This window comes from Enterobacter cloacae complex sp. HYC003_NIDB (assembly GCF_056673375.1).
In genome coordinates this window covers 4,238,349-4,896,132 of sequence record NZ_CP114220.1, presented here as the reverse complement: position 1 = coordinate 4,896,132, position 657,784 = coordinate 4,238,349, and the positions used below count along the sequence as shown (strand labels likewise).

General features: G+C 55.4%; 602 protein-coding genes, 16 tRNA genes, 6 rRNA genes, 5 pseudogenes, 1 riboswitch and 1 other annotated feature (1 of these 631 running past the window's edge). Of the genes and pseudogenes, 358 read left to right on the top strand and 271 right to left on the bottom strand.

What is annotated here, in order from left to right; genetic code table 11:
• Positions 1-291 precede the first annotated feature (291 nt).
• The 22 genes from mnmG to phoU all read left to right on the top strand — a co-directional run bounded on the left by mnmG (position 292) and on the right by phoU (position 24,025).
• Positions 292-2,181, top strand: a complete 1,890-nt coding sequence (gene mnmG, locus O1722_RS23455) for a tRNA uridine-5-carboxymethylaminomethyl(34) synthesis enzyme MnmG (protein ID WP_003862379.1) — start codon at positions 292-294, stop codon at positions 2,179-2,181.
• A gap of 107 nt (positions 2,182-2,288) precedes the next feature.
• A complete protein-coding gene (gene rsmG / locus O1722_RS23450) occupies positions 2,289-2,912 on the top strand; it encodes a 16S rRNA (guanine(527)-N(7))-methyltransferase RsmG (RefSeq protein ID WP_017694037.1) in 624 nt (207 codons plus the stop codon).
• 615 nt (positions 2,913-3,527) lie between these two features.
• On the top strand, positions 3,528-3,908 hold the full coding sequence (gene atpI / locus O1722_RS23445; protein ID WP_003862375.1) for a F0F1 ATP synthase subunit I: 381 nt from the start codon (positions 3,528-3,530) through the stop codon (positions 3,906-3,908).
• Between the two features lie 8 nt (positions 3,909-3,916).
• The gene (atpB, locus tag O1722_RS23440) at positions 3,917-4,732 is read left to right on the top strand and encodes a F0F1 ATP synthase subunit A (protein ID WP_003862373.1); all 816 of its coding nucleotides are present in this window, start codon (positions 3,917-3,919) and stop codon (positions 4,730-4,732) included.
• Positions 4,733-4,781: 49 nt separating this feature from the next.
• Complete coding sequence (gene atpE / locus O1722_RS23435; RefSeq protein ID WP_000429386.1) at positions 4,782-5,021, top strand: F0F1 ATP synthase subunit C; 240 nt, start codon at positions 4,782-4,784, stop codon at positions 5,019-5,021.
• A gap of 48 nt (positions 5,022-5,069) precedes the next feature.
• Positions 5,070-5,540 carry a F0F1 ATP synthase subunit B gene (gene atpF / locus O1722_RS23430; RefSeq protein ID WP_003862370.1) on the top strand — a complete coding sequence of 157 codons (471 nt, stop codon included), beginning with the start codon at positions 5,070-5,072 and terminating at the stop codon, positions 5,538-5,540.
• A 14-nt stretch (positions 5,541-5,554) separates the two neighbouring features.
• On the top strand, positions 5,555-6,088 hold the full coding sequence (atpH, locus tag O1722_RS23425) for a F0F1 ATP synthase subunit delta (protein WP_015570151.1): 534 nt from the start codon (positions 5,555-5,557) through the stop codon (positions 6,086-6,088).
• A 12-nt stretch (positions 6,089-6,100) separates the two neighbouring features.
• Positions 6,101-7,642, top strand: coding sequence for a F0F1 ATP synthase subunit alpha (gene atpA, locus O1722_RS23420; RefSeq protein WP_003862367.1), 1,542 nt, complete (start codon positions 6,101-6,103; stop codon positions 7,640-7,642).
• 51 nt (positions 7,643-7,693) lie between these two features.
• On the top strand, positions 7,694-8,557 hold the full coding sequence (atpG, locus tag O1722_RS23415) for a F0F1 ATP synthase subunit gamma (RefSeq protein WP_003862364.1): 864 nt from the start codon (positions 7,694-7,696) through the stop codon (positions 8,555-8,557).
• 31 nt (positions 8,558-8,588) lie between these two features.
• Entirely contained in the window at positions 8,589-9,971 is a 1,383-nt protein-coding gene (gene atpD / locus O1722_RS23410) for a F0F1 ATP synthase subunit beta (RefSeq protein ID WP_015570150.1), read from the top strand.
• Between the two features lie 20 nt (positions 9,972-9,991).
• Positions 9,992-10,411 (top strand): F0F1 ATP synthase subunit epsilon, encoded by a 420-nt coding sequence (locus O1722_RS23405; RefSeq protein WP_006177560.1) that lies wholly within the window; start codon positions 9,992-9,994, stop codon positions 10,409-10,411.
• 138 nt (positions 10,412-10,549) lie between these two features.
• A complete protein-coding gene (gene glmU, locus O1722_RS23400; RefSeq protein ID WP_033487045.1) occupies positions 10,550-11,920 on the top strand; it encodes a bifunctional UDP-N-acetylglucosamine diphosphorylase/glucosamine-1-phosphate N-acetyltransferase GlmU in 1,371 nt (456 codons plus the stop codon).
• A 225-nt stretch (positions 11,921-12,145) separates the two neighbouring features.
• Positions 12,146-13,975, top strand: a complete 1,830-nt coding sequence (gene glmS, locus O1722_RS23395; RefSeq protein WP_015570148.1) for a glutamine--fructose-6-phosphate transaminase (isomerizing) — start codon at positions 12,146-12,148, stop codon at positions 13,973-13,975.
• A 331-nt stretch (positions 13,976-14,306) separates the two neighbouring features.
• On the top strand, positions 14,307-14,831 hold the full coding sequence (locus O1722_RS23390) for a fimbrial protein (protein ID WP_032668932.1): 525 nt from the start codon (positions 14,307-14,309) through the stop codon (positions 14,829-14,831).
• 95 nt (positions 14,832-14,926) lie between these two features.
• Positions 14,927-15,610, top strand: coding sequence for a fimbrial chaperone (locus tag O1722_RS23385; protein WP_032672190.1), 684 nt, complete (start codon positions 14,927-14,929; stop codon positions 15,608-15,610).
• Between the two features lie 38 nt (positions 15,611-15,648).
• Positions 15,649-18,126, top strand: a complete 2,478-nt coding sequence (locus O1722_RS23380) for a fimbria/pilus outer membrane usher protein (protein WP_033487044.1) — start codon at positions 15,649-15,651, stop codon at positions 18,124-18,126.
• Positions 18,127-18,135: 9 nt separating this feature from the next.
• Entirely contained in the window at positions 18,136-19,188 is a 1,053-nt protein-coding gene (locus tag O1722_RS23375) for a fimbrial protein (protein WP_033487043.1), read from the top strand.
• A 246-nt stretch (positions 19,189-19,434) separates the two neighbouring features.
• Positions 19,435-20,475, top strand: coding sequence for a phosphate ABC transporter substrate-binding protein PstS (gene pstS / locus O1722_RS23370; RefSeq protein WP_017383706.1), 1,041 nt, complete (start codon positions 19,435-19,437; stop codon positions 20,473-20,475).
• A gap of 127 nt (positions 20,476-20,602) precedes the next feature.
• On the top strand, positions 20,603-21,562 hold the full coding sequence (pstC, locus tag O1722_RS23365; protein ID WP_015570141.1) for a phosphate ABC transporter permease PstC: 960 nt from the start codon (positions 20,603-20,605) through the stop codon (positions 21,560-21,562).
• Positions 21,562-22,452 (top strand): phosphate ABC transporter permease PstA, encoded by an 891-nt coding sequence (pstA, locus tag O1722_RS23360; RefSeq protein ID WP_003861156.1) that lies wholly within the window; start codon positions 21,562-21,564, stop codon positions 22,450-22,452. Before pstC ends, pstA begins: the two co-directional genes overlap by 1 nt.
• Before the next feature lie 47 nt (positions 22,453-22,499).
• Positions 22,500-23,273 (top strand): phosphate ABC transporter ATP-binding protein PstB, encoded by a 774-nt coding sequence (gene pstB / locus O1722_RS23355; protein WP_003861154.1) that lies wholly within the window; start codon positions 22,500-22,502, stop codon positions 23,271-23,273.
• 26 nt (positions 23,274-23,299) lie between these two features.
• A complete protein-coding gene (gene phoU / locus O1722_RS23350; RefSeq protein WP_003861153.1) occupies positions 23,300-24,025 on the top strand; it encodes a phosphate signaling complex protein PhoU in 726 nt (241 codons plus the stop codon).
• Between the two features lie 44 nt (positions 24,026-24,069).
• Here the strand turns inward: phoU and yieH are convergent, their stop codons facing one another.
• Positions 24,070-24,735, bottom strand: coding sequence for a 6-phosphogluconate phosphatase (gene yieH / locus O1722_RS23345; RefSeq protein WP_023295655.1), 666 nt, complete (start codon positions 24,733-24,735; stop codon positions 24,070-24,072).
• Positions 24,736-24,900: 165 nt separating this feature from the next.
• Here yieH and adeP point away from each other — a divergent pair, with 165 nt between their 5' ends.
• Entirely contained in the window at positions 24,901-26,238 is a 1,338-nt protein-coding gene (gene adeP, locus O1722_RS23340; protein WP_137984248.1) for an adenine permease AdeP, read from the top strand.
• 88 nt (positions 26,239-26,326) lie between these two features.
• On the opposite strand, the gene O1722_RS23335 is transcribed toward adeP, so the two are convergent.
• The 9 genes from O1722_RS23335 to rpmH all read right to left on the bottom strand — a co-directional run bounded on the left by O1722_RS23335 (position 26,327) and on the right by rpmH (position 33,846).
• Positions 26,327-26,893: an NADPH-dependent FMN reductase gene (locus tag O1722_RS23335; protein ID WP_003861147.1), complete on the bottom strand. Its 567-nt coding sequence runs from the start codon at positions 26,891-26,893 to the stop codon at positions 26,327-26,329.
• A gap of 36 nt (positions 26,894-26,929) precedes the next feature.
• Entirely contained in the window at positions 26,930-27,676 is a 747-nt protein-coding gene (locus O1722_RS23330) for a 4'-phosphopantetheinyl transferase family protein (protein ID WP_032103312.1), read from the bottom strand.
• 122 nt (positions 27,677-27,798) lie between these two features.
• Positions 27,799-28,770 carry an HTH-type transcriptional regulator YidZ gene (yidZ, locus tag O1722_RS23325; RefSeq protein WP_017383702.1) on the bottom strand — a complete coding sequence of 324 codons (972 nt, stop codon included), beginning with the start codon at positions 28,768-28,770 and terminating at the stop codon, positions 27,799-27,801.
• Positions 28,739-29,914 (bottom strand): MFS transporter, encoded by a 1,176-nt coding sequence (locus O1722_RS23320; protein ID WP_015570137.1) that lies wholly within the window; start codon positions 29,912-29,914, stop codon positions 28,739-28,741. The genes yidZ and O1722_RS23320 overlap by 32 nt, the downstream gene beginning before the upstream one ends.
• 111 nt (positions 29,915-30,025) lie before the next feature.
• Positions 30,026-31,390, bottom strand: coding sequence for a tRNA uridine-5-carboxymethylaminomethyl(34) synthesis GTPase MnmE (gene mnmE, locus O1722_RS23315; protein ID WP_033487042.1), 1,365 nt, complete (start codon positions 31,388-31,390; stop codon positions 30,026-30,028).
• A 72-nt stretch (positions 31,391-31,462) separates the two neighbouring features.
• Positions 31,463-33,106 (bottom strand): membrane protein insertase YidC, encoded by a 1,644-nt coding sequence (gene yidC, locus O1722_RS23310; protein WP_003861138.1) that lies wholly within the window; start codon positions 33,104-33,106, stop codon positions 31,463-31,465.
• Between the two features lie 2 nt (positions 33,107-33,108).
• Positions 33,109-33,366, bottom strand: a complete 258-nt coding sequence (yidD, locus tag O1722_RS23305) for a membrane protein insertion efficiency factor YidD (RefSeq protein ID WP_001307474.1) — start codon at positions 33,364-33,366, stop codon at positions 33,109-33,111.
• Positions 33,330-33,689, bottom strand: coding sequence for a ribonuclease P protein component (rnpA, locus tag O1722_RS23300; RefSeq protein ID WP_006808764.1), 360 nt, complete (start codon positions 33,687-33,689; stop codon positions 33,330-33,332). Before rnpA ends, yidD begins: the two co-directional genes overlap by 37 nt.
• Before the next feature lie 16 nt (positions 33,690-33,705).
• Entirely contained in the window at positions 33,706-33,846 is a 141-nt protein-coding gene (gene rpmH, locus O1722_RS23295; protein WP_000831330.1) for a 50S ribosomal protein L34, read from the bottom strand.
• 601 nt (positions 33,847-34,447) lie between these two features.
• Here rpmH and dnaA point away from each other — a divergent pair.
• Genes dnaA through gyrB form a run of 4 tightly spaced genes read left to right on the top strand, consistent with a single transcriptional unit; the run spans position 34,448 to position 40,460 of the window.
• Positions 34,448-35,842: a chromosomal replication initiator protein DnaA gene (gene dnaA / locus O1722_RS23290; protein ID WP_003861124.1), complete on the top strand. Its 1,395-nt coding sequence runs from the start codon at positions 34,448-34,450 to the stop codon at positions 35,840-35,842.
• A 4-nt stretch (positions 35,843-35,846) separates the two neighbouring features.
• A complete protein-coding gene (gene dnaN, locus O1722_RS23285) occupies positions 35,847-36,947 on the top strand; it encodes a DNA polymerase III subunit beta (RefSeq protein ID WP_015570134.1) in 1,101 nt (366 codons plus the stop codon).
• The gene (recF, locus tag O1722_RS23280) at positions 36,947-38,020 is read left to right on the top strand and encodes a DNA replication/repair protein RecF (protein WP_000060091.1); all 1,074 of its coding nucleotides are present in this window, start codon (positions 36,947-36,949) and stop codon (positions 38,018-38,020) included. Before dnaN ends, recF begins: the two co-directional genes overlap by 1 nt.
• Before the next feature lie 28 nt (positions 38,021-38,048).
• The gene (gene gyrB, locus O1722_RS23275) at positions 38,049-40,460 is read left to right on the top strand and encodes a DNA topoisomerase (ATP-hydrolyzing) subunit B (protein WP_033487038.1); all 2,412 of its coding nucleotides are present in this window, start codon (positions 38,049-38,051) and stop codon (positions 40,458-40,460) included.
• Between the two features lie 33 nt (positions 40,461-40,493).
• On the opposite strand, the gene O1722_RS23270 is transcribed toward gyrB, so the two are convergent.
• The gene (locus tag O1722_RS23270) at positions 40,494-41,429 is read right to left on the bottom strand and encodes a LysR family transcriptional regulator (protein WP_017694028.1); all 936 of its coding nucleotides are present in this window, start codon (positions 41,427-41,429) and stop codon (positions 40,494-40,496) included.
• Positions 41,430-41,542: 113 nt separating this feature from the next.
• Here O1722_RS23270 and O1722_RS23265 point away from each other — a divergent pair, with 113 nt between their 5' ends.
• The 8 genes from O1722_RS23265 (at position 41,543) to O1722_RS23230 (ending at position 49,768) form a co-directional block, all read left to right on the top strand.
• Complete coding sequence (locus tag O1722_RS23265; RefSeq protein ID WP_033487037.1) at positions 41,543-42,568, top strand: zinc-dependent alcohol dehydrogenase family protein; 1,026 nt, start codon at positions 41,543-41,545, stop codon at positions 42,566-42,568.
• A gap of 113 nt (positions 42,569-42,681) precedes the next feature.
• Entirely contained in the window at positions 42,682-43,494 is an 813-nt protein-coding gene (gene yidA, locus O1722_RS23260) for a sugar-phosphatase (RefSeq protein WP_023295661.1), read from the top strand.
• Between the two features lie 226 nt (positions 43,495-43,720).
• Positions 43,721-44,410, top strand: a complete 690-nt coding sequence (gene dgoR, locus O1722_RS23255) for a D-galactonate utilization transcriptional regulator DgoR (RefSeq protein WP_003861109.1) — start codon at positions 43,721-43,723, stop codon at positions 44,408-44,410.
• Positions 44,407-45,285 carry a 2-dehydro-3-deoxygalactonokinase gene (locus O1722_RS23250; protein ID WP_033487036.1) on the top strand — a complete coding sequence of 293 codons (879 nt, stop codon included), beginning with the start codon at positions 44,407-44,409 and terminating at the stop codon, positions 45,283-45,285. Before dgoR ends, O1722_RS23250 begins: the two co-directional genes overlap by 4 nt.
• On the top strand, positions 45,269-45,886 hold the full coding sequence (locus O1722_RS23245) for a 2-dehydro-3-deoxy-6-phosphogalactonate aldolase (protein WP_023295663.1): 618 nt from the start codon (positions 45,269-45,271) through the stop codon (positions 45,884-45,886). The genes O1722_RS23250 and O1722_RS23245 overlap by 17 nt, the downstream gene beginning before the upstream one ends.
• Positions 45,883-47,031 (top strand): galactonate dehydratase, encoded by a 1,149-nt coding sequence (gene dgoD / locus O1722_RS23240; protein ID WP_003861103.1) that lies wholly within the window; start codon positions 45,883-45,885, stop codon positions 47,029-47,031. The genes O1722_RS23245 and dgoD overlap by 4 nt, the downstream gene beginning before the upstream one ends.
• A gap of 118 nt (positions 47,032-47,149) precedes the next feature.
• Positions 47,150-48,487 (top strand): MFS transporter, encoded by a 1,338-nt coding sequence (locus tag O1722_RS23235; RefSeq protein WP_192870722.1) that lies wholly within the window; start codon positions 47,150-47,152, stop codon positions 48,485-48,487.
• A 51-nt stretch (positions 48,488-48,538) separates the two neighbouring features.
• Positions 48,539-49,768 carry a YidR family protein gene (locus O1722_RS23230; RefSeq protein WP_023302819.1) on the top strand — a complete coding sequence of 410 codons (1,230 nt, stop codon included), beginning with the start codon at positions 48,539-48,541 and terminating at the stop codon, positions 49,766-49,768.
• Here the strand turns inward: O1722_RS23230 and O1722_RS23225 are convergent.
• The gene (locus tag O1722_RS23225) at positions 49,765-50,097 is read right to left on the bottom strand and encodes a YceK/YidQ family lipoprotein (protein ID WP_017383693.1); all 333 of its coding nucleotides are present in this window, start codon (positions 50,095-50,097) and stop codon (positions 49,765-49,767) included. The genes O1722_RS23230 and O1722_RS23225 overlap by 4 nt on opposite strands.
• Positions 50,098-50,344: 247 nt before the next feature.
• Positions 50,345-50,419, top strand: a sequence feature (ROSE (Repression Of Heat Shock gene Expression) occurs in the 5'-region of heat shock genes and acts as an RNA thermometer to modulate expression.).
• On the opposite strand from O1722_RS23225, the gene ibpA reads away from it, so the two are divergent.
• The 3 genes from ibpA to O1722_RS23210 all read left to right on the top strand — a co-directional run bounded on the left by ibpA (position 50,413) and on the right by O1722_RS23210 (position 53,241).
• Positions 50,413-50,823: a small heat shock chaperone IbpA gene (ibpA, locus tag O1722_RS23220; protein WP_006177605.1), complete on the top strand. Its 411-nt coding sequence runs from the start codon at positions 50,413-50,415 to the stop codon at positions 50,821-50,823. It overlaps the preceding feature by 7 nt.
• Positions 50,824-50,959: 136 nt before the next feature.
• Positions 50,960-51,388 carry a small heat shock chaperone IbpB gene (gene ibpB / locus O1722_RS23215; RefSeq protein ID WP_015570126.1) on the top strand — a complete coding sequence of 143 codons (429 nt, stop codon included), beginning with the start codon at positions 50,960-50,962 and terminating at the stop codon, positions 51,386-51,388.
• A gap of 191 nt (positions 51,389-51,579) precedes the next feature.
• On the top strand, positions 51,580-53,241 hold the full coding sequence (locus O1722_RS23210; RefSeq protein ID WP_017694020.1) for a putative transporter: 1,662 nt from the start codon (positions 51,580-51,582) through the stop codon (positions 53,239-53,241).
• Here O1722_RS23210 and O1722_RS23205 read toward each other — a convergent pair.
• The 3 genes from O1722_RS23205 to O1722_RS23195 are packed head-to-tail and all read right to left on the bottom strand — an operon-like array spanning position 53,238 to position 56,409.
• The gene (locus O1722_RS23205) at positions 53,238-54,722 is read right to left on the bottom strand and encodes a sulfatase (protein WP_033487034.1); all 1,485 of its coding nucleotides are present in this window, start codon (positions 54,720-54,722) and stop codon (positions 53,238-53,240) included. The genes O1722_RS23210 and O1722_RS23205 overlap by 4 nt on opposite strands.
• Positions 54,723-54,731: 9 nt before the next feature.
• The gene (locus O1722_RS23200) at positions 54,732-55,055 is read right to left on the bottom strand and encodes a PTS sugar transporter subunit IIB (RefSeq protein ID WP_033487033.1); all 324 of its coding nucleotides are present in this window, start codon (positions 55,053-55,055) and stop codon (positions 54,732-54,734) included.
• A gap of 28 nt (positions 55,056-55,083) precedes the next feature.
• Positions 55,084-56,409 carry a PTS sugar transporter subunit IIC gene (locus O1722_RS23195; RefSeq protein WP_033487032.1) on the bottom strand — a complete coding sequence of 442 codons (1,326 nt, stop codon included), beginning with the start codon at positions 56,407-56,409 and terminating at the stop codon, positions 55,084-55,086.
• Between the two features lie 432 nt (positions 56,410-56,841).
• Here O1722_RS23195 and O1722_RS23190 point away from each other — a divergent pair, with 432 nt between their 5' ends.
• Positions 56,842-58,257, top strand: coding sequence for an aryl-sulfate sulfotransferase (locus tag O1722_RS23190; protein WP_033487031.1), 1,416 nt, complete (start codon positions 56,842-56,844; stop codon positions 58,255-58,257).
• Positions 58,258-58,291: 34 nt separating this feature from the next.
• Here the strand turns inward: O1722_RS23190 and O1722_RS23185 are convergent, their stop codons facing one another.
• Positions 58,292-59,035 (bottom strand): GntR family transcriptional regulator, encoded by a 744-nt coding sequence (locus O1722_RS23185; RefSeq protein WP_045339498.1) that lies wholly within the window; start codon positions 59,033-59,035, stop codon positions 58,292-58,294.
• Positions 59,036-59,257: 222 nt separating this feature from the next.
• Between O1722_RS23185 and O1722_RS23180 the strand changes: the two genes are divergently transcribed.
• Together O1722_RS23180 and O1722_RS23175 are read left to right on the top strand one after the other, a co-directional pair.
• Complete coding sequence (locus O1722_RS23180) at positions 59,258-60,880, top strand: alpha-glucoside-specific PTS transporter subunit IIBC (RefSeq protein WP_015570124.1); 1,623 nt, start codon at positions 59,258-59,260, stop codon at positions 60,878-60,880.
• Positions 60,877-62,199: a 6-phospho-alpha-glucosidase gene (locus O1722_RS23175; protein WP_015570123.1), complete on the top strand. Its 1,323-nt coding sequence runs from the start codon at positions 60,877-60,879 to the stop codon at positions 62,197-62,199. Before O1722_RS23180 ends, O1722_RS23175 begins: the two co-directional genes overlap by 4 nt.
• Here the strand turns inward: O1722_RS23175 and O1722_RS23170 are convergent.
• Positions 62,196-63,089: a helix-turn-helix transcriptional regulator gene (locus tag O1722_RS23170; RefSeq protein WP_033487029.1), complete on the bottom strand. Its 894-nt coding sequence runs from the start codon at positions 63,087-63,089 to the stop codon at positions 62,196-62,198. The genes O1722_RS23175 and O1722_RS23170 overlap by 4 nt on opposite strands.
• Positions 63,090-63,262: 173 nt before the next feature.
• Here O1722_RS23170 and O1722_RS23165 point away from each other — a divergent pair, with 173 nt between their 5' ends.
• Genes O1722_RS23165 through O1722_RS23145 form a run of 5 tightly spaced genes read left to right on the top strand, consistent with a single transcriptional unit; the run spans position 63,263 to position 68,280 of the window.
• A complete protein-coding gene (locus tag O1722_RS23165) occupies positions 63,263-64,978 on the top strand; it encodes a solute:sodium symporter family transporter (RefSeq protein ID WP_033487028.1) in 1,716 nt (571 codons plus the stop codon).
• The gene (locus O1722_RS23160) at positions 64,975-66,471 is read left to right on the top strand and encodes a sulfatase-like hydrolase/transferase (RefSeq protein WP_033487027.1); all 1,497 of its coding nucleotides are present in this window, start codon (positions 64,975-64,977) and stop codon (positions 66,469-66,471) included. Before O1722_RS23165 ends, O1722_RS23160 begins: the two co-directional genes overlap by 4 nt.
• A gap of 9 nt (positions 66,472-66,480) precedes the next feature.
• Entirely contained in the window at positions 66,481-66,828 is a 348-nt protein-coding gene (locus O1722_RS23155; protein ID WP_032668912.1) for a YidH family protein, read from the top strand.
• Complete coding sequence (locus O1722_RS23150; protein ID WP_032668910.1) at positions 66,818-67,177, top strand: DUF202 domain-containing protein; 360 nt, start codon at positions 66,818-66,820, stop codon at positions 67,175-67,177. The genes O1722_RS23155 and O1722_RS23150 overlap by 11 nt, the downstream gene beginning before the upstream one ends.
• Positions 67,178-67,194: 17 nt before the next feature.
• Positions 67,195-68,280, top strand: a complete 1,086-nt coding sequence (locus O1722_RS23145; protein WP_033487026.1) for an anaerobic sulfatase maturase — start codon at positions 67,195-67,197, stop codon at positions 68,278-68,280.
• 3 nt (positions 68,281-68,283) lie between these two features.
• Here O1722_RS23145 and dsdA read toward each other — a convergent pair whose 3' ends face one another.
• On the bottom strand, positions 68,284-69,573 hold the full coding sequence (gene dsdA, locus O1722_RS23140; RefSeq protein ID WP_033487025.1) for a D-serine ammonia-lyase: 1,290 nt from the start codon (positions 69,571-69,573) through the stop codon (positions 68,284-68,286).
• A 17-nt stretch (positions 69,574-69,590) separates the two neighbouring features.
• Positions 69,591-70,928 carry a D-serine transporter DsdX gene (dsdX, locus tag O1722_RS23135; RefSeq protein WP_033487024.1) on the bottom strand — a complete coding sequence of 446 codons (1,338 nt, stop codon included), beginning with the start codon at positions 70,926-70,928 and terminating at the stop codon, positions 69,591-69,593.
• Between the two features lie 204 nt (positions 70,929-71,132).
• Here dsdX and dsdC point away from each other — a divergent pair, with 204 nt between their 5' ends.
• Positions 71,133-72,059 carry a DNA-binding transcriptional regulator DsdC gene (dsdC, locus tag O1722_RS23130; RefSeq protein ID WP_033487059.1) on the top strand — a complete coding sequence of 309 codons (927 nt, stop codon included), beginning with the start codon at positions 71,133-71,135 and terminating at the stop codon, positions 72,057-72,059.
• A gap of 84 nt (positions 72,060-72,143) precedes the next feature.
• Positions 72,144-73,229 (top strand): annotated as a pseudogene (locus O1722_RS23125) (cellulase family glycosylhydrolase); the annotation flags it as partial.
• Here O1722_RS23125 and emrD read toward each other — a convergent pair.
• From emrD to tisB, 4 genes are all read right to left on the bottom strand, one after another.
• Entirely contained in the window at positions 73,135-74,319 is a 1,185-nt protein-coding gene (gene emrD, locus O1722_RS23120) for a multidrug efflux MFS transporter EmrD (RefSeq protein WP_033487057.1), read from the bottom strand. The pseudogene O1722_RS23125 and the gene emrD overlap by 95 nt on opposite strands.
• Before the next feature lie 175 nt (positions 74,320-74,494).
• Positions 74,495-75,328 carry a DMT family transporter gene (locus O1722_RS23115; protein ID WP_033487023.1) on the bottom strand — a complete coding sequence of 278 codons (834 nt, stop codon included), beginning with the start codon at positions 75,326-75,328 and terminating at the stop codon, positions 74,495-74,497.
• Between the two features lie 62 nt (positions 75,329-75,390).
• On the bottom strand, positions 75,391-75,837 hold the full coding sequence (locus O1722_RS23110) for a GNAT family N-acetyltransferase (RefSeq protein ID WP_033487022.1): 447 nt from the start codon (positions 75,835-75,837) through the stop codon (positions 75,391-75,393).
• A 64-nt stretch (positions 75,838-75,901) separates the two neighbouring features.
• On the bottom strand, positions 75,902-75,991 hold the full coding sequence (tisB, locus tag O1722_RS23105; RefSeq protein ID WP_017383683.1) for a type I toxin-antitoxin system toxin TisB: 90 nt from the start codon (positions 75,989-75,991) through the stop codon (positions 75,902-75,904).
• A gap of 726 nt (positions 75,992-76,717) precedes the next feature.
• On the opposite strand from tisB, the gene O1722_RS23100 reads away from it, so the two are divergent.
• The 10 genes from O1722_RS23100 (at position 76,718) to O1722_RS23055 (ending at position 86,621) form a co-directional block, all read left to right on the top strand.
• Positions 76,718-77,431 (top strand): hypothetical protein, encoded by a 714-nt coding sequence (locus tag O1722_RS23100; RefSeq protein ID WP_033487021.1) that lies wholly within the window; start codon positions 76,718-76,720, stop codon positions 77,429-77,431.
• A 195-nt stretch (positions 77,432-77,626) separates the two neighbouring features.
• Positions 77,627-78,106 carry an Hcp family type VI secretion system effector gene (locus O1722_RS23095; protein ID WP_033487020.1) on the top strand — a complete coding sequence of 160 codons (480 nt, stop codon included), beginning with the start codon at positions 77,627-77,629 and terminating at the stop codon, positions 78,104-78,106.
• Positions 78,107-78,213: 107 nt separating this feature from the next.
• Positions 78,214-78,312, top strand: a complete 99-nt coding sequence (gene ivbL, locus O1722_RS23090; protein WP_057979964.1) for an ilvB operon leader peptide IvbL — start codon at positions 78,214-78,216, stop codon at positions 78,310-78,312.
• A 106-nt stretch (positions 78,313-78,418) separates the two neighbouring features.
• Positions 78,419-80,107: an acetolactate synthase large subunit gene (gene ilvB, locus O1722_RS23085; protein ID WP_015570114.1), complete on the top strand. Its 1,689-nt coding sequence runs from the start codon at positions 78,419-78,421 to the stop codon at positions 80,105-80,107.
• Positions 80,108-80,110: 3 nt separating this feature from the next.
• Complete coding sequence (gene ilvN, locus O1722_RS23080) at positions 80,111-80,398, top strand: acetolactate synthase small subunit (protein ID WP_033487018.1); 288 nt, start codon at positions 80,111-80,113, stop codon at positions 80,396-80,398.
• 125 nt (positions 80,399-80,523) lie between these two features.
• Positions 80,524-81,117, top strand: a complete 594-nt coding sequence (uhpA, locus tag O1722_RS23075; RefSeq protein ID WP_003861054.1) for a response regulator transcription factor UhpA — start codon at positions 80,524-80,526, stop codon at positions 81,115-81,117.
• Positions 81,114-82,619, top strand: coding sequence for a signal transduction histidine-protein kinase/phosphatase UhpB (gene uhpB, locus O1722_RS23070; RefSeq protein ID WP_033487017.1), 1,506 nt, complete (start codon positions 81,114-81,116; stop codon positions 82,617-82,619). The genes uhpA and uhpB overlap by 4 nt, the downstream gene beginning before the upstream one ends.
• Positions 82,612-83,922, top strand: coding sequence for an MFS transporter (gene uhpC / locus O1722_RS23065; RefSeq protein WP_033487016.1), 1,311 nt, complete (start codon positions 82,612-82,614; stop codon positions 83,920-83,922). Before uhpB ends, uhpC begins: the two co-directional genes overlap by 8 nt.
• 132 nt (positions 83,923-84,054) lie before the next feature.
• Positions 84,055-85,446, top strand: a complete 1,392-nt coding sequence (gene uhpT, locus O1722_RS23060; RefSeq protein WP_006808805.1) for a hexose-6-phosphate:phosphate antiporter — start codon at positions 84,055-84,057, stop codon at positions 85,444-85,446.
• A gap of 170 nt (positions 85,447-85,616) precedes the next feature.
• A complete protein-coding gene (locus O1722_RS23055; protein ID WP_033487015.1) occupies positions 85,617-86,621 on the top strand; it encodes an alpha/beta fold hydrolase in 1,005 nt (334 codons plus the stop codon).
• On the opposite strand, the gene O1722_RS23050 is transcribed toward O1722_RS23055, so the two are convergent.
• Positions 86,609-87,511, bottom strand: a complete 903-nt coding sequence (locus tag O1722_RS23050; RefSeq protein WP_015570111.1) for a LysR family transcriptional regulator — start codon at positions 87,509-87,511, stop codon at positions 86,609-86,611. The two genes, O1722_RS23055 and O1722_RS23050, sit on opposite strands and share 13 nt — an antisense overlap.
• Before the next feature lie 99 nt (positions 87,512-87,610).
• Here O1722_RS23050 and O1722_RS23045 point away from each other — a divergent pair, with 99 nt between their 5' ends.
• The 3 genes from O1722_RS23045 (at position 87,611) to nepI (ending at position 90,039) form a co-directional block, all read left to right on the top strand.
• Entirely contained in the window at positions 87,611-88,063 is a 453-nt protein-coding gene (locus O1722_RS23045) for a DUF1198 domain-containing protein (protein ID WP_017383675.1), read from the top strand.
• Positions 88,064-88,160: 97 nt separating this feature from the next.
• A complete protein-coding gene (locus O1722_RS23040; RefSeq protein ID WP_033487014.1) occupies positions 88,161-88,679 on the top strand; it encodes an SRPBCC domain-containing protein in 519 nt (172 codons plus the stop codon).
• A 169-nt stretch (positions 88,680-88,848) separates the two neighbouring features.
• Positions 88,849-90,039: a purine ribonucleoside efflux pump NepI gene (nepI, locus tag O1722_RS23035; RefSeq protein WP_015570108.1), complete on the top strand. Its 1,191-nt coding sequence runs from the start codon at positions 88,849-88,851 to the stop codon at positions 90,037-90,039.
• Positions 90,040-90,087: 48 nt separating this feature from the next.
• Here nepI and O1722_RS23030 read toward each other — a convergent pair whose 3' ends face one another.
• The 6 genes from O1722_RS23030 to O1722_RS23005 all read right to left on the bottom strand — a co-directional run bounded on the left by O1722_RS23030 (position 90,088) and on the right by O1722_RS23005 (position 95,997).
• A complete protein-coding gene (locus O1722_RS23030) occupies positions 90,088-90,993 on the bottom strand; it encodes an EamA family transporter (RefSeq protein WP_017383673.1) in 906 nt (301 codons plus the stop codon).
• A gap of 134 nt (positions 90,994-91,127) precedes the next feature.
• Positions 91,128-92,507: a carbohydrate porin gene (locus O1722_RS23025; protein ID WP_032103768.1), complete on the bottom strand. Its 1,380-nt coding sequence runs from the start codon at positions 92,505-92,507 to the stop codon at positions 91,128-91,130.
• Between the two features lie 136 nt (positions 92,508-92,643).
• Complete coding sequence (locus tag O1722_RS23020; protein ID WP_014168006.1) at positions 92,644-92,946, bottom strand: PTS lactose/cellobiose transporter subunit IIA; 303 nt, start codon at positions 92,944-92,946, stop codon at positions 92,644-92,646.
• 5 nt (positions 92,947-92,951) lie between these two features.
• Complete coding sequence (locus O1722_RS23015) at positions 92,952-94,328, bottom strand: glycoside hydrolase family 1 protein (RefSeq protein ID WP_017694005.1); 1,377 nt, start codon at positions 94,326-94,328, stop codon at positions 92,952-92,954.
• Between the two features lie 17 nt (positions 94,329-94,345).
• Positions 94,346-95,671: a PTS cellobiose transporter subunit IIC gene (locus O1722_RS23010; RefSeq protein ID WP_017694004.1), complete on the bottom strand. Its 1,326-nt coding sequence runs from the start codon at positions 95,669-95,671 to the stop codon at positions 94,346-94,348.
• Between the two features lie 11 nt (positions 95,672-95,682).
• Positions 95,683-95,997: a PTS sugar transporter subunit IIB gene (locus O1722_RS23005; RefSeq protein WP_003861034.1), complete on the bottom strand. Its 315-nt coding sequence runs from the start codon at positions 95,995-95,997 to the stop codon at positions 95,683-95,685.
• A 293-nt stretch (positions 95,998-96,290) separates the two neighbouring features.
• Here O1722_RS23005 and O1722_RS23000 point away from each other — a divergent pair, with 293 nt between their 5' ends.
• Positions 96,291-97,241: a LacI family DNA-binding transcriptional regulator gene (locus O1722_RS23000; RefSeq protein WP_003861033.1), complete on the top strand. Its 951-nt coding sequence runs from the start codon at positions 96,291-96,293 to the stop codon at positions 97,239-97,241.
• A 48-nt stretch (positions 97,242-97,289) separates the two neighbouring features.
• Here the strand turns inward: O1722_RS23000 and O1722_RS22995 are convergent, their stop codons facing one another.
• The 6 genes from O1722_RS22995 to O1722_RS22970 all read right to left on the bottom strand — a co-directional run bounded on the left by O1722_RS22995 (position 97,290) and on the right by O1722_RS22970 (position 105,188).
• Complete coding sequence (locus O1722_RS22995; protein WP_003861030.1) at positions 97,290-97,586, bottom strand: YicS family protein; 297 nt, start codon at positions 97,584-97,586, stop codon at positions 97,290-97,292.
• Between the two features lie 82 nt (positions 97,587-97,668).
• Entirely contained in the window at positions 97,669-98,826 is a 1,158-nt protein-coding gene (locus tag O1722_RS22990) for a multidrug effflux MFS transporter (RefSeq protein WP_032668891.1), read from the bottom strand.
• Positions 98,827-98,875: 49 nt separating this feature from the next.
• A complete protein-coding gene (locus O1722_RS22985; RefSeq protein ID WP_017694001.1) occupies positions 98,876-100,240 on the bottom strand; it encodes an efflux transporter outer membrane subunit in 1,365 nt (454 codons plus the stop codon).
• Positions 100,240-103,350 (bottom strand): efflux RND transporter permease subunit, encoded by a 3,111-nt coding sequence (locus tag O1722_RS22980; protein WP_017383666.1) that lies wholly within the window; start codon positions 103,348-103,350, stop codon positions 100,240-100,242. Before O1722_RS22980 ends, O1722_RS22985 begins: the two co-directional genes overlap by 1 nt.
• On the bottom strand, positions 103,350-104,471 hold the full coding sequence (locus O1722_RS22975; RefSeq protein WP_017383665.1) for an efflux RND transporter periplasmic adaptor subunit: 1,122 nt from the start codon (positions 104,469-104,471) through the stop codon (positions 103,350-103,352). Before O1722_RS22975 ends, O1722_RS22980 begins: the two co-directional genes overlap by 1 nt.
• Before the next feature lie 147 nt (positions 104,472-104,618).
• Positions 104,619-105,188: a TetR/AcrR family transcriptional regulator gene (locus O1722_RS22970; protein WP_000104919.1), complete on the bottom strand. Its 570-nt coding sequence runs from the start codon at positions 105,186-105,188 to the stop codon at positions 104,619-104,621.
• Positions 105,189-105,373: 185 nt separating this feature from the next.
• On the opposite strand from O1722_RS22970, the gene O1722_RS22965 reads away from it, so the two are divergent.
• A complete protein-coding gene (locus tag O1722_RS22965; protein WP_017383664.1) occupies positions 105,374-105,793 on the top strand; it encodes a GNAT family N-acetyltransferase in 420 nt (139 codons plus the stop codon).
• Here the strand turns inward: O1722_RS22965 and O1722_RS22960 are convergent.
• Positions 105,790-106,437, bottom strand: a complete 648-nt coding sequence (locus O1722_RS22960) for a TetR/AcrR family transcriptional regulator (protein WP_006812486.1) — start codon at positions 106,435-106,437, stop codon at positions 105,790-105,792. The genes O1722_RS22965 and O1722_RS22960 overlap by 4 nt on opposite strands.
• 78 nt (positions 106,438-106,515) lie before the next feature.
• On the opposite strand from O1722_RS22960, the gene O1722_RS22955 reads away from it, so the two are divergent.
• Positions 106,516-108,111, top strand: coding sequence for an MDR family MFS transporter (locus O1722_RS22955; protein ID WP_370941421.1), 1,596 nt, complete (start codon positions 106,516-106,518; stop codon positions 108,109-108,111).
• A gap of 133 nt (positions 108,112-108,244) precedes the next feature.
• A complete protein-coding gene (nlpA, locus tag O1722_RS22950) occupies positions 108,245-109,045 on the top strand; it encodes a lipoprotein NlpA (protein ID WP_020480549.1) in 801 nt (266 codons plus the stop codon).
• 33 nt (positions 109,046-109,078) lie between these two features.
• Here nlpA and O1722_RS22945 read toward each other — a convergent pair whose 3' ends face one another.
• Both O1722_RS22945 and O1722_RS22940 read right to left on the bottom strand, forming a co-directional pair.
• A complete protein-coding gene (locus O1722_RS22945) occupies positions 109,079-109,759 on the bottom strand; it encodes an EAL domain-containing protein (protein WP_033487013.1) in 681 nt (226 codons plus the stop codon).
• Between the two features lie 75 nt (positions 109,760-109,834).
• On the bottom strand, positions 109,835-110,455 hold the full coding sequence (locus O1722_RS22940; protein WP_015570093.1) for a LuxR C-terminal-related transcriptional regulator: 621 nt from the start codon (positions 110,453-110,455) through the stop codon (positions 109,835-109,837).
• 570 nt (positions 110,456-111,025) lie between these two features.
• Between O1722_RS22940 and O1722_RS22935 the strand changes: the two genes are divergently transcribed.
• Positions 111,026-111,661 (top strand): LuxR C-terminal-related transcriptional regulator, encoded by a 636-nt coding sequence (locus O1722_RS22935; RefSeq protein ID WP_015570092.1) that lies wholly within the window; start codon positions 111,026-111,028, stop codon positions 111,659-111,661.
• Positions 111,662-111,667: 6 nt separating this feature from the next.
• On the opposite strand, the gene O1722_RS22930 is transcribed toward O1722_RS22935, so the two are convergent.
• From O1722_RS22930 to O1722_RS22915, 4 genes are read right to left on the bottom strand one after another with little or no spacing between them, the layout of a single operon-like run.
• On the bottom strand, positions 111,668-112,732 hold the full coding sequence (locus tag O1722_RS22930) for a fimbrial protein (RefSeq protein ID WP_032668888.1): 1,065 nt from the start codon (positions 112,730-112,732) through the stop codon (positions 111,668-111,670).
• A gap of 15 nt (positions 112,733-112,747) precedes the next feature.
• On the bottom strand, positions 112,748-115,240 hold the full coding sequence (locus O1722_RS22925) for a fimbria/pilus outer membrane usher protein (RefSeq protein ID WP_100151275.1): 2,493 nt from the start codon (positions 115,238-115,240) through the stop codon (positions 112,748-112,750).
• Positions 115,241-115,255: 15 nt separating this feature from the next.
• Positions 115,256-115,948, bottom strand: coding sequence for a fimbrial biogenesis chaperone (locus tag O1722_RS22920; RefSeq protein WP_015570089.1), 693 nt, complete (start codon positions 115,946-115,948; stop codon positions 115,256-115,258).
• Between the two features lie 52 nt (positions 115,949-116,000).
• On the bottom strand, positions 116,001-116,585 hold the full coding sequence (locus O1722_RS22915) for a fimbrial protein (protein WP_017383657.1): 585 nt from the start codon (positions 116,583-116,585) through the stop codon (positions 116,001-116,003).
• A 374-nt stretch (positions 116,586-116,959) separates the two neighbouring features.
• On the opposite strand from O1722_RS22915, the gene O1722_RS22910 reads away from it, so the two are divergent.
• From O1722_RS22910 to O1722_RS22840, 15 genes are all read left to right on the top strand, one after another.
• Positions 116,960-117,772 (top strand): winged helix-turn-helix domain-containing protein, encoded by an 813-nt coding sequence (locus tag O1722_RS22910; protein ID WP_015570087.1) that lies wholly within the window; start codon positions 116,960-116,962, stop codon positions 117,770-117,772.
• An 18-nt stretch (positions 117,773-117,790) separates the two neighbouring features.
• On the top strand, positions 117,791-118,261 hold the full coding sequence (locus O1722_RS22905; RefSeq protein WP_017383656.1) for a hypothetical protein: 471 nt from the start codon (positions 117,791-117,793) through the stop codon (positions 118,259-118,261).
• 227 nt (positions 118,262-118,488) lie between these two features.
• A complete protein-coding gene (locus O1722_RS22900) occupies positions 118,489-119,112 on the top strand; it encodes a common pilus major fimbrillin subunit EcpA (RefSeq protein WP_003860995.1) in 624 nt (207 codons plus the stop codon).
• A 45-nt stretch (positions 119,113-119,157) separates the two neighbouring features.
• On the top strand, positions 119,158-119,835 hold the full coding sequence (locus tag O1722_RS22895) for an EcpB family pilus assembly chaperone (RefSeq protein ID WP_032668886.1): 678 nt from the start codon (positions 119,158-119,160) through the stop codon (positions 119,833-119,835).
• A gap of 6 nt (positions 119,836-119,841) precedes the next feature.
• Positions 119,842-122,436 carry a CS1-pili formation C-terminal domain-containing protein gene (locus O1722_RS22890; RefSeq protein ID WP_015570084.1) on the top strand — a complete coding sequence of 865 codons (2,595 nt, stop codon included), beginning with the start codon at positions 119,842-119,844 and terminating at the stop codon, positions 122,434-122,436.
• Positions 122,414-124,012, top strand: coding sequence for a hypothetical protein (locus O1722_RS22885; protein WP_033487011.1), 1,599 nt, complete (start codon positions 122,414-122,416; stop codon positions 124,010-124,012). Before O1722_RS22890 ends, O1722_RS22885 begins: the two co-directional genes overlap by 23 nt.
• A gap of 6 nt (positions 124,013-124,018) precedes the next feature.
• Positions 124,019-124,672: a hypothetical protein gene (locus O1722_RS22880; protein ID WP_006812468.1), complete on the top strand. Its 654-nt coding sequence runs from the start codon at positions 124,019-124,021 to the stop codon at positions 124,670-124,672.
• A gap of 73 nt (positions 124,673-124,745) precedes the next feature.
• Positions 124,746-124,940: a hypothetical protein gene (locus O1722_RS22875; protein ID WP_013094846.1), complete on the top strand. Its 195-nt coding sequence runs from the start codon at positions 124,746-124,748 to the stop codon at positions 124,938-124,940.
• Between the two features lie 23 nt (positions 124,941-124,963).
• Positions 124,964-125,149, top strand: a complete 186-nt coding sequence (locus tag O1722_RS22870; RefSeq protein WP_001196016.1) for a hypothetical protein — start codon at positions 124,964-124,966, stop codon at positions 125,147-125,149.
• A gap of 67 nt (positions 125,150-125,216) precedes the next feature.
• The gene (locus tag O1722_RS22865; RefSeq protein ID WP_033487010.1) at positions 125,217-127,313 is read left to right on the top strand and encodes a peptidase domain-containing ABC transporter; all 2,097 of its coding nucleotides are present in this window, start codon (positions 125,217-125,219) and stop codon (positions 127,311-127,313) included.
• Positions 127,310-128,059, top strand: a complete 750-nt coding sequence (locus tag O1722_RS22860) for a hypothetical protein (RefSeq protein WP_033487009.1) — start codon at positions 127,310-127,312, stop codon at positions 128,057-128,059. The genes O1722_RS22865 and O1722_RS22860 overlap by 4 nt, the downstream gene beginning before the upstream one ends.
• Before the next feature lie 6 nt (positions 128,060-128,065).
• Positions 128,066-129,316 (top strand): HlyD family secretion protein, encoded by a 1,251-nt coding sequence (locus tag O1722_RS22855; protein WP_017693988.1) that lies wholly within the window; start codon positions 128,066-128,068, stop codon positions 129,314-129,316.
• A gap of 89 nt (positions 129,317-129,405) precedes the next feature.
• Positions 129,406-130,185 (top strand): MBL fold metallo-hydrolase, encoded by a 780-nt coding sequence (locus tag O1722_RS22850; protein ID WP_017693987.1) that lies wholly within the window; start codon positions 129,406-129,408, stop codon positions 130,183-130,185.
• A 25-nt stretch (positions 130,186-130,210) separates the two neighbouring features.
• Positions 130,211-131,197 carry a GlxA family transcriptional regulator gene (locus O1722_RS22845; protein ID WP_033487008.1) on the top strand — a complete coding sequence of 329 codons (987 nt, stop codon included), beginning with the start codon at positions 130,211-130,213 and terminating at the stop codon, positions 131,195-131,197.
• A 122-nt stretch (positions 131,198-131,319) separates the two neighbouring features.
• Complete coding sequence (locus tag O1722_RS22840; RefSeq protein WP_033487007.1) at positions 131,320-131,649, top strand: hypothetical protein; 330 nt, start codon at positions 131,320-131,322, stop codon at positions 131,647-131,649.
• Here O1722_RS22840 and O1722_RS22835 read toward each other — a convergent pair.
• From O1722_RS22835 to O1722_RS22815, 5 genes are all read right to left on the bottom strand, one after another.
• Positions 131,627-132,430 (bottom strand): DUF4225 domain-containing protein, encoded by an 804-nt coding sequence (locus tag O1722_RS22835; RefSeq protein ID WP_033487006.1) that lies wholly within the window; start codon positions 132,428-132,430, stop codon positions 131,627-131,629. The genes O1722_RS22840 and O1722_RS22835 overlap by 23 nt on opposite strands.
• Before the next feature lie 186 nt (positions 132,431-132,616).
• Positions 132,617-133,705, bottom strand: a complete 1,089-nt coding sequence (locus tag O1722_RS22830; RefSeq protein WP_033487005.1) for an AAA family ATPase — start codon at positions 133,703-133,705, stop codon at positions 132,617-132,619.
• Between the two features lie 146 nt (positions 133,706-133,851).
• Positions 133,852-134,811, bottom strand: coding sequence for a YbgA family protein (locus O1722_RS22825; protein ID WP_032646730.1), 960 nt, complete (start codon positions 134,809-134,811; stop codon positions 133,852-133,854).
• 102 nt (positions 134,812-134,913) lie between these two features.
• Positions 134,914-135,324: a hydroxyisourate hydrolase gene (gene uraH, locus O1722_RS22820; RefSeq protein ID WP_017383647.1), complete on the bottom strand. Its 411-nt coding sequence runs from the start codon at positions 135,322-135,324 to the stop codon at positions 134,914-134,916.
• A gap of 99 nt (positions 135,325-135,423) precedes the next feature.
• Positions 135,424-136,149: a MerR family transcriptional regulator gene (locus tag O1722_RS22815; protein ID WP_015570074.1), complete on the bottom strand. Its 726-nt coding sequence runs from the start codon at positions 136,147-136,149 to the stop codon at positions 135,424-135,426.
• Between the two features lie 117 nt (positions 136,150-136,266).
• On the opposite strand from O1722_RS22815, the gene O1722_RS22810 reads away from it, so the two are divergent.
• The gene (locus O1722_RS22810; RefSeq protein ID WP_032652079.1) at positions 136,267-136,791 is read left to right on the top strand and encodes a lipocalin family protein; all 525 of its coding nucleotides are present in this window, start codon (positions 136,267-136,269) and stop codon (positions 136,789-136,791) included.
• Between the two features lies 1 nt (position 136,792).
• Here O1722_RS22810 and O1722_RS22805 read toward each other — a convergent pair whose 3' ends face one another.
• The 6 genes from O1722_RS22805 to O1722_RS22780 are packed head-to-tail and all read right to left on the bottom strand — an operon-like array spanning position 136,793 to position 142,828.
• Positions 136,793-137,800: a fimbrial protein gene (locus O1722_RS22805; RefSeq protein WP_032104015.1), complete on the bottom strand. Its 1,008-nt coding sequence runs from the start codon at positions 137,798-137,800 to the stop codon at positions 136,793-136,795.
• A complete protein-coding gene (locus O1722_RS22800) occupies positions 137,800-138,318 on the bottom strand; it encodes a fimbrial protein (protein WP_015570071.1) in 519 nt (172 codons plus the stop codon). Before O1722_RS22800 ends, O1722_RS22805 begins: the two co-directional genes overlap by 1 nt.
• Complete coding sequence (locus tag O1722_RS22795; RefSeq protein ID WP_033487004.1) at positions 138,309-140,834, bottom strand: fimbria/pilus outer membrane usher protein; 2,526 nt, start codon at positions 140,832-140,834, stop codon at positions 138,309-138,311. Before O1722_RS22795 ends, O1722_RS22800 begins: the two co-directional genes overlap by 10 nt.
• A 23-nt stretch (positions 140,835-140,857) precedes the next feature.
• On the bottom strand, positions 140,858-141,535 hold the full coding sequence (locus O1722_RS22790) for a fimbrial biogenesis chaperone (protein WP_017693983.1): 678 nt from the start codon (positions 141,533-141,535) through the stop codon (positions 140,858-140,860).
• A 53-nt stretch (positions 141,536-141,588) separates the two neighbouring features.
• A complete protein-coding gene (locus tag O1722_RS22785; protein WP_015570069.1) occupies positions 141,589-142,173 on the bottom strand; it encodes a fimbrial protein in 585 nt (194 codons plus the stop codon).
• Between the two features lie 52 nt (positions 142,174-142,225).
• Positions 142,226-142,828, bottom strand: coding sequence for a helix-turn-helix domain-containing protein (locus tag O1722_RS22780; protein ID WP_015570068.1), 603 nt, complete (start codon positions 142,826-142,828; stop codon positions 142,226-142,228).
• 622 nt (positions 142,829-143,450) lie between these two features.
• On the opposite strand from O1722_RS22780, the gene O1722_RS22775 reads away from it, so the two are divergent.
• The 4 genes from O1722_RS22775 (at position 143,451) to O1722_RS22760 (ending at position 146,336) form a co-directional block, all read left to right on the top strand.
• A complete protein-coding gene (locus O1722_RS22775; RefSeq protein WP_032652084.1) occupies positions 143,451-144,239 on the top strand; it encodes a winged helix-turn-helix domain-containing protein in 789 nt (262 codons plus the stop codon).
• A gap of 1 nt (position 144,240) precedes the next feature.
• A complete protein-coding gene (locus O1722_RS22770) occupies positions 144,241-144,720 on the top strand; it encodes a hypothetical protein (RefSeq protein WP_032655497.1) in 480 nt (159 codons plus the stop codon).
• A gap of 353 nt (positions 144,721-145,073) precedes the next feature.
• On the top strand, positions 145,074-145,844 hold the full coding sequence (locus O1722_RS22765) for a GlxA family transcriptional regulator (RefSeq protein ID WP_223230145.1): 771 nt from the start codon (positions 145,074-145,076) through the stop codon (positions 145,842-145,844).
• A 48-nt stretch (positions 145,845-145,892) separates the two neighbouring features.
• Positions 145,893-146,336 (top strand): GNAT family N-acetyltransferase, encoded by a 444-nt coding sequence (locus tag O1722_RS22760; RefSeq protein ID WP_032652089.1) that lies wholly within the window; start codon positions 145,893-145,895, stop codon positions 146,334-146,336.
• Positions 146,337-146,368: 32 nt separating this feature from the next.
• Here O1722_RS22760 and O1722_RS22755 read toward each other — a convergent pair whose 3' ends face one another.
• The 5 genes and pseudogenes from O1722_RS22755 to O1722_RS22735 all read right to left on the bottom strand — a co-directional run bounded on the left by O1722_RS22755 (position 146,369) and on the right by O1722_RS22735 (position 149,459).
• Entirely contained in the window at positions 146,369-146,956 is a 588-nt protein-coding gene (locus tag O1722_RS22755) for a hypothetical protein (protein WP_223230146.1), read from the bottom strand.
• Positions 146,953-147,318 (bottom strand): tlde1 domain-containing protein, encoded by a 366-nt coding sequence (locus O1722_RS22750; protein WP_071963931.1) that lies wholly within the window; start codon positions 147,316-147,318, stop codon positions 146,953-146,955. Before O1722_RS22750 ends, O1722_RS22755 begins: the two co-directional genes overlap by 4 nt.
• 9 nt (positions 147,319-147,327) lie before the next feature.
• Positions 147,328-147,767 (bottom strand): annotated as a pseudogene (locus tag O1722_RS22745) (Hcp family type VI secretion system effector).
• Positions 147,768-148,030: 263 nt separating this feature from the next.
• Positions 148,031-149,059, bottom strand: coding sequence for a virulence RhuM family protein (locus O1722_RS22740; RefSeq protein WP_071963934.1), 1,029 nt, complete (start codon positions 149,057-149,059; stop codon positions 148,031-148,033).
• A 58-nt stretch (positions 149,060-149,117) separates the two neighbouring features.
• On the bottom strand, positions 149,118-149,459 hold the full coding sequence (locus tag O1722_RS22735) for a SymE family type I addiction module toxin (RefSeq protein ID WP_006812446.1): 342 nt from the start codon (positions 149,457-149,459) through the stop codon (positions 149,118-149,120).
• 125 nt (positions 149,460-149,584) lie between these two features.
• On the opposite strand from O1722_RS22735, the gene O1722_RS22730 reads away from it, so the two are divergent.
• Positions 149,585-149,776 (top strand): toxin-antitoxin system HicB family antitoxin, encoded by a 192-nt coding sequence (locus tag O1722_RS22730; protein WP_032644386.1) that lies wholly within the window; start codon positions 149,585-149,587, stop codon positions 149,774-149,776.
• A 5-nt stretch (positions 149,777-149,781) separates the two neighbouring features.
• On the opposite strand, the gene O1722_RS22725 is transcribed toward O1722_RS22730, so the two are convergent.
• The 7 genes from O1722_RS22725 to O1722_RS22695 all read right to left on the bottom strand — a co-directional run bounded on the left by O1722_RS22725 (position 149,782) and on the right by O1722_RS22695 (position 155,419).
• Entirely contained in the window at positions 149,782-150,408 is a 627-nt protein-coding gene (locus O1722_RS22725) for a DUF6680 family protein (protein ID WP_050515883.1), read from the bottom strand.
• Positions 150,409-150,623: 215 nt separating this feature from the next.
• Positions 150,624-151,322 (bottom strand): hypothetical protein, encoded by a 699-nt coding sequence (locus tag O1722_RS22720; protein ID WP_023302863.1) that lies wholly within the window; start codon positions 151,320-151,322, stop codon positions 150,624-150,626.
• Between the two features lie 388 nt (positions 151,323-151,710).
• A complete protein-coding gene (locus tag O1722_RS22715; protein WP_023302864.1) occupies positions 151,711-154,044 on the bottom strand; it encodes a primase-helicase zinc-binding domain-containing protein in 2,334 nt (777 codons plus the stop codon).
• A gap of 13 nt (positions 154,045-154,057) precedes the next feature.
• Entirely contained in the window at positions 154,058-154,378 is a 321-nt protein-coding gene (locus tag O1722_RS22710) for a DUF5375 domain-containing protein (RefSeq protein WP_023302865.1), read from the bottom strand.
• Entirely contained in the window at positions 154,375-154,602 is a 228-nt protein-coding gene (locus tag O1722_RS22705) for a hypothetical protein (RefSeq protein ID WP_023302866.1), read from the bottom strand. The genes O1722_RS22710 and O1722_RS22705 overlap by 4 nt, the downstream gene beginning before the upstream one ends.
• A complete protein-coding gene (locus tag O1722_RS22700; protein ID WP_023302867.1) occupies positions 154,599-155,156 on the bottom strand; it encodes a host cell division inhibitor Icd-like protein in 558 nt (185 codons plus the stop codon). The genes O1722_RS22705 and O1722_RS22700 overlap by 4 nt, the downstream gene beginning before the upstream one ends.
• On the bottom strand, positions 155,153-155,419 hold the full coding sequence (locus O1722_RS22695) for a helix-turn-helix transcriptional regulator (protein ID WP_023302868.1): 267 nt from the start codon (positions 155,417-155,419) through the stop codon (positions 155,153-155,155). Before O1722_RS22695 ends, O1722_RS22700 begins: the two co-directional genes overlap by 4 nt.
• A 537-nt stretch (positions 155,420-155,956) precedes the next feature.
• Between O1722_RS22695 and O1722_RS22690 the strand changes: the two genes are divergently transcribed.
• Genes O1722_RS22690 through O1722_RS22680 form a run of 3 tightly spaced genes read left to right on the top strand, consistent with a single transcriptional unit; the run spans position 155,957 to position 157,513 of the window.
• Positions 155,957-156,700 (top strand): hypothetical protein, encoded by a 744-nt coding sequence (locus tag O1722_RS22690; RefSeq protein ID WP_023302869.1) that lies wholly within the window; start codon positions 155,957-155,959, stop codon positions 156,698-156,700.
• Positions 156,701-156,702: 2 nt separating this feature from the next.
• Complete coding sequence (locus tag O1722_RS22685) at positions 156,703-156,921, top strand: ogr/Delta-like zinc finger family protein (protein ID WP_014830132.1); 219 nt, start codon at positions 156,703-156,705, stop codon at positions 156,919-156,921.
• Positions 156,922-156,949: 28 nt separating this feature from the next.
• Positions 156,950-157,513, top strand: coding sequence for a phage polarity suppression protein (locus O1722_RS22680; RefSeq protein ID WP_023302870.1), 564 nt, complete (start codon positions 156,950-156,952; stop codon positions 157,511-157,513).
• 5 nt (positions 157,514-157,518) lie between these two features.
• Here O1722_RS22680 and O1722_RS22675 read toward each other — a convergent pair whose 3' ends face one another.
• Entirely contained in the window at positions 157,519-157,662 is a 144-nt protein-coding gene (locus O1722_RS22675) for a hypothetical protein (RefSeq protein ID WP_032667872.1), read from the bottom strand.
• Positions 157,663-157,929: 267 nt separating this feature from the next.
• Between O1722_RS22675 and O1722_RS22670 the strand changes: the two genes are divergently transcribed.
• Complete coding sequence (locus O1722_RS22670; RefSeq protein WP_023302871.1) at positions 157,930-159,294, top strand: hypothetical protein; 1,365 nt, start codon at positions 157,930-157,932, stop codon at positions 159,292-159,294.
• A 4-nt stretch (positions 159,295-159,298) separates the two neighbouring features.
• On the opposite strand, the gene O1722_RS22665 is transcribed toward O1722_RS22670, so the two are convergent.
• Positions 159,299-160,483 carry a tyrosine-type recombinase/integrase gene (locus tag O1722_RS22665; protein ID WP_023302872.1) on the bottom strand — a complete coding sequence of 395 codons (1,185 nt, stop codon included), beginning with the start codon at positions 160,481-160,483 and terminating at the stop codon, positions 159,299-159,301.
• 161 nt (positions 160,484-160,644) lie between these two features.
• Positions 160,645-160,739: transfer RNA gene (locus O1722_RS22660), tRNA-Sec, on the bottom strand.
• 287 nt (positions 160,740-161,026) lie between these two features.
• Between O1722_RS22660 and O1722_RS22655 the strand changes: the two genes are divergently transcribed.
• Entirely contained in the window at positions 161,027-162,418 is a 1,392-nt protein-coding gene (locus O1722_RS22655) for a glycoside-pentoside-hexuronide family transporter (RefSeq protein WP_033487002.1), read from the top strand.
• Positions 162,419-162,430: 12 nt separating this feature from the next.
• Positions 162,431-164,749 carry an alpha-xylosidase gene (gene yicI / locus O1722_RS22650; RefSeq protein ID WP_033487001.1) on the top strand — a complete coding sequence of 773 codons (2,319 nt, stop codon included), beginning with the start codon at positions 162,431-162,433 and terminating at the stop codon, positions 164,747-164,749.
• Between the two features lie 128 nt (positions 164,750-164,877).
• Here the strand turns inward: yicI and O1722_RS22645 are convergent, their stop codons facing one another.
• Both O1722_RS22645 and xanP read right to left on the bottom strand, forming a co-directional pair.
• Positions 164,878-166,572, bottom strand: coding sequence for an AsmA family protein (locus O1722_RS22645; RefSeq protein WP_033487000.1), 1,695 nt, complete (start codon positions 166,570-166,572; stop codon positions 164,878-164,880).
• 118 nt (positions 166,573-166,690) lie between these two features.
• Entirely contained in the window at positions 166,691-168,082 is a 1,392-nt protein-coding gene (gene xanP / locus O1722_RS22640) for a xanthine/proton symporter XanP (protein WP_033486999.1), read from the bottom strand.
• A gap of 225 nt (positions 168,083-168,307) precedes the next feature.
• On the opposite strand from xanP, the gene gltS reads away from it, so the two are divergent.
• On the top strand, positions 168,308-169,510 hold the full coding sequence (gene gltS / locus O1722_RS22635; RefSeq protein WP_006812438.1) for a sodium/glutamate symporter: 1,203 nt from the start codon (positions 168,308-168,310) through the stop codon (positions 169,508-169,510).
• A gap of 3 nt (positions 169,511-169,513) precedes the next feature.
• Here the strand turns inward: gltS and recG are convergent, their stop codons facing one another.
• Genes recG through gmk form a run of 5 tightly spaced genes read right to left on the bottom strand, consistent with a single transcriptional unit; the run spans position 169,514 to position 175,380 of the window.
• Complete coding sequence (gene recG, locus O1722_RS22630; protein WP_033486998.1) at positions 169,514-171,595, bottom strand: ATP-dependent DNA helicase RecG; 2,082 nt, start codon at positions 171,593-171,595, stop codon at positions 169,514-169,516.
• 3 nt (positions 171,596-171,598) lie between these two features.
• Entirely contained in the window at positions 171,599-172,288 is a 690-nt protein-coding gene (gene trmH / locus O1722_RS22625; RefSeq protein ID WP_003860922.1) for a tRNA (guanosine(18)-2'-O)-methyltransferase TrmH, read from the bottom strand.
• Between the two features lie 4 nt (positions 172,289-172,292).
• Positions 172,293-174,407, bottom strand: a complete 2,115-nt coding sequence (gene spoT / locus O1722_RS22620) for a bifunctional GTP diphosphokinase/guanosine-3',5'-bis pyrophosphate 3'-pyrophosphohydrolase (protein WP_033486997.1) — start codon at positions 174,405-174,407, stop codon at positions 172,293-172,295.
• Between the two features lie 19 nt (positions 174,408-174,426).
• Entirely contained in the window at positions 174,427-174,702 is a 276-nt protein-coding gene (gene rpoZ, locus O1722_RS22615) for a DNA-directed RNA polymerase subunit omega (RefSeq protein WP_000135058.1), read from the bottom strand.
• Between the two features lie 54 nt (positions 174,703-174,756).
• Entirely contained in the window at positions 174,757-175,380 is a 624-nt protein-coding gene (gene gmk / locus O1722_RS22610; RefSeq protein WP_006177710.1) for a guanylate kinase, read from the bottom strand.
• Between the two features lie 250 nt (positions 175,381-175,630).
• On the opposite strand from gmk, the gene ligB reads away from it, so the two are divergent.
• The 8 genes from ligB (at position 175,631) to etk (ending at position 185,697) form a co-directional block, all read left to right on the top strand.
• Positions 175,631-177,301, top strand: coding sequence for an NAD-dependent DNA ligase LigB (gene ligB / locus O1722_RS22605; protein WP_032672161.1), 1,671 nt, complete (start codon positions 175,631-175,633; stop codon positions 177,299-177,301).
• Positions 177,302-178,005: 704 nt separating this feature from the next.
• Positions 178,006-178,302 carry a hypothetical protein gene (locus tag O1722_RS22600; protein WP_032672160.1) on the top strand — a complete coding sequence of 99 codons (297 nt, stop codon included), beginning with the start codon at positions 178,006-178,008 and terminating at the stop codon, positions 178,300-178,302.
• A gap of 115 nt (positions 178,303-178,417) precedes the next feature.
• On the top strand, positions 178,418-179,062 hold the full coding sequence (locus O1722_RS22595; protein ID WP_033486990.1) for a YjbF family lipoprotein: 645 nt from the start codon (positions 178,418-178,420) through the stop codon (positions 179,060-179,062).
• Positions 179,059-179,796: a capsule biosynthesis GfcC family protein gene (locus tag O1722_RS22590; RefSeq protein ID WP_033486989.1), complete on the top strand. Its 738-nt coding sequence runs from the start codon at positions 179,059-179,061 to the stop codon at positions 179,794-179,796. Before O1722_RS22595 ends, O1722_RS22590 begins: the two co-directional genes overlap by 4 nt.
• Positions 179,796-181,889 (top strand): YjbH domain-containing protein, encoded by a 2,094-nt coding sequence (locus O1722_RS22585; protein WP_072203279.1) that lies wholly within the window; start codon positions 179,796-179,798, stop codon positions 181,887-181,889. Before O1722_RS22590 ends, O1722_RS22585 begins: the two co-directional genes overlap by 1 nt.
• Positions 181,890-181,932: 43 nt before the next feature.
• Positions 181,933-183,066, top strand: a complete 1,134-nt coding sequence (locus O1722_RS22580) for a polysaccharide export protein (RefSeq protein WP_032646765.1) — start codon at positions 181,933-181,935, stop codon at positions 183,064-183,066.
• Complete coding sequence (locus tag O1722_RS22575) at positions 183,054-183,497, top strand: arsenate reductase/protein-tyrosine-phosphatase family protein (RefSeq protein ID WP_033486987.1); 444 nt, start codon at positions 183,054-183,056, stop codon at positions 183,495-183,497. The genes O1722_RS22580 and O1722_RS22575 overlap by 13 nt, the downstream gene beginning before the upstream one ends.
• Positions 183,498-183,519: 22 nt before the next feature.
• Positions 183,520-185,697 (top strand): tyrosine-protein kinase, encoded by a 2,178-nt coding sequence (gene etk / locus O1722_RS22570; RefSeq protein ID WP_023302881.1) that lies wholly within the window; start codon positions 183,520-183,522, stop codon positions 185,695-185,697.
• Between the two features lie 26 nt (positions 185,698-185,723).
• Here the strand turns inward: etk and O1722_RS22565 are convergent, their stop codons facing one another.
• The gene (locus O1722_RS22565) at positions 185,724-186,341 is read right to left on the bottom strand and encodes a trimeric intracellular cation channel family protein (RefSeq protein ID WP_015570045.1); all 618 of its coding nucleotides are present in this window, start codon (positions 186,339-186,341) and stop codon (positions 185,724-185,726) included.
• Between the two features lie 208 nt (positions 186,342-186,549).
• Positions 186,550-187,413, bottom strand: coding sequence for a YicC/YloC family endoribonuclease (locus O1722_RS22560; protein ID WP_003860907.1), 864 nt, complete (start codon positions 187,411-187,413; stop codon positions 186,550-186,552).
• 125 nt (positions 187,414-187,538) lie between these two features.
• On the opposite strand from O1722_RS22560, the gene rph reads away from it, so the two are divergent.
• Complete coding sequence (gene rph / locus O1722_RS22555; protein ID WP_015570044.1) at positions 187,539-188,255, top strand: ribonuclease PH; 717 nt, start codon at positions 187,539-187,541, stop codon at positions 188,253-188,255.
• A 66-nt stretch (positions 188,256-188,321) separates the two neighbouring features.
• The gene (pyrE, locus tag O1722_RS22550) at positions 188,322-188,963 is read left to right on the top strand and encodes an orotate phosphoribosyltransferase (protein ID WP_015570043.1); all 642 of its coding nucleotides are present in this window, start codon (positions 188,322-188,324) and stop codon (positions 188,961-188,963) included.
• A gap of 82 nt (positions 188,964-189,045) precedes the next feature.
• Here the strand turns inward: pyrE and slmA are convergent, their stop codons facing one another.
• The 3 genes and pseudogenes from slmA to coaBC form a co-directional block, all read right to left on the bottom strand.
• Positions 189,046-189,642 carry a nucleoid occlusion factor SlmA gene (gene slmA / locus O1722_RS22545; RefSeq protein WP_003860901.1) on the bottom strand — a complete coding sequence of 199 codons (597 nt, stop codon included), beginning with the start codon at positions 189,640-189,642 and terminating at the stop codon, positions 189,046-189,048.
• Between the two features lie 121 nt (positions 189,643-189,763).
• Positions 189,764-190,222 (bottom strand): dUTP diphosphatase, encoded by a 459-nt coding sequence (gene dut, locus O1722_RS22540; protein WP_015570042.1) that lies wholly within the window; start codon positions 190,220-190,222, stop codon positions 189,764-189,766.
• A pseudogene (coaBC, locus tag O1722_RS22535) lies at positions 190,200-191,410 on the bottom strand (bifunctional phosphopantothenoylcysteine decarboxylase/phosphopantothenate--cysteine ligase CoaBC). The gene dut and the pseudogene coaBC overlap by 23 nt, the downstream one beginning before the upstream one ends.
• 173 nt (positions 191,411-191,583) lie before the next feature.
• On the opposite strand from coaBC, the gene radC reads away from it, so the two are divergent.
• The 4 genes from radC to mutM all read left to right on the top strand — a co-directional run bounded on the left by radC (position 191,584) and on the right by mutM (position 193,775).
• On the top strand, positions 191,584-192,249 hold the full coding sequence (gene radC / locus O1722_RS22530) for a RadC family protein (protein ID WP_006812419.1): 666 nt from the start codon (positions 191,584-191,586) through the stop codon (positions 192,247-192,249).
• A 217-nt stretch (positions 192,250-192,466) separates the two neighbouring features.
• On the top strand, positions 192,467-192,703 hold the full coding sequence (gene rpmB / locus O1722_RS22525; RefSeq protein ID WP_002436699.1) for a 50S ribosomal protein L28: 237 nt from the start codon (positions 192,467-192,469) through the stop codon (positions 192,701-192,703).
• A 22-nt stretch (positions 192,704-192,725) separates the two neighbouring features.
• On the top strand, positions 192,726-192,893 hold the full coding sequence (gene rpmG, locus O1722_RS22520) for a 50S ribosomal protein L33 (RefSeq protein WP_003024094.1): 168 nt from the start codon (positions 192,726-192,728) through the stop codon (positions 192,891-192,893).
• A gap of 72 nt (positions 192,894-192,965) precedes the next feature.
• Positions 192,966-193,775, top strand: coding sequence for a bifunctional DNA-formamidopyrimidine glycosylase/DNA-(apurinic or apyrimidinic site) lyase (gene mutM / locus O1722_RS22515; RefSeq protein WP_003860879.1), 810 nt, complete (start codon positions 192,966-192,968; stop codon positions 193,773-193,775).
• Between the two features lie 2 nt (positions 193,776-193,777).
• Here mutM and coaD read toward each other — a convergent pair whose 3' ends face one another.
• The 7 genes from coaD to rfaQ all read right to left on the bottom strand — a co-directional run bounded on the left by coaD (position 193,778) and on the right by rfaQ (position 200,670).
• Positions 193,778-194,257 (bottom strand): pantetheine-phosphate adenylyltransferase, encoded by a 480-nt coding sequence (gene coaD, locus O1722_RS22510; protein WP_015570040.1) that lies wholly within the window; start codon positions 194,255-194,257, stop codon positions 193,778-193,780.
• 3 nt (positions 194,258-194,260) lie between these two features.
• Complete coding sequence (locus tag O1722_RS22505) at positions 194,261-195,031, bottom strand: glycosyltransferase family 2 protein (RefSeq protein WP_017693965.1); 771 nt, start codon at positions 195,029-195,031, stop codon at positions 194,261-194,263.
• Positions 195,031-196,305, bottom strand: a complete 1,275-nt coding sequence (waaA, locus tag O1722_RS22500) for a lipid IV(A) 3-deoxy-D-manno-octulosonic acid transferase (protein WP_003860874.1) — start codon at positions 196,303-196,305, stop codon at positions 195,031-195,033. The genes O1722_RS22505 and waaA overlap by 1 nt, the downstream gene beginning before the upstream one ends.
• A gap of 66 nt (positions 196,306-196,371) precedes the next feature.
• Entirely contained in the window at positions 196,372-197,361 is a 990-nt protein-coding gene (locus O1722_RS22495; protein ID WP_015570038.1) for a glycosyltransferase, read from the bottom strand.
• An 11-nt stretch (positions 197,362-197,372) separates the two neighbouring features.
• Positions 197,373-198,473, bottom strand: coding sequence for a glycosyltransferase (locus O1722_RS22490; RefSeq protein WP_479954400.1), 1,101 nt, complete (start codon positions 198,471-198,473; stop codon positions 197,373-197,375).
• Between the two features lie 2 nt (positions 198,474-198,475).
• Entirely contained in the window at positions 198,476-199,603 is a 1,128-nt protein-coding gene (locus O1722_RS22485; protein WP_015570036.1) for a glycosyltransferase family 4 protein, read from the bottom strand.
• Positions 199,600-200,670 (bottom strand): putative lipopolysaccharide heptosyltransferase III, encoded by a 1,071-nt coding sequence (rfaQ, locus tag O1722_RS22480; protein ID WP_032672153.1) that lies wholly within the window; start codon positions 200,668-200,670, stop codon positions 199,600-199,602. The genes O1722_RS22485 and rfaQ overlap by 4 nt, the downstream gene beginning before the upstream one ends.
• Positions 200,671-200,820: 150 nt before the next feature.
• Here rfaQ and O1722_RS22475 point away from each other — a divergent pair, with 150 nt between their 5' ends.
• Entirely contained in the window at positions 200,821-201,774 is a 954-nt protein-coding gene (locus tag O1722_RS22475) for a polysaccharide deacetylase family protein (protein ID WP_033486970.1), read from the top strand.
• A gap of 26 nt (positions 201,775-201,800) precedes the next feature.
• Here the strand turns inward: O1722_RS22475 and O1722_RS22470 are convergent, their stop codons facing one another.
• The 6 genes from O1722_RS22470 to rfaD are packed head-to-tail and all read right to left on the bottom strand — an operon-like array spanning position 201,801 to position 207,986.
• Positions 201,801-203,012, bottom strand: coding sequence for an O-antigen ligase family protein (locus O1722_RS22470; RefSeq protein WP_015570034.1), 1,212 nt, complete (start codon positions 203,010-203,012; stop codon positions 201,801-201,803).
• On the bottom strand, positions 203,000-203,899 hold the full coding sequence (locus O1722_RS22465) for a glycosyltransferase family 2 protein (protein ID WP_033486969.1): 900 nt from the start codon (positions 203,897-203,899) through the stop codon (positions 203,000-203,002). The genes O1722_RS22470 and O1722_RS22465 overlap by 13 nt, the downstream gene beginning before the upstream one ends.
• 5 nt (positions 203,900-203,904) lie before the next feature.
• Positions 203,905-205,014 carry a glycosyltransferase family 9 protein gene (locus tag O1722_RS22460; protein ID WP_017693958.1) on the bottom strand — a complete coding sequence of 370 codons (1,110 nt, stop codon included), beginning with the start codon at positions 205,012-205,014 and terminating at the stop codon, positions 203,905-203,907.
• Between the two features lie 3 nt (positions 205,015-205,017).
• A complete protein-coding gene (rfaC, locus tag O1722_RS22455) occupies positions 205,018-206,001 on the bottom strand; it encodes a lipopolysaccharide heptosyltransferase RfaC (protein WP_033486968.1) in 984 nt (327 codons plus the stop codon).
• A gap of 3 nt (positions 206,002-206,004) precedes the next feature.
• A complete protein-coding gene (gene rfaF, locus O1722_RS22450; protein WP_015570031.1) occupies positions 206,005-207,051 on the bottom strand; it encodes an ADP-heptose--LPS heptosyltransferase RfaF in 1,047 nt (348 codons plus the stop codon).
• Between the two features lie 2 nt (positions 207,052-207,053).
• Positions 207,054-207,986 (bottom strand): ADP-glyceromanno-heptose 6-epimerase, encoded by a 933-nt coding sequence (gene rfaD / locus O1722_RS22445; RefSeq protein ID WP_003860858.1) that lies wholly within the window; start codon positions 207,984-207,986, stop codon positions 207,054-207,056.
• 213 nt (positions 207,987-208,199) lie between these two features.
• Here rfaD and kbl point away from each other — a divergent pair, with 213 nt between their 5' ends.
• Together kbl and tdh are read left to right on the top strand one after the other, a co-directional pair.
• Positions 208,200-209,396, top strand: coding sequence for a glycine C-acetyltransferase (gene kbl / locus O1722_RS22440; protein WP_015570030.1), 1,197 nt, complete (start codon positions 208,200-208,202; stop codon positions 209,394-209,396).
• A gap of 9 nt (positions 209,397-209,405) precedes the next feature.
• Positions 209,406-210,434: an L-threonine 3-dehydrogenase gene (gene tdh, locus O1722_RS22435; RefSeq protein WP_017383610.1), complete on the top strand. Its 1,029-nt coding sequence runs from the start codon at positions 209,406-209,408 to the stop codon at positions 210,432-210,434.
• Positions 210,435-210,460: 26 nt separating this feature from the next.
• On the opposite strand, the gene O1722_RS22430 is transcribed toward tdh, so the two are convergent.
• Positions 210,461-211,375: a hypothetical protein gene (locus O1722_RS22430; protein ID WP_015570028.1), complete on the bottom strand. Its 915-nt coding sequence runs from the start codon at positions 211,373-211,375 to the stop codon at positions 210,461-210,463.
• Positions 211,376-211,390: 15 nt separating this feature from the next.
• Positions 211,391-212,596, bottom strand: a complete 1,206-nt coding sequence (locus O1722_RS22425) for a glycosyltransferase (protein ID WP_033486967.1) — start codon at positions 212,594-212,596, stop codon at positions 211,391-211,393.
• Positions 212,597-212,801: 205 nt separating this feature from the next.
• Here O1722_RS22425 and O1722_RS22420 point away from each other — a divergent pair, with 205 nt between their 5' ends.
• Positions 212,802-213,602: a glycosyltransferase family 2 protein gene (locus tag O1722_RS22420; RefSeq protein ID WP_033486965.1), complete on the top strand. Its 801-nt coding sequence runs from the start codon at positions 212,802-212,804 to the stop codon at positions 213,600-213,602.
• Between the two features lie 11 nt (positions 213,603-213,613).
• Here the strand turns inward: O1722_RS22420 and O1722_RS22415 are convergent, their stop codons facing one another.
• From O1722_RS22415 to gpmM, 3 genes are read right to left on the bottom strand one after another with little or no spacing between them, the layout of a single operon-like run.
• Positions 213,614-214,546 (bottom strand): divergent polysaccharide deacetylase family protein, encoded by a 933-nt coding sequence (locus O1722_RS22415; protein WP_033486964.1) that lies wholly within the window; start codon positions 214,544-214,546, stop codon positions 213,614-213,616.
• A gap of 3 nt (positions 214,547-214,549) precedes the next feature.
• The gene (gene envC / locus O1722_RS22410) at positions 214,550-215,809 is read right to left on the bottom strand and encodes a murein hydrolase activator EnvC (protein WP_026094345.1); all 1,260 of its coding nucleotides are present in this window, start codon (positions 215,807-215,809) and stop codon (positions 214,550-214,552) included.
• Between the two features lie 33 nt (positions 215,810-215,842).
• Entirely contained in the window at positions 215,843-217,387 is a 1,545-nt protein-coding gene (gpmM, locus tag O1722_RS22405) for a 2,3-bisphosphoglycerate-independent phosphoglycerate mutase (protein WP_032646785.1), read from the bottom strand.
• Between the two features lie 248 nt (positions 217,388-217,635).
• On the opposite strand from gpmM, the gene O1722_RS22400 reads away from it, so the two are divergent.
• The 5 genes from O1722_RS22400 to cysE all read left to right on the top strand — a co-directional run bounded on the left by O1722_RS22400 (position 217,636) and on the right by cysE (position 220,745).
• Complete coding sequence (locus O1722_RS22400; protein ID WP_032646787.1) at positions 217,636-218,067, top strand: rhodanese-like domain-containing protein; 432 nt, start codon at positions 217,636-217,638, stop codon at positions 218,065-218,067.
• A gap of 11 nt (positions 218,068-218,078) precedes the next feature.
• The gene (grxC, locus tag O1722_RS22395) at positions 218,079-218,330 is read left to right on the top strand and encodes a glutaredoxin 3 (RefSeq protein ID WP_003860837.1); all 252 of its coding nucleotides are present in this window, start codon (positions 218,079-218,081) and stop codon (positions 218,328-218,330) included.
• Between the two features lie 31 nt (positions 218,331-218,361).
• The gene (gene secB / locus O1722_RS22390; RefSeq protein WP_014168079.1) at positions 218,362-218,829 is read left to right on the top strand and encodes a protein-export chaperone SecB; all 468 of its coding nucleotides are present in this window, start codon (positions 218,362-218,364) and stop codon (positions 218,827-218,829) included.
• On the top strand, positions 218,829-219,848 hold the full coding sequence (gpsA, locus tag O1722_RS22385) for an NAD(P)H-dependent glycerol-3-phosphate dehydrogenase (protein ID WP_006812398.1): 1,020 nt from the start codon (positions 218,829-218,831) through the stop codon (positions 219,846-219,848). Before secB ends, gpsA begins: the two co-directional genes overlap by 1 nt.
• A 75-nt stretch (positions 219,849-219,923) precedes the next feature.
• On the top strand, positions 219,924-220,745 hold the full coding sequence (cysE, locus tag O1722_RS22380) for a serine O-acetyltransferase (protein WP_022646641.1): 822 nt from the start codon (positions 219,924-219,926) through the stop codon (positions 220,743-220,745).
• 54 nt (positions 220,746-220,799) lie between these two features.
• Here the strand turns inward: cysE and ppiC are convergent, their stop codons facing one another.
• Positions 220,800-221,081 carry a peptidylprolyl isomerase PpiC gene (gene ppiC / locus O1722_RS22375; protein WP_006812396.1) on the bottom strand — a complete coding sequence of 94 codons (282 nt, stop codon included), beginning with the start codon at positions 221,079-221,081 and terminating at the stop codon, positions 220,800-220,802.
• 85 nt (positions 221,082-221,166) lie between these two features.
• Between ppiC and rep the strand changes: the two genes are divergently transcribed.
• Positions 221,167-223,191 (top strand): DNA helicase Rep, encoded by a 2,025-nt coding sequence (rep, locus tag O1722_RS22370; RefSeq protein WP_100151274.1) that lies wholly within the window; start codon positions 221,167-221,169, stop codon positions 223,189-223,191.
• 51 nt (positions 223,192-223,242) lie between these two features.
• On the opposite strand, the gene gppA is transcribed toward rep, so the two are convergent.
• Positions 223,243-224,727 (bottom strand): guanosine-5'-triphosphate,3'-diphosphate diphosphatase, encoded by a 1,485-nt coding sequence (gene gppA / locus O1722_RS22365; protein ID WP_017383602.1) that lies wholly within the window; start codon positions 224,725-224,727, stop codon positions 223,243-223,245.
• A 5-nt stretch (positions 224,728-224,732) separates the two neighbouring features.
• On the bottom strand, positions 224,733-226,001 hold the full coding sequence (rhlB, locus tag O1722_RS22360; RefSeq protein WP_033486963.1) for an ATP-dependent RNA helicase RhlB: 1,269 nt from the start codon (positions 225,999-226,001) through the stop codon (positions 224,733-224,735).
• Positions 226,002-226,145: 144 nt separating this feature from the next.
• Between rhlB and trxA the strand changes: the two genes are divergently transcribed.
• From trxA to O1722_RS22275, 17 genes are all read left to right on the top strand, one after another.
• Complete coding sequence (gene trxA, locus O1722_RS22355) at positions 226,146-226,475, top strand: thioredoxin TrxA (protein WP_006812392.1); 330 nt, start codon at positions 226,146-226,148, stop codon at positions 226,473-226,475.
• Between the two features lie 341 nt (positions 226,476-226,816).
• Complete coding sequence (gene rho / locus O1722_RS22350; RefSeq protein ID WP_001054528.1) at positions 226,817-228,076, top strand: transcription termination factor Rho; 1,260 nt, start codon at positions 226,817-226,819, stop codon at positions 228,074-228,076.
• A gap of 242 nt (positions 228,077-228,318) precedes the next feature.
• Positions 228,319-229,422, top strand: coding sequence for a UDP-N-acetylglucosamine--undecaprenyl-phosphate N-acetylglucosaminephosphotransferase (wecA, locus tag O1722_RS22345; protein WP_001050933.1), 1,104 nt, complete (start codon positions 228,319-228,321; stop codon positions 229,420-229,422).
• Positions 229,423-229,435: 13 nt separating this feature from the next.
• A complete protein-coding gene (gene wzzE / locus O1722_RS22340) occupies positions 229,436-230,482 on the top strand; it encodes an ECA polysaccharide chain length modulation protein (RefSeq protein WP_017693953.1) in 1,047 nt (348 codons plus the stop codon).
• A 56-nt stretch (positions 230,483-230,538) separates the two neighbouring features.
• On the top strand, positions 230,539-231,669 hold the full coding sequence (wecB, locus tag O1722_RS22335) for a non-hydrolyzing UDP-N-acetylglucosamine 2-epimerase (RefSeq protein ID WP_033486962.1): 1,131 nt from the start codon (positions 230,539-230,541) through the stop codon (positions 231,667-231,669).
• Positions 231,666-232,928 carry a UDP-N-acetyl-D-mannosamine dehydrogenase gene (gene wecC, locus O1722_RS22330; protein WP_033486961.1) on the top strand — a complete coding sequence of 421 codons (1,263 nt, stop codon included), beginning with the start codon at positions 231,666-231,668 and terminating at the stop codon, positions 232,926-232,928. The genes wecB and wecC overlap by 4 nt, the downstream gene beginning before the upstream one ends.
• Positions 232,925-233,602: a dTDP-4-amino-4,6-dideoxy-D-galactose acyltransferase gene (gene rffC / locus O1722_RS22325; protein WP_032646798.1), complete on the top strand. Its 678-nt coding sequence runs from the start codon at positions 232,925-232,927 to the stop codon at positions 233,600-233,602. Before wecC ends, rffC begins: the two co-directional genes overlap by 4 nt.
• 4 nt (positions 233,603-233,606) lie before the next feature.
• Positions 233,607-234,737: a dTDP-4-amino-4,6-dideoxygalactose transaminase gene (rffA, locus tag O1722_RS22320; protein ID WP_015570019.1), complete on the top strand. Its 1,131-nt coding sequence runs from the start codon at positions 233,607-233,609 to the stop codon at positions 234,735-234,737.
• Between the two features lies 1 nt (position 234,738).
• Positions 234,739-235,989 carry a lipid III flippase WzxE gene (wzxE, locus tag O1722_RS22315; RefSeq protein WP_033486960.1) on the top strand — a complete coding sequence of 417 codons (1,251 nt, stop codon included), beginning with the start codon at positions 234,739-234,741 and terminating at the stop codon, positions 235,987-235,989.
• Positions 235,986-237,065 (top strand): TDP-N-acetylfucosamine:lipid II N-acetylfucosaminyltransferase, encoded by a 1,080-nt coding sequence (locus O1722_RS22310; RefSeq protein WP_033486959.1) that lies wholly within the window; start codon positions 235,986-235,988, stop codon positions 237,063-237,065. Before wzxE ends, O1722_RS22310 begins: the two co-directional genes overlap by 4 nt.
• Positions 237,062-238,414, top strand: coding sequence for an ECA oligosaccharide polymerase (wzyE, locus tag O1722_RS22305; RefSeq protein WP_017383595.1), 1,353 nt, complete (start codon positions 237,062-237,064; stop codon positions 238,412-238,414). Before O1722_RS22310 ends, wzyE begins: the two co-directional genes overlap by 4 nt.
• 12 nt (positions 238,415-238,426) lie before the next feature.
• Complete coding sequence (gene wecG / locus O1722_RS22300; protein ID WP_015570015.1) at positions 238,427-239,167, top strand: lipopolysaccharide N-acetylmannosaminouronosyltransferase; 741 nt, start codon at positions 238,427-238,429, stop codon at positions 239,165-239,167.
• Positions 239,168-239,365: 198 nt separating this feature from the next.
• Positions 239,366-240,751: a bifunctional threonine/serine APC transporter ThrP gene (thrP, locus tag O1722_RS22295; RefSeq protein ID WP_033486958.1), complete on the top strand. Its 1,386-nt coding sequence runs from the start codon at positions 239,366-239,368 to the stop codon at positions 240,749-240,751.
• Positions 240,752-240,853: 102 nt separating this feature from the next.
• A tRNA-Arg gene (locus O1722_RS22290) sits at positions 240,854-240,930 on the top strand.
• Positions 240,931-240,997: 67 nt separating this feature from the next.
• A tRNA-His gene (locus tag O1722_RS22285) sits at positions 240,998-241,073 on the top strand.
• A 21-nt stretch (positions 241,074-241,094) separates the two neighbouring features.
• Positions 241,095-241,181 (top strand) — tRNA-Leu (locus tag O1722_RS22280).
• Between the two features lie 44 nt (positions 241,182-241,225).
• Positions 241,226-241,302, top strand: a tRNA-Pro gene (locus O1722_RS22275).
• 537 nt (positions 241,303-241,839) lie between these two features.
• On the opposite strand, the gene hemY is transcribed toward O1722_RS22275, so the two are convergent.
• Genes hemY through hemC form a run of 4 tightly spaced genes read right to left on the bottom strand, consistent with a single transcriptional unit; the run spans position 241,840 to position 245,934 of the window.
• Entirely contained in the window at positions 241,840-243,039 is a 1,200-nt protein-coding gene (gene hemY / locus O1722_RS22270) for a protoheme IX biogenesis protein HemY (protein ID WP_033486957.1), read from the bottom strand.
• Positions 243,040-243,041: 2 nt separating this feature from the next.
• Positions 243,042-244,235, bottom strand: coding sequence for a uroporphyrinogen-III C-methyltransferase (hemX, locus tag O1722_RS22265; protein ID WP_033486956.1), 1,194 nt, complete (start codon positions 244,233-244,235; stop codon positions 243,042-243,044).
• 20 nt (positions 244,236-244,255) lie between these two features.
• Positions 244,256-244,996, bottom strand: coding sequence for a uroporphyrinogen-III synthase (hemD, locus tag O1722_RS22260; RefSeq protein ID WP_033486955.1), 741 nt, complete (start codon positions 244,994-244,996; stop codon positions 244,256-244,258).
• Complete coding sequence (gene hemC / locus O1722_RS22255; protein ID WP_017383592.1) at positions 244,993-245,934, bottom strand: hydroxymethylbilane synthase; 942 nt, start codon at positions 245,932-245,934, stop codon at positions 244,993-244,995. The genes hemD and hemC overlap by 4 nt, the downstream gene beginning before the upstream one ends.
• Positions 245,935-246,284: 350 nt before the next feature.
• Here hemC and cyaA point away from each other — a divergent pair, with 350 nt between their 5' ends.
• Positions 246,285-248,828, top strand: coding sequence for a class I adenylate cyclase (gene cyaA, locus O1722_RS22250; protein ID WP_017383591.1), 2,544 nt, complete (start codon positions 246,285-246,287; stop codon positions 248,826-248,828).
• Positions 248,829-248,965: 137 nt separating this feature from the next.
• On the opposite strand, the gene cyaY is transcribed toward cyaA, so the two are convergent.
• Entirely contained in the window at positions 248,966-249,286 is a 321-nt protein-coding gene (cyaY, locus tag O1722_RS22245) for an iron donor protein CyaY (RefSeq protein ID WP_003860816.1), read from the bottom strand.
• Between the two features lie 135 nt (positions 249,287-249,421).
• On the opposite strand from cyaY, the gene lptM reads away from it, so the two are divergent.
• The 8 genes from lptM (at position 249,422) to corA (ending at position 256,353) form a co-directional block, all read left to right on the top strand.
• On the top strand, positions 249,422-249,625 hold the full coding sequence (lptM, locus tag O1722_RS22240; protein WP_003860815.1) for an LPS translocon maturation chaperone LptM: 204 nt from the start codon (positions 249,422-249,424) through the stop codon (positions 249,623-249,625).
• A 35-nt stretch (positions 249,626-249,660) separates the two neighbouring features.
• A complete protein-coding gene (gene dapF / locus O1722_RS22235) occupies positions 249,661-250,485 on the top strand; it encodes a diaminopimelate epimerase (protein ID WP_023295730.1) in 825 nt (274 codons plus the stop codon).
• Positions 250,482-251,189 (top strand): DUF484 domain-containing protein, encoded by a 708-nt coding sequence (locus O1722_RS22230; protein WP_015570007.1) that lies wholly within the window; start codon positions 250,482-250,484, stop codon positions 251,187-251,189. Before dapF ends, O1722_RS22230 begins: the two co-directional genes overlap by 4 nt.
• A complete protein-coding gene (gene xerC / locus O1722_RS22225; protein ID WP_017383588.1) occupies positions 251,186-252,088 on the top strand; it encodes a tyrosine recombinase XerC in 903 nt (300 codons plus the stop codon). Before O1722_RS22230 ends, xerC begins: the two co-directional genes overlap by 4 nt.
• Positions 252,088-252,804, top strand: a complete 717-nt coding sequence (gene yigB, locus O1722_RS22220) for a 5-amino-6-(5-phospho-D-ribitylamino)uracil phosphatase YigB (RefSeq protein ID WP_015570005.1) — start codon at positions 252,088-252,090, stop codon at positions 252,802-252,804. The genes xerC and yigB overlap by 1 nt, the downstream gene beginning before the upstream one ends.
• Positions 252,805-252,883: 79 nt before the next feature.
• Positions 252,884-255,046 (top strand): DNA helicase II, encoded by a 2,163-nt coding sequence (uvrD, locus tag O1722_RS22215; protein ID WP_017383586.1) that lies wholly within the window; start codon positions 252,884-252,886, stop codon positions 255,044-255,046.
• A gap of 149 nt (positions 255,047-255,195) precedes the next feature.
• The gene (ysgD, locus tag O1722_RS22210) at positions 255,196-255,252 is read left to right on the top strand and encodes a YsgD/CorL family protein (RefSeq protein WP_212743980.1); all 57 of its coding nucleotides are present in this window, start codon (positions 255,196-255,198) and stop codon (positions 255,250-255,252) included.
• Positions 255,253-255,402: 150 nt separating this feature from the next.
• Positions 255,403-256,353, top strand: coding sequence for a magnesium/cobalt transporter CorA (corA, locus tag O1722_RS22205; protein WP_003860807.1), 951 nt, complete (start codon positions 255,403-255,405; stop codon positions 256,351-256,353).
• Positions 256,354-256,781: 428 nt separating this feature from the next.
• On the opposite strand, the gene rarD is transcribed toward corA, so the two are convergent.
• Complete coding sequence (gene rarD, locus O1722_RS22200; protein ID WP_017694744.1) at positions 256,782-257,678, bottom strand: EamA family transporter RarD; 897 nt, start codon at positions 257,676-257,678, stop codon at positions 256,782-256,784.
• A gap of 51 nt (positions 257,679-257,729) precedes the next feature.
• Positions 257,730-258,197, bottom strand: coding sequence for an acyl-CoA thioesterase YigI (gene yigI / locus O1722_RS22195; RefSeq protein WP_006812366.1), 468 nt, complete (start codon positions 258,195-258,197; stop codon positions 257,730-257,732).
• A gap of 160 nt (positions 258,198-258,357) precedes the next feature.
• Between yigI and pldA the strand changes: the two genes are divergently transcribed.
• The 3 genes from pldA to rhtC all read left to right on the top strand — a co-directional run bounded on the left by pldA (position 258,358) and on the right by rhtC (position 261,829).
• On the top strand, positions 258,358-259,227 hold the full coding sequence (gene pldA / locus O1722_RS22190; RefSeq protein WP_033486954.1) for a phospholipase A: 870 nt from the start codon (positions 258,358-258,360) through the stop codon (positions 259,225-259,227).
• Between the two features lie 90 nt (positions 259,228-259,317).
• Positions 259,318-261,147, top strand: coding sequence for an ATP-dependent DNA helicase RecQ (gene recQ / locus O1722_RS22185; RefSeq protein WP_017383584.1), 1,830 nt, complete (start codon positions 259,318-259,320; stop codon positions 261,145-261,147).
• Positions 261,148-261,208: 61 nt separating this feature from the next.
• A complete protein-coding gene (gene rhtC, locus O1722_RS22180) occupies positions 261,209-261,829 on the top strand; it encodes a threonine export protein RhtC (protein ID WP_006179256.1) in 621 nt (206 codons plus the stop codon).
• Here the strand turns inward: rhtC and rhtB are convergent.
• Entirely contained in the window at positions 261,826-262,446 is a 621-nt protein-coding gene (gene rhtB, locus O1722_RS22175) for a homoserine/homoserine lactone efflux protein (RefSeq protein WP_006812363.1), read from the bottom strand. The genes rhtC and rhtB overlap by 4 nt on opposite strands.
• 111 nt (positions 262,447-262,557) lie before the next feature.
• Between rhtB and pldB the strand changes: the two genes are divergently transcribed.
• From pldB to O1722_RS22160, 3 genes are all read left to right on the top strand, one after another.
• Positions 262,558-263,550 carry a lysophospholipase L2 gene (gene pldB, locus O1722_RS22170; protein WP_015570002.1) on the top strand — a complete coding sequence of 331 codons (993 nt, stop codon included), beginning with the start codon at positions 262,558-262,560 and terminating at the stop codon, positions 263,548-263,550.
• 31 nt (positions 263,551-263,581) lie between these two features.
• On the top strand, positions 263,582-264,382 hold the full coding sequence (yigL, locus tag O1722_RS22165; RefSeq protein WP_015570001.1) for a sugar/pyridoxal phosphate phosphatase YigL: 801 nt from the start codon (positions 263,582-263,584) through the stop codon (positions 264,380-264,382).
• Between the two features lie 82 nt (positions 264,383-264,464).
• Positions 264,465-265,364 (top strand): carboxylate/amino acid/amine transporter, encoded by a 900-nt coding sequence (locus O1722_RS22160; protein WP_023295736.1) that lies wholly within the window; start codon positions 264,465-264,467, stop codon positions 265,362-265,364.
• Here O1722_RS22160 and metR read toward each other — a convergent pair.
• Positions 265,252-266,205, bottom strand: a complete 954-nt coding sequence (metR, locus tag O1722_RS22155; protein WP_015570000.1) for an HTH-type transcriptional regulator MetR — start codon at positions 266,203-266,205, stop codon at positions 265,252-265,254. The two genes, O1722_RS22160 and metR, sit on opposite strands and share 113 nt — an antisense overlap.
• Positions 266,206-266,321: 116 nt before the next feature.
• Between metR and metE the strand changes: the two genes are divergently transcribed.
• Positions 266,322-268,583 (top strand): 5-methyltetrahydropteroyltriglutamate--homocysteine S-methyltransferase, encoded by a 2,262-nt coding sequence (metE, locus tag O1722_RS22150; RefSeq protein WP_479954398.1) that lies wholly within the window; start codon positions 266,322-266,324, stop codon positions 268,581-268,583.
• A 47-nt stretch (positions 268,584-268,630) separates the two neighbouring features.
• On the opposite strand, the gene O1722_RS22145 is transcribed toward metE, so the two are convergent.
• The gene (locus O1722_RS22145; protein WP_003860793.1) at positions 268,631-269,437 is read right to left on the bottom strand and encodes a dienelactone hydrolase family protein; all 807 of its coding nucleotides are present in this window, start codon (positions 269,435-269,437) and stop codon (positions 268,631-268,633) included.
• A gap of 259 nt (positions 269,438-269,696) precedes the next feature.
• Here O1722_RS22145 and udp point away from each other — a divergent pair, with 259 nt between their 5' ends.
• The 9 genes from udp to tatD all read left to right on the top strand — a co-directional run bounded on the left by udp (position 269,697) and on the right by tatD (position 277,606).
• A complete protein-coding gene (udp, locus tag O1722_RS22140; protein ID WP_033486950.1) occupies positions 269,697-270,458 on the top strand; it encodes a uridine phosphorylase in 762 nt (253 codons plus the stop codon).
• A 138-nt stretch (positions 270,459-270,596) separates the two neighbouring features.
• Positions 270,597-272,054 carry a DNA recombination protein RmuC gene (gene rmuC, locus O1722_RS22135; RefSeq protein ID WP_017383581.1) on the top strand — a complete coding sequence of 486 codons (1,458 nt, stop codon included), beginning with the start codon at positions 270,597-270,599 and terminating at the stop codon, positions 272,052-272,054.
• Positions 272,055-272,120: 66 nt separating this feature from the next.
• Entirely contained in the window at positions 272,121-272,876 is a 756-nt protein-coding gene (gene ubiE, locus O1722_RS22130; RefSeq protein WP_003860790.1) for a bifunctional demethylmenaquinone methyltransferase/2-methoxy-6-polyprenyl-1,4-benzoquinol methylase UbiE, read from the top strand.
• A gap of 13 nt (positions 272,877-272,889) precedes the next feature.
• Positions 272,890-273,495 (top strand): ubiquinone biosynthesis protein UbiJ, encoded by a 606-nt coding sequence (ubiJ, locus tag O1722_RS22125; RefSeq protein WP_003860788.1) that lies wholly within the window; start codon positions 272,890-272,892, stop codon positions 273,493-273,495.
• Positions 273,492-275,132, top strand: a complete 1,641-nt coding sequence (ubiB, locus tag O1722_RS22120; protein ID WP_015569998.1) for a ubiquinone biosynthesis regulatory protein kinase UbiB — start codon at positions 273,492-273,494, stop codon at positions 275,130-275,132. The genes ubiJ and ubiB overlap by 4 nt, the downstream gene beginning before the upstream one ends.
• A gap of 76 nt (positions 275,133-275,208) precedes the next feature.
• Positions 275,209-275,463 carry a Sec-independent protein translocase subunit TatA gene (gene tatA, locus O1722_RS22115; protein ID WP_003860787.1) on the top strand — a complete coding sequence of 85 codons (255 nt, stop codon included), beginning with the start codon at positions 275,209-275,211 and terminating at the stop codon, positions 275,461-275,463.
• Between the two features lie 3 nt (positions 275,464-275,466).
• Positions 275,467-276,009, top strand: a complete 543-nt coding sequence (tatB, locus tag O1722_RS22110; protein WP_003860783.1) for a Sec-independent protein translocase protein TatB — start codon at positions 275,467-275,469, stop codon at positions 276,007-276,009.
• 2 nt (positions 276,010-276,011) lie between these two features.
• Positions 276,012-276,782, top strand: coding sequence for a Sec-independent protein translocase subunit TatC (tatC, locus tag O1722_RS22105; protein WP_015569997.1), 771 nt, complete (start codon positions 276,012-276,014; stop codon positions 276,780-276,782).
• 41 nt (positions 276,783-276,823) lie between these two features.
• Complete coding sequence (tatD, locus tag O1722_RS22100; protein ID WP_017694739.1) at positions 276,824-277,606, top strand: 3'-5' ssDNA/RNA exonuclease TatD; 783 nt, start codon at positions 276,824-276,826, stop codon at positions 277,604-277,606.
• Here tatD and rfaH read toward each other — a convergent pair.
• A complete protein-coding gene (gene rfaH / locus O1722_RS22095; protein ID WP_003860779.1) occupies positions 277,603-278,094 on the bottom strand; it encodes a transcription/translation regulatory transformer protein RfaH in 492 nt (163 codons plus the stop codon). The two genes, tatD and rfaH, sit on opposite strands and share 4 nt — an antisense overlap.
• Before the next feature lie 169 nt (positions 278,095-278,263).
• Between rfaH and ubiD the strand changes: the two genes are divergently transcribed.
• The 3 genes from ubiD (at position 278,264) to O1722_RS22080 (ending at position 282,337) form a co-directional block, all read left to right on the top strand.
• Entirely contained in the window at positions 278,264-279,760 is a 1,497-nt protein-coding gene (ubiD, locus tag O1722_RS22090) for a 4-hydroxy-3-polyprenylbenzoate decarboxylase (protein WP_033486949.1), read from the top strand.
• Between the two features lie 39 nt (positions 279,761-279,799).
• Complete coding sequence (fre, locus tag O1722_RS22085) at positions 279,800-280,501, top strand: NAD(P)H-flavin reductase (RefSeq protein WP_003860778.1); 702 nt, start codon at positions 279,800-279,802, stop codon at positions 280,499-280,501.
• 216 nt (positions 280,502-280,717) lie between these two features.
• The gene (locus tag O1722_RS22080) at positions 280,718-282,337 is read left to right on the top strand and encodes an ABC-F family ATP-binding cassette domain-containing protein (RefSeq protein WP_033486948.1); all 1,620 of its coding nucleotides are present in this window, start codon (positions 280,718-280,720) and stop codon (positions 282,335-282,337) included.
• A gap of 38 nt (positions 282,338-282,375) precedes the next feature.
• On the opposite strand, the gene O1722_RS22075 is transcribed toward O1722_RS22080, so the two are convergent.
• On the bottom strand, positions 282,376-282,663 hold the full coding sequence (locus O1722_RS22075; RefSeq protein ID WP_003860776.1) for an HTH-type transcriptional regulator: 288 nt from the start codon (positions 282,661-282,663) through the stop codon (positions 282,376-282,378).
• Positions 282,664-282,993: 330 nt separating this feature from the next.
• Here O1722_RS22075 and O1722_RS22070 point away from each other — a divergent pair, with 330 nt between their 5' ends.
• Both O1722_RS22070 and cspE read left to right on the top strand, forming a co-directional pair.
• Positions 282,994-283,704 carry a DUF3053 domain-containing protein gene (locus tag O1722_RS22070; protein WP_017383576.1) on the top strand — a complete coding sequence of 237 codons (711 nt, stop codon included), beginning with the start codon at positions 282,994-282,996 and terminating at the stop codon, positions 283,702-283,704.
• Between the two features lie 243 nt (positions 283,705-283,947).
• Entirely contained in the window at positions 283,948-284,160 is a 213-nt protein-coding gene (cspE, locus tag O1722_RS22065; RefSeq protein ID WP_003860775.1) for a transcription antiterminator/RNA stability regulator CspE, read from the top strand.
• A 58-nt stretch (positions 284,161-284,218) separates the two neighbouring features.
• Here cspE and ghrB read toward each other — a convergent pair whose 3' ends face one another.
• The 6 genes from ghrB to O1722_RS22035 form a co-directional block, all read right to left on the bottom strand.
• Complete coding sequence (gene ghrB / locus O1722_RS22060) at positions 284,219-285,193, bottom strand: glyoxylate/hydroxypyruvate reductase GhrB (protein WP_033486946.1); 975 nt, start codon at positions 285,191-285,193, stop codon at positions 284,219-284,221.
• A 27-nt stretch (positions 285,194-285,220) separates the two neighbouring features.
• Positions 285,221-286,501 (bottom strand): MFS transporter, encoded by a 1,281-nt coding sequence (locus O1722_RS22055; protein ID WP_001089079.1) that lies wholly within the window; start codon positions 286,499-286,501, stop codon positions 285,221-285,223.
• 117 nt (positions 286,502-286,618) lie between these two features.
• Positions 286,619-287,557: a sugar kinase gene (locus O1722_RS22050; RefSeq protein WP_033486945.1), complete on the bottom strand. Its 939-nt coding sequence runs from the start codon at positions 287,555-287,557 to the stop codon at positions 286,619-286,621.
• Between the two features lie 3 nt (positions 287,558-287,560).
• Positions 287,561-288,310, bottom strand: a complete 750-nt coding sequence (locus tag O1722_RS22045) for a sugar phosphate isomerase/epimerase family protein (RefSeq protein ID WP_033486944.1) — start codon at positions 288,308-288,310, stop codon at positions 287,561-287,563.
• A gap of 102 nt (positions 288,311-288,412) precedes the next feature.
• Entirely contained in the window at positions 288,413-289,429 is a 1,017-nt protein-coding gene (locus O1722_RS22040; RefSeq protein ID WP_015569988.1) for a LacI family DNA-binding transcriptional regulator, read from the bottom strand.
• Between the two features lie 179 nt (positions 289,430-289,608).
• Positions 289,609-290,271, bottom strand: coding sequence for an OmpA family lipoprotein (locus O1722_RS22035; protein ID WP_015569987.1), 663 nt, complete (start codon positions 290,269-290,271; stop codon positions 289,609-289,611).
• Positions 290,272-290,393: 122 nt separating this feature from the next.
• On the opposite strand from O1722_RS22035, the gene O1722_RS22030 reads away from it, so the two are divergent.
• Complete coding sequence (locus O1722_RS22030; protein ID WP_044488942.1) at positions 290,394-292,763, top strand: molybdopterin guanine dinucleotide-containing S/N-oxide reductase; 2,370 nt, start codon at positions 290,394-290,396, stop codon at positions 292,761-292,763.
• Here O1722_RS22030 and O1722_RS22025 read toward each other — a convergent pair.
• Together O1722_RS22025 and tag are read right to left on the bottom strand one after the other, a co-directional pair.
• Positions 292,732-293,172, bottom strand: coding sequence for an N-acetyltransferase (locus O1722_RS22025; protein WP_015569985.1), 441 nt, complete (start codon positions 293,170-293,172; stop codon positions 292,732-292,734). The two genes, O1722_RS22030 and O1722_RS22025, sit on opposite strands and share 32 nt — an antisense overlap.
• Positions 293,150-293,731, bottom strand: a complete 582-nt coding sequence (gene tag / locus O1722_RS22020) for a DNA-3-methyladenine glycosylase I (protein ID WP_015569984.1) — start codon at positions 293,729-293,731, stop codon at positions 293,150-293,152. The genes O1722_RS22025 and tag overlap by 23 nt, the downstream gene beginning before the upstream one ends.
• Positions 293,732-293,891: 160 nt before the next feature.
• Here tag and O1722_RS22015 point away from each other — a divergent pair, with 160 nt between their 5' ends.
• The 9 genes from O1722_RS22015 to dppF all read left to right on the top strand — a co-directional run bounded on the left by O1722_RS22015 (position 293,892) and on the right by dppF (position 304,302).
• A complete protein-coding gene (locus tag O1722_RS22015; RefSeq protein WP_015569983.1) occupies positions 293,892-294,434 on the top strand; it encodes a hypothetical protein in 543 nt (180 codons plus the stop codon).
• A 238-nt stretch (positions 294,435-294,672) separates the two neighbouring features.
• Entirely contained in the window at positions 294,673-295,875 is a 1,203-nt protein-coding gene (locus O1722_RS22010) for an L-lactate MFS transporter (protein ID WP_015569982.1), read from the top strand.
• A 238-nt stretch (positions 295,876-296,113) separates the two neighbouring features.
• Positions 296,114-297,808, top strand: a complete 1,695-nt coding sequence (eptB, locus tag O1722_RS22005; protein WP_017383570.1) for a kdo(2)-lipid A phosphoethanolamine 7''-transferase — start codon at positions 296,114-296,116, stop codon at positions 297,806-297,808.
• 91 nt (positions 297,809-297,899) lie between these two features.
• A tRNA-Pro gene (locus O1722_RS22000) sits at positions 297,900-297,976 on the top strand.
• A 621-nt stretch (positions 297,977-298,597) separates the two neighbouring features.
• The gene (gene dppA, locus O1722_RS21995) at positions 298,598-300,205 is read left to right on the top strand and encodes a dipeptide ABC transporter periplasmic-binding protein DppA (protein WP_003860756.1); all 1,608 of its coding nucleotides are present in this window, start codon (positions 298,598-298,600) and stop codon (positions 300,203-300,205) included.
• A 161-nt stretch (positions 300,206-300,366) separates the two neighbouring features.
• Complete coding sequence (dppB, locus tag O1722_RS21990) at positions 300,367-301,386, top strand: dipeptide ABC transporter permease DppB (protein ID WP_006810536.1); 1,020 nt, start codon at positions 300,367-300,369, stop codon at positions 301,384-301,386.
• A gap of 9 nt (positions 301,387-301,395) precedes the next feature.
• Complete coding sequence (dppC, locus tag O1722_RS21985) at positions 301,396-302,298, top strand: dipeptide ABC transporter permease DppC (RefSeq protein ID WP_033486943.1); 903 nt, start codon at positions 301,396-301,398, stop codon at positions 302,296-302,298.
• A gap of 10 nt (positions 302,299-302,308) precedes the next feature.
• Positions 302,309-303,292 carry a dipeptide ABC transporter ATP-binding protein gene (dppD, locus tag O1722_RS21980; RefSeq protein WP_033486942.1) on the top strand — a complete coding sequence of 328 codons (984 nt, stop codon included), beginning with the start codon at positions 302,309-302,311 and terminating at the stop codon, positions 303,290-303,292.
• Entirely contained in the window at positions 303,289-304,302 is a 1,014-nt protein-coding gene (dppF, locus tag O1722_RS21975) for a dipeptide ABC transporter ATP-binding subunit DppF (RefSeq protein WP_017383568.1), read from the top strand. Before dppD ends, dppF begins: the two co-directional genes overlap by 4 nt.
• A gap of 42 nt (positions 304,303-304,344) precedes the next feature.
• Here dppF and coaA read toward each other — a convergent pair whose 3' ends face one another.
• Positions 304,345-305,295, bottom strand: a complete 951-nt coding sequence (gene coaA / locus O1722_RS21970) for a type I pantothenate kinase (RefSeq protein WP_015569977.1) — start codon at positions 305,293-305,295, stop codon at positions 304,345-304,347.
• 317 nt (positions 305,296-305,612) lie between these two features.
• On the opposite strand from coaA, the gene O1722_RS21965 reads away from it, so the two are divergent.
• The 13 genes from O1722_RS21965 to rpoC all read left to right on the top strand — a co-directional run bounded on the left by O1722_RS21965 (position 305,613) and on the right by rpoC (position 319,675).
• Positions 305,613-305,688: transfer RNA gene (locus O1722_RS21965), tRNA-Thr, on the top strand.
• A gap of 8 nt (positions 305,689-305,696) precedes the next feature.
• Positions 305,697-305,781 (top strand) — tRNA-Tyr (locus O1722_RS21960).
• Between the two features lie 116 nt (positions 305,782-305,897).
• Positions 305,898-305,972: transfer RNA gene (locus O1722_RS21955), tRNA-Gly, on the top strand.
• A gap of 6 nt (positions 305,973-305,978) precedes the next feature.
• A tRNA-Thr gene (locus tag O1722_RS21950) sits at positions 305,979-306,054 on the top strand.
• A gap of 118 nt (positions 306,055-306,172) precedes the next feature.
• On the top strand, positions 306,173-307,357 hold the full coding sequence (tuf, locus tag O1722_RS21945) for an elongation factor Tu (protein WP_014885484.1): 1,185 nt from the start codon (positions 306,173-306,175) through the stop codon (positions 307,355-307,357).
• A 227-nt stretch (positions 307,358-307,584) separates the two neighbouring features.
• Positions 307,585-307,968 carry a preprotein translocase subunit SecE gene (secE, locus tag O1722_RS21940; RefSeq protein WP_003862342.1) on the top strand — a complete coding sequence of 128 codons (384 nt, stop codon included), beginning with the start codon at positions 307,585-307,587 and terminating at the stop codon, positions 307,966-307,968.
• A gap of 1 nt (position 307,969) precedes the next feature.
• Positions 307,970-308,515, top strand: a complete 546-nt coding sequence (nusG, locus tag O1722_RS21935; RefSeq protein ID WP_003862341.1) for a transcription termination/antitermination protein NusG — start codon at positions 307,970-307,972, stop codon at positions 308,513-308,515.
• Between the two features lie 156 nt (positions 308,516-308,671).
• Positions 308,672-309,100 carry a 50S ribosomal protein L11 gene (rplK, locus tag O1722_RS21930; RefSeq protein WP_003862340.1) on the top strand — a complete coding sequence of 143 codons (429 nt, stop codon included), beginning with the start codon at positions 308,672-308,674 and terminating at the stop codon, positions 309,098-309,100.
• 3 nt (positions 309,101-309,103) lie between these two features.
• Positions 309,104-309,808 carry a 50S ribosomal protein L1 gene (rplA, locus tag O1722_RS21925; protein ID WP_006810530.1) on the top strand — a complete coding sequence of 235 codons (705 nt, stop codon included), beginning with the start codon at positions 309,104-309,106 and terminating at the stop codon, positions 309,806-309,808.
• Between the two features lie 289 nt (positions 309,809-310,097).
• Positions 310,098-310,595 carry a 50S ribosomal protein L10 gene (gene rplJ, locus O1722_RS21920; protein WP_003862338.1) on the top strand — a complete coding sequence of 166 codons (498 nt, stop codon included), beginning with the start codon at positions 310,098-310,100 and terminating at the stop codon, positions 310,593-310,595.
• Positions 310,596-310,661: 66 nt separating this feature from the next.
• A complete protein-coding gene (gene rplL, locus O1722_RS21915; protein WP_479954395.1) occupies positions 310,662-311,027 on the top strand; it encodes a 50S ribosomal protein L7/L12 in 366 nt (121 codons plus the stop codon).
• Positions 311,028-311,346: 319 nt separating this feature from the next.
• Entirely contained in the window at positions 311,347-315,375 is a 4,029-nt protein-coding gene (gene rpoB / locus O1722_RS21910) for a DNA-directed RNA polymerase subunit beta (protein WP_015569976.1), read from the top strand.
• Between the two features lie 76 nt (positions 315,376-315,451).
• Positions 315,452-319,675, top strand: coding sequence for a DNA-directed RNA polymerase subunit beta' (gene rpoC / locus O1722_RS21905; protein WP_017384083.1), 4,224 nt, complete (start codon positions 315,452-315,454; stop codon positions 319,673-319,675).
• A gap of 115 nt (positions 319,676-319,790) precedes the next feature.
• Here rpoC and O1722_RS21900 read toward each other — a convergent pair whose 3' ends face one another.
• The 10 genes from O1722_RS21900 to O1722_RS21855 form a co-directional block, all read right to left on the bottom strand.
• Complete coding sequence (locus tag O1722_RS21900) at positions 319,791-320,108, bottom strand: PTS lactose/cellobiose transporter subunit IIA (RefSeq protein ID WP_003862327.1); 318 nt, start codon at positions 320,106-320,108, stop codon at positions 319,791-319,793.
• Positions 320,108-320,416: a PTS sugar transporter subunit IIB gene (locus O1722_RS21895; protein WP_010425948.1), complete on the bottom strand. Its 309-nt coding sequence runs from the start codon at positions 320,414-320,416 to the stop codon at positions 320,108-320,110. Before O1722_RS21895 ends, O1722_RS21900 begins: the two co-directional genes overlap by 1 nt.
• Positions 320,417-320,596: 180 nt before the next feature.
• Positions 320,597-322,138 (bottom strand): sensor domain-containing diguanylate cyclase, encoded by a 1,542-nt coding sequence (locus O1722_RS21890; RefSeq protein WP_015569974.1) that lies wholly within the window; start codon positions 322,136-322,138, stop codon positions 320,597-320,599.
• A gap of 338 nt (positions 322,139-322,476) precedes the next feature.
• A complete protein-coding gene (thiH, locus tag O1722_RS21885; protein WP_032672128.1) occupies positions 322,477-323,604 on the bottom strand; it encodes a 2-iminoacetate synthase ThiH in 1,128 nt (375 codons plus the stop codon).
• On the bottom strand, positions 323,604-324,371 hold the full coding sequence (gene thiG, locus O1722_RS21880; protein WP_023302917.1) for a thiazole synthase: 768 nt from the start codon (positions 324,369-324,371) through the stop codon (positions 323,604-323,606). The genes thiH and thiG overlap by 1 nt, the downstream gene beginning before the upstream one ends.
• Position 324,372: 1 nt before the next feature.
• Positions 324,373-324,573, bottom strand: a complete 201-nt coding sequence (thiS, locus tag O1722_RS21875) for a sulfur carrier protein ThiS (RefSeq protein ID WP_003862324.1) — start codon at positions 324,571-324,573, stop codon at positions 324,373-324,375.
• On the bottom strand, positions 324,557-325,312 hold the full coding sequence (gene thiF / locus O1722_RS21870; protein WP_033487988.1) for a thiazole biosynthesis adenylyltransferase ThiF: 756 nt from the start codon (positions 325,310-325,312) through the stop codon (positions 324,557-324,559). The genes thiS and thiF overlap by 17 nt, the downstream gene beginning before the upstream one ends.
• Complete coding sequence (gene thiE / locus O1722_RS21865) at positions 325,299-325,940, bottom strand: thiamine phosphate synthase (RefSeq protein ID WP_017694729.1); 642 nt, start codon at positions 325,938-325,940, stop codon at positions 325,299-325,301. Before thiE ends, thiF begins: the two co-directional genes overlap by 14 nt.
• Positions 325,940-327,835, bottom strand: coding sequence for a phosphomethylpyrimidine synthase ThiC (gene thiC, locus O1722_RS21860; protein WP_033487987.1), 1,896 nt, complete (start codon positions 327,833-327,835; stop codon positions 325,940-325,942). The genes thiE and thiC overlap by 1 nt, the downstream gene beginning before the upstream one ends.
• Positions 327,836-327,914: 79 nt before the next feature.
• Positions 327,915-328,024: riboswitch (TPP riboswitch) on the bottom strand.
• Positions 328,025-328,078: 54 nt separating this feature from the next.
• Positions 328,079-328,576, bottom strand: a complete 498-nt coding sequence (locus O1722_RS21855; RefSeq protein ID WP_017384077.1) for an Rsd/AlgQ family anti-sigma factor — start codon at positions 328,574-328,576, stop codon at positions 328,079-328,081.
• A 95-nt stretch (positions 328,577-328,671) separates the two neighbouring features.
• On the opposite strand from O1722_RS21855, the gene nudC reads away from it, so the two are divergent.
• The 6 genes from nudC to O1722_RS21825 all read left to right on the top strand — a co-directional run bounded on the left by nudC (position 328,672) and on the right by O1722_RS21825 (position 333,024).
• Entirely contained in the window at positions 328,672-329,445 is a 774-nt protein-coding gene (gene nudC, locus O1722_RS21850; protein WP_015569966.1) for an NAD(+) diphosphatase, read from the top strand.
• Between the two features lie 38 nt (positions 329,446-329,483).
• Complete coding sequence (gene hemE, locus O1722_RS21845; RefSeq protein WP_022650209.1) at positions 329,484-330,548, top strand: uroporphyrinogen decarboxylase; 1,065 nt, start codon at positions 329,484-329,486, stop codon at positions 330,546-330,548.
• Between the two features lie 9 nt (positions 330,549-330,557).
• Complete coding sequence (gene nfi / locus O1722_RS21840) at positions 330,558-331,229, top strand: deoxyribonuclease V (RefSeq protein ID WP_003862312.1); 672 nt, start codon at positions 330,558-330,560, stop codon at positions 331,227-331,229.
• 41 nt (positions 331,230-331,270) lie between these two features.
• Positions 331,271-331,861, top strand: coding sequence for a YjaG family protein (locus O1722_RS21835; RefSeq protein WP_003862310.1), 591 nt, complete (start codon positions 331,271-331,273; stop codon positions 331,859-331,861).
• Positions 331,862-332,047: 186 nt separating this feature from the next.
• Complete coding sequence (gene hupA, locus O1722_RS21830) at positions 332,048-332,320, top strand: nucleoid-associated protein HU-alpha (RefSeq protein ID WP_002445246.1); 273 nt, start codon at positions 332,048-332,050, stop codon at positions 332,318-332,320.
• An 11-nt stretch (positions 332,321-332,331) separates the two neighbouring features.
• The gene (locus O1722_RS21825; RefSeq protein WP_033487986.1) at positions 332,332-333,024 is read left to right on the top strand and encodes a DUF1481 domain-containing protein; all 693 of its coding nucleotides are present in this window, start codon (positions 332,332-332,334) and stop codon (positions 333,022-333,024) included.
• Positions 333,025-333,072: 48 nt separating this feature from the next.
• Here the strand turns inward: O1722_RS21825 and purD are convergent, their stop codons facing one another.
• Both purD and purH read right to left on the bottom strand, forming a co-directional pair.
• Complete coding sequence (purD, locus tag O1722_RS21820) at positions 333,073-334,365, bottom strand: phosphoribosylamine--glycine ligase (protein ID WP_015569963.1); 1,293 nt, start codon at positions 334,363-334,365, stop codon at positions 333,073-333,075.
• A 15-nt stretch (positions 334,366-334,380) separates the two neighbouring features.
• Positions 334,381-335,970, bottom strand: a complete 1,590-nt coding sequence (gene purH, locus O1722_RS21815; protein WP_023295751.1) for a bifunctional phosphoribosylaminoimidazolecarboxamide formyltransferase/IMP cyclohydrolase — start codon at positions 335,968-335,970, stop codon at positions 334,381-334,383.
• 563 nt (positions 335,971-336,533) lie between these two features.
• Here purH and O1722_RS21810 point away from each other — a divergent pair.
• The 7 genes from O1722_RS21810 to aceK all read left to right on the top strand — a co-directional run bounded on the left by O1722_RS21810 (position 336,534) and on the right by aceK (position 347,641).
• Positions 336,534-338,075, top strand: a 16S ribosomal RNA gene (locus O1722_RS21810).
• 198 nt (positions 338,076-338,273) lie between these two features.
• Positions 338,274-341,178: ribosomal RNA gene (locus O1722_RS21805) — 23S ribosomal RNA — on the top strand.
• A 188-nt stretch (positions 341,179-341,366) separates the two neighbouring features.
• Positions 341,367-341,482: ribosomal RNA gene (rrf, locus tag O1722_RS21800) — 5S ribosomal RNA — on the top strand.
• Together the 16S, 23S and 5S rRNA genes form the textbook arrangement of a ribosomal RNA operon.
• Before the next feature lie 218 nt (positions 341,483-341,700).
• Positions 341,701-342,630 carry a homoserine O-acetyltransferase MetA gene (gene metA, locus O1722_RS21795; RefSeq protein ID WP_017382604.1) on the top strand — a complete coding sequence of 310 codons (930 nt, stop codon included), beginning with the start codon at positions 341,701-341,703 and terminating at the stop codon, positions 342,628-342,630.
• Between the two features lie 270 nt (positions 342,631-342,900).
• Positions 342,901-344,502: a malate synthase A gene (aceB, locus tag O1722_RS21790; protein WP_032646862.1), complete on the top strand. Its 1,602-nt coding sequence runs from the start codon at positions 342,901-342,903 to the stop codon at positions 344,500-344,502.
• Between the two features lie 31 nt (positions 344,503-344,533).
• Positions 344,534-345,838, top strand: coding sequence for an isocitrate lyase (aceA, locus tag O1722_RS21785; RefSeq protein WP_017694726.1), 1,305 nt, complete (start codon positions 344,534-344,536; stop codon positions 345,836-345,838).
• Positions 345,839-345,889: 51 nt separating this feature from the next.
• Positions 345,890-347,641: a bifunctional isocitrate dehydrogenase kinase/phosphatase gene (aceK, locus tag O1722_RS21780; RefSeq protein ID WP_058686525.1), complete on the top strand. Its 1,752-nt coding sequence runs from the start codon at positions 345,890-345,892 to the stop codon at positions 347,639-347,641.
• Between the two features lie 23 nt (positions 347,642-347,664).
• Here aceK and iclR read toward each other — a convergent pair whose 3' ends face one another.
• Positions 347,665-348,492 carry a glyoxylate bypass operon transcriptional repressor IclR gene (gene iclR / locus O1722_RS21775; protein WP_003860353.1) on the bottom strand — a complete coding sequence of 276 codons (828 nt, stop codon included), beginning with the start codon at positions 348,490-348,492 and terminating at the stop codon, positions 347,665-347,667.
• A 193-nt stretch (positions 348,493-348,685) separates the two neighbouring features.
• Here iclR and metH point away from each other — a divergent pair, with 193 nt between their 5' ends.
• The 5 genes from metH to rluF all read left to right on the top strand — a co-directional run bounded on the left by metH (position 348,686) and on the right by rluF (position 355,750).
• Positions 348,686-352,369, top strand: coding sequence for a methionine synthase (metH, locus tag O1722_RS21770; protein WP_033488119.1), 3,684 nt, complete (start codon positions 348,686-348,688; stop codon positions 352,367-352,369).
• A gap of 116 nt (positions 352,370-352,485) precedes the next feature.
• A complete protein-coding gene (locus tag O1722_RS21765) occupies positions 352,486-354,117 on the top strand; it encodes a Na/Pi cotransporter family protein (RefSeq protein ID WP_003860350.1) in 1,632 nt (543 codons plus the stop codon).
• A 95-nt stretch (positions 354,118-354,212) separates the two neighbouring features.
• Positions 354,213-354,506, top strand: a complete 294-nt coding sequence (locus O1722_RS21760) for a type II toxin-antitoxin system CcdA family antitoxin (RefSeq protein WP_017382609.1) — start codon at positions 354,213-354,215, stop codon at positions 354,504-354,506.
• Positions 354,506-354,823, top strand: coding sequence for a CcdB family protein (locus O1722_RS21755; protein WP_017382610.1), 318 nt, complete (start codon positions 354,506-354,508; stop codon positions 354,821-354,823). The genes O1722_RS21760 and O1722_RS21755 overlap by 1 nt, the downstream gene beginning before the upstream one ends.
• A 54-nt stretch (positions 354,824-354,877) precedes the next feature.
• Positions 354,878-355,750, top strand: coding sequence for a 23S rRNA pseudouridine(2604) synthase RluF (gene rluF, locus O1722_RS21750; protein ID WP_003860347.1), 873 nt, complete (start codon positions 354,878-354,880; stop codon positions 355,748-355,750).
• On the opposite strand, the gene O1722_RS21745 is transcribed toward rluF, so the two are convergent.
• The 3 genes from O1722_RS21745 to lysC form a co-directional block, all read right to left on the bottom strand.
• Positions 355,751-356,023 carry a YjbD family protein gene (locus O1722_RS21745; RefSeq protein ID WP_032668823.1) on the bottom strand — a complete coding sequence of 91 codons (273 nt, stop codon included), beginning with the start codon at positions 356,021-356,023 and terminating at the stop codon, positions 355,751-355,753.
• A gap of 50 nt (positions 356,024-356,073) precedes the next feature.
• A complete protein-coding gene (gene panS, locus O1722_RS21740) occupies positions 356,074-357,018 on the bottom strand; it encodes a ketopantoate/pantoate/pantothenate transporter PanS (RefSeq protein ID WP_015570166.1) in 945 nt (314 codons plus the stop codon).
• 93 nt (positions 357,019-357,111) lie between these two features.
• Positions 357,112-358,461, bottom strand: a complete 1,350-nt coding sequence (lysC, locus tag O1722_RS21735; protein WP_006810501.1) for a lysine-sensitive aspartokinase 3 — start codon at positions 358,459-358,461, stop codon at positions 357,112-357,114.
• Between the two features lie 374 nt (positions 358,462-358,835).
• Between lysC and pgi the strand changes: the two genes are divergently transcribed.
• The 6 genes from pgi to psiE all read left to right on the top strand — a co-directional run bounded on the left by pgi (position 358,836) and on the right by psiE (position 365,215).
• On the top strand, positions 358,836-360,485 hold the full coding sequence (gene pgi, locus O1722_RS21730; RefSeq protein WP_003860343.1) for a glucose-6-phosphate isomerase: 1,650 nt from the start codon (positions 358,836-358,838) through the stop codon (positions 360,483-360,485).
• A 366-nt stretch (positions 360,486-360,851) separates the two neighbouring features.
• Positions 360,852-361,094 (top strand): exopolysaccharide production protein YjbE, encoded by a 243-nt coding sequence (gene yjbE / locus O1722_RS21725; RefSeq protein WP_003860341.1) that lies wholly within the window; start codon positions 360,852-360,854, stop codon positions 361,092-361,094.
• 63 nt (positions 361,095-361,157) lie between these two features.
• Complete coding sequence (locus O1722_RS21720; protein ID WP_017382614.1) at positions 361,158-361,796, top strand: YjbF family lipoprotein; 639 nt, start codon at positions 361,158-361,160, stop codon at positions 361,794-361,796.
• Positions 361,793-362,530 carry a capsule biosynthesis GfcC family protein gene (locus O1722_RS21715; protein WP_032652204.1) on the top strand — a complete coding sequence of 246 codons (738 nt, stop codon included), beginning with the start codon at positions 361,793-361,795 and terminating at the stop codon, positions 362,528-362,530. The genes O1722_RS21720 and O1722_RS21715 overlap by 4 nt, the downstream gene beginning before the upstream one ends.
• The gene (locus O1722_RS21710) at positions 362,530-364,626 is read left to right on the top strand and encodes a YjbH domain-containing protein (protein ID WP_032652206.1); all 2,097 of its coding nucleotides are present in this window, start codon (positions 362,530-362,532) and stop codon (positions 364,624-364,626) included. Before O1722_RS21715 ends, O1722_RS21710 begins: the two co-directional genes overlap by 1 nt.
• Positions 364,627-364,804: 178 nt before the next feature.
• Positions 364,805-365,215, top strand: coding sequence for a phosphate-starvation-inducible protein PsiE (gene psiE / locus O1722_RS21705; protein ID WP_000202963.1), 411 nt, complete (start codon positions 364,805-364,807; stop codon positions 365,213-365,215).
• A gap of 98 nt (positions 365,216-365,313) precedes the next feature.
• Here the strand turns inward: psiE and malG are convergent, their stop codons facing one another.
• From malG to malE, 3 genes are all read right to left on the bottom strand, one after another.
• Positions 365,314-366,204: a maltose ABC transporter permease MalG gene (malG, locus tag O1722_RS21700; protein ID WP_003860332.1), complete on the bottom strand. Its 891-nt coding sequence runs from the start codon at positions 366,202-366,204 to the stop codon at positions 365,314-365,316.
• Positions 366,205-366,218: 14 nt separating this feature from the next.
• On the bottom strand, positions 366,219-367,763 hold the full coding sequence (gene malF / locus O1722_RS21695; RefSeq protein ID WP_017694723.1) for a maltose ABC transporter permease MalF: 1,545 nt from the start codon (positions 367,761-367,763) through the stop codon (positions 366,219-366,221).
• 121 nt (positions 367,764-367,884) lie between these two features.
• Positions 367,885-369,075: a maltose/maltodextrin ABC transporter substrate-binding protein MalE gene (gene malE, locus O1722_RS21690; protein ID WP_033488120.1), complete on the bottom strand. Its 1,191-nt coding sequence runs from the start codon at positions 369,073-369,075 to the stop codon at positions 367,885-367,887.
• Between the two features lie 371 nt (positions 369,076-369,446).
• On the opposite strand from malE, the gene malK reads away from it, so the two are divergent.
• The 5 genes from malK (at position 369,447) to ubiA (ending at position 374,508) form a co-directional block, all read left to right on the top strand.
• On the top strand, positions 369,447-370,556 hold the full coding sequence (malK, locus tag O1722_RS21685; protein ID WP_003860329.1) for a maltose/maltodextrin ABC transporter ATP-binding protein MalK: 1,110 nt from the start codon (positions 369,447-369,449) through the stop codon (positions 370,554-370,556).
• Positions 370,557-370,598: 42 nt separating this feature from the next.
• Complete coding sequence (locus tag O1722_RS21680; protein ID WP_033488142.1) at positions 370,599-371,906, top strand: maltoporin; 1,308 nt, start codon at positions 370,599-370,601, stop codon at positions 371,904-371,906.
• 114 nt (positions 371,907-372,020) lie between these two features.
• Positions 372,021-372,959, top strand: coding sequence for a maltose operon protein MalM (gene malM, locus O1722_RS21675; protein ID WP_033488121.1), 939 nt, complete (start codon positions 372,021-372,023; stop codon positions 372,957-372,959).
• A gap of 172 nt (positions 372,960-373,131) precedes the next feature.
• Positions 373,132-373,629 carry a chorismate lyase gene (gene ubiC, locus O1722_RS21670; RefSeq protein ID WP_015570175.1) on the top strand — a complete coding sequence of 166 codons (498 nt, stop codon included), beginning with the start codon at positions 373,132-373,134 and terminating at the stop codon, positions 373,627-373,629.
• A gap of 12 nt (positions 373,630-373,641) precedes the next feature.
• Positions 373,642-374,508: a 4-hydroxybenzoate octaprenyltransferase gene (ubiA, locus tag O1722_RS21665; RefSeq protein ID WP_015570176.1), complete on the top strand. Its 867-nt coding sequence runs from the start codon at positions 373,642-373,644 to the stop codon at positions 374,506-374,508.
• Between the two features lie 92 nt (positions 374,509-374,600).
• On the opposite strand, the gene plsB is transcribed toward ubiA, so the two are convergent.
• Positions 374,601-377,021: a glycerol-3-phosphate 1-O-acyltransferase PlsB gene (plsB, locus tag O1722_RS21660; RefSeq protein WP_003860322.1), complete on the bottom strand. Its 2,421-nt coding sequence runs from the start codon at positions 377,019-377,021 to the stop codon at positions 374,601-374,603.
• Between the two features lie 154 nt (positions 377,022-377,175).
• Between plsB and O1722_RS21655 the strand changes: the two genes are divergently transcribed.
• The 4 genes from O1722_RS21655 (at position 377,176) to O1722_RS21640 (ending at position 379,991) form a co-directional block, all read left to right on the top strand.
• Positions 377,176-377,544 (top strand): diacylglycerol kinase, encoded by a 369-nt coding sequence (locus O1722_RS21655; protein WP_017382619.1) that lies wholly within the window; start codon positions 377,176-377,178, stop codon positions 377,542-377,544.
• A gap of 108 nt (positions 377,545-377,652) precedes the next feature.
• Positions 377,653-378,261, top strand: coding sequence for a transcriptional repressor LexA (gene lexA, locus O1722_RS21650; RefSeq protein WP_003860318.1), 609 nt, complete (start codon positions 377,653-377,655; stop codon positions 378,259-378,261).
• A gap of 63 nt (positions 378,262-378,324) precedes the next feature.
• Complete coding sequence (dinF, locus tag O1722_RS21645; protein ID WP_033488122.1) at positions 378,325-379,662, top strand: MATE family efflux transporter DinF; 1,338 nt, start codon at positions 378,325-378,327, stop codon at positions 379,660-379,662.
• A 119-nt stretch (positions 379,663-379,781) separates the two neighbouring features.
• Positions 379,782-379,991, top strand: coding sequence for a CsbD family protein (locus tag O1722_RS21640; protein WP_003860314.1), 210 nt, complete (start codon positions 379,782-379,784; stop codon positions 379,989-379,991).
• A gap of 47 nt (positions 379,992-380,038) precedes the next feature.
• On the opposite strand, the gene zur is transcribed toward O1722_RS21640, so the two are convergent.
• Positions 380,039-380,551: a zinc uptake transcriptional repressor Zur gene (zur, locus tag O1722_RS21635; RefSeq protein ID WP_006810484.1), complete on the bottom strand. Its 513-nt coding sequence runs from the start codon at positions 380,549-380,551 to the stop codon at positions 380,039-380,041.
• Between the two features lie 117 nt (positions 380,552-380,668).
• On the opposite strand from zur, the gene O1722_RS21630 reads away from it, so the two are divergent.
• The 4 genes from O1722_RS21630 (at position 380,669) to pspG (ending at position 384,093) form a co-directional block, all read left to right on the top strand.
• Positions 380,669-381,157: a cupin domain-containing protein gene (locus O1722_RS21630; RefSeq protein ID WP_017382621.1), complete on the top strand. Its 489-nt coding sequence runs from the start codon at positions 380,669-380,671 to the stop codon at positions 381,155-381,157.
• A gap of 192 nt (positions 381,158-381,349) precedes the next feature.
• The gene (locus tag O1722_RS21625; protein ID WP_218834420.1) at positions 381,350-382,636 is read left to right on the top strand and encodes a conjugal transfer protein TraF; all 1,287 of its coding nucleotides are present in this window, start codon (positions 381,350-381,352) and stop codon (positions 382,634-382,636) included.
• Between the two features lie 82 nt (positions 382,637-382,718).
• Positions 382,719-383,714, top strand: coding sequence for a tRNA dihydrouridine(20/20a) synthase DusA (gene dusA / locus O1722_RS21620; RefSeq protein ID WP_033488124.1), 996 nt, complete (start codon positions 382,719-382,721; stop codon positions 383,712-383,714).
• A gap of 136 nt (positions 383,715-383,850) precedes the next feature.
• Entirely contained in the window at positions 383,851-384,093 is a 243-nt protein-coding gene (gene pspG / locus O1722_RS21615; RefSeq protein WP_017382623.1) for an envelope stress response protein PspG, read from the top strand.
• Between the two features lie 184 nt (positions 384,094-384,277).
• Here the strand turns inward: pspG and O1722_RS21610 are convergent, their stop codons facing one another.
• Complete coding sequence (locus O1722_RS21610) at positions 384,278-385,261, bottom strand: quinone oxidoreductase (RefSeq protein ID WP_003860300.1); 984 nt, start codon at positions 385,259-385,261, stop codon at positions 384,278-384,280.
• Positions 385,262-385,321: 60 nt separating this feature from the next.
• On the opposite strand from O1722_RS21610, the gene dnaB reads away from it, so the two are divergent.
• The 6 genes from dnaB to O1722_RS21580 all read left to right on the top strand — a co-directional run bounded on the left by dnaB (position 385,322) and on the right by O1722_RS21580 (position 391,000).
• Complete coding sequence (dnaB, locus tag O1722_RS21605; RefSeq protein WP_003860298.1) at positions 385,322-386,734, top strand: replicative DNA helicase; 1,413 nt, start codon at positions 385,322-385,324, stop codon at positions 386,732-386,734.
• 16 nt (positions 386,735-386,750) lie between these two features.
• The gene (gene alr, locus O1722_RS21600; RefSeq protein WP_033488125.1) at positions 386,751-387,830 is read left to right on the top strand and encodes an alanine racemase; all 1,080 of its coding nucleotides are present in this window, start codon (positions 386,751-386,753) and stop codon (positions 387,828-387,830) included.
• A gap of 109 nt (positions 387,831-387,939) precedes the next feature.
• Positions 387,940-389,133, top strand: coding sequence for an aromatic amino acid transaminase (gene tyrB, locus O1722_RS21595; protein WP_033488126.1), 1,194 nt, complete (start codon positions 387,940-387,942; stop codon positions 389,131-389,133).
• Positions 389,134-389,401: 268 nt separating this feature from the next.
• Positions 389,402-390,115, top strand: a complete 714-nt coding sequence (aphA, locus tag O1722_RS21590; protein WP_017382626.1) for an acid phosphatase AphA — start codon at positions 389,402-389,404, stop codon at positions 390,113-390,115.
• A 112-nt stretch (positions 390,116-390,227) separates the two neighbouring features.
• Entirely contained in the window at positions 390,228-390,644 is a 417-nt protein-coding gene (locus O1722_RS21585) for a secondary thiamine-phosphate synthase enzyme YjbQ (protein ID WP_017382627.1), read from the top strand.
• A 2-nt stretch (positions 390,645-390,646) separates the two neighbouring features.
• Positions 390,647-391,000 carry an MmcQ/YjbR family DNA-binding protein gene (locus O1722_RS21580; RefSeq protein ID WP_017382628.1) on the top strand — a complete coding sequence of 118 codons (354 nt, stop codon included), beginning with the start codon at positions 390,647-390,649 and terminating at the stop codon, positions 390,998-391,000.
• Positions 391,001-391,003: 3 nt separating this feature from the next.
• Here O1722_RS21580 and uvrA read toward each other — a convergent pair whose 3' ends face one another.
• A complete protein-coding gene (uvrA, locus tag O1722_RS21575) occupies positions 391,004-393,826 on the bottom strand; it encodes an excinuclease ABC subunit UvrA (RefSeq protein WP_015570187.1) in 2,823 nt (940 codons plus the stop codon).
• 251 nt (positions 393,827-394,077) lie between these two features.
• Between uvrA and ssb1 the strand changes: the two genes are divergently transcribed.
• Entirely contained in the window at positions 394,078-394,608 is a 531-nt protein-coding gene (gene ssb1 / locus O1722_RS21570; protein WP_006177466.1) for a single-stranded DNA-binding protein SSB1, read from the top strand.
• A 62-nt stretch (positions 394,609-394,670) separates the two neighbouring features.
• On the opposite strand, the gene O1722_RS21565 is transcribed toward ssb1, so the two are convergent.
• Positions 394,671-394,952, bottom strand: a complete 282-nt coding sequence (locus O1722_RS21565) for a YjcB family protein (RefSeq protein ID WP_003860282.1) — start codon at positions 394,950-394,952, stop codon at positions 394,671-394,673.
• Positions 394,953-395,395: 443 nt separating this feature from the next.
• Here O1722_RS21565 and O1722_RS21560 point away from each other — a divergent pair, with 443 nt between their 5' ends.
• Both O1722_RS21560 and O1722_RS21555 read left to right on the top strand, forming a co-directional pair.
• Positions 395,396-396,796 (top strand): sensor domain-containing diguanylate cyclase, encoded by a 1,401-nt coding sequence (locus O1722_RS21560; RefSeq protein WP_032672109.1) that lies wholly within the window; start codon positions 395,396-395,398, stop codon positions 396,794-396,796.
• Positions 396,797-397,061: 265 nt separating this feature from the next.
• The gene (locus tag O1722_RS21555; protein WP_033488127.1) at positions 397,062-398,627 is read left to right on the top strand and encodes an EAL domain-containing protein; all 1,566 of its coding nucleotides are present in this window, start codon (positions 397,062-397,064) and stop codon (positions 398,625-398,627) included.
• 6 nt (positions 398,628-398,633) lie between these two features.
• Here O1722_RS21555 and soxS read toward each other — a convergent pair whose 3' ends face one another.
• A complete protein-coding gene (gene soxS / locus O1722_RS21550) occupies positions 398,634-398,960 on the bottom strand; it encodes a superoxide response transcriptional regulator SoxS (protein WP_003860277.1) in 327 nt (108 codons plus the stop codon).
• Positions 398,961-399,058: 98 nt separating this feature from the next.
• Between soxS and soxR the strand changes: the two genes are divergently transcribed.
• The 4 genes from soxR to O1722_RS21530 all read left to right on the top strand — a co-directional run bounded on the left by soxR (position 399,059) and on the right by O1722_RS21530 (position 403,991).
• Positions 399,059-399,517 (top strand): redox-sensitive transcriptional activator SoxR, encoded by a 459-nt coding sequence (gene soxR, locus O1722_RS21545; protein ID WP_003860275.1) that lies wholly within the window; start codon positions 399,059-399,061, stop codon positions 399,515-399,517.
• 356 nt (positions 399,518-399,873) lie between these two features.
• The gene (locus O1722_RS21540; protein WP_017694715.1) at positions 399,874-400,545 is read left to right on the top strand and encodes a glutathione S-transferase family protein; all 672 of its coding nucleotides are present in this window, start codon (positions 399,874-399,876) and stop codon (positions 400,543-400,545) included.
• A gap of 297 nt (positions 400,546-400,842) precedes the next feature.
• On the top strand, positions 400,843-402,192 hold the full coding sequence (gene ghxP / locus O1722_RS21535; RefSeq protein ID WP_006810466.1) for a guanine/hypoxanthine transporter GhxP: 1,350 nt from the start codon (positions 400,843-400,845) through the stop codon (positions 402,190-402,192).
• A gap of 152 nt (positions 402,193-402,344) precedes the next feature.
• Positions 402,345-403,991 (top strand): Na+/H+ antiporter, encoded by a 1,647-nt coding sequence (locus O1722_RS21530; RefSeq protein WP_003860270.1) that lies wholly within the window; start codon positions 402,345-402,347, stop codon positions 403,989-403,991.
• A 75-nt stretch (positions 403,992-404,066) separates the two neighbouring features.
• Here O1722_RS21530 and O1722_RS21525 read toward each other — a convergent pair whose 3' ends face one another.
• Positions 404,067-404,954 carry a LysR family transcriptional regulator gene (locus O1722_RS21525; protein ID WP_033488128.1) on the bottom strand — a complete coding sequence of 296 codons (888 nt, stop codon included), beginning with the start codon at positions 404,952-404,954 and terminating at the stop codon, positions 404,067-404,069.
• Between the two features lie 102 nt (positions 404,955-405,056).
• Between O1722_RS21525 and O1722_RS21520 the strand changes: the two genes are divergently transcribed.
• Together O1722_RS21520 and O1722_RS21515 are read left to right on the top strand one after the other, a co-directional pair.
• The gene (locus O1722_RS21520; RefSeq protein WP_017382632.1) at positions 405,057-405,467 is read left to right on the top strand and encodes a CidA/LrgA family protein; all 411 of its coding nucleotides are present in this window, start codon (positions 405,057-405,059) and stop codon (positions 405,465-405,467) included.
• On the top strand, positions 405,460-406,149 hold the full coding sequence (locus tag O1722_RS21515) for an LrgB family protein (protein WP_015570195.1): 690 nt from the start codon (positions 405,460-405,462) through the stop codon (positions 406,147-406,149). The genes O1722_RS21520 and O1722_RS21515 overlap by 8 nt, the downstream gene beginning before the upstream one ends.
• A gap of 33 nt (positions 406,150-406,182) precedes the next feature.
• Here the strand turns inward: O1722_RS21515 and actP are convergent, their stop codons facing one another.
• From actP to acs, 3 genes are all read right to left on the bottom strand, one after another.
• Positions 406,183-407,832, bottom strand: coding sequence for a cation/acetate symporter ActP (gene actP / locus O1722_RS21510; protein WP_033488129.1), 1,650 nt, complete (start codon positions 407,830-407,832; stop codon positions 406,183-406,185).
• A complete protein-coding gene (locus O1722_RS21505) occupies positions 407,829-408,143 on the bottom strand; it encodes a DUF485 domain-containing protein (protein ID WP_017382635.1) in 315 nt (104 codons plus the stop codon). Before O1722_RS21505 ends, actP begins: the two co-directional genes overlap by 4 nt.
• 128 nt (positions 408,144-408,271) lie before the next feature.
• Positions 408,272-410,230, bottom strand: a complete 1,959-nt coding sequence (gene acs, locus O1722_RS21500) for an acetate--CoA ligase (RefSeq protein ID WP_033488130.1) — start codon at positions 410,228-410,230, stop codon at positions 408,272-408,274.
• Between the two features lie 423 nt (positions 410,231-410,653).
• Here acs and gltP point away from each other — a divergent pair, with 423 nt between their 5' ends.
• Positions 410,654-411,967 (top strand): glutamate/aspartate:proton symporter GltP, encoded by a 1,314-nt coding sequence (gene gltP / locus O1722_RS21495; RefSeq protein ID WP_015570199.1) that lies wholly within the window; start codon positions 410,654-410,656, stop codon positions 411,965-411,967.
• 80 nt (positions 411,968-412,047) lie between these two features.
• Here the strand turns inward: gltP and O1722_RS21490 are convergent, their stop codons facing one another.
• From O1722_RS21490 to fdhF, 3 genes are all read right to left on the bottom strand, one after another.
• A complete protein-coding gene (locus O1722_RS21490) occupies positions 412,048-412,722 on the bottom strand; it encodes a tetratricopeptide repeat protein (RefSeq protein WP_033488131.1) in 675 nt (224 codons plus the stop codon).
• Between the two features lie 121 nt (positions 412,723-412,843).
• Positions 412,844-412,996: a Hok/Gef family protein gene (locus tag O1722_RS21485; RefSeq protein WP_022646767.1), complete on the bottom strand. Its 153-nt coding sequence runs from the start codon at positions 412,994-412,996 to the stop codon at positions 412,844-412,846.
• 321 nt (positions 412,997-413,317) lie between these two features.
• Entirely contained in the window at positions 413,318-415,465 is a 2,148-nt protein-coding gene (gene fdhF, locus O1722_RS21480) for a formate dehydrogenase subunit alpha (protein WP_080398135.1), read from the bottom strand.
• Positions 415,466-415,721: 256 nt separating this feature from the next.
• Between fdhF and O1722_RS21475 the strand changes: the two genes are divergently transcribed.
• Positions 415,722-416,453: a response regulator gene (locus O1722_RS21475; RefSeq protein WP_015570202.1), complete on the top strand. Its 732-nt coding sequence runs from the start codon at positions 415,722-415,724 to the stop codon at positions 416,451-416,453.
• Here the strand turns inward: O1722_RS21475 and O1722_RS21470 are convergent.
• The 6 genes from O1722_RS21470 to O1722_RS21445 form a co-directional block, all read right to left on the bottom strand.
• Positions 416,435-417,454 carry a carbohydrate kinase family protein gene (locus O1722_RS21470; protein ID WP_058686543.1) on the bottom strand — a complete coding sequence of 340 codons (1,020 nt, stop codon included), beginning with the start codon at positions 417,452-417,454 and terminating at the stop codon, positions 416,435-416,437. The two genes, O1722_RS21475 and O1722_RS21470, sit on opposite strands and share 19 nt — an antisense overlap.
• Positions 417,454-418,314, bottom strand: coding sequence for a ketose 1,6-bisphosphate aldolase (locus tag O1722_RS21465; RefSeq protein ID WP_058686544.1), 861 nt, complete (start codon positions 418,312-418,314; stop codon positions 417,454-417,456). Before O1722_RS21465 ends, O1722_RS21470 begins: the two co-directional genes overlap by 1 nt.
• A 10-nt stretch (positions 418,315-418,324) precedes the next feature.
• Positions 418,325-419,011 (bottom strand): D-lyxose/D-mannose isomerase, encoded by a 687-nt coding sequence (locus tag O1722_RS21460; protein WP_058686545.1) that lies wholly within the window; start codon positions 419,009-419,011, stop codon positions 418,325-418,327.
• A gap of 98 nt (positions 419,012-419,109) precedes the next feature.
• Positions 419,110-420,051, bottom strand: a complete 942-nt coding sequence (locus O1722_RS21455; protein WP_058686546.1) for an ABC transporter substrate-binding protein — start codon at positions 420,049-420,051, stop codon at positions 419,110-419,112.
• 28 nt (positions 420,052-420,079) lie between these two features.
• A complete protein-coding gene (locus tag O1722_RS21450; RefSeq protein ID WP_003860239.1) occupies positions 420,080-421,075 on the bottom strand; it encodes an ABC transporter permease subunit in 996 nt (331 codons plus the stop codon).
• Between the two features lie 2 nt (positions 421,076-421,077).
• Complete coding sequence (locus O1722_RS21445; protein ID WP_058686547.1) at positions 421,078-422,592, bottom strand: sugar ABC transporter ATP-binding protein; 1,515 nt, start codon at positions 422,590-422,592, stop codon at positions 421,078-421,080.
• Between the two features lie 181 nt (positions 422,593-422,773).
• Here O1722_RS21445 and O1722_RS21440 point away from each other — a divergent pair, with 181 nt between their 5' ends.
• A complete protein-coding gene (locus tag O1722_RS21440) occupies positions 422,774-425,071 on the top strand; it encodes a hybrid sensor histidine kinase/response regulator (protein ID WP_058686548.1) in 2,298 nt (765 codons plus the stop codon).
• Here O1722_RS21440 and alsK read toward each other — a convergent pair.
• From alsK to O1722_RS21410, 6 genes are all read right to left on the bottom strand, one after another.
• Positions 425,004-425,948 (bottom strand): allose kinase, encoded by a 945-nt coding sequence (gene alsK / locus O1722_RS21435; RefSeq protein ID WP_026094412.1) that lies wholly within the window; start codon positions 425,946-425,948, stop codon positions 425,004-425,006. The genes O1722_RS21440 and alsK overlap by 68 nt on opposite strands.
• Positions 425,932-426,627, bottom strand: a complete 696-nt coding sequence (alsE, locus tag O1722_RS21430; protein WP_015570210.1) for a D-allulose 6-phosphate 3-epimerase — start codon at positions 426,625-426,627, stop codon at positions 425,932-425,934. The genes alsK and alsE overlap by 17 nt, the downstream gene beginning before the upstream one ends.
• 10 nt (positions 426,628-426,637) lie before the next feature.
• Entirely contained in the window at positions 426,638-427,618 is a 981-nt protein-coding gene (gene alsC / locus O1722_RS21425) for a D-allose ABC transporter permease (RefSeq protein ID WP_017382644.1), read from the bottom strand.
• Positions 427,597-429,129 (bottom strand): D-allose ABC transporter ATP-binding protein AlsA, encoded by a 1,533-nt coding sequence (alsA, locus tag O1722_RS21420; protein WP_017694707.1) that lies wholly within the window; start codon positions 429,127-429,129, stop codon positions 427,597-427,599. Before alsA ends, alsC begins: the two co-directional genes overlap by 22 nt.
• 76 nt (positions 429,130-429,205) lie before the next feature.
• On the bottom strand, positions 429,206-430,141 hold the full coding sequence (gene alsB / locus O1722_RS21415) for a D-allose transporter substrate-binding protein (RefSeq protein ID WP_058686550.1): 936 nt from the start codon (positions 430,139-430,141) through the stop codon (positions 429,206-429,208).
• A 64-nt stretch (positions 430,142-430,205) separates the two neighbouring features.
• Positions 430,206-431,096, bottom strand: a complete 891-nt coding sequence (locus O1722_RS21410; RefSeq protein ID WP_015570213.1) for a MurR/RpiR family transcriptional regulator — start codon at positions 431,094-431,096, stop codon at positions 430,206-430,208.
• 351 nt (positions 431,097-431,447) lie between these two features.
• Between O1722_RS21410 and rpiB the strand changes: the two genes are divergently transcribed.
• Together rpiB and yjdP are read left to right on the top strand one after the other, a co-directional pair.
• Positions 431,448-431,897: a bifunctional allose-6-phosphate isomerase/ribose-5-phosphate isomerase RpiB gene (gene rpiB, locus O1722_RS21405; protein WP_023295775.1), complete on the top strand. Its 450-nt coding sequence runs from the start codon at positions 431,448-431,450 to the stop codon at positions 431,895-431,897.
• 69 nt (positions 431,898-431,966) lie between these two features.
• Positions 431,967-432,290 carry a DDRRRQL repeat protein YjdP gene (gene yjdP / locus O1722_RS21400; protein WP_017382647.1) on the top strand — a complete coding sequence of 108 codons (324 nt, stop codon included), beginning with the start codon at positions 431,967-431,969 and terminating at the stop codon, positions 432,288-432,290.
• A gap of 54 nt (positions 432,291-432,344) precedes the next feature.
• On the opposite strand, the gene phnP is transcribed toward yjdP, so the two are convergent.
• From phnP to O1722_RS21320, 16 genes are all read right to left on the bottom strand, one after another.
• Positions 432,345-433,103 (bottom strand): phosphonate metabolism protein PhnP, encoded by a 759-nt coding sequence (gene phnP, locus O1722_RS21395; protein ID WP_058686551.1) that lies wholly within the window; start codon positions 433,101-433,103, stop codon positions 432,345-432,347.
• A gap of 9 nt (positions 433,104-433,112) precedes the next feature.
• A complete protein-coding gene (phnO, locus tag O1722_RS21390) occupies positions 433,113-433,547 on the bottom strand; it encodes an aminoalkylphosphonate N-acetyltransferase (RefSeq protein WP_015570217.1) in 435 nt (144 codons plus the stop codon).
• Positions 433,540-434,091, bottom strand: coding sequence for a ribose 1,5-bisphosphokinase (gene phnN, locus O1722_RS21385; RefSeq protein ID WP_032104477.1), 552 nt, complete (start codon positions 434,089-434,091; stop codon positions 433,540-433,542). The genes phnO and phnN overlap by 8 nt, the downstream gene beginning before the upstream one ends.
• Positions 434,088-435,224 carry an alpha-D-ribose 1-methylphosphonate 5-triphosphate diphosphatase gene (gene phnM, locus O1722_RS21380; protein ID WP_015570219.1) on the bottom strand — a complete coding sequence of 379 codons (1,137 nt, stop codon included), beginning with the start codon at positions 435,222-435,224 and terminating at the stop codon, positions 434,088-434,090. Before phnM ends, phnN begins: the two co-directional genes overlap by 4 nt.
• Positions 435,221-435,901 (bottom strand): phosphonate C-P lyase system protein PhnL, encoded by a 681-nt coding sequence (gene phnL, locus O1722_RS21375; RefSeq protein ID WP_015570220.1) that lies wholly within the window; start codon positions 435,899-435,901, stop codon positions 435,221-435,223. The genes phnM and phnL overlap by 4 nt, the downstream gene beginning before the upstream one ends.
• A gap of 457 nt (positions 435,902-436,358) precedes the next feature.
• The gene (gene phnK, locus O1722_RS21370; RefSeq protein ID WP_015570221.1) at positions 436,359-437,114 is read right to left on the bottom strand and encodes a phosphonate C-P lyase system protein PhnK; all 756 of its coding nucleotides are present in this window, start codon (positions 437,112-437,114) and stop codon (positions 436,359-436,361) included.
• Positions 437,111-437,956 (bottom strand): alpha-D-ribose 1-methylphosphonate 5-phosphate C-P-lyase PhnJ, encoded by an 846-nt coding sequence (phnJ, locus tag O1722_RS21365; RefSeq protein ID WP_006810438.1) that lies wholly within the window; start codon positions 437,954-437,956, stop codon positions 437,111-437,113. The genes phnK and phnJ overlap by 4 nt, the downstream gene beginning before the upstream one ends.
• The gene (locus O1722_RS21360; protein WP_015570222.1) at positions 437,949-439,013 is read right to left on the bottom strand and encodes a carbon-phosphorus lyase complex subunit; all 1,065 of its coding nucleotides are present in this window, start codon (positions 439,011-439,013) and stop codon (positions 437,949-437,951) included. Before O1722_RS21360 ends, phnJ begins: the two co-directional genes overlap by 8 nt.
• Positions 439,013-439,597, bottom strand: a complete 585-nt coding sequence (gene phnH, locus O1722_RS21355; RefSeq protein WP_058686552.1) for a phosphonate C-P lyase system protein PhnH — start codon at positions 439,595-439,597, stop codon at positions 439,013-439,015. The genes O1722_RS21360 and phnH overlap by 1 nt, the downstream gene beginning before the upstream one ends.
• Positions 439,594-440,046, bottom strand: a complete 453-nt coding sequence (phnG, locus tag O1722_RS21350; protein ID WP_015570223.1) for a phosphonate C-P lyase system protein PhnG — start codon at positions 440,044-440,046, stop codon at positions 439,594-439,596. Before phnG ends, phnH begins: the two co-directional genes overlap by 4 nt.
• On the bottom strand, positions 440,047-440,772 hold the full coding sequence (gene phnF, locus O1722_RS21345; RefSeq protein WP_006810434.1) for a phosphonate metabolism transcriptional regulator PhnF: 726 nt from the start codon (positions 440,770-440,772) through the stop codon (positions 440,047-440,049). It abuts the gene before it with no gap.
• Between the two features lie 20 nt (positions 440,773-440,792).
• Positions 440,793-441,572, bottom strand: a complete 780-nt coding sequence (gene phnE, locus O1722_RS21340) for a phosphonate ABC transporter, permease protein PhnE (protein ID WP_058686553.1) — start codon at positions 441,570-441,572, stop codon at positions 440,793-440,795.
• A 158-nt stretch (positions 441,573-441,730) separates the two neighbouring features.
• Complete coding sequence (gene phnD, locus O1722_RS21335; protein WP_032652248.1) at positions 441,731-442,747, bottom strand: phosphonate ABC transporter substrate-binding protein; 1,017 nt, start codon at positions 442,745-442,747, stop codon at positions 441,731-441,733.
• A 23-nt stretch (positions 442,748-442,770) separates the two neighbouring features.
• Positions 442,771-443,559 carry a phosphonate ABC transporter ATP-binding protein gene (gene phnC / locus O1722_RS21330; RefSeq protein ID WP_017694696.1) on the bottom strand — a complete coding sequence of 263 codons (789 nt, stop codon included), beginning with the start codon at positions 443,557-443,559 and terminating at the stop codon, positions 442,771-442,773.
• A 173-nt stretch (positions 443,560-443,732) separates the two neighbouring features.
• The gene (gene yjdN, locus O1722_RS21325; protein ID WP_017694695.1) at positions 443,733-444,164 is read right to left on the bottom strand and encodes a VOC family metalloprotein YjdN; all 432 of its coding nucleotides are present in this window, start codon (positions 444,162-444,164) and stop codon (positions 443,733-443,735) included.
• Positions 444,165-444,244: 80 nt separating this feature from the next.
• Positions 444,245-444,580 (bottom strand): zinc ribbon domain-containing protein YjdM, encoded by a 336-nt coding sequence (locus O1722_RS21320; RefSeq protein ID WP_003860206.1) that lies wholly within the window; start codon positions 444,578-444,580, stop codon positions 444,245-444,247.
• Positions 444,581-445,171: 591 nt separating this feature from the next.
• Between O1722_RS21320 and crfC the strand changes: the two genes are divergently transcribed.
• Complete coding sequence (gene crfC / locus O1722_RS21315) at positions 445,172-447,526, top strand: clamp-binding protein CrfC (protein WP_058686554.1); 2,355 nt, start codon at positions 445,172-445,174, stop codon at positions 447,524-447,526.
• On the top strand, positions 447,523-448,401 hold the full coding sequence (locus O1722_RS21310) for a diguanylate cyclase regulator RdcB family protein (RefSeq protein WP_023295782.1): 879 nt from the start codon (positions 447,523-447,525) through the stop codon (positions 448,399-448,401). Before crfC ends, O1722_RS21310 begins: the two co-directional genes overlap by 4 nt.
• Positions 448,402-448,434: 33 nt before the next feature.
• Here O1722_RS21310 and kdgT read toward each other — a convergent pair whose 3' ends face one another.
• Positions 448,435-449,427: a 2-keto-3-deoxygluconate transporter gene (gene kdgT / locus O1722_RS21305; RefSeq protein ID WP_017382657.1), complete on the bottom strand. Its 993-nt coding sequence runs from the start codon at positions 449,425-449,427 to the stop codon at positions 448,435-448,437.
• Between the two features lie 646 nt (positions 449,428-450,073).
• Here kdgT and proP point away from each other — a divergent pair.
• A complete protein-coding gene (gene proP / locus O1722_RS21300; protein ID WP_015570231.1) occupies positions 450,074-451,576 on the top strand; it encodes a glycine betaine/L-proline transporter ProP in 1,503 nt (500 codons plus the stop codon).
• A 33-nt stretch (positions 451,577-451,609) separates the two neighbouring features.
• On the opposite strand, the gene O1722_RS21295 is transcribed toward proP, so the two are convergent.
• On the bottom strand, positions 451,610-452,563 hold the full coding sequence (locus tag O1722_RS21295; RefSeq protein WP_058686555.1) for a nickel/cobalt transporter: 954 nt from the start codon (positions 452,561-452,563) through the stop codon (positions 451,610-451,612).
• 485 nt (positions 452,564-453,048) lie between these two features.
• Between O1722_RS21295 and O1722_RS21290 the strand changes: the two genes are divergently transcribed.
• From O1722_RS21290 to rrf (O1722_RS21275), 4 genes are all read left to right on the top strand, one after another.
• Positions 453,049-454,590, top strand: a 16S ribosomal RNA gene (locus O1722_RS21290).
• Positions 454,591-454,674: 84 nt separating this feature from the next.
• A tRNA-Glu gene (locus O1722_RS21285) sits at positions 454,675-454,750 on the top strand.
• Positions 454,751-454,932: 182 nt separating this feature from the next.
• Positions 454,933-457,837: ribosomal RNA gene (locus O1722_RS21280) — 23S ribosomal RNA — on the top strand.
• A 73-nt stretch (positions 457,838-457,910) separates the two neighbouring features.
• Positions 457,911-458,026, top strand: a 5S ribosomal RNA gene (gene rrf, locus O1722_RS21275).
• Positions 458,027-458,133: 107 nt separating this feature from the next.
• Here the strand turns inward: rrf (O1722_RS21275) and O1722_RS21270 are convergent.
• On the bottom strand, positions 458,134-458,751 hold the full coding sequence (locus O1722_RS21270; protein WP_032104127.1) for a DUF2238 domain-containing protein: 618 nt from the start codon (positions 458,749-458,751) through the stop codon (positions 458,134-458,136).
• A 113-nt stretch (positions 458,752-458,864) separates the two neighbouring features.
• Positions 458,865-458,940, bottom strand: a tRNA-Phe gene (locus tag O1722_RS21265).
• A 169-nt stretch (positions 458,941-459,109) separates the two neighbouring features.
• Here O1722_RS21265 and O1722_RS21260 point away from each other — a divergent pair.
• Together O1722_RS21260 and O1722_RS21255 are read left to right on the top strand one after the other, a co-directional pair.
• On the top strand, positions 459,110-459,955 hold the full coding sequence (locus tag O1722_RS21260; protein ID WP_033487864.1) for an AraC family transcriptional regulator: 846 nt from the start codon (positions 459,110-459,112) through the stop codon (positions 459,953-459,955).
• Between the two features lie 37 nt (positions 459,956-459,992).
• Positions 459,993-460,583, top strand: a complete 591-nt coding sequence (locus O1722_RS21255) for a LysE family translocator (protein WP_017694688.1) — start codon at positions 459,993-459,995, stop codon at positions 460,581-460,583.
• Here the strand turns inward: O1722_RS21255 and O1722_RS21250 are convergent.
• The 5 genes from O1722_RS21250 to aspA form a co-directional block, all read right to left on the bottom strand.
• Positions 460,580-461,155 carry a transcriptional regulator gene (locus O1722_RS21250; protein ID WP_017383972.1) on the bottom strand — a complete coding sequence of 192 codons (576 nt, stop codon included), beginning with the start codon at positions 461,153-461,155 and terminating at the stop codon, positions 460,580-460,582. The two genes, O1722_RS21255 and O1722_RS21250, sit on opposite strands and share 4 nt — an antisense overlap.
• A 49-nt stretch (positions 461,156-461,204) precedes the next feature.
• Positions 461,205-462,908: a protein-disulfide reductase DsbD gene (locus O1722_RS21245; protein WP_033487865.1), complete on the bottom strand. Its 1,704-nt coding sequence runs from the start codon at positions 462,906-462,908 to the stop codon at positions 461,205-461,207.
• Positions 462,884-463,207, bottom strand: coding sequence for a divalent cation tolerance protein CutA (cutA, locus tag O1722_RS21240; protein WP_003855908.1), 324 nt, complete (start codon positions 463,205-463,207; stop codon positions 462,884-462,886). Before cutA ends, O1722_RS21245 begins: the two co-directional genes overlap by 25 nt.
• A gap of 113 nt (positions 463,208-463,320) precedes the next feature.
• Positions 463,321-464,622 (bottom strand): anaerobic C4-dicarboxylate transporter, encoded by a 1,302-nt coding sequence (locus tag O1722_RS21235; RefSeq protein ID WP_003855921.1) that lies wholly within the window; start codon positions 464,620-464,622, stop codon positions 463,321-463,323.
• Positions 464,623-464,738: 116 nt separating this feature from the next.
• Positions 464,739-466,175, bottom strand: coding sequence for an aspartate ammonia-lyase (aspA, locus tag O1722_RS21230; protein ID WP_015572444.1), 1,437 nt, complete (start codon positions 466,173-466,175; stop codon positions 464,739-464,741).
• 335 nt (positions 466,176-466,510) lie between these two features.
• Between aspA and O1722_RS21225 the strand changes: the two genes are divergently transcribed.
• A complete protein-coding gene (locus O1722_RS21225; protein ID WP_003855925.1) occupies positions 466,511-466,975 on the top strand; it encodes an FxsA family protein in 465 nt (154 codons plus the stop codon).
• A gap of 23 nt (positions 466,976-466,998) precedes the next feature.
• Here the strand turns inward: O1722_RS21225 and yjeH are convergent, their stop codons facing one another.
• Positions 466,999-468,246: an L-methionine/branched-chain amino acid transporter gene (gene yjeH / locus O1722_RS21220; RefSeq protein ID WP_017383970.1), complete on the bottom strand. Its 1,248-nt coding sequence runs from the start codon at positions 468,244-468,246 to the stop codon at positions 466,999-467,001.
• Between the two features lie 178 nt (positions 468,247-468,424).
• Between yjeH and O1722_RS21215 the strand changes: the two genes are divergently transcribed.
• Positions 468,425-468,718: a co-chaperone GroES gene (locus O1722_RS21215; RefSeq protein ID WP_003855929.1), complete on the top strand. Its 294-nt coding sequence runs from the start codon at positions 468,425-468,427 to the stop codon at positions 468,716-468,718.
• 39 nt (positions 468,719-468,757) lie between these two features.
• The gene (gene groL / locus O1722_RS21210; protein WP_006810416.1) at positions 468,758-470,404 is read left to right on the top strand and encodes a chaperonin GroEL; all 1,647 of its coding nucleotides are present in this window, start codon (positions 468,758-468,760) and stop codon (positions 470,402-470,404) included.
• A gap of 65 nt (positions 470,405-470,469) precedes the next feature.
• On the opposite strand, the gene iadA is transcribed toward groL, so the two are convergent.
• From iadA to O1722_RS21195, 3 genes are read right to left on the bottom strand one after another with little or no spacing between them, the layout of a single operon-like run.
• Positions 470,470-471,633 carry a beta-aspartyl-peptidase gene (gene iadA, locus O1722_RS21205; protein WP_033487867.1) on the bottom strand — a complete coding sequence of 388 codons (1,164 nt, stop codon included), beginning with the start codon at positions 471,631-471,633 and terminating at the stop codon, positions 470,470-470,472.
• A gap of 10 nt (positions 471,634-471,643) precedes the next feature.
• A complete protein-coding gene (locus O1722_RS21200; RefSeq protein WP_015572448.1) occupies positions 471,644-472,105 on the bottom strand; it encodes a YjiG family protein in 462 nt (153 codons plus the stop codon).
• A complete protein-coding gene (locus tag O1722_RS21195; RefSeq protein ID WP_033487868.1) occupies positions 472,102-472,749 on the bottom strand; it encodes a nucleoside recognition domain-containing protein in 648 nt (215 codons plus the stop codon). Before O1722_RS21195 ends, O1722_RS21200 begins: the two co-directional genes overlap by 4 nt.
• A 233-nt stretch (positions 472,750-472,982) precedes the next feature.
• Here O1722_RS21195 and O1722_RS21190 point away from each other — a divergent pair, with 233 nt between their 5' ends.
• The gene (locus O1722_RS21190) at positions 472,983-473,336 is read left to right on the top strand and encodes a DUF4156 domain-containing protein (protein WP_003855938.1); all 354 of its coding nucleotides are present in this window, start codon (positions 472,983-472,985) and stop codon (positions 473,334-473,336) included.
• A gap of 65 nt (positions 473,337-473,401) precedes the next feature.
• Here the strand turns inward: O1722_RS21190 and epmB are convergent, their stop codons facing one another.
• The gene (gene epmB, locus O1722_RS21185; protein WP_023295789.1) at positions 473,402-474,430 is read right to left on the bottom strand and encodes an EF-P beta-lysylation protein EpmB; all 1,029 of its coding nucleotides are present in this window, start codon (positions 474,428-474,430) and stop codon (positions 473,402-473,404) included.
• A gap of 40 nt (positions 474,431-474,470) precedes the next feature.
• On the opposite strand from epmB, the gene efp reads away from it, so the two are divergent.
• The 3 genes from efp (at position 474,471) to ecnB (ending at position 475,481) form a co-directional block, all read left to right on the top strand.
• Positions 474,471-475,037, top strand: a complete 567-nt coding sequence (gene efp / locus O1722_RS21180) for an elongation factor P (protein WP_003855940.1) — start codon at positions 474,471-474,473, stop codon at positions 475,035-475,037.
• Between the two features lie 57 nt (positions 475,038-475,094).
• Positions 475,095-475,226: an entericidin A/B family lipoprotein gene (locus O1722_RS21175; RefSeq protein WP_015572451.1), complete on the top strand. Its 132-nt coding sequence runs from the start codon at positions 475,095-475,097 to the stop codon at positions 475,224-475,226.
• A gap of 108 nt (positions 475,227-475,334) precedes the next feature.
• A complete protein-coding gene (gene ecnB, locus O1722_RS21170; protein WP_003855942.1) occupies positions 475,335-475,481 on the top strand; it encodes a lipoprotein toxin entericidin B in 147 nt (48 codons plus the stop codon).
• A gap of 37 nt (positions 475,482-475,518) precedes the next feature.
• Here the strand turns inward: ecnB and O1722_RS21165 are convergent, their stop codons facing one another.
• A complete protein-coding gene (locus O1722_RS21165; protein WP_015572452.1) occupies positions 475,519-476,118 on the bottom strand; it encodes a helix-turn-helix transcriptional regulator in 600 nt (199 codons plus the stop codon).
• A gap of 262 nt (positions 476,119-476,380) precedes the next feature.
• Between O1722_RS21165 and sugE the strand changes: the two genes are divergently transcribed.
• A complete protein-coding gene (sugE, locus tag O1722_RS21160) occupies positions 476,381-476,698 on the top strand; it encodes a quaternary ammonium compound efflux SMR transporter SugE (RefSeq protein ID WP_015572453.1) in 318 nt (105 codons plus the stop codon).
• Here the strand turns inward: sugE and O1722_RS21155 are convergent.
• Positions 476,695-477,225, bottom strand: coding sequence for a lipocalin family protein (locus O1722_RS21155; protein WP_023295791.1), 531 nt, complete (start codon positions 477,223-477,225; stop codon positions 476,695-476,697). The genes sugE and O1722_RS21155 overlap by 4 nt on opposite strands.
• A 158-nt stretch (positions 477,226-477,383) precedes the next feature.
• A complete protein-coding gene (locus O1722_RS21150) occupies positions 477,384-478,529 on the bottom strand; it encodes a cephalosporin-hydrolyzing class C beta-lactamase ACT-56 (RefSeq protein WP_033487869.1) in 1,146 nt (381 codons plus the stop codon).
• 132 nt (positions 478,530-478,661) lie between these two features.
• On the opposite strand from O1722_RS21150, the gene ampR reads away from it, so the two are divergent.
• Positions 478,662-479,537 (top strand): LysR family transcriptional regulator AmpR, encoded by an 876-nt coding sequence (ampR, locus tag O1722_RS21145; RefSeq protein WP_003855952.1) that lies wholly within the window; start codon positions 478,662-478,664, stop codon positions 479,535-479,537.
• Between the two features lie 29 nt (positions 479,538-479,566).
• On the opposite strand, the gene frdD is transcribed toward ampR, so the two are convergent.
• Genes frdD through frdA form a run of 4 tightly spaced genes read right to left on the bottom strand, consistent with a single transcriptional unit; the run spans position 479,567 to position 482,860 of the window.
• Positions 479,567-479,926 (bottom strand): fumarate reductase subunit FrdD, encoded by a 360-nt coding sequence (frdD, locus tag O1722_RS21140; RefSeq protein ID WP_033487870.1) that lies wholly within the window; start codon positions 479,924-479,926, stop codon positions 479,567-479,569.
• A 10-nt stretch (positions 479,927-479,936) separates the two neighbouring features.
• Positions 479,937-480,332 carry a fumarate reductase subunit FrdC gene (gene frdC / locus O1722_RS21135; protein WP_017383964.1) on the bottom strand — a complete coding sequence of 132 codons (396 nt, stop codon included), beginning with the start codon at positions 480,330-480,332 and terminating at the stop codon, positions 479,937-479,939.
• 10 nt (positions 480,333-480,342) lie between these two features.
• Positions 480,343-481,077 (bottom strand): fumarate reductase iron-sulfur protein, encoded by a 735-nt coding sequence (gene frdB, locus O1722_RS21130; protein WP_006810403.1) that lies wholly within the window; start codon positions 481,075-481,077, stop codon positions 480,343-480,345.
• A complete protein-coding gene (gene frdA, locus O1722_RS21125) occupies positions 481,070-482,860 on the bottom strand; it encodes a fumarate reductase (quinol) flavoprotein subunit (protein WP_006810402.1) in 1,791 nt (596 codons plus the stop codon). The genes frdB and frdA overlap by 8 nt, the downstream gene beginning before the upstream one ends.
• A gap of 310 nt (positions 482,861-483,170) precedes the next feature.
• Here frdA and epmA point away from each other — a divergent pair, with 310 nt between their 5' ends.
• Both epmA and yjeM read left to right on the top strand, forming a co-directional pair.
• Complete coding sequence (epmA, locus tag O1722_RS21120) at positions 483,171-484,148, top strand: elongation factor P--(R)-beta-lysine ligase (protein ID WP_015572459.1); 978 nt, start codon at positions 483,171-483,173, stop codon at positions 484,146-484,148.
• Positions 484,149-484,325: 177 nt separating this feature from the next.
• On the top strand, positions 484,326-485,825 hold the full coding sequence (gene yjeM / locus O1722_RS21115) for a glutamate/gamma-aminobutyrate family transporter YjeM (RefSeq protein WP_015572460.1): 1,500 nt from the start codon (positions 484,326-484,328) through the stop codon (positions 485,823-485,825).
• Between the two features lie 36 nt (positions 485,826-485,861).
• Here yjeM and mscM read toward each other — a convergent pair whose 3' ends face one another.
• From mscM to rsgA, 3 genes are all read right to left on the bottom strand, one after another.
• Positions 485,862-489,185, bottom strand: a complete 3,324-nt coding sequence (mscM, locus tag O1722_RS21110; RefSeq protein WP_017694680.1) for a miniconductance mechanosensitive channel MscM — start codon at positions 489,183-489,185, stop codon at positions 485,862-485,864.
• A 19-nt stretch (positions 489,186-489,204) separates the two neighbouring features.
• Entirely contained in the window at positions 489,205-490,173 is a 969-nt protein-coding gene (asd, locus tag O1722_RS21105) for an archaetidylserine decarboxylase (protein ID WP_026080660.1), read from the bottom strand.
• Positions 490,174-490,271: 98 nt separating this feature from the next.
• Positions 490,272-491,324 carry a small ribosomal subunit biogenesis GTPase RsgA gene (gene rsgA / locus O1722_RS21100; protein ID WP_003855964.1) on the bottom strand — a complete coding sequence of 351 codons (1,053 nt, stop codon included), beginning with the start codon at positions 491,322-491,324 and terminating at the stop codon, positions 490,272-490,274.
• A 107-nt stretch (positions 491,325-491,431) separates the two neighbouring features.
• Here rsgA and orn point away from each other — a divergent pair, with 107 nt between their 5' ends.
• From orn to O1722_RS21080, 4 genes are all read left to right on the top strand, one after another.
• Complete coding sequence (orn, locus tag O1722_RS21095; protein ID WP_015572462.1) at positions 491,432-491,977, top strand: oligoribonuclease; 546 nt, start codon at positions 491,432-491,434, stop codon at positions 491,975-491,977.
• A gap of 196 nt (positions 491,978-492,173) precedes the next feature.
• Positions 492,174-492,249, top strand: a tRNA-Gly gene (locus tag O1722_RS21090).
• A gap of 45 nt (positions 492,250-492,294) precedes the next feature.
• Positions 492,295-492,370 (top strand) — tRNA-Gly (locus tag O1722_RS21085).
• 45 nt (positions 492,371-492,415) lie between these two features.
• Positions 492,416-492,491, top strand: a tRNA-Gly gene (locus tag O1722_RS21080).
• Between the two features lie 270 nt (positions 492,492-492,761).
• Here O1722_RS21080 and queG read toward each other — a convergent pair.
• Complete coding sequence (queG, locus tag O1722_RS21075) at positions 492,762-493,901, bottom strand: tRNA epoxyqueuosine(34) reductase QueG (protein ID WP_015572463.1); 1,140 nt, start codon at positions 493,899-493,901, stop codon at positions 492,762-492,764.
• Between queG and nnr the strand changes: the two genes are divergently transcribed.
• The 14 genes from nnr (at position 493,900) to rlmB (ending at position 509,670) form a co-directional block, all read left to right on the top strand.
• Positions 493,900-495,423, top strand: a complete 1,524-nt coding sequence (nnr, locus tag O1722_RS21070; RefSeq protein WP_033487871.1) for a bifunctional ADP-dependent NAD(P)H-hydrate dehydratase/NAD(P)H-hydrate epimerase — start codon at positions 493,900-493,902, stop codon at positions 495,421-495,423. The two genes, queG and nnr, sit on opposite strands and share 2 nt — an antisense overlap.
• A complete protein-coding gene (tsaE, locus tag O1722_RS21065; protein ID WP_003855970.1) occupies positions 495,416-495,877 on the top strand; it encodes a tRNA (adenosine(37)-N6)-threonylcarbamoyltransferase complex ATPase subunit type 1 TsaE in 462 nt (153 codons plus the stop codon). The genes nnr and tsaE overlap by 8 nt, the downstream gene beginning before the upstream one ends.
• Positions 495,878-495,893: 16 nt before the next feature.
• The gene (amiB, locus tag O1722_RS21060; protein WP_033487872.1) at positions 495,894-497,234 is read left to right on the top strand and encodes an N-acetylmuramoyl-L-alanine amidase AmiB; all 1,341 of its coding nucleotides are present in this window, start codon (positions 495,894-495,896) and stop codon (positions 497,232-497,234) included.
• A 9-nt stretch (positions 497,235-497,243) separates the two neighbouring features.
• Entirely contained in the window at positions 497,244-499,088 is a 1,845-nt protein-coding gene (gene mutL, locus O1722_RS21055; protein ID WP_033487873.1) for a DNA mismatch repair endonuclease MutL, read from the top strand.
• Complete coding sequence (gene miaA, locus O1722_RS21050) at positions 499,081-500,031, top strand: tRNA (adenosine(37)-N6)-dimethylallyltransferase MiaA (protein WP_017383956.1); 951 nt, start codon at positions 499,081-499,083, stop codon at positions 500,029-500,031. The genes mutL and miaA overlap by 8 nt, the downstream gene beginning before the upstream one ends.
• An 85-nt stretch (positions 500,032-500,116) precedes the next feature.
• Positions 500,117-500,428, top strand: coding sequence for an RNA chaperone Hfq (hfq, locus tag O1722_RS21045; protein WP_003855990.1), 312 nt, complete (start codon positions 500,117-500,119; stop codon positions 500,426-500,428).
• Positions 500,429-500,502: 74 nt separating this feature from the next.
• Entirely contained in the window at positions 500,503-501,783 is a 1,281-nt protein-coding gene (gene hflX, locus O1722_RS21040) for a ribosome rescue GTPase HflX (protein ID WP_003855991.1), read from the top strand.
• A gap of 56 nt (positions 501,784-501,839) precedes the next feature.
• Positions 501,840-503,099, top strand: a complete 1,260-nt coding sequence (gene hflK / locus O1722_RS21035) for an FtsH protease activity modulator HflK (RefSeq protein ID WP_003855992.1) — start codon at positions 501,840-501,842, stop codon at positions 503,097-503,099.
• 2 nt (positions 503,100-503,101) lie between these two features.
• The gene (hflC, locus tag O1722_RS21030) at positions 503,102-504,106 is read left to right on the top strand and encodes a protease modulator HflC (RefSeq protein ID WP_003855994.1); all 1,005 of its coding nucleotides are present in this window, start codon (positions 503,102-503,104) and stop codon (positions 504,104-504,106) included.
• A gap of 71 nt (positions 504,107-504,177) precedes the next feature.
• Positions 504,178-504,375 carry a DUF2065 domain-containing protein gene (locus O1722_RS21025; RefSeq protein WP_003855996.1) on the top strand — a complete coding sequence of 66 codons (198 nt, stop codon included), beginning with the start codon at positions 504,178-504,180 and terminating at the stop codon, positions 504,373-504,375.
• A gap of 103 nt (positions 504,376-504,478) precedes the next feature.
• The gene (locus tag O1722_RS21020) at positions 504,479-505,777 is read left to right on the top strand and encodes an adenylosuccinate synthase (RefSeq protein ID WP_003855997.1); all 1,299 of its coding nucleotides are present in this window, start codon (positions 504,479-504,481) and stop codon (positions 505,775-505,777) included.
• 192 nt (positions 505,778-505,969) lie between these two features.
• The gene (gene nsrR, locus O1722_RS21015; RefSeq protein ID WP_003855998.1) at positions 505,970-506,395 is read left to right on the top strand and encodes a nitric oxide-sensing transcriptional repressor NsrR; all 426 of its coding nucleotides are present in this window, start codon (positions 505,970-505,972) and stop codon (positions 506,393-506,395) included.
• 38 nt (positions 506,396-506,433) lie between these two features.
• Complete coding sequence (rnr, locus tag O1722_RS21010; RefSeq protein ID WP_032104769.1) at positions 506,434-508,875, top strand: ribonuclease R; 2,442 nt, start codon at positions 506,434-506,436, stop codon at positions 508,873-508,875.
• A gap of 63 nt (positions 508,876-508,938) precedes the next feature.
• Complete coding sequence (gene rlmB / locus O1722_RS21005; RefSeq protein ID WP_015572470.1) at positions 508,939-509,670, top strand: 23S rRNA (guanosine(2251)-2'-O)-methyltransferase RlmB; 732 nt, start codon at positions 508,939-508,941, stop codon at positions 509,668-509,670.
• Positions 509,671-509,761: 91 nt separating this feature from the next.
• Here rlmB and O1722_RS21000 read toward each other — a convergent pair whose 3' ends face one another.
• A complete protein-coding gene (locus O1722_RS21000) occupies positions 509,762-511,036 on the bottom strand; it encodes an MFS transporter (protein WP_015572471.1) in 1,275 nt (424 codons plus the stop codon).
• 195 nt (positions 511,037-511,231) lie between these two features.
• On the opposite strand from O1722_RS21000, the gene O1722_RS20995 reads away from it, so the two are divergent.
• Positions 511,232-512,854 carry an isovaleryl-CoA dehydrogenase gene (locus O1722_RS20995; protein WP_032670721.1) on the top strand — a complete coding sequence of 541 codons (1,623 nt, stop codon included), beginning with the start codon at positions 511,232-511,234 and terminating at the stop codon, positions 512,852-512,854.
• Here the strand turns inward: O1722_RS20995 and O1722_RS20990 are convergent.
• The 3 genes from O1722_RS20990 to bsmA form a co-directional block, all read right to left on the bottom strand.
• Entirely contained in the window at positions 512,851-514,782 is a 1,932-nt protein-coding gene (locus O1722_RS20990; RefSeq protein WP_048974010.1) for a methyl-accepting chemotaxis protein, read from the bottom strand. The genes O1722_RS20995 and O1722_RS20990 overlap by 4 nt on opposite strands.
• A gap of 170 nt (positions 514,783-514,952) precedes the next feature.
• A complete protein-coding gene (gene yjfN, locus O1722_RS20985) occupies positions 514,953-515,228 on the bottom strand; it encodes a DUF1471 family protease activator YjfN (RefSeq protein WP_017694671.1) in 276 nt (91 codons plus the stop codon).
• A gap of 148 nt (positions 515,229-515,376) precedes the next feature.
• Positions 515,377-515,706, bottom strand: coding sequence for a biofilm peroxide resistance protein BsmA (gene bsmA / locus O1722_RS20980; protein WP_033487875.1), 330 nt, complete (start codon positions 515,704-515,706; stop codon positions 515,377-515,379).
• A gap of 137 nt (positions 515,707-515,843) precedes the next feature.
• Here bsmA and yjfP point away from each other — a divergent pair, with 137 nt between their 5' ends.
• Entirely contained in the window at positions 515,844-516,566 is a 723-nt protein-coding gene (gene yjfP / locus O1722_RS20975; RefSeq protein ID WP_033487876.1) for an esterase, read from the top strand.
• Here yjfP and ulaR read toward each other — a convergent pair.
• Positions 516,563-517,318 carry an HTH-type transcriptional regulator UlaR gene (gene ulaR, locus O1722_RS20970; protein WP_003856014.1) on the bottom strand — a complete coding sequence of 252 codons (756 nt, stop codon included), beginning with the start codon at positions 517,316-517,318 and terminating at the stop codon, positions 516,563-516,565. The genes yjfP and ulaR overlap by 4 nt on opposite strands.
• A gap of 110 nt (positions 517,319-517,428) precedes the next feature.
• Positions 517,429-518,493 carry an L-ascorbate 6-phosphate lactonase gene (ulaG, locus tag O1722_RS20965; RefSeq protein WP_033487877.1) on the bottom strand — a complete coding sequence of 355 codons (1,065 nt, stop codon included), beginning with the start codon at positions 518,491-518,493 and terminating at the stop codon, positions 517,429-517,431.
• Between the two features lie 359 nt (positions 518,494-518,852).
• On the opposite strand from ulaG, the gene ulaA reads away from it, so the two are divergent.
• The 6 genes from ulaA to O1722_RS20935 are packed head-to-tail and all read left to right on the top strand — an operon-like array spanning position 518,853 to position 523,260.
• On the top strand, positions 518,853-520,253 hold the full coding sequence (ulaA, locus tag O1722_RS20960) for a PTS ascorbate transporter subunit IIC (protein ID WP_479954388.1): 1,401 nt from the start codon (positions 518,853-518,855) through the stop codon (positions 520,251-520,253).
• 12 nt (positions 520,254-520,265) lie between these two features.
• Positions 520,266-520,571 (top strand): PTS ascorbate transporter subunit IIB, encoded by a 306-nt coding sequence (ulaB, locus tag O1722_RS20955; protein WP_003856022.1) that lies wholly within the window; start codon positions 520,266-520,268, stop codon positions 520,569-520,571.
• A 9-nt stretch (positions 520,572-520,580) separates the two neighbouring features.
• On the top strand, positions 520,581-521,048 hold the full coding sequence (ulaC, locus tag O1722_RS20950; RefSeq protein ID WP_032670719.1) for a PTS ascorbate transporter subunit IIA: 468 nt from the start codon (positions 520,581-520,583) through the stop codon (positions 521,046-521,048).
• A 12-nt stretch (positions 521,049-521,060) separates the two neighbouring features.
• On the top strand, positions 521,061-521,711 hold the full coding sequence (gene ulaD / locus O1722_RS20945; protein ID WP_017694667.1) for a 3-keto-L-gulonate-6-phosphate decarboxylase UlaD: 651 nt from the start codon (positions 521,061-521,063) through the stop codon (positions 521,709-521,711).
• Positions 521,712-521,720: 9 nt separating this feature from the next.
• The gene (locus tag O1722_RS20940; RefSeq protein WP_479954387.1) at positions 521,721-522,581 is read left to right on the top strand and encodes an L-ribulose-5-phosphate 3-epimerase; all 861 of its coding nucleotides are present in this window, start codon (positions 521,721-521,723) and stop codon (positions 522,579-522,581) included.
• Positions 522,574-523,260: an L-ribulose-5-phosphate 4-epimerase gene (locus O1722_RS20935; protein ID WP_033487879.1), complete on the top strand. Its 687-nt coding sequence runs from the start codon at positions 522,574-522,576 to the stop codon at positions 523,258-523,260. The genes O1722_RS20940 and O1722_RS20935 overlap by 8 nt, the downstream gene beginning before the upstream one ends.
• A gap of 135 nt (positions 523,261-523,395) precedes the next feature.
• Here O1722_RS20935 and yjfY read toward each other — a convergent pair whose 3' ends face one another.
• On the bottom strand, positions 523,396-523,671 hold the full coding sequence (gene yjfY, locus O1722_RS20930) for a DUF1471 family protein YjfY (protein ID WP_017383944.1): 276 nt from the start codon (positions 523,669-523,671) through the stop codon (positions 523,396-523,398).
• Between the two features lie 340 nt (positions 523,672-524,011).
• On the opposite strand from yjfY, the gene rpsF reads away from it, so the two are divergent.
• The 5 genes from rpsF (at position 524,012) to O1722_RS20905 (ending at position 526,533) form a co-directional block, all read left to right on the top strand.
• Entirely contained in the window at positions 524,012-524,407 is a 396-nt protein-coding gene (rpsF, locus tag O1722_RS20925; RefSeq protein WP_003856034.1) for a 30S ribosomal protein S6, read from the top strand.
• A gap of 6 nt (positions 524,408-524,413) precedes the next feature.
• A complete protein-coding gene (gene priB, locus O1722_RS20920) occupies positions 524,414-524,728 on the top strand; it encodes a primosomal replication protein N (protein ID WP_003856035.1) in 315 nt (104 codons plus the stop codon).
• 4 nt (positions 524,729-524,732) lie between these two features.
• The gene (rpsR, locus tag O1722_RS20915) at positions 524,733-524,960 is read left to right on the top strand and encodes a 30S ribosomal protein S18 (protein WP_000135199.1); all 228 of its coding nucleotides are present in this window, start codon (positions 524,733-524,735) and stop codon (positions 524,958-524,960) included.
• 41 nt (positions 524,961-525,001) lie between these two features.
• A complete protein-coding gene (rplI, locus tag O1722_RS20910; protein ID WP_006810372.1) occupies positions 525,002-525,451 on the top strand; it encodes a 50S ribosomal protein L9 in 450 nt (149 codons plus the stop codon).
• 152 nt (positions 525,452-525,603) lie between these two features.
• Entirely contained in the window at positions 525,604-526,533 is a 930-nt protein-coding gene (locus O1722_RS20905; protein WP_032646988.1) for a DMT family transporter, read from the top strand.
• Between the two features lie 46 nt (positions 526,534-526,579).
• On the opposite strand, the gene O1722_RS20900 is transcribed toward O1722_RS20905, so the two are convergent.
• Complete coding sequence (locus tag O1722_RS20900) at positions 526,580-527,218, bottom strand: OapA family protein (RefSeq protein WP_015572481.1); 639 nt, start codon at positions 527,216-527,218, stop codon at positions 526,580-526,582.
• Between the two features lie 231 nt (positions 527,219-527,449).
• Here O1722_RS20900 and bamJ point away from each other — a divergent pair, with 231 nt between their 5' ends.
• Together bamJ and cycA are read left to right on the top strand one after the other, a co-directional pair.
• Positions 527,450-528,070: a BamJ family beta-barrel-assembly machinery protein gene (gene bamJ, locus O1722_RS20895; protein ID WP_008502892.1), complete on the top strand. Its 621-nt coding sequence runs from the start codon at positions 527,450-527,452 to the stop codon at positions 528,068-528,070.
• Positions 528,071-528,384: 314 nt separating this feature from the next.
• Complete coding sequence (cycA, locus tag O1722_RS20890; protein ID WP_032652302.1) at positions 528,385-529,794, top strand: D-serine/D-alanine/glycine transporter; 1,410 nt, start codon at positions 528,385-528,387, stop codon at positions 529,792-529,794.
• Positions 529,795-529,880: 86 nt separating this feature from the next.
• Here cycA and ytfE read toward each other — a convergent pair whose 3' ends face one another.
• On the bottom strand, positions 529,881-530,543 hold the full coding sequence (ytfE, locus tag O1722_RS20885; RefSeq protein ID WP_015572484.1) for an iron-sulfur cluster repair protein YtfE: 663 nt from the start codon (positions 530,541-530,543) through the stop codon (positions 529,881-529,883).
• 245 nt (positions 530,544-530,788) lie between these two features.
• On the opposite strand from ytfE, the gene O1722_RS20880 reads away from it, so the two are divergent.
• On the top strand, positions 530,789-532,438 hold the full coding sequence (locus O1722_RS20880; RefSeq protein WP_015572485.1) for a methyl-accepting chemotaxis protein: 1,650 nt from the start codon (positions 530,789-530,791) through the stop codon (positions 532,436-532,438).
• Positions 532,439-532,517: 79 nt separating this feature from the next.
• On the opposite strand, the gene O1722_RS20875 is transcribed toward O1722_RS20880, so the two are convergent.
• From O1722_RS20875 to O1722_RS20865, 3 genes are all read right to left on the bottom strand, one after another.
• Positions 532,518-533,483 carry a DMT family transporter gene (locus O1722_RS20875; RefSeq protein WP_017383939.1) on the bottom strand — a complete coding sequence of 322 codons (966 nt, stop codon included), beginning with the start codon at positions 533,481-533,483 and terminating at the stop codon, positions 532,518-532,520.
• Between the two features lie 75 nt (positions 533,484-533,558).
• Positions 533,559-534,383, bottom strand: a complete 825-nt coding sequence (locus O1722_RS20870) for an AraC family transcriptional regulator (RefSeq protein ID WP_017694662.1) — start codon at positions 534,381-534,383, stop codon at positions 533,559-533,561.
• A gap of 81 nt (positions 534,384-534,464) precedes the next feature.
• Positions 534,465-535,313 (bottom strand): SDR family oxidoreductase, encoded by an 849-nt coding sequence (locus tag O1722_RS20865; protein ID WP_033487881.1) that lies wholly within the window; start codon positions 535,311-535,313, stop codon positions 534,465-534,467.
• 84 nt (positions 535,314-535,397) lie between these two features.
• Here O1722_RS20865 and O1722_RS20860 point away from each other — a divergent pair, with 84 nt between their 5' ends.
• Entirely contained in the window at positions 535,398-535,784 is a 387-nt protein-coding gene (locus O1722_RS20860) for a winged helix-turn-helix transcriptional regulator (protein ID WP_032671494.1), read from the top strand.
• A gap of 93 nt (positions 535,785-535,877) precedes the next feature.
• Here O1722_RS20860 and O1722_RS20855 read toward each other — a convergent pair whose 3' ends face one another.
• A complete protein-coding gene (locus O1722_RS20855) occupies positions 535,878-537,821 on the bottom strand; it encodes a bifunctional 2',3'-cyclic-nucleotide 2'-phosphodiesterase/3'-nucleotidase (RefSeq protein WP_033487882.1) in 1,944 nt (647 codons plus the stop codon).
• Positions 537,822-538,011: 190 nt separating this feature from the next.
• On the opposite strand from O1722_RS20855, the gene cysQ reads away from it, so the two are divergent.
• Positions 538,012-538,752 carry a 3'(2'),5'-bisphosphate nucleotidase CysQ gene (cysQ, locus tag O1722_RS20850; RefSeq protein WP_015572488.1) on the top strand — a complete coding sequence of 247 codons (741 nt, stop codon included), beginning with the start codon at positions 538,012-538,014 and terminating at the stop codon, positions 538,750-538,752.
• Here cysQ and O1722_RS20845 read toward each other — a convergent pair.
• Positions 538,746-539,303 carry a YtfJ family protein gene (locus O1722_RS20845; RefSeq protein WP_017383934.1) on the bottom strand — a complete coding sequence of 186 codons (558 nt, stop codon included), beginning with the start codon at positions 539,301-539,303 and terminating at the stop codon, positions 538,746-538,748. The genes cysQ and O1722_RS20845 overlap by 7 nt on opposite strands.
• A 324-nt stretch (positions 539,304-539,627) precedes the next feature.
• On the opposite strand from O1722_RS20845, the gene O1722_RS20840 reads away from it, so the two are divergent.
• The 4 genes from O1722_RS20840 to O1722_RS20825 all read left to right on the top strand — a co-directional run bounded on the left by O1722_RS20840 (position 539,628) and on the right by O1722_RS20825 (position 541,389).
• Positions 539,628-539,834 carry a DUF1107 domain-containing protein gene (locus tag O1722_RS20840; RefSeq protein ID WP_003856054.1) on the top strand — a complete coding sequence of 69 codons (207 nt, stop codon included), beginning with the start codon at positions 539,628-539,630 and terminating at the stop codon, positions 539,832-539,834.
• Between the two features lie 268 nt (positions 539,835-540,102).
• Entirely contained in the window at positions 540,103-540,594 is a 492-nt protein-coding gene (locus tag O1722_RS20835) for an Hcp family type VI secretion system effector (protein WP_033487883.1), read from the top strand.
• The gene (locus O1722_RS20830) at positions 540,591-541,007 is read left to right on the top strand and encodes a polymorphic toxin type 44 domain-containing protein (protein WP_071887066.1); all 417 of its coding nucleotides are present in this window, start codon (positions 540,591-540,593) and stop codon (positions 541,005-541,007) included. The genes O1722_RS20835 and O1722_RS20830 overlap by 4 nt, the downstream gene beginning before the upstream one ends.
• Complete coding sequence (locus O1722_RS20825) at positions 540,985-541,389, top strand: hypothetical protein (protein ID WP_033487884.1); 405 nt, start codon at positions 540,985-540,987, stop codon at positions 541,387-541,389. Before O1722_RS20830 ends, O1722_RS20825 begins: the two co-directional genes overlap by 23 nt.
• Before the next feature lie 59 nt (positions 541,390-541,448).
• On the opposite strand, the gene paeA is transcribed toward O1722_RS20825, so the two are convergent.
• Positions 541,449-542,786 carry a polyamine export protein PaeA gene (paeA, locus tag O1722_RS20820; protein WP_006810357.1) on the bottom strand — a complete coding sequence of 446 codons (1,338 nt, stop codon included), beginning with the start codon at positions 542,784-542,786 and terminating at the stop codon, positions 541,449-541,451.
• 211 nt (positions 542,787-542,997) lie between these two features.
• Complete coding sequence (msrA, locus tag O1722_RS20815) at positions 542,998-543,639, bottom strand: peptide-methionine (S)-S-oxide reductase MsrA (protein WP_006810351.1); 642 nt, start codon at positions 543,637-543,639, stop codon at positions 542,998-543,000.
• Between the two features lie 224 nt (positions 543,640-543,863).
• Here msrA and tamA point away from each other — a divergent pair, with 224 nt between their 5' ends.
• From tamA to O1722_RS20800, 3 genes are read left to right on the top strand one after another with little or no spacing between them, the layout of a single operon-like run.
• On the top strand, positions 543,864-545,597 hold the full coding sequence (gene tamA, locus O1722_RS20810) for an autotransporter assembly complex protein TamA (protein ID WP_017694656.1): 1,734 nt from the start codon (positions 543,864-543,866) through the stop codon (positions 545,595-545,597).
• On the top strand, positions 545,594-549,370 hold the full coding sequence (gene tamB / locus O1722_RS20805) for an autotransporter assembly complex protein TamB (protein ID WP_033487885.1): 3,777 nt from the start codon (positions 545,594-545,596) through the stop codon (positions 549,368-549,370). The genes tamA and tamB overlap by 4 nt, the downstream gene beginning before the upstream one ends.
• Positions 549,371-549,372: 2 nt before the next feature.
• Positions 549,373-549,717 (top strand): gamma-glutamylcyclotransferase family protein, encoded by a 345-nt coding sequence (locus tag O1722_RS20800; RefSeq protein ID WP_017383925.1) that lies wholly within the window; start codon positions 549,373-549,375, stop codon positions 549,715-549,717.
• Positions 549,718-549,873: 156 nt separating this feature from the next.
• Here O1722_RS20800 and ppa read toward each other — a convergent pair whose 3' ends face one another.
• Entirely contained in the window at positions 549,874-550,404 is a 531-nt protein-coding gene (ppa, locus tag O1722_RS20795; protein WP_006810347.1) for an inorganic diphosphatase, read from the bottom strand.
• Positions 550,405-550,713: 309 nt separating this feature from the next.
• On the opposite strand from ppa, the gene ytfQ reads away from it, so the two are divergent.
• The 5 genes from ytfQ to O1722_RS20770 all read left to right on the top strand — a co-directional run bounded on the left by ytfQ (position 550,714) and on the right by O1722_RS20770 (position 556,962).
• Positions 550,714-551,670: a galactofuranose ABC transporter substrate-binding protein YtfQ gene (gene ytfQ / locus O1722_RS20790; RefSeq protein ID WP_017383924.1), complete on the top strand. Its 957-nt coding sequence runs from the start codon at positions 550,714-550,716 to the stop codon at positions 551,668-551,670.
• A gap of 103 nt (positions 551,671-551,773) precedes the next feature.
• Positions 551,774-553,276 carry a galactofuranose ABC transporter, ATP-binding protein YtfR gene (gene ytfR, locus O1722_RS20785; protein ID WP_045907038.1) on the top strand — a complete coding sequence of 501 codons (1,503 nt, stop codon included), beginning with the start codon at positions 551,774-551,776 and terminating at the stop codon, positions 553,274-553,276.
• Positions 553,277-553,286: 10 nt separating this feature from the next.
• Positions 553,287-554,312, top strand: a complete 1,026-nt coding sequence (gene ytfT, locus O1722_RS20780) for a galactofuranose ABC transporter, ATP-binding protein YtfT (RefSeq protein WP_017383922.1) — start codon at positions 553,287-553,289, stop codon at positions 554,310-554,312.
• The gene (gene yjfF, locus O1722_RS20775) at positions 554,299-555,300 is read left to right on the top strand and encodes a galactofuranose ABC transporter, permease protein YjfF (RefSeq protein ID WP_017383921.1); all 1,002 of its coding nucleotides are present in this window, start codon (positions 554,299-554,301) and stop codon (positions 555,298-555,300) included. Before ytfT ends, yjfF begins: the two co-directional genes overlap by 14 nt.
• Positions 555,301-555,393: 93 nt before the next feature.
• Positions 555,394-556,962 (top strand): methyl-accepting chemotaxis protein, encoded by a 1,569-nt coding sequence (locus O1722_RS20770; RefSeq protein WP_015572503.1) that lies wholly within the window; start codon positions 555,394-555,396, stop codon positions 556,960-556,962.
• A 36-nt stretch (positions 556,963-556,998) separates the two neighbouring features.
• Here the strand turns inward: O1722_RS20770 and fbp are convergent, their stop codons facing one another.
• Positions 556,999-557,997 carry a class 1 fructose-bisphosphatase gene (gene fbp / locus O1722_RS20765; RefSeq protein WP_003856070.1) on the bottom strand — a complete coding sequence of 333 codons (999 nt, stop codon included), beginning with the start codon at positions 557,995-557,997 and terminating at the stop codon, positions 556,999-557,001.
• A gap of 179 nt (positions 557,998-558,176) precedes the next feature.
• Between fbp and mpl the strand changes: the two genes are divergently transcribed.
• Positions 558,177-559,550 carry a UDP-N-acetylmuramate:L-alanyl-gamma-D-glutamyl-meso-diaminopimelate ligase gene (gene mpl, locus O1722_RS20760; RefSeq protein ID WP_033487887.1) on the top strand — a complete coding sequence of 458 codons (1,374 nt, stop codon included), beginning with the start codon at positions 558,177-558,179 and terminating at the stop codon, positions 559,548-559,550.
• A 106-nt stretch (positions 559,551-559,656) separates the two neighbouring features.
• Here the strand turns inward: mpl and yjgA are convergent, their stop codons facing one another.
• A complete protein-coding gene (yjgA, locus tag O1722_RS20755; protein ID WP_017383918.1) occupies positions 559,657-560,208 on the bottom strand; it encodes a ribosome biogenesis factor YjgA in 552 nt (183 codons plus the stop codon).
• A 95-nt stretch (positions 560,209-560,303) separates the two neighbouring features.
• On the opposite strand from yjgA, the gene pmbA reads away from it, so the two are divergent.
• Positions 560,304-561,656: a metalloprotease PmbA gene (gene pmbA / locus O1722_RS20750; RefSeq protein ID WP_015572506.1), complete on the top strand. Its 1,353-nt coding sequence runs from the start codon at positions 560,304-560,306 to the stop codon at positions 561,654-561,656.
• A 43-nt stretch (positions 561,657-561,699) separates the two neighbouring features.
• Positions 561,700-562,086: a cytochrome b562 gene (gene cybC, locus O1722_RS20745; RefSeq protein WP_032652320.1), complete on the top strand. Its 387-nt coding sequence runs from the start codon at positions 561,700-561,702 to the stop codon at positions 562,084-562,086.
• Positions 562,087-562,156: 70 nt separating this feature from the next.
• Here the strand turns inward: cybC and O1722_RS20740 are convergent, their stop codons facing one another.
• Positions 562,157-562,312, bottom strand: a complete 156-nt coding sequence (locus tag O1722_RS20740) for a Hok/Gef family protein (protein WP_017383916.1) — start codon at positions 562,310-562,312, stop codon at positions 562,157-562,159.
• A 416-nt stretch (positions 562,313-562,728) separates the two neighbouring features.
• Here O1722_RS20740 and O1722_RS20735 point away from each other — a divergent pair, with 416 nt between their 5' ends.
• The 10 genes from O1722_RS20735 (at position 562,729) to O1722_RS20690 (ending at position 571,393) form a co-directional block, all read left to right on the top strand.
• Positions 562,729-563,067: a PRD domain-containing protein gene (locus O1722_RS20735; RefSeq protein WP_026080657.1), complete on the top strand. Its 339-nt coding sequence runs from the start codon at positions 562,729-562,731 to the stop codon at positions 563,065-563,067.
• Positions 563,068-563,077: 10 nt separating this feature from the next.
• Positions 563,078-563,440 carry an SFCGS family glycine-rich protein gene (locus O1722_RS20730; RefSeq protein WP_006810339.1) on the top strand — a complete coding sequence of 121 codons (363 nt, stop codon included), beginning with the start codon at positions 563,078-563,080 and terminating at the stop codon, positions 563,438-563,440.
• A 2-nt stretch (positions 563,441-563,442) separates the two neighbouring features.
• Entirely contained in the window at positions 563,443-563,742 is a 300-nt protein-coding gene (locus O1722_RS20725; RefSeq protein ID WP_006810338.1) for a DUF4312 family protein, read from the top strand.
• Positions 563,743-563,764: 22 nt separating this feature from the next.
• Complete coding sequence (locus O1722_RS20720; protein WP_006810337.1) at positions 563,765-564,541, top strand: DUF4311 domain-containing protein; 777 nt, start codon at positions 563,765-563,767, stop codon at positions 564,539-564,541.
• A 13-nt stretch (positions 564,542-564,554) separates the two neighbouring features.
• A complete protein-coding gene (locus O1722_RS20715) occupies positions 564,555-565,196 on the top strand; it encodes a DUF4310 family protein (RefSeq protein WP_015572508.1) in 642 nt (213 codons plus the stop codon).
• A 42-nt stretch (positions 565,197-565,238) separates the two neighbouring features.
• Positions 565,239-566,372 (top strand): amidohydrolase/deacetylase family metallohydrolase, encoded by a 1,134-nt coding sequence (locus tag O1722_RS20710; protein ID WP_017383915.1) that lies wholly within the window; start codon positions 565,239-565,241, stop codon positions 566,370-566,372.
• Entirely contained in the window at positions 566,356-567,474 is a 1,119-nt protein-coding gene (locus O1722_RS20705; RefSeq protein WP_017383914.1) for a DgaE family pyridoxal phosphate-dependent ammonia lyase, read from the top strand. The genes O1722_RS20710 and O1722_RS20705 overlap by 17 nt, the downstream gene beginning before the upstream one ends.
• Positions 567,471-568,211, top strand: coding sequence for a 2-dehydro-3-deoxy-phosphogluconate aldolase (dagF, locus tag O1722_RS20700; protein ID WP_033487889.1), 741 nt, complete (start codon positions 567,471-567,473; stop codon positions 568,209-568,211). The genes O1722_RS20705 and dagF overlap by 4 nt, the downstream gene beginning before the upstream one ends.
• 115 nt (positions 568,212-568,326) lie before the next feature.
• On the top strand, positions 568,327-569,463 hold the full coding sequence (locus O1722_RS20695) for a lactonase family protein (protein ID WP_032652328.1): 1,137 nt from the start codon (positions 568,327-568,329) through the stop codon (positions 569,461-569,463).
• Positions 569,464-569,482: 19 nt separating this feature from the next.
• The gene (locus O1722_RS20690) at positions 569,483-571,393 is read left to right on the top strand and encodes a BglG family transcription antiterminator (RefSeq protein ID WP_023295816.1); all 1,911 of its coding nucleotides are present in this window, start codon (positions 569,483-569,485) and stop codon (positions 571,391-571,393) included.
• Positions 571,394-571,425: 32 nt separating this feature from the next.
• On the opposite strand, the gene nrdG is transcribed toward O1722_RS20690, so the two are convergent.
• The 5 genes from nrdG to O1722_RS20665 form a co-directional block, all read right to left on the bottom strand.
• Entirely contained in the window at positions 571,426-571,890 is a 465-nt protein-coding gene (nrdG, locus tag O1722_RS20685; RefSeq protein ID WP_023302982.1) for an anaerobic ribonucleoside-triphosphate reductase-activating protein, read from the bottom strand.
• Between the two features lie 140 nt (positions 571,891-572,030).
• Positions 572,031-574,169, bottom strand: coding sequence for an anaerobic ribonucleoside-triphosphate reductase (gene nrdD / locus O1722_RS20680; protein WP_015572514.1), 2,139 nt, complete (start codon positions 574,167-574,169; stop codon positions 572,031-572,033).
• 368 nt (positions 574,170-574,537) lie between these two features.
• Positions 574,538-575,110 carry a PTS sugar transporter subunit IIA gene (locus tag O1722_RS20675; protein WP_033487891.1) on the bottom strand — a complete coding sequence of 191 codons (573 nt, stop codon included), beginning with the start codon at positions 575,108-575,110 and terminating at the stop codon, positions 574,538-574,540.
• Position 575,111: 1 nt separating this feature from the next.
• On the bottom strand, positions 575,112-577,709 hold the full coding sequence (locus O1722_RS20670; protein ID WP_033487892.1) for a glycoside hydrolase family 38 N-terminal domain-containing protein: 2,598 nt from the start codon (positions 577,707-577,709) through the stop codon (positions 575,112-575,114).
• Between the two features lie 10 nt (positions 577,710-577,719).
• Positions 577,720-579,117, bottom strand: coding sequence for a PTS fructose transporter subunit IIC (locus tag O1722_RS20665; RefSeq protein ID WP_071842881.1), 1,398 nt, complete (start codon positions 579,115-579,117; stop codon positions 577,720-577,722).
• Between the two features lie 179 nt (positions 579,118-579,296).
• Between O1722_RS20665 and O1722_RS20660 the strand changes: the two genes are divergently transcribed.
• Positions 579,297-579,956 (top strand): MurR/RpiR family transcriptional regulator, encoded by a 660-nt coding sequence (locus tag O1722_RS20660; protein ID WP_015572516.1) that lies wholly within the window; start codon positions 579,297-579,299, stop codon positions 579,954-579,956.
• Positions 579,957-579,964: 8 nt separating this feature from the next.
• Here O1722_RS20660 and O1722_RS20655 read toward each other — a convergent pair whose 3' ends face one another.
• The 4 genes from O1722_RS20655 to treR all read right to left on the bottom strand — a co-directional run bounded on the left by O1722_RS20655 (position 579,965) and on the right by treR (position 585,046).
• On the bottom strand, positions 579,965-580,711 hold the full coding sequence (locus O1722_RS20655; protein ID WP_017694639.1) for an oligogalacturonate-specific porin KdgM family protein: 747 nt from the start codon (positions 580,709-580,711) through the stop codon (positions 579,965-579,967).
• Positions 580,712-580,845: 134 nt separating this feature from the next.
• Positions 580,846-582,501 carry an alpha,alpha-phosphotrehalase gene (treC, locus tag O1722_RS20650; protein ID WP_033487893.1) on the bottom strand — a complete coding sequence of 552 codons (1,656 nt, stop codon included), beginning with the start codon at positions 582,499-582,501 and terminating at the stop codon, positions 580,846-580,848.
• 51 nt (positions 582,502-582,552) lie between these two features.
• On the bottom strand, positions 582,553-583,971 hold the full coding sequence (gene treB / locus O1722_RS20645) for a PTS trehalose transporter subunit IIBC (protein WP_020480548.1): 1,419 nt from the start codon (positions 583,969-583,971) through the stop codon (positions 582,553-582,555).
• 127 nt (positions 583,972-584,098) lie between these two features.
• The gene (gene treR / locus O1722_RS20640; protein ID WP_017383908.1) at positions 584,099-585,046 is read right to left on the bottom strand and encodes a trehalose operon repressor TreR; all 948 of its coding nucleotides are present in this window, start codon (positions 585,044-585,046) and stop codon (positions 584,099-584,101) included.
• A 386-nt stretch (positions 585,047-585,432) separates the two neighbouring features.
• Here treR and mgtA point away from each other — a divergent pair, with 386 nt between their 5' ends.
• Positions 585,433-588,141: a magnesium-translocating P-type ATPase gene (gene mgtA / locus O1722_RS20635; RefSeq protein ID WP_100151230.1), complete on the top strand. Its 2,709-nt coding sequence runs from the start codon at positions 585,433-585,435 to the stop codon at positions 588,139-588,141.
• A 200-nt stretch (positions 588,142-588,341) separates the two neighbouring features.
• Positions 588,342-590,726, top strand: coding sequence for a beta-N-acetylhexosaminidase (locus tag O1722_RS20630; protein WP_058686527.1), 2,385 nt, complete (start codon positions 588,342-588,344; stop codon positions 590,724-590,726).
• A gap of 85 nt (positions 590,727-590,811) precedes the next feature.
• Here the strand turns inward: O1722_RS20630 and gbpA are convergent, their stop codons facing one another.
• The 5 genes from gbpA to O1722_RS20605 all read right to left on the bottom strand — a co-directional run bounded on the left by gbpA (position 590,812) and on the right by O1722_RS20605 (position 594,403).
• Complete coding sequence (gene gbpA / locus O1722_RS20625) at positions 590,812-592,260, bottom strand: N-acetylglucosamine-binding protein GbpA (RefSeq protein ID WP_033487896.1); 1,449 nt, start codon at positions 592,258-592,260, stop codon at positions 590,812-590,814.
• Between the two features lie 137 nt (positions 592,261-592,397).
• Positions 592,398-592,784 (bottom strand): 2-iminobutanoate/2-iminopropanoate deaminase, encoded by a 387-nt coding sequence (gene ridA / locus O1722_RS20620; RefSeq protein ID WP_033487897.1) that lies wholly within the window; start codon positions 592,782-592,784, stop codon positions 592,398-592,400.
• Positions 592,785-592,857: 73 nt separating this feature from the next.
• On the bottom strand, positions 592,858-593,319 hold the full coding sequence (pyrI, locus tag O1722_RS20615; protein WP_003863370.1) for an aspartate carbamoyltransferase regulatory subunit: 462 nt from the start codon (positions 593,317-593,319) through the stop codon (positions 592,858-592,860).
• 12 nt (positions 593,320-593,331) lie between these two features.
• A complete protein-coding gene (gene pyrB / locus O1722_RS20610) occupies positions 593,332-594,264 on the bottom strand; it encodes an aspartate carbamoyltransferase (RefSeq protein ID WP_033487898.1) in 933 nt (310 codons plus the stop codon).
• Between the two features lie 34 nt (positions 594,265-594,298).
• On the bottom strand, positions 594,299-594,403 hold the full coding sequence (locus O1722_RS20605) for a pyrBI operon leader peptide (protein ID WP_071524139.1): 105 nt from the start codon (positions 594,401-594,403) through the stop codon (positions 594,299-594,301).
• On the opposite strand from O1722_RS20605, the pseudogene O1722_RS20600 reads away from it, so the two are divergent.
• A pseudogene (locus tag O1722_RS20600) lies at positions 594,383-594,500 on the top strand (hypothetical protein). The gene O1722_RS20605 and the pseudogene O1722_RS20600 sit on opposite strands and share 21 nt — an antisense overlap.
• A 3-nt stretch (positions 594,501-594,503) precedes the next feature.
• Here O1722_RS20600 and O1722_RS20595 read toward each other — a convergent pair.
• The 5 genes from O1722_RS20595 to arcA form a co-directional block, all read right to left on the bottom strand.
• On the bottom strand, positions 594,504-594,983 hold the full coding sequence (locus O1722_RS20595; protein WP_003863366.1) for an arginine repressor: 480 nt from the start codon (positions 594,981-594,983) through the stop codon (positions 594,504-594,506).
• 80 nt (positions 594,984-595,063) lie between these two features.
• On the bottom strand, positions 595,064-596,467 hold the full coding sequence (locus O1722_RS20590; RefSeq protein WP_033487899.1) for a YfcC family protein: 1,404 nt from the start codon (positions 596,465-596,467) through the stop codon (positions 595,064-595,066).
• A gap of 46 nt (positions 596,468-596,513) precedes the next feature.
• Complete coding sequence (gene argF / locus O1722_RS20585; RefSeq protein WP_003863360.1) at positions 596,514-597,518, bottom strand: ornithine carbamoyltransferase; 1,005 nt, start codon at positions 597,516-597,518, stop codon at positions 596,514-596,516.
• 120 nt (positions 597,519-597,638) lie between these two features.
• The gene (arcC, locus tag O1722_RS20580) at positions 597,639-598,550 is read right to left on the bottom strand and encodes a carbamate kinase (RefSeq protein WP_033487900.1); all 912 of its coding nucleotides are present in this window, start codon (positions 598,548-598,550) and stop codon (positions 597,639-597,641) included.
• 10 nt (positions 598,551-598,560) lie between these two features.
• Positions 598,561-599,781 carry an arginine deiminase gene (gene arcA / locus O1722_RS20575; RefSeq protein ID WP_033487901.1) on the bottom strand — a complete coding sequence of 407 codons (1,221 nt, stop codon included), beginning with the start codon at positions 599,779-599,781 and terminating at the stop codon, positions 598,561-598,563.
• A 675-nt stretch (positions 599,782-600,456) separates the two neighbouring features.
• Between arcA and O1722_RS20570 the strand changes: the two genes are divergently transcribed.
• From O1722_RS20570 to O1722_RS20550, 5 genes are all read left to right on the top strand, one after another.
• Positions 600,457-600,909 carry a YhcH/YjgK/YiaL family protein gene (locus O1722_RS20570; protein WP_015572526.1) on the top strand — a complete coding sequence of 151 codons (453 nt, stop codon included), beginning with the start codon at positions 600,457-600,459 and terminating at the stop codon, positions 600,907-600,909.
• A 236-nt stretch (positions 600,910-601,145) separates the two neighbouring features.
• Positions 601,146-602,054 carry a 2-keto-3-deoxygluconate aldolase gene (yagE, locus tag O1722_RS20565; protein ID WP_100151228.1) on the top strand — a complete coding sequence of 303 codons (909 nt, stop codon included), beginning with the start codon at positions 601,146-601,148 and terminating at the stop codon, positions 602,052-602,054.
• A gap of 14 nt (positions 602,055-602,068) precedes the next feature.
• On the top strand, positions 602,069-604,036 hold the full coding sequence (gene yagF / locus O1722_RS20560) for a xylonate dehydratase YagF (RefSeq protein WP_033487903.1): 1,968 nt from the start codon (positions 602,069-602,071) through the stop codon (positions 604,034-604,036).
• Between the two features lie 226 nt (positions 604,037-604,262).
• Entirely contained in the window at positions 604,263-605,645 is a 1,383-nt protein-coding gene (locus tag O1722_RS20555) for an MFS transporter (protein WP_032652345.1), read from the top strand.
• Positions 605,646-605,656: 11 nt separating this feature from the next.
• Positions 605,657-607,267, top strand: coding sequence for a glycoside hydrolase family 43 protein (locus tag O1722_RS20550; protein ID WP_033487904.1), 1,611 nt, complete (start codon positions 605,657-605,659; stop codon positions 607,265-607,267).
• Between the two features lie 4 nt (positions 607,268-607,271).
• On the opposite strand, the gene xynR is transcribed toward O1722_RS20550, so the two are convergent.
• The 3 genes from xynR to argL form a co-directional block, all read right to left on the bottom strand.
• On the bottom strand, positions 607,272-608,030 hold the full coding sequence (gene xynR, locus O1722_RS20545) for a DNA-binding transcriptional repressor XynR (protein WP_033487905.1): 759 nt from the start codon (positions 608,028-608,030) through the stop codon (positions 607,272-607,274).
• Positions 608,031-608,243: 213 nt separating this feature from the next.
• On the bottom strand, positions 608,244-609,248 hold the full coding sequence (gene argF / locus O1722_RS20540; protein ID WP_033487906.1) for an ornithine carbamoyltransferase: 1,005 nt from the start codon (positions 609,246-609,248) through the stop codon (positions 608,244-608,246).
• Positions 609,218-609,313 carry a putative translational regulatory protein ArgL gene (gene argL, locus O1722_RS20535; protein WP_213083700.1) on the bottom strand — a complete coding sequence of 32 codons (96 nt, stop codon included), beginning with the start codon at positions 609,311-609,313 and terminating at the stop codon, positions 609,218-609,220. Before argL ends, argF (O1722_RS20540) begins: the two co-directional genes overlap by 31 nt.
• A gap of 99 nt (positions 609,314-609,412) precedes the next feature.
• Here argL and rraB point away from each other — a divergent pair, with 99 nt between their 5' ends.
• From rraB to O1722_RS20505, 6 genes are all read left to right on the top strand, one after another.
• On the top strand, positions 609,413-609,838 hold the full coding sequence (rraB, locus tag O1722_RS20530) for a ribonuclease E inhibitor RraB (RefSeq protein WP_017694625.1): 426 nt from the start codon (positions 609,413-609,415) through the stop codon (positions 609,836-609,838).
• A 46-nt stretch (positions 609,839-609,884) separates the two neighbouring features.
• Positions 609,885-610,643 carry a tRNA isopentenyl-2-thiomethyl-A-37 hydroxylase MiaE gene (miaE, locus tag O1722_RS20525; RefSeq protein ID WP_033487907.1) on the top strand — a complete coding sequence of 253 codons (759 nt, stop codon included), beginning with the start codon at positions 609,885-609,887 and terminating at the stop codon, positions 610,641-610,643.
• 30 nt (positions 610,644-610,673) lie between these two features.
• On the top strand, positions 610,674-611,396 hold the full coding sequence (locus tag O1722_RS20520) for a hypothetical protein (protein ID WP_033487908.1): 723 nt from the start codon (positions 610,674-610,676) through the stop codon (positions 611,394-611,396).
• 105 nt (positions 611,397-611,501) lie between these two features.
• Positions 611,502-611,586, top strand: a tRNA-Leu gene (locus tag O1722_RS20515).
• 163 nt (positions 611,587-611,749) lie between these two features.
• Positions 611,750-613,003 carry a tyrosine-type recombinase/integrase gene (locus O1722_RS20510; protein ID WP_479954384.1) on the top strand — a complete coding sequence of 418 codons (1,254 nt, stop codon included), beginning with the start codon at positions 611,750-611,752 and terminating at the stop codon, positions 613,001-613,003.
• 121 nt (positions 613,004-613,124) lie between these two features.
• Positions 613,125-615,875 (top strand): nSTAND1 domain-containing NTPase, encoded by a 2,751-nt coding sequence (locus O1722_RS20505; RefSeq protein ID WP_127341080.1) that lies wholly within the window; start codon positions 613,125-613,127, stop codon positions 615,873-615,875.
• 369 nt (positions 615,876-616,244) lie between these two features.
• Here the strand turns inward: O1722_RS20505 and O1722_RS20500 are convergent, their stop codons facing one another.
• Genes O1722_RS20500 through O1722_RS20490 form a run of 3 tightly spaced genes read right to left on the bottom strand, consistent with a single transcriptional unit; the run spans position 616,245 to position 617,801 of the window.
• Positions 616,245-616,808: a phage polarity suppression protein gene (locus O1722_RS20500; protein WP_045339581.1), complete on the bottom strand. Its 564-nt coding sequence runs from the start codon at positions 616,806-616,808 to the stop codon at positions 616,245-616,247.
• A gap of 28 nt (positions 616,809-616,836) precedes the next feature.
• Entirely contained in the window at positions 616,837-617,055 is a 219-nt protein-coding gene (locus O1722_RS20495) for an ogr/Delta-like zinc finger family protein (protein ID WP_023323621.1), read from the bottom strand.
• Between the two features lie 2 nt (positions 617,056-617,057).
• Positions 617,058-617,801, bottom strand: a complete 744-nt coding sequence (locus tag O1722_RS20490) for a hypothetical protein (protein WP_045339583.1) — start codon at positions 617,799-617,801, stop codon at positions 617,058-617,060.
• Between the two features lie 550 nt (positions 617,802-618,351).
• Here O1722_RS20490 and O1722_RS20485 point away from each other — a divergent pair.
• The 7 genes from O1722_RS20485 to O1722_RS20455 all read left to right on the top strand — a co-directional run bounded on the left by O1722_RS20485 (position 618,352) and on the right by O1722_RS20455 (position 622,900).
• Positions 618,352-618,618 carry a helix-turn-helix transcriptional regulator gene (locus tag O1722_RS20485; RefSeq protein ID WP_026094409.1) on the top strand — a complete coding sequence of 89 codons (267 nt, stop codon included), beginning with the start codon at positions 618,352-618,354 and terminating at the stop codon, positions 618,616-618,618.
• Entirely contained in the window at positions 618,615-619,169 is a 555-nt protein-coding gene (locus tag O1722_RS20480) for a host cell division inhibitor Icd-like protein (protein WP_045339587.1), read from the top strand. The genes O1722_RS20485 and O1722_RS20480 overlap by 4 nt, the downstream gene beginning before the upstream one ends.
• The gene (locus O1722_RS20475; protein ID WP_017694617.1) at positions 619,162-619,461 is read left to right on the top strand and encodes a derepression protein; all 300 of its coding nucleotides are present in this window, start codon (positions 619,162-619,164) and stop codon (positions 619,459-619,461) included. The genes O1722_RS20480 and O1722_RS20475 overlap by 8 nt, the downstream gene beginning before the upstream one ends.
• Complete coding sequence (locus O1722_RS20470) at positions 619,454-619,903, top strand: hypothetical protein (RefSeq protein ID WP_017694616.1); 450 nt, start codon at positions 619,454-619,456, stop codon at positions 619,901-619,903. The genes O1722_RS20475 and O1722_RS20470 overlap by 8 nt, the downstream gene beginning before the upstream one ends.
• 71 nt (positions 619,904-619,974) lie before the next feature.
• Positions 619,975-620,235 carry a hypothetical protein gene (locus tag O1722_RS20465; protein ID WP_045339589.1) on the top strand — a complete coding sequence of 87 codons (261 nt, stop codon included), beginning with the start codon at positions 619,975-619,977 and terminating at the stop codon, positions 620,233-620,235.
• Positions 620,232-620,552 carry a DUF5375 domain-containing protein gene (locus O1722_RS20460; RefSeq protein ID WP_032620858.1) on the top strand — a complete coding sequence of 107 codons (321 nt, stop codon included), beginning with the start codon at positions 620,232-620,234 and terminating at the stop codon, positions 620,550-620,552. The genes O1722_RS20465 and O1722_RS20460 overlap by 4 nt, the downstream gene beginning before the upstream one ends.
• A gap of 14 nt (positions 620,553-620,566) precedes the next feature.
• On the top strand, positions 620,567-622,900 hold the full coding sequence (locus O1722_RS20455) for a primase-like DNA-binding domain-containing protein (protein WP_045339590.1): 2,334 nt from the start codon (positions 620,567-620,569) through the stop codon (positions 622,898-622,900).
• A gap of 1,057 nt (positions 622,901-623,957) precedes the next feature.
• On the opposite strand, the gene O1722_RS20450 is transcribed toward O1722_RS20455, so the two are convergent.
• The 7 genes from O1722_RS20450 to hsdR all read right to left on the bottom strand — a co-directional run bounded on the left by O1722_RS20450 (position 623,958) and on the right by hsdR (position 633,868).
• Positions 623,958-625,094, bottom strand: a complete 1,137-nt coding sequence (locus tag O1722_RS20450; RefSeq protein ID WP_080296619.1) for a PAAR domain-containing protein — start codon at positions 625,092-625,094, stop codon at positions 623,958-623,960.
• 10 nt (positions 625,095-625,104) lie between these two features.
• The gene (locus tag O1722_RS20445; protein ID WP_033487910.1) at positions 625,105-625,566 is read right to left on the bottom strand and encodes a hypothetical protein; all 462 of its coding nucleotides are present in this window, start codon (positions 625,564-625,566) and stop codon (positions 625,105-625,107) included.
• A 473-nt stretch (positions 625,567-626,039) separates the two neighbouring features.
• Positions 626,040-626,351, bottom strand: coding sequence for a hypothetical protein (locus O1722_RS20440; protein ID WP_033487911.1), 312 nt, complete (start codon positions 626,349-626,351; stop codon positions 626,040-626,042).
• 675 nt (positions 626,352-627,026) lie between these two features.
• Entirely contained in the window at positions 627,027-628,130 is a 1,104-nt protein-coding gene (locus O1722_RS20435) for a PDDEXK family nuclease (protein ID WP_033487912.1), read from the bottom strand.
• Between the two features lie 10 nt (positions 628,131-628,140).
• Positions 628,141-629,883, bottom strand: a complete 1,743-nt coding sequence (locus O1722_RS20430; RefSeq protein ID WP_033487913.1) for a restriction endonuclease subunit S — start codon at positions 629,881-629,883, stop codon at positions 628,141-628,143.
• Positions 629,883-631,355 (bottom strand): N-6 DNA methylase, encoded by a 1,473-nt coding sequence (locus O1722_RS20425; protein WP_033487914.1) that lies wholly within the window; start codon positions 631,353-631,355, stop codon positions 629,883-629,885. The genes O1722_RS20430 and O1722_RS20425 overlap by 1 nt, the downstream gene beginning before the upstream one ends.
• Before the next feature lie 71 nt (positions 631,356-631,426).
• Positions 631,427-633,868 (bottom strand): EcoAI/FtnUII family type I restriction enzme subunit R, encoded by a 2,442-nt coding sequence (gene hsdR / locus O1722_RS20420; protein WP_033487915.1) that lies wholly within the window; start codon positions 633,866-633,868, stop codon positions 631,427-631,429.
• Positions 633,869-634,133: 265 nt separating this feature from the next.
• Between hsdR and O1722_RS20415 the strand changes: the two genes are divergently transcribed.
• Complete coding sequence (locus tag O1722_RS20415; protein ID WP_033487916.1) at positions 634,134-637,652, top strand: AAA domain-containing protein; 3,519 nt, start codon at positions 634,134-634,136, stop codon at positions 637,650-637,652.
• A gap of 70 nt (positions 637,653-637,722) precedes the next feature.
• On the opposite strand, the gene O1722_RS20410 is transcribed toward O1722_RS20415, so the two are convergent.
• Positions 637,723-638,673 (bottom strand): HNH endonuclease, encoded by a 951-nt coding sequence (locus O1722_RS20410; protein ID WP_050515904.1) that lies wholly within the window; start codon positions 638,671-638,673, stop codon positions 637,723-637,725.
• Positions 638,674-638,974: 301 nt separating this feature from the next.
• Here O1722_RS20410 and O1722_RS20405 point away from each other — a divergent pair, with 301 nt between their 5' ends.
• Positions 638,975-639,448 (top strand): SymE family type I addiction module toxin, encoded by a 474-nt coding sequence (locus O1722_RS20405; protein ID WP_072203308.1) that lies wholly within the window; start codon positions 638,975-638,977, stop codon positions 639,446-639,448.
• A gap of 73 nt (positions 639,449-639,521) precedes the next feature.
• Here O1722_RS20405 and O1722_RS20400 read toward each other — a convergent pair whose 3' ends face one another.
• The 5 genes and pseudogenes from O1722_RS20400 to trpS all read right to left on the bottom strand — a co-directional run bounded on the left by O1722_RS20400 (position 639,522) and on the right by trpS (position 642,691).
• Positions 639,522-639,893: a hypothetical protein gene (locus O1722_RS20400; protein WP_033487917.1), complete on the bottom strand. Its 372-nt coding sequence runs from the start codon at positions 639,891-639,893 to the stop codon at positions 639,522-639,524.
• 115 nt (positions 639,894-640,008) lie between these two features.
• Entirely contained in the window at positions 640,009-640,488 is a 480-nt protein-coding gene (locus O1722_RS20395) for an Hcp family type VI secretion system effector (RefSeq protein ID WP_058686530.1), read from the bottom strand.
• Positions 640,489-640,490: 2 nt separating this feature from the next.
• The gene (locus O1722_RS20390) at positions 640,491-640,838 is read right to left on the bottom strand and encodes a hypothetical protein (RefSeq protein WP_058686531.1); all 348 of its coding nucleotides are present in this window, start codon (positions 640,836-640,838) and stop codon (positions 640,491-640,493) included.
• Complete coding sequence (locus O1722_RS20385; protein WP_058686532.1) at positions 640,831-641,514, bottom strand: hypothetical protein; 684 nt, start codon at positions 641,512-641,514, stop codon at positions 640,831-640,833. Before O1722_RS20385 ends, O1722_RS20390 begins: the two co-directional genes overlap by 8 nt.
• 172 nt (positions 641,515-641,686) lie before the next feature.
• A pseudogene (trpS, locus tag O1722_RS20380) lies at positions 641,687-642,691 on the bottom strand (tryptophan--tRNA ligase).
• Positions 642,692-642,890: 199 nt separating this feature from the next.
• Between trpS and fosA the strand changes: the two are divergent.
• On the top strand, positions 642,891-643,316 hold the full coding sequence (fosA, locus tag O1722_RS20375) for a FosA/FosA2 family fosfomycin resistance glutathione transferase (RefSeq protein WP_058686534.1): 426 nt from the start codon (positions 642,891-642,893) through the stop codon (positions 643,314-643,316).
• Here the strand turns inward: fosA and O1722_RS20370 are convergent.
• Positions 643,302-644,309, bottom strand: a complete 1,008-nt coding sequence (locus O1722_RS20370; RefSeq protein WP_017383881.1) for a LacI family DNA-binding transcriptional regulator — start codon at positions 644,307-644,309, stop codon at positions 643,302-643,304. The genes fosA and O1722_RS20370 overlap by 15 nt on opposite strands.
• Positions 644,310-644,494: 185 nt before the next feature.
• Here O1722_RS20370 and O1722_RS20365 point away from each other — a divergent pair, with 185 nt between their 5' ends.
• Positions 644,495-645,583 (top strand): cellulase family glycosylhydrolase, encoded by a 1,089-nt coding sequence (locus tag O1722_RS20365; RefSeq protein WP_058686535.1) that lies wholly within the window; start codon positions 644,495-644,497, stop codon positions 645,581-645,583.
• Positions 645,584-645,633: 50 nt separating this feature from the next.
• Positions 645,634-647,028, top strand: coding sequence for an MFS transporter (locus O1722_RS20360; RefSeq protein WP_058686536.1), 1,395 nt, complete (start codon positions 645,634-645,636; stop codon positions 647,026-647,028).
• A gap of 39 nt (positions 647,029-647,067) precedes the next feature.
• Here the strand turns inward: O1722_RS20360 and O1722_RS20355 are convergent, their stop codons facing one another.
• Genes O1722_RS20355 through O1722_RS20340 form a run of 4 tightly spaced genes read right to left on the bottom strand, consistent with a single transcriptional unit; the run spans position 647,068 to position 651,814 of the window.
• A complete protein-coding gene (locus tag O1722_RS20355; protein ID WP_047062288.1) occupies positions 647,068-647,889 on the bottom strand; it encodes an alpha/beta fold hydrolase in 822 nt (273 codons plus the stop codon).
• 30 nt (positions 647,890-647,919) lie between these two features.
• A complete protein-coding gene (locus O1722_RS20350) occupies positions 647,920-649,539 on the bottom strand; it encodes an MFS transporter (protein WP_023303025.1) in 1,620 nt (539 codons plus the stop codon).
• Positions 649,536-649,943 (bottom strand): DoxX family protein, encoded by a 408-nt coding sequence (locus tag O1722_RS20345; protein WP_017383877.1) that lies wholly within the window; start codon positions 649,941-649,943, stop codon positions 649,536-649,538. The genes O1722_RS20350 and O1722_RS20345 overlap by 4 nt, the downstream gene beginning before the upstream one ends.
• The gene (locus O1722_RS20340) at positions 649,943-651,814 is read right to left on the bottom strand and encodes an amidohydrolase (protein WP_017383876.1); all 1,872 of its coding nucleotides are present in this window, start codon (positions 651,812-651,814) and stop codon (positions 649,943-649,945) included. The genes O1722_RS20345 and O1722_RS20340 overlap by 1 nt, the downstream gene beginning before the upstream one ends.
• A 220-nt stretch (positions 651,815-652,034) precedes the next feature.
• Here O1722_RS20340 and O1722_RS20335 point away from each other — a divergent pair, with 220 nt between their 5' ends.
• From O1722_RS20335 to O1722_RS20315, 5 genes are all read left to right on the top strand, one after another.
• Entirely contained in the window at positions 652,035-652,721 is a 687-nt protein-coding gene (locus O1722_RS20335) for a hydrolase (protein WP_003863053.1), read from the top strand.
• 61 nt (positions 652,722-652,782) lie between these two features.
• Positions 652,783-653,004: a DUF1427 family protein gene (locus O1722_RS20330; protein ID WP_017383875.1), complete on the top strand. Its 222-nt coding sequence runs from the start codon at positions 652,783-652,785 to the stop codon at positions 653,002-653,004.
• Positions 653,001-653,261: a XapX domain-containing protein gene (locus O1722_RS20325; protein ID WP_003863056.1), complete on the top strand. Its 261-nt coding sequence runs from the start codon at positions 653,001-653,003 to the stop codon at positions 653,259-653,261. The genes O1722_RS20330 and O1722_RS20325 overlap by 4 nt, the downstream gene beginning before the upstream one ends.
• Before the next feature lie 23 nt (positions 653,262-653,284).
• Positions 653,285-653,665 (top strand): response regulator transcription factor, encoded by a 381-nt coding sequence (locus tag O1722_RS20320; protein ID WP_017383874.1) that lies wholly within the window; start codon positions 653,285-653,287, stop codon positions 653,663-653,665.
• Positions 653,666-653,674: 9 nt separating this feature from the next.
• On the top strand, positions 653,675-657,784 hold the 5' portion of the coding sequence (locus O1722_RS20315; RefSeq protein WP_058686537.1) for a trifunctional serine/threonine-protein kinase/ATP-binding protein/sensor histidine kinase. Its footprint extends 1,476 nt past the window's final position; the window shows 4,110 of its 5,586 coding nt (coding positions 1-4,110); it begins with the start codon at positions 653,675-653,677; its stop codon lies beyond the right edge, outside the window.

The window sequence follows — 657,784 nt, the reverse complement described above, 5'->3', positions numbered from 1 at the left end:
TTTGACCTGTGTATAAAGTGGCGATCTGATCCCAGCTTATACGGTCCAGGATCACCGATCATTCACAGCAAACGATCCTTCCTAACTGCATGATCTTATTTATGGGATCGGACTTATCCACAGAGGTCTGCGATCCTAATAAGAGATCACAATAGAACAGATCTCTAAATAAAAAGATCTTCTTTTTAATAGCCCAGGATCCCAATGCTTTCTCGAAAGACTAAAGTTGAGTAGAATCCACGGCCCGGGCTTCAATCCATTTTCATACCGCTTTACGCGAGGCAGACCACCATGTTTTATCAGGATCCTTTTGACGTCATCATCATTGGCGGGGGTCACGCAGGCACTGAGGCCGCAATGGCCGCAGCGCGAATGGGTCAGCAGACCCTGCTTTTGACACACAATATCGACACGCTGGGACAAATGTCCTGTAATCCGGCGATTGGCGGCATTGGGAAAGGACACCTGGTAAAAGAAGTGGATGCACTTGGCGGCCTGATGGCGAAAGCGATCGATCATGCGGGCATTCAGTTTAGGATACTAAACGCGAGTAAAGGTCCGGCTGTTCGCGCCACCCGTGCACAGGCAGACCGCGTGCTTTACCGTCAGGCTGTGCGCACCGCGCTGGAAAACCAACCGAACCTGATGATCTTCCAGCAGGCGGTAGAAGATCTTATCGTGGAGAACGATCGTGTTGTTGGCGCCGTGACCCAGATGGGTCTTAAGTTCCGCGCAAAAGCGGTGGTGCTGACGGTCGGGACATTCCTGGACGGTAAAATCCATATTGGTCTGGACAACTACAGCGGTGGCCGTGCTGGCGATCCGCCGTCGATTCCGTTATCTCGTCGTCTGCGTGAACTGCCGCTGCGCGTAAGCCGCCTGAAAACCGGTACGCCGCCGCGTATTGATGCGCGCACCATTGATTTCAGCGTGCTGGCACAGCAGCACGGCGATAACCCGATGCCGGTGTTCTCGTTCATGGGCAATGCGGCGCAACATCCGCAGCAGGTGCCGTGCTACATCACGCACACCAATGAAAAAACCCATGACGTGATCCGCAATAACCTCGATCGCAGCCCAATGTACGCCGGTGTGATCGAAGGGATCGGCCCACGTTATTGCCCGTCGATCGAAGACAAGGTGATGCGATTTGCCGATCGTAACCAGCACCAGATCTTCCTCGAACCTGAAGGGCTGACCTCTAACGAAATTTATCCAAACGGCATCTCCACCAGCCTGCCGTTCGACGTGCAGATGCAGATTGTGCGTTCAATGCAGGGCATGGAAAACGCGAAGATCGTTCGTCCTGGCTACGCTATTGAGTACGATTTCTTCGATCCGCGCGACCTGAAGCCGACGCTGGAAAGCAAATTCATCCAGGGTCTGTTCTTCGCAGGCCAGATTAACGGTACCACCGGGTACGAAGAAGCTGCCGCACAAGGGTTGCTGGCCGGTCTGAACGCCGCTCGCTTCTCTGCCGAGAAAGAGGGCTGGGCACCGGCGCGTTCTCAGGCTTACCTGGGCGTTCTGGTCGACGATCTCTGCACGCTGGGGACCAAAGAACCGTACCGCATGTTTACTTCTCGTGCGGAATATCGCCTGATGCTGCGCGAAGACAATGCCGATCTGCGTCTGACTGAGGTGGGCCGTGAATTGGGTCTGGTGGATGACGAACGCTGGGCGCGCTTCAACGAGAAGCTGGAGCGTATCGAACAGGAACGTCAGCGCCTGAAAACCACCTGGGTGAATCCGCAGGCGGAAACCGCTGCCGAAGTAAACGCTCACTTAACAGCACCGCTGTCGCGCGAAGCCAGCGGGGAAGATCTGCTGCGTCGTCCTGAAGTCACTTACGAGAATCTGGTCAAACTGACCGCGTTCGCGCCGGGCCTTGAAGACGCGGAAGCGGCTGAACAGGTCGAGATCCAGGTGAAATACGAAGGCTACATCGCGCGTCAGCAGGATGAGATCGAAAAACAGCAGCGCAACGAAAACACGCTGCTGCCGGAAATGCTGGACTATCGTCAGGTGACGGGCCTTTCCAACGAAGTGATCGCTAAGCTGAACGATCACAAACCTGTGTCGATTGGCCAGGCCTCACGTATCTCCGGCGTCACACCTGCCGCGATTTCGATTCTGCTGGTGTGGCTGAAAAAGCAGGGTATGCTGCGCCGCAGCGCGTAATGCTCTGAAAATTGCCCGGTGGCGCTGCGCTTACCGGGCCTACTGAACCCGTAGGGCGGGTTAGCGAAGCGCCACCCGCCACTTAAGTTTCTCAACAGGTATCCACCGTGCTCAATAAACTCTCTCGTCTGCTGGAACAGGCAGGTATTTCGCTCACCGATCACCAGAAAAATCAGCTGGTGGCCTATGTCGATATGCTGAACAAATGGAATAAAGCGTACAACCTCACCTCCGTACGCGATCCCAACGAGATGCTGATTCGTCATATTCTCGATAGCATCGTCGTGGCGCCATATCTGAACGGGGAACGTTTTATCGACGTGGGCACCGGCCCGGGCTTGCCGGGCGTTCCGTTGTCTATTGTTCGACCGGAGAGTCAATTCACGCTGCTGGACAGCCTGGGTAAGCGCGTACGCTTTTTACGCCAGGTCCAGCATGAGCTGAAGCTGGAAAACATCACGCCCGTGCAGAGCAGGGTAGAGGAGTTCCCGGCTGAGCCACCGTTTGACGGCGTTATCAGCCGCGCATTTGCGTCACTCAATGACATGGTGAGCTGGTGCAAACACCTGCCGGCGGAGAAGGGGCGTTTTTATGCGCTGAAAGGGCAACTTCCGGGGGACGAAATCGAGCAGCTTCCGGACGGTTTTGCTGTCGAATCCATTGAGAAACTTCAGATCCCTCAGCTCGAAGGTGAGCGTCATCTGGTGATAATTAAGCCAAACACTTTTTAAAAATTAATAAAAAATGTGGAATTTGTGCTGTTCTGATCGTGTTAAAAAGCAGCACATCCCGTCTGTTTTGGCCGTTGTTAATTTAACCTTGTTGTTACCATGGGTTTTCTTATGGTTAACCTGAAGTGAGTTGTTCACTCTGAGGATAATCAACCATGAAAATATCAGCCTGCTAAAAGTGGGTAAAGGCAACAAGAATGGAATGTTAAATATTTATTAAGAATGTCAATAAAAGGTTTTTGTTGTATACGGCTCTGTTTTAAAAATAGTTGCGATTTTTTTGCTTTAATTTCATACAGATGAAATAAATCGTTTTACGTCTTTGATAAATACCACTTTATCGCAAATGTGTATTTTGTGATCTCGTGCACGCTTTATCACCAACGTTTCCGCGCTGTTTGCAGTTTTGCCTGAAAGTCGGCACTTAGGTCAAAAGTTGAAAAATAGGACTGGGGAAAAATATTTAAACATTTATTCACCTTTTCGCTACTTAATGTTTGAAATCACGGGTACGCACCGTATAATTTGACCGCTTTTTGATGCTTGACTCTGAGCCTTAAAGGACGTTTTATACGACACGCGGCATACCTCGAAGGGAGCAGGAGTAAAAACGTGATGTCTGTGTCGCTCTTGAGTAGAAACGTTGCTCGTAAGCTTCTGTTCATTCAGTTTCTGGCTGTGATAGCAAGTGGACTGCTGTTTAGCCTCAAAGACCCCTTCTGGGGCATCTCCGCCGCGTGCGGAGGTTTGGCAGTGGTTCTGCCAAACGTGTTGTTTATGATTTTTGCCTGGCGTCATCAGGCGCATACACCCGCCAAAGGCCGCGTGGCCTGGTCCTTCGCTCTCGGCGAAGTGTGTAAGGTGTTGCTGACCTTTGCTCTACTGGTGATGGCGCTGGCGGTTTTGAAAGTGGTATTCATGCCGCTGATAGCAACGTGGGTTTTGGTGCTGGTGGTACAAGTTCTGGCTCCAGCTGTAATCAATAACAAAGGGTAAAAGGCATCATGGCTTCAGAAAATATGACGCCGCAGGATTACATAGGTCACCATCTGAATAACCTTCAGCTGGACCTGCGTACATTCTCGCTGGTGGATCCACATAACCCCCCGGCCACCTTCTGGACGATCAACATCGACTCCATGTTCTTCTCGGTGGTTTTGGGTCTTCTGTTCCTGGCCATGTTCCGCAGCGTTGCTAAAAAGGCGACCAGCGGTGTTCCAGGGAAATTCCAGACGTTCATCGAGATGATCATCGGCTTCGTCCATGGCAGCGTGAAAGATATGTACCATGGTAAGAGCAAACTGATTGCTCCGCTGGCCCTGACCGTGTTCGTTTGGGTCTTCCTGATGAACCTGATGGACCTCCTGCCTATCGATTTCTTACCTTGGATCGGTGAGCACGTACTCGGCCTGCCTGCACTGCGCGTGGTTCCGTCTGCCGACGTGAACATCACCCTGTCGATGGCGCTGGGTGTATTTATCCTCATTCTGTTCTACAGCATCAAAATGAAAGGCGTAAGCGGCTTTGTGAAAGAGCTTACCTTGCAGCCGTTCAACCACTGGGCGTTTATTCCGGTCAACCTGATCCTGGAAGGCGTTAGCCTGCTGTCCAAACCTGTTTCACTGGGTCTGCGACTGTTCGGCAACATGTATGCGGGTGAGCTGATTTTCATTCTGATCGCGGGTCTTCTGCCGTGGTGGTCACAGTGGATTCTGAATGTGCCATGGGCCATTTTCCACATCCTGATCATTACGCTGCAAGCCTTTATCTTCATGGTTCTGACGATCGTCTATCTGTCGATGGCGTCTGAAGAGCACTGATTTTTTACCAACACTACTACGTTTTAATTGAAACAAACTGGAGACTGTCATGGAAAACCTGAATATGGATCTGCTGTACATGGCTGCCGCTGTGATGATGGGTCTGGCGGCTATCGGTGCTGCGATCGGTATCGGCATCCTCGGGGGCAAATTCCTGGAAGGCGCAGCGCGTCAACCTGATCTGATTCCTCTGCTGCGTACTCAGTTCTTTATCGTTATGGGTCTGGTGGATGCAATCCCAATGATCGCTGTAGGTCTGGGTCTGTACGTGATGTTTGCTGTCGCGTAGTAGTTGTTTTAAAACCCCAAGCCACAGAAATTTAAGAGGTATTGTGCTGTGAACATGAACGCAACAATCCTCGGCCAGGCCATCGCGTTTATTCTCTTTGTCTGGTTCTGCATGAAGTATGTATGGCCGCCTTTAATGGCTGCCATCGAAAAACGTCAGAAAGAAATTGCTGACGGTCTGGCTTCCGCAGAACGCGCTAAGAAAGATTTGGACCTTGCACAGGCCAACGCGACAGACCAGCTGAAAAAAGCGAAAGCTGAAGCTCAGGTAATCATTGAACAGGCTAACAAACGCCGTTCTCAGATCCTGGACGAAGCCAAAGCTGAAGCAGAACAGGAACGTACTAAGATCGTGACACAGGCTCAGGCTGAAATTGAAGCTGAGCGTAAACGTGCTCGTGAAGAACTGCGTAAGCAGGTTGCGATTCTGGCTGTTGCTGGCGCCGAGAAGATCATCGAACGTTCCGTGGATGAAGCTGCTAACAGCGACATCGTGGACAAACTTGTCGCTGAACTGTAAGGAGGGAGGGGCTGATGTCTGAATTTGTTACGGTAGCTCGCCCCTACGCCAAAGCAGCTTTTGACTTTGCTGTCGAACACCAAAATGTCGATCGCTGGCAGAATATGCTGGCGTTTGCCGCTGAGGTGACGAAAAACGAACAAATGGCCGAGTTGCTTTCTGGTGCGTTAGCGCCTGAAACCCTCGCCGCGTCGTTTATCGCCGTGTGCGGAGAGCAACTGGATGCCAACGGCCAGAACCTGATTAAGGTGATGGCGGAAAATGGTCGTCTCCGTGTGCTCCCGGATGTTCTCGAGCAGTTTGAGCACTTACGTGCCCTTAGTGAAGCTACCGCTGAAGTTGAAGTAACTTCTGCGACTGAACTGAGTAACGAACAGCTTGCGAAAATCACCGCCGCGATGGAAAAACGTCTGTCACGCAAAGTTAAGCTGAATTGCAAAATCGATAAGTCTGTAATGGCAGGCGTAATCATCCGCTCGGGTGATATGGTCATTGATGGCAGCGTACGCGGCCGTCTTGAGCGCCTTGCAGACGTCTTGCAGTCTTAAGGGGACTGGAGCATGCAACTGAATTCCACCGAAATCAGCGAACTGATCAAGCAGCGCATTGCTCAGTTCAATGTTGTGAGTGAAGCTCACAACGAAGGTACTATTGTTTCTGTAAGTGACGGTGTTATCCGCATCCACGGCCTGGCCGATTGTATGCAGGGTGAGATGATTTCCCTGCCGGGTAACCGTTACGCTATCGCACTGAACCTGGAGCGCGACTCCGTAGGTGCCGTTGTGATGGGTCCATACGCTGACCTTGCCGAAGGCATGAAGGTTAAGTGTACTGGCCGTATTCTGGAAGTACCGGTTGGCCGTGGCCTGCTGGGTCGCGTTGTTAACACCCTGGGTGCGCCAATCGACGGTAAAGGTCCGGTTGAGCACGATGGCTTCTCCCCAATCGAAGTTATCGCACCAGGCGTTATCGACCGTCAGTCCGTTGATCAGCCAGTGCAGACGGGTTATAAGTCCGTTGACGCCATGATCCCAATCGGTCGTGGTCAGCGTGAACTGATCATCGGTGACCGTCAGACCGGTAAAACCGCGATGGCAATCGACGCCATCATCAACCAGCGTGATTCCGGCATCAAATGTGTATACGTGGCTATCGGCCAGAAAGCGTCCACCATTTCCAACGTGGTTCGTAAACTGGAAGAGCACGGCGCACTGTCTAACACCATCGTTGTGGTAGCAACCGCGTCTGAATCTGCTGCACTGCAATACCTGGCGCCATACGCCGGTTGCGCAATGGGCGAATACTTCCGTGACCGCGGTGAAGATGCGCTAATCGTATACGATGACCTGTCTAAACAGGCCGTTGCTTATCGTCAGGTTTCCCTGCTGCTCCGTCGTCCACCAGGACGTGAAGCATTCCCGGGCGACGTATTTTACCTCCACTCTCGTCTGCTGGAGCGTGCTTCCCGCGTTAACGCGGAATACGTCGAGAACTTCACCAAAGGTGAAGTGAAGGGTAAAACAGGTTCTCTGACCGCTCTGCCGATCATTGAAACCCAGGCGGGTGACGTTTCTGCGTTCGTTCCGACCAACGTAATCTCTATTACCGATGGTCAGATCTTCCTGGAAACCAACCTGTTTAACTCCGGTATTCGTCCGGCGGTTAACCCGGGTATCTCCGTATCCCGTGTGGGTGGTGCTGCTCAGACCAAGATCATCAAGAAACTGTCCGGTGGTATCCGTACCGCGCTGGCACAGTATCGTGAACTGGCTGCGTTCTCTCAGTTCGCATCCGATCTGGACGAAGCAACCCGTAAACAGCTGAGCCACGGTCAGAAAGTGACCGAGCTGCTGAAGCAGAAACAGTACGCGCCAATGTCTGTTGCTCAGCAGGGCCTGGTACTGTTCGCGGCTGAACGCGGTTACCTCGAAGATGTGGAACTGGCGAAAATCGGTAGCTTCGAAGCCGCTCTGCTGGCTTACGTCGACCGTGATCACGCTCCGCTGATGCAAGAGATCAACCAGACCGGTGGCTATAACGACGAAATCGAAGGCAAGCTGAAAGCTATCCTCGATTCCTTCAAAGCAACCCAATCCTGGTAATCGTCCGGCGGCTTGTCTCAGGACAAGCCGTCTGGCATTGAGGAGAAGCTCATGGCCGGCGCAAAAGAGATACGTAGTAAGATCGCAAGCGTCCAGAACACGCAAAAGATCACTAAAGCGATGGAGATGGTCGCCGCTTCCAAAATGCGTAAATCGCAGGATCGCATGGCGGCCAGCCGTCCTTATGCAGAGACCATGCGCAAAGTGATTGGTCACCTTGCGAACGGTAATCTGGAATATAAGCACCCTTACCTGGAAGAACGCGACGTTAAGCGCGTGGGCTACCTGGTGGTGTCGACTGACCGTGGTCTGTGTGGCGGCTTGAACATTAACCTGTTCAAAAAACTGCTGGCGGATATGAAAGGCTGGTCCGATAAAGGCGTTCAGTGCGATCTGGCACTGATTGGCTCTAAAGGCGTCTCTTTCTTTAACTCCGTTGGCGGCAACATTGTCGCTCAGGTGACCGGTATGGGTGATAACCCGTCCCTGTCCGAACTGATCGGCCCGGTTAAAGTGATGTTGCAGGCCTACGATGAAGGCCGTCTGGACAGACTGTACGTTGTCAGCAACAAATTTATTAACACCATGTCTCAGGTGCCTACGCTCACTCAGATGCTGCCGTTACCGGCATCAGAAGATGACGAGCTGAAACAGAAAGCCTGGGATTACCTGTATGAACCCGATCCGAAACCGCTGCTGGATACCCTGCTGCGTCGTTACGTTGAATCTCAGGTTTATCAGGGCGTTGTAGAAAACCTGGCCAGCGAGCAGGCCGCACGAATGGTGGCGATGAAAGCCGCGACCGATAATGGCGGCAGCCTGATTAAAGAGCTGCAGTTGGTTTACAACAAAGCTCGTCAGGCCAGCATTACTCAGGAACTCACCGAGATCGTCTCGGGGGCCGCCGCGGTTTAACCAGGTTTACGAATTACGTAGAGGATTCAAGATGGCTACTGGAAAGATTGTCCAGGTAATCGGCGCCGTGGTGGACGTCGAGTTCCCTCAGGACGCCGTACCACGCGTGTACGACGCGCTTGAGGTACAGAATGGTAACGAGAGCCTGGTGCTGGAAGTTCAGCAGCAGCTCGGCGGCGGTATCGTGCGTACCATCGCCATGGGTTCTTCCGACGGTCTGCGTCGTGGTCTGGAAGTAAAAGACCTTGAGCACCCGATCGAAGTCCCGGTAGGTAAAGCAACACTGGGTCGTATCATGAACGTATTGGGTCAGCCAATCGACATGAAAGGCGACATCGGTGAAGAAGAGCGTTGGGCTATCCACCGCGCAGCACCTTCCTACGAAGAGCTGTCCAGCTCTCAGGAACTGCTGGAAACCGGCATCAAAGTTATCGACCTGATGTGTCCGTTCGCGAAGGGCGGTAAAGTCGGTCTGTTCGGTGGTGCGGGTGTAGGTAAAACCGTAAACATGATGGAGCTGATCCGTAACATCGCGATCGAGCACTCCGGTTACTCCGTGTTTGCGGGCGTGGGTGAACGTACTCGTGAGGGTAACGACTTCTACCACGAAATGACCGACTCCAACGTTCTGGATAAAGTATCCCTGGTTTACGGCCAGATGAACGAGCCACCAGGAAACCGTCTGCGCGTTGCGCTGACCGGCCTGACCATGGCTGAGAAGTTCCGTGACGAAGGTCGTGACGTTCTGCTGTTCGTTGATAACATCTACCGTTATACCCTGGCCGGTACTGAAGTATCTGCACTGCTGGGTCGTATGCCTTCAGCGGTAGGTTATCAGCCTACGCTTGCGGAAGAGATGGGTGTTCTTCAGGAACGTATCACCTCTACCAAAACCGGTTCTATCACCTCCGTTCAGGCGGTATACGTACCTGCGGATGACTTGACTGACCCATCCCCAGCCACCACCTTTGCTCACTTAGATGCAACCGTGGTACTGAGCCGTCAGATCGCGTCTCTGGGTATCTACCCGGCCGTTGACCCGCTGGACTCCACCAGCCGTCAGCTGGATCCACTGGTTGTTGGCCAGGAGCACTACGACACCGCGCGTGGCGTACAGTCCCTGCTGCAACGTTATCAGGAACTGAAAGACATCATCGCCATCCTGGGTATGGATGAACTGTCTGAAGAAGACAAACTGGTGGTAGCACGTGCGCGTAAGATCCAGCGCTTCCTCTCCCAGCCGTTCTTCGTTGCGGAAGTATTCACCGGTGCTCCGGGTAAATACGTTTCCCTGAAAGACACCATCCGTGGCTTTAAAGGCATCATGGAAGGCGAATACGATCACCTGCCAGAGCAGGCGTTCTACATGGTTGGTTCCATCGAAGAAGCCGTGGAAAAAGCCAAAAAACTTTAACGCCTTAATCGGAGGGTGATATGGCAATGACTTACCACCTGGACGTCGTCAGCGCAGAGCAACAAATGTTCTCTGGTCTGGTCGAGAAAATCCAGGTAACGGGTAGTGAAGGTGAACTGGGTATTTTCCCGGGTCACGCACCGCTGCTCACCGCCATTAAGCCTGGTATGATCCGCATCGTTAAACAGTTCGGTCATGAAGAGTTTATCTATCTGTCCGGCGGCATTCTTGAAGTGCAGCCAGGCAGTGTGACCGTTCTGGCCGATACCGCTATTCGTGGCCAGGATCTCGACGAAGCGCGAGCCCTGGAATCGAAGCGTAAGGCTGAAGAGCACATTAGCAGCTCTCATGGTGACGTGGATTACGCTCAGGCGTCTGCGGAGCTGGCCAAAGCGATCGCGAAACTGCGCGTTATCGAGTTGACCAAAAAAGCGATGTAACACCGGCTTGAAAAGCACAAAAGCCAGTCTGGATCCCAGGCTGGCTTTTTTTTTCGGCCTTAATTCATGATGAAAAAGATGTAGAATTTTAAGCATCAAACGTTTTTACTTCTCACACAAACTACCGTCAGGATGCGTATGTTAAACAGTGCGATGAGCGTGGTGATCCTTGCCGCAGGCAAAGGTACCCGCATGTATTCCGATCTGCCTAAGGTGCTCCACACGCTGGCAGGAAAGCCAATGGTTCAGCATGTTATTGATGCAGCGAATGAATTAGGCGCCAGCCAGGTGCATCTGGTTTATGGACATGGCGGCGATCTGCTGAAAAAAACGCTGCATGACGACAATCTCAACTGGGTGCTACAGGCAGAACAGTTGGGTACAGGCCATGCGATGCAGCAGGCTGCACCCTTCTTCGCTGATGATGAAGATATCCTGATGCTCTACGGCGACGTCCCGCTGATCTCCGTTGAAACCCTCACTCGCCTGCGTGAAGCCAAACCGCAGGGCGGCATCGGTTTGTTGACCGTCGTGCTGGACGATCCAACCGGCTATGGCCGCATTACGCGTGAAAACGGCAAGGTAACCGGGATTGTTGAGCATAAAGATGCCACTGACGAACAGCGCCAGATTCAGGAGATCAACACCGGCATCCTGATTGCGAACGGTGTGGATATGAAGCGCTGGCTGTCCAGACTCAACAATAACAACGCGCAGGGTGAATACTACATCACCGACATCATTGCGATGGCGTACCAGGAAGGGCGTGAGATTGCCGCCGTTCACCCGGCTCGCATCAGCGAAACGGACGGGGTAAACAACCGTCTCCAGCTTTCTCGCCTGGAGCGTATTTACCAGTCCGAGCAGGCAGAAAAGCTGTTGCTCGCGGGCGTTATGCTGCGCGATCCGGCGCGTTTCGATCTGCGTGGCACGCTGACCCACGGGCGCGACGTTGAAATAGATACTAACGTTATCCTGGAAGGTAACGTCACGCTGGGCAACCGCGTCAAAATCGGCACTGGCTGCGTGATTAAAAACAGCGTGATCGGTGACGACTGCGAAATCAGCCCGTACAGCGTGGTGGAAGATGCCCATCTTGAGGCGGCATGTACCATCGGCCCGTTTGCGCGTCTGCGCCCGGGCGCTGAGCTGCTGGAAGGCGCTCACGTAGGTAACTTTGTGGAAATGAAAAAAGCGCGTCTGGGTAAGGGCTCGAAAGCCGGTCATCTGACCTATCTGGGCGATGCGGAAATTGGCGACAACGTAAACATCGGTGCTGGAACCATCACCTGTAACTATGACGGTGCCAATAAGTTTAAAACCATCATCGGTGATGATGTGTTTGTAGGCTCCGATACCCAGCTGGTGGCGCCTGTCACCGTGGGCAAAGGCGTGACCATTGCCGCCGGGACAACCGTTACGCGCGATGTGGCCGAGAACGAGCTGGTGTTAAGCCGTGTGCCGCAGGTCAGCAAGCAGGGCTGGAAACGCCCGGTGAAGCAGAAGTAACAACAAGGCGGGTGGCGCTATGCTTACCCGCCCTACGATTGAGTAGGCCTGATAAGGCGTAGCCGACATCAGGCAAACCCGGGAGAGGAGATAAATATATATCTCCCCCCACAAGCAGTACCCATAAAAATAACCCCACTCTCTACAAGGCTCGGGGCGCCCGGAAAGGGCAAATACAGGTCAGCGACAACGCATGGCATAACGCCATAATCAGGAAATCTAACTATGTGTGGAATTGTTGGCGCAGTTGCGCAGCGTGATATTGCTGAAATCCTTCTCGAAGGTTTACGTCGTCTGGAATACCGTGGTTACGACTCAGCCGGTCTGGCTGTGGTCGATGCAGAAGGTCATATGACCCGTTTGCGTCGTCTCGGTAAAGTGCAGATGCTGGCCCAGGCTGCGGAAGAACATCCGCTGCACGGTGGCACCGGTATTGCACATACCCGCTGGGCGACCCACGGTGAGCCATCTGAAGGCAACGCACACCCGCATGTGTCTGAACACATTGTGGTGGTGCATAACGGCATTATCGAAAACCACGAACCGCTGCGTGAAGAACTGAAAGCGCGCGGCTATACCTTCGTCTCTGAAACCGACACCGAAGTGATTGCTCACCTGGTGCACTGGGAGCTGGCAAAGGGCGGTACACTGCGTGATGCGGTGCTGCGCGCTATCCCTCAGCTGCGTGGTGCTTACGGTACGGTGATCATGGATTCCCGCGACCCGTCCACGCTGCTGGCCGCGCGTTCCGGTAGTCCGATGGTGATTGGTCTGGGCATGGGTGAAAACTTTATCGCTTCCGACCAGCTGGCGCTGCTGCCAGTTACCCGTCGCTTTATCTTCCTGGAAGAGGGAGACATTGCCGAGGTGACACGTCGCAGTGTGACCGTATTCGACACGAAAGGCGAGCAGGTTAAGCGTCAGGAGATCGAATCAAACCTGCAATACGACGCGGGCGACAAAGGTGCTTACCGTCACTACATGCAGAAAGAGATCTACGAACAGCCAAACGCCATTAAAAACACCCTGACCGGGCGCATCAGCCACGGCGAAGTGGATCTGAGTGAGCTGGGCGCCAATGCCAACGAACTGCTGGGCAAAGTCGAGCACATTCAGATCGTGGCCTGCGGTACCTCTTATAACTCCGGTATGGTCTCGCGCTACTGGTTTGAATCCCTGGCGGGCGTGCCGTGTGATGTGGAAATCGCGTCTGAGTTCCGCTACCGCAAATCTGCGGTGCGTCGTAACAGCCTGATGATCACCCTTTCTCAGTCTGGCGAAACGGCTGATACCCTGGCGGCGCTGCGTCTGTCTAAAGAGTTGGGTTACCTGGGCTCGCTGGCCATCTGTAACGTGCCGGGCTCTTCGCTGGTACGTGAATCCGATCTGGCGCTGATGACCAAAGCCGGTACTGAAATTGGCGTGGCTTCCACCAAGGCGTTTACCACCCAGTTAACCGTTCTGCTGATGCTGGTGGCGAAACTGGCGCGTCTGAAAGGTCTGGATGCCTCCGTTGAACACGACATTGTGCATGGCCTTCAGGCGCTGCCGAGCCGTATCGAGCAGATGCTGTCTCAGGACAAACGCATTGAGGCGCTGGCGGAAGATTTCTCTGACAAACATCACTCCCTGTTCCTGGGGCGTGGCGATCAGTATCCGATTGCGCTGGAAGGCGCACTGAAGCTGAAAGAGATCTCTTACATTCACGCTGAAGCTTACGCGGCAGGTGAACTGAAACATGGCCCGCTGGCGCTGATCGACGCGGATATGCCGGTTATCGTGGTGGCACCGAACAACGAACTGCTGGAAAAACTGAAATCTAACATCGAAGAAGTGCGCGCCCGTGGTGGTGTTCTGTACGTCTTTGCGGATAAAGATGCCGGTTTCGCCAGCAGCGACAACATGCACATCATCGAGATGCCGCATGTGGAAGAGGTGATTGCGCCGATCTTCTATACCGTTCCGCTGCAACTGCTGGCTTATCACGTCGCGCTGATCAAAGGCACCGACGTTGATCAGCCGCGAAATCTGGCGAAGTCTGTTACCGTAGAATAATATTATATATCACTTAGGAATAACCCCGTTAATTTATGATTACGGGGTTATTTTTATATCAAAACATAAATATTTTCTGAAAAATAAAGTTTCCCACTTCTTATTAAATAAAAACTAATTACAGTGTGTCGACTTTTCTGTGTGATATAAAATTATATTAAGTAATAAAACGCTTATATTTATTCTCTTATTCCATCAGTAATAATTAATACAATATTATTTCTCCTTGTTATTTTCATTTTTCAGTTTACTATTTCCTGGCCGGGATGGTTCGGCAATATTTGTTTTAATAATGAAACATGATTATTCATAACTTCAGGATAATGTCATAATGAATGGAAAACTTTTTAAAAGCGCATTAGTTTGCTCATCTTTGATTTTAGGTTGGCAGGCGCACGCGGGGAACGGCAATGGTACTGTACACTTTACAGGCGAAATTATTGACAGCACCTGTGAGGTTACTGCGCCAACACAAACTCAAACCGTTGACCTTGGTAAAGTCAATAAATCCGCCTTTTCTGGTGCAGGCTCGACGGCTTCCGTACAGGCTTTCCAGATCGATCTTGAAAATTGCCCTGATACATATAAAAAAGCCACCGCTCGCTTTGATGGTACAGAAGATGGAGACGGTTACCTTAAACTGAACGCTGGTGGAGCTACAGGGGTTGCCGTTGCCATCTACAACCGTGCTGACAACAGCTTGCTGAAGCTTTACAACCAGTCAGTCAGTGCAGATATCGACGCTGATGGCAAGGCGACACTGCCGTTCATGGCTCGCTATATGGCTACCTCCGCAACCGTAACGCCAGGTGTGGCAAATGCGGATTCTGAATTTACTATCACTTACAGTAATTAACCTCTAGCTTTCCGAAATAAAATCAGGCCTGGCAAGGCAGGTTTCTTTACGTCTAATGGACAGCGAAACCTCGCAGGCCTGTCACAGGATATGATATGCGCAGGCGTTTTATCGATATTTTTATTATTCTCTTTTTAGTCGTGTGTGCCTCTCCCTCATGGGGTGGGATTATTATCGGTGGTACGCGGATTATTTTCCCCAGCAATAAAACAGATACCACTATTTCTGTAATAAATAATGATACTTCCTTACCCTATCTGATTCAGGCATGGATTGATCCTTTTTTAGCCACAGAGAAAACGAAACCACCGTTTACCGTTATTCCTCCTGTTTCAAGGCTGGAGCCAAAACAGGAGCGCGTATTGCGCATTATTAAAACAAAAGGCGATTTACCCACCGAGCGGGAATCTGTCTTTTGGCTGAATGTTAAGAATATCCCTCCAACGCCGGACAAACAGAACAGCAAGCTGGAAATCGCGATTAAAACACGCATTAAGTTATTCTGGCGCCCTGCCAGCATTACTGAAAAGCCTGAAACCGCCAGCCTAAAAGTCATCTGGCGCAAACAAGGCAATACCCTGGTGGTTAATAATCCTACGGCTATCCATATCAACGTTATTGATGTTGCTGTAGACGGCAAACCGCTGGATTTGGCGATGATTAAGCCCTTTGAGACGCTCAACATTCCCTTACCCGCTGGTGTCGCGAGTAAGACACTCATCTGGCATAGCATCAATGATTATGGCGCGATAAGCGACGCCATCAAACACCCCCTTTGACTCAGGCGAGATGGTTAACGTTGAAGCGCATCTATTTTATGTTATCCCTGGTGTCGCTGTGGGTCAGCGGCACGTATTCCGGGCACGCTGCTGGTGAAACCTTTAACTCACGATTGTTAGAACTTGAACATCCGGTCGACATTGATATCAGTCAGTTTAGCCGGCCCGATAATCTCCCTGAAGGGGATTATCAGGTTGATATTTATATCAACGAGCGCTTTTTTGAGCGCCGTGAAATCCATTTTTTTCGAACAAACAACGAGAGCGCACTCCAGCCCTGTTTCCGCGACTTAAAAAATACGCTGGCTACGTTTGGCATAAAAGTGGATGCCATAAAAGCACTGGCTACGATTAACACCAGCCGCTGCGAGCCCGTTCCCCCGCTTACGGGAGCTACATGGGTTCTGGATGACGAAAAGCTCGCGTTACGGGTCTCTATCCCGCAGATTTATATGGATTCTTCAGCGCGTGACGCCATTCCGCCTTCACGCTGGGATCAGGGTATTAATGCCCTGATGGTGAATTATGATTTTTCAACCACCCAGACGTTGAAATCAGACTATGACAGTGACGATCTGTATTATCTGAACATGCGTAGCGGTATTAACCTTGGCAGCTGGCGACTTCGCAACTACAGCACCCTCAATGCGGTAAACAGCAACGGCAGTTATCATTCTGCGAGTACGTATTTACAACGTGATATTGCCAGCCTGCGAAGCCAGATAATGATGGGGGATACCTGGACGGCAAATGATCTATTCGATAGCAGCCAGGTGCGCGGCGTGCGCCTGTATACCGATAATGACATGCTGCCGGATAGTCTGAACGGCTTCGCACCCGTCGTCCGGGGCATTGCTAAAAGTAATGCCGTCGTCACCATTCGTCAGAATGGCTACATTATCTATCAATCTGCTGTTCCTCAGGGGCCGTTTGCCCTGACCGATCTCAACACCACCAGCAGTGGGGGCGATCTCGACGTTACGATCAAAGAAGAAGATGGTAGTGAGCAGCATTTTACGCAGCCTTATGCTTCCCTGGCGATATTGCGACGGGAAGGCCAGACGGACTTTGATATCAGCATTGGCGAACTGAACAACAGCGATCGCTATTCACCTGATTTATTGCAGGCTCAGCTTTTACGCGGCATGCAAGGGGGAATGACGCTGTATGGCGGCACACAGTTAGCTGAGAATTACACTGCCATAGCGGCTGGTATTGGTCAGGATCTCGGCGAGATCGGGGCGATATCGATGGATGTCACCCATGCGGCGTCTCGTTTTGTCGATGATACGGAGCAGGGGCAATCCTGGCGTTTTCTCTATTCCAAGACGTTCGATGTAAGTAATACCAGCCTGCGAATAGTAGGCTATCGCTATTCAACGGAAGGATTTTATACCCTGGATGAGTGGGCTTCCCGCAGGAGCGATAGCGAGACGTTCTGGCAAACGGGTAACCGCAGAAGCCGTCTGGAGGGAACGTGGACACAACCTTTTGCGCAGGGGTATGGAAATATTTACCTGACGCTGAGCCGTGAACAGTACTGGCGAACGGATAACGTTGAACGGCTGATCCAGATTGGTTACAGCAACAGCTGGAAACAGATGACGTGGAATGCGTCATGGAACTATACCGATACTGCGAATCATCACGATGGGGACTGGGAAAAGGATGGCGAAAACGAACACGTTTTCATGCTGTCACTCTCGCTTCCGCTCTCCCAGTGGTTACCGAACACCTACGCCAACTATAACGTTACTGGCAACAATAAAAACAGCGTCTCCCATCAGGTAGGCCTGAACGGAAGGCTGCTTCAGAACAACAACTTGAACTGGAACATACAGCAATCCGTTGATGAAAGTGGCGGCAGTACGGGGGGGAATGCGGGACTGGCATGGGACGCGGCTTATGGCTCCATGAAAGGTAACTATGCCTGGAGCAACGAAACCCGAAGTCTCAATTATGGCGTCAGCGGCGGCATTCTACTGCATTCAGAAGGTGTCACCTTCTCACAGGAAATGGGAGAAACCGTCGCGCTGGTGAAAGCTCCAGGAGCGGCGGGCCTGGCGGTGGAAAACAGCAGCGGTGTCGCGACGGACTGGCGCGGCTACACCGTAAAAACGCAGCTGTCACCCTATGATGAAAATCGTATCGCAATTGGCGACAGCGACTTTGCCTCTGGCAATGTTGAACTGGAAAAAAGCGTCCAGAATCTGGTTCCCACCCGTGGAGCGGTAGTAAAAGCGGAATTCGTTACGCATATCGGCTACCGCATCCTTTTCAACGTTCATCTCAGCAATGGCAAACCTGCGCCTTTTGGGGCAACGGGATCGGCAACGCTGGACACCGGAAGCGTTACGGGCATTGTCGGAGAAGAGGGCGAACTCTATCTCTCAGGCCTGCCGGAAAAGGGGCAATTTACGTTGACGCTAAACGACGGCGCAACCTGTCGGGCGGAATACACGCTTCAACAACAGCCTGACGCTGGACTGGTGCAGATGCCCGTCACGTGTCGATAAAGGATTAAAATGAAACTGCAATACTGGCTTTTAGCCTTACTGACCTGCGTCTTTTATGCGCATGCGGCCCCAACCGGTTATTGTGTGCCAGACAATGGCAAATATCATAACTACCTCAATTTTACAGAGCAGTTTTCCATTACGGACAATATAGCCGGGACGACAACGCTTATTGATGTGAATAACAACAATACCTCGTTTAAAGGTACTTGCTATTGTCTGACCGGGCCGAATCAGAGTTACGATCACACCTATATAACCAGCGTCGTTAATCCGGCGCTGGAGCCAGCGGGAAGCAGGAACAATGTCGCCTATTTTAACCTGAATGAAAACGTTGATATTGGCTTGCTTGTTTACATACTCGGTGTCGGTTATACGGCCGTGCCTTTTGATCATCTGCCGAATAAAACCGGTACTCCCTATCAATGTCATAACGGCGTGAGTTCTGCCACCTCGTTTTATAGTGGCGGCTCGGGGCTGGTCTATTTGTACGTCAAAAAAGCCTTTACCGGGGTGATGACGATCCCGGCGACGCTGGTGGCGAATATCTATGCCACGATCGACCCGCGTACTGTTTCGAATGAGATTATTTCTGATGTGATTGTTCAGGGAACAGTGACGGTTCCTCAATCTTGTGAGATTGACGAGGGGCAGGCCATTGTTTTTGATTTCAATAAAATCCTGGCGTCAGAGTTTTCGTCGACGAAAGGGAAAGCGCTGACCGATCGCAAAATCACTCGTACCGTGAACATCAAATGCACCAATATGATGTTCTACGACAAGCTCGACGCAACCCTGCATGCCTCAGCCGTGGCTTCTGATAATTCGATGATTGCGACGGACAACGAAGACGTAGGAATTAAAGTCTACGATAAATATAATCGGGAAGTGAATACGAATGGCGGTGCCCTTGAAGCGGAAACGACTAAAATTCCCGACATCATGGGGGATACGCTGGGCACGCTGACATTTTCAAGCGCGCCTGCCAGCGCGACAGGAGCGAGGCCCAAACCAGGCCAGTTCAATGCAACGGCAACTCTGACGATTGAAATCGCTCATTAAAATGACAACGGCTGTTTATGACAGCCGTTGTCATATCAGCTACGCTAAAACTGATTCATTGCAAAAAAGATGACAAAAATATGACCATGCTGTGAATTAATGGCTTTATTTTTCATGTGGTTACATCCATCGCTGGCTTTGTCATAAAACTGTCATATTTCGTACATTTATCTGTCACCTGTTTGTCCTATTTTGCTCATCGTAGCCACTTAAACAATGATTTACGAAATCCTTGCAGGAGACATTATGAAAGTTATGCGTACCACTGTCGCAACTGTTGTCGCCGCGACCTTATCAATGAGCGCTTTCTCTGCCTTTGCAGCAGCAAGCCTGACTGGCGCTGGTGCAACCTTCCCTGCGCCGGTGTATGCCAAATGGGCGGATACCTACCAGAAAGAGACCGGTAACAAGGTCAACTATCAGGGTATCGGCTCCTCCGGTGGCGTAAAACAAATTACCGCGAATACCGTTGATTTCGGCGCATCCGACGCTCCGCTGTCTGATGAGAAACTGAATCAGGAAGGCCTGTTCCAGTTCCCGACCGTGATCGGCGGCGTTGTGCTGGCTGTTAACATCCCTGGCCTGAAATCAGGCGAGCTGGTGCTGGACGGCAAAACCCTGGGTGACATCTACCTGGGCAAAATCAAAAAATGGGATGACGAAGCCATCACTAAGCTGAACCCGGGCGTTAAGCTGCCTTCGCAGAATATCGCGGTGGTTCGTCGTGCTGACGGCTCTGGTACCTCTTTCGTGTTCACCAGCTACCTGGCGAAAGTGAACGAAGAGTGGAAATCTAAAGTCGGTTCCGGCTCTACCGTTAACTGGCCAACCGGTCTGGGCGGTAAAGGCAACGACGGTATCGCAGCCTTTGTACAGCGTCTGCCAGGCTCCATCGGTTACGTAGAATACGCTTACGCTAAGCAGAACAACCTGGCTTACACCAAACTGGTTTCTGCCGACGGCAAACCGGTTAGCCCGACCGAAGAGAACTTCGCCAACGCCGCGAAAGGCGCTGACTGGAGCAAATCCTTCGCGCAGGACCTGACCAACCAGAAAGGCGACGATGCATGGCCTATCACGTCTACCACCTTCATTCTGGTCCACAAAGAGCAGAAGAAGCCTGAGCAGGGTGCTGAAGTGCTGAAGTTCTTCGACTGGGCATATAAAAATGGCGGCAAACAGGCTAACGATCTGGATTACGCCAGCCTGCCAGACAGCGTGGTTGAGCAGATCCGTGCTGCATGGAAAACCAACGTGAAAGACAGCAGCGGTAAAGCGCTGTACTAACAGGATATATTTAACGAAGATGGCGGGTGGCGCTGCGCTTACCCGCCCTACGGTTACTCTGTAGGCCCGGTAAGCGTCAGCGCCGCCGGGCATATTCGTAAAAACGTCTCAAACAGAAGAGTAATTTATGGCTGCAACCAAGCCTGCATTTAACCCTCCGGGTAAAAAAGGTGACATGATTTTCAGCGCGCTGGTGAAACTGGCTGCGCTGATTGTGCTATTGCTGCTGGGCGGCATTATCGTGTCCCTGATTTTCTCCTCCTGGCCGAGCATTCAAAAATTTGGTTTCGCCTTCCTGTGGACCAAAGAGTGGGATGCGCCGAACGATATTTACGGTGCGCTGGTGCCGATTTACGGCACGCTGGTGACCTCTTTTATCGCCCTGCTGATTGCGGTTCCGGTGAGCTTTGGTATTGCCCTGTTCCTGACGGAACTGGCGCCAGGCTGGCTGCGACGTCCGCTGGGTATCGCCATTGAACTGCTGGCGGCCATCCCAAGTATCGTTTACGGCATGTGGGGCCTGTTTATCTTCGCGCCGCTGTTTGCGACGTACTTCCAGGAGCCGGTCGGTAACGTTCTCTCTGCCATTCCGTTTGTGGGGGCGCTGTTCTCCGGCCCGGCATTCGGTATCGGCATTCTGGCGGCAGGTGTGATCCTCGCCATCATGATTATTCCGTACATTGCGGCGGTCATGCGCGATGTCTTCGAACAAACCCCGGTGATGATGAAAGAGTCCGCCTACGGCATCGGCTGCACCACCTGGGAAGTTATCTGGCGCATCGTTCTTCCGTTCACCAAAAACGGGGTGATTGGCGGCATTATGCTGGGCTTAGGCCGCGCGCTGGGTGAAACCATGGCGGTCACCTTTATCATCGGCAACACCTACCAGCTCGACAGCGCCTCGCTTTATATGCCGGGGAACAGTATTACCTCTGCGCTGGCGAACGAATTTGCCGAAGCGGAATCCGGGCTGCACGTCGCCGCGCTGATGGAACTGGGTCTGATCCTGTTTGTTATCACCTTTATTGTGCTGGCTATCTCCAAGCTGATGATTATGCGTCTGGCTAAAAACGAGGGGGCACGCTAATGGCAACTCTCGACATGCAAAACACCGCTCAGCTTGCGGAATCCCGTCGCAAAATGCAGTCAAAGCGCCGGATTAAAAACCGCATTGCGTTGACGCTTTCCATGGCGACGATGGCGTTCGGCCTGTTCTGGCTGATCTGGATCCTGATGTCCACCATCACCCGGGGTATTGATGGAATGTCCCTGGCGCTGTTCACCGAGATGACGCCGCCGCCGAACACGGCGGGTGGTGGTCTGGCAAACGCTCTGGCGGGCAGCGGCCTGTTGATCCTGTGGGCGACTGTTTTCGGTACGCCGTTGGGCATCATGGCGGGTATCTATCTGGCGGAATATGGCCGCAAGTCCTGGATCGCTGAAGTCATCCGCTTCATTAACGACATTCTGCTTTCTGCCCCGTCGATTGTCGTGGGTCTGTTTGTTTACACCATCGTGGTGGCGCAAATGGAACACTTCTCCGGCTGGGCGGGTGTGATTGCGCTGGCGCTGTTGCAGGTGCCTATCGTTATTCGTACCACTGAAAACATGCTGAAACTGGTGCCGGACAGCCTGCGTGAAGCGGCTTACGCGCTGGGTACGCCTAAATGGAAGATGATTTCGGCTATCACCCTGAAAGCGTCCGTCTCGGGGATCATGACCGGTATCCTGCTGGCTATCGCCCGTATCGCCGGTGAAACCGCACCGCTGCTGTTTACCGCCCTCTCCAATCAGTTCTGGAGCACGGACATGATGCAGCCGATCGCCAACCTGCCGGTGACGATCTTTAAATTTGCGATGAGCCCATTCGCGGAATGGCAGCAGCTGGCCTGGGCCGGGGTGCTGATCATCACCCTTTGCGTACTGTTGCTGAACATTCTGGCGCGCGTCATTTTCGCGAAGAAGAAACACGGTTAAATTTTTACGGCGCGGCACACCGTGGCGCCGAATGAGGAAATGAGTCAATGAGTATGGTTGATACTGCCCCGGGTAAGATTCAGGTTCGTGATTTGAACTTCTACTACGGCAAATTCCATGCCCTGAAGAATATCAACCTGGATATCGCAAAGAACCAGGTAACGGCATTCATCGGTCCGTCCGGCTGTGGCAAATCCACGCTGCTGCGCACCTTTAACAAAATGTATTCGCTCTATCCGGAGCAGCGCGCAGAAGGTGAAATTCTGCTGGACGGTGACAACATCCTGACCAATACCCAGGATATCGCCCTGCTGCGTGCGAAAGTGGGGATGGTATTCCAGAAACCCACGCCGTTCCCGATGTCGATCTATGACAACATCGCCTTTGGTGTGCGTCTGTTTGAGAAGCTCTCCCGTGCGGATATGGACGAGCGCGTGCAGTGGGCATTGACCAAGGCCGCATTATGGAACGAAACCAAAGATAAACTTCACCAGAGTGGGTACTCTCTCTCCGGTGGTCAGCAGCAGCGTCTGTGCATTGCGCGCGGTATCGCCATTCGCCCGGAAGTCTTGCTGCTGGATGAGCCGTGCTCAGCCCTGGACCCGATCTCAACCGGGCGTATCGAAGAGCTGATCACCGAGCTGAAGCAGGATTACACCGTGGTGATCGTGACCCACAACATGCAGCAGGCTGCACGTTGTTCTGACCACACGGCGTTTATGTATCTGGGCGAGTTGATTGAGTTCAGCGATACGGACGCGCTGTTCACTCGTCCGGCGAAGAAACAAACCGAAGATTATATTACTGGCCGCTACGGTTGATTTGCCTTAGTGCATGTGGAGAAACCATGGACAACCTCAATCTTAATAAACACATTTCCGGCCAGTTTAACGCAGAGCTGGAAAGCATTCGCACCCAGGTGATGACCATGGGCGGCATGGTCGAGCAGCAGCTTTCTGACGCGATCACGGCGATGCACAACCAGGACAGCGAGCTGGCGAAGCGCGTTATTGAAGGCGACCACAACGTCAATATGATGGAAGTCGCCATCGACGAAGCCTGCGTGCGCATCATTGCGAAGCGTCAGCCGACGGCGAGCGACCTGCGTCTGGTGATGGCGATCATCAAAACCATCGCCGAGCTGGAGCGTATCGGTGACGTGGCGGATAAAATCTGCCGTACCGCGCTGGAGAAATTCTCCCAGCAGCACCAGCCGCTGCTGGTGAGCCTGGAGTCTCTCGGGCGCCACACCGTGCAGATGCTGCACGACGTGCTGGACGCTTTCGCGCGCATGGATCTGGACGAAGCGGTCCGTATCTACCGTGAAGACAAGAAAGTTGACCAGGAATACGAAGGCATTGTGCGTCAGCTGATGACCTACATGATGGAAGATTCTCGTACCATTCCAAGCGTACTGACCGCGCTGTTCTGTGCGCGCTCCATCGAGCGTATCGGTGACCGTTGCCAGAACATTTGCGAATACATTTTCTATTTCGTGAAGGGGCAGGATTTCCGACACGTGGGCGGCGACGAGCTGGACAAGCTGCTGGCGGGTAAAGATCCGAAAGAGTGATATGTGTGGCGGGTGGCGCTAACGCTTACCCGCCCTACGTTAATTCAACGCGTAATATCCCACCCGCGCGCCTTCCACAACGCTGGCAGTTGCGCCAGATCGGTAAAGGTTGTCACTTTTGGATGGTCGATCGGCTTGTTGTGCGGATCGGCGCAGAAGTAAAATACCTCCATCCCCGCATCAATCCCTGACTGCGCGCCGGCAGATGAGTCATCCACCAGAATGCAGTTCTCCACGTTGACGTTCATCGCCTTCGCCGCGTGGAACATCAGCGCCGGATCGGGCTTCCAGCGCTGGATATCGTAGCCGCTGAACAGTTTTTCCGGGAAGTGGTGCAACATCTCCAGCTTGCCGAGCGAGTGCTGCATTTTGCTGACCGGTCCGTTAGAGACCACGCAGATCGGCACCGTCATCGCATCCAGCAGCGCGTTAGCGCCGGCGATAACTTCCAGCTCGGCGTCGAAGAGGCGTGCGACCTCGGCGCGGTACACCGGTTCCAGATCCGCTTTCACCAGATCCACCCCGTGCTCTTCGTTAATGATGTCGATGATCTCGTACAGCTTCACGCCCTTAAAGCGTTTGAACACCTCTTCGAGATCGAGCGTAATACCAAATTCATGGAACATGGCGACATACGCGCGGGAACAAATGACCTCACTGTCGACCAGCGTACCGTCACAGTCGAAAAATACCGCTTCAATTCCGGACATGCCTTTCCCTTTTAACAAGTTTAACGTTTTCGTACGGCAGTTCACCGGGACGCAATCGTTGCCGTATAAGCAAAATCAATGAAAAAAGTATCCCGTAACCGCCACTATTGTCGCATTTTGGTATAGGATAGCGACGAATTTTCCCTCCTTGTTCGGAAATTGATGATGAGTCAACAACACACTACCCAGACATCTGGTCAGGGGCTGCTTGAGCGCGTGTTCAAACTGCGCGAGCACGGCACAACGGCACGCACCGAAGTGATCGCCGGTTTTACTACCTTCCTGACGATGGTCTATATCGTTTTCGTTAACCCGCAAATTCTGGGCGTGGCTGGCATGGACACCAGCGCCGTCTTTGTAACCACCTGTCTGATCGCGGCCCTTGGCAGCATCCTGATGGGCGTTTTCGCTAATCTGCCCGTGGCGCTGGCCCCGGCAATGGGCCTGAATGCGTTCTTTGCGTTCGTGGTGGTTCAGGCGATGGGCCTGCCGTGGCAGGTTGGGATGGGCGCTATTTTCTGGGGCGCGGTCGGCCTGCTGCTGCTGACCATCTTCCGCGTGCGCTACTGGATGATTGCGAACATTCCCGTGAGCCTGCGCGTGGGCATCACCAGCGGTATCGGTCTGTTCATCGGCATGATGGGGCTGAAAAACGCTGGCGTTATCGTGGCGAACCCGGAAACGCTGGTGAGCATTGGTAACCTGACCTCTCACAGCGTGCTGCTGGGCGTGCTGGGCTTCTTTATCATCGCGATCCTGGCATCGCGCAACATCCATGCTGCGGTGCTGGTCTCTATCATTGTGACCACGCTGCTGGGCTGGATGCTGGGTGACGTGCATTACAGCGGTATCGTCTCTGCGCCACCGAGCGTCTCTACCGTGATTGGCCACGTTGATCTGGCGGGCTCGCTGAACCTGGGACTGGCCGGGGTGATTTTCTCCTTCATGCTGGTCAACCTGTTTGACTCCTCCGGTACGCTGATTGGCGTGACCGACAAAGCGGGTCTGGCAGATGAAAAAGGCAAATTCCCGCGCATGAAGCAGGCGCTGTATGTGGATAGCATCTCTTCCGTTGCTGGCTCTTTCATCGGTACCTCGTCTGTTACCGCTTACATTGAATCCTCTTCCGGTGTGTCCGTGGGTGGTCGTACCGGCCTGACGGCGGTAGTTGTGGGTCTGCTATTCCTGCTGGTGATCTTCCTCTCTCCGCTGGCGGGGATGGTGCCACCATACGCGGCAGCCGGCGCGCTGATCTACGTCGGCGTGCTGATGACCTCAAGCCTGGCGCGCGTGAAGTGGGAAGATCTGACGGAAGCCGTTCCGGCATTTATTACCGCGGTGATGATGCCGTTCAGCTTCTCGATCACCGAAGGTATCGCGCTGGGCTTTATCTCTTACTGCGTGATGAAGATCGGTACCGGCCGCTTCCGCGAACTTAGCCCGTGCGTGATTATTGTGGCGCTGCTGTTTGTGCTGAAGATTGTGTTTATTGATGCACACTAAGATGCTGGTGGTGTCAGGTGGCGCTTCGCTTACCTGACCTACTGACGAGTGTAGGCCCGGTAAGCGCTAGCGCCACCGGGCTTTTTTATCAGGCCTTCACCCGCTTAATATAATCCCCAAACGCGGTCAGCTGGCCAGAGAGATGGTCACGCGTACTCTGATCCACCACTTCACCCGTCTGCGGGTCGACCTTGTTCTGAATCACGCCGCCCATAAATTCCGGCTTGTTCATCACCATCGCATCCAGGAACACCAGGATCTGACGCAGGTGATACTGGCAGCGCGCGCCGCCGATGGCGCCCATTGAGCTGGTCTGGATCAGCACAGGTTTACCAGACAGCGGCTGCTCCGGTAAACGGGACAGCCAGTCAATGGCGTTCTTCAAACCACCCGGCACCGAGTAGTTATACTCAGGCGTCACAATCACCACGCCGTCAGCCTGACGGATTTGCTCGGCTATCGCTTCCACACTCTGCGGGAACCCTTCTTCCTGCTGAACGTCAGCATCATAAAGCGGGATGTCGCCAATGGACGGCAGGGCACTGATCTCCATTCCCGCAGGCGCCAGCTGCGGCAGCGTACGGGCAACCATCCCGTTAAAAGAACCTTTGCGCAGGCTTCCCAGTAACGTAACAACTTTCAACGTATCAGACATGATTACTCCTGTTTCATCATGATGATCCTGGACGGATCAGCTATGGGTGTATGCTTTTTCTGCCGGTAAACTGGTTAATCGCATCAGGCGCGCGGCGGGCTCGTTGGCGCGCTCAGGTACATCCGGAAGACTACGCCAACCGCGAGTGCTGTCAAACTCCCAGATTTTCAGCCGTTCGATGGCGGGGGTCACCGCAACGGACCAGATCAGTACGTCCTCAGCGTCGCAGAGCGCCTCTACCAGCGAGGCTTTTGTCGCGCGCAGGCGTCCGGAGCCGGGGAGCAGCTGCAACAGGCTGGCGTCGTCTGACGCCGCGCCGCTCAGTTTGCGGATGCTCTGGCGAAGGGTAATGAGCTGCGCTCTGGCTTCAACGGGGTCGTTCTGGTTACGTATCCACAGCTTTTCATTGCTGGAGAGCGGGTATTCATCGAGCGCGTTAGCACCATGGAAGCTGCGCGTGACGCGTTGTAGCTCCATATCCAGGCCGCAATCACCTTCCGTCGTCAGCGCGACGCCAACAATGTTGCCGGTGTACGCAATGGAAAAATGGGGGAGTGCCGGGTCCGCAAAAACCGGGCGACCTTCTGGCTGGGTGAGTATGTCCGGTAATTCGCTGGTGCCGTAGAGCATAAAAAGCAGTTCTGCGAGGAGCGCTCTGGAAGCTAAAAACCGCGTCCTGCGGTGTTCAGGTAGTTTGAGCGCCTCATTGTGACAGGCTGAAGAAAGTCTGGCCGATACGAGATGCCCTTCCGTTAATGTTCCTCGTGCAAAGTGCGTAGCCATTTTTCGCTCCTTGATAATGGTCGTAGTCGGTTAAACGGTTACATGATTATCGCTTAACTCAGCTTCTGTTTTAATCAGTAAATGGAAATAAGAGAAGCCTGAGCACCGAACTTTACATTATCTTAGGCAAAAACCTGACCTGGTGCGGTATACAGCGCTTTGATCGTCTCGCGTAGCCAGAGGATTTTCGGATTATGGCTGTTCCGTTTATGCCAGATCAGCGTGAAGGGGACGGTGAGCTTTTCTGCCTGCGCCTCATCGATGGGAATGGGCAGACAGACCAGATTACGCTGGTGGAGTTGATTGTAGTGATGGCAGTAGTGCGGCGCAGTGGCAATGTAGTTGTGATCCGGCTGGGCCGCCATAAACATCGACTGTTCAAAACCGGGCAAACTCATGGCGATGTTACGCTCCCGACCCATCTCTCTTAGCACCTCATCGAGCGCCCAGGTGTCGCTGCGTTCCCAGAAGATGCTGATATGCGGGTAGCGCAGAAACGTCTCCAGATCCCATGCTTCCTGGAGCGCGGGATGATCCTCGCGCAAATACACGCACGGACGGTCACTGAACAGGATTTCGTAGTCGATAAACCACGGCATCAGCTTTAGCAGTTCGCGCGAGCGAGGGTGCGTTTCACGCCCGGTGAAGCCCAGATCCACTTCTCCGCGCGTAATGGCGTCCAGCGAATCGTAATCCCATTGGCGCAGCTTCACCGTCGCCTGTGGGTAGCGTTCATTCACCTGCTCCAGCAGGGTATTAAAGCGGATCAGCATCAGCGGTGTTTCGGCGGCGAGCACAAACTTAAGCCCGCCAGGAGAGCTATGGTGGAATTTATCGAGGATCTGGTTGCCAATCTGCATCCAGTCGGCCAAATCCTGTTCCAGACTCACCGTCAGCGGTGTGGGCAATAGCCCTAAAGGCGTTTTCACAAACAGCGGATCGTCGAACCAGTCGCGCAGCTTCGCCAGCGATTTACTCACCGCGGACGGCGTCACGTTCATCCGCTTCGCGGCTTTGGTGACGCTGCGCTCCTGCAACAAAAGTTGCAGGCAAAGTAAAAGATTAAGATCGAGACTGCTGATGGGCTTCTTCATAGTGCGCCGCGGGCTGGATGACCATAAGTAAGGTAATGCAGAGTATGCTACAGCCAATCAGAACCCCGATCAGCATATTCAGCGCGTTAAGGCCGATCACCGCCGCCAGCCAAATCCACAGTGACGAACCGCAGACCTGCGCAATGCCCAGCACCGAGCTTGCCACGCCAGCCCGCAGCGAAAACGGGCCAAGCGCCTGACTCATCGCCACACCAAAGCCGACGGAGAATCCGGCGCAGATCAGAGTAATGCCCACCAGCATTACAGCGTGTGAGGTGGCGGTCGCCAGGATCACGCCTGCGGCGAGGAACAGCGTCTGTGAGGTGAGCATCAGCGTGCGCTGGCGGAAGATGTTGAGCGCAAAGGGCGTGGAGAATGAAACCGCCATGCTCACCATCGCGGTTAGCGCCATCACCGTCGAATACTCACCGCGATCGAAGCCCATCGTCTCCATCAGCAACACCGGGGAAACGTTTACATAGGTGAGGATCACCGCCACGCTAAGCGTTGTGATTGTCAGCCGACTCAGGAAAAAGCGATTCATCAGCTTTTCAGCCGGATGGAGGGTTGCGGTGTGATATGGCTGTTGCGAACCGGGATGGGTCTCTTTCAGCACCGTCACGGACAGGATAAAGACGATGGCGCCCATTGCGGCCATGGTCCAGAAAAGACTCTGCCACGGAAATTTAAGCATAATCAGGTAGCCAACAACCGGTGCCAGCACCGGGATGATGCAGGTAATGCCGTTCAGCATCGACAGCACTTTAGCGCGGCGCTGGGCGCTTAAGGTATCGCGAAGAATAGCAAACGCCACCACGTAACAGCCACCCGCGCCAATGCCCTGGATAAAACGGCCTGACAGGAACATTGTGCTTTCCTGAGCTACTGAAGACAGTACTGATGCCAGCGCAAAGATAACTGCACCCGTAATGGCGACGGGCTGACGGCCTGCTTTATCCGCGATTTTCCCGGCAAATACCATCGACGACGCCATTCCCGCGAGGTAGGCCGAAAACGCGATGTGCAGTTGCGCCTCGCTGGCGCCCAGATCGCGGGCAATATGCGGTAGCCCCACCAGATACATATCAATGCCGGACGGATACAGCAGAACCAGCGCAAAACTACAGAACAGAAAACGAGCCATAAATCCCCCATAGATGCAGGCAAGCAGGATAGGGGGCGTGGAGGGATTAAGCGAGTTGCCATTTGGACAATGGTGATTTCCCTGGAGGAAATCACCCTGTATTAACGGGAATTACTTACCAATGCAGAAGCTCGAGAAAATCCGTCCCAGCAGATCGTCCGATGTAAACTCCCCGGTGATCTCGCTCAGGTTCTGCTGCGCCAGACGCAGCTCTTCCGCCAGCAGTTCACCGGCCCACGCGCCGATCAGCTGGGCTTTACCCTGCTCAAGGTGGCGAGCCGCCTCTTCCAGCGCCTGCAAGTGACGACGACGTGCCAGGAAGCCGCCCTCCATACTGGTGTCGAAGCCCATGCTCTGTTTGAGATGGCTACGCAGGGCTTCCACGCCTTCACCGGTACGGGCCGACAGGCGAATAAGTGAGTGACCATTCACATCGCTGATGCCCAGCGTTTCGCCGGTAATGTCGGCCTTGTTGCGCACCACGGTGATCGGCAGTTTAGCCGGGAGACGGGCGATAAAGTCTGGCCAGATTTCAGCCGGGTCAACGGCGTCGGTTGTCGTGCCGTCCACCATAAACAGCACGCGGTCGGCCTGCTCGATCTCCTGCCAGGCGCGTTCGATACCGATACGCTCGACTTCATCGCTCGCATCGCGCAGGCCAGCGGTGTCGATGATGTGCAGCGGCATGCCGTCGATATGGATATGCTCGCGCAGGACATCGCGGGTGGTGCCGGCTATGTCGGTCACGATCGCCGCTTCACGGCCCGCCAGGGCGTTCAGCAGGCTCGATTTTCCGGCATTGGGGCGACCAGCAATCACCACCTTCATTCCTTCACGTAGCAGGCTGCCCTGGCGCGCTTCGGCGCGAACGGCATCGAGATCGTTCATCACCTGGTTGAGCTGAGCTTCAATTTTACCGTCTGAGAGGAAGTCGATCTCCTCGTCCGGGAAGTCGATAGCCGCTTCGACATAGATTCGCAGGTGAGTAAGTGCTTCCACAAGGTGATTCACGCGTGCGGAAAATGCCCCCTGCAACGAGTTCAGCGCGGAGCGGGCTGCCTGTTCGGAACTGGCGTCGATCAGGTCGGCAATCGCCTCGGCCTGCGCCAGGTCGAGCTTATCGTTGAGGAAAGCACGCTCGGAGAACTCACCCGGCTTTGCAATGCGCAGGCCAGGCAGGGTCAGAATACGTTTTAACAGCAGGTCGAGGATCACCGGGCCGCCGTGACCCTGAAGCTCCAGCACGTCTTCGCCGGTGAAGGAGTTTGGGCCGGGGAACCACAGCGCGATGCCCTGGTCCAGCGGTGTGCCGTCGGCATCCTTAAACGGCAGATAATCAGCGTAGCGCGGCTTTGGCAGTTTACCCAGCACCGCTTCGGCCACCTCACGCGCCTTCAGGCCGGAGATGCGCAGAATGCCTACACCACCGCGTCCCGGTGGGGTTGCCTGGGCGACGATAGTGTCGTTATGGCTCATGGTTGCTCTCGTTCAATACAAATAAAAAAGGCGGTCAATCGACCGCCCTTATTTTAGCGTTAAGTTACCGAATCAGGACTTTTTCTTTTCGCGGCTATGCAGGCCACGTTTTTCCAGACCACGGTAAATCAGCTGCTGCTGGATGATGGTCACCAGGTTGCTGACGATATAGTACAGCACCAGACCTGACGGGAACCACAGGAAGAACACGGTGAAGATGACCGGCATAAAGGTCATGATCTTCTGCTGCATCGGGTCGGTCACGGTGGTCGGAGACATCTTCTGAATGAAGAACATCGTCACGCCCATCAGGATCGGCAGGATGTAGTACGGGTCCTGTGCGGACAGGTCATGGATCCACAGGGCGAACGGCGCGTGGCGCAGCTCAACGGAACCCATCAGCATGTAGTACAGCGCAAGGAAGATTGGCATCTGAATCAGCAGCGGGAAGCAACCACCCAGTGGGTTCACTTTCTCTGCTTTATACAGGGCCATCATCTCCTGGCTCTGACGCTGTTTGTCATCGCCCAGACGCTCACGCATAGCCTGAATCTTCGGCTGTAGCATACGCATCTTCGCCATGGAGGTGTACTGCGCTTTAGTCAGCGGGTACATGATGCCACGAACGATAAAGGTGATAACGATGATGGAGAAGCCCCAGTTACCCAGGAAGCTGTGGATGAACTTCAGCAGCTTAAACAGCGGCTGAGAGATGAACCACAACCAACCGTAATCGACGGTCAGATCCAGGTGCGGCGCAACGGCAGCCATTTTGTCCTGGATTTCCGGGCCGACCCACAGGGTGCTTGCCAGTTTACCGGTTTGACCCGGCTGCACCAGAACCGGCTGAGATTTGTAGCCGATGGCTGCAATACCGTTGCCGAGGTTCGCGGTGTAGAAGTTGTTCGTACCGTCGTTATTCGGTACCCACGCCGTCGCGAAATACTGTTGCAGCATTGCGACCCAACCGCCTTTAGAGCTGACGTTCAGGTTTTCATTATCGGCAATGGTGTCGAATTTGTATTTCTCGTACTTGGTATCTGGCGTGGAGTAAGCCGCGCCACGGAAGGTATGCAGCGCAAAGTTGCTGCTTCCGGTGTCACGGTGAGACGGCAGATTGATGGACTGCTTCAGCTGACCAAAGGTAGAGATTTCCAGCGGTTTCGCACCGGCGTTCTGTACGCTGTAGCCCACGTTCACCGCATACTCACCGCGTTTCAGGGTGAAGGTTTTGGTGAAGGTGTTGCCTGCCGCGTCGGTGTAGGTCATCGGGATAACCAGTTCGTTCTGACCATCAGCCAGCACAAACGTGTCATTCTCGACGTTATACAGTGGACGCGCACCGTTAGCCGGGTTATCCGGGCCATCACGACCGGTCAGGCCGCTCTGCGCCTGGTAGATAAATTCAGGCGTGGTTTCCAGTAACTGGAACGGTTCGGTAGACTTCAGCTCTTTCGGGTAGGTCAACAGCAGCGCCTGCTCAACATCACCACCACGGGTGTTGATAGTCAGCTCAAGCACATCGGTCTTAACCGTAATCTGTTTCCCCTGGCCACTGGCCGGTACGCCCTGGTCGGCGGCGCTACCCGCTGCGGTGGTCGTGGTCTGCGTGGTCTGCTGCTGGGGTTGAGGATTTTTATCCTGCTCCCATGCCTGCCAGATCATGAAAGACACGAACAACAAAGCGATGATAAGAAGATTGCGTTGCGAATCCATCGTTAGTGTTCTCTGGTATCAAAAGGTCCTGGAGGGACGGGGTCGTCTCCACCTGGGTGTAAAGGGTGGCATTTTAATACGCGTTTCACCGTCAACCAACTGCCTTTTATCACTCCAAACCTGCGCAATGCCTCAATTCCGTAGCTTGAGCATGTTGGCGTGAAACGGCAGTGTGGCCCGAGTAGCGGACTAATCAGGCGTTGATAGACCCGAATGAGGGCTATCAGGACCCGCGAGCCAGGCGACAGTGGCGGCGCCATAATTTTTCCAACGCTTCCGAGAGAGCACGGTTATCGAGGTCGGCAACCCCTTTTTTAGCCACCACCACGAAATCCATTGAAGGCAGTTCGTGCTGACGTAAACGGAAGCTTTCACGCGTCAGACGTTTAATCCGGTTGCGTTCATGCGCACGCTTAACGTTTTTCTTGGCGACTGTGAGACCGATGCGGGGATGCCCCAGCGAATTTTGGCGGCCGAGGATGGTGATTTGCGGCGTGCCAGCCCGTAATGGCTGCTGGAAGACGAAAGTGAAATGAGTGGGAGTTAACAAACGTAACTCCCTGGGAAATGCGAGCTTAACCACTCAGGGGTTAGCTTTATTACTTGGAAACGGTCAGACGAGCGCGGCCTTTAGCACGACGACGTGCCAGAACCTGACGACCATTTTTAGTAGCCATACGAGCACGGAAGCCGTGAGAACGGTTGCGCTTCAGTACAGACGGTTGAAAAGTGCGTTTCATGGCGATTTCTACCTAAACTTGAAAAAATTCATGACTTTTGCGGATGCCCGACCGAGTTTCGAATGACGGACGCCGAAGCCGTGGGTGATTAAAGAGGCCGGATTGTAATAATTGTACACTCCGGAGTCAATTCTCTTTCCTTAAATCCCTGTGTATTTCCGCACGTTTTCGCGTGGAAAATGAGCAGCGGACGACGCAGGAAGATGAGCATCACGCGCCGGGTCGAGGATTATACGGGCTCAACGATAAAGCGCAAGGATCGTCCCGGATCTTCGTTAGATCATTTAAGCCAAAAATTGTCTGTGCTCATTAAATTTTCCAATATGCGGCCTAAATCGCGAGGCACTCGCGTCAGGATCGTTTACACTTACCCGATTCCGGATCTTCCTGTGGATAAATCGGGAAGAATCTGTGAGAAACAGAAGATCTCTGGCTCAGTTTAGGCTATGATCCGCGGTCCCGATCGGGATCCAGCGATCCAGGCCGGGTATAACCGCAGATAGCGGTTCGCACATCACCCTTTTGCACAGGGTCATGTCGATGTGCGCCAACAATCATGAATATTCAATAGTTTTCTTTTATTGTTCGAGTGGAGTCCGCCGTGTCACTTTCGCTTTGGCAGCAGTGTCTTGCCCGATTGCAGGATGAGTTACCAGCCACAGAATTCAGTATGTGGATCCGCCCGTTGCAGGCGGAACTGAGCGATAACACGCTGGCTTTGTATGCGCCAAACCGTTTCGTGCTCGATTGGGTAAGGGATAAATACCTTAATAACATCAATGGACTGCTGAACGATTTCTGCGGGTCAGATGCCCCACAGCTGCGTTTTGAAGTGGGCACAAAGCCGGTCACCCAAACCGTTCGTGAAGTTGTCAATGTGGCAGCCCCTGCACAGGCGGCGCCCGCGCCAGCGCCTCGCGTTGCACCGGCTCGTCAGGGCTGGGATAACGTTCCGGCCCCCGCTGAGCCTACCTACCGCTCTAACGTTAACGTGAAACACACGTTCGATAACTTCGTTGAAGGTAAGTCGAACCAGCTGGCGCGCGCGGCGGCTCGCCAGGTAGCCGATAACCCCGGTGGCGCTTACAACCCGCTGTTTCTGTATGGCGGCACGGGTCTCGGTAAAACGCACCTGCTGCATGCGGTGGGTAACGGCATTATGGCGCGTAAGCCCAATGCGAAAGTGGTGTATATGCACTCCGAACGCTTCGTTCAGGACATGGTAAAAGCCCTGCAAAACAATGCGATCGAAGAGTTTAAACGCTACTACCGTTCCGTTGATGCGCTGCTGATCGATGACATTCAGTTCTTTGCCAATAAAGAACGATCGCAGGAAGAGTTTTTCCATACCTTTAACGCCCTGCTGGAAGGCAATCAGCAGATCATTCTGACCTCGGATCGTTATCCAAAAGAGATCAACGGCGTTGAAGATCGTCTCAAATCCCGCTTCGGCTGGGGCCTGACCGTGGCGATCGAGCCGCCGGAGCTGGAAACCCGCGTCGCGATCCTGATGAAAAAAGCCGACGAGAACGACATTCGCCTGCCGGGTGAAGTGGCGTTCTTCATTGCCAAGCGTCTGCGTTCCAACGTGCGTGAACTGGAAGGGGCGCTGAATCGCGTTATCGCCAACGCCAACTTCACCGGTCGGGCGATCACCATCGATTTTGTGCGTGAAGCGCTGCGCGATTTATTGGCTTTGCAGGAAAAACTGGTCACTATCGACAATATTCAGAAGACGGTGGCTGAGTACTACAAGATCAAAGTGGCAGATTTACTGTCTAAACGTCGTTCCCGCTCGGTGGCGCGTCCGCGTCAGATGGCGATGGCGCTGGCAAAAGAGCTAACCAACCACAGCCTGCCGGAAATCGGTGATGCGTTTGGTGGCCGTGACCATACGACCGTGCTGCACGCTTGTCGCAAGATCGAGCAGTTACGCGAAGAAAGCCACGACATAAAAGAAGATTTTTCCAATTTAATCAGAACATTATCATCGTGACGCTATGAAATTTACCGTTGAACGTGAACATTTATTAAAACCGCTGCAACAGGTGAGTGGCCCATTAGGCGGCCGCCCTACGCTGCCTATTCTTGGAAACCTGCTGCTTCAGGTCGCGGACGGTACGCTGTCGCTGACCGGCACAGATCTGGAAATGGAAATGATCGCGCGCGTTACGCTGACTCAGCCGCACGACGCGGGCGCGACCACGGTTCCGGCACGTAAATTCTTTGATATTTGCCGTGGGCTGCCGGAAGGCGCTGAAATCGCAGTGCAGCTGGAGGGCGACCGCATGCTGGTGCGCTCTGGCCGCAGCCGTTTCTCCCTCTCCACGTTGCCCGCTGCGGACTTCCCGAACCTGGATGACTGGCAGAGCGAAGTTGAATTTACCCTGCCGCAGGCGACGATGAAGCGTCTGATTGAAGCCACGCAGTTCTCCATGGCGCATCAGGACGTTCGTTACTACTTAAACGGCATGCTGTTCGAAACCGAAGGTGAAGAGCTGCGTACCGTGGCGACCGACGGTCACCGTCTGGCGGTTTGTTCCATGCCGATTGGCGATTCACTGCCAAACCATTCGGTGATCGTACCGCGTAAAGGCGTAATTGAACTGATGCGTATGCTCGACGGCGGTGAAACGCCGCTGCGCGTGCAGATCGGCAGCAACAATATTCGTGCCCACGTGGGCGATTTTGTCTTCACATCGAAGCTGGTAGACGGTCGTTTCCCGGATTATCGCCGCGTATTGCCGAAGAACCCGGATAAAACGCTGGAGGCGGGTTGCGACATCCTCAAGCAGGCGTTCGCGCGTGCCGCTATTCTCTCCAACGAGAAATTCCGCGGCGTACGTCTGTACGTGAGTGAAAACCAGATCAAAATCACCGCCAACAACCCGGAGCAGGAAGAGGCAGAAGAGATTCTGGACGTCACCTACGCCGGGGCTGAGATGGAAATCGGCTTCAACGTCAGCTATGTGCTGGATGTGCTGAATGCACTGAAATGCGAGAACGTTCGCATCCTGCTGACTGACTCCGTTTCGAGCGTACAGATTGAAGATGCCGCATCACAGTCGGCTGCTTATGTTGTCATGCCAATGAGACTGTAATGTCGCTCACCCGTCTGTTGATCCGCGACTTTCGCAATATCGAAAGCGCGGATCTCGCTTTATCCCCTGGCTTTAACTTCCTGGTTGGCGCGAACGGCAGCGGCAAAACCAGCGTGCTGGAAGCCATCTATACGCTCGGCCACGGCCGGGCGTTTCGCAGTTTGCAGATTGGTCGCGTGATTCGCCACGAGCAGGAATCTTTTGTTCTGCACGGGCGTTTGCAGGGCGCAGAGCGGGAAACCGCCATCGGCCTGACCAAAGACAAGCAGGGCGACAGCAAGGTGCGCATCGACGGCACCGATGGCCACAAGGTGGCGGAGCTGGCGCTGCTGATGCCGATGCAGCTGATTACGCCCGAGGGGTTTACTTTACTCAACGGCGGCCCCAAATACAGAAGAGCGTTCCTCGACTGGGGATGCTTTCACAATGAAGCCGGTTTCTTTAACGCCTGGAGCAACCTCAAGCGTCTGCTTAAACAGCGTAACGCCGCATTGCGCCAGGTCACGCGCTACGCTCAGCTGCGTCCGTGGGACATGGAACTCATCCCTCTTGCGGAACAAATCAGCCGCTGGCGTGCCGAATACAGCGCAGGTATCGCCGAAGACATGGCCGACACCTGCAAACAGTTTTTACCCGAGTTCTCTCTCACCTTCTCTTTCCAGCGTGGCTGGGAAAAAGAGACGGATTATGCCGAGGTGTTAGAGAGAAGCTTCGAGCGCGATCGCATGTTGACCTACACCGCGCACGGCCCGCACAAGGCGGATTTCCGCATTCGTGCCGACGGTGCGCCGGTGGAAGACACGCTGTCGCGCGGGCAGCTGAAGCTCCTGATGTGCGCGCTGCGCCTGGCGCAGGGGGAGTTCCTCACTCGAGAGAGCGGGCGACGCTGCCTGTACCTGATAGATGATTTTGCCTCGGAACTTGACGACGCGCGGCGCGGGCTGCTTGCCAGCCGCTTAAAAGCCACGCAGTCGCAGGTTTTCGTCAGCGCCATTAGCGCTGAACACGTTATAGACATGTCGGATGAAAATTCGAAGATGTTTACCGTGGAAAAGGGTAAAATAACGGATTAACCCAAGTTGAAATGAGCGAGAAACGTTGATGTCGAATTCTTATGACTCCTCCAGTATCAAAGTCCTGAAAGGGCTGGATGCGGTGCGTAAGCGCCCGGGTATGTATATCGGCGACACGGATGACGGCACCGGTCTGCACCACATGGTATTCGAGGTGGTAGATAACGCTATCGACGAAGCGCTCGCGGGTCACTGTAAAGACATCGTGGTCACGATCCATGCGGACAACTCCGTGTCCGTTACCGATGACGGTCGTGGTATCCCAACTGGTATTCACCCGGAAGAGGGCGTATCTGCTGCGGAAGTCATCATGACCGTTCTGCACGCAGGCGGTAAGTTCGATGATAACTCCTATAAAGTTTCCGGCGGTCTGCACGGCGTAGGCGTATCCGTAGTAAATGCCCTGTCGCAGAAGCTGGAGCTGGTTATCCAGCGCGAAGGCAAAATTCACCGTCAGATCTACCAGCACGGCGTGCCTGACGCTCCGCTGGCCGTCACAGGTGATACCGATAAAACCGGTACCATGGTGCGTTTCTGGCCGAGCCTCGAAACCTTCACCAACGTCACCGAATTCGAGTACGACATTCTGGCGAAACGCCTGCGTGAACTGTCGTTCCTGAACTCCGGCGTGTCGATTCGTCTGCGCGACAAACGCGACAACAAAGAAGACCACTTCCATTACGAAGGTGGTATCAAGGCGTTCGTTGAGTATCTGAACAAGAACAAAACGCCAATTCACCCGAATATCTTCTACTTCTCTACTGAAAAAGACGGTATCGGTGTGGAAGTGGCCTTGCAGTGGAACGACGGTTTCCAGGAAAACATCTACTGCTTCACCAACAACATTCCACAACGCGATGGCGGTACGCACCTGGCGGGCTTCCGCGCGGCGATGACCCGAACCCTGAACGCCTACATGGACAAAGAAGGCTACAGCAAAAAAGCGAAAGTCAGCGCCACCGGTGACGATGCCCGTGAAGGCCTGATTGCCGTGGTCTCCGTGAAGGTGCCGGATCCGAAGTTCTCCTCACAGACCAAAGACAAGCTGGTCTCTTCTGAGGTGAAATCGGCGGTTGAACAGCAGATGAACGAACTGCTGAGCGAATACCTGCTGGAAAACCCGTCCGACGCGAAAATCGTGGTGGGTAAAATTATCGATGCGGCGCGTGCCCGTGAAGCGGCGCGTAAAGCGCGTGAAATGACCCGTCGTAAAGGCGCGCTGGACCTGGCAGGCCTGCCGGGCAAACTGGCTGACTGTCAGGAACGCGACCCGGCGCTGTCTGAACTGTACCTTGTGGAAGGGGACTCCGCGGGCGGTTCTGCGAAGCAGGGCCGTAACCGCAAGAACCAGGCGATTCTGCCGCTGAAGGGTAAAATCCTTAACGTTGAGAAAGCGCGCTTCGACAAGATGCTCTCTTCTCAGGAAGTGGCGACGCTCATCACCGCGCTCGGCTGCGGCATTGGTCGCGACGAGTACAACCCGGACAAACTGCGCTATCACAGCATCATCATCATGACCGATGCGGACGTCGACGGCTCGCACATTCGTACGCTGCTGTTGACCTTCTTCTATCGTCAGATGCCGGAAATCGTTGAGCGCGGCCACGTCTACATTGCCCAGCCGCCGCTGTACAAAGTGAAGAAAGGCAAGCAGGAACAGTACATTAAAGATGACGACGCGATGGATCAGTACCAAATCGCGATCGCCCTTGATGGTGCGACCCTGCACGCAAATTCCAGCGCGCCAGCGCTGGCCGGTGAGCCGCTGGAGCGTCTGGTCTCCGAGTTCAACGCCACGCAGAAAATGATTGGCCGTATGGAGCGTCGCTATCCGAAAGCGCTGCTGAAAGAGCTGATTTACCAGCCGACCCTGACCGAAGCCGATCTGAGCAACGAGCAGACCGTCACCCGCTGGGTGAACACCCTGGTGAGCGAGCTGAACGAGAAAGAGCAGCATGGCAGCCAGTGGAAGTTCGACGTCCAGCAGAACGCTGAGCAGCAGTTCGAGCCGATCGTCCGCGTGCGTACCCACGGCGTCGATACCGACTACCCGCTGGAGCACGAATTTGTGGCCGGTCCGGAATACCGCCGTATCTGCACCCTCGGCGAGAAGCTGCGCGGTCTGATCGAAGACGATGCGTTTATCGAACGTGGCGAACGTCGTCAGCCGGTAGCCAGCTTCGAACAGGCGCTGGAGTGGCTGGTAAAAGAGTCCCGTCGTGGTCTCTCTATTCAGCGTTATAAAGGCCTGGGCGAAATGAACCCGGATCAGCTGTGGGAAACCACCATGGATCCGGAAAGCCGTCGCATGTTGCGCGTCACCGTTAAAGACGCAATCGCAGCGGATCAGCTGTTCACGACCCTGATGGGCGATGCGGTTGAACCACGTCGCGCCTTCATCGAAGAGAACGCCCTGAAGGCGGCGAATATCGATATTTAATCGTCGCTTTACGACAGCCTAACTGGCCGCGCTTCAGCGCGGCTTTTTTATGGACGCAGGAAACTCCAGCGACATCACTGCCGGTAAACGTTTGACCAGCATATCTATGGCAATTCTTACCCTTAGCGGCAGGTGTGGCGTCTGCTGCCAGACGGCATGAACGTCGAAGCGTACATCCGGGGCCTGCTTTAAGAGCGGGACAAGATCTCCCTGCTGAATTTCTTTAATGACCATCCAGCAGGGTAACCATGCAAGGCCGTGGCCGGCCAGCGCCGCGTCGCAGATCGCCTGCAAATCATCCATATTGAGCGATGAGCGGGGAATAAACGTGCGCGACGTGCCATCGTAATCCATCAGCTGCCAGGGTAGGACTCTGCCCGCACGCGTGTAGTTAATGGCCGTATGCTGGCGTAAATCATCAACGGTTTGCGGCTGGCCATTCTTAAGCAGATAATCCGGCGCGGCGCACAGCACCATCCGGTGCTCCCCCAGCCTTCTGGCGACCAGCACGCTGCTGTCAGCCAGAGCGCCATTGCGCACCGCCATATCAAACCCTTCTTCCACGAGATCCACGACGCGGTCGCTGAAGGACATTTCAAGCTCAAGCCCTGGATGCTCCTGCGCCAGCTCTATTAGCAGCGGGGCGATACACTGGCGACCAAACAGCACCGGCACGGCAACACGCAGCCGACCGCTGACCTGATGTTTTCCGGTTTCAAGCTGCGATTCAGCGCCACGGATCTCCTCCAGCGCGCGCAGGCAGCGTTCATAAAAAAGCGCGCCGTTATCGGTCAGCCTCTGACTGCGGGTGGTCCGATGAAACAGACGAACCCCCAGCCTCTCTTCAAGACGAGCAATGCTTTTTCCTACCGCCGAGCGCGACAAATGCAGACGGACGGCGGCCTGGGCAAAACTTCCTGCCTCAACGGAGGCAACGAAAACGGGAATATCTTTCAGCGTATCGGTCATGGACGGATTGTGTCAATTTGGTCATCAATGAAGGGAAAACTTATCGCCACTGGCGACGCTGAGTCAACGGTAGACTGTCAGAACTGAAAATCATCTGATGACAGGAGAAAAAAATGACTGAAACAATGCAACGCTGGTCAATGGATGCCCTTGGTCGTGAAAGCCTCAGGCTCGTTCAGGAGCCTGTTCCACAGCCAGGCCCGGGGGAGGTTCGCGTAAGGGTTAATGCCGTTGCGCTCAACTACCGGGATAAAATGGTGATTGAAGGCACGATGCCGATTCCGCTTTCCTTCCCGTTTACTCCAGCATCTGACATGGCAGGCGTGGTGGACAGCATCGGCGAAGGCGTTACGCGTTTCAAGCCCGGCGCACGCGTCATCTCAACCTTCTTCCCGGAATGGATCGACGGCAAGCCGCAGGCAGACGCGCGCGATTTGCCCTATAAAACGTCCGGTGGATACTTCCAGGGCATGCTGGCCGAATATGTGATTGTGAGTGAAAACGCGCTGGTGGCGTCCCCGGAAAGCCTGGATGACGCTGAGGCCAGCACGCTTCCTTGCGCGGGGCTTACCGCATGGTTCGCGCTGGTGGAGCGCGGTCATTTACGCGCCGGGCAATCGGTGCTGGTACAAGGGACGGGCGGTGTGGCGCTATACGCTTTGCAGATAGCAAAAGCGCACGGCGCAGAAGTTATTGTTACGTCGGGGAGTAATGAAAAACTGGCGCGGGCCAAAAAGCTGGGGGCCAGCCAGGGCATCAACCGACTGAAAGGCGACTGGGCTGAAAATACGCTGGCACTGACGCAGGATCGCGGCATCGACCATATTATCGAAACGGTGGGTGGGGAGAACCTGAGACATTCCCTGCGCGCCGTTGCCGTTCATGGGCGGATATCGGTCATTGGCGTGCTGGCCGGAACAGAAATTTCTCTGCCTGCAAGCGAGCTGTTGCTGAAATCTCCCGTCATTCAGGGGATTGGGGTTGGACACCGCCGGGCGCTGGAAGATTTTGTCCGTGCTGTTGATGTCACGGAGTTAAAACCGGTGATTGAGCATCGCTACCGCTTTGACGAGCTGGAACAGGCGCTTGAACATCTGGATCGCGGTGCGTTTGGCAAAATCGTTCTCACCCGCGAGTGAGTTCCCGTTCCCGGGATAAACGTAAAAGGGGCTTTTTGTTGCGCAAGGTAGCTCTATTTTTGTGTGCTTAATCGCGTTAGCATGAGGTAGCACTCATTTATCCCGGGGACCTCATGGCTATCAAACTCATTGCAATCGATATGGACGGCACGCTGCTGCTGCCAGACCACACTATCTCTCCTGCCGTTAAAAATGCGATCGCCGCCGCACGCGAAAAAGGCGTGAACGTGGTGCTCACCACCGGACGCCCGTATGCCGGGGTGCACAGTTACCTGAAAGAGCTGCACATGAACCAGCCTGGCGATTACTGCATCACCTATAACGGCGCGCTGGTGCAAAAGGCAGCCGATGGCAGCACGGTGGCGCAAACTGCACTGAGCTATGATGACTACCGTTTCCTGGAAAAACTCTCCCGCGACGTGGGCTCTCACTTCCACGCGCTCGATCGCAATACGCTTTACACCGCCAACCGCGATATCAGCTACTACACGGTGCACGAGTCCTACGTTGCAACCATTCCACTGGTGTTCTGCGAAGCGGAGAAAATGGACCCGGCGACCCAGTTCCTGAAAGTGATGATGATTGATGAACCTGCGGTTCTCGACAAAGCCATCTCACGCATTCCGGCTGAGGTAAAAGAGAAATACACCGTGCTGAAAAGTGCGCCGTACTTCCTCGAAATCCTCGATAAACGCGTCAATAAAGGCACGGGCGTCAAATCGCTTGCCGATGCGCTGGGCATCAAGCCTGAGGAGATCATGGCGCTGGGCGACCAGGAAAACGATATTGCGATGATCGAATATGCGGGCATGGGCGTGGCGATGGATAACGCCATCCCGTCGGTAAAAGAAGTGGCGAACTTCGTGACTAAATCTAACCTGGAAGACGGCGTTGCCTGGGCGATCGAGAAATTCGTTCTGTCGTAACAAGTGATTTGAAAGATTAGCCCCGGTTATTAACCGGGGCTTTTTTTGGCCCTGAATTTATCAAATTGTTCTTTTTGTGATCTGTATTGTAGTACAACATTAACTGATTGTACTACATTGTCACCACGGCAAAGACGAAAGGCCTCACGTTTGTACTGCAAAAGTGAGGCGAAATTCAGCGGTCGCGGTAAAGTAGTGATGGACTTACAGAGCACAAGGACTCTCCATGACACTCAATAAAACCGATCGCATTGTCATCACGCTGGGCACTCAGATTGTGGGTGGCAAATACGTTCCCGGTTCGCCGCTGCCAGCAGAGGCGGAACTGTGCGAGGAGTTTGAAACCTCGCGCAACATCATTCGGGAAGTGTTCCGCTCGCTGATGGCGAAGCGGCTGATTGAAATGAAGCGCTATCGCGGCGCGTTTGTGGCGCCGCGTAACCAGTGGAACTACCTCGATACCGATGTTCTGCAATGGGTGCTGGAAAACGACTACGACCCACGGCTCATCGGCGCGATGAGCGAAGTTCGAAATCTGGTGGAACCGGCCATCGCCCGCTGGGCGGCAGAGCGCGCAACGTCAGGTGACCTGGCACAGATTGAGTCGGCTTTAAACGACATGATCGCCAATAACCAGAATCGGGAGGCGTTCAACGAAGCGGACATTCGTTACCACGAAGCGGTATTGCAGTCGGTGCATAACCCGGTTTTACAGCAGCTTAGCGTGGCGATCAGCTCGCTACAGCGAGCAGTATTTGAACGTACCTGGATGGGCGATGAGGCCAACATGCCGAAAACGCTTCAGGAACATAAAGCGCTGTTCGATGCGATACGGCATCAGGACGGCGATGCGGCAGAGCAGGCGGCGCTGACCATGATCGCCAGCTCGACACGAAGGTTGAAGGAAATCACATGACATCACGCTACATCGCAATTGACTGGGGATCGACCAATCTGCGCGCCTGGCTCTACCAGGGTGAGCAGTGCCTGGAAAGCAGGCAATCAGAAGCAGGTGTGACGCGCCTGAACGGTAAATCCCCCGCAGCGGTGTTAGCAGAAGTGACACAAAACTGGCGCGACGGTACTACGCCAGTGGTGATGGCCGGAATGGTCGGCAGTAACGTGGGGTGGAAGGTCGCGCCTTACCTGTCAGTTCCGGTGCATTTCACCGCCGTTGGCGAGCAGTTAACGTCCGTTGTCGACAATGTCTGGATTATTCCCGGTTTATGCGTCTCTCGCGACGATAACCATAATGTGATGCGCGGCGAAGAGACGCAGCTGCTCGGGGCGCGCACCCTTTCTCCTTCTTCTGTCTACGTCATGCCCGGGACGCACTGCAAATGGGTCCAGGCGGATGCTGAGCAAATTCATGATTTCCGCACCGTGATGACCGGCGAACTGCACCACTTGCTGCTTAAGCATTCGCTGGTGGGGGCCGGTTTGCCGGAGCAGACCCCTTCGCCGGAAGCGTTTGCCGCCGGGCTTGAGCGCGGGATCGCATCCCCTGCCGTTTTGCCGCAACTTTTTGAGGTTCGCGCCTCGCACGTGCTGGGAAATCTTCCGCGCGAACAGGTCAGCGAATTTCTGTCCGGCCTGCTGATTGGCGCAGAAGTCGCCACTCTGAGCGACGCGTTCGCCGGGCAGCAGGCCATCACGCTCGTCGCGGGTTCATCGCTGACGTCTCGTTACCGCCAGGCGTTCCACGCTATCGGACGGGATGTTGCTGCGGTGGAAGGCGACACGGCATTTCAGGCAGGCATAAGGAGCATCGCTCATGCAGTGGCAAACTGAACTTCCCCTGATCGCGATTTTGCGCGGTATCACGCCCGGTGAGGCCTTAGCGCACGTTGGCGCGGTGATCGACGCCGGGTTCGACGCGGTGGAAATCCCGCTCAACTCCCCGGAGTGGGAAAAAAGCATTCCGGCAATTGTGAAGGCGTTTGGTGATAAGGCGCTGATTGGCGCTGGCACCGTATTACAGCCGGAGCAGGTGGATGAACTGGCGAAGATGGGCTGCAAGCTTATCGTCACACCGAATATCAACCCCGAGGTGATCCGCCGGGCGGTGGATTACGGCATGACCGTCTGCCCGGGTTGCGCCACGGCCACAGAAGCCTTTGCCGCCCTCGATGCGGGCGCACAGTCTCTCAAAATTTTCCCGTCGTCGGCCTTTGGTCCGGATTACATCAAAGCGCTGAAAGCGGTCTTACCCGCCAGCGTGCCGGTCTTTGCCGTGGGCGGCGTCACGCCGGAAAACCTGGGCCAGTGGATGAGCGCGGGCTGTGTGGGCGCGGGGCTGGGCAGCGATCTCTATCGTGCCGGTCAGCCCGTTGAGCGTACCGCACAGCAGGCGGCAGCATTTGTGAAAGCGTATCGAGAGGCAGTGCAATGAAAATAACCAAACTCACCACGTACCGTTTACCCCCGCGTTGGATGTTCCTGAAAATCGAAACCGACGAAGGCGTGGTTGGCTGGGGCGAGCCGGTGATTGAAGGCCGTGCGCGCACCGTTGAAGCCGCGGTGCACGAGCTGGGCGAATACCTGATTGGCCAGGATCCGGCACGCATCAACGACCTGTGGCAGGTGATGTACCGCGCGGGCTTCTACCGCGGGGGGCCGATTCTGATGAGCGCCATCGCCGGTATTGATCAGGCGCTGTGGGATATCAAAGGCAAAGTGCTCAATGCCCCGGTCTGGCAATTAATGGGCGGCCTGGTGCGCGACAAAATCAAAGCCTACAGCTGGGTGGGCGGTGACCGCCCTGCGGAAGTGATCGACGGTATCCGGCAACTGCGCAACATCGGTTTTGACACCTTCAAACTCAACGGCTGCGAAGAAATGGGCGTTATCGACAACTCGCGCGCGGTAGACCGGGCGGTGAATACCGTGGCGCAAATCCGTGAAGCCTTCGGCAACGAGATTGAGTTTGGTCTGGATTTCCACGGCCGCGTCAGCGCGCCAATGGCCAAAGTGCTGATTAAAGAGCTGGAGCCGTATCGCCCGCTGTTTATCGAAGAGCCGGTGCTGGCCGAGCAGGCGGAATACTATCCGAAACTGGCTGAACAGACGCACATTCCCATCGCGGCGGGGGAACGCATGTTCTCGCGCTTCGAGTTTAAACGCGTGCTGGAAGCGGGCGGCATTGCGATCCTGCAACCGGACCTCTCCCACGCGGGCGGCATCACCGAATGCTACAAAATTGCCGGAATGGCAGAAGCCTACGATGTGGCGCTGGCGCCGCACTGTCCGCTTGGGCCGATTGCGCTGGCGGCCTGCCTGCACGTCGACTTCGTCTCCCGCAATGCGGTGTTCCAGGAACAAAGCATGGGCATTCACTATAACAAGGGCGCGGAGCTGCTCGACTTTGTGAAAAACAAAGAAGACTTCAGCATGGAAGGTGGTTTCTTTAAACCGTTAACGAAGCCGGGCCTTGGCGTGGAGATCGACGAAGCTAAAGTCATTGAGCTGAGTAAAAGTGCGCCGGACTGGCGTAACCCACTGTGGCGTCATGAAGACGGTTCCGTAGCCGAGTGGTAAATCGCCGGATGGCGCTACGCTTATCCGGCCTACTCTCTCGTAGGCCCGGTAAGCGAAGCGCCACCGGGCAAAAAAAAACGTACATAGAAAAAATATAACCCTCTGTAAATTACAGGGCATGGTGAGCGGCTTCGCTATGCCCAAAATCTGGAGACAGATTGCGATGGATATTCCAGTTACTGCTGCAAAAACCGGGCGTCGTCGTTACCTGACGCTGATCATGATCTTTATTACCGTGGTCATCTGTTATGTCGACCGCGCCAACCTTGCCGTGGCATCGGCTCATATTCAGGAAGAGTTTGGCATCACCAAAGCGGAAATGGGCTACGTCTTCTCGGCGTTTGCCTGGCTGTATACGCTCTGTCAGATCCCCGGTGGCTGGTTCCTTGACCGCGTGGGTTCACGTCTGACCTACTTTATCACTATTTTTGGCTGGTCCGTGGCGACCCTGTTCCAGGGCTTCGCGACCGGGCTGATGTCGCTGATTGGCCTGCGCGCCATCACCGGGGTGTTTGAAGCGCCGGCGTTTCCGACCAACAACCGCATGGTGACCAGCTGGTTCCCTGAACACGAACGCGCTTCCGCTGTTGGTTTTTACACCTCCGGGCAGTTTGTTGGTCTGGCGTTTCTGACGCCGCTGTTAATCTGGATCCAGGAGCTGCTGAGCTGGCACTGGGTGTTTATCGTCACCGGCGGGATCGGCATTATCTGGTCGCTCATCTGGTTTAAGGTTTATCAGCCGCCGCGCCTGACCAAAAGCATCACCAAAGCCGAACTGGACTACATCCGCGACGGCGGTGGCCTGGTGGATGGCGATGCGCCCGTGAAAAAAGAGGCGCGCCAGCCGCTGACCAGAGCGGACTGGAAGCTGGTCTTCCACCGTAAGCTGGTGGGCGTGTATCTGGGACAGTTCGCGGTGACCTCCACGCTGTGGTTCTTCCTCACCTGGTTCCCGAACTATCTGACCCAGGAAAAAGGTATTACCGCGCTGAAGGCAGGCTTTATGACCACCGTACCCTTCCTTGCGGCGTTTTTCGGCGTCCTGCTCTCGGGCTGGCTGGCGGATAAGCTGGTGAAAAAAGGCTTCTCGCTGGGCGTTGCGCGTAAAACGCCGATTATCTGCGGACTGCTGATCTCTACCTGCATCATGGGAGCGAACTACACCAACGATCCGGTGTGGATCATGACCCTGATGGCGGTAGCGTTCTTCGGAAACGGTTTTGCCTCCATCACCTGGTCGCTGGTGTCGTCCCTGGCGCCGATGCGTCTGATCGGCCTGACTGGTGGTGTGTTTAACTTCGTTGGCGGCCTGGGCGGGATCACCGTACCGCTGGTCATCGGTTACCTGGCGCAGGACTACGGCTTTGGTCCGGCTCTGGTGTATATCTCTGCCGTGGCGCTGATCGGGGCGCTCTCCTACATCCTGCTGGTCGGCGACGTTAAACGAGTAGGCTAATCCCTTCGGATGTTTTACCCTGATGCGATAACCGCGCATCAGGGTATTTTCATGAAACAAATCACCTTCGCTTCCCGCAACCACCAGCTCACCAACATCAACACCTGGACGCCAGACAGCCAGTGGCTTGTCTATGATGTCCGCCCGTCCGGCGCGTCGTTTACCGGTGAAACCATTGAGCGGGTCAATGTCAGTACGGGCGAGGTTGAGGCGATCTACCGTGCGACTGACGGCGCGCATGTCGGCGTGGTAACCGTTCATCCGGCGCAGGACAAATATGTTTTTATCCACGGCCCGAAAAACCCGGATGCAGACTGGCAGTATGATTTTCACCATCGTCAGGGGGTGATTGCGCACAATGGTCAGGTGAGCAATCTTGATGCGATGGATATCACCGCGCCTTACACCGCAGGCGCGCTGCGTGGCGGCAGCCACGTCCACGTTTTTAGCCCGAACGGGCAGTTCGTCAGCTTTACCTACAACGACCATGTGCTGCACGCGCGCGATCCGCAGCTGGATTTGCGTAACGTCGGGGTGGCGGCGCCTTTTGGCCCAGTAAACCCACAGGGGAACCATCCGCGGGAATATGCCGGCACCTTCTGGAGCGTACTGGTAAGCCGTACAACGCCGAACCCGAAACCGGGCAGCAATGAGGTAAACCGCGCCTATGAAGAGGGCTGGGTGGGCAACGACAGGCTGGCGTTTATCGGCGATACGGTGTCTGCGAAAGGCGAGAAAGTGCCCGAACTGTTTATTGTGGACCTCCCCAAAGACGAGCAGGGCTGGAAACGGGCGGGCGATGCGCCGTTGCAGGGAACGCCTGAAACAATGCCCGCGCCGCCTGCGGGCGTAACGCAACGTCGCTTAACCTTCACCCATCAGAAGGCGTATCCGGGGCTGGTGAACGTACCGCGCCACTGGGTGCGCAGCAATCCGCAGGGGACGCAGATTGCGTTTTTAATGCGGGACGATAACGGCGTTGTGCAGCTGTGGCTTATCTCCCCTGAGGGCGGCGAGCCGCGTCAGCTAACCCACACTGAGCGTGATATTCAGTCGGCCTTTAACTGGCATCCTTCCGGCAACGGGCTGGGATTTGTGCTTGCAGGCCGTATTGCCTGCTGCGATGCGCAGACCGGAGAGGTGACGTTTTTGACGTCCGATCACGGCAATCCGCCGTCTGCTGACGCTGTGGTGTTTTCCCCGGACGGACGATTTATTGCATGGATGGAAGAGAAGGACGGTTTCCGCCAGCTGTGGCTAACGGAAACCGCACAGAATTAGCGTGGAGGCATCTCTGCGGGCGGGATGACGGAATTGGTCGCCAGCTTTTCCTGCTCGCTTTTCTCAACGCGCGAACGCACTGAGCTGTCGGTGCGGAACATATCCCACGGCAGCAGAAGCGTATCGGCAACCGCCGTAAACGGCATATCAAGAATCGCCAGAGATTTGGTACCCCAGTTTGTCTCATCATCAGAGATCATTGCGGCACTGGCGCGCGTCCCCGGATATGTTCCTTCTTTACCGCCGGTGTGCGACATCACGCTCGAACACCCGCAAAGTAAAACAACCCCGCTGAACGACGCCAGCTTAATCAGAACATTTCTCATCATCACTCAGTCATCTTTAGTAGCACGGCATTGACCTGCAACTCAGGGTTATAGCGAGGCGCGTCCAAAATGGATAGCTCAAAACTCCCGCACTGTGGTCGTCATCGCAATTTAACCCTTTGTGCTGTGCCCCTGAGTCTATGCGACAACCAGCAAAGTGCAAAAAAATCTCACATCAACAGTCTTGAAAACGCCGTATCCAGACCCATTTTAAGAATGTAACCCGATAACGGACACGCCTGATGGGTGTTCGGGGAAGCAGAAGCCTGTCCATGGTGGAAGGCTACATTTTCTCGCTGATTTCAGGAGCATTTATCCATGCGTAATTTCGATCTCTCTCCGCTATACCGTTCTGCCATTGGTTTCGATCGTCTGTTCAACCACTTAGAAAACAACCAGAGCCAGAGCAACGGCTATCCTCCTTACAACGTTGAACTGGTTGACGAAAACCACTATCGCATTGCGATTGCTGTTGCCGGTTTCGCAGAGAGCGAACTGGAGATCACCGCGCAGGACAATCTGCTGGTGGTGAAAGGCTCCCATACGGCCGAGCAGAAAGAACGAACCTACCTCTACCAGGGCATCGCAGAGCGCAACTTTGAGCGCAAGTTCCAGCTGGCTGAGAACATCCACGTCAAGGGCGCGAACCTGGTGAACGGCCTGCTGTTTATCGAACTGGAACGTGTGATTCCGGAAGAGAAAAAACCGCGTCGTATCGAAATCAACTAATTACGCGGGTCGCGTGAGCGGCCCACCCGAACTTGCTTGCCGTAACGGGAGCATATGCGAATCCGCAAGGGTTTGCAGGTACAACTGTGCACAAAATTAAACTGTGCCGAACTCGCTTCTCAGAAGGAGATTTAGTATGCGTAACTACGATTTATCCCCCCTGCTGCGTCAGTGGATCGGTTTTGACAAACTGGCTAACGCGCTGCAAAGCGCAACCGAACAGCAGACCTTTCCGCCGTACAACATCGAAAAAAGCGATGATAACCACTACCGCATCACGCTTGCGCTGGCCGGGTTCCGCCAGGAAGATCTCGACATCCAGCTTGAGGGTACGCGCCTGACCGTGAAAGGGTCACCGGAAAAACCAGACACCGAGACCAAATGGCTGCATCAGGGGCTTGTCACTCAGCCGTTTAGCCTGAGCTTTACCCTGGCAGACCATATGGAAGTTTCTGGCGCGACGTTCACTAACGGGCTGCTGAACATTGACCTCACCCGTAACGTGCCGGAAGCCATTGCGCCTCAGCGCATCGCCATTAGCGAACGCCCGGCGTTGAACAGCTAAACCACGTTTTTGCCGGGTGGCAAACCTGCCGATCCTGTAGGTCGGGTAAGGCGCAGCCGCCACCCGACTCGCTCACAGATGCCATGAAGCCCTGCCCCGGCAGGGCTTTTTTGTGCGCCATCGCCCATACAACCGCCGTCAGCTCTGAGAGAATCCTTAGCATAACTATGGTTATACACAGGATGTGGATCATGAGTGATATCGCGTTAACCGTTAGCGTGTTGGCCCTTGTCGCGGTAGTGGGGCTATGGCTGGGGAATATCAAAATCCGCGGCGTCGGATTTGGCATCGGTGGGGTGCTGTTCGGCGGGATTTTTGTCGGCCATTTTGCCGACCAGCTTGGGTGGGTGCTCAGCGCCGATATGCTGCATTTCATCCAGGAGTTCGGCCTGATCCTCTTTGTGTATACCATCGGTATTCAGGTGGGGCCGGGCTTCTTCGCTTCCCTGCGCGTCTCCGGTTTACGCCTTAATCTCTTTGCCTTCGGCATCGTCGTGATGGGGGGGCTGGTTACCGCCATTCTGCATAAACTCTTCGCGATTCCGCTGCCCGTCGTGCTGGGCATCTTCTCCGGCGCCGTCACGAATACGCCCGCGCTCGGGGCGGGCCAGCAAATTCTGCGCGATCTGGGTATCCCTGCTGATGTCGTCGATCAGATGGGGATGAGCTACGCCATGGCCTATCCGTTTGGCATTTGCGGTATTTTGCTCTCGATGTGGCTGGTGCGCGTGCTGTTCCGCGTTAACGTCGAGCAGGAGGCAAAAGAGCATGAAAGCACGCTGACCAACGGCCATGCGCTCATTAAAACTATCAATATTCGCGTCGAAAACCCTAATCTGAACAATATGGCGATTCAGGATGTTCCCATTCTGAACAGCGCGACCATTATCTGTTCCCGCCTGAAACGTGATGAAACGCTGATGGTGCCTTCACCGGATACCCTTATTCAGCACGGCGATCTCCTGCATCTGGTAGGGCAACCGGCGGATTTAAACAATGCCCGGCTGGTGATTGGTCAGGAGGTGGATACCTCACTCTCAACCCGTGGAACGGACATGCGCGTGGAGCGGGTGGTAGTGACCAATGAGAAGGTTTTGGGCAAGAAAATACGCGATTTGCAGGTTAAAGAGCGTTATGACGTGGTGATCTCCCGGCTTAACCGCGCCGGTGTCGAGCTGGTGGCCAGCCAGGATGCCAGCCTGCAATTCGGTGATATTCTCAACCTCGTCGGGCGTCCCTCATCCATTGATGCCGTAGCGGACATGGTAGGCAACGCCCAGCAAAAACTCCAGCAGGTGCAGATGCTGCCGGTCTTTATCGGCGTCGGGCTTGGCGTCATGCTTGGCTCCATCCCCCTGTACGTGCCCGGCTTCCCGGTAGCACTGAAGCTGGGTCTGGCAGGCGGGCCGCTCATTATGGCGCTGATCCTCGGGCGTATCGGCTCCATCGGTAAGCTCTACTGGTTTATGCCGCCGAGTGCTAACCTGGCGCTGCGGGAGTTAGGCATCGTGCTGTTTCTGGCGGTGGTGGGGCTGAAATCCGGCGGCGATTTTGTCGATACTCTGGTCAACGGCGAAGGGATGAGCTGGGTAGGATACGGCATATTTATTACCGCTATCCCACTGATAACGGTCGGATTACTGGCACGTATCTTCGCTAAAATGAACTATCTCACGCTGTGCGGCATGCTGGCCGGTTCCATGACCGATCCGCCCGCGCTGGCGTTCGCCAACAACCTGCACGCCACCAGCGGCGCGGCGGCGTTGTCCTACGCCACGGTTTATCCGCTGGTGATGTTTCTGCGCATCATCACCCCGCAGCTACTGGCGGTGCTGTTCTGGGGGATGGGCTAGCCGGTTAAACCCAGCCTGACAAACTGCTCTGCCGGCGCGTCACTCTCGTGCAACAGGCGCACCAGCAGGGCAATCATACGCGTTTCGATCGCGTCATCCTTTATCGGGCTCAGCTGCTGCGGATCGGTGTATAAATCAAACAGCAGATGGCCAGTGCGATTAATCCCCTGATATTTCTCTTTGGCCGGAATGCGCAATGTACTGACGCCCTTGGTAAAACGGAAGGGAGGCGCCAGCGTTAAGGCGTGCAGCTCGGCCACATCAAAGCGGGTGTTCATCTTAATCGGCATCAGGGTGTAATTCGCGATGTCATTTTCACGCCCGGGAAGCGCGGCGCGCATATAGACGTAGCGACCGTCCGTGACGTTGACGTGGCCGCTGAAAACGCCGAACAGCGCGGCGTCACGCACCGGCGTGTCATCTTGCAGAACCGGCGTTAGCGGTTGCCCCTGTACGTCTGCGGGAATGGGCTGCCTGAAGAACTCCAGCAGAGTCGGCGCCCAGTCAATCATCTGCACCAGCGAATCACGCTGCTCTGCGCGCCTGGCGTGGCGCGGATCCCAGATAAATAACGGGTTATTCGCCACTTCGTTGTAGTACGGCATTTGATTTTTCGCCCACCAGCCATGTTCTCCCAGCAGAAAACCATGGTCGGTACCGACGATCAGCATCGTATCGCGCCAGAGATCGAGAATGTCCATCAGGTCAAGGATGCGGCCCAGATTGCGATCGCACATGGACACCAGGGCACGATAGCGGCAGCGAATATGTTCTACCGCCTCCGCGCTCTCCTCCACCTTGCCGCGCGGCCAGTCGTAGTGAGGCCCGTCCCACGGATCTTCATACAGCGAGAGGTATTCTTCGGTGGTGTAAAACGGTTCGTGCGGATCGAAGGTTTCGACCTGCAACAGCCAGTTATCTTGCGAATGGTTTTTTTCGATAAACTCGCAACCGGCAGCAAAGACGCGAGTTTGCGGAAAATCGGCCTCCTCACGGATATAATCGCGATTTACCCAGTCCTGACGCCAGAGCCCGGATACGCCGCCGCCGGTCTGTTTCTGTGGTACGCGCAGCACCTCCGGGATAACCGGATCGGCAACGCTCCCTTTCCAGCTATCGCCCTCCTGACCGCGCACGATCTCCCACGAGTTGTAACGATTGTGGTAATTACCTCCGCCATCCTCCCAGTAATGCAGATGATCGCTGATAAGGTGCGTATACACGCCCGCTTTTTTCAGCAACTCCGGCATGGAGTCGTCAAACGGCTCCAGCGGCCCCCATTCGCGATGGAGGAAGTTGTACCGCCCGGTGTGTAATTCACGGCGGGCGGGCATACACGGCATACTGCCGACATAGCTGTTATTAAACGTTACCGCGTGCGCCGCCAGACGCTGGAAATTTGGTGCCTGGGTAATAACGTCTCCGTAGGGCGGCAGATAATGTTTATTCAGACTATCAAAGAGCAGAATAATGGCTTTCATCTGCGCTCCTTAGCGAGACGGGATCAGATGCGGAAAATGTTCTTCTACCACCGCGTAGATCTGTTTACCGATCGTTTCGCCGTCCATAATATTTTCGATCGGGATGAGATATTGCCCGTGACGCGGATCGAGACTGACCACATCAATGAGTTTTTTAGAAATTGCATAGATATCGGCCCAGTCGGTAAACCCGCCCACCTCGCCCGCGGCGGTATGCTCCATCTCAAAAGCAATATTGTATTTTGCTAACGCTTTTTTCACGACCGTCTGTAACATTACGCTACTACCAACGCCATAGCCGCAAACAAACAGAATATTAATTTTTTCTTTCATCACACGTTCCTTTTAAAGGTGAAGGGATTTAGCCCGTGTAAGGCCCAAGGTGGAATGTGGCTGCAATAAACTTAAGGATTTCACAAATGGCGGGCCATAATGTCGCCCAGTCAAAAATACCGGTCCAGCCCACTCCCTCGGCAGCAAGGCCGGTAAGCGGAATGGCCCAGATCGTGCCGAAGGTTTGAATCATTCCCAGCAGAAAGGTGCAAATAATAACGGAGCGGTAACCGCCTAATCGGTTGGCTAATACGCCAATAGGACCGCCGGAGAAAAAGAGCGGCACAAAACCCGGCAACACCATAATGGGACTTTTGGTGATAAGCAGAATACCCATCGAAAATATGGTGCCGAAGGTACAGAAGATAAATCCCAGCGTAGCGGCATTTGGTGAGAAGGGGAGCAGCGCCGCGACGTCAACAGCCGGAATGGCGTCAGGAATAAGACGGTCTTGCCAGCCTTTAAAAGAGGCATTAATTTCGCCGACCATCATGCGCACGCCCTGAAGCAAAATCACCATATACATGGAGAATTGCAGTCCGAGGTTAATAATATAGATATACCAGGGCTTTCCTTTCGCCATCGCCTGGACGTTATCAATCCCGGTTGTCAGTAAAAAACCGCCGACAAACAGCGTCATCACGATTGCGATAGAGGTGACGTTATGGTTAAAAATTGCCAGCCATCCGGGCAGTTTCATATTCTCGGCATCCTGTTTTTCCGCATCGCCAAACAAATGGGCGAATTTAGAAAAAAACCAGATCCCCAGCATCTGATTATGGGCGATGGTAAAGCCCGCATTATTGGTAATTTTGGCGACGGGTTTCGCGATCAGCGTCGTGGCGAAAGCCCAGAACAACCCGGTTAATATCCCGGCGATAATAATTGAGGGGACCCAGCCTAAGCCCAGCCAGAAGACAATTAGCCACAGCACAGCCTGAGAGTGGGATACGCCGGTATTACCGGTCAGGAAGATGCCTTTGACCCGCGTATAGCGGCCCAACAGCACCAGCAGCAGGTTGGTAAAAAAGGCCAGTACAAACACATAGCCGACAAAACCGAAATTATCGCCGAGCGCAATTTGGGTCGCCGCTTTCATGGCATAGGAATCCATCAGGTAGCCATGAATACCGTAAGACTGGCTAACAGCATCAGCCACAGGTTTAAACGTTGCCGAGAATTGAAAACCACCGAATAACACCATCATTAATCCCACCATGGCGCTTACCATGCCGGTAATAATTTTTATCGGTGATTTTTTATCGAGTGCGTACCCCAGACCGACCAGCAAGCCTATTAAGATTGCAGGCTCGGTCAAAAAAGACTGTATTATGGCGATAAATTCAGAAAACATGTTTGACTTAACCTCCGTGATATTTTTATCCAGATAATTACATCCCGTTCACTGCTGTTGATGACGGGATGAATACTAGTAATCAAAATTAGTCATTAGAAGATTAAAAATGATTTTTTGTGAGTGTCTTTGCAAAAATAGCAAGCTATAAATCCCAGTGATTTTTGTGATTTTTTAATTAATTATTTATATATAATCTATGGATGTGAATGACAGGCGCAATGTGTATTTACCAGGGTTATATTTCATTGATGAATATATTGATGTGTAATGATTTATTTTGGTGTTTTCACTGCTGATTAATTAGTATGAATTTGCAAAAATCGGTTTATTTGTGTGCTATTCCACAAAATACAATTAAAACGAGGTATAGGTTTGTGGGTGAAAGCGTCAATACACCAGCGATGTTAAGCACAAACTAAGGACTCTGTAATGAAAGCAACCTCTACGGTAATTGTTAACCCTTATGATAAGAATAAGCTCAGTGCGCTTATTAAAATAGATTATTATCAGCCGGTAAGATTTAATTATACCGTTCATGGTAAGTCTAATAATGTGGATTTTTATTATGCCAACGATCGTTACGCTGTTAATCCCGAAGTCACCATTGTCGGCCTCTATGCGAATTATGCCAATACCGTGACGCTGACGCTTTACACGGAACAAGGAGAGGTACAAACCTCTATTTTTACGATCTCCACTGAGGGCCAGGATTATGGCGATGTGGCCTTAACGTTAGCCATCAATATTGACGATCGGGACATGGCGGATAATACGCTGGGTCAGGGCTGGTTTGTGACCAGCGAGTGGAATGGCTACGATATTAACGGCGATTTACGCATTACGGGTCTGTTCCCGTGGATGTACGGTAATTTAAAAATTATCGACAATTCGCTGTGGTCAGCACTGGCCAGTGAAACCTACGATCCCGATAAACATGCCTTTGCCCCCACGCTCTACCGCTTTAACCTTGCCGGAAAGGTAACGCAAACCCTCGCCGCACCGGCGGGCTATGGCTTTCACCACGACCTGACAACCGACGGCAAGGGCAACGTGTGGGTATTAGGCTCGCTACTAGACGGCTGGAGCGACCAGCAGAAGCTGGAGTGCATGCTCTACCGGTACGATATCGCCAGCGGAACCCTGCTCTGGCAGCGTGACTACACCGCCGAGTTTATGGGGGCCACGGTGCTGGATAATACCGATACCAATGACGTGCATTTCAACAGCCTGGAGTATATAGCGGAAACCAATCAGCTCATGATCAATTCCCGCTCAAGCTGTACCATTATTGGCCTCAATATTGACTCGGGCGATCCGGAGTGGATTATTGATAATCCCGCTTTCCCCACCCTCAATAGCGCGCTCAATCTGAGCGTGGTCGATGCCGATAATTTCACCTATCCCAACGGTGAGCACGCCGTGTTTATTACCAAAAATAGTCAATATGATGCCTGGCGAGGTGATAATAAAATCGTCATTTCTCTGTTTAACAACAATTCCTGTGCCGATGAAAAGGGGAATGAACTGGTGCGTGTTATTGAATCGCCGCCAGTCGCTTATACTGCGGCGGCACTGGATTCTTTACCCACCGTGCTGGCCGTTGATTTAACCGCCAGGACGGTTCAGCGGCTGGATCAGTTCCACATTCCTGGTCAGCGAAGCGAGCTTACTTCATCGGTATTTGACGTGGGAGATGATAATTTCAACGTCTATTTTGGCGCCGAGCAGTCCTTCTTCGTCTTCGATACCAACAATAATATTGGGGTGTCGATATACAATATTGATTCCGGGTTGGGCTATCGTGGCCGTATTTTTTCCTTCGATGAACTGCGCACGCTGATATAAATCTGCTCTGGCGCGTTCCCGTTGCTGTCAGTCTTTATCGGTGCTGTTCTGGGGGATGGGCTAACAAGTCTTCCGGGTGGATGCGCCGCAGATGGTAGTCCACCTGGTAATCGCTGGTGTTCCGGAACATCACGGAATAATTGAGGAACTCGCCGCTGTCGCTGTAGGAAAGGGAGGTGATGCGCAGCAGCGGCGTCTGTTCCGGCACATTCATATAACCGGCCAGCTGTTTATCTGCCAGCACCGGCGTCAGGCTCTCGTAATTGCCGCTGATGGTGATCCCGCATTCCTTCTCGATGTAATCAAACTTAGATCCTTCGAGATGCGCCAGGGAAAGATTGCGGAACAGCTTCACCGGCATAAAGCTGTCCTCCAGCATCAGCGGTTTTCCGTCCACGTAACGCACCCGCCTTGAAAAATAGATCCGCTCATCAACCTGAATCCGCAGCTGGCTGGCGATGGCGGGCGGCGCGGGCATCACTTCAAACTGCAACACCTTGCTCTGCACTTCTTTCCCCTGCTGGCGCAGCACCTCCACCAGCCCGGTCAGGTTAGTCGTTTCATGATGAACGTCTTTGCGCGCCACGAACGTCCCGCTGCCGTGTCGACGTTCAACCAGCCCCCAGCTTACCAGCAGATCCAGCGCCTTGCGGATGGTCATCCGGGCTACGCCAAACTCCTTTGCCAGCGCTTTTTCTCCGGGTAACGGACTGCCAATGTTGTAGTCCGAGGAATTCAGCCGCAGCCGCAGCCGATCGGCAATTGATTTGTAGATCACCAGTAGACCTCTCTGCGCACATCATGGCGTGGATTACGTCTTAACTTGTCTATGTTTAGTTTAAAAAGTAGACCTGATTGGTCAAATTAAAACCATGAATGCGATCACGAATCGCAGCGGCATACCATGTTGCCGCATCAGTAAGTTCTTATGCTCACCTCAGGCCAGTAAAAAACCATAAAGGCCTCTATCCCCTACAGGTTGTTTCATGAGGATTTAAAAATGCTCAGTCAAATACAACGTTTTGGCGGCGCCATGTTCACCCCGGTTTTGCTGTTTCCCTTTGCCGGGATCGTGGTTGGGATCGCCATCATGCTTCGCAATCCGCTGTTTGTCGGTGAGGCCTTAACCGCGCCGGATAATCTGTTCGCGCAAATTGTTCACATCATCGAAGAGGGCGGCTGGGCGGTGTTCCGAAATATGCCGCTGATTTTTGCTGTCGGCTTACCGATTGGCCTGGCAAAGCAGGCGCAGGGCCGCGCCTGTCTGGCGGTGCTGATTAGCTTCCTGACCTGGAACTACTTTATCAACGCGATGGGGATGACCTGGGGTCACTTCTTTGGCGTCGACTTCTCTGCTGAACCCACTGCCGGCAGCGGGCTGGCGATGATTGCCGGAATCAAAACGCTTGATACCAGCATCATCGGGGCGATTATCATTTCCGGGCTCGTCACCGCCATCCACAACCGATTTTTCGACAAGCCGTTGCCGGTCTTTCTGGGGATTTTCCAGGGCACCTCGTTTGTCGTTATCCTCGCGTTCTTCGTCATGATCCCTTGCGCCTGGCTGACGCTGCTGGGATGGCCGAAAGTGCAGATGGGCATTGAGTCGTTGCAGGCCTTTCTACGTACCGCTGGCGCGCTGGGCGTATGGGTTTATACCTTCCTGGAACGCATTCTGATCCCAACCGGATTACACCACTTTGTCTACGGCCCGTTTATCTTCGGCCCGGCTGCGGTAGAAGGCGGCATTCAGGTCTACTGGGCACAGCACCTTCAGGAATTCAGCCAGAGCACTGTGCCGCTGAAAACGCTGTTTCCGGAGGGCGGATTCGCGCTGCACGGCAACTCTAAGGTGTTTGGCTCAGTCGGTATTGCGCTGGCTATCTGGTATACCGCGTCGCCGGAGAACCGCGTCAAAGTGGCAGGTCTGCTGATCCCGGCCACGCTTACCGCCGTGCTGGTGGGCATTACCGAACCGCTGGAGTTCACCTTCCTGTTTATCTCGCCGTTGCTGTTTGCCATCCACGCCGTGCTGGCCGCAACGATGGCGACGGTGATGTATACCTTCGGGGTGGTGGGGAACATGGGGGGCGGTCTGCTGGACCAGTTCCTGCCGCAAAACTGGATCCCGATGTTCCATAACCACGCCTCGACGGTATTCACCCAGATTGGCATCGGCCTCTGCTTCACCGCTCTCTATTTCGTGGTTTTCAGGACGCTTATCGAACGTCTGAATCTCAAAACGCCGGGCCGGGAAGAGAGCGAAATCAAACTCTACAACAAAGCCGACTATAAGGCCGCGCGCGGGCAAACCACCGCCCCGGCGGCAGCCAGCCAGCAGGTCGGGCAGGCTGCTGGGTTCTTACAGGCGCTCGGCGGCGCAGCAAACATCGAAAGTATCAATAACTGCGCCACCCGCTTGCGTATCGCCCTGGTGGATATGACGAAAACCCAAAGCGACGACGTCTTCAAAGCCCTGGGCGCACACGGTGTGGTGCGGCGCGGCAACGGCATACAGGTGATTGTCGGTCTGCACGTTCCTCAGGTGCGCGACCAGCTGGAATCGCTGATGAAAACCCCTTTAACAAACGAACAAACCACTCTGACAGAGGCTATATCATGAAAAAATTCTCAGTTGTTATTGCAGGCGGCGGCAGTACATTCACGCCTGGTATCGTCCTGATGCTGTTAGCCAACCGTGACCGTTTCCCGCTGCGTGCGCTGAAGTTCTATGACAATGACGGAGCACGTCAGGAGATCATCGCCGAGGCGTGCAAAATCATCCTTAAGGAGCAGGCGCCGGAGATTGAATTTAGTTACACCACCGATCCTGAAGCGGCCTTTACCGATGTGGATTTCGTGATGGCGCATATTCGCGTGGGCAAATACCCCATGCGTGAAAAAGATGAAAAAATCCCGCTGCGCCACGGCGTGTTGGGCCAGGAAACGTGCGGGCCGGGCGGCATCTCCTACGGCATGCGCTCCATCGGCGGCGTGCTGGAGCTGGTGGATTACATGGAGCAGTACTCCCCGAACGCGTGGATGCTGAACTACTCCAACCCGGCGGCGATTGTCGCGGAAGCCACGCGCCGCCTGCGTCCGAACGCGAAAATTCTCAACATCTGCGACATGCCGATCGGCATTGAAGGACGTATGGCGCAAATCGTCGGTCTGAAAGACCGCAAAGAGATGCGCGTGCGCTACTACGGTCTGAACCACTTCGGCTGGTGGACGTCGATTGAAGATCTGAACGGCAACGATCTGATGCCGAAACTGCGCGAATACGTGGCGAAAAACGGTTATGTTCCGCCTTCGGAAGATGCGCATACTGAAGCGAGCTGGAATGATACTTTCGCCAAGGCTAAAGACGTACAGGCGCTGGATCCGGACACCATGCCGAACACCTACCTGAAGTATTACCTGTTCCCGGACTATGTGGTCGCCCATTCCAACCCGGAGCGTACCCGCGCCAATGAAGTGATGGATCACCGTGAGAAGCATGTATTCAGTTCATGCCGGGCGATTATCGAAGCCGGTCATTCTTCTGCCGGTGAACTGGAAATCGACGAACATGCGTCGTACATCGTCGATCTGGCGACCGCGATCGCCTTTAATACCCAGGAACGCATGCTGCTGATTGTGCCTAACAATGGGGCTATCCATAATTTTGACGCCGACGCGATGGTAGAAATCCCTTGTCTGGTCGGCCACAACGGACCGGAGCCGCTGACCGTTGGTGATATTCCGCACTTCCAGAAAGGGCTCATGAGCCAGCAGGTGGCAGTGGAAAAACTGGTGGTGGACGCCTGGGAGCAGCGCTCGTATCAGAAACTCTGGCAGGCGATTACCCTGTCGAAAACCGTACCGAGCGCGTCGGTGGCGAAGGCGATTCTGGACGATCTGATTGAAGCCAACAAAGAGTACTGGCCGGAACTGCATTAATTTTCCTGACCGGCATCATTGAGGTGCCGGTCCTTAAACTTGCTGACCGCCGACGGCGCATAGCCAAACTTATTCTTAAACGCTTTGCTGAAGTGAAACGAATCAAAAAAGTTGAGCATGTCAGCCACCTTGTTTACCGTATTTCCCTCCTGGCGCAGCAGCGATTGCGCCAGTTCGAGGCGTGCGTCAAGATAATATTCTTTCGGCGTTTTACCCGTGTATCGTAAAAAGATCCGCCGCAGCCAGGGCTCGCTGCACTGCATCCGCTGTGCCATTTCTGTGACGCTCCAGCGCTTTTGCACACTGGCGTGCAACTCGGCCAACAGATTTTCCAGACGCAGCAGTTCCCGATCTTTTCTACCATTTTCGGAAATAAGACAAATCCACTGATAGATAATTTTTGTGAGAAACGCGACGGCTAAATTATTTTTTATGTTGGACCGCAAAGCGAGTAATTCAGCAACTTCTGAAAGTTCTTTATTAAACTCGTCGCCATTATAAATTATGCCAGTTTGTAATATAGGGATTTCCATCATGTTTGTGGGGATGAATTCCATCCAGTATTGTTCCCAGATAAGACCGTCGCAGTAGTACGACGTTATATCGGTAGGTTTTAAGAATATAACGTTATTTCCATTAAGCATAATTTCAGAATTATCTTTGAGCCTGATTTTCCCGCACCCTTGCACGGTATAAACCGCCACCCAGGAGTTAGCAATCAGCGGTTTTTTCTTATCCTGAGGCCAGATAACGCGGTAGCTCTCGTCGGCTAGCGTATGCCAGAGTGAGATCAGTGAAATTCCGCTTGAGATCACACTTTCATCAAGAACTAAGGGAATATTGTACGTTGTTTCGTTTTTTACATGCGAAATTTGAATTTTTCCATTCATTTTAATTTCCCGTCAGCAAATTATGCCCACAACCTGTAGCGGAATTTATCAGAAAATTACCGTGATGGGGAAACCAGTCTTGTATTTTAAGATATCGAATAGCCTGGGTCCGGTGCGTTAAATTCCTCTGTACAGCGAACTACCGGGTCATAATCATAATTAAGGGCAACAAGATGAATATTCAGCAAATTGTGAGCTTTATTGCCTTTACGCTGCTGGTGGCGTTTATCACCTGGTGGAAGATACGTAAAGTGGATACCGCTTCGCAGCAGGGATACTTTCTGGCGGGCCGGTCGCTGAAAGCGCCAGTGATTGCTGCTTCACTGATGCTGACCAACCTGTCCACAGAGCAACTGGTGGGTCTGTCTGGCCAGGCCTATAAAAGCGGCATGTCGGTGATGGGCTGGGAGGTCACGTCAGCGGTTACGTTGATTTTTCTGGCGCTGATCTTCCTGCCGAAGTATCTGCAACGCGGTATTGCCACTATTCCCGATTTTCTGGAAGAGCGTTACGACAAAACGACACGCATCATTATTGATTTCTGTTTTCTTATCGCGACGGGCGTCTGCTTCCTGCCGATTGTGCTCTACTCCGGCGCGCTGGCGTTGAATAGCCTGTTTCACGTCGGCGATGCGCTTGGACTTTCGCAGGCCGCAGCCATCTGGTTGCTGGTCATTCTGCTGGGGCTGGCCGGAATTGTGTATGCCGTTATAGGCGGAATGCGCGCCATGGCGATTGCGGACTCCATTAACGGCATTGGTCTGGTGATCGGTGGTCTGCTGGTACCCGTGTTTGGTCTGATTGTGATGGGGGATGGCAGTTTTTTACAGGGAGTTGAGCGTCTGACCACCGTACACGCCGAGAAGTTAAATTCCATTGGCGTAAGCACCGATCCGTTGCCTATCGGCGCGGCGTTTACGGGCCTGATCCTGGTGAATACCTTTTACTGGTGTACGAATCAGGGAATTGTGCAGCGAACGCTGGCCTCGAAAAGTCTCGCTGAGGGACAAAAAGGGGCCTTGTTAACCGCCGTGTTAAAAATGCTCGACCCGCTAATTCTGGTGCTTCCTGGCCTGATTGCGTTCCACCTGTACAGCGATCTGCCGAGTGCGGACATGGCCTATCCTGCTCTGGTCAACAAAGTCCTGCCGACACCGTTGGTGGGTTTTTTTGGTGCCGTTTTATTTGGTGCAGTTATCAGTACGTTCAACGGGTTCCTGAATAGTGCCAGTACGCTCTTTAGTATGGGAATTTATCGTCGCATCCTGAAGCCTGATGCGACGCCGGACGGACTGGTGCAGGTAGGACGCCGGTTTGGCCTGTTTATCGCAGTGGTATCTGTAATAGTTGCGCCGTGGATTGCCAATGCGCCGGAGGGGCTTTATTCATGGATGAAACAGCTAAACGGCATCTATAACGTTCCACTGGTGACTATCATCATTATGGGCTTTTTCTTCCCGCGCATTCCAGCCCTCGCCGCGAAAGTGGCGCTGTTTATCGGCATTTGCAGCTACATCGTAATTAATTATCTGGTGAAATTCGATTTTCACTTTCTCTATGTTCTGGCCTGCACGTTCTGCATCAACGTGGCGGTAATGTTGATTATCGGCTGGCTCAAACCGCGCGACACGCCGTTTACCTTCCATGACGCGTTTGCCGTGGACATGTCACCCTGGCGTAACGCGAAAATTGCCTCGGTGGGTATTCTCTTCGCCATGATTGGCGTCTACGCCGGGCTGGCCCAATTTGGGGGGTATTCCACTCAATGGCTTGCCATCGTCAGCTACTCCATCACCGCAGGGGTCGTGATTTATCTCATTATCGATGCCATCCGTCAGCGCCGTAACCCTTCGCTTGTTTATGTTTCCGACGTTAAGGAAAAGCCATGAAACGCCCGAATTTTCTGTTCATCATGACCGACACTCAGGCCACGAATATGGTGGGCTGTTATAGTGGTAAACCCCTGAACACCCACCATATTGATCAGCTTGCGGAAGAGGGGATTCGCTTCAATGCTGCTTATACCTGCTCCCCTGTTTGCACCCCCGCGCGTGCGGGGCTGTTCACTGGGATCTACGCTAATCAGTCCGGACCGTGGACCAACAATGTTGCACCAGGCAAGAACATCTCAACGATGGGGCGCTACTTCAAGGATGCGGGCTATCAAACCTGCTACATCGGCAAATGGCATCTTGATGGTCATGACTATTTTGGCACCGGCGTTTGTCCTCCCGAATGGAATGACGAGTTTTGGTTTGACGGCGCTAACTATCTGGCAGAACTTACCGAAGAGCAGATTAATCTGTGGCGCAACGGCCTTAATAGCGTAGAGGAATTGCAGGCTAATAATATCGATGAGACCTTTACCTGGGCGTACCGCATCAGCAATCGCGCGATCGATTTTTTACAGCGCCCTCACCCGGAGGACGAACCCTTTTTGATGGTGGTCTCTTACGACGAACCTCATCATCCCTTCACATGCCCGGTTCAGTATCTCGAGAAATATCAGGACTTTTACTACGATTTAGGGGAAAAGGCTCAGGATACGCTGGTGGATAAGCCCGTACATCATCGCCTCTGGTCGCAGGCCATGCCGTCACCAGTTGAAGATGGCAGCCGGTATTACCATCACCCGCTTTATTTCGCCTGTAATGACTTTGTGGACGATCAGATTGGTCGTGTGGTTAACGCACTCACCCCCGAACAATGCGAGAACACATGGGTCATATATACCTCTGACCATGGCGAGATGATGGGAGCACATCGGCTTATCAGCAAAGGTGCGGCTATGTACGACGATATTACCCGCATCCCGTTGATTATACGCCCCCCACAGGGCGCACCGAAGCAAGTCGACACGCCGGTCAGCCATATCGATTTACTGCCGACCATGATGGCGCTGGCGGGGATACCTAAACCTGACATCCTGCCGGGTGACAATATTCTGGCGACAGAGCCAGAGCGCGGAGTGATGGTGGAATTTAACCGCTACGAGATAGAACATGACAGCTTTGGCGGATTTATTCCGGTACGCTGTTGGGTAACGGATGCATTCAAGTTGGTGCTGAACTTGTTCACAACTGATGAACTCTACGACCGCCGCAACGATCCAAACGAGATGCATAATCTGATTGACTCGCCGCGCTATGCTGAGCAGCGCAATCAGCTGCATGATGCGCTGCTGGATTATATGGATAAAATCCGCGACCCGTTCCGTACCTATCAATGGGCGTGTCGACCGTGGAGAGCGGACGCTATCCCTCGTTGGATGGGGGCTTTCCGTCCGCGGCCGGGAGATGGCTATTCTCCGGTGGTGCGTGATTACGACACCGGACTGCCCACGCAGGGGGTAAAAGTGGAAGAGAAAAAGCAGAAGTTTTAAGGAGACAAGATGAAAATTTCCCGCGTCGGTGAAGCGCCGGATTACCGCTTCTCGCTGGCCAATGAACGCACATATCTGGCGTGGATCCGCACCGCGCTAGGTTTTCTGGCCGCAGGCGTGGGTCTTGATCAGCTTGCACCCGATTTCGCTACGCCACTGATCCGTGAATTGCTGGCATTACTGCTGTGCCTTTTCGCAGGGGTGCTGGCGGTTTACGGCTACCTGCGCTGGCTGCGAAACGAAAAAGCGATGCGACTTAAAGAGGATTTACCCTACACCCGCGGCCTGCTTGTGATTAGCACTATACTACTGGTGGTAGCCGTAGTGGTGATGGGGTTGGTGCTCTATGTCGGGTAGCCGCAAAGCCCGCCGTGAGGCCGACCCAGGTCTACAGCCGGAGCGAACGTCGCTGGCCTGGCTGCGCACGTTACTGGGCTACGGTGCGCTTATCGCGCTGGCGATTAAACACAACTGGCACCACACGGGGCTTCCATTCTGGATTTCACTTGTGGTACTTGCGCTGGTGGCGGTTATCCTCTGGCGCTACACGCGCAGTCGTAATCTGATGGACGTTGAGCATGGTGATTTCGCACAACCTAAAGCCGTACGTGACAAATTTTTGATCGCTGTCGCTGTTCTCTCCCTCTCTATATTGTTTGCTATTACGCACTTACATCAGATTATTTCTTTTATAGAGGAAAAATAATGACAGGATGTCATGTGATGGCCAAACCGGCCAGCTCTCGCTGTAACCTGAACTGCCGTTACTGTTTTTATATCGATAAACCCGAACAACCCCAAATGAGCGAGGCCACTCTGGAGGCGTTTATTTGCCAACAGATTGCTGCCCAGCCGGATGATGACGTTCACTTTGCCTGGCAGGGAGGTGAACCCACGCTGTGCGGCATCAATTTTTTTCGTAACGTGGTGGCGTTGCAGCAACGCCACGGGAAAGGAAAGCGCATCATGAACGCTTTTCAGACTAACGGCGTACTGCTCAACGATGAATGGTGCCGTTTTTTTCGCGAAAACGACTGGCTGGTAGGTATCTCTGTCGATGGTCCTGCCGAATTGCACGATGCCTATCGCGTTAACCGTCGCGGCAATTCGACTCACCAAAAAGTTCTCGCAGCCATTGAAAAGCTATGTATTCATCAGGTTTCTTTCAATCTTCTGACGGTGGTCAATCAACAAAACAGCCAACAGCCGGAGCGGGTGTACCGTTTTCTTCGCGCGCTCGGCACCCCATTTTTGCAGTTTATTCCGTTGGTAGAGCAGGGTAATCCGTCATCAGTGAGTGACAGGGAGTGGGGGACATTCCTGAAGGCAATCTTCGACCTCTGGGTAAGAGAAGATGTGGGGCGCGTTTTTGTGCAGCTCTTTGACTCAATGCTGGGCGTCTGGAGTGGCTATCCCGCACAGATGTGCTCACTGGCCGAACGCTGCGGGCATGCCTTTGCACTAGAGGCCAATGGCGATCTCTATCAATGTGACCACTATGTTTATCCTGAATACTGTCTGGGAAATATTCATCAAATGCCGATATCTGTTCTTAACCAAACCGCCGCGGCGCGTGCATTTGGCGAAATTAAGCACGATTCGCTCACGGATGAGTGTAGGCAGTGTTCTGTTCTTCCCCTGTGCAATGGCGACTGCCCCCGCCATCGCCTGAACGGTAAAAGCGTGCTGTGCGAGGGCTACCGTGATTTCTTTTTTCACAGCGCGCCGTACATGCGGGCCATGCGCGACCTCATCAGGCATCAACGTTCGCCCGCTGAACTGATGAAACAGCTGCGGCAGAGCGGCTGACGATCAGGCGTTTCCCTTCGCCAGGTACTTCGCCATCTCATCCTCCGGCACCATGCCGCCGCCGGTCGCCCACACCAGGTGGGTAACGTTCTCATCGGCATCGACGCGCAGCGGCCCGGCCATCCCCGCCAGCGCCGACGGCTCCAGGCGAATCCCTTCCTCCTGCGCCAGCCAGCCGAGCATGTCGTACATGCTTTGATCGGAGAGGGTATAGAATCCGTCGAGCAGGCGCTCCATCGCGCGGCCCACGAAGCCGGAGGCACGTCCTACCGCCAGACCGTCCGCCGCCGTCACGTTATCAATGCCCAGATCCTGCACCGCAATCTCATCGTGCAGCCCGGTATAAACGCCCAGCAGCATGCACGGGGAGTGCGTTGGCTCCGCGAAGAAGCAGTGGACGTTATCGCCAAAGGCCAGCTTCAGGCCAAACGCCACGCCGCCGGGGCCACCGCCGACGCCGCACGGCAGGTAGACGTACAGGGGATGATCGGCATCCACCACGCGGCCCTGCTCGGCAAACTGCGCCTTCAGGCGCTCGCCAGCAACCGCATAGCCCAGGAACAGCGTACGGGAGTTTTCATCGTCAATGAAGAAACAGTTCGGATCGCTTTCCGCCGCTTTGCGTCCCTGCTCCACCGCCACGCCGTAATCCTGCTCATATTCCACGACCATCACGCCGTGGCTGCGCAGTTTGGCTTTCTTCCACTCGCGGGCGTCGGCGGACATATGCACCGTCACCTTAAAGCCAATGCGGGCGCTCATAATGCCGATGGACATCCCCAGGTTGCCGGTTGAGCCCACCGCGATGCTGTACTGGCTGAAGAAATCCTTAAAGCGCGGCTCCAGCAGGATGCTGTAGTCGTCTTCGACGCTCAGCAGTCCGGCGTCCAGCGCCAGTTTCTCCGCGTGGGTCAGCACCTCATAGATGCCGCCGCGCGCTTTGATCGAGCCGGAGATCGGCAGATGGCTGTCTTTTTTTAGCAGCAGCGTGCCTGGAATGGCCTTACCGGACTCTTTCTCCAGCCGCGCCTGCATCGCCGGGATCGCGACCAGGTCGGATTCGATAATCCCGCCCGTTGCCGCCGTTTCCGGGAACGCTTTCGCCAGATACGGCGCGAAGCGTTTCAGGCGCGCGTGCGCGTCGTCCACGTCGGCTTTGGTCAGCCCGACATACGGCAATCCTTCCGCCAGCGTCGTGGTGCGCGGGTTAAGCCAGGTGGTTTCTTTCAGGGCAATCAGATCCTCAACCAGAGGAAACTGTGCGGTTAAAGTAGTGATAGTTGCGTTTTCCATAGTACGTCTCTTCGCGCTCAGATAATGAAGGAAAGCAGGAATGTGCCGCCAAGTGCAAGCACCGAGGCGATAAACGTCGCCGTCGTATAGTATTTGAAGGTCTCGTTCAGGGTCGCGCCGCAATACTGCTTCACCAGCCAGAAGAGAGAATCGGTCACGATCGTGCAGCCAATAGCGCCGGACCCGATGGCAATGGTGATGATCTCCGGGCTTACGTTCGGGTAGAGCGGCAGCATCGGCGCCACTATCGCCGTGGCACCCATCATCGCTACCGTTGCCGAACCCACGGCGGCGTGCAGCACCAGTGCCACCAGCCAGGCGAGAAGGATAGGGTGCATATGCAGGTTCGAGAGAATATGCGCCAGCGTCTCCGCCAGACCGCTGGTTTTAAGGATGGCGTTGAACGCGCCGCCCGCACCGATAATCAGCAAAATGTTGGCGATAGAGCCAAAGCCGTGCTCCGTATGGGTCAGCATTGCGCCCATGCCCATGTGCTGGCGGATCCCCAGCAGGTAGTAGGCGACAAACACGGCGATAAACATCGCGGTGATAGGGTTGCCGATAAACTCCAGCAGGGTATAAAGCGTGCCTTCTTTTGCCATGTTCAGCTCGGCAATGGTTTTCACCAGCATCAGGGCAATCGGCAGCAGCACGGTGAACAGCGTGGCGCCCAGCGACGGCAGGGTGTGTTCTTCCCGCACCTTCAGGTCTGAAAATTCCGCCGGAACCGGCTTATAGGGCAGACGATCGCCGAGCAGCTTCATGAACAGCGGGCCGCCAACCAGAGACGCCATCAGGCCCACCATCAGACCGTAGACAATCACCGTCCCGACGTCCGCCCCTAATTTATTGGTGACAAACAGCGCGGCCGGATGCGGAGGCACCACGCAGTGCACTGCCATTAGTGCGGTACAGAGCGGAATGGCCAGCTTGAGCAGCGACGTGTTGGTCTTTTTGGCGATGGAAAACGCCAGCGGGATCAGCAGTACCACGCCCACTTCCACAAACAGCGTAATGCCGCAGATCAGGCCGACCAGGACCATAATCACGTCCGCGGACAACCAGCGGCAGCGCTGCAACGTAATCCCGATGCGCTCTGCCGCGCCGGAGACTTCCATCATTTTGCCGAGAATAGTGCCAAGACCGATAACCGCCGCCAGGAAGCCCAGCGTACCGCCAATCCCGCTCTCAATGGCGTTCACCATATCCAGCGGGCTCATCCCCATCATCGCGCCGACGAAAAAGCTTGCCAGCAGCAGCGCGAGGAACGGGTGAAACTTCAGTTTTACGATGGTTAAAACAATCAATACGATGCTGACAAGCAGCGTTGCCACAACCCAGACCTGAGATCCCATATCTCACCTCACCCTTATGTCATCTGGGGGTATTGGACGAAAAAACGGCGTGGGCTGACAAACGATATAAATTGGCGTTCAGATGAGCCAGATTGGATCAACTGAGTGACTGGACTCTAAAAAGCGCACTTAACTCGTATTAGGTTCACATAAATTCATTCTTGAGCGATATGCTGAACGCAGAAATTACGTGTGGGAATTGTGATGACCGATGCGAATGAAGGCAGAAACCGGCTGTTAAACGGCTGGCAACTGTCGAAAATGTACACCTTTGAAGTGGCCGCCCGGCATGAGTCCTTCGCGCTGGCGGCGGCGGAGCTGTCGCTCAGCCCCAGCGCGGTGAGCCACCGCATAAATCTGCTGGAAGAGGAGCTGGGCATTCAGCTGTTTGTCCGCTCACACCGTAAAGTGGAGCTGACGCAGGAAGGCAAGCGCGTTTACTGGACGCTGAAATCGTCCCTCGACACCCTGAATCAGGAGATCCTGGATATTAAAAACCAGGCGCTGTCAGGTACGCTAACGGTGTACTCCCGGCCGTCGATCGCCCAGTGCTGGCTGGTGCCGATGATGGGGGATTTTACCCGCCGCTACCCGTCGATTTCACTTACTATTCTGACTGGTAATGATTACGTCAACATGCAGCGAACCGGCATCGATCTGGCGCTCTATTTCGACGATACGCCGCCAAACTACCTTTCTCATCACTTTTTGATGGATGAAGAGATTTTGCCCGTCTGCTCGCCGGCGTATGCCCGGGAGCATGAACTGCTGAAAAACCCCCATAACCTCAGCCACTGCACGTTACTGCACGACCGTCAGGCCTGGAGCAATGATTCCGGTACGGATGAGTGGCTGAGCTGGGCGCAGCATTACGCGGCGAATATGCCGTTGTCATCGGGTATTGGCTTCGATCGCTCTGATTTAGCCATTATCGCGGCCATGAATAATGTGGGGGTGGCGATGGGGAGAAAGCGGCTGGTGCAAAAACGTCTCGAACGAGGGGAGTTGATCGCACCCTTTGATGGGAAAACTCTCAAGTGCCATCAGCATTATTACGTCTCAACGCTTCCCGGCCGTCAGTGGCCGAAAATTGACGCCTTTATCGGCTGGCTAAGAGAGCTGGCGGGTTGAAGAATTATTACGCTTTCGCTCTACACCAAATGTGAAAAAGCGTGCTAAATACAGGTAATGCTTTTGATTTATCCAGGGTAAACCGTGTTAAAGCCTTTTATTGCCACTGCGATCTTACTCTCTTCCGGCTGGGCGATTGCCGCTGAGCCGCCGCTGACGGCTGCCCGTTACGCGCAGATGCTGGGCGTCGGAATGGATGTCGACTGGGCACGCACCGAGCGCGGTATCCGCGAGTTCGACCCGCTGGTGGTCCGTGATTTTCAGGCGAAAGGCATACACCATGTCCGTATTCGGGTGGCGGGCGAACCGACGGAAGCGCGGCTGATTCACCTGCGTAAGCTGGTGGAGGCCTGCGAGCAATACGGCGTCATCCCCATCATCGCTTATCAGGCCGATGAATATAAAAACGACCCGAAAGCGGATACCGAAAAAGAGGTGATTAACTGGTGGATTGCCGTGGCGCACTATTTTGGTCAGCGCTCGCCGTTGCTGGGCTTTGACCTGATCTACGAACCGGCGGACAAGCTCAACCACAACGTTGCTTCGCTCAACCGGGTGTATGAGAAAGCGATCAAAGACATTCACGCCATTGATGCCAGCCGCATGATTTTTATCGCCCCTCGTCTGCGCGCCGCGCCGGAGGATTTATCCAGCCTGAAGCTGCCCGCGCACAGCCAGAATTACCTGCTGGCGGAGTGGCATATTTTTCCCTGGGGCCCGCTGAAAACGAACGGTAAATACCCGTGGACGTCCGGAACTGCGGCTGAGAAAGCGGCTATCCGTAACCGAATCAACGCCGCGCTGCACTGGCAACAAAAAACCGGGCATGTGAGCTGGGTTGGCGGCTGGGGGGTGGGCGAATCGAAAAGCCTGATGCCAACCGCCTCGCAGATGGCGTTTACCACGTTTATGGCGTGCGAGCTGAAACAGGCCAACATCCCGTATGCAATAAACGCCGATGTTCAGTTTTATGACGGGGAAGAGGGGGCGTGGCGGCCTGCCCCAGAGCGGCTATTGCAGGCGATGATTGCGCCCGTCTGTGAAAAGCCCGGCGAGAAGCCGGGCCATCATGCGGTTAAACCGGCTGTTCGTGATGCGAGACACGCGACGCCAGCGGCAGCCAGCACAGCAAAATCAGCAGCCCCATCAGGGTCATCAGTAAGCCTAAACTCGCCTGCCCGGTCTGCGGCATCATAGCCGAAAGCCAGGCCAGCGCGCCGGAACCGATGTTCTGCAAACCGCCCACCAGCGCGCCTGCCGTGCCTGCGAGGAACGGGAACGGCTCCATCGCGCCGCTGGTGGCGAGGGGAAACAGCATGCCCGCGCCGAAGAAGAACAGCGCCGCCGGGATGAGCAACGTCCAGACCGACATCACGTCAAACAGCCCCGGGATCCACATCATCAGCCCGGCCAGCAGACAGCTGATCACCGACTGCCACATCAGCGTGGAGAAACGCTTGTTCGGACGTCCGGCGAACCATGCGCCGAAGAACGCCGCCGGGATCGGCAGTATAAACAGAATACTCACCACCATGCTGCTCAGGCCAAGGCCTGCGCCCAGCAGCACGCCGGAACACGCTTCAAACACCGCAATGCCCGCCAGGCCGCCGATTAGCATCAACAGATAACAGGTAAAGGACCCATTACCGAACAGCGTTTTGTAGCTGGCGATGAGCTTCGTGCGCGGCGCGTCTTTTGGGCGGGTTTCCGGCATCCAGCGCGCCATGCTGAAGGTGACAATAATGCATAGCACCAGCAGGAAGGTGTAACAGGCGCGCCAGGACCAGACGGTGTCCAGCAGACCCCCAATCAGCGGGGCCAGCAGCGGGCTGACCAGAATACCCATATTTAACAGACTGTTGGCGTGACGAAGCTGTGTGCCCTGGTACATATCACGCGGCAGGGTACGCGCCATAACCCCGCCAACGCCGGTGCCCACGCCCTGAAGGGCGCTGGCGGCAATCAGGACGGTCAGGCTGTGAGTGGTAATGGCAATCACCGTCGCTACCATGAAAATGCTCATGCCTACCAGAATAACCGGACGACGCCCGACGCGATCGGACAGGGGACCATAAACCAGCTGTGAAACGCCATAGGTCAGCAGATAGGCTGCCATCACGCTCTGGACTGCACCTTCGCGGACGCTCAGATCTTTTGCCATATCGGCAATCGCCGGAATGTAGATGGTTTGTGCCATCTGCCCGACGGCCACCAGTAACACCAGCATCAACAATAAGTTCACGTTCCGTTGCTTTTTCATGTCGCTGAATACTTTTGCCAAAAGAGATAAATAAAGAATAAGTGACTACGCATTCCCATAAATGCGCGAGGAATCTACCACAGAGAGATGACAATTTAAGCATTACTGTGATGAATGACAGAAGGCGTGAAGGCAGGATTTGTAAACAAGATCGGCAACTAATGTTGCCAGCGAATTACGCCAGGCGCAGCAGGACCGCACCGGCAGCAATACCCAGTGCCGCCGCGATGCGCAGGCCGGCAACCTTCTCTTTTAAAAGCACAAATGCGATTAATGCGCCGAAGAGAATAGAGGTTTCACGCAGTGCCGCGACCACAGCCAGCGGTGCCTGGGTCATCGCCCAGAGTGCCAGACCGTAAGATCCCATCGTCCCGACGCCGCCGAGCAGCCCTTTTTTCCAGTGCAGGCGCAGGTAGCTGGACGCTTCGCGACGCCGTTCCACCATTGCCCAGCTCAGCAGGCAGAAACCGTTCATAAAGAAGGTCCAGAGCGTATAGCCCAGCGCAGTGTCCGAGAGTCGCACACCGGTGCCGTCCACCAGGGTATACCCGGCGATAAAACAGGCGTTCAGCAGCGCCAGCCAGATTCCCTTGCGTGACTGCATGCGGCCGTTCATCGCCATGGCCAGAATCGACAGACAAATGACCCCAATGCCGGACCAGGCAAGCCAGGAGAGATGATCCCCGAGCACCAATACGCTGATCAGCGCCACCAGCAGAGGGGCCGTCCCGCGCATAAGGGGGTAGGTCTGGCTCATGTCGGAGACCTGATAGGTCTTCGCTACCAGCACGGTGTACACCACCTGTAACGCACAGGAGACGAACAAATATGGCCAGCTTGCGGCAGTTGGCTGAGGAGAGAAGGGCAGTAAAATCAGGGCAATAAGCGCGGCTGAACCGCTGACTCCGATCGCCGAGTAGAGTTTATCCGTTCCGGCTTTAACGATGGCGTTCCAGCTGGCATGCAGCAGTGCGGCGAACAGTAAAATGCAGAAAACGGTGATGGTCATGGCGTATCGGTTGGTGAAATGTCATCCAACTGTAACATTCACCCGTCGATGCTGCCAGCCGCTTACACTGCGCAAAAAAGGCGGTGCGTCACCCGGGGTTCGTCTGACACCAGCCTGAAGCCCGCCCGATGGTAAAATCCGTACGCGGTTTCCGGCGCATGGGTATTAAGAAAATCAAACCAGATGCTGGCATCCGCCATCACCACGGTCAAAAGCTGTTTGCCTATGCCCTGCCCACGGCACTTCTCGCTGACGTAGAGATGACGAATACGTCCGGCGCGCGGCTGCTGGCTGAACGGATCGCGATTAAGGCCGCACACGCCCACCAGCCTGCCGTTAAGAAACGCCCCCAGCAGTTTTTCACCCGGCGCGTTAAAGCGGTTTTCACCCCGCAGCCAGTTCTCTTCCAGCCTGCGCAGCATATTGAAATTCAACGCGATACTCTCCGCCTTCAGGGCGATATACCCGGGTTCATCGGGCGTGACGGGCTCAATTAACAGACGCGACATAGCATTCCCTCGTTATTAAAGAGGGGCGGTTGCCCGCCCCTCTCAGGTGCGACTTGAACCTGAATCACCGAACGTATTTCAGGACAGCATCAAGCAGTTGCAATACAGCAACAATGAGTTTGAGGACAAGTATGACCATATCCACGACGCTCATACGCGTCTCCTTTTGGTTAAAAGGAGCACGATGCTGGCGTACCTTTCCGCCGCCTGTGGCCAGCACCTGGATTGACGTAACACAGTGTGCTCACTTCAGGGGTTAAGGCACTGACGGCACCACCCGTTTCAGCCAGGACTTTGTTGCGCCGGTAAACTGCGGCCCCCTCGCTCACTGCGAACACCCTCAGTATAGATAAATACTGTATGCATGAACAGTATTTTATGGACAAAATTTGGAAGGCGATCCATACTCAAAAACGTCAAAATCCGTGCCGGAATTGCGCGTTCGTCTTCGATCGCGTATACTTTTCGCGTTGACGTAACACAGTGTGTTCTGCGGCAACCAACCGCAAAACCCTGATAAAAACCTCGCTTAGGCGGGGTTTTTTGTTTTCAGGGCAGCCCAGAAAAGGTGCTTGTTGACTTATTGGCAATGGGTGCGGCTGGCATGCAGTATGATTCAATGATTAATTTAATAAGTTCTAATAAGCAGTGGTTCTGGTTCTAGGCCACTTATACAAGTTTACGTCTCTCAATACATAAACTCATTCCAGACATCAATACTCTTCTGAAAGTGAAAAAATGGTATCGACTATAATTGCAGTAAATAATAATGAACTAATTTATATTTTTCTTAAATATTTGCGGGGTTAACCCTCCTTAATTTGAATTATTCGATTTTTCATTGTGCTATCTATAACCACACGTATAGTATGGATACATTATGCAGGCATCTGATTATTTAAAGATGAAGTTCCAAAGCGACAGGCAGTTGGCTATTTATGGGCAGCAGGGCGTTGCAGGGACGTGGAAAGCATTACAGGGGATCGGCTCTGATATTTACTCAGGAATTGAGCGTGTAAGTTGGTACTCATCATGCTTAATCCCCAGCTATCACGATGTGTGTGACGAGCTTCTCTCAGAAGAAAAGAGAATGTACCTCTCAATTCTCTCGCTTTACCGTTATCGCGATGTAATAGCACACATGCTATATCTTTATTTTGAAAGTGTTATTTCCGATTCTGAAAATGGAAATGAAAACAATCGCGTTCGTAAGATGGATTCAAAAGTAACCGGGCTTGTTAATAACATACCGACCAGCAAGGCCGCGCGTTTAGCGATAGCATGGGGTCTGGCCAAATCCCTTTCCGAATCTGGCCTGCTGTCTGAAATCGTCGTCGAACGGCTTGCACGCCGCGTACCTAACGTAGTCATGGCGCTTCAATTGATTGGAACGGAACAGAAGTGCGCTCTTGCTGCTCGTCGCCTGAAAACATTGGACCCTAAGTATTACGCCACCCTCTATGCCGCACAACTGGAGATGCTTTACTACTTTTTTGAGCCTTTCCTGTCTGAACTCATTAAGAAGGTGCAGTTGGGATTCTATAAGGATTTCGATGCAATTTATAAAGACTTAAAGGGCAAGGAGCATGTTTAAAAGTCTGTTATCAATTCTATTTACGGATATTTTATTCCCTGTTTATATTTTTGCGTGCGCCTCTTTGTTCCTGTGGTTGGTACCTGACCACTGGGTCTTACTAACATTCATTGCTATCGTTGTGTTTATTATTGTTCACCCGATGATTTTTGGCCACTTTGATAAATACGATTAAATGTTATTAAAAGGATTTTTATGTCAAACCCAGCTTATTTGTTTTTAAAAGATGAAAATGGTTCTCCCATGGTTGGCCCTTGCCTTGTGTCAGGGCGTGAAGGTGCAATTGAACTTAAAACGTTCACTCATAATGTCAACGTCCCGGTCGACGGGAATACCGGGAAATTGACGGGTACGCGTATACACATGCCCATCATGTTTCAAAAAGAATTTGATCGTGTAACCCCGCTTCTCTTTCGCGCATTGAGTACGGGAAGAACGCTCAAGTCAGCCACTATTAAGATGTATCAGATTAATGAGGCGGGTTTTGAACAGGAGTATTTTAATATCTTCCTGGAGAATGTGAAAATAACCTCAATCACACCAGACCTGTATCCCGGCGCAAACACCGGAACCCACCTTGGAACGGTTCTCATACGCTACGAGAAAATCACCTGGAAGCATTGCGACGGCAATGTCATCTATAGTGACACCTGGAATGAGCGAGCAACGTACTGAAACGTGATCCCTGACGCATTTTTGCGCAGATGAAAATATTTCCATTGTCACATCCGAAAACCTGTGTTTGTATAAATTCAATCAATGATTCCAAACACAGGTCCCCAATGACTTCATCCATCTTCACTTCGACCCTACTAAAAACTGCGCAACCTGCCGCAGTGGTCGTCGTGCGTGTGGTGGTGGTCGTCGGCAATGCGCCGTAGGGACTGGATCAACACACGAATCCAAAACCCCGCCGGCGCAAACCGGGCGGGGTTTTTCGTTTAGGACCCTCCCCGGAAGGCTGGCTCAGAAGAAAAGGACTGGAGCATGGCAAGTTCGGGCACAACATCCACCAAGACGCGTTTTACAGGCGCGCAGCTGATTGTTCATTTACTGGAACGACAGGGCATCACCACCGTTGCGGGCATCCCGGGTGGGACCGTACTGCCGCTGTATGATGCGTTAAGCCAAAGCACACAGATCCGCCACGTGCTGGCGCGCCACGAGCAGGGCGCAGGCTTTATCGCCCAGGGCATGGCGCGTACCCAGGGTAAACCGGCGGTCTGTATGGCCTGTAGCGGGCCGGGCGCCACTAACCTGGTGACCGCCATCGCCGACGCGCGTCTCGACTCCATTCCGCTGATCTGCATTACCGGCCAGGTGCCGTCCTCGATGATCGGCACCGATGCGTTCCAGGAAGTCGACACCTACGGCATCTCTATCCCCATCACCAAACATAACTATTTAGTTCGCGATATCAGCGAGCTGCCTCAGGTTATCAGCGATGCGTTCCGCATTGCGCAGTCTGGCCGCCCGGGCCCGGTGTGGATAGACATTCCTAAGGATGTCCAGACCGCAGAAATTGAGATCGACGTTCTGCCGGAGCCGGGTGACCGTGCCCCCGCGCCAGAATTCAGCGCTGAGAGCGTGCGCGATGCGGCGGCGATGATCAACGCCGCCAAACGCCCGGTGCTCTATCTGGGCGGCGGGACGATCAACGCCGCGGATGAAATCCGCCAGTTCGCTGAAAAAGCTAATTTGCCCACCACCATGACCCTGATGGCGCTGGGTATGCTGCCAAAAGCGCACCCGCTCTCTCTCGGCATGCTGGGCATGCACGGCGCGCGCAGCACCAACTACATCCTGCAAGAGGCGGATTTGCTGATAGTTATGGGGGCGCGTTTTGATGACCGGGCGATTGGCAAAACCGAGCAGTTCTGCCCGAACGCCAAAATCATTCACGTGGATATCGACCGCGCCGAGCTGGGTAAAATCAAGCAGCCGCACGTGGCGATCCAGGGCGACGTGGCCGAGGTGCTGGCGCAGCTGATCCCGCAGACGGAGGCAACCGACCGCGCCGACTGGCGCCAGCTGGTAGCCGATCTGCAACGGGAGTTCCCGGGCGCTATCCCAACCGAGGGCGACCCGCTGAGCCACTATGGTCTTATCAACGCCGTCGCCGCCTGCGTGGATGACAGCGCGATTATCACCACCGACGTCGGCCAGCATCAGATGTGGACCGCTCAGGCGTATCCGCTGAACCGTCCGCGCCAGTGGCTGACCTCCGGCGGCCTTGGCACCATGGGCTTCGGCCTGCCAGCAGCGGTTGGCGCGGCGCTCGCCAACCCGGACCGCAAGGTGATCTGCTTCTCCGGTGACGGCAGCCTGATGATGAATATTCAGGAGATGGCGACGGCGGCCGAAAACCAGTTAGACGTTAAAATCATTCTGATGAACAACGAGGCGCTGGGTCTGGTGCACCAGCAGCAGAGCTTGTTCTACAAGCAGGGCGTGTTTGCGGCGACCTATCCGGGGATGATCAACTTCATGCAGATTGCCGCTGGTTTTGGCCTGCACACCTGCGATCTGAACGCCGAAGAAGATGCCCACGCGGCGTTGCAGGATGCGATTTCTCGCCCTGGCCCGGCGCTGATCCACGTGCGTATCGACCCTGAACAAAAAGTGTATCCGATGGTGCCGCCGGGTGCGGCAAATACTGAGATGGTGGGGGAATAAGCCATGCAGAAACAATGTGATAACGTCATTCTGGAACTCACCGTCCGCAACCACCCAGGCGTCATGACCCACGTCTGTGGGCTCTTTGCCCGTCGGGCGTTTAACGTGGAAGGCATTCTGTGCCTGCCGATTCAGGGCAGCGAGCACAGCCGCATCTGGCTACTGGTGAACGACGACCAGCGTCTGGAGCAGATGATGGCGCAGATCGACAAGCTGGAGGACGTCATCAAAGTGGCACGCAACCAGTCCGATCCCACCATGTTTAACAAAATTGCGGTGTTTTTTGAGTAAATCACTTAAGGTAAGAGGCTTTTGCCGGATGGCGCTGCGCTTATCCGGCCTGCAAGGACGTTACACGTAGGCCGGATAAGGCGTTTGCGCCGCCATCCGGCGCGTTCACGCATCAGGATCAAACCATGACCACCATCGCCCTTATCGACGACCACCTTATCGTTCGCTCCGGCTTTGCCCAGCTTTTAAACCTCGAACCGGATTTTCAGGTTGTGGCCGAGTTTGGCTCAGGACGCGAGGCGCTGGCGGGCCTGCCGGGACGCGGGGTGCAGGTCTGTATCTGCGATATCTCAATGCCGGACCTCTCCGGGCTGGAGCTGTTAAGCCAGCTGCCGAAAGGGATGGCGACGATTATGCTCTCGGTCCACGACAGCCCGGCGCTGGTCGAGCAGGCGCTCAACGCGGGGGCGCGCGGGTTTCTCTCTAAACGCTGTAGCCCGGACGAGCTGATTGCCGCCGTGCGTACCGTCTCCACCGGCGGCTGCTACCTGACGCCGGATATTGCCATCAAGCTGGCGGCGGGACGGCAGGATCCGCTCACCAGACGCGAGCGCCAGGTGGCAGAGAAACTTGCCCAGGGCATGTCGGTGAAAGAGATTGCCGTAGAGCTGGGGCTGTCGCCAAAGACCGTTCACGTTCATCGCGCCAACCTGATGGAAAAACTCAACGTCAGTAACGATGTCGAGCTGGCGCGCCGTATGTTTGACAGCTGGCAATGAACTCCCTGTTTTCGCGGCTGATCGCCGTTGTTGCCAGCTTTTTCATCTTCTCCGCCGCGTGGTTCTGTCTGTGGAGTATCAGCCTGCATCTTGTCGAGCGCCCGGAGCTGGCGGTGCTGCTGTTCCCCTTTGGCCTGCGGCTGGGGCTAATGCTGCAATGCCCGCGCGGCTACTGGCCGGTGCTGCTGGGCGCAGAGTGGCTGATGCTGATCTGGCTGGCGCAGGAAGTGGCGTTGGCGCATCTGCCTTTATTGATGACCGGAAGCCTGCTCACGCTTATCCCGGTCGCCCTGATTTCCCGCTACCGTCACCAGCGCGACTGGCGCACGCTGCTGCGTCAGGGTGCGGCGCTGATTGCCGCCGCGCTGTTGCAGTCCCTGCCGTGGGTGGGTGAAAAGGAGGGGCTCAACGCCCTGCTGCTGACCCTCACCGGCGGCCTGACGCTGGCCCCGACCTGCCTGGTTTTCTGGCATTACCTTACCAGCACCGTCTGGCAGCCGCTCGGCCCGGCGCTGGTCTCCCAGCCGGTGAACTGGCGCGCCCGGCACCTCATCTGGTATCTGCTGCTGTTTGTGGTGAGCCTGTGGTTGCAGCTTGGTCTGCCCGCTGAATTATCACGCTTCACGCCGTTTTGTCTGGCGCTGCCGATCATCGCCCTGGCCTGGCATTACGGCTGGCAGGGCGCATTGATCGCCACGCTGATGAACGCCATCGCGCTGATTGCCAGCCAGACCTGGCACGATCACCCGGTAGATCTGCTGCTCTCGCTGCTGGCTCAGAGCCTGACCGGGCTGCTGCTCGGCGCGGGCATACAGCGCCTGCGCGAGCTGAATCAGTCCCTGCAAGCCGAGCTGGCGCGCAACCGCCGTCTGGCGGAGCGTCTGCTGGAGACGGAAGAGAGCGTGCGGCAGGAGGTCGCCCGCGAGCTGCACGATGATATCGGCCAGACGATCACCGCCATCCGCACCCAGGCGGGCATTGTCCAGCGCCTGGCGGCAGAAAATGCGGGCGTGAAGCAGGGCGGGGCGCATATCGAACAGCTTTCGCTGGGCGTCTATGATTCCGTTCGTCGCCTGTTAGGGCGGCTGCGCCCGCGCCAGCTTGACGATCTCTCGCTCGAGCAGGCAATACGCTCTCTGATGCGCGAGATGGAGCTGGAGAGCCGCGGAATTGTCAGCCATCTCGACTGGCGCATTAACGAACCTGCGCTGAGCGAAGGCCAGCGCGTGACCCTTTTCCGCGTCTGCCAGGAAGGGCTGAACAACATCGTCAAACACGCCAGCGCCAGCGCGGTAACGATCCAGGGCTGGCAGCAGGACGAGCGCCTGATGCTGGTGATTGAAGACGACGGCTGCGGCCTGCCGCCGGGCTCCGGCCAGCAGGGGTTTGGCCTGGCGGGCATGCGCGAGCGCGTAAAGGCGCTGGGCGGCACGCTGAGCATCTCCTGCACCCACGGGACGCGCGTCAGCGTTAGTTTGCCGTTAAGGACGCACCATGTTTAAAACCCCCGCCAGCGCAGCCCCATTAAGCAACAAAGCGGAAATCGATGCCCGCTACCGCTACTGGCGTCGCCATATCCTGATTACCATCTGGCTCGGCTATGCGCTGTTCTATTTCACCCGCAAAAGCTTCAACGCCGCCGCACCGGAAATCCTCGCCAGCGGCGTGATGACGCGCACCGATATCGGCCTGCTGGCGACGCTGTTTTACATCACCTACGGCCTGTCGAAGTTCTTCTCCGGCATCGTCAGCGACCGTTCCAACGCGCGCTATTTTATGGGCGTTGGGCTGATAGCCACCGGCGTGGTGAACATCCTGTTTGGCTTCTCCACCTCGCTGTGGGCCTTCGCCCTGCTGTGGGCGCTGAACGCCTTTTTCCAGGGCTGGGGCGCGCCGGTCTGCGCCCGCCTGCTCACCGCCTGGTACTCACGCAACGAGCGCGGCGGCTGGTGGGCGATATGGAATACCGCGCATAACGTCGGCGGGGCGCTGATCCCGATGGTGGTCGGCGCGGCGGCGCTGCACTACGGCTGGCGCGCGGGGATGATGATTGCCGGTGGCCTCGCGATTGTCGCCGGGCTGTTCCTCTGCTGGCGCCTGCGCGACAGGCCGCAAACCGTCGGCCTTCCACCGGTGGGCGACTGGCGGCACGACGAGATGGAGATCGCCCAGCAGCAGGAAGGCGCGGGGCTGTCCCGCCAGGAGATCCTCACCAAATACGTGCTGAAAAACCCCTACATCTGGCTGCTGTCGCTCTGCTACGTGCTGGTCTACGTGGTGCGCGCGGCCATCAACGACTGGAGCAACCTGTACATGTCCGAAACGCTCGGCGTGGACCTGGTGACCGCCAACTCGGCGGTGACGATGTTCGAGCTGGGCGGGTTTATCGGCGCGCTGGTGGCGGGCTGGGGCTCGGACAAGCTGTTCAACGGCAACCGCGGTCCGATGAACCTGATTTTTGCCGCCGGGATTTTGCTCTCCGTCGGGTCGCTGTGGCTGATGCCGTTCGCCAGCTACGTGATGCAGGCGGCGTGCTTCTTCACCATCGGCTTCTTCGTCTTTGGCCCGCAGATGCTGATCGGCATGGCGGCGGCGGAGTGTTCCCACAAAGAGGCGGCAGGTGCGGCGACGGGCTTTGTCGGGCTGTTTGCCTACCTCGGCGCATCGCTCTCCGGCTGGCCGCTGGCGCGGGTGATCGACATCTGGCACTGGAGCGGGTTCTTCGCGGTGATCGCCATCGCGGCGGGCATCTCCGCCCTGCTGCTACTGCCGTTTTTGCACGCGCAGGCACCGCGCGAAGCGTGACGCGCCTCACCTTTTGCTGCCGAGACGCGCAAAACTAAGAAATTTTCCCGGTTTCACCTGGACGCTGTCTCAGGCATCTCTCCTGGCTGGTTTTTACAATGCTGCAAAAATCAGCTCAGGAGTAACTCAGTCATGCTGGCCTTCTTAAATCAGGTGCGCAAGCCGACCCTGGATCTGCCGCTCGACGTGCGGCGCAAGATGTGGTTCAAACCGTTCATGCAGTCCTATCTGGTGGTCTTCATCGGCTACCTGACCATGTACCTGATCCGCAAAAACTTTAACATCGCGCAGAACGACATGATCTCCACCTACGGGCTGAGCATGACGCAGCTGGGGATGATTGGCCTGGGCTTTTCCATCACCTACGGCGTGGGGAAAACGGTTGTGTCCTACTACGCGGACGGCAAAAATACCAAGCAGTTCCTGCCGTTTATGCTGATCCTCTCCGCCATCTGTATGCTCGGCTTCAGCGCCAGCATGGGCGCGGGCTCCGTCAGCCTGTTCCTGATGATCGCCTTCTACGCCCTGAGCGGTTTCTTCCAGAGCACCGGCGGGTCGTGCAGCTATTCCACCATCACCAAATGGACGCCGCGCCGCAAGCGGGGTTCCTACCTCGGCATGTGGAACATCTCACACAACCTCGGCGGAGCGGGCGCGGCCGGCGTGGCGCTGTTCGGTGCGAACTACCTGTTCGACGGCCACGTGATTGGCATGTTTATCTTCCCGTCGATTATCGCCCTGATTGTCGGCTTTATCGGCCTGCGCTACGGCAGCGATTCCCCGGAATCCTACGGCCTCGGCAAAGCTGAAGAGCTGTTCGGGGAGGAGATCAGCGAGGAGGACAAAGAGACCGAAGAAAACGAGATGTCCAAATGGCAGATCTTTGTTGAGTACGTGCTGAAAAACAAAGTGATCTGGCTGCTCTGCTTCTCGAACATCTTCCTGTACGTGGTGCGTATCGGTATCGACCAGTGGTCTACCGTGTATGCCTTCCAGGAGCTGAAGCTCTCGAAAGAGGTGGCGATTCAGGGCTTCACCCTGTTCGAAGTAGGCGCGCTGGTCGGTACCCTGCTGTGGGGCTGGCTCTCGGACCTCGCCAACGGTCGTCGCGCGCTGGTGGCCTGCGTCGCGCTGGCGCTGATTATCGCCACGCTCGGCGTTTACCAGCACGCCAGCAACCAGTACGTTTACCTGGCGTCGCTGTTTGCGCTCGGCTTCCTGGTGTTCGGTCCGCAGCTGCTGATCGGCGTGGCGGCGGTTGGCTTTGTGCCGAAAAAAGCGATCGGCGCAGCCGATGGGATTAAGGGCACCTTCGCCTACCTGATCGGCGACAGCTTCGCCAAGCTCGGTCTGGGCATGATCGCCGACGGCACGCCAATTTTCGGCCTCACCGGCTGGGCGGGCACCTTTGCCGCGCTGGATGCGGCAGCGATTGGCTGTATCGTCCTGATGGCGATGGTTGCGGTGCTGGAAGAGCGTAAGATCCGCCGCGAGAATCGTGCGCAGAAATTAAAAGTAGCCTGAGTGTGCAGGTAACTTCTTTGCCCGGTGTGTGATGCCGGGCTTTTTTATTTTTCACGGCCTGCCTTTTACCTTTACCCCGCTTTACACACCCGCTCCCCCGTATGCTCTACAGTTTTTTTTGCTGCCGCCTTTCGTGCAGCCTTAGCCCCTTTTGCTAACGGAGAGCTTGCATGTTGACCCGACGATTATCCTGCCTGGCGCTGCTGATGGCGCTGGCCTCCCCCGCAATGGCCGCGAATGCCCCCACCTACGGCGAGAAGCTGGAAGGTTTTGACTACGGCTGGCCGGTAAAACACTTTACCTTTACCTCGCAGAACCAGCCTCTGGATATGGCTTACCTGGACGTGAAGCCGGAAAAACCCAACGGCCGCACCGTGGTGCTGATGCACGGCAAAAACTTCTGCGCTGGCACCTGGGACGGCACGATCCGCGCGCTTTCAGCCAGCGGGTATCGCGTGATCGCACCCGACCAGATCGGCTTCTGCAAATCCACCAAGCCGGAGCATTATCAGTACACCTTCCAGCAGCTGGCGGATAACACCCACGCGCTGCTGAAAACGCTCGGCGTTGATCGCGTGACGGTTATCGGCCATTCGACCGGCGGCATGCTGGCGACCCGCTACGCGCTGATGTGGCCGCAGCAGGTGGAGCAGCTGGTGATGGTGAACCCAATAGGGCTTGAAGACTGGAAAGCGCGCGGCGTGCCGCATATTACGGTCGACCAGTGGTACCAGCGTGAGCTGAAGGTCAATGCCGACGGTGTTCGTCAGTACGAGAAAAACACCTACTACGCCGGGGAGTGGAAGCCGGAGTACGAGCGCTGGGTCACCATGCTTGCCGGGTTAAACAACGGGCCGGGCAAAGCGCGCGTGGCGTGGAACTCGGCGCTGCTCTACGACATGATTTATACCCAGCCGGTCGTCTATGAATTTAGCGAGCTGAAGATGCCAGTATTATTGATGATCGGCACGAAGGACAACACCGCCATCGGGAAGGATCTCGCCCCACCGGAGATCCGCAAGACGCTCGGCAATTACGCGGTGCTGGGTAAAGAGACGGCGAAGCGCATTCCGCACGCGACGCTGATTGAATTCAACGACATGGGCCACGCGCCGCAGATGCAGGATCCTGCCCGCTTCCACGAGGCGCTGCTGAAAGGGCTTCAGGCGCGCTGACTGGTCTCCAGCAACAGCCCGCGCAGCCACGCCTGCGCGAGGTTGCGGTGCGTTCTGCCGTGCCAGGCCATGCTTTTGGTAAAGCCGGGCACGGGAACCGGCGTCTCGCAGACGAACATCCCCGTCTGCTTTTCCGCTATGCGTGATGGCACAACGGCAATCATATCGCTGAGGGCCAGCACGTCCGGCAGGACTAAAAAGTTACTCACCGATAAGCCAACATGCCGCGTTCGGCCAGTCTTCTCCAGCGCGCCATCCGTTACGCCGCGAAAACCGTCGCCCTCGTAAGAGACCAGCACATGCTCCAGGGCGCAAAACCGGTCTAACGTCATGGGCTGTCCGGCATCCGGATGGTCAGCACGCATCATGCAAACGTACCGTTCATCATAAAGCGCCCGGCTGTGAAGCTCGTCAGGCGTGGTATGCGGGGTGATCAGCGCCACGTCGACAGAGCCTTGTTCGAGTTGGCTGACCAGACGGTCAGATTCCACAGGCACCACGCGCACGCGAATACCCGGCGCCTGCACCTTAAGCGCAGCGATAAACGGCACGACGACCGCGCGCAGGGCGTAGTCGGTCGCGGCAAGCGTGAAGGTGAACGTTGCGGTGAGCGGATCAAAGGCGATCGGCTGAAGCAGCTCGTCGATATCTGCCAGAATGCGTTTGACGGGAGCCGCCATTGCTTCCGCCCGGGTGGTAGGCACGATGCCGTGCGGCGCGCGGATAAACAGCGGGTCTTCAAAGTAATCCCGCAGGCGGTTAAGCATGCCGCTTACCGCTGGCTGGGTCAGGGCAAGACGCGCCGCCGCGCGGGTGACGCTGCGTTCGTCCAGCAGGGCATCCAGCGTTTTCAGCAGGTTAAGATCCAGCGTGCGCAGATCCGCTTTCATGACGTTTTTCCACCTCTTTTCCGTTTACTATTATGGCGCTGCCCGCTGTTGACGCGCTGCGTTTCCCGCTATGATGGGCGGCTAGTCTAAGGAGAACGCATGGTCTGGATAATGCTGGCAACGCTTGCCGTGGTGTTTGTGGTTGGATTTCGTGTCCTGACCTCAGACTCCCGCCGCGCCATCAAACGTTTAAGCGAGCGGCTGGGGATCACTCCGATGCCGGTCGAGTCGATGATTGACCAGTTCGGTAAAACGCCGGGCAATGAGTTTATCCGCTATCTTGAACGCCCCGACGAGGCGCATCTGCAAAATGCCGCCCAGGTGCTGCTGATCTGGCAGGTCTGCATCGTCGACGCCAGCGAAGAGAATCTGCATACCTGGCACCGCATGCTGCGTAAAGCCCGTCTGGCCGCGCCGATCACCGACGCGCAAATCCGCCTCGCGCTCGGCTTTATGCGCGAGATAGAGCCAGACCCGCAGGAGTTCAACGCCTTCCAGCTGCGCTACAACCAGCTTTTCCTGCCGGAAGAGGGCGTGTTTTACCTGCACTGATATCACAAAACGTGATGAAGAGTATAAAGCATCGCCATTAGATTTATATCACCCGCAGGCGCACCATCACCTTATCAACTAACCGATGAGGTGAACCATGAAACAATCCGCCGTTATCTGGCCGAACGACTACCTGCCCGGCACCACCGATAACTTTGCCTCCAACGAAATCATCGTCGCCGGGCTGAGCGCAAAAGAGATTTGGGCGCAGCTCAACGACACCACCCTGTGGCCGAACTACTACAGCAACGCCGAAGATATCCGTTTTCACGACGGCAGCGGCCCGGCGCTGAGCGCCAACGCCCGCTTCCGCTTCACCACCTTTGGCTTTCCGGTTGAGGCGCAGGTGACGGAGTATGTTCCGCCCGTGGAGGGCGAAGCCGCGCGTATCGCGTGGCACGGCTGGGTAGAAGGGGATGCAAATTCGCCTCTGGACGTGATCCACGCCTGGCTGTTTGAAGACCTGCCGGGAAACCGCGTGCGCATTCTGACTCAGGAGTCGCAGAAAGGCGTGCCGGCGCAGGAATTAGCGCGCACGGTGCCGAACCCAATGATTAACGGGCATCAGGAGTGGATTGTCGGGTTGGCGAATGCCGCTCTTAAGGCTCGCGGGTAATTTTGCCCGGTGGCGCTTTGCTTACCGGGCCTACAAGCCCGTAGGCCGGCGCAAGCGCAGCGCCGCCCGGCATTAAAAAACGACAAAAGTTGTCGAAACGTTAAATTCGTCACACTTTTGATGATAAACTGCGCGACTTTTCCGCACGTTTTTATCTTCAGGTGATGCCATGACAGAACATACCCAGCCCACGACTACACCGCAGGCCAAAGAGGTTTCACGCCCCAACTGGTCGGCGGTTTTCTCCGTGGCATTTTGCGTCGCCTGCCTGATCACCGTCGAGTTCCTGCCGGTCAGCCTGCTGACGCCGATGGCGCAGGATCTGGGCATTTCCGAGGGCGTGGCGGGGCAGTCCGTGACCGTCACCGCGTTTGTGGCGATGTTCGCCAGCCTGTTTATCACGCAGGCGATCGGCACCATTGACCGTCGCAAGGTGGTTATTCTGTTCAGCGTGCTGCTGACGCTCTCCTGCCTGCTGGTCTCTTTCGCTGAAAGCTTCACCCTGCTGCTGCTCGGCCGTGCCTGCCTGGGGCTGGGATTAGGCGGCTTCTGGGCGATGTCCGCCTCGCTGACCATGCGCCTGGTGCCCGCGCGTACGGTGCCAAAAGCCTTGTCCGTCATCTTCGGTGCGGTCTCGATCGCGCTGGTGATTGCCGCGCCGCTGGGCAGTTTCCTCGGTGGAATTATCGGCTGGCGTAACGTGTTCAACGCGGCGGCGGTGATGGGCGTGCTGTGCATTATCTGGGTGTGGAAGGCGCTGCCGTCCCTTCCGGGGGAAGCGGCGCACCACAAACAGAACATGTTCGCGCTGCTGAAGCGCCCGGGCGTGCTGGCGGGGATGACCGCCATCTTCATGGCCTTTGCCGGGCAGTTTGCTTTCTTCACCTATATCCGCCCGGTGTATATGACCATGGCGGGCTTTGACGTGGACGGCCTGACGCTGGTGCTCCTGAGCTTCGGGATCGCCAGTTTTGTCGGCACCTCGCTGTCGTCCCAGTTCCTGAAGCGCTCCCTGAAGGTGGCGCTGGCGGGTGCCCCGCTGGTGCTGGCGATCAGCGCCGCGGTGCTGGTGTTGTGGGGCAGCGATAAGTGGGTGGCTTCGGCGATCGCGATTATCTGGGGCTTTGCCTTTGCGCTGGTGCCGGTGGGCTGGTCGACGTGGATCACCCGCTCGCTTGCCGATCAGGCGGAAAAAGCCGGGTCGATTCAGGTGGCGGTGATCCAGCTGGCGAATACCTGCGGCGCGGCGGTGGGCGGCGTAGCGCTCGACCACCTGGGGCTGACCTCGCCGCTGGTAATTTCCGGCACGCTGATGCTGCTGACCGCGCTGCTGGTGGCGGGGAAGGTTAAGGCGAAGTAGTGCTTTTCTCCCTCTCCCGTGGGAGAGGGTTGGGGTGAGGGCATCAGGCTACGCCGATGTCTGAACCCGTCTTCTCGAATCCATCGAAATCAGCACCACCGACGACACAATCAGCAGCGTCCCCAGCCAGTCCGGCAGGGTGAATGCCACCCCCAGCAACACCACCGACAGCAGCGCGCTGCTCAGCGGCTCGGCGCAGCTCAGAATGCTCGCCTTCGGCCCGCCGATCATCTGTGCGCCTTTCAGATACAGGCTGAACGTCAGCGCGGTACCTATCACCACCAGGTAGAAAAACGCCAGCAGCAGGCCGCCGTCGATCACGAAGGTGGTGCCGCGTCCGGCGTAGAACGGCGTCAGCATTAGTCCCGCAATCAACATACTCCAGCCGACAATCGGCAGCGTGCCGTAGCGGGCGATAAGCGTCGACGGGTACGTCGTATAAAACGCCGCGGCAAACGCCGAGGCGATACCGAAGAACAGCGCGGCCGGCGAGATGGAGAGCGACGTCGGGTCGCCGTGGGTTACCAGCAGGAAGGTACCCACAAGCGACGTGAAAATCGCGGATAAGACAAATATGCCGGGACGCGTTTTCCGCGCCAGCGCAAACCATGCCACGATAATGGTCGGCGACAGAAACTGGAGCACGGTGGCCGTCGCGGCGTTGGATTTTTCAATTGTCAGCAGGAAGGTGAGCTGCACGGTAAGCGCGCCAGCCAGCGAGAAAAACAGCAGGCTGAGGGCGTCTTTGCGGTTTTTGACGACCGAGAAAATCTTGTCGCCGTGAACGAAGGAGAGCGTCAGCAGGATCACGCCGGTAAACAGCAGACGAACCATGGTCAGGTAAGGCGAAGAGATGTGGCTTTTCTCCATGATGTACTGCGCGCAAACCCCGGAACTGCCCCATAAAACGGCAGCGATCAGGACGTTGAGCATCCCTTTGCGTGTGGAACCCATGTTCTCCCCTGTTATGTTGGTTTTTTTGTAGCATAACATGGGATCTTGCCGGGTGGCGCTACGCTTACCCGGCCTACAAAACCTTGTAGGCCCGTGCAAGCGCAGCGCCGCCGGGCGAAACAAACGACGCTCTACTAGAACCACGCCTCCCACATCGCGCCGACGTTGAAGTCGTCCAGCGTTTCATCTTTGGTGTTGTTCACGCGCGCGGTACGTTCGTTATCCACCTTGCCGCCGGTCACGTAGAAGCGCAGCATCGGACGGAACTCCGGCCCCATGGCGATAGACATGTTCTGCGACAGGGTCAGCTTCCAGCCCTTGTTGTCGCCGCCGTTGTCGTAATCCACGTGCTGCCAGCCCGCTTCCAGCCAGGTGGAGTGAACGTCGTTCCACCAGTGCATCGGGCGCACGATGGCGTTGTAGTTCTTGCGGTTGTCGGTCTTATCGCGGCTGTTGTCGTAGTCATGGAAGGCGAGGAGGTACTCCACCTGCGTCGCCTGGGTGAATTTGTACAGCCCTTCGAAGCTGGCGTAGACCGTGGTCAGATCCTCGGTTTTGTTGAACACGCTGTTGTCCGCGTTATCGGAGTAGCGGGCAATCACCTTGTTCACGCCGCTGTCGTTGGTGTGGCTCAGCACCACGCCGCCCTGCCAGGCGTTCAGACGTTCGTCGCTCTCCACCGCTTTCGAGTCAAAGCCGTAGTTGGCGTACAGCTCCAGATCCAGCGGACCGAGCTTCATACCGTGGATTTTAGACGTCGCGGCGTAGTTGCCTTTGTCGCCCGTGCCGGACCCGCCGGTACAGGTGATGCGCGACGGGTTCGCTTCGTCTTCCATCACTTCCGGGCTACAGGATTCCACTGCCGCCACGGTGGCCACGTCAAACTGCACGCCGCCGATGTCGAAGTTCTTCACCCCGGCGCCCTGACCGTCGTGGTTCATCCAGAAGTAATCGTTGATGCCCTGCTGCGGACGCTGGTGGAAGTCGCGACCCGCCCAGAAGTAGGCGTTCGGGTTGGAGGCCATAATGTTGGTCACGCCGGCGTAGGCTTTCTTGAGGTTAACTTCGTCGCCCCAGTGGTCGATCATCACGTTGATGTCCCAGATGGCGCCGTTTTCGCCCTTGAAGGCTTTAGAGAGCTGGAACTCGCCGCCGTTGCCTTCGTTACCCAGACGACCAATGGCGGACGCGCCGTTGTAGGAGCCGTCCACCGCCACGTATTTCTGATCGGCGGCCTGGAAGTGCGCGCCGTAGCGGGCGTAGCCGGTAAATTTAACCCCGAACGGGATCGCCATATCCGGAGATTGCGCCGCGCTCTGCGGCTCGGTCACCACGTCCGCTTTTTTCGCGACCGCAGCATCCATTTTGGCCTGACGCTCGGCCAGGGCTTTATCCACCGCTTTCGCCACAATGGCGTCGATTTGCTCCTGAGTGAATTCCTGAGCGAGGACGGAAATTGGGCAAAGCGCGGCGATAACCGCCATGGTTACTGGAAGTTTTTTAATCGTATTCATGGTTATCTCAATATAGTTTAATTTTATTCAGACAATAACCATCCCGCTCCGATCTGACAGAGTATGTCGCTATCATCAGAACAAGTGGATCTCTATTTAGGGTACAGAGGTATTACAGTAATTATTTCGCCATAGACTATCTCTGATATAAATGAATAATTTCTTCGGATAACTCGCGCGCTAATAAGGAATTCATTAAATGATCCTGGGCGTGCACCATAATTAAGGTCATCGGCTGGCGGGCTTCGCCCGCATCCTGCTCGATCAGTTTGGTCTGCATCTTGTGCGCCTGGCGCGCGTAGCCGTCGGCTTCGCGCAGCAGGCTTTTGGCCTCGTCAAGGTTGCCCTGACGCGCCGCGTGCAGGGCTTCAAAGCACAGGCTGCGGGACTGGCCGGCGTTGACGATAATTTCCATTACGGCTTCTTCTAGTGCGATCATCATCATTACTCTTTATCAAAACTATTATTTAAGGCGGTGGCGGCAAACCACTCTCCGCTTTTTTTAATGGTGCGCTGCTGCGTCTCTACATCGAGCTGAATAAAACCGTAGCGGTTTTTATACGCATTACACCACGACCAGTTATCAATAAACGTCCACATATGATAGCCAAGGCAATTGCAGCCTTCGCTAATACCTTTGTGCAGCCACGATAAATGCTCAGAAATAAAATCGATGCGGTATTGATCGTTAATCTGGCCATTTTCAATAAAGCGCTGCTCGTTTTCGACGCCCATGCCGTTTTCCGAAATAAAGCAGCGAGGGTTGCCGTAATTATCGCGCAGGTTAACCAGAATATCGTAAATACCCGGCGCGTAGATTTCCCAGCCGCGGTACGGGTTCATCTTACGGCCCGGCATCTCGTAATTATCAAAGAACCACTCCGGCATAAACGGCGCCTGCGGGTTCACCGCGCTGTCGCGACACTTCACGCGACGCGGCTGATAGTAGTTAACGCCGAGCAGGTCGATTTTCCCTTCCGCAATCAGGAAACCGTCTTCCGGCTTGCAGGCGGGCAGCTGATCGTAAGATTTCAGCAATGCCACCAGGTCCGCCGGATACTCCCCGCGCAGCACCGGGTCGAGGAAGCTGCGGTTAAACATCAGATCCGCTATGTGCGCCGCCTTCACGTCCGCCGGGTTCCGGGAGCGCGGGTACGACGGCGTCAGGTTGAGCACGATGCCGATCTCACCCGCGTAGTGTCCGGCGCGGTAAGCCTGAACGGCCTTCGCGTGGGCCAGCACGGTGTGATACGCCACGGTGGCTGCCCGACGAAAATCCACCACGTTCGGGTAGTGGAAGTCGTACAGATAACCGCCTTCCACCGGAACAATCGGCTCGTTGAAGGTAAACCAGTGCAGCACGCGGTCGCCGAACAGCTCGAAGCAAATCTGCGCATAGCGGGCGTACGCGTCCACCACGTCACGGTTTTCCCAGCCGCCAATCTCCTGCATCGCCATCGGCATGTCGAAATGGAACAGGGTGATAAACGGCGTGATACCCTGCTCGTTTAGCTCATCAATGACCTGATTGTAAAAATCGACCGCGTCCGGGCTCACTTCACCGATACCGTCGGGGATCAGGCGCGCCCAGCTAATCGAGGTGCGAAAGCTGTTGTGGTTCAGCTGCTTTAACAGCTGAATGTCCGTTTTCCAGTGCTGATAAAACGTGGAGGTGTGCTGCGGCCCCACGCCGTTGTGAAAACGGTTCGGCTCGCGGGCAAACCAGTAATCCCACGTGGTTTCGCCCTCTCTTGCCCCTTCCGTCTGGAGAGCGGAGCTTGCGCTGCCCCACCAGAAGTTATCGGGAAATGCGTATTTCATGACCCTTCCTCTTTGACTTAATTACTGACTGTTTCAGCGGTGCCGACGGTTGCCTGGGCTTTCTGCTCTTCATTTTTGATGAGCGTACGCTCATAGGCGCGCAGGAACGGCAGGTACATCAGGGCGGACATCACCATGCAGACCAGGCACATCACCACCGGGCTCAGCGCCCAGTTCGCCGCCCACGAGGCGCCAATCGGCGCGGGCGTGGTCCACGGGGTTAACGAAACCACCTGAGCCAGCCAGCCGAGTTTGGTTGCGCCGTACGCCAGGCAGGCGTTGACCAGCGGAACAAACACGAACGGGATAAACAGCATCGGGTTCATGATGATCGGTGCGCCGAACAGAATCGGTTCGTTGATGTTAAAGAAGCTTGGCACCACGCCCATTTTGCCGATGGTGCGCAGGTGCGTAACGCGGCTACGCAGCAGCAGGAACGCCAGCGGCAGGGTGGAGCCTACGCCGCCAATCAGCAGGTAGTGATCCCAGAAACCTTGCAGATAAACGTGCGGCAGCGCCGCGCCCGCCGCCAGCGCCGCCTGGTTTGCAGAGAGGTTCGCCATCCAGAACGGGTTCATGATGCCGGTGACAATCAGCGACCCGTGGATACCAGCGAACCAGAAGATCTGGCACAGCAGCACGGAGAGCAGAATGGCGGGCAGCGAGTCAGACGCCGACACCAGCGGCTCCAGCAGGTGCATAATCGCCTGTGGGATGATCATCCCGGTCTGCGCTTCAATGAACAGGTTCAGCGGGTGCAGCGTTCCGATCACCACCATCACCGGGATCAGGATCTCAAACGAACGCGCCACGCCGGTCGGCACTTCCTTCGGCAGGCGGATGGTGACGTTGTTCTGTTTCAGCCACGCATAGACGCGAGTGGAGTAGATCGCGGTGATAAGCGCAGTGAAGATCCCCTGACCGGAGAGATACTGGGTCGAAATTTTGCCATCGGCATAGGGCGCGGCGACCAGCAGGAAGGCCATAAAGGCCAGCAGGCCGGACATCACCGGATCGAGGTTAAACTGACGCCCCAGGCTCGCCCCAATCCCCACCGAGATGAAGAAGGTCATCACGCCCATGCTGAGGTTAAACGGCAGCATCAGCTGTTCGCGGTAGGTCTCGGAGAAATCCAGCCAGCCGCGGGCGAAGCTGTTGGTGGTATCCGCCGAAAACGGCGGGAAGATAAACACCAGCATAAACGAGCCGATGATCATAAACGGCAGCGCAGCGGTAAAGCCGTCGCGGATGGCAATCACATACTTTTGCTGACCGAGCTTCGCGGCCAGCGGCGTAATTGACTGCTCAATCACCGCGACCATGGATTGATATAACGAACTCATGTGAACACCTTTTAGTGTGCCGCTTCGATGAGCGACAGAGCATAGTCCAGTACTTTATCGCCACGCTGCATGCCGTAATCCATCATGTCGATGGGCTGTACCGGAATGCCTTGCGTCGCTGCCTTGTCTGAGAGCGTCTTTAACATGTATTTCACTTGCGGTCCGAGAAGCACCACCTGATAGTGCGGAAACTGCGTATCAAATTCGGATACGCCATACGCATCTATCTTCACGGGCAAGCCCCGTTCTTTTGCAACATCGATCATTTTGCTGACCAGCAGGCTGGTGGACATCCCGGCAGAGCAGCACAGCATAATCTTGAACATCGACAACCATCCTCAAAATGTAAAAAGTTATTGCGAGGATGATTGGACATGATACGGAAACCGGTTTCCATTTATAAAAGACAGAAGTGTGACAACCATCAAGATCCCTTACTTATGAGGCTAATTAACCGGATGTGGGTCACATAATTTGGCTGTTTTGGCATCAAATTGAGTGGAAACGGAAAATCGGTTTCCATGGAAAACGGAAACGGATATACTCCGTTCTGGCTATAATGTGAGCCGTAGCGGTGATGGAAATTACAGACGCCAGTTGCGTCTGACAGGGGAGAGAGATGTCTACAATCAACGATGTATCGCGTCTGGCCGGGGTGTCCAAAGCCACGGTATCACGGGTGTTGAGCGGGTCGCGTGGCGTGAAGGAAGCCAGCCGCCAGGCTGTTCTGAAAGCGGTGGATGAGCTGAACTATCGTCCCAACGTGATCGCCCAGTCGCTGCTCAGCCAGTCGACGGGCTGCATTGGGGTGATTTGCGCGCAGGAAAACATTAACCAGACCACCGGTTACCTGTACGCGCTGGAAAAACACCTCAGCCAGCATCAAAAACATCTGCTGCTGCGTTTCGCACACACAAAAACAGAAGTGATGAACGCCCTTGAAGAACTCTCCTGCGGCTTATGTGATGACATTCTGGTGATTGGCGCGCGTTTCCCGCTGGACGTGGACATGGACAACGTGATTCTGGTCGACTGTATGGAAGCCGATAACGCCAACAGCATTCAGTTCGATCACGCGTTCGCGGCTGAAACGGCCTGTAACTATCTCACCAGCCAGGGGCGTCGCCAGATAGCGCTGATCCACCCGCACGGCAGCGGCTTTGCCGATCAGGTGCTGCTGGGCTACAAACACGCGCTGGAGAAAAACTTCCTGCCCTTTAATCGCAACCTCGTGTTTATGGACGCGACTTCATCGTCCGTTGCGCTTCAGGAATTACTCAACAACGCGTCCACGCTGAACTTCAACGCGCTGCTGGTGGCGGATGAGCAGGAAGCCCAGCGGGTGATCCCGCAGTTACAGGCGTTTAATAAATCGGTACCGGAAGACATCATGGTTTTCAGCCTCGGCGGTTCGCTGCATCTGCCGGGTATTCCGGTGATCCCGGCCATTGAGTATTCCATGGACGCCATGGCGGCGCGCATCGTGAGCTGGCTGACAGAGAAAACGCAGATGCTCGGGTCCTACGTTCTGCGCGGTGATTTGATTATTCCGGATGTGCGGAAGCGTTAAACGTGTGATGTAGGCCGGGTAAGCGCAGCGCCACCCGGCGCTCAACCCTCAGTAATCTTCCATGCAATCCACCTGACTTACTGCATCCCAATAGGCGTCCAGGTTGTCACGCTTCACGGCGGTGATGGCGTTTTTGATCAGCAGCTGATTGGCCTCAGACGACAAAATCATCGCCTGCCAGGCCTTATCGCTCTGCTTTTTCTGCGGGGTACAGGTTTTCTTCACATCTTTCAGGACCTGCTGTTTTATCTGGGCCTCTTTCTCCGGAGCGCTCTTCTCCTGCGCGTGAACAAACGCAGCGAAAATCAGGCAAACGAGCAGGCAAACCAGGTGTGCAGATTTCATCGAAACCTCCTTTGAAAGTCACATGCTTCCCCTGAAATATATCGTTACATTCATCAACGCGATTCAAGCCAAAAGTATGAATTTACGCTTTCTGCGTGCGGGATCCGATCGCCAGTGCAATGCCATAGCTTACTAACACCGCGAGACTCATTTTCAGCATCGTTTCTCCGCCGATACCGGCGAGAGGCGCTGCGATCCCGCCGAATAAAAACATCAGCATGCCCAGAATGGCTGACGCTGTGCCGGACTCCTTCGCGTCGACTGCGCTCATCGCTTCTGAACCCGCAATGGTGCTGATCCCGCTGTTAAATGCGACGGTGAAAAAGAGTGCAATCAGTGCCGGAACGGAAAGCTGCATCCACGCAAAGAGCAACGTCAGCCCCGCGCAGGTTACGGCCAAAACCAGACCTATTTGCATTAACCCTTCCGCCGGGTGTCGGCGTGCCAGACGGGAGAAAATCAGCGCTGAGACGATCAGGCCGATACCGTTCACACCGAACAGCAGGCTGAACTGCATGGCGCTCAGGCCATACTCGTTTTGCATCACAAAGGAGGATGCCCCGATATAGGCGAACAGCCCCGCCAGCATGAAGGCCTGGATCAGGCAGTAGCGCATAAAGCGACGATTTTTAAGTACCGTCCTGGCGGTTTGCGTCAGCGATCCCCCGCCCTGTTTCTCTGTGAGGGACTCGCGGATAAAAAGCTGGCTGGCGATCAGCAGCGCCAGACCCGCCCCTGCCATTACCCAGAACAGCATCCGCCAGTCGAAATGCGACGCGATATAGCCACCGAGTACCGGGGACACCACGGGCGCGATGCCGTTGACCGTCATCAGTAGGGCAAAAAACTGCGTTAGCATCGTGCCATGATAGTTATCACGGGCGATAGAGCGGGCAAGTACGGAGCCGCCCGCCCCGGCAACGCCCTGCACAAATCGCCAGCCGATCAGGGCGTAAATATTCTGCGTGCTGGCACAAAGCACTGAAGCCAGTACAAACAGCAAAAGTGAGAACAGCAGCGGCGTTTTACGTCCGATGCGATCGCTTAGCGGGCCGAAAAAGAGTTGTCCCAGCCCCAGGCCAATCAGCGCCGAGGTAAGAGAAAGCTGCGTCAGCGTTGTGGAGGTGTTGAGCTGGGTGGCGATCTCCGGCAGCGCCGGAAGATAAAAATCGGAACACAGCGGCCCGATCGCCGTCAGCAGGCCAAGGATGGCCGCGAAAGAAAAAGAGAGTTTTGCCATAGGTATTTACTCTGATGGCCGGGCAACGTTGCGCCGCCCGGCAGTGATGTTACTGAATCCCGCCGCCCAGCGACTGCCACAGCGTGATGCGGTTTTCCAGGTCGGTTTGCTGCAAGGCAATCAGTGATTCCTGCGCCGACCACAGCGACCGCTGCGCGGTGAGCACCGTCAGATAATCGCCCGCGCCAGCCTTGTAACTGCGCGTCGCTACATCCAGCGTTTTTTGCTCCGCCGCCACGTATTCACGCTGGGCATCAAGCTGTTCACTCAACGTTTCGCGCCGGGCCAGCGCGTCGGCCACGTCCTTGAACGCGCTCTGGATGGTTTTCTCATAGGTCGCAATTAACCCTTTTTTCTCGGCTTCCGCATAGCGCAGCTGCGCCATATTGTTGCCGCCGCTGAACAGCGGCAGGGTGATGGAAGGTGCAAACGACCAGACCTTCATCCCGTGGCTGAACAGGGACGACAGCGAATCGCTGCCGACGCCCGCGCTGGCGGTGAGCGAGATGGTCGGGAAGAAGTTGGCGCGCGCCGCGCCGATGTTGGCGTTGGCGCTCAGCAGGTTATGCTCGGCCTCCTGAATGTCCGGACGACGCAGCAGCGCGCTGGAGCTGACGCCCGCCGGGATCAGCGTGATGGCGTTGTCGCTCAGGCTCTCCAGCGTGCCGGGCAGCAGGTTCTCGGGCACCGTATCGCCCGCCAGCAGGTTGAGAGCGTTTTTGTCCTGCATCACCAGCGTCTGGTAGCTCGCCACGCTGGCGCGCGCCTGCTGGTAAACCGCCATCGCTTCACTGACGTCCGTTGCCGCTGCCACACCCACTTCCTGCTGGCGCTTCACAATCTTGAGTGAGTTTGCGGCGCTCTCCAGGGTGGACTTCGCCAGCGCCAGATTGCTGTTATCCGCCGCCAGCGTCACCCAGGCCGTGGTCAGCTCGCTGACCATCGTCAGGCGCGTGTTCTGCGCGGTGAATTCGCTGGCAAGCCAGGTTTCACGCGCGGCACGCGACAGGCTCTGGTTGCGGCCAAACAGATCCAGTTCGAAGCTGGAGACCGCGCCGTTGGCTTCGTCACTTGTCGCGACGCCGCTCGCCAGCGTGCGGCTGCGGGTGTGGCTCAGTTCCGCGTCCACCGTCGGGAACAGGGATGAGCGCGTTTCGCCATACTGGGCACGGGCGGCGTCGATATCCGCAATCGCTTTTTGCACGTCGCGGTTGCTGTTGAGCGCCATCGTCACCACGCTTTTCAACCGCGCATCATTCATCACCTGCTGCCACTGGCTCACCACGGCGTTGGCTTCGCCATGGGCGCCCGGCAACGTCGCCGGGACGGGGGCGTCCGGGCGCTGATACGTGGGATCTAATGACACACAGCCCGCGCTCAGCAGCGCTAACGTTAATACGGTTACACGAAACATTATGACCTCCGGTTTGCGTGCTTACCGGAGAACAGACGTTTCACCAGTACAAAGAATAAAGGAACAAAGAAGATGGCCAGCAGCGTCGCGGCCAGCGTCCCGCCGATAATACCGGTACCGATCGCCACGCGGCTGTTGGCCCCGGCGCCGGTGGCAATCGCCAGCGGCGTCACGCCTGCGATAAACGCCAGCGAGGTCATGATGATCGGACGCAGACGCGTCTGGGCGGCCCGCAGGGCGGCGCGCGTCAGGGAGTAGCCTTCGGCCACTTTGGCTTCGGCAAACTCGACAATCAGAATGGCGTTCTTCGACGACAGACCGATGGTGGTCAGCAGCGCCACCTGGAAATAGACGTCGTTGTTCAGGCCGCGCAGGGAGGCGGCAACCGCCGCGCCCAGCACCCCTAGCGGGATCACCATGATGACCGAAATCGGCACCGACCAGCTCTCATACAGCGCCGCCAGGCACAGGAACACCACCAGGATCGAGAGGGCATAGAGGCTCATTGCCTGACCGCTCGCCAGTTTTTCCTGCAACGACAAACCGCTCCATGCCCAGGTGCTGCCGGACGGCAGGTTATTCGCCAGCTGCTCCATTTTGCTCATCGCCGTACCGGAGCTGGCGCCGCTGGCGTTTTCGCCCTGAATCTCATACGCCGCCGAGCCGTTGTAGCGCACCAGGCTTTCCGGGCCATACTCCCAGCGGGTGGTGGCGAAGGCGGAGAACGGGGTCATGGTGCTGTCGCTGCCGCGCACATACCATTTGTTAAGATCCGATGGCACCGCGCGATAGTCGCTGTCGCCCTGGATGTAGACCTTTTTCACGCGGCCACGGTCAATGAAGTCGTTCACGTAGGTGCCGCCCCAGGCGCTGGAGAGGGTGTCGGTAACATCGCTCAGGGAGAGCCCCAGCGACACGGCTTTGTTGTTATCAATATCCACCTGAAGCTGCGGCATCTGCGGCAGATCGTTGGCGCGCACGGCGTGCAGCGAGTTGTCCTGGTTGGCTTCGCCAATCAGCTGGTTACGCAGTTTCAGCAGCGCGTCGCGGTCGGTGCCGCCGCTGGCCATCAGCTCAAAGGTAAAGCCGTTGCTCTGGCCTAAACCATCCACCGCCGGGGGCGTCATGGCGAAAATTGTGGCATCCCGAATGGTGCTCAGCTCCTGCGTGGCGCGCAGGGCAATGGCCTGGGCGGTATTCTCATCGCCTTTGCGCTCTGACCAGTTTTTCAGGGAGACGAACGCCATCCCGGCGTTCTGGCCACTGCCGCTGAAGCTGAAGCCTTCAATGGTGAAGATCACGTCGGTATTGGCTTTCTCTTTGGTGAGGAACCACTCGCGTACCTGGCGGCTTACCTCGGCGGTACGCACCGCGGTTGCGCCGGCGGGCAGGGTGTACTGCACCATGATTTCACCCTGGTCTTCGGTTGGCAGGAAGCTGCCCGGCAGTTTTAGCATGGCGAACCCCATCGCGCCGCAGAGCAGGGCGTAGATCACCAGCATGCCACCGGAACGGCGCAGGGCGCGCAGCACCTTGTTCTGATAGCCGTGCTCGGTCTTACTGTAGAAGCGGTTAAACGCGCCGAAGAAGCCCTTTTTGTGCGGAGCGGTGTGATTCAGGATCGAGCCGCACAGCGCGGGCGTCAGGGTCAGCGCCACCACCACGGAGAGGAACATCGCCGAAATAATGGTGACCGAGAACTGGCGGTAAATGACCCCGGTAGAGCCGCCGAAGAAGGCCATCGGCAGGAATACCGCAGAGAGCACCAGCGCAATGGCGATCAGCGCGCCGGAAATTTCGCCCATCGATTTTTCGGTCGCTTCCCGGGCGGGCAGCCCTTCGTCGCGCATAATACGCTCGACGTTTTCCACCACCACGATGGCGTCATCCACCAAAAGCCCTATCGCCAGCACCATCGCAAACAGCGTCAGGGTGTTGATGGAGTAACCGAACAGCGCCAGCACGCCGAAGGTGCCCAGCAGCACCACCGGCACCGCCAGCGCCGGGATCAGCGTCGCACGGATGTTTTGCAGGAACAGGTACATCACCACCACCACGAGGATAATGGCTTCGAACAGCGTCTGAATCACGTCCTCAACGGAGATTTTGATGAACTCGGTGCTGTCTTTCGGATAGGCCACGTCGTAGCCTTCCGGCATCGACTTTTTGAACTCGGCGATCTTATCTTTTACCGCCGTGGCGGTGTTAAGCGCGTTGGCGCCCGGCGAGAGCATCACCGCCATACCCGCCGCCGGGTGGCCGTTCAGCTTCGCGGTGGCGGTGTAATCTTCGCTGCCCATCTCCACGCGCGCGACATCGCTGATGCGCACCACCGCACCGTTGGACTGGCTCTTGACGATGATCTTTTTGAACTCATCGACCGTTTGCAGACGCGACTGAGCGCGGACGGTGGCGGTCAGCTGTTGGGCGTTCGACGAGGGCAGCGCGCCGATTTTACCGGCGGAAACCTGCACGTTCTGCGCTTCAATCGCGCTCTGCACGTCGGAGGGCATCAGCGAGTACGACGCCAGCTTCGCCGGGTCGAGCCAGATGCGCATCGCGTATTCTGCACCGAACACCTGTAGGCTACCGACGCCATCCACGCGCGCCAGCGGATCCTGCATATTACTCACCAGCCAGTCGGCGATATCCGAGCTGCTGGCGGTGTCGGTTTTGTCATATACGCCCATGATCAGCAGGAAGTTGCTCTGGGATTTTTCGACGGTGATCCCGGACTGCTGCACCTCGGTCGGCAGGCGCGATTCCGCCTGCTGGACTTTGTTCTGCACCTGTACCTGAGCGGTGTCCGGATCGGTTCCCTGTTCAAACGTGACGTTAATACTCACCGACCCGTCCGAGCTGCTGGTGGAGGTGAAGTAGAGCAGGTTATCCAGCCCGGTGAGCTGCTGCTCGATCACCTGCGTCACGCTGTTTTCCAGCGTCTGTGCGGAGGCACCGGTATAGGTGGCGGAGATTTTGATCGACGGCGGAGCCACGTCCGGGTACTGCGCAACGGGCAGCGTGCGGATCGCCAGCATTCCGGCGAGCATGATGAGAATGGCGATAACCCAGGCAAAGACCGGGCGACGCACGAAGAAACGGGAAAACATCAGGCGTTTCCTCCGTTGGTTTTCATCTCTTCAGCTTTCACTTCCTGCCCGGCGGTGACTTTATCGGTGCCTTCCACAATCAGCTTATCGCCCGCCTTCAAACCGCTCAGCACCAGCCATTTGTCGCCGTAGGTGTCGCCCGTCTCCAGCTGACGCTGTTCGACCTTGTTGCTGGCGTTCACCACCAGCGCGGTGGCGGTGCCTTTGGCGTCGCGGGTGATGCCCTGCTGCGGGGCGAGGATCGCGTCATTCATGATGCCTTCATCCACTCTGGCGCGGACGAACATGCCCGGCAGAAGCTGATGCTGCGGGTTCGGGAAGACGGCGCGCAGGGTGACTGAGCCGGTAGACTCATCCACCGCCACTTCGGTCAGCGCCAGGCGGCCTTTTTCGCTGTAGCTGCTGCCGTCTTCGAGAATCAACGACACGTTCAGCGTATCGCTGTTGCTGGCGAGGGTTTGCTTGCGTAAACGCAGCAGATCGGCGCTGGAACGGGTTAAATCGACGTACATACTGTCCAGCCCGCGAATGGTGGCCAGCGCGGTATCCTGCTGGGCGGTCACCAGCGCGCCGGGGGTCACAGAGGAGATGCCGATACGTCCGGCAATCGGCGCGGTGACGGTGGTCCAGTTGAGGTTAATGCGGGCGCTTTCCAGCGCGGCTTTCTTTGACTCGACGCTGGCCTTGTCCTGCGCGCAGGTGGACTTCGCGTCTTCCGCATCCTGACGTGATACGCCGTCGTCCTTCACCAGCTGCGCATAACGCCGGGCTTTCTGGCAGTCGGCCTGCACCAGCGCCTGCGCCTGTTTCAGTGCGGCGGCGGCTTCATCATACGCGGCGCGGTAGCTGGAAGGATCGATCTGATACAGCGCCTGCCCGGCCTTGACCGTATCGCCTTCGGTGAACAGGCGCTTCTGGATAATGCCACCTACCTGGGGGCGCACTTCGGCGCTCATTGCGGCGGCGGTGCGGCCGGTCAGCTCGCTGACGACGGACACCGGCTGGCTCATGAGGGTGACAATCCCCACTTCCGGAAGAGGACGTTGAGGAGCAGATGTTTGCGCATTATCGCACCCTGTCAGGAGGAGTAATGCCGCGATGGAGGTTGTTATGGTTTTCATAATCTTTTTCCAGGGTGAACGAAGCCTGCCCTGTTAATCGCTTAACAGGGAGGAGGGCTAATTAAAAGCACAGCGATCCCGCATCTCTGGCTGAGCCAGAAATGAAAAAAGGGAAATTACTTATTTCCGCTAATTATTCACATGCGATTACTTCGCAGAGAAAATCATATTTAAAATATTCTGGTATATAGGCTCTAATTGTTCTGATGGTACTTTTAAAGGCGTGAGTCGACGGTAAATCGTGCCTTCGATCATCACGGCGGTAATCTCCACGCAGCAGCGAATATGCTCATCGCTCAGGTGAGGGAACTGCTTTTTCAGGTGCTCACAGGCGTTGGCGAACATGCGAGCTTCGGCTTCGATCAGCATGTTTGCCACCAGCGGATTGCGCGTGGCCTCTGCGGACATTTCGAGCATCAGCGCGTCATCGTCTTCGTTAAGCGTCTGGCGCCAGGCAAGCGCCTGCGGCATCCCTTCAACCAGGGTTTTGCCCTGCATCTCTTCAATACGTGAGTCGATAATGCGCCGGATCATCTCTTCAATAATCGCGTCTTTGTTACTGAAATAGCGATAGATTTGTCCGACGCTGAGCCTGGCTTCGCTGGCGATCTGCGACATGCTGGCAGCGTGAAATCCACTGGCGCGAAAGCAGCGGCGCGCGGCGGTAATGATTTCGTCCTGCCGCAGTTTTTGTCGTTCTTCCAGCTTTGTACTCATTGTCGGCTACCGTAAAAAGTGAGAATGATCGTTCTCATTATACGTTTTCGGAGACTATTGGAAAGGCTTTTTTTATTTACATATTGAATGAATATTTCCAGGTATAAACAATGGAGAAAATAAGGAGTTTTTATGAAGGTTAAGCTGTGAGATATTCAGATTGCGCTGAAAATAAGGAGAGAATTATGCATCTGAGCATTACAGATAATGTCACAGCCGAAGAAAAAGAAGAATTATTAACGGGGCTAAGAGCCTATAACGCGCAGTTTTTAGATCTGTCGACGTTTGGCGGCGATATTGGCGTATATATGCGAGACGACAATGGCGTCATGCTGGGCGGGTTAATCGGCGTACGGAAAGGCGACTGGCTGAACATCGACTATCTGTGGGTCAGCGACAGCGTGCGGGGAACGGGCGTGGGAAGCCAGCTTATCAAAACGGCTGAAGAGGAGGCCCGTCGCAAAGGCTGTCGTCACGCGCTGGTGGATACGGTCAGCTTCCAGGCGCGTCCGTTCTATGAAAAACAGGGTTATCAGGTGCAGATGTCCTTGCAGGACTACCCTTATCAGGGAATGCAGAGACATTATCTGTCCAAAAATCTTTAACCGCCTATCCCGGTGCCTATCACGGCTAACACGTGGCGCACCACGATCTCCGGCGAGAGGGCGCTAAGCCTCTCGTCATTGCGCATGCGGGAGAACGGCACAAGCACCAGGCTCAGCAGCGTAGTGAACAGCAGTTCGGGGGCCAGCGCCGGATTCAGCTTTCCTTCCTGCTGCCAGCTTTTGATGGTTGCCAGCGTGGTGTGATATTTCTCATCGCCAAAGCGTGCCTGCAAATGGGTGCGCAGTACCGGCATCTCGCCAATCACCTCCTGCATCCACAGCGGGGCAAACCAGCGATACTTTTCCGCCAGTTCGGCCAGCACCCTGACCATTTCCGTCAGGGCATCCACCGGCGAATCCCGGTTGTCGGCGAAAATCGCCCCGATCCGCTCGCGTAACGGCAGGAAGCGCTCCTCAATCATCGCATCCAGCAACTGTTCTCTGGAGTTGAAGTAGTAGTGCAGCATGGCGGGCGTCACGCCTGCTTCGCGGGCGATGGCGTTCAACGACGTATTGGCGATCCCCTGGCGGGAAAAGAGGTTCAGGGCGATGTCCAGCAGCTGTTCACGGCTGGCGGTAACGCGCTTGCCGCCGCGTGGCCGACCGGGGCGGCGGGGTTCAGAATTGTCCTTTTGTGCTGGCATGGTCACCGTATCTCTTGATCTTATTCATCACTTCCACAAATATTAATTATACGATTAATTAATTTCAAGTGATGTCTTATGGAGTCCGACGTAATGACTCAACCTGCGAAAAAGGCGCCGTCGATTAAGCTGCTGTTCAGCGCACTCCTGCTGGTGATGCTGCTCTCGGCGCTGGATCAGACCATTGTCTCCACCGCGCTGCCGACCATCGTCGGTGAGCTGGGCGGGCTGGATAAGCTCTCGTGGGTGGTAACGGCCTATATCCTCAGTTCGACCATCGTGGTGCCGCTGTACGGCAAATTCGGCGATCTGTTTGGCCGAAAAATCGTTCTGCAAATCGCGATTGTGCTGTTTCTTGTAGGGTCCGCGCTGTGCGGTCTGGCGCAGAACATGACCCAGCTGGTGCTGATGCGCGCCCTGCAAGGGCTGGGGGGCGGCGGTCTGATGGTGATCAGCATGGCTGCCGTGGCGGACGTGATCCCGCCAGCCGATCGGGGTCGCTATCAGGGGTTGTTTGGCGGCGTGTTTGGCCTGGCGACGGTGATAGGGCCGCTGATCGGCGGGTTTATCGTTCAGCACGCATCCTGGCGCTGGATTTTCTACATCAACCTGCCGCTGGGGCTGTTTGCCCTGCTGGTGATTGGCGCGGTTTTCCACGGCAGCGCGCGGCGCAGCAAGCATGAGATTGACTACCTGGGGGCGATTTACCTCAGCATGGCGTTGCTGTGCATCATTCTGTTTACCACCGAGGGCGGGACGATCCGCCAATGGAGCGACCCGCAGCTGTGGTGCATTCTGGCCTTCGGCCTGACGGGGATCGCCGGGTTTATCTACGAAGAGCGGCTGGCGTGGGAGCCGATTATCCCGCTGTCGCTCTTCCGCGACCGCAGCTTCCTGCTCTGTAGCCTGATCGGTTTTATTATCGGCATGTCGCTGTTTGGCTCCGTCACTTTCCTGCCGCTCTATTTACAGGTGGTAAAAGACGCCACGCCGACGCAGGCCGGTTTGCAGCTGATCCCCCTGATGGGGGGGCTGTTGCTCACCTCCATCATCAGCGGGCGCATCATCAGCCGTACCGGGAAATATCGTCTGTTCCCGATCCTCGGCACGCTGCTCGGCGTGGTGGGGATGGTGTTACTAACGCGCATTTCAATCACCTCCCCAACCTGGCAGCTGTACCTGTTTACCGGCGTGCTGGGCATGGGGCTGGGACTGGTGATGCAGGTGCTGGTGCTGGCGGTGCAGAACAGCGTGTCAGCCGATCAATACGGCGTCGCGACGTCTGGGGTGACGCTGTTCCGTTCCATTGGCGGGGCGATTGGCGTTGCGCTGTTTGGCGCGGTGTTCACCCATATTCTGCAATCAGGCCTGATCGACAGGCTGCCGGAAGGGGCGGAACTGCCGCGCGAACTTAATCCCGTTGCCATACACCATCTGCCTGATGCCCTGCGTCTGGACTATCTGGATGCGTTCGGCTCGGCGATCCATGCGGTATTCATGCTGGCGGCGGGGATTATGGTGCTGGCGTTTGTGCTGTCGTGGTTTTTGCGCGAAGCGCCGCTGCGTCGGCAGGCGTGGGGGAAGCGGTTCTGCTTGCGCCTGGACTACCGTAGCCTGATGCCCATCGCCCGGTGGCGCTACGCTTACCGGGCCTACACTTCCCCCGTCACGTAGGCCGGGTAAGCGCAGCGCCACCCGGCAACAGGCCGCATATAACTTAACCGTCTTACTGATTCCTTTTCGTTTTTTAGCCTGCCGTCTCGTTGTCGATATAGTCTTCAAAACGTCTATCAAAAGGAACTGTCTCGTGAAACTTCGATTGGGTGCGCTTCTCCTGACTGGCCTGCTGCTCGCGGGCTGTGATCAGGGCGGCAATGATGCCAGACACATTAAAGTCGGCGTGATCAATGGCGCTGAGCAGGACGTGGCGGAAGTCGCCAAAAAGGTGGCAAAGGAGAAATACGGTCTGGATGTTGAGCTGGTGGGCTTTAGCGGCTCGCTGCTGCCCAACGATGCCACCAACCAGGGCGAACTGGACGCCAACGTCTTCCAGCATCGCCCGTTCCTCGCAGAAGATAACAAGGCGCACAATTACAAGCTGGTCGCCGTGGCCAATACCTTCGTCTTCCCGATGGCGGGTTACTCCCGAAAGATTAAATCGGTCTCTGAGCTGAAGGACGGCGCAACCATTGCGATTCCAAACGATCCCACCAACCTTGGCCGCGCGCTGTTGCTGCTGCAAAAAGAGAAGCTGATTACCCTTAAACCGGATGTTGGCCTGCTGCCAACGGCGCTGGATATTACCGCGAACCCGAAAAACTTACAGATTATGGAGCTGGAAGGGGCGCAACTGCCGCGCGTGCTGGACGATCCGAAAGTGGATGTGGCCATCATCAGTACCACCTATCTCCAGCAAACGGGGCTTTCTCCGGTACACGACAGCGTCTTTATCGAAGACAAAAACTCACCCTACGTGAATATTGTGGTCACGCGTGAAGAGAACAAAGACGCCGAAAACGTGAAGGAATTTATCCAGTCCTATCAGTCGCCGGAAGTGGCGAAAGCGGCGGAGACCATTTTTAACGGTGGTGCGGTGCCGGGCTGGTAAGCCCCGGTAAAAAGGCCAGCGCTCCGCTGGCCGTCAAAGCGTTACGCGGGCATCGGTTCGGCTTTCGGGCCACAGAAAACCCTGACCAGACTGTGCGCCGGACGCGCGGGCGCGCGCCAGATCCCGCGAGTTTTCGATGCCTTCGATAAGAATCGATTGCGCGATACCTGCCCTGACCTGCTGCACAAACGGGGCAAGCGGCGCGCGCTCGCGCAGCGCTGAGCGGTCAATTTTTACCCCATCCAGCGGCAGCGCAAGCCGCGCGAACGCCTCCGCCAACTCCCGGGTTAAATCGTCCAGCCAGATTTGCCATCCCGCCTCTTTTAACCGAACAAGCGTGGCATGAAGACGACGTTGCTCAGCCTCGCTCAGCCGTGTGATGGTGAGTGGATCCTGAATTTCAATCGTTAACCGCTGCTGATGGCGTAACGCCAGCAACAACCGGATAGCGCGTTCGTTGAGAAGGTGTTCTGCCGGAAGGTTTAGCCAGTAAGCGTCCCGGGCGGGTATCTGTAACAGGGTGTTGGCCTGCCAGAAGAAGATTTGCAGCGCGCTGCGCGAGGGCAGCGAGGCAAACAGCACCTCAAGATTGACGTTATGGATCTCCACGAGAACTTCATGCGCGAACACCTGGCCCGAATGAAGATCGACAAGCGGCTGGAATCGCAGCCCTGAGATACGTTGCAACAGGGGAGAGGGAAGAACGGTATACATGGAACAGCCTTCAGGAAATGAAAAAAGGTTCCCGCGGACACGGGAACAAAAGGCAAACGACACACGGTCAAATTTTTAATTCAGGATCCAGCGAATGCTCTGGTAAAACGAGGGACCACGCACGGCCTTAAGCTTGTTCATGGCGTTGTTCTTATAAAAGTAAACCAGCCTGACGTTACACCCCAGCTGACGGGCGATTTGCTTGGTTTTGAGATTACAGGAATAGCCGCGCAATACGCTGGCCTCTTCGCTGGACAACCTCGCCGGGGTGCGTAAGCGGGTCGTCATGCCTACGTTGTAACGGCCAGACTCTTGCGGCGTCTGGCTCATCAGTATTTGCCACAGCGCTTTGATATCCCCCAGGGAGACTCTTTTGCTGATGACTCCATCAACATGTTTGAATTTCAAATAGCCGGCGGATAACGAATAGATATAGATCTTCGCCGTCACTTGTTTCTGTTTAATACAGAGAATGTCGTCATTCGTCGTCACCCGGAAATGACGCGTATTCAACGGATCATAAATGATGATATCAAAGAGTTGTTCACTCATAGCAAGTTCTTCGATATGGGTAAATCCATGGAAAATAACGTCGTGTTTTTCATCAGGCTCACGCTTTCCAAGCGATTGCAGGCCAATCATCGTGAATTCGCAGCTGTCAACAACGGCAACGTGAATTGTTTTTTTATTTTGCATTGGCATTCTCCTTTCGCTGAGTAAACAGTCCATATAAGAGAAAATGGCGGTTCGCACTCTCTTATTAAAAGAATAGCGAGCACTTTTTTAAATAACGCGATGCGATGGCATCAATGTAAGCCAATACAAACCGTCGAGTAAAGCTGATGCCAATTATTAGCGGAAGATAAAATTGAAAAATGGTTTTAATGGTATATGCAATTGTTTTAATCTTCTAATAATATTGATACCAGATTTTTATTCTGTAAATGGGCGGTTAATAAGCATCAGAAGATTGATTAATGGGGTTAATCCACCGCCTTTTCAGTGATTTACTGCTGTTTCTGTAAGAAAAGTTGTGATCGTGGCAGGGTTATCGACAGGGCTTTATCTGCGAGGGGAAACGGCGTGCAGAATAAAATAGAATTTTTTCTATGAATTTAATGTCCTTGTTCAGATTTTTAAGCCTGAGAAGGATAAAATCCTGGCGCGAAGAGGTTGTGAGTGGTGAGTACATAAACTATTATCATTTTCCTTCGGTCACGAGAATTTAGAAAAGACATGAATAATACTGAACGTATCGTAAGGGTAATGGTGTTTTACAAAATAAATATATTTAAAGAGATAATATTCCGGGCGCTCCAGGATCTTTTACCCGATTACGTACTGAACATTACTCAGGTCGATTCCACAGAACAGGCGCTGGCGGCGGTGGCGGATAATAACGTGGATGTTTTCTTCACTGAATTTAATTATCTGCTTAATCATAAAGAGTGGAGTGCGGAGGTCAGCAGCCGTTTTACATCTTTATGTAAAACCCATCACGTCAGGCGTGTTCTGTTGGTGCCCGAGCTGCCTTACGGGCTGTTAAAAAAAGTTCTGGAGATGAAATTTGAATTAACCATCAGTCAGCAGGATGAATTGACTGAACTGAAAAAGGAATTACCCGCGTTGCTCATGGCGGACGGGCAAAAACCGTCGATCTCTTCGTGGCTCAGGCGGGTAATGCGGTCCGGCTCCCGGGCGCGTTCCATCCTCTCGGCCAGAGAGTGGGAGGTGCTTCATCTTATCGTGGAAGGATTTTCAACGACGGAGATTGCCCGTCATCGAAACCGTTCGGTCAGTACCATTGCGACACAGAAACACAATGCAATGAAAAAGCTGAATCTTTCCAACCACAGCGAACTGATTAAGTATGTGCAAGCGGTTGGAAAGATGGAGGAATAGTTCACATCAGGGATAGATAATATTCAGCGTAGCCGATGTATTGATCTTACCCTGGCTCACCTGGGCGGGCGCCCACACGTAATAGTACGCCGCCATCGGAAGGGTGAAATGTTCGTCCAGCGCCGCGCCAGCCGCCACGCTGAAAATCATCGTGGCGTTGCCACGGCTGGTGGTTGAGGTAGAGAAGGTCACCGGCGTTTGCGGGGCGTCACGTTTTATCAGGCGGAGCCCCACGCCCTGCGCCGCGCTACTGCTGCTGTCGATCAGCACCGAGCTGTCGGTTGAGAGCAGCTGCGTGCTGGACAGAAACATCTCAATTGCCCGATCGGAATTGCCATTAACCCCGACGTTCTGACAGCTCATGTTCAGTGAAAAAGGCGTCAGCCCCGGCTGTGAGGATGCACTGAGCTGGGGAATGCCGAGCGTCGGCAGCGCCACGGTCAGCCCCGCATTATCAAAGGAACAGGTAGTCAGTTTCGGCGCGTATTTGATGATCATCGGTTGACCAAACATATCTCGGTTGTCGTAAGGCCACTTGAACCCGCTGAATAACCACTGCGCTATCTTGATGACCTGATTGATTGGCCAGGTGATGATTTCCCAGATGGATAACCCGCTCATATCGCTGACGAACAGAACGTCGCTCATGTTCGCCGTATCCCCCGTCAGGGTGGTACCGCTCTGGTTAACGAGGGTGAAGCGAACCGTAAACGGTGTGTTCAGCTCAGACGCCGTATGGCTACCGCTGGCAGACAGGGTTTTATTGGCCGGGGGATTGGTGATCTCCGCCCGCACCATATACTTGTTATTGCTGAACCCGAGGATGGTCGCGTATTTGCTGTCGGTCGAGAGGATCGGCGTGTAAGAAAATTCACTGTTACCCGTCGTACAGTTGAACGAGCCGCTGTACTGGGTGCTGAAGCTACCGGTCCATGTGGGCGTGGCCGGGCTCAGCTTATCCGATAAATCAATGGTAATCGGTGTGCCATAAACGATGCTGCTGCCGGAGCAGGTGGCATAGCTCATTCCGCTAATGCTGGTGAGGAGCAGGAACATGAATGATCGTAACATTTTGATAATCCGTAATTAATGGCAAACCGATGAGGGGCTGTTCAGCCCCCAGGCCGGGGAGGAGATTTCGCACTTTCCGCTGCGGAGATGCACGTTGAGCGCGCGTGGCGGCTGTTCAGCACGGATATACAGTACGCTGGCCTGGCCGACATACCCGACAGATCCACCGTGTTCATCCAGCACTTCAGTGCCAAAGGGCAGCGGTTTGCCGTCGGTGCGCGTCGCATGAAGTACCCATGACTGGCGCTTATCGGTGTCGAAGCGGATATAACTCACCGCCCCGTCGTAAGGAGCCACGTTAGCCATATTGCCGATCACCTCCGCGCCAGCGCTGTTTTCCGTTTCAGTTAACGTAATGGCGTTTTTGCGATACGGGGTGGCGTAAGGGACCAGCGCCACGCCATCGCGGTTCGTCATAATGCTTTCATCGCCGTTCACCATCAGTCCCTCCGCCTTTGGCGCATCGACGATAGTCATGGTTGTGCCGGTTTCGTTTGAGGCGAGAACGTGCCACGGGTAGGCCACCAGGCTTCCGCGCCCGCTGAGCCCGGTCTGGCGGTAGTCGGAGGATTCGCTGTAAGAGCCACCGAGTGTCGCGAAGTTCGAACGGTACGCGGCGTTAACGCTTGCCGCATTTTTACCCCCACGCGCATTACTGCCGGAGAGGGTATAGCTCAGGCGGTTCGACGCCAGCGCGTTCCCGCTCATGCTGATATTGCTCTGTTCGTAATGCGAATCGCTGGCCGTCAGGCTGGAGGTGATCCACGCATTATTATCAAACAGCGAGAACGGCAGGCTGAGGGAGAGGTAAAGGCGCGTCTCTTCTTCACTGTCCCTGTTCCGTACCCGGCTGGCCGACAGGGTATAGCTGGCGCGACCGATGGCGTTGGAATAGCCCATCTGATATTCGCGCGTGGTTTGCTGTGAGTTCCAGTAATCGCGCTGTGTGCCGGAGACAAACACCGTGCCCCAGTTATTGAGCAGGCGCTGATTAAGGTTAAGCGTAAAGGTTTTCTTGGGCTGCGCCGCGCGCAGGGCGTCCCAGGTGCTTAGCGACATGTCGGGCGCAACGCCAAACCGATCTTCATAGTCGTCGTACTGCGCTCTCAGGCGCTGATACCCTTCGCGCGAATAGAGCGCGTCGCTGAAGCTGTAATAGCCTTTAGTGGAATAGCGATAGGCCGCCAGGGTGAAGTTGGTGGCGGTGGTATCGATAAATTTGCTGTACGACACGCGATAACTCTGACCGCTGCTGGTGCGATCCTGTAGGGTGGTTTTGGCGTGGGTGACATCAAACGAAACCGCGCCAAACGGAAGGTTCCACCCGGTACCGACAAGCCCGGCCTGGTAGTTATCGCTAATAATCGTCCCGGTATACCCGGTGATGAGGTTATTAAACCCGTAGCGCAGCGTGGCCTGCATGAATGCGGGTTCGGCATCGAGCGTGTTCTGATGCACTTTACCCGCCACTACGCTGTACTGGCTCACCCCTTCTTTTAGCATCCCGGGCACGGCGGAAAACGGCACCGTGAAGGACTGCTGTGAACCGTCCGCTTCACGCACCACCACCAGCAAATCGCCCGCGGAGCCGGTAGGCTGAATGCTGTCGAGGGTAAACTGGCCCGGCGGCACGTTCTCCTGATAGATCACGTTGCCATTCTGGATAACTTTCACCAGGGCGTTCGTCCGTGCCACGCCGTGAACCACCGGTGAAAAACCCTGCTGTGAATTTGGGCGCATCTTCATATCCGACGCCAGCGACACGCCGCGCACGCGCAGGGAATCAAACAGATCGCCAGGAATATAAAAGTCACCCAGCGTCAGGTTGGATTTCAGCGAGGCCAGGGGACGGCGCAGGTAGCGGGTATTATTCTGCCAGCTACTCTCTCCGCTGGCGGTTTTCCGCCAGGCGCTGCTGTCGCGAAACTGCCAGCCGAACAGGTTGGCGCCGGAATCCAGCCCGGCATAAAAATCATCATTTGTGTCATTCGCAGTGCCTTTCGCGCGGGTGTTGTACCAGGTCGTGTTCCACGAGAGCATCAGCGCCGGGATCCCCTCGTCCCAGAACTGGGGGGCAATGTAACCTTCTTCAGTACGCTGCACGGCCGCCTGCGGAACGGTAAGCGCCAGACTCAGGGTGCTGGTATCGGTTTTGACTTCACCGCCCTGAACCAGATCGCGCAGCTGGACCTGCCCGTGCGCAATGGCGGGCGCAGGCACGGACGTGGTGTTGATGCCAAGCGACCGGGCATCTTTCCAGGCAAGGCGGATGTCGTCACGCTGCTCGCCGTAGATGACGGTATAACGTCCCTTCCAGCTGCCGTTTACGTAGATATCCATCTCCTGACTGCCGGCAGGCATGGCGTTGTTTTCGGAAAAGCGAGACAGATCGGACTCACCGGATGCGCCAGCAAGCAGGGAGGGATCAAACGAGACGGCCCCTGATTTATGCGAAAGCAGAAGCGTGCAGACTGCCAGCAGACAGAGTCTGTTTTGTTTCATTTTCATGGTGAGTCTTTCCGATCACTGACTGGTGAAAGTCCGGGTTTTATACGCGCCAAGATCGTCCACATACATCAGCTGGAAGGTCTGTCCGCGCTTAACCGTATTTTTGGCGGCGACCGTCAGCTGCCCAAACGGGGAAACCATCGGGGACTCCTGGAGCAATTTCGTTTTACCCAGCGAAATATTGGCGACCGTAATATGGAACGGACTGTTATTTGTAATGCGAAAGCGATCGCCGTCGGCGGCGAGCGTCAGTTTCGCCACCGCGTCATCCAGCGTGCCTTTCAGCGCAGCGGGCCGATAAAAAAGTTTGATACGGGATTTAATCGCCAGCTGAACGGTATTCTGGTTTTGCAGATTTTCAGGTCTGGGCGGAATGTCGAGGACATTCAGGAAAAAGACGGATTCGCGATCCGCAGGCAAGCTGGACGGCAGCTTTTTAATACGAAGCTGTTGACCATTATGTTCGTTAACCTTTATCACCGGCGGCGACAACAGAAACGGCACATTGGCTGTTTCCGGCGTGGAATTAATATCACCGTCATCTATCCAGGATTGTACCAGAGCCGGCGCATCGCCCGTATTCATTAACTGGACGATCACCTCTTTGTTATTTTCAGGATAAAGGACACGGGTGCCATTAATGACAATATTGGCCCATGAGTGACCCGTGCTTAGCAGTAAGCCTGCCAGCAAAATTGCCTTGCGCATGATTGCAACCTTAAATACAGGCTCTGCGAAAACAGAGCCTGAATAATCACTATTACAGGTAGGAAATGGTATACGTTACGTTGGAGCTTAACTCGCCCACGGTGGCGGCAGCGGCGTTTGTTTTATAGTAATAAACGTCCAGCGTCAGCGTTTCGGAATCTGGCGCGGTCGCTGTACCCATAATATTTGTCGTGTAAGGCTGGTTCAGGGTAATAGGCGTAGACGAACCTGGCTCCACTAACGCAAAGCCGACATTACGTGCCACGCTGGCATCGCTTTCGTTCACGCTGTTATTCAGCAGGTATTTACCGTCAGTGGAAATATTATCCGCGCTGGAGAAATAAACTTTCAGCGGGGTACCGGTCGTTCCGGCTGCTGGTGAGCAACCAGAGAATGTCAGCGCAATAGATTTTTTATTTCGGGTGATCAGGCCAACCGTTGTGCCCGCATCTTTTACCGAAATAGGGGAAAGCGCAACGGTAAAGTCCGCGCTTTTACCACCGTTAATGGTACAGGTTGTATCGGTAATAGCGCCGGTAAAGTTAATGATACCACCCGCCGAATTGTCTGCGGCCACTGCGCTGGTAGAGGCAATAGCGGCGGCCAGCAGTGATACGGTCATGATCGATTTGAACATGATAAACTCCATGAAGATTTGTGTTATTTAAAATGAATGTTAATCGGCTACACATGTCCCTGATGTACCGGCTAGACGCATGGCGACTCGGGAGAATGCTTTGACGATATTATGTTGCACTAAAAAAGTACATAACAAAACATTATTCCAATAACTTCTAAAGTTTAAGATTATAATCTTGTCAGTATGTTTTTTTTAATGTTTTAACCTAAATACGTTGGTTCGAAGATTTTTATTAATGCTTTAATAATCGTTAATTAATGAAGCTTTATGAATTCATCTCTCAATTAATATCACGCGACTTGACCACACAAACTTTAGACTTATTATTGCCTGGCAAATGCACAAAAATTTAACAATGGCGTAATAATAATATGAAGTATCTCATTGATCTTACAATGCTTTATGAAGTCGACACCGGTATGATCATGATTAATGGAGAGGAAGAGTCATCCATTAAGTTATCTAACCAGGCGGGTCGTCTGCTTTATGAACTTATCATCAATAATGGTAAAACACTCGACAGAGACGACCTGATAAAGAAGGTCTGGGAGGATCATGGTTTCTCTGGTTCTTCGGTGAGTCTGAATGTTGCCATAAGTGAAATCAGAAAAGCATTTCGTACATTAGGATGCGACCCTTTACTGATAAAAACGATACGTGGCAAGGGATTTAGCCTTGCCGCGCATATTGAACACCACACGGTCAGGCCGCCGGTTATTTCAACGCTTAGTGAAGAATCTGCCTCTGAAGCATTCGATACGCTAGCGCATAAGAAAGATGCCGATCCGCCTAAACAAATAATATCGCTGCACAGACTCTTTATTTCTCTCTGCACGTTATTACTGATTATTGTTACCGGCACCGCTGTTTTACTGTTGCACCAACGGGATTCCTATGCCGAGAGCCTGAAAGATTCTGATATGCATCTGCTCGGTAAAGTGGACAGGTGTACGATATACCTGATCGATAAGAATATGTATCAGCCGCGACAGCACTACTTTAATCACGTAAAAGAGGTCATCGCCAGTCAACATATCGACTGTCAGCATCAGGTTGCAGATGCTTACTATTCCAGGTTTAAAAAGTCGCAGATAGAAAATTATTTCCTGGCCATCTGTTATCAGCAGGACAGTATCGACGATTATAAGAACTGCATTTCTTACAGAAGCCTGACCGGGAGTTAAAATATGTCAAGGACTAAAATGAGTGTACTGTTCAGTATCGTACTGGCGCTGTCTGTCATCGCGTTGTTATGGGTCTATTTTACCAGAACGCAGGATGAGGGGTTTGGCTGCCAGTCAGATACCATTTCCTGGAAAACCTATTCCACGGGTGAGTCAACCGATATGTCGCTAACCACGCTTTTCCTGTTTAACAACAAAGATGTTGTGACGGTTATTCATAAAGGCGTACTCAAGAAAGAGGGCAAAAGCTACCTGATTGACAGAAATTACACGCTCAGCGTGGAAAAAGTCGACGGCAGCAATATCTTTTATATTAAGGATAAAAAGCTGAATAAATCTGAAGATGATGCGGCGCCGGATGGCGTTGTAAACGAAATGTTACTTGATAATATCAACTTCTTCTATATTACCAGCGTAAAAAAACATGCGTGGTTAATTAAGGGGCTGGTGTTGCCTGTAATGATGTGTGTGGCTGTCCCGACGTCCTGATATTTCTCTTTATTGAAAAATCGATATTTATCTATTACTCGGGAAATTGAGTAATTTACTCAATACGTAACAATAAGATACGAGAAATTTATTTATATTTTTATTGTTACTCTCCGTCGAGTGAATTTTTCTGTATTGCCTCGTTATTTTGCGGCTGTCTATACTCCGCCTCGAAAAAGGGGCTCCCCTTTTTATACACGTGGATTCTTTTTTGAAGGACTAAATAAATGAACAAACTGAACGCTATCGTTCTGGGCTCCCTGCTGTCTGTTTCTGCCCTGAGCGCAGTTAATGCAGCTGAAACGACGGCTTCTGCCACCTGGCAGGCAACCGCGACCAAAGACAGCGAATCCGATCTGGTTGTTACGCCAACGCGTGCTTTGAACTTCGTTTACAGCGCCAATACCAAATCTTTCAACACCGATACCGGTCTGTTTGATGTGGCTATCCGTGGCGATCACTCTACGGCGACCAGCTTCAAACTCGAAGCTATCCTCGACGATTCAAACAACACGCTGTTCAGCGTGGGTGGTGAAGCGACCAAGCTGAAAGTGGGTGCGCGTTGGGGCGGTAACGACCTGGGCTCTATCGGTGGCACCGTGGGGGCGAAATCGACCGCATGGACCACGCTGGTTGATTCTTCTTCTAACACCGGCGTCTCTTCTGGCCTGTGGAACCTGACCACCAGCGCAGGCGCGGCGGCAGATACCGAAATTACCGGCCAGGACAAATTCGTCTTCTACGTTGACTCCGCTCAGGACAACGCGGGTACTGCGAAAGAGTTCAAAGACCTGACCAACAGCCTGTGGGAAGGGACCGTGTCTGTTGCGTTCCGCGCAACCTGGGGCTAAGGCCTGATCGATCCAGGGGCGCAAGCCCCTGTTTAGGGAAATAGCATGTTTAACCTCAAATCCACCTTCTTATTTTTATTATTTATCTCTTCCTCCGCGCTGGCCATTAATGTGGGAAAAGTCACCACCATTATTTCTGCGGATGCTGACTCCACCGCCAAGGAAATAAAAAACGAAGCAGACAGCGTGCGTATTGTTTCTGTTCGCGCACAGCGGATCAGCAGCCCAATGGATGAAGGGATCGTCATTAATCCGGAGAAAGTGGACGAACTGTTGCTGACGCCCACGCGCATGGTAATGCCCGCCGGTACCAGCAATATCGTCAAATTTTACTATCACGGGAACGCCGATAACAAAGAGCGTTACTACCGCATTACCTTCACGGATGAAGGGGTAAGCGAAGAGGTGGACAGCGGTTCGCCAAAAAACGGCACCGGGATGACGCGTGCGGTGGTGAGCACCATTCTGGTGGTTCAGCCCCGGAATAAGAAGATTGATTTCGTCTATGTGGCGGGAAAAATAACCAATAAAGGGAACACCTCGTTTCGCGTCAATGCGACCGGGACCTGCCTGAAGCCGAATCCGGAATCCCCCGGCACGCCGTGTAGCAAAAACTTCTACCTGATGCCAGAGACCTCGCGCGCTATCGAGGATATCAACGTTACGGATAACCATTTTCATCTCGGAATATGGGACCTGAAACAGTTCATTCCTGTTAAGTAAGGATGCATGGTGAAAAATAAATTAGTGTTGCCGGTGATGATGGCTTGCGCATCCGGCACGCTGCCCGCGCTTGCGCATGCAGCCTCAAGCTCCGTGGTTATCGCTAATTACCGTTTTCCCGACTCGCTTTATGCACTGCTGGAGCAGGGGATCAAAATTCCCGTCTATCTGGTGAATACGCGTCCACACTCAGCACAACAAGGGAACCACGAAGGCACGGCGAACGAATATGTTCGTATCGGTGACGTGACGCTCTTTGCAAAAGATCTGAAGCTGGGGCTGAGGGATGTTCAGGTCCAGGAGTCTGATAACGGCATTCGTCTGTCAAAAGAGATGCGGGCGTTACTGCAAAGCATTAACGATAAGCAGTTTGATGACCAGATGCGTATTCCGGTTAGCGCGGGTTCGGCGTTCGAACTGGATCAGAAAAAAATGCGCCTGTTGCTGAATCTGTCGCAGAGCGACTACGGGGTGAATATTCGCCCGCGTGAGGTGGACATTGATGCGCCGGAGTCTGACGACCTGAGCGGCACGTTCTCCTACAACCTCGGAGCGTATCACACCGAGAGCGGCTACGGTGACAGCTGGTCGTCGGGCTATCTGAACGCGAGAAACTGGATCTCAATGGGCGTCGATCATGTCCTGATCGACGGCTCTGGCTACGTCAACGAGAACAGCAGCGATACCCAGATGAACGCGGTTATGTGGGAGCGCGACTATCAGGGGATGCGCTACGCCGCGGGCATGCTGAACGGCTGGGCGATGCAGTCTCTGGCGAGCGTCAGCGGGATTTCCGGCGGTGAAGTCTACGGCGTTTCCATGGGCAACCAGGCCAACTCCCGCAAGCGCGATAACACGCTCTCTCTGACGCCGGTGGTGGTCTATTTTCCCACGGCGGGCGAGGCCCGTATTCGTCGTGACGGGCAGCTTATCGGCATTCAGCGCTTTGACGTCGGCAACCATGAAATTGACACCAGCAGCCTGCCCTACGGGATCTACAGCGTCGAAGTTGAAGTGGTGAGCGGAAGCCGCACCGTGTCGCGCAGCATGTACACCGTAAATAAACCGTTCTCCAGCAACGTGTCGGAAACGCTGCGCTGGCAGATGTGGGGCGGGATGTATAGCCGCGATAAATCCGTCGTCAATTATAAAAAATACGCGAAACGCAAAAACGAGCAGGATAACACCTACTACTACGATTACGACACCAAACATAAAGACACCATGTCGCTGGTGGGAGCCTCGTTCAGCAAGCGCAGCGGGATGGTCGACTGGAACGCCTCTACCTACATGATGCGGGAACACATCGTCAGCGAGCTGTGGGCCTCCCTGAACCTGACGGGCTATTTCTCGGTGAATACCCAGACCATGGCCGCCTCCGACGGAACGTATCGCGCCAACTATGGGGCGAATCTCAGCCTGCCGTGGCAGATCGGCTCGGTGTGGTACTCCCATGAACAGCTCTCCAGCGGCAAGTTCCTGGATATCTATGAGAGCAAGGGCAACACCTGGGGCGCCTCCTTTAGCCTGCCGTCATTCGGCCTGCCCTCGGCAGGCAACCTGAGCCTGATGCGTCAGGAAGACGACCTCTATCGCTATAAACGCTATCAGCTGGACTACTCCCAGGGGTTATACGCCGGTCGCTACGGTACGGCGCGCCTGCGGGTGGGGATGTCGCGCAACAAATACGACGGGTATTACGAAGAGAAAGATCGTTACGTAATGCTCGATTTCGCCATACCGCTCGGCAATACCGTGTCGGTTGGCGTTTCCCACAATCGCGATACCGGCACGGCGTTGAACGTCAGCGCCAGCCGCCAGTTTGAGGGCGATTACCTGAAATCGGCTACCGCCAACGTCTCGAAAGCCTTTAACAGCCGCCAGGATCGCAGCGTAAGCGGCGGCGGCAGCGTGAACTTCGACACGCCGTGGAACAGCAACATCCTCAGCGTCCAGAGCGGCATGAGTAAAGGCTGGAACTCCACGCTGACCAGTGACGGCAGCGTGGGCTGGTCCAAAGAGGCCATCGCCGCCGGGAAAGGCACCGAAAGCGCAGGGGTGATTGTCAGTACCGGTCTCAAATCTGATGAAGCGCTGACCCTGAAGCTTAACGGCCGGGCAGAACGCATCAAAGGGGATAAGACCTGGCTGTCGCTGCCGGCATACCAGGCTTATGACCTGGAAGTGATGAACAGTGAAACCGGTACGGAAAGCTATGAGATTGGCGCGAATGCGCGTCGCCATATCACGGTTTATCCGGGTAATACCGTGGTGATGAAGCCGCAGGTGAAGAAAATCGTCACCCTGTTTGGTCGTCTCGTGGATGCAAACGGGGCCCCGGTTGGCGCCATGCAGATCAAAAACCATGTCGGGCTGACCCGGACGGAAAACGACGGACGCTTCGTGATCGACGTTGATAAGAACAACCCTGTCCTGAGTATCGCCACGCCGGACGACAGCGTCTGCGAAGTGCGCCTGGACATCGAGTCTAACCGCGGTGCGCTGTGGCTCGGGGACATCTCCTGCGACAAAGGCGATTTCGTCTGGCAGGAAGCAAAAGGAACGCAGGAACGTGACGATGAAAAAGATATTCGCTCTTAATTTACTGCTGATGAGCGCGGCGGCCCAGGCGCAGGAGCTGCCCTATTTCGCCATTAATAACCCGGACAATAACGGTACGGGAAACAGCGCGGGGCTGTTTAGTCTGAACAGCACGTCGACCGCGTTTTTACACGGTTCGCGCGAGTGGCCGACCCTGAGTGCGAAAACGAATAACGGTATCGCCACTTACATCCCGGACAACAGCTACAGCGGTCCGGCAGGCAGCGCGCTGACCATCGACTTTTCGGTGACCGGTTCCAGCGCCTCTCCGTTCTTCAAAGGGACGGCGTGTTCCTCGTCCTGCGGCAACACGGGGTACACCCCGACGACCAGCTATACCGACACGTCGATGGTGGTTAAGCCGCCGGTGATGGAGCCCGGCACGTCATACGGGCGCTGGGTACTGGGCGATCCGTTCTTTAACTATCTGCTCAACGCCGCGCCAGGGGATGAAGTGACCATCACCTCCACGCCGCAAATCAGCTCCATCAACAAAGTGACCACCACCAATACGCTTCACAAGGTGGGCACGCTGACCATGACCAACGCCAGGGCGCTTAACCTGGGGATTGATCCGATCAGCGGTGAGGTGACGATTGTCGATGGATCAACGGGGGCCACCTGCACCAAATACACCCGCAACACGGTCTCTGGCGTCCTGTGCGACCTGCTCGAATACACGTTTGTTGGGGAGGACATCTCCGGTTACAACGGGGGGCTGGCGCTCACCTCTTCCCGCGTCAACAGCGTGCTGCAATCGCACATGAGCGGCGGCACCGGGCTTGCCGCCGAGCTGACCTTCGATGAAAACACCTGGTACAGTATCTCCGGCGGTATCCTGAGCGATACGCGTGTCCTGGCGAACACCTTCCTTGCAGCGCCGCAGAAAAACGGCGGCAAAGCGTCCCTTAAAATCTTTTTGCCGAAAGCGTTAATTCTGAGCGTGGCGCAGGCGGGGGACGGCAGCAACATTGGCAATATCGTCAGCCTGTGTCTGACGCCCGGCAACAGCTCGCTGGCGGCGGATTTCTGCTTCCAGCCGGGGGGCGGCCTGGTGATTAACCCTATCGAGCCCGGGCTGGAGATTGTGCCAGACAACCCGGATTACACCCTCGATCCTGACGGTCTGGGCGGCTCCGGGAAAGGCATTATCGGCGAAGCGCCCATTGAGATCCCCTACACCATCACCTACAGCGGGGCGCAAAAAGATGCGGCGATTGCGGTCACGGTAAAAGTAACCGGGCCTACCCAAAGCCTTGATGGGGTGGACTACTGCGCCTTTAGCGGCAACGGCTTCACGGTTCCCATTCCGGGCAACGTGCTGGTGGGGAAAAGCCAGACGCTGATGGCGCACAACTGTAAAGGCGAAGTACTGTCGATCCCGGCACCGGCCACCCATGCGGAAGAGTGGGACAAAATGAGTTCCGGCGTGACCGATATGTGGCTCTGGAAAACACCGCTGGTCCTCCAGTTCGTTATGGATAATCCGGTATCGAAAACCACCTATGACGGAAATAGCTGGTTTGGCGAAGTGACCGCGCAGGGAAGAATAGATGTTAGCGCATCCTGGAATTAATCAACCATGACTGGAAAATTCCTGGCTATTTTTGCAATAAATTGCTTCATTTCCACAGGGGCAAATGCTTTAATTATCGAAAGTCTGAATATTGATTTTCTTCCCGAAAGAGAAGTTGTTTTTCAGCCGATAAAAAACGATACCAGCGAGCGTCAGAATTATACCGTTTCGCTTATTCAGGTAGACGTTCCTAAAGAGAAGGGAAAAGAAACCGAAATAAAAGATGGCGAAGTCATGTATTCGCCTAAGCAATTAACGCTGGGGAGCGGTGAACGCGCGGGTTTTAAATTTTATTATACCGGCCCGCATGACAACAAAGAGCGATACTATCGCGTAAAATTCACCGAGACGCCGCTCCAGGCAAAGGTTATCACGCGCAAAGGCCAGCGCATCCAGTCGGATGTGGTGGTCTCGCTTGAGGCTATTTTGATTGTCCGTCCATGGACACGACATTTTGATTATGCGTTTAGCAACGGGGTGGTGAGTAATACCGGGAATACCTATTTTAAATATGTTTCCTCGGTCGGGTGCAGTACGCAATACAACAATTCAAAATATATTCCGCCGGGGCAACGGCTGGAAATAGATAATGCCGGGCAGGCTGCAAGGCGGATGATTATTTATGGCAATAAAATCATTCCGCTTACCACCTGCCCGTAGCAACCGCTTTCCTTCATAAAAGGAAATTAGCCTTTAGCATCATGCTAAAGATCCATCACTACAGGAGATAAAAATGAAAGCGATTTCATTCGTAGAAGCGAAAGACATTATCGGTGGCGCGTTAAACCCGTTCGCTGGTCTGGTTAAAGGTGCACAGCTGGGTTACGACACCGGCGCAAGCATCATGGGCATGGTTGGCGGTGTGGTTGGCGGAATTCTGGGTGGCGCAATGGGCTTCCTGGGTGCGCTGGTTGGTAGCTACAACTAATTCACGTTAACAGGAAAAGACTCATGCAAGTTATCGATTTCAAAAAAGCACAGGCCATCATCGGTGGTTGGGATCCGTTTGCTGCCGCTATTCAGGGCGCAAGCGCGGGCTATAACGCGGGCAGCCAGATGTTAGGCGCGCTGGGCGGCACCATCGGCGGCGTGTTCGGCCTGGTGGGCGGCTTCATCGGCGGTTTCTTCAGCGCCTAAGCGAGAAGCACGTTGTACGCATGGCCCGCATTGCCGGGCCATTTTTTTATTTCAGCCACGGATCATTATGTTTTCGCTCTTTCAGTATAAAAAACAGGGTAAGACCCCTGTTATTCGCCAGCATGAATTTACCGAATGTGGACTGGCCTGCCTGGCGATGGTGTTGGGGCACTACGACCACCATGTCTCCGTCAGCCAGCTGCGCCGGGAGATTTCCGTTTCCGCCGATGCGGGAACCTCAATGGCGGAATTGATGACCCTTGCCAGTGATAAAAATATGTCTGGCCGGGTGCTTAAAGGCGAAATCACTGAAATAGAAACGTCTGAGCTGCCGCTCATCGCCTTCTGGCGCGGCAACCATTTCGTGGTCATCGTGAAGATCGACAGCCGCAGCGTGACCGTTCACGACCCCGCCAGCGGCGTGCGTCGTTACCGTCTGAAAGAGGCGGAAAAACTCTTTTCCGGCTATGTTCTTGAGCTTAAGCCCACGCCGTGCTTCAAAAAGAAATCCCCGGATGAAAAGCTCACGCTTGGCCGGTTAGCCAATAAATCCCCGAGCCTGTTCCAGCGCCAGCTGCTGCTGTTTGTGCTCTGTATTTTTACCCTCATCACCATGCTGGCAAGCCCCACCTACGTGCAGCTGATTATGGATGAGGCCATTTCCCGCAGCGACAGCGATCTGGTGATCCTGCTCACCGCGATCTTCGCTATCGTCTTTATCTTTGAAGTCATCGGTAAATTCCTCAAGCAGTTGCTTGAGATCCTGATGCGTAACATTGCCTATGACGATTTAAGCCAGTCCGTGCGCCACTACATGCTGCGCACCCAGACCAGCTGGTTCCGCTCGCGCCCGCCGGGCATCGTGCTGGCCATTGAAAAATCGCTCCACGCCTGCGCGGAGTTCATCAGCAATGGTTACGTGCAAATTCTCTTTTCCAGCCTGATCGCCGTCACCAGCCTGCTGTTTATGCTGCTGTATAACGTCAAAATTGCGCTGCTGACGATGCTGCTGATGGGCGTGTTTTTCCTGATCCGCTTTTCGCTGATCGGCCCCTATCAACGCGCGGTGGATGACTCCATCGAGCGCACCGCCCAGTATGAATCCCTGCTGGTGGAGACGCAGAAAGGGATCATTACGCTCAAAGCGAACAATATGGAGCAGGCCCGGGATGCGGTGATGGATAAATCCCAGCGCGAACACATCGCCGGGCTGATGCGTAAAGAGCGGCTGCTGGCCCGCTTTGACGTGGCTTCGCTGCTGGTGATCAATGCCGAGCAGCTGCTGGTGGTCTGCTTTGGCGCGTGGCTGATCCTGGAAGGGCAGATGAGCATCGGGATGCTTTACGCCTATATCAGCTATAAGCGCTATTTTTCCGATGCCATGGTGCAGGTGGCGCAGAAGCTGCTGGACAAAAATGCCCTCAAGGGGCCGCTGGATCGCGTGGGCGACCTGCTGTTTGCCCCCTCTGAAACCAGCCAGTTTGGGAAGCGGATTGTCACCTCGCCGGTCTGTCTGCAATTTGAGGATGTCTCATTTGCCTATCCTGGCCGGGAGGCCACGCTACAGCATATCAATATGACCCTGAAGCAGGGCGAAGAAGCGGTGATTGTGGGCCAGAGCGGGTCGGGAAAAACCACGCTGCTGCGTCTGATCTCCGGCATGTTGCTGTCATCGTCTGGCACGCTGCGGATCAATAAGATCCCCATTGAGGAGTGCGATCTTTCCTCGCTGCGTCAGCACATCCGCATCGTCCATGCGGACGATATTCTCTTCACCGGCTCGATTCTGGACAACATCGCCTGCTTTGACAGCGCACCGGATAAAGAGCAGGTCATTGCCGCGTGTCGGCTGGCGGAGGTGGACCACGTCGTCGCCAGGCTGCCGCACGGCTACGAAACGGAGATGCTGCCGGGGAACACCTTTTTCTCTGCCGGGGAGATGCAGCGTCTGGTTCTGGCGCGCGCCCTGTACAGCCAGCCTAAGCTTCTGCTCTGTGACGAAGTGACGGCGAACCTGGATAAAACGACCGCGCAGAAAGTGCTGGCGAACCTGCGTAGCCTGGGGATTGGCCTGGTGTTTGTTACCCACTCGCCGGACGTGGTGGGCTGTCAGGGGCGTCTCTATACCATGGAAAATGGCACCCTGCGGGAGAATGAGCAATGATGTTTCTGCCGCGTCTCTATGCGCGCCTCTGCGCGCGCCAGGCCGGGCGCACGCTGCTGGCAAACCGGATCACGCAAAACTACAGCCAGTTTATGCGCTGCCCGGAGGCCGATGTCCCGGCTGATTTTCTGCATCAGAACGCCCATGAGCTTAGCGGGTTTAACTTCGTGGAGCAGATCTTCCCGCCCGCGCTTTGGGCGCGCAACGTCCGCTTCGATCTGCACGCGTACGTGGCGCAGTGGACGCAGGAGCAGGCGTTTTACAGTTCATCTCGCACCCTGCTTCTGGGAATGCGCTGGGCGGGCTTTGGTCTGATCGTGGATGCGCTGCTCGCCACCGCGCCAGCCGATGTGCGCTTTCAGTTTATTACCCGTCACCCTGCGCTGCATAAGCTAATGGCCGCGCACGAAGGCCGACGCGCCAGCTCGTTTTTCGCCCCTCACCGCCTGGTGACGGTGCTGCTGATGGACGAACGCCTGCCGGATGCGCCGCTGTTCTCCACCCAGGCAGGGGATCAAAAGGCGTGGTTAACGGATGTCTCAACGCGGTTTTTATCGCGCTATGGCTACAGCGTCCGAACGCTGCTGCCGATCTGTTCGCTGCACGCGGCGGAGTTTGGGCTGGAGAGTCAGGCGTATGCGCCAGAGGATTACCGTCAGGCCGCCGCCGACACGCTGAACGCGCTGCGCAAAACCCCCACGCTCTGGAGTGCATGGGACGATCTTTCAGTGATTTATCATGGATGACATATCGTGAAATTAAAAAACCGAAGCCGACAGCGGCGGGCGCTGATCCCGCATCATTTCTCAAAAAGCTATCACATCAACGCGCCACGGCTGAAAGCCGTGCTGACCTTGTTCATCACCTTTTTTCTCTGCCTGCTGGTCTTTGCGATTGTCTTTAACTTTTCGGAAACCACCCTGGCGCGCGGGGTGCTGATCCCGGCGCAGGGCGATGTGGAAGTCCGCGCCCGGGAGTCCGGTACGCTTGTGGATTTTGCCGTACGGCCAGGTCAGTACGTGAAGGAAAACGATCCGCTGTTCACCGTGTCACAGGACTATGGCGGCAAGCAGGGCTCGGTGGTGCAGTTTGACCGCCAGCAGATGGAAGCGGAGAAGAAGCGCAGCGAGCAGCGCATCCAGGCCATTGAGGACTCGATTGCGTCGTATCGCAAAAATCTGGCGCAGCAGCTGGCTCTCACTGACAAGCAGATCGCCGTTTCCCGCGATAAGGTGAAGAAGCTGCGCGCGTTGTTAAAAAACAGCACCGACACCTACGAGGCGTGGAAATCCGTCTCCGGGAAGGGCTATGTCTCCAAAGTGGATCTCGATAAAAGCCACAACGATGTGCTCAATGCGCAGCTCAACCTGACGCTGGAGGAGAGCACTATTCTTGAGCTTGAGGCACGAAAAACCAGCCTGACCGACAGCACCCAGTCGCAAATTGACTCTCTGAGCGAAGAGCAGCTGTATGTGAAAAACCGCATCAGCGAAATTGACCGCAACCTGTCCAGCCGGGGAAGTTCCACCATGGCGATGCTGGCCCCTTCCGACGGTTACGTGGTGGCGATTAACTTCCCGCCTGGCCGGGCCATTACGCAAAATAGCGAGGTGGTGGTGGTGATCCGTAAAAATACCGCGGCGACGATGGAGGGGTACCTGTATGTTCCGGCAACGGGGGTGGGGCGCGTGGCGAAAGGCGATAAGGTCAAGCTGCGCTTCGACTCGTGGCCCGTGGACAAATACGGTTCCGTGGAGGCGACGCTGTCCGATTTCTATGAGGTAAACATTGATGCCCATTCGGCGCTGATCCCGCTCCAGGAGGGGCAGAACTACTACCTGGCTAAAGTGCGCGTCCCCTCCTGGTTTACCGACCCGGACAAGAAAAAGCGCATGCTGATGGGCGGAATGACGGTGAACGCCGATATCGTTATCGATCGTAAGCCGCTTATCAATCTGCTGATTGCGCCGCTAGAAAGGGTACGCAAGCGGTTTATCGATTGACCCGATTTCATCGATCATCGCCCTTTAGCCCACATTCTTAACGGCACCCTGGGGCTATTCTCCTTCTCATACCAACCGGAGGATAGCCCATGAACATTACGCAAATTCGCAATGCCACCCAGCTGATCACTTACGCGGGAAAACGCTTTTTAATCGACCCAATGCTGGCGCCAAAAGGCACTTATCCGGGTTTTCCCGGCACGGCGCGGGCTGATATTCGCAACCCGATGGTCGATCTTCCCGTTGACGTTCAAACGCTTCTGGATGCTGACGCGGTGATCGTCACCCATACCCATGCCGATCACTGGGATCAGTACGCCGTTGAGCTGATCGCCAAAGGCAAGCCGATCTACGTGCAAAATGATAGTGATGCCGCGCTGCTGCGCAGCCAGGGATTTACCAACCTGACGATCATGACCGGGGAAACAACGTACGGCGATATCCGGATAGTGAAAACCCACGGCGGCCAGCACGGTACTGACCGCGCTTACGCCGTGCCGGAGCTGGCAGAGTTTCTGGGGGAAGCCTGCGGCGTGGTGTTCCGTCATCCCGATGAGAAGACGCTTTATATCGCAGGGGATACCATCTGGCGCGATGCGGTGGCGGCCGATCTGCAAAAGCACCAGCCGGATATCGTAGTGCTCAACGCCGGTTACGCTCATGTCATTGGGTTTGGGCCGATTATCATGGGGGAAGAAGATCTGCTTAACGTGCATTTCCTGCTGCCGCAGGCGAAAATCGTGGCGACCCATATGGAAGCTCTCAACCACTGCCTGCTGACCCGCCGCGCGCTGCGCGAGTATGTTGATGCCAACGAGGCAGGTGACGCGGTGAGCATTCCCCAGGACGGCGAAACCGTTATATTCTGACTGTTAAAGGGGACAGGAGAGACAGATGCCGCTTATTAACGTTGCCATTGTCGCGGTGGACGGGTTTAGCCCGTTCCACTACTCCGTCCCCTGCATCCTGTTTGGCGACACGGTATCCGGGGAAAAGCGCTTTAACGTCACGATCTGCGCTGAAAAACCGGGATTCCTGAACTCGAAAGACGGTTTTGCCCTGCATGCGACGCAGGATTTTTCCGCGATCGCATCGGCTGAAATTGTGGTTGTACCCTACTGGCAGCACGTTCTGGAGCGCCCGCCTCAGACGCTGCTCGACAGCCTGGTTCAGGCCAGAGACAACGGGGCGGAAATTGTTGGGCTGTGTCTGGGATCGTTTGTGCTGGGCTATGCGGGCATACTCAGCGGCAAACGGGCCGCCACTCACTGGGAGTTTGAACGCCAGTTCCAGTCGCTATTTCCGGACGTCCGACTGGATATCAACGCCCTCTACGTGGATGACGGCAATATGATTACCTCGGCGGGTACCGCCGCCGCGCTCGACTGCTGTTTGTATATCATCCGCCAGCGCTTTGGCAGCGTCGTCGCCAATCAGATTGCCCGCCGGATGATCGTCCCGCCGCACCGAGAGGGCGGGCAGGCGCAGTTTATTGCGCAACCTGTGCCGAAAGATACCCGTGATGGGCGGATTAACTGTCTGATTGACTACCTTCAGCAGCATATTTCCGAACCGCATAACCTGGACTCTCTTGCGGAAGTGGTGTCGATGAGCCGGCGCACGCTGACCCGCCATTTTATCAAGGCGACGGGCATGAGCGTTGCCGACTGGCTTACCGCCGAGCGCCTGCGGCGCAGCCAGATCCTGCTGGAGTCCGGCAACCTGCCAATCGAAAACGTCGCCGGGCAGGTGGGGTTTTTATCAGCGGTGACGTATCGGCAGCAGTTTAAGGCGCGCTTTGGCGTCAGCCCGGCGGAGTGGCGCAAGACGTTTCGCATTAAGCCGTTTGCAGCGAAAAATAATGCTGGCGCGATGGAATAAAAGACGTGGGCGGCTTCTTTGCCTTTAAAGCTGGCGGCAATGGGTATGCATCAGACGGGTTACAAGCACTTCTCTTCCGGTTAAGATAATCCACGTTACTTTCCAGAAGAAAAGGTAGTGGCATGAGCAATATTGAAACGCAGTTACTTGAATCAGGTTTCACCGTAAAAGAATTAGCGTACCTGAACCGAAACATTAGCCGTTATGGTTCATCCCTGCTCGAGGTGGTGCTTGAGTTAGGTAAGCGATTTATCATGGTTCTGTGTATTACTGCGGCTGTGGCCCTGATTTTCCTGGCGCTTCTTTTTTTCGCTGAACATTATAATATTGTTTCCGGAGGCATTTCTCTTGTCATCGTATTGATTATTGCCTGGTTTTTTCAACCCCCGATCATTACCTACAAAGCCTGGCGCTTCAGAAAGAAATATATTAGTTCTGTCCAGACGCATTAGAAATTAAATCAAACGAGACTTTTGCAGAGACACCCCAGCCGACAATTTTCATAGTGAGCGCTGCGCGATTCATTCCGTCGACCTTGCGGTAGAAATCCAGCGGGAGATAGCGAAACAGACGCCATGATTCGGGTTTCCGGATGGCGCCAAATACCGTATAGACGCTTGCTGCCAGGCTTACGCTGTTGAATACTCCCAGTGCTGATTCACGTTTAAATCCCATAAACTGAGCGATATCCATGACGCCATCTGCCAGCATACCTTCGGAGTTTGGTTGATGTTGAAGCGTTCTGTTAATTTCTTTTGAAATGGCATTTGCACCATCAATAACCAGAATCGCTCCTGCAAGCGCACCCACTGGATTCATTGTCATCATTGCACCAACACCTGCAACAATCTGTAACCCTGAAAGCACAACCTTAATCGATGAGATAACGTAACCGACGACTTTGTTATTTTCTCTAACCAGTTCAATCTGAGCAAAAAGCTGAGCTGTACGGGAGCGAAGCATTCTGCTTTGCTCAAGAAGACTTTCGTTCTCAGCCCGAATGTTTTTCAGGCATTTCATGCACTCCTCATCACTTCTGGCCGCCCGGGTAGCACTAAATTGTTGCATCACAAACTGCCGAATATCATCCATAAATTTAATCCGTGCGAGTCCGTCGCTGAGATGTTGCCCTCCGACAATATTCGCAGTATTGATTAGCTTGCGGGCTTCAAGATTTATCATTGTTTCAGCCCATGCACGGACGTTCTGACCAGGGAAAAGTGCAATATCCATTTTAATTTTCTCATCTGATAACCAACGTTTACAGATTATCCTGGCATCAGAAACTGGCAATAATAAATTGGATAATCTGTCGCGAGCGCAGAATTCGCCAAAGGTATATACCGACGGAAATCATCTTCGTCGTTGATGGCGACCATGAGATGGTGATTGGCTAAAATGGATGTAAGAAACATAGACTTACCCCAGCCTCTCCATCCTCGTCTCCCCCTCCGCCATCGACAGCTGATACAGCGAAAACGATCGGTGCTTCTCAATCAACTGCGCCAGCTCCGGCGAGTGGCTGGTGAGCCAGATCTGCGAGTAGCGGCTGGCCTCGGCAATGAGGCTTGCCAGAGCGGGCAGCATCTGCGGATGCAGGCTGTTTTCCGGTTCGTTGAGGGCGATGAATGCGGGAGGGCGCGGGCTTAACAGCGCCACCGCCAGGCACAAAAAACGCAGCGTGCCGTCGGAGAACTCTGCCGGTTCCAGCGGTCTGCTCAGCCCCTCGCGCTGCATCATCATGCGGAAGCGCCCGCCGGTGTTGTCGCTGTAAAACACGCAGCCGGGGAAGGCCTGGTCGAGAATGCGCATCAGCAGCAGCTCGTCGCCAATTTCGACAATGGTCTGAAACGCGGCGGCCAGGTTCGCGCCGTCGCTGGCCAGCACCGGGGAACGAAAGCCCACCTGCGGGGCACGGATCGCCGAGCCGGATGAGACGGAAAACTCGTGATAGAATCGCCAGTTACGCAGGGACTCGCGCATCTGCGACACTTCGGGGTAGAGGTGCGGTTCACCGAGCTGACCGAACACCGACTCGTTCTCATACAGCGTGCCGCTGTGGGTCACTTTTTCGTGATGCACGTTGTTCAGGAATACCGCCTGATTCTTACGCTTCATCAGCTGTGACGACGGGCGACGGTGCTGTCCGCCGAGCCAGATAGATTCCTCCTTGATCACCGGATCGAGCTGAAACTGTGAGGGGTAGGGCAGCTTTTCCACGAACCCGACCTGAAGCTCATATTCATAGGTTTCCGTTTCCACCGCCAGGTTCATGCGTCGTAGCTGGTCGCTGCGGGTTTTGCCCGCCCAGAACACTTTCAAAATTCCCCCCTCGTTCGCCAGCGCCTGGGAGAATTGCCCCTGCGCCGCGCTGTGCATCAGGTAAATCGCTTTATAAATATTGGATTTTCCGGTGCCGTTGGGGCCGAACACGATATTGAGCTGTTCCAGCTCAAGCGACATATCGCGAATTGAGCGGTAGTTCTGAATATGCAAATTTTTGATCATCGGGGTACTCCGCTGTGCACGCTTAACCTGTACAGAATTACAGTATTTTACGCTGAGCGCAAAAAAAAGACGACAGTGAGGGTGTCGTCTAAACGGGGTACTGCTTTGGGCCTCTGTGGGTCAACAGGGCCTTCGCTTCTTTCTTATCAGGTAACGGCCAGACGCAGACCCAAATCATCAGGATAGGGATCAAAGTAGTTTTGCGTCATCAGATACCGGTCAGGGTATTCAGCCAGATAATGCTTCAGCAGCGTCAGCGGCGCGAGGATCGGCAGCAGCCCGTCCCGGTAATGCAGGATCACATCACGCAGTTCTCCACGCTGGCGGCTGTTCAGCTGGTTACGGAAATAGCCCTGAATGTGCATCAGCACGTTAGTGTGATTCTTCCGCGAAGCGGGTTTTTTCAGAATGGTCATCAGCTTGTCGCGATAGGCCACGAAAAACGCGTCCAGATCGTCCCACTCGTGCAGTGATGCCACGAACGGGCCAATTTCACGGTAGCCTGCCTGATGGTGCGCCAGAAGCTGAAGCTTATAGCGGCTGTGAAAGTCCAGCAGGGCACGGCGCGTCAGGCCATTTTTACGCATTACGTTCAGTTCGTGGAGAGCGAAAACGCGCTCAACAAAGTTTTCCCGTAGTACCGGATCGTGCAGGCGACCGTCTTCTTCGACGGGCAGCCAGGGGAAAGTTTCAAGGAGGGCGGCGGTGAACAGCCCGACACCCTCCTTGCGGCCCCGGTTGCCGTTTTCGTCGTACAGCCGCACGCGCTCCATGCCGCAGCTGGGGGATTTTGCACAGACGATAAAACCCGCCAGATCGCCGATTTTCGGCAGATAATCTGCCGTAAATGCGGCCATCTTCTGCGTGACGTCATCGTGCGGCGCTTTGCTGAACCGCATTTCTGTCTCGCCGCCGGTGGTCATCACCAGACGCAGCGCCGGACGAGGCGTGGGCAGGCCGATAGCCATTTCAGGGCATACCGGACGGAAAGCGACCCACTGCGCCAGCTCATCCATCACAAAGCCCATACGCTTATGCCCGCCGTCAAAGCGAACGGCGGAACCGGTCAAACATCCGCTAATACCCAGCACAGGTTTTGTTGTCATGGTGTGCACCTCCCGATCTCATACCTAAAAGTTACACAACAATGCGTATTTGTCCAAGTACTGGCGGGATTATTTTTAAATCGTCTTTAAAATCAAGAGCAATCAGCTGCCCTTGTAGGTTGAGTAACCGTACTGGCTGAGCAGAAGCGGGATGTGCAGTTTTTCATTGGTGCGGGTGACGGTGAACAGCACCGGCACTTCCGGGAAGAAGGAGTCCAGCTTTTTACCGTGGAAGTAATCGGCAGTTTTGAAGGTCACTTTATACACGCCAGGCGCCATATCCTGATCCTGCGGATAGAGCGATTTGATGCGCCCGTCGTGGTCGGTTTTACCGCTGGCAATCGGGGTCCACTTGTCCTGCTCCTGCTTCTCCAGCGTGACGGCCACATCCGCTGGCGGCATACCGGTTTGCTGGTCCAGAACGTGGACGCTCAGGGTGCCTGCCGGGGCGCTGAACGCGGCAGGCGCGAAAGCCATTGTAGCCAGCATCATCAGAGGGAGTGTCTTTTTCATCGTGTTTTCCTGTTGAGTTGTCGGTGACAGGAAAACGTTAGCACTCGCTGTGCGAAAAAATATTCAACTTTTCGTGAAGATTGCCTCAGCAGAAAATAATCAGAGGATAATCACCTCAAGGGAAACCTGCTGCTGCCACTGCGCAACCTGCTTTTTCCGCACGGCGGTAAGTTTACCGCTGGTGACCAGCAGCCATTTGCGGTCCGGGAAAATTTCCGGGGCCAGCGCGGCAGGGGGAACCGGCAGTATGTCGATGCGGTGGCCCTGGCCGGTGCGCGTCAGAGCTTCAAGCCAGATCTCACAGGGGTCGTTCAGATGCCAGCCGCTGATGAGGATGTTATCGCCCGGCGCTTTTTTATCGCCCTCAAGGCAAAACGAGGTATAGGCGATGAGGATGCCGTCGAGGATCTCACGCAGCGTCATGGCGGCGGCGACGTTGGCCGATATCTGGCTGCGCAACGGACGCAGCACGTTAGTGACCAGCTCTGGCCTTGGGTATTCGCGTCCGGCGTCGTAAATTATCTGACGCAGGGACTCAATTTTCCCCTCCTGCAACTTTTGCAGCATGGCCTGTTGCAGGGTTTGCCAGTTATTGGCGCGGCGCGGCGCAGGGCGTTCCAGCAGTGATTTTACCTGACCGATGGGTACGCCTTTTTTTACCCAGTCGAGGATTTTCAGCGCCTGCTGAACGTCCTCATCGCTGTACAGGCGGTGACCGCCGTCCGTACGCTCGGGTTTGAGCAAGCCATAGCGTCGCTGCCACGCCCGCAGCGTGGTGGCGGTGATGCCGCTGAGTCTGGCGAATTCGCCGATGGAGTAAGCCATGTCTGCATCCGAAGAGAAGGAGTTGTCTCAATATACTACGAATATTCCCCGACGGGATGAAGCGCCGCACGGGTGCGCTACACTTAACGTCCAACCGCGTAAATGAAAGGAGTTCTCATGAGGCTATGGCCTGTCGTTACCGGTGTCGCCATTGCGCTGACGCTGGTTGCCTGTAAATCTCCCACGCCGCCGAAAGGCGTGCAGCCCATTACCGGCTTTGATGCCAGCCGCTATCTCGGCAAATGGTATGAAGTCGCCCGACTGGAAAATCGCTTCGAGCGCGGTCTGGAACAGGTCACCGCGACGTACGGCAATCGCAGCGATGGCGGTATCAGCGTACTGAACCGCGGCTACGATCCGGTGAAGAAAAAATGGAATGAGAGCGAAGGAAAGGCGTACTTTACCGGCGAACCGACCACGGCTGCGCTGAAGGTATCGTTCTTCGGCCCGTTCTACGGCGGCTATAACGTGATCAAGCTGGATGATAAGTACCAGTACGCGCTGGTCAGCGGCCCGAACCGCGACTATCTGTGGATTTTATCGCGCACCCCGACCATTCCGGATGCGGTAAAACAGGACTACCTGAACACCGCACGCGAGCTGGGCTTCCGGGTCGATCAGCTGGTGTGGGTGAAGCACTAACCTACTGATACGAAAAGGTGATGCTTGCCAGGGCGTTGGCCGAGCCGGGGACCAGTTCACCGGTTCGGATGTACTGCGCCTGGAACGGCAGGGACAGCGTTTGTGCCGAGCTGGTGGTCTGGATGAAAAACTGTCCCGTCGTACCTGCGGACGAGCTGTCCGGTCCCATCATCAGCGGCCCGGTACCGTTATAGAAAAACTGTACGCCAATGCCGGAGGCCGTGGAGTCCCCGGTCAGCGTCACGACCGACGAGGTATTTGACGGTGTGGTCTGATCGGTCATCACTGCGTTAACCGCCACGTTCTCATCGCAGGTCAGGCTGACGTTAAACTCCCCCGACGGCGAGGTGCTGCCTACGCTGGGCAGCGTGTGAACATCAATGGTGCCCAGGTCGACGTTGGCGCTTTTTGTGCCTACCGTGCAGCCGCTTGCCGTCACCGTGATGGTGGTGGGGTTGATGATCACCTGCGCGGTTTTCACTTCGTTGTTATAGGCCGTCAGGATCGCCGCGTTAATGGTCGGGGTCTGGTATACGCCGGATTTCAGCGGAACGCCGGTCTTGATAAACGTCACTTTTGCCGACCAGCCCAGTGCGGTGGCGTAACCGTTAGTCCCATCGGCCGGATAGCTCTGCGTAATGCCCGTCTGCATCGGGACATAGGTGGTGCCGTTATAATCTTTAAGCCCAAGAATGAAGCCGATGCCGGGCACGCCCGTTTCAAATACCATGTAATTTGCGCCATCAAGAATAACCGTGATGCCGGTGGCGGTTATACTGCTGCTCGGCTCCAGCGTCCCTTTGGAGCAGGTAAATACCAGGCCGCACCAGAACACTTCCGAGACGCTCGCAGAGGCGCTCCATTCAGAGCCGATCGTCTTTCCAGGCACGATGGAGTCTGCCGGGCCGGACCACGACATAGGCGTTGGCGAAAGGGTGATATCCGATGTCCAGGAGAGGGCAAGTGCCTGAGAGGACATGAAAAACAGGGCTAAAAACAGTAAACGCATTATTGATACTCCGTCGTCCAGGTTGCCACTGCCGAAACGTCTCCGGCATTGACCGGCGCACCCGTGGCGGCCAGTCGCGCATAGAAGGTCATTTTTACGCTGTCATCCCCCGCCGCGCCGTAAGCAGCGGTTTGGGTGTCCAGCGGGATAAGTACGCTGTCTTTATCCAGAATCTGCACCGCCACGCCGGTCGCGCCGCCGTCAGCGACTTTCAGAAGCTGCGGGTTCTCGTCATCCGGCGTACCGCTGAAGCGGATTTTCACGCCAGCAAAGGTGGGGCCGCACGCTTCAAGGGTGAGCGTGAAGGGCGTTTTGATATTGCTGACCGCGCCCGCCTCGCTAAATTGCTTCACGCCGAGGGTGCCCAGCGGCACGTTTTGCTCCTTCGAATCTTCCGAGACAATGCAGGTATTGCCGATCACGTTGCCGGTCACGGAAACCAGCACGTCATAGCCGCGCGCGGGAACGGTGATGAACATCAGCAGGATCAGGGGGAGGAACCGGATGGTTACTGACATATGACCTCCTGGGAATAAAGCCCGGTGCGGGCGTGATAATTCTGCGGGTTCAACGCATAGCGGATCGTGCAGCGCTGGGCGCTGTTGCGCCCCCATACGGCATGCAATGTTCCCTCCGCTGACAGGCCGGTCAGATACACGCTGCCGCCGTCGCCGACGATACCGCTGGCTTTGTCATCCTCTGACGAGACCAGCGTGCCGAAGGGGAGCACGTCTTTAGCGTGACGTACGATAAACATCGCTTTTGCCCCCTGACGCGTGGTGAGGGTGGCGCGAACCAGTGCCCCGTCGGTGGGGATTTTATTGGCGATGGCGTTCTCAAGTTCCACGTCATTGCCCACGGTGGTGACATCCAGCGCAACCTGATTAACGCGATACGGCGTGGCGTACGGGATCACCGCATAGCCCCGGCTGTCGGTTTTGATGCCCTTGTGGTTGAGCACGGCGACATGGCTGGCGCCCGGGGCTTTCACCAGAATATTGGTGTTCCCGAGCGGCTGGCTCAGCGTCAGACCATCCTCATGCAGCACCGCACCGCCGCTCATCCCGTAACTGAGGTTGCGGGAGTCACCGGCGTAGCTGTAGCCCAGGTTATAGTCTCCCCACGCGCCCTCGTATTGCAGCGCGGCATCGCCGCCGTAGTGCTGCTGCGCGCTGTAGCGCTGGTTGACGCTATAGAAAAGATTCTCCTGCCCCGGCAGATAACCACTGACACCGGTACTGGCGGTGGTGCCAGCGGGATCCGCATGGGTAGCGGTAAAACGGAGACGGGTCGACAGCGCCGGGTTACCCAGCGGCACCGACAGGGACAACGCGAGGATATTGTCTTTCTTGTTGTCGTACAGGCCAGAGCTACGCTGGGCGCTGATGCCAAGCGACAGGTTACGAAACGTCGCGTTCCACGCGAACTGCAAACTTTGCGTGGTTTTTGACGTATTCCAGTAGGTTTGTTGATCCCAGGACAGCGACAGCGAGCCGTATTCGCCCATCGGCTGCGACAACAGCAGCTGATTTTTTGCCTTACGCGACATATGCAGGTTGTAAACCGTGTCGTAGTGAGTGGTGACGGTGCCATCGTCTTCCACGGTCTGTTTTGGCGCTCCGCCCGCCATGCCTTTGTAAGTGGTATCGCTGAGGGTATAAAACCCTGCCGTTGAGTAACGCAGCGAGAAGAAATTGACTCGCGTACCGATATCGTTCAGCAGCTTGCTGTACCGCAGGCGCACCGAATCACCGATGTAGTGCTGGTTATCAGCCAGCTGGCTGCGGGCATGGGTGAGGTCGAGGGAGTAGGCGCCAAAGCGGCCGAGATTCTGCCCGATACCGAAGGCCAGGCCGTTGTAGCGATCGGAAAACTGCGCCCCGCCATAAAACGTGAGGCCGTATCTCCAGCCCAGGAACAGCTCGCCCTGCGCGAAGGAGGGCGAGATCTGATTGCCCGCAGGGCGGTATTTCCCCGCCCCCAGAGCATATTTGACCTGACCGTTACGCACCAGATTCGGCACGCTGGCAAAGGGCAGGGTGTATTGCGTCTGGCTACCGTCGCTCTCCTGAATGGTGACCGCGAGATCGCCGCCGGAAGAGGTCGGATAGAGATCTTTCAGCACAAACGCCCCCGGCGGAACGGAGGTTTGATAGATGACGTTACCGTTCTGGCGAACCGTCACCGTGGCATTGCCGCGCGCGATGCCACGCACTTCGGGCGCGTAACCGCTCAGGCTGGCGGGCAACATATTGTCATCGGTCTTCAGGGCAACCCCACGCAGGCCAACGGCGTCAAACACCTGCGATGAGGTGAACGTTTCACCGGCATAAACCTGGGCACGCAGGGCGCGGATATCCCGCTGTAGCCAGGTCTGGACGTGGGTGAGCTCGTTACTCTCTTTGGTCCACGTGGTGAAATCACGCAGCCGCCATGCGCCCAGGTTGGCGCCGCTGTTGAGGCTCACAAACAGCTGTTGTTCCCGCGTGCGCGTCTCGCCCCGGTAGTCATTATTCGCGCCATTGACCACATAGTTCAGCCACGCGGCAGGGATGCCGGACTCCCAGCTCTCCGGGCTGACGTACCCGCGCGGCAGAGCGCGCATCGCGCTTTGCGGTACGGTGAAGTTGAGGGTAAGCGTCCTCTGGTCAAAATCAAACCGGGTATCGGCGAATGACCGGGTTAAAAAAATGCACCGCTGCGCAGGCGGCAGCTCACCCCCTTTAGCCTGACGGCTGTCGATGCCAAGTGCGGCGAATTGCGCAGGCGTAAGGCACGGCAGGGCTTCACCGGCGGTGTTTTCAGCGACGCGAAACGTGACGTTACCTGTGAACGCGAACTGGGTGTTGATATACACGTTAAGATTGTACTCGCCCGGCGGCAACGCGCTCCCGGCGTTGACCCAGGCGAGATCGGCGCTGTTGGCGCGCTCGCCGTTGAGAAAAGCAGGATTAAATTGCAGCTCGCTTTCGGCAGCCACGGCTTGCCGAATCACCAGGGCGATCGCCGTGGCGCACAGGATTTTAATTTTCATGTGGTCACGCCTTACTGTTTTTATTATTGGGACAATGACGTGCGGGTAACGGGCGTCCAGGCCCCATAATCGTTAATCGTCTGGTAGCTCATGCTGCTCGCATGGCTGAAGGTGTCTGCCAGCGTCACGCTGGATTTCGGCGGCACCATGACGGGCGACACCGGCCTGCCATCAATTTTCACGTTAATGGTGGTGAGGTAATACGGCGTTGGGTTGGTCAGCGTGACCTTGCCCGCGCGGTAGGCGCCGGCAAGGTTTTTCCATGCCTCCCCTGCACCTTCCCTGAGCCGCTCCGGGCGATAAAAGACCTTGATGCGGTTGGCAGAGGCGAATTGCAGCGAATTGCCGGAACCGTTTTTAACCTGCTGTGGGATAGCTTTGACCGTCATCCAGTACAGCGTCTCGCGATCGGCTGGCAGGGCGTCGCCGCTGAACATGATTTTCACCGCGCTTTCGCTGGCGGGCTTCATGACGTACAGCGGCGGCGTGATGACGAAGTCGTTGGTACGGCTCCCTTTCTCGTCTTCCATCCAGGACTGGATCAGAAACGTGGCATCAGGGTGGGTATTTCTTACCTGCATCATCGTCTGCGTAGCCGCGCCGGTGTAGATCAGCCGCGTTGCGCCTAACCCCACGCCGCCTGCGTACACGGCGGATGAACATAACGTGCCAGCCAGACAAATCCATGTGTTTACGCGCATAGTGCGTCTCCTGAAAGCTGAGTCAGACCCGGCCAGCAGACCGGGCCTGAAGATTACGAATAGGTCACGGTGTAGGTGGCGACCGCGCTGGCATCACCCGCCGTGGCGTTGCCCAGTGGGGAGTAATATTTCGCGCTGAAGTTCAGGATGTTCGCCCCCGCACGCAGGGGGATCGCTGCTGCCGGCTCACCCAGCCTGACGACGTTGCCCTGTTCGTCATAAAGACGGATAGCGACATGCTGCGCCGAGCCCGCGCCGCCGTTTACTCCCGCGGCCAGGCTATTCACATCGGTACTGTCCGGTGTACCGGTGAAGGTGATAGCCACGGTCGTTGCGGCAATAGGGTTATCTTCCGTGGACGCCGAGGTATCGGCGATTTCGCAATCTTCCAGGGTGATGGAGAAGGCTTTTGCGGTACTGGCTTCACTGCCTGCGGCAGCCAGCGTGGCGGTACGCACTTCACCCATGTCGACGTCGATATTGGCGCTACCGGCGCTGATGGCACAGGCGGAGGTCACCACTTTACCGCTGAAGTTAACCGTGCCGCCGCTGGTGGTGGCGGCCAGTGCTGAGCCCGCTGGCAGCAGGGCGGCAATGCTTAATGCCAGCAGAGAATGGCAAGTAAGGCGTGCTTTCATTTCATAGTTCCTTGATTTTTTTATTACGAGATTTGCTCTGAAAGCGGCAGGTCTAACTGGTTAAAAAGACCAGCAAATCTGTCTTATTCCTGAGCCCGAGTTTCCTTATCGCTGAGCTTTTTAAGGCGCTCACGCGGCGATAAGAAAGTTTCTCCAGTTCTGCGATGTAACGTATATCTAGTCCGTTCCTGAGTTCCTTTAATACCCTCCTTTCTCCAGGCGTCAGCGATAACGCCGCTGGCTGCTTTTGGGGCCGATAATGGCTATCGACCATTTTTGCTAGCTTTATCCGCCACTGATAAACCGTGTTCTGTAGCGAGATATAGGCATCAATATCTTCCCGGACCCATAACAGGGAATGGGCAGAGGTTGAGTACAGGCAGATAATCACTTCAGGCTGCGTGACTTTGATTTTTTTTAAATATTTCAGTGAGTCATACCCTGTATGGTATTTCTCTGCGCCGGATATAAATAAGATATCGATACGAATCGACGACAGCGCCTTATCCAGTTCCTGATAACCTCCTTCGATGATAATGATGTGAAGGTCGTCGCGGATGCTGCTTAATAATGTTTTAATGCCGTTTCTTGCATAATGATCGCCGCCCATCAGTGCAACAGTTATATGCTGTGTTATTTGGCTATTGTTCGTCATGTTATTCCTCGATTTATAATAGTAATCAGGCGAATTATTTATAAGGTTATCGCCAGTATTCTCGAAGCAATGACGTATTGCATACTGTAGGCCTACTATACGTCGGCCAATAAAGAGGTAATCTGAATTAATCTAAAATTGTATTAATTACTAAGATCGAGACCGGTTACGACGCTTCCCTCTGATTGGTCTTATTCCGCTTCGCTTTCTGTAAATTATGATAGCCGCTATTTTTAATGAAAATTTAGCTTTGATAAATGTTTTGTAAGGAGTTTGTCGTCTGGTGTCAGTGCGGGTGTGAAGTTGCTGACGGGGAATAACAATTTACGAATGTTATCATCGATAAAAACTGATAGAAAGGTGGCTTAAAAGCATACAAAAACCCATCATAATGAGGATGATCGTGGATGAAGCGGCTCTGCAAGCCGCATTCTACAAGGGTTGAGTTCTTATGCAGGTTCAGTGAAGCTTAAGGGATGAAATATAAATTAAGATTTTTCGCCAATGGCGAAGATATACAGCATGACGTTAATCAGTCACATTAATCCCGACGTGAATGTCATCCCATACATGCGGTGACCCAGGTTCAACATCTGTTAACCGGAGAATTCATACTGCCCCTATGCATAAGCATTACATTATAAATAATATCGTCGAATTTCATCCTGCGGCCAGCACGTTACGTGATATCAACAATCCTGACCGTGTGGTTGTGTTAAATTCGCCAGCAGGCCGATGCCTGTTGTTATTAATCGACAGAGCGGGGTCGATTGTCACTCAGCAAGAGTTCCTTGATATTGTCTGGCAAAGCCGCGGCATGCTTGTCTCCTCCAATACCTATTACCAGAACATCTCCATCCTGCGCAAAGGGCTCAAAAAGATTGGTTTTGAAACTGACCCTATCGTTACCATTCCGCGGATTGGGTTGACGCTGGCAAGCGACACGCAAATAACCGTCAGAGAGTCTTCACCCGTCGCGCCTCAACCCGCAGAGGGACAATGTGTGGAGGCGCCAGCGATCGAGGAGGTCTCTGCATCCTCCGAGCCAGCAACGCCCGTTGCCAGGAAGCCCACGCGCTGGCTGGCTGTCGTCATGGGGCTATTGATCGTCCTGGCCGGGGCAGGCGTGACGGGATATATGAACGCCACAGAAAACCGTTTTGTTGAGGATTACCGTTTTGCGGCATCCGTCGGAGCCTGTCGCGTTTATCTTGCGAATGACATTCAGACTCACGCTGAACGCGCTTCAGCGCTGACCTATGTGGAACAATTCAAGGCTGAATGCGCGCAATATCCCTGGGTTTACATCAGCTGGTACGCTCTGCTTCCTCGTGCGTCGGTTATTCGCTGCGACCGGCCAATGAAAGAGCCGAACCGCTGTATATCTGATTATTTCCTGAAGGATAGCTAGCATGACTCGTTTTCGGCAGATGCTGTATATCATCGTGACGGGCCTCGTCACCGCAGGCGTGCTGACGGGCTATTACCTGTGGCACCGAACTTACGTTCAGCCTTTTTCATGCCAGGCTAATCTGGTACAGCACCATCCGGATGAGACGCTGACGGTCTGGCTGAATTACACCTTCGACGGGAAACTCGGCACCCTGAGCATGAATGGCCGGGCAAAGAGCGATCCGGGTAAAACCATTGACAGGAAAATTTCCTTTCGGGTGGAGAGACAAGATCATCTCTATTTGCTGGCGTCAGAAAAAAATATGACGTTCCCGGACGATAATGTCGAAGACAGCTGGCTGGAAAAATATGAACCGCAATTCTTTGTCTATCCGGGCAAGAGTATTTATATGCGGATCAATGAACAACATAATGGTAACTATATCTTTACCTTAGGAACATTACCGACATATGTGTGTCGTGGTTCAAAAAAAGAATGATATAAACGAGAAAAACATTATATTTTCCTCCCGTCTCATTTATGCTTGATTTAAAATATCAGGATTACCTTAGAAATAAAAAGTGCGACAGATCATGTTGCGATAATGTAATTAATTTTAAATTTGGCAAGTAAATGAAAAGTGTATTTGACTCCTCCGATGGGGGGAAATCAGTACCGGAAAAGTGTCTGCATATTGGGTTGATATTATGGCCCCGTTATTCACTCCTGGCCGTCTCCGGGTTGCTGGAGGCGCTGCGTTATGCAGCGAAAGCTCAGGATAAATTAGCATTTAAAATCAGCCTGATAAGTGAATTTCCTGATATCCCGATTATCAGCAATGCGGGGATTATCATGAGACCGGATTCCCCCCATGCGCCGCCGGACAGTTTTAACTATCTTGCTGTTATCGGCGGTGAATTGCAGTATCTGGACTTAGGGTATCAGGGGGATAAAGCGTATCTGGCACATGCCCACCATGCCGGGGTTCCGCTCATTGGCATTGGCACCGGCAGTTTTGTCCTCGCACAGGAAGGATTGCTGAATGAACGACGAGCGTCCATCCATCCTTTCCACCTTGATGCATTTCGGCAGGCTTTCCCGCTGGTTTATGCTGAGCAAGGGTATGATTTCATCGACGATGGCGATGTGCTGACCTGCCCGGGCGGTATTTCCACCCTGACGCTGGCAACTGAGCTTATCCGCGCCCATGCCGGGGATGATATCGCCAGCACCACCTGTCAGCGTTTGTCGCTCGTTCCGCATGAAATTGCCACCCCGCGTCCGGCGAATTTTGCGCTTATCCCTGACTCGCGGTTGCGCCGCGCCGTCATGCTGATAGAACAGTTCCTGACCCGGCCGCTCACCACCGCCGGGCTTGCGCGAGAAGTGGCATTGAGTGAACGCCAGCTCAACCGTCTGTTCCACGCAGAATTCGGCAAAACGGCCCGCGAATTTATCCGCAGCGCCAGACTGCGCTATGCTTGCTGGCTGCTGAAGAACTCACAGCAAAGCGTGACGGATATTGCGCAGCGGATGGGGTTCAGCGACTGCGCGCACTTTATTCGTCATTTTCAGACGGAGTATGGTTGTACGCCTGGCGTGTGGCGCACGTCGCAGAGCTGAATATCATTACATTGCTGCCCTGAAACTTTACTCAACCGGAATATCATCATGAAAATAGAAGCCGCACACCCCTCACAATTTGAACGCCTCGTCGCAGTCTGGGAGTCGTCCGTTCGCGCCACGCACCGCTTTTTGCAGGAAAGCGATATCGCGGCGCTGCGTCCGTTATTGCTCAACGCATATTTGCCTAATCTCAGGGTTGTGATTGCCCGGGATGACGTGGGTATTATTCACGGCTTTTTGGGCGTGGATAAAAATCGCATTGAAATGCTGTTTGTGGATGATGCGAGCCGGGGGAAGGGTATCGGGAAAATGCTGCTGCAATATGCCATCGCAGAATTCGGCGTAAATGAAGTGGATGTGAACGAGCAGAATCCGCAGGGGGTGGCGTTTTATCGTTATATGGGGTTTGAGCCGGTCGGGCGCTCGGAGCTGGACGGGCAGGGGAATCCGTTTCCGCTGTTGCATATGCGGTTGAGTGGACAGGCTTAACGCCCTCTTCTGTAAAAGAGGGAGCCTGCAAGCTAGTTACTGGTTATTTGCCCGATAATTACGCCGCGCAATTTTTCGCCATCAAAGTAATACGAGACCGTATTACTCTGGATGAATCCATTCTGTACTGGCGTCTCCTGATAAAAAAGTATCGCTTTCTTTTTGGCGATCCCTTTCTTGCCGAATATTTCAATTAGATTCCTGTGAGTAGCATTCAACAATGGAACATTCGCGACTGAGACGCTGACAGGTTCCGTTGTTTTAGCACACTCTTTATGGATGCCATCTTTGGCAATAACTAGCGCAGTTAACAATCCTGCACCCATTTCGTTATCAGAAATGAACCAGTAATTCGTGCCATCGTCGTCATGAAGGCAGACCCAGCGTGCTGAGCTGTCTTTGTTAACTGGTGTGCTGGTGATATCTGACAGGTGAGTAACCTCCATTCGTACGGCTTGCTTGCCTATAGCGATGGTCGGTGAAAGGGGCACTGTTGTAGAAATTTCCGTCAATGATCCGTCTTCATCGTAATACTCGGTCGCGAAGCCGGTCATTTCCGTTGCTGAGACGTGCGAACTGACTGCAACGAGTAATGGCAATGAACAAATTAAACGCTTCATTTGACAATCAACACCGTATCGTTGCTTTTCCAGATGCTTCTTCTCGCACTCAGAGGAGCAATGATGCAGCCCTCTGAAGAGTCGTCAGGGTGCAAACTGCTTTTACCATGTATTTTAAATGAGTCTCTACCACACATCTCATTTGTCGAGTAGGGCGTGAGGCTGAGAGTATATTTCCCGGTGTGGGCTGAATTATGAGGGGAACCAATTGTGTATTTCCCTCGAGGTAGAGGCCCACTGTTTTTTACACATTCATGAGATGGATCGTTTTTGTAACCACTTGCTCCTGCATAATCTGCATCGAACTGATAAACACCATCAAGATAAAATTTGTGCTCTTTTACATCATATTCCCAGGACATACTTTCTCCTTAAGCGCGTTCCTTCCAGGTATCAGAATGAATGATGTTTCCATCTATGTAATGCCATGTTATTTTTTCATATGTTAGATCTACATATTCACAATGTGTATAGCGTTCGTTTCGCGGTAGTTTAATGTCAAACATGAGTGGTTCAATTTGAACTACTCTTAGTTGATTCTGTAAAATATGAACTCTGCTTTTTTAAGTGTTTGCCCAGTGCATAAGGCTTTGTATAGATAAGAGGATGATGAATCAATCTCTTTCATGAATGCATAGGTACTACAAATGCGTTTTGCAGTGATTTTACCGGAGAATTTATCTATAGGTTGTTCTATAGAATGCATAAATTCAATCACTTCTATTGAACCTTCGCGATATTTTATATCGACAGAACCATTAATCCTCCGGCCTGAATCATCCTCGAGCCATAAGTAAACAGGTATAGCCATCTCAATCTCCTTTTATAGACTGAGGGAAACTACTCTTCATTATGGATTTAAATTGTGACTTTCATTTCAAAACAGGAATGTTAAAGAATTTTGGTTGGTTTAATAGAAAGTTGTAGTTGCGAGATATGGATGGTATCAATTGACGTTTAAAAATTTATAAGGTTGATTTATGACTATTCTTCCATCGCAAGAATAATAGTCACTAAAAAAAGCATCAAATATTGAAATGATGAATATCATTAAATAATGAACCTATGCCGGGATTAGCGCTTAGCCTGCTTATCCCATTTTAATAAGCCGGCGATATCTTTCTTACCTTCGGCTTCTTTCAGCAGGCGCTGCTTTTTTTCAAACTCGAGGTATTCTGAGCACGCCTTTTCATCAGCCGTTTTCTTGCTGATTTTGCCTGCTCCTTCTAAAACGTCCCGGTCATTAAATTGCAGAAACTGATCGAGCTTGGTTTGCCAGTCTCGTAAAAATACCTGCTTGCGGCGTTTGGCCTGATCTTCGGCAAAATCGAGCCACATATTAACGACGCGATTAAGCTCGCTCACCTCATCCTGAGACAGATAATTTTTTGCGGTGGTGACATCGCTTTTACGGACTTCTTCGCATTTATAGCTGGTCAGCCCCATATGCGGTTGAGTGGCGTCCGCACGTTGGTGAATCAACTCAGCAGCGGTGTGCCCAGTGCAGGCAAAATGCAGTTTATTCTGGATGGTCTGAAAGAATTGCGTGGTTTCTTTGAGCGACGGCTGATAGTCAGCAGCTAATGCGAAAATCTCCCTCACGCGAAGATAGACCCGGCGTTCGCTGGCACGTATATCGCGAATGCGTTCCAGCATTTCATCGAAATAGTCAGGGACGGCGGAAGATCCCACAGGCGGATTTTTCAGGCGCTCGTCGTCCATAACGAAGCCTTTAACCAGGTATTCCTGGAGCGTTTGGGTGGCCCACTGGCGGAACTGCGTACCTCGCGTGGATCGGACGCGATAGCCGATGGCGAGAATGACGGGCAGGCTAAAGTATTGAACGTTATATACTTTACCATCGCTGGCAGTTGTTCGGTAAAACCGAACAACTGAATTTTCGACCAGTTCACCCTCATCAAAAATATTCTTGATATGACCGCTGATCGTAGCTTTGGCTTTGCCGTATAACTCACAGATCGTGGCCTGTGAGAGCCACAACGTATCGCTTTCGAAGCGGCATTCAATGCGAACTTTTCCATCCTTGCTGGCAAACATGACAAACTCACCGGCTGGAGAATTTATTAATTCCTCATATGTCATGCTGCCTCCGCTTCATAAGGTTGATGCCTGTAAGCTCGTAGTATGCCAGAAACAGCCGCTAAGCCAGGTGGTTTGTATTTGATTTTGCGAGGCGCTTTCCAGCATGTGGAATTTGGATCGCTGCAAGCGCGTCCTCTATCTCAATAAGCTTTGCTTTCGTCCGTTTATAATCGTCCTGCAAACGCTGCTCCTGCTCGTTATACGCCACCAGAACGATGCATCCTTTCATGACCTTTACCGTGACCTGCTGCCCGGTATCAAACCCCGCCGCGCGCAGCCACTTGCCGGAAAGGATGATTTTAGGCGTGGATTTGTCGTAAACATTCGGGCGGTATCCCACAATTAATGAACGCTCGGTTCCGGATTGGTCAGTGTCTGGGGTAGAATGCGAATCAGCCATAATCAACTCCTTGATAGTTGGTGAGGTTAGACGCTCCGGTTGTGTTCCCGCACTTCGGAGCGTTGCTAATACAGGAGGATTAGGTGGCCTCCTATATGTGTCAGAGTAGATGGATAGGTGGCCTCATGTCAATCATATCGCGCGAAAAAAAACCAAAAGGCGGCGGACAATCTCCGCAGTTTAAGATGCGTATTGATCCGGCATTGAAGGAACAGTTGGATGCGGTGGCGGCTGAGGAAGGGGTGAGCCTCGCTAGCTGGTTAAAGGAGTTGGCGAGAGAGGCGTTACGAGCTAAGGGTATTTCACCGAAAGCATGAATATGTCAGCGTGTTTCTGTATCGAAATCAGTTGTTGTTTCAGGCATGACTTCATCATTCTGATTTGAATTATTCATGGGAGCATTAGTGATGAACATCGGTAAGGCTGTATCGCCAGAGAAAACTTTTTCTAACCCTTTTAAGATATTTGCTTGTGTTGTTTCTAAATCGCCATGAGCAATTGGCCTATAGCAGTCTCTTTGTAATTGTACTTTATCAAAATCGTAATTCATTGCTTGCGAAAGAGCGTAGAGCAAGTCAGTAAAAAGATCATCGGATTTGGATATCCAAATATTAATATCTGGGTAGTCATTAATTTTATTTAGATGGCTATTATAACTTTTCCAGGCATGAGTAACAGTTTGTTCTTTCTTGGTTTGGTATCTGATTCTTATTATTGGGAGTTTTCTTCCATAAAACTCTAGATCGATCATATTTAATGCTTGCACATGTTCTCTATGCAATCTTTGAGCTCTAGTAGACATTAAAGTTCTGAATATCGATAAGCGGCTTTGTTTTCTTTCTCTGAATTGCTCTAATATTTTTTGTATTTGAACAGCAAGAACAGGGCCAACAATAACTGCTGCTGTCATAATTATATCTTTTGTTTCCATGCCAAATAATATATTCATATAACACTTCCTGAGTGATAGTTATAAAGATATTATATGCTTTAAGAATGGATATTTGAAAAAATTAATTATATGAATTTTGGCGGAAGATCACAGGAGTTCTGATTTGGATGTAACTTTCTGTTTTTATTGTGTTTTGTTTTGAGATGATGTTTGGGTTATACACATCGCTATACACATTGTTCCAAGTGTATGGTTCAATCTGACGGATAAAGCTAAAGTCCCTTCATCATCTCTAGAGCTGTTTCAATTAACTCTTCTGAAGGTTTAAATCTAGACATATGACGGACACATATTACAGGGATTTTCACATCATTTAGTACGGCTGAGAAAGCGAAAGTTGTGTAATAACCCTTCTGCTGCGTATAGATGAGAGTGCTTGGGTCACCGAAGTGTTTTAGCAAAATATTTGCTGCTGAAAGGGATTGTAGACTGTTGCTATAAGCGATAATCAGTTCAGGCTTACACAGAGGGATTGTGACATTCTCAAAAAATCTTGCGGAGTATTTTACGAGTTGTTCTACAGTTAGTTTGTGTCGACTCGCCTCCTGTTTGAGTGCTGAGGCATTGGTTGAGCACATCATTATAGCATTAGTAAATACTACGTCTTCCCATCTGTAACCGAGGCTGATAGGTATCTGTTGTAGTCGCTTAGCTAGGTGAGTAATTCCCCATTCCCCCTGCGTCCCTAAATGGACATTCGAGACAAAAGGCTTTGAATGATCCTGAATAATAGACTGGCTGTTGGTCATATGGGAATCAGCTGACGAACCATTGAAGCCCATCACAATGAGGCGTTTGCGTATAGGTGGGGAGGCTATTAATTCAAAAGCAGAATCGTAAGGTCTGCCGGGCAAATCAGCCAAGCCAAAGCGAGAAAGCCCTCCAAGAATAAAGTCTCTAGTCTTATCCATTATTCAAATTCTCTTGTGAAGCCTCATATCGACATCATACGCAAAAAAACTTTTTTTGCATTTAACTGTTCACACTGTTCACCTCATTATTTTTCTTTTTAATATCATGCTGATAGATGGTGATCAGTTGGTGAAGAGTGAACAGTCAACTCTTCACCTCAGCGCGTTTCTGGCCTGTTTCCGGCAACCATCACCGCAATACGATGGTTATGAGGGGGGGATAAAAAGTTTTTTTGGGTTTTACTGTTCACACTGTTCACCTTTGCTTTTTTATCAATAATTTCATAGTGATACAGGGTGAATATACGGTGAAGGGTGAACAGTGTAGTGTTCACCCTGTGGCAATTGCCGGAAAGAAAAAGACCGGCTGTTGCCGGTCTGGAGTTGGTTAAGTCGCTGCGGGTTCGTCGCATTTCGGCAGCCAGTCGCCGTAGCTTTCCTCTTTCAGTGACAGGTTAGTCTGTATCCCCTGCTTTGTGTGCCGCTTCTCATAATTCAGGCCGTACTCTTTCAGCATCATGGGCAGCCCCAGCCCGAACATTTTCAGGCTGAGCACGTTCCTGTACCCGTTAGCCTCCATATAGGCCAGATACGCGTGATAGAGATATTTACGATAATTGCGCGGGACGATGCTGGCATTACCCATAAACATCCCGTTGGTCTGCGGCAGCATTTCCAGATAGCCGCAAAAATCAAACGTCGGGTCAGCATCGCGCTTGATGCTGAGCGCCTCGTCGGAGTTCTGCTGCGACTGGAGCAGTGCGCGCGCTGCCATCGGGTCGCTGAATTTCTGCATAAGCTGGCGCACGATAACGGCCAGCTCGCGCGCAATTTTATCCCTGAGTTGCGGGTCGCGTTCCTCCGGGGCAATCTGCTCCGGGAAATGAATAATCACCCGGCGACGCGACACACCGCCACTGCGGTCAGTGAAGCGCATTGGGTTATTGTTCACGGCCAGAATCACCGCCGGAATATGCGTTGAGTACGGATTCTGGTATTTCGGGTCAACTGAAACTGCATCACCGCCGGTGATGGCCTTGAGTCCTGCGCCGTCACCGCTCCATTTTTCCTGGTCTGGCAGACGGATCAGCGAGAAGCCAATCAGGGAGGCACGCTTGCGCGGGTCTTCCAGCGTGTCGATGTCGGCCGACGTGGCGTTATCCTCCCCGGCGAGCAGGGTCGCGATTTCGGCCAGAATACTTTTCCCGCTCCCGCCGGGACCGGTGACTTCGAGAAAGAGCTGCCAGTCGTAGCGGTTCGCCAGCACCATAAACAGCGCGGCCAGAATCACGTCGCGTTTTTCTGGTCTGCTACCGGCAGCACGGTCGAGCCAGCGCCAGAAATTCGGGGCATGGGTCTCCAGTGTTTCCCCCTCAACAGGCGGGGTAAAATCCACGTCGCACAGCGTGCGCAGCCAGTACGATTTGCTGTGCGGGCTGAACAGGCCGCTCCGGGTATCGAGTACCCCGTTGCGAAAACCAATCAGACGGCGTGCCGGTGCGGCCTGCTGAGGAATAATCAGCTTCAGCGTCTCTACCACTGAGGTGATTCTCCCCGACGAGAACGGAGCGCGCAGGCGCTGGAAAAGCCCGGCTACGTCGCGTTCGAAACTGGACGGCTGAACGACTTTCCATATCCCTGCTTCATAACGGGACAGGAGCTGGCCGTTCGCATCCACCGCCAGCGCTTCGCCGTAATGCTCATGTACCCGCCAGGCCTTGTCGCTGGCACTCATGGCGGTAAATTCCGCCTCGCTCATGGTGTCGAACGGGCTTTGTGCCGGTGGCCGGATGGCGTCATAAATCGCTTTTCGCGTGGCCTCCCCGCCGTGCTGCATAAACGCATCATTCCAGTCACCGAACACCGGAGGCAGGGCGACAATGCCCTCACAGGCTTCTGCGGCCGCGGTGGCTTTTGTCTGGCCATCGCCGCTAAGGTCACGGTCAGCAGCGAGGACAATCTGACAGGCCGGGTGTTTCTGACGGGCAAGGCTCGCCAGAGAAAGGAGGTTCACGGACGACAGCGCCACCATGACAGTTTCACCGGTCAGGTGATGCACGGTGAGCGCGGTCGCATAGCCCTCCGCTATCCACAGGCGTTTTCCGGCCTGTTTTTTCCCTTCGATGACATGACATGCCCCTTTAACCTGACCGCCTTTCAGGGTGCGTTTGAGACCCTCAGAATTGATAAGCTGAAGGTTAACCAGCGCACCGGAATCGTCATACAGCGGGACAACCACATCACCGGCGCGGAACGTCACGCCGCCGGTTTTTTGCATAACCGACAGTACCGGACATTCCCGGTCGGGGAAGCCCTTGCGGGTCAGATAGGCGTTGCCGCTGGCCGTGCGGGTTTTCCCCATGAGCCTGACGGCCAGTGCGGCCGCCGCCTTGCGTTCAGCCTCCGTTTCAGCCTCTGCGGCCGCAATCATTTCCGGGGCAACCGGCGGCAGGTTGCCGGTCACGGCGTTCACCTTCCCGGCAGCCTCTGATGCGGTCACGCCGAACACTTTCTCGACCAGCTTAAGCCCATCACCCGCACCGCACTGGTTGCAGAACCATGTGCCTCGCCCCTCTTTATCGTCAAAGCGGAAACGGTCAGAGCCACCGCACACCGGGCAGGACTGATGGCGATTTTTAATCACCTTCACGCCCAGTGCAGGGAGAATGTTCGGCCAGTGGCCGCACGCCTGTTTTACGGTTTCCGTTACGTTCATTTTCATCTTTTTTTCTCCCTCAGTGCACAACAGGCGATTGAATGTGACGGGCGCAGAGTTCATCCATTACTGCGAGCCCGAGAAAGGACAGTGAGGGCGCGGCCTTGAGTGGTCCGTCTTCCATCAAATCTTCCAGCAGTGCACAGGCAATCTGACGGCCTTTTTCCTCGCCGTGCTGGCGCAGGTAGAAGCCCTCCAGCTCGTCGGCAATCGCACTTTCCAGCGCGTCGAGGGTGAGGTTTGGGTAGCGGCGCTGACGCTTGCATACCGTCAGCCATGCACAGGCCACGGCGCGGCGATAGAGCGCGGCGCGTAATACGGGTGAAAGAGGCTTTTTCATACGTTGCCCTCCCCGGTCAGCCAGCGCTGATTGCAGCGTTCGACCACGCCGTCGAGCTGGGCGGTCATAAGGTAAATCACGGAGGTGAGCTTTAACTGCTGCGCAGGGTCACGACGAACGGTGGCGCAGTCCTGCACCTGCATCAGTTCGTTGACGAGCTGGCCGACATTGCGCATATGCTCAAGGCATTCGAGGTCACGGGCGGTAATGGTGGTGTGTCTCATGCGCGCACCTCCACAACCGGCAGACGGCCAGCAAACGAGAGGACGTAATCGCGAACGAGGGAACGACGTGCAGCGTGTTCATCACCGGCAACGGTGCGGAGCATACAGATACGGGGTTTACGGTCTGCGCGACGAACGGCGGCAAACACAAAGACAAATTGCGGGTGTGATGGGGTGAGGATAGTAGCCATGATGGCAGCCTCCAATAAGTAGCGGTTGCTGCTACCACCGGAAACGCCAATTTCACTGGTGGCAGCCCGAACGGGGTTGGCGTAACCGGCCTTATTGGAAACCGGCCAGCCCGAAGGCTGCCCCGCCCGGACTACCATTATCTTGCTGGAACAATGGTGTACACATAGACACCACAGCCCGGAAAATGGGTGTGCCTGAGCTACGACGTAAAAAAAGACGCAAGGCGCGTCTGAAGTCGCCAATAAGTTACACGGAACGCCAATTCCGGCTGCCGATTTTGCGACAGCGGGAAAACTATACCTGGAAACGGCGACAGGAAGCAAGCCAGAAAAAGGGGGGGTTTGCTGAACGGTCATCATCATGCGTCATAGCCCCGGTTACGTTCGGCAATGCGATCCGCCATCCATGCAGTAATTTCAGACTGCGCCCACGCCACGTTTTTTCCGCCCAGGCTGATTTGTTTCGGGAAAGCCTCCCGGCTGATGAGGTCGTAAATGGTCGACCGGGACAGGCCGCACAGATGCATCACTTCAGGCAGGCGGATAAAGCGCTCCTGAACGGCATCAGAGACCGACATCAGCGGCGCGACAGGGGCAGAAGACGGGGAAGAAAAATCGGTGTGCATCGGGCTACCTCATAATGTCCATACAGTGCCGGTCATGTCCGTCCGGCTTCGGGTAGCTCCTTATTATGTCTATATTTTTCCTCAGGTCATGTGAGATTTTTGGGGAAACAAACATTGACTTTTCGCTATGGCAAACAAAGGAAAACGCTGGCAAACATATGCAAATCACTGCATTACAATGCAGCAATTTCTATTGCTTTTAGTTATACATTTTTCATTTTTAATCGAAATAAAGTCTAAGTGGTATAGACAGAGCAAAACAGGAGGGTGAACAGTGGTGAACAGACGGTGAACAGTCATGCCGTCAACTGTTCACCCTTTATCTTACTGTATTTCTTATATTTTTATTTAAGGTGAACAGTGGTGAATAGTTCTAAGTAAAAAAACAAACGATGAGCAAGGTTTTGCTGAGACCTTTCTCTGGCAAGCCGGGTTTTGAGTGCTGTTTGTGCCAGAACTGCCACAACTGCAATCAATCGAGATGTTGTGTGATGAAGGGCAGAATCATTTCAGGTTGAACACACGGAGAGCCTGAACATGAAACCCGAAACAGTCATTACCCCCCTGCAGAATGTAGCCGCCCAACAGTCCGCAGAGAGCAGCCAGCGCATCACAGACAAGCTGAGCGCATTCACTGCGGCCAGAAACACACATGCGGCCAGCATGAAGGAACTGAAAGAGATTGATACGTCCATTGAACGCTGTAAGCAGGAGCGGCAGACCGCCCTAAGTGAGAGTGCAGAGGCGGAGCAGGACTGGCGCAGTCGCTTCCGAACTCTGCGCGGCAATCTCACCCCTGAAATGAAAGCTGAGCACAGCAGGCGTATCGCCAGTCGCGAGCTGGCCGACGAGTTCACCGGCCTGATTGCGGAGCTGGAAACTGACCGGACACGCGCCATGCTGAATGCCTGCTCGACCGCCAGTAAATACCTGTCAGCGCATGATGATGCCTTTACCACTTATGCCGGTGCGGAATGGGCTCAGGCGGTCAACACGCTCCCCGCCGCGCTCATTCGTGCTTTCCTGCTGCGCATTCGCGCCCTCGAAATGCAGGGTGACAGTGCACCCCAGTCCGTTGTCGTCGGCGAGCTGCGCGATGCGCTGAGCCGTCAGGGCAGTCTGTATCACTTCGATATGAAGCAGGAGCCGGTATTGTCTGTGACGGGCATGCACCGGCCGCAGATTAACGGTGTGGATATGGAGCTGTTACGCAGCCCGGCGAAGAGAATGATGCTCGCCAGAAAACTGGCTGATAATGGCGAGACAAAAGCGGAGGCATAAGTATGTTTCACTGCCCGTTCTGCAAAACCAGTGCGCACGCCCGCACCAGTCGCTATCTGTCTGAGAACGTCAAACAACGCTATCACCAGTGCGTGAACGTCGAGTGCTCGGCAACCTTCCGTACACTTGAATCCGTTGACGGTATTATCCGTTCACCGGTTACTGAGCCGGTTATCCCTGTACCCGCACCGGCGGCCACCGTTAACCGTGCCGGTGCGTGAGCACGGCCAGACATCAGGAGAGATATACGTGACCACACTGACGCTACAGAAAGCCTTTGAGGCCTGTCAGGCAAACAAATCCGCCTGGCTGCAACGCCGGGATGAACTGAAGCAGGCCGAACAGGCATACCGCGAACAGCTTGCCGGTAACGGCCGCAGCGGCCGGAGCCTGCAAACCCTGCGCGAAATTATCGACGTGAAAAAGTGGGAAATTAACCAGGCTGCCGGGCGTTATATTCGCTCGCATGAGGAGGTGCAGCGAATCAGCATCCGTAACCGTCTGAATGATTTTATGCAGGCACATGGCGCGGAGCTGGCCGCCGCCCTTGCCCCGGAGCTGATGAATTATTCCGGGCAGCATTCCGCCATTCAGCGCTGCGCCATGCAGCATTCACTCGACTATCTGCGTGAGGCGCTGCAGGTCTGGCTGGCCGCCGGTGAAAAAATTAATTATTCGGCGCAGGATAATGACATTTTAACGGCCATCGGATTCAGGCCTGACGCGGCTTCGCGCGATGATAATCGTGAAAAATTCACACCCGCACAGAACCTGAATTACACCCGCCGACGCGCAGAGCTGGCCGCGCAGTAGTCCTTTCAAAAATTCCCGAAAATCCCGCCTTTTTCCAATAAAAAAGCCATGCATGCATAAGGTGCATGGTTTTGCATGCGTTTTACCGATACTGGAACCCCCGCCAGCGCCAGCACTGGCGCGCCCTGAGGCCGGTCATGCACCTGCATTAAAAGCGCCCCCTTAAGCGGGCAGGCGTGGCGGGGAGAGCATTGCGCGCTTCAGATGTTAATCGTTTTTAGCAGTTTAATGTCACTGAGTTATTGGAGATGAGTTATAAACCGCATCTCTATGACGATGTGATTTCTGATGACGTGACTAAAGCGTAATATGCTGTAATGACCCTCTAATGGTCGGAGGTTTAGAGCATTACCTAATGGGGGCTTGGGGTTGTTCTGAACTAATTTAGGTAGTATTTAAACGAATTTGGAGAAGATATGGATAAAAATTTAATAGATTTTCTTTTGCAAAGTCAATTATATGACGATATTGATTCCTCACAGGTATATTCGAATGTTCCTGATTCAGATTTTGTGAGGTTGTTAGAGGAGTATTACAGTTATTCTTCAGAAGTGGATGCTCAAGCTAAGTATTTTCTGGAGGATGATGGGTTTTTGAATTTATATATGACGGATATAAATGATTCTAGTTTTTATTACAAGGCTCTTCTTAGCATTGATAATATAATAATTAATGATGAAATTATTGAGTGCTATTACCAAGCTAAACGCACGGATATCGATGAAACGATGAGTAATATGCTTTGGGAAAAGGATTCAAACATCATTCCAAAGTTAAAGTCTCAGGTGGCAAATTTTATAAATTTTATAAGAAAAAACAAAGATCTTATTGCTATAGGTTCTATACAGATTGTTGGGAGAAAATCGAGCGCGTATCACTATGTTACAAAGCAAGCTGTGCTTCTGAATGATGCCGATGAGGAAAAGTTGCATGAAATGATATCCAATCCGGCTATTGTCAGCGAATATTTAAATGCTGCAAGTTATAGGAGTTGTAAGCGCCTATCTGCTGAAGGGCATATAAAAATACTAGACGCTCAAGAAATAAGTGATTTTATTATTATTAATTTGAGTGATTGTACTAGTGACTATGTGAATTGTTATAACTACTCTACAATGGAGGTTATTGATTATGATCAAAGTAGCGGGTTGTTGAGATTCCAAATAAAAAAAGACACACCTCCTGAGACTGAAGAAATTTTCAAGAACTGGGTCAAATCCTCCATTCACAGAACAATTTCTCAGCATTACAATAGTTTTTCTATAGATTATGGATTTGCCTATTATCTAAATTCATCATTCACAACTACATGTCCTTTTATTAATAAAATACTTCCTTATCTAAATGACGGTTCAAGTGTTATTCAAAAAATGGTTGAAGTTGATTCTCCAATATTGAATAATCTTTCAATTGATTATATCGCAAATGTCAAAAAAGACTATGGTGAGAGTTTTAATGCTTATAAGTTAATCCTTAAAGATATAGCTAGACGGATTCAATTTGCAAGTAGTGAAAACGAGATAATAGGATTACATCAAGAGCTTAAAGAGAAAATTATAGATGAAGGTATGCCTGAAGTTAAAAAGGCAATAAAAGATATGAAAAAGAATGTTGTTTTAAATTCAGCTTTTGATTTTGGGTTGCTGGCGGTTGGGTTAACTACAATGCCAGCAAGTTTTCTTGCAGTAGCTTTGCAAGCAGGAAAAACAGTTTATGATTATAATAATAGAATGGCGGCGATTAAAAACCACCCATCCTATTTTATACTCAAATCAAAATGATTTATCATGCTGGCAATTTATAATATGCATATAAGTTGTCAGCATACCATTGCATCATTTCACTGCGTTTTTCAAAATATAGCGCATGATTATAAATGCCTCGTATACTGTTTTTATCAGCATGTGCTAACTGCATTTCAATCCATGCACTATCAAACCCCTGTTCATGTAAAATTGTCGACATTGTATGTCTAAAACCGTGACCGGTAGCACGTCCTTTGTAACCAAGCAACTCAATTACCTGTGACACACTTTCTTTTGAGATCGGTTTACTACGGTTGTTCCTGCCAATAAAAATATAAGGGTAGTGACCAGTAATAGGCTTGAGTTGCTTGAAAAGGTCGATTACCTGAGTAGAAAGCGGCACTATGTGAGGCCTGCGCATTTTCATCCTTTCTGCTGGGATTTCCCAAATACCTTTCTCAAGGTCAACTTCATCCCACGTAGCAAAGCGCATCTCTTGTGTTCGAACACCAGTTAGCATAACTATTTTTGTCGCATTCTTAGTGATGATGCTGCCGGTATACGCTTCAAGATCACGAATAAAATGAGGTAACTCTTCAGCGGATAAAAATGGATGATGCTTTTGCTTCGGAACGGTCAAAGCAATAGCCAAATCAGGAGCAGGATTGTATTCTGCGCGGCCAGTTATGATTGCATAGCGATAGACCTCGCCGCATCTTTGGCGCACTTTTCTGGTCTTCTCTAGTGCTCCACGCTTCTCTATTCGTCTCAATACTTCAAGCAGTTCTAACGGTTTGATTTCACTGATAGGGCGTTTACCAATGAACGGGAACACATCTTGTTCAAATGTCTTAATGATTTCTTCGCGATAGGCCACTGTCCAGCGGTCAGCTTTGTTGGTGTGCCATTCTCGACATATGGCTTCGAATGAATTCTCTGTTGAGAGTTGCTGTGCCAGCTTTTGGGCTTTACGTTCTTCTACTGGGTCTATGCCGTTTGCTACCTGCTTACGAGCTGTATCGCGTTTCTCACGTGCTTCTGCAAGGCTCACAAGGTCGTAGCTGCCAAATGACATTAGCCGTGCTTTACCGGCAAAACGAAAGCGGAAGCGCCAGCCCTTTGAGCCGTCTGGATTGATGAGTAATGACAGGCCTTGACCATCGTTCAATGTGTAGGGCTTGTCTTGGGGCTTTGCTCGTTTAATTTGAATGTCTGTGAGTGGCATGTGTATAAGTCAAAAATGTGTATAAAAGATCTATACACATCACTATACATATTTTTCACGGATTCAGGGAGAACTTGTCGGACGTTTACGGATGAGTGATTTACTATGTATACTGAAAATAAAGGATTTTTATACGTTCCCGGATAGCGGCGGAGGAATTTTGGCGGAAGATCACAGGAGTCGAACCTGCCCGGGAACGCTGGCGCCCCCAACTGGATTTGAAGTCCAGCCACCTCACCGGAGATGACGATCTTCCGCGCCTGCATTGCTACATGGAGGCGGGGCGCATTATAGCTACTTTCAGGCATTTACCACATACCCCACACCACTTTTTTCACCTCTCTTTTGACCTTAACCCCCCTGTTTCAGCTAATTCTTAAGAAAATCCTCAGGTTAGCATTTCGTGCTCATCAACTTTTATCCCGATCACAAAAAACAAGAAACGTAATCTCTTAACCAGAAAACGCAATACCCGCCCCTGAAACAATGGTTTAAAAAACGGTAACCGGTCTCAGCGCCCCCTACAGCGTGAAGGATAAAAATATGAGCGAAGTCCTGTCAGTAAAAGAGAAGATTGGCTACGGCATGGGAGACGCCGCCAGCCATATCATTTTTGATAACGTCATGCTTTATATGATGTTTTTCTACACCGATATTTTTGGTATTCCCGCCGGGTTTGTCGGCACCATGTTCCTGCTGGCCCGCGCGCTGGATGCGATCTCCGACCCGTGCATGGGGCTGATTGCCGACCGCACCCGCAGCCGCTGGGGTAAGTTCCGTCCGTGGATTTTGTTCGGCGCGATCCCGTTCGGCATCGTCTGCGTGCTGGCGTATACCACGCCGGACCTCAGCCTCAACGGTAAAATGGTTTACGCCGCCGTTACCTACACCCTGCTGACCCTGCTCTATACCGTGGTCAACATCCCTTACTGCGCGCTGGGCGGCGTGATCACCAACGACCCGACGCAGCGTATCTCCCTTCAGTCCTGGCGCTTTGTGCTGGCGACGGCGGGCGGCATGCTCTCCACGGTGCTGATGATGCCGCTGGTGAACCTGATTGGCGGTGATGACAAAGCATTCGGCTTTCAGGGCGGGATCGCCGTGCTGTCGGTGGTCGCGTTCCTGATGCTGGCGTTCTGCTTCTTCACCACCAAAGAGCGCATCCAGGTGCCGCCGAGCACCACCTCCATGCGTGAAGATCTGCGTGATATCTGGCAAAACGACCAGTGGCGCATCGTCGGCGTGCTCACCATCCTCAACATTCTCGCCGTCTGCGTGCGCGGGGGCGCGATGATGTACTACTGCACCTGGATCATGGGTTCGCCGGAAGTGTTCGTCGCGTTCCTCACCACCTACTGCGTCGGCAACCTGATCGGCTCCGCGCTGGCGAAACCGCTCACCGACTGGAAGTGCAAGGTCAGCATCTTCTGGTGGACCAACGCCGCGCTGGCGGTGGTCAGCGTGGCGATGTTCTTCGTGCCGATGCATGCCACCGTCCTGATGTTCGGCTTCATCTTCGTTATCGGCGTGCTGCACCAGCTGGTGACGCCGATTCAGTGGGTAATGATGTCCGATACCGTCGACTACGGCGAATGGACCAACGGCAAACGTCTGACCGGCATCAGCTTTGCGGGCACGCTGTTCGTGCTGAAACTCGGCCTGGCGCTGGGCGGGGCGATGATAGGCTGGATGCTGGCAGGCGGCGGCTACGACGCGGCAGCCAAAACCCAGAACAGCGCGACCATCAGCATCATCATCGGCCTGTTTACCCTGGCACCGGCGATCTGTTACGTGCTGAGCGCCATTATCGCCAGGCGCTACTACACGCTGAAAACCCCCTTCCTGACCAAAATTCTGCGCGAGCTGGCGCAGGGCGCGCGCCGCAATCAGCAGGAGTTTGAAAACCTGCCGGTCAGCAAAGAATTGCAGAACTAAGAGGACGTAAGCATGAAAATCAGTGATGGAAACTGGCTTATTCAACCGGGCCTGAATGTGACCTATCCGGTGCAGGTGTTCGACGTGGAGCAGCAGGGCAATGACCTGGTGGTGTATGTGGCGCCGCGTGACGTGCGCGAACGCACCTGGCAGCTCGACACGTTGATGTTCACGGTGCGCCTGTTTGCCCCGCAGGAAGGGATTGTCGGGGTGCGCATTGAGCACTTCCAGGGTGCGCTGAACAACGGCCCGCACTATCCGCTGAACGTTCTGAAGGATGTAAAAGTTGAGATTGAAAACAACGCCGAATTTGCCGAGCTGAAAAGCGGCAGCGTCAGCGTGCGCGTCGCCAAAGGCGAGTTCTGGGCGCTGGATTTCCTGCGCAACGGCCAGCGCATTACCGGCAGCCAGCTGAAAAACAACGGCTACGTGCAGGACAGCAATACCGATCGCAACTATGTGTTTGAACGTCTGGATCTGGGCGTGGGGGAAACGGTCTACGGCCTGGGCGAGCGCTTTACCGCGCTGGTACGCAACGGCCAGACGGTCGAAACCTGGAACCGCGACGGCGGCACCAGCACCGAGCAGTCCTACAAAAACATCCCGTTCTACCTGACCAACCGCGGCTACGGCGTGCTGGTGAATCACCCGGAGAACGTCTCGTTTGAAGTCGGCTCCGAAAAAGTCTCCAAAGTGCAGTTCAGCGTGGAAGGGGAGTATCTCGAGTACTTTGTGATCGACGGCCCGACGCCGAAAGAAGTGCTGAACCGCTATACCCGCTTCACCGGCCGTCCGGCACTGCCGCCTGCGTGGTCGTTCGGCCTGTGGCTGACCACCTCCTTCACCACCAACTACGACGAAGCGACGGTTAACAGCTTTATCGACGGCATGGCCGAGCGCGACCTGCCGCTGCACGTGTTCCACTTCGACTGCTTCTGGATGAAGGCCTTCCAGTGGTGCGACTTCGAGTGGGACCCGGTGACCTTCCCCAATCCGAAAGGCATGATCCGCCGCCTGAAAGAGAAAGGGCTGAAGGTCTGCGTGTGGATCAACCCGTATATCGGCCAGAAATCGCCGATCTTCCGGGAGTTGAAAGAGAAGGGCTACCTGCTCAAGCGCCCGGACGGCTCCCTGTGGCAGTGGGACAAATGGCAGCCGGGGCTGGCGATCTATGACTTCACCAACCCGGACGCGTGCCGGTGGTATGCCGACAAGCTGAAAGGCCTGGTGGAGATCGGCGTCGACTGCTTCAAGACCGACTTCGGCGAGCGTATCCCGACGGAGGTCCAGTGGTTTGACGGTTCCGATCCGCAGAAGATTCATAACCATTACGCCTACATCTACAACGAACTGGTGTGGAACGTGCTGAAAGAGACGGTGGGAGAAGAAGAGGCGGTGCTGTTTGCCCGTTCTGCCTCCGTGGGTGCGCAACAGTTCCCGGTACACTGGGGTGGCGACTGCTACGCCAACTATGAGTCGATGGCCGAAAGCCTGCGCGGCGGGCTGTCGATTGGCCTGTCCGGCTTCGGGTTCTGGAGCCACGATATCGGCGGGTTCGAAAACACCGCTCCGGCGCACGTCTACAAACGCTGGTGCGCGTTCGGGCTGTTCTCCAGCCACAGCCGCCTGCACGGCAGCAACTCCTACCGCGTGCCGTGGGCGTACGATGACGAGTCCTGCGATGTGGTGCGCCACTTCACGCAGCTGAAATGCCAGCTGATGCCGTACCTGTATCGTCAGGCGGCGCTGGCCCGCGAGTTCGGCACGCCGATGCTGCGGGCGATGATGCTGGAGTTCCCGGACGATCCGGCGTGCGATTACCTCGACCGCCAGTACATGTTGGGGGATTCAATGATGGTGGCGCCGGTGTTCTCCGAGGCGGGCGACGTGCAGTTCTACCTGCCGGAAGGGCGCTGGACGCACCTGTGGCACAACGATGAAATCGAGGGTAGCCGCTGGCATAAGCAGCAGCACGATTTCCAGAGCCTGCCGGTCTATGTGCGCGACAACACACTGCTGGCGCTCGGCAATAATAACCAGAAGCCGGACTATGCGTGGCACGAGGGGACGGCCTTCCAGCTCTTTAACCTGAGCGATGGCGCAACGGCGGTGAGTGAAGTGCCTGCGGCGGACGGCTCTGTGGTGTTTACGCTGAAGGCGTCACGTCAGGGCGACGTCGTGACCTTTACCGGCGCGGGAGATGCGCAAAACTGGTCGGTGTGCTTGCGCAACGTGCAGAAGGTCGGCGGCGTAAAAGGCGGTTCACATGCGGGCAGCGAATGGGGTGTGGTGGTGAAAGCCGAGGGGGATGAGGTGGTGGTTCACCTCTGAGCTGGAAAAATGCCCGGTGGCGCTTCGCTTACCGGGCCTACGGTAATTATGCGGTCTGATGCCCTCACCCACGGTAGAAGGAACCAAAACCTCGTAGGCCGGGTAAGGCGAAGCCGCCACCCGGCTTTTTACTGTGCCGGAGCTACCGTCGACACCATCCTGCCGGTCATCTTCTGTTGCACCTGCCGTTTATCCATATTCACCGCGCTCAGCTTCCCATTCACCGTCGGCTTCAGCGGCGCATTGGCCTGCACGCTGCCGCTGGCGGTGAGCTGAATATTGCCGTCGCCTGCAATCGGCAGCGCTGGCCAGCCCCACTGCTGCAAAACGTTGAGTGGTACACCGCGCCCGTTCAGGCTCACGGTGGTTTGTCGCTGTGGCAGCTGTGACACGGTGGCGGTCGCTTCCAGGATCCCTTTCTCGGTAAAGGCGCTCAGATCGGTAATATTTACCGTTGCGGCGTTGGCATTCAGCGCCAGCGACGGGCGACGCACGTCGACGCGGTTAAAGGTTGCTGCCGCCCCGTTGAGGGTTGCGTTACCGCCCCACACGCCCCACTTGTGATCCTGCGCCAGCCGCAGATTAGCGCCATAACCGTCGAGGGAGGTGATCTGCCACGGGAACGCCGGATCGATGTCGATCACCAGGTTGCGGCTCAGGCCGAATTTTTTTAGCGTCACGCTGTTCAGCCATGCCGGAAGCGGGTCCATCCACAGCGTTTTCCAGTTTTCCGGAAGCGTATATTCCAGCCCGGCAATGGCAACGTCGTCCAGCACCAGCGCCTGACCCTCGCGCAGCCAGTTGCCGGAGGTGCGCACCATGCCCCCTTCCCAGCGGGAGGTGAACTGACGCAGCGCAATGCCCTGCGGGGAGAATTCCGCATTCAGGATAGGGTCAAACAGATGCAGCGAGCCGTAGATAAATTCGCTGGCGTTCATGGATAACCGTCCCTCCTGGCTTTGCCAGTCACCTTTACTCAGGGTGAGGTTACGCAGGCTGAGATCGAGGTCGGTTACCGCCCAGTCTGGCCCCTGTAGACGGGCATCGGTCACTTCCAGCCGCCCAATCTGTAACGAAGGCAGGGTGGAGAGAGGGGCGAAGAAATCCAGCAGCGATTTGTCGCTTTGCAGGCGGATCTCATTCAGACGCAGGGTGTTGATAACCCAGCCACCGTCGGCATTACGCAGAGCCGAGCCCGTCAGCGAGCCGCGCGCCATATCGGCACCGATGGTATTCAGCACCACCTCTTTGCCGTTGAGTTGTCCCTGAATCAGCACGTTGTTGGCCGGTATGCCGTTGAGCGTGAGCGACCCGGCGCTCATCTGGATTTGCGCATTTTTTCCCAGTACGTTCCCCGCCTCGGGCTGCCACGGGCTGACGCCGCCGGTCACCTTTTGCGCACTGAGATCCCACTCCGTATTCGGGCTGTTAAAGGCCATGTTATTCAGTTGCAGACGGTCGGCCTGGAACGGCAGCGGCGCCGTCTGCGGCGATAAATTCAGCGTGCCATCGAACAGGGTGATGGCATCCATATGCAGCGGGTCGGTGATCTGGCGGCTGCTTAAGCCAATATCCACTTTTTTAGCGACCAGCGTGGCCGGTTTGCCATCTCGTCCGAAGGTAACGTTTTCCAGAAGGATGTGAGAAGGGGATGAAAAGCGGTGATCCATCAGGTCAAAGTTGAGCTCGTAATCGGTATTCACCGTGATCCAGCTGCTGACCTGCGATGCGCCCCAGCGGGTCTGGAGCAGAAAATAAAAGGCGAGCACTACAATGAGCAGGGCTACCAGAAGATAGATAAGCAGCTTTCCAATAAATTTCATGGTCTTCCTTCCCGCGAAACGCACATAAGGGTGTTATGCACGATTTATGCGCAATGCTCAAGGCGGGAATGGTGTAAAGAGATGTCACGGCAGGCATTGACAGCCTGCCGTGTGGGGATCAGTTCTTTTCAGGCGGGAAAATGAGATTCAGCACAATAGCGGTAATACCGCCCGCGGCGATGCCGGAAGAGAGCAGGTTTTTCACCCAGTCAGGGGCAAACTGCAAAATCATCGGCTGCTGGGAGACGCCAAGCCCTACGGCGAGAGACAGCGCAATAATCATGATTGCGCGGCGGTTCAGCGGCTCGCGGGAGACGATACGCACGCCAGAGGCCGCGATGGTACCGAACATGACCAGCGTCGCGCCGCCCAGCACCGGCTCAGGGATGTGCTGCACAAACCCGCTCACCGCCGGGAACAGGCCGAGGACCACCAGCATCAGCGCTACCACGAAGCCCACGTAGCGGCTGGCCACGCCGGTCAGCTGGATCACGCCGTTGTTCTGGCCAAAGCAGGAGTTCGGGAAGGTGTTGAACACCGCCGAGACAAACGAGTTCAGTCCGTTCGCCAGCACGCCGCCTTTCAGACGTTTCATGTACAGTGGGCCGGAGACCGGCTGCTCGGACACGTCGGAGGTGGCGGTGATATCGCCAATGGTTTCCAGCGAAGTGATCATAAAGACCAGCATCAGCGGCAGGAGCAGACTCCAGTCAATGCCCAGGCCGTAGTAGAGCGGCGTTGGCACGGTAATCAACGCGCTGTTGGTTGGGGTGGTGTTTTCCGGCAGCATGCCCAGCGCCCACGCCAGCAGGTAACCGGCCGCCATGGCGATCACCAGCGATGCCACGCGCAGGTACGGGTTACGCTGGCGGTTAAGCAGAATAATGATCGCCAGCACGACGCCTGCCAGCAGCAGGTTTTTCGGCGCGCCGAAGGTATGGTCGCTCATTGCCGCGTAGCCGCCCCCGATGGAGGTCAGACCCACCTGGATCAGTGACAGGCCGATAATCATCACCACCACGCCGGAGACCAGCGGGGTGATCACCCGGCGCGCCAGGTGCAGAACGCGGGAAATGATCATCTCTGTGCAGCTTGCCAGCATCAGGGTGCCGAAAAGCGCCGCCATCATCGTCGGGACATCTGCGCCGCCGGTTTTCAGTGCCGTACCGCCCATGATCAGCGGCGCCACAAAGTTAAAGCTGGTGCCCTGAATCGACAGCAAACCCGAGCCCACCGGACCCCAGGCTTTAATTTGAATGATGGAGGCCACGCCGGAAGCGAACAGAGACATACTGATGATGTGTTGCGTATCCTGCGCCGGTAACCCCAGCGCCTGGCAAATCAGCAGAGCCGGCGTGATGACCGCAACGAACATCGCCAGCAGGTGCTGGCAGGCGGCAAACAGGGTTTGAGGCAGCGGGGGACGATCTTCAAGGCGGTAAATCAGTTCGCTGTTTTGCTTCTGCGCAATCGTTTGCGCATCAGCAGACTCCAGAGTGTTAACAGACATCGGCGGCAATCCCACGGTGGAAAAGCGGGCATTTTAGCTGACCACCTGGTAAAAGCAAACGATTGCCAGCAAAAAAAAGAGAGAAAATCTGCCGGTGTGAGCAGGTTTTCTACAACGAACAGGAAAAAAAAATTACACTTTTCGCGCCGGCGGCTCATGACGAGCATCACCCGGCCCAGGATAACGCCGCGTGTGTATGGAACACGCGCATAACAGGAGCCTTTTATGATTCATCTCGATACGTTGTCGACCCTTGTTGCCGCAACGCTGGTTCTTCTGCTTGGTCGCAAGCTGGTACACAGTGTTTCCTTTCTGAAAAAGTACACCATTCCTGAACCTGTCGCCGGTGGATTGCTGGTGGCGCTGGCCCTGCTGGTGCTGAAAAAAAGCATGGGCTGGGAAATCGATTTTGATATGTCCCTGAAAGATCCGTTGATGCTGGCCTTCTTTGCCACTATCGGCCTGAACGCTAACCTCGCAAGCCTGCGTTCGGGCGGCAAGGTGCTGGGCGTGTTTCTGATTGTTGTGGTGGGCCTGCTGCTGATGCAAAACGCCATCGGCATCGGTATGGCGTCGCTGCTGGGGCTGGATCCGCTGATGGGTCTGCTGGCGGGGTCGATTACCCTGTCAGGTGGCCACGGAACGGGCGCGGCGTGGAGCAAGCTGTTCATCGAACGCTATGGCTTTGAAAACGCAACGGAAGTGGCAATGGCCTGCGCGACCTTTGGCCTGGTGCTTGGCGGGCTGATTGGCGGCCCGGTGGCGCGCTATCTGGTGAAACACTCCACCACGCCGGAAGGCAGGCCAGACGATGAAATGGTGCCGACCGCATTTGAAAAACCGGACGTTGGCCGTAGTATCACCTCGCTGGTAATGATTGAAACCATCGCCATGATTGCCATCTGCCTTACCGTGGGCAAAATCGTTGCGCAATGGCTGGCGGGAACGGCTTTCGAACTGCCAACCTTTGTCTGCGTGCTGTTTATCGGGGTGATCCTGAGCAACGGTCTGGCGCAGATGGGCTTCTACCGCGTCTTTGAGCGCGCAGTGTCCGTGCTGGGGAACGTCAGCCTGTCGCTGTTCCTGGCGATGGCGCTGATGAGCCTCAAGCTGTGGGAACTGGCCTCGCTGGCGCTGCCGATGGTGGCGATCCTGGCGGTGCAGGCCGTGTTCATGGCGCTGTATGCCATCTTTGTTACCTGGCGCATGATGGGCAAAAACTATGATGCGGCGGTACTGGCTGCGGGCCACTGTGGGTTTGGTCTGGGAGCGACGCCAACGGCCATCGCGAATATGCAGGCGATCACCGAACGGTTCGGCCCGTCGCACATGGCGTTTCTGGTGGTGCCGATGGTGGGCGCATTCTTCATTGATATCGTCAACGCGCTGGTCATTAAGCTCTACCTGATGCTGCCGATGTTTGGCTGACCGTCAGGCGTTGGAATACCGCTCGGTTTCCGGCATCCAGCGTTCAATTAACGCTGCCGCCTGTTCGGGGTAGCGTTCATGAATATGACGCGCAAGGCGTTGTACTTCGGGGATCATGGCCTGATCGCGCAATAAATCCGCCACTTTAAACTCGGCGTTACCCGTCTGACGCGTGCCCAGCAGTTCGCCCGGGCCGCGGATCTCCAGATCTTTTTGCGCAATGACGAAGCCGTCATTGCTGTCGCGTAATACCTGCAAACGCATCTGCGCGGTTTTCGACAGAGGGGCTTTGTAGAGCAGCACGCAGTGAGAGGCGATCGCGCCACGGCCCACGCGGCCTCGTAGCTGGTGGAGCTGCGCCAGGCCCAGGCGCTCCGGGTTCTCAATAATCATCAGGCTGGAGTTCGGCACGTCCACGCCCACTTCGATGACCGTGGTCGCGATCAGCAAATGCAGCTCGCCCTGTTTGAACGACTGCATCACCGCCTGCTTCTCGGCAGGCTTCATGCGCCCGTGAACCAGACCGACGTTCAGCTCCGGCAGGGCGAGCTTTAACTCTTCCCACGTGGCTTCGGCAGCCTGCGCTTCCAGCAGCTCAGACTCTTCAATCAGGGTACAGACCCAGTAAGCCTGACGTCCTTCGTGGGTGCAGGCGTTGCGCACGCGGTCAATGATGTCGTTGCGGCGCGTGTCCGGAATGGCGACCGTCGTCACCGGCGTACGGCCCGGGGGGAGTTCGTCGATGGTGGAGGTATCCAGATCGGCATAGGCCGTCATCGCCAGGGTGCGCGGAATCGGCGTGGCGGTCATGATCAGCTGATGTGGGTGGAAGCCCTGTTGCAGACCTTTCTCCCACAGCGCCAGACGCTGATGAACACCAAAGCGGTGCTGTTCGTCGATAATCACCAGCGCCAGGCCGTTAAACTGCACCTGTTCCTGGAAAATGGCGTGCGTGCCGACAATCATCTGCACCTGCCCGCTGGCAATGGCTTCCTGCTGCGCAAGGCGCGCTTTGCCCTTCTGCTTCCCGGCCAGCCAGCCCACTTCAATTCCCAGCGGGGCAAACCAGTTCCGGAAATTGTTGGCGTGCTGCTCGGCCAGCAGTTCCGTCGGCGCCATCAGCGCCACCTGCTTACCGTGGGCGATGGCGCGCAAAGCGGCCAGCGCGGCGACCAGCGTTTTACCGGAACCCACGTCGCCCTGCACCAGGCGCATCATTGGCACATCCAGCGCCATATCGCGTTCGATCTCGGCAGTCACCCGCGCCTGGGCGCCGGTGGGTTTAAACGGCAGTGAGGCCAGCAGCTTATCTTTGAGCTCATCACGCTGGCTTAATGGCTGCGCGTGGAAACGCTGCGCACCTGCGCGCAGGGCCAGCATGCTCAGGTTGTGAGCCAGTAATTCCTCAAGGATAAGACGCCGTTGGGCGGGGTGTTTCCCGCTCTCTAAATCAACAAGCTGAAGCGTTGGCGGTGGACGGTGCAGGGTGCGCAACGCCTCCGGCAGGCTCATCATGCCCTGCGCCAGCTCCGGCGGCAGCAGCTCGTTAATGGCGCAGGTATCAAGCAGCTCCAGCGCCTGGTCGGTGAGCTTGCGCAGCGTAGCCTGCTTAATGCCTTCAGTGGTTGGATAGACCGGCGTGAGCGTCTCCTGTAGCTCAGGTGAGCTGAGATCGCCCTGCACGCGGTATTCCGGGTGGATCATCTCCGCGCCGTATTTGCCCCGTTTGGCTTCACCGTACGCAAGTACGCGTCGTCCAGTGGCAAGGCTATTTTTCATCGCCGCATTGAAGTTGAAAAAGCGCATGGTGAGAATGCCGGTGCCGTCGCTGATCTGGCAGGTCATCATCCTGCGTCCGCCAAAGGTGATGTTGCAGTTCAGCACTTCCCCTTCAACGGTGGCGTAAATAGCGGGCAGCAGATCGCCAATCTTATAAAGCTGAGTACGGTCTTCGTAACGCAGGGGGAGGTGGAGCAGGAGATCCTGCACGGTGTGCAGGCCTATCTTCGCCAGTTTACTGCTTTGTGCCGCGCCCACGCCCGTCAGGCTGTTGAGCGGTATGGCGTCCAGCAGGCGGCCTTTCATGATTTACCCCGCGTACTGCATGGTGGACCACCACTCGGCATCGGCTTCTATTTCGCCCTGCGCGTTGACGTGGGGGTAAGGCAATTTCTTCTGCTTCGCAACGCGAGCCAGCACCGGATAGCCACCTTCAAACAGCAGGCGCTGCTGCTCCTCTTCAGGCAGCATGCTGTTGCTGCGCTCGTACATTCCGGCATTCTGACGCTGGCGCTGCGCTTCATACAGGATCAGCGCTGAGGCGACCGACACGTTGAGTGACTGGACCATGCCGATCATTGGAATGATGATGTCCCGATCGGCCAAATCCAGTGCTTCCTGCGTGATCCCCGTTTTCTCCTGGCCCATTAAAATGCAGGTCGGACGGGTGTAGTCGATCTCACGGAAATCCACGGCTTTAGCAGAGAGGTTGGTTGCCAGAACCTGCATGCCACGCCCTTTCAGGTGCGAGACCGCTTCACCAATAGTCTGGTGAGTTTTCACGGATACCCAGCTGTTGCTGCCTGCGGCGGTGGAGGCCATGGTACGCATACGTGCGCCTGGCCAGACGGCGTGGACTTCATGCACGCCGACGGCATCTGCGGTGCGGACGATAGCAGAGACGTTATGAGGTTTATGGACCTGCTCCATGCAGACCGTCAGATCAGGCTGACGCCTGGCGAGCATTTCGCAGATTCGCTCGTAACGTTTTGAATTCATAATGCTAGTTTCGGTTACGGGTGACTTTAATGACATCCGGCATCACGCGGATCTTGCGCATAATATTGGCCAGATGCACGCGGTCACGGGCGGTCAGGCGAATAAAGGCGCTGTAAACGCGGCCATCTTTTTCTTCCGTATTCAGGCTTTGAATGTTGGACGAGGCCGTGTTGATCGCTGCCGTCAGGTTCGCCAGTGCACCCTGGTGGTTGAACATATCCACCTTGATTTCAGTGATAAATTCCTGCGCCGTCTCTTTATCCCACTCGACCGCCATGAACTTCTCTGGCTCTTTCTGATAGCCACGGATGTTACGGCAGGATTCATGGTGGATCACCAGCCCTTTACCTGGGCTGACGTGCGCAATAATCGGGTCGCCCGGGATAGGACGGCAGCATTTGGCGAAGGTGATGAGCACCCCGTCAGCGCCTTTGATCGGCAGGTGACCATGAGTTTGCGTGGTGGCAGGAACGGCTGTCGTTTCGCCTTGTTGCAGATTCTTCGCCACGACCACGCTCATGGCGTTGCCGAGACCAATCTCTGCCAGCAGGTCATCCAGCGAGGCGAGCTTCATACGCTCCAGCTCATGCTGAATGTTTTCTGGTGGGATCTCTGCCAGTTTGCGGCTGCCACCCAGCGCGTGATTGAGCAAACGACGCCCAAGGCTAACGGAGTCGTCGCGCTTGAGGTTTTTCAGCAGCTGGCGGATTTTTGCGCGCGCTTTTGAGCTCACGACAAAGTTCAGCCAGGCGGCGTTAGGACGTGCCCCCGGCGCGGTAATGATCTCCACCGTCTGTCCGCTGAAAAGCGGCTGCGACAGCGGATAAGGCTGCCTGTCGACGCGGGCACCTACGCAGGCATGGCCGATATCGGTATGCACGGCGTAAGCGAAGTCGACCGGTGTCGCGCCCGCAGGCAGTTCGACAATGCGCCCTTCCGGCGTGAAAACGTAAATCTCATCCGGGAAGAGATCGGATTTAACGCTCTCGATAAATTCAAACGAGCTACCTGCGCTCTGTTGCAGCTCCAGCAGGCTCTGCATCCAGCGCTGGGCGCGGATTTGCGCGGTGGTACTGCTTTCGCCGCCGTGCTCTTTATAAGCCCAGTGCGCCGCGACACCCATCTCCGCCATCTGATCCATATCTTCGGTACGAATCTGCACCTCAACAGGGACACCGTGCGGGCCAATCATGGAGGTGTGCAAAGACTGGTATCCGTTCGCTTTTGGAATGGCGATGTAATCTTTGACGCGCCCCGGACGCGGCTTGTACAGGCTGTGCATCTGCCCCAGCACGCGATAACAGGTGTCTGAATCGTGGACGATGACGCGGAACGCGTAGATATCCATGATCGAGTGAAAACGCTGCTCTTTAAGCACCATTTTGCAGTAGATAGAGTACAAATGCTTTTCGCGACCGCTCACGCGGCACGGAATGCCCGCTTCCTGCAAACGCCCTTCGATTTCAGAGAGGATCTTTTGAATCATCTCTTTACGGTTACCGCGAGCGGCTTTCACCACCTCTTTAATCACGCGATAGCGGTTCGGGTACAACGCCTCAAAACCCAGCTCTTCCAGCTCGGTTTTAATGTGATGAATACCTAAACGGTGCGCCAGCGGACTGTAAATTTCGAGGGTTTCACGGGCGATGCGGCGACGTTTATCCGGGCGAAGTGAGCCCAGCGTGCGCATATTGTGGGTGCGGTCAGCCAGTTTGATGAGAATGACGCGGATATCCTGCACCATCGCCATGATCATCTTGCGGAAGTTTTCGGCCTGCGCCTCTTTCTTGTCGCGGAATTTCAGCTTATCAAGCTTAGAGACCCCTTCCACCAGCTCGGCAACGCTTTTGCCAAACAGCTGTTCCATGTCCTGGTAGGTGGCAGGGGTATCTTCAATCACGTCATGCAGCAGGGCGGCCATCAGCGTTTCGTAGTCGAGTTTCATCTCGGCCAGAATACAGGCCACCGCTACCGGGTGCGTGATATAGGGTTCACCGCTTGAACGTGTCTGGCCCTCGTGAGCGTCACGTGCAACGAGATACGCCTGCTGAAGACGCTTAATCTGGTCTTCAGGCAGGTAGGTTTGAATCAGTTGATTCAGGCTTTCAAACAGATACAAGGGCGACCCGCAGGTTTAATTAACGACGACCTTCAGCAATAGCGGTAACAGCTTGTAATTCAGCGGCTTCCTGCTCTTGCTGCTCCTGGCGCTCACGCACGTCGAGGATCTGGTTGTTGATCAGACCTTCTTCGATTTCGCGAAGTGCAATAACGGTGGTTTTATCGTTTTCTTCCGGTACCAGCGGATCTTTACCGCCTACCTGCATCTGACGAGCGCGACGCGCGGCGACCAGCACCAGGTCAAAACGGTTACCAATTTTCTCTACAGCGTCCTGAACAGTTACGCGTGCCATACTTAAAATGCTCCACAGGTGAAGAAATGACTGGGCATGATACTGAAAGTGGGTTCAGTCTGCCAACAGTTTGGTGATTAATGCGTCATGTCGCTGCTTCTGGCGGCTCATACGCAGACGTTCTGCGCGAAGGATAGTTTTGAGATCGCTCAGCGCGGCATCAAAATCATCATTCACAATAAGGTAATCATATTCCGCGTAATGGCTCATTTCTGCAACAGCCTGCGCCATACGCTTCGCGATAACTTCTTCGCTGTCCTGGCCGCGACCACGCAGGCGACGATCCAGTTCATCTTTCGATGGCGGTAAAATAAAGATACTGCGCGAATCAGGCATTTTCTTACGAATTTGCTGCGCGCCCTGCCAGTCGATATCCAGGAACACGTTCACGCCGGTCGCCAGAACCTGCTCAATGGTTTCACGCGAAGTACCGTAGTAGTTACCGAAAACTTCTGCATGTTCAAGAAACGCGTCTCTGCCAATCATCGCTCTGAATTCGTCGTGATTCACAAAGAAATAGTGTTCACCGTGCACTTCACCCGGACGCGGTGCTCGCGTGGTGTGAGAAACAGAAACCTGCGTATCGTACAACGGTTGGGTTTTTAACAGTGCCTGAATAAGGCTGGATTTACCCGCGCCACTAGGGGCAGAAACAATATAAAGCGTGCCTTGAGCCATGAGAGTCTTTTGTATGTGTTAACGAAGAAGTCCTACATACGGGCTTATTATACACGTCGCCGCTGTGTGACGTAGCCTTTGTCACACTTTTTCCCCTGGATGATTAAATTTTGCGTGCCGTTTTCAGCTTTTACCTTCTTTTTGCTGCAATAAAAACAATGCGCTGAAGCGCGCTCGTAAAATGCAATTTTGCAGCTGGTCTGCGGCTCCCGGGCAGGGTATACCCTTCGCAAAACAGGGAGGGGTAATAATGGTGAAATGGATAAGCATACTGATGATCTTCTTAAGCAGCGGGGCGATGGCAATCTGCCCGGTCTGGTCACCGGCTAAAGCCGGGCAGGAGATCGCGGCCCTGAAGGCGCAGCTGACCCGCTGGAATGATGATTACTGGAAGCAGGGCCGCAGCGAGGTGAGCGACGACGTTTACGACAGGCTTAACGCCCGCTTAAAACAGTGGCAGCGCTGTTTTCACGATGAACCGCTGCACGACGATCTTCCAGCCGCCAGTGGGACGGTGAAACATCCCTTCGCCCATACCGGCGTGCATAAAGTAGAAAGCAAGCAGGCGCTTAGCCGCTGGATGGCGACGAAGCAGGATCTCTGGGTACAGCCAAAGGTGGATGGTGTTGCGGTCACCCTGGTCTACAAAAACGGCAAGCTGGTGCAGGCGATTAGCCGGGGCGACGGCTTACAGGGGGAAGAGTGGACGGCACAGGCGCGAACGATCCCCGCTATTCCGCAAACGCTGGCCGGGCCGCTTGCCAACAGCGTGTTGCAGGGTGAACTTTTTCTGCTGCGCGAGGGGCATATCCAGCAGCGGATGGGAGGGATGAACGCGCGTGCGAAGGTAGCGGGAGCGATGATGCGCGCGACCGATCGCGCAGCGCTGAAGCAGACAGGCATTTTTATCTGGGCCTGGCCGAACGGCCCAAAAGCGATGAAAGCACGCCTTTCCACGCTGGCGGAGGCAGGTTTTACCCTGACGGCCCGCTATACCGTGCCGGTTAAAAACGCGGCTGATGTGGAGGCGCAGCGGACGGCCTGGTTTAAGGCTTCGTTGCCCTTCGCCACGGATGGCATTGTGGTTCGCGCCTCGGCAGAGCCGCCGGGCGAGCGATGGCTGCCGGGGGAAGGGAGTTGGGTCGTCGCATGGAAATACCTTCCTGTGGCCCAGGTGACGGAAGTCAAAGCGATTCACTTTACCGTTGGCCGTACCGGGCGGATCACCGCGATTGCGCAGCTTGAGCCGCTGATGCTCGACGATAAACGCGTACAGCGCGTCAGCTTAGGGTCGGTTAACCGCTGGCAGAGGCTGGATATTGCCCCCGGCGATCAGGTGCTGGTAAGCCTGGCGGGACAAGGTATTCCCCGGCTGGATAACGTGGTGTGGCGCAATGTGGATCGCCGTAAACCGCAGCCGCCCTCATCGCGCTATAACGGTTTAACCTGTTTCTATGCCTCCCCGGAGTGCATGGAGCAATTTTTTGCCCGGCTGACGTGGCTAAGTTCCAGGCAGGCGTTAGATATCGAAGGAATGGGCGAATCAGGATGGCGGACCCTCTATCAGGCGCATCGGTTTGAGCACCTCTTCTCCTGGCTACAGCTCACGCAGGCGCAGCTCACCGCGACGCCGGGGATATCGGCATCGCATGGCGCTGCGCTGTGGCATCAGTTTAACCTGGCGCGGGAGCGACCTTTTATCCGCTGGATCACCGCGATGGGAATACCGCTGGCCCGGTCGACGCTCAAGGCGGCAGGGGATCGCACCTGGCAGGCGCTGATTCAGCGAAGCGAAGCGGAGTGGCGGATGCTGCCGGGTGTCGGGCAGGAGAAGGCCCGCCAGATCGTAAACTGGCTGCATCAGCCTCAGATTGATGCCCTGGCAAAATGGCTGGCCGCAGAGCACATCGGTGGATTTTAATCTGCGTGCGCTCCTGAACAGACTGGCGAGGGGGCACACTTCCGCTGCCGTGAATAGCGTATTTATGAGACGCGGTTTATATACGCAATAATTATGAATATAAATGAATTATTCATGGTAAATATATTTTTAGGAAATATTATCCCTGAACCCAATTTCAGAATTTGCTCTGCTTGCGTTTTTATTTTCTTTGAGAGAACGGCTTAATTGATCTCAATCACTATTAATCGAGAGTAATAGCCGGGAATGAAGGAGTTATAGGCAATGCAGCCTGAGTATTGTTCGTATTTTTGCTTTTAATTTCAGTTGTTTAACTATTTTATTAATAATATGTTGAGTGTTTTCTGGTTAACAATTAGTCATATTTATTCTGCCGGAAATCATTGCGTCAAATTATTATAAGAATTATCTTATCCAAAATTTTTAAGGTAGTTACCGCTGGGGTGCATTTCGCATCACTTCTGCGTTTTCCTTTCTTTTTGCACCCCGTGAGGGAGTTAACTATCTGAACTCCAATTGAAGCAATTAAGGGTACCGAAATATATCCTGGCGGTTTATATGCGCTGGTGTTCAGAGCCCAGGGCTTTTACATGGATGATTTTCCGTCCCTGTCGGGCCGGAATTCAGCCCCGGGCTTTATGCCCGTTAACCGGGACCTGGTTTCCAGGTGCTCATATTTTCCTTCATTTGAATGAGGACCAAAAATGAAAAGGACGCTTTGTACAGTGCTGATGGCACTCACGCTGGCGACTGCCCTGCCTGCTATAGGCGCTACCACCGAAGCAGGTAGCACCAGCGCAGCAACAACCGGTACAACAACCGGAGCAACGGTGGGAACTACCGCTGGCACTACGGGGGGACTGGCGGCAGGCGCGATTGGGACAACCGCTGTTGTCACCACCGCTGCGATTGCCGGCGTAGCGACGTTAGCCGTTGTCGCGGCAAGCGACAGTGGCGATGACTCAGGCAATGGTACTTCCACGACGACAGTTACCCGCTAAGGCTGGTGCGCAAGGCGATATAGCCTTGCGCTGAACAGCGCAACGACTTGACCCGGTGGCGATATCAAAGCCGGGTATTTAATTGATTTCAATGTTATTTAATCAAGGATTTCTGGTGAGACTGTTTATTCTGCTCATCATGACTCTGCTGATCCAGGGATGTACGCCGAGCCAGCAGAGCATTATTGAGACCTTTAACGCCAGCCTGGACGGGCGCCAGGATGTGACGGTAACGGACGGGCAGATTCAGGTGCTCCCATACTCAACCATGTACCTGCGTCTGGATAATGGCCCGAGGATCCTGGTGGTTCTCGGATACATCGAGCAGGGAAACAGTAAGTGGTTATCGCAGGATAATGCGATGATCGTCACGCATAACGGTCGCCTTATCCACACGCTCAAGCTCCCTTATAACCTGCTTGAGGTAACCAACCTTGAGTACGATCCGCTGCGCCACACGCCGCAGCTCCGCGACGGCAGCCAGTGGTCGCGTGATGTGCGCTGGCAGGAAGAGGGGCGGTATCGCTCCGCACACCTGACCTCGCGCTTCTTCCTGAGCGGGACGGAAAACCTGACCCTTGCCGGAAACACGCTACGTTGTCAGGTCTGGCAGGAGACGGTGCAGGCCGACGGCCTCGATCGTCGCTGGCATAACACCTTCTGGATTGATTCCGCCACCGGCCAGGTACGCCAGAGCGAACAGATGCTCGGCGCGGGCGTATTCCCTCTCGCCATGACGATGTTGAAGCCCGCCCCATGAACAGACTCAGAAAATGGTTACCTGGCGTAGGGCTATCTCTCTTCAGCCTGCCCGCCTTATGCGCAAGTGTCGTTACCGTGCATCAGCCGGGCAAAACGTGGTCTGCTGGACAGGCCGATACGCTCTCCCGGCTGGTCACCCAGCCGCAGCTGAACAACGTCTGGTGGCAGGGCGCTGTCATCGCAACCCCTTCCGCCACGCGGCGAGCGCAACAGACGCAACAGCAGGTGCTGGCGTCGCTTTCAGCCTGGCAGAATCGTGCCGATGACGAGCAGATCGCGACCATTCGCGCTGTCGCTGCACAGATCCGCTCCCTGCGGATCGTCGGGCGGCAGTTTGTCAGCCTCGATCCAGACGCCGTGCGTACCGACGCCCGCGGCGATCGTTCCCTTGAGGGCCGTTACGATCTGTGGCTCTCGCCTGCGCCCCGCACCGTCACGCTGATGGGGGCGGTCGCCACACCGGGGAAACTGGCCTGGCGACCGGGCGCAAGCATCAGGGATTACTTACAGGGGCAGCTGCGGCTGGCTGGCGCCGACAGGAATAACGTGACCGTTATCGATCCTGACGGCAGTACGGTTGTTGCGCCGGTGGCGTACTGGAACGCACGCCATATTGAAGCAGAGCCGGGCGCTGTTCTGTGGGTGGGGTTTGATCCCCGGGCGGTGCCGGACGATTTTACCGGTCTGAATGAGCAAATCGTTGCGCTCCTGACGCGGCGGATACCTGACTGATGAACAAACTTTTTTTACTGAGCGGCCTTGCTCTGGCTATCTCTTCTGCCTGCCACGCGGAGCTGCGTACCTGGCCCGATCCGACCGGACCTTCACAGTCCGACTTTGGCGGCACCGGCCTGATGCAAATGCCCGACGCGCGCTTTGGCCGGGAAGGGGAATTCAGCGTCAACTACCGCGATAACAACCAGTATCGTTTTTACTCCTCTTCGGTCGTGCTCTTTCCGTGGCTGGAAGGGACGATTCGTTATACCGACGTCCGCACCCGCAAATACAGCAGCGACGAGGATTTCAGCGGCGATCAAAGCTACAAGGATAAGTCGTTCGATTTTAAGGTTCGTCTGTGGGAAGAGGACTATAGCCTGCCGCAGGTGGCGCTCGGCAAGCGCGATATTGCGGGCACCGGCCTGTTCGACGGTGAATATCTGGTTGCCAGTAAAATGGCCGGACCGGTCGATTTTACCTTTGGAATAGCCTGGGGATATCCCGGTAATAGCGACAACGTGGGTAACCCGCTGTGCCACGACAACAATAAGTATTGCACCCGCGGCGAATCACATGATGCCGGGGATATCAGCTTTAGCGATATGTTTCGTGGTCCGGCGTCGCTGTTTGGCGGACTCCAGTATCAGACACCCTGGCAGCCCCTGCGCCTGAAGCTCGAGTATGACGGCAACAATTATGCCGATGATTTTGCCGGCTCCATTAAGCAGTCGAGCCATATTAACGTGGGGGCGGTCTATCGCGTTGCCGACTGGGCCGATCTCAACCTCAGCTACGAGCGCGGCAATACGCTGATGTTTGGCTTCACCCTGCGGACCAATTTTAACGATCTGCGCCCCGCGCTGCGTGATAACCCGAAACCGGCCTGGCAACCGGCACCGGCAGGCGAGACGCTGGACTATACCTCGGCGGCAAACCAGCTCACCGCGCTTAAGTACAACGCAGGCTTCGATGCGCCGGAGATCCTTCAGCACGGCAATACCTTATACATGACCGGCGAACAGTATCGCTATCGCGATCCGCGCGAAGCGGTGGATCGCGCCAACCGTATTCTGATCAATAACCTGCCCGACGGGGTCGACACGATCGCTATCACCCAGCGGCGTGACCATTTGCCGCTGGTCACGACGCAAACCGACGTCGCCAGCCTGCGCAAACAGCTGGCGGGAGAGCCGCTCGGCCAGGAGGAGGCGCTCAGGCAGCAGCGCGTCGAGCCTGTGGATACTACAGCGTTCGGGCGCGGCTACCGTATTCGCGCCGATCGCTTCAGCTACAGCGTCAAACCGACGCTGGCGCAGTCGCTGGGCGGTCCGGAAGATTTCTATATGTTCCAGGTGGGGTTGATGGCCAGCGCCAGCTACTGGCTGACCGATCGTCTGCTGCTCGACGGCGGCGTGTTCGCCAACCTCTATAACAACTACGACAAGTTCAAATCCTCGCTGCTTCCCGCTGACTCCAGCCTGCCGCGCGTCAGAACCCATATTCGCGATTATGTCAGCAATGACGTCTACATCAACAACTTACAGGCCAACTATGTCGATGCGCTGGGGCACGGCTTCTATGCCCAGATTTATGGCGGCTACCTCGAAACCATGTACGGCGGTGTGGGAGCAGAGGCGCTCTGGCGCCCGCTTGATAGCGACTGGGCGCTGGGCGTGGATGCGAACTACGTCAAGCAGCGCGACTGGGACGACATGATGCGCTTCACCGACTACAGCGCGCCAACCGGATTTATCACCGCCTACTGGAACCCGGCGAAGCTCAACAGCGTGCTGATGAAGCTGAGCGTCGGGCAGTACCTGGCGAAGGATAAAGGCGCCACCCTCGACGTCGCGAAGCGATTCGACAGCGGCGTGACGGTAGGCGTCTGGGCGGCGCTGACCAACGTCTCGAAAGAGGATTATGGCGAAGGTGGCTTTAGCAAAGGCTTCTACATCTCGATCCCGCTGGATCTGATGACGATCGGCCCAAATCGCAACCGGGCGGTGGTCTCGTGGACGCCTCTCACGCGTGATGGCGGCCAGATGTTAGGCCGTAAATATCAGCTCTATGACATGACGTCAGAACGCGAAACCCCGGTAGGGCAGTAGTACCGGATGAAACAGGCATTACTTAACCAGATGATTTTCCTGAATGAAAAACGTTAAATTTTCCGTGCTTGCGTTGGCTATGATGGCGTTAAGCGGTTGTACTATCGTACCGGGCCAGGGACTTAGCACCCAGGGCAAAGATATTATCGATCTGCCTGACAGCAATTACGATCTGAATAAGATGGTCAACGTCTATCCGCTCACGCCGGGGCTGGTGGAGCAGTTGCTGCCTGGCAAAGTCGACTCCCGCGCGAATCCTGAACTGGATCGCCAGCTCCAGAACTACCAATATCGCATCGGCGTCGGCGACGTGCTGATGGTTACCGTCTGGGACCACCCGGAGCTGACCACCCCCGCAGGTCAGTACCGTAGCGCCAGCGATACGGGCAACTGGGTGAATGCCGATGGCACGATCTTCTACCCCTATATCGGCAAAATCCGCGTCGTCGGCAAAACGCTGGCCCAGGTGCGCGATGAGATCGCCGCCCGGCTGGACTCGGTGATTGAGAGCCCGCAGGTGGATGTCAGCGTCGCGGCGTTCCGCTCGCAAAAAGCCTACGTGACGGGCGAAGTGGCTAAGTCGGGCCAGCAGCCCATCACTAACATTCCGCTGACCATAATGGATGCGATCAATGCGGCAGGCGGCCTGACGTCGGAGGCGGACTGGCGCCACGTGGTGCTGACCCATAACGGCCAGGACACGCACATTTCGCTCTACGCGCTGATGCAGCGCGGCGATCTCACCCAGAATAAACTCCTCTATCCGGGCGATATTCTCTTCATTCCCCGTAATGACGACCTGAAAGTGTTTGTCATGGGCGAGGTGGGTAAACAGAGCACCCTGAAGATGGACCGTAGCGGCATGACGCTGGCGGAAGCGCTGGGTAATGCGCAGGGCGTAAATCAGGATATGGCCGACGCCACGGGGATCTTTGTGATTCGTCCGTTGCAGGGCAAGCAGAACGGCAAAATCGCCAACGTCTACCAGCTTAACGCCCGGGATGCCACCGCGATGGTGTTGAGCACCGAATTTCAGCTTGAGCCTTACGACATCGTCTATGTCACCACCGCGCCGCTGGTGCGCTGGAACCGCGTGATCTCTCAGCTTGTGCCGACCATTACCGGCGTACATGACCTGACTGAAACAGGGAGATATATCAGAACATGGCCAAACTAACGTTTAACGCCATCCTGGTGATCTGTACCGGCAATATCTGCCGCTCTCCCATTGGGGAACGGCTGCTGCGCCGGCTGCTTCCCGCCGCCCGGGTCGATTCAGCGGGAACGTGTGGCCTGGAAGGGCGCGCCGCCGATTCACAGGCGACAGAGATCGCCGCCGAACGCGGCACTCTGCTTGAGGGCCACGTGGCGCGCAGGCTCACCCCCGCCATGGTGCGCGACTACGATCTGATTCTGGCGATGGAGCTGGAACATATCGAGCAGGTCACGGCTATTGCACCGGAGGCGCGCGGCAAAATGATGCTCTTTGGTCACTGGACGGGCAGAAAAGAGATCCCGGACCCCTACCGTAAAAACCGGGACGCATTTGAATATGTTTATGGGCTGCTGGAGCAGGCCAGTCTGGAATGGGCGAAACGGCTCAGTTAATCACACGGGATAGTTACGTTTTATGTCAACAAATAACCTTCACGCCCATGATGCGTCTGCCGCGAATAACGAGATCGATCTTGTGCGCCTGTTGGGTGAGTTGCTCGACCACCGAAAATTTATTCTCATCCTTACCGCGCTGTTCACGCTGGCGGCACTGCTTTATGCGCTCTTTGCCACACCAGTTTATCAGGCCGATGCGCTGATACAGGTGGAACAGAAGCAGGGCAACGCGCTACTCAGTAACCTTAGCGAGTTCATCCCTGACTCCTCGCCAGAGTCGGCGCCGGAGCTTCAGCTTCTCCAGTCGCGCATGATCCTCGGTAAAACGATTGATGACCTGAACCTGCGCACGCAGGTAAGTGAAAACTATTTTCCCCTTGTCGGACGCGGCTGGGCGCGGCTCACCGGCCAACAGCCTGGCATCGTCGATATCCGTATGCTCAATCTTCCCCCTGTCGCGGGCCGGGCGCAAAAGCTGACGCTGACCGTCGGCGAGAAGGGCCACTATCAGCTGGAAGGCGATAACGTGACGTTACAGGGCGTAGTGGGACAGCCGCTGAGCGCGGCGAATATCGCCATTACCATTGCCGCTATCCAGGCGAAGCCGGGTACGCAATTTACGATTACACAGCTGAGCGAGCTGGAGGCCATTGACGCGCTACAGCTGCGTTTTTCCGTGAGCGAGCGCAGCAAGGACAGTGGGATGCTTGGCCTGACCATCACGGGGGAAGATCCCGATGAGATGGCGCGCGTGCTTAACTGCATCGCCGATAACTATTTACAACAGAACGTGGCTCGCCAGGCGGCGCAGGATGCGAAAAGCCTGCAATTTTTGAAGCAGCAGCTTCCGCAGGTGCGCAGCGAGCTGGACCAGGCCGAGGAGAAGCTCAACCGCTATCGCCAGCAAAATGACTCCGTTGACCTGAACCTGGAGGCAAAAGCGGTGCTGGAGCAGATTGTAAATGCGGACAATCAGCTCAATGAACTGACCTTCCGGGAAGCGGAAATTTCGCAGCTCTACAAAAAAGATCACCCCACCTACCGGGCGCTGATTGAGAAACGCCAGACGCTGGAGCAGGAAAAAAACCGCCTGAATAAACGGGTATCGTCCATGCCGTCAACCCAGCAGGAGGTGTTGCGCCTGAGCCGTGATGTGGAGTCGGGACGCGTTATCTACCAGCAGCTGCTTAACCGCGAACAGGAGCTGAGCATCGCCCGGTCGAGCGCAATTGGTAACGTCCGCATTATCGATCCGGCCGTGACCCGGCCGCAGCCAGTCAAGCCGAAAAAAGCGCTGGTCGTCGTTCTGGGGGTTCTCCTGGGTCTGTTCGTCTCTGTGGGCTGGATCCTGGCGCGCAGTATGCTGCGTATGGGCATTGAAACGCCGGAGCAGTTGGAGGAGCACGGGATTAACGTCTATGCCACCGTACCGCTGTCGGAATGGCTGGCTAAAAAGATGCGTTTGCGCAAAAAAGACTTTATGTCCTCAGGGCTGCGCCATAAGACCAAACATATCCCCTTCCTGGCGGCGGATAACCCGGTCGATCTCTCCGTGGAGGCGATTCGCGGCCTGCGCACCAGTCTGCATTTTGCGATGATGGAGTCAGCGAACAATATACTGATGATCTCTGGCGCCACGCCTGACAGCGGTAAAACCTTTGTCAGCAGTACCCTGGCGGCCGTCGTGGCGCAGGCGGGACAGAAAGTGCTCTATATTGATGCGGATATGCGTCGCGGGTATGCCCATGATCTGTTTAAGCTCGACAATACCTGCGGCTTATCGGAGATGTTGTCCGGTAAGGCGGAGTATACCCAGGGCGTTCAGACCTTCGATAAAGGCGGGTTCGATACCATCGTGCGCGGGCAGATCCCCCCTAATCCGGCGGAGCTTCTGATGCATACGCGTTTCCAGCAGCTGCTGGACTGGGCGAATGAACGCTACGATCTGGTGATTATCGATACGCCACCGATCCTGGCGGTCACCGACGCGGCGGTTGTCGGCCGTCGCGCAGGCACCACGCTGCTGGTCGCCCGCTTCGGGATGAACAGCGTGAAGGAGATGCTGGTCTGTGTACAGCGTCTGGAGCAGAGTGGCGTCAACACCAAAGGGGTGATTCTCAACGGCGTCGTTAAGCGGGCAAGCAACGCTTACGGCTATGGCTACCATCACTACGGTTACAACTACTCGAGTAACTGATTATCCGGCGCCTGCCCGTTCTGACATTAATGCGCATTGTGTTTGTAATGAAAAACGGGAAGGCCCAGCTTAAGGCGCAATGCCAGCATACGCGCGGTGAAGCCAAACAGCAGGGTGGAGATAACCACCACATCGTGGCTGGTGACATAGTGCTGCAGGGCGACGTAAAGCACTGCCGCGGCAAAGGAGATGCCGGCATACAGTTCCTTCTGGAAAACCAGCGGGATACGTTTGCAGAACATATCCCGCAGCACCCCGCCAAACACGCCCGTGATCACGGCAGCAATGGTGGCGATAACCGGGCCTTCACCCATATCGAGAGCGATTTGTGCGCCAATGATGGAAAAAACAATCAGCCCAAGCGCATCCAGCACCAGGAACACGCGGCGCAGATGAGGCATCACCGGGGCCACAATCGTGGTTAGCACGGCTGCCGTTGCCACGATAATGACGTACTCAGGGTTTTTTACCCAGCCGAGCGGATAATGGCCAAGCAGGATATCGCGCACGGACCCGCCGCCGAGCGCAGTGGCTGTGGCAATGATAATCACGCCGAAGGTGTCCATACGGCGACGTCCGGCGGCGAGCGCGCCGGTCATGGCTTCTGCGGTAATGCCAATAAGATAGAGAATGTGAAGCAGCATAAACCCTCCGGAATGAAGAGGAGGAGATTAGCGATTTGTGCGGAAGATCACGATTGAGATTTTCTAAGGCGAGGGGGTTTGCCCTACAGAAATTTATCAACGCATGCCTGGCGGGCTTGTGATAAGGCGGGAGGAAAAGAAAGTAAGGCTAAATAAGGATTAGAAAAAGTAATGGGTGGTGTGCGAGGCAACACCACCCTGAAAGGAATTACTCGATATTCTGGATCTGCTCGCGCATCTGCTCAATCAGGACCTTCAGCTCAATCGCTGAATTGGTTACCTCTGCATTGATAGACTTAGACGCCAGCGTGTTCGACTCGCGGTTGAACTCCTGCATCATAAAGTCGAGACGGCGGCCTACCGCTTCTTTCTTCTTCAGAATGTTGTAGGTCTCTTTAACGTGCGCTTCCAGACGATCCAGCTCTTCAGCCACGTCCACACGCTGCGCCATTAGCACCAGCTCTTGTTCCAGACGGTTGTTTTCCAGCTGAACTTCCGCCTCTTCCAGTTTGGCGACAAGACGCTCACGCTGCCATTGCAGCACTTCTGGCATATGAGCGCGCACTTTAGCGACTTCGGCGCTCACGCCTTCAAGGCGTTGCTCAATCATCGCTTTCAGCGCCTGGCCTTCGGTTTCGCGGGCAACGATAAAGTCGTCCAGCGTGCCGTCGAGTGCAGCCAGGATTTCAGCGGTAATCGCGTCCAGATCCTGCTCTCCGGCGGCCATCACGCCAGGCCAGCGCAGAATATCAACCGGGTTGATCTCGCCTTCATCGCTCTGCATTTTGACCCAGTTCGCCGCATTAACCAGCTGTTTTGCCAGCTTTTCGTTCAGGATCAGTTCGCCCTGTGCACTGGCATCGGGCTCAAAACGCAAATTACATTCCACTTTCCCGCGGGTCAGACGCGTACGGATACGCTCACGCACCACAGGCTCCAGGCTGCGGAACTGTTCCGGCATACGGAAATACGTTTCCAGATAGCGCTGGTTTACCGAGCGCATTTCCCAGGTAGCGCTACCCCAGCTACCCTTGATTTCACGCCGGGCGTAGGCGGTCATACTGCGGATCATAGACATTCCCGTTTTTAAAGGAGAGATGGGGGGATTATAGCTTTCAGGGGCTTCTCAGGATAGGAATAAGCGTCCTTTATCCGTATAATGCGCAGCCACATTCGTTTCAAGCCGGAGAATCCATCATGCGTCCAGCAGGTCGTAGCGCCAACCAGGTGCGTCCCGTCACCCTGACCCGTAACTATACAAAACACGCTGAAGGCTCCGTGCTGGTTGAGTTTGGTGACACCAAGGTGCTTTGCACCGCGTCCATTGAAGAGGGTGTGCCTCGCTTCCTGAAAGGTCAGGGCCAGGGGTGGATCACCGCCGAATACGGTATGTTGCCGCGCGCAACCCATACCCGTAATGCCCGTGAAGCGGCAAAAGGTAAGCAGGGCGGCCGTACTATGGAGATCCAGCGCCTGATCGCGCGTGCGCTCCGCGCCGCGGTTGACCTGAAAACGCTGGGTGAGTTCACCATCACGCTGGACTGCGACGTGATCCAGGCCGATGGTGGCACGCGTACGGCCTCTATTACCGGTGCCTGTGTGGCGCTGGCAGATGCCCTGAACAAACTGGTTGCCGCCGGTAAGCTGAAAACCAACCCAATGAAAGGGATGGTTGCTGCTGTCTCCGTTGGTATCGTTAACGGCGAAGCGCTTTGCGATCTGGAATACGTTGAAGATTCTGCCGCAGAAACCGACATGAACGTGGTGATGACCGAAGATGGTCGCATCATTGAAGTGCAGGGTACGGCAGAAGGCGAGCCATTCACCCACGAAGAACTGCTCACCTTGCTGGCGTTGGCCCGAGGGGGAATCGAATCTATTGTAGCGACGCAGAAAGCGGCGTTAGAAAATTGATTTTAAGGCGACCAATGAGTCGCCTTTTTTTTGCCTGTAAGACTGAAAAGACAAAGGAGCAAATCCATGAAATCGTATCAGCGCCAGTTTATTGAGTTTGCGCTTAACAAGCAGGTACTTAAGTTTGGCGAGTTCACGCTGAAATCCGGGCGTAAAAGTCCGTATTTCTTCAACGCCGGACTGTTTAATACCGGGCGCGACCTGGCACTGTTAGGCCGCTTCTATGCCGAAGCGCTGGTGGATTCCGGGATTGATTTCGACCTGCTGTTTGGCCCCGCGTACAAAGGCATTCCAATCGCAACCACCACGGCGGTGGCGCTGGCGGAACACCATGACCGCGACGTACCGTACTGCTTTAACCGTAAAGAGGCCAAAACCCACGGTGAAGGCGGCAATCTGGTAGGCAGTGCGTTGCAGGGGCGTGTGATGCTGGTGGATGACGTGATCACCGCAGGTACCGCGATCCGTGAATCGATGGAGATTATCCAGGCTAACGGCGCAACGCTTGCGGGTGTGCTGATTTCGCTCGATCGTCAGGAGCGCGGGCGCGGCGACATCTCTGCTATTCAGGAAGTGGAGCGCGATTATGGCTGCAAGGTCACGTCGATTATCACGCTGAAAGACCTGATTGCGTATCTGGAAGAGAAGCCTGAGATGGCTGATCATCTGGCGGCGGTGCGTCAATACCGCGAAGAGTTTGGCGTATAATTCAATTGCCCGGTGGCGCTACGCTTACCGGGCCTACCCGTTCGTAGGCCGGATAAGGCGAAGCCGCCATCCGGCGATGGCGTTACTGTAACTGAGCAGCCACTAACGGCCAGCGGGCGTCAAAATCGTCCGTTGGTCGATATTTAAACTCGCTGCGCACAAACCGGGAGAGCATCCCTTCGCAAAAAGCCAGGATCTGGCTTGCCAGCAGGGTCTCATCCGTATTATATCCCTCGCCTTCCCGCATTTTCTTCTCGCGCAGAACCTGACGCAGCTGGGCTTCGATACGCTCAAAAAGCTGGTTTATACGGCCTTGCAGACGATCCTGTTCAAACATCAGCGCGTGGCCGGTCAGAATACGGGTCAGACCCGGGTTACGTTCACCAAACCCCAGAATCAGCAGCACAATCAGACGCAGACGCGTGCTGGTGTCTTTTTCATCCTTCAGAATCAGGTTGATGCGCGTGATCAGGCTGTCTTCGATAAACTCGATCAGGCTGTCAAACATCCGGGTTTTGCTCGGGAAATGACGATACAGCGCCGCCTCTGACACGCCCACAGAGGCCGCCAGTTTTGCGGTGGTGATGCGTTGACTGCCGTCGCTGGATTCAAGCATCAGAGCCAGAGATTGAAGTATTTCTTCGCGACGATTCCTTTTCGCGGTTTGTTTTTCTGCCATGTTACAAAATACCCCTGAAAATAAGCACTTGTCAGGCTGGCAACCACACAGCGACCCGCAAACTGACGTTTGCGGTTTGTTATTGCATTATGGCGCTGTGAGATGCGTGTTTGTCGGGCGGTTATTTGCGCCCGGAATGGCCGAAGCCGCCTTCGCCACGGTCGGTAGCGTCGAAGTCTGCCACCAGGTTAAATTCTGCCTGCACCACCGGTACAAACACCATCTGCGCGATACGCTCGCCCGGCTCAATGGTGAAGCTGTCCTGGCCACGGTTCCAGACGGATACCATCAGCTGACCCTGATAGTCAGAATCGATCAGGCCGACCAGATTACCCAGCACGACGCCATGCTTGTGGCCCAGGCCAGAGCGCGGCAGGATCACCGCTGCCAGTGACGGGTCAGCAATGTGAATCGCCAGCCCGGTCGGGATCAGGGTCGTTGCACCTGGCGCCAGTTCTACGGCGTCATCAAGACAGGCGCGCAGGTCAAGACCGGCAGAGCCGGAGGTGGCATACGTTGGCAGCGGAAATTGCTCGCCAACGCGCGGGTCCAGAATCTTAACGTCGATTTTTTTCATCATAACGGGTAACGATCTCGTCCAGTAAGTGTTGGCCCAGGAGTTCTTTGCGCTCAAGCGGTAAGACTTTATCTCCATCCTGCCAGAAAAGGTGCAATGCGTTGCTGTCGCTGTTAAATCCTTGCGTGGACAGCGATACGTCGTTCGCGCAAATCAAATCGAGGTTTTTGCGGGTACGTTTTTGCCGGGCATATTCTTCCACATTATTCGTTTCTGCGGCAAACCCAACAACGTAAGGTCGATGAGTTTTCAATGCGGCGACACCGGCAACGATATCCGGGTTCTTCACCATTTTTATTGTTAATTCATCACCTTGCTTTTTAATTTTGGCGTCGGCAATGGTTTCGGCGCGGTAATCAGCGACGGCCGCACAGCCGATAAAAATATGCTGCTGTTGAGCATGTGCCTGTACGGCGGCTTCCATTTCCAGCGCGGTCGTTACATCAATACGCTGCACAAACGCAGGGGTGGTAAGCGACACCGGGCCGCTCACCAGCGTGACGTTCGCGCCGCGTTTGGCTGCCGCGGCAGCAATCGCAAAGCCCATTTTGCCTGAGCTGTGGTTGGTGATGTAACGCACCGGATCCAGCGGCTCGCGCGTGGGGCCCGCGGTAATCATGATGTTGAGATGTTGCAGATCGTTGACAGGCGATAAATGGGCGGCGGCCATATCAACAATCGTCAATGGGTCGAGCATACGCCCTGGCCCAACGTCGCCGCAGCCTGGCTGCCACTGTCCGGTCCCCAAATCAGCAGGCCGCGCGAGGCCAGCGTGTCCAGATTATGCTGGGTAGCGGCGTTGCGGTACATCTGCTGGTTCATTGCGGGCACAACCGCGACGGGCGCAGGCGTGGCGAGGCAAATGGTCGTTACCAGATCGTTCGCCATACCGGCTGCCACGCGGGCAATTAAATCTGCCGTGGCGGGGGCAAGGATAACCAGATCGGCCCATTTCCCCAGCTCAATGTGGCCCATTGCGGCTTCGGCTGCCGGGTCGAGCAGGCTGTCGGATACCGGGTATCCCGAGACGGCTTGAAGGCTCAGCGGGGTGATAAAGGCTTTGCCGCCTTCGGTGATCGCGACCCGTACGTCGGCCCCGCGCTCGCGCAAACGGCGCACCAGGTCTGGCGTTTTATAGGCAGCAATACCGCCGCTGACGCCAAGAACGATTTTTTTACCGGCCAGGCTCATCATGATTCTTTCCTGTTGGGTTTCACCAGAGAGCGGGCATTTTATCACAATCCCTAAAACGGGGTGATGATGTCCTTAATTCACTTTGCGAGGCGTTACGCAAGAACGAAATGCCAGCGTCGAACCCCGAATTTGCCTGTGGCAGCATAATGGCAAACAGAAGGAGGCCGGGCATGGAAGAGACTGAACTGCTGCTACCGCGTGAAAAAATGCTGCGTCATGGCGTCACGTTGTTAAAGGACGACGAGCTGCTGGCGCTCTTTTTACGCACAGGCACGCCGGGGAAAACGGTATTTACGCTGGCGAAAGAACTGATAGACCATTTCGGTTCACTGTATGGATTGCTGACCGCTGAGCTGGAGGCGTTTACGCACGTTGAGGGCATTGGCGTGGCGAAATATGCCCAGTTACGGGGCATTGCCGAGCTGGCCCGGCGATTTTACAACGTGCGTATGGAAGAAGAAGACCCGATCCTCACCCCCGACATGACCCGCGAATTTCTGCAAAGCCAGCTCTCCGATCTGGAGCGGGAGATCTTTATGGTGATCTTTCTCGATAACAAAAACCGGGTACTGAAACATACCCGCCTTTTTTCGGGAACCTTGAGCCACGTTGAGGTGCATCCGCGTGAAATTGTGCGGGAAGCGATAAAAGTGAATGCAGCCGGCGTGATCCTCGCGCATAATCACCCCTCTGGCTGTGCAGAACCAAGCAGAGCTGACAAAGCAATTACCGAACGTATTATCAAATGCTGTCAATTCATGGACATTCGTGTGCTGGACCATCTGATAATTGGCCGCGGAGAGTACATTTCTTTTGCCGAACGTGGCTGGATTTAGGCCTTTTCTCGCGATCCATCGGGATCTTTGTCTGTTCGGGACTTGAGCACACCGCCGAGTCAGCGTATACTACGCCACCTTTGAGAATCTCGGGTTTGGCATTTGGGCCTGGCAATCGAGAGTTCAATAGAACTATGCGATGACCGGGCTGTAAAGCCTGACGAGGCGCCGATACCCCATACGAAGCTCGAGCTAATTTGATTTTTGGAGAATAGACATGTCCCGAGTCTGCCAAGTTACTGGCAAGCGTCCGGTGACCGGTAACAACCGTTCCCACGCACTGAACGCGACTAAACGCCGTTTCCTGCCGAACCTGCACTCTCACCGTTTCTGGGTTGAGAGCGAGAAGCGTTTTGTCACCCTGCGCGTATCTGCTAAAGGTATGCGTGTAATCGATAAGAAAGGCATCGATACAGTTCTGTCCGAACTGCGTGCCCGTGGCGAAAAGTACTAAGTACTTAAAGAGGAAATAAATCATGGCTAAAGGTATTCGCGAGAAAATCAAGCTGGTTTCTTCTGCTGGTACAGGTCACTTCTACACCACCACGAAGAACAAACGTACTAAGCCGGAAAAACTGGAACTGAAAAAATTCGATCCAGTTGTACGCCAGCACGTACTGTACAAAGAAGCTAAAATCAAATAATTTTAGTCTCCTTGTATTGAAAAACCCCGCAACTGCGGGGTTTTTTGCATTCTGCATCTCAACGGAGGAACCATGCCTGAATTACCTGAGGTAGAGACCAGCCGCCGCGGCATTGAGCCCCATCTGGTTGGCGCGACTATTCTTCATGCTGTCGTTCGCAACGGGCGTCTGCGCTGGCCGGTGTCCGATGAGATCCACGCGTTAAGCGACAAACCCGTCCTGAGCGTGCAGCGCCGCGCGAAATACCTGCTGCTGGAGCTGCCTGACGGCTGGATCATTATCCATCTGGGCATGTCGGGAAGCCTGCGCATCCTCACCGAAGAGTTGCCTGCGGAAAAGCACGACCACGTTGATCTGGTGATGAGTAACGGCAAAGTGCTGCGTTACACCGACCCGCGTCGCTTTGGCGCATGGCTGTGGACCAAAGAGCTGGAAGGACACAACGTGCTGGCGCATCTCGGACCTGAGCCGCTGTCAGAGGCGTTTAACGCGGATTATCTCAAAGAGAAGTGCGCGAAAAAGAAAACCCCGATTAAACCCTGGCTGATGGATAACAAGCTGGTGGTGGGCGTGGGAAATATCTATGCCAGCGAATCGTTGTTTGCCGCCGGGATCCATCCCGATCGGCTGGCCTCCTCGCTGTCGGCGCAGGAGTGCGAGCTGCTGGTCAGAGTAATTAAAGCGGTACTGCTGCGCTCAATTGAGCAGGGCGGGACGACGCTGAAGGATTTCCTGCAAAGCGACGGGAAGCCGGGCTATTTTGCGCAGGAGTTGCAGGTTTATGGCCGTAAGGGTGAGCCGTGCAGAGCCTGCGGGACGCCGATTATTGCCACGAAGCACGCTCAGCGCGCCACGTTTTACTGCCGTCAGTGCCAGAAGTAGGGTTACTTTAGCTTTTCCATCAACGCCTGGTGGACGTTAACAGGCAGGAAGTGGGTAACGTCCCCGTGATGGCGCGCCACCTCTTTCACCAGTGAGGAAGAGATGAAGGACCACTCTTTGGAGGGCATCAGGAATACGCTCTCCAGCTCCGGCATCAAATGGCGGTTCATGTGTGCCAGCTGCATCTCATATTCGAAGTCTGCTACCGCGCGAAGACCGCGGATCAGGATATTGGCCTGCCGGTCACGGGCAAAGTTTGCCATCAAGTCGCTGAATCCGACGACCTCAACATTCGACAGATGCGAAATCGCATCGGTGGCAAGCTGCACGCGTTCGTTCAGGTCGAACATCGGCTTTTTGCTCGGGCTGGCGGCAATGGCCAGAATCACCTTGTCGAACATACACGCCGCACGGGTGATGATATCAAGATGACCGTTAGTGATCGGATCGAAGGTACCCGGATAAATCGCTTTTGTGCTCATGGCTCACGTTTTCTCTGAGTAGCCGCGGTTCAGCGCCCACAGCTCGGTGTATTTGTTGAAAGTATACTGGGCATTCACTACGGCCAGTAACCAGCCCTGTTTGCCGTCCAGCACGCCGCCACGCAGCAGCAGCGTTTTCAGAAACGCGCCCAGCGTGTGGGTGAAGATGCCGGTCAGCGTGGCCTTCTTGCCGCGCGTATGCCGCTCCTGTGCCCAGGCGGTGGCATAGTTCAGCTGTTTCCGCTGGAAGCTGGCGAAATCGCGGCAGGTCAGATGAAGCAGATCGCCCGTCAGGGGGATGACCTGAGCGCCATCGCAGGCCAGAGATTCATGGACCAGGTTGTCGTTGTACTGATAACGCTCGCGCGCATAGAGGCGCATCACGCGGTCGGGGTACCAGCCGCTGTGGCGCATAAAGCGGCCCAGGAAATAGTTACGACGCGCGATACTGTAGACCGCGCCGGGCTGTGGCGCGGCAAGCACCGTTTGAATGGCCTGTCGGAGTTCCGGGGTGACGCGCTCATCGGTATCGATCATCAACACGTAATCGCCCGTGGCGTAACCCTGCGCACGCTGGCGCTGAATACCGTAGCCCTGCCAGTCGGTGTCGGTAAAGACTTTTGCCCCGGCTGCACGGGCAACGTCCGCCGTGTTGTCCGTACTTCCGGAGTCGAGAATGACGATTTCGTCAGCCCAGGCAACAGAGGCCAGGCAATCCGGAAGCAGGTCGGCGGCGTTTTTGGCGATCATCACGACCGACAGACGCGTTGACATTAGTGGCTCCGCTGCGGCAGGTAAGGTTGCAGAAGTTGCAGCAGACGGGTCAGCGCCCCCTGGTTCTGATGCAGGACTTCAACGGCGTGACGACCGTACCACAGGCGGTAATCTTCGTCAGTCAGAAGGGTAGAGACCTCTTTGACCACCGAATCCGCGTCGGTCACGGTGATTAAGCCATCGGCTTGCTGCAATTTCGCGCAGATATCTTTGAAGTTAAACGTGTGTGGCCCCATCAGCACGGGAATGGCGTGGGCTGCTGGCTCCAGCGGGTTATGACCACCGCGCTCCACCAGGCTTCCGCCAACGAAAGCAAGATCGGCGATCCCGTACAGCAGCATCAGTTCGCCCATCGTATCGCCAATCACCACCTGCGTGCTGCCAGAGGGGATTTCGCCGCTGCTGCGCAGGGTGAAGCTGAAACCGCCTTTTTGCACCATCTCGCGGGCATCTTTAAAACGCTCAGGATGGCGAGGAACCAGAATCAGAAGTAAATCAGGGAATTTTTCCAGCAGCTGGCGGTGAGCCTGAAGAATAATGGCTTCTTCGCCGTCATGGGTGCTGGTGGCAATCCAGACCTGGCGACGCGGCGCCCACTGACGACGCAGTGTTACCGCACGGGCGGCGAGTTCAGGGGTGACGGAAATATCGAACTTCAGGCTACCCGTGACCGCAAGCTGGTTGCGCTTCAGGCCGAGGGCGATAAAGCGCGCGGCATCTTCTTCGTTCTGCGCGGCGATCAGCGTGATTTTGCTGAGGAGGCGACGCATAAATTTACCCAGCTTGCCGTACCCTTTCGCCGAGCGTTCCGACAGACGCGCGTTGGCGATAACCAAAGGAATTTTACGGGCATGCAGGGCGGAAATCATATTCGGCCACAGTTCGGTTTCCATGACGATCACCAGTTTAGGGCGCACGGTATTCAGGAAACGGTTCATGGCGCAGGGGAGATCGTACGGCAGGTAGACGTGATGCACGTCTTTACCGAAGGCAGACATCACGCGCTCTGAGCCGGTTGGCGTCATCGTGGTGACGGTGATGGGCAGTGACGGATAACGGTGGCGCAGGGCACGCACCAGTGGAATGGCGGCCAGCGTTTCCCCGACTGACACGGAATGCAGCAGAATACCGTCCGGCGCCACTTTATTGCGGCAGTAGCCATAACGTTCGGCCCAGCGTTTACGGTACGCAGGCGCTTTACGGCTACGAAGCAACAGTCGCAGCCACACCAGTGGCTGAATGATGTAGAGCAGGGCGGTATACAACAATTCCAAGCGATTATCCGTTTTTTTAGTTTCGGCCGGGAAATTCTAAGCATTTAAGCGTGCTAAAGCTATCTCTTATGCCAGATACCGTTTTAAACGGAAGTAGCGCCGGCCCAGGCGCCAGCGCAAACGCGGGCTTTTGGCACTTTTCCAGATGAGCTTCCAGATCCCGGTGTCGAAGAACTCTTTGATTATCATTGATTTCTTCGCCTCATCCTTCATGTTGTCGAAGGTATGAATAATTCCCAGACCCTCTTTAGCGATTTGCCAGTAACAGGCCGGGATATTTTTCACTTTATCCGGGTAGCGCTGGTTAATGGCATCAAGCATCTTCAGGATCTTCATATAATGGCGCGCAGAGCGAATCAGCGTGTCGTCATTATCCGGGGTGTGCGATACCGAGGCGGAGTGAATGTAGTAGTCGTAAAAGCGTTCGCTGGTGTACTGAACGCGTTCCGCGGCAAGCAGCACCTCAGTCGTCCACGGGATATCCTGATGGCGCAGGCCTGGCTCGAAACGGAAGCCGTGCTGACGAATAAAATCGTGACGATAGATATTCAGCCAGGTCACATGCAGGAACTTACGTGAATCCAGCGCCTTTTTTAACCATGCCGCGCCATTCATGACGCCCGTTGAGGCGAGCTTATCTTCAGGGAAGATAGGGCGAGACGGTTTTTTGTTATTTTCCCAGACGTAGTTGCCATTGCAGGTGGCGACATCCAGGTTCTGCGTGACGGCCATATCCAGCAGACGCTGGTACATGCCGGGTTTGAAGACATCATCAATATCCGGGAAAGAGAGATACTGCCCGGTCGCAACGGCCAGGCCAGTATTACGCGCGATGGACACGCCCTGATTAGGTTGTTCAATAACCTGCATCTGTGGCAGCTTTTCGCGCCATTTTTCGACAATCTGCATCGAGCGGTCAGTGGAACCGTCATTCACGATGATGACTTCCATACTGTCGATGTGTTGATTTACAAGGCAGGTAAAGAACTGATCGAGAAAAGCTTCACCGTTATAAACGGCCACCACCACGCTTAATAAAGGCGCTGAATTTTGCATATGAAACCTGATTATTTTTGGTTGTCGACCAAAGCAATGTATTGCTGGCAAATGGCGTTGATACCGAACGATGCGATCGTTTCGCGATCAACAACCGGCGGAGAGGCATACAGTTCTGCCAGGGTTTTCGCCAGTGATTCGTCGGTTAACGCTGTCAGACCACGCGCCAGGGGGCCAGTAAGGATCTCAGCAGGGCCGCCAGGGCAGTTTGTACTCACCGGTGGGGTCTGACAGATAATGGACTCTACCAGTACATTACCAAAACCTTCGCAGTCGGAACTTAACACTAAAAGGCGTGTCCCTTTGATCCACGGGTAGGGGTTGGTTTCGAACGGGCGGAAGACGATCTTGTTTTCAATTCCCAGCTTAGCGGCAAGCTGTTTGAGCTGATTTATTTTCGCGTCAGAACCTTTGCCCATCAACACCAGCGATGCGTCGATCTTGCTCAGCGCAAACGCCCGCAGCAGCCTGTCGTGACGTTTGTGTTCATGAAAACGGCCAACATGGATAATGTAATCCTGCCCCTGCATCTCAAAGGGCGCTTCCGCCAGACGCTGAATTTCAGGGATATCAAAGGGGTTATGGATAACCGCTTTGCGCCGCAGGGGGATCGCGAGGACTTCAGACAGATCGTGCAGCACGGCGCCGGATACCGCCACCACGTTGCGGTTTTCATAGGTATGACGGATTTTATAATGCTTAAACCAGCGAGAAAGCCCGCTGCGATGGCGCAAATAGGAGAAGGAGAACATCCCGTGTACGCAGAACCAGACCTTATCCCGATCCAGCACGCGGCTGTGCGCCACGATACGGTCGGTTTTATGCAGATGTGAGAACACGACGTCAAATTTACCGCTGCGTTCTGCCTGCTCGATGGCGCGATCCAGCAAACGGGCGCGACGCGGGATCTCGGTCAGCTTCCGCCAGGGTTTTTTACAGGTATCCTGCACAACCTGAAAATCGATGCCTTCCGGAATGGCGTAGTCGCACACCTTCCGTAAGGAGAAAAGGGTGACCTGATGCCCCAGTTCTGTCAGTCCGCTGGAGAGGGTGAGAACCGTTTTTTCGGCTCCTCCACCGGGTAAACCATCAATAATCATTAGGATGCGCATTATTAATCCAGTAATTTTTGATAAAGCGAAATAAGCTGACTTGATAGTTTTTCAGGGGTTGCTTCTCTGACGCGTTCACGCGCCGCAAGCCCCATATTGTTATTTTTTTCCAGTGAAGGGATGGACATGACGGCCTCCTTCAATGTGTGGATATCAAGTGCATCACAGTAAAACCCGTTCTGGCCTTGCTCAATAAATTCTGAACCACCGCAACTCTCTGACGTAATGACGGGCAATCCACAGGCCATTGCTTCAAGTATGACGTTAGGGAAAGGATCATACAGCGTCGGCAGCAGTAAACCATCAGAAAGCTGATAAAATGGCAGCGTCTCTTTTTGCATCCCCAGGAAACGGATTTGCCCCTCACAGCCTAATGAACGGGCGAGGTCGCGATAACGGCTTTCCGCTTTATCCTGACCGACCACAACCAGCCACGCCGAGGTTCCTGCTATAGCCCGAATAGCGCTTGCCAGCCCCTTGCGTTCAAACCCTGAACCCACGAAGCAGAAAATGACGGCATCAGCGGGTAAGCCAAATTGCTGACGCAGTACAGCGCGTTGCCTCTCTTCTGCCGGAACGAAGCGGCTGGAATCTATTGAATTATAAATCACATGTATCTTTTTTGCGTCAATATCAAAGTCTTCGACGATTTCGCGCTTGATCATCTCCGCATTACAGATAACGGCTTTCAACTCGGGAGCCTGGTACATTTCACGTTCTGCGTGCATCACGTAGCGGTGATAGCGATCGTGCATAAGCAGCTTCGCGCGCCAGGCGGGAAGAATACGCGTACGCTGTAGCAGCCAGCGTCGATGTACACCATCCCCGGCGCGGTAAATATCGCAGCCCGGAATACGTTCGTGGCTCTGGACAATATCAAACTGCTGTTGCTGCCACAGCGCGCGTGCGGCGTGTGCAAAGCCGCGCTCACGGCTGATGCGGCCCCACTTTCGGGGATCGCAAATATGAATATGCCAGTCGTCCTGCTTTTCGCCCTGCCACTCGCGGGTGATGACGTTGAGCTCAAGATTTTGATTGCTCAGCGCGGTAAGTGCCCTGGAGACAAAACGTTCTGCTCCCCCATCCGGACGATATTTTTGGCGCACAATGGCCAGACGATGAAGCTTCATTGCAGGTATCTCCTTGCGGCGGAGACGACAGCATCAACGGGGATGGCGTCGAGATAACGTTCCGTCGTTTTTGTATCAATGGCGTCAGGGTTGGGAAGCGGGCCGTAGTTACCTGCCCAGATGACCTCTCCGTTAACCTGCCATGGCGACCAGAACGTCAATTTTGACGGGCCAAACAGCGCCACGCAGGGCGTCTGAAGGGCGGCGGCCATGTGCATGGGTACGGAGTCAACGCCAATGAACAGGATTGCGTGATCGATTAGCGAGGCCAGCTGGCGCAGGGTTAACTGCCCTGCCAGCGATACAACACCCGTCTGCGGGGAGGCGGCAAGAATGCGGTCAATCATCGCCAGCTCTTTCTTATCCGGTCCCGCCGTGAGGACGATAGTGTGGCCGTCCTGCTGCAACGCGGCGATAGTTTGCGCCATTTTGCCTTCATCCCAGCACTTAAAGAACCAGCGTGAAGTGGGTTGAATAACGATGTAGCGGTCTCCCACGCCCTTTTGCGACAGCTTTTGGTGAGCATGGCGCCAGTCATCCGCGCTGTAAGCCATGGTCACGGTAGGGTTGGCCATTACCGGCAGCGCTGACAGTATGGAGAGATTTTGTTCAACGGTGTGCAACGACTGATGGCTGGCGACCGAGACCAGTTCACTGTGACAAAAACGCCAGAAGGCATTATTGCGCTTGTTAAAAGCGAACCCGAGCCGAACCGGTGCACCGGTGAAGCGGGTAACAATCGCGCTGCGCCACTGATCGGCAAGATTGATCACCAGATGATAATGCTGAGCACGTAAAGCACGAAGCAACTGCCACTCTTTTTGCAGGTGCTTCAGCGTCCCCAGCTGCTTCCATTTACGATCGATACCATAGATCGTCCTGATTGCCGGATGCGCGGCGAGCAAGTCTCGCGTCTCTTCATAGAGAAGCACGTCGATTTGGGCGTCAGGCCATTTCTGGCGTAATGAATTGATGACGGGGGTGGTGAGTAACATGTCACCATGATGGCGAAGTTTGATCAGTAAAATGCGCAAATCAGGCGTGTCAGGTAAGTTATTCATCATCATCTTATCGGCGTTGTACTATTGGCAATTCTAATAGACCTGGTAACGACTTGCACTCTTTCTCCATAATGTCAGGAATTTCCCTGGAAGGGTTTACTCCTGCTTTCGGGCGTGCGTAACATAGCGCTAACTATTTTGTCTTGCGGGCTCATTATGAAAAAACCAGCGTTTATCATCACGATCGATACCGAAGGGGATAATCTCTGGCAGAACCACCGGGTGATCAAAACGGAAAACGCGCGCTACCTGGCGCGGTTTCAGGCGCTTTGTGAACGCTTCGGCTTTAAGCCCGTCTGGCTGACCAACTACGAGATGGCAGTCGAACCGGTATTCATTGAGTTCGCGAAAGAGGTCATAGCCCGCGGCCAGGGTGAGGTGGGAATGCATCTCCATGCCTGGAATAGCCCTCCGGAACACGATCTGACCGGTGATGACTGGCGCTGGCAGCCTTATCTGATTGAGTTTTCAGACGAGGTCATGTGTGAGAAAGTGCTCTTCATGACCCGCTTACTGGAAGAGACTTTCCAGACAAAAATGCTCAGCCATCGCGCCGGGCGCTGGGCATTCGACAGCCGTTACGCCCAGTTGCTGATTGAGCTGGGGTATCAGGTAGATTGTTCCGTTACGCCGCGCGTGAACTGGCGCAACGCGAAAGGTGCCCCGCAGGGTAAGGGCGGAACGAATTACCAGCATTTTCCCGATCGTGCCTACTTTTTGGACGTAGACGACATTTCCCGGCCGGGAAACAGCCCTCTCCTCGAAGTGCCGATGAGCATCCAGTATAAACACCCGGCATGGCTGAATTCCCTGAAGCAGGGTTATGATCGTCTGCGCGGTAAATACCGTTCTCCGTCAGTTAACTGGTTACGTCCGTCCGGAGGAAATGCGGCGGAGATGATTAAGGTTGCGCAGCAGTGCCTGGCTCAGGGGAATGACTACGTGGAATTCATGCTGCATTCGTCGGAATTTATGCCTGGCGGGAGCCCTACTTTTAAAGACGAGGTCGCGATTGAGGGGCTGTATCAGGATCTGGAGCAGCTCTTTACCTGGTTATCAGATAAGACCGTGGGGATGACGCTGGCGGAGTTTTACCAGTACAAAAAATAGTTATGCCCGCCAGGCGGGCATATTTGTTATTGCTGTTTTGTTTGTGAGAAAGGTGTACTTAACGCAAATAAAATCATAAAGAAGATTAAGGCTTCTGAACTGAGCAGTATGACATCCGTCAGTCCATACAAAAGCAAAAGAAGCATCGACGTCAGCAGCAGTGCGTTTCTGTTTCGTAGGGCATACACAATCATCGAAACGAAGAAAAAGAGCATTACCGCTACGCCGGGGATCCCCTGCAAAGAGTATTTCTCAATAAATTCATTATGCAGGTGGACTTTGATGTATTCGAGTGCACTGCCAAGGTGAGGATGGCCGTCTTTAATGTAGTGTCGGGTCCACGCTTCACGCTCTTCCAGCGATTGCCCTAACGGATGGGCAAGACCATTCTCGATCCCGATAGTCCACATCGAAAAACGTGCGCCGAGTGAGGTGCGGTCAAAACCTTGTTGATAACGTTCAACCTCACGTTGGGTTTGTTGTATTTTTGGCGAAATCAATGGCTTGTAGCTAACGATTACAACGCCTGCAACAATGCATAAAAAGATGAGGGCTGATTTAAGATGAATCTTTCTGAAATGATAAAGCGTGAGCACAATCGCCAGAAGCAGATATAAACCCATCGCAGCGCGGGTCCCCGTCAACAGTATGACGAAGTAAGAGATTAATATAGTGAAGCCCGCAACAACATACAGCTTCACGTTCTGTTGAAGGTAAAGACTGTATACGAAAGCCAGTGACAGGACAGAATAAACATAAGCTGAAACGGTGGCACGGTTAATTGCCATCTCAACGCGAGTCATACCTTGCGAGGCCTGCCACAAGCCATACCCTGTGGCGAGCACAAACCCCAAGGCCGTTGCGAAGAAGAAGAATTTCCTGAAGGTATCCTTATCGATATAAAACTTAAAGCGGTCGATATAGAAAATCAGGACACTCGCTAAAATTAACTTTTTGCTGGCACCGAGGTAGTCGCTGTAAAGGTTGAGGCCCTCGTTATGATACTCATAGAGTAAGTACCAGCCGAGGTTAAGTAACCCAATCAGCAGAATGGGCAGCGCTATAGTAAAAGGTCGCAAAGTGATTTTTTTATATTCGAAAGCCAGGCCAATAATACTGACGTAAATAGCGATATAGAAAAACTCTCTTTGCTTCCCAGAACTGACTAAAGCCAGTATCAAGGAGATGAGGCTTAAAGCGATCGTCAGTTGATATAGCCGTGGTTTTATTTTTTCCATAACGCCTCAATAACCCTTTTTTTGTAGCTAAAACGAACATCGGTGGACAGGAAAAAAGACAATGTATACATGGTCTTTACGCGTTGTTTCACGAGCTGCAATTGTTGGTCTGTCAGACAGGACCGATGGTTGCCGTAAATATCAAACCAGTGGCAATTGACGAGATGTTTGTAGCGTGACGGAAATGTTCTTTCCATCTGTAACGTGCATTCGACAAGCGTTGAAATTTTGCTGGCGTCCAGACTGCTCGACAAACTGTCGCGACGCTTGATGTAATAATAATGCCCCTGGCGTTGATAGGCTATTTTGCTCGATTGCATCAACATTCCCGGGAAGACAGCGAAATCCTCATAACATAACATCGGAGGTATGGGATTTTTCTCGTAAAGACTACGATGAATAAACTGGCCAATGAGATGTGCCTGAAAGTCTTTATGACGTAAGAAACGAGCAATTGCTTCATGTTGTGACAATGGCACAGGATTAAATCCCTGCCAGTCTGAAGTCATTCTCCGGGGATCGCGAATCTCAAGCAAACGTGTCAGTAACATATCCGGACGTTGCGCTTTCAGGTAGGCCATTGCGTCCCTGAGGCTGCCAGGCTTTAAGCAATCGTCACTGTCGAGCATCGTAATATACTCACCCGATGCCAGCGCGACAGCACTGTTTCGTACCCGGCCGACGTTACGAAAGTTCACGGTGCGCGTTATGATCTGAGGAAATTTCGGCGACCACTCTTCAATTATTGCCTGCGTGGCATCCTCAGAACTGTCATTGAAAATAATGACTTCAGTATCCTGATCGGTTGCTGCCAGCAGGCTTGAAAGCGTGGCGTGCAGCGTAGCTTCAGCGTTATGCGCAGCAATAATGACGCTTAAAAAAGCCATAAAAATTAGTTTCCTTGAGCGTCGGTAGCGCTAGCCAGTGAGCGGGCTTTTGGTAATGTACGGATAAACTGCTGAAGATCGTGTAACGCGGAGTCAGTGACAGAGAATAGCGCTTCCCGTTCTTGCGGGAAGTAATAGCGCGTTTCAAACACATAAGAACAAATGTTATCGTCATTCCCGATCAGCATCACATTGCCAAGCGGACGCTGTTCATAGTGACAACACGGTCCAAACAGCAGGACCACCGGCACGCCGACGGCGTCTGCGATGTAGACATTCCCCGAGTCAGACGCGATATAGCAGTCCATCTTAGAAATGGCCCAGGGAAGCTCTTCCAGCGAAATTTTGCCAATAAGATTGATAAAATTGGGGATGTCACCGTAAAGACGGGTGATATCGTCCATCCACGACTGTTCGTTTGGCGCGCCGAAGACATAAAACTCGCAGGGTAAATCAGCAAGTTGATCAACAATCCGCTTCCAGATAACCGGAGGGACGGTTTTGGCTTTATTGCCCGCCGCAATACTGATGCCGATGCGGATAACGCCAGGTTTATCAAGTATGGCCGGCCAGGTCGTCGGCTTGAAGAGTGGCTTTGTGGCGTGCTTGGGAGAGTCTTGCCACGTGAGCGAGCGGTCGGCCAGTTTCAGGTAGTTCGTCACCGAAAGCGTTTTTTTGCCATGCTCAACGGTACCGTCGGCCGCGAGATAGAAAATCCCGTGATACCACCTGCGCGTGTAAATGCTTAAAAATTGTTTGTTTTTGGCATTGCAGACGGCGGCAAAAAAGAGGTTCACGCTGTTGGGCTGTAGCAGGTAGACGTTGTCGTAGCGGTTCATGATCCTGCACGCGAAGCACAGTTTACGCCACAGGTTGCGCTTATGCTGCTCAATAAAATAGATCTGCTCAATAGTCTCATCATGCTTCGCCAGCGCGCCAACGCTGCGACTGATCAACACATCGCTTTTTTGCAGATATGCCAGAAGAGGCGTCGCATTAATAAAGTCACCGATTTTGGCTGTCTGAATGACAAGGTTCTTGCCCGTGTCCTTTCGAAACAGCTTCCGGATGAGTTTCACCGGAAAGAGTAAAATCAGCAGAAATACATAACTCATGGGTTAAATATCCCTGTTGGAAAGCCGATGGCTGCCCTGTAAAAATGAAAAAATAGCATCTGCGCTAATATCCTTCGTTTGTTGCGTAGGGCTAACCATCTGATGCTGGTTTTTACCGTAACCCCCGATCAACCCCGGATCGGTCGGGCCGAAAATCGTGATATTAGGACGATCCAGTGCGGCGGTTAAATGGCTTAACCCTGTATCCACAGAAACGACGGCGTTAGCGCCCGCCAGCTGTGCGGCAACCTGCGCCAGCGTGAGTTTGGGTAACACCTCGACGTGGGAAAAACCTGCTGCCAGACGTTCCGCTCGCTGCCGCTCATGTTCAGCGCCCCACGGGAGTTTAATATGGATACCGCTAGGTTGCATTAGTTCAATCAGCCTTCTCCAGTGCGTTTCCGGCCAGTGCTTATCGTCGCGCGTTGTGGCATGCAGGAAAACCAGATAGGGCGCGCTATCCTTGTCCGTTTCGCGCAGAAAATGCTGTGCGATGGCGTAGTCACCCTGGAGGTCGGGTTTTGCATAGCCGAGACTCTTAGCGAACAGCTCGCGGGTACGTTCCACGGCGTGCTGCTGCTTCGCAATATGGTGGCGACGGTTATAGAACAGGCTCGCCAGCGGTTCGCGGGCGGTTTGCCAGTCCATGCCGTGCTTTACGCCGTGCGCCAGACGCGTGACCAGCGCGGCGCTTTTCACCAGCCCCTGGGCGTCGACGATCGCGTCGTAACGCCGGGCCTGCACCGCTTCGCGGAAGGCTTTGCGTTCGGCTTTAATCTGTGCGGAGAACCACGCTTTGCGCCAGCGGCGAATGGCCACCGGGATCACGCGATCAACCGCTTCATGCCAGGTGGGGATCTGCGCGAAGCCTTCTTCCACCACCCAGTCAAAACGGATGCCGGGAATGGCCCGCATGGCGTCCGTCAGCGACGGCAGCGTATGCAGAACATCACCCATTGAGGAGGTTTTAACGATCAATACCCGCATCCGTTATCCTTCTTCGCTCAACAGCAGTGCGTTGAGTTCTTCGAGAACACGCTGCGGGGTAATGTCGATCAGGCTCTGATGGTAACCTTCTGCGGCATCGCCTTTGCGCACCTTGTGGTAGCCGGTGATCAAACGGATCACGCGCGCCTTGTGCGACAGCGGCGGCGTGAAGTCCGGGCTGCTTGGGCCATACAGCGCGACCAGCGGGCGGTCCAGCGCGGCGGCGACGTGCATCAGGCCAGAGTCGTTACTGACCACGGCCTTACAGGCGGCAATGAGGATAACCGCCTGCTCGAGCTGCGTTTCCCCGGCCAGGTTGCGGCACCATGCCTGTTGCTCGGTGCTCAGCGTGGCGAGAATTTCATTGCCCGCCTCATGATCTTTCGCCGAGCCAAACAGCACAATCTGATAGCCTTCATCGATAAGCTGTTTCGCCAGCTCTGCATAGTGATAGTGCGGCCAGCGTTTTGCCGGACCGAATTCTGCGCCAGGGCAGAACCCAATCATCGGGCGTTCGGACGAAATGCCAAATGCGTTGCAGGTGTGGGATTTCTCCCCATCGCTTACCTGGAGCTGCGGCCACAGCAGCGGCTGCGGCAGATCTTTCGCGCTGCGCATCACGCCTTTGTCGTAGGCCAGCGCCACGTAGCGCTCCACCATCAGCGGCCAGGCCTCTTTATCCAGCACCCGGGCGTCGTTCAGCAGGCCGTAGCGCATTTCACCGCGCCAGCCGGTACGGTGCGGGATGCCCGCAAAGAAGGGCACAAGGGCGGATTTGAAGGAGTTAGGCAGCACGTACGCGCGGTCATAGCGTTTCTCGCGCAGGCTGTGGCCGAGTTTGCGGCGTTCACCGATTTCCAGCGCGCCGTGTCCGAGCGGCATCGGGATCGCCTCGTTCACTTCCGGCATACGCGATAACAGCGGACGGCACCATGCGGGTGCCATCACGTCGATTATCGCCTGGGGATAACGCGCCTTGAGCGTGCGATAGAGACTTTGCGACATCATCATGTCGCCCACCCATGACGGGCCGATCACCAGAATTTTCATGCTTATGCGTCGCGGTTCAGCCAGGCCATATATTCCGTTACGCCTTCGGCAACGGTCTTGAACGGCTTGTCGTAGCCTGCGGCGCGCAGGTTAGTCAGGTCCGCCTGGGTGAATGCCTGGTAGCGGCCTTTCAGCTTATCCGGGAACGGAATGTACTCGATGCTGCCTTTCTTATGGTACGCCAGCGTCGCGTCTGCCACCGCCTGGAAGGATTCCGCGCGGCCAGTGCCCAGGTTGAAAATGCCGGACACGCCATTTTCCAGGAACCACAGGTTTACTGCCGCCACATCGCCCACGTAGACGAAGTCACGCTTGAAGCCGTCGCTGCCTTCGAACAGTTTCGGGCTTTCGCCGTTATTTAATTGGGTGTTCAGGTGGAACGCCACGCTCGCCATGCTGCCTTTGTGGCCTTCGCGCGGCCCGTAGACGTTGAAGTAGCGGAAGCCGACAATCTGCGAGTTCGCTTCTGGCAGGATCTGACGTACGTACTCATCAAACAGGAACTTGGAGTAACCGTAAACGTTCAGCGGCTGCTCATATTCGCGGGATTCGATGAAATCTGAAGTGCGCCCACCGTAAGTTGCCGCGGAAGAGGCGTACAGGAACGGAATTTCACGCTCCAGGCAGTAGTGCAGGAGCTCTTTGGAGTACTGATAGTTGTTATCCATCATGTACTTGCCGTCCCACTCGGTGGTGGAGGAGCAAGCACCTTCGTGGAAGATGGCTTCGATCTCGCCGAACTCTTCACCCGCCATAATCTGGATAAGGAAGTCTTCTTTATCCATGTAGTCAGCGATGTTCAGATCCACCAGGTTCACGAACTTGGTGCCGTCTTTCAGGTTGTCCACCACCAGAATGTCGGTGATGCCTTTGTCATTGAGGGCCTTAACAATATTGCTGCCGATAAAGCCCGCGCCGCCAGTAACGATGATCATAACTGTAACCTTTGAAGTATGAGTCGGGGAATATCCCGAACGCTAATCTCTTTATCATATCATCACAATGCTTAGGCTTCAGCCATTCACCGATATGCAGCAGGGGTACGCGTGATTTATGCTGCAAAAACGAGAAGAGATACTGCGTCATCTCGTCATGAACTATTGGTTTGGGTAATATGTGCCAAAATTTGCCGAGTCTGGAGAATTGCAATGCGTGGTGATTTTTACAAACAGTTAAACAGCGACCTCGACACCGCACGTGCGGAAGGGTTGTTCAAAGAAGAGCGTATTATCACGTCTGCCCAGCAGGCGGACATCACCGTTGCCGACGGCAGCCATGTGATCAACTTTTGCGCGAACAACTATTTAGGTCTTGCGAATCACCCTGAGCTAATTGCCGCGGCGAAAAACGGCATGGACACCCACGGTTTCGGTATGGCCTCCGTTCGCTTTATCTGCGGTACGCAGGACAGCCACAAGCAGCTTGAGCAAAAGCTGGCGAACTTCCTCGGAATGGAAGACGCGATTCTGTACTCCTCCTGCTTCGACGCCAACGGCGGTCTGTTTGAGACCCTGCTCGGCGCAGAAGACGCGATTATCTCCGACGCCCTGAACCACGCCTCCATCATCGACGGCGTACGCCTGTGCAAAGCGAAGCGTTTCCGCTACGCCAACAACGACATGGTGGAGCTGGAAGCGCGCCTGAAAGAGGCCCGTGAAGCGGGGGCTCGCCACGTCCTGATCGCCACCGACGGCGTGTTCTCCATGGACGGTGTGATCGCCAACCTGAAGGGCGTGTGCGATCTGGCGGATAAATACGACGCGCTGGTGATGGTGGATGACTCTCACGCGGTCGGTTTTGTCGGCGAAAACGGTCGTGGCTCCCACGAATACTGCGACGTAATGGGCCGCGTGGATATCATCACCGGTACGCTGGGCAAAGCGCTCGGCGGCGCGTCTGGCGGCTACACCGCCGCGCGTAAAGAGGTGGTCGAGTGGCTGCGCCAGCGCTCCCGCCCGTATCTGTTCTCCAACTCCCTGGCGCCGGCGATTGTGGCTGCCTCCATTAAAGTGCTGGAGATGGTGGAATCCGGGGCTGAGCTGCGCGACCGCCTGTGGGCTAACGCCCGCCTGTTCCGTGAAAAAATGAGTGCCGCAGGATTCACCCTGGCCGGTGCCGATCACGCGATCATTCCGGTGATGCTGGGCGACGCGGTTGTCGCGCAGAAATTTGCTCGTGAGCTTCAGAAAGAAGGGATTTACGTGACCGGGTTCTTCTTCCCGGTGGTACCAAAAGGTCAGGCGCGTATCCGCACCCAGATGTCTGCGGCGCACTCGCCTGAACAAATTGAACGTGCGGTGGAAGCCTTTACCCGCATCGGCAAACAGCTGGGCGTCATTGCCTGAGGACGTATGATGAAAGCGTTATCCAAACTGAAAGCGGAAGAAGGGATTTGGATGACCGACGTGCCGGAGCCGGAAGTCGGTCATAACGATCTGCTGATCAAAATTCGTAAAACCGCCATCTGCGGTACTGACGTTCACATCTACAACTGGGACCAGTGGTCGCAGAAAACCATTCCGGTACCGATGGTTGTCGGTCACGAATATGTCGGCGAAGTGGTGGGTATCGGCCAGGAAGTAAAAGGCTTCAACATTGGCGATCGCGTCTCCGGTGAAGGCCACATTACCTGCGGTCACTGCCGTAACTGTCGCGGTGGGCGTACCCACCTGTGCCGCAACACCGTCGGCGTGGGCGTGAACCGTCCGGGCTGCTTCGCGGAATACCTGGTGATCCCGGCGTTTAACGCGTTCAAAATCCCGGACAATATCTCTGACGATCTGGCCTCCATCTTCGACCCGTTCGGCAACGCGGTACACACGGCGCTCTCCTTCGACCTGGTGGGTGAAGACGTGCTGGTTTCCGGCGCGGGCCCCATCGGCATTATGGCGGCAGCCGTGGCGAAGCATGTGGGTGCGCGCAACGTGGTGATCACCGACGTGAACGAATACCGCCTGTCGCTGGCGCGCAAAATGGGCGTCACCCGCGCGGTGGATGTCTCGAAAGAGAGCCTGACCGATGTGATGGAAGAGCTGGGCATGACCGAAGGCTTTGACGTGGGTCTGGAGATGTCCGGCGCGCCACCGGCGTTCCGCACCATGCTCGACACCATGAACCACGGTGGCCGTATCGCGATGCTGGGTATTCCGCCGTCAGATATGTCCATTGACTGGAACAAAGTCATCTTCAAGGGGCTGTTCATTAAGGGCATCTATGGCCGTGAGATGTTCGAAACCTGGTACAAGATGGCCGCGCTGATCCAGTCCGGTCTGGATCTGTCCCCGATTATCACTCACCGTTTCTCCATCGATGAGTTCCAGCAGGGCTTTGACGCAATGCGGTCCGGCCAGTCAGGGAAAGTGATCCTGAGCTGGGATAAGTAATTAAAAAGGGGCCAGCGGCCCCTTTTTTACTGATTCTTTTTCTCTTCGTCCGTCAGGTAGCGCACCTTGCGGGTGTAATCCTGGCCTTTGAACAGCAGTTTGTTATCCGGCGATTCCAGATACTTCTGCCATTCGGAAAGCGGGAAACCACCGTGCGCGCCAATCACCTCTTTCGGCACAACGGCTTCCTGTCCGCCGATCTTCTTGGAGACCGGCCAGTTCATCCAGTCGCCCAGGTTAACCGTTTTAACATCCAGCATGTCCAGCAGCGCAGCGAGCGGCAGCTGATCGGTCGGCGGCTGCGTGTCGTCCATCAGCTCCCAGGTATCCTGGAACAGCGTCAGCCACAGCGGGCAGATACGGCGCCAGGTCTTTTTGGTGGCGGCAAGAAACGCGCCGTTAACGTGATCGACCAGATACGGACGCACCGTTTCTTTGTAATATGCCGGCACTTTCTCCGCTGGCGCGCCGTCCAGCTTGGCAATCATTTTGCCCTGACGGAAGCTGGAGTAGATGTGCATATCCGCCATGTTGATCTCTGGCATTTTAAGCAGGTTGAGATCGGAGTCGATCATCAGCACACCTTCACCGCGCGCCTGCAACGGAGCGTTAAGCTTCACCAGACGACTGAGGTAGATCTGCTTATAGCGGTAACCTTCTTCACGTTTTGGAAGCGTGAGGGTAACAACGCGGGTTTTTGGCGGCAGCTCGCCGAAAGCGGATTCAGGCTGATCGCTGACGATAACAATCTCGCTGACGTCGGTGGCATAACGCTCTGCAAAGGTCGCTGACAATAACGCCTCTTCGACGAAATCCGCGCCCGTACACGGGATCACAATGGAATCCACCGCAACGAGATCGCGCGTGACCGGAAGGGAAGCGTAAGGAATGTTATGACGCCCGGTAATGTGGCGGTAGCGAGCATTCAGGAATTTAAACATGTTCTTCTCGTTTGGTTATTGCGCGCCAAGAACGGCCTCGACACCGTTAACATAGCTTTCAATGGCATACATGTTGCAGACATTCTGGTGTGCGGCAGCGGCGAGCCGGGCGCGCAGAGCAGGATCCTGCCAGATATTATCCAGATGTTGAGCAAGTTGCGACACGTCGCTCCAGGGAAACAGCAGGCCGGTCGACTCATGATCGATCAATTCTGCCGTGCCGGTCACCTTTGAACCAATCACGGGAATATTTAGCAGCATTGCCTCCAGCACGACGCGCGGCAGACCTTCGCTCTTCGAGGCCAGAATAAATGCGTCAAAGGTGGCGAGATAGTCAAAAGGCGTGTTCTGGAAACCGGTAAAAATGACGTGCTCAGCAATACCCAGCGCGTCAGCCTGTGCCGCCAGTGCGCCGCGCTCCGCCCCTTCACCGACCAGCACCATCTTCCATTTTGCCTGCGGGTGCCTCTGGCTGAACTGTGCCAGCGCCTCCAGCGTATGGTGGTTGGCTTTGCGAGGGATTAGCGAGCCAATGCTGCCGAACACAAACGTGTCGTCATCAATGTTCAGGCGCTGGCGCATCGCGCGTCGGTCGGGCAAAGGCTGGTGGATGTCGATGGCGTTGTTGACCGTGGTACACAGCTCGGGCCGGACGCCATGCTGAAGTAGCACGCGTTCAACGCCATGCGAGACGGCGATAATTTTTGTGGCATGGGTATTCACCAGCTTCACCAGCGGCGGGGTCAGCACCGGTTCAATCCGGCAGTGCTGGATTATCCGCGCATGCAGGTTTGCGCCCGCCAGATACCCTTCTTCGTTAGAGCCTGGCTGGTTGTTCATATACAGCGTATCGAAACCACCTTCTCTGAAAATGGTCTCGATCTTGCTGACGTTGGGGCGAATGCGCCACAGGGTATCGATATGCCGCGTAAATGCTTTGCGCGCTGAACGCGAGAAAAACAGCAGACCACGTCCCGCTTCTTTCAGGAGTTTTGCCCATGCCGGTTGCTTACGTTGAGGGATAACGAGTAGCGGGATCCCAATGCTATTGAGCACCTGGCCAATCGTTTGACCTTCAGCACGACTATAATCACTGTAAAAACAACAGGTAATGTCGAATTTGTCGCGGTTGATTCGCTTCAGAAGCTCAAGCATACTGTTGGTACCTCCCCCCCATTCTTTGCCCGTGTCCAGGAGGAGGATTTTACGTTTTTGCGGCATGTCTGAATCCGTATGCTACCCTTCATCTGACCGCATTATAAAGAATTTACTGAAATAAAATAGATTTTTTGTATTTCTTTGTCTTTTTACAAGAAAACATTTTAAACGCGCTTATTTTAAAAGTGCGATTTAAGACTTTAATCGCCTCTTCTCAATTCGATAGTATGAGTGAAAAATTTTATGTCGTTATTGAGAGAGTGAAAATATGTTTAAAATAACGGTCTGCTTATTAACGTTTAACTCCGAAAGAACGTTGCACGATGTTATTCCTCCTCTTTTAAAAATAGCAGATGAATTCGTTATAGTGGATTCCGGAAGTACAGACTCGACGATATATATTTGCCAGAGTTATGGATTGTCGCCTATATTCAAAAAATATAGCTGGCACGGCGAGCAGATGAACCATGCCGTATCCCATGTGCATAACGACTGGGTGCTGTGCATGGACAGTGACGAAATACTCGATCAAGAAACCGTTGATGCTATTTTAAAATTAAAAATGGGCGATGAACCCGAACCGGATATGGCGTGGCGGATATGTCGTCACTGGTTTGTTTTGGGAGAAAATGTCCGAACGATTTATCCCGTCTCATCACCGGATTATCCGGTGCGTCTTTTTAACCGTACGCAGTCGCGATTTAATAACCGGCCAGTAGACGATCAGGTTGAAGGTTTTCTCCGTTCTGAACGTATTCCAGGTTATGTCAGACATGAGACGTTTCATTCGCTGCATGAACTTTTTAATAAATTAAACGGATATACCACTCGCCTGGTTCAATATCAGACGATACGTCCCTCTCTTGGTCGCGGCGCGATCAGCGCTATCGGCGCGTTTTTCAAATGGTATCTGTTTAGTGGTGCGTGGCGTCAGGGCAAAGTAGGTGTGGTGACAGGGTTTTATGCCACGGCGTACAGTTTTTTGAAGTATTTCAAGGCCTGGTATCAGGATCGGGAAAAGAGAGAGTCCGTTGCAAAAGAGCAGTCGGACTCTTATCTGGCAGAATAGGCGTTAGCCGATCAGGCTTTTTTTCCCCAACCCTGCCACTGTTGCTGGACGTATTTAACCAGTGTACTGCTGCTGATGCTTTCGCCAATCACCGAGAAGAAGCGGGTTGCATAGACCGGTTCAGGCGGCTGTTTCAGCGTGCAGTTCTTCACGCCGCGGAATGGATTACGCGGCTGCGTTGCGGGTGGTTGCGCGCTACCCGGACGAGAAGTATCCACCTGAGGTTCATTGAGCAGATCGCTCGGACGCACCAGCGTAATATCGGCGGGTAAGCCCGACAACATTTGCTGCAAAACGCGAACGGTAGACGGATGCGGATGCCCAATGGCAATCGCCGAACCGTTACGGCGCGCCAGCTGTACCGCGCGGTTGAACTGCACGCGGATATCCGCTTCGTTCTGGGAGTCGTCCAGGAATACTTTGCGCTTGATGACTTTTACCCCCGTCCCCTGAGCGGCACGCATCGCCTGGCTGTTGCCGATGGTCATGCTGTCGAGGAAATAGAGATTGTAACGCTCCAGCGCCTGCATCACTTTCAGCATACCGTACAGGCTGGAGGTCATCGCGCTGCCCATATGGTTATTCAGACCCACGGCATACGGCACTTTATTGTACGCATCGCGGATGATGCGATCGATCTCGTCGCTGCTCATGTCCGGGCGCAGGGTATCTTTTTCCAGCGGCTGCTTGCTGAGGGGGGCCATCGGCAGATGGATGAGGACCTGATGGCCGCCATTGTGCGCTTTGGTCGCCATTTCATGCGCGTGAGGCGCATTAGGCAGGACGGCGACAGAGATGGCTGGCGGCATCGCCAGCACCTGATTTTCATAGTGTGGTCGATAACCGAAGTCATCAATCACAATCGCGAGTTTGCCTGCATAAACCGGTGCAGCCAGCGCCAGTGCGCTGACTACGGAAACAACAATTCGACGAAATTGAAGCAAAACCTATCTTCCCAACCACGGCTGTGGATTGACCGCCTGACCCTGACGACGAATTTCGAAATAGAGTGACGGGCGGCCCTGACCGCCACTGCTGCCCACAAGGGCAATGGGTTGACCCGCGCGCACCTGGGTGCCAACGCTGACCAGCGCGCTCTGGTTGTAGCCGTAAAGACTCATATCGCCTTTACCGTGTTCAACCACCACCACGAGCCCATAACCCTGTAGCCAGTCGGCCAGGATCACGCGGCCATCGGCGATGGCTTTCACTTCGCTACCTTCAGACGCACCGATAACGATCCCCTTCCAACGTAGCTCACCCTGCAACTGTTCGCCATAGCGATGCAGGATCGTACCGCGAACGGGCCAGTAAGCCTGACCACGCGGGGAGCCGAGGCCGCCGGTACGCGACATCAGGGAACGTTCATTTTCAGTCGGTTTGTAGGTGGTGCCTTTCCGGGAGGCTTCCTGCTGCTTATTACGCACCGCCTGCGCTTCGCGCGCTTCTTTTTCGGCGCGCGCTTTGGCCGCGGCTTCTGCCCGGGCAATGCTGTTACGCAGTCTGGATTCGTTGGCGCGCATTTCGCTCAGCTGGCTTTGTCCTGCCTGGATAGAGGACTCCAGCCCGGCGAGCGTCTTCTTACGCTCATTGCGCGCCTGCTCAAGCTTCTCCTGCTGCGCCTGCTGATCGTAGAGCAGCGTTTGCTGCTGGCTCTGCTTCTCTTCCAGCTCGGCTTTTTGCGTGGTGACTTCTTCGCGCGTCTGTTTCAGCTGCGCAATGGTCTCCTGACGCGCCTGGTTTAGATAGCCGAAATAGGCCTGTAAACGCTGACCACGCTGGCTCTCTTCACCGCTGAGGATCAGCTGAAGGCCTGTGTGCTCACCCTGACGGAAAGCAGCATCAAGCTGTGCAGCAAGGTTCCGCTCCTGGGCATCGCGCTGACGCTCCAGTTTCGCAATCGACGCGTTCATTTCATCGATTTGCTTATTGAGCTGGGCAAGGGTGTTTTGTGTTTCACGCAGCTTACGCGCGGCGGCGGAAATGGCCTCTTCCTGCTTTTTAAGCTGGGCGAGCAGGGTGGCGCGCTGCTGCTGTTGCTGACGTACCGCACGCTCTTTGGCGGCGATATCGGCCTGAATGGATTTAAGCTGATCGCGGTCATCCGCGTGGGCGGATGCGGCGCACAGCAATACGCCAGCGCTGAGTGCGCTGGCGCAAAGCAGAGGTCTGACTGATAACCGAAGCGGCTTCACGACCCATGTGATTGAAAAAATCGCCTTTCCCCTCATGGGGAGCGATTATTCCACGATGAACAGCGGCTTGCCAGTCATCTCTTCAGGGATTTCCATACCCATCAGCGACAACATGGTTGGCGCGATGTCGGAAAGCTTGCCGCCTTCCACAGCTTTCACTGATTTATCACCTACATAAATCAGTGGAACAGGCAGGTTGGTATGGGCGGTATGCGCCTGACCGGTTGCCGGATCACGCATCTGTTCTGCGTTACCGTGGTCAGCGGTGATCAGCAGCTGGCCGCCCACGGATTCAACCGCTTTCGCGACCTGCTCAACGCAGTGGTCCAGCGCTTCAACCGCTTTAACGGCTGCTTCCATCACGCCGGTGTGGCCCACCATGTCGCCATTCGGATAGTTACAGATGATGGTGTCGTATTTACCGCTTTCGATCGCGGCCACCAGTTTTTCGGTCAGCTCCGCAGAGCTCATTTCTGGCTGGAGATCGTAAGTGGCGACTTTCGGCGAGTTAATCAGGATGCGGTCTTCGCCTTTAAACGGCTCTTCTACGCCGCCGTTAAAGAAGAAGGTCACGTGCGCATACTTCTCAGTTTCGGAGATGCGCAGCTGCGTTTTATCGTTTTTCGCCATCCACTCGCCGAAGGTATTTTCCAGGGAAGCGGGTGGATACGCGCATGGGGCTTTGATATCCGCTGCATACTCGGTCAACTGGATGAAATCGATCTTCGCCACTTTCTTACGGGCGAAACCGTCGAAATCGCTGTTGACGAAGGCGCGGGTGATTTCGCGCGCGCGGTCAGCACGGAAGTTCATGAAGATCAGCGCATCGCCATCTTCCATGGCGGCATCGGCCTGGCCTTCAGCGCGGATCACGGTTGCCTTCACAAATTCGTCGTTTTCATCACGCGCGTAAGCTGCTTCCAGGCCTTCAACGGCGGTCGGGAACTGGAACTCGCCTTTTGCCAGGGTCAGCAGATCATAGGCTTGCTCAACGCGGTCCCAGCGGTTGTCACGGTCCATGGCATAGTAACGGCCAACGATGGACGCCACGCGGCCTTTGCCCAGTGCGGCAAATTTATCTTCAAACGCTTCAAGAGAACCTTTTGCGCTGCGTGGCGGCGTATCGCGACCATCCAGGAAGGCGTGCAGATAGATTTTTTCCGCACCGCGCTCGGCGGCCAGTTCTACCATCGCCATGATGTGATCTTCGTGGCTGTGAACGCCGCCCGCAGAGAGCAGACCCATAATGTGAACGGCCTTGCCTGCGGCAACGGCTTTATCAACCGCTCCGGTGAGCGTTGGGTTGGCAAAGAATGTACGTTCTTTGATTTCAACGTCCAGGCGCGTCAGGTCCTGATAAACGATACGGCCCGCACCCAGGTTAACGTGACCCACTTCAGAGTTGCCCATCTGACGATCTGGCAGACCCACTTCCAGGCCAGACGCATCAATCAGGGTGTGGGGACGTTTTGCCCATAGCGCATCCATAACCGGGGTTTTGGCGTTGAAAATGGCGTTATCCTGTTGATCTTCACGGTAGCCATAGCCATCCAGAATCACCAGTACCATAGGTTTTTTAGAAACCGACATTGCGACAACCTCATGCTCAAGAGACAAAAAATTTGCGTAATTTTACTACAGCTGAATCGATAAAATAGCCGCAGAAGATCAAAGAAAGCGCGGGGGCAATGCTGTTCTCAAGCCATTTTGAGGCTTTTTTTACGTGGCATGCCGCAGAAAATAGATTAGCTTTATGTCGCTGGCTGTATTTGCCACAGCGCACAGGTATACTCCTGTCCTGGTTTTTTTAATCACTTAGTCGGGAGTTGTTACCCCCCATGCAAGAAATTATGCAATTCGTTAGCCGCCACCCGGTTCTGAGCATCGCGTGGATTGGCCTGCTGGTCGCTGTACTGTTCACCACATTTAAGGGACTGACGTCTAAAATTAAGGTGATCACCCGCGGTGAAGCGACACGTCTGATCAACAAAGAGGACGCCGTGGTTGTCGATCTGCGTCAGCGCGACGATTTCCGCAAGGGCCACATCGCAGGTGCTATCAACCTGCTGCCCGCGGAAATTAAAGCGAACAACATTGGTGAGCTGGAGAAGCATAAAGCCCAGCCGATTATTGTTGTTGACGGCACTGGCATGCAGGCGCAGGAATCTGCCAGCGCACTGCATAAAGCAGGCTTTGAAAACGTAATGGTGCTGAAAGAAGGCATCTCCGGCTGGAGCGGGGAGAATCTTCCTTTAGTGCGCGGTAAATAAGGAGTTAAGTGATGGCCAATATTGAGATCTACACCAAAGCAACGTGCCCGTTCTGCCACCGAGCGAAAGCGCTGCTGTCCAGCAAAGGCGTAACGTTCAAGGAACTGCCGATCGATGGTGACGCGATTAAACGCGAAGAGATGATCCAACGCAGTGGTCGCACAACGGTTCCACAGATTTTTATTGATGCGCAGCACATTGGCGGCTGTGATGACTTGTATGCGCTCGACGCTCGTGGCGGACTCGATCCGCTGCTGAGCTAGAGACTTTAGGACAATTAAAAAGGGTTTTTCCATGTCAGAACAAAACAACACCGAGATGACTTTCCAGATCCAGCGCATCTACACCAAGGATGTCTCTTTCGAAGCGCCAAATGCGCCGCACGTTTTCCAGAAAGACTGGCAGCCAGAGGTTAAACTTGATCTGGATACCGCATCCACCCAGCTGGCGGATGATGTGTATGAAGTCGTACTGCGTGTCACCGTGACCGCCTCTCTGGGCGAAGAAACCGCATTCCTGTGCGAAGTTCAGCAGGGCGGTATCTTCTCCATCGGCGGCATCGAAGGCAACCAGATGGCGCATTGCCTGGGTGCATACTGCCCGAACATCCTGTTCCCGTATGCCCGTGAATGCATCACCAGCCTGGTTTCTCGCGGTACATTCCCGCAACTGAACCTTGCGCCAGTAAACTTTGATGCGCTGTTCATGAACTATCTACAGCAGCAGGCTGGCGAAGGTACCGAACAACATCAGGATGCCTGATGAGCACTGTTAATGCGTCAATGACTGTGATCGGTGCCGGCTCTTACGGCACCGCTCTTGCCATCACCCTGGCAAGAAATGGTCACGACGTGGTCCTGTGGGGCCACGATCCAAAACATATCGCGACGTTGCAACACGACCGCTGCAATGTGGCGTTTCTCCCGGACGTTCCGTTCCCTGACTCCCTGTATCTGGAAAGCGACCTCGCGACCGCGCTGGCGGCCAGCCGCAATATTTTGATTGTGGTGCCAAGCCATGTGTTTGGCGAAGTCCTGCGTCAGATTAAGCCGCTGATGCGTGCGGATGCGCGTATTGTGTGGGCGACGAAGGGGCTGGAAGCGGAAACCGGACGTCTGTTGCAGGACGTTGCCCGCGAAGCGCTGGGAACAGCGATCCCGCTGGCGGTGATCTCCGGGCCGACGTTTGCCAAAGAGCTGGCTGCGGGCTTGCCGACGGCGATTTCGCTGGCGTCCACCGACCAGGCATTTTCCGACGATCTTCAGCAACTGCTGCACTGCGGCAAAAGCTTCCGCGTGTACAGCAACCCCGATTTTATCGGCGTGCAGCTGGGCGGCGCGGTGAAGAACGTCATTGCCATCGGGGCCGGGATGTCTGACGGCATCGGTTTCGGCGCGAATGCGCGTACTGCGCTGATCACCCGTGGTCTGACCGAAATGTCCCGCCTGGGCGAAGCGCTGGGTGCCGATCCGGCCACCTTTATGGGAATGGCAGGGCTGGGCGACCTGGTGCTGACCTGCACCGATAACCAGTCGCGTAACCGCCGCTTTGGCATGATGCTCGGACAGGGCAGCGATGTAAAAAGCGCGCAGGAGAAGATTGGTCAGGTGGTTGAAGGCTATCGCAATACCAAGGAAGTTCGCGAACTGGCGCACCGTTTCGGTGTTGAAATGCCAATAACCGAGGAAATTTATCAGGTATTGTATTGCGGAAAAAATGCGCGCGAGGCAGCATTGACCTTATTAGGTCGTGCGCGCAAGGACGAGCGCAGCAGCAATTAGCCGGGAAGTATCGTCACCTGAATGACCCAGCCAGCGCAGAACTGGCTGGTCATTAACTATCGTCTGGAGCAAGCAATGCCGTGTGAAGAACTGGATATCGTCTGGAATAATATTAAAGCCGAAGCCCGAGCGTTGGCCGACTGTGAGCCCATGCTGGCCAGTTTCTATCACGCGACGCTACTTAAGCACGAAAATCTCGGCAGCGCCCTGAGCTATATGCTCGCCAATAAATTGGCTTCCCCTATCATGCCTGCTATCGCGATTCGCGAGGTGGTGGAAGAGGCCTACGCCGCAGATCCGGAGATGATTGCTTCTGCCGCCTGCGACATCCAGGCTGTGCGCACGCGAGACCCGGCGGTGGATAAATACTCCACGCCGCTACTGTATCTCAAAGGCTTCCACGCCTTACAGGCGTACCGCATCGGCCACTGGTTATGGAATGAGGGACGCCGCGCGCTGGCCATCTTCCTGCAAAACCAGGTTTCCGTGACCTTCCAGGTCGATATTCACCCGGCGGCGAAAATTGGCCGCGGGATCATGCTCGATCACGCCACCGGCATTGTTGTCGGGGAAACGGCGGTGATCGAAGATGACGTGTCGATCCTGCAATCCGTTACGCTGGGCGGTACCGGTAAAACCAGCGGCGATCGCCATCCGAAAATCCGTGAAGGGGTGATGATTGGCGCGGGCGCTAAAATCCTCGGCAATATTGAAGTCGGACGCGGCGCGAAGATTGGCGCGGGGTCGGTTGTGCTCCAGCCTGTACCGCCGCACACCACCGCCGCTGGCGTCCCGGCGCGCATCGTCGGTAAGCCAGACAGCGATAAGCCGTCGATGGATATGGATCAGCACTTCAACGGTATTCATCACACCTTCGAATACGGCGACGGTATCTGAACGCCGGAACACCTAAATAAAAAAGCCCGGTGAGTCAGTGCACCGGGCTTTTGATTAGTTGCGGTATAACACTTTGATAATGTGATAGCCGAATTGTGTGTGCAGTGGGCCAGTTGGCTCCAGCACCGGGCAGGAGAAGACCACTTTATCAAACGCCGGGACCATCTGGCCCTGGCGGAACTCGCCTAAGTCACCACCGCGTTTGCCTGACGGGCAAATCGAGTGTTTCTTCGCCAGTTTGCCGAAGTCGGCGCCGTTTTTAATCTGTTCGAGCAGATCCTGTGCCAGTTTCTCTTCTTTAACAAGGATATGCAGTGCTGCTGCTGTTTTTGCCATGATCGTGCCTTGAGTCGACTAGTTTACGGTCGGTATACTACCACGCGTTTTTCCTCCTCTCCCGACTTTCATTGAGTGACCATTTATGCGTTTAAACCCCGGACAACAACAAGCTGTCGAATTCGTCACCGGACCCTGCCTGGTGCTGGCGGGAGCGGGATCCGGTAAAACACGCGTGATCACCAACAAAATCGCCCACTTAATTCGGGGTTGTGGATACCAGGCGCGCCATATCGCGGCGGTCACCTTTACCAACAAAGCGGCGCGTGAGATGAAAGAGCGCGTCGGCCAGACGCTGGGCCGTAAAGAGGCGCGCGGGCTGATGATCTCCACCTTCCACACGCTGGGTCTGGATATTATCAAGCGCGAATACGCGGCGCTGGGCATGAAGTCCAACTTTTCTCTCTTTGATGACACCGACCAGGTGGCGCTGCTTAAAGAGCTGACGGAAGGGCTGATCGAAGATGACAAAGTTCTGTTGCAACAGCTGATCTCGACGATCTCGAACTGGAAAAACGATCTGATGACGCCGGCCCAGGCAGCGGCAAGCGCCAAAGGCGAGCGCGACCGCATCTTTGCCCACTGCTACGGTCTGTACGACGCGCATATGAAAGCCTGTAACGTCCTGGATTTCGACGATCTGATCCTGCTGCCGACGCTGCTGCTTCAGCGGAATGAAGAGGTACGCGAGCGCTGGCAGAACAAAATTCGTTACCTGCTGGTGGATGAATACCAGGATACCAACACCAGCCAGTACGAGCTGGTGAAGCTGCTGGTAGGGCAGCGTGCACGCTTTACCGTCGTAGGCGATGACGATCAGTCGATTTACTCATGGCGTGGCGCGCGTCCGCAAAACCTGGTGCTACTGAGCAAAGACTTCCCGGCGTTGCAGGTGATTAAACTGGAGCAGAACTACCGTTCTTCCGGGCGTATCCTGAAGGCGGCGAACATCCTGATTGCCAATAACCCGCACGTCTTTGAGAAGCGCCTGTTCTCCGAACTGGGTTACGGCACCGAGCTGAAAGTGCTAAGCGCCAACAACGAAGAGCACGAAGCGGAGCGCGTAACGGGCGAGCTGATTGCTCATCACTTCGTCAACAAAACTGAATACAAGGATTACGCGATCCTCTATCGCGGAAACCACCAGTCGCGCGTCTTTGAAAAGATGCTGATGCAGAACCGCATCCCCTACAAAATCTCCGGCGGTACGTCGTTCTTTTCGCGTCCCGAAATCAAGGATCTGCTGGCCTATCTGCGCGTGCTGACCAACCCGGATGACGACAGCGCTTTCCTGCGCATCGTGAATACGCCGAAACGCGAGATTGGCTCTGCGACGCTGCAAAAACTGGGTGGATGGGCGATGACCCGCAACAAAAGCCTGTTCACCGCCAGCTTCGATATGGGGCTGAGCCAGACCCTGACCGGGCGCGGCTATGACGCCTTAACCCGCTTTACCCACTGGCTGGGTGAGGTGCAGCGTCTGGCAGAGCGCGAGCCTGTGGCGGCTGTACGCGATCTGATCCACGGCATTGATTACGAATCCTGGTTGTATGAAACCTCTGCCAGCCCGAAAGCAGCCGAGATGCGGATGAAAAACGTTAACCAGCTCTTCAGCTGGATGACCGAAATGCTTGAAGGATCTGAGATTGACGAGCCCATGACCCTGACGCAGGTGGTCACCCGCTTCACGCTGCGCGATATGATGGAGCGCGGCGAAAGCGAAGAAGAGGCCGATCAGGTTCAGCTAATGACGTTACATGCCTCGAAAGGGCTGGAGTTCCCGTATGTCTATCTGGTGGGGATGGAAGAGGGCTTATTGCCGCACCAGAGCAGCATTGATGAAGATAACGTCGACGAAGAGCGCCGTCTGGCCTACGTGGGGATCACTCGTGCGCAGAAGGAGCTGACGTTTACGCTGTGCAAAGAGCGCCGTCAGTATGGTGAGCTGGTGCGCCCGGAGCCGAGCCGTTTTCTGCTGGAGTTGCCTCAGGACGATCTTATCTGGGAGCAGGAGCGTAAAGTCATTACCGCTGAAGAGCGTATGCACAAAGGGCAGGCAAACGTGGCAAACATTCGCGCGATGCTGGCAAAAGCCAAAGAGAAGGGATAACTATTTGCAGGCCGGGTAAGGCGAAGCCGCCACCCGGCACGCTTCAAAGGGTCACTTCACATCAAGCGCCCAGTGCACATAGCTCTGCCACTGGTACTCCTGCTCAATCAGTTCCGCCCCAAGCGGATGATCCTCAAGCCAGTTTTCCGGTAGCGTCAGCGTCAGTTTCTCATCGTCTGCCGCCAGCGTAATGGCTGGCAGCAAATCATCACGACGCCGGCTGGCAAACAGGATCGCCAGGCGAAGCAGACGACACAGATGCTCCGCCACGCGCGGCGGTACAGCGTTCTGCTGGTGAAGGGAAGAGAGATCGACGGCGTTAGTCTGATTTAGCAGCAGGGTGGCCAGCAGCTTCTTCTGGGCGGGCGTATAGCCCGGTAAATCGAGATTACGCACCAGCCAGGCCGCGTGCAGCGGTGCCTGCTTGTACTCCACGCTGAGACCAATTTCATGTAGCGCACAGGCGCTTAGCAGCAGATCGCGGCTTAACGGTTCAATATCCCAGCTTTTTTTCACCTGATCGGCAAACAGTGACGCCAGTTGACTCACTCTGTGTGCCTGGTCGATATCAACAATAAAGCGGCGCTGAACGTTACGCAGCGTACGGCTACGGATGTCCTGATCGACCGACTGGTGCAGCATTCCGTAGACCAGACCTTCGCGCAGCGCACCGCCTGCCAGGGTCATACACTGGATATTCAGTTCAGTAAAAATGGCGATCAGAATGGCGAGCCCACTGGGGAAAACCAGCGCGCGTTCGAGCGTCAGCCCTTCTATTTCAAGCTCTTCCAGACGACCACACTGGATGGCGCGCTGTTTAAGCTGCTGGAGTTTGGCAAGCGTGATCCGCTCGTCCATTCCCTGTGCCATCATGATTTCCTGCAACGCCTGAACGGTTCCGGACGCGCCGACACACACTTTCCAGCCGTGATAGCGCAGTTCGTCCATAACCGGGCGCAGGACCGCACGCGCCGCGTTTTCCGCCTCGTCAAAATTCTCTTTGGCAAGGTTTCGATCGGTAAAGTAGCGTTCCAGCCAGGTCACACAGCCCATCGACAGGCTGAAGAGCGACGTCGCCTGCGCGCCTGTGCCCGTGACCAGTTCGGTACTGGCGCCACCGATATCGACCACCAGACGACGATCGTCGCCGCCGGTCGTATGCGCCACACCCTGATAAATCAGACGCGCTTCTTCTTCACCGCTGATGACCTGCACCGGACAGCCCAGAATTTCCTGTGCTCTGGCAATGAAATCGCCAGCGTTAACCGCCAGACGAAGGGTCGCCGTGGCAACAACGCGAATTTGACTGAGCGGGATATCCTGCAAACGTTCTGCAAACAGACGCAGACACTGCCAGCCACGTTCCATGGCTTCCGGGGAGAGGTGATTATCGCTGCTCAGGCCCGCCGCGAGGCGGACCTTGCGCTTAATGCGCGTCAGCGTTTGTATGCTTCCCGCCACCTCGCGCACAACCAGCATATGAAAACTATTCGAACCGAGATCAATTGCCGCATAAAGCGAGGTGGAGCTGAGCATATTTTTTAACCTGAACGACGACGATTACGCGGTGCACCGCCGGAACGACGCGGACCATTGCCGGAGCGTGGACGGGTAAGGCGCTTAGGTGGCGGCAGTTCGCTCAACAGCGCGTCCGGATTGTATTTGCTCTGTGGAATAGAGTGACCGATGTAGGTCTCAATGGCCGGAAGATTCAGCGCATACTCTTCACACGCAAGGCTGATGGAGTGACCGCTTGCGCCGGCACGACCGGTACGACCGATACGGTGTACATAGTCTTCACAGTCATCTGGCAGGTCATAGTTAAAGACGTGCGTCACGGCTGGAATGTGCAGGCCACGGGCCGCCACGTCGGTCGCGACCAGAATATCAAGGTCGCCACGAGTAAATTCGTCGAGAATGCGCAGGCGTTTTTTCTGCGCCACGTCGCCGGTCAGCAGGCCCACACGGTGCCCATCTGCCGCCAGGTGACCCCAGATATCTTCACAGCGGTGTTTGGTGTTCGCGAAGATAATTGCGCGATCCGGCCACTCTTCTTCGATCAGGGTTTGCAGCAGGCGCATTTTCTCTTCATTAGAAGGATAGAAGAGCTCTTCTTTAATGCGGTGCCCGGTTTTCTGCTCCGGTTCTACTTCCACATATTCCGCATTGTTCATCTGCTCGAATGCGAGTTCACGCACGCGGTATGACAGGGTAGCGGAGAACAGCATGTTCAGACGCTGGTTTGCCGCAGGCATACGGCGGAACAGCCAGCGGATGTCTTTAATGAAGCCCAGATCGTACATGCGGTCTGCTTCATCCAGCACCACGACCTGGATTGCGCCGAGGTAGATATGGTTCTGTTTGGCGTAGTCGATAAGACGGCCGGTGGTCCCAATCAGGATATCGACGCCGCTTTCCAGCACTTTCAGCTGTTTATCGTAGCCGTCGCCGCCATAGGCCAGGCCAAGTTTCAGGCCGGTGGCTTGCGCCAGGGGCTCAGCGTCTGCGTGGATCTGTACCGCCAGTTCTCGCGTCGGGGCCATAATTAGCGCGCGCGGCTGGTTAACTTTGCGGTCTGCAATCGCCGGGTGAGAAAGTAAATAATGAAACGTTGACGTTAAAAACGCCATCGTTTTGCCAGTACCGGTTTGCGCCTGCCCTGCAACGTCGCGACCGGCCAGCGTCAGCGGCAGGGCGAGAGCCTGAATGGGCGTGCAGTTATGAAACCCTTTAGTTTCAAGGGCTTCGATCACCTTTGGGTGCAGGGCGAAGTCGGAAAACTTCTGTTCTGTTAAATGTGTTTTGCTCATAGTGTGGTAGAATATCAGCTTACTATTGCTTTACGAAAGCGTATCCGGTGAAATAAAGTCAACCTTTAGTTGGTTAATGCGACATCAACACGTCGTTGGTGGAGACAAAACCAACGTACCAGGCTTATTCCTGTGGAGTTATATATGAGCGATAAAATTATTCACCTGACTGACGACAGTTTTGACACGGACGTACTTAAAGCTGACGGGCTGATCCTCGTTGATTTCTGGGCTGAATGGTGTGGTCCTTGCAAAATGATCGCTCCGATTCTGGATGAAATCGCTGACGAATATCAGGGCAAACTGACCGTTGCCAAGCTGAACATCGACCAGAACCCGGGCACCGCGCCAAAATACGGTATCCGTGGCATCCCGACCCTGCTGCTGTTCAAGAACGGTGACGTGGCGGCGACCAAAGTGGGCGCACTGTCCAAAGGTCAACTGAAAGAGTTCCTGGACGCTAACCTGGCGTAAGGTTTCTCAGCCGAGCGTCCAGAACGCCTAATTAACGGCGAGCTCTGGACGCCCGGCTTTAGTCGTGCTAAGTTAGCTATGACTACGTTTTAAACATATCTTGTTGTTTGAATCTTGTTTTACCCGATACTTCCCGTTGTTAACTTAAACAGTGCGTGAAGTTGCTAGATTCCGGGCTTGTCACTCAATCCGTCTTGTCGTTTCAGTTCTGCGTTCTTTCCCTGTGACCAGACAGCGAACAGACATGAGGTGATGGCCGCTAAACAGGCATGGATGACCCTGCCATACCATTCACAACATTAAGTTCGAGAATCACCCCGAGTTTAAGAACCCACACCATTATGAATCTTACCGAATTAAAGAATACGCCGGTTTCTGAGCTGATCACTCTCGGCGAAAATATGGGACTGGAAAACCAGGCTCGTATGCGCAAGCAGGACATCATTTTCGCCATCCTGAAGCAGCACGCTAAGAGTGGCGAAGATATCTTTGGCGACGGTGTGCTGGAGATACTGCAAGACGGATTTGGTTTCCTCCGCTCCGCAGACAGCTCCTACCTCGCCGGCCCTGACGACATCTACGTATCCCCTAGCCAAATCCGCCGTTTCAACCTCCGCACTGGTGACACCATTTCAGGTAAGATTCGTCCTCCAAAAGAGGGTGAACGCTACTTTGCGCTGTTGAAGGTTAACGAAGTTAACTACGACAAACCGGAAAACTCCCGCAATAAGATCCTGTTCGAGAACTTAACGCCGCTGCACGCTAACTCTCGTCTGCGCATGGAGCGTGGTAACGGGTCTACTGAAGACTTAACCGCTCGTGTGCTGGATCTGGCATCGCCAATTGGTCGTGGCCAGCGTGGTCTGATTGTGGCGCCGCCAAAAGCCGGTAAAACCATGCTGCTGCAAAACATCGCGCAGAGCATTGCTTACAACCATCCAGACTGTGTGCTGATGGTGCTGCTGATTGACGAACGTCCGGAAGAAGTAACCGAGATGCAGCGTCTGGTGAAAGGGGAAGTGGTTGCGTCTACCTTCGACGAGCCTGCTTCTCGCCACGTTCAGGTTGCGGAAATGGTCATCGAGAAGGCGAAACGCCTGGTTGAGCACAAGAAAGACGTGATCATCCTGCTCGACTCCATTACCCGTCTGGCGCGTGCCTACAACACCGTGGTGCCGGCTTCCGGTAAAGTACTGACCGGTGGTGTGGATGCTAACGCCCTGCATCGTCCGAAGCGTTTCTTCGGTGCGGCGCGTAACGTGGAAGAGGGCGGTAGCCTGACCATTATCGCGACGGCGCTGATCGATACCGGCTCCAAAATGGACGAAGTTATCTACGAAGAGTTTAAAGGTACAGGCAACATGGAACTGCACCTTTCTCGTAAAATCGCAGAAAAACGCGTCTTCCCGGCGATCGACTACAACCGTTCCGGTACCCGTAAAGAAGAGCTGCTTACCACTCAGGAAGAGCTTCAGAAAATGTGGATCCTGCGTAAAATCATCCATCCAATGGGCGAAATCGACGCAATGGAATTCCTCATTAACAAACTGGCGATGACCAAAACGAACGACGATTTCTTCGACATGATGAAACGCTCGTAACGCAAATAATCCCAGTAAACGCCACGTTTTTACGTGGCGTTTTTTATTTATGGACTATACGCTATTACCACACACTCCCAATTTAGACCTGTCGGTGCGAAAATAAGAAGGTTTGCACAGTCAAAGAAATAATTGATTGAAAAACATACAAAGGGAGTTGTGATGAGCCATCTTTAATCCTTCTGAGGCAGAGGCTTCATGGTTATACTTCCGGGACTAACATTTGTTGAGAGCAATCCATTGTGAATCTACTCACTGCTGTAACTGAGCTGATCAGTATTTTTTTATTCACAACCTGTTTTTTGTTCATTGCGCGCAAGGTAGCAAAAAGAATTGGGTTAGTGGACAAACCGAACTTCCGTAAACGTCATCAGGGGCTTATTCCGCTGGTGGGCGGCATTTCGGTATACGCAGGCATCTGTTTCACATTCGGGATCGCGGATTACTATATCCCCCATGCCGCACTCTACCTGGCATGTGCCGGTGTGCTGGTACTGGTCGGCGCCCTTGATGATCGTTTTGATATCAGCGTGAAGTTCCGCGCGACGGTACAGGCGGCCATTGGCATCATTATGATGGTGGTAGGCGGCCTCTATCTAAGAAGCCTAGGCTACGTGTTTGGTCCCTGGGAGCTGGTGCTTGGGCCATTCGGCTTCTTCCTGACGCTGTTTGCCGTGTGGGCGGCTATCAACGCCTTTAACATGGTAGACGGTATAGACGGTCTGCTCGGTGGGCTGTCCTCTGTTTCGTTTGGCGCTATCGGCATCATCTTATGGTTTGACGGCCAGTACAGCCTGTCAATGTGGTGCTTTGCCATGATTGCCGCCATCCTGCCTTACATCTGCCTGAATCTGGGTGTGTTAGGGCGTCGCTATAAAGTCTTTATGGGCGATGCGGGCAGTACCCTGATTGGCTTTACGGTTATCTGGGTCCTGCTGGAAACCACGCAGGGTAAAACGCACCCTATCAGCCCGGTAACGGCTCTCTGGATTATCGCCATCCCGCTGATGGACATGGTCGCTATAATGTACCGCCGTCTGCGTAAAGGGATGAGCCCGTTTTCTCCCGATCGGCAGCATATTCATCACCTGATTATGCGCGCCGGCTTCACGTCTCGTCAGGCATTTGTGTTGATTACGCTTGCGGCTGCTATTCTGGCTGCGATTGGCGTAGCCGCGGAATACGCACATTTCATTCCTGAATGGGTAATGTTGGTATTATTCTTGCTAGCATTTTTCATGTACGGTTACTGCATCAAGCGTGCATGGAAAGTCGCGCGTTTTATTAAACGTTTAAAACGCAGGATGCGTCGGAACAGTGGCAAAAACACAACATTAACTAAGTAAAACCGGGACTATGATGACTCAACCGTTGGCGGGAGCGAAATCAGTGGGCACTGAGAACGAGCTGGATATTCGTGGTTTGTTTCGCGTGTTATGGCAGGGCAAACTGTGGATTGTGGGGATTGCCCTGGGGTTCGCGCTGTTAGCGCTTGCCTACACCTTCTTTGCAAAACAAGAGTGGAGCGCCACGGCGATCACAGACCGACCAACGGTGAATATGCTTGGAGGCTACTACTCCCAGCAGCAATTCCTGCGTAATCTTGATATCAAGGCCAATCTGGCGACCCCGGATCAGGCTTCGGTGATGGATGAATCCTACAAAGAGTTTGTGATGCAGCTGGCGTCGTGGGATACACGTCGCGATTTCTGGTCCCAGACGGACTACTACAAGCAGCGCATGGTCGGTAACAGCAAAGCGGATGCCGCGCTGCTGGATGACCTGATTAATAACATTCAGTTTATGCCTGGCGATGTGCTCCGTAACGTTAGCGACAGCGTGAAGCTGATTGCGGAAACGGCGCCGGACGCCAATAACCTGTTGCGTCAGTACGTTGCTTTTGCCAGCCAGCGCGCGGCCAGTCATCTGAATGACGAGCTGAAAGGCGCCTGGGCTGCGCGTACTATTCAGATGAAAGCGCAGGTCAAACGTCAGGAAGAGGTCGCTAAGGCTATCTTCGCCCGTCGCGTACATAATATTGAGCAGGCGCTGAAGATTGCGGAACAGCACAATATTTCCCGTAGCGAAACGGATGTTCCGGCTGACGAACTCCCGGATTCAGAAATGTTCCTTCTTGGTCGCCCAATGCTTCAGGCTCGTCTGGAAAATATCCAGGCCGTTGGTCCTGACTTTGACCTTGATTACGACCAAAACCGCGCCATGCTCAATACGCTCAACGTCGGTCCAACGCTGGACCCGCGTTTTCAGACCTATCGTTATTTAAGAACGCCTGAAGAGCCTGTAAAACGCGATAGTCCGCGTCGCGCATTCCTGATGATCATGTGGGGGATTGTGGGCGCACTGACTGGCGCTGGCGTAGCGTTATTGCGTCGCCGCACAAACTAAGAACGCCGTCTACGATGAAGGCTGCGGCCTTCATCGTCTAATCGAAGAGAATCGATGTGAAAGTACTAACCGTATTTGGCACCAGGCCGGAGGCCATCAAGATGGCGCCTCTGGTTCATGCGCTGGCCAGAGATCCTGATATTGAAGCGAAAGTGTGCGTGACTGCCCAGCACCGTGAGATGCTCGATCAGGTCTTAACCCTCTTTTCTATCGTCCCGGATTACGATCTCAATATAATGAAACCGGGACAGGGACTGACGGAAATCACCTGCCGTATTCTGCAAGAATTAAAGCCTATTCTGGAGTCGTTCAAGCCGGATGTGGTGCTGGTGCACGGCGACACCACCACCACCGTGGCGACCAGCCTGGCCGCGTTCTATCAGCGTATCCCCGTTGGTCATATTGAAGCGGGTCTGCGTACCGGCAATCTCTATTCCCCGTGGCCGGAAGAGGCCAACCGTACGCTCACCGGTCACCTGGCGATGTACCATTTTGCGCCAACCGAGAACTCACGTCAGAACCTGCTGCGCGAAAATATCAGCGAAAGCAAGATCTTCGTCACCGGCAATACGGTCATTGATGCGCTGATTTGGGTGCGTGACCGCGTGCTGGCTAACAGCGAGCTTCAGGCAGAACTTGCTGCGCGCTATCCGTTCCTGAACAACGGCAAGAAAACGATTCTGGTGACGGGCCACCGCCGCGAAAGCTTTGGCCGTGGCTTTGAGCAAATTTGCCACGCGCTGGCTGAAATCGCCGCGCAGAACGAGGATGTGCAGATTGTCTATCCGGTGCACCTCAACCCGAACGTCAGCGAACCGGTCAACCGTATCCTGGGCCACGTGGAAAACGTGCTCCTGATCGAGCCGCAGGACTATTTGCCATTTGTCTGGCTGATGAACCACGCCTGGCTGATCCTGACCGATTCTGGCGGCATTCAGGAAGAGGCGCCCTCCCTCGGTAAGCCGGTACTGGTGATGCGTGAAACCACCGAACGCCCGGAAGCGGTTACTGCCGGTACCGTGCGTCTGGTGGGAACGGATCCGCGTCGTATTGTCGAAGAGGTCACGCGCTTACTGCATGACGATGAAGAGTATCAGGCGATGAGCCGGGCCCACAATCCGTACGGTGACGGGCAGGCTTGTGGTCGTATTTTGCACGCACTTAAACACAATCGGGTAACGCTATGAGTTTTTCTACCATCTCTGTTGTTGGTCTTGGCTATATCGGGCTGCCTACTGCGGCGGCCTTTGCCTCTCGTCAAAAGCAGGTCGTTGGCGTAGATATCAACGCGCACGCGGTGGAAACCATCAACCGTGGCGAAATTCATATCGTGGAGCCCGATCTCGATCGTGTGGTGAAAAAGGCGGTGGACGGTGGCTTCCTGCGCGCCAGCACCACGCCGGTAGAAGCCGATGCGTACCTGATTGCGGTTCCAACGCCCTTTAAAGGCGATCATGAGCCTGACATGGTTTACGTCGAGGCGGCGGCAAAATCCATTGCGCCTGTGCTGAAGAAAGGGGCGCTGGTTATCCTTGAGTCCACTTCACCTGTTGGGGCTACCGAGCAGATGGCGCAGTGGCTGGCCGAGGCGCGTCCCGATCTTAGCTTCCCGCAGCAGGCGGGCGACGAGGCCGATATCAATATCGCCTACTGCCCTGAGCGCGTACTGCCAGGCCAGGTGATGGTGGAACTGATTAAAAATGACCGCGTGATTGGCGGCATGACGCCAGTCTGCTCCGCGCGCGCCAGCGAGCTGTATAAAATTTTCCTTGAAGGCGAATGTGTGGTGACCAACTCCCGCACCGCCGAGATGTGCAAACTGACCGAAAATAGCTTCCGCGACGTTAACATCGCGTTTGCGAATGAACTGTCATTGATTTGCGCCGATCAGGGGATTAACGTCTGGGAACTTATTCGCCTTGCCAACCGTCACCCCCGCGTGAACATCCTTCAGCCGGGGCCGGGCGTGGGTGGGCACTGCATCGCGGTCGATCCGTGGTTTATCGTGGCGCAGAACCCGGAACAGGCACGCCTGATTCGCACCGCACGCGAAGTAAACGACCACAAACCGCACTGGGTCATCAACCAGGTCAAAGCCACGGTCGCGGATTGCCTGGCCGACAGCGGCAAACGCGCCAGTGAGCTGAAAATTGCCTGCTTTGGTCTGGCATTCAAACCGAATATTGACGATCTGCGCGAAAGCCCGGCGATGGAAATTGCCGAAATGATCGCTGCCTGGCACAGCGGTGAAACGCTGGTGGTTGAGCCGAATATTCATGCGCTGCCGGCAAAACTTGCCGGTCACTGCACCCTTACCGCCCTGGATGACGCGCTGGCGACGGCGGATGTGCTGGTGCTGCTGGTGGATCACAATGCGTTCAAAGCGGTTTCCGGTGATGCCGTACGTCAGCAGTATGTTGTTGATACCAAAGGCGTGTGGCGTTGAGTATCCTCAACGGCGTGCTGGAGTCCCTTGAGTGGGAAAGCGCATTCTTTGCGCGTCCCTCAGCGATAGTGCGTCTGCGCGACAATGCCCCTGCGTTGCAGGAAGCAGACTTCAGCGCCTGGCAGCGCGTACAGGCTAAGATCCCGGCGGACCGCGCCGATCTGCTGGACGCCCTCCAGCAGCACGGATTCCGGCTGGTCGAGGGTGAGGTTGATCTCTCTGTTACCGTGGCTCTCCACGCCTCACCGGGCGCGGAAATTGCAACGGAGCAGGATATCCCCGCGCTGCGCAAGATGGCGGCGCTGGCCTTCGCTCAGAGCCGTTTCCGGGCGCCCTGGTATGCGCCCGATGACAGCGGCCGCTTTTATGCCCAGTGGATAGAGAATGCGGTCAAAGGTACGTTTGACCACGTCTGTCTGGTGTTCCGTACTGCCGGGGGGCAGATTCAGGGTTTTGTTTCGCTTCGCAGGCTCAACGAGCACGAGGCGCGCATCGGATTGTTAGCCGGGCGCGGCATGGGCGAGAAACTCATGCAGGCGGCGCTGCACTGGGCGGAGCAACAACAGGTATCGACGCTGCGGGTCGCAACCCAGATGGGCAACACCGCTGCGCTTAAACGTTATATTGCGAGTGGTGCCAGCATCGACGCCACCGCCTACTGGTTATACAGGTGACAAGATGATTCCATTTAACGCGCCTCCCGTTGTGGGCACTGAACTTGATTACATGCAGTCTGCTATGGGCAGCGGCAAGCTCTGTGGCGATGGCGGTTTTACCCGCCGCTGCCAGCAGTGGATGGAGCAACGTTTTCACAGTGCCAAGGTACTGCTGACGCCGTCCTGTACCGCATCGCTTGAGATGGCGGCGCTGTTGCTGGATATCCAGCCCGGCGATGAAGTGATCATGCCGAGCTACACCTTCGTCTCCACGGCGAACGCGTTTGTCCTGCGCGGGGCGAAAATTGTGTTTGTGGATATCCGTCCGGATACTATGAACATCGACGAAACGCTGATTGAAGCGGCGGTCACCGATAAAACGCGGGCGATTGTGCCGGTGCATTACGCGGGCGTGGCCTGTGAGATGGACACCATCATGGCCATCGCTAAAAAGCACAACCTGTTTGTGGTGGAAGACGCCGCGCAGGGCGTGATGTCCACCTACAAAGGGCGCGCGCTGGGCACCATTGGTCATATCGGCTGCTTTAGCTTCCACGAAACCAAAAACTACACCGCAGGCGGAGAAGGCGGCGCGACGCTGATTAACGATCGTGCCCTGGTGGAGCGTGCGGAAGTGATCCGTGAAAAAGGGACCAACCGCAGCCAGTTCTTCCGCGGTCAGGTGGATAAGTACACCTGGCGCGATATCGGCTCAAGCTACCTGATGGCGGATTTGCAGGCCGCGTATCTCTGGGCGCAGCTGGAAGCGGCAGAGCGAATCAATCTGCAACGCCTCTCCCTGTGGCAAACCTACTACGACGCGCTGGAGCCGCTGGCAAAAGCCGGACGTATTGAACTGCCGACTATTCCGGCAGACTGCATCCACAACGCTCACATGTTCTACATCAAGCTGCGCGATAACGACGATCGCAGCAAGCTGATTGCCTGGCTGAAAGAGGCGGAAATTATGGCGGTATTCCACTATATTCCGCTGCACTCTAGCCCGGCTGGCGAAGCCTTCGGGATGTTTGCCGGTGAAGACCGCTACACCACCAAAGAGAGCGAACGTCTGCTCCGTCTGCCCCTGTTCTACAACCTCGCGCCGGTGAACCAGCGTACGGTGATCAATTCGCTTCTGAGTTATTTCGCCTGATATGTCTCTGGCAAAAGCGTCGGTGTGGACGGCAGCGTCCACGCTAGTAAAAATTGGCGCCGGGTTACTGGTCGTCAAGCTGCTGGCCGTCTCATTTGGTCCGTCAGGCGTTGGGCTGGCAGGGAACTTCCGCCAGCTGGTCACGGTGCTTGGCGTGCTGGCGGGTGCCGGGATATTCAATGGCGTCACCAAATACGTCGCGCAGCATCATGACGATGCCGAAAAGCTCCGCACGGTGGTGGGCACCTCCTCTGCTATGGTGCTGGGCTTCTCTACGTTGCTGGCCGTCGTCTTTTTGCTGGCGGCGGCACCCATCAGCCAGGGGCTGTTCGGACACACGCATTATCAGGGGCTGGTGCGCCTGGTGGCGCTCGTTCAGATGGGGATCGCCTGGGCGAACCTGCTGCTGGCGCTGATGAAAGGCTTCCGTGATGCCGCCGGGAATGCGCTGGCGCTGATCCTCGGCAGCATTATCGGCGTTGTCGCTTACTACTTTTGCTATCGGCTGGGCGGCTATGAAGGCGCGCTGCTGGGGCTGGCGCTGGTGCCTGCGCTCGTTGTCATTCCGGCAGCGTTTATGCTGATGCGCAGAGGCAATGTCCCGCTGAATTACCTGAAACCGCAGTGGGACAAGATGCTGGCGGGGCAGCTAGGAAAGTTTACCCTGATGGCGCTCATCACTTCGGTAACGCTTCCCGTTGCCTACGTGATGATGCGAAACCTGCTGGCAGCGCATTACAGCTGGGATGAAGTGGGGATCTGGCAGGGCGTGAGCAGCATTTCAGATGCTTACCTCCAATTTATTACGGCTTCCTTTAGCGTCTATTTACTGCCAACCTTATCGCGCCTGACTTCCAGGCAGGATATTACCCGCGAGATTTTTCGCTCCCTGCGTTTTGTGTTGCCGGCGGTTGCGATCGCCAGCTTTACCGTCTGGTTACTGCGTGATTTCGCCATCTGGCTGCTGTTTTCGGCGAAGTTTACCGCCATGCGCGATCTGTTTGCCTGGCAACTGGTCGGCGATGTGCTGAAAGTGGGGGCATACGTTTTCGGCTATCTGGTGATTGCGAAGGCTTCGCTGCGGTTGTATATCCTGGCAGAGATCGGCCAGTTTGCGCTGCTGACGGCATTTTCTCACTGGCTGATCCCCACCCACGGTGCGCTGGGGGCGGCTCAGGCCTATATGGCAACTTATATCGTTTATTTCGCTGCCTGTTGCGGCGTATTTTTACTTTGGCGTAAACGCGCATGACTGCACTGATACACATACTGGGATCGGATATCCCGCATCATAACCAGACCGTTCTGCGGTTCTTCAACGATGAACTGGCATCCGGCACGCCCGATGCGCGCGAGTTTATGGTCGTTGGACGCGATAACGGCCTGAGCGCGGCGTGTCCGGCATTGCACATCACCTTCTGGCCAGACAAAGCGGCCCTGACCAAAGCCGTTGTCGCGAAAGCCAAAGCGGACCGAAGCCAGCGTTTCTTCTTCCACGGACAATTCAATACCGGGCTGTGGCTGGCGCTGTTAAGCGGCGGGATAAAACCTTCCCAGTTCAGCTGGCATATCTGGGGAGCGGATCTCTACGAAGTCTCCCACGGCTGGAAGTTCCGTCTTTTCTATCCGCTGCGTCGTCTGGCGCAGGCGCGCGTGGGCTGCGTTTTTGCTACCCGTGGCGACCTCAACTATTTTGCTAAACAGCACCCGAAGGTTCGCGGGGAACTGCTCTATTTTCCGACCCGTATGGATCCGGCACTGAATACCATGGCGAATGACGCGGTTCGTGAGGGCAAACTGACCATTCTGGTGGGAAATTCCGGCGATCGCAGTAACGAGCATGTCGCGGCGCTGCGGGCGGTGCATCAGCAGTTTGGCGATACGGTGAACGTCGTGGTGCCGATGGGCTATCCCGCCAATAACGACGCCTACATCGATGACGTTCGCCAGCAGGGGCTTGCGCTGTTTAGCGCGGAAAATCTGCACATTCTCAGCGATAAGCTGGAATTTGATGACTATCTCGCGCTGCTGCGAAAATGCGATCTGGGCTATTTCATCTTTGCCCGTCAGCAGGGGATTGGTACGCTGTGTCTGCTGATTCAGGCGGGCGTACCGTGCGTGCTCAACCGCGAAAACCCGTTCTGGCAGGACATGGCCGAACAGCATATTCCGGTGCTGTTTACCTCTGACACGCTTAATGTCGAGGTGGTACGGGAAGCGCAGCGTCAGCTCACGCTGGTGGATAAAAATAGCATCGACTTTTTCAGCCCGAACTATCTCACGCCGTGGCACCGCGCGCTGCGTATTGCTTCAGGAGACAACGCATGAGCCAGTTGCAATTTAGCGGCTTGCTGGTGGTCTGGCTGCTGAGCACGCTGTTTATCGCCACGCTCACCTGGTTTGAGTTCCGGCGCGTACGTTTTAACTTCAACGTATTCTTCTCGCTGCTGTTTTTGCTGACCTTTTTCTTTGGCTTCCCGCTGACCAGCATCCTCGTGTTCCGCTTTGATGTTGGCGTCGCTCCGCCGGAAATCTTGTTGCAGACGCTGCTCTCTGCGACCTGCTTCTACGCGGTGTATTACGTCACCTATAAAACGCGCCTGCGCGCGGCGAAAGACACCACACCCCGTCGTCCGCTGTTTACCATGAACCGGGTAGAAACCCATCTGACGTGGGTTATGCTGATGACCATCGCCCTCGTCAGCGTGGCGATTTTCTTCATGCATAACGGCTTTTTACTGTTTAAGTTGCAGTCCTATAGCCAGATTTTCTCCGCCGAAGTCTCCGGCGTCGCGCTCAAGCGTTTCTTCTATTTCTTCATTCCGGCGATGCTGGTGGTCTTTTTCCTGCGTCAGGACAGCAAAGCCTGGCTGTTCTTCCTGGTCAGCACCGTCGCATTTGGCATTCTGACCTACATGATCGTCGGCGGCACCCGCGCCAACATCATTATCGCCTTCGCGATTTTCCTGTTTATCGGCATTATTCGCGGTTGGATCTCGCTGTGGATGCTGGCGGCGGCAGGCGTCTTTGGCATTGTGGGGATGTTCTGGCTGGCGCTGAAGCGCTACGGACTGAACGTGGCGGGCGACGAAGCGTTTTATACCTTCCTGTATCTGACGCGCGACACCTTCTCGCCCTGGGAAAACCTGGCATTGTTGCTGCAAAACTACGACAAAATCGAATTCCAGGGGCTGGCGCCGATTGTTCGCGATTTCTATGTCTTTATACCGACGTGGCTGTGGCCTGACCGTCCCGGTATTGTCCTGAACACGGCGAACTACTTTACCTGGGAAGTGCTGAACAACCATTCGGGCCTGGCGATTTCCCCAACCCTGATTGGCTCGCTGGTAGTGATGGGCGGAACGTGGTTTATCCTGCCGGGCGCGATCGCGGTCGGGCTGATAATAAAATGGTTCGACTGGCTATATACGCTGGGTAATGAAGAGACCAACCGCTACAAAGCCGCTGTTTTGCACAGTTTCTGTTTCGGTGCCATTTTCAATATGATCGTTCTGGCGCGCGAGGGACTGGATTCGTTCGTCTCACGCGTGGTGTTTTTTATGGTCGTTTTCGGTCTCTGTCTGCTGCTGGCAAAACTGCTGTACTGGTTGTTTGACAGTGCAGGGCTTGTGCACAGACGTGAGCCACAGGGCAGCACAACGCTGTCGCAAGTCTGAGTAGGGATTATCATGACGGATACAACTTCAGCCCCGCGTTATGCGCTGCGTGGGCTACAGCTTATTGGCTGGCGTGACATGCAACACGCGCTGGATTTCCTGTTCGCGGACGGGCAGATGAAATCGGGCACGCTGGTGGCCATCAACGCAGAAAAAATGCTGGCGGTTGAAGATAATGCGGAAGTGAAAAGCCTGATTGAAGCCGCGGAGTTTAAATACGCCGACGGTATTAGCGTGGTGCGTTCAATTCGTAAAAAGTTTCCTGACGCTAATGTGTCTCGCGTGGCGGGTGCTGACCTTTGGGAGCGGCTTATGGAACGCGCAGGCGCTGAAGGCACGCCGGTATTTTTGATTGGCGGCAAACCAGAGGTGCTGGCGCAGACCGAACAAAAGCTGCGTAGCCAGTGGAATGTTAACATCGTGGGCAGCCAGGATGGCTATTTCAGGCCGGAAGATCGCCAGGCGTTATATGAGCGCGTGCGCGACAGCGGGGCGAAAATTGTCACTGTCGCCATGGGGTCGCCGCGGCAGGAAATTCTGATGCGCGATTGCCGTCTGGTCAGCCCGGATGCGCTCTATATGGGCGTCGGCGGCACCTACGACGTCTTTACTGGCCACGTTAAGCGGGCGCCCAAAGTCTGGCAAAACCTGGGGCTGGAGTGGCTCTACCGCCTGCTCTCTCAACCGACGCGTATCAAACGACAGATTCGTCTGCTGCGCTACCTCGCCTGGCACTACACCGGGAAAATGTAATCAATATGCAGCGCGATCTGCTGTTCGCGCTGCAACCCCTCCCTGTAAAACTGCTGGATTTCTGTACAATGCATTCATTTTTTTAATGCATTGTTTGCCATTTGCCAGAATTTAAGAAACCATTCGCTCCGTATTTCAGTACCCCTCAAAACAATACCCGGCAATAAGTCGGGAAACAGCAAACACAACCGAGGATTTATGGCAGAGAAAAAACCGGAGCTTCAGCGTGGGCTGGAAGCTCGACATATTGAATTGATCGCGCTGGGCGGGACTATCGGCGTTGGCCTGTTTATGGGCTCGGCAAGCACGCTGAAATGGGCGGGGCCTTCCGTCCTGCTGGCGTATATTATTGCCGGGCTGTTCGTCTTCTTCATCATGCGCTCAATGGGCGAAATGTTGTTTCTGGAGCCGGTAACGGGCTCTTTCGCCGTTTACGCCCACCGTTATATGAGCCCGTTCTTTGGCTATCTCACGGCCTGGTCGTACTGGTTTATGTGGATGGCCGTCGGGATTTCGGAGATTACCGCCATCGGGGTCTACGTGCAGTTCTGGTTCCCGGAGATGGCCCAGTGGATACCCGCGCTCATCGCCGTAGGGCTTGTGGCGCTGGCGAACCTTGCCGCCGTTCGCCTTTACGGTGAAATCGAGTTCTGGTTTGCGATGATCAAAGTCACCACCATTATCGTGATGATTGTTGTGGGTCTGGGTGTCATCTTCTTTGGTTTCGGTAACGGCGGGCACGCGATTGGTTTCGGTAACCTGACCGGACACGGCGGCTTCTTTGCCGGCGGCTGGAAAGGCTTCCTGACCGCACTCTGTATCGTTGTCGCCTCTTATCAGGGCGTTGAGCTGATCGGCATTACCGCAGGTGAGGCGAAAAACCCGCAGGTCACGCTGCGTAGCGCGGTAGGCAAGGTGCTGTGGCGTATCCTGATTTTCTATGTGGGCGCGATCTTCGTTATCGTGACCATTTTCCCATGGAACGAGATCGGCACCACCGGCAGCCCGTTTGTCTTAACCTTCGCTAAGATTGGCATCACGGCGGCGGCCGCCATTATCAACTTTGTGGTGCTGACGGCGGCGCTCTCCGGCTGTAACAGCGGGATGTACAGCTGCGGGCGTATGCTTTACGCGCTCTCGCAAAACAAACAGCTGCCGGCGGTGATGGGTAAAGTCTCCCGCGTGGGTGTACCGGTGGCGGGCGTAGCGGTGTCGATTGTGATTCTGCTGATTGGCTCTTGCCTGAACTACATCATCCCGAATCCGCAGCGCGTGTTTGTTTACGTCTATAGCGCCAGCGTGCTGCCGGGAATGGTACCGTGGTTTGTCATTTTGATTAGCCAGCTGCGTTTCCGACAGACGCACAAAAAAGCGATCGCCAGCCATCCGTTCCGCTCCATTCTGTTCCCGTATGCGAACTATTTGACGATGGCGTTCCTGATTTGCGTATTAATTGGAATGTACTTTAATGAAGATACCCGCATGTCGCTGTTTGTCGGGATGATCTTCCTGGCTGCCGTCACAGCTGCATATAAACTTTTTGGCCTGGGCCGCCGTGGCTCCGCCCATAAAGTGGAGGAATAAGCGGCAAAATGTGCAAACCATAACCAAACGCGCATTTTTTTCAAAAAAGCACTAGACAGCGGGGACGGAGGTACGTAATATCCAGCCCCGCAACGGCGCTAAGCGCCCGTAGCTCAGCTGGATAGAGCGCTGCCCTCCGGAGGCAGAGGTCTCAGGTTCGAATCCTGTCGGGCGCGCCATTTTAGTCCCGGCGCTAGAGCTGCGGTGGTCTGAGAAGTAGTCAGAACCGCGTGAAAGAATACAGTGGTGGCTATAGCTCAGTTGGTAGAGCCCTGGATTGTGATTCCAGTTGTCGTGGGTTCGAATCCCATTAGCCACCCCATTATTGAAAGAGTTGTGAATTGCGAAGGTGGCGGAATTGGTAGACGCGCTAGCTTCAGGTGTTAGTGTTCTTACGGACGTGGGGGTTCAAGTCCCCCCCCTCGCACCACGACTTTTAATGAGTTGAACTAAAAATTCAAAAAAGCAGTACATCGGCGAGTAGCGCAGCTTGGTAGCGCAACTGGTTTGGGACCAGTGGGTCGGAGGTTCGAATCCTCTCTCGCCGACCAATTTTGAACCCCGCTTCGGCGGGGTTTTTTGTTTTCTGCGTTTTTTATCCTGTAGCCTTTCCCCGACAACACTCTATATCCTTGTCGCGATTCAGCGACATATAACCCGTTAATATTAAAGAATTTATTATTTTACCTCTTAACCTGTCTCCTGGTGACGACATATCGCCGCCTTCAGCGCGATGTTGTATGGCTTCAGGCGGTTCTTAACAGCATAATTTCCTTTTATCTTAAAATGTTGCGCGATGTAAAAGTTCTGCGTGTAAACCTGGCACATTACATGCAATAATATGCGTGTAGATGCTCATTCCATCTCTTATGTTCGCCTTAAGGCCTCATAAACTCAGGAATGACGCAGAGCCGTTTACGGTGCTTATCGTCCACTGACAGATGTCGCTTCGGCCTCATCAGACACCATGGACACAACGTTGAGTGAAGCACCAAATATGTTGTCTTACAGACCTGTTTTAACGCCTGCTTTTATAGCAGGCGTTTTTTTATGGGCGTAAAAAAGGAGGCCATCTGGCCTCCTGTTAATTACTGCTGCGTTCCGTTATTTTGCAACGTCAATAACAGCCCATCACGGCGCATAGCTGCGGCCTCTTCCGGCTTATGCTGCTTGTCCAGCGAATCAGCAAGCCAGGCGTAATCAAATGCGTCCGGACGTTGCTTCAGCGCGGCGCGGAAGGCGAGGCTCGCCTCCTGCCACTCGCCGTGTTTCATCAGAGACTGGCCCAGCGTACTCCACAGCAGTGGACGATCGCCCACGGTTTTGATCTGCTGGCGCAGTGCTTTTTCAATTTGTTCCGGATTGTTGGTTTTCAGACGCGGGATGACCATCACCAGGCGGTCATCATACTGTCGCTTGAGACCGTCGAGGAGGATCTCCTGCGCGGTGTCATGGTCGTCACACTCAATCAGATGTTCTGCCATCGCCACCTGAAGAGGAACCTGCTGGCGCGTTTTACGGCTCTGGTTTTTCCACCAGGTTTTCAGGCCGTCGCTGCCGAGATCGGCGCGCGCCTGATCCATCAGGCCAATCCAGGCCAGACGCTGAAGTTCATCACGATGTTCATCATCGCCCACGTCGGCTTTCGCCATGGAAGGGATAATGTCCAGCAGCGAGCCCCAGGCACCGGTCCGAATATATGCCTGCTCAGCCAGACGCAGCACTTCCGGGTGACGAGGGGTAATTTCCAGCAGACGGTCAACGCCGTGACGAGCGGCATGGTTTTCATTGCGCGCCAGTTGCAGACGAACGCGGGTGATCTCAACCGGAATCGGATCTTTAGTAGAGAGCTCAGACGCGCGTTCAAGATGCTGATTGGCGCGGGCCTCATCGCCTCGCTGTTGCGCCGCCTCAGCGGCCAGCAGATAGTTAACAACCGGCTGTTCTGCATGGTCGGCATTTTTCGACATCAGCTTCTCAACCTGCTGATAGTCGCCTTCGGCCAGCTTCAGCAACGCTTGCTCGGTCTGCTTGCGGGCGCGACGGCGCTTACGGCCAACGAACCAGCCGCGCGTATGTACGCCGGTACGGAAAATACGACGCAGGAGCCACTCCACTGCCAGCAGAACGACCACACCCAGGATCAGAATAATTACCAGCCCTGTTACGCTGGTTTCGATATTGTAGTTATCGGTCTGGACCAATACATAACCCTGGTGACCCGCGAGCATCGGCCCCAGTACAATCCCGGCGATCAGCAGGATGAAGAGTAAGAAGACTTTTAGCATCATTACTCTCCTTGCGGCGCGCTTTCAGGCGCTGGCGCGGCGGCAGGTGCTTCAGCCGGACGCTCTGCCGGAACGCCCGGCTGGGCCAGCAGGTTACGCACGCGCGTCTGCATGAGCTTCTCCAGAATCGGCTGGCTTTCCAGCTTGTCCGGCACGTTCATGGTGATGTTTTGCTGGCTCAGCTTGTCGATATCCTCAAGGAACGCGGTCGTGGTTGCGTCATTGGTATCGTAGTAAGCACGTACCCAGGTTGAAACGTTATCCAGCGCCTGTTTGTAGGTCTCTTCCTGGTGACGCGGTACGGCCTGGGCAGCCACCAGCAGGCGGGAACGAATGTTTTCGCGCAGATAGACGTCCTGGTTCGGCGCCAGCAGCGGCACGGCAGTTTCATCGCGGCGGCGAATGGTAATAAAGCTGTCCATAAAGTTCTGCCAGCTCTTTTGCAGGTTGATACGCCATTCGCTCAGGGAGCTGGACAGCTCGGTGCCGTCAGAATCCATCGGGGAGTCATCGTCGTTGTTATCGGCCAGCTGAAGGTTATCAATCTGGTTGGAGAGCTGATTTACCTTAAGGATGATACCATCGTAATCGACCTTAGAAACCGCGGACAGGCTGGCGATATCTTCCGTAATAGCGCGGCGAGCGTTGATGAGGCTCGGATCGTTCATGTCCGCCAGGCTTGCGTCGGCGCTTTTCAGCAGCGCGGCGGCGGTGGTGACATCCTGATCGCTCCAGAGCTTGCGCCCGGCCAGTTTCACCAGAAAATCGGCCTGTGAAAGTAGCCAGGTTTTGGCATCGGTTCCCGAAATTGTGGCGACTTTTTCCTGCACTTCGCTCAGCTGTTTGGTCAACTCTTCACGTTTGCTGTTCGCGTCGGCGAGGGCGGCAGCCTGCTGTTTGATCACGCCTTCCAGCTCAGCTTTTTGCGTCTCCTGCGCTTTCTGTAGGGCAGTGATTTGGTTAACCAGCGCGTCGCTGGTGGCCGTCTGGTTGGTGCCTTGTTTCTTCACCAGTCCGTAGAGTCCCACGCCTGCGGCCAGCGCAATCGCGATGGCAATCACGCTCAGCGTTAGGCTGGTTTTGTTGCTGCCGTTTTTCTTCTCAACGGTTGTGTCTGTCGTCTCTGGCTGTGACGTGGTGTCCACAGTCTCCCTGGTCTCTTCAACCACGGCGGAGGATTTTTCGTGTTCCGTCATTATGGCTTCCCATTTGAGAGTTATTGTAATGCGCGCAGCAGCGCATCGTTGTCGGCGTTTTCAGCGATCCGAATATCCTGCCAGCCCAGTTCCCGGGCGTGGTTCGCCAGACGCTCACTGACGACCAGAAGCCGACAGCGGAGTAACCAGTTTTCGCGATACCAAAGCGGAATCAGCGACCAAAGCTGTTGTAACATTTCACCGCTGGTGACCACCAGCGTATTAATACCGCGGGCGTGCCAGCGCATTGCTTCTTCCGCGCCATCATAGTGTTTCGCACAGCGCTGATAGCACTCCACAAACGTCACGTCTGCGCCGCGTTCGCGCAGCGTTTCGCCCAGCAGTTCGCGGCCACCGTTGCCGCGCAAAATGAGCGCGCGCTTTCCGGCAATGGTTTGTAATTCAGGTAATTGTAGCAAGACTTCGCTGATTTCCCGATCTAACGGGTAACGAACATCGATTCCGCTCGCGGTATGTAAGGCCAGCGCCGTGGTGCGCCCGATGGCGAAATAGCGGGGGGCGTGAGGCCAGCTAACGGCATGCTGTTGCAGCTGCGCATGGGCAAACTCCACGGCATGCTGCGACAGCGCAAAGAGCAGATCGCCTTCCTGCAAGAGACGCATCTGGTCAGCGAGCGCAGGCAGCTCGCGACCGGGGGAGAATTCAATCAGCGGAAAACTCCAGGCCACCTGCCCCAGTGCGCGCAGACGGCTCACTAACTGCTCTCCTGCGGGAGAAGGGCGGGTGACAAGTATGCTCATGCAGGGGGCTCTCCGTTATAGACCTCAGCCAGAATTTCACGCGCGCCGTTATTCAGCAGCTCTTCCGCCAGCGATACGCCAAGTGCCTCGGCATCTTGCGGCTTGCCGCGACGTTCACCGCGAACCATCTGTGAGCCGTCCGGCGCGCCAACCAGCGCACGCAACCACAGCTCACCGTCAGTTAATTCAGCATAGCTGCCAATTGGCACCTGACAGCCTCCTTCGAGGCGAGTATTCATCGCGCGCTCGGCTTTTACGCGAACGGCGGTATCGTCATGATTCAGCGGCGCGAGCAGTGCCTGAGTGCGCGCATCAACCAGACGACACTCAATGCCGACGGCACCCTGGCCGACGGCGGGCAGCGACAGCTCCGGCGGCAACGCGACGCGAATGCGTTCTTCCAGCCCCAGGCGTTTCAGGCCCGCAACCGCAAGAATAATGGCATCGTAGTCGCCGTTATCCAGCTTGCCAAGGCGTGTGCCGACGTTCCCGCGCAGCGAACGGATCACCAGATCCGGGCGACGTTCAGCCAGCTGACACTGGCGGCGTAAACTTGACGTGCCGACCACGCTGCCTGCCGGCAACGCATCGAGCGAGTCATAGCGATTAGAGACAAACGCATCGCGCGGATCCTCGCGCTCGCAGATGGTCACCAGCCCCAGCCCTTCCGGGAACTCAACGGGCACATCCTTCATCGAATGCACGGCGATATCGGCGCGGTTCTCAAGCAATGCCAGCTCCAGCTCTTTGACAAACAGACCTTTTCCGCCCACTTTGGCCAGCGGCGTATCCAGAATGACATCGCCACGCGTGACCATTGGCACCAGCTCAACGCGTAATCCGGTGTGGCAGGCTTCAAGGCGCTGCTTAACATAATGTGCCTGCCAGAGTGCAAGAGGACTTTGGCGTGTGGCAATTCTCAAAACATTGTCTAACATGCTTGTTACCGTCATTATCAATCGCTAACCATCCTAACATTGTTGACACTCGGATGGCAGTTTTACGGTTGATGAAGAGTGAGAGGGACAGGGCGGCGTACTCGTCAGCCATCGCCGTATTCAGGAATTTACACGTCAAGAACGGTGCTACACTTGTATGTAGCGCATCTTTCTTTACGGTCAACCGGCAAGGTGTTAAATTGATCACGTTTTAGACCATTTTTTCGTCTGTACCACCAGAAAAGCAAAAGGCGAAAAAAGGGTAACGGTTATTTTTTGAAATACTGCGGGTCCGCTGCTTTTTGTGTTCTGACTGGCGTGCGACACCCGGAAACATCAGGCGATACGTCTTGTACCTCTATATTGAGACTCTGAAACAGAGACTGGATGCCATCAATCAATTGCGTGTGGATCGCGCGCTTGCTGCCATGGGCCCTGCTTTCCAGCAGGTATACAGTCTACTGCCAACATTGTTGCACTATCACCATCCGCTGATGCCGGGTTACCTTGATGGTAACGTTCCCCAGGGCATTTGCCTCTTCACGCCTGATGAAACCCAACAGCATTACCTGACTGAACTTGAACTCTACCGTGGTATGCCGCCGCAGGATTCGCCGAAAGGCGAGCTGCCGATTACCGGGGTTTACTCCATGGGCAGCACGTCATCGGTTGGGCAAAGTTGCTCTTCTGACCTGGATATCTGGGTCTGCCATCAGTCCTGGCTCGACAATGAAGAGCGCCAGCTGTTGCAGCGTAAATGCAGCCTGCTGGAGAGCTGGGCGGCGTCGCTCGGCGTGGAAGTGAGCTTCTTCCTGATTGATGAAAACCGTTTCCGCCATAACGAAAGCGGCAGTCTGGGTGGTGAAGACTGCGGCTCGACTCAGCACATCCTGTTGCTGGATGAGTTTTACCGTACTGCCGTTCGCCTGGCCGGGAAACGTATTCTGTGGAATATGGTGCCGTGCGATGAAGAAGAGAATTATGACGACTACGTCATGTCGCTTTACTCGCAGGGCGTTCTGACGCCAAACGAGTGGCTGGATCTGGGCGGCCTGAGCTCCCTGTCCGCCGAAGAGTACTTTGGCGCAAGCCTCTGGCAGCTTTATAAGAGCATTGATTCACCGTACAAAGCGGTGCTGAAAACCCTGCTGCTGGAAGCCTACTCCTGGGAATACCCCACGCCGCGCCTGCTGGCGAAAGATATTAAACAGCGTCTGCACGACGGGGAGATCGTCTCCTACGGGCTTGATGCCTACTGCATGATGCTGGAGCGCGTCACCGAATACCTGACAGCCATTGAGGACGCCACGCGTCTTGACCTGGTGCGTCGATGTTTCTATCTCAAAGTCTGTGAAAAACTGAGCCGCGAACGCGCCTGCGTGGGCTGGCGTCGTGAAGTCGTCAGCCAGTTAGTCAAAGAGTGGGGATGGGACGAAGAGCGTCTCGCCATGCTCGACAACCGCGCCAACTGGAAGATCGATCAGGTGCGTGAGGCGCACAACGAACTGCTTGATGCGATGATGCAGAGCTACCGCAACCTGATCCGCTTTGCCCGCCGTAACAACCTTAGCGTTTCTGCCAGCCCACAGGATATCGGGGTGCTGACCCGCAAACTGTACGCCGCGTTTGAAGCGTTGCCGGGCAAGGTAACGCTGGTTAACCCACAGATTTCGCCTGACCTGTCTGAACCGAATCTGACCTTTATCTACGTACCGCCGGGCCGCGCGAACCGCACCGGGTGGTATCTGTACAACCGTGCGCCAAGCATGGATTCGATCATCAGCCATCAGCCGCTGGAATATAACCGCTACCTGAACAAGCTGGTGGCCTGGGCCTGGTTTAACGGCCTTCTCACCTCACGTACCCGGTTGTTTATCAAAGGCAACGAGGTGGTCGATTTAGCCAAGTTGCAGGAGATGGTGGCGGATGTCTCGCACCACTTCCCGCTGCGTCTGCCTGCGCCGACGCCAAAAGCGCTCTACAGCCCGTGTGAGATTCGCCATCTGGCGATCATCGTCAACCTGGAATACGACCCGACGGCGGCCTTCCGCAATCAGGTGGTTCACTTTGACTTCCGCAAGCTGGACGTCTTTAGCTTTGGCGAGCAGCAAAACTGCCTGGTGGGCAGCGTGGATCTGCTGTACCGCAACTCGTGGAACGAAGTGCGTACCCTGCACTTTAACGGCGAGCAGGCGATGATCGAGGCGCTGAAAACGATCCTCGGCAAGATGCACCAGGACGCCGCGCCGCCGGACAGCGTGGAGGTGTTCTGCTACAGCCAGCACCTGCGCGGCCTGATTCGTACCCGCGTTCAGCAACTGGTGTCTGAGTGCATAGAACTGCGTCTCTCCAGCACCCGACAGGAAACCGGGCGCTTTAAAGCGCTGCGCGTCTCTGGCCAGACCTGGGGGCTGTTCTTTGAGCGCCTGAACGTGTCGGTGCAGAAGCTGGAGAACGCCATTGAATTCTACGGCGCGATTTCACACAACAAACTGCATGGCCTGTCGGTTCAGGTGGAAACCAATCACGTTAAGCTGCCGCAGGTGGTGGATGGCTTTGCGAGTGAAGGGATTATTCAGTTCTTCTTCGAAGAGTCGGGCGATAACGCCGGGTTTAACATCTACATTCTGGATGAAACCAACCGTGCCGAGGTGTATCACCACTGTGAAGGCAGCAAAGAGGAGCTGGTGCGCGACGTCAGCCGCTTCTATTCGTCCTCGCACGATCGCTTTACCTACGGCTCAAGCTTTATCAACTTCAACCTGCCGCAGTTCTACCAGATTGTGAATGTGGATGGGCGAGCGCAGGTGATCCCGTTCCGTACGCAGGCGATTACCCCTGCGGCGCCCGCTAACCAGGAAACTGCGCCGCTGTTGCAGCAGTATTTTTCCTGAGGCTTTTCGCCGGGTGGCGCTATCCCTTACCCGGCCTACGTTTGAGCCGCTGTTGCCGGGTGGCGCTATCGCTTACCCGGCCTACGGTTTGAGCCGTTGTAGGCCCGGTAAGGCGTAGCCGCCACCGGGCAACGCAACTACCTGAAACTCACGTCCTCGCCCGCCTGCGCCGTCGCCGCCTGCTCCAGCAGATCCCAGAACGTTTCGCCGCTGCGATCGCAGACCCACTCGTCACCTTTCAGATCAAAGTGATAGCCGCCCTGTTTCGCCGCCAGCCACACCTGGTGAAGCGGCTCCTGACGGTTAATAATAATCTTGCTGCCGTTTTCGAAGCTTAAGGTCAGGATCCCGCCGTTGATTTCACAATCGATATCGCTGTCGCCGTCCCAGTCGTCGATACGCTCTTCGATGGTCATCCACAGGGTATCGGCAAGGCGATGAAATTCACTGTCGTTCATGGTTTTATTCCTGTTTTTCGTGATGGCGGCAGTATAACGCTAAATAATTCCCGTTGCAGGAAAGCGGCAAACTCTTGCTTTTGTGTCTTCTCCTGCGATGATAGAAACAGATTTGAACTTACGGGCAACCTCTACATGAAAAACGTCTTCCGAACGCTTGTCGTTCTTGTCACTCTGTTTAGCCTGACCGGCTGTGGACTGAAGGGACCACTGTACTTCCCGCCAGAGGATAAAAACGCACCACCGCCGACAAAACCGGTGCAAAGTGGTATCGAGTCATCTACGCCGGATACCAACGATCGCGGCAATAACGGCGGCCCGACTCAGGTCAATCTCTGACAATTACGTTCTGTACCCGCGCAATGGAGCAAATGATGCAGTTCTCTAAAATGCATGGCCTTGGCAACGACTTTATGGTCGTCGACGCGGTAACGCAGAATGTCTTTTTCTCCCCGGAATTGATCCGTCGCCTGGCGGATCGACACATGGGCGTGGGGTTTGACCAGCTGCTGGTGGTGGAGCCGCCTTACGATCCTGACCTGGACTTTCACTACCGCATTTTTAACGCCGACGGCAGCGAAGTTTCCCAGTGCGGCAACGGCGCGCGCTGTTTTGCCCGCTTTGTTCGGCTGAAAGGGCTGACCAACAAGCGCGATATCCGCGTCAGCACCGCCAACGGCCGGATGGTGCTCAGCGTCACCGACGACGAACTGGTGCGCGTGAACATGGGCGAGCCGAACTTCGACCCCTCTGCCGTGCCGTTTCGCGCCAACAAAGCGGAAAAGACCTATATTATGCGTGCCGCCGAGCAGACAGTATTGTGCGGCGTCGTCTCAATGGGTAACCCGCACTGCGTGATTCAGGTGGATGATGTGCAAACCGCGGCGGTTGAAACGCTCGGCCCGGTGCTGGAAAGCCATGAGCGCTTCCCGGAGCGGGCGAACATCGGTTTCATGCAGGTGGTGAAGCGTGAACACATTCGCCTGCGGGTTTACGAGCGCGGCGCGGGCGAAACCCAGGCCTGCGGAAGCGGTGCCTGTGCGGCGGTGGCCGTCGGTATCTCACAGGGGTTACTGGCAGAAGAGGTTCGCGTGGAATTACCGGGCGGACGTCTTGATATCGCCTGGAAAGGAGCGGGTCATCCACTGTACATGACTGGCCCGGCGACACATGTTTATGACGGGTTTATCCATCTATGAAGCAACCAGGGGAAGAACTGCGGGAACCTGTATCAGAGCTGGACGACAGCGCTGTTGTGGATTACCTGCTGCACAATCCTGAGTTTTTTATCCGCAATGCACGCGTCGTCGAACGGATGCGCGTGCCGCATCCGGTTCGCGAGACCGTGTCGCTGGTTGAATGGCACATGGCGCGCTCGCGCAACCACATCAATCAGCTCGAAGAGAACATGACGCTGCTGATGGAGCAGGCCAGCAATAACGAAAGCCTGTTCTACCGTCTACTGCACCTTCAGGCGCGTCTGGCTTCCGCGCACAGTCTAGAAGAGTTCCTCAACCGCTTCCACCGCTGGGCGCGCGAGCTGGGGCTGGCAGGCGCGACGATCCGTCTCTTCCCTGACCGCTGGCGCATTGGCGCGCCGTCCGGGTTTACCCATCTGGCGCTGAGCCGTCAGGCGTTTGAGCCGCTGCGCATTCAGCGTCTGGGCCATGAGCACCACTATCTGGGGCCGCTTAACGGGCCAGAACTGCTGGTGGTGCTGCCGGAAGCCAAAGCTATCGGCTCGGTGGCGATGTCGCTGATGGGGCGCGATGGTGACCTGGGCGTGATGTTATTTACCAGCCGCGACGCGCATCATTATGAACAGGGGCAGGGCACGCAACTGTTGCAGGAGATCGCCCTGATGCTGCCTGAGCTGCTGGAGCGCTGGATTGAGCGCGTATGACGGACGGATTGCTCGCCACTGACGTCAACCGCTTTCTGCGCTATCTGGGCGTAGAACGCCAGCTCAGCCCTATTACGCTGCTCAACTATCAGCGTCAGCTTGATGCCATCATGCAGCTTGCCGATGAAATCGGCCTGAAAAGCTGGCAACAATGTGACGCCGCCACGGTACGCGGGTTCGTCGTGCGTAGCCGTAAAAAAAATCTCAGCCCGGCGAGCCTGGCGCTCCGGCTCTCTGCCCTGCGCAGTTTCTTCGACTGGCTGGTCAGTCAGGGCGGTCTGAAAGCCAACCCGGCAAAAGGGATCGCCACGCCGAAAGCCCCGCGTCATCTGCCGAAAAATATCGACGTCGACGACGTAAACCGCCTGCTGGATATCGATCTTAACGATCCGCTGGCCGTGCGCGACCGCGCGATGCTGGAGGTGATGTACGGCGCGGGCCTGCGTCTCTCTGAGCTGGTGAACCTCGACTTAAAGCACCTCGATCTGGAATCCGGCGAGGTGTGGGTAATGGGCAAGGGCAGCAAAGAGCGCCGCCTGCCGATCGGCCGCAATGCGGTCTCCTGGATTGAGCACTGGCTGGACCTTCGCGGGCTGTTTGGCGCCGACGAAGATGCGCTGTTCCTGTCGAAACTCGGCAAGCGGATCTCGGCGCGTAACGTGCAGAAGCGCTTTGCGGAGTGGGGCATTAAGCAGGGGCTGAACAGCCACGTTCACCCCCACAAGCTGCGCCACTCCTTTGCGACGCACATGCTGGAATCAAGCGGCGACCTGCGCGGCGTACAGGAGCTGCTTGGTCACGCGAATCTGTCGACCACCCAAATCTATACCCACTTAGACTTCCAACACCTTGCCTCGGTGTATGACGCGGCGCATCCACGCGCCAAACGGGGGAAATAATGCGTTTTTACCGCCCACTCGGTCAGATCTCAGCCCTGACGTTTGATCTTGATGACACCCTTTACGACAATCGTCCGGTGATCCTGCGTACCGAGCAGGAGTCGCTGGCGTTTGTGCAGAACTACCATCCTGCGCTGAAAGCGATGCAGAACAAAGACTTCCAGAAGCTGCGTCAGTCCCTGCGGGAAACCGAACCGGAGATTTACCACGACGTGACCGAATGGCGCCGCCGTGCGGTTGAGCAGGCGATGCTCAACGCCGGCCTGAGCGCGCAGGATGCGGCCACGGGGGCCGAAGCGGCCATGGAAAACTTCGCCAAATGGCGCAGTCGGATCGACGTGCCGCAGGAGACCCACGACACGCTGGCGAAGCTCGCCGAAAAGTGGCCGCTGGTGGCCATCACCAACGGCAATGCTCAGCCTGAACTGTTTGGTCTGGGGAACTATTTTCAGTTCGTGCTGCGCGCGGGCCCGCACGGACGCTCGAAGCCGTTCAACGATATGTATCATCTGGCAGCGGAAAAACTGGATTTGCCGCTCGGTGAGATCCTGCACGTGGGCGACGACCTGACCACGGACGTCGCCGGGGCGATCCGCTGCGGCATGCAGGCCTGCTGGATCAAGCCGGAAAATGCCGATCTGATGACTACCCCGGATAGCCGTCTTCTGCCGCACGTGGAAATTTCACGGTTGGCATCCCTCACGACGCTGATATAATCATCAATTGTTCTGTATAAATTAACAGGGTTTTGGCGAATGGAAACATTTGCCTGCCCGACATGACGTGACGGTGCCAATGGACGTTTCTTACCTGCTCGACAGCCTTAATGATAAACAGCGTGACGCGGTTGCCGCCTCGCGTACAAACCTGCTGGTACTGGCTGGAGCGGGCAGTGGTAAGACGCGCGTGCTGGTTCACCGTATCGCCTGGCTACAGAGCGTGGAGAACTGCTCGCCGTACTCGATTATGGCCGTGACGTTCACCAACAAGGCGGCGGCGGAGATGCGCCACCGTATCGCGCAGCTGATGGGCACCAGCCAGGGCGGCATGTGGGTTGGCACCTTCCACGGCCTGGCGCACCGTCTGCTGCGCGCGCACCATATGGACGCTAACCTGCCGCAGGATTTCCAGATCCTCGACAGCGAAGATCAGCTGCGCTTGCTGAAACGCCTGATCAAGGCGATGAACCTCGATGAGAAGCAGTGGCCGCCGCGTCAGGCGATGTGGTACATCAACGGTCAGAAAGACGAAGGGCTGCGTCCGCATCATATTCAGAGCTTCGGTAACCCGGTCGAGCAGACCTGGCAGAACGTCTACAAGGCCTATCAGGAAGCGTGCGATCGCGCCGGTCTGGTGGATTTCGCCGAGCTGCTGCTGCGCGCCCACGAGCTGTGGCTGAACAAACCGCATATCCTGCAACACTACCGTGAACGCTTTACCAACATCCTGGTGGACGAATTCCAGGATACCAACAACATCCAGTACGCCTGGATCCGCCTGCTGGCCGGGGATACCGGCAAGGTGATGATCGTAGGCGATGACGATCAGTCTATCTACGGCTGGCGCGGCGCGCAGGTGGAGAACATCCAGCGCTTCCTCAACGATTTCCCCGGCGCGCAAACCATCCGTCTGGAGCAGAACTACCGTTCTACCAGCAACATTCTGAGCGCGGCCAACGCCCTGATTGAGAACAACAACGGGCGCCTGGGTAAAAAGCTGTGGACCGATGGCGTCGACGGCGAACCGATTTCGATTTACTGCGCCTTCAACGAGCTCGACGAAGCCCGCTTCGTGGTGAACCGCATTAAAACCTGGCAGGAGAACGGCGGCGCGCTGGAGCAGTGTGCCATTCTCTATCGCAGCAACGCCCAGTCGCGCGTGCTGGAAGAGGCGCTGTTGCAGGTGAGCATGCCGTACCGCATTTATGGCGGTATGCGCTTCTTCGAACGTCAGGAGATCAAAGATGCGCTCTCGTATTTGCGTCTGATTGCCAACCGTAACGACGATGCGGCGTTTGAGCGCGTGGTGAACACGCCGACGCGCGGCATCGGCGATCGTACGCTGGACGTGGTGCGTCAGGCCTCGCGCGATCGTCAGCTCACGTTGTGGCAGGCGTGCCGCGAGCTGTTACAGGAAAAAGCCCTTGCCGGGCGCGCCGCCAGCGCATTGCAGCGCTTCCTGGAGTTAATCGACGCGCTGGCGCAGGAAACGGCCGACATGCCGCTGCACGTCCAGACCGACCGGGTGATCAAAGATTCCGGCCTGCGCACCATGTACGAGCAGGAAAAAGGCGAGAAGGGCCAGACCCGTATTGAGAACTTAGAGGAACTGGTGACGGCAACGCGCCAGTTCAGCTACAACGAAGAAGACGAAGACCTGATGCCGTTGCAGGCATTCCTCTCTCACGCCGCGCTGGAGGCGGGTGAGGGGCAGGCCGATACCTGGCAGGATGCGGTTCAGCTGATGACCCTGCACTCCGCGAAAGGTCTGGAGTTCCCGCAGGTGTTCATCGTCGGGATGGAAGAGGGGATGTTCCCGAGCCAGATGTCGCTGGATGAAGGCGGGCGTCTGGAAGAGGAGCGTCGTCTGGCCTACGTGGGCGTGACCCGTGCGATGCAGAAACTGACCCTGACCTACGCGGAAACCCGCCGCCTGTACGGGAAAGAGGTGTATCACCGTCCGTCGCGCTTTATCGGCGAACTGCCGGAAGAGTGTGTGGAAGAGGTGCGCCTGCGCGCCAGCATCAGCCGTCCGGTCAGCCATCAGCGTATGGGCTCGCCGATCTCTGAAACCGACACCGGTTACAAGCTGGGCCAGCGCGTGCGCCACTCGAAGTTTGGCGAAGGCACCATCGTCAACCTGGAAGGCAGCGGCGAGCACAGCCGTTTGCAGGTAGCGTTCCAGGGGCAGGGGATCAAATGGCTGGTGGCAGCCTATGCCAAGCTGGAAAGTGTGTAACTTTCAGAAAAATATCACTATTTTGTAATAATCTGCTAGCCTTATACGTTGAAGGTCAATTAATGCCCTTCAGCGTTCCGTTGCGTGTTGACGCCACAGTTATTGCTGGCGTAACATGCGCGCACGATTACGCTAAGAGGACATTCGCCTTGGACACACCCAGTAGATACTGGCTCAATTCCCTGTCATCCAGGAACAACTCCTAAGGCTATCTCCTCTTGCTGATGGCCTTAGTGGTTGTCAGCGACTGCATCATTCCCGTCGCGCTGAGTCAGGCTGTTTAATGGTCTGAAACCCAATTTGTTTCTGTGTGCCCACCGAACTGTCCGATATTTTTTGCATTGGGAGTCCCGGTCATGTTGAGCGCATTTCAACTCGAAAATAACCGACTGACTCGGCTTGAAGCCGAAGAGTCACAGCCCCTCATTGATGCCGTATGGGTGGATCTGGTCGAGCCGGACGACGATGAGCGCCTTCGCGTACAATCTGAACTGGGGCAAAGCCTGGCGACACGCCCGGAACTGGAAGACATCGAAGCATCCGCCCGTTTTTTTGAAGACGAAGACGGCCTGCACATTCACTCCTTCTTCTTTTTCGAAGATGCCGAAGACCACGCGGGGAACTCCACCGTGGCGTTTACCATCCGCGATGGCCGCCTGTTCACCCTGCGCGAGCGCGAACTGCCTGCGTTTCGTCTCTACCGTATGCGTGCCCGCAGCCAGGCGATGATGGACGGCAACGCTTATGAGCTGCTGCTGGATCTGTTCGAAACCAAAATCGAACAGCTGGCGGATGAAATCGAAAACATCTACAGCGACCTGGAAAAGCTGAGCCGCGTGATCATGGAAGGCCATCAGGGCGATGAGTACGACGAAGCGTTGTCCACGCTGGCAGAGCTGGAAGATATCGGCTGGAAGGTGCGTTTGTGTCTGATGGATACCCAGCGCGCGCTGAACTTCCTGGTGCGCAAGGCGCGTCTGCCGGGCGGTCAGCTGGAGCAGGCGCGTGAGATCTTACGCGATATCGAATCCCTGCTGCCGCACAACGAATCCCTGTTCCAGAAGGTCAACTTCCTGATGCAGGCGGCGATGGGCTTTATCAACATCGAGCAGAACCGTATCATCAAGATCTTCTCGGTGGTGTCCGTGGTGTTCCTGCCGCCGACGCTGGTGGCGTCCAGCTACGGGATGAACTTTGAGTTTATGCCGGAGCTGAAGTGGAGCTTTGGCTACCCGGGGGCGATTATCTTTATGATCCTCGCCGGGCTGGCGCCGTATCTGTACTTTAAGCGGAAGAACTGGCTGTAAAAATCTGGCGGGTGGCGCTGCGCTTACCCGCCCTACGATCGAATTCCCTCTCCCTGTGGGAGAGGGTTCCCCACAAAATAATGCCTGCACAGACGGCCCCCTCTCCCTTGAGGGAGAGGGCTGGGGTGAGGGGGAACATACGGCTCTGGTGGTCATTCCGTTCACTTTATGTTCCTTGCTACTCTGTCACGACATGACCGGTGAACGTGCCAGGGTGGCTCAGTCGCCACCACCCTGGCGACCCGGGCTTCCGGTGGAAAATCGCCGCTTCGCGGTGCCTTCGGCTTATTCCTTCCGGCTTATCGGGGACGGGCGGAGGTAACATCCCTGTAAAGCCCTCAGTTATTCTGAGGCAACGTTATCGCTTTTGCTTTCAAATTACTGGGGAACCCTCTCCCCTGTGGGAGAGGGTTAGGGTGAGGGCAACATCACAACCCTTTGCGCACCCTGCGCTGGGTATAAATCGCATCCGCAACAAAGATGGCCAGCGCCACCCAGATAAAGGCGAACGTCACCATCTTATCCGCACCCGGCACCTCGCCGTAAAACACCACCGCCAGCAGGAACATCAGCGTGGGGCCAATGTACTGGAAGAAGCCCAGCGTGGAGAGGCGCAGACGCGTTGCCGCGCCGGTAAAGCACAGCAGGGGGATCGTCGTGACCACGCCCGCGGCCATCAGCATCAGGTTCAGCGACCATGGATTGCTGCCCATGTGGCTGGTGGCGCTGTCGGCAATACCGAACAGGTAGATCGCGGCGACAGGCAGCAGCCACAGGGTTTCAAACAGCATTCCCGTCTGCGCTTCCACGGCAATTTTTTTACGCACCAGGCCGTAGAAGGCAAAGCTGAACGCCAGCCCCAGGGCGATAACCGGCAGTGAGCCGAAGGTCCACAGCTGTACCAGCACGCCGCAGAAGGCCAGAATCACCGCCACCCACTGCATCCGGCGAAAGCGCTCACCAAGGAAAATCATCCCCAGCAAAATATTGACCAGCGGGTTAATAAAGTAGCCCAGGCTGGCTTCGAGCATGTGATGGTTATTCACCGCCCAGATAAACAGCAGCCAGTTTCCGCCAATCAGCACCGCAGAGAGAGCGAGCAGGAAGACCTTCTTCGGGGTTTTCAGCAGCGTTTTGACGCCTGACCACTGACGGCTGATACTCATCAGCGCAATCATGAAGAAAAAGGACCAGATGACGCGGTGAGTGAGGATCTCGTCCGCCGGGACATAGGCGATAAGTTTGAAGTACGCCGGTGCGATACCCCAAATAAAATAAGCGGCAAGGGCGAGTAAAACGCCCTGCCGCGTCTGTTTAGCATCCATCGGGAAAATCCGTTACAAAAAAGTGAAGTAATTTTACCCGAATTTGCCGTCTCAACCCACCATATAAGTGGCGGTTGCGCTGGCGATATAAACCTGCTCCTCGTTATGCAGCTCAACGCGGGCGACGGCAACTTTATTCCCGGCGCGCAGCAGGCTGCTGGTGCAGGTGAAGCGGTTTCCGCGTCCCGGACGCAGGTAGTCGACGCGTAAATCGATGGTGCCCATGCGCGACAGGCGCTGGCGTAACTCATCTTCGTTGATGGTGTCATGGCGCGTCAGCGTGCTACCCACGCACACCAGACCGGCCGCCACGTCCAGCGCGGAGGCAATGACCCCGCCGTGCAAAATGCTTTGCGCCCAGTTACCGACCATCATTGGCTGATTATTGAAACTCAGCTGAGCGAAGTCTTTTTCGTATCGCTCCAGCTCAAGACCCAGTGCACGGTTGAACGGCATGTGGTACACAAAAATCTCGCCCACGAGCTTTAAGGTTTCTTCGGCGGTGAGTGTGGCTGACATCTGACGTGGCATCCTTGTTGTTAACAAAATGTTGATTTTATGCTTCAGGATAAAGGAATGCCACTTTAAGAAACGAGGAAGCGGAAGTTATCGCAGAAGTCTGTAGAATGCCCGGACAAAACTATTCATTAAATGTCACCATTTCAGGAGAACACCACCGATGCGGACGTATCTGGGTTGGTTACTGGCGGCGGTTGCGCTGCCCCTCACAGCATATGCGCAGGAAGCGACGATCAAAGAGGTGCATGATAAACCTGCCGTTAAGGGCAGCATCATCGCCAATATGCTTCAGGAGCATGACAATCCGTTCACGCTGTACCCTTATGATACAAACTACGTGATCTACACCCAGACCAGCGATCTCAACAAAGAGGCGATAAGCTCCTATAACTGGTCTGATAATGCGCGTAAAGATGAGGTGAAGTTCCAGCTCAGCCTCGCCTTCCCGTTCTGGCGCGGCATCCTGGGGTCGAACTCGGTGCTTGGCGCGTCTTACACGCAGAAGTCATGGTGGCAGCTCTCCAACAGCGGGGAATCTTCACCGTTCCGCGAAACCAACTATGAACCGCAGCTGTTCCTCGGTTTCGCCACCGATTATGAGTTTGCAGGCTGGACGCTGCGAGACGTGGAGGTGGGCTATAACCACGATTCCAACGGTCGTTCCGACCCAACCTCACGCAGCTGGAACCGCATCTATACGCGTCTGATGGCGCAGAACGGCAATTTCATGGTGGAAGTGAAGCCGTGGTACGTGGTGGGCAGCACCGATGACAACCCGGATATCACCAAATATATGGGCTACTATCAGCTTAAAGTGGGCTATCAGCTGGGTGACGCGGTGCTGAGCGCCAAAGGCCAGTACAACTGGAATACCGGCTACGGCGGTGCAGAGCTGGGCCTGAGCTACCCGGTAACGAAACACGTTCGTCTTTATACTCAGGTGTATAGCGGGTATGGCGAATCGCTGATCGACTACAATTTCAATCAGACCCGCGTCGGTGTGGGCGTGATGCTGAACGATATTTTCTAAGCTGCTCGAATGTTTTTGCGTTAAACGTTGAAGTTTCTCTCTCAGGCGCTGAAAATAGCGCCTGTTTCATTTCTGGCATATGGGGTTAACGTGGCGCAGGCGGAAGTATTGAATCAGGAATCGCTGGCTAAACAGGTTTTGCAGGAAACCTTTGGCTACCAGCAGTTCCGCCCTGGCCAGGAAACCATCATTGAAACCGTGCTGGAAGGCCGCGATTGCCTGGTGGTCATGCCGACCGGCGGCGGAAAATCGCTCTGCTATCAGGTGCCCGCGCTGGTGCTTAATGGCCTGACGGTCGTGGTATCGCCCCTTATTTCCCTGATGAAAGACCAGGTCGACCAGCTGCTTGCCAACGGCGTGGCGGCGGCCTGCCTGAACTCGACGCAGACCCGCGAGCAACAGCAAGAGGTAATGGCCGGGTGCCGCACCGGGCAGATCCGCCTGCTGTATATCGCGCCAGAACGCCTGATGCTGGACAACTTCCTCGATCATCTGGCGCACTGGAATCCGGTGCTGCTGGCAGTGGATGAAGCGCACTGTATCTCCCAGTGGGGGCACGATTTCCGCCCGGAATACGCCGCGCTTGGCCAGCTTCGTCAGCGCTTCCCCGAGCTGCCGTTTATGGCGCTTACCGCCACGGCGGACGACACCACGCGTCAGGACATCGTTCGCCTGCTGGGGCTGAACGACCCGTATATTCAGGTCAGCAGCTTCGACCGCCCGAACATCCGCTATATGCTGATGGAGAAGTTCAAGCCGCTGGATCAGCTCTTACGCTACGTGCAGGAGCAGCGCGGAAAGTCCGGCATCATCTACTGCAACAGCCGGGCGAAGGTGGAAGACACCGCCGCGCGTCTGCAAAACCGTGGCTTTAGCGCCGCGGCCTATCACGCCGGGCTGGAGAACCATATCCGCGCCGACGTGCAGGAGAAATTCCAGCGCGACGACCTGCAAATCGTGGTCGCAACGGTGGCGTTCGGGATGGGGATCAACAAGCCCAACGTGCGCTTTGTGGTGCATTTCGACATTCCGCGCAATATCGAATCCTACTATCAGGAAACCGGCCGCGCCGGGCGTGACGGCCTGCCTGCGGAAGCGATGCTGTTTTACGATCCGGCGGATATGGCGTGGCTGCGCCGCTGTCTCGAGGAGAAACCGCAGGGGCAGTTGCAGGATATCGAACGCCACAAGCTTAACGCGATGGGGGCCTTCGCCGAAGCGCAAACCTGCCGCCGTCTGGTGCTGCTCAACTACTTTGGTGAAGGGCGTCAGGCACCGTGCGGCAACTGCGATATCTGCCTCGACCCGCCGAAGCAGTACGATGGCCTGATGGACGCGCGCAAAGCGCTCTCGACTATCGGACGCGTGAACCAGCGCTTCGGGATGGGCTACGTCGTTGAAGTGCTGCGCGGGGCTAACAACCAGCGTATCCGCGATATGGGTCACGACAAACTGCCGGTTTATGGCATCGGGAAAGACCAGAGCCACGAGCACTGGGTGAGTATCATCCGCCAGCTGATCCATCTCGGCTTTGCCACGCAGAACATTGCCCAGCACTCTGCGCTTCAGCTGACCGAAGCGGCGCGACCGGTCCTGCGTGGCGAGGTTGAACTGAAGCTCGCCGTTCCGCGCGTTGTCGCCCTGAAGCCGCGCGTGATGCAGAAATCCTACGGCGGTAACTACGATCGCAAGCTGTTCGCCAAGCTGCGTAAGCTGCGTAAAGCCATTGCGGATGAAGAGAACATCCCGCCATACGTGGTGTTCAACGACGCGACGCTTATCGAGATGGCCGAGCAAATGCCGCTCAGCGCCAGCGAGATGCTCAGCGTCAACGGCGTCGGCACGCGTAAGCTGGAGCGCTTTGGTAAAGAGTTTATGGCGCTCATCCGTTCCCACGCTGATGGTGATGATGAGGAGTAGTCAGCCGGGCGAAAAAGTGCCAGGATGGTGACTCACTGTATTATTTCCCCGCGAGCTAATTATGTTAATGCTATTTCTCACCGTGGCGTTAGTGCACATCGTTGCGCTGATGAGCCCTGGCCCTGACTTTTTCTTCGTGTCACAAACGGCCGTCAGCCGCTCCCGCAAAGAGGCAATGATGGGTGTGCTCGGTATTACCATGGGCGTCATGGTCTGGGCGGCGGTTGCGCTGCTCGGTCTGAACCTGATCCTGGCGAAAATGGCGTGGCTGCATAACATCATCATGGTCGGCGGCGGTCTGTACCTGTGCTGGATGGGCTACCAGATGCTGCGCGGGGCGCTGAAGAAAGAAGAGAAAAAGCCGGAAGAGCCAAAGGTTGAGCTGGCAACGGGCGGCCGTAGCTTTGTGAAAGGGCTGCTGACCAACCTGGCGAACCCGAAAGCGATTATCTACTTCGGCTCTGTGTTCTCGCTGTTTGTAGGGGATAACGTCGGCGCGGGCGCGCGCTGGGGGATCTTCCTGCTGATCGTTGTTGAGACGTTCGCCTGGTTTACCGTTGTGGCAAGCCTGTTTGCCTTACCGGCGATGCGTCGCGGCTACCAGCGCATCGCGAAGTGGATCGACGGCTTTGCCGGCGCGCTGTTCGCCGGCTTCGGCATTCATCTCATCATTTCTCGCTAAGCATGACGCGCTGACGCAAGCAGCGCGCCAACCAGCATAAACAGCGAACCAAAGACTTTGTTCAGGGCCTTCATCTGTTTAGGCCCTTTGATCCACGCCGCAATTCGCTGCGCCAGCGTCGCGTAACCAATCATCACAATGATATCGACAATAATGGTGGTCGCGCCCAGCACCACGTACTGCATCACCTGTGGCTGATGCGGCACGATAAACTGCGGGAACAGGGCGGCGAGGAACACGATGCTTTTCGGGTTGGTCAGGTTAACGAACACCGCGCGTTTAAACAGGTGGCCGCGTGTTTGCGTCCGGGAGAGCGTATGCAGATCAATCGAGCCTGCGGCGCGCCACTGCTGAATACCCAGCCAGATAAGATACGCTGCGCCAGCCCATTTCAACACCTCGAAGGCCAGCACCGAACGGGAGAACAGCGTGCCCAGACCAATCCCCACCAGCACAATATGAATGCCAAGCCCGGTCTGTAAACCGGCGATTGACGCCGCCGCGCCGCGATAGCCGTGATTAATGGAGGTGGTCATGGTGTTGATTGCGCCCGAGCCAGGTGAAAGGCTGAGGATGATGGATGTCAGCAGGTAGGCGAACCACCATTCGAAGGTCATTTGAAACTCCCGGATCGTCTGTTTTTATGCCACAATACGCTATTGTTGAGTCATTTTGTGACCGGTGACGAAAAAAACGATATTCCCTGAATTACGGGGGGTGGAAACCCAATGTTTCAGCAGAAAAAGGACTGGGAAACACGAGAAAACGCATTTGCTGCTTTCTCCATGGGGCCGCTGACCGATTTCTGGCGCCAGCGTGAGGAAGATGAGTTTATGGGCGTCGGGGAAATCCCGGTACGCTTCGTTCGTTTCCGTGATGAAAAAAATGACCGGGTGATTGTGGTCTGCCCCGGGCGCATCGAAAGCTATATCAAATATGCCGAGTTGGCGTATGACCTGTTCCATCTGGGCTTTGATGTGTTAATTATCGACCATCGCGGGCAGGGGCTTTCTGGCAGGATGTTGCCGGATACCCATCGCGGCCACGTGGATAACTTCAGCGATTACGTCGACGATCTGGCCGCGTTCTGGCAGCAGGAAGTGCAGCCCGGACCGTGGCGCAAGCGTTATATTCTTGCCCACTCCATGGGGGGCGCGATCTCGACGTTGTTTTTGCAGCGCCATAAGCACCAGTGTGACGCCATTGCGCTGACCGCGCCGATGTACGGCATTGTGATACGTTTTCCTGACTGGATGGTGCGCCATCTGCTGGACTGGGCTGAGGGCCATCAGCGCATTCGAGAAGGCTATGCCATCGGAACAGGACGCTGGCGGGCATTGCCATTTGCCATCAACGTGTTAACCCACAGCCGGCAGCGTTATCGCCGCAACCTGCGTTTTTATGCCGATGAACCGCGTCTGCGGGTCGGCGGCCCCACCTGGCACTGGGTGCGGGAAGGTATTCATGCCGGTGAGCAGGTGCTGGCGGGCGTAGGCGATGATGACACGCCGACGCTCCTGATCCAGGCGGAAGAAGAGCGTGTGGTGGATAACCGCATGCATGACCGCTATTGTGAACTTCGCGCCGCTGCGGGCCATCCCTGTGAAGGGGGTAAACCGCTGGTCATCAACGGTGCGTACCATGAGATCCTTTTTGAAAAGGACGCTATGCGCTCAGTCGCGCTCAACGCCATTGTTGAATTTTTCAACAGGCATAACTGATTATTGTTTTCCACCAGAGGTTGAAATCCCTATGTACCAGGTTGTTGCATCTGATTTAGATGGCACGCTGCTTTCCCCCGACCACACCCTGTCGCCTTATGCGAAAGAGACCCTAAAACTCCTGACTGCCCGCGGCGTGAACTTTGTGTTCGCCACCGGTCGCCACCACGTGGACGTGGGGCAGATCCGCGATAACCTGGAGATCAAGTCGTACATGATCACCTCTAACGGTGCGCGCGTACATGACACGGACGGCAACCTGATTTTTACCCACAATCTCGATCGCGACATCGCCACCGATTTGTTCGGCATTGTGCATAACAACCCGGATATCGTGACTAACGTTTACCGCGACGACGAGTGGTTTATGAACCGCCATCGCCCGGAAGAGATGCGCTTCTTCAAGGAAGCCGTATTCCAGTACTCACTGTACGAGCCGGGTCTGCTGGAGCCGGAAGGGATCAGCAAGGTATTCTTCACCTGTGTAAATCATGAGGAGTTACTGCCGCTGGAGCAGGCGATCAACGCCCGCTGGGGCGACCGCGTGAACGTGAGCTTCTCCACGCTGACCTGTCTGGAAGTGATGGCGGGCGGGGTGTCCAAAGGTCACGCGCTGGAAGCGGTAGCGAAACGGCTGGGCTTTGATCTGAAAGACTGTATCGCCTTTGGCGATGGCATGAACGATGCCGAGATGCTCTCCATGGCGGGTAAAGGCTGCATCATGCAGAACGCGCACCAGCGCCTGAAAGATCTGCACCCGGAGCTGGAAGTGATCGGCACCAACGGCGATAACGCCGTGCCTAAGTATCTGCGCAAACTGTTCCTTGAATAATCTTCAATTGATTGTTTATTGTTCAGATGTCAACTAAAGAGTTCGCTACAATGCCTCTCCTTCTTTCTGAGAGACAAGCATTGTGGCGCTACTCATTATCACCACTATCCTGTGGGCCTTCTCCTTTAGTCTGATTGGCGAATACCTTGCCGGATCGGTCGACAGCTACTTCTCGGTACTGATGCGCGTGGGGCTGGCGGCGCTGGTGTTCCTGCCGTTCCTGCGTACCCGCGGGCAGTCGCTAAAAACGATACTGCTGTACATGCTGGTAGGCGCGATGCAGCTCGGCATCATGTACCTGTTCAGCTTCCGGGCCTACGTTTACCTGTCCGTCTCGGAATTTCTGCTCTTCACCGTGCTGACGCCGCTCTACATCACGCTGATATATGACTTGCTCAGCAGGCGCCGTTTGCGCTGGGGGTATCTGCTGAGCGCTGCGCTGGCAGTCATTGGCGCGGCGATTATTCGCTATGACAAGGTAAGCGATCACTTCTGGACCGGGCTGATGTTCGTCCAGCTCGCTAATATCAGCTTTGCCATCGGGATGGTGGGTTACAAACGTCTGATGGAGACCCGCCCGATGCCGCAGCATAACGCGTTTGCGTGGTTCTATATGGGCGCGGCGATTGTCGCGGTAGCGGCGTGGTTTCTGCTCGGCAATCCGCAAAAGCTGCCGACTACCTCCGTGCAGTGGAGCGTTCTGGTCTGGCTGGGCGTGGTGGCGTCGGGGCTGGGCTATTTTATGTGGAACTACGGCGCTACGCAGGTAGACGCCGGGACGCTGGGGATCATGAACAATGTGCACGTGCCGGCGGGGCTACTGGTGAACCTCGCCATCTGGCAGGAGCAGCCGCACTGGCCGAGTTTCCTTATTGGGGGAACGGTGATCCTGGCTTCGCTGTGGGTACATCGCCGCTGGGTCGCTCCGCGCTCCGCACAAACGGAAGATGGTCGCACGCGTGGTTCCGCGCTGAGCGAATAAACGCTTCCGTAATCGGCTGACGCTGCTCGCCGTCGCGCACGGCGGCGTACAGCCGGCTCCACAGTCCTTCACCCAGGGTTTTGGTGACCACCAGACCCTGGCGTTCAACCGTCTCGACCACCCAGTGCGGCAGCGCCGCAATCCCCATTCTGGCCGCCACCATCTGAATTAACAGCAGCGTGTTATCCACGCTTTTCAGCTGTGGGCTGATGCCCGCGGGTTGCAGGAAATGGCGCCAGATATCCAGACGACTGCGCTGTACCGGGTAAATCAGCAGCGTCTCCGTTGCCAGATCTTCCGGCGTGATACGCGTTTTAGCGGCCAGCGGATGGTCCGGGGCCAGCACCAGACGCACCTCAAAATCAAACATTGGCGAATAGTGCAGACCGCTGCGCGGCAGAATATCTGAGGTCATCACCAGATCCAGCTCACCCTGCTGAAGCGACGGCTGCGGATCAAACGTGACGCCGGATTTGAAGTCCATCTCCACCTGCGGCCACTTCTGGCGGAAGTTCTCAAGCGCGGGGGTCAGCCACTGAATACAGCTGTGACACTCAATGGCGATGCGCAGGGTGGTCTGCTGCGGCTCGTTGCAGGACTGCAACGCGCTGGCAATCTGCGGCAACACCTGGTTCGCCAGCTGAAGCAAAATTTCGCCCTGCGGCGTAAAGCGCAAAGGCTGGCTCTTACGCACAAAAAGACGAAAGCCGAGGCGTTGTTCCAGATCGCTGAACTGGTGAGAAAGGGCAGACTGAGTCTGGTGCAGCGTGGCCGCTGCCGCCGCAAGAGAACCGCAGTTCCGCAACGCTTGTAGCGTTTTCAGGTGTTTTATCTCGATCATGAAAGTCCTTCACTTCGCCATGAACATTTTGCGCTTGAGGAATATACAGTACCTGCCAATTATAGAAGTGTAAACATCTGGACGTCTAAATAACGAATTTCTACAAGGGGTATGCCATGACAATCCGCACTCACACTCTCGGTTTCCCTCGCGTTGGTCTGCGTCGCGAGCTGAAAAAAGCGCAAGAAAGCTACTGGGCGGGTAACGCCACCCGCGAAGAACTGCTGGCGGTGGGGCGCGAGCTGCGCGCGCGTCACTGGGATCAGCAAAAACAGGCGGGCGTAGACCTGCTGCCGGTGGGCGATTTCGCCTGGTACGACCATGTTCTGACCACCAGCCTGCTGCTTGGCAACGTGCCGGCTCGTCATCAGAACAACGATGGATCGGTGGATATCGATACCCTGTTCCGCATCGGCCGTGGCCGCGCGCCAACGGGTGAGCCAGCGGCAGCGGCGGAAATGACCAAGTGGTTTAACACTAACTATCACTATATGGTGCCGGAGTTCGTTAAGGACCAGCAGTTCAAACTGACCTGGACCCAGCTTCTGGATGAAGTGGACGAAGCGCTGGCGCTGGGTCACCAGGTGAAACCCGTGCTGCTGGGGCCGGTCACCTACCTGTGGCTGGGCAAAGTGAAAGGCGAGCAGTTCGACCGCCTCAGCCTGCTGAACGATATTCTGCCGGTTTATAAGCAGGTGCTGATTGAGCTGGGCAAACGCGGTATTCAGTGGGTGCAAATCGATGAACCGGCGCTGGTGCTTGAGCTGCCGCAGGCGTGGCTGGATGCCTTCAAACCGGCGTATGACGCGCTCACGGGCCATGTGAAGCTGCTGCTGACCACCTATTTCGAGGGCGTAACGCCGAACCTCGACACCATTACCGCGCTGCCGGTTCAGGGTCTGCACGTTGATCTCGTTCACGGCAAAGACGATGTGGCAGAGTTGCACAAGCGTCTGCCTGCGGAGTGGCTGCTCTCTGCCGGTCTGGTGAATGGTCGTAACGTCTGGCGTGCCGATCTCACCGGGAAATATGCACAAATCAAGGACATTGTCGGTAAACGTGAATTGTGGGTAGCCTCTTCCTGTTCCCTGCTGCACAGCCCGATCGACCTGAGCGTGGAGACCCGACTCGATCCTGAGGTGAAAAGCTGGTTTGCCTTTGCCCTGCAAAAGTGTGAGGAGCTGGCTCTGCTGCGCGACGCGTTGAACAGCGGCGACACAGCAGCGATTACTGACTGGAGCGCCCCGATCCAGGCGCGCCGTCACTCGACGCGCGTGCATAACCCGGCGGTGGAAAAACGTCTGGCGGCCATCACTGCCCGGGACAGCCAGCGCCAGAGCCCGTATGAAGTGCGCGCCGAAGCCCAGCGTGCGCGCTTTAACCTGCCCGCGTGGCCGACCACAACCATCGGCTCCTTCCCGCAGACTACCGAGATCCGCGGCCTGCGCCTGGACTTCAAAAAGGGCAATCTGGATGCGAATCACTACCGCACCGGCATTGCGGAGCACATCAAACAGGCGATCGTCGAGCAGGAACGTCTGGGTCTGGACGTGCTGGTGCACGGCGAGGCCGAGCGTAACGATATGGTGGAATACTTCGGTGAACACCTGGACGGCTTTGTCTTTACCCAGAACGGCTGGGTGCAAAGCTACGGCTCCCGCTGCGTGAAGCCGCCGGTGGTGATCGGTGACGTCAGCCGCCCGGAAGCGATCACCGTGGAGTGGGCGAAGTATGCCCAGTCTCTGACCGACAAACCGGTAAAAGGCATGCTGACGGGGCCGGTGACCATTCTCTGCTGGTCGTTCCCGCGTGAAGATGTATCCCGGGAAACCATCGCCAAACAGATCGCCCTGGCGCTGCGTGATGAAGTGGCGGATCTGGAAGCGGCGGGGATTGGCATCATTCAGATCGACGAACCGGCGCTGCGTGAAGGCTTGCCGCTGCGTCGCAGCGACTGGGATGCTTATCTGACGTGGGGCGTGGAGGCGTTCCGCCTCAACGCGGCCGTCGCGAAGGACGACACGCAGATCCACACCCACATGTGTTACTGCGAATTTAACGACATCATGGACTCCATTGCCGCGCTCGACGCCGATGTGATCACCATCGAGACCTCGCGTTCAGACATGGAGCTGCTGGAGTCGTTCGAAGAGTTCGACTACCCGAACGAAATCGGGCCGGGCGTGTATGACATTCACTCCCCTAACGTGCCGAGCGTGGAGTGGATTGAATCGCTGCTGCAAAAAGCCGCCCGGCGCATTCCGGCGGAACGCCTGTGGGTAAACCCGGACTGCGGCCTGAAAACTCGCGGCTGGCCTGAAACCCGCGCGGCGCTGGCGAACATGGTGCAGGCGGCGCAGAATTTGCGTCAGGCGTAGTGGGGCTGGATTGCCCGGTTGGCGCAGCCGCCACCGGGCTTTTTGTATTACGCTTTCTTCCCGCCGTACTGGCTGAACCACGCCAGCATTCTCTGCCAGCCATCTTTCGCCGATTCTGCGTGATAGCTCGGACGATAATCGGCATTAAACGCGTGTCCCGCATCCGGGTACACCACGATTTCGGCCTTCGCGTTTGCCGCCCGCAGCGCGTGGCGCATGGTCTCGACGGTATCAAGCGGAATGCCGGTATCCTGGCCGCCATACAGCCCTAGCACCGGGGCATTTAAATCGGTGGCGATATCAACTGGATGTTTCGGCGAGTTCAGGGTCTTTTCACCCACCAGTTTACCGTACCAGGCCACAGCGGCTTTCAGCTGCGGATTGTGCGCGGCATACAGCCAGCTAATGCGTCCGCCCCAGCAAAAGCCGGTCACCATCAGACGGTGCGGGTCGCCACCGTTGCGCGCCGCCCAGCTGGCAACGTGGTCGAGATCGGCCAGCACCTGCGCGTCCGGCACTTTGCTGACCAGGTTGCTGAACAGCGTCGGGATGTCGCTGTAATCATTCGGATCGCCCTGACGGAAATAGAGTTCCGGCGCAACGGCCAGGTAACCTTCCAGCGCCAGACGGCGGCAGAGGTCGCGAATATGTTCATGAACGCCAAATATTTCCTGCACCACGATCACGATGGGCAGCGGGCCATCGGCGGATTTTGGCCGCGCGTGGTACGCTGGCATGTTCTCTCCCTGGGAGGGAATGGAGGTCTCGCCTGCGGTAATGGCCTCTTCAGGGGTTGAGACGATGGTTGAAGCATGCGGGGCCGCAGCAGGTGCAAAACCGGTTTTTTCAGTCATGGCATTCTCCGTACCAATGAATGGATTAGCGCAAAGATAAATATAGACACCAGGTTAACAATCCACAGTGCCCTATAGCGTCTATCTTTTGTGCAGCACCCGGCGATATAACTTGTTAATGTGATGTAAATCACTATTTTATGGAAATTAACTGCAATCATTTTCATTCATGGTGAGGTGTGTCACGAAATAATGCACATTGCTTCTGTAAAGTACCGTTTTACTTCTTCTGACAAACCGACCCACAGAGGAGTCACCTATGTCTAAGTCTGATGTTTTTCATCTCGGCCTCACTAAAAACGATTTACAAGGGGCTACGCTTGCTATCGTCCCTGGCGATCCTGAGCGTGTGGAAAAGATCGCCGCGCTGATGGATAAGCCGGTTAAGCTGGCAGCGCATCGAGAATTCACCACCTGGCGCGCAGAGCTGGACGGTAAAGCGGTGATCGTGTGCTCTACCGGTATTGGTGGCCCGTCTACCTCTATCGCCGTTGAAGAGCTGGCGCAGCTGGGCATTCGTACTTTCCTGCGCATCGGCACCACAGGCGCCATTCAGCCGCACATCAACGTGGGCGACGTGCTGGTTACCACCGCATCCGTGCGTCTGGACGGGGCAAGCCTGCACTTTGCACCGATGGAATTCCCGGCAGTGGCCGATTTCGAATGCACCACCGCGCTGGTTGAAGCCGCGAAGTCCGTGGGCGCCACCACCCACGTGGGCGTAACTGCCTCTTCCGATACCTTCTACCCGGGCCAGGAGCGTTACGACACCTTCTCTGGTCGCGTGGTAAGCCGTTTCAAAGGCTCCATGGAAGAGTGGCAGTCGATGGGCGTCATGAACTACGAAATGGAATCTGCGACGCTGCTGACCATGTGCGCAAGCCAGGGTCTGCGTGCCGGTATGGTGGCGGGCGTTATCGTCAACCGTATCCAGCAGGAGATCCCGAACGCTGAAACCATGAAGCAGACTGAAAGCCATGCGGTGAAAATCGTGGTTGAAGCGGCGCGCCGCCTGATCTAATTCTCTCTTCAGTGCTGAAAGGCCGACATGCTCGGCCTTTTCTTTTTGCGTAACGCCTCGCAGGAAAACCCTTTCAAACTGGACGTTCATACAGCACAATTCTATTTTGTGCGGTAATACGTTGATGCAGGGGGCATTGTGGATATCTCAATCCTGATTTATGCAGTGATTGCGCTGGTGAGCGTGGGGATTGGCTGGCTCATTTCCGGCTACCAGCATGCGCAGCAGAAAGCCGAACAACTGGCAGAGCGCGAAGAGATCGTCGCTGAACTTAGCGCGACGAAACAACAGCTTGCGCTGAGTGACCACTGGCGCGACGAATGCGAACTGCTCAATAACGAACTGCGCAATCTGCGTGATATCAATACCTCGCTGGAGGCCGATCTCCGTGAAGTGACCACCCGTCTTGAGTCCACCCAACTGCACGCCGAAGACAAAATCCGTCAGATGATCAACAGCGAGCAGCGTCTTAGCGAGCAGTTTGAGAACCTCGCGAACCGCATTTTTGAGCACAGCAATCGCCGCGTGGATGAGCAGAACCGCCAGAGCCTGAACAGCCTGCTGACGCCGCTGCGTGAACAGCTGGATGGCTTTCGCCGTCAGGTACAGGACAGCTTTGGTCAGGAAGCCCGCGAACGCCACACGCTGGCGCATGAAATTCGTAATCTCCAGCAGCTGAATGCGCAGATGGCGCAGGAGGCGGTTAACCTGACGCGCGCACTGAAAGGTGATAACAAAGCGCAGGGAAACTGGGGCGAAGTGGTCATGACGCGCGTGCTGGAGGCCTCTGGCCTGCGCGAAGGATACGAATACGAAACGCAGGTCAGCATTGAGAACGATGCGCGCTCGCGGATGCAGCCGGATGTCATTGTTCGTCTGCCACAGGGCAAAGATGTGGTTATCGACGCCAAAATGACGCTGGTGGCCTATGAGCGCTACTTCAACGCTGAGGATGACTACACCCGCGAAACAGCGTTGCAGGAGCACATCGCCTCCGTGCGTAACCATATCCGTCTGTTGGGCAGAAAAGATTATCAGCAGTTGCCGGGGCTGCGATCGCTGGATTATGTGCTGATGTTCATTCCGGTCGAGCCTGCGTTCCTGCTGGCGCTCGACAGACAGCCCGAACTGATCACCGAAGCGCTGAAAAATAACATTATGCTGGTCAGCCCCACCACGCTACTGGTGGCGTTACGTACCATTGCCAACCTGTGGCGCTATGAGCACCAAAGCCGTAACGCGCAGCAGATTGCCGATCGCGCCAGCAAGCTGTACGACAAAATGCGGCTGTTTGTGGACGATATGTCCTCGGTGGGGCAAAGCCTGGATCGCGCGCAGGATAACTACCGCCAGGCGATGAAAAAACTCTCCTCCGGGCGTGGCAATTTGCTGGCGCAGGCGGAGGCGTTTCGCAGCCTGGGGGTGGAAGTTAAACGCGAGATTAATCCGGAACTGGTGGAGCAGGCTACCGCTCAGGACGAAGAGTTTCGTCTGCGTGAAGGCGACGGTAAGCAAAATAGCCGCAATGAAGACAACGATTTAGCGGCGAGTTTATCCCCCGAAGCGCAGCCGGCGCGTTTCTTTCACGGTGGTTGAAACGTAGGGCAAATGCGCCCAATCTGTTACACTTCACGAACATTTGACTGATTAGCAGGCTCTGAGATGGTTGACGATTCACAAGACACAACGCACTTTGGCTTTCAGACTGTCGCCAAAGCGCAGAAAGCTGACATGGTGGCCCACGTATTTCATTCCGTGGCGGCGAAGTACGATGTGATGAATGATTTGATGTCATTTGGCATTCATCGCTTGTGGAAGCGCTTCACTATTGATTGCAGCGGCGTGCGCCGTGGACAAACGGTGCTGGATTTAGCCGGAGGCACAGGGGATCTGACCGCTAAATTCTCCCGTCTGGTTGGCGAAACCGGCCGCGTGGTGCTGGCGGATATCAACGACTCCATGCTGAAAATGGGACGCGAAAAGCTGCGTAACATCGGCGTGGTAGGCAACGTTGAATATGTTCAGGCCAACGCCGAAGCGCTGCCGTTCCCGGATAATACGTTCGACTGCATCACCATCTCTTTCGGTCTGCGTAACGTGACCGATAAAGATAAAGCGCTGCGCTCCATGTACCGCGTGCTTAAGCCGGGCGGTCGACTGCTGGTACTCGAGTTTTCTAAACCGATTATCGACCCGCTGAGCAAAGCTTACGATGCCTATTCCTTCCACGTTCTGCCGCGCATCGGCGAGCTGGTGGCAAACGATGCAGAAAGTTACCGTTATCTGGCCGAGTCCATCCGAATGCACCCGGATCAGGACACGCTGAAAGCGATGATGCAGGATGCGGAGTTTGAAAACGTGGAATACTTCAATATGACGGCGGGTGTCGTCGCGCTGCATCGTGGTTACAAGTTCTGAGTGGAGGTTTCCCGTGCCCATTAAACCCTTAGTCACCGCTGGCATCGAGAATGTGCTGAATGCCTTTCTGTATCGCGCTCCGGCGCTGAAAACCGCACGTCAGCGGCTTAACGGAAAGGTGCTGCGCATCGTTTTAAAGGAGTTCTCGACGCCGCTTGTGCTGGTCTTCAGCGAACGCCAGCTTGACGTTCTGGGGGAGTGGGAAGGCGAGGCGGACTGCTCGGTGATTACGCACATGAGCGTATTGCCAAAACTGCGTGACCGTCAGCAGATGACGGCGCTTATTCGCAGCGGTGAGCTGGAGGTCGAGGGCGATATTCAGGTGGTACAGAACTTCGTTGCACTCAGCGATCAGGCTGAATTCGACCCGGCGGAACTGCTGGCGCCCTATATCGGCGACATCGCGGCTGAAGGTATAAGCAAAACGCTGCGCACGGGTTCCGCTTTCCTTCGTAAAGGTCTGCTCCGTCAACAGCGCTACGCTGCCGAGGTGCTGACCGAAGAGTGGCGTATGGCGCCGGGGCCTTTAGAAGTCGCCTGGTTTGCAGAAGAGACCGCGGCAGTTGAGCGCGCAGTTGATGCGTTAACCAAACGGCTGGAAAAACTGGAGGGCAAATGACGCCTGGTGAAATTCGGCGCCTCTATTTTATCGTTCGCACCTTTTTGAGCTACGGGCTCGACGAGCTTATCCCCAGAATGCGTATCACCCTGCCGCTTCGGCTTTGGCGTCGCACGCTGTTCTGGATGCCGAATCGCCATAAGGATCAGGAGCTGGGCGCACGCCTGCGTCTTGCGTTACAGGAGCTGGGCCCGGTCTGGATCAAGTTTGGGCAGATGCTCTCAACACGTCGCGACCTTTTCCCACCGCAGATTGCCGATCAGCTCGCGCTATTGCAGGACCGCGTTGCTCCGTTTGACGGAGAGAGAGCGAAGAAACAAATCGAAGAAGCGATGGGCAATATCCCCATCGAGACCTGGTTTGATGATTTCGATATTCAGCCCCTGGCCTCTGCCTCTATTGCGCAGGTTCACACCGCGCGCCTGAAGGAAAATGGCAAAGAGGTGGTCATCAAAGTGATTCGTCCGGATATCCTGCCGGTTATCAAAGCAGACATGAAGCTGATTTATCGCCTGGCTCGCTGGGTGCCGCGTCTGTTGCCGGATGGTCGCCGTCTGCGTCCGCTGGAAGTGGTTCGGGAATACGAAAAAACGCTGATTGACGAGCTTAACCTGCTGCGTGAATCGGCGAACGCCATTCAGCTGCGTCGAAACTTTGAAGACAGCCCGATGCTGTATGTTCCTGAAGTCTATTCTGACTATTGCAGTCAGAACATGATGGTGATGGAACGTATCTACGGTATTCCGGTCTCGGACGTGGTGGCGCTGGAAAAACAGGGCACCAACATGAAGCTGCTGGCCGAGCGTGGCGTGCAGGTCTTCTTTACTCAGGTTTTCCGCGACAGCTTCTTCCATGCAGACATGCATCCGGGCAACATTTTCGTCAGCTATGAGCACCCGGAAGATCCGAAATACATCGGCATCGACTGCGGTATTGTCGGCTCGCTGAATAAAGAGGATAAGCGTTATCTCGCCGAGAACTTTATCGCTTTCTTCAATCGCGACTACCGTAAGGTGGCCGAGCTGCACGTGGATTCAGGCTGGGTTCCGCCAGATACCAACGTGGAAGAGTTTGAATTTGCGATCCGCACCGTCTGTGAGCCGATTTTTGAAAAGCCGCTCTCGGAGATCTCTTTCGGACACGTCCTGCTCAACCTGTTCAACACCGCACGCCGTTTCAATATGGAAGTGCAGCCACAATTAGTTTTACTTCAGAAAACATTACTTTACGTTGAGGGCGTAGGCCGCCAGCTCTATCCTCAGTTAGACTTGTGGAAAACCGCGAAACCGTTCCTCGAATCCTGGATTAAGGATCAGGTCGGTATTCCAGCCCTGGTTCGCTCGCTTAAAGAGAAAGGCCCGTTCTGGATTGAAAAAATGCCTGAAATTCCTGAACTGGTTTACGACAGTTTGCGTCAGAGCAAGAACCTTCAGCACAGCATGGATAAAATCGCGCACGAGCTTCAATCCAGTCGCGTGCGTCAGGGGCAGTCCCGCTATCTCTTCGGAATTGGCGCGACGCTGCTGATAAGCGGCACGTTGCTGTTGATCAATCGTCCGGACTGGGAAATGATGCCAGCCTGGATTATGGCTGCCGGTGTGGTTGTCTGGCTTGCTGGCTGGCGAAAAACGCGCTGAATTAGCGTCGCTATCGAGAGATTGCATACGTATAATGCGATCTGACTAATTAATCATCTATCACTGGGGAACACGCATGGGTGGTATCAGTATCTGGCAGTTAGTGATCATTGCCGTCATCGTTGTGCTGCTGTTTGGCACGAAAAAACTCGGATCGATTGGTTCCGACCTGGGCGCGTCAATCAAAGGCTTCAAGAAAGCCATGAGCGATGATGAGAATAAGCAGGAAAAAACCAGTCAGGATGCTGATTTTACCGCTAAATCCATCGCCGATAAGCAGGACGAAGCCAAAAAGGAAGAGGCTAAACGTCACGATAAAGAGCAGGTGTAATTCGTGTTCGACATTGGTTTTGGTGAGTTACTGCTGGTCTTTGTGATTGGTCTGATTGTGTTGGGGCCGCAGCGTTTACCCGTTGCGGTGAAAACCGTCGTGGGCTGGGTGCGGGCGCTTCGCTCGCTGGCAACTACCGTGCAGAACGAACTGGCGCAGGAGCTGAAGCTTCAGGAATTTCAGGACAGTCTGAAAAAGGTTGAAAAGGCGAGCATGGACAACCTGACGCCGGAGCTGAAAGCATCAATGGATGAGTTGCGCGAAGCGGCTGAATCCATGAAGCGTTCTTACAGTATTAACGATCCTGAGAAGGCGAGCGATGAAGCAAACACCATCCACAATCCGGTGGTGAAGGGTAGCGAAGAGCAGCGCGAGGGTGTAACGCCTTCCAGCGCGGAGCATCAGGCTGCTTCGCCAGAGCAATCGCCGCAGGAGCCCGAAGTGAAAAAGCAGGTGCCGCCGGAAGAGCCCGTGGTCAAAACGGCTGAGGTAAAACCCGCCGCGCCCGTTTCCGAATCATCCCCCTCGTCGAGTGATAAAGCGTAAACATGGCAGTAGATGATACTCAACCGCTTATTACGCATCTCATTGAGCTGCGTAAGCGCCTGTTAAACTGCATTATTGCGGTTTTCCTCATTTTTTTATGTCTGGTCTATTTTGCCAACGATATCTATCAGGTGGTTTCCGCGCCGCTGATTAAACAGATGCCTCTGGGCGCGACGATGATTGCAACAGACGTTGCTTCACCGTTCTTTACCCCGATCAAACTGACCTTCTGGGTGTCGTTGATTGCCTCTGCGCCGGTCATTCTGTATCAGGTCTGGGCATTTGTGGCGCCCGCGCTGTACAAGCATGAACGCAAGCTGGTTATTCCGCTGCTGGTGTCCAGTTCGCTGCTGTTTTATATCGGCATGGCGTTCGCCTACTTCGTTGTCTTCCCGCTGGCCTTCGGCTTCCTGACGCATACCGCGCCGGAAGGGGTACAGGTGTCGACGGACATCGCCAGCTACCTCAGCTTCGTGATGGCGCTGTTTATGGCCTTTGGTGTCGCCTTCGAGGTGCCCGTAGCAATTGTCCTGCTCTGCTGGGTGGGGGTGACCACGCCTGACGATCTGCGTAAGAAGCGCCCGTACATCCTGGTGGGGGCATTTGTCGTAGGTATGCTGTTAACGCCACCGGACGTCTTCTCGCAAACCTTACTGGCGATACCCATGTACTGCCTGTTTGAAGTCGGCGTGTTCTTCGCTCGTTTCTACGTCGGAAAGGGGCGTACCCGGGACGAAGAAGACGAGCCGTCTGAAGAGACTACTAAAGAATAAAACCAACCGCCCGTCAGGGCGGTTGTCATATGGGGATACGTATGTTTGATATCGGGCTTAACCTCACCAGCGCCCAGTTTGCGAAAGACCACGATGAGGTGGTGGCGCGCGCCTTTGCCGCCGGCGTGGGTGGGCTGCTACTGACGGGAACGAATCTGCATGAGAGTGAGCAGGCACGGCAGCTGGCGCAACGCTATCAACACTGCTGGTCCACCGCAGGCGTGCATCCTCATGACAGCAGCCAGTGGACGCATGAAAGCGCTGAGGCGCTTCATCGTCTGGCACAAACGCCAGAAGTGGTTGCCATTGGCGAATGCGGGCTTGATTTCAACCGTAACTTCTCGACGCCTGAAGAGCAGGAGAAGGCATTTACCGCCCAGCTCGCGCTGGCAGCAGAGCTGGAGATGCCGGTGTTTATGCACTGTCGCGATGCGCATGAACGTTTTATGGCGCTACTGGAACCCTGGCTGGAGAAACTGCCGGGCGCGGTGTTGCACTGCTTTACGGGCTCCCGTCAGGAAGCGCTGGATTGCCTGAACCGCGGGCTGTATTTGGGTATCACGGGCTGGGTCTGCGATGAGCGTCGTGGGCTGGAACTGCGTGAGCTGTTACCCGTTATCCCGGCCGATCGTTTGCTGCTGGAAACGGATGCGCCGTATCTGTTGCCCCGGGATATGCAGCCCAAACCGCCATCACGACGTAATGAACCGGCCTACCTGGGGCATATTGCTGAGCGAGTGGCGCACTGGCGCGGAGAAGATGCCCAGTGGCTGGCAGCACAAACCGATGATAACGTGCGTCGTCTGTTCGGCGTGCAGTTCTAAACTTTGCGGAAATCGGTGTTTTTAACGCTCTGCAACACCTCTTTGTTCAGCAGGTTGAGCAGCAGCATGGAGCGCGCTTCACCGTCCGGCTCAGCGAAGATGGCCTGTAACCCTTCAAAGGCGCCTTCGGTGATCACCACGCTGTCGCCGGCATAAGGGGTTTCCGGATCGGTAATATCTTCAGGCTGCTGGTAGACAGAAAGCTGATGAATAACCGATGACGGTACTCTTGCCGGATGGGCGCCAAAACGCACAAAATGGCTGACGCCGCGCGTGGCGCTGATCGTCGTGGTGTGGATCACTTCGGGGTCGAACTCGACGAACAGATAGTTCGGGAACAGAGGCTCACTGACGGTCGTGCGTCTTCCACGCTGCATTTTTTCAAGCGTGATCACGGGTGTCAGGCAGTTAACAGACTGACGTTCAAGATGTTCCTGCGCGCGCTGAAGTTGCCCGCGTTTGCAATACAGTAAATACCAGGCCTGCATAATCACTCTTCCCATTGTTCGGGGCGCAAGCATACCAAAACCCTGGCGGGATCGCTAAGGTGATTATAATGGCGAAAAAGAGAGTAAGTCGTGGAAGTTCACGCTAATTTAACAAAATTACAGCATCACGCGGTCTTACGCCGTATAATGAAGCGCTTACAGAGAGGCCATGATTAACTGCATGAAATACCACGATCTACGCGACTTCCTGGCGCTGCTGGAAAAGCAGGGCGAACTCAAACGCATTACGCTTCCTGTTGATCCGTATCTGGAAATGACAGAAATCGCTGACCGCACCCTGCGCGCGGGCGGCCCGGCGTTGCTGTTTGAAAACCCAAAAGGCTACGCCATGCCGGTGCTGTGCAATCTGTTTGGCACACCTCGCCGCGTTGCGCTGGGGATGGGACAGGAAGATGTCACGGCGTTACGTGAAGTGGGCAAACTGCTGGCCTTTCTTAAAGAGCCGGAGCCGCCAAAAGGGTTCCGCGACCTGTTCGACAAGCTGCCGCAGTTTAAGCAGGTGCTGAACATGCCCACCAAACGCCTGCGCGGTGCGCCGTGCCAGCAAAAAGTGCTGGAAGGCGATGCGGTGGATCTGACCAAAATTCCCATCATGCAGTGCTGGCCTGACGATGCCGCACCGCTGATCACCTGGGGCCTCACCGTGACGCGTGGGCCGCATAAAGAGCGTCAAAACCTCGGCATTTATCGCCAGCAGCTGATTGGCAAGAACAAGCTCATCATGCGCTGGTTGTCCCATCGCGGTGGGGCGCTGGATTTCCAGGAGTGGTGCGCGGCCCATCCGGGCGAACGCTTCCCGGTTTCCGTCGCGCTGGGTGCCGATCCGGCAACCATTCTGGGCGCGGTGACGCCTGTTCCTGATACGCTGTCTGAATATGCCTTTGCAGGGCTGCTGCGCGGCACCAAAACCGAAGTGGTGAAGTGCATCTCCAGTGACCTGGAAGTACCGGCCAGCGCAGAGATTGTGCTGGAAGGTTACATTGAACAGGGCGAGCTGGCGCCCGAAGGGCCGTACGGCGACCACACCGGCTATTACAACGAAGTGGATAACTTCCCGGTGTTCACCGTCACCCACATTACCCAGCGTGAAGATGCCATCTATCACTCCACCTATACCGGCCGTCCACCGGATGAACCGGCGGTGCTTGGCGTGGCGCTGAACGAAGTGTTCGTGCCGATCCTGCAAAAGCAGTTCCCGGAAATTGTTGATTTTTATCTGCCGCCGGAAGGGTGTTCGTATCGCCTGGCGGTGGTGACGATGAAGAAGCAGTATGCCGGTCACGCTAAGCGCGTGATGATGGGCGTATGGTCTTTCCTGCGCCAGTTTATGTATACCAAGTTTGTGATTGTCTGCGATGATGACGTCAATGCCCGCGACTGGAATGACGTCATCTGGGCCATCACCACGCGTATGGATCCGGCGCGTGATACGGTGTTAGTGGAAAACACGCCGATTGATTACCTGGACTTTGCCTCGCCGGTTTCCGGCCTTGGCTCAAAAATGGGACTGGATGCCACGAACAAATGGCCTGGCGAAACCGACCGTGAATGGGGTCGCCCGATCAAAAAAGATCCTGCCGTGACCGCGCGAATTGACGCGATCTGGGACGAGCTGGCCATAATGAATAACGGTAAGGCAGAATAAGACCGTTTAGCCCTATAGACTTCCCGACAGAGAGAGCGAATGACAACCTTAAGCTGTAAAGTGACGTCGGTAGATGCTATTACCGACACCGTATATCGCGTCCGTTTGGTTCCTGAAGCGGCCTTCTCATTCCGTGCCGGTCAGTACCTGATGGTCGTGATGGACGAGCGTGATAAGCGTCCTTTCTCTATGGCCTCAACGCCAGCAGAGAAGGAATTTATTGAGCTGCATATTGGTGCGTCTGAGCTTAACCTGTACGCGATGGCCGTGATGGACCGCATCCTGAAAGAGCGTGAAATCGTGGTCGATATTCCTCACGGCGAGGCCTGGCTGCGTGAAGACGAAGACCGTCCGCTGATCCTGATTGCCGGTGGCACGGGCTTCTCTTATGTCCGCTCTATTCTGCTGACCGCGCTGGCGCGCAACCCGAATCGCGATATCACCATCTACTGGGGCGGCCGTGAAGAGAAGCATCTTTACGATCTGTCTGAGCTGGAAGCGCTGAGCGTAAATCATCCAAACCTGCGCATCGAGCCGGTTGTCGAGCAGCCTGAAGAGGGCTGGCGCGGGCGCAGCGGTACGGTGCTGACTGCGGTATTGCAGGATCATGGGACGCTGGCCGGGCACGATATCTATATTGCCGGTCGCTTTGAAATGGCAAAAATTGCCCGCGACCTGTTCTGCAACGAGCGTGACGCGCGGGAAGATCGTCTGTTTGGCGATGCGTTTGCGTTTATCTGATTGAGAGACCCGCTTCGGCGGGTTTTTTACGCTCGGACATTAGCCTGGTGAAAATTTAACCTTGAAATGGGCGGCGCATTGCCGTTATTCTTGTTCCCGTTAAATTTCGCCCTCAGGAGCGCCCCCCAAAAATGAACAAACACGACTGATGAATTTCGATCCTTGCTCAACGCACCGCGTCGGCAGGGGATGTTTTGATTTCATTCAGGAGTGCTTATGGCTCATTTTGCGCAGTCCCCCTCTTTTATTTTGCATCAGGTCACCTGTCAGTTTGCGACGGGCGATATCCTTTTTGGTCCGCTGAATCTTTCTCTGGATGCGTCAGTGTGCGCGCTGGTTGGCCGCAACGGCAGCGGTAAAACACGTCTTCTGCGGCTGCTGGCAGGGGTTGATGAACCCGCCAGCGGTCATATTGAGCGCTTTGGTACACACGTCTATGTGGCGCAGCAGCAGGATATTTCTGCGGATACGACTCTTGCCGGACTGCTTGGTTACGACGCGATCTTTGCGGCGCGCACGCGCATCGACAGCGGTCATTATGAACCCGACGATCTCGACACGCTCGATGGTTACTGGGATCTGGCTGAACGGCTGAGCCAGGCTTTTATCACTGCAAAACTTCCCCCTTTTGACCCGAATAAACGCGCGGCAGAGCTGAGCGGCGGCGAGCGCATTCGTGCCTTGCTGTGCGGCGCATTCGCCGCAGATGCTGATTACCTGCTGCTGGACGAACCGACCAACCACCTCGACAGGCAAGGCCGCGTGTGGTTCTACGAGCAGCTTTCCCGGTATCAGGGCGGGGTGCTGGTGGCCTCCCACGACCGTGAGTTGCTGGCCCAGGTATCGCGTATCCTTGAACTGAGCGCATTGGGCCTGCGCAGCTACGGTGGGAATTATGCTGGCTATCGAACCCAGCGTGATGCTGAGCAGCTGGCTGCCCGCGCCGCGCTGGAGCATGCTGCCACCGAACGCAAGCGTACCCGCGCCCGTATGCATAAAGAGCATGACGACAGCCTGCGGCGTTCAGCCAAAACGCTTCGCACGGTCGACAGCCTTAACATCGCCTCGTTTGAACGGGTCAAATACAAAGGGGCGGCGAAAGAGCGTATTGGTTCCTGGAAAAAACAGCATAGCGATCAAAATCATGCTCTGAACGCTGCGGTCAACCAGGCACGCGAGCGGGTTGAAGAGGAGAACGCGGTGATGTTTACCCTGCCGGGCAGTGAAATCCCGGAAGGAAAACAGGTGCTGGTGCTGGAAGAACTGGTGGTTCCGCACGTGCCTGTCTCCCCGATAAACTGGCGAATGGATGGCCCGTTGCGCGTGGCGCTACGCGGGCCGAACGGCTGTGGAAAATCCACGCTGTTGAAAGTGATGTTGGGCGAAACAGCCCCTGTCACGGGAACCTGTAAGGTCTCTGTCAGGTGTGCGTATCTCGATCAGCATCTTTCCCGGCTGGATCTGTCGCAGTCGGTGATGACACACCTTAGCCTGGGCAATACGCCGCTCGAAGAAGGGGCGCTGCGTACCCGTTTAGCGCAGCTTCAGCTGGGCGCAGAGAAAGTAACACTACCACTGGCCGAACTGAGTGGCGGCGAGCGCCTGAAGGCCGCGCTGGCCTGCGTATTGTGGCGTGAAGCGGCAACGCAGCTGTTGCTTCTGGATGAGCCAACCAACCATCTTGATCTGGCCTCTGTTCAGGCTATAGAAGCGGCCTTAGCCGATTACCCCGGCGCGCTGCTGGTGGTGTCGCATGATGAAGCCTTTCTGGCAGGGCTGAAGTTGACGCATGAACTGGTGTGGGAAGAGACGGGATGGCGATGTGAAAGCCTGTAAACACAAGCCCCCGCAAGGGCGGGGGCAAACAAACTTTATCAGGCTAACTGCTTGCGAAGGTCAGGGTTTGCCTGGATCAGGCGCATCAGCTTTAGCTCGGCTGGGGTTGGTTTTTCACGTTTTGACTCCCACTCCAGCACCATCGCTACGCTGACACCCATCGCTCTTGCGAATTCATCTGTTTTCAGGCCCGATCCTTTGCGTAAACGCTCAAATTCACTAAAAGGATTGGACTTTTGATTCAGGGTAACCGTCGGCGGTACATCTTTAAAAATAATCTGTTCCAGGCTGCTCAGCAGCTCAAACTCAGGATCTTTTAATTCCATTGAGAACTCCTCATAAATCACACATCGGGATCATGAACATCAGAGAGCCTGTTAAGAATAGTCCCTAAACCAGACACAGGATCGTCACGGCTGTGATTAATTGTGCGATAACGATCGCTTTACGCGTTTCAGCTATATGGATAGTTATGCTAATTACCTGATTAATCATATGTAGGGATGCACAGGTATTTTTTTGTAAATAGTCAGTACAAAAACGGGAATACCCGTTTTGCATGAAAACTCTATCTTGCAAGGCTGACCTGGACTATCCTTGTCAGCGTTGGGCACGCGTGTGCCGGTGTGCGCTTTTTGGGTGAAAGGAGTAATAAAATGGCGACAGGAAAGTCCTGCTCTCGCTGGTTTGCGCCTATTGCGGCGTTGTTGATGGTTGTTAGCCTGAGTGGGTGTTTCGATAAAGAAGGCGATCAGCGCAAAGCGTTTATCGATTTTCTACAGAATACAGTGATGCGTAGCGGCGAGCGTTTACCAACGCTGACTGCGGATCAGAAAAAACAGTTTGGTCCATTCGTGTCGGATTACGCCATTCTGTATGGCTATTCACAGCAGGTAAGCCAGGCGATGGATTCCGGTATTCGCCCGGTAGTGGATAGCGTGAATGCCATCCGCGTTCCACAGGATTATATGACCCAGCGCGAACCGCTGCGCCAGTCAAATGGCGCGCTTGGGGTACTGAGCCAGCAGCTGCAAAATGCCAAAATGCAGGCTGATGCGTCGCGTTCCGCGTTGAAGCAGGGCGAGGATCTCAAACCGGTCTATGACCAGGTGTATGAGAAAGTCGTGACCAAGCCGTCAAACGCCTTGCAACCGCTGATACCGGCGGCGCAGGTCTTTACTCAGCAGCTGGTTCAGGTGGGTGACTTTATTAGTGAACAAGGTACGCAGGTGAGCTTCGTCTCTAACGGTATCCAGTTCCCGACCTCCCAGCAGGCGAGCCAGTACAACGCGCTGATCGGGCCGCTCGCGTCCCAGCATCAGGCCTTCAGCCAGGCCTGGAGCGCAGCGGTCGCTGCTACGGAATAAGAAAAACCCCCGCTTCGGCGGGGTTTTTTTTATGCTTGATGAAAATAACGCTTGTCATTCATCTACCACATCGGTATAACTATGTTCGTCGGTTTGTTACACAGACCTAAAGCAGTTTAGTAAAGCAGTCCAGATTGTTATCCATAGATACCCTTCGTAGTGACCCTTCCTTCATCGCTTAAAAATCTGTAACGCAATCCATCAAGCCGGAAGGCACAATATATTTTTAATAAGGTAATTTCTATGTCTGCTAAAATGACTGGTCTGGTAAAATGGTTCAACGCTGATAAAGGTTTCGGCTTCATCACTCCTGACGATGGCTCTAAAGACGTGTTCGTACACTTCTCTGCTATCCAGAACGATGGCTACAAATCTCTGGATGAAGGTCAGAAAGTTTCCTTCACCATCGAAAGCGGCGCTAAAGGCCCAGCAGCTGGTAACGTTGTAAGCCTGTAAGCTTCCAACCCAGTAGCACAAAATTCAAAAACCCGCCTTCTGGCGGGTTTTTTCGTTTCTACTGCTGTATCTGCGGGTTAACGCAGTTTTTATCCACTTTACCGCCGAGCGCGGCAATCAGGTTATCCACGGCGGTCGCCGCCATATTGTAGCGTGTTTCATGAGTGGCAGAGCCGATGTGGGGCAGGGCGACGACGTTCGGCATGGTCAGTAGCGGAGAATCTACCGGCAGCGGCTCCTGTTCAAACACGTCCAGACCAGCGGCGTGGATCTCACCGTTTTGCAGTGCCTCAATCAGCGCCTTCTCATCGACCACCGGACCACGACCCGCGTTGATGAAAATGGCCGATTTCTTCATCTTTTCAAACGCCGCTTTGCCGATGAGATGACGCGTTTCATCCGTCAGCGGCAGGATCAGGCAGACAAAGTCGGCTTCCCGCAACAGCGTATCAAGCTCGCAGTAGCGGGCATTGAAACGTTCTTCAGCTTCAGTGTGGTGACGGCGTGCGTTATACAGAATGGGCATGCTGAAGCCGAAATGGGCGCGCTGTGCCAGTGCCAGACCGATGCGGCCCATCCCAACAATCCCCAGCGTTTTGTCATGAACGTCCACGCCGAACCAGTCCGGGCCAATGCTTTTCGTCCATTCGCCCGCTTTCACGCGCTCGGCCACTTCCACCACGCGACGGGCGGTGCTGAGTACCAGCGCCATCAGCGTGTCGGCGACGGTCTCCGTCAGGGCATGCGGCGTGTGCATCAGCAGGATGCTGCGCGCGTTTAGCGCATCCACGTCGAAATTGTCGTATCCCACCGAAACGGTTGAGGTAGCACGAAGCTTCGGCATTTTCTCCAGCAGCGCTGCATCCACCTTTTCGCTCGAACCCAGCAGGCCCTCGGCGCTGGCAAACGCGTCGGCGTGCTGTGCCACGGTTTCCGGGCTGAGGTTCTTGACCCGGGTAACGGTAAAGTGTTCTTCCAGGCGTTTTTGCAGGTCTTCAGGCAGTGCTTTGTACAAAATGACGGACGGCTTCATGCTAATCTCCGTTGATTTTAAAAGGATTCAGGCGTGGCGTGCGCCGACGGGTAGCTGTTGATTATTAGCAGGCTTAACAATCAGAGTAAGCCATACCGAGGCAAAAAGCGCCACCCCCATAAAGATGTAAGAGGCCGATGGGCTGCCGGTGGCGCCGTTCAGATAGCCCACAAACCACGAGCCAAAGAACGAACCCAGCGCGCCCATACTGTTGATCAACGCCATCGCGCCCCCTGCGACGTTACGCGGCAGCATTTCCGGGATGATGGCAAAGAACGGACCATACGGGGCATACATGGCCGCACCCGCAATCACCAGCAGCGTATACGAAGCCCAGAAGTGGTTTGCGCCCACGGCCCAGGAGCCAATGAAGGCAAAAGCAGCGATCAGCAGCAGTGGCCAGACGAACAGCTTACGGTTTTGCAGCTTGTCCGATGCCCAGGAGACGATAATCATCGCGATGGTCGCAGCCAGGTAAGGCACCGATGACAGCCAGCCCACTTCCACCATGCCAAGGTTTTCACCGCCGCTGCGGATAATCGACGGCAGCCACAGCACAAAGCCGTACACGCCAATACTCCAGGTAAAGTATTGTGCGCACAGCAGAATAACGTTCCGTGAGCGGAAGGCTTCGCCGTAGTTACGCACCGCTTTCAGCCCCTGCTGCTCTTTATCCAGCTGTGCCTGGAGCGCGGCTTTTTCGTCCTCAGAAAGCCATTTCGCCTGGGCTGGTTTATCTTTCACCAGCACCCACCAGCAGAAGGCCCAGATAATCGCGGGAACCCCTTCGATGATGAACATCTCGCGCCAGCCGAAGGACTGGATCAGATAGCCGGAAACCACCGACATCCACAGCACGGTGACCGGGTTACCGAGTATCAGGAACGTATTAGCACGTGAACGCTCCGATTTTGTGAACCAGTTGCTGATGTAAATCAGCATTGCTGGCATGACGGCCGCCTCAACCACGCCGAGAATAAAGCGAATAGCCGCCAGAGCAGGAATATTATTCACCACGCCAGTAAGCGACGCACAGGCACCCCATAAGATCAGGCAGATGAAAATGAGCTTTCGCACGCTGCGGCGTTCAGCGTAAATCGCGCCGGGGATCTGGAAGAAGAAATAACCCAGGAAGAAGAGGGCACCCAGCAGGGAGGAGACCCCTTTGGTGATCCCGAGGTCTTCGTTGATCCCGGCGGCGGATGCGAAACTGAAGTTGGCACGATCCAGGTACGCCAGGCTGTACGTGATAAACACGATTGGCATGATGTACCACCAGCGTTTTACTGCATTGGTCGAACTGTTCATAGGCTTGCCTCTGTTGTTGAGGTTGTTGCCGCCGTTGTCTGTAGGGTACACGGTGGCTTAATTATCTGGTGCGGATTGCTGCCCTCACCCTGGTCCTCTCCCACAGGGAGAGGGAATTTAGACGCCGAGCTCTGCTCGTGTTGGTAATCCTTCGCTGTCACCCTGCACCTGAATCGCCAGCGAACCAATTTTGTTGCCTCGCGCCACGGCCTGCGACAGCGGTTTGCCCTCCAGCAGAGCGCTGATGACCCCGACGGCAAACCCATCGCCCGCGCCCACGGTATCGACCACGTTGTCGACTTTTACCGCAGCGACGGCGCCTTGCTCGCCGTCGGCAGTTTTGAACCATGCGCCGTCGGCACCGGTTTTCAGCACCACGGCTTTTACCCCTCTGTTGAGGTAAAAATCAGCAATGCCTTCGGGCGTGCTTTCGCCAGTAAGGATCATTCCCTCTTTTATGCCCGGCAGAACCCAGTCCGCCTGAAACGCCAGTCGGTTGAGTTTCTCAGCCATCTCCGCTTCGCTTTTCCACAGCACCGGGCGCAGGTTCGGATCAAAGGAGATCGTTTTGCCCTGCGCTTTCATTGCCGAAGCCGCGTGATCCAGTAAATCGTACGAGCTGGTCGAGAGCGCCGCCGCCACGCCGCTCAGGTGCAGGTGGCGCGCGGAGGAGAAATACGCGGCGTGATAATCATCCACGGAGAGATGGCTTGCCGCTGAGCCTTTGCGGAAATACTCCACGATGGGATCGGTTCCATTTTCAACTTTAGATTTCAGCTGAAAGCCCGTCGCAAAGCGTCCGTCGAGGGTCACGCCGGTGGCATCAATGCCCTCTTTTTTCAGTGAGTCGAGAACAAAATGGCCAAAGCTGTCATTTCCCACGCGGCTTACCCAGCCGACATTCAGCCCCAGCCGCGCAAGGCCGGTAGCAACATTCAGCTCGGCACCTGCCACGCGTTTAATGAAGTACTCCACTGCGCTCAGCTCGCCCGTTTCGGTGGCGACAAACATCGCCATGGCCTCGCCAATGGTGATGACATCCAGCGTCTTGTGCATGGTTTACTCCTCGCGCAGCAGGTTGACGTAATGGCGGGTGACGGCGGTGAGATCCGTCCCTTCCAGCGGAAATTCGATACCGCGTGGCGCATCGGCAGGGAGTTGATTAAGCAGATCCCGCCAGCGAGAATCGGTCTGATCCGGCGCAACGGCGCGGAACTGCGCCTTATGCGGGACTGCGGACTTCACATGAATATAGCTCACGGCGGGAGCCAGCTGACGTGCAGCCTCTTCCGGAGAGTCGCCAACCCACAGCCAGTTGCCCATATCGAACGTCAGCGTGACCGGCAGCGCCATTACCCGGCAGGCGGCTTTGAAGCGCTGCATCGGCGCGAGCTGCCCGCAGTCGGTCTGGTCGTTTTCCACCACCAGCGTCATGCCGCTTTCATCCAGCAGTGCGCGCAGGGCTTCAAGCGGCTGTTTGTCGCTGAAATGACCCAGCGAGACTTTAAGCCACAGCGCGTTCAGGGCGCTGGCTTCGCTAAGGTAGCGCGGGAGATCCGTGTTGAGGGTGCCATCGGGCATAAACAGGGGGGCCGGGGCGGAGTAGCACGCCAGTAAACCCAGCAGTTCAATGGACTCGCCGAGCGCAGGCAGGGCCATTAACTCGTCGTTGCTGAAGAGCTCGCGGCGGATTTCAACGCCATCAGCTCCCGCGCCGGCAATAACGGGAAGCATTGCCCGTTGACCGCCTGCCTGTCGCACCTGATCCGCACCATACGCGGCGGTGACCACCATAATTTTCCTGCTCATTTCCTGACTCCAGAGCGTAATCGATAGTATTACGCTAGATGGAACCGGTTCCAAAGAAAAGATCGGGATGCTGAATTTATGATCGCTGTCACGAAGGGGAAATTAACGGGCAGTAGAGCCGCGAACGATCAGTTCGCCGGAAAAAACCTGCTCGCGTACGGCGTCGCGGGTGCCTTCAATGCGGCGGACCACTTGTTCAACCGCGGCATAGCCGATCTGCCAGGTGGGTTGTTTGAGGGTGGTGATGCCTACGCCAGCAAGTTCTGCCCACTCCAGTTCATCAAAGCCGAGTAAGCCGATGTCGCTGCCCCAGTGCAGGCCAATGCGTTTAAGCGAGCGGGCAACCTGAAGCGTCAGCGCCCCGTTCGCGGAGATCACCGCCTTGCGCATACCCCGATGGCGGGTATGGAACTGGCGCAGGGTATTATCCAGCTGCCCGGCTTCATGCAGGGGGATTTCGGCATTCTCGGCGATCACGCCGGGATATCGCGCCAGCGTGGCACGAAATGCAGCCAGGCGGTCGCGGCGGGTGTTAACCATGCCCAGCGGTTCGCTCAGGAATAAAATGGCTTCGAAGCCCTGTTCAATCAGGTGCTCGGTGGCGGTGGTAGCCGCCTGGGTGTTATCCAGCCCGACCACATCGCAGGCAAATTCCGGGATTTTTCGGTCAATAAGCACCATTGGCAGAGACGATTGTTGCAGACGATTTAGCCCCTCTTCTCGCATCCCGACGGCATTCACCACAATCCCTTCCACCTGATAGCTGCGCAGCAGATCGAGGTAATGCAGCTCCTGATCAACCTCGTTATTGGTGTTACAGACCAGCGGGGTAAAGCCTTTCTCACGGCATGCCGCTTCGATGCCGCTGAGGACGTTTACGGAGTAGGGGTTGGTGATATCGGCGATGATGAGGCCAATCAGACGGGTGCGGCCCCGCTTGAGGCCGCGCGCCATCAGGCTGGGACGGTAGTCGAGATCGGCAATGGCCTGTTCGATTCGCGCCAGCAGCGCATCGGAAAGCAGGTGTTTCTCGCCGTTGAGGTAGCGTGAAATGCTGGTTTTACCGGTTTTGGCGGCTTTCGCCACGTCGCTGATGGTGGCCCGGGTTGGTTTGATCATCGCTGATTTCCCTGAATTTAGTGAGAATACCTTAGCGGGAAAATCTGGCGAATCAAGCTATTTGCCGGGTGGCGCTGCGCTTACCGGAGGTTGCGGTCTGATGCCCTCACCCCAACCCTCTCCCACGGGAGAGGGCGCAAACACTAAAAACGGCAACGGGGTTGCCGTTTTGCTTTTACCTACTGCACCGGGCTTAACGTAATCTCAACGCGGCGGTTCTGCGCTTTGCCTTCCGCCGTGCTGTTGCTGGCGATCGGGTTAGCCGGACCCATGCCGCTGGTGCGGATGCGGTTCGCTTCTACGCCCTGGGCGATCAGCGAGCTGGCCACGGAATCGGCGCGCTGCTGGGACAGACGCATGTTCAGATCCTGGCTGCCGGTGCTGTCGGTGTAGCCAATCACGTTCACGGCAGTTTTATTGTACTCTTTCAGCACCGCGGCCACGCCGGTCAGGGTGTTTGCGCCGGCGGGTTTCAGCGTCGCGCTGCTGCTGTCAAAGGTCACGTTGTTTGGCATGTTCAGGATGATGTTGTCACCGCTGCGCGTCACGCTCACGCCCGTACCTTTCATTTTGTCACGCAGTTTTGCTTCCTGCACGTCCATGTAATAACCCACGCCGCCGCCCAGGGCTGCGCCTGCCGCTGCGCCAATCAGCGCACCTTTGCCGCGATCTTTCTTGGAGGAGGAGAGTGCGCCAACGCCAGCGCCCACCAGGGAACCAATACCCGCGCCAATGCCGGATTTGCCCGCTTCGCGTTCACCGGTGTAAGGGTTGGTTGTGCAGCCAGAAACAGCCAGTGCGCCGCTCACCAGAGCGGCAATAACGAGTACGCGTTTTTTCATCTTATTTCCTTAATCCTTTTTATTCTTTGCCACGATGGACGTGGCAGTGGATTATGACGTCCGGATACGGAGAAAATTCAGTGTATAACTCTGAAATTTGTCACAAACGATAAACTGCCTCAATGAAAGGCCGAAACACCTGCACGCAACCAGGAGCGCACGCTTTGAGCACCTCAACAAAAACCATTCTGACCGCCGCCCACTGGGGGCCGATGCTGGTCGAAACCGATGGCGACACTGTGCTGTCGTCTCGCGGGGCTTTGCCTTCGCGCCATCTCAACTCCTTACAGACCGTCGTTCGCGATCAGGTACACAGTAAAACCCGCGTCCGCTGGCCGATGGTGCGTAAAGGCTTTCTGGCGTCACCGGATAAGCCGCAGGGTATTCGTGGGCAGGATGAGTTCGTACGCGTGAGCTGGGACGACGCGCTGGCGCTGATCCATACCCAGCATAAACGCATTCGCGACAGCTATGGCCCGTCGTCCATTTTTGCCGGCTCCTATGGCTGGCGCTCGAACGGCGTGCTGCATAAGGCCGCAACCCTGCTGCAACGCTATATGAGCCTGGCCGGAGGATACACCGGCCATCTGGGCGATTACTCGACCGGCGCGGCGCAGGCAATCATGCCGTATGTCGTGGGCGGGAATGAGGTTTATCAGCAGCAGACCAGCTGGCCGCTGGTGCTGGAGCATGCGGAGGTAGTGGTGCTCTGGAGCGCCAACCCGCTCAATACCCTGAAAATTGCCTGGAATGCGTCCGACGAGCAGGGCGTTTCCTACTTTGATGCGCTGCGCAAAAGTGGCAAGCGCATCATCTGTATCGATCCGATGCGTTCTGAAACGCTGGATTTCTTCGGCGACAGCGCCGAGTGGATCGCGCCGCATATGGGCACCGATGTGGCGATGATGCTGGGCATCGCCCACACCCTGGTGGAGAACGGCTGGCACGATACGGAATTTCTGGCGCGCTGCACCACGGGTTTCGATAAATTTGCCGACTACCTGACGGGACAAACCGACGGTATCGCCAAAACCGCAGAGTGGGCTGCGGCGATTTGCGGCGTTGATGCCGTTAAAATCCGCGAACTGGCGACGTTATTCCATAGCCGTGTCACGATGCTCATGTCCGGCTGGGGGATGCAGCGCCAGCAGTTTGGCGAGCAGAAGCACTGGATGCTGGTGACGCTCGCCGCGATGCTCGGGCAGATTGGCACACCCGGCGGCGGTTTTGGGCTTTCCTATCACTTTGCTAACGGCGGCAACCCGACGCGAAAAGCCGCGGTGCTGGCCTCCATGCAGGGCTCGGTGCAGGGTGGCGTGGACGCGGTAGATAAAATTCCGGTGGCACGCATTGTTGAAGCCCTGGAGAACCCAGGCGGGTTTTATCAGCACAACGGCCAGGATCGGCATTTCCCGGATATTAAGTTTGTCTGGTGGGCGGGTGGGGCCAACTTCACCCATCACCAGGATACTAACCGCCTGATCCGCGCCTGGCAGAAACCGGAGCTGGTGGTGATCTCGGAGTGCTTCTGGACCGCGTCAGCGAAACATGCTGATATCGTTTTGCCCGCCACGACCTCGTTCGAGCGTAACGATCTCACCATGACGGGGGATTACAGTAATCAGCATATGGTGCCGATGAAGCGCGTCGTGGCTCCCCGGGATGAAGCGCGGGATGATTTTGATGTCTTTGCCGACCTGAGTGAAATGTGGGAAGCGGGCGGTCGGGAGCGTTTCACCGAGGGCAAAACCGATCTGCAATGGCTGGAAACGTTTTACCAGATTGCCAGCCAGCGCGGGGCTGCGCAGGGCGTGACGCTGCCGCCATTCGCTGAGTTCTGGGAGGCGAATCAACTCTTCGAAATGCCGGAAAGCGAGCAGAATGCGCGGTTTGTGCGCTTTGCTGACTTCCGTCGCGATCCGGAGAATCACCCGCTAAAAACCGAAAGCGGGAAGATTGTGATCTACAGCGAACGCATCGCCAGCTTTGGCTACGCGGACTGTCCGCCACATCCGGCGTGGCTGGAGCCGGACGAATGGCATGGCAATGCGCAGCCGGGGCAGCTTCAGCTGCTGTCTGCCCATCCCGCCCATCGTCTGCACAGCCAGCTCAACTATTCGGCTTTGCGCGAGCAGTATGCGGTGGCGGGTCGTGAGCCGATTGCGCTGAACAGCGATGACGCAAAGGCGCGGGGGATTAACCACGGCGACCTCGTTCGGGTCTGGAACGCGCGCGGGCAGGTGCTGGCAGGCGCCGTGGTGAGTGACGGGATCCGCCCTGGCGTTTTCTGCATTCATCAGGGCGCATGGCCGGATCTGGCGCTGGACGAGGGCGGTATTTGTAAGAACGGCGCCGTAAACGTGCTGACCAAAGATCTCCCCAGCTCGAAGCTGGGGAATGGCTGCGCGGGGAATACGGCGCTGGCATGGGTGGAGAAATATGAGGGGCCGGCGCTTACCCTTACGGCGTTTGATCCGCCTGCCAGCTCATGATCCACGTCGGGTGTTGGGTATCATCCTGCCAGGCGCTGTCTTCGATGCGAAAACCCTGAGCATGATAGAAATTCACCGCCCGCACGTTTTTCTGATACACCTCCAGAGTTAAATACGGATAGTGCTGCTGAACGTGGTTCAGCAGCGCACGCCCGATCCCCTTTCCGATGAACGCCGGGGCGATAAACAACGCCCCCACGAACTGGAACTGCATGACGCTGATAAAACCGCACAGGGTACCGTTTTCTTCCCAGACCCAGGTCTCGGCGGCGGGAAGGTATTCATCCCGCACTACCGCTTCATTCGCTTGCCAGTAACTTGCGTCGATAAACGGATGCGCCTCGGTGGTGCTCTCCAGCCACAGACTCAAAAGCGGAGCAGTGTCCTCACTTTGCCATTTGCGGATCATGGTGGCCCTCCGGATGGCAGAAGCAGCCCGTAATGTGGTCATTGACCAGCCCGCAGGCCTGCATAAAGGAGTAACAGATGGTGGTGCCCACAAACTTAAAGCCGCGTTTTTTCAGCGCTTTCGACAGGGCATCTGAGGCGGGGGTCGACGTTGGGATCTCTGCAAGCGTGGCGGCCTGCGTCACCTTCGGCTCGTTATCCACAAACGACCAGACGAATGCTGAGAAGGGTTCGCCGTTTTGCTCCATCGCCAGATAAGCACGCGCGTTACCAATAATGGCCTGAATTTTACCGCGATGGCGGATGATACCGGTATCCAGAACCAGCCTTTCCACGTCTTCGTCGTTCATGGCGGCAACCGCTACCGGATCGAACTGGTGGAAGGCTTTACGGTAGTTCTCACGCTTTTTCAGAACGGTGATCCACGACAGTCCGGCCTGCTGGCCTTCAAGGCAAATCATTTCAAACAGTTTTTTACCGTCGGTTTCCGGTACGCCCCATTCCTTGTCGTGATAATCGATATAAAGCTGATCCTGGCTTACCCAGCCGCAACGTTGCATAGGTCATCTCCCTTCCTGATACGGTAAACGCAAAAATTTCAATCTGCCCGGCTTGACGTGTCTGCTAAAGAGACAATAGTTAATACAGGGCTATACGCCCTAATACCTCTTCGAACAATGACATATATCGCCGAACTCGGCTCTTTCTGGAGTCGCTTTGATGATGATAAAAAAAATCAGTGGTCGCCATGCTGCTTCTGGCCTGGTGGGTGTTTCAGTCTGCCTGCTTTTTTGTAACACCGCTTTTGCGTGGCAACAGGAATATATCGTTTCAGATGCTCAAAGTAATACGATGGAACGCTATACATGGGACGCCGATCACCAACCTCGTTATGAAGATATTCTCGCGGAGCGTATTAACCGCACGCAGAATGCTGCGGGGTTTACCCTGAACGATCCCTCCGGTTCGGATGCGGAAACCGTTCTGAGCGTTGGCTGGAATTTTCCCGTGGCGGGACATTTCACCACCGGGCCCGTAATGGCGTGGCGCACTGATGGCGCTCCCTCCGCACCAGTGAATGCGTTTGAGGATACAACCACCACGCAGTCGCTTACCGATCCACTCTGGCATGCCAGCGTGAACTCATTGGGGTGGCGTGTCGATACGCAGTATGGTGATTTACACCCCTGGGCGAAGATCAGCTATAACCAGCAAACTGAAGAAGAATATTTATATACGCTGGGATTGAGCGCCAAATTTTAAAGGGTTGTCACTTTTTTAAACGCTGCCGTAACATATTTAATACAATAACGGCAGGGACTGTAGCGATAGTGATCGCTCACCTTTGAGCTTTTTCTTCTCCGGCAAGGTCATTCATTCCCGCTTCCAGGCATTTCATTCCGTTTCTCCTGCATTTCATGCCGTTTTACCCCTGGCGTTATGGGGTTTTGTTTATCGTGTCCTCAGCGAATTTCCTTAATTTATCTTGCAGGACACTGCCATGAACACATCAACTTATAACCGCACGCGTTGGCTGACGCTATTCGGCACCATCGTTACCCAGTTCGCACTGGGATCGGTCTATACCTGGAGCCTGTTTAACAGCGCCCTGTCTGATAAGATCGGCGCGCCGATAAGCCAGGTGGCGTTCTCCTTCGGCTTGCTGAGTCTTGGGTTAGCAATTTCCTCTTCCGTGGCGGGCAAACTTCAGGAGCGCTTCGGCGTGAAGCGTGTAACCATGGCCTCCGGGATCTTGCTGGGCGTGGGCTTCTTCCTGACGGCATATTCCGACAACCTGATGATGCTGTGGCTGAGCGCCGGGGTGCTGGTGGGGCTGGCGGACGGCGCAGGTTACCTGCTGACGCTGTCTAACTGCGTGAAGTGGTTCCCGGAGCGTAAAGGGCTTATCTCCGCGTTTGCCATTGGTTCATATGGCCTGGGCAGCCTTGGCTTCAAATTCATCGATGCGCATCTGCTGGCCTCGGTGGGGCTTGAGAAAACCTTTATGATCTGGGGCGTGATTGTGCTGGTGATGATCCTCTTCGGCGCAACGCTGATGAAAGACGCGCCGCAGCAGGAAGTGAAAACCGTTAACGGTGTGGTGGAGAATGATTTCACCCTTGCACAGTCCATGCGTAAACCGCAGTACTGGATGCTGGCGGTGATGTTCCTGACGGCCTGCATGAGCGGTCTGTATGTCATCGGCGTGGCGAAAGATATCGCGCAGGGAATGGTGAAACTGGACGCGGCGACGGCGGCGAACGCGGTAACGGTCATCTCCATTGCTAACCTCTCGGGTCGTCTGGTGCTCGGTATCCTGTCTGACAAAATCGCCCGCATCCGCGTGATTACGCTGGGGCAGGTCATCTCTCTGGTGGGCATGGCGGCGCTGCTGTTTGCACCGCTGAACGAAGCGACATTCTTTGCGGCGATAGCCTGCGTAGCCTTTAACTTTGGCGGTACCATTACCGTCTTCCCGTCGCTGGTGAGCGAGTTCTTCGGCCTGAACAATCTGGCGAAAAACTACGGTGTGATTTATCTCGGCTTCGGTATCGGCAGTATTTGCGGGTCGCTGATTGCCTCGCTGTTTGGTGGCTTCTACGTGACATTCTGCGTGATATTTGCCTTGTTGATTATTTCACTGGCGCTGTCCACCACGATTCGTCAGCCGCAACGCGAGGTCTATAAAGAAGCGCATGCATGATTCGATAAAAAGGGGCCGCAGGGCCTCTTTTTTTATCGCAATATCACTTCCGGACTTGTTATTTTGTAAAAATTCTCATCGATTCACATTCTCTGCTGCCACTTTTCTTCCTCGCTGTGGTCTACTTATCGCGCTTGTAGACGTTTCTGATAACGGTTTATCTCGCACCTACTTACTCTGTCTGCTTTCTCAATGAGATTCGGCGGGTCTTTATACCCCTTCCCCCAGGGTTGTTTGCATGAAATATATCAGGTCTCTTACCCAGCAAAGATTGTGTCTGATGCTGGCTGTCTATATCGGTTTGTTTCTGAATGGCGCGGTGCTGTTCAGAAGAGTGGAAGGTTATTTTGAACACCTCACCGTAAGAAACGGGATTTTCGCCGCGATTGAAGTGTTTGGCTCAATTCTGGCAACCTTCTTCCTGCTACGTCTGCTCTCGCTTTTTGGCAGACGTACATGGCAGGTTCTGGCCTCGCTGGTGGTGATTATCTCTGCCGCCGCAAGCTATTACATGACATTCATGAATGTGGTCATTGGCTACGGTATTGTGGCCTCGGTGATGACCACGGACATCGACCTCTCGAAAGAGGTGGTGGGGCAAGGGTTCATCATGTGGACGATTTTGACCTGCCTGATCCCGCTCTTCTTTATCTGGAGTAATACCTGTCGCTATACCCTGTTACGCCAGCTGCGTACCCGTGGGCAACGCATCCGCAACGTCGCCGTCGTTCTTCTGGCGGGTCTGCTGGTATGGGCGCCTATTCGCCTGATGGAAAAACAGCAAAAGCGGATCGAAAAAGCGACAGGCGTAGATATGCCAAGCTACGGCGGCGTGGTGGCTAACTCGTATCTGCCGTCTAACTGGCTGTCGGCGCTAGGTCTCTATGCCTGGGCTCAGGCGGACGAATCCAGCGATGTGAAATCGCTGATTAACCCGACCAAAAAGTTCACCTACCAGGCTCCGGCTGACGGACTGGATGATACTTACGTGGTCTTCGTTATCGGCGAAACGACGCGCTGGGATCATATGGGTATTCTCGGTTATGACCGCGATACCACCCCGAAACTGGCGCAGGAAAAGAACCTGGTGGCATACCGCGGCTACTCCTGCGATACCGCCACGAAGCTTTCGTTGCGCTGTATGTTTGTTCGTGAGGGCGGTGCGAGTGATAATCCTCAGCGCACTCTCAAAGAGCAAAACGTGTTTGCTGTTCTGAAGCAGCTTGGATTTAGCTCCGATCTGTTCGCCATGCAAAGTGAGATGTGGTTCTACACCAACACCATGGCGGATAACATCGCCTACCGCGAGCAGATTGGCGCCGAGCCGCGTAACCGCGGAAAGAACGTTGATGATATGCTGCTGCTCTCTGAGATGGAACAGTCGCTGAAAAACCATCCGCAGGGTAAGCACCTTATTGTTCTGCATACCAAAGGTTCACACTACAGCTACTATCAGCGTTACACGCGCGATTTCGCCAAATGGACGCCTGAGTGCGTCGGCATTAACAAGAACTGTAGCAAGCAGGAGCTGATCAATGCCTATGATAACTCGATTCTGTATGTGGATACCTTCCTCAGCCGGGTGATCGACCAGCTTCGCGATAAGAAAGCGATTGTGATTTACGCGGCCGACCACGGCGAGTCCATCAACGAGAAAGAGCATTTACACGGCACGCCGCGTAAGCTGGCCCCGCCTGAGCAGTTCCGCGTGCCGATGATCATGTGGATGTCGGATAAGTACCTGGAAAACCCGGACAAAGCCAAAATGTTTGCCCATCTGAAACAGCAGGCAGAGATCAAGGTACCGCGCCGTCACGTTGAGCTGTACGACACCATTATGGGTTGTCTCGGCTATACCTCACCGAACGGTGGGATTAACGAAAACAACAACTGGTGTAAACTCCCTGATAACACCACAAAAGCCGCGCAGTAGCTGGTCTGGCGAGAATATCGCCAGTTGAATGGCTTTTTGAAAATAAGGGATTGACGGGGGCGCACCTCAGCAGTAAGATGCGCTCCGCATTCGGCGAGTAGCGCAGCTTGGTAGCGCAACTGGTTTGGGACCAGTGGGTCGGAGGTTCGAATCCTCTCTCGCCGACCACATTCTAAAAAGGGCTAACCGCAAGGTTAGCCCTTTTTGCATTAACGCGTTACCCCGCACGAGTCCTCAAAATACCCCTTAGCCCTGCTTCCCCCTGCCTGCTTGCGGTTTTGTGACATAATCCATTGTATTTTTTTATATATAGTTTGATCTTTTTTCGCGTTGCTTATGGATAACCTCAGCATTTTTCGCTGTGCGTTTTAACGTTCGCGGTATTTAGTGCTCAGATAATCACCATTCTGTAAGAAAATTTACCCATTCTGAATAAAACTTAATCACTGAGTGTTGCGAAATATGAAGATAATTGTGCTGCATCATGGCGAGTAGCATAAATTTCTCTGCTGAAAACTCACGGTCAGGGTTTTTTTAATCTTTGTTTGCGGTTTCTCACACTCCACGTAAATCCCCGCCACCTGTATTGACGTTTTCACATTCTGTTGACAGATTGTAGGGCACGAGGGGCATTTCAGGGAGGATCTGCGCTGCAACTCAAACGCTCTTCTGAAAGGATTCTCTATCCCTTTTAACGCCTTCGGGCATCACCGACCGGACCGGGTAAAAAATAAATAAAGGTCAGGCGGCGTAACACAACAAAGCAAAACATCACATTGGAGCACAATAATGAGTATTTCCTTGAAGAAGTCAGGGATGCTGAAGCTTGGTCTGAGCCTGGTGGCCATGACCGTTGCAGCAAGCGTACAGGCAAAAACCCTGGTTTACTGTTCTGAAGGCTCTCCGGAAGGCTTTAACCCACAGCTCTTTACCTCTGGTACGACTTACGACGCAAGCTCTGTACCGATCTATAACCGTCTGGTTGAATTTAAAACCGGCACCACGGAAGTAATTCCTGGCCTGGCTGAAAAGTGGGATATCAGCGAAGACGGTAAAACCTATACCTTCCACCTGCGCCAGGGCGTGAAGTGGCAGGACAGCAAAGAATTTAAACCTACGCGCGACTTTAACGCCGACGACGTTGTGTTCTCCTTCGACCGTCAGAAAAATGCCCAGAACCCGTACCATAAAGTGTCTGGCGGCAGCTATGAATACTTCGAAGGGATGGGTCTGCCAGACCTGATCGCTGAAGTGAAAAAAGTGGACGATAAAACCGTTCAGTTTGTGCTGACGCGTCCGGAAGCGCCATTCCTGGCTGACCTGGCGATGGACTTCGCCTCGATTCTCTCTAAAGAGTACGCGGACAACATGCTGAAAGCCGGCACCCCGGAAAAAGTGGACCTGAACCCAATCGGTACCGGCCCGTTCCAGCTGCTTCAGTACCAGAAAGATTCCCGTATTCTGTATAAAGCCTTCCCGGGCTACTGGGGTACCAAGCCGCAGATCGACCGTCTGGTCTTCTCCATCACGCCTGACGCATCCGTGCGTTACGCAAAATTGCAGAAAAACGAATGTCAGGTGATGCCGTATCCAAACCCGGCTGACATCGCGCGCATGAAGCAGGACAAAAATATCAACCTGCTGGAGCAGGCGGGCCTGAACGTGGGTTATCTCTCCTTCAACACCGAGAAGAAACCGTTCGATGACGTGAAAGTGCGTCAGGCGCTGACTTACGCGGTGAACAAAGAAGCGATCATCAAAGCCGTTTACCAGGGCGCGGGCGTTGCGGCCAAGAACCTGATCCCACCAACCATGTGGGGTTATAACGACGACATTAAGGACTACACCTACGATCCTGAGAAAGCGAAAGCGCTGCTGAAAGAAGCGGGCCAGGACAAAGGCTTCACCGTCGAGCTGTGGGCGATGCCGGTACAGCGTCCTTACAACCCGAACGCACGTCGTATGGCGGAAATGGTTCAGGCTGACTGGGCGAAGATTGGCGTACAGGCCAAAATTGTGACCTACGAGTGGGGCGAGTACCTGAAGCGCGCTAAAGCGGGCGAACACCAGGCGGTCATGATGGGCTGGACCGGCGACAACGGGGATCCGGACAACTTCTTCGCGACCCTGTTCAGCTGTGCGGCAGCGAAAGACGGTTCTAACTATTCTCGCTGGTGCTACAAGCCATTTGAAGATCTGATCCAGCCGGCGCGTGCGACCGACGATCACAACAAACGTATTGAACTGTACAAGCAAGCTCAGGTTGTCATGCACGATCAGGCTCCGGCTCTGATTGTTGCTCACTCCACCGTGTACGAGCCAGTGCGTAAAGAAGTGAAGGGCTACGTGGTTGATCCACTGGGCAAACACCACTTCGAAAACGTGTCTGTTGAATAATAAGTAGGGTGTTCTCCCTCTCCCTGTGGGAGAGGGCAGGGGTGAGGGGCGTGCATGCATCCCCTCATCCTAACCCTCTCCCACAGGGAGAGGGAATTTACATTTGTGAGCAATACAGACGTCATGCCACTGGGCGTGCGTCATCAGAGAGAATCCGGGTTATGTTGCAGTTCATCCTCCGACGTCTGGGACTGGTTATCCCGACGTTTATCGGTATCACCCTTCTCACTTTTGCCTTCGTCCATATGATCCCGGGTGACCCGGTAATGATTATGGCAGGCGAGCGTGGTATCTCCCCTGAACGTCATGCACAACTGCTGGCTGAACTCGGCCTTGATAAGCCGATGTGGCAGCAGTATCTCCACTATATCTGGGGTGTGTTGCACGGCGATTTAGGGATTTCACTGAAAAGCCGTCTTCCGGTGTGGGACGAGTTCGTGCCGCGCTTTAAAGCGACGCTGGAACTCGGTATCTGCGCCATGATCTTCGCGACCGCGGTAGGGATCCCCGTTGGCGTACTGGCTGCCGTTAAGCGTGGCTCTATTTTCGACCACACCGCTGTTGGCCTGGCACTGACCGGCTACTCCATGCCTATCTTCTGGTGGGGCATGATGCTGATCATGCTGGTCTCGGTGCAGTGGAACCTGACGCCGGTCTCCGGACGCGTCAGCGACATGGTTTTCCTTGACGACACCAACCCGTTAACCGGCTTTATGCTGATTGATACGGCGATCTGGGGCGAAGAGGGCAACTTCATTGATGCGGTTGCGCACATGATCCTGCCTGCAATGGTGCTGGGCACCATCCCTCTGGCGGTGATCGTGCGTATGACCCGTTCCTCCATGCTGGAAGTGCTGGGCGAGGATTATATTCGTACTGCCCGCGCTAAAGGCCTGACCCGTATGCGCGTCATCATCATTCATGCCCTGCGTAACGCTATGCTGCCGGTGGTGACCGTTATCGGTTTGCAGGTCGGTACGCTGCTGGCGGGAGCGATCCTGACCGAAACCATCTTCTCCTGGCCGGGTCTTGGACGCTGGCTGATTGATGCGCTGCAACGCCGTGACTATCCGGTTGTGCAGGGCGGTGTACTGCTGGTCGCGACGATGATTATCCTCGTCAACCTGCTGGTCGATTTGCTGTACGGCGTGGTGAACCCGCGTATTCGTCATAAGAAGTAAGGGGCCATCATGTCACAAGTTACTCAAAATAAAGTGGTCACCGCACCGGCGCCAATGACGCCGATGCAGGAGTTCTGGCACTACTTCAAGCGCAACAAAGGCGCGGTTGTCGGGCTGGTGTATGTTTCCATCATGATCCTGATTGCGGTGTTTGCGAACTTCCTTGCGCCGTATAACCCGGCTGATCAGTTCCGCGATGCGCTGCTGGCACCTCCTGCATGGCAGGACGGCGGAAGCCTGACGCACCTGCTGGGCACCGACGACGTGGGCCGCGATGTGCTGTCGCGCCTGATGTACGGCGCACGCCTGTCGCTGCTGGTTGGCTGCCTCGTTGTCGTACTGTCGCTGATCATGGGGATCGTACTCGGCCTGGTGGCAGGCTACTTCGGCGGCATTGTTGATAACATCATCATGCGCGTCGTCGACATTATGCTGGCATTGCCAAGCCTGCTGCTGGCGCTGGTGCTGGTGGCGATCTTTGGTCCGTCGATTGGTAATGCCGCGCTTGCGCTGACGTTTGTTGCGCTACCGCATTACGTGCGTCTGACCCGTGCGGCGGTGCTGGTGGAAGTGAACCGCGACTACGTTACCGCCTCTCGCGTGGCGGGTGCCGGTGCTATGCGTCAGATGTTTATCAATATCTTCCCAAACTGCCTTGCTCCGCTGATTGTTCAGGCGTCGCTCGGTTTCTCTAACGCCATTCTTGATATGGCCGCTCTTGGCTTCCTTGGCATGGGTGCGCAGCCGCCAACACCGGAGTGGGGCACCATGCTCTCCGACGTGTTGCAGTTCGCGCAAAGCGCCTGGTGGGTCGTCACCTTCCCGGGTCTGGCGATTCTGCTGACGGTGCTGGCATTTAACCTGATGGGTGACGGTCTGCGTGATGCACTTGATCCCAAACTGAAGCAGTAAGAGGCACGAGATGGCGTTATTAAATGTAGATAAATTATCCGTGCACTTTGGCGACGAAGGCACACCGTTTCGCGCCGTGGACCGCATCAGCTACAGCGTTAATCAGGGCGAAGTGGTCGGGATTGTAGGAGAGTCGGGCTCCGGTAAGTCAGTGAGTTCGCTTGCGATTATGGGGCTGATTGACTACCCCGGCCGCGTGATGGCGGAAAATCTGGAGTTCAACGGTCAGGATCTGAAGCGCATTTCCGAAAAACAGCGCCGCCAGCTGGTGGGCGCGGAAGTGGCGATGATCTTCCAGGACCCCATGACCAGCCTGAACCCATGCTACACCGTCGGTTTCCAGATTATGGAAGCCATTAAGGTGCATCAGGGCGGCAACAAGAAAACCCGTCGCCAGCGTGCTATCGATCTGCTGAACCTGGTGGGGATACCTGACCCAGCATCGCGTCTGGACGTTTACCCGCATCAGCTTTCCGGCGGCATGAGCCAGCGCGTGATGATCGCCATGGCGATTGCCTGTCGACCAAAACTGCTGATTGCGGATGAACCAACTACCGCGCTGGACGTAACCATCCAGGCGCAAATCATCGAGCTGCTGCTGGAGTTGCAGCAGAAAGAGAATATGGCGCTGGTGCTGATTACGCACGACCTGGCGCTGGTGGCGGAAGCGGCACACAAAATCATCGTGATGTACGCGGGTCAGGTGGTGGAGACCGGAAGTTCGCATGATATCTTCCGCGCGCCGCGTCACCCGTATACGCAGGCGTTACTGCGCGCGCTGCCGGAGTTTGCCCAGGACAAAGCGCGTCTGGCGTCACTGCCGGGTGTGGTTCCGGGTAAATATGACCGTCCGCAGGGCTGCCTGCTGAATCCGCGCTGCCCGTATGCGACGGATAAATGCCGCGCCGAGGAGCCAGAGCTGAATCTGCTGGACGATGGTCGGCAGTCAAAATGCCACTACCCACTCGATGATGCCGGGAGGCCAACACTATGAGTACGCACGAGGCCACCACGCAACAGCCGCTGTTGCAGGCTATCGACCTGAAAAAACATTACCCGGTGAAGAAGGGGATTTTTGCCCCCGAGCGCCTGGTAAAAGCGCTGGACGGCGTCTCCTTCAGCCTTGAACGCGGTAAAACGCTGGCGGTCGTCGGGGAGTCGGGCTGTGGAAAATCCACGCTGGGCCGTCTGCTGACGATGATCGAAACGCCAACCGGCGGCGAGCTTTACTATCAGGGTCAGGATCTGCTCAAGCACGATCCGCAGGCGCAGAAGCTGCGCCGCCAGAAAATCCAGATCGTATTCCAGAACCCGTACGGCTCTCTGAATCCGCGGAAGAAAGTCGGGCAAATTCTGGAAGAGCCGCTGCTGATTAACAGCAATCTGAGCAAAGAGCAGCGTCGTGAAAAAGCGCTGGCGATGATGGCGAAGGTGGGGCTTAAAACCGAGCATTACGATCGTTACCCGCATATGTTCTCTGGCGGTCAGCGTCAGCGTATTGCCATCGCACGTGGGCTGATGCTTGACCCGGACGTGGTGATTGCCGATGAGCCGGTCTCAGCGCTTGACGTGTCCGTTCGCGCGCAGGTGCTTAACCTGATGATGGATTTACAGCAGGATCTGGGACTGTCGTACGTCTTCATCTCCCATGACCTGTCCGTGGTTGAGCACATTGCCGATGAGGTGATGGTGATGTATCTGGGACGCTGCGTGGAGAAGGGGACGAAAGATCAGATCTTTACTAACCCGCGTCATCCGTATACGCAGGCGCTGCTGTCTGCAACGCCGAGACTGAACCCGGATGACCGCCGGGAGCGCATTAAGCTGACCGGCGAGTTGCCAAGCCCGCTTAACCCACCGCCGGGATGTGCATTCAACGCCCGCTGCCGTCGCCGCTTCGGTCCGTGCACGCAGTTGCAGCCACAGCTGAAGGATTATGGCGGACAGCTGGTGGCCTGCTTCGCGGTCGATCAGGATGAAAACGGCGAAAAGCCGCAGGCATAAATAAAAAAACCGGCGCTAAGCCGGTTTTTTTACGTCTGAGATCTATTTCCGTAAACGAATCTGGTCGACGGCGTGTTTCTCACTCTTGGTGAGGATCAGGCTTGCGCGTTCGCGCGTCGGCAGGATGTTCTCTTTGAGGTTGACGTAGTTGATCTCATTCCACAGCCCGGTCGCCACGCTGATAGCCTCTTCTTCAGAGAGCTGGGCGTAGTTGTGGAAGTAGGAATCCGGGTCGGTGAACGCGCCTTCGCGGAACTTCAGGAAGCGGTTGATATACCAGCGTTGCAGCAAATCTTCCGGCGCATCGACATAAATTGAGAAATCGACAAAGTCAGAGACAAACACATGATGCGGATCGTGAGGATAATCCATCCCGCTTTGCAGGACGTTTAAGCCTTCCAGAATCAGGATGTCGGGCTGCACAACCGTTTTGTCGCCATCCGGGATGCGGTCGTAGATCAGATGCGAGTAAACCGGCGCGGTAACGTGAGGTACGCCCGATTTTAGATCTGAAACAAACTTTACCAGGCGGTGCATATCATAAGAGAGCGGGAAGCCCTTCTTTTTCATCAGGCCGCGTTCTTTCAACACCTCGTTGGGATGCAGGAAGCCGTCGGTGGTGATCAGCTCCACGCTGCGGTGTTCCGGCCAGCGGCTCAGCAGCGCCTGTAGCACGCGCGCGGTGGTACTTTTACCCACTGCCACGCTGCCCGCAATACTGATGATATAAGGAATACGTTGACCGTTCGTGCCGAGGAACTGTTCCAGTACGGCCTGACGACGCAAATTGGAGCTGATATAGAAGTTAAGCAAGCGAGAGAGGGGGAGATAGATTTCTGCCACCTCTTCCAGGGAGAGATCTTCGTTTATCCCTTTTAGCCGTGCGATTTCACCTTCCGTCAGTGTCATAGGGACGGAGTCACGCAGGGCTGCCCACTGGCTACGGTTAAACTGAAGATAGGGCGTCATTAACGTTTGCTCTTTTTTGCTCATAAGCATGCTTCTGTGAACCATCACGAAACGGCGGGTGCGGGCTCATCACATAGTTAATTTTGGACAATGGGCAGGAGGTTAACACCAGATGAGAGGAATAATAAGAAAAAATATGGGAAAGCGATGCTTAACCGGGCAGGCATCACCTGGGGCTATAGCGTGCCGAAATCAGGCGTTCATGTTGAATTTTTAACCGTGAGCGGATGAATTTACAGCGGTTAGCCCTGGTTTCGAATAAAATGTGAGCGAAAGAACGTTTTATGCAATTTTTTAGTTGCATGACTGCGCAGGTCTCCATAGAATGCGCGCTACTTGATGCCGACTTAGCTCAGTAGGTAGAGCAACTGACTTGTAATCAGTAGGTCACCAGTTCGATTCCGGTAGTCGGCACCATCAAGTCCGGTGGGGTTCCCGAGCGGCCAAAGGGAGCAGACTGTAAATCTGCCGTCACAGACTTCGAAGGTTCGAATCCTTCCCCCACCACCACTTTCTGGCAGCGACAACGCCGCCGGAGCTGGTTGGAAAAATTGACCAGCTCGAACAGAAAAGAGAGAAATCTCTTTTTTTGTTACAGAAAGAACTGGGTAGCCGAGTTTCAGGATGCGGGCATCGTATAATGGCTATTACCTCAGCCTTCCAAGCTGATGATGCGGGTTCGATTCCCGCTGCCCGCTCCAATACGTGCTGATATGGCTCAGTTGGTAGAGCGCACCCTTGGTAAGGGTGAGGTCCCCAGTTCGACTCTGGGTATCAGCACCACTTCACTTCTCCCTCCCTTTCTCTCTGTTTCAATGTAAATGTATTCAACAGTTCAGGCATTTTCGCCTGGTTGATGTGGTGATATCACCGATTTATCCGTGTCTTAGAGGGACAATCGATGTCTAAAGAAAAGTTTGAACGTACAAAACCGCACGTTAACGTCGGTACTATCGGCCACGTTGACCATGGTAAAACAACGCTGACCGCTGCAATCACTACCGTACTGGCTAAAACCTACGGCGGTGCTGCTCGTGCTTTCGACCAGATCGATAACGCACCAGAAGAAAAAGCTCGTGGTATCACCATCAACACCTCTCACGTTGAGTATGACACCCCGACTCGCCACTACGCACACGTAGACTGCCCAGGCCACGCCGACTATGTTAAAAACATGATCACCGGTGCTGCGCAGATGGACGGCGCGATCCTGGTTGTTGCTGCGACTGACGGCCCTATGCCTCAGACTCGTGAGCACATCCTGCTGGGTCGTCAGGTTGGCGTTCCTTACATCATCGTGTTCCTGAACAAATGCGACATGGTTGATGATGAAGAGCTGCTGGAACTGGTAGAGATGGAAGTTCGTGAACTGCTGTCTCAGTACGATTTCCCAGGCGACGACACTCCAATCGTTCGTGGTTCCGCGCTGAAAGCGCTGGAAGGCGACGCAGAGTGGGAAGCGAAAATCATCGAACTGGCTGGCTACCTGGATTCTTACATCCCAGAACCAGAGCGTGCGATTGACAAGCCATTCCTGCTGCCAATCGAAGACGTATTCTCCATCTCCGGTCGTGGTACCGTTGTTACCGGTCGTGTAGAGCGCGGTATCATCAAAGTGGGTGAAGAAGTTGAAATCGTTGGTATCAAAGAGACTGCGAAGTCTACCTGTACTGGCGTTGAAATGTTCCGCAAACTGCTGGACGAAGGCCGTGCTGGTGAGAACGTTGGTGTTCTGCTGCGTGGTATCAAACGTGAAGAAATCGAACGTGGTCAGGTTCTGGCGAAGCCAGGCTCAATCAAGCCACACACCAAGTTCGAATCTGAAGTGTACATTCTGTCCAAAGACGAAGGCGGCCGTCATACTCCGTTCTTCAAAGGCTACCGTCCACAGTTCTACTTCCGTACAACTGACGTGACCGGTACCATCGAACTGCCAGAAGGCGTAGAGATGGTAATGCCAGGCGACAACATCAAGATGGTTGTGACGCTGATCCACCCAATCGCGATGGACGACGGTCTGCGTTTCGCAATCCGTGAAGGCGGCCGTACCGTTGGCGCGGGCGTTGTTGCTAAAGTTCTCGGCTAATCGCTGATAACATTTGACGCAATGCGCAATAAAAGGGCATCATTTGATGCCCTTTTTGCACGCTTTCACATCAGAACCTGGCTCATCAGTGATTAATTTTGTCATAATCATTGCTGAGACAGGCTCTGCGGAGAGCGTATAATACGAAAAGCGAATAGCATTTCGATTGGTTTGCCTCGCACACGCGGGGTGAAAATGTTTGTAGAATACTTCTGACAGGTTGGTTTATGAGTGCGAATACCGAAGCTCAAGGGAGCGGGCGCGGCCTGGAAGCGATGAAATGGGTAGTTGTAGCCGTGCTGCTGATTGTGGCGATTGTCGGCAACTATCTTTATCGTGACATGATGCTGCCGCTACGCGCGCTTGCAGTGGTAATTCTGATTGCTGCGGCGGGTGGTGTCGCGCTGTTGACGACGAAAGGCAAAGCGACCGTTGCGTTTGCCCGCGAAGCGCGTACCGAAGTCCGCAAGGTCATTTGGCCGACTCGCCAGGAAACATTGCACACCACGCTGATTGTAGCGGCGGTAACCGCTGTAATGTCACTGATCCTGTGGGGACTGGATGGTATTCTGGTTCGCCTGGTATCCTTTATCACTGGCCTGAGGTTCTGAGATGTCTGAAGCCCCTAAAAAGCGCTGGTACGTCGTTCAGGCGTTTTCCGGTTTTGAAGGCCGCGTAGCTACGTCGCTGCGTGAGCATATCAAATTACACAATATGGAAGAGTTATTTGGCGAAGTTATGGTTCCGACCGAAGAAGTGGTTGAGATCCGTGGCGGCCAACGTCGCAAAAGCGAGCGTAAATTCTTCCCGGGTTACGTGCTGGTTCAGATGGTGATGAACGACGCGAGCTGGCACCTGGTGCGCAGCGTACCACGCGTGATGGGCTTTATCGGCGGCACATCTGACCGTCCGGCGCCAATCAGCGACAAAGAAGTTGATGCGATTATGAACCGCCTCCAGCAGGTTGGTGATAAACCGCGTCCGAAAACGCTGTTTGAACCGGGTGAGATGGTTCGTGTTAACGACGGTCCGTTTGCTGACTTCAATGGCGTCGTCGAAGAAGTGGACTACGAGAAGTCCCGCCTGAAAGTTTCCGTTTCTATCTTTGGTCGTGCGACCCCGGTAGAGCTGGACTTTGCTCAGGTAGAAAAAGCCTAAGCAGCGATCAAAAAAGCGACGATTTAATCGTTGCACAGGGCGCGAGATTGGAATACAATTTCGCGCCTTTTGTTTTTATGGGTCCCGACCCGTAAAACGAATTTTATTCACGGGGAGCCTCTCCGAGGCGTTATTACCCAATCAGAGGATTTTAGAATGGCTAAGAAAGTACAAGCCTACGTCAAGCTGCAGGTTGCAGCAGGTATGGCGAACCCAAGTCCACCAGTTGGTCCAGCTCTGGGTCAGCAGGGTGTGAACATCATGGAATTCTGTAAAGCGTTCAACGCCAAAACTGAATCCATGGAAAAAGGTCTGCCAATCCCAGTTGTAATCACTGTTTACGCTGACCGTTCTTTCACTTTCGTTACCAAAACCCCTCCAGCAGCAGTTCTGCTGAAGAAAGCAGCGGGCATCAAGTCTGGTTCCGGTAAGCCGAACAAAGACAAAGTGGGTAAAATTTCCCGCGCTCAGTTGCAGGAAATCGCGCAGACCAAAGCTGCCGACATGACTGGTTCCGACATTGAAGCGATGACTCGCTCCATCGAAGGTACTGCACGTTCCATGGGCCTGGTAGTGGAGGACTAAGAAATGGCTAAACTGACCAAGCGCATGTCCGTGATCCGTGACAAAGTTGATGCGACCAAACAGTACGACATCAACGAAGCTATCGCTCTGCTGAAAGAACTGGCAACTGCTAAGTTCGTTGAAAGCGTTGACGTTGCCGTTAACCTGGGCATCGACGCTCGTAAATCCGATCAGAACGTTCGTGGCGCAACTGTACTGCCACACGGTACTGGCCGTTCCGTACGCGTAGCTGTATTTGCTCAGGGTGCAAACGCTGAAGCTGCTAAAGCTGCCGGCGCTGAACTGGTAGGTATGGAAGATCTGGCTGATCAGATCAAGAAAGGCGAAATGAACTTTGACGTTGTTATTGCTTCTCCAGATGCAATGCGCGTTGTTGGCCAGCTGGGCCAGGTTCTGGGTCCACGCGGCCTGATGCCAAACCCGAAAGTGGGTACTGTAACGCCTAACGTTGCTGAAGCAGTTAAGAACGCTAAAGCAGGTCAGGTTCGTTACCGTAACGACAAAAACGGCATCATCCACACCACCATCGGTAAAGTGGACTTTGACGCTGACAAACTGAAAGAAAACCTGGAAGCTCTGCTGGTTGCGCTGAAAAAAGCAAAACCAACTCAGGCGAAAGGCGTGTACATCAAGAAAGTTAGCATCTCCACCACCATGGGTGCAGGTGTTGCAGTTGACCAGGCTGGCCTGAGCGCTGCTGCAAACTAATGCCTTTACGTGGGCGGTGATTTTGTCTACAATCTTACCCCCACGTTTGCTAACAAAAGTTAGCGGCTAAAAGAATTGTTCGTTGGAGCCTGGCCTATCCAGGCCTCCGTCGAAGACCGCAGGTGTTTCGCAAGAAACTTAATCCCCTGCGTAGACGGTGACAGAACGCTAAGATTATTTTAAATACTCTGGCTTGTTTCTGCTCACCGTATTAAGACGCTCTTCCCGTTGGGTCGAGTGAAGTGAGTTCCGGAACATGAGTTCCGGCAAACATCCAGGAGCAAAGCTAATGGCTTTAAATCTTCAAGACAAACAAGCGATTGTTGCTGAAGTCAGCGAAGTAGCCAAAGGCGCGCTGTCTGCAGTAGTTGCGGATTCCCGTGGCGTTACTGTAGACAAAATGACTGAACTGCGTAAAGCAGGTCGTGAAGCTGGCGTATACATGCGTGTTGTTCGTAACACCCTGCTGCGTCGCGTAGTTGAAGGTACTCAGTTCGAGTGCCTGAAAGACACGTTTGTTGGTCCGACCCTGATTGCATACTCTATGGAACACCCGGGCGCTGCTGCTCGTCTGTTCAAAGAGTTCGCGAAAGCGAATGCAAAATTTGAGGTCAAAGCTGCAGCCTTTGAAGGCGAGTTGATCCCGGCATCGCAAATCGATCGCCTGGCAACCCTGCCGACCTACGAAGAAGCAATTGCACGCCTGATGGCAACCATGAAAGAAGCTGCGGCTGGCAAACTGGTTCGCACTCTGGCTGCTGTACGCGATGCGAAAGAAGCTGCTTAATCGCAGTTATCTTTATAAAGCATTTGCTTACGTATAAACTTATTCTGATTTTCAGGAACAATTTAAATGTCTATCACTAAAGATCAAATCATTGAAGCAGTAGCAGCTATGTCCGTAATGGACGTTGTAGAGCTGGTTTCTGCAATGGAAGAAAAATTCGGTGTTTCTGCTGCTGCTGCTGTAGCTGTAGCTGCGGGCCCGGCTGAATCTGCTGAAGAAAAAACTGAATTCGACGTAATTCTGAAAGCTGCTGGCGCGAACAAAGTTGCTGTAATCAAAGCAGTACGTGGCGCAACTGGCCTGGGTCTGAAAGAAGCTAAAGACCTGGTAGAATCTGCTCCAGCTGCGCTGAAAGAAGGCGTGAGCAAAGACGACGCAGAAGCACTGAAAAAATCTCTGGAAGAAGCTGGCGCTGAAGTTGAAGTTAAATAAGCCAACTTTTCTGGTTGCAGCCTAAGCAATTAGGCTGATGGCTGGTGACTTTTTAGTCACCAGCCTTTTTGCGCTGTAAGGCATCAGCAGCATTTCACACTGTTTGACTGCTGGTTGTCCTGACAATGCTTGTTTCTATCGACGACTTAATATACTGCGACAGGGTGCTCGCTCTGTGTAAATCGCAATGAAATGGTTTAAGCGTGATAGCAACAGGTATTGCGGAAAGTATTCAATTTTCCGGTCCACAAAATGGTGTTGCACAAACTGTCCCTTCGTCGGACAGATGGGTCGACTTGTCAGCGAGCTGAGGAACCCTATGGTTTACTCCTATACCGAGAAAAAACGTATTCGTAAGGATTTTGGTAAACGTCCACAAGTTCTGGACATTCCATATCTCCTTTCTATCCAGCTTGACTCGTTCCAGAAGTTTATCGAGCAAGATCCTGAAGGGCAGTACGGCCTGGAAGCAGCCTTCCGTTCCGTGTTCCCGATTCAGAGCTACAGCGGTAATTCCGAGCTGCAGTACGTCAGCTACCGCCTTGGCGAACCGGTGTTTGACGTTCAGGAATGTCAGATCCGTGGCGTGACCTATTCCGCACCGCTGCGCGTAAAACTGCGTCTGGTGATCTACGAGCGCGAAGCGCCGGAAGGCACCGTAAAAGACATTAAAGAACAAGAAGTCTACATGGGTGAAATTCCACTCATGACGGACAACGGTACTTTCGTTATCAACGGTACTGAGCGTGTTATCGTTTCCCAGCTGCACCGTAGCCCGGGTGTCTTCTTCGACAGCGATAAAGGTAAAACGCACTCTTCCGGTAAAGTACTGTATAACGCACGCATCATTCCTTACCGTGGTTCATGGCTGGACTTCGAATTCGATCCAAAAGACAACCTGTTTGTCCGTATCGACCGTCGTCGTAAGCTGCCTGCAACCATCATTCTGCGTGCACTGAACTATACCACTGAGCAGATCCTGGACCTGTTCTTTGAGAAAGTGATCTTTGAAATCCGCGACAACAAGTTGCAGATGGAGTTGGTGCCGGAACGTCTGCGTGGTGAGACCGCGTCGTTCGACATCGAAGCCGACGGCAAAGTGTATGTGGAAAAAGGTCGCCGTATCACCGCGCGCCACATCCGCCAGCTGGAAAAAGATGATATCAAACACATCGAAGTTCCGGTTGAATACATTGCAGGAAAAGTAGCCGCGAAAGATTACGTTGATGAATCAACTGGCGAGCTGATCTGCCCGGCGAACATGGAGCTGAGCCTGGATCTGCTGGCTAAGCTGAGCCAGTCTGGCCACAAACGTATCGAAACGCTGTTCACCAACGATCTGGACCACGGTCCGTACATCTCTGAGACTGTACGCGTCGACCCAACCAACGATCGTCTGAGCGCGCTGGTCGAAATCTACCGCATGATGCGTCCTGGTGAGCCACCAACTCGCGAAGCGGCTGAAAGCCTGTTCGAGAACCTGTTCTTCTCCGAAGACCGCTACGATCTGTCCGCGGTTGGTCGTATGAAGTTCAACCGTTCTCTGCTGCGCGACGAGATCGAAGGTTCCGGTATCCTGAGCAAAGACGACATCATTGAAGTGATGAAGAAGCTCATCGATATCCGTAACGGTAAAGGCGAAGTGGACGATATCGACCACCTCGGCAACCGTCGTATCCGTTCCGTAGGCGAAATGGCGGAAAACCAGTTCCGCGTTGGCCTGGTACGTGTAGAGCGTGCGGTGAAAGAGCGTCTGTCTCTGGGCGATCTGGATACCCTGATGCCTCAGGATATGATTAACGCGAAGCCGATTTCTGCGGCAGTGAAAGAGTTCTTCGGTTCCAGCCAGCTGTCTCAGTTCATGGACCAGAACAACCCGCTGTCTGAGATCACGCACAAACGTCGTATCTCCGCACTCGGCCCAGGCGGTCTGACCCGTGAACGCGCAGGCTTTGAAGTTCGAGACGTACACCCGACTCACTACGGTCGCGTATGTCCAATCGAAACGCCTGAAGGTCCAAACATCGGTCTGATCAACTCCCTGTCCGTGTACGCACAGACGAACGAATACGGTTTCCTCGAGACCCCGTATCGTAAAGTGACCGACGGTGTTGTTACTGACGAAATTCATTACCTGTCTGCTATCGAAGAAGGCAACTACGTTATCGCTCAGGCGAACTCCAACCTGGATGACGAAGGCCACTTTGTAGAAGATCTGGTTACCTGCCGTAGCAAAGGCGAATCCAGCTTGTTCAGCCGCGACCAGGTTGACTACATGGACGTATCCACCCAGCAGGTGGTATCCGTCGGTGCGTCCCTGATCCCGTTCCTGGAACACGATGACGCCAACCGTGCATTGATGGGTGCGAACATGCAACGTCAGGCTGTTCCAACTCTGCGTGCTGATAAGCCGCTGGTTGGTACCGGTATGGAACGTGCTGTTGCCGTTGACTCTGGTGTTACAGCAGTTGCTAAGCGTGGCGGTACCGTTCAGTACGTTGACGCATCCCGTATCGTTATCAAAGTTAACGAAGACGAGATGTATCCGGGCGAAGCGGGTATCGACATCTACAACCTGACCAAATACACCCGTTCTAACCAGAACACCTGTATCAACCAGATGCCATGTGTGTCTCTGGGTGAGCCAGTTGAGCGCGGCGACGTGCTGGCAGACGGTCCGTCCACCGACCTCGGTGAACTGGCGCTCGGTCAGAACATGCGCGTAGCGTTCATGCCGTGGAACGGTTACAACTTCGAAGACTCCATCCTCGTCTCCGAGCGTGTGGTTCAGGAAGATCGTTTCACCACCATCCACATTCAGGAACTGGCATGTGTGTCCCGTGACACCAAGCTGGGGCCAGAAGAGATCACCGCTGACATCCCGAACGTGGGTGAAGCTGCGCTCTCTAAACTGGATGAATCCGGTATTGTTTACATCGGTGCGGAAGTGACCGGCGGTGACATTCTGGTTGGTAAGGTCACGCCGAAAGGCGAAACCCAGCTGACGCCAGAAGAGAAACTGCTGCGTGCTATCTTCGGTGAGAAAGCGTCTGACGTTAAAGACTCTTCTCTGCGCGTACCAAACGGTGTTTCCGGTACGGTTATCGACGTTCAGGTCTTCACCCGTGACGGCGTTGAGAAAGATAAGCGTGCGCTGGAAATCGAAGAGATGCAGCTCAAACAGGCTAAGAAAGACCTGTCTGAAGAACTGCAAATCCTCGAAGCAGGTCTGTTCAGCCGTATCTATGCGGTGCTGGTTGCCGGTGGCGTTGAAGCTGAGAAGCTCGACAAACTGCCACGCGATCGCTGGCTGGAACTGGGCCTGACCGACGAAGAGAAACAGAATCAGCTGGAACAGCTGGCTGAGCAGTATGACGAACTGAAACACGAGTTCGAGAAAAAACTCGAAGCGAAACGCCGCAAAATCACTCAGGGCGACGATCTGGCACCAGGCGTGCTGAAGATTGTTAAGGTGTATCTGGCTGTTAAACGTCAGATCCAGCCTGGTGATAAGATGGCAGGTCGTCACGGTAACAAGGGTGTTATCTCTAAGATCAACCCGATCGAAGATATGCCGCACGATGCTAACGGTACGCCGGTAGATATCGTACTGAACCCACTGGGCGTACCGTCTCGTATGAACATCGGTCAGATTCTGGAAACCCACCTGGGTATGGCTGCGAAAGGTATCGGCGATAAGATCAACGCCATGCTGAAACAGCAGCAGGAAGTCGCGAAACTGCGCGAGTTCATCCAGCGTGCCTACGATCTGGGTACCGACGTTCGTCAGAAAGTCGACCTGAACACCTTCAGCGATGAAGAAGTGCTGCGTCTGGCAGAGAACCTGCGCAAAGGTATGCCAATTGCAACGCCGGTATTCGACGGTGCAAAAGAAGCTGAAATTAAAGAGCTGCTGCAACTGGGTGGTCTGCCAACGTCTGGTCAGATTACGCTGTTTGACGGCCGTACCGGTGAACAGTTCGAGCGTCCGGTAACCGTAGGTTACATGTACATGCTGAAACTGAACCACCTGGTCGACGACAAGATGCACGCTCGTTCTACCGGTTCTTACAGCCTGGTTACTCAGCAGCCGCTGGGTGGTAAGGCTCAGTTCGGTGGTCAGCGCTTCGGGGAGATGGAAGTGTGGGCGCTGGAAGCATACGGCGCAGCATACACCTTGCAGGAAATGCTCACCGTTAAGTCTGATGACGTGAACGGTCGTACTAAGATGTATAAGAACATCGTAGACGGCAACCATCAGATGGAACCGGGCATGCCAGAATCCTTCAACGTACTGTTGAAAGAGATTCGTTCGCTGGGTATCAACATCGAACTGGAAGACGAGTAATTCTCGCTCAAACAGGTCACTGCTGTCGGGTTAACGCCCGACAGCAGAGTGTGCTAACTCCGACGGGAGCAAATCCGTGAAAGACTTATTAAAGTTTCTGAAAGCGCAAACTAAAACCGAAGAGTTTGATGCGATCAAAATTGCTCTGGCTTCGCCAGACATGATCCGTTCATGGTCTTTCGGTGAAGTTAAAAAGCCGGAAACCATTAACTACCGTACGTTCAAACCTGAGCGTGACGGCCTTTTCTGTGCGCGTATTTTCGGGCCAGTAAAAGATTACGAGTGCCTGTGCGGTAAGTACAAGCGCCTGAAACACCGTGGTGTGATCTGTGAGAAGTGCGGCGTTGAAGTGACCCAGACCAAAGTACGCCGTGAGCGTATGGGCCACATCGAGCTGGCGTCTCCGACCGCTCACATCTGGTTCCTGAAATCTCTGCCGTCCCGTATCGGTCTGCTGCTGGATATGCCGCTGCGCGATATCGAACGTGTTCTGTACTTCGAATCTTATGTGGTTATCGAAGGCGGGATGACCAATCTGGAACGTAACCAGATCCTGACCGAAGAACAGTATCTGGACGCGCTGGAAGAGTTCGGTGACGAATTCGACGCGAAGATGGGTGCGGAAGCTATCCAGGCCCTGCTGAAGAGCATGGATCTGGAGCAAGAGTGTGAAACTCTGCGCGAAGAGCTGAACGAAACCAACTCCGAAACCAAGCGTAAAAAGCTGACCAAGCGTATCAAACTGCTGGAAGCGTTCGTTCAGTCTGGTAACAAACCAGAGTGGATGATCCTGACCGTTCTGCCGGTTCTGCCGCCAGATCTGCGTCCGCTGGTTCCGCTGGATGGCGGTCGTTTCGCAACGTCGGATCTGAACGATCTGTACCGTCGCGTGATCAACCGTAACAACCGTCTGAAACGTCTGCTGGATCTGGCTGCGCCGGACATCATCGTACGCAACGAAAAACGTATGCTTCAGGAAGCAGTCGATGCCCTGTTGGATAACGGTCGTCGTGGTCGTGCGATCACCGGTTCTAACAAACGTCCTCTGAAATCTTTGGCCGACATGATCAAAGGTAAGCAGGGTCGTTTCCGTCAGAACCTGCTCGGTAAGCGTGTTGACTACTCCGGTCGTTCTGTAATCACCGTAGGTCCATACCTGCGTCTGCATCAGTGCGGTCTGCCGAAGAAAATGGCACTGGAGCTGTTCAAACCGTTCATCTACGGCAAGCTGGAACTGCGTGGCCTCGCCACCACCATCAAAGCCGCGAAGAAAATGGTTGAGCGTGAAGAAGCTGTCGTTTGGGATATCCTGGACGAAGTGATCCGCGAACACCCGGTACTGCTGAACCGTGCACCAACTCTGCACCGTCTGGGTATCCAGGCCTTTGAGCCAGTCCTGATCGAAGGTAAAGCGATCCAGCTGCACCCGCTGGTTTGTGCGGCCTATAACGCCGACTTCGATGGTGACCAGATGGCTGTTCACGTACCGCTGACGCTGGAAGCCCAGCTCGAAGCGCGTGCGCTGATGATGTCTACCAACAACATCCTGTCTCCAGCGAACGGTGAACCTATCATCGTTCCTTCTCAGGACGTTGTACTGGGTCTGTACTACATGACCCGTGACTGTGTTAACGCCAAAGGCGAAGGCATGGTGCTGACTGGCCCGAAAGAAGCTGAGCGTATTTATCGCGCTGGCCTGGCCTCTCTGCATGCGCGCGTTAAAGTGCGTATCACCGAATACGAAAAAGATGAAAACGGCGAGTTCGTTGCGCACACCAGCCTGAAAGACACGACCGTTGGCCGTGCCATTCTGTGGATGATCGTACCGAAAGGTCTGCCTTTCTCCATCGTCAACCAGGCGCTGGGCAAGAAAGCGATCTCCAAAATGCTGAACACCTGTTACCGCATTCTGGGTCTGAAGCCGACCGTTATCTTCGCTGACCAGACAATGTACACCGGCTTTGCTTATGCAGCGCGTTCAGGTGCATCTGTTGGTATCGATGACATGGTCATCCCAGAGAAGAAACACGAGATCATCTCTGAAGCGGAAGCTGAAGTTGCTGAGATCCAGGAGCAGTTCCAGTCTGGTCTGGTAACCGCAGGCGAACGTTACAACAAAGTTATCGATATCTGGGCTGCGGCGAACGATCGTGTATCTAAAGCGATGATGGATAACCTGCAAACCGAAACCGTGATTAACCGTGACGGCGTAGAAGAGCAGCAGGTCTCCTTCAACAGCATCTACATGATGGCCGACTCCGGTGCGCGTGGTTCTGCGGCACAGATTCGTCAGCTGGCAGGTATGCGTGGTCTGATGGCGAAGCCAGATGGCTCCATCATCGAAACGCCAATCACCGCGAACTTCCGTGAAGGTCTGAACGTACTCCAGTACTTCATCTCCACGCACGGTGCGCGTAAAGGTCTGGCGGATACCGCACTGAAAACGGCGAACTCCGGTTATCTGACGCGTCGTCTGGTTGACGTTGCGCAGGATCTGGTCGTCACCGAAGACGATTGTGGCACCCTCGAAGGTATCACCATGACCCCGGTTATCGAGGGTGGTGATGTTAAAGAGCCGCTGCGCGATCGCGTACTGGGTCGTGTGACCGCGGAAGACATTCTGAAGCCGGGCACCGCAGACATTCTGGTTCCACGCAACACCCTGCTGCACGAACAGTGGTGTGACCTGCTGGAAGCGAACTCTGTTGACTCCGTGAAAGTGCGTTCCGTTGTATCCTGTGACACCGACTTTGGTGTGTGTGCGCACTGCTACGGTCGTGACCTGGCGCGTGGCCACATCATCAACAAAGGTGAGGCTATCGGCGTTATCGCGGCACAGTCCATCGGTGAGCCGGGTACACAGCTGACGATGCGTACGTTCCACATCGGTGGTGCGGCATCTCGTGCGGCTGCTGAATCCAGCATCCAGGTGAAAAACAAAGGTAGCATCAAGCTCAGCAACGCGAAGTCGGTTGTGAACTCCAGCGGTAAACTGGTTATCACTTCCCGTAACACCGAGCTGAAGCTGATCGACGAATTCGGTCGTACCAAAGAGAGCTATAAAGTGCCTTACGGTGCGGTTATGGCGAAAGGTGATGGCGAGCAGGTTGCTGGCGGTGAAACCGTTGCAAACTGGGATCCACACACCATGCCGGTTATCACCGAAGTAAGTGGTTTCATCCGCTTCACTGACATGATCGACGGCCAGACCATTACTCGTCAGACCGACGAGCTGACCGGTCTGTCTTCTCTGGTGGTTCTGGATTCTGCTGAACGTACTACCGGCGGTAAAGATCTGCGTCCTGCACTGAAAATCGTTGATGCTCAGGGTAACGACGTTCTGATCCCTGGTACCGATATGCCTGCGCAGTACTTCCTGCCGGGTAAAGCGATTGTACAGCTGGAAGATGGCGTACAGATCAGCTCTGGTGACACCCTGGCGCGTATTCCTCAGGAATCCGGCGGTACCAAGGACATCACCGGTGGTCTGCCACGCGTTGCGGACCTGTTCGAAGCACGTCGTCCGAAAGAGCCTGCGATCCTGGCTGAAATCAGCGGTATCATCTCCTTCGGTAAAGAGACCAAAGGTAAGCGCCGCCTGGTTATTACGCCAGTAGATGGCAGCGAGCCGTACGAAGAGATGATTCCTAAGTGGCGTCAGCTCAACGTGTTCGAAGGTGAACGCGTAGAACGTGGTGACGTGGTTTCCGATGGTCCAGAAGCGCCGCACGACATCCTGCGTCTGCGTGGTGTGCATGCTGTTACCCGTTACATCGTTAACGAAGTACAGGACGTATACCGTCTGCAAGGCGTTAAGATTAACGATAAACACATTGAAGTTATCGTTCGTCAGATGCTGCGTAAAGCAACCATCGAAAACGCGGGCAGCTCCGACTTCCTGGAAGGCGAGCAGGTTGAATACTCACGCGTTAAGATCGCTAACCGCGATCTGGAAGCGAACGGCAAAATCGGTGCGACCTTCGCACGCGATCTGCTGGGTATCACCAAAGCGTCTCTGGCAACCGAGTCCTTCATCTCTGCTGCATCGTTCCAGGAAACCACTCGTGTCCTGACCGAAGCGGCTGTTGCAGGTAAACGTGATGAACTGCGCGGTCTGAAAGAGAACGTTATCGTGGGTCGTCTGATCCCGGCCGGTACCGGTTATGCGTACCACCAGGATCGTATGCGTCGTCGCGCAGCGGGCGAACTGCCAGCTGCACCGCAGGTGACTGCCGAAGATGCATCCGCGAGCCTTGCAGAACTGCTGAACGCAGGTCTGGGCGGTTCCGACAACGAGTAATCGTTGATGCCCGGTAGGTAAAATTACCGGGCATATGAATCACAGGTCGGGTAAGCGTAGCGCCACCCGACAATAAAAAACCCGCCTCGGCGGGTTTTTTTACATCTGTATGTCTTCAGTTCACTAACGGGATACGTCGATAAAGCTCAATCATATCGCCCGCCAGATCCTGAATAACCATCGCGTTCATCAGGTGATCCTGAGAGTGAACGGTGATCAGGTTAACCGGAAGTTTCCCGGTCCCTTCATCAAGACCGATAAGCTGCGTCTGGATCGTATGCGCATGTTTCACATATTCACGCGATTCTTCCATCGCTTTCTCGGCTTCATCAAAGTCGCCTTTTCGCGCCATCTGTAACGCCGTCAGGGCCGCGCTGCGCGCTGCGCCTGCGTTGACCAGCAGTTCCATAATCGTGGTTTCTAAGTCTTCCATTATGACTCCAGAAGTTTGAGCGCTTTTTCCAGTACGGCATCACCTTTCATCATGCCGTAATCCATCATGTCGATGACCGCAACCTTTTTTCCGAGCGGATCGGCCTGCGCCTGGAGTTTTGCCTGTTCGTATTTAACCTGTGGCCCCAGTAATACGATATCAGCCGTCGCGATGTTATCTTTAAACTCCGCGACCGGAACGGCTTTAATGGTTACTTCGACTCCTTTTTTCTGCGCGGCATCTTTCATACGTTGAACCAGCATGCTGGTTGACATTCCCGCTGCACAGCATAAAACGATGTTCTTCATAGTCAGCCTCGATCTACATGTGTTTATTGATAATTATCCCGTGCAGACCGCTTCAACAACCGCTTTACCGCGATTGTGTGTCAGGCATCACAAAGAAATCGGCATTTTCCTGAAACCGGTTACAATTTTACAGCGGAGAGCATTCTGCCCGTCAGATCGGGCAGAATTTGAGGAAGGGTATTATCGGCTGGCCGTGCTTACGATGCGGTTTTTACCCTGTTGTTTAGCGGTATACAGCGCTTCATCTACGCTACCGATAAATTGTTCCAGCGGTTCGAAGTGCCACTCTCCCATCCCGGCGCTGAAGGTCACTCGCAGGTTCTCTTCCCGCCAGGTCCGCTTTTCAACGGCGGTGCGCCAGGCTTCCAGTAGCGCGTGCGCGGAGTTCATCAGCTCGGCCGGGAATATCACGCCGAACTCTTCTCCACCGTAGCGGTAAACGGAAACGTGGTGCGGCTGCATGATCTGAATACCTTCCCGCGCCACGTTGCGCAGCACAATATCCCCGCTCAGGTGGCCCCAGGTGTCGTTAATGGATTTGAAGTTATCGATGTCGATCAGCGCCAGAACGAAGGGTTGATGAGCGGTCAGCAGCTCATCCACATCGTTATCGAACGCACGGCGATTTTTGCAACCTGTCAGCGCATCATGGGTGGCCTGACGGACATAGGCCAGCTCGCGTTCTTTATTGGTTCGAATGGTATGGCTGAGCATCGCCTCAAGGCGTGGCGCCTGGTTGACGTCGCCGGTTTTGATGGCGTTGATAATGTTCATCAGCACAGAACGCGAGGCATGACGAAGGTAAAGCCCGAACAAAATGATGATGATTGCCGCGAGCGCAAATCCCCAGCCGACGACGGTGGTTTCATGCCGGGTGATGACGGTAAGCGTGGCATCGGAGACCCGATAAATCACAAACCAGTCCGGATTGGTGAAAGAGTAGTAGTAATACCAGGTTTTACTTTTGGGGTCGAAAAGATGGCCTTCGCCGCTGGTCATTTTGTCCATCAGCGCTTCGCTTACGTACTGCTTAAAGAGCGCCCCCGTGTCCGGATGCAGCACAACGGCGCCGTCACGCTCCACGACAAAAAACTCACCCTGAACAGGCGCCACCATCTGGCGCAGGGTATACCCCATGGACGTTAAATCAAGATGGAAAGCGAGCGTGCCCTTCAGACGGCCTTCAGGTGAAATGACCGGCTTATAGAGGGTGACAGTAGGATGTTGGGTGAAATAGTCCAGATAGGGGCGGGTGTAGTGAGGAAAGTTGCTGGCTTCCGCTTGCCCGACAAACCATGGGCGGGTTCTGGCGTCGAACGACTTACTTTTCTCCGTTGGCAGCACTTCCGGCGCGCGCAGATGGCGCCCTTCTGTGTCCGCCAGAGAGATAGACGACACCGTCGGCATCAGGTTCTGCAAATGCATCAACATCTGCAAACCGTGTGTCGGATCGATATTTATTGTCTGATTCACTCTGTCATTACGGGCGAAGTACATCGCAGCGCGACCAAGAATATAGTCATTTTCTCGCAGGATGGATTCGGTATAGTTCACCGCCAGATTATGGGTGAAGTTACCATTAATCTTATGATAATCCTCAAGAAAATCCTTTCTCTGTGAAAGGACGACCAGGACGGCGATCAGCGCGAAACTGAACAGTATCCCCGCGAAGCTGACCATAATTGGCCGGGTAAAAGAGAGCTTTTTACTGTGGAGTGCCATGAGTTGTACATCAATCCAGATGGTAGACGCGTTGCGTCTGTCGATACCCTCAGCATAGTCGCTGTCCGGTTGCTGGTAGTAAATTATACAGAAGGCGATTACCGACGAGATGATTTATCTTAAGCGTAGATAAGAAACGACGTATTTATTGTATCAATTGAATTTTGTTTAAGAGGCGGAGGGCAGGGCGAAACGAGGAAGAAGCATTTTCACCCTGGTCAGCGTCCGTTGCTGACGTGGTTAAGCATAAGAAAACCGGGCAGATCGCCTCAATCGCCCGGTTATGATCTTACGAGCCGCCTCGTAACCTTTTCGCATTTTTGCAGACAGTTTCAGCGCTAATGCGAGGCTCTTCCCAGCCAGCTATCCCAGTCTTTCCACACCGGCTGTAGCCCCTGTGCAGTCAGGGCTTCCGCCACCGCTTCGGGCCGTCGGCCGTCGTGCGGTGCAAACTGTTCCAGTTCCGGGTGATCGTCCGCGTAACCGCCCGGCTGCGTTTTGGAAAAGGCGCTGACGTTATTGATCGCCAGCGGGATCGCGCGATCGCGAAACGCGGGGGATTCACGCGTGGAGAGCGACAATTCCACTTCCGGCGCGAACAGGCGAAATGCACACAGGGTTTGCACCAGCTGGCGCTCATCCATCAGCGAGGCGGGTTCAACGCCTCCCGTACAGGGACGCAGCCGCGGGAAAGAGATGGAATAGCGGCTTTGCCAGTACTGCTGCTGTAGCCACAGCAGATGCTCCGCCACCATATAGCAGTCCACCCGCCAGCTGTCGGACAGACCGATAAGCGCGCCCAGCCCAATTTTATCGATACCGGCGCGCCCCAGCCTGTCCGGTGTTTCCAGCCGGAAGATGAAATCCTGCTTCTTCCCTTTCAGGTGATGCCGGGCATAGGTCGCCTCATGGTAGGTTTCCTGATAAACCATTACGCCGTCCAGCCCGAGGGTTTTCAGCTCTGCATATTCCTCCTGCGACAGAGGCTGCACTTCCATTTGCAACGAGGCAAATTCGCGGCGGATGGCCGGAAGATGCTGGCGAAAATAGTCCATCCCCACTTTGCCCTGATGTTCACCCGTCACCAGCAGGAGATGTTCAAAACCCATCTCACGAATAGCCGCACACTCGCGGGCGATCTCATGCTCATCCAGCGTTTTACGCTTAATACGGTTGCTCATGGAGAAACCACAGTAGGTGCAATCGTTGGCGCACAGGTTAGAAAGATAGAGCGGCACGTAAAAGCTCACCGTGTTGCCAAAGCGCTGGCGGGTGAGGCGTTGCGCGCGCTGGGCCATCGGTTCAAGGTACGCGCAGGCTGCCGGAGAAAGCAGGGCCATCAAATCCTCGCGCGTCAAATGTTTGGCTGTTAATGCCCGCTCTACGTCCGCAGAGGTTTTACTGTTGATGCGTAAGGCAATATCGTCCCAGTTAAGCTGACGCCAGCGATCGGTAAAGGTAGCCATCAGAGCGCCTCCAGAAAATCGGTCAGCGGGCTGGTGGCCTGCGCCTGAACACTGCGCGAGCCGGGGCCGGACTGCCGAGCCAGCAGACCGGACTCCACGGCAAGGCGGAACGCACGCGCCATCATCACCGGGTCGTCGGCCACCGCAATCGCGGTATTGACCAGCACCGCATCGGCCCCCATCTCCAGCGCCTGCGCGGCGTGACTGGGTACGCCGATGCCCGCATCCACCACCACCGGCACGGTCGCCTGCTCAATAATGATTTCCAGCATCGCGCGGGTCTCCAGCCCCTGGTTGGAGCCAATGGGGGCGCCCAGCGGCATTACGGCCGCGCAGCCGACCTCTTCCAGACGCTTACAGAGCACGGGGTCGGCACCACAGTAGGGCAGAACGGTGAATCCCTGCTGCACCAGCTTCTCTGCCGCTTTCAGGGTTTCGATCGGATCGGGCAACAGCCAGCGGGCGTCCGGGTGAATTTCCAGCTTCAGCCAGCGGGTGCCGAGCGCTTCCCGCGCCAGTTGCGCAGCGAAAATTGCTTCCTCGGCCGTTTTCGCACCGGAGGTATTCGGTAAGAGCGTCACGCCTGCCTCCAGTAACGGCGCAAGTATGGCATCGTTGTGCTGACGCAAATCCACGCGCTTCATCGCCAGCGTCACCAGCTGGCTGCCGCTTTCACGAATGGCATCCACCATCAGCTGCGGGGAGGCGAATTTTCCGGTTCCGGTAAACAGATGTGAATCAAAGACTTTGTCGGCAATACGTAACATCTTAGCCCCCTGCGATAACCTGAAACAGCAGGATCTGGTCGCCTTCATTGACCTGCTGATGTTCCCACCGCTCGCGCGGCAGGATCTGTTGATTGAGCGCCAGCGCCGTTCCCGGCTTCAGCTGGCGCAGCGTGTCGAGCAGGGCGGCAACGGTGAGATCGTCGTCGCACGTCATCGGCTCATCGTTAAACAGAATGCGCATTGCGGCCTCCGCATACCGGGCAGTGGCTGGCACGGTTTAACGCCAGATGACGCCAGCCGCTGGAGCGGGCGTCGAACAGCCGCAGCGTGTTGCGTTCTGTCTCCATGCCGCTGAGCAACTTGATGGTCTCCAGCGCCTGAAGAGTACCCATCACGCCCACCACCGGGCCCAGAATGCCTGCCGTGCGGCAGTTACGCTCCGGTTCAGCCTCGTCCGGCCACAGGCAGCGGTAGCAGCCCTGTGCCCACGGCGGCGTAAGCACCATTATTTGCCCACCGAAACCGACCGCGCTGGCGGTGATCAGCGGCGTGTTCTGCGCAACACAGGCCGCGTTGATGGCCTGACGTGTCGCCATATTGTCCGTACAGTCCAGCACCACGTCGGCAAGGGCCACTTCGCGTTGCAGATCTTCCCCGCTCAGCCGCGTCTGGAGTGCGACCAGTTCGATATCGGGGTTAAGCTGGTTCAGCCGCTGGCGCGTAACGTGCGCTTTAGGCTGGTTGATATCTTCTGTCGTAAAGAGAATTTGCCGTTGCAGATTGCTGAGATGTACCTCGTCGTCATCGGCCAGCACCAGCGTGCCCACGCCCGCGCCGGCCAGATACAGCGCGGCGGGGGTGCCTAATCCGCCCAGACCGACAATCAGTACCCGGCTGGCGAGCAGCTTTTGCTGCCCCTCGATGGCGATATCCTCCAGCAGGATCTGGCGGCTGTAACGCATAAAATCACGATCTTTCATCACCTGCTCCTGCCAGTTGTAAAAGCTGCGCGGTGGCGGCCTGCCAGTCTGCCGCCTGGGTGATAGCGCTGACGACGGCGATACTGCCGACGCCGGTCTCCAGCACCGCGGGCGCACGTTCAAGGCTGATCCCGCCGATGGCGACGGTGGGGTAATCGGCAAGGCGCTTAACGTGGGCCGCCAGCTGCGTCAAACCCTGTGGAGCGGACGGCATCTGTTTGGTTTGCGTCGGGAAAACGTGCCCGAGCGCGATATAAGAGGGGCGGGCCGCCAGCGCCACGTCGATCTCCATATCATCGTGGGTAGAAACGCCCAGCCGCAGACCGGCGTCACGGATCGCGTTGAGATCGGTCGTTTCCAGATCTTCCTGTCCCAGATGCACGCCGTACGCCTGGTGTTTAACCGCCAGCCGCCAGTAGTCGTTGATAAACAGGCGGGCGTGGTAGCGACGTCCCAGCGCGATAGCGGCGATCACGTCGGCCTCCACCTCTTCATCGCGTTTATCCTTGATGCGTAGCTGGAGGGTGCGAACGCCAGCTTCCAGCAGGCGGGCGATCCACGCCACGCTGTCCACCACCGGGTAAAGCCCTAAGCGGAAGGGGACAGGGGGGAAATCAGGCTGGTACATTATGCCTCCTCTTTTTTGAGGTAGATTTCGCCGCCTTTCGCGCGGAAGGTTTCCGACATGTCCGCCATGCCGACTTCAATGGTCTGCGCGGCGGCGTAATCGCGTACTTCCTGGCTGATTTTCATCGAGCAGAATTTAGGTCCGCACATGGAGCAGAAGTGCGCAACTTTGCCCGATTCCTGCGGCAGGGTTTCGTCGTGATAGGCGCGGGCGGTGAACGGATCGAGGGCCAGGTTAAACTGGTCTTCCCAGCGGAATTCAAAGCGTGCTTTGGACATGGCGTTGTCGCGAATTTGCGCGCCCGGATGGCCTTTCGCCAGATCCGCTGCGTGGGCGGCAATCTTGTAGGTGATCAGCCCCTGCTTCACGTCCTCTTTGTTTGGCAGCCCGAGGTGCTCTTTCGGCGTCACGTAGCAGAGCATGGCGCAGCCGAACCAGCCGATCATCGCCGCGCCAATGCCTGACGTGAAGTGGTCGTAGCCCGGCGCAATATCGGTGGTCAACGGCCCCAGGGTGTAGAACGGTGCTTCGTGGCAGTGCTCCAGCTCTTCGGTCATGTTGCGACGGATCATCTGCATCGGCACATGGCCCGGGCCTTCAATCATCACCTGCACGTCGTACTCCCAGGCGATTTTGGTCAGCTCGCCCAGCGTGTGCAGCTCGGCAAACTGCGCCTCGTCGTTAGCATCGCGGATGGAGCCAGGACGCAGGCCGTCGCCCAGCGACAGGGAGACGTCGTACGCGGCGCAAATTTCGCAGATTTCGCGGAAGTGTTCGTAGAGGAAGTTTTCCTGATGATGGGAAAGGCACCATTTAGCCATAATCGAACCGCCGCGTGAGACGATACCGGTCAGACGTTTCGCCGTCATCGGCACGTAGCGCAGCAGCACGCCCGCGTGGATGGTGAAGTAGTCCACGCCCTGCTCGGCCTGCTCCAGCAGCGTGTCGCGGAACGCTTCCCAGGTGAGGTTTTCGGCGATGCCGTTGACCTTCTCCAGCGCCTGATAAATCGGGACGGTGCCAATCGGCACCGGGCTGTTACGCAGGATCCACTCGCGGGTTTCGTGAATATAGCGGCCCGTGGAAAGGTCCATCACCGTGTCCGCGCCCCAGCGCGTCGACCAGACCAGCTTTTCCACCTCTTCTTCGATGGATGACGTCACCGCTGAGTTGCCGATGTTGGCGTTGACCTTCACCAGGAAGTTGCGGCCGATAATCATCGGCTCGGATTCCGGGTGGTTGATGTTGGCGGGGATAATGGCGCGCCCGGCGGCCACTTCGTCACGCACAAATTCCGGCGTGATGTTTTCCGGCAGGCGAGCGCCAAACCCTTCACCAGGATGCTGGTGGCGCAGCACTTCGCTGCGGATGCGCTCGCGGCCCATGTTTTCGCGGATGGCGATGAACTCCATCTCCGGCGTGACGATACCCTGGCGCGCGTAGTGCAGCTGGGTGACGCATTTGCCCGCTTTAGCGCGTTTCGGCGTCAGCAGGCCGGTAAAGCGCAGCTCGTCCAGACCGTCGTCGGCCAGGCGCGCGTTGGTATACGCCGAGCTGCGCACGCTCAGTTCTTCGCAGTCGTTACGGGCGTCAATCCACGGCTGGCGCAGTTTTGCCAGACCCTGCTGTACGTTGATAGCAACAGAAGGGTCGCCGTACGGGCCGGAGGTGTCGTATACCGGCACGGCTTCGTTGTCTTCAAACTGCGGGTTTTCTTTGCTGCCGCCGATAAGCGTCGGGCTGAGCTGGATTTCGCGCATCGGCACGCGGATATCAGCCTGTGAGCCGGAAATGTAGATGCGTTTCGAGTTCGGGAAAGCGGTGCCTTCCAGGGTGTCGATGAAGCGTTGGGCGTGTTCGCGCTGTTCGCGGCGGGTCAGTTTTGCAGTAGACATAGCTCATTCCAGATGTGAAGGACATGGCTTGTCAGACGACGGATGAAGCAAGAGAAGATCGCCTCAGGGGCGATACAACAGCAGTGTGACTCTTGTTCCCTTCGCAGGTATTAACCTGATCAGGTTCCGCGGATCCCGAATTAACGGTCTCAGCCCGTGCTTTCACACTGGGCACTCCGACAAGAAAAATCCCCCTCGTGAGAGGGGCGAATGGTTGTAAATTACTCGTTAACGATTAAGAACTCAAGCAGGACGCGCAACGTTATCGCTGGTGCTGATATTCAGGTTGTTGTCCAGCACGAGGGCGATGAGCTTGTCTTCCAGCGTGAATCGCTCTTCCAGCGCTTCGCCAAGGTCGGAAAGCGCCTGCTGAAACTCAAGATAGTTATCGTGATCGATAGCGTTCTCTAGCGTGGAATCGTAGTAGTCCATGATCTGCTGGGTGTTGGCTTCCAGCAGCGGACAGAGTTTGCTGGCCGCTAAATACGGCGTTGTCCCTTCCATTTCGCGGATAATGCGTTCATAAAGGTTGAAATGGCCGTCGGAGAGGTAGTCGACCAGGCTCTGACAGAAGTCGTCCAGCGCTTTTTCATTCAGCCGCATAAAGGATTCTTTGCCAGGCTTAAGACCAACCAGATTGTAATACGCCACGAGTAGATGCTTGCGCACATGTAGCCAGCGATCCACCAGGGTGTTACTTCCTCCAACGCGCTCAGTCAGGCTTTCCAGCTGGTTTAACATGGTCGACTCCATAAGGTTTAGAATGGGATCTGCTTATCCAAAATGTAACCATAATGCTAACAACATGTCAGTGAAGCGAAGGTAGTGCAATAGATATGGATCGTATTATTGAAAAATCAGATCTGGGTTGGTGGATCGTCAGTCACGAACAAAAATTATGGCTGCCCGGTGGGGAGATACCCTACGGTGCGGCAGACATCTTCGATCTCGTCGGCCAACCGGCGCTGCGGATCGGCGAGTGGCAGGGCGATCCGGTATGGTTGATCCAACAGGCTCGTCGTCAGGATATGGGATCCGTCCGTCAGGTGTTGGATCGGGATGTCGGCCTGTTCCAGCTGGCGGGGCGCGGCGTGCAGCTGGCGGAGTTTTACCGCTCGCACAAATACTGCGGCTACTGCGGCCACACCATGCACCCGAGCAAAACCGAGTGGGCAATGCTCTGCGGCCACTGCCGTGAACGCTACTACCCGCAAATCGCACCGTGCATCATTGTCGCCATCCGCCGTGATGATTCCATCCTGCTGGCGCAGCATACCCGCCATCGCAACGGCATTCACACTGTCCTCGCCGGGTTCGTGGAAGTCGGCGAAACGCTGGAACAGGCGGTGGCGCGCGAGGTGATGGAGGAGAGCGGCATTAAGGTGAAAAACCTGCGCTATGTGACGTCGCAGCCGTGGCCGTTCCCGATGTCCCTGATGACCGCGTTTATGGCGGAATACGACAGCGGCGAGATTGTTATCGATCAGAAAGAGCTGCTGGAGGCGAACTGGTATCGCTACGACGATTTACCGCTGCTGCCCCCACCGGGAACGGTGGCGCGTCGCCTGATAGAAGATACCGTGGCAATGTGTCGGGCCGAGTATGAGTAGTGTTACACTGACGGCCTGACGCAATAAGGAACTGCAAAATGACCGAACTGAAGAACGATCGTTATCTGCGTGCGCTGCTGCGCCAGCCCGTTGATGTCACCCCGGTGTGGATGATGCGCCAGGCGGGACGCTATCTGCCAGAGTACAAAGCCACGCGCGCGCAGGCAGGCGATTTTATGTCGCTGTGCAAAAACGCCGAGCTGGCCTGTGAAGTGACGCTCCAGCCGCTGCGCCGCTTCCCGCTCGATGCCGCCATTCTTTTTTCGGACATTCTCACCATTCCGGATGCGATGGGCCTTGGGCTCTATTTCGAAACCGGAGAAGGGCCGCGTTTTACCTCTCCGATCAAAAGCAAAGCCGACGTTGATAAGCTGCCGATCCCCGATCCTGAAGGCGAGCTGGGCTATGTGATGAACGCCGTGCGCACCATTCGCCGCGAACTGAAAGGCGACGTGCCGCTGATTGGCTTCTCCGGTAGTCCGTGGACGCTGGCCACCTACATGGTGGAAGGCGGCAGCAGCAAAGCCTTTACCGTCATCAAAAAGATGATGTACGCCGAGCCGCTGGCCCTGCATGCCCTCCTCGACAAGCTGGCGAAGAGCGTCACGCTCTATCTCAACGCGCAGATTAAAGCGGGCGCGCAGTCGGTGATGATTTTCGACACCTGGGGCGGCGTGCTGACCGGACGTGATTATCAGCAGTTCTCCCTGTACTACATGCACAAAATTGTCGATGGCCTGCTGCGTGAAAACGAAGGCCGTCGCGTGCCGGTGACGCTGTTTACCAAAGGCGGCGGTCAGTGGCTGGAAGCGATGGCGGCCACCGGCTGCGACGCGCTGGGCCTCGACTGGACCACCGATATTGCCGATGCGCGCCGTCGCGTGGGGGACAAAGTGGCGCTCCAGGGCAACATGGATCCGTCCATGCTCTATGCGCAGCCTGCCCGTATCGAAGAAGAAGTGTCGACTATACTGTCTGGTTTCGGCCAGGGCGAAGGCCACGTCTTCAACCTCGGTCACGGTATTCATCAGGATGTACCGCCAGAACACGCTGGCGTATTTGTGGAGGCGGTGCATCGGCTTTCTGCCCAGTATCATAAGTAAGGAGTGGTTATGGATCTCGCGTCGCTACGCGCTCAGCAAATCGAACTGGCTTCATCAGTGATCCGCGAGGATCGTCTGGATACGGACCCTCCGCGGTACATTGGCGGGGCGGACGTCGGATTTGAGCAGGGTGGTGAAGTGACGCGAGCGGCGATGGTGGTGCTGAAATACCCTTCGCTGGAGCTGGTGGAGTACAAAGTGGCGCGTATCGCCACCACCATGCCCTATATCCCCGGCTTTCTCTCCTTCCGCGAATATCCCGCGCTGCTGGCCGCGTGGGAGCAACTCTCGCAAAAACCCGATCTACTGTTTGTTGATGGGCATGGTATCTCCCATCCGCGTCGCTTAGGCGTCGCCAGCCACTTTGGTCTGCTGGTGGACGTGCCGACCATCGGCGTAGCGAAAAAACGCCTGTGCGGCGCGTTTGAGCCGCTCTCTGCCGAACCGGGCGCACTGGCGCCGCTTATCCATAAAGGCGAGCAGCTGGCGTGGGTCTGGCGCAGTAAAGCGCGCTGCAACCCGTTGTTTATCGCCACCGGGCATCGGGTCAGCATGGATAGCGCACTGGCGTGGGTGCAACGCTGTATGAAGGGCTACCGTTTACCTGAGCCAACCCGCTGGGCTGACGCCGTGGCCTCTTCACGTCCGGCATTCATTCGTTGGCAGGAAATTCAGCCGTGATTCAGGTAAACTGCGGCTAATTTTCGATTCGAGACATCATCATGTTACAAAACCCGATTCATCTGCGCCTTGAGAAGCTGGAAAGCTGGCAGCACGTGACGTTTATGGCTTGCCTGTGCGAGCGCATGTATCCCAACTATGCCGCGTTCTGCAAGCAGACGGCGTTTGGCGAAGGCCAGATTTATCGTCGTATCCTGGATTTAATCTGGGAGACGCTGACGGTCAAAGATGCGAAGGTAAATTTTGACTCTCAGCTCGAAAAGCTGGAAGAGGCTATTCCGGCTGCGGATGATTTCGACCTGTATGGCGTCTACCCGGCCATTGATGCCTGTGTGGCGTTGAGCGAGCTGATCCACTCCCGTCTGAGCGGTGAAACCCTGGAACACGCCATTGAAGTCAGTAAGGCATCCATTACCACCGTTGCGATGCTGGAAATGACCCAGGAAGGCCGTGAAATGACCGACGAGGAGCTGCGTGCTAACCCGGCGGTTGAACAGGAATGGGATATTCAGTGGGAAATTTTCCGTCTGCTGGCGGAGTGTGAAGAACGTGATATTGAGCTGATCAAAGGGCTTCGCGCGGACCTTCGCGAGGCTGGTGAGAGCAATATTGGTATAATTTTTAACCAATGAGACAACAAAACGTGATTTAACGCCTGTTTTGTCACTCCTCGACTCTTCCCTTTCGCCCCCCGTCTGGTCTACATTTGGGGGGCGAAAAAAAGTGGCTATCGGTGCGTGTATGCAGGAGAGTGCTTTTTTGGCATTTTCGTCGCACTCGATGCTTAGCAAGCGATAAACACATTGAAAGGATAACTTATGAACAAGACTCAACTGATTGATGTAATTGCGGACAAGGCTGATCTGTCTAAAGTGCAGGCTAAAGCTGCTCTGGAATCTACCCTGGCTGCTATTACTGAGTCTCTGAAAGAAGGCGATGCTGTACAACTGGTTGGTTTCGGTACCTTCAAAGTGAACCACCGCGCTGAGCGTACTGGCCGCAACCCGCAGACCGGTAAAGAAATCAAAATCGCCGCAGCTAACGTGCCGGCATTTGTTTCTGGTAAAGCACTGAAAGACGCAGTTAAGTAAGACGCGTGGCAGTGAACAGTTTTAACGAAGGGGCGGCAACGCCCCTTTTGTCATTCTGGCGTGGAACACTCGCGCTGGCAGGCGTACTGTTGCTGTCTGCCTGTAGCCATGATTCCTCACTCCCCCCGTTTACCGCCAGCGGCTATGCTGACAACCAGGGTGCGGTCAGGATCTGGCGCAAAGATTCCAGCGATGAAGTCCATATGCTCACCGCATTCAGCCCGTGGCATAACGGCAACACCTCGACCGCAGAATACCGCTGGCAGGGCGATGCGCTGTCGCTCATTGAACTGAATATCTACAGTAAGACTCCCGAACACGTGAAGGTGCGTTTCGACGACCACGGCGAGCTGAGCTTTATGCAGCATGAGGTCAATGGACTGAAACAGCAGCTTTCCAGCGATCAGGTCGCCCTCTACCGCTACCGTGCTGAACAACTCCGCCAGACCAGCGATGCGCTGCGTCAGGGCCGCGTGGTGCTGCGCCAGGGGCGCTGGCATGCCGACGGCACGGTGACCACCTGCGAAGGGCAGACGGTGAAGCCTGAGCTTGAATCCTGGGCAACCGAACACATTCAGCGTCGTCAGCGGCATTCATCTGTGGAGGTGAGTGTGGCATGGCTGGAAGCGCCGGAAGGCTCTCAGCTGTTGCTGGTGGCGAATGAAGATTTCTGCACCTGGCAGCCGACAGAGAAGAGTTTCTGACGTAAATCCCCTCTCCCTGTGGGAGAGGGTTAGGGTGAGGGTGTGAAATTACTCTCCCTGCTCCCGCGCAATGGCACGATAGCCGATATCCTGGCGGCTGAAGCTGCCATTCCAGTGAATATCCGCCATCAGCGCATAGGCGCGCTTCTGCGCCTCTGCCACGGTCTGGCCCAGCGCGGTCGCACACAGCACGCGACCGCCGTTGGTGAGCACGCGGTCGTCGTCAGAGAGCTTTGTACCGGCGTGGAACACCTTCGCACCGTCAATCTCTTCCAGCGGCAGGCCGTGGATCTCATCTCCGGTGTTGTAGCTACCCGGATAGCCACCCGCAGCAATCACCACACCTAAAGAGGCACGCTCGTCCCACTCGGAAGTTTTCTCGTCCAGCTTGCCTTCGCACGCCGCCAGACACAGATCAACCAGATCGGACTTCATGCGCAGCATGATCGGCTGGGTTTCCGGATCGCCGAAGCGGCAGTTGAATTCAATCACCTTCGGGTTACCCTGCTTGTCGATCATCAGGCCTGCGTAAAGGAAACCGGTGTAGGTATTGCCTTCCGCAGCCATCCCCTTCACGGTTGGCCAGATGATGCGGTCCATGGTGCGCTGGTGTACTTCGTCAGTGACCACCGGAGCAGGGGAGTAAGCTCCCATCCCGCCGGTGTTTGGCCCCGTGTCGGCATTGCCTACGCGCTTGTGATCCTGGCTGGTCGCCATCGGCAGAACGTGCTCGCCGTCAACCATCACGATAAAGCTCGCTTCTTCGCCGTCGAGGAACTCTTCAATTACGATGCGGTGGCCCGCGTCGCCAAAGGCGTTACCCGCCAGCATATCCTGCACGGCGGCTTCCGCTTCTTCGAGGGTCATCGCCACGATAACGCCTTTCCCGGCAGCCAGGCCGTCGGCTTTGATCACAATCGGCGCGCCTTTTTCACGCAGGTAAGCCAGAGCAGGCTCTACCTCGGTGAAGTTCTGATATTCCGCCGTCGGGATGTTATGACGCGCGAGAAAATCTTTGGTGAAGGCTTTTGAGCCTTCCAGCTGCGCAGCCCCTTCCGTTGGGCCGAAAATTTTCAGGCCCGCGGCGCGGAAGGCATCTACAACGCCGATCACCAGCGGTGCTTCCGGGCCAACAATCGTCAGATCGATATTCTCGTTTTGGGCAAAGCTCAGCAGCGCCGGGATGTCGGTTACGCCGATGGCGACGTTCTGTAGTGCGGGCTCCAGCGCGGTCCCGGCGTTACCCGGTGCCACAAAGACGGTTTCAACCTGCGGAGACTGCGCTGCTTTCCACGCCAGGGCGTGCTCGCGCCCGCCGTTACCAATCACTAATACTTTCATTTTCTGCTCCGGGAATTAATGGCGGAAGTGGCGCATGTCGGTGAAGATCATTGCGATGCCATGCTCGTCGGCAGCGGCAATCACTTCGTCATCACGGATTGAACCGCCAGGCTGGATCACACAGGTGATGCCCACAGCAGCGGCCGCGTCGATACCGTCGCGGAACGGGAAGAAGGCGTCAGAGGCCATGGCGGAACCTTTGACTTCCAGACCTTCGTCACCTGCTTTAATACCCGCGATTTTCGCAGAGTAAACGCGGCTCATCTGGCCTGCGCCTATTCCGATGGTCATGTTCTCTTTGGCGTAGACGATGGCGTTGGATTTCACAAACTTCGCCACTTTCCAGCAGAACAGCGCGTCACGCAGTTCCTGCTCGGTTGGCTGACGTTTGGTGACGACACGCAGATCGGCTTCGCCCACCATACCCAGATCGCGGTCCTGAACCAGCAGCCCGCCGTTCACGCGCTTGAAGTCCAGGCCTGGAACGCGCTCTGCCCACTGGCCGCAAACCAGTACGCGCACGTTCTGTTTCGCCGCGGTGATTTTCAGCGCCTCTTCGGATGCTGATGGCGCGATGATCACTTCGACAAACTGACGGGAGATGATGGCCTGCGCGGTTTCCGCATCCAGCTCGCGGTTGAAGGCGATAATGCCGCCGAACGCGGAGGTCGGGTCGGTTTTGTAGGCGCGATCGTAAGCTTCCAGAATAGACGCACTTACCGCAACGCCGCATGGGTTGGCGTGCTTGACGATAACGCAGGCTGGCTCGCTGAACTCTTTCACGCATTCCAGCGCGGCGTCGGTATCGGCAATGTTGTTATAGGAGAGGGCTTTGCCCTGTACCTGCTGGGCAGTCGCTACAGAGGCTTCTTTTACCTCTTCTTCTATATAGAAGGCAGCCTGCTGGTGGCTGTTCTCGCCGTAACGCATATCCTGCTTCTTAATGAAGTTCAGGTTCAGCGTGCGCGGGAAGCGGCCAGATGGATCTTTGCTTTCACCGTGGTAGGCAGGTACCAGGCTACCGAAGTAGTTGGCGATCATGCTGTCGTAGGCGGCGGTATGCTCGAAGGCTTTGATGGCGAGATCGAAACGCGTTTCAAGCGTCAGGGACCCTTCGTTGGCATCCATCTCATTAATAATGGCGTTGTAGTCACTGCTCTTTACCACGATGGCCACATCTTTATGGTTCTTGGCTGCGGAGCGCACCATGGTCGGGCCGCCGATGTCGATATTCTCAACAGCGTCTTCCAGAGAACAGCCTTCGCGGGCAACGGTCTGGGCGAACGGGTAGAGGTTAACAACCACCATGTCGATGGGGGCAATATTGTGCTGCTCCATAATGCCGTCGTCCTGACCGCGACGGCCCAGAATACCGCCGTGCACTTTCGGGTGCAGGGTTTTGACGCGTCCATCCATCATTTCCGGGAAACCGGTGTAATCGGACACTTCGGTTACCGGCAGACCTTTATCTGCTAACAGGCGAGCGGTACCGCCTGTAGAAAGCAGCTCTACGCCACGTGCAGAAAGTGCCTGAGCGAATTCGACGATACCGGCTTTATCAGAAACACTGAGCAGAGCGCGGCGGACTGGACGACGTTGTTGCATGGTAAATCCCCTGGATTTCACGATTACAGAGAGCGTTAGATGAATTTTCCTGTGAAAAACTCATCTAACACACCTGACGAGGCATCCTTGTGAAGCGCGAGCATTTTAACGAAAACGTTTGCGCAACGCTCGCACATTTTTACTTTTTCGTATCATTGTGGATAAGTCTGTGTGTAAAAAGGTATAAGGCGGGGTTTTGCTGTGGAATGCAGCAGTCAGTCATTTTTCTGTCATTTAGCGGTTGCGGCCTGCGGAGAACTCCCTATAATGCGCCTCCATCGACACGGCGGATGTGAATCACTTCACAAACAACCCGGTCGGTTGAAGAGAAAAAATCCTGAAATAACGGGTTGACTCTGAAAGAGGAAAGCGTAATATACGCCACCTCGCGACAGAGCGCTGAAGCGCGTCGCAACTGCTCTTTAACAATTTATCAGACAATCTGTGTGGGCACTCAAAGTGACATGGATTCTTAATGTCCTCGGACACTAAATGAATACCAAGTCTCAACGAGTGAACACGTAATTCATTACGAAGTTTAATTCATTGAGCATCAAACTTTTAAATTGAAGAGTTTGATCATGGCTCAGATTGAACGCTGGCGGCAGGCCTAACACATGCAAGTCGAACGGTAACAGGAAGCAGCTTGCTGCTTCGCTGACGAGTGGCGGACGGGTGAGTAATGTCTGGGAAACTGCCTGATGGAGGGGGATAACTACTGGAAACGGTAGCTAATACCGCATAACGTCGCAAGACCAAAGAGGGGGACCTTCGGGCCTCTTGCCATCGGATGTGCCCAGATGGGATTAGCTAGTAGGTGGGGTAACGGCTCACCTAGGCGACGATCCCTAGCTGGTCTGAGAGGATGACCAGCCACACTGGAACTGAGACACGGTCCAGACTCCTACGGGAGGCAGCAGTGGGGAATATTGCACAATGGGCGCAAGCCTGATGCAGCCATGCCGCGTGTATGAAGAAGGCCTTCGGGTTGTAAAGTACTTTCAGCGGGGAGGAAGGCGATAAGGTTAATAACCTTGTCGATTGACGTTACCCGCAGAAGAAGCACCGGCTAACTCCGTGCCAGCAGCCGCGGTAATACGGAGGGTGCAAGCGTTAATCGGAATTACTGGGCGTAAAGCGCACGCAGGCGGTCTGTCAAGTCGGATGTGAAATCCCCGGGCTCAACCTGGGAACTGCATTCGAAACTGGCAGGCTAGAGTCTTGTAGAGGGGGGTAGAATTCCAGGTGTAGCGGTGAAATGCGTAGAGATCTGGAGGAATACCGGTGGCGAAGGCGGCCCCCTGGACAAAGACTGACGCTCAGGTGCGAAAGCGTGGGGAGCAAACAGGATTAGATACCCTGGTAGTCCACGCCGTAAACGATGTCGACTTGGAGGTTGTGCCCTTGAGGCGTGGCTTCCGGAGCTAACGCGTTAAGTCGACCGCCTGGGGAGTACGGCCGCAAGGTTAAAACTCAAATGAATTGACGGGGGCCCGCACAAGCGGTGGAGCATGTGGTTTAATTCGATGCAACGCGAAGAACCTTACCTACTCTTGACATCCAGAGAACTTTCCAGAGATGGATTGGTGCCTTCGGGAACTCTGAGACAGGTGCTGCATGGCTGTCGTCAGCTCGTGTTGTGAAATGTTGGGTTAAGTCCCGCAACGAGCGCAACCCTTATCCTTTGTTGCCAGCGGTCCGGCCGGGAACTCAAAGGAGACTGCCAGTGATAAACTGGAGGAAGGTGGGGATGACGTCAAGTCATCATGGCCCTTACGAGTAGGGCTACACACGTGCTACAATGGCGCATACAAAGAGAAGCGACCTCGCGAGAGCAAGCGGACCTCATAAAGTGCGTCGTAGTCCGGATTGGAGTCTGCAACTCGACTCCATGAAGTCGGAATCGCTAGTAATCGTGGATCAGAATGCCACGGTGAATACGTTCCCGGGCCTTGTACACACCGCCCGTCACACCATGGGAGTGGGTTGCAAAAGAAGTAGGTAGCTTAACCTTCGGGAGGGCGCTTACCACTTTGTGATTCATGACTGGGGTGAAGTCGTAACAAGGTAACCGTAGGGGAACCTGCGGTTGGATCACCTCCTTACCTTAAAGAACCTGCCTTTGTAGTGCTCACACAGATTGTCTGATGAATGATGAACTTCTGAATGTACTTTTGAGTGCATTAAGAAGTTTTGCTCTTTAAAAATCTGGATCAAGCTGAAAATTGAAACGACACACAGCTCATGTGTGTTCGAGTCTCTCAAATTTTCGCAATCAGAAGTGAAACATCTTCGGGTTGTGAGGTTAAGCGACTAAGCGTACACGGTGGATGCCCTGGCAGTCAGAGGCGATGAAGGACGTGCTAATCTGCGAAAAGCGCCGGCGAGGTGATATGAACCCTTGACCCGGCGATGTCCGAATGGGGAAACCCAGTGCAATTCGTTGCACTATCGTTAACTGAATACATAGGTTAACGAGGCGAACCGGGGGAACTGAAACATCTAAGTACCCCGAGGAAAAGAAATCAACCGAGATTCCCCCAGTAGCGGCGAGCGAACGGGGAGCAGCCCGGAGTCTGAATCAGCTTGTGTGTTAGTGGAACGGTCTGGAAAGTCCGACGGTACAGGGTGATAGTCCCGTACACGAAAATGCACATGCTGTGAACTCGAAGAGTAGGGCGGGACACGTGGTATCCTGTCTGAATATGGGGGGACCATCCTCCAAGGCTAAATACTCCTGACTGACCGATAGTGAACCAGTACCGTGAGGGAAAGGCGAAAAGAACCCCGGCGAGGGGAGTGAAAAAGAACCTGAAACCGTGTACGTACAAGCAGTGGGAGCCTCTTTATGGGGTGACTGCGTACCTTTTGTATAATGGGTCAGCGACTTATATTCTGTAGCAAGGTTAACCGTATAGGGGAGCCGAAGGGAAACCGAGTCTTAACTGGGCGTTAAGTTGCAGGGTATAGACCCGAAACCCGGTGATCTAGCCATGGGCAGGTTGAAGGTTGGGTAACACTAACTGGAGGACCGAACCGACTAATGTTGAAAAATTAGCGGATGACCTGTGGCTGGGGGTGAAAGGCCAATCAAACCGGGAGATAGCTGGTTCTCCCCGAAAGCTATTTAGGTAGCGCCTCGTGAACTCATCTTCGGGGGTAGAGCACTGTTTCGGCTAGGGGGCCATCCCGGCTTACCAACCCGATGCAAACTACGAATACCGAAGAATGTTATCACGGGAGACACACGGCGGGTGCTAACGTCCGTCGTGAAGAGGGAAACAACCCAGACCGCCAGCTAAGGTCCCAAAGTCATGGTTAAGTGGGAAACGATGTGGGAAGGCACAGACAGCCAGGATGTTGGCTTAGAAGCAGCCATCATTTAAAGAAAGCGTAATAGCTCACTGGTCGAGTCGGCCTGCGCGGAAGATGTAACGGGGCTAAACCATGCACCGAAGCTGCGGCAGCGACACTATGTGTTGTTGGGTAGGGGAGCGTTCTGTAAGCCGTTGAAGGTGTGCTGTGAGGCATGCTGGAGGTATCAGAAGTGCGAATGCTGACATAAGTAACGATAAAGCGGGTGAAAAGCCCGCTCGCCGGAAGACCAAGGGTTCCTGTCCAACGTTAATCGGGGCAGGGTGAGTCGACCCCTAAGGCGAGGCCGAAAGGCGTAGTCGATGGGAAACAGGTTAATATTCCTGTACTTGGTGTTACTGCGAAGGGGGGACGGAGAAGGCTATGTCAGCCGGGCGACGGTTGTCCCGGTTTAAGCATGTAGGCGGAGGTTCCAGGTAAATCCGGTACCTTATTAACGCTGAGGTGTGATGACGAGGCACTACGGTGCTGAAGTGATAAATGCCCTGCTTCCAGGAAAAGCCTCTAAGCATCAGGTAACACGAAATCGTACCCCAAACCGACACAGGTGGTCAGGTAGAGAATACCAAGGCGCTTGAGAGAACTCGGGTGAAGGAACTAGGCAAAATGGTGCCGTAACTTCGGGAGAAGGCACGCTGATGTGTAGGTGAAGCCCCTGCGGGCGGAGCTGAAATCAGTCGAAGATACCAGCTGGCTGCAACTGTTTATTAAAAACACAGCACTGTGCAAACACGAAAGTGGACGTATACGGTGTGACGCCTGCCCGGTGCCGGAAGGTTAATTGATGGGGTTAGCGGCAACGCGAAGCTCTTGATCGAAGCCCCGGTAAACGGCGGCCGTAACTATAACGGTCCTAAGGTAGCGAAATTCCTTGTCGGGTAAGTTCCGACCTGCACGAATGGCGTAATGATGGCCAGGCTGTCTCCACCCGAGACTCAGTGAAATTGAACTCGCTGTGAAGATGCAGTGTACCCGCGGCAAGACGGAAAGACCCCGTGAACCTTTACTATAGCTTGACACTGAACACTGGTCCTTGATGTGTAGGATAGGTGGGAGGCTTTGAAGCGTGGACGCCAGTCTGCGTGGAGCCAACCTTGAAATACCACCCTTTAATGGCTGGTGTTCTAACGTAGACCCGTAATCCGGGTTGCGGACAGTGTCTGGTGGGTAGTTTGACTGGGGCGGTCTCCTCCCAAAGAGTAACGGAGGAGCACGAAGGTTGGCTAATCCTGGTCGGACATCAGGAGGTTAGTGCAATGGCATAAGCCAGCTTGACTGCGAGCGTGACGGCGCGAGCAGGTGCGAAAGCAGGTCATAGTGATCCGGTGGTTCTGAATGGAAGGGCCATCGCTCAACGGATAAAAGGTACTCCGGGGATAACAGGCTGATACCGCCCAAGAGTTCATATCGACGGCGGTGTTTGGCACCTCGATGTCGGCTCATCACATCCTGGGGCTGAAGTAGGTCCCAAGGGTATGGCTGTTCGCCATTTAAAGTGGTACGCGAGCTGGGTTTAGAACGTCGTGAGACAGTTCGGTCCCTATCTGCCGTGGGCGCTGGAGAATTGAGGGGGGCTGCTCCTAGTACGAGAGGACCGGAGTGGACGCATCACTGGTGTTCGGGTTGTCATGCCAATGGCACTGCCCGGTAGCTAAATGCGGAAGAGATAAGTGCTGAAAGCATCTAAGCACGAAACTTGCCCCGAGATGAGTTCTCCCTGAGACTTTAAGTCTCCTGAAGGAACGTTAAAGACGATGACGTTGATAGGTCGGGTGTGTAAGCGCAGCGATGCGTTGAGCTAACCGATACTAATGAACCGTGAGGCTTAACCTTACAACGCCGAAGGTGTTTTGGCGAAGAGACGAAATTTTCAGCTTAGATTCAGAGTCCGAAGGATTTTGCGCTGAGACAAGGCGGCAAACGAAGGAAAGGAAGGAGCATACTGAGGTATGTGACTGACTTTACGAGAGCAGCCAACGCAGTATCAGTGCGAAAGACACAGGACAGAGCACAGGAATTTGCCTGGCGGCTTTAGCGCGGTGGTCCCACCTGACCCCATGCCGAACTCAGAAGTGAAACGCCGTAGCGCCGATGGTAGTGTGGGGTCTCCCCATGTGAGAGTAGGGAACTGCCAGGCATCAATTAAGAAGAACCCCGTACCGTAAGGTGCGGGGTTTTTTGCTTTGCACGTTCTGAAAAGTCGGGTGGTGGCCCAGCCTTACCCGCCCTACATGCTTTTCCTCCTTGAAACTTTCTCACCTTTCGCTTGCAGACTCGACATTAACCCCGTTTCTGGGTATCGTTAGCTGTCTGGATGTCTAAACGTTTATACGTATGCTGTGAGGATTTAAGGTTATGCCGATTCGGGTGCAGGACGAGCTACCAGCCGTCAATTTCTTGCGTGAAGAGAATGTCTTCGTAATGACAACTTCGCGTGCTTCTGGTCAGGAAATTCGCCCGCTGAAGGTGCTGATCCTTAATCTGATGCCAAAGAAGATCGAAACGGAGAACCAGTTCCTGCGTTTGCTCTCCAACTCTCCGCTTCAGGTTGATATCCAGCTGCTGCGCATTGACGCGCGTGAGTCACGCAACACGCCTGCTGAGCATCTGAATAACTTCTACTGTAATTTTGAAGATATTCGCGATGAGAATTTCGATGGACTGATCGTCACCGGCGCACCGCTGGGTCTGGTGGAATTTAATGACGTTGCCTACTGGCCACAGATCAGGCAGGTGCTGGAGTGGGCAAAAGATCACGTCACGTCCACCTTGTTTGTCTGTTGGGCGGTACAGGCCGCGCTGAATATCCTCTATGGCATTCCCAAGCAAACCCGCAGCGACAAACTTTCTGGCGTATACGAACACCACATTCTTCACCCGCATGCGCTGCTGACGCGTGGTTTCGATGACACTTTCCTGGCCCCGCATTCTCGCTACGCCGATTTTCCGGCACAGCTGATCCGCGATTACACCGACCTGGAAATCCTGGCCGAAACGGAAGACGGCGATGCCTACCTGTTCGCCAGTAAAGACAAACGCATCGCGTTCGTTACCGGCCATCCTGAGTACGATCCGCATACCCTCGCCTCAGAGTATTTTCGTGACGTTGAAGCGGGTCTGAATCCGGATGTCCCGTACAACTATTTCCCGAAAAATGATCCGCAAAACACGCCTCGGGCAACCTGGCGTAGCCACGGAAATTTGCTGTTTACCAACTGGCTCAACTATTACGTCTACCAGATTACGCCGTACGATCTGCGCCACATGAATCCGACGCTGGAGTAATCGTCTGCATTAAACGATCCTAAAGCGTTTCAGCTATTCAGATCAGGCACCTTCGGGTGCCTTTTTTATTTCCGAAATCCAACTCAACATCGAAGAAAACTTTAATCCCATATTAATCATGCAGTTGCGATTAGATATAAATTAAAATGGAAATTGTTTTTGATTTTGGAAAAATTATAGATAGTCTTAATTCTGCTGAGCGAAAACTACACAACGATCTTTCGCTCGCGTCGGGGGCGTGATTTTGGATCTTTGATGAGGAGCAGAACGATGACTCAACAGGCAACAACGGTCGATGAACTGACCTTTACCCAGCCGAATGGTGAACAAGAACAGCAAGTTTTGACGGCAGAAGCGGTAGAGTTTCTGACTGAACTGGTGACTCGCTTTACGCCACAGCGTAATAAACTGCTGGCGGCGCGCATTCATCAACAGCAGGAGATCGATAACGGCAAGTTGCCAGGGTTTATTTCGGAAACCGCTTCCATTCGTCATGGTGAATGGAAAATTCGCGGAATCCCTGAAGATTTACAGGATCGTCGCGTAGAGATCACCGGTCCGGTAGAGCGCAAAATGGTGATCAACGCCATGAATGCCAACGTCAAAGTATTTATGGCGGACTTCGAAGATTCCCTCGCGCCGGACTGGCAGAAAGTTATCGACGGGCAGATCAACCTGCGCGACGCCGTCAACGGCACCATCAGCTATACCAACGAAGCCGGTAAAATTTACCAGCTCAAACCGAATCCGGCGGTGCTGATCTGCCGCGTACGCGGTCTGCATTTGCCAGAAAAACACGTCACCTGGCGCGGAGAAGCGATTCCGGGCAGCCTGTTCGACTTTGCGCTGTACTTCTTTCACAACTATAAAAACCTGCTGGCGAAAGGCAGCGGCCCCTATTTCTATCTGCCGAAAACCCAGTCCTGGCAGGAAGCGGCGTGGTGGAGTGAAGTCTTCAGCTACGCAGAAGACCGCTTTGGCCTGCCGCGCGGCACCATTAAGGCCACGCTGCTGATTGAAACCCTGCCTGCCGTATTCCAGATGCATGAGATCCTCCATGCGCTGCGTGACCATATTGTGGGCCTGAACTGCGGCCGTTGGGATTACATCTTCAGCTACATCAAAACCCTGAAAAACCATACCGACCGGGTATTGCCGGATCGTCAGGTTGTCACCATGGATAAACCGTTCCTCAGCGCCTACTCGCGCCTGCTGATTAAGACCTGCCACAAACGCGGTGCCTTTGCGATGGGCGGTATGGCGGCGTTTATCCCGAGCAAAGACGCAGAGCGTAACAATCAGGTGCTCAACAAGGTGAAAGCCGATAAAGAGCTGGAAGCCCGTAATGGCCACGACGGGACGTGGATTGCCCATCCTGGTCTGGCCGATACGGCGATGGAAGTCTTTAACCGCGTACTCGGCGACAACAAAAACCAGCTGTTTGTCACCCGTGAAGACGATGCGCCAATCGCAGAAGAACAGTTGCTGGCGCCTTGTGCGGGCGAACGCACGGAAGAGGGGATGCGCGCCAACATTCGCGTCGCCGTGCAGTACATCGAGGCATGGATCTCAGGCAACGGCTGCGTGCCGATCTACGGCCTGATGGAAGATGCCGCCACGGCGGAAATTTCACGTACCTCCATCTGGCAGTGGATCCATCATCAAAAAACGCTCAGCAACGGCAAACCGGTAACCAAAGCCCTGTTCCGTCAGATGCTGGCCGAAGAGATGCGGGTCATCCAGGACGAACTGGGCGAGCACCGCTTCAGCAGTGGGCGTTTTGACGATGCCGCACGTCTGATGGAGCAAATCACCACCTCTGATGACTTAATCGACTTCCTGACCCTGCCGGGCTACCGCTTCCTGGCGTAATTCACCACATAACAATATGGAGCATCTGCACATGAAAACCCGTACCCAACAGATCGAAGAGTTACAAAAAGAGTGGACCCAACCGCGCTGGGAAGGCATTCGCCGTCCGTACAGCGCAGAGGAAGTGGTGAAGTTACGCGGCTCGGTTAACCCGGAATGTACGCTGGCGCAGAACGGCGCGGCGAAAATGTGGGATCTGCTGCATGGGGGGTCTAAAAAAGGCTATATCAACAGCCTCGGCGCGCTGACCGGCGGTCAGGCATTGCAGCAGGCGAAGGCCGGCATTGAGGCTATCTATCTTTCCGGCTGGCAGGTCGCGGCGGATGCTAACCTTGCCTCCAGCATGTATCCGGATCAATCTCTTTATCCGGCGAACTCGGTGCCGTCAGTGGTGGATCGGATCAACAATACCTTCCGTCGTGCGGATCAGATCCAGTGGGCCGCGGGTATCGAACCCCACGATCCGCGTTTTATCGACTATTTCCTGCCGATCGTCGCCGATGCGGAAGCCGGTTTCGGCGGCGTGCTGAACGCCTTTGAGCTGATGAAATCCATGATTGAGGCCGGTGCAGCGGCCGTTCACTTTGAAGATCAACTGGCGTCGGTGAAGAAGTGCGGGCATATGGGCGGGAAAGTGCTGGTGCCAACCCAGGAAGCGATCCAGAAGCTGGTTGCCGCGCGTCTGGCTGCTGACGTGCTCGGCGTGCCGACGCTGGTGATTGCCCGTACCGATGCTGACGCGGCGGACCTGATCACCTCTGACTGCGACCCGTATGACAGCGAATTCATTACCGGCGAACGTACCAGCGAAGGGTTCTATCGCACACATGCCGGTATTGAACAGGCGATCAGCCGCGGCCTGGCGTATGCCCCTTACGCCGACCTGGTCTGGTGTGAAACCTCCACGCCGGATCTGGCGCTGGCGAAGCGCTTTGCCGATGCGATTCATGCGAAGTATCCGGGCAAGCTGCTGGCCTATAACTGTTCGCCGTCCTTCAACTGGCAAAAGAATCTGGACGATACGACCATCGCCAGCTTCCAGCAGCAATTGTCAGATATGGGCTACAAGTACCAGTTCATCACCCTGGCGGGTATCCACAGCATGTGGTTCAACATGTTCGACCTGGCGCACGCCTACGCGCAGGGCGAAGGCATGAAGCACTACGTTGAGAAGGTACAGCAGCCAGAATTTGCGGCGGGCAAAGAGGGATATACCTTCGTTTCGCACCAGCAGGAAGTGGGGACCGGCTACTTCGATAATGTGACCACGATTATTCAGGGCGGGACCTCCTCCGTCACGGCATTAACGGGCTCAACGGAAGAAGCACAGTTCTAATCTTTTCCCCCTCTCCCCCCTCGGGGAGAGGGTTGGGGTGAGGGGGAATTTATGTCGCGTGGTCTGGAATTACTGATTGCCCAAACTATTTTGCAGGGCTTCGATGCCCAGTATGGCCGCTTTCTGGAAGTCACCTCCGGCGCGCAACAGCGTTTTGAGCACGCCGACTGGCATGCGGTTCAGCAGGCCATGAAGCAGCGTATCCATCTTTATGATCACCACGTAGGTCTGGTGGTGGAGCAACTGCGCTGTATCACCGACGGTAAAAGCCCGGATGCGGAATTTTTACTGCGCGTGAAAGAGCATTACACCCATCTGTTACCCGACTACCCGCGCTTCGAGATTGCGGAGAGCTTTTTCAACTCCGTCTATTGCCGGTTATTTGACCATCGCTCATTATCTCCTGAGCGGTTATTTATCTTCAGCTCCCAGCCGGAGCGCCGCTTCCGTACCATTCCGCGTCCGCTGGCGAAAGATTTCTTTCCCGATCGCGGCTGGGAAAAGCTCCTGCACCGCGTCTTAACGGATTTGCCGCTGCGCCTGCCGTGGGAGAATAAACCCCGGGATATCGGCTATATCCACGCATATCTCAGTGAAACCTTCGGCGAGGCGGTGCTCAGCCGCAGCCATTTGCAGGTTGCCAACGAGCTTTTCTACCGGAATAAGGCCGCCTGGCTGGTGGGCAAACTGGTTACGCCGACAGCTATCGTGCCGTTTCTGCTACCCATTCACCGTACCGACGACGGGGAACTGTTTGTCGATACCTGCCTGACTACCAGCGCTGAGGCCAGTATCGTATTTGGCTTCGCCCGTTCCTATTTCATGGTCTATGCCCCACTGCCTGCCGCCTTGGTGGAGTGGCTGCGCGAGATCCTGCCGGGCAAAACCACCGCCGAGCTGTATATGGCGATTGGCTGTCAGAAGCATGCCAAAACGGAAAGTTATCGGGAATACCTGCGTTATGTCACCACGGCTGATGAGCAGTTTATCGAAGCGCCGGGGATCCGCGGCATGGTGATGCTGGTTTTCACACTGCCGGGCTTCGACCGCGTGTTTAAGGTGATTAAGGATAAATTTGCCCCGCAGAAAGAGATGACCGCCGCTCACGTCCGCGCCTGCTATCAGCTGGTTAAAGAGCACGATCGCGTCGGGCGAATGGCGGATACCCAGGAGTTTGAAAACTTTGTGCTGGATAAGCAGCAGATCGATCCGTCGCTGATGTCGCTGCTAATGCAGGAAGCGCCGACGAAAATTACCGATCTTGGCGATAAGATTGCGATTAGCCATCTCTACATCGAACGCCGGATGGTGCCGCTAAATATCTGGCTGGAGCAATCCGAAGGCCAGGCTTTACGAGACGCCATTGAAGAGTACGGCAATGCGATTCGCCAGCTCGCCGCCGCCAATATTTTCCCCGGCGACATGCTGTTTAAAAACTTCGGCGTCACCCGTCACGGGCGGGTGGTGTTCTACGATTACGATGAAATTTGCTACATGACCGAGGTGAACTTCCGCGATATCCCGCCGCCGCGCTACCCGGAAGATGAACTGTCCAGCGAGCCGTGGTACAGCGTATCGCCGGGCGATGTGTTTCCGGAGGAGTTTCGCCACTGGCTTTGTGCCGACCCGCGCATCGGGCCGCTATTCGAAGAGATGCATGCCGATCTGTTCCGCGCCAGCTACTGGCGCGGGCTGCAAACGCGAATCAAAAATGGGCACGTGGAAGATGTCTATGCTTACCGCCGCAAGCAGCGGTTTTGCACACGCTTTTCTCCCTCTCCCTGTGGGAGAGGGCCGGGGTGAGGGCATCAGGCGGCAATGCACGTTTAACGAATCCCACCGTACGCCAGCGTCACCTCTTTCGCGGCCTTAATCACCATCGCGCCCAGCTCGGTGACGCGGTCGTCGGTCATACGTGAAATCGGCCCGGAGATGGAGATGGCGGCAAACGGCTCGCGGTGCTCGTCAAAAATACAGGATGCCAGGCAGCGCAGGCCCAGCGCATGCTCCTCATCATCAAACGAATAGCCGCGCTTGCGGGTCAGGGCTAGATCTTCTTTCAGATGCACGGGCGACACCAGCGTGGCGTGAGTATAGGCGTGCAGCCCTTTACGGTGCAGCAGCCCCGTTACCTGCTCTTCGCTCAGCTGCGAGAGAAACGCTTTCCCTGCGCCAGAGGCGTGCATCGGCAGCTTGCCGCCAATCGGTGCGGACATGCGCATCAGCTGTGTACACTGCACCTGGTCGATGATAATCGCCTGGTGATCGCTCTGATCCAGCACGGCCAGGTTTACCGTCTCGCCGGACTCCTCCATTAGCTTGCGCAGAATCGGGTGGACAATCGCCAGCAGGTTGCGGCTTTGCAGGAAGCTGCTGCCGACAATAAATGCATGCGCCCCCACCGCCCAGTGTCCCAGCTCGCCCACCTGACGCACGAAGCCCAGCTGCTGCATGGTGGTCAGCAGACGGTGCGTGGTGGAGTTCGGCAGGCCAGCCTGCTGCGCCAGCTCCGTCAGGGCCACGCTACCATGCGATTCGGCTATCCATTCCAGCAGCTTCAGGCCGCGCGTCAGGGATTGAACCTGTCCGCCAGGTTGTGCAGCGGTGGTTGCAGCAGGTTTTCTGCCGCGTTTAGCGGGAACGGTCGTAACCATGACGAACTCCTTTTTCTGTATCGTGGAAATCATTTTCGTTTTATTTGGTGGTTTTGCAACCGCTTTCCTGACTGATCGGAGGAGTGATAGTGAACATGTCTCATGTTACCGCTGTGTGACTTTTCGACCCTGCGAGATTATGCCAGTATGGAACGCAGCCTTTTGGCCTTGTTGAGCGTTGTCGGGAGCAAGTGTGAGCAGCAAAGTAGAGCAACTGCGTGCGCAGTTAAATGAACGAATTGTGGTGCTGGACGGCGGCATGGGCACCATGATCCAGGGCTATCGTCTGAGTGAAGACGATTTCCGCGGCGAGCGCTTTGCCGACTGGCCTTGTGACCTGAAAGGGAACAATGACCTGCTGGTGTTAAGCAAACCGTCTGTTATCAGGGATATCCACAACGCTTACTTCGAAGCGGGTGCGGATATTGTTGAAACCAACACCTTCAACTCGACAACCATCGCCATGGCGGATTACCAGATGGAATCCCTGTCGGCGGAGATCAACTTTGAAGCGGCGAAGCTGGCGCGCGCCTGCGCCGACGAATGGACGGCCCGTACGCCGGACAAGCCGCGCTACGTAGCCGGGGTGCTGGGCCCAACCAACCGCACCGCGTCGATTTCACCGGACGTCAACGACCCGGCGTTTCGGAACATCACCTTTGACCAGCTGGTGGCCGCGTATCGTGAGTCCACTAAAGCGCTGGTGGAAGGCGGTTCCGATCTGATCCTGATTGAAACCGTATTCGACACCCTCAACGCCAAAGCGGCAATTTACGCGGTGAAAGAGGAGTTCGAGGCGCTGGGCGTTGACCTGCCGATCATGATTTCCGGCACCATCACTGACGCTTCTGGCCGTACACTGTCCGGCCAGACAACCGAAGCGTTTTATAACTCCCTGCGCCACGCCGAAGCGCTCTCCTTCGGCCTGAACTGCGCGCTGGGGCCGGACGAGCTGCGCCAGTACGTGCAGGAGCTTTCGCGCATCGCAGAGTGCTACGTCACCGCCCACCCGAACGCCGGTCTGCCGAACGCGTTTGGTGAGTACGATCTGGATGCCGACACCATGGCGGCGCAAATCCGCGAATGGGCCGAATCTGGTTTCCTCAACATCGTCGGCGGCTGCTGCGGCACCACACCTGAGCATATCGCCGCCATGAGCCGCGCCGTCGCCGGGCTTCCACCGCGCAAGCTACCCGAGCTTCCGGTAGCCTGTCGTCTGTCCGGCCTGGAGCCGTTGACCATCGGCGACGACAGCCTGTTTGTGAACGTGGGTGAACGTACTAACGTTACCGGTTCTGCGAAGTTCAAGCGCCTGATCAAAGAAGAGAAGTACAGCGAAGCGCTGGACGTTGCCCGCCAGCAGGTAGAAAGCGGCGCGCAGATCATCGATATCAACATGGACGAGGGGATGCTTGATGCCGAAGCGGCAATGGTGCGTTTCCTCAACCTGATTGCCGGTGAGCCGGATATCGCCCGCGTGCCGATCATGATTGACTCTTCCAAATGGGAAGTCATCGAAAAAGGGCTGAAGTGCATTCAGGGCAAAGGCATCGTTAACTCCATCTCGATGAAAGAGGGCGTCGATACCTTTATCCACCACGCGAAGCTGGTCCGTCGCTACGGAGCCGCCGTGGTGGTGATGGCCTTCGATGAAGTGGGCCAGGCCGATACCCGCGAGCGCAAGATTGAGATTTGCCGCCGCGCGTACAAAATTTTGACCGAAGAGGTGGGCTTCCCGCCGGAAGACATCATCTTCGACCCGAACATCTTCGCCGTCGCGACCGGCATCGAAGAGCACAACAACTACGCCCAGGACTTTATCGGCGCGTGTGAAGACATTAAACGCGAGCTACCGCATGCGCTGATCTCCGGCGGCGTGTCAAACGTGTCGTTCTCGTTCCGCGGCAACGACCCGGTGCGTGAGGCGATCCACGCCGTATTCCTCTACTACGCCATCCGCAACGGGATGGACATGGGGATCGTCAACGCCGGCCAGCTGGCAATTTACGACGATCTGCCAGCCGAGCTGCGCGACGCCGTAGAAGACGTGATCCTCAATCGTCGTGACGACGCCACCGAACGCATGCTGGATCTGGCGGAAAAATACCGCGGCAGTAAATCTGACGAATCAGCCAACGTTCAACAGGCCGAATGGCGCTCCTGGGATGTGAATAAGCGTCTGGAATACTCGCTGGTAAAAGGCATTACCGAGTTTATCGAGCAGGATACCGAGGAAGCGCGTCAGCAGGCCGCCCGTCCGATTGAAGTGATCGAAGGGCCGCTGATGGACGGTATGAACGTGGTCGGCGATCTGTTCGGCGAGGGCAAAATGTTCCTGCCGCAGGTGGTGAAATCCGCCCGCGTCATGAAGCAGGCGGTGGCGTATCTGGAACCCTTTATCGAAGCCAGCAAAGAGAAGGGCTCCAGTAACGGTAAAATGGTCATCGCCACCGTGAAGGGCGACGTACACGACATCGGCAAAAACATCGTTGGCGTGGTGTTGCAGTGTAATAACTACGAAATTATCGATCTTGGCGTGATGGTCCCGGCGGATAAAATCCTCAGGACCGCGCGCGAAGTGAATGCGGATCTGATTGGTCTTTCCGGGCTGATTACGCCTTCGCTTGACGAAATGGTCAACGTGGCAAAAGAGATGGAGCGCCAGGGCTTTACCATTCCGCTGCTGATTGGCGGGGCAACCACCTCGAAAGCCCACACGGCGGTGAAAATCGAGCAGAACTACAGTGGGCCGACGGTGTATGTTCAAAACGCCTCGCGCACCGTGGGCGTGGTCTCCGCGCTGCTGTCCGACACCCAGCGCGATGACTTTGTCGCCCGCACCCGCAAAGAGTATGAAACCGTCCGCATTCAGCATGGACGTAAGAAACCGCGCACGCCGCCGGTTTCGCTTCAGGCGGCGCGCGATAACGATCTGGCGTTCGACTGGTCCAGCTATACGCCGCCGGTCGCACACCGTCTGGGCGTGCAGGACGTGACGGCCAGCATCGAAACGCTGCGTAACTACATCGACTGGACGCCGTTCTTCATGACCTGGTCGCTGGCGGGCAAATATCCGCGCATTCTTGAAGATGAGGTGGTGGGCGAAGAGGCGAAGCGCCTGTTTAAAGATGCTAACGACATGCTCGACAGGCTGAGCGCAGAGAAAGCCCTCAACCCGCGCGGCGTGGTGGGGCTGTTCCCGGCGAACCGCGTGGGCGACGATGTGGAAATCTACCGCGATGAAACCCGCACCCACGTGCTGGCCGTGAGCCACCACCTGCGCCAGCAAACCGAGAAAGTGGGCTTTGCCAACTACTGCCTGGCGGATTTCGTCGCACCGAAACTCTCCGGTAAAGCCGACTATATCGGCGCCTTTGCCGTAACCGGTGGTCTGGAAGAAGACGCGCTGGCGGATGCGTACGACGCGCAGCACGATGTTTACAACAAAATCATGGTGAAAGCGATCGCCGACCGTCTGGCGGAAGCCTTCGCTGAATATCTGCATGAACGCGTACGTAAGGTTTACTGGGGCTACGCGGCGAATGAGAACCTCAGCAACGAGGAGCTGATCCGCGAAAACTACCAGGGCATTCGTCCGGCGCCGGGGTATCCGGCCTGCCCGGAACACACAGAAAAGGGCACTATCTGGAAGTTGCTGGACGTCGAAGCGCATACTGGCATGAAGCTCACCGAGTCGTTCGCCATGTGGCCGGGCGCGTCCGTTTCCGGCTGGTATTTCAGCCACCCGGACAGCAAGTACTTCGCCGTGGCACAGCTTCAGCGCGATCAGATTGAGGATTACGCCCTGCGTAAAGGCATGAGCGTGTCAGAGGTGGAACGCTGGCTGGCGCCGAATTTGGGCTACGACGCAGACTAACGTCACTTTTCCTTACAACAAACAGGGCACCGCTATGGTGCCTTGTCTCTTTCTTACGTTTAAACCCTTATACTGAACCTCAGGAAAACGAATAACGATAAGGAGGAATACCTACCGTGTTGACGTTGTTACACCTGCTCTCCGCAGTCGCACTGCTGGTATGGGGCACCCATATCGTTCGTACCGGCGTGATGCGCGTGTTTGGCGCACGTTTACGTACCGTTCTCAGCGGCAGCGTTGAGAAGAAGCCGCTCGCCTTCTGCGCGGGTATTGGCGTCACGGCGCTGGTGCAAAGCAGCAACGCCACCACCATGCTCGTCACCTCGTTCGTGGCGCAGGATCTGGTGGCGCTCGCCCCGGCGCTGGTGATTGTCCTTGGCGCCGACGTCGGTACCGCGCTGATGGCGCGTATCCTGACGTTCGATCTCTCCTGGCTGTCGCCACTGCTGATTTTTATCGGCGTCATTTTTTTCCTCGGCCGTAAGCAAAGCCGTGCCGGGCAGCTTGGCCGCGTCGGTATTGGCCTCGGGCTGATCCTGCTGGCACTGGAGCTGATTGTGCAGGCTGTCACGCCGATCACCCAGGCCAACGGTGTGCAGGTCATCTTCGCCTCGTTAACCGGCGATATTATGCTGGATGCGCTGATCGGCGCGGTATTCGCCATCGTCAGCTACTCCAGCCTGGCAGCGGTCCTGCTGACGGCGACCTTAACCGCCGCAGGGGTAATTTCCTTCCCGGTGGCGCTGTGCCTGGTGATCGGTGCCAACCTCGGCTCTGGCCTGCTGGCGATGCTCAACAACAGCGCCGCCAACGCTGCCGCCCGCCGGGTGGCGCTGGGGAGTTTACTGTTTAAGCTGGTGGGTAGCCTGATCATTCTGCCGTTTGTGCACCCGCTGGCGAACCTGATGGATAATCTCTCTCTGCCGAAAGCGGAGCTGGTGATCTACTTCCACGTCTTCTACAACCTGGTGCGCTGTCTGGCGATGGTGCCGTTTGCCGCGCCGATGGCCCGCTTCTGCGAGCGGCTTATTCGTGATGAACCGGAGCTGGACGCGCGCCTTAAACCGAAGCATCTGGACACCTCGGTGCTGGATACTCCTGCGCTGGCAATCGCCAATGCCGCCCGCGAAACGCTGCGCATGGGCGACGCGATGGAAACCATGCTGGAAGGGCTGCAAAAGGTGATGCACGGCGAGCCGCGCGAAGAAAAAGAGCTGCGCAGGCTGGCGGACGATATCAACGTGCTCTATACCGCCATCAAGCTCTATCTGGCGAGGATCCCCCAGGACGAGCTGGCGGAAGAGGAGTCGCGCCGCTGGGCGGAAATCATCGAGATGTCGCTTAACCTGGAGCAGGCTTCGGATATTGTCGAGCGTATGGGCAGTGAAATCGCAGACAAATCCCTGGCCGCACGCCGGGCGTTTTCTGTTGAAGGGCTGAAAGAGCTGGAAGCGCTGCACGAACAGCTGGTCAGCAACCTGAAGCTGGCGATGTCGGTCTTCTTCTCCAGCGACGTGCCGAGCGCGCGCCGCCTGCGCCGCAATAAGCATCGTTTCCGCATCCTTAATCGCCGCTACTCACACGCCCACGTTGAGCGTCTGCACCAGCAGAACGTGCAGAGTATCGAGACCAGCTCACTCCACCTGGGACTGCTGGGCGATATGAAGCGCCTGAACTCGTTGTTCTGTGCGGTGGCGTACAGCGTGATGGAGCAGCCGGATGAAGACGATGAGCGGGATGAGTATTAATCTCTGAAAGCGCCTCGCAAAACCCTTTTGTGAGGCGTGACACCTTCTAAAGAGCAATTCATTCTTAAGGCCTGACATTTTTAAGGGAATAGAAAATGCTCGTTTATTACGCTACACTTCGCCAATTCATGCGCATTCCAATGGGGGTTATCATGCGCACTACTAATGGCATTAAAAAATCAGTCAATGTTTCGTTAGCACCAGAAATTCTTGAAGAAGCGCGACGTCTTAAGCTCAATCTCTCTGCTGTACTCACGGCCGCTCTACAGGAGCAGTTTCGTGCGCATCAGCGCGCAGAGTGGTTAGCAGAAAATAAAGCGTCTATAGAGGCCATTAACCAGTGGGTTGATGAAAACGGCTCCTTTAGTGACTTTCAGAGGTCATTCTGATGGAGCAATATTTTGCTTATGCGAATGAAGGTAATGGGAAAAAAGCATATCCATGGCTTATTAATATGCAGCACCCTGTTGCTAATGTGATGAAACATGTACTGGTTGCTCCCGCCGTTGAATTAAGCCAGTTGGGCGGCATTCGTCCGCCTGCGAAAGTGTGCCCTGTCGTTGAAATCGCGGGTAAGTCCTGCGTTGTCATGATGCATATGCTGTCAGGCATCTCTTCAAAAGAGTTAGGTGAACGCGTTGCCGATCTTACTAACAGCAGTGCTTCATTGCGGGATGCACTCGATTTTCTGATCAGCGGTTACTAGGACTTTTTTGTCAGGCGCAAGGTAAGGTATATTTCGCCCTTCACAGGAGAAACTATGCTGCCAACTCAATCAACCCGATTAAACAAATACATTAGCGAGAGCGGGATCTGCTCACGTCGCGAGGCTGACCGTTACATTGAACAGGGTAACGTGTTTCTTAACGGCAAACGCGCCACCATTGGCGATCAGGTAGTGCCTGGCGATGTGGTGAAAGTGAATGGTCAGGTCATCGAACCGCGTGATGCCGAAGACCTGGTGTTTATCGCGTTGAACAAGCCGGTTGGGATTGTCAGCACTACGGAAGATGGCGAGCGGGACAACATTGTTGATTTCGTGAACCACAGCAGCCGTATCTTCCCGATTGGTCGCCTGGATAAGGACTCTCAGGGGTTAATTTTCCTGACTAATCACGGCGATCTGGTGAACAAAATTCTGCGTGCCGGTAACGACCATGAGAAAGAGTACATTGTTACGGTGAACAAGCCGGTCACGGACGAGTTCATCCGGGGAATGGGCGCAGGCGTGCCGATTCTGGGCACCGTGACGAAGAAGTGTAAAGTCAGAAAAGAGGCGCCGTTTGCGTTTCGTATCACGCTGGTGCAGGGCCTGAACCGCCAGATCCGCCGCATGTGCGAGTACTTCGGTTATGAAGTGACGAAGCTGGAACGCACGCGCATCATGAACGTCAGCCTGTCCGGGATCCCGCTGGGCGAGTGGCGTGACTTAACGGATGACGAGCTGATCGAGCTGTTCAAACTTATCGAGAACTCCTCGTCCGAAGCGAAGCCGAAAGCTAAAGCCAAACCGAAAACGCAGGCGATTAAGCGTCCGGTGGTGAAGGCGCCGCAGGCGGAAGAGAAAGGGCGAGGCAAGCCGGGCAACGGAAAACGCTTTACCCAGCCGGGGCGCAAAAAGAAAGGGCGCTGATTAGCGCCTTCCACGGGTTGATGTGCTGGCGGACCAGGAGAAGGTTGCCTCTGCATCAGGTTTATAAGCCTGCTCTTTTTTCAGCTTGCGGGCTTTTTTCGCCGCAGCATCACGTTGCGCCATCAGTTTATCGATGTACTCTTTTTTAACCTGATTGGTTTCGGCGTTCGTCAGCGTGCGGCCATGCGTGATGCGGGCGCGGTCGAGAAGCGTTTTCAGTTCGCGCTGCTCGGCTTCGGTCATGTCTTTCTGGGTCAAACGTGGTGTAGCCATTGCTGAAGCCTCCTGATGGGGAGGCTTCAGTGTAAAGCAAGCCGGGTCAATTAACCCTGTTTCACCGCATCTTTTTTCGGTTGGTCATCAATCGGCTTACCGGACCAGTATCCTGCTAACAGCGAACCGGACAGGTTGTGCCAGACAGAGAACAGCGCCCCCGGCAGCGCTGCCAGCGGTGAGAAGTAAATTTTACCCAGCGCCGCCGCCAGGCCGGAGTTCTGCATCCCCACTTCGATCGCCAGCGTGCGGCAGGTGGATTCGTCAAAGCCAAACAGCTTTCCGCCCCAGTAACCGCCCAGCAGACCAATAGTGTTATGCAGCACAACCGCGACGATCACCACAAAGCCCACCGAAGCAATGTGCGATGCGGAACCGGCTACCACGGCGCTGATAATGGCCAGAATGCAGACCATCGAAAACGCGGGCAGATACGGCTCAACCGCTTTCACCACCCGCGGGAAGAGATGGTGGATCACCAGCCCCAGCGCAATCGGGATCACCACGATTTGCAGGATGCTGAGCAGCATGCCCATCACGTCCACCTGGATATGCGCGTCGACGTACAGGCGGGTTAACAGAGGCGTGGCAATCACGCCCACCAGCGTGGAAACGGACGAGATGGTGACGGAGAGCGCCACGTCGCCTTTCGCCAGATAGATCATGACGTTAGATGCCGTACCGCTGGCGACGCTCCCCACCAGCACCATCCCGGCGGAAAGGTCGGGCGGCATCTTAAAGGCCATCGCCAGCAGCCAGGCCGCGAGCGGCATCACCAGGTAGTGCAGGAAAATCCCTGCGGCAACCGGTGCCGGGCGAGACAGCACGCGTTTGAAATCGTCAATTTTCAGATGCACGCCCATGCCGAACATAATCAGCATCAGCAGCGTGGTGACCCACGGACCAATGCCCGTGAACGTGGCAGGAGTGTAATACGCGAGTACAGAGAGCAGCAGCGCCCATAACGGGAACAGCCGGGTGATAGCGGAGAGCATAGTGAATTCCTTGCAGTATTGTCGTGTTGTTTTGTTATAAAAAAGCCGGGTCTGTGCCCGGCTTATTGATATTGTTTATCGTGCTAACGAATTTTATTCAAACAAATTCTGATGAAGTTTCTGCACGACCTGCTCGGCCTGATCGGCAGGGACCAGGAAGCAGAGGTTGTAGCTGGACGCGCCGTAGCAAATCATGCGGATATTGAACGGGTCGAGCACGCCGAACACCTCTTTGCCCACGCCGCACGCGCGCGACAGCTTATTACCGATGATGGCCACCAGCGCCAGATCTTCTTCCACCTCCACGCGGCACAACTCGGAAAGCTCAATCAGCAGCGACTGCGTCAGCAGGGTGTCGCCGGTAGAGGTGGAGCCGGTGGTGTCGAGCGTCAGCGCGATGCTGACTTCTGACGTGGTGATCAGGTCCACGGAGATATTGTGGCGCGCCAGGATGCCAAACACTTCCGCCAGAAATCCACGGGAGTGCAGCATATTATGGCTGTGCAGGGTAACCAGCGTCTGCTTACGACGCAGGGCCAGCGCGCGGAACAGCGGTGGGTTCTCGGTTTTCTTGCAGACCAGCGTCCCGCCCGCCTTTGGATCTTTACTGGAGCCAACGAAGACCGGAATGTCGCTGCGCACGGCGGGCAGCAGGGTGGCCGGGTGCAGCACTTTCGCGCCGAAAGTCGCCATTTCAGCCGCTTCTTCAAAGGCGATCACGTCAATACGTTTTGCCGCAGAGACCACGCGCGGGTCGGTGGTGTAGATACCCGGCACGTCCGTCCAGATATCCACGCGGGTGGCGTGCAGGGCTTCACCCAGCAGGGCGGCGGTGTAGTCGCTACCGCCACGGCCCAGCGTGGTTGTGCGCCCTTTGGCTTCGCTGCCGATAAAGCCCTGGGTGATCACTATGCCTTCATCCAGGCGCGGGGCAAGCTGCTGGTTAGTCAGCTCAGCCAGGGCTTCCACGTCCGGCTCGGCGCGGCCAAAGCGGTCGCTGGTGCGCATCACTTTACGCACGTCGAACCACTGCGCCTGAATATTGCGCTCGCGCATGATCTCAACGAACAGCAGGGTGGACATCAGTTCGCCGTGGCTGACCAGTTCATCGGTCAGTGCGCTGGAGGTGGCCAGCGACGCGGCTTCTGCCAGGGTGGTGATATTTTCCAGCAGGCGTTCCACTTCCTCACGAATGACGTTCGGGTTTTGCAGACGCTCGAGAATGTCGAACTGAATTTTGCGCAGTGCATCCAGCTTCACGAAACGCTCGGTCGCTTCCAGTCCTTCAGACAGGGAAACCAGCAGGTTCGTCACGCCGGCTGAGGCGGAAAGCACCACCAGGCGGGTATTCGGATCGGCCAGCACCACATCGGCGCTGCGGTTCATGGCATCGTAGTCTGCCACACTGGTGCCGCCAAACTTGGCGACCACAAAACTCGTCATAACAACCTCGTGTCAGGGAATGAATAGAGCGACCTTGGCACAAGAATGAAGCGAGAACAGGTGCAGGCGCAAAATACGGCCCTATAAATAAAATGCGGGGGAGGTCCTGTCAATGCTGGGATTATGCGGATTTTTCATGGGGGGGTACCCCTCAGAAACAGGACTTATAACAAGCCCATATTTTATGCTCCTTTTTCCCCCTTTTTGACCAACATTTCGCCACGCCGGAAGGGCGCGACAGCAGCTATACTTTTCGGGTCTTTTCACCTGCGTTTGATGCAGACCAGGGCAATGGCATAAAAACCATCACAATTTTTATTTGCAGGCGCTACAATCGACCGCAGTCACAATTCTCAAATCAGAAGAGTATTGCTATGAAAAACATCAACCCAACGCAGACCGCTGCATGGCAGGCACTACAGAAACATTTTGATGAAATGAAAGACGTCACTATCGCGGATCTGTTCGCGAAAGATGCCGATCGTTTCAGCAAGTTTTCCGCCACCTTCGATGACCTGATGCTGGTGGATTTCTCCAAGAACCGTATCACCGAAGAGACGCTGGCGAAGCTGCAAGATCTGGCGAAAGAGACTGAGCTGGCAGATGCCATCAAATCCATGTTCTCCGGTGAGAAAATCAACCGCACCGAAGACCGTGCCGTCCTGCACGTGGCCCTGCGTAACCGTAGCAATACGCCAATTATCGTAGACGGCAAAGATGTGATGCCGGAAGTGAACGCGGTGCTGGAAAAGATGAAAACCTTCTCTGAAGCGATCATCTCAGGTAGCTGGAAAGGCTACACCGGCAAAGCGATCACCGACGTCGTAAACATCGGTATCGGCGGCTCTGACCTCGGCCCGTTCATGGTGACCGAGGCGCTGCGCCCGTACAAAAACCACCTCAACATGCACTTCGTGTCCAACGTCGATGGGACTCACATCGCTGAAGTGCTGAAAAAGGTGAACCCGGAAACCACGCTATTCCTGGTGGCCTCTAAAACCTTCACCACTCAGGAAACCATGACCAACGCCCACAGCGCGCGCGACTGGTTCCTGAAAACCGCGGGCGACGAAAAGCACGTGGCGAAACACTTTGCGGCGCTGTCCACCAACGGTAAAGCGGTGGGTGAGTTCGGTATTGATACCGCGAACATGTTTGAGTTCTGGGACTGGGTGGGCGGCCGCTACTCACTGTGGTCTGCGATCGGTCTGTCCATCATCCTGTCCGTGGGCTTCGACAACTTCGTTGAACTGCTCTCCGGCGCGCACGCGATGGACAAACACTTCTCCACCACCGCGCCTGAGAAAAACCTGCCGGTACTGCTGGCGCTGATCGGGATCTGGTACAACAACTTCTTCGGCGCTGAAACCGAAGCGATTCTGCCGTACGACCAGTACATGCACCGCTTTGCGGCCTACTTCCAGCAGGGCAACATGGAATCCAACGGCAAGTACGTTGACCGTAACGGCAACGCGGTGGATTACCAGACTGGCCCAATCATCTGGGGCGAGCCGGGCACCAACGGTCAGCACGCGTTCTACCAGCTGATCCACCAGGGCACCAAAATGGTACCGTGCGATTTCATCGCCCCGGCGATCACGCACAACCCGCTGTCCGACCACCATCCGAAGCTGCTGTCTAACTTCTTCGCCCAGACCGAAGCGCTGGCGTTCGGTAAATCCCGCGAGGTGGTTGAGCAGGAATACCGTGACCAGGGTAAAGATCCGGCTACGCTGGAGCACGTTGTGCCGTTTAAAGTGTTCGAAGGCAACCGTCCAACTAACTCCATTCTGCTGCGCGAAATCACGCCGTTCAGCCTGGGTGCGCTGATTGCCCTCTACGAGCACAAAATCTTCACTCAGGGCGCTATTCTGAACATCTTCACCTTTGACCAGTGGGGCGTTGAGCTGGGCAAACAGCTGGCAAACCGCATTCTGCCAGAGCTGGGTGACGATAAAGCGATCGACAGCCACGACAGCTCCACCAATGGTCTGATTAACCGTTATAAAGCCTGGCGTGCGTAATAAATATGTCATGAACAATGCCGGCGATATGCCGGCATTTTTTTATCGGATAATTCCTGATGTCTGTTAGTTATCTCAAATTCTGAATCTGAGTTTAATCCGAAAAAGACGGTAACCCCGTTAATTGCTGAGGTTTATTTTAAGAAAATACGGAGTGATATTTTAATGTTCTTATATTATAAATTGTTGATTTATAGTGATTATATATTTCCTTGATTCTTTTTTCCTTCCATTTTTAACCATTAGTCTGAAAACCTCATCCCTATTTACCCCCACGGTAAACCCACTGCTTTAGTTGTGTATACTCGAATCCGCCTGAATTTCTTTTCGGGCAAATCTCCATTCATTCATTGAAGGGAAATTGTTATGAAGAAAGTACTGTATGGCATTTTTGCCATATCTGCGCTTGCGGCGACGTCTGTCTATGCAGCTCCGGTCCAGGTCGGGGAAGCAGCAGGGTCGGCAGCGACGTCTGCGTCTGCGGGGAGTTCTACCGCAGCCAGCACCAGCGCCGTAAGTTCAGCCGTGGGTGTCGCGCTGGCGGCAACCGGTGGCGGTGATGGCTCCAATACCGGAACCACGACCACTACGACGACCAGCACCCAGTAATAACGGGTGTTTTAATCATAACCACACTTCGGTGTGGTTATTTCGCCCCTTCGGAGAAGAGTCGTGAAGCGACCTGCAATCATCCTGATTTGCCTGCTGTTGCAGGCGTGCTCAGCTACCACCAAAGGGCTGGGCCACTCACTGTGGGACAGCATGTTCGGCACGCCGGGCGTGCATCTGACCGATGACGAACTTCAGAACATGCCGTATGCCAGCCAGTACATGCAGCTAAACGATGGTCCGCAACTGTTTGTGGTGCTCGCTTTCGATGAAAACGGGCAGCAGAAATGGGTGACGCAGGATCAGGCCACCATCGTGACGCAGCATTCCCGCATCGTGAAAACGTTGCTCGGCGGCGACAACCTGCTTGAGGTGAACAACCTGGCTGAAGATCCGCTCATCAAGCCGAATCAGATCGTCGATGGCGCAAGCTGGACGCGCACGATGGGCTGGACCGAGCATAAACAGGTGCGCTACGCCACGGCCCGCTCCACCTTCCGCTGGGACGGTACGGACAGTGTCAAAGTGGGCAGCGACGAAACGCAGGTGCGCGTGCTGGATGAAGAAGTGACAACCGATCAGGCCACCTGGCATAACCGCTTCTGGGTGGACGAAGAGGGGCAAATCCGCCAGTCCTTACAGTATCTCGGTGCCGGTTTCTTCCCGGTGAAGGCCACCCTGATCAAGGCGGCGAAATCATGAAAATGTTCATCCACATTGCGCTTCTCGCCAGCCTGACCTCGCCGCTGGCGTGGTCTGCGGGAACGGTACAGGTCTACACCCCGGACAGCGAAAAACCTAAAACCTTAACCAATGCCGGGCATCTGCTCGATCTGGTGGGGCAGCCGAGGCTGGCGAAAAGCTGGTGGACCGGGGCGGTGATCAGCGAGCGTCAGGCGACGATCGTAGCGGAACAAAAACATCAGGCGCTGCTCGCCCGACTAAGCGGGCTGGCACAACAGGAAGATACCGACGATGCCGCTGCCATTACTAGCCTGCGTCAGCAGCTTCAGGCGGTTAAGGTGACGGGGCGCCAGAAGGTGAATCTGGATCCGGATGAGGTGCGCGTTGCGGAAAACGGCAATCCGTCGCTGGAAGGGGACTATACCCTGTGGCTTCCGGCTCAGCCTTCCACCGTCACCATGATGGGGCTTCTCAGCAGCCCTGGCAAAAAGCCGTTTACGCCGGGCCGGGACGTGGCGAGCTATCTCGACGAGCAAAGTCTGCTCAGCGGAGCGGATAACAGCTATGCCTGGGTGGTCTATCCGGACGGGCATACGCAGAAAGCGCCAGTGGCTTACTGGAATAAACGCCATATCGAACCTATGCCAGGCAGCATCATTTTTGTCGGTTTTGCCGACCATTTCTGGACGAAAGCGTATGACGGGCTTAATGCCGATATCCTTCGCTCCCTGATACAGCGGATACCGGAATAATGAAAAAAACCTATCTCTACAGCATGCTTGCACTGTGCGTGAGTTCCGCCTGTCATGCAGAAACGTATCCGGCACCCATCGGCCCGTCGCAGTCCGATTTTGGCGGCGTGGGCTTACTGCAAACCCCAACCGCGCGTATGGCCCGCGAGGGGGAAATCAGCCTTAACTATCGCGATAACGATCAGTACCGTTACTACTCTGCGTCCGTGCAGCTGTTCCCCTGGCTGGAGACCACGCTGCGCTACACCGACGTGCGTACAAAACAGTACAGCAGCGTGGATGCCTTCTCCGGCGACCAGACTTATAAAGACAAAGCTTTCGACGTGAAGCTGCGCCTGTGGGAAGAGAGCTACTGGATGCCGCAGGTCTCCGTTGGTGCGAAGGATATCGGCGGGACCGGCCTGTTTGACGCGGAATACATCGTGGCCAGCAAAGCCTGGGGACCGTTTGATTTCTCACTCGGTCTGGGATGGGGCTATCTCGGCACCAGCGGCAACGTCAAAAATCCGTTCTGTACCTACAGCGATAAATACTGCTACCGCGATAACAGCTACCAGAAAGCGGGCTCCATCAACGGGGACCAGATGTTCCACGGCCCGGCCTCGCTGTTTGGCGGCGTGGAGTATCAAACACCGTGGCAGCCGTTACGTCTGAAGCTGGAGTACGAAGGAAACGACTACTCGCAGGACTTCGCCGGGAAAATTGAGCAAAAGAGCAAGTTTAACGTCGGCGCCATTTACCGCGTCACCGACTGGGCCGACGTTAACCTCAGCTATGAGCGCGGTAATACCCTAATGTTTGGCTTTACCCTGCGCACTAACTTTAACGACATGCGGCCGCACTACAATGACAACCCGCGGCCAAAATATCAGCCGGAGCCGCAGGATGCGATCATTCAGCACTCCGTGGTAGCGAATCAGCTGACGCTGCTGAAATATAACGCGGGCCTGGCGGATCCAAAGATCCAGACCAAAGGCGATACGCTGTACGTCACCGGCGAGCAGGTAAAATACCGAGACTCCCGCGAAGGGATCGAGCGCGCCAACCGGATCGTCATGAACGATCTGCCGGAGGGGATCCGCACGATCCGCGTGACGGAGAACCGCCTCAACCTGCCGCAGGTCACAACCGAAACCGATGTTGCCAGCCTTAAGCGTCATCTTGAAGGCGAACCGCTGGGACATGAAACCGAGCTGGTACAAAAACGCGTTGAGCCGGTGGTGCCAGAGAGCACCGAGCAGGGCTGGTATATCGATAAATCCCGCTTCGATTTCCATATCGATCCGGTGCTGAACCAGTCCGTGGGTGGGCCGGAAAACTTCTACATGTATCAGCTGGGGGCGATGGCGACGGCGGATCTGTGGGTGACCGACCACCTGTTGACCACCGGTAGTCTGTTCGGCAACATTGCTAACAACTACGACAAATTTAACTACACCAACCCGCCGAACGATTCAAAACTGCCGCGCGTGCGTACCCGCGTTCGCGAATATGTGCAGAACGATATCTACGTGAATAACCTCCAGGCCAACTACTTCCAGTACTTCGGCAACGGCTTCTACGGCCAGGTTTACGGTGGCTATCTGGAAACCATGTTCGGCGGCGCCGGGGCAGAAGTGCTTTATCGTCCTGTCGACAGCAACTGGGCGTTTGGGATTGATGCTAACTACGTGAAACAGCGTGACTGGCGCAGCGCGCAGGACATGATGAAGTTCACCGACTACAGCGTCAAAACCGGCCACCTGACCGCCTACTGGACGCCGTCGTTCGCGCAGGACGTGCTGGTGAAAGCCAGCGTCGGCCAGTATCTGGCGGGTGATAAGGGCGGTACGCTGGATATCTCCAAACACTTCGACAGCGGCGTGGTGGTGGGCGGCTATGCCACCATCACCAACGTTTCGCCAGACGAGTACGGGGAAGGGGACTTCACCAAAGGGGTGTACGTGTCGATTCCGCTGGATCTGTTCTCATCAGGCCCAACCCGCAGCCGTGCGGCAGTGGGCTGGACGCCGCTGACGCGCGACGGCGGTCAGCAGCTTGGACGTAAATTCCAGCTGTATGATATGACCAGCGATAAGAACATTAACTTCCGCTGATGCTTATTTGCCCGGTGGCGCTGCGCTTACCGGGCCTACGAGAGTGTTTTTGTAGGCCGGGCAAACGCAGTGCCGCCCGGCAAGAATGTTCATCTGGACAAAACATAAACAAAAAATATAGATCCCCGTCACATTTTTGCGTTATACAGGAACCTCGCCCTGGAGAATGAGGTGCTGTATGACATCCCTGACGCGTCCGCGCGTTGAGTTTATCTCAACGATACTCCAGACCGTGCTGAACCTCGGTCTGCTGAGCCTTGGCCTGATCCTGGTCGTTTTTCTGGGTAAAGAGACGGTGCATCTGGCGGATGTGCTGTTCGCCCCTGAGCAAACCAGCAAATACGCGCTGGTGGAAGGCCTGGTGGTCTACTTTCTCTACTTTGAATTTATCGCCCTGATTGTGAAGTACTTTCAGTCCGGCTTTCACTTCCCGCTGCGCTATTTTGTCTACATTGGCATCACCGCCATTGTGCGGCTGATCATCGTCGATCATAAATCCCCGCTCGACGTGCTGATCTACTCGGCGGCGATCCTGCTGCTGGTGATCACCCTCTGGCTGTGCAACTCGAAGCGGCTGAAACGCGAATAAAAAAAAATGGCGGCCCGGAGGCCGCCGAATAACAGTCACAAGTTGGTTCAATACAATACGTCTAAAGTTGAGGGTTGCAGTGGCATAACAAATGAAACTTAACCTTTCACACCGCCCGCCGTCAGGCCGTTGACCAGCCAGCGCTGGGCCAGCAGGAACACCACGGTAATCGGGATGGCAGAGAGGACGGCCGCCGCGGCAAAGTCGCCCCACAGGTAGTTTTGCGGGTTGAGGTACTGCTGCATACCGACGGCAAGGGTGTAGCTGTTCACATCGCGCAGTAGCAGTGAGGCGACCGGGACTTCGGTGATGGCGGCGATAAACGACAGGATAAACACCACCGCCAGAATCGGCACCGACAGCGGCAGCAGCACCAGACGGAACGCCTGCCACGGTGTCGCCCCATCCAGCGCCGCCGCTTCTTCCAGCGAGCCGTCGATGGTTTCGAAATAGCCCTTGATAGTCCACACATGAAGGGCGATGCCGCCAAGATAGGCGAAGATCACGCCGCCGTGAGTGTTCAGGCCGATGAACGGCACGTACTGCCCAAGACGGTCAAACAGGGCATACAACGCCACCAGCGACAGCACGGCCGGGAACATCTGGAAAATCAGCATCCCTTTCAGCAGCGTCGCTTTGCCCGGGAAACGCATACGGGCGAAGGCGTAAGCGCAGGTGGTGGAGAGCGTCACGATGCCGATCGCAGTGATGGTCGCCACCTTCACCGAGTTCCATAGCCACAGCAGCACCGGGAACGGCGGCGGCGTGACGCGGCCATCCGCATGTTCCACGCTGAAGCCCAGCGCGAGCTTCCAGTGCTCCCAGGAGATTTCGTCCGGGATCAGGCTCCCGGTGGCGAAGTTCCCCGAGCGCAGGGAGATGGCGATAACCATCAGCAGCGGGAACATGATCGCCGCGATGAAAATCAGCAGGCCTAAGTGCGTCGCGAGGAGGCGCAGTTTCTGAGATTTGGGTTGTACCATTGCCATGTTCAGTGCCCTCCTTAGTCAAATTTCATACGTGTGGCTTTCAGGTTCACAATCGCCAGGGCGCCCACCAGCAGGAAGATCAGGGTGGCAATCGCCGCCGCCAGGCCGAAGTCCTGACCGCCGCCGCCCTCGAAGGCGATGCGGTAGGTGTAGCTCACGAGCAGGTCGGTATAGCCTGCCGGCGTGGTGGTGCCGAGACGGTCCGGGCCACCGTTGGTCAACAGCTGAATCAGCACGAAGTTGTTAAAGTTAAAGGCGAAGCTGGCGATCATCAGCGGCGTCAGCGGCTTAATGAGCAGCGGCAGGGTAATTTTGAAGAAGTTCTGGAACGGACCCGCGCCGTCCATCGCCGAGGCTTCGTACAGATCGTCCGGGATAGCCTTCAGCAGCCCCATGCACAGGATCATCATGTACGGATAACCGAGCCAGGTGTTCACGATGATAATCATCGAGCGAGCGGTGGTTGGGTCGCTGAACCAGGCCGGTTTGATACCGAACAGCGCGCTCAGCATCATGTTGATTTCACCGAAGCTCTGGTTAAACAGCCCTTTGAAAATCAGAATCGAGATAAACGACGGCACGGCGTAGGGCAGAATCAGCAGCACGCGGTAAATCGCTTTGCCTTTCAGGGACTCCCACTGCACGAGGCAGGCCAGCACCATGCCTACGGCCACGGTCAGGATCACGGTCAGCACCGAGAATACCACCGTCCAGACGAAGATGGCGAAGAACGGTTTCTGGATGCCTTCGTCGGTAAATACGCGGGTGAAGTTGTCCCAGCCGATGGTGACGGTATAGCCCGGGCTGAGTTTGTCGTCGCCCCAGCTGCCGTCGGCATTCACCGACTGATAGAAACCGATATCGTTGTTCGGACGGTACTTCACGCCGCTCTGGTTGTTGGTCAGCGTGCCGTCATCCGCCAGAGTATAAAGCGGCTGCGTGCCGGAGAACTGGCGCAGCGAGCTCATGGTCACTTTGCTTTCGTCTGGCAGCACGGCGGTGAGCTGGGTCAGCGCCTGACGATTCTGGGTAATGATACGCAGGTTCGCACGTTCACCTTCCGGCAGGGCCGCAGCCTCTTTTAAGGCCAGCTTCTGCTCGCCGCCAAATTTGAACGCGTCGGAAAGATAGGTTTTGCCGCTCTCACCGTCAGTGAGCGCTAACTTCCACTCGTCACCCGTGGGATACAGGCCGAAGTTAAAGGTTTTACCCGCCTGGTAAGAACGATCCAGAAGCACCTGGGTGGCACGCTCCTGCGCGAGCTGGTTGGTGCTGCTGTAGTTGGTAAAGGCAATCGCGATGGTGCAGATCAGCGGAAAGAGGACAAACAGCCCCATCCCGGCAACGCCCGGGTAGACATAGCGCCAGGCGTACGCTTTACGGTTGGCGAAAATATACAGGCCAACCGAGCTTAAAATCAGCGTCATGATGGCAAACAGGTATTCCCCTTGCACGTACATTAAAACAACAAGGTAACCCACCAGCAGACACAGCAGACCTATCACTGACCACTTCAGTGCGTCGCTTTGCCACCAGTGTTTCTTTTTAATGACATCCATGGGGTTCTTCCTCTACAACGGTGGAAACTTATCGTCAGGTGGCGCTGCGCTTACCTGACCTACGGATCGTGCCGTAGTCGTAGGGCGGGTAAGCGCACGCGCCACCCGCCGTTTTTCAGACTTACTTAGTAATACGGCCCTGAGCATCTTTCAGTGCGGCATCGACAGTCTGGCGACCGCTTGCAGCGTTGATGACCGCGGTACGGGTGGCGTACCAGAACGCAGCCATCTGTGGGATGTTCGGCATGATTTCGCCTTTCTGGGCGTTATCCATGGTGGCCGCAATACGCGGATCTTTCGCCAGCTGATCCTGGAAGGATTTCAGCGCAACGGCGCCCAGCGGCTTGTCCTTGTTCACTTCATCCAGACCCTGATCGGTCAGCAGGTAGTTTTCGAGGAATTCTTTCGCCAGCTCTTTGTTCGGGCTGGCGGCGTTGATGCCTGCGCTCAGCACGCCCACGAACGGTTTAGACGGCTTGCCGTTGAAGGTTGGCAGCAGGGTCACGCCGTAGTTGATTTTGCTCTTGTCGATGTTGGTCCAGGCCCACGGACCATTGATGGTCATCGCGGTTTCGCCTTTGTTGAACGCCGCTTCCGCGATGGAGTAGTCGGTATCCGCATTCATGTATTTGTTCTTGATGAGGTCAACCAGGAAGGTCAGACCCGCTTTCGCACCTGCGTTGTCCACGCCCACGTCTTTCACGTCATATTTGCCGTTTTCAAACTTGAACGCGTAACCGCCGTCGGCAGCAATCAGCGGCCAGGTGAAGTACGGCTCTTGCAGGTTGAACATCAGGGCGGATTTACCTTTCGCCTTCAGCTCTTTATCCAGAGCAGGGATCTCTTCCCAGGTCTTCGGCGGGTTTGGCACCAGGTCTTTGTTGTAAATCAGAGACAGCGCTTCAACCGCGATTGGGTAAGCGATCAGCTTGCCGTTATAGCGAACGGCGTCCCAGGTGAACGGGAACAGTTTGTCCTGGAAGGCTTTGTCTGGCGTAACTTCTGCCAGCAGGCCAGACTGCGCGTAGCCCCCGAAACGGTCATGCGCCCAGAAGATAATGTCCGGACCATCGCCAGTTGCCGCAACCTGCGGGAACTTCTCTTCCAGTTTGTCCGGGTGTTCTACGGTGACTTTGATACCGGTGTCTTTCTCGAATTTTTTGCCCACTTCGGCCAGACCGTTATAGCCCTTGTCGCCGTTAATCCAGATAACCAGCTTACCTTCTTCAATTTTGGCGAGAGCCGGTGCGGAAATCATCATTGCTGCGAGGGCGGACAATGCGAAAACGCGTGCGCCAGTCTTGATCTTCATATCTGCCATCCTTTATTGGTGATGTGCTCGTGGATACATAAGGTGGTTCAACGTGACTCAGTCTCCTTATTTGACATCCTCTTTCCATCCTCCCAGTCCCTACGCCCCACCCCCTGTTTGTGTGATCCCTGTAACATAAATTTAAGTTATGAGTGCTGGCGCACATAAAAACCCACTGATTTTTGCAGGCCGCTTCACGATTTTCGCCTCAGCCCCTCCGCTGCGGTCGCAGAGCCTGCTCTCTCATCCTCCCGCCTCCTCCCCCATAAAAAAGCCGGGGGGTGGAGGATTCACGAAAGTAATGGAACACGCATAGTGAACTTATCTTGAATGTTTCTGTCGGTGACAGGTTGTAACGAAGGGAGAAGGGCATGGCGAGCGTACAGCTGCGTAATGTAACGAAAGCCTGGGGCGACGTAGTGGTGTCAAAAGACATCAATCTGGACATCCACGAAGGTGAGTTTGTGGTGTTCGTGGGTCCATCAGGCTGTGGTAAATCGACTCTGCTGCGTATGATTGCCGGTCTTGAAACCATCACCAGTGGCGATTTATTTATTGGTGATACCCGAATGAACGACATCCCGCCAGCCGAACGCGGCGTGGGCATGGTGTTCCAGTCTTATGCCCTTTATCCGCATCTTTCCGTTGCCGAGAACATGTCCTTTGGCCTGAAGCTGGCCGGCGCGAAAAAAGAGACCATTAACCAGCGCGTCACCCAGGTGGCGGAAGTGCTCCAGCTGGCACATCTGCTGGAGCGTAAACCGAAGGCGCTCTCCGGTGGTCAGCGTCAGCGTGTGGCGATCGGCCGTACGCTGGTGGCCGAGCCGCGCGTGTTCCTGCTCGATGAACCGCTTTCTAACCTGGATGCCGCCCTGCGCGTCCAGATGCGTATCGAAATCTCCCGTCTGCACAAACGCCTTGGACGCACGATGATTTACGTCACCCACGATCAGGTCGAAGCGATGACGCTGGCCGACAAAATCGTGGTGCTGGACGCCGGTCGCGTGGCGCAGGTGGGCAAACCGCTGGAGCTGTATCACTACCCGGCAGACCGCTTTGTTGCGGGCTTCATTGGCTCGCCAAAGATGAACTTCCTGCCCGTAAAAGTGACCGCGACGGCAATCGAACAGGTACAGGTGGAGCTGCCAAACCGTCAGCAAGTCTGGCTGCCGGTCGACAGCGCCAACGTACAGGTGGGGGCCAATATGTCCCTCGGTATCCGCCCTGAGCATTTACTGCCGAGCCACATCGCTGATGTGACGCTGGAAGGTGAAGTTCAGGTCGTCGAACAGCTTGGTCACGAAACACAGATTCATATCCAGATCCCCGCCATCCGTCAGAACCTGGTCTACCGCCAGAATGACGTGGTGTTGGTAGAAGAGGGTGCCACATTCGCTATCGGTTTGCCGCCAGAGCGCTGCCATCTGTTCCGTGAGGATGGCACTGCATGTCGTCGGTTGCACAAAGAGCCAGGCGTTTAAGCATTCCAATTACAAAGAAAAGCAATGATCTCAGGAGATAGAATAATGATTACTCTGCGCAAAGTCCCTCTGGCTGTCGCCATTGCGGCAGGCATCCTGTCTGCCCAGGCGGGCGCCGTAGACTTTAAAGGTTATGCTCGTTCCGGCATTGGCTGGACCGGAAGTGGCGGTGAACAACAATGTTTCCAGGCAACAGGCGCACAAAGTAAATACCGTCTCGGTAACGAATGTGAAACCTACGCCGAACTGAAACTGGGCCAGGAAGTGTGGAAAGAAGGCGACAAAAGCTTCTATTTCGACACCAACGTAGCGTACTCCGTTTCTCAACAGAATGACTGGGAATCCACCAGCCCGGCCTTCCGTGAAGCTAACGTGCAGGGTAAAAACCTGATTGAATGGCTGCCAGGCTCTACCATCTGGGCCGGTAAGCGCTTCTATCAGCGTCATGACGTACACATGATCGACTTCTACTACTGGGATATCTCTGGTCCTGGTGCCGGTATTGAAAACATCGATCTGGGCTTTGGTAAACTCTCTCTGGCAGCGACCCGTTCTTCTGAGTCCGGCGGTTCTGCAACCTTCGCCGATCGTAATGCGGACGGCGACCGTATTTATGACAATATTGTACCAAACGATGTCTTCGACGTTCGCTTAGCCGGTCTGGAAACCAACCCGGGCGGTACGCTGGAGCTGGGCGTTGACTACGGTCATACCAACATTCCTGACGACTACTACCTGCAACCTGGCGCCTCTAAAGATGGCTGGCTGTTCACCGCTGAACACACCCAGAGCATGATGAAAGGCTTCAACAAGTTCGTACTGCAATACGGTACGGATTCCATGACCTCTAACGGTAAAGGTATTCCACAGGGCGGCAGCATCGATAACGACGGCTCTATGTGGCGCGTGCTGGATCACGGTGCAATCACCCTGGCAGACCGTTGGGACCTGATGTACGTCGGTATGTACCAGAACATCGATCGTGACAACAACAACGGTACCGAGTGGTGGACCGTGGGTGTTCGTCCAATGTTCAAATGGACGCCGATCATGAGCACCTTGCTGGAAGTGGGCTACGACAACGTCAAGTCTCAGAAAACTGACGACAAAAACAGCCAGTACAAAATCACCCTGGCACAGCAATGGCAGGCAGGCGACAGCATCTGGTCCCGTCCGGCTATCCGTGTCTTCGCAACCTACGCGAAGTGGGATGAGAAATGGGGCTACGCGAACAACGGCGATACGGGCTACACCTCTGGCGTAGCGTATAGCGACACCTCCGCGAAAACCTTCAGCCGTGGCGACAACGATGAGTGGACCTTCGGCGCCCAGATGGAAATCTGGTGGTAATTCGTCAAGCCTGACGTAATGACCTGAAAAGAGGGGCGCAAGCCCCTCTCTCCTTAGGGTGCTGCGCGCTATTGCCTGGCCACCGCAGTGCTCACGCTATCAGAGGTAATAACAATGAAAATGAAGAAAAGTCTCGTCGCGCTGTGCCTCTCTGCGGGGCTGTTGGCCTGTGCGCCTGCGGTCACCTTTGCAGATGTGAATTTTGTTCCTCAAAATACCAGCGCTGCGCCAGCTATTCCGGCTGCGGCACTACAGCAACTGGTGTGGACGCCAGTTGATCAATCGAAAGCACAAACTACCCAGCTTTCAGCGGGGGGCCAGTCACTGAACGTGCCGGGTATCAGCGGTCCGGTCGCGGCTTTCAGCGTGCCGGCGAATATCGGCGAGCTGACCCTGACGTTGACCAGTGAAGTCAATAAACAGACCAGCGTCTTCGCGCCTAACGTGCTGATCCTCGATCAGAACATGACGCCATCCGCGTTCTTCCCAAGTGACTATTTCAGCTATCAGGAGCCTGGCGTCATGAGCGCCGATCGGCTGGAAGGCGTTATGCGCCTGACGCCAGCCCTGGGTCAGCAGAAGATTTATGTCCTGGTGTTCACGACTGAAAAAGATCTGCAACAGACAACGAAGCTTGTTGACCCGGCAAAAGCCTATGCGAAAGGCACGGGGAACTCTGTCCCGGATATTCCGGACCCGCTTGCCCGTCATACCACCGATGGTCTGATCAAGCTGAAAGTCTCCACCAACAGCGCCTCCAGCGTACTCGTAGGCCCGCTGTTTGGCTCATCTGGCCCGGGTCCGGTAACGGTGGGTAATACTGCCGCGCCTGTGTACGCTGCGCCAGCCGCAGCACCGGCCGCAGCCCCGGCCTCGGCGAAAAAAGCCGAGCCCGTGCTTAACGATACTGAAACTTACTTTAACAACGCCATCAAGCAGGCGGTTAAAAACGGCGATGTCGATAAAGCGCTGAAACTGCTTGATGAAGCCGAGCGTTTAGGTTCAACCACTGCCCGTTCCACCTTTATCAGCAGTGTAAAAGGCAAGGGGTAACCGTCTCCCCACAGTGCTGATTTTGTTAGTCGTTTAGTGCGCCTTCACGGGCGCACTTTTTTTGGCTAAGTTGCACCATTGTTGCGATAGTGATCGCTAAATTTGGTTTGTCCGTCCTCATTTTGCCAATCTGCGATACAATGCCTTTACGTTATGTATCGGAGAGTCTGGCATGTCACACCCCGCGCTAACGCAGCTGCGTGCGCTACGCTATTTCGACCAAATACCCGCGCTTGACCCGGAGCAACTGGACTGGCTGTTGCTGGAAGATTCCATGACAAAACGTTTTGAGCAACAGGGTAAAACGGTCACGGTGACGATGATTCAGGAAGGGTTTGTCTCGCCTGCGGAGATTGCCAGCGAGCTGCCGCTGCTGCCGCAAGAAGAACGCTACTGGCTGCGTGAAATTTTACTGTGTGCCGATGGCGAGCCGTGGCTTGCCGGGCGGACGGTGGTTCCTGAGTCTACACTTTCCGGGCCGGAGCTGGCATTGCAACGCCTCGGCAAAACGCCCCTGGGGCGCTATCTGTTCACCTCGTCTGAACTGACCCGTGATTTTATTGAAATTGGTTGCGATGCCGATTTGTGGGGGCGCCGTTCCCGCCTTCGTTTGAGTGGCAAGCCGTTAATACTGACGGAACTTTTTTTGCCTGCATCGCCGTTGTACTAAGAGGGAGAAAAAATGGAGTGGAGTCTGACGCAGAATAAGCTGCTGGCCTATCACCGCCTGATGCGTACTGATAAACCCATTGGCGCGCTGCTGCTGCTGTGGCCGACCTTATGGGCGCTGTGGGTTGCCACGCCGGGCGTGCCGCCGCTGTGGATCCTGGCGGTGTTTGTGGCGGGCGTCTGGCTGATGCGCGCTGCGGGCTGTGTGGTTAACGACTATGCTGACCGGAAATTTGATGGACATGTTAAGCGCACCGCGAATCGTCCTCTGCCGAGCGGTCAGGTGACCGGGAAAGAGGCGCGCATTCTGTTCGTGGTGCTGGTGCTGCTCTCATTCATGCTGGTGTTAACCCTTAACACCATGACCATTCTGCTGTCAGTTGCTGCTCTGGCGCTGGCCTGGGTTTACCCGTTCATGAAGCGATACACCCATCTGCCGCAGGTGGTATTGGGTGCGGCATTTGGCTGGTCGATTCCCATGGCGTTTGCCGCGGTCAGCGAGTCCGTTCCGCTCAGCTGCTGGCTGATGTTCCTGGCGAATATTCTCTGGGCCGTTGCGTACGATACCCAATACGCGATGGTCGATCGCGATGACGATCTCAAGATTGGCATCAAATCGACGGCGATCCTGTTTGGTCGTCACGACAAACTGATCATCGGCATATTGCAGGTGGCGGTGCTGGCGCTGATGGTGGCGATTGGTCGCCTGAACGGGCTGAACTGGGAGTTTTACTGGTCCGTACTGGTGGCGGGGCTGCTGTTTGCGTATCAGCAGAAGCTGATCGCGAAACGCGAGCGTGAAGCCTGCTTTAAAGCGTTTCTGAATAATAACTACGTCGGGCTGGTGCTGTTTCTGGGCCTGGCGATGAGTTACTGGTGATAAAAAAGCCGGGTGGCGGCTTCGCCTTACCCGGCCTACGATTTAGCGGAACATGTAGGCCGGGTAAGCGTTAGCGCCACCCGGCTTTAGCATCATTCGCCCTGCGTCGAACTCTCAATCGTCAAACGCACATCCGCGGTAATCAGCTCTGCCAGCATCTGGTAAACCTTCATCGTCTCTTCCGGCTCGGCATCGCCCGTATCGCTAATGTAGCCCTCGTCGCGCAGCGTCAGCACCAGGGAGCTGAATACCGCTTTGTCGAAGAATTCCGGGGCGTTAATGCCATGCAGAACGGAAAGGCGCTGGGCCAGCGTCCGGCTCTCTTTTTCCAGCGTACCGCGGTTAATGGACGGATTTGCACTCAGCAACCAGAAGGTAATGGCGTAGCGCTGCAACGTCTCACGCGCACCGGAAGCCAGAAGCTGCAAGGTACGAGAACGTGACGGATTGATATGCAGTTCGTCATCACTGATGGTAATCAGCCCCTGCCGATGCATCTCTGCCGTCATTTTATCGAGCTCTGCCGCCAGTTCATCCTTACTCCAGCGCAGGAACAGCTCCGCTTTCAGCATTGGGTAGATGGCCTGAATATGGCGCAGCAGCTCCTGACGCGAAATACGGCGGTGCTGGGTAATAATGGCCGCCATCAGCGACGGCAGCATCAGCATGTGCGTGATGTTATTGCGGTAGTAGGTCATCAGCACGGCCTGCTCGCGCGGCAGAATGATGATGTCACCAATCGTATCTTTCTCGACTTCGAACTTGTTCATCTGCAACGCGTGATCGATCAGCTCGCTGGCGGTGGCAGACGGCACGGTCGAATCAACGGAATACGGCACGTTGCGCATGATATCCAGGTAGCAGTCAATCTGCTCGGTCAGCTGCTCACGGGTCAGTGAACGCTGGCGGGAGGCCAGAAGCGCAGTACAACACAGGTTCATGGCGTTTGCCGCACCAGCATTGTTGATGCGTACCATCAGCTCGGATGCAATGCCGTTGACCGTTGGCGTCAGCCAGGCCGGACGTACCGCTTCGATAGGATCGATAGACTCGCGCCACTCCGGAACATGATGGTTCAGATATGTCATCAACGGCAGGGGCTCGCCAAAGTTCACGTAGCCCTGGCCGAGGTTGCGCAGTTTACTCAGCCCACGCAGCATCTGCGGCAGACTCTCTTTCTCTTTGGTCGCACCGCGCAGCTCTTTCGCGTAGGTGCCCACTTCCATCACGTGTTCATAACCGATGTAAATAGGCACCAGCGTGATAGGACGCGTACCGCCACGCAGCATGGCCTGAATGGTCATCGACAGCGTGCCGGTCTTAGGATCGAGCAGACGACCGGTACGCGAGCGACCGCCTTCAACAAAGTACTCCACGGAATAACCGCGGCTGAACAGCTCGCCCAGATACTCCCTGAAGACGGTGGAGTAAAGCTTGTTACCCTTAAAGGTACGACGAATAAAGAACGCACCCAGACGGCGGAAAATCGGGCCTGCTGGCCAGAAGTTCAGGTTGATACCGGCAGCAATATGCGGCGGCACCAGCCCCTGGTGATAGAGCACGTAAGAGAGCAACAGGTAGTCCATGTGGCTGCGGTGGCAGGGCACATAGACAATCTCGTGGCCGTCGTGCGCTAACTGACGCACGCGTTCGGCGTTGTGGACGTTAATCCCCTGATAGAGGCGGTTCCACGTGAAGCCAAGGATACGGTCAGAGAGGCGAATCATCTCGTAGGAGAAATTCGCGGCGATCTCTTCCATCAGCGCTATCGCGTTCTGCTGCGCTTTCTCGTGCGAAATTTTCTTGCTGCGCGCTTCGTCTTCTACGGCACGGGCAATCGCTTTGGAAGCCAGCAGCTTGTTGAACAGATCCTGACGTGCCGGGAGACGTGGTCCAACGGCCGCCAGACGCTGACGTGCAAAGTGCATACGCGCAACGCGCGCCAGCTTTTGCGCAATGATTTTGTCAGTGCCGTGTTCATCCGCCATGCGGCGCAGTGAAACGGAAGGTGAGAAGCGGACAAAGCTGTCGCGTCCCAGCCAGGAGACGGCGAAGAACTTCTGAATGCCGTTGAGCATACGCAGCGGCGGGTTCTCTTCCCCTTTTTCGCGCCCCGGACGACGGCCAAACATCACCGACACCGGCACCATCTGCACGTCCAGATCGGGGTTGCTGCGGTGCAGATCGAGGTAATCATGGAACAGCTTAATGGACTCTTCTTTCGGCGTGTAATAGGTGAACACGCGCGGCCCGCCATGGATGAACACGTAGCGCGGCAGCAGCGTACCGTCGACTTCCAGCGGTTCAAGCGGGTCAGGTAAATCGTGCGCCAGACATTGAGCGCGAAGCGTCAGCAGGTCTGCCTTCGAGTTATAAGGCAAAACGTACATAATAGGGCGCGACGTATCGAGCCCTAATTCCAGCGCAGGTTCTGCTGGGATAGACTTACTTTTTACCAGGACGCTTAATGGTAAATTAAGTAATTTGTAGTAAATTCGTGGCCAGCCGGACATAAACGATGTAAAGCCTCTGGTTAATAATGCAATTGCGGCGCAAGGATAACAGAAAGCGCGCAAAATTTCTGTTGTTACCCGTCATACTTCAGGTTGCAGCAAAACGCGCTGCGGCTTTAGTTACAGACGCTATTTATCATAAAAGGTTCTTTTAATGGCCAATAATACCACTGGGTTAACTCGAATCATTAAAGCTGCCGGTTATTCATGGAAAGGTTTCCGCGCGGCATGGGTTAATGAAGCCGCTTTCCGCCAGGAAGCGGTTGCCGCAATCGTTGCCGTTGTCATCGCCTGCTTCCTTGATGTTGATGCTATCACCCGCGTACTGCTCATCGGATCTGTCCTTCTGGTGATGATAGTGGAAATTCTGAATAGCGCTATTGAGGCCGTTGTTGACCGAATCGGGTCGGAATTCCATGAACTGTCTGGCCGGGCGAAAGACATGGGTTCTGCTGCCGTACTGCTGGCGATTATCACTGCGGCGATCACCTGGGTCACGCTGCTTTGGTCGCATTTCCGATGAGCCTCGAGGAATAATTAAGTCCCTGGTTTTTTGTGCAGTTTTTGGTTCCAAAATCGCCTTTGACTGTATATACTCACAGCATAACTGTATATACACCCAGGGGGCGGTATGAAAGCGTTAACGACCAGGCAGCAAGAGGTGTTTGATCTCATTCGGGATCATATCGGCCAGACGGGTATGCCACCCACGCGTGCAGAAATTGCGCAGCGTCTGGGCTTCCGTTCTCCTAATGCTGCCGAAGAGCACCTTAAAGCGCTGGCGCGTAAGGGCGTGATTGAGATTGTTTCCGGCGCCTCACGCGGCATTCGTCTGCTTGTGGAAGAAGAGAGCGGTATTCCACTGGTGGGCCGCGTTGCCGCAGGTGAACCTCTGCTGGCGCAGCAGCACATCGAAGGGCACTATCAGGTTGACCCAGGCATGTTCAAGCCGAGCGCCGATTTCCTGCTGCGCGTTAGCGGAATGTCCATGAAAGATATCGGTATTCTGGATGGCGATCTGCTGGCGGTACACAAAACGCAGGATGTGCGTAACGGGCAAGTCGTGGTAGCGCGCATTGATGATGAAGTGACGGTTAAGCGCCTTAAGAAACAAGGCAATACCGTGCAGCTTCTGCCTGAAAACAATGAATTCTCCCCGATTGTGGTGGATCTCCGCGAGCAGAGCTTCTCTATTGAAGGACTGGCGGTCGGCGTTATCCGCAACGGTGAATGGCTGTAATCTCTTCCTGACAGGCTGTAGTTCCTCTACAGCCTGGCCTGTTTTCTGATTCCGGTAATTTCCATGGCATTGCTAACTTCTGCCGATAAGGCGTTGTGGCGTCTTGCGCTACCGATGATTTTTTCCAATATTACCGTTCCTCTGCTGGGGCTGGTGGATACGGCGGTTATCGGGCATCTCGATTCGCCGATTTATCTTGGCGGCGTCGCGATCGGCGCAACGGCGACCAGCTTCCTCTTTATGCTGCTGCTTTTTCTGCGCATGAGTACGACAGGCCTGACGGCCCAGGCGTATGGTGCAAAAGATCCCCTGCGTCTGGCGCGTGCGCTGGTTCAGCCGCTCATTCTGGCATTCGGTGCTGGCGCGTTAATCATTCTGTTGCGTACGCCGCTGATTGATCTTGCGCTCCATATTGTAGGCGGCAGCGATGCCGTACTGGAACAGGCCCGGCGGTTCCTCGAAATTCGCTGGCTCAGCGCGCCCGCTTCACTGGCAAACCTGGTCCTGCTGGGCTGGCTGCTGGGCGTGCAGTACGCCCGCGCGCCGGTGATCCTGCTGGTGGTGGGCAACCTGCTTAACATTGTGCTCGATCTCTGGCTGGTGATGGGGCTGCACATGAACGTCCGGGGCGCGGCGCTGGCCACGGCGATTGCCGAGTACGGTACGCTGCTGATCGGTTTGGGGATGGTCTGGCGCGTGCTGGCGATGCGCGGTATCACCCTGGATCTGCTGAAATCGGCCTGGCGCGGCAACATTCGTAAGCTGCTGGCGCTTAATCGCGACATCATGCTCCGTTCGCTTCTGCTGCAACTCTGCTTTGGTGCATTAACCGTTTTTGGTGCGCGTCTTGGGCCTGAGATCGTTGCCGTCAACGCAGTGCTCATGACATTACTGACCTTTACCGCTTACGCGCTGGATGGTTTTGCTTACGCCGTGGAGGCGCATTCAGGGCAGGCCTATGGCGCCCGTGAAAGCGGCCAGTTACGTGAAGTCTGGCGTGCTGCCTGTCGTCAGGCGGGCCTGGTAGCGCTGGTCTTTGCTCTGGTGTACGCCTGTTTTGGTGGGCATATTGTCGCACTACTCACCTCGTTGCCCGCGCTACGTGAGCTGGCCGATCGCTACATCTTCTGGCAGGTAGTATTACCGGTGGTGGGCGTGTGGTGCTATTTGCTGGACGGCATGTTTATTGGTGCGACGCGAGGGGCGGAGATGCGCAACAGCATGGCCGTCGCGGCGGCGGGGTTCGGCCTGACGCTGCTAACCCTGCCGTATCTCGGCAATCATGGTCTGTGGCTGGCGCTGGCGGTGTTTCTCTCACTGCGTGGCCTTTCGCTGGCCGTTATCTGGCATCGTCACTGGCGAAACAATACCTGGTTTCCAGCCCCGCACGATATATCGTAACGGTTAAAGATTCCGAATATAAAAACAACTGCCGAATCCTTAACTACAATAATAATCACGTCCAGCAGAAAAGAACGAAGCGGACGATACTCATAGACGCTTAACACGAGGACACGATTATGAATAAAGACGAAATCGGCGGCAACTGGAAGCAATTCAAAGGTAAAGCGAAAGAACAGTGGGGTAAGCTGACAGATGACGATATGACCGTCATTGAAGGTAAGCGCGATCAGCTGGTAGGTAAAATCCAGGAGCGCTACGGTTACGAAAAAGATCAGGCGGAAAACGAAGTCAAAGACTGGGAAACCCGTAACGACTACCGCTGGTAACCGGCACTATCCCCAAGGGCGGCCCTGAGCCGCCTTTTTCTTTGGCTTTAACGCGGCTTTTTCTTCACCAGGATAGAGTGATCGTGCTGACAGGCATCCTGATGGCGGCATGACTCCACCTCCACGCAGGCAGAACATAAGCCGTGGGCTTCAATCACGTTATGGCGCAGCGCAAAGCCCATTCTGGCTGCCAGCGTATGCATAATATCTTCCACACCTTCCGCACACTCTTCCTTCACCACACCACAGCGATCGCAGATAAACATGGCGGACGTGTGAGTTGGCTGGTCAAAAAGATGGCACAGCACATAGCTGTTTGTTGATTCCACTTTATGCACAAACCCTTGCTCCAGCAGAAAATCCAGCGCCCGATAAACGGTCGGCGGTTTTGCCTGCGGCTCGCTTTCACGCAGCAGATCGAGCAGATCGTAGGCGCTGATGGCGCCCTGTTGAAGGCTCATCAGACGCAGTACCTCAAGGCGCTGCGGGGTCAGGCGCACATTGCGTTGCGCGCACAGCTTTTCAGCTTGCGCTAACAGCTCTTTTGTGGACTTGTCCATCGGGCACCTCGGATATGGTAAGGGGTGAAAACATTCACTTTATCATGTTCTGCTAAAAACACCGAGATCCGCCAGGCTGTGCTATACCTGACGCATCGCAAATCAGGAGATCGCAAAATGAAAAGACCTGACTGTATTCGGCACTGGCGGGACGTGGAAGGCGCTGATGACGCAACGTATCCTGACAGTAACGAACGTTTTTCTGTTGGCGCGCCGCTGGCCCGCAGGCTGGGTCTCGGCCGCATTGGTATTCACCATGAACGGCTGCCACCCGGACGCCGTACGTCTTATCCGCATGCGGAAAGCGACGAAGAGGAGTTTGTTTACGTTCTGGAGGGTTACCCTGAGGCCTGGATCAATGGCTATTTATGGAAGCTCGAACCCGGAGACAGCGTGGGATTTCCAGCCGGGACGGGCGTGTGTCACACCTTTATCAACAATACCGATGAAGAGGTGCGCTTACTGGTGGTGGGTGAGGCCAATAAAAAACATAACCGCATCTACTATCCGCTCAATCCGGTGTATGCCGCGACGCGCGAAGACCGCTGGGTCGACCATCCGCCTCAGTTTTTTGGGCCGCACGATGGAAAACCTGGGCGAAAATAATTTCCTCTTCTATAAATATTGATGGTCGTCACATATTACAACAGGCCGGGATGGAATTTAACTTAAGGAAATAGCGGGTCTTTTTGCACTTATTCACAGCAATAGTTCGTTCCTGTTTGGGTGATAACAGACAGGGTTAACTAATAACAAACTATTTACGAGCACACTGTGAAAAAACATTTTAAATTTTCGATGGTTAGCATCGCTGTCTCCTTTTTTATGGCAAATCAGGCGGGAGCAGCCAATACCTGGACGGAAGCGCGTAGCGACGCAATGGGCGGAACGGGTGTCGCGGCAGGGAGCTATGGCAGCGGGGCGTTAATCAACCCCGCGTTACTGGCAAAATCTAAGCCAGAGGATGATGTGACGGTCATTTTGCCGTCCGTTGGCGTGCAGGTGACCGATGAAGACAATCTTCAGGACGAGATTGATACCATTAACGACAAAATCAATCATTACAAGGATGTGGTTGATAGTCTGACCCCCATTGAAGTTATCACCAATCCATTAGGTTCGATCAATCAGTTCCAGGGCGCAGCGAAAGATCTCGCTGATGAACTGGACTACCTGAAAGGCAAGACCGCACACGCCACCGCAGGGGCGGGGATTGCCGTCAGTATCCCTAACGATATTCTTTCCGTGGCCTTTATGGCAAAAGGCTATGCCCATGGCCGGGTCAGCTCTTTAATCGATCAGCAGGACATTGATTATCTGCGCGGTATACAACGAAGCGATGCGGTGGCTGCCGGTGTGGCGCTGGATGCCGCGCTAAACGGTACCGATCAGATCACCAAAAACCTTAACTCTACGGCGTCTGGTCGGGCGGCGATTGTGTCCGACTACGGTATTGCGGTGGCCCGTCAGTTCGATCTTGGCGGCGTTCCGGTTTCCGTTGGCGTCACGCCGAAGCTGCAAAAAACCTGGCTCTATAACTACACCACTTCAATCTACGATTACGACAGTAATAAGTGGAACGACAGCCGCTACCGTACCGACGACACTGGCTTCAACGTCGATGCCGGTATTGCTGCTGATTTTGGTGAAAACTGGACGGTCGGCGTGAGCGGGCAAAACCTGATGTCGCGCGATATCGATACCAAAGATATCCGCATTCGCAATGGGCGCACGGGAGAGGTGGTGAGTTATAAAGACACCTATCAGATCCGTCCGCTGGTCACTGCCGGGGCCGCCTGGCACAACGATCTGGTCACGCTGACCGCAGACGGCGATCTGACCGAAACCAAGGGCTTTAAAAGCGAAGACACCTCCCAGTACGTTGGCGTTGGTGCCGAAGTCACGCCACTGAGCTGGCTGGCAGTACGCGCCGGTTATCGTGCGGATATGAAAGGGAACGACAGCAACGTCTTTACCGGCGGTGTCGGTTTCGCGCCGTTCAACTCCGTCCACGTTGACCTGATGGGGCTTTATGGCGAAGACGAGACCTGGGGCGCAGGGGCACAGTTGAGCATGACGTTCTAAAGTACACCGGAGGCGCTGCGCCTCCGGCTTTTCTTTGTGCTATAGTAGCGCCCCTTTTCCACCAGATGCTTAAAACTTCGCCATGTCGTCAGAATTCCAGACCGCCTTCCCTGCACACCGTTTCTCCGTTGCGCCAATGCTTGACTGGACGGACAGACACTGCCGCTATTTCCTGCGCCAGCTCTCCCGCCATACGCTGCTGTACACCGAAATGGTCACTACCGGCGCAATTATTCACGGCAAGGGCGATTATCTGGCGTACAGCGAAGAGGAGCATCCGGTTGCGCTGCAACTGGGTGGCAGCGATCCGGCTGCGCTGGCGCAGTGCGCGAAGCTGGCTGAAGAACGCGGCTATGACGAGATTAACCTCAACGTCGGTTGCCCGTCCGACCGTGTGCAAAACGGTATGTTCGGCGCGTGTCTGATGGGTAATGCACATCTGGTGGCGGACTGTATCAAAGCGATGCGCGACGTCGTCTCTATCCCGGTCACGGTCAAAACCCGTATCGGCATAGACGACCAGGACAGCTACGAGTTCCTGTGTGATTTCATCAACACCGTATCAGGGAAGGGTGAATGCGAGATGTTTATCATCCACGCCCGTAAAGCCTGGCTCTCTGGCCTCAGCCCGAAAGAAAACCGCGAGATCCCACCGCTGGACTACCCGCGCGTGTACCAGCTAAAACGCGACTTCCCGCACCTGACCATGTCGATCAACGGCGGTATTACGTCGCTGGACGAGGCCAAAGCGCATCTCGAACATATGGATGGCGTGATGGTCGGACGCGAGGCGTATCAGAATCCGGGCATTCTGGCGACGGTTGACCGGGAAATCTTTGGCGTTGACGGTGCTGACACCGATCCCGTGGCAGTAGTGCGCGCCATGTATCCGTACATTGAGCGCGAGCTGAGTCATGGTACGTATCTGGGCCACATTACCCGCCATATGCTTGGCCTGTTCCAGGGCATTCCTGGCGCGCGCCAGTGGCGTCGTTATCTCAGCGAGAACGCGCATAAGGCCGGTGCGGATATTGAGGTCCTGGAACACGCGCTGCGTCTGGTTGCGGATAAACGTTAAATTTCGCTAAAAGATGGTCAAATACGCCACGCCCTGCAAGACATTGCGGGGCGTTTTGCTTTCAGAACAACGACTTATTTTTGGCATGTTTCTTGTAACGATCGCAGTATCATTCGGGAACTCGTGGGAGAGCACCATGCTGGAACTACTTTTTGTGATTGGCTTCTTTATCATGCTGATGGTCACGGGCGTATCGCTGCTCGGTATCCTGGCCGCGCTCGTCGTGGCCACGGTGGTGATGTTTGTCGGCGGTTTATTTGCCCTGACGATTAAACTCTTGCCGTGGTTACTTCTGGCGATTGCGGTGGTATGGGCGATACGGGCGATTAAATCACCAAAACTGCCCACTTATCAGCGTAATAACCGCTTCCGTTACTAAGGTATTGAGGTGTACGTCACATACCTGCAACTTTTCCGGCAGCAATCCTTAGAACAGAATAGGATTTACTTATCGAATCTGTCACTATGGCTGCCGCTAAAGAATTCATCGAGCTGTACCCTACATACAGCCGAACTAAAAAAAGAAAGGGCTTCCCACGGGAAGCCCAATTTCTTTTTATGGCTCAGGGAATTAACAGACTTGATCCCTGCGTTGCCCGGCTCTCCAGCACCTCATGCGCGCGCTGCGCATCGGTCAGCGGATATTTCTGCGCCTCTGCCACATCCACTTTAATTACCCCACTGGCGATCAGCGAGAACAGCTCGTTGCTGGCTTCCTCAAGTTCTTCCCGGTTGGTGATGTAACCTTGCAGGGAAGGGCGAGTGACGTACAGTGACCCTTTCTGATTCAGAATGCCCAGGTTGACGCCGGTGACTGCCCCGGAGGCGTTACCGAAGCTCACCATCAGCCCGCGACGTTGCAGGCAGTCCAGCGAAGATTCCCAGGTGTCTTTCCCCACCGAGTCATACACCACGCGGACCTTTTTGCCGCCAGTGATCTCTTTCAGCCGCTCAACGATGCTCTCTTCCCGGTAGTTGATCACCTGCCATGCGCCCGCGTCCAGCGCGCGCTGCGCTTTTTGCGCGCTGCCTGTGGTGCCGATCAGCTTCGCGCCCAGGGCTTTCGCCCACTGGCAGGCAATCAGCCCCACGCCACCTGCGGCTGCGTGAAAAAGGAATTGCTCGTCAGGCTTAATTTCGTAGGTTTTGCGCAGCAGATAATAGACCGTCAGCCCTTTCAGGAATGAGGCGGCAGCCTGCTCGAAGCCGATCGCATTTGGCAGAAGCGCCGCTTTCTCGGCCGGAACGTTATGGATGGAGCTGTAAGCGCCCAGCGCCGACTGCGCGTACACCACGCGATCGCCTTCCTTAATGTGCTTAACCGCGCTGCCCACTTTGCTGACGATACCGGCCGCCTCGGTGCCCAGTCCGCTCGGCATCGACGGAGGCGGATAGAGGCCGCCGCGAATATAGGTATCGATGTAGTTAATGCCGATCGCTTTGTTTTCCACCTGGATTTCGTTCTCGCCAGGCGCAGCGGGGGTAAATTCCACCGCTTTGAGTACGTCAGGGCCACCATGCTTGTGAAATTCAATACGTGTTGCCATGCTTCCTCCAGAATGTGGTAATCTTTCGACCCACTCTTTATCTCGGTAACTCCATTCACTATGGCAGGAAACAAACCCTTCAACAAACAGACTGAACCTCGTGAGCGTGATTATCAGGTCGCCGGGTTAAAAGTCCCGCCGCACTCGATTGAAGCGGAACAGTCGGTGTTGGGCGGTTTAATGCTGGATAACGAACGCTGGGACGACGTCGCCGAGCGCGTTGTCGCGGAAGACTTCTATACCCGCCCGCACCGCCACATCTTTACGGAAATGGCGCGTTTGCAGGAGTCGGGCAGCCCTATCGACCTGATTACGCTCGCAGAATCGCTGGAGCGTCTGGGACAGCTCGACAGCGTCGGCGGATTTGCCTATCTGGCAGAACTGTCAAAAAACACGCCAAGTGCCGCGAACATCAGCGCTTACGCTGATATCGTTCGTGAACGTGCCGTTGTCCGCGAGATGATCTCGGTGGCGAATGAGATCGCCGAGGCCGGTTTCGATCCCCAGGGGCGCACCAGCGAAGATCTGCTCGACCTGGCGGAATCCCGCGTCTTTAAAATCGCCGAAAGCCGTGCGAACAAAGACGAAGGCCCGAAAAATATCGCCGATGTGCTCGACGCCACGGTTGCGCGTATTGAGCAGCTTTTCCAGCAGCCGCACGATGGCGTGACGGGGGTGAACACCGGTTATGACGATCTCAACAAGAAAACGGCAGGTCTTCAGCCATCGGATTTGATTATCGTCGCGGCGCGTCCGTCGATGGGTAAAACGACATTTGCGATGAACCTCGTCGAAAACGCGGCGATGTTGCAGGATAAGCCGGTGCTTATCTTCAGTCTTGAGATGCCCTCTGAACAGATCATGATGCGTTCTCTGGCGTCCCTGTCGCGTGTGGATCAGACCCGCATCCGTACCGGTCAGCTGGACGATGAGGACTGGGCGCGGATCTCCGGTACCATGGGGATTTTGCTGGAAAAACGGAACATCTATATCGATGACTCCTCCGGCCTGACGCCGACGGAAGTGCGCTCCCGCGCGCGCCGTATCGCCCGTGAACACGGTGGTATCGGCCTCATCATGATCGACTACCTTCAGCTGATGCGCGTTCCGTCGCTTTCCGACAATCGTACGCTGGAGATTGCCGAGATTTCCCGCTCGCTCAAGGCGTTAGCCAAAGAGCTGCACGTGCCGGTGGTGGCGCTATCGCAGCTTAACCGCTCTCTGGAACAACGTGCAGACAAGCGCCCGGTCAACTCCGACCTGCGTGAATCCGGCTCCATCGAGCAGGATGCCGACTTAATCATGTTCATCTACCGTGATGAGGTTTATCACGAGAACAGCGATCTGAAAGGGATCGCCGAAATTATTATTGGTAAGCAACGTAACGGCCCCATCGGTACGGTACGTCTGACCTTTAACGGCCAGTGGTCGCGTTTCGACAACTATGCCGGTCCTCAATATGATGATGAGTAATTTCTAAGGAATTCAAATGCAAGCGGCAACTGTTGTTATTAACCGCCGCGCTCTGCGACACAACCTGCAACGTCTGCGAGAACTGGCGCCCGCCAGTCAGCTCGTTGCAGTCGTGAAAGCGAACGCTTACGGACACGGTCTTCTTGAGACCGCGCGAACGCTCCCCGATGCCGACGCTTTTGGCGTCGCCCGTCTCGAAGAAGCTCTCCGCCTGCGCGCAGGTGGAATTACGCAACCGATACTGCTCCTGGAAGGCTTTTTTGAAGCCTCGGACCTGCCGACCATTGCCGATCAGCACCTGCACACGGCGGTGCATAACGAAGAACAGCTGGCCGCGCTGGAAACGGCTGAACTGAGCGAGCCGGTCACCGTCTGGATGAAGCTCGACACGGGCATGCACCGTCTGGGCGTGCGGCCGGAAAGCGCGGAGGCGTTTTATCAGCGTCTGTGTCAGTGCAAAAATGTGCGTCAGCCGGTGAACATCGTCAGCCACTTTGCCCGCGCCGATGAGCCTGAATGCGGCGCAACGGAACAGCAGCTTGATATCTTCAACACCTTCTGCGAAGGCAAACCGGGGATGCGCTCCATTGCGGCGTCCAGCGGGATCCTGCTATGGCCGCAGTCGCACTTCGACTGGGCGCGTCCGGGCATCATTCTTTATGGCGTTTCGCCGCTGGAGAACAAACCCTGGGGGCCGGACTTTGGCTTTAAGCCGGTTATGTCGCTGGTTTCAAAGCTGATTGCCGTGCGTGAGCATAAAGCGGGAGAGCCGGTGGGTTACGGCGGCACCTGGACCAGCGAGCACGACACGCGTCTTGGCGTGGTGGCGATGGGCTACGGCGACGGCTATCCCCGCGCCGCGCCAACTGGGACGCCGGTGCTGGTCAATGGACGCGAAGTCAAGATTGTCGGTCGCGTGGCGATGGACATGATTTGTGTTGATCTTGGGCCCGACGCGCAGGATAAAGCGGGGGACGATGCGGTGATGTGGGGTGAAGGCCTGCCGGTAGAGCGTATTGCTGAAATAACAAAAGTGAGTGCTTACGAACTTATCACGCGCCTTACTTCAAGGGTCGCAATGAAATACGTCGACTAAGCATGAGCGGGATGCGATGCATCCCGCTTCTGTTAACATCCCCTCGATCTTCTTCCGCTTCCGGTTTATTGTTGAATGCCCTGCCTCATAATAATCCGGAGAACATCGCGTGTTTCAGAAAGTAGACGCCTACGCCGGCGACCCTATCCTCTCCTTGATGGAGCGTTTCAAAGAAGATCCTCGCAGCGACAAAGTGAACCTCAGCATTGGTCTTTACTACAACGAAGACGGCATCATTCCTCAGTTGAAAGCCGTTGCCGAAGCTGAAGCGCGTCTGAACGCAACCCCGCACGGTGCTTCGCTTTATCTGCCGATGGAAGGATTAAACACCTACCGCAACACTATCGCGCCGTTGCTGTTTGGTGCGGACCACGCGGTGCTCGCGCAAAAGCGCGTGGCGACTATCCAGACGCTGGGTGGCTCGGGTGCGCTGAAGGTAGGCGCAGATTTCCTGAAAAAGTACTTCCCGGATTCCGGCGTGTGGGTCAGCGACCCGACGTGGGAAAACCACGTTGCGATCTTCGAGGGCGCGGGCTTTAAGGTGGCGACCTATCCGTGGTTCGACAGCGAAACCAACGGCGTGCGCGTTGATGCGCTGCTGGAAAAACTGAACACCCTGCCGGAGCGCAGTATCGTATTGCTGCATCCGTGCTGCCATAACCCGACCGGTGCGGACCTCACCAATGCCCAGTGGGATGCGGTGATCGAGATACTGAAGGCGCGTAACCTGATCCCGTTCCTCGACATCGCCTATCAGGGCTTTGGCGCGGGCATGGAGGATGACGCCTATGCCATTCGCGCGATTGCCAGCGCGGGGCTTCCCGCTCTGGTCAGCAACTCGTTCTCAAAAATCTTCTCCCTGTACGGCGAGCGCGTTGGCGGCCTGTCCGTGGTGTGTGAAGACGCCGAAGCCGCGGGACGCGTACTCGGTCAGCTTAAAGCGACGGTCCGCCGGATCTACTCCAGCCCGCCGAACTTTGGTGCGCAGGTGGTGGCGACAGTTCTCGGTGACGAAACGCTGAAAGCGTCCTGGCTTGCGGAAGTGGAAGCGATGCGTAAGCGCATCCTGTCGATGCGTCAGGAGCTGGTTAACGTCCTGAAAGAGGCCGTGCCTGGGCATAACTTTGATTATCTTCTCAAGCAACGCGGGATGTTCAGCTACACCGGACTGAGCGCAGCGCAGGTCGATCGCCTGCGCGAAGAGTTCGGTGTCTACCTGATCGCCAGCGGCCGTATGTGCGTGGCGGGTCTGAATGCCAGCAACGTCCAGCGCGTGGCGCAGGCGTTTGCATCCGTAATGTAAGCATTCACTTACTTGCATACTGTATGTAGGCCGGGTAAGGCGTAGCCGCCACCCGGCTTTTTTGTTCGCGCCGGTGCCAGTCATTGCCCGGTGGCGCTTCGCTTCCCGGACCTACACGTTTCTTCTGCGCTTTGTGATCGTCTTCTTTTTATTCAGCTCCATAAGTAAAAACTCCTTTCCTTCCCCTACCGCTGGGGTTATGGTCGGATAGTTTTTTGACCATCCGCTCAAAATAAAAAGATAACAAACTGAATATTCAGGGGAAAATATGCGCAAGATCACACTGGCGCTCAGCGCCGCCTGCTTATTGTTCTCGCTTAATAGCGCCGTTGTTGCACGGGCTTCTGCACCCACGCCGCTTTACACCGGCACTACCGCCGCCATTCTTGCCGAACAGGCCCCCATTCACTGGGTTTCAGTGGCACAAATCGAAAATAGCCTGACGGGTCGCCCGCCGATAGCCGTGGGCTTCGATATTGACGATACCGTTCTCTTCTCCAGCCCCGGTTTCTGGCGCGGCAAAAAAACGTACTCCCCGGACAGCGAAGCCTATCTGAAAAACCCGGAATTCTGGGAAAAGATGAACAACGGCTGGGATGAGTTCAGTATCCCGAAAGAGGTTGCCCGCGCGCTGATCGCCATGCACGTAAAGCGCGGCGACAGCATTTACTTCGTGACCGGACGTAGCCAGACCAAAACCGAAACCGTCTCGAAAACGCTACAGGATGATTTCCTGATCCCGGCGGCCAGCATGAACCCGGTCATTTTTGCCGGGGACCAGGAAGGGCAAAACACCAAAACCCAGTGGCTGGAAAAGAAAAATATCAAAGTGTTCTACGGGGATTCAGATAACGACATCACCGCGGCGCAAGACGTGGGAGCCAGAGGCATCAGGGTGCTACGCGCCTCGAACTCCACCTACCGACCGCTGCCGATGGCCGGAAAATTTGGTGAAGAGGTGATCGTTAACTCTGAATACTGATGTATTAACGGCGGGGTGAATGCTTTTTTAAGCAAATCTCGCTGCGCGGGTTTTACCTTTCGCTTTCTTGCTGCACACTTAGAAAGATTCACCTTTCATAATGGAGCAGCACATGTGGTATCAACAGACCCTGACCTTAAGCGCAAAACCACGCGGATTTCACCTTGTGACGGACGAAGTCATCGGGCAAATCCGCGACCTGTCGCGCGTCAAAACGGGTTTGCTGCATCTGCTGCTTCAGCACACGTCTGCTTCTCTCACGCTCAATGAAAATTGCGATCCCACCGTCCGGTCCGACATGGAGCACCATTTTCTGAAGAGCGTCCCGGACAACGCGCCTTATGAGCATGACTATGAGGGGGCGGACGATATGCCTTCGCACATCAAATCCTCTTTGCTGGGCGTCTCGCTGATGCTGCCGGTCCACAACGGACGGCTACAGCTGGGAACGTGGCAGGGGATCTGGCTGGGAGAACATCGCATTCACGGTGGTTCGCGTAAAATTATCGCAACGCTACAAGGGGAATAAAGATGACAATTTCGGAGATACTTCAGTACTGCATGAGCAAGCCGGGTGCGGAACAAAGCGTTCACAGCGACTGGAAAGCCACGCAGATCAAAGTGGGGGATGTGCTGTTCGCGATGGTGAAAGAGGTGGATGCGCGGCCTGCGGCATCACTGAAAACCAGTCCGGAACTGGCGGACTTACTGCGCCAGCAGCACGATGATGTCAGGCCAAGTAAGCATCTGAATAAAGCGCACTGGAGTACGGTGTTTCTCGACGGCTCGCTGCCAGATTCGCAAATTTACTACCTGGTGGATGCGTCGTATCTACAGGCGGTAGAACTGCTGCCGGAAACGATCCGACAGCAGCTCTCCGTGTGACGATTACAGCAACGGTTTGAGGAAGCGCGCGGTGTGCGAGGCTTCGCACTCTGCAACGGTCTCTGGCGTACCGGAGACGAGGATTTCACCGCCGCCGCTGCCGCCTTCCGGGCCGAGATCGACAATCCAGTCAGCGGTTTTAATCACGTCCAGGTTGTGCTCAATCACCACGATGGTGTTGCCCTGATCGCGCAGCTGGTGCAGCACGTCCAGCAGCTGCTGGATATCCGCAAAGTGCAGGCCGGTGGTCGGCTCATCCAGAATATACAGCGTCTGACCGGTACCGCGTTTGGACAGCTCACGCGCCAGCTTCACGCGCTGCGCTTCACCGCCGGACAGCGTTGTCGCTGACTGCCCCAGACGAATATAGGTCAGACCCACATCCATGAGGGTTTGCAGCTTACGCGCCAGCGCAGGGACGGCGTCAAAGAACTCGCGTGCCTCTTCGATGGTCATATCCAGCACTTCGTGGATGGTCTTGCCTTTGTACTTAATCTCCAGCGTTTCACGGTTATAACGCTTACCTTTGCACTGGTCGCACGGCACGTAGATATCCGGCAGGAAGTGCATCTCAACCTTGATTACGCCGTCGCCCTGGCACGCTTCACAGCGGCCGCCGCGCACGTTAAAGCTGAAACGGCCTGGCGTATAGCCGCGTGAACGCGCTTCCGGCACGCCGGCAAAGAGTTCACGTACGGGCGTAAAGACGCCGGTATAGGTCGCCGGGTTGGAACGCGGCGTACGGCCAATCGGGCTCTGATCGATGTCGATAACCTTGTCGAAATGCTCCAGCCCCTGAATGTCGCGGTACGGCGCAGGCTCGGCCAGCGTCGCGCCGTTCAGCGCCGTCTGCGCAATCGGGAACAGCGTATCGTTGATCAGCGTCGATTTACCGGAACCGGACACGCCGGTGATGCAGGTAAACAGCCCGACAGGCAGCGTCAGGGTCACGTCCTTCAGGTTGTTGCCGCGCGCGCCGGTCAGCTTCAGCACTTTTTCCGGGTTCGCCGCCACGCGCTGTTTCGGCACTTCAATTTTGCGCTTGCCGCTCATGTACTGGCCGGTCAGCGATTCAGGCACCGCCATGATGTCTTTCAGCGTCCCTTCCGCGACCACCTGGCCGCCGTGTACGCCTGCGCCCGGGCCGATGTCGATCACGTGGTCCGCGGCGCGGATCGCATCTTCGTCGTGCTCGACCACGATTACCGTGTTGCCGAGGTTACGCAGGTGAACCAGCGTGCCGAGCAGGCGTTCGTTGTCGCGCTGGTGCAGGCCGATAGACGGCTCATCCAGCACGTACATCACGCCGACTAAGCCCGCGCCAATCTGGCTCGCCAGACGGATACGCTGGGCTTCACCGCCGGACAGCGTTTCAGCCGAGCGGGAAAGCGTCAGGTAGTTCAGACCGACGTTCACGAGGAACTTGAGGCGATCGCCGATCTCTTTCAGCACTTTTTCAGCGATTTTCGCGCGCTGTCCGGAGAGCTTCAGGTTGTTGAAGAAGTCCATCGCGTGGCCGATGCTCATGTCTGAGATAGTCGGCAGCGCCGTGTTTTCGACAAACACGTGACGCGCTTCGCGACGCAGACGTGTACCCTCGCAGGTGGCGCAGGAGCGGTTGCTGATGAACTTCGCCAGCTCCTCACGCACCGCGCTGGATTCGGTCTCTTTGTAGCGGCGCTCCATGTTGTGCAACACCCCTTCGAACGGGTGGCGACGCACGGAAGTGTCACCGCGATCGTTCATGTACTTGAACTCAATATTCTCTTTGCCGGAACCGAACAGGATCACTTTATGTACGTTCGCGCTCAGGCTGGCCCACGGGGCTTCAACGTCGAACTTATAGTGCTCAGCCAGCGATTTCAGCATCTGGAAGTAGTAAAAATTACGCTTATCCCAGCCGCGAATAGCGCCACCCGCCAGCGACAGTTCCGGGTTTTGGATCACACGGTCCGGGTCGAAATACTGCTGAACGCCCAGGCCGTCACAGGTCGGGCACGCGCCCGCCGGGTTGTTGAACGAGAACAGGCGCGGTTCCAGCTCGCGCATGCTGTAGCCGCAAATCGGACAGGCGAAGTTGGCGGAGAAGAGCAGCTCTTCCGCTTTCGGGTCGTCCATATCGGAGACCACGGCCGTGCCGCCCGACAGTTCCAGCGCCGTTTCAAAGGACTCCGCCAGACGCGTCGCCAGATCTTCACGTACCTTAAAGCGGTCAATCACCACTTCGATGGTGTGTTTCTTTTGCAGCTCCAGCTTTGGCGGATCCGACAGGTCACACACTTCACCGTCGATACGGGCGCGGATATAGCCCTGGCTTGCCAGGTTTTCCAGCGTTTTAGTGTGTTCGCCCTTACGCTCTTTAATTATTGGCGCCAGCAGCATCAGGCGTTTGCCTTCCGGCTGCGACAGCACGTTATCCACCATCTGGCTGACGGTCTGGGCCGCCAGCGGGACGTCGTGATCCGGGCAGCGCGGCTCGCCCACGCGCGCATACAGCAGACGCAGGTAGTCATGGATTTCGGTAATGGTACCGACCGTGGAGCGCGGGTTATGCGACGTGGATTTCTGCTCAATGGAGATAGCAGGGGACAACCCTTCAATGTGGTCGACATCCGGTTTTTCCATCAGCGACAGGAACTGACGCGCGTACGCCGAGAGCGATTCAACGTAACGACGCTGTCCTTCGGCATACAAAGTGTCGAAAGCCAGTGAGGATTTGCCAGACCCCGAAAGCCCGGTCACGACGATGAGTTTGTCGCGAGGGATTATGAGGTTGATATTCTTGAGATTATGGGTGCGGGCGCCCCGAACTTCGATCTTATCCATTCACCTTTCCCGGTTGGAACACGGATTGCCTGATTTGTTTGAAGGACAAACGGCTGTCAGAAACGGCTAATTATGACACAAAATGACCTGTTTGAATATACAGTATTGGAATGCATTTTCTGATTCACTGTGTAACAATGTCGAGTTCGCGGGAGAACTCTGGAACGTGCTACGCAACTATCAAAGTGCAGCATGGAAATGGTACACTCGCGCGTTTACACTATTAAGAAACGTATTCAGGAGACACGAACATGGCCAGCAGAGGCGTAAACAAGGTGATTCTCGTCGGTAATCTGGGCCAGGACCCGGAAGTACGCTACATGCCGAGTGGTGGCGCAGTTGCCAACATTACGCTGGCTACTTCCGAATCCTGGCGTGATAAAGCGACCGGAGAAATGAAAGAGCAGACCGAATGGCACCGCGTTGTGCTGTTTGGCAAACTGGCCGAAGTGGCCGGTGAGTATCTGCGTAAAGGTTCTCAGGTCTATATCGAAGGCCAGCTGCGTACCCGCAAATGGACCGACCAATCCGGCGCTGAGAAGTACACCACGGAAGTGGTGGTGAACGTGGGCGGCACCATGCAAATGCTGGGTGGCCGTCAGGGCGGTGGCGCACCGGCAGGTGGCGGTCAGAATCAGCAGCAGGGTGGTTGGGGTCAGCCTCAGCAGCCTCAGGGCGGCAACCAGTTCAGCGGCGGCGCGCAGTCCCGTCCGCAGCAGCAGTCTGCTCCGGCACCGTCTAACGAACCGCCAATGGATTTCGACGACGATATCCCGTTCTGATATCCAGACGCGTGAAAAACAAAAAACCCAGACAATGTCTGGGTTTTTTTTATAACAGGCTATCAGGTAATCACCATCGGCCAGTCTGGCGGAGTGTGGCTCATGGCTTCAACCATCACCACTTTAATGTTTTCCCAGACGGCGGCAATGTCTACCAGCGTAATGCCAAGCAAACCTGTCGCGAACCAGCATGCGGCGCCCAACCCTAACAGGGTGCTAATCACAGCAAGACCTGCGTAGTCGGACTTTCGAAACTGAATGTTTAACGTGCTGGCCAGGAACATCAAAACCGCGCTCAACAACGGCCAGCGCAGGAGCACCATGCTGGTGGTAATGGTTGCCATAAAACCCATCCTCGACAAAACAGACGAACTGGAATGAAACAATGTTTCTCGTTACATAAGATGTGTGAACTATATCACATTTGCTGTTTTATTCGCCAGTATCCGCGTGAGGTAAAAGTGGGATTATTGCCGGGGAAAATATATCGTCGTCGCTCAGAGCGACGTCTGGTCGGAATTTTTATTTTTATTTCATCCAGATAGTAAAACCTTTGCAAAACGCCATCGGCTGTATAGCGTTTACAGCAGTATATCTATGGATTATGCTTGTGTGGAACAATAAATGTACCCGCAAAAATAATTCATCGCATTGAATTAATTGACTTTTTTGGATTTTGTATTCTTTGTTTTACACTCAGCATGCTCTTTGATTTCGTGGTCTTATTCTTTTATTCAGATATGAATTATTGCGGTTGCTCTCTCGATTAATGACCTGCGAAAAGATAATGAAAGAAAAAAGACGCGAGATTATTAACGACAGCATGCAGGCGCTGCATGCCCTGGCGAAGCTGATGCCGCAACTCAACGCGCAGTGTTCGCCAGTTGAAATGCTGGAAATTATCAACAGCGCACTGGGGGCAAATCTCTCATGGGTCAGTGTCGAATCCGCAGACGGGCCGCGCGTGGTTTGTGCCGGCGACGTGACGTGTCACGCCTTTAACGTGGCGGATTTTCTTGCCAGCACCCTGTTGCAGCGGCATCAGCGTGCCTGGCGGGTGATCTACTGGAAAGAGCATATTGGCCGGGCGGTATTTTCCCCTCAGCACCCAGGCTATGCGCGGCTGCAAAGCGGCGTGCTGTGTAAATTCTCAGCGCATGGCAGACAGTGCAGTGGTTATTTCTTTTTGGCTTTTAATGAAAAACTGACCTCGTTGCCGATATTGAAAAATATCGTGGTGGTATTGGTTGAGAAGCTAAAAGATTATTTTGATGACATCATCGTGCGGGAAAAAACGGCGCAGGAAATGCAGCGCGTCGTCACGCAATATAAAACCTTATTTGAGCGTGCTCCGGTATTAATGAACGCCTTTGACAGGCATAACCGGTGTGTATTGTGGAATGCCGAATGCGAAAAAGTCTTTGGCTGGAGTATGACTGAAATCGGCGAGCATCCCGATCCGCTGGCCCTGTTTTACCCGGATCCCGAGGAGCGACAGCGCGTGCAGGAGTCGGTTCGTTTCGCACCGCTTAAGGATATGTACGAATGGCACCCGGTGCGTAAAGACGGGACGCAGTTAACCATTCTCTGGTCAAACATCCTTTTACCGGATAACTCCATTCTCAACATTGGCCTGGATATCACCGAACGTAAAAAAGCAGAACAGCAGCTGACCGTCAAAGCCACCACGGACGATCTGACGGGCTGTCTGAATCGCTCGACAATCTTACAGCGTCTCAAAATAGCGCTGGCAGCCAGTTCGCCGCAGGATGTCAGTAGCCACTTCTGTCTCCTGATGTTCGATCTCGATTATTTCAAGCAGATCAACGATCGGTGGGGACATCAGGTTGGCGATGCGGCATTGATCCACTTTTGCGACCGTATTCGCGAGGTGAGCCCGGCCGGGTCGGCGCTGGGACGGGTGGGGGGCGAAGAGTTTGTTCTTCTGCTGGCGCACACGGATGGTATGGCCGCTACGTTGCTCTCTTCCCGGCTGCGTGCCGCGCTGATCTCAAAACCGCTGCGTGTGGGCGATAAAACGCTGGTACTCTCTTTCAGCGCCGGGGTGGTTGAAGTCTGTCAGGGGCAACGGGATACTTCTGCCATACTGATGCGTGCCGATAAGGCATTATATGACGCCAAGCGTACGGGAAGAGGAAAAACGGTCCTGGCGTCTGATTATTTATAAATCAGCATAAGAACAAAGAGCAGGCTATTTCAGCCAGCGAATTTTCCACACCTGTCGCGGGTAATTATTTTCCTTATCAGAAACGAAATGAATACTTTTAGTTTGGCTTACGGGAAAATATTATCGGCATCACGAATTTTAGGATTTTTAATACCAAAAGTCAGTTGCTAACTTCCCATGATTCATGCAACGTAATCACCTGTTTATCAAAGCAGCCGGTCTTCATTGCTACAGGCGTACAACATGCAGGGATACAGAGCGGGAAATGAATCGTAGCGCGCTGCGCAACATGCTCAAAGTGGTCGGGATTATCATGGTAGTTATGCTGCCGGTGATGCTCGCGCTATGGTTTGCCCAGCTTAGAGCCGTGTCGGAAATCAGCGCCCAGCTGCGCACGTTTGCTGAACTTGCTTTAAACAAAACTGAACGGGTTATTCAACAGGTTGATCTGGCCCGGGAAGACGCGGAAAAATATCAGGGAAAAGTGTGTACGCCGGAGCATCGTCAATATATGTTGAACGTTTCCCGCGGTCGTCTTTTTGTTGCCGATTTAATTTATGCTGAAGGCCAGGCGTTTCTCTGCTCGACCCTTTTTACGCCGGATCATCCTTACACCATCCCCGCTGCCAATTACACACGTAAACCCGACGTTGCTATCTATTATTTTCGCAATACGCCATTTTTTGATGGTTATAAAATGATATATATGCAGCGCGGAAATTATGTCGCAGTGGTCAACCCGCTTTCGTACAGTGAGGTGATGTCAGACGATCGTTCCCTGTCGTGGGGGGTGTATGACACCGTCAGCAATGCATTCTTTTCTGTAAGCCAGAAAGCCAATATTTCTTTATTGCATTCGATGCTTCGACATCAGGAAACGACTTTTCAGAAAGGTGACCGTTTTTATACGATCGTGAAATCCGGGCAGCGGCCGATTGCGGCCATCGTTTCAACCTCCAGCGCCCGTTTTTATAAAACGCTTTATCATCAGGCTACCCTGACGCTACCGCTGGGGATAATTTGCAGCATTATTATTCTGCTGGTGTGGTCGCGTACCCACCGTGAATTCAATTCGCCTGGCCGACTTCTGCACCGGGCGCTGAATAAACGCCAGCTGTGCGTCCATTATCAGCCCATTATTGATATTAAAAATAACCAGTGCGTGGGGGCAGAGGCGTTGTTGCGCTGGCCTGGATTCAACGGTCAGGTTATGAGCCCGGCGGAATTTATTCCCCTGGCAGAAAAAGAGGGGATGATTGAGCGCATTACGGATTACGTCGTGGAGGAGGTGTTCAGCGATCTGGGCCATTTTCTTGCCGCTCATCCCGATCTGTATGTCTCGATTAACCTGTCGGCGTCGGATTTTCACTCTTCGCGTCTTATCGCCCTGATCTCCGACAAAGCCCGCTTTTACTCGGTTCGCGCGCAGCAAATCAAAATTGAGGTGACGGAGCGGGGGTTTATTGACGTGCCGAAAACCACGCCGGTCATTCAGGCGTTTCGCCAGGCGGGGTATGAAGTGGCGATTGATGATTTCGGAACCGGCTACTCTAACCTGCATAACCTCTATTCGCTGAACGTCGATATCCTGAAAATCGACAAATCCTTTATCGATACCTTAACCACCAATAGCACCAGCCACCTGATTGCCGAGCACATCATTGAGATGGCGCAAAGCCTGCGGCTGAAAACCATTGCGGAAGGGGTCGAGACGGGGGAGCAGGTGAGCTGGTTGCTGAAGCGTGGCGTGCAGTATTGTCAGGGATGGCACTTCGCGAAAGCGATGCCGCCCCAGGCATTTATGGCCTGGCAGCAGCAACCCTTGCGTTAACACGCATTAATTGAGCTGATGACGGTAGTCGCTCGGCGTACGGTCAAACTCGCGGCGGAAGACGCGGGAAAAGGTCTGCTGCGACACATAGCCCAGATCCATTGCGATATCAAAAATGGGCCGCTGCGTGGAGCGTAACGCCTGCGCCGCCAGCAGGAGCCTGCGCTGGCGAATGTAATCACCCAGCGTTTGATGCATTACGGTGCGGAACATTCTCTGTAAATACCATTTCGAATAGCCCGACTTCTTAGCGACCACATCAATGTTCAACGGCTGGTCGATATGTTCATCAATCCATTCAATAAGTGTCTGAATAATTTGCTGATGCGACATAAGGTTACCCCTCTGTGGAGACATCTGTCCTGGTTGATTCGTCGTTTTCTCTGCGGGGGAGTATAATTCCTCAAGTTAACTTGAGGTAAAGAGGTTTTATGGAAAAGAGATTACCGCGCATCAAAGCGCTGTTAACCCCCGGTGAAGTGGCTAAGCGAAGCGGTGTGGCGGTGTCGGCACTCCACTTCTATGAAAGCAAAGGGTTAATAAAAAGTATCCGTAACGCCGGAAACCAACGGCGCTACACCCGCGATGTGCTCCGCTACGTGGCGATCATCAAAATTGCGCAACGTATCGGCATTCCTCTGGCCACCATCGGTGACGCGTTCGGCGTATTGCCGGAAGGGCACTCGCTGAGCGCGAAGGAGTGGAAGCAGCTGTCGTCCCAGTGGCGAGAAGAGCTGGATCGTCGTATTCACACGCTGGTGGCCCTGCGCGATGAGCTGGACGGCTGCATTGGTTGCGGGTGTTTATCACGCAGCGATTGTCCGCTGCGTAACCCGGGTGACAGGCTGGGCGAGCAGGGAACAGGGGCGCGGTTGCTGGAGGAGGATTGAGAGGTGTTTGCCGGATGGCGCTTCGCTTACCCGGCCTACGCTCTCGGTTTTGCAGGTCGGGTAAGGCGCAGCCGCCACCCGGCAACAAGCATAAAGAACTAAAGCGCCACTAAGGGCGCTTTAGTTTTTTCCGGTCTTTGTCTTTCTCTCTATCCCGCTGGCTCACGGGAGGGTTTCCCCCGACATCAGTACCCCTCGTGTCGAGCTTGTGGAGGAGGTTCCGGTTTGTACTGACACTTTAATTCTATGCCCGGCCGCCGTTTTTGCCACCGGAGACGGTGAGATTTTAGCCAAATTTTTTTCGTGAAGTTGTTCAGTTTTCTATAGTTAAAAAGTATGAATCACCGGAGAACATCATGCTAACGGTCCACCACCTTAATCAGTCTCGTTCACATCGCGTCCTCTGGGCGCTGGAAGAGCTGGGTCTGACGTATGAGATTGTGCGCTACCAGCGCGAGAAATCCATGCTTGCACCGGATTCGCTCAAAAAAGTGCATCCGCTGGGGAAATCCCCGGTACTGGAAGATAACGGACTGGTGCTGGCCGAATCAGGCGCGATTCTGGAATATCTTCAGGAAACGTACGATTCGGCGTCACGATTCAAACCGTTAGATCCCGCCCATAAAGTGCAGTATCGCTTCTGGCTGCATTACGCCGAAGGGTCTTTGATGCCGCTACTGTTAATGAAGCTGGTGTTTAACAGCCTCGGCAAACCACCCGTCCCGTTTGGCCTGCGCACGCTGGGTAAGGCGCTGGGGCAGGGGGTGCAAAAAGCGTATCTCAACCGCCAGCTGGAAACGCATGCGCGCTTTATTAACGATCATCTTGCCGAAAACAGCTGGTTTGCCGGCGACACGCTGACCATGGCTGATATCCAGATGAGTTTTCCCCTCTTCGCCCTGCTGGCGAGAGGCGGCATTGACAATCTCGACCACATAGCGGCGTGGAAACAGAGAGTGGAGGCACGTCCGGGCTGGCAGACAACGCTTGCGAAAGGCGGCCCGCTGACAATCCCCGGCGAGGGATGAAATGTAACGAAATTGCGCATGGACGATAACGTTTGCGCATCCTCTGCTTAATTCTTCATCGTCATGAGGCAATTTTAGCGAAAAACGAGAAAGTTCAGTTGAAAAGGGCGGGTATTAGGCTAGATAATCGTTTGCCTACATTTGACCACCCGTTTTGTAAGCGCGGAGCTAAACGTTTGCTTTTTTTGTGACGCCCCTTTCGTCGCAAACGCAGCACAAGGATTTGACGTTTCGCTGGCAGTGGAGTCTCCACCACGCTTACGGACTTTCAATAAAAATTTTCAGGGGATGTTTTCTATGTCTACGCCATCTGCGCGTACCGGCGGTTCACTTGACGCCATGTTTAAAATTTCTGCTCGCGGCAGCACCGTGCGCCAGGAAGTTGTTGCCGGTCTGACCACGTTTCTGGCGATGGTGTACTCCGTCATCGTGGTGCCAGGCATGCTCGGCAAAGCGGGCTTCCCGCCAGCGGCGGTCTTCGTTGCCACCTGCCTGGTTGCGGGTGTGGGTTCGATTGTGATGGGCCTGTGGGCGAACCTGCCGCTGGCGATCGGGTGCGCCATCTCCCTGACCGCGTTTACCGCCTTCAGCCTGGTGCTGGGCCAGCATATCAGCGTCCCGGTAGCGCTCGGCGCCGTGTTCCTGATGGGCGTGCTGTTCACCGTAATTTCAGCAACCGGCATTCGTAGCTGGATTTTGCGCAACCTGCCGCAGGGCGTGGCGCACGGCACCGGCATCGGTATTGGCCTGTTCCTGCTGCTGATCGCTGCCAACGGCGTGGGTCTGGTCATCAAGAACCCGCTGGACGGCCTGCCGGTTGCGCTGGGTAACTTCGCGAGCTTCCCGGTGATCATGTCGCTGGTGGGTCTGGCGGTGATCATTGGCCTGGAAAAACTGAAAGTGCCGGGCGGCATTCTGCTGACCATTATCGGCGTGTCCATCGTCGGCCTGATCTTCGACCCGACCGTTCATTTCTCCGGGATTTTCGCCATGCCGTCGCTGAGTGATGACAAAGGCAACTCCCTGATTGGCAGCCTGGATATTGTGGGCGCGCTGAACCCGGTGATCCTGCCAAGCGTGCTGGCGCTGGTAATGACCGCGGTGTTTGATGCCACGGGCACCATCCGCGCGGTGGCCGGTCAGGCTAACCTGCTGGATAAAGACGGACAGATTATTGACGGCGGCAAAGCGCTGACCACCGACTCCCTGAGCAGCGTTTTCTCTGGCCTGGTAGGTGCGGCGCCTGCGGCGGTGTACATTGAGTCCGCAGCGGGTACGGCGGCAGGCGGTAAAACCGGCCTGACGGCCATCACCGTTGGCGTGCTGTTCCTGCTGATCCTGTTCCTCTCTCCGCTCTCTTATCTGGTGCCGGCTTACGCGACCGCACCTGCGCTGATGTACGTTGGCCTGCTGATGCTGAGCAACGTGGCGAAAATCGACTTCGCGGATTTTGTTGATGCTATGTCCGGCCTGATCACTGCGGTATTCATCGTGCTGACCTGTAACATCGTGACCGGCATTATGATCGGCTTCGCCTCGCTGGTGATTGGGCGTCTGGTCTCCGGTGAGTGGCGTAAGCTGAACATCGGTACCGTGGTCATCGCCGTTGCGCTGGTGGCGTTTTACGCGGGCGGCTGGGCCATCTGAATTGACTTTTTATGCGAAAACGGGTGGCTCAGGCCGCCCGTTTTTATTTTCAGGACTCATCCTGTTGCCTTTTACGTTACTCTGGAGAGGATAGAATAAGAGGCACGACGCCTCAGGTTTGGCATATAAGAAACACAGCAAACAGGGAACGCATGGAAATTTTCTTCACAATACTCATCATGACCCTTGTGGTCTCATTATCCGGGGTGGTTACACGCGTACTGCCCTTCCAGGTCCCCCTGCCTTTAATGCAAATAGCTATCGGTGCGCTGCTGGCGTGGCCGACGTTCGGTCTGCACGTGGAGTTCGATCCGGAACTGTTCCTCGTGCTGTTTATCCCGCCGCTGCTGTTTGCCGATGGCTGGAAAACGCCGACGCGCGAATTTCTGGAGCACGGGCGAGAGATCTTCGGCCTGGCGCTGGCGCTGGTGGTGGTCACCGTGGTCGGGATTGGTTTTCTGATCTACTGGGCCGTACCGGGGATCCCGCTCATACCCGCCTTTGCGCTGGCCGCCGTGCTGTCGCCTACCGACGCCGTGGCGCTGTCCGGCATTGTGGGCGAAGGGCGCATTCCAAAGAAAATCATGGGCATTTTGCAGGGCGAGGCGCTGATGAACGACGCTTCTGGCCTGGTCGCCCTCAAGTTTGCCGTGGCGGTTGCCATGGGCACCATGGTCTTTACCGTCGGCGGCGCGACCCTGGAATTCTTCAAGGTGGCGATTGGCGGTATCCTCGCGGGCTTCGTAGTGAGCTGGCTGTACGGACGCTCGCTGCGCTTCCTTAGCCGCTGGGGTGGTGATGAACCGGCGACGCAGATCGTCCTGCTGTTCCTGCTGCCGTTTGCCTCTTACCTGATTGCCGAACACATTGGCGTGTCGGGCATTCTGGCGGCGGTAGCCGCGGGGATGACCATCACCCGCTCCGGCGTTATGCGGCGCGCGCCGCTGGCGATGCGCCTGCGCGCGAACAGTACCTGGGCTATGCTCGAGTTTGTGTTTAACGGCATGGTGTTCCTGCTGTTGGGCCTGCAACTGCCGGGCATTATGGAATCCTCGCTGATTGCGGCCGAAGCGGATCCAAACGTTGAAGTCTGGATGCTGTTTACCGATATCGTGCTCATCTACCTTGCACTGATGCTGGTGCGTTTCGGCTGGCTGTGGACGATGAAGAAATTCAGCGTTCGCTTCCTGACCAAAAAGCCGATGGAGTTTGGCTCGTGGACCACGCGCGAGCTGCTGATTGCCTCTTTCGCGGGCGTGCGCGGGGCGATCACCCTTGCTGGTGTCCTCTCCATTCCTCTGCTGCTGCCGACGGGTGACGTCTTCCCGGCGCGCTACGAGCTGGTGTTCCTGGCGGCGGGGGTGATCCTCTTCTCCCTGTTTGTCGGCGTGATTATGCTGCCGATTCTGCTGCAACATATTGACGCGGGGGACTCCTCGCAACAGCACAAAGAAGAGCGGATTGCCCGTGCGGCGACGGCGGAAGTGGCGATTGTCGCCATCGAGAAGATGGAGGAGCGTCTGGCCGCCGATGCCGAAGAGAACATTGATAACCAGCTGCTGAAGGAAGTCAGTTCACGCGTGATCGGTAATTTGCGTCGCCGTGCTGACGGACGTAACGACGTGGAAAGTTCGTTGCAGGAAGAGAACCTCGAACGCCGTTTCCGCCTGGCGGCGCTGCGCTCCGAGCGTGCCGAGCTGTATCACCTGCGCGCCACGCGGCAGATCAGCAACGAGACGCTGCAAAAGCTGCTGCACGATCTGGATCTGCTGGAAGCGTTGTTGATAGAGAATCAGTAGCGCTGTAATTGCCCGGTGGCGCTGCGCTTACCGGGCCTACGTGCTCGATCGGTTCCCTCTCCCTGTGGGAGAGGGTTAGGGTGAGGGTACCCAAAACCCCTCACAACATTGCAACCACGCCTGCGCGCTGTGCGACAGATAGACCCCTTCACGCCAGATCATCCCCAGCTGCCAGTGCAGGTCGCTCTCCAGCGGGATCCAGCGCAGCGTATTTTTATCCAGCCGCTCGCAGATCGGCTGCGGCAGAATGGCAATCCCCACGCCCGCCTGTACCATCGCCGCCAGAAAATCCCACTGGCCGCTGCGCACCGCAATGCGCGGCTTCACGTTATGCTGGTTAAACAGCGCCATCAGCTGGCGGCTTAAGGCAAAATCTTCGTTGTAAATCAGCAGCGGGTGTTCGCCGAGCAGCTCGGGTTTTACTGACTCAATCTTCAGCCAGTCGCCGGAGCGGGGAACCAGCACGCACAGCGGGTGGCTAAAGAGCGGCAGCGTCGCCAGGCCGCTTTCCTCCTCCACGGGAAGGGCCGTCATGGCCACGTCCAGTTCACCGTTCATCACCGCCTGCTGCACGGTCAGGCCGCCAAATTCAGCAATTTTTAGCTCAACGCCGGGATAGCGCTGACGAAACAGGCTTATCGGGCCGGCCATCATCATGCCGACCATCGGCGGAATACCGAGCCGCAGCAGCCCTTTTGTCAGATGGTTGATGTCCCCAAGCTCGGCCTCCAGCTGGCGGAACTCCGCCAGAATTGCCAGCCCGCGCTCGAACACCACGCGACCGGTATCGGTCAGCAGTAGCTTGCGTCCGTCGCGGATCAGCAGGGTACAGTTCAGCTCATCTTCGAGGTTTTTCAGCATCTTGCTGATGGTTGGCTGGGTTACGAATAACTTCTCCGCTGCGCGGGTAAAACTTTGCTGGCGAACCACCTCGACAAAATAGCGCAGCGTTCTTATGTCCATGATTATTCCTCGAAACTATACCTTCGATGATTTTAATTCATTTCAGTCGATACCGTACGCTCACTATACTGGCGCCTCGTCTCATTTCTGAGGAAAACCCCCATGGCCGTGGCGTTAAGCCGTGTTACGCCTGCCGTTGTTCAACGACTCCAGGTACCGGTTCAGGTACTGCTTTACGCGGGACTGTTTGTTTTCGCGGAATATCTTGTCGACTGGCTGCATCTGCCTTTACCCGCCAACCTGGTGGGGATGGTGCTGTTGCTGACGCTGATCCTCTGTCGCGCGTTGCCCCTTAGCTGGGTGCGGGCCGGCGCACGCTGGCTGCTGGCGGAGATGCTGTTGTTCTTTGTGCCGGCCGTGGTGGCGGTGGTGAACTATGCCCAGCTGCTGATGGTCGACGGCTGGCGCATCTTTGCGGTTATCGCCCTGAGCACGATGATGGTGCTGGGCGCCACTGCCTGGGTGGTGGATAAAGTGTATCGCTTTGAAATCAGCAGGCAGAAGCATGACTAACTTTCAGATAAGCGTGCTGTGCCTGATTGCGACAGTCGTCATCTACTTTGCCAACAAGCGCCTGTATCGCCGCTTTCGCGCGCTGCCGCTGATGCCGCTGGTCTTTACGCCGATCCTGCTGGTGCTGATGCTGGTCTTCGGCCATATCTCCTGGCAGAACTACATTGGCGAATCCCACTGGCTGCTGTGGCTGCTCGGCCCGGCGACCATCGCCTTCGCCGTACCCGTTTATGACAACCTCGCCATTATCAGACGCCACTGGATGTCGCTCAGCGCGGGTGTCGTCACCGCGACGGTGGTGGCGGTGTGCAGTTCGGTCTGGCTGGCGCGGCTGTTTACCCTGTCGGATGAAATCCAGCGCAGCCTGGCGGTGCGTTCGGTGACCACGCCGTTTGCGCTGGCAGCCGCCAAACCGCTCGGTGGCCAGCCGGATCTGGTGGCGCTGTTTGTGGTGGTGACGGGCGTCTTCGGCATGGCAGTGGGGGATGTGCTGTTTCTGCGGCTTTCCATTCGCGAAGGGATGGCGAAAGGCGCGGGGTTTGGCGCGGCGTCGCACGGGGCGGGGACGGCACGTTCGTATGAGCTGGGACAGCAGGAGGGCGTGGTCGCGAGCCTGGTGATGATGCTTTCGGGCGTCACGATGGTGCTGATTGCGCCGCTGGTGGCGTGGGTGATGTTTTAAGCTCCCCGGCCAGAGCGACCGGGGAGAAAAGGCTTAGTGCGCGCGGCCCTGCTCAACGCCCAGGCCGGTTTGCGAGCGGATAAACTGGGCGCGGAATTTTTCACGCTCCAGGTTACCCTCCGGTGAATTATCGGTGGCAGAGAAAATCCAGATCCCGATAAACGCCACGGCAATGGAGAACAGCGCCGGGTATTCATACGGGAAGATAGCGCTTTCGTGACCGAGGATCTGCACCCAGATGGTCGGGCCGAGGATCATCAGAATCACCGCCGTCAGCAGGCCCAGCCAGCCGCCAATCATCGCCCCACGGGTGGTCAGTTTTGACCAGTACATGGAGAGCAGAATGATCGGGAAGTTACAGCTTGCCGCAATCGAGAAGGCCAGCCCGACCATAAAGGCGATGTTCTGTTTCTCGAACAAAATCCCCAGCAGGATGGCGACAACGCCCAGCACCAGCACGGTGATTTTGGAGACCTTCAGCTCATCGCGCTCGCTTGCGCCTTTGCGGAAGACGTTGGCGTAGAGGTCATGCGAAACCGCCGACGCGCCGGCCAGCGTCAGCCCTGCAACCACCGCGAGGATGGTGGCAAAGGCCACGGCAGAGATAAAGCCGAGGAACAGGTTGCCGCCCACCGCGTCGGCCAGATGCACCGCCGCCATGTTGTTACCGCCGATAAGCGCGCCCGCCGCGTCTTTAAACGCCGGGTTTGCCCCCACCAGCATGATTGCGCCGAAGCCGATGATAAAGGTCAGAATGTAGAAGTAGCCCATAAACCCGGTAGCGTAGAACACGCTTTTACGCGCTTCACGCGCATCTGACACCGTGAAGAAACGCATCAGGATATGCGGCAGGCCAGCGGTACCGAACATCAGGCCGAGACCGAGCGAGAGCGCGGATATCGGATCTTTCACCAGCCCGCCCGGGCTCATGATCGCTTCCCCTTTCGGGTGGACCGCCATCGCTTCGGTAAACAGATTATTGAAGCTGAACCCGACGTGCTTCATCACCATAAAGGCCATAAAGCTGGCGCCGAACAGCAGCAGTACCGCTTTGATGATCTGTACCCAGGTGGTGGCCAGCATGCCGCCGAACAGGACGTACATCACCATCAGCACGCCTACCAGCACCACCGCGACGTGGTAGTTCAGGCCGAACAGCAGCTCGATCAGTTTGCCCGCGCCCACCATCTGGGCGATCAGATAGAGCGCCACCACCACCAGCGAACCGCAGGCGGAGAGGGAGCGAATCGGCCCCTGCTTCAGGCGATAGGAGGCGACGTCAGCAAAGGTATAGCGTCCCAGGTTGCGCAGGCGCTCGGCAATCAGGAACAGAATGATTGGCCAGCCCACCAGGAACCCGAGGGAGTAGATCAGGCCGTCATACCCGGAGGTGTACACCAGCGCGGAGATCCCAAGGAACGAGGCGGCGGACATAAAGTCCCCCGCGATCGCCAGCCCGTTCTGGAAGCCGGTAATATTGCCGCCCGCGGTGTAGTAATCGTTACGGGAGCGTACGCGTTTCGACGCCCAGTAGGTGATATACAGCGTCAGCACCACGAAAATCAGGAACATGATAATCGCCTGCCAGTTGGTTGGCTGGCGCTGAACCTCGCCGGTAAGGGCATCTGCCGCATGGGCAGCAAAGGGAAGTGTGGCGGCTAGCGCCGTCAGGACTCGCTTCATGATGCTTTTACCTCGCGCAGAACTTCTCTGTTAAGACGATCGAATTCACCGTTCGCACGCCAGACGTACACACCCGTGAGCACAAACGAAATGATGATCACGCCAATCCCAATCGGAATACCGCGCGTGACGCTGGTACCCTCATGCAGCGGGGTGCCCAGCCAGTGCGGCGCAAAGGCGATCAGCAGAATAAAGCCGACGTAGATAATCAGCATGATGATGGAAAGGATGAAGGCAAACCGTTGCCGTTTTTCGACGAGCTCCCTGTAGTGCGCACTATTCTCTATCTGCTGACAAATATCGTTATTCATCACAGAGTCTCCAGAAGTAAGGTTGGTTTGTTTTTATCCCCTCTCCCCTGTGGGGAGAGGGTGAGGGGAGGAAGGTGCGGTCTGATGCCCTCACCCCGGCCCTCTCCCACGGGGAGAGGGAGAAAACACTAGGAAGGCATTGCGATGGCCTGCTTCTCTTCGAGCAGTTTGTCCACCACGCCAGGATCGGCCAGCGTTGAGGTATCACCGAGGTTACTGGTGTCGCCCGCCGCGATTTTGCGCAGGATACGGCGCATAATCTTGCCGGAACGGGTTTTCGGCAGCGAGTCGGTCCAGTGCAGCACGTCCGGCGTGGCAAGCGGGCCGATCTCTTTACGCACCCAGTTGCGCACCTCGGTATACAGCTCTGGCGACGGCTCTTCGCCGTGGTTCAGAGTGACGTAGGCGTAGATCGCCTGGCCTTTGATGTTGTGAGGAATGCCGACAACCGCCGCTTCGGCAATTTTCGGATGCGACACCAGCGCAGACTCAATCTCCGCCGTGCCCAGACGGTGGCCGGAGACGTTCAGCACGTCGTCCACGCGTCCGGTGATCCAGTAATAACCGTCTTCATCCCGGCGCGCGCCGTCGCCGCTGAAGTACATGTTTTTGAAGGTCGAGAAGTAGGTTTGCTCGAAGCGCTCATGGTCGCCGAACAGGGTACGCGCCTGGCCAGGCCAGGAATCGACGATCACCAGGTTGCCCTCGGTAGCGCCTTCCTGCGGATTGCCTTCGTTGTCCACCAGCGCAGGCTGCACGCCGAAGAACGGACGGGTGGCCGAACCGGCTTTCAGCTGCGTGGCGCCCGGCATCGGGGTGATCATGAAGCCGCCGGTTTCGGTCTGCCACCAGGTATCCATCACCGGGCACTTCTCGTTGCCGATCTTCTTCCAGTACCACTCCCAGGCTTCGGGGTTGATCGGCTCGCCCACGGAGCCGAGGATACGCAGGGAAGAGCGGTCGGTCCCTTCGATAGCTTTATCTCCTTCTGCCATCAGCGCGCGGATCGCCGTTGGCGCGGTGTAGAGAATGTTGACCTGATGCTTATCAACCACCTGGCACATACGCGCCGGGGTCGGCCAGTTCGGTACGCCTTCAAACATCAGCGTCGTTGCGCCGCAGGCCAGCGGGCCGTACAGCAGGTAGCTATGACCGGTCACCCAGCCCACGTCGGCGGTACACCAGTAGATGTCGCCCGGATGGTAGTCGAAAACGTATTTAAAGGTGGTGGCCGCGTAAACCAGATAGCCGCCGGTGGTATGCAGCACGCCTTTCGGCTTACCGGTGGAGCCGGAGGTATACAGGATAAACAGCGGATCTTCCGCGTTCATCTCTTCAGGCTGATGCTGGTCGCTCGCGTTTTCAATCAGATCGCTCCACCACAGGTCGCGCCCCTCGTGCCAGTCGATTTTGCCGCCCGTGCGTTTGAAGACAATGACGTTGTTGATGGATTTTACGTTCGGGTTTTTCAGCGCTTCATCAACGTTTTTCTTCAGCGGAATACCGCGCCCGGCGCGCACGCCCTCGTCAGCGGTGATCACCAGCTTCGAATTCGAGTCGACAATACGCCCGGCAACCGCCTCCGGCGAGAAACCGCCGAAGATAACGGAGTGGATCGCACCGATGCGCGCGCAGGCCAGCATAGCCACGGCGGCTTCCGGCACCATTGGCATATAGATCGCCACCACATCGCCTTTTTTAATGCCCTGGGCCAGCAGCACGTTGGCAAAGCGGCACACGTCGCGATGAAGTTCTTTATACGAGATGTGTTTACTCTGAGAGGCATCATCGCCTTCCCAGATGATGGCCGTTTCGTTGCCGCGTTCAGCAAGATGGCGGTCCAGGCAGTTCGCCGCCAGGTTCAGCGTGCCGTCTTCATACCATTTAATGGAGACGTTGCCCGGCGCGAAAGAGGTGTTCTTTACCTTCTGATAAGGTTTGATCCAGTCGAGGATGTGGCCCTGCTCACCCCAGAACGCGTCAGGGCTGGAAACGGACTGCTGGTATTTCTCCTGGTATTGCTCCGGGCTTATCAGGCAACGGTCCGCAATGTTTGCGGGAATGTCGTGTTTGTGTATTTGGCTCATGGCTTTTTTTCTCCTTGTAAGATGTTAATAATATGTCGCAAAAACGTTAATAGTAGGGGCTTTACAAGCTTTGTTTAGTATTTGGGCGACAGATCACGCAATGTCTGAAGAGTATGAAAATTGAGCGAATGAAACTTTGAAGGGAAATAATTCACCTGAAGAATTATTCACTTTTTTGAAGTGAAAATATTTTGTATAACAAATGGTTATTTATGCGAATTGCTATAAATTGCCGTCAATGACACTTTTTGCAGTGAAATGCCTTGTTCTTTAAGGCTTGCGCAGCATGCCGTGCAAATGATACTCATACGGCGCGTTAAAAAATCCCATAAACCAACGCAACACAATTCATACCCTTTCAGTATGTCTCCATATTCATGCAGTTTTGATGGTACGGAGATTTCATTGAGGAAGTCAGTTTCTATGAAAAATTTGAAAGTCAGCCTGGCCTGGCAGATCCTGCTGGCCCTTGTGCTGGGCATCTTGCTGGGCAGTTACCTCCATTATCATAGCGACAGCCGCGAGTGGCTGATTGCGAACCTTCTCTCCCCTGCGGGCGATATCTTTATTCATCTGATCAAGATGATTGTTGTGCCGATTGTGATCTCGACGCTGGTGGTCGGTATCGCGGGTGTCGGTGATGCGAAACAGTTAGGCCGCATCGGCGTTAAAACTATTCTCTATTTCGAAGTGATCACCACGGTTGCCATCGTTCTTGGCATCACCCTGGCGAATGTGTTCCAGCCTGGTGCCGGGATCGATATGTCGCAGCTGGCGACGGTGGATATTTCGAAATACCAAAGCACAACCGCCGATGTGCAGAGCCATTCGCATGGACTGATGGGGACTATTCTCTCGCTGGTGCCGACCAACATTATCGCGTCCATGGCGAAGGGCGAGATGCTGCCGATCATCTTCTTCTCGGTACTCTTTGGTCTGGGGCTTTCTTCCCTGCCCGCGACGCACCGTGAACCGCTGGTCACCGTGTTCCGATCTGTCTCCGAAACCATGTTCAAAGTCACCCACATGGTGATGCGCTATGCGCCGGTCGGGGTATTCGCGCTGATTGCGGTGACCGTAGCGAACTTCGGCTTTGCCTCCCTGTGGCCGCTGGCGAAGCTGGTGATTCTGGTGCACTTCGCGATTCTGTTCTTCGCGCTGGTAGTGCTGGGCATTGTGGCGCGCCTGTGCGGGCTCAGCATCTGGATCCTGATCCGCATCCTGAAGGATGAGCTGATTCTGGCCTACTCCACGGCAAGCTCCGAGAGCGTGCTGCCGCGTATCATTGAGAAGATGGAGGCCTACGGTGCGCCGGCGTCCATTACCAGCTTCGTGGTGCCAACGGGCTACTCCTTTAACCTGGATGGTTCGACGCTGTATCAGAGTATTGCGGCAATCTTTATCGCGCAGCTGTACGGCATTGACCTGTCGCTGTGGCAGGAGATCGTGCTGGTTCTGACGCTGATGGTGACTTCAAAAGGCATCGCAGGCGTGCCGGGCGTCTCCTTCGTGGTGCTGCTGGCGACGCTGGGCAGCGTCGGTATTCCGCTGGAAGGCCTGGCGTTTATTGCCGGTGTGGACCGTATCCTCGACATGGCGCGTACTGCGCTGAACGTGGTGGGTAATGCGCTGGCGGTGCTGGTAATCTCCAAGTGGGAACACAAGTTCGACCGTAAAAAAGCGCTGGCGTATGAACGCGAGGTGCTGGGTCGTTTTGATAAAACGGCTGACCAGTAACATTCTAAGCCCGGTGGCGCTGCGCTTACCGGGCCTACGGGTTTTGTAGGCCGGGTAAGGCGAAGCCGCCACCCGGCACGTTATTCCCCGCTCAACGCATCAAACTCTTCACACCCGGTATCAAACCCTTCGGTACAGCTCAGGTTTAACCAGTAAAGCGCTTTCTGTTTATTCGGTGTGATAAAGCCTTTCTCACCCTGCCTGAACAGCATTCCTGCCCAGTACTCCGCATAGCCCGTCCGGGACAGAGCCGAACTCCGCTTGAACCACGATGCGGCCTGCACGTCATCCTGAGGAACATCAACGCCATTGGCATAGATCAGCCCCAGCAGCTGTTGCGCATCTACCGCCGAGTCGCTATCGATGTCTTCGGTCGCCGATTGCAGCAGTGCGATGGCCTGCGGGTAGTCGGTTTTGCCCGCCTGCGTGTTCACCAGCACCCGCGCCAGCATGATCGCGCCGCGTTTGCTGCCCGCAATGTTTGCCTGCTGGGCCAGGGCTTTGGCCTGCGCATAGTCACCCTGCGAAAAGTGGATTTGCGACAGCAGCGCCATGGCGTCGACATCACCGCCTTTTGCCGCTTTTTCCGCCCACAGCGCCGCCTGCGCGCTGTCGCCGGAACTGAACCAGGTATCGGCAAGATAATACTGCGCGCGCGCATCGCCTGCTTCAGCCTGCTTTTTATACTGGCTGCCTATCTCATCGGCATGGGCAAACGCGGTTAAAAATAACAACATCAGAAAAAGGGTTTTCATGGATTCTTATCATCTGGGTACACGCCGCGCAGTATAATCGCGGCGACAGAAGAAAAAAACGGGTGCGTTAAGACCTCAGCATCCCACAAGCCGGGCGGAACACGCGTTCCGCCCGAAGAGGTTAGCCTGCGTTACAGGCTAATTTCGCCGCCACCTCCTGATGTTCACTCTTTATTGAAAACTCACATAAGTTACCGCGAGTAATAAAGGTAAAGATCACTATCGTCAGGCAAATAATAAAGACGATGCCTAACGCAGTTTTTAATGGCGTCATGCCTTTTACTCCTTGTGAAAAAAAGAATAAGAGGCTACTCTCAACCTGTTGGGGGTTGAGGGGTAGCCTCGGGTAAATGCAAATTTCCCGGGGCTTTCCACTTTCTGTCCCTCAACAATGCTCAAGACAGAAAGTCTTAAGCACCCGCCGCATATCTTATCCCTCTGAATTAAAATGCAAAGATGTAATTAATTTTCGCGCAAATTACATTTTTTCTGCGAGACATCTTCAGAAATATATATAGATGTAATTAATAGCGATGCCAGAAATAATAATGGGGTGAATATCTCACCCCATTTAGTCAGCGATTAATTAACGGCTTCATCCCATTGCGCTTTCGCGCAGGCGGGCTTTCAGCTTGTTATATTCGTCGATCACATACTGTTCCGCAGCGTGTTGATCCGCTATTGGCTCCACGTTTACGGCGCAGTATTTATACTCCGGCGTTTTGGTTATCGGGCTTAAGTTCTCCGTCACCAGCTCGTTACAGGCGCCAATCCACCACTGGTAGGTCATATAGACTGCCCCTTTGTTCGGACGGTCGCTGACCTGCGCGCGGGTAATGATGCGGCCCTTACGCGAGTTCACCCACACCAGCGCTTCATCTTCAATACCGAGCCGTTCGGCATCGGCGGTGTTGATCTGCGCGTAGCCCGGTTCATCCGCCAGCGCCGCCAGCGCGGCGCAGTTGCCGGTCATGGAGCGGCAGGAGTAGTGGCCCACTTCACGCACGGTGGAGAGCACCATCGGATACTCGTCGGTGAGCTTATCGATCGGCGCGACCCAGTCGCAGGTGAAGAACTGCGCCAGCCCGTTCGGGGTGTCGAACTTCTCTTTAAAGAGGTATGACGTCCCCTGATCGGATTCTGACTCATCCCGGCACGGCCACTGGATGTAGCCCAGCTCACCCATTTTTTCATAGGTTGCCCCATAAAAGTCCGGACACAGATGCCGCAACTCGTCCCAGATCTCCTGGGTGTTGTTGTAGTGCATCGGGTAGCCCATGCGGGTGGCGATTTCGCTGATGATTTGCCAGTCTGTTTTCAGATCCCACTTCGGCTCGACGGCCTTGAAGAAGCGCTGGAAGCCGCGGTCTGCCGCCGTATAGACACCTTCATGCTCGCCCCAGGAGGTCGACGGCAGAATCACATCCGCCGCCGCCGCGGTTTTGGTCATAAAGATATCCTGGACAATCACCAGCTCCAGATCCTCAAAGCCTTTGCGCACTGCGGAAAGTTCGGCGTCGGTCTGGAGCGGATCTTCACCCATGATGTAGGCCGCACGTACTTCACCGTGAGCCGCGCGGTGCGGCAGCTCGCTGATGCGGTATCCGGTGTGTGCCGGCAGACTTTCCACGCCCCAGGCCTTCGCAAACTTCTCGCGGTTTTCCGGGAACTTCACGTACTGGTAGCCCGGATAGGTGTCCGGCAGCGCGCCCATATCACACGCACCCTGCACGTTATTCTGACCACGCACCGGGTTCACGCCCACATGCGCTTTACCCAGATTGCCGGTCAGCATGGCGAGGCTGGTGAGCGAGCGCACGGTTTCCACACCCTGGTAGAACTGGGTCACGCCCATGCCCCACAGGATGGCGGCGGTTTTCGCTCCGGCGTACATCCGCGCCGCCTGGCGGATCTCCTGCGTGCTGACGCCGGTTATCGCCTCTACTGACTCCGGCGTATAGCCTTCGACAATCTTGCGATACTCTTCAAACCCTTCCGTACGGCTCGCGACAAACGCCTGGTCGTAGAGGTTCTCCTCAATAATGACGTGCCCCATCGCATTCAACAGCGCGATGTTCGAGCCGTTTTTCAGTGCGATGTGCATATCCGCAATGCGCGCGGTTTCAATTTTACGCGGATCGCAGACGATGATTTTCGCCCCGTTCTGTTTGGCGCGAATAACGTGATTCGCGACGATAGGGTGAGAATCCGCCGGGTTATAGCCGAAGATGAACACCAGATCGGTGTTATCTATCTCATTGATGGCATTACTCATTGCGCCGTTACCGACCGACTGGTGCAGACCTGCAACCGATGGGCCGTGTCAGACGCGAGCGCAGCAGTCGACGTTATTGGTACCAATAACGGCGCGCGCGAATTTTTGCATCACATAGTTGGTTTCATTTCCGGTTCCGCGTGAGGAGCCGGTGGTCTGAATCGCATCCGGGCCATACTTGGCCTTGATGGCGCTGAGGCGCGTGGCGACGTAATCCAGCGCTTCATTCCAGGAGACGGCTTCCAGCTTGCCGCCGCGCTCGCGGCGGATCATAGGGGTTTTCAGGCGCGGCGTGAGGATTTGGGTATCGTTAATAAAATCCCAGCCGTAGTACCCTTTCAGGCACAGCGTGCCCTGATTGGTTTTACCCTGCGCCGCTTCCGCCCGGACGATTTTGCCGTTATCGACCACCAGGTGGATCTTGCAACCTGAGGCACAATAAGGGCAAACCGTGACGACTTTTTTCATCACTTTGCTCCAGTTAAACAGTTCTTACCTGCCCAATATGCAGCTTCTATGCCATGTTTTTACTATGGGTATTTCCTGACTTTACGGCCCTTTGCGGGGCAAAACCCTGACGAAAAACAGCCAATCGTCAAAATTGACGTGTCGAAAGGGCAGGGGATGTGACATGGATTGAAATTCCGTCACGTAAAAAACAATTCGGCTGGAGCCGGCGGCAGAATGGTTCAGACTTAACATAATTCCCTGACGGAAGCATGCGATGAAACCGGCGATTCTGGTGGTTGATGATGATGTCGCAGTCTGCGAACTGCTACAGGATGTGCTCAGCGAGCACGTCTTTACCGTGCTGACGTGTCACACCGGTCAGGACGCGGTGAACCGTGTCCAGCAGGATCCCGGCATTGCGCTGGTTCTGCTGGACATGATGCTGCCGGATATCAACGGATTACAGGTTTTGCTGCAACTGCAAAAGCAGCGACCATCGCTACCGGTGGTGATGCTGACGGGGCTGGGAAGTGAATCAGATGTGGTCGTCGGGCTGGAAATGGGCGCCGATGATTACATCGGAAAACCGTTCAATCCGCGCGTGGTGGTCGCCCGCGTTAAGGCGGTGCTGCGTCGAACCGGCGCGCTGGACGCGGAGCCTGCCGCGCCGCGCGTTGAAGGTATTACCTTTAACGGCTGGACGCTGGACACCACCCGCTGCGAGCTGAGCGATCCGCAGCGTAATACCGTGCCGTTAACCCAGGGCGAATACGGCCTGCTGCTGGCATTAACGCAAAACGCCCGCCGGGTACTGAGTCGTGAACAGCTGCTGGAGCTGACCCACAGCGAAAGCGCCGAGGTCTTTGACCGCACTATCGACGTGTTGATCATGCGGCTACGGCGAAAAATTGAGGTCAATCCGCACCAGCCTTTGCTGATCAAAACCATTCGCGGTCTGGGCTATGTTTTTGCCACGGACGTTTCCCATCATGAGAAAGCCGCCTGACCGTTCTCCTGAATAAACGCCTGAAGCTCGGCCAGCGTTTTCGCGCCGTCAATCGCATCGGCCGCCAGCAGGCTGGCCCGCGCGCAGGCGTGCGCCAGATAAATACTCTCGGTAAGCGACAGCGATTCATGGCAACCGTATAAAAAGCCTGCGCAAAACGCGTCGCCCGCACCGACGCTGCCGATAATCTCGTCCTGCGTCAGCTTCCACGAAGGAACCCATTGCCCTTTTTCACCCGGCGCTTCACCCCATGCCCCTTCCGGACAGTGGATCACTACCCGCTGCCGCACGCCTGCCGCCAGCAACTGTGCGGCAGCGTCGGCGATATGGACCATGTTCAGCGCACCATGACCGTCGCGGATCTCAAGCCCGCTAAACTCACCGGCTTCCAGCTCGTTAATCACCAGATAATCAAGATGACGCAGGGCAGGGAGCACCAGCGGCTGATAGCGCGGATCGCCCTTGCGGGAGACCAGATCGAGCGAGGTTTCATACCCCTGATCGCGCATCTGTGCCAGTAACCGCGCGCTGCGGGTGCCAAACTCCTCGTCCGGCATGTCCAGGCTGTCGAGCAGCAGCAGATAGCCGAGATGGAAGATCTTCAGCGATCCGTCTAAACGATCGAAGGCGGGAAGATCCAGCAGGCGGTTGGCGCCCGGCGAGTGAAAAAAGGTGCGCTGTCCGCTGGGGTCGGTCATCACCTGCGACATCGACGTTGGGGCGAACGTCGTGCGCTGCACGCGCTGGCGATTGACGTGATACTGGTCGAGCATCGCCAGAATATAGTCTCCGTCGCTGTCTTCCCCAATCAGCCCCACCGCCTGTAACGGCAGGCCGACGTGCATTTTCGCCAGCGTCAGCAGAACGTTGAGCGGCGCACCGCCGGTTGAGCGTTCGCTGTGGGTGATTTCCGCCAGCCAGCCGCGCTCCGGCCACTGTACGATCTGGTGGACGTGATCCACCAGCATGTTGCCTGCGGCGATAATCCCTTTGCGTTCCATTATGCCTGCCCCGCGCTGCCGAAGATGCGCATCTGCTCCGCGACCGTATCGGTAATGGCCTCTTCAATGCCCAGCAGCAGTTCGGCAAACTCATCGTACAGCGGCTGGCGGTTCGCCATGCGCTGCTCAACGGCGGCGAGCGCGGCCTGCGACATGCCGGTATAAAAATTGATTTTATGAATGCCCAGCTCGATAGCGCGGCGGAAGTCGGCATCGCTAATTCCCGAGCCGCCGTGTAAAACCAGCGGCAGCCCCGTCTGCTGGCGAATGGCGTCCAGACGCGTGAAATCAAGCTTCGGCTCGCCCTTGTATTTCCCGTGCGCGTTGCCAATGGCGACCGCCAGCGCGTCAATGCCGGTTGAATCGACAAATTCGCGCGCCAGCTGCGGGTCGGTAAAGAACGCTTCATCCGCATGCCCATACAGCGCGCCGCCTTCATCTCCGCCGACTGCGCCCAGCTCCGCCTCCACCGAGACGCCCACCGCGTGGCACATCTTCACCACTTCCCGGGTCTGGCGGATATTTTCTTCATAGCTCAGCGTCGAGCCGTCGAACATCACCGAGCTGAACCCTAAGCGCAGGGTGCGCACGACGGCCTCAAAATGCAGCCCGTGGTCGAGGTTAAGCACCACGGGAATATCGTGACGGGCGGCTTCGAACTTCACTGCTTCGACAAGCGACTCAAGAGACACGTACTTAAAATGCACTTCGGCGATGTTGATGATAAACGGCGAGCGTTCCTGCTTCGCGGCGGCAAACAGCGCGCGCAGAAAATGGGAGTCGAGAACGTTGAACGCGCCCAGGGCGTAGCGGTGTTCTCTGGCGTGTGCCAGACCGTCGGCAAGAGAAATCAATGGCATCATTCACTCCTTATATCCGAAACAGGTTGTACTCGTTGCACAGCACCAGCACCGCCGGTTCGTCTTCTTCGATGGTGTTGTAGCGATCGATGGGCTGTAAAAAGTGGTTGTCGTGTTCATCGTCATTGACCGACGACACTTCGCCCACCAGCACGTCGCCAAAGCCGCGTTCACCCCAGAAACTGTGGTACAGGCCGGGCGTCAGGCAGATGCTTTCCCCAGGCGTGAGGCGCAGCTGGCTGCCGGGCGCGTGCGTCTGCCGACAGCCGTCTATCGTGACGATCACGTCGGTGTTTTCGGTCTCCTCATGCGCCCCCGCATTCCATAACTCAATAATCAGATTCCCGCCGCCGCGGTTGATGATGTCCTCCCGCTTGCGCCAGTGGAAATGCATCGGCGTCACCTGGCCGTCGCGGACGTGCATGATTTTTTCGGCATAGCACTTCTCATAAGGCACGCCGTTGGGGGAGCCGTTGCGCAGGGTAAACAGCGTCAGCCCCTGTGCGGCAAAGCTGTTGCAGCCAAACGCCGTCACGTCCCAGCCGAGCCTGAGGTCGAACACCTCCTGCCAGGCGGCCTGGTCAAGCTGCTGCCATTTTGTTGGCGGAAAGCTGGCAAACGGTGGGAGATGCACGTTGTGCATGGAGAAGAACTGCCGCGTGTGGCCGAGGATTTCATTGATGTCGGAGCGTTTCATGGGGACTCCTTGCGTTTTATGCCACCCCCTCACCCCGGCCCTCTCCCTCAAGGGAGAGGGGGAGAGGGTTAGGGTGAGGGCATCAGGCCGCACCGGGGTTACTTAACCGTCCACCCCTTATACGTGCCGACGTTCTTTTTATCGATCATCGTCACCGGGATCAGCACAGGCTCTTTCGGCGCAGGTTTGCCCTGAAGAATGTCATAGCCGATCTCCACCGCCTTCGCCGCCATCACCTGCGGATCCTGCGCCGGCGTCGCCACAAACAGGGAGTTTTCGCGCTTCAGAGCTTCTTCACCGTCCGGGCTGCCATCCACGCCAACGATAAAGAACTCATTACGTTGAGCCTGTTTCGCCGCCAGATCGGCACCGATCGCCGTCGGATCGTTAATTGCGAATACGCCGTCGATCTTCGGATTGGCCGCCAGCAGGGAGGTCATGACCTCCAGTCCGCCTTCGCGGCTGCCTTTGGCGTTCTGATTATCCGAGAGCACTTTGATATCCGGGTGGCGCTTAAACTCGGTCTGGCAGCCTTCCACGCGGTTTTGTACCGCAGAAACCGGCGGCCCGTTGATGATCACCACGTTGCCTTGACCTTTCAGGCGGTCGGTTATGTACTTACAGGCCATCTCCCCCGCCTGGGTGTTATCGGAGGTGATGGTCGCATCAGCCCCTTCCGCCGCCACGTCAACCGCCACGACCACGATCCCCGCCTCTTTGGCGCGTTTTACCGCCGGGCCGATCCCTTTGGAATCCGCAGCGTTGAGGATGATCATGTCCACTTTCGCGGCAATGAAGTTGTCGATCTGCGACACCTGCTGGCCCAGATCGTACCCGCTGGAGACCAGCGTCACCTTGACGTTATCCCCCGCCAGCTTGCGCGCTTCCAGCTCGGCGCCTTTGGTGATCTGCACGAAGAACGGGTTAGCCAGGTCGCCCACCGTCACGCCGATGGACTTCAGATCTTTTGCCTGCGCAAACGGGGTTGCGGCCAGCAGCGCGCCAGCACAGAGCGCGGTCACTAAGGGCTTCAATCTCATGCTGTATTCCTCTCGTAGGGTATTGTTGTTATGCACTTTGATGGTGTCGGGTACGGTATTTGTCGATCAGCACCGCTATGATGATCACCGCCCCTTTGATCACCAGCTGCCAGAAGTAGGAGACGCCCATCAGCGTCATGCCGTTATTGAGGGTGGCGATGATCAATGCACCGACCAGCGTGCCGGTGATCGTGCCGATCCCGCCGACGAAGCTGGTTCCGCCGAGGATCACCGCCGCAATCGCATCCAGCTCGTACCCCGTGCCGAGGTTGCCGTTGGCGCTGTAGAGGCGCGAGGCGCTCATCACGCCGCCTAATCCCGAGAGCAGGCCGCTCATGCCGTAGACAAACAGCAGCACCAGCCAGACCTTGATGCCGGTTAAGCGTGCCGCCTGCATATTGCCGCCGACCGCATAGATGTGAACGCCGAGGGTTGTGCGACGCAGAATAAACCAGCACACCACAATCACCGCCAGGGCGATCACCACCAGCCACGGAATCGGGCCGAGGTAGTTGTTGCCGATCCACTCGAAGTTAATGTTGGAGTTAATGACCGTCGTGCCGTCCGCCAGCAGATACGCCGCGCCGCGCAGTGCCGTATAGGTGCCGAGGGTGACGATAAACGGCGGCAGCCCGGCAAAGGCCACCAGCGCGCCGTTGAACAGCCCCAGCACCATACCGAGCATCAGCGCCGCCGGAATGGAGAGCATCGCAAATTCCGGGATAAGCGAGACCACCATCGCCGCTACCGCCGTAGTGCCCAGAATCGAGCCCACAGAGAGGTCAATCCCGCCGGTCAGGATGATGAAGGTCATCCCCGCCGCCAGCACGATGTTGATCGACGCCTGCCGGGTAATATTCAGCAGGTTGCTCTCGGTGAAAAAGTTCGGGGCGATGAAGCCAAATACCGCCACAATCAGGATTAAAATTGGCAAAATGCCGATCGTTTGCATCAGATCGCTCATCAGCATTTTTTTGGCGGAGGCGGATTTCGCTACCTGCTGCGGATGGGTTGGAGTTGTCATAATTACACCGCCTGATGATGTGTGTCGTTCACGCCGGTTGCCAGCGTCATAATGTTTTCCTGAGAGATGTCGCGTCCGTGGAGTTCACCCGCGATGCTGCCTTCCCGCATCACGTACACCCGGTCGCTCATGCCCACCACTTCCGGCAGCTCGCTGGAGATCATCAGAATCGCCACCCCTTTGCGCGCCATCTGGTTCATGATGCGGTAGATCTCGCTTTTCGCGCCGACGTCCACGCCGCGCGTAGGTTCGTCCAGAATCAGAATGCGCGGGCCAATCGCCACCCAGCGGGAGATCAGCAGCTTTTGCTGGTTGCCGCCGGAGAGCCCGCCCGCGCGCACCTGAGAATGCGGCACGCGGATATTGAGCAGGGCGATGGCGTCATCGGAAATAGACTGCGCTTTTTTGCGGTTCAGCCAGCCGAAGGTGGCGTCGCGCTCCAGCGTCGCCATGGTGATGTTCTCCTGCGCCGCCAGCTCCAGAAACAGCCCCTGCTCCTTGCGGTTCTCGGTAAGAAAACCGATGCCGTTTTCAATGGCCGCGCGCGGGGAGTGGATCACCACCGGTTCGCCGTCGACCTCGATCATGCCGCCGGTGGCTTTGCGCACGCCGAAGATCAGCTGCGCCAGCTCGGAGCGACCGGCCCCGACCAGCCCCGCCAGCCCGACGATTTCACCGGAGCGAACCTGCAAACTGCACGGCAGCACTTTTTTGCCATCTGTCAGGTGGTGCACGTTCAGACGCGGGCTGCCGAGCGGAATATCGCGCTCTTTGTTAAACAGATCGCTGAGCGGGCGGCCCACCATCATGCGCACCAACTCAGAGGCATTCAGCTTGTCGCGCGTCAGGCTGCCGACGTACTGCCCGTCGCGCAGGACGCTGACGCGATCGGAAAGCTCATACACTTCCGCCATGCGGTGGCTGATGTAGATAATCGCCATCCCTTCATCGCGCAGGCGCAAAATCAGTTCAAACAGGCGGTGCGTTTCGCGCGAAGAGAGGGCGGCGGTGGGTTCATCCATCACCAGAATGCGGCTGTTGCGGTGCAGCGCGCGGGCGATCTCCACCTGCTGTTGCTCAGCGATGGTCAGCTTCATGACCAGGTCGGTGGCGCTGAACTGCGCGCCCAGACGGTCAATGACCGCCTGCGCCTGGGCTGCCATCTCTTTGCGCTGGACCAGCCCGCCGCGCGTCAGCTCGCTGCCGAGAAAAATGTTTTCCGCCACGGTCAGGTTAGGAGCAAGCTGCATCTCCTGATAAATCAGGGTAATGCCTGCGGCCAGCGCATCCTTCGGACCTTTGATGTGAAACGGCTGACCGTCGATGAGGATGTCGCCGCTGCTGGCGGTATAAGCGCCTGCGAGGATCTTCATCAGCGTGCTTTTTCCGGCGCCGTTTTCCCCCATCAGCGCGTGGATCTCTCCGGGGAAAACCGTCAAATCCACACCCTTGAGCGCGTGGAAATTGCCAAACGTCTTGGCAATGTGGCGCATCTCTAAAACCGGGGTTCTGCTCATGGCGGATCTCCTGTGAATGTCGATATCTGCACTTCATCACAGGTGCGTAAATGCAAAATGTCAGAAGCTGTTCATATTTGTCATAGTTATGAATAGCTAATCGCCATCACATTTTCCTTTTCCCTCTCCCTGTGGGAGAGGGCCAGGGTGAGGGCACCAAACCGCAGAGGAGCCCAAACCCATGTCTTCACGCCCCCCGTTCTTCACCAGCGCCCGCGGTCGCCTGCTGATATTTAACCTGCTGGTGGTGGCGGTAACGCTGATGGTAAGCGGCGTGGCGGTGCTCGGCTTTCGTCATGCCAGCCAGATCCAGGAGCAGGTGCAGCAGCAAACGCTGGATGATATGACTGGCAGCATGAACCTCGCGCGTGATACCGCGAATGTGGCGACGGCGGCGGTGCGGCTGTCGCAGGTAGTCGGTGCGCTGGAGTACAAAGGCGAAGCCGAGCGGCTGAAGCAGATGCAAACGGCGCTGCGCCACTCGCTGGAGCAGCTTGCCGATGCGCCGCTGGCGCAGCAGGAGCCGGCGCTGGTGGCGCGTATTATTCGCAGGAGCAATGAGTTACAGCAGAGCGTGACGGGAATGCTGGAGCGCGGGCAAAAACGGCATCTGGAGCGTAACGCGCTGCTCAGCGCGCTGTATCAAAGCCAAAGCTATCTGCGTCATTTGCAGGATATCAACCGCCGTTACGCGAGCAATGTGCCAGACGCCCGGCAGCTTGCAGAGATGGACAGGCTGATCGTTGCCGCCATTGATACCCCTTCACCGCGCGCCACGGTGCAGCAGCTGGACGCAGTAACCGCGATGTTACCCGCGAGCGCCCTGCAACCGGTGGTCAACCTGGTGCTCCCGGATTTTAATGATGAACTGCGCAAGCTCGCGCCACTGTCAAAGCAGCTGGAGGAGAGCGATCTGTCCATCAGCTGGTATATGTTCCACATCAAGGCGCTGGTGGCGATATTAAACCGCGACATCAATCAGTACGTTGAACAGGTGGCGCAGGCCTCCCGGCTGCGTACCGCCCAAAGCCACCAGGAGCTGCGCTCCATCAGCGTGTTTATCAGCGTCTTCGCGGTGCTGGCGCTGATCATCACCGGCTGCGCCTGCTGGTATATTTACCGCAATCTGGGCTCCAACCTGACGGCTATCTCAAGGGCAATGTCGCGCCTCGCTCACGGCGAGCAGGATGTGTCGGTGCCCGCGCTACAGCGGCGTGATGAGCTGGGGGAACTGGCGCGCGCGTTTAACGTTTTTGCCCGCAATACCGCTTCGCTGGAGCACACCACGCGGCTGCTGAAGGAGAAGACCTCGCAGATGGAGGTCGACCGCATCGAACGTCAGGGGCTGGAGGAGGCGCTGCTGCACAGCCAGAAAATGAAGGCGGTCGGGCAACTGACGGGCGGGCTGGCGCATGATTTTAATAACCTGCTGGCGGTGATTATCGGCAGTCTGGAGCTGACCGATTCAGCGTCACCGGACGCGCCGCGCATCACTCGTGCGCTCAAAGCCGCGGAACGCGGGGCCATGCTTACCCAGCGTCTGCTGGCCTTCTCGCGCAAGCAATCCCTGCAACCCCATGCGGTAGAGATGAAGCCGCTGCTGGAGAACCTGAGCGAGCTGATGCGGCACTCGCTTCCCGCCACGCTGACGCTGGATATTGAAGCGCAAACCCCCGCCTGGCCCGCATGGATTGACGTCAGCCAGCTGGAAAACGCCATTATCAACCTGGTAATGAACGCCCGTGATGCAATGGAGGGGCAAAACGGTGTGATTAAAATCCGCACCTGGAACCAGCGTGTGACCCGCAGCGACGGGCGCAGGCAGGATATGGTCGCGCTGGAGGTGATTGACCACGGCTGTGGGATGTCGCAGGAGGTGAAATCGCAGGTCTTTGAACCGTTCTTCACCACCAAACAGACCGGCAGCGGCAGCGGGTTAGGGCTGTCGATGGTGTACGGCTTTGTGCGTCAGTCCGGGGGGCGCGTTGAGATCGAAAGCGCGCCGGGGCAGGGAACCACCGTGCGGCTCCAGCTGCCGCGCTCGACGCTGCCCGCGTTCTCCGATGATGCCGCGCTGGCGACCACGGCCCCGGCAGAGAGTGAGCTGCTTGTGCTGGTCCTGGAAGATGAGGCGGGCATGCGGCAGACCCTGTGCGAGCAACTGCACCAGCTTGGCTACCTGACGCTTGAAGCCGAAAACGGCGAGCAGGCGCTGAACATGCTGGACGCGTCCCCGGATATCGGCATGTTTATCAGCGACCTGATGTTGCCGGGCGGCCTGAGTGGTGCGGAGGTGATCGGCCATGTACGCAGCCACTATCCGCAGTTGCCGGTGCTGCTGATCAGCGGACAGGATTTGCGCCCGGCGCATAACCCGCAGCTGCCGGACGTTCAGTTACTGCGAAAACCGTTCACCCGCGCACAGCTGGCGCAGGCGCTGCGCAAGGTGATGGCAGGAATCGGCAGCGAGCCAGGGTAGCGGCCCCCTGAGCGCCGTTAAAAGACGACGACGAGGCAGGGATAAATTTCACGGACTCATGCGGCAGCGGGCGGCGCAAATGCTGCTTTATCCCGACAATCAGCGCTTCGCGCGGAAAGCCAGGCATATCCATTACGCCGCCACCGAGGATCACCGCATCCGGATCGAACAGATTTACACTGGTGGCAATGGCGCGGGCTGCATGATTCAGGAGTTGCTGTACGAAGGGGTCATCGGGTACGGCTGAAAAGATATCTCCCATCGCATACTCGCGGGGCTGCTGTTCGTACCACTGTTTCAATGCGATACCGGAACAAACCGTTTCCAGACATCCCGGGTTGCCACAACCACAGTGCCGCGTCATATCCCCCTGTGGAATATGCCCGAGCTCGCCCGCTACGCCGTGCGCGCCCGTCCATGGAGCACCGTTTAGCCAGATGGCAAATCCCATGCCGGTGCCAAGATAGGCCGCCAGAACCTCTTGCTGCTGGAGATTGTGTTGCACCACGTCAAACGAAAGCTGAAGGTTAACGTCGCGGGAAAATTCGACCGGGCAGCCTAGCGCATCTTCAAGTTTGCCCGCCAGATCGCGGAGCTCATTCGCCTGCAAAGGCAGATTTGGCGTCGAAATAATGGTGCGTTTGTCTTTGCCGACCAGTGCCGGAAAGCCCATGACCAGACCGCGACAGTGAACCTGTAAATGACGCAGCTGAGCCGTGATCATTTCCGTCACGCCGCACACCACACCAGAGCGGATAACCTCCGCGGTGCGCTGTTTTTCACAATGCAACACCGCACCGTCGGCCGTTTGCAGGCAAAAACGGATATGAGTGGCCCCCATATCCACTCCGGCGACGACATCAGGCTGTTTTTGCATGAGGAACAACCTCGTTTCGTGCCGACAGGATCTGCCCGGCCATAAGCTGCCATGCATCCCCGATATTCTCTGCATGGTTGAACAGACCAGACGTTCCGACGATAAAGACATCTGCGCCGGCGGCCATCAGTTTTTTATAGGTGGCCTGATTGCATGAGCCATCGATCTCAATCTCATAGCTCAGCCCTTCGCGTTCGCGCCAGGCTTTCAGCTCGGCAATTTTCTCCAGCATTTCCGGAATGAACGGCTGCCCGGCAAAGCCTGGATCGACGGTCATCACGGTGATTTTGTCCGCCTTATGAATATAGTATTTCATTGCCTCAACCGGGGTTTCCGGGTTGAGGATGAGTCCCACCTTCATACCGTGACGACGGATCTCTTCAATCAGGCGGAAAGCCTGACCGTTGATGGTCTCCGGGTGCAGTGTGATGAAGTCTGCTCCGGCCTGCGCCAGCTGGCTTATGTAGTCCTGCGGGCGAGTCACCATCAGGTGACAGTCCAGTGGTTTGGTGGCGAGCTTCTTCACCTGGCCGACAAAGAACGGAGACAGCGTCAGATTAGGCACAAAGTGGCCGTCCATGATGTCGATATGGAAGTAGTCCGCGTGCTGGTCAATAAATTCGATCTGTTCTTTGAATTTCAGCAGATCCATACACATCAGGGAGGGTGAAATTTTCATAGTGATTTCCTTACTTACTGATCAATCTGTCGAGGGCAACAGCGGCGATAATCAACCCGCCCATTACCACCAGCTGGTAGTAGGTTTGTACCTGTAAGATATTGAGTCCGTTATTGATGGTGCCGATGATGAGACCACCAATCACGACCGAGAAGATGCGGCCTTTACCGCCGAAGAAGCTGGTTCCGCCGATGATGGCGCTGGCGATGGCGTATGTTTCAAATCCCATCCCGGCCAGCGGCTCCGCTGCGCCCAGACGCGCAGTCGACACCACGCCCGCCAGCCCGGCGCATACTCCAGAAATAATGAACACCACCAGAATATGAAACTTCACGTCGATGCCGGAGTAGAACGCCGAGTTTTTGTTACCGCCCAGGGCGTAGATATTGCGCCCCAGCCGCATACGGGTGGTGAGGAACCAGAGGATCACCGCGACGATCAGCGAGAAGATGACCGGTACGGGTATCCCGAGGACGCTGGCAGCGAAGAAGTTTACAAAATCGAACGAGAAGCCATAGACGGAGTTAGCATCGGAAATCACCAGCGTGATGCCGCGAAAAATGGCGTTAGTACCGAGAGTGATAATGAACGGATGTAGCCCGGTCCAGTTGACCAGACAGCCATTGATCGCCCCCAGCGCGCCGCCGACCAGTACGCCGCCAATCAGTGCTGCAAAAAACGGGTCGACACCAGCCAGCATCAGTTTGGCAGTCACCATGCCGGAGAGTGCCAGAATGGCTCCGACGGACAGATCAATACCCGCGACAAGGATGGCAAAGAATTCGCCCATCCCGATCAGCACCGTTACCGAGCTCTGGACAAAAATCTGCGTGATGTTGTTGGTGGTGAGGAAGTACTCCGATGACAGCGTGCCAAAGATGGCGACTATAATCGCGAGGATAAAAAAGGTACCGTACTTGTCCCAGAACAGCGCGAAGTTAAATGGCTTTTTCTCCGCCATATCGCCTTTCACTCTTGTGGTAATGCCCATGCCATGATCTCCTCTTCGCTCATGTCGTCGCGATTGGTCAGGATTTGCGTCAGCCGCCCTTCGCAGAACACGGCGATGCGGTCGCAGACGGCGATAATTTCAGGTAATTCAGATGACACCATCAGGATGACCTTGCCTTCGTCAGCCAGCTGGCGCATCACCTTGTAGATTTCGGCCTTTGCGCCGACGTCGATGCCTCGCGTGGGTTCATCAAAAATGATGACGTCCGGGTTGCAACACAGCCATTTAGAAATCAGCACCTTTTGCTGATTGCCGCCGGAGAGTTCGGTGATGTTTTGCTCTACGCTATGGCACTTCAACGCCAGCAACTGGCGCTGTGCTTCGGCGGTCTTGCGTTCTTCATGCTCGCGAAAGAGCCCCATGGCCCCTTTATAGCCACCGTTTTTCAGGCTCTGGCTGACGGCCATGTTTTGGGCGATAGAGAAATTAGGGAAAAAGCCATTTTCGCGGCGGCTTTCGGTGATGTAGGCCATCCCTTTTTTCAACGCATCCAGAGGCGAACGCGGGGAGATGGTTTTGCCGTTGAGGCGAATTTCACCGCTCGCGCGTTTATCCACGCCGAAGAGACAGTCCATCAGTTCGGTACGTCCCGAGCCGACCAGACCCGCAAAACCCAGTATTTCGCCGCGGTTCACGCTGAACGAAATATCTCGCACTTTTTTCTTGTCCCGGCTGGTGACGTTGTTCACCTCAAACACCGTGTCGCGTTCGATGTTGCCGGTGCTCTCTTTCATGGCGTTAAAGCGGTTTTGCAGTTCGCGGCCGACCATCAGGCGCACAATGTCGTCGTTTGAAACGTCACTCACCAGGCCACTGCATACGCTGGAACCGTCTTTCATTACCGTGTAGCGGTCGCAGATGCGGCGGATTTCCGCGAGCTTATGCGAGATATAGACAATGGCGGTGCCTTCTTTACGCAGCTGATTCATGATCAAGAAAAGATAATCCACCTCTTTATTGGTTAATGAAGATGTGGGTTCATCCATAATGATCACTTTGGCATCGAGCATTAAGGTTTTCGCAATTTCCAGCATCTGTTTATGGCTGATGGATAAATTCGCTACTTTTTCATCTAAATCGACTTTTAATCCGACGCGTAAGAGCATCATCGCACCGCGAATGCGCATCTCTTTCCAGTCAATAATCCTGATGCCACAAACCTTTTTAGTCAGGTGACGGCCTATATATAGATTTTCCAGCACGGTTAATTCATCAATAACGCTGAGTTCCTGATATATAATGCCGATGCCCAGTTGTGCTGCCAGTTTATGATCCAATTTGTCGTAATTCTTTTCATTAATAATAATGGAGCCTTTGGTCGGCTCATGAATTCCCGACAATACTTTCATTAAGGTTGATTTACCGGCACCATTCTCCCCTAATAACGCGTGGATCTCATGAGGGTATATAGTTAAATCAACCGATTTTAATGCGTGAACCGGACCAAAGGATTTGCCGATCCCCGCCATCGAGATATATGGCGTGACCATGTTTATTTCCTTCTCTGTTCACCCTCTCCCTGTGGGAGAGGGCCGGAGTGAGGGCATCAAGCCGCACAGTTCTGCGTTATTTTGTCACCAGAATCGAATCCACCAACTTGAATTCAGGCGTTTTTTCCAGCGGGATGACTTTCCCGGTTTTCGCGGCATCCACCATTAATTTCAGGCCGGTCGCCCCGATGTCCGCCGGGTTTTGTGCGACGGTTGCCGTCATCTGACCGGCTTCGACCATCTTACGCGCCTCTGGAATACCATCGGTGCCGACCACCAGCACTTTGCCAATTTTACCGGTGTTTGCCACCGCCTGCGCCACGCCCATCGCCATGGTATCGTTCGCGCAGTAGAAGGCTTTCAGATTCGGGTTTCGTTGCAGCACGTTGGTTGCCACATCCAGAGCTTTAATGCGATCCCAGTCAGCGGGCTGGCTGGCAACCAGCTTAATTTGGTTTGCTTTTTTGAAGGCTTCTGTTGCGCCATTGCGGCGCGCCTCGCCCGATGCGTTACCGGCTTTACCCTCAATGATTGCGACTTCGCCCCCCTCCGCACCAAGTTTATTGATAATAAAATCGGCCCCTTTTGCGCCGACGGCCACGTTGTCCGTTGTGACAAACCCCTCTACATTGCCACCTGCTTTTTTCAGGTTATCCATATCGATTTTTTCATCGAGATTCACCAGATAGAGACCTTTCTGCCAGGCGCGCGCGACGGGCATGACCAGATTCACGGAGGAGAGTGGGGCAAAAGCGATACCCTTGTATTTTTTATTACTCAGATCTTCGAACAGCTGTAGCTGGGACTGAAAATCCCCTTCTGACGGCGAGGCAAAAATATCAACGCTTACTCCCAGGGTTTTGGCTTCATCTTCAATCCCTTTCTTCATATCCACCCAGAATGGATTGGAGAGCGTTTTTAATACCACCGCATATTCCGCAGCAGCAAACGCGCTGGTGGATAACATTAAGCCCATAGCGGCGCCGCTGAAATATTTCAGATATTTATTCATAGCAGTGTTCTCAATGTAGGGTATGTTGTTGTTAATCCCGCCTGAGCAGGATTAACCTTTTAATTTACTTCAGTGCGCCAGGAGAGAAGAAATCCACAATAGCGCCGGTTTTTTGCATATTAAGTGTGGCCTGTTCGATATTTTGTTGTGCAACGGAAACAAATAACGCATCTAATAATGTAAGCTGTAATATACGCGCGGAGGCGTTGCGCCCTAATAACGGGGTCTCTGGTGCTGGCGAACAAATAATATAATCAGCAAGTTTAGCAATCGGCGAATGGTAGCTATGGGTAATACAGATAATTTTGGCGCCGTTCTTTTTTGCTAACTCAACTGCTGCTTTCACATCACTGGTGCGGCCGGAATGGGAGACCACCAGTACCACATCCCCTTCCTTCAGCAGCGATGCCGACATCATCATAATGTGCGCGTCCTGATACGACTGGCAGCGCACGCCGATGCGTAGAAACTTATGCTGGATGTCGGCACAAATAGCGTTAGAACCCCCCACACCGTACAGATCGCGCTGGTTGGCCTGGGCGAAGAAACGTGCCGCGCGGTGAATTTCATCCACGTTCACTATCGACTGGCCTTCCATAATGGTGCGCAGCGTAATATTGAACACTTTGTTAACCACATCCTGTGGTGCTTCATCAAAAGCGAGTTCCGCAGGTAATACTTGTTCGGATTGCGAGAAGTAGTCGACCAGCGCCGCACGCAGGTTACGGAAACCGCTAAAGCCGAGCAGTTTGGCCACTTTCACGATCATCGCTTCCGACACCATCAGCGTTTCGGCAACGTCTTTAATCGCAGGCGCGCCGCTCAGGTTACCCGGCTGGAGCAGCCAGTCGACGATACGGCTTTCGTTGTCGGTCATGCCTTCCTGCTTCATGCGCAGGTACGGTGCAAGGCCAATGCCGTTAGGCAGCTCTTTTTTAAATTCTGACTGACTCATCGCTCTCTTTTGTCCTTAAAAATGAAGACGACACTATATCACCACACTCTGGCATGAAAATATGCTGGCAACTTCACAATGTTTGGAAATTCATAAAGTTTTATTTTCTGTGAAGTTTTGATGGGCGGTTGCTTTAGGATTCCCTTGAAAATCAATAATATAATTATGACACGTTAACGGATTTTAATGCATGCCGTAAGAAATATACCGTCATGAGAGAGTTGAAATGTCAAAGTCATGGGTGTAGAACACGCGCAGAACTCGATGGTTTTGAGGTTTTATTGCACAACTGACCGGTCTTAAATCACAACTCCATCGAGTTCGTAAAGTTAACCCACGATGAGGTTTATTATGAAAAAGATTGCATTTGGCTGCGATCACGTAGGTTTTATGCTGAAAGAGGATATTCTGGCCCATCTGCGCGCGCGTGGCATCGACGTGGTGGATAAAGGCACCTGTTCCCCGGAGCGTACTGACTACCCGTATTATGCCAGCGCGGTTGCACAGGCTATTATCGATAAGGAGGTGGATGGCGGCATCCTGATCTGCGGAACGGGGGTAGGGATCTCCATTACGGCCAATAAGTTCCCGGGCATCCGCGCAGTGGTCTGTAGCGAACCTTATTCAGCTCAGCTTTCAAGGCAGCATAACAACACGAATGTGCTGGCATTTGGTTCGCGCGTGGTCGGACTGGAGCTGGCAAAAATGATCGTCGATGCCTGGCTAAATGCACCGTTTGAAGGGGGACGACATCAGGCGCGAGTCGATGCGATAGGGGCGATTGAACAGGCCAGGAATTGAGATTCCTCCGCTACCCCGGTTCCCTGCCATTCATTACCGTAAGGCCAGTTCACCTGCGAGTCTGGCCTTATGAAACGTTACTCTACCGCTCTGTTATTGGGTCTGCTGACTTTAACCAGCCAACTGGCGCATGCCGATGTGATTGATGATGCCATTGGCAATATTCAGCAGGCGATCAACGACGCCTATAACCCCGGCAGCAGCCGTAATGATGACGACGACGATCGTTACGATCGCAGCCGTCAAACCGACAGCCGCCAGTACGACGATCGTCGTCGACAGTTAGAAGATCGACGCCAGCGTTTAGACGAGCGTCAGCGGCAGCTGGATGACGATCGGCGTCGGTTAGAAGAGGATGAGCGCCGGTTAGAGGATGATTACGATCGGTGGTAACCCCGGTATTGCAACGCACAGGCCGGGTAAGGCGCAGCCGCCACCCGGCAAAACCTAATCCAGTACCAGCACCATCCCGTCATACCCCGCTTCAATGCCGGACGGCAGCGGGTTATTCATCATCCACACGTCAAACTGATGGCTGATATGCGTCAGGATCACCTGCGGACAGCCAATCACCTCGTTCAGCGCAATCACCGTATTCAAGTCACAATGGTTGCGCGGCGTCTCCGGGCGCGGTTCATGGCTACAGTCGATAATCATCGCCTGCGGCTGATTGTTTAGCAGAAACGTCACCGTTTTATCCGGTAGCCCGGCGGTATCAGAAAGCCACGCCACGCGGCTGTGGGCGGACTCCAGCAGATAGCCAAACGTGAGTTTTGAATGGTTGAGCGGCAGCGGCGTGACCCGCAAGCCCTGAAGTTCAAACATCACAAACGGCTCCACCGTGTGGCTGAAATCGAGAAGGCCCGGATGCCTGAACAGGTCGTCACAGCCTGCGTCGTCCGGCGGACCGTAAACCGGAATGGTCGCTCCCACGCCCCAGCGCAGAGGAAACAGCCCCTGAACGTGATCCATATGATAATGGGTAAGCAAAAACTGCCTGAAACTCCCCGCGGGCCAGTCGTCCATCAGGTGTGGAATACCCGCGTCCAGCAAGGTGACCGCATCGTTGAATTTCACCGCCGCGCTACAGGGGCGACGGCGATAATTTTCCTGTAAACGCGCCCGTCGGCACGCCGAGCAGTCGCAGCCAAACACCGGCACCAGCTGCGCCCCTCCGGTTCCTGTCAGCGTGATCGTCAGACTCATAACGCACCTCTACAGCGGTTTGGTGAAGCGGAAATGGCTTTGCGTATATCCTTCACGAACATAAAAACGGTGCGCGTCCACGCGCTTCACGCTGGTGGAAAGCTCGGTCAGCTCGGCGCCTGCCTGTCGCGCGACGTCCTCTGCCCAGGCCAGCAGCTGGCTGCCCACTTTTAATCCGCGCGCCTGCGGCATCACCACCAGCTCCTGGATCTCGCCGATCCAGCGGGCGTGATGCAGGTGAAACTGCATATGCAGGCCGATCATACCGATGATCTGCCCGTCCAGCTCGGCCAGCTGGTAACGCATATTGTGATCCTGCAAGTTGGCCAGATACCCGGCGTGAAACGCCTGATGATCGAACTCGGCCTGCTTAAGTTCACAGATCAGCGCGTAAACGATCGGCGCATCGTCGGCGGTGGCGGGGCGAAGCTGGCAGTCAGGCATGCTGTTTCTCCTTCTGGCGAATAAGCGATAGCAAGGTCTCGACTGACTGTAGCAAACTTCCGTCGTTATTGAGGAGATGGCAACCCGACGGGGTGTAGCGTGCCGCCCGTTCCAGCCGCTGGTCGATCTCGCGCGCGTTTTCGCGCCCCCGCTTTTGCAGCCGGCTACGGAGAACGTCCGGGGAAACCTGCAAACAGACCGGGAGCAGCGCCGCTTCGTACCGGGCGCGAGCCTGCGGGAGATGCGCCCGCGAGCCGTTAACCAGTACGTCGAACCCCGCATGCAGCCAGAGGTCAATCTCAATACCGACGCCATAGTAGTAACCGTTGGCATGCCAGCTCAGCGCCAGCAGGTTTTGTCCGGCGCGGGTAAAAAACTCCTGCTCGCTCAGGGCGATATGGTTCTCGCTTCCGGCGTTGGCATCGCGCGTGATATAGCGGTGCGCCACCAGCAGCTGTGAATGTTCCCGCTGCCGTAACGCCGACAGCAGGCTGTCCTTCCCGGAGCCGGACGGGCCCATTAACCAGATGAGTCTTCCCATCAGAATACCCTTTTTCCCTGACGCCAGACGTGGTCGATATGAATGTGCTCGCCCTTACGGTGGGCGAGCACCAGATCGGCCCGTTTCCCCTCGGCAATTTCACCGCGATCGTGAAGATTAAGCGCGCTGGCCGGGTTTTTCGTCACCAGGCGAATCGCCTGTGGCAGCGTGAAGCTGTTGTTCTCGTCGTCCGCGACGCGGAAGGCCGCGTCCAGCAGGCTGGCGGGGTAATAGTCAGAGGAGAGGATATCCAGCAGGCCGAGCGAGGCGAGCCTGCTTGCCGCCACGTTGCCGGAGTGCGATCCGCCGCGCACGATATTTGGCGCGCCCATCAGGACGTTCATGCCGTGCTTACGCGATGCCTCTGCCGCTTCAAACGTGGTGGGAAATTCAGCTATCACGCTGCCAAGCTGGTGGGATTCGCGCACGTGATCGTGCGTGGCGTCGTCATGGCTGGCCAGGGCAATATTCCGGTCCCGGCACATGGCGGCAATGGAGAGGCGATTCGGCTGCGACCACTGGGCCGCAAGCTGGAGCTGCTCTTCTTCGTAGCGCGCCATCTCCGCGTCGTTGAGCGAATATTTGCCCTGATAGTATTCGCGATACTTTTCAATGTTGGCGAACTGGCGCTGCCCCGGCGAGTGATCCATCAGGGAAACCAGCGAGACCGGCTCGCGGCCCACCAGCTTCTCAAACAGCGGCAGGGTGGTGTGGTGCGGCAACTCGCAACGCAGGTGCAGGCGGTGCTCGGCGCGGTTGAGGCCGCGCTTTTGCGTCTCCTCCACGGCGTTGATCATCTTCTCCAGATTCTCCAGGCGATCGCCGCCGTCGCGCACGTCGCCAATCGCCACCGCGTCCAGCACCGTGGTGATGCCGCTGGCGACCATCAGCGCGTCGTGGCTGCTCATCGCTGAATGAGCAGGCCAGTCCACCTTTGGGCGCGGGGTGAAGAATTTATCGAGATTATCGGTATGCAGCTCAATCAGCCCCGGCAGCAGCCAGCCGCCTTCGCCGTCCATCGCTTCAGGAGTGCGGCTCCGGGTTTCGGCAAAGGCGCGGATGACACCGTCCCGCACCTCAACCGAGCCGTTCACGACCTCATTTTCCAGCACCAGCCTGACATTATTAATAATCATACGTTTGTCCCCATCGGGTGCAGTCTGTCCGCCACGCGTTGGCGTACGGCGTCGTCGTGGAAGATCCCGACGATCGCCGCGCCGCGCGCTTTGGCCTGTTCGATCAGTTCCATCACCGCTGCGCTGTTCTTACTGTCGAGCGAGGCGGTGGGTTCATCCAGGAGTAAAATCGGGTAATCGACGATAAAGCCGCGGGCGATGTTGACGCGCTGCTGCTCGCCGCCGGAAAAGGTCGACGGGGCGAGGTGCCACAGACGCTCCGGTACGTTGAGGCGCGTCAGCAGGCTGGCGGCTTTAGCGGCGCAGGTTTCGCGCGGCACGCCGAGATCCAGCAGGGGTTGCATGACCACGTCCAGGGCGGAGATCCGCGGGATCACTCGCAGGAACTGGCTGACCCAGCCGATCGTCGAGCGGCGCACTTCCAGCACTTTGCGCGCGGGAGCCTGAACCAGATCGACCCATTCATTGTTATGGCGAATATGAATATGGCCTTCGTCCGGCAGGTAGTTGGCATACAGGGAGCGCAGCAGGGTGGATTTTCCGCTGCCGGAATGGCCATGCAGCACCACGCATTCGCCGTTGCTGACCTCTAACGAGGCATTTTGCAGTACCGGCAGGCGGACGCCGTTTTGCTGGTGGAGCACAAAGGTTTTACTGACATTTTCAACGTGGATCATTTTGGCCTCGCGATTCGTTTTGCCGGGTGGCGGCTTCGCCTTACCCGGCCTACGGGTGCGGTGTTCGTTTTGCCGGGTGGCGGCTTCGCCTTACCCGGCCTACGGGTGCGGTGTTCGTTTTGCCGGGTGGCGGCTTCGCCTTACCCGGCCTACGGGTGCGGTGTTCGTTTTGCCGGGTGGCGGCTTCGCCTTACCCGGCCTACGGGTGCGGTGTTCGTTTTGCCGGGTGGCGGCTTCGCCTTACCCGGCCTACGGGTGCGGTGTTCGTTTTGCCGGGTGGCGGCTTCGCCTTACCCGGCCTACGGGTGCGGTGTTCGTTTTGCCGGGTGGCGGCTTCGCCTTACCCGGCCTACGGGTGCGGTGTTCGTTTTGCCGGGTGGCGGCTTCGCCTTACCCGGCCTACAAGGTGCGGTGTTCGTAGGCCGGGTAAGCGCAGCGCCACCCGGCAACCGCGCCCTCAGTTCTGCAATACGGACGACACCAGCAGCTGGGTATACGGATGATGGGGATCGTCGAGCACGCGGTCGGTTAACCCACTTTCCACCACCTGACCCTGCTTCATCACCAGCAAGCGGTCCGCCAGCAGGCGCGCGACGCCTAAATCGTGGGTGACAATCACCACCGCCAGGTTTAGCTCCACCACCAGGCCGCGCAGCAGGTCGAGCAGGCGAGCCTGCACAGAGACGTCCAGCCCGCCGGTCGGTTCATCCATAAACACCAGCTTCGGATGGGTGACGAGATTGCGGGCAATCTGTAAACGCTGCTGCATGCCGCCGGAGAAGGTGGTCGGCAGGTCGTCGATGCGCGAGGCGGGAATTTCAACCTCTTCCAGCCAGTGCTGCGCCGTGGCGCGGATGTTGCCGTAGTGGCGCGCGCCGGTGGCCATCAGCCGTTCGCCGATGTTGCCCCCCGCCGACACCTGGCGGCGCAGGCCATCCATCGGGTGCTGGTGCACCACGCCCCACTCGGTGCGCAGCAGGCGGCGGCGATCGGCTTCACTCATGCCATACAGCGACACGCCCTCATACAAAATGTCGCCATTCTGCGGCGTCAGGCGCGCGGAGATGGACTTCAGCAGGGTGGTTTTACCGGAGCCGGACTCGCCGACAATGCCCAGCACTTCGCCCGGCCACAGCTCAAACGACACGTCGCTAAAGCCTTTGCCCGGCGCATAAAGGTGAGTCAGGTTATTAACCGAAAGCAGCGGTTTCATTGGCTGTTCGCCTCGCTCTGTTGGCGGCAGTAATCGGTGTCGGAGCAGACAAACATCCGTTTGCCCGTGTCGTCCAGCACCACTTCATCCAGATAGCTATGCTTCGAACCGCAGATGGCGCACGGCTCGTCCCACTCCTGCACCGTAAACGGGTGATCGTCAAAATCCAGGCTCTCCACACGGGTGTACGGCGGTACGGCGTAGATGCGTTTTTCACGTCCGGCGCCAAAAAGTTGCAGGGCGGGCATCATGTCCATCTTCGGGTTATCGAATTTCGGGATCGGCGACGGGTCCATCACGTAGCGGCCGTTCACCTTCACCGGGTAGGCGTAGGTGGTGGCGATATGGCCGAAGCGGGCGATGTCCTCATACAGTTTAACCTGCATGATCCCGTACTCTTCCAGGGCGTGCATGGTGCGGGTTTCGGTTTCCCGCGGCTCAATAAAACGCAGCGGCTCCGGGATCGGCACCTGGAAAATCAAAATCTGATCTTCAGTCAGCGGGGTCTCCGGAATGCGGTGACGGGTCTGGATCAGCGTCGCGTCTTCGGTTTTTTCGGTAGTATTAACGCCCGTTACGCGCTTAAAGAAGTTGCGGATCGACACGGCGTTGGTGGTGTCGTCTGCACCCTGGTCAATGACCTTCAGCACGTCCGCTTCGCCGATCACGCTGGCGGTGATCTGAATACCGCCGGTGCCCCAGCCGTAGGGCATTGGCATTTCGCGGCCGCCGAATGGCACCTGGTAGCCGGGGATCGCCACTGCCTTAAGGATGGCGCGGCGGATCATGCGTTTAGTTTGTTCGTCCAGATAGGCAAAGTTGTAGCCGCTTAAGTTAGCCATTGGCGCGCTCCCGTTGCAGGCGTTTCAGCAGTTCCAGTTCGGCCTGGAAATCGACGTAGTGCGGCAGCTTGAGGTGCGAGACAAAGCCGGCGGCCTCAACGTTATCCGCGTGGGCCAGCACGAACTCTTCGTCCTGTGCCGGGCCTGCAATATGCTCGCCGTAGTCCGGCGCCTGGAGCGCACGGTCAACCAGCGCCATCGCCATCGCCTTGCGCTCGCTCAGGCCATACACCAGCCCGTAGCCGCGGGTAAAGTGCGGATCTTCATTCTCTGGCGCGACAAAACCGTTGACCATTTCGCACTCGGTCATCAGCAGTTCCCCGATGTTCACCGCAAAACCCAGCTCTTCCGGCACGATTTCAATGTCGATATAACCGCTGCGGATCTCTGCCGCGAAGGGGTGGTTGCGCCCATAGCCGCGCTGCGTGGAGTAGGCCAGCGCCAGCAGATACCCTTCATCGCCGCGCATCAGCTGTTGCAGGCGGGACGAGCGCGAACAGGGATAGACCGGCGGCGTGCGGGTGATGTCATCCGGTGTGCTGCCGGTGTCCTCTTCCGCCTTCGCCAGCCCCTGGTTTGCCAGCAGGCTAAAGACGTGCGGGGAGGCGTCTTGTTCAGCGTCAGAGACGCTGAGCTGCGGTGTTTCACCGTTCGCCAGCAGAGTGAAGTCCAGCAGGCGATGGGTGTAGTCGTAGGTCGGACCAAGCAGCTGGCCGCCAGGAATATCTTTGTACACCGCAGAAATACGGCGCTCTAATCGCATTTCCGCCGTATTCACCGGCTCGCTAACCGCCAGCTTCGCAAGCGTAGTGCGGTAAGCGCGCAGCAGGAAGATGGCTTCCACGTTATCGCCGCTGGCCTGTTTCAGCGCCAGCGCCGCCAGTTCGCGGTCCGCGATGCCGCCTTCGGTCATCACGCGGTCGACGGCCAGGTTTAACTGCTGTTCAATCTGGGCGACGCTCAGCTCGGGAAGGGCGTCATCCCCCCGGCGTCTGTGCGCCTGCAAGGCATGGGCGGCGGCGATCGCCTTCTCGCCCCCTTTGACGGCAACGTACATCAGCACACCTCCACGTGAGTGGTTCTCGGGATCGCCAGCAGGCGCTCGCCGCAGGTCAGGATCAGGTCGATACCGAGCGGGAACGGATGCGGGCGCTCGGTCAGCTCATGAATGATGCACTCCGGCAGCTGGGGGGCGACCATCCGCTCGTCGGCAATCCCTGCACCCGTCAGGCGCAGCATGCGGCCACCGCTCAGGCTGGAGACCTGCAAAATCAGCGTAGCGCTGGTTTCTGGTGCGACGGCGCTGCCTTCGCTCAGGGCGTTAAGCTCTTCGTGGCTGATTTGCTCGTCGGCCACGGCGAAGACCGCCTGCTGGGGCTGCTCGACCAGCGGCGCGTTGGTGTGAAAGCGCAGGTTCTGGCTGGCGATATCGTTCAGCAATGCGCCTGACAGCCATACCGGGGTGTCGTTGTCCGCCAGGGTCAGCAGCACGCTGGTCGAGGCGAGGTTCAGCGGCAGCCAGCCCTGGGAGAGCTGGTGCAGCGAGACAATGACGCCCGGCTCGCTCATGGCTTTCAGCAGGCGACGGAAACTCTGTTGGGCATCCTGGACGGCCAGGGTAAAAGCAGGTTGAAGCGTCATGCGTTGTCTCCGCGAACGAGCGTAAAGAAGTCGACCCGGCTGGTATTCACTTCGGCCTGACGCGCGGCAAGGCGTGCGGCGCGGTCGGCTTCCAGCGGGGCAATAAGGGTTTCCATTAACGTCTGAAAATGCGGCTGTTCCTGTAAAAGCGCGTCGATCGCTGCGCAGCGCTCGGCGTGCGTTTTGTCGCGCCCAAGTACGTAGCCGTAGCCCAGCGTGCCGCTTTTCAGGCGGATCACCGCGCGGGTGAGGGTGGCATCGCCGGCGAAGAAGCGCTCGCCGGTGCCGCCCATGCGTGCCTGGATCTGCACCAGGCCGATCTCCGGCGCGCGGATCGTGTCGTAGTCCGGCGTCAGGCCGAGCGTGCTCATGCGGGCAGCCAGCGCATTAGGCTGGCTGTGGGCCAGCACGCGCATCCAGCGCTGACGAGTGGAGGTGTCGAAGTGCATTCAGTGCTCCATGGTAAATTCAATCATGTCGGCGCGGGTCAGGCTGACGGAGTATTCCGTTGCGTTGACGTCGCCGTCACGGTGGTTGAGGGTGCGCACGCAGAGCAGCGGGGCCATGTTGGGGATCTCCAGCACCTTGCTCTCTTTCGCCTGCGCGCGGCGGGCGCTGATGCGCGTCTGGGTGCGTTTGAGCGCGATACCCGTCGCGTCCTGAAGAAAATCATGCAGGGAACCGCTGGCGAAATGTTGCAGCACGGGCCAGAGGGTGAGGTCCGCGAAGTAGTGGTCGATCTGACAGACCGCCACGCCGTTCACCCGGCGCAACGTGCGCAGGTGAACGACGTTGTCGCCCTCCTGAATCCCCAGCGCGTCCGCCACGTGGCGGGAGGCCGGGCGCAGGACTGACAGCAGCTTTTCGCTGGTGGGGTGGCTGCCCTGATCGAGCAGGTTCTGGCTAAAACGCGCCTGGGCATTGAGCGGGTAGTCGAACGGACGCATCAGCACCAGCACGCCGACGCCCTGACGGCGCTGGACCCAGCCGCGCTCCACCAGTTGATCGATGGCGCGACGCAGGGTGTGGCGATTCACTTCGTAGCGGTCGGCAAGCTGCTGCTCGGCGGGCAGGTAGTCTCCGCAGCGGTAGTGCGTGCGCAGCTCCACTTCGAGCTTTGCCGCAATCTCTTGCCAGCGGGTGGGGTAACTGGTCGGATGTCTGGATAAGTGCATACAAATCAAAGCCTCGCTTCTCAGATGAAGTGCTTACGCAAACGTTGAGAGAGGAAATCCAGCAGGCTGACGGTGACGATGATGAGCACCATCAGGGCGCAGGTTTGCTGGAACTGGAAACCACGAATGGCTTCCCACAGGGTGACGCCAATGCCGCCTGCGCCCACCATGCCGACCACGGTGGCGGAGCGAACGTTGGACTCGAAGCGGTACAGGGAGTAGGAGATGAGCAGCGGCATCACCTGCGGCAGGACGCCGTACAGGATCTCTTCGATTTTGTTCGCTCCGGTTGCGCGGATGCCTTCCACCGGGCCGGGCTCGATGGCTTCAACCGCTTCGGAGAGCAGCTTGGAGAGCACGCCGGTGGTGTGGATGAACAGCGCCATCACGCCCGCGAACGGACCCAGGCCGACGGCGACCACGAACAGCATCGCAAAGACCATTTCGTTGATGGCGCGACAGGCGTCCATCAGGCGACGAATCGGCTGGTAGATCCACCACGGCACGATGTTTTCGGCGCTCATCAGGCCAAACGGAATGGAGAGGATCACGGCGAGGGCGGTGCCCCAGACGGCAATTTGCAGGGTGATCGCCATTTCACTGAGGTAGTCCTGCCACTGGCTGAAGTCCGGCGGGAAGAAGTCGGCGGCGAAGGTCGCCATGTTGCCGGAATCTTTGAAGAGCAGCAGCGGATCCATCTCCGCGCCCTTCCAGGAGATAACGAGCACCGCCAGCAGAACGGCCCAGCTTATGAGCGAGAACCAGCTGCGCTTTGGCGGCGGGAGGGTGATGGTTTGCATGTTTTACTCCGCGGGTCTTTGTGTGCCGGATGGCGCTACGCTTATCCGGCCTACGATCTGTTCCCCCTCTCCCTGTGGGAGAGGGCCGGGGTGAGGGCATCAGCGTGCGCATTTCCCCCTCACCCTAACCCTCTCCCTCAAGGGAGAGGGGACGTAAGTTACTGCACCGCTTTATTCACGCTGGTCATGGCACCGAGCGCGGCGGTCAGGCGGTCGAGATCGTCCAGCTGCGCCTGAATTTCAGACACTTTGCTGGTCTTCTCTTCTTCCTTCAGACCCTTGTTGTCCTTCACGCCCTGCATCTGCTTGAACAGCGCCAGCTGGCGAATCGGCACCAGCTGCAAATCGCTGGACGCGCGGAACGGCGCCCAGCCCAGACGCGCCAGAACCGCTTTCTCTTCCGGCGTTTTGCCGTAGTTCATAAAGAAGTCGTAGACCTTGTCCTTGGTGCTCTCGGAGAGGTTTTTGCGCCACACGATCGGGTCGCCCGGGATCAGCGGCGATTTCCAGATAACCTTGATTTCCTTCAGCTTGTCCGGCGCGGAGGTCTTCAGCTTGTCGAGGTTTTCAGTGTTGTTGGTGGCGACGTCAACCTGCTTATTCGCCACGGCCAGGGCGTTGGTTTCGTGGCTGGCGTTGACCGTGCGCTTAAAGTCGCTGGCGGAGACGTTGTTTTTCGCGAAGACGTAGTAGCCAGGGACGAGGAAGCCGGAGGTGGAGTTCGGGTCGCCGTTACCAAAGGTCAGCTCTTTGCGTTTGGCGAGCATGTCGTTGAGATTGTTGATTGGGCTGTCTTTGTTAACGATCAGCACGCTCCAGTAGCCCGGGGAGCCGTCTGCCGCAACGGTCTGGGCGAAGACCTGGCCGTTCGCGCGATCTACCGCTTCCATAGCAGAGAGGTTGCCATACCAGGCGATGTCGACTTTGTTGAAGCGCATTCCCTGAATGATGCCCGCGTAGTCCGGGGCGAAGAAGGCGTTTACTTTGATCCCCAGTTTGGTTTCCATATCTTTCAGGAACGGTTCCCACTGCGGCTTCAGGTTTTGCTGTGATTCCGTTGAAATGATGCCAAAGTTCAGCGCTTTTTCCTGTTCCTCAGCGTAAGCAGGGCTTAGCAGGGTGCTGATGCTGAACATGCTGGTGAAGGCCAGCGCGGCAACGGCTTTGTAGTTCATGTCCATTCCTCGTTATGGGGACGTTAAGCAGCCTGCGCGCGCTCTTCGACGCGGTTTACGCTGCGGTAGAGATGATCAAAACGTTCGTTATCAAACTGGTGGCTTGCGCCATCGAAGAACACATGGCCCTGACGCAGGGCGACGATGCGCTCGCAGTAGCGCAGGGCGTAATCCACCTGATGCAGCGTCACCACCACGGTGATGCCGTCGTTCTGATTGATGTCGCGCAGGGTTTCCATCACGATGCGGGCCGATTCCGGGTCCAGCGAGGCGATAGGTTCATCGGCCAGAATGATTTTGGCTTTCTGCATCAGGGCGCGGGCGATGGCGACGCGCTGCTGCTGTCCGCCGGAGAGCGTGGAGACGCGCTGGTGGGCGAAATGCGCCATGCCGACGCGGGTCAGCGCCTGTAAGGCTTCTTGCTTCTGGGATGGGGGGAACCAGCGCAGGCAGGTGCGCCAGAACGGGGTGCTGCCGAGCGCGCCTATCAGCACGTTCTCGAGCACGGTCAGGCGGTTCACCAGGTTGAACTGCTGAAAGATATAGCCCGTCTGAGCGCGGCTTTTGCGAATATCGCTCGCCAGACGCCCCGCATGTTGCACGGTGTTCCCCAACAGTTCGACGCGGCTTTCCGGCGTTTTGTCACAGGTAATCAGGCCGCTCAAGTGACGAAGAAGGGTTGATTTACCTGAACCAGACGGCCCCAACAGCGCCACCATTTCGCCCTGCTGGACGGTCAGATCAACGGCATGCAGCGCCTTGTTGTGATGGAAGGTTTTGCTCAGTTTCTCGACGCGAATGACAGTTTGCATGTGCCGGGCCTCACGATAAATGTGGCCTCATGCTGGCGCATCAATATGACATTCAGGTTAAGTGTTGGTTGCGGGAGTTTGAAGAGTTGAGGGGAGTTTGATGACAATCACCGCAGGCCCGGTCAGCGCAGCGTCTCCGGGCGCTGTTGCCGGATGCGCTGCGCTTATGTGGCCTACGATTTAACGACGTTAATCATCCACGGCACGCCGTATTTATCGGTGACTTTCCCGAATCCGTGCGCCCAGAAAGTCTCCTGCCAGGCCATTTCGACATTGCCACCATCAGAGAGGTTGTCGAACCAGCGTTTGCCTTCATCCACGTCCTGCGTGTCGAGCACCAGCGTAAATCCGGCGTACTGCGTGCTGCTACCGGGTGGCAGACCATCGCTCATCATGATATCGCTGCCGGCAATGCGGACATTAGAGTGGGCGATGGCGGTATCCGGGAAGTTCATGCCTGACGGACAGCCTTCTTCGCTGTTTTCGTCTTTGGGCATTTCGCCGAAGGTGATTTTGTAGAGGAGTTCTGCGCCGATGGCCTGCTGATAGAAGGCGGTCGCCTCCGCACAGTTGCCGGCGAAAGAGATGTAGGGACTTAACGGCATAATCTTTACCTCACGTAAGAAAAGCCCGTTAAGTGTAGTTCCCGAACGCCCGGTAAGCGAAGCGTCACCGGGCGGGACAATCAGTTCTTTTTCACGAACTCAGATTTCAGTTTCATCGGACCGAAGCCGTCAATTTTGCAGTCGATATTATGATCGCCTTCAACCAGACGGATATTTTTGACTTTAGTGCCGATCTTCAGCATGGAGGAACTGCCTTTTACCTTCAGATCTTTCACAACGGTAACGCTGTCGCCGTCTGCCAGCAGGTTGCCGTTTGCGTCTTTCACGATCAGCGCATCGCTGTCCTGTGCAGGCTCCGCATCGTTCCATTCATGGGCGCATTCCGGGCAAACGAACATGCCATTGTCTTCATAGGTGTATTCAGAATTGCATTTCGGGCAGTGTGGAAGTTGCATGTTGGTATCCTCAAAAGTGTTAACACGCTGGAAAACGCCAGCTAAATGACGGCAGTGTGCCGAAAAAGGCAGCGAGTATAACGCAAATCCCCACTTTTGTCGGTGATATTGTTTTATAAAAATAGCGCATAAATGCGCAAGCGATGACACGAACTGTCAGTGAATTAAGGGAAGCTTAATCCCTGAACGGCAGAGATCGTAATCATGCTAAATGTATCGAATATTTTATTACAGCAAATTGCTACGCTGTGCCATTTCGGATAAGGTGAAGGAACAAGCCGTTATTTATCTATCCTCTTCTGACGCCATACATCTTTTGGCGCCAGGGAATACCTCTCTTTTTTGGTGGGTAAATAACGATGATATATCCTGATGTTTCCTGAAAATGCGTTTTGTCTATTCACTTTTGGCTTTCTGGCCAGGGGATGTTTTACACGTATTACGAGGGTGGTTTTTAAATTCTCATTATCTTCAGTTAGTTGTATTAAATGAACATGTTTTCCATACGTGATCATATAAGCCTGAAAAGTATAATTAAAACATCGTGGCTTAATAAAAGTAATAAATTTGCGTTAAGGGAAGGCTTTTATCATGCACACACAGACCATATTTGAATTAAGCCAGGAAGCTGAACGATTGTTACAGCTCGCTCTGAACAATCTTGATTCATTAAAATCTATGCCGATTGCAAAGCTGGATAGCACAGCCGCTGCGATGAGCGGCGTTAATAACAACGTTTTGCCGTTACATTTTAGCGCACGGGGTGTCGACGCTCAGCAGGCGATGCTGAATAACGAATTACGCAAAATAACCCGCCTCGAAATGGTGCTGGCGATTGTGGGTACCATGAAAGCGGGAAAATCGACCACCATTAATGCGATTGTGGGCACGGAAGTGCTGCCGAACCGCAATCGTCCGATGACGGCACTTCCCACGCTGATCCGCCATACGCCGGGCCAGAAGGAGCCGGTGCTGCATTTTTTGCACGTTTCGCCCATCGATACCCTGATTACCCAGTTGCAGAAAAAACTGTGCGATAAAGATCGCGGCAAGCTGGCGCGGCGTCTGGAAATCGACAAGGACATGAATACGCTGCTGGAGCGCATAGAAAGAGGTGAGGCGTTTGAAAAACATCACCTGGGCGCGGAGCCCATCTTTCATTGTCTGAAAAGCCTGAACGATCTGGTGCGGCTGTCTCAGGCGCTGGGCGTGGAGTTTCCGTTCTCTGAGTATGCCGCGATAGAACATATTCCGGTGATTGAGGTGGAGTTTGTGCATCTCGCCGGTCTGGATGCGCACCTGGGGCAACTGACGCTGCTCGACACGCCGGGGCCGAACGAGGCCGGTCAGCCGCACCTGCAAAAAATGCTCAGCGAGCAGCTGGCGCGCGCCTCCGCCGTGCTGGCGGTGATGGACTATACACAGCTTAAATCTATTTCTGATGCGGAGGTTCGTCAGGCAATTTCGGCTGCCGGCAAATCCGTGCCGCTTTACGCCCTGGTCAACAAATTCGATCAGAAAGATCGTAACAGCGACGATGAAGAGCAGGTGCGGGCGATGATTTCCGGCACGCTGATGAAAGGAAATATTTCTCCGGGGCAAATTTATCCGGTCTCTTCCATGTGGGCCTATCTGGCAAACCGCGCCCGCTATGAGATGAACGTTCATGGGCGCCTTCCCGATCATCAGGATCAGCGTTGGGTACAGGATTTTGCCGAGGCCGCGCTGGGCCGCCGCTGGCGAACGGCCGACCTGGACGATATTGACCATATTCGCCATGCGGCGGATCTGCTGTGGGAGGATTCGCTGTTCGAACAGCCCATCCGCAAACTGATTTACGCGGCTTACGCCAACGCCTCGCTGTTCGCTTTGCGGTCGGCATCGCATAAGCTGCTGAACTATGCGCAAAATGCCAGAGAATACCTGGATTTTCGCCATCAGGGACTGACGGTCGCTTTTGATGAGCTGGAGCTGAATATTGCGCGCCTGGAAGAGGATATGACGATGCTGCGTCAGCGGCAGAGCGTGGTGAGCGATGAGGTCCAGCATGAAGTTGAAGAGGCGCTTAACGCAACGGATGCATTCCTGCTTCGCCAGAAAGGGGAACTTCACCAGGCGCTGGGCGACATTTTTAGCCGCCCGTCTATTCTTGATTTAGCAGGGCGCGAGCCATCCAGTTTGCGTGCAGACGACGCGGATGCGATCCAGCAGCTGGTGCTTGACGATGAAGGGCAGGCGCAGATTGTCCTGAGCAAGATCCGATCGTCATGCGAGCAGATTATGCTGAATGCGCAGAGCAGAATTGGCCGGGAGCTGGCGTTACGCTTCGATCAGCTGGAGTCTACGCTCGCCCGATCGTTGAATGAGGCGATGCGACCCATCGAGACGCGAATTAAGGAGCAGCTCAGTCATGCCGGATTTCGGGCGCGGATTAGCTTCCCGGCGTTTCAGGCAAACCAGCTTAATTTCAATACGCGCGGCTTATTTAATGATGCCATTGTGCAGGACACCCCTCCCGCCAGTCAGCCAGCAGGGGCAGGCAGCGTACGTAATACCGTCTCGCGCTGGCTCAATAATCCCGGCTGGGGCTGGGAAGAGTATGTCGTGACGCGCACACGCTATGTCATCGACATCGTTCAGCTTCATGGCAAATTTACGCAACATATCGATCAGTTTTGCGATCAAATACGTAAAGCTTTGGCCGCGCAGGTCGATGTCTCTGTTACGGCAGGTATGGCAACGTTCTTTGCAGAGTTTTCGTTGTGCCTGACCGGGTTACAGGAAAGCTTGCGTGATAGCCTTGCCGTGCGGCAGCAGAATGAACATTCAACCCGGGCGCTTAGCCAGTTGTTGAAGCAAAGTATGACTACTGCGGCGTGGATTCAGGAAGATACCCGACTGTTACGCGATGATATTCAAATCTTATTCGCGGCAGAGCAACCATGACAACACAGCTACTGGACGGTCCCGGGCGGACGCTGGAGTGTATTCATCCAAAATTTATGGTCGATTTGGTCCAGGGGGCGGATGCTGCACGTCACTCCCTCCTGGGGCCACAGCAACTGCAATTTCGTGAGCGTTTGACGCAGGAGATCATTACGCAGACCCGGCTGCGGCCGTGGGCAATGGCGGGAATGCTCAACGAAAATGCAGCGCTGCGGCTGGGTCTGGCGGAGAAACTGGCCGGTATGCTCGACCCCGGGCACCTTGCGCTGACCCGTATGTCCGACAGGCTGGTAGCCCTGCGCCAGCAGGTGAATCCACGCCTCCCTCAACCGCCCGGATTGTTGCAACAGTACGAGGAGCTCTCCGCACATTTCAACCAGCGTGCCGCCTATAAAGAGAAAGCGCTCGCGCAGCGCGGCCTGACGGTACAGGCGGGTGAGCACAGCGAGCAAATTTTTACCCGCTGGCGAGCCGGGCAGTATGACGGCTGGTCGCTGGCTGGCCGCTGCTTTATCGTGCTGGAAGAGTTGCGCTGGGGGGCGTTTGGCGATGCCTGTCGTCTGGCGAATAGCGATGTGGCGGCCATGCTGAAAGATAATTTGCGCAGCATGGCCGCAAACTATCTGGCACAGGGAATTAATGCTTCTCCCACCACCCGGCATTTTTACCATCAGTGGCTGACGACGCCCGCTTCTCCCGGTCTGATTGATTATAAAGATATGCTGGGCTGGCTGGGGGACTGGTGTCAGGCGGATAAACATCCGGTGAGCTGGTCAGTGACGCAGAGCTGGCAAACGGTCGCGCTGGGGATGCCGAGACTCTGTTCGGCAAAACGGCTGGTGGATGGCATGGTGGAAGAGATATTTGGTACGTGATTGCCCCCTCTTTTTAAGGAGGGGGCGAAAGGGTTAGTGGTGCATTTCTACCGCTTCAGGTTCTGTCCGGGACTCAGGCACATGCCCAAAGCGTCTGGCATACAGTGCCGTGATGACAGGGACCAGAATTGCCGTCACAATCACGCTGGCGGCAACCAGAGCCGTGGCGGAAGCGGCCACGGGTTCAAAGGCCGGGTTAATCTGGGCGATAATCACCGGGTTGGCTACCGCAGCGCCTGCGGCCGAAGAGGCGGCCACGCCCGCGGTTCCGTTGCCGCCCCCGATGACGCGGTCTGCAATAATCAGTGGAATACCCGTGATGACGATGACGGCAACACCCAGCACAATGCCCAGCAGGCCGGTTTCCAGAATCACGTTCAGGTTGATGGTATTGCCCAACGCGAAGCCGAAGAACGGGATCAGTACCGGGGTGGCTTTGCTGAAGAAATCACGCAGATCGTGATCGAGGTTGCCCAGCGCAAAACCAATCAGGAACGGCAGGATCGCCCCGACAAAATGGTGTGGTTCAAAAGAGGCAAGGCCGGCAGAACCCAGAATCAACATCGTCATCAGCGGACCCGACTCCAGGGACATCAGCACGAACGCGCCCGATTCTTCTTTGGTGCCATATTGATTCATCAGGCTGGCATAGAGACCGCCGTTGGTCATATCCATTGCTGAGACTATGGCCAGAACGGATAATCCGGCGAAGAAGCCGGTCTGAATTCCATTCTCCGGAATGAACATTGCACAGATCATGGCAACAACCCAGGCGACCGCAATTTTAGTAATGACCAGCGTCCCTGATTTACGTAATACCGTACCTGTTGCACGCAAGTTAATAGATGCGCCGATGCAAAAGAACCAGACTGCCAGAATCGGTACCGTTCCGGTAATCATACCTTTTGTAAAACCGCCAAAATAAGCACCGGTATTCGGGGCTAGCGTATTTAATATCGCGCCAAGTACCAGCGGGACCAGCATCATCCCGCCCGGGATGCGTTCTATTGTTGCTTTAATCTTCATCATTAACCCTCACATCTCGTCCGCATGGCTGGCGGAAAGCTCAAAAAATAGATCAACAAATTCAAACGATTGCCTTTTTTGGGGCCAATCGATTCGTTATTTATGCTGTAGAGCGAAATTCAGGTGTTCAGCATTCCTTCATTTGAAAGCTGCTGGGATATCGTGTTCGGATTTATCATGCGATCTTTGGAATTGTGATTCAACGAAAATAAAACGATGTTTTAGTTATCTTCGTCACATATTGAATGTAAACAGGATTGCCCACTGTTAATAATTGAATTTTGTGTAAATTCGCTGTGAAGAAATGTGCTTGCATTTTGTTTGGGGAGGAATAATAACGGGCGTTAAGATCTGTTTGATAAGGGGGTTTAGAATGACCTTATTTATCATGAATTGACAAAAGCTGAAGGCAGCTTACGAACAGGAAAAATATGTGTGAAGTTGATCACATATATAAACGCTGGTAGGGTAAAAAGGTCTTTAACTGCCCAGACAGGCGTCAACAGGTTCGGTTGTATTGAGGTAAAACGTCAATGTAAGTAAACCTGCTACGCTTGAATAAGGAGATTCGCATGGAGCGGGTCTCTGGTTCACAGCTTGCAAAATGCGCTGTGAAACGGACAGGGCTGAGTCTACGAGGAAAGCTATGCTTAGAAGGAAAAAAGTAAAACCCATCACGCTGCGCGATGTCACCATTATTGATGACGCGAAACTGCGCAAAGCGATTACAGCGGCCTCGCTCGGTAATGCGATGGAGTGGTTCGATTTTGGTGTTTACGGCTTTGTGGCCTATGCACTTGGTAAAGTGTTCTTCCCTGGTGCCGATCCCAGCTTGCAGATGATTGCTGCGCTGGGTACGTTCTCCGTTCCCTTCCTGATTCGTCCTCTCGGTGGCCTTTTCTTCGGCATGCTGGGTGATAAATATGGTCGCCAGAAGATCCTGGCTATTACCATTGTCATCATGTCGATAAGTACATTCTGTATCGGCCTTATTCCGTCGTATGCAACTATTGGTATATGGGCGCCGATTCTGCTGTTGATCTGTAAGATGGCGCAGGGCTTCTCCGTTGGTGGCGAATATACCGGCGCATCGATTTTTGTCGCTGAATATTCTCCGGACCGTAAACGTGGCTTTATGGGCAGCTGGCTGGACTTTGGTTCGATTGCCGGTTTTGTCATGGGCGCGGGGGTTGTGGTTCTGATCTCAACCGTAGTGGGTGAAGAGAACTTCCTTGACTGGGGCTGGCGTATTCCGTTCTTCCTGGCGCTGCCGCTGGGCATCATTGGGCTTTATCTGCGTCACGCCCTGGAAGAGACGCCTGCGTTCCAGCAGCACGTTGAAAAGCTGGAGCAGGGTGACCGTGAAGGGTTACAGGATGGCCCGAAAGTGTCGTTCAAGGAGATTGCGACCAAACACTGGCGCAGCCTGCTGACCTGTATTGGTCTGGTGATTTCCACCAACGTGACCTATTACATGCTGTTGACCTACATGCCGAGCTACCTGTCGCATAACCTGCACTACTCGGAAGACCACGGTGTGCTGATTATTATCGCCATCATGGTGGGTATGCTGTTTGTGCAGCCGATTATGGGTCTGCTGAGCGACCGCTTTGGCCGTAAGCCATTCATTATTCTCGGCAGCGTCGCCCTGTTCGCACTGGCAATCCCGGCCTTTATTCTGATTAACAGCAATGTGCTGGGGCTGATTTTCGCCGGTCTGCTGATGCTGGCGGTGATCCTCAACTGCTTCATCGGGGTGATGGCTTCTACGCTGCCGGCAATGTTCCCGACGCATATTCGCTACAGTGCGCTGGCGGCAGCCTTTAATATCTCCGTTCTGATTGCGGGCCTGACGCCGACGCTTGCTGCTTCACTGGTGGAGAGCACGCAGAACCTGATGATGCCTGCTTACTATCTGATGGTCATTGCGGTGATCGGCCTGATTACCGGTATTACCATGAAGGAGACGGCGAATCGTCCGTTGAAAGGGGCAACGCCTGCGGCGTCTGATATTCAGGAAGCGAAAGAGATCCTGCGTGAGCACTACGATAATGTAGAGCAGAAGATTGAAGATATTGACGCAGAGATTGAGGCGCTCCAGACAAAACGCTCTCGCCTTGTCGATCAGCATCCGCGAATTAACGAGTGATAAAAAAACCCGCCGCTGGCGGGTTTTCTTTTATTAGCATCCTGCGGCAATATAGTCGCCGCCGGCGCTGACGGGGATCACCGTCAGGAACAGGATCGTCGCGAACAGTATCAGAACAATCCCTCCGGCAATTTTGACCATCGGCATTACCCAGTTCAGGGACGTGCCGCCGCCAAACCAGGCTACTGTGCGTTCACGAGCGTAACGTACTGCCAGCGACAGCCCCATAATCGACAGCGCCGTGCCCAGCGACATTGTCATCACAGCAGCAATCCCCCAGCTAATAATACCGAGCGCATTCGAGAACATCAGGATCATAATTGCCCCGCTGCACGGGCGTGCGCCAATGGCCAGCACCACGCCCAGACGGGTTTTCCAGTCGCTTTTAGTCAGATCCACCCCTACGCCGTGATGGCCGCAGCCACAGCGTTCATTATGCTGGTGAAGCGGCTTGATGGCGCTAATCGCCATTTTGCGCGGACGCAGGCTGCTGAGCGCCTGATAAATGATAAACGCACCGAAGACGGCAATCAGCACGGCGCTGATTTTTTCGACGTACCAACGGCTGGTGCTGATATCTCCTGACGCGAGGTTCAATCCAACCGCCAGGATAAAGACAAAGACGATCGCGCTGACGCCCTGCATCATGCTACCGATAAACGGTACGACGCGCGCCGCGAGCTGGCTCTCTTTATTGGTGGTGAGATACGTGGTAACGATAAATTTGCCGTGCCCAGGTCCAACGGCATGGAGTACACCATAAAGAAACGCACCGGTTAACAACCATAGCCCACCGCTGTACTGATGATTATTAAGTTGCAGCAGATACATCACCAGATATCGGTGCAGGGTGATCTGGGTGGCGAGGCACCACTGAATAAAAGCATTCCAGTGCGTATGCAGTGCAAAACCTGCCATAAGTAACACCAGCATGGCGAGCCCGGCGGTTGGGGTACGCCAGTCACGTTGAAGTCGTTGTGTCGTCATGAGGTTGGCCCGCGAGAGAAATATCTGCCGCTAGTATAGTGTTCAAATCGCTGGATCACACCGGGATCGTCAATAGATTGTGGATAAGTCTGTGCGTAAAAAGGTATAAGGCGGGGTTTTGCTGTGGAATGCAGCAGTCAGTCATTTTTCTGTCATTTAGCGGTTGCGGCCTGCGGAGAACTCCCTATAATGCGCCTCCATCGACACGGCGGATGTGAATCACTTCACAGATAACCCGGTCGGTTGAAGAGAAAAAATCCTGAAATAACGGGTTGACTCTGAAAGAGGAAAGCGTAATATACGCCACCTCGCGACAGAGCGCTGAAGCGCGTCGCAACTGCTCTTTAACAATTTATCAGACAATCTGTGTGGGCACTCAAAGTGACATGGATTCTTAATGTCCTCGGACACTAAATGAATACCAAGTCTCAACGAGTGAACACGTAATTCATTACGAAGTTTAATTCATTGAGCATCAAACTTTTAAATTGAAGAGTTTGATCATGGCTCAGATTGAACGCTGGCGGCAGGCCTAACACATGCAAGTCGAACGGTAACAGGAAGCAGCTTGCTGCTTTGCTGACGAGTGGCGGACGGGTGAGTAATGTCTGGGAAACTGCCTGATGGAGGGGGATAACTACTGGAAACGGTAGCTAATACCGCATAACGTCGCAAGACCAAAGAGGGGGACCTTCGGGCCTCTTGCCATCGGATGTGCCCAGATGGGATTAGCTAGTAGGTGGGGTAACGGCTCACCTAGGCGACGATCCCTAGCTGGTCTGAGAGGATGACCAGCCACACTGGAACTGAGACACGGTCCAGACTCCTACGGGAGGCAGCAGTGGGGAATATTGCACAATGGGCGCAAGCCTGATGCAGCCATGCCGCGTGTATGAAGAAGGCCTTCGGGTTGTAAAGTACTTTCAGCGGGGAGGAAGGTGTTGAGGTTAATAACCTCAGCAATTGACGTTACCCGCAGAAGAAGCACCGGCTAACTCCGTGCCAGCAGCCGCGGTAATACGGAGGGTGCAAGCGTTAATCGGAATTACTGGGCGTAAAGCGCACGCAGGCGGTCTGTCAAGTCGGATGTGAAATCCCCGGGCTCAACCTGGGAACTGCATTCGAAACTGGCAGGCTAGAGTCTTGTAGAGGGGGGTAGAATTCCAGGTGTAGCGGTGAAATGCGTAGAGATCTGGAGGAATACCGGTGGCGAAGGCGGCCCCCTGGACAAAGACTGACGCTCAGGTGCGAAAGCGTGGGGAGCAAACAGGATTAGATACCCTGGTAGTCCACGCCGTAAACGATGTCGACTTGGAGGTTGTGCCCTTGAGGCGTGGCTTCCGGAGCTAACGCGTTAAGTCGACCGCCTGGGGAGTACGGCCGCAAGGTTAAAACTCAAATGAATTGACGGGGGCCCGCACAAGCGGTGGAGCATGTGGTTTAATTCGATGCAACGCGAAGAACCTTACCTACTCTTGACATCCAGAGAACTTTCCAGAGATGGATTGGTGCCTTCGGGAACTCTGAGACAGGTGCTGCATGGCTGTCGTCAGCTCGTGTTGTGAAATGTTGGGTTAAGTCCCGCAACGAGCGCAACCCTTATCCTTTGTTGCCAGCGGTCCGGCCGGGAACTCAAAGGAGACTGCCAGTGATAAACTGGAGGAAGGTGGGGATGACGTCAAGTCATCATGGCCCTTACGAGTAGGGCTACACACGTGCTACAATGGCGCATACAAAGAGAAGCGACCTCGCGAGAGCAAGCGGACCTCATAAAGTGCGTCGTAGTCCGGATTGGAGTCTGCAACTCGACTCCATGAAGTCGGAATCGCTAGTAATCGTGGATCAGAATGCCACGGTGAATACGTTCCCGGGCCTTGTACACACCGCCCGTCACACCATGGGAGTGGGTTGCAAAAGAAGTAGGTAGCTTAACCTTCGGGAGGGCGCTTACCACTTTGTGATTCATGACTGGGGTGAAGTCGTAACAAGGTAACCGTAGGGGAACCTGCGGTTGGATCACCTCCTTACCTTAAAGAACCTGCCTTTGTAGTGCTCACACAGATTGTCTGATGAAAAGTAAATAGCAAGGCGTCTTGCGATTGAGACTGTACGTCCCCTTCGTCTAGAGGCCCAGGACACCGCCCTTTCACGGCGGTAACAGGGGTTCGAATCCCCTAGGGGACGCCACTTGCTGGTTCGTGAGTGAAAGTCACCTGCCGTCATATCTCAAAACTGACTTGCGAGTCATGTTTGAGATATTTGCTCTTTAAAAATCTGGATCAAGCTGAAAATTGAAACGACACACAGCTCATGTGTGTTCGAGTCTCTCAAATTTTCGCAATCAGAAGTGAAACATCTTCGGGTTGTGAGGTTAAGCGACTAAGCGTACACGGTGGATGCCCTGGCAGTCAGAGGCGATGAAGGACGTGCTAATCTGCGAAAAGCGCCGGCGAGGTGATATGAACCTTTGACCCGGCGATGTCCGAATGGGGAAACCCAGTGCAATCCGTTGCACTATCGTTAACTGAATACATAGGTTAACGAGGCGAACCGGGGGAACTGAAACATCTAAGTACCCCGAGGAAAAGAAATCAACCGAGATTCCCCCAGTAGCGGCGAGCGAACGGGGAGCAGCCCGGAGTCTGAATCAGCTTGTGTGTTAGTGGAACGGTCTGGAAAGTCCGACGGTACAGGGTGATAGTCCCGTACACGAAAATGCACATGCTGTGAACTCGAAGAGTAGGGCGGGACACGTGGTATCCTGTCTGAATATGGGGGGACCATCCTCCAAGGCTAAATACTCCTGACTGACCGATAGTGAACCAGTACCGTGAGGGAAAGGCGAAAAGAACCCCGGCGAGGGGAGTGAAAAAGAACCTGAAACCGTGTACGTACAAGCAGTGGGAGCCTCTTTATGGGGTGACTGCGTACCTTTTGTATAATGGGTCAGCGACTTATATTCTGTAGCAAGGTTAACCGTATAGGGGAGCCGAAGGGAAACCGAGTCTTAACTGGGCGTTAAGTTGCAGGGTATAGACCCGAAACCCGGTGATCTAGCCATGGGCAGGTTGAAGGTTGGGTAACACTAACTGGAGGACCGAACCGACTAATGTTGAAAAATTAGCGGATGACCTGTGGCTGGGGGTGAAAGGCCAATCAAACCGGGAGATAGCTGGTTCTCCCCGAAAGCTATTTAGGTAGCGCCTCGTGAACTCATCTTCGGGGGTAGAGCACTGTTTCGGCTAGGGGGCCATCCCGGCTTACCAACCCGATGCAAACTACGAATACCGAAGAATGTTATCACGGGAGACACACGGCGGGTGCTAACGTCCGTCGTGAAGAGGGAAACAACCCAGACCGCCAGCTAAGGTCCCAAAGTCATGGTTAAGTGGGAAACGATGTGGGAAGGCACAGACAGCCAGGATGTTGGCTTAGAAGCAGCCATCATTTAAAGAAAGCGTAATAGCTCACTGGTCGAGTCGGCCTGCGCGGAAGATGTAACGGGGCTAAACCATGCACCGAAGCTGCGGCAGCGACACTATGTGTTGTTGGGTAGGGGAGCGTTCTGTAAGCCGTTGAAGGTGTGCTGTGAGGCATGCTGGAGGTATCAGAAGTGCGAATGCTGACATAAGTAACGATAAAGCGGGTGAAAAGCCCGCTCGCCGGAAGACCAAGGGTTCCTGTCCAACGTTAATCGGGGCAGGGTGAGTCGACCCCTAAGGCGAGGCCGAAAGGCGTAGTCGATGGGAAACAGGTTAATATTCCTGTACTTGGTGTTACTGCGAAGGGGGGACGGAGAAGGCTATGTCAGCCGGGCGACGGTTGTCCCGGTTTAAGCATGTAGGCGGAGGTTCCAGGTAAATCCGGTACCTTATTAACGCTGAGGTGTGATGACGAGGCACTACGGTGCTGAAGTGATAAATGCCCTGCTTCCAGGAAAAGCCTCTAAGCATCAGGTAACACGAAATCGTACCCCAAACCGACACAGGTGGTCAGGTAGAGAATACCAAGGCGCTTGAGAGAACTCGGGTGAAGGAACTAGGCAAAATGGTGCCGTAACTTCGGGAGAAGGCACGCTGATGTGTAGGTGAAGCCCCTGCGGGCGGAGCTGAAATCAGTCGAAGATACCAGCTGGCTGCAACTGTTTATTAAAAACACAGCACTGTGCAAACACGAAAGTGGACGTATACGGTGTGACGCCTGCCCGGTGCCGGAAGGTTAATTGATGGGGTTAGCGGCAACGCGAAGCTCTTGATCGAAGCCCCGGTAAACGGCGGCCGTAACTATAACGGTCCTAAGGTAGCGAAATTCCTTGTCGGGTAAGTTCCGACCTGCACGAATGGCGTAATGATGGCCAGGCTGTCTCCACCCGAGACTCAGTGAAATTGAACTCGCTGTGAAGATGCAGTGTACCCGCGGCAAGACGGAAAGACCCCGTGAACCTTTACTATAGCTTGACACTGAACACTGGTCCTTGATGTGTAGGATAGGTGGGAGGCTTTGAAGCGTGGACGCCAGTCTGCGTGGAGCCAACCTTGAAATACCACCCTTTAATGGCTGGTGTTCTAACGTAGACCCGTAATCCGGGTTGCGGACAGTGTCTGGTGGGTAGTTTGACTGGGGCGGTCTCCTCCCAAAGAGTAACGGAGGAGCACGAAGGTTGGCTAATCCTGGTCGGACATCAGGAGGTTAGTGCAATGGCATAAGCCAGCTTGACTGCGAGCGTGACGGCGCGAGCAGGTGCGAAAGCAGGTCATAGTGATCCGGTGGTTCTGAATGGAAGGGCCATCGCTCAACGGATAAAAGGTACTCCGGGGATAACAGGCTGATACCGCCCAAGAGTTCATATCGACGGCGGTGTTTGGCACCTCGATGTCGGCTCATCACATCCTGGGGCTGAAGTAGGTCCCAAGGGTATGGCTGTTCGCCATTTAAAGTGGTACGCGAGCTGGGTTTAGAACGTCGTGAGACAGTTCGGTCCCTATCTGCCGTGGGCGCTGGAGAATTGAGGGGGGCTGCTCCTAGTACGAGAGGACCGGAGTGGACGCATCACTGGTGTTCGGGTTGTCATGCCAATGGCATTGCCCGGTAGCTAAATGCGGAAGAGATAAGTGCTGAAAGCATCTAAGCACGAAACTTGCCCCGAGATGAGTTCTCCCTGAGACTTTAAGTCTCCTGAAGGAACGTTGAAGACGACGACGTTGATAGGTCGGGTGTGTAAGCGCAGCGATGCGTTGAGCTAACCGATACTAATGAACCGTGAGGCTTAACCTTACAACGCCGAAGGTGTTTTGGCGAAGAGACAGACAATCAAATTTCAGCTTTGATACAGATTTAACAGAATTTGCCTGGCGGCTTTAGCGCGGTGGTCCCACCTGACCCCATGCCGAACTCAGAAGTGAAACGCCGTAGCGCCGATGGTAGTGTGGGGTCTCCCCATGTGAGAGTAGGGAACTGCCAGGCATCAATTAAGTGAAGAGGCCATCCGGAAGGATGGCCTTTTTGCGTTTGTACGTCGAAAAACGGCAGGCCGGGCAAGGCGAAGCCGCCACCCGGCAACTCAGAGCGTACTATCCCTGACAAACATTCAAACGAAGCAATTGCCGCTGATGGAAACGCCCAAGGATCAGCACCGTCGTTAACGCACCAAGCAGCGCGCAAAACATATCTGACTGGGTATCCCATGGATCGCCCTGCGTCCCCAGAAAATCATCCGCACCCTGTCCCATTGCCAAAGCTGCCCACCACTCAATGAGTTCATAGGTGGCGCTAATGGCCAGAGCAACACAGCACACCAGAAATCCCGTCATCTTATGTCCACGCACATACCCACCGCGCAGCAGAATTTCTCGCGCTGCCAGTGCGGGAACCAGCCCCTGGAAGAAGTGACCGAGCTTGTCATACGGATTTCGGCTAAGCCCGAGCATCTCCTGAACCTCAAAACCAACCGGAACCTTTGCATAGGTGTACATACCACCAACCATCAGAATGATGGCGTGGAAGAAAACCAGGGTATAGAGAAGGGGAGTCAGGGGGTATCGCCGGTGCGTGGCAAGCAGAAGTGGGATGATGATAATGACGGGCGTCACCTCCATCAGCCAGGTGACGCGATCGCTCGTGAACAGGCCGGTATAAAACAGGATCATCAGCAGGAGCAGTGACCCGACTTTTAAAGCAGATAAGGTCATATCATTTTCATTGTCAGGGGAAAAAATCACTATTACCTGACAGAAGGGAAAATTCAATGCGTAGCGGATACAGAAAAGCAAAAACCCAGCCATAGGCTGGGTTCTTTAAATAGTGGTGCCCGGACTCGGAATCGAACCAAGGACACGGGGATTTTCAATCCCCTGCTCTACCGACTGAGCTATCCGGGCAACGGAGCGCATTAAACCGCAATCGCGCGCGATCGTCAACATTATTTCGGGAAAAGCTGTTCAACTGCTTAAGTTTGCGGCAATCTGTCCGTTTGTGCCCTGGAATTGCACAAATCTTCCAGACAGTTCAGGCAAGATGTGACAATGCTGACGGTAAGAGGAGGGCAGTATGGCAAACGACTGGCTTGAGCTGCGTCAGCATGCAGAAACAGGTATTGAGACAATTAAGGCGCATTTCGAAGGACATGCCTTTGATCCCCACTGGCATGATAGCTATCTGGTCGGAATAACCCTTTCCGGCACGCAGCAGTTCCACTGTCGCCGTGAACGCCACCGTAGCCAGCCGGGCGATGCTTTTTTACTTGAGCCCGGGGAGATCCATGACGGTGATGCGCCGATAGAGGGGGGCTTTACTTATCTGACCTTTTATCTGGATGAACACTGGCTCACCCGTACGCTTCAAGGGCTGTACGACTCTACTCCCGGGAGCTACACCCTCCACTTTGCCCAAACGCTGACGCGAGAGCCTCAGTTGGTGCGCGCTATCGGTGATACATTTGCCTCGTTGCATAACGATGAAATGAAGATCGTCCAACAGAGCACAATGGATAACCTGCTCTCTCAGATCACTGCCCACTGCCAATGGCGGAAGAAACTCCCGTCTCAGCTACAAAGCTCCGCCGTGGCGCATCGTGCCCGCGACTATCTCTATGCGCATATCGGCGAGAACGTGGGGCTGTCAGACCTTGCCCGTGAGACGGGTACAGATCGCTTTACGCTCACCCGCTGTTTTAAGCGCGAATTTCACCTGGCACCGCACGCCTGGCTTATCCAGCTGCGCCTGGCAAAGGCCCGACAGATGCTGGCGTGTGGGGAACTGCCTGTTGATGTTGCGGCGGTAGTGGGTTTTGCCGATCAAAGCCATCTTGGTCGCTGGTTCCAGCGGGCATACCGTATTTCTCCGGCACACTACCGTCGGTTGTGCACAAACCTTCCAGACGTTTCCAGAAAATAACGGCACATTCGTGGCTCTAATAAAAAAGGAGTCACCTGTGAATTTATTACCCTTCCTGCTGTTTGCATTTGTCGCCTCGATTACACCGGGGCCAACCAATATTCTGGTACTGGCTAACAGTCAGCACTTTGGCGTAAAAAATACGTTTCCTGCGATCCTGGGCGGGTGTATTGCCGCCAGCGCTATTGTTCTGGTTTCAGGCGCAGGGGCAGGAGAAGTGTTACGCCAGTATCCGCTGATACGTCAGGTAATGAGCTGGGCGGGCGTGCTGTGGCTTTCCTGGATGAGCTGGCAGCTGTTTAGCGCCCCGGCCGCGAATCTCTCCTCCAGACGCCATGTCCGGTTTACCGCGCGGGCGGCGGCGTTATTACAGGTTGTAAACCCAAAAACGTGGATGATGGCGCTGGCAGTTGTCAGCCTGTTTGCTCCGGCAAGCGACCATGCATTTCGGGATGTTGCGCTGATGGCGCTATGGTTTCTGGCGATCTCCGTGGCTTGTTTGTTGTGCTGGGCGTGGCTGGGGAAGGCGGTGAACCGGATTTTCCGCACCACCGTGGCGATGGTGCGATTTCAGCGCGCGATGGCGCTGTGCTTGTTTATTTCCGCCTGGACGGGAATGCTGGCTTAGGTCAGTGCACCACCCATACGACACTGCGCAAACCGCAAAATATCTTCCGCCAGACGGTGCGCTGTATCCACATCCGCCTGGCTACGGTTCACCAGCATGCGGCTCAGGCAACCTTCCAGCACCAGCTCCATCTGCTTCGCGACCATTGCCGGGTCATCCACTTCAAGCGTGGTCAGCAGCTCGTGTGTGAACTCGTGCGCGGCACGTTTTTGCTGATCTGCCAGTTGATGGATGGGGTGCCCGGGATCCGGATAGTAGGTGCAGGCGGCAATAAACAGACAGCCTGGGTAACGGTTGTTGGTTACACACTCCGTCAGTGCGGTATAGCGCGCCAGCAGCTTTTGCTCGGTGGTCAGCTCTTCATTCAGCATCAGCTGCCTGCGCCAGATATCCACCTGCTGGCTGAGATAGCGCAGGGCATCGTACAGCAGCGCCTCTTTATCCGGCCAGAAGCGCTTAAGTTCATCCAGAGGGTAATCGATACGGTCGGCGACCATCTCAAGCGTGGTGCTGGCGATCCCTTGAATCTCAAGCAATTGCAGGGCTTGTCCCAGTACGTCTTCGCGTTGCACGGTTATCTCCTCCGCTATTCCCAACGGTTTGTCCCGTCTAAAGTGTTGTTTACGGTTGGCGATTGCGCAAATGCGCGTTGAATGTCGTCGCGTCCATAAACCCGGTTACACGCTGCGTCGGCTGTTCTTCCCCCTGTTCATTGAAGAACAGGATGGTAGGCAGCCCGAGCACATTAAGTTGCTTCAGTAGAGCCTTATCCTGCGCGCTGTTGGCGGTAACGTTCGCCTGGAGCAGAACGGTATCGCTCAGCGCATGTTGTACCTGCGGATCGCTGAAGGTGTATTTTTCAAACTCTTTGCAGGCCACGCACCAGTCGGCGTAGAGATCGAGCATGACCGGTTTGCCTTTCGCCTGCGCCAGGGCGCGGTTAAGGTCATCCACGTTCTTAATCTGTATAAAATTCAGATGAGCCTGCGTTTGACCTGCCGGGGTGCCAAACGCCCAGTCCTGGAGTGGACGGACGCTCACCAGCGCGGCCGCCAGCAGAAGGATCTGTAGCAGGCGCATCCACGGTTTCTTCGCCCCCAGACTCACGATAAACGCCCAACTGAAGAAGGCCACGCCGAGCATCGCCCACAGACGTGTACCCCACACATCACCAGTGATGCGCTCCAGCAGGAATACCGGTAGCGCCAGAATGACAAAACCAAACGCGGTTTTCACCGTCTCCATCCACGGTCCGCTCTTCGGCAACAGACGATTGCCAAACACCGTCACCAGGATCAGCGGCAGGCCCATGCCGAGCGCGTAGAGGTACAGCGTGCCGCCGCCGAGCCACAGGTTGCCGCTCTGGGCAATATATAACAGGATGGCGCTCAGCGGCGCGGTGGTGCAGGGGGAGCAAATCAGCCCGGCGATGGTACCCATGGCGAACACGCCGCCCGCAGAGCCACCCTGCTGACGGTTGCTCATCAGCGTCAGACGGGTTTGCAGGGAAGAAGGCAGTTGCAGGGTGAACAGGCCAAACATCGACAGCGCCAGCAGAATAAACACCGCTGACAGACCGATAAGCACATAAGGGTGCTGAAGGGCGGCCTGGAACTGCAATCCGGCAGCAGCGACCACGAGGCCGAGCGCCGTATAGGTTAACGCCATGCCCTGCACATAGATAAAGGCCAGCAACAGCGCGCGGGTAGTGGAAAGGCGTTGTTTACCGCCCAGCACGATGCCAGAGATAAGCGGGTACATGGGCAGTACGCAGGGCGTAAAGGCGATGCCGATACCAATCAATAACGCCCAAAGCGCTGAGAACGGAAGGTCTGAAGCGGCTTCGCCTTCACCCCTCACCCTGGCCCTCTCCCCTGAGGGGAGAGGGGAGGCCGCCGCTTTCACTTCGCTAAGCGGAACGACCTTTGTTTCAGGGGGATAGCAGAAGCCCGCATCGGCGCAGCCCTGATAGGTGACCGTTAATGTGGCGCCTTTATCCGCCTGATTCACCGTGACGGGCACGCTTAAGCGCTGGCGATAAATTTCACTCTTACCGTAGAACTCGTCCTCGTGCCACTCGCCAGCGGGCATCTGCAATGCGCCGACGTTCGCCTTTGCCGGCGTGATGCTGACCTGCTTGCGATAGAGGTAGTAACCCTCTTTCACCTGCCAGGTGAGACTGAGATCGTGCTGGTTTTGCTGAAAGTCGAAAACGAACGCCTGGTCGGCAGGAATAAAGTTCGAACGGCCGGGTGCGTCAAACAATCCGGCAAAAGCTGACGTGCTGCACAGCAGCAGGATCAGCGTAATGAAGCGTTGAGCCATGAGAGATAATCGTTATCGCCGTGGACCACTGGCAGAACCAGCAGCTCCGGGGTTTGGTATGGATGATGAGACTTGAGGCAGTCGAGGAGCGCCTGCTGGTTTGTCAGGTTGGTTTTGAGCAACATCTGGACTTCGTACTCTTGCTCCAGCTTACCTTCCCAGTAATAAAGGGAGGTGGCGCCGGGAAGAAGTGTGACACAGGCAGCCAGTTTTTCGGCCAACACTTTGGCGGCCAGATCCTGGGCAGAAGCTTCATCAGGGGCGGTGCACAGTACAACAACAGCATCAGGCGTGTTCACAAGTCGACCTCCTCATCACGAAAGTCTTCACTATATCACGCAAGGCGGTTGGTCATTAATGAAACGGGCCGCAGAGCGGCCCGATTTTAACTATTTTTACAACGGCTAATCGTTTACAGCACAATGCCGCCGATGATAAAGCCGAGGATTACGCAGAGCGTAATCGCCACCACGCCCGGGATCAGGAACGCGTGGTTAAACACGTATTTACCAATACGGGTTGAGCCGGTGTCATCCATCTCAACCGCGGCCAGCAGGGTTGGGTAGGTGGGCAGAACGAACAGGGCGGAAACCGCTGCAAAAGAGGCAATCGCCGTCAGCGGCGTCACGCCCAGCATTAGTGCCGCAGGCATCAGCGCTTTGGTGGTCGCAGCCTGGGAGTACAGCAACGTCGCGGCAAAGAACAGCACTACCGCCAGCAGCCACGGATAGTTGTGCAGCAGGTCGCCTGCAACGGTCTGGATATCGCTAATGTGCGCTTTCACAAAGGTATCACCGAGCCACGCCACGCCCAGCACGCACACGCAGGCGCTCATGCCGGATTTGAAGGTGCTGGCGTTCAGCACTTCGCTGGTGTCGATTTTACAGGTGATGCTGATCAGCGTCGCGATGGTCAGCATAAATACCACAATGGCTTCGTTACGCGGCAGAACCGGGTTCTGGATCAGACCTACCGTATCGCTGATGGCGGTCGCGTAGAACATCACGGCGACGATACCAATCAGGAACAGCAGCACGGAGCGTTTTGCATGCGGCTTCAGCTCGAAGACCTGGCTACCGCGCAGGCTCACTTCACCTTTTGCCAGACGCTCCTGGTAAACCGGATCGTCTTTCAGCTCGGCACCGAGGAAGTTACACAGTACGGCAGTGATCATTACCGCAATCAGCGTGACCGGAATACAGATTGCCAGCAGCGTCAGGTAGCTTACGCCCATCGGCTCAAGGATACCCGCGAAGAAGACTACCGCCGCGGAAATAGGCGAGGCGGTAATCGCAATCTGGGAGGCGACCACGGCAATAGAAAGAGGGCGAGACGGGCGAATACCCTGCTCTTTCGCCACTTCGGTGATTACCGGCAGCGTGGAGAAAGCGGTGTGGCCGGTACCGGCGAGAATGGTCATAAACCAGGTCACCAGTGGGGCAAGGAAGGTGATGTATTTCGGATGGCGACGCAGCATTCGCTCCGCCAGGCTCACCAGGTAGTCCATACCGCCTGCGACCTGCATAGCCGCGATAGCAGCAATAACCGCCATGATGATTTCGATAACGTCAAAAGGGATTGCGCCGGGTTTAATCTGAAAGATCAGGGTAAGTACAAGCACCCCGAGACCGCCGGCAAAACCGATGCCGATACCCCCGAGTCGTGCGCCCAAATAAATCGCCAACAGGACGATGACGAGTTCTGCTCCAAACATAAAGACCTGCCTTGCTCATTAACAAGTTGATATTGAATTGTTGTGTTTTGGTAACGCCCATAAAGAAAAAAGGCACGTCACAAGTGACGTGCCTTTCGGAAGCTTAGCCTGAACGGTTACTGTTCGCTTTCATCGGTATATCGTTTCGCTTTATATGCCGGGTGCATCAGGTTCTGGGCGGAGAAGATATCGTCCAGTTCGGCTTCGGTCAACAATCCTCGCTCGAGAACAACCTCACGCACGCTCTTACCGGTTTCGGCACAAATCTTCCCGACGATATCGCCGTTGTGGTGGCCGATGAACGGGTTGAGGTAGGTGACGATGCCGATGGAGTTATAGACGTAGCCTTCACACACTTCTTTATTCGCGGTGATGCCGTTGATGCATTTTTCCAGCAGGTTGTAGCAGGCGTTGGTCAGAATATGGATAGATTCAAACATTGCCTGGCCAATCACCGGCTCCATCACGTTCAGCTGGAGCTGACCGGCTTCGGATGCCATGGTGACGGTCGTATCGTTACCAATAACCTTGAAGCAAACCTGGTTCACCACTTCTGGCACCACCGGGTTCACTTTAGCTGGCATGATGGATGAACCCGCCTGCAACTCTGGCAGGTTGATTTCATTCAGGCCAGCGCGCGGACCGGAGGAGAGCAGGCGCAGGTCGTTACAGATTTTGGACAGTTTCACCGCCAGACGTTTCAGGGCGCTGTGTACCATCACATAGGCGCCGCAGTCTGAGGTAGCTTCAATCAGGTCTTCCGCAGGCACAACCGGCAGGTTGGACACTTCAGCCAGCTTCTGTACCGCCAGCTGCTGATAGCCATCTGGCGTGTTCAGGCGTGTACCGATGGCGGTTGCGCCCAGGTTAACTTCCAGCAACAGTTCGGACGTGCGCAGCAGGTTTTTCGTCTCTTCATTCAGCAGCACGTTAAACGCGTGGAATTCCTGTCCGAGGGTCATTGGCACCGCGTCCTGCAACTGGGTACGGCCCATTTTCAGGATGTCCTGGAACTCTACGGCTTTACGCTGGAAGCCATCGCCCAGCTGATTAATCGCGTCGACCAGTTTGACGATAGAGGCATACACCGCGATGCGGAAGCCGGTTGGGTAGGCGTCGTTGGTGGACTGACATTTGTTAACGTGATCGTTCGGGTTCAGGTACTGGTATTCACCTTTCTGATGACCCATCAGCTCCAGGCCGATGTTTGCCAGCACTTCATTGGTGTTCATGTTGACGGAGGTGCCCGCGCCGCCCTGATAGACGTCGACCGGGAACTGATCCATGCATTTGCCGTTGTTCAGCACCTCATCGCACGCGGCGATAATCGCATTTGCAGCGCTTTTAGGAATGGTTTGCAGCTCTTTGTTCGCCAGAGCCGCGGCTTTTTTTACCATCACCATGCCACGCACAAATTCAGGGATGTCGCTGATTTTGCTGTTGCTGATGTAGAAGTTTTCAATCGCTCTCAGAGTGTGAACACCATAGTAGGCATCCGCTGGAACTTCCCTGGTACCCAACAAATCTTCTTCGATACGAATGTTGTTTAACATGTGAACCTTCTTTTCAAGCTGCCGATGGATTGTACTAAACACACAGTATATATGTGGTTTTGAATATTTTATGACCGACGATTATTCCCTCAATCGGCCAGATGTTCGAGATCATATGCTGATGATAGCGAATTGCCGTAAGCTGGATCACTTATTATCGACCCGATTTCATGATAATTATTAATCTGTGAAATATGTCACCGCTTTAATATTTCCAGAAAAAATATCCGTGCAAACCGATTGAATTTTGGCTAACCGTCACCATTTCTTATCTACGCGCTTCGCGAATACATTCAGTCAGGGGCCTGAAGGCACCTGCCACACAGGAGATGCCAGTGCGCTGGATACCATTTATTGCTTTCTTTCTTTATGTTTACATTGAGATTTCGATTTTCATTCAGGTTGCCCATGTGCTGGGCGTCCTGCTGACGCTGATTCTGGTGATCTTCACCTCCGTCATCGGCATGTCGCTGGTGCGCAATCAGGGTTTCAAAAATTTCCTGTTAATGCAGCAGAAGATGGCCGCAGGCGAAAGCCCGGCAGCCGAGATGATCAAAAGCGTGTCGCTGATTATTGCTGGCCTGCTGCTGATCCTGCCTGGTTTCTTCACCGACTTCCTCGGCCTGCTGTTGCTGTTGCCGCCGGTGCAGAAGCATCTGACCATGAAGCTGCTGCCGCACCTGCGTTTCAGCCGTATGCCAGGCGGTGGTTTCAGCACCGGCCCGGGGGATACCTTTGAAGGGGAATATCAGCGTAAGGATGAGCAGCGCGACCGATTAGATCATAAAGACGATCGGTGAGTTTGTGCCCCGGTGGCGCTCGCTCACCGGGCCTGCGGCTTTTGCCGCTTCGGTAAAAACACCCACAGCCCCGCCAGCATGACGATGGCGTACACACTCTTCCATCCCACCATCGCCAGCAGCATCAGGCACAGGACACACCCGACAGCCGCCAGCGCCTTAAAGCGTCCTTTCAGTAGCCGACAGCCCGCCAGCATGCACAGCAGGTAAATCATGATGAAAATACCGTTGGCGTAGACAATCAGCGCGTCAAGGTTGATGTCGAGGAGATAAATGGCCAGGGAACTCACCACGCAGCAGCCCAGTACGGTATTCAGCGCATTCACCGGAAGCTGACGCTTTGACAGGCGTGAGAGGGGGCTATCCGGTTTATAAAGTGCCTGAGACCACACCAGCCGGGCGAAGCTCTGAATATAGATGTTGAGGCTGGCAAAGCAGGCGAGATAGCCAATCACGCAGGCTACCCACAGGGCCTTAACGCCAAACAGCTGCACCACGATGCCCGGCAGCGACGCGGCGGCGGCTTTCTCTTCACCGAACGCGTTGAAGTGCAGCACCAGTACGGTACAGGCCCAGTACACGGTACCCGCCAGCAGCAGGCCAATCATCAGGGCGCGGGGGAAATCACGCTCGGGCTGTTTAAACTCGGATGCCAGATGAGCGAACGCCTCCAGACCGACGAAACACCAGAACATAACGGATAGTGCAGCGAAAAGCTGTGCGTGGTCGATGTCGTTAATCGCGGGGAAAGGAATATCCGCCACGGTAATGTCACCCGCAAACCAGATGGCGACGATCAGCGCGACAATTAACACGGCGACCAGCGTTTGCAGATTGGCGCTGGAGCTGGCCCCGCGTGAGCCTACCCACCAGACAATCGCCAGCGTACCGAGTTCAGCCAGCAGCAGCTGTTCATCGTGCCAGCCAAACAGCGCCTGTCCGAAGCCGGTTGCGATATGCAGGGCTGCCGGAAGGCCAACGGGTATCACCGACAAAAATAGCCAGCCGGTGACGCGCTCCATTCGCGGCCCAAACGCCATGCCGACAAAATGCGCTACGCCGCCTGCGCTCGGGAAGTGCCGCCCGAGTATGGCAAAAACAATCGCCACCGGAAACACCAGCACGATCAGCACCGGCCATGCCCAAAGACTGTTATTGCCGGCAACCAATGCCGCCAGCGCGGGAACCGCAAATACCCCCGTGCCTAATAAAGACGTTGAGAGTAAGCCAATGCCCTGCGCCAGCCCCAACTCCTGCCTGAGTCCACTCATTTACCTCGTCCCGCCACCATCAAAAGAGAGTGGATGGTAACACTTTCGCAAATTTTTTTTCGATTACCCCTTGAAGGGGTAAAAAGCTATCCCCATCTCTCAGGGCACTAGCCGGAAAACCGCATGCGGACCGGCGTCATCCATAACTGATAATGACTTTCTCAAAGGAGAGCTATCAATGAGTATTCGTCCGTTACATGATCGTGTGATCGTCAAACGTAAAGAAGTTGAAACCAAGTCTGCTGGCGGCATCGTTCTGACCGGTTCAGCAGCAGCAAAATCAACGCGTGGCGAAATCATCGCTGTCGGTAAGGGCCGCATCCTGGAAAACGGAACTGTGCAGCCACTGGACGTTAAAGTTGGTGACATCGTCATTTTCAACGATGGCTACGGCGTGAAATCCGAGAAGATCGACAATGAAGAAGTTTTGATCATGTCCGAGAGCGACATTCTGGCAATTGTTGAAGCGTAATTAACGCACGAAACTGTACGAATTTGAGGAAATAAGAACATGGCAGCTAAAGACGTAAAATTCGGTAACGACGCTCGTGTAAAAATGCTCCGCGGCGTAAACGTACTGGCAGACGCAGTGAAAGTCACTCTGGGCCCGAAAGGCCGTAACGTAGTGCTGGACAAATCCTTCGGCGCGCCAACCATCACCAAAGATGGTGTTTCTGTTGCACGTGAAATCGAGCTGGAAGACAAGTTCGAAAACATGGGCGCACAGATGGTGAAAGAAGTTGCCTCTAAAGCGAACGACGCTGCCGGTGACGGTACCACCACCGCGACCGTACTGGCGCAGGCGATCATCACCGAAGGCCTGAAAGCCGTTGCTGCGGGCATGAACCCAATGGATCTGAAACGTGGTATCGACAAAGCTGTCGCCTCTGCTGTTGAAGAACTGAAAGCGCTGTCCGTACCGTGCTCTGACTCTAAAGCCATTGCTCAGGTTGGTACTATCTCCGCTAACTCCGACGAAACCGTAGGTAAACTGATCGCTGAAGCGATGGATAAAGTCGGTAAAGAAGGCGTGATCACCGTTGAAGACGGTACTGGTCTGGAAGACGAACTGGACGTGGTTGAAGGTATGCAGTTCGACCGCGGTTACCTGTCTCCATACTTCATCAACAAGCCAGAAACTGGCGCTGTTGAGCTGGAAAGCCCGTTCATCCTGCTGGCTGACAAGAAAATCTCCAACATCCGCGAAATGCTGCCAGTGCTGGAAGCCGTTGCGAAAGCAGGCAAGCCGCTGGTAATCATTGCTGAAGACGTTGAAGGCGAAGCGCTGGCGACTCTGGTGGTTAACACCATGCGTGGCATCGTGAAAGTGGCAGCGGTTAAAGCACCTGGCTTCGGCGATCGTCGTAAAGCGATGCTTCAGGATATCGCTACCCTGACTGGCGGTACCGTGATCTCCGAAGAGATCGGTATGGAGCTGGAAAAAGCGACCCTGGAAGACCTGGGCCAGGCGAAACGCGTTGTGATCAACAAAGACACCACCACCATCATCGACGGTGTGGGTGAAGAAGCTGCTATTCAGGGCCGTGTTGGTCAGATCCGTAAGCAGATCGAAGAAGCAACTTCCGATTACGACCGTGAAAAACTCCAGGAGCGCGTAGCGAAACTGGCAGGCGGCGTAGCGGTAATCAAAGTCGGTGCGGCTACCGAAGTTGAAATGAAAGAGAAGAAAGCACGCGTTGACGACGCCCTGCACGCGACCCGTGCTGCGGTAGAAGAAGGCGTGGTTGCTGGTGGTGGTGTCGCGCTGGTGCGTGTAGCCGCTAAACTGGCTGGCCTGACTGCTCAGAACGAAGACCAGAACGTGGGTATCAAAGTTGCGCTGCGCGCGATGGAAGCTCCTCTGCGTCAGATCGTGTCCAACGCCGGTGAAGAGCCGTCTGTGGTTGCGAACAACGTGAAAGCGGGTGAAGGTAACTACGGTTACAACGCGGCAACTGAAGAATACGGCAACATGATCGACTTCGGTATCCTGGATCCAACTAAAGTGACCCGTTCTGCACTGCAATACGCGGCATCTGTAGCTGGTCTGATGATCACGACCGAGTGCATGGTGACCGACATGCCTAAAGGCGACGCGCCTGACTTAGGTGCTGCTGGTGGTATGGGCGGCATGGGTGGCATGGGCGGCATGATGTAATCATGTTGTTCTGAACCTCTCAGAACTAACCCCGGGCAGCAATGCCCGGGGTTTTTTATTGTCTTCTACTCAAACGTGCCTTTCACGCACACAACGCCTCCACTCACCATCTGGCGGCCTTTCGCCCAGACCTCGCGGATCTTCAGATCATCGGTCAGCACCAGGACGTCGGCATCGCATCCGGGCGCGATCCGCCCTTTATGCTCCAGGCCGAGAAATTCCGCCACGTTACGCGTAAACGGCAGAAGCGCCTCCTCCAGCGGCAGGTGATACCGGCCGACCAGCTGCTGTAGCGTCTCAAGCAGGGATTCAAATCCCGCCACGCCAATGCCAACAAGATTACCATTTGCGTCAAAATTCGGCTGGCTGCCGTTGCCATCCGAGCTGAGCGTGAGCCGGTTAAACGGCACCTGTGCTTCACGGGCCGTCGCGATAGCGGTGGCGGCATCAACAGGCTCGCTGATGCTGGTGGTGATGTCGATGTACCCCCCTTCGCGGGCATAGTCCAGTGCGGCGTGGAACAGTGCCTGGGCGCGGTTGACGTGAGTTGGCAGCAGCTTCGTGCGGGGCACGTCGGCGTTATTCAGGATGTTAAGCAGCGGCTCCAGCAGTTTCGGGCTGTTGCCGAGGTGAAACACGGATATCCCCGCTTTGGCACCCAGCAGCCCGCCGACGCGTGACTGGGCGGCCATATTCGCGAGCTGGTCATCTGCCGGCGCGGAAGAGCGATGGTCGGAAATCGCGCATTTCACGCCAATGATTTTATCAATCAGCGCCACATCCTTTTCGATACTGCCGGTAATCGTCGGAGAAGGCAGGCCATACGCGCCTGTCAGCATCCACGTGCTGATCCCTTCATGCTCGAGCGCCCGCGTTTTCGCCAGCAGCGACTCGGGATGGCGGGTCACGCCGTCGGTGCCCAGCAGGCCAACAACGGAGGTGATGCCAGCCGCCACCAGCGCAGACAATCGCACCTCTGGCGTCCGGGTGTGGGGACCGGCTTCACCGCCGCCGCCAATCAGGTGTACATGCTGATCGATAAACCCCGGACAAACCACCGCTCCGGCGAGATCGCTTTCAGGACAGTCTGGCCTCGTTGTGGCGTGGCCCGCTTTTTCGACTGCGACGATTTTTCCTCCGGCAATCAGCAGATCGCAATGCCCAAGATCCTCGGGAGCGTAAAGCTGCGCATTGCGGAAAAGGTGCGGTTCCAGCACTGAAAAATCCATTTTTATCTCCTCAGAAGAGTAGCTGCATCACCCACATTGAGAGCAGGGCGTTAATGACGCAGATAGTGATGATGTGCGGATAATACTTCGGGTTGACGCCTGCGGTGCCAAGGCAACGGCCCGTGTTTTGCACCGGATTGCCCATCAGATAGATGGCGGGCAGCAGGATGGTGGCATCGTGACCGTTGAGCGTGCCGGCAGCGACCAGACTGGCGCAGACCCCCACACCGCCGCCCATGCTCATTACCGAGGCCAGAAGAACCGTTGCCGCCGCACCCGGAAGCCCCCACAGGGCCATGATGGGCTCGCATACCCTGCCGACAATATCCAGCAGGCCGGTTACCTTGAGCGCCTGAATGATGACAAACGCCATGACCACGTTCGGCAGCAGGCTGGTGGTGGCGATGGTAAAGCCGCGGCGGGCGCCATCAATAAACAGGTCCATGATATTTTTACGCGGCTGGGCGATCATCTTTCCTCCTGAACGCGGCGAACTTCCATGTGGGCGATCCACAGTCGCAGGAAGTTCGCGCCAACAAATTTGAACACCAGAATGACGGCAAGCGGCGTGATCACCGGGACGGTAATAAAGGTAAAGAGTGCGGCACCGGAAGAAAAATAGTTGGTAATAATGGCGCTACCGCTGGTCTGGAAGGTGGCGAAAATGGCGCGTTCATGGTCAGTAATCGCCCCTTCGTCAGTCAACTCTTTGGTCATCCCTGCGGCTGCATCGGTATTTTGCAGGTTGGCGATAAGCGCCAGAGAGCAGATGCCCGGCACGCCGAGCAGCGGGCGCAGAATGGGCGTCATGAGCTGTTGTGCGGCGCGCAGCCCGCCCAGCCCCTCGGTAACGGCAATGATCCCGAGCGATAAAATGACCGAGGGGGCCAGTTCAAGGGCAAATAAAAAACCGTCTTTCGCTCCTGTGCCGCCCTCACCGCGAAACGTCAGCGCGCCGTTCACCGGTCCAAAGCTGCCGTTCAGCACGGTGAAATCCAGCACGCGCCACCATTCGGTACTTTTGGCGAAAAAACCTGAGAAAAATACGATGGTGAGCACGAACGCCAGATAGTCCACCCAGGTTACTTTTTCCTCTCCTGAGGATGATGCACTCATGAAACCCCCTTTTTTGAGTCGCGTACAAAAGTTGTACGTCGCATCACTAAAAACGATCGGGGGCTAAAACACGATATCCCAAAGGTTATTATCAGAATTCATTTAAGATGTCGGAGGAGTGCGAGCGGAATCTGGCTCGCAGAAATGCTCAGCATTTTTCTTTTGGTCATCTTTTTAGTATAAGGTTTACACGCGGACAACTACTGTCCAGCTTATTGAAAACGAGGAATAACATGCGCATAAAAGTCTGTGCAGGGATTGTAGGTGCAGCATTGCTGCTGGCGGGTTGTAGCACCAGCAATGAGCTGACGGCAGCGGGCCAGAGCGTTCGCTTTGTGGAAGATAAGCCGGGCAGCGAATGCCAGCTGTTAGGCACCGCCACTGGCGAGCAAAGCAACTGGATGTCGGGGCAGCACGGCGAAGAGGGCGGCTCTATGCGCGGTGCGGCCAATGCCCTGCGTAATCAGGCTGCGGCAATGGGCGGCAACGTCATTTACGGGGTGAGCAGCCCGACGCAGGGGATGCTGTCCAGCTTTGTGCCAACCGCCAGCCAGATGAACGGCCAGGTCTATAAGTGCCCGAACTGATATAACTTTTTGATGGCGCTGCCGCTTTATCTCCAGGGCAGGTAAGCGTAGCGCCACCTGCCTTTTTACTGCTGCCGCAGCTGCAAATCCAGCGGCGTCTTACTCGGCTCTCCGCCAATCTCACGTGCCAGCTTCGGCACCATATAACCCGAAACCAGCGTTAACAGCTCGCGCATAATCTTCCGGGCCTCTTCATCTGTCACCATGAAGTGCGCCGCGCCCTGGACGCGATCCAGAACATGCAGGTAATAGGGCATTACGCCCGCATCAAATAAGGCATTGCTGAGATCGGCCAGCACGCGGGCGCTGTCGTTCACGCCGCGCAGTAATACGCTCTGGTTGAGCAGCGTCACGCCTGCCTTTCGCATACGCGCCATCGCCGCACGAAAGTCCGCGTCAATTTCATTCGCGTGGTTGATATGGTTCACCAGCAGCACCTGCAAACGGGACTGCTCCAGGCGCGTGACCAGGGCGTCGGTGATACGCGCCGGGATGACGATCGGTAAACGGCTGTGAATGCGCAGACGCTTAATGTGCGGGATGGTCTCAAGCTGAGTCAGCAGCCAGTCCAGCTCATGATCTTTTGCCATCAGCGGGTCGCCGCCGGAAAAGATGATTTCATCCAGCTCCGGGTGCGCCGCGATGTAGTCCAGTGCCACCTGCCAGTTGCGTTTATTGCCCTGATTTTCGGCGTACGGGAAGTGGCGACGGAAGCAATAGCGGCAATTTACCGCGCAACCACCCTTAACCAGCAGCAGGGCGCGATTACGGTATTTATGCAGCAAACCCGGTACGACACTGTTTTGCTCTTCCAGCGGATCGGTGCTGTATCCGGGGGCGGTAATAAACTCATCCTGAGAGGTAAGCGTTTGTTTTAATAATGGATCATCAGGGTTACCCTTTTCCATTCGGGCAACAAACGCGCGGGGAACGCGCAGGGCGAAAAGGCGCTTCGCCTCACGACCTGCACGCAACGCTTCGTGCTGTTCGAGGTCTAAAAGACGCAGCAATTCATCAGGACTGGTGATTACATCGGCAAGTTGCGATAACCAATCTTCTCTGGACGGGGTGTTTAGGGTTACAATATGCGCCATTTTGTGGCTTAGCTACCAGTTAACAAATTTAGAGGGCCTTATGGCAACGTACTATAGCAACGATTTTCGTGCTGGTCTTAAAATCATGATGGACGGCGAACCGTACGCGGTTGAAGCCAGCGAATTCGTTAAACCAGGTAAAGGCCAGGCATTCGCACGCGTTAAGCTGCGCCGCCTGCTGACCGGTACCCGTGTTGAGAAAACCTTCAAATCTACTGACTCCGCTGAAGGCGCTGATGTTGTCGATATGAACCTGACTTACCTGTACAACGACGGTGAGTTCTGGCACTTCATGAACAACGAAACCTTCGAGCAGCTGTCTGCGGACGCGAAAGCGATTGGCGACAACGCCAAGTGGCTGCTGGATCAGGCTGAGTGCATCGTTACTCTGTGGAACGGTCAGCCTATCGCGGTTACGCCTCCGAACTTCGTTGAGCTGGAAATCGTTGAAACCGATCCAGGTCTGAAAGGTGATACCGCAGGTACTGGCGGCAAGCCTGCCACCCTGTCTACCGGCGCGGTGGTTAAAGTGCCACTGTTCGTACAGATCGGTGAAGTGATCAAAGTGGATACCCGCTCCGGCGAATACGTATCCCGCGTGAAGTAATTTACGTCATGATTAAAGGCGCAGCGCCCGCTGCGCCTGATTTTGCAGGCAGGGAAGATGAAACGTACCGTTAAAATTCTGCTTCTGTTAGCGTTCTCCAGCGCAATTCTCTCCGGTTGCAACACCGCGCGTGGCGTGGGCGAAGATATTCAGGATCTCGGCCATATCATTTCCCATGCGGCCAGCTAATTCCGTCTAATTTTCCTAAAAATTCTTCCTTTTCCGTCAAACGACAAGATCTTGTCTATTCTTAAGTTGCTATACACAAAATAACTTTGGCTATAAAAGGAAGATATTATGGTTAAGAAAACAATTGCAGCGATCTTTTCTGTTCTGGTGCTTTCTTCGGTACTGACTGCATGTAACACCACCCGTGGCGTAGGGGAAGATATCTCCGACGGTGGTAACGCGATTTCTGGCGCAGCAACTAAAGCTCAGAACTAATGAAAGCGACGGTACGGCAGCTAACTTCACCGTACCGTCAATTCTCCACTTCCTGTAGCGATAAAAACGGGGAGTAACGCGTATCCATATGAAGCTTCATGCGGATATTGCGTTTGTACGTATACACCGTTTTTCCGTTAATGCGCAGATTGCTGGCAATTTTCTGGTTGCTCGCACCATCCATCCACAGGGTCAGTACTCTCTCTTCCTGACGCGTCAGTAACGGTGCCGCCATTTCCGGAAGCTCCGCGCTTGCGCATGTCGTTAGCGCGTCGTTTATCACCGCCGCCAGTTTTTCCAGATCGGTATTTTTGGAAAGTGAAGACCATATCGGGAACTGCGCAAGATAATCTGTCATCTCCTGCTCCTGCCCCGATTGCAGCATAATAAAAGGCAATGTTTCGCTGGCAATAAGCAGGGAAGATAGCTGCTGAAAATGGTGTAAATCCTGCCGGAAGCCCGATAAATCAGCGATGACCAGCGCAGGTTTCCATTGCAGGATATGCTCTCTGGCGAGGAAAAGATTATTTACCCCGGTTACGACGAAATGACCCGAAAACAGGTCTGAATGATTGAGCCAGGCTTCAAATCCCGTGCGGGTGAAGTGACAACGGTCAATCAAAAGAATTTTGAACATATAATTTTCGCAGTCGGCTAGTGGTTTGGCTTCCTGCCATCAGAAAGCCTATCATCATAGAGAAGTCGGATGAGTCATAAATGCCTGAACTCCGTGCCTTACTGAGGCTATTTCTTGCCTTAACGTGTTCAGCAGAAAAAGTTTGAAAAAAAATTCCATGCTAACCAAAATATAAGGCGCAACCTCAGCCTTGCGGGACGACCCGTAAGCGCTTCATTCATCGGGGACGGCCCCAACTTGTCGTTAAGTTAAGGAGCCTGATATGTCCTGGATCGTTCTTGTTATTGCCGGTTTGCTCGAAGTGGTATGGGCAATTGGCCTGAAATATACCCACGGTTTTACCCGCCTGACGCCCAGCGTCATCACTATCGCCGCAATGATTGTCAGTATCGTCATGCTGTCATGGGCGATGCGAACCTTGCCAGTCGGAACGGCTTACGCTGTCTGGACGGGAATTGGTGCGGTAGGGGCTGCCATTACCGGCATTCTGCTGCTGGGGGAGTCTGCGAGTCTGGCGCGCATCGCCAGCCTCGCGTTAATCGTCGCGGGTATCATCGGGTTAAAACTCAGTACGCACTAATGCAGCTGTTTTACCCAGATTAATTTCGTCACGTCAAACCCTTGCCGGGTCGCTATGTCCAGCATCTGCTGTTTCATTTCCGTCGAGATCGTTGGCGTGCGGGAGAGGAGCCATAGATAGTTGCGATCCGGCCCACACACCAGCGCATGGCGGTACTCTCTGTCCAGCGCAATGACGTTATACCCGCCATAGAATGGGCCGATGAAAGAGACTTTCATGGCCGCGCGGTTAGACGCGCCGGTGAAATAGGCCTGACCAACTGACTGCTGCCACATCTGGCGATCCGGGTTATAGCCGCGGTTAATGACCCGGATCCCGCCGTCATCCATCGCGCTGTAGCTGACCGTGACTTTTTCTAAGCCCCGTTCGAACTGATGGTCCATTCGGGCGATTTCATACCAGGTGCCGAGGAAGCGCTGTGCGTCGAAATTACTGACTACCGTGACGCCAGGCGGAGGAGTAGGGGAACTGCAAGCAACCACTAAAAACGCGGCTGTTACTGCGGCAATAACAGGCAGAATGCGCATAGGAGTTTCCTTACTGTTTTTTGTTAAGTGTAGATGACAGCAAGGAAAATGCGGGAGATTGTGCAGGGTGTTTTGCCGGGTGACGGCTTCGCCTTACCCGGCCTACAAAGTTCACGCGTTGTGTAGGCCGGGTAAGCGCAGCGCCACCCGGCAATGTTTTACTGTAGCGCCTCGAGGATATGGTATGCCGCCTCAACGCGTGCCGGGTTCGGATAGCTTGTATTCGCGAGCATCACAATACCGATCTGCTTTTCAGGAATAAAGGCCACGTAGCTGCCAAACCCGCCAGTAGAGCCCGTTTTATGGACCCAGGACGCTTTGACCGGGGGAGCCGGTGGATTCACTTCTACCACGGGCAACGGCGCCAGCGCTACCTTACTGTCGCTGCCCTCGACCACCGTGTTGGCCTCCACGGGCCAGTTGAGCATCTCCCAGCCCAGACCCTGATACATTGACCCGATACGCCAGTAGCGCGACTGCGCCAGCGCGATGCCCTGCTTAAGTGAGGCATCAGCAACGTTCTCCGGCGCCATGTTTGCCATGACCCAGTTCGCCATATCCTGCACGTTGGTTTTCACGCCATAGGCTTGTGCATCCAGCATACCCGGCGAAACGCGCACCGCTTTACCGTCACGATAGCCCCAGGCGTAATGCGCCTCTTCCGCTTTCGGCACGTTAATCCAGGTATGGTCCAGCTTGAGCGGCTTAAGGACCCGCGTCGTCATGGCCTGCTCATAGGGCATGCCAGAAGGTTTGACCGCCAGCGCACCAAAAAGACCGATGCTGGCGTTGGCGTAAAGACGCGTTGTGCCAGGCTTCCACTGCGGCTGCCAGTTTTGATAAAAGCGCAGCAGGGAGGCGTTATCCGTGACCTCATCCGGTACCTGTAGCGGCAGGCCGCCAGCGGTGTAGGTGGCGAGATCCAGCATACGAATACCCTGCCACTGCTTGCCCGTCAGCTGTGGCCAGTATCTGGTCACCGGATCGTCCAGCGAAATTTCACCGCGAGCAATGGCATCCCCACCTAAAACGCCGGTGAAGGTTTTACTTATAGAACCCAGCTCGAACAGGGTCTGAGGCGTAACGGGTTTATTCGCCGCGATATCGGCCTTGCCAAACGTGTAATAGTGCGGTTTTCCCTGATAAATAACGGCCACCGCCATGCCTGGAACAGACTGGGCTTTCATCAGCGGGGTAACCGTATTCGCGACCACCTCCGCCAGCTGTTTTTCTGACACTGGCGTGGCGAGAGCAGAGCAAGAGATGCCGAGCAGCAGGGCGCAGCAAAGGGATTTTTTCATCATCAGTAATCTTCCGTAATAGCGAGTCAAGGGGATGTCCGGGCCCGTCAGACAGGCGTAGTCTGTTGGATTTGACTGTGCCTGACAAACGGTTAAATTTAGCATTAGCTGTTAATTTTTCTAACGGAAGCGACCATGACGCGAAGCTATCTCCCCCTCAATTCGCTTCGGGCTTTTGAGGCCGCCGCAAGACATCTCAGCTTTACGCATGCGGCCATTGAACTGAACGTGACGCATTCGGCTATTAGCCAGCATGTGAAAACGCTGGAGCAGCACCTGAACTGTCAGCTGTTCGTTCGCGTGTCGCGCGGGCTGATGTTGACTACCGAGGGCGAAAATTTACTGCCGGTGCTGAATGATTCGTTCGATCGTATAGCCGGAATGCTGGATCGCTTCGCTAACCATCGTGCGCAGGAGAAGCTGAAAATCGGCGTGGTGGGTACGTTTGCCACCGGGGTCTTATTCTCGCAGCTGGAGGATTTTCGCCGTGGCTACCCACACATCGATCTTCAGCTTTCCACCCATAACAACCGCGTTGATCCGGCTGCCGAAGGGCTTGACTATACGATCCGCTACGGTGGCGGGGCGTGGCACGGTACCGAGGCTGAATTTCTTTGTCATGCGCCGCTCGCGCCGCTGTGTACGCCTGATATCGCCGCCAGTCTGCACAGTCCGGCCGACATCCTCAGGTTTACGCTGCTGCGCTCCTACCGACGCGACGAGTGGACCGCGTGGATGCAGGCGGCCGGCGAGCATCCCCCTTCGCCAACGCACCGCGTGATGGTATTTGATTCGTCCGTGACCATGCTGGAGGCCGCTCAGGCAGGGGTGGGTATTGCTATTGCGCCTGTCGATATGTTTACCCATCTGTTAGCCAGCGAGCGCATTGTGCAGCCCTTTGCGACGCAGATTGAGCTCGGCAGCTACTGGCTGACCCGATTGCAGTCCCGGGCAGAAACGCCAGCCATGCGCGAATTTTCCCGGTGGCTGGTGGAGAAGATGAAAAAGTAAAAAGCCCGCCGGATGGCGGGCCTGTTCAGTCAGATGGTGACCACGGCAATCAACGTGACGACCGTCAGAATGGTCGCCAGACCGTAGAAGACCCATTTACCGCTTGGCACATGGATTTTCAGATCGTGCATCGCATGGTGGATACGGTGCAGACCACACCACAGCGGCAGGACGATCATCAGGAAGATGAACACGCGGCCAATAAAGTTGCTCGCAAAGGCCAGTACGCGCTCATAGCTCAGCGCATCGCCCGGGAACAGCCCCAGCGGCAGCATGATCCCGACCAGCAGGATAATGACCGGGGCAATAATGGCGCTCCACATGCCGCCTGCGCCAAACAGCCCCCAGAAGACCGGCTCGTCTGAACGTTTTGGATTTGGATTGATCACAGTAGTCTCCTTACCAGAACAGTGCGACAAACAGAATGACCACAGAGACAACTGCCGTCACTGCCCAGAGCCCTTTAATGACCGGCTCTGGCCCCATTTTTTCGCCTTTTACAATGATGTTCGCTGCTTTTGGCGCCAGTTCAAACCAGGTTTTGGTATGAAGCAGCGCGGCGGCGAGCACAATCAGGTTCAGCACAACGATGATTGGGTTTTGCAGGAAGCCCACAAAACTGGCCCAGGCTTCCGGGCCGTGCTTGAGGGCATAAACCCCGTACAGCAGTTCGAGGCTGAACCAGACCGCGGGAACAGCCGTGCCTTCACGCAGCATATAGAAGCGATAAAACGGCAGTTTTTTCCACCAGGTGGACGGCATTGGTCGCACGTAGGCTTTGCGTTTAGTCGTCATCATGCACTCCTTAGCGTGGTTTCAGGGTAGCGATAAGAAAGTCTTTCGAGCTTTCCACCTTTCCCTGCTGAATGGCGGCGGCCGGGTCGACATGCTTCGGACAGACTTCGGAGCAGTAACCGACAAACGTGCAGGTCCAGACCCCGTTCTGGCTGTTCAGCTGGGCCATACGTTCTTTTTTGCCGTGGTCGCGGCTGTCTTCGTTATAGCGGTGCGCCAGGGTAATGGCGGCCGGGCCGATAAACTCAGGGTTCAGGCCAAACTGCGGACAGGCGGCGTAGCACAGGCCGCAGTTGATGCAGCCGGAGAACTGATGGTATTTCGCCATCTGCGCGGGCGTCTGGGTGTTTGGCCCCTGATCCGGCGTGCGCGGGTTGCCGATGATGTACGGCTTAATCGCTTCGAGGCTTTCGATAAAGTGGGTCATGTCGACCACCAGATCGCGCTCAATCGGGAAGTTGCCCAGCGCTTCAACCTTGATACCTTTGGTGTAATCACGCAGGAAGGTTTTACACGCCAGCTTTGGCACCTTGTTGACCATCATGCCGCAGGAGCCGCAAATTGCCATGCGGCAGGACCAGCGGTAGCTCAGGTCTGGGGCCAGGTTATCTTTGATATAGCCGAGCGCATCCAGCAGGGAGGTTTGCTCGTCGTAAGGGACTTCATAGAAAGCGCTGTGCGGCGCGGCGTCCACTTCCGGATTGTAGCGCACCACTTCAATTTTCAGTTTTTGCATCTCAGCCATTCGCCTTCTCCTTCTTATCGGCGGCTTCTGCTTCTGCACCGTACACGCGTTTCGCCGGTGGCAGCGTGGTGATTTTCACGTCGCTGTAGTCCAGTCGCGTAGTGCCATCCGCATCGCGCCAGGCGAGAGTGTGTTTAAGGAAATTGACGTCGTCACGTTCGGTGCAGCCCTCATCCAGGCGCTGGTGCGCGCCGCGGGACTCTTTACGCGCCAGGGCGGAATGGGCCATACATTCTGCGACGTTCAGGCCGTGGCCCAGTTCAATGGTATAAAGCAGATCGGTATTGAAGACGCTGGAGGTGTCGGTGATGCGCACGCGTTTGAAGCGCTCCTGCAACTCGGCCAGCTTGTCGACGGTTTTCTGCATCAGCTCTGGCGTACGGTAGATCCCGCAGCCTTCTTCCATCGACAGCCCCATTTCGTCGCGGATCTTCGACCAGTTTTCGTTACCTTCCTGGTTCACCAGGTCTTTCAGGCGTTTTTCGACATCTGCAACCTGCGCATCCAGCGCCGCGCTGTTAGCTTCACCTGCCGTTGCGGCACGCTCCATCGCACGTTCGCCCGCCATGCGACCAAAGACCACCAGCTCAGCCAGCGAGTTCGAGCCCAGACGGTTTGCGCCGTGCAGACCGACGGAGGAACACTCGCCCACCGCAAACAGCCCTTTGATGCGGGTTTCGCACTGCTGGTCGGTTTCGATACCGCCCATGGTGTAGTGCGCGGTTGGACGCACCGGGATCGGCTCTTTCACCGGATCGACGCCCACATAGGCTTTCGCCAGCTCGCAGATAAACGGCAGACGCTCCAGCAGTTTCTTCTCGCCGAGATGACGCAGGTCGAGATGCACCACGTCGCCGCGCGGCGTTGAGATGGTGTTGCCTTTGCGCCACTCGTGCCAGAAAGCCTGAGAAACTTTGTCGCGTGGGCCGAGTTCCATGTATTTGTTTTTCGGCTCGCCAAGCGGGGTTTCCGGACCCATGCCGTAATCCTGCAAATAGCGATAGCCGTTTTTGTTGACCAGAATACCGCCTTCACCGCGGCAGCCTTCCGTCATCAGTATGCCGGAGCCCGGCAGGCCGGTTGGGTGATACTGGACGAACTCCATATCACGCAGCGGGACGCCGTGGCTGAGCGCCATGCCCATACCGTCACCGGTGACGATGCCGCCGTTGGTGTTGTAGCGGTATACGCGACCCGCACCGCCCGTTGCCATCACCACCGCATTCGCGCGGATCTGGACAAGCGTGCCTTCCATCATGTTCATCGCCACCAGTCCGCGCGCATGACCGTCGTCGACCAGAATGTCGAGAACGAAATGTTCGTCAAAGCGCTGGATTTGTGGGAACTGGAGGGAGGTCTGGAACAGGGTGTGCAGCATGTGGAAGCCGGTCTTATCGGCGGCAAACCAGGTGCGTTCGATCTTCATGCCACCGAAGCGGCGGACGTTGACGCTCCCGTCCGGACGGCGGCTCCACGGGCATCCCCACTGTTCCAGCTGGGTCATTTCCGTTGGGCAATGGTGCACGAAGTAATCAACGACATCCTGTTCGCAAAGCCAGTCGCCCCCTGCAACCGTGTCGTGGAAATGGTATTCGAAGCTGTCATGATCCTGCGCGACGGCGGCGGATCCTCCCTCTGCGGCTACCGTGTGGCTGCGCATCGGATAGACTTTTGAAATCAATGCGATTTTAGCGTTCGGATTGGCTTGTGCCGCAGCAATTGCAGCGCGTAATCCAGCCCCGCCAGCGCCTATTACGGCAAGATCGGCTTGAAAAGTTTGCACGACATTCCTCCAGATTTTTGTTTTCCCGCAACGGGATGAACTAAAGGACGTTCACCTGCCCGAACGGGCGATTGCGGAAGCGATTCCACTGCTCCTTTATGGGTAAAACAGTATAACCGCGTAGAAGTGAGGGAAATTTGACGTGTTCGATTTTTTTGCTGTTCTGTGCGGTGATTTATCATCGTGATTAATGAATGGCGTCACAGTATTTCTCTGTGCAATGAAAAAGGACTTTTACTGTGCAAAATTTGTCTCTGCCCCGGCTTACGAGTAGACTTCGTGCCCTTGTCTGAAAACGGAGAAATAACTCATGAGCGAAACGGCCACCTGGCAGCCGAGCGCATCCATTCCAAACCTGCTAAAGCGCGCAGCAATTATGGCGGAGATCCGCCGTTTCTTTGCCGATCGCGGCGTCCTGGAGGTGGAAACGCCGTGCATGAGTCAGGCGACGGTCACGGATATTCATCTGGTCCCGTTTGAAACCCGTTTTGTTGGCCCAGGCCACTCTCAGGGCATGAATCTGTATCTGATGACCAGCCCGGAATACCATATGAAGCGTCTGCTGGCGGCCGGGTGTGGTCCGGTCTATCAGCTGTGCCGTAGCTTCCGTAATGAAGAGATGGGCCGACACCATAATCCGGAATTCACCATGCTGGAGTGGTACCGCCCGCACTACGACATGTATCGTCTGATGAACGAAGTTGACGATCTGCTGCAACAGGTGCTGGATTGCGCGGAAGCTGAAACGCTCTCCTATCAGCAGGCCTTCCAGCGCCATCTGGAAATCGATCCGCTGTCGGCTGATAAAACACAGCTGCGTGAAGTGGCGGCAAAACTGGATCTGAGCAACGTGGCGGATAACGAAGAGGATCGCGACACGCTGCTGCAACTGCTGTTCACCTTTGGTGTTGAACCGCAGATTGGCAAAGATCGTCCGACGTTTGTCTATCACTTCCCGGCCAGCCAGGCCTCACTGGCGCAGATCAGCACCGAAGATCACCGCGTGGCGGAGCGTTTTGAGGTGTATTTTAAAGGCATCGAGCTGGCGAACGGTTTCCACGAGCTGACCGACGCGCGCGAACAGCAGCAGCGTTTCGAGCAGGATAACCGCAAGCGCAACGCGCGCGGTCTGCCGCAGCAGCCGATTGATACTCATCTGCTGGAAGCGCTTAAAGCCGGTCTGCCGGACTGCTCCGGCGTGGCGCTGGGTGTGGATCGCCTGGTCATGCTGGCGCTGGGTGCCGAGCACCTGGGCGATGTGATCGCCTTTACGGTCGATCGCGCCTGAAAAAATGCCGGGTGGCGCTGCGCTTACCCGGCCTGCTCGGTCATTTAACTCTGCCACATTAAAAACTGCTCATTTCTCTCTATACGGGTCTTTTTCTTAATTTGACTCGGATAGCCACATTGTTTGTCTGGTCATCTGCTACCATCCGCGCAGTTTAATTCCGTTTCGGATGGTTATATGTCTCACTCACTCAAAAAAATGACCCTTACCGGGCTCATTCTGATGATTTTTACGTCAGTCTTTGGCTTTGCCAATAGCCCGTCCGCGTTTTATCTGATGGGCTACAGCGCGACGCCGTTTTATATCGTTTCCGCTCTGTTCTTCTTTATCCCGTTTGCGCTGATGATGGCGGAGATGGGCTCGGCGTACCGGAAAGAAGAGGGCGGCATCTATTCGTGGATGAACAACAGCGTCGGTCCGCGTTACGCGTTTATCGGTACGTTCATGTGGTTTTCATCCTACGTCGTCTGGATGGTCAGCACGGCGGCCAAGGTTTGGGTGCCGTTCTCAACGTTTCTCTTCGGTGCGGATAAAACGCAGGTCTGGTCTCTGGCGGGGCTGAGCTCCACGCAGGTGGTCGGTATTCTGGCAGTGTGCTGGATGGTGGTGGTCACCCTGGTGGCCTCGAAAGGCATCAACAAAATTGCCCGTATCACTGCCGTTGGCGGTATTTCCGTGATGTGCCTGAACCTGGTGCTGCTGCTGGTCAGCATCGCCATTCTGTGCCTGAACGGCGGGCATTTCGCACAGGAAGTCAACTTCGTTTCATCGCCTAATCCGGGTTACCAGTCCGGGCTGGCCATGCTCTCCTTCGTGGTGTTTGCCATCTTTGCTTACGGTGGAATTGAAGCCGTGGGCGGGCTGGTCGACAAAACCGAAAATCCGGAAAAGAACTTCGCTAAAGGCATTATCTTTGCCGCCATCGTCATTTCCATTGGCTACTCACTGGCGATTTTCCTCTGGGGCGTCAGCACCAACTGGCAGCAGATGTTAAGTAATAACACCACCAACCTCGGCAACATTACCTACGTGCTGATGAAAAGCCTGGGGGTGACGCTGGGCAACGCCATGGATCTCGCGCCGGAAACGTCGGCCACCCTGGGGATCTGGTTTGCGCGGATTACTGGCTTGTCGATGTTCCTCGCCTATACTGGCGCATTCTTCACGCTGATCTACTCGCCGCTGAAAGCGATTATTCAGGGGACGCCAAAGGCGCTGTGGCCCGCACGTATGACGCAGCTGAACGCTGCCGGTATGCCTGCCAACGCGATGTGGATGCAGTGCCTGCTGGTGTGCGTGTTCATTCTGCTGGTGTCCTTCGGCGGTGATACCGCGTCGGCGTTCTATAACAAGCTGACCCTGATGGCGAACGTATCGATGACGCTTCCGTATCTGTTCCTGACCCTGGCGTTCCCGTTCTTTAAGGCGAAGCGGGATCTGGAGCGGCCGTTTGTGATCTTCAAAACCCGCGCGGCGACGCTGCTGGCGACCACTGTTGTGGTGCTGGTCGTCGCGTTCGCCAACATCTTTACCGTCATTCAGCCTGTGGTTGAGGCAAATGACTGGAACAGCACGCTGTGGATGGTTGGCGGACCGATCTTCTTCTCGCTGCTGGCAATGGGGATTTATGAGCATTACCGTCGTCGCTCGACGGCCTGTGTAGCAGAAGTGGCGTAAAGGATTGACCCCCTCCCGACGGGGAGGGGGAAAGGATTACAAACTTCCCGCCGGGCGCGTACGCGCCGCTGACGTCAACGTTCTTCCCGTCTTACGTCCGTCCAGCGTTTCCAGACGCATCTGGAACGGTGGGAACGGCATATCAATACCGTGCTCGCGGAAGCCAGCCAGAATCAACTGGTGGATCTCATGGCGCAGCGGCATACGGTGTCCCATCTCGGCGGCGTAGATACGCAGCTCGAAAATCTGGATCCCCTGCTGCAAATCAACCAGGAACACTTCCGGCGGCGGGTTGTCGATTACCAGCGAACAGCGTTCAGCAGCCGTATACAGGATCTGCGTCACCTCTTCGCTGTTGGCATCCGACGGAGCGGGTACGGTCAGCACCACACGCGTGACGGAGTCGGACAGCGACCAGTTGATAAACTGCTCGGTGATAAACGCCTTGTTCGGGACGATGATCTCTTTACGGTCCCAGTCGCTGATGGTGGTGGCGCGGGTGTTGATCCTGGTGACGCTGCCGGTGAGATCGCGGATGGTCACCGTATCGCCAATTCGAATCGGCTTTTCAAACAGAATGATCAGACCAGAGACGAAGTTGGCAAAAATCTCCTGTAAACCAAAACCCAGGCCTACGGTCAGGGCGGCAACCAGCCATTGCAGTTTTGACCATTCGATACCAATCATCGAGAAGCCAACCAGCCCACCAAACAGCATGATTAAATACTTGGTGATGGTGGTGATCGCATAGCCCGTGCCGGGGGTTAAATCCAGATGCTGCAACAGCGCCAGCTCCAGCAGGGCAGGGAAGTTACGGATCAGCTGCGTGGTGATGATCAGCACCAGAATCGCAATCAGCACGGCCCCTAAGGTGATGGGCTCCAGGCTTTCGACCCCCTGCACCGTGGACGTCACATCCCATAAAGAGATGTTCTCCAGGAAGCCAAACGCGGAGTGGATTTCCGACCACAGGAAGATCACCGACAGCAGGGCAACCAGCATCAGAATTGAGCGTACCAGCCGCAGGGACTGGGTACTGATCGCATCCAGATCCAGTTCGACGTCATCGGCGTCTGTGGTCCCTTCGGTGCTGTTGACGTGGTTCGGCTCTTCTTCACCCCGCGCGCGCTGGGCCAGAATTTCTGCGCGACGGTGTTTGGCACGGTCAAACGCCAGACGACGACGCTGGATCAGCATGCCGCGGCGAATAACATGGTAGACCACCAGCAGCAGGAACCAGATAGCCACCGACGTTTCTAGTCGGGCGAGCAGCGCCTGCGCCGTGGCGAGATAACCGACCGCTGCCGCCAGCATCGCCGCCAGCGGCGCGCTGAGCAGCAGGTTCCACAGCAGACGGTTAAACATGTTATCGCCACTGCCGGTCTTGTCGAGATAGAGCGGGATCCCGGCGCGTTTCAGGCTGAGCGTCACTACCGCTAACGCCCCGCAGATCAGCATAAAGCACAGCCGTCCCAGCGAGCCGGAGAACTCCCGGTCATTGAGATTATCGAACATGATCAACGCCATAATCAGCGGCACAATCAGCCCGATACTCATCAGGTAGTAACGCATCGCCCGCGCAACGCGATTACGCGGCCAGCCAAAGTGAGCGATGAACAGACCATTTGGCCGCGCAAACGTGGCGCAAATCATCACCACCCACAGCAGCGGAACGGTGGCGGTCACGCCATCGCCAATCGCGACGGCAAGCGGGTAGGGCCAGGCTTCACGCAGGCCGTATCCGAGCGTCATCCACAGCACCGGCAGCGGAGACGCGACCAGAATTGACCAGAACACAGTACGCAACGTCAGCCAGAAGTGATCCTGGGTTACTTTTCCCACTCGGGCGCTGGAGCGCTCAAGGAAACGGGTGAAGTGACGACGGGAATAAATACTGAAGCCCACCAGAATCAGCGCCCCCAGCAGCGGGAAGATGGTCTCCTTGCTGGTTATCATCATTACGCTGGCGAGGCCCAGCTGGCTGAAGGTGTCCAGCGAAATGAGGCGGCGCAGATCCTGCACAATCTCAATCGGCCAGGCGAAGGTCATCGGCCGCACGTCGGACGTCCAGAAAAGGTAACGGTGCGTGGCTTCGTTGACCTCTTTCAGCGCATCCTCCAGCTGGCTATTCGAGACTTTCAGCTTAGTCAGCTCAAGGATCAGCGTATCGCCTCCCTGCAACAGGGAATTGAGCAGTTCGCGTTGGGTGCGCAGCTGCGCTTCCAGAATACGACTTTGCTCGCCGGTGAGCGGCTGTCCGTCAGCCTGACGGATCTGGCGGATTTGCGGCTGCTTGTTGAGGAGATCTTCATAATGAAGACGCTGAACGCGCAGCTGCGCCATCTCCGTATCAAGCTGCTGCGGTTTTGGCATCTCTGGCAGACGAGCCACCTGGGCGCGTAACGCTTCGCCCAACAGGTTAGACGAGCCAAGCCACTGGGACTGTTCACGCAGCGTGTTGAGCGCCTGACGAACCTGGAGGGTTTGATTGGTGGCCTGACGCTGCTGCGAGGCCACCAAATCCATGCGCTGCGCCTGCTGATTCAGCGCGGCAGAAAGCTCGCGGTTAACCTTAAACTGGGCGACGATGCTGTCGGGCAGGTTAGCACTGTTTTCGGCCAGTAACTCGGTGCTTTCCAGCGCACGTTCAGCTTCACGCTGACGCTGGCTGTTGAGTTGATTTCTCAGCGCCTGGAGATATGCATCCAGCTGCTGGCTCTGCTTCTGCGCCAGCTCGGAACGCATCCGCGACAGTTCCTGGCGGTTGTTAGCGGAAAGCTGCGCCAGCTCCAGTTCATCAACCAGCGCTTTTAGTCTGGCGGATTCCGCCTGCAACCCAAGATTTTGCGCCTGATTCTGCGGTGTGCTGCCTGTCTGCGTCCCGATGCGACGTTCCACCTCATTTAACTGACGGCGGGCATCGGTTTGCTGCTGTGGAAGCTGGCTGAGGGAATCGGCAATTTCACGCGCCCGTTCCTGCTCCTGCTGCGCCAGACGGCTTTTTTCCAGCAGTTGGCTGCTGACTTGCAGGATCTCCTGATTCAGCGCCTCGGACGTCATCCCCGCGGGGACCTGGCGTGGTTCATCGCGCAGGTTGTTTAGCTGCGAGCGCAGGGTCTGAGAGAGTTTGGGGAAGTTGTCGATAACCTGCTGGTACTGCTGCGCGCGCTCAAGGGAACCCTTTCGTTCCTCAAGCGCGTTCAGTGCAGACTGGAGCGACTCAACGGTCTCCGGCTGAGCGGGTTTCGCCGCTTTTGCCTGCTCCAGCTCCTGGGTTATCTGTTTGGCGTCGGGGGCCGTCGCTGCGTACGCCCCCATGCTGAGGCACCAGGCCATCAGTAATACGATAATCGGGCGCACGTCAGCGATCCTTCTGTTGTTAGCCTTCGTCTTTTTTGTCGTCAACCAGCGGGCTGGCGTCGTGCTCGGCTTTGATCTCTTCTTCCGGCAACGGGGCAGGCGCAACCTCTGGCGTCACAAAGACCTCCGTCGATACTGCCAGAGGCTGGCCGAGTTTGGTCACGGACAGGCTTTCCAGCTCGTCGACCAGGTTAACTTTGCCCGGTGCGAACAGGTTGATGACCGTTGAGCCCAGCTTGAAGCGACCCATTTCCTGACCTTTCAGCAGGGCCACAGAACCTTCTTCTTCGCCGGCAGGCCAGGTCCAGCGCTTGATCACGCCTTCGCGCGGCGGCGTAATGGTGCCCGCCCAGACGGTTTCGATGCTGCCTACAATGGTAGCACCCACCAGAATCTGCGCCATTGGGCCAAATTCAGTATCAAACAGGCAGATGACGCGCTCGTTACGGGCAAACAGGTTAGGAACGTTTTGCGCCGTCAGGTGGTTTACGGAGAACAGATCCCCCGGCACGTAGATCATCTCGCGCAGAATACCATTACACGGCATATGCACGCGGTGGTAGTCGCGTGGGGAGAGATAGGTGGTCGCGAAAGTCCCGTTACGGAACAGATCGGCCATTATGTAGTTACCGGCCAGCAGCGCTTCAAGGCTGTAGTTATGGCCTTTCGCCTGCAAAATTTTGTCGTCTTCAATTTTACCCAGCTGGCTGATCACGCCGTCCGCTGGCATCACCAGCACGTTCGGGTCGGTATTCAGCGGGCGCACTTCGTCGCGCAGCGGACGCACAAAAAATTCGTTGAAGGTGCGGTAGCTTGCCGTATCCGGCTTCTGCGCTTCTTTCATGTCGACCTTGTAGTATTTCACGAACAGGTCGATGACCAGTTTGGTCAGCCAGCCCGCTCGTTTGCTCGCGCCCCAGCCCGCCAGGCGAGTGAGCCACAGTTTCGGCAGAATGTATTGAAGCGAAAGTTTAAATGAGTTTAACAAGGTAGCCTCCAGGCCATTGTTTTGTCGTTCCTGATCCGGCATTACGCTGCCGGAACCTGAAAAAAAGGGGACGATTTTAGCGACGCTTAGCTTAGTTGTCAGTTATCAGAATCAGAAAAGTTTTTACGCGTTTTTACCTGGTCCATGCTTTCGAGAATACGGTGGTAATTTTCGAAACGGGTTTCCGCAATTTCTCCGTTCTCTACCGCTTCGCGGATAGCGCAGCCCGGATCGTTGTCATGTTTACAGTCGCGGTATTTGCAAGCGCCTAAATAGTCATGGAATTCGACAAATCCGTTAAAGATTTGTTCCGGCTCGAGGTGCCAGAGACCAAATTCACGCACGCCCGGGGAGTCAATCACATCGCCACCGTGCGGGAAGTGATAGAGACGTGAGGCAGTGGTGGTGTGCTGGCCCAGGCCCGAGACGTCAGACACATCGTTGGTCAGGATCTCCTGCTGAAGGCCGAGCAGGTTGTTAAGCAGGCTCGATTTACCTACGCCGGACTGCCCCGCAAAGATGCTGATGCGGTCGGTCAGCGCATCTTCTAACGGCTTCAGGCCATCTTTGGTGCGGCTGGAAACCATCAACACTCGATAGCCAATGTTGCGGTAAATATCCATCTGCTCATTTACAAAGGCCATGGCCTCGTCATCCAGCAGATCGATTTTATTCAGCACGATGAGCGGCTCAACCTGTAGCGTTTCGCAGGCCACCAGATAACGGTCAATAATATTGAGCGAAAGCTCAGGCAAAATCGCCGAAACGATCACGATCTGGTTAATGTTGGCGGCAATGGGCTTCACGCCGTCGTAGAAATCCGGACGGGTCAGAACCGACGTGCGTTCGTGCACGGCTTCAACGATGCCTTTAACCGTTACCCCTTCCGCCGCCTCTTTACCTGGACGCCAGACCACGCGGTCACCGGTCACCAGGGAACGGATGGTGCGACGGATATTGCAACGGTGGATATCCCCGTCGGCGGATTCGACATCGGCGTGCATGCCGAAGCGGCTAATCACAACGCCTTCTGTCGCTTCGCCAAACAGGTTGTCGTCGTAATCGGGCTTCTCCGTAGTGGTTTTAAGACGGCGCTGGTGATTTGCATTCACGCGGCGCTGCTGCCCTTTGGAGAGTTTATTTTTACTCAATCGCGCTGGCTCCTGGTCGCCCGTAGCGGGCAAAACCTCTATGATACACTCTAATTAATACTAGTTAACCTGCTACTGCCGGTTATGCGAGAAGGGTGGAAAATAACATGAGCGCGGACGAAAACAACCTGATTTGGATCGATCTGGAGATGACCGGCCTGGATCCCGAGCGCGATCGCATTATTGAGATCGCCACACTGGTCACCGATGCCAATCTCAATATTCTGGCGGAAGGCCCAACGATTGCCGTGCACCAGTCCGATGACCAGCTTGCGCTGATGGATGAGTGGAACGTGCGTACTCATACCGGCAGCGGGCTGGTAGAACGCGTGAAGGCCAGCTCCCTGGGCGACCGCGAAGCGGAGCTGGCGACGCTTGAATTTCTGAAGCAGTGGGTGCCGGCAGGAAAATCGCCTATCTGTGGCAACAGCATTGGTCAGGATCGTCGTTTCCTGTTTAAGTACATGCCGGAGCTGGAGTCCTACTTCCACTACCGCTATCTGGATGTGAGCACCCTGAAAGAGCTGGCCCGCCGCTGGAAACCGGAAATTCTCGACGGCTTTACAAAGCAGGGGACGCACCAGGCGATGGACGACATCCGTGAGTCTGTTGCGGAGCTGGCGTACTATCGCGAAAACTTTATTAAGCTCTGATTTTGCGATCCGGCGCCTTGCGTGGCCGGGTTTTTGTCGCTAAATTGTTCAGCTTGCCGATTAAATAAGCACTTGAACTGAATTTCAAAAAAATCGCTTTGAGGGGGGTTGCAGCTAAACGGATTTCTCGTATAATGCGCCTCCCGTAACGACAGAGAATTACACGTTACGACAGCAACAAAAGCAGTACAGATTTGCGGGAATAGCTCAGTTGGTAGAGCACGACCTTGCCAAGGTCGGGGTCGCGAGTTCGAGTCTCGTTTCCCGCTCCAAAATTTGAAAAGTATCGCAAGGTACGCCAGCACCAGAACACCCAAGCGGGAATAGCTCAGTTGGTAGAGCACGACCTTGCCAAGGTCGGGGTCGCGAGTTCGAGTCTCGTTTCCCGCTCCAAAATTTGAAAGTATCGCAAGATACGCATAGCACCAGAACACCCAAGCGGGAATAGCTCAGTTGGTAGAGCACGACCTTGCCAAGGTCGGGGTCGCGAGTTCGAGTCTCGTTTCCCGCTCCAAATTCTTCTTCATCTTCAGATTATCCACAGCGAAGTGCTTCGTTGGGGACGTTTTCTATTATGTCTGAAATACTCTTGTGAACAGAGTTATCCACAGAAACCGTGATAAAACCAGTCTGTACGAAATGTTAGCAGGGTGAATAATATCTTCGTAATTCATTGTAATTTATGAGGAAAATTTGATTTCAAAATGTTATTGAGATCACTTGACCTGTTTGCCAGAGCTGATGGCGCCTGAATTCTTATTTTTATTCACAGCCTGTGAATATATCACACATCCCGCGGCAGCCCTTTTTCAATCACCCTGACCAGGCGCTGTTTCTTCGGTAACTGCACTTCAACCACGCCGGCATTTCGCTTCTCAATTTGCTGCGCAATCGCCCATTCTATGTGCTCATCAAGAAGTGGGTGCTCACCTCTACGGCTTTCGAGCGCCTGAAGATTTGCTTCATCCCACGGGGCATTCCCCAGCGCAACGGCCACATTACGCAGCCAGCGCAGGTGGCCGATACGACGTATGGCGGAACCCTCCGTCACCTTCAGGAACCAGGCTTCGCTCCAGGCGAACAGTTCGATCAACTGCGGGGCATGTAACGCCTTGCGCGGACTGAAGTCTTCTTCGTCCGTCAACTGTGAATAACGGTTCCACGGACAAATCAGCTGACAGTCATCACAGCCGTAGATGCGGTTGCCGATAAGCGGACGAAATTCCTCTGGAATGGCGCCTTCCAGCTCGATAGTGAGATAAGAGATACAGCGGCGCGCATCAACGGTATACGGTTCGACAATAGCGCCCGTTGGGCAGATGGTCATACAGGCCACACAGCGACCACAGCCTTCTTCCACCGGACCGTCTACCGGCAGGGGTAAATCAATCAGCAGTTCACCCAGGAAAAAGAATGAGCCCGCGTCGCGGCTTAAGATAAGTGAGTGCTTACCTGTCCAGCCGAGCCCGGCTTTTTCGGCGATCGGGCGCTCAAGAATAGGCGCAGAATCGACAAAGGGTCTAAAATTCAGCGAAACACAGTGCTGCTGAATGGTTTCCCCGAGCTTTTTTAGACGGTTGCGCAGAAGTTTATGGTAGTCACGTCCCAGAGCGTATCGGCTGACGTAACCCAGCGAAGGATTTTTTAGCGTGCGCGCAAAGGCCGCGTTAGCAGGCAGATAGTTCATGCGTACGCTAATAACGCGCAGCGTACCCGGCAACAGCTCGTGGGGGCGGGCACGCATCATACCGTGACGCGCCATCCACTCCATCTCGCCGTGGTATTGTTTATCCAGCCATGCCTGGAGCTTAGGCTCGCTGGCAGAGAGGTCGGTGTCAGTAATACCGACCTTCTGGAAGCCCAGTTCAGCACCCCACTGTTTTATTTTTTGCGCTAATTCATTGAGATCGAGGGGCTGTGACATGACGGACCATACTGTGAAGAAAAACCCCGCAAGTATACCACATTCCATCTGGCATGCGGATGACCTCCGTCGGGCCGAGAAAGAGGCCGCAGATAGCCTCGGCATTACCCTTTACGAACTGATGCAGCGCGCGGGCGAGGCGGCGTTTAACGTGGCGCGTACGGCTTATCCGGAGGCTTCGCACTATCTGATCCTGTGCGGACACGGCAATAACGGTGGCGATGGTTATGTGGTGGCTCGTCTTGCGGTGGCGGCGGGGCTGCGCGTCACCCTGCTGGCGCTGGAGAGCGACAAGCCGTTACCGGAAGAAGCGGGCATGGCGAGAGAGGCCTGGCTGAATGCGGGGGGCATTATTCATGCGCCTGATATCGTCTGGCCCGAGGATGTCGACGTGATTGTTGACGGTCTGCTGGGGACGGGACTGATGCGCGCGCCTCGCGATGACGTCGCCGCGCTGATTACGCGCGCTAATGCGCACCCCGCCCCGGTGGTAGCGCTGGATATTCCCTCCGGCCTGATGGCGCAAACCGGCGTGACGCCGGGCGTGTCGATTGAGGCGGCGCGCACCGTGACCTTTATCGCCCTGAAGCCGGGTTTACTGACCGGTAAAGCGCGGGATGTCGTGGGCACGTTACACCACAACGCCCTGGGGCTGGAAAACTGGCTGGCCGGACAGGATACCCACATCACCCGCTTTGATGCCTCCCTGCTTGCACAGTGGCTGCCGCCGCGCCGTCCCACGTCCCATAAGGGCGACCATGGCCGACTGCTGATTATCGGCGGCGATCGCGGCACGGCAGGTGCGATTCGTATGACCGGAGAGGCCGCGTTGCGCAGCGGCGCCGGATTAATACGCGTGCTGACCCGCAGCGAAAACATCCAGCCCATTATTACCGCGCGGCCGGAGCTGATGGTCCACGAGCTTACCCCGCAGGCGATTGAAGAGGGTCTTGAGTGGGCGGACGTGGTGGTCATTGGTCCGGGCCTGGGTCAGCAGGAGTGGGGTAAACAGGCCCTGCAAAAGGCCGAGAATTTTCGTAAACCGATGCTCTGGGATGCCGACGCGCTTAACCTTCTGGCAATAAACCCGGATAAGCGTCACAATCGCATTCTGACGCCGCACCCCGGCGAAGCCGCACGGCTGCTTAACTGTAGCGTGGCAGAAATTGAAAGCGATCGCTTACTTTCAGCCCAACGTCTGGTAAAACGTTACGGAGGTGTTGTCGTTTTGAAAGGGGCGGGGACCGTTATCGCCAGCGATGATGCGATGGGCATCGTTGATGCCGGTAATGCAGGCATGGCGAGCGGCGGCATGGGCGATGTGCTCTCTGGCATCATTGGCGCATTGCTCGGACAGAAACTTCCCCTTTATGATGCAGCCTGTGCGGGCTGCGTGGCCCACGGTGCGGCGGCTGACAGGCTGGCTGCTCGTTACGGAACGCGCGGAATGCTGGCCACCGATCTTTTTTGCACGCTGCGGCGTGTTGTTAACCCGGATGTGATTGACGTAGAAAATGACTAATCGAGCGATTCCTTTACCTGATGAACAAGCCACTTTAGATCTCGGCAAGCGCGTGGCGCAGGCCTGTCAGGGGGCGACCGTCATTTATCTGTATGGTGATTTAGGCGCGGGCAAAACAACCTTCAGCCGTGGCTTTTTGCAGGCGTTAGGCCATAACGGGAACGTAAAAAGCCCGACCTACACGCTGGTAGAACCGTACACGCTTGAAAATATCATGGTGTACCACTTTGATTTATATCGTCTTGCGGATCCTGAGGAGCTGGAATTTATGGGGATCCGCGATTACTTTGCCAACGACGCCATCTGCCTGGTGGAGTGGCCGCAACAAGGTGCGGGTGTGCTGCCTGACCCGGATGTCGAAATTCACTTAGATTACCAGGCACAAGGGCGTGAGGCGCGCATCAGTGCGGTTTCCTCATCAGGCTGTTCCTTACTGGCGCGTTTAGCCGGTTGAGCGTAGGGATAACGGGATGATTAATCGCGTTAAAGGTTGGGTGCTGGCTGCCACGGTCCTGCTGTGCGCGCAGGCCGGGGCGGCCAGCCTCTCGGATATTCAGGTGTCGAATGGCGATAGCCAGGCCCGCATTACGTTCAGCTTTATGGGCGATCCTGAATATGCTTTCTCACAAATCGACAGCCGCAGCGTGGCGCTCGATATTAAACAGACCGGGGTGATCCAGGGGCTGCCGCTCCAGTTCAGCGGCAACAATCTGGTGAAAAGCATCCGTTCGGGAACGCCGAAGGATGCGCAGTCTCTGCGTCTGGTGGTCGATCTCACCGAAAAGGGCAAAACGAAGGCGGTTAAGCAGCAAAACGGCGCCAATTATACGGTGGTCTTTACCATTAATGCTGATGTTCCGCCGCCGCCACCGCCTGCACCTGTTGTAGCAAAACGCGTGGAAGCGCCGGTTTATACTTCAAGGCCGTCTGAGCCAGCCCGTAATCCGTTTAAATCACAAAATGACCGACTTACCGCCGTGACCAGCAGCAACACGGTGACGCGTCCGGCGGTCAGCGCGCGGCGTACGCCGGTCAGTGGCGACAAAGTGATTATCGCCATCGACGCCGGACACGGCGGGCAAGATCCTGGCGCGATTGGCCCGGGCGGCACGCGGGAGAAAAACGTCACTATCGCCATTGCCCGTAAGCTGCGTGCGCTTCTGAATGACGATCCGATGTTTAAAGGGGTCATGACCCGCGACGGAGATTACTTTATTTCAGTGATGGGACGCTCGGATGTGGCGCGTAAGCAAAACGCCAACTTCCTGGTGTCGATTCACGCGGATGCTGCGCCGAACCGTAACGCCACCGGCGCGTCGGTATGGGTGCTGTCGAACCGTCGCGCCAACAGTGAAATGGCGAACTGGCTTGAAGAGCACGAGAAGCAGTCTGAACTATTAGGCGGGGCAGGCGATGTGCTGGCAAACAGCCAGGCCGATCCGTATCTCAGCCAGGCGGTGCTGGATTTACAGTTCGGTCATTCTCAGCGCGTCGGGTATGATGTCGCCACTAACGTACTGAGCCAGCTGCAAAGCATTGGATCGCTGCATAAGCGTCGCCCTGAGCATGCAAGCCTCGGTGTCCTGCGTTCGCCGGATATTCCGTCGATTCTGGTAGAGACGGGCTTTATCAGTAACAACGGCGAAGAGCGCCTGTTGGGCAGCGACAGCTATCAGCAGCAAATTGCCGAAGCGATTTATAACGGTCTGCGTAAATACTTTGACGCGCATCCGCTTCAGTCTGCGCCGCAGGGCGGGGCCGCCCAGACGGCAAGCGCCGCGCTGCCGGGTGAGATGACCGCGACTAATTAAGGAGAGTTCATGCCGATTCAGGTTCTACCGCCGCAGCTCGCGAACCAAATCGCCGCCGGTGAGGTGGTGGAACGCCCTGCGTCGGTGGTGAAGGAACTGGTGGAAAACAGCCTCGATGCAGGGGCGACCCGCATTGATATTGATATTGAACGCGGGGGCGCAAAGCTTATCCGCATTCGTGATAACGGCTGTGGCATCAAAAAGGACGAGCTGGCGCTGGCGCTGGCGCGTCATGCCACCAGTAAAATTGCCTCACTTGACGATCTGGAAGCGATTATCAGCCTGGGTTTTCGCGGCGAAGCGCTGGCCAGTATCAGCTCCGTTTCCCGCTTAACGTTGACCTCCCGCACGGCCGACCAGCAGGAAGCCTGGCAGGCCTACGCCGAAGGGCGTGATATGGACGTCACGGTTAAACCTGCGGCGCACCCGGTAGGCACCACGCTTGAAGTGCTGGATCTCTTCTATAACACGCCCGCCCGGCGCAAGTTTATGCGAACCGAGAAGACCGAATTCGGACATATCGACGAGATCATCCGCCGCATCGCGCTGGCGCGCTTTGATGTCACCCTCAACCTCAGCCATAACGGTAAGGTGATGCGCCAGTACCGCGCAGTGGCGGAGGGTGGACAAAAGGAGCGTCGGTTGGGCGCCATCTGCGGCACACCGTTTCTGGAAAAAGCGCTGGCCATTGAGTGGCAGCATGGCGATCTGGCCCTGCGCGGCTGGGTTGCCGATCCGAACGCCAGCAGCGCCGCGTTCGCAGAAATCCAGTATTGCTACGTCAACGGCCGCATGATGCGCGACCGCCTGATTAACCACGCTATTCGACAGGCCTGCGAAGATAAGCTCGGCGCCGATCAACAACCCGCCTTTGTGCTTTATCTGGAGATCGACCCGCACCAGGTCGACGTTAACGTGCACCCCGCCAAGCACGAGGTGCGTTTCCACCAGTCGCGCCTGGTGCATGATTTCATCTACCAGGGCGTTGCCGCTGTATTGCAGCAGCAGGCAGAGCCAGAGTTGCCGCTGGCAAAAGAAGAGCCCGCGCCGCGCCCACTGCCGGAAAACCGCGTGGCGGCCGGGCGTAACCATTTTGCCGAACCGGCGGTCGCGCGCGAGCCGGCTGCTCCACGTTTATCCCCGGTGGGCAACGCGCCGCGACCAACCGGTGCCAACTATCCCAACGCCCAGCCGGGCTACCACAAACAGCAGGGGACGCTGTACCGCAAACTGCTGGATACGCCGGCGGTGGAGCATAAAGAGCACATCACGGTTTCAACCCCCTCTCTGGATGGGCATAGCCAGAGTTTTGGTCGGGTATTGACCATTATTGCTCCCGACATGGCGTTGCTTGAACGCGAAGGTAAACTGCTGTTGCTGGCGCTTTCCGTGGCGGAGCGCTGGCTCAAACAGGCGCAGTTAACCCCGGGGGTGAATGCCGCCTGCGCGCAGCCGCTGTTGATCCCCGTTCGCCTGAAAATATCCCCTGAAGAAACAGGGGTTTTGCGGCGCGTGCAGACGCAACTGGCCGAAATGGGGATTGAAATCGTACTGGACGCGCAGCATGTGACAATTCGCGCAGTGCCTTTACCCTTACGCCAACAAAATTTACAAAACTTGATTCCTGAACTGATAGGCTACCTGGCGCAGCAAACGACGTTTGATGCCGCCGATACCGCGCAGTGGATCGCCCGCCATTTGGCCAGCGAGCATGCACCGTGGAGTATGGCGCAGGCGATTACCGTTCTGGCGGAGGTGGAGCGCCTCTGTCCACAGCTGGTGAAAGCGCCTCCAGGTGGTTTGTTACAACCTGTTGATTTACAAACGGCGATGACCGCCCTGAAACATGACTGATGTAAGTAAGGCGAGCCTGCCAAAGGCGATTTTTTTAATGGGGCCAACGGCCTCCGGTAAAACGGCGTTAGCCATTGAGTTACGTAAAGTTTTGCCAGTAGAGTTGATTAGCGTTGATTCAGCCCTCATCTACCGAGGGATGGACATCGGCACGGCGAAGCCCAACGCAGACGAACTGCGTGCGGCACCGCACCGTTTACTGGATATTCTCGACCCGGCACAGGCTTACTCCGCGGCAGATTTTCGCCGCGACGCCTTAGCCGAGATGGCCGAGATTACCGCCGCGGGACGCATACCGCTGTTAGTTGGCGGCACGATGCTCTACTTTAAGGCGCTGCTGGAGGGGTTATCGCCTCTGCCATCGGCCGATCCGGAAGTGAGAGCGAAGATTGAGCGGCAGGCGGCAGAGCAGGGGTGGGACGCTTTGCACAGGCAACTGGAAGAGATTGATCCGGTTGCCGCAGCGCGGATCCACCCAAACGATCCGCAAAGGCTTTCCCGGGCACTGGAAGTTTTTTTCATTTCGGGTAAAACTTTAACGGAACTGACGCAAACGTCAGGAGACGCTCTGCCGTATCAGGTGCATCAGTTCGCCATCGCCCCGGCGAGCCGTGAACTGCTCCATCAACGAATTGAGCAGCGTTTTCATCAGATGTTGGCTTCAGATTTTGAAGCAGAAGTGCGGGCGCTTTTTGCCCGTGGAGATTTGCATACGGACATGCCTTCCATTCGTTGTGTGGGATACCGCCAGATGTGGTCGTATCTTGAAGGTGAGATTTCATACGATGAAATGGTTTATCGAGGTGTTTGCGCCACGAGACAGTTAGCGAAGCGCCAGATCACCTGGTTACGCGGTTGGGAGGGTGTTCACTGGTTAGACAGTGAAAAACCACAACAGGCGTTAAACGAAGTGATTGAGGTTATTGGTGATATCGCTGACTGAATGTGTACAATTAAGCCGTATCGTGCGCAATTTTTCAGAATCGCAAGGTTCTAAGTACAAAACAAGCATATAAGGAAAAGATAGAATGGCTAAGGGGCAATCTTTACAAGATCCGTTCCTGAACGCATTGCGTCGGGAGCGTGTTCCAGTTTCTATTTATTTGGTGAATGGTATTAAGCTGCAAGGTCAGATTGAGTCTTTCGATCAGTTCGTGATCCTGTTGAAAAACACGGTCAGCCAGATGGTCTATAAGCACGCGATTTCTACTGTTGTTCCGTCCCGTCCGGTATCTCATCACAGCAATAACGCTGGCGGCGGCACTGGCAGTAACTACCATCACGGCAGCAACGCGCAGGGTTCTTCAACACCAGCGCAGGACAGCGAAGAAACCGAATAAGGTTTTGGGCTGTTATCCACACGGGGAGCCAGGGATCCTGCGTTCCCCGCTGATCTTTTTAGAGAGGTTTACGCTTGTTTGACCGTTATGACGCCGGTGAGCAGGCGGTGCTGGTACACATCTATTTTTCGCAAGACAAAGATATGGAAGACCTCCAGGAGTTTGAATCTCTGGTCTCTTCCGCCGGTGTCGAAGCAATGCAGGTGATTACCGGTAGCCGTAAAGCGCCGCACCCGAAGTACTTTGTTGGTGAAGGTAAAGCAGTTGAAATTGCGGATGCCGTAAAAGCAACCGGCGCATCCGTTGTGCTGTTTGATCATGCGCTGTCTCCGGCTCAGGAACGTAACCTGGAAGCTCTCTGCGAATGCCGTGTAATCGATCGCACGGGGTTGATCTTAGATATTTTTGCTCAGCGTGCGCGTACCCACGAGGGTAAGTTGCAGGTTGAGCTGGCGCAGTTGCGCCATCTGGCGACGCGTCTGGTGCGTGGCTGGACACACCTTGAAAGACAAAAAGGCGGGATTGGTTTGCGCGGCCCGGGTGAAACCCAGCTCGAAACCGACCGCCGTTTGCTGCGTGGGCGTATAACCCAGATCCTTTCACGTCTGGAACGTGTAGAGAAACAGCGCGAACAGGGGCGTCGGGCGCGAACGAAAGCCGATATCCCAACGGTGTCGCTGGTGGGTTATACCAACGCCGGTAAATCCACCCTGTTTAACCAGATAACCGAGGCCCAGGTGTATGCCGCAGACCAGCTGTTTGCGACCCTGGACCCAACCCTGCGCCGTATTGACGTCGCAGACGTGGGTGAAACGGTGCTGGCGGATACCGTAGGGTTTATCCGCCATCTGCCGCACGATCTGGTCGCGGCGTTTAAAGCGACGTTGCAGGAGACGCGTCAGGCGACCCTGCTGCTGCATGTGATTGATGCGGCAGACGTACGCGTGCAGGAGAACATCGACGCGGTGAACGTGGTGCTCGAAGAGATCGACGCCCACGAAATTCCCACCCTGTTGGTGATGAACAAGATCGATATGCTGGACGATTTCGAACCGCGTATCGACCGAGACGAAGAGAACAAACCGATTCGGGTCTGGCTGTCTGCTCAGGCCGGGATTGGTGTGCCACTGCTTTTCCAGGCTTTGACAGAACGTCTTTCCGGTGAGGTAGCTCAGCACACGCTGCGACTGCCGCCACAGGAAGGCAGGCTGCGCAGCCGGTTTTATCAGCTTCAGGCGATAGAAAAAGAGTGGATGGAGGATGACGGCAGCGTGGGGATGCAGGTGCGTATGCCGATCGTTGACTGGCGTCGCCTCTGTAAACAAGAACCTGCGCTGGCGGACTATATCGTCTGATCAGAAAGGGGAAGCCTGAAAAATTCGCCCTTGCATAACAAATATGGAGCATATACATGGCGTGGAATCAGCCCGGTAATAACGGACAAGACCGCGACCCGTGGGGAAGCAGCAATAATCAAGGCGGCAACTCTGGGGGAAATGGCAACAAAGGTGGTCGCGAGCAGGGGCCGCCGGATCTGGATGATATCTTCCGCAAACTGAGCAAAAAGCTTGGTGGCCTTGGCGGAGGAAAAGGTTCTGGCTCGGGTGGCAATTCCACTCAGAGTCCGCGCCCGCCAATGGGTGGCCGCGTGGTGGGCATTGTCGCCGCTGCGGTGGTAATCATCTGGGCAGCCAGCGGGTTCTACACCATTAAAGAAGCAGAACGCGGCGTGGTCACCCGTTTCGGTAAGTTCAGCCATCTGGTTGAACCGGGCCTGAACTGGAAGCCGACCTTCATTGATGACGTGACCGCGGTTAACGTGGAGTCCGTCCGTGAACTGGCCGCCTCTGGCGTGATGTTGACCTCTGACGAGAACGTGGTGCGCGTTGAGATGAACGTGCAGTACCGCGTGACCGATCCGGAACGTTATCTGTTTAGCGTGACCAGCGCCGATGACAGCCTGCGTCAGGCAACCGACAGCGCCCTGCGTGGCGTGATCGGCAAATACACCATGGACCGTATCCTGACCGAAGGTCGTACCGTTATTCGTAGCGATACCCAGCGTGAGCTGGAAGAGACCATCCGTCCGTACAACATGGGTATCACCCTGCTGGACGTCAACTTCCAGGCTGCACGTCCGCCGGAAGAGGTGAAAGCCGCGTTTGACGATGCGATTGCCGCGCGTGAAAACGAACAGCAGTACATCCGTGAAGCGGAAGCGTACACCAACGAAGTTCAGCCGCGTGCAAACGGTCAGGCGCAGCGTATTCTGGAAGAAGCGCGTGCGTATAAGACCCAGACCATCCTGGAAGCACAGGGTGAAGTGGCTCGCTTTGCGAAGATCCTGCCGGAATATAAAGCCGCGCCGGAAATTACCCGTGAGCGTCTCTATATCGAGACCATGGAAAAAGTGCTGAGCCATACGCGTAAAGTGCTGGTTAACGACAACAAAGGCGGAAACCTGATGGTCCTGCCGCTGGATCAGATGCTGAAAGGCGGTTCTGCACCGGCAGCAAAAGACAACAGCGGTGCGAACAACCTGCTGCGTCTGCCACCGGCCTCGTCTGGCAGCGCCAGCGCGAACACAACGCCTTCTTCGAACGATGGTGACATTATGGACCAACGCCGTGCTAACGCGCAGCGTAACGACTACCAGCGTCAGGGGGAATAAGGATGCGTAAGTCAGTTATTGCGATCATCATCATCGTACTGGTCGTGCTCTACACCTCCATCTTTGTGGTGAAAGAGGGCGAGCGTGGGATCAAGTTCCAGTTCAGCAGCGTCGTGCGTGATGGCGACAAGCGTCCGGTGATTTATGAGCCAGGTCTGCACTTTAAGATCCCGTTCATTCAGTCAGTGAAAACGCTCGATGCGCGTATCCAGACCATGGATAACCAGGCCGATCGTTTCGTGACTAAAGAGAAGAAAGACCTGATCGTTGATTCCTATATCAAATGGCGCATCAGCGATTTCAGCCGCTACTTCCTGGCAACCGGGGGTGGCGACGTTTCTCAGGCAGAAGTGCTGCTGAAACGTAAGTTCTCTGACCGTCTGCGTTCTGAAATTGGTCGTCTGGATGTGAAAGACATTGTGACCGACTCCCGTGGTCGTCTGACGCTGGAAGTGCGTGATGCGCTGAACTCCGGCTCTGCGGGCACCGAGGATGAAGTTGAAACCCCGGCGGCAGACGATGCGATTGCCAAAGCGGCTGAACGTGTTCAGGCTGAAACCAACGGTAAAGTGCCGGTGATCAACCCGAACAGTATGGCGGCGCTGGGCATCGAAGTGGTTGATGTGCGCATCAAGCAGATCAACCTGCCAGCGGAAGTGTCCGAGGCGATCTACAACCGTATGCGCGCCGAGCGTGAAGCGGTAGCCCGTCGTCACCGTTCACAGGGTCAGGAAGAAGCGGAAAAACTGCGCGCGGCAGCGGACTATGAAGTCACCAAGACGCTGGCGGAATCTGAGCGCCAGGGTCGTATCCTGCGCGGTGAAGGTGATGCCGAAGCGGCTAAACTGTTTGCTGATGCATTCAGCCAGGATCCAGACTTCTACGCCTTCATCCGTAGCCTTCGCGCTTACGAGAATAGCTTCAAGAGCAACCAGGATGTGATGGTGCTCAGCCCGGACAGCGATTTCTTCCGTTATATGAAGACGCCGACCAACGCAACGCGATAAACTCAGGCTCGTTTGAGTATTCAAACCACCGCTCTTCACGGAGCGGTGGTTTTCTTTTATAAGGATGAAAAATGAACTCCACGATCTGGCTCGCACTGGCCCTGGTTTTGGTGCTGGAAGGCCTCGGCCCGATGCTCTATCCGCGCGCATGGCGCCGGATGATCGCGACAATGAGCCAACTCCCGGACAATATTTTGCGTCGTTTTGGCGGTGGTCTTGTGGTTGCCGGTATCGTTATCTACTACATGTTGAGGAAAACGATTGGCTGATCAAAAACTAACCGCAATTGGCATATTTTAGGGTCAAAAAGTGCTGTATATCTGAAAAAGCGATGGTAGAATCCATTTTTAAGCAAACGGTGATTTTGAAAAAATGGGTAACAACGTCGTCGTACTGGGCACCCAATGGGGTGACGAAGGTAAAGGGAAGATTGTTGATCTTCTGACTGAACGGGCCAAATATGTTGTACGCTACCAGGGCGGTCACAACGCGGGCCATACTCTCGTAATCAACGGTGAAAAAACCGTCCTCCATCTTATTCCATCAGGCATTCTTCGCGAAAACGTCACCAGCATCATCGGTAACGGCGTTGTGCTGTCTCCCGCTGCGCTGATGAAAGAGATGAAAGGTCTGGAAGACCGTGGTATCCCTGTTCGTGAGCGTCTGCTGCTCTCCGAAGCCTGCCCGCTGATCCTGGATTATCATGTGGCGCTGGACGTGGCGCGTGAAAAAGCGCGTGGCGCGAAAGCGATCGGCACCACCGGTCGTGGTATCGGCCCGGCTTACGAAGATAAAGTGGCTCGTCGCGGTCTGCGCGTGGGTGACCTCTTCGACAAAGCGACCTTCGCTGAAAAACTGAAAGAAGTGATGGAATATCACAACTTCCAACTGGTGAACTTCTACAAAGCCGAAGCCGTTGACTACCAGAAAGTGCTGGATGACGTCATGGCGATTGCTGATATTCTGACCGGTATGGTTGTTGATGTGTCCGATCTGCTGGACCAGGCGCGCAAGCGTGGCGATTTCGTCATGTTTGAAGGTGCGCAGGGTACGCTGCTGGACATCGACCACGGTACCTATCCGTACGTAACGTCCTCTAACACCACCGCGGGTGGCGTGGCAACCGGCTCCGGTCTGGGCCCGCGTTATGTCGATTACGTTCTGGGCATCATCAAAGCGTACTCCACTCGCGTGGGTGCAGGTCCATTCCCGACCGAACTGTTTGATGAGACCGGCGAGTTCCTCTGCAAGCAGGGTAACGAATTTGGCGCGACCACCGGTCGTCGTCGTCGTACCGGCTGGCTGGACGCCGTTGCCGTACGTCGCGCAGTGCAGATCAACTCCCTGTCTGGCTTCTGCCTGACCAAGCTGGACGTACTGGACGGCCTGAAAGAAGTAAAAATCTGCGTAGGCTACCGTATGCCTGATGGCCGCGAAGTGACCACCACTCCGCTGGCTGCTGACGACTGGGAAGGCATTGAGCCAATCTACGAAACTATGCCGGGCTGGTCTGAGACCACATTTGGTGTGAAAGAGCGTAGTGGCCTGCCAAAAGCCGCGCTGGACTACATCAAGCGCATTGAAGAACTGACCGAAGTGCCGATCGATATTATTTCTACCGGCCCGGATCGTACTGAAACGATGATCCTGCGCGACCCGTTCGACGCATAATCTTCGTGACTGCTGGCCTGCGGGGAAACCCGTAGGCCGGATAAGCGCAGCGCCATCCGGCGACCGCTCCTGGATCTCCGCTTTTTCGCCCCGTCTGTCAAATAAATTAGCCGCTAACTATCTGGCTGGTTTATCATCATTAATGAATATCTCTGCGGTTTGACCGCGTTTTCCCTTTTTCCTGAGGTTGATGTGCAGTTAACAAGTTTCACCGATTACGGCTTACGCGCGCTGATTTACATGGCGTCGTTACCCGATGGGAAGATGACCAGCATCTCTGAAGTCACAGAGGTGTACGGTGTGTCCCGTAATCATATGGTCAAAATAATCAATCAACTTAGTCGTGCCGGATACGTTGCTGCCGTCCGCGGGAAGAATGGAGGGATCCGTCTCGGTAAACCGGCGCAGAGTATCCGTATTGGCGATGTGGTACGTGAACTGGAGCCGCTCTCTCTGGTGAACTGTAGCAGCGCGTTCTGCCACATTACGCCCGCTTGCCGCCTGAAACAGGCGCTTTCAAAGGCCGTGCAAAGTTTTCTCAAGGAACTGGATAACTACACGCTGGCCGATTTGGTTGAAGAGAATCAACCGCTTTATAAATTATTGCTGGTGGAATGAAGAAAATTTCCACCGGAGCTGACAACGGAGGAACCGACATGTCACAAGATCCTTTCCAGGAACGCGAAGCCGAAAAATACGCGAATCCTATCCCCAGCCGCGAGTTCATCATTGAACACTTAACAAAACGCGAAAAACCCGCCAATCGTGAAGAACTTGCCGTTGAATTAAACATAGAAGGTGAAGAGCAAATTGAAGCCCTTCGCCGCCGCCTGCGCGCCATGGAACGTGACGGGCAACTTGTCTTTACTCGTCGCCAGTGCTACGCGCTGCCAGAACGCCTCGACCTGCTGAAAGGCACCGTTATTGGTCACCGCGATGGCTTCGGCTTCCTGCGCGTGGAAGGGCGTAAAGACGACCTGTACCTCTCATCCGAACAGATGAAGATGTGTATTCACGGCGACCAGATCCTGGCGCAGCCGCTGGGTGCAGACCGTAAAGGCCGCCGCGAAGCGCGCGTGGTCCGCGTGCTGGTGCCGAAAACCAGCCAGATCGTTGGCCGTTACTTTACCGATGCGGGCGTAGGCTTTGTGGTGCCGGACGACAGCCGTCTGAGCTTCGACATTCTCATCCCGCCTGAAGAGGTGATGGGCGCACGCATGGGCTTTGTGGTGGTGGTGGAACTCACCCAGCGCCCAACCCGTCGCACCAAAGCGGTGGGTAAAATCGTCGAAGTGCTGGGCGATAACATGGGCACCGGCATGGCCGTCGATATGGCGCTGCGTACCCATGAAATTCCGTATGTCTGGCCGAAAGCGGTTGAAGATCAGATTGAAAACCTGCGTGAAGAAGTGCCGGAAGAGTCCAAAGCAGGCCGCGTGGATCTGCGCGATCTGCCGCTGGTCACCATTGATGGTGAAGACGCCCGTGACTTCGATGATGCCGTATATTGCGAGAAAAAACGCGGTGGCGGCTGGCGTCTGTGGGTGGCCATCGCGGATGTGAGCTATTACGTGCGTCCACACACGCCGCTGGATAACGAAGCGCGCAGCCGCGGTACGTCGGTCTACTTCCCGTCGCAGGTTGTACCGATGCTGCCAGAAGTGCTCTCCAACGGCCTGTGTTCCCTCAACCCGCAGGTGGACCGCCTGTGTATGGTCTGCGAAATGACCATCTCCAGCAAGGGACGTCTGACGGGCTATAAGTTCTACGAAGCGGTGATGAGTTCTCATGCGCGCCTGACCTATACCAAGGTCTGGCATATGTTGCAGGGCGATCAGGATCTTCGCGAACAGTACGCGCCGCTGGTCAAACACATCGAAGAGCTGCACAACCTCTACAAAACGCTGGATCAGGCGCGCGAAGAGCGCGGTGGGATCTCGTTTGAGAGTGAAGAGGCGAAGTTTATCTTTAACGCTGAGCGTCGTATCGAGCGTATCGAACAGACTCAGCGTAACGATGCGCACAAGCTGATTGAAGAGTGTATGATCCTGGCGAACATCTCGGCGGCACGTTTCGTTGAGAAAGCCAAAGAGCCTGCGCTGTTCCGTATTCACGACAAGCCAACCACGGAAGCCGTAACCTCGTTCCGCTCCGTGCTGGCTGAACTCGGCCTGGAGCTGCCTGGCGGTAATAAGCCTGAGCCACGCGATTACGCCGAGCTGCTGGAATCCATCAGCGATCGTCCTGACGCGGAAATGCTGCAAACCATGCTGCTGCGCTCCATGAAGCAGGCGATTTACGATCCTGAAAACCGGGGCCACTTTGGTCTGGCGTTACAGTCGTACGCGCACTTTACCTCGCCGATCCGCCGTTATCCGGATCTGTCCCTGCACCGTGCGATCAAGTATCTGCTGGCGCACGAGCAGGGTCATAAAGGCAACACGACCGAAACCGGAGGGTATCACTACTCCATGGAAGAGATGCTGCAACTGGGCCAGCATTGTTCCATGACCGAGCGTCGTGCGGATGAAGCGACGCGCGACGTGGCGGACTGGCTGAAGTGTGACTTTATGCTGGATCAGGTGGGTAACGTCTTTAAAGGCGTGATTGCCAGCGTCACCGGCTTTGGCTTCTTCGTGCGTCTGGATGAGCTGTTTATCGACGGTCTGGTGCACGTTTCCAGCCTCGATAACGATTACTACCGCTTCGACCAGGTCGGACAACGTCTGATCGGCGAATCCGGCGGTCAGACCTACCGTCTGGGCGATCGGGTGGAAGTGAAGGTTGAAGCCGTGAATATGGACGACCGTAAAATCGACTTCAGCCTCATCTCCAGCGAGCGTGCTCCGCGTAACGTCGGCAAAACCGAGCGTGAGAAAGCGAAAAAAGGCGGTAACGGTAAAGCGGGCGGTAAGCGACGTCAGGCAGGTAAAAGAGTAAACTTTGAGCCAGACAGTGCTTTCCGTGGCGAGAAGAAACAGAAGCCCAAGGCGGCGAAAAAAGACGCTCGTAAAGCGAAAAAACCGTCGACCAAGACCCAAAAAATAGCGGCCGCGACCAAAGCGAAGCGCGCGGCGAAGAAACAGCAGGCGGAGTAATTTCCCCTCACCCTGACCCTCTCCCCAACGGGAGAGGGAAAATATTTATTACGAGAACCATCAATGAGTGAAATGATTTACGGCATCCACGCGGTGCAGGCCCTGCTGGAGCGCGCGCCGGAGCGTTTTCAGGAAGTTTTTATTCTGAAAGGGCGTGAAGACAAACGTCTGATGCCGCTGATCCACGCGCTGGAAGCGCAGGGCGTAGTGATCCAGCTGGCGAACCGCCAGTATCTGGATGAAAAAAGCGAAGGTGCTGTACACCAGGGCATTATCGCGCGCGTGAAGCCGGGCCGTCAGTATCAGGAGAACGATCTGCCGGATCTGATCGCCGGGCTGGAGAACCCGTTCTTCCTGATCCTCGATGGCGTAACCGACCCACATAACCTGGGCGCGTGCCTGCGTAGCGCCGATGCAGCAGGCGTGCATGCGGTGATTGTGCCAAAAGATCGCTCCGCGCAGCTTAACGCTACCGCTAAAAAAGTCGCCTGCGGCGCGGCGGAAAACGTCCCGTTAATCCGCGTGACTAACCTGGCGCGCACCATGCGTCTGTTGCAGGAAGAAAATATCTGGATCGTAGGAACAGCCGGTGAAGCGGATCACACCCTGTACCAGAGCAAAATGACCGGCCGTATGGCACTGGTGATGGGAGCGGAAGGCGAAGGTATGCGTCGTCTGACGCGCGAGCACTGCGATGAGCTGATCAGCATCCCGATGGCGGGCAGCGTATCGTCCCTGAACGTTTCTGTTGCGACGGGTATCTGCCTGTTTGAAGCGGTGCGTCAGCGCGGGTAGCCTGTTGTGCCGGGTGGCGGCTTCGCCTTACCCGGCCTACAAAAGCATGGTACCGTAGGCCCGGTAAGCGTAGCGCCACCGGGCAACAATCTCACTCCTCTAACGACCGTAAATGGTCATCCTTTCTCAGCGTCATCAGCGCGAAAATACTCACCACCGCCGTTGCCATCACGTAGTACGCCGGAATATCCAGATTGCCCGTCTCTTTAATCAGCCCGGTAATGATCAGCCCCGCACAGCCCGAGAAGATCGCATTCGACAGAGAATAGGCCAGCCCCAGCCCGGTATAACGCACGCGCGTCGGGAACATCTCAGACAGCATTGCCGGCCCCGGCCCTGCCAGCATCCCAACCAGACCCCCCGCAATCAGCACCACAATCGCTTTGACTGCCAGCGTACTGGATTCCGCCTGCAAAATTTTCAGCAGCGGCAGGGCGAGGATCAGCAGGAGCACGGTGGCGATAATCATCACCGTGCGCCGCCCGATCCTGTCGCTCAGCATGCCCGACGGAATGATCGTGAGCGCAAACCCAATGTTAGAAATCACCGCAATCAGTAACGCCTGGTTAAAACCGGTGTGCAGCGCAGATTGCAGATAGGTCGGCATAATCACCAGATAGGTATAACCCGCCGCAGACCAGACCATCACGCGGCCAATGCCCATCAGGATGGTTTTGAACGTGGCGGCGGTGCTGGCCTGAGTAACAACCGGTTTTTCCCGTTGCTGCACAAAGCTCGGCGTCTCTTCCATGCTCACCCGCAGCCATAGCGCGACCGCACCCATCGGCAGCGCCAGGAAGAACGGAATGCGCCAGCCCCAGTCGTGCAAGGCTTCAGGGGAGAGCAGGGCAGAGAGCAACGCGACAATGCCTGCGCCCGCTAACAGCCCGAGCGCCACGGTAAAGGACTGCCATGCCCCGTAAAGACCGCGCTTGCCGCGCGGGGCGAACTCCGTCATCAATGAGACCGCACCGCCATACTCACCGCCCGCGAACAGTCCTTGCAGAATACGCAGGAGCGTAACGATCAGCGGCGCGGCAATCCCGATACTGGCGTAGACCGGCACAATACCGATGGCAGCGGTGGCGAGCGTCATCAATACCAGCACTATAATCAGCGTCGGTTTGCGGCCAATCCTGTCGCCAATGCGGCCAAAGACCACTGCACCCAGCGGACGGAAGAAGAAAGCGATGGCGAACGAGGCCCAGGTGAGGATCAGGCTGGTGAGCTCCGCTTCCCCCTCAAGCTGGAAGAAGTTTCTGGCAATCACCGTTGCCAGAAAACCGTAGACCGCAAATTCATACCACTCGATGAAATTACCGATGGAGCCTGCAATTAATGCACGCTTGTGCGCATCCTGTTGCATAACGATCCTCACATAAACGGGGTAAGAATAAATTATTCAGCATTGGTGAAGTAATGAAATAGTTTATTCTTATGTTCTGTGAGCTATTTCACGAATGATATCAACACGATCGTCATCGTGTGACCCCCCTCCCATGCAGCGTGCATGCCCTCTGTCCATACTTACCTTTATTGCCAATGAAAGGTGGGAGACAGCATGCACTGGCAGACACATACCGTTTTTAATCAACCTGCACCGCTATCGAATAGCAACCTTTTTCTCTCTGATTGCGCCCTGCGCGATGCGGTAGCGCGCGAAGGGGCTGAGTGGGATGTGGATCTTCTTGCCAGCATCGGACAGCAGTTGGGTACGGCGGAGTCGCTGGAGCTGGGCAGGCTGGCGAACGTTAATCCGCCGGAGCTGCTGCGTTATGACGCCACGGGAGCGAGGCTGGATGACGTCCGCTTTCATCCGGCATGGCATCTTCTGATGCAGGGGCTTTGCGCCAACCGGGTGCACAACCTGGCGTGGGAGGAGGAGGCGAGGAAAGGATCGTTCGTCGCCCGGGCCGCGCGTTTTGTGCTGCATGCTCAGGTGGAGGCGGGAACGCTATGCCCGGTGACCATGACCTTCGCCGCCACGCCGCTGTTGCTACAGTCACTGCCCAAACCGTTTGACAACTGGTTAACGCCGCTGATGAGCGATCGCTACGATCCCCATCTCGCGCCGGGGGCGCAAAAGCGCGGCCTGCTGATCGGTATGGGGATGACGGAAAAGCAGGGCGGTTCGGACGTACTCAGTAATACCACCAAAGCAGAGAAATGCAGTGATGGCAGTTACCGGCTGGTGGGGCACAAATGGTTTTTCTCCGTGCCGCAGAGCGATGCGCATCTGGTGCTGGCGCAGGCGAAGGGCGGGCTTTCCTGCTTTTTTGTTCCGCGTTTTTTACCCGACGGGCAACGTAATGCCGTGCGCCTTGAGCGTCTGAAGGACAAGCTCGGTAACCGTTCAAATGCCAGCAGTGAGGCTGAGTTCCTTGATGCTTACGGCTGGCTGCTGGGCGAAGAGGGTGAAGGTGTCCGGCAAATTCTGAAGATGGGCGGGCTGACGCGCTTTGACTGTGCGCTTGGCAGCCACGGATTGATGCGCCGTGCGCTCTCGGTGGCGCTTTATCATGCCCATCAGCGGCAGACCTTCGGCAAAAATCTGATCGACCAGCCGCTAATGCGCGACGTGCTAAGCCGTATGGCGCTGGTGCTGGAGGGACACACGGCACTGCTGTTCCGACTCGCCCGGGCGTGGGACAACCGCACCGACCCGCAGGAGGCCGCATGGGCGCGGCTTTTCACTCCGGCGGCAAAATACAGCGTCTGCAAAGCGGGCATACCGTTTGTGGCAGAGGCAATGGAGGTGCTGGGCGGTGCAGGCTATTGCGAAGAGAGTGAACTTCCGCGGTTGTACCGTGAAATGCCCGTCAACAGCATCTGGGAAGGCTCTGGCAATATTATGTGCCTGGATGTACTGCGCGTGCTGGCGAAGCAGTCGGGCATTCTCGACCTGCTCGCCGATGATTTCGTGCAGGTCAAAGGTCAGGACAGGCACTTCGATCGCAGCTGGCGGCAGCTACAGCAGAAGCTGCGTAAACCGCAGGAAGCGCAGGGCAGGGAGATCGCGCGGCAGCTCTTTTTACTCGGGGCCGGAAGCCAGATGCTGCGGCACGCATCGCCGCCCGTGGCGCAGGCGTGGTGCCGCATGATGCTGGATACCCGAGGCGGCACGCTGATGAGCGAACAGGTGCAAACCGACCTGCTTCTGCGCGCCACGGGCCGGGTCGGTTAAGCCTTCAGCTGGAACAGGCTCACCAGCCGGGTGAGATGTGAACCCTTCTCGCGCAGCGTCTGTGCCGTCTGCTCGCTGCGCGAGATGCGATCGGCATTGATGTGCGATGCCTCACCGATGTGCGTCATCGCCAGATTCACCTGACCAATCCCCGCAGACTGCTCGCGGGAGGCGTGGTTGATTTCGGTGACAAGCTGGCTGATGTTATCGATATGAACAATGATGGCATCCATCGCCAGACGCGTCTGCTCAGACAGCGCATGGCCTTCGCTCACCTTGTTCAGCGTGTCGCCAATCAGCTGTTCAATCTCTTTTACCGCGTTGGCACTGCGTGCGGCCAGGGCGCGCACCTCTTGCGCCACCACTGCGAAACCTTTCCCGTGCTCGCCCGCCCGCGCCGCTTCAACCGCCGCATTGAGCGCCAGGATATTGGTCTGGAAAGCGATGGACTCAATCACGCGGGTAATGTCTTCAATGCGTTTCGATGCATCACGAATATCATCCATGGTGGAAACTGCGTGGGTCACCGTCTCTCCACCCTGATGCACCGCGCGTGAGGTTTCCCCCACCAGCTGCTGAGTTTGCTCCATGTTGGCGGCATTTTGCTGCACGGTGGCGGCTAATTGCTCCATGCTGGCGGAGGTCTCCTCAACGCTGCTGGCCTGTTTGTTGATCTGTTCAGAGATCTCGCCGGTGTCTGAAGCCAGCGCGTTAGTCCCCAGATGGATTTCGCTTGCGGCCTCGCGGACCTGCAACACAATTTTTTGCAGGCCGCCCCCGATCCCGTTGATGGCATCAATCAGCTGGCCGACCTCATCCTGGCGGGTTACCGGCAGGCTGGCGCGCAGATCGCCTGCGGCATACTGCCGGGCAAGCGCGATCACTGCGCGCAGTGGGCGGGTTAGCATCCGGCGAATAAGGATAACGAACAGGCCCGCGAAGAGCACGGATAGCACCACGCCCGCCATCAGGAAGCGATCGCGCAGCGTGGTGACGCTTGAAAGCAGTACGGCTTTATCCACTTCACCCACGATGGTCCAGTTCCAGCCCGGCAGCGGCGTGTAGGCAACTTTGAGCGTACGGCCATCTGCGCTCACGCGCTCCAGCGTGCCGGCTTTATCACTCAGAAGCTGCTGCTGTGTCGCCGTGTCCCAGTTGGGCAGTTTGCCCTCATCGCTGGCATGGAACAGATACTGTCCGCGCGTTTTGCCGCTGCTGCGATCCAGTACAAAGAAGTGGCCGCTCTCGCCCAGACGACGGTTAAGGATTTTCTCGCGCATGACGTTCCACGAATGGGTGATGTCCACGCCGACAAAGATAATCCCGATAACCTGGCCTTCCGCATTTTTAACAGGCTGGTACTGCGTGATATAGCGCTTGCCGAACAGAAGCGCGAGGCCACGATAGACCTTCCCTTTGGTGACAGCCGCAAATGCCGGGCTGGTGGTATCAAGAACGGTTCCGATGGCGCGGTCGCCATTCTCTTTGCGCAGCGACGTGGCCACGCGGATAAAATCGTTACCGCTGCGGACAAACAGCGTCGAGATGGCGCCCGTTCGGCTCAGGAAGTCATCAGAAAGCGTATTGTTTTCATGCAACTCCGTTTCGCCGCCTTTCAGCAGAGGAACGGTAAGCCCGTTTATGGTCCGGCTCTGGCTGCTGTCGCTGTTCAGCGGCTGTGGCAAAAAGGTGGTGAACAGACGGGTATAGCTTTCAACCTCTTCGCTCAGGCTGGTGTTGAACATCTCTACCATATCCACCATGCCGGTGGACTGGTTATGCAGGTCTTCAACCGCAAGATCTTCAAGCTGCTGGCTGGCGTTGTGGCTCAACAGAAAAGTGAACAGCAAAAAAAGCGTGGCGACACTTGCACCTGTTAGCAGCGATAGCTTCGTGCCCAGACCTGCCCGGCGGAAAAAGGTGATCATAAATTGCTCATTATTGAAAAGTGATGGCTGTTCAACGGCAGAGCGAAGAGAACGTTTATCTGTTTAATGTAACTGAATGTTACCTATTTGTTTTTATTAAGTTTCGGGAGGGATAAAAAATTTGCAAAAGTGAAAAGCCACTAAAATTAAGTGGCTTTTATCGGAAGGGATTATGCATAAAGAATGGCCTGCACGCGCCAGTGATTAACATGGTTATCTTCCTGCATCTGGACGATGCGATACCAGGATGCGCCCTGTTCATCGGCCTTCAGGGCGACGACACGTTCAACGTCTTGCGGACTTCCCGTGATATTATTGACGGAGATCTGACCAATCTCGTTCAGGCCCGTGACGCAATCCGCGCTGGCAAATTCGGCCGACTGCGCCGTGGTGCTCAGCAGGCCCGCTGAAAGCAATAGCGTCGTTAAAGCAAGGGTTCGTTTCATCGTCAGCTCCTTTTCACGTGTCTCCGGTATCCGCCGGGTAATCCTTCGCGAATAAACTCATTTCCATTGTTGCTGGCATGGAGTTTATTGTGGACAGGAAAATGTCTACGGACGCAAAGCAGTGTAAAGGTCGTTCAAATGATGATGCTTACTTACTGTACAAAATTCCCTGCGCGTACCACTGTCCCGTAATAATGGTTTCATCAATCATCGTGATGACGTAATAATCTGCTTTTGCGGCAACGGCCTGTGCTTCAATTGCGTCTTCTGCATCATCCGGGGAACCACGAACCATCGCGGATACGGTACCCAGGCGTTGTAATCCTTCCGTCTGATTACGACGAATTTCCTGAGGATGATTGGTAACCGGCGGCGCCGGTTCTGGCGTACCCTGCAATATGGAACATCCGCTGAGCAGTGAGACCAGCAAAAAAGCCGTAAGCCTGCGCATAAACCTGTCTCTTTTCCTGATAGCCATAGTGTAGTTGTCTGCGAATTTAGTTTTGGGGGAATGTTCCCGAAGTGTTATCTGGGACGTAGATTTCGAATGAAAATATCGTGAAACCGTAATCCAGCTCTCAACATTATGAATCATTCATCAGCACAGGATCGACAATGATTGAAATTGAAACTCGCCAGCTGAGTGAGCATGAAATCATCCATGCTTTTCCGGCTGGTAAAGGTGAACAGCCGCTGCCGACGGTAGTTTTCTATCATGGCTTTCTCTCCTCGAAGCTGGTCTACAGCTATTTTGCCGTCGCGCTGGCGCAGGCCGGTTTCCGGGTGGTCATGCCTGATGCTCCGAATCATGGGGCACGCTTTACGGGCGATGAGCAGGCGCGGCTGGGGCTGTTCTGGCAAACGCTGCACGGCAATCTGACCGAGTTCGCCGGGCTGCGTGACGCGCTCTTGCAGGCCGGGCTGGTGGAGGGGAAACGGCTGGCGGTCGCAGGCGCATCAATGGGCGGAATGACGGCGCTGGGGATCATGGCCAGGCATCCGGAGGTGACGTCCGTCGCTTGCCTGATGGGATCGGGCTACTTTACATCACTGGCAAAGACGCTGTTCCCGCCGCAGGCCCCTCAGGAGATTGAGGCCCTGTTGTCTGAATGGGACGTCAGCCATGCGCTTTCGCAGCTGGCCGATCGTCCGCTGCTTCTGTGGCATGGGGACGCCGATGACGTCGTACCGCCCGGTGAAACGTTCCGCCTGCAACAGGCGCTACAGCGCGAAGGGCTGGACAGCAATCTGACCTGCCTGTGGGGAGCAGGTGTCCGGCACCGTATTACCCCGGCCGCGCTGGAGTCAACCGTGGAATTCTTCCGTCAGCACCTTTAAACGCGCAGCACTGTGACACCCTGATCCTCCAGCTTGCTGAGGATCTCGGGGTTGGCGTTTTTGCCGGTGATCACCATGCTGATTTGCTCGGCGCGGCTGAAAAGCATGCCGGCGCGTTCACCGACCTTGCTGCTGTCGACCAGCACCACCAGTTTGCCCACTACGTTAAGCATGTTCTGTTCTGCCATTGCGGTGAGCATATCGGTTTTATACAGGCCATCCGCCGTCAGACCTTTGCCGCTGGTAAACATCCAGTGCCCGGCGTAGAGGCTGTTTTCACTGTCCTGCGGGCTAAGGGTGATGGACTGGCTCTTGTTATACTGGCCGCCCATGATCACCACGCTTTCATGTTCCTGGTCAATGAGATAGTTGGCCAGCGGCAAATAGTTGGTGATGATCTGCACCGGCTTGCCGCACATCTCACGGCCCAGCAGAAACGCCGTCGAACCGCAGTTGATCACCACGCTTTCTCCAGGATTTACCAGCTGTGATGCCGCTCTGGCAATCCGCACCTTTTCATCGTGATTCTGCGCCTGGTGGATGTTCATCGGCGTCCAGCGTGGACGCTGCTGGCTGATGGCCTCTGCACCGTTGCGGACTTTTTTCAGCTTGCCGCTCTCATCCAGCTTGTTAATGTCCCGCCGCGCGGTAGCGGGGGAGATCCCTAAACGTTCGATCACTTTCTCGACGGTGATAAACCCTGTTTGCGCCAGGAGTTCCAGTAAAATTTGATGCCGTTGCGCTTCCGTCATGAGCTATTCCGATAAGAATTGATTTGAAAAGATGATATTTGAAATAGCGTGAAATTACTAAGATAAATATGACATCGCCAGACGCAAGGTCTGGCGATTGGGCCTCAGAATCAGAGGAAGGATTTGAACGGCAGATCGGGTTCAATCGTAAAGCAATCATCGAAACCACGCGGGTAGTGGTACTCAAGATTGTCTTTATCCAGCGGCCAGGTGAACTTGCCGCCAACCTGCCAGATGAACGGCTTGAAGCCATACTTGAGGCGGTCTTTTTTCATCTCCCACAGGACGCGGATCTCTTGCGGATCGGCCTGGAAGTTTGACCAGATATCGTGGTGGAACGGGATCACCACTTTGGTGTTCAGCGCTTCGGCCATACGCAGCATGTCTGCGCTGGTCATTTTGTCGGTGATCCCGCGCGGGTTTTCACCGTAAGAGCCAAGCGCCACGTCAATCTGATGCTCGTTACCGTGCTTCGCGTAATAGTTGGAGTAGTGGGAGTCACCGCTGTGATACAGGGAACCGCCAGGCGTTTTGAACAGGTAGTTCACCGCGCGCTCATCCATCCCGTCTGGCAGTACGCCTGCGGCTTTCTGGTCGGCAGGCAGGGTGATCAGCGCGGTACGGTCAAAGGCATCCAGCGCGTGAATTTCAATGTCTTTGATTTTCACTACGTCGCCCGGCTTCATCACGATGCAGCGCTCTTTTGGCACGCCCCAGCCAATCCACAAATCCACGCAGGTCTGCGGCCCAATAAACGGTACGTCGTCCGCGCAGTTTTGTATTACCGCTGCCGCCACGTTCACGTCGATATGATCGTTGTGATCGTGGGTAGAGAGTACGGCGTCGATCTGACGAATGGCAAAAGGATCCAGCACGAAAGGCGTGGTGCGCAGGTTCGGCTGGAGCTTTTCAACGCCGGCCATACGCTGCATCTGGTGGCCTTTTTTCATCAGTGGATTGCCGTGGCTCTGTTTGCCGGTGCCGCACCAGAAATCAACACAAATGTTGGCGCCGCCTTCTGATTTCAGCCAGATCCCGGTGCAGCCCAGCCACCACATCGCAAATGTGCCAGGAGCAACCTGTTCCTGCTCGATCTCTTCGTTCAGCCAGCTACCCCACTCCGGAAAGGTACTCAGAATCCATGATTCACGGGTGATGGTTTTCACTTTACTCATCGTTTGACTCCTGGTTTTAATCAAAAGTAATCACTATATGACTTGTTGTGATTAATACTGGCACTGTTTTAATCGATTTGCAATGGCTGATTTGCGGAAAATTCCCCTCGCCACCTCACAGAAAAAACTTCATGACGTTGTTAAGATAACCATTATAAATGATTAATATATTGAAATTTAAGAATTTATTTATTTGTTTGGATTGGTAGTGAAAATCATTACTAATACCATGGAAATAAATTGCGTGATCCGTCACAAATAATCAAATGCAATCTTGTGATGATTATTTGTGATTAATAGAGTGATGACACCAACCACACAGGGATTGCCCCTCGTGTTCTCATTTTCTGGAGAGAGTTATGGAGATCCTCTACAACGTCTTTACCGTGTTCTTTAATCAGGTAATGACCAACGCCCCGCTGTTGCTGGGTATCGTGACGTGCCTGGGGTACATCCTGCTGCGCAAAAGCGTCAGCGTGATTATCAAAGGCACCATCAAAACCATCATTGGTTTTATGCTGTTGCAGGCGGGGTCTGGCATTCTGACCAGCACGTTTAAGCCGGTTGTTGCCAAAATGTCAGAGGTGTACGGCATTAACGGCGCCATCTCTGACACTTACGCGTCCATGATGGCCACCATCGATCGTATGGGGGATGCGTACAGCTGGGTTGGGTATGCGGTACTGCTCGCGCTGGCGCTGAACATCATTTACGTGCTCCTGCGCCGCATCACCGGTATTCGCACCATCATGCTCACCGGGCACATCATGTTCCAGCAGGCGGGGCTGATTGCGGTTTCTCTCTATATCTTCGGCTACCCAATGTGGACCACCGTCATCTGCACGGCAATACTGGTCTCGCTTTACTGGGGTATCACCTCCAACATGATGTATAAGCCAACGCAGGACGTTACGGACGGCTGCGGCTTCTCCATCGGTCACCAGCAGCAGTTCGCCTCCTGGATTGCTTACAAAGTCGCGCCGTACCTGGGCAAAAAAGAGGAGAGTGTTGAAGATCTCAAATTGCCTGGCTGGCTGAATATCTTCCACGACAACATCGTCTCCACGGCAATTGTGATGACCATCTTCTTCGGTGCCATCCTGCTCTCCTTTGGCATTGACGTGGTGCAGGCGATGGCGGGTAAAACCCACTGGACGGTCTATATCCTGCAAACCGGTTTCTCCTTCGCGGTGGCCATTTTCATCATCACCCAGGGCGTGCGTATGTTCGTCGCCGAACTGTCGGAAGCGTTTAACGGCATCTCCCAGCGCCTGATCCCTGGCGCGGTGCTGGCGATTGACTGTGCGGCTATCTATAGCTTTGCGCCAAACGCCGTCGTCTGGGGCTTTATGTGGGGCACCATCGGCCAGCTGATTGCGGTCGGCATCCTGGTGGGCTGTGGCTCCTTAATCCTGATTATTCCTGGCTTTATCCCGATGTTCTTCTCCAACGCCACTATTGGCGTATTTGCTAACCACTTCGGCGGATGGCGCGCAGCGCTCAAGATCTGCCTGGTGATGGGCATGATTGAAATCTTCGGGTGCGTGTGGGCGGTCAAGCTCACCGGCATGAGCGCCTGGATGGGCATGGCGGACTGGTCAATTCTGGCGCCGCCGATGATGCAGGGCTTTGCGTCCGTCGGGCTGGTCTTTATGGCCGTCATCATCCTGATTGCCCTGGCTTATATGTTCTTCGCTGGCCGTTCGCTGCGGGCTGAAGAAGATGCAGAAAAACAAACAGCAGAAGTGTCTGCTCATTAAGGAGTTTCGATTATGACCGTACGTATCCTGGCTGTGTGTGGCAATGGGCAAGGTAGCTCCATGATCATGAAGATGAAAGTGGACCAGTTTTTAACCCAGTCAAACATTGACCACACGGTGAACAGCTGCGCAGTGGGTGAATACAAAAGTGAACTGAACGGCGCGGACATCATCATCGCCTCAACGCACATTGCCGGCGAGATTAGCGTGTCGGGCAACAAATACGTGGTAGGCGTACGCAACATGCTGTCGCCTGCGGATTTCGGGCCAAAGCTGCTGGAAGTGATCAAAGAACACTTCCCACAAGACGTGAAGTAAGGATGCCACATGAAACTACGTGATTCGCTGGCAGAGAATAACTCCATCCTTTTACAAGCCGAAGCCAGCACCTGGCAGGAAGCGGTGAAGCTGGGCGTGGACCTGCTGGTTAAGGCGGACGTTGTCGAGCCGCATTATTACCAGGCCATTCTGGATGGCGTGGCGCAGTTTGGACCCTATTTTGTGATTGCCCCGGGGCTGGCAATGCCGCATGGCCGTCCCGAAGAGGGCGTCAAGAAAACCGGTTTTGCGCTGGTGACGTTGAAAAAACCACTGGTGTTCAACCACGAAGATAACGACCCGGTCGACATTCTGATCACCATGGCGGCTGTCGATGCCAACACCCACCAGGAGGTGGGGATCATGCAGATCGTCAATCTGTTTGATGATGAAGCTAATTTTGACCGTTTACGCGCCTGTCGTACCGCGCAGGACGTGCTGGATTTAATTGATAACGCCACTGCGGCGGCCATTTAAGAGGAATTGAAAATGTCATTACCAATGTTGCAGGTCGCGCTGGATAACCAGACTCTGTCTCACGCTTACGAAACCACCCGTCTGATTGCGGAAGAAGTGGACATCATCGAAGTCGGCACCATTCTGTGCGTGGGCGAAGGCGTTCGTGCGGTTCGTGACCTGAAGGCGCTCTATCCGCATAAAATCGTGCTGGCGGATGCCAAAATCGCCGACGCGGGCAAAATCCTCTCTCGCATGTGCTTTGAAGCCAACGCCGACTGGGTCACCGTGATCTGCTGTGCGGATATCAACACCGCGAAAGGCGCGCTGGACGTGGCGAAAGAGTTCAACGGCGACGTGCAGATTGAACTGACCGGTTTCTGGACCTGGGAGCAGGCGCAGGAGTGGCGCGAAGCGGGTATCCAGCAGGTGGTTTATCACCGTAGCCGTGATGCGCAGGCCGCAGGCGTGGCGTGGGGCGAAGCCGATATCAGCGCGATCAAACGTCTGGCCGATATGGGCTTCAAAGTGACCGTCACCGGTGGCCTGGCGCTGGAGGACCTGCCGCTGTTCCAGGGTATCCCGATTCACGTCTTTATTGCCGGTCGTAGCATTCGTGATGCTGCGTCTCCGGTGGAAGCGGCGCGTCAGTTCAAACGCTCAATCGCTCAGCTTTGGGGTTAAGGAGCGGGTATGTTGTCAAAACAGGTCCCGCTTGGCATCTATGAAAAGGCACTCCCTGCGGGGGAGTGCTGGCTGGAGCGGTTGCAGCTGGCGAAGCAGCTGGGTTTCGATTTTGTCGAAATGTCGGTGGATGAGACGGACGAGCGTCTTTCTCGCCTGGACTGGCGCCGCGACCAGCGTCTGGCGCTGGTGAGCGCCATTGCCGAAACCGGCGTGCGCGTGCCATCCATGTGCCTGAGCGCTCATCGTCGTTTTCCGCTTGGCAGCGAAGATGATGCTGTACGCGCCGAAGGGCTGGAGATCATGCGTAAAGCCATTCGCTTTGCACAGGATGTCGGCATCCGCGTGATTCAACCGGCGGGTTACGATGTTTACTATCAGGAAGCCAACGATGAAACGCGCCGTCGTTTCCGGGAGGGCCTGAAAGAGAGCGTTGAGATGGCAAGCCGTGCGCAGGTGACGCTGGCGATGGAGATCATGGATTATCCGTTGATGAACTCCATCAGCAAGGCGCTGGGCTATGCGCACTATCTGAACAACCCCTGGTTCCAGCTTTATCCGGATATCGGAAACCTGTCGGCATGGGATAACGACGTACAGATGGAGCTTCAGGCGGGCATCGGGCATATCGTGGCGGTGCACGTTAAAGATACCCGTCCTGGCGTGTTTAAAAACGTACCGTTCGGCACCGGGTTGGTGGATTTCGAACGGTGCTTCCAGACGCTCAAACAGACAGGTTATTGCGGGCCTTACCTGATTGAGATGTGGAGCGAAACCGCGGACGACCCGGCGGCAGAAGTGGCGAAAGCCCGGGACTGGGTGCGCGAGCGCATGGCGCGGGCAGGGCTGATGGAGGCGGAACATGCTTAAGCTGAAACAGCAGGTCTTTGAAGCCAATATGGATCTGCCGCGCTATGGACTGGTGACGTTTACCTGGGGCAACGTAAGCGCCATCGATCGCGAGCAGGGGCTAGTGGTGATTAAGCCGAGCGGCGTGGCCTATGACGCCATGGAAGCGGACGATATGGTGGTGGTTGACCTGGAAGGACACGTCGTTGAAGGCAAATGGCGCCCTTCTTCTGATACGGCAACCCACCTGGCGCTGTATCAGCGTTACCCGTCTCTGGGGGGCGTTGTGCATACCCATTCCACGCACGCCACCGCCTGGGCACAGGCCGGGCTGGCGATCCCTGCTTTGGGTACGACGCACGCAGATTACTTCTTCGGCGATATTCCCTGCACGCGAGCGTTAACGCAGGCTGAGGTCGAAGGCGAGTACGAACTTAACACCGGCAGGGTCATTATCGAAACGCTGGGTGAGACGGAACCACTGCATACGCCGGGTATTGTGGTGTACCAGCATGGTCCGTTCTCCTGGGGTAAAGATGCGCATGACGCCGTGCATAACGCGGTGGTGATGGAAGAGGTGGCCAGAATGGCGTGGATTGCGCGCGGCATTAATCCACAGCTTCAGGGCATTGATGATTACCTGATGAACAAGCATTTCATGCGTAAGCACGGCCCGAATGCTTATTACGGGCAGAAGTGAATAAGTGCTCTGGAATACCGAAACAGTTGTAACCGGTGGTATTCCGGAGCCATTCATAAAAAAAGCCCCCGGGCAGGGGGCAAATTATATATGGCTTTGATTTTCGTTGGCTTTCCTGGTGCTAGCGATAAAGCGTTACTGATAAATATCTGCACTGGCGTGCATATTACCGTTGCTGCCGGGCTCACGTGTCAGCATGACGTGATAGTATTTTGCGCCCTGCGCATCGGTTTCTTCATTAAGCGCCTGATCTGCTTCACTTTCAGTGGCGAAGTTATGATTGATGTAAATAACGCCTAAGCTCTGCACATCATCCATGTTTCTGGCCTGTTGGCTGTCTATTCTGATGGCTGCCATCGCGTTTGCACTGAGCAAAAGCGCAGCCAAAATGGCGATTGCGATTCTTTTCATGATATGCGCTCCACGACTGCGTGCTGTGATACGGGGTAATGTTCTCCTTCTCTGTTCAGTGTCTCTGATTAAAGTGTAATCGCTACCCGGGTTGCGATGGGTGACCATTTCTGATGGTGTTGTTCAAAAAAACAGCGCTTCTGATGAGTGCGATTTTAAATCACCCACTTAGAACAGCTTTACCCTTTGTGCGAATTATTTGTGCAATCAGCTTGAGTTTCCTGGGGGGCGCAAGTATTATGACGCGTCAATTTTTCAGCCGACCTTTAACACGTTCCTTGCCTCCCCGGGCCTCGGCTGACCCAGACAGGAGGCTGAATAATCCGTAAGGAGCAATTCGATGCGTCATTACGAAATCGTTTTTATGGTCCACCCTGACCAGAGCGAACAGGTTCCGGGCATGATCGAGCGTTACTCTGCTGCCATCACTGGTGCAGAAGGCACGATCCACCGTCTGGAAGACTGGGGCCGCCGTCAGCTGGCTTACCCGATCAACAAACTGCACAAAGCACACTACGTTCTGATGAACGTTGAAGCTCCGCAGGAAGTGATCGATGAGCTGGAAACTACCTTCCGCTTCAACGATGCCGTTATCCGCAGCATGGTTATGCGTACCAAACACGCAGTGACCGAAGCATCTCCGATGGTTAAAGCGAAAGACGAGCGCCGTGAGCGTCGCGATGATTTCGCAAACGAAACCGCAGATGATTCTGATGCTGGGGATTCTGAAGAGTAATTTCTGATGACCAACCGTCTGGTGTTGTCCGGCACCGTGTGCAGGACCCCCCTTCGAAAGGTCAGCCCATCAGGAATTCCGCATTGCCAGTTCGTGCTTGAGCATCGTTCTGTGCAAGAGGAAGCCGGGTTTCACCGGCAGGCGTGGTGCCAAATGCCCGTGATTATTAGCGGACACGAAAACCAGGCCATTACTCACAGTTTAACGGTCGGTAGTGCAGTAATCGTTCAGGGGTTCATTTCTTGCCACAAGGCAAAGAACGGCCTGAGCAAAATGGTTCTGCATGCCGAGCAGATTGATTTGATAGATTCTGGAGACTAGCCATATGGCACGTTATTTCCGTCGTCGCAAGTTCTGCCGTTTCACCGCGGAAGGCGTTCAAGAGATCGACTATAAAGATATCGCAACGCTGAAAAACTACATCACCGAAAGCGGTAAGATTGTCCCAAGCCGTATCACCGGTACTCGTGCAAAATATCAGCGTCAGCTGGCTCGCGCTATCAAACGCGCTCGCTACCTGTCTCTGCTGCCGTACACTGATCGTCATCAGTAATCGGGCACGGTCCATCAATACGACTTTAAGAGGATAAGGTAATGCAAGTTATTCTGCTTGATAAAGTAGCAAACCTGGGCAGCCTGGGTGATCAGGTAAACGTTAAAGCGGGTTACGCTCGTAACTTCCTGGTTCCACAGGGTAAAGCTGTTCCAGCTACTAAGAAAAACGTAGAGTTTTTCGAAGCACGTCGTGCTGAACTGGAAGCCAAACTGGCTGACGTTCTGGCGGCTGCTAACGCTCGCGCTGAAGCAATCAACGCACTGGGCACCGTTACTATCGCGTCTAAAGCTGGCGACGAAGGTAAACTGTTCGGTTCCATCGGTACCCGCGATATCGCTGATGCAGTTACTGCGGCAGGCGTTAAAGTGGCTAAGAGCGAAGTTCGTATGCCGAACGGCGTTCTGCGTACCACTGGTGAGCACGAAGTTGACTTCCAGGTTCACAGCGAAGTGTTCGCTAAACTGGTTGTTAACGTAGTAGCTGAGTAATTTTTTACTCTGCTCGCGTCGAAGCGCCGGCCTTGTGCCGGCGTTTTGCTTTTTAGCGTGACCCTGCGTCATCTTTTGCTCTTGTAAGGTCGCTATTCCTGACGCATTCTCTGATAATAAATTGAAACGCAATTTTATTTATGAGATTTGTCATGGATACTGCTCTGCCCACGCCCGTCTTTGCCCGTCGCAATGTGGCCTATGCCTGCGCCACGCTCTGCTGTCTGCTTTGGGGAAGCTCGTACCCGGCCATTAAAAGTGGCTACGAACTCTTTCAGATCGCGACCGATGATATCCCCTCCAAAGTCGTCTTTGCCGGATACCGTTTTCTGTTTGCCGGCGCGTTGCTGCTGCTTTTTGCCATGGCCCAGCGAAAGCCGATTGGCAGGCTCACGCCCACGCAGTTTGGCCAGCTCACGATCCTCGGACTGACCCAGACCTCCCTCCAGTACACCTTCTTTTATATCGGCCTGGCCTACACGACCGGGGTGAACGGCTCCATCATGAATGCCACCGGGACCTTCTTCAGCGTGCTGCTGGCGCACTTTATCTACCACAACGACAAACTCAGCTATAACAAAACGCTGGGATGTGTTCTGGGCTTTGCCGGGGTTATGCTGGTGAACTTCCACAGCGGCTTAAGTGAGTTCCAGTTTGTCTGGAAAGGTGACGGATTTGTGGTGCTGGCCGCCTTTATTCTCTCTGCGGCCACGCTTTACGGGAAACGCATTTCCCAGACCGTTGACCCGACGGTGATGACTGGCTGGCAGCTGGGGATAGGCGGGGCGGCACTGGTTGCGGGAGGCTATGCCACGGGCGGGACGCTGGAGGTGCACAGCATGAAAGCCGTCGCCGTGCTGGGGTATCTGACGCTGCTCTCATCCGTGGCGTTCGCCCTGTGGAGCGCGCTGCTGAAAGTAAACCGCGTGAGTATGATTGCCCCGTTCAACTTTGTCATACCTGTAGCAGGGACGGTGCTCTCCGCCATCTTCCTCGGCGAAAACATTCTGGACATCAAATACGCGATTGCGCTGGTGCTGGTCTGCTCGGGGATCTGGTGGGTGAATAAACGGCGTGCCTGAGAACAAAAGTGCCGGGTGGCGGCATCGCCTTACCCGGCCTGGGCCATTAACGTGCTCTGATGAAACTGCCGTCCGGCTGGCGGGTAAACAGTACCTGCTGCCCGTTTCCGGTATCGATCGTTAACCCGGTCACCACCCCGCTGGCATTCTGGCGGATCTGCACCATCTGACCATTTTGCAGGTTGCTGAGCGGTTTGCCTGCCCCCTCGACTTGCGCCATGGCATACACATCCGTTGCTGGCAGATTGTGGTCGCGGAACAGCTGGGCAAGAGTTTTCCCAGGCTCTACGCGATACGAACGCCACTGCTGCTCAATGCCGGTGGGCTGTTGCGCCTGTGGCTCTGAAGGGGCGGCGGCCTGCTCCTGATCTTCCTGAACCGGTTCAGGTTCAACCGGCGCAACCTGGCCCGGATCGTTAGACGGTGTGACCAGCTGCGTCTGCATCGGCTGTGAATCAGGCTGCGGCTGGCTTTGCGACTGGATATCCAGCTCAGCATTCCGGCTGACCGGCGCGGTATCAACGTTGTCACTGCCGGAAGGAAGCAGGAAGCCGATGACGATCAGCAACGCGCCGATAATAATGCCTCTGCGGTGCAAAGGCGGCAGCGGGTCCATGATGCGAAAGTTATCCGGCGCATGCCAGATTTTCGCCAGGGTAGGTTTCAGTTCAAATCGCCCGGGCATGGCTCTCCTCCTGCTCCGCGTCTTTTTATCCTGTCCTGAGAAGTGTAGTTTGCTAACTGCCTGATGGGCGTAACAAAGCCAGCTTTCGTGACATATATTAGGGAAAATCCTGACGGCTACTATTGTTTCCGTTTCGTCGCAGTTTGTCACCTTTACTTAAGACAAAGTTTTACCCATAAGGGCATGGCTGATATGCTGCCCGCTACTTTAAATGTGATGGAAGGAAAACCCATGACCACCCCGACTTTTGACACTATCGAAGCGCAGGCAAGCTACGGCATCGGCTTGCAGGTAGGACAGCAGCTGAGCGAATCCGGCCTGGAAGGTCTGTTACCGGAAGCGCTGGTGGCGGGTATCGCTGACGCGCTGGAAGGCAAGCAGCCCGCTGTGCCGGTTGACGTTGTGCACCGTGCGCTGCGTGAAATCCACGAACGTGCTGACGCCGTACGTCGCGCGCGTTTCGAAGAGATGGCGGCAGAAGGCGTGAAATATCTGGAAGAGAACCGTGAGCGTGAAGGCGTGAACAGCACCGAGTCCGGCTTGCAGTTCCGCGTAATCAATCAGGGTGATGGCGCAATCCCGGCGCGTACCGACCACGTTCGCGTACACTACACCGGTAAGCTGATCGACGGTACCGTGTTCGACAGCTCCGTCGCGCGTGGCGAACCGGCTGAATTCCCGGTCAACGGCGTTATCGCAGGCTGGATCGAAGCCCTGACCCTGATGCCAGTAGGTTCCAAATGGGAACTCACTATCCCGCACAACCTGGCTTACGGCGAGCGTGGCGCTGGCGCGTCCATTCCGCCATTCAGCACCCTGGTGTTTGAAGTCGAGCTGCTGGAAATCCTGTAATCGGTTTTTCTTATTTTCCTCTCTCCGATCGGGGAGAGGAAAATAGCGATAAAACCCGGAGTTACGACGAAATCAACATTTTGTATTGCAAACGAAACTGTTACGTGTATTTTTGTGAGCTGTTTCGCGCTGTATGAGTGATATGACACTCACTTTCAACATATTATTAACATAATATTCAAATCATAGTATTCATCCCGCCGATTCTTACCTACTATCGATTAGTCCTTACACAGGGTCCGTCATTTATTTGGCGTATATAAAGGCCAGAAGAGCCTTAACAACACAGACAGGCATAAACAGGAAAATATCACATGGTAGATCAGGTCAAAGTCGCCGCCGCAGAAGAGGCGACGTCTGAACAGTCGCTACGGCGAAATCTCACGAACCGTCACATTCAGCTTATTGCCATTGGTGGAGCCATCGGCACCGGGCTGTTTATGGGCTCGGGCAAAACCATCAGTCTTGCCGGCCCGTCGATCATCTTCGTTTATATGATCATCGGTTTTATGCTCTTTTTCGTGATGCGTGCAATGGGTGAATTGCTGCTCTCGAATCTCGAATACAAATCCTTCAGCGACTTCGCGTCAGACCTGCTCGGCCCGTGGGCGGGCTATTTTACCGGCTGGACCTACTGGTTCTGCTGGGTGGTTACCGGCATGGCGGATGTTGTCGCTATTACGGCCTACGCCCAATTCTGGTTCCCCGGCCTGTCGGACTGGGTGGCTTCGCTGGCGGTGATTGTTCTGCTGCTGAGCCTGAACCTCGCCACCGTTAAAATGTTCGGTGAGATGGAGTTCTGGTTCGCGATGATCAAAATCGTCGCCATCATCGCGCTGATTGTCGTCGGGCTGGTGATGGTGCTGACGCACTTCCAGTCGCCAACCGGCGTACAGGCCTCGTTTGCCCATCTGTGGAATGACGGCGGCTGGTTCCCGAAAGGTATCAGCGGCTTCTTTGCCGGCTTCCAGATTGCGGTGTTTGCGTTTGTCGGGATTGAGCTGGTCGGTACCACGGCGGCGGAAACCAAAGATCCGGAGAAATCCCTGCCGCGCGCGATTAACTCCATTCCGCTGCGTATCATCATGTTCTACGTGTTCGCGCTGATCGTCATTATGTCCGTGACGCCATGGAGCTCGGTGGTGCCAACCAAGAGCCCGTTCGTCGAGCTGTTCGTGCTGGTGGGGCTGCCTGCTGCCGCGAGCCTGATTAACTTCGTGGTGCTGACCTCTGCGGCCTCTTCCGCGAACAGCGGCGTCTTCTCCACCAGCCGTATGCTGTTCGGCCTGGCGCAGGAGGGCGTTGCTCCGAGCGCGTTTGCCAAACTGTCTAAACGCGCGGTACCAGCGAAAGGGCTGACCTTCTCCTGCATCTGTCTGCTGGGCGGTGTGGTGATGCTCTACGTCAACCCGAGCGTAATCGGCGCGTTCACCATGATCACCACGGTGTCGGCGATCCTGTTTATGTTCGTCTGGACCATCATCCTCTGCTCGTACCTGGTGTACCGCAAGCAGCGTCCACACCTGCACGAGAAGTCGATCTACAAGATGCCGCTGGGCAAGATGATGTGCTGGGTGTGCATGGCGTTCTTCGTCTTCGTGCTGGTGCTGCTGACGCTGGAAGAAGATACCCGACAGGCGCTGATGGTCACGCCGCTGTGGTTTATCGCGCTGGGGCTTGGCTGGCTGTTTATCGGTAAGAAACGTATGGCGGGCATGCGCTAAGCATGTTGCCGGGTGGCGCTGACGCTTACCCGGCCTACGTTCGCGGATGTTGTAGGCCCGGTAAGCGCTAGCGCCACCGGGCTTTTTTATTTACCCGATAATGCACGCGGGAACAGAACGTTATTCTCAAGACTGATGTGTTCCATCAGATCGTCGATCATCTCGTTAATGCCGTTGTACATGGCTTTCCAGGTGGTGCACGCTTCTGGCGGCGGTGTGACGTTGTTGGTGGTGTGTTTGATCACTTCCAGCAGTTCGCCGGCGTCATCATGTTCGCTTTCCATCACGCTGATGGGCCCCATGGCCTGGCTGCCCATGCCCTGTTTGATCATCGGGAAGAGGATCTGCTCCTCTTTCATCATGTGGCTGGAAAGTTCTTCGTGCAGCATGGTCAGGTATTTCGCCAGGCCGCGCGGTACGGAAGGTTTATCGGCATGAACGCGTTCAACTTTGGTCGCCTGTAAAATCAGCTCCGGCAGCTGCTCGCGGTGACGATCGTGGTAACGCACAATGATATGGTCGATGATTTCAGCCAGCGGCGCGGTGCGCCAGTCTTTGTCGACAGGCTGTTCAGCCAGCTGAGCCAGCTCCGCTTCGATAGCCTCCACATCCAGCTCTTTACGCGACGCTGCGCGCGCCAGCGTTTGCTTACCACCGCAGCAGTAATCCATATCGTATTTACGGAACAGCGCAGAAGCGCGAGGGATGGAGAGCGCCAGCTCGCCTAAGGGTTGGTCGCGGAAGGCCATAACAGTTACCTCATCATCAGGAATATAAGGTGCATTTTAAATACATCTTTAGGTGGATACTATAACCCTTTAGAGGCAAGGGTGAAAATGAGAAGGGGATCACAAAAAAAGCGTGCTTTTAACTTGCTGATTGAATGCAGAAAAGGGCTTTCGAAAGTTTTTAAAGGTGGAGAAACAGTAAACAACCTGCCGAACGTGCCGATAGATACAGGTCAGACAATACCTGTATATAAAAAAGGCAACGCATGTTTAAACGTATAAAAGTCATTACTCTTTTGATTTCGGTGCTGCTTGTGCTCGGCATCATGCAGCTGATCTCCGCTGGCATTTTCATTAACGCACTCAATAACGATAAAGAGAACTTCACCGTTTCTCAGCTTTCCAGCCAGAACGTCGCGGAGTTTACCGACGCCTGGATCAGCCTGAACCAGGCGCGCGTCACTCTCAACCGCGGCATGCTGCGCCTGCAAAGCAGCATGGCGTCACAGATTAACGGCGGGCAGCTGAACGAGCTGGTCAATACCGCGAAAAACCTGCTGGCCGATGCCCAGATCCATTACGATAAATACTACGCGCTGCCGGAAACGCCGGGTATGGACGAGCACCTGGCCGATCGTCTGGAAGAGCAATACCGCGTCTACTCCGCCACGCTGACGCAAATGAACGTTCTGCTGGGGCAGGGCAATCTGGAAGATATGTTCAAACAAAATGCCGAACAGAAGCAGACCGCGATGCAAAAGGTTTATCGCGAGTGGCGTGAGGCGCAGGCCGCGCTGACCGCCAAAGGGATCCGGGACAATGAAAGCGACTACAAACGCATTCTGTGGATCCTTTCTGCGGTGATGCTGCTGGTGATCGCGGTGATTATTTCCAGCTGGATTGCGATGCGCCGCGTGCTGCTGCTGCCGCTGGAAGAGGTGATCAACCATATCCGCGCCATTGCCGCAGGGGATTTAACCCAGCCGATTCAGGCTGAGGGTAAAAATGAAATGGCGATCCTGGCGCGCAACGTTCAGGAGATGCAGACTGCGCTGGCCAACACGGTGGGCGTGGTGCGTGAAGGCGCTGATACCATCTACACCGGCGCGGGTGAAATCTCGGCGGGCAGCAACGATCTCTCCTCTCGTACCGAGCAACAGGCCGCTTCTCTGGAAGAGACGGCAGCCAGCATGGAACAGTTAACCGCCACCGTGAAGCAAAACGCCGATAACGCACGTCAGGCGTCGCGTCTGGCGCTGGACGCCTCCTCCACCGCGAAGAAGGGCGGTAACGTGGTCGAGGGCGTTGTGCGCACCATGGACGAAATCGCCACCAGTTCCAGCAAAATCGCGCAAATTACTAACGTGATCGACGGCATTGCTTTCCAGACCAATATTCTGGCGCTGAACGCGGCGGTAGAAGCGGCGCGCGCGGGCGAGCAGGGACGTGGCTTCGCGGTTGTCGCGGGCGAGGTGCGTACCCTTGCCCAGCGCAGCGCGCAGGCGGCGAAAGAGATCAAAGCGCTGATCGATGATTCCGGCGAACGCGTCAACGCGGGTTCTCAGCTGGTAAATGAAGCGGGCGCGACGATGGCGGAGATCGTCAATGCGGTTACGCGCGTGACGGACATCATGGGTGAGATTGCGTCGGCCTCCGACGAACAGAGCCGCGGTATCGACCAGGTGGGTCAGGCGGTGGCGGAGATGGATCGCGTCACCCAGCAGAACGCCTCGCTGGTGGAAGAGTCTGCGGCGGCAGCGGCGGCGCTGGAAGATCAGGCTGCACGCCTGAACGACGCGGTGGCGGTGTTTAAGATCACCCGCAACCAGGCGGTGAAAGCCGCGCCGGTAAAGACCTATGCACCTAAAGCGCAGCCCGTCGCGGCGGCGTCTGAAGCGAACTGGGAAACGTTCTGATACTGTGCCGGGTGGCGCTGACGCTTACCCGGCCTACGGTTTGTAGGCCCTGCAAGCGAAGCGCCGCTGGGCGAAAAGCTCACCCCTCCGACGCCGGAACGACCATCGGTTTTTCCGGCTTCGCTCTCACCGCAATCACCACCCCAACGACCAGCAGCGCGATCCCGCAGGCCGTTAGCAGCGGCGGCACGCTCTGACGCATCAGGAAGGTATAGAGCAGCCCTGCCAGCGTCTCAAAGACAATCAGCGGCCCCAGTATCACCGTCGGCAGCTTCTGGCTGGCAATGTTCCAGCACAGCGCGCCCACCCACGAACAGAGCACGGCAATGGCGACCATTAACCCGACGAATACCCACGGGCGCGGTCCGAAGGGCAGGGTAAATGCCGGTTGCTGGCTACCCAGCCAGACACACGCGCCCACATAGCCTAGCAACGAGACAGGGAGGGTGACCAGCGCCTGCGCCGTCGCCCACATCATCGGATGTTTATCCGGGTTTTCCCGCAGCCAGCGTGCGTTGCGCAGGGCATACCAGGCCCAACAGACAACCGAGATAAACGCCAGAAAGATCCCTGAACCGTAACGCCACAAGCTGAAGTTTTCGAGGCCGTGGCGAAGCTCGGCAATATTCACGCACACCAGCCCCACGGCGATGCAGACCAGAGCGGGCGCCATTTTTGACCACGCCAGTTTGCCGTCACGCTGGCTGTAAAGCAGGTTCGCGAAAACCGGGATGACCACCGGCAGCGTGCCGATAATCATGGTGGACACCGGCGCACCGGTGCGCTGAATGGCGCTCGCCAGACAGACGTAGTAGATCAGATTACCCATCATGGTCAGCGCCAGCGCGGTGAGCCAGTCCTGGCGGCCCAGCTGACGCAGACGCGCGCGCCCCAGCCACGCCAGCGGCACGGCAATCAGCCCCAGCGCCAGGTAACGTCCGGTCGACTGCAAAATTGCCGGGTACTCCGGCACAATCAGCGGGCCGACAAAAATCAGCCCCCACATCAAACCCGCAAGCAGGGCATACAACACGCCGCTAATCATTTTTCCATCCATCTTGATTCACTTTGCGATCAGTGTAGGAGGGCAAAACGCGCGCGTATTGTATGAGGTTGCGCATTAGCGCGGCATAACCTGTTTCTGGTAGCGCACGGGCGTGATGCCGTAGCGACGGGTGAAGGCGCGGGTTAAATGCGACTGATCGGTCAGCCCGGTCGCGGCGGCCACCTCGGCGGCAGGCATGCCGTGGGTGAGGAATGCTTTTGCGCGCCACAGCCGGATGGCCATCAGCATCTGGTGGGGCGTAACGTGGAAATGGGCTTTGAACTGGCGCTGAAAATGGTACGGGCTGAGCGAGACAACGTTAGCCAGCTCGTCCAGGGTCAGCGAGCGCATATAGTTGTCGTGCAGATAGTCGCGAACGCGTTCGAAGCGATGCGCGGCCTCCTGCACCACCGGCGCATGATGGGCCAGTGGCTGAAAAGTCTGAATCAAATCCAGTAGCAGCCCCTTCTGCGCCAGCGGATCGTTGGTGTGCCACAGGCCGTAAATTAACCGGCCAATCTGCTGCGAGCGCAAAGGGTCGTGGCGCGTGACGTCATTAAACCACCAGTGACGCAGGCCGGTGACCTCTTCCAGCAGGTCGGGTTCGATGTAGACCATTCGGTAGCGCCAGCCGCCTTCGGTGGCGGATTCCCCGGTGTGGATCTCGTCCGGGTTCATGGTCACGACGGATTTTTCCGCGGCAAGATGCTGGGTACCGCGATAGCGGAAGCGTTCGGCACCGGTTTCGATGGTGCCGATACCGAAGGCTTCATGAGTGTGAGGCTCAAAGGCGTAGTCAGAGATATGGGCGTGATAAAGCTCCAGGCCCGGCAGCTGCGCCAGATGGCGAAAGCGCGCGCTGTCTCTCTCATCAGTGAACTGTTCCGGTACGCCTTGCACGGTGAGCCTCCTTGTGGGTCATCGCTTCATTATCAGAGATGACCCGAGGGGATGCCACAAAAAATAACCAATTTTTAACAACTACAGGATGGCTTTGACGCTTTCCGCCAGTGATGTGGTTGTGCGGCCGATCAGTTTGCTCAGGGTACGGCTGTCGTCGAACAGGCCGCCTTTGGACGCGCCGGTGTCGGAGTCCGCCAGCATCTCCGCCAGCCCGGCAGGCAGACCAACGCCTTTCAGCGCAGCGGCGAAATCGGCTTCGCTGAGGTTCTGATACGTTACCGGCTTACCGCTCTGCTTGCTCAGTTCCGCAGCCAGTTCGCTCAGCGTCCAGGCATTATCACCCGCCAGTTCATACACCTTGCCGGCATGACCCTCTTCAGAAATCACTTTCGCTGCCGCCGCCGCATAATCCGCACGGGTCGCAGAGGCAATTTTGCCTTCGCCTGCGGCACCCATAAATACGCCGTGTTCCAGCGCTGGCGGCGCGCTTGCCAGGTAGTTTTCGGTGTACCAGCCGTTGCGCAGCAGAGCGTAAGGCACGCCGGAGGCCGCCAGGGCATTTTCGGTTTCGACGTGCTCAACGTGCAGACCCAGCGGAGATTTGTCAGCATGCAGCAGGCTGGTATAGGCGATGAATTTCACCCCAGCGGCTTTGGCGGCGTTTATCACGTTCTGGTGCTGTACGGCACGCTGGCCCACTTCGCTGGAGGAGATGAGCAGCAGTTTATCCACGCCGTTCAGCGCGGTGGTAAATGCGGCTTCATCGGTGTAATCCGCCTGACGCACAACGACCCCTTGCTGACGCAACGCTTCGGCTTTCGCCGGGTTACGCACAATAGCCACGATCTGGCTGGCCGGAACGGTTTTCAGCAGTTCTTCAATAACGTGTTGGCCAAGCTGGCCGGTTGCGCCGGTAATCGCGATCATGATGAATCTCCTTCGTGTTTGTCTGGTGTTGTGGCACACTATCACCATAACTAACTTTTAGTAAGTACGTACAAAAAGGTAAGTATGAAAACAACAATACCAACGCTCAGCGAGCAAATGCGCGATGGCAACCTCTTTGCGGAACAGTGCCCGTCACGGGAGGTGCTCAAACACGTAACCAGCCGCTGGGGCGTGCTGATCCTGGTGGCGTTACGTCAGGGGACGCATCGCTTCAGCGATCTGCGCCGCAAGATGGGCGGCGTCAGCGAGAAGATGCTGGCTCAGTCTTTACAGGCGCTGGAGCATGACGGGTTTGTCGATCGCGTGTCGTATCCGGTCGTGCCGCCGCATGTGGAGTATAGCCTGACGCCGCTGGGGCGGGAGGTAAGCGAGAAGGTGGCCGCGCTGGCCGACTGGATTGAGGTCAATACGCCGCAGGTGATGGCAAACCGGGAAGAGCGTGCGGCATGAAATGCCGGGTGGCGCTTGCGCTTACCCGGCCTACGGGATCGAGGATTGCGCGTAGGCCGGGTAAGCGCAAGCCGCCACCCGGCACAATCATCGCTACCTGCTCAAATCCACCTGATAAATCTCGAACCCAATATCATCCGTCGCGACCTTTTGCATCGGATACTGCGCCTTATCCTTGATAAACGCGGCTGCTTTATCGGACGGAGATGTCTCAAAGCGAATATCCAGCTTAGTGTCGCTGTGGATCGGCGCAAGTCGCCAGTTGTTATCCACCGCCGGATGAATTTCACCCGTCTTTTTCGACTCCGCGCTGATCCACGCCGCCAGCACCGAACGGTTCTCATCCGGCGAGGCAAAGGCGATGTGGCTGTCACCCGTACCGGCAAACTTGCCGCCATAGGCGCGGTAGTTGTTGGTCACCACCAGGAAAGTGGCATTCGGATCAATCGCTTTGCCGTTGAAGGTCAGGTTTTTGATGCGTTCTGCCTGCGGATTAATGGCCTGACATTCGCCGTCATATTTCGCGGGCTGGGTAACGTCAATCTGATATTCCACGCCGTCGATCACGTCGAAGTTGTAGGTACGGAAACCGTCCCAGTTAATCAGCGACTGCGGTTTGCTGCTGTGCGGATCGATCTGGTTGAACTGCCCGGCAGAGCACTCCAGCCACTCCTTCACCTCTTTCCCGGTGGCTTTCACCACCACGAGGGTGTTGGGATAGAGGTAGAGATCGGCGGCATTACGGAAGGTCAGCTGGCCTTTCTCCACCTCAACGTAGCTGGCCGGATCGTTCTTCCGCCCGCCCACTTTGAATGGCGCCGCGGCAGACAGTACCGGCAGATTTGCCAGATCCGGATCGCCCTGAATATAGTGCTCCGCATAGGCTTTCTGCGCCATGTTGACTACCTGCACGGTCGGGTCATCCTGTACCAGCGCGAGGAAGCTGTACATGTTATCAGCCGATTTACCGATCGGCTTGCTGACAAATTCACGCGTCGCATCGTGGTCATGCTTCAGGATGTCGACCAGCTTTTTATCTTCCCCTGCCAGAGATTTTTTGGCCGCTGCGTCGTAGATCGGACGCGCTTCCGCTTTCGACTGCGTGACTTTCCAGCTTCCGCTGTCGTTATTCAGCACCAGATCCACCACGCCAAGGTGGTCGCCCCACATGCCCGGCATCACCGATGGCACACCGTTGAGCGTCCCTTTTTCGATGTCCGCGCCTTTGATATCAGCGAAATCTTTGCCCGGGAAGACGGCGTGGGCGTGACCAAACAGGATCGCATCCACGCCCGGCACCTGGCTGAGATAGTACACGGAGTTCTCAGCCATCACCTGATACGGGTCGGCCGAGAGGCCAGAGTGCGCCACGACGACGACCACATCCGCCCCTTTCGCCCGCATCTCCGGCACGTATTTGCGCGCGGTTTCGGTAATGTCGTTGACGGTCACTTTCCCGTCGAGGTTGGCTTTATCCCACGTCATGATCTGCGGCGGCACAAAACCGATATAGCCGATTTTCAGCGTCTGTTTTTTACCGTCCTGGTCGACAACCTCGGTCTCTTTAATCAGATAAGGGGTGAAGAGCGGCTTCTTCGTCTTAACGTCGATGATATTGGCGTTAACGTACGGGAATTTTGCACCTGCCAGCGCGTCGTGCAGGTATTTCAGGCCGTAGTTAAATTCGTGGTTGCCCAGGTTGCCGACGGCATAGTCCAGCGTATTCATTGCCTTATAAACAGGATGGATCTCGCCTTTTTTCAGCCCCTTCGCCGCCATGTAGTCTCCGAGCGGGCTGCCCTGAATTAAGTCCCCGTTATCGACCAGCACGCTGTTTTTCACTTCACCGCGGGCGGCGTTGATCAAACTTGCCGTGCGTACCAGTCCGAATTTTTCCGTAGGGGTATCTTTGTAGTAATCGAAGTCCATCATATTGCTGTGCAGATCGGTGGTTTCCAGAATACGGAGATCCACCGTCGCTGCCTGAACGCTTGCCGCAATCAGCGTTGCCAGGAGCGTTGCGCTAAACTTAATCATCTGAGGAGTCCTTTTTTCGATCCAAGCCACAAAAGAATATGTATGTAGTATTTGTTGCTTACAGAAGTGTGAATGCTGCCAGAAAAAAGGGCGCTGAAACCAGAATTGCTTCACAGATAGCGGAATTGTTCACATTACGATATAACTAAAACAATAAGTTATGCCCACTGCGTTAACGAAGAGGTGGAGAATGTTAGATAAAATTTGTCAGCTCGCACGGGATGCGGGTGATGCCATTATGCAGGTGTACGACGGTGCGAAACCGATGGATGTTGTCAGCAAAGCGGATGACTCCCCGGTGACGGCGGCGGATATCGCGGCGCATGCGGTGATCCTGAAAGGTTTGCAGGCCCTGACGCCGGATATTCCGGTCCTTTCTGAAGAAGCGCCCCAGAGCTGGGATGAACGTCAGCACTGGCAGCGTTACTGGCTTGTCGACCCGCTGGACGGCACGAAAGAGTTTATCAAGCGTAACGGTGAATTCACCGTCAACATCGCCCTGATTGAAAAAGGAAAAGCGGTGCTTGGCGTGGTTTACGCCCCGGTGATGAAAGTAATGTACAGCGCGGCGGAAGGTAAAGCCTGGAAGGAAGAGTGCGGCGTGCGTAAGCAGATCCAGGTGCGTGATGCTCGTCCTCCGCTGGTGGTGATCAGCCGCTCGCACAGTGACAGCGAGCTGGAGGAGTATCTGCAACAGCTGGGTGAACACCAGACGACGTCGATTGGCTCGTCGCTGAAGTTCTGTCTGGTGGCGGAAGGGCAGGCGCAGCTGTACCCCCGTTTCGGGCCGACGAACGTCTGGGATACGGCGGCAGGGCATGCGGTGGCGGCGGCCGCTGGCGCGCATGTGCATGACTGGCAGGGTAAGCCACTGGACTACACCCCGCGCGAGTCATTCCTGAATCCGGGCTTCCGGGTATCACTTTACTGAGTCAGTAGCTTATGCAGCAGGGCAACCACCTGCTGCACCTCATCCTGCGTCAGCGCGCCGTCTTTAACCCACTGTACGCGACCGTTTTTGTCCAGCACGACAATCGCTGAACTCTCTTCTTCCAGCTGCCACGCCTTACGCGTCACGCCGTTGCTGTCGACAATAAACTGCGACCAGGGATAGAGCTTCTTATTGCTCTCAAGGCTTGAGCGCACAAACATCCCGGAGCCGGGAATCGCGTCGTCGGTGTTCACGATGGTGGTGGTCTGGTAGCGATCGTGCGGGAGTTTTGCGGCTTTGATCGCTTCCACGAGGGTGGCATTTTTCTCTTTAGCGGATGTACGTCCGGCAATATGTTGTACAACTCTCACTTTGCCCGCAAGCTGCGCGCTATTCCAGGCTTTATAGCTAAACTTATCATTGTCGAGAATCAATTCTCCCCGGTCAGCAATGCCGACCGGCGGGACACGTTGTCCTTTTTCAATGTTGTGTGCGGAAGCCATCAGCGGCAGCAACAGGCAAGCTGCTGCCAGGAGGTTACGTAGGGTCATGGTGTTTCCTTATTGTTAGCAGGTGATCCGACCACTTGGTCATGCGCTTTTAATCATAAGTGCGATCAATAGGCTTTTCCCGCAATCCCGATGCCAGTTTGCGGGCGAACGCACATATCCATGCAAAAACGACGGCATATACTGCGCTGTATCACGCTTTGCAAAGATTATTCTGAATAATTGTAATCAAACGGTAAATAAACTTATGCACACTGGGTAAGTACGAGGTTCTGGTCTATAGTCATTGGGCATCAAAATTTGCGCTCAGGACAGTCGGGCCGATTGTGGCACCGCAAGAGCGTATGATTCGCAGGAGATACAAGAATGAAAATTTTCCAACGCTACAACCCGCTTCAGGTGGCGAAGTACGTGAAGATCCTGTTCCGTGGACGGTTGTACATCAAGGATGTTGGCGCTTTTGAGTTCGATAAGGGCAAAATCCTTATCCCAAAAGTGAAGGACAAACAGCACTTGTCTGTGATGTCCGAAGTCAACCGTCAGGTTATGCGTCTGCAAACTGAGATGGCTTAACCAACGTGCTATGCAGTAGTAGTTAAAAAGACGGCTCCCGATGGGAGCCGTTGATGTTTGTAGCCGTAGTTTCAAATATATTCATTTACTGGATATTTCACGTAATCATTCTGTGATGCGGATAGATTTCACCCTTTTATTAAGTGAATCTAAATTTACTTTTTAGTGTGTAACTGTTGATACAGGACAATAAAGGATTAACTGTATATTGGTCTTTTCTCGTTACGCAGGAACAATGGTTATCTCACTTTGAAAAAGGAGTTTAATGATGGCTATTCCTGCTTATTTATGGCTGAAGGATGATGGTGGTGCGTTAATTAAGGGGGCTGTAGATGTTAAAGGAAGAGAGTCGAGTATAGAGGTTAATGGTTTTTCACATAACGTATCAATTCCTACTGATCCATTGACAGGAAAAATTACAGGAACAAGGAAACATTCAAGCATCATTTTTTTGAAAGAGTTTGATTCCTCGTCTCCCTATCTATTTAAGGCCGTTTGTACAGGCCAAAAATTAATAAGCGCAGAGTTTAAATGGTATCGTATTAATGATGCCGGGCAAGAAGTTGAATATAACAATATGCTTTTGGAGAACGTTACTATTGTTGGGGTTTCACCAATAATGCATGATACTAAAGATGTATTAAAGGAGAAGCATAACCATCTTGAATGTGTAGAAGTACGTTATGAAAAAATCACTTGGAAACATTGTGACGGAAACCTGCTTTTTTCAGATAGCTGGAATGAAAGGGGTAAACAATGAGATATCCGGTAAGTGCAGTGAATCCTCATCTTCCCTATGATATATCTTCCTTCTCCCCCGTAGGAGTATCAGTTGTAAGCAACATGATGATAGCTCGTTTTCACCGTGGTCCATCAGCGTTAACATATCTTTGGTTTTACAAGCAGGTTCGAGGGCATGGCCCCTGGGATTATAAAAATCAATTAGGCAGGCAATACGAAAATTTCGGCAACTTTCATTATGGAGCGGTGGGTATTGCTGCTGGTATAAAACCTGAGATATTGCTACGAGGTGCAGGTATCGCTCAAATTCTGGCGGGAACGAGTTCTCCTGATTTTGAGAACTATCAAGGACCAGATCCTCATGGCGATGATCCTACAGATCAAACATGGATTAGAGCGGGGATAGACTATGCTCAGCGTGCTGGTTTCTAGGAAGAAAATATATATATTACTCGCAATCCTGATCTCTTCCTATGGCATATGGCGTGCTGTTGATGAGTTTCTCTATATCGAGCAAGACATTATTCGTAAAGAAAATATCGGGAAGGTTTCTGTACTGTATATTACAGAAAGCAATGCGGGAGCTACGACTTCGAATGTATACAAATATTATCTGGCGTCGTCAAAAAAATCGGAAGAAGCTTTTTTAGGCGATGTCAGGAACGGGTATGCTCCATTTCTGATAACTACGGATCCTGAAGCAAAAGTAGAGAGTAAAGAAAACGCTTTATATATCACAGTCAGTGGAAAAATTTATCAATTTAGCAATATATCTTACTCGACGTTTATCTATTTGAATTCATCACCTTTTTAAAAGTTAGGGTGAATCTCGGAGGGTAAAAGAAAGGGCAGCTCACCGCTGCCCTTCATAAATTACGCCGACACCTTCTCTTCCGCATCCGGCAGTTTCGGCACCAGCACGGTCGGTTTGCTATCAATACGCGTTACCAGCAGCTGGTCGATGCGGTAGTTATCAATATCCACCACTTCAAACTTGAAGCCGGAGAACTTCACCGAGTCGGTACGTTTCGGGATTTTACGCAGCATAAACATCATAAAGCCGCCGATGGTCTCGTAGTTGCCGGACTGCGGGAACTCGTCAATGTCGAGTACGCGCATGACGTCTTCAATCGGCGTACCGCCATCGATGAGCCATGAATTTTCGTCACGCTGAACAATCTGCTCTTCCAGCCCCTGGCCGACCAGGTCGCCCATCAGGGTCGTCATAACGTCGTTGAGGGTGATAATGCCCACCACCAGCGCGTATTCGTTCATGATCACCGCGAAGTCTTCCCCGGCGGTTTTGAAACTTTCCAGCGCTTCGGAGAGCGTCAGGGTGTCCGGCACTATCAGGGTGTTGCGGATCTGCACGCCGCTGTTCAGCGCCAGACTCTGGTTTGCCAGCACGCGGTTCAGCAGGTCTTTGGAGTCCACATAGCCGATGATATGGTCGATATCTTCGTTACAGACCAGGAACTTGGAGTGCGGATGCTGCGCCACTTTGGTCTTCAGGCTCTGCTCGTCTTCATGCAGATCGAACCAGATGATGTTTTCACGGCCGGTCATGGAGGAAGGCACGGTACGGGATTCCAGTTCGAAAACGTTCTCAATCAGCTCGTGCTCCTGCTTACGCAGCACGCCTGCCAGCGCCCCGGCTTCCACCACCGCATAAATATCGTCGGAGGTGATGTCGTCTTTACGCACCATCGGCAGCTTGAAGATGCGGAAAATGACGTTCGCCAGGCCGTTAAAGAACCACACCAGCGGACGGAAGACATACAGGCAGAAGCGCATCGGGTTGATGATACGCAAAGCCACAGCTTCTGGCGCAATCATACCGATGCGTTTCGGGGTCAGGTCCGCGAATAAAATGAACAAGCCGGTGACCAGGGAGAAGGAGAGGATGAAGCTCAACTGCTCGGCCAGCTCTACGGACATGTACTTAACAAAGAGGCTATAAAACGCCGGAGAAAACGCTGCATCGCCCACGATACCGCCAAGGATGGCGACCGCGTTCAGGCCAATCTGCACCACGGTAAAGAACATGCCGGGGTTTTCCTGCATTTTCAGAATGCGTGATGCGTTGATGTTGCCCTCGTCGGCAAGCAGCTTCAGTTTGATTTTACGGGAGGCAGCCAGCGAGATCTCCGATATCGAGAAAAATGCACTGACGGCAATAAGACAAAGTATTACTAAAATACTGTTTAACATAGTTTATCCGGCTTCTCGCCAGATCCTCAGAAGGGGAGTTGATACCATTCGTGTGAAGACACATTGAACTCAGCTCGTAGCGTTGAGCCGATTATTTCAGCGGTAGTATAGCGTAAAGACGTGTAAACCTGCCAGAGGTCACGTTTTCGGCAAAACGTGGCGGGAGGGAGAGGCTGTGCGCCACGCGGCTCGCGTGGCGCTGATGCAGTAATCAGGCCTGCTGGGGAGGCAGGCAAACGCCAATGCCGCCGATACCGCAGTAGCCGTACGGATTTTTATGCAGGTACTGCTGGTGGTCGTCTTCGGCATAGTAGAACGGTTTCGCGGTAGCGATTTCCGTCGTGACCTGACGTTTATCACCGGCCGCCTGCATCGCTTCCTGGAAACGTGTCAGGCTGGCGTGGGCGGCGGCCTCCTGCTCTGGGGTGAGCGGGTAGATGGCCGAACGGTATTGGGTGCCGTGATCGTTACCCTGACGCATGCCCTGCGCCGGGTCATGGTTTTCCCAGAACACCTGGAGCAGCTGTTCATAGCTAATGACGCTCGGGTCATACACCACACGCACCGCTTCAGCATGACCGGTCTCACCGGAACAGACTTCGCGGTAGGTTGGGTTAGGCGTATATCCTCCGGTGTAGCCCGCAGCGGTGCTGTACACGCCCGGCAGTTGCCAGAACAGGCGTTCTACGCCCCAGAAGCAGCCCATGGCAAACAGGGCGATCTCCATTCCATCAGGAACGTTTGTCATTGAATGGTTGTTTACGGCGTGTAATGTTGCCACTGGCATAGGGGTGTTGCGTCCCGGTAACGCATCGGCTTGTGATACCAGATGCTTTTTATCGAATAAACTCACGGTGGGGCCTCCCGGGTAGCGTTGTTTCGGTTAAGGTTGTCACGAAGCGTTTAATTGAACACAATAAATGCGATGAATGAGTCTAGATTTAATCATAAGAAATATTTGGGTGTTACACCCTTTTTCAACCTGTAATTTGGGTTTTTGGCTTTCAGGCCGTATTTTGCCGCGGAGCGGCACTGCATTTGCTTCCAGGGTGGAAACAGGGATATTCAGGAGAAAACGTGACAAAGATCCGCCAGTTATGTTTAGTCAGTTTAATGCTGACCAGCGGGATTGCCAGCGCGGCGAATGTCCGTTTGCAGGTTGAGGGGTTATCCGGGGCGCTGGAAAAAAACGTGCGTGCGCAGCTTTCTACCATCCAGAGCGATGAGGTCACGCCGGATCGGCGTTTTCGCGCGCGCGTGGATGACGCCATCCGCGAAGGCTTAAAGGCGTTGGGGTACTACGAACCCACCATCGATTTCGATTTACGCCCGCCGCCGGCGAAAGGACGCCAGGTGTTGATTGCCCGCGTCTCGCCGGGCGAACCCGTCCTGATTGGCGGCACGAACGTGGTGTTGCGCGGCGGTGCGCGCACCGATCGGGACTACCTGGATCTGCTCAGCACCCGTCCGAAAGTGGGCACCGTGCTCAATCACGGGGATTACGATCGTTTTAAAAAATCCTTAACCAGTGTTTCGCTGCGCAAAGGCTACTTCGACAGCCGGTTCAACAAAAGCCAGCTGGGCGTTGCGCTTGAGCGACGTCAGGCATTCTGGGATATCGATTACGACAGCGGCGAGCGCTACCGGTTTGGCGATGTGACCTTCGAAGGATCGCAAATCCGTGACGAGTATCTGCAAAATCTGGTGCCGTTTAAAAAGGGCGACTACTACCAGTCCAGCGACCTGGGCGAGCTGAACCGTCGTTTGTCCGCGACGGGCTGGTTTAACTCCGTGGTGGTAGCGCCGGAATTTGATAAATCCCGTAAAACGAAAGTGTTACCGCTGCATGGCGTGGTCTCTCCGCGCACCGAGAACACCATTGAGACCGGTGTCGGCTACTCCACGGACGTCGGCCCGCGCGTGAAAGCCTCGTGGAAAAAACCGTGGATGAACTCCTACGGCCACAGCCTGACCACCAGCGTCAGCCTGTCTGCGCCTGAACAGCAGCTGGACTTCAGCTATAAAATGCCGCTGCTGAAAAATCCGCTTGAGCAATACTACCTCGTGCAGGGCGGCTTTAAGCGTACCGATTTGAACGATACCGAGCAGGACTCGACGACGCTTGCGGTATCACGCTTCTGGGATCTCTCCAGCGGCTGGCAGCGCGCCATTAACCTGCGCTGGAGCCTCGACCACTTTACCCAGGCAAACGTCACCAACACCACCATGCTGCTTTATCCGGGCGTGATGATCAGCCGTACCCGCTCGCGCGGTGGCCTGATGCCGACCTGGGGCGATTCTCAGCGCTACTCCATCGATTACTCCAACACCGCCTGGGGCTCCGACGTAGACTTCTCCGTCTTTCAGGCGCAAAACGTCTGGATCCGCACGCTGTACGACAAACACCGCTTTGTGATGCGCGGTAATCTCGGCTGGATCGAAACCGGTGACTTCGAACGCGTCCCGCCGGATCTGCGCTTCTTCGCCGGGGGCGACCGCAGCATTCGCGGGTATAAGTACAAATCGATCTCACCTGAAAACGACAAAGGCCAGTTGACCGGGGCGTCAAAACTGGCGACTGGCTCGCTGGAGTACCAGTACAACGTCAGCGGCAAGTGGTGGGGAGCGATGTTCGTTGACGGCGGTGAAGCGGTGAACGATATCCGCCGCAGCGATTTCAAAACCGGCGCGGGCGTAGGCGTGCGCTGGCAGTCACCGGTCGGGCCCATCAAGCTCGATTTCGCCGTTCCGGTGGGCGACAAAGACGAACACGGTTTACAGTTTTACATCGGTCTGGGGCCTGAATTATGAGTTTATGGAAGAAGATAAGCCTCGGGGTACTGATTTTTATCGTATTACTGCTCGGTACGGTGGCGTTTCTGGTGGGCACCACCACGGGCCTGCATTTGCTGTTTAACGCCGCGAACCGCTGGGTGCCGGGGCTGGAAATCGGCCAGGTAACGGGCGGCTGGCGCGATCTGCGCCTGAAAAATATCCGTTATGAACAGCCCGGCGTGGCGGTGAACGCGGGCGAGTTTCATCTGGCGGTCAAGCTCGGCTGCCTGCGGGACAGCCAGCTATGCGTAAACGATCTGTCGCTAAAAGACGTTAACGTGGCGATAGATTCCAAAAAAATGCCGAAGTCCGAGCCTGTCGAAGAAGAGGACAGCGGCCCGCTGAACCTCTCCACGCCGTACCCGATTGCGCTTTACCGGGTCGCGCTGGATAACGTGAATATCAAAATCGACGACACGACGGTATCCGTAATGGATTTCACCTCTGGTCTGCGCTGGCAGGAGAAAAACCTCACTCTGACCCCAACCTCCCTGCAAGGGCTGCTGATTGCGCTACCGAAGGTGGCCGACGTGGCGCAGGAAGAGATCGTCGAGCCGAAGATCCAGAACCCGCAGCCGGAAGAAAAACCGCTGGGCGAAACGCTGAAAGATCTCTTCTCGAAACCGGTTCTGCCGGAGATGACCGACGTGCATCTGCCGCTGAACCTCAATATCGAAGAGTTTAAGGGCGAGCAGTTGCGTCTGACCGGCGATACCGATCTGACGGTCTTCAACATGCTGCTTAAAGTCAGCAGTATCGACGGCAACATGAAGCTCGACGCGCTGGATATTGATACTAACCAGGGGTCGGTCAACGCCTCAGGCAATGCGCTGCTGCGCGACAACTGGCCGGTAGATATTACGCTGAACAGCGCCCTGAACATCGATCCGCTGAAAGGCGAAAAGGTGAAGGTGAAAGTCGGCGGCGCGCTGCGCGAGAAGCTGGAGTTCGGCGTGAACCTCTCCGGCCCGGTGGATATGGTGCTGCGCGGACAAACCCAGCTGGCAGAGGCCGGTTTACCGCTCAACCTTGAGGTTGTCAGCAAGCAGCTTTACTGGCCGTTCACCGGCGAAAAACAGTTCCAGGCTGACGATCTGAAGCTGAAGCTGAGTGGCAAAATGACCGACTACACGCTGTCGTTCCGCACGGCAGTGAAGGGGCAGGGGGTACCGCCCGCCGATATCACCCTGAATGCGAAGGGTAACGAGTTGCAGGTTAACCTCGACAAGCTGACCGTGGCGGCGCTGGAAGGAAAAACCGAGCTGACCGCGCTGCTCGACTGGCAGCAGGCGATCAGCTGGCGCGGCGAGCTGAAGCTGACCGGGATCAACACCGCTAAAGAGGTCCCGGACTGGCCGTCAAAACTGGATGGCCTGATCAAAACCCGCGGTAGCCTGTACGGTGGCACCTGGCAGATGGACGTGCCGGAACTCAAGCTCACCGGCAACGTGAAGCAGAACAAAGTCAACGTAGAGGGCTCGCTTAAGGGCAACAGCTATCTCCAGTGGGTGATCCCGGGCCTGCACGTGGCGCTGGGTCGCAACACGGCGGATATTAAAGGCGAGCTGGGCGTGAAAGACCTCAATCTGGATGCCACCATCGACGCGCCAAATCTTGATAACGCCCTGCCGGGTCTTGGCGGCACGGCGAAGGGGTTAGTGAAGGTTCGCGGTACGGTGGAGGCGCCGCAGCTGCTGGCGGACATCACCGCCAATAACCTGCGCTGGCAGGAACTTTCTATTGCCCGCGTACGCGTCGAGGGGGACGTGAAATCCACCGATCAGATCGGCGGAAACCTGGATCTGCGCGTGGAGCGTATCTCTCAGCCGGACGTGAACATCAGTCTGGTCACGCTGGCGGCAAAAGGTAACGAAAAGCAGCACGATCTCCAGCTACGCGTGCAGGGCGAGCCGGTCTCCGGGCAGCTGCACCTGACGGGCAGTTTTGACCGCCAGGCGACGCGCTGGAAAGGCGTGCTGGATAACACCCGCTTCAGCACGCCGGTCGGCCCGCTGGTGCTGTCGCGGTCTGTCGCGCTGGATTACCGCAACGCGGAGCAAAAGATCAGCATTGGGCCACACTGCTGGACCAACCCGAATGCTGAGCTGTGCGTGCCGCAGACCATTGATGCAGGCGCGGAAGGACGCGCGCAGATCAACCTCAACCGTTTCGACCTGGCGATGCTGAAACCGTTTATGCCGGAAACCACCCAGGCCAGCGGGGTCTTCAGCGGTAAAGCGGACGTCGCGTGGGACACCACCAAAGAGGGACTGCCGCAGGGCAGCGTTACCCTCTCCGGGCGTAACGTGAAGGTGACGCAGGAGGTCAATGACGCGCCGCTGCCGGTGGCGTTCGACACCCTGAATGTGAACGCTGACCTGCGTAACAATCGTGCGGAACTGGGATGGCTGATCCGCCTGACCAACAACGGTCAGTTTGACGGACAGGTGCAAATTACCGATCCGCAAGGGCGGCGCAATCTCGGCGGCAACGTCAATATTCGCAACTTCAACCTGGCGATGGTGAATCCGATCTTCTCGCGGGGAGAAAAGGCGGCGGGGATGCTCAGCGCCAACCTGCGTCTGGCGGGGGACGCGCAAAGCCCGCAGCTGTTTGGCCAGATGCGGTTAAACGGTGTGGACATTGACGGTAACTTTATGCCGTTCGATATGCAGCCAAGCCAGCTGGCGATGAACTTTAACGGCCAAAGCTCAACCCTCAGTGGCTCAGTGCTGACGCAGCAGGGACAAATCAACCTGAGCGGTGACGCAGACTGGAGCCAGCTCGACAACTGGCGCGCCCGTATTGCGGCCAAGGGCAGCAGGGTGCGTATCACGGTACCGCCGATGGTGCGCCTGGACGTGTCGCCAGACGTGGTCTTTGAGGCAACGCCGAGTCTCTTCACCCTGGACGGCCGTGTTGACGTACCGTGGGCGCGCATCGTGGTTCACGAGGTGCCGGAAAGCGCGGTTGGCGTCTCCAGTGACGAAGTTATGCTCAATGAAAATCTGAAACCTGTTGAACAGAAGAGCGCTGGCATACCGATCAATAGTAATCTTATCGTGCACGTGGGGAATAACGTGCGTTTGGACGCGTTTGGGCTGAAGGCGAGACTCACGGGTGACCTGAAAGTGGCGCAGGATCAACAGGGACTTGGCCTCAATGGACAAATCAATATTCCTGAAGGGCGCTTCCATGCCTACGGGCAGGATTTGATTGTGCGTAAAGGCGAGCTGCTGTTCTCCGGTCCACCGGATCAGCCGGTACTCAATATCGAAGCGATCCGTAACCCGGAAGCCACCGAAGATGATGTGATTGCAGGCGTGCGCGTGACGGGCTCCGCCGATGAACCTAAGGCAGAGATCTTCTCTGACCCGGCCATGTCGCAACAGGAAGCGCTCTCTTACCTCTTGCGCGGCCAGGGTCTGGATAGCCAACAGGGCGATGGTGCGGCAATGACATCAATGTTAGTCGGTCTGGGGGTTGCACAAAGTGGTCAGGTTGTGGGTAAAATCGGCGAGACGTTTGGCGTAAGCAATCTGGCGCTGGACACTCAGGGCGTGGGTGACTCTTCGCAGGTAGTGGTCAGCGGCTATGTACTGCCGGGTCTACAGGTAAAATATGGCGTGGGGATCTTTGACTCACTGGCTACACTCACGTTACGTTATCGCCTGATGCCTAAGCTATATCTGGAAGCAGTGTCCGGCGTAGACCAGGCACTTGATCTGCTCTATCAGTTTGAGTTTTAGCAATGCGAATATTTGTTTACGGCAGTTTACGAACCAGGCAAGGCAACAGCCACTGGATGACCAACGCCCAGTTGCTGGGAAATTACACAATCGAAAACTACCAGTTGTACAGTCTGGGCCACTATCCAGGCGCGGTTCCGGGGAACGGAACGGTACAGGGTGAGGTTTATCGTATTGATAATGCCACGCTGGCCGAACTTGATGCCTTGCGCACCAGGGGCGGTGAATACGCTCGCCAGTTGATCCAGACGCCTTACGGCAGTGCATGGATGTACGTGTACCAACGTTCGGTCGACGGGTTAACGTTGATTGAAAGCGGTAACTGGTTAGACAGAGACCAGTTCTGAAAACGACAACGCCACCGTAAGGTGGCGTTGTCGTTTTGCGCCGTAGGCCCGTGCAAGCGTAGCGCCGCCGGGCGATACTCCCCAATCGCACGGGTTACCTGGAGCGACAGGCACAAAAAAGCCCCGACGCGCGGGGCTTAGTCTCAGCAGTAAGAATTACTTCTTAGCTGCACGTTCGAAAGAGGCGATGATTTCTGCTTTCGCCGCTTCTGCGTTATCCCAGCCTTCAACTTTAACCCATTTGCCTTTTTCGAGATCTTTGTAGTGCTCGAAGAAGTGGGCGATCTGCGCTTTCAGCAGCTCTGGCAGGTCGTTCACATCTTTAATGTGATCGTACTCTTTGCTCAGCTTGGTGTGCGGTACGGCAACCAGTTTCGCATCTTCACCCGCTTCGTCAGTCATTTTCAGCACGCCAACAGGACGGCAGCGAATGACGGAGCCTGGCTGCAATGGATATGGCGTTGGGACCAGTACGTCAACCGGGTCACCGTCCAGAGACAGAGTGTGGTTGATGTAGCCGTAGTTGCACGGATAGAACATGGCGGTAGACATGAAACGGTCAACGAACAGCGCACCGGTGTCTTTGTCGATTTCGTATTTGATTGGATCTGCGTTGGCCGGGATTTCGATCACAACGTAGATGTCTTCTGGCAGTTCTTTACCCGCAGGGACGTTGAGTAAGCTCATGTCGGTGTCCTTTAAAATGGATGGTAAACAAGTGGCAGGTATTATAGCCAACTGGCGCTGAAAGTCTCCGCCTGTTTTCGTCTTCTCTCCCTCGCGCCTTCACTTTTCAGACCGTTTCCATGACAGGATAATCCATAAACTCAGCCGCATTTTAAATGTTGAAATGAAAGCGATTACAAACTTGTGATTAACGTTTTATTCACTTTTCTGAAGTGTGATGTAACGCAATCCGTAACATATTCCATTGGCTATAGTTCATCCGCGGAACATCTTTTAACCAACAATAACCTACCCTACGAGGACGTTCATATGTGGAAGCGCTTACTTCTTGTTACAGCAGTTTCGGCAGCCATGTCGTCTATGGCGATGGCCGCACCCTTAACCGTTGGATTTTCGCAGGTCGGATCTGAATCTGGCTGGCGCGCCGCTGAAACGAATGTGGCGAAAAGTGAGGCCGAAAAGCGCGGTATTACGCTGAAAATCGCCGATGGTCAGCAAAAGCAAGAGAACCAGATTAAAGCGGTGCGCTCGTTTATCGCTCAGGGCGTGGATGCCATCTTTATTGCCCCGGTTGTCGCCACGGGCTGGGAGCCGGTGCTGAAGGAAGCCAAAGATGCTGAAATTCCGGTCTTCCTGCTCGACCGTTCCATCGACGTAAAAGACAAATCTCTCTATATGACCACCGTCACCGCCGATAACGTGCTGGAAGGCAAACTGATTGGTGACTGGCTGGTGAAGCAGGTGGATGGCAAGCCGTGTAACGTGGTTGAGTTGCAGGGCACCGTCGGGGCGAGCGTGGCTATCGACCGTAAGAAAGGTTTCGCGGAGGCCATCGCCAAAGCACCAAACATTAAGATCATCCGTTCTCAGTCCGGCGACTTCACCCGTAGCAAGGGTAAAGAGGTCATGGAAAGCTTCATCAAGGCAGAAAATAACGGCAAAAATATCTGCATGGTTTACGCCCACAACGACGACATGGTGATCGGCGCCATCCAGGCCATCAAAGAAGCGGGCCTGAAGCCGGGCAAAGATATCCTCACCGGCTCGATCGACGGCGTACCGGACATCTACAAAGCGATGATTGACGGCGAAGCGAACGCCAGCGTGGAGCTGACGCCAAATATGGCGGGCCCGGCATTCGATGCGCTGGAGAAATTCAAGAAAGACGGCACCCAGCCTGAGAAGTTGACCATCACCAAATCCACGCTCTACCTGCCGGACACGGCGAAAGAAGAGTTAGAGAAGAAGAAAAATATGGGCTACTGATCCAGTGAAATTGCCGGGTGGCGCTGCGCTTACCCGGCCTACGATACGCTCTTTTGTAGGCCGGATAAGCGTAGCGTCATCCGGCCTGATGCAGGGGGAAACCATGACCACCGAACAACACCAGGAAATCCTCCGCACAGAGGGCCTGAGTAAATTTTTCCCTGGCGTTAAGGCGCTGGATAACGTTGATTTCAGCCTGCGGCGTGGGGAGATCATGGCGTTGCTCGGCGAAAACGGGGCGGGGAAGTCGACGCTGATTAAAACCCTGACCGGGGTCTATCGCGCCGATCGCGGCGCTATCTGGCTGGAAGGTAACGCCATTTCGCCCAAAAACACCGCGCATGCCCAGCAACTGGGGATCGGCACGGTCTACCAGGAAGTGAACCTGCTGCCAAACATGTCGGTAGCGGATAACCTGTTTATTGGCCGCGAACCCAGACGTTTTGGCCTGCTGCGCCGCAAAGAGATGGAAGCGCGCGCCGCGAAGCTGATGGAATCGTATGGCTTCTCTCTCGACGTGCGCGAACCGCTGAACCGTTTTTCCGTAGCGATGCAGCAAATCGTCGCGATCTGTCGCGCTATCGATCTCTCGGCGAAAGTGCTGATCCTCGATGAACCCACCGCCAGCCTCGATACCCAGGAAGTGGAGATGCTTTTTACCCTGATGCGCCAGCTGCGTAATCAGGGCGTCAGCCTGATTTTCGTGACGCATTTCCTCGATCAGGTTTACGAGGTGAGCGACCGTATAACGGTGCTGCGCAACGGCAGCTTTGTCGGCTGCCGGGAAACCCGCGAGCTGCCGCAGATAGAGCTGGTCAAAATGATGCTGGGCCGCGAGCTCGAGACCAACGCGCTTCAGCGCGCGGGCCGTACGCTGCTGAGCGAAAAACCGATCGCCGCGTTTCACGATTACGGCAGAAAAGGGACCATCGCGCCGTTTAACCTCGAGGTACGCCCCGGTGAAATTGTGGGTCTGGCGGGGCTGTTAGGCTCCGGGCGCACCGAAACCGCCGAAGTCATCTTCGGGATCAAACCTGCCGACAGCGGAACGGCGCTGATCAAAGGCAAACCACAAACGCTACGTTCACCGCATCAGGCGTCGTGCCTCGGCGTGGGCTTCTGCCCGGAGGACAGGAAAACGGACGGGATTATTGCCGCCGCCTCGGTGCGGGAAAACATCATTCTGGCGCTACAGGCCCAGCGCGGCTGGCTGCGTCCGATCCCTAAACGCGAGCAGAACGCGATTGCCGAGCGCTTCATCCGCCAGCTCGGTATACGTACCCCGAGCGCGGAACAGCCCATCGAGTTCCTCTCGGGCGGTAACCAGCAGAAGGTTCTCCTCTCGCGCTGGCTGCTCACCAGGCCGCAATTCCTGATCCTCGACGAGCCCACACGCGGTATCGACGTGGGCGCGCACGCCGAAATCATCCGGCTTATCGAAACGCTCTGCGCCGACGGTCTGGCGCTGCTGGTGATCTCGTCCGAGCTGGAGGAGCTGGTCGGCTATGCCGATCGCGTCATCATCATGCGCGATCGCAGGCAGGTGGCAGAGATCCCGCTGGATAAACTGTCGGTACCGGCGATCATGAATGCCATCGCGGCGTAAGGAGTCAAATGTGATGTCCCGTTCTCTTTCGCAAACTGGCGAAGCGAAGCGCCGCTTCACCTGGCCGACCGGCACGCCGCAAATCGTGGCGCTGCTGCTGGTGCTGCTGGTGGATAGCCTGGTGGCTCCGCATTTTTTCCAGATCGTCGTGCAGGATGGCCGCCTGTTTGGTAGCCCGATCGACATCTTAAACCGTGCCGCGCCCGTGGCGCTGCTGGCGATTGGTATGACGCTGGTCATTGCCACCGGCGGGATCGACCTCTCCGTCGGTGCGGTAATGGCGATTGCGGGCGCCACCGCCGCCTCGATGACCGTCGCCGGGCACAGCCTGCCGGTGGTCCTGCTGGCCGCGCTGGGTTCCGGCGTGCTTGCCGGGCTGTGGAACGGCATTCTGGTCGCAGTGCTCAAGATCCAGCCGTTTGTCGCGACGTTGATTTTGATGGTGGCCGGGCGCGGTGTGGCGCAGCTTATCACCTCCGGTCAAATCGTCACCTTTAACTCCCCGAGCCTGGCGTGGATAGGCAGCGGTAATTTTCTGTTCTTCCCGACGCCGGTGATCGTCGCGCTGGTGACGCTGGTGGTGTTCTGGCTTTTCACCCGCAAAACGGCGCTCGGGATGTTCATCGAAGCGGTGGGGATTAACATTCGGGCCGCGAAAAACGCCGGGGTAAATACGCGGCTGATGGTGATGCTGACTTACGTGCTGAGCGGCGTCTGTGCTGCGATTGCCGGGGTGATCGTGGCCGCCGATATTCGCGGAGCGGATGCCAATAACGCCGGACTCTGGCTCGAGCTGGATGCGATCCTCGCGGTGGTTATCGGCGGTGGATCGCTGATGGGCGGACGTTTTAATCTGCTGCTCTCGGTGGTGGGGGCGTTGATTATTCAGGGTATGAATACCGGTATTTTGCTCTCCGGGTTCCAGCCGGAGCTGAATCAGGTCGTCAAAGCGGTCGTGGTGCTTATCGTACTTATCGTGCAGTCGCCGCGCTTTATCACTCTCATTAAGGGGAACCGCGGTCATGATAAAACGTAATTTGCCGTTAATGATCACGCTGGGCGTGTTCGTGCTGGGGTACCTCTATTGCCTGACCCAGTTCCCGGGCTTCGCCTCCACGCGGGTGATTTGCAACATCCTGACCGACAATGCCTTTTTAGGCATTATCGCCGTCGGCATGACGTTTGTGATCCTCTCCGGCGGGATCGACCTCTCCGTTGGGTCGGTGATCGCCTTTACCGGCGTGTTCCTTGCCAAGGCGATTGGCTTCTGGGGGATTTCGCCGCTGCTGGCTTTTCCGCTGGTGCTGGTCATGGGCTGCGCGTTCGGCGCCTTTATGGGGCTTTTGATCGATGCGCTGAAAATTCCGGCCTTTATCATCACCCTCGCCGGGATGTTCTTCCTGCGCGGCGTGAGCTATCTGGTGTCGGAAGAGTCAATTCCGATAAACCATCCGATCTACGACACGCTCTCCAGCCTGGCGTGGAAAATCCCCGGCGGGGGACGCCTGAGCGCAATGGGGCTGCTGATGCTGGGCGTGGTGGTGATCGGGATCTTCCTCGCCCACCGTACCCGGTTTGGTAACCAGGTTTATGCCATTGGCGGCAGCGCCACGTCCGCGAACCTGATGGGAATTTCCACGCGCAGCACGACTATTCGCATCTACATGCTTTCGACCGGGCTGGCCACCCTCGCGGGGATTGTATTCTCGGTTTATACCCAGGCAGGCTATGCCCTGGCGGGGGTGGGCGTTGAGCTGGACGCCATTGCCTCGGTAGTGATTGGCGGTACGCTGCTCAGCGGCGGAGTGGGGACAGTCCTCGGCACGCTGTTTGGCGTGGCGATCCAGGGGCTGATTCAGACCTATATCAACTTCGACGGCACGCTCAGCTCCTGGTGGACCAAAATCGCCATCGGCATTCTGCTGTTTATTTTTATCGCGCTCCAGCGCGGCCTGACGGTGCTGTGGGAGAACCGCCAGAGCTCGCCTGTTACCCGGGTGAATACATCTTTAACAGAGCGATAACATGCTGAAATTGCTTAAACTCTAAACATTTTCCGGTAGCGGCCGATATTCTTTTTTTATGCCCAGAAATATCTCGCTACCGGAAATAACATCATGCTTAAAACGCTATCGATTCGTACCGGCTTGCTCTCTTTACTGGCCGTTATGACCCTTCTGCTGCTGATTGTCAGCGGCATCGGCATTTATGCCCTTACACAAAGTTCCGCTTCTCTCCAGCGCATCAATCATCTTCAGGGTGAACAGATGGTGCAGCTGAATGCCGGCTATACGCTGATCCTGCGCGCGCGTAACGAAGCGGGGCAGGCCGTCCGCATGATGGAGGTCGGCCTGCTGGACGATGCGGCCAGGGCGGTCAAAACCATTAACCAGGAAGTGGCGCTGGCACAGAAAACGCTGAAGGACGTGATCGGCAGCGGCGTGGCGGATGAGCAGGGGCAAAAGCTGCTGGATAACGTTGCCGCGAGTCTGGCGGTGTACAACCAGCAGGGTATCAGCCCGATGCTGAAAGCCCTGAACGAGCAAAGCGCGGACAGCTATTACGATCTGCTGGAAAACAAGCTGGTCCCGGTGGCGAAGCAGTTTGATAACGATATGCAGGCGTTCCAGGCATGGAGCGAGGCGCGCGGTAAAGCGGAGGTGAGCGCCGTGCAGGCGAGTAAAACCCGCGTGCTGATCCTGATTATCGTCGCGGCGCTGCTGACGGCTGGCATTATCGTGCTGGCCTGGCTGGTGCTGCGCCATATGCTGCTCAAGCCGCTTTCAGCCTCGATTGCCCAGCTGGAACATGTGGCGGCCGGGGATTTAACCCATACCCTGAACGCGCCGGCGAGCCAGGAATTTAATCGCCTTAACGCGGCGATCGAAGGGATGCGCCAGTCGCTGATGGACTCGGTTCTGCGGGTGCGTGACGCCAGCTCGCAGATTGATACCGGCAGCCGCGAGCTGACGGCCGGGAATATGAACCTGGCCCAGCGCACGGAATCCACCGCCACCTCGCTGGAGCAGACGGCCGCCAGCATGGAAGAGATCACCGCCACGGTGAAACTTAACGCCGATAACGCCGAGCAGGCGCACCAGCTGGCGAAGTCGGTCTCCGATACCGCCGATCACGGCAGTGAAATGGTCTGCTATGTCATTGAGAAGATGCGCGACATCTCCGGCAGTTCGGCGCGCATCGCCGATATCCTGAGCGTCATCGACGGCATTGCCTTCCAGACCAATATTCTGGCGCTGAACGCCTCCGTTGAAGCGGCGCGTGCGGGTGAGCAGGGGCGAGGTTTTGCGGTCGTGGCGGGTGAGGTGCGTAATCTCGCCAGCCGCAGTGCTGATGCGGCGAAAGAGATCCGCTCGCTTATCAGCGATTCGCAAACCCACGTGAACGAGGGCAGCGAGCTGGCGCAGCAGGCCGGTGAGACGATGGACGAGATCGCCACCGAAGTACTGCGTATGACCAAACTGATGCGTGAAATTGCGACGGCGTCCCAGGAGCAGAGCCGCGGTATTGAGCAGGTGAATATCGCCGTCAATCAGATGGATGAAACGGCGCAGCAAAATGCGGCGCTGGTCCAGCAATCATCTGCGGCAACTCGTTCCCTGGAGGAACAGTCGCGCGAGCTGATGGAAGCGATGGCTTCCTTCAAGCTGACGATGCAAACGGCCTGAAAAAAAGGGAGCCTGCCTGGCTCCCCTTTTCGTGCGTTACGCGTCCGGGAATTCGCGGATCATGCGTTCAACGTCATCCACCATATGGCGGTTGCCGACGAAGAATGAACGGCGCTGGTGCAGGCTTTCCGGCACGATATCCAGAATACGCTCTTTACCGTCGCTCGCCTTGCCGCCTGCCTGTTCGGCCAGGAACGCCATTGGGTTGCACTCGTACAGCAGACGCAGTTTTCCGTCCGGGTGGCTGGCGGTGCTTGGGTAGAGGTAAATACCGCCCTTCAGCAGGTTACGGTGGAAATCCGCCACCAGCGAGCCGATGTAGCGCGAGGTGTATGGGCGCTGGGTGGCTTTATCCTCTTCCTGGCAGAATTTGATGTACTTCTTCACGCCGTTCGGGAATTTGATGTAGTTGCCTTCGTTGATGGAGTAGGTGTTGCCCTTCTCCGGGAAGCGCATACGCTCCTGGCACAGGCAGAACACGCCCAGGGACGGATCGTAGGTAAAGGCGTGTACGCCGCAGCCGGTGGTGTACACCAGCATGGTGGACGAGCCATACACCACATAACCGGCAGCAACCTGTTTACTGCCCGGTTGCAGGAAGTCTTCTTCCGTCACCGGTGTGCCAACCGGCGTGACGCGACGGTAGATGGAGAAAATGGTACCGACAGAAACGTTAACGTCGATGTTGGAGGAGCCGTCCAGCGGATCCATCAGAACAACGTATTTCGCGTGTTCACACCCTTCGAATACGACGATCTCATCTTCTTCTTCAGAGGCGATACCCGCAACGATGTCGCGCGCGCGCAGTGCAGCTTTCAGTTTTTCATTGGCGAACAGGTCGAGTTTCTGCTGAACCTCACCCTGAACGTTCTCGGCACCGCTGGCACCCAGGATATCGACCAGACCGGCCTTGTTGATATCGCGGTGGATGATCTTAGCGCCCAGCTTTATTGCCGACAGCAAAGCAGTGAGCTCACCCGTAGCATGAGAGAACTCGTGCTGCTTCTCGACAATAAATTCACCTAACGTTTTCATAACACTTTCCCTGCATCTTATGTTGAGTAAAGCGGTTGATGTCCAACAATCTTAACAAACATTCAAATATTAGCGCAGAGGTGAATCGCGCCAGCAAAATACGGATTTACCTGAAATGCGTTTCACAGCCGCTGACATGTGAGTAAAATGTGCGCCACATTGAAGAAGGATAGTGACGTATGCGCATTCATATATTGGGGATTTGTGGCACTTTCATGGGCGGACTGGCAATGCTGGCGCGCTCGCTGGGCCATGAAGTGACAGGTTCGGACGCCAATGTGTATCCGCCGATGAGCACGCTGCTCGAGAAGCAGGGAATTTCTCTGATTCAGGGATATGACGCCAGCCAGCTGGAGCCGCAGCCGGATCTGGTGATCGTGGGTAACGCCATGACCCGTGGGAATCCATGCGTTGAAGCGGTGCTGGAACGCAATATCCCGTACATGTCTGGCCCGCAGTGGCTGCATGATTTTGTCCTGCGCGACCGCTGGGTTGTCGCCGTTGCCGGGACGCACGGCAAAACCACCACCGCCGGTATGGCGACCTGGATCCTCGAAGCCTGCGGCTACAAGCCGGGCTTCGTGATCGGCGGCGTACCGGGGAATTTCGACGTCTCCGCGCGTCTGGGCGACAGCCCGTTCTTTGTGATTGAAGCGGATGAATACGACTGCGCGTTCTTCGACAAGCGCTCCAAGTTCGTGCATTACTGCCCACGCACGCTGATCCTCAACAACCTTGAGTTCGATCACGCGGATATCTTTGACGACCTGAAAGCGATTCAGAAACAGTTCCACCATCTGGTGCGCATTGTTCCGGGTCAGGGCCGCATTATCCTGCCGGAGAACGACATCAACCTGAAGCAGACTATGGCGATGGGGTGCTGGAGCGAGCAGGAGCTGGTTGGCGAGCAGGGGCACTGGCAGGCGAAAAAGCTCAACGCGGATGCCTCCGAATGGGAAGTGCTGCTCGACGGTGAGAAAGTGGGCGAGGTGAAGTGGGGCCTGGTGGGCGAGCACAACATGCACAACGGCCTGATGGCGATCGCCGCGGCGCGTCACGTGGGCGTACTGCCTGCGGATGCCGCCAATGCGCTGGGCTCGTTTATCAACGCCCGTCGCCGTCTGGAGCTACGCGGTGAAGCCCACGGCGTTACCGTGTATGACGATTTCGCGCACCACCCAACGGCCATTCTGGCGACGCTTGCCGCATTGCGTGGCAAAGTTGGCGGCACCGCGCGCATTCTGGCCGTGCTGGAACCGCGTTCGAACACCATGAAAATGGGCATCTGCAAAGACGATCTTGCGCCGTCCTTAGGACGTGCCGACGAAGTCTTCCTGCTGCAACCGCAGCATATTCCGTGGCAGGTGGCCGAAGTGGCAGACGCCTGCATTCAGCCGGCGCACTGGAGTGCGGACGTGGATGTCTTAGCGGATATGGTGGTGAAAGCCGCACAGCCTGGCGATCACATTCTGGTGATGAGCAACGGTGGGTTTGGTGGGATCCATCAGAAGCTGCTGGAAGGTCTGGCGAAGAAAGCCGCGGCCGCAGAGTAAAAAAAAAGCCCGGTGGCGCTTGCGCTTACCGGGCCTACATTTTTTCGCACGACCTTGTAGGCCGGATAAGGCGTTTACGCCGCCATCCGGCGCAAACCCGCACAGATTACTCTTCGTTCTCAGACAGCTCGCGCAGATACTGGAAAATCAGGCGCGCAGACTTCGGCGGCTTATTCCCTTCTTTCTCTTTCTTCGCGTTGCGGATAAGCGATCGCAGCTGCTGGCGGTCGGCATTCGGCCACAGGTTCAGCACTTCAGGTACCGCGTCATCACCTTGGTCGATCAAACGATCGCGGATCTGCTCCAGCTTATGGAACAGCGCAACCTGCTGATTGTGGCGGTTTTTCAGTTTGTCCAGCGCCTGACGGATCGGCTCCACGTCGCGCTGACGCAGCAGTTTACCGATAAGCTGAAGCTGGCGGCGACGTCCTTCTTTCTTGATTTTCTGTGCCAGTTCAATGGCATCACGCAGGTCCTGGTCGAGCGGGATCTTATCCAGCGCGTTTTTACCCAGTTCTACCATTTCTGCGCCAAGCTGTTTTAACTCTTCGGCGTCACGTTTAATTTCACTTTTACTGACCCAGATGATCTCATCATCTTCGTCTTCGATGTCATCACCGGGAACGTCGTCGAGCCAGTCTTCGGGCTGCTTAGTCATGTCAGGCTCCTTAAAAAAAGAGGCTAATGTTACCAGTTAAGACGCGCACTGAAAAACGGTTCTCTGTTAGACTTCACTTAACTCTCTCTTACAGTATGGCATTTGCGATGAAAGTAACCTCACAAGTTGAAGCGCAGCGTAAGATCCTGGAAGAAGCCGTCTCCACCGCGCTGACGCTCGCTTCAGGTAAATCAGATGGCGCCGAAGTGGCGGTCAGCAAAACCACCGGCATTAGCGTGAGCACCCGCTATGGCGAAGTGGAGAATGTAGAATTTAACAGCGATGGCGCGCTGGGGATCACGGTGTATCACCAGAATCGTAAAGGCAGCGCGTCGTCTACCGATCTGAGCCCGGATGCCATCGCCCGTACGGTGCAGGCGGCGCTGGATATCGCGCGTTACACCTCCCCGGACCCTTACGCTGGCGTGGCCGATAAAGAGCTGCTGGCGTTTGACGCGCCGGATCTCGATCTGTTCCATCCTGCGGAAGTGACGCCGGATGAAGCCATTGAGCTGGCCGCGCGAGCCGAGCAGGCCTCTTTGCAGGCTGACAAACGCATCACCAATACCGAAGGCGGCAGCTTTAACAGCCACTACGGCATTAAAGTGTTTGGTAACTCCCATGGCATGTTGCAGGGGTACTGCTCAACCCGCCACTCGCTTTCCAGCTGCGTCATCGCCGAAGAAAACGGCGATATGGAGCGTGATTACGCGTATACCATTGGCCGCGCGCTGGGAGATTTGCAGTCTCCGGAGTGGGTGGGAAAAGCGTGCGCCGAACGCACGCTGTCACGCCTTTCGCCGCGTAAACTCTCCACCATGAAAGCGCCGGTCATTTTTGCCAACGAAGTGGCAACCGGCCTGTTTGGTCATCTGGTGGGAGCGATTGCGGGCGGTTCGGTGTACCGTAAATCGACCTTCCTGCTCGACTCGCTGGGCAAGCAGATCCTGCCGGAATGGCTGACCATCGAAGAGCACCCACACCTGCTGAAAGGGCTGGCCTCTACGCCGTTCGACAGCGAAGGCGTGCGCACGGAACGTCGTGATATCGTGAAAGACGGCATTCTGACCCAGTGGCTGCTGACCAACTACTCCGCGCGTAAGCTGGGGCTGAAAAGCACCGGGCACGCGGGCGGCATTCATAACTGGCGCATTGCCGGACAGGGCCTGAATTTTGAACAGATGCTGAAAGAGATGGGCACCGGCCTGGTGGTCACCGAGCTGATGGGGCAGGGCGTGAGCGGTATCACCGGCGACTACTCTCGCGGTGCAGCGGGCTTCTGGGTCGAAAACGGTGAAATTCAGTATCCGGTGAGCGAAATCACCATCGCCGGCAACCTGAAGGACATGTGGCGCAATATTGTTACGGTCGGTAACGATATTGAAACACGCAGCAATATTCAGTGTGGTTCTGTATTACTGCCGGAGATGAAAATCGCCGGGCAATAATCCTCGTAAAAGCGTGATTAATAATAAAAAAAGGAAGTGAGCAATGCGTAAACACCTGTTAGCGATCGTCGCGGCTTCAACGCTGGTTCTTGGCTCGTCTGCGTTTGCTGCCGATCTCGAAGACAACATGGACATCCTCAGTGAAAACCTGAAGGTGGTGCAGAAAACGGACAATGCGGCGGACATGAAAGACGCATTGACTAAAATGCGTGAAGCCGCGCTGGATGCGCAAAAAGCGACGCCGCCGAAGCTGGAAAGCAAAGCGGCAGACAGCGCCGAGATGAAAGACTACCGCCACGGTTTTGACGTGCTGCTCGGCCAGATTGACGGCGCGCTGAAGCTGGCGAACGAAGGCAAAGTGAAGGAAGCCCAGGCGGCAGCCGATCAGTTTGTCGCGACCCGCAACACGTACCACAAAAAGTATCGTTAATTGGGTGCCTGAGCTGTACGTCCTCTCCCCGTATGCGGAGGCGCATAATGCGCCCCCGCATCGTTGCTCCCTACTTGCCGGAGCGACAATCCATCCGCGCTGTCACTTCAAGCGAGCCGTTACGAAAACGGATCTCGCACAGTGTTTTCCTCGTCACCAGCGTTAAGATGATTATTGTCAAAGAAATAATCATCAAAACCCCGATACTTGGGTTTCTGCGTTTCATGGATGCCTCCTTGCTTTTAAGCGGGCGAGGTAGCGAACTCCACGGTGTGACGTGTCGTTTCGAGCCCCCGCCCTGATTTTTTATCAGGCGGGGCTTTCCACTTTCCGTCCCATGCCTGAGACGGTCAGTCTCAAGCACCCGCCGCCACTCTAGCGGATCCCCATAAGAAAACCTTATCCACGTCACATTTCTACGAGCCTGCTCGTAATCTTTTCCACTTCGCTTACCAGTCTAATGCCGCGTAATAGCGTGATATTCATCACGTAAATCCAGCGATTTATACAGATTCACCGCATTTATGTGGCACAGATCACTGCCGCTGCTCGCCTTTCCACTTCGAAGTGGAAAACAACTCGCTACAAACAATTCCCCCTCGACGTTAGTTTTATTCCAGAGCCATTAACGGGGTAAGACGAGTGATTAACGGAGCGGTAATGAACGACGTTGGGGAACAGGCGGTGCAAACAGAACAGCTCGCGAACACCATGCTTCAGCAGGTCTACGCCCTGCTGGCCCGGCACAACATCATTCCCAACGCGGTACAGGAGCAGATGCTGACCTCCCACGTTCGCGCAATGGCGCACCGGTCCGTGACCGGCGAGCCGCTGCCAGAGGTTGAAGCAGAGCTGTTTGACGAAATTTCACCAGATTCAATGCAACTCGCCCGTGAAGTGGTAGCGCAGTTCGGCAACCTTCCTGATGAAGAGGCCTGGCTGCTCTCCGTTCACTTCGAAGTCGCGAAAGACAACCTTTAAGGAGCAACACATGGAACAGATTACAGTCGTGATTGGCGATCGCCTGGGTAAAGGTCAGAAAGTGGCTGCGGGTGTGGAAAAAGCCGGCGGACGCGCGGTTGTCGTACCGGGCATGGCAGCGGATATGAAGCTCGGTGACGTGATGAAAGCAGAAAACGCCACCTTCGGGATCTCCTTCTGCGGCAGCGGCGGCGCGGGCGCCATCACCGCTCAGACCAAATATGGCTACAAGGCCAAATACGGCATGCGCTCCGTGGATGAGGGGGTGACCGCCATCAACGAAGGCTGCAACGTGCTGGGCTTTGGCTTTATGGATAAAGAAGAGCTGGGCGAGCGTCTGGTACAGGCGTGGCAGAAGAAATACGGCGCGTAAGCATGAAAGAACAGTTCACAACCACGGTGAGAGTGAAGGGGAAGGGCGACGCCAAAGCGCGCGCCTTTGCCGACGCCCTCAACCACGTTCAGGCTGCGGTGATGAAAGCCTCACCGCATATCTTACTGCGTATTGAGCCACAGGATGTGCAGGTTGTTCAGGCGCAAGAAGCGGTGCGAAAAGAAGCGTTTCTGTTCTTCTTTTTGCGCCGGGAAAGACGCACCTACAGCGTGGAGCTGGATGTGACCGTCAACGTGACCGCCATCAATCTCGACCAGGTGGATTTCGTCACGCAACGCTGATTATTCATAAAAGGGCAGACTGATGTTCTTAATTATATTAATAAAATCGCTCATCATTGGCGGCCTGGTTGGCGTCGGTGTTGGCGCCGGGGCTGCACGCATGTTTCATGCGCCTACCACTCAGGGTATGGGCGCGTTTCGTACGTTGGGGGAACTGAACTCCTGCGAAGGGGATCCGGCGTCCCACTTCTCCTTTGGGTTAGGTTTCTTCTTTAACGCCTGGGCCTCTTCCGTGGCCGCAGGTGCCTTCACACAGGACGTTGACCACCGCATCATCCCGAACTGGGGTGCTGCTGCACTGATGATTAAAAACCGTAACGTCGGTGAAACGCTGCATGACCCGCGCAAAATGGCGATTGCCTGCGGCATCATCGGCATGATTGTCGTGACCTTCCTTAACCTGACCGCCTCCTCCGTTCCGGCAGCGCTTCAGGTGACCGCCGTGAAGGTGCTGGTACCGGCGGCGAACCTGCTGGTCAACACCGTGATGCCGGTGATCTTCTGGCTGGCGGCCATCGACGCGGGTAAAAAATCGGGCTTCTGGGCCACCATCTTTGGCGGCGCGGCACAGCTGATCATGGGTAACGCCGTACCGGGTCTGGTACTGGGTATTCTGATTGGTAAAGGTGTTGAAGAGAGTGGCTGGAACCACGTCACCAAAGTGATGATGGCGGCGATCGTTCTGCTCTTCGTGCTGAGCGGCTTCTTCCGCGGCTTCGACATGAAGATGATCGAATCCTTCCATCTGACCGTGCCGAACTGGCTCGACATGATCCACAACTCGCTCAGCGGTAAATAACAGGAGCCTCTAAATGGAACAGAATAAAGGTTTTTGGTATGCCGACTGGTCGTTCCCGATCTTCGTTGGCCTGCTCTCCTCCGGCGTCTTCGCCGGGACGCACATGTACTACCTCTACGGCATCGGCGCGTTTAACGAAGTGGCCTTCGTGGCGATGCTGAAAGCGGGAATCGATACCGGCGTCTACGGCGCGGTGGCGGCGTTCGGTGCTAGCTTCCTGTTCGCCCGTATTATCGAAGGCTCGCTGGTGGGTATTCTCGATATCGGCGGTGCGATCCAGACCGGCGTGGGCCTCGGCGTTCCGGCGCTGCTGCTGGGCGCGGGGATCATGTTCCCGGTGACCAACTTCATTGCCGCGCTGATTACCGGCCTGGTGATTGGCCTGGCGATTGGCTACGTCATCATCCTGGCGCGTAAGTTCACCATCAATCAGAGCAACTCCACCTACGGCGCAGATGTGATGATGGGCGCGGGTAACGCCTCCGGCCGCTTCCTCGGGCCGTTGATTATCCTCAGCGCCATGACCGCCTCCATTCCAATCGGCGTCGGTTCCCTGGTAGGCGCGCTGCTGTTCTACATCTGGCAGAAGCCGATTACCGGTGGCGCCATCCTCGGCGCAATGATTTTGGGCTGGCTGTTCCCGGTCGCCCTTTAATACCCGCGGGCGCTTCGGTGCCCGCTTTATCAGGAGATCCTCATGTTTGATTTACTCCTGCGCCGTGCGCGCCTCGCCGACGATACCCTGACCGATATCGCCATCCAGGACGGGAAGATCGCCGCGACAGGCGACATTGACGCTCCTGCCCGCAAAACGGTTGAGCTGAACGGCGACGTGTTCGTCAGCGCGGGCTGGATTGACTCCCACGTCCACTGCTACCCGAACTCCCCGATTTACCACGACGAGCCGGACAGCGTGGGCATTGCCACCGGCGTCACCACCGTGGTGGACGCGGGCAGCACCGGCGCCGACGACGTGGACGATTTTTACGCTATCACCCGCAAGGCTTCCACCGAGGTGTTTGCCCTGCTGAACATCTCCCGCGTGGGGCTGATCGCCCAGAACGAGCTGGCCAACATGGCGAACATTGACGCCGATGCGGTGAAGCAGGCGGTGACGCGCCACCCGGATTTTATCGTTGGCCTGAAGGCGCGCATGAGCAGCAGCGTGGTCGGTGAAAACGGCATCACCCCGCTGGAGCGCGCGAAAGCGATTCAGAAAGAGAACGGCGACCTGCCGCTGATGGTGCACATCGGCAACAACCCGCCGAACCTCGATGAGATTGCCGAACTGCTGAGCTCCGGCGACATCATCACCCACTGCTACAACGGCAAGCCTAACCGCATTCTGACGCCCTCCGGCGAGCTGCGCGCCTCCATTACGTCTGCGCTGAAGCGCGGCGTGCGCCTGGACGTCGGCCACGGCACGGCGAGCTTCAGCTTTGAAGTGGCGAAGCGCGCCATTGCGATGGGCATTCTGCCGCATACCATCAGCTCGGATATTTACTGCCGCAACCGCATCAACGGCCCGGTCGGCTCGCTGGCGAGCGTGATGTCGAAATTCCTCGCCATCGGCATGTCATTGCCGCAGGTGATTGACTGTGTCACGGCCAACGCCGCCGACGGCCTGCGCCTGACGCGCAAAGGCCGCATTCAGCCTGGCCTCGACGCCGATCTGACGCTGTTTACGCTCAAGCGCCAGCCGACGGTGCTGACGGATGCCGAAAACGACAGCCTACAGGCTGAACACATTCTGATGCCGCTTGCCGCGATCCGCGCGGGCAAGGGCTACATGACCGAACAAGGGAGCACGGAACATGCCTTCGATTTATGAGAAGTACAACTTAAAGCAGGTTATCAACACCTCTGGCCGCATGACGGCGCTGGGTGTCTCCACGCCGCGCCCGGAAGTGGTGCAGGCGGCGATGGACGGCATGAATCACTATTTCGAGATGAAGGATCTGGTCAATAAAACCGGGGAATACATCGCGAAGCTGCTGGAGGTGGAAGGGGCGACGGTGGTCTCCTGCGCGTCGGCGGGCATTGCCCAGTCCGTGGCGGCGGTGCTGGTGAAAGACAGCGACTGGCTGCTGGAAAACCTGCACGTCACACCGATTGAAAACAACGAAATCGTCCTGCCGAAAGGCCACAACGTGAACTTTGGCGCGCCGGTGGGCACCATGGTGGCGCTGGGCGGCGGCAAGCTGGTGGAGGCGGGCTACGCCAACGAATGCTCTGCCGATCAGCTGGCGGCGGCGATCACTCCGCGCACGGCGGCGATCCTCTACATCAAATCGCACCACTGCGTGCAGAAAAGCATGCTCAGCGTCGAGCAGGCGGCGGTCGTGGCGCGCAAGCACGATCTCCCGCTGATCGTCGATGCGGCGGCGGAAGAAGATCTGCACGCCTACTACCGCTCCGGTGCCGATCTGGTGATCTACAGCGGCGCGAAGGCGATCGAAGGGCCAACCAGCGGGCTGGTGATCGGCAAAACCCAGTACGTTGAGTGGGTGAAGCGCCAGACGGCGGGCATTGGTCGCGCGATGAAAGTGGGCAAAGAGGGTATCCTGGGCCTGACCTGCGCCATCGAACACTACCTGACGGCGACCAAAGAGAGCGGGGCCGAGATGGTGGCGAAGATGACGCCGTTTATCGACGCGTTGAACACCCTGAACGGCGTGACCGCGCGCGTGGTCTGGGACAGCGCCGGTCGCGATATCGCCCGTACCGAGATTAAGTTCGACGAAGCCGCTACGGGCGTCGGCACGGGCGATCTGGTGGCGAAGCTGAAACAGGGCGAATACGCCATTTACTTCCGTGGCTATAAGGCCAACGAAGGGATTATCGAGGCGGACGTGCGCAGCGTGAATGCTGACCAGCTGAACATCGTGTACCGCCGCATTAGCGAAGTATTAGGACAGGAGAAAAAAGCATGAAACTGACCCCCAATTTTTACCGTGACCGCGTCTGCCTGAACGTGCTGGCAGGCTCAAAGGCCAACGCCAGCGCCATTTACGAGGCGGCGGAAGGTCATGTGCTGGTGGGCGTGCTCTCCAAAAATTACCCGGACGTGGCGAGCGCGGTTGCGGACATGCGCGAATACGCAGCCCTGATTGATAATGCGCTCTCCGTGGGGCTGGGCGCGGGCGATCCGAACCAGTCAGCGATGGTGAGTGAAATCTCCCGCCAGGTGCAGCCGCAGCACGTTAACCAGGTCTTTACCGGCGTGGCCACCAGCCGCGCGCTGCTGGGGCAGAATGAGTCCGTGGTCAACGGTCTGGTCTCTCCGACCGGCACCGTGGGTATGGTTAAAATCTCCACCGGCCCGCTGAGCAGCACCTCGCCGGACGGCATCGTACCGGTTGAAACCGCGATCGCCCTGCTGAAAGATTTCGGCGGCAGCTCCATCAAGTACTTCCCGATGGGCGGCCTGAAATGCCGTGACGAATACCAGGCGGTGGCGGAAGCCTGCGCCCGTCACGACTTCTGGCTGGAGCCGACCGGGGGAATCGATCTGGAGAACTTCGAGGCGATCTTGCAGATCGCCCTGGATGCGGGCGTGAGCAAAATCATCCCGCATATCTACAGCTCGATTATCGATAAAGCCAGCGGTGATACGCGTCCGGAAGATGTGCGCACGCTGCTGGCGATGACGAAGAAGCTGGTTAAGTAGAACCTGCCCCTCACCCTAACCCTCTCCCACCGGGAGAGGGAACCTTTACCCCCTCTCCCTTTGGGAGAGGGCTGGGGTGAGGGGAAACAAACCGCACACACCCGAAGGAGCCACCATGCACACCCGTACCCTGCTTGTCGCTTCACTCTCTTTACTTGCTACCTCTGCAATCGCTCAAACCCAGTACGCCTGGGTGGGCACCTATAATCCGAACGGTGAAGGGCTGTACCGCTTTACCGTCGATCCGCAAACCGGTGCGCTGAACGATAAAACACTGGTGAGCAAACTGCCGAACGCCGCGCAGTTAACCGTCTCACACGACGGCAAAACGCTGTATCTGGCAAGCGAAGTGGAGCAGGGCGTGGTGCAGGCGCTGCGCATCGGTGATAACGGCGCGCTGAACGAGCTGAATCAGGTGTCCTCCGGCGGCGCGGGGCCGGTGTATCTTTCCCTGACGCCGAACGGCAAACATCTGCTGGTGGCAAACTACGTCAGCGGAACTGTCGCGGTGCTGCCCGTTAACGCAGACGGCAGCCTGGGCGATGCTACGGACACCCATCAGGACAAAGGCGAACCGGGCGCGGCGAAGCCGGAAGCTGCCGTCGAGGGCAGTTTCGCCATCAGCGATCATAACGGCCCACATGCGCACATGATCGCCGCCGATCCGGGCGGGAAATACGTTTTTTCCACCGATCTGGGGCTGGATCGCATCTATCAGTACCGTTTTGACGATCAAACCGGGAAGCTGACTCCGAACGATCCGCCATTTATCAGCGCCTCCTCAAAAGGGGCCGGGCCGCGCCACTTCGTCTTTACGCCGAAAGGCGATGCCCTGTGGCTGATTAACGAAGAGGCGTCTACGCTCACCCATTATGCGCTGGACAGTAATGGCAGGCTGAAAGAGGGTAAAACGGTTTCAGCCTTGCCGGACGGTTATAAAGGCACCAGTTTTGCTGCCGGGCTGGCGCTAAGCGCCGACGGGAAACAGCTGTATGTCGCTAACCGTTTGCATAACAGCATCGGGCACTTTACCGTAACGGCGGAGGGTACGCTGACGCATCAGGATGATGTCTGGACGCGCGGCGACTATCCGCGCACCCTGACGCTCGATAAGCAGGGTCGCTGGCTGTACGTCATGAACCAGCGCAGCGACAACATTACCCGTTTCCGCGTGGCGCCGGACGGCAAGCTGAGCGCCGAGCCAGACTATACCCCGGTCGGCAGCCCATCCCAGATGGTCATTTCACCCTGAGCAGTAAGAGGACAACGACGTGCGATTTCCGAACCAACGTTTAGCGCAACTTTTCGATCTGTTGCAAAACGAGACGCTGCCACAGGACGAGCTGGCGCAGCGGCTGTCGGTCTCCACGCGAACCGTCCGGGCGGATATCACCGCCCTGAACGCGCTGCTGGCCAGCCACGGCGCGCAGTTCATTTTGAGCCGGGGCAACGGCTATCAGCTCAAAATTAATGATGTGGTGCGCTATCAACAATTGCAGGCGTCCCACCCGCGCGCGCTGCGTATTCCGCGAACCGGACCGGAGCGCGTGCACTATCTGGTGGTGCGTTTTCTGACGTCAGCCTTTTCCCTCAAGCTGGAGGATCTGGCCGATGAGTGGTTCGTCAGCCGGGCCACGTTGCAGAGCGACATGGTGGAAGTGCGCGAGTGGTTTCACCGTTACAACCTGACGCTGGAAACCCGCCCGCGCCACGGGATGAAGCTGTTTGGCAGCGAGATGGCGATCCGCGCCTGCCTGACCGACCTTCTGTGGGAGCTGGCGCAGCAGGACAGCCTGAACCCGCTGGTGACCGACGTGGCGTTGAACGCGGGCGTGGCGGAAAAGATGGTGCCGGTGCTGCACGATGCGCTGACGCGCCATCACATTCGCCTGACCGATGAAGGCGAGCTGTTCCTGCGCCTGTACTGCGCGGTGTCGGTGCGGCGCATCAGCGAGGGGTATCCGCTGCCGGAATTCCACGCGGAAGACGTGGAAGAGAACGTGCGTGAGGCGGCGAAAGATATCGCCGTCACCATTCAGCAACTGGCGGGCAAAGCGCTGTCGCCGTCAGAAGAGAGCTGGCTGTGCGTGCACATTGCGGCGCGGCAGATCCAGGAGATCGCCCCCAGTGCCATTAACGCCGACGACGACGAAGCGCTGGTCAACTACATTCTGCGCTACATCAACACCCACTATAACTACAACCTGCTGAGCGATGAGCAACTGCATGCAGATCTGCTCACGCACATCAAAACCATGATTACCCGCGTGCGGTATCAAATCATGATCCCCAATCCGCTGCTGGATAACATCAAGCAGCACTACCCGATGGCGTGGGATATGACCCTCGCGGCGGTGTCGAGCTGGGGCAAATACACCCCGTATGTGATCAGCGAAAACGAAATTGGTTTTCTGGTGCTGCATATCGGCGTCGGGCTGGAGCGCCATTACAATATCGGCTACCAGCGCCAGCCGCGGGTGCTGCTGGTGTGCGACGCCGGTAACGCGATGGTGCGCATGATCGAGGCGGTACTTCAGCGTAAATATCCGCAGATTGAGGTGACGCGCACGCTCACCCTTCGTGAGTACGAGCTTGCCGATGCCATTGGCGAAGACTTCGTGATCTCCACCGCCCGCGTGAGCGAAAAATCCAAACCGGTGGTGATGATCGCCCCGTTCCCGACCGATTATCAGTTAGAGCAGATCGGCAAGCTGGTGCTGGTGGATCGCACCCGCCCGTGGATGCTGGAAAAATACTTCGACGCGGCCCATTTCCGCATTCTCGACAAGCCTGTCGACCAGCAAACGCTGTTCCGCGAACTGTGCGGGCAGCTTGAAGGGGAAGGTTTTGTCGGCGCGGAGTTTCTGGAATCGGTTATCGAGCGTGAAGCCATTGTCAGCACCATGCTCGGCGACGGCATCGCGCTGCCGCACTCCCTCGGGCTGCTGGCGCAAAAAACGGTGGTCTACACCGTGCTGGCGCCGCAGGGCATTCAGTGGGGAGATGAAACCGCCCATGTCATCTTCCTGCTCGCCATCAGCAAAAGCGAGTACGAAGAGGCAATGGCGATTTACGACATCTTTGTCACCTTCCTGCGTGAACGCGCGATGGCGCGCCTGTGCCAGTGCGAGAATTTTGCGGCGTTTAAGGCTGAGGCGATGGAGAGTTTGAGTCGGTTTTGACGTTCAGGCGGACAGAGGATATCCGCCTTCATTCAACGCAGATGATGCACAACCTGGTTGCTGCTGCCGCGCCAGATAAGCATAGGATCTTTTAGATCCTGCACGAACTTGCCGTCGACCAGGACGTTAATCAGATCCACCACTTCCATCTGCTGCGCATTTAGTTCATCCAGCTTATAGCCCGTCCAGACCCAGATGTCTTTTCCTGCGCACTCGCGGCGGATGCGTTTTACCAGCTTCAGGATCGCCGGCACGTTTTGCGGATGGAGCGGGTCGCCGCCGGAGAGCGAGATCCCCTGGCGTTTGATGCGCGTGTCGTTCAGGTCGTTGATGATGCGGTCTTCCATCTCAGCGGTAAACGGCATACCCGAGTTCAGGCGCCAGGTGCTTTTGTTGTAGCAGCCGGGGCACTCGTGAACGCAGCCTGATACAAACAGGGTACAGCGGGTGCCGGGGCCGTTGACGATGTCGACGGGGTAGTACTGGTGATAATTCATAGCGTTAACCTGATGCCCTCACCCCGGCCCTCTCCCACAGGGAGAGGGAGAAAACCGGTGGCCGGAATAACAATGTGCTCGATCGGTTCCCTCTCCCTTGAGGGAGAGGGGTAGGGTGAGGGGGAAACCCTGCGCAGAACTTACCCGATCTGCCCATTCCCCAGATGTTTCACCCTGCGCTTCACCTCTTCCTGCTTCCCGGCGTTAAACGGACGGGCATCCGGGCTGCCGAGGTAGCCGCACACGCGGCGGGTCACGGAGACGCGGGCTGCGTCGTGGTTACCGCATTTCGGGCAGGTGAAGCCTTTGCTGGTGCATTCGAACTCACCGGTAAAGCCGCACTCGTAGCACTCGTCAATTGGCGTGTTGGTTCCGTAGTACGGCACGTGCTGATAGCTGTAATCCCACACGTCTTCCAGCGCCTTCAGGTTGTGCTGAATGTTCGGGTACTCGCCGTAGCAGATAAAACCGCCGTTCGCGATGGGCGGATAGGCCGCTTCAAAGTCGATCTTGTCGTACGGGTTCACCTTCTTCTCCACATCGAGGTGGAAGCTGTTGGTGTAGTAACCTTTGTCGGTCACGCCTTCCACGATGCCGAACTCAGCGGTGTCCAGACGGCAGAAGCGATCGCAGAGGTTTTCGCTCGGCGTGCTGTACAGGCTGAAACCGTAGCCAGTTTCCTCTTTCCACTGGTCTACCGCATCGCGCAGGCGCTGCACAATCGCGATACCTTTCTCACGCAGGGCGTCGTTGTCATAGATGTGCTTGTCGCCAAACAGCGCGTTAATCGTTTCGTGAATGCCGATATAGCCAAGAGAGATCGATGCGCGACCGTTTTTGAAGATCTCCGACACATCATCGTCCGCCTTCAGGCGAACGCCGCAGGCTCCTTCCATATAGAGAATTGGCGCGACGCGGGCTTTCACCCCTTCAAGACGGGCGATGCGGGTCATCAGCGCCTTACGTGCCAGCTGTAAACGTTCATCCAGCAGCGTCCAGAAGGCCGCTTCATTCCCTTTAGCTTCCAGCGCGATGCGCGGCAGGTTCAGGCTGATGACGCCCAGGTTGTTGCGCCCGTCGTGGATCTGCTCGCCGTTCTCATCTTCGTACACGCCGAGGAAGCTGCGGCAGCCCATTGGCGTTTTAAACGAACCGGTGACTTTCACCACCTGGTCGTAGTTGAGGATGTCCGGGTACATACGCTTGCTCGCGCACTCCAGCGCCAGCTGCTTGATGTCATAGTTCGGATCGCCAAACTTGTGGTTCAGGCCGTCACGAATGGCGAACACCAGTTTCGGGAACACCGCCGTTTTACGGTTTTTACCGAGGCCGGAGATGCGGTTGCGCAGAATAGACTGCTGGATCAGGCGTGATTCCCAGCTGGTGCCGAGGCCAAACCCGAAGGTCACAAACGGCGTCTGGCCGTTGGCGGTGTGCAGCGTGTTTACCTCATATTCCAGCGACTGGAACGCGTCGTAGCACTCTTTCTCGGTGCGGGAACGGGCGTAACCGTCGGCATCCGGGATCTGCCACTCTTCCGCCGTTTTACGGTGTTTGTTGAAGCTCTCGGCCACGAACGGGGCCAGCACTTCATCGATGCGGTTAATGGTGGTGCCGCCATAGATGTGGCTCGCCACCTGGGCGATGATCTGCGCCGTGACCGCCGTCGCGGTGGAGATGGATTTCGGCGGCTCAATCTCGGCGTTACCCATTTTAAAACCGTGGGTCAGCATGCCTTTCAGGTCGATCAGCATGCAGTTAAACATCGGGAAGAACGGCGAGTAGTCGAGATCGTGATAGTGGATCTCACCGCGCTCGTGCGCAGACACCACGTCGCGCGGCAGCAGGTGCTGGCGGGCATAGTGCTTGGCGACGATACCGGCCAGCAGGTCGCGCTGGGTTGGGATCACTTTGCTGTCTTTGTTGGCATTTTCATTAAGCAGCGACGAGTTGGTTTGCTCTACCAGGCCGCGGATCTCCTGGTTCAGGCGACCGCGTTTCTCACGCTGGACGTCACGGTCGTGACGATACTCAATGTAGGCGCGCGCCAGCTGCTTGTACGGACCAGACATCAGCTGGTTTTCAACCGCGGTCTGGATCTCGTTGATATCCACCTGGCTGCGTTCATGCATCTGGCTGCTAACGACTTCTGCGACGGTGGCGCAGTAATCTGCGTCATCGACTCCCGCTGCTTTAGCTGCACGCAGAATGGCTTCTTTGATGCGCTCTGATTTAAACGGCACTTTACAGCCATCACGTTTCATCACATGCGGTGTCATGATCACTCCATTTTAAAAACAGGTTATCCACAAAGGTGGAGAAGTATTCACCGGACGTATTCCTCGCCGCGGCAAAGACTTCCCGCGTGCCCAGCTCGTGTTATCCACAATTCCGGCCAGCGTTTGCGCCGTCTTGTTGTTGGAATAGTAGACGATAAATACAAGATGTTGGGTCGGCGTGCATTTTAAGTGCTACATATAGTGATTTGCATCAAACAAGTTTGCGATTTTTTTGATGCAGGACAAAGTAAAAAGACGAGAGTACAAACGGCGGGCGCTGGGGCAATTGTAAAGACTCGAAGGAAAAATCTGATTAATTATTCAACAAAAACAAGCGCTCAGCAGAGCCTGTGCTGAGCGCTGCTCGATTAACTCACCCCGCAGGCCCAGCTCAACCCTGCCTGCAAAAAGGCTACGGTAACGATGCAGCCCAGTACCAACGGGATGAGAAGAGAGCTTTCGGGGGCATCGTCCTGTTTTTGAGAACCTTCATTACTCAGCGCAGACATCGCCTCTTCCCGCGTACGCGCCGCCAGCAATTGCTCACGCACCCGCTCATCCGTGAGTCTGCTGGTCAGCGTCGTCAGCAGGAGCATATGCGTACTGCCTGCTTCCGCTGGCGGAATGGCGAGCAGGAAAACCATCCTCACCTCTTCATCACCCTCCAGCCCCGGCCAGCATATCGGATCGTCAAAGAGCGCCAGACAAAATGCCGCCTGTTGCACCGCCTCGGTTTTACCGTGCGGGACGGCGAGCGCTTCACCCAGCGCGGTAGGGCCTTCACTTTCGCGTTGTAAAACGCTTTCGATAAATGCCTCTCGATCGTTGATGACATTCCGCCTGGCGAGCGGCTCGGTGAGCCAACGGATCACTGCTTCCGGCGTACGTTGGGGCGGGTTGATAAACACCAGATCGGGATGCGTCAATGCCAGCAAGTTCATATTAAGCCTCAATCAAAAAATCGCAGGTTGCGGAGGGGAGGATCGCCGTTACCGGTTGCATCGGCTCTTCCAGATAGTTGATCTGCCGTAACACTGCCAGACTTTCCGGGACGGGAGCCGGTTGTGTCCCGGCGTTAAATACGCGTAAGACGGTGCCATGCAGCAGCTGCGCATGGGGCAGAGCGGAAAGGATGAGCGGCTCCGGCACGGTCAGTAGCGAGAACTCTGCCGGAAGCCTGCGCTCGGGCAGACGCAACGAAAAGCGCTCAAGACGGTGATCGAGCGTGTGTAGCGTTTGCCGTTGGTAGGTGAAGGGCTGTCCAACCGCCTGATTTTCCAGCTGGCGCAGCGTGAGGTGGTCGGCGTTGTCGGCCAGTGCGACGGTGAATGAAAAGCGCAACGGTTTCAGCAACTGGGCATCAGGAGTCTCAACCACCGTATTATTGATGCCGGAGGCCCGACCCGGTCGCCATTCGAGATCGCTGCGTCCGAGCACGCCCGTCGATTTAAACATCGTCAGGGCAATAGCAGCGGGTTCGCTGCCGATAATCTGAAATTCTTTCATGCCACGGCTAGTCACAACCAGCGCTTTACCCGGTTCCGTGACAGCGATAATGCCCTCGCTGGTTTCGATATCCACGGGCTTCTCGCGATAGCGTTCTTGCCAGTGTTCACCGTCATATCCCGTTTCGCGCTGGATGATTGCGAAGGGCTGTGAGGCGATAGCGTGACGGGTGTGAACATCGCTGCCGATCAGTAAACGTAGCCGGTGATCGCAGTGGCTGTTTTCCAGCGAAGCCTCGACATACAGATTCGGATCGTCGTGGCGTAATTCGCAGACCAGACGAATGGATAACGGCGTTCGGGCCGTATCCTGACGGCTGGCGAGATCCTGCGGAAGACGCATTGTGGCCTCGACGGTCAGCTTTTCGACAAGCGGCGTTTTTACGCCGTCGACGAGCGTAAAATGCGAACAGCGCGTCGGCGCGTCGCCCGCAAGCGGTGAGAAATCGTAGCTGTCGCCCGCGTCCGCGCAGTCTTCAAAGGTAAAGAAAGAGGGGATACGTCTGCCGCTGCGTTTGTCATGCAGGGTAAGCGTTCCGGCATACAGCGACAGTCGATAATGCGCATTCTCAATCTCGCTGCCCTTTATCTTTTCAGACGCCAGGAAAGGCGCAGGGTCTTCTTCAACGTTAACGGTGAGATAGCCGATCGGCGGCAGAACCGGTGTCTTTACCGCAACGTGCCAGCGGTAATAAGGGAGAAGGGGCGTCTCGCACTCGCCCTCGGCGGTAAGGGAGATCGCCGTTCCGCCGGGCAGAATGTCTCTTTCCAGGACGTCGAAAGGGATGGGCTGCCCCTGATGCGTCAGGGCGATATTATCCGCCCGGCTATACAGGGTGGTTATCACCACGCGCTGCGTTGGGGTAGCTAGCGGGTTAAAGATCAGCAGGTCGCCATCCTGAACGCAGGCGGCGGCCAGGGTTTTCACCACCAGATTCCACAGGCTATGGCACAGCTGTTCGGTTTGTTCCATACGATGCAGAATGTCGCGGTTGGTGGCATCGCTATTACAGCCGCCAATGGAATCGTGGGCATGGTTTCGCAACAGCTTTTTCCAGAGGGTGTCGACTACCGCGAGGTTGACCGGAATCCCCTGGTGACGCGCCATTGCGATTGTCGGCTCCAGCTGTCGCAGGATGAACTGTTCAACCTCATCGTTTTTCTTTTTGATGTCGTAGCGCACGGAGCCGATCGTTTTATGGATGCGGGTGTAGCGCGGCGATTTCAGCTCTCCTTCCAGGAGCTCAAACTGTTCACGCTGCGCGCGAAGGGTTTCTACATAACGCTCCAGAGAGCTGATGAAGTAACGGTCCTGATCCGGGGACTGTGCGCTGGCGACCTCCAGGATTTTCGGCAGCGCCGGGTCGATGCTGACCTGATCGCCGCCGCAGGGCAGGAGCAGGTCGTTTAGACCGGCCCGTGAACGCAAAAGTGTGGTCATCGGGTAGATTTTTCCCCGGAGATGGGAGGCTTCCGAACGCATGTTTTTAGCCGCGCCATAACCGAGCGCCATCACACAGGCGATGACGGTCGCACCTGACGGTGCGCGCCAGAGGAACTGGCTGCTTTTGGCGTGCCTGTCGTGATCGATACCGCGCCAGAATACGATATTGTCGATATTGCAGCCCTGCAAGATCGTGGGCATTTGCGCATTGTGGCCAAAGGTATCCGGAAGATACCCAACCTGCATCGCATGCCCCAGCGTCCGGGCAGAAAAAATGCCGTACTTCAGGTTGCGGATAATCGATTCGCCATGCACGTTGTAGGTGTCCGTCTGGGTATACCATGGCCCTACGAAGATCCTTTTTTCTCTGACCAGCTTTTCCAGCCTGGCGCGATAATCAGGATTGATGGCGAGAAAGTCCTCCACTACCGCCATCTGTCCGTCAAGGTGATAGCAGGTGTAAGCGGAGTCCTGCTCCAGCGTGTTGATGACGTCCGCAAAATTATATGACGCCAGCACCATGCTGTCCTGACGGGTGAAATACCACTCCTGATCCCAGTGCGTATGGGCAATGACGTGGATCTGATTCATGACGTTCCCCTTATCTGGCGTTCTTTGGGCTGACATAGAGCACGCCCAGGGCGCAAATCAGTGCGCCAATAAAGACGCTCGCCAGGTAGCCCGCCACGTTGGTTGCCAGCGGCCAGCCCCAGACGGCTGGCAGAGGCAGCGTCTGCTTCACGCCAAGGGTAATGGCGACCAGCGCGCCGGCGACGGCACCGGTCATGAACACCGGGATCAGACGTGGGTTTTTCAGGATGAACGGGATCGCGCCTTCGGAGATCCCAATCACGCCCAGCAACAACGAGGTGCTACCGACGGTTTTCTCTTCCTGGCTAAAGACATCCGGTAATCCAAAGCGGCCGTTGAGGAACGCAGCAAAGCCGACGCCAATGGAGGGGATCACGATGGAGAGTTCGCGGGCGGTTAAATCAAACGTCTCGCTCATGCCATTCAGGCCGAGCGCGACCGAGCCTGCCGCCTTGTTGACCGGACCGCCCAGGTCGAACGCGGTGCCCGCGGCAATCATCGCGGAATAGAACCCGCGCCCGGTGTCACCTGCCGAGGTAAAAAAGACCACCATCAGCTGGTTAAGCGAGCCAAAAATCGGGTTAATCAAATATTCCATGACCATCACCAGCGTAATGCCGGTGATCAGCGGGACGAGCAGCATGGTTTTAATGGTGGTGAGCTGCTGGCGGACGTGAATCGAATCATTGAGCCAGCGCACCAGATAGCCCACAAAAAAGCCGATACCAATGGCGCCGAAAAAGCCGGATGGCATAAAGCCTTCGATATCAAAGAAGCGCTTATAGACTTCGTCTGACATGATGCCGCCAATAAGACCGGGGATGAGTGCCGGTTTACCGGCAATGGAAAACGCCAGATACATCGCAAAAACGGGATACATGAACTTAATGGTCATAAAGCCCACTTTATCCAGCACGCTGAACGGCGAATGTTCGATGTTAATAAACTGCCCGGTTATTTTGGCCGTCGCCATCATCAGCCCGCCCATCACCACCACCGGCAGCATATAGCTGATGGCCGCCATAATATGGCCAATAAAAATCTGGTAAGCCGAACGCTGAAGATCGTCTTCTTGTGCGACAGTGGTGACGTTTTTTTCCTTTGCCAGCGCCTGACGCAGATAGCGATCGGTATGTTTGATCAGCTCTTGTGTGCGGGTTTGAAGGTGAGGGATGTTTTCAAAACGCTCGGCATCCTGAATGGGAACGTCGGTTGCCAGAATAATGGCCGTGGCGGAGGCGATATCCTGTTTTGTTAAGCGGTTTTTAACGCCGTCGCTGCCCTGCGTTTCGACCTTTACCTCGATATTGTGCTCGTTAGCCCATGCAATAATTTTATTCGCCGCCATAAAGGTGTGTGCGATACCTGTCGGGCAGGCCGTTACCGCGACAACTTTTTGTTTCGTCATTGTCATAATTCCCTGGATATGAAAACAGGGGAAGTATAAAGAGAACCTAAAACAGTTTTTAATGTTTGCTAATACTAATTACGTATCGTGATACGCGTAAATGCAATGTGTGAAGCGCCTTCCAGAGACTATTTCTCTGTTGTGTTAATATCATCTCGGGATTAAACGGGGCGTAATAGATGAATTCATTCCAGGGAAGTGAACGTTTGATATTTGAATACATTCAGCATCATGCGTGTAATATCTCTAATATATCGGCAAAAGAGATTGCCCGTGATACCTTTACCACGACAACATCCGTTAATCGTGTATGTAAAAAAATGGGCTATAAAAGCTATACCGAGCTTCGGTACCGTTTTTTACGCGACCATTTTACACCTGCACCTGCTACACCCGACGTGGGGCCGCAGCCGGATGATATTGTGACAGACGTGTCCAGGTTGCTTACGCATTCCAGCCATATCTATCTTTACGCACGGGGAGCCTCGCTCACCAGCCTCAACTACCTGTCGCGCTTTTTGTCGCTGGCGAGCCTGCCGCACCTTATTTTGAATGACATGCACCAGTTGACACGCGTATCGAAGGGGACGCTGGTGTTGATCAGTAAATCCGGGGAGACGCAGTCGCTGATTGAAATGGCGCGTAACGCGCTGCGCAAAGGGTTGAAGATTATTGCGATTACCCGTCAGGGGTCGACATTGGCGTCGATCTCAACGCTATGCTGGCCGTTACCAATCGACATTAACGCGGTTTCGCTGTATCAGCGGGAAGGGCAGCTTGAACTGTTAAGCGCCGTGGACCGTATCGGCTGTAGGCTGCTACAGCACGATACGGTGTAGTCAGGCCGTCAGAGCTGCTTCACTATTCCCAGGCGTACGGCATAATCATTTTCATGGTTGCCGTCATTATTGATGTACGTTTTATCCAGTGAAACCAGTTCGACGTATGGCGTCCAGCCATCGTCGAGCTTGTAGTTGAACGCGACGGTATGCTCCCAGTAGGTGTCATCCCCGGTTCCCTGATCGACGTTATCCTGCCAGCGAAAGCGCGGGTTATAGGACATACCGAATTTGCCGATGTTATACGCGAACCAAATGTCGAACTGGTGTGACTGGCGGCGAGTATAACCGCTGCCGTCGAGTTCTTTATCGCTGTGCGCGTCATTGACGGTGTTATAGCGGTAACGGGCGGAGAGATTCAGACCGTTATCGAAGGCTTTCCAGCCCTGAATGAAGGGGCGGTAATGCGTATTGCTGGCGGTGAAAACCGTCACCATGCCAGGCGCAACGGCGAAACCATTTCCCAGATCAAAACGCCAGCGCGTTTCGATTTCCTGTGCCGCTTCCGTTAACCCCTTGTCGTCGGGATTATATCTGTCGGTATCACCAAAAAACGTATCATTATGGTTTTGTGCGGCTTCAACGGAGAAGTAAAAACCGTTATTCGCCTGATGCATGACCTTAATGCGTGAATCATTTACGTCTGAGCGCGTATTATGACCAAAGCGAAGGTCGACGGACGTATTCCCGCACCATCCCTGTGTGCTCAATAATAATGCGCTAATACACGTTGCTTTAATAATTATCTTTTTCATAATATCCTGCCGAGGTTATTTAATTGGCAGGCTATTTTTATTTTGAGTGCGCCATATTGTAAAAGTTATCGTCGTACATTTAGCGTATCGCTAAACATAAAAAAAGAGATACAGCATGCTGTATCTCCTGAGGTTTATTCCTGCACCCACCAGATAGCTTCAAACGGGCGCAATAGCAACGTATCGGGTCGGAAGGGAACCTCTTCATAGTTGCTGAGTGCCACCCGCCATGCTCCCTCTACGGGGGCGGGCTGCCACTGCTGGCGCGCGTGGCTCAGGTTCGCCACCACCATCAGCGTTTGTCCTTGCCACTGGCGGCGGTAGCACCACAGGGAAGGGTGATCCGGAAGCAAATCTTCATAGTCTCCCCACGTCAGTACCGACAAGGTTTTGCGCAGGCGAATCAGCGACTGATAGGTGTAAAACACCGAATCGGGGTCGTCCAGCGCCGCGCGGGCGTTCACGGTTTCGTAGTTGTCGCAGACGCCAATCCACGGCTCGGCCTCGGTAAAGCCCGCATTATGCGAGGCGTCCCACTGCATCGGCGTGCGGCCATTATCGCGTGACTTACTCGCCAGAATCACCAGTAGTTCATCCGTATCGCGACCGTTAGCCCGCTGTTCGGCGAACATGTTCAGGCTTTCCACGTCGCGGTAGTCGGTGATACGGCTGAAATGCGGGTTGGTCATACCCAGTTCTTCACCCTGGTAGATATACGGCGTGCCCTGCATCCCGTGCAGCACCATGCCGAGCATTTTCGCCGCCGCCACGCGGTGTTCCCCTTCGTCACCAAAGCGCGACACGATGCGCGGCTGGTCATGGTTACACCAGAACAGCGCGTTCCAGGCTTTGTTGTGCATCCCCTGCTGCCAGTGGCGGAAAAGGGTTTTTAGCGCCACAAAGTCCGGCTTCGCCTTCGTCCATTTTTCGCCGCCGGGGTAGTCTACCTTGAGGTGGTGGAAGTTAAAGGTCATCGACAGCTCGCGGCCGTCAAGAGACGCGTACTGTTGGCAGTTCTCCAGCGAGGTGGAGGACATCTCGCCCACCGTCATCAGATTACGCGGCGTAAAGACGTCGCGGCTCATCTCCTGGAGATATTCGTGGATGCGCGGCCCGTCAGTGTAGAAGCGGCGACCGTCGCCGAGGGTATCGTCCGGGAAATCCTGATCTTTTGAAATCAGGTTAATCACGTCCAGACGCAAGCCGTCCACGCCGCGATCGGCCCAGAACTCGCACACTTTTTTCAGCTCGGCGCGCACCGCCGGGTTTTCCCAGTTGAGATCCGCCTGCTCCGGTGCGAACAGGTGCAGATAATACTGCTCGCTTTCGGCGTGCCAGCGCCAGGCGTTGCCGCCAAATTTGGAGCGCCAGTTGTTGGGAAGCGTATCCGGCGTACCGTCGCGCCAGATATAGAACTGGCGGTACGGACTCGCTTTATCCAGCGACTCACGGAACCAGGCGTGCTGCGTGGACGTGTGGTTAAAGACCATATCCAGCACGATGCGGATGCCGCGTTCATGCGCCCGGGCAACCAGCTCGTCAAAGTCGTCCAGCGTGCCGTAGGTCGGATCGATGGCAGTGTAGTTCGCCACGTCGTAACCGTTATCCACCTGCGGGGAGATATAAAACGGCGTCAGCCAGATGGCGTCAATGCCGAGGGTTTTCAGGTAGTCCAGGCGCTGCGTTACGCCGCGCAGATCGCCCGTGCCGCTGCCGGTGGTGTCCTGGAAACTCTTTGGGTAAATCTGATAGATGACGCCGTTCTGCCACCAGTGAGGAAGGGTATTCATAGTACGTTCCTGCAAATGCGAAGGGGCGCAACTGCGCCCCGAAAGAGAGAATTAAACAATCTGCAACGTGCCCTGACGGAACTTACGCTGGTAAACCACAGTAGTCAGCGCCATTGGGATGATAATCGCCACCGCCATCGCCAGCGCAAATACCTGCCAGAACGCGGGCTGAATGGAGAGGATACCCGGCAGGCCGCCGACGCCAATCCCGTTCGCCATCACGCTGTTCAGGCCGCACAGCAAGCCCGCCAGACCGGAGCCGATCATCGCGCAGAGCATCGGGAAGCGGTATTTCAGGTTGATACCGTACATCGCCGGTTCAGTGACGCCGAGGTAAGCGGAGATGGCAGCCGGAACGGAGATCTCTCGCTCGTTGTGCTTACGGCTGACGATGATGATGCCGGTTACCGCCGAGGCCTGCGCAATGTTAGACAGGGCGATGATCGGCCAGACAGGCGTACCGCCGAGGCTCTGGATCATCTGCATATCAATCGCCAGCGTGGTCTGGTGCACGCCGGTGATCACCAGCGGAGCGTAGAGGAAGCCAAACAGCGCGGCACCGATTGGCGCGAAGCTGCCGGTCATCAGGTGACGGACCGCGAAGGCCACGCCGTCGCCAATCATGCGGCCAAACGGACCGATAAAGGCGTGCGCCAGGAACACCGCCAGGATCAGCGAGCAGACCGGGACCACAACCAGATAGAGGTAATCCGGCACGATGCGCTTCAGGCGCGTCTCAATAAAGCCCAGCGCCAGGCCCGCCAGCAATGCCGGGATCACCTGCGCCTGATAGCCCACTTTGGCGATGGTAAACAGGCCAAAGTTCCACACCTCTGGCGTTTGCTGACCAAGTAAGTAAGCGTTCATTAACTGCGGAGAGACCAGCGTCACGCCGAGCACGATACCGAGAATTGGCGTTCCGCCCATTTTGCGCACCGCGGACCAGCAGATCCCGACCGGCAGATAGAAGAAGATCGCTTCGCCAATCAGCCACAGGAAGTCATAGATGCTTTGCAGCGCCGGGTACATCTGCGCCAGGGTTTTGCCGTCGCTCATTGGCACATCGCCGATGACGTTACGGAAGCCCAGAATTAAGCCCCCGCTGATCAGCGCTGGCAGCAGCGGGAAGAAGATCTCCGCAAAATGGGAAATCAGCTGCTCATGCCATTTCATATTCTGGCGCGCGGCCTTCTTCGCCTGCTCTTTATCGGCGGAAGAGTGCCCGGTAGTCGCCAGCAGAGCCTGATAGTAATCGCCCACTTCGGTACCAATCACCACCTGAAACTGCCCGGCGTTGGTGAAGCAGCCTTTAACCATAGAAAGCTCTTCAATGGCCTTCGGGTTGGCTTTGGCCGGATCGTTCAGCACGAAGCGCAGGCGGGTAATGCAATGGCTGACGGTGGCGATGTTATCGCGTCCGCCGACCAGGACGATCAGCTGATCGATATCTGTTTGTTTGACTTTACTCATCATGAAACCTCATGACAGATGGTGATAGGGGTTATGACCTGTGCGCAAGCCTACTCCTTCAACGTGACGGCGAAAATGGGAACGTTCCCGAAATCGGGCGAAGATCACAATAATCTATTCAAAAGAATTATGAGAGATGGGCTGGAATAACGATCTGACGGGGCTCGGTACGCCCGGTAATCTGCTCGATCAGCTGCGCGGCAGCCTGCCGGCCAGACTCGGCGTAACCCGGATCAACGCTGATAATCTCCGGGTGTAAGAACTTCATCAGCGGCGTGCTTCCCACGCTCGCTAATTGCAGTTCCCCGATGCGCTGCTCCTGCAAATATTTGCTCGCACCCAATGCAAGGGTATCGGTGGCGCATACCAGGGCGGTGGTTTGTGACGTCAGCACGCTGGCGACCTGTTCATATCCCTGTTTCATACCCAGACCGGGCAGCGCGGCCACGGCGGGGAGATTGTGTTTTTTACAAAACGCCAGGTACGCTTCGTGGCGACGCTTGCCGGTGGTGATGTCGGCATGCGGCACGCCGAGATAGCTAATATGCCGATGGCCCTGTTCATACAGGCGCTGCATCAGGATCACGATCGCCCCTTCGTCATCGTAACAGACAGAGGCAAACCCGCTGGCGTCGCGCGCCAGCAGCACCAGTGACGGCTGCCAGGGTTTAAGCACGTCCTCTTTTAGGCCGGTAAATCCGAACAGCACCACCCCATCAATATTACGGCGCTGAAGCATGCCGAGATGCTCCTCCACCATTTGCGCGGAGAACTTGCTCTCCATCATGATCGGATCGTAGCCTTGCTCGTAGAACGCGGGCAGCATCGTCTGTACGGCGAGGTTTTCGGAGAGGGAATCCAGACGCGAGACAATAATGGCGACCACTTTATCGCTCTGCCCGCGCATGGCGCGCGCGGAGCGGGAAGGGGAAAAACCGTGCTGATTCATCACCGCCTCGACGCGCTCGCGTGTGCGCTCGCTGACACCGCTTTCGTTGTTCAGCACGCGTGAGACAGTCGATTTCCCCACGCCGCTTAAACGCGCGATATCTTTAATCGTAAGGCGGTTCTGCATGCTGTATTCCCTGTAACAACGATAAAATAATCAATTGAGCCTAATGCTATCCTGCGAATTCGCTATGGGCAAAGTCTGGTTTACGTTCGGTTTATTTGCAGGGCGTTATAATACCGCCCGATTAGTCACAAACGGTATGGATAAATCACTATACTGCGTGCCGATACCCAACTTTTTACTTACCGGAGGCCACATGGATCCCGATCCCACACCTCTCCTGACCAGGAGAAAACCTTCTTTCCGGTAAGCCAGCCTTTTGCTGTCTCACCGGCGTGAGGCAGCAACGTTCATACGTTCCTGCTTGATAAATTAAGTGCCTGACAGGTACGGCTTTGCCACGCCTGCGGGAAAACTGCGTCCGCCTTTGCGGATGCGGGGGAATGACTATGCTGAAAAATATCACCCGGCAGCTGCAAGCGCTGCTGAGCCGTCACCTGCCACATCGCCTGATTGCGCGCGATCCGCTGCCAAATGCCAACACCATGGCGGGAGCGGCAATCCCCGCTTCCCTGACCGAGCGCTGCCTGAACGTGGCGGCGATGGATGAAAACGAAGTCTGGCGCGCCTTTGGCGGCCACCCGGAAGGGCTGAACGCGCAAGAAGTGTTAAAAATCCGCGCGGAACATGGCGATAACCAGATCCCGGCGCAGAAACCCTCTCCCTGGTGGGTCCACCTGTGGCTCTGCTACCGCAATCCGTTCAACCTGCTGCTGACGGTGCTCGGGATTATCTCTTACGCCACTGAAGATCTGTTTGCCGCAGGCGTGATTGCCCTGATGGTGGGGATCTCCACGCTGCTGAACTTTATTCAGGAAGCGCGCTCCACCAAAGCGGCGGACGCCCTGAAAGCGATGGTCAGCAACACCGCCACCGTGTCGCGCGTGATTAACGACCTCGGCGAGAACGCCTGGATTGAGCTTCCCATTGACCAGCTGGTGCCGGGCGATCTGGTGAAGCTGGCGGCGGGGGACATGATCCCGGCGGATTTACGCTTCATCCAGGCGCGGGATCTGTTCGTCGCGCAGGCGTCACTCACCGGTGAATCCCTGCCCGTAGAGAAGGTAGCGCGGACCCGCGATCCGCAGCAGATGAACCCGCTGGAGTGCGACACCCTGTGCTTTATGGGCACCACGGTGGTTAGCGGCACCGCGCAGGCGATTGTCACCGCCACCGGCGGCAATACCTGGTTTGGACAGCTTGCCGGACGCGTCAGCGAGCAGGAGAGCGAGCCGAATGCGTTCCAGAAAGGCATTGGCCGCGTCAGCATGCTGCTGATCCGCTTTATGATGGTCATGACGCCGATTGTCCTGCTGATCAACGGCTACACCAAAGGCGACTGGTGGGAGGCGGCGCTGTTCGCGCTCTCCGTGGCCGTTGGCTTAACGCCGGAAATGCTGCCGATGATTGTCACCTCCACGCTGGCGCGCGGGGCGGTCAAACTCTCTAAACAAAAGGTGATTGTTAAACACCTCGACGCCATCCAGAACTTTGGCGCGATGGACATCCTTTGCACCGATAAAACCGGCACCCTGACGCAGGACAAAATCGTGCTGGAGAACCACACCGATATCGCCGGAAAGACCAGCGAACGGGTGCTGTACAGCGCGTGGCTGAACAGCCACTATCAGACCGGGCTGAAAAACCTGCTCGACGTGGCGGTGCTGGAAGGGGTGGACGAGGAGTCTGCCCGCACGCTCTCCGGTCGCTGGCAGAAGGTGGATGAAATCCCGTTCGACTTCGAGCGCCGCCGCATGTCGGTGGTGGTCAGCGAGCAGGCGGACGTACATCAGCTGATCTGCAAAGGGGCATTGCAGGAGATCCTGAATGTTTCCACGCAGGTGCGCCATAACGGCGAGATCGTGCCGCTGGATGAGACCATGCTGCGCCGCATCAAACGCGTCACCGATAACCTGAACCGTCAGGGGCTGCGCGTGGTGGCAGTAGCCAGCAAGTTCCTGCCTGCGCGGGAAGGTGACTACCAGCGTATCGATGAATCCGATTTGATCCTCGAAGGTTACATCGCATTCCTCGATCCGCCGAAAGAGACCACCGCGCCGGCGCTAAAAGCGCTGAAAGCGAGCGGTATCACCGTCAAAATCCTCACCGGCGACAGCGAGCTGGTGGCGGCCAAAGTGTGCCACGAAGTCGGCCTGGACGCGGGCGACGTCGTCGTGGGGAGCGACATTGAGCACCTGTCCGACGATGAGCTGGCCGAGCTTGCCCAACGCACCACGCTGTTTGCCCGCCTGACGCCGATGCATAAAGAGCGCATCGTCACTCTGCTGCGTCGCGAAGGGCACGTAGTGGGCTTTATGGGCGACGGCATCAACGATGCGCCAGCCCTGCGTGCGGCGGATATCGGTATCTCCGTGGACGGCGCGGTGGATATTGCCCGCGAAGCGGCGGATATCATTCTGCTGGAAAAGAGCCTGATGGTGCTGGAAGAGGGCGTCATCGAAGGGCGTCGCACCTTCGCCAATATGCTCAAATACATCAAAATGACCGCCAGCTCCAACTTCGGCAACGTCTTCAGCGTGCTGGTAGCGAGCGCGTTTCTGCCGTTTCTGCCGATGCTGCCGCTGCACCTGCTGATCCAGAACCTGATGTACGATGTCTCTCAGGTAGCGATCCCGTTTGATAACGTGGACGACGAGCAGATCCAGAAGCCGCAGCGCTGGAACCCCGCCGATCTGGGGCGCTTTATGCTGTTCTTTGGGCCGATCAGCTCTATCTTCGACATTCTGACCTTCTGCCTGATGTGGTTTGTGTTCCATGCGAATACGCCAGAACACCAGACGCTGTTCCAGTCCGGCTGGTTCGTGGTGGGACTGCTGTCTCAGACGCTGATTGTGCACATGATCCGCACCCGTCGTATTCCGTTCATCCAGAGCCGTGCCGCGTGGCCGCTGATTGTGATGACGGGCATTGTGATGGCGCTCGGGATCGCGCTGCCGTTCTCGCCGCTGGCAAGCTACCTGCAACTTCAGGCGCTGCCGCTGAGCTACTTCCCGTGGCTGGTGGCGATCCTCGCGGGCTACATGGTGCTGACGCAGATGGTGAAAGGGTTCTATGCGCGCCGGTATGGATGGCAGTAACGGCAAGCCCGGTGGCGCTGCGCTTACCGGGCCTACGATCCGAACGTAGGCCGGGTAAGGCGAAGCCGCCACCCGGCAGCTGGCTTTCCTCCCAAATTCAACAACCTGTGATCTCCGTCGGCGCATTCGCTTGACGACAATTTGAGCGCATGTTAACAGAATGTTTTGCCTGTATTTGGCCCGTCAGATAAGGAACATTCATGTTACGGTACAGCCTCTTAACCGCCGGGCTCATGCTCGGCGCCTCCGCCTTTGCCGCCCCGGCAGGTGACCTTCCCTTAATGCCCTGGCCTGCGAAGGTTGAACGTCCGACCACTCAGGGCGCGCTGGTGCTTAACAATCAACTCTCTGTGAGCGTCAGCGGCGACGATCTGGGGGATGCGGTCAACCGCCTGCGCCAGCGCATTGCGCTGCAAACCGGCTGGACGCTACAGCCGCAGGCCGAAAAACCTGACAAGCCGACCATCCGCATCGCCATCACCAAAAAGGTGAAGCCGCAGCCGCTGCCGGACAGCGATGAGAGCTATAAACTCACGGTGGACGCCAACGGCGTAAATATCTCTGCCAACACCCGCTTCGGCGCGCTGCGCGCCATGGAAACCTTGCTTCAGCTGATGCAGAACGGCGCCGAAAACACCTCGATCCCGTGGGTGACCATTGAAGATTCGCCGCGCTTCCCGTGGCGCGGGCTGCTGCTCGATTCGGCGCGCCACTTCCTCCCGATTCAGGATATTAAACGCCAGATCGACGGCATGGCCGCGGCAAAGCTCAACGTCCTGCACTGGCATTTGACGGACGATCAGGGCTGGCGCTTTACCTCGAAGCGTTATCCAAAATTAACCCAGCTTGCCAGCGATGGGCTGTTCTACACCCCGGAGCAGATGCGCGAGATTGTGCGTTACGCTACCGAGCGCGGCATACGCGTGGTGCCGGAAATTGATATGCCGGGCCACGCCTCGGCGATTGCCGTCGCCTACCCGGAGCTGATGAGCGCGCCGGGGCCTTACGCCATGGAGCGCCACTGGGGCGTGCTGAAGCCGGTGCTGGATCCAACCAAAGAGGCAACTTATACCTTTGCCGACGCGATGGTCAGCGAACTGGCGGCGATCTTCCCGGATCCGTATCTGCATATTGGCGGCGATGAGGTTGACGACAGCCAGTGGAAAGCGAACGCTGCGATCCAGACGTTTATGCGCGACAACAAACTGGCGGACAGCCACGCGTTGCAGGCGTATTTCAACCGCAAGCTGGAGACGATCCTTGAGAAGCACCACCGGCAGATGGTTGGCTGGGATGAGATCTACCATCCCGATCTGCCGAAAAGCATTCTGATCCAGTCCTGGCAGGGACAGGACGCGCTGGGGCAGGTGGCGCAGAACGGTTATAAGGGCATTCTCTCAACCGGTTTCTACCTCGATCAGCCGCAATCCACCGCCTACCACTACCGCAATGAAATTGTGCCGCAGGGGCTGAACGGCGTGGATGTGATAGCGGACACCGACAGCGTCCAGAGCTGGGCTTTCTCCATGCCGCGTCTGAAAGGCAAGCCGGTGGAAGGCAGCTTTACGCTGGTGAAAGGCGATGCCGGGTGGCGTGGATTTATTGATTTTGCCGGGAAATCGCGTCGGGCGGTGGATAACATTCAGTGGCGGGACGACAACCAGGTAACGTTTACCGTTGATACCTGGATGGGTGAAACGCGTCCGGTCGTTTCTGTTGAGAACGATAAGCTCAGCGGCTATTTCCTGGTGGGTAACGCCCGCTACCCGATCGACGGCACGCGTCTGGACGCGGTGCCAAAAGGCATACCGCCGGTGGTGCCGGACCCGGCGAACGAGGCTAATCTGCTCGGCGGTGAAGCCGCGCTGTGGGCGGAAAACGTGGTCGCGCCGGTGCTGGATATCCGTCTGTGGCCGCGCGCCTTTGCGGTGGCGGAGCGGCTATGGTCGGCAAAGGACGTCAACGACATCGACAACATGTATACCCGGCTCCAGGCGATGGACAGTTGGTCCACGGTGTCGGCTGGACTACAGCAGCATACCCAGCAGCAGGTGCAGTTCACGCGCCTCGCCAACAATGCGGATACCCTGCCGCTGCAAATTCTCGCCCAGGCGCTTGAACCGGCGCAGTATTACACCCGCCAGCATCTTAAGTTCCAGGCCGGAAACTATCATCAGTTTGAGCCGCTCAACCGGCTCGCTGACGCGCTAAACGCGGAAAGTGCGACCGTGCGTCAGATGAATAAATGGGCGGACCGTCTGGTGAGCGACGCGGAAGACACGGAAAGCGCCGACGCGCTGCGCCACGTCTTTAACCGCTGGCAGAACAACACCAGCGATGCGCTGGCCTTGAGTGAAAACAGCTATCAGCTGAAGGCCATTAAGCCGGTGATCCAGGAGGTGGATAAACTGGCCTCGATTGGCCTGAGGCTGACGGATCTGGTGGCGCGTCAGGGCACGCTGGACGACAACGAGATCGCGTCGATCCAGAGCGAACTGGATAACGCGGCGACGATCCAGGACGAGGTGGTGATTGCGGCGGTGTACCCGCTGGAGACGCTGCTTAGGGCGACGCGGAATCAGTAACAAATGCGCCCGGTGGCGCTACGCTTACCGGGCCTACGTGACGTGTAGGCCCGGCAAACGAAGTGCCGCCGGGCGTGAAGGCAACTCAGTTCTTCAGCACCCACGCCTCTCTCCAGTGCGCGCCCACGCCTGGCTCAAACTGGGTCGCGTATTTGCTCCACTGCACGCAGTAGCCGCTATACGGGAACGGTTTACACTCGTAGGTCTTACCGTTTTTAGGCTGTAACACCACGGTGCCCGCTTTGTAAGAGGCAATGCTGTCCGGGAAGATAAAGTCATGCGGGCCGCTGCTGTCCGCCGCGTCGCTTTCCAGCATCAGGTTTAGCACGTCCTGCGCGAACAGCGTGCCGTCTTTATTGGTGGCGTAGTATTTCAGCATATGGTGGCCCGCCGTGACGTCAGTCAGCGTCATGGTCACGTTTTGATTGACGTTATTCATATCCTGCTTCAGGTAACCTTTTTCGGCACCGTGGTGGTTCATCACGTGCGCTTCAAAATTAACGTCACCCTGCGTGTTCACATGGAAGGTCACAATCACATTGCCATGTTCGATTTTGCTGTATTGCAGATCGGAAACGGCGATGGTCTCGCTCACCTGCGCTTTTTGCTCTTCATAAGAGATGGCAACGGATTTCAGCGTGCTGCCGTCTTTCACGAATACGCTGTTGGCGCCGTGAACCGGACTAATTTCACCGGCTTCATCTTTCACACCGACGCGGACATCGCTATGAGCGGTGTTGATCTTCTGCGCCAGATCGTAGGACCACTGGTTAGCGTCGCCTTGTTCTGAAGAGCCGATGGTCATTTCAGTACGCAGGGCGGCAACTTCCCCGTTGGCGTCGAAGAAGCGTGCAATCACTTTATCGCCCACGTTCAGGTTATTCCCGGCAATCTGTCCGCTCAGGGTTTTACTCCACTGGGATATTACCGCTGGGGTATCGTCCGGCGTGACGTTGCCGCCGTTACCGAAATCAACGTCAATGGCCTGATAGAAACTGTTTGCGGTATCCGCAATTTCCCACACGCCATAAATAACCTGGTAGCCCGTACGTTCCGGGACATTACAGGTCATGGATTTTGTCATGGACGGTGCCTGACCATTCCCGTTAATAGTACAGAACGGCGTTAATTCGAACTGGTCACGGGTCAGCGGTTTATTGGGGTCCCAGTTTTGTTTGGTGATGTAATAACGCCAGTTGGCGGTTTTATGCGGCGCGGTATGGTGCCAGACAAATTCATGCGGGCCTGCCGTCATGGGGCTTTTGGTCCAGGCGTTCAGGCTCTGCTTATCAAGCTGGGAGTAGCTGGCAATACCGGCGCTGGCAAGCTGGCCGTCAGGCGGCATTGCGCCCGTCGGGAAGCCGGAGGTCTTTTCTACACTCTGCGGTTCATATTGTACAGAGCCACAGTCAATATTCTGGCCGAGCTTACACATATAAGCGCGGCTGGCGGGGGATTCTATATATCCGTGTGCAAGTGCGGAAGACGCAACCGCTAATGTGGCAACGGCCAGCGCGATCTTAGAGAGTTTCATTCTTCATCCATTAATTAGAATATAACAAGGCAGCGTCAGTCTATTAATGGAGTGGGGATGCGTCATTGCCTGGAGAGAGTAAAAATGGTCGCAATAAAAAAAGGCAGCCTGAGCTGCCTTCTCTTTATTGAAATAAATTAGCGACGTACGGCAATCGCTTCAATTTCAATTTTTACGTCTTTTGGCAGACGCGCCACTTCCACACAGGAGCGCGCCGGGAAGGTGGCGTTGTGCTCGGTGAAGAACGCTTCATAAGTGGCGTTAACGGTGGCGAAATCGTTTAGATCTTTCACGAACACGGTGGTTTTGACGATATCGCTCACTTTCAGACCGGCAGATTCGACGATCGCCTGCACGTTTTCCAGCGACTGACGCGCCTGCGCCGCTACGTCGGCTGGCACTTCACCGGTTTTTGGGTTCACCGGGATCTGACCAGAAGTGATGATCATGCTGCCCAGATCAACGCCCTGAACGTATGGGCCGATAGCCGCTGGTGCATTTTCCGTCGCGAGTACTTTGCTCATTTTTTCTCCAGAATTACAGCGTTAAGAATGTTCCCGGCCATTATAACAGCCGGGATTTCATTACCAACCTCAATTAGTTGGCCAGCACCACATAATGAGAAAACTCTTTTTCGCAGTATTTGCATTTGAGTGCGATGTCATTGGCGCGCTTTTTCACTGCGAAACTGGAGGAAACCGGCTCAGCATGACTGATGCAGTTGCTGTTCGGGCAGACCAGCACGCTTTCGATGCGATCCGGCAGGCTTGGGCGGGATTTGCCCACCACGTCGTAATCGTCGATGCGGTTAACCGTGGCGTCCGGCGCGTACAGAGACAGCTGGTTGACCTGCTCGTCGGTCAGGAAAGTGTTCTCGATCTTGATCAGGTCTTTACGGCCCATTTCGCCCGACGGCAGGTTCAGGCCGATGGTGATGCGCTGGTCGGTTTCAGTCAGTTTGAACAGCGTCAGCAGCTTAAAGCCCACCTGCGCAGGGATGTGGTCAATCACGGTGCCACGCTTGATGGCTTCAACCTGGAGTTTGTTATCGTGTGTCATGGTCGTCTCCCCTTACAGAGCTAATTCGCGATTCAGAACCAGTGCCAGTAACGCCTGGCGGGCGAAGATGCCGTTTCCGGCCTGCTGGAAGTACCAGGCGTGCGGCGTTTTATCCACGTCTGTGGTGATCTCATCGATGCGCGGCAGCGGGTGCAGCACCTTCATGTTGTCGCGCGCGCCCTCGAGGTCGCTGGCGCGCAGGACGAACTGCGCCTTCACGTTGGCGTACTCGGATGGGTCAAGACGCTCTTTCTGCACGCGGGTCATGTAGAGAATATCCACGTTGCCCATCACTTCTTCTATGCTGGCGTGCAGGCTCCACGCGATGCCTTTTTCGTCCAGCATATCGAGAATGTACTGCGGCATCGCCAGCGCGTCCGGCGCGATGAAGAAGAAGCGGTTGCCGTTAAATTTCGCCAGCGCCTGGGTCAGGGAATGGACGGTGCGGCCATATTTCAGGTCGCCGACCATGGCGATGTTCAGGTTCTCAAGCGTGCCCTGCGTCTCCCGAATGGTGAACAGATCCAGCAGGGTCTGCGTCGGGTGCTGGTTGGCACCGTCACCGGCGTTCAGCACCGGAATGCCGCCGGAAAACTCGGTCGCCAGACGCGCCGCGCCCTCCTGCGGGTGGCGCATCACAATCGCGTCCACGTAGGTACTGATAACCGAAATGGTATCCGCCAGGGTCTCGCCTTTTTTGCCCAGCGACGTGTTGCTGCTGTCCGAGAAGCCCACCACGCTCGCCCCGAGGCGGTGCATGGAGGTTTCAAAGGAGAGGCGGGTGCGGGTGGAGGCTTCGAAGAAGCAGCTCGCAATCACCTTGTGCTTCAGCAGCTCCGGTTGCGGATTGGCCTTCAGTTTTGCCGCGGTTTCCAGAACCAGTTCCAGCTCTTCGCGGCTGAGGTCGTTTATGGAAATGATGTGTTTTTGATAAAGCGGATTCATGTTTATCTCCTGACGCCGGGCAAAAAAAAGCCCCTCAAATGAGGGGCTCTGGGAATAGGTTTAGCAACGGGAAGAAAAACGGCAGGCCAGCGTCTGATTTCAGACGCGGTAAGACGATATGTCGTACACGCTTGACCATGCTTCCTCCCGGCAAATTGTCGGGCATTATACGCAGCTCGCTTTTGGGATCAAGCGATTTAATGCACGCTTTACTCAATGCAAACGGTTCTTTATGAATATTAATGCGTTCTTAGTAAATAATTAATTTGCTTATGCACCAGCGCGGTGCGCTTCACCACGCGGGGCGCGACCCAGACAATACTGCTTCCGGCCACCACGCCTAAAATTTCCGGTAACTGGTGATAATCCAGAATACGCGCCACCGCGCGGCCATATCCGGCGACGGTATGGATAAGGATAAATTCGCTGTTGTGCTCCACGCTCACCACCATTTCAGAGACGGTACGCGCCGCGTCGGGGGCCGGGCGCAGCTGGGGATTCAGCGAATAAATCTTTAGCCCTTTGGCATTGCGAATTTTTATGACACCGAGCAACTTGAGCAGACGTGAAACGGTGGACTGGCTGATGGTCTCAAAACCCCGCTCCTGTAAGTCGCGGCGGATCTCCTCCTGGGAGAGATAGCTCTTTTCCGCGATCAGACGCTGGCAGACCGTTAGCTGTAGTTGCTCTTTGGGAGAGTACTCTTCGTAATCCATCATAGTTCCCATATCAGTTCCCGAAATAACCGGTGGCACCGCACCGATCCGTAGGCCGGATAAGCGCAGCGCCATCCGGCAAATTACAACAGGGCGCCCAGGCTTAACGCCACCATAATCACCACCGTTAAAATCCCCAGCAGCGGCGCGACCCATTTCAGATAGCGCACGTAGGGCACGCGGGCGATAGCCAGCCCGCCCATCACGACGGCAGAGGTGGGAGTGATCAGGTTAACGATGCCGGACGCCGACTGGTAAGCCGTAACCACCAGGTCGCGGTTGACGTTAGCGAAATCGGCAAGTGGCGCCATGATCGGCATCGTCAGAACGGCCAGGCCGGACGAAGAAGGCACAAGAAACGACAGCACCACTTCCAGCCAGTACATCACGTTGATGAACGCCACCGTCGACAATCCGGTGACTATTCCCTCGGCGCTGTGCAAAATGGTGTGGGTAATCATGCCCTTATCCATGATCACTACGATACCGCGCGCGATGCCGATAATCAGCGCGACGCCCAGCAAATCTCGCGCGCCGTTGATAAAGGTTGAGGTCAGCTCCTCTTCGCTCATGCGGGCGATCAGCCCGACGATAATCGCGCTGGCGAGGAACACCGCCGAGATCTCCGCCATCCACCAGCCCAGCACCGCCACGCCGTAGATCATCACCGCGAAGGCGAGGGCGAAGATCACCAGGATGAGTTTGCGCACCGGGGTAAACTCCAGCGACTGCTCGCCCTTGTTGCCGAGGAAGTGGGCGCGGTTCTCTTCCTGCTTATCCGCCACGATCGACAGCGACGGATCCTTGCGCACCTTGCGGGCATAGCGCATTACCCACGCCACGCAGATGATCCAGCCGATCACCAGCAGCGCGATGCGCAACATGATGCCGTTGGTGAAGGGGATCCCGGCGGCGTTGGCGGCGATCACCGTGGCGAACGGGTTGATGGTGGAGCCGAGGGTGCCGATCCCCGCGCCGAGCAGCACGGTGGACGCAGCAACCACCGGATCGAACCGCGCCGCCAGCATCACCGGCACCAGTAAGGTATAGAAGGGCAGCGACTCTTCTGCCATGCCGTAAATCGTGCCGCCTGCGGCAAACAGCGCCATCAGAACCGGGATCATCCACTCTTCGCGGCCGCGTAGTCGGGTAGTGACGCGCTCGATCCCGGCGTCTATCGCCCCGGTTTTAGTGACGATCCCGAGGAATCCCCCGATGATAAGGATAAACAGCGCCACGTCGATGGCCCCGGCCTGGCCGGATTCTGGATCGTACAGCCCGGCAATCGGCGCCATCAGCACCGAAACCAGCCCCTGCGGGTGCGCTGCCACGTGCGCGTAGGTGCCAGCAACCGGCACTTCTTTACCGAGCGCCTCGTTCATTGCCATATGGTACTGCCCGGCCGGAACAATCCACGTCAGCACGGCAACCACGGCAATCAGAAAAAAGAGAATGGTGTAAGCGGAGGGAAACTTGAACTTGCCCATGATGTTCTCCTGAACCCGGCGCACCCCGCGGCGCGCCGGGCGGTGATTAGTCGCCGAGTGTCGCCACCATGACCGCTTTAATGGTGTGCATGCGGTTCTCTGCTTCGTCGAAGACGATGGAGTTCGGTGATTCGAAGACCTCTTCCGTCACTTCCAGCCCCTTCAGGCCGTACGCCATTTCGATTTCGCGGCCCACTTTGGTGTGCTCGTTGTGGAACGCTGGCAGGCAGTGCATGAACTTGACGTTCGGGTTACCGGTGGCCTTCATCACGTCCGCGTTAATCTGATATGGCTTCATCAGGCTGACGCGCTCGGCCCAGGCCTCCTTCGGCTCACCCATGGAAACCCACACGTCGGTGTAGAGGAAATCGGTGCCCTGCACGCCTTCCTCCACGTCGTCGGTGAGGGTGATGCGCGCGCCGGTCTCTTTGGCGATGGCGCGGCACTGCTCAACCAGGCCCGCCTCCGGCCAGAAGGATTTCGGCGCCACAAGGCGGATATCCATCCCCATTTTGGCCGCGCCGACCATTAGCGAATTACCCATGTTGTTCCGCGCGTCGCCGAGATAAGCAAAGCTCAGCTCCGGCAGGGTTTTGCCCGGAGAGTGCTCCAGCATGGTCATCAGGTCGGCGAGAATTTGGGTGGGGTGGAACTCGTCGGTCAGGCCGTTCCACACCGGCACGCCCGCGTACTCGCCCAGCTCCTCGACGATGGCCTGGCCGTAGCCGCGGTATTCGATGCCGTCATACATACGGCCTAATACGCGGGCGGTGTCCTTCATCGACTCTTTGTGGCCAATCTGCGAACCGCTTGGGCCGAGGTAGGTGACCTGCGCGCCCTGGTCGAACGCCCCCACTTCGAAGGCGCAGCGGGTGCGGGTGGAGGTTTTTTCAAAGATCAGGGCGATGTTTTTCCCGACCAGGGTTTGTTTTTCGCGTCCGGCTTTTTTGGCGGCCTTCAGCTCGATGGCGAGATCGATTAGGTACTGGATCTCCGCCGGGGTGTAGTCCAGCAGTTTCAGGAAGTTGCGGTTTTTCAGGTTAATGGTCATGGGGAAATCCTTTTTAAAATTTGTGCTGTCTGATGCCCTCACCCCGGCCCTCTCCCGCTGGGAGAGGGGGCGTACATTCCCTCTCCCTTTGGGAGAGGGTTAGGGTGAGGGGAAAACGACTCAGTTACGAATCAACGTGCCTTTCTCGCCCGCCAGGATCTCCGCGCCGTCGGCCAGCGCGCCGATCCCGGCAATGCCGTTGCAGGCCTCAACAAACTCGCGGCAGGCGGCCACTTTCGGCCCCATCGATCCGGCGTCGAACTGCATGCCTCTGAGCAGCTCCGGCGTCACCTGCGCCAGCGGACGCTGGGTTGGCTTGCCCCAGTCGAGGTACACCGCGTCGGCATCGGTGAGGATCAGCAGGGCATCGGCCTCGATCTGGCGCGCCAGCAGGGCGGCGGAGAGGTCTTTGTCGATCACCGCCTCGATCCCGCGATAGCCGTTGGCGTTTTCCACTACCGGCACGCCACCGCCGCCGTTGCAGATCACCAGGTGGTCGCGCTGAATCAGCGCCGTGATGGCGTCACTCTCGACGATGCGCTTCGGCTGCGGCGACGGCACCACGCGGCGGAAGTAGCTGCCGTCGGCCTTAAACACCCAGCCTTTTTCCGCGGCCAGCGCTTTGGCCTGGGCTTCGCTGTAGACCGGGCCGATGTACTTGGTCGGGTTGCTGAACGCCGGGTCGGCGGCGTCCACTTCCACCTGCGTGAGCAGGACGCTGACCTCGCGCTGGGGCAGATTGTTTTTCAGCGCCTGCTGGAGCATGTAGCCGATCATTCCCTGGCTTTCGGCGCCAAGAACGTCCAGCGGGTAGGGAGTGACTTTGTCGTAGGCGCTGTTTTGCAGCGCCAGCAGTCCGACCTGCGGGCCGTTGCCGTGCACCAGCACCACGCGCCACTTCTCCGTTAAGCCGGCTATGGTGCGGGCGGCCTGCTCGATGTTCTGGCGCTGGATCTCCGCTTCCAGCGGCTCGCCGCGCTTGAGCAGCGCGTTGCCGCCAAGGGCCACAACCAGAGTGGGTTTTCGTTCCATGATGGCTCCTTTAAATTCCGTCGCGTTCCAGTGGGCAGCTCATGCAGCGCGCGCCGCCGCGACCGCGTCCCAGCTCGTCGCCCGGGATCGGCAGCACGGTGATGCCTGCTTTGTCGTACTTCTCGTTGGTCCAGACGTTGCGCTCGTAGCCGATCACCACGCCCGGGCGGAGGGTCAGGACGTTGTTAGCGTCGTTCCACTGCTCGCGTTCGGCTTCAAAGGCGTCGCCGCCGGTGGTGATCAGGCGGACGTGGTTAATGCCGAGGGCTTTCTCGATGGCGTGCAGCAGGTCGGTTTCCTGGGTGCGCAGCAGGCCGCCGCGTCCGTCCGGGGTGAGCGTCCAGCACTGGGCGTCCTTGCGCACCACTTCCGGGTAAACGGAGAAGGTGTCCACGTCGATGTGGGTCATCACGGTGTCGAGGTGCATGCAGGAGCGGTGTTTCGGCAGCTCAACGGCAATCACGCGCTCGGCCTGGCGATGTTTAAACAGGCTGTTGGCGAGGAACTCCACGCCCTGCGGCGTCGTGCGCTCGGACATGCCGATCAATACCGCCCCGCGGCCAATCACTAATACGTCGCCGCCTTCCAGAGTGGCGTGGTCGTAATTAATATTCTCGTCGCCGAAATACTTAATAAACTCGCCGTCGGCAAATACGGGGTGCCAGCGATATATTGCCCGCAGGTTATTGGTTTCACGCTGGCGGGCGGGTTTCGCCATCGGATTAATGGAGACGCCGTTATATATCCAGCAGGAGGTATCGCGGGTAAATAAGTGGTTCGGCAGCGGCTTCATAATAAAATCATTCGCCGTGTGGGTATCGACCACCATATTTTTAATGGCCGCCGGAATTTCACCGTAGGTTAATCCGCCGCTTAATCTGCGCGCCAGTTCGCGGTGCGGCATATCCGCCAGCCAGCCGCGCACGTCGGCGGCAAAGGTTGGTCCCAGGCGATAGTCGGAGATTTGTGTTTCAAGAAGCCAGGCTTTTGCTTCAGCAATATCAAGCGTTTGCGTAAGAAGGTCGGTCAACAGCAGGACTTCCACACCCTGCTCGCGCAGCGTGTTTGCGAAGATGTCATGCTCTTCACCCGCCCGTTCAACCGAGAGCACGTCATCAAATAGCAGCTCCTGACAGTTTGAGGGGGTTAACCGTTTCAGACTTAAATTAGGACGGTGCAGCATAACGCTACGCAATTGACCAATTTCAGAACCGACGTAATGCTTTTCCATAATTATTCCTTTAACTTTTTTTCAGAATAAAAAGGGCATGCGCCATGTGATGTGTTTAATTTCATGGCGGCTAAGCTCAATTGATTTCGTGATTTATAGTAGGCGCTTAAATAATGGTTATTGTGACATTGCTCACGCGAAAACCGATGTTGAGCAGTTTATTTTCAATTGCATGATTCGTATCAGATAATGATTAATTTCATATTATTAAGGGATGAATAGCTAAGCAGGAACGGGTGGCAATATTTGAAGTTGTTATTATTTTGTAGAATCACATGCTTTGAAATATTTAGTTATGTTGTTGATTTTAATGGATAAAATGTTGTCACGGGAATAGCTATGCAATAATGACAGTTAACTATTTTTCACTTAAGAGAAATCAATAAATAATTATGGATTTTTAAAGGAAATAACCAAAGTGGTAAAGTGTGATACACCAACAGGTTTTGTGAGCTATGTTTTAAATTCAGTGAGTTAGATCCTGTGTGCAAAGTGCATGAAATGAGGTTATGCATAACCACTGCATAAATGCCTGTGTGCAATTAACAGTGGATTAACACATTTCCCGATAAACATGCGCTGACGCAAATCTTGTCAAAAAAGGGCTGGTATGGAAGAGGCAATTCTCGTATAAAACATAAAAATGAAACAATGTTTTAATCTGAGGGTTGTATCATGATTATTGGCAATATTCATCATCTCCAGTCCTGGCTGCCAGAAGAGCTGCGCCAGGCCATTGAGCACGTTAAGGCCCACGTCACCGACGCAACGCCGACCGGTAAGCACGACATCAATGGCAACAGCCTGTTTTATCTGGTTTCGGAGGACATGACCCAGCCGTTCGCCGAGCGTCGCGCTGAATACCATGCACGCTATCTGGATATTCAGATTGTGCTAAAAGGTCAGGAAGGGATGACCTTCAGTACCCTGCCGCACGGTACGCCGGACACCGACTGGCTGGCGGACAAAGACATCGCGTTCCTGCCGGAAGGCGAGCAGGAGAAAACCGTGGTGCTGAGCGAAGGGGATTTTGTAGTGTTCTGGCCGGGCGAAGTGCATAAGCCGCTGTGCGCGGCGGGAGCGCCGGCGCAGGTGCGTAAGGTTGTGGTGAAGATGCTGGTAGAGTAACCCCTCACCCCGGCCCTCTCCCAAGGGGAGAGGGTGTAAAAGTTCCCTCTCCCCTTGGGAGAGGGTTAGGGTGAGGGAACCAGACCGCACCCACGCATAATGTGATCCAGCTTAAACTTCCCGCACTCCCTCCTCATCTCCCATTTACCTGCGCTTTTTCTGCGTCATAGTATGATCGTTAGATTAATGAACGCTGTTCTATAATGTAGAACAAAATGATTCAGCAAGGAGATCTCATGCCGCAGTCCGCGTTGTTCACGGGTATCATTCCCCCTGTCTCCACCATTTTTACCGCCGATGGCCAGCTCGATAAACCGGGTACCGCCGCGCTGATCGACGATCTGATTGCTGCGGGCGTCGAGGGCCTGTTCTTCCTGGGCAGCGGCGGCGAGTTCTCCCAGCTCAGCGCCGAAGAGCGTAAAACCATTGCCCGCTTTGCGATCGATCATATTGATCATCGCGTGCCGGTTCTGATCGGCACCGGCGGCACCAACGCCCGCGAAACCATTGAGCTGAGCCAGCACGCGCAGCAGGCGGGCGCGGACGGCATCGTGGTGATCAACCCTTACTACTGGAAAGTATCGGAAGCGAACCTGATCCGCTATTTCGAGCAGGTGGCCGACAGCGTCACGCTGCCGGTGATGCTCTATAACTTCCCGGCGCTGACCGGGCAGGATCTGACCCCGGCGCTGGTGAAAACCCTCGCCGACTCGCGCAGTAACATCGTCGGCATCAAAGACACCATCGACTCCGTCGCTCACCTGCGCAGCATGATCCACACCGTTAAAGGCGCCCATCCTCATTTCACGGTGCTGTGCGGCTACGACGATCATCTGTTTAATACCCTGCTGCTCGGCGGCGACGGGGCGATCTCGGCCAGCGGCAACTTTGCCCCACAGGTGTCGGTAAATCTTCTGAAAGCCTGGCGGGATAACGACGTGGCGAAAGCGGCTGAGTATCATCAGACCCTGCTGCAAATCCCGCAGATGTATCAGCTGGATACGCCGTTTGTGAACGTCATTAAAGAGGCGATCGTGCTCTGCGGTCGTCCGATTTCTACGCACGTCCTGCCGCCAGCCTCGCCGCTGGACGAGCCGCGCAAGGCGCAGCTGAAAACCCTGTTACAACAGCTCAAACTCTGCTGAGCCGGACGATAACGATGACCATTGAGAAAATTTTCACCCCACAGGACGATGCGTTTTATGCGGTGATCACCCACGCGGCGGGGCCGCAGGGCACGCTGCCGCTGACCCCGCAGATGCTGATGGAATCCCCCAGCGGCAACCTGTTCGGTATGACGCAGAACGCCGGGATGGGCTGGGATGCCAACAAGCTCACCGGCAAAGAGGTGCTGATCATCGGCACCCAGGGCGGCATCCGCGCCGGAGACGGACGCCCGGTCGCGCTGGGCTACCACACCGGACACTGGGAGATCGGCATGCAGATGCAGGCGGCGGCGAAGGAGATCACCCGCAACGGCGGGATCCCGTTCGCCGCCTTCGTCAGCGATCCGTGCGACGGTCGCTCGCAGGGCACGCACGGCATGTTCGACTCCCTGCCGTACCGCAACGACGCGGCGATCGTGTTTCGCCGCCTGATCCGCTCCCTGCCGACGCGCCGGGCGGTGATCGGCGTGGCAACCTGCGATAAAGGGCTGCCCGCCACCATGATTGCGCTGGCTTCCATGCACGATCTGCCGACCATTCTGGTGCCGGGCGGGGCGACGCTGCCGCCCACCGTGGGGGAAGATGCGGGCAAAGTGCAGACCATCGGCGCGCGCTTCGCCAACCATGAGCTCTCCTTGCAGGAGGCCGCCGAGCTGGGCTGTCGCGCCTGCGCGTCGCCGGGCGGCGGGTGTCAGTTCCTCGGTACGGCGGGCACCTCGCAGGTAGTGGCGGAGGCGCTGGGTCTGGCGCTGCCGCACTCTGCACTGGCGCCGTCCGGGCAGGCGGTGTGGCTGGAGATCGCCCGCCAGTCGGCACGCGCGGTCAGTGAACTGGATAACCGTGGCATCACCACGCGCGATATCCTCACCGACAAAGCCATCGAAAACGCGATGGTGATCCACGCGGCGTTCGGCGGCTCCACTAATTTACTGCTGCACATTCCAGCCATCGCCCACGCGGCGGGCTGCACGATCCCGGACGTTGAGCACTGGACGCGCGTTAACCGCAGGGTGCCGCGCCTGGTGAGCGTGCTGCCCAACGGCCCGGACTACCATCCGACCGTGCGTGCCTTCCTCGCGGGCGGCGTGCCGGAGGTGATGCTCCACCTGCGCGATCTCGGTCTGCTGCATCTGGATGCCATGACCGTGACCGGCCAGACGGTCGGCGAGAACCTTGACTGGTGGCAGGCCTCCGAGCGCCGGGCGCGCTTCCGCCAGTGCCTGCGCGAGCAGGACGGCGTGGAGCCGGATGACGTGATCCTGCCGCCGGAGAAGGCAAAAGCGAAAGGGCTGACCTCGACGGTCTGCTTCCCGACGGGCAACATCGCGCCGGAAGGATCGGTGATCAAGGCCACGGCGATCGACCCGTCGGTGGTGGGTGAAGATGGCGTTTACCGCCACACCGGCCGGGTGCGGGTGTTTGTCTCGGAGGCGCAGGCCATCAAGGCCATAAAGCGGGAAGAGATTGCGCAGGGCGATATCATGGTGGTGATCGGCGGTGGACCGTCCGGCACTGGCATGGAAGAGACCTACCAGCTCACCTCCGCGCTGAAGCACATCTCGTGGGGCAAGACGGTGTCGCTCATCACCGATGCGCGCTTCTCGGGCGTGTCGACGGGCGCCTGCTTCGGCCACGTATCGCCGGAGGCGCTGGCGGGAGGGCCGATTGGTAAGCTGCGCGATAACGACATCATTGAGATTGCCGTGGACCGCCTGACTCTGACCGGTAGCGTGAACTTCATCGGTACCGCGGACAACCCGCTGACGCCGGAAGAGGGGGCGCGCGAGCTGGCGCGGCGGCAGACGCACCCGGACCTGCACGCCCACGACTTTTTGCCGGATGATACCCGGCTGTGGGCGGCATTACAGTCCGTGAGTGGCGGCACCTGGAAAGGCTGTATTTATGACACCGATAAAATCATTGAGGTAATTAACGCCGGTAAAAAAGCACTCGGCCTTTAATTATTTTTTGAGAGAAAGTCGTCTGCGGAAAATATTCCGCGGGCGGTTTTTGCTTGTCTTTAATTTTCTAATTTAAACAATGACTTGTGATATATCGATAGCGTCACAAAAGCGAAATAACGTAATTCAGAAATAAGATATGACCATTGCTGGTTAATTGAGCATCTCATTACACTCCATTAACACGATGTTGTAATTCAGCACACTACATAAGGGTGTAATTCTGATGACGCAATTAACCATGAAAGACAAAATTGGCTACGGGCTGGGTGATACCGCCTGCGGCTTCGTCTGGCAGGCCACGATGTTCCTGCTGGCCTATTTCTACACCGACGTGTTCGGTCTCTCCGCGGGCATAATGGGGACGCTGTTTTTAGTTTCCCGCGTGCTCGACGCCGTGACCGATCCGCTGATGGGGCTGCTGGTAGACCGCACCCGCACGCGGCACGGCCAGTTCCGCCCGTTCCTGCTGTGGGGCGCCATCCCGTTTGGCATCGTCTGCATGCTAACCTTCTACACGCCGGACTTCTCCGCGCAGGGCAAAATCATCTACGCCTGCGTGACCTACATTCTGCTGACTCTGGTCTACACCTTCGTTAACGTCCCGTACTGTGCCATGCCGGGGGTGATCACCGCCGACCCGAAAGAGCGTCATGCCCTTCAGTCCTGGCGTTTCTTCCTCGCCGCCGCGGGGTCGCTCGCCATCAGCGGCATCGCGTTGCCGCTGGTCAGCATCATCGGCAAAGGGAACGAGCAGGTGGGCTATTTCGGCGCCATGTGCGTGCTGGGTCTGAGCGGCGTAGTCCTGCTTTATGTCTGCTTCTTCACCACCAAAGAGCGCTACACCTTTGAAGTGCAGCCTGGTTCGTCGGTGGCGAAAGATCTTAAGCTGCTGCTGGGCAACGGCCAGTGGCGGATCATGTGCGCCTTCAAGATGATGGCGACCTGCTCTAACGTGGTGCGCGGCGGGGCGACGCTCTACTTCGTGAAATACGTGATGGATCACCCGGAGATGGCGACGCAGTTTTTACTTTACGGCAGCCTCGCCACCATGTTCGGCTCGCTCTGCTCCTCCCGCCTGCTGGGCCGCTTCGACCGCGTCACCGCCTTTAAGTGGATCATCGTCGCTTACTCTCTGATTAGCCTGCTGATCTTCTTCACGCCGGCGGAGCATATTGCCCTGATTTTCGCCCTCAACATCCTGTTCCTGTTCGTCTTTAACACCACCACGCCGCTGCAATGGCTGATGGCCTCTGACGTGGTGGATTACGAGGAGAGCCGCAGCGGGCGCCGCCTCGACGGGCTGGTGTTCTCCACCTACCTGTTCAGCCTGAAGATTGGCCTGGCGATTGGCGGGGCAGTGGTGGGCTGGATCCTGGCGTACGTGAACTACTCCGCCAGCAGCAGCGTGCAGCCGGTCGAGGTGCTCACCACCATCAAAATTCTCTTCTGCGTGGTGCCCGTGGTGCTCTATGCGGGCATGTTCATCATGCTGTCGTTTTATAAGCTCACCGACGCCCGCGTGGAGGCCATCAGCCAGCAGCTGATCAAGCACCGCGCGGCGCAGGGCGAGGCCATTCCCGACGCCGCGACAGCCGCATCCCATTAACCGGAGGCACTATGCAAATCACCAACCCAATACTCACCGGCTTCAACCCGGACCCGTCCCTGTGCCGCCAGGGCGAGGACTACTACATCGCCACCTCGACCTTCGAGTGGTTCCCGGGCGTGCGCATCTATCACTCCCGCGACCTGAAAAACTGGTCGCTGGTCAGCACGCCGCTGGACCGCGTGTCGATGCTGGACATGAAGGGCAACCCGGACTCCGGCGGTATCTGGGCGCCGTGCCTGAGCTACGCCGACGGCAAATTCTGGCTGCTCTATACCGACGTGAAGATTGTCGATTCGCCGTGGAAAAATGGCCGCAACTTCCTCGTCACCGCGCCGTCCATTGAGGGGCCATGGAGCGAGCCGGTCCCGATGGGCAACGGCGGGTTCGATCCGTCCCTGTTCCACGACGACGATGGCCGCAAATACTACCTCTACCGCCCGTGGGGGCCGCGCCATCACAGCAACCCGCACAACACCATCGTGATGCAGGAGTTTGACCCGCAGACCGGCACGCTCTCGCCCGAGCGCAAAACGCTGTTTACCGGCACGCCGCTCTGCTACACCGAAGGGGCGCATCTTTATCGCCACGCGGGATGGTACTACCTGATGGTTGCCGAAGGCGGCACCAGCTACGAGCACGCCGTCGTGGTGCTGCGCGCAAAAACCATCGACGGGCCGTACGAGCTTCACCCGGACGTGACGATGATGACCAGCTGGCACCTGCCGGAGAACCCGCTGCAAAAGAGCGGCCACGGCTCGCTGCTGCAAACCCACACCGGGGAGTGGTATATGGCCTACCTTACCAGCCGCCCGCTGCGCCTGCCCGGCGTGCCGCTGCTGGCCTCTGGCGGACGCGGCTACTGTCCGCTGGGGCGCGAGACCGGCGTCGCCCGCATTGAATGGCGCGATGGCTGGCCGTACGTGGAGGGCGGTAAGCACGCGCAGCTGACCGTGAAAGGCCCGCAGGTGGCGGAGCAGCCCGCCGCCGTTCAGGGTAGATGGCGGGATGATTTCGACGGCAGCACGCTTGACCCTGAATTGCAGACTCTGCGCATTCCGTTCGACGACACCCTCGGCTCGCTCACCGCGCGCCCCGGCTATTTACGGTTATACGGCAACGACTCGCTCAACTCGACCTTTACCCAGTCGACCGTGGCGCGCCGCTGGCAGCACTTCACCTTCCGGGCCGAGACGCGGATGCAGTTCTCGCCGGTGCACTTCCAGCAGAGCGCGGGGCTGACCTGCTACTACAACAGCAAAAACTGGAGCTACTGCTTTGTGGACTACGAGGAGGGGCAGGGCAGAACGATTAAGGTTATTCAGCTCGACCACAACGTGCCGTCGTGGCCGCTGCACGAGCAGCCCATTCCCGTGCCGGAGAGTGCGAAGAGCGTCTGGCTAAGGGTGGATGTGGATGCGCTGGTCTACCGCTACAGCTACTCGTTCGACGGCGAGACGTGGCACACCGTGCCGGTGACGTATGAGGCGTGGAAGCTGTCGGATGACTATATCGGCGGGCGCGGCTTCTTCACCGGCGCGTTTGTGGGACTGCACTGCGAGGACATCAGCGGCGACGGCTGCCACGCTGACTTCGACTACTTCACCTACGAGCCGGTCTGACGGCTCAGGCCGGGTAGCCCAGCGCGCGTGAGAGCTGGAGCCCGGCCTGCTGAAGCTGCTCGCGGAAATTAGCCAGCTCTGCGTCGTCCACGCGGGAGGTCAGCGTCGACAGGCTCAGGGCAGCAATGACGCGGGACTCGTGGTTCCACACCGGCACCGCCACGCAGCGCACGCCCTGCTCGTTCTCTTCGCTATCCAGGGCATAGCCCTGCTCGCGGGTCTGCGCCAGGGCACTCATTAGTGCTTCACGAGAGGCGAGGGTGGAAGGCGTAAAGGTAGTGTACTGATAGCCCTCCAGCAGGGCGTTCAGCTCGGGCTCGCCCAGCCAGGCAATCAACACCTTGCCGATGGCGGTGGCGTGAACCGGCAGGCGGCGGCCGATGCGCGAATAGGCGATGGCGGCCAGCTTGCCTTCAATCTTCTCGATATAGACCCCTTCACGCCCGTCCAGGATCCCCAGATGGGTAGTCTGCCCGGTTCGCCGGGACAGCTCCGTCAGCCAGCCTTTCGCCTTCTGACGAATATCGATAGAGCCCACGACAAAATGCCCGCGTTCGACCAGCTTCATGCCGAGGCGATACTTACCGTTCTCCGGGTTCTGATCGATATAGCCGTGAAGCTGGAGGGTTTTCAGCAGCGAGTGGAGGGTACTCTTGCTCAGCCCCATCAGTTTGCTGATGTCGGTGATCTTAAGTTCGGTGGCCTGCTCGTTGAACAGGTCGAGGATCTGCAACGCACGTTCAACAGACTGAATAATCGGCATAATGCTGGTATGTCCACGCTGGAATTAAGGCGAAAACGTACCTTTTTCGGGGTGAAAAATCAATTGAGTAGAGCGGGTTGTGGGAGAAAGGGCATCAGCCGCATCGTCGCCTGATTTGCCCGGCGGCGCTGCGCTTGCACGGGCCTACGGGCTGGGTTTTCTCCCTCTCCCTGTGGGAGAGGGCCGGGGTGAGGGCACCAACGCGCAGAGGACTCAACCCCCAAGCGTCGCCACCATCACCGCCTTAATCGTATGCATCCGGTTTTCCGCCTGGTCAAACACGATGCTCGCCGCCGACTCAAACACCTCGTCCGTCACTTCCATCCCGCCGTGCAGATCGAACTCTTTCGCCATCTGCTTGCCGAGCGTGGTCTGGTCGTTATGGAACGCCGGCAGACAGTGCAGGAACTTCACGTCCGGGTTGCCGGTGAGCGCCATCATCTGCGCGTTCACCTGATACCCGCGCAGCAGCGCGATACGCTCCGCCCACTTCTCTTTGGCTTCGCCCATCGACACCCACACGTCGGTATAGATAAAGTCCGCGCCCTTCACGCCCGCCGCCACGTCTTCCGTCAGGGTGATTTTCCCGCCGTGCTTTTCCGCCAGCGCGCTGCACTCTGCCACCAGGCTCTCTTCCGGCCAACAGGCCTTCGGGGCCACCAGACGCAGATCCAGCCCGGTCAGCGCCGCCGCTTCCAGCATCGAGTTGCCCATGTTGTTGCGCGCGTCGCCCGCGTAGACCAGCGTCATCTCGTTAAACGCCTTGCCCGGCAGGTGCTCCTGCATGGTCAGCAGGTCCGCCAGCAGCTGCGTCGGGTGGAACTCGTTGGTCAGCCCGTTCCACACCGGCACGCCAGCATACTGCGCCAGCGTCTCGACCACTTCCTGGCCGTGGCCGCGGTACTGAATGCCGTCGTACATCCGCCCGAGCACGCGCGCGGTGTCCTTAATTGATTCTTTATGCCCAATCTGGCTGCCGCTCGGCCCTAAATAGGTGACGCGCGCGCCCTGGTCAAATGCGGCAACTTCGAAAGAGCATCGTGTACGGGTTGAGTCTTTTTCGAAGATGAGCGCGATGTTTTTACCGGTAAGTTTTTGTACTTCCTTGCCATTTTTTTTATCGGCTTTGAGCTGTGCGGCAAGGGTCAGCAGAGAAGTGAACTGTGCAGGGGTAAAGTCGAGCAATTTCAGAAAGTGTTTCTTGTACAGATCAGACATTTTATCCTCGCATGGCGAACGCCACTTATTGAATTAAAATTCACTTTATATGTGTAATTATTCATTTGCAACCCTGTTTCACAAATCTTTCCAACAAAGGTGGAGGCAAACCCGTCCGTGTGTGAAAATAGAAGTATCTGCCGCACTTTAAAGAGGATTGAGCCATGGCAAACCCGGAATTACTGGAAGAGCAACGCGAAGAGACGCGTCTGATTATTGAAGAGCTGCTGGAAGACGGTAGCGATCCGGACGCGCTGTACACCATCGAACACCATTTCTCTGCGGACGACTTTGAAGCGCTGGAAAAAATGGCCGTGGAAGCCTTCAAGCTGGGTTACGAAGTGACCGAGCCGGAAGAGCTGGAAGTGGAAGAGGGCGACACCGTCATCTGCTGCGACATCCTGAGCGAAGGCGCGCTGAAGGCGGAGCTGATCGACGCGCAGGTAGAACAGCTGATGAACCTGGCCGAGAAGTTTGAAGTGGAATACGACGGCTGGGGAACCTACTTCGAAGATCCGAACGGTGAAGACGGCGAAGAAGGCGACGACGAAGATTACGTCGACGAAGACGACGACGGCGTGCGTCACTAAGCGTTTCAGGCGGTGGCGCGTGCCACCGCTTTTTCAAGGCAGAACCATGGATTACCCGCAGATACTCGCCCCCGTACTTAACTTCCTCCAGTGCCCGACCCCGCAAGCATGGATTGATAAAGCCCGCGACCCGGCGAACCTGCCGCTGCTGCTCACCGACCACATGGTGTGCGAGCTCAAGGCCGCCCAGACCGCGCTGCTGCTGGTGCGTAAATACGTCGCCGACGAAAGTGGTGCCGACGCGCTGCTCGACTGGCTCAAACCTTACGAACAGTTCACCTTTCGCGACGGCCCGGAGCCGGACTTCATCGCCCTGCACAAGCAGATTGGCAAAAGCGTGATGCCCAAAACCGACGACCCGTGGGGCCAGGCGCTCATCGACAGCATGGTGCTGCTGATTAAAGAGGAGCTGCACCATTTCTGGCAGGTGCGTGAGGCGATGCTGGCCCGTGATATTCCGTATGTCAAAATCACCGCCAGCCGCTACGCCAAAGGGATGCTGAAGGAAGTGCGCACCCACGAACCGCTGATGCTGATCGACAAGCTCATCTGCGGGGCCTACATCGAAGCCCGTTCCTGCGAACGCTTCGCCGCGCTGGCCCCGTTCCTCGACGATGACTTACAGAAGTTCTATCTCTCGCTGCTGCGCTCGGAAGCGCGCCATTATCAGGACTACCTGACGCTGGCCCAGCAGGTGAGCGACGACGATATCTCACCGCGCATACAGCTTTTTGGCGAAATTGAAGCCACACTTATCTCGACACCGGACCACGAGTTTCGCTTCCACAGCGGCGTGCCGGTGTAAACCGGCACAACTCAAGGATAAGGATGCGAGATGAAAAAAACGTGGATCAGTACGGTCGTTGTTATTGTCGCGGCCGCCGCCGTGGCGTTCTGGGTGTTCTTTGACAGGCAACGCGCTCCGGAAGCGCAGATTGATACCACCCTCAACGCGATGCCTGCCTGGCAGGTGATTAAGGAGCAGGAGCCCGCGCTGCATCAGCGCATCCTCGACCAGATGGCAGCCCTGCAAAAAGCGGGCGAGCCGGAGCAGCAGATTATCGACACCATCCAGCCGCAGATCCTGCATTTGCAGATGTCGCGCCTGCAAAACGCGCCGGACGCCAACGTGGTGAACTACATGACCATCAACATGGAGCAGACTGCCGCCATCCAGAAGGTGAGCGACGACGCCTGCTTCCGCTTCCTCTACCCGATGGTGAAGGGCGGCGTGAACCCGATGCGCATGCTGGATAAAGACCTGATGGCGCGGCGCATGCAGGCCGACGCCGACATGATGCGCGCGGCCTACGGTAAAAACCACCACACCGTGACGCAAGCCGAACGCGAGGCGGCTGTCGAGGATGTCCGGCCGATTATGAAACAACTAGCCGATAAGTACGGCGAGGATATCCAGCTGTTGCAGATGCCGGAGAAGGCGGTGGGTAAAGAGAAGCTCTCCTGCGATATGGTGCAGGAGATGTGGGCGAAGGTGCTGGCGCTGCCGGAGCAGAAGGCGGCGGGGGTGATTCGGCTGGCGGTGTCTGAGCTGGAGTGACGGTAGCGCTGGTTTTTTGGGCACTTAGCGCGGGTTTAGCGCGTCGTCGCTTGCATGGCGGCGCGCGACAGGTATAATCCACAACGTTTCCGCATCCCCTTCAGTGCCGAAGTGGCGAAATCGGTAGACGCAGTTGATTCAAAATCAACCGTAGAAATACGTGCCGGTTCGAGTCCGGCCTTCGGCACCATTAGTACTTCCAAGACCATCCTAGAAAGTCCAATTATCCCTTAAAAATCAATGCTTGCAGCGATTTTTACGTCCTGAGTCGTCCGAGGTTGTCCGTTGAAATCCGGATGTCATTGGGGGCATAATTGGGGGCATCTTAACTTCGATTAGAAATGTGCCCCCAAATGAAGCTCAACGCCAGACAGGTCGAGACCGCAAAGCCAAAAGACAAAACCTACAAAATGGCCGATGGCGGCGGTTTGTATCTCGAGGTTTCGGCCAAGGGTTCTAAATACTGGCGCATGAAATACCGACGCCCCTCTGACAAAAAAGAGGATCGCCTCGCTTTTGGTGTTTGGCCAACTGTGACGCTTGCTCAGGCTAGAGCAAAGCGCGACGAAGCTAAAAAGCTGCTAGTGCAGGGCATTGATCCTAAAGCCGAACAGGAAGAAGCTCAGGCCGAGAATTTGGGGGCATATACTTTCGAAACCATCGCTCGTGAATGGCATGCCAGTAACAAGCGCTGGAGTGAAGACCATAGAGCGCGCGTTCTTCGCTATCTTGAGCTTTATATCTTCCCTCATATCGGCTCGTCCGACATTCGCCAGCTCAAAACTAGCCACCTGTTAGCCCCTATTAAAAAAGTTGATGCCAGTGGTAAGCATGATGTTGCGCAGCGTCTTCAGCAGCGTGTTACGGCTATTATGCGTTATGCCGTACAGAACGATTACATCGACTCAAATCCAGCCAGTGATATGGCCGGTGCGCTATCAACAACCAAAGCGCGACATTACCCCGCTTTACCCTCTAGCCGGTTCCCTGAGTTTCTTGCTCGTCTTGCTGCTTATCGTGGCCGTGTAATGACACGGATCGCGGTCGAGCTTTCCTTACTAACTTTTGTGCGTTCCAGTGAGTTACGTTTCGCGCGTTGGGATGAGTTCGACTTCGATAAATCTCTCTGGCGAGTACCTGCAAAACGAGAGGAAATTAAGGGTGTGCGTTACTCGTACCGTGGCATGAAAATGAAAGAGGAGCATATCGTTCCGCTTAGTCGACAGGCGATGATTTTGTTAGACCAGTTAAAGCAGATTAGTGGTGATAAAGAGCTGCTTTTTCCGGGTGATCATGACGCAACTAAGGTTATGAGTGAAAACACGGTAAACAGCGCATTGCGTGCGATGGGATATGACACGAAAACTGAGGTCTGCGGGCATGGATTTAGAACAATGGCGCGCGGTGCTTTGGGTGAGTCAGGGTTGTGGAGCGATGACGCGATTGAGCGCCAGCTAAGTCACTCTGAACGAAACAATGTACGTGCGGCTTACATTCATACCTCAGAACATTTAGACGAACGCCGATTGATGATCCAGTGGTGGGCTGACTATCTGGATGCGAATAAATCCAACAGCATTACACCCTATGAATTTGCGAAAAGATAGAATTTGAGTGTTTATAATCAACCCTTTTCAAGACTACGATCTCCATTTCAATGGATTGCGTTTGAATTTTTCATATGGTTATGTTATTTAAGAATTTTCTTATTTGGGGTGTGAGGTCTATATGGATTCAAGTCTTAACCGTCGAAGAACAGCGATGGTGCTTCATGAATTAGAGCAGTCTTTGGGGAATTATATCTTAAATACTGAAGTTTCATTGGATGAGTTTCCTGAGGAGATGATAAAGGCTATTACTGCTCGGGAAAATCAAAGAAGCCAACTTAGTAATTTAAAGAAAGCTTCTGATGTTATCGAAGCAACTTATATAGATGAGTTGTTTAATATAATTCTAGAAATTACTAAGGATACTTCGGTAAACTCATACCTGCTAGATCTTAGAGAATTGTTTATTCTCTACGGCATGTATCATGTTCGTAATGTAATTTCACATCCTAATAGAAAGTTTATTGATTCATTTTGGTACAAAACTGCTGCTATCGCATCAGACCCGCTAATTGATATTCTTGGAATGACTAGTGTGCGGAAATCATTAATTTCTGCAGAGCGAAATGAATTACTTGATCCGCCTGATGAATGGTTGAATAAAACTCTTTGGGAGATTCCAAATAACTTACCCGTTGTTTTTGAGCATGCCATAACAGGTTTAGTTGGTAGAAAACAAGAAGAGAAAAAACTTCTTGAGTTATTAAAAAACAAAAGGATTGCAAACATCGCTCTAGTAGCACCGGGTGGAATTGGAAAAACTTCACTTGCTCTTGAGTTACTGTCCTCAAAAGTTAAACAACCTGAAACTAAAGAATATATAGACTGTTGTATTTTCTCAACCTTAAAAACAGAAAAGCTGACTTACGAAGGCGTTCAGAAGCTCAATTCAATAGAATCATTAATGGAATTGCGTAAGTTGATTACTATTGAGGCCGAGAAAATATACGATGTTTCATTAGAATCTTTTGAAGATTTAATGAAAAAGAAAGAGGATGAAAGAATTCTTCTTTTCATAGATAACTTAGAGACCCTTATAACTAATTCAACAACTGAGTTTCAAGATTTTTGCAACACTTTACCAGCGGCTTGGCGGTTGTTAATTACTAGTCGTATTACTATAAACAATGCAAGCATCATTACTCTTGAGCCCTTGCAGGAAAGATTTGCACTAACTCTTTCTAAAATTTATATGTCAAGAAAAAATATAAGAACACTTGATGATAATGTTCTCGCTAATTTAGTTAAGAATTGTCATTTTAATCCTTTGGCTATAAGACTTAGTCTTGATCTTTATTTCTCTGGTAAAGAGATACCAGATTCAATAAATGTTGCAAATAAAGAAATTGCTTCTTTCTCCTTTAGTAATCTTATTGATGCTCTGAGTGAAAACTCGATAAACATACTTGAGTGTTTGTTCATTTCTAATGATTTAAACAGAGCTACCCTTTGCGAGTTTTTAACTTTGTCGATGGATGAAGTTGCAGAAAGTATTGCTCAGCTTAGCAATACAAGTTTAGTGGTGAGAAATGTAACTCATGATGGTGAAAGCTACTCCTTAAGTGAGTCCATTCGTGAAATACTTATCACTAATCCTAGAAATGTAATTTTAAGGTCACAGCTTCAATCTGATTTGCAAAAAAGAAAAACTATTGCAAAACAAATTGAACATGATCAAATAAAAAATAGCATCCCTCCTTATCACTGGAACTATATACCTAATAATCTTAATGAAGGATTAAAGGTGTTGATTACATCTTTAAATCGTTCTTTCAAAGGCTTTACATTATCTAATTCAAAAGCAATAGAGCTAATGAAGAGGTTTAAAGATGCAGAACATGTATATTCAGAGTTCAGTATTTTTAATAGAAGTTATGGTCGTTTGTATTCTGCACTCGGGGCTCCAGGATTAGCAAAGGATAAGTTTGAGCTAGCTATAAAACAAGATCCTGATGATGTGAATGCTCAAATTTTTCTCGCAATGCATTTGCATTCTGAACAGGATTACCCTGGAGCTAATAAAATTTATAAACAACTCATCGATTGTGGGTGGGTGAATGAGGACGAATATTCATCAGAATTTACTCAGAGAATATTTAATGGATACTACCTCTCATTATTGTATGATCATAAATACCCAGAAATTTTAGAAAATAGCAAAGAATGGAAAAAGCTTAAGCAGTCCAGAGGTTTGGTAGGAGTGTTCAGAGCAACTGCTTATAAAAGAGAAGCCGAGGGCATTGCGACATCTGAACCTACCCGTGCTATAGATTTGTTATCAAGATCAATGAGTATAATGGATGATGTTATTAGAGAGGATGGTTATATAAAACCAGCGTGCGATCAAACCAAAAATATATTTAACGAAATAGCACATGCTTTAAATAATAAAGAATGTATCTCTAATGAAAAATTCCTATCACAATCTATAGATTTCATTTCACGTCATTTAAGTAATGTTGTACAGTCTGTGGATATAAGTAGTGATGACGAGATTTCAAAACTTTTGAATAAACTATCCACTATGCCAGCGAGGGATAATCCATTCTCTAAAATAAACACTAGTTACTTATTTAGAAACTCATCATCAGATAAGTTTGACTCAGATGAATTAAGTGAGAGGGGGTATATTATCGCACCTATTTCAAATATCCCGAGGAAAAAGGAAAGAAACTCACCATATATATTCTGTAGCAAAGATGGTCAGGATTACTTCTTGCATTTTGAGCATCTTAAAAATGGAGATTGGAGTGAATGGTGCTCATTAAGTATTGGGCAAAATGTTGCTTTTAAACCTGTGGATGGCGTCAGTCGTCAGAATGGAAAAGCAATAAGTGCAAGCGAGATCAATTTAATTAATCAACAAGGCTAGCTCTATAGTATCAAAGGTTAGTATCAGCTGTGCGATTTATTTCATCGCACAGCATTTTTCATAGAGTATTAGTTAAATAATGATAAAGGTAAGAGTATCTTCTTTAGCAAGAAGGGGTTACTGTTTTTTTGAAAATAGTTGCGGGGCTATATGTATTTTGTGTATGCGCTGGCGCGCAATGCTCTCCCCGCCCCGCCTGCCCGCTTAAGGGGGCGCTTTTAATGCAGATGCATGATCGGCCTCAGGGTGCGCCAGTGCTGGCGCTGGCGGGGAATTCAGTGTCGTTAAAACGCATGCAAAACCATGCACCTATGCATGCATGGCTTTTATACGTAAAAATGGCGGGGTTTTCGGGGATTTTTAAGCGGACTACTGCACGGCCAGTTCTGCACGGCGGCGGGTGTAATTCAGGTTCTGTGCAGGCGTGAATTTTTCACGACTATCATCGCACGAAGCCGCGTCAGGTCTGAATCCGATGGCCGTTAAAATGTCATTATCCTGCGCCGAATAATTAATTTTTTCACCGGCGACCAGCCAGAGCTGTAGCGCCTCGCGCAGATAGTTGAGTGAGTGCTGCATGGCGCAGCGCTGAACGGCGGGGTGTTGCCCGGGATAATTCATCAGTTCAGGGGCAAGGGCGGCGGCCAGCTCCGCGCCGTGCACCTGCATAAAATCATTTAAACGGTCGCGGATACTGATGCGCTGCACCTCCTCATGCGAGCGGATATAGCGACCGGCAGCCTGATTAATTTCCCATTTTTTCACGTCGATAATCTCGCGCAGGGTTTGCAGGCTCCGGCCGCTGTGGCCGCTGCCGGCAAGCTGTTCGCGGTATGCCTGTTCGGCCTGCGTCAGTTCTTCCCTGCGTTGCAGCCAGGCGGATTTATTTGCCTGACAGGCCTCAAAGGCTTTCTGTAGCGTCAGTGTGGTCACGTATGTTTCTCCTGATGACTGGCCGTGCTTACGCACCGGCACGGTTAACGGTGGCCGCCGGTGCGGGTAGCGGGATAACCGGCTCTGTCACCGGTGAACGAATAACCCCGTCGATGGATTCAAGCGTGCGGAACGTGGCCGAGCACTCGATGTTCATGCACTGGTGATAGCGCTGTTTGACGTTATCGGACAGATAGCGACTGGTGCGGGAATGCGCGCTGGTTTTGCAGAACGGGCAGTGAAACATGCTTACCCCTCCGCTTCTGTCTCGCCATTTTCAGCCAGCTTTCTGGCAAGCATCATTCTCTTCGCAGGGCTGCGTAACAGCTCCGTATCAACGTCAGTAATCTGCGGCCGGTGCATGTCCGTCACGGACAACACCTGCTCCTGCGTCATATCGAAGTGATACAGGCTGCCCTGACGGCTCAGCGCATCGCGCAGCTCGCCAGTGGCCACGGACTGCGGGGCGCTTTCTCCCTTCATTTCGAGGGCACGAATGCGCAGCAGGAAAGCGCGGATGAGGGTGACAGGAACCGCATTGACAGCCTGAGCCCATTCCGCACCGGCGTAAGCGGTAAAGGCATCTTCATGCGCTGAAAGGTATTTATTGCCGGTGGAGCAGGCATTCAGCATGGCGCGTGTCCGGTCAGTCTCCAGCTCCGCAATCAGGCCGGTAAACTCGTCGGCCAGCTCGCGACTGGCGATACGCCTGCTGTGCTCAGCTTTCATTTCAGGCGTGAGACTGCCGCGCAGGGTGCGAAAGCGGCTGCGCCAGTCCTGCTCCGCCTCAGCGCTCTCATCGAGGGCTGTCTGCCGCTCCTGCTTACAGCGTTCAATGGACGTATCAATCTCTTTCAGCGCCTGCATGCTGGCCGCGTGGGTGTCTCTGGCAGCAGTGAATGCGCTCAGCTTGTCGGTGATGTGCGGACTGTTCTCTGCGTACTGCTGAGCGGCTACATCTTGCAGGGCGGTGATGAGTGTTTCGGGTTTCATGTTCAGGCTCTCCGTTTATTCAACCTGTAATGATTCTGCCCTTCATCACACAACATCTCGATTCATTGCAGTTGTGGCAGTTCTGGCACAAACAGCACTCAAAACCCGGCTGGCCAGAGAAAGGTCTCAGCAAAACCTTACTCATCGTTTGTTTTTTTACTTATAACTATTCACCACTGTTCACTGAAAAAAAAAGACAATTAATACAGTAAGATAAGGGGTGAACAGTTGAGGTTGTGACTGTTCACCAACTGTTCACCAACTGTTCACGCTATAGAAATTTAGCATTGCCTCATAATTACGTTAATTTCTATTAATTAACATATAACCATAGGTGTAATTAATCGAAGATAAATTCTTATTTCCGCCTGAAGCCATTTAAAGTCATTTAAAGCAATTTGAAATTTTGCTGCTCAAAATTCAGACAGTCTGTGCCATGCCTCATACAAAATTCACTTGTTGCATCAGACCAAAATATTCACAAAATAGAGCGCTACCTGATACCGGACGGAAACGTCCGGATCTCTGCGGATATTAACGAGGTAGCGTTATGCATACAGTTTCATCAGCACTATCGACCCACACTGGCACGCACCCGATGCCGGTTTCATCCCCGGCTCAGGAACGTTTTTTACGTCTTCCGGAAGTAATTCATCAGTGCGGCCTGTCCCGCTCCACGCTCTACGATTTAATTGCCCGTGATGCTTTCCCGGCTCAGGTTTCCCTCGGGGGTAAGAATGTCGCTTGGCTACAATCTGAAATCACGGCGTGGATGGAAGAACGTATCGCCCACCGTAACCGGAAATACAACGCATGAATCAGAACCGTTTTCACAAAGCCCCTTTTTCTGGCTTGCATCTGTTGTGTGTTTCCTGGTACAGTTTTGTCGCTGTCGCAAAATCGACAGCCGGGCGTAGGAACCCGTGTTACTTCAAGGCGACACCAGACGCGCCATGCGTCTTTTTTTACGTCGTTGCTCAGGCACACCTTATTTTTGGGCTGTGGTGGTTTCACACCAGCCTGTATCAGATAATGGTGGTCCGGGCGGGGCAGCCCTCGGGCTGGCCGGTTTCCTTGAAGGCCGGTATTCCTACCCCCGTCCGGGCTACCACCCATGAGTGTAGGAACTCTGGTGGTAGCAATAACCGCTACTTCAAGGAGGTTGCCCCTATGGCTACGACCCTCACCCCGTCACACCCGCAGTTTGTCTTTGTGTTTGCCGCCGTCCGTCGCGCAGACCGTAAGCCCCGTATCTGTATGCTCCGCACCATTGCCGGTGACGAGCTGGCCGCCCGTCGCACCCTTGTCCGCGAATACGTGCTTTCCCTTGCCGCCCGTCTGCCGGTTGTGGAGGTGTCACATGCCTAATAAAAACACACCTCAGACCGTCTCAGCGCGTCGTGATGACCTTAACCCCATGCAGGAACACCTCAGCATAGAGGCGTATCATAAACTCAATCGCGCAAGCGCCGTCTCACAGTTCATTGGTGGAGATTTGCTGCACCGTGAACTGAACGGTCTACACCAGCTATACCTGCCGCAGATTTTTAGTTATATCCATGAGGACGTTAGCTACGTACTGGAAGAGCTGAAAGCCAAAGGCCTGTGCCGTGACTTTCTCGCCACGACATCGGGGAACGGAGGGGAGCACCATGTTTGATTTCCCTCAGCCGGGTGAAACATACCGTTGTTCAGGCTTTCCTGACGTGGTGGTGTCAGGCATTCTGGCCGACGGTATTCCATGGGATATGCCGTACCGCTGCCCGGGGCAAGTCTGGAATCCCTACCGGCGCACCTACACCATCCTCATTCGTATTATCGCTACTGGTGATATGGCAGAAATTCCACTCGGTCGTTTTTTGCGTGAATTTACCTGCGAGTCTCCCGACGTATTTAAACGCAGTCCTGAAAACCGCCATGCTGTTCTGAGTGAGCTTGCCGCAGACCCGGAATTACAGAAATACCGGGTGCGGAATATCGATAAATATCCTGACGATATTCCCCCGGTTAAACGCCCGGCACCAGTGGCGTATAAATGGCGAAATAATTTCAGGCCGGAAACGGAAATAAAACCGGATAACAGCTACCGCCATTATCTGTAATTACAAAACGATAACGAATATTAAATGTGCGTATCTGCGCAGGGATACGCACGACCTCAGGAGACGAAATTATGCCTGTTAACAGTGCAGAACGGCCGCAAAATATAAATCAGCCCACCATCAGCCGGGCAGACCTTGAATGCCTTGAACACCTTCGCAACGTCGGCCAGCTCGTCGGCGATCTGATGCAGGTGCAGGACTGCACGGCCATTCGTCGTGACCCTGCGCAGCAGTTACAGCTCACCTCCGTGATTTACCTCATGACCGCCCAGCTCGACAGCGTGGTCGAACACTGCAATCAGCGCTGGCTGACCGGGGAGGGTAACGTATGAAAAAGCCACTACCGCCCATATTACGCGCCGCGCTGTATCGCCGCGCTGTCGCCTGTGCGTGGCTGACAGTATGCGAACGTCAGCACCGCTACCCGCACCTCACTCTCGACGCGCTGGAAAGTGCCATTGCCGACGAGCTGGAGGGCTTCTACCTGCGCCAGCATGGCGAGGAGAAAGGTCGCCAGATTGCCTGTGCACTACTGGAAGACTTAATGGAAGCCGGACCACTCAAAGCCGCGCCGTCGCTGTCCTTTCTCGGGCTCGCAGTGATGGATGAACTCTGTGCCCGTCACATGCAATCGCCTGTTATGCACTGAGGGAGAAAATAACGATGAAAATGAACGTAACAGAGACGGTAAAACAGGCGTGCGGCCACTGGCCGCACATTCTCCCGGCGCTGGGTGTGAAGGTCATAAAAAACCGGCATCAGGCCTGTCCGGTGTGCGGCGGCTCTGACCGTTTTCGCTTTGACGATAGAGAGGGGCGCGGGACGTGGTACTGCAACCAGTGCGGTGCGGGTGACGGACTTAAGCTGGTAGAGAAAGTGTTCGGCATGAACGCATCAGAGGCTGCCGGGAAGGTGAACGCCGTGACCGGCAACCTGCCGCCGGTTGCCCCGGAAGTGATTGCGGCCGCAGAGGCTGAAACCGATACCGACCGCAAAGCGGCGGCCGCACTGGCCGTCAGGCTCATGGAGAAAACCCGACCGGCCAGCGGCAACGCCTACCTGACCCGCAAGGGCTTCCCCGACCGGGAATGTCCGGTACTGTCGGCCACACACAAAACCGGCGGCGTGACGTTTCGCGCCGGTGATGTGGTTGTCCCGCTGTATGACGATACCGGCGCACTGGTTAACCTTCAGCTTATCAGTTCTGACGGTCTCAAACGCACCCTGAAAGGCGGGGCGGTAAAAGGAGCGTGCCACACCATCGAAGGAAAAAAACAGGCCGGAAAACGCCTGTGGATAGCGGAGGGCTATGCGACCGCGCTCACCGTGCATCACCTGACCGGTGAAACCGTTATGGTGGCGTTGTCGTCCGTGAACCTCCTTTCTCTGGCGAGCCTTGTCCGCCAGAAACACCCGGCCTGTCAGATTGTCCTCGCCGCCGACCGTGACCTTAACGGTGACGGCCAGAACAAAGCCGCTGTGGCCGCAGGAGCCTGCGAGGGCATTGTCGCCCTGTCGCCGGTATTCGGTGACTGGAATGATGCGTTTATGCAGCACGGCGAAGAGGCAACGCGGAAAGCGATTTATGACGCCATCCGGCCACCGGCTGACAGTCCTTTCACTACCATGAGCGAAGCGGAATTTACCGCCATGAGCACCAGTGAAAAGGCAATGCGAGTACATGAGCATTACGGCGAAGCGCTGGCCGTGGATGCGAACGGCCAGCTCCTCTCCCGCTATGAGGCCGGGATATGGAAAATCATTCCACCGTCTGACTTTGCGCGCGACGTGGCCGGGTTGTTCCAGCGTCTGCGCGCCCCGTTCTCGTCGGGGAAAATTGCCTCGGTGGTGGAGACCCTGAAACTGATTATTCCGCAGCAGGATGCCCCGGCACGGCGTCTGATTGGCTTTCGCAACGGCGTACTCGATACCGCCACCGGCACATTCAACCCGCACCATAAATCACACTGGCTGCGCACGCTCTGTGATGTCGATTTTACCCCCCCGGTGGAAGGTGAAACACTCGAAACCCACGCCCCGGATTTCTGGCGCTGGCTCGACCGTGCCGCCGGTGGCAGACCGGAAAAGCGCGACGTGATACTTGCCGCCCTGTTTATGGTGCTGGCTAACCGTTACGACTGGCAGCTCTTTCTCGAAGTCACCGGTCCCGGCGGGAGCGGAAAAAGTATTCTGGCCGAAATTGCGACGATGCTTGCCGGGGAAGATAACGCCACGTCGGCCACCATCGAAACGCTGGAATCACCCCGCGAACGTGCGGCTCTGATTGGCTTCTCGCTGATTCGCCTGCCTGACCAGGAAAAGTGGAGCGGTGACGGGGCAGGACTAAAGGCCATCACCGGCGGGGATGCGGTCTCGGTAGACCCGAAATACAAGGATGCATACTCCACCCATATTCCGGCGGTGATCCTGGCCGTGAACAATAACCCGATGCGCTTTACCGACCGCAGCGGCGGTGTTTCCCGTCGCCGGGTGATCCTGCATTTCCCGGAACAGATTGCCCCGGATGAACGCGACCCGCAGCTAAAAAACAAAATCGCTCGCGAGCTGGCCGTAATTGTGCGCCAGCTTATGCAGAAGTTCAGCGACCCGATGACTGCCCGTGCTCTGCTCCAGTCACAGCAGAACTCCGACGAGGCGCTCAGTATTAAACGCGATGCTGATCCGACATTTGATTTTTGCGGCTATCTGGAAGCACTGCCGGAGCCTGAGGGTATGTATATTGGCAATGCCAACATCATTCCGCGCCAGCCGCGCCTGTATCTGTATCATGCCTATCTGGCGTATATGGAAGCCCACGGCTACAAGAATACACTCAGCCTCACCATGTTCGGTAAGGGACTGCCGGCCATGCTGAAAGAGTACGGGCTAAGTTATGAGAAGCGCCGAAAAAATCAGGGCATACAGACAAATCTGGCACTCAGAGAGGAAAGTAACGCCGACTGGTTGCCAAAATGTGATGACCCTATAGCGAAATAACCTACCCTGACCGGCAATAGCCGGTCTTTTTTTACCTGTAAAACGGCAAAAGTGAACAGTAAAGTATTCACTGTTCACCAACCGTTAACTACTTAACTATTTGAATGTATTAAATAAAATACCGTAGTGAACAGTGTGAACAGTTTTTCCAAAAAAAAGTTTTTCTGTTCTGGTTTGGATCCGTACAACGGATCCAAACCGAAGATAGGATTAGTAATCTTTTTTCAGTTAAACCAATTAGTTGAGTTTAAAATTATCAAAATAAATGGTGGGGGCACAAAAGGGGGCACTTTGAAGTGTGATTTATATTTTTTATTTATATTTTATAGGGTTAAATGATGATTTGAGTCCGGCCTTCGCACCAAGTCACTAAATTCGTTACTGTACAGTTAGTTAGCCAATAAAATCTGTCTCTTTTGCCTGTAAGAAATGCTCTGTTATGTCCCTTGAAAAAGCCGCTGTGATTGATAGTGGTAATTGGGATGTTAACTCATAGCGGCGTGTAGTTCCAGGCGTCAAACACGTACCGATTGAACACTGACTGAACTCGAATGCTATGACGTTGCAGGGAATAAACAGGTTTATGGTGGTGTTCGTACCTGCACACGAAATGCAGGCTCTGCCAGCGATTCGGCCTCGCTCCTTCGGGTACATGGTCATCCTGATAAACTTCACTATCTGACACTCCCTGGTGAAGTCGCCTAACGGCTCCGCGCGTTGTCTTACCTCCAACGGCATTAGGCTTGTATTGTCTAAAAACCGTGAGGAGGGGAAAGGCTGGATCTCTCCAGCCTTTGATGGTCATCTCACTTTCTTGAAGATGAGCAGGATCAGAGGGACGCAAATCACGAAACCGTAAATTGCCGCATCAAAAACACCGCTTGTAGCTTGACCAAGTGAATCAACCGCTTGGTAATACTCTCTCAATGGAACAGGATTTGAGACAAGAGTCTGATTTTCAGAGAAAACCGCGAATGCTTGCGAGGCTACAAACAGTCCGAGGAAGTAACCCATGCTGACAATGCAAATCCCTCCCCATCGGAGAATGGTTTTAGTCCTATTCGTCAACGTCATAAGATCCACCTAATACACCGCCAAAAGTACCGCTGGAATACTGTGATAATGAATCGCCTGTAGCCGCTGCTTCGGCTGCAATGTGCTGAACTTTACCCTTTGGTGACTCTTGGTATCGCGGCAAATTGTCTTTGTTGGGATACATTTTTTTAAACTCGCCTGTCATTTCAACAACTGTCATTGATGAGAAGTCAGAACTTTTTGACTCAAGATAACGCTGCAATGAGACAGGGATTGTGAAATCTTCTGCGGATTCTATAGGAATCTGCGTCGTAGTAGATGTGTAGTTGTGCTCGAATATCCTTGAACCAGCAAACTTAATCCCTTCAACAGAGTGAGTGGTACAGTTGTTTCCTGTTACGTCGTACTCATCAATTGTGCGGCCTCTGCGTCGGGTTGTTTCTTTCATTTCCGATGTGCGAATCGCTGGTTCACCCTTATTCCAAAGATCTTCAAAGAACTGCCTTGTTTTTGTCGGATCAGCATCATCTATTCGAAACGCTCTTGCGCCCATCCGGTACAGCTCTGCTCTATAGTAAACCCTCGCATCTTCACCTTGCAGAAAGTTTAAAATTCCGTCACCAGTTAAATTCCCTGGGCCTGTTCTGCCGTAGCGACCATAGGTATAGAGATAAATCGAATTGTCTTGATGTACGGAAACGAAAGCATGTCCTGCGTCTGTGGTTTCAGTCCAGATGTAAACGCCATTCAATAGCTGGTTATCTTCTGGCTTGCAGGTGTTAGCAAAGGTGTTTTGCTTCTTCGCTGCCTGTGCATGTTGCACTGACTCTACGGGCGCTGTCGCCCAAGAAGGGGTATAAACCTCAACAGTGTCTGGGGCAATGAGGAAGTTTGTTCCCCTTGGACATCCACAATGAATCTCTGAACCGTCAACTGCCACGCCTTCTTCGTTTGATACGCGATGATCTCCGCTGACTATTACCCCCACTTCCCCGCATTTAGGGCATGGCGTAGTTTCGTCACCGATGTAGAGTTTCAACTTTCCCATGACAGTAAAGCCAGGGCGGGTGGCGATACATTCTGAGCCTGTAGAAGTTTTATCTCCATGTAGGCCAACATTCTTACCGTGAATGATGCAACCTCTGTGTTCCGATGCCATAGTGACCGCCTTATTTCAGAAAGTTTTCTGGCAACGATTCCCCGGCTCGGACTACCCTTCTTCCGGCATTTTGTGGGCAGCTAATAATTTCATCGCCGTTATCCAGCGAGCTACCAACAAGGGCGATAGATACGCCTGGTGTGTTTCCCGCACCATTGGAGATCCTCGCGGACGTTCCATCTGGGTAACGCACTTCATCGCCAACACGAGACACGTTTAGTATTGTGCCGTCATTAAGTTTGATTTGCCGTCCGTTATATTCACTGAAAACTTTCCCACTATTACGTGTCAAGCTGCCCTCTGTAGCGATCAGATAAGCTGCTGTAACTGGCTGCGCGAGATTGTAGGCGTTTTGTTTTTCGATGAGAGAACGGGCTTCGTCGTTCATTCCGGCGAGTTGTTCGGTTGTAAATGGTGACTTGTCAAAGGCTGCCAGCATCTCTGGTGTAAGTTCGTTGGTGTACTGCTTCATAGGTCCCTCTACTTGCTATGGAAATAATTGGTGTGGCTATTTTACAAACAGTAGCCACACAAACAACAAGTATTAGACTTAAGCGAAACTGTGTTTCGTAACAACCCGTAAAGGGGGTTAGTCCTCCTTGAATGTCATGGTGTATTTGCACTGTTCGGACGGTCTGATCGTCACTGTCTCCGTAAGGTTGGCGTTGCTGTAGATAGGGGGCATTTTAACTTCGATATGAACTGTGCCCCCAAATAAAGCTGAATGGTAGCCTGATCTAAATCTACACTAAAAAAACAAAATCTATAAAATGGCTGATGCGATGGTTTGTATCTGAAGGCTTTTGAAGGAAGGTAATAAAGTTTATTTAAATCAGAATCTTATGCGTATCTCTTTTGTAAATGATAACCAAGTATCTGGTGCTTAATAGCGTTACCTCACTATGATGCATAAATTTAAAAGGCTACCTTAGTAGCCTCATATAATTAAGAGTACTGATCCCAATCTCTGGGGATAAACCAGTTGGGTGTCCAGTTAACAAACTCTTGCGGGTGAAAATTTTGAGCGATTACTACTAGAGATTTAATAGCTTCAGGCCTCAAACTGAGAACATGATTTTTTTTATCACTTTCGTAATCCCAAAAATGAAACCTGTCACTTTTATCATGTGCTCTACGGCTAGGGCCGAAGTCCATAGGAGCGGTTAATCTCGTGATTGTCGCGTTATCTTCTTTTGAATAAAAAGTTAACATGATTTTAGAGCGACTATGAATCGCATCAATAAATTTATCGCGCATATACTCTCCTTTGTAGTTACTTAGATAATATTCACGATTAGTAGGTTATTGTGTGTGATCGACGCAGCATTTAAACAAACATTGCGAAGTCAAAACTTATTTTTAATTATTGTTATTTGGATGCCCCCACCACGCCTGCTCAGCAGGCGCAGGAATGGCCTTCAGGCCTACCTATTGTGGTGCTGACGATGAATTTTGTGTCGGTAAATCGCATGCAAATCCATGCAAGTTATGCATGCATGGATTTTTAAGGAAAAGCGGAGAGATTTTTAGGGTTCGTTGGGCGGTCTACTGCGCGGTCGGTTCTGCGCACTGCCGTGTGCAATTCAAATTCTGCGGAGGCGTGAATTTTTCACTTGTGGCCTGGTCGACATATAGCGCCCCAAGAATATACCGACCGAGTAGTGTATGGCTTAAATATAAATGGCGGGTTATTGCCCTGAATAATTAATCTCGTAGGTTGTAAGAGCTGTGACAGGCTCCGTACCGTAAGACGCCAGTTACGGATGCGATGCCCTGAGGTTCTCTAGAGAGTTAATATAACGAAAAGTGTGTAATTATGGCATATGTTTGATGCTTTCTGACACTGCAATCCCTGCAAAGTAAGGCGCTCAACACCCCTTACTTTGCAGGGATTGCAGTACTTTGAAGGACTTTTAACGTCTCTTTTACAACTTATTTCTCTGTATCCCATTGCGTGAAATAGCGCTTCAATTTTTCCACAGTAAAACGCCATTTGGGAGTCGTTGGCTTACAGACCGTGTTTTGGTTGCCAAAGAAACCTACCTCATTCACCGCTTCGAGTTCGGATCGGGTTTCCAGCCATTTCACAGGAACAAAATATTCTGATTTGTCGGGATCGTCTGCATTCTGGCGATACAGATCGCTGTATTTAAGAACATCTATTGCAGGCATTTCGCCGTGTTCCGTTTTGATCGTAAAGCTGCTGGCTGGTTCAACTGCGCTCTGAACAATACCAACTCCAACGTAACCCGTTGCTGGGATTTTTACCCAAACGCGGTCGCCCGGCTGAAGCTGTTTTAAAGTCTGACTATACCAGCTTCCACCACCCGCACTGATAAAGCCATATCGACGTGCCTCTTCCCAGACGCGACTTTGCGGATCGCCGAACGAGACATAAAACTCGCCATTCCAGGGTTCCTTAGCATTGGCACTTGTTCCGGCAGTGGCCTGCGCAGCATTGGTTTGCGTTTCGCTCGGATCGATAAGCCAGGCACGACTTAAGAACTGTTCGTCACCGTGCTGGAATACTTTAAAGAACAGAACGTTAATCGAGATGCCATTCTTGCTCAGATAGTCGACGATGCGTTCAGTGGAGGGATCCAGCTCCGCTGCGACAATAATGATTTGATGTGACTTGTTGATGGCATCATCTTCCAGCTCGGCGTTGAAGCGTTGTCTGAATGCGTCACCCAAGTTTCCCCCACCTGAAAATCTATCGTAAATCTGCGACAGACGCTCGGCGGTTAAATCATCCACCCAAGAGGCGTAATCCAGCGCCTGAGCGACCACTTCACGCGGCGTGCGGTCGCGTTTAAGCTCAATCAGGATCAGCGAGGCATCCGGCGCGATAGCTAGCAGATCGATACGCCCTTTATCGAGCGTATTTTCCTGATGCCCAATAATCATCCACTGGTCAGAGAGAATAGTGGGGTCGTTTAAAATCATCTTCTCCAACAGTTGCTCGCTGGCGAGTTTGCTGATGGTTAGCGGCTGGGGATTCTTCCCTATCCGCCAGATTGCATGATGAACCGGCATCGTCTGTTCCTTAGTTTAATGCTGCGTCGGTGAGCGTATCCGCCAGGTGGAGCTGGGTTTGTTGGGCGGATTGAAGGCGGGATTTGAGGTGTTCACATAGTAAATCCAATGCATTTATTTTATCAATAATACGAAATTGCTCGCTCATTGGAGGCAAAGGAAATATCAATTTTTTAAGTAAGCCTAAATTCAGAACATGCATTGTTGAGCCATGGCTCTCTTGGAATAATTCATCTTGAATTAATTTACTTGCTAAAACAGCTTGAATGTAGTTCCTACAAACATCTTTAAATAAGCTTATTTTTACCAATCGAGGGTTAATTATTCCCTCTTGGCATTTATTTGATAAGACGAGTACTTTCCCTATAGTACCTACCAAGCTAATCAGCATATCTCCAGGCTGGACCTTGCATGAGATGAGTGACTCATATTTTTCTCGGTCAACATAATAGTCCCCAAGATTTTCATCACCAGAAATAACCTGCTCTTGACCATAGATCTTATAACCCGTTGGAACATACATTGATTTTTTCAATGCTGAGCCAAAAGGACCTGCCTTAAGTGCATTTGCTTCATTTTTAGCAATATGATCAAACTGACACCACACCCACCCCTGTGGCAACTCAAACGGTTTCTCATCATCACTAATCGGCGGCAACGGTTTTTGTTTTTTAATTTTGCCTTCTTTCACCAGTTGCGCTTTTTCCTGTTCAATGCGTTTAAGCAACTCAGAAGCCGGTTCGTCGTTAGGATCTTGCGGCACCAGCTTACCCATCACAGCCAGTTGCAGAATGGTTTGCTTAAGCGCATCGATGCTCGCTTCGGTGGTAAAGAGTGTGTCGAAATTCTGGCTAATTCGCGCCCAGTTTTCGGCGAGTTCTTCGGCATTTTGACAGTCGGTCAGCGTTGATAGCAGTGTTTCCACCAGTTGCTGATGTGCATCCAAGCTGGTCAGTGATTGTTGCTCCAGTTGGTCGCATAGGGACATTAACTCATTAACTTTTGCAACGATACGCAGTTGTTCTGCTCGCGGAGGAAGGGGGATTACAAGTTTTTCCATCCTTTCTTTTGTCATGTGTATCATGGCAATACCATTGCCTGAAGCCTTTATACTCGCAGATACAGATTCTAGATATAACTTCATAAAGTGTTTATCTAATGATTGCGTATCAAATATGTCCATCTTCCAGATGTGGTAGTGATATATTACTTTACCACCATTCCAGATAAACGGACCAAACGAAGCAGACCAAGAATAAATCAGATCACCATTATCAATATATTTTTCAGGTTCAAGCTCTAAGTCTGAGTAATACCACTCATTTGAGGTAAACAGATTACCGACTCTAAGCAGAGGAGTGCCAGCCTGTAACATTTCATGTTTTTTATATGCCCGACCATTAATTACATTTATTAAATCACCTAGTCTATTGAGCTCCCACCCCTCTGGTAATTCAAACGGCTTCTCATCTTCACTAATCTCTGGCAGCGGCTTCTGCTTTTTAATTTTTCCCTGCTTTACCAGTTCCGCTTTCTCCGCAGCAATACGCTTTAACAACTCCGACGCCGGTTCGTCATTCGGGTCCTGCGGCACCAGTTTGCCGCGCACCGCCAGTTCCAGAATCAGCTCGCGCAGTTTCTTAATGCCGTACAGGTCGATTTTGCCGTTGCTGCCGCGCCCGGCTGTAGAGCGGGTTTGCAGCGCGGAAGACCAGATATCGATATGGTCGGTGATCAGCTTCTCAACGGTCATCAGTTCGCCCCCTTGTTGCCCGCCAGTGCGGCACCGAGAATATCGCGCAGCTGGTTACGAAGCTCGCTGATTTCCGCCTGCTGCTTCTGGTACTGTGCCAGCAGCTCATCCGGATCGTGGCTGATGGTTTCACCCTGATAAGGGTTCTTGATATCAAGGTTGAAGTTGCGTGCGATGATGTCGTCGATGCTCACTTTCCACGCCTGATTGTTCTCTTCACGGCTGGCAAAACCGTCGGCTTCATTCCCCCACCAGTCGATTTCCGCCTGGAACTCTTCAAACTTCATCGGTTTGGTTTTGCTGTAGTTCTTCACGCCGTCCGGGTACGGATGCTCGTAGAACCACACCTCTTTGGTTGGCTGGCCTTTGGTGAAGAACAGAATATTGGTTTTGATACCGGTGTACGGGTTAAACACGCCGTTCGGCAAGCGCACAATGGTATGCAGGTTGCACTCTTCGGTGAGCAGCTTTTTGATTTTGGTTTTCACGCCTTCACCAAACAGCGTGCCGTCCGGCAATACCACCGCCGCGCGGCCTTTGTCTGCCAGCACTTCGATAATCAGTTGCAGGAACAGGTCGGCGGTTTCACGGGTCTGCATCTCTGCCGGGAAGTTCTTCTCAATGCCGTCTTCTTCAGTGCCGCCAAACGGTGGGTTGGTAACAATCACATCAATCTGCTCATCCCAGGAAGAGAGAGGCTTGTTGAGCGTGTTGTCATGACGGATTTGCACCGGTACTTCAATGCCGTGCAGCAGCATATTTGTGGTACACAGCAGGTGTGGAAGCTGTTTTTTCTCGACACCGTGAATTTGCTGTTGCAGGGTTTTATGGTCTTCGGTGGTTTTAACGTAGTTGTCTTTTACATGGTCGAACGCGCAGGCAAGAAAGCCGCCGGTACCACATGCCGGGTCCATAATCGACTCGCCCAGTTTCGGATCAATACGGTTGACCATAAAACGCGTCACCGCACGCGGGGTATAGAACTCACCTGCATTTCCGGCGCTTTGCAGGTCGCGCAGAATCTGTTCGTAGATATCGCCAAACAGGTGGCGCTCCTGGCTGCTGCTGAAGTCGATTTCATTGAGCTTGTTGATCACCTGACGCAGCAGCGTACCGTTTTTCATGTAGTTGTAGGCATCGCTGAACGCCTGTTTGACCACAAAGCCACGCGGGTTCTTATCGATCGGCGCGGTGAGGTTTTTCAGCGTCGGGAACAGGTCGTCGTTCACAAATTCCAGCAACGCATCACCGGTGATGCCTTCGCTGTTCGCCGCCCAGCTACGCCATAGGTAGCGCTGCGGAATAGGGAACTGGTAGTCATCCTGCTCCAGTTCCAGCTCTTCTTCCTGAGTATCAAAAATCTTCAAAAATAGCAGCCATGAAAGCTGCCCCAGACGCTGGGCATCGCCGTCCACACCGGCGTCTTTACGCATAATGTCCTGAAGAGATTTAATGACTGAACTAATCGACATGTTTTCTTTCCATACTTAAAAAGGATGCCACCGGTCGCAGTTGCGGTCAGTGGCAATAAATTTACGTGTTATCAGGCTGAGCGCGGCGGAAGCTGGTAGATTTCGTTCTCCAGTTCGTTAACGGCTTGCTCATACGCCTTTTTGTCGCCAAAGCGGGTTCTGATGATCTCAATTGGGCGACCCAGTGCATCGAACGGCTTCAGTTTTAGCACCTGAACATCCTCGATTTCCTGCACGCCTTCATCGGCGTATTTGTCCAGCAGGGTATTGAGAACCAGCTGAGCCGGTTCGGCGTATTTCGTAAAATAGTTACGCTTACGTACGTTGGCCGCGCGCTCCTGACGGGTTAACGGCGGCTGACCGTACACCACATGACAGAGCAAATCAAACGGGTCGAGATCTTTACCCACCTCTTCGGCCAGCACGTCCCATAGAATTCCCAGCTGCGCCAGTTCTTCAATAATCGCCTGCTTGCGAGGCGCCTCCTGCCATTTGCGCACGAAGCTATCCAGTGAGGCATACTCGCTGTCTTTCAGCATCGTTTTGCGGGTGTAATCCTGGAAGGATTCAGTGACCAACTTGCCGTCAGAATCGTAATACTGAACGCGCTTCGCCAGGACTTTCACCGCCACGCCATTCACATAGAATTTGCGGACTTTGTCTGCATCATCGCTATGAAATTCACCGTTTCCGGAATGGTTGTCGCGGTTAACGTGATACTCAGCAGCGTCTTCTCGCACTTCACTGGCAGGTTTATCGACATCATCATTAAGGGTTTCTTCTTCCAGCCGCTCATTGAAGTCGGAACTTTCATCGGAGATATCGTCGGGTTTAACCACCAGTACTTTTTCCGGCAAACCGTCAAAGCGTGGGTCGGCAAACAGCTCGGTCGCCTTTTTGAAATCGAGAATGGTGAACCACAGCTTGCCGTGCCTTTCGTTGATACGTGTGCCGCGCCCGATGATCTGTTTAAATTTAGTCATCGACTGGATGTTCTGATCCAGTACGACCAGCTTGCAGGTCTGCGCATCAACGCCGGTTGTCATCAGCTCTGATGTTGTCGCGATAACGGGGTAGGCTTTCTTAGGATTAATAAAGTTATCGAGTTGCGCCTTGCCGATGTCATCGTCGCCGGTGATTTTCATCACGTACTTTTCATTCTTCAACACCTGCTCAGGGTTGAGTAACACCAGCGCGTGGCGCATGCGGTCGGCGTGATCGATGTCGTTGCAGAAAACAATGGTTTTATCCATCGGATTGGTGCGCTTCAGGTAATCGGTGATGGTCTGCGCAACCAGCATGGTGCGTTCATCAATGACCAGTTTGCGATCAAAATCTTTCAGGTTATAGATGCGGTCTTCAATCTCTTCGCCGTATTTATCCAGCTGGCCTTTGACGGGCCGCCAGCCCTGAACATCAACATCGATGTCAACGCGCACGACTTTATAGGGGGCGAGAAAACCGTCTTCAATACCCTCTTTGAGAGAATAGGTGTAAACCGGCTCACCGAAGTAATCGATATTGGAGACGTCTTCCGTTTCTTTTGGCGTCGCCGTCAGGCCAACCTGTGTGGCACTGCCGAAATATTCCAGAATCTCTCGCCAGGCTGAATCTTCAGACGCGCTGCCACGGTGGCATTCGTCAATCACAATTAGGTCGAAGAAATTTGGATCTACCTGTTTATAGGCTTTCTGATGTTCTTCCGGTCCGGTAATAGCCTGGTATAACGCAAGATGGACCTCGTACGCCGGATCAATGGTACGTCCGGTAACTTTGGTCATTGCCGTACCGAAAGGCTGGAAATCGTTGTTTTTCGTTTGATCGACCAGAATATTGCGGTCCGCAAGGAACAGGATGCGTTTTTTATTTTTTGCCTTCCACAGCCGCCAGATAATCTGGAACGCGGTATAGGTTTTGCCTGTACCGGTTGCCATCACCAGTAGAATGCGATTCTTTCCTGCCGACACGGCATCTACCGCTCGGTTGATCGCCTGCATCTGATAGTAACGAGGAGATTTGCCGCTACCGTCATCGTAATAATCCTGACTAATAACGGGCAATTGCTCCTGAGTGAACCCTTTCCAGGTACAGTATTTTTGCCAGAGCTGCTCAGGTGTTGGGAAGTCGCTGAGGGCAATTTCGGATTCGAGCTGCTGCGGATTGGTTTTATCGTGGAAGATAAAACCATCACCATTGGAGGCAAACACAAAAGGCACATCAAGCAAGCTGGCGTAGTCCAGGCCCTGCTGCATTCCTTTGCTGATGGCGTGCTTATTGGCCTTGGCTTCGATGACTGCCAACGGCAAGTTCGGCTTGTGGTACAGCACGATATCGGCAGATTTCACTTTGATACGTGAGGCCAGTTTGCCACGGACTACAATTTTGCCATCGCGCAGTTTTACTTCCTGACGAACTTGTGACATGACATCCCAGCCTGCGGTCTTGACGGCAGGCAGGATATATTTGGTGATAATGTCTGTTTCCGTCAGATGAGTTTTGTTTTCGCCAACCATAGCAGAGCTCTCAACGAAATAGGATTAGCTCTGATTTTACACAGATTAATGTATCAGGTAATGAGCTGATCAGGTGTTTTGGGGAACAACTGGCAAAATTAAGGTGGATAATTCGAACTATTAGTATTCTTCACGTTCAAGAACTTACTACATGTTTGTTACTAACAATTTATTGCGATCGTGCTCACAACGTGGACAATACTTAATCATACGAGGCGTTTATATCAACTAAATCAATAATTTCATTTAAGTCACGGGATGGGGAATGGACAGTAACACTCAGGGATTCACTTCATACTGGCGTAATACCTTAGCTGACGCCGAGTCTGGAAAAGGGGCATTTGAGCGCAAAGATGAAGAGTCATTTACTCAGTGGATGAATGTCGATCGGGGCAGGTTGGATGAAGAGATCGTGCAAGCGTTCTTCGAGGGCGAAGACGAGCAGGTTAAGACCGTCGAGGTAATGTTACGACCGCAGGTATGGATCCGCCTGTTAAAGCATGGCAAGGAACGGACGGCAGGCGCACCAGGTATAGTTACGCCTCTGGTTACTTCCGCACTGTTGAACCGAGAGGGCTTTTTGTTCCCCGCATCTCCTGCAACCATTCCCCGTGACCTGCTTGAACCTCTCCCTAAAGGCACCTTTTCTATTGGTGAGATGACAGAATATGACAGGTACAAAACCACACATGATTCGGTCACTTTTGGTCCCGAAGATGAGGATGAACAGCGCGAGGAAACAGACGAACAGCAGGTGGAACGATATGCTCGCTATAAGCAGTTGTGGCAAACGTACCTTAAAGAGACAAATGAACTTTTAAAAAGTGTGGCCGGGAAATGGCTCGATGCACCAGAGCAATATGAGCCGGCTGGATATGGCTATGTGATTAAAGCCAACCAGTCTGGCGGCGCCAGCATTCATATTCTGCCCATGTACGATCATTTACTGTCGTGCAAAAAAGAGGTGCCATTACTGGCACGCTTTGCCTCAAAGGATAAATCTCCTGTTGAGCCGCTCCTTGCCAGTAATGCCATGTTCACTGAGCGTCTGGGCCATTCTGGCGACAAATTTCCTCTGGCTGTCGCACAGCGCGATGCCCTGAGCCATTATCTCACTCAGCAGCCGGGCGATATTCTTGCCGTCAACGGTCCTCCGGGAACCGGAAAAACCACACTGGTGCTCTCTATCATTGCCACGGAGTGGGCGAGGGCGGCGCTTAACAAAACTGAACCACCAGTGGTGATTGCGACTTCAACCAACAACCAGGCGGTTACCAACATTATTGAGGCGTTCGGAAAAGATTTTGCTACCGGCAGCGGGCCTATGGCCGGACGTTGGTTACCTGATGTAAAAAGCTTTGGCGCTTACTTCCCGTCTTCAAGCCGAAAAGCCGAGGCAGCAAAAAAATACCAGACGGAAGACTTTTTTAACCGCGTTGAATCCCTTGAATATGTAGAAGATGCCCGGTTCTTTTTCCTTGAAAAGGCAAGTGCAGCATTTCCGACTGTGGAATGCCATTCACCTGAACAGGTTGTGGATCTCTTGCATCAGCGTTTAGTTGAACTCTCTGCAGAGCTTGAGCAAATCGAGCCTGCGTGGGACGCCCTGAACGCCATCCGCGAGGAGCGGAGCGCCGTCAGCGACGATCTCGAACAGTATATTGAGGATAAAAGAACGTCACTGCTTAATAGCACAAATGAAATCTCGCTATTAACGCAGGGCAAAAAACAGTGGGAACAATATCGCGCCGGTGAGTCGTTCATGTTCGCTCTCTTCTCCTGGCTTCCCGCCGTGCGTACTAAGCGTCACTATCAAATGAAGCTGTTTTTAGAGGCTACGTTTGGCGAAAGAATGACAGCATTCCAGGGCGCTCTGCCCGATGGAATTGATGCCTTTATCAATGGCCTGATTGAGCAAACGCGTAAAGAGCAGGCCGGGTATCAGCAGCAAATGGATCTTGCTGAGGACATCTCCCGACGTGAAAGCGAAGCAGCTATACGCTGGCGCGAGATTACTCGCTCACTGGGAAATCCTGGCGAACCAGAGTTGAGTCTGCGCGAAGCCGATGAACTTGCCGATACACGGCTCCGTTTCCCGGCGTTTTTGCTGGCGACGCATTACTGGGAAGGTCGGTGGCTGATGGATATGGCTGCCATAGATAATATTCAAAAGGAAAAAGGTCGTACTGGTGCGAAAAGTACAAAGGCCCGCTGGCAGCGTAGAATGAAGCTAACCCCCTGTGTAGTCATGACGTGCTTCATGTTTCCTTACCATATGAAAACCAGCGAATTTGTCGGCGGCAATAAGAAATTCGACGATAACTATTTATATAACTTTGCCGATTTACTAATTGTCGACGAAGCGGGACAGGTGCTTCCTGAGGTTGCCGCAGCCTCCTTCGCACTGGCGAAGAAAGCCCTGGTGATTGGTGACACAGAGCAGATTGCGCCTATTTGGAATAGCTTGCCCGGTATTGATATCGGCAACATGGTTGAAGAGAATATCCTTCCTGGTGGTACTCAAGAAGAACTTGCCGAATCTTATGCCCTGGTGTGTGACTCAGGAAAGAGTGCTGCATCTGGCAGTGTCATGAAGATCGCCCAGTTTAACTCGCGTTATCAATATGATCCGGACTTTGCGAGGGGGATGTATCTGTACGAACACCGTCGCTGTTTCGATAACATCATTGGCTACTGTAACACCCTCTGCTATCACGGTAAGTTGCAGCCCAAACGAGGGGAAGAAAAAGAGACAATATTTCCTGCAATGGGATATTTGCATATTGATGGTAAAGGTATGCAGGCCAGTGGAGGAAGCCGTTTTAACGCCTTTGAAGCTGAGACGATAGCTGCGTGGCTTGCGGCGCACAAAGAGGAAATCGAGCGTAATTATGGCGAACCTTTACATAAAGTAGTGGGGGTTGTTACCCCATTTTCGGCACAAGTCAGTACGATTAAATCGTCATTACGAAAGCTGGATATTAATTGTAGTGGTGATGAAAATTCGCTGACAGTCGGTACTGTCCACTCCTTACAGGGAGCGGAACGGGCAATTGTGCTGTTCTCTCCTGTATATTCGAAACATGAAGATGGTGGATTTATCGACAGCGACAGCAGCATGCTGAACGTTGCTGTTTCGCGTGCGAAAGATAGCTTCCTGGTCTTTGGCGATATGGATCTGTTTGAGATCCAACCCGGATCGTCACCACGGGGACTGCTGGCAAAATATCTTTTTGCGTCCACTGAAAATGCATTGCAGTTTGAGTTTCAGGAGCGCCAGGATTTAAGTACTTCGCAAACGCAGATTTCAACCCTGCACGGGGTGGAGCAACATGATGCGTTTCTGAACGAGACTTTTGACGCTATTAATCAGAGTATTACTATCGTTTCTCCGTGGCTCACCTGGCAAAAGCTGGAGCAGACCGGTTTTCTGGCGTCGATGTCTCAGGCGCGCGCCCGTGGCATTGATATCACTGTAGTAACGGATAAAACCTTTAATACAGAGCATACAGATTTTGAAAAGCGGAAAGAGAAACATCAGCGTCTGAATGAAGCCTTGGAAAAGTTGAATGAAATGGGTATCACTACGAAGCTGGTCAACCGTGTTCACAGTAAGATTGTGGTTGGTGATGAGGGGCTGCTCTGCGTCGGTTCCTTTAACTGGTTTAGCGCCGCGCGAGAGGAAAGATACCAGCGATACGATACGTCGATGGTCTATCGCGGTGATAGCTTAAAAGCTGAGATCAAAACGATTTATTCCAGCCTTGAGCAGCGGCAGTTATAAAACGGTATGAAGTGCCTGAGCACCCTTATAAATCACAGGGTGCTCAGAATGTTTAATACAATCATGTCTATTAACCCTTAAAAACATTTTGTCGGTGCCATTGCATGTAATTGTATGAGGGTTTCGGCAACGCAATGATCCTCTCTGGTAAATTCAGTTTGTCGCATGTACCAAAATCAAGATGATTGCTTATCAGAACGTCACCTTCGTTAGCGAATGAAATCCAGCCAGAGTCAAATAAAGTATCAATATGAGCCGCAAGCATGAGACCGTTATACGGATCTAATCTTTCTTTCGCAGTTTGGCATGCGGACCAGGGCATGATATGGCTCGCTCTCAATAATGGCTGAAATGTAATACCTGTTACAGGACAGGCGGGATACAGTCTCAGGCATTCTGCCCGGAAATTACCTTGTCCGATTCTGGCCTGAATCAATGCTGTTCGGGTTGTTTCGTCTATCGCGAGATCCTGAGTGATAATATCAATGTCTGGTTGAACGAGAGCGATTCGGTCGTTCGGGTTTTCATTTACCTCAAATGGCTCATGTGTTTCAAACCCCAGTTCCTTGAACAGCGCAGAGTGAAATTCTATAGGTAAATATTGTACAACTACCTGTTTTGCGAGCGAATCGATCAAGAGTTTCTGATTTTGTAATAGAAAAAAGGAGGTAACATCAAAGCCACCGCGCACGTTGTTATCTAAGACCTTCTGCAGCCTCGGTTCCTCAGGGCTTTTAAGGAGTGCAGAGTCTGTTCCTTCCAGTGCCCAGAAGCCATCATGCTTTAACCGCCAGAATGGCATTAGAACTTCATAGTTGCTTCGTTTTGGCCCGTAGCGTTTTAGCAAATCTCGTAGTTGATCTTGTATTTCGTCCTGAAACTGGAAAAGTCGCTCATGGCCTTTCTTGTACTGGGAAAGAACGTACAGAACAAGTAAGGGTTTATTCAACGCTGGTGCTTTGTTGTACCAGGCTGTTTTCATCCCGGCAATTTTTTGACTAAGAGATTTTGCGATGGTCATAGTTCGGTTACAGGAGCCAGTAGTTTTGCGATGATGCTCGCAAAACACAGACCAATCAACCCACAATCAACAAAAACATGACATTACCGTACATAACACTATTTCCTGAATCCCCCTCGCAAATTTAAAATTTACCCCACACCAAACCGCTGTATTTATATTCAGTCCTGTATAATGAGCACCAGGAATTACGCCGAACGGCAAAGGAAGTATCAAAGAAAATTTAACGAGCAATTCGCGATATGAAGGTGCTGCAACACCCCCATACCGCTAACCACAACCAACTAGACAGGAGTTGAAAATGGCTGCGACGAATTTTAAGCCAGAGTTTACTGTTTGCAAAACAGAATCAGACGCTTTCACCGGCATGATTGAAAACCGCGAGCTGGTACGCAAAAACAGCGCCCGCCGACTTCACGGCAACCAGCTCAATGCGGCGCCCGTCCATCCCCGCGCGGAGACGCCGCAGGACAGTGCCGCCTGCTGCGAACTGTATGCACGCATAGACATGAAATATCTTCTGCTGGGCGGCGAGTGGTTAGCCCGTGCGGGCTTTATCGACGGCATGCCCGTAAAAATCCGCGCCATGAAAGACTGTATTGTGATTACGCCACAACATACAAGAGAATTATGGGGATGCCTGGAAGGTATGAGCGTGGTGAATATAAATAAAAAGAAAGTGGCGCAGTGGTTGAAGACGTTTCCGGGAGCGTTGAATGATACCGGCGATATACCGGTTGTTAAGCGTGGAACAGGGCAGGCGATCTCTGAGTAACCTGCTTCCCACCTAATGTAACCCTTGAAGCAACAAAACGGGCATGTCATCCCATGCCCGTTGTAAGTAAAAATCAATCGTGCTTAACCTGCTCTTTCACCGCGTTAACCAGCGCAGCGTGAAGTTCGCCGACGGTTAAATCACATATAACAGGTTCGGGTATGCCACGTATCCAGCGGATAAACCGACAGATGCCAAAAAAGTCTAAACCTTCACCCGTAAACAGATACTCGTTCTCAGCAAGAGAGAACGTTTTCATATAGCCATCTTCTTCCGTGGCAAGCTGAACGCCAAACGCTTCTTCGCAGTCTTCCAGTAGGTCTTCGCCGTCGATACCGCAAATATGCAAATCGGCCTCAATCAACGTATTGCTATCGATAGGTTTACGATGCTCACCTGAGGAGTTTCGAATAACCTCAATGACTTGTGAGAGAGTGGGTTCCATAATGATGCTCTCCTTTAAAGCGGTAGAAATAATCGCTAGCGCTTCCCGGCGGTGCTCCCCTTGGTCGGACCGACAAGCACAAAGTTACCTCGGCCCGAGAAATTTTAAAGTCAGTTCAGGCTATCGCCATATGATTCCAGGCATCTCTGTAAACGATATTCCCATCACAGTGTTTCCAGGTGATTGCTTCATATCTTAGCTCGATCGTCTCTGTATGAGTTCCTGTTCCAGAACCCGGAAACAGATTGGGCGTAATACCCGTGACTTTTACGTTCTCCAGGATAATGTTGAAATATTCTCTCTCGATTCCTGCATCATCAATTTGATACATTTTGATCGTAGCCGATTTTAGCGTTTGGTTTTCACACAGTGCTCTGATGAGAATCGGTGTCGTTTTATCAAATTCTTTCTGAACGGCAATCGGCGTATGTACACGGGTACCTGTTAGTCGGCCTGTATTTCCACTCACAGGAATGGTGAGGTGATGAGCGACCGCCTTTAATTCAATAGCGCCTAACCTACCGGACACCATGGAACCACCTACGACGGGTGAGCCATTAGCATCGGTTAACCAAAGATATGCTGGATTTGACATGATTATTCCTCATCTATTTTTACAAAAGAAGGTAGGTGCAACATCGCCACGACCCATATGAACAAGCCAATAATTTTCAGCGGCCATGGTTCAAGGACAGCTATACAAGCAAATGCACCGATGATCAGTAAGGGGCCCGATAACACATCCAGGATCCCACCAAAAATGGATATCTTTCCTGGCAGTAATTTATTCATTACTAATGAAATAATGTAAGCACTTAGGGTAATGATGCAAAAAGAGATTGTTTTATCATGCCAGGTTTCGAATTCAACCCAGCAAAGGATATAGGCTAATACTAAGTATGAGCAAAGAAGCAGGTTTATAATTGGGATGATAAACTTACTCATACGCGCCTGCCGTAGTGTGTGCAGTTAGTTTTTCATTAACTTTCTTCATGATCTGATTAAATACAGGTTTTCCTTCTGAGTAACCTGCATGGATAGCATCTACGAAAGGCTGGACGGCATCAGCGAACAGAAAATAAAGTAGGTCATAGTCTCTGGGTCTCAGAAGTTGATATACTTCTGGGGCTTCTGCTTTGAGTCTGTCAGATGTCCTAATTGATCGTTCAGCCATTCCCCCAAATAAAAGAAGTGTGCTCAGTGCTGTGATTGGGTTACCTTTCCCTTTAAAAACAACAAACGTAAAAGATGTTCTTTCAATAACATGCTTCGCGATAGTGGATGCAATAAAATTGGTTGATACTCTACCTGCAATTGAAGTCATTACAGATCTGTATATTTTATCCTGCTCCGCTTCTGTTAAATATCTGTTGAATTCTTTAAGTATAATTTTGACAGAGTTGACAATGTTTTCGTAATTCAAAATGTCGTTTTTTATGGCAGTCATCATTCTTATACGTTGAGTTTCACGAGCATACCTGGCATCCGTGTCAAAGATACCATAAATCAGATATCCATAATCTAGCGGTACTGATAGCCCTCCATTTATAAGCCCAGTAACAGTATCAGGAGAAGCGATAATGTTGCATAATCTCCGGGCTATATCTTCTACATCAGCCATAATAATCCTTTAAATACGCAATAAAGGATTTATCAATGTAATATTATTGTGATTGAAGCAATTTATCTTATCTAAATGAGGAATTAAGAATTGTTAGAGGTATCAATTTCATCTTTAATGAGATAATCAGCGGTTTCATGCCTATCCCACGCACTCCACCGCTAAACCTACTTTAACTAAACACCGGCACCCCCAGCCCCATCTTCACCTCCCTCAACGTCCCTTGCGTCACCCCCTGTGCCCGTTCCGTCCCGCGCTTCAGCATCGCCATCAGCTCCCCCTTATCCCGCATATACATCGCCCGACGCTCCCGCATTGGCGCAATCAGCTCCTGCAGGCACGCCTCCAGCTCGTTCTTGCAAACCCGATCCCCAAGCCCACCCGCCTGATAGTGCGCCTTCATCGCCGCCACTTTCTCCTTGTCCGGATGAAACGCGTCGAGGTACGTAAACACCACGTTCCCCTCAATCTGCCCCGGGTCGCTCACCTTCAGGTGGTTCGGGTCGGTGTACATGGCGCTGACCGCACGGTGAATGGTCTCTTCGCTGGCCGAAAGATGCAGCGTGTTGCCCAGCGATTTCGACATCTTGGCGCTGCCGTCGATGCCGGGCAGGCGGCTGGTGTCGCTCAGCATCGCCTTGCAGTGGCGCAGCACCGGGGCGGGCAGCAGGCTGTTCATCTTGTGCACAATCTCGTTGGTCTGCTCAATCATCGGCAACTGGTCGTCGCCGACGGGCACGCACTCGGCCTTGAACGCGGTGATGTCCGCCGCCTGGCTGATGGGGTAGGCCATAAACCCGACCGGCAGCGAGCGGGCAAAGCCCTTCTGCGCAATCTCGTTTTTCACCGTCGGGTTACGCTCCACGCGGGCAACGGTGACGATGTTCATATACAGCATCGTCAGCTCGGCGAGGGCGGGCAGGGCGGATTGCAGGCAGATCGTGGTCAGGTTCGGGTCTATGCCCGCGGCGAGGTAGTCGGCCAGCACTTCGGGGATGTTGTCGCGGATCTTCTGTGGGTTGCTGCCGTTGTCGGTCAGCCCCTGCAGGTCGGCAATCAGCACATACTAGTTGTGCGTCTGCTGCAACGCCACGCGCTGGCGCAGCGATCCGACGAAGTGGCCAAGGTGCAGCGGGCCGGTTGGGCGGTCGCCGGTGAGGATGGTCTGCGGGTTCATAAAGACTCCTTAACGTTGTAAAGCCGAAAGGGGTCTTAGAAAAGTGAAAGCCGCCTTTCGGCGGCTATCTGAAAATGGGGAAAACTACTCCGTGCCGCCTTTAAGAAGGCAGCCACCAGCGGTTTACGGTGAGCACGGCGTGGTTTATGTTCATGCTTTTACCGTATCACGTCCGGCGCGAAAAACAAAAGGGCACGTCATGCTGCAATCACTCAACCATCTGACCCTCGCGGTCAGCGACCTGCAAAAAAGCGTCACCTTCTGGCACGAGCTGCTGGGCCTGACCCTGCACGCCCGCTGGAATACCGGGGCCTATCTCACCTGCGGCGATCTGTGGGTCTGCCTGTCGTACGACGAGGCGCGCCAGTACGTGCCGTCGCAGGAGAGTGACTACACCCACTACGCGTTTACCGTGGCGGAAGAGGATTTTGAACCGTTCTCGCAAAGGCTCGAGCAGGCGGGCGTCACCGTCTGGAAGCAGAACAAAAGCGAGGGGGCATCGTTCTATTTTCTCGACCCGGACGGGCACAAGCTGGAGCTGCACGTGGGTAGCCTCGCCGCGCGGCTGGCGGCGTGTCGCGAGAAGCCCTATGCGGGCATGGTGTTTACCTCAGACAAGGCTTGAGGCGCGCACCTTCAGCCTGCCCGCCAGCGTCACGTGCGTGGCGGCATCTTCCTGATTGCACAGGTACTCCACCGCCAGCCGTCCCAGCTCGCTGTAAGGCAACTGGATGCTGGTCAGCGGCGGGGTGAGCTGCTCGGAAATCTTCTGGTCGTCGTAGCCCGCCAGCAGCATGTCCTGCGGGATGCGCACGCCGTTCACCGCCAGCGCCTGATAGCAGCCAATCGCCAGCCAGTCGCTGGCGCAGAAGATGGCGTCCGGGCGCTCGGCCAGTTCCAGCAGCGAAGCTGTCGCGGTAAAGGACTCGCTGAACTGCCAGTTGGTCTGGCGCACCAGTCCGTCGTCGCACGCGAGTCCGGCCTGCTGTAATGCTGCCTGGTAGCCCGCCAGACGCTGGCGCGAGGCCTCCATCCAGCTCTCGCCGGTGATGTGGGCGATGCGTGTGGCGCCGCAGGCGATGAGGTGTCTGGTAACCTGGAAAGCGTTGGCGTAGTCGTCCGGAATAAACGACGGCAGCAGCGGCGAGCCGGGGTCGCGCTGGTTGAGCAGCACCAGCGGGATACGGGTGCAGTCCTGGAAGGCCGTCATATCGACGACGTTCGTGACCGGAGAGGCAAGGATAATCCCGATGCAGTTGCGCTTGTCCAGCTGGCGGATGATGTTCAGGGCCAGCTCCACGTCGTCGCCGTAGTCGTAGACGGTGAGCAGGGTCTCGTTGCGCCACGCCGCTTCCCGCGCCTGGCTGATGGCGTCGATAAACGGGTCGAAGCTCTGCATGGAGCTGACCAGCAGGGCGATCTCTTCCTGGTTGCGCGGGGCGTGAACGGCGGGGAGGCGGTCGTAGCCGAGCTCGGTGGCGACGTTGATCACCCGCTGGCGGGTGTCGTCGCTGAGCTTGATGTTGCGGGACTGGTTGAGCACCAGCGATACCGTCGCCTGCGACACCCCTGCCGCCCGCGCAATATCGTTCATCGTCACTTTTGTTTTTCGCTTCATCCGTCCTCTCCCTTTCGCGATTTCGCATCATACCCTAACCGCACGCTTTAGCGCCGTCGATCACGTTTCTCATCCATCGAAGCGTGAACTTTGTGAGAGGCGTCGCTTTTCTGAGCGCCACGATTTGCGCATTTATTCTGCAACTAATATTTATTAGCTAAATATTATCAGTAAGAGGATGCGTAATGAAAGAGCAATGGAGCAGGGAGCAGGCACAGGCGTGGTATCAGCAGAAAGGCTGGCTGTGCGGGTTTAACTATCTGCCGTCGACGGCGGTGAACTGGACCGATATCTGGCAGGAAGAGACCTTCGATGCCGCCACCATCGAGCGCGAGCTGGGCTGGGCGGCGGAGGCGGGCTATAACACCCTGCGCATCAACCTGCCGTTTATCGTCTGGGAGCACGACCGCGACGGCCTGATGGCGCGCATCGACCGCTTTTTGACGATTGCCGACGGTCGCGGGTTCAGCACCATGCTGACCCTGATGGACGACTGCGGTTTCTCCGGCGACGAGCCGTACCTTGGCCCGCAAAAGCCGCCCGTGCCGGGCAAGCACAACAGCCAGGCGGCGGCGAGCCCGGGGCGCGACAAGGTGTGCGATCCGGACTGCTGGGCAAACATTGAACGCTATATCCGCGACGTTGTCCGCCAGTTCCGCGACGATAAGCGCGTGCTGCTGTGGGATCTCTATAACGAGCCGGGCAACCGCGGCATTTTCGCGACCGGCACGCAGGAGGTGCAGTACGACGCGAAGCTGGAGACCTGTGCCCTTAAGCTTATGAAGCTCGCATTCCAGTGGGTGCGTGAAGAAGACCCGACCCAGCCGCTCACCGTCTGCGCGTGGCGTCTGCCGCCGGAAGAGGAGGGCGAGACGTTCTTTCAGCATCCGCTGGACCAGACCGCACTGGCGCTCTCGGACGTGGTGAGCTTCCACGCCTACACCCACACCGGCCGCATGACGGCGATTATTCAGCAACTGCAGGCGCTCGGTCGCCCGCTGTTCTGCACCGAATGGCTGGCACGCCACGTGGGTAGCACCATCGAGGAGCAGCTACCGCTGATGTACGCGGCGAAGGTCGCGCCGTATCAGTGGGGGCTGGTGCGCGGCAAAACCCAGACGTGGCTGCCGTGGCCGGTGGTGATGAAGGAGTCCACGGACTACTGCCGCCTCTGGTTCCACGACGTGTTCGAGGAGAACGGCATTCCGTTCTCGCGCCGTGAAATCGCCCTGATGCAGCAGCTGCGCAAGATCGCCCCGAAGGCACAAGGCTAATAATATCGACCCGGCGGCCGACCGCCGGGCAACCAGGCAGGCATATATCAATGGCAACGACAATGAAAATACCGTCTCGCGAGCTGTGGTCTTATTTTGGTTATGGATTAGGTCAGTGTTTTAGCTTTGGTTTAGTGGGTTCGTTTATTAACTATTTTTACACCGACGTGCTGGGGATCTCGGCGCTGGCGGCGAGCACCATCTTCCTGATTGCCCGCGCGTGGGACGCGGTTCACGATCCGCTGTTTGCCAGCATTATGGATACCATTAACAGCCGGTTTGGCAAGTTTCGCCATTTTTTGCTGATCGCCCCGCTGCTGATCACCGGCGTCACACTGCTGTCGTTCTATAAAATCGAAGCGGACATGACCACCAAAATCCTCTACGCCGGGGTGACCTACATCCTGTGGGGGACGCTGTACGCCATCTCCGATATCCCGTTCTGGTCGATGTCGTCAGTGATGACCAACGACTCCGCCCAGCGCACCCGCGCGGTGACGGCGGCGATGCTCGGGGTGAACGCGGGGATTGCCTGCGCCAATATCTTCTTCCCGAAGCTGGCGGCGTTCTTCGCCCAGTACAGCAACGATAAAGGCTACTTTATGGCGGCGCTGGTTATGATGCTGGTGGGCCTGCCGCTGATGCTCAACGGCTTTATGCAGATCAAAGAGCGCGTGCCGCCGAGCCCGGAAAAGGTGACCATCCGCGACACCTTCCACAACCTGCGCCAGAACAAGCCGCTGTTTATCGTCCTGCTGTCGTTCTTCTTCTGCGTGTTCCACAACGTGGCGGGCGGTCTCTATATCTACTTCTTTATCAACAATCTGGGCGACGGCAGCCTGCAGATGGCGATTGGCGTGATGGGGATCGTGGCGGCGGTACTGTGCCTGGTCGCCCCGATGCTGACGCGGCGGATGCAGAAGCGGAAGCTGTTTATGATCCTCTGCGGGCTGGACGTGGCGGTGCGCGTGGTGATGTGGTTTGTTGGGTATCAGCAGGTGACGATGCTGTTTATTCTGCTCGGCCTGAGCACGCTGTTCGTGATGATGACCAACATCCTCACCTCGTCGATGATTGCCGACACCATCGAGTACGCGGAGTACCACACGAACAAGCGCTGCGCGGCGATCACCTTCTCCGGGCAGACCTTTACCGGCAAGATGTCGGTGGCGGTGGGCGGCGGGCTCATCGGCGTGTTTCTGACGATGATCGACTATGTGCCGCAGGCGCAGTCACAGAGCGACAGCGTACTGGCGGGACTGTTCTTCGGGATTTGTTTGTTACCGGCGATAGGCTCGCTGATCCGAATGGGGTTTATGTCGCGCTTTACCTTTACCGAAGAGAAGCATGCGGAGATTTGTCGGCTGCTGGCGGAGCGGAATGCGTCTGCGAAAGCGCCAGGTGGCGGCTGCGCCTTACCCGGCCTACAGGACCAGCCCTTGTAGGCCTGATAAGCGAAGCGCCATCAGGCTTCGCGTAATGACTTACAGCGACTGCACAAACGCCAGCAGATCTTCGTTGAGCTGGTCCTGGTGGGTCAGCGCGAAGCCGTGCGGCGCGTTGTCGTACACTTTCAGCGTGGCGTTTTTGATCATCTCTGCCGCCAGCTTGCCGGTCGTTTCAAACGGCACGACCTGGTCGTTGCTGCCGTGGATCACCAGCGTCGGCACGTCGATTTTCGCCATATCCGGGCGGAAGTCGGTCTCGGCGAAGGCGGTTACGCAGTCGATGGTGCCCTTCAGGGACGCCAGCAGGGCGATGTTCAGCGTCTGCGTCAGGGCACCGGCAGAAACGGTCTGCCCGGCGTTGGTGCCGTAGAATGGGGTGGCGAAATCGCTGATGAACTGAGCGCGATCTTTACGCAGTCCGTCGCGAATCCCGCTGAAAACGCTCTGATCGACCCCTTCCGGGTAGCTTTCGGATTTGCCGAAAATGGGCGTTACCGCGCCCAGCAGGGCAAGACCGGCCACGCGTTCGCTGCCGTAATTGTTGATGTAGCGCGTCACGTCGCCGCCGCCCATGGAGAAGCCCACCAGCGTCACGTCGCGCAGATCCAGCGTGGTGATCAGGTCGTTAATGTCGGATGCAAAGGTATCGTAGTCATAGCCGTTCCACGGCTGATCTGAACGTCCAAACCCGCGACGGTCAAAGGCGATGGTGCGGTAGCCGCGCTCGGCCAGGTGGTTCAGCTGGCTGTCCCACATATCCCCATCCAGCGGCCAGCCGTGGCTGAAAAGAACCGGTTTGCCCGCGCCGCAGTCTTTGTAATAAATCTGCGTACCATCTTTTGCCTTAAACGTTGCCATAGTGTGTTCCTCTACAGGTGATTGTTATGTTCAGACCGGCGCGACCAGATAACGAATTGCCGGTGATGTTGTGCCCTGATGAAAAGCCAGAACGCGGCTCTGCAACAGGAGGTCATTCATGGTGTGGCGCTCCTGCTGGCGCAGATGCTCGATCCAGGAACCCATCAGGAAGGTTTCGATAAACAGACCCGGACGTTCAATATCTTCGTACACCGCCCAGCTCATCGCCCCGGCGCGGCGGCGCACCCGGCGTAGCTCGTGCACGGCCTGCAAAAACGCTTTCGCGTTCTGCGGGTCGATGATGTACTCATGCGAGACCAGCACCGGGCCACGCTCGTTCGGGAGTTCAATCTCCACCCCGTCCAGCGGCTGCCCGCTCAGGTCGAGATTTAAATCCGGATCTTTCTCCAGCTTCCAGCGGAACACCGTCATGCTCGCCAGCACCATCCCCAGCGTGGCGACAACCAGCGAAGCCGGAGTGCCGAACTGCGAGGCGATCTGGCCCCAGACGGCGCTGCCTGCGGTCATCGAACCGAAAAAGACCGTCAGATACACCGCCAGCGCCCGGGCTTTTACCCAGCGTGCGGCGCTGCGCTGCGCGCCAAGGTTGAGGGTGGAGAGCACCGCAATCCACGCGAAGCCGGTAAAGAACTCAAACAAGTTTAGCAGCCAAAAGTGACGTACAAATGCCAGCGCCAGCATGGTGATCGCAAACGTCAGGCTGGCGGCCACCATCAGCCGATCGGCGTTCAGCCGCTGGCGCAGACGCGGCAGCAGGATGGCCCCGGCAATGGCGCCAAGGCCGATACACGCCAGCATCACGCCGTAGCCCGCCGGGCCTAAGCCCAGCTCGCGGCGCGCCACCAGCGGCAGCAATGCCCAGCCCGCGCTGCCGAAAACAAAAAAGGCCACGGTGCGCACCAGCACGTTGCGCAGCACCGGCGCGGCGTGCACGTAGCGAATCCCGGAGCGCACCGCAGAGAAGAAGTGCTCCGGTGGCAAACGCTGCACGGACGGTGCCGGACGCCAGCGCCACAGCACCCACGCCACGCCCATCACGGACAGCGCGTTCAGGGCAAACACCATCCACGGCCCGGCAAGCGACAGCAGAAAACCGCCCAGCGCAGGGCCAATTGCCCGGCTGATATTGACCCCGAGCGAGTTAAGCGCCACGGCGGAACCCAGCTCGGGCTTGCTCACCAGGTCAGGGACAATCGCCTGAAACGGCGGCGAACTCATGGCCGCACCCACGCTCAGCAGAAACGTCGCCGCCAGCAGAACGGTGGGGGTGACGTGTCCGGTAAAAGAGAGCAGCGTCAGCCCGGCGGCGGCAATGAACACCCACAGCTGGGAGAAGAGCAGGTATTTACGTCGATCAACGATGTCCGCCATCACCCCGGACGGCAGGGCGAAAAGGAACATCGGCAGGCTGCTCGCCGCCTGCACCAGCGCGATATCCAGCGGATCGGCGCTGAGCGTCAGCATGCTCCAGTTGATACCGACGTCGCTCATCCATGAGCCGACGTTAGAGACCACCGTGGCGATCCACAGCATGCGGAACACCGGCTGGCTCAGCGGCTGCCAGGGTGAAACCGCGGGGGCGGGCGTCGTCTCGACGTGTGCGTCGCGAACGTCGTTTACCTGGGTCATGCGAACCTCTCCGTTGTTTTACGCTGCACTCGCCACTGGCCCGGACCGGTAAGGGCGAGGGTGGTGAAGATAATCAGCAGCAGCCAGCCAAACTGCCCCTCGGCAATCGACCAGTTCGGGTGGACCGCCAGCATCGCCACCAGCAGCACGGCGATAATCGGCAGGCACGCCAGGCGGGTGTACACGCCCGCAATGATAAACAGCGGGCAGATCACCTCGGCGACGATCGCCGGGATCAGACTGGCATACGGCCCAAAACCAAACGGATCTTCGATGCGCGTCAGCTCTTCGCTGAAGTGCAGCACCTTCGGCAGGCCGTGCACGTAAAGCAGCAGCAGACTGCCGGTCAGGCGCAGAAAGAACAGCCCCGGATCGATCCGGGGCGAAGCGTCATTTTGTTTCATCAGAATGCAAAGCAGCTGCAACCCAGCGCACCCCAGAAAGCGTTATCGTCGGATACCGGCATCTCTGACGTGCGGGCAAAGTCATGCTGGTGGTTGTGAACCCCGCACGGGCCGCTACAGTGGTGAGCCACACTCATACCCACGCGTGCGGCCTGCGGCGGCGCGCTGCGGTAGTGGCCCGGCACCTTCACCACCGGGGACCACTCGGGCAGGACCGGAATGGCGGGCGGCGCGAGTGGGCCAAAAGCGCCTGCGGCATAGACGATATCGCCGTTCACTACGGTGAGGACGGACTCGATGCCCTTGATCTCCTCCTCCGGCACGCGGAAGTAATCTTTGCTGAGCACCGCCAGATCCGCGAGCTGGCCCGCTTTGATCTGCCCTTTCTGGTTCTGTTCGCTGGAGAACCACGCGCTGCCCTGGGTCCAGAGCATCAGGGCGGTATCGCGATCCAGACGGGCGCTGTGATCGTACATCTGCATCCCGCCAACGGTGCGGCCGGAGACCAGCCAGTAGAGCGCGGTCCATGGGTTATAGCTCGCCACGCGGGTGGCGTCCGTTCCCAGGCCCACCGGCACGCCGGTCTCGAGCATTTTCGCCACCGGCGGCGTGTGGCGGGTGGCTTCGATGCCGTAGCGCTCGGCAAAGTACTCGCCCTGGAAGGCCATGCGGTGCTGGACGGCAATGCCGCCGCCGAGTGCTTTGATGCGGTCAATGTTGGCCTGCGACACGGTTTCGGCGTGGTCGAAGAACCAGTGCAGCCCGTTGAACGGAATGTCACGGTTCACCTTCTCGAACACGTCCAGCATGCGGCTGATGGATTCGTTGTAAGTGGCGTGCAGGCGGAACGGCCAGCGGTGCTCCACCAGATGGCGCACTACGCGCTCCAGCTCGTCCTCCATGCCCGGTGCGAGATCCGGGCGCGGCTCGAGGAAGTCTTCAAAATCGGCGGCGGAGAAGACCAGCATCTCGCCCGCGCCGTTGTGGCGGAAGAAATCGCTGCCCTGGCCCGGCGTAAGCATATCGGTCCATTTTTCAAAGTCTTCCAGCTCGTGGCCCGGACGCTGGGTAAACAGGTTGTAGGCGATGCGGATGGTCATCTGCTTTTTCTCGTGCAGCTCGGCAATCACCTCGTAATCTTCCGGGTAGTTCTGGAAGCCGCCGCCCGCGTCGATGGCGCTGGTCAGCCCCAGACGGTTCAGCTCGCGCATGAACTGGCGCGTGGAGTTGACCTGCTGCTCCAGCGGCAGCTTCGGCCCTTTCGCCAGCGTGGCGTACAAAATCATGGCGTTCGGACGGGCGATCAGCATTCCGGTCGGGTTGCCGTTGGCGTCGCGCTGGATCTCCCCGCCCGGCGGGTTTGGCGTGTCTTTGGTGTAGCCGACCACCTTCAGCGCGGCGCGGTTGAGCAGGGCGCGGTCGTACAGGTGGAGGATAAACACCGGGGTGTCAGGCGCGGCGTCGTTAATTTCGTCGAGGGTCGGCATGCGGCGCTCGGCGAACTGGAACTCGCTCCAGCCGCCCACCACGCGCACCCACTGGGGCGATGGCGTGCGCAGGGCCTGCTCTTTTAGCATCCGCAGGGCGTCGGCCAGGGACGGCACGCCTTCCCAGCGCAGCTCGAGGTTGTAGTTCAGGCCGCCGCGGATCAGGTGCAGGTGCGAGTCGTTCAGGCCGGGGATGGCGGTGTGGCCTTTTAAGTCGACCACCTTAGTGCCGTCGCAGTGGTGTTGCATCACCTCGGCGACGGTACCCACTTCCAGAAATTTTCCGTCGCGCACGGCAACGGCTTCCGCGACAGGATTCTCGCGATCGACGGTGTGAAACTGGCCGTTAACCAGAATGAGATCGGCTTTACCGAGGGTAACCATAATAGCTCCAGACTAAGAGGGGAATGGTCAGGATTATGGGAACCGGTTTCGGCAAAGATCCAGTTATACAATAGGATAGGTATACCAAAGTATAACTATACCTAAGGTTAACTATACGAAGAGATAATTACACCACAGCGCTGTGGGTCATAGGATGAACGCGATTTTATCGGCGTGCTGTTCGCGGCGATTTTAACCTTTAACCTCACTGGATAATCTTATGACCACTTCTAAGCTCGAAGTCTTAACCCCTGCCAACTGTCAGATCATCTTCATCGATCACCAGCCACAGATGGCGTTCGGCGTGCAGTCTATTGACCGCCAGGTGCTGAAAAACAACACCGTGGCGCTGGCGAAAGCGGCTAAGGTGTTCAACATCCCAACCATCATCACCACCGTTGAGACCGAAAGCTTCTCCGGCAATACCTATCCGGAGCTGCTGGACGTGTTCCCGGGCCAGGACATTCTGGAGCGTACCTCCATGAACTCCTGGGACGACCAGAAGGTGCGCGACGCGCTGAAGGCCAACGGCAAGAAGAAGGTGGTTGTCGCGGGCCTGTGGACCGAAGTGTGCAATAACAGCTTTGCCCTGTGCGCGATGCTGGAAGGCGACTACGAAATTTATATGGTGGCAGACGCCTCCGGCGGCACCTCCAAAGAAGCCCACGACTTCGCGATGCAGCGCATGATCCAGGCGGGCGTGATCCCGGTGACCTGGCAGCAGGTGATGCTGGAGTGGCAGCGTGACTGGGCGCGCAAAGAGACCTACACCGCGGTGATGGATATCGTGCGCGAGCACTCCGGCGCCTACGGAATGGGTGTGGATTACGCCTACACCATGGTGCACAAAGCGCCGTCTCGTCAGAAGAGCGAGCACCGCACCTTAGCGCCGGTTCCGGCTCGCTAAGTTCCGCTGGCGGGCTGGTCCCTCATCCGGCTCGCCGCTGCCTTTTTCTCTGGAGTTCACAATGAGTACAGGGTTGATATCCCTCGCGGCAGGCGTGTTGATTGGCCTGATGTATGCCGTGCTGAAGGTGCGTTCTCCCGCGCCGCCCGCGCTGGCGCTGATTGGCCTGCTGGGGATGCTGGCGGGGGAACAGGCGATGCGTCATCTTTTATCCCGCGACAATCCCGCGGGCGTGCAGGTGACGGTTCCCCACGTTCAGCACCTGTCCGGAGCGTCATCATGAAGGCCTGGATTATTTCGCTGGTGTGCGGGGTCGCGGCTGGGGTACTTTACGCCCTGCTCGACGTGCATTCCCCGGCGCCGCCGGTCGTCGCGCTGCTTGGCCTGTTCGGCATGCTGGTGGGTGAACAGCTGATCCCCATCGGACGGCGTCTGGTGAGCCGCGAACCGTTGACCCTGGCCTGGTTTCGTCATGAATGCGTACCGAAGATCAGCGGTACCGCGCCCCCAGCGCCCGCGAAGGAAAGCCGCGACGCGTAACGATTTGTTTGAGGAAAGACAGCATGACGCTGCCGTGGCGCATTGCCATCATTGATGACGAACGCTCTGTTCGCAGCGGGCTCAGTAACCTGCTGCAATCGGAAGGGTATGCTACCGATACCTTCGATTCGGCAGAGGTGTTTTTGAGCCACCCTCTCGCCCTGTCCGGCGCGTCGCTGGTGATCACCGACATCAAGCTACGCGGCATGAACGGCATCGAGCTGTTTGAGAAGCTGAGGTTGCTGGCCACGCCGCCACCGCCAATACTGTTTATCTCCGGTCATGCTGATGAAAATATGCAGCGGTATGCACTCAGTCTGGGCGCCGCTGCATTTTTGCGTAAGCCGATTAACATCGATATTCTGCTGGATCATATTCAGCGGGAGCTGGCCCGCCGACAATAAGGATCGCGGATGAACGAACATACGTCGCCTGCATTTTGGCCCGCCCGGGGAGGTCTCCATGAAGGGCGGGCTTTTGTTCTGAAAGAGGATGTCATTTTTACCGTGCTGGCGCAGGAGGGCGGCATCTCCTGGATGAACGGGCGACATCCCCAGTCCGGCGGTTCGTTTATTATTGCCACCGCGGTCAGCGATGAAGAAGAGGAGCGGGCAACGCGGCTGCTGAAAAACGAGTTTGCCCTGCGCGACCGGCTTCATGACGGCTGGGCTATCCGGCCCGTCGCTTCAACCCAGTACCGCGGACGTTTTGCGCTGGTCTACGCGCCGTTCTGCTTTGAACTGCTGGCGTGCCGGGCAGGTAAGGCGATTTCCGGGATCGCCCGCTTTATCGAAATGGCGATCCGCATCTGCGGTCCCCTGCGCCAGATGCATCTGCACAACCTGATCCACGGCGATATCAAACCCGGGGCGTTCTTCGTTCATCACGACGCCACCTGCCGTCTTTGCAGCTTCGGTCTTTCCTGCGGCACCTCCGACGCGTTCTCCCAGTCCCGGCTTGCCGCGTCTGGCGGCACGCCCGCCTACATGTCACCGGAACACACCACGCGTACCCGGCGCGCCGTCGACAGCCGGAGCGATCTCTACAGTCTGGGTATCGTGCTTTATGAACTTCTGACCGGGCGATTGCCGTTTGAACTGAGCGCTGATGACCAGACCAACTGGGCGCATTATCACATTGCCTCTGAGCCGCTTGCGCCGGGGCGGGTGCGCCCGGACGTACCCGGCATGCTGTCGACCATTATCCTTAAGCTGCTGGAGAAGAATCCGGAGAATCGCTATCAGACCGTCGACGGGCTGATTGCCGACCTCAGGCGCTGCCAGGCGACGCTGACCGCCGAAGGTGAGATCGTCGACTTTATTCCCGGCCAGCAGGATCGCTCTCCGGCGATCCATCTTGCCGATTCGCTTTTCTCTGCGCATCCGCAGGCCAGCGACGTCATCGCCGCGTTTGAGCGGGTCAGCCAGAGCGGTGCGCCGGAACTGGTGACTATTGGGGGGCCTTCGGGGATCGGCAAATCTTCCGTGATCGCCACCACGCTGAAATCGCTGCAACAGCGCAAGGTGCTGCTGGCGGTGGGCAAGGTCGATCAATATTCTCCCACGCTGCCCTACGGCGTGCTGAGTTCGGCGTTTCGGACGCTCACGCTGCACCTGCTCGGGCTGCCAGCCGGGGAGGTAGCGACGTGGAAAATCCGCCTGTCGCGCGCGCTGGAAGGCTTCGAGGAGCTGGCCGTCAGCCTGGTGCCGGAGCTGAATTTACTCCTTGAGAACAAACCGCGTTTCTCTGCGGATACCTTTTCCATCGACGCGCGGGCGCGCTTCAGCCATATGGTGCTGGCGCTGGTGAAAACCTTCGCCACCCAGGGCGCGCCGCTGGTGCTGCTGCTGGATAATGTGCAGTGGATCGACGCCGCCAGCCTGCAAACGCTCGATCACCTGCTGCGCGCCTGCGGCGCCATCCCGCTGCTGGTGGTGGTGGCGCACCGCGATCTCAGTTCGCTTTCTGAGCCCACCTTGCAGACCGCGCTGGCGAGCCTGCCGGAGGCGGCGCAACACGCCACGACGATCGTGCCGCAGCCGCTGTCGGTGAAGGCCGTGGCGCGCTGGCTCGGGGGGATTTTTCATACCCGCAGTACCGGTACCGCCGATCTTGCCACGCTGATCCATGAAAAAACCGGCGGCAACCCGCTGTTCGTGCAGGAATTTTTCCGCCGCATCGTCGATGACGGACTGGTGGTGCACAACAAATATCAGGGGAAATGGCATTACGATCTCCAGGCCATCCGCGCCCGGCACTACACCGAGAACGTGGTGACGCTGGTGCTTGAACAGCTCAAGGAGATGCCCGACGAGACGCGCCGCCTGCTGGGCAGCATCGCCTGCCTCGGCTGCACGGGCGAGCTGGAGATGCTGTGCCGCGTGGTGGGGCGGTCGGCGGCGGAAATCCGCTACGCGCTTCATCCGGCGGTGACCGCTCAGCTGATTGTGCTGACGGAGAAAGAGTACGCTTTTACCCACGATCGGGTGCAGGAAGCCGCCTTTGCCCTGCTGGATGAGGGCGAGAAAAGCCATCTGCACCTGACCACCGCCAGCCTGCTGGCGGATGCCGCGCGGCAGACGGCGGGCAACGAACTGCTGTTCCGCGCGGTTCACCACGTCAGCGCCGCGCTGGACTGCATCCAGCCTGCACCCCAGCGGCAGCGATTCCGGGAGCTGAGCCTTCAGGCCGCGCGGCGTGCGAAGCGTACCGGCGATTACCTTTCCGCCTTAAGCTATATCCAGACCGCCAGAGCGCTGGGGAATGCGGGCCCGGTCTCGGACTTTATGCTGGATATTGAAGAGGCGGGCTGTGAGTTTGCGCTCGGACACCTGGAGCGCACGCGTGCGCTGTGCGATGCGATCCTCGGTTCACCGGGCGGGCTGACGGAGAAAGCGCTGGCCGCCAACCTGCTGGCGGAAGTTTATATGCGCCAGTCGGAGATCCGCCTGGCGCTGGAGGCGTCGTTATGCTGGCTGGGCGTGTTCGGGATCCAGATCAGCCGCTACCCGGAAAATGCCGAATGTGACGGGGCCTGGCAGCAGTTCTGTCAACGCACCGCCGACGCGCCGCAGAACCCGTTTTCTCAGCTTAAGCTGATGGAGAACGCAGAGACCGAAGCGGTGATGAACCTGCTTTACAGCGCCAGTATTTTCGCCAGCTTTACCTGCCCGCGCCTGCACTTTTTACTCCTGTGCCGGATGATGCACCTCACGCTCGATCACGGCATAACCGGTGCTTCCACCACGGCGATGGCCTGGTTTGGCGTGCTGATTGGCCACCGCTACGCCGAATACCGTCTCGGGTTTGAGTACGGCACGCTGGCTCGTGAGCTGGTGAACCGCCACGGCTATGATGCCTATGAAGCCAAAACTCTGCTGCCGCTCGACCAGCTCAGCGTCTGGACCCAGCCGCTGTCGTACACTATCGAGTGCGCCAAGGCCTGCTTTACCTCAGCGGTGACCCACGGCGACATGACGATGGCCTGCTTCGCGGCCTGTCATCAGATCATTAACTTCCTCTCCCGGGGCGATCATCTGGATGGCGTGCTGACCAGCATCGATCGCGGTCTGGCCTTTGTGCGCAAAACGGATTACCAGGACATTGAAACCGTTCTGCACATTCAGCGCCGCTACGTGGAGTTTTTACGCACGCCGGTGACGGGCCCATGGAGCGCCGCCCAGGCGCTGCCTGACGGTCTGCTGCCCGCGCCGCCGGAGCAGGCGCCCGAGCAGACCTCGACCATGCTCTTCTGGTACTGGCTCTATCGCGGGATGGCGCACTTTTCCTGCGGCGAATACGCCGACGCACAGGCGGATTTAGAAATGGCGGGCTGGTATGCGTGGTCCGCGCCGGGTCATATTCATCTGCTGGATTACCATTTTTACAGCGCGCTGGCGCTCTCCCGCCAGCTCACGCCGGAAACCTTTTCGGCGGATTATCGCCGCAGTATTCATCACCATTACGACAAAATTGCCCTCTGGGCGCGGATCAATCCGGGCACATTTGCCGATAAAGAGGCGCTGATTTATGCCGAAATCGTCCGTCTGGACGGCATGAACAGCATCGCGCTGGAGCAGTATGAAAAAGCGGTGCGACTCTCGCGGGAGGGCGGGTTTAACCCGATCAATGCCCTGGCGCACGAGCTGGCCGGGCGTTTCTCGCTGGCCTGCGGCTACCCGACCGCCTCCGACGCCCATTTCCGCGGCGCGATTGCCGCCTGGGGGCGCGTCGGGGCGCAGGCCAAGGTGCGCCAGCTGGAGCAGGATTTCCCCCATCTGCTGGCCTCCGGGCAGAGCCGCGCGTATGACACGGCGGCGTTTGCCCAGAACGAGGTGATCCGCGATTTACAGAGCGTCATCAAAGCCTCACGCGCCTTATCCGAAGAGATCAACCTTGAACGTTTAATCGAAAACCTGATGACGCTGCTGCTTGAACGGGCCGGGGCGCAGCGTGGCCTGCTGCTGCGCGTCAGCGATAATCACATCCCGGAGATTGAAGCCAGCGCCTGGACCAGTACCGAC

Coding starts and splice junctions, on each gene's coding strand:
- mnmG (WP_003862379.1), top strand. CDS start 292: ATGTTTTATCAGGATCCTTTTGACGTCATCATCATTGGCGGGGGTCAC.
- atpI (WP_003862375.1), top strand. CDS start 3,528: ATGTCTGTGTCGCTCTTGAGTAGAAACGTTGCTCGTAAGCTTCTGTTC.
- atpB (WP_003862373.1), top strand. CDS start 3,917: ATGGCTTCAGAAAATATGACGCCGCAGGATTACATAGGTCACCATCTG.
- atpE (WP_000429386.1), top strand. CDS start 4,782: ATGGAAAACCTGAATATGGATCTGCTGTACATGGCTGCCGCTGTGATG.
- atpH (WP_015570151.1), top strand. CDS start 5,555: ATGTCTGAATTTGTTACGGTAGCTCGCCCCTACGCCAAAGCAGCTTTT.
- atpA (WP_003862367.1), top strand. CDS start 6,101: ATGCAACTGAATTCCACCGAAATCAGCGAACTGATCAAGCAGCGCATT.
- atpG (WP_003862364.1), top strand. CDS start 7,694: ATGGCCGGCGCAAAAGAGATACGTAGTAAGATCGCAAGCGTCCAGAAC.
- atpD (WP_015570150.1), top strand. CDS start 8,589: ATGGCTACTGGAAAGATTGTCCAGGTAATCGGCGCCGTGGTGGACGTC.
- O1722_RS23405 (WP_006177560.1), top strand. CDS start 9,992: ATGGCAATGACTTACCACCTGGACGTCGTCAGCGCAGAGCAACAAATG.
- glmU (WP_033487045.1), top strand. CDS start 10,550: ATGTTAAACAGTGCGATGAGCGTGGTGATCCTTGCCGCAGGCAAAGGT.
- glmS (WP_015570148.1), top strand. CDS start 12,146: ATGTGTGGAATTGTTGGCGCAGTTGCGCAGCGTGATATTGCTGAAATC.
- O1722_RS23390 (WP_032668932.1), top strand. CDS start 14,307: ATGAATGGAAAACTTTTTAAAAGCGCATTAGTTTGCTCATCTTTGATT.
- O1722_RS23385 (WP_032672190.1), top strand. CDS start 14,927: ATGCGCAGGCGTTTTATCGATATTTTTATTATTCTCTTTTTAGTCGTG.
- O1722_RS23380 (WP_033487044.1), top strand. CDS start 15,649: ATGTTATCCCTGGTGTCGCTGTGGGTCAGCGGCACGTATTCCGGGCAC.
- O1722_RS23375 (WP_033487043.1), top strand. CDS start 18,136: ATGAAACTGCAATACTGGCTTTTAGCCTTACTGACCTGCGTCTTTTAT.
- pstS (WP_017383706.1), top strand. CDS start 19,435: ATGAAAGTTATGCGTACCACTGTCGCAACTGTTGTCGCCGCGACCTTA.
- pstC (WP_015570141.1), top strand. CDS start 20,603: ATGGCTGCAACCAAGCCTGCATTTAACCCTCCGGGTAAAAAAGGTGAC.
- pstA (WP_003861156.1), top strand. CDS start 21,562: ATGGCAACTCTCGACATGCAAAACACCGCTCAGCTTGCGGAATCCCGT.
- pstB (WP_003861154.1), top strand. CDS start 22,500: ATGAGTATGGTTGATACTGCCCCGGGTAAGATTCAGGTTCGTGATTTG.
- phoU (WP_003861153.1), top strand. CDS start 23,300: ATGGACAACCTCAATCTTAATAAACACATTTCCGGCCAGTTTAACGCA.
- yieH (WP_023295655.1), bottom strand. CDS start 24,735: ATGTCCGGAATTGAAGCGGTATTTTTCGACTGTGACGGTACGCTGGTC.
- adeP (WP_137984248.1), top strand. CDS start 24,901: ATGAGTCAACAACACACTACCCAGACATCTGGTCAGGGGCTGCTTGAG.
- O1722_RS23335 (WP_003861147.1), bottom strand. CDS start 26,893: ATGTCTGATACGTTGAAAGTTGTTACGTTACTGGGAAGCCTGCGCAAA.
- O1722_RS23330 (WP_032103312.1), bottom strand. CDS start 27,676: ATGGCTACGCACTTTGCACGAGGAACATTAACGGAAGGGCATCTCGTA.
- yidZ (WP_017383702.1), bottom strand. CDS start 28,770: ATGAAGAAGCCCATCAGCAGTCTCGATCTTAATCTTTTACTTTGCCTG.
- O1722_RS23320 (WP_015570137.1), bottom strand. CDS start 29,914: ATGGCTCGTTTTCTGTTCTGTAGTTTTGCGCTGGTTCTGCTGTATCCG.
- mnmE (WP_033487042.1), bottom strand. CDS start 31,390: ATGAGCCATAACGACACTATCGTCGCCCAGGCAACCCCACCGGGACGC.
- yidC (WP_003861138.1), bottom strand. CDS start 33,106: ATGGATTCGCAACGCAATCTTCTTATCATCGCTTTGTTGTTCGTGTCT.
- yidD (WP_001307474.1), bottom strand. CDS start 33,366: ATGGCGCCGCCACTGTCGCCTGGCTCGCGGGTCCTGATAGCCCTCATT.
- rpmH (WP_000831330.1), bottom strand. CDS start 33,846: ATGAAACGCACTTTTCAACCGTCTGTACTGAAGCGCAACCGTTCTCAC.
- dnaN (WP_015570134.1), top strand. CDS start 35,847: ATGAAATTTACCGTTGAACGTGAACATTTATTAAAACCGCTGCAACAG.
- recF (WP_000060091.1), top strand. CDS start 36,947: ATGTCGCTCACCCGTCTGTTGATCCGCGACTTTCGCAATATCGAAAGC.
- gyrB (WP_033487038.1), top strand. CDS start 38,049: ATGTCGAATTCTTATGACTCCTCCAGTATCAAAGTCCTGAAAGGGCTG.
- O1722_RS23270 (WP_017694028.1), bottom strand. CDS start 41,429: ATGACCGATACGCTGAAAGATATTCCCGTTTTCGTTGCCTCCGTTGAG.
- O1722_RS23265 (WP_033487037.1), top strand. CDS start 41,543: ATGACTGAAACAATGCAACGCTGGTCAATGGATGCCCTTGGTCGTGAA.
- yidA (WP_023295661.1), top strand. CDS start 42,682: ATGGCTATCAAACTCATTGCAATCGATATGGACGGCACGCTGCTGCTG.
- dgoR (WP_003861109.1), top strand. CDS start 43,721: ATGACACTCAATAAAACCGATCGCATTGTCATCACGCTGGGCACTCAG.
- O1722_RS23250 (WP_033487036.1), top strand. CDS start 44,407: ATGACATCACGCTACATCGCAATTGACTGGGGATCGACCAATCTGCGC.
- O1722_RS23245 (WP_023295663.1), top strand. CDS start 45,269: ATGCAGTGGCAAACTGAACTTCCCCTGATCGCGATTTTGCGCGGTATC.
- dgoD (WP_003861103.1), top strand. CDS start 45,883: ATGAAAATAACCAAACTCACCACGTACCGTTTACCCCCGCGTTGGATG.
- O1722_RS23235 (WP_192870722.1), top strand. CDS start 47,150: ATGGTGAGCGGCTTCGCTATGCCCAAAATCTGGAGACAGATTGCGATG.
- O1722_RS23230 (WP_023302819.1), top strand. CDS start 48,539: ATGAAACAAATCACCTTCGCTTCCCGCAACCACCAGCTCACCAACATC.
- O1722_RS23225 (WP_017383693.1), bottom strand. CDS start 50,097: ATGATGAGAAATGTTCTGATTAAGCTGGCGTCGTTCAGCGGGGTTGTT.
- ibpA (WP_006177605.1), top strand. CDS start 50,413: ATGCGTAATTTCGATCTCTCTCCGCTATACCGTTCTGCCATTGGTTTC.
- ibpB (WP_015570126.1), top strand. CDS start 50,960: ATGCGTAACTACGATTTATCCCCCCTGCTGCGTCAGTGGATCGGTTTT.
- O1722_RS23210 (WP_017694020.1), top strand. CDS start 51,580: ATGAGTGATATCGCGTTAACCGTTAGCGTGTTGGCCCTTGTCGCGGTA.
- O1722_RS23205 (WP_033487034.1), bottom strand. CDS start 54,722: ATGAAAGCCATTATTCTGCTCTTTGATAGTCTGAATAAACATTATCTG.
- O1722_RS23200 (WP_033487033.1), bottom strand. CDS start 55,055: ATGAAAGAAAAAATTAATATTCTGTTTGTTTGCGGCTATGGCGTTGGT.
- O1722_RS23195 (WP_033487032.1), bottom strand. CDS start 56,409: ATGTTTTCTGAATTTATCGCCATAATACAGTCTTTTTTGACCGAGCCT.
- O1722_RS23190 (WP_033487031.1), top strand. CDS start 56,842: ATGAAAGCAACCTCTACGGTAATTGTTAACCCTTATGATAAGAATAAG.
- O1722_RS23180 (WP_015570124.1), top strand. CDS start 59,258: ATGCTCAGTCAAATACAACGTTTTGGCGGCGCCATGTTCACCCCGGTT.
- O1722_RS23175 (WP_015570123.1), top strand. CDS start 60,877: ATGAAAAAATTCTCAGTTGTTATTGCAGGCGGCGGCAGTACATTCACG.
- O1722_RS23170 (WP_033487029.1), bottom strand. CDS start 63,089: ATGAATGGAAAAATTCAAATTTCGCATGTAAAAAACGAAACAACGTAC.
- O1722_RS23165 (WP_033487028.1), top strand. CDS start 63,263: ATGAATATTCAGCAAATTGTGAGCTTTATTGCCTTTACGCTGCTGGTG.
- O1722_RS23160 (WP_033487027.1), top strand. CDS start 64,975: ATGAAACGCCCGAATTTTCTGTTCATCATGACCGACACTCAGGCCACG.
- O1722_RS23155 (WP_032668912.1), top strand. CDS start 66,481: ATGAAAATTTCCCGCGTCGGTGAAGCGCCGGATTACCGCTTCTCGCTG.
- O1722_RS23150 (WP_032668910.1), top strand. CDS start 66,818: ATGTCGGGTAGCCGCAAAGCCCGCCGTGAGGCCGACCCAGGTCTACAG.
- O1722_RS23145 (WP_033487026.1), top strand. CDS start 67,195: ATGGCCAAACCGGCCAGCTCTCGCTGTAACCTGAACTGCCGTTACTGT.
- dsdA (WP_033487025.1), bottom strand. CDS start 69,573: ATGGAAAACGCAACTATCACTACTTTAACCGCACAGTTTCCTCTGGTT.
- dsdX (WP_033487024.1), bottom strand. CDS start 70,928: ATGGGATCTCAGGTCTGGGTTGTGGCAACGCTGCTTGTCAGCATCGTA.
- dsdC (WP_033487059.1), top strand. CDS start 71,133: ATGACCGATGCGAATGAAGGCAGAAACCGGCTGTTAAACGGCTGGCAA.
- emrD (WP_033487057.1), bottom strand. CDS start 74,319: ATGAAAAAGCAACGGAACGTGAACTTATTGTTGATGCTGGTGTTACTG.
- O1722_RS23115 (WP_033487023.1), bottom strand. CDS start 75,328: ATGACCATCACCGTTTTCTGCATTTTACTGTTCGCCGCACTGCTGCAT.
- O1722_RS23110 (WP_033487022.1), bottom strand. CDS start 75,837: ATGTCGCGTCTGTTAATTGAGCCCGTCACGCCCGATGAACCCGGGTAT.
- tisB (WP_017383683.1), bottom strand. CDS start 75,991: ATGAGCGTCGTGGATATGGTCATACTTGTCCTCAAACTCATTGTTGCT.
- O1722_RS23100 (WP_033487021.1), top strand. CDS start 76,718: ATGCAGGCATCTGATTATTTAAAGATGAAGTTCCAAAGCGACAGGCAG.
- O1722_RS23095 (WP_033487020.1), top strand. CDS start 77,627: ATGTCAAACCCAGCTTATTTGTTTTTAAAAGATGAAAATGGTTCTCCC.
- ivbL (WP_057979964.1), top strand. CDS start 78,214: ATGACTTCATCCATCTTCACTTCGACCCTACTAAAAACTGCGCAACCT.
- ilvB (WP_015570114.1), top strand. CDS start 78,419: ATGGCAAGTTCGGGCACAACATCCACCAAGACGCGTTTTACAGGCGCG.
- ilvN (WP_033487018.1), top strand. CDS start 80,111: ATGCAGAAACAATGTGATAACGTCATTCTGGAACTCACCGTCCGCAAC.
- uhpA (WP_003861054.1), top strand. CDS start 80,524: ATGACCACCATCGCCCTTATCGACGACCACCTTATCGTTCGCTCCGGC.
- uhpB (WP_033487017.1), top strand. CDS start 81,114: ATGAACTCCCTGTTTTCGCGGCTGATCGCCGTTGTTGCCAGCTTTTTC.
- uhpC (WP_033487016.1), top strand. CDS start 82,612: ATGTTTAAAACCCCCGCCAGCGCAGCCCCATTAAGCAACAAAGCGGAA.
- uhpT (WP_006808805.1), top strand. CDS start 84,055: ATGCTGGCCTTCTTAAATCAGGTGCGCAAGCCGACCCTGGATCTGCCG.
- O1722_RS23055 (WP_033487015.1), top strand. CDS start 85,617: ATGTTGACCCGACGATTATCCTGCCTGGCGCTGCTGATGGCGCTGGCC.
- O1722_RS23050 (WP_015570111.1), bottom strand. CDS start 87,511: ATGAAAGCGGATCTGCGCACGCTGGATCTTAACCTGCTGAAAACGCTG.
- O1722_RS23045 (WP_017383675.1), top strand. CDS start 87,611: ATGGTCTGGATAATGCTGGCAACGCTTGCCGTGGTGTTTGTGGTTGGA.
- O1722_RS23040 (WP_033487014.1), top strand. CDS start 88,161: ATGAAACAATCCGCCGTTATCTGGCCGAACGACTACCTGCCCGGCACC.
- nepI (WP_015570108.1), top strand. CDS start 88,849: ATGACAGAACATACCCAGCCCACGACTACACCGCAGGCCAAAGAGGTT.
- O1722_RS23030 (WP_017383673.1), bottom strand. CDS start 90,993: ATGGGTTCCACACGCAAAGGGATGCTCAACGTCCTGATCGCTGCCGTT.
- O1722_RS23025 (WP_032103768.1), bottom strand. CDS start 92,507: ATGAATACGATTAAAAAACTTCCAGTAACCATGGCGGTTATCGCCGCG.
- O1722_RS23020 (WP_014168006.1), bottom strand. CDS start 92,946: ATGATCGCACTAGAAGAAGCCGTAATGGAAATTATCGTCAACGCCGGC.
- O1722_RS23015 (WP_017694005.1), bottom strand. CDS start 94,328: ATGAAATACGCATTTCCCGATAACTTCTGGTGGGGCAGCGCAAGCTCC.
- O1722_RS23010 (WP_017694004.1), bottom strand. CDS start 95,671: ATGAGTTCGTTATATCAATCCATGGTCGCGGTGATTGAGCAGTCAATT.
- O1722_RS23005 (WP_003861034.1), bottom strand. CDS start 95,997: ATGTTCAAGATTATGCTGTGCTGCTCTGCCGGGATGTCCACCAGCCTG.
- O1722_RS23000 (WP_003861033.1), top strand. CDS start 96,291: ATGTCTACAATCAACGATGTATCGCGTCTGGCCGGGGTGTCCAAAGCC.
- O1722_RS22995 (WP_003861030.1), bottom strand. CDS start 97,586: ATGAAATCTGCACACCTGGTTTGCCTGCTCGTTTGCCTGATTTTCGCT.
- O1722_RS22990 (WP_032668891.1), bottom strand. CDS start 98,826: ATGGCAAAACTCTCTTTTTCTTTCGCGGCCATCCTTGGCCTGCTGACG.
- O1722_RS22985 (WP_017694001.1), bottom strand. CDS start 100,240: ATGTTTCGTGTAACCGTATTAACGTTAGCGCTGCTGAGCGCGGGCTGT.
- O1722_RS22980 (WP_017383666.1), bottom strand. CDS start 103,350: ATGTTTTCCCGTTTCTTCGTGCGTCGCCCGGTCTTTGCCTGGGTTATC.
- O1722_RS22975 (WP_017383665.1), bottom strand. CDS start 104,471: ATGAAAACCATAACAACCTCCATCGCGGCATTACTCCTCCTGACAGGG.
- O1722_RS22970 (WP_000104919.1), bottom strand. CDS start 105,188: ATGAGTACAAAGCTGGAAGAACGACAAAAACTGCGGCAGGACGAAATC.
- O1722_RS22965 (WP_017383664.1), top strand. CDS start 105,374: ATGCATCTGAGCATTACAGATAATGTCACAGCCGAAGAAAAAGAAGAA.
- O1722_RS22960 (WP_006812486.1), bottom strand. CDS start 106,437: ATGCCAGCACAAAAGGACAATTCTGAACCCCGCCGCCCCGGTCGGCCA.
- O1722_RS22955 (WP_370941421.1), top strand. CDS start 106,516: ATGGAGTCCGACGTAATGACTCAACCTGCGAAAAAGGCGCCGTCGATT.
- O1722_RS22945 (WP_033487013.1), bottom strand. CDS start 109,759: ATGTATACCGTTCTTCCCTCTCCCCTGTTGCAACGTATCTCAGGGCTG.
- O1722_RS22940 (WP_015570093.1), bottom strand. CDS start 110,455: ATGCAAAATAAAAAAACAATTCACGTTGCCGTTGTTGACAGCTGCGAA.
- O1722_RS22935 (WP_015570092.1), top strand. CDS start 111,026: ATGGTGTTTTACAAAATAAATATATTTAAAGAGATAATATTCCGGGCG.
- O1722_RS22930 (WP_032668888.1), bottom strand. CDS start 112,732: ATGTTACGATCATTCATGTTCCTGCTCCTCACCAGCATTAGCGGAATG.
- O1722_RS22925 (WP_100151275.1), bottom strand. CDS start 115,240: ATGAAAATGAAACAAAACAGACTCTGTCTGCTGGCAGTCTGCACGCTT.
- O1722_RS22920 (WP_015570089.1), bottom strand. CDS start 115,948: ATGCGCAAGGCAATTTTGCTGGCAGGCTTACTGCTAAGCACGGGTCAC.
- O1722_RS22915 (WP_017383657.1), bottom strand. CDS start 116,585: ATGTTCAAATCGATCATGACCGTATCACTGCTGGCCGCCGCTATTGCC.
- O1722_RS22910 (WP_015570087.1), top strand. CDS start 116,960: ATGAAGTATCTCATTGATCTTACAATGCTTTATGAAGTCGACACCGGT.
- O1722_RS22905 (WP_017383656.1), top strand. CDS start 117,791: ATGAGTGTACTGTTCAGTATCGTACTGGCGCTGTCTGTCATCGCGTTG.
- O1722_RS22900 (WP_003860995.1), top strand. CDS start 118,489: ATGAACAAACTGAACGCTATCGTTCTGGGCTCCCTGCTGTCTGTTTCT.
- O1722_RS22895 (WP_032668886.1), top strand. CDS start 119,158: ATGTTTAACCTCAAATCCACCTTCTTATTTTTATTATTTATCTCTTCC.
- O1722_RS22890 (WP_015570084.1), top strand. CDS start 119,842: ATGGTGAAAAATAAATTAGTGTTGCCGGTGATGATGGCTTGCGCATCC.
- O1722_RS22885 (WP_033487011.1), top strand. CDS start 122,414: ATGAAAAAGATATTCGCTCTTAATTTACTGCTGATGAGCGCGGCGGCC.
- O1722_RS22880 (WP_006812468.1), top strand. CDS start 124,019: ATGACTGGAAAATTCCTGGCTATTTTTGCAATAAATTGCTTCATTTCC.
- O1722_RS22875 (WP_013094846.1), top strand. CDS start 124,746: ATGAAAGCGATTTCATTCGTAGAAGCGAAAGACATTATCGGTGGCGCG.
- O1722_RS22870 (WP_001196016.1), top strand. CDS start 124,964: ATGCAAGTTATCGATTTCAAAAAAGCACAGGCCATCATCGGTGGTTGG.
- O1722_RS22865 (WP_033487010.1), top strand. CDS start 125,217: ATGTTTTCGCTCTTTCAGTATAAAAAACAGGGTAAGACCCCTGTTATT.
- O1722_RS22860 (WP_033487009.1), top strand. CDS start 127,310: ATGATGTTTCTGCCGCGTCTCTATGCGCGCCTCTGCGCGCGCCAGGCC.
- O1722_RS22850 (WP_017693987.1), top strand. CDS start 129,406: ATGAACATTACGCAAATTCGCAATGCCACCCAGCTGATCACTTACGCG.
- O1722_RS22845 (WP_033487008.1), top strand. CDS start 130,211: ATGCCGCTTATTAACGTTGCCATTGTCGCGGTGGACGGGTTTAGCCCG.
- O1722_RS22840 (WP_033487007.1), top strand. CDS start 131,320: ATGAGCAATATTGAAACGCAGTTACTTGAATCAGGTTTCACCGTAAAA.
- O1722_RS22835 (WP_033487006.1), bottom strand. CDS start 132,430: ATGGATATTGCACTTTTCCCTGGTCAGAACGTCCGTGCATGGGCTGAA.
- O1722_RS22830 (WP_033487005.1), bottom strand. CDS start 133,705: ATGATCAAAAATTTGCATATTCAGAACTACCGCTCAATTCGCGATATG.
- O1722_RS22825 (WP_032646730.1), bottom strand. CDS start 134,811: ATGACAACAAAACCTGTGCTGGGTATTAGCGGATGTTTGACCGGTTCC.
- uraH (WP_017383647.1), bottom strand. CDS start 135,324: ATGAAAAAGACACTCCCTCTGATGATGCTGGCTACAATGGCTTTCGCG.
- O1722_RS22815 (WP_015570074.1), bottom strand. CDS start 136,149: ATGGCTTACTCCATCGGCGAATTCGCCAGACTCAGCGGCATCACCGCC.
- O1722_RS22810 (WP_032652079.1), top strand. CDS start 136,267: ATGAGGCTATGGCCTGTCGTTACCGGTGTCGCCATTGCGCTGACGCTG.
- O1722_RS22805 (WP_032104015.1), bottom strand. CDS start 137,800: ATGCGTTTACTGTTTTTAGCCCTGTTTTTCATGTCCTCTCAGGCACTT.
- O1722_RS22800 (WP_015570071.1), bottom strand. CDS start 138,318: ATGTCAGTAACCATCCGGTTCCTCCCCCTGATCCTGCTGATGTTCATC.
- O1722_RS22795 (WP_033487004.1), bottom strand. CDS start 140,834: ATGAAAATTAAAATCCTGTGCGCCACGGCGATCGCCCTGGTGATTCGG.
- O1722_RS22790 (WP_017693983.1), bottom strand. CDS start 141,535: ATGCGCGTAAACACATGGATTTGTCTGGCTGGCACGTTATGTTCATCC.
- O1722_RS22785 (WP_015570069.1), bottom strand. CDS start 142,173: ATGAAAGCACGCCTTACTTGCCATTCTCTGCTGGCATTAAGCATTGCC.
- O1722_RS22780 (WP_015570068.1), bottom strand. CDS start 142,828: ATGACGAACAATAGCCAAATAACACAGCATATAACTGTTGCACTGATG.
- O1722_RS22775 (WP_032652084.1), top strand. CDS start 143,451: ATGCATAAGCATTACATTATAAATAATATCGTCGAATTTCATCCTGCG.
- O1722_RS22770 (WP_032655497.1), top strand. CDS start 144,241: ATGACTCGTTTTCGGCAGATGCTGTATATCATCGTGACGGGCCTCGTC.
- O1722_RS22765 (WP_223230145.1), top strand. CDS start 145,074: ATGAGACCGGATTCCCCCCATGCGCCGCCGGACAGTTTTAACTATCTT.
- O1722_RS22760 (WP_032652089.1), top strand. CDS start 145,893: ATGAAAATAGAAGCCGCACACCCCTCACAATTTGAACGCCTCGTCGCA.
- O1722_RS22755 (WP_223230146.1), bottom strand. CDS start 146,956: ATGAAGCGTTTAATTTGTTCATTGCCATTACTCGTTGCAGTCAGTTCG.
- O1722_RS22750 (WP_071963931.1), bottom strand. CDS start 147,318: ATGTCCTGGGAATATGATGTAAAAGAGCACAAATTTTATCTTGATGGT.
- O1722_RS22740 (WP_071963934.1), bottom strand. CDS start 149,059: ATGACATATGAGGAATTAATAAATTCTCCAGCCGGTGAGTTTGTCATG.
- O1722_RS22735 (WP_006812446.1), bottom strand. CDS start 149,459: ATGGCTGATTCGCATTCTACCCCAGACACTGACCAATCCGGAACCGAG.
- O1722_RS22730 (WP_032644386.1), top strand. CDS start 149,585: ATGTCAATCATATCGCGCGAAAAAAAACCAAAAGGCGGCGGACAATCT.
- O1722_RS22725 (WP_050515883.1), bottom strand. CDS start 150,408: ATGAATATATTATTTGGCATGGAAACAAAAGATATAATTATGACAGCA.
- O1722_RS22720 (WP_023302863.1), bottom strand. CDS start 151,322: ATGGATAAGACTAGAGACTTTATTCTTGGAGGGCTTTCTCGCTTTGGC.
- O1722_RS22715 (WP_023302864.1), bottom strand. CDS start 154,044: ATGAAAATGAACGTAACGGAAACCGTAAAACAGGCGTGCGGCCACTGG.
- O1722_RS22710 (WP_023302865.1), bottom strand. CDS start 154,378: ATGAAAAAGCCTCTTTCACCCGTATTACGCGCCGCGCTCTATCGCCGC.
- O1722_RS22705 (WP_023302866.1), bottom strand. CDS start 154,602: ATGAGACACACCACCATTACCGCCCGTGACCTCGAATGCCTTGAGCAT.
- O1722_RS22700 (WP_023302867.1), bottom strand. CDS start 155,156: ATGATGATGACCGTTCAGCAAACCCCCCCTTTTTCTGGCTTGCTTCCT.
- O1722_RS22695 (WP_023302868.1), bottom strand. CDS start 155,419: ATGCACACCGATTTTTCTTCCCCGTCTTCTGCCCCTGTCGCGCCGCTG.
- O1722_RS22690 (WP_023302869.1), top strand. CDS start 155,957: ATGAAACCCGAAACAGTCATTACCCCCCTGCAGAATGTAGCCGCCCAA.
- O1722_RS22685 (WP_014830132.1), top strand. CDS start 156,703: ATGTTTCACTGCCCGTTCTGCAAAACCAGTGCGCACGCCCGCACCAGT.
- O1722_RS22675 (WP_032667872.1), bottom strand. CDS start 157,662: ATGCAGGTGCATGACCGGCCTCAGGGCGCGCCAGTGCTGGCGCTGGCG.
- O1722_RS22670 (WP_023302871.1), top strand. CDS start 157,930: ATGGATAAAAATTTAATAGATTTTCTTTTGCAAAGTCAATTATATGAC.
- O1722_RS22665 (WP_023302872.1), bottom strand. CDS start 160,483: ATGCCACTCACAGACATTCAAATTAAACGAGCAAAGCCCCAAGACAAG.
- O1722_RS22655 (WP_033487002.1), top strand. CDS start 161,027: ATGAGCGAAGTCCTGTCAGTAAAAGAGAAGATTGGCTACGGCATGGGA.
- yicI (WP_033487001.1), top strand. CDS start 162,431: ATGAAAATCAGTGATGGAAACTGGCTTATTCAACCGGGCCTGAATGTG.
- O1722_RS22645 (WP_033487000.1), bottom strand. CDS start 166,572: ATGAAATTTATTGGAAAGCTGCTTATCTATCTTCTGGTAGCCCTGCTC.
- xanP (WP_033486999.1), bottom strand. CDS start 168,082: ATGTCTGTTAACACTCTGGAGTCTGCTGATGCGCAAACGATTGCGCAG.
- gltS (WP_006812438.1), top strand. CDS start 168,308: ATGATTCATCTCGATACGTTGTCGACCCTTGTTGCCGCAACGCTGGTT.
- recG (WP_033486998.1), bottom strand. CDS start 171,595: ATGAAAGGCCGCCTGCTGGACGCCATACCGCTCAACAGCCTGACGGGC.
- trmH (WP_003860922.1), bottom strand. CDS start 172,288: ATGAATTCAAAACGTTACGAGCGAATCTGCGAAATGCTCGCCAGGCGT.
- rpoZ (WP_000135058.1), bottom strand. CDS start 174,702: ATGGCACGCGTAACTGTTCAGGACGCTGTAGAGAAAATTGGTAACCGT.
- gmk (WP_006177710.1), bottom strand. CDS start 175,380: ATGGCTCAAGGCACGCTTTATATTGTTTCTGCCCCTAGTGGCGCGGGT.
- ligB (WP_032672161.1), top strand. CDS start 175,631: ATGGTGAAATGGATAAGCATACTGATGATCTTCTTAAGCAGCGGGGCG.
- O1722_RS22600 (WP_032672160.1), top strand. CDS start 178,006: ATGAAAAGGACGCTTTGTACAGTGCTGATGGCACTCACGCTGGCGACT.
- O1722_RS22590 (WP_033486989.1), top strand. CDS start 179,059: ATGAACAGACTCAGAAAATGGTTACCTGGCGTAGGGCTATCTCTCTTC.
- O1722_RS22585 (WP_072203279.1), top strand. CDS start 179,796: ATGAACAAACTTTTTTTACTGAGCGGCCTTGCTCTGGCTATCTCTTCT.
- O1722_RS22580 (WP_032646765.1), top strand. CDS start 181,933: ATGAAAAACGTTAAATTTTCCGTGCTTGCGTTGGCTATGATGGCGTTA.
- O1722_RS22575 (WP_033486987.1), top strand. CDS start 183,054: ATGGCCAAACTAACGTTTAACGCCATCCTGGTGATCTGTACCGGCAAT.
- etk (WP_023302881.1), top strand. CDS start 183,520: ATGTCAACAAATAACCTTCACGCCCATGATGCGTCTGCCGCGAATAAC.
- O1722_RS22565 (WP_015570045.1), bottom strand. CDS start 186,341: ATGCTGCTTCACATTCTCTATCTTATTGGCATTACCGCAGAAGCCATG.
- O1722_RS22560 (WP_003860907.1), bottom strand. CDS start 187,413: ATGATCCGCAGTATGACCGCCTACGCCCGGCGTGAAATCAAGGGTAGC.
- rph (WP_015570044.1), top strand. CDS start 187,539: ATGCGTCCAGCAGGTCGTAGCGCCAACCAGGTGCGTCCCGTCACCCTG.
- pyrE (WP_015570043.1), top strand. CDS start 188,322: ATGAAATCGTATCAGCGCCAGTTTATTGAGTTTGCGCTTAACAAGCAG.
- slmA (WP_003860901.1), bottom strand. CDS start 189,642: ATGGCAGAAAAACAAACCGCGAAAAGGAATCGTCGCGAAGAAATACTT.
- dut (WP_015570042.1), bottom strand. CDS start 190,222: ATGATGAAAAAAATCGACGTTAAGATTCTGGACCCGCGCGTTGGCGAG.
- radC (WP_006812419.1), top strand. CDS start 191,584: ATGGAAGAGACTGAACTGCTGCTACCGCGTGAAAAAATGCTGCGTCAT.
- rpmB (WP_002436699.1), top strand. CDS start 192,467: ATGTCCCGAGTCTGCCAAGTTACTGGCAAGCGTCCGGTGACCGGTAAC.
- rpmG (WP_003024094.1), top strand. CDS start 192,726: ATGGCTAAAGGTATTCGCGAGAAAATCAAGCTGGTTTCTTCTGCTGGT.
- mutM (WP_003860879.1), top strand. CDS start 192,966: ATGCCTGAATTACCTGAGGTAGAGACCAGCCGCCGCGGCATTGAGCCC.
- coaD (WP_015570040.1), bottom strand. CDS start 194,257: ATGAGCACAAAAGCGATTTATCCGGGTACCTTCGATCCGATCACTAAC.
- O1722_RS22505 (WP_017693965.1), bottom strand. CDS start 195,031: ATGTCAACGCGTCTGTCGGTCGTGATGATCGCCAAAAACGCCGCCGAC.
- O1722_RS22495 (WP_015570038.1), bottom strand. CDS start 197,361: ATGCAAAATTCAGCGCCTTTATTAAGCGTGGTGGTGGCCGTTTATAAC.
- O1722_RS22490 (WP_479954400.1), bottom strand. CDS start 198,473: ATGCGCATCCTAATGATTATTGATGGTTTACCCGGTGGAGGAGCCGAA.
- O1722_RS22485 (WP_015570036.1), bottom strand. CDS start 199,603: ATGAAGCTTCATCGTCTGGCCATTGTGCGCCAAAAATATCGTCCGGAT.
- rfaQ (WP_032672153.1), bottom strand. CDS start 200,670: ATGATGATGAATAACTTACCTGACACGCCTGATTTGCGCATTTTACTG.
- O1722_RS22475 (WP_033486970.1), top strand. CDS start 200,821: ATGAAAAAACCAGCGTTTATCATCACGATCGATACCGAAGGGGATAAT.
- O1722_RS22470 (WP_015570034.1), bottom strand. CDS start 203,012: ATGGAAAAAATAAAACCACGGCTATATCAACTGACGATCGCTTTAAGC.
- O1722_RS22465 (WP_033486969.1), bottom strand. CDS start 203,899: ATGGCTTTTTTAAGCGTCATTATTGCTGCGCATAACGCTGAAGCTACG.
- O1722_RS22460 (WP_017693958.1), bottom strand. CDS start 205,014: ATGAGTTATGTATTTCTGCTGATTTTACTCTTTCCGGTGAAACTCATC.
- rfaC (WP_033486968.1), bottom strand. CDS start 206,001: ATGCGGGTATTGATCGTTAAAACCTCCTCAATGGGTGATGTTCTGCAT.
- rfaF (WP_015570031.1), bottom strand. CDS start 207,051: ATGAAAATTCTGGTGATCGGCCCGTCATGGGTGGGCGACATGATGATG.
- rfaD (WP_003860858.1), bottom strand. CDS start 207,986: ATGATCATCGTTACTGGCGGCGCGGGCTTTATCGGCAGCAATATTGTT.
- kbl (WP_015570030.1), top strand. CDS start 208,200: ATGCGTGGTGATTTTTACAAACAGTTAAACAGCGACCTCGACACCGCA.
- tdh (WP_017383610.1), top strand. CDS start 209,406: ATGAAAGCGTTATCCAAACTGAAAGCGGAAGAAGGGATTTGGATGACC.
- O1722_RS22430 (WP_015570028.1), bottom strand. CDS start 211,375: ATGTTTAAATTCCTGAATGCTCGCTACCGCCACATTACCGGGCGTCAT.
- O1722_RS22425 (WP_033486967.1), bottom strand. CDS start 212,596: ATGCCGCAAAAACGTAAAATCCTCCTCCTGGACACGGGCAAAGAATGG.
- O1722_RS22420 (WP_033486965.1), top strand. CDS start 212,802: ATGTTTAAAATAACGGTCTGCTTATTAACGTTTAACTCCGAAAGAACG.
- gpmM (WP_032646785.1), bottom strand. CDS start 217,387: ATGTCGGTTTCTAAAAAACCTATGGTACTGGTGATTCTGGATGGCTAT.
- O1722_RS22400 (WP_032646787.1), top strand. CDS start 217,636: ATGCAAGAAATTATGCAATTCGTTAGCCGCCACCCGGTTCTGAGCATC.
- grxC (WP_003860837.1), top strand. CDS start 218,079: ATGGCCAATATTGAGATCTACACCAAAGCAACGTGCCCGTTCTGCCAC.
- secB (WP_014168079.1), top strand. CDS start 218,362: ATGTCAGAACAAAACAACACCGAGATGACTTTCCAGATCCAGCGCATC.
- gpsA (WP_006812398.1), top strand. CDS start 218,829: ATGAGCACTGTTAATGCGTCAATGACTGTGATCGGTGCCGGCTCTTAC.
- cysE (WP_022646641.1), top strand. CDS start 219,924: ATGCCGTGTGAAGAACTGGATATCGTCTGGAATAATATTAAAGCCGAA.
- ppiC (WP_006812396.1), bottom strand. CDS start 221,081: ATGGCAAAAACAGCAGCAGCACTGCATATCCTTGTTAAAGAAGAGAAA.
- rep (WP_100151274.1), top strand. CDS start 221,167: ATGCGTTTAAACCCCGGACAACAACAAGCTGTCGAATTCGTCACCGGA.
- gppA (WP_017383602.1), bottom strand. CDS start 224,727: ATGCTCAGCTCCACCTCGCTTTATGCGGCAATTGATCTCGGTTCGAAT.
- rhlB (WP_033486963.1), bottom strand. CDS start 226,001: ATGAGCAAAACACATTTAACAGAACAGAAGTTTTCCGACTTCGCCCTG.
- trxA (WP_006812392.1), top strand. CDS start 226,146: ATGAGCGATAAAATTATTCACCTGACTGACGACAGTTTTGACACGGAC.
- rho (WP_001054528.1), top strand. CDS start 226,817: ATGAATCTTACCGAATTAAAGAATACGCCGGTTTCTGAGCTGATCACT.
- wzzE (WP_017693953.1), top strand. CDS start 229,436: ATGACTCAACCGTTGGCGGGAGCGAAATCAGTGGGCACTGAGAACGAG.
- wecC (WP_033486961.1), top strand. CDS start 231,666: ATGAGTTTTTCTACCATCTCTGTTGTTGGTCTTGGCTATATCGGGCTG.
- rffA (WP_015570019.1), top strand. CDS start 233,607: ATGATTCCATTTAACGCGCCTCCCGTTGTGGGCACTGAACTTGATTAC.
- wzxE (WP_033486960.1), top strand. CDS start 234,739: ATGTCTCTGGCAAAAGCGTCGGTGTGGACGGCAGCGTCCACGCTAGTA.
- O1722_RS22310 (WP_033486959.1), top strand. CDS start 235,986: ATGACTGCACTGATACACATACTGGGATCGGATATCCCGCATCATAAC.
- wzyE (WP_017383595.1), top strand. CDS start 237,062: ATGAGCCAGTTGCAATTTAGCGGCTTGCTGGTGGTCTGGCTGCTGAGC.
- wecG (WP_015570015.1), top strand. CDS start 238,427: ATGACGGATACAACTTCAGCCCCGCGTTATGCGCTGCGTGGGCTACAG.
- thrP (WP_033486958.1), top strand. CDS start 239,366: ATGGCAGAGAAAAAACCGGAGCTTCAGCGTGGGCTGGAAGCTCGACAT.
- hemY (WP_033486957.1), bottom strand. CDS start 243,039: ATGCTAAAAGTCTTCTTACTCTTCATCCTGCTGATCGCCGGGATTGTA.
- hemX (WP_033486956.1), bottom strand. CDS start 244,235: ATGACGGAACACGAAAAATCCTCCGCCGTGGTTGAAGAGACCAGGGAG.
- hemD (WP_033486955.1), bottom strand. CDS start 244,996: ATGAGCATACTTGTCACCCGCCCTTCTCCCGCAGGAGAGCAGTTAGTG.
- hemC (WP_017383592.1), bottom strand. CDS start 245,934: ATGTTAGACAATGTTTTGAGAATTGCCACACGCCAAAGTCCTCTTGCA.
- cyaY (WP_003860816.1), bottom strand. CDS start 249,286: ATGAACGACAGTGAATTTCATCGCCTTGCCGATACCCTGTGGATGACC.
- lptM (WP_003860815.1), top strand. CDS start 249,422: ATGAAAAACGTCTTCCGAACGCTTGTCGTTCTTGTCACTCTGTTTAGC.
- dapF (WP_023295730.1), top strand. CDS start 249,661: ATGCAGTTCTCTAAAATGCATGGCCTTGGCAACGACTTTATGGTCGTC.
- O1722_RS22230 (WP_015570007.1), top strand. CDS start 250,482: ATGAAGCAACCAGGGGAAGAACTGCGGGAACCTGTATCAGAGCTGGAC.
- xerC (WP_017383588.1), top strand. CDS start 251,186: ATGACGGACGGATTGCTCGCCACTGACGTCAACCGCTTTCTGCGCTAT.
- yigB (WP_015570005.1), top strand. CDS start 252,088: ATGCGTTTTTACCGCCCACTCGGTCAGATCTCAGCCCTGACGTTTGAT.
- uvrD (WP_017383586.1), top strand. CDS start 252,884: ATGGACGTTTCTTACCTGCTCGACAGCCTTAATGATAAACAGCGTGAC.
- corA (WP_003860807.1), top strand. CDS start 255,403: ATGTTGAGCGCATTTCAACTCGAAAATAACCGACTGACTCGGCTTGAA.
- rarD (WP_017694744.1), bottom strand. CDS start 257,678: ATGGATGCTAAACAGACGCGGCAGGGCGTTTTACTCGCCCTTGCCGCT.
- yigI (WP_006812366.1), bottom strand. CDS start 258,197: ATGTCAGCCACACTCACCGCCGAAGAAACCTTAAAGCTCGTGGGCGAG.
- pldA (WP_033486954.1), top strand. CDS start 258,358: ATGCGGACGTATCTGGGTTGGTTACTGGCGGCGGTTGCGCTGCCCCTC.
- rhtC (WP_006179256.1), top strand. CDS start 261,209: ATGTTAATGCTATTTCTCACCGTGGCGTTAGTGCACATCGTTGCGCTG.
- rhtB (WP_006812363.1), bottom strand. CDS start 262,446: ATGACCTTCGAATGGTGGTTCGCCTACCTGCTGACATCCATCATCCTC.
- pldB (WP_015570002.1), top strand. CDS start 262,558: ATGTTTCAGCAGAAAAAGGACTGGGAAACACGAGAAAACGCATTTGCT.
- yigL (WP_015570001.1), top strand. CDS start 263,582: ATGTACCAGGTTGTTGCATCTGATTTAGATGGCACGCTGCTTTCCCCC.
- metR (WP_015570000.1), bottom strand. CDS start 266,205: ATGATCGAGATAAAACACCTGAAAACGCTACAAGCGTTGCGGAACTGC.
- metE (WP_479954398.1), top strand. CDS start 266,322: ATGACAATCCGCACTCACACTCTCGGTTTCCCTCGCGTTGGTCTGCGT.
- O1722_RS22145 (WP_003860793.1), bottom strand. CDS start 269,437: ATGACTGAAAAAACCGGTTTTGCACCTGCTGCGGCCCCGCATGCTTCA.
- udp (WP_033486950.1), top strand. CDS start 269,697: ATGTCTAAGTCTGATGTTTTTCATCTCGGCCTCACTAAAAACGATTTA.
- ubiE (WP_003860790.1), top strand. CDS start 272,121: ATGGTTGACGATTCACAAGACACAACGCACTTTGGCTTTCAGACTGTC.
- ubiB (WP_015569998.1), top strand. CDS start 273,492: ATGACGCCTGGTGAAATTCGGCGCCTCTATTTTATCGTTCGCACCTTT.
- tatA (WP_003860787.1), top strand. CDS start 275,209: ATGGGTGGTATCAGTATCTGGCAGTTAGTGATCATTGCCGTCATCGTT.
- tatC (WP_015569997.1), top strand. CDS start 276,012: ATGGCAGTAGATGATACTCAACCGCTTATTACGCATCTCATTGAGCTG.
- tatD (WP_017694739.1), top strand. CDS start 276,824: ATGTTTGATATCGGGCTTAACCTCACCAGCGCCCAGTTTGCGAAAGAC.
- rfaH (WP_003860779.1), bottom strand. CDS start 278,094: ATGCAGGCCTGGTATTTACTGTATTGCAAACGCGGGCAACTTCAGCGC.
- ubiD (WP_033486949.1), top strand. CDS start 278,264: ATGATTAACTGCATGAAATACCACGATCTACGCGACTTCCTGGCGCTG.
- fre (WP_003860778.1), top strand. CDS start 279,800: ATGACAACCTTAAGCTGTAAAGTGACGTCGGTAGATGCTATTACCGAC.
- O1722_RS22080 (WP_033486948.1), top strand. CDS start 280,718: ATGGCTCATTTTGCGCAGTCCCCCTCTTTTATTTTGCATCAGGTCACC.
- O1722_RS22075 (WP_003860776.1), bottom strand. CDS start 282,663: ATGGAATTAAAAGATCCTGAGTTTGAGCTGCTGAGCAGCCTGGAACAG.
- O1722_RS22070 (WP_017383576.1), top strand. CDS start 282,994: ATGGCGACAGGAAAGTCCTGCTCTCGCTGGTTTGCGCCTATTGCGGCG.
- cspE (WP_003860775.1), top strand. CDS start 283,948: ATGTCTGCTAAAATGACTGGTCTGGTAAAATGGTTCAACGCTGATAAA.
- ghrB (WP_033486946.1), bottom strand. CDS start 285,193: ATGAAGCCGTCCGTCATTTTGTACAAAGCACTGCCTGAAGACCTGCAA.
- O1722_RS22055 (WP_001089079.1), bottom strand. CDS start 286,501: ATGAACAGTTCGACCAATGCAGTAAAACGCTGGTGGTACATCATGCCA.
- O1722_RS22050 (WP_033486945.1), bottom strand. CDS start 287,557: ATGCACAAGACGCTGGATGTCATCACCATTGGCGAGGCCATGGCGATG.
- O1722_RS22045 (WP_033486944.1), bottom strand. CDS start 288,310: ATGAGCAGGAAAATTATGGTGGTCACCGCCGCGTATGGTGCGGATCAG.
- O1722_RS22040 (WP_015569988.1), bottom strand. CDS start 289,429: ATGATCAAACCAACCCGGGCCACCATCAGCGACGTGGCGAAAGCCGCC.
- O1722_RS22035 (WP_015569987.1), bottom strand. CDS start 290,271: ATGAAAAAACGCGTACTCGTTATTGCCGCTCTGGTGAGCGGCGCACTG.
- O1722_RS22030 (WP_044488942.1), top strand. CDS start 290,394: ATGAAAGGCCGAAACACCTGCACGCAACCAGGAGCGCACGCTTTGAGC.
- O1722_RS22025 (WP_015569985.1), bottom strand. CDS start 293,172: ATGATCCGCAAATGGCAAAGTGAGGACACTGCTCCGCTTTTGAGTCTG.
- tag (WP_015569984.1), bottom strand. CDS start 293,731: ATGCAACGTTGCGGCTGGGTAAGCCAGGATCAGCTTTATATCGATTAT.
- O1722_RS22015 (WP_015569983.1), top strand. CDS start 293,892: ATGATGATAAAAAAAATCAGTGGTCGCCATGCTGCTTCTGGCCTGGTG.
- O1722_RS22010 (WP_015569982.1), top strand. CDS start 294,673: ATGAACACATCAACTTATAACCGCACGCGTTGGCTGACGCTATTCGGC.
- eptB (WP_017383570.1), top strand. CDS start 296,114: ATGAAATATATCAGGTCTCTTACCCAGCAAAGATTGTGTCTGATGCTG.
- dppA (WP_003860756.1), top strand. CDS start 298,598: ATGAGTATTTCCTTGAAGAAGTCAGGGATGCTGAAGCTTGGTCTGAGC.
- dppB (WP_006810536.1), top strand. CDS start 300,367: ATGTTGCAGTTCATCCTCCGACGTCTGGGACTGGTTATCCCGACGTTT.
- dppC (WP_033486943.1), top strand. CDS start 301,396: ATGTCACAAGTTACTCAAAATAAAGTGGTCACCGCACCGGCGCCAATG.
- dppD (WP_033486942.1), top strand. CDS start 302,309: ATGGCGTTATTAAATGTAGATAAATTATCCGTGCACTTTGGCGACGAA.
- dppF (WP_017383568.1), top strand. CDS start 303,289: ATGAGTACGCACGAGGCCACCACGCAACAGCCGCTGTTGCAGGCTATC.
- coaA (WP_015569977.1), bottom strand. CDS start 305,295: ATGAGCAAAAAAGAGCAAACGTTAATGACGCCCTATCTTCAGTTTAAC.
- tuf (WP_014885484.1), top strand. CDS start 306,173: ATGTCTAAAGAAAAGTTTGAACGTACAAAACCGCACGTTAACGTCGGT.
- secE (WP_003862342.1), top strand. CDS start 307,585: ATGAGTGCGAATACCGAAGCTCAAGGGAGCGGGCGCGGCCTGGAAGCG.
- nusG (WP_003862341.1), top strand. CDS start 307,970: ATGTCTGAAGCCCCTAAAAAGCGCTGGTACGTCGTTCAGGCGTTTTCC.
- rplK (WP_003862340.1), top strand. CDS start 308,672: ATGGCTAAGAAAGTACAAGCCTACGTCAAGCTGCAGGTTGCAGCAGGT.
- rplA (WP_006810530.1), top strand. CDS start 309,104: ATGGCTAAACTGACCAAGCGCATGTCCGTGATCCGTGACAAAGTTGAT.
- rplJ (WP_003862338.1), top strand. CDS start 310,098: ATGGCTTTAAATCTTCAAGACAAACAAGCGATTGTTGCTGAAGTCAGC.
- rplL (WP_479954395.1), top strand. CDS start 310,662: ATGTCTATCACTAAAGATCAAATCATTGAAGCAGTAGCAGCTATGTCC.
- rpoB (WP_015569976.1), top strand. CDS start 311,347: ATGGTTTACTCCTATACCGAGAAAAAACGTATTCGTAAGGATTTTGGT.
- O1722_RS21900 (WP_003862327.1), bottom strand. CDS start 320,108: ATGGAAGACTTAGAAACCACGATTATGGAACTGCTGGTCAACGCAGGC.
- O1722_RS21895 (WP_010425948.1), bottom strand. CDS start 320,416: ATGAAGAACATCGTTTTATGCTGTGCAGCGGGAATGTCAACCAGCATG.
- O1722_RS21890 (WP_015569974.1), bottom strand. CDS start 322,138: ATGGCACTCCACAGTAAAAAGCTCTCTTTTACCCGGCCAATTATGGTC.
- thiH (WP_032672128.1), bottom strand. CDS start 323,604: ATGGCTACCTTTACCGATCGCTGGCGTCAGCTTAACTGGGACGATATT.
- thiG (WP_023302917.1), bottom strand. CDS start 324,371: ATGTTACGTATTGCCGACAAAGTCTTTGATTCACATCTGTTTACCGGA.
- thiS (WP_003862324.1), bottom strand. CDS start 324,573: ATGCGCATTCTGTTTAACGATGAGCCGATGACGTGCGACGACGATCTC.
- thiF (WP_033487988.1), bottom strand. CDS start 325,312: ATGAAAGATCGTGATTTTATGCGTTACAGCCGCCAGATCCTGCTGGAG.
- thiE (WP_017694729.1), bottom strand. CDS start 325,940: ATGTACCAGCCTGATTTCCCCCCTGTCCCCTTCCGCTTAGGGCTTTAC.
- thiC (WP_033487987.1), bottom strand. CDS start 327,835: ATGTCTACTGCAAAACTGACCCGCCGCGAACAGCGCGAACACGCCCAA.
- O1722_RS21855 (WP_017384077.1), bottom strand. CDS start 328,576: ATGTTAAACCAGCTGGAAAGCCTGACTGAGCGCGTTGGAGGAAGTAAC.
- nudC (WP_015569966.1), top strand. CDS start 328,672: ATGGATCGTATTATTGAAAAATCAGATCTGGGTTGGTGGATCGTCAGT.
- hemE (WP_022650209.1), top strand. CDS start 329,484: ATGACCGAACTGAAGAACGATCGTTATCTGCGTGCGCTGCTGCGCCAG.
- nfi (WP_003862312.1), top strand. CDS start 330,558: ATGGATCTCGCGTCGCTACGCGCTCAGCAAATCGAACTGGCTTCATCA.
- O1722_RS21835 (WP_003862310.1), top strand. CDS start 331,271: ATGTTACAAAACCCGATTCATCTGCGCCTTGAGAAGCTGGAAAGCTGG.
- hupA (WP_002445246.1), top strand. CDS start 332,048: ATGAACAAGACTCAACTGATTGATGTAATTGCGGACAAGGCTGATCTG.
- purD (WP_015569963.1), bottom strand. CDS start 334,365: ATGAAAGTATTAGTGATTGGTAACGGCGGGCGCGAGCACGCCCTGGCG.
- purH (WP_023295751.1), bottom strand. CDS start 335,970: ATGCAACAACGTCGTCCAGTCCGCCGCGCTCTGCTCAGTGTTTCTGAT.
- metA (WP_017382604.1), top strand. CDS start 341,701: ATGCCGATTCGGGTGCAGGACGAGCTACCAGCCGTCAATTTCTTGCGT.
- aceB (WP_032646862.1), top strand. CDS start 342,901: ATGACTCAACAGGCAACAACGGTCGATGAACTGACCTTTACCCAGCCG.
- aceA (WP_017694726.1), top strand. CDS start 344,534: ATGAAAACCCGTACCCAACAGATCGAAGAGTTACAAAAAGAGTGGACC.
- aceK (WP_058686525.1), top strand. CDS start 345,890: ATGTCGCGTGGTCTGGAATTACTGATTGCCCAAACTATTTTGCAGGGC.
- iclR (WP_003860353.1), bottom strand. CDS start 348,492: ATGGTTACGACCGTTCCCGCTAAACGCGGCAGAAAACCTGCTGCAACC.
- O1722_RS21760 (WP_017382609.1), top strand. CDS start 354,213: ATGCTCGTTTATTACGCTACACTTCGCCAATTCATGCGCATTCCAATG.
- O1722_RS21755 (WP_017382610.1), top strand. CDS start 354,506: ATGGAGCAATATTTTGCTTATGCGAATGAAGGTAATGGGAAAAAAGCA.
- rluF (WP_003860347.1), top strand. CDS start 354,878: ATGCTGCCAACTCAATCAACCCGATTAAACAAATACATTAGCGAGAGC.
- O1722_RS21745 (WP_032668823.1), bottom strand. CDS start 356,023: ATGGCTACACCACGTTTGACCCAGAAAGACATGACCGAAGCCGAGCAG.
- panS (WP_015570166.1), bottom strand. CDS start 357,018: ATGCTCTCCGCTATCACCCGGCTGTTCCCGTTATGGGCGCTGCTGCTC.
- lysC (WP_006810501.1), bottom strand. CDS start 358,461: ATGACGAGTTTTGTGGTCGCCAAGTTTGGCGGCACCAGTGTGGCAGAC.
- pgi (WP_003860343.1), top strand. CDS start 358,836: ATGAAAAACATCAACCCAACGCAGACCGCTGCATGGCAGGCACTACAG.
- yjbE (WP_003860341.1), top strand. CDS start 360,852: ATGAAGAAAGTACTGTATGGCATTTTTGCCATATCTGCGCTTGCGGCG.
- O1722_RS21715 (WP_032652204.1), top strand. CDS start 361,793: ATGAAAATGTTCATCCACATTGCGCTTCTCGCCAGCCTGACCTCGCCG.
- O1722_RS21710 (WP_032652206.1), top strand. CDS start 362,530: ATGAAAAAAACCTATCTCTACAGCATGCTTGCACTGTGCGTGAGTTCC.
- psiE (WP_000202963.1), top strand. CDS start 364,805: ATGACATCCCTGACGCGTCCGCGCGTTGAGTTTATCTCAACGATACTC.
- malG (WP_003860332.1), bottom strand. CDS start 366,204: ATGGCAATGGTACAACCCAAATCTCAGAAACTGCGCCTCCTCGCGACG.
- malF (WP_017694723.1), bottom strand. CDS start 367,763: ATGGATGTCATTAAAAAGAAACACTGGTGGCAAAGCGACGCACTGAAG.
- malE (WP_033488120.1), bottom strand. CDS start 369,075: ATGAAGATCAAGACTGGCGCACGCGTTTTCGCATTGTCCGCCCTCGCA.
- malK (WP_003860329.1), top strand. CDS start 369,447: ATGGCGAGCGTACAGCTGCGTAATGTAACGAAAGCCTGGGGCGACGTA.
- malM (WP_033488121.1), top strand. CDS start 372,021: ATGAAAATGAAGAAAAGTCTCGTCGCGCTGTGCCTCTCTGCGGGGCTG.
- ubiC (WP_015570175.1), top strand. CDS start 373,132: ATGTCACACCCCGCGCTAACGCAGCTGCGTGCGCTACGCTATTTCGAC.
- ubiA (WP_015570176.1), top strand. CDS start 373,642: ATGGAGTGGAGTCTGACGCAGAATAAGCTGCTGGCCTATCACCGCCTG.
- plsB (WP_003860322.1), bottom strand. CDS start 377,021: ATGTCCGGCTGGCCACGAATTTACTACAAATTACTTAATTTACCATTA.
- O1722_RS21655 (WP_017382619.1), top strand. CDS start 377,176: ATGGCCAATAATACCACTGGGTTAACTCGAATCATTAAAGCTGCCGGT.
- lexA (WP_003860318.1), top strand. CDS start 377,653: ATGAAAGCGTTAACGACCAGGCAGCAAGAGGTGTTTGATCTCATTCGG.
- dinF (WP_033488122.1), top strand. CDS start 378,325: ATGGCATTGCTAACTTCTGCCGATAAGGCGTTGTGGCGTCTTGCGCTA.
- O1722_RS21640 (WP_003860314.1), top strand. CDS start 379,782: ATGAATAAAGACGAAATCGGCGGCAACTGGAAGCAATTCAAAGGTAAA.
- zur (WP_006810484.1), bottom strand. CDS start 380,551: ATGGACAAGTCCACAAAAGAGCTGTTAGCGCAAGCTGAAAAGCTGTGC.
- O1722_RS21630 (WP_017382621.1), top strand. CDS start 380,669: ATGAAAAGACCTGACTGTATTCGGCACTGGCGGGACGTGGAAGGCGCT.
- O1722_RS21625 (WP_218834420.1), top strand. CDS start 381,350: ATGGTTAGCATCGCTGTCTCCTTTTTTATGGCAAATCAGGCGGGAGCA.
- dusA (WP_033488124.1), top strand. CDS start 382,719: ATGTCGTCAGAATTCCAGACCGCCTTCCCTGCACACCGTTTCTCCGTT.
- pspG (WP_017382623.1), top strand. CDS start 383,851: ATGCTGGAACTACTTTTTGTGATTGGCTTCTTTATCATGCTGATGGTC.
- O1722_RS21610 (WP_003860300.1), bottom strand. CDS start 385,261: ATGGCAACACGTATTGAATTTCACAAGCATGGTGGCCCTGACGTACTC.
- dnaB (WP_003860298.1), top strand. CDS start 385,322: ATGGCAGGAAACAAACCCTTCAACAAACAGACTGAACCTCGTGAGCGT.
- alr (WP_033488125.1), top strand. CDS start 386,751: ATGCAAGCGGCAACTGTTGTTATTAACCGCCGCGCTCTGCGACACAAC.
- aphA (WP_017382626.1), top strand. CDS start 389,402: ATGCGCAAGATCACACTGGCGCTCAGCGCCGCCTGCTTATTGTTCTCG.
- O1722_RS21585 (WP_017382627.1), top strand. CDS start 390,228: ATGTGGTATCAACAGACCCTGACCTTAAGCGCAAAACCACGCGGATTT.
- O1722_RS21580 (WP_017382628.1), top strand. CDS start 390,647: ATGACAATTTCGGAGATACTTCAGTACTGCATGAGCAAGCCGGGTGCG.
- uvrA (WP_015570187.1), bottom strand. CDS start 393,826: ATGGATAAGATCGAAGTTCGGGGCGCCCGCACCCATAATCTCAAGAAT.
- ssb1 (WP_006177466.1), top strand. CDS start 394,078: ATGGCCAGCAGAGGCGTAAACAAGGTGATTCTCGTCGGTAATCTGGGC.
- O1722_RS21565 (WP_003860282.1), bottom strand. CDS start 394,952: ATGGCAACCATTACCACCAGCATGGTGCTCCTGCGCTGGCCGTTGTTG.
- O1722_RS21560 (WP_032672109.1), top strand. CDS start 395,396: ATGAAAGAAAAAAGACGCGAGATTATTAACGACAGCATGCAGGCGCTG.
- O1722_RS21555 (WP_033488127.1), top strand. CDS start 397,062: ATGAATCGTAGCGCGCTGCGCAACATGCTCAAAGTGGTCGGGATTATC.
- soxS (WP_003860277.1), bottom strand. CDS start 398,960: ATGTCGCATCAGCAAATTATTCAGACACTTATTGAATGGATTGATGAA.
- soxR (WP_003860275.1), top strand. CDS start 399,059: ATGGAAAAGAGATTACCGCGCATCAAAGCGCTGTTAACCCCCGGTGAA.
- O1722_RS21540 (WP_017694715.1), top strand. CDS start 399,874: ATGCTAACGGTCCACCACCTTAATCAGTCTCGTTCACATCGCGTCCTC.
- ghxP (WP_006810466.1), top strand. CDS start 400,843: ATGTCTACGCCATCTGCGCGTACCGGCGGTTCACTTGACGCCATGTTT.
- O1722_RS21530 (WP_003860270.1), top strand. CDS start 402,345: ATGGAAATTTTCTTCACAATACTCATCATGACCCTTGTGGTCTCATTA.
- O1722_RS21525 (WP_033488128.1), bottom strand. CDS start 404,954: ATGGACATAAGAACGCTGCGCTATTTTGTCGAGGTGGTTCGCCAGCAA.
- O1722_RS21520 (WP_017382632.1), top strand. CDS start 405,057: ATGGCCGTGGCGTTAAGCCGTGTTACGCCTGCCGTTGTTCAACGACTC.
- O1722_RS21515 (WP_015570195.1), top strand. CDS start 405,460: ATGACTAACTTTCAGATAAGCGTGCTGTGCCTGATTGCGACAGTCGTC.
- actP (WP_033488129.1), bottom strand. CDS start 407,832: ATGAAGCGAGTCCTGACGGCGCTAGCCGCCACACTTCCCTTTGCTGCC.
- O1722_RS21505 (WP_017382635.1), bottom strand. CDS start 408,143: ATGAATAACGATATTTGTCAGCAGATAGAGAATAGTGCGCACTACAGG.
- acs (WP_033488130.1), bottom strand. CDS start 410,230: ATGAGCCAAATACACAAACACGACATTCCCGCAAACATTGCGGACCGT.
- gltP (WP_015570199.1), top strand. CDS start 410,654: ATGAAAAATTTGAAAGTCAGCCTGGCCTGGCAGATCCTGCTGGCCCTT.
- O1722_RS21490 (WP_033488131.1), bottom strand. CDS start 412,722: ATGAAAACCCTTTTTCTGATGTTGTTATTTTTAACCGCGTTTGCCCAT.
- O1722_RS21485 (WP_022646767.1), bottom strand. CDS start 412,996: ATGACGCCATTAAAAACTGCGTTAGGCATCGTCTTTATTATTTGCCTG.
- O1722_RS21475 (WP_015570202.1), top strand. CDS start 415,722: ATGAAACCGGCGATTCTGGTGGTTGATGATGATGTCGCAGTCTGCGAA.
- O1722_RS21470 (WP_058686543.1), bottom strand. CDS start 417,454: ATGGAACGCAAAGGGATTATCGCCGCAGGCAACATGCTGGTGGATCAC.
- O1722_RS21465 (WP_058686544.1), bottom strand. CDS start 418,314: ATGCCATTGATTTCTCTTGCCGACGGTCTGGCACACGCCAGAGAACAC.
- O1722_RS21460 (WP_058686545.1), bottom strand. CDS start 419,011: ATGAAACGCTCCGACATCAATGAAATCCTCGGCCACACGCGGCAGTTC.
- O1722_RS21455 (WP_058686546.1), bottom strand. CDS start 420,051: ATGAGATTGAAGCCCTTAGTGACCGCGCTCTGTGCTGGCGCGCTGCTG.
- O1722_RS21450 (WP_003860239.1), bottom strand. CDS start 421,075: ATGACAACTCCAACCCATCCGCAGCAGGTAGCGAAATCCGCCTCCGCC.
- O1722_RS21445 (WP_058686547.1), bottom strand. CDS start 422,592: ATGAGCAGAACCCCGGTTTTAGAGATGCGCCACATTGCCAAGACGTTT.
- O1722_RS21440 (WP_058686548.1), top strand. CDS start 422,774: ATGTCTTCACGCCCCCCGTTCTTCACCAGCGCCCGCGGTCGCCTGCTG.
- alsK (WP_026094412.1), bottom strand. CDS start 425,948: ATGCAAAAACAGCCTGATGTCGTCGCCGGAGTGGATATGGGGGCCACT.
- alsE (WP_015570210.1), bottom strand. CDS start 426,627: ATGAAAATTTCACCCTCCCTGATGTGTATGGATCTGCTGAAATTCAAA.
- alsC (WP_017382644.1), bottom strand. CDS start 427,618: ATGGGCATTACCACAAGAGTGAAAGGCGATATGGCGGAGAAAAAGCCA.
- alsA (WP_017694707.1), bottom strand. CDS start 429,129: ATGGTCACGCCATATATCTCGATGGCGGGGATCGGCAAATCCTTTGGT.
- alsB (WP_058686550.1), bottom strand. CDS start 430,141: ATGAATAAATATCTGAAATATTTCAGCGGCGCCGCTATGGGCTTAATG.
- O1722_RS21410 (WP_015570213.1), bottom strand. CDS start 431,096: ATGAGTCAGTCAGAATTTAAAAAAGAGCTGCCTAACGGCATTGGCCTT.
- rpiB (WP_023295775.1), top strand. CDS start 431,448: ATGAAAAAGATTGCATTTGGCTGCGATCACGTAGGTTTTATGCTGAAA.
- yjdP (WP_017382647.1), top strand. CDS start 431,967: ATGAAACGTTACTCTACCGCTCTGTTATTGGGTCTGCTGACTTTAACC.
- phnP (WP_058686551.1), bottom strand. CDS start 433,103: ATGAGTCTGACGATCACGCTGACAGGAACCGGAGGGGCGCAGCTGGTG.
- phnO (WP_015570217.1), bottom strand. CDS start 433,547: ATGCCTGACTGCCAGCTTCGCCCCGCCACCGCCGACGATGCGCCGATC.
- phnM (WP_015570219.1), bottom strand. CDS start 435,224: ATGATTATTAATAATGTCAGGCTGGTGCTGGAAAATGAGGTCGTGAAC.
- phnL (WP_015570220.1), bottom strand. CDS start 435,901: ATGATCCACGTTGAAAATGTCAGTAAAACCTTTGTGCTCCACCAGCAA.
- phnK (WP_015570221.1), bottom strand. CDS start 437,114: ATGAAACCGCTGCTTTCGGTTAATAACCTGACTCACCTTTATGCGCCG.
- phnJ (WP_006810438.1), bottom strand. CDS start 437,956: ATGGCTAACTTAAGCGGCTACAACTTTGCCTATCTGGACGAACAAACT.
- O1722_RS21360 (WP_015570222.1), bottom strand. CDS start 439,013: ATGTACGTTGCCGTCAAAGGGGGCGAGAAGGCGATCGCCGCCGCCCAT.
- phnH (WP_058686552.1), bottom strand. CDS start 439,597: ATGACGCTTCAACCTGCTTTTACCCTGGCCGTCCAGGATGCCCAACAG.
- phnG (WP_015570223.1), bottom strand. CDS start 440,046: ATGCACTTCGACACCTCCACTCGTCAGCGCTGGATGCGCGTGCTGGCC.
- phnF (WP_006810434.1), bottom strand. CDS start 440,772: ATGCACTTATCCAGACATCCGACCAGTTACCCCACCCGCTGGCAAGAG.
- phnE (WP_058686553.1), bottom strand. CDS start 441,572: ATGCAAACCATCACCCTCCCGCCGCCAAAGCGCAGCTGGTTCTCGCTC.
- phnD (WP_032652248.1), bottom strand. CDS start 442,747: ATGAACTACAAAGCCGTTGCCGCGCTGGCCTTCACCAGCATGTTCAGC.
- phnC (WP_017694696.1), bottom strand. CDS start 443,559: ATGCAAACTGTCATTCGCGTCGAGAAACTGAGCAAAACCTTCCATCAC.
- yjdN (WP_017694695.1), bottom strand. CDS start 444,164: ATGCCGTTAAGTCCCTACATCTCTTTCGCCGGCAACTGTGCGGAGGCG.
- O1722_RS21320 (WP_003860206.1), bottom strand. CDS start 444,580: ATGCAACTTCCACACTGCCCGAAATGCAATTCTGAATACACCTATGAA.
- crfC (WP_058686554.1), top strand. CDS start 445,172: ATGCACACACAGACCATATTTGAATTAAGCCAGGAAGCTGAACGATTG.
- O1722_RS21310 (WP_023295782.1), top strand. CDS start 447,523: ATGACAACACAGCTACTGGACGGTCCCGGGCGGACGCTGGAGTGTATT.
- kdgT (WP_017382657.1), bottom strand. CDS start 449,427: ATGAAGATTAAAGCAACAATAGAACGCATCCCGGGCGGGATGATGCTG.
- proP (WP_015570231.1), top strand. CDS start 450,074: ATGCTTAGAAGGAAAAAAGTAAAACCCATCACGCTGCGCGATGTCACC.
- O1722_RS21295 (WP_058686555.1), bottom strand. CDS start 452,563: ATGACGACACAACGACTTCAACGTGACTGGCGTACCCCAACCGCCGGG.
- O1722_RS21270 (WP_032104127.1), bottom strand. CDS start 458,751: ATGACCTTATCTGCTTTAAAAGTCGGGTCACTGCTCCTGCTGATGATC.
- O1722_RS21260 (WP_033487864.1), top strand. CDS start 459,110: ATGGCAAACGACTGGCTTGAGCTGCGTCAGCATGCAGAAACAGGTATT.
- O1722_RS21245 (WP_033487865.1), bottom strand. CDS start 462,908: ATGGCTCAACGCTTCATTACGCTGATCCTGCTGCTGTGCAGCACGTCA.
- O1722_RS21235 (WP_003855921.1), bottom strand. CDS start 464,622: ATGTTTGGAGCAGAACTCGTCATCGTCCTGTTGGCGATTTATTTGGGC.
- aspA (WP_015572444.1), bottom strand. CDS start 466,175: ATGTTAAACAACATTCGTATCGAAGAAGATTTGTTGGGTACCAGGGAA.
- yjeH (WP_017383970.1), bottom strand. CDS start 468,246: ATGAGTGGACTCAGGCAGGAGTTGGGGCTGGCGCAGGGCATTGGCTTA.
- O1722_RS21215 (WP_003855929.1), top strand. CDS start 468,425: ATGAGTATTCGTCCGTTACATGATCGTGTGATCGTCAAACGTAAAGAA.
- groL (WP_006810416.1), top strand. CDS start 468,758: ATGGCAGCTAAAGACGTAAAATTCGGTAACGACGCTCGTGTAAAAATG.
- iadA (WP_033487867.1), bottom strand. CDS start 471,633: ATGGATTTTTCAGTGCTGGAACCGCACCTTTTCCGCAATGCGCAGCTT.
- O1722_RS21200 (WP_015572448.1), bottom strand. CDS start 472,105: ATGATCGCCCAGCCGCGTAAAAATATCATGGACCTGTTTATTGATGGC.
- O1722_RS21195 (WP_033487868.1), bottom strand. CDS start 472,749: ATGAGTGCATCATCCTCAGGAGAGGAAAAAGTAACCTGGGTGGACTAT.
- O1722_RS21190 (WP_003855938.1), top strand. CDS start 472,983: ATGCGCATAAAAGTCTGTGCAGGGATTGTAGGTGCAGCATTGCTGCTG.
- epmB (WP_023295789.1), bottom strand. CDS start 474,430: ATGGCGCATATTGTAACCCTAAACACCCCGTCCAGAGAAGATTGGTTA.
- efp (WP_003855940.1), top strand. CDS start 474,471: ATGGCAACGTACTATAGCAACGATTTTCGTGCTGGTCTTAAAATCATG.
- O1722_RS21175 (WP_015572451.1), top strand. CDS start 475,095: ATGAAACGTACCGTTAAAATTCTGCTTCTGTTAGCGTTCTCCAGCGCA.
- ecnB (WP_003855942.1), top strand. CDS start 475,335: ATGGTTAAGAAAACAATTGCAGCGATCTTTTCTGTTCTGGTGCTTTCT.
- O1722_RS21165 (WP_015572452.1), bottom strand. CDS start 476,118: ATGTTCAAAATTCTTTTGATTGACCGTTGTCACTTCACCCGCACGGGA.
- sugE (WP_015572453.1), top strand. CDS start 476,381: ATGTCCTGGATCGTTCTTGTTATTGCCGGTTTGCTCGAAGTGGTATGG.
- O1722_RS21155 (WP_023295791.1), bottom strand. CDS start 477,225: ATGCGCATTCTGCCTGTTATTGCCGCAGTAACAGCCGCGTTTTTAGTG.
- O1722_RS21150 (WP_033487869.1), bottom strand. CDS start 478,529: ATGATGAAAAAATCCCTTTGCTGCGCCCTGCTGCTCGGCATCTCTTGC.
- ampR (WP_003855952.1), top strand. CDS start 478,662: ATGACGCGAAGCTATCTCCCCCTCAATTCGCTTCGGGCTTTTGAGGCC.
- frdC (WP_017383964.1), bottom strand. CDS start 480,332: ATGACGACTAAACGCAAAGCCTACGTGCGACCAATGCCGTCCACCTGG.
- frdB (WP_006810403.1), bottom strand. CDS start 481,077: ATGGCTGAGATGCAAAAACTGAAAATTGAAGTGGTGCGCTACAATCCG.
- epmA (WP_015572459.1), top strand. CDS start 483,171: ATGAGCGAAACGGCCACCTGGCAGCCGAGCGCATCCATTCCAAACCTG.
- yjeM (WP_015572460.1), top strand. CDS start 484,326: ATGTCTCACTCACTCAAAAAAATGACCCTTACCGGGCTCATTCTGATG.
- orn (WP_015572462.1), top strand. CDS start 491,432: ATGAGCGCGGACGAAAACAACCTGATTTGGATCGATCTGGAGATGACC.
- nnr (WP_033487871.1), top strand. CDS start 493,900: ATGACGGACCATACTGTGAAGAAAAACCCCGCAAGTATACCACATTCC.
- queG (WP_015572463.1), bottom strand. CDS start 493,901: ATGTCACAGCCCCTCGATCTCAATGAATTAGCGCAAAAAATAAAACAG.
- tsaE (WP_003855970.1), top strand. CDS start 495,416: ATGACTAATCGAGCGATTCCTTTACCTGATGAACAAGCCACTTTAGAT.
- amiB (WP_033487872.1), top strand. CDS start 495,894: ATGATTAATCGCGTTAAAGGTTGGGTGCTGGCTGCCACGGTCCTGCTG.
- mutL (WP_033487873.1), top strand. CDS start 497,244: ATGCCGATTCAGGTTCTACCGCCGCAGCTCGCGAACCAAATCGCCGCC.
- miaA (WP_017383956.1), top strand. CDS start 499,081: ATGACTGATGTAAGTAAGGCGAGCCTGCCAAAGGCGATTTTTTTAATG.
- hfq (WP_003855990.1), top strand. CDS start 500,117: ATGGCTAAGGGGCAATCTTTACAAGATCCGTTCCTGAACGCATTGCGT.
- hflK (WP_003855992.1), top strand. CDS start 501,840: ATGGCGTGGAATCAGCCCGGTAATAACGGACAAGACCGCGACCCGTGG.
- hflC (WP_003855994.1), top strand. CDS start 503,102: ATGCGTAAGTCAGTTATTGCGATCATCATCATCGTACTGGTCGTGCTC.
- O1722_RS21025 (WP_003855996.1), top strand. CDS start 504,178: ATGAACTCCACGATCTGGCTCGCACTGGCCCTGGTTTTGGTGCTGGAA.
- O1722_RS21020 (WP_003855997.1), top strand. CDS start 504,479: ATGGGTAACAACGTCGTCGTACTGGGCACCCAATGGGGTGACGAAGGT.
- rnr (WP_032104769.1), top strand. CDS start 506,434: ATGTCACAAGATCCTTTCCAGGAACGCGAAGCCGAAAAATACGCGAAT.
- rlmB (WP_015572470.1), top strand. CDS start 508,939: ATGAGTGAAATGATTTACGGCATCCACGCGGTGCAGGCCCTGCTGGAG.
- O1722_RS21000 (WP_015572471.1), bottom strand. CDS start 511,036: ATGCAACAGGATGCGCACAAGCGTGCATTAATTGCAGGCTCCATCGGT.
- O1722_RS20995 (WP_032670721.1), top strand. CDS start 511,232: ATGCACTGGCAGACACATACCGTTTTTAATCAACCTGCACCGCTATCG.
- O1722_RS20990 (WP_048974010.1), bottom strand. CDS start 514,782: ATGATCACCTTTTTCCGCCGGGCAGGTCTGGGCACGAAGCTATCGCTG.
- yjfN (WP_017694671.1), bottom strand. CDS start 515,228: ATGAAACGAACCCTTGCTTTAACGACGCTATTGCTTTCAGCGGGCCTG.
- bsmA (WP_033487875.1), bottom strand. CDS start 515,706: ATGGCTATCAGGAAAAGAGACAGGTTTATGCGCAGGCTTACGGCTTTT.
- yjfP (WP_033487876.1), top strand. CDS start 515,844: ATGATTGAAATTGAAACTCGCCAGCTGAGTGAGCATGAAATCATCCAT.
- ulaR (WP_003856014.1), bottom strand. CDS start 517,318: ATGACGGAAGCGCAACGGCATCAAATTTTACTGGAACTCCTGGCGCAA.
- ulaG (WP_033487877.1), bottom strand. CDS start 518,493: ATGAGTAAAGTGAAAACCATCACCCGTGAATCATGGATTCTGAGTACC.
- ulaA (WP_479954388.1), top strand. CDS start 518,853: ATGGAGATCCTCTACAACGTCTTTACCGTGTTCTTTAATCAGGTAATG.
- ulaB (WP_003856022.1), top strand. CDS start 520,266: ATGACCGTACGTATCCTGGCTGTGTGTGGCAATGGGCAAGGTAGCTCC.
- ulaC (WP_032670719.1), top strand. CDS start 520,581: ATGAAACTACGTGATTCGCTGGCAGAGAATAACTCCATCCTTTTACAA.
- ulaD (WP_017694667.1), top strand. CDS start 521,061: ATGTCATTACCAATGTTGCAGGTCGCGCTGGATAACCAGACTCTGTCT.
- O1722_RS20940 (WP_479954387.1), top strand. CDS start 521,721: ATGTTGTCAAAACAGGTCCCGCTTGGCATCTATGAAAAGGCACTCCCT.
- O1722_RS20935 (WP_033487879.1), top strand. CDS start 522,574: ATGCTTAAGCTGAAACAGCAGGTCTTTGAAGCCAATATGGATCTGCCG.
- yjfY (WP_017383944.1), bottom strand. CDS start 523,671: ATGAAAAGAATCGCAATCGCCATTTTGGCTGCGCTTTTGCTCAGTGCA.
- rpsF (WP_003856034.1), top strand. CDS start 524,012: ATGCGTCATTACGAAATCGTTTTTATGGTCCACCCTGACCAGAGCGAA.
- priB (WP_003856035.1), top strand. CDS start 524,414: ATGACCAACCGTCTGGTGTTGTCCGGCACCGTGTGCAGGACCCCCCTT.
- rpsR (WP_000135199.1), top strand. CDS start 524,733: ATGGCACGTTATTTCCGTCGTCGCAAGTTCTGCCGTTTCACCGCGGAA.
- rplI (WP_006810372.1), top strand. CDS start 525,002: ATGCAAGTTATTCTGCTTGATAAAGTAGCAAACCTGGGCAGCCTGGGT.
- O1722_RS20905 (WP_032646988.1), top strand. CDS start 525,604: ATGGATACTGCTCTGCCCACGCCCGTCTTTGCCCGTCGCAATGTGGCC.
- O1722_RS20900 (WP_015572481.1), bottom strand. CDS start 527,218: ATGCCCGGGCGATTTGAACTGAAACCTACCCTGGCGAAAATCTGGCAT.
- bamJ (WP_008502892.1), top strand. CDS start 527,450: ATGACCACCCCGACTTTTGACACTATCGAAGCGCAGGCAAGCTACGGC.
- cycA (WP_032652302.1), top strand. CDS start 528,385: ATGGTAGATCAGGTCAAAGTCGCCGCCGCAGAAGAGGCGACGTCTGAA.
- ytfE (WP_015572484.1), bottom strand. CDS start 530,543: ATGGCCTTCCGCGACCAACCCTTAGGCGAGCTGGCGCTCTCCATCCCT.
- O1722_RS20880 (WP_015572485.1), top strand. CDS start 530,789: ATGTTTAAACGTATAAAAGTCATTACTCTTTTGATTTCGGTGCTGCTT.
- O1722_RS20875 (WP_017383939.1), bottom strand. CDS start 533,483: ATGATTAGCGGCGTGTTGTATGCCCTGCTTGCGGGTTTGATGTGGGGG.
- O1722_RS20865 (WP_033487881.1), bottom strand. CDS start 535,313: ATGATCGCGATTACCGGCGCAACCGGCCAGCTTGGCCAACACGTTATT.
- O1722_RS20860 (WP_032671494.1), top strand. CDS start 535,398: ATGAAAACAACAATACCAACGCTCAGCGAGCAAATGCGCGATGGCAAC.
- O1722_RS20855 (WP_033487882.1), bottom strand. CDS start 537,821: ATGATTAAGTTTAGCGCAACGCTCCTGGCAACGCTGATTGCGGCAAGC.
- cysQ (WP_015572488.1), top strand. CDS start 538,012: ATGTTAGATAAAATTTGTCAGCTCGCACGGGATGCGGGTGATGCCATT.
- O1722_RS20845 (WP_017383934.1), bottom strand. CDS start 539,303: ATGACCCTACGTAACCTCCTGGCAGCAGCTTGCCTGTTGCTGCCGCTG.
- O1722_RS20840 (WP_003856054.1), top strand. CDS start 539,628: ATGAAAATTTTCCAACGCTACAACCCGCTTCAGGTGGCGAAGTACGTG.
- O1722_RS20835 (WP_033487883.1), top strand. CDS start 540,103: ATGGCTATTCCTGCTTATTTATGGCTGAAGGATGATGGTGGTGCGTTA.
- O1722_RS20830 (WP_071887066.1), top strand. CDS start 540,591: ATGAGATATCCGGTAAGTGCAGTGAATCCTCATCTTCCCTATGATATA.
- O1722_RS20825 (WP_033487884.1), top strand. CDS start 540,985: ATGCTCAGCGTGCTGGTTTCTAGGAAGAAAATATATATATTACTCGCA.
- paeA (WP_006810357.1), bottom strand. CDS start 542,786: ATGTTAAACAGTATTTTAGTAATACTTTGTCTTATTGCCGTCAGTGCA.
- tamB (WP_033487885.1), top strand. CDS start 545,594: ATGAGTTTATGGAAGAAGATAAGCCTCGGGGTACTGATTTTTATCGTA.
- O1722_RS20800 (WP_017383925.1), top strand. CDS start 549,373: ATGCGAATATTTGTTTACGGCAGTTTACGAACCAGGCAAGGCAACAGC.
- ppa (WP_006810347.1), bottom strand. CDS start 550,404: ATGAGCTTACTCAACGTCCCTGCGGGTAAAGAACTGCCAGAAGACATC.
- ytfQ (WP_017383924.1), top strand. CDS start 550,714: ATGTGGAAGCGCTTACTTCTTGTTACAGCAGTTTCGGCAGCCATGTCG.
- ytfR (WP_045907038.1), top strand. CDS start 551,774: ATGACCACCGAACAACACCAGGAAATCCTCCGCACAGAGGGCCTGAGT.
- yjfF (WP_017383921.1), top strand. CDS start 554,299: ATGATAAAACGTAATTTGCCGTTAATGATCACGCTGGGCGTGTTCGTG.
- O1722_RS20770 (WP_015572503.1), top strand. CDS start 555,394: ATGCTTAAAACGCTATCGATTCGTACCGGCTTGCTCTCTTTACTGGCC.
- fbp (WP_003856070.1), bottom strand. CDS start 557,997: ATGAAAACGTTAGGTGAATTTATTGTCGAGAAGCAGCACGAGTTCTCT.
- mpl (WP_033487887.1), top strand. CDS start 558,177: ATGCGCATTCATATATTGGGGATTTGTGGCACTTTCATGGGCGGACTG.
- yjgA (WP_017383918.1), bottom strand. CDS start 560,208: ATGACTAAGCAGCCCGAAGACTGGCTCGACGACGTTCCCGGTGATGAC.
- pmbA (WP_015572506.1), top strand. CDS start 560,304: ATGGCATTTGCGATGAAAGTAACCTCACAAGTTGAAGCGCAGCGTAAG.
- cybC (WP_032652320.1), top strand. CDS start 561,700: ATGCGTAAACACCTGTTAGCGATCGTCGCGGCTTCAACGCTGGTTCTT.
- O1722_RS20740 (WP_017383916.1), bottom strand. CDS start 562,312: ATGAAACGCAGAAACCCAAGTATCGGGGTTTTGATGATTATTTCTTTG.
- O1722_RS20730 (WP_006810339.1), top strand. CDS start 563,078: ATGGAACAGATTACAGTCGTGATTGGCGATCGCCTGGGTAAAGGTCAG.
- O1722_RS20725 (WP_006810338.1), top strand. CDS start 563,443: ATGAAAGAACAGTTCACAACCACGGTGAGAGTGAAGGGGAAGGGCGAC.
- O1722_RS20720 (WP_006810337.1), top strand. CDS start 563,765: ATGTTCTTAATTATATTAATAAAATCGCTCATCATTGGCGGCCTGGTT.
- O1722_RS20715 (WP_015572508.1), top strand. CDS start 564,555: ATGGAACAGAATAAAGGTTTTTGGTATGCCGACTGGTCGTTCCCGATC.
- O1722_RS20710 (WP_017383915.1), top strand. CDS start 565,239: ATGTTTGATTTACTCCTGCGCCGTGCGCGCCTCGCCGACGATACCCTG.
- O1722_RS20705 (WP_017383914.1), top strand. CDS start 566,356: ATGCCTTCGATTTATGAGAAGTACAACTTAAAGCAGGTTATCAACACC.
- dagF (WP_033487889.1), top strand. CDS start 567,471: ATGAAACTGACCCCCAATTTTTACCGTGACCGCGTCTGCCTGAACGTG.
- O1722_RS20695 (WP_032652328.1), top strand. CDS start 568,327: ATGCACACCCGTACCCTGCTTGTCGCTTCACTCTCTTTACTTGCTACC.
- nrdG (WP_023302982.1), bottom strand. CDS start 571,890: ATGAATTATCACCAGTACTACCCCGTCGACATCGTCAACGGCCCCGGC.
- nrdD (WP_015572514.1), bottom strand. CDS start 574,169: ATGACACCGCATGTGATGAAACGTGATGGCTGTAAAGTGCCGTTTAAA.
- O1722_RS20675 (WP_033487891.1), bottom strand. CDS start 575,110: ATGAACTTGCTGGCATTGACGCATCCCGATCTGGTGTTTATCAACCCG.
- O1722_RS20670 (WP_033487892.1), bottom strand. CDS start 577,709: ATGAATCAGATCCACGTCATTGCCCATACGCACTGGGATCAGGAGTGG.
- O1722_RS20665 (WP_071842881.1), bottom strand. CDS start 579,117: ATGACGAAACAAAAAGTTGTCGCGGTAACGGCCTGCCCGACAGGTATC.
- O1722_RS20660 (WP_015572516.1), top strand. CDS start 579,297: ATGAATTCATTCCAGGGAAGTGAACGTTTGATATTTGAATACATTCAG.
- O1722_RS20655 (WP_017694639.1), bottom strand. CDS start 580,711: ATGAAAAAGATAATTATTAAAGCAACGTGTATTAGCGCATTATTATTG.
- treC (WP_033487893.1), bottom strand. CDS start 582,501: ATGAATACCCTTCCTCACTGGTGGCAGAACGGCGTCATCTATCAGATT.
- treB (WP_020480548.1), bottom strand. CDS start 583,971: ATGAGTAAAGTCAAACAAACAGATATCGATCAGCTGATCGTCCTGGTC.
- treR (WP_017383908.1), bottom strand. CDS start 585,046: ATGCAGAACCGCCTTACGATTAAAGATATCGCGCGTTTAAGCGGCGTG.
- mgtA (WP_100151230.1), top strand. CDS start 585,433: ATGCTGAAAAATATCACCCGGCAGCTGCAAGCGCTGCTGAGCCGTCAC.
- O1722_RS20630 (WP_058686527.1), top strand. CDS start 588,342: ATGTTACGGTACAGCCTCTTAACCGCCGGGCTCATGCTCGGCGCCTCC.
- gbpA (WP_033487896.1), bottom strand. CDS start 592,260: ATGAAACTCTCTAAGATCGCGCTGGCCGTTGCCACATTAGCGGTTGCG.
- ridA (WP_033487897.1), bottom strand. CDS start 592,784: ATGAGCAAAGTACTCGCGACGGAAAATGCACCAGCGGCTATCGGCCCA.
- pyrI (WP_003863370.1), bottom strand. CDS start 593,319: ATGACACACGATAACAAACTCCAGGTTGAAGCCATCAAGCGTGGCACC.
- pyrB (WP_033487898.1), bottom strand. CDS start 594,264: ATGAATCCGCTTTATCAAAAACACATCATTTCCATAAACGACCTCAGC.
- O1722_RS20605 (WP_071524139.1), bottom strand. CDS start 594,403: ATGGTCAAGCGTGTACGACATATCGTCTTACCGCGTCTGAAATCAGAC.
- O1722_RS20595 (WP_003863366.1), bottom strand. CDS start 594,983: ATGATGGATTACGAAGAGTACTCTCCCAAAGAGCAACTACAGCTAACG.
- O1722_RS20590 (WP_033487899.1), bottom strand. CDS start 596,467: ATGGGCAAGTTCAAGTTTCCCTCCGCTTACACCATTCTCTTTTTTCTG.
- argF (WP_003863360.1), bottom strand. CDS start 597,518: ATGACCATTAACCTGAAAAACCGCAACTTCCTGAAACTGCTGGACTAC.
- arcC (WP_033487900.1), bottom strand. CDS start 598,550: ATGGAACGAAAACCCACTCTGGTTGTGGCCCTTGGCGGCAACGCGCTG.
- arcA (WP_033487901.1), bottom strand. CDS start 599,781: ATGGAAAAGCATTACGTCGGTTCTGAAATTGGTCAATTGCGTAGCGTT.
- O1722_RS20570 (WP_015572526.1), top strand. CDS start 600,457: ATGATTATTGGCAATATTCATCATCTCCAGTCCTGGCTGCCAGAAGAG.
- yagE (WP_100151228.1), top strand. CDS start 601,146: ATGCCGCAGTCCGCGTTGTTCACGGGTATCATTCCCCCTGTCTCCACC.
- yagF (WP_033487903.1), top strand. CDS start 602,069: ATGACCATTGAGAAAATTTTCACCCCACAGGACGATGCGTTTTATGCG.
- O1722_RS20555 (WP_032652345.1), top strand. CDS start 604,263: ATGACGCAATTAACCATGAAAGACAAAATTGGCTACGGGCTGGGTGAT.
- O1722_RS20550 (WP_033487904.1), top strand. CDS start 605,657: ATGCAAATCACCAACCCAATACTCACCGGCTTCAACCCGGACCCGTCC.
- xynR (WP_033487905.1), bottom strand. CDS start 608,030: ATGCCGATTATTCAGTCTGTTGAACGTGCGTTGCAGATCCTCGACCTG.
- argF (WP_033487906.1), bottom strand. CDS start 609,248: ATGTCTGATCTGTACAAGAAACACTTTCTGAAATTGCTCGACTTTACC.
- argL (WP_213083700.1), bottom strand. CDS start 609,313: ATGAATAATTACACATATAAAGTGAATTTTAATTCAATAAGTGGCGTT.
- rraB (WP_017694625.1), top strand. CDS start 609,413: ATGGCAAACCCGGAATTACTGGAAGAGCAACGCGAAGAGACGCGTCTG.
- miaE (WP_033487907.1), top strand. CDS start 609,885: ATGGATTACCCGCAGATACTCGCCCCCGTACTTAACTTCCTCCAGTGC.
- O1722_RS20520 (WP_033487908.1), top strand. CDS start 610,674: ATGAAAAAAACGTGGATCAGTACGGTCGTTGTTATTGTCGCGGCCGCC.
- O1722_RS20510 (WP_479954384.1), top strand. CDS start 611,750: ATGAAGCTCAACGCCAGACAGGTCGAGACCGCAAAGCCAAAAGACAAA.
- O1722_RS20505 (WP_127341080.1), top strand. CDS start 613,125: ATGGATTCAAGTCTTAACCGTCGAAGAACAGCGATGGTGCTTCATGAA.
- O1722_RS20495 (WP_023323621.1), bottom strand. CDS start 617,055: ATGTTTCACTGCCCGTTCTGCAAAACCAGCGCGCATTCCCGCACCAGT.
- O1722_RS20490 (WP_045339583.1), bottom strand. CDS start 617,801: ATGAAACCCGAAACACTCATCACCGCCCTGCAAGATGTAGCCGCTCAG.
- O1722_RS20485 (WP_026094409.1), top strand. CDS start 618,352: ATGCATACAGTTTCATCAGCACTATCGACCCACACTGGCACGCACCCG.
- O1722_RS20480 (WP_045339587.1), top strand. CDS start 618,615: ATGAATCAGAACCGTTTTCACAAAGCCCCTTTTTCTGGCTTGCATCTG.
- O1722_RS20475 (WP_017694617.1), top strand. CDS start 619,162: ATGCCTAATAAAAACACACCTCAGACCGTCTCAGCGCGTCGTGATGAC.
- O1722_RS20470 (WP_017694616.1), top strand. CDS start 619,454: ATGTTTGATTTCCCTCAGCCGGGTGAAACATACCGTTGTTCAGGCTTT.
- O1722_RS20465 (WP_045339589.1), top strand. CDS start 619,975: ATGCCTGTTAACAGTGCAGAACGGCCGCAAAATATAAATCAGCCCACC.
- O1722_RS20460 (WP_032620858.1), top strand. CDS start 620,232: ATGAAAAAGCCACTACCGCCCATATTACGCGCCGCGCTGTATCGCCGC.
- O1722_RS20455 (WP_045339590.1), top strand. CDS start 620,567: ATGAAAATGAACGTAACAGAGACGGTAAAACAGGCGTGCGGCCACTGG.
- O1722_RS20450 (WP_080296619.1), bottom strand. CDS start 625,094: ATGGCATCGGAACACAGAGGTTGCATCATTCACGGTAAGAATGTTGGC.
- O1722_RS20445 (WP_033487910.1), bottom strand. CDS start 625,566: ATGAAGCAGTACACCAACGAACTTACACCAGAGATGCTGGCAGCCTTT.
- O1722_RS20440 (WP_033487911.1), bottom strand. CDS start 626,351: ATGCGCGATAAATTTATTGATGCGATTCATAGTCGCTCTAAAATCATG.
- O1722_RS20435 (WP_033487912.1), bottom strand. CDS start 628,130: ATGCCGGTTCATCATGCAATCTGGCGGATAGGGAAGAATCCCCAGCCG.
- O1722_RS20430 (WP_033487913.1), bottom strand. CDS start 629,883: ATGACCGTTGAGAAGCTGATCACCGACCATATCGATATCTGGTCTTCC.
- O1722_RS20425 (WP_033487914.1), bottom strand. CDS start 631,355: ATGTCGATTAGTTCAGTCATTAAATCTCTTCAGGACATTATGCGTAAA.
- hsdR (WP_033487915.1), bottom strand. CDS start 633,868: ATGGTTGGCGAAAACAAAACTCATCTGACGGAAACAGACATTATCACC.
- O1722_RS20415 (WP_033487916.1), top strand. CDS start 634,134: ATGGACAGTAACACTCAGGGATTCACTTCATACTGGCGTAATACCTTA.
- O1722_RS20410 (WP_050515904.1), bottom strand. CDS start 638,673: ATGACCATCGCAAAATCTCTTAGTCAAAAAATTGCCGGGATGAAAACA.
- O1722_RS20405 (WP_072203308.1), top strand. CDS start 638,975: ATGGCTGCGACGAATTTTAAGCCAGAGTTTACTGTTTGCAAAACAGAA.
- O1722_RS20400 (WP_033487917.1), bottom strand. CDS start 639,893: ATGGAACCCACTCTCTCACAAGTCATTGAGGTTATTCGAAACTCCTCA.
- O1722_RS20395 (WP_058686530.1), bottom strand. CDS start 640,488: ATGTCAAATCCAGCATATCTTTGGTTAACCGATGCTAATGGCTCACCC.
- O1722_RS20390 (WP_058686531.1), bottom strand. CDS start 640,838: ATGAGTAAGTTTATCATCCCAATTATAAACCTGCTTCTTTGCTCATAC.
- O1722_RS20385 (WP_058686532.1), bottom strand. CDS start 641,514: ATGGCTGATGTAGAAGATATAGCCCGGAGATTATGCAACATTATCGCT.
- fosA (WP_058686534.1), top strand. CDS start 642,891: ATGCTGCAATCACTCAACCATCTGACCCTCGCGGTCAGCGACCTGCAA.
- O1722_RS20370 (WP_017383881.1), bottom strand. CDS start 644,309: ATGAAGCGAAAAACAAAAGTGACGATGAACGATATTGCGCGGGCGGCA.
- O1722_RS20365 (WP_058686535.1), top strand. CDS start 644,495: ATGAAAGAGCAATGGAGCAGGGAGCAGGCACAGGCGTGGTATCAGCAG.
- O1722_RS20360 (WP_058686536.1), top strand. CDS start 645,634: ATGGCAACGACAATGAAAATACCGTCTCGCGAGCTGTGGTCTTATTTT.
- O1722_RS20355 (WP_047062288.1), bottom strand. CDS start 647,889: ATGGCAACGTTTAAGGCAAAAGATGGTACGCAGATTTATTACAAAGAC.
- O1722_RS20350 (WP_023303025.1), bottom strand. CDS start 649,539: ATGACCCAGGTAAACGACGTTCGCGACGCACACGTCGAGACGACGCCC.
- O1722_RS20345 (WP_017383877.1), bottom strand. CDS start 649,943: ATGAAACAAAATGACGCTTCGCCCCGGATCGATCCGGGGCTGTTCTTT.
- O1722_RS20340 (WP_017383876.1), bottom strand. CDS start 651,814: ATGGTTACCCTCGGTAAAGCCGATCTCATTCTGGTTAACGGCCAGTTT.
- O1722_RS20335 (WP_003863053.1), top strand. CDS start 652,035: ATGACCACTTCTAAGCTCGAAGTCTTAACCCCTGCCAACTGTCAGATC.
- O1722_RS20330 (WP_017383875.1), top strand. CDS start 652,783: ATGAGTACAGGGTTGATATCCCTCGCGGCAGGCGTGTTGATTGGCCTG.
- O1722_RS20325 (WP_003863056.1), top strand. CDS start 653,001: ATGAAGGCCTGGATTATTTCGCTGGTGTGCGGGGTCGCGGCTGGGGTA.
- O1722_RS20320 (WP_017383874.1), top strand. CDS start 653,285: ATGACGCTGCCGTGGCGCATTGCCATCATTGATGACGAACGCTCTGTT.